This is a genomic window from Nitratireductor sp. J20-h4 (genome assembly GCF_056780505.1).
Genome location: NZ_CM165557.1, coordinates 1,121,864 through 2,018,529 on the forward strand (window position 1 = coordinate 1,121,864; position 896,666 = coordinate 2,018,529).

An 896,666-nucleotide genomic window follows, 5' to 3' on the forward strand; every position below is an offset into this window, starting at 1 on the left:
GTGCGTCTCGGCGGTTCGCTGCGGCCGGCCTCGGCGCCGGACATCCGCAACCTGGTGACCCGCCACCCGGTCGGCGTCTGCGCGGCGATCGTGCCGTGGAACTATCCGGTCGACCTTTATTGCTGGAAGGTGGGCCCGGCAATCGCGGCCGGCTGCCCGCTGGTGGTCAAAAGCCCGCACGAGACGCCATTCGCGATCGGCATGTTCGTCGACTGTCTCCACGAGGCGGGTCTGCCTGCCGGCGCGATCGCCGATCTGCCGGGGCTCGGCCCGGTCGCCGGCGCCGCCCTGTCGCGCCATCCCAAAATACGCATGATCTCGGCCACCGCCTCGATCGCGGCCGGCCAGGACATCATGCGCAACGCCGCCGGCAATCTGAAGAAGGTCAGCCTCGAACTCGGCGGCCATGCGCCCTTTATCGTTATGCCCGACGCCGACATCGAGGCGGCGGCCAAGGCCGCCCACCGGCGCGGATTCTCCAATATGGGCCAGATCTGCATCACGGTGAACCGCATCCTGGTCGCGCGCGAGGTGCATCGCGATTTCGCTGACTGCCTGGGCGCACTCGCCGAGGCGACCGAACTCGGCAACGGGCTGGAGGACGGCGTCTCTTACGGACCGGTGCTCAACCCGTCCGTCATCCGTCGTGTCGAGGCGCATAAGAAGGATGCGCTCGACAAGGGCGCGACCTTGCTCGCCGGCGGGTTCACGCCCAAGGACGGCGCCTTCAGCCACGGTCACTTCTATCGCCCGACCGTGATCGACAATGCACCGCTCGACAGCATGCCGATGAGCGAGGAAACCTACGGCCCGCTCGCCGCGATCGCGCCGTTCGATGGCGTCGAGGACATGTTGGCGATGGCCAACGGGCTCGAATACGGGCTTGCCGCCTATCTTTATGGCGGCGATATTGGTCGTCTGTGGGCGATCGCCGATAAGCTGGAATTCGGCGCGATCGGGGTCAACGTCAACGACACCAGCGAGTTGCAGGCGCCGTTCGGCGGCTGGAAGATGAGCGGCATGGGGCGTGAGCTCGGACCGGAAGGCCTCGACGCCTTCCTAGAGACCAAACACATGAAGATGCGGCTGCCCAACGCGTTCTGAGGTTTCTCCAACCTCGAAGCCTCTCCTGCAGACAAAGGCGCGGCCGGCTCCGGTCGCGCCTTCGTGCATCTGCGCGCGCTCGACACCGCCTCGTCGGCCTGATTATATGTAAATGCAGATAATTGGGCTCGACCGGCAGGAAAGCTCGGCCGGCGCATTCGAGGGAGGACCATCATGAGAAAGCTTATGGGTGTCTTGGCGGCGCTCGCGGTAGTCGGTGCGGGCGGCGCATTCGCGCAGTCGGACGGTTTGAACGATGCCGTCGAACGCTCCAAGACGATGGTGCCGAGCCCGCCCTGGGGCGAGGGCGATCAGGTCGGCATGGCCAATGCGCTGGGACAGGGGACGTGGCTGCGCTGCGCCGCGCACCTGGCTGCGCCAAACGCCAAGGCCTACGAACTGTCGCACGAACGCTCCAACACCATGCCGCTGTCGCCGTTCGGCGTGCCGCTGAAATATGTCTATCGTCCGACGGTCGGCATTCCCGGCACCGTGCACGCCTTCAACGGCGAGCAGGTCGAAAGCGGCGAGCCCGGTGCGCAGGGCACGCAACTGGACGCGCTCGGCCATTTCGCCATCCTGCCCGCGCCCTGGGACGGTCAGGGCGACTTCCCGGCCGGCACGGCGCAATATTATGGCGGCTACAGCCAGGACGAGGTCAAGCCGACGCCGGACTCGCCGCTGCTCAAGCTCGGTGTCGAGCATGTGCCGCCGATCGTCACCTCGGCCGTTCTGCTGGACGCCAAGGCTCATAATGGCGGTGAGGCGCTGGGTCCCGGCGACCGGGTGACGAGCGCCGATATCGAGGCGATGCTTGAAAGCCAGGGACTTGCCGAACGCGGCATCCTGCCCGGCGACGTGGTTTATATCCACACCGGCTGGAGTGGGAACTGGCAGGATCCGGCCGGCGATACGCCCTATTACGGGATGGGTCCGGGGCTGGCCTACGACGCCGCGCAATATCTGGCCGAAAAGCGCATCGTGCTGATCGCACTCGACAACCCCTTCACCGATCCGGTCAATGACGGCGCGCTGCAGGGCAAGGCGGGACCGCCGGAAGGCGTTCCGGACGGACAACCCTTCGCCATCCACAGCTATAATCTCGCCGAAGCCGGCATCCACCAGATCCAGAACGCGCGCCTCGGCGAACTGGCCGCCGATAAGGTATGGACATCGTGCACGATGATCCTGCCGCTGCGCTCGCGCGGCGGATCGGGCTCGCCGGTGCGGCCGGTCTCCATCGGAGTGCCCGGCGCGTGATCGTGAAAGGCAGATAGAAGATTCTGTCGAAAACGTCCGTCACAACAAGGCGATGGAAAGCAAAGATGATTCTTTGCATGACCATCGTCACCCAGGAAGCGACCCTTACGGCCGGCGCGGAACGATCCGTGCCGGCCGGCCTTGGGCTCCGTCCGTGACGACGTCGTAATTGTCGAGATTGCGGGTCATGCGGCGCACGGCCTTTTTCAGTTCCGCCTTCTCCCGGTCGGAAAACCCCATCACCACGCGCTCGGCATGGGCAAGGCTCATGGCGCGCACCTTCTCGTAGGTAAGGCGCCCGTGCTCCGTCATCGACACGGTGACGACGCGCCCGTCCGGGCCGCCGCGATCGCGCCGCACGAGTGCCTGTTCCTCCATGCGCATCACCAGCCGGCTCAGCGTCGACTGCTCGATCATCGCATAGTCGGCCAGGTCGTTGATGGTGACTGCGCGGGCCGAATCCAGCACCGCAAGAACGCGCCAGTCGGAGATGCCGAGTCCATAGGCGCGCAGGTCGCGGTTCAGCATCCGGCTCATGCGGAAACCGAGCCGGTTGACGAGATAGGGCAGGATGTTGTCCAGCAGCACGGTTCGCCGTCCGCTGTCCGGCTGCGCATCTGCCTGTTCCGGTTCTGGCCGCTCCCGCATTGCAAATCCTGACTGCACGTGACCCTGGGGGCTCCGACTAGTCGGCTTTGGCCCTCGCCGCAAGCGGATCGCCGGTTTCCGCGAAGGAGCGCACGGTCTTGATGGCGCCGTCGAGGGCGCTGCCGTCTTCGTCCTTGAGCGCGGCCTCGCGCAGGCGGCGCAGCCAGTCGCCGCCATCGTCGCGCGGCGCAAGCAGCGGCGCCGCCGACAGGACGCGGTCGAATTTCGACAGGCCGCGCTGATGCGTGTCGCTATAGCCCTTGATCAGGCGCCGGCAGGCGACGATCTCGACCGCCAGCGCATAGTTTTGCGGCGCGGTCTGCAGTGCCAGCGCCAGCCACCTCTCGATATGATCGGTTTCCCTTGCATGGCGCAGCAGCCACCGCCGCCAGCGGCGCAGTCCGGCGAGCGTAAACAAGACAGTGAACCAGATCAGGGAATCGGTGCGCACGCGCCGGCCGCGATTGACCATCCGGTCGAGCCCGGCAAGCAGGCGCGGCCGCGCCTCGACGAACCGGCCGAGCCCTGTCGGCAGCATCGAACAGACCTCTTCGCCGCGCGGATGCATGAACTCCGTCACCTGCACGAGCGCGTCTTCGGGCGCTTCGACCTCCCGCCTGATGCGCGTGAAGCGGTCGGCCCGGGTCTTGCGATCGGCGACACGGATGACGTCGTCATAGGCCATGGCGTTGGCGACATGCTTGGCCGCCGCGACCGACAGCGCCCATTCCCGGCCATCGGCTCCGGTAGCCTTGTCGACCGCCAGCACCGCGTCGAGCCGTTCGAGATACTCCGCGCCATAGGCGAGGTCCTGGAAATCGACCACCTTGGCCAGTCCGCGCGTGGCCATGTCGCGCATGGCATGCGGATAGGCGGCGATCCGCGCGCACAGCTCGCGCCAGCGTGCGAGCAGATGCGCCGGTCCCCTGGGCGCGGCCACTCCCGCCACCACCTGCGGCGCATCATCGGCCGCATCGGACGTTGCGTCCGCGTCGCGCGCCCGCTCGAAGGCCGTGCCGAAGGCGCGCAGGCTGGCCTCCACCCCGCGCCCGCCTTTGCGGATCGCGGCCTCGAATGCGGCCCGCTCGAAGGGCAGGGCGCCCGAACCGGCGAGCGCGCCGAACAGGCTGGCCGAAATCATCGTGCCTGACCCCGCGGCGATTTTTTCCATGTCGAAGCCGATAAACCGTTTGGCCGCGTCCTTGACTGTGGCGAGCACGGTCGCGCCGTCTGCGATGCCGTTGCCGGCAACGATCTTTTCGGAGACGGCCAGCATACGGTGCGTGGAGGCGATCAAGGTGGTCCGGTCGGGCGTGACCAGGCCGCGCATCACCGCGCGTCCGGCCTCCATCAGTTCGGCCGCGATCACGATGTCGACGTCGCCGGGCGAGGGCATCAGAGCCAACACCGGCATCCGGTCGGTACGCGGCGTCATTTCGATACTATAGATCGTGGCTCCGGTTCGCTGGGCAACGCCAGGCACCGATGTCGCCTGCACGGCGTAGCCGCTCGCCTCCGCGGCGTCCACGATCCAGTCCGACAAAACGCCGCCCCCCTGGCCGCCCACGGCCAGGATGGCGAGTTTGATGATGTGCTGGCCGGGATGCGGCGTCTGCGGTCTCGTCTGGCGTATATCGACGACGGTCATACGGCGACGTCTCCTGCGAAGTCGAGGCGCCGCTGCTGGCGCCAGCCCGCCAGAACGCGCGTCACGCGTTGGCGCAGGCGCGCCAGCGCGCGCTCGCTCCGCGTCGGGTTGCGGATCACGTCGGCCCGGTAAAAGGACGGGCACAGTACGGCCGCGTCGGCGACCTCGCCGCAATTGCCGCAGCCGACGCAGCTCTGGTCGATCGCTGCCACGGGATCGTCGCGCAGCGGGTCGTCGAGCGTCTTGACGCTGAGCGAGGGGCAGCCCGACAGCCGCATGCAGGCGTGATCGCCGGTGCACACGTCCTCGTCGACGCCGAAGCGCGGCTTGACCACCCGCCTGCCGTCCTTGACCGCTTTGGCCATGAGCGGCTTTTCGCGACGCTGGCGGTTGAGCATGCACTCCGATGACGCAACGATCACCTTCGGGCCTTTTTCTGGCGTGGTCAGCGCCTCCGCCAGCGTATCGCGCATCTTGGCGACATCGTAGGTGCGGTCGATCTGGCGCACCCATTTGACGCCGACGCCCTTCACCGCGTCGGCGATCGGATGATTGGTCGATTTGGAGCGGTTGTCGGCGCGCGAGGACAACACGTCCTGCCCGCCGGTGGCGGCCGAATAGTAGTTGTCGACTACCAGAATGACGCCGTCGGCCTCGTTGTAGACCGCGTTGCCGATGCTCGACGACAGGCCGTTGTGCCAGAAGCCGCCATCGCCGATGATCGAGATCGGCCGTTTGCCGCCGCCGCCGTGAAAGGCGGCGTTGGAGGCCGGACCCAGGCCGTAGCCCATCGTGGTGCCGCCGATCTCGAACGGCGGCAGGATCGAAAACAGGTGGCAGCCGATATCGGCTGCGATCTGGTGTTTGCCGTGCTCCTGTTCGACCAGCTTCATCGCCGCGAAGATCGGCCGCTCCGGACAGCCGGTGCAAAAGCCCGGCGGCCGCAGCGGCACGATCTGGGCGAGATCGGACGCGGATTGCGGCTCCCGCGGCCGGTTCGGCGCCCGGTGCTCGGCCGCAAGCATCTCCGGCCCGTACTCGCGCAGGAAGCGGCCGACGCCGTCGAGCATGACCTGGCCGGTATATTCGCCGGCCATCGGCAGTACTGTCTTGCCGACCACGCGGGTCGGCGCGCCGCTGGCATGCAGCATGGCGCCGATCGCCTGCTCGATATAGTTGGGCTGCCCCTCCTCGACGACCAGTACCGCGTCCTTGCCGGCGCAGAAGGCCGCGATCTCGTCGTCGATCAGCGGATAGGTGACGTTGAGCACGTAGAGCGGCACCTCGGTGTCGCCGTTTATGTCGGCCAGGCCCAGTCGCTGCAGCGCTCGCACGACGGAGTTGTACATCCCGCCCTGCAATATGATGCCGAGCTTGCCCGCCTGCGGCCCGAACAACTCGTTCAGGCCGCGCTCTTTTATGAACGCCTGCGCGGCCGGCCAGCGTGTGGCGATCTTTTCCTGCTCGTGGACGAAGGCGGCGGGGGGCAAAACGATGCGGTCGGTCTGGCGGCGCGGATTGTCGACGGCCTCGCGCACCGTCAGCGGCGGGCGGCGGTTGGCCTTGGTCTCGAACGCGCCGTAGAGATGGCAGGCGCGAATGCGTACCTCCAGCATCACCGGCGTGTTGGTCGCCTCGGAGAGCTCGAACCCGTCCTCGACCGCCTTGACGATCGACGGCAGGTTCGGGCGCGGGTCGAGCAACCAGATTTGCGATTTCATCGCAAAGGCATGGCTGCGTTCCTGCATGATCGAGGAGCCTTCGCCGTAATCCTCGCCGACGATGACCAGTGCGCCGCCGGTCACGCCGCCCGAGGCGAGGTTGGCGAGCGCGTCGGAGGCGACATTGGTGCCGACCGTCGATTTGAAGGCGACGGCGCCGCGGATGGGGTAATGCACGGATGCAGCCAGCATGGCCGCGGCCGCCGATTCCGAAGCGTTGGCCTCGTAGCGCACGCCGAGCTCGGCCAGGATGTCCTGCGCGTCGGCGAGCACGTCCATCAGGTGCGAGATCGGGGCGCCCTGATAGCCGCCGACATAACCCACACCGCATTGCAGCAGCGCCTTGGTGATGGCGAGGATGCCTTCGCCATGGAAGGTTTCGCCGTCGCCCAGACGCAGCTTCTCGACTTCCCTGGCGAAGGAGCGTTCAGCCATTGGTGCGACCTCCCTGTTCGCGTGGAATTCTAATTATATTCATTTGCATACATTTTTGCCTCTGCAAAGACCAGCGCGATCCGGAGGCCGGATTGTCTCCGCTCAGCGGCCAAGCTGGGCTGGCAGCCAGGTCCCGAGCGCCGGGAAGGCGAGTACCAGGATCAGCACGATCAGCTTGGTGATCACGAACGGCGTCACGGCCACATAGATGTGGCGCATCTTGATCCAACTCGGCGAAACGCCCTGCATGACGAACAACAACAGCCCGAACGGCGGCGTCAGAAGCGCGATCTCCATGGTCAGCAGGTACATCACCCCCAGGATCAGATCGTCGATGCCGACGGCCCGGGCCAGCGGCACGAAGACGGGGATTGTGACCATCAGCATGCTTACCTGGTCGACGAAACAGCCGAGAAAAAGCAGGATCAGGATCATGCCGACCAGGATCTGCAGCGACGACAGCTCCATCGTCTGGATGAGGTTGATCAGGCCGCTGGTCGCGCCGCTGAACGACAGGATCTGGCTAAAGGTCTGGCTGGCGGCGATGATGAACAGGATCATCACCGACAGTTTTACCGTTTCCATCACCGCGACCGACAGGTTCTTCAGGCTGAGCGATCGGTAACCGGCCCCGGCGACGACTGCAGCAATGCAACCGAGCGCGGCCGACTCTGTCGGCGTGGCGAGCCCGGCCAGCAGACTGCCGATGACGACGACGAAAATGCCCGACAGCGGCAGCACATGGGTGACGAACGGCTTCCAGCGCTCCCAGGCCGACATCGCCGGCAGTTCGTCCTGCGGCGCAAGCTCGGGCCGCAGCAGCGCCGACACCACGATGATGGCCACGAAGGCGAGCGACAGAATCAGCGCTGGCACGATACCGGCGACCAAAAGCCCGGCGATCGAGATGCCGGCGAGGCTGCCCACCAGCACGGCCAGCGCAGAGGGCGGGATCAGCATCGCGATCGCACCCGAGGCCATGATCGGCCCCATGGCGAGCGTGGGATGATAGCCACGCTTGAGCATGGACGGCAAAAGCGTCGAGCCGAGCATGGCGGTGTTGGCGATGGTCGAGCCGGACAGCGCGGCGAAGATCGTGCCGGCGAACACGGTCACGATCGACAGTCGTCCGGGGATGCGCGTGACGACGCGCTCGACCGCGTCGATGGCGCGGTGGGCAACCCGGGTCTGGAACAGGATCTCGCCCATCAGGATGAACAGCGGGATCGGTGTCAACTGAAAGCTGGTGATCGACTGGACGGAGTTGCGCGCCATCTGCACCAGGCCGATCTCGCCGCCGAGGATGGCAAACGCGCCGACGAGATTGACCGCGATGAAGGCGAAGGCGACCGGCAGGCCGGCCGCCAGAAGCGCGACCAGGCCGCCGAGCATCAAGACCAGGATGACGGGCCAGTCCATGCGCTAGCGCTCCTTGCGGTCGTCGCGCGACAATCGAGCCGCGAAATCGGTCTCGCCGGTTGTGCGGCACTGCCGGATTGCCGCGACCCGAACTTGAATCATTTTGTGCATGAAAGGCCCTAAAGTCCCGTCGCACCGCGTCTTTCGGGGATTGTGCCGATCCTGAGCCCAAAGCCGATCGCCAGCAGCAGCGTGGAGGCGGCAGGCGCGGCGAAGGTCATCCATTCCGGTACGACGATGATGCCGCGCACCATCGAGCCGCGTTGCATGGCGATTGTCAGGGCCTGCAGCAGGTACCAGGAAAACGTGGCCGAGACCGCAGCGCCGACGAGGTTCATGACGAGATCGAGGCGCAGGCGCGCCCGTGTCGGCAGCATCATCACCATCAGGTCGACCGCCACATGCGCGTTCTTCATCAACACCCACGGCGCCGCCAGAAACGTCGCCGCCGCGATGCCGTGCTCGGTCATGTCGGTCAGGCCGTGAATGGCGCTGGTGCAGCAGGACCGCAGCGCCACGTCGACCGCAATCGCAATCGCGATCGCGGCGATGATGACGCCCGCCGCGACGGCGGACGCCTGGATCACGATCCGGTAAAGCGAGGTCAGGGCCTGCATCGGCCGCTGTCCGCCAGCCAGACGCCGTCAGAAGCAGGCCTTGAGCTTGTCGGCCGCCTCGGCATTGATGGCGGCGATCGCTGCCCAGCCTTCGTCCTGCGCGGCCTTCAGCCACGCTTCGCGGTCGTCGCCGGAAAATTCGATCACTTCGATGCCGGCTTCCGCCTGCGCGGCGGCCTCCTTGGCGTTGATGTCGAGATTGTCGGCGTTCTTGGCCTCGATCCACTCGGCCGCCTTTTCCAAAAGCGCCTTCTGCTCGTCGCCGAGCCCGTTCCAGGTGTCGAGATTGACGATCACGTTGACGTCGACTTGATAGAAACCCGGATCGACCCGGTATTTCGTCTGCTCGTCCCAGCCGAGATCCAGTACGCCCTGGATCGGCCAGCCATACCCGTCGATCGCGCCGCGCTCGAGTGCGGTGTAAACCTCGCCGGGCGCGGTGCGCACCAGATTGGCGCCGAGCGCCTTGAACATCGCCTGATAGACCGGCGTGGTGCGGATGGTCAGGCCGTTGAGGTCCGGTTTTTCGATCGGCTTGGTCAGATAGAGGTGGAAATTGACGTTGTCGCCGGTACGCGCCAGATATTTCACGTTCATCTTCGACTGGTGCATCTCGTCGATAATGTCGTAGCAGCCGTTTTCCCGTTGTTCCTGGACCGTGTTGGTGGCGAGCTTCAACGCGTCACCCTCCGGCAGCAAGTTGGTGTAGAAGGCGGCGGTATTGTTGGCCAGATCGACAACGCCCGAGGACACCGCGTTGCCGAGTTCGAACGGCGGCACCGCTTCCGGCCCGCCGACCACGTTGATCTGCAGTACGCCCTTGCCGTTTTCATTGACCCAGTCGACGAAGGCCGCAAACGGCCGCGCGAACGTCGTTCCGCTCGCGAAGGCGCTCGCCGCCTTGAGCGTCACCTCCTCGGCTGTGGCCGAGCCGGCCAGCATCGCGAAGGCGGCGGTCAGTGCGAGTGTCTTTTTCATGTTTCCCTCCCAGCGGTCCGTTTTGGACCAAATTATATTCATTTACATATTTGTTAGTGAGGCGTCGGGCGCCCGTCAACCGCACGCGGCGTGTTCCCGGCGAAATTCGCACGGTGTGCGTGTCGCCTGGCGCCGGCGCGGTGCTCTCGACCGACGGCCTTGTCGGCGGCGTGGAGGCTGTCGGTAAGGGAGGAGGGCCCTGCCGCCCGCTGGCTCAGTCGCTGTCGGGCAAACGCTTGCGCAGGAGATAGGTGTCCATCACCCAACCCGCCTTGTCGCGGGCGGTCGCGCGGGCCTGCGAAATCGCATCGGCCTTTTCGCCAAGCGGTCCGGCGATTGCGCTTTCGCTGGCGGTGCCGAGATTGGCGCCCCAGTAGATGTCGACATTTTCCGGCGGCACGCCGCGGAAGGCCTGCACGCCGTCGAGCATGACCACGACGCTGTCGGCGTCGTCGGGAAATTTTTCCGACAGGCGTCGACCGGTGGTGATGTGGACCGGACCGCCGATCGTATTCAGCCGGATCCGGTGTTTCGCCGCCAGGGCCTGGATGCTGGTAATGCCGGGAAAGACCTCGTACTCGAAAGGAATACGGCCGCGCCGCACCAGATGCTCGACGATGCGCAGGGTCGAATCGTAGAGCGAAGGATCGCCCCACACCAGCAGCGCCGCGCAGCCGTTCTCGTCAAGCTCGTCTTCCAGCAGCTTTTCCCAGGTCGCCCCGATCGCCGCGTGCCAGTCGTCGACGCTCTGCCGGTAGGATGGATCGGGCTCGGCCCGTTTCGGTACCTCATAGCCGACCTCGCGCCAGCTCTCGCGGGTCATGAAACGCCGGCAGATCTCGCGGCGCAGCGCGGCGAGCTCGTCCTTGCCCTGTTTGGCGGGGATGAACACGACCTCGGCCCTGTTCAGCGCCTTGATCGCCTGGATGGTCATTTGGTCCGGATCGCCGGCGCCGATGCCGATGACAAGTAGGGTGCGCATGGTGTCGGGTTTCCTGTCTCAGCCGTCGGAGACGCCGGCCTCGGCGAATGTCGCCATGCCGCTATGGCAGGCGATCGCCGCGCGCAGGATAGCCAGCGCCACACAGGCGCCCGACGCCTCGCCAAGCCGCATGCCGAGATCGAGCAGCGGCGAAAGCCCGACCGCCTCGAGCAGCCGCCGGTGCCCGGCCTCGGCCGACATGTGGCCGGCGACGGCGTGATCGAGGCCGCGCGCATGCAATCTTCCAAGCGGCGCGGCGGCGGCGGTGCACACGAACCCGTCCAGCACGACCGGAATGCGGTGATGCCGGGCGGCAAGCGTGGCGCCGAAGATCGCCGCAAGTTCGCGGCCGCCGAGTGCGGCGAGCAGACCGAGCGGGTCGTCGCGGCGCTCGCCATGCCGTGCGAGCCCCGCGTCGATCACGGCCGCCTTGCGTTGCAACCCGGCGTCGTCGACGCCGGTGCCGCGTCCGGCCCAGTCGGCGCCCGTGCCGCCGAACAGCGCGGCGGCCAGCGCGGCGGCCGCGGTCGTGTTGCCGATCCCCATTTCGCCAAGCGCGATCAGGTCGGTGTCGGGCGACACCGCCACGTAACCGGTCGAGACCGCGTCCAGAAACGCGGCCTCGCTCATCGCCGGCGCCCGAGTGAAATCGGCCGTTGGTCTGTCGATCGAAAGCGGCACCACTGTCAGCCCCGCGCCGGCGGCTTCGGTGAGCTGGTTGATGGCCGCGCCGCCGGCGGAGAAATTCGCCACCATCTGTGCCGTCACCTCGGCCGGAAAGGCCGAGACGCCGCGCGCGGTGATGCCGTGCGAGCCGGCGAACACGATCACCTCGATCCTGTCGAGCCTGGGATTTTCGCGCCCCTGCCAGCCGGCGAGCCATACTGCGAGTTCCTCCAGGCGGCCGAGACTGCCGGGTGGTTTGGTCAGCTGGTTCTGGCGCGCCCGCGCGGCCTCGTCGGCACCGGGATCGGCCTTGGGCAGGTCGCGGCACGCGGCCTTGAGATGATCGAGCGTGGAAAAGCCGTTCATGAAAACTCCCGTGGGCCTCAGGCGAGCATGGCGCAGGCGGTCACCAGCACGATGATTTCGCCGCCCTGCTGCAATGCGCCCAGAACGTCGCCGGTGCGGCCGCCGATCTGGCGCATGGCGATCCGGCGCAGGGCGAAAAACCACAGCGTGAGCGCCAGGGCGGCCATGACCGCACCGGCAAGGCCCAGCAACAGCAGCGCCATCGCCCCGAAAAGGGCGGCAATCTGGACGGTGCGCATGTCGACCTCGCCGGCGCCGGCCGACAGTCCGTCGTGGCGCGCATTCGGCACCAGGCGCATGAAGGCCGGCAGCAGCGCGCGCGAGGCCATGTGCGCGGCGATCAGGCCGGCGAGTGCTTCGCCGGGCGTCACCAGCGCGGCGAGAGCAAGCCAGCGGGCGATCAGGCTGAGCGTGAGCGCGCATACGCCATAGGTGCCGATGCGGCTGTCGCGCATGATGGCGAGTTTCGCCTCGCGTTCCCGCCCGCCGCCGAAGCCGTCGGCGATGTCGGCGAGCCCGTCCTCGTGCAGCGCGCCGGTGACCACGAGCATCGCGCCCAGCGCCACGAGTGCTGCGATGTCGGTGAAGAGGCCGAGCCACAGCGCGACGATGAAGGCCAGCCAACCGGTCAGCGCGACCGCCAGCCCGGCCAGCGGTGCGGCCCACAGGCTTTGCGACAGCGAGCGCCCGGCATCGGCAGAAAACGGAACCGGCAAGCGTGTGAAAAAGCCGAGCGCGGTTGCCATATCGGCTAAAATCTCGTCCGAACGGGGAACTCCCGCCATTGTCAGGCCCTCGCGATCGCGTGGAAGAATGTGCCGGTCACGGTGCCCCGCCGCGCGCCCGATAGGCCGAGCGGATTGCCGGCGCCGTCGGCGATGTCGGCCAGCGCCTCGTCGTCGCCCGCCTGCGTGACGCGCGCATAGTGGAATTCATGGCCGCGCACCGTGTCGCCAGCCCTCCCGATGGCGCAGTCGCAAAGCAGCCGCGCCTGCCGGTAGCCGAGATTGATCTTGCGCTTGGCGAAGCTGGTCTCATGGCCGAGCAGGCCGAGCATGGCGTGGCCGACGCCGTCGGCATCCTCGATCGCCCGCCCGAGCACCATGAAGCCGCCGCACTCGCCATGGACGGGCCTGGTCGCGGCGAAGGCGTGCATGCCGTCCCTGAAACGGGTGGCCGCGCCAAGTTGGGCGGCGTGCAACTCCGGATAGCCCCCGGGCAGCCAGCACGCATCGGCGGTTTCGTCCGGTGCCTCGTCGGCGAGCGGCGAAAACGGCAGGATGTCGACACCGTCAGCGTGCCAAGCAGCCAGCACATGCGGGTAGACGAAAGAAAACGCCGCGTCGCGGGCAATCGCGACCCGCTGTCCGGGCGGCGGCAGGATCGCCGTGGCGTCGCCGGCGGAAGCGGGCGCGAGCGGGCCGGCGAGATCCATGACCCGGTCGAGATCGATCGATTTTTCCATCGTGTCGGCCAGCCGCTCGATGAAGGCGTCGATGGCCGCGTGCTCGCTTGCCTGCACCAGGCCGAGATGGCGTTCCGGCAACGCCATTTCGGGATTGCGGTAGATGACGCCGACCACCTCGATGCCGATATCCTCCAGCGCTTCGCGCACATAGGTTTCGTGCCGGGGACTGGCGACCTGGTTGAGGATCACGCCGGCGATCCGGACCTGCGGGTCGTGGCCGGCAAAGCCGCGCGCGATCGCGGCGGCGGTCTGCGACTGGCCAGACACGTCGAGAACCAGAAGCACCGGCACGCCGTAGCGCCGCGCCAGGTCCGACGCGGCGCCCGTGCGGCCGGGCTCGGCGCGGATGCCGTCGAAAAGCCCCATCGCGCTTTCCACGATCACCAGATCGCTGTCATGCGCCGCCGCTCCCGTCAGCGTGTCGAGCAGGGCGGGCGGCATCGCCCAACTGTCGAGATTGACGCCGGGTCGGCCGGTGGCGGCCGCGTGGAAGCCGGGATCGATATAGTCCGGTCCGGATTTGGCGCCTCTGACGGTGATGCCGCGCCGGCTGAGGGCGCGCAGCAGGCCGATGGTCACGCTGGTTTTGCCGGAGCCCGAGCGCGCGGCGCCGATCATCAAGGCGCGCGCGCTCATGCGCTTTTGACCAGTTTGACGACCTGGCCGAGTTCCGCGCGCATCGACACGATCTCGCCGACCACGATCAGCGCCGGCGAAGCGACGCCGGAAGCCGCCGCTTCGCGTGCGATATCCGCCAATGTCGACACCAGCACGGTTTCGCCCTCGGTCGTGGCGGCCGCGATCACCGCCGCCGGGGTCGCCGCCGCCAGGCCGCCCGCCATCAGGGCCGCGGCGATCGTCCCGAGCCGTCTCAGTCCCATATAGACCACGATCGGCTGGCCGGTGCGGGCGAGCGCCGCCCAGTCGATATCCTCCGGTTCGCCGGCGGCGTGGCCGGTCGCCAGGATGATCGCCTTGTTCAGGCCGCGCATGGTGGCGGGAATGCCGGCGCTCGCCAGCGCGCCGAAGGCGGAGGTGACACCGGGCAGGATGCGGAACGGGATTCCGGCCCGGGCAAGCGCCATTGCCTCCTCGCCGCCGCGCCCGAACACGTAGGGGTCGCCGCCCTTCAGCCGCAGGACGCGCTTGCCGCGACCGGCGAGCGCGATCAACAGCGCTGTGATGTCGTCTTGTGGGGTCGACGGTTTGCCGCCGCGCTTGCCGACGAAATGCAGATCGGCACCGTCGGCCGCCTTGAGGATCGAGGGATCGACGAGCGCGTCGTAGACGATCGCTTCGGCCTGGGCGAGCGCGGAGACCACGTCGAGGGTAAGCTGGCCGGCATTGCCCGGACCCGCCCCGGCAAGCCAGACCTGGCCGGCCTTGAACTCGACGATTTCGGGCGCCAGCCGGCCGATCGCGTTCTCGATGCTCATATCGCCTCCCGTCCCCTGAAACGGCGCTGATAGGCCGCGTCGTATAGCGCGCTCTCGCGGAAATCCTCGGCCGCCAGGCCGGGACCGACAAAGATGATCGCCGTGCGTTCGATCGGGTCGTAGGCGACCTGGCGTGCGATTGTAGCGAGCGTGCCGCGAACGATACGTTGTTGCGGCCAGCTCGCATGCGCCACAACGGCCACCGGACAGTCGGGCCCGTAGAGCGGGGTCAGTTCCGCCACCACCAGGTCCAGCGCATGGATGGCGAGATGGATGGCCAGCGTGGCGCCGCTCGCGCCGAAGACCTGCAAGCTTTCGCCCGGTGGCATCTTGGACGCGCGGCCCGAGACACGCGTCAGCACCAGGCTCTGCGCGACCTCGGGTATGGTCAGTTCGCGTCCGAGCGCCGCGGCGGCGGCCGAAAAAGCCGGCACGCCGGGCGTGAGCGTGTAGGCGATGCCCCTTTTGTCGAGCCGGCGCATCTGCTCGGCGATGGCGCTCCACACCGACAGATCGCCCGAATGCAGCCGCGCGACGTCCTGGCCCTTGGCGTGCGCGTCGACGAAGGCGGCCTCGATCTCGTCGAGCGACAAGGGTGCGGTGTCGCGCACCAGCGCGTTTGGCGGACAATGCTCCAGAAGGGCGGGCGGCACGATCGAGCCGGCGTAAAGACAGACCGGACAGCGCGCGATCAGGTCGCGGCCGCGCACCGTAATCAGGTCGGCCGCGCCGGGGCCGGCGCCGATGAAGTGGACCGTCATGGCTGGCCTCCTGCTTGCGCAACGGCGCAGGTCACCGCGCCGAAAATCGTGCGCGGCGCGAGCAGTTTCGCGCCGGGGCCCGCGGCCGCCAGCGCTGCCGCCTCGGCTAGCGAGGACGACCCGCTGGCTTTGCGCGAGGCGGCCGAGCGCGTCACCAGCGCCGGTTCGACGGCCGCGAGCGCCGGCCCGTCCACCAGAACCACCGTCCGTTCGATCCGCGCGCCGGCTTCGCCGATAGCGCGCTCGTCGCGCTTCATTGTCCCGGTCGCGAGCATGTCCGGAAGTTTGCCGGAAAGTCCGGCTTCCGCCATGCCGGCCGTGAGTCCGGCCAGAATGTCTTCGGCCGTCACACCGCGCCGGCAGCCCAGACCCGCCACGATCATGGCTTGCCCCATGTCCATTGCACGATCGGCATGGCCGGCCGCCAGGCCGTCATCGTGCCGACCGCTCCGGCGCGTTCCACCGATAGTCTGGTCAGGGTGCCGCCGTGGCTCGCACGCAAAGCCAAAAGTCGTGTTTCCATTTCCAGGGTCACCGCGTTTGCCACCAGGCGTCCGCCCGGTTTCAGCGCCTTCATCGTCGATTCCATCACGCCCGGCCGCGTGCCGCCGCCGCCGACGAAGATCGCATCGGGCGGTTCCAGGCCGGCAAGCGCGTCCGGTGCTGCGCCCTCCACCACCGCGAGCGCCGGCACACCGATGCCCCGCGCATTGTGGCGGATGGTTTCGGCGCGCGCGGGATCGGTTTCTATCGCGATCGCGCGCATGGCCGGATCGGCCAGCATCCATTCGATGGCCACCGAGCCGGACCCCGCGCCGACATCCCACAACAACTGCCCGCGCAGCGGAGCGAGCGCCGACAGGGTCAGCGCGCGGATCTCCCGTTTGGTGATCTGGCCGTCATGCACGAACAGCGTGTCGTCGAGGCCGGCGGCGCGCGGCAAAAGCCTGGCATTGGCGTCGGCCACGGGCTCGATTGCGACCAGGTTGAGCGGGTTGATCGTCTCCGGCAGGGCCGCGCCGGCGCTGAGTGTCGTGATCCGCTCCGCCGCTCCGCCGAGCGCTTCCAGCACGGTGATCCGCGACCCGCAGAACCCGTCGGCGCGCAGCAGCTCGGCGATCTCTTCGGGGCCGGTCTCGTCCGAGGTCAGTGCCAGGACGCGCCGGCCCGGCTGCAGCAGCGGGCGTAGATAGTCGACCGGACGGCCGTGCAGCGAGATCGTGTCGACGTCCTGGAGCGCCCAGCCCAGCCGCGCCGCCGCCAGGCTGAACGCCGAGGGCGCCGGCAGCACCGTCATCTCGCTGGCCGGAACATGGCGCGCCAGCGTTGCCCCGACGCCGTGGCAGAACGGATCGCCTGAAGCGAGCACGCAGACCTCTTGGCCGCGCAACGCGCAGACCGCCGTCATTGCCGCATCGAACGGCGACGGCCAGGGGTGGGCGACGCCGGTAATTCGGTCTGCGGCGAGCTTCAGGTGCCGCCGGCCGCCGAAGACATGTTCGGCCGTCTCGATCGCGCGCAGCGCCTGCGGCGCGAGCCCGTCGAGCCCGTCTTCGCCGATGCCGACGATCGTCAGCCAGTGTTTTTCGGTTGAGCTTGTCGGGCGCGGATCGCTAGATGGCATGATGCAACACCATATCCTGATCCTCGGCGGAACGGGCGAGGCCCGAAACCTGGCCGCGCGGCTCAAGGGCCAATGCCGGCTCACCCTGTCGCTCGCAGGCCGGACCAGGAACCCGGCTGAACAGCCCGTGCCGGTGCGGGTCGGCGGTTTCGGCGGCGCGGCCGGGCTTGAGGCGTGGCTGCGCCGCGAAGGCGTGACCGTGCTGGTCGACGCGACCCACCCCTTTGCCGCGCGCATCACCGCTAATGCCGCCGTGGCCGCGCGCGCCGCCGGTGTTCCCTTGATTGCGCTGCGCAGGCCGGCCTGGCAGCGGCAACAGGGCGATCGCTGGCACGAGGTCGGCACGGTCGCCGAGGCGGTTGCTGCGCTCGGCACCGCGCCGCGCCGCGTCTTCGTCGCGCTCGGACGCCAGGAACTGACACCGCTTCTGTCCGCGCCGCAGCATTTTTATCTCGTGCGCAGCGTCGACCCGGTCGAGCCGCCGCTGGCGCTGCCCTCGATCGCATATCTGCTCGCCCGTGGTCCGTTCGCCAAGGACGGGGAAGAAACGCTGTTCCGACGCTATGGCATCGACGCAGTGCTTGCCAAGAATAGCGGCGGTGACGCCACCTACGCCAAGCTTGCCGCCGCCCGCGCGCTCGGCATCGAGGTCGTGCTGGTGCGCCGGCCACCTTCTCCTGAAGGCGGCATCATCGTCGCGAGTGTGGACGAGGCGGTGCGGGCGCTCACTCATCTCGTGCCCGCCCTTTCCGCCAGTGCCCCGGCCGAGCGCGGTGCGTAGACCAGGGGCGGCCGGCCGGGCCGGTCGATCAGCCGCGTTTCGGCCGATCCGACGATCACGCAGGTCGCCATGTCGGCTTTGGCCGGGTCGGCCTCGCCGAGCGGCATCACGGTGATGTTTTCGTCGGCGCGTCCGGCTGCGCGTCCGAACACCACCGGCACCGTTCCCGGCAGATGTGTCCGCAAAAGCGCGAAGGCGCGGCCGAGCTGCCAGGGCCGGGCGCGGCTGATCGGGTTATAGAGCGCGATCACGAAGCCGGCGTCGGCAGCGGCCGCGAGCCGGCGTTCCACCAGCGTCCAGGGTTTCAAATTGTCTGATAGGGACATCGCGCAGAAATCGTGACCGAGCGGCGCGCCGGCCCGGGCCGCGACCGCCAGCATGGCGGTGACGCCGGGCACAATGGTGAGATCGATTGAGCGGTAGCGCGCCGGGCCGGCTTCGATCGCCTCGCAGACCGCCGCCGCCATGGCGAAGACGCCGGGATCGCCGCCCGAAACGACCGCGACCACGGCGCCGCCGGCCGCCATGTCGAGAGCCGCGCCCGCGCGCGCCAGTTCCTCGCGATTGTCGGAAGCGTGGCGTTGCTGGTCTTGCCGCAGCGACAGCCGGTCGAGATAGGGCCCGTAGCCGAAAAAATGCCCGGCCTCGGCGATCGCCGCGCTTGCTTCAGGCGTGGTTTGGGCCGGATTGCCGGGTCCGGTGCCGATCACGAACAGCTTGCCGGTCATGCGCGCCCCCGCCAGCCCGGTATCAGCACGATGGAAAAATACGGCGCCTGGTCGTCACCCTTGTCGGCAAGCCGTATGGCATGGCCGTTTTGCATCGTCGCGCGCTCGACGTAAAAGGCATCGCCGAGCCGGCCGGCATCTTCGAGTGCGCGGCGGATCTTGGGCAGATTGCGCCCGACTTTCATGATGACGGCGGCGTCGGTGTCTGAGAGCCGGCGTGCCAACTCGCTCTCGGCCATTGTGCCGGGCAGCACCGTCAGCACGTCGTCGCCCTGCGAGATCGGCAGAGCGGTCTGCGACCATGCGCCGGACATCGCGGTGACGCCGGGGATGATGTCGGCCCGGTAGCGTTCGGCCAGCCGCACATGCAGATGCATGTAGGAACCGTAAAAGAGGGGATCGCCCTCCGACAGCACGGCCACGGTCTGGCCGGCGTCGAGCCGTTCGGCGACGCTGGCGGCGGCCTGTTCGTAAAACCCGTCGATCGCGCGGCGATAGGCGGCCTCGGTCTTCTCGATCTCGGTCGTGACCGGATAAAGCAGCGCCAGTTCGGCGACATCCGGCGGCAGCAAATCGGCCACGATACGCCGCGCATTGGAATTGTTGCCGCGCTTGGCAAAATGCGCCACCACGTCGGCGTTTTCGAGCGCGCGCACGGCCTTGAGCGTCAACAATTCGGGATCGCCGGGGCCGGTGCCGACGCCGATCAGGCGGCCTGGGCGAGGAGAGGTCACAGGCCCGCCCTCGCAAGCGCGTTGACGCAGGCCGCCGTCATCGCGCTGCCGCCCAGACGGCCGCGCACGATCGCATAGGGAATGTCGAACGTGTTCGCCGCCAGCGCGTCCTTGGATTCGGCCGCCCCGACGAAGCCGACCGGCATGCCGATGATGGCGGCCGGTTTCGGCGCACCGCCCGCGATCATGTCGAGCAGGTAAAACAGCGCCGTCGGCGCATTGCCGATCGCCACCAGCGCGCCGTCGAGCCGGTCGCGCCACAGTTCCAGCGCAGCCGCCGAGCGCGTATTGCCGATCTGTCTTGCAAGGTCGGGGGTGCGTGCGTCGCGAAGCGTGCACATAACGGCATTGTCGGCCGGCAGCCGTGCCCGCGTCACCCCGTGCGCCACCATTTCCGCGTCGCACAGGACAGGCGCCCCGGCCACCAGCGCGGCCCGCGCGGCGTCGACAAAACCCGGCGCGAAGGCAAAATGCGTGGCCGCCTCGACCAGCCCGCAGGCGTGGATCATGCGCACCGCGACGTCGGCCTCGGCGTCGGAAAACCGGCTCAGGTCGGCTTCCTCGCGAATGATCGCGAAGGAGCGTTCGTAGATCGCGTTGCCATCGCGGATATAGTCGGTCGTTGTCATGTCGGGTCCCGGCGAAGCCAAGTGGTAAGCGTGGAAGCGTCCTGGCGGGCCAGGAAGGCGGCGGCTGTTTCGCCCGTCTTCCTGTGGCGCTTGAAGGCCGCCGTCAAGCGTGCGAATGCGCCGGCTTCTTCTCCTGTCGCGACCTCGCCGCGCATTTCGTATGTGTCGGCCGTGTCGGTGGTCAGCGTGCGGGCCGCGTCGCCGCCGAGCAGCGTCCAGCCGGGCCGCGCCGGCTGCGCGCAGCGCTTGGCGCAACCCGAAAGATGCAGCCGCAGCGAGCCGTCCAGCAGGCCGGCCGCCGCCTTGGTGATCGCGGCTGCGGTCTCGCGGGTCCGGTAACGGCCGGCGGCACAGGCCGGCCGGCCGGCACAGGCGACGACCGACAGGCGCGGGTCGCTGGGCTCGACAACGAAGCCGAGTTTTTCCGCAGCCTGCCGCACGGTCGAAATCTTGGCGTCGGCCGGCGCCGGCAACATCAGGCCGCGCCCCGGCGCGAAGCGGATTTCGGCAATGCCGGCGCGCCCGGCCGCGTCCGCGAGCCCGGCGAGAGCGCCCGCATGGACCTGGCCGAATGATAGTGCGATGCCGAGCGCTATGCGATCGCCTTTCAGCGCAAACCGGCCGACCGGCAGGGCAGGGGCGAGGGCATCTGTCTCGGCTGCTTTAGCGATGGCGAGGTCGCGCAGCGCGCCTGCCAGCTCGTCGGGCGCGAGATCGCGCCCGCGCGCAGCGCCTCCCTTGGCGGCGATCGTCTCAAGCAGCGTCACGATCGCGGCGTGGGCGGTCTCGCCGGTCACGACGCCGACCACCCGCGCGCGCGCCGCCGTGCCGCCGACCGCAAGCCGCCAGCAACCCGCACCCAGCGCCGTAAGGCGCAGATCGGCGATCAGGTCGCCGAGCGTCAGCGCCCCGCCGCCATCGACGATCACCGTAATCTTCGGTGCCAGTTTCGGCGCCAGGCCGGATGCGGCGATGCCGGCGCGGATCTTTTCTGCCAGCGGGCGCGGATCGGCGGCTTCGCTCGGGTCGAGGCCGGCGAGCGGTCCGGTTTCGACCGGCACGCCGCCTCGCACGGCGATGCCGAGCCGGTCGACGGCGGCGGCGAAATCGCCGGCTGAACTGCTGGTCAATCCTCGGATCTGCAGGCTGCCGCGCGCCGTGACCTCCATCATCCCATTGCCGAAGCGCGCCGCGGCCTCGGCGAGGCCGGCAAGCTGGGCCGGGCTCACCCCGCCCTGCAAGGGCTGCAGCCGGATAAGCAGCCCGTCGCCGGTTTCCATCGGCGCGCTCAGGGACGGGCAGGCGCCGCGCCGTTGGGAAGCGTTCATGCCGCCTGCTCCCCGGCGCGCGCTTCCGCGATCAGGGCGGCGAGGTCGTCGTCGATGGCGTTGCGGCGCGGATGCCACAGGCCGCGCCGGCGCGCATCGGCGAAGCGCTGGGCGATCGCGCGCGCGGCGGCCGGGTTTTCCCTGAGAAGAAAGGCGCGCACCTGCGCGTCGCCGAGATAGGCTTCGTGCACGGCCTCGATCAGGCTGCCCGGTATCGCCGCCGTGGTCTCGGCAAAACCGACCAGGCGATCGACCGTCTCGGCGAATTCGGCCGCCCCGCGCGGGCCGTGGCGCATCTGGCCGGCGATGAAGCGCGGATTGACCGCACGCGCCCGCACCACGCGCGTCACCGCTTCCGCCACCGACCGGGCGCGCGGCCTAGCCGGATCGGTCGTATCGAGCGCGATCAGATCGGCCTTGTTGCCGAGCGCGGCCGCGGCGGCGGCGAAACCGCCGATGAAGGCGACGTCGGCCGAGCCCTCGAGAATGTCGCGGCCCGGATCGTCGCCGGTATGGATCAGCAGCGCGGCGTCGGCCACGCGTTCGGCGAAGGCGCCGGGCGCCGCCATGGCCTCGCCCTCGGCGCCGCCGAACGCGTGCGAGGTCGCCTCCAGAAACGCCTTGCCGATCTCGGCACGCTCGGCCCATGCGCCGCCGGCAAGCAGGCCTTCGATGCCCGCGCCATAGGCGCCGGGCGAGGAGCCGAAAATCCGCTGCGGCCGTGCGCCGCCGCCGCGGCTTGCCTCGGCGAGCGGATTGTCGCCGGCCGCCTCCTCGCGCGCGGCCACCGCGGCGACGGCGGCGTCGAGCAGCGCGATCTGGGTCGCGAACATGTCGCGGAACAGGCCGGAAATACGGAAGGTGACGTCGACGCGCGGCCGACCCAGGCGCGCCGGCGGCAAGACCTCGATGCCGGTCACCCGGCCTGTGGCGGCGTCCCATTGCGGTCGGCAGCCCATCAGCGCCAGCCCTTGCGCGATTTCCTCGCCGCCGGTGCGCAGGCTGGCGCTGCCCCAAAGATCGATCACCAGCGAGCGCGGCCAGTCGCCGTGATCCTGCAAGTAGCGCCGCAGCACTTCCTCGCTGGCCAGCCGGCCGAGCTCGAAGGCGGTCGGCGTCGGCATGGTGCGCGGATCAGCGGTGTAGAGATTGCGGCCGGTCGGCAGCACGTCCGTGCGGCCCCGCGCCGGCGCGCCGGCAGGGCCGGCCGCGACATGGCGCCCGTCGAGGGCTGCGATCAGCGCGTCGCGTTCGGCGCCGGCGCTGGCATGGCGGATTGGTTCGTCGTCGATTGCGGCCGCGCGGCCATAGATGTGCAGACCGTCCTTGACGGCGAAATCCTTCAGGTCGCACAGCCAGGCGTCAATCTTCATCAGCGCGGCGTCGGGATCGTCGGCGTCTGCGACCCCGGCCTGCGGGGCAAGACCGTTTTGCGCCGCCTTCTCCACGATCAGCCCGGCCAGACGGTCGCGCCGGAGCCGGTCGAGCCCGTCGGCCTGGGCGTATTCGTCGACCAGACGCTCCAGTTCCTGCTGCTCGGGCGACAGGCCGGCACCGGTCAACGGCGGTGGCAGGTGACCGATGGTGACGGCCGCGATACGGCGCTTGGCCTGCGCGGCCTCGCCCGGATTGGAAACGATGAAGGGATAGATCACCGGCAGGCCGCCGGTGACGATCTCGGGAAAGCAGGCGTTTGACAGCGCCACGGTCTTGCCGGGCAGCCATTCGAGCGTGCCGTGCGCGCCGACATGGATAAGTGCATGGCACCCTTGCCGCTCCCGCAGCCACAACCCGAAGGCAAGCAAGTCGTGGCGCGGCGGCAGGGCCGGGTCGTGATAGTCGGCACGGCGGTCCTCGGCGCGTCCGCGATCGGGGGCGAGCGCCACCGTGACATTGCCGAACGTCGCGGCGCGAAAGCCGAAATCCTCCGATCCGTCGGCGGGCGAGGGGCCCCACGCCGCCTCCACGGCCACACGCGCGGCCTCGGGCAGCGTTTCGAAATGGCGCGCATAGGTTTCGGCCGACACAGCCTCTTCGCCGCGTTCGATCAGCCGCAGCAGATCGCGCGGCGTTTCCGGAATGTTTTTAACGTCATAGCCGGCAGCCTTAAGGTCGGCGAGCATGGTCAGGACGCTGCCCGGCACGTCGAGGCCGACGGCGTAGCCGGTGCGCCCGGCCGCGCCCGGATAATCGGGCATCAGAATGGCGATGCGGCGTTTTGCGCGCGGCGTCGCCTGGAGCCTCAGACAGGCCGCGATTCGGTCCGCGACACCCGCCACCCGGTCGGGCTCGGGCCTGTTGACCTGGCCGCGATAGGCGAGCGCATCCTCGCTTTCGACCGTGTCCTTGAAGGAGATCGCCCCGGCGAGGATGCGCCCGTCGAGTTCGGGCAGGACAACATGCATGGCAAGGTCGGCCGGAGCCAGGCCGCGCGCGCCGCTCTGCCAGGCCTCGCGCCGCGTCGTGGCGATCACCGCCTGGAAAACCGGCACGCCGAGCGTGTCGTACAGCGTTTCGGCATCGGGTTCCGCGCCGCTGGCAAAGGCGGTTGTGGTGACGATGGCGCGCGCTGCCTGCTTCCGTGTCGTATCGAAGACGAAGGCGCGGACCGCCGGATCCTTCAGACTCGACACGAACAGCGGCAGGGCAAACATCCCGCGCGCGGCCATCGCCTCGAAAAGCCGGTCGATCGGCGCGACATCCTCGGCAAGCAGCATCGAACGGTAAAACAGCAGCGGCACCGTCGCCGCGCCGTCCGGCCGCGCGGCCAACGCGGTCACGGCATCGACCGCGCCGAGGCCGGGAAGATAGAACCCGGCCTTGGGCAGCGGTGCCGCCGGGTCCGCCTCGATGTCGTGGCCTGCGTGCACGGCCATCCGGCGCAGCAGCGCGCGCATATTCGCCGTCCCGCCCTCGCGGAAATAGGCGAGCAGGCCGATCTGTTCCTCGGGAGCGATCGTCGACAGTGCGGCGAGACGCTCGTCGCTCTCGCGGCATTCGCCCGGCAGCAGCGCCAGCGCGATGCCCTTTTGACGCGCGATCTCTGCCAGCCGGTCGCAGCCGTAGCGCCACCAGTCATACCCGCCCAGAATCCGCACCAGGATCACCTTCGCCTGGGCGGCGACGCTGTCGAGCCACAGATCGACCGACATCGGGTGGCGCAGCTCGCGCAGGCTGGCGAGCCTCAGCGACGGCACCGCCTCGCCTTCGGCCCGCCAGGCGGAGGCCAGCGCCGAAAGATCGCTGTCGGTGAACGACAGCGCCACCATGTCGGCCGGCGCCTGGCGCAGGTCGACCGGCTCGATCAGATCGTCGAGCGTCGCGGAACTGGTGGCGAGGATGTGCATCGCGCTGCTGTTCGTCCTCCTATGCCGCCAGGGTCTTTTCGATCGCGTCGCGGTCCAGGCCTTTCAGCCCGATCACCACCAGGCGCGTGCCTTTGGCCTCGTCTGGTGCCCAGGCGCGATCGTAATAATGCGACACGCGCGGCCCCACCGCCTGAACGAGCAGGCGCATCGGCTTGCCTTCGACATGGGCAAAACCCTTGAGCCTCAGCACGCCGGTATTTTCCGCCGCCGCCGTGACCCGGCGCGCGAGCGCGTCGGGGTCGGAAATCGCGGGCAGCTCGATCACATGCGTGTCGAAATCGTCGTGCTCGTGGTCGAGCATGCCGTCGTGATGCGTGTGCCGGTTCTCGATATCGTCCTCGACGGCGAGCCCCAGCCCGAGCAGCACCGACGGATCGACCTTGCCGTTGGCCGCCGGCACGATCTTGACGGCGCGGGCAAGGTGGCGCTCCACCGCCGCGCGGGCACGGCCGGCCTGGGCTTCGTCAAGCAGGTCGCTCTTCGACAGGATGACGAGGTCGGCGCAGGCAACCTGATCCTCGAACACTTCCTCGACCGGATCGTCGTGGTCGAGTGTTTCGTCGGCCGCGCGCTGGGCGGCGAGTGCGTCCATGTCGGCGGCGACCCGGCCGTCGGCGAGCGCCGGCCCGTCAACCACCGCCACCACGCCGTCGACGGTCACCCGCCCCTTGATCGCCGGCCACTGGAACGCCTGCACCAGCGGCTTGGGCAGGGCCAGGCCGGAGGTCTCGATCAGGATATGGTCGACCTTCGGCTCGCGCGCCAGGATCTGGTCGAGCGCCGGCACGAAATCGTCGGCGACCGTGCAGCAGATGCAGCCATTGGCCAGTTCGAGTACGTTTTCTTCCGGGCAGTTCTCGATGCCGCAGCCTTTCAGGATTTCGCCATCGATGCCGACATCGCCGAACTCGTTGACGATGATGGCGATGCGCCGGCCGTTGGCGTTCTCGATCAGGTTGCGGATCAGCGTCGTCTTGCCCGCCCCGAGGAAACCGGTGACGACGGTGCAGGGGACGCGGTCGGCGGAAGCAGTCATGATGAAACCTTTTGGGTTGCGGCAGGGGCGATGGCGGTTGCGGGCGGCAATCTGGAAACCAGCCCGCGCTTGAGACATTCGGGCCGTCCGCGCCAGGGCATGAGGCCATTATCGGAGGTCTGGAAGAGCTTGGCTCCGGCCACCAGGTCGGCGCCGTTTTCGACCGCGAGGTCGCCGAACACGTAGCTCCAGGCGCCCTCGCACAACAGCGCCGCGCTCAGCCGGCGCTTGCAATTGCCCAGGCATTCGACCTCAGCGATCCGGATGTCGGCATCCTCGTTGGCCGCGCGTGCTGCCTCGGCGAGAAAATGTCCCGGACGCGGCCGGTCGTCGGCGCCGTCCGCGCCGCGGCACGAACTGCACACAAGGATCGTCGCTATGGCGGGCGTCGGCGCGTCTACCGTTGCGGCCGGGTCCGTCGCGGACGAATCAGTCCTGTCGTCGAAGGTCAATCATCGAACTCCTTGCCCGGGTCACCCGCCGGACGGTTAGGATTGCTGTTGCGACGGCAGGTCTCCTGGCTTGCGGGTCGCCGCACCGCGCCGCCTTCCCGGACAAATCCAGTGGCAATCGACGCGAAGCTCGCCGCTCACAGTTGCGGGGACAGCCGCGGAGTTGAAGCCGGTCGCTTCGCACCGCGTTCCCTCTTAGCCCTTCCGCGTGGAAGGGAACCGTCAGGCCGGCATTTAGGCCGTGAGCGACAGGGCTGTCAATGCAAGGCCTGCATGGCCGCTTGCCGGCACGGCGCGGCTGTAGGACCCTGCCGATCCCGCCTGGATCGCAACGGACGCACACTATGGAAGACTTGATCGGGTTTCTCGTCGCCGGCTTGGTGCTGACCGGCAGTCCGGGTCCCAATACGCTCAGCCTCGCGGCGGCGGGAGCGGCGTTCGGTGCCCGGCGCGGCCTCGGCTACATGACGGGCCTTCTCGTCGGCATGGTGCTTGTCATGGCGCTGACGGCGAGCGGCATGATCGCCATCGTCCTGGCCGTGCCCGCGCTCTCGCCCGTGGTGACGGCCGCCGCCGCTGCCTATTTCATCTATCTGGCCTGGCGCATCGCCACCGCCCCGCCGATGTCGAAGGCGCCGCAGACCGGGCGTGCGCCCTCGCTCGGCGACGGGATCGTGCTTTCGCTGCTCAACCCCAAGGCCTACGCCGCGATGGCGGCGATGTTTTCCGGCTTCGTTCTGTTTGGGGGCTCTTCCATCGTCGACGCGTTCATCAAGGCGGGACTGCTGCTCGTCATCCTTGCTCTGGTCAACACGGCATGGCTCGCCGGCGGCGCGTTGCTGACCCGGTTTCTGCGCCGGCCTAGGCTTAATCGCGTCATCAACATTGCTTTCGCCGCGATGCTGATCCTGTCGGTCGCGCTCGCGTTCCGCATGTGAACACCTGGCACGCCGACGCCGATTCCGGGCTGTCATGTCGGCATCGGGACAGCGAAGCGGGAGAATTGAGGTTTGCGCCCGTTTCGAATTGCGTTATGACTGCGGCTGTCGATGGTTCCCGAGAGAACAAGGGAATGCGGTGCGGGTCTCGTGCCCAAATCCGCGGCTGCCCCCGCAACTGTAGGCGGCAAGCTCCACCCCAAAGGCCACTGAAGCGCTGCTTCGGGAAGGCGGGCAGGGAGCGTCGAGCCGCAAGCCAGGAAACCTGCCGTCGTCGTGAACGCAATGCCAAGGCCCTCGGGTGGAGGGCGAAAGGACAGGACATGAATTCGAACACCACGACCTTGGGCGCTTCCGCCTCGACCCGATCCCGCGCCATGCCGTTGGCGATGGCCGCGTTGCTCGGACTTTTCGTTGTCGCGGTTTCGGGCTTCGCCCCGATGGAGGCGGTCCACAACGCCGCCCACGACTATCGTCACTCCATGGCTTTTCCCTGCCACTAACGGGTGATCCGACATGTCCGATCTTCGTAACGTCGTGTTCGTCGCGGCGCTCGCTGGGCTGTTGGCCGGGCTTGTGCTGACGGCCATGCAGGTCTACGCGACCGTGCCGCTGATTCTCCAGGCCGAGACTTTCGAGAGCGCCGGCGGCGGCCATCATGGCGACGCCGCCGCCTCCGAAGAGGCAGGCGCGGAAGCCTGGGCGCCGGCCGACGGGATGGAACGCAATCTTTACACCGCGCTTGCAGCAATCGTCACCGGCATCGGTTTCGGGCTTCTGCTGGTCGCGGCGTCTGAATTCGCCGGCGGCATTGCCGGCTGGCGTCAGGGGCTCGTCTGGGGTTTTGCCGGTTTCGCCGTGTTCACCCTGGCGCCTGGCCTCGGCCTGCCGCCCGAATTGCCGGCCATGCCGGCGGCCGACCTCGTGGCGCGGCAGGTCTGGTGGATCGCCACCATCGCCGCGACCGCGGCCGGCCTGGCGCTGATCGCGTTTCGCGCCTCGGCCTTGTGGGCGGTTGTCGGGGTGGCGCTGATCGTGGCGCCGCATCTGGTCGGCGCGCCGCAGCCGGTCAGTCACGAATCGCCGGTTCCGGCCGATCTGCATCATCGTTTCGTCGTTGTCGTCACCGTCACCAACCTCGTGTTCTGGCTGGTGCTGGGCGCGGCGGTCGGTGCCCTGCGGCCGCGCTTCTTCGGTCGCGCCGACAATGCGCGGACGCGCTTTGCCTGACAAAGGGCGGCTGATCCTGGTGCTTGGCGGTGCGCGTTCCGGCAAGAGCGCGCACGCGGAAAAACGCATCGAGGCGCAACCGCCGACCTGGACCTATCTGGCGACCGCGCAGGCTTTCGATGCCGAAATGAGCGAGCGCATCGCCATACACCGGGCCCGGCGCGACGGACGCTGGTCGACGCACGATGCGCCGCTCGATCTCGTCGGTGCGCTGGATACCCCGGAGGCCGACGGCCCGGTTCTGGTCGACTGCCTGACCTTGTGGTTGTCGAACCAGATGCTGGCCGGCCAGGACGTGGAAGCCGAGACCGCCCGTCTTGTCGCGGCCCTTGCCGCCCCGCGCGGGTTTTGGGTCGCCGTCGCCAACGAGGTCGGTCTCGGCATCGTGCCGGACAATGCGCTCGCCCGCCGTTTTCGCGACGCGGCCGGGCGCCTCAACCAGGCGGTCGCGGCCGTGGCCGACGAGGTCGTCTTCATGGTCGCCGGACTGCCGATGCGGGTGAAATAGATGAAACAAGTCAGCGAAACCGAGGCCGCGCGCCATCGCGCCAAGATGGAAAAGCGCAAGGCGGTCCAGGATGCCGAAGTGGCGTCGAAAAAGATCGAAAAGGGCCTGCTGATCGTCAACACCGGCCCGGGCAAGGGCAAGTCGACGGCGGCTTTCGGGCTGGCGCTGCGCATGCTCGGCCACGGCCGCAAGGTCGGCGTCGTCCAGTTCGTCAAGGGCGCCTGGCACACCGGTGAGAAGGACGCGCTTTTGACTTTCGGCGACAAGGTGGAATGGTATGCGATGGGCGAGGGGTTCACCTGGGAGACCCAGGACCTGAAGCGCGACGTGGCCGCCGCCGAGGCCGCCTGGGCCAAGGCCGAGGCATTGATGGCTGATCCCGAAATCGGCCTCGTCATTCTCGACGAGCTCAACATCGCCCTGCGCTACGACTATCTCGACCTTGAAAAGGTTGTGGAGACGCTGCAAGCCCGCCGCGACGATCTGCATGTCGTCGTCACCGGCCGCAACGCCAAGCCCGCTTTGACGCAGGCCGCCGACCTCGTCACCGAGATGGGCCAGGTCAAGCACCATTTCGCCGCCGGCGTGAAGGCGCAAAAGGGCATCGAGTTCTAGCAATGCCTGACCGTCCGGCCCGGACCACGCCATCATGACGGTACGTGCGCTGATGTTCCAGGGCACCGGCTCCGATGTCGGCAAGACGCTGGTCGTGGCCGGCCTGGCCCGCGCTCTGACCAGGCGCGGCCTGCGCGTGCGTCCGTTCAAGCCGCAGAATATGTCGAACAACGCCGCCGTCACCGCCGACGGCGGCGAGATCGGCCGCGCCCAGGCCTTGCAGGCGCGCGCTGCCGGCGTCACGCCCAGCGTGCACATGAACCCGGTTCTGTTGAAGCCGCAGGGCGAGACCGGCGCGCAGATCGTCGTCCAGGGCCGGGTCCGGGGCACCGCGCGCGCGGCCGACTATCAGGGCGTCAAGCAGAGCCTGCTGCCGGCCGTGCTCGACAGTTTCGCGCGTCTGAAGCAGGAGGCCGACATCGTCCTGGTCGAGGGCGCCGGCAGCGCCGCCGAAACCAATCTGCGTGCCAACGACATCGCCAATTTCGGCTTCGCGCGCGCCGCCGACGTGCCGGTGGTGGTGATCGGCGATATCGACCGGGGCGGTGTCATCGCCAGCCTGGTCGGCACCAAAGCGGTGATCGACCCGGCCGACGCCGCGCTGGTCGTCGGGTTTCTCGTCAACCGTTTTCGCGGCGATCCGGCCCTGTTCGTCGACGGCATGAACGAAATCGCCAGGCGCACAGGCTGGACCGCCTTCGGGCTCTTGCCGCATTTTGCCGATGCGAACCGCCTGCCGGCGGAGGACGCGCTGGCGCTGACCGGCAAGGACCGGCGCAGCCGCGCCGGGGGGCGGGTGAAGATCGCGGTACCTATTCTGCCGCATATTTCCAATTTCGACGATCTCGACCCGCTCGAGGCCGAACCCGACGTGGCGCTGACACGGTTGTGGCCGGGCACGCCGGTTCCCGGCGATACCGACCTCGTGCTGCTGGTCGGTTCCAAGGCCACGATCGCCGATCTGGCCGCCCTGCGCGCGGCCGGCTTCGATGTCGATATCGCCGCGCATCGTCGGCGCGGCGGTTTCGTGCTCGGCCTGTGCGGCGGCTACCAGATGCTCGGCCGCACCATCGACGATCCCGACGGCGTGGAAGGACCGGCCGGACGGGTCGAAGGCCTCGGCCTGCTTGACGTCGACACCCGCCTGACCGGCGAAAAATCTCTGGTCGAGGTGCGTGGCGACACCGCCGACGATGTCTCCTTTCACGGCTATGAAATGCATATCGGCGTCACCGCCGGTCCCGACGCCGCGCGGCCGTTCGCCACCATCGCCGGCCGGGCCGATGGTGCCACCGCGCCCGACGGCCGCGTTGCCGGCACCTATGTACACGGCCTGTTCGCCGACGATCGCCAGCGCGCCGCCTGGCTGGAGCGTCTTGGTGGCGCCGCCTCCGGGCTTGATTACGAGGGCGGCGTCGAGGCCGCGCTCGACGGACTGGCCGACCATATGGAGGCCCATCTCGACATTGACGGGCTGATCAAAAATGCGCGCTGACCAACACGGCGAGCGCGCCGGTCGACACAATCAACAGCGCATCCGCCCACCGGTAAAGGGTAAGCGCGCGGCGAATATCGCTCGCGTCGGCGCCCCGGCGGCCGCCTCGGCCCATCACCGCGTCGTCCACCACATGCCCGCCATAGGTGCGCGGCCCGGCGAGCGCCAGGCCGAGCGCGCCGGCCATCGCCGCCTCCGGCCATCCGGCATTGGGCGAGTGGTGGTTTTTCGCATCGCGCCGGACCGCCTTCAAGGCGTCGCGGCCGGACACCGAGGGAAGAAGCGCCGCGGCGGCTACGATGGCCAGCGCCGTCAGCCGCGAGGCCGGCAGGTTGATCAGATCGTCGAAGCGGGCGGCGGCGCGACCGAAGGCCTCGTGGCGTGGCGTGCGGTGACCGATCATCGAATCGGCCGTGTTGACCGCCTTGTAGATCGCGATCCCCGGCAGGCCGGCGAGCGCGAGCCAGACGAGCGGCGCGGCGACGCCGTCGGAAAAATTTTCCGCCAGACTTTCGATCGCCGCGCGGCTCACCCCGGCCTCGTCGAGCGTGTCGGGGTCGCGCCCGACGATCTGCGACACCGCCGCCCGTCCGGCGTCAAGCCCGCCGGTTTCCAGCGCGTCGGCGACGGCCGCGACATGATCGTCGAGGCTTTTTTGCGCGATCAGCGTTGCCGCCAGGCAGGCCGCGAGCGCGACGGCTATGGACGTGGGCAGGGTCATAAGCAGCGCCTGCAGGCCCAGCCCGGCGCCGCCGGCGAGCGTTGCAATCGTCACCAGCGCAGCCAAACCGGCTTGTCGACGACGCGCCGTGCTGTCCGTCTCCCGGTTCCAGCGCCGGTCGAGACGCTCGATCAGCGCGCCGATCCAGGTCACCGGATGACCGATCGCCGTAAACAGGCGGTCGGGATAGCCGGTGGCGCGCTCGACAAGCAGCGACAGAAAGGCGATGGACAAGAACATGGCGTTGCAACGGGCTGAAAAAACCGCGGTTTCCGATCATGGCGGCAGCCTCGACGCGGCAAGGGCGCTGTTTGCCGACGCGCCGCAGCCGTGGGTCGACCTGTCGACCGGCATCAACCCGCACGCCTATCCGCTTTTCGACCTGCCGGCCACCGCTTTTTCGCGCCTGCCCGAGCCGGGCCGGATCGCCGAACTGGCGGCGGTCGCCGCCGGCGCCTATCGCGCCGGGCCAGATGTCGCCGTCGTACCGGCGCCCGGAACCCAGGCCTTGCTGCCGCTGGTAATGCGGCAGGTCCCTCCCGGCCGCGCCCGGGTGCTCGGACCGACTTATGCCGAACATGCGCGTTGCGCGCGCCTTGCCGGCCACGCGGTCGAGGAGGTGTCGTCCGTCGGCGCGTTGTTTGACGCCGACCTCGCCGTCATCGTCAATCCGAACAATCCGGACGGCCGCTCTGTTGCGCGCGAAACCCTGCTCGCGCTTGCCGGCCATATGCGCGCCAAAGGCGGGTTGCTGGTCGTCGACGAGGCGTTCATGGATGTCGGGCCCGCCGAGCATAGTCTCGCCGGTGGCTGCGGGGCAGGCGGGGTCGTCGTCCTGCGCTCGTTCGGGAAATTCTTCGGCCTTGCCGGTATCAGGCTCGGCTTCGCGCTCGGCGCGCCGGACCTTGTGGCTGGATTGGCCGCTAGGCTTGGTCCGTGGGCGGTCTCCGGTCCGGCGCTCGAGATCGGCCTGCGGGCGCTGGAAGACCGGGCCTGGCAGACGCGGATGCGCGCCCGGTTGCGGGCCGAGCGCGCGCGTCTCGATGCATTGCTTGCCGCAGCCGGAATCGAGCCTAGCGGCGGAACACCGCTTTTTGCCTTCGTGCGCGATCCGGCCGCGCCGGACTTGTTTGCATGGCTGGGCGCTTCCGGCCTGTACATCCGTCGCTTCGCAGAGCGACCCGATTGCCTGCGGATCGGCCTGCCCGGCGACGACGCCTGGCCGAGGCTCGAGGCCGCGCTTGCAGCCTGGTCCGCGCGAAACCAGCCTGCCGATCCGGCCAAAGAGGCGGAGAAACGATGATCTGGGTCTGTCCACTCTCGCGGCTTGACGACACGATCAGCACGACCGGCGCGCGCCGGCTTTTGACGCTGCTCAAACACGGAACGCCGTTCGACCGGCCGGCGCCGATCGCCGCCGATCAGCACCTTTTGCTGTCGATGCACGACATTGTCGAGGAGGCGCCCGACATGGTGGCTCCAGCGCGCGCGCATGTCGAAAGCCTGATCGCATTCGGCAGGGGCTGGGATCGCGCCGCGCCTCTGGTGATCAACTGCTTCGCCGGCATTTCGCGCTCCACCGCCTCCGCCTACATCATCGCCGCCGCCCTGGCGCCGACGCGCGGCGAGGCCGAACTCGCCCGCACATTGCGCCGGCTTTCGCCCTCCGCGACCCCGAATATCCGGCTGGTCGCGCTGGCCGACGACCTTCTGGGGCGCGACGGGCGCATGGTCGAGGCGGTGCGCTCGATCGGTCGCGGCGCCGATGCCTTCGAGGGTGCACCCTTCGCGCTGTCGATCGACGCCTGACGATGTATCCGACGGCGATGGCGACGCAGTGGCACGCGCGACGGAGACGGATGCGTGCACGCCCCGCGGCCCCGCGGTTTGATGCTCCAACAATTGACTTTGCGGACATGGGGGGTACTAGCTCCGCGCACCGAAGCGTACGGGGAAAATGCCGCCTATGACCAATGTCGCTCTTACCGGTCTGGCCCGTGATCTGGCGCGGCGGGCGGATGAAGGCCGCCCCGTGCGTGTCGGGGTGATCGGCTCCGGCGAGATGGGCACCGACCTGGTGACCCAGGCCATGCTGATGCGTGGCATCGAGGTCTGCGCGATCTCGACACGCAGGCCGCATACTGCGCGCGCCGCGATCCGCATCGCCTATGGCGACGAGACGATGGCGCGCGAGGCCGACACGGCTTCGGCCGCCACGGCGGCAATTGAGGCCGGCAAGATCGCCATCATCTCAAACGAATTGCTCGTCACCAACCCGCTTCTCGACGTGGTCATCGACGCAACCGGCAAGCCCGGCGTTGCCGCGGATTTCGACCTGATGGCGATGGAGCACGGCAAGCATGTGGTGATGATGAATGTCGAGGCCGACGTCACCATCGGCTGCCTGCTCAAGCAGGAGGCCGACCGGCTGGGCGTCGTCTACACGGTCGGCGCGGGCGACGAGCCCTCATCGTGCATGGAACTGATCGAATTCGCGTCCGCTCTCGGCTATTCCATCGTCTCGGCCGGCAAGGGCAAGAACAATCCGCTCAACCATGACGCCGTGCCCGACGACTATGTCGAGGAGGCGACGCGGCGCAACATGAACCCGCGCATGCTGGTCGAGTTCGTCGACGGGTCCAAGACCATGGTCGAGATGGCCGCGATCGCCAACGCCACCGGGCTGGTGCCGGACGTCCCCGGCATGCACGGGCCGAACGCGGACCGCGACGAGATGGTCAAGGTGCTGATTCCCAGGCAAGACGGCGGCATCCTGACCCGCAAGGGCGTGGTCGACTACACGGTCGGCAAGGGCGTGGCGCCGGGGGTGTTCGTCATCGTCGAGGCGACCCATCCGCGCATCATCGAGCGCATGGACGACCTGCATATCGGCACCGGCCCCTATTACAGCTTCTTTCGACCCTACCATCTGACCTCGCTCGAGGTCCCGCTGACGGCCGCGCGCATCATGCTGACCGGCAAGCCCGACATGGTGCCGCTGCCGCGCCCCGTGGCCGAGGTCTGCGCGCTCGCCAAGCGCGATCTTGCCGCCGGCGAGGTTTTCGACGCCATTGGTGAGACCTGCTACCGCTCCTTCACCATGACGGTGACCGACGCGCGCGCCAAAAATGCCGTTCCCGTTGGCCTGCTTGAGGGCGGCAAGGTGCTGAAGCCGGTCAGGAAGGGCGAATTGCTGACCACCGACAACGCCGCGCCCGACCCGAATACGCGGCTTTTTGCGCTGCGCCGGCGTCAGGACCAGATGCTGTACCCATAGCAAGCGGCCGAAAACCGCGCCGCGGGCCCCGAGGGGCGCGGCCCGACTTCAAAAGCGAAGAGTCTCCACCGTTTTTGGCACGGGTCTTGCGACAGGCCTGTGTGTGGCGGCGCGCGACGGTGCTTGCGCGTCCAGACGAGGGAGCACGACGGCCGAATGAACCAGAATGACACGGTGGCCCGTATCAGGGCGGCACATCGCAGCGCGGCCAAAGCCAGAATCCGGCTCGAAACCCTCGATTCGTGGCGCGGCATCTGTGCGTTGCTCGTGGCGGTGATGCATTTTCCGGCCTCCGGTCCGCTCGCGGAAAGCCCGGTCGTGCGCAACGCCTATCTGTTCGTCGACTATTTTTTCGTCCTGTCTGGCTTCGTGATTGCCTATGGCTACGGTGCCAAGCTGGTCAACGGCGTCAATTATCTGCGCTTCGTCATTCTGCGGATCGGCAGGATCTACCCGCTCCACGTCGCCGTCCTGGCCCTGTTCGTCGCCTTCGAGGCGTTGCGCTGGGCCGTTCCGGCGCTGGCCGGAAACGGCGCGGCCCCGTTCACAGGAGGCAACAGCCCGTTCGAACTGTTGACGAGCCTTGCCCTTCTCAACGGCATGGGCGTCGACAGCCGGTTGACCTGGAACGGGCCGAGTTGGAGCATCTCGGCCGAGTTCTGGACCTATACCCTGTTCGGCGGGCTTGTGGTTCTGCTCGGGCGTCGCTCCTGGATCGCGCTGGTTGTTGCCGTCGTCACCGCCCCGGTGGTGCTCTACCTGTTTTCGCCCGACTACATGGACGCGACCTGGGATTTGGGTTTCGTGCGCTGTGTCTATGGTTTTTCGCTCGGCGCGCTGCTCTATTTCCTGGCCGGTGACAGACTGCTGTCGGCAAAGGCGCGCCAGGCGGCGGAGCCGACCGCGCGCGCGAGTGTGCTCGAATTCGCGGCCATCGTCCTCGTTGGCCTGTTCGTCGCCCTCGCCGGCGACAATGCGGCCAGCATCGCGGCGCCGTTTGTGTTTGCGCTGTCCTTGTACGTTTTCGTTCTGGAGGGCGGTGTATTCAGCCTTATGCTGAGGACGCGACTCTTCCAGTGGCTTGGGGCGCTCTCCTACGGCATCTACATGGTGCATATTTTCGTTCAGGCGCGGATGATCAACCTTGCCAGTGTGCTGGAGAAGATCGTCGGGGTCGAACTGATCGGCGCTTTCCAGATCAATGGACAGGACTTTTACGGATTTGGCCTCAACGGACCGGTTTTCGGTACGCTGATGGTGGCGGCGATGATCGTGGCGGTGGTGGCCGTGGCGCTGATCGCGCATCTGCTAATCGAAAAACCGTTCCAGCGGCTGTCGAGAAAATTCGCCGACATCTATGCCGGGCACATCATGGCCTTGCATCCGGGTGCAGGCGGTGTCGAGGCGCCTGCGCAACTGGACGGGCACGCGGCTTCAGCGCGCCCGTAAGGTTGTACCACTGCATGGAACGGCGGCCGAGGCCGCCGCACAGACTATTTGCCGAGCTCGATCGAGCGGTCGCGCGCCGCCTCGACGGCCTCGGCGACCAGGTTGCGAAGCCGATTCTGCTTCATCAGAACCTGCAGGGCGGCGGCGGTGGTGCCGTTGGGGCTCGTGACCTGTTCGCGCAGGACGCCGGGCGGGCTCTCGCTTTCGGCTGCCAGCGAAGCGGCGCCGAACACGGTCTGCATGGCCAGCAGTTTCGCTGCCTCGGCGGGCAGGCCGGCTTGCTCGCCGGCCGCGGTCAGACACTCGATGAAGTGAAAGACATAGGCGGGCCCCGAGCCGGAGACCGCGGTGACCGCGTCCATTAGGCTTTCGTCTTCGAGCTTGAGCACTTTGCCGCTGACCGAAAGCAGATCGGCCAGAAACGTCTCGGCGGCAGGTGTGACCTGGCTGTTGGAGACTGTCACCATCATGCCCTTGCCGATCGCGGCGGGCGTGTTTGGCATGCAGCGGACGATCGGTGTTTTTTCGCCCAGCAGCGTCTCGAACAGCGCGATATCGATGCCGGCGGCGATCGACACGAAGGTCGTGGCGCCGGTCGCGAATTCGCTATACTCGGCGACGACGCTGCGCATCACCTGCGGCTTGACGGCAAAGATGATCAGTATGGGGCGAACTCCGGCCTGCAACTGCGATACATGCCCGCTCACGCCCGCCCCGGTCTGCGACGCACGTTGGCGCAGAGCCTCGTTCGGTTCGACGACGGCGATCTCGCTTGCGGCAAGTTTGCCCGAGGCCAGCCAGCCCGTGAGCATGGCGTGTCCCATATTGCCGCAGCCGACCAACACCACTTTTACAGCCAATTTCAATCTCCTCCGGCAGACCCGCCGCCGTTCCGTCCAGCGCACGCCCGCAGCAATGCCGGAACCCGACGACGGGTGCAACCGGTAATCATTCTGCCTTCAGTCGGATGACACGGAGGGGATCCTGATACGCGCTGCCATGCGCAAGCCGAGGCAACCCATGAGGAAAAACAGCCACACTGGATCCACTCGTCGCAGGAAGAAGCTCTCCAGGAACGCGTTCAGCGAGGTGAACATCAGGATCATCATGAAAAAATCGGACAGGTAGATGTTTTCCTTCAGGCGCGGCGTGCGCATGTAGTCGCGCACCGGCACGATCCAGAATGCCACCAGGCACGCCGCCAGCGCCGGCAGGCCCATCAGAACGGCGATGTCGAGATAGCCGTTGTGACCGTGGACGGAGCCGCGAATGTCCCAGGCGCGGTCGAAAGGCTGTTCCATGAAATAGATGAAAGGCGTGCTCCAAAAACTCTCATAGCCGTAGCCGAACCAGGGCTTCTTGGCGATCATCTCGCCGAGAAAGTCCCACAAGGCCGTCCGTCCGGTATAGGTGAGGTCGGGCGCGACCTGCTGCGCCAGATCCTTGAGCGGCTCGACAAATACGATGCCCAGCGTCGCCAGCGTTGCCCCGATCATCATTGTCACAAAGATCAAAGGTGTCAGGAAACGCATCCCAAAAATGCCGGGCAGGGCCACCAGCCCGATCGACAGCGGCACCAGTCCCGCCGTCGTCTTCGAGCCGGTGTTGGCCATGAATATCATGGCAAGGACCAGCAGCGTGCCTCCCACCCAGCGCCGGCCGCGCCGGAAAGCGTAGAGCCCGGCAAAGCTGAGACAGGCCATGACCGGCCCGGCGACGTTTTTGTGTGAGAACGCGCCCCGCCACAGACCCGCGTGCTGCGGCTCGACGCCGGCTCCCGAGTGGACCGCCGTGGCTGGGAACAGTATCAGCCCCGCATAGCTGAGCAGGACCGCCGCCATGCCGGCGACGAGCAGCACGGTCGTGAAGGAATCGGCGTCGCGCGGCAGCACCAGGACGGTGACGATCGCCAGCACGCCGATCGCGGTGAACAGCGCCGCGCGCATCGCCGAGGGCGGGTCGATGGCATGCATCACCGAAAGCGCCAGAAATCCGAACACGATCAGCCACCACGGGCTGACCATCATTGCCACGACCCGGCGGTCGGCCAGCGTGAGCAGCGAAAATCCGGCCAGCAGCGCCAGCGAGCCAAAGCCGATCTGATTGACGATGTCGCCACCCTGGGCGGCGGCCGGCCCTTCGGGCTGGAATGGCCGGAACGAGATCAGCACGATCGCCAGTACCACGGTCGCAAGCACCGTGGAGATCTGGCGCAAGGTCGGGTTGCCGAGCGGCACGACCTCAGTTCTTCTCAGCCTGTCTGTATTGCTCATTGGCATAGCCGAATTCCGCAAGTACGCGCCCGAGCGCGACATAGACGGGGTATGCGCCGACGGTAAGCGAGCCGGTGCGGGCCAGGCTCAAGAGGCCGCGCAACGGTGCGGCGGCGAGCAGGGCGAGGCTCTTGGCTGCTACGCGCACGGCGCCGAGCGGTTCGCCCGTCCGCTTGCGCTTTTCGACCAGCGTCGAGATCACGCCGTTGCGCAGGGAACGCGCCCTGATCCAGTCGCTTTCCAGCCGCCGCGCTGGAATGGTCTCCATGACCGGTGCCTCCGCGCACCATGCGAGCCTGAACCCTTTGCGCACCGCCCGGCTCAGAAAATCCGAATCGCCGCCGCCCATGAAGTTGAACGCCGGCTCCAGGAACGGCCGCTCCATGGCGTCGAGCACGTGGCGCGAAACCAGCAGATTGCCGGACGAATAAAGCGCCTCCACAGGTCGCGTTTCGCGATAGGGCGGGGCGAACACCGGATGGTCTGCCCAATGATCGTTTCCCGGCTCCTCGAACACCGGCACCTGCGGGCCGCCCACGATGTCCACCCCCAGCCCGGCGGCGGTGGCGACCATGGTCTCGAGCCACTCCGGGCCGGCGAGTTCGTCGTCGTCGATCACCAGCACATGGCTCAGATTGGCAAACGCGGCCAGCGCGGTCGACCAGCCGGCATTGTAGGCGCTGCAATTGCCGCGTTCCTCCGCGACGATCACAAGACCGTTCACCGTGCCATTTTCGAACAGCGGCGCGGCCGCGTCCGCGCCGGCGTGCCGTTCTGCGTCATTTTCCATCACGATCAGCGCGTAGCACCGATCGGTATTCTGGGCGGCGACCGAGCGGATCGTCTCCAGCACCTGTTCTGGCCGGCGGAAGGTCGGCAGGGTAACGGCGATCCGTACCTCATCGGGCTCGAGGCCGGGCGATTGCGCGACGAGCCGGACGTTATCTACTGTGGCGAGCGCTTGCATGAGAGACCTTGGCCGTCCGTTTCGTTCATAAAGCGCGTTGCCTGTTAACGCGTGGTTAAGCACTGCGCTTGTTTTGCCCTGCCGCAACCGCCGTTTTGCCGCCACAAGGCACGTCCCTTGCCTGCTTAAGCAAGACTTCACCCGAGACTGCTAGGGTCACGTTCAGGTAAGCGACATGCATTTGGTTTTTGTTACATCCCTCGTCCCCGACGGCGCGCCGACGACCGGCTACGAGATCGCCAATGCCGCGATTATCGCTGCATTGCGCCGTTCCGGCGTCCGGGTCACGGTTCTCGGTTACACTTGGCCCGGCAAGGCTCCGTCGGATCCGCAAAACACCGTTGCGCTCGGATCGGTCGATGTGCGCACGCAGGGCGCACCGGCGATTCAGAAGATGAAGTGGCTGGCTGGCGCGATGACGTCGGGCCTGACTGTGTCGTCGGCCAAGATGCGCGCCGCATCCGAACAGGATCTGCGCGCGGCGCTGAAGCGGATCGGTCCCTTCGACGCCTATGTGCTCAACGCGGTCCAGCTTGCCGGCGCCTACGAGCATCTTTTCACCGACAAGCCGTCGATCTTCGTGGCCCACAATGTCGAGTTCCGCTCGGCGCTGGAAAACGCCGCCGCCGCGCGCGACCTGTTCCAGCGCGCGCTTTTCCGCCGCGAGGCGCGTCTCTTGCGCGCAATGGAGGAGCGGCTGTGCCGCCAGGCCCGCTTTGTCTTCACGCTCGCCGAGGAGGACCGCGACGCGCTCGGCGTGGCAGGGCCGCGCTCGGCGGCGTTGGCGCTGGTGACCCGCGACGAGCCGCCGCGCCCGCAATCGCGTAAAACCGCTTTCGAGGCCGGCATGATCGGCACCTGGAGCTGGGAGCCGAACCGTATCGGCCTTGACTGGTTTCTGCGCGAGGTGGCGCCTCGCCTGCCTGCCGATTTCCGTGTCCGTATTGCCGGGCACGTGCCGGCCGGGCTGGGACAGCTGCCCCCAGGAGTCGAATTTGTCGGCCGGGTTCCCGACGCCAGCGACTTCGTCCGTCAGGCCGCGGTGGTGCCGCTGATTGCGCAGGCCGGCACCGGCGTCCAGCTCAAGACCATCGAAACTTTCGAACTCGGCTTGCCCTCGGTGGCAACGTCCCGTTCGCTGCGCGGCGTCTCCTATCTGCCGTCCAATTGCACCGTCGCCGACGATCCGGCCGCCTTTGCCGGAGCGCTGGTTGAGCGCGCAGCCGGTCAAACGGAGGCAATCGACGGCTCGACCTTCCATGCCGGCCAGATACGCGCGCTCGACGCCGCGATCGCCAAGGGGCTGGAAGCCCTGGGCAGTGCCCGCAGCGAGGTGGCGGCATGAGTACGCACTCCCTCACCACGGCGGTCGCAGAGCCTTTGCTTCAGCGACAAAAGGACATTCTCGGTGTCAGTGTCGCGCCCTTCGATCAGGCCGAGGCGATCGCCTATCTGGCGCGTCGCATCCGGGAGCGGCGCTTCACCAAGGTCGGCTTCCTCAACGCGCATATCGCAAACATTGCCAGCTCCGATACCCGTTTCGCTGCGCTGTTGTCCGACTTCGTCGTCCTGGCCGACGGCGTGGGCGTCGATATGGCGGCGAAGATCCTTTACGGCGCGCCGTTTCCGGCCAATCTCAACGGCACCGATTTCATTCCCGCCCTCCTTAAATCCCTGCAGGAACCGCTGACGGTCGGGCTGCTTGGCGCCAGCAGGGACAATGTCGAACGGGCGGCGGCCCGTTTGCAGGAGATGGTGCCGCAGCATCGCGTCACCGTCGTTCACGACGGATTTTTCGACGCGGCGACCGAGGACGAGATATTGGCGCGCCTCGGCCGGTCGCATCCCGACGTCCTTCTGGTGGCAATGGGCGTGCCGCGCCAGGAATACTGGATCGACGGCCGGCTGAACGCGGACCATTGCACGGCGGCGTTCGCTGTCGGCGCGCTGTTCGATTTCCTCAGCGGCGCGATTCCGCGCGCGCCCTCATGGGTGCGCTGGCTGCGCCTGGAATGGCTGTTTCGGCTTGGCCTGGAGCCCGCGCGCCTGTGGCGTCGCTATATTGTCGGCAATCCGCTCTTCCTGTGCCGGGTCCTGTTGCAAAAACTGCGGCGGGCGGGACCCACGGCGTGAATGTGACCGTTCAAACCGGCAGCAATATGCCGGGCGAAGCGCAAACCGTGGGCACGACTGCGCTGGTGACGGCGAGTTACGCGCCGGATTTCGAACGCTGCCGGCTGTTATGCGAAACCATTGACCGGCACGTTACCGGTCATGGTCGGCACTATATCCTCGTCGCGCATGCCGACGTGCCGCTTTTTCGCGCGCTCGAAACCGCCAACCGGGTCGTGATCGACGAGCGCGACATCCTGCCCGCCTGGCTGCGGGTGGTGCCGGATCCCACCAGCCTGTTTCGGCGCAAGTTCTGGGTTTCGACACGCACCAAGCCACTGCGCGGCTGGCACGTGCAGCAATTGCGCCGCATCGCGATCGCCGCCCACGCGGACGAGGACGCGCTGGTCTATTGTGATTCCGATGTGGTGGTCTTGAAGGATTTCGACTGCGCTCGTTTCTGGAGGGACGGGCAGGTGCGCCTGTTCCGGCGCGACAACGCACTTCGGGGATCCGTGGACGGGGACCAGAAGATCTGGTCGCGAAATGCCGCAAAGGTGCTCGGCATCGCGTCCCCGGCGGTCGCGCCGCACGACTATATCGCAACCTTCATTGCCTGGCGGCGCGACGCGGTGGTGTCGATGTGCGAAAAGATCGAGCGCACCAGCGGACGCCATTGGGTCGCCGCGATCGGAGCGGATCGAAAATTCTCCGAATGCATGATCTACGGGCGTTATGTCGACGAGGTCCTGATGGGACGGGGCCATTTCCTGTCCGGCGAGGAATTGTGCCGGGTCTATTGGCGCGGCCCGCGCCTGACCTCGGCGACGGTGCGCTCGTTCGTGGAAGGGATGAACCCCGGCCAGGTTGCGATCGGCATGCAGTCCTTCATCGGCACCGACATGGACCTGATCCGCGATCTGGTGCGCGTTGCCGAACGCCGTTGAGCGCGTTCCTTTCCGACCGTTGCGGTTTTCGTGCCAGTCGCGTCAGGCGCGCTTGGCCGGTAGCCTGATCGCGCTGTAGGTCAGGAGCGTCGAGGCCAGGTAGAGCACCGCGAAGGCCGCGTTCAGCATCAGCACGAGCTGCTGGGCCTCTGGTCCGTCAAGCAGCAGATAGGTGAGCACGACGGCCTTTGCCCCGGCAAGAAGCGCCAGGTTGAGCGCGCGCACCAGCATCTGACCGCGCGCAAACAGCAATTCGGCCTGATATTCGATCAGGTTTCGCAGCCCCGGCACGGCAAGCGCGAAGATGACCAATGGCGCCGCCTGCGAGACATTGTTTCCCAGAATCGTCGGGTAGAAATGCAGAACCAGTGCCAGCGTCGCCAGGCCGAGCGTGGAAATGGCCAGGATACCGGCTTCGAAACCGACGCGCAGCCAGAGTTTCGACAACGTCTCGGGGGCGCGCATCAATCGTTGCACGAGCAGCATGGTAAAGGTGCGGATCGGGATCGCGGTCAGGTCGACAAGCCGCATGACGATCGCGTAGATGCCGGCCAGATGCGGCCCGCCCAGGGCCAGAACCAGCAGCTTGTCCAGTTCCATCTGCAGATAGAACAGAAGTTCCGCGCCCGCCACGTAGAGCGCGTCGGCGAGCCGTGACCAGTAGAGCGCCGGCCGCAGCCGCAGCCGCTGGCGCGGCCAGAAGAACACAAGCGCAAGCGCGAGACAGACCCCGTTCGCGGATAGATAGTAATAGACCCAGACGTCGAGCGCCGGGGCGGTAGAAAGTGCGAACAATCCGGCCGCTGCCGCGCGCAGGGCCGTTCCCGCGATCACCAGAACGGCGGCGGCCGCGAAACGGTTGAGCCCGTTATTGACGATGACGACCGTCTCGACCAGACGCCACAGCAGCGCCTCCGACACGATGACCAACGCAAAGGTTGCAAGCGGCAACTCGCCGGAAAAGAAGATCGCATGCGTGAGCCAGCTCGCGGCCGCCAGAACCGGAAGCGACAGCGCCGTCATCAACAGGAACCCGCCGGCGAAGGTACCCAGCAGGCGCGGTTTGACGGTCGCTATTCGATAGAGCGAGGATACGAAACCGAAACCGACGATGCGAGACAGCATCACGCCGGCGGCCGAGGCGGTGGCGAAAAGCCCGAACTCGGCGATCGACAGGGCGTTGGCCAGGACGACGAAATAAAGCAGCGAGAAGACAAGGCGTCCGAGCGAACCGCTCACCGCCGTCAGATAGTCGCGCAGCAATGCGGCCCGCGAGGCCAGAAAGTCGGAAATGCGGTCCATAGCACCGGCCCTGGCGGCGGTGGCGTCGATGCCGGATTGCGGTGCCATACGCGCTGATGTCCTGCGTTGTCGAAAATACCTTATCGGTCAAACATTAACGTGCGGTTTTGCGATCTTTTGCGCTGCCGCGAACGGGGGGTCGAAGGGGCGTGAAAAATTAAGGAAATTAACTTTTTGTTTCCCATGGCTGTTTAGCGTGCCTTAACGATTGGCGCCGGCCGGCGTTGCAACCTATCCGAGATGTGCGAACCGATGCCAGCTTTCGACACCCGCGACCGAATGAAGCGAAAAGGGTCCCTGCTGACCCTCGCCGATCCGCAGGCGGATCCATCGGGCGCCGAGCGCAAGGCCGCGGACCGCAGGCCTGCGCGCGCGGCGGGCGATACAGCGGTCTCGCCGGCGGCGCGGCACGAGCTTGCGCGCTCGCGCCGCGAGGCCGGACGCAGTCCTTTGATTCAGGCTTTGGCGACGTCGAGCGCATCCGTTGCGTCGGACGACGATACGGGTGTGCAGGCAGCGCCGCAGCCGGACCGTGGGCACGAAGCCACGCCTGAGTGGCCGGGGCTTCGGACTGCTCGCGCCGACGGACCTGCGGACGATACGCGCCGCGCCGGGCCGGACGACAATGCGTCGATGCCGGACGGGCCCGGTCGCGGGCATGGCCGGTCGATGGCGTCGGCCGAGGAGCGCGACGCGTACTGGCGGCCGCTGATCGATCCGATGGCCGTGATCGGCGGAGTCTTCAATTCAAAGGGCCTGATCGCCGCCACAACGCTCTGCGGCGCGCTGCTGGGTGTGTTCATCGCGCTGTCGACGCCGAAGGAATATCAGGCGATCGCCGAGATGCTTGTTGATCCGCGTGACATCAAGTTCGTCGATCGCGACCTGACATCCGGCGGGCTGCCATCCGATGCGACCCTGGCGCTGGTGGAAAACCAGGTGCGGGTCATCCTTTCGGGTACCGTGATGACCAAGACGGTTGCCAGGCTCAATCTGGAACAGGACCCGGAATTCAACGGCGAAGGCAGCAGCGGCGGCTTGGGAAGTTTGGTGTCCGGCTTCTTCTCCCTGTTCTCGTTGTCCGGTGGAGGGGAGGCGGACAATGCCAACCGTCGCGCGATAACGGTGGACAATCTTTACAGCGCCGTCGACGCCGAGCGGGGTGGCAAGACGTTTGTCATCTCGATCGCCGCCAAATCGCAAAGCCCGCAAAAGGCTGCGTTGATCGCCAACACCGTCACCGAGGTGTTCCTGGAAACCTACGGCGATTTGCAGTCCGGCACGGCCGGCAAGGCGTCGGACGAGCTGTCGTCGCGATTGGCCGAACTGCGCGACGGCGTTGAGGCGGCGGAACGGAAAATCGAAGCGTTCAAGGCCGAAAACGATATTGTCGACGCCCAGGGGCGCCTGATCAGCGATGACGAGATCATCAAGCTCAACGACCAGCTCACCACCGCGCGCGCCCGCACGCTTGAACTTAATGCGCGCGCGGAGTCGGCGCGCTCGATTTCCGTCGATACGATCCTGACGGGAAACCTGCCCGAACAGATCAATTCGCCGGTGCTCACCGAGATGCGCGCGCAATACTCGACGCTGCGCCAGGAGGCGGACCGCCTTGGAGCCAAATTGGGGCCCAGGCACCCCGAACGTGCTGCCGTTGAAGCGCAGCTTGCCAGTGCGCGCCAGCAGATTTCGCAGGAACTGCGTCTGGTTGCTCAATCGATCCAGGTCGATCTCAAGCGGGCCGTGCAGCTCGAGCAGGAACTGGCCGCCCGCCTGGCGCAGCTCAAGGCGCGCCAGGCCAATCTCAGCGAAGAACTGGTGACGGTGCGCGAACTCGAGCGCGAAGCCACCGCCAAGCGGGCCGTCTACGAATCGTTCTTGCTGCGCGCCCGCGAGACCGGGCAGCAAAAGGACATCAACGCCGTCAACATAAGCGTGATCTCCGAGGCCATGCCGCCGCTTGAACCGACCGGCATGTCGCGCAAGACGATCGCCGTGCTCGCCACCATGTTGGGGTTTGGCGCCGGTGTCGGACTGGGTGCGGCCCGCGGCGCCTATGACAGTTTTCGCGCCGGCGTCGGCCGCGCGTCCGCTGGCAACGAGCGTGCGCCTGCACCCGCGGCGCCGACGTCGCCGGCGGCCCGGGCGCCAGTTGAGCGCAGGCGCGAGGCGGATGAGCCGAACGACGAAGATGGCAGCCCCGCCGCAACACCACAATCGCCGCAGCCCGATGTTGTTGAGGCTTCCGGTTCCGAGTCCCGTCACCGCGAGTCCACTGCAACCGAATCCGTCGCTGCCGCGGCGGAGACCACCGAGGAGGCAGATAATATGCACCGCATGCCGGATTACGCCGCATGGCAGGCGCCACGTTCGCCCGAAACAGCCGACAATATTCCCGGCCCTCACGGCCCCTATTGGTACGATCCCGCCACGGGCGCTCATTATCCCGTTCCCGGCTCGGCCTATGGCTGGCATCCCGCTTTCACCGGCGAGCCCGGCTCCGCGTCCGCCGCGCCGGTCCATGGGGCCGCGCCGCAGCTCCATCATCCCTGGGCCCCGGCCGGGCCTGGCTATCCTCCCGCGCCGCCGGCCTATTGGCCCCAGCCGACGCCGCAGACGGCACCCTACTGGCCCGATCCGCGCCACCAAGCGCAGCCGTGGCCGCACCACGCGCCGCCGCAGACAGGCCCTGCCGGCAGTGGCCGCGCGCCCCATGCCGACGCGGTCGCTCGCCCGGCCATGGACACGCCCGCCGAGGCACACGAGCCCGATAGCGACAATGACGCCATCAACGAGATCCGCGAGAGCCTGCGCGAATTCCGCGAGGCTTTGCGCGAACTTAAGGAAAATCGCGGCCGCCGCCGCTTCATCTGACGGCTTTCGCGTTTACGGCACGCCGCGACGCAATGGCGGGTATCGTCTGTGTCGATTGTCGAATAAAGCTCCCGGATCGAGTGGATTCCGGGGGCGATGGATGGCCGAACTGATCGAGGGACGAAAGGTCGCCGACGAAGTCGTGACGACGGTCAAGCAAGGTGCCGGGGCGCTGCGGGCGCGGACGGGCGTCGTACCCGGCATCGCGGTGGTCATCGTCGGATCCGACCCCGCCAGCCAGGTCTATGTCGCGTCCAAGTCCCGCAAGGCCAAGGAATGCGGGTTTCATTCCCTGCAGCACGACCTGGCCGAAGACACGGATGAAGCGACGCTTCTTTCACTGATCGCCGATCTCAACGCCGATCCGGCCATTCACGGCATTCTGGTTCAGCTACCCTTGCCCGCTCATATTGATGCCGGCCGTGTCATTCAGTCGATCGACCCGGACAAGGATGTCGACGGCTTCCACTTCGTCAATGTCGGCAGGCTTTCCACCGGCGAGACCGGTACGGCCTTCGTGCCGTGTACCCCGGCGGGCTCGATGATCCTCATACAGCGTGCGCGCGGGTACGATTTGTCGGGCCTCAACGCCGTCGTCGTCGGCCGCTCGAACATAGTCGGCAAGCCGATGGCCAATCTGCTCTTGGCGGCCAATGCCACCGTCACCATTGCCCACAGCCGGACCCGCGACCTCGCCGCGCTGTGCCGCACGGCCGACATCCTCGTGGCTGCGGTGGGGCGGCCGCACATGGTCAAGGGTGACTGGATCAAGCCGGGCGCCACCGTGATCGACGTCGGCATCAACCGGATCCCGGCGCCCGAAAAGGGCGAAGGCAAGACGCGACTGGTCGGCGATGTCGACTTTGAGGCGGCTTGCGCGCATGCCGGAGCGATCACGCCGGTGCCGGGCGGCGTCGGGCCGATGACGATCGCCATGCTGATGGCCAACACGCTGGTCTCGGCCTGCCGGCGCGCGGGCGTTGCCGCACCCTCCTTCTAGCGGCCGCTTCACGGCAGCCGCCACCGCGTTGGGTTGGCGCTGGCGCCGGTCCGCGCCGCCGCTGCAATGCTTGTAATTCGGCCGCAATCGGAGTAAGGAGCCGATCAAATCCCGAACAATCGAAGCTGAAAGGGGCATTGATGGCCCGCGTCACCGTTGAAGACTGCATCGACAAGGTCGATAATCGTTTCGAGCTGGTTCTCCTTTCCGGTCACCGCGCTCGCCAGATCTCCCAGGGCGCGGCGATCACCGTCGATCGCGACAACGACAAGAACCCCGTCGTGGCGCTGCGCGAGATTGCCGAGGAGACGCTTTCGCCCGGCGACCTGAAGGAAGATCTGATCCATTCTCTGCAAAAGCACGTCGAGGTCGACGAGCCCGAGGCGGACGAGCCGCCGGTTATCGAGCAGGACGAGGCCGCGTCGCCGATCGCCGAGGCGGCGCCGAGTGAGGACGAGCCGGTATCCTTCGACCGGATGAGTGAGGAAGACCTTCTCGCCGGTATCGAGGGTCTGGTTCCGCCGGAGAAAAGTGACGATTTCTAACACACAAGCCTCTTGCCCCCTACCGGGGGCGGTCGCTCATGTATAATCATGACATGCGCCGTGTCGTCGCGGCGCATGTTTTGTTTGCGGAGCCGGCCCTACGATGATGCGCCAGTATGAGCTTGTCGAGCGTGTGCAGCGCTACAAGCCCGACGTCAACGAGGCGCTCCTGAACAAGGCTTATGTGTACGCCATGCAAAAGCATGGCCATCAAAAGCGCGCCTCAGGCGATCCGTATTTTTCCCACCCGCTCGAGGTCGCCGCGATTCTGGTCGACATGCATCTCGACGAATCGACGATCGCGGTCGCCCTGCTGCACGACACGATCGAAGACACCACCGCCACCCGCCAGGAAATCGACGAGCTGTTCGGCAAGGACATGGGCAAGCTGGTCGATGGGTTGACCAAGCTGAAAAAGCTGGATCTCGTCTCCAAGAAGGCGGAGCAGGCGGAAAATCTGCGCAAGCTGCTTCTGGCGATCTCCGAAGACGTGCGGGTACTGTTGGTCAAGCTGGCCGACCGGCTGCACAATATGCGCACGCTCGACCACGTGCCAGAGCACAAGCGCCTGCGCATCGCCGAGGAAACCATGGACATCTATGCCCCGCTCGCCGGGCGCATGGGCATGCAGGATATGCGCGAGGAGCTCGAGGAACTCGCCTTCAAGCATATCAATCCAGGCGGCTATCGGGCGGTGACCGAGCGCCTGACGGAGATCTTCGAGCGCAACCGCGACGTCATCGGCGAGATCGAGACCGCACTGTCGAGCCTGTTTGCCGAGTACGACATCAAGGCGGAAGTGAAGAGCCGCCAGAAAAAGCCCTGGTCGGTGTTTCGCAAGATGGAGACCAAGGCGCTTTCCTTCGAACAGCTTTCCGACATTTTCGGCTTTCGTGTCCTGGTCGACGGCATCGAGGATTGTTATCGGGCGCTGTGCGCCATCCACACCACCTGGTCGATGGTGCCCGGCCGCTTCAAGGATTACATCTCGACGCCGAAACAGAACGACTATCGCTCCATCCACACAACCATCGTCGGACCGTCGCGCCAGCGCGTCGAGCTGCAGATCCGCACCTACGCCATGGATAAGGTCGCCGAATACGGCGTCGCCGCCCATTCCATTTACAAGGATCTCGGCAGCAAGCCGAACGGCGCTGGCCATGCCATTTCCACCGAGACCAACGCCTATGCCTGGCTTCGCCGCACCATCGAGGCGTTGTCGGAAGGCGACAATCCCGAGGAGTTTCTGGAGAATACCCGTCTGGAGATGTTTCAGGACCAGGTGTTCTGTTTCACGCCGAAAGGCAAGCTGATCGCCCTGCCGCGCGGCGCCACCCCGATCGACTTCGCCTATGCCGTCCACACCGATGTCGGCGACACCTGCGTCGGCGCCAAGGTCAATGGCCGCATCATGCCGTTGATGACGGAACTCAAGAATGGCGATGAGGTCGACATCATCCGTTCCAAGGCGCAAGTGCCGCCCGCGGCCTGGGAACAGGTGGTCGTCACCGGCAAGGCGCGATCGGCGATCAGGCGGGCCACGCGCGCCGCGATCCGCAAGCAATATTCCGGTCTCGGCACCCGCATCCTCGAACGGGCCTTCGAGCGGGCCGGTCACAGCTATTCGCGCGATCAGTTGAAGCCGGTGCTGCATCGCCTGGCGCGCAAGGACATCGAAGACGTCGTTGCGGCTGTCGGACGCGGCGAATTGTCATCGCCCGACGTGCTGCGCGCCGTGTTTCCCGATTACAAGGACGAACGCGTGACCGCGGCGGCGCGCCCGCGCGAAGAGGGCTGGTTCAATCTGCGCAACGCCGCCGGCATGCTGTTCAAGATTCCGGGCCGGTCGGCCAAGAAGGACGGCGCGCAGAAGCGCAAGAAGAAGGTTTCCGAGGAAGGGGCCCTGCCGATTCGCGGCGTCGCCGGCGATCTTCCCGTGCGTTTCGCTCCCGAGGGCGCGGTTCCCGGCGACCGGATCGTCGGCATCATGCAGCCGGGGTCCGGCATCACCATCTACCCGATCCAGTCGCCGTCGCTGACCGCCTTCGACGATCAGCCGGAACGCTGGATCGACGTGCGCTGGGACATCGTCGAGGGCACCAATGAACGGTTTCCCGCGCGCATTTCCGTCACCGCGATCAACGAGCCGGGATCCCTGGCCGAGATCGCCCAGCTGATTGCTTCCAACGATGCCAACATCCACAAATTGTCGATGGTGCGCACCGCGCCCGATTTCACCGAGATGGTCTTCGACCTCGAGGTCTGGGACCTGAAACATCTCAACCGGCTGCTCGCACAGCTGCGCGACACGCCGTCCGTCAGCGAAGGCCATCGCGTCAATGGCTAGAGGGTGGTTCCCGCAATCGATGGACCGACCCGGGGCCGTGCGCCGGCACTGCGACGGATGTCCATGTTGGCGATGCCACATTGCGGGGCTATATCTTTGTTAAGCGGGCAATGGGATGGTTGCCGGGCCGGGGCTGGCCCGGCGGTGGCCGTCGACGATGGTTCAGATCCCGATTTACGCGAACGAGCCGGGGTGGTTTGATCGATGTTGTTTCGGCGTAGAAAGCCGGCAGACATGTGGGAGCGCACACGCACATTCGTGTGGCCGCGCCGCTCCTTCTGGCGCTCGGCCCAGTATTACGCCAAGCGCGTCCTGCGTCTCAACGCCACGCCGCATGCGATCGCGGCCGGTATTGCGTCCGGCGTGTTCGTCTCGTTCCTGCCCTTTCTTGGCTTTCATTTCGTTTTAGCCGCCGTGATTGCGTGGCTTCTCGCCGGAAATCTGCTCGCCTCGGCGATCGGCACCGCCATCGGCAATCCGATCACTTTTCCACTGATCTGGGCCTCCACTTACGAACTTGGCAGTTTCCTGCTCGGCAGCGGACAACCGGGAGCCTCGGCGACGATCCATTTCGGGCGCATGCTGCGCCATCTCGAGTTTTCCCAGCTCTGGGACCCGCTCTTGAAGCCGATGACGGCCGGCGGCATACCGCTCGGCATGGCCTTCGCGGTCGCGTTCTACATTCTCACGCGCTGGGGCGTGGCCGCATTCCGCCGTCAGCGCCAGCGCCGGCTCGCCGAACAGGCCATGCGTCGGGCGGTGCGCCCGGCCGGCGGGGCGGTCGCGCGCGGATGATTGTCGGTCTCGGGTCCGATCTGATCGACATCCGTCGCATCGAACGCTCGCTTGACCGGTACGGACGGCGTTTCACGCAGCGCATTTTCACCGAAACCGAACGGATCAAATCGGAAGGGCGCAAGCACCGCGCGGCTTCCTATGCCAAGCGCTTCGCGGCCAAGGAGGCGTGTGCCAAGGCGCTCGGCACGGGTATCGCCCAGGGCGTGTTCTGGAACGAGATGGGGGTGGTCAATCTCGACAGCGGCCGTCCGACCATGGAGCTCACCGGCGGGGCGGCCGCGCGGCTGCGCGCGATCCTGCCCCCGGGCCACGAGGCGTGCATCCATCTCACCATCACCGACGATCACCCGCTGGCCCAGGCTTTCGTGATCATCGAGGCGGTTCGTGCCGAATAAGCGCCACGATTGCGGTGTTTGCCCGGTGCGGCCGGGCAACGCCGTTGCTCCGCGCCGCGCAAGCCGATAAGACCTGTCGGCTGACTGATTTGAGGACGAAATGAGCGTGGCTGACAAATCACGGAAAAAATCTGGCGGGCTGGGCGAGACGGTCAATGTCATTGTCCAGGCGCTGCTGTTGGCCCTGATCATCAGGACATTTCTGTTTCAGCCGTTTTCGATTCCGTCCGGGTCGATGCGCCCGACGCTTCTGGAGGGCGATTATCTGTTCGTGACAAAATGGGCTTACGGCTATTCGAGGCACTCCCTGCCGTTTTCGCCCGACCTGTTTGAAGGCCGCATCTGGGATGCCGCCCCCGAGCGCGGCGACGTGGCGGTGTTCAAATATCCTCCCAATCCGGCGCTCGACTATATCAAGCGCGTCATAGGCCTGCCGGGCGACCGCATCCAGATGCGTGAGGGCCAGCTCTACATCAATGGCAAGCCTGTCGATCGCCAAAAGACAGGCCAGATCGACAATCCCGACATCACCGAGGTCAACCGTCCGGTTGACGTCTATCGCGAGACCCTGCCGAACGGCGTCTCCTACGACACGCTCGACGTGACGCCGAACGGCATCAGCGACGACACGCGCGAATTCGTCGTGCCGGCGGGACATTATTTCATGATGGGCGACAATCGCGACAATTCCGCCGACAGTCGGGTGTTCGGGTTCGTACCGGAAGAAAATCTCGTCGGTCGTGCCAACATCATCTTCTTTTCCATCTCCGGTGGCGCCAGCCCGCTCGAGATATGGAAATGGCCGAGCCAGATTCGCCCGATGCGGCTGTTCAACATGATCAGATGACGGCCAGGAAACGCTTTTCGGGCGCGGCGCTGGTGGAGGCGCTGCGTGAGCGCACCGGACACACTTTCAACGATCTCGAGCGGCTCGAACGCGCGCTGACCCATTCGAGCGCCCGGCGCCGGACCGGTTCGGACTACGAGCGTCTCGAGTTTCTCGGCGATCGCGTGCTCGGGCTGGTCGTGGCCGACCTGTTGTTTGACGCCTTCCCGGGCGCTCCCGAAGGCGAACTGGCGCTCCGGCTCAACGCGCTGGTCAGCGGTGAGGCCTGCGCCGAGGTCGCCGAAGAGATCGGCCTGGCCGATTTCATCCGCGCCGAATCGGGGCTCAGATCGGTGTCCGGACGCAAGGGCCGCGGCACGCGCGCCGACGTCATGGAAGCGCTGATCGCCGCGATCTATCTCGACGGTGGGCTCGATGCCGCGCGGTCCTTTATCCTGAGATATTGGGAACCGCGCAGTCGCAAGGCGCAGGGCGCTGCGCGCGACGCCAAGACCGCGCTGCAGGAATGGGCCCACCAGGTCGCCGGCGTCACGCCGGCCTATCAGTTGGAAGGTCGCGAGGGCCCTGATCACGAGCCGCTGTTCACCATCAGCGTCAGGGTCGGCGACCTTGCCCCGGCTAGCGGCAGCGGCCGCGCCAAGCGCGAGGCGGAGCAGGCCGCGGCGACGGCGATGCTGGAGCGCGAGGGCGTATGGGAAAAGACGGAAGCGGCACAGTGACCGAAGACACAGAGCGTAGCGAACACAACAGCGTATCGACGCATTCCGGCTTCGTGGCGCTGGTGGGCGCTCCGAATGCGGGCAAGTCGACCCTGATCAACCAGCTGGTCGGCACCAAGGTCTCGATCGTCACCCACAAGGTGCAGACGACGCGCGCCATCGTGCGCGGCATCGCCGTGCACCGCAACGCCCAGATCGTGTTTGTCGACACGCCGGGCATCTTCAAGCCGCGCCGCCGCCTCGACCGGGCGATGGTCAGCACCGCCTGGGGCGGGGCCAGGGACGCCGATATCGTTTTGGTGATGATCGACGCCGAGCGCGGGATCAGGGGCGACGCCGAGGCGCTGCTCGACCGGGTCGGCGAAATTTCCCAGCCGATGGTGCTGATTCTCAACAAGGTCGACCGGGTCAAGCGGGAAACCCTGCTGGCGCTCGCCGCGGCCGCGAACGAAAAGGCTGCCTTCTCGCGTACCTTCATGATCTCTGCGCTGACCGGCTCGGGCTGCGCCGATCTGCTCGACCATCTCGCCGAAAGCCTGCCGGAGGGGCCTTGGTACTATCCCGAGGATCAGGTTTCCGACCTGCCGATGCGCCAGCTCGCCGCAGAGATCACCCGCGAAAAGCTCTATCTGCGTCTGCATCAGGAACTGCCCTATTCCTCGCATGTCGAAACCGAGACATGGCAGGAAAAGCCGGACGGTTCGGTGCGTATCGAGCAGGTAATCTATGTCGAGCGCGACAGCCAGAAGAAGATCGTGCTCGGCCACAAGGGCGAGACGATCAAGGCGATCGGTAGTGCCGCGCGCAAGGAGATCGCCGAGGTGCTCGAGCAGAAAGTGCATCTGTTCCTGTTCGTCAAGGTGCGCGAGAACTGGGGCGACGATCCGGATCGCTACCGCGAGATGGGGCTCGATTATCCGGGCTGACACGCCGGCTTCTTTTAATTCACATCTATGTTAAATTGATCGTCGCTGCCTGACATGGGAGGAGCGATCGATGACGACCGAGCTGCTTTATCTGTTCCTGACCTCGGTGCTGCTCGCCGTGGCCTGGATTCCCTTCATCTATGGACAGGCGACGCATGTCGGCCCGTTGACGCCGAAGGAATATGTCGAGGGCCGCCACGCCGAAGTGCCGCACTGGATACGCCGCGCCGACCGCGCCCATCTCAATCTCGTGGAGCAATACGGCGCCTTCGCCGGGCTGGTCGTCGTCGCCCATCTTGCCGGCGTGTCCGACGCGGTCACGGTCTGGTGCGCGGCGATCTTCTTCTTCGCGCGCCTCGCCCACGCCGTGATCTATATCGCCGGGGTTTCCGTGCTGATGGCGCGCACCGTGGTCTTTCTTGTCGCCTTCCTGGCGCTGGTCGTCTACGCGATCGACATTCTTGTCAGCTTCGAATGGGCTGCCGTGTCCGCTGCTTGACCGGCCGGTCCTGGCTTGACACCACTGCGCGGGAAAGTGACGGGGCAGGGCGCGGGGCGGCACTATGATCGATGACGTGCTTGACGGTTACGCCGCGGTGTCGGACGCTTGGGTGGCGCGCTCGGAGGCGATTTCACCTGAGAGATTATACACGCCTGTCGCCGATCTCTTCCCGCGCCGGCCGCTGCGTGTCGCCGATATCGGCGCCGGGAGCGGCCGTGATGCCGCATGGCTTGCCGATCAGGGCCACCGCGTCGTCGCCGTTGAACCGGTGGCGCGGCTCAGATGCGCCGGCGCTGTGCTGCACGCGGATGCCGGTATCTCCTGGCTGGACGACCGCCTGCCGGAGCTTGGCCATCTTGCGGCGTTGGGCCCGTTCGACCTGATGCTGGTGGTCGGTGTCTGGCAGCATCTCGCCGACCGGCATCGCCCACTGGCGATGAGCCGTCTCGCTGAAGCGCTTGCGCCCGGCGGTCTGATGATCATGGCGCTGCGTCACGGGCCCGGCGCGCCGGGCCGTCCAGTCACGGCGATCCGCTCAAGCGATACGGTCGCCCTTGCCTCGGCGAACGGGCTCGGCCTCCTGCGCGAGACACAAACAGCGTCGATTCAGCCGCAAAACCGGGCGCTCGGCGTTCATTGGACGTGGCTTGCCATCACCCGGCCCGGCCGGTCTTGCCTTCCGGGCGAAATCGGTCCACGCATCAGCAATGGAATGGCGTGACGAGGGCATCATCATCGGTTCGCGCCGGCATGGCGAAACCAGCCTCATTCTGGAGGTGATGACGCGCGCCCACGGCCGGCATCTGGGTCTGGTGCGCGGCGGGCGCTCGCGCAAGCAGCAGCCGGTGCTGCAGGCGGGCAACCGGGTCGAACTGGCCTGGCGGGCGCGGCTCGACGAACATCTCGGCACCTATCAGGTCGAGGCGCTGGAACTCAACGCCGCCCGCCTCCTGTCGGGCGCCTGCGCCGTCTACGGCCTGCAGACCCTGTCCGCGCATCTGCGGCTTTTGCCCGAGCGCGATCCGCATCCGCGCCTTTTCGAGACCTTTGCGGTGATCCTGCAGCATCTCGACGACGAGACCCTGGCGGCCGAACTGATCGTGCGTTTCGAACTGCTGATCCTCGACGAACTCGGGTTCGGGCTCGACCTGTCGCGCTGCGCGGCCACCGGATCGGCCGAGGACCTCGTTTTCGTCTCGCCCAAATCCGGACGCGCAGTGTCGCGTCTGGCCGGCCAGCCCTACGCCGACCGGCTGTTGGCGCTGCCGGCATTCCTGCACGCGCGCGCCGGCCTGGGTGGCGATCTCGACGCGGTCGAGGCAGCGTTCCGGCTGACCGGTTATTTCTTCACCCGGCACGTCTACGAGCCGCGCGGCATCGCGCCGCCGCAAACCAGGGCCGGGTTCCTGGCAGCGCTCAGGCGAAGCCGCGCCGCCACCGATATCGCCGTAAAAGAGGAGACCTGAATGCGCGCGGTGGAACTTTATCCCGGTCACATCTCTCCGCTGGGCGTGGGCACAATCCCGCATGAGGACATCGAAAACCACACCGGGCTCGAACTCCTGCAGCGCATCGTCGACGGTGCCTATCCCGCGCCGCCGATCGGCGCCACCTTGAATTACGGTCTGGTCGAGGTTTCCGAGGGGCGCGCGGTGTTTCGCGGTGTCCCGAACGAGCGCCATTTGAACCCGCTTGGCGGCGTTCATGGCGGTTGGGCGGCGACGTTGCTCGATTCGGCGCTGGCCTGCGCGGTACAGACCCTTCTGGCCAAGGGCGAGGCCTATACCACGGCCGAGTTCAAGGTGAACCTGACCCGTCCGATCACGCCCGGGACTGGCGAGGTGGTCTGCGAGGGCGTCGTCGTGCACAAGGGCCGCACGCTGGCGGTCTCCGAAGCCAAGCTTCTTGACGCCAAGGGCAAGCTGCTCGCGTTCGGCACCGAGACCTGCGCGATCTTTCCGGCGGAGAAGCTGAGACCGCGCTGATCCCTATTCGGCCGCGGCGAGCGCCGGTCGATCGACCGCCTGCTCCCTGATCGGCCAGTGCACGATCGCCGCGAACAGGCCGAGCGCGACGCCCAGCCACCACACCGCATCGTAGGAGCCGTAGAGGTCGTAGAGATAGCCGCCAAGCCAAACGCCCAGGAACGAGCCGATCTGGTGCGACAGGAAGACGAACCCGCCCAGCATGCCGAGATGGCGGGTGCCGAACATGATGGCGACCAGCGCGTTGGTCGGCGGCACCGTCGACAGCCACAGCAGCCCCATGATGATGGCGAACACGACCACGCTGGCCGGCGTTTGCGGCAAGAGCAGGAACGCCGTCACCAGCACCGAGCGGCCGATATAGATCCAGGCCAGGAAGATCGGCTTGGAATAGCGTTGGCCGATGAAGCCGGAGGCGAGCGAGCCGATAATGTTGAAAAACCCGATCAGGGCGAGGGCAATCACAGCATAACGCGCCTCGATGCCGATATCCGAAACATAGGCGGGAAAATGCGCGGTGATGAAGGCGACCTGGAAACCGCAAACGAAAAAGCCGGACACCAGAAGCAGATAGCTGTGATGGCCAAAAGCCTCGCGCAGGGCCTGGCCGGCCGTCTGCTCGATCTCGCTCTGGCTGTTGCTGCCGCTCGACGAATTGCCGCGCAACGGAACGGCCAGCAGCGGGACGGCCAGCATCATCACACTCATGATGACCAGCGTGTCGTGCCAGCCATAGCTGTCGATCAGCCCCTGGCTCAGCGGGGCGAACAGGAACATGCCGGCCGACCCCGCGGCTGTGCCGATGCCGAAGGCGAGGCTGCGGCCCTCCGGCGGTACGTTGCGGGCAAAGGCTGCCAGCACGATGCCGAACGAGCCTGAGGCGACCCCGAGCCCGACGAGCAGGCCGCCGCCGATATGCAGCATGGTCGCGCTCTCGGCGCCCGCCATCAGATAGAGCCCCGACGCGTACATCGCCCCGGAAAGCGCCAGCACCCGCCAGGTTCCGAATTTGTCGGCAATTGCGCCGAACAGCGGCGTGCCCAGTCCCCAGGCCAGGTTCTGGATCGCCATCGCCAGCCCGAACGTCGTGCGATCCCAGCCTTTTTCGGCAAGCATGGGCAACTGGAAGAAGCCCATCGCCGAACGCGGACCGAAGGTCAACGCCGCGATCAGGCAGCCGCAGATGATGATGAGCCAGGGCAGGGTGGATCGGCTCTCGGCGGGACTGGACGGGACGGCCATGCGGGGGCGAACTCCTGTTCGCATGGATTTTAGCGATCGGTCGGCTTCATTCCAGCGAATAGAGCGCGTTGTGTGGATCAATTTTCTTGATGAAAGACACGGGCGGCCGGCGCCGCGCCCAGCGCGGCGCCGGCGTGGTTCAGTCCTTGTCCTGGCCGATCAGATGCACGTCGCGCTGCGGGAAGGGGATCGAGATGCCCTTGTCGTCAAAGGCGAGCTTGGCGGCCTTGGTGACGTCGAGCTTGGTCTGGAACCAGTCCGGCGTCCTGGTCCAGTAGCGCGCCGTCACCGCCACCGCGCTGTCGCCGAGTTCGCTGACGAAGGTGGTCGGCGCCGGTTCGGACAGCACCCGCTTGTCGCCGTCGATCAGCCCGGCCAGCGTCGTCTGGGCCAGGTCGATGTCGTCGCCATAGCCGATGCCGATTGTCACGTCCGCCCGGCGCAGCGCATTGCGCGTATAGTTGGTGACCGGCGAGTTCCACAATTCGCTGTTGGGGGCGAGCACGAACAGCCCGTCGACAGTTTTCAATTCGGTCGCAAACAGCCCGATCTCCACGATGGTGCCCGAAACGTTGCCCGCATCGATATATTCACCGACGCGGAACGGCCTGAGCACCAGCAGCATGATGCCGGCGGCGATGTTCTGCAACGTGCCCTGCAGGGCGAGCCCGATGGCCAGGCCGGCGGCGCCGAGCGCGGCCAGGATGCTGGCCGTCTGGACGCCGAATTGCGCCAGAACGGCGACGACGGTGATGATCAAAACGCCGTAACGCGCCGTCTTGGACAGAAACTTCTTCAGCGTTTCGTCGAAGCCGCGCACGCCGGAGAGCCCGCGATAGGCCGAGCGTTCGACCACCCCGGCGACGATGAAGCCGGCGATCAAGAGAATCACCGCGCCCAGGACCGAGAAGGAATACTCCACGGCGAGCGCGCCCGCCTGCTCCAATCCGGCGCTGAGCGCTGCCATCATACCGGTTGCGTTTTCTCCGATCTTGTCCATGGGGGTCCTTCGCGATTGTGTGATTTGACCGGCATTAGACCGGATCGCGCCCCGGCTTGAAAGGCCGCGCGCGGCAAAATCCGGAGGCCGCCGCCAGCCCGCGCGACAGTGGCGATCGTCGTTTGGAAAGAGCAATGTCTGTCCAAAGGTTTCGCCACACTTCCGTCGCAATTCAGGTGCGATGGCAATTCTCAGCCTGCGCCGCATGACGACCCGGTACAGGCGGCTCCGAGGGCGGAGCCACAGGGTCGCCCTTGGATCATGACGCAGCCATGTCTTCGCGCGTTCGCCCGGCCGGTATGGCCGATATCGATGCTCTGGTCGCCATCGAGCAAGCCGCTTTTGCGGGCGATCGGATATCGCGCCGCTCTTTTCGCCAGTTGATCGAGCGGGAGACCGCCGCCGCGCGCGTCGTTGAGGTGGACGGACACGTCGCCGGTTATGTCGTGGTGCTGTTTCGCAAGGGTAGCGGCGTGGCCAGGCTCTATTCGATCGCGCGCACCTGCGGTCTGGCCGGGCTTGGCCGGGCGCTGCTCCAGGCGGCCGAAAGCGCGGCGTTCGATCGCGAAAGGCTCTTGCTGCGGCTCGAAGTGCGCGAGGACAACCACCGGGCGATCGCACTTTACAAGCAGAACGGCTATCGCCGCATCGGCCGCGAGCCCGACTATTACCATGACGGTATGGCGGCGCTGCGGTTCGAAAAGACGCTGCGCGGCCAGCATCCGCCCGCGACCGGCGTTCCCTATTATCCGCAGAGCTGGGATTTCACCTGCGGCCCGTGCTGCCTGATGATGGCCGCCGGCCATTTCCTGCCCGGCTACGAAGCCGACCGGACCACCGAACTGCGCCTTTGGCGCCAGGCGACGACGGTGTTCATGATGTCGGGCGCCGGTGGCTGCGAACCGTTCGGACTGGCGGTGGCCGCGCACGATCTCGGCCTGTCGGCCGAAATCTTCGTGTCGGCCGTCGGTCCGCTTTTTCTGCAGTCAGTGCGCAGCCACGAAAAACGCTCGGTGATGGAAGTGGCCCAGGCCGATTTCCGTCGGCGCGCTGTCGAATACGACATCCCAACCCATACGCGCGCCTTTTCGCTGGATGATATCGGCGCCTGCCTGTCCGGTGGTGGGCTCGCGATGGTTTTGGTGAGCGGCTATCTGATGTTCGGCCAGAAGGTTCCGCACTGGGTGCTGGCCATCGCCGATGATGGCAAACATATTACCATCCATGATCCGTGGGTGGAGGACGAGCGCGGTGAAACCATGACGGATGCGGCCGGTATTCCCGTGCCTTATGCGATTTTCATGCGCATGGCGCAGTTCGGGCGCGACGGGTTGCGCGCCGCAGTGATGATCAAACGGCACGAGGAACGATGAGCTGGGTCATTCTCACGGGCAGGCGCAACGACCTCGGTCCGGCGGCCACGCCGCACAAGATCATCACCAATCGCGATTACCTCGCTCATCCGGCGCTGTTTCGCGGCCAGCGGCCGAAGGTTATCAACCTGTCGAACAGCTATGCCTATCAAAGCCGCGGTTATTACGCATCGCTGCTGGCGTCGTCGCGCGGCCATCGCGTCATCCCCTCGGTGGAGACGATCATCGATCTGTCAGAGCGCAAGCTGTACGAGAACGCGCTGCCGGAGCTGGAGCAGGCGTTGAACAGATGTCGCAAGGATCTGGGAGGCATCGTTCCGGCGCGACTGACGGTCTTCTTCGGCATTGCGTCAACCAAGGCGACCGACCGCTTCGCGCGTTTGCTGTTCGACTGGTTTCGCGCGCCCGCGCTTGAGGTGACGATCGAGGATCGCGCCGGCTGGGCGGCGATCCGCAAGATCGGCTTTCTGCCGCTGGCCCGGATGAAACCCGACGAACAGGCGCGCTTCGTCGACTGTCTGGCCACCTATACCGGCCGCGAGTGGCGCGAGACGAAATCGCGAACCACGGCGCGCTACGCCTTCGCCACGCTGATCGACCCGAACGAGGAACTGCCGCCCTCGCAGGTCTCGTCGCTGCGCCACTGGGCCAGGGTGGCCGCCAGGATGGGGGTCGAGGTCGAGCCGGTGACGAAGAAGGATCTGGCCCGGCTCGCCAATTACGACGCGCTGTTCATCCGCGAGACGACGGCGATCTCCAACCACACCTACCGCTTCGCCCGCCGCGCCCAGCAGGAGGGTATGCCGGTCATCGACGATCCGCTGTCGATGATCCGCTGCACCAACAAGGTCTATCTCAACGAATTGATGGAGTTAAACAAAGTACCTGTGCCGCCGACGGTGATGATCGCCGGCCCTGCCGATCTCGAGACGGCGGCAAGCCAGCTCGGCTTTCCGCTGGTGCTGAAAATCCCCGACAGCGCCTTTTCACGCGGGGTGAAAAAGGCGGCCGACGAGCGCGCGCTCAAGGAGCTTGCCGGCCATTGGTTGCGCGAATCCGATCTGCTGATCGCGCAGAAATTCCTGCCCACCGAATTCGACTGGCGCATCGGCGTGCTCGGCGGCGAGCCGCTGTTCGCCGTCCAGTATCTGATGGCGAAAAAGCACTGGCAGATCGTCAATCACGACCGAGGCGGCAAGCCCGTGCAGGGCGGCTTCAAGGCTTTCACCCTGCGCGATACGCCCGCCCACGTGGTCGACGTCGCGGTGCGCGCGGCGCGCTGCATTGGCGACGGGCTCTACGGTGTCGACCTCAAGGAAACGCCGGACGGCGTGTTCGTCATCGAGGTCAACGACAATCCCAATCTCGATCATGGGTGCGAGGACGCCGGCGAGAAGGACGCGGTCTGGACTCGTCTGACGCAATGGTTTCTCGACCGGCTGGAGCGATAGGCCGGCTCGCGTGCCAGCCTGCTTCCGCGTCAGCCGGCCTCGATCGCCTCGAAACGCGCCACGAAGGCGCGCTGCGCTTCGCTGGCCGGTTTCGGCTCAAGATCGAGCATGGCGGCGGTAAAGCCGCGCGGCCGGCCGAAAAACTTCGCCGCCTCGCTTTCGGAAAACCCGGCCAGTTCCGTTGCTTCGAAATAGGCGGCGATCTGGTCGGCGCGCTTGATGGCTTTTCTCAGCGTCTCGGGCAGTTTCGCCGGCAGGCCGTAACGCAGATGGATGGCCGCCTGGATGCGGTTTTCCACCTCCTTGTAGCCACCGCCTACGACGGCCTTGAACGGCGAGATCATGTCGCCGATCACATATTCGGCGCCGTCATGCAGCAGGGCTGCCAGGCGCGGGCGGCGATCCTGCCGGCCCGGGCTTTGGGCGAGGATCGCCTCGACCAGCAGCGAGTGCTGTGCGACCGAAAAAGCGTGGTCCCCGTGGGTCTGGCCGTTCCAGCGTGCCACGCGCGCCAGTCCGTGGGCGATGTCGACGATTTCGATGTCGAGCGGCGAGGGGTCGAGCAGGTCGAGCCGGCGGCCCGACAGCATACGTTGCCAGGCGCGACCCGGCGCGCTGGCGGTCACTGCGCGGCTCCGTCGGGCCTCGGTTCGGAAAAGGAAAAATCCATACCGGGCGGAATTTCCAGCGTCACCGCGACGTCGCCGGCGCTGATTGCCGTGCCGGCGTCGATCGCCTCTTTGGCCCGGTCGATGCGAACGATGGCCAGGCCGTTGCTGCCGGCCACCGAGCCGAGCGTGCCGATCGGACGTCCATCGACGGTCACTGGCGTGCCGGGGGCGGGCAGGGGTGAGGAAGCACGTACGATCAACAGGCGCCGCCGCGCGGTGCCGCGATGCTGCATGCGGCTGACCACTTCCTGGCCGACGAAACAGCCCTTGCGCAGACCGACGCCGCCATTTTGGTCGAATAGCACGTCGTGCGGAAAGGCGTCGCCGAGCGTGTAGTCGGCGCCGCTTTCGGCCACGCCATGCTCGATCCGCAGCCGCGTCCATGCGTCTTGCTCGGTGTCGGCCCGCTGGTCGGGTGCGGCGTGGTAATGGCGGCGCACCGCCAGGCGGTCGGGAAAGCGTGTATCGGCGAGCGCGCCTGAATCACTTTCTGAACCGGATGATTCAAGCTGTGAACCACCCGAATCATCTTGCCAGGAAACCAGAACAATTCCCTGTTCCTGCTTTGTTATTTCGACTTTGGCGCGCAGCTTGTAAAGCATCAGACGGCGCAGGAAATCGTCCGCAATGTCGGCGCGGCACTCCACAACGAAACCGGCTTCGCCATCGCGGGCGATCAGGAAATCGAACAGGATCTTGCCTTGCGGGGTCAACAGCGCGCCGGGTTTTGCGGCGTTCTTGCCAAGTGCCGCGAGGTCGGGCGTGACCACGTTCTGGAGCAGGCTTTCGGCGTCAGGGCCGCGCACCGATAGGAGGGCGCGGTTGTCGAGGCGAATGGTCGGCATGAACAAAATCGGCCTGTGATTGGACACTCCGCCTAGGTAGGCCGGGCCGGCCGGAGGGGCAAGGGGAGAGCAACGTTGCGGCCGGCACGCGGGCCGCGTAAGCGCGCTGCTAGCGGTCGATGCCCGCGTCGCCGCGTCTGCGCAATTGCGCGGCCAGTCTACGCAGCCGTTCCGCACCCTGGGCGCTGAGCCCGCCGGCGTCATAGTCGCGGCGTACGGCCTGTTCCAGATCGTCGGCGATGGTGTCGAGCGTCGTTGAGTCGCGCAAGGCCGGATCGTTCAATTCGAACAGATTGATCCACCGGTCGGTGTCGCGACCGAAATGCATCAGCCGATCGAAATAGATGTCCGGGTCACGCTTGGAAAAGGCGCCCATGATCGCGGCCAGGATCGAGAGCGGGCTCATCACCACGTCGCGCAGCCCGTCGGCGAACAGTTTTATCTGGAACATCGCGACGCGCCGGACGATCCCCGCGCGCGAGCGGACGCGGCGGCGTTGCAAAGCGTGTTCGAAAGGCGGGGCGAAATGGTCTCGCGCGCTCATGACGGCTCTCCCTCTCGCCTTTTCATATGGGCGCGCCGGTGCCGCGTGCAAGGCACGGAGGCTCAGTCGCCGGCGACAAAGAACACCCAGCGGCCCTCCGGGGTGATGCCGACGCGATAGAAATTGTAACCGCCGAAATTCTTCATGTCCTCGTAGTCGCCCGCGGTGACGATCTCGAACAATTCCACCCGCTGCGGCGGCGTCAGCGCGTCGAGCGGCATCGAGAAGAAATAGGGCCAGACATAGATCTCGTTCGGCGTGCCCGCGTCGAGGTGGACGTAGCCGGCATCCAGCACCTCGAGCAGAATGGCGAGGATTTCCTGCCCGTCGGCGTCGCCCGCCGCCTGGCGCAGGAACTCGATCGGATCGCCCTCGACGGTCCCGAAGGAAAGTTGGGTGCCGTTCGGGCCGGGGCCGATCAGCGGCCTGAGCGCCTCCAGTTCGCCGCTGCGGCAGGCCGACATGATCAGCCCGTGCATGCGCCGGACGGGTTCGGGCAGCCGGTCGAGATCGTAGATGACCTCCGGAAGTGTCTGGTCGTCCGAGGCTGCTTCGGTGCCGTCATCCTCGCTCGGGACGTCCGGTTGCGGTGTTTCCACCGTGCCGCCTGGCGTATCGGGCAACGGCAAGCGCTCGATCGGATCGGGCAAGGGGACCGTTTCGACCGGCTGGTCCGGCGGCGCGACCATATCGCCGGCATTGTCGAGCGGCGCGTCCGGCATTTCATTGCGCTTGAGCTCGCTGAGCGCAAGCTGTTCGCGGACCGTGATTGCCGTCGCGCCGGCTTCGGCGCTCGGCACCGCCAAGGCGAGGCCCGCAGCCGACAAAAACAGCAGCAGCGCCGATCGTCTTGTCGGTCCACTGCGTGATCGTGCTGTCGATGCGCTCAGCATGCGGTATGGATCGCCTGGCTTGGCCCCCGTGCTGGACGAGGCGTTAGTGGCAGGAGCGAGCGTGCTCGAATTCGCCGCTGACCACTTTTTCGCGGATTTTCTCGATCAGCCCGAGCGCGATGTCCTCGTTACAGGATCGCAGCAATTCCTCGAAAGCCGTGGTCAGCGCCGCCTCGGCGATGATCTCGGGTTCGATTCCGGCCGACAGGCCCTCCGCCCAGGCTTCCGTCTGACTCTCGATCGCGGTCAGGCGCTTTTCCTCGCGAATCAGCGCGTCAATTTCACCGCTGCCATGTTCCATGTAGCATTCCACCCTTTCAGCAGTGCGCCGAATCGGCACCGCCGGCCGTCGTCCCTTAATGTCCCGTTAATCTTTTAGCATATGCAAAACGGCTTGCACGCCGCGCCTGCGGAAAAAGTTAACGAAGCCCTAATTGCCGAACATCGCCGCGGTGTCGCGCGACAATAGCTCGCCCTCCTTCATATAGCGTTCGATCGCGGCCTTGGTCGATTCGGTGCAGTTCACATGCGTTTGCGCGAACGAGCGGTAGCCGCGGTTGAAACGGGCGATGTAGCGCGCCCGCTTGTCGGCGGGCGGATTTTCGCTGGCCAGCAGCGCCTCCATTTGCTCGCGCCACAGATTGCCCGTCTCTCCGCACAGATTGCGCAGATAATGCAGCGATCCCAGCACCTCGGCGAGCCGCAGCAGGCGCTCGTCGTACGGCGCGTCGACGGCGCGCGCCGGTGTGGCCGTCAGTGTCGAAAACGCCAGAACGGCGGATAGAAGGGCGGTTGTCGCGCGCATGGTCATCGATCCTGGTCGCTGATTTTGTCACCAGCAAGACCGGCCGACACGCCGGGTCCCGCCAGCATGGCGTCGACGGCGCTGCGCATTGACGGCGGCATGGCAAGCGCGCGCGCCTCGTAGAGCGAATACCAGCCGACCGCCTCGGCATCGTCGGCCGCGACCGCCTCGCCGCCGGCATAGTCGCCCGCAAACACCGTAAGCCGGTATGTCGATGGGTGGTCGTTGGCCGCCGGCAGGTCGACGACCTCGTGCACGACGAGCGCGCCCGCCGAAAGCCCGGTTTCCTCCCTCAGTTCGCGCCGCGCGGCTTCCTCGAGCGTCTCGCCGGCCTCGACCCGGCCGCCGGGGAAGGCATAGACGCCCTTCGACGGCGCACGCGCGCGCCGCACCAGCAACAGCCGGTCGCCGCGCCTGAGCGCGACCGACACGGCCAGTACGGGCATTTCATTCTGTCTCATGGCCGCAACAGGTAGCCGTCTGCGCGCCGTCGCGCAATCTGTGCCGGCGCCGGCTTGACGCGCGCACCGCCCGCGGCGACCTTGCCGCCATGTGTGGACGGTTTGCATTGACGGTGACGCTCGATGAGGTCGAGACGTTTTTAGGCGTAGCCGGCGGCGTGGATTTCCCGCCGCGCTACAACATCGCCCCGACCCAGCCGATCCTGGTCGCGCTCGCCGGCCCGCCGCGCCGGCCGGGCTCGAACCTGCCCGACAGGCAGGGGCTGCTGGTGCGCTGGGGGTTCATCCCGGCCTGGGCCAAGACCCCGGGGGACCTGCCGCTGCTCATCAATGCGCGCTCGGAGACCGCGGCGGAAAAAAACTCCTTTAAGGCCGCCATGCGCCATCGCCGGGCGTTGATCCCAGCCTCCGGCTTTTTCGAATGGAAGCGCCGGGACAACGCAAAGGCGCAGCCCTATTTCGTGCGCCCGCGAGACGGCGGTCTGATCGCTTTTGGCGGGCTGATGGAAACATTTCTGGATCCGGGCGGGGCGGAACTCGACACAGCGGCGGTCCTGACCACGGCCGCCAACGCCCAGATCGCCGACATCCACCACCGCATGCCGGTGGTTATCCGCCGCGCGGATTTCTCGCGCTGGCTCGACTGCCGCTCCTACCGTCCGGCCGATGTCGCCGACCTTCTGAGGCCGGTCGAGCCCGGTTTCTTCGAGGCGATCCCGATATCCGACAAGGTCAACAAGGTCGCCAATGCCGGACCGGATATTCTCGACCCGGTCGCGCTAGGCGCAGACACCGACGCCTACGAGGCGCCCGCTGCGCCCGGCCGGGCCGTCGGGGCCCAACTCGACCTGTTCTGACGGCGTCCGCGTCAGACGCCGTGGAACGGCTCTAAGCCGTCCGGCCTTGCGCCGCAACGCCGTCGTTTTCCTTCGCCTTCAGGCAGATCAGCGCTGCAAGCACCGCCGCCGGTCCGATGGCGCGGTACTTGTTGGTGAGGGCCTGATCTTCGGCGCGCTGGCGTTCGCGTTCGGCTTCGATCGTGGTGCGTGGCATGGCGTTTTTGAACCCGTCTCGTTCTCGTTCGCGGCAACCGCTGAACGGGCCGCCACTTGGGTCTCGATTGCGACCGAAACGTGGCAGTTGCCGTTCTGGTTCGCAGCGTGCGGTGATTCCGCTTAACGGAGGGTTTCTTCCGGGCCGGACTGTTGCGTTCCGACAACATGCCTGGTGCTCGCGGCACGCCAATTCGCCTTGACGCTCGGCGCTGCCGGGGCGATAAAGCCGGCCATGAAAACGCTTCGTGCCATTACCGGCATCTGCATTTGTGGCTAGCGCCCCGCTGGCCCGGTCGTTTTCGTTCCTCTTCACGGTTGAGAAAAACGCCCCGGCCAGTCGGCGGGCGACGGATTTCGGGTAGCGGCCGGCCGGTTCCGGCGGCCGGCGATGAAGGAAAAACGCATGTCTGAGGCCTTTCGCGGACTTCGCCTCTACAACACGCTGAGCCGAGAGAAGGAGGATTTCGTCCCCCTCGACCCGCACGATGTGCGCCTTTATGTCTGCGGGCCGACGGTCTACGATTTCGCCCATATCGGCAATGCCCGTCCCGTCATCGTCTTCGACGTATTGTACCGGCTGCTGCGCCATCTCTACGGCGCCGACCACGTCACCTATGTGCGCAACATCACCGACGTCGACGACAAGATCAATGCGCGCGCGTTGCGCGATTTCGGCGACGACATCCGCGCCGGCCGGCTGAGCCTCAACCAGGCGATCGGCAAGGTGACGCACAAGACGGCCGACCAGTTTCATGAGGACGTCAAGGCGCTCGGCTGCCTCGAGCCGAGTTTCGAGCCCCGCGCGACCGAATTCGTTCTGCCGCGCGACGACGGCAAGACCGACATGGTCGGCTTGATTCAATCTCTCATCGAACGCGGCCATGCCTATGCGGTGAAAGGCGAAATCCTGTTCGACACCGCTTCCATGCCCGATTATGGTCGCCTGTCGCGGCGCAGGCTGGAAGACCAGCAGGCCGGCGCGCGCGTGGCGGTCGAGGCGCACAAGAAGACCCCGGCCGATTTCGTGTTGTGGAAGCAGTCGTCCAGCGACGAGCCCGGCTGGGACGCCAGCTTCGTCATCGACGGCAAAAGCACGACCATTCGCGGCCGCCCCGGCTGGCACATCGAATGCTCGGCGATGTCTGCGGCCTATCTGGGCGAGGTCTTCGACATTCACGGCGGCGGGCTCGACCTGATCTTCCCGCATCACGAAAACGAGATCGCCCAGTCGCGCTGCGCCCACGGCACCCAGGCGATGGCGCGCTACTGGATGCATAACGGTTTTCTGCAGGTCGAGGGCCGCAAGATGTCGAAGTCGGAGGGCAATTTCGTCACCATCCACGATCTGCTGCACACCGATAAATTCGGCGGCCGCAAATGGCCGGGCGCGGTCTTGCGGCTCGCCATGCTGATGACCCATTACCGCGAGCCGATCGATTTTTCCGTGCGCAGGCTGGAGGAAGCGGAAAACCTGCTCGCCAAATGGCGTCGCCGGGTAACGGGCGCACACGGCGGCGAAGTCGAATTGCCGTTTGTCGAGGCGCTTTGTGACGATCTCGACCTGTCCGGCTATCTTAAGCTGATGAACGCTCCGGAGCTGTCCCCGGACACGCTTTTTGCGGCCGGCGCGCTGATCGGCATCGATCTATCGGCCCTTGAGGCGGATATCGACGTCGCTCAATTCGTCGAACGCCGCCTCGCCTTGATCCGCGACAAAAACTGGGCCGAGGCCGACCGCATCCGCGATGAACTGGCCGCTCAAGGCATTCAGTTGAAGGACGGCAAGGACCCCGGGACCGGCGAGCGCGTCACCACCTGGGAGGTGAAGCGGTGAGGGCGGCGACGATGTGGGGAGGAGGCGCGCGATGAGCCTCGACAACAAGCCGGTCTATGCCGGCGGCTGCCAGTGCGGCTCGGTGCGCTTTCGCGTCGAGGGCGCGCTCGGCGAGGCGTCGGTGTGCCATTGCCGCATGTGCCAGAAGGCGAGCGGCAATTTTTTCCTGCCGCTGGTGTCCGTGCGCGCCGCCCGGCTCGAGTGGACCCGTGCCGAACCGAGCCGGTTTCGTTCGTCCAATCACGTCCGGCGCGGCTTTTGCGAAAAATGCGGCACGCCGCTCACCTACGAGGCGCCGGACGGCGTGGCGCTCGCCATCGCCGCCTTCGACCAGCCCGAAGAGATCGCGCCCGTCGTGCAGTGGGGCGTGGAGGCCAGGCTGCCTTACGTGGACGCCCTGCGCGACCTGCCCGGCCGCACGACGCTGGAGGACGAAGCAGCCGGCACGTTCCTGCACGAAATCGACTCCTTCCAGCATCCCGACCGCGACACCGAAACCTGGCCGCCGGAAGGTTCGTCATGACCGCGTTGCGCATGCTTTATCCCGAGATCGAACCGTTCGAAACCGGACGGCTCGATGTCGGCGACGGCCATGTCATCTATTGGGAACGCGCCGGCACAAAGGGTGCCAAACCGGCCGTCTTCCTGCATGGGGGGCCGGGCGGCGGCATCGCGCCGGCGCATCGGCGCCTGTTCGATCCGGCCCGTTACGATGTGCTGTTGTTCGACCAGCGCGGCTGCGGCCGCTCGACCCCGCACGCTTCGCTCGAGGCCAACACCACCTGGCACCTGGTCGCCGACATCGAGCGGCTACGCGCGATGATGGGGGTCGAAAAATGGCAGGTCTTCGGCGGTTCCTGGGGCTCCACCCTGGCGCTCGCCTATGCCCAGGCCCACCCCGGGCGCGTATCGGAGCTGGTCCTGCGCGGCATCTACCTGCTCACCCAGGCCGAGCTTTCCTGGTATTATCAGTTCGGCGTCTCGGAGATGTTTCCCGACAAGTGGGAGCGGTTCGCCGCCCCGATCCCGCAGGCCGAGCGGGCCGACATGATGGGCGCCTATCGCAAGCGCCTGACCGGCGCCGACCGGGCCGCGCAGATCGAGGCGGCCAAGGCCTGGAGCCTGTGGGAAGGCGAGACGATCACGCTCCTGCCCGAACCCGCCACCAGCGGCAAGTTCGGCGAGGACGATTTTGCGCTCGCCTTCGCCCGTATCGAGAACCACTATTTCGTCCATGGCGGCTGGCTCGACGAGGCACAGTTGCTGCGTGACGCCGGCCGGCTCGCCGACGTTCCCGGCGTTATCGTCCACGGCCGTTACGACATGCCTTGTCCGGCCAAAAACGCCTGGGCCTTGCACAAGGCCTGGCCGCGGGCCGAATTCCATCTGGTGGAGGGCGCCGGCCACGCCTTTTCCGAACCCGGCATTCTCGACCGGCTGATCCGCGCCACCGACGCCTTTGCGGAAAAAACCTGACGCCGCGCCGCGCGGCCCTGTTTCGGACATCTGACATGACAAAACAGCGCATCTATCTCTTCGACACCACGCTGCGGGACGGCCAGCAGACGCCCGGCATCGACTTTTCCGTCGAAGACAAGATCGCCATCGCCGCGCTTCTGGACGATTTCGGCATCGACTATGTCGAGGGCGGCTATCCGGGCGCCAATCCGACCGATACGGCGTTTTTTGCCGAAAAGCGCACGACGCGTTCGGCCTTCGTCGCCTTCGGCATGACCAAGCGCGCCGGCGTTTCGGCCTCCAACGATCCGGGGCTGGCGGCGCTGATCGCCTCGGCCTCCGATGCGGTCTGTTTTGTCGCCAAGAGCTGGGACTATCACGTGCGCGTCGCGCTTGGCTGCACCAACGAGGAAAACCTCGACTCGATCCGCGCCTCGGTCGCCGCGGCGGTCGCAGCCGGCAAGCAGGCGATGCTTGATTGCGAGCATTTCTTCGACGGCTACAAGGCCAATCCCGACTACGCGCTCGCCTGCGCGCGCGCCGCCTACGAGGCCGGCGCGCGCTGGGTGGTGTTGTGCGACACCAATGGCGGCACTCAGCCGGCCGAAATCCGCGGGGTCGTCGAAAACGTGATCGCCGCCGGCATTCCCGGCGACCGGCTTGGCATCCACGCCCATGACGATACCGGCCAGGCGGTGGCCAATTCGCTGGCCGCGATCGAGGCCGGCGTGCGCCAGGTCCAGGGCACGCTGAACGGCATCGGCGAACGCTGTGGCAACGCCAATCTGGTCTCGCTGATCCCGACCCTGATGCTCAAGCCGCTTTACGCCGACCGCTTCGAGACCGGCCTGTCGGCGGAGGGGCTCGCGGGTATTTCGCGCCTCAGTCGCGCTTTCGACGAACTGCTCAACCGTGCGCCGGAGCCGCAGGCGCCCTATGTCGGCGCGTCGGCCTTTGCCACCAAGGCCGGCATCCATGCCTCGGCGCTGTTGAAGGAGCCTGAGACCTATGAGCACGTGCCGCCGGAGGCGGTCGGCAATGCACGGCGCGTCATGGTTTCGGACCAGGGCGGCAAGGCCAATTTCATCGCTGAGCTGAAGCGCCGCGGCATTACGGTCGCCAGGGACGATCCACGCCTCGACACGCTGATCGCGCTGGTCAAGGAACGCGAGGCATCGGGTTATGCCTATGAGGGCGCGGATGCCAGTTTCGAACTCCTGGCGCGGCGCACGCTCGGCCGGGTGCCGGATTTTTTCACGGTCGATTCCTTCCGCTGCATGGTCGAGCGTCGTTTCGATGCCAACGGCCAGTTGAAGACCGTGTCGGAGGCGATCGTACGCGTGACCGTCGACGGCGAAACCAAGCTCTCGGTCGCCGAGGGGCACGGGCCGGTCAATGCGCTCGACATCGCGTTGCGCAAGGATCTCGGCATTTTCCAGACCGAGATCGCCGACATGGAACTGGTCGACTACAAGGTGCGTATCCTCAATGGCGGCACGGAGGCGATTACCCGTGTGCTGATCGAATCGCATGACGGCGCCGGCGCGCGCTGGTGGACGGTGGGCGTGTCCGACAACATCATCGACGCCTCTTTCCAGGCGCTGATGGATTCGATCGTCTACAAGCTGATCAAGAACCGCGAAACGGCCGGGCTGGCGGCTGCGTAGTAGGCCAGAGCCGGGTTCACCACTGAGCCATGCGGTCACGCCGTTGACCGGATGCCGGGTCAGGGCGCATAGCACGGGTATGACAGTCGACACGGCTCCGGCCGAAAACGCCGCCGCGCGCGGCTTCGCCTTCGCCCTTGCAGCATATCTGTTGTGGGGGCTCCTGCCGCTCTACCTGAAGCTGGTGGGCCATGTTCCGGCCGTCGAGGTACTGGCCCATCGTATCGTCTGGTCGGTGCCGTTCGCCGGCGTGGTGCTGATCCTGCTCGGCCGTACCGGCGATGTGAAGGCCGCTCTGCGTTCGCCGCGCACGCTCGCCATGGCCGCGCTCACCGCGGCCCTGATCTCGGTCAACTGGGGTGTTTATGTCTGGGCGATCGCGGCCGAACGGACGGTCGAAGCCTCGCTCGGCTATTACATCAATCCGCTGGTCAGCGTGTTGATGGGAGCTGTCTTCCTCAAGGAGAGGCTGTCGCGCCTGCAGATGATCGCGATTGCGCTGGCCACGGCCGCCGTCGCGCTGCTGACGGTCAGGGCCGGCGGCCTGCCGTGGGTGTCGCTGGTGCTGGCCTTTTCCTTTGCCGTCTACGGCTTCTTCCGCAAGACGCTGCCGATCGGGCCGAGCCAGGGTTTTTTCCTTGAGGTGATGGTGCTGTGCGTGCCTGCGCTTGCCTATATCGCCTGGCTGGGCGTCGTCGGCGAGGGGCATTTCGTTTTGTCGGCGCCGACCGACATGGTGTTGCTCGTCGGGTGCGGGGTGGTCACGGCGGGGCCGCTGATGCTTTACGGGTTCGGCGCCAAGCTGCTGCGATTGTCGACCATCGGTATCATGCAATATATCGCCCCGAGCATGATTTTCCTGCTTGCGGTCTTCGTGTTCGGCGAGCCGTTCGGCGAAACCCGCTTGCTGGCCTTCGCCATGATCTGGATCGCGCTGGCACTCTACAGCTGGTCGATGTACCGCAATCGCGGCGCGCCGGCATAGGGGTCGCGCCCGGCTGCGGCCTGCTTTGGCCCCAGGCAGCCCCGCCCGACAGATACGCTAGAGCCGGTTGATAATCCGTCGGTCGCCGGCCGAGACCTGGTCCGCCGACGTTTCGGCGACCAGTGTCGGGACGATGTCGTCGACCCGGTCGATGACCAGCGGACGCACGCGGTCGCCGGTGTGGACGAAACCCTCGGCGCGCATATGGTCGAGCAGCGCCAGCATCGGATCCCAGAACCCGTCCAGATTGGCGAACACGATCGGCTTGGAATGGCGGCCGAGCTGGGCCCAGGTCATGATCTCGACGATTTCCTCCAGCGTGCCGATCCCGCCGGGCAGCGCCACGAAAGCGTCGGATTTTTCGAACATGATGTGCTTGCGCTGATGCATGTCCTCGGTGGTGACCAACTCGTCGAGCTGGGCCAGGGCGTTTTCGGTGGCTTCCTTGTTCATAAGGAAGCGCGGGATGATGCCGGTCACCTTGCCGCCGGCGCTCATCGCGCCCGACGCGACCGCGCCCATGACGCCCTTGGCGCCGCCGCCATAAACCAGGCGCAAATCGGCCCCGCCGATCGCCGCGCCGAGCGTCTTGCCGGCCTCGACATATCGGGCGGAGGTGCCCGGCGACGAGCCGCAATAGACACAGATCGAATGAATGCGTTCCATGGCGGTGATTGGTGATACCCGCGACTTCGCGGGTCAAGTGCTGCATGCCGTTTTTCTTGTCGCACCGCATAAAACAGGATAAATCGTCCCTAATCGGCAAAGGACCGCACTCGCAATGGTGATTTCGCCGCTCAAGGCGCTTCTGTTTCTGGCCGGTGGAACCGCCGCAGCCGTATCGACCGCTTATGTCGGCGGTGCATTCGACGGATTTCTGAAGGAGCCGCCGGCAATGGTTGCGGCCCTGCCGGATGATGGCGCTGCTGCCAAAGCCGGCCGCAACGCCGATCAGGCTGCGCCCGCCAGCGACGCGCCCTCTGCCGGCCCCGTCGTCGAGACGGAGGAGCAAGTCCCTGAAAACAAAGAAATCCTGCCGCCGAGTTTCGATCTGGTTCGTGTCGAGCCGGACGGTTCGGTTGTGTTTGCCGGCAAGGCCGCACCCAACGCGTCGGTTGAAATCATCATCGGAACGCGGGTGATCGCCAAGGCGGCCGCCAGTCCCGAAGGCGATTTCGTCGTTATCCTCGACGATCCGCTCGGGCCGGGCAATTACCAGATCGTGCTGCGCTCCACGACCCCCGACAATGTGGTCGCGACCTCCGTCGAAACCGCCGTCGTTGCGATTCCGGAGACCGAATCGGGCCAGGTTCTGGCGCTGGTCGAGGAACCGGGCAAGCCGAGCAAGCTGATCACCGTGCCCGCGCCCGAAAGCCCGGCATCCGGCGGCGGGACGGATGTGGCCGATGTCGCCGCGCCGGAGACGGTCGTCGAGGACCCCGACGAGACGGTCGAGGAAACCGCGCCCCGGAAGCCGGTATCGACAGCACAGGTCGACGCGCCCGCCGACACAACCGCCCGGGATGGCCCCGAAACGGTGGAGGCGGACACCGATCCGGCCGAAAGCGGCGCGCCCGAACCGGTCGACCAGGTCGCCAATACCGAGCAGCCTGACGCCGCGACGAAAGACGAGGACCCGGTCGCAGTCGCCGCCGCAGACCCCGGGCCCGATGCGACGCAGCACGCCGACGACACCGATTCCGTTGAGGCGGGTGCGCCGCCGTCGGCCGGCAACCTGTCGAAACCCGCCGACAAGGCCGCGCCGCGCGTGCGTGTCGAGGCCGTCGAGATCGAGGGTCGCCAGGTCTTCGTGGCCGGCACCGGCGCGCCCGGCATGACCGTCAGGGTCTATGCCAACGCGATCCTGCTCGGCGAGGCGCAGGTCAACGCCTCCGGCCGCTTCCTGATCGAGACCGAGCGCGATCTCCCGGTCGGCGACTATATTGTGCGCGCCGACCTCCTCGACAATGGCGGTCGCAAGGTCGTGGCCCGCGCCGCCGTGCCGTTCCAGCGCGAGCCGGGCGAGGCCGTGGCCGCCGTTGCGCCTTTGCCGACCGCGCCGGAGGGGCCGGAAGAGACGGTGCTTGCCGAGGAAGCGTCGGCATCCGTCGGGCCCGCCGAGACGCCTGTGAAGCGACCGCAGGCGAAGGTCGACACCGCGCTGCCGGCCGCCACCGGCGAAACCGCACCGGAACGGGACGTCGGTGCCGGCGAGGCTATCGCTACCGCGCGCGCAGAGCCGGCTGCACCCGCGGTCGAGGAGGTGCTGGCGCCGAAACTGCAATCGGTGCAGAGCGCGGTGATTATCCGCCGTGGCGATACGCTTTGGCGGATATCGCGGCGGGTCTACGGCCGCGGCGTGCGCTATTCCACGATCTATCTCGCCAACGAGGATCAGATCGAGGATCCCGATCGCATCTGGCCGGGGCAGGTATTCCGCGTTCCAGACACCTCGGATGATGGCGAAGAGGCCGACATGCAGGCGCTCGAGGACCAGATGACCACGATCGAGGCCGCTGGCGGGACAACGACCGCCGTCGAATAGGGCGCCATACGCAGGGCTTGCGCAGGGCATATTCATCGTTTATCGTCGATATACGATGAATATTGTCGAAACCACTGAACAAAACGTCCGCGCGACGACCGACCTGCCCGAACTCGCGGCCGGCTTCGCAGCGCTGGCGCACCCTGCGCGACTGCGTATTCTGTGCCATCTGGCCTGTCGGGACGCGTGCTGTTGCCGCGAGATCGTCGAGGCGTTCGACCTGGCGCAATCGACCGTGTCGCAGCATCTCAAAGTCCTGGTCGATGCCGGCCTGGTACGGTACGTCCCGGAAAACCGACGCTCGCGTTATATGGTCGACCGGGAGGCGCTGGCGCGTCTTCAGGACCGGGCCTCGACGTTCCTGTCCTCCTGCTGCGCCTGAAACCGGGCGCGATCGCAATTCCATCCGGGGAGCCTTGATTGGCCGACAAAACCGTTTCCGCCGACTCCGGCGCCACGCTGAAGACCCTGCGCAATCTGTGGCCCTATATGTGGCCGGCCGATCGCGCCGACCTGAAGATGCGCGTGGTGTGGGCGAGTTTCTTCCTCGTCGCGGCCAAGCTCGTGCTGCTGATGGTGCCGTTCTTTTTCAAATGGGCCACCGACGCGCTCGCCGGCGACGGCGCCGCGCAGCCTTATCTGCCGGCGTTTCTGCTCGCGCCGGTGATGCTGGTCGTTGCCTATAATGTCGTGCGGCTGGTGCAATGGGGCTTCAATCAGCTCCGCGATGCGCTGTTTGCCAGGGTCGGCCAGCATGCGGTGCGCCAGCTCGCCTACAAGACCTTCGTGCACCTGCACGCCTTGTCGCTGCGCTTTCATCTGGAGCGGCGCACCGGCGGCCTGTCGCGCGTCATCGAGCGCGGCGTCAAGGGCATCGAGACGATCGTGCGCTTCACCATCCTCAACACGGTGCCGACGATTCTCGAATTCGCCCTGGTGGCGGTGGTGTTCGCCGTCATTTACGGCCTTGCCTATGTCGCCGTCATCGCCGCGACCGTGTGGGCCTATACCTGGTTCACGGTGCGCGCCAGCGACTGGCGCATCGCCATCCGCAGGGAGATGAACGAGTCCGATACCGACGCCAACACCAAGGCGGTCGATTCGCTGCTGAACTTCGAGACGGTGAAATATTTCAACAACGAAGTCATGGAGGCGCAGCGTTTCGACCGGTCGATGGAGCGCTACGAAAGCGCGGCCACCAAGACCTGGACCTCGCTCGGCTGGCTGAATTTCGGCCAGGGCGCGATTTTCGGCGTCGGCATGACCGTCATCATGGTGATGTCGGCGCGTGAAGTGATCGCCGGCACGCACACGATCGGCGATTTCGTGTTCGTCAACGCCATGCTGATGCAGCTTTCCGTGCCGCTCAACTTCATTGGCTTCATCTATCGCGAGATCCGCCAGGGACTGACCGACATCGAGCAGATGTTCGAGTTGCTCGCCGTGCCGCAGGAGGTCCGTGACCGGCCCGGTGCGCCCGACCTCGTGCCAGGGCAGGGCGCGATCCGCTTCGAGGACGTGCGGTTTTCCTACGACGCCAGCCGGCCGATCCTCAAGGGCATCAGCTTCGAGGTGCCGCCGGGCAAGACGGTGGCGATCGTCGGCCCCTCGGGAGCGGGAAAATCCACCATTTCCCGGCTTCTGTTCCGTTTCTATGACATTCAGGAAGGCCGAATCACCATAGACGGCCAGGACGTGCGCGACGTCACCCAGAAAAGCCTCAGGGCGGCGATCGGCATGGTGCCGCAGGATACGGTGCTGTTCAACGACACCATCGCCTACAATGTCCGTTACGGCCGTATCGACGCCACCGACGAGGAGGTGCGCAAGGCTGCGGATCTGGCGCAGATTTCCGGTTTCATCGAGCAATTGCCTGGTGGTTACAAAGCCATGGTCGGCGAGCGTGGCCTGAAATTGTCCGGCGGTGAAAAACAGCGCGTCGCTATTGCCCGTACGATATTGAAGGCGCCGCCGATCCTGATCCTCGACGAGGCGACGTCGGCGCTCGATACCCAAACCGAGCAGGAAATCCAGGCGGCGCTCGATCTGGTCAGCCAGGGCCGTACCACGCTGGTGATCGCCCACCGCCTGTCGACGGTGATCGGCGCCGACGAGATCATCGTGCTCAAGGACGGTCTGATCGCCGAGCGCGGTACGCACCGCGCCCTTCTCGACGCGGGCGGGCTTTATGCGGCCATGTGGGACCGTCAGCGCGAGGCGACCGAGGCCGAGGAGCGTTTACGCCGCGCGCGCGAGACCGACGAACTGGGGGTCGTGGTGCGCCGGCGCACGCCGGAGGTCGATGCCGTCGGCGATTGAAGCGGCTCTCGCGCCGCGTTGCGGGCGGCGTGTGTTTCGGCTAAGCCTCCGGCTCTGACGAAACCGGAGCCAGTAGACGGCGATGAGCCTGCAGCAATCGATCCGCAACGCACTCGTGCCCGTGCACCGCGAGGGCTGGCCGTTCATCGGGGCATTCGCCGGCGCGGCGATCATCTTGGGCGTATTCTCGACCAGCCTGTTCTGGGTCGGCGCCATCCTGACGGCCTGGTGCGCCTATTTCTTCCGTGATCCGGAGCGGGTCACCCCGGTCGACGACCGTCTGGCCATCAGTCCGGCCGACGGTATCGTCTCGGCCGTCGGGCCGGCCGTGCCGCCGCGCGAGCTTGGCCTGGGCGCCGGTGAGATGCTGCGCATCTCCGTGTTCATGAACGTCTTTTCCTGCCATGTGAACCGCGCGCCGGTGCGCGGGCGGCTGTCGCGCATCGAGCACCGGGCCGGCAAGTTCCTGAATGCCGAGCTCGACAAGGCAAGCCAGGAGAACGAGCGCAACGGGCTCGTCATCGAAAGCCCGCACGGCAGCGTGGCCACGGTCCAGATCGCCGGTCTGGTCGCGCGCCGGATCGTCTGCTGGGCCGAGGAGGGCACCGACACCGCCGTTGGCGAACGTATCGGCCTGATCCGCTTCGGCTCCAGGGTCGACGTGTTCCTGCCGGAGGGCGCGGTGGCGCGCGTGGCGATCGGCCAGACGGCGATTGCCGGCGAAACCGTGATCGCAGAATTCGGCGCGCCGCGGGTCGCGCCGCTGGTCAGGGTCTCCTGACCGGTGCCGTTCGCCGGCAAATCGGACGACGGCAACGGGCAAAAGACGCCCGATCCGCGCGGGCCGGGCATTCGCGAGATCCCGCTGCGCATGGTGGTGCCCAATCTGGTGACCGTGCTGGCGATCTGCGCCGGTCTGACCGGAATCCGCCTCGCCTTCGAACAGCGCATCGAACTGGCCGTGGCGATGGTGCTTCTGGCCGCCTTCCTCGACGGCGTCGACGGCCGCGTGGCGCGCGCCCTCAAGGCGACCTCGAAATTCGGCGCGGAAATGGATTCGCTTGCCGACATCGTCAATTTCGGCGTCGCGCCGGCCCTCGTGCTGTACGCGTTCCTGCTGGACGGTGCCGGCGCACCGGGCTGGATCGCGGCGCTCCTGTTCGCGATCGCCTGCGGCCTCAGGCTGGCGCGTTTCAACGTCATGGATCACGATCCCAACCGCGCTTCGGGCTGGCGGGCCGGCTATTTCGTCGGCGTGCCCGCGCCGGCGGGCGCCATGCTTGTGCTTCTGCCGGCCTATCTCAGCTTTCTCGGTGTCGAGCACGGCGCGGTTTTTGCCGGAGTTTCCAGCGTCTTCACGCTGTTGGTCGCCTGTCTGCTGGTCAGCCGTGTGCCGGTGTGGTCGGGCAAGAATATCGGCCGCGTCCGCGGCGACGTGGTCATGCCGCTGATCCTGGCGATCGTGTCCTACGTGCTGCTGTTGATCAATTATCCCTGGCATACGATGAGCGTGACCGCCATCGCCTATCTCGCCTTCATCCCGCTGAGCTGGCACTTCTACCGGCGCCGCGAAGCGCGCGAGCGGGCCAGCGGAGCCGCTTGACACAGACGCATATTGCAGCGTCGCACCGTTTTCTTCCCGCAAACAACAAGGAGTTTTGCAATGTCCATTCGTCGTCTCGAGCCCGGCAAACGCATGAGCCAGGCCGTCATCCACGGCAACACCGTCTATTTGGCCGGCCAGGTCGGAACCCCGGGCAAGAGCGTCGCCGACCAGACCAGGGACGCGCTCGCCGCGGTCGATCGTCACCTGGCCGCCGCCGGTTCCGACAAGTCGAAAATCCTCCAGGCCACGATCTGGATGTCCGACATGCGCGATTTCGCCGCCATGAACGAGGTCTGGGACGCGTGGATCGATCCCCAGAACCCGCCCGCGCGCGCCACCGGCGAGGCACGGCTAGCGACCGCGCAGCACCTGGTCGAGGTGATTGTCATCGCCGCGCTCTGAACCGGACCATCGGTCTGGCGTTCAGCCAATGCCAGCAAGGGCGGCCCAGAGGCCGCCCTTCGACGTTTCAGGCCGCGCGATATTGCGGCGTCGAGGCCAGATAGCGCGCATAGGCGTCGGCGTTGGGCGGGGTGAGGTTTTCTGCCAGCGGATTGCGCTTTTTCTTGCGCGCGCCCATGTCCGCCAGCAATTCGTCGAAATGCTTGAAGTGGTAGGGCGCCACGCACAGTCCGCCATAGACCCCGGCCGCCGGCCGTTCCGTGCGCTTCCATTGAAGCATCATGTCGATATTGCGGTTCATCTCCTCCGCGCTCGGCTGATGGGCGAGCATGCCGTCGGCGTAGCGCACCAGCCAGTTGGCGGCGAGTTCGGCGCACAGCACGGTGCAGAAGGAGGAGTTGAAGCCAACGAACCCCATAGCCGGCAGCTCCGGATTGGCGATGATGCGATAGAGCCGGTACTGGCCGTCGGGCTCGACCAGCTTCTTGCGGTATTCCTCCGGCAGGAAAGGCACGCCGAGCTTCCAGCCGACAGCCAGGATCGCCGTGTCGGCGGCCACCCGCTCGCCCCCGGTCAGCACCACCGTGCCGGGCTCGTAGTGGTCGAACGTGCCCTGGACGGCTCGGATGCGGCCGTCGGCGACCATATTGAAAAAGCCGGGCGTGACGATCGGTACCGAGCAGTTGATACCGCGTTCGATCGGCTCCTTGGGCCTGAGCCCGGTTTTCTTGAGCTTGAGCTGGATCGACAACAGGCTTTCCAGTGCCCGCCAGTTCGCCCACACGAACGGCTTGGCGAGCGCGTGATTGAGCCTGGCCAGCGTCGACTGGCCCCAGCCGGGAAACATTTTTTCCTGCGCCCGGATGTAGAGAATGCGCTTGAAGTTGATCAGCCCGCCGATGAAATAGGGGATGCGCCAGACCGTTTCCAGATAGACGATGGTGACGGTGGCCGCGCCCGATTTGACCGCGTTGACGGCGATATCGGTGGCGGATTTCGAAAAGCCGAGCACCACCACCTTCTTGCCTTTCAGCGTCGCCGGATCGGTATAGTCCGACGAGTGCATCACCTGGCCGCCGGCTTGCTCGAACGTTTCCTGGCCGGGGTGGGTCAGAATGTTTTTTTCCGAAAACTGGCCCGTGCACACGGCGACGAAGTCGAAGTCCTCCTTCGCCGCTTTGCCGTCGCCGCCTTCGAGGTCGAGCGTCCAGCCCTTGCGGCCGTCGGCGCGCCGTTCCATGGCTGCAACACGCGTTTTGTAGCGGATCAGCGGCGTCAGGCCGTTCTCGTGTGCGTAGTCGGTCAGATAGGCATGGACCTGTGGCCCCTTCGGCCATTCCGGATAATGGTCCGGCATCGGCTTGCCCGTATAGCGGTAAAGATCCTTCGGGCTCTGTGTCTGGACGTCGGGATAGGAGCGGGACGGCTCCCACACCCCGCCCAACGCGTGGCTGCGCTCGATGACGGTGACCGTGTGCCCGCGCTCCTTGAAGGCCTTGGCTGCGGCCAGACCGCTGACGCCCGCGCCAATGACGGCGACGTTCTTCTTCTCGACCATGGTGGTTCCCCGTTTTTGGGCGGCCGTTTGCCCACAGCTCCGCCGGCGGCGCGCCATGCACGCCGCGGGCGGCCTTTTTGGGTGGCCGCCGCGCCTGTTCGCGCTAGAAACTCAGTCGTTGGCTTCGGGCGGCAGGAAGTCGACTGCGTGTTCGGCGGAGATCTTCACGACTTCGTCCGGGTCGCTCAAATCATGCAGCCGGTTGAACAGCGCTTCCAGCTCGCCGGCCGGCGAAACCCAGAACAGCGCCCGCGCCGGCTTGTCCGACTTGTTGAAATAGCCGTGCGGAATGCCGCGCGGCATGCGCACCAGATCGCCAGCCTTGGCCTTGGACCATTCGCCGTCGAGTTTCAGGTCGAGCTCGCCTTCCTGAACCAGAATGAACTCGTCCTGGGTCGGATGGATGTGGACCGGGACGAACTGCCCCGGATCGCTGTTGGTCTCGAAGGCGAATGTGGACGCGCATGACGCTTTCGGAAAATAGACCTGGCCGAGAATGTTCCAGGTCGTGCCGTTGAAGCCGGTTCCGTTGCGGGTAATGCCCTTGTCGAGCTCGTCAGCCATAGTGTTCTCCCATTGTGTTCGAGAAGGCGTCTTCACCCGGACGCCTGTGTTCTCGCGGCCAGACTAGCCGCGAACGGTGCGTAATTTCTGTCCGGATTGCGAGCCGACTATCCAGAAAACGAAAAAAACGCCCCGCTGCGGCCGAATGAAGCGACGGCAACTTGGATGGTGGCCCAACGATGCTACACTGCGCGAATGAGGGCTGAAGAAGGTTCCCGCCACGCGCCTCCTCTTTCCGGTCACGTCTTGTTCGAGACGGATGACCTGGATTGCGCGCGCGACCGGGTCGCGCGGATTTTCTGCAATCACCGCCTGGAGATCGTCGGCGGCGGAGCCGCCTTTCACGCCACTCAGCACCATGCGCCAGGCAGCATGATTTCGCTCAACTATATCAGCTACGGTGCCGACGTGATGATCGACCCCGGCGCACTCGACAGCTTTTACCTGATCCAGATGCCGATCGCCGGCGCGGCGACGATCTGCAACGGGCGCAAGGAATTCCTGACCGGGCTGGACACGGCCTCGGTGCTGAACGCCGATCTTGAAACGCGCATGCACTGGTGGCGCGGATGTCGGCAATTGCTTGTCCAGATCCCCAAGGCGCCGTTCATGGCCTTCGCAGAGCGACTGTTCGACCGTGCGCTGCCGGGGCCGGTCATATTCGATCCGCAGATCGACCTCTGCCGCCCCGAAATGCGTGAATGGCGGCGGCTTGCCGAGCTGCTTTTCCAGGCCGCCGAATGCGGCCCCGGCTGGTCGACCGGCCTTCAGGCCGCCTACAACGAACAGCGACTTCTGGAGGCGTTCCTGCGCGGCCAGCCGAGCAACATGTCGATTTTCCTCGAACGCGGACCGCAAGGCGCCACACCGCGCCATCTGCGCCGGGCCGAGGAATTCCTGCGCGCCAACTGCCATCGCCCCATCACCCTCCTCGACGTCGCCGCGGCGGCCGAGGTCTCGCCGCGCACGCTGCAACTCGCCTTCAAGGCGCGCCACGGCCTGTCGCCGATGCATGCCCTGCAACGCGAGCGCCTGCGGCGCGTGCGCTTCGATCTGCAGCAGGGCGACGATGGCGTATCGGTTACCGACATCGCGCTGAAATGGGGATTTTCCCATCTCGGCCGGTTTTCCGCCGCCTATCGCCGCGAATTCGGCGAATTACCGCGCGAAACCACGCGGCGGACTGCGGCTCTTTCATAAAAATAGATGGTTTTGGCTCGAAAATAGGTGTTTTTTGGCTCGGTCGCGGCCCGTATCTGTGACCGTCGGACGACACGGAAAAATATTCGCCGGGCGGTCTCGCCGACCCATTTGCGGTTTCGCGCCCGATCGTCTACCGGGCCTTTGGTGGTCGGCCGGACGAACCCGGCGTGGCGGCCACGCGTCGCCATCGTCTTTCTCAATCCTGTCAGTGCAGCATGAACAATCGTTACGCAAAGCTCGCATCCTGGGTCTACAATCTCGACAAGCCGGTCGGCCGTTCGTTCGGCGACGTGGAGTATTACCGGAAGCGCCTTGAGCCGTGCCGGGGACCCGTTCTCGAACCCGCGGTGGGGAACGGCCGCGTTTTCGTTCCGCTCCTGGAAGCCGGGTTTGCGATTGAGGGTTTCGATGCGTCGGAAGAGATGCTGGCCTATTGCCGGGAGGAATGCCGAAGGCGCAACCTGTCCGCCCGGCTGACCAGGCAGACTTTTGCGGATTTTCGTTACGAGAGCGCGTTTTCGGCGATCGTCGTTCCGGCGGGATCGTTTCAGCTGCTCGCGGACGCGGCGTCCGCGAAAACCGTGCTACGGCGGTTTTTCGACCATCTGGCTCCCGGCGGAAAATTGCTGCTGGATCTCGACCCGATCGGCGCTTTTCTGGAACCGGCCGGCCCGGTTAGAAGCTGGACGGCGCCGGACGGCGATCTGCTCACCCTCACCGAGCAACGTGTCGAAACCGACCATGTCGCCCAGACCACGCTGACCCATCTGCGTTACGACCATTGGCGCGACGGGCGCCTGCTGGAAAGCGAATTGGACCTGTTCAGGCTGCGGTGGTGGGGCGTCGAGGAGTTCTCCCTCGTCTTGCGCGATGCCGGCTTCACCGATGTGGTGGTGTCGGGCAATTACCAGCACGGACGACCTCCGCGCAACGGCGACGACAGCATCAGCTTCGAGGCTTACCGGCCCGCCTAGTCGCGCCGGGGCTTCGAAGCCGCTTCGGCCATCCGGATCGGCCAGACCGAACATTTTTTTGACGGCACCCGTGAACCTTTCTCCGCGTTGCGACGACCAATCGATATTGGCAACGCACAAAACGGAGGGACGACATGACTGCCAAACTCTTCAAACTGACCCATCTCTTGACGGCGACCGCGATCCTGGCCGGTTCTCTGGCTGCGACCGACATCGCGTCCGCCCGCGACGGCGGCGGCCCCGCTCGCAGCTATTCGGGCACGGTCGAGATCGGCGACCAACCCGCCGCCGCGCCGCGGAAGAAGGAAACAAAAAAGGCGTCGAAGCCGACGAAGAAACGTAACAATCTCGACGACACCGCCAAGATCATCCAGATGGGCGGCGCGCCGCGCCGGGTCGGGTTGAGCGTGATCGGCGGCTTGGTCGGCGATTTCTCCTGCACGGTCGTGTGGTGCATCTTCGACAAGGGGTTTGGCATGGATACGCGCTACACCCCTGGCGACGTGACGCGCCAGGTGCTCGGCGGCAAGCCGGCCAAGCGCGCCCGCCGGGTCAAGCAGAAGGTCGAGCACGACAAGGCGAACTGCCAACAATGCCAGCGCGAGGCCGAAGGCGAGCGCCGTCTGGCCGCGTGGCGGGCCGCGCAGAAGGCCAAGCGCGACGCGGCGATGAAATATTGGCGCGAAAAGGCGCAGAAGCGTGAGGAACTGCACCGTCGCCACGGCTCGAACGGCTACACGCGGTTCGGCGGGGATTACCAGATGCGGCTCGGCCGCTGATTTGAAGACATCGCCGCGAGGAGGCCCCGGATGGCGCATCCGGGGCCTTTTTTATGCCCTGCCATGTGCAAGGCCCGAAAACGGTCAGTCGGTCGCGAAGCAGTAGAACAGGCCGTCGCCGCCCGTACTCCGCAATGCCTCCTGGCTGCAGCCGCGCGAGGGGTGCGACGAATTCCACGATTTCGACGGCGCGTCGTCGCGCAGGCCCATGCGGTCGTGATGACCGACGATCGCCTGGCCGTCACCGCTGGCGGTCCAGTTTGCGCAAGTCGCGGCTGCCGCCGTACCGTCGGGGTTGGAGCCGGTCAGGATGTCGTGCCGGTTGGGCTGGTCGCCGCGGCCATTGACCATGGCGCCGCTTTCGTCGAGCCCGGTCTCCTTCGAGATCGCGTTGGCGTCGCTATGCAGCGCGGCGACGTCGTCGGCGATCTTGTCGCCCTTGGCGTTGTGCCAGGGGCCGGCGCCGATGCGATCGCGCGCGTTTTCGGTGTCGGTCGACAGATAGGCGCGCCAGGTCTTGCCGGTTGCGCCCGCAGCCTCGGCCAGGCTGGCGCAATGCGCGTCCGCGCCGGCGAGCCCGCCGAGATCCGCGCCGTTGCCGGGCCCGGCGCTGGTGATGAAGAAACTCATCGCGTTGTCCTGCGCCTGCGCGCTGGCCAGCGCGGCGAAGGTCGACAATACGACCGTCGTCAATAAGCGTTTCATGGCGTTTCTCCGCACACGGTGCTGCGCCCCCGGATCATAGTCCGGCGGCTTCCCGTGCAGCGCCAGTCACGTTCGCGTGTAGGAGAGCCGGCCTATTGCGGTTTTTGCCAGGCAGTGAAACGGCCGAGTTCGACATCCCAGATCTTGCCGGTCTCGGTGATGTCGGGGCCGGCCAGCGGCACGATTTGCGCAGCGACTTCGGCTGGATGCGGCAGGGTGTCGGGATCCTCGCCCGGCATTGCCTGTGCCCGCATGGCGGTGCGCGCCACACCCGGATTGACGATGTTGACCCTGAGCGGCGTGTTTTTGGTCTCGTCGGCCCAGGAGCGCGCCAGCGCCTCGACAGCGGCCTTCGAGGCCGCGTAGGGCGCCCAATAGGCGCGCGCCGAATGCGCGGCCCCCGACGACAGCACGATCGCCCGTCCGGCATCGGCGGCGCGCAGCAGCGGGTCGAGCGAGCGGATCAGCCGCCAGGTCGCCGTCACGTTGAGCGTCATCACCTTCTCGAACACCTTGGCCTCGACATGGCCGATCGGCGCGATCACCCCGAGCACGCCGGCATTGGCGACCAGAATGTCGAGCTTGCCCCAGCGTTCGTGGATTGCCCCGCCGAGCCGGTCGATGCCGGCCATGTCGGCCAGGTCGAGCGGCACCAGCGTTGCTTCGCCTTTGCCGGTGCGGGCGTGCTCGGCCTTGATCTCGTCGTCGAGTTCCTCGAGTCCGCCGACGGTGCGCGCGACCGCGATCACGTGCGCGCCGGCCGCCGCCATCTGCTTGGCTATATGATAGCCGATGCCGCGTGAGGCGCCGGTGACGAGCGCCACGCGCCCGGAAAGATCAAGAGAAGAGGTCACGTCGGGGCTGCTTCTTCTAGAATTGCGCGCGCGAGGCGAGGATGGAAAGCTGGCGCACATTGTCGGCGCCCTCGTGGTCGAGCAGCCGGGTTGGATAGTCGCGTGTGAAGCAGGCGTCGCAGAACTGCGGCGCTTCATTGTCGCGCACGGCCTCGCCGACCGCACGGTAGAGCCCGTCGATCGACAGGAAACCGAGCGAATCGACCCGGATGAAATCGCGCATCTCGTCGATTGTCATGCGCGAGGCGAGCAGCTTGGCTGTCTCCGGCGTGTCGACGCCGTAAAAACATGAGGCGCGCGTCGGCGGCGAAGCAATGCGCATATGCACTTCCCTGGCGCCGGCGTCGCGCACCATTTGCACGATCTTTTGCGAAGTGGTGCCGCGCACGATCGAATCGTCGACCAGCACCACGCGCTTGCCCTCGATCATTCGCCGGTTGGCGTTGTGTTTCAGCTTCACGCCCATATGGCGGATCGAATCGCCCGGCTGGATGAAGGTGCGCCCGACATAGTGGTTGCGGATGATGCCGAGCTCGAAGGGCAGGGCGGCCGCCTGGGCAAAGCCGATCGCCGCCGGCGTGCCCGAATCCGGCACCGGCACGACCAGGTCGGCCTCGACCGGGCATTCGCGCGCCAGTTCCATGCCGATCTTCTTGCGCACGTCGTAGACGTTGCGGCCCTCGACCGAGGAGTCCGGCCGCGCGAAATAGACATATTCGAAGATACAGAAGCGCGGCCGTACCTCGCCGAAGGGGAAGTGGCTCTCGACCCCCTTGCTGGTAATCACCACCATCTCGCCCGGCCTGACGTCGCGCACGAAGCGCGCGCCGATAATGTCGAGGGCGCAGGTCTCCGAAGCAAGAATCCAGGCCCCGTCGAGATCGCCCAGCACCAGCGGGCGGATGCCCAGAGGGTCGCGGCAGCCGATCATCTTCTTCGAAGACAGCGCCACCAGCGAGAACGCGCCCTCGAGCTGGCGCACGGCCTCGGTGAAACGGGCGTTGAAATCCTTCTCCTGGCTGGTCGCCACCAGATGGAGCAGGGTCTCGGTGTCCGAGGTCGACGAGAAGATCGCGCCCTGCTTCTGCAGATTGCGCTGCACGGTCATGGCGTTGGTGATGTTGCCGTTATGCGCGACGGCAAAGCCGCCATCGGCGAGTTCGGCAAACAGCGGCTGGATATTGCGGATGCCTGAACCGCCGGTGGTGGCGTAACGGGTATGGCCGATCGCGCGGTTGCCTTTCAGGCTGTCGATCACCGCCTGCTTGGTAAAGGTGTCGCCGATCAGTCCGACATGGCGCTCGACATGGAACTGGTTGCCGTCGAAGGAGACGATGCCGGCCGCTTCCTGGCCACGATGCTGGAGCGCGTGCAGACCGAGCGTGACGATCGCCGCCGCGTCCTGGCGGCCGAATATGCCGAACACGCCGCATTCGTCGTGGAAATGATCGTCCGCTTCCGCGGCCGCGCTCCGCTCGCGCTCATCCCCGCCAACGGGCCTCGCAAGCATGTCCGTCATGACAGCCGCCTTTCACTTGACCGATACGCGGTGCCGTCCGCGTTGCCGCCGGCTCGACTGTGGCCGGATGTTCAGCCGTCGTCACTGCTGGTGATCTTTTTCAGGATCGAGTCTTCCGGGTCGTCCGGAAGCAGCGCCTGCAGCCTTTCGCCGATCCCCTCAAGCAGCGGCAGCGACTTGGCCTGCGCCACCCAGGTCGGACGGTTTTCCCCGACCAGCCAGTTGAAGAACAACAGCGCCACCGCAATCACCAGAACGCCGCGCGCCGCGCCGTAGACGAAACCGAGCGTGCGGTCGAGCGCACCGACGCGGCTGTCGATGATGAAGTCGGCGACCTTCATCGTAATCACCGAGACGACGATCAGTGCGACGAAAAACACGATCGCCGCCGCCGCCGCCAGAGCGATCTGCGCGTTGTCGATATAGGGTGTGACGTAGGGCAGCACCAACGGATGGAAGAAATAGGCCGCCGCCGCCGCCGCCGCCCAGGACGCGATCGACAGAATTTCGCGTGAGAAGCCGCGCACCATGGCCAGCACGGCCGACACGAGGGTGAAACCGATTAGGATTCCGTCAAGCAGCGTGATCGGCATCAGAGTTCCACTCCCAGTGACCCGCGGGCATCCGTTTCAAGCAAGGTGTCAATCCTCGTCGCGTCCCCGTTTCGAGCCCGCGATCCGGGCCACCAGATCGGCAAGCGCGCCTGGCTGGAAGGATCGCGCCGCGATACCCCCGGCAATGTCTCCGCTGCCCGCGGGCATGACCGCCTGGGCAAAGCCGAGCTTCTCAGCCTCCTTCAGCCGTTGCTGTGCATGCGCGACAGGTCTGACGGCGCCCGAAAGGCTGATTTCGCCGAAATAGACACAATCCGCGGGAAGGGCAAGCCCGACCAGCGAGGAAACCAGCGCCGCGGCGACCGCAAGGTCGGCTGCCGGCTCGGAAATGCGATAGCCGCCGGCGACGTTGAGATAGACGTCATTGGTCGAAAACCGCACGCCGCAATGGGCTTCCAGCACGGCGAGCACCATGGAAAGCCGGGGGGAATCCCAGCCGACCACCGCCCGTCGCGGCGTGCCGAGCGGCGAGGGGGCCACCAGCGCCTGGATTTCCACAAGCACCGGCCGGGTGCCTTCCATGCCTGCAAACACCGCCGCGCCCGGCGCCTGCGCTGTGCGCTCGCCCAAAAAAAGCTCGGACGGGTTGGAGACTTCGTGCAGGCCCCGGTCCGACATTTCGAACACACCGATTTCGTCGGTCGGGCCGAAGCGGTTCTTGACCGTTCTGAGGATGCGATAATGATGCCCGCCTTCGCCTTCGAAATAGAGCACCCCGTCGACCATGTGCTCGACCACGCGCGGACCCGCGATCTGGCCGTCTTTGGTGACGTGGCCGACAAGCACGACGGCAGCGCCGGTCGATTTGGCGTAACGGATCAGCGCCTGGGCGGAGGCGCGCACCTGGGTGACGGTGCCCGGCGCGGAATCGGCCATGTCGGTCCACAGCGTCTGGATCGAATCGATGATCAGAAGGTCCGGTCGCCTGCCGTCTGCGATGGTGGCCAGAATGTCTTCGACATTCGTCTCCGCCGCCAGTTCGACCGGCGCATCGGCGGCCTGCAGGCGCTGGGCCCGCAGCCTGATCTGGGCCACGGCTTCCTCGCCTGACACGTAGACGACCCGGTGACCCTGGCGTGCCAGCGCGCCGGCGGCCTGGGTGAGCAGGGTCGATTTGCCGATCCCGGGATCGCCGCCGATCAGGAGCGCCGAGCCGCGCACGAAACCGCCGCCGGTGGCGCGGTCGAGTTCGTCGATACCCGAGGCGATGCGCGGCGCGTCCTCGATCTCGCCCGAAAGTGTCGTCAACGCGACCGCGCGACCGGGACGCGCCTTTCGCGTTGCCGCCGGCCCGGATCCGATGCCGCCCGCGGTGCCTTCCTCGACCAGCGTGTTCCATTCGCCGCAGGCGTCGCATTTGCCGGCCCAGCGCGAATGCACGCTGCCGCAATTCTGGCAGATGAACTGGATGCGCGCGCGCGCCATCAGTTGCCGTCTCCGTTTGCGCGGCTTTCCGCCGCCGGCCCGATATAGGTGCGATGGTGACGCCGGCCGAGCCCGGTCAACAACTCGTAGGAGATCGTGCCGGCCGCCGTGGCGGCTTCCTCGATAGGGAGGTTGGGTCCGAAGACCTCGATCCGGTCGCCGACCGTGAGCGCTCCGTCTTCCACGTCGGTGATGTCGAACATGGTCATGTCCATGGTCACGCGGCCGAGCACCGGCACGCGCAGCCCGCCCGCGAAACCGTGGCCGCCGCCGGTGACCGCGCGCAGCGGCACGCCCGCGCCCGACACGGCGCGCGGCAGTCCGTCAGCATAGCCAGCCGCGCAGATCGCCACGCGGCTGTCGCGCTGCACCACCGCCGCTGCGCCGTAGCTGACCGCCTCGCCGGCGCGCACGGTGCGGATTTGCACGATCCGGGCCTCCACGCACACGACCGGTTGAAGATCCGGTCCCGACAGCCCACCGTAAAGCGCGATGCCGGGTCTGACGAGGTCGAAATGGAAGTCGGCGCCGAGCGCGATCCCGGCCGAATTGGCAAGGCTCGCCTCGACGCCGCCAAAAAGCTGACGAGCCGCCGTGAACGTTTCGAGCTGGCGCTGGTTGAGCGGATAGTCGGGCTGGTCCGCGCCGGCGAGATGGCTCATCACCAAAACGGGATCAAGCGCGCCGGTCAGCGCATTTTCCTCTGCCAGCGTCCTGGCCTGCTCGAACGTGAGGCCGAGCCGGTTCATGCCGGTGTCGACATGGATCGCGCAGGCATGGGCAACGCCGTCGGTGCTGCAAAAACCTTCCCAGATCGCCATTTCGCGGCGCGAATTGAGCACCGGGATCAGGCTCGCTTCGGCATAGGCCTGGGCCGCCTCGCGGCCGAACAACCCGCCGAGCACGAATATCCGGGCGTGCGGGCTTACCTTGCGCACCGCGCGGCCTTCCTCCGGCCAAGCGACGAAAAACGTGTCGCAGCCCGCCGCGGCAAGCGCCGGCACCGCCTCGGCGATTCCCAGCCCGTAAGCGTCGGCCTTGACCACGCCAGCCGTACGCGCGGTTGGCGCCAGAGCCGCCAGCGTGCGGTAATTGTGCTGCAGCGCGCGCAGGTCGATCGTGGCGAACGCGCCGGCGAGCCGCGCCTCGACGCCGGTTTCGTGAATGCTGAGTGTGTCTGACACGGTGTGGCTCGAAACGGCGATTACTCGAAACGCTCGGGAAGATGATCTTCCTCGGCCAGGTCCGAGAAGCGGGTGAACTGGCCCTCGAAGGCGAGTTCCACGGTTCCGGTCGGACCGTGGCGCTGCTTGGCGACGATCAGTTCCGCCTTGCCCTTAACCCGTTCGAACTTCATCCGCCACTCCTCGTATTCGGGCGTGCCTTCCTCCGGTTCCTTGTTTTGCATGTAGTACTCGTCGCGATACACAAACAGCACCACGTCAGCATCCTGCTCGATCGAGCCCGATTCGCGCAGGTCGGCGAGCTGCGGGCGCTTGTCGTCGCGGTTTTCGACCTGGCGCGAGAGCTGCGACAGCGCGATGATCGGCACCTGCAGCTCCTTGGCAAGCGCCTTCAGCCCGGTGGTGATCTCGGTGATTTCCTGGACGCGGTTCTGCGCCGCGCGCGCGCTGGTGCCCTGCATGAGCTGCACATAGTCGATGACGATCACATCGAGGCCGCGCTGGCGTTTCAGGCGCCTGGCGCGCGCGGCGAGCTGGGCGATCGAGATGCCGCCGGTCTGGTCGATGTAAAGCGGCGTCTTTTCCATCATCTGCGAGCAGGCGACGAGCTTTTCGAACTCGGTCTCGGTGATCTCGCCGCGGCGGATTTTCGAGGACGAGATTTCCGTCTGCTCGGAAATGATGCGGGTGGCGAGCTGCTCGGACGACATTTCGAGCGAGAAGAAACCGACGACCCCGCCATTGGCGGCCTTGAACGAGCCGTCGGCCTGCTGCGCCGGCGTGTAGGCGGCGGCGACGTTGAAGGCGATGTTGGTCGCCAGCGACGTCTTGCCCATCGCCGGTCGCCCGGCCAGGATGATCAGGTCGGAGGGCTGCAGGCCGCCCAGGCGGCGGTCGATGTCGCGAAACCCGGTCGATATGCCCGAAAGATTGCCGTCGCGCATATAGGCGGCGTTGGCCATGTCGATCGCGGTCTTGACCGCGTCGGTGAAGGTTTCGAACCCGCCATCGTAGCGCCCGGTTTCGGCAAGCTCGAACAGGCGGCGCTCGGCGTCCTCGATCTGGTCGGAGGGCGACATGTCGACCGGGGCGTCGAAGGCGATGTTGACCATGTCCTCGCCGACCGTGATCAGCGCCCGGCGCGTGGCGAGATCGTAGATCGCGCGCCCGTAGTCGGAGGCGTTGATGACCGTGACCGCCTCCGCGGCGAGGCGCGCCAGATAATGCGCCACCGTCATGTCGCCGACTTTTTCCTCGGCCGGCAGGAAGGTTTTCATCGTCACCGGGTTGGCGGTCTTGCCCATCCGTATCAGCTCGCCGCCCACCTCGAAGATCTTGCGGTGCAAAGGCTCGAAGAAATGGCCCGGCTTCAGGAAATCCGAGACCCGGTAGAAGGCGTCGTTGTTGACCAGGATCGCGCCGAGCAGCGCCTGCTCGGCCTCGATATTGTGCGGCGGCTCGCGGTAGAGCGGCGTTTCCGGCGCGCCGAGCTTGCGGACTGCTTCTGCCATCGTGTCCCCGTCAAAATCCCTCGAGCCTCGCGTTAGCAGAAGGCAAGGGCGCCGGGGAAAGATTCATCTGTCGGGCACCGAGATTCATGTCTCGATACCCATCATCCACCCCGTCATCCACAGTCGTCCACAAACTTGCGTGTTCGGAGGCGACGAATCCAGTTGACGCGAATCACATTCTATCACCGCTGCAAGCTCAGGCTCTCCTCCCGGAAGCACCAGTTACGTCGTGGGCGGAGCCAATCCTATGACGTCGTGCGTTTGCGCATCGGCGTGGCGGGCGGCGAACGCGGTCTGCGCTCGTCGGCATCGGCCAGCCGGTCTTCGGCGACGCCGATATAGTCGCGGGTCACCGGCAGCGTGTCGTTGCGGCGCGCAAGCTGAATCTGGAACACCATCAGGTCCTGCCAGCGGAACGCGGCCTCCGAGCCGGCGAGGTAGAATTCCCACATCCGGCAGAACCGTTCGTCGTAGATCTCGCGGATGCGGTCGCGGTTGGCCAGGAAGCGCTGACGCCAGTGCATGAGCGTGTCGGCATAGTGAAGGCGCAGGATCTCGACGTCGGTCACTTCAAGGCCCGAGCGTTCGATCGCCGGCAGCACCTCCGAAAGCGCGGGAATGTAGCCGCCGGGAAAAATATGCTTGCGGATAAACGGGGTTGTTGCCGATGGCGGTCCCGAGCGGCCGATCGAGTGCAGCACCATCACGCCGTCGGGCTTCAGGATCGTTGCGCACTTGTCGAAGAAGGCGCGATAATGATTGACGCCGACATGCTCGAACATGCCGACTGAAACGATCCGGTCGAAGCGCTCGCCGAGCTTGCGGTAGTCCCTGAGCTCGAAATGGGCCCGGCCCTCCAGCCCCTCCTGCTGCGCCCGCTCGGTGGCGATCGCCAATTGTTCTTCCGACAGGGTGATGCCCAGAACGTCGACGTCGAGATTGCGGGCGAGATATAGGCCGAGCCCGCCGAAACCGCATCCGATGTCCAGCACGGTCTGGCCGGGCCTGAGCGCCAGCTTGGCGGCGAGGTGGCGTTTCTTGGCCTCCTGAGCCTCCTCGAGCGTCATGTCCGGCCGCGCGAAATAGGCGCAGGAATATTGCAGGTCGGTATCGAGAAAGAGCTGGTAGAGTTCGCGCGACAGGTCGTAGTGCCGGCGTACGTTGCGTCGCGCGCGCTCGGTCGTGTTGAACTGCTGCAGCCGCCTCAGCCCGTGCCTGAAACCGTCGGCCATCCGGGTCCAGAAGGCGCCGACATCGAGCGTGGGCGAGTTTTTGTAGATCACTTCCAGAAGGTCGAGCAGGTCGCCTTCCAGAAGGTCGATCTCGCCGTTCATGTAGCTCTCGGGCAGGGCCAGCACCGGGTCGAAGGTGATGGCGCGCTCGGCATGGGCGGAATGGATGGCGATCGTGACGCGGGTTCCGTTCTGGTCGCCGAACGAGGTCGAACGTCCCTTGTGGTCGACCACGGTCAGATTGCCCGTCCGGATCAGGCGTTCGATAAGGCTGCGCAACAACACGTTCATGGGAGCAAGGCCTCCCCAAAAATTCGCTTTTGGATCGCTTGCACCCAAGAATGCGGGAACAGCGGTCCTTCGATCAAGAAAAAAATGCCCGGAATTCGCATCCCGGGCATTGATCCTGAACGATTTTATTTCTGTATCAGGTCGTTTGATCGCCCTCGTCGAACTCTTCGCCGTCCTCGTTCGGGTCGAAGAAACTGTCCGGGCGGGCGTTTTCATTGATGTCGTCGCCGTAGATCGCCTCCGCCGAATCCAGCTTCTCGCCGGCCGCCTGGCGTTCGGCCTCGTCGGTGGAACGAGCGACGTTCATGGTGACGGTCACCTCGACCTCCGGGTGAAGTGCGATAATGACATTGGTCAACCCGATCGCCTTGATCGGCTGGTTGAGCTCGATCTGGTTGCGATTGACCGAAAAGCCTTCTTCGATCAGCAGGTCGGCAATGTCGCGCGGAGACACCGAACCGTAGAGCTGGCCGGTTTCGCCGGCCGCGCGCACGATGATGAACGACATGCCGTCGAGGCTCTGGGCGATCTTCTCGGCTTCGGACTTGCGCTCCAGATCGCGCGCCTCGAGCTGGACGCGCTGGCCTTCGAACTTCTTCTTATTGGCTTCGTTGGCGCGCAGCGCCTTGCCCTTGGGCAAGAGGAAGTTGCGGGCGTAGCCGTCGCGGACCTTGACCGTGTCGCCCATCTGGCCGAGCCGGGCGATGCGTTCGAGAAGAATGATTTCCATGAGAACAATCCTTGTTGCGGACGCCTTTGCGGCGCGGGCCGGATTGCGGAAAGCCGAATGGCGGCGCGATCGCCGTCCTGTCGCTGTCCTGCCGTCCGGCAGTTAGGGGCACAGGCCCCAGCCCGGGATTTTCGTTCGATCGGTCCTGACCGCGCCCGTCGCGGGGGACAGGCGCCGCCTGACGGCGGCGCCGGGGATCCTTAACGGACCACGTAGGGCAGAAGGCCGAGGAAACGCGCGCGCTTGATCGCCTTGGCGAGTTCGCGCTGCTTCTTCTGGCTGACGGCGGTGATGCGCGAGGGCACGATCTTGCCGCGTTCGGAGATGTAGCGCTGCAGGAGCTTCACGTCCTTATAGTCGATCTTCGGCGCGTTGGAGCCGGAGAACGGGCAGGTCTTGCGCCGGCGATGAAAGGGGCGCCGGGTCGGGATCTGGTTGATGTCGACCATTGTCGTGCTCCTTAGGACTGTTCGCGCGGCCGGCGCGGGCCGCGATCGCCACGATCACCGCGTCCGCCGAACCGGTCGCCGCGATCGTCGCGGTCGCGCTTCTGCATCATCGCCGAGGGACCTTCCTCGTGCGCATCGACACGAATGGTCATGAAGCGCAGCACGTCTTCCGACAGGCCCATCTGGCGCTCCATCTCGTTGACGGCGGCGGCCGGGGCGGTCAGGTCCATGAGCGTGAAATACGCCTTGCGGTTCTTCTTGATGCGGTAGGTCAGGGACTTCAGTCCCCAGTTCTCCACCCGGCCGATCGATCCGCCATTGGCTTCAACGACGCCCTTGTACTGTTCGACAAGCGCGTCGATCTGCTGTTGCGACAGATCCTGCCGGGCAAGGAACACATGTTCGTAAAGAGCCATTGTTTCTTTGCCTTTCTTCCGTTTCGCTCTCCCGGAAACCAGCGGCTAAGCCTCTGCGACTTGTCTTTGCCCGCTATGGCGGGAGAAGAAAGGCGCATGGTCGAGACGGTCGAGAGCGGAGACACGGGAGGCGGAAGGCTTCTTGCCTTCACACGCGAAGCGGATTTTCAAGGAAATACGCGCACGGCCCTCCGTTCAGCCCCCAACTGGACCGGCAGAGTGAGCGCGCTTATACAGGTTTTTGGCAATCTGGCAAGCACAGGCTGGCAAGCGCGGGCGTGTCTAACCGCCAACGGTATATAGGCCGATCGTATAGGCGGCGTAGGCTGCCAGCATGACCAGGCCGGTCGTACGGCCCAGCCGATCGCGCAGGACGAGCATCACCGCGAAGGCGAGGCTGATCGCCAGCACCAGCGGGACGTCGACCCGCCAGAACCGCTCGGCGATCGGCAGCGGTGCGACAGCCGCCGTTGCGCCCAGTATGCCCAGTATGTTGAAGATGTTCGATCCCACGATGTTGCCGATGGCCACGCCCGCCCTGCCGCGCCACGCGGCCACGACCGAGGTCGCGAGTTCGGGCAAGCTGGTGCCGATGGCGACGATCGACAAGCCGATCACAGCTTCCGAAACCCCGAGTGCAAGCGCGATGGCGCTGGCGCCTTCCACGAGAAGGTTGGCGCCCGCGAACAGCAGCGCCAGGCCGGCCGCGAGCAGCGCGGCGGCGAGCCAGGCCGGCTTTTTCGGCGTGACCACCACGTTGCCGCCATCGGATTCATCGCAGGTCCGGCTGGCGCGGTAATGGGCATAAAGATAGCTTCCCAGAAACAGCAACAACAGCAGGCCGGCCCAGGTGGGCAGCGCGCCATAGGCGGCAGCCAGCAACAGCAGCACCGTGGCGACAAGCATCAAAAGCACGTCGCGGCGTACATCCCCGCCCCATCCGCCGGACGGGGCGAGCACCGCCGTGACGCCGCCGATCAGAAGCAGGTTGGCCATGTTGGAGCCGACGACATTGCCGATCGCGATCTCCGGGCGGCCTTTCAGGGCGGCCTCGACGGACACCAGCAATTCCGGCATCGAGGTGCCGAATCCCACTACGGTAAGGCCGATCACCAGTTCCGTGACGCCGAACCTGCGGGCCGCCGAAACCGCGCCGCGCACGAGCAGTTCGCCACCGCCGAACAACAGAACAAAACCGACTATGACAAAGATGATATCGCGCACGGACGAGCGTTTTCCCTGGTTTCCGCCAAGCCCCCTTGCGCGGTCGGGCTAAGATGGGGAGGTCCCGCCGGCCATGCAAGTCCGCGCCGCGCGCGCCTGCCGCGGCTGCCGTGCTGGATCACCCGATTTCTTTTGGCGCGCCGCCGTAGATCGTGCAAAACGGCGGCACGGGAACACATAAACGAGCCGGAGGAGAAAAACGCATGCCGATCGTCAACCGGATTGCCGAGTTTCACCAGGATGTCACCGCGTGGCGCCGTGCTATCCACGCCCATCCCGAACTGCAGTTCGACGTCCATCGCACGGCGGCGCTGGTCGCCGACAAGCTCAGGGAATTCGGCGTCGACGAGGTCGTCACCGGGATCGGCCGCACGGGGGTGGTCGGCGTCATTCGCGGCCGCAAGACCAATTCCGGCAAGACGATCGGTCTGCGCGCCGACATGGATGCTCTGCCGATCCAGGAGGCGGTCGAACGGCCGCATAAATCCACGACGCCGGGTGTCATGCATGCCTGCGGCCATGACGGACACACCGCCATGCTCCTGGGTGCCGCGCGCTATCTCGCCGAAACGCGCAATTTCGACGGCACCGCGGTGCTTATCTTCCAGCCGGCCGAAGAGGGCGGCGGTGGCGGTCGCGTCATGGTCGAGGAGGGCATGATGGAGCGATTCTCGATCGACGAGGTCTACGGCATGCACAATGCGCCGGGGATTCCGTTCGGCCAGTTCGCGCTCAGGAGCGGCTCGATGATGGCCGCAGCCGACATGTTCGTGATCGACATCGAAGGCGTGGGCGGTCACGCCGCGCGTCCGCAGCGCTGCATCGACACCACGCTTGTCGGCGCGCATATCATGACAGCCTTGCAGTCGGTCGTTTCACGCAGCGTGGACCCGGTCGAGGCGGCGGTGATCTCGGTCACGACCTTCAAGGCGGGCGACGCCTTCAACGTCATCCCCCAGACCGCGCGGCTCACCGGGACGGCGCGCACGCTGTCGCCGCAAGTCCGCGACCTTCTGGAGGAGCGCATGGCGCAAGTGGTCGAAAACACCGCCGCCGCCTTCGGCGCCAAGGCAACGCTGGATTACCAGCGCCACTATCCGGTGCTGTCAAACCATGCGCGCGAAGCCGGCTTCGCTGCCGAGGTGGCGCGCCAGGTCGTGGGCGAGCGGGTCGACACCGAAACACCGCAGGTCATGGGCGGCGAGGACTTCGCCTTCATGTTGGAGGCGCGGCCCGGCGCCTTCATCTATCTCGGCCAGGGCGACACGCAATATCTCCATCATCCCGAGTATGATTTCGATGACGAGATCATTCCGATCGGCTGCTCCTACTGGGCGAGGCTGGTCGAAACCGCGCTGCCGGCCGGCTGAACAGGGACCGTTCCGGCTTATCCGGTCATCGTCGGCCCGGTCTTGACTTCGCGGCCCGTCCTGCCGCACAGGCAGCGCGAGACAATCGAAGGGGAGATACCGCCCGATGGCGATCGCATTCACCTTTCCCGGCCAGGGCAGCCAAACCGTTGGCATGGGCCGTGAACTGGCCGAGGCCTTCCCCGAGGCCCGCGCCGTCTTCGACGAGGTCGACGAAGCGCTGGGCGAAAACCTGTCGACGCTGATCTGGGAAGGGCCGGAGGAGACGCTGACGCTGACGGCGAATGCGCAGCCGGCGCTGATGGCGGTCTCCATGGCCGCCTTGCGCGCCATGCAGGCGCGCGGGCTGGTGCTGGAGGACAAGGTCGATTATCTCGCCGGCCATTCGCTGGGCGAATATTCGGCCCTGTGCGCGGCCGGCGTTTTTTCGCTCGCCGACACCGCGCGCCTGCTGCGTATCCGCGGCAACGCCATGCAGGCGGCCGTACCGCCGGGCGAAGGCGCCATGGCGGCGATCCTGGGCCTGGACGACGCCGAGGTCGAAGCCGCCTGCCAGGCGGCCGGCAACGGGGTTTGCCAGATCGCCAACGACAATGGCGGTGGCCAGATCGTCATCTCCGGCGCAAAGGCGGCTGTCGAAGCCGCGGCCGCATTGTGCACCGAAAAGGGCGCCAAGCGCGCCATCATGCTGCCGGTTTCCGCGCCGTTTCATTCCGCGCTGATGGCGCCTGCGGCCGAGGCCATGCGCACAGCCCTGGCCGATGTGGCGATGCAGGCGCCCGCCATCGCGGTGGTGGCCAACGTCACCGTGACCCCGCTTACCGACCCGGCCGAGATCGCCCGGCGTTTGGTCGAGCAGGTCACCGGCCGCGTGCGCTGGCGCGAGACCGTGGAGTTTTTCGCCGGCAACGGCGTGACCGGGCTATTCGAGATCGGTGCCGGCAAGGTGCTTTCGGGGCTTGCCCGCCGCATCGATCGCTCGCTCGCCACCACCAGCGTCGGCGGCCCGGCCGACATCGATGCGGCGCTCGCCGCCTTGTGACGCACCATCGCGGCCACGGCCTGCCGGCTGCGCGGGCCTGGCCAGACCAGGAGATGAACCATGCTTGACCTCACCGGCCGCAAGGCCCTCATAACCGGCGCATCCGGCGGCATCGGCGAGGCGGTCGCCCGCCTGCTACACGCCCAGGGCGCGCGCGTCGGCCTGCACGGAACCCGTGTCGAAAAGCTCGAGGCCCTTGCCGGCGAACTCGGCGAGCGGGTGGCGCTCTTCCCGGCCGATCTGTCCGACCGCGCCGCCGTCAAGGCGCTGGGCCAGAAGGCCGAGGCCGAACTCGACGGCGTCGACATTCTCGTCAACAATGCCGGCATCACCCGCGACGGCCTGTTCGTGCGCATGTCGGACGATGATTGGGACGCGGTTTTGGAGGTCAATCTGACCGCCGTCTTCCGGCTGACGCGCGAATTGACCCATCCCATGATGCGCCGCCGCTTCGGCCGCATCGTCAACATCACTTCCGTCGTCGGCGTCACCGGCAATCCCGGCCAGGCCAATTATTGCGCCTCCAAGGCCGGCATGATCGGATTCTCCAAATCGCTGGCGCAGGAAGTGGCGAGCCGCAACATTACCGTCAATTGCGTTGCGCCCGGTTTCATCGAATCGGCCATGACCGGCAAGCTCAACGACAAGCAGCGCGATGCGATCATGGGCGCGATCCCGATGAAACGCATGGGATCCGGCACCGAGGTGGCCGCCGCCGTTGCCTTCCTCGCCTCCACGGAGGCGGCCTATATGACGGGCCAGACCCTGCACGTGAACGGCGGCATGGCGATGATCTGAGGCGCGCGCCGCTGATTCGGCCGCCCCGCGCGCGGGGCGGCGAAATGGCGGGGATCGGCTCCGCAGCGGCGTGTTTTCGCCTTTGCCGACCTGGGTTTTCGTGGTATGCGGCCCGGCAAACCGGCGTTCCGGACAGTGTCCTTTGCGCTTCTTGCGCCGGATTTTCGTCCGCAGAAGCTTTGGCCGGCCATACTGGCGTGGCGCGATCTTTCAACTTGATTAGCGGGCATCCTGCCGCTAACGAAGACCAACTTGAACCGAAGTCGAGGGTTTCCAAATGAGCGACACCGCAGAGCGCGTCAAAAAAATCGTTGTAGAACATCTTGGCGTTGAAGCCGACAAGGTCACCGAAGGCGCAAGCTTTATCGACGACCTCGGCGCGGACAGCCTGGACACCGTCGAGTTGGTCATGGCCTTCGAGGAAGAGTTCGGCGTCGAGATTCCCGACGATGCGGCCGAGACGATCCTCACCGTTGGCGATGCGGTCAAGTACATCGACAAGGCGTCCGCCTGACACACAGCCTTCGGGCAATTCCGGCAAGACATCCTTGGTGGTTGAGCGATGAGACGTGTCGTCGTCACGGGAATGGGACTCGTTTCCCCTTTCGGGGTGGGCGTTGAGCATTCCTGGCGCCGTCTTCTATCGGGCGAAAGCGCAGCGCGGCGGGTCGAGCATTTCCAGACCGACGACCTGCCGTGCAAGATCGCCAATGTCGTCCCGCGCGGCGGCGGCGGCGATGGCACGTTCAATCCCGACCATGTGCTCGAACCCAAGGAACAGCGCAAGGTCGGCGATTTCATCCTCTATGGGATCGCCGCCGCCGACGAGGCGCTGAAGGATTCGGGCTGGACGCCGAAAACCCCGGACGACCAGAACGCCACCGGCGTGATGATCGGGTCCGGCATCGGCGGCGTCGAGGGTATCGCCGAGAACGCGCTTATCCTGCGCGACCGGGGCCCGCGCCGCATCAGCCCGTTCTTCATTCCCGGCAACATCATCAATCTGGTCTCCGGTCAGGTCTCGATACGGCACGGCCTGAAGGGGCCGAACCACGCTGTGGTCACGGCCTGTTCGACCGGCGCGCACGCAATCGGCGACGCGGCGCGGCTGATCGCCTTCGGCGACGCCGAGGTGATGCTGGCCGGCGGCGCGGAAGCGCCGATCAACCGCTTGTCGCTCGCCGGCTTCGCGGCCTGCCGGGCCTTGTCCACCGCCTACAACGACGCGCCGACAAAGGCGTCCAGGCCCTATGATCGCGACCGCGACGGTTTCGTGATGGGCGAAGGCGCCGGCGTGGTGGTGCTGGAGGAACTGGAGCACGCCAAGGCGCGCGGCGCGCGGATCTACGCCGAAGTGATCGGCTATGGGCTCAGCGGCGACGCCTTCCACATCACCGCCCCGTCGGAAGACGGCGACGGTGCCTATCGCTGCATGAGCGCGGCGCTCAAGCGCGCCGGCCTGACGCCCGGCGACGTCGACTATATCAATGCGCACGGCACCTCGACGATGGCCGACACGATCGAGTTGGGGGCTGTCGAGCGGCTGGTGGGCGAGGCCGCCTCGCGGATTTCCATGTCGTCGACCAAATCCTCGATCGGCCATCTTCTGGGCGCGGCCGGAGCCGCCGAGGCGATCTTTTCGATCCTGGCCATCCGCGACAACAAGGCGCCTGCGACCATCAATCTGGAAAACCCGTCCGTCGAGACGGCGCTCGACCTGGTGCCCAACCAGCCCAAGGACCGGACGATCGATGTGGCCTTGTCGAACTCATTCGGCTTCGGAGGCACCAATGCGTCGCTCGTTTTCCGTCGCCATGATGGCTGAACGGCCGGGCCGGCCGTCAATTTTGCCATATTCATCGCTAGTTCTTGCAACGTCCCGGCGGACGGTGACTGGCTTTGGCATAACGGAGAAGCGTGACGGCCGATGAGTACGGAACCGGCGAACGAAACCAACTTCGGCAACCGGGGCGAGGCGCCCAAGCCTATCGTCCCGAAATCCGCCAGCGAAGCGTTGCGCCCCGAGCAGGGCACGCCGCCGCCGCGTCGCTCGCAGGGGTCTCGCAACCAGTTCGTCGTGTTCATGAATTTCGTCATGTCGACGGTTATCTTCGTGGTCCTGGTCGCCGGCCTCGCCGTCTATCTCGGCAAGCGGGAATTCGGCAGTCCCGGTCCGGCGCAAAGCACCGAGATGGTGCTGGTCAAGCCGTCCACGAGCGTTTCCGAGATCGCCCTGATGCTGGAGCGCCGCAATCTCATCAGCGATCGCCATGTGTTCAGGCTGGGGGTACGGGCAGCCGGCGCCGACGATGACCTCAAGGCCGGCGAATACGAGATCAAGGCCGGCGCCTCGATGCGCGACATCATGGACCTGCTGGTCAGCGGGCGTTCGGTGCTCTATTCGCTGACCATCCCCGAGGGACTGACGGTCAGCCAGGCTTTCGACCGGATCGCCAAGCATGAGGCGCTGACCGGCGAGATGCCGGCCGAAATGCCGCCGGAAGGCGCGCTGGTTGCCGATACGCAGCGCTTTACCCGCGGAACCACGCGCGCCGAACTGATCGACAAGATGATCGCCGACCAGAAGAGCCTGGTCGAGGAGGTCTGGGAGCGGCGCGTCGAGGGGCTGCCGCTGAAGACGATCGACGAGTTCGTGACGCTCGCCTCGATCGTGGAGAAGGAGACCGGCCGCGCCGATGAAAGATCGCGTGTAGCGGCCGTGTTCATCAACCGGCTGAAACGTGGGATGCGGCTCCAGTCCGATCCGACGATCGTCTACGGATTGTTCGGTGGCGAGGGTAAGCCGTCGGACCGGCCGATCTACCGTTCCGACATTGACAAGCTGACGCCCTACAACACCTATCTGATCGACGGACTGCCGCCGACGCCGATCGCCACGCCCGGCCGAGCGGCGCTGGAGGCGGTCGCCAACCCCTCCAAGACCGACGAGTACTATTTCGTTGCCGACGGCACCGGAGGCCACGTGTTCGCCAAGACGCTGGACGAGCACAATGAAAACGTTGCGCGATGGCGCGCGATCGAGAAGAAGAAAAGGGCCGAAACGGAAGCAACCGGTCAGGACGACAACGGCTCGAACTGACCCGGGGGCGAGGGGGGATGATGGCGCTACAAAGCATGACGGGCTTTGCCCGCGCGGCGGCCGAACTGGACGGCGCCGCCATTTCCTGGGAAGCGCGCTCGGTCAACGGTCGTGGGCTTGACGTGCGCCTGCGGCTGCCGCCCGGCTTCGAACGGCTCGAACTGCCGGCCAAGCAGGCGGTGCAGCGCAGGTTTTCGCGCGGCAACGTCCAGGCCACGCTGGCGGTCGGCAGGCAGGCTGGACTGGCGCAACCGGTGGTCAACGAGGCCTTCCTGCGCGATGTCGCCGGCCTTGCCCGGCGTCTTGAAGAGCAGTTCGGCTGCTCGCCGGCTTCCGCCGACGGCCTGCTTTCGCTGCGCGGCGTGCTGGATATCCCCGATGCCGTCCAGGACGAAGAAGGGCGCGAGGCGCTGGATGCCGTCATCATGACCGCGTTCGATAGCGTGCTGAGCGATCTGGAGGCTGCGCGCCTGGCGGAAGGCGAGCAGCTTGCCGCCGTTCTGGAAGACCACGTGGCCACGATCGAAAAACACACCCGGGATGCCGAGGCCGACCCCTCGCGCGAGCCCGCGGCCATTCGTGAGCGCATCGCCATGCAGGTCGCTCTGTTGCTCGAAGGCGCCTCGGGCCTCGATGAACAGCGCCTTCACACCGAAGCCGCGCTGTTGGCCACTCGCGCCGATATCCGCGAGGAGATCGATCGTTTGAAGGCCCATGTCGCAACCGCGCGGCAATTGCTGAAAAAAGGCGGCGCTGTCGGGCGCAAGCTCGATTTTTTGGCGCAGGAGTTCAATCGGGAATCGAATACGCTGTGTTCGAAGTCCAATGCGACGTCGGTGACTGCGATCGGGCTCGAGTTGAAGTCCGTCGTCGATCAGTTCCGCGAACAGGTTCAGAATCTGGAGTAGTCCATGGGCCTCACGCCGCCCGCCTTGTCCATTCGCCGTCGCGGCCTGATGCTGGTCTTGTCGTCGCCATCCGGCGCCGGCAAGTCGACGATCGCGCGCAGCCTGCTCGAAAATGACGGCGGGCTCGAATTGTCGGTCAGCGTGACGACCCGTCCGCGGCGCGGCAGCGAGATCGACGGCGTGCATTATCATTTTCTATCGGCGCGGGATTTCGAGCGCATGCGCGACACGGATGCGCTGCTGGAATCGGCCGAGGTGCACGGCAATTTCTACGGCACGCCGCGCGAGCCGGTGGAGATCGCCATGGATGAAGGCCGCGACATGCTGTTCGACATCGACTGGCAGGGGGCCGAGCAGCTCAAGGCGACCATGCCGGCCGACATCGTGTCGATCTTCATCCTGCCGCCGTCGATGGCCGAGCTGAAATCGCGGCTGCGCCGGCGGGCGGAGGATTCCGATGCCACGATCCAGACCCGGCTGGAAAACGCCCGCTCCGAAATCGAACACTGGCGCGACTACGACTATGTCGTGGTCAATGACGATCTCGATCGCGCCTATGCCGCCGTGCGCGCGATCGTCATCGCCGAGCGTCTGAAACGCGATCGCCGGCCGGGCCTGTTCGATTTCGTCAGCGGGCTGCTGGACGAGCGGACCGAGTAGGTCCGCCTTAGCCCTCGAGCACGTCGGCCAATGCGACGAACTCCGCGATCGACAGGGTTTCGGCGCGCCGTGTCGGCTCGATACCGGTCTTGGCGAGCAGCGCTTCCCCGCCAAGCGCTTTCAGGCTCTGGCGCAGCATCTTGCGACGCTGGCCGAACGCGGCCTGCGTGACGCGCGCAAGCCGCGTCGCCGCGCACGCCAGCGGCGCGGGCCGCGGTGTCAGATGGACGACCGCCGAGGTGATTTTTGGCGGCGGGGTAAAGGCTTCGCGCGGCACGGTAAAGGCGATTCGGGCCGATGTACGCCAGCCGGCGAGCACGCCGAGCCGTCCGTAGGCGCTTTCGCCGGGCATCGCCACGATCCGCTCGGCGACCTCACGCTGGAACATCAGCGTCATCGAGGCGTAAAACGGCGGCCAGGGCTCGACGGTGAGCCAGCGTACCAACAGCTCCGTGCCGATATTGTAGGGTAGGTTGGAAACGATCCGCACCGGCCCGGTGTCTGCCGCGAGCGCGGCGAAATCGGTCTTGAGCGCGTCGCCGGCAACGATCTCGAGCCGACCGGGATAGCGTTGCCCAATCTCCTCAAGGGCGGCCAGACACCGTTCGTCGCGTTCGATGGCGACGACCCGCGCGGCCCCGTTCGCCAGCAGCGCGCGGGTCAGGCCGCCGGGGCCGGGGCCGACCTCGATCACCGTCGCGCCGGCAAGGTCGCCCGCCGTGCGTGCGATCTTGCCGGTCAGGTTGAGGTCGAGCAGAAAATTCTGGCCGAGCGACTTTTTCGCCGCGAGACCGTGCAGCCGGATGACCTCGCGCAGGGGAGGCAGGCCGTCGCCCGTCATGCGGTGTTGGGTCCTGCTTCGGCCTTGGCCAGTCGCGCCGCCAGCCGCAGCGCGGCGACCAGGCTGTCGGCGCGCGCCGCCCCCGTGCCGGCGATCGCGAAGGCGGAGCCGTGATCGGGCGAGGTGCGCACGAAGGGCAGGCCGAGCGTGACATTGACCGTGTCGTCGAAGGCAAGCGCCTTCGCCGGAATCAGGGCCTGGTCGTGATACATGCAAAGCGCGGCGTCGTAGCCCTGCCGTGCCCCGGCGTGAAACAGCGTGTCGGCCGGCAGCGGGCCGCGCGCGTCGATGCCCGCGGCGCGCAGCGCAAGGACGGCGGGGCGTACGACGTCGATATCCTCGCGGCCCATCGCCCCGTCCTCTCCCGCGTGCGGGTTGAGCCCGGCGACGGCGAGGCGCGGCCCGGCGATGGCGAACCGGCGCGTCAGGTCGCCGGCCGTGATCCGGCCTGTCTCCACGATCAGCTCCGTCGTCAGCGCGCTGGGCACGGCGGCGAGCGGAATATGGATCGTGACCGGCACGGCACGCAGGTCCGGCCCGGCCAGCATCATCACCGGTCTTGCCGGCTTTCCGGTGGCCTTGTGCGCCAGGTGGGCCAGGAACTCGGTATGACCGGGAAAGGCGAAACCGGCGTCGTAGAGCGGCTTCTTGGCGATCGGTCCGGTCACGATGGCGCCGGCCGCTCCCGAAAGCGTGTCGGCGACACCGCGTTCGATGGCCTCGATGATGCCGGCGGCGTTGCTCGAGGAGGGGGCGCCCGGACAGTCGGTCAGCCGGTTGTGTAGCGGCACGACCGGCAGCGCGGTTTCGAAATCGCCGGCGGCCGAGAGCGGGTCGGACGGCTTAAGGGGGATCGGCAGGCCGAGCGCGCTTGCCCGCGTTGCTAGCTGGTCGAGATCACCCAGCAGGTAGAAGGGCGGCAGCGCGTAATGCGCCCGCGAAGCCCAGGCCGAAAGCGCGACGTCGGGGCCGATACCGGAAGGATCGCCGCATGTCAGCGCCAGCGGACGCGGCGGTTCAGCGCTCAACGATGCGGGCTTTCTCGCGCAGTTCCTCAAGATATTTCTTGGAAAGCTCGGCTGCCTTCTTGTCGAGCTCGCCTTCGTTCTCGAACACCATCTGGGCGACGCGATCGTCCGAGATCTCGCGTGTGCTGCAAATGCCGATGAACTCCACCCCGCGTTCGGTTTCGCGGATCTTGGTCGCCTGGCCCGGTTTGGTGTCCAGGATCAGGCTCTTCCAGTCCGGCGGCAGTTCCGGCGCGATCACCCGGCCGAGATCGCGCACCGTAACGTCGATCAGCCCTTTGGCGAATTCACGCGTATTCTGGCAGCTGTTGAAGCGGCCGCGCATGGCGTTGGCTTCCTTCTTGCGTCGAGCCAGCAGCGATTTGCGCTCGCCTGAAGGGATGACGAAAATCACCTGCTGCAGCATGTATTCGGTGGCGGTCGGCTTGTTGCCGCCGTCCTGCAGCATACGGTGCGCCGCGTCTTGCTCGGTGAGCCGCTCCGTCGCGCGGAAACGGGCTCCCAGCACGCGGTTCCAGCCGATCTGGCTACGGATGAAATCCTTGAAATGGTCTTTCGTCACACCCGACTGCGCCATGATCTGGTCGAGTTGACTCTTGGAGAGCTTGTTGCCGGAGGCAAACCGCCCATAGGCCGCCTCGACATCGGCGTCGGGAACCCGGATGTTCAACCGTTTGATCTCGATATTCTTCAGCGTCTGCTCGATCATCTCTTCGGAGGCGCTGGCCGAGCGGCGTTGTAGCTTCAGAAATGCGTTGCGCCGGGCGATATCGTAGCTGGTGACGGGAACATTGTTGATGATGTAGCGGATCTCGCTTGCGTGCGCGGGTAAAGCCGCAACGCTCGCCAGACAGGTCATCAACCCGAAAAACAGGAAAAACCCGGTTCCGGCGATCCGGTTCAAAGCAGGTTGCATGGCTGAGCTCCGTGTCTCATCTTTTTTGCGCCCCTCTTTGGGGGCTTTGGTGTTCCATCCCGGAAATGTCGTGCTCGGCCTATACGGCGAAAGCATGACGCGTGTGCCCGCATCAATTCGTGCCGAACGCGTTCGTCGACGTGGAGGTTCCGAAATCGCCCAGCGTGCGGAACGAGATGTTGAAGCCGAACCCGTAGGACACGTCCCTGGAGATGGTGTTTTGCGTGCGTGAGAACGTCATGCCGTAGGTGAAGCACTCGTCGTCGTAGAGAAAGCCGAACGAGCTGTTGGCAAGCGTCGAGGACTCCAGGTCGTATGTGCCCGAGGCGTAGACGCTCCAGTAGTCGTGCAGCCGCGCCCGACCGCCGAGCGTTACCTCCCGGCGATCCTGGGAAAACCCGTAAAGCGGCTGCGCCTGGATGAAGGTGTAGCTTGCATTGATCCGGTGACGGTCGATCGGAACGGACACGCTCGCTTCGGCCCGGCGTACTTCCAGCGTCTGTTCGTCGAAGCGGCCGCCGGCGGTGAACGTCACGCCGCCCGGCGAGGCGAAGCCGGCCATGGCGACGACGTCGGATACATCCGTTTCGAGGCCCGAATAGGCGCCGACATTGACCAGCTCGGGAGCGGCGAAAGGATTGCGCCCGGCCAGGTGATAGGACTGGCCGACGATCGCGTTGGCCGTCCAGCCATTGGCGAAGCTGGCCGAATAGCGCAGGCCGAGATTGGCTCTTGTGCCGCTTTCGATCAGGTCGTAGCCGGAGAACTTGTCGCGCTCGAACAGGGTCGAAGCGTCGAAGACGAGGCTCTGCGCGTCCTCGTTGGGAATGCCGAGCGTGGAGCCGTAGGCGACATCCGGCCGGACGAAAAGCTGCGCCATCGGCTCCAGCACATGGGTGGCGCTCGAGGTCGAGAACAGGATCGGCCAGCGCGCTTCCAGGCCGGCCGTCGCCATCGCGCGGAAATAGGACGAGCGGATATCGGCCGCAACGGCGCCGTAGGCGGTTCCGTCATGCGTATAGGCCGCACCGGCCAGCCCGCCGGCCATGGCCGCGATCGCGGCGTTCGAACCAATGCCGGCGTCGACGCCGATCCCGTCGGCGCGCGCGTGCAGGAGTGGCGTCACCAAGAGGCCGCCCGACGTCACGATGGTTTTTTTCCATTCGGCCTCGGCCGTCACGCGGCCGGACCAGCCGCGCATGCCGGGCAGTGCCGGTCTGCCGGGTAGGAAATCCAGCCGTGTGCGACCTACGACCTGCGTGTTGACGTCGAAGCTCAATTCGCCGCCGGCCACCGGCTCGTCCACCGTATAGGCGTAGTCGAAGGACGGCAGCACCCACGGCTGGCGCGGATCCCGCGCAGACGGGTGCGATGCCGGGAGCGCTTCCTGAACCTGGAACTTGTAGAACCGGAGATCGAAATAATTCCGGTCGTTGAGGCCGGTCAGATAGACCTCGTTCCGGCGTATCGCCTCGGAGTAGCCGCTCAGCAGATAGGTGTTGGCGAAGTTCGGATCCGATTGCACCAAAACGTCCCAGCCGAACGTCCAGCGGGGATTGATGGTGAACTTTCCCTTAGACCCGGCCATGAGGCGGGTCTTGACCGTCCTGTCGACATAACCCGGCTTGAACGCCGTCGGCTGGTTCTGGCTGATTCCGGCGATTTTCAACGAATATTCGCCGGAGTTGAATTTCTGGCGCCAGTCGGCTTCGGCGAGAAAGCCCTGCCGCGAATAATACGTGCTTTTGACCGTCAGGTCGTAGGTCGGCGAGAACGCGAAGAAATAGGGCAGCGTGACGCTGGCGCCCAGTTCGCTCTTGAAGCCGATGCCGGGAAACAGGAAGCCGCTTTTGCGCTTCACGCTCGGATCGGCCATCTCGAAGGCCGGCAATTGCGCGATCGGCAGACCGAAGAATTCGAAACGCGGCCTTTGGAAGCGGATCGTCTTGGCGTCCTTGTTCCAGATGATCTTGCGCGACTTGATCCGCCAGATCGGCACCTTGTCCGGCTTGTCCTCGCACGGCTCGCAGGCCGTGTAGACGCCGTTGACGAAGGTGGTGACGGTACCGGCCTTGCGCTCGGCGCTTTCGGCCCCGAAATAGGTCTTTTCCGCCGTTTCCACGCTCAGTGCGTTGATGAACCCGTCGCGGAAATCGTCGGTGACGTCGATATGATCGGAAGAGATCCGGTTGCCGTCGCGGTCGACGATCTCCACGTCGCCGTCGGCCACCAGGCGACCAGTGGTCTGGTTATAGATCACGCGGCGGGCAACCATGCGGTTGCCGCCATAGTCGATCTGCACCGACCCTTCCGCTGTCACCGTCTGGTTGACATTGTCGTAGACGAGCGTGTCCGCCTCCAGCAGGAGCTGGTCGGCAGGACCGACGCTGACATTCAGGCCGTCGAGGGACTGCGCTTCGGCACGCGGAATGTCGACGATGCCGGCAAGACACAGCAGGGCGAGCGCCGTGGCGCTCTGGCCAAGGCGGATACGAGGGTACCAGTCACCGCTACCCCTCCTGAACCCCACTAACCGTCCTCCTTGTGCAGCAGGAACGTTACCCCGAACAATGCTGCGATCAATACTGGCAACCACGCCGCAACGATCGGCGGCACGATACCCGCGCTGCCGAACGCCTTGACCAAAGTCGAGACGACATAAAGCAGAAAGCCGGCGAGGATGCCACCCAGAATCAGGGTGCCGGATTGGCCGAGCCGGACAAATCGCATGGAAACCGTTGCCGCAATCAGCGTCATCGCGACCAGCAGTGGCGGAAGTGCCACAAGTGAATGATAATGCATCGAAAAAGCGTTAACGGAATAACCATACGCCTTGGCGGTTTCGATTTTCCTGCCGAGTTCGTAGAACGGTGTGGCTTCGGGCCGCGCCAGTCGCTGCTCGACGAATTCGGGCCGCAGATTGGTCGCCACCCGCGCGCTGTCGACGCTTTCGGGTTTGGCGCCGGATTCGAACCGGCGAACCTGTTCCAGCTCCCAGTAGCCGTCGCGCAGATAGGCCCGTGCGGCATCCTGCCGCTCGACAATGTTGCCGTCCTCGCCGATGCGGATGAACACCGCGTCGGATAGCGTGAGCCCGCTATTGAGCACCGCGCGGGCGCCGATGATGGTCTGCCCCTCCTCGGTGCGCTGGCGCAGCCAGGGGGCGGTGGCCGCCGACACGACATTCGATTCGCCCGAGCGCAGCGTCGTTTCGATCTCCTCGACCTTCTCCAGCCCGTTGGCGGCGATCGGATTGAGCGCGATGATCGCCGAAATGCCGAACAGGAACGCGCCGACGCAGATCGGAAACAGGAACTGCCAGGCCGAAACGCCGGCCGCGCGCGTGACGACCAGCTCGTATTTCCTGTTGAGGGAGATCAGCGTCGTCATTGCCGAAAACAGCGCCACGAAGGGTATCGTCTGCTGCAGCACCATCGGCACCCGCAGCGCGCTCATCGTCATGCCCAGCTGCAGGGAATAGCCCGGCAAGCCGCTGAACCGGCTTGATTGCTCGGTGAAGTCGATGATGAAGACCAAGGCAAAAATACCGGCCAGGAACCAGCCGGTAATGACGAGATAGCGTCGAAAAAAATATCGTCCCAGCGTCCAGCCGATCATCCGCTCCCCCTTTCCAGAGGGCGGCGGGCCCCGGACCAGCGCACCGCGCGTGCCCGCGTACGCACGGCCACGAAAAAGCGCGCCAGCCGATCCGACCACGACGCCGGCAATTCGAGGCTCTTGCCGGCAGCGATCAGGTAGCACGCAAAAGCGGCGTTGACGATCGGCACCGCGTAGACCAGCGGAACGAAGGCGGCGACGCTTTCGGCCTTGTTGGCGAAAAAATAGCCCTCCCAGCGCACCAGCAATGCCACCGAGATCGCGGTGACCATCGGGTGGACCCGCGCCTGGCGATGGGAGCGCGCGTCCCCGGCCGCCGCCAGCGCCAGCAGCGCGAACACCAGCGAATAGCTCCATTCCGAAAGACGGCGGTGAAGCTCGGCATAAAAGAACGGCGGGCTCCATTGCAGATAGGCGTCGTTCGGGTCCGGGTCGAACAGATAGGCGAGCGTACGGTCCTTGGGCCATATCTGGACCGTCTTGCCCTTCGGCACGAATTCGGAGAGATCGAAGGCATAAGAGGCGAAGCGGACCACCGAAACGTCGCCGCCGGGCGTCTTGCGGTGCACCTCGCCGTCGATCATGAACAGGAATTGCTGGTCGCCGCGTTGCTGAACCTCGCCGTGCTTGGCATAATAATAGAGATCGACGTCCTTCTTGCGTGAATCGGCGACGAATATTCCGCCCATCCGCCCATCCGGCAGGCGTTCCGCGATCTGGACGAAAAGTCCTTCCTGCACCTTGCGGAACGTGCCTTCCTGGATGACGGAGGACAGCAGGTCGGCATGAGCGGTCGCCACAAGGACGCGGGTGCGCTGCCTGGCCATTGGCTCGACCCAGTTGTCGACCGCGAACGAAAGCGCGCTCGCGAGCGCGGCCAGCAGCAGCATCGGCTTGAGAATCGTACCGCGCGAGCTGCCGGAAGCGGCGATCACGGCGAGCTCGGAATCCTGGTTCATCGCCGAAAGGGTCTGCGAGATCCCGATGATGATGGCGAACGGCATCACGACCGGAATCACGGTCGGCAGAAGCAGTGTGGCGAGTTCCAGAAACGTACCGGCCGTTTGGCCGCTATCGGTGACGATGTTGACCCTGGCGAGAATCTGCGTGGTCCACGCCATGGCAAGCGCGACCAGCAACGCCGCGCCCGAGATTTTCAGCGCGCGGTAGAAGATGTATCTCTCGACGAGTTTCATCGCGAAAGCGGTGCGTCCCTATGATTCGCGCGCGTCACGCCTCAACCCCGCCGGCCAAATTATGCGCCCGTCGGCCGTCACACAAGCGTCTGCTGCGGGCTGTTTGTCCCGGTCCCATACACAATGGTGCTCAATCAGGGCTAAAAAATAGCGAAGGAGCACGGTTAACGATCGGTAAAACGGCTAGTTTCCCGCGATGCGCTTGCCAGGCAAAGCCGGACTTTTTAGGGTCGGGCCGCTTTCACAGACGCGCGCGCCGCGCTCCTCCGGCCATTCGGGAACATCCATGCCTCACGCACCAAAAATCAGCTTTGCCAAGTTTTCCGCGCCCAAGAAGGGCGCCGTGGTGGTTTTCGCCGACGAAGACCTTGCCCTCGGCGACCAGGCCCGCGCTTTGGACGCGGCCGGCATCGTGCCGAAAGCCGCCAATATTGCCGAGTTCAAAGGCAAATTGGCCTCGGTCCTGGATGTGCTGGCACCTGAGGGCACACCGTTCGACCGGTTCGCCGTCGTCGGCGCGGGACCGGCCGACAAGCGCGACGAAAAGGCCTGGATGCGCATTGGCGGCGCCGCCTGGTCGCTGGTGAAGAAATCGGCCGATGCCGCCGTTATCTTCGACATGAAGGACGAGGAACCCGACACCGATGCGGCTGCGGCCTTCGCGCTGGGGCTAATGCTGCGCGCTTATGGGTTCGACAAATACAAGACCCGCAAGGACAAGGACAAGGACGAGGGGACCAAGGACAAGCCGGTGCGCGTGACGATCCAGTGCGCGAACCCGTCCAAGGCGCGCAAGGCGTTCGCCACGGTCGAGGCCGTCGCCGGCGGTGTCAACCTGGCGCGCGATCTGGTCAACGAACCCGCCAACGTGCTCGGGCCGGTCGAGTTCGCCGATCACGCCAAGGGCCTGGAGGTGCTTGGGGTCAAGGTCGAGATCCTGACCGAAAAGGAGTTGAAGAAACTCGGCATGGGTGCGCTTCTGGGCGTTTCCCAGGGCTCGGCCCGCCCGCCGCGTCTGGCCGTCATGCAGTGGAATGGCGGCAAGCCCAAGGACAAGCCGGTCGCCTTCGTCGGCAAGGGGGTGGTGTTCGATTCGGGCGGCATCTCGATCAAGCCGGCCGCGGGTATGGAGGACATGAAGGGCGACATGGGCGGCGCGGCCGCGGTTGCCGGCCTCATGCACACGCTGGCCGCCCGCAAGGCCAAGGCGAATGTCGTCGGCATAATCGGGCTGGTCGAAAATATGATCGACGGCAACGCCCAGCGCCCGGGCGACATCGTCACCTCGATGTCGGGGCAGACCATCGAGGTCCTCAATACCGACGCCGAGGGCCGTCTCGTGCTGGCCGATGCGCTATGGTACTGCAACGAGCGCTTTGCGCCGAAATTCATGGTCAATCTCGCCACGCTGACCGGCGCGATCATGATTGCGCTCGGCCAGGAGCACGCCGGCCTGTTTTCCAACGACGACGCGCTCGCCGACCATCTGGTCACGGCGGGCTCGGCGACCGGGGAAAAACTGTGGCGCATGCCGCTCGCGCCCGAATACGACAAGCTGATCGATTCCAAGAACGCCGACATGAAGAACATAGGCGGCCGATTCGGCGGCGCGATCACCGCCGCGCAGTTCCTGCAGCGTTTTGTCAAGGAAACGCCCTGGGCACATCTCGACATCGCCGGCACCGCCATGGGCTCGCCGTCGAACGACATCAATCAATCCTGGGGATCGGGCTTCGGCGTCCGGCTGCTCGACCGTCTGGTCAGGGACAATTACGAGGCGTGACGGAAGTTCTGTTCTACCACCTGACCGATTCGACCCTCGAGGATGCCTTGCCCGGCCTCGTCGAGCGGTCCCTGGCGCGCGGCTGGTCGGTGGTGGTCCAGACCGGAAGCGAGGAGCGCCGCGATGCGCTCGACCAGCATCTTTGGACGTGGCGTGACGATTCCTTCATTGGCCACGGCACCGATCGCGAGCCGAACGCGAGCGATCAGCCGGTGCTCCTGACCACCGGTTCCGACAACCCCAACGCCGCCGCGATCCGGTTTCTGGTCGACGGCGCCGAACCGCCGGCGCTCGACGGGTACGAGCGCGCCGTGATCATGTTCGACGGCCACGATCAGGCGCATGTCGAGGCCGCCCGGCGTCACTGGAAGACCGTCAAGGCGGCCGGTCACCAGGCCACCTACTGGCAGCAGACGCCGGAACGAGGCTGGGAGCGCAAGGCGTGACGGACGATTTCGAGCGCCGCCGCGAGGCGGCCAGGGCCAGGGTGAACCGCCTCGACGACGCCACGTCGGTGGCCAAGCCCGATCGGCAGGATTTTTTCGAAGCGGTCTATGACGAGGCGGGCGGCGATGCCGCCGGCGTTCCCTGGGCCGATCTGGCGCCCAAGCCCGAACTCGTCGGCTGGCTCGCCGACAATCCGGGCAACGGGCGCCGGGCGATCGATGTCGCCTGCGGGCTGGGCGACAATGCCGAGGCGATCGCGGCGGCCGGATACCGCACGGCCGCCTTCGACGCCTCCCGCACGGCGATCGAATGGGCTCAAAAACGCTTCCCCGCTTCGCCGGTCGCCTATCGCGTCGCCGATCTGCTCGATCCGCCGGGCGATTGGCTGGCCGGCTTCGACTTCGTGCATGAATGCTATACGGTCCAGTCCGTCCCGCCGGCGATGCAGCACGACGTCACCGAAGCGATCGCGGCCCTGGTCGCGCCGGGCGGCAGGCTTTTGGTCTATACGCGGCTGCGTCCTGACGACAGCGTGCCGGACGGACCGCCCTGGCCGCTGACGGCCGGCGAGGCCGGCCGGTTCGCCGAATTCGGCCTGGAACTCGAACACGAGAACCGTTTCGAGATCAGCCGGCCCGGCCGCACCATCCCGCATCTGTTCGCCACCTGGCGCAAATCCTGACATGCGGCCGGGACGGGATCGCGCCGGTGCCGTTGTGGACTTTGATTTTCCGGCGTGCCAAACGGCCGCCGGGCAGGGGATATTGCGATGCGGTTTTTCTTCCTGATCATTCTTGTGGCCGGCATCGCGCTCGGGATCGGCTATCCCTGGGCGGTGGACAACGTCTCCGGCTACGAGATCGGCCGTTACAAGGTTTATGATCGCGCGTCGGGCTTTGAGCCTGCCGAGGTCGCACTCGCGCCGTCTGAAGCCCCGGTTCGGGTCCTCGTCGACCTGACCGCCGCCGGCGAGTTCCGGCCGAGCGACAGGCTCGCCGTGCTCACCGTCACCGCGTCGACCGGCGGCGCGACCGTCTTCGCCGAGACCGTGACCTTCGTCGGCGTGCCGCCGCGGCCCGACAGTCCCCAGGTTACCGGCTATGTCTATCGCGACGAGGCTGGCGTCATCGATCCGGTGAGCGGCGATGCGCGTTATGTCTTCACGGTCGGGCCGGGCGACGCCGACGGCATCGTGATGGCGCGGGTCGATCTGGTCCTGCGCGCTGGCGCCTTCGATCTCGATCCGCGCGCCGTTCCTGCCGGCTACATCCTGATCGCCGTCGGCTTCGTCGGCCTCGTGGCGGCGTTTCGCCTGCGCGGCCGCAGGAAATCGTCCAGGGGTGAAAGCAAGACGCGCCGCTGGGGGCGGGGCAGGGATGACTGACCGCAACGTGGTGCGTTCGGCTCAGATCTCGCCGAAATCGCCCGAGCGGCCCTTGCCGGCGGAAAACCGCGCCGCGCCGTCTGCGCCTTCGGAACGGAAGGTGGCTGCGCTTTTCCATTCATTGGCAAGCGCCGGCGCCTGATCGAGCGACCATTGCTCGCGCGCGGATTTGCGGTCGGCGCGCATGCAGGCCTGCGGAAACCGCGCGATCTCGGCGGCCAGCTCGAGAGCGGTTGCAAGGGCGGTATCCTGCTTGCACAGCCGGTTGGCAAGGCCGATCGCCGCGCATTCGTCCGCATCCACCTTTCGGCCGGTCAGGATCAGGTCCATGGCCCGGCCATGGCCGACGATACGCGGCAGACGCACCGTGCCCCCGTCGATCAGGGGCACGCCCCAGCGCCGGCAATAGACCCCCATATAGGCGGTGTCCTCCATCACCCGCAGGTCGCACCACAGAGCGAGCTCCATGCCGCCGGCCACCGCCGGACCGGAAATCGCCGCGATCACCGGTTTCGACAGCGAAAGCCGGGTCGGCCCCATCGGCGCCTTGCGCGGCTGGTCGTCGCGCCCGTCGAAGGACGCATCGAGATCGTGAGTGGCAAACCATTCATCGTTCATGCCGCCGGCGGCATGTTTGAGGTCGAACCCCGCGCAGAAGCTGCCGCCCGCGCCGGTCAGCACGGCGACCTTCTGGCTGTCGTCGCGGTCGAAGGCGACGAAGGCGGAAAACAGCGCCTCGGCCATCGCCGGATTGACGGCGTTGCGCGCCTCGGCGCGGTCGATCGTGACCACCGTGATCGCGCCGTCGGTTTCGGTCTTGATGCTCATTGCGCCATGCCTTCCTCGTACTGTGCCGACAGCGTCAGCCACAGCTCCTCGTGGCGGGCGAGCTGGTCGGCGAGCTCCGAGCGCTCCTTGCCGAGTTTCGCCACCTTGGCCGAATCTCGCTCGTAAAGCGCGGGGTTGGCAAGCTCCTTCTCGATCGCCTCGATGCGGGTGCGCGTGCGGTCGATCAGCCCTTCCGTCGCCTTGATCTGCTTGACGACCGGTTCCAGCGCCCGCCGGCGGTCCGCCGCCTCGCGCCGCTTTTCCGCCTTGGAGGCCTTGTCGGCCTCGCGCTTTTCGCGCCGGTCGCTCGCCCCGCCGGTCACCAGGTTGCGATAGTCGCCGATGTCGCCCTCATAGGGCGCGACGGTGCCGTCATTGACAAGCCACAGCCTTTCGGCGGTCGCTTCGATCAGGTGGCGGTCATGCGAGATCAGGATCACCGCGCCTTCGAAATCGTTCAGCGCCTCGATCAGCGAATGGCGCGAATCGATGTCGAGATGGTTGGTCGGTTCGTCGAGAATGAACAGGTTCGGCCCCTCGATCGTGGCCAGCCCCATCAAGAGACGCGCCTTCTCGCCGCCGGACAGGTCCTTGGCCGGCGTGTTCATATTTTCCGTCGTCAGCCCCATCTGCGCCACCCTGGAGCGCACCTTGGCCTCGGGCAGGGCGGGCAGCAGCCGGCGCACATGCTCGATCGCGTTTTCGTCGGGGCGCAGATCGTCGAGTTGATGCTGGGCGAACATCGACACGTTGAGCTGTGGCGCGAGCGTGATCTTCCCGCCCTCCAGCGCAAGCCGGCCGGCGAGCAGCTTGGCGAAGGTCGACTTGCCGTTGCCATTGGCGCCCAGAAGCGCGATGCGGTCGTCCTCATCGATCCGCATCGTGAGGTTTTTCAGGATCGGCTTGCCCGGCTGGTAGCCGACCGAGCCGTTTTCGATTGCCACGATCGGCGAGGCGACCTTGCGCTCGGGCGCGGGAAAGGAGAACGGCCGCACGGTCTGGTTGACCACCGCCGCGATCGTGCCCATGCGCTCCAGCGCCTTGAGGCGCGACTGGGCCTGGCGCGCCTTGGAGGCCTTGTAGCGAAAGCGTTCGACAAAGGCCTCCATGTGCTTGCGCTGGGCGTCCTGCTTGGTGCGCGCCTTTTCCTGCAGCGCCTGCTTTTCGGCGAGCTGGCGTTCGAACTGGTCGTAACCGCCGCGCCAGAAGGTCAGTTTGTGCTGGTCGAGATGCACGATCGAACTCACCGCCCTGTTGAGCAGGTCGCGGTCATGGCTGATCAGCAGCACGGTGTGCGGGTAGCGGGTCAGATAGCTTTCCAGCCAAAGCGTGCCTTCCAGGTCGAGATAGTTGGTCGGCTCGTCGAGGAGCAAGAGGTCGGGCTCGGCAAACAGCACGGCGGCAAGCGCAACGCGCATGCGCCAGCCGCCGGAAAAGGACGATGCCGGCCTTTTCTGCGCCGCCTCGTCGAAGCCGAGACCGGCCAGAATGGTCGCTGCGCGCGCTTCGGCTGAATGGGCGTCGATATCGGCCAGCCGCATGTGGATCTCGCCGATCCGGTCCGGATCCGTCGTGGTACGCTCCTCCGCCAAGAGCGCGGCGCGTTCCTTGTCGGCTGCCAGAACGATGTCGATCAGCGGTTCTTCGGTTCCGGGCGCTTCCTGGGCCACCTGGCCGATGCGGGCGTTTTTCGGCAGCGAGATCGAACCGCTCTCGATCTGCGCCTCGCCGGTGATGGCGCGAAACAGGCTGGTCTTGCCGGTGCCGTTGCGGCCCACCAGGCCGGCCTTCGCCCCGCCCGGCAGCGAGAGCGAGGCGTGGTCGATGAGAAGGCGCCCGGCAATGCGCAGCGAAAGGTCGTTGATGGTAATCATGGCCGCGGGGTTGTGGCCGAGCGCGCGCCCGGATGCAAGGGGCACGACATCATCGCCGACGGCACAGCCATGCCGTCAGGCGAATTCCCGCCCGTCCTCGGTGCGCTGGAAATAGATCATGTCGAGCGAGGGCGGCGTTCTTCCCAGGAGCGACAGGATGGCGTGGGCATGGCCGCGATGATGGGTCTGGTGGTTGAAGAAATGCGCCATCGCCGGCGCCAGCCTCTGACTGACCGTTTTCATGTCGGTGACGGTGACATAGGTGAAGCGGCCGGCAAGCGCGGCGTCGGAGAGGCTTTCCACCCAGGCGCTGATGCGCCCGTCCTCGGCCTCGCGCGCCAGGCGCAGCGGTGTCAGGTTCGGATGGATGATGGCGTCGAGCGATTTCGGCGCCTCGCCCTGGGCGGTGAAACGCTTCATCCAGATGCGGTCGGCGACCAGGATGTGGTTGAGCGTGCCCAGCATCGATTTGAAGAACACGCCGGTGTCGTGGCTGAACTCGGCGTCGGTCAAATCGGCGGCTGCGGTGTAGAGCGTGGCGTTCGCCCAGCGATTATAGGCCGCCATCATGCGAAAATGCTGTTTCATCGGTTTCTTTCTGATGACGAATGATCGAAAATCCCTCCTAGCACCGGTCCGGAAAACGCTCCATGGCAATTCTGCTCTACGAACTCGTAGGCGCCGATCCCAAACGCCCCTTCAGCCCGCATTGCTGGAAGGCGGCGATGGCGCTTGCCCACAAGAACCTGCCGTTCAAAAGCGTTCCGACCCCGTTTACCGAGGTCGCCACGCTCGAAAACGGCTCCGGCCGGACGGTGCCGCTGATCCGCGACGGCGACAGGCTCGTCGGCGATTCCTTCGAGATCGCGCTTTATCTGGAAAAAGCCTATCCGGATCGCCCGACGCTGTTCGGCGGCGCAGGCGGTCAGGCGATGGCGCGGTTCGTCGAACGCTGGACCCAGACGGTCGTGCACGGCTTCATCGGCGGTGCGCTGCTTGCCGACATCAATGCCTGTCTGGCCGCGCCCGACCAGGCCTATTTCCGGCGCTCGCGCGAGGCCCGGTTCGGCAAGACGCTGGAAGAGGCCGGCGCCGACAGGCACGAAGGCCTGCAGGAATTTCGCAGGCAGTTGGAGCCCTTGCGCGCCACGCTCGCCGTCCAGCCTTTCCTGGGCGGGCAGGGACCGCTCTTTTGCGACTATATCGTCTTCGGCGCGTTCCAATGGGCGCGTGTCGTTTCGTCGTTCCAACTGCTTGATGCCGCGGACCCCGTTGCTGGGTGGCTCGAACGCTGCCTGGCGCTGCACGACGGCCTTGCCGGACGCGTGCCGGCGGCTGCTTGAACGGCTCTTGGCAAGGCGCGGGGCGGCTTGTATAGAGCCGCGACCTTTCCCGCATCTTTCAAAGGAATATTCGATGGCGATCGAACGCACTTTTTCCATGATCAAGCCCGACGCGACGCGTCGCAACCTGACCGGCGCCATCACCGCCATGCTCGAGGAAGCCGGCCTGCGCGTCGTCGCCTCTAAGCGCGTGTGGATGAGCCGTCGCGAAGCCGAGGGTTTCTACGCGGTGCACAAGGAGCGCCCGTTCTTCGACGAACTGTGCGAATTCATGTCCTCCGGCCCGACCGTCGTTCAGGTTCTGGAAGGCGAAAATGCGATCGCCAGGAACCGTGAAGTGATGGGCGCGACCAATCCCGCCGACGCCGCCGACGGCACAATCCGCAAGGTTCACGCCCGTTCGATCGGCGAGAATTCGGTGCACGGCTCGGACGCGCCGGAAACCGCCGCGCAGGAGATCAAATACTGGTTTTCCGACATCGAGGTCGTCGGCTGAGGCCGAGTGCCCGTCAGTCGGTAGACCGAAAAGACCGGCCGCGCGCCGGTCTTTTTATGTTCGCTCCGGCGTTCATCCGCCGATAGCGTCACGCCTGTGCCCGCAGCGCGTCGTCCACAGAGGCGGCGGTTTCGGGCGCGCGCGCGAATTCCAGAAAAGCCGTTTCGGGCATTGCGGCCGCGTAGAGATAACCCTGGAACAGCTCGCAGCCGAACGCGTATAAGAACGCCTCCTGGCTTCGGGTCTCGACATGTTCGGCCACCGCGTCCAGGCCGAGCGTGTTGGCCATCGCCAGGATCGTGCGCACCAGCGCCCGGTCGCCGTCGGAGCTTTCAATATCGCGCACGAAGCTGCCGTCGATCTTGACCTCGTCGAAGGGCAGTGATTTCAGCCGGGCCAGCGACGAATATCCGGTGCCGAAATCGTCGAGCGAAAAGCGCAGCCCGGTACGCTTCAGCGCCGTCATACGGCTGGCGAGGAGTGCCTGGTCGGTCGCCATCACATGTTCCGTGAATTCGATCGTCAGCCGCGAGGCGTCGATGGCATGGTCGGTGAGCAGGGTTTCGAGGAAGGGCATGAATTGCGGGCCGGCGAACGATTGCACGCTCACATTGAGCGACAATCCGAGATCGGCCGTTTCAGGGTGCCGCTGCCAGCCGGCGAGCGTTTTCACGCCGCTTGTCAACACGAAACGGCAAACCTGGTGCATCAGCCCGGCCTGTTCGGCCAGGGCGATGAAGCGGTCCGGCGGCACCATGCCGAGACGGGGATGGCGCCAGCGCAGCAATCCCTCGGCGCCGGCGACGCGACCCGCGCGATCGATCTGCGGCTGGAACTGTAGTTCCAGCGTCTCGTCCTCCAGGGCCCGGCGAAAATCCTCCAGAAGCGTGAAGCGCTCCTCCTCGCCGTCCATCCAGCTTTCGTCGAACAGGGCCAGGCCGTCCCGTCCGGCTCCCTTGGCCTGGTACATGGCGATATCCGCGCGCTTGAGCAGATCGTCGCCATCCCTCTCGTGTCCGCCAAACACGACCACGCCGATGCTCGCCGACGAACTGTGACGCAGTTCTCCGCGCTCGAACGGCCGTCTCAGCGCCGACAGCATCTTGTTGCCGGCCATGATCGCCTTTGATGCCGCCTCGGCCTCGCTGTCGCCCAGCCCGTCCAGTATGACGACGAACTCGTCGCCGCCCATGCGGGCCACGGTACCGGTCTCGCGCACGCACTGGCGCAGGCGGCTGGATATCTCGACGAGATATTCGTCGCCGATATCATGACCCTGGGTGTCGTTGAGAGATTTGAAATTGTCGAGATCGATGAAAAACAGCGCGCCCGGCCTGTGTGTGCGCCGGCAGCTCTTCGTCGAGCGCGCGATGCGTTCGGTGAGCAGACGCCTGTTCGGCAGCTTGGTCAGCGGGTCGTAGAAGGCGAGTTCCTCGATTTCGAGCGCCTGGCGCTTGCGCAGCGAAATGTCCGACACATAGCCGTGCCAACTCACCCGGCCGTCATTCAACCGCTCCGGCTTGGCATTGATGCGCAGCCATTTTTCTCTCCCGGTAGCCGTGGTGATGCGAAACTCGTGATCGAGCGGCTCCATCGTGTCGTAGGAGGCGCGGAAGGCGCTGAAATAGGCCTTTCGATCTTCCGGGTTCACGAAGCGGGAAAACAGTTCCCGTCCGGCAATATGTCTTTCGATCGGAATTTCGAGCAGGTTTTGAAAACCTTCGCTCAAATAATTGACCGCAATATCGAAACTGCGACCACGGACGATCTGGAATAATCCGCCCGGCAGGTTGCTGGTCAGTTTCTGGAACTGTTCCTCCAGCCGCAGCCGCGTGACCGTCTCGGTGATTTCGCGCACCGATCCCTCGTAATAGAGCGGCCTCCCGGTGCGCCGGTGATGGACGATCCGTGCCGATTCTGTGATCCAGATTCGTTCGCGTGTCTTGTGCCGGTAGATTTCCGACACAAAATCCTCGACGTAACCGTCGCGCTGCAGGATATCGCGGAACTCGTCGCGCCGTTTCGGGTCGACATACCACTCCACGGCGATGTCCTTGACGGAGGCCAGTAGTTCCGCCTCGGTCTCGTAGCCGTTGAGTTTGACGAGCGCCCGGTTTGCGCTCATTTGGCGCCCGTCGAGGCTGGACCGGTAAATGCCTTCGGATAGATTCTCAACGAGTTCCGAGAGGTTGCGATGCTCGTCGCGCCAGTGGCGGGATTGCCCGCGACCGTGAACAACAGCCGCGATCAGGCCGGCCAGGCAAGCGACTCCGAAAAGGATCGCGGCGGGAACCACGATGCTGTCTAGCGTGCTGAGATGTTCCAGCAAATCTGCAGATCTCCGTGCCGTGCGCGACATGATTGCTTGGCGTATCGTAGCAAGCGGGAGTTGCAGAAAATCTAATCGACAAGAAACTTCGCGCTTATGATTAAACTCCGCTTAGCGCCCGGGGGTGGGCTGACCTTGCCAGCGCCGCGTGGCCGCGTCGTCGATGTCGCGCGCCTCTACCCAGCCACCCTCGGAACCGTCGCTACGGTATTCCTTCTTCCAGAACGGAGCGCGTGTCTTCAGAAAGTCCATGATGAAGGCCGCCGCGTCGAAGGCGGCCTGGCGGTGCCGGGAGGCGGCAAGCACCAAGACGATGTTCTCGCCGGGGCGGATTTTTCCGTGACGGTGAATGACGGTGAGCGCGTTTAGCGGCCAGCGTTCGGTCGCCTGGCGGGCGATACGGCGGATTTCGGCTTCGGCCATGCCGGGATAATACTCCAGTTCGAGCGCGGCCAGCGTGCCCGCCTCGTCACGGCACAGGCCGCTAAAGGTGACCAGCGCGCCGATATCGCTGCGGCCCGCGGACAGCGCCGCACTCTCTTTTGCGAGGTCGAAATCCTCGCGCTGGATGCGCACGGCCGGGTCGATCGGGGCGCTCATCGCCTTACCCGCCCGTCATCGGCGGAAACAGCGCGATCTCGCGGGCACCCTCGATGGGCGCGTCGTGGGCGACATGTTCCTGATTGATGGCGACGCGGATCGCCGAGGCGTGTTTGAGGGCGGTTTCGTATCCCTCGCCGCGGCCGGCGAGCCAAGCGAGCAGATCGGCCACGGTGACGATTTCATCGGGCAGGTCGAGCTCTTCCTCGGCGTGTCCGATTCGCTCGCGCACCCAGGCGAAATAGACCAGTTTCATGGCGCGGGCCTCAATCGATGATGTGTTTCAAACCGGCGCGGAAATAATCATAGCCCGTATAAAGCGTCACCAGGGCCGAAATCCACAACAGCGTGATGCCGATCTCGACCGTATAGGGCAGCACTTTCGCCCCCGCCGGCCCGGCCAGCAGGAAGCCGATCGCGACCATCTGGATGGTGGTTTTCCATTTTGCCAGCCGTGTCACCGGCACGCTCACCTTCAGTTCGGCCAGATATTCGCGCAGACCCGAAACCAGAATTTCGCGACACAGGATGATGATCGCCGCCCATAGGGACCAGCCATGGATGGTGCGCGCGGGATCGGCGGCGAGCAGAAGCAGGCAGGTCGAGACCAGTAGCTTGTCGGCGATCGGGTCGAGCATCCTGCCGATATTGGAGGTCTGCTGCCAGATGCGCGCCAGGTAGCCGTCCAGATAGTCGGTCATGCTGGCGGCCATGAACAGGCCGAGCGCGCTCCAGCGGGCGAAGTCGCTGGAACGCAGGCGGCCCTCCAGGAAAAAGCACAGAACGATCAGCGGTACGGCGAGGATGCGTCCGTAGGTCAGGATGTTCGGCAGGTTGAAAGCGCGGTTGGACATGAAATGACAACACCGTTGAACCCGCCCACTCAAACCAGAAGCGGGCGCTCGCGGTCAACATCGCGGAAAGGAAGCGCATGCACAATGGGCCAAGGCGACGCGGGTCAACCCCTGTCGTGGAAGTGATCGTAAATTTGCCTCGCCATGGCCTCGGAAATGCCGTCCACCGTCAGCAGATCCTCAACGCCGGCGCGACTCACGGCCTTTGCGGTGCCGAAATGGTGCAGCAAGGCGCGTTTGCGGGCCGGTCCTATGCCGCCGATCTCGTCGAGCGGGTTCTTCACCATCTCCTTCTTGCGCCTCGCCCGGTGCGAGCCGATCGCGAAGCGGTGCGCCTCGTCGCGCAGCCGTTGGGTGAAATAGAGCACCGGATCGCGCGGCGGCAGCATGAAGGGCGGGCGCCCCTCGACGAAAAACCGCTCGCGCCCCGCCTCGCGGTCGAGCCCCTTGGCGACACCGATCGCGGTGACGCGCTCGGCAATGCCCAGTTCGGCGAAGACGGCGCGCACGGCATTCATCTGGCCCTGGCCGCCGTCGATCAGCACCAGGTCCGGCCAGGCCGGCAGACCGTCAGCCTGGTCCAGCGTTTCAGCATCGGCCTCGGCACCGTCCGGCTGTTCCTTCAAGAGTCGGGCGAAGCGCCGCTCGATCACCTCGCGCATCATGCCGAAATCGTCGCCTGGCGCGATGTCGGTCGAGCGGATGTTGAACTTGCGGTAGTGGGCCTTGGCAAAGCCCTCCGGTCCGGCGACGATCATCGCGCCGACGGCGTTTGTGCCCATGATATGGGAATTGTCGTAAACCTCGATGCGCCGGGGTGGGGTTTCGAGCCCGAAGGTCTCGGCCAGCCCCGCCAACAGGCGCGTCTGTGACGAAGTTTCGGCCAAACGGCGCCCGAGCGCCTCGCGCGCGTTTTGCAGCGCGTGATCGACCAGATCCTTCTTTTCGCCGCGGCGCGGAACGCCGATCGTGACCTTGCGGCCGGCCTTGGCGGACAAGGCCGCGGCCAGCAATTCCTGCTCTTCGACCGCGTGGGTGAGCAGGATCGCGCGCGGGCAGGGCTTGTCGTCGTAGAACTGCGTCAGAAAGGCGCCGAGCACCTCTTCCGGGCCGAGGCTGGGGTCGGCCTTGGGAAAATAGGCGCGGTTGCCCCAGTTCTGGCCGGTGCGGAAGAAAAACACCTCGATGCAGCTTTGCCCGCCTTCCTGGTGGATGGCGAACACATCGGCCTCCTCGACCGAGTGCGGATTGATGCCTTGATGGCTCTGGACATGGCTGAGCGCCGAGAGCCGGTCGCGCAGCACCGCCGCGCGCTCGAAATCGAGCTGTTCGGCGGCTTCCTGCATGGCCACCGAAATCTCGGCCTTCACCTTCTGGCTGCGTCCGGACAAAAAGGCCTTGGCCTCGTCCACCAGCGCGGCGTAACCCTCGTCGCTGATCTCGCCCGTACACGGCGCCGAGCAGCGTTTGATCTGGTGGAGCAGGCAGGGACGGGTGCGGCTTTCGAACACGGAATCGGTGCAGCTTCTCAGCAGGAAGGCCCGCTCCAGCGCGTTGATCGTGCGCCCGACCGCGCCCGCCGAGGCGAACGGGCCGAAATACGCGCCCTTGCGCGAGCGCGCGCCGCGATGCTTGAAGATGCCGGGCGCGCGATGGTCGCCGGTGATCAGGATGTAGGGGAAGGACTTGTCGTCGCGCAACAGCACGTTGAAGCGCGGTCGCAGACGCTTGATCAGATTGGCTTCCAGCAGCAGCGCCTCGATCTCGGTGCGCGTAACGACGAATTCCATCGCCGCGGTCTCGCGCGCCATGCGGGCGATGCGGTTGGTATGGCCGCGCCCCAGCGCGTAGCTGTTGACCCGCTTTTTCAGGTTGCGCGCCTTGCCGACGTAGAGCACGTCTCCGGCCGCGTTCATCATCCGGTAGACACCGGGCGCGTTGGGCAACCGCTTGACGAATTCGCCGATCAGTTCGAGGCCGCTCTTTCCGGCAGTGTCCTGCGCGCCGGAGGTCCAGTCGATCGGCCCGCCGGCAATCGTGCGCGGCACGGCGCTCGCCTCGTCGCCGCCTTCATTGGCCCGGTTGTTCGGGTCGGGATCGTGCTCGGATGTCATTCGCGCATGCCTGTCACGTCGGGTGTCTGCCAGGCAAGATGCTGGCCGCCGTCGAGCGCGATCATCTGGCCGGTGATCGACGGCGTTTGCCATAGATAGCGGATCGTGGCGCCGAATTCCGTCAGCAGAGGACCGTGTCCGAGCGGCAGGGCGTCGGTCTGGGCGCGAAAGTCGGAGACGGCCTGGCGCGCGTTCTTCAGTGTCGGGCCGGGGCCGATCGCATTGACCCTGACGCGCGGTGCCAGCCCCTGGGCCATGGTGCGGGTGGCCGTCCACAGGGCCGATTTCGACAGCGTGTAGGAGAAGAACTGTGGTGTCAGCTTCCAAACCCGCTGGTCGATGAGGTTGACGACGAGACCGTCGCTGTCGGCGGGCAATCTCCTTGCCATGGTCGAGGCCAGCGCCACCGGCGCCTTCAGGTGCAGGGCGAAGTGCCGGTCCCATCTTTCCCAGTCGGGATCGGCCGGACTGTCGTCATCGAAGGCCGAGGCGTTGTTGACCAGCAGGCGCACCGGCCCGAGCGCATCGGCGGCCGCGGCGATCAACCCGGCACCGGCCCCGGGGGCGCACAGTTCCGCCGGCAGCACGACCGCTTTTCCGCCTGCTCTTCCGATCTCGTCGGCGAGCCGGTCGGCATCCTCGCGGGAGCGGTTGCAGTGGATCGCCACGCCAAAGCCGTGGGCGGCGAGGTCCTGGATGATCGCCGCGCCGATACGTCTGGCGCCGCCGGTGACTAGGGCAACCGGCCCGTTTCTGGCCATGGGTGCGTTCACTCCCGTTAACACCGCCGAAATATATGCGGCAAAATTGCGATTGAAAGGCACTCTCTCGCCGCGGCCGCCTTCCGGCATATTGATCTACCAGGGCGATGCGGCAAGATTGCGCGAGAGGGTTATGTAATCATTTCAGCAGCATAAAGACCCGTTCTGAATCATTTTCTGTACCTTGCCGGCCGCCTGTTGCTGAAACGTCACGTCAAATTTCGGCCGCATAGCCGCCAGCCAATGACCAGATTTTCGGTGCCTTTCAGCCAGATTCAAACACGACATTCGCCGCAGCCGGACCCGCCCGTTCCTCCCACACGGTCCGGCGCGCGTTCATGCGGGGGAAGCGGTTCCGTTTTCCGCCGAGTGACCAAGGAGAGAATCTGATGCGTATCAATATCATCCACACCCGCTCGTTCGCCGCCGCGATTGGCGCCGTCGCCCTGTTGGGCGTTGCGTCGGCCCAGGCCGCCGATGTGATCGACCAGACGCCGGTAGCGCCGCTGCCGGTCGAAGAAGTGCCGGTTTACACCTGGTCCGGCGGTTATGTCGGTGCCTATGGCGGCTACGGCTTCAGCGGCCGGACCCGCGCTCCCGGCAATTCCATCAATACCGACGGTTTCCAGGGTGGCGCCTTCGGGGGCTAGAATGTTCAGGACGGCATGTTCGTTTACGGTGCGGAAGCCGATATCGGTTACAACGGCAACGAGGGTACCAATGCCGGCCTGACATCGCAGTCGGGCGTCGACGGCACGCTGCGCGCCCGCCTTGGCGTCGCGTTGAGCGACCGTGTGCTGGTTTACGGTACCGCCGGTGGTGCCGCGGGCAGGCTCGAAGTGTCCGATGCCACGACCTCCGACACCAACACCATGCTCGGTTGGACCGCCGGCGTCGGCACCGACATCAAGCTGACCGAGCAGATTTTCGCGCGCGGCGAATATCGGTATGTCGACTATGGCGACAAAAACTTTTCGCTTTCGGGTGGTCCGACCTCGATCGATGCCAGCGAAAACAAGGTTCTGTTCGGTCTCGGCATGAAGTTCTGAGCCGGACCGCAGCACGTAACCAAGAAAGACCGGCCGGGCGTTTCGCGCCCGGCCGTTTTTGCGCCGGGCCGGCATGGAGCCAACGGCATGTGTGGTTTCCGGGCGAGGGCGCCGGCAATGAGGGCGCGCGCCTATCCCGGCCGGCCTGGAGGGCATCCGCCCGCTGTCCCGACAGCGCTACGATGCGGCAGGCAGCAGCGTCACCAGGTCGGGATGTTTGGCGTCGAACCGTTTCATCCAGTTCTTCAGCCTGGTCCGCCCGCGCATCCAGTCGGTGCCGAAACGCAGTTCCAGATAGCCGAGCACCGCCCTGAGCGCGATATGGCCGCAATGGATGCGCCGTCCAAGCTTTGGCGGCTCGGCATTCAGCCGGTCGAGCGCCCGCTCCACCTTCGCCCATTGCCGATCGAGCCAGGGCTGGTGCACCTTGTCCGGCGGATGGAAGCGCCGCTCGTAGACATGGGCCAGCAGGCAGTCGGTGATGCCGTCGGCCAGCGCCTCCATGCATTCGGCCTCGGTTCGCTTGACCGCATTGCGCGGAAAGACCGCGTTTCGGGAGATCCGGTTGAGATATTGGGTGATCGCGCGGCTGTCGTAGAGCGCGAACCCGTCCTCGGTCAAAAGCACCGGGATCTTGCCCAGCGGATTGGCGTCGATCAGAAGCTCGGGTTCCGCGCCGGTGTCGACCGGTACCGCCTCGAACGGTACCTGCGCCAGCGTGGCGGCCATGCGAACCTTGGCCGAATAGGGCGAGGGTGGGGCGTAGAGAATGCGGATCATGATGAAGTGGCCTTGTGCAACATGTCCTCGAGACGACTTCTTGCGCGTACGGGCGCTCAGCGCACGACCCGGCAGCGCCCGTTATAGACCTTCCAGCGGTCAAAGCCCGAGACGCAGAACTCCACGCCGTCGCCGATGCCGGCAAATCCCATTCCGTCTTCGATCAGGTACCAGACGGTTCGCCGGCGCCCGTCGGACAGAACCGCCGTCGCCCCGCAATAGCGCCGCGCGATCGGCCGGTTCTCCCGCCAGGGCAGGTAACGCCGTTCGTGCACGCGCCGGAAGTCGACGATCTCGACATCGGGCAGATGCGGCACGTGACGGACCTGATGGCGGAATTTCGCGGTGATGCGCGACAGGACCGCGTCGTCGCGGCAGGCGCGCGGCGCGAGATCGTGCGCGCTGGCAGAAGCGGCCCAGAAAGACAATCCCGCAAGCAGCGACAGCGCGAAACCGAGGCGGACGGGACGGACCATGCTCGTTACTCCGAGTCGGGCGGGACGGGAGACGCACTGTGATGAATAGCCGTGGCCCGGTCAAGTTGCAGCGGCCCGTGTTGTCGCACTCGGCCGTTGTGATAGGCTCGCAACGGGTGGTTTTGCGCAGAAGGGCTGGGGGACGCGATGACGGAACCGGCATCGGCCGTGCTGGAGCGTCTGTTTCGGGCGCTCGAGGCCCGGGACAAGCAGGCGGCCTTGGCCTGTTTTACCGAGGACGCCCGGCTGTTCGATCCGCATTATCCCAGTCCACAGATGAATGGGCGCGCCGAAATCGAGGCCGGCCTCGACTGGGGATTGTCGGTCATGCAGCGGTTCGGCTTCACGACCATTCACCTGTTCGAGGGACGGGACGCGGTAAGCGGCGCGGTCGAAATCGACACAAATCATGTGCTGAAAAACGGCCAGGCGCTCAACTTTCCGCAGGTCTTCGTCTTCGAGACCCGCGATGGGCTGATCTCTCGCCTGCGCGCCTACGAGCCCTACGGGCCGAACGGTCTGGGCGGCCTCTTTCTCGGCTTCGCCCGGCTGCGGCGCAAGCTGTTCGGCTGACGACTCAGTCCGTTTGCGCCGCGTCCTCGCCAGCCAGATGCTCGATCCGCCACGACGCGGTGTCGTTCTCGGCGAGCAGTACCGCCAGCGTCGGCAGGATGGTCCGCAACTCCTCCTCCAGCAGAAAAGGCGGGTTGACGACGACGAGGCCGGACCCGTCGAGCCTCGGTTCGGGGGAGGGGCCGCGCACCGACAAGGAGACGTCGAGGATGCGCGCAATTCCGGCGTTGCGCAGGCGCTCGTGAAAGCGCGCCACCGCCGCGTGATCCTTGATCGGATACCACAGCGCATAGATGCCGCCCGGCCAGCGCCGATAGGCCTTGGCCAGGCCGTCGACGATGCGGTCAAATTCGCCCTCGCGCTCGAACGGCGGATCGACCAGAACCAGCCCGCGCTTTTCCTTCGGCGGCACATGCGCGCCGAGCGCCAGCCATCCATCGAGTTCGAGGACCCGCACCTGGTAGTCGCCGTCGAAGCGCGTTTTCAGCGCGAACGCCTCCTGCGGCTGCAGTTCGATCGCCGTCAGCCGGTCGCGGGCGCGCAGCAGGTGGCGGGTGATCTCCGGCGAACCCGGATAAAACCGCAGCGGCTCGGCCGGGTTGAGCGCCGCCACGGCCTCCAGATAGGGCGCAAGCAGGCTTTTCGCCGGCTCGGCGAGATCCGCCTCCAACACTTTGACGATGCCGGAGCGCCATTCACCGGTCTTCCGCGCCGCCTCGGAGGAAAGATCGTAGAGACCGGCGCCGGCATGGGTATCGATCACCCTGAACGGTTTGTCCTTGCGCTTGAGATAGACGAGGATGCGCGTCAGTACCGCGTGTTTGACCACGTCGGCGAAGTTTCCCGCGTGATAGCCGTGGCGATAGTTCATGTACTCAACCCGTATTCACGACGCACCGCCATCGGCATCGCCGATCGGGTGGATCAGTTCTTTTTCGCCGGGATGGCTGTCGCCCAACGTCCAAACCCTGTAGTTTTGCGGCATGAACCAGCACGCCAAGATAGCGATCGGCCACACGGCCTGCCCGCACGACTGCCCCTCGACCTGCGCGCTCGACGTCGAGCTTCTCGACAGCGGCCGCATCGGCCGCGTGCACGGCGCGCGCGACAACACCTACACTGCCGGCGTGATCTGCGCCAAGGTCGCGCGTTACGCCGAACGCGTCCACCATCCCGACCGGCTTTTGAAGCCGCTGGTGCGTGCCGGCGCCAGGGGCGAGGGCGCTTGGAAGGAGGCGAGTTGGGAGGCCGCGCTCGATCTGGTGGCGGAAAAGTTCCTCGCCGCCGAGGCGCGTTTCGGCAGCGAGACGGTCTGGCCCTATCAATATGCCGGCACGATGGGGCTGGTGCAGCGCGATTCTATCCATCGTCTGCGTCACGCCAAGAAATATTCCGGCTTTTTCGAATCGATCTGCACCAATCTCGCCTGGACTGGTTTCGTCATGGGCGCGGGCGCGCTGCGCGGCACCGATCCGCGCGAAATGGCGAAATCGGACTGCGTCGTCATCTGGGGCACCAACGCTGTCGCCACCCAGGTCAACGTCATGACCCACGCCGTTCGCGCCCGCAAGGAACGCGGCGCCAGGATCGTGGTGATCGACGTCTACGACAACGCCACCATGAAGCAGGCCGATCTCGGCCTCGTGCTCAGGCCGGGCACCGATGGCGCACTCGCCTGCGCGGTCATGCATGTCCTGTTCCGCGACGGTCATGCCGACCGGGCCTATCTGAAAAAATACACCGACGATCCGGCCGGGCTCGAGGCGCATCTGGCTTCGCGCACGCCGCAATGGGCTGCCGCGATTACCGGCCTCACGGTTGCCGAGATCGAGACCTTCGCCCGGCTGGTCGGCACCACCAAACGCAGCTTTTTCCGCCTCGGTTACGGTTTCGCGCGCCAGCGCAACGGCGCCGTCAACATGCATGCCGCCCTGTCGATCGCCGCCGTCACCGGCGCCTGGCAGTACGAGGGCGGCGGCGCCTTTCACTCCAATTCGGGCATTTTCAGGCTCGACAAGACATTGTTGGAGGGGGTGAAACTTGCCGATCCGCGCATCCGCATGCTCGACCAGTCGCAGATCGGGCGCATCCTGACCGGCGACGCCGAGGCGCTGCGCCACGGCCCGCCGGTCACCGCGATGCTGATCCAGAACACCAATCCGGCCAATGTCTGCCCCGAGCAGCGGCTGGTAAAACAGGGTTTCCTGCGCGAAGACCTGTTTACCTGCGTGCACGAGCAGTTCATGACCGAAACGGCAGCGCTTGCCGATGTCGTCCTGCCGGCGACGATGTTCCTTGAGCATGACGACATCTATCGCGGCGGCGGCCATCAACACATCATCCTCGGCCCGAAACTGATCGATCCGCCCGCCGGGGCGCGCCCCAACCTTTACGTTATCGAGGAGCTGGCCGAACGACTCGGTGTCGCCGACCGTCCGGGCTTCGGCATGAGTGCGCGCGCCCATATCGACGTCATGCTGGCCAAGCGCGGCCTGGGCGATTTCGACGCTCTCGCCGGCGAGCGCTGGGTGGACCTGCAGCCGGATTTCGATACAGCCCATTTCCTGAACGGGTTCGGACACCCGGACGGGAAATTCCGCTTCCGGCCCGACTGGACCGGCACGGCCGCGCCCGCCAAGCCGCCGAAAACGCTTGGCGCCTTCGGGCCGCATGAGCGGCTGCCGGATTTTCCCGACCATCTCGGCGTGATCGAGGAGGCGGACGCGGCGCATCCCTTCCGGCTGGCGACCTCGCCGGCGCGCTCGTTCCTGAATTCGAGTTTTTCCGAAACGCCGAGCGCGAAAAAGCGGGAGGGGCGGCCGGAAATCATGCTTCATCCAGACGACGCCGCCGAAATCGGCATAAAAGACGGCGAACGGGTCGAGATCGGCAATTTACGTGGCGAGATCGTGCTGCACGCCAGACTATTCGATGGCGTGAAGCGTGGCGTCGCTGTCGCGGAAGGGATTTGGCCCAACGCCGCGCATGAGCGCGGCGAGGGCATCAACGTCTTGACCGGCGCCGATGCGCCCGCGCCCTATGGCGGGGCGGCGTTCCACGACAATCGCGTGTGGATCCGGCCGGCCGGCTGAGCTTTACTTCGCCGTCAGTCGGCCGACGCCGCCCTTCGCCCGGAGCCGGCATTGCGCTTGCGCTGGTGATAGGTCAACGCCAGTTGCACGCAATGGCGCAGTTCCGCCTCCGGCGGCGCGTCGTCCATCCCGAAATGGAGGGCGCGGTTGTCGACGCAGCGCAGCGTCGACGGATAGAGCTCCGAAAAGCGTTCCACCAGGCCGGTATGGCAGATGAAGTAGAGCGCGTACCCGTCCTGGCCGCGCAGCGCCCCCAGACGAACCGTGCTGCCGCTGCCCGAGCGGCGGGTCAGATAGGCCGGCTGGCCCCATTTCAGCGTCTCCTCGAGCGCGCCGACGCCTTCGGTGGTCGCTGCGGTCTCCAGGATGAGGCGCCGGAGCGCCAGCAGCCGGCCTCGCAGGGCGGGCGGCCACGCCGCGAAGACCGCGCGCACGGCATCGTCGGCGATCGGCGGCGTTGTCGTCGTGTCGGCCATCGACCCTCGTTTCCGGCACCGCGCGATCGGGCGCGGCCCCTGCTGTTCCGCGGCCCTGCGCCTCAGGGCGTGAAGCGGGCCAAATGTTCCACATCGGCAATCGCGGCGGGAGCGGACTGCGGCGGCGCGGGCGAAAAAAGCCGTGCCTGCGGATCGCCGTCCTCGGTGCCGGAGAACACCGCCCTGCCGTCGCGCATCGACACCTGGCCGCGCGCGACCATCCCAAGGGCCATCGCATAGAGCTTGTGCTCGGCCAGAAGCACGCGCACGGCAAGCGACTCCTCGCTATCGCCCGACAGCACCGGCACCGCCGCCTGGGCGATGATCGGGCCGTCATCCATGGCCTCGGTGACGAAATGGACGGTGCAACCGTGGACGCGCACGCCTTGTAAGAGCGCCCGGCGATGTGTGTGGAGGCCCGGAAAGGCCGGCAGCAGGGACGGGTGGATATTGATCATCCGACCTTCCCATGTCGCCACGAAGCGGGGCGTCAAGAGCCGCATATAACCGGCCAGGCACACGATGTCGGGTTTGCATTCGGCCAGCGCGCGGCCGATCTCGGCCTCGTGCGCGGCCCGGTCGGCATGGTCGCGATGCGGGATCGCGACGGTTTCGATACCGTGTCCGCGCGCGATCTGAAGGCCGGCCGCGTCCGGCTCGTTGCTGATCACCGCGACGATCTCGGCCGGGAAGTCGGCATCCGCCGCCGCCGCGATCAGCGCTTCCATGTTGGAGCCGCGTCCGGAGATCAGGATGGCGACACGCCGGCGCGCCCTCATAACGCGATCGTCCCGCGATAGATCACGCCGCCGTCGCGCCGCGGCACGATGCGTCCGATCGAGGTCACGGTTTCGCCGGCCTGGTTGAGCACGGCGGCGACCTGAGCGGCCTGGCCGGCCGCCACCACGGCGATCATACCGATTCCGCAATTGAAGGTGCGCAGCATTTCTTCCTCGGCCACGCCGCCCTCGCGCTGCAGCCAGCCGAACACCGGCGGCGCGTCGATGGCTTCCAGGTCGATCTCGGCCGACCAGTCGTCGGTCAGCACACGCGGAATATTGTCGGGAAAGCCGCCGCCGGTAATGTGGGCGAGCGCCTTGATGCCGTGCGTGCCGCGCACCGCGTTCAGCAGCGGCTTGACGTAGATCCGGGTCGGTTCAAGCAGCGCCTCGGCCAGCGTCCGCTCGGTCGCGAACGGGGCCGGCGCGTCCCAGGCGAGGCCGGCCTTGTCGACGATCCGGCGCACCAGCGAAAAGCCGTTCGAATGCACGCCCGACGACGACAGGCCCAAAATCATGTCGCCCTCGGCGATGTCGTCGGTCGGCAGCAACTGGCCGCGTTCGGCCGCCCCCACCGCAAAGCCCGCCAGATCGTAGTCGCCGTCGCGGTAAAGGCCCGGCATCTCCGCGCTTTCTCCGCCGATCAGCGCGCAGCCGGCCTGGCGGCAGCCGGCCGCGATGCCCGCCACGATCGCTGCGCCCTGGTCCGGGTCGAGCCGGCCAGTGGCGAAGTAGTCGAGAAAAAACAGCGGTTCGGCGCCCTGCACAACCAGGTCGTTGACGCACATCGCCACCAGGTCGATGCCGACCGTGTCGTGGATTCCGGCCTCGATCGCCACTTTCAGCTTGGTGCCGACCCCGTCATTGGCCGCCACCAGCACCGGGTCGCTGAAACCGGCCGCCTTCAGGTCGAACAGGCCGCCGAAACCGCCGATCTCGCCGTCGGCGCCCGGCCGCCGGGTGGAGCGCACCAGCGGCTTGATCTTGTCGACCAGGGCGTTGCCGGCGTCGATGTCCACGCCCGCTTCGGCGTAGGTGAGACCGTTCTTGCCCTGGCTCATGGCGCTTCCCGTCGCTTCGGCCGCCGGCGCTGCCGCCGTCGGACCCAGTCAGCCGGCTCTTCGCATGAAGCCGCCCGGGCTGCAAGGCCGCACCGCCCATGCGCATGGGCGCTGTCAACGGTTTGTCCTTGGCAGAGCACCGTCCCGGCCGCCTTGCGTTGGCCCTGCCGGCTTGAAGGCCGGGGCGAAACCGTCCATCTATCCGCATGAGATATCGCGGCCGGGCCGGAGAGCCATCGTGACCATACCAAATGTGATCACCATCCTGCGCCTTTTTCTTGTGCCGGCCGTGGTGTTTGCGCTTTTGAGCGACAACATGGAGTGGGCGCTGGCCGGTTTCGTGATTGCCGGCGTGTCCGACGGGGTCGATGGCTTCATCGCCCGGCAGTTCGACCAGCGTTCCGAACTCGGCGCCTATCTCGACCCGATGGCCGACAAGCTGCTTTTGGTGTCGGTCTTTCTCGTGCTTGGCTATATGGGCGAGCTGCCCTTGTGGCTGGTGATCGCGGCCGTCTCGCGCGACGCGCTGATCGTCGCGGCTGTGCTGTTGTCCACGATCATGGCCAATCCCGTCGAGGTCAAACCGCTTTTCGTGTCCAAGGCCAATACCGCCGTTCAGATCGTGCTGGCGGCGCTGGTTCTGGCGGAACTGGCCTTCGACGATCATGCCGGCGCGCTGCGCGGCGCACTGGTGATTGTCTCGGGCCTCTTGACCCTGGCTTCCGCCGCGGCCTATCTCGTGGCTTGGCTGCGGCACATGAACGATTATGGCGAAAGCGCGAACCCAGGCGAGTGAGAACCACAACGAGGCGTACCGCATCGCGGCCGCGTCGCTGCGCCGTCAGGTACTGTTCTGGCTGATCGCGGCGGCGCTGCTGATCCTGTTCCTGCTCATTTTCAGCTCCATCCTGCTGCCCTTTGTGGCCGGCATGGTCTTGGCCTATTTTCTCGATCCCGTCGCCGACAAGCTGGAAAGCTACGGTCTGTCCAGGCTTGCCGCCACCATCGTCATCCTGATCGGGTTTCTGCTTGCCTTCGTGCTGGCGCTGATGGTGATCGTGCCCATTCTGGCGACTCAGCTCGCCGATTTCGGCGCCAAGCTGCCGGACTATTTTTCGCGTCTCCAGGCGCTGGTCATGAACATCGACCCGGCCTGGCTGGAACGCACGATCGGCGTCAATTCGCAAAGCCTGCGCGAGGCGCTGAGCTCGTTGATCAGCTCCGGCGCCGGCTTTTTGACCGGGCTGTTCCAGTCGCTGTGGTCGTCGGGCATGGCGATCATCAACATTGCCGGCCTTCTGGTCGTCACCCCGGTGGTCGCCTTCTACATGCTGCTCGACTGGGACCGGATGATCGAGACCGTCGACGGTTGGGTGCCGCGCGAGCATGTCGGCACGGTGCGCCAGCTCGCCACCGACATCAACACCGCCACCGCCGGCTTCCTGCGCGGGCAGGGCACCTTGTGCCTCATCCTCGGCGTCATGTACGCGGTCGGCCTGACGGTGGTCGGGCTCAATTTCGGGCTTCTGATCGGCCTGGTCGCCGGGTTGATCAGCTTCATTCCCTATATCGGCTCTCTGGTCGGTCTGACGCTGTCGGTCGGGGTCGCCTTCGTCCAGTTCTGGCCGGATTGGATGATGGTCGCCGCCGTCGCCGCGATATTCTTCGGCGGCCAGTTCATCGAGGGCAACATTTTGCAGCCCAAGCTGGTCGGCAAGAGCGTCGGCCTGCATCCGGTCTGGCTGATGTTCGCGCTGTTTGCCTTCGGCACGCTGTTCGGCTTCGTCGGCCTTTTGATCGCCGTTCCGGCCGCCGCCGCGGTGGCGGTGCTGGTTCGCTTCGCGCTCGCCCGCTACCTCGCCTCGCCGATGTATCGGGGCCATGGAACGCCCGGCGAGTGACCGGCCGGCTTTGACGATGTCCGCTACGCCTCCACCCCGGCAATTGCCGCTCGATCTCGGCCATCGGGCCGAATATTCGCGCGATCACCTGATCGTCTCGGCCGCCAACGAGGCCGCGGTCGCCATGATCGACCGCTGGCCGGACTGGCCCGCGCCGGTGGTCGTGCTGGCCGGGCCCACCGGGTCGGGAAAGACGCATCTGGCCAGGATCTGGATGGCGCGGGCGGCCGCTCTCGCGCCCGCCGTCGGCGACATCGCCGCGGTCGACCCGTCCCTGCTCGCCGAGCGCCCCATCCTGGTCGATGGCATCGCGCCCGGCGCCTTCGACGAGACGGCGCTGTTTCACCTGATCAACTCAGTGCGCGCGGCCGGGTCGAGCCTGTTGCTGACCTCGCGCCATTTCCCGGCCGCCTGGGGCATCGGGCTTGCCGATCTCAACTCCCGCCTGAAGGCGGCGACGCTGGTCGAGATCGGCGAACCGGACGATATCTTGCTTGCCGGGGTGATTACAAAACTGTTCGCCGACCGTCAGGTCGAGATCGAGCGCCATGTCGTGCACTATCTGATCGCCCGCATCGAGCGTTCGCTGTCGACGGCCAACCGGGTGGTCGAGCGGCTCGATCGCGCCGCGATGGAGCAGAAATGCCGGATTTCGCGGGCGCTGGCGGCCCAGGTGATCGGTGCCATGGACGCCGGGCAGGGCGGGCTCGACCTGTGAGCGCGGCAGGCCGCGGGCCGCGCCGCTGCAAAAGCGGTTGCGGTCGGCGCGCGACCTGTGTATCCCACGGCCTCCGTCGGGTCGCGGAGCGTAGCGCAGCCTGGTAGCGCATCTGGTTTGGGACCAGAGGGTCGCAGGTTCAAATCCTGCCGCTCCGACCATTTTTCACCGGTACGACCCGGGAGCCTGACCGCCGCTTATGCCGGGACCGGGACGTCGGTCGCGCCGCGCCCGGGCAATCGCGCGCCACACGGGCTTGGCAAACGGCCTGATTCTGGCTAGGGCAGTGCCGACAGTCGCACATACGTCAGAAAAAAGCAGGAAACACCGATGTCAGCCCGCATCTACAGCCCGGCCAAGACCGCCATGCAGTCCGGCAAGGCCAAGACCGGACGCTGGATTCTCGAATTCGAGCCCGAAAAGCCGCGCAAGATCGATCCGCTGATGGGCTATACCAGCTCGGCCGACATGAAAAGCCAGATCAAGCTCTCTTTCGAGACGCGCGAAGAGGCGATCGCCTATGCCAAGAAAGAGGGCGTGGCCTTCCGCGTCGAGGAGCCGAAGGAACTGCGCCGGCGCCAGATTTCCTATGCGGAAAATTTCCGCTATGACCGCAAGACGCCCTGGACGCATTGAGGCCTCCAGGCTGCGTGCGGTGCGGCCGTGCGCCGCGACGGTCCCGTAGCTCAGCTGGATAGAGCACCGGCCTTCTAAGCCGATGGTCGCAGGTTCGAGTCCTGCCGGGATCGCCAGTTATTTCATTGTCCGACCCGGAGACATGGGTAACAGTCTGTACCTAAGACATGGGTGACAACCTCGTGGCGAACGGGTTGCCGATTATCTGCAAACGCCCGCCGTTTCAGCCCTCAGCCCGATCCGGCCGCCGCCGCCAGCCCGCGTTCGAGGTCGGCCCTGATGTCGGCGACGTCCTCGAGCCCGATCTGCAGCCGGATCAGCGGGCCGCCATAATCTTTCTTCGCCACCGTGCGGTCGCCGAGCCAGACATGCACGGCGAGGCTTTCATACCCGCCCCAGGAATAGCCAAGCCCGAACAGGGTCAGCGCGTCGAGAAAGGCATGCGCCTTTTCCGTGCCGCCGCCATCGAGCACGATCGAGAAAATCCCGCTCGCACCGGAAAAGTCGCGTTTCCAGATCGCGTGGCCGGGATGGCTTTCAAGACCGGGATGCAGCACCTGGGCGACGCCGTCGCGGCCTTCCAGCCAGTGCGCCAGGTCAAGCGCGCTCTGCTGGTGGCGTTCGAGCCGCACGCCCATCGTGCGCAGGCCGCGCAGCACCTGGTAGACGTCGTCGGGGCCGGCGCAGGCGCCGAGTGTGTGGTGGGTCGCAAGCAGTCTGGGCCAGTGTTCCTCATTGGCCGACACGGTGCCAAGGAGCAGGTCGGAATGGCCGGCGGGATATTTGGTCGCGGCATGGATGGAGATGTCGACGCCGTGCTCGAGCGGGCGGAAATAAACCGGCGTCGCCCAGGTGTTGTCCATCATCACCACCGCGCCCCATTGCTTGGCCGCCTTGGCGATCGCGGGAATGTCCTGCATCTCGAACGTGTTGGATCCCGGCGCCTCGGTGAACACCACACGGGTGTTGGACTTCATCAGCGCGGCGATGCCCGCGCCGATCTCCGGTGCGTAATATTGCACCTCGACGCCGAGCCTGGTCAGCATCGTATCGGCGAAATTGCGGGTCGGATGGTAGACCGAATCAACGATCAGCACATGGTCGCCGGCCGACAGGAAGGCGAGCAGCGGCACCGTCACCGCCGCCAGGCCGGAGGGTACGACGATTGTGCCGGCCGAACCCTCGAGCGCGTCGACCGCCTCGGCCAGCGCGTCGCTGGTCGGCGTACCGCGGGTGGCATAGGTGTATTTCTGATTGCGCGAGGCCATCGTCGCCGCGTCGGGAAAAAGCACGGTCGAGGCGTGCACGACGGGCGGGTTGACGAAGCCGAAATAGTCGCGCGGATTGTACCCGCAACGGGTCAGCAGCGTGTTGATGCCCGGTGTCGGCGTCTTGGGTGTCGGCGTCTTGCTGCTCATCGGTCCTCGCATCGTTTGCGGCGGACAAAGCCATAATCGTGGCACCCGCGCGAGGCAATATCGCAGACCGGCTGGGCCAAGGATTGTTGCCGCCTGGCCGGCCCGAAACCGTCAAAGCTTGTCAGATCCGCGCCGATTGGTGCATTGCAGGCCGGGCGCGGGCGGCGACCGTCTGGCGCGCACTGGCAAAGCGGGAAAGTAAACGTATGGCACGAGGCGTTGGCGGCTATTGGGCCTATCTGCGCGAGGCGCATGACCGGTTCTGGGCGCCGCCGCTCAGGCAGGACGGCGCGTCGGCCTGGTCGAACCGCATGACGCTCGTCGCGCTCCTCGGTGTCTACGCGATCTTCCTGCTGCATTTCCAGGATTCCGCCCTGATCGGCTATGTGCGCAGCACCAGCCCGGCCTTCGTCGACCTCAGCACCAGGTTCACCGACGTCGCCAAGTCGACGGTCTATCTCGTCACCGCGCTGGCCGTGTTCCTGCTGGCCGGCGTGGTGGACTGGCGCCGGGCCGAGCGGAAATGGAAGCCGGTCTGGGCGAAGCTCTCGGGCCAGGCCGGTTTCGTGTTTCTCGCCATCGCGGTGTCCGGCCTGCTCACCAACCTGGTCAAGCTCATCGTCGGTCGCGCGAGGCCGAAATTCCTCGACACGCTCGGGCCGGCCTATTTCGATCCGTTTTCGCCCGGTTACGATTTCGCCTCCTTCCCGTCCGGCCACGCCCAGGTGGCCGGCGCGCTGACGATGGTCTTGCTCTTGTGGTTTCCGCGCGCCGCCGTCGCGGTCCTGCCACTCGGGGTCATCCTGGCCTCGATGCGCATCGGTGTGGCCGCCCATTACCCGACTGACGTCGTCGCCGGCTTCCTGGTGGGAACGCTCTACACGCTGTTTCTTGCGCGTTGGCTGGCGTTGCGCGGCATCGTCTTTCGCCTGTTGCCGGGGCGTTTTTGGCCCCGTCCGCGGTTCCGCAAAGCCTTCAGAGGCGTGTGGACGCGGCGGGAACGCGCCGGGGTGTCGTCTCGCGGATGAGTTGTAGGGGGCAAGTTGCGCCAAAAACCGCTTCGAAGCCCCTCCGGCGGGCCCTATTCCAGCCATTTACCCTTGACCAAATGGGTAGAATGGCCTTCGATGCGCCGGTGAGCGGGAGGCGCAGAACAATGCCCGGCAACGCGGCGTTGGCCCTGGTGGGTTCCGGGTGAACTGCTCAGCTTCCGAGAGGGAAAAGACAACGGGGAACGAGACCCCGGAGAAACAGAAAAGGGTTCCAATCATGACAGCCAAACTTCTGACCGGCGTATTTGGCGCGGCGGTTCTCGGGCTCGCCGCATCGGCTGCGTCCGCCGCGACGCTCGACGACGTAAAGTCCAAGGGCTTCGTTCAGTGCGGAGTGAACACCGGCCTTGCCGGTTTCGCCGCCCCCAACGACCAGGGCGAATGGTCGGGCTTCGACGTCGACATCTGCAGGGCCGTCGCCGCCGCCGTGTTCGGCGATGCGACCAAGGTGAAATACACGCCCACGACGGCGAAGGAACGCTTTACCGCGCTTCAGTCGGGCGAGATCGACGTTCTGTCGCGCAACACGACCTGGACGCTCAGCCGCGACACCTCGCTCGGCTTCAACTTTGCCGGCGTCAACTATTACGACGGCCAGGGTTTCATGATCAACGCCAAGAAGCTGCCCGGCGTCAATTCCGCGCTGCAGCTTTCCGGCGCCTCGGTCTGCGTACAGACCGGCACGACGACTGAGCTCAACCTCTCGGACTATTTCCGTGCCAACAAGATGGAATATAATCCGGTCGTGTTCGAGAAGCTCGAGGAGGTCAACGCCGCCTACGATTCGGGCCGTTGCGACGTCTACACCACCGACCAGTCGGGCCTGTATTCGATCCGGCTGACGCTTTCGGCCCCGGATGATCACGTCGTGCTTCCCGAGATCATCTCCAAGGAGCCGCTCGGCCCGGTCGTGCGCCAGGGCGACGATCAGTGGTTCGACATCGTCAAGTGGACGCTGAACGCGATGGTCATCGCCGAGGAACTCGGCATCACCCAGACCAATGTCGACGAGATGAAGGGATCCGACAATCCCGAGATCAAGCGCGTTCTGGGCATGGAGCCCGATTCCACGCTCGCGGCCGATCTCGGTCTCGACAAGGAATGGGTCGTCAACATCATCAAGGCGGTCGGCAATTACGGCGAGAGCTTCGAGCGCAATATCGGCCAGGACAGCCCGCTCAAGATCGCCCGTGGCCTGAACCAGCTCTGGACCAAGGGCGGCATCCTCTACGCGCCCCCGATCCGCTGACCTTCACCTGGACCACCGGGAGGCGCTAACCGGCGCCTCCCGGATAATCTGGGTCGGGGAGGGATCACATGGCCAGTCAGGACACCGTCCGCGACGACGGCGTAGCAAAGGCCTCGTTGCTTTATGATCCGAAGGTCCGCGGGATCGTCTTTCAGGTCCTCGTCTTCGTAGGGCTTTTCGCGTTCGTCTACTGGATCGTGGGCAACACGATCGAGAATCTCCAGCGCTCCAACATCTCCTCGGGCTTCGGTTTTCTGAGCGGACGCAGCGGCTTCGACGTCGCCACCAGCCTGGTCGCCTACGATTCGGATTCCACCTATGGCCGCGCGCTCGTCGTCGGCCTTTTGAACACCCTCATGGTCGCCGTTCTGGGCGTCTTCACCGCCTCGATCATCGGGTTTCTGATCGGTGTCGGACGGCTGTCGCGCAACTGGCTCGTGCGCAAGATCTGCACCGTCTATGTCGAGGTCTTCCGCAACATCCCGCCCTTGCTGGTGATCTTTTTCTGGTATTTCGGCGTGTTGTCGGTGCTGCCGCTGCCGCGCGATTCGATCGGATTGCCGTTCGGCTCCTACCTCAACAGCCGCGGCTTCTTCTTTCCCAGGCCGATCTGGGGTGAAGGGGCCTGGCTGATCGGTCTGGCGCTGCTTCTGGCGATCACGATGATCTTCTTCGTCAAGCGGCGCGCTGCCGCGCGCCAGATGGCGACAGGAGAGCAGTTTCCGGTTCTGTGGACCTCGCTCGGTCTGCTCGTCGGCCTGCCCCTGCTGGCATTCGCGCTGACCGGTTTTCCGCTCAGCTTCGAGTTTCCGCAATTGTCGACCTTCAACCTGGTCGGCGGCATTTCGGTAAAGCCCGAATTCCTGGCGCTCTACCTCGCGCTGTCCTTCTACACCGCCTCCTTCATCGCCGAGATCGTGCGCGCTGGCATACTCGGCATTAGCAAGGGCCAGACCGAGGCGTCCTATGCGCTCGGGCTGCGGTCGGGAACGACATTGCGGCTCGTCATCATCCCCCAGGCCTTGCGCATCATCATCCCGCCGCTGACCAGCCAGTATCTGAACCTGACCAAGAATTCGTCGCTGGCGATCGCGATCGGCTATCCCGATCTCGTTGCCATCGGCGGCACGATCCTCAACCAGACCGGCCAGGCGATCGAGGTCGTCGCGATCTGGATGGTCGTCTATCTCGGGCTCAGTCTTGCCACTTCGGTGTTCATGAACTGGTTTAACGCGCGTATGGCGCTGGTGGAGCGGTAACATGCAGGAACACGATCTTTCCTTCGTGCGCGCCGAACTGGTCGCCAACCAGCCGGCGCCGAGACGCGAAAAAGGGTTTGGCCACTGGCTGCGCAAAAACCTGTTCGCAACCCCGTTCGACAGCGTGCTCACGGTGTTGGCGCTGCTGTTCATCGCCTATTCCCTGCCGCCGCTGTTGACCTGGGCCTTCCTCGACGCCCAATGGACCGGCAGCGACCGGTCCTTCTGCGCCACGGTCGCACAGGGCGGCGTCCAGCCGGACGGCTGGTCCGGCGCCTGCTGGGCGTTTGTCGGCGCGAAGTTCCAGCAATTCCTCTACGGGCGCTATCCGCTCGACGAGCGCTGGCGGGTCGCGCTGACCGGGGTCTTGTTCGTGCTGTTGATCGTGCCGCTGCTGATCCCGCGCGTACCGCACAAGGCGCTGAACGCCATCCTGCTGTTCGTCATCTTTCCGGTCGTCGCCTTCTTTCTGCTGGTCGGCGGCTGGTTCGGCCTGGAATATGTCGAAACGCCGCTATGGGGCGGTCTGATGGTCACCCTGGTGCTGTCGTTCGTCGGCATTGCCGTCTCGCTGCCGCTCGGCATCGTGCTGGCGCTCGGGCGACGATCGCATATGCCCGTGGTCAAGATGATCTGCGTCATCTTCATCGAGACCGTGCGCGGCGTGCCGCTGGTCACGGTGCTTTTCATGGCCAGCGTCATGCTGCCGCTTTTCCTGCCGGCCGGCGTCACCTTCGACAAGTTCCTGCGCGCGCTGATCGGCGTGGCGCTGTTTGCGTCGGCCTATATGGCCGAGGTGGTGCGCGGTGGCCTGCAGGCGATCCCCAAGGGCCAGTACGAGGGGGCGGATTCGCTCGGCCTCGGCTATTGGCAGAAAATGGGCCTGATCGTGCTGCCGCAGGCGCTCAAACTGGTCATACCCGGCATCGTCAACACGTTTATCGGGCTCTTCAAGGATACCAGCCTGGTCTACATTATCGGCATGTTCGACCTGCTTGGCGCCGTGCGGCAGAATTTTTCCGACGCCACCTGGGCCTCGCCGCAAACGCCGATGACGGGGCTGGTTTTCGCAGGGTTCATCTTCTGGTGTTTCTGCTTCGGCATGTCGCGCTATTCGATCTTCATGGAGAGGCTTCTCGACACGGGGCACAAGCGATAGCCAAAATCCACGGCCACGAAGGACAAAAAGGGGAAACTCGATGGCTAGAGAAAACGCTGTGGGCGCCGAGGAAATCGCCGTCGACAAATCCAAGATGCAGATTTCGGACACCGACGTGGCGATCGAGATTGTCGGCATGCACAAATGGTACGGCGACTTTCATGTGCTTAAGGACATCAATCTCAAGGTCATGCGCGGCGAGCGCATCGTGGTCTGCGGCCCGTCCGGCTCGGGCAAGTCGACGATGATCCGCTGCATCAATCGTCTCGAGGAGCACCAGAAGGGCAAGATCGTCGTCGACGGCATCGAGCTTACCAACGACCTGAAAAAGATCGACGAGGTCCGCCGCGAGGTCGGCATGGTGTTTCAGCATTTCAACCTGTTCCCGCACCTCACCATCCTGGAGAATTGCACGCTGGCGCCGATCTGGGTGCGCAAGACCCCGAAAAAGGAGGCCGAGGCCACCGCCATGCATTTCCTGGAGCGGGTCAAGATCCCGGAGCAGGCCGACAAATATCCCGGCCAGCTTTCCGGCGGCCAGCAGCAGCGCGTGGCGATCGCGCGCTCTTTGTGCATGAACCCGCGCATCATGCTGTTCGACGAGCCGACTTCAGCGCTCGATCCGGAAATGATCAAGGAAGTGCTCGACACCATGGTCGGCCTCGCCGAGGAAGGCATGACCATGATCTGCGTCACCCACGAGATGGGGTTTGCGCGCGAGGTCGCCAATCGGGTCATCTTCATGGATCAGGGCCAGATCGTCGAGCAGAACACGCCCGACAAGTTCTTCGACAATCCGCAACACGAGCGCACGAAACTGTTCCTGAGCCAGATCCTGCATTAAGCCGCTGCGGCGCGGGCGAGCACGCCGCGACGACGCGGAACGCCATCCTGGCCATAAGCGTCCCCGCGGCGGCCGGCAGCGTGGGGGCTGTCAGCAGAGTTGCGCGTCGTCGTTGCCCGGATCGCGGTCCCGACATAGGTTGTTTAGCGTAAAAGTTAAACATGTGGGAACGTCATGCGATCGATCACCATCCGCTACCAATATTCCGGGCCGGAAGAAGAATGGCGCGGCGTCATCGACGCCTTTGTCGCCGCCATCGACGCCGACGAGGCGATCGCCGGCAGGTTCGCCTATCAGGTCGCGATCGCCGAGGATGGGCGCACGCGCATTCATTGGGGTCGCTGGGACAGCGCCGAAACGCTGAACACCATGCAGTCGCGCGACTATTTCAAGGTGTTTGCGGAGAGACTTCGCAAGCTGGCCGGCGGCCCGCCCGACGCCGTCGCCGCGGATGTGACGACCAAGACCGTCGGCTGGTAGCCGCATGCCGGTCGTTGCCGCAGGCGGTCGCGATCAGCCCGAAGACTGCGTGACGTCCTGGCCGTAGAGCCAGTCGAGATCGGCGGCCAGCCGGACGCCGGAGCGTCGTCTGAGCACGAAATTGCGTACCAGCGCCACCGGCCCGGACGCGTTCCAGGCAAACCGGTTCAACGCGCCGCGCTGTTCGACGCGCAGCACCCGCGGCCGGCGTTCGGTCTCGTAGATCTGCAGGGCCAGAGGGAGGTCGTCGTCGTGACGCGAGACGATGCCGGCCAGCACCTCGGCGTCTTCGATCGCCATCGCAGCGCCCTGTGCGGCAAACGGGGTCATGGCGTGCGCGGCATCGCCGATCAGCACGACGCCTTCCGGGCGGGTCCAGGGTCCTTTGGCGTCGACGACGTGCAGCGGCCAGCTTGTCCAGCGTCCGGCCTCCTTTACCAGATCGGCGAGCGGCTTCGCCGCGCCGCTCACGGCCGTTTTCAACACGGTGGCGTCCGTGCCGGCCGCCCAGCTCTGGCTTTGCGCGTCGCCCTTCGTCACCGCGACGAGATTGATCGCTGCTCCGGCGCGCACCGGGTAGGCGACAAGATGGAAATGTGGATGCAGGAACGCCGTCACCACATCCGCGCCGATCAGGCGCTCGGCAAAGCCCGGCGCCGCCCCGCGCCGCAGGGTCGTGCGCCATGCAACCAGCCCGGTGAAGGAATCGTCCATGCCGTCGACCGCGGTCCCGCGCAGTGTCGACCACACCCCGTCGCTCGCGATCAGCAACCCGCCGTTTGCTTCCTCGATGGCGCCGTTGCGGTCGATCGACAGCGTCACGCCGCGTGCATGGAAGGCGACATCGCGCACGGCCGCACCTTTCATGATGGCAATGTCGGGGTCCTGTTCGGCGCGTGCCAGGAGCGCGCTTTGCAGGTCGGCGCGATGGACGGTCAGATAGGGTGCTCCCCAGCGCCGCTCGGCGGCCTGCCCGAGCGGTACGCGGCCGAGTTCATTGAGGCCGCGCGCGTCGCGCAGCACGACCGCCTGCGGCCTGACGGCGGCCGGCAACAGCCGGTCGAGAACGCCGAGACGGCGCAGCAGCCGCGTCGCGTTGGGGGACAGCTGCAGTCCCGCGCCGATTTCGGCAAAACCCGGCGCCCGTTCGAACAGCCGTACCGAATAGCCGCGGCTGGCGAAGGCGACCGCGGCCGTCAAGCCGGCAATGCCGCCGCCGGCGATCAGCACCTGAAGCGATGGCGGGGAGGTCTTCACGGGGAAGACCGCCTCGTTCTCACGCCGCCTGCGGGCGGTAGAGACAGCCTTCGGGGCTGGTGTCTTCCACCTTCAGCGCGGCGTTGAAGCGATAGAGCGTCGAGCAATAGGGACAGACCAGTTCGTCCGCGTCGCCCATATCGAGAAAGACATGCGGATGATCGAACGGGTCCGAGGCGCCGACGCACATGAATTCCTTCACACCGATCTCGACCGCCGCGTGCCCGGCGTCGTTCTGGAAGTGCGGAATGGAATGGCCGGCCATCTGTCTGCTCCTCAAGGATCTTTCCGCCGCGCGTGACACGCGCCTCGCCTTTGTATCATATTCGGCGTATTTGCAAGGCTGGGCATGCGGCGCGCGCACGCTGACGGCGCGCCGGGAAACTGGCAATGAATCGCCGCCCGTGCAACATGAAATCGAACCGAGTGCGGTGATGAACGAACTAAAACCCGTCGCTAGCGAATTCCAACAGGATGTCTCGACCGTCGCCGAGTTGGGCGAGGGCACGCCGGAGCGGTTCGTCAACCGCGAGTTTTCCTGGTTGCAGTTCAACCGCCGGGTGCTCGACGAGGCCCAGAACCCGCGTCACGCGTTGCTCGAACGGGTGCGTTTCTTGTCGATCTCGGCCGCCAATCTCGACGAGTTCTTCATGGTGCGGGTCGCCGGGCTCGCCGGCCAGGTCCGCGAGGGCATCTCGTTGCGCAGTCCCGACGGACGCACGCCCGAACAGCAGCTCGAACAGGTGTTGCACGAGGTCGAACGCCTCCAGAACGATCAGCGCCAGTCGCTGGCCACGCTGATGCAGTTGCTGGAGGCCGAGAACATCGAGGTCGTGCGCGGTGCGGCGCTGTCGCCGGTGGAAAAGGCCAGGCTGGAGGAGCATTTCCTCGAATCGATCTTTCCGGTGCTCACCCCGTTGTCGATCGACCCGGCCCACCCGTTTCCGTTCATTCCCAATCTGGGCTTCTCGATCGCCTTGCATCTGGCCCGGCGCAAGGATGGCGCGGAGATGACGGCGTTGTTGCGCCTGCCAGTGGCGCTGAAGCGCTTCGTGCGCCTGCCGGCGGAGCGGCCGAACGTGCGTTTCATCACGCTTGAACAGGTCGTGGGCCTGTTCATCGACCGGCTGTTTCCGGGCTACACGGTCACCGGATCGGGCACGTTCCGCATTATCCGCGACAGCGATATCGAGGTCGAGGAGGAGGCAGAGGATCTTGTGCGGCTGTTTGAGACCGCGCTCAAGCGTCGGCGGCGCGGCTCGGTGATCCGTATCGAGTTCGAGCGTGAGATGCCGGCCGCGCTGCGCGATTTTGTCGCCGGCGAACTCGGCGTACTGCCAGGTCGCATCAGCGTTCTCGAGGGGCCGCTCGCGCTGAGCCAGATTTCGGAAATCGCCTCGGTGCCGCGCGACGACCTGAAATTTCCGCCCTATAATCCGCGCTTTCCCGAGCGCATCCGCGATCATGGCGGCGATTGTCTGGCCGCCATTCGCGAAAAGGACATCATCGTCCACCACCCCTACGAATCCTTCGACGTGGTCGTGCAGTTCCTGCGCCAGGCCGCGCAGGATCCCGAGGTCGTGGCCATCAAGCAGACGCTTTACCGCACCTCCAACGACAGTCCGATCGTGCGTGCACTGATCGATGCGGCGGAAGCCGGCAAGTCCGTCACCGCGCTGGTCGAGCTCAAGGCGCGCTTCGATGAGGAGGCCAATATCCGCTGGGCGCGCGATCTCGAACGCGCCGGCGTGCAGGTCGTTTTCGGCTTTCTGGAGTTGAAGACCCATGCCAAGATGTCGCTCGTCGTGCGGCGCGAGGACCAGAAGCTGCGCAATTACGTGCATCTGGGTACGGGCAATTATCACCCCATCACCGCGCGCATCTATACCGACCTGTCCTATTTTACCTGCGATCCGGAGATTGCGCGCGACGTGGCGCAGGTGTTCAATTTCATCACCGGCTATGCCGAGCCGGACCGCGAGATGCGGCTGGCGATCTCGCCCTTCACCCTGCGCGAGCGCATCCTGAGCCACATCGCCGACGAGGTCGCCCATGCGCGCGCCGGAAGGCCCGGCCAGATATGGATGAAGATGAACGCGCTGGTCGATCCCGCCATCATCGACGCGCTTTACGGCGCCAGCCGGGTCGGCGTCGAGATCGATCTGGTCATCCGCGGCATTTGCTGCCTGCGGCCGCAGGTTGCGGGCCTGTCGGACAATATCCGCGTCAAGTCGATCGTCGGTCGCTTTCTCGAGCACAGCCGCATCTTCTGCTTCGGCAATGGCCACGGCCTGCCGTCCGACGAGGCGGTGCTGTATTTCTCGTCCGCCGATCTGATGCCGCGCAATCTCGACCGGCGCGTCGAGGCGCTGGTGCCGATCACCAACCCAACTGTGCATGAACAGGTGCTCGACCAGATCATGCTGGGAAATATCATGGACAACCAGCAGAGTTTCGAAATATTGCCGGACGGCACGTCGCGCCGCATGTCACCGGAAGACGGGGAAGAGCCCTTCAATGCTCAGGAATATTTCATGACCAATCCAAGCCTGTCCGGGCGCGGAGACGCGTTGAAATCGAATGCCCCGAAGCGGATCGTCCAGCATGGCCGGCGCAAGAAGGCCAGGCAAGCCCCTTCCTGATGATCGCGACATCCCAGGGGCGGCTTCAGGACCGCCATCCGCTTTCGGTCATCGACATTGGCTCCAATTCGATCCGTCTTGTCGTCTATGAGGGCATCGCACGGGCGCCGACCGTTCTGTTCAACGAAAAGATGCTGGCCGGGCTCGGCAAGGCGATCGTGTCGACCGGGCGTCTCGACAGCGACGCGGTCCGGCGCGCGGTCGACGAACTGCGCCGTTTTCGCGCGCTGTCTGAGCAGGCCGGTGCGGAAGCGCTTCACGTCATCGCCACCGCGGCGGCGCGCGAGGCCGAAAACGGGACGGATTTCATCGAACGCGCCGAAGCCATTCTCGGTGTGCCAGTCCGCGTTCTGACCGGCCGCGAGGAAGCGCATTTTTCCGCACTCGGCATCATCTCCAGCTTCTTCCGGGCCGACGGCATCGTCGGCGATCTGGGTGGCGGCAGCCTGGAACTTGTCGACATCAGGCGCGAGACGATCGGCGACGGCATCACGCTGCCGCTCGGCGGGCTGCGCCTGCAGGACATGTCCAAGGGCTCCGTCCCCGCGGCCGCGCGCATCGCGCGGCGCGAGATCGCGCGGGCGACGTTGCTGAAGGGCGGGCAGGGCCGCAATTTCTATTGCGTCGGCGGCACATGGCGAAATCTCGCCCGGCTGCACATGCATGTGACGGACTATCCGCTGCACGTGATGCACAATTACGAGATGGATGTCGAAGGGTCCGCCGCCTTTCTCAAGCGCGTCGCGCGCGGTGAGATAGACAAGATGAAAGGCATTCAATACGTCTCGAAAAACCGCCGCGCGCTGTTGCCGTACGGCGCGACCGTGTTGCAGGAAATCATCCGGGTGATGAAACCCGGCAAGATCGTCATTTCCGGGCTCGGCGTGCGCGAAGGCTATCTTTTTTCGCTGCTCGGCGAAAACGAGCGCCGCTCCGATCCCCTTTTATCGGCGGCGGAAGAACTGGCCGTCCTGCGCGCCCGCTCCGTCACCCACGCCCGCGAACTCGCCGAGTGGACCGGCACGGCGTTTGCCGCTTTCGGGCTGGAGGAGACCGAGGAGGAGGCGCGCTACCGGCGCGCGGCATGCCTTCTCGCCGATATTGGCTGGCGCGCCCATCCCGATTATCGCGGCACGCAGTCGCTCAACATCATCGCCCACGGCTCCTTCATCGGGGTCAGCCATCCCGGCCGCGCCTATATCGCCCTGGCCAATCTCTACCGGCACGAAGGTCTGTTCAACGACGCCGCCGCGCCGGAAATCCGGGCGCTCGCCACGCCGCGCCTTCTGGAGCGCGCCCGCATGCTGGGTGGGCTCTTGCGTGTCGTCTATCTGTTCTCGGCTTCGATGCCGGGCATCATTCCCAGGCTGCGCTGGGTGGCCGACGGCAAGGACGGGCTCGCGCTCGAAATCCCCGGATCGCACGCCGCCTTGATGGGCGAACGGCCGGAGGGGCGGCTTCAGCAGCTCGCCAGGCTCAGCGGGCGTCCGCTGCGATTGCGGCTGGAGCGTAAGGATGGACCGCGCTAATTTGTTGTCTTAACGCGTTTCCGAACCGCGAACCGGCTTCCGCTTCGCCTGGAAACACCCCTAGGCGCCTCGCGCGAAAACGTCGGGCGGAAATACGGTTCGCCGGCGATCATGCGCACCCGGCCTGGGTCGCACGACACGAATGCCTCGTACTTGGTTCCGGCGCGACGGGCCGGCCGCGCGCGATGTCAGCCCGCCTCACGGCTCGAAGATGGCGACCTTCCTATCTTCGAAACGCAAGGCAAGTTCGCCGCGCACCAGCTTGAGCGCCGTGTCGCCGAACACCTCGCGTCGCCACCCGTGCAGCGCAGGCACGTCGGCCTCCGTGCCGTTGGCGGCGATACGCTCGATGTCGTCGCCCGAGGCGAGCATTTTGGCCGCCACGCCTTCTTTCTCGGCCACATGCTTCAACAGCACCTTCAGCAGTTCGACCGCGGCGGCCGTGCCCTCCGGCAGTTGCGGCTGCTTGGGCAGCCGCGGCATCTCCTCGCGCGGCAGCGCCAGGGCGGCGTTGACGGCTTCCAGCACGCCGGCCGCGGCGCCCGAGCGCTCCCACCCCTTCGGGATCGTGCGCAGCCGCGCCAGCGCGGTCTGGTCCTGCGGCTGCTGCACGGCGATTTCGCTGAGCGCGTCGTCCTTGAGCACGCGTCCCCGCGGCACGTTCTTTGCGCGTGCTTCCAGTTCGCGCCATGTTGCGACTGATTTCAGCACGGCCAGCTCGACCGGTTTGCGCAGACGCACGCGCAGGCGCTTCCAGGCATCCTCCGGGTCCGGCGCATAGGTTTCGCGGGTGGTCAGCACCTGCATTTCCTCGTTGAGCCAATGGGCACGGCCCTCGCGGTCGAGTTCGTCGCGCAGATGGCGATAGACGTCGATCAGATGGGTGACGTCGGCCAGCGCGTAGGCGAGCTGGCGCTCGGTCAGCGGGCGGCGGCGCCAGTCGGTGAAGCGCGACGACTTGTCGATGCGTTCGCCGGTGATCTTCTGGACAAGCTGCTCGTAAGACACGCTGTCGCCGAAGCCGCACACCATGGCCGCGACCTGGGTGTCGAACAGCGGGTGCGGCACGAGATCGCCGCGATGAACGACGATCTCGATGTCCTGGCGGGCGGCGTGGAACACCTTGGTGACGCGCTCATTGCCCATCAGCTCGAAGAAAGGTCCCAGATCGATACCGGGGGCGAGCGGGTCGACGAGCGCCGTCATGCCCGGCGCGGCCATCTGGATCAGGCACAGTTCCGGCCAGAAAGTGGTCTCGCGGATGAATTCGGTGTCGACGGTGACGAAGTCGGATTTCGAAAGGCTTGCAACGGTGTCGGCGAGCTCGGCGGTGGTCGTAATCACATGCATAATCGGTCTTTAGTGCCGTTTATCGTCAGATGGAAGCGGTTTGATGGAATGGTTTTTCCTTCCGGCAGGGAAAAAGCCGCGGCGCGAACGCAGTGCGGGGCAGGGCGTGCGACGATGCCGACTGCGTCTATCGGCCGTCGTCGCCGTGGCGCGTGTCGTCGCGGCGCCGGGCAAGCCGGGCGAACGCCGTCGAGGTTCGCAACAGCGCGGTGAAGCGCCCGCGCTGGTCGGCCGGAACGCTGCCGCGCGTGACCATGCGGTGCACGATGATGGCGATCAGCGCGGCATAGATGACGGCGGAAAACGCGAACAGATAGCGCGGGCCGAACCATTCCATCGCGGTCGAGGCGGCAAACGGGCCGCCGATCGCGCCGAAGGAATAAAACAGCATCAGCGCCGCGTTGACGAGCACGAACTCGTCTTTGCCGGCGCGGTCGTTTGCGTGCGCGGCCGACAGCGAAAACAGCGGCATGGCGAAGGCGCCGAAGATGAACACCAGCACGAAATTGGCGAGCGGGCCCGAACCGGCGAAAAACACCAGTGCCAGCGCGGCGCCCAGCGCGCCGGCCGTGGTCAGCAGCAGCACCGCGCGCCGTTCCCAGCGATCCGAAAGATAGCCGAGCGGATACTGGATCAGCGCGCCGCCGACGATGCCGGCGCTGACGAAGGTCACGACGTTGGTGACCGACATGCCGATCTGCTCGGCATAGACCGGGCTCAGGGTACGAAACGCACTGTTGGTGATGCCGACGGCGACGCAGCCGATCACGCCGACCGGCGATATGCGCCACACCCGGCCGAGATCGAGCCGCACATCGGCGGGCGGGACGGGGTTCGAGCGGTCGCCGAGCGAGACCGGCACCAGCGACAGCGTGATCATGATCGACATCACCGCGAACACCGAAAACCCGTCGGCGCCGAAGACGGGGATCAGGAACTGCGCGCCGGTAACGGCACCGATATCGATGATGCGGTAGAACGCCAGCACCCGTGCCCGGTCGCGATTGGCGACGCCGGAATTGAGCCAGCTCTCGATGACGGTAAACAGCCCGGCGAAACAGAACCCGCTGGCAAACCGGATCGCCGACCAGGTTGCCGGATCGATCATCAGCACCAAAAGCAGGGTTCCCGCCGACGCGATCGCGGCCAGCGCGGAAAAGGCGCGCACATGGCCGACGGCCTTCATGATGCGCGAGATCGCCAGGCAGCCGAGCAGGAAGCCGCCGAAATAGGCCGTGCCCATCAGCCCGATCGTCGATGGCGCGAAGCCTTCCTGGGCGCCGCGCAGCGCGATCAGCGTGCCTTGCAGCCCGTTGCCGCCGAGCAGGATGCCGGCGGCGATCAGCAAGGGGATGAGGGGACGGATCGAGGACATGGACCGCGTGTGCGGGAGGAATCGGACGCCGGTGATCATGCCGCGATTTCGCGCCGTGCGTTAGTGCCAATCGGACCTGTTCGGTTGCGAAAACGTCACGTCATGCGCTTTGGCCGGGCCGGGTGTCAGTCGGTGGCCTCGGCATCGGCCAGCATGCCGTCGACCAGGTGGATGCGCCGGTCCATGCGTCCGGCCATTTCCATGTCGTGCGTGACCACGAGCACGGTCTTGCCCTGTTCGCGCACCAGCGCCTGCAAGATCGAAAACACCTGCTCGGAGCTTTTCGAATCCAGGCTTCCGGTTGGTTCGTCGGCCAGCAGCAGCGCGGGATCGTTGGCGAGCGAGCGCGCCACCGCGACCCGCTGGCGCTGGCCGCCGGAAAGCTGGAACGGTTTCTTGTGCAGATGGTCTTCGAGCCCGAGCGAGGCGAGCAGGGCCTCGGCGCGGTCGTTTATCTCCCCCCGCGACAGCCGGCCGAGCTTGCGCATCGGGATCGCTATATTGTCGCGGGCGGAAAATTCCGGCAGCAGGAAATGGAACTGGAACACGAAACCCATCTTGTCGAGCCGCAGCCGCGCGCGGGCGGCCTCGTCCATGTCGCCGCAATCGCGGCCGTCGACGCTCAGCCGTCCGGATGTCGGCAGATCGAGCAGGCCGAGCAGGTAGAGCAGGGACGATTTGCCCGATCCGGACGGGCCGGTGATGGCGACGAACTCGCCCGGATCGATCGAAAGGCTGACATCCTTGACCAGCGTGACCGGCACGGTCTCGGGCAGGATGCGGGTCAGCCCGTCGGCCTCGATCAGCGCGCTCATGACGCCCCCCGGATGATGTCGACCGGATTGAGCCGCGCCGCGCGCCGGGCCGGCAGGTAGCCGGCGACCGCCGCCGAGCCGAGTGCGAAGACGCTGGCGATGGCGTAGTGCAGCGCGCTCCAGGCGATCGGCAGATTGGTGATTTCCTGGCCGCCGGCGTCGAGTTCGAAACGCACCGAGGCGAGCGCGGTGGTCAGCGCGAAGCCGAGCGCCCAGCCGAGCGCGGAGCCCGCTCCGCCGATCGCCAGGCCCTCGATGACGAACATGCGCTGCATGTCATTTTGCGAAAACCCCAGCGATTTCATGATGGCGATGTCGCGCGCCTTCTCGTGGGTGATGGTGGACACGATGTTGAAAATGCCGAAGCCGGCCACCAGCATGATCGCCGCAACGACCGTGTACATGATGACGTTGCGCACGACGAAGGCCTCCATGATGCCCTCGCTGGCCTCCTGCCAGGCTACCGCCTTGTAGCCCAGTTCGGCCTCGATGCGCCGGGCGATCGGCGGCGAGGAAAACGGGTCGTCGAGCTTGACGCGGATATCGTTGATGGCGTTGGCGCGCTCCGACAGGATCTGCGCGTTCTTCAAAAGAATATAGGCTTCGCCCTCGTCGCGCGCGGTCGTGCCGGTGTGGAACAGGCCGACGATCCTGAAGGCGCGCGACAGGCCGGTCGACGACACTGCCGAGACCGTGTCGCCGAGCCGGGCACCGAGCTTGTCGGCCATGCGGTCGCCCATGACGATATTGTTGCCGCCCGCGCCGAGCGCGGTGAAACTTCCGGCGACGAAATCCCCGACGATCGGCGAGACAGCCCGTTCGGTTTCCGGATCGACCCCGACGATCGAGGCGCCGGCCTCGCGTCCGACGTAGCGCACCACGCCCTGGGTTCTCAGGCTCGCCGAATAGCGCCCGGGAAGCCAGGCGTCGAGCCAGGCCGTGGCGGCGGTGGGATTGATGATGCCGCGCCGGTCGTCGGGTGGTCTCAGCCCGGATATCTGCGCGGCGGCGAAACGATCCTCGGCCGGCTGTCGTTTCGAGGTCCGGCGCTCGTCGGTGATCTGCACATGCGGCATGGTGTCGATCAGCTGCTCGACGAAATCGTCCTGACCGCCCTGCATCAGGGCGGCCATGGCGATGGAAAAGCCAACCCCGACGGCCACCCCGATCACGGCCACGAAGGTCTGGCGTCCGCGCCCGACAATATGCGTCAGCGCGATGTCGAGGATCAGGCGCATCAGCCGTCCGCGCCGGCGCGGACGCGCTGGCCGTCCTCGATCGCCTCCGGATAGGGCGAGATCACGCGCGCCTGCGCGTCGATCCCGCCGAGCACCTCGATATGGGTCGTGCCGCGAATGCCGGTTTCGATCACTTTCTGGCGCGCCGTGTCGCCCTCGACCGCGAAAGCCTTGCCGTCGGCGACGGCCAGCGTCGGCAATAGCAGGGCCTGGCGGGACACCCGCACCACGATGTTGACGTCGACCGACATGCCGATGCGCAGCGGCGTGACGGCGGGCAGGGCAAGGCGCACACGGTAGGTCTTGGTCACCGGGTCGCCCTTCGGCGTGATGCTGTCGACCGTGGCCTCGAGCGCGCGGCCGACAAAGGCGTCGGCGCGCAGCAGCGCCTGCTGGCCGGTTTCCACGCGCGGAATGTCTTCCTCGTTGACCTCAGCCACGATGATCAGCGGCGAGGGACGCCCGACCCAGAACAGCACCATGCCCGGCTCGCCGATTTCGCCGACTTCGGCGTCCTGGCGCAAAACCACGCCGTCGCTGGGCGCGGTCAGCACGTAGTTGGCGATCCGCGCCTCCTGGCCGGCGATCAGCGCTTCGAGCTGCGCGACCGCCGAATGCGCCCGGTCGAGTTCGGTCTGGTTGATGACGTTGCGTTCGACCAGCAGCGCGATCCGGTCGCGCTCTGCGGCGGCCAGGGCATGGCGTACCTTCAGTTCCGCGAGCACGGCGGCGGCCTCGGTGTCGTCGAGGCGCACCAGCTCGTCGCCCTCGGCGACGCGTTCCCCCTCGCAATTGCACACCCACACGATGCGTTCGCGCACCAGCGCCGTGACCTTGGCCCAGGTGCGGGGCTCCACGATGCCGGCGGCGTAGACGATCTCGGCGGCGTCGCCGCGCGTCGGTGAGACGGTTGTGACCGCAATCGGACGCGACCAGTACTGGTAGGCGCCGAACGCGATCGCGGCGGCAACCGCCAAAAGACCAAGGATACGGACGGCTCTCACGATGGCTTCTCCGGCACGCGATCCTTTTATTGATACGACAGGGTCTTGTATCACCCAATAGGCCAGGGCCTATCCCGGGGCACTCATCATGCGCATCCGGGCGGTGCATTGATCTGAGACAAGTGGGGAAACGCGCCGCCTCGCCGCCAACAGCGTCGGGCGGCCGCCGGACGGCCGCCGTCGCCTTGACAAAACGCCCCGCCCGTGCGCTTTTCGCGCCACTTTCCGGACCAGGCGGCGCAACGCCGGTCCCCCTTGAATCCACAGACCGGAATTTCCCTCATGCACCGCTATCGCAGCCACACCTGCGCCCAACTGAGAAAAGCCGATGTCGGCGCGACCGTTCGTCTTGCCGGATGGGTTCACCGCGTCCGCGACCATGGCGGCCTGCTGTTCATCGACCTGCGCGATCATTTTGGCCTGACCCAGATCGTTGCCGATCCCGATTCGCCCTCGTTCAAGACGGCCGAGACGGTACGCGGCGAATGGGTGATCCGTGTCGACGGCGAGGTCAAGGCGCGCACCGAAGACACCGTCAACCCGAACCTGCCGACCGGCGAGGTGGAGATTTTCGCGCGCGACATCGAGGTGCTGTCGCAGGCCAAGGAACTGCCGCTGCCGGTCTTCGGCGAGCCTGACTATCCCGAGGACATAAGGCTGAAATACCGCTTCCTCGACCTGCGCCGCGAGACCCTGCACAAGAACATCGTCGCGCGCACGAAAATCATCGCCGAGATGCGCCGTGCGATGGGCGAGGTTGGCTTTACCGAATATTCGACCCCGATCCTGACGGCGTCCTCGCCCGAGGGCGCGCGTGACTTCCTGGTTCCCTCGCGTCTGCACGAGGGCCAGTTCTACGCGCTGCCGCAGGCGCCGCAGATCTACAAGCAGCTGATCATGGTGTCGGGCTTCGACCGCTATTTCCAGATCGCGCCCTGCTTCCGCGACGAGGATCCGCGCGCCGACCGCCTGCCGGGCGAATTCTACCAGCTCGATCTCGAAATGAGCTTCGTCGAGCAGGAAGACGTGTTTTCGACCATGGAACCGGTCATGCGCGGCATTTTCGAGAAATTCGCCGACGGCAAGCCGGTGACGGACGTTTTTCCGCGCATTCCCTATGACGAGGCGATGCGCAAATACGGGTCCGACAAGCCGGACCTCAGAAACCCGATCGAGATGCAGGACGTGTCGGAGCATTTCCGCGGCTCCGGCTTCAAGGTCTTCGCCAACATCCTGGCCAATGACGACAAGGCCGAGGTCTGGGCGATTCCGGCCAGGACCGGCGGCAGCCGCGCCTTTTGCGACCGGATGAACTCCTGGGCGCAGGGCGAGGGGCAGCCGGGGCTCGGTTATATTTTCTGGCGTAAGGAAGGCGAGGGGCTGGAAGGCGCGGGACCGCTGGCCAAAAACATCGGGCCGGAGCGCACCGAGGCGATCCGCACCCAGCTCGGCCTCGAAGACGGCGACGCCTGCTTCTTCGTCGCCGGCAACCCGAAGAAATTCGCCGCCTTCGCGGGCAGCGCGCGCACCCGCGCCGGCGAGGAACTGAACCTGGTCGACCGCGACCGATTCGAACTCGCCTGGATCGTCGATTTCCCGTTCTACGAATGGAACGAGGAGGAAAAGAAGGTCGATTTCGGTCACAACCCCTTCACCATGCCGCAGGGCGGGCTGGAGGCGCTGGAAAGCGCGGAGCCGCTGTCGATCAAGGCCTACCAGTACGATCTCGTCTGCAACGGGTTCGAGATTGCATCGGGCGGCATTCGTAACCATCTTGTCGATGTGATGGTCAAGGCGTTCGAGATCGTCGGTTTCGACCGCGCCGCCGTCGAGGAGCGTTTCGGTGGTCTCTACCGGGCGTTCCAGTACGGCGCGCCGCCGCATGGCGGCATGGCGGCCGGCATCGATCGCATCATCATGCTCCTGGTCGGAGCGAAGAATCTGCGCGAGGTGACGATGTTCCCGATGAATCAGCAGGCCCAGGACCTGTTGATGGGTGCGCCGTCGCCCGCCATGCCGCAGCAATTGCGCGACCTCAACCTGCGGGTGGTCGCGCCGGCGAAGGAGTAGCGACCGCTTGGGCAAGGACTGGCGTATCGTCGCCGGGTTTCCCGAAACGCTTCGCGGCCAGGCCGCGGCGCTCTATTTCGAGGCCTTTTCCGGCAAGATCGGCGGCGTGCTCGGCCGCGACGGCCGCGGCGAGCGTTTCGTCGCCTCGGTGATTGACCCCGCCTTTGCCATTTCAGCGGTCAGCGGCGACGGCGCCACCTTGCTCGGCATCGCCGGTTTCAAGACAAAAGACGGCGCCATGGTCGGCGGCGGTCTTGCCGAGATGGCGGCCGTCTACGGCTGGGTCGGCGCGGTGTGGCGCGGGGCCTTGCTGTCGGCGCTGGAGCGCGACCTGGCCGATGGCCAATTGTTGATGGACGGCATCGCCGTTGCCCCGCAGGCGCGTGGCCTCGGCATCGGATCGGCGCTGCTCGACGCGGTCTGCCAGCACGCGCTGAAGTGCGGCGTTGCCGAACTGCGCCTCGACGTGATCGACACCAATCCGCGCGCCAGGGCGCTTTACGAGCGCAAGGGATTTACGGCCGGCGCCTCCAGCTCGACCGGCGTCCTGCGCCATGTTTTCGGGTTCTCGTCGGCCACCACCATGGTTCTGGCGGTGGCGTGATGGCCGCGGCCCGTGGCCACGGTCCCCGCGTTCTGCTGACCGGGTTCGGCCCTTTCCCGGGCGCGCCGGTCAACCCGACCGAAGCTTTGGTCGCAGACCTGGCCGACGCCCCGCCGCGCTTCGATGTTCCCTGCACGCTGCGCATGGCGGTGCTCGACGTCGACTATGCCACCATCGCCACCCAGCTCTCGGCCATCGGAAACGACTTTTCACCCGATATCGCCATTCATTTCGGGCTTGCCGCGGAGAGTCGCGGCTTTCGTCTCGAGCGCCGCGCGCGCAACAGCCATGCCGGCGCGCGTCCCGACCAGGCAGGCGGCCTGCCCGCGTCCGAGCGCATATGCGCCGGGCCGCCAACCCTGTCCTCCAGCCTGCCGCTCGACGCGATCGCCAAAGCGCTCGGCGAACACAACCTTCCGGTCGAATGGTCCGACGATGCCGGCGGCTATTTGTGCAACACGGTTTTTGTCCTGTCGCGCGCCGGAGCCTGCGATGGGCTCGATCCGGCGATGAGCGGTTTCGTCCACGTGCCGATGGCGGGCGAGGGGCCACAATTCCGCCTTGCGCCTGCCGCCTTGCGCCAGGGTGCGTGCGTGATCGTGCAAACCTGCCTGCGCCAATGGGCGTCGGGCCGAAATGCTTCCTAGAGATAGCCAATGGCGGGCGCGCGACGCGCGCGTGTCGGCAGCGAATGTCAGCATCGCTCTCCTCCCCACGTGCCGAGATCGCCTGCGTCTGCTATAGGCGTCTGCCCTTGATGCGGCCGTCCGTCCGGCCGTCTCGCCTCAGGAAACGGACCGGCCCCATGAACGACCTATCGACCGCAGGCAAACCGCTGATCGACAATGCCGCCGCGCAGCCGGCCATATCCGCGCGCGGCCTGGTCAAGCATTTCGGCGCGGTCCGGGCCGTCGACGGCATCGACCTCGACGTGCCGCGCGGCATGATCTTTGCCATTCTCGGCCCCAACGGCGCCGGCAAGACGACGCTGATGCGCATGCTCGCTACGCTTTCCAGGCCGGACGCCGGCACGGCGACCATTCTCGGCCGCGATCTGGTGAGCGAACCGGCCGAGGTGCGCGCCGTGATTGCCATGACCGGCCAGTTCGCCTCGCTCGACGAGGATCTGACCGGCCGCGAGAACCTGCTGATGCTGGCGCGGCTTTGGGGCTTTCGCGGCCGCGCCGCCAAGTCGCGCGCCGACGAGCTTCTGGCCGCATTCGACCTGGCCGATGCAGGCCACAAGCAGGTCAGGGACTATTCGGGTGGCATGCGCCGCCGGCTCGACATCGCCGCGTCGCTGGTGGTGACGCCGGGCGTGCTGTTTCTGGACGAGCCGACAACGGGCCTCGACCCCAAGGCGCGCAAGGCGGTCTGGCGCATGATCCGCGGCCTGGCGGATGCCGGCGTTACCATTCTGCTGACGACCCAGTATCTGGAGGAGGCCGATCAGCTCGCCGCCCGTATTGCCGTCATCGACCATGGCCGCAAGATCGCCGAGGGCACCAGCCGCGAACTGAAGGCGCAGACCGGCTCCGGGTTCTTGCATGTCGCGCTCTCCGACCGGGGACGGCTCGACGAGGCGGCGCGGTTGCTGGAGGTCCTCCTGGCCAGTCCGGTTCAGACCAGCGTCGAGGGCGCCCAATTGTCGGTGAAGGCCGGCAGCGCGCAGACGGCCAACGAGGCGATTGCCGCGCTGATTGAAGCGGGGATCGAGCCGTCAGACTTTTCCATGGGCCAGCCCAGTCTCGACGAAGTGTTTTTCGCGCTCACCGGTCAGGGGGTGGAGAGCGATATGATGGTGGAGGACAATCGATGAGCCGAACCCGTGCCCTGGAGGCCGCCTTGCATGGCGTGGAGCGTCCGCGTCGTCCCTCTGCCTTTTCCAACGCGCTGGTGTTTGCCTGGCGGGCGGTGTTGAAGTTCAAACACGTGCCCGAACAGCTTTTCGATCTGGTGATGACGCCGATCATGTTCACGCTGCTGTTCACCTTCGTGTTCGGCGGCGCGCTCGCCGGATCGACCAGCGATTACCTTCAATTCTTCCTGCCCGGCATCCTGGTGCAGACCGTGGTTTTCAACGCGGTTTATTCCGGCATGGGCCTGTCGACCGATCTGGGCAAGGGCCTGTTCGACCGCTTTCGTTCGTTGCCGGTCTGGCCGCTGGCGCCGTTTGCCGGATTGATGGTCGGCGACATGCTGCGCCACCTGATCGCCGCCGCGATCATCTTGACCATCGGACTGATCCTCGGCTACCGGCCCGAGGAAGGCTTGGTCGGCGTGATCGCCTCTTTCGCGCTACTGGTCGCGATCGGTTTCGGCACGGGCTGGATATTCCTCGTGCTCGGCCTGTTGATCCGCACGCCGACGACGGTGATGACCGTCGGCTTCACCTTCCTGTTCCCGGTCGTGTTCGCCTCCAACATCATGGTCGATCCCGCCACCATGCCCGGCTGGTTGCGCGCCTTCGTCGACATCAACCCGGTCTCGCTGATGACGACGGCTATGCGCGGTCTGATGAACGGCGGCGCGACTGTGCACGAGATCGGCTTGGCGCTGTTTGCGCCGGCGCTGCTCACCATCGTGCTCGCGCCGACCACCTTGTGGCTCTACATGCGCCGCTGAGTCAGGAACATGCAACGGCCCGGCGAATGCACCGGGCCGTCGCCGATTGCGTTTCGCGATCCGCGCCTATTCGTTGGCGGTGATCTTCATGCCAAGCTGCTGCGGCAGGGCCTGCGGCGCGGTCATCGCGCCGGCCGCGACCATGGCGAACGGCAGGGGGCTCTCCGGCGCCACGCGGATTTCAAGGCTCTGCGGGTTGTCGAGGAACTTGCCCACCGCCGCGCTGACCGCCGCCGTCAGTTCGGGATTGTTGAGCTGGGCCATGGCGAAGGGCAGGATCGCCTTGGCCTGGTTGACGATGGCGGCCGGCTTGGCGCCCTGCTGGGCGGCGACGAACTCCAGAGCCTTTTGGGTCAGCGTGTCGTCGTCGAAGCGCAAGGTGGCGCCGTTGAGCGTCAGTTGCTGCATCAGGCCCAGCATGGCCATGCCCTGGGCGGACTGGTCCTGGCCTTCGGTTTCTCCCATCTTGGCCTGGATGTCGCGCAGAGCCTGTATGAATTCCGTCGTGTAACCACCGATGTCGAAGGTCATCCCGATCGTGCCGGCCTGATCCACGGAAATATCGTACTGGTCGAGCACCATGCGCCCGTCGGTGGGCGACCACGAGCCGGACAGCTCCAGATAGCCGTTGATGGTCTCGTAGCCGAGCGCCTGGACGACCGCTTTGGTCTGCGCGTCTTCGATGGTGGTCAGGTCGGCGGTGAATTTTTCCGCGGCGCCGCTGAATTCCAGCGGCGCGTCGTCGCTCGGCGGCGACATCTCGACATGAAGCTGTTCGAGCATGAACAGCGACCGGCCCTCCCTGGTCACGCGCAGAAAGTCCATGTCGGCGCTTTCATAATAGCCGACCAACGCCGCGACGCTGTCGTCGCCGTCAGCCGCCAATTCGAGGCCGGTGACGCTGATGCCGTCGATCGCCACGTTCACGCCTTCGTTGGAGAAGGTGTAGGAAGGCATCGCCAATGTGCCGACGATGATCGTGTCGCCATCCTCGCGAATGTCGGAAAGCTCGATATCGCCGAGCGCAAAGGCTTCGTCTTCGCCGGCCGGCTTGACCGTGACACCTTCCATCGTCATCCGCGAGCCGTCGCCGGCAATGCCGGACCAGGACGCTTCCATGCCCTGTTTTTCCATCAGCGCCTTGAGGCGCGCCGCCACCTCGTCGGCATCGGCGGCCAGGGCTGCATGCGGCACGAAGGCGGCCATCAGTCCGGCACAGAGATAAGCGTGGGGGCGAAGGCGTGGGTAAGACATGGAGGTGTTCCCTGAATTGGCTCGAAGTCCCTTTGCCCAGTCTACGACGAACAAATGGACGGGATAATGTCGAAACGCGGAAAACGCCGCGATTTCAGTGAATTTGCCCACATTGGCGGATATTCTATGGCCCGGCCATAGGCCAGCGTGGAATTCGCATATGGTTCGGAAGGTGCTTATATACCGGGAAAGCTGGGGGCACAAAGCCGTTCTGGCGCGCGCCTACTTGCCCGGCGACACCTACTCCATTAACCGGAAAACATGGGAAAAAGCCTGATTCCGCCCGGTGGCGATGGCGGTGACGCGATCGAGCCCGTCGACCTCAAAAACGCGCTCGAGGAACGCTACCTCGCCTATGCGTTGTCCACCATCATGCATCGTGCGCTGCCGGATGTGCGCGACGGGCTGAAGCCTGTCCATCGCCGCATCATGCATACGATGCGCCTGCTGCGTCTCAACCCCGAGCAGGGGTTCGCCAAGTGCGCCCGCATCATCGGCGAGGTGATGGGCAAGTTCCACCCCCACAGCGACCAGGCGATCTACGACGCGCTGGTGCGTCTGGCCCAGCCCTTTTCCATGCGCTACCCGCTGGTCGACGGTCAGGGCAATTTCGGCAATATCGACGGCGATAGCGCCGCGGCCATGCGTTATACCGAGGCGCGCATGACGGCAGTGTCGCCGCTGATCCTGGAGGGCATCGCCGAGGACGCGGTCGACTTCCGGCCCACCTATAACGAGGAGGAGGAGGAGCCCGTCGTCTTGCCGGGGGCCTTCCCCAATCTGCTCGCAAACGGGTCCTCGGGCATTGCGGTGGGCATGGCCACGTCGATCCCTTCGCACAACGTGGCCGAGATCTGCGACGCCGCGCTGCATCTGATCGACAATCCCCAGGCGAGCGTCGCAGACCTGCTCAAATTCGTCGAGGGACCGGATTTCCCGACCGGCGGCATCATCGTCGACGACCGAGCGTCGATCCTCGATGCCTACGAGACCGGCCGCGGCGCGTTCCGCGTGCGTTCGCGCTGGCATCAGGAGGATCAGGGGCGTGGCACGTGGATCGCCGTGGTGACGGAAATCCCGTTCGGCGTGCAGAAATCGCGGCTGATCGAAAAAGCCGCCGAATTGCTGCTCGCCCGCAAGCTCCCCTTGCTTGAGGACATCCGTGACGAAAGCGCCGAGGACATCCGCGTCGTCCTGGTGCCCAAGAGCCGGGCGGTCGATCCTGCGCTGCTGATGGAATCGCTGTTCAAGCTGACCGATTTCGAAAGCCGCTTTTCGCTTAACATGAACGTGTTGACGCGCGGACGGGTGCCCAACGTCCTGTCGCTCGGCGGCGTGCTTCGCGAATGGCTGGACCACCGCAAGGAGGTCTTGGTCCGCCGCTCGCGCCACCGGCTCGGCGAAATCGAGCGGCGGCTTGAGATTCTGGCCGGCTATCTGATCGCCTATCTCAACATCGACGAGGTGATCCGCATCATCCGCGAGGAGGATGAGCCGAAAAAAATGATGATGGCGCGCTGGGAGCTTACCGACACCCAGGCCGAAGCGATCTTGAACATGCGCCTGCGCGCCCTGCGCAAGCTCGAGGAGTTCGAGATCCGCAAGGAATTCGACCAGCTCACAGACGAAAAGACGAAGATCGAGGCGCTGCTTGCCTCGGAGGCCAAGCAATGGCGCACGGTGGCCTGGGAAATCGGCGAGATCCGTGAAAAATTCGGACCGGAAAAGAACCCCGATCTCGGCAAGCGGCGCACCACCTTCTCCGAAGCTCCCGATCATGATCTCTCCGACATCCACCAGGCGATGATCGAAAAGGAACCGGTCACGGTCGTGGTGTCGGAAAAGGGCTGGCTTCGCGCGATGAAGGGCCACTTGTCCGACCTGTCGAGCCTGTCCTTCAAGGAGGGCGACAAGCTCAAGCTCGCCTTCCACGCCCAGACCACCGACAAGGTGCTGATCTTCACCACCGGCGGCAAGTTCTACACCATCGGCGCCGACCGGCTGCCGGGCGGGCGCGGCCATGGCGAACCGGTGCGCATCATCGTCGATATGGACAACGACCAGGCGATCGTGACCGCCTTTGCCCATGACCCAGCGCGCAAGCTGCTTCTGGCATCCTGGGCCGGCAACGGTTTCGTGGTGCCGGAGGCCGAAGTCGTGGCCAACACCCGCAAGGGCCGGCAGGTCATGAACGTCAAGGCGCCGGACGAGGCAAAGCTGTGCGTTCCCGTCGCCGGCGACCATGTCGCCATCGTCGGGGAAAATCGCAAGCTCCTGATCTTCGCGTTGGCGGACGTGCCCGAGCTCAGCCGTGGCAAGGGCGTGCGCCTGCAAAAATACAAGGATGGCGGCATCGGCGACATCAAGACCTTCGCCATCGAGGAAGGCCTGTCGTGGAAGGATTCGGCTGAGCGAACCTTCACCCGCACCCGCGCGGAACTGACCGAGTGGATGGGAGCGCGCGCCTCGGCCGGCCGCATGGCGCCAAAAGGCTTTCCGCGCACCGGCAGGTTCGGGTAACGGTCGCGCGCCGCCGCCAACGCGTTTCCCCTTTGGTGCCGAACTGCAAGATGATGCGGCAACCGTGCAGCAAAACGCCGCCCCGAGCGTGGCGGCTTTTTCGCCGCGGGGCGTTGCGGGCGATGGCCGGTCTCGGCTAGTAAGGCCGACAGGCTGAAGCTCCGGACGCGCGTTGCCGTCCGGCACGGCGCTAATTTCCGAATCTAGAGCGGGTAATCTTGCGAGGCGACCACCGGGGCCGATGATCCAGACGCCATATTATCTGATCGACAAGTCGAAGCTCCTTCGCAATCTGGAAAAGATCGCCCATGTGCGCGAGCGCTCGGGCGCGAAGGCGCTGCTGGCTCTGAAGTGCTTTGCCACCTGGTCGGTCTTCGACCTGATGCGCGACTACATGGATGGAACGACCTCGTCGTCGCTTTACGAAGTCGGGCTCGGTCGCGAGAAGTTCGGCGGCGAGACCCATGCCTATTCGGTCGCCTATGCCGATCACGAAATCGACGCCGTGGTCGGCTATGCCGACAAGATCATTTTCAATTCGATCGGCCAGCTCGACCGGTTCGAGGCCGCGGCCTCCGGCATCGTGCGCGGCCTGCGCCTCAATCCGGGTATCAGCAGTTCCGGTTTCGATCTTGCCGATCCGGCGCGGCCGTTCAGCCGGCTTGGCGAATGGGACACCGACCGCATCGCCTGCGTGCTCGATCGCATTTCCGGCTTCATGATCCACAACAATTGCGAAAATGCCGATTTCGCGCTGTTCAATCGCATGCTGGGCGAGATCGAAAGCCGTTTCGGCGACCTGCTCGGCCATGTCGACTGGGTCAGTCTCGGCGGCGGCATCCATTTCACCGGCGAGGACTATCCGCTCGGCGCCTTCTGTGACCGCCTGTCGGCGTTTGCCGACCGCTTCGGGGTCCAGGTCTATCTGGAGCCGGGCGAGGCTGCGGTGACGAACTCGACCACGCTCGAGGTTTCCGTGCTCGACACGCTGTTCAACGGCAAGCATCTGGCGATCGTGGATTCCTCGATCGAGGCACACATGCTCGACCTCTTGATCTACCGCGAGCGCGCCACGATCCGCCCCGATACCGGCCCACACAGCTACATGATCTGCGGAAAATCCTGCCTGGCCGGCGACATTTTCGGCGAATTCCGCTTCGAGAAGGAACTCTCCATCGGCGACCGGATTTCGATCCAGGACGCCGCAGGCTACACCATGGTCAAGAAGAACTGGTTCAATGGCGTAAACATGCCCGCCATCGCCGTGCGCCAGCTCGACGGCAGCGTCGATGTCATCAGGACGTTTTCGTTCGATGACTATGTGACGAGCCTGTCTTAACCGAAACGCCGGCGCTTCGGCGCCGGATCATCATTGTTTCCAACTATGGAGTTGAACGAGTCAGGATGAAAAACAATGTCTTGATCGTCGGCGCCGGCGGCGTCGCCCAGGTGGTGGCTCATAAATGTGCCCAAAACAACGACGTGCTTGGTGACATCCATATCGCCTCGCGCACGGTGGAAAAATGCCAGGCCATCGTCGACAGCGTGCGCGAAAAGGGCAGCCTCAAGCAGGACGGCGTGTTGGAGGCGCACGCGCTCGACGCGCTCGATGTCGCCGCCACCAGGGCGTTGATCGAGCGCACCGGCGCCCAAATCGTCATCAATGTCGGCTCCGCCTTCGTCAACATGTCGGTAATGTCGGCCTGTCTGGAGACCGGCGCGGCCTATCTCGACACCGCCATCCACGAGGATCCCGCCAAGGTCTGCGAGACGCCGCCCTGGTACGCCAATTACGAGTGGAAGCGGCGCAAGGAGTGCGAGGACAAGGGCGTGACCGCCATTCTCGGCGTCGGGTTCGACCCGGGCGTCGTCAACGCCTACGCAGCGCTGGCCAACAACGACTATTTCGACCGGGTCGATTCCATCGACATCATCGACGTCAATGCCGGCAGCCATAATCGCTGGTTCTCGACCAATTTCGATCCCGAGATCAATTTCCGCGAGTTCACCGGTCAGGTCTGGTCGTGGCAGGACAGCAAATGGACGTCCAACCAGATGTTCGAGGTCCGCAAGGTCTGGGACCTGCCGGTTGTCGGCGAAAGCCAGACCTTCATGACCGGCCATGACGAGATCCATTCCCTGTCGCAGAACCTTGGCGTGCCGGATGTCCGTTTCTGGATGGGGTTCGGCGAACGCTACATCACCGTCTTCACCGTGCTGAAGAATCTCGGCCTGTTGTCGGAACAGCCGGTGACGACCGCCGAGGGGCTCGAGGTGGTGCCGCTCAAGGTGGTCAAGGCGGTGCTGCCGGATCCGGCCTCGCTGGCGCCGTACTACACCGGCAACACCTGCATCGGCGATCTCGTCAAGGGCGAGAAAGACGGCAAGCCGCGCGAGGTCTTCATCTACAATATCTGCGACCACAAGGCCTGCTACGAGGAGGTCGGCAGTCAGGCGATCTCCTATACCGCCGGCGTCCCGCCGGTCGCCGCCGCCATGCTGATCGCCGACGGCACCTGGGACGTGCAGAAAATGGTCAATGTGGAGCAACTGCCGCCGCAACCTTTCCTCGGCCTGCTGAACCGCATCGGCCTGCCGACGCGGCTGCGCGAAGGCGACAAGGATATCGCCCTCGACTTCTAGCCGGCCGGCCCCGCTCGGATACGACGTCGGATCGCAGAAACGATTCGAAATCAGTCTGTTCGGACGCTGCGTTGATTCGGTTCTTGAACGCAGCAGGGTTCCACGCGAACCGCCGGCCATGGGCCGGCGGTTTTTTTCTGACGCCTCACGATGCCGTGGTGGTCGTTGCGCCGGACTGTTCGAGCAAGGTTCGCAGCGGTCCGGTCTCGCCGGCGCGCATCCGCCCGTCCGCGCGCACGAACACGGCGCGAAGCTCGAAACCCTCGACCACCAGCCGCTCACCGACCGTGCCGCGGTAACCGAGCCGCAGCGTCTTGCGGTTCCACGCCTCCACGGCAAGCGCCATCTCCAGCACGTCGCCCTCCGTTGCCGGCGAACGGAAACTGGCCCCCGAATCGACCAGTCCCACCCCGACGCTGCCCAGAGCCTCGCAAAGCCGGACATGGCTGCCGGCAGCGGCGCGGAACCAGGCGTGGCAGGTCGCGTCGAACCAGCGGTAGAAATTGGGGTAGAACACGATGCCGGCCGGATCGCAGTCGCCGAAGCTGATCTGGAAACGTGTGGTGAAGGCGGGCTTTGTCATGAATTGTCCGTGCGTTCAATTGCGTTGCGGTGTGTGGGAGGGGCGGCGACCTTGTGTATTAAGCGTGACGGCACGTCACTTTGATAGCCTGTCCTTGCCCGGCTGTCTCCAACGTGCCGAAGACAGGGCGACGGCCGGCTCTGGCGGGCGGCAGAGCCTGTCACGCGCTTGCAATAATTCCGTCATTGATGCGGGCTAGAGAGTTGCTGCACCGCGCGGGATCGCGGCCGGGCGGGGTCGTACGCAGGAAAGATGAGGGACATGATGCACAGCACCGATGGCGGCAAGGACTGGCTTGAGGCCGAGCTTGCCGACACGCTCGACGAGGATTACGAGCTCGAACTGTCGGAGCCGGCCCTGTCGATGGAAATCCGCAAGGTCTACAAGAAGGCCCACCCCGACACGATCGACCGGCAGACCTATTTCCGCGAACTGATCCGGCTCCAGTCGGAACTGATCAAGCTGCAGGACTGGGTCGCCCATTACAAAAAGAAGATCGTGGTGATTTTCGAGGGGCGCGACTCGGCCGGCAAGGGCGGCGTCATCAAGCGCATCACCCAGCGTCTCAACCCGCGCATTGCCAGGGTGGTCGCGCTGCCCGCGCCGTCCGAGCGCGAGACCTCGCAATGGTATTTCCAGCGTTATGTGCCGCATCTGCCGGCCGGAGGCGAGATCGTCCTGTTCGACCGCTCCTGGTACAACCGCGCCGGCGTCGAGCGGGTGATGGGGTTCGCCACGCCCGACCAGGTCGAGGAATTTTTCCGCGACGTGCCGGAATTCGAGCGCATGCTGGTGCGCTCGGGCATCCTGGTGGTCAAATACTGGTTCTCGATCACCGACGAGGAGCAGCAGATGCGCTTTTTGATGCGCATCCACGATCCGATGAAGCAGTGGAAGCTGTCGCCGATGGACCTGCAGAGCCGCGTGCGCTGGGAAGGGTACACCAAGGCCAAGGAGGAAATGTTCGCCCGTACCAACATTCCCGAGGCGCCCTGGTACATCGTCGAGGGCAACGACAAGAAGCGGGCGCGGCTGAATTGCATCGATCACCTGCTCAATCAGGTACCTTACGAGCCGGTGCCGCACGAGGATATCGCTCTGCCCGAACGGGTCTTCAATCCCAATTACGAGCGCAAGGTGTTGCCGCCCGAACTCTACGTGCCGCAGAAATACTGATCGCCGGCACGCCGCGTCGTTTCGTTCAGGCCGGGTGCCGCACCGCGAGCGCGGCGCGCCGCCGCCTGCCGTCGTGCAATTGCCACAGGGAATGCGCGATCAGCGTCACGATCAGGATCGCGCCGCCGGTCATCGAGGCCGCGGTCGGCACCTCGGCGAAGATCATCCACACCCAGACCGGCGCCAGAACCGTCTCCAGCAGATAGAACATCGCCACCTCGGGCCCGGAAATATATTTCGGACCGGTCGCCAGACAGAAGAACGAGATCGGCATGATGACGGCGCCGTTGAACAGGATCCATCCCGGCGCCTCGACCCGGTAGCCGGTCTTGGCGACCATGAACACGGAAATCAAGAAGGGCAGCGACACCGCCACCAGCGCGGTAAAGCCCATATCCTTGCCGGTCGCCCGTGAAATCGTGATCGCGGTGGCCAGCATGAAAGCGGAGACAAGGGCGAACAGGTCGCCGACCAGATTGCCGGTGCCGATGCCGTCATAGACGATGATCAGCATGCCGGTCAGCATCAGCGCCATGGCGATCATCGTCGCCGGGCGCGGGCGCTCCTTCAAGAACAGCCACGACAGCAGCGCGGCGAACATGGTGTTGAAGGCCAGCAGGAAGACCAGGTCGGCGGTTGTGGTGTTGTAGACGGCCATGATGAAGGTCACCGAGGAGGCCGCGTAGAGCGCGGCGACCATCAGGCCGGCCCGACCGGGAATCAGGGCCGGCGCGTTGCCGCGCACCAACCGCCAGATGAACCAGATGACGAGCGCGGCGGCGACCGTCGTGCCGGTGCGCAACATCAGGATCGACCATGGATCGCCGTCGGCGAGCCGAATCAGCGGGATGTCGCTGGTCAGCGTCATGCCGCCGATCGCCGTGATGACGAGGCCCTTGGTGTGGTGGCTGGGGGAAGCGGTCATGGCGGGTCAGGCGGGTCCGATTGAAAACAGCGTGATTTGCGGGGACCTTAGCCCGGTTTCGGCATCGCACTACCCGGCCGCGCGTGACAAGTGTTTCAGCGTTTTGCGTTCGACAATGCCTGCCCCGGTCGCGGCAGGCCGGGACCCTGGCGCGGCGGCCCTCGTGCCGTCAGGCCGCGCCGTCGTAGCGCTCCCACCCTTTGGGACCGAGATGTTCCTGCGGCTGGAAGCGTATCTTGTAGTCCATCTTGGGTGAGCCGTGGACCCAGTAGCCCAGATAGACATGCGGCAGTCCGGCTGAGCGTGCCCGTGCGATGTGATCGAGAATCATGAAGGTGCCGAGCGAGCGTTCTTCCTGCGCCGGATCGTAGAAGGAATAGACCATCGACAACCCGTCGGCCATCGTGTCCGACAGCGCCACCGCTATCAGCTCGCCCTGGCCGGTGCCGGTGATGAAACTCTCCGGGCCGCGGCGGCGATATTCGATGATCTTGGTGTCGACATGCGTGTCCTCGACCATCATGGCGTAGTCGAGCACGGTCATGTCCGACATGCCGCCCTTGCGGTGGCGTGCGTCGAGATAGGCGCGAAACAGCGAATATTGCTCCGTCGTCGGCTCCGCGTCGTGCACCGCCCCGATCAGGTCGGCGTTTTTGTGCGCGATCCGCTTCATGTTTTTCGACGGCCGGAAGTCCTCGGTCAGGATGCGTACCGAAACGCAGGCCCGACAGGTTTCGCAGGCAGGCCGGTAGGCGATGTTCTGCGAGCGACGAAACCCGCCCTGCGTGAGCAGGTCGTTGAGCTCGGGGGCTTTGTCGCCGACCAGATGCGTGAACACCTTCCGCTCGAACTGCCCGTCAATATAGGGGCAGGGCGAGGGGGCGGTCAGGAAAAACTGCGGCGACTGGGTCGTATGCTGCGTCATGGTTTCCGATATCTGCGGACAGGCCATAGCTTGGGCGGCGCACGCAAAACGTCAACCGTTTCTTGGGCTTTGCCAAGGCCAAGTGTGTTCAGAAATATTGAATGGAGCCTGAACGTGGCGCGGCCGGCAAGCCGCGCGTTACCGGTCGGCGCGCGTCACCACCGTGCCGAGCAGCAGATCGTGCAATGTGCGCTTGCGGTCGGCAAACAGCGAGACCAAGAGCACGAACGGCGTCAGGATCGCATTGCCGGCCCAAAAAAGCACGGTATGGACCACGGCCAGGAGACCGTCTACCGGGCGACCGTCGAGCCGGTCCAGGCGCAGGCTCATCAGCTGCATGCCGGGCGTGGCCTGCTTTGCACCGCCGAGCGTGCTCCAGATATAGATCAACGCCACGATCGGGCCGAGAACGCCGAACAGCGCCCAGCCTAGTCCGAGCGTCAGCACGCCGAGCAGGAACACCAGTACCGCGAACGGGATCACAAGCAGGCCGATGAACAGATAGTCGAGCAGGAAAGCGAAGACCCGGCGCGTGCGCACGCCCTCGTAGACGCGCCAGTCGTCGAGGCGCGTGGCCAGAACTTCACCGTCGAGAATATTGTCGCTCATCCTGTCCTTTCCGCAGTCGCGGACCCGTCCGCCTGCCCATTGCAGATGGGGATCGACCGGCCGAAATCAAGAATTGCGCACCCGGTGGTCGTCATCTCGTCCCGCGCGGCGTGGCGAGGGCCGAGCCCGCGACGCCAAGCCAGCCGAGGATCATCAGCGTGCCGCCGGCCGGCGCGGCCATTGCGAAAAGCCGGATGCCGGCATAGTGCCGCATCAGAAGGTCGCCGGAAAACAGCATCAGGCCGGCAAGAAGAGCAATCCCGGCCGCGTGCGACAGGCGCGCGTGCGACAAAAGCCCGAGCGCCAGCAGGGCAGGGGCATGGAACAGCAGGAATTGCGCGGCGGTCGCCACATTGCCGCCGCCGGCATGCGCAGCCGCCGCCGACAGCGCCACGCCCGCGGCGCCGGTCAGTCCTGCGGCCAGGACGAGCAGACGCGCCGGGTTCATCGGCTCGCGCCCTGTCGCGCTAGGCCGGGGCGCAAAATCCGTGTCGCGGCCATCAACTGTCTGCCAGCGCCCGCGCCACCTGCGGCGCGAAATAGGTCAGGATGCCGTCGCAGCCGGCGCGCTTGAGGCACAGCAGCGATTCCATCATCGCGCGGTCCTCGTCGATCCAGCCATTGGCGCCCGCCGCCTTGATCATCGCGTATTCGCCCGACACCTGGTAGGCAAATGTTGGCACGGCGAAGGCGTCCTTCAGCCGGTGGACGATGTCGAGATAGGGCAGGCCGGGCTTGACCATGATCATGTCGGCGCCCTCGGTGAGATCCTGCTCGGCCTCGCGCATCGCCTCGTCGGAATTGGCGTGGTCGATATAGTAGGTCTGCTTGTCGCCCTGAAGCAGGCCGGCCGTGCCGACCGCCTCGCGATAGGGGCCGTAGAAGGACGAGGCGAACTTGGTCGCGTAGGACATGATCGCCACGTCCTGGAAGCCGTTGGCGTCGAGCGCGTCGCGCACCGCGCCGATGCGCCCGTCCATCATGTCCGATGGCGCAATCACATCGGCGCCGCTCGCAGCCTGCAGCACCGCCGCCTCGGCGATCTGCGCCACCGATTCGTCGTTGACGATGACGCCCTCGCGCAGAATGCCGTCATGGCCGTGATCGGTAAACGGGTCCAGCGCGGCGTCGGTGATGATGCCGATCTCCGGCACCGCCTGCTTGATTGCCCGGCTCGCCTTGTTGAGAATGTTGTCGGCGTCGAGAATGTGCGAGCCGGTCTGGTCGCGCCGGCCGCGCTCGATATTGGGGAAGGTGGCGATCGCCGGGATGCCGAGTTTCGCGGCTTCCTCCACCTGCGCGACCGCCAGGTCGAGCGTCATGCGGTAGACGCCGGGCATGGCGGCGATTTCCTCGCGCCGGTTTTCGCCCTCGATGACGAAGATCGGCCAGATCAAATCGTCGACCGTCAACCGGTTCTCGCGCACCATGCGGCGCGACCAGTCGGCCTTGCGCAGGCGTCGCAGGCGCCGGCTTGCGGTGATCTCGTCGACGCTGCGCGCGCCGGTTTTGGTGTCGCGAAACATGCGGTTCATGGCGCACTCCATGGCGGGGGCGATTTCCGGGCGAGGGATAGCATGGGTGCGACAGCGCACAAAGCCCGGCTTGGGTGATCTGTTACGGCTTTGTCGCCGGCGAGATTGACGCCGGCGCGGTCGCCGCATAAGCCTCGGCATCGGGCGAGGCCGGCCGGATCATGCGGCGCGGCGACCTCGCGGCGCAGACGACGCGAAGGACGATCGGCATGGATTTCGGCGGCGGCGAGGACATACGCTTCGAAAGGCTTGGGGCCGCCGGGGTGGTGACGCTGACGCGCCCCAAGGCGCTGAACGCGGTCACCCACGCCATGGTGCTGGCGCTGACAAGGGCGCTCGCCGCCTGGGCCGACGACCCCGAGGTGGCGCTGGTCGTCATCAAGGCCGAGGGCAGGGCGTTTTCCGCCGGAGGCGATATCCTGCATATCTACGAGGCCGGACGCGCCGGCAAACCGCCGCTCGACTTCTTCGCCGACGAATATCGCCTCAACCTCGCCATCGCGCGTTATCCCAAACCCTATGTCGCCCTGGTCGACGGCATCGCCATGGGGGGCGGCGTCGGCGTATCGTTTCACGGCAGCCACCGCTTGATGAGCGAAAACGCCGTCTTCGCCATGCCGGAGGTCGGTATCGGCTTTTTCCCCGATGTCGGCGGCAGCTACATCCTGCCGCGCCTGAAGGATCGCTTCGGCCTCTATCTTGGTCTGACCGGCGCCCGCATCCGCCAGGGCGACGCGGTGTGGAGCGGGCTTGCAAGCCACGCCGTCCGACAGGCCGATCTCGAGGCGATCCTGGCCGCGCTCGCCGAAAGCGGCGATGCCGACGCGGTTGCCGCGCGCTACGCGCAGGTGGTGCCGTGCGAGACCGCGGCCGACACGCTGTCAGCCATCGCCCGCCATTTCGCGCCGGACGATTTCGATCAGATCCTGACGTCCCTGCGCCGCGGGGCCGAGGCCGGGGAGGAGTTCGCCGCCGCGACACTGGAAACATTTTCCAAGCGCTCCCCCACCAGCCTGCGCGTCGCCCACCGCCAGATCATCGAGGGCGCGGCAAGCGACATGGCCGCGTGCATGCGCATGGAGTACCGCATTGTCAGCCACATGCTGGCCGGCCACGATTTCTACGAGGGCATCCGCGCGGCCATCATCGACAAGGGCGATACACCGGTCTGGCGGCCGGCGACGCTCGACGCGGTGACGCCGGAGATCGTAGACGCCTATTTCGCGCCGCTCGACCGGGATCTGGACCTATGAGCGAGGACGGCGTCGACGCCGCGGCCTGGCGCCCGAGGCTGGTCGAGGCGGCGTTTCCCTGGTTCCTGCGCGTCGTTGCCGCCTACAGCCTGATGTTCGGGGTCGCTTACTGGGTCCGGTTGATCGGCTATTATGACGGGCCGCTCTGGCGTTTCGACACGATGCCGGTGGAGTGGCAGGTCGCGTCGGTGTCGCTGTCGGTGCTTTTTCCGTTCGCCGGCATCGGCCTGTGGATGACGGCCTCCTGGGGGCCGGTGATCTGGTTCATCTGCGCGGCGATGGAGACGACGATGTATTGGGGCTTTCCCGAGATGTTCGGCGCCCGTCCCCTGATCGCGCTGTCGCATCTGCTTGTGGCGCTGGTCTTCGTCGCGTTTCGCATCGTCATCGCGTTGCAGCGCCGCAAAGCTCGAATTGATTGAAAATTGCGCGATACGGATTGGGAAAAAATTAACGCATCTTTTGATCTCCGTTCCGTAATCGCTTGTTAAGGCTGAGGTTTAAGTCGAATTTTATTCGTCCGCGCTAGGGTCGGCGCCAAGGTGAAAACAAAAAACAATCACCGGGCGTCAAACAAGAGGCAAAGACGATGATCAAGTCACGACAGGCCCCGCAGGCCGTCCCGGCCGAAGGCGAGGGACACGAAGCCATCCGCTCTCTCTATCTGGAATCGCTGCAGCTGGTGGAGCGTCTTCATCGCCGCCTGCTCGACGTGATCAAGGACGAGTTCGAACGCAACGGCCGCTCCGACATCAACGCGATCCAGGCGCTGTTGCTGTTCAATATCGGCAATGCCGAGCTGACGGCGGGGGAACTGCGTTCGCGCGGTTACTATCTCGGCTCGAACGTATCCTACAATTTGAAGAAGCTTGTCGATCTGGGCTTCATCAACCATCAGCGCTCGCGGGTCGACCGCCGCTCGGTGCGGGTCAGCCTGACGCCGAAAGGCCAGGAGATCGCCGAGGTCGTCGGCAATCTCTACAATCGCCATATCGGCTCGATCGAGCAGGTGGGCGGCATCAATATCGAGGAGTTCCGCCAGATGAATCGCGCCCTGCAGCGGCTGGACCGGTTCTGGAACGACACCATCGCCTATCGGATGTAGTCGCTCTTCGCCTCGGTTTGGATATGTCGAACGGGTCGGCGCCGGGCGCCGGCCCGTCGTCTTTTCTGCCGCTCACGCACATGTGTCGGGGCGGGGCCTTCTTGCCGCCATATTCTCTCGTGTAGGAACATGCGGTTTCATGGGTCGTTCCGGCGCCCGCGTTTGACGGGTATGCGCTTTGTTAACCACGCGCTCTTACGGTCGACCCTCAATTGCTATGTCGCGCCCGGTGCGCGCACAACACGAATAATGAGGCTGACTGGCACGATGAAGACGGATCGCCGCACGTTCCTTGTTGGCGCGGGCCTGGCCGCCGCCTCCTTGTCCACCGCGCCCGCGCGCGCCCAGCAGGATGTCATCCGCGATTTGATCCTGTCGCCGAAGCGCGGCGCCTGGGACGACCAGTTCGACGCCCGTGCCAGCGATGGCGAGAAAGTGGCTTCGAACCTGCCGATTCTCAGCCCGCAGACCGTCGGGCATGTCGAACAGGCGATCGCGCAATATTCCGCTATCGTGTCTCGCGGCGGCTGGCCGATGGTGCCTGCCACCAAGAAACTGCGTCTTGGCGTAGTCGACCGCGACGTCGAGGCACTGCGCCGCCGCCTGATGATATCCGGGGACCTGGCCCAGAGCGCGGGCATGTCGTCGGCCTTCGACACCTATGTCGATACCGCCGTCAAGCGCTTCCAGTCGCGTCACGGCCTGCCCGCCGACGGCGTGCTCGGCCGCTACACCTTCGCCGCCATGAACGTGTCGGCGCCCGTGCGCCTCGGCCAGCTCGAAACCAATATTGTGCGGCTGCGCTCAATGTCGGGTTTTCTGGGCGACCGTTATGTGATGGTCAACATTCCCGCCGCCCAGATCGAGGCGGTCGAGAATTCGCGCGTCGTGCTGCGCCACACCGCCATTGTCGGCAAAATCGACCGCCAGACGCCGATCCTCAATTCCAAGATCAACGAGGTGATCGTCAATCCGTACTGGAACGCGCCGGTCTCCATCGTGCGCAGGGACATCATCCCGCTGGTGCGCAAGAACCCGAACTATCTTGCCGAAAACAGCATTCGCATTCTCGGGCCCGGCGGCACCGAAGTCGATCCGGCCACCATCGACTGGTCGACCGAGGAGGCGACCAAGCTGCGTTTCCGCCAGGATCCGGGCAAGATCAACGCCATGGCGTCGGTGAAGATCAATTTTCCCAACCCGCATGCCGTCTACATGCACGATACGCCGCAGCAGGGCCTGTTCAACAAGCTCATGCGGTTCGATTCGTCCGGCTGCGTGCGCGTGCAGAACGTGCGCGATCTCGTCACCTGGCTGCTGCGCGACACTGATGGCTGGAACCGCCAGCGTTTCGAGCAGACCATCAAGACCGGCGAAAGCACGCCCGTGGCGCTGGCGGCGCCGGTACCGGTCTACTTCACCTATATCTCGGCCTGGTCGACCGGCGATCAGGTGGTGCATTTCCGTGACGACATTTATGGCCGCGACGGCGTCGACGAGTTGATGATCTCGTCCGCCCTTTAAGGCGGCGCGACCGGGTCGCGGGCAGCAAACCAGAAGCCTCGCAGGGGAAACCGGCGAGGCTTTTTCGTTGGCGGCTCTGACAGCCGAACCGCGATTCGTTACCCTGTTTCAGGAAGCGCGCGGTCGCTTTTCCTGCGGCGCCGGCCGCGCCACCCCGGCCGCCTTGTCCTTGTGTAGCGCCGGCCCGTCGCCCTTCGCCATTGTCCTGGCCTTTGCGATGCCGTCGAGCAGATGTGCCTGATCGTCGGGATCGAGATAGTGCAACGTCGCCTGCAAGGTCTGGGGCGAGAAGTCCGGATCGATCTCGGCGATCCGTCCGGCATGGGCCGCGGCGGCCGTGTCGTCGCCGAGCCAGATATAGGCGGCGGCGGCGAAGGCGTGCTGGGCGGCGTCCATCACCGACAGATGCATGAAGGCCTCGATCGCCTCGGGATAGCGCCGGGCGTTGAAATACGCCTTGCCGAGATGGCTCCAGAAACGTTCCGGGTGATGGGGATTGAGACGCATCGCCTTGCCAATCCAGTCGATTCCTTCCTCTGGCCGGCCGAGCCATGTCAAAAGTTCGCCCTGTTGCACGACGACGAGATCGTAATTGGGATTGAGGGCGAGTGCGCGTTCCTGGTGGTAGCGCGCGCGGGTAAGGTCGTTTCGATTGACGTTGATGGCCGCAAGGATGCGGTGCACGTCGGCATCGTTGTCGTCGAGTGCGAGCGCTTTCTCCAACTCGCCGACCACTTCCTCGAATGTCGCGTCCTGGTCGTCGCACCAGCCGTGGACCCAGGCCTGGCCGAGTATGCAGCCGCGCCAGGCCCGTGCATGGGCATAATCCGGTTCCAGGTCCACCGCGCGACGGATCAGGGACTGTGCCTGCCGGTTGTCGTCGGGCGTACTCCTGTGATGCAGAACCTTGGCGGCGAGAACGCATTCATAGGCAACGAGGTTGGCCGGCGTCTTGCGCGCCAGCTGGTCGCGCTGTGCGGCTTCCAGCCGTCCCGGCAGCGTCGCCACGATCGCCGCCGTCACCTCGTCCTGGATGGCGAAGATGTCGTCCATCCTGCGATCGTAGCGCTCGGCCCAGATATGGGCGTCGTTGGCGGTGTCGATCAGCTGGACGGTAACCCGCAGATTGTCACCCGCCTTGCGCACGCTGCCCTCGACGATGTACTGGGCGCCGAGTTTGCGGGCCACGTCGCGCAGATTGGCCGACTGCCCCTTGTAGACGAAGGTCGAGTTGCGCGAGATCACGAACAGCTCGTGGCGACGCGACAATTCGGTGATGATGTCTTCGGTCAGCCCGTCGACGAAGAATTCCTGCTCCGCGTCGCCGCTCATATTGGCGAACGGCATCACCGCGATCACCGGCTTGGCGATGGCGCGTCCGCCAGATGACGCGCCGGAGCCGGCCTCGACCGCGCCGCGTTCGTCGAGGACGACCCGCCATACCGGCATTTGCCGCGATATGTTCTTGAACGATTTCAGCCCCAGGCTCTCGAAGCCGAAATCGACCTTGTCGTGCACCTGGTCGTAAACGGCCTGGCTCACGCAGATGCCACCCGCCTCGGCGAGTTGTTCCAGCCGTGCGGCCAGGTTTACCCCGTCGCCGTAGATGTCGCCCTCGTCGAAGATGATGTCGCCGAGATTGATGCCGACCCTGAAGCGTATGCGCCGATCCTCTGGCACGTCGGTGTTGCGCCGGCGCATTCTGTCCTGGATCTCGACCGCGCAGCGCGCCGCGTCGACCACGCTTTGGAACTCGACCAGCATGCCATCGCCGGTCGTCTTGATGATGCGCCCGTGATTCTTGGCTATGGCGGGATCGATCAACTCGATGCGGTGGGTGCGCAGGCGCTCGAGCGTGCCGCGCTCGTCCATTTCCATGAGCCGGGTATAGCCGACCATATCGGCCGCGAGCACGGCTGCAAGCCTGTGTTCCATAACCAACCCCTATGTGACATGGACTCTAGCACAGCTATGCGCGCAACAGAACGCATCCGTTTCAACCGGCCGCGACGCCTTGCGCGGTTCCGTCGCGACCGTATCGGTAAATTTCCCATCGGCCGCGTGGAAGCCCGCTGCGAAGTGTGTTAATGCGCCCGCTCATCCCGGACCATCTCGAAATGAGGACCGTTCATTATGGCTACCGCCACCGCCGTATCGCCCGCTGCCGACAGCTTCTTCAACAGCCCGCTTGCGGATGTTGATCCGGAAATCTTCGGCGCGATCGGTAAGGAACTCGGTCGCCAGCGCCACGAGATCGAGCTGATCGCCTCGGAAAACATCGTTTCCAGGGCGGTGCTCGAGGCGCAGGGCTCGGTCATGACCAACAAATATGCCGAGGGCTATCCGGGCAAGCGCTATTATGGCGGCTGTCAGTTCGTCGACATCGCCGAGGAACTGGCGATCGAGCGCGCCAAGCAGCTTTTCGGCTGTCAGTTCGCCAATGTGCAGCCCAATTCCGGGTCGCAGATGAACCAGGCCGTGTTTCTGGCCCTGCTGCAGCCCGGCGATACGTTTATGGGCCTCGACCTCAATTCCGGCGGGCACCTCACGCACGGTTCGCCGGTCAACATGTCGGGAAAGTGGTTCAACGTCGTCTCCTACGGCGTGCGCGAGGACGACCACCTGCTCGACATGGACGAGGTCGAGCGTCTGGCCCACGAGCACAAACCCAAGCTGATCCTGGCCGGCGGCACCGCCTATTCGCGCTTTTGGGACTGGCAGCGTTTCCGCGAGATCGCCGATGCGGTCGGCGCCTGGCTGATGGTCGACATGGCCCATATTGCCGGCCTCGTCGCCGGTGGCGTGCATCCCTCGCCGGTGCCCCACGCCCACGTGGTGACCACCACCACCCACAAATCGCTGCGTGGGCCGCGCGGCGGCATGATCCTGACCAATGACGAGGCGGTTGCGAAAAAGGTGAACTCCGCCGTGTTCCCGGGCCTGCAGGGCGGGCCGCTTATGCATGTCATCGCCGCCAAGGCGGTCGCCTTCCGCGAGGCGCTGCAGCCCGAGTTCAAGACCTACGCGCGCGAGGTCGCCGCCAACGCCAAGGCGCTTGCAGCCAGCCTCAAGGAAACCGGGCTCGACATCGTCTCGGGTGGCACCGACAACCATTTGATGCTGGTTGATCTCCGGCCCAAGAACGCCACCGGCAAGCGCGCCGAGGCGGCGCTCGGCCGCGCCAACATCACCTGCAACAAGAACGGCATTCCCTTCGACCCGGAAAAGCCGTTCGTCACCTCCGGCATCCGGCTGGGCACACCCGCCGGCACCACGCGCGGCTTCGGCCAGGCCGAGTTCCGCGAGATCGGCAGTCTGATCGCCGAGGTGCTGGACGGTCTCAAGACGTCGAATTCCGACGAGGGCAACGCGGCCGTGGAAGCCGCGGTCAAGGACAAGGTGATTGCGCTGACCAAAAGGTTCCCGCTCTATCCCTATATGGGCTGACGTCAGCCTGCTGCCAACGACCACGACGAGGGATCGCGATGCGTTGCCCCTATTGCCAGTCTGAAGACACGGCCGTGAAGGATTCCCGTCCGGCCGAAGACGGCGCGGTGATCCGGCGCCGCCGCGTCTGCCCCGATTGCGGCGGGCGCTTCACCACGTTCGAGCGGGTGCAGCTTCGCGATCTCGTCGTCGTCAAGAGGTCGGGCCGCAAGGTGCCGTTCGACCGCGACAAGCTGATCCGTTCCTTCGACATCGCGCTCAGGAAACGCAATGTCGAGCCGGAGCGGATCGAGCGCGCCGTTTCGGGCATCGTGCGCCAGCTCGAAAGCTCCGGCGAGACGGAGATCGCCTCCGACCAGATCGGCCGGCTGGTCATGGAGGCGCTGAAATCGCTCGACGATGTCGCTTATGTGCGCTTTGCCTCCGTCTATCGCAATTTCCGCGAGGCGAAGGATTTTCACGAATTGCTCGGCGAATTGGGCGGCGAGGAAGTCGCCCGCGAACCGTGACGATGTCGGGTTTGGCCAGCGAAGGCCAGGATGCGCGCGACCGGCGTTTCATGGCCGCCGCGATCCGGCTGTCGCGCCGCAATCTCGGCCTCACCGCCACCAATCCCTCGGTCGGAACCCTGATCGTCGCCGATCAGGGCGAGGTCCCGGTGATCGTCGGCCGCGGGGTGACCGCGCGCGGCGGTCGGCCCCATGCCGAGACCGAGGCGCTGGCCGAGGCCGGCGAGCGGGCCCGCGGGGCGAGCGCCTATGTCACGCTCGAACCCTGCGCCCATCATGGCCGCACGCCGCCCTGCGCCTCGGCTCTGATCGCGGCCGGGATCAGGCGCGTTGTCGGGGCTTCGAGCGATCCCGATCCGCGCGTTTCGGGCAAGGGCTACGCCATGCTGCGCGCCGCTGGCGTCGAGGTCGTGGAAGCCGTGCTGGCCGAGCGGGCGGGCGAGGTGATGGCCGGCTATCTCATGCGGTCGATGAAAAAACGTCCCGAAGTGATTCTGAAGTTGGCTGTTTCTTCCAACGGCATGATCGGCCGCGCCGGGCAGGGCCAGGTGCCGATCACCGGTCCGGTCGCGCGCGCTCAGGTCCATCTGATGCGCGCGGAGGCCGATGCCGTCCTGATCGGTATCGGTACGGCGATTGCCGACGATCCCGAATTGACCTGCCGTCTGCCCGGACTGGAGGACCGCTCGCCGGTTCGTATCGTGCTCGACAGCGGCGCGCGCCTGCCCGTAACCTCGAAGCTGGTCGCGCAGGCCGCCCGGGTCCCGCTGCTGGTCGCCGCCTGCGCCTCGGCGCCGGAGGCACGGCGCGAGGCGCTGGCGCGGGCCGGTGTGGGTCTGCTTGCCACTGAGGAATTCGACGGCGCGGTCGCGCTGCCGGAACTGCTGGAGGATCTGGCCGCCCAGGGCATGTCGAGCGTGTTGGTCGAGGGCGGCGCCAGCACCGCCAGGGGTTTTTTGGCCGAACGTTTGATCGACCGCATCGCCCTGTTCACCGGGCCGGAGCCGGTCGGTGCGGGCGGCATCGCCGCGCCGTTCGATCGCGACACGCTGCCCGAGGGATTTCGTATTCTGCGTCGCGCCCGTTTCGGCCCCGACGACTATGTTGAACTTGTAAGGACGGCGTGAATGTTTACCGGAATCGTCAGTGATATCGGCCGGGTCGTCGACATTCGCCCGCTGTCGCAGGGCCGGCGCATCCGCATCGAAACGGCTTATGATCCCGCCACGATCGACATCGGCGCCTCGATCGCCTGCGCGGGCGTCTGCCTGACGGTGGTGGCGCTGCCCGACGCCGGCTCGAACGCGCGCTGGTTCGAGGTCGAAGCCTGGGAAGAGGCGTTGCGGCTGACGACCGTGGCTGAATGGCGCAAGGACACCCGGCTCAATCTCGAACGCGCGCTGAAGGTCGGAGACGAGCTCGGCGGTCATATCGTGTCGGGCCATGTCGACGGCCTGGCCGGGATCGTGACCCGGAACGACGAGGGCGACGCTGTCCGCTTCACTCTCGAGGCCCCGTCGGCGCTGGCGCGGTTCATCGCGCCCAAGGGGTCGGTCGCCCTCGACGGCACGTCGCTGACGGTCAACCGCGTTGAGGGTGCGCGCTTCGACGTGCTGTTGATCCACCATTCGCTCGCCGTCACCACCTGGGGCGAGCGCCAGGTCGGCGAGCGCGTCAATCTGGAGATCGACACCATGGCGCGTTATGCCGCACGTCTGGCCGAGACTGCGCATCAGGACGTTTAGGGCCCGGTCCGCCGCCGGCCCGTTCGCGATAAACAAACTTGCGCCGCTGGCGCCGTTGCCGGCACTTTGTGTCCAATGATCGCCGGGGCCGGCTGGCCCGCAAACTCGCGCTTGCGTGCCAACGCGGTTCGGCCTAAGTGAGCCGCTCACGCGGAGAGACCCCATGAGCGCTGCCGGAAAAAAACATCTGCTGATCGTCGAAGCGCGCTTCTACGACCGGATTTCTGATGCGCTGCTCGATGGGGCCAAGGCCGCGTGCGAGGAGGCAGGCGCCAGCTATGACGTTGTCACCGTGCCGGGCGCGCTCGAAGTGCCCGCCGTGATCGCATTTGCACTCGATGCCGCCGAAGGCGACGGCGCCGATTATGACGGCTTCGTCGCGCTGGGCTGCGTCATCCGTGGCGAGACCTATCATTTCGAGATCGTGGCCAATGAATCCTCGCGCGCGCTGACGCGCCTTGCGGTTGAGGAATCGATCGCCATCGGCAACGGCATTCTCACCGTCGAAAACGAGGAACAGGCCTGGGCGCGCGCCAGGCGCACGGAAGGCGACAAGGGCGGTTTTGCCGCGCGCGCGGCGCTGACGATGATCGCCGTGCGCGAAAGGCTCGGAGCCTGATCGTGACCGCTCCCGCCGACAACGACAAACCGCTGACGCGTCCCGCCAACAAGCGCGGCGCGGCGCGGCTGGCCGCCGTCCAGGCGCTTTATCAGATGGACGTCGCCGGCAGCGGTCTTCTGGAGACGACGGCCGAGTACGAAGCCTTCCGTCTCGGCAAGGAACTCGACGGCGCGCATTACCGCGAGGCCGATCCGCAATGGTTCCGCGCCATTCTGGCCGGCGTCGTGGAAAACCAGAAAACGGTCGATCCGGTGATCCGCCAGGCCCTGACCGAGGACTGGCCGCTGTCGCGCCTGGATACGACCCTGCGCGCAATTTTGCGGGCGGCCGTTTTCGAGCTGATGAAACGCGCCGACGTGCCGGTCGCCGTCATCGTGTCGGAATATGTCGATATCGCCAAGGCCTTCTACGTCGAGGAGGAACCGAAGCTGGTCAACGCGGTGCTGGATCGCGTGTCGCGGCGCTTGCGCGGCGAGGGCCGGGGAAAGAACGCCTGATGACGGTCGCAGCGCAGGCCCGCGAAGCACGCCGCACGGCGCTCATCCTGGCCGCGTCCAATGCGATCGTTGGCGCTGCCGCACCGGTCTCGATTTCGATCGGCGGGCTCGCCGGTCACTATCTGCTCGGGGCCGACAAGTCGCTCGCCACCGCGCCCGTCACCGCCTATACGGTCGGCGTTGCACTCGGCGCCATGCCGCTTGCCTGGCTCGTGCGCCGTTTCGGTCAGCGCAACGGCTTTCTCTCCGGCACGCTGGCCACCGCCTTTGGCGGCGCGCTCGCCACCTTCGCCCTGTTCCGCGGCGATTTCTGGCTGTTCTCGCTCGGGCTGCTGATTATCGGTATCGGCGGGGCGGCGGTCCAGCAATACCGCTTCGCGGCTGCCGACAACGCGCCTGCACAGTTCAAGGCGCGCGCCATTTCCACCGTGCTCGCCGGCGGCGTGGTGATGGCGATCGTCGGGCCGCAGGTGGTCATCTTCACCCGCAGCCTGTTCGAACCGGTCATGTTTGCCGGCTCGTTCGCCGCGGTGATCGGCCTGGCCGCGCTCGGTGCGGTCATCCTGTCCTTCCTGCGCCTGCACGACCGTAAGGCAGCAGCATTGGCGCATGTGGACGCTCCCGTCCGTTCGCTTGCCGAAATCCTCGTGCAGCCGCGCTTCATGGTCGCTCTGGTGTGCGCGGTCGGCTCCTACGCGCTGATGAGCTTCGTCATGACCGGTGCGCCGCTGGCCATGGTCGGCTGCGGCTTTTCCCCCGACGAGGCCGCACTCGGCATATCCTGGCATGTCATGGCCATGTTCGCGCCGAGCTTCTTCACCGGACGGCTGATCGCCCGTTTCGGCAAGGAAACGATCGTGGCGACCGGTCTGATCCTGCTGGTCGGCTGCGCTGTCGTTGCGCTGTCGGGCATCGCGTTGTGGCAGTTCTGGAGCGCATTGATCCTGCTCGGCGTGGGCTGGAATTTCGGCTTTATCGGCGCCACGGCGATGGTTTCGGAAACCTATACCGACGCCGAGAAGGGCAAGGTCCAGGGCCTGCACGACTTCCTCTTGTTCGGATCGGTCGCCTTCGCATCGCTAATGTCGGGCCAAGTCTACAATGCCTGGGGATGGGACATGCTCAACTGGATCATTTTCCCGGTCGTCTTTGTGTGTCTCGCAGCGCTCGTGGTGCTTGGTCTGTCCTCGCGGCGCGAGGCGGCGAGCTGACCGGCGGAGCCCCGCTCGCCGCACAAACCTCTCCTGGAATGACAGCAGCCTGATAAGCAAGACCAATCCGGCTCCGGCTCCGCACAGGGTGCCAGCCGGTCTTGGGTGTAGACCGTTCGCTCTCCGGTCGGCCGGCGGTGGCTGGCTCGGCGGGCGGCAGCGACACGCTTCCCGCACGCCAGCGTATTGGTGGCGAAAACCGGGCAAAACTTTAACAAAACCTTGACGTTGCCCTGGCCGTTTCGCATAAGCCGCGGCGACTGGTCGGAATCCGCCATGTCTCGGCGGTGACCGATCTTCGTTCAACGGCCCAGGGAGGGGTTCTTCTGGGCCAAACTCGAGGAAATTGGCAATGACAATACTGTATGTCGTCATCGCCTGCGGCCTTCTCTCTGTCCTTTACGCCATCTGGGCGACGCAATCGGTCCTTGCGGCCGATCAGGGCAATGAGCGCATGCAGGAAATCGCCGGCGCTATTCGGGAGGGCGCGCAGGCTTATCTCAACAGGCAGTACACCACCATCGCGATCGTCGGTGTCGTGGTGTTCCTGCTGGCCTGGTGGCTGCTGTCGGGTGCGGCCGCGGTCGGCTTCCTGATCGGCGCGATCTTGTCGGGTGCCGCGGGCTATATCGGCATGCACGTGTCGGTCCGCGCCAATGTGCGCACCGCCCAGGCCGCCTCCAACAGCCTTGCCGCCGGTCTCGATATTGCGTTCAAATCCGGCGCCATCACCGGCATGCTGGTCGCCGGCCTCGCGCTGCTCGGCGTTTCCGTCTATTATTACGTGCTGATTGGCCCGATGGGCCACGCCCCGTCCGGCCGCGCCGTCATCGACGCCCTGGTCTCGCTTGGCTTCGGCGCCTCCTTGATCTCGATCTTTGCCCGGCTCGGCGGCGGCATCTTCACCAAGGGCGCGGATGTCGGCGGCGATCTCGTCGGCAAGGTCGAAGCGGGCATCCCCGAGGACGATCCCCGCAACCCGGCCACGATCGCCGACAATGTCGGCGACAATGTCGGCGACTGTGCCGGCATGGCCGCCGATCTGTTCGAAACCTATGCGGTCACGGTCGTCGCCACCATGGTTCTCGGCGCCATTTTCTTCGGCGGTACCGAGGTTCTGGGCAGCGTCATGCTTTATCCGCTGGCGATCTGCGGCGCGTGCATCATCACCTCGGTGGTCGGCACCTTCTTCGTCAAGCTTGGCGCCAACGGCTCGATCATGGGCGCGCTCTACAAGGGCCTGATCGTGACCGGTCTGCTGACCGTCATTGGCATCGGCGCGGCGACCTCGCTGACGATCGGCTGGAACGACATCACCCTCGCCGACGGCACGACCATCAACGGCACCAGCCTGTTCCTGTGCGGCATTGTCGGCCTCCTGGTGACCGGGCTGATCGTGGTGATCACCGAATATTACACCGGCACCAACAAGCGCCCGGTCAACTCCATCGCCCAGGCGTCGGTCACCGGCCACGGCACCAACGTCATCCAGGGCCTGGCCGTCTCGCTCGAGGCGACCGCTTTGCCGGCGATCGTCATCATCGCCGGCATCATCTCCACCTTCCAGCTCGCCGGTCTGTTCGGCACCGCGATCGCGGTCACCACCATGCTCGGTCTCGCCGGCATGATCGTCGCGCTCGACGCGTTCGGCCCGGTTACCGACAATGCCGGCGGCATCGCCGAAATGTCGGATCTGCCGGCGGAAGTGCGCCAGACCACCGATGCGCTCGACGCGGTCGGCAACACCACCAAGGCGGTCACCAAGGGTTACGCGATCGGCTCGGCCGGCCTCGGCGCCCTGGTGTTGTTTGCGGCCTATTCCTACGATCTGGAATATTTCGCCGCCAACAGCGCGACCTTCCCCTACTTCGCCGATATGGGAGACGTCTCGTTCTCGCTGTCCAACCCCTACGTGGTCGCCGGCCTGATCTTCGGCGGCCTGATCCCGTATTTGTTCGGCGGCATCGCCATGACGGCCGTCGGCCGCGCGGCGGGTTCGATCGTGGAGGAAGTGCGGCGGCAGTTCCGCGACGATCCGGGCATCATGAAAGGCACGTCCAAGCCGAACTATGCGCGTGCCGTCGATCTGCTCACCAAGGCGGCGATCAAGGAAATGATCATCCCGTCGCTGTTGCCGGTTCTGGCGCCGCTGGTGGTCTATTTCGGCGTCTACCTGATCTCGGGCTCCAAGGCGTCGGCCTTCGCCGCGCTCGGCGCTTCGCTGTTGGGCGTTATCGTCAACGGCCTGTTCGTTGCGGTGTCGATGACATCGGGCGGCGGCGCCTGGGACAACGCCAAGAAGAGCTTCGAGGACGGCTTCGTCGACAAGGACGGCGTCAAGCACGAAAAGGGCTCCGACGCGCACAAGGCCTCCGTCACGGGTGACACGGTGGGCGATCCCTACAAGGACACCGCCGGTCCGGCCGTCAATCCGGCCATCAAGATCACCAACATCGTCGCCCTGCTGCTGCTCGCCGTTCTGGCGCACTGACAGCACGCACGATGCCAAGCAAAAAACCCCGCGGGAGCGATCCCGCGGGGTTTTTCAGCTCCCGATAGCGTTCGGCTCGGTTTCGGCCGGTCCCGATCAGACCGGCGGGCCGCCGAACGGGCCGTTGGGCGGCGGCTTGCCGCTGCCGAGACCGGACAGGAGGCGGCCCACGAAAGTGTGGTCCTTGCCGCCGGTCGGCGTGGTCCTGGACACGAAGTCGAACACCTTGCCGTCCTGCAGCCCGTAATTGGACAGGCTCGATACCCGGCCGTCATCGCCGAAATAGACTGCAAGCACCCGCTGCTCGACCAGGCGCGGGCGCATGAAGGCGACCGGACGAATTCTTTTTTGCGAGATGTAATAAAACACCTCGTTGTCGAAGGTCGCGGTTGTGGACGGGGTGCCAAGCGCAAGCAGGACCTGCTCGCGGCTCGAGCCGGCCGGGACGAGTTCGATCGCTTCCTCGTCGACGACATAGCCCTGGGTGAGGGTTTCGCGCGGGTTCAGTGTCTGGGCGGTGTTGCAGCCGGCAAGCGGCAGCATCCCGGCAGCCAGGGCGGCGAGAAGATAGCGCCGGCGTTTGTCCCCATTGAAATTGACTGGCAGCAACGACATCTCCATGAAAGGCGCTTCGCGACTTGCACCGCGGCGCGAACTCGGTAAACCAGCTTACACGCCGATGCAACAGGCGCACCCTCGTGAGGCGGACCAGGGGAGTCACCCGGCATGCTCAAACACCTACTTGGCCTCGCCCCGAAACCGAACCAGGCCGTTGTCGAAAAGCTCTACCGGCAAATCGTGGCGGCGGCGCGGCAGCCGGTCGCCTATGACGCGTGGTCGGTGCCCGATACGCCGCTCGGCCGCTTCGAGATGCTGTCTTTGCACGTCTTTTTGCTGATGCACAGGGCGCGGCGCGAAGGCCCGCCATTGTCGGAACTGGTACAGGATCTGACGGACGAGTTCTTCCGCGACGTCGACCATTCGCTGCGCGAACTGGGTATCGGCGATCTCGGCATCGCCAAGCGGGTGAAAAAGCTGGCGCGCATGTTTTACGGCCGCGCCGGCGCCTATGGCGAGGCGATCGAGGCGGGCGACCGCGCCGCCCTCAGCGCCGCGCTGGCGCGCAATATCCGGCCCGACACAACCGATTGGCAGGGCGCTGCGCCGCTGGCCAATTATGTGATGGCCGCGCACGAGGCCTTGCAGCGCCGGGACAGCGAAAGCCTGCTGCGCGGCGAGATCGCCTTTCCGCCGGCCGAAGGCCGTCCCGCGGGAGCTTGAGACGATGGCTGATACTGTCGACAGCCCGATATCCTTCCGGGTCAATATCCGCACGCTGCCGCGCAAGGGCATGCCGGTTTCGCTGGTCGCGGATGAAGGCCAGAAGGCGGCCCTGGCCGCGATCCACGACCTGCAGGCGGTACGCGATTTCCGCGCGACGCTGACCGTGTCGGCCTGGCGCGCGGATGGCGTCAGGGTCGCCGGCTTGGTTTCGGCCGACATCGTTCAGACCTGCGTCGTTACCCTTAAGCCGCTCGATGCCCGCGTCGAGGAGCCCGTCGAGGCGCTGTTCGTTCCCGAAAACTCGCGGCTTTCCCGGCCTGATGTCTCGGCGGAGGGCGAAATCCTGCTCGACCCGGAGGGGCAGGACGCACCGGAGACGTTTTTGGGCGATACGATCGATGTCGGCGCGCTCGCCGAACAATATTTCGCGCTCGGCCTCGATCCTTACCCGCGCAGCGGGGATGCACCCGTTTCCCGCCTCGATGAAGGTTCGTCGGGTTCCCAAGAGGAGGAATCGCCCTTCGCGAAATTGCTTTCCTTGAAACGCAAAAGCTGACAACTGTGCGCTCTGATCCGGCGAATCCGGTTGTGCCGGCTTTCAAATACGCTATTTTCCCCGAGCTTTTGGAGGTTCGACAATCGTCAGATATGAGATGAGACAGGCGTGATCAGGATAGCCATTGACGCCATGGGCGGCGACCACGGACCGTCCGTCATCATTCCGGGCATCCACAAGGTGGTCGAGCGGCGCCCCGATGCGCGCTTCGTCCTGTTCGGACGCGAGGACGCCGTCGTTCCGATCCTGGAGAAATACCCGCGCGTGCGCGCCGTCTCGGACTTCGTGCACTGCGAGGTTGCCGTGCGCATGGATGACAAGCCGAGCCAGGCCTTGCGGCAGGGGCGGTGGAAATCCTCGATGTGGAAGGCGATCGAAGCCGTCAAGAAGGGTGAGGCCGACGTGTGCGTGTCGGCCGGCAATACTGGCGCGCTGATGGCGATGTCGAAATTCTGCCTGCGCACGATGGCCGATATCGAGCGCCCGGCGATCGCGGCCATCTGGCCGACCATTCGCGGCGAAAGCATCGTGCTCGATGTCGGCGCGACCATTGGCGCCGACGCCCACCAATTGATCGACTTTTCCATTCTGGGCGCGGCGATGGCGCGCGCCTTGTTCGATCTCGATCGGCCGACCATCGGCCTGCTCAATGTCGGCGTCGAGGAGATCAAGGGGCAGGAGGACGTGCGCGAAGCCGGCCGGCTGTTGCGCGAGGCCGACCTCAGGACGATGGATTATCACGGCTTCGTGGAAGGCGACGATATCGGCAAGGGCTCCGTCGACGTCGTCGTCACCGAAGGCTTTGCCGGCAACATCGCGCTGAAATCCGCCGAAGGCACGGCCAAGCAACTGGCCGAATACCTGCGCAGCGCCATGAGCCGCACGCTTTTTGCCAGGATCGGATACATCTTCGCGCGCTCTGCGTTTCAGCGCCTGCGGGAGAAAATGGACGTCCGCAAGATCAATGGCGGCGTGTTCCTGGGTCTCAACGGCATCGTGGTCAAAAGCCATGGCGGCACCGACGACGAGGGCTTCTCGGCCGCCATTGAACTCGGCTACGATATGGCGCGCAACGGCTTGATCGAGAAGATCAGGGCCGATCTCGACCTTTTCCACACCCAGCGGTCGGCCGGCGAGCGCGCGGGCAAGCAAACCGCCACGGGCGATATTTAGGAATACCAGGATGATACGATCAGTCGTGCGCGGTGTTGGAACCGCATTGCCTCGGCGTGTCATGCGCAACGCGGATTTCGAGGGTGTCGTCGAGACGTCGGACGAGTGGATCGTCCAGCGTACCGGCATTCGCCAGCGTCATATCGCCTCCGAGGACGAGACCACGGCCTCGCTCGGTGAGGCTGCCGCCCGCAACGCGCTCGCCGCCGCCGGCATGACGCCCGACGACATCGACCTGATCGTGTTGGCGACCTCGACGCCCAATAACACCTTTCCCGCCACCGCCGTCGAGATCCAGCAACGGCTGGGCATGCATCACGGCTTCGCCTTCGATCAGCAGGCCGTGTGCTCGGGCTTCGTCTATGCCATGACGACGGCCGATCTCTATATTTTCGGCGGACAGGCGAGGCGGGTTCTCGTCATCGGCGCGGAGACCTTTTCGCGGATTCTCGACTGGAGCGACCGCACCACCTGCGTTTTGTTCGGCGATGGCGCCGGCGCCGTGGTTCTTGAGGCGGCGGACGGGCAGGGCACGATGGCCGACCGCGGCATCCTGGCCGCAAGCCTCCGGTCCGACGGCGCGCACAAGGACAAGCTTTATGTCGATGGCGGGCCGTCCTCCACCGGTACGGTCGGCCATCTGCGCATGCAGGGCCGCGAGGTCTTCAAGCACGCCGTCGCCATGATCACCGATGTGGTCGAGGCGACCTTCGCCGCGGGCGGCGTGGGCGCCGACGATCTCGACTGGTTCGTTCCCCACCAGGCCAACAAGCGCATCATCGACGCTTCCGCCAGGAAGCTGGGGATCGCCGAGGACAAGGTCGTGACGACCGTTCATCTGCACGGCAACACCTCGGCCGCCTCCGTTCCGCTCGCCCTGGGGTGCGCGGTCGGCGACGGACGGATTCGCCAGGGCGACCTGGTTCTGCTCGAGGCGATGGGCGGCGGGTTCACCTGGGGCGCGGTCCTGTTGCGCTGGTAGCGGCCCCCATACGATAGCGGTTCTTGACCTGGGTGCGCTGATTCCCTAACGTCCCTTCGGTTTTGAATTATCTAGCAATTCTGTGCGAGACTGGACGACCGAATGGGGGGAAAGACCATTACGCGCGCCGATCTGGCTGAATCGGTCTACCGCAAGGTGGGGCTGTCACGGACCGAATCGGCACAGCTGGTCGAAATGGTGCTCGACGAAATCTGCGACGCGGTGGTGCGCGGCGAGACGGTGAAGCTGTCTTCCTTCGCTACGTTTCAGGTGCGCGAGAAGAACGAACGCATCGGCCGCAACCCCAAGACCGGCGAGGAAGTGCCGATCCTGCCGCGTAAGGTCATGACCTTCAAGGCCTCCAACGTGCTCAAGAGCCGCATTCTGCGCGCGCACAAGGCGCTCAAGGGCGGCAAATAATCCTCGTCGAAGCGGTCGGGGCCTCGCTCGGTTTGGGGTTTTCGGCACGGTTTGCGGCCGGCTGCGCCGACAGCCTTGCATGCCGGCTTGAATATTGCCGCGCAAACCGCTGAAATGGAGGCCGAATCGGAGGAACGTCCTTGCAGGAGCACGCCATGGACAAGAGCCCCGACGCGTTCAGAACCATCAGTGAAGTAGCCGAGGATCTCGACCTGCCGCAACATGTGCTGCGGTTCTGGGAAACCCGCTTCACCCAGATCAAGCCGATGAAGCGCGGCGGCGGTCGGCGCTATTACCGCCCGCAGGACGTCGACCTCATCAAGGGCATCAAGCGCATGCTTTATGATCAGGGATACACGATCAAGGGCGTTCAGAAATTGCTGCGCGAAAACGGTGTCCAATTCGTGGCCGCCATCGGCGCCGGCGATCTCGCCGCCGCCGAGGCGATCACCAAGCGCAAGCAGGCCGAAGCGCCGCCCCAGGCCGCGTCCAGACCTTCTGACGACGAAATGCTGGTCGGCGAGCCCAAGGCCAAGCCGAGCCGTCGGTTTTTCGGGCTGGGCAAGACTGACGAGGACAGTCCGGTCCAGGGCGAGGGCCGGCTGTCGCGCGACAACCGGGCGCTTCTGCAGGAGGCGCTGTTCGATCTTCTGGAGTGCAAACGCCTGCTCGATCAGGTGCGCTGAGGCGATTTTGCGCTCAGGCGGCGGCGCGGGTTCCGACGACGTGGTTTCACCAGCGAGAAAACATCGCGCGCGCTGACAGCTGGCATTGCGCGGTCCCGCTCGGGGCGTAAGGCATTGTCGGGGACGAGAGGCTCTGGCGCCCGGCCGTCCCTCGAGCGTTTCCAGGCGAAGTGGAAGCCGGTTCGCCGTTCGGAAACGCGTCAAAACAATAGATTAGAGCTGGTCTGCGATTCCGCGAAAAGCAGAGCGGCGCTAACCGTCATTGGCGGCGTTGAGCTCTTCCGGACGCAGCCCGTCATCGGCTTCAGTCGGGAATACCGCCCGGGAAATCGTCTGCCTGCGCGTCGCAACGAACGGTTCCATCGCTGTCAGCAGGCGTTTGACCGCAGGCGTGCGCCGATGCGTGGCGAATGCCGTGCGGTCGGCGTAGAGCGCGCTGACGATGAACCGGCGGGCAAGCGGCTGACCGTCGTCGTCGATCGGCCGCAGGACTTCGAACCGCAGGCAGCCCGGTTCGTCGTCGAGGGTGCGGCGGGCATGCTCGCACATCAGCGCGCAAAACCCGGCTTCGCCGCCTGTAACCGTTTCATATTCGACGATGATGCTGTAGGTGCCCACGCGTTACTCCCGGTCGATGCGGTCCGACCATAACGCGTGCGGCCGAAAAACCGCAACGCCTGTCCCGTGAGGCGAAAACGCCGCGGAGACAGTGTTGCCATGTCTCCGGTACAAACTGTTACCCATGTGTCCGGAATGGACCGTAAAAAAATGGTCGGAGCGGCGGGATTCGAACCCACGACCCCTTGACCCCCAGTCAAGTGCGCTACCGGGCTGCGCTACGCTCCGAACCGGGGCAAGCCTTAAAGGCTCGCCCATGCGCGTGCAAGCGAAAAACGGCCCGTCGCCGCGGACGCGCGCGGGGTTCTTTCAGCCGGTCCCGCTCTCCGGTGGCATCGGTTGTGTCAGCGGCAGGCCGATCGCGAACGCGCCGCCGCCCTGGGCCTTTTTACCGCTGTCGGCGTGTCGCCGAACGCGGTGATGATCTGGCGGCTGATGGCAAACCCGAGCCCCGCGCCGGCCTGGCCCGCCGCGCCGCCGCGGGCGGACTTTTCGAAGATCGTCTCGCGTATGGCCTTGGGCACGCCGGGCCCGTTGTCGCTGACGTTGGCGCTCGTAGCGCCCCTGCGCACGCGGAAAGCGATCGTGCCGGTCGGGCTGCGGGCAGTGTTAAGTTTGATCGCGTTGGAGACAAGGTTGATGAACACCTGGGCCAGGCGGTCGCGGTCGCCGGCGATCAGGGCGCGGCGTGCGGCCCGTGCGATCCCGGGCGCGCTGCGCCTTGTGCCCTCAGCGGAAGGGCGCGTGCGCCCGGCCGGTATAGGCAAGCCGGTATTCGAGCGCGATCGCGCCCCACACCAGGCCGAGCAGCAGGTAGAAATGCCGCCAGTGATCGGTGTCGATCACCGTGCCGAGCAGGATATGGCCGACCAGCACGACATAGGCGCACAGCAGATAGGGGTGCCAGGGGCGGTCGCGAAACAGGATGCGCAGACCGGCCGCCAGCGTCCACACGATCAGCATTGCATAGGCTGCAAAGCCGAGCCAGGAATAGGCCAGCAACGATTTGAGCCAGATATTGTGCGTATCCTCGCCGAACGTCTTGCCGAATTCGAGCGGCCCGATGCCGAGCGGGTTTTCCAGTGCGATCGAAAATCCGATCGCATGCCGCGCGAAGCGGCCGAGCCGCGCGCCGTCATAGTCCTGCACCAGCCGGGCGCGGTCGGCGAACAGGTCGGCGACCGCCGGGATCTGCAACGCGATCAGGATGCCGGCCACCAGCAGCGTAAGCGCAATCAGCGCCATGACGATGATCTTCATGCGAAACGCGCCGCTGCGGTGGCGCGCGAACACCGCCAGGGTGATCAGCACCGCCGAGATCGCAAACAGTCCCCACGCGCCGCGCGAGAAGGACAGGAAAAGACCGAAGGCGATCACCAGCAGCGGCAGCGCGTAGTAGGGAATGCGGGCCACCGGGCCGGTCAAAAGCCGGTACAGCAGATAGATGCCCGGCAGGGTGATGAAGGGGCCGAAGACGTTCGGGTCCTCGAAGACGCCGGCCGCGCGCTCGAACTTGGTGAACATCTCCGCGCCCGGGAAGGCGTGGAAATAGCCGAGTATGCCGAAAAACGCCGTCGACAGGGCGGCCGCGATCCAGGCGTAAAAGACCAGCCGATAGAGCTCGGGTCGCCGCTCCAGCACCGCGGCGAAGAACACCGAGGTCAGGGCCAGGAACAGCGACACCGCCAGATAGAGCGGCGCGTCGCCAAAGTCGTCCATCTGCAGCATGGAGACCACGCCGCCGAGGTTGAAGACGATCAGGAGCACGAGCAGCGGGGCCGTACCGCGCGACAGATGCAGGCCGAACAGCGCCCAGATCGGGATCAGGGCGGCCATGTAGAGCTCGTAGGGCGCGGGCTCGCGGATCACGAAACCCGACAGGAACACGCCCAGCGCGATGGCCGCGGAGGCCAGCACCGAGACGAGCTTGGCGTTGATCGCCTGGCGCGGCAGGGTTGACGCGATCGCCGTCAATAGGCGGACTCCGTCTTCAGGAGCCGGATCGGCGTCAGCAACAGGATCTTGAGATCGAACCACAGCGACCAGTTTTCGATGTAGTGCAGGTCGTATTCGGTGCGCATCTTGATTTTCTCGTCCGTATCCACCTCGCCGCGCCAGCCGTTGATCTGGGCCCAGCCGGTCACGCCTGGCTTGACGCGATGCCGGGCGAAATACCCGTCGACCACTTCGTTGTAGAGCAGATTGTGCGACTGCGCCGCCACCGCATGCGGACGCGGCCCGACCAGCGACAGGCTGCCGAACAGCGCGTTGAAGAACTGCGGCAACTCGTCGATCGAGGTCTTGCGGATGATGCGGCCGACGCGCGTCACGCGCGGATCGTCCCTGGTCACAGCCTGTTTCGCCGTCGGGTCGCATTGCTCGGAATACATCGAGCGGAATTTCAGCACCTCGATGACCTCGTTGTTGAAACCGTGGCGTTTTTGCCGGAACAGCACCGGTCCCTTGCTGTCCAGTTTGATCGCGATCGCGGTTGCGATCATTAGCGGAGCGAACAACACGATGCCGAGCACCGAAAAGACGATGTCGAAAATCCGCTTGGCGACCGAGTCCCAGTCGTTGATCGGCTTGTCGAAGATGTCGAGCAGCGGCACCGAGCCGATGAAGGAATAGGCCCGTGGACGGAACCGCAGCGCGCTCGAATGCGCCGACAGGCGGATGTCGACCGGCAGCACCCAAAGCCGCTTGAGCATCGACAGAACCCGTGCCTCGGCCGAGATCGGCAGCGACACGATCAGCATGTCGATCCTGGCGATGCGGGCGAATTCGAGCAGTTCCGACACCGTGCCGAGCTTGGGATAGCCGGCCACGATCGGCGGCGAGCGCTTGTCGTCGCGATCGTCGAAAATGCCGCAGATGCGGATATCGTTAGACGGCTGGCGTTCGAGCGAACGGATCAGGCTTTCGGCGGCGGCGCCGCCGCCGACGATGACGGCACGGCGCTCCATGGTGCCGTTGCGCGCCCAGCGGCGGATCAGCCGCGACACGACGAAGCGCAGGGTCAACACGCCAAGCAGGCCGCTGAGATACCAGCCGGCGAACCACAGGCGCGAGAATTCGGCGGAATTCTTCATGAAGAACCCGGCGAGCGCCATCAGCGCGAAGGTCCCCGACCAAACCAGGGCGATGCGTCCGGCAAATCGCCACGGCGCGCGCAGGGCGCCGATATGGTAGGCGTGCGCGAACTCCAAAAGCACGACGGCGCCCAGCGAGCCGGCCGGGATCGCGACGGCGTATTCCCAGTAAAGATGGGTCTGCGTCCCGACATAGTAGAAATACATCCACGCGCCGGCGAGCGCGAACACGGCGAACTCGGACAGTCTGAGCATGCCCATGACCATCACCGGCGACAATGTATCGCGCCGGTACTGGCCTGCGATATTTCGCGCCATCGGTCCGAGCGAACCGGCTTTCTGAGGGGCCGCGCCATCGTCCTCGAATTGCCGGACCGCCTCGAGCGTGTATCTCAGTTCTGGGTCGATCTTGTTCATCACAACGCCTTCCAAGCCTATCAGGGTCTAGCAGGAAGCTGCTAAGATTCCCTTGATGGGGCGGATGGCTTTGGCGTTATTCTTGGGTTAGCGGACCCGCGCGACCGTGTCCTGGTAGATTGTCCCGATGCGAGCGGACATGACGTCGGCGCTGAAGTTCTCGGTCAGAAAGGCGCGGTCGGGCATCGTCGCCGCGTAGGCGTCTTCGTCGGCAAGCGCCTCGGCCATCTTGGCCGCGATCGCGCCAGCCTCCGGCTCGACCAGCGCGTTCGGCGCGGTGGCGAAGATCTCGGGAATACCGCCGACCGCGCTGGCGATCATCGGCCGGCCGGCGCCGAGCGCCTCGATCACGATGTAAGGCATCGCCTCCGCGCGCGACGGCACCACCACGATGCGCGCCCGCGCAAAAGCCTGGCGCGCCGGCATCGGCATTTCGAAGCGGACCAGGTCGGCCAGGCCGAGCGCGCCGGCCTGCGCCAGGTAGCGTTCGCGGTCTTCGCCGTCGCCGACCATGACCGCGCGTACCGGACGCTCGGCCATGGTCTGCACACGCGCCAGCGCGTCGATGAAGATGTCCGGCCCCTTCAGGTCGCGCATCATGCCGATATAGAGAAAGTCGGCGGCCTTTTGATCGGCGGCCACCGGCTCGAATTCTTCGGCCCGGATACCGTTGTAAACGACGTGATAGGGTGAGATCGGTTCGCCGATCTTGCGCCGGAACATGGCGCGCTCCTGCTGCGACACGAACAAGAGGTGATCGGAAAACCGATCCATCAAGCGCTCCACGAGAAAGAAGAAGCGGCCCGTCAGGGCCGTTTCGTCATAGTGAAGACTGCCGCCATGCGGCGAATAGAGGCGGGCTACGCGAGACCCAGATACCCGCAACAATGAGCCGAACACGCGTGCGTAGACGCCACCCTTGGCGCCATGCCCGTGCAGGATGTCCGGCTGCAATTCCTTGATCAGTCCAAAAGTCCGAAACGCGGACACGATGTCGCCCGGCCCGATATGCCGCTGCATGGGGGTGCGCGCAACGCCCAGGGCGAGCTGCGGTTCGAGTTCGCCCAGCAGCCGGTTCTCGAAATCGCCGCCGGTCGAGGAATCGCACACCACCCCGACCTGATGTCCCGCTGCCGTCTGCGCGTGGCTCAGGTCACGCACGTGGCGGAAGATTCCGCCGACCGGGGAGCGGAAGCAATGAACGATGCGCAGGCTTTGTGTCACGGAACGAAGAGCCGTTGCGCGCTAGAACAGGCGTTCGCGGACATAGATCGTATCCCCCGGTAGCACCGGATCGGAGGTCAGAACGCGTCCGGTCATCACCTTGCCGTTGATGTCGCGGGTGATGTCGACGCCGCCCTGATTCGCCCTGGCGGTAAACCCGCCGGCCGCTGCGATCGCCTTTTGCGCGGTCATGCCCGGCACATAGGAATACTGTCCGGCCGCGCCGACCTCGCCCATCACGAAGATCGGGCGATAGCGGTCGATCTCGACCGACACGTCCGGGTCGCGCAGGTAGCCGTTTCGCAGCTTGCCGGCGATCTGTCTTTCGACCGCGCTCGCCGATTGGCCGCGCGCGGCGACCGCGCCGACGAGCGGGAAGGCGATATAACCGGCCTGGTCGACGCTGTAGACGTTGCTCAGGCTTTCCTGCTCGAACACCGTAATGCGCACGCGGTCGCCCGAATCCAGCACATAGGGTTTGGTCAGCGCGGCATGGAATGCAGGCGGGGCGGGGCGATAGCCGGAACACCCCGCCGCTGTCGCGAGCGCGAGAAGGGCAACCGAAATGACAAGCCGGCGTTTCATGATCCGCAACGCACCTTTGATTGACACAGGCGGCCGCCAGGGGAGGCCGAAATCCCGCTTGTTATCCTCCTGTTAGGGTTAATGCCCGGTAAAGGGGTCGGCGCAAAGCCGCAGAATACGCTTCTGTCGGCCTGCGCCCGTTTCTTAACCTGCCGGTTACCATAGGCGTTTACTTTTTGCTCTGAGACCGAACTTTGGAGCGCCGGTGGCTGGAGTTTTCCGGCTTTCTTCACGGTGACGGGCTGGCTTCGCCACCGGGATTTTGTAATGCGATCGGGACGTTGTATCCGATCGCCGAGTGAGGCCGAACCTCATTGTAGTATCTACGCCAATCCTCCAACTTTTCGCGGGCATCCGCAAGACTCAGGAACCAGTGTGCGTTCAAACACTCGGCCCGCAGCTTGCTGTTAAAGGCTTCGATGAAGCCGTTGTCCGTAGGCTTGCCCGGCCGTGAGAAGTCGAGGGTGACATCGTTCGCATAGGCCCACAGATCGAGGTCCCGGGAGATGAACTCGCTGCCATTATCGACCCTGATCGTCTTCGGATAGCCGATACGGCCACATACTCGCTCGAGCGTCTGGACGACATCCTCGCCGCGATAGGAGAAGCGCGGATCGACCGCTGGGCAATAGCGGGAATGAGTGTCGACAATGGTCAGGACACGGAGCTTCTTGCCGGTCGCGATCTGGTCATGGACAAAATCCATGGCCCACACATCGTTCGGTCCGATGGCCTCCTGGCGATCCTCCCTGAGCTTGGCCTTCACCCGTCGCTTGGGGTGCTTGTTCCTGAGCTGTAGTCCCAACTCATTGTAAATCCTACGGGTCTTCTTCATGTTGATCGTCCATCCCTCACGACGCAACAGCACGTGGACACGCCGGTAGCCGTAGCGAACCCGCGTCTCGCAAATTTCCTTGATCCTTCGTTCGAGCGCGGCCTGACCGGTGCGACGGGACTTGTAGTGGTAGGTGGAGGTCTCGAACTTCAGTGCCTTGCAGGCCCGTCTGATCGATATCCCCCAGTCCACCAGCATCCCGTCGACCAGCTTGCGCTTCCGGGCAGGCCTCAGAGCTTTCGGCGAATGACGTCCTGCAGCATCTCGCGATCAAGCGTCAGGTCAGCGACGATCTTCTTCAGCCGACCGTTCTCGTCCTCAAGGGCCTTCAGCCGGCGCATCTCATCTGGCAACAGTCCAGCATACTTCTTCTTCCAGTTGAAATAGGTCGCCTGGCTGATCCCGGCCTTGCGGCAGATCTCTGCCACGGGCACGCCGTCATCGCCCTGCTTCAGAATGAACGCCTTCTGCGCGTCCGAAAACTTCGATGCCTTCATCGCTCTCCGCTCCATTCCAGCCAGGGAAAACTAAGCGGAAAAATCTAACCAAAAGCGATCCAGTTTGTGGGGATCAGAGCATTTTGTCCGAGGAAAACCCGGAGTTTTGCCGATGGCCGGCGTGCGCAATCCCGACCAGGATCTAGACATAGACATTGCCGCTCTGTTTGCGGGACTTGGCCGCAACTGGGTGCGCATTCTTGCGGTCGCGCTTGGCGCGACGGCGGTCGCGTTCATGCTGGCATCAATGGCCACCCGCCACTACAAGGCCGAAACACGCATTCTCATCGAGACGCGTGAATCCGTATTCACGCGCCCCGAAACCCAGCGCGACGCGGACCCCATTCTCGACGAGCAGGGCGTGACCAGCCAGGTGGAGGTGATTTCCTCGACCGACATTCTCACCACGGTCGCCCGCCAGCTCGATCTGGCCGCTGTTGCCGAATTCGAGGCCGACGGACAGGTTTCGCTGGTCGACAGGCTGTTGATCCTGACCGGGCTGCGCAGCGATCCCGTCGCGCTGCCGCCCGAGGAACGCGTGCTCAAGGTGTTCCGAGAAAAGCTCAATATCTATCGCGTGGAGAGCTCGCGCGTCATTGTGGTCGAATTTTCCTCCGAAGACCGCGATCTCGCCGCAGCCGTGCCGAATGCGATCGCCGACGCCTATATTCAGTTGCAGCGCGAGGCCAAGCAGCAGTCCAACGCCGATGCGACTGAATGGCTCGAGCCTGAGATTGCCGATTTACGCGCCAAGGTGAAGGAAGCGGAAGGCAGGGTCGCCAATTTCCGCTCCCAGTCGGATCTGCTTATCGGCGGCAACAACTCCATGCTCGCCACCCAGCAGCTTTCCGAGCTCTCAAGCGAACTGTCCCGCGTGCGCGCCAACCGCGCCTCCACCGAGGCGACGGCGCGCTCCATGCGCGAGGCGCTCTCGCAGGGGGCTTCGATCGACGCGTTGCCCGACGTTTTGGCCTCGCCGCTGATTCAGCGCCTGCGCGAGAACCAGGTCCAGCTCAAGGCCGACATCGCCGACCTGTCGGCGAGTCTGCTCGACAACCACCCGCGTATTCGTGCGCTGCGCTCGCAATTGGCCGATCTCGACCGCCAGCTTCGCGCGGAGGCGCAAAAGATTCAGGCCAGTCTGGAGACCGAGGCCGAATCCGCGCGCCTGCGTGAGCGTGAACTGGTCGCCGAACTCAACAAGCTCAAGGCAGAATCCGCCCGTGTGGGCGAACAGGAGGTCGAACTGCGCGCTCTGGAGCGCGAGGCGGCAGCACAGCGCGATCTGCTCGAATCATACCTGGCGCGCTTTCGCGAGGCGATTTCGCGCAAGGACCGCAACTATCTGCCGGCCGACGCGCGCATCTTCTCGCGCGCGACCGTACCGGGCGAACCCTATTTTCCCAAAATTCTGCCGATCTCGGGCGCGACCTTTGCGGCCGCGCTCATCCTGATGGCCGTGGCGACGCTGCTTTCGGAGCTGTTCAGCGGTCGCGCGCTGCGTCCCGCGCAACGGTATGACGGCGTGCCGTCCAATGTCGTCATGCCGCGCGACCGGGCCGACGAAGCCGCGGCCGAAGCGAGCCGGCGGGAGGCCGCCCTTGAGGCGGAGGCGCTCGCGCGTGCCGATAAGGTCGATGCGGCCGAAGCCCCTGTCGAAGACGGGACCGGGGTCGACGAGACGGTCGACGCGCCGCTGGCGCCAGTCTTCACCCGCGGCCAGATCACGGTTGAGGCGGCGGCCGAAAAGTTGATTGCCAGTGGTGCGTCCCGCGCCCTGTTCATCTCGCCGGAAGGCGACGAGGGCGCGGCGTCGGCCGTGATGGTCGCGCGGGAGGTGGCCGACGCGGGACTGCGTGCCTTGCTGCTCGACCTGACCGAAACCGGCGCGGCGTCGTTTCCGATGCTGGAAAGCGCGCGCCTGCCGGGCATAACCGACCTGCTGTGCTCGAAGGCGCAGTTCACCGACGTCATTCACCCCGATCACTATTCCGAGTGCCATGTGATCCCGAGCGGCACGGCCGACCCCGCCCTGGCGATGCGCGCCGTGGACCGCCTGCCGATCATCATGGAATCGCTGACCACCGCCTACGACATCGTTGTCGTGGAATGCGGACCGGCGGACGCGGCCAGCATCGCCCGGCTGATGAACGAAGCAAGCGAAGTCTTTGTCAGCGTGATCGAGGAAGACGACGAGGCGATCTCCACCACCACCACCGACCTGCGCTCCAGCGGCTTTGCCGACGCCGTGCTGGTCACCCCGGTGGGTTACGTTCCGCCTTACGTGCCGGAGCCGGGCCGGCAGTCGGCGGCCTGATCCCACAGGCCGGAATCAGGTTTCGTCGCTGCCGCGCAGCGTGCGCCGGGCGCGCTTGACGGTTTCCCAAAGGCTGCGATTGGCCTTCACGCGCCGTTTCACCGCCGCGGCGGCGCGCCGCCTCAGGGCGCTTGCCCGGCCCGTGAGCGTCAGGGGAACGACGATGTCGAGATGGCGTGTCTCGATATCGCACCACAGCCGCTTATAGGCTTCGTCGCCGACGCTGAAATCGTAGAGCGCCAGGCCCTGGTCGCAGGCTTCTCGGATATTGTCGAAGAACAGGAATTCTCCCGGACTTGCGAAGGCCAGTTCGTCTCCGGCGATCGCCCCGAATTCGCAAATGATGCTGTCGGCGGTCATGCTCGATCCCGTCACCGCGCGCAGCTTGCCGCCGACTTCGAGCCCGTGCAGCAGAAAGGCTGGCGCGGCCTTGTCCGCCTCGCAGGCGAACAGTTCGCGAAAGAAATCCTGCACCGGCGCCCCGTCGAAGACGTTTTTGATGCCCATGGCGGCGAAGCGCTCGGCCTTCATGGCGAAAAACGCGTCGAGCAGGCGTTCGCTGTCGGCGCGGGTTTTTGCTTGCAGGCGGCGAAACCCGCCGGCCGCCTCGAATTTGCGGGTCTGCGAGCGATGTTTCTTGCGTTTGCGCCTGCCGCTGGCGCGCGCCAGCACCGCTTCGAACCCGCCGCTGAGATCGACGGCAAGCGCCGGGTTGGGGCTTTGCGCGCCGGCGAGACCGCAAAACGGGTTCGGGTTGCCGCGAAACCCGTCGACCAGGCGTTCGAGCGCGATCAGGTCGATATCCGGGCGCGCGGCGCGGATCGACCGGATCAGGCTTTTGATTTCGACCGCGCCGATGCCGGCGGCCGCGGCCGGAAGCACGGGTGAAAAATTGCCGTTGGCATGGGTGCCGCCGACCAGGCAGGCCAGTGTGACGGAGCCAAGTGCCACGACTTCCAGCGCCACAGCGAAGACGGGCCGATGTTGACGCGACAATGTGGCAACGATGATGTCGGCGTTGCAGTGCCGTTTCCAGCACTCGATCCAGTGCGGACTCTGGGCGGGCGCGAACACAGCCTCCCGGCACAACGCGGCATAGGCCGACAGCGCGACGTCGCCCTGCAGGCACGCCGCCTGCAGCGCCTGCCGGCCGGCCTCGACCGGGCGATCCGTGTATCCGGCATGCCGGTGCGCCGAACGTGCCGGTCGTGTCGTCACAGGGCTCCTCGCGTCAACCATACCTTTAACCTTCGGGTGTAGACCTCGATCGGTAACGGGGCCGATCGGGCCTTTCGGCCGATGCGCCGAACCTAACCGGCAATGGTGAAGGAATGATCGACAGGGGGGAATTGCTGCGCAAACTGGCCCTGAACGTGGCGCGGTTCAGCCTCCTGGGGCCAATTGCCGGCGGTTTTTATCGCGGTGTCGGTGCGATCTTGATGTTGCATCGGGTCACCGCGGCGCCGGGCGAGGCGATCGGCGCCAACCGCCATCTGACGGTCTCGCCGCAATTTCTCGACGCGCTTCTGGCCGAGGTGGGCCGGCTCGGCTACCGGTTCGTGACGATGGACGAGGCGGTCGACCGGCTGGCTTCCAGGCGCCGCGGCGACCCCTTCGTCACCATCACCGCCGACGACGCCTATCGCGACAATGTGCAGGAAGCGCTCCCGGTGCTGGAAAAGCACCAGGCGCCGATCACCATCTATGTCGCGCCGGCGCTGATCGAAGGCCGGTCTCTGCTGTGGTGGGACGTGCTGGAGCGGATCGTGTCGTGTCGCGACACTGTCTATCTGTCGACGGGCCACGGCAAGGTGGCGCTCGACTGTTCGACGCCGGCCGGCAAGATGACCGCCAACAACGCCATTCACGACTATCTGACACGCGACGTGCCCGAGGAAGACCAGCGCGCCGTCATCCGCGATCTGGCGCTCGCCGCCGGGGTCGATCCGGACGGGCCGAACCGCGAGACGCTGATGAACTGGGACGAGATCCGCGCCGCGGCCGCCCACCCGCTGGTCACGATCGGATCGCACACCGTCCACCACTATAATTTGCGGCGGCTTGCCGAAGACAAGGCCCGCCGCGAGATCGTCGATGCTGGCGGCATTCTGGAAATCGAGCTCGGAGCCCGACCGCGGCACATGGCCTATCCCTACGGCTACGCATCGGCGGTCGGCGGGCGCGAGGTCGCGCTGGCGCGCGAGGCCGGCTATCTTTCGGCCGTCACGACACGCCATGGCATGGTGCAGGCCGAGCACGCCCGTCACCTGCATTCGCTGCCGCGCATCTCCATCAACGGACGCTATCAGCGCGTGTCGCATGTGCGCACGATGCTGTCGGGCATCACCACGCCGCTCGCCAATCGCGGTCGCCGGGTCGTGACCCTGTGAGCCGTTCTAGGACCGCGATTTCGGCGGCCCGACCATCCATTTGATGATCGCCATCGCCGGCAGGATCCACAACAGGCCGGTGAACAGGAAATAGGCGAGATGCACCAGCGCGCCGGACTCCGCCAGCCTTGCGGTGGCGATCGCGGTGGCCAGAAGCGCGTAGATCACCACCAGTGCCACCAGCAGCACGGTGCCGATCAGTTTTTTTACTCGCACGGGCATAGGTCTTCCTTTTCTGGCGCGCTTATTGCGCCTTCCTGCCAACCTGCGCAATCCCGTCGGCGGGCGAAACGCCCGGCGCGACGGCTTGCCGCGTGGGCCAAGCTTGCCAGCGCCGGGCAATTGGTCCACCTGTTCGCGGTCTTCGACACAGCAGGGAGCCGGTGCCCATGACCGCCATTGCGCAGACGCCGCTTCACGGTGCGCTCGCCAAGCTCGACCGCGACTGGGCCCACGTGCGGGCCTGGCTCTATGTCGTGCTGGTGGTGCTGTTTGCCCTGGTTGTGGTCGGCGGCGCGACCCGGCTCACCGGTTCGGGCCTGTCGATCACCGAATGGAAGCCGATCCACGGTGTCATCCCGCCCCTCAACGCCGCCGAATGGCACGAAGAATTCGAAAAATACCGGCAGATCCCGCAATACGAACAGCTCAACAAGGGCATGAGCCTGGCCGAGTTCAAGGTGATCTTCTGGTGGGAATGGGCCCATAGACTGCTGGCCCGCGGCGTCGGTTTCGTCTTCGCCCTGCCTTTGCTCTATTTCTGGGCAAGCGGTCGCCTCGAGCGCCGCATCAAGCCGAAACTGCTCGGCATTCTCGCGCTCGGCGGGCTACAGGGCGCGATCGGCTGGTGGATGGTCGCCTCGGGCCTTGCCGAGCGCACCAGCGTCAGTCAGTACCGGCTGGCGACACACCTGACGCTGGCCTGTCTGATCTTCGCCGCCACCATGGTCGTGGCGCGCGGTCTGGCGCCGCATTCGCAGGAACCGTCCGCTCGCGCCACGCGGCGCTGGGCTGGCTGGCTGGTCGTTCTGGTCATGGTGCAGATCTATCTGGGCGGGCTCGTGGCCGGCCTCGACGCGGGGCTTGCCTACAATACCTGGCCGTTGATGGACGGCAGCCTCGTTCCCGGCGGCCTGTTCGTGCAATCGCCCGCGATCGCCAATTTTTTCGAAAACCCCAAGACAGTGCAGTTCGTGCACCGCCTGGGCGCCTACATGGTGCTCCTGGCCGCGCTCTGGCACATGATCGCCACGCTGCGGGCCGAAGCCGGCACGACCCATGCGCGCCGCGCCGTGCTGCTTTTTGTTCTGGTCCTGGCCCAGGCCGCGATCGGCATCATGACGCTCATCATGCAGGTGCCGATCGGCTGGGCCTTGTGGCACCAGGCCGCCGCTTTGGTCGTGCTCGGCTTCGCCGCCGCCCACTGGCGCGGCACCAGGGGCAGTTATCCGCGCGAGACGGAAGTCGAACTCAGAACTTGACGCGCACGGCCCGGATGACGGCCGACACGGCCAGTGCGCCGTCCTCGTCCTGCCGGTTGCCACCCTCGTGGTGCCAGGCCGCCGACAGGCAGCCATAGGCAATCGCGTGATCGAGGATCGTGCGCGAATCCCGCCCGAGCGCTTTGGAGAATGTCGCGGCCATTGCGGCGACACGTTCGGGGGCGAGGCGCAGATCGTCGCGATTAAGCGGGTTGTAGAACATGTTGGCGGCGTCAAAACAGGGGTCGCCGACCAGCCCTTTCGGGTCGATAGCCAACCAGCCGCGCGCGGAAAGAAGAATATTGCCGTGGTGCAGGTCGCCGTGCAGCGGGCGCGCGTCAATCCGGGTGTCGAGCAGACGCTCTGCAATGCGCGCCGCCTCGACATAAGGGCTGGCGTCTCCCGCCTTACGGTCGGCCGCGGCCTTGTTGAACAGGCTTTTGAAGCGCTCGCGCAGCGGTTGCAGTTCGGTCGGCGGCGTGAACGGGGAGGGCGCGTGCAGCCGCCTCATCACCGCCGCGGCGATGTCAGTGGCGTGCGTGTCGCCGGCGGTGTCGAGTTCGGCTGCGAGCAGTCGTTCCCCGGCATATTCGATCAGCATGCGACGGCCGTCGACGCCGTAAAGCTTCACCATGCCTTCGCCGCGCCGCCAGCGCAGCAAATGGCGCCCGCGCAGTTCGTCGGCAACGTCCTCGAACGGCTTCAGCGCCTTGACCACGCCGGGGCGGCCGTCCTCAAACGCGACTTTCCAGATGTGGCTGCTGAAGGTCTCGGCGATCAGGACTGGATTTGATACCCTCCAGCGGTCGGGGAAGGAAGGCGTCACCGGTGGAAGTCACGCCGCGCCGAGCATCAGCGCCATGTTCTGCACGGCAGCGCCCGAGGCGCCCTTGCCGAGATTATCGAGCACGGCGACCATGTTGGCCTGCCCTTTGCCTTCGGTGCCGAAGACGTAAAGCCGCATGGCGTCCGTACAGTTGAGCGCGGTCGGGTCGAGGCGCGTAAGCGCGGCGCTTTCGGCCAATGGCACCACCTCCACGACCGGCTGTCCGGCATAATGCGCCTCCAGCGCGGCATGGATGTCGCCAAGCCGCGGCGCACCGGAAAGATCGGCTAGATGCAGCGGCACCTGCACGATCATGCCCTGGGCGAAACGACCGACGCTGGGCGCGAACACCGGCGCGCGCGCAAGCAGGCCGTGCGCCTGCATTTCCGGCACGTGCTTGTGCGCCAGGGGCAGCCCGTAGAGAAAATGAGGTGCTGCGATGTGCTGGGGATGGGTCTCGTCCTCCATCTGCGCGATCATCTGCTTGCCGCCGCCCGAATAACCCGAAACCGCGTTGACCGTGACGGGATAGTCCGCCGGCAGGATGCCGATCTCGGCCAGGGGACGCAGCAATGAGATCGCGCCGGTCGGATAGCAGCCCGGATTGGCGACCAGCCGCGCCTTGGCGATCTTGTCGGCCTGGCCGGCGGTCATCTCGGCAAAACCGTAGGCCCAGTCGGGATGGGTGCGGTGCGCGGTCGAGGTGTCGATGATGCGGGTCGAGTTGACGCCCTCCAGCATGGCGACCGATTCGCGCGCGGCGTCGTCGGGCAGGCACAATATGGCGATGTCGGCGTCCCTCAGCATCGCCGCGCGCAGGTCGCGGTTGCGCCGCTCGGCCTCGGGAATCGAGAGCATGTCGAGGTCGGCGCGGCCGGACAGCCGGGTGCGGATCTGCAGGCCCGTGGTGCCGTGTTCGCCATCGATGAAGATTTTCGGTTTCATGGCCTTCTCTAGCTCAAAAAGGAATCTGCCATCAATGGCTTGCCGCGTTCGTTTGAATCAACGACCGAGGCGTTTGACTCAGCGCATCAACGCCCTTGCACGCCGGATCAGGGCCGGCGCGCTGCACCGGCTGCGCCTATGCTTGTTCCCGCGCCTTCCGTTCGGCCAAAAGCCCAAGATAATGCTGCGCCACCGTCGCGCCGGCGATCGCGGTGATGTCGGCATGGTCGTAGGGCGGCGAAACCTCCACGATGTCGGCGCCGACAATGTCGAGCTGGCCGAGCTGGCGCAGCACCGACAGCATCTTGGCCGAGGAGGGGCCGCCCGCAACCGGCGTGCCGGTGCCGGGCGCATAGGCGGGGTCCAGGCAGTCGATGTCGAAGGTGATGTAGACCTTGCGTCCCCCCGTGCGCTCGGCGATCTGGTAGGCGATCTCGTCGGCGCGCATCTCGTCGACCTCGTGCCCGTAAAGAATCCGGATGCCGCAATCCTGCGGCGCGTGGGTACGGATGCCGATCTGGATCGAGCGCTCGGGATCGATGACGCCGTCGCGCACCGCGCGGCCGACGAAGGAGCCGTGATCGATGCGCTTGCCATCGTCGAACCACGTGTCCTGGTGCGCGTCGAACTGCACCAGCGCGAGCGGCCCGTGTCGTGCGGCATGCGCCTTCAAGAGCGGCCAGGTGACGAAATGGTCGCCGCCCAGCGACAGCAGGAACGCACCGGACTTGAGCAGCTTTTTCGCTTCGCGTTCGATCGTGGCCGGGGTTTTTTGATGATTGCCGTTGTCGAGCAGGCAGTCGCCGTAATCGATCACCGCCAGGTCGGCGAACAGGTCGCGCGCGAACGGGTATTGCGGGTCGTTGTCGAAGATCGCCGCCGCGCGCCGGATCGCCTGCGGGCCGAACCGCGCGCCGGGCCGGTTGGTGACGGCGGCGTCGAAGGGAATGCCCCACACCACCGCGTCGGCGCCCTTGAGGTTTTTGGTGTAGCGGCGGCGCATGAATGACAGCGCACCGGCATAGGTCGGATCGCCGGCCGCGCCCAGATTGGAGCGGGCGGTGAAGGCATGGTCGATCGCGGATGCGGGCATGGCGGGCTCCTTGCTGGTGGTCGAAGCAAGCTATCGGGGCTCGGTGACGTGGACGCAACAAAAAAGCGGGCCCGAAGGCCCGCTTTTGAAAGCGATACCAGTTGCGAAGATCAACGCTTCGAGAACTGGAACGACCGGCGGGCCTTGCGCTTGCCGTACTTCTTGCGCTCGACCACGCGGCTGTCGCGGGTCAGGAAGCCGCCCTTCTTGAGCGTGCCGCGCAGCATCGGCTCATAATAGGTCAGCGCCTTGGAGATACCGTGGCGAACCGCACCGGCCTGGCCCGAAAGCCCGCCGCCCGTGACGGTGGCGACGATGTCGTACTGACCGTCGCGGTTGGTCGCAACGATCGGCTGGCGCAGGATCATCTGCAAAACCGGACGCGCGAAATATTTGTCGAAGTCCTTGTCGTTGACCGTGATCTTGCCGGAACCCGGCTTGACCCAGACGCGTGCGATCGCGTCCTTGCGCTTGCCGGTGGCATAGGCGCGGCCTTGGTCGTCGAGCTTCTGGACGTGAACCGGCGCTTGCGGCTCTTCCGTCGTGGCGACAGCGCCGGTCGCGGCGCCGAGTTCTTCGAGCGAGTTGAGCTCAGCCATATCAGGCCCTCTTGTTCTTGCGGTTGAGCGCGGCGACGTCGAGCGTCTCCGGCTGCTGGGCGACATGCGGATGGTCGGTGCCGGCATAGACACGCAGGTTCTTCATCTGGCGACGGCCGAGCGGGCCGCGCGGGATCATGCGTTCGACGGCCTTTTCGATGACGCGCTCGGGAAAGCGGCCCTCAAGCAGCTGACGCGCGGTGCGTTCCTTGATGCCGCCGGGATGGCCGGTGTGCCAGTAATAGGTCTTGTCGGTGTATTTCTTGCCGGTCAGCGCCACCTTGTCGGCATTGATGACGATGACGTTGTCGCCGTCGTCGACATGCGGGGTGAAGCTCGGCTTGTGCTTGCCGCGCAGGCGGTTGGCGACGATCGAGGCGAGGCGGCCGACGACGAGTCCTTCGGCGTCGATCAGCACCCACTTCTTGGTCACGTCCGCAGGCTTCTGCGAAAATGTTTTCATGGTTTCGGTTTCCATCATGACCTTCGCTGGCGAAGGCGTTTCTTGTTGCTTCGATTGCCGGTTGGGGCAGGGCCCGCCGGCAATACGGATCGCCCTCGGGATTTTCCGGTGCGCTCGCGCGTTCCCATAAACGCCGCAAACGACGTGGTCAAGAGCTAGTATTCGAGCCTAAGAAAATAAGATAAGCAAAATCAATTGGTTAAAAATACGGTATTAAAATACCACACATAAAGGACTATTTTCGCGACCCGGCACGGGGAGGGCTGGCGCCCGGATTTCCGGCTGGATGGGAGTTTTTCAGCCGTTCCGGTTCGGCGGGATCGAATAGGTCCCGGTGGCGTGCGCGACCGTCAGCCCGTCTGCCCCCGCCTTCATGTCGACCTCGAACACCATCAGGTTCCGGCCCAGCTTGATGATGCGGCAATGGCCGTCGATCGGACCGGCCGGCGCCTTGCGCACGAAATTAATGTTGAGATTGGTCGTCACCGACAGCGCGTCGGGGCCCGCATGCGAAAGCACGCACACATAACCGCCAATATCGGCGAGCGTGAACAGGGACGGGCCCGAAACCGTGTCGCCCGGTCGCAAATGGCGTTCGTTCGCGTTGAGCCTGACGGTGCAGCCGCCGGCGAAGACCTCGAGCGTGACATAATCGGAAAATTCGGCATTGAGTTGCGGATAGGCGCGCCGCAACAGCGCGTTGATCTGGTCGGCGTCGAGTTTCGGTTCGTGGATCGTCATTGGCCGCTCCTGGCTCTAGCGGGTGAAGCGCGCTTGTCCGCGGGTCGCGATGCCGCCTTGCAGCCCGGTATTCAGCGTGAGCCCGCAGGCTTCGACCATCCGTCGGGATGCCTTGTTGGCTGGTGAAACGAACTCGTAGACATGCGTGGCTCCCAGCCTTCTTATCGCGTCTCGAACCGATATCGCGTTGACCAGAGTCCCCAGGCCCCGGCGCCTGGCCGCCGCCGCCACGGCGATAAGCCCGCACCAGGCGTAGCGCGCATACCGGCTGAAGCGGTTGTGCGGGAGATACGCATGGCCGCAGGCGAGCAAGACGCCGGACGCGTCCTCCAGCCCGACCGTCACGGCATGTCCGAAATTTCCCCGCAGGAACGAGGCTGAGAACGGGGTTACACCATTCTCGTGCATCAGCCGTTGAAAGCGCGCTGCCTCCGCGTCGTCCGCATCTGCGTCAAGCCGCACGACCGTGACATCGCTGCCGCGCGCGCCGTCCAACACGGCCTCGCTCCCTTGAACGGCGGTGTGTGCGTCGGTGCTGAACATGTCCCAGTAAGCGACATGGTAGCCCAAGTGCGCCATCTGCAAACTCGTCTGTTCGGCCGTGCCGGGTGCGATCATGCGGAATCCGAACGCCCCGTCGCGTTCCAGCACCCTGACAATCTCGGCCGCGCCCAGCCGCTCGGGATCGTCGGTGCCGATCAACCGTCCCATATTGCATGCGCCCGGCGTGTTTATCGTCCAGTCGTAATCGAGTTCCGCGCGTTGCTGAAGGAGTCGCTGATTTTCGTCGCCGACATAACCGCTCATCGGACCGAGCCTCCTATTTTGGATTGATCGGCCGGTTCTCGGTCCAGTCGAATGTGCCGAGATCGCGTTCGCGCACCGCCTGTTTCCAGCCGGTCTCTTCGGCGCGGTGCTTGAAATTGAGTCCTTCCGGCGAATGGCGGGTGATGCCGTCGAACAGCGTGGCGAACATCTGCGTCTGCTTCAGCCCCATCGCCTCGATCGCCTGGTTTACCACCAGCTTCTGCATCATCAACTGGTTCACCGGCACGCTGGCCATGCGTTGGGCGAGCGCCTCGACCTCGTCGTCGAGCCGGTCGGCCGGCACCGCCTTGAGCACCAGGCCGAGCCGTTCGGCCTCGCTGCCGGTGATCCGGTCGCCGGTAAAAAGCATGCGCTTGGCGCGTTCCGGTCCCAGCCGGTAGACCCACATCGCCGTGGTCGGACAGCCCCAGACCCGCACCGGCATGTAGCCGATCTCCGCGTCCTCGGCCATCACGATCATGTCCGCGCACAGCGCGATGTCGGAGCCGCCGGCGACCGCGAAACCGTGCACCTTGCACAGCACCGGCCGGTGGCTGCGCCACAGCGACATGAACAGTTCCGTGTTGCGCATCATGAAGGCGTAATCCTTCATCGGATCCCACGGCATTTCCTGGGTCACCGCATTGCCGTCGCCGCCGGCGGCCTCGGCGTAGTAGGCGAGATCGTATCCGGCGCAGAAGGCGCGTCCGGCGCCGGCAAGCACGATGACGTGCACGCCCGGCTCGTCATTGGCGCGGGCAACGCATTCGGCCAGTTCGCGCGGCAAGTCGTCGTCGATGGCGTTCAGCACCTCCGGCCGGTTGAGCGTGATACGGGCGATCCGCCCGTCCGTTTCATACAAAACCTTGGCCACCCGCTCCTCCCGGCATCGCTTCCGTTTTCGTAAACGTCAATCACAATTGCCGTTTCCCGGCTGATCTTCAAGCCTTGGCATGGTAGGCATGGTCGACGAACTGCGACGATGTGGACCGAAAGGGAGGTGGCCGATGGCCGAGATCGTGAACCTCGCGAGCAGCGAAACGCCCGCCGGGCTGATCGACGTGGCGATCAGCGACGGCGTTCTGACACTGACGCTGGCCAATCCGCCCGCGCACGTCCTGTCGATGGAAATGATCGGCGCGCTGCGCGAGGCGCTGCTGGCGGCGCGCGAGGACCGGGCCGTGCGGGTCGTGGTGCTTGCCGCCACCGGCAAGATCTTTTGCGCCGGTCACGATCTCAAGGAGATGGCCGCGCGCCGGCGCGATCCCGACCGTGGCCGCGTCTTTCTGGAAGAACTGTTCCGGCGCTGTTCGGAGATGATGAAGACGGTGGTGCGCCTGCCCATGCCGGTGATCGCCAAGGTTGGTGGCGTGGCGACGGCCGCCGGCTGCCAGCTCGTCGCGAGTTGCGACCTGGCGATCGCCTCCGAAACGGCGCGTTTCTGCACGCCCGGCGTCAATCTGGGCGGTTTCTGCTCCACGCCGATGGTGGCGCTGTCGCGCAATCTGTCGCGCAAGCACGCCATGGAGATGCTCCTGACCGGCGAGATGATCGACGCGGCGACCGCGCGCGAGTTCGGCCTCGTCAACCGGGTCGTGCCGGAGGAATATCTCGACCAGGTGGTGGCGAAATACGCCGCCGCCATCGCCTCCAAATCGCCGGTGGCGATCGCCCGCGGCAAGCGTGCCTTCTACGAACAGGCCGACATGCGCCTGTCGGAAGCCTATGACTACGCCTCCGCCGTCATGGTCGACGGTTTCATGACCCGCGATTCCGAAGAAGGCCTCGACGCCTTTTTCGACAAGCGCGATCCGGAGTGGACGGGCAAGTAGCGATAGCGCGCCCGGGCTTGATCGATCTCACCGCTTCCGTCACAGGCATGGCATGAACCACGACGATTACGACAACGCCTATATCGCCGGCATTCTCAACGCCGTGAGATCGGTCGCCATCGTCGGCGCCTCCGCCAACGATGTCAGGCCGTCCTTTTTCGTGACCAAATATCTGATCGACAAGGGTTACACGGTCTTCCCGGTCAATCCGGGCAAGGCCGGCGGCGCGATTCTTGGCCGGCCGGTTTTCGCCCGGCTCGCCGACATTCCCGAACCGGTCGACATGGTCGACATCTTTCGCGCCACGGACGCCGTGCCCGGCATCGTCGAGGAGGCGCTGGCGCTCGACCCGCTGCCGAAAGTGATCTGGATGCAGCTTACCGTGCGTCACGACGAGGCCGCCGCGCGCGCCGAGGCGGCCGGCATCAAGGTGGTGATGGATCGCTGTCCGAAGATCGAATATGCGCGACTTTCCGGCGAAATCGGCTGGAACGGCGTCAACAGCCGGGTGATTTCGGCCAAAAAACCGCTGATGCGCGACGGCTATCAGAGTTTTGGCATCGTCAAGCGATAGCGCGCCAGCCTTGCGGCGCGGGGCGGCAGGGGCGTAGTTTCCGTCAATCCGCACCAAGGCTTACACGCATGGATCATGCCCGCCACGGCACGAAGCTTTTGGAGGCCGCACGGCGTCATGCGCGCCGCCCCGACGAAGCGGAGGACATTGTCCAGGAGGTGCTTCTCGCCGCCTTTGCGGCCGGTCGGATCGACATGTCGAAGCCGGAAAACCGGCGATGGATCGCCGGGGCGATCCGCAAGCGCGCCGCGTTTGACGCGCGCAGCGCCATGCGGCGAAAAATCCGCGAGGCGCAATGGCAGCAGCAAGCCGAGCCGGCGCCTGACGATGCCGGGACCGACACGCCGATTCCGTCCGCCCTGCCGAAATCGCTGCGCGTCGTCGCCGCGCTGGCGCTGTCGGGCCACACACGGCGCGAGATCGCCTACCTGCTCGGGCTTACCGACACTGCGGTGCGCCAGCGCGTCTCGGCGCTCAGGAAGGCGCTTGCACAAAGTGGCAGCCGGCTGCCGGACGGACTGCCCGGTCTCAGCCTCGATCTGCCGTACGGACGCATAAGGCAGGGATTACGGCCCTATCTGGCGCGTAACAACGGTGATTTCGCCAGCCATGATCCGGACGGGCACATTTTTTTGATACGCCGCTCACAAAAGTCGCGGGCGCGGCAACCATAGGCGTATCACGTCACCAACAAGGAACTCCCGAACATGCTGCCCAAACCGCATCGCGCTTCGATCGTCTTCTACGTCTCGGATATCGTCCGCACGGAGGCTTTCTACAACGACGTCCTCGGGCTGGGTCTGGTCCGCCAGGAGGGCGCCGAACCCTTCTGGCTGCAAGGCACGCTGGATAGCGGTCTCGACATGGTCTTCTTCGAGATGGAGGCCAGTCGCGGCAACACGCCGGCGCTGGTCTTCGACCTCGTGGATGGCGGCATCGACGACATCGTCGCGGCGCTCGCCGAACAGGGAGTGACTATCGTGACCCCGGTCGAAGAGGCGCCCGGAGGCTGGAGCGCCGATTTTCAGGACCCCGACGGCTTCGGTCTCGGCCTCTACCAGGCGGCCGAAAAGCCCCGTTCGCGAAAATAGTCAACCGAAAGGGCGGCTTGCGGCGACGGGTTTGATCCCGGATGCTCCCGCGTCACGCAAATTTCTGCTTTGCCAAGCCGCCCTCCCTTTGCGATGTATGGCGCGCACATCCATTCAGGGAGATAGTAAATGGTTCAGCGCACGCCCGGATTCGACACACTTGCCATCCATGCCGGCGCGCAGCCGGACCCGGCAACCGGCGCGCGCGCCACGCCGATCTACCAGACCACTTCCTTCGTCTTCGACGACGTCGACCACGCCGCCTCCTTGTTCGGGCTGAAGGCGTTCGGCAACATCTACACCCGCATCATGAACCCGACCCAGGCCGTGCTCGAGGAGCGCATTGCCGCGCTTGAAGGCGGCACCGCCGCGCTCGCCACCGCCTCCGGCCACGCCGCCCAGTTGCTGATCTTCCACACCCTGATGCGGCCTGGCGACAATTTCGTTTCCGCCAACAAGCTTTATGGCGGCTCCATCAACCAGTTTGGCCACGCCTTCAAGAATTTCGGCTGGGAGGTGCGCTGGGCCGATACCGACGAGCCGGAAAGCTTCGACGGCCTGATCGACGACAAGACGCGGGCGATCTTCGTCGAAAGCCTGGCCAATCCCGGCGGCAAGTTCGTCGATCTGGAAAAGATCGGCGACATTGCGCGCAAGCACGGCCTGCCGCTGATCGTCGACAACACCATGGCCTCGCCCTATTTGCTGCGGCCGATCGAGCACGGCGCCGATATCGTCGTGCATTCCCTGACCAAGTTCATGGGCGGCCACGGCAACTCCATGGGCGGGGCGATCGTCGACGGCGGCACGTTCAACTGGTCCAAATCCGGCAATTATCCGATGCTGTCGGAACCGCGGCCGGAATATGCCGGCATGGTGCTGCACGAGACCTTTGGCAATTTCGCTTTCGCGATCGCCTGCCGGGTGCTCGGCCTGCGCGATTTCGGGCCGTCGATCTCGCCCTTCAACGCCTTCTTGCTGCTGCAGGGTATCGAGACGCTGGCGTTGCGGATGCAGCGCCACTGCGACAACGCCCTGAAGGTCGCCGCATGGCTGGAAAAACACCAGCTGGTCGAGTGGGTGTCCTATCCGGGCCTGCCGTCCGACCCCAATCACGCGCTGATGAAGAAATATTCGCCCAAGGGCGCCGGCGCGGTGTTCACCTTCGGACTGAAAGGCGGTTTCGACGCCGGCGTGAAAGTGGTCGAGAATGTCGAGCTGTTCTCGCACCTCGCCAATATCGGCGACGTTCGCTCGCTGATCATCCATCCGGCTTCGACCACGCACAAGCAATTGTCGGACGAGCAGCAGACGGCCGCCGGCGCAGGCCCCGACGTGGTGCGGCTTTCGGTCGGCATCGAGGACGCTGACGACATCATCGCCGATCTCGAGCAGGCCTTCGCCAAGGCCGGCTGACCGTACCAAGAGAAAAGACCGGCGGCGTTCGTCGCCGGTCATGCAGGCTGACTGCGATGCCGTCGGCGCAAGATGTTGCCGGAAAGCCCGTTGATGGCCGGGAAGGTCGCGTGCAGGAGGACTGTCGCGCAAATTCTTGCAGGTTTTCCCCTTGATCCCCGTTTTCCACAGGTGGTCAAACCTTGCCGCTCCCGCGCGGCAGGCGTACCGTAAGGCCATCTCAGGTGCTTGGACGTCCCGCCCGGACCGCGGGAGAAAACCGAAAGGCGATCTGAGCCCGTGCTGGCCTGGATGAGACGGTGGGGAGACCCGCCAGACGATGCGGAGCCAGGGTCCCGCGGACCCGCTGAATGCGGTCTGGAACGCGGAAAGCGGAACCGATGCTGCCGTGAAGGCCGGTCAAGTCCTTCGATGGCGTGCTTGCAGGTCCTTGTAGGCTGCGGGCAGGTTTCGGGAAGGGAAAATCCTTCGGGAGATGCCGTTGCCGAAATCGTCCGGTTCAGCGGAGCCGCTTGACGGATGGTCTTCGGACCAGAGGCAAGAGGAACGCTGATCCGAACAGGGAGGCACTGGGAGCGATCCCAGTGCTTTCCTTGTTTTGGGCCGGGTTTGCCCGGTTTATGGACCGAGACCCCCCGTTTGTGGACCGAACTGTCGCGGGCTGCGGCGTGGGCATCGTGTGTCCGCGGCGCCTTGCCGTCGGGTCCGGCCTTGGGCCGTTGTCTGCGCCGCGCTCATCCTGTGGTGCGGCATGGTGCTGCCGTTGCGGCGGGTTCGGTGTGCCGGGGCGAAGTGCCGGCGGAACGTGAGCGCTTGGACAGCAGAAAAACCCCGACGCCGATCAGAAGGGCGGCCGGCACCAGGCCGTGCGGCACGCTCTCGCCCAGAACCAGGATAGCCACCGCCGCGCCGCTGATTGCGCCCACCGAGCCGATCTGGCTGAGATAGACCGGGCCGGCGAACTTCTGCAGCACGAAATAAAGCAGATACATCGCCGAAAACGTCGCGATCTGCGCGGCCAGCGCGCCGAGCACGGCCGGCGTTGCCGGAAGCGAAAGCGGCATCATGGCGGCCAGACTTGCAAGGCCAAGCAGCAAGGCCGCGCCCAACAACATGCCCGGCGCCAGGGACAGCGAACCCGCGCCCTGCGGCCAGCGCATGGTGCGGTAAATATTGCCGGCGGCGATGATGACCGGCGCAAGCAGCGTCGCCGCGATCCACACCGGCGCGCTGTCGCCGCTCATCGTCTTGGCGGCGGCGAGGATCACGACGCCGACCAGAGCCGCAAGGATGCCCGCGCCGCGCACCGCGCGGAACCGTTCCAGGCCGAACGCGATCGCCAGCGCATAGGTATAGAGCGGCGGAAACGCGAAGGAGATTGCGGCGAACCCGGCGCCGACATGCGGCACGGCCGAAAAGATCAAGAAATTCGGCAGCGCCAAGCTGAGCAGGCCCGACATGAAAAAATACTCGCCGGTGCGGCGGTTCGCGCGCGGCAACTGGCCGCCGAGCGCGGCGGCCGCGGCCAGTACGAGGCCCGCGCCGAGCGCCGACCAGAACAGCAAGGCGAAAGGCGACGCGCCGGCCGCGGTCGCGAACTTGACCAGATTGGCCGTCAGGCCGATGAACAGGCCGACGACGACCAGCAGGCCGAACGCGAGCAGCGGGCTTGAACGGGGTGTGGCGGGAGGGGTCATGGCGTGTGGTCCAGTTTGTCGGTATCGCTTGACATATATCTTGGCATCAAGATACTTTTCGTCAAGTCAAATAGGAGGGAAACTTGGATCGCGTCACTCTCGCCATCGCGCAATGGCAGCGCGAACGTCCCGATCTCGATACCCTGCCGATGGCTGTTCTCGCCCGCATCGCGGTCGCAGCCCGTGCCGTCGCGCGTGATCATCTCGACCCGGTTTTCGCCAGGTTCGGGCTCCAGGCGGGCGATTTCGACGTGCTCGCGACCCTGCGCCGCGCGGGTGCGCCCTATGCGCTGAGCCCGACCGAGCTCTATACCGCCACCATGGTCACCTCGGGCACCATGACCAGCCGGCTCGACCGGTTGGAAGGCATGGGTTTGATCGCCCGCGCGCCCGACCCGCGTGATCGCCGCGCGTTGCGGGCGGGCCTGACCGAAAAGGGCAGGGCGCTGATCGACGAGGCGGTGACCGCCCATGTCGAAAACGAGGCCCGGGTGACGTCGGCTCTCAGCCGCGCCGAGCAGCAGGAACTCGACGCCCTGCTTGCCAAGTTGCTGGCCGGTCTTCCCGAAAGATGAACGGCGCTAAAAGCGTACGTTCAGCCGTTCCAGCCCGTGAAAATGGTAGATGTCGCGGTAGCGCGGCCTGTCGGCAAGCTTGAGCCCGGGTAGCCGGTCGAACAGCACCTTGAGCCCGACCTGCAGTTCGAGCCGGGCGAGCGGCGCGCCGATGCAGAAATGAATGCCGGCCCCGAAGGTGACGTTCTTCTGGTCGGCGCGCGCCGGGTCGAAGCGGCGCGGCGCCGAAAAGGCGGCAGGGTCGCAATTGGCCGCCCCCAGCAGCAGGCCGATGCGCTCGCCCGGGATCACCATGATGCCGGGCTCGATTTCGACCGTCTCGTAGGCATAGCGGGTAAACATGTGCAGCGGCGCGTCGATCCGCAGGCATTCCTCGACCGTGGCCGCCGTTATTTCCGGCGTTTCGAAAAACCGGCGCGGATCGCCGCCCTCGGCCAGCAGCGCGCGCACCGCGTTGCCGGTCTGGTGCACGGTCGCCTCGTGACCGGCGTTCAACAACAGGATCACCGACGAAATCAACTCGTCCTCGTCGAGCTGCTCGCCGTCCGCGCTGGCCTCGATCAACAGGCTCAAGAGATCGTCGCCCGGCGCCTCGCGCCGCTCGCGGACATAGCCGCGCAGGAAGGCGGCGAAGTCGCGCGCCGCGCGATTGGCGTCGTGCTCGGTTTGACGGTCCTGGGTCAGCGTGTACATCGCCACCATCCGGTTCGACCACGCAACCAGCCGGTCGCCCATCTCGGTCGGCACGCCCAGCATCTCCGCGATCACCGTCACCGGAATCGGGGTGGCGAAGGCCGGCAGCAGGTCGGCTGCGCCGTCGGCCTCGAAACGGTCGATCAACGCGTGCGCGAGTTGCTCGACGCGCGGGCGCAGCCGCTCGACCTGGCGCGAGACGAAGGCGCGGTTGACCAGCTTGCGCAGCCTTGTGTGTGCCGGTGGCTCCAGCTCCAGCAGCGAACGCGCCTCCACCGCGTCGAAATCGGCGAGATGGGCGCGGTTGTCGCCGACGATCGCCGGCGGCCCCCAGCGGTTTTCGCGTCCGAAGCGCCGGTCGCGCAGCAGCCGGTTGACGGCGTCGAAGCCGACAAAGCACCAGAACCCGTAATCCTGCCAGTAAAAGGCCGGCATATGGGCGTGCAGCCAGCCATAGGCCCGGTAGGGATCCTGGACGAAGGCGGGGTCGCGTGGCGAAAGCGACAGCCGGCGCCGGGTCAGGTCGGCGCCGGCGACAAGGGCGGTCTCAAGGCTCATTCCCAACCCATAGCCCAGCCCCGCCATTCGGCGCCATGTTTGTGTTGTGGTCCAAGAGCAGGCTCGCGCCCGGCAATCGATCTCCGGCGGCCCGCCAAGAGCGTTTCCAGGCGAAGTGGAAGCCGGTTCGCCGTTCGCAAACGCGTCAAGAGAATAAGTTGGAGCCGGTCTGCGATTCCGCGAAAAGCAGACCGGCGCTACGGGGCGATCGTCGCGGCAAGCGAAGGCCATGCCTTCAAGAAGGCGTCGCGGGTCCGGATGCCGGGCGAGCCGGCCTGGCGTGTTTCGTCCTGGGCCAGACGGGCAAAGACCAGCCGACGCTCGCCGCGGACAGCCCAGCCGACGAACCAGCCAAAACCGCGTGCCCGGTCGAAACTGCCGTCCGCCTTACGCGGATAGGCGCCGCCGGTCTTGCCCGAAACGCGCCAGCCGCCGCCGGCTCGGGTCGTCGCAACGATCCGCATCGTCTTGTCCATCGCAGCCTGGCTGACGGGCAGGCGTCCGGTGACGAGCTTACGCAGGAACGCCACCTGCTCCAGCGGCGAAATTGCCAGCGACGAGCTGATCCAGGCCCGTTCGAGCCCGTTATTCTTGCCGGGATCGCCGGAAAAATCCGCGTTGCCGTAGCCGAAGGCGCGCGCATAACTAGTCAGGGCCTCCTGGCCGATGGCGTGGGCGATGCGTTGCGAATACCAGACGACGGAATATTTCAGCCAGCGCGTCGGTTCCGTCGGCCGCCGCCAGTTTTTGCCGCCCCAGTCGACCTCTCCCGCCCGGTAGGCGAGCACCGGCGCCTTTGTGTCGGTCAGGAAGCCGGCGTCGAACCCCATCACGGCGAGCGCGACCTTGAACGTGGAAGCCGGCGTCGCGCGCAGATCGCACGTGCCTTCCTCGAGCAGGATCGCACCCGTGTCGGCATCCGCGATCACCGTGCACAGCGTCTTGGCCGACGCCGTTGCAGGGATCAGGACCGCCAGCAGCGACAGGCAAATCAGGCATGAGCGGATCATTGAGGCCCTTTCGATTTGTGTTGGAAATATAGACCGGGCGCAGGTTAACGACAGCTGAAGCTGGCCGCCGCGGCTTTCGCGGGACCGCTTTTGCCGCTATCAGCGATCCTGATCGTGCTTGTCGGCGACCGGGCTGGCGGAGGCGCGGTCGGGGAGGCACGGATGCAGATCATCGTCGTCGGCGCCGGCATTGCCGGTCTGTGCACGGCCTGGGCGCTCGCCGCGCGCGGCCACGACATCACCGTGCTCGAACAGGGGCCGATTCCCAATCCGCTCGCCGCCTCCGGCGACCATCACCGTATCATCCGACGCGCCTATGGCTCGGCCAGCGGCTACGGCCACGCCATCACCGAGGCCTATGAGGCCTGGGACTCGCTGTGGTCCGATCTCGGCCGCAATCATCTCGATCCGCGCGGTTTTCTGTGCGTGTCGCGCGAGAGAGGCGACGAGGCGGAGGATTTTCTCGAAGGCCTGAAGGCCGGCGGCTACCCGTTCGAGCTCTTCCAGCCGGACGAGGCGGCCGCGCGTTGGCCGTTCCTCGACGCGGGCGAAATCCGTTACGCCTATGCCTCGCCCGAGGGCGGGGCGCTGCACTGCCGGCGCATCGCCGCCGACCTGCTGGGCTGGCTGCGCGACAAGGGCGTCGATGTGCGCGCGCACACCCATGTCGTCGCCCTCGACGAGGACAAGGGCCACGTGCACCTGGCCGACGGCGACACGCTCACCGCGCAGAACGTGGTCGTCTGCGCCGGCGCCTGGGTGACCAGGCTCTTTCCCGACCTCGCGGGCTCGCTGGCCGTCTACCGGACCGCTGTCGTCTATCTCGAGCCGCCCGCCGATCTGGCCGACGCCTGGGCGGCCGCGCCCGTCGTGCTGGATGTCGGCGGGGCGACCGACGGCTACATCATCCCGCCGTCGGGCGATGGCGGGCTGAAATTCGGCTCCGGCCTGCACCGTTTCGCCTCGCCCGACGCCGACGCGCGGCGGACGCCAGAGGTCGGCGAGGGCGAGGCGATCCGCGATCTGTTTGCGCCGCCGCTGGCACGCATCGCCGACTACCGTGTCTCGTCGGTCGTCACCTGCGCCTATACCTTTACCCGGGACCAGACCTTCTTTGCCGCTGAGCGCGGCCGTTGCCTGGTGGTGTCGGCCTGTTCCGGCCACGGCTACAAATTCGGCGCCTATGTCGGCCGGCGCGTGGCCGATCACGTCGAGCGGCCCGATTTTTGTCGCCTGCAGGCCGGGTTGCGGGCCGAGCTGGTATAAACCATTCCGGCCGTTTCCTTGGCCCGCGGCGCTCCCGGCCTTGCGAAAGCGGGACCACGCCCCTTATCTAGCGCAGATTGAGCGTCGCCGAATCAAGCCGCCGGCGCAAACCAGCTTCCGGAAGGGGATACCTGATGAAAGACCCAGTCGAGACCGCGATGAACCTCGTTCCGATGGTCGTGGAGCAGACCAATCGCGGCGAACGGGCCTATGACATTTTCTCGCGCCTTCTCAAGGAGCGCATCATCTTCATCACCGGCCCGATCGAGGACGGTATGGCCACGCTGGTATGCGCCCAGCTCCTGTTCCTGGAAGCGGAGAACCCCAAGAAGGAAATCTCGCTCTACATCAACTCGCCCGGTGGCGTTGTGACGAGCGGCATGGCCATCTACGACACGATGGAGTTCATCAAGCCGGCGGTCTCCACGCTGTGCATAGGCCAGGCCGCCTCGATGGGCTCGCTCCTGCTGTGCGCCGGCCACAAGGACATGCGCTTCGCCACGCCCAATGCGCGCATCATGGTGCATCAGCCTTCCGGCGGCTTCCAGGGCCAGGCCTCCGACATCGAGCGTCACGCCCAGGACATCATCAAGCTCAAGCGCCGTCTTAACGAGGTCTATGTCAAACATACCGGCAAGGACTACGAGACGATCGAAAAGACGCTCGACCGCGACCATTTCATGACCGCGGAGGAGGCGCTCGATTTCGGTCTGGTCGACAAGGTGATCGCAAGCCGCTCGGCGATCGAGACCGAAGCCAAGGACAAGCCGGAAAGCTGATGTGCAAAGGCGCGCGTCGAGGCGCGCGCTTGACGCAGAATTGAAACATCCTGCGGCAATTCTGTCACATTCGGGTGTTCCCTCCCATGGGGGGAAGCCCTACGTTAAGCGTATGTTGAGTTTCGGGGGGATACCCTCGGGCGGGGTTTGGCGAGTTGTTGCCGCTTCGCGCAAAGTATGTTTCGTAGTCGAGTGGGGCAACGGGTGGGGCCGACACGTCCTCCCGCTTTCCCAATGACGAATCCTCCTCGCCGGCGTTTGCCGGGAAGGACCGAAAAGGACTGAAGGCATGAGCAAGGTCAGCAGCAGCGGTGGCGGCGATTCCAAGAACACGCTCTATTGCTCGTTTTGCGGCAAAAGCCAGCATGAGGTTCGCAAGCTGATCGCCGGCCCGACCGTGTTCATCTGCGATGAATGCGTCGAGCTGTGCATGGACATCATCCGCGAGGAGAACAAGACCTCGATGGTGAAGTCGCGCGAGGGCGTGCCGACCCCGCAGGAAATCATCGAGGTTCTGGACGACTACGTCATCGGCCAATCCTACGCCAAGCGTGTGCTGTCGGTTGCCGTGCATAACCACTACAAGCGCCTGGCCCATGCCTCCAAGGGCAACGATGTCGAACTGTCCAAGTCGAACATCCTGCTGATCGGGCCGACGGGCTGCGGCAAGACGCTTCTGGCCCAGACCCTGGCGCGCATCATCGACGTGCCCTTCACCATGGCCGATGCCACCACGCTGACCGAGGCGGGCTATGTCGGCGAGGACGTCGAGAACATTATTCTGAAGCTCTTGCAGTCGGCCGACTACAATGTCGAGCGGGCCCAGCGCGGCATCGTCTATATCGACGAGATCGACAAGATCTCGCGCAAGTCCGACAATCCGTCCATCACCCGCGACGTCTCGGGGGAGGGCGTCCAGCAGGCGCTGTTGAAGATCATGGAAGGCACGGTCGCCGCCGTTCCGCCGCAGGGCGGCCGCAAGCACCCGCAGCAGGAATTCCTTCAGGTCGACACCGCCAACATCCTGTTCATCTGCGGCGGCGCCTTTGCCGGCCTCGACAAGATCATCTCCGATCGCGGCCGCAAGACCTCGATCGGCTTCGGCGCGGAAGTGGCCTCGCCGGAAGATCGCCGCTCTGGCGAACTGTTTCGAATGGTCGAGCCGGAGGATCTGCTGCGTTTCGGGCTTATTCCCGAATTCGTCGGCCGCCTTCCGGTCCTGGCAACGCTTGAGGATCTCGACGAGGAAGCGCTGGTCCAGATCCTCAGCGAGCCCAAGAATGCCTTGGTCAAGCAGTATCAGCGCCTGTTCGAGATGGAAAATGTCGAGCTGACCTTCCACGAATCGGCGCTGCTGGCGATCGCCCGCAAGGCGATCGAGCGCAAGACCGGCGCGCGCGGCCTGCGTTCGATCATGGAATCGATCCTGCTCGACACGATGTTCGAACTGCCGGCCCTGGAGGGTGTTCAGGAAGTCGTGATCTCGGAGGATGTGGTGATCGGCAAGGCCCGGCCGCTCTACATCTACGCCGAGCCGAAAAAGGAAAAGGCCAACGCCAGCGCCTGACCGGCGCCGGGCCGGTAGCCTGTAGCGCCGCCTCGGCCCGCGTGCCGGGGGCCGCGGCGTTGCGGGCGCGCAAAGGTGGCGTTGGGTCCTGGCGTGTTCCCGTACCGTTTGCGTTTGTCGTGGCGTCGGTCTGCCCTGCGGTGCGCCGCCCTTGATCTTTGCCCGCTGGGGCTCCAACTAAGGCTGAACGAGACGGCACCTTCTCCATCCGTGCTTGGGCCTCGCGTGGCGCGATGCGGAGATAGGCGGAACGGATCGGTGCCGTTACAATGGGATTCGCGGTTGGCTTTCGGGTGACCGCGGAATGAAAGGCAAGACTATGACCACAGCCCCAGCGTCCACCGGCTCTGCCCCCGGCGGTGTTTACGCCGTTCTGCCCCTGCGCGACATCGTGGTGTTTCCGCACATGATCGTGCCGCTTTTTGTCGGGCGCGAAAAATCCATCAAGGCGCTCGAAGACGTGATGGGTGCCGACAAGCAGATTTTGCTCGCCACCCAGATGAATGCCGCCGATGACGACCCCGCGCCCGACGCGATCTACGACGTCGGCACGCTCGCCAACGTTCTTCAGCTCCTGAAATTGCCCGACGGCACCGTAAAGGTGCTGGTCGAGGGTGTCTCACGCGCACGCATTACCGAATTCACCGATCGCGACGACTTCCACGAGGTTCGCGCCGATACGCTGGCCGAGCCCGAGGAGGAAGAAGTCGAGATCGAGGCGCTGGCGCGCTCGGTCGTCGCCGACTTCGAAAATTACGTCAAGCTGAACAAGAAGATCTCGCCCGAAGTGGTTGGCGCGGCCAGCCAGATCGAGGACTATTCCAAGCTGGCCGACACGATCGCCTCGCATCTGGCCATCAAAATCCCCGAAAAGCAGGAAATGCTGGCCACGCTTGCCGTGCGCGAGCGCCTGGAAAAGGCGATGGGCTTCATGGAGGCCGAGATTTCGGTACTCCAGGTCGAAAAGCGCATCCGCAGCCGCGTCAAGCGCCAGATGGAGAAGACGCAGCGCGAATATTACCTCAACGAGCAGATGAAGGCGATCCAGAAGGAGCTCGGCGAGGGCGAGGACGGCCGCGACGAGATGGCCGAGCTCGAGGAGCGCATCAAGAAGACCAAGCTGTCGAAGGAAGCGCGCGAGAAGGCGAGCGCGGAGCTCAAGAAGCTGCGCACCATGTCGCCGATGTCGGCCGAGGCCACCGTCGTGCGCAACTATCTCGATTGGCTGCTGTCGATCCCGTGGGGCAAGAACTCGCGCGTCAAGCAGGACCTGCATTTCGCCCAGGAGGTGCTCGACACCGATCATTACGGGCTCGAGAAGGTCAAGGAGCGCATTGTCGAATATCTGGCCGTTCAGAGCCGGCAGAAGAAGCTCAAGGGTCCGATCCTGTGCCTGGTCGGTCCGCCCGGCGTCGGCAAGACCTCGCTCGGCAAGTCGATCGCCAAGGCGACCGGTCGCGAATTCATCCGCATGGCGCTCGGCGGCGTGCGTGACGAGGCCGAGATCCGCGGCCATCGCCGCACCTATATCGGCTCGATGCCCGGCAAGGTCATCCAGTCGATGAAGAAGGCGAAGAAGTCCAATCCGCTCTTCCTGCTCGACGAGATCGACAAGATGGGCATGGATTTCCGCGGCGATCCGTCCTCGGCCTTGCTGGAGGTGCTGGATCCGGAACAGAACTCGACCTTCATGGATCACTATCTGGAGGTCGAATACGACCTGTCGAGCGTGATGTTCGTGACCACGGCCAACACGCTCAACATCCCGCCGGCCCTGATGGACCGCATGGAGATCATCCGCATCGCCGGGTACACCGAGGATGAAAAGGTCGAGATCGCCAAGCGCCATCTGTTGCCCAAGGCGGTCCGCGATCATGCGCTGCAGCCGAAGGAGTTTTCGGTCGACGACGAGGCGATCCGCCTGACGATCCGCACCTATACGCGGGAAGCCGGCGTGCGCAATCTCGAACGCGAACTGATGAAGCTCGCCCGCAAGGCGGTAACCGAGATCCTCAAGACCGACACCACGTCGGTCGAGGTGACGGCCGACAATCTGGCCGATTATCTGGGCGTACCGCGCTACCGGTTCGGCCAGGCCGAAGGCGAGGATCAGGTCGGTGTCGTCACCGGCCTGGCCTGGACCGAGGTCGGCGGCGAGCTTCTGACGATCGAAGGCGTGATGATGCCCGGCAAGGGCAAGATGACGGTGACCGGCAATCTGCGCGACGTCATGAAGGAATCGATTTCGGCCGCGGCGTCCTATGTGCGCTCGCGTGCGGTCGATTTCGGCGTCGAGCCGCCCGTTTTCGACAAGCGCGACATCCACGTCCACGTGCCGGAAGGCGCGACGCCCAAGGACGGTCCGTCGGCGGGGGTGGCCATGGTCACGGCGATCGTCTCGGTCCTGACCGGCATTCCGGTGCGCAAGGAAGTCGCCATGACCGGCGAGATCACCTTGCGCGGCCACGTGCTGCCGATCGGCGGGCTCAAGGAAAAGCTCCTGGCGGCGCTGCGCGGCGGCATCAAGAAGGTGCTGATCCCGGAAGAAAACGCCAAGGACCTGGCCGAGATCCCCGACAACGTCAAAAGCGGTCTGGAGATCATCCCGGTCGCCCGTGTCGGCGAGGTGCTCAAGCATGCGCTCATGAAAATGCCCGAGCCGATCGAATGGACCGAGCCGGCCGAGCCCGCGGAGGCGGCCAAGGCGAAGGCCGACGATACGGGCGCGCAGAATCTGGCGCATTAATCTTCGCCGTTCTGGCGATGGCACAACAGCAAAGCCGGGCCCTCGGGCCCGGCTTTTCGTTGGAAAACGACCGAAAAACCCCGCAAATGCGGTCTTTAGCCGATTTGCTGCTTGGTCAGGGCCCTACTTGTCACTAGAGTTCGGTCGCGGCGGGTTAAGTCGCCATAAATGCGGTTTTTGAACGAATGAGGATTTCATGAACAAGAACGAACTCGTATCGGCCGTGGCCGAGGCGGCGAACCTCTCCAAGGGAGACGCGCAGTCGGCCGTCGAAGCCGTGTTCTCGGTGATCACCGGCGAACTGAAAAAGGGCGGTGACGTCCGTCTCATCGGCTTCGGCAATTTCGAAGTGTCCCGGCGCGAGGCGTCCACCGGACGCAATCCGCAGACCGGTCAGCCGGTGCAGATTCCGGCGCGCAATGTCCCGAAATTCTCGGCCGGCAAAGGCCTCAAGGACGCCGTCAACAGCTAGGCTTTCGCGGCACGGCGTCCGTCGGAAAGCCCGCCGAGCAGCGGATGCCGGGAGCGGGGTGGAGCCTGGTTGCTTCTCGTCGGTTTTGTCGGGGGACGATCAATGAAGCCGGGCACCTCCCGGCTTCATTCATTCTGTGGCGCTGACGACAGAGCCCCGGCTTCGGCGGCGTGTGTCGAGCGCACGCCAGCCCCCGTCTTCCGCAGCCTCCAGCAGCGGCGTTTCAAACGCGCCGCGCACCCGTCGGCAAAGACCGGCCTGAAGCGTTTCAAGCCCCGTGCGCCAGCGGGTCGTCTGCAGCATCGCATAGGCGAGCACGACCGGCGCGATCTCCGCCTTGCCGAGCAGCCTGACCACGGCGGCCGTGGAACGACTGGTGGAGATTGCATCGTCGACGACCGCGACCCGCTTGCCGCGCAAGAGCGGCAGCAGGCGCGGATCGAGATAGAGATTTCGCGTGTGTCCGGGACTGGTAATGGAGGCGAGCGGTTCCGACAGCGCCTCGTCGTACCAGAATTTCCGCGAGGTTCCGAGCGCGACCATGCGGGTGTGGCCGAGGCCGCGCGCCACCGCGTGGGCGAGCGGCAGGCCGAGCGTCGGCACGCCGACGACGATTTCGGGCTCGAACGGGCGCACGGCGTCGATCATATGCCCGGCCAGCGCCTCCTCGACGACAAAACTCGCCTGATTGACGATCAGGGAAGCCACCGCGAACCGGCCGTCCCCGGGCAGGGCGCGGATCGGCAGTGCGATCTGGCGTCCGTCGGGCAGCACCGCGGGATAAAGCGCGCTGTGGCGCGTCTGCGCCTCGCAGGCAAAAAAGCCCGGCGGATAGAGCTCCTGCCAGAATTCATGCGGTTTCAGTGGCAATCGCGTACTTTCTGTTGCAAAAAGAGCCCTCGAAACAAGGCTTTGCGCGATGCGTCCGGGTCGGCTCACTATGGTTGGAGTGTAATGATGACGGTGGCAAAAAACCATGCCGGCGAAGATGAAGAAATCGCCTTTCTCACCCGCCTGAGGCGCGATCTCCACGCCCATCCCGAGCTCGGTTTCGAGGAACAGCGCACCAGCGCCCTCGTCCGCCGCGTTCTGGAAGAGGCCGGCCTTGCGGTTCACGACGGTTTGGGCAAGACCGGTGTCGTCGGCACGTTGTCGCGTGGTACGGGCGGGAGGCGCATCGCCTTGCGCGCCGACATGGACGCGCTCGCCATGAACGAGGCGGCCACGGCCGACGAGCGGCCGTACCGTTCGACTGTCGAAGGGCGGATGCATGCATGCGGCCATGACGGGCATACGGTCATGCTGCTGGGGGCGGCGCGTGCGTTGGCGGACAATCCCGATCTCGCCGGTACCGTGCATTTCGTCTTCCAGCCGGCCGAGGAGGGCCGGGGCGGCGCCAAGGCGATGATCGACGACGGTTTTTTCGACCGCTTTCCGGTCGACGCCGTCTACGGCCTGCACAATATGCCGGGACTTGCCACCGACCAGATCGCGGCGGTCGAAGGGCCGCAACTGGCCAGTTCCGACCGCTGGACACTGACCTTCCGGGGCAAGGGTACGCATGGCGCCAAACCGCATTTCGGCCGTGATGCCGTCACCGCCGCCGGCCATTTCCTGGCCGCAATCCAGTCGATCGTGGCGCGTCGGGTCGACCCGCTGCAACCGGCCGTTGTCAGCGCCTGCGCGCTTTCGGCCGGTGATTTCGACGCCCTCAACGTCATTCCAGACGTGGTGCGTATCGGTGGCACCACCCGAGCCTATACGCCTGAAACCCGCGATCTGCTCGAGGAGGAGATCGGCGTGTTCGCGCGCGGTGTCGCCGCCATCTTCGGTATCGAGATCGACTATCGTTACATAAGGCAGATACCGCCGGTGGTGAACGATCCCGAGGCGACGCGGCGCGCCCGGCTCGCGGCCGAACGGGCGCTGGGGACCGAACGGGTCGTCAGCGCCTTCGCCCCGTCGACGGCCGGCGACGATTTTGCGCATTTTTCCGCGGTGGTGCCGGGCGCCTATGTCTGGCTCGGCAACGGCCCGGCCGAAAACGATGCGCTGCATCACAACAGCCGCTACGATTTCAACGACGCCGCGATCGCCTCCGGCGTCGCCTTCTGGACCCGGCTGGTGGAAATGGAACTCGCGGCCGGCTGAGCCGGTCTCAGCCTTACCCGAGCATGTCGGCAAGGAGCGCGAGCGCCTTGTCGGCGTCGACGTCGAGCGCCACCGTTACGCTGAGCGCGTCCGCCTCGCCGGGCGTAAGCGCGCCGGCGTCGGGTCCCCCTCCGGTATCGACCGACAGGGTGAGGTCTTCGCAGTCGAACAGGTCGGGGCGCAGCGCAAACAGCATCACGCAGGGATCGTGCAGCGGCCGGCTGGCGCCGCCCGTCGTGGTGGTGAAATAGGCTTCGATCAGGTCTGCGGAGACGGTCGCCGCCGGGGTGCCGGCGGCGCGCAACGACGCCACATAGGCGCGCGAGGCGCGCACACGGCGCGTCACGTCGAGCGGGATCAGCGTCACCGGCAGCCCGCTGCCGAGCACGGCGGCTGCCGCCTCCGGATCGGCGGCCAGGTTGAATTCCGAGCGCGGCCCGATATTGCCGGGTTCGTCGATGGCCCCGCCCATCGCGACGATGCGACCGACGCGCCGTGCCGCTTCCGGCCGGTCTCGCAGCAAAAGCGCCAGATTGGTCAGCGGCCCGAGCGCCAGAATGTCGAATGTACCGGGCTGAGCCGCGTCCAGCGTGGCTGCGATCCAGCCGGCGGCGTCGGTGCCGGCTGGCGGCGCATGGGGTTCGGGAAACGGCACTCCGCCGAGCCCGTCGCGGCCGTGAATCTCGGCGGTATCAAAACCTTTGCGCGCCAGCGGCTCGACCGCCCCGGCGATCACCGGAATATCGCCACGCCTGGCCAGCGCCAGGATGCGACCGGCATTGCGTGTGGTGGTCTCGATGCCGATATTGCCGGCGACCGTGGTCACGCCGCGAATGTCGAAGGCTGGCATGGTGAGCGCGGCCAGGATGGCGATGGCGTCGTCGATGCCGGGATCGGTGTCGATGATCACCGGCCGGGGCGGATTGTCGCTCACGCTCTTTCCGTCTCCGCGGCGGCGAAGGCGGCGAGGATGCGCACCCAGGAGCGGATGCCCTTGTGATAGCTCGACAGGTCGTATTTCTCGTTCGGACTGTGGATACGGTTGTCGAACTTCGCAAAGCCGACCAGCAGTGAATCCATGCCGAGCCGGTCCTTGAAGACGGTCGCGATCGGGATCGAACCGCCGGTGCCGGCGACCGCCGCCTCGCAGTTCCATTCCTCGGACAACGCCCCGAGCGCCTTTTGCAGCAACGGGCTGTCGATCGGCATCACGGTGGCCGAACTGCCGCCATGGACCACGAAATCGACGCTGCAATCCTCCGGCACATGCGCGCGCACATGGGCGCGGAAGGCGGCGCGGATTTTTTCGGGGTCCTGGCCGGCAACCAGGCGAAACGAGATCTTGGCGTGTGCCTCGGCCGGGATGACGGTCTTGAAACCGTCGCCGGTATAGCCGCCCCACAGGCCGTTGATCTCGCAGGACGGTCGCGCCCAGACCTGTTCCAGGACCGAATAGCCAGTCTCGCCGGCCGGGATCGACAGGCCTATATCCTTCAAAAACCCTTCTTCATCGAAGGGAAGCCGTTTCCAGCGCTCAGCCACGTCGGCAGGCAGCGGTTTGACGCCATCGTAAAACCCGTCCAGCGTGACGCTGCCGTCCGGCGCCCGCAGCGTCGCGATCGCCTCCGACAGCACCTGCAGCGGGTTGCGCGCGGCGTTGCCAAACATGCCCGAATGCAGGTCGCGGCTGGCGCAGCGCACCGTTACTTCTTCCTGCACGATGCCGCGCAGCATGGTCGTGATCGCCGGGGTCTTGTCGTCCCACATGTCGGTGTCGCACACCAGCATGACATCGGCCTTCAGCTCCGCCCCGGTCTCGTCGAGGAACGGCCCGAGACTGGCGCTGCCGGATTCCTCCTCGCCTTCGAACAGCATCGACACCTGGACCGGCAAGGCGCCCGCCACCGCGTGCCAGGCACGGCAGGCTTCCACGAAGGTCAGCAACTGACCTTTGTCATCGGAGGCGCCGCGCGCCACGATATGGGTGTCGCCATTGTCCTGCGGCACCAGCGTCGGCTCGAACGGATCCGAATTCCAAAGCGGCAGCGGATCGACCGGCTGCACGTCGTAATGGCCGTAAAAAAGCACATGCGGCCCCGGCATCGCCGGCGCGTGGCCGACCACCATCGGATGGCCCCCGGTCGGCCGCGCCGATGCCTCAAAACCGATCTCGGCGAGCGTGCCGGCAAGCCAGTCGGCCGCGCGCCGGCAGTCGTCGGCATAGGCCGGGTCGGTCGAGACCGAGGGGATGCGGATCAACGCGAAAAGCCGCTCCAGGCTTTGTTCCAGATTGGCGTCGACATGCGCGAGCACGGCATCGAGTTGTTCGGTCGGGGCGGGCATTGTCGTCTCCTGTCGATTGCGGGGCGCCTTGGCGATCCATGCCGGAGCGGGCCGCTGAGGGCAATGCCTGCGCCCGGCCAGCGCGCCGGCTTGTCGTGGTCCAGCCTCAAACGGTGGCGTCGATCCGTGTCATTTCGGCCTTGAAGCGGGCGGCCACCTGCAGCGCGTCGCGTAGCACCTGCTTGCGTTCAAGCGTCAGCACCGTGCGGTCGCGCATCAGCCACGATCCGGCCACCATGACGTCGCGCACATCGTCCGGCATGGCCGAAAACACCAGGGTTGCATAGGGATCGTAGACCGGCTGCAGGCGCGGGGCCGTCATGTCGATGCGGATCAGGTCGGCCTGCTTGCCGGGCTCCAGCGTGCCGATCCGTTTGTCGAGCCCAAGCACGCGCGCACCCTCGACAGTGGCCATGCGGATCACCTCCACGCCCGGCATCGGCTTGCGGCTGTGGCCCAGAAGCTTCTGGAACATGGTAACCGGCGCGAATTGCGAGAACAGGTCGAGCGTATTGCCGCTCATCGGCCCGTCTGTGGCGATCCCGACCGGCAGGCCGGCGGCCCGCATCGCTTCCACCGGCGCGATGCCGCGGCCCGCCTTGGCGTTGGAGCGCGCATTGTGGGCAACGCGGACCTTGGCGCGCGCCATCTTTTCGATGTCGCTTTGCGACACGTGCAGGCAATGGGCGCAGATCAACCCCTTGCGCAGCAACCCCGCCTTCTCGACTACCTCGACCGGACGAAGCCCGTGATTCTTGGCGCACCAGGCCATTTCCGAATCCATCTCGGCCAGATGGATCTGCACCGGCACGCCGGGGTGGTCGTCGGCCCAGCGCGCGACCCGGTTCATGACCGCGATGTCGGTCGAATAGGGCGCGTGCGGCGCGATCGAGGCGATCACCCGCGCATGGCCTGCGAATTCGGCCACAAGCTCTTCGGTCAACGCGAAGCCGGCGTCGATGGTGGCGTGGTCCGGCGGGTCGAAATCGGCGATCGTCTGCCCGACCACGCCGCGCATGCCGGCCTCGTCGATCACACGGCCGACCTCGGTTTCGAAATAATACATGTCCGCCACCGTGGTGACGCCACCGGCGATCAGCTCCAGCGCGGCGAGCCTTGTGCCGGCCCGCACCATCTCCGGCGTGACGAATTTGCGTTCCAGCGGCAGCACGTAGCGATAGAGCCGGTCGTCGACATCTTCGCCGAGGCCGCGAAACAACGTCATCGCCATATGGCAATGCGGATTGACCATGCCCGGCATGACGATGTCGCCGGCAACGTCGATCGTTTCGGCGCCGTCGATGGCCGGGGCGGGACCGGCGCCCGTCGCGGTGATCGTCTCGCCCTCGATCTGCACGAAACCGTTCTCGATCACCGGCATGTCCGGCGTGCAGGGCAGCAGCGTGGCGTTGGTGATCAGCAGGGTCATGGGCGGTCCCGGTCGGGTTGGGGCGGTTTGCGCGCCGGTATTGCTGGGCCGTCGCCGGCCATCACTCCGCGTCGAGCACGCAGCACTGGTCGGGCACCGGCACCAGCCGCGCCGGACTGCCGGGCTCCAGCGGCGTCGACAGCGTGCCGTTGGCGATCAGATGGCCGGCTTCGGTTTCGCATTGATACTGGTAGGCGCGTCCGAGATAGGTGCGCAGCCCCAGCTTGGCGGGAATGCCCTGCGCGTTCGGGTCGGCGCTGACGGCCAGCCCGTCGGGCCGCGTCGCCAGCACGAACCGGTCGGGGATTGCGCCGAACCGCGCCTGGCTGAGCTCGAGCCGGGTGCCGCCGGCCGCCTCGGCCGTCACCTGGTCGCCGTCGCGCGCCACGACGCGCATCGCGACCAGGTTTTCGAAGCCGACGAAACGCGCGACGAAGGCGTTGGCCGGCCGCTGATAGAGATTTTCGGGCGTGTCGAACTGCATGATGCGCCCGGCATTCATGATCGCCACCCGGTCGGAGATCGAAAACGCCTCCTCCTGGTCGTGGGTGACATAGACCGATGTGGTGCCGTTGGCGCGCTGCAACTGGCGGATCTCCACGCGCATGTCGATCCTGAGCTTGGCGTCGAGATTGGATAGCGGCTCGTCGAACATCAACAGCGGCGGCTCGATGACGAGCGCGCGCGCCAGCGCCACACGTTGCTTCTGGCCGCCCGACAGCGCACCGGGCAGGCGGTCCGACAACCCCGACAGGCCGACGCGCTCGAGCATGGCCTGCGCCTTGCCGTTGCGCTCGCTCGAGCCGACGCCGCGCTGCTTGAGCCCGAAGGCGACATTGTCGAGCACGCTCAGATGCGGAAACAGGGCGTAGTTCTGGAACACCAGCCCGATGTCGCGCCGGTAGGCCGGCAGCCGGGTCAGGTCGCGGCCGCCGAGCGTGATCTGGCCGGAAGTCGGCTCCAGGAAACCGGCGATCAGGCGCAGCGTGGTCGTCTTGCCGCAGCCCGACGCGCCGAGCAGCGAAACCAGTTCGCCGGCTGCGACGGACAGCGACAGGTCCTCCAGCACCTTGGTGGTGCCGTAATGGGCGGTGACGTTTTCGACGGAAAGCGGCTGGGTCATCGTGTCTACTTTGTCAGGAAGGTCAGGCCGAGCGTGCGTTCCACGATCGCCATCACGGCGACGGTCAGCACCATCAGCAAAACGGATACGGAAGCGATCGTCGGGTCGAAGAACTGCTCGACATGGGCGAGAATCTGGATCGGCAGGGTGGAGATGCCTGGCCCGGTCAGAAACAGCGAGGTCGACACGTCGTTGATCGAGGTGATGAAGGCCAGGATGAAGGCGGCGATCACGCCCGAGCGCACATTGGGCAGCACGATGGTGAAGAAGGTCTTCGCCGGCCGGCTGCCGAGGCTGATCGCCGCTTCCTCGATCGAGAAGTCGAACGAGGACAGGCTGGCCGAGATCACCCGCACGCAATAAGGCAGCACGATCAGCGTGTGGCCGATCAGGAGCGACAAAAAGATCGGCAGCGAGGCACCGACGGCGACCGACTTCAACAAGGAGAAGCCGAGCACGATTTCCGGCACCAGGATCGGCAGCACGAACACCGTCGACAGCCATGACGGCAGCTGGATGCGGTGGCGGTTGAGCGCGTAGGCGGCCGGAATGCCGACCAGAAGCGCCAGGCCGGTGGCCAGGAAGGCAAGCTCCATGCTGGTCACGATGGTGCGGCGAAACGCGCTGATTTCAAAAATGTTCTCGAACCATCTGAACGTCAGGCCCTGCGGCGGGAAGGTCAGATAGGAGGTATCGCTGAGGGCTGCGCCGATCACGATGATCAGCGGCCCGACCAGGAAGATATAGACCACCGCCGCGAAGGCGACGAGAGAGCGGGGCATGGTTGTGTTCATCACGTCGTCATCGGGTTGAGGCGCTTGGCGATGCGGGTCATGGCCAGCACCACCGACACGGTGATGACGACCATGATCGTGGCGATGGTGGAGGCGCTGACCCAGTCGAAATTGACCATGGCGGCCTGGTACATCAGCGTGCCCATCATCATCTGCCGCTCGCCGCCGAGAAGCTGCGGCGTGGCGTAGGAGGTGAAGGACCCGGTGAAGACCAGCACCGCGCCGACGATCAGGCCGGGCACGGCGAGCGGGAAAATGATCTGCCGGAACGTGGCGGCCGGCGTGGCGCCCAGCGAGGCGGAGGCCTGGATGACGTCGTCGGGGATGTTCTCGAGCACCCCGACCAGGGTCAGGATCATCAGCGGCGTGAACAGATAGACCATCGCGACGATCACCGACCCTTCCGTATAGAGCATCGACAGCGGTTCGCCGATAACGCCGATCCAGGTGAGGAAATTGTTCAAAATGCCGTTCTTGCCCAGAATGATCAGCCAGGCGAAGGACCGCACCACCACGCCGGTCAGGAGCGGGAACACGGCGGCGATGATCAGGATGCTTTTCAGCCGGCCGGGCGCGCGCGACACCACATAGGCGGTCAGGAAACCCAGGACGAGCGAGATCGCCGTCGTCGCCAGCGAGACCTCGAGGGTGCGCCACAAGACCGTGCGGCGGAAGCCGCTGTTGAAGAAGTCGAGATAGGGCGCGATCGGACCCGACCCGTCGCCGAACGTGGTGGCGATCGTCAGCGTGACCGGAACCAGCAGGAACAGCGCCACCAGCATGGTCGCGGGAAAGGCGAGTATCCAGCCGGCGAAACGTTTGGGCATGGTCGGGATTTCCGCGTTCTAGTAGAGCCTTGACGGGCTGGGTGCGGACGCTGCCTGCTGCGGCACGCTGAGGTGGCGGAAGGGGAGGGGCTGACGCCAGGCCGTCCCCGTTCCGCTCACCACACCCGCGTCGCGTCTTGACGCAAGCAGCGAACGAATGTCGTCCTTACATGCCGAAGACTTCGTTCCAGCGGTCGATCCAACCCTTCTTGGCGGCGTTCATCTTGGCGTAGTCGACCCGTTTGAGATTGTCGATCATTGCCGCGCCATAGGTCCACTGCTTGGCCTGTTCCGGCGTCAGCTCGACCGATTTTACCACCGGCGCGTCGACGCCGTTGGCGGCGAGCGTCTTTTGCAGTTCGGGATCGAGGATGAAATTGATGAATTCATGCGCAAGTTCGGCGTTTTCGGCGCCCTTGGGGATGTTGACCGTGTTCAGCGTCGCCACCGCGCCATCTTCCAGATCGGCCCATACCACGGTTGGCACCGCCGCCTGCAACTGCGCCAGCGCGAAATCCTGGGCGAGCGACACCGTCACTTCGCCGGTCGAGAACAGATTGATCATCTCCGAACCGGTCTTGTAGTTTTTGACCACGTTCGGCTTCAGCGCCTCGATCTCGGCGAAGGCCGGGCCGTCGTCCTCGAAGGCGTCGGTGCCGGCCTTGTCGCCGGCCAGCATGACGACCATCGGGCCGGCCGTCGTGGTGATGCCGGGCAACGAGATCTGGCCTTTCAGGTCGTCGCGCCACAGATCGCTCCAGCGGGTGATCGCCGGCTCGACCTTGGCCGAATCGTAGACGATGCCCACGCGGCCGATCGAATAGGCCGGGCCGTATTCACCCTGCGGCGCCTGCGCCATCTCGTAAAGCCCGTCAATGTTGGGAATCTTCGAGCGGTCGATCGGCTGGAACAGGCCTTCCTCGATGCCGATCTGCGAATAGGAATCGGTGAAATAAGCGACGTCGACGCCGCCGCCGCTGCGGATCTTGATCTTGTTCAGCCGGTCGGCGTTGTTGCCGGTCTCGAAAACGAGTTCGCAGCCGCATTGTTTCTGGAACGGCTGGACGATGTACTCGTTCAGCTTGTCGCCGTTGAAGCCCCACCAGGAAATCGTCAGCGTCTTGGACTGCGCCGCTGCCGGGCCTGCTGCCAGCATGGCCGCCGCGCAGGCGGCGCCGGCGAGGATGCGCGAATAGGTGCCGATCATGTCTTGCCCTCTGTTATTGGTTTCGCCGCGGGAGGTCGGCGGCGGCAGAAGACTATTTTTGCCAGTCGCGCGCGGCAAGGCAAAACCACGCCGGGGCCGGGTTTTCCAATCGGAAAACCGCGTCGGCGCCTCAAAAATCGGGAAAACAATCGCCATGGTTGCTGCGGCTATCAGGCGCAATCGTTGGACCGTGCCGTTTCGCGCGCGTTATGGCGTTGCGCGGCGCGTGCTGATCACGCCGCACGCTCCTTGCCAGAACAGAAATCCCGGCGGTCAAACAGTTCCGGTTCAAGACCAAACCCGAGGCCGGCATTGTAGGCGCCGGCCCCGCTGCAGCGTCACGAACCGATGAAATTCGGTTTGCGCTTCTCCAGGAAGGCCTGCATGCCTTCCTGCTTGTCGCTGGTGGCAAACAGCAATTGCACCGCCTTGCGTTCCATCGCCAGCGCCGTCTGCAGCGGCGCGTCGGGCCCAAGCAGGATCAGTTCCTTGATCTGTGCAACCGCGATCGGCGGCAGTTTGGCGATCTGTCCGGCAAGTTCCGTGGCGCGCGTCATCACCTGGTCGTCGTCGACCACTTCGCTGACCAGGCCCATCGCATAGGCTTCCTCGGCATCGATCAGCTTGCCGGTAAGGCAAAGCAGCATGGCGCGGAACTTGCCGACCGCGCGGGTCAGGCGCTGCGTTCCGCCGGCGCCCGGCATGATCCCGACTTTGACCTCGGGCTGTCCGAGCCGGGCGCTGCGCCCCGCAACGATGATGTCGGCATGCATTGCAAGTTCCAGCCCGCCGCCCAGCGCAAAGCCGCTGACGGCGGCAATCACGGGAACCGGGCAGTCGCCGACCGCTTCCCAAAGCCGCTCGGTATGACGCTTGTACATGGTGACGGCGTCGATCTGCGACATGTCGAGTATGTCGGCGCCGGCGGCAAAGCTGTCCTGGTCGCCCGTCAGGATAACGCAACGCAAATCGGTGTCGTCGACGAAAGAGCGGAAAATTTCCGCCATGTCCTGGCGCACGGCGAGATTGAGCGCGTTGCGCACCTGGGGGCGATTGAGCCTGACGATTGCGATGGCCGGGCTCGGCCTTTCAAGCAGAACGATGTCGCTCATCCCACATGCTCCAGTGCCATGGCGATGCCCTGTCCGACGCCGATGCACATGGTGCACAGCGCCCGCTTGGCCTTGCGTTCCGTCAGCTCCTGGGTCGCGGTCAGCGCAAGGCGCGCGCCCGACATGCCGAGCGGGTGGCCGAGCGCGATCGCGCCGCCATTGGGATTGACGTGATCGGCGTCGTCGGGAAGGCCCAGTTGCCGCAGCACGGCAAGGGACTGCGCGGCGAAGGCCTCGTTGAGCTCGACGACATCCATGTCGGCGATGGTGAGGCCGAGGCGGTCGAGCAGTTTGCGGCTGGCCGGCTCCGGGCCGATTCCCATGATGCGCGGCGGCACGCCGGCGGCCGCGAGGCCGAGAATGCGGGCGACCGGGGTCAGGCCATGCTTCTTTGCGGCGGCTTCGGAGGCGATAATCAGTGCGGCCGCGCCGTCATTGACGCCTGACGCGTTGCCGGCCGTCACGCTGCCGCCGGCCCGGAACGGCGTCGACAGGCCGGCGAGTTTTTCCAGGCTGGTTTCGCGCGGATGCTCGTCGGCGGTCACGGTTATCGCCGGGCCCTTGCGCTGGGGAATGGAGACGGCAACGATCTCGCGGGCGAGGCGCCCGGAAGCCTGGGCCTTCAGCGCGCGTTGCTGGCTGCGAAGGGCAAACGCATCCTGATCGGCGCGCGAAACGGCGTAGTCCTCTGCGACGTTCTCGGCGGTCTCGGGCATGGAATCGATGCCGTATTGCTGCTTGAGCAGCGGATTGACGAAGCGCCAGCCAATGGTCGTGTCGAAGATTTCCGCCTTGCGCGAGAATGGCGTTTCCGCCTTGCCCATGACGAAGGGTGCGCGCGACATGGATTCCACGCCGCCGGCGATGACGAGATCGGCGTCGCCGGCACGGATCGCGCGCGCCGCAATGCCGACGGCATCGAGGCCGGAGCCGCACAGCCTGTTGACGGTGGTGCCGGGAATGCTTTGCGGCAGTCCCGCCAGCAATACCGCCATGCGCGCCACGTTGCGGTTGTCCTCGCCTGCCTGGTTGGCGCAGCCGAGGATGACGTCGTCGACCGCTTCCCAGTCGACGGAGGTGTGACGCTCCATCAGGGCGCGGAGCGGCACCGTCGCGAGATCGTCGGGACGCACGGCCGACAGCGCGCCGCCGTAGCGGCCGATCGGCGTGCGTATGCCGGCGCAGATAAAGGCTTCCTGCATGGGGGGCGTCACAGCGGGCATTTGGTGGTGAAGGTCGGCTTGCGCTTCTCGCGCAGCGAAGCGAGCCCTTCCTTGACGTCCGGTCCCTTGAAACCCATGAATTCGAGCGCCAGCGAGGTGTCGAAGGTGGGGCCGGCCATGCGAAGCCAGTTGTTGAGCGCATATTTGGTCCAGCGCATGGCGGTCGGGGACCCCGCGGCAAGCTTGCGCGCCACCTCCAGCGCCTTGTCGTGCAGGTCTTCCGGTTCCGTGCACAGCGAGACGAGGCCGATACGCTCGGCTTCCTCGCCGCTTACCGGCTCGCACAGCATCAGGTAGTATTTGGACTTGGCGAGACCGCACAGCAGCGGCCACACGATGGCCGCATGGTCGCCGGCGGCGACACCCAGGCGGGTATGGCCGTCGATGATGCGGGCAGAACGCGAGGCGATGGAGATGTCGGCCAGCAGGCCGGCGACGAGTCCCGCGCCGACAGCCGGGCCTTCCATGGCGGAGACAAGCGGCTTTGAGCAATTGACCAGATTGTAGACGAGGTCGCGGGCTTCCTTCCACACACGTGTCAGCGTGTCGAAATCCTCGGTCATCTCCTGCACGAGATCGAGATCGCCCCCGGCCGAAAACGCATTGCCCGCGCCACGGATGATCGCCGCGCTGACGTTGGGATCGCTGTCGATATCGCGCCACACCTCGACGAGTTCGCCATGCATGATCCGGTCGGCGGAGTTGAGCCGGCCGGGATTTTCCATGGTAACGCGCAGGATACGCTCTTCGGGCCAGTCGAATTTCAGGCGCTGGTACTTGGCGTAACGGTCGCTCATATTTTTTTCTCTCTGTCTTTCCAATAGGGCTCGCGCAGAATGTTCTTCTGGATCTTGCCGATCGGCGTCTTGGGGAAGGAATCGACCACCTTGACGATGTGAGGGCGCTTGAAGCGGGCCAGCCGCGCGGCGCAATGCTCGACCAGTTCGTCCTCGTCGAGCGTCGCGCCTGTTTTCAGCAACACATAGGCCGCCGGCACCTCGCCCCATTTATCGTCCGGTATGCCGAACACGGCGCATTCCGCGACCGCTTCGTGATCGTAGATCGCGTTCTCGATCTCCTTGGGATAGATGTTCTCGCCGCCGGAAATGATCATATCCTTGGAGCGGTCGACCAGCGTGATGAAGCCGTCGGCGTCGATGGTGCCGACATCGCCGGTATGCGCCCAGCCATGCTTCCAGAACCCCGCCGTCTGCTCCGGTTCGTTGTAGTATTCCAGCATGACGTTTTCGCCGCGCGAGACGATCTCGCCGATCTCGCCGGGCGCGACGGGGCGGCCTTCGCCGTCGATGACCGCAACGTCCACATTATAGGCCTGGCGGCCGATCGAGCCGAGCTTTTCGGGCAGGTACCAGTGGCGCAGCGAGGTGAGGACGCCCATTTCCGACTGGCCGTAGATCTGCGTCATTTTCACGTCGGGCAGCAGCTTCAGCATCTCCATCTGCACCCAGTCGGGCATCGGCGCGCCGGCGAATGAGAGCTTGCGCCAGGTGGCGAAGTTCGACGCGTCGAACTCGGCATCGGACACCACCATGGAAACCTGCGTCGGCACCATGAAGGCGGCCGTCATGCCGGTGCGTTTCGCCATGGCGGCGAAATCGGCGGGATGCCACTTGCTGAGAAGCGTTGTCGTCGCACCCGCAAGGATCGCCGGCTGGAACATGATGTTCAGCGCCGCCACGTGGAACAGCGGCGTGACGATGCCGACCACGTCGCGTTCGTCGATCGCCTCTTCCACCATCACCGTGTGCGCGGTGATCATGCGGTTGCGGTGGCTGCACAAAACGCCTTTCGGACGCCCGGTCGTGCCGCCCGTATAGGTCATGCAGAACGGATCGTCCTCGTTTATCTCGATGTCGGGCAGGCTTGCGGGCGCGTCGGCATAAAAACCGCGGAACGCGTCTTCGCCGTCGCCGCCGATGCGCACGGTCCGTTTCAGTTTCGGCAGTTTGGCGCGGACCGCTTCCACCTTGTCGGAAAACATGTCCTCGTAGAACAACAGTTCGATATCCGCCTTGGCGAGCACATAGGCCAGTTCTTCCGGCGCATAGAGCACTGAAACGTTGACGATCACGGCGCCGGAACGCGCGACACCGAAGAAGGCGATGCCGTATTCGGTGCGGTTGCGGCTGATGATGCCGACCTTGGCGCCCTTGGTAAGGCCCTTGGCGATCAGCGCGTTGGCCAGTTGGTTGGCCGCGCGGTCGAGTTCGCTGTAGCTCAGCGATTGATCGTCCCACAGGATCGCCGGCTTCTGCGGAAAGCGCTCAGCCGAACGGCGTAGCATGTCGCCCGTTAGCATGGCCGCATTCTCCTTGATTTGCTGTATCCGTCCATTGGCGAGTGTCGATGCGGACGGTTATCCCGAGGGTGATTATCCTGCGCCAATTGCGGGATGACATTCAGAAAAAAATCGGCATGCTGCAATCGGAATTTGCGGAACCCGTTTCCGCACTGCGGAAATTTCCGGGAGGGACAATGAGCGACAAGGACAGGCAGTTTGTCGAGGCGCTCGCACGCGGGTTGGCCGTCCTGGAGTCCTTGTCCAGGGCGCAGATGCCGTTGACCAATGGCGATCTCGCCAAGATGACGGGCCTGGCGCCGTCGACCGTCAGTCGGCTGACCCATACGCTGAGCGTGATGGGCTATGTACGCCTTAGCCGTCCCAACCGCGCTTACGAGTTGACGCCGAAAAACCTCACGCTCGGCTATCCGGTACTGGCCGGCATGCGGCTGCTTGAACAGGCGCGGCCCCACCTCCAGCAGCTCAGCCGCACGACGGGCGAGACGGCGGCGCTGGCCATCCGCGACAAGCTGCATATTACCTTCGTTGAGGTGTTCGAAGGGGCCAATCTGGTTGCCGTGCGCCTCGCCACGGGAGGCCGCCTCCGCATCCCCGTCTCGGCGGCCGGCATCGCATTGGTCGCGGCGCTTCCCGAGGCCGAACGGCGCATGCTCGCCGCGCGCGTGCGCGCCGAGATGACGCGAACCGGACAGGATCCTGAGAGCTTCAACCTGGCCTTGAACCAGTGCCTGCGCGACGGTGCCGCCATCGTGCGCAACCTGTGGAACCCAGGCATTGGCGGCGTATCCGTGCCGATCCACAGCCAGGGCGAATATGCCGCGCTCACCATTCCCGTGGCAACGGGCTCGATCTCGGAACACACCATGCGCACGACCCTGGCCGACGCCTTGAAGGAGGTCGCCAACATGCTCGGGCCGGCGCTGCTGGCCAACTGAACGAGGCTGGAGCCTATGCGTGTGCCGCCGGCAGGCCGAGGGCGGCGCGACGGCGCAGCCACTGGCTGGGCCGATAGCGGTCGTCGCCGGTAAGTGCCTGAGCCTGCGCCAGAATGCGGTAAACGACGTCGGGTCCGATTGCATCGGCGAGCTCCAGCGGACCTTTAGGGTAGTTGAGGCCGAGGCGCATGGCGAGGTCGATATCGGGAGGCGAGGCGAGGCCCGTCTGCGCCATCTCGCACCCGAGATTGGCGACCATGGCGGCGATGCGCTGACCGATGAAACCGGACGAATCGGCAATGGCCGTCACGGCGCGGCGCGTTGCAAGGAGCGATATGACCGATCCGCGCGCCGCCTCGTCGGCGCCGGGGGCGGTCATCACCGTCACGCGCTTGCTGGTGTCGGGGATCGTATCCACGCAGACCAGCCGGCGATGGTCGAGACCGTTTCGCGCCGCATAGGCCGTGGCGTCCTCGCCGACCGGGGCGGCCAGGATCGGGGCCTTGCCGTCATCGGCATCAAGAACGGTCGCGCCGCATTCGGCCGCGAGTTCGCCAAGCTCGGGCGCACCGCCATGTACGACAACGGCCCGCGCCGCCGGCGCGTCGGACTGCGCATCGGCGGAGGGAACCGTGTCGCCCTCGCCATAGGAAAAGAAGCCGCGCCCGCTCTTGCGGCCGAGTTGGCCCGTCTCCAGCATGTAGCGGTGCAGCGGCGTGGAACGCAGGCGCGGGTCGCCGAACGCGCTCTCGTGCACGAAGTGCGTCACCGGGAAGTTCACATCCATCCCGGTCAGATCCATCAGCTCGAACGGTCCCATACGGAAGCCGAAACCGTCGCGCATGACCGCGTCGATCTGCTCGGGGCGGGCGACGTTCTCGTGCAGGATGGCGAGCGCTTCGGTGGTGTAGGCCCGGCCGCCGAAATTCACCAGGAAACCGGGCGTGTCCTTCACCGCGACGGGGGTGCGGCCGAGTCTCTTGCCGAGCGCCAGCAGCGCGTCCATCACCGCGTCGGTGGTTTCCGGGGCGCGGATCAGTTCCACCAGTTTCATGACGGGAACCGGGTTGAAGAAGTGAAGCCCCGCGACGCGGTCGCGCCGGCCGAGTTTCGCCGCTATGGCGCCGATCGGCAGGGAGGAGGTGTTGGAGGCGAGGATGGCGTCATCGGCGACGATGGCTTCAAGCTCGGCAAACAGCGCCTGCTTGACCTCGAGGTTCTCGATGATCGCCTCGATGACCACGGCGCAATCGGCCATCTCCTGCAAGGCCGTGGCGGGCCGAAGGCGAGCGCTTGCCGCGTCGGCCTCGTCCTGCGGCATCTTTCCCTCGCTTGCCCGTTTTGCCAGCCGTTTGGCGACGCTGCCGCACGAAGCCGCCGCCGCGCCTTCGCGCGTGTCGAACAGGCGCACCGTGATGCCGCCTGTCGCGGCGACCTGGGCGATGCCGGTGCCCATGGCGCCGGCGCCAATCACGCCTATCGTCAAATCGGACGCGTTCATATCCCTCATGCGGGCAAACCTCTTTCGCTGTGTCGGTAAATCAGATCAGGGCGCGAACAAGGCCGCCGTCGACGGTTATGTTCTGTCCGGTGATGTAGCCGGCCAGCCGCGAGCACAGGAAACCGCAGACGGGACCGAAATCGTCGGCTTCGCCGAGGCGGCCCGCGGGTATGCTCTCGGCCATGCGCGCCTTGGCGGCCTGCGGCGTGATGTTCTCGCGCGTGGCCTGCGCGTCATAGACGCGCTTCAGCGCGCCGGTGTCCATCAGGCCGGGCAGCAGGTTGTTGACGGTGATGCCGTCGCGCGCCACCTCGCGGGCCAGGCTCGCCATGGCGCCGGTCAGGCCGGCGCGCACGCCGGTCGCCAGACCCATGTTCGGATAGGGCTCGCGCACCGTGAACGAGGTGACGTTGACGATGCGGCCGTAGCCGGCGGCGCGCATGTCGGGCAGCACCAGGCCGGCGAAATCGATGGCTGACAGCATGTTGCCCTCCAGCGCCTTTTGCCAGACCTCGTGGCTGTGGCCTTCCAGCGGGCCGGGCGGCGGGCCGCCGGCGTTGGTCACCAGGATGGAGAGCGGCCCGACGAGCCGGCGGGCTTCCTCGACGATGCGGCGGCGTTCGGCCGGCTCGCTGACGTCGCCGGCGACCGCGAAGGCTTCGCCGTCGATTTCGGCTGCCGCCCGTTTCGCCTTGTCGGCGTCGCGGCCGTTGATCACGACGCGCACGCCCGCTTGCGCAAGCGATTTCGCGCAGGACAGGCCGAGCCCCTGTGTGCTGCCGAGAAGGAGGGCGGTTAGGCCGGAAATACCAAGGTCCATGAGGTCTCGTCCTTTTAGAGGAAGGAGGGCAGGAAGAGAATGATGCCGGGAAACAGCGCCAGCAGGGCAATCACCACGATGAAGATACCGATGAACGGTATCACCGCGCGGAAGATGGCCTGCAGCGGCACGTCCCTGGTGACGCCATGCAGGGCAAAAAGCGTGTAACCGAAGGGTGGCGTGATGCCGCCGATCGACATGTTGATGAGGAAGATGGTCCAGAACCACACCGGGTCGAAGCCGAGCGCCTCTACGATCGGGCCGTAGAGCGGCACCAGCATGATCATCAGCGCGATCTGGTCGATGAACATGCACAAGACGAAGGGCAGGATCTGCAGCAGCACGAACATCACCGCCGGCGGCAGGTTGAGCTCGGTGACGGCGGCGACCAGCTTGAACGTCGCGCCGCTCATGTTGAGCACCTGGCTGAACGAGACCGACGAGACCATGATGATGGTGATGACGGTGGTGATGCTGGCCGTCGAACGCAGGCAGGCAATCAGCTTGCGGATATCGAGTTCGGCAAAGAAGGCGCAGATGACAATCGCCGTGATGCAACCGACGGCGGCCGACTCCGTCGGCGTGGCGATGCCGGCCAGGATGAAGCCCAGAATGGCGGCGATGATCAGCAGGAAGGGCAGGGCGCGCGCCACCAGCCCCGCGCGCTCGCGGCCGGGCAGGGCGGTGCGGTTGCTGATCGGCGCCAGCGCCGGGTTGATGCGTCCGCGAATGACCAGATAGACGAAAAAGGCGAGCGCCAGCAGCAGGCCGGGCAGGATGCCGGCAATCAGCAGCGCGGCGATGGAGACCTTCGAAAGGATGCCGAGCACCACCGCCATCACGCTTGGCGGGATGATCGGCGCCAGGCTTGAACCGGCAAGCAGCGCGCCGATTGACAGATCGCGATCATAGCCGCGCGCGCGCATCTCCGGGAGCAGCGACGATCCCATCATGGCGGCAACCGCCATGGCCGATCCCGACAAGGCGCCGAAGATGGTCGACAGCACGATCGCCACCGCATAGAGGCGGGCGCGGATATTGCCAATCAGCGCGTCGACGGCGTTAAACAGGATGTTGACCGCGCCGGAACGGAACAGGATTTCGCCCAGCAGGATGAACAGCGGAATGGCGGCCAGGGAGAAGCTGGTGCCGGTATCGAACATCGAGTTGATGATCAGGAGCACGCCGCCGAAGCTGCCCGTGAGCAGGAAAAGCGCCGCGAGATTGAGCAGCAGGAACGACAGGAAGATCGGCAGGCCCGTGGCGAACAGCACGAGCAGCATGACGAAGGAACCGGACAGGAACATCCACCAGGTCATCGTGACGCTCCGCTAGCTTTGCCGGTCCGGCGCGGCAAACGTCGCCGCCAGGTGCCGCAGGAAATAGGCCGCCATGCTGATCAGGCTGTAGGCGATGACGATGGTGACCACCCATTTGGGGATCGGCGTAACCGCGATCATCTTGACGCCGCGCGAGACCTGCCGTGCCGCCTCCAGCGTGCCGTACCAGGCGCAGATCAGGCACGTTGCCGCGGCGACCGCAAACACCACCCGGTTGGTCCACACACCCAGGCGCTGCGGCAGCTTGTCGATGAGGAAGCTCATGCGGGCATGGTCCACTTGGCGCGTCGCCATGGGCGCGGCAAGGAAGGTGATCATGGCAAAGGCGATGGAGGCGGTGTCAGGCGCCCAGTCGCTGGGCGCCTGCAGCGCATAGCGGCCGAACACTTCCCAGGCGGTGACGAGCGCCAGGTAGGCGACCGCGAAGGCCGCCCCCCAGAAGCTCACATCGGTCAGCGCATCGTGCGCCCGCAACAACCGCCGCATGGAAAGGACCGGGTTCACTCGGCAGTCAGCTGCTTTTCAAGCGCAAGGGCGTGGAAGGCTTTGCCGTCGTCTCCGGCCTTTTCCTCCACCTGTTTCCACACGCCCGCGGCAAAGATGGCGTCGATGCGTTCCGCGGTCTGCGGGCCGAACTCGGTTGGCGCGAGCCCCGCATCCTGCATCGCCTTGTCCTCCTTGGCCCACAGCGCCTCGAAATGGGTGCGGCCTTCGACCTCGAGTTCCTTGGCGATCTCCGTCACGAGCGTCTGCTGCTCGGGCGTAAGGCCGTTCCAGCTGTCGAGGTTCATGAACAGCGACAGGTTGGTGACGCCGAAGGTCGGACGCGTCATATAGTCGGCCACCTCGTACCACTTGTAGTCCATGGCGCCGAAGACCGGCCAGGCGGCACCGTCGACCACGCCGCGCTCCAGCGAGGAGTAGATCTCGCTTGCGGGCAGGGTAACCACCGAGCCGCCGAGCTCGTTGACCAGGTCGTGATAGGTGCCGGACGCGCGGATCTTGCGGCCTTCAAGCCCGCCGTCCTCGCCGATCGGCTGCTTGAGCAGGATGTGGTAGCCGGAAGCCGCCGAGAAGACGCCGATCAGCTTCAGGTTGCGCTTCTGGTAGTGCGCGTCGATCACGTCGTAGACGCCGCTTTCGCGCCGCGCGACCGGATCGTCCTCGACCGCATCCATGCCGAAGGCCATCGCTGTTTCGCCAAGATGGTAGGCGCCGTGCGTGAAAAGCATGTTGAACAGCCCGGCCGATACCGGCTGCAGCTGCTCGAACGGCGGGACCGTCTCGGGACCGCGCATCTCAACGGTGATCTCGCCGTTCGATTTTTCGGTGAGCCGCTTGGCGAACTCCTGCGCAAAGACCGGGACGGCGTTGTAGCTCTCGTCCCAGCTCGAAAGCATGGTCATCGTTTCCGCGCGCGCGGTCGACGCGGAGAGTGTCAAGGCCGCGGCGGCAACAGCCGCAGCAAGAGTAAGACGTTTCATTGGTCCGGACCTCCCATGTGGTGATTTGCTGATGGACGGTGCGGAGATGGCTCTCTGCTGGGTGTGCCGTCACCGTCTCAGCAAAGCAGCGCCGTGAAACGCAAGTCAAGACAACTTCCGGATTTTCTTTCCGCTGTGCGGAAATACGAGGTGCGATGCCTTTGCCTTGCAAAAGCCGAACGGACGCCACGCTGCGGACTCGAAACAAATGCAACTATAAGGGGTTTCCGGAGGCGGTATTTTGGAACGGGATTTCCTGATTTATTCCGCTGTGCGGAAGAAATCCCGTTGATTCTCATAATACGTTTGGCTTGCTCACGGGCACAAACTAAGTTCCCGGCGCAATGCGGAATACCGCTGGGAATCGGTGAGGAGAAAATGCAGAAACTTGCTCTACGTCTGGCCGCGGTCGCCGCGGCGTTCTTTACTTTCGTCGGATCGGCTGCCGCCGAGGATGCGGTTCGGATCGGCCTGATCACGACGCTTTCGGGCCCGCCCGGCTATCTCGGCGAGGACATGCGCGACGGCTTCAAGCTGGCGATCGATCAGCAGGACGGCACGCTGGGCGGCACGCCCATCGAGCTGCTTGTGGAAGATGACGGTCTGAACCCCGGCAACGCCAAGCAGATCGCAGAACGCATGGTGCGCCGGGATAATGCCGCCATCTTGACAGGCGTCATTTTCTCCAACGTCCAGCCGGTCGTCGCGCCCGTGGCCCTGAGCAACGGCCGGTTCTACGTTGCGTCCAATGCCGGGCCGTCGCCGATGGCCGGTGCCGGTTGCCACGAAAACTATTTCGTCTCGTCCTGGCAGAACGACGCCATGCATGAAACGGCGGGCATCGCGGCCAACAATGCCGGCCACAAGAGCGCGCTGATCATGGTGCCGAACTACCAGGCCGGCAAGGATGCCGTCGCCGGCTTCAAGCGCTATTTCAAGGGCGAGATCGTTGACGAGATCTACACCCAGCTCAACCAGACCGACTATGCCGCCGAGATCGCGCGAATCCGTTCCGACAAGCCGGACGTGGTGTTTTATTTCCTGCCCGGCGGGCTGAGCATCAATTTCCTCAAGCAGTATTCGCAGGCAGGCCTGATGGGCGAGGTGCCGATCATCGCGCCGATGGTCTCGATGGAATCGCGCATCCTGGCCGGTGTCGGTGAAGCGGCGCTGGGAATGCGGGCGACCGCGCACTGGAACGCCGATCTCGACAACGAAGCCAACAAGGCATTCGTGGCGGCCTTCCGCGAGACCTATGATCGTGAGCCGACCCCGTGGGCCGCGCAGGGTTATGACGCCGCCCAGCTGATCGCCAGCGCGCTGAAGGCCACCGGTAGAAAGGTGACGGAGGCCGCCGACGACTTCCGCGCCGCGCTGCGCAAGGCCGAATTCGACGCCGTGCGCGGCGACTTCAAGTTTGCCCCCAATCAGCATCCCAGGCAGAACTGGTATCTGCTGGAAGTGCAGAAGGACGATGCCGGCAAGTTGCACCTGGCGACCGTGGAAACGATCGTGTCGGATCACGGCGACCCCTATGGCGACGAGTGCAAACTCGACTAGCACCTGATCCTTCACGGGAGAGGCGGCGCGCCGTCTCTCCCTTTTTGCTGACCTACGATCCAACCCGACGGACTCCAACGGCATGCTCCTGTTTGTCGAACAGCTTTTGAACGGCCTGCAACTGGGCGTGTTCTTGTTCCTGGTCTCCGCCGGGCTGACGCTGATCTTCGGCATCATGGGGGTGATCAATCTCGCCCACGGTTCGCTCTACATGATCGGCGCCTATAGCTGTGCCGCCGTCACCATGGCGACGGGCTCCTACCTGTTGGGCTTCATCGCCGCCGCACTGTCTGCCGCACTGGCGGGCGCGGCGATGGAACTGCTCTTGATGCGCCGGCTCTACAAACGCGACCACCTCGACCAGGTGCTGGTTACGTTCGGCCTGATCCTGTTCGTCAACGAGGCGGTGACGATGATCTTCGGGCGCACGCCGCTTTTTATGGATCTGCCCGAGGCGCTGTCGGGTTCCGTCGAACTGCTGCCGGGCGCGCCCTATCCGGTCTATCGCCTGGCCGTCATTCTTGCCGGTCTCATCGGCGCGGTCGGGCTGTGGCTGCTCATCTCGCGCACCCGCATGGGCATGCTGATCCGCGCCGGCTCCACCAACCGCGAAATGGTCTCGGCGCTCGGCGTCAATATCTCGCTGCTCTATACGGTTTTGTTTGCCGCCGGCTCCGTGCTGGCCGGTCTCGCCGGCGCCTTCGCCGGGCCGCTCGTCTCGGTCCAGGTCGGCATGGGCGAATCGATCCTCATCCTCGCCTTCGTCGTCGTCGTTATCGGTGGCATCGGGTCGGTGCGCGGCGCTTTCGTCGGTGCCATCCTCGTCGGCCTGGTGGATACGCTCGGCCGCGTCTTCCTGCGCGACCTGCTCGGCCTGTTTCTGCCGCCCGCCGAGGCATCCGGCATGGGGGCGGCTCTGTCCTCGATGGGAATCTACGTATTGATGGCCCTTGTCCTCATTTTCAGGCCGAGGGGCCTGTTTCCCGTGGCGGCGCGCTGACCCATGATGCAGCATTTCCCCGCCCGCCTGTCGCTTGTCCTGATCGTGCTCGCCGCGGCCTTTCCGCCGCTGGCTGTCGCAACCGGCAACGACTATCTCGTGCCCAGCGTCAGCCGCATCCTCATCTACGCGCTTGCCGCGGTCAGCCTGAACCTGATGGTGGGCTATACGGGGCTGGTAAGCCTCGGCCACGCTGCCTATCTGGGCATCGGCGCCTATGTGGTCGGCATCCTGTCTTTCCACGCGGCCGAGGCCAGCACCATTTTCGGACTTCCCGGCACGGTGCAGGCGCTGATAAGCGTTCCACTCGCCATTCTGGTCGCCGGGCTTGCGGCCTTCGTGCTCGGCGCGCTTTGCCTGCGCACCAGCGGCATCTATTTCATCATGATCACGCTTGCCTTTGCGCAGATGATCTTCTTCATCACCGTGTCGCTGGAGCGTTACGGAGGCGATGACGGCCTGTTCATGTATGCCGGACCCAATCGGCTGGCCGGGCTGGATCTCGCCGACGAGCGGTTGTTCTTCTACGTCTGCCTGGCGATCCTTGCGGGTTTTGTCCTGTTCAGCCTGCGCCTGGTGCGCTCCCGATTTGGCCGCACGCTTGGCGCGATACGGCAGAACGAGGCGCGCATGATCACGCTCGGCTGCAACGTCTATCGCCACAAGCTGGCGGTCTTCGTCATCGCGGGCGCGGGCGCCGGGCTTGCCGGTGCGCTGCTAGCCAACCAGGCGAGCTATGTCAGTCCCGACCTGCTGCACTGGACGCGCTCGGGCGAGCTGTTGTTCATGGTGATCCTGGGCGGCAGCGGCTCGCTTCTGGGGCCGGTTCTCGGCGCGGTCGCCTTCCTGCTTCTGGAGGAATATCTGCCGGTTGTGTTCGACGCCGCCGGTCTCCATCTGCTGCAGGAACATTGGCGCATCGTCTTCGGGCCGCTGCTGATCGCCGTCATGCTGATCAACCGGCGCGGCATATACGGACTGCTGTTTCGGGAGAGGGTGCAATGAGTGTGCAGCCTCTCCTTGATGTGCGCGGCCTGAGCAAGAGTTTCGGGGCGCTGCGCGCGACCGACGGACTCGACCTTTGCGTCCAGCCCGGCGAACTGCACGCGCTGATCGGTCCGAACGGCGCCGGCAAGTCGACCTTGATGAAGCAGCTCTCGGGCGAGATGCAGCCCGATGCGGGCCATATCGTCTATCGCGGCGAAGACATCACCGAGGTGAGCGCTGCAAAGCGTGCCCGTCTCGGCATCGCGCGCTCCTATCAGATCACCTCGGTCTTCCCCGATTATACGGCGCTGGAAAACGTCGCGATGGCCGTGCAGACGCGGGCGACGCGCGGCCTGTCGTTCCTGCGCCGCGCTTCCGGCGACCCCGAGCTGGAAAAGCCGGCCGGCACTATTCTGGAACGGGTCGGCCTGAAGGATTTTCTGCATCGCCCCGCCGCCGAGCTCGCCCACGGCCAGCAGCGCCAGCTCGAGTTCGCCATGGCGCTGGCGCTTCAGCCGCAACTGCTTCTCCTCGACGAGCCGATGGCGGGCATGGGGCCGCAGGAAAGCAAGATACTCGTCGACCTGCTGGCGGAACTGCGCGGCACCGTCACCATCCTGCTGGTGGAGCACGATATGGACGCGGTCTTCGCATTGGCCGACCGCGTTACGGTTCTGGTCTATGGCCGCGCGATCGCCAGCGGCACAGCCGACGATATCCGCAACAATGCCGCCGTGCGCGAAGCCTATCTGGGCGAGGGTGACGATGCTGCTTGAGCTGTCCTCCATCGAGACCTTCTATGGCCGCAGCCAGGTGCTGTTCGGCGTGGATCTGAGCGTCGGCGAGGGAGAGGTGGTCACGCTCATGGGGCGCAACGGCATGGGCAAGACCACCACCGTGCGCTCCATCCTCGGGCTGACGCCGCCGGCGCGCGGGAGCGTTACCTTCGACGGCCGCAAGGTGAGCGGCATGGCGCCCTACCGCATCGCCCGTCTCGGCATCGGCCTGGCGCCGGAAGGGCGCGAGATCTTTCCCACGCTGACGGTGCGCGAAAATCTGGTGGCGACGGCCGCCAACCGCATCGGCCAGCCCGATCCGTGGACGCTGGAGCGGGTGTTCGCGCTGTTTCCGCGCCTGCATGAGCGCCAGCACCAGGCCAGCTTCTCGCTGTCGGGCGGTGAACAGCAGATGCTGACCATCGCGCGCGCGCTGATGACCAATCCGCGCCTGTTGATTCTCGACGAGGCGACCGAGGGGCTCGCGCCGCTGATCCGCGAGCAGATATGGCACGCCGTGGAGGAACTGAAGCAGGCCGGTCTGGCAATCCTGCTGATCGACAAGAACCTGTCGCGGCTGCTGCGCATCGCCGACCGGCACTACATTCTCGAAAAGGGGCAGGTGGCCTGGTCGGGGACCTCGCGGGAACTGGCTGCAGAGCCCGAGATCGCCGACCGCTACATCGGTGTGTGACGCCGCGCCCGTGGCACGGCGTGCGCAGACCGCGCCGACCGGCGCCGAGGAAAATGCCGGCTTTGCGCATTGAGCGCTGAGATATCTTTTGCTTTTCCGCGATCGTCCGCCGCCGCGTGGCCTTGGCCGGTAAGTGCGTACCCTGCTCAGCGCCCCTTGGCGACGGGGGAGGGCGTCGCACGCCGGACGCGGTGCCGCCATCGGCATGATCGTCGGCAAGACCGGCTTCGCACCGGCAGTCTGGCTCCCCGTCCACATTGTATGCGAGGTTAGCGTCCGCCGCTGCGTGTATGGCAAATGGCCGGGCGAACACACTGGTCGGGCCCGCCGCCATCGTCTCGGCCCTTTCGCTCGTTCGGCTCTTACTCTGCCGAAGGCGCCGGGAAATCTTAAAAAAGAAGTTGTTTCAAGAATTTGAATGGTGGGCGATGACAGGCTCGAACTGCCGACATCTTCGGTGTAAACGAAGCGCTCTACCAACTGAGCTAATCGCCCGCCTCGGCGCGGTTTAAGCGCTTCGCGGGCATTGTGCAAGCCTTCGCTGGTCATGCGCACGAGCCGGCGAGCGGGCCGCGCACCGTCCATTTTGTCGCAGGCGTGCGCTGCCGCCGGCCCGTCCGCCGCGCGACAAAAGACGCCCGCTTATACCATTCCAGCGCGCTTGCGCGCTCCGGCTCGACAGGGGCGTGCACAATCGCTCTCGGGGCGCTTGACAGGCATTCGCGAACCGCTTAATCCAGCCGCCACGACGACGGTGCCTACGGGCAACGCAAGTCGCAGCGCGGGTGTAGCTCAGTCGGTTAGAGTGCCGGCCTGTCACGCCGGAGGTCGCGGGTTCGAGCCCCGTCACTCGCGCCATTTCGCTTTCTCCAAAAGCGCATCGCCACGCCCCGTTTGGGCTGCGGCTCGTTGTCAGCTTGACCCATTTCGCCGTTTTTCCGAGAGTCCGCCCCGGCGCGGTTGCCGCCGCACGCGCTTGGGTGCGGTGTGTCGGTTCTTGTGCGACGGGAAGGAAGCGCGATGTCGGTTTCGGCCGAGACGGATGACGGTCCGGAGGCGAGCGCCGAACAGGACGCGGCCTCGACCGAAATCGAGCTCAAGCTTATCGTTCCGGCTTCACGCCTGGCCGAGATGGCGAGTATTCCCGCAATCGAGCATCACGCCCGCAATGAAGGCAGCGTGAACCGGCTGAACACGGTCTATTTCGACACGCCCGACCGGGCCCTGTGGGAGGCCGGCTTTACGCTGCGCGTGCGCAGCAAGGGCTCGGCCTTCACCATGACCGTCAAGTCGACGGCCCCCGCCAGGGGCGGCCTGCTCGGCCGCAACGAGTGGGAGGCGCCGGTGCCCGACATGCAGCCGCAAATTGACGCCCTGGCCTCAAAACTGCCGAAGGCGTTTTTCGCCGCCATCGGCGCGGCCCCGCTCGAACCGATGTTTTCGAGTGAGGTCAGGCGCCGCACCCGCAAGCTCGACCTGCCCGGTGCCGCGATAGAGTTGGCCGTTGATGAAGGCCGCATTGTCGCCGGTGAGGCGCGCGAGCCGATCTGCGAGATCGAATTGGAACTCGAGGCCGGCGCGGCTTCCGTGCTCTACGATCTGGCTCTCGAGCTCGTCGAGCATGGTCCGGCTGACCTCAGTGTCCGCAGCAAGGCGGCGCGTGGCTTCGACCTGGCGCTCGGCCGGCCGCCGGCCTTCGTGAAGGCGAAGAAAAGCACCATGCACGGCCGGATCGCTCTCGACGACGCCTTTGCGGCCATGCTGCTCGACGCCCTGCTGCATTTTGTGACCAACAAGCCGGCCGCCATCGACGGTCGCCAGCCTGAAGGCGTTCACCAGTTGCGTGTCGCGCTGCGGCGCATGCGCGCGATCCTGAAACTGCTCGGCAAGCTCACCGGCTCGCCGGAGGCCGGCGCGTTCGCCGACGAGGCGCGCTGGCTTGCCGGCGAGCACGGCGACGCCCGCGAGTGGGACGTCTTTCTTGCAGAGACCGTGCCGCCCGTGATGGCGGCCTGCCCGCAGGTGATCGGGTTCGCCGATCTGCAAAGCGCCGCCGAGCGCCTGCGCGCTGCGGGTCATGACAGGGCGCGGGCGGCTCTTGCCGAAAGACGCGCGCAGCGCTTCCAGCTCCGGCTCGCCCGTTGGATCGAATGCCGGGGCTGGCGCGCGGGGCTTTCCGGCAAGGCGGGCGCCATCCTTGCCGCGCCGGCCTCCAAACATGCCCTGACGGTACTGAGGCGACAGCACCGCAAAGTGCGCGAAAGGGGGCGGCATTTCGACAGCCTGGCGCCGGACGCGCGCCACGAACTGCGCCTGGCCGTCAAGAAGCTGCGTTACGTCAGCGATTTCCTGTTGCCCTTATGCGCCGGGGGCAAGCGGGCACGACGCTACGCCAAGGCGCTGTCGGCTCTTCAGGAAGGGCTTGGCCGCTACAACGACGTCGCCGTGACCGGCGTGCTGCTCGACCGGCTCGCGGTGCCCGAAACGCCGGCGGCGGGGCATGAGGCGTGCGGCGCGATCCGCGGCTGGCAGGCCCGCGACCTGGCCGACATGGAAGCCGGCCTGCGCACCTTATGGGGCGCATTTCGCGCCGCCGGCCGGCCCTGGTCCAAATAAGGTCCAGCGTTTCGGCTGATGCGGATCAGGCCCCGTGCTGGCCGCCGCGCCGATGGAGCCGACCGACATCGGCAAGCTGCCCACGGCGGCGCAGCGTTGTCGCGATCGCAACGAGCCGGCACCCGCCGCAAGGCGTTTTTCCACCTGTCTGCAACCCAGATTGTATAGAAAAGGCCTTCATAAGCAATGGATTGCATTTTATGGTTGCATTTTAAATAAAAATCCGGAACGATCAGTGCCACATTCATCATAAGCGTATAAGGGCAATGTAGATGTCCCTGAAATTTCGCGGTATCGGCTTTGCTTTTTGCGGAGCCGTCGCCGGAAGTGCAATTGCTGTGTCTTTATTCGGTTACTTTATGCCCGATTTTGTTGGGTTGAAGCGTGCGGAGGCGCAAGAGCGTTCCGACACGGCGGGCGAAGTCTTGCAGCAGAAATTCTCCGAATATGCCAACCAGTGTTTGATGGAGCTTTCTGGAAGCAACAAGATCGCTTTTCCAAAGCAGTTCCAGTGCGTTGACGGACCTATTCTGCCGATAAGCCAGAAAGGGGTACCGATCCCGGCCGACACGCCGGCGGATGCGAAATTCTTCACCGACCAGACGGCATGCGACAAGCCGCCCATTCTCGACATCTCACGCGGTGGCATCGGGCAGTGCGTGCCCAATTCACGCCTGCAGGTGCGCCAGGTCGAACAGGACAATGTCGATCAAAAGAACTGGCCCTATTATGCGCTTTTGTGCCGCAACTATAAATATCGCAGCCTCGCGGAAGAGAAGATCAAGCCGGAATATGACGACATCGCCATGATCGTCTACAGCCCGGTCAACAAGAAGACCTGCTTTTTCCAGCGGCTGTCCGATCCCAATCTGACCGCCTTTACTGTCTCCGACAGTGCCTTTGCGCCGCAGCAGGCGATACCGGGTACTGACATTCCCTCGCCGTTCGAAGTCGGCGCGGACGCGTTCTGGGACAAACCCTCGGTGGTCGAGCAGATCAACTGCGCCCAATGCCACGACGCCAACCCCTATGTGCGCACGCCCTATGCCTATCAGGTGACGATCAACAAGACCGACAGTCTGCCGCGACGCAGCTCTGGCGAGGCCTACGAAATCGTTGCGCTCGACCATTTCGGCGCGAGCTGGAAGCAGTATCACGGCTATTTCGACATTCAGCCGCGCAAATCCGGCGAGGAGGGGGCGTGCGTGGCCTGCCACAGCCTCGGGCTCGGCAATTCCAGCGGCTCCTTCACCGATTATTCGGCCGGCAAGCTGGCGCCGAACCAGCTCGATACCGGCGAGTTCGACGACACCCACTGGATGCCGCCGCGGGCCAAGCAGTCGAGCTGGAGCAAGAATTACGACAGTTCGGTGAAGAAGGTGCAGGCCTGCAACGTCACGCCGGACGCCAAGGGCTGCGACAAGAAGATGCTGCACTAGAGCGTTTCCAGGCGAAGTGGAAGCCGGTTCGCCGTTCGGAAACGCGTCAAAACAATTCGTTAGAGGCGGTCTGCGATTCCGCGAAAAGCAGAACTGTTCTAACGCTGCGAAACCGTCTCGCGAGGACGTGGCAACGACGGGCGGATGCCGGTTCTCGAAAACGGCGCGCGAACGACACGACAGTCCGTAAAGACCGGGTCCAGCCTTCACGGCCGAGCTCGGGACGGCGTTTGGTCGCGTGCGGCTGCCGGATGGCAAACAAGGCGACCGCCACCATGACCGCGCGGTCAAGCGCGGCGCTGAAAAAGGGGAGATGATGGGATGCCCGAAACCGAAAAAGAAGCCGGCAAGGTGGCCAAGGCCGATGCGTCGTCGCCGGCCGCGACCGCTAGGCAGGTCGAAAAGACCGCCAAGACAACGCCGCGACCCAATGGCCAGGCCCGCGTCAAGGCCGCGCCGCCGCCGGCGCAGGATTTTTCCGAGGCGATCTACAACGCCATCATCGCCAGTTTCGCCAACAAGAACCCGACCCAGATGTTTTGTCTGTGCTGGCCCGGCACCGTGCTCGATGCCGGACACCTCGGCTGGGAGGACAGTGAGGAGACCGCCGGCAACATGCCCGAGCGCGCGCTGATCCGCACCTCGCAGATCCTCGATCAATATGTGCCGCCCGCCCCGATCACCCAGCCCGACGGGACGCGGGTGTCGGATCGCTACAAGCAGGCCATTTCGCAGCTCGGTCCGATGCCGAGCGTCGACCTGATCCGCCTTCAGGAAATCATCCGCGAGCGCCTGCAGACCAAGGTGGAGGTGGTGATCGACGGCAAGGAGGTCAGCATCCGCCTGGTCGACTATTTCGATTATCTGTTCCAGCAATGGATCAGGGCGAAGCAGAACTGGGGCAAGCTGCAGGCCGAGATGCGGGCCAAATTCAAGGCCGACAATCCGCTCGATTCCACCCGCGCCTGGGACGAATACCTCGCCTGGTACGCCGTCAACGCGGACGGCCATATTCAGGAAATCAACGCCAAATACGACCAGCTTGTCGTCGAATTTCCGCTGACGGCCTGGCAGGACGCCATCACAGTGCTCGACACCAGCGACGACGGCGGATTGAACGAGGCCAAGCAGCTCGTGCGCAACGCCGTCATCCCGGTCCCCTATCAGGAAGGGATGAATTATTATCCGACGCGCGGCGTGCCCTATTCATGGCCGAAGGAAATCAAGCCTTCGACCAAGTTCATCGATCTTCTGGCCGATCCGGAAGCCCAGCAACAGGCGCTTGACGTCGCGCGCACCCAGCTTGAGCTCGAGATCCGCACCTGGATGGCGATCATCCCGCAGATCGACGATGCGACGGTCAAGGCCGACGCGGATGCCTTCCAAAAGGCGGGTCAGGCCTTCAGTGACGCCCAGTCGGCGCTGATCAAGACCTATACCGAAAACGCCGTCACCGCGGTCAAGATCTTCTGCGACGTGATGGAATCGCGCGGCAATCCGCTGGCCAACGTGACCGACAGCAACGAGCAAAAGGAACTGACCGACGAAATCAACGAACTGGGCACCAATCTGGGCAAGTCGGAACCGAGCAAGGGCGTGCCGAAGGCGATGGACTGGGCGATGATCAAGGACATCGCCGACCAGGTCGGCACCGGCCAGGGCAAGCTCGTCGACGCGCAGCAGACGCTGATCGACAGCGGTTGGGCGCTGGCGGGGGCGGCGACGAAATTTCTGCAGACCGACGCCAACCGCATCCAGTTCGAATGGCTCGACGCCTACGTCAAGCAGCTCGAGACCAAGCTGGCGGCGATCGAGCGGCTGGAACGGCAGATGGCGTCGGCCTCCAACGTCTATTACAACTATCTCTATTCGCCGGAAAACGAGAAGTTGAAGGAAGAAAACCCCAACACCGACTTGAACGACACCAACGCGTTCGGCACCAATTCCTTCCCCAACAAGCTCGACTTTCCGGCCAACAACCGCTGGACGCAGCTTACCGTCACCATCTCCAAGGATCAGTTGGCGACGTCGAAGACGATGAACACCTATTTCGACCGCATGCAGTGGGGCGTGAACCTTTTTCTGGGCAGCGGCGGCGGCACGACCGAGGTGAGCGGAACTGAATTCGCCGAACGTTTCATGCAGGCGTCCGACGAGATCCAGATCGGTTTTCTGTGCACCAAGGTGTTGATCGACCGGGCCTGGATGAAGCCGGAGATTTTCACCCACACCTCGGATTTCTTCCGCACGCTGCAAAAGCCGCTCGCACCCGACACCCAGCTCGAAAACTATCAATTCATGGGCGACAAGGGCGAGGAAAAGCTGCTCAACGTTCTCAAGAACTACTCCTTCCCCGCCTATCCGGTGGCTGTGCTGTTGGCCAAGGACGTGTCGATCAAGGTCAAGATCGACATGGCCGAATCCGAGGCGCTGCGCAGCACGTCGAAATCGGTCAAGAGCCAGGGCGGCGGGTTTCTGGTGTTTTCGATTTCGCGCTCCGAGTCGGCGAGCTCCGAGGAGGACAGCATGAACAGCTATGTCATGAACGGCCAGATGATCGCCCGGGCGCCCGCGCCACAGATCATCGGCTACTGGACGCAGTTTCTGCCGCCGGATCGTTCGACCTATATCGACGAGGCGACGGCGCGCGACATTGCCGAGGCGATCAGCTTCGTCGGCCGGCTGCAGGGCGCCCACGCGACCCCGGTCGAACGCAAGGGCGTTCCGCAAAGGGGCTGAACGCGGGCGACGCCGGCAGGGGTTGAACGGGGCGGCGCCGGGACGTCGGCACAGGAAACAGCGCGCGGGAGGCAGCCCGCGCGTCCTGGCTTGGCAGGACGCGGCCATGACATATGGCCGGGCCCGTGGTGGCGGACAGGTCGTTCTCCGTCAGGCAAGGCGGTTTTCCGTCGCCGCGTCGCGCGGCCTTCGGTCGGAGAGTACGATTGAACGCGGTCCGGCCTATCCAGCCAGCATCGTCTCCATCTCCGCCTTGACCTTCGCCGCCGCCTCCTCCTTGACCGGCCCGTAGCCGCGGATCTGCATTGGCAGGGCCATGGCGTCGGCCAGCCGGGCGTGCGTGTCGGGCGCGAGTTCGCCAAGCGCGCGGTCGATCTTGTGTTCGTACCAGCCAATCAGCCCGCGCTCCATGCGCCGCTCTGCCGTATGGCCGAACGGATCGATCGCCGTGCCGCGCAGGCTCTTCATGCGCGACAGCAGTTTGAACGGCAGGCGGATCCAGGGGCCGAAGGCGCGTTTCAGCGACCGGCCGCGCGCATCCTTGCCGCCGGGCAGGAACGGCGGCGCGAGATGGTGGACGATGCGGAATTCGCCGTCGAATTCGTCCTTCAGCCGCTCCGCGAACCCGGTTTGCGTATGCAACCGCGCCACCTCGTATTCGTCCTTGTAGGCCATCAATTTGAACAGCGCGCGCGCGACCGCCGCCGTCAGGCTTTCGCTGCCAAGTCCCGCCTCGGCGGCGCGCACCTTGTCGACGGTCATGCGGTAGCGGGTGGCGTAGAGCTCGTCCTGGTAGTCGGTCAAAAACGCCTCGCGGCGTGAAATCAGCGCATCGAGCGTTTCCGGGGCCGCCGGCTTTGGCGCGATCAGCGCGGCGAGGCGCTCCGGGTCGGCGTGGGCGATGCGGCCGAGCAGCAGGGCGCGGTGGTTTTGCTCCACGGCGACGCCGTTGAGCACGATCGCCTGGCGCAGCGCCTCCAGCGACACTGGCACCAGCCCTGCCTGCCAGGCAAAGCCCAGCATCATCACATTGGCAAACACCGTGTCGCCGAACAGTTTTTCCGCCGCCCGGTTGGCGTCGAGCGCGGCGATGTTTTCGGCGCCGGTGACGGCGGTGACGGCGGCCAGCCGCGCGTCGACCCTGAGGCTGGCGTCGCGCCAGCGCACGATGTCGCCGGTCGGCATCTCGGCCAGATTGACCGCCGCTTTCATGCCCGGCCGATAGGCGGCCGAGGCCTTGGGCGAGGACGACACGACGATGTCGCAGCCGATCAGCGCGTCGGCCGCGCCCTGGTCGATGCGCACCTGATGCAGCATCTGCGGCGTCGGCGCGATGCGGACATAAGACAGGACCGGCCCGAATTTCTGCGCGAAGCCGGTGAAGTCGAGCACCGACGCGCCGCGCGCTTCCAGATGCGCGGCCATGGTGACGAGTTGGCCGACCGTGATCACGCCGGTGCCGCCGACACCGGTGATCAGCAGATCGTAGGGCTGGTCGAGCGCCGGCAGCTCCGGCTCGGGCAGGGCGCCGGCAAGCCTCGTCAGGTCGACCTCCAGCCCGGTCTTCCTGCGCCGTGTCGCGCCCTCGACGGTCACGAAGGACGGGCAGAAGCCGTTTACGCAGGAAAAATCCTTGTTGCAGGAGGACTGGTTGATGCGCCGCTTGGGCCCGAACTCGGTCTCGACCGGTTCGACTGACAGGCAGTTCGATTCCACCGAACAGTCGCCGCAGCCCTCGCACACCAACTCGTTGATGACGGCGAATTTCTTTGGATCCTCCATCGTGCCGCGCTTGCGCCGCCGGCGCTTTTCCGTGGCGCAGGTCTGTTCGTAGATCAGCACTGTCACGCCGCCGATCTCGCGCAGCTCGCGCTGCAGGGCGTCCATCGCGCGCCGGTGATGGATGCTGGTGCCGGGGGGGAAGTCGCCGAGGCGGAACTTTTCCGGCTGATCGGAAACCAGCGCGATGCGCTCCACGCCTTCCGCGCGCACCTGGTGCGCGATCGCCTGCACGCTGACCGGCCCGTCGACCGGCTGGCCGCCGGTCATGGCGACGGCGTCATTGTAGAGGATCTTGTAGGTGATGTTGGCGCCGGCGGCGACGGCCTGGCGGATCGCCATCGAGCCGGAATGATACCAGGTGCCTTCGCCGAGATTCTGGAAGACATGGCCCTTGCCGGTAAAGCGCGAGGAAGCGGCCCAGTTGACGCCTTCTCCGCCCATCTGGATCAACGAGCTGGTCTCGCGGTCCATCCAGCTTGCCATGAAATGGCAGCCGATGCCGGCTAAGGCCTTGGAGCCCTCCGGCACCTTGGTCGAGGTGTTGTGCGGACAGCCGGAGCAGAAATAGGGCGTGCGCGCGGCCCCCTCGACGGCAAGCGCGATCGGTTCCGCGCGCGTGATTTCCGCCGCCCGCTCGGCGAAGCCGCGCCCGGGAAACAGCCCGTCGAGACGTCCGGCGACGATCGGCACCAGCGCGCGCGGCGACAATTCGCCTGTCCACGGCACCAGCCTTTCGCCGCGCTCGTCGCGCTTGCCGACCATCACTCGCGGCTTGTGGCCGGGCCAGTCGTAAAAATATTCCTTGAACTGGCTCTCAATGATGCCGCGTTTTTCCTCCACCACCAGCACTTCGTCCTTGCCGCGCACGAAGTCGAGCGCGTCGCGGCGCGCCAGCGGCCACACCATGCCAACCTTGTAGATATCGATGCCCAGGTCGCGGCATTCGGCCTCGCCGATGCCCAGCAGACGCAGCGCCTCCATCAGATCGCCATGGCCCTTGCCGGTGGTGACGATGCCGAAACGGGCCTTCTTGACGTCGTAGATGTGCCGGTCGATCGGATTGGCCTCGGCGAAGGCGAAAACGGCGTGTTTCTTCGCCTCCATGCGCTCCTCGATCTGCGGGCCGGGCAGGTCGGGCCAGCGATAATGTAGGCCGCCGGGCGGCGGGTCGAAATCGGGAGCGGCAAAAATCCGGTCGGGTCCGATCTCCACCGAAGCGGCAGACTCGACCGTTTCCGATACCGCCTTGAAGCCGACCCACATGCCCGAAAAACGCGACAGCGCGTAGCCATATTCGCCGAAGGCCAGATACTCGCCGACACTGGCCGGGTTCAGCATCGGCATGAACCAGGCCATGAAGGCGACGTCGGACTGGTGCGGCATCGAGGAGGAGACGCAGCCATGGTCGTCGCCCGCCACCACCAAGACCCCGCCATGCGGCGAGGAGCCGTAGGCGTTGCCGTGCTTGAGCGCGTCGCCGGCGCGGTCGACGCCGGGTCCCTTGCCGTACCACATCGAAAACACGCCCTGGACCTCGCGGTCGGGGCTGGTCTCGACCTGCTGGGCGCCGAGCACGGCGGTCGCGGCCAGATCCTCATTGACGGCGGGCAGGAACTCGATGCGGTTTTCGGCAATCAGCGCCTTGGCGCGCCACAGTTCCAGATCGACGCCGCCGAGCGGCGAGCCGCGATAGCCCGACACGAAACCGGCCGTGTCGAGGCCCGCCTGCCGGTCGCGCCGCGCCTGGTCGACGAGCACGCGCACCAGCGCCTGGGTGCCGGTCATGAAGACGCGGCCCGAGGTCGCAACATAGCGGTCGTCGAGCCGGTAGCGCTGATAGTCACGGACGGGGTCGTGCGCGGTCACGGGCTCCTCCCAGGAAATGGAGCCGGAAGTGTAGCCGATTTGCGCTGGAATTTTTGTTCAGATTGCCGTTATCTGCGACGCGGATTGAAAGCTTCGACCGAAAGACAATAGATTTTCGAGAAGGTCTTGCGGAAATGAGCCGGAATGCGATCAGGCTTGAAGATCAGGACCGAAGGCTGTTGCGGCTGTTGCAGCGCAATGGTCGCATCTCGAACCAGGAACTGGCGGAGAAGGCCGGCCTGTCGGCTTCGGCCTGCTGGCGCCGGGTGCGGGCGCTGGAGGAGGCCGGCATCATCCGCCGCTATGTCGCGCTGGTCGACGCCGCGCGCGCCGGCATGGCTTTTCATGCCATCGTCAACGTGTCCTTGACCCGTCACGATCAAGGCCACGTCGACACCTTCATCGCCGAGGTATCGCAACGTCCCGAAGTGCTCGACTGTTTCGCCACCACCGGCGAGGCGGACTACCATCTGCGCGTCGTATGCCGGGACCTTGCCGCCTATAACGACTTTCTGGAAGGCTTCCTGTTTCGTCTGCCGGGCATCGCCAATGTGCGCACCAATCTGGTGCTAAAGGATATCAAGCAGGAAACCGCCGTGGCGCTTTGACGGCGCCCCGGCGGCTGCTTACGTCCAGGACGGAGACGGGGCCGGTGCGACGGCCTCAGCTGCCGGAGATGGCGCTGGTGATGGTGGTCAGGTTGTGGCGCATCAGGTCGATATAGGTCGCTGCCGGGCCATCTTCGTCCGACAGCGCGTCCGAATAGAGCGAACCGCCCGGCTGGAGGCCCGTTTCGGCAGCGATCTGCTCGATCAGCCGCGGATTGGTGACGTTTTCGACAAAAATCGCCGCCGCGCGTTCTTCGCGCACCTGGCGGATCAGCGCCGCGATATTGGCGGCCGCGGCGTCGGCCTCCGTCGACAGACCCTTCGGCGCCAGGAAGTGCAGGCCGTATTCGTGTTCGAAATAGCCGAACGCGTCATGCGAGGTGATGATGGTGCGCCTGTCTTCCGGGATCGCGGCGATCGCGGTCTTGATCTCGGCGTCGAGCGTCTCGAGCCGCGCGATATAGGCGGCAGCGTTTTCCTGATAGATAGCGCAGCCGTCGCGATCGGTCAGGCAAAACACCTCGGCGATGTTTTTGACATAGCGCTCGGCGTTTTTCACGGCATGCCAGGCATGCGGATCATAGGCGCCATGATCGTGCCCGGCATGGTCCTCGTCGACATGGCCGTCCCTGTCGGCGGCCTCCTCGTGATGGTCGTCCGCCTCGCCGTCGGCGGGCAGGATGTGCGCGCCCTTCGACACCTCGACGACGCTGGCGGTGGTACCGCTGGCCTCGATCAGCCGGTCGAGAAATCCCTCGAATCGCAGACCGTTGACCAGAACGACGCGCGCCCGGGTCATGACGGCGGCATCGGCCGGGCGCGGTTCGTAGACATGGGCGTCACCGTTCGGCCCCACCAGCGTGGTCAGGCGGATGCGATCGCCGCCGACCTCGCGGGCGAAGTCGCCGATGATCGAAAAACTCGCCACCACCTCGAGCGGTTCCGCACCGGCCTGCGCAGTCGGCGCTACAATGGCAAGGGAAAATCCGGCAAGGACGGCCTGGGCCAGGGATCGCATCGTCAACTCCTTCTTCAAAACAGCTCCATCGCCGCCGGGGCCGGCGTCGAGGGCGCAAGGGGTATGTGATGTTATTACATTCGTCAAGATGGATTGTAATGTTATTACAGTCGATGGGCATTCTTTGCCTGGGGCGAGGGCGCGCGGATTCCTATCGGGGAACACCCGTGCCTGGCTTTACAAAGTGCTAATGCAATTCCAATATCGCCCCACGGCTACCGTGCATGTCCGGCGCGCGGAGCGTCTGGTCCGCCATGCGGACGCCAAGAGACGGACAAATAGGGAGATTTTTCATGAGCACCGTATTTCGTAGTGTGATGGCGGCGTCGGTCGCCGGCCTGGCGCTGGCCATGGCCGCGCCCGCCAGCGCCGAGGATGTCAAGATCGGCTTTCTGGGAGGCTTCACCGGGCCGATCGAAAGCCTGACCCCGCCGATCTTCAACGGCGTCAAGCTCGCCGTCGACCACGTCAATAGCCAGGGCGGCATTCTCGACGGCAAGATCAATCTCGTCCAGGGCGACTCGACCTGCGCCGACACCACGGCCGCGTCGGGCGCTGCCGACCGCATGGTCAACTCCGAGAACGTGACTGCGCTGGTCGGGCCGCTATGCTCGGGTGCCACCATCGCCGCCGCCAACACGGCCGCGATTCCGGGCGGTGTTCTGCTGATTTCGCCGGCCGCCACGTCGCCGGCCCTGACCGGGCTCGACGACAACGACCTCGTTTTCCGCACCGCGCCGTCGGACGCCTATCAGGGTCAGATGCTCGCCAAGACGCTGCGCGCCGACGGCGCCGACAATATCGCGATCACCTACGTCAACAACGACTACGGCAAGGGTTTTGCCGATGCGCTGGCGGCCGCGTTTGCCGAGCAGGGCGGAACGGTCGCCGCCAACGTGGCGCATGAGGACGGCAAGGCGGACTACCGCGCCGAGATCGGTCAGCTTTCGGGCTCCGGCGCCGACATGCTGGTCGTGCTTGCCTATGCCGACGGCTCCGGTCAGACCATCATCCGCCAGGCGATCGAAGGCGGCGACTTCGCCAAGTTCGCCGGCGGCGACGGCATGATCAGCGACACGCTGGTGCCCGCCGTCGGGGAGGCGCCGCTGCAGGGCATGGTCGCGACCCGCCCCGGCAGCAGCGAGACCGACGGCACGTCCGTCTTCAACAAGCTCGCCGAAGAGGCCGGCGTGCCGCCCACCGGCACCTTCGTGCCGCAGGGTTACGACGCCGCGTTCCTGATCGCGCTCGCCATCGAAAAGAACGGCAATGGCGGCCGTGAGGGGCTGAGCAAGGCGTTGCGCGAGGTTGCCAGCGCGCCGGGCGAGGTGATCCTGCCTGGCGAATGGGAAAAGGCCAAGAAGCTTCTCGCCGAGGGCGCCGACATCAATTACGAGGGCGCCTCCGGCAGCCACGAATTCGACGACAATGGCGACGTGCCGGGCGTGATCGTCAAGACGGTCGTCGACGGCGTGGTCTTCAAGGAAGTCGGCCAGGTCGACTAATTCGACCGATCATTTCCGTGCGAAAGGCCCGGGTTCGTCCCGGGCCTTTTTCATGGGCGGCTCACGCCGGCGCGCACGGAGGCGGGGCGGGCTGACGTCGTCGACAAAAGAGACGAGGCGGCGCAAGGGCGCCGCCGTCATTCATACTTGACCGGCCGCTCGGGGATCAGGCCGCGCGGGGCGAAGCGCAACACCAGCGTGATCGTCAGGCCGATGACGAAGACCCGCATCTGCAGGGCCCGCGTGGTCATGTCGGCCGGCGCCTGCCAGTCGAACAGCCTGTCGCCCCAATAGGCGATCTGGTCGAACAGGAACAGCGCCGCCGGCTCCGACATCGTCCAGATGACATAGACGAACAGCGCGCCGAAAATCGTGCCGAGATTGTTGCCGGCGCCGCCCAGGATGACCATCACCCAGATCAGGAATGTGTGGTTGAGCGGCAGGAAGCTCGAGGGATCGAAAATGCTGCTGAAGGTGATCAGCGCGCCGCCGCCAATGCCGATGATGACATTGCCGAGCACGAACATTTCCAGCCGGCGCCGGTTTATGTCCTTGCCCATCGCGGCCGCCGACAATTCGTTGTCGCGAATGGCGCGCATCATCCGGCCCCACGGCGCGGCCCAGGCCCGCTGCAGGAGCACGAAGATCACCACGATCATCACCGCCGTAACGCTCAGATAGGCCGCGCGCGACATCACGAAGCCGAGCTCGGCGGGCGTCGGCACCGGCCAGGGCAGCGGCGAGACGGTCAGCGTGCCGCGCGTCAGCCAGTCGGCGTTTTTGAGATAGGCCTTCACGATCTCCGCGATGCCGAGCGTGGCGATCGCCATATAGTCGGCGCGCAGGCCGAGCGTGATGCGGCCCATCACCCAGCCGAGCGCGCCGGCGACGATGCCGCCGCCGAGCCAGCCGATCCACACGGGCAGGCCGAAACCGCCGACGAAGCCGGCTTCGCCCTCGATATGGGCGGCGGCCTGGCCGAGCGCGCCGGAGACGGCGATATAGGTCGCGGCGCCGGCGATCAGGGCAAGCAGCGTGCGGATTTTCTTTGGTAGGCCGAGGCGGTGGGTCTGGCTCATCGCGTAGGTGAGGAGCACGCCGACGACCAGGTAAAGCGCGGTCTTGCCGAGAAGGGCGGGACCGTTCGACATCCAGAAGGCGCCGTTGACGGGAAACGAGACCAGCACCGTCGTATAGGCCGCGATCGCGATGAAGCCCATCGTGCCGACATTGAACAGCCCGGCATAACCCCATTGGATGGTCAGGCCGAGTGCCACGATCGCCAGGCAGCTTGCCTCGACCAGCATGCGCGTTCCGAAAGCCGCGCCCTGCGCGGCAAAGACCAGCGCGATCAGTACGGCAAGGCCGGCAAACAGCAGGGTATCGCGTCCGGCGCGGTTCGTCATTTGATCACGCTCCCGCGGAAGATCCCCGTCGGCCGCCAGATCAGCACCGCGATCAGGATGAAGAAGGGGATGACGATCTTGTATTCGGTCGGCACCAGCGCCAGCTGGGTGGGCAGTTCGACCCAGTCCGGCAGGAACGGCTTGAGCGGCCTGAGCAGGATCGCCCAGTTGAATACGGCCAGCGTTTCGGTGAAGCCGACCACCAGCCCGCCAGCCACCGCGCCATAGGGCTGGCCGATTCCGCCGACGATCGCCGCGGCGAAGATCGGCAACAAGATGTTGAAGCTCAGATCGGGTTTCAAGGTGACGTCGAGGGCAAGCAGCGTGCCGCCGGCCGCCGCCAGCGCACCGCCTATGATCCAGGTCGCGCGCACCACGTGCTCGGTGGGTATGCCCGACACCCGCGCCAGGTCGGCATTGTCGGACACAGCGCGCATTGCCTTGCCGAGCCGCGCGCGCGTGAGAAAGAAGTGGAGCGCGACGATGCACAGCGCCGTGAACGCGAACAACAGCAATTGCGGCTCGGTGACGACGATGAAACCGTCGCCGACCGGCACGCGATAGATGTCCTTGGCGCCGACATAAAGCGGCCGGGTTCCCGTGCCGAACACCAGCCGGATCAAACCCTGCATCATCAGCATGACGCCGACCGAGGCCATGACGATGGTGACGGGGCGCACATTGGCCTGCCGCAGCGGCCGGTAGAACCAGCGGTCGAGCACGATCGCCAGCAGCGCCGTCAGCGCCATGGCGATCGGCATCAGCACGAAAGCGGTCGGCAGCCCGACCAGCGCCCCGGCGCCGGGCAGGAGCGCGGTCAGCACCAGCGCGATGAAGGCGCCCGTGGTCATCATGTCGCCATGGGCGAGATGGGCAAACCGCAGAATGCCGAAGATCAGTGTCACCCCGACGGCGCCGAGCGCATAGATCGAGCCGATGATCAGCCCGGCAATGATGCCCTTGTTGATGAAGAACACGAACTCGCGTACCGGCAGCGCGGTCAGCAGATCGACCTCGGTCATGGCTGGTCCTCCCCGCCAAGAAAGCTTTTGGCCACGTCCGGATCGTCGAGCAATTCCTGCCCGGTGCCGGTGAAACGGTTCTGTCCGCCGGCGAGCACGAACCCTTTATGCGCGATCGCCAGCGCCTGGCGCGCATTCTGTTCCACCATCAGGATACCGGTGCCGGCGGCATTGATGGCGACGATGCGTTCGAAGATCTCGCTGGTAAACAGGGGCGACAGGCCGGCGGTCGGCTCGTCGAGCAGCAGAAGGCGCGGTTCCGTCATCAGCGCGCGCCCGATCGCCACCATCTGGCGCTGGCCGCCGGACAGTTCGCCCGCCGGCTGGCGGTGCTTATCCTTTAGCGGCGGGAAGAAGCCGTAGACCTGGTCGACGAGGTGGCGGAAATCGTCGCGCCTGACATAGGCCCCCATTTCCAGGTTTTCCTGCACGCTCATCGTGGGGAAGACGTTGTATTCCTGCGGCACGAAGGACAGGCCCTGCTTGACCAGGCTTTCCGGCGGCGTGTTGGTAATGTCGCTTCCCTCGAAGGCGATGTTGCCCTGGGAAACCGTAAGCAGGCCGAACAGTGCCTTCAGCGTCGTCGATTTGCCCGCGCCGTTGGGCCCGACGATCACGCCGATCTCCTCGGCCTCGATGGCGATGCTGACGCCGTTGAGGATGTTCGCCCCGCCATAGCCGGCATGGATGTCGCGAATGTCCAGCAGCGCCATCAGCGCCCTCCATCGGCGGGCGTGCCGCCGAAATACGCTTCGATGACCTCGGCGTTGTTGCGGATTTCAGACATCGGCCCTTCGACCATCACCGTTCCGGCTGCCATGACGATCACCGGATCGCACAGCCGCGCGATCAGATCCATGTCGTGCTCGATGACGAAGAAGGTAAGCCCGTCCTCGCGGTTGAGGCGCTGGACGACGGCCGCGAGGTCGTTGAGCAGCGTGCGGTTGACGCCGGCGGCGATCTCGTCGAGCAGCACCACCCGCGGCTCGGCCATCATCACGCGCCCGAGTTCGAGCAGCTTCTTTTGCCCGCCCGACAAATTGCCCGCCTTTTCGTTCTTGACGTGGGTGAGCTTGAGGATGCCGAGCACGTCTTCCGCCTTCTTGCGGGTCTGCGCTTCTTCGGCCAGCACCGCGCGGCGCCGGAAACAGGCATTGAAGAGGTTTTCGCCCGCCTGGCGCGCCGGCACCATCATCAGGTTTTCCAGCGCCGTCATGTGCGAGAATTCCTGCGCGATCTGGAAGGTGCGCAGCAATCCGCGCGAAAAAAGCGCGTGCGCCTCCATGCCCGTGACGTCCTCGCCATCGAACAGGATGCGCCCGGAGCTGGGCGCGAAGGCGCCGGCGACCATATTGAACAGCGTCGTCTTTCCCGCCCCGTTGGGGCCGATCAGGCCGGTGATCGTGCCTTGTTCGACCTGGAGCGAACACCGGTCGACCGCGAGCACGTTGCCGAAACGCTTCGTCACGTCCTGGACGTCAATGATCGTCGCCATGCGGCCTGCTTGTGATGCTGCCTGTTTCCCACTCGTCGATGCATGACGGCTTTTTCGGTGCCGTTTCTGTCTGCCTGCCCTCGACTCGCCCGCTCATATAAGGGGGGAGGGCGTTTGACAAGGCAAGGCCTGCTGACAAACTGTGTGCCCGTCCGCTTGTCCACCGGCTGGGTGGGGCGGGCAAGCTCGCGCTTTTATCATTGCGTCGCGGGTTGGGCCTTGTCAGCTGGGGCGAATGCGCGCCGTGCCGCCCTGCTTGAGGTTGAGCGTGTTGCCGGCAAGGATGAGCACGGCGCCGATGACGGTGTAGACATCGATCCCCTCCTGATAGACGAGCCAGGCCAGAAGCGCCGAAAGCGGCACGCGCAGGAAATCCATCGGCACCACCGTGGTCGCATCGGCATGTAGCATTGCGCGTGCCATGCAATAGTGGGAATACGCGCCGCAAAAGGCGATGACGACGATCCACGGCATCACCGCCGGCGACGGCCATTGCCACACCGCCAGCGCCGGCGCGACGCCGAGCACGGATTGCACCACCAGCATCCAGAAAATGATCGTGGGCACGCTGTCGTGGCGGGTGAGCGACTTCACCAGCGCCACCGAGATGCCGAAGCCGATCGCGGCGAACAGCGCAAAGAGCTGGCCGATGTCGAGCGTGTCGGCGCCCGGGCGCACGATGATGGCAACCCCGATCAGGCCGAGCACGATCGCGGCGATCTTCCAGCCGTTGATGCGCTCGCCCAGAAAGGCCGCCGCCAGGATCGCGGTCCAGATCGGCATGGTGAACTCGATCGAGACCAGTTGCGCGATGGGAATCATTGCCAGCGCGTAGAACCAGGCGAATTGCGCGCCGTAATGCACCACGTTGCGGCCGATATGGCGCGGCAGCATCGCGGTGCGCACCGAACGCAGGCCGCCGGCCATCCGGATCACCGGGTAAAGCAGCAGCATCCCGATGATGGAGCGCATCTCCATGATCTGGAACACGTCGAGCTCGCGCGTGGCTTCGCGGCCGGCGACCGTCATGGTCAGCATCAATGCCAGCCAGCCGGCCATCCACAGGGCCGCCTTGAGGTTCGAGGGTTCCGCGCTCATCGGGTGTGTTTGGCAAAGCCCGCCGGTCCCGGCAAGCGCATGCGCCTGCCGGCCGTTGGTCCAGCACTTGCCGTGTGGTTTGGCCCCTCAGGACGGCAGGACCGCCGTCACTTCGATCTCGACCTTGGCCCGGTCCTCGATCAGGTCGGCGACCTGGACCATGGTCATGGCCGGAAAATTGCGACCCATCACGTCGCGATAAGCCGCGCCGACGTCGGAAAGCCGATCGAGATATTCGCGCTTGTCGGTGATGTACCAGGTCATGCGGGTGGCGTGCTCCGGTCCGGCGCCTGCTTCGGCCAGCACGTCGACGATATTCTGCAGGGCCTGGCGGACCTGCCCGGCGAAGTCGTCCGTCTCGAATACCTGCTGGCCATTCCACCCGACCTGGCCGGCGACGAAGATCGTACGCCCTTCGGCCATGATGCCGTTGGCGTAGCCTTTGGCGGCTTTCCAGTGCGAGGGGTTCAAAAGTTCATGGGAAGACGCGTTCAAGGTTATGCCCTTTCTTGTCAGACGCCGAGATAACGGTTGCGGATGTCGTCGGAGAGCTCCGCCGGAAGCCCGCTCCATACCGTCATGCCCTTTTCGAGCACGACGCAGCGATCGGCGACGGGAAGCAGTTCCGACATGGTCTTGTCGACGACCAGGATCGCCTGGCCCTCTTGCTTGAGTTTGCGGATCGAGCTCCAGATATCCTGCCGGATGACCGGCGCGAGGCCTTCCGTCGCCTCGTCGAGGATCAGCAGCTTCGGGTTGGTCATCAGCGCGCGGCCGACGGCCAGCATCTGCTGTTCGCCGCCCGAGAGCGAAATGGCATATTGGCGCCGGCGCTCGGCAAGCCGGGGGAAAAGCGCTTCGATGCGGGCAAGCGTCCAGGGGCCCGGTCGCGCCGCCGCGGTCAGGTTCTCCTCGACGGTAAGATTGGGAAAACAGCGCCGCCCCTCCGGCACCAGCCCGATGCCAAGCCGGGCGACGCGGTGCGGGCGCAGGCCCTGAAGGCTTGACCCGGCGAAGCGCAGCGTGCCGGTCCGCGGCGGGTTCAGGCCGCAGATCGACCGGATCGTCGTGGTCTTGCCCATGCCGTTGCGCCCCATCAGGGCGACGACCTCGCCTTCGCCCACGGCCAGGTCGACGCCGAACAGGGCCTGGCTAGCGCCGTAGAAGGTCTGTAGTCCGGTGGCTTCGAGCAGCATCACCCTTCCTCCCCGAGATAGGCTTGCCGCACGTCGGGATTGTGCCGGATTTCGTCGACCGTGCCGGTGGCGATGATCCGACCGTAGACGAGCACGGAAATGCGGTCGGCGAGCGCGAACACGGCGTCCATGTCGTGCTCGACCAGCAGGATCGGCGCTTCGGCGCGCAGCCCGTCGAGAAACGTCGTCAACGCCTTGGAGCCTTCCGGCCCCATGCCGGCCATCGGCTCGTCGAGCAGAAAGGCCTTGGAGCCGAGTGCGAGCGCGATCGCGATCTCGAGCTGGCGCCGCTCGCCATGCGAGAGTTCGGCCGCCGATATATGCGCCCGATCGGCCAGTCCCACCCGTTCCAGCGCTTCCAGCGCCGGCTCGCGCAGCGAGCGGTCGCGCATCACCGGCTTGAAAAACCGGAAACTCGTGCCCTGACGCGCCTGCACGGCCAGCATGACGTTGCGCAGCGCCGAATAGTCGGGCGCCAGCGACGAGATCTGGAAGGTGCGGCCGAGGCCGAGCCGGGTGCGCTCGGGCACGCCCAGCGCGCCGATATCGCGGCCCAGAAACCGGATCGTGCCGCTGCCGGGCCGCAGCGATCCGGCGATCTGGTGGATCAGCGTCGATTTGCCGGCCCCGTTGGGCCCGATCAAGGCGTGGATTTCGCCGGGGCGCAGATCGAGGCTGACATTGTCTGTCGCCTTCAGGGCGCCGAAGCTCTTGTTGAGGTTGCGGATGTCGAGGATGGGCTCAGCCATGACGTGCCTTTCCCGCGATCAGGCCGACCACGCCGCCGCGCGCGAACAAGACCACGCCGAGCAGGATCAGCCCGAGGAAGAACTGCCAGCGCTCGGTGATGCCGCCGAGATAGAATTCGAACAGGACGTAGACCATCGCGCCGGCGACCGGCCCGAACAGCCGCCCGGTGCCGCCCAGGATGATCAGCACGATCAGTTCGCCCGACATGTGCCAGGACAGCATTGACGGGCTGACGAAGCGGTTGAGGTCAGCAAACAGCGCGCCGGCGAGGCCGGTGATCATGCCGGAGATGGCAAAGGCGACGAGCTTGATGCGAAACGGGGCGATGCCGACGGCGGCGAGCCGCTGCTGGTTTTGCCTTGAGGCTTCGAGCGCCGCGCCGAAGCGGGAATTGCGCAGCACCGAAAACACGGCCAGCGCGGCAAGCAGGAGGCCAAAGCACAGATAGAAGAAGTGCAGGCCGTTCAGCGTGTTGACGCCGGGAAACCCGTTGCGGACATAGATCGACAGCCCGTCCTCGCCGCCATAGGCCGGCCAGGAGATGGCGAAATAATAGATCATCTGCGCGAAGGCGAGCGTGATCATGATGAAATAGACCCCGCTGGTGCGCAGCGAGATGACGCCGATCGCGAGCGCGGCGAGCCCGCACAGGAGGATCGCGGCCAGCCAGATGACGATCATACGGTTGGTGCCGGGCAGGCCGAACAGCAGCGGTTCGGCGTTGAAGGCATGGGTGGCGGCGATGCCGGCGACATAACCGCCAATGCCGAAAAACGCGGCATGGCCGAACGAGACCAGTCCGCCCAGCCCGAGCAGGAAATTGAGCCCGACCGCGGCCAGCGCAAGGATCGCCATGCGGGTGGCGAGCGTGACGTAGAAGGGTTCGCCCATGCCGGTGGCGACCAGCGGGATCGCGGCCAGAAGCAGGACGAGCGCGAGGTTGAGGATGGTTTCGCGGGGATTGTCCATTCTCGTCAACCCTGCGCCGAAAACAGGCCCTGCGGCCGGATGGCCAGCACGAGCGCCATGAACACATAGATCAGCATGGAGGCAAGCGCGGCGCCGATCCCGGCGGCCGACGAGGCGTCCATGAACGTGGCGAACGCGACCGGCAGCAGGAACCGCCCGAGCGTGTCGATCACGCCGACGAGCACCGCGCCGACCAGCGCGCCCTTGATCGAGCCGATGCCGCCGATGACGATCACCACGAAGGCCAGGATCAGCACCGGTTCTCCCATGCCCACCTGGACCGATTGCAGTGCTCCGACCAGCGCGCCGGCCAGCCCGGCCAGCGCCGCCCCGAGTGCGAACACGACCGTATAGAGCGTGCGGATGTCGACGCCGAGCGCGGCGATCATCTCGCGGTCGGATTCGCCGGCGCGAATGCGCATGCCGAGCCGCGTGCGCGAAATCAGGAAATAAAGCCCGATCGCGACCGCGATGCCAACCCCGATGATCGCCAGTCGGTAGACCGGATAGGCCCCGCCGCCCGGCAGCGCCAGCGCGCCGCGCAGAAGCGGCGGGATGTCGAGATAGAGCGGAAACGAGCCGAACACCCAGCGCGTGCCCTCCGAAAAGATCAGGATCAGCGCAAAGGTCGCCAGCACCTGGTCGAGATGGTCGCGGTCGTAGAGCCGACGGATGACGGTGACTTCCACGAGTGCGCCGGCCGCCGCCGCCGCGGCCAGGCTCGCCACCAGCCCGAGCCAGAACGAGCCGGTCGCCGCGGCAACCGTCGCGCAGGCGAAGGCGCCGATCATGTAGAGCGAGCCGTGGGCGAGGTTGATCAGGCCCATGACGCCGAAGATCAGCGTCAGGCCGGCAGCCATCAAGAACAGCATGACGCCGAATTGAAGGCCGTTGAGGATCTGTTCGATGAGGAGCGCGGTTTGCACGATCGTCCTGAAAGTTGGAAGCGGGGAATTTCTCCCGCGTCACGCGGGAAGTGGCGGCCCGACGGGAGGCGGGTGAGGGGGCGAAGCGGCGGCCGGCACTTGACGACGGGTTCCGCCGCTTTTGGTGCGCCGTCCGGCATCCTCTCCCCGGGTGCGGGGAGAGGATGGTCGGTCCGTTACATCTTGCACTCGGCCGCGTAGGCGTCCTGATGATCTTCAAGCGCGACGCCGACGATCTTGTTGGTGAGCGTGTCGCCTTCCTTGATCACCTCGCGGACATAGATGTCCTGGATCGGGTGGTGATTGCTGGCGAAGGCGAAGTCGCCGCGCGTCGATTTGAAGTCGGCTTCCTTCAGTGCCGCGCGAAACGCGTCCTGGTCCTTCACGTCCGCCTTGGCCGCCGCCGACAGGATGAGATTGGCGGTATCGAAACCCTGGCTGGCGTAGAGCGAGGGCAGGCGGCCATATTCGGCCTGGAAGGTCTCGACGAACGCCTTGTTGGTGTCGTTGTCGATGTCCTTCGACCATTGCGAGGTGTTCTTGACGCCGATCGCGGCGTCGCCGACCGCGCCGAGAATGTCCTGGCTGAAGGAGAAGGCCGGGCCGACCAGCGGCAACTCGACGCCCGACTGGGCATATTGCTTCATGAAGGCGATGCCCATGCCCCCCGGCAGGAAGAAGAACACCGCGTCGGCGCCGGACGCGCGGATCTGGGCGATCTCGGCGGCGTAGTCGCTTTGTCCGAGCTTGGTGTAGACCTCGTTGGCGAGGTCGCCCTTGTAAAAGCGTTTGAACCCGGTCAGCGCGTCCGTGCCGGCCGGATAGTTCGGCGCCATGATGAAGACCTTCTTGTAACCGGCCTCGGTGGCATAGGCGCCCGCCGCCTCGTGCAGATTGTCGTTCTGCCAGGCGACATTGAAATAGTTCTTGTCGCAGTTGGCGCCGGCGAGCGCCGACGGGCCGGCATTGGGCGACAGGTAGAACGTGCCCTGATTGACGGCGTTGGGCACGACGGCCATCGCCAGGTTCGACCAGATGATGCCGGTCAGAATGTCGACCTTGTCGCTCTGGATCATCTTGTCGGCGATCTGCACGGCCAGCTCCGGCTTGCGGGCGTCGTCTTCCACGATCAGCTCGACCTCGGAATTGTTCGCCTGTTTGAGCGCCAGCATGAAGCCGTCGCGCACGTCGACGCCCAGCCCGGCGCCGCCGCCCGACAAGGTGGTGATCATGCCGATCTTGACTGGCTCGGCGAAGGCCGCGCCTGCGACGCCGGCGGAAAGGGCGATCACGCCCGCTGCGAGAAATTTCCTCATTGTCGTCTCCCTGTTTCGTTCCCTGCGGCACCTGATCATTGAACGATCCGCCCCGGTCTTCGGCCGGTTGGGTCCGTCCGGCGCTGCCGTGGTGCCTCGGCCCGCCGTCAAAGTTCCGTTCTGACTTTCCACAATTCCGGAAACAGTTCCACCTCCAACATTTTCCGCAGATAGCTGACGCCGGCCGTCCCGCCCGTGCCGCGCTTGAGCCCGATAATGCGTTCCACCGTGGTGACGTGGTTGAAGCGCCATCGCCGGAAATAATCCTCGAAGTCGACCAGTTTCTCCGCCAGCTCGTAGAGCTGCCAGTGGCGTTCGGGCTGCTGGTAGACCGATTTCCACGCCGCCAGCACCGTCGCACTCTCCTCGCGGGTCGAGCGCCAGTCGGACCGGTGGGCATCCGCGCCGATGTCGAGGCCCTGCCGGGCAAGCAGCAGCAGCGCCTCGTCATAGAGGCTCGGCCGCTCCAGGATCGCTTCCAGCCGCGCCGTCACCGCCTGATCGTGCGCGTGCGCCTTCAGCATCGCCGTGTTGCGGTTTCCGGCCAGAAACTCGATGGCGCGATATTGCCAGGACTGGAAGCCGGAAGACTGGCCGAGCGCGGCGCGAAAGCGCGTATATTCGCTCGGCGTCATCGTGCGCAGCACGTCCCAGGCGCTGTTCAGCTGCTCGAAGATGCGCGCAACCCGGGTCAGCATCTTGAAGGCCGGCTGCAGCGCGTCGTCACGCAGCGCGTCGAGCGCGGAACTGACTTCGTGCACGGCGAGCTTCATCCACAGCTCCGAGGTCTGGTGCTGGATGATGAACAGCATCTCGTCGGGCGAGTCCGACTTCGGCGCCTGGGCGTCGAGAATCTTGTCGAGATGCAGATAGTCGCCATATGACATTCTGCTGGCGAAATCCGTCACCGCGCCGTCGCTGGAGGGGTCGTAGGATGTGCTCATGTCACGGCTGCCCTCTTGTGGAACTCGGGACGGTCCCAAAGCCGCTCGCCCAGGATGCGTTCGAGCCGTTCGGCGCCGGCCACCACGTCATCCTCGCTGAGATAAAGCGGCGTAAAGCCGAACCGCATCGCGTTCGGCGCCCGGAAATCGCCGATCACGTCATGCGCGATCAGCGCCTGCATGATGGCATAGCCGTTGTCGTGCAGGAAGGAGACCTGACTGCCGCGTTGCTTCGGGTCGCGCGGCGAGCCGAGCGTCAAATCGGGGCAGCGCCGCTCGACCTCGGCGATGAAGCGCTCCGAAAGCCGGATCGAGGCGGCGCGCAGATCGGCCATGTCGACGCCTTCCCAGGCGTCGAGGGCGGCGTCGAGGGCGGCTAGCGCGAGCACCGGCGGCGTGCCGACCCGCATCCGGTCGATGCCCCGGCCGGCCCTGTAGTCGAGATCGAAGGCGAACGGCGCGTCGTGGCCGAGCCAGCCCGAAAGGGCGGGGCGGACCTGTTCGGCCAGCCGCGGCGCGACATAGATGAAAGCCGGCGCGCCGGGCCCGCCATTGAGATATTTATAGGTGCAGCCGACCGCGAAATCGGCGTCGGCGCCGGCGAGATCGACCGGCAGCGCGCCGGCCGAATGGGCGAGATCCCAGATCGCCAGCGCGCCGGCGGCGTGCGCCTTCTCGGTCAGGCGCTTCATGTCGTGCAGGCGCCCGGTACGGTAATCGACCTCCGTCAGCATCAGCGCCGCCACCGTGTCGTCGATCGCGTCCTCGACCTCTTCCGGCGCGACGATCTTCAGTTCGTGGCCCTTGTCGAGCGACTGGATCAGCCCGGACGCCATATAGAGGTCGGTCGGGAAATTGCCGTTGTCGGACAAGACCACCTTGCGCTGCGGCCGCAGTTCCAGCGCCGAGGCGAGTGCCTGATAAACCTTGATCGACAGCGTGTCGCCCAGCACAACCGTTCCCGCCGGCGCGCCGATCAGCCGCCCGACCCGATCGCCGATCTGTCGCGGCTGTGCCATCCAGCCGGCCGCGTTCCAGCCGCGGATCAGCATCTCGCCCCATTCCTCGCGCATTGTCGTCGTCGTCTTCTCGACCGCCTTTTTTGGCAGTGGGCCGAGCGAGTTGCCGTCGAGATAGATCAACCCGTCGGGCAGGTGGAACAGCGCGCGGGTTTTGGAAAAATAGGTCATGCCTGGGTGTCCCGGCGCAGCCTGAAACGTTGAATCTTGCCGGTCTGGGTCTTGGGAAGCGCCGCAATGTAGATCACCGAACGCGGGTATTTATACGGCGCGATCGTCGCCTTGACATGATCCTGCAGGCGCTTGGTCATCGCCTCGTCGCCGACGCGGCCTTCAACGAGCACCACGTGCGCCTGGACGATCTGGCCGCGCGCCTCGTCGGGCGCGCCGATGACGGCGCATTCGGCGACGTCGGCGTGGGCGAGCAGCGCGGCTTCGACCTCCGGCCCCGCGATGTTGTAACCGGCCGACACGATGATGTCGTCGGTGCGCGCGGCAAAGTGGAAGCGTCCGTCCTCGTCCTGGTAGAACGCGTCGCCGGTCAGGTTCCAGCCGTCCCGGACATAGTCGCGCTGGCGATCGTCGGCGAGGTAGCGGCAGCCGGTCGGGCCGCGCACGGCGAGCTTGCCGACCGTGCCGCGCGGCACCTCGTTCATGTCGGCGTCGACGATCCTGGCCTGGTAGCCGGTGACCGGCCGTCCGGTCGTGGCCGGGTGCATGTCGTCGAAGCGGTTGGAAATGAAGATGTGCAGCATCTCGGTTGCGCCGATGCCGTCGAGGATCGGCTTGCCGGTCTTTTGGGTCCAGGCCTCGAAGACCGGGGCCGGCAGCGTCTCGCCGGCCGATACCGCCACTCTGAGCGAAGACAGGTCGGCGCCGTCCTCCATCGCCGCCAGCATGGCGCGATAGGCCGTCGGCGCGGTGAAGGAGACTGTCGCCTTGTAGGTCTCGATGATCTCGATCATGTTGGGCGGCGTGGCGTTTTCCAAAAGCGTGGCGGCGGCGCCGAAACGCAGCGGAAAGATCGCCAGGCCGCCGAGGCCGAAGGTGAAGGCGAGCGGCGGCGAGCCGACGAACACGTCGTCCGGCGTGACCTGCAGCACTTCCCTGGCATAGCCGTCGGCGATAATCAGAAGGTCGCGGTGAAAATGCATCGTCGCCTTCGGCACGCCGGTCGTGCCCGAGGTGAAACCGAGCAGGGCGACGTCGTCGCGGCCGGTCTTGACCGCCTCGAAGATAACCGATTTGTCGAGCGCGACCCGGTCGAGCTCGGCGTCGTGATTGGCGGTGCCGTCGAAGCCGATCACCTGTTTCAGGAACTTGCTGTCCTTGGCGCAGGCGACCAGCTCGTCCTTGGCGCGGGTGTCGCACAGCGCCAGCGTGATCTCTGCCTTGTCGACGATCTTGGCGAGTTCCCCGGCGCGCAGCATCGGCATGGTGTTGACTACCACCGCGCCGGCCTTGGTCGCGGCCAGCCAGCAGGCGACCATCGCGGGATTGTTGGGCCCGCGGATCAGCACCCGGTTGCCCGGCTTGACGCCGTAATCCTCGACCAGCGCGTGAGCGAGGCGGTTGGTCCAGTCGGCGAGTTCCTTGTAGGTGCGCCGGCGCCCGTTGCCGATCAGCGCCGTGCGGTCGCCGAAACCCTGTTCGACCAGGCGGTCGGTCAGTTCCACGCCCACGTTGAGATAATCGGGGTAGTCGAAGCCGTCGAGCAGGAAACCCGGCCACGCGTCTACGGGCGGCAGGTTGTCGCGGGAAAATGTGTCCGTATGTCCCGTCGGTCCGAGCATTGTTTTTCCCCTGCTGGCTTAGGTCGCAATCTGCCTGGCGATGATGATTTTCTGTACGTCCGAGGCACCTTCATAGATCCTGAGCGCCCTGATCTCCCGATAGAGGCTCTCCACGATGTGGCCCCGGCGCACGCCGTCGCCGCCATGAAGCTGCACCGCCTTGTCGATCACCTCTTGCGCCCGGTCGGTGGCGTAGAGCTTGGCCATTGCCGCTTCGCGGGTGACGCGCGGCGCGCCGGAATCCTTGGTCCAGGCGGCGCGGTAGACGAGCAATGCGGCGGCGTCGACGTCGAGCGCCATGTCGGCCAGGTGACCCTGCACCATCTGCAGGTCGAACAGCGGCGCCCCGAACAGTTCCCGGCCGCCGGCCCGCGCCAGGCTTTCGTCGAGGGCGCGCCGGGCAAAGCCGAGCGCCGCGGCGCCGACGGTGGAGCGGAAGACGTCGAGCACCGACATGGCGATGCGGAACCCATCGCCGGGTTTGCCGACCATCGCGCTCGCCGGCACGCGCACGTCGTTGAAGGAAAGCCGCGCCAGCGGGTGCGGCGCGACCACCTCGATCCGCTCGGCGATTGCCAGGCCCGGCGTGTCGGCCGGCACCACAAAGCACGAAATCCCCTTGCCGCCCGGCGCTTCGCCGGTGCGGGCGAACACGGTGTAGACGTCGGCGATGCCGCCGTTGGAAATCCAGGTCTTTTCGCCCGAAAGCACGTAGTCGTCGCCGTCGCGCGTCGCGCTCATGTCCATGTTGGCGACATCGGAGCCCGAGCGTGGTTCCGACAGCGCGAAGGCCGAAATCGCCGCGCCGCGCCGGGTCTTTTCCAGCCATTCGCGTTGTTGCGGCGTGCCGAACAGGCTGATCGCGCCGGTGCCGAGCCCCTGCATGGCGAAGGCGAAATCGGCGAGCCCGTCATGGCGGGCCAGGGTCTCGCGGGTCAGACACAGCGTGCGCACGTCGAGCGGGCCGGGTGCGGCGGGGTCGATCGCCGTGGGCTGGAGCCAGCCATCGCGGCCGAGCGCCGCGACGATCTGCCGGCAGGCCTGATCAACGTCGTCATGAGCGACCGGCAGGTTTTGGGCGCACCAGGCCTCCAGCCGCTCGGCATGGTCGCGGTGGCGGTCCTCGAAAAACGGCCAGGACAGGAAGCTGCGGTCAGCCATCAATTTCCCTCGAATACGGGTTTTTGCTTGGCGACGAAGGCGTGATAGGCGCGCTCGAAATCCCGGGTCTGCATGCAGATCGCCTGCGCCTGCGCTTCGGCCTCGATCGCCTGGTCGAGACCCATCGACCATTCCTGGTTCAGCTGCGTCTTGGTGATTCCATGTGCGAAGGTCGGGCCGGAAGCGATTGATTTCGCAAGCTTCAACGCCTCCGCTTCAAGCGTCTCGGCCTCGACCAGCCGATTGTAGTAACCCCAGCGCTCGCCTTCCTCCGCGCTCATCGAGCGGCCCGAATAAAGCAGTTCGGCCGCGCGGCCCTGGCCGATGATCCTGGGCAGCATGGCGCACGCGCCCATGTCGCAGCCCGCCAGGCCCACCTTGGTGAACAGGAAGGCGGTCTTGGCCTGCGGCGTCGCCAGTCGGATATCGGAAGCCATGGTGATGATCGCGCCCGCACCCACCGCCACCCCGTCGACGGCGGCGATGATCGGCTTGGAGCAGTTCAGCATCGCCTTGACCAGATCGCCGGTCATGCGGGTGAAGGCCAGCAACTGCTTCATGTCCATCGCAACCAGCGGGCCGATAATGTCGTGCACGTCGCCGCCCGAGGAGAAATTGCCGCCATTGGGCAAGAACACCACCACGTCGATATCGTCGGCATAGGCGAGCTGGCGGAACGTGTCGCGCAACTCGGCATAGCTCTCGAAGGTCAGCGGGTTCTTGCGCTCGGGGCGGTTGAGCCGCACCCGCGCCACGCCGTTTTCGGCTTCCCAGAGGAAATGCCGCGGTTTCAGGCCTGCCATATCGGTCAAGTCTCGCCCTCCCAATTGCTGCGGAACGATTTAAGCATGGTCGAAAGCCGCTTGGCGTCGGCCTCGTCGACGTCGCCGAGCAGGTCGCCGATCCAGTCCTCGTGGACCCGCGCCATACGCTGGAATTCGTCGCGCCCCTGCTCGGTCAGGGTCACGATCGAGGTGCGGCGGTCGCCGTCGCGGCGCGCGCGGCTGACGAAGCCGTCCGACACCAGCCGGTCGACGATGCCGGTCACGTTGCCGTTCGACACCAGCAGAAAGCGCGACAGGTCGCTCATCAGCATGCCCTCGGGCGCGCGGAAGAGCGCCGCCATCACGTCGAAACGCGGCAGCGTCGAGTTGAAATCGCGCTTCAACCGTTCCCGCAGCTCGCTTTCGATCATGCGCGAGGCGCGCAGCAGCCGGATCCACAACAGCAGCCGCTCCTTGTTGCCCGACCGGTGATCGATGGTCGCGACCAGGCCGCTCACCATGTCTCGCCTCCCGACACGGAGATCGCCTGCCCGGTGATCGAGCGCGCGTCCTCGCCGGCAAGCCACAAAACGGTGGCGGCGACCTCGTCGGGTTCGATCAGCCGGCCTTGCGGATTGGTCGCGGCAAGCATGGCGCGCGCTTCCGACGCGCTGCGCCCGGTCTTTTCGACGATCCGGGCGATCGAGCCGTCCAGCATCTCGGTCTCGGTAAAACCCGGACACACCGCGTTCACGGTCACGCCCGACTTGGCGCTCTCGCACGCCAGAGCCCGCATCAGCCCGACAACGCCGTGTTTGGCCGCGACATAGGGCGCGACATAGGCGTAGCCTTTCAGCCCGGCGGTCGAGGCGACGAAGACGATGCGGCCGCGCTTGCGTTCCAGCATGCCGGCGAGCGCCGGCCGCACGGTCAGGAAGGCACCGGTCAGATTGACGTCGAGCGTGCGTTGCCAGTCGCCGAGCGTGGTCTTGTGGGCTGGGGCGCTGCCCGACATGCCGGCATTGGCGACCACGATGTCGAAGCTCCCGCGCGCGGCTTCCGCGGTTTCGTAGAGCGCCTTGACCGAGGCTTCGTCGGTCACGTCCGCACTGACGCCGTGAATGCGCGGGTTGGACTGCGCGACCGTGTCGAGGCTCTGCTGGCGCCGGCCGCAGATCGTTACCTCGATGCCGGCCTCGGCGAGCGCGAGCGCGATCGCCTTGCCCACCCCGGAACCGCCGCCGGTGACCAGCGCGTGGCGCGTGCCCATCGTCACACCTTGCCCGTCATCTGGTCCTGGCGTTCGGCCAGGCGGTAGAGCTGGTCGCGGCCGGGCAGATAGGGATCGGGCCACTTGACTTCGCGGTCGCCAAGCGCGGCGGCCTGGTGCAGCGTCCAGTAGGGATCGGCAAGATGCGGCCGGGCCAGGCACACGAGGTCGGCGCGGCCGGCCATCAGGATCGAGTTGGCGTGATCGGGTTCGTAGATATTGCCGACCGCCATCGTCGCCATGCCGGTCTCGTTGCGGATTCGGTCGGAAAACGGCGTCTGGAACATGCGGCCGTAAACCGGCTTGGCGCGGATCGAGGTCTGGCCGGCCGACACGTCGCAAATGTCGACGCCGGCCTCCCGCAGCAACCCGGCGATCTCGACCGCGTCCTGCGGGGTGATGCCGTCTTCGCCGACCCAGTCATTGGCCGAGATGCGCACCGAGATCGGCTTGTGGTCGGGCCAAGCGTCGCGCACCGCGCGATAGACTTCCAGCGGGTAGCGCATGCGGTTTTCCAGCGAGCCGCCATAATCGTCGTCGCGCGTATTGGTCAGCGGGGTGATGAAGGACGACAGCAGATATCCGTGCGCCATGTGCAGTTCGAGCATGTCGAAGCCGCAGCGCTCGGCCATTTCGGCGGCGGCAACGAACTGGTCGCGCACCATGTCCATGTCGGCGCGGTCCATCGCCTTCGGCCTGGCGTTTTGCGGCGACCAGGCGACCTCGGAGGCCGACAGTAGCGGCCAGTTGCCGGTTTCCAGCGGCGCGTCCATGTCCTGCCAACCGAGCTGGGTCGAGCCTTTGGCGCCCGAATGGCCGATCTGGGCGCAGATTTTGGCCTCGGTCTCGGCGTGGACGAAATCGACCAGCCGGGTCCATGCGGCCTCGTGCTCCGGGGCGTAGAAACCCGGACAACCCGGCGTGATCCGGCCCTCGGGGCTGACGCAGGTCATCTCGATATAGATCAGCCCGGCGCCGCCCTTGGCGCGTTCGGCATAGTGGGCGAAATGCCAGTCGGTCGGGCAGCCGTCGACGGCCTTGTACTGCGCCATCGGCGAGACCACGATGCGGTTCTTCAACGCCATGTCGCGCAGCTTGAAGGGCGCAAACATCGGCGCGCGCGCGATGTTGATGTCGTTACCGGCCTGGCCGTGGAACCAGCGCTCGGCGCCTTCCAGCCAGTCCTTGTCGCGCAGGCGCAGATTTTCGTGGCTGATGCGCTGCGAGCGCGTCAGCAGCGAATAGTTGAACTGGACCGGGTCGAGATCGAGATAGCGCTCGACCTCCTCGAACCATTCCAGCGAGTTCCTCGCCGCCGATTGCAGGCGCAGCACTTCCAGCCGGCGCGCGTCCTCGTATTTGCGAAAGGCGGACTCCAGATCGGGTTCGCTGGTGACGTAGTCGGCGAGTGCGATCGCGCTCTCCAGCGCCAGCTTGGTGCCCGAGCCGATCGAAAAATGCGCGCTTGCCGCCGCATCCCCCATCAGCGCCAGGTTCTTGTGCGACCAGCGCTCGCACAAAACCCGCGGGAAGTTGAGCCAGGCCGATCCGCGGATATGGTTGGCGTTGGAAATCAGCGCATGGCCGCCGAGATGGTCCTTGAAGATCGCCTCGCAGGTTGCGATCGACTCTTCCTTGGACATCTCGCCGAAGCCGAACCGCGCCCACGTCTCCTCCGAACACTCGACGATGAAGGTCGCCGTGTCGTCGTCGAACTGGTAGGCGTGCGCCCATACCCAGCCCTTGTCGGTCTCCTCGAAGATGAAGGTGAAGGCGTCGTTGAATTTCTGGTGCGTGCCGAGCCAGACGAATTTGCAGGCGCGCACGTCGATGTCGGGCTTAAAAATGTCGGCGAATACGGTGCGCGCCTTGGAGTTGAGCCCGTCCGAGGCGACCACGAGGTCGTAACGGTCCATGTAGTGCTGCGGCTCATCGGCCTCGGTCTCGAAGCGCAGGTCGACGCCGAGTTCGCGGGCGCGTTCCTGAAGCAGCAGCAAGAGCCGCATGCGTCCGATGCCGCAGAACCCATGGCCGGTCGAGACGGTCTGCGTACCGCGATAAAACACCGCGATGTCGTCCCAATAGGCGAAATGCTTGCGGATCTTTTCCGCGCTGGCGGCATCGTTGGCGGCGAGATTGTCGAGCGTCTCGTCCGACAGTACCACGCCCCAGCCGAACGTGTCGTCGGGGCGGTTGCGTTCGAAGACGGTGACCTCGTGGGCGGCGTCGCGAAGCTTCATGGAGATCGCGAAATAAAGGCCGGCGGGGCCGCCGCCGAGAATGGCGATTTTCATGTCGGGCGTTCCTCCCTGCGCGACGGTTGGATCATGCCAAAGGCCAGCCAATATTTCAAGCATGAAATTTCAAGGTTGAAATATTCCGTTCCCGGTCGCACTCTGGCGCCGGGCTCGACAAGGCCGCGAGAACTGGCGAGAAACGCGATGCGCCGGGATCGGTGCGCCAAACGAAGCCGGGCCGGGAGCGCCAGCCAGGGAGGAAAGCAGAGTGACCAATTATCGCCGTGTGGACGACTGGAACGACGCCTATGCCAACGGGCCCAACATTGCCGGCGGTGAGCGTTGGCCTGATGCCTGGGTGGAGCCGGCACAAGCCTTTCGCGATCGGCTGGCCGCCAAGGGCAGGGCGCATCTCGACCAGGCCTACGGCGAAGGCGCGCGCAACCGCTACGACCTGTTCATGCCCGAAGGCGAAGCCGCGGGGCTGGTCGTGTTCGTTCATGGCGGGTTCTGGCTGCGGCTCGACAAGAATTTCTGGTCGCACCTTGCCGCCGGCGCGGTCGAAAGCGGCTATGCGGTCGCCATGCCCTCCTACACGCTCTGTCCGCAAATCCGCATCGCCGGCATTGTCGAGGAGGTCGGCGTAGCGATCGCCCATGCGGCGGGGCGCATCCAGGGCCCCGTCATGCTTGCCGGCCACTCCGCCGGCGGCCATCTCGTCAGCCGCATGGTGTCGGCCACATCGCCGCTTGCGCCCACCCTGCGCGCCCGCCTCCGCAACGTGGTGTCGATTTCCGGTGTCCACGATCTGCGCCCGATCATGCGCACTGCCATGAACGCCGATTTGAAGATCGATGCCGAGGAGGCGCGCGCGCAAAGCCCGGCGCTGCTCGATCCGATGCCGGGGGCGCGCGTGTGCTGCTGGGTCGGCGGCAACGAACGCGCCGAGTTCCTGCGCCAGAACGCGCTTTTGGCCAATGCCTGGACCGGCTGCGGCGCCGAGACGGCCTGCGTGGTCGAGCCGGATCGCCATCATTTCAACGTCATCGACGGTCTGGCCGAGCCGGATCACGCCTTGACGCGAACCTTGTTGACAGGGTGAGGCCGGCGGCGGAAGGTCGCCCGGAATCAAGGGGGGCGTCACGCGCGCCCGGACAAGCGGACACGAAAAGGCAGGCTACCCGCGATGAGACCCGTTTTCGTACAAGTGCAGTGCTATCCAGGCAAAACCTACGAGGTTGCCGACGCGATCTTCGAGCGCGAGATCGTTTCCGAAATGTATTCCACCAGCGGCGATTATGATTTGTTGCTGAAAGTCTATGTCGAGGACGGTGTCGATATCGGCAAGTTCATTGACGAGAACGTCGCCAACGTGCCCGGCATTGTCCGCACGCTGACCACCTTGACCTTCAAGGCGTTCTGACGCCGCCACCCTGGATTGCAGGGGTTCGAGGGGCTCGGGCGACGCGCCCCGCTCAGGCTGGCACCGCGCCGCCCTTGCGCTTCGGGGTGCGCGTGCGCATCAGCAGGAACGCCATCACCGCGATGTTGAGCATGTTCCAGGCGATTCCGTTCAGGAAGGCGGCGCGGTAGGAGCCGGTCAGGTCGTAGATGAAGCCCGACAGCCAGCCGCCCAGCGCCATGCCGACGATCGTGGCCATGATGACGATGCCGATGCGCTCGCCGGCCTCGTGCGGCGGCAGATATTCGCGCACGATGATGGCGTAGCTCGGCACGATGCCGCCCTGCGACAGGCCGAAGATCAGCGACACGACATAGAGCGATGTGAGTCCGTCGAAGGGAATGTAGAACATCAGCGCGATCGCCTGCAGCACCGAGCCGAGCAGCAGCGTCTTCACCCCGCCGATCCGGTCGGCGATCAGTCCGGACGCGAGCCGGCTGACGATACCGGCGGCCAGCATCAACGACAGCATCTCCGCCCCGCGCGCCACCCCGAAGCCGAGATCGACACAATAGGCGACGATATGCACCTGCGGCATCGACATCGCCACGCAGCAGCCGAGCCCGGCGACGATCAGCAGGCCCTGCAGGGCGCGCGGCGACAGCCCGGCGGCCTGGCGTTGCGGCGGCGCGGAAAACGCGTATCCGGGCCGGAATTCCGGTGCCCGGCCGCGCAGCAGCACTGTCAGCGGCAGCATCGTGGCCAGGCAGAAAAGCCCGACCGCGCTGTAGGCGAAGCGCCAGCCGTCAAATTCCATGCCGGCATGCAAAAAAAACGGCCAGATCGCCCCCGCGATATAATTGCCGGAGGCGGCCGCCGCGACGGCGATGCCGCGCCGGCGCACGAACCAGCGCGAGATGTCGGCCATCATCGGCCCGAACGTGGCCGCAGCACCGAAGCCGGCCAGAACCTGGGCGGCGGCCAGAAGCCACACGGAGGGCGCCACCGCGCCGAGCAGGAAGCCGCTGCCAAGCATCACCACGGCTGTCGCGATCGGGATGGCGACGCCCATGCGGTCGACGAAGCGTCCGATGACGACATTGCCGATCGCGAACCCGACCATGGTCGCGGTATAGGGAATCGAGGCGTCGGCGCGGTTGACCCCGAACTCGATCTGGGCGGCGGGCAGCACGACCACGATCGCCCACATGCCGACGCTGCCGATCGTTCCCAGCACCATGCACAGCGCCAGCCGGTACCAGGAATGCCGGCTGTCAGGCAGAAGGGCGGTATCGCTGGTCGCCATGGCGGCGGGTTTCCTTTTCGGCACAACCATGCCGGCGCGGTCATGTATGCCGGCCGACGGGCCCGGACCATGCGTCCTGCTTCGACCCAGCCGCTAACGCCACGACCGGCCGTCTGCTGGGCCAGTTCGGCCGATTGGGGCCGTTCTGCTTTTCACCGAACCGCAGACCGGTTCCAATTTCTAATCCGAACGCGTTTCCTTACGGCGAACCGGCTTCCACTTCGCCTGGAAACGCTCAGCGTCCCGTGAAGCGGGGCGGGCGCCGTTCCAGAAACGCCGCGCGCCCTTCCGCGTAGTCGGCGCTGTCGAACGTGGCGTCGCCGAGCGCCACGGCGCGGGCAAGATCGTCTGCGCGCCCGCTCAGCGCGGCGCGGATCGACGCCTTGGAGGCTGCGACGGACAGTGGCGCATTGCCGGCAATGGCGCATGCGATCTCCGTGGTGCGGGCCTTGAGAGCCGCCTGGTCGGGCAAAAGCTCCAGCAGAAAGCCGGCTTCGTAGGCGGCCTCGGCCGGCAGGCGTGCGCCGGAAAAGCTGAGATAACGGGCCATTTGCGGCCCGCAGGCAGCCACGATGTCGGCCATCGCGTCGGCCGGATAGGCCAGGCCGAGCCGCGCCGCCGGCACGGAAAAGACGGCGCCCGTCGCGCCGAGGCGGATGTCGCAGGCCGCCGCCAGGCCGAACCCGCCGCCGAAACACACGCCTGCGATCGACGCGATCATCGGCACGCGGCAGCCGCGCAATGCCGCGAAAGCGGCCGAATTGGCGTCCTCATAAGCGCGTGCGGTGCCCGCGTCGCGGCGCACTTCGGCGAATTCGCCGATATCGGCGCCGGCGCAGAAATCCGTGCCGGCACCGCAAAGCACGATCACGCGCGCTGTTTTGTCTTTATTGAGAGCATCGACGGTCGCCGCGATCTGTCGCCACATGGCAAGCGTCACGGCGTTTTTCTTCGCCGGACGGTCGAGTGTCATTGTCACGACGCCATCGGCCGATCGCGCGATACCAAGACCTGGCGCCGAGTGGGCCGGTCGATCTTGAAAAACGCCCATTTCAATCCAATTGAACAAACGTTGACGAAATTGATGTTCTACGTCGGGGCGTTCTGACGTATGTTCTCAATCACCGCAAGCCGGTGGACCATATGGCTCAGGGAGCGAGATGATGACGGCACGCAACCCCGCCCGCGCAAGCGATATCCGCCCGGTGGACCCGATCTGGGAATCGGTGCGTCAGGAAGCGCTCGACGCGGTCGAGCACGATCGGCTGCTGGCGGCCTTCATGTATTCCACGGTGTTGAACCAGGATACCCTTGAGGATGCTGTCATCCATCGCGTTGCCGAACGGCTCGACCATGGCGATGTCGGCGCGACCCTGATCGGCCAGGCGTTTCGCGAAATGCGCAATGCCGATCCCGAATGGAGCGCGATCTTGCGCGTCGACATCCAAGCCTATTACGACCGCGATCCGGCCTGCCAGCGTTTTGTCGAGCCGGTTCTCTACTTCAAGGGATTTCACGCCCTGCAGACGCACCGGCTTGCCCACTGGCTGTTCAATCAGGGGCGGCGCGACTTCGCGCTTTATCTGCAAAGCCGTTCGTCCTCGGTGTTCCAGACCGACATCAATCCCGCCGCGCGTATCGGCAAGGGTATCTTCATCGACCACGCCACCGGCCTGGTGATCGGTGAGACCGCCGTGGTGGAGGACAATGTTTCGATCCTGCACGGCGTCACGCTCGGCGGCACCGGCAAGGCGGGCGGCGACCGCCACCCGAAAATCCGCCACGGCGTGCTGCTGGGCGCCGGCGCCAAGGTGCTCGGCAATATCGAGATCGGCCATTGCACGAAAGTGGCGTCGGGCTCGGTGGTGCTGGCCTCGGTGCCCAACAACAAGACGGTCGCCGGCGTGCCGGCGCGCATCGTCGGCGAGGCCGGCTGCGCCGAGCCGTCGCGCGCAATGGACCAGCTCCTGTCCGAAAAGGGTTGACGGCGCGCGGCCTTGGCCGCCGCGCCGGCGTGGGACGGACGACATTCAGGGTTTACAGGGCGACGACGCCCATGCCACATGCGGGCTTCATCAAGCCTTTTCAGACCTCGCCAATGCATCAGGAGACGCCGGTTGAAACCCGATGAGATCAGGAAGCTCGACGCCTATTTCAAGCGCACCTTCAGCAATCCCCAGCTTCAGGTGAAGGCACGGCCGCGCAAGGACGATTCGTGCGAACTCTATCTCGATGACGAGTTTCTGGGCATCATCTATCGCGACGAGGACGAGGGTGAATTGTCCTACAATTTCTCGATGGCGATCCTCGACATCGATCTGTAGCGGCTCGTTTCAGCCGGCGCGACCGAAGCGTTGCCGCGCCGCGTCCGCCTTGTCGGCGTCGCCCCTGACCACCGTGCCGGCATAACCGCGCACCGCCGCGTCGAGCCGCCGCCAATCCGCCAGCAACTCGGTTGGAAAGCGGTAGGTCAGGCTCAGTTCCTCGCCCACGAAAATGTCGCGCTCGCATTCGGCCAGCAGTTCGGATGCGACCGGACCCGACAGGCATCGCGCCACGAATGGCGCGCCGCCATCGCGCGGGCCGACCACAAGCATTTCATTCGCATAGCCTGATTTTTCGCTGAAGGCGTGAACGCGCAGGCCGCCTGGGCCGGGCCGGGCTTCGGTCTCGATCAGGGCGCTGTAGATCGGATCGTAGCGGCCGCTCATCTCGCGCGACATCATCCGCGGTTCGAACGACAGGAACAGGATGGAGCGGCGATCGCCGGCATGGTTGAAATCGGCGCGCGCCGCCGCCTGATAGCCGCTCATATCCGGCCAGCGCAGGTAGAGATGCAGGTTGGGCGCGATCCCGTCGCGACGCTCGCGCTCGAACCGGATCGCATTGGCCGGAACGACCAGCACATCGTTGCCGATGACGATTTCAAAGGGCGTCGTGTCCTCGGTATGACCGGCAAGCACGATCGAGCGGCCGAGCAGCTTGCCGCCAACGCTGATTCCGACCGCCGCGAGCGCCAGGAGCGCGAAACCGGCGAAGACACGCAGCATGAAGCGCTCGTCGATCGTTCCGCAGGATTGCGAATCGGCGGTATCGCTGCTGTGCACGTCAAACTCCCTTTTCCGGCCTGCTGTCCCCTGATGGCACGCCCGGCGCGGCATGGAACTTGCAAAGTCCCGAGAGACCTTGCGGTTTCATGGTAAAGGGACGGTAAACATGGCGCTGATTGCGACGATGGCGTTTGTGCTCGGCTGCGGCCTGACCCTTGCCGGGCTGTCCGGATCGCTGATGGAATTGTGGGCAGGACACCGCCTTGGCCTGCGCGAACCCTTTGTCTCGCCGCGCCATCTCGCACGATCGCTGCTTTTGACGATGCTCGCGGGGCCGTTCATGCTCGTCAACGAACTGTTTTTGGCCATCGGCGAGCGGCGTTGGCCGGTCGGCGCCGTCGTGCCCGGCACGATGCTCGCGGCGATCTGGCTCGCAGCCACCGGCACGATTGTCGCCGAGCTTGCATTCCGCGCCGCGGCGTTGTTTTCCTAACGGCGCGACAACGCGACAGGAGCAGTAATCGTGCCCATCTACGCTCTCGACGGCATCGAACCTGAGTTCGACGACCGCACGACCAACTGGATCGCGCCCGACGCGACCCTGATCGGCCGGGTGCGGCTCGGCGAAAGCGCCGGCATCTGGTTCGGCGCCGTTCTGCGCGGCGACAACGAGCCGATCGTGATCGGGGCCGGCTCCAACGTGCAGGAACACACTGTCATGCACACCGATATCGGCTTTCCGTTGACCGTCGGGCAGGGCTGCACGATCGGCCACCGCGCGATGCTGCACGGCTGCACCATCGGCGACAACAGCCTGATCGGCATGGGCGCGATCGTGCTCAACGGCGCCAGGATCGGCGCCAATTGCCTTGTTGGCGCCGGCGCGCTGGTGACGGAGGGCAAAACCTTTCCCGACAACAGCCTGATCGTCGGCTCGCCGGCCAAGGCCGTGCGCGAGCTGGACAACAAGGCGGTCGAACTGTTGAAGTGGTCGGCTGTCCATTATGTCGAAAACGGCCGTCGTTTCATGAAGGGGCTCGCGCCCGCCTGAGGCCGCGGCCTGCTCGAAACATCCGCATGCGCCTGCGCCCGCCCGGTCCGCAAAAAAGGCGGAGCCGGCCCGGGGACACGGGCCGGCTCCTTGGACCCGGTCGTTGGGGACGGGGAGGGTGGGGACTCGACCGGGTATCCCTTGATCTTGAAACGCGGCCTAGCGCACGCTGCCGACGGCGACGCTGCGGCCGTCCTCGATGCCCACCCAGGCACCGGCATTGCGCGTGGATTGTCGTTTCAAGTAGCGGTAATCGGTATCGGTCCAGGCCAGGACACGCGGCTGGAGATTGTCCAGAATGAAGTCGCCGTAGCTGGTATTGACAGTCAGGACCGCGTGGCCGTCGCCATTGGGCTGGCGCACCACCGTGATAAGCAGATTGCCCGACGGAACCCCTGCCTTCATCAGCAGCCTGCGCTTTTCGAGCACGTAATCCTCGCAGTCGCCGACACCTTGCGGGTAGGACCACACTTCCTCGCGGCCCCAGATCTCGTAGTCGGTCTTGGGCGCGACCGCCACGTTGACCGCGTGATTGATCTCGAGCATCGTCTTCCACAATGTCCGGGTGAGTTCGACTGGTTGCGAGGCGGCTTGGCCCGGATTGCACTCCGAGGGCATCCGCTTGCACAATTCGTAGTGTCCGACCGGCTGCGTTGTGCGGGCGCCCGTCAGCATGAACGGATTTGCCCCGTGCGCATGGCCGGCCGCCAGAACCATGGAGGCGACGCCCGCCGCCAGCAGAAAGGATCGTCCCTTGCAGATCATTGCCTTGTCTCCCCGTTTGACAAGACAATGGCACGCTCGAATTTATTTGACGCAAAAGAGCGAAGTGCAAATTAAGTAAAGCGTGAAAAGAATAAATATAAAAAACGAGATAAGCTCGAATAAATTCAAAGATGAACTTGAATCGAATTTGCGCGAAAATTGGCTAAAATTGATCGTGTTTGCCCTGGTGACGATGGCGATCCGATGGCCGGCGGCGCCGCGGCGCGATCGGAGCGGAGGCGGTTGCCGCGAACCGGGAGCAGGGGGCGTGCGGGCAGCCGGCGGGCCGGGCCTGCCTGAGGCGCGCCTGGCCCCGGAAGGCGTTCCGGGTTGCGTGTTGGAGCGCTGTGGGGATGGGGCATGGTCGCCCTGGCGCCCGCGGTGTCGAAGGCGCCGCCACGCGAGGTGCTTCAGCCGGTCGCGCAAAACCCGGCGTGCACCGCGTTTGCGTGGGAATGTCCTGGAAAACTATTCTTGGCGAGGCTGGCTGAACTCGGCCTGCAGCGATTCCTCGCGCTGCAGCACGGCGAATTCGATCGCAATGCCGTCTTCGAAGTGGCGCACCACGCGCCCGCGCATCGTGCCGAGCGTGACGGCCGTGCCAAGGGCGGGGCGCACGTCGATCTCGACGGCCGCGCCCGAAAGCGAAAGGTCGACGATCCGGCACTGATATTCGCGCCCGTCTCCGAGCCGCACGGTGCTGATCGGGTTGCGCGGCGTGATGCGCTCGTGCCGGCGGTCTTCCGGCAGGTCGAGTTCGTGCTTGTTGGCGAGCCAGGTGAGCTGCGCGGCAAGCTTGTCGCGCTTGCGCTCCGAGGCGATCAGCGTGATGGCGAAGCCGTCATTCTGCAGGCGCGTGATGACGCCTTCGATCCGGCCGATATGATCGAGATAGGCGATCACGCGTTCGCCGAGCGCGCCCACCCGCTCGCAACGCAAAAGCGCATTGCCCGGAGACATGTCGATGACCTGGCAGGGATGCTCTGTGCGATCCTCCAGCATATAGCGTCCGTAGACCTTGATGCGCACACGTTGAAAGTGGCGCCTCTCGGCCCGTGACGGCGCTGAATCGATCGCCAGTGACGTCATGTTATCCTCAGTCCGCGAATGGACATTACCTTCATAGGTTGTGAACGGTTAACAAGCGGTAAGCTGAGGCCTTTTCGCACACGGGATACGCGCGAGAACCGGGCGGCACGTTAAGCGCTAGGTGTCACGGCCACCCTCGATGACAACCAGATGCTTGAAACGGCGGCGTTTGGCGCCCTGGCCGCTCGACAGCGTCCCGGACGACGGTGCTAGCGACGGCACCGCGATCGCCGGCCGGTTTTTCAGGAACATCGGTTCGCGGTCGGGATCGACGACGCGCATCGAATCGATCCGGCTTTCCATGACCGGATCGTTGCCGAGCCAAAAGGGCTTTTCCACCGGGGCGAGGCTGCCAAGCGAACGCGGACTGTCGACGCCGCCTTCCAGCGGAAGCAGCAGCAACTCGAACATGCAACTGCGGCCCTGCTGCGTGATGCCCTCGAAACTGGTCACCGACACGGTTTTTTCGCGCAACGCGCCAGCCGCCAGCCGCGCGGCCAGGCTCTGGTCGCGCGCCGCCCACAGTGAGGAGAAGGCGAACCCCTTCAGTTCGCGGCCATAGGCTGCGCACAGACGGGTGCCGGCCAGCCGGAACACGGCCGCGCCGCGGCCGTCCTGTTCCAGAATGAAGGTGTCGGCCAGCATCGCTTTGATATCGGCCGGCTCGATCTCGGCGCGGCGCGGCGCGGGACGCCCGTTTCGGAGCCTGTCCCAATATTGGAAAAGTGCGATTGTCCCGTCGAGTTTCATGCATCCCCGTTTCGTTTTGCTCGTTGAGGTGTCTCATCACCGAACAACGGGAGCCTCCCGCTGCCGATACATGGAGGACGGAGCAGGATGCGTGCCAGCGCTAAGCCGGGTTGTTCACGGGGGCGTCGCGTTAAGGTTAACAAATGGTTTCGATTGCAGGCCGCGCGCCGGCATGTCATCAAGCGGGGACAGCACGAAGCGCTTGGCTTTATTGGCAAATTCTGCCAAGCGGCTCCGATCTCCAGGTTTTCGGGCAGGGGCTCGACCAGCCGTCCAGGGGCAACTCTGGGCGGCTTTTTTAACCATGACTTGCGTTGTCGCACCGAAGCGGGCGAAGTCGCCGCGAGGCGAATCAGCATGGTTGGAGCAAGGGTGACGGCACAATCCGATCCTGGCAACAGGCAGGCTTTGCCGCCCTCGCGCGGCGAGCCGGCCTTCAATATTCCAGGCGTCGTGCTGGCGTTCATCGCGCTGTGTGCGCTGCTTCATCTCGTGCGCAGCTACGCGATTTCGCCGGCCGAGGATATCGCGGTTCTCTTGCGCGCGGCCTTCATTCCGCTGCGCTATTCCGGCGCCTACGCGCTCGACCTTTATGCCTTTACCAGCCCGCTGACCTATTCGCTCCTGCATGGCGGAATGGCACACCTCGCCATCAACATGATCTGGCTGGCCGCCTTCGGATCGCCGCTTGCCAACCGGGTCGGCGCGCTGCGGTTCGTCCTGTTCTGGGCGGCGACAGCGCTGGCCGCGGCCGGCCTGCATTACCTGGTCTATCCCGAAAGCCCGGTGCCGCTGGTTGGCGCGTCCGGGGCGATTTCCGGCATGATGGGGGCGGCCGCCCGCTTCGGCTTCCAGATCGATCGTGGCGTACCGGGGCGGTCGCGCTTTGCCGGACCGGTCTTGCCTTTCCGCGCCGTTTTGCGCCGGCGTGCGGTCGTCACGTTCCTGGGCGTGTGGATGGCGATCAATCTGGCGACCGGCTTGTTGAGCGGCGCGCCCGGTTCGTCGGCCGTCATCGCCTGGGAAGCCCATATCGGTGGATTTTTGGTCGGCTTCTTCGCCATTCGGCTTTTCGACCGCCGCCGGGCACCGCGCCGATATTGAGCCGCCGACAGGCTTGCATTGGCTGAAAACCGGTAGCACCATGCATGGCCAAGGGCCGGTCGCCCTGCGGGGAGTTCCCGTTAATCAGCCCAGGAGGACGCCATGCTGGTCAGGACCATTCTCGCGGACAAGGGCGGCGATGTCGTCGTCATTTCGCCCGAAAGCACCGTCGACCAGGCGATCTCGCTGCTAGCGCAAAAGAAGATCGGCGCGGTCGTGGTCACGCGCGGCGACGGGCGGATCGCCGGCATCCTGTCGGAGCGTGACATCGTGCGCATGCTGGCCGCGGACGGCGTCGATGCACTGGGCAAGCCCGTGTCCAAGGCGATGACGGCCAAGGTGAAGGTCTGCCGGGAGGACAACAGCGTCAACGAGGTCATGGGCATCATGACCCAGGGGCGTTTCCGCCACCTGCCGGTCGAACGCGACGGCAAGCTCGCCGGCATCATTTCCATCGGCGATGTGGTCAAGCGCCGGATCGAGGAAATCGAGCACGAGGCCGAGGAGATCCGCAATTACATCGCCAGCGCCTGAACCCGCTCGGGGCGTGATCAGGCGGCTTCCGGGCCGCGGGGCATCACGCCTCTTCGGCGACGAAATCGAACAGTTCGCGGTTGCGGCAGTAAGACGGCGCGCGCGCGTGCGTGGCATCTGTCTCCAGCCACGTTCCGCATTCGGCGCCATGACGGCAGGACAGACAGCGCAGCGCGGCATTGCGCATCACCGACGCCTCGTCCGGCATGTCCAGAATGCCCTCGCGCACGCCGAGAGTGTCGATCATCTTCTCCATCAGATCGGCCCTCGCGGCGATCCTGTCGATGAAACCGAAAGCGCTCATGGTGCGACTCCTGTCCTCGTCCCTGTGCACGCACGATAGGATCGGCCGCATGGCCCCGCCTTGACTTCGATCAAACCGGCCCGAGGCCGCCAGCGGGGTTACCGGGGGCGGCGTAGAACCGGCCTTGCGGCTGGAGGGGCCGACAAAACCTTGCCTCGGTGGCGCCTTTGGTCTAGCGAACCTGCAATTCATCCAACGAGCAAGTCCGCATCATGACCATCATCGACACGCGCACGCCCGACCCCAAAAGGCTGATTGCAGGAGCCACCGGCGACTGGGAGGTCATCATCGGACTTGAGGTCCATGCACAGGTCACCTCGCGGGCAAAACTGTTTTCGGGCGCCTCGACGGAATTCGGCGCCGCGCCCAACGCCAATGTCAGCCTGGTCGACGCGGCCATGCCCGGCATGCTTCCCGTCATCAACGAGGAATGCGTGGCGCAGGCCGTACGCACCGGCCTTGGTTTGAAGGCGCAGATCAACAAGCGCTCGATCTTCGAACGCAAAAACTATTTTTTTCCTGACCTACCGCAGGGCTACCAGATCTCGCAGTACCAGCAGCCGATCGTCGGCGAGGGAATCGTCAAAGTGTCGGTCGGTCCCGACCGGCAAGGCAATTTCGAGGAGATCGAAGTCGGCATCGAGCGCCTGCACCTCGAGCAGGACGCCGGCAAGTCGATTCACGACCAGCACCCGACCATGTCTTATATCGATCTCAACCGCTCGGGCGTTGCGCTGATGGAGATCGTGTCGAAGCCCGATATCCGCTCGGCCGACGAGGCCAAGGCCTATGTGACAAAGCTCAGGACCATCCTGCGCTATCTCGGTACCTGCGACGGCAATATGGACGAAGGGTCCATGCGCGCCGACGTCAACGTCTCGGTGCGCCGGCCTGGCGGTGATTTCGGCACGCGCTGCGAAATCAAGAACGTGAACTCGATCCGCTTCGTTGGCCAGGCGATCGAAACGGAAGCCCGGCGCCAGATCGCCATACTGGAGGATGGCGGCACGATCGACCAGGAAACCCGGCTGTTCGATCCCGGCAAGGGCGAGACACGCTCCATGCGCTCCAAGGAAGACGCGCACGACTATCGCTATTTCCCCGATCCGGACCTGCTGCCGCTCGAATTCGACCAGGCCTATGTCGACGCGCTCGCCGCCGATCTGCCGGAACTTCCAGATGAAAAGAAGGAGCGTTTCGTGCGCGATCTCGGCCTGTCGGCCTATGACGCCTCGGTGCTGGTCGCCGAAAAGGCGGCGGCCGACTATTTCGAGAAGGTCGCGACCGGCCGCGACGGCAAGATGGCCGCGAACTGGGTCATCAACGATTTGATGGGAGCCTTGAACAAAGCCGGCCAGGATATTGAAGAGACTCCGGTTTCCCCGGGACAGCTCGGCGCCATCATCGACCTGATCAAGGAAGGCACGATCTCGGGCAAGATCGCCAAGGATCTGTTCGAGATCGTCTGGAGCGAGGGCGGCGACCCGCGTGACGTGGTGGAGGCGCGCGGCATGAAGCAGGTCACCGACACCGGCGCGATCGAAAAGGCGGTCGATGAGGTGATCGCTGCCAATCCCGACAAGGTCGAGCAGGCCAAGGCCAAGCCGACTTTGGCTGGCTGGTTCGTCGGTCAGGTCATGAAGGCGACCGGCGGTAAGGCCAATCCGCAGGCGGTCAACGCCCTGGTCAAGACCCGGCTCGGGCTCGACTGACCATGTTCGTGCGCACGGCAAGCGAGCGCGATCTTGTCGCCGTGCGCGCACTGCTGGTGGAGACCTGGCACGCCACCTACGACCCGATCTACGGCGTCGACCGCGTCGCCGAAATCACCGATGACTGGCATTCGCCGGCCGCTCTCAAGGGCAGGCTGACGCAGCCGCGGTCCGAATTCATCCTTGCCGATGACGGCCAATCGCTCGGCGGTGTGGCTTTCGCGAGCGCGGACGAGGACGGCCGGGCGGTGACGCTTCACCAGCTCTACGTCCTGCCGGCAATGCAGGGCAGGGGCATCGGCGGCATGCTTCTGGACGAAATCGTCGAAAGCTTTCCGCAAGCCCGGCGCCTCGTTTTGGAGGTCGAGGAGGCCAATGTGCCCGCGATCGCCTTTTACGAGGCGCACGGATTCTCGCTTGCGGGACGGACGCAGGATTGCGGCAAGAAGGGGTCCGGCATTCCGGCCCTGGTCTACGAGCGCGCGCTTGCCTGAGCGCGGCCGCGCGCCCGGGTTCTATCGCTCGCGCCGGAACGGCGTCTTCCAGCGGATGCGCCGGCCGAGCGCGGCCTCGCGGTAGAGCACGTAGAACCCGGCCGCCGCGATCAGCGCGATGCCGAGCCAGGCGACCGCGTCGGGCCAGTCGCCCCAGATCATGATGCTCCAGAAAATCGCCAGCGGCAGCGCGATATATTCGAACGGTGCGATCAGCCCGGCCTGCGACTGGCGATAGGCCTGGCTGACGAGATAACCGCCCGTCGAGGCGATCACGCCGATCGCCGCCAGGAGTGCAACGTCGCCGGCCGGCGGCCAGGTCCAGGCACGCAGCAGGAATTCCAGATTGGCGTTGCCGGTGCCGCTGTAGCGGCCGTCGCCGAAAACCAGCCCGACCATGCCGGAAAAGCCGATGAAGACGAGGTTGATGTAAAACGACATCGTCGAGGCCTTCGCCGCCAGGCCGAGCTTACGGGTGGTGATCTGGAACAGCGAATAGCCGAAGGCGGCGATCAGCGGCAGGAGGGCGGCGTACTGGAAGGCGCTGCCGCCGGGGCGGATGACGATCAGGACGCCGGCGAGCCCGACCAGAACCGCGAACCAGCGCCGCGGCCCGACCGTCTCGCCCAGCAGAACCACCGACAGGGCGGTGATGAACAAGGGGCCGACGAAATAGATCGCGGTCGCCTCTCCCAGAGGCAATGTCGCCAAGGCGGCGTAGAAGGTCATGTTGGCGCATACCACGATCATGCCGCGCATCAGGTGAAAGCCGAGGCGGTCGGTGCGCAGATCGCGATAGGAGCCGTCGAGCGGCACGAACACCGCCAGCGTGACGGTGATGCCGATCAGGCTGCGGATAAAGGTGATCTGGTGCAGCGGATAGTCGCCGGAGAGATATTTGATCGCCACGTCGTTGAGCGAAAAGGCTGTCGCCGCGCCCATCGCGCACAAAATGCCGACCAGGTTGGAGGCGACCGCCCCGCTGGCCGCCGGCACCGGCTGCGGGCCCGCCGTCATGAACGGCGGGCCGCTTCTGTCGGGCAAGGCGCTTTCATTCGACCGGCTGCTCCATGCCATCGGGGGTCCACAGCATCACCGGTGTGCACTCGATCAGCGCCTCGGCAAAGGCCGGGTCGCATTTCACTTTGGCGGCCTGGAGTGCGGCTTCCCGGCTTGCCCAGCCGCAGCTGTAGTCGTGCCAGTGCGGGCCCTCGCGGTGCTGCATGAACACGTCGACGCTCCAGCCCGCCGGATAGCACCAGGCGACCCGCAGGCAGTCGCCCGCCGCTGCCCCGCCCTCGGCGCATTTTTCCCGCGCGCAGGCGAATCCCTTGTCGGGATTGCCGGCTGCGCAGACGCCCGAGGATTGCTCCGGCGCCTGCACGAAGGCGATGCCGCCGGTGCCGGTGTCGGCGCGTACCGGACCGGCGACAAGAAGGCCGGCTAGGCAAGACGCGATCAGGAACGCGGTTGCTGACGTTGGCAATGCGGGCATGGCGCGATCCTTTCGGCAAGCGAGAGCCTGAAACGCCGGACAGGCGCCCCGTGCGAGCCTAGCGCGCCGTGCCGCCTGTTAGAAGTCTCAAATAAACCGGCCGGCGCGGCCTTGCCGCCCTGCGGCTGATTGCGGACAGGTCGACGCAAATCCTCGCGATGGCAACGCCCTGCGGCCTCTTGCTTTCCCGGGGCTGCGGCGGCATAAGGCGCACATGTGCGCGCGAGGCTGTCCATGAAGAATTTTCTGCTGCAGTTTTTCACCTGGTGGAGCGGACAAACGCTGGGCACGCGGTTTCACACCTGGCGCAAGGGCACCCTTGTCGGCGAGGACGAATTTGGCAACCGCTATTATCAGGGCGGTACGGATTCGGAGGGCCGCACCCGCCGCTGGGTGATCTATGACGGGCTTTCCGAAGCCTCGCGCATTCCGTCGGGCTGGCACGGCTGGATGCATCACCGCACCGACACGCCGCCTTCCAAAGAAGACTACAAGCCGCGCGACTGGCAAAAGCCGCACGTCCCCAACCTGACCGGAACCGCGCAAGCCTACCGCCCGCAGGGCTCGCTGCTGTCGCCCGGCAAGCGTCCGGCCGTCACCGGCGACTACGACGCCTGGACCCCGGGAAACTGAAGCGGGGCTTGGGCGGGCGCCTTGTCAATTTTGCCACAATGCCCCTTTAGCGGGTGAGGCAGGGGCGGTGAGGGTCGAGCTGGTCCGAACCGGCATATGCTCGTTGCGGGTAGGATTGGAAAAAATGCGCAAAGCTGCTCGTGTCTTGATGTCCCGGTGCCTGATTGTCGCAGCCGCCATCGGGCTGGCTGCGGGGGCCGCCTCGGCTGAACGAATCACCAACCCGGTCGCCGAATTTACCGGCATCGACAAGATCACTGGCCGCATCATCACCTTCGACGTCTATGTTGACGAAACGGTTCAGTTCGGCGCGCTGCAGGTGACGCCGCGCGTGTGTTATTCCAGCCCCGACACCGAAGAGGCGAAGACCGATTCCTTCGTCGAGGTCGACGAGATCACGCTCGACCGAAAGATCCGCCGCATCTTCACCGGCTGGATGTTCGCCGAAAGCCCGGGCCTCAACGCGGTCGAGCACGCCGTCTACGACGTGTGGCTGAAATCGTGCAAGCAGGACTCCAAGGTGCCTGCGCCCGAGGCGCGCGCCGACTGAGTTTTCGCGCGCAAGGGGTCTACGGATAAAACACCGCGTGACCGGTGGTGGCCTCGGCAAGCAGGCTCTCGTAGCGGCGCCGCGGCATGTCGACAGCGCCAAAGCGCTTGAGATGGGCCGTGGTGAATTGCGTGTCCAGGAGCACAAAGCCGCGTGCGCGCAGGCGTTCGACGAGATGGACCAGGCAAACCTTGGATGCGTCGCGCTCGCGCGAAAACATGCTTTCCCCGAAGAACGCGCGCCCGAGCGTGACCCCGTAAAGACCGCCGACCAGGCGCCCGTCCCGCCAGGCCTCCACGGTGTGGCAATGGCCGCGCGCGAAAAGTTCGCGATAGGCCGTGCGGATCGGCGCGTTGATCCAGGTGCTCATCCGACCTGAGCGGGCTTCCGCGCAGCCTGCCAAGACGGCCTCGAAATCGCGGTCGAAAAAAATCTCGAACGGCGCCTGGCGCAGCGTCTTGCGCAGACTCTTGGAAACATGAAGTCCGTCGAGCGGGATGATCCCGCGCGTCTCCGGGCGGACCCAGAACACGTCCGGGTCGTCGGCGCTCTCGCCCATGGGAAACACACCGTTGGCATAGGCCTTGAGCAACAAGTCCGGCGGTATGTGATCTCCTGGCGCGAACGGCCTCGTCATCTCAAGCGGTCAACTCAGTCCTTGGCTGCGAGATAGTTCTCCAGCCAGTGAATATCGTAGTCTCCGTTGGCGATGTCGATATTGCCGACGAGGTCGCGAAACAGCGGCAGCGTGGTGTTGATGCCGTCGACCACGAATTCGTCGAGCGCGCGCCGCAGGCGCATCATGCATTCGACCCGGTTGCGCCCGTGCACGATCAGCTTGCCGATCAGGCTGTCGTAATAGGGCGGAATCTTGTAGCCCGAATACACGCCCGAATCGACACGGATGCCCAGCCCGCCGGGCGTGTGGAAATGGGTGATCGTGCCCGGCGAGGGCACGAAGGTGCGCGGGTCCTCCGCGTTGATGCGGCATTCGATGGCATGGCCCTCGAAGCGGACCTCGTCCTGGGTCACCGAAAGGCCCGCTCCCGAAGCGACACGGATCTGTTCGTGCACCAGATCGATGCCGGTGATCGCCTCGGTGACGGGGTGCTCCACCTGGAGGCGGGTGTTCATCTCGATGAAGTAGAAATTGCCGTCCTCGTAGAGGAACTCGATCGTGCCGGCGCCCGAATAGCCGAGATCGGCCACCGCGCGGGCGCAAATCTCGCCGATGCGGGCGCGTTCCTCATCGTTGAGAGCGGGCGAATTGGCCTCTTCCCACACTTTTTGATGGCGTCGCTGCAGCGAGCAGTCGCGCTCGCCCAGATGCACGCTGCCGCCACGGCCGTCGCCCACGACCTGGATTTCGATATGGCGCGGCTTTTCGAGATATTTTTCGATATAGACCGCATCGTCGCCGAAGGCCGCGCCGGCTTCCGAGCGCGCCGTCGCCAGCGCGACACTGAGATCTTCTTCGTCGCGCGCGACCTTCATGCCGCGTCCGCCGCCGCCGGCTGACGCCTTGATGATGACCGGGTAGCCGATTTCGGCGGCGATGCGCTGGGCTGTGTCCTCGTCGGTGACCGCCCCCTCGGAGCCGGGCACCACCGGAATGCCGAGACGTTTGGCCGTGCGTTTGGCTTCGATCTTGTCGCCCATCACCCGGATATGGTCTCCGGACGGGCCGATGAAAGTGATGTTGTGGGCAGCCAGGATGTCGGCGAATTTGGCGTTTTCCGACAGGAAGCCATAGCCGGGATGGATCGCGTCCGCGCCGGTGATCTCGCAGGCCGCCACGATCTGGTGGATGTTGAGATAGCTGTCGCGCGACGGCGGCGGCCCCACGCACACGCTCTCGTCGGCGAGTTTGACATGCATGGCGTCGGCGTCGGCGGTCGAGTGGACCGCTACCGTCTTGATGCCGAGTTCCTTGGCCGCCCGCAGCACGCGCAGGGCGATTTCCCCGCGATTGGCAATGAGGATTTTATGAAACATCACCGCCTTACTCGACCACGACCAAAGGTTCGCCGAACTCGACCGGCTGCGAATCCTCGAACAGGATCGCCTTGACCGTGCCGGCGCGCGGCGAGGGGATCTGGTTCATCGTCTTCATCGCCTCGATGATCAAAAGCGTCTGGCCCTCGCTCACCTTCTGCCCGACCTCGATGAACGGCTTGGCGCCCGGTGCCGCCGCGGCGTAGGCCGTGCCGACCATCGGCGAGGTAACGGCGTTCTGTGTCGTGGCGATGGGCTCTGGGGCCGGGGAAGAGGTATGGGCCGGGGCCGGGGCAGCAGGGGCCGGCGCGGCCGGCATCGCCGCCGTCACCTGGGCCGGCGCGCTCTGGCGCGAAACGCGGACGCGCAGGTCGTCCTGCTCGACCTCGATCTCGGAAAGATTGGTATCGTTGAGAATCTCGGCCAGGTCTCGGATGAGCTGTTGATCCACAACGGGTTTCTTTGTCGACATTGGAACTGTTTTCCTCGTGGTGGCCATGCGGTCAAACGCGCTCGGCTAGCGCTTGCAGGGCGAGCGTATAGACAACGGGTCCGAAACCGCAAATGACGCCCGCCGCGACCGGCGAGACATAGGATGTGTGCCGGAAGCTTTCGCGGGCATGGATGTTGGACAGGTGAACTTCGGCGACCGGCAGGCCGGCTGCGCGGATCGCGTCGTGGATCGCGATCGAGGTGTGCGAGTAGGCGCCCGGATTGATGATGATCGCGTTCGCCTTGTTGCCCGCCTCCTGGATCCAGTCGACGAGCTCGCCTTCGTGGTTGGATTGGCGGAACTCGATCGTCAGGCCCAGTCTGGCGCCGGACTCCCGACAGTCCGCCTCGATGTCGGCCAGCGAGTGTCCCCCATAGATGGCGGGTTCGCGCTTGCCCAGCATATTCAGGTTCGGGCCGTTCAGGATATAGACGGTTCGCGACATTTCGACCTCATGGCGCGCAACGATCCTGCCCGCGCCGGACTTTGGAGCCTTTCACGGTTCGCTCCAACCATGCAAGGCTCTATAGTTGCCATAATCGCGAGAGGAAAGAGCGCAAGTGGGAACTTGCGCTGTCCACAATAGCCCATCGGGGGCGCCCGGTCGGAGCCGTCAGCAGCTCGCCGTCTCGCAGTTGCGCAGTGCCTCGACCTTTTCGGCCAGAACCTCACGACCCAAGGCGCCGAAAACCACCTCCTGGCCGACCACGTAGGACGGCGTGCCGGTGATCTGCAGCTTGTTGGCCAGATCGTAGGTGCGGGCGAAGGCCTCGACAATCGCCGGGTTTTCCATTTCCTCGCGCAGCTTCGCCTCGTCCGCGCCGAGTTCCAAGGCGATGCCGATGGCCCGCTCTTCCGTCGCGCGGGTCGCGGCACCAAGCAGTTTGGCGTGAAAATCGCCGTATTTTTCCGGCATCAACGCACGAAACGCCATGGAAACGACATGGGCGCGCTGCGAATCCGGACCCAGGATCGGGAATTCCTTCAAAACGAAACGGATCTCGGGATCTTCTGCGGTCAGTGCCTCCATGTCGGCCATCGCGCGTTTGCAGTATCCGCAATTATAGTCGAAAAACTCGACCAGCGTATATTTGCCGGCCGGATTGCCGTAGATGCCGTCATACGCCGAGTTGAAGAGTTCGTCCGACATGGACGCGATGATCTCGCCCTGGGCGACGCGTTGCTCTTCCTGCTGCTTGGTTTCCAGCGCCTGCTGGACCTCCAGCAGCAATTCGGGATTTTCAAGCAGGTAGCTGCGGATGATCTCCTCGACATCGGCCCGGTCGAGCGTGCCGGCGGCCTGCACCACCGCAGGCTCGTGCTGGCTTGCGGCCGCCGGCGTGACGGGGCGGCCCGACAGATAGCCGGCGACCAGCATCATCGCCGAAGCCGCGATGCCCACCATGCCGATTGCGAATATTTTCTTCATGTCCATTGGTCCCGATGACACGCGCCGGCTATTTTCGCCTGGGCGGCTTTGCGTTGATGATGTCCTGCGCCCGCACCCAGGCGGGGCTGCCACGCTTCAGTTTTTGCTGGGCGCGCGCCGCGAAGATTCGCGCCTGATCGTAAGAGCCTGAATAATAATGCATGTCGGCCGAAGCCAGTTCGGCTTCGCCGATATTGCCGAGCCGGCCGTGTGCCTGGCCGAGCAGCATGTAGCCATCCGGGTTTTCGCGATCGCGGTCGAGCGCCTGGCTGATCTGGCGAACCGCCTCGCGGGTCGATTTTTCGTCGCCGGCCGCAAGCAGCGCCTTGCCGTAGCTGATCTGGATGATCGACGATCTGGAGCCGTCAAGCTTCTGCGCCCGCGCATAGGCCTTGGCCGCCGGTCCGGGCTGGTTGGCGCGGATCAGCACGTCGCCGCGCAATTCGTGGAAATAGGCGTTGTTCGGCTGTTTGGCGATCAGCGCGTCGACCTTGGCGAGCGCGTCGCGCGGCCGTCCGCGCAGATGGGTGTTGATGGCGTCGCCGTAAAGCGCGCCCAGACTGCGCGGGTTGGCGCGAAACAGCCGTGCCGTGGCCGCCGCGCCGCTGGTATGGGCGGCGATCTTGGCGCGCATCAGATCGTGCCGCAATTGCAGCGTGGCCGGGTCCTGCTTGCCGAAATGCGGGCTTTTCTCGGCAAGCGTCTTCAAATTGGCGATCCGCTCGCGCGGCATTGGATGGCTGATCTGGTAGGGGTCGACGCGCGAGCCCGTCAGCGCCAGCGCGCTGGCGAAGCGCTCGAACGTCGTCAGCATGCCGCGGGCCGACTGGCCGGTGCGCTCCAGATAGGTGAGCGCCAGCCGATCGGCCGAGCTTTCCTCCGTGCGCTGGTAGCCGAGCAGGCCGCGGCGGGCGAGTTCCGCCCCGGCCAGCGCAATGCCGCCGCCCGAGCGTGCGAGCCCGCCATTGTCGGTGAGCGCGCCGCCGACCGAGGCGCCGATGCCGAGCAGCGTCGACACCACGGCCATGGTGCGTGCGCGCGCGATCTGGGCGCGCAGGCGTTCCTGGTGGCCGCCGGCCAGATGGCCGGCCTCGTGCGCCAGAACGCCGATGATCTCGTTCGGTGTCTCGGCCGTTAACAGCGCGCCGGTATTGATAAAGATGCGGCGGCCGGCGACAAAGGCATTGAAGCCGGGATCGTTGACCAGCACGATGTCGACGCCGGTCTTGCCGAGGCCTGCCGCGCGCAATACCGGCCGCGCGTAGTCGCTCACCAGCGCCTCGATCTCGGCATCGCGCACGATTGGCACGCGCTGCTGGGCGCTGGCGAAAGGAACGGCGACGTATTGCAGCACGAGCAGGCAGGCCGCGACGAAAAGCGCGGCGCGTGCGGGGCTGGTCATGCGCATCCTGATCTTGGACATTTCAAAAATCACAGGTAGACGACCCGAACTCTGATGGAAAGGCCAAGCGACGGCGTTCATGCATTCGTGATGCGACGCCATCCGGTGCCGGACGGGCCATCAAGCAGCAAAAGGCGAGGGTGAAGGCATGACAGTGGCGATATCAAGGCGCAGCGCCGTCGAACCGTTCCATGCCATGGATGTGCTGGCGGAAGCCAACCGTTTGAAACAAAACGGCTGTCCGATCATCTCCATGGCCGTCGGCCAGCCGTCGGACCCCGCGCCCGAAATCGTGCGCCAGGCCGCGGTTGAAGCCGCGCACGAGGGCCGCATCGGTTATACCGACGCGCTCGGCATGGCGGGACTGCGCGAGGCGATCGCCGCCCACTACCACGATCATTACGGCGTTGCAGTTGCGCCCGGCCGGGTGGTGGTCACCACCGGGTCGTCGGCCGCCTTCAACCTGTCCTTCCTGGCGATGTTCGACGCCGGCGAGCGGGTGGCGATCACCGCGCCCGGCTATCCCGCCTATCGCAACATCCTTGCCGCCCTGGGGATCGAGGTTGTGGAAATTCCCTTGCACGGCGACGGCTATCTGACGGGCGATTTGGTCGCCGAAACCCATGCCAGGACACCGTTCAAGGGCCTGCTTTTCGCCAGCCCCGCCAATCCGACCGGTTCGGTGATTCCGGCCGACGAGATCGCGCGCATCGCCGCTGTCGCACGCGATCGCGGCATCGCGCTGATTTCCGACGAGATCTACCATCGGCTCGCCTTCGGCGCGCCCGACACGACCGCGCTTTCAGTCGATCCCGATATCGTCGTCATCAACTCGTTCTCGAAATATTACTGCATGACCGGCTGGCGCATCGGCTGGATGGTGGTGCCGGACGCGCTGGTGCGGCCGATCGAGCGCATCCAGCAGAGCCTCTACATTTCCGCGCCGGATCTGTCGCAGCGCGCCGCGATTCGCGCTTTCGACGCGACCGAGGAGCTGGAACGGGTCAAGGCGCGTTACGCAGCCAGCCGGGCGATGCTGATGGAGCGGCTGCCTGCACTGGGTCTGCGCATCGCCGCGCCGATGGACGGGGCATTTTATGCCTACTGCGACGTCTCGGCTTGGACCAACGATTCGATGGCGTTTGCCCGCCGCATGATCGCCGAAGCGCATGTTGCGGCCACGCCCGGGCTCGATTTCGACACGGTCGAAGGCCACCGCACGATGCGGTTTTCCTATGCCGGCGAGACCGAGGCGATGGCCGAGGCGATGGACAGGATCGGCCGCTGGCTGGGCGTCTAGAACCGTTCCTCTTTAGCTGGAATTGTTTGACCGCCGGGACTTCGCGGTCTGGCCAGGAGCGCATGGCGATGCGGTGCAGGCACCGTGAGCCGGGCGCGACGCCGTCCAGGACGGGAAAGACCAAGGTCGGGCGATTGCGGTTTGACGGGCGATATCAACACTATGGACGCTTCCGGCTTGGACAGCTTTTCCGCCCCGGCCCGCGTCGAAGCCCTTGCCCGATAGAGATATCGCGCTGCGGGCTTCTCCTTGCCGGAGCGAAAAATCCATCCCATCAAACCGCTTCCAGTTAAGGAGGAGCGGCTCTAGGGCAGGGGGGACGAAATCCGTCTCACGCCTCGGTTGTCGGCATCTCGATGGCGAGCGTGGTCTTGAGATGCGTGCGGGTCGCCGCCTCGAACCGCGCCGGCCAGTCGATGCCGCGCGCTGTGGCCAGCTTGCGGGCGCGCGGCAGATAGGCGTCGGCATAGGCGAGGTTTGCGGCGATCGTGGACGCCTCGTCCGGCACCGCTGTCGGCAGGCCGGCCAGAAGCGCCTTCTGCTCGTCCGTGATCAGCCTGTTGAGATGAAGCGCCCCACCCCTGTGGGGGGCGCCGGTTTCCTCGATCAACAGGTCGATCAGCAGGTTGCGCAGATGGAACAGGCCCGTCACCGCGTTGAGATATTCCTTCCGACCGACCGCAAGCGGAAGCAGGCCCAGGATGCGAAGAAACTCCTCGAACTGCCAGAGCAGGCGCCGTGCGTCGGTGCGAGTGGTCGCGCCGCCCTCGGCCAGGGTCGCGGCGATACCGTCATCATCGAACAGCATCTTGAGCCCGTCCTTGGCGCGCCCGGCAATGCGCGCCGGGGCAAGGCCATGCACGTCGATCCGCAACCAGCTTTCGGTGATGGCGTTGATCAGCAGGCTTTCTTGGCCACGCAGCTCGCGCCACAGCACGATCTCGCCCGCCGGGCCCAGCGCAGTGCGCCAGGACTCCACGAAATCGCCCTGCAGACTGGCCGGCACGGCGGCGAGAAAGTCGATATCGCTGTAGGCGTCTTCGAGTCCCGCACCGTGGCTGCCGCTCAGAAAAAGGGCCCTGACACAAGGCTGGCCGCGCAGCGTTTGCGTCACGGTTTTGGCGAGCGTCTGCGCGTCCATGGCGTCGACCGGTCAAAAAAACCGGGGCCAGGGCCCCGGTTCGGTATTGAGATCAGAAAAACCCTTTGCGCTGCCACCATCCGGCCTTGCGCGGCTTGGTCTCGGCTTCCGGCTCTTCCGCGGCATCGGCAACCGAGGAGGTGACCACCGGCTCCGCCTTCTCCGCGCTTTCGGCGGCCGGCGCGCTCGCGGCCGGCTCCGGCGCGACAGGATCAGGCGCGACCGGCTCCGGCGCGGCGGTTTCGGCGACCTTCTTCCTGCGCCGCGGCGCTTTCTTGGCCGCCGGTTTGGGCGCGGTTTCTTCCGGTGCCGCTTCCGTATCCGCGACGGGCTCTGCGCTTGCGGTTTCAGCCGTCTCGGTTTCGGCTTTCACCTCAGTCTCGCTCGTCGCGGCACTGTCTGCCGTTTCGGCAACCGGATCGGCCGGCGGGGCGGTCTCGACGGCGACGGCTTCGCTGCGTTCTGCGGCCGCATCCTCGCCCTCAGCCTCATCGGCGGTAGCGCTCTCGCCGTCGCTCGTTGGCGTTTCCTCGTCGGCTGTCTGGTCGCGACGGTTCTTGCGCCCTCCGCGCTTGCCGCGCCGGCGCTTTTTGCGATCGCCGCCCGCGTCGTCCTCGTCGGAGGCCGCGGTCTCTTCAGCCTGGTCGTCGCCGTCCTGCACGGCTTCGGCGTCGCCGTTGTCGCCTTCTGCGGATTGCTCCCTGTCGCGGCCGCCGCGGCGCTTGCGCCGCCGACGCTTCTTGCGGCCGCGATTGTCGCCGTCCTCGCCTTCGCCCTCGTCCTGGTCGGTGCCGGGTTGCGTGTCGGTCTCTTCTGCCGCCTCGATGTCGTCGAGGTCGCTCGACACGCCGACCGGCACGAGCGCCTGGACGTCGACCGGGCTTTCGACCTGCGCGCCCTTGGTGATCAGGTAGTGCTGCATGCCGACGCTTTCATCGGCTTCGATCGTGATCGTCAGGCCGAAGCGCGCTTCCAGATCGGCGAGGTTGCCGCGCTTGTGATTGAGCACGTAGAGCGCGGTCGCAACCGGGGTGCGCACCGTGATATGGTTGCGCGCATCCTTGAGCAAAAATTCCTCGATCGCCCGCACGACGTGCAGCGCCACCGACGAATCGGAACGCACATGCCCCGTGCCGCCGCATTGCGGACAGGGTTTCGTGGTCGATTCCAGCACGCTGGCGCGGATGCGCTGGCGTGACATCTCCAACAGGCCGAAATGCGAGATACGGCCGACCTGGATGCGCGCGCGGTCGAGCTTGAGATGGTCCTTGACTCGTTTTTCGACCGCTCGGTTGTTGCGCTTCTCCTCCATGTCGATGAAGTCGATGACGATCAGGCCGGCCAGGTCGCGCAGCCGCAACTGGCGGGCGATCTCCTCGGCAGCCTCCAGATTCGTCTGCAGCGCGGTGTCCTCGATCGAGTGTTCCTTGGTCGAACGCCCCGAATTGACGTCGATCGACACCAGCGCCTCGGTCTGGTTGAGGATGATGTAGCCGCCCGATTTCAGTGTCACCTGCGGCTGCAGCATCTTGTCGAGCTGCGCCTCGACGCCGTGGCGCACGAAAAGCGGCACCACCTCGCGATAGGGCTGCACCGCTTTGGCATGGCTGGGCATCAGCATGCGCATGAAATCCTTGGCCTCGCGATAACCCTCCTCGCCGGAAACCAGGATTTCGTCGATCTCCTTGTTGTAGAGATCGCGCACCGAGCGTTTGATCAGGCTGCCTTCCTCGTAGACCAGGCTGGGGGCGGTCGAGGCAAGCGTCAGCGTGCGCACGTTCTCCCACATCCGCATCAGATATTCGTAGTCGCGCTTGATCTCGGCCTTGGTCCTGTTGGCGCCGGCCGTGCGCAGGATCACGCCCATGCCCTGCGGCACTTCGAGATTCTTGACCACGTCCTTCAGCCGCTTGCGATCGGGAGCGCTGGTGATCTTGCGCGAAATCCCGCCGCCGCGCGCCGTGTTGGGCATCAGCACCGAATAGCGACCCGCCAGTGACAGATAGGTGGTCAGCGCCGCGCCCTTGTTGCCGCGTTCTTCCTTGACGACCTGGACCAGAAGAATCTGGCGACGTTTGATGACTTCCTGGATTTTGTACTGCTTGCGTACCGCCCTGCGGCGGCTGGGCAGTTCTTCCAGCGCGTCCTCGGCGCCGACCGATTTAACTTCGCCGTCCGCCTCGTCCTGCGCGTCGGTCGTCTCCTCCGTGCCCTGTCGTGCCCGGCCTCTGCGGCGCGAACGGCCGCTGCGGGCGGCGGGGGCGTCAATCTGCCCGGCGTCCTGATCGGTGCCGTCGGCCTGTTCGTCGTCGGACGCGTCCTCGGTGAGATCGGAGGTGACGACATCGGCGTCGGTGCGCGCCGGGATCGCGGGGCCTTTCCTCTCGCCGTCCTCGCCCTGTTCATCGGCCTCGTCGTCGGCGGTTTCAAACGCCGGCATTTCCGAAGACTGGGCACCTTCGAGCGCGGGCGCCTCCTGGCCGTCCTCGTTCGAATTGCCATCCTCGTCCGAACCGTTGTCGGCGCTCGCCTCGCGATCGGCCGCGGAGCCACCGCGGGAACGTCCGCCGCGCTTGCGCCGCTTCGGGCGGCTGCGCTCGGCGCGCTCTTCGGCCTCGTCGTCGTCGTCCTCGGACACTGCCTCAGCTTCCGCTTCCAGCAGGGCCTGCCGGTCGGCGACCGGAATCTGGTAATAATCGGGATGGATTTCGCTGAAGGCGAGGAAGCCGTGACGGTTCCCGCCATATTCGACGAAAGCGGCCTGCAGGGAGGGTTCGACGCGGGTTACACGTGCGAGATAGATGTTTCCTTTGAGCTGCTTTTTGTCCTGCGATTCGAAATCAAATTCTTCAATCCGATTGCCGCGAACGACGACAACCCGTGTCTCCTCCGGGTGGGAGGCATCGATGAGCATTTTGTTGGGCATTATTGCTGTTCTCCCCGGCAGCGATCCGCACCGGTGGGCTCAGTCTGCTGAGCCGTCGATGACCGGGGCGGATAAGGCTGCCGGACCAAATTGTGTTCGCCGTCGAACGACGTGCCCCCGGCACAATTCGGCCCGCTGCCGTGGCGGCGCGGGAGGCTCCGAATTCGTTGCTCAGGGTACAGGCCATCAAGGGACCGTCGAACCGTTTCAATGGAGGCCCGGACAAGCCGGACCAGTTTTGTGCTCTTGTCGAGCCGGCGCGGAGTTGTCATGACCCGGCCGTTTTCCTGACGCAAAGGCTTTCTTTGTCATGAATGCCTTGACGAAATTCTGTTGGGTCACCGGCGCGCCGAAGCTCGAGCCGTCGCGCTACGTCGCTCTTTACCTTCGAAAACCTTCAAAGGAAGGACGGCAAGACACGTTTCGGGCATTGAAGTGACCCGCCGACGCTTTTATGATTTGGACGCGACAATAGCAACCCCGTTTGCGATGCCGGCAAAAGGCGATAGCGAGTGCCTCGAACCGGCAAGGCTCGGTCAAGCACGGTCGTTTATGAGCGTCGTAGACACCGGTTTCCGTCATAACTCGCCTGCGCCTAATTGGATGCTGGACAACGTGCCTTGCCGCCCCAACCTTTTCGAACGCGCCGCATCGTGGCGTCTGGTCGCCATGGTCATCGCCGCGATCCTGTCCGTGTTAATGCCGGTGGCGCTGCACGCCCAGGTCGCGAATGCGGACCGGGTGGCGGCCAGCGCCTACCGCATGGCCGGCGATGCCACGCGCATGCGCGTGGTGATCGAGTTCGACCGCGCGCCGCCGCTGAAATGGTTCTTGCTGCGCGCGCCGCATCGGTTGGTGATCGATCTGCCCGAAACCGCTTTCGGCTTCGATTCGAAGGCGCTCGATCCGCGCGGGCTGGTCAAGGAGGTTCGTTACGGCAATCTCGGCGACGGGCGTTCGCGCATCATCCTGGCCTCCGACGGACCGTTCGCGGTGGAAAAACTCGCCATACGGAAAAACGAGGATGGGGCCGGGCACCGCATGATGCTCGATCTGGTCGCCGCGTCGGAACGCGAGTTCGAGCAGGCTATGGCAGAACTCGCACAGGCCGCCGGCTCGACCATCGCCCAGGACAAGCGGGACCGGCTGATCAACGCCCAGCGCGACGCCGACCGCAAATTCACCATCGTGCTTGATCCCGGTCATGGCGGCATCGACGGCGGCGCCGAGGGCGTGCGCGGCACGGCCGAAAAGGACCTGACCTTGTCCTTTTGCAAGGAGTTGCACGCCGCGCTGGAAAAGACGGGGCGCTACCAGGTCTTCATGACCCGGACCGAGGATGTGTTCTTGCGCCTTGACGAGCGGGTGCGCATCGCGCGCCAGCACGAGGCCGATCTGTTCATTTCCGTGCATGCCGACTCGATTCGCTACCCCAATATTCGCGGCGCCACCGTCTACACGTTCTCCGAACAGGCCTCCGACGAGATCGCCCGTGCCGCCGTGATCCGCGAGAACCTGGCCGATTCGCTGGCCGGCATCGAAAGTCCGGAACAGAGCCAGCAGGTGACCGACATTCTCGTCGATCTCGTCCGGCGCGAGACGCTCGGCTTTTCCGTGAGTTTTGCCCGCGCCCTGGTCGACAGGCTCGACCAGACGATCGAGATGATCAAGAATCCGCACCGCTCCGGGGCCTATCGCGTGTTGCGGGCCCCCGACGTCCCGTCCGTCCTGGTCGAACTCGGCTATCTGTCGAATCCCAAGGACGAGGCCCAGCTTCTCGACGTCGACTGGCGCAAGAGGGCGGTCGGCAGCCTGATCGAGGCGATCGCCTCTTATGCGGCCATGGCCGGGGGGGCGAGGGGATGAGGCGCTGGTGTGGATGGAATGGCTGCATGCCTTGTCGTTGCCGCAATTTACCCACATCGCCCGGGCAGAAGAATTTCAAAGCGTTTTGTCGGGGTGACGATGCCGGCAAGTGCGCTATAGCGGTCCCGCATGGGGATTCTTGCGGACTGGAGTACGGATGATACGTCTTATCGGTTATTTCTTCGGCATCGGCATCATGCTGGCGCTCCTGGCCGCCGGCGGCATCGCGCTATATGTCGGTGACTTGACAAGCGATCTGCCGGACTACGAGGTCCTCGCCAAATACGAGCCGCCCGTGACCACGCGCGTGCACGCTGCCGACGGCTCGCTGATGGGCGAGTTCGCGCGCCAGCGCCGACTCTACCTGCCGATCCAGGCCGTTCCGGACCGTGTCAAGGCAGCGTTCCTGTCGGCAGAGGACAAGAATTTCTACCAGCATCCCGGCATCGACGTGATGGGCCTCACCCGCGCGGTGGTGACCAATCTGCGCAACATGGGCTCGGGGCGCCGGCCGGTGGGCGCGTCGACGATCACCCAGCAGGTCGCCAAGAATTTCCTTCTGACCTCCAAGCAGACCTATGAACGCAAGATCCGCGAGATGCTGCTCGCCTTCCGCATCGAGCAGGCCTATTCCAAGGATCGGATCTTTGAGCTCTATCTCAACGAGATCTTCTTCGGGCTCGGGTCCTACGGCATCGCCGGCGCGGCCCTGACCTATTTCGACAAATCCGTCAACGAACTGACCGTTGCCGACGCCGCCTATCTTGCCGCTCTGCCGAAGGGGCCGTCCAACTATCATCCCTTCCGCTACACCGAACGCGCGATCGAGCGGCGCAACTGGGTGATCGACCAGATGGTCGACAACGGTTATGTCGATCCGCGCGAAGGCGAGAAGGCCAAGGCGACCGGTCTGAACGTCAAGCCGCGCCGCGGTGGCACCTATCTGTTCGCCGGTGAGTATTTTACCGAGGAAGTCCGTCGAGAGCTCATTTCCCGCTATGGCGAGAACGCCCTGTACGAGGGCGGGCTGTCGGTGCGCACCACGCTCGATCCCCAACTTCAGGTGATAGCGCGCTCTGCGCTTCAAAACGGTCTGCAGCGCTATGACACGCTGCGCGGCTATCGCGGTCCGGTCACGACGATCGATATTTCCGGCGATTGGGGCGTGCCGCTGGCGGAGGTGGACGCGCTCAGCGACGTGCCGGAGTGGAAGGTCGCCGTGGTGCTGGCCTCCGACGCCGAGGGCCTCACCGTCGGGCTCCAGCCGGGGCGCAAGGTTTCCGGCGATATCGCCGAGGACCGCGAGACGGTGCCGGTGCCGCTCGCCAACATGAAATGGGCCATGCGCCATGTGGTCGACGGCAAGCGGCTCAAGGCGAAGTCGCCGGCCGACGTGCTGGCGCCGGGCGCCGTCGTCTATGTCGAGAAGGTCGAGGCCAGCGAAGGCGAGCCCGGCGGCTGGATGCTGCGCCAGGTGCCGCAGGTCAGCGGCGGCATGGTCGCCATGGATCCGCATACCGGGCGTGTGCTCGCCATGGTCGGCGGGTTTTCCTATTCCCAGTCGGAATTCAACCGCGCCACGCAGGCCTATCGCCAGCCCGGCTCGGCCTTCAAGCCGTTCGTCTATGCCGCCGCGCTCGACAATGGCTACACGCCGGCCTCCGTGGTGCTCGATGCGCCGATCACCATCCGCATCGGCAACGATGTCTGGCAGCCGAAGAATTACGGCGGCAAGTCCGCCGGCCCCTCTACGCTGCGCGCCGGCATCGAGCGCTCGCGAAACCTGATGACCGTGCGGCTCGCCAACGACATGGGCATGCCGCTGGTGGCCGAATATGCCGAGCGATTCGGGGTCTACGACAAGATGGCGCCGCATATCGCCAACTCGCTCGGTTCCGGCGAGACCACGGTCATGCGCATGGTTTCGGCCTATTCGGTGTTTGCCAATGGCGGGCGCCAGATCAAGCCGTCGCTGATCGACCGCATTCAGGACCGCTATGGCGAAACCGTCTACAAGCACGACGAGCGGCGCTGCGAGGGCTGCAATGCCGAAGCCTGGAACGGCCAGGCGGAGCCGGAGCTGATCGACGATGCCGAACAGGTGCTCGATCCGATGACGGCCTATCAGATCACCTCGATGATGCAGGGCGTCGTCCAGCGCGGCACCGCGGTGACGCTCTCCGAACTCGGCCGCCCGATCGCCGGCAAGACCGGCACCACCAATGACGAGAAGGACGCCTGGTTCGTCGGCTTCACCCCCGACATCGTCGTTGGTGTGTATATGGGCTACGACCAGCCCAGGCCGATGGGCAAGGGATCGACTGGCGGCGGGCTTGCCGCCCCGATCTTCAAGGAGTTCATGGCCGAGGCCCTGAAGGACATGCGTCCGGTCGATTTCCAGGTCCCCGAAGGCATGAAGCTGATCGCCATCAACCGCAAGACCGGCATGAACGCCAACCAGGGCGAGGGGGGCGTCATCATGGAAGCCTTCAAGCCGGGAACCGGACCCGCCGACACCTATTCCATCATTGGCGGCGATTTCGGCATCTCCGAACCGGCGGCGATCTCGCCCTCGGCGAGCCGCGCGATCTCGTCCGGCGGCGGTGGCCTCTACTGACCTTTTGACGCGCGGATTCAAGCGTCGTTCGCGCCTTTACAGGGTGGAGGCGGCTCAATATGGTCCGCCGCGAAATCTTAGGCTCAACACCAAAGAGCAGGTGAACTGCCATGCGCGCGGAAACCGAGACGCTTGTCGACGAAATCAAGCAGGCCATAAGCCTGCTGAGGAGGCATCTTTGACTGGGATCAGGCCCGCAAACGTCTCGACTATCTGAACTCGCGCGCCGAGGACGGCGATCTGTGGAACGATCCCCAGCAGGCCCAGGAGCTGATGCGCGAGCGTCAGGCGCTCGAGGATTCGATCGCCGCCATCACCCGCATGGACACCGCGCTTGACGACAATGTCGAGCTGATCGCGCTTGGCGAGGAGGAGGGCGACGACGCCGTCGTCGCCGAGGCCGAAGCCGCGATCAAGGCGCTGAAGACGGAACTGGCCGACCGGCAGATCGAGACGCTGCTGTCGGGCGAGGCCGATGCCAACGACGCCTATCTCGAGGTCCATGCCGGCGCCGGCGGAACCGAGAGCCAGGACTGGGCCAACATGCTGTTGCGCATGTATTCGCGCTGGGCCGAGCGGCGCGGCTTCAAGGTCGAGGCGCTCGAGGTCCATGACGGCGAGGAGGCCGGCATCAAGTCCGCCACCATCCTCGTCAAGGGCCACAATGCCTATGGCTGGCTGAAGACGGAATCGGGCGTGCACCGGCTGGTGCGGATTTCGCCCTATGACAGCAATGCCCGGCGCCACACCTCCTTTGCCAGCGTGTGGGTCTACCCGGTGATCGACGATTCGATCGACATCGAGGTCGCCGAGTCCGACGTCCGTGTCGACACCTATCGTGCCTCCGGCGCCGGCGGTCAGCACATCAACACCACCGATTCGGCGGTACGCATCACCCATGTGCCGACCGGCATCGTCGTCCAGTGTCAGGCCGAACGCTCGCAGCACAAGAACCGCGCCAAGGCCTGGGATATGCTGCGTGCACGCCTCTACGAGGAAGAGCTGAAAAAGCGCGAGGAGGCCGCCAGCGAGACGGAGGCCTCCAAGACCGATATCGGCTGGGGCCATCAGATCCGGTCCTACGTGCTTCAGCCCTACCAGCTCGTGAAGGATCTGCGCACCGGCACCGAGAGCACCAGTCCCCAGGACGTGCTGTCAGGCGATCTCGACGCCTTCATGAAGGCGTCCCTGTCGCAGCGCGTCCATGGCGGCGACGCCGCCGAAGTGGCCGATCTCGACTGACCGCGCACGGCGGCCGCGCCGCGCGGCCGTCCGCTCCCCGAAACGACTTATTCGGACGGAACCGATTTTTGTGCCTGCGCACGAAAGAAGGCCGGGGCGTTTCCGCTCCGGCCTTTCCGCCCTTTGCACGCAGATGCGCGCCGGGCGCGCCAGCCCCTATTCGGCGGCCGGCATCTCGCATTCACCGGCATAGCTGTCGCCATGTCCGCTCAGCACCTTGCTGTCCGTCTTCAGCGTCATCGTGCCGTCTTCGGTCTTGACCGCCTTCAGCGCGTACCAGTCCTGCACCGGGTGCTGGTTGGGGCCGAACTTGAAGGAGCCGCGCACCGAGGGAATGTCGGCGCCGAGCAGGGCGGAGCGGAACGCGGCCACGTCGTCGACGCCCGACGCGCTGCCTTCGAGCCCGGCTGCGATCAAAAGGGCCGCGTCATAGCCCTGGGCGGCGTAATAGGTCGCGGGCCGGTCGCCGTATTTTTCCCGCCAGGCGGCCATGAAGGCCTTGTTGACCGGATTGTCGAAATCGTCGTTCCAGTGGCTGGTCACCTGCAGGCCCTCGGCAGCCTCGCCGACGGCGCCGACGATGACGTGGTCGAGCGAAGCGGGATGGACGACCATCGGAATTTCCTTGAGCAGACCCGCCTGCTGGTATTGGCGCATGAAGGCGATGCCGAGCCCGCCGGGTTCGAATTCATAGACCACGTCCGGCTTGGCGGCCCGAATCTGCGCCATCTCGGCGGCGAAGTCGGTCTGGTCGAGCCCGGTATAGATCTCGCCGACGATCTCGCCCTTGTAGAACCGCTTGAAGGCGACCATGGTTTCCTTGCCGGCCTGGTAGTTCGGCGCGATCAGAAAGGCTTTCTCGTAGCCGAGTGACTGCGCCAGCGCGCCGGCGCTCTCGCCCTGACTGTCGTCCTGCCAGGAACTGACGAAATAATTGGGATGGCATTCCTTGCCGGCGAAGGTGGAGGAGGCCGTGTTCGGGCTGACGTAAACGGCGCCGTTGTCGAGAATCTCCGGAACCGCGGCGAAGGCCACGTTGGCGAACACGATGCCGGTGAACAGCTTGACGTCGTCACTCAGCAGTTTTTCGGTGATCTGGCGCGCATTGCCGGGTTTGAGCCCGTCATCTTCGACGATCAGTTCCACCGCCGTGCCGCCGAGCTTGCCGCCATTCGTCTCGATCGCCAGTTCGAAACCGTCGCGAATGTCCTGGCCCAGATAACCCGCCGGTCCGGACAAGGTGGTGATCATGCCGATCCGGATCGGATCGTCGGCCTGGGCGCCACTCAGCGTTGCCAGAGTAAATGCCGTCGCGACGGCAAGGGCTTTGAAAGTCATTGTTTGCTCCCCACGTGAACACAAGGTCCGCTGCCATGTCGGGCAGGGCCGCTCGGTGCGGCCACCCGGCGGCCACGTCTGGAAGGCTTGGCGCAAACGGGGTGGTGGTAAAGGGAATAATGCTCAGTTGGTTATGACTGATAGGAATAGCAAACCTATTCGGGTTGCCGATCCTTCAACCCGGGGTGTGATTCGGCATTCGTCAGCTCGGCGGCTACGAGGCGCAGCGTTTCGATCAGTTCCTTGGCGGCCGGCGACAGGCGCGCATTGGCCCTGGTGGTGATGCCGATCGAGCGCCTGGTGGCGCCGAGCGACACCGGCAATATACTCATGACGCCGAAGGCCGCTTCGCGCCGCGCGGCCTGGACGGGCAGGACACCCAGATAATCGGCGTTGACCAGCAACCCGCGATTGGTCAGCAACGATACAGATTCCACCGCGTGCGCCGGCGGTTCCAGTCCCTCCAGGCGAAAGGCGATGTCGATCTGGCGGCGCAGGCTGGTTTCCTGGGGCGGCATTATCCAGTCCCAGCCGATCAGGTCGGCAAGGACGACCTTTTCGCGCTCGGCCAGCGGATGGCCGCGGCGCGCGACCACGCAGGCCATGTCGTCCAACAGGGTTTCCTGGATCACGTCCTGGCGTTCGCGATGCTCCGACAACCGCCCGACGACCAGATCGAGCTCGCCGCTGCGCAGTGCCGGCACCAGAACGTCGCCGGTCCCTTCCACGATGCGGATCACGATACGGGGCCGCTCGCGGCGCAGCCGCGCGATGGCGGTCGGCAGCAATTCGGCCGAAGCCGACAACAGCGTGCCGATGGCGATGCGCCCGCCGGTGCCGTCGCGCAGGTCGGCCAGGTGCTCCTCGGCATGCGTGAGCTGGGTGATGATGAAGCGCGCGTGCTCGGCCAGGGTTTCGCCGAAGATCGTGGGCACGACGCCGCGATTGGTGCGGTCGAACAATTGCGATCCCGTCAGCGCTTCGATCTCCTGAAGCGCCTTGGTCACGGCCGACTGCGTCATGTTGAGCCGCTTGGCGGCGCCGACCAGATTGCCCTCGTCGACGATGGCCACGACCATGCGAAGATGGCGGATCTTGAGACGGCTGGCGAGGAGTTTCATGCTGCGGGGTTCTCTGTCGTCGGCAATCGGATATTCGCAAGTATCATATCAAATTCTCTACAATTCAATTGTGCGAATAGCGTCAAGCTGGAAACGTTCCCACCGAATGCAACAAACCAGGTGCCCGGCGCGGCCCTCGCGCTGCGCCGGCGCCGACACGCAGAATGGACGATCGACTATGGCCAAGGGCAACGACCGGCGCCGTCTGGCGGAAATCGCCGGCGCGGGAATTGGAGGGCTGACCGTTGCCGCCGCGCTTTCGGCGCGCGGATGGGAGGTGACGGTTCACGAACGGGCTCCCGACCTGCGCACCTTCGGGGCCGGTATCTACATCTGGAGCAATGGTCTCCGGGTACTCAAGGCGCTCGGCGCTTATGACGAGGCGACCGCCGACGCCCATGTCGGTCCGCTGTTCGAGACCCGCGATCACGACAACAAGGTCATGGAAGAGATCCCGATCAACCGCCCCGGCAATGCGCGGCTGATCACCATCCTGCGCGAAACCCTGACCCGCTCGCTGATCAATGTGTGCCACGCCGGCGGCGTCGAAATCCGCACCGCGTCGGAGGCGGTCGGGGCCACGCCGGACGGGACGCTGTTGCTGGCCGACGGCGCCCAGCGCCCGGCCGATCTCGTGGTCGGCGCCGACGGCATCAACTCGGCCGTGCGCGATTCGCTCGACCTGTTGATGTATCGCAAGCATCTCGGCTACGGGGCGATCCGCATGTTGATCCCGCGCGCCGACGGTGACGTGGCCGCGGCCGACCGCGACAAATATATCGAGCATTTCTCCGGCAGTCGCCGCATCCTCTACACCCCGGCAAGCGCCACCGAGCTCTATGTCGCGCTGTGTTGCGCCTCCGACGACGAGGCGGCGATGGCCGTGCCCGCCGACCGGGCTTTGTGGACGGAGTCCTTTCCGCATCTGGCGTCCCTCGTCGCCCGGTTCGACGATTCGGGACGCTGGGACGCCTTCGAGGTGGTGAAACTCAAGCGCTGGAGCAAGGGCCGCGCGGCCGTTCTGGGCGACGGCGCCCATGCCATGCCGCCTTATCTCGGCCAGGGCGGCGGCTGCGCGCTGATGAACGGCATCGGGCTTGCCGCCGCCGTCTCCGACGCGCCCGACATTGCCGCCGCGCTCGAGGCCTGGGAGGCGCGCGAACGCCCGCTGACCGAGCACACCCAGGAACAGTCCGAGCGCCAGGGCGACATGAATTACTGGCCCGACGCGCTGCGCTCGCAGGTGCTGACCATCACCGGTCGTTCGCATGAACTCGCCATGCAGCGCATGAAGACGGCCTTGCACGTGCCGACTGGCACGGCGGACGCGATCTGAACACGCCGCGCCGCGGGCGCGTCGTTGATTGCCACACTGGACCTGCCGGGGAAAATGATATGAAGACCATCGAAATTGGCGCCAATCCGTTCAGCTATGACGACACGGGCGAGGGCGAGGCGCTGCTGCTGCTATCGGGCTGGTGCCAGGACCACCGCCTGTTCAAGACACTTGCCCCGGAACTTGCCCGCACCTATCGCGTCATCCGCTTCGACTGGCGCGGCCATGGCGAGGACCGCACCTATGATGGCGACTTCACCATCGACGACCAGGCCGCCGACGTGGTCGCGTTCGCCGAAAAGCTCGGCCTGGAGCGGGTCGTGCCGATTTCGACCTCGCATGGCGGTTGGGCGAATATCGAGTTCTGCGACCGCATGGGCGCCGAGCGCGTGCCGCGCAGCGTGGTGATCGACTGGATCATGGTCAGCCCGGACGAGTCCTTCTTCACCAAGATCGACGACATCCAGGATCGGCAGAACTGGGAAAGCGGTCGCAAGGATTTCTTCAACCACTGGATCGGCGACACCGACAATCAGGACATTATCGACCACGTTAACGACGAGATGGCGGGGTTCGACTACGAGATGTGGGCGCGCTCGGGTCGCGAGATCGCCAAAGCCTATCGCAAATGGGGCAACCCGATGTCGCGGATGAAAGCGCTGGCGCAGACCCGTCCGATCACGCATATTTTCTCGCAGCCCTTCGAAGAGGACTATCTGCAGGCGCAGCGCGATTTCGCCGCCAACCACCCCTGGTTCGTGCCCAACAAGCTGGAGGGCAGGACCCACTTCCCGACGCTCGAGCAGCCGCGCGCCGTCGCGGACGCGGTCCGCGCCTTTCTCGCATGAACGGGCCGGCAGCCTCGCTGCTGGAGGCGCTGCGGGCCGAAGCCGGTTTGGCGCGCGCGCGCCTCGACGGCGATTACAATGCCCGCGCGAGCGTCTCGCCGGAACGCTTCGAGCGCGAAATGCAGCGCTATCGCGCTCTGTCGGAGCCCGCGCGCGCCATGCAAGGTACGGCGCTCGACCTGGTCTATGACGAAGAAAGCGGCCAAACGCTCGACATTTTCGGCGCGGCCGCGCCCGGCGAGCGCTTGCGGCCGGTCTTCCTGTTCATCCATGGCGGGTACTGGCGGGCCCTGTCCAAGGCGGATTCGGCCTTCATGGCGCCGATGCTCGGGCGCCACGGCATCGCCACCGCCGTTCTCGACTACCGGCTGGCGCCCGCGGCTTCGTTGGCCGAGATCGTGCGCGAGGTGCGCGCGGCGGTCGCCTTCCTGTGGCGGCGCGGCGCGAATTTCGGCGTCGACCCGCAACGGATTTATGTCGGCGGCAGTTCGGCCGGCGGACATCTGACCGGCGCCGTGCTTGCCGATGGCTGGCAGGAGGGCCTGGCCCTGCCGCCGCAGGTCGTCAAGGGCGCCTTGCCGATCAGCGGCCTGTTTCACCTGGCGCCGATCGCCCGGTCCTTCGTCCAGGAATGGATCCGGCTTTCGCCGCAAGACGTCGCCGCGCTCAGCCCGGCCGAGCATGTGCCGCGCGCTGGCTGCCCGATCGTCGTTGCGTTTGCCGCGGGCGAACCGGACGGTTTTGGCCGCCAGTCGCGCGCCTATCATACGCTGTGGCAGGCGTCGGGGTCCGTATCGAGCCTGGTGGAGGTGCCGGACCGCAATCATTTCGATGTCGTGCTCGATCTCGCCGACGACGACAGCGCCTTGTCGCATACCCTGCGAAGCCTGATCGCCGGCGGCTAGAACCTCTCAGTTCGTCTCGCGCGGCGTGAGTTTTTGTGCATAACGGCGCAGCACCGTGCTGAAGGCCGACACCGCCGGCGACACCGAGCGCCCGCTGGCATGGATCAGCACCACCTCGCGCGCAATGCCGGGCTCGACCAGAAGCTTGCCGGCGACCTTGTGGTGGCGGGCGGCCACCAGCGCGTAGGTCGGCAGCACCGAGATCCCGAGCCCGGCCTCCGCCAGCGCCAGCGCCGTCGTGATATGGGTCACCTCGTAGGCGGGTTTCATCGGCAGTTGCACGGTCTCGAAGCCGACCTCGACCAGCAGCCGGATGCCGCTGTCGCGGGTCAGCGTGATCAGCGGATGGCCGCCGAGTTCGCGCCAGCGCACGGTCGTGGCCGCGTAGAACGGGCTTTGATAGCCGCAAAACAGCATCAAATTGTCACGCATCAGCGTCACCCGCTCGATACCGTCCTCACCGGGCGGAAAGGTCCCCAGGCCGCAATCGGCGCGGCCCGACATCACCGCCTCGACGATCTGCTCGGTGCCGACATCGACCAGTTCGACGGTGACGCCGGGATGGCGCTCGCGGAAGGCGGCGATCGCATAGGGCAGGACCACGGCCGCCAGCAGCGGCGGCGCGGCGACCCGAATGCGCCCGCGTCGCCGTTCGGCCAGGTCGCGCGTGCGGCCGACGGCAAGCTGCAGGTCCTCCAGCGCCTTGCCGGCCGAACTCCAGAACTCCCGTCCGGCCTCCGTCAGTTCGACACGCCGCGTCGTGCGGTCGAAGAGCCTGACGCCGAGCTCGGCTTCGAGATCCTTGACCGCCTGCGACAGCGCCGGCTGCGCGATGCCGAGACGGCGCGAGGCGCGCGAGAAATTGCCGGCCTCGGCCACGCCCAGAAAACTCTCGATCTGCCTGATGGTCACCTTCATCGGGGTTATATATCGGAATTTCCGATTAATTCATACGATAAATCACGATTGTCATATAGGTTGGCGGCGTGTTTGCTGATCTCCAACGACCGTTCCGAAATGTCGGGGGAGAGACGAACTTGAATGCACGCGGCGATATCGGTCAGGCGCGACCGCGCTGGCTCGGGCGGAGCCTGCCCCGCGTCGAGGACCGTCGTCTCGTTACCGGCGCGGGGGCCTATGTCGACGATCACCTGCCCGACGGGTGCCTGCATCTGGAATTTGTCCGCAGCGCCTATCCGCATGGCCGGCTCGGCCCGCTTGAGTTGGAAGAGGCGCGCTCCGCCGAGGGCGTGGTCGCCGTGTTTTGCGCCGCCGATCTCGGCGAGCTTGGTCAAACCGCCGTCAACATCGTCCTCCCGGACATGACCGCGCGACCGCTTCGCCTGCTTGCCGGCGAGGCGGTCGAGGCCGCCGGCGAGGCCGTCGCCGCCGTGGTTGCCACCTCCCGGGCGGCGGCGCGCGACGCGGCCGCGCTGGTCGCTTTCGATGTCGAGCCGCTTGCGGTGACGCCGCCGCGCGACGGTGTCGAGCGGGTCGCCGCCGACCGCGTTCTGGGCGATATTGACGACGCGTTTTCGCGCGCGGCAGTGGTGGTCGAAGCGACCGTCGAGCACGCGCTCGTCGCGCCGACCGCGCTCGAACCGCGCGCCGCGCTGGCGGACTGGAACGACGGCGCGCTCACGGCCTGGCTTTCGACCCAGTCGCCCTATCGGGCGCGCGAGGATATGGCGCGCGTTCTCGGCCTGTCGATGGGGCAGGTGCGGGTCATCGCGCCGGATGTCGGTGGTGCCTTCGGCGGCAAATCCTCGATCTATCCCGAGGAGCTGATGGTCGCCTGGGCCGCGCGCAGACTTGCCCGCCCCGTCAAATGGTGTGCCACGCGCGGTGAGGACCTGATCGCGGCCACCCACGGCCGCGGCGCGCGCACCGAAGGTGCGCTGGCGCTTGACGCCGACGGCAGGCTGCTCGGCCTGAGGGCCAGGCTCGCCTTTCCGCTCGGCCACTGGATGCCCTACAGCGCGGCCATTCCGGTCCGCAACGCCGGCCGCATCCTGCCCGGACCCTACAAGGTCGACGCCGTTGCCGTCAGCCTGAGGGCCTCAGACGGCAATCATGCCGGGGTCGGCATCTATCGCGGCGCCGGGCGGCCGGAGGCGGCGATGCTGATGGAGCGGCTGATGGACGAGGCGGCGCGGCGCCTGTCGATCGACCCGGTCGAGATCCGCCGGCGCAATCTGGTCGGTCCGGCCGATTTTCCCTGGCCGATGCCGGATGGCGACGCGCTCGATTCGGGCGACTATCCAGCCTTGCTCGAGCGCATGACGCGCCTGTCAAATTATCAGGCGCTGCGCGCCGCGTGCGAAGAACGGCGCGCCACGGGTCAGGTCGTCGGCCTCGGCGTCGCACTTTACGTGGAGCCGTGCGGGCAGGGGTGGGAAAGCGCCAGCGTGTCGCTGCGCCGCGACGGCGCGATCCAGGTCGCCACCGGCGCCAGCGCCCAGGGGCAGGGGCGTCAGACCGCCTTTTCGCAGATCGTCGCCGACGCGCTCGACCTGGACCCGTCCCAGGTCTGCGTGGTCTACGGCGACACCGCCGACCTGCCGGGGGGCATCGGCGCGCTTGCCAGCCGCAGCACCGCCATCGGCGGCAGCGCCGCGCTGCGCGCCTGTGAGGGGTTGCGCGCGCAAATCGTCGAGGCGGGCGGGGAGCGGCTGAACTGCGCCGCCGCCGATGTCGCGCTCTCGCCCGAAGGTTTGTCGACCGCCGGATCCAAAACCGTTTCCTGGCCGGATTTTGCGCGCCATGTCGGTGGCGAAGCCGGCGATCCGGCCGAACCGGTGCTGACCAGCCAGGTGATCTATCACGCCGACAACGAGGCCTGGAGCAGCGGCTGCTGCCTGGCCATGGTCGCCATCGATCCCGACAGCGGCAGGCTCGAATTCGAAAAACTGGCCTGGGTCGATGATGCCGGCACCGTCGTCAATCCTTTGCTGGTGCGCGGCCAACTCGTCGGCGGCATGGCCCAGGGGGTCGGCGAAGCGCTGATGGAGCGCATCGTCTACGACGAGGACGGCCAGTTGGTCACCGGTTCGTTGATGGATTACGCCGTGCCGCGGGCCGCCGATGTGCCGCTTGTCGATATCGACAAGCTGGAGACGCCCTCGCCGGTCAACGCGCTCGGCGCCAAGGGCGTCGGGGAGGCCGGCTGTATCGGCATTCCCGCCGCGATCGCCAACGCGGTCGGCGACGCGCTCGCCGCGTGCGGCGCCACGCTGCCGCAAATGCCGTTCACCAGTGAAAAACTGTGGTGCGCCCTGCACGAGGCCGGGGTGCTCCGCAATCGATCGGGACAACCATGAAATATTCCAGAAAAGACGCCAAAGCCCACGCCAAGACGCATATGACCGGCATCTGGGCCGCCGCGCTGATGCCGTTCACGCCCTCGCTGGCCCTGGACGAGGACGGGTTTCGCGGCAATATCGATCACTGGATCGAGGATCTCGGCATTGACGGCTTTTTCATCGCCGGCAAGCAGGGCGAGTTCTTCTCCATGTCGCTCGACGAGCGCAAGCGCTGCTTTGACCTCGCGGTCGAGGCCTGCGCCGGCCGGGCCCAGACGATCATGTCGTGTTCGGACCAAAACATGGATGTCGTCATCGACCTCGCCCGCCACGCCCAGAAGTGCGGTGCGGACTATATCGTCGTCCATGCGCCGATCCTGCATTTCTTCAAGGAGCAGGACGAAACGCTGCTCAACTATTACAGCGCCATCGCCGAAAAGGTCGATATCGGCATCGCGCTGTGGAGCCATCCCGACAGCGGCTATCTGATGAGCCCGCAGCTTTGCAATCGGCTTGCCGATATCGAGACGGTGGTGGCGATCAAATATTCGGTGCCGCGGCCGATGTATGCCGAGCTGACGCGGCTCGCCGCCGACCGCATCCAGGTTTCCACCGCCTCCGAGGAGGAATGGCTGGACAACGTTCTGGAACTCGGCTGGCAGCTCTATCTGTGCTCCTCGCCGCCTTATCTGATCCAGACCAAGGCCGACCGGCGCATGCGCGACTATACCGATCTCGCCTTTGCCGGCGAGGCCGACAAGGCGCGTGCGCTGCGCGACAGTCTCGACCCGGTCCGCAAGGCGTTGCGCGAGACCCGGCCGGCCGAAAAGCCGCATGCCCATCAGAAATACTGGCAGGACCTGCTCGGTCAGGCCGGCGGCGCCGTGCGCCCGCCGCTGCTGGAACTGACGGAAGAGGAGAAGGCGGCCACGCGCGCGGCTTTCGCGGCGTGCGGACTAAAGCTCTAGCTCATTTCGACGGCCGGGCCTCGGGCATGGCCTGCGAATACGGATCCCGGGCGCTTCGGCGCAGAGACGGCGAATAGACGAACAGGTGAAGGAGGATGACATGACGGAGAGACGGCTTTCGGCGTTCAGCTTTTCCAAGTGGATCGATGAACACCAGCATCTGCTGAAACCGCCGGTCGGCAACCAGCAGATATGGGAAGACGCGGACATGATGGTGACGGTGGTTGGCGGCCCCAACAAGCGTACCGATTATCACGACGATCCGGTGGAGGAGTTTTTCTACCAGCTCAAGGGCGACATGGTCCTCAAACTGGTCGACAACGGCAATTTCTACGATGTGCCGATCCGGGAGGGCGACATCTTTCTCCTGCCGCCGCATGTGCGCCACTCGCCGCAGCGTCCGCAGGAAGGCTCGATCGGGCTCGTCGTCGAGCCGAAGCGCCAGCCCGACCAGCTCGACGCTTTCGAATGGTACTGTTTCGAGTGCCAGGCGCTGGTCAAGCGGGTCGAAGTCTCTCTGAAGAGCATCGTACGCGACCTGCCGCCGATCTATCAGGCCTTTTATGCCGACGAGAAGGCCCGCACCTGCCCGAATTGCGGCACCGTGCATCCCGGCAAAGTGCCGCCGGAGGGCTGGGTCACGCTCTGACCCAGGCGGCGCGTCTCGCCGCATAGTCAGCGGCACGACGCAGGAAAGTCTCCAGATTAATCCGTAATAACAAAGAGATAAATGGGAGAGTTGAGCATGAAAACGAAAACCGTGTTGCTTGCTGCGGCAACATCCGCGGCCATGGCCGTGACCGGCTGGGCGCAGGAGCCCGTCAAGATCGGCATGATCACGACGCTGTCGGGTCCGGCCGGATATCTCGGCCAGGACATTCGCGACGGCTTCCAGCTTGCCATCGACGCCGAAGGCGGCAAGCTCGGCGGCGCGCCGGTGACGCTGATGGTGGAAGATGACGGGCTGAAGCCCGGTAATGGCCGCCAGATCGCCGATCGCTTTCTCAACAATGAAGGCGTGAAACTGTTCACCGGCATTGTCTTTTCCAACGTCGCCGGCGCCACCGTGCCCGACATTCTCGATGGCGATGCGATTTATGTCAGCCCGAACGCCGCCCCGTCCAACATGGCCGGCAAGGGATGCCACGAGAACTATTTCGTCGTCTCCTGGCAAAATGACAGCCTGCACGAAAGCGCGGGCCAGAACGCCACCAATCTCGACTACAAGAGCGCCTTCGTGCTGGCACCCAATTACCAGGCCGGCAAGGACGCGATTTCGGGCTTCAAGCGCTTCTTCAAGGGCGAGATCGTCGGCGAGGTCTATACCCGCCTCGATCAGACCGACTTCGCCGCCGAGATGGCGCAGATCCGCGACGCCAAGCCGGAGGTCGTGTTCCAGTTCCATCCCGGCGGGCTGGGCATCACCTTCATGCGCCAGTACCAGCAGGCGGGCCTTCTCGATGCCGTGCCGATGGTGGTCGCCGAACCGTCGATGGATGGCGTCATCCTGAAAGCGGTCGGCGAGGCCGCGATCGGCGTCAACGTGTCGAGCCACTGGAACTCTGATTTCGACAATGAGGCCAACAAGGCTTTTGTCGCCGCCTGGCAAAAGGCTTATGACCGTCCGCTGACCTATTATGCCAGCCAGGGTTACGACGCCGCGCGCGCCATCGCCTCCGCGCTCAAGGCCACCGGTGGCGATATCGAGGATATCGGCGCGTTTCGCGACGCCCTGCGCAAGGCCGATTTCCAGTCGGTGCGCGGCAAGTTCGCCTTCGGTCCCAATCAGCATCCCGTGCAGGACTGGTACGCGCTCAAGGTGGTTGCCGGCGAGGACGGCAAGCCGGTCTTGAAGACCGGCGCGCGCATCCTGGAAGACCACAGCGACGCCTACGCAAGCGATTGCGCGCTGTGACGCGCCGCCGCCCCGCGCGCACGAAACGTCGCGCGGGGCCTCCTTTCCCCAATCCTTACGGGTTTCGGCAGCTACGATGACCTTGTTTCTCGAACAGATGCTCAACGGACTTCAGCTCGGCGTCATGCTCTTTCTGATGGCGGCGGGCCTGACCCTGATCTTCGGCATCATGGGCATCATCAATCTCGCCCACGGCTCGATCTACATGGTCGGCGCCTATGCCGGCACGCTCGTCATCGGCCAGACCGGCTCCTTCCTGCTCGGCATCGCCGGTGCCCTGGGTGCGGCCGCCGTCACCGGCGTTGTCATGGAGATGGTGGTCATCCGCCGGCTTTACCGACGCGACCATCTCGATCAGGTGCTGGCGACCTTCGCCATCATTCTGATCCTCAACCAGCTCGTCACCATCCTGTTCGGCCGCCAGCCCTTGTTCGTGCCGATGCCGCCGCTGCTTGCCGGCTCGGTCGAGCTTCTGCCGGGCCTGGTCTATCCCGTCTACCGGCTTTCCATCATCGTGGTCGGGCTGCTTGTCGCCGCCGGTCTTTATGTTCTGATCAACCGCACGCGCATCGGCATGCTGGTGCGCGCCGGCTCGACCAATCGCGACATGGTGCGCGCGCTCGGTGTCGACATCCGCATGCTCTACACCGTGGTGTTCGGGATTGGCGCGCTGCTGGCCGGACTTGCCGGGCTGATGGCCGGGCCGATTCTGGCGGTCCAGGTCGGCATGGGCGAGCAGATCTTGATTACCACCTTCGTCGTGGTCGTCATCGGCGGCGTCGGCTCGATCCGCGGCGCCTTTTTCGCCAGCCTGATCATCGGCGTGGTCGACACCATGCTGCGGGCCTATCTGCCGGGCCTGCTGCGCCAAATCATGGTCGGCTCCGAGGCCGATGCGCTCGGCGCCGGCATTTCCTCCATGGGGATCTATCTGTTGATGGCACTCGTTCTTCTTGTCAGGCCGAAAGGCCTGTTTGCGGCCGATTCGTGAGCATTCTCATGAACGGTTCATCCACTTTCAGGCTCGTGCTCTGTCTTTTCGTGCTGGTCGCGCTCGTCGCCCTGCCGGTGTTCGCCGACGCCACCGGCCAGCCGGCGCTGACCTCGCTGGCGACCCGCATCCTGATCTACGGTATCGCGGCGGCGAGCCTCAACCTGGTGCTCGGTTACGGCGGCATGGTGTCTTTCGGTCACGCCGCCTTTTTCGGGATCGGCGGCTACGTCGTCGGCATCCTCTACCAGCACTACGCCGCCGGCGAGCCGCTGTTCGGCTTCATTCCCGGCAGCAACCAGCTTCTGGTCACGCTGCCGGCCGCGATCTTGGTCAGCGGCGCGTTCGCCGCCCTGATCGGCGCGCTGTCGCTGCGCACCAGCGGCGTGCAGTTCATCATGATCACGCTCGCCTTCGCCCAGATGCTGTTTTTCTTGTTTGTCTCGCTGAAGGCCTATGGCGGCGACGACGGGCTGATCATCCGTCGTGCCAATGAAGTGCCCGGCCTCAACATGCGCGACAAGCAGACCATCTATTATGTCTGCCTGACGGCGGCCGTGGTCTTTTTCGTCCTGTTGTGGCGGGTGGTCAATTCGCGCTTCGGCAATGTGCTGGTCGGGCTGCGCCAGAGCGAGCGGCGCATGGCCGCGATCGGGCTGCCGGTCTATCGCTACCAGCTCGCCGCCTTCGTCATTTCCGGCATGGGAGCGGGGCTCGCTGGCGCGCTGATGGCCAATTTCATGCGCTTCGCCAGCCCCGACATGCTGCACTGGACCAAATCCGGCGAACTGATGGTCATGGTCATTCTCGGCGGTGTCGGCACCTTGTTCGGCCCGCTCGCGGGCGCCGCCGTCTTCATCATTCTGGAGACCGTCCTCGCCGCGTGGACCGAATATTGGCAGCTCGGCGTCGGCGCGGTCCTGCTGTTCGTCGTGCTTTACACGCATGGCGGGGTACAGGCCCTGGCGCTGCGCCTTGCCGGGAGGCGCGCATGACGGCCCCTATTCTGGCCGTTCGCGGCCTCGTCAAGCGTTTCGGAGGCTTGCTGGCCACCGACGCGGTCGACCTCGACGTGCGCGCCGGCGAAATCCACGCGCTCATCGGCCCCAACGGCGCCGGCAAGACGACGTTGATCTCGCAGCTCTTTGGCGAGTTGCGCCCCGATGGCGGCACGATCGAGCTCGACGGCAAGGGGATCGACGGGCTCGCAACCGCCGAGCGGGTTTCGCGCGGGCTTGCGCGTTCGTTCCAGATCACCTGCCTGCTGTCGGACTATTCCGTCCGCGACAATGTCGCGATCGCCGTCCAGGTGCGCCAGGGCCACAGTTTTCGCTTCCTGGCCAATGTGCGCGCCGACCGGCAGTTGCGCGCCGAAGCCGACGCGCTGCTGGCCGATGCCGGGCTTGCCGAGCGCGCCGACGAGGTCGTGGCCAACCTGTCGCATGGCGAGCGCAAGCAGTTGGAACTCGTCGTCGCACTCGCCGGTCGGCCGCGCCTGCTGCTGCTCGACGAGCCGATGGCCGGCCTTGGGCATGCCGAAAGCCAGCAGATGATCGCGATGCTGCGCGGCCTCAAGCAGACCGTCGCCATGCTTCTGGTTGAGCACGACATGGACGCCGTCTTCAAGCTGGCCGACCGTATCTCGGTGCTCGTCTACGGCCGGGTGATCGCCACGGGAAGCCCGGACGAGATCCGCGCGCACGCGGAAGTCCGCAAGGCCTATCTCGGCGAAGGAGACGAGGCATGCTGAAGGTCAGCGCCCTGCAGGCCGCTTATGGCGCCAGCCAGGTTCTGTTCGACGTCGCGTTCGAAATCGCCGAGGGCGAGGTGGTCACCCTGCTCGGGCGCAACGGCATGGGCAAGACTACCACTGTGCGCGCGATCATGGGGCTTTTGCCGCCCATGGCCGGTGAGGTGCAGATCGACGGCCGCTCCGTCTTCGGCGCTGCGCCGGAGGCCGTCGCCCGGCTCGGGGTCGGGCTGGTGCCTGAGGGCCGGCAGGTGTTTCCCACGCTCAGCGTGCGCGAAAACCTGGTCGCGACCGCGTCGAACCGGCTGCGGCGTGCCGAGCCCTGGACGCTGGAACGGGTCTATGCGCTGTTTCCGCGCCTGCGCGAGCGCGCCGGGCAATCCGCCGTCACCCTGTCAGGCGGCGAGCAGCAAATGTTGGTCATCGGTCGCGCGCTGATGACCAATCCGCGCCTTCTCATCCTCGACGAGGCGACCGAAGGGTTGGCGCCGGTGATTCGCGCCGAGATCTGGGCCTGTGTCGAGCGCCTCAAGGCCGAAGGTCAGTCGATCCTGTTGATCGACAAGAACATTCATGTCCTTAAACGCCTGGCCAACCGGCATTTCGTGCTTGAAAAGGGACGGACCGTGTGGTCGGGCGATGGCGTGGACCTTGAGCGCGACACTGAAAGGGTGCAGTCTTATGTCGGACTCTAGTCAAGTATCGCGGCGCAGACTGCGTGTCGCCATCGTCGGCTGGGGGGCGATCGCAAGACGCGTCGCCGCGCTGCTGGCCGAACGGGGCAGGGGCGAAATCGCCTTCGTCGCGGTCGCCGTCCGCGACACGGCCGCACCCAGGCCCGATCTGCCGGCCTCGGCCCGGTTGATTGCAGAGCCGGGCGAGTTGACCGGGCTGGATATCGATCTTGTCGTGGAAGCGGCCGGTCGGCCGAGCGTCGAACCCTGGGGCCAGGCAGCGCTTTCGGCCGGGCGCGATTTCGTCGTCTCCTCCACCTCCGCCTTCTGCGACGACGCGCTTCTGGCGCGCCTGGTCGCGAGCGCCGAACGCACCGGCGCGCAAATCCTCGTTCCGCCCGGTGCGATGGGAGGCATCGACGCGCTCGCCGCCGCGGCGACGCTTGATCTCGAAACGGTCGAGCACACCATCGTCAAGCCGCCCGCGGCCTGGCGGGGAACCGCGGCCGAAACGCTGACCGATCTCGACGACCTTGATGGCGCGACGATTTTCTTTTCCGGCACGGCGCGCGAGGCGGCTGACCGCTTTCCGCAAAACGCTAATGTCGCGGTGATTTCCGCGCTGGCCGGCATCGGTCTGGATCGCACACGCGTCGCCTTGTGCGCCGACCCGTCGGTTTCGCGCAACGGTCACCGGATCGCGGCGGAAGGGGCGTTCGGGCGCCTCGATGTGTCGATCGAGAACGAACCCCTCGCGACGAACCCGAAATCGTCCGAAATGACGGCGCTCAGCCTGGTGCGGCTTCTGGAGAACCGCGTTCGCGCGCTGGTGCGTTAGGCGCGATGGAGGTCGGGGGCCGCGTCGGAGCCAGAATGCGGCAGGTGACGCAACTTGACATTGGAGATGAGTTGATGCGGCTGGAAACGGAAATCAACGGCAAGCCGGTCGTGGCCGAGGTCGAGCCGCGCACGTTGCTGGTGGAGTTTCTGCGCGATCAATGCCGGCTGACCGGCACGCATGTCGGTTGTGATACCAGCCAATGCGGCGCCTGTGTCGTTCATCTCGACGGCGTTGCGGTCAAATCCTGCGCGCTGCTCGCGCTCCAGTGCCAGGGTCGCAAGGTCACCACGATCGAGGGCTTGGCCGAGGGCGGGACGCTGCATCCCATGCAGCAGGCCTTCCACGAACATCACGCGCTTCAATGCGGGTTCTGCACGCCCGGTATGATCATGTCGGCGCTCGACATGGTGGCGCGCCACGCCGGCGATCTCGACGAACACACAGTGCGCGAGGAGCTTGAGGGCAATATCTGCCGCTGCACCGGTTATGAAAACATCGTCAGGGCGATCCTGGATGCGGCGGAGACGATGCGGCCATGAACAAGTTCGACTATGCGTGCCCCACATCGCTGGCCGAGACGCTCGGCCTGCTGCGTGAGCGCGACGAGCCGATGCTGCTTGCCGGCGGGCAGACGCTGGTGCCGACCATGAAGCAGGGGCTGGCCGCGCCGGACCTGCTGATCGATCTCAATGGCGTATCGGAGCTGATGGAGCTGGCCGTGTCCGACGGCGGGGTGCGTGTCGGCGCGATGTGCCGGCATGCCGCCGTCGCCGCGTCGCCCGTCGTGCGCGACAATGTCCCGGGGCTCGCCGACCTCGCCGCCATGATCGGCGATGCCCAGGTGCGCAACCGGGGCACGATCGGCGGTTCCGTCGCCAACAATGATCCCGCCGCCGACTATCCGGCAGCTCTGCTCGCACTCGACGCGACGATCAGGACCGACCGCCGCGAGATCGGCGCGGACGCGTTTTTCGTCGACCTGTTCGAGACCGCGCTCGAGCCGGACGAGATGATCCGCGACGTGGTTTTCCCGTCATGCCGCAGCTGCGGCTACCTAAAATTCCGTCAGCCGGCGTCGCGTTTCGCCATCGTCGGCGTTTTCGTCGCGCGTCACCGGCACGGCGTGCGGGTCGCGGTCACCGGCGCGGGCACGGCCGGCGTGTTTCGCTGGACCGAGGCCGAGGCCGCTCTTGACGCGCGTTTCGCCGGCGACGCCGTCGCCGGACTGGAACTCGACCCGGAACAGATGCTGAGCGACATCCACGCAGGCGGCGCCTATCGGGCAAATCTCGTGCGGGTGCTGACCGGGCGCCTGGTCGAGACGCTCGGCGCGGATAGCCGCCACCCGCTGGCATAGGTGTGGCAAGGGGAGTGGTCTGATCGAAAACGCCGGCACCGCCACGATCCCGGCGCCGTATCATTTTGCATTACACGCTTTCGGCCGTCTTGACCGGGACGCCGCCGGGCTTCGCTTCGTTCCCCTGCCGGTGTCCTCGGCCCAGGCCTGATTGGTCTTTGTTCCCCCTGGCTCAAGACGCGTTGTGGACGGGCAGGGCTCACGCGCCAAGCGGATGCGGCATGTACCCGACGAAACCGGCGATTTTCCACACGCCGTCGACCTTGCGGCAGAAATACAGCGTCTGCCATTTGAGCCGCGTCGGCTCGCCGTCGGGGCGGGCGATTGCGCCGTTGAACTTCTTGTGCAGCACGGCGCGGTCGCCGTCGATGTCGATGTCGCGCATATTGGTGATGCGGAACATCGCCTCGCGCAGCGGCTCGCCGAAACGGCTCGCCGCCGATTCCTTCGCCTGGCGCAGCCATTCGTCGCGATAGACCTCCAGCCGCGGAAACTGCAGCCGCCAGGCATCCGCGTCGGCGAGGAAATGGGCGTGCATGCCGAAAAAACTCTCGGCGATGAAGTCGCGCTCGACCATCGACCAGTCCTGGGCGATGAAGGCGTCGATGTCGCGGCGCACCAGCATTTCCCAAAGATAGTGACGGTCGGCGTCGCCTTCCGGAAACGGGTTTTTGTCGAACTGCATGTTGGGCTCCGTAGTGGGTTTTGCCGACATTTTCGTCGTCCTAGGACACGCGGCCGCGCGCGGCGACCGGCACGCGGGCGATCACCTCTTGTCCGTCGATCAGGTGGACGGCGTCGAACAGATTGGACACCACGCACACATGGTTGGGAATGACGCGCACCTTGTCGCCGACCGCCGGCTTGGCCGCGCAGCCGGAAAGGTCGACCACCGCGTGTTCTTCGCTGAGAGCGGTCACCACCGCCTGCGGATAGTCCATGATATGGCCGTGGCCGGGCGCATCGCAGCGGTCGGCGGCCAGCGCCTTGGAGCCGGTATCGAGCACGGCGCGGTCCGGGGTCGGGCGGCTGACAACTGTTGCCAGCACGCTCAACGCGCAATCCTCGAGCGTTCCAAGCCCGAGCGAGACCTGCATGCGGTCGGAATAGATATAGGTTCCCGGCCGGTGTTCGTCGGCAGACGTCACCTCGGCGGCGGCATAAAGATCCGGTGACCCGCCGTTGGAAATGTGCGGCACCTCGAGCCCGGCGTCGGTGAGCATCTTTTTCGCCGACTTGAACCACGCATCCACCTTGGCGCCCGCGCCGCGCGGCGGATAGGTCATCAGCCCCTCGAAGCGCAACCCCGGCGCGGCGTCGATCAGCCTGGCGAGTTCCAGCGCCTCCTGCGGCGACTGCACGCCGCAGCGCCCGGCGCCGGTGTCGCATTCGATCAACACGGGCAGGGGGTGCGATGGATCGGTGAAGCGGCCCGCGTAACCCTCGACGGTCGGCCGGCTGTCGGCGCTCACCGAAAGGGTGAGGCGATGATGCAGGGCGTGCAGCCGGTCCAGCTTGTCGGCGCCGACAATGTTGTAGGGGATGAAGATGTCGGCGATGCCGGCGTCGGCCATCGCCTCGGCCTCGCCGAGTTTCTGGCAGGTGATGCCGACGGCCCCGAGCTCGATCTGGCGTTTGGCAAATAGCGGCAGCTTGTGGGTCTTGATATGCGGACGCAGCGTCAGCCCGTGCGCGTCGGCGTATTCCTGGGCGCGGCGCAGATTGGCGTCGGCGATCCGGCGGTCGATGATCACGGCCGGTGTGTCGAGGTCGAGAAATTTCATGAAAAGGGCTCCGCTGAATGATCGTGATCGCGGCTAGCCGGCGATCTGCTCGAGAAATGGCAGGTTGCTGGCGCTCACGCCCGCATCCACCCGCAATGTGGCACCGGTGATGCCGCTTGCCCAGGACGAGGCCAGAAAGACGATCGCGCGCGCCACTTCGCTCGGTTCCACCAGCCGCGCGAGCGGATAGAGCCGGGTGACGGCGGCCAGGATTTCCGGATTCTCCTCCAGCCGATGCGTCCAGGCGTCGGTCTTGATCGATCCGGGAATGACGGCGTTCGCGCGGATGCCGTTGCGGCCTTCCTCGGTGGCGATCGCCCGCATCCAGGCATGCAGGGCGGCCTTGGCCGCCGAATAGGCCGGATTGCCGTAATGGGCGAGCGCGTTGACCGAGGACACGAACACAAAGGCCGTACCCGAGGGCTGGTCGCGCATCGCCGGCACGAATGCGCGCGACAGCAGCGCCGCGCTGCGGAAATTCACGTTGAGTTCCGCGGCCAGGTTGTCAGGCGTGATGTCGGCGAGCGTTTCCGCGCGTGTCCAGCCGGCGTTCGAGATCACCGCGGCGGGCGCGCCCTTTGCGCAGATCGCCGTGCATGTGCGGTGAAGCGCGTCCTCGTCCAAAAGGTCGAAATGGTGGCTTTCGGCAATGCCGGGCGCTGTCAGATCCGCGCCCGGTCGGTCGCAGGCCACGATGCTTGCGTTGCAATCACGAAGCGTTGCCACCAGCGCGGTGCCCACACCGCCGCCCGCGCCGGTCACGACCACACGTGCGCCCGCGAAATCGATCATGTCTCCCCCCGTCGGTTTCTGCTGCTTGCGGCGCGCGCAACCGGCGTACTGGCGGCCGCGCCGCTTCCGCGGCAGACAGGATGCGAACATTCTTGTAATAAAGCAACACAAAACTATGAAAGATGTTGCTTTCCAACACGGCCTGTAACAGGATCGGATTATCGGTGGCGCAGCAACCTGTTCGTGCGACGCCGCAACGGCGGGGGAAATGCGCCGTGCCTCGCGCGCGGTACGCGGCCTGGCGCATCCGCATCGACGATAAAGTGCCGACTGGAGGTTTTTTGATGTCCAAGCAATGCTTCGGATCGTCCCACGTTCCGCTTTCGCCAGCCGTGCGCGCGGGCGATTTCGTTTATGTTTCCGGCCAGGTCCCGGTCAGCGACGGCAAGGTGGTGCAAGGTGGCATCGTCGAGCAGACCGAGCAGGTGTTGCTCAATGTCGGCGCGGCGCTCAAGCTTGCCGGCTGCACCATGGACGACGTGGTCAAGACGACGGTGTGGCTCGAGGACGCGCGCGATTTCGGCGCGTTCAACACCGTCTACGCTCGTCACTTCCCCACCAATCCGCCGGCACGGACCACGGTGGAGAGCCGGTTGATGATCGACATCAAGATCGAGGTCGAGGCGGTCGCCTACAAGCCCGTGTGAACGGGCGCGGCGAGAACGGAGAGGCTGCCATGGAAGCGCGAACGGGAGCGGTTGGCTGATGTCTTTTGACGTGCTTGTGCGGGGTGGTCGGCTGATCGATCCCAGCCGTGGCGTCGATGCCGTTGTGGATGTCGGCGTCGCTCAGGGGCGGGTGGCCGCGATCGGCGCAGGACTGCCCGTGGACGGCGCGGCCCGCGTCGTCGACGCGGGGGGATGCCTTGTCACCCCGGGGCTGATCGACCTGCACAGTCACGTCTATTGGGGCGGCACGTCCTTGGGCGTCAACGCCGACCGGCTGGCGGCCCCGAGCGGCACCACCACCTATGTCGATGCCGGCAGCGCCGGCGCCGGCAATTTTCTCGGTTTTCGCAGTCACGTGATGGACCGCGCCAAGGTGCGCATCGTGGCCTATCTCAACATTTCCTTCGCCGGCATTTTCGGGTTTTCCAACCGCCTGATGGTCGGCGAATGCGCCGACCTGCGCCTGTGCGACCCGCGCGAGGCGGTCGCCTGCGCGCGTGAGCACAACGACGTTATCGTCGGCATGAAGGTGCGCACCGGCCGTATTGCCGGCGGCACCAGCGGCATCGCGCCGTTGGAACTGGCGATGGAAACCGCCGACCGGGTCGGCCTGCCGGTGATGGCGCATATCGACGAACCGCCGCCCGGGCGCCTCGACGTGCTCGAGCGTCTGCGGCGCGGCGACGTGCTCACCCATTGCTTTCGCCCGTTCCCGAACGCGCCGGTCAACGGCGCCGGCGAGATCAAGGCCGATATGCGCCTGGCGCGCGAGCGCGGCGTCATCTTCGATATCGGCCACGGCATGGGCTCGTTCGATTTCGAGGTCGCGCGCACGATGCTTGCCGGAGGCATGCTGCCCGACGTGATCAGCAGCGATGTCCATCTCTTGTGCGTCGACGGGCCGGCTTTCGATCTTCTGGTGTGCATGTCGAAACTGATGGCGCTCGGCATGCCGCTGACCGAAATCATCCGCGCCACGACGCAGGCGCCCGCCGACGCGATCGGCCGCGAGGACCTCGGCCGGGTGGCCGTCGGCGGTCCGGCCGATCTCAGCGTGCTGGCGCTCGAGCCGGGCAACGTCAGCTTCACCGATTCTGTCGGCAATACGCTGACGGCCACCGAGCGGCTGGTGTCGCGCGGCATCGTTGCCGGCGGCGCCTGGCTGCCCAATGACGAAATCCGTTCCCCGGCCGAGCTGGCCGCGAGCGGGGCCAAAGCGCGTCACACCCATACCGACCTGGTGGTCGCGCATTTCGGCCGCCCCTATTGCCGGCATTGAGGGGCGGCGCGTCGTCCCGGCCGGAATCTATGCCGGGTCCCGGTAGACCGGCGTGTCGATGCCTTCCATCCGCGCCTTGATCTGCAGGGCGACGATCTTGGAATAAAACCGCGACAGCGCCAGATTGCCGCCATGGAACCACAGCGCCTCCTGCGCCGTCGGTTTCCACATATTGCGCAATTCGCCCTGCCACGGGCCGGGATCGTTTTTTACGCCCGATCCCAGGCCCCAGCACGGTCCGATGCTGTCGGCGACCTCGCGCGAGACGATCTGCGCCACGGTCTCGTGCATGGAGTGATAGCCGGTGCACAGGATGATCGCGTCGGCCGCCAGCTCTTCGCCGTCCTCGAACAGGATGCCGTTTTCGCTCAGTGCCTTGATCTGCTTGCCGCTGCGTATGCCGATTTCGCCGTCGATGATCAGGTCGCTCGCGCCGACATCGATGTAATAACCCGAACCGGTGCGATAGGCCTTCATCATCAGCCCGGTTTCGTCCTCGCCGAAATCGACCGCAAAGCCGGTCGCCGCCAGCTTGTCGTAAAACGCCGCGTCGCGTCGCCTGATCTCGTCCCACAGCGCCTTCTGGCTTTCCGGCAGCAGGGCAAAGGGCGTGGAGGCCACCAGCATGTCGGCCGCCTCCGTCGTCATGCCGCGATCGACTGCCTCCTCGGAATAGATGTCGAACGCCATCTCCATCATCGTGTCGGATTTGACCACGGTGGTCGGCGAGCGCTGGACCATGGTCACCTCGGCGCCGCTCTCCCAAAGGTCGACGCAGACGTCGTGACCGGAACTCGCCGCGCCGATCACCGCGCATTTGCGGCCTTTGAACGGCGTGCCGCCGGCATAGTCGCTGGAATGCAGGACCTGACCCTTGAAACGTTCGGCGCCGGCAAGCGCGATGCGGCGCGGCGGGCCGTAGGCGCCGGTGGCGAACACGAGTTGGCGCGGTTTGACGACGATCCGTTCGCCGGCGCGTTCGAGTTCGACCGTCCAGACCTTTTCGGTTTCGTCATAGGCCGCGCTGACACAGCTTGTGGAGTCCCAGTAATTGAGCTCCATCACCTTGGCATACATTTCCAGCCAGTCGCCCATCTTGTCCTTGGGCGTGAAGACGGGCCAGTGCGCGGGGAAGGGGATGTAGGGCAGGTGATCGTACCAGACCGGGTCGTGCAGCACGAGCGTCCGGTAGCGGTTGCGCCAAGAATCGCCGGCGCGCGCATTCTTCTCCACGATAATGGTTGGCACGCCGAGTTGCTTTAGCCGCGCGCCGAGCGCGATGCCGCCCTGTCCGCCGCCGATGATCAGGCAGTAGGGCTCTTCGGTGTGGCCGAGTGTCGCCTTTTCGCGCGCCCGTGCTTCGGACCAGGTCTCGCGGCTCGGATCGGCCTTGTGGCGCACACCGAGTTCGCGCGTGCGGCCCGCCTTTTCCTCGTGGCCTTTGAGGTCGGTCGTCATCGTGAACAGCGTGTGGCAGCGCCCGTCGCGCAGCCGCACGATGCCCTTGCCGTGGGCGACCTGGGTCTCGAAGGTGAAGTGGGCCTCCACCACGCCATCCGCGTTCGTTGCCTCTCCCTCCAGGCGCCATGTGCCCGGCTGCGTTTGCTTAAGCGTGGCGTCGAGCATCTCGCGCACGGCCGTGCGCCCTTCCATCGTCTTGATGTTCCAGGTGAAGCTCAAAAGATCGCGCCAGTAGCATTGCTCCAGGAACAAGGCGGCGGCCGTGTCAGGCTCGCCAGCGTCCAGGGCGACCGACAATGAACGCAGCCAGTTGGCCGCCTGCTGGGTTGGTGCGGCGTCGAGCATGATTCCTCCTCCTTGGATACACATGGCGCTTCGGGCTTTTGGGATAAGGGGGTGATGCGATCGGCGGTCGGTGGCGGGCAAGTGGGGCAGCGGCCCGCCGTTCTAGTCTCCCAGAGGTTCCATCACGTCCTTGCCCCCGCGATGGGTCAGGACGTTGTATTTGATCCGGCGCAGGTTTTCCTGGGCGCTCTCGCCGAGCTTGTAGCCGGCCGCGACCGCCATCAGGTCGACCGCCGCCAGAAAGGCGAAGCGCGAGGCTGTCGGCTTCAGCGTGTCGGGATATTCCGGCACGGCGACGGCGAGCGCGACGTCGCAGGCGCGCGCCAGCCCGCTGCCGGGCGCGGTGATGCACACGGTCCTGGCCCGGTAGTGCTTCGCCAGTTCTATCGCCTCGATCACCTCGCGCGTGCGACCCGTCGCCGAGATGGCGATCGCCAGATCGTCGGGTTTCAGCGTCGATGCCGTCATGCGCATCAGATAAGGGTCGCTGTGCGCGCTCACCGCCACGCCGTAGCGAAACAGCCGGTACTGGGTCTCCTGCGCGAGCGCCGACGAACTGCCGCCCAGGCCGAACACCGTCACCTGGCGCGCCTTGGCGATGAACTCGGCCGCCTGTTGAAGGCTCGCCGGATCGAGCTGCCGTTCGGCCTCCTGCAGGGCCTGTCTGGCCTGGCCGAACACGGCGCTCCAGAACGGCATGCCGTTGCCGGTCGAGCTTGCGGGCGGCTTCGACAGGTAAAGCGCGCCGACGACCAGGCTCTGGGCGAGCTTCAGCTTGAAGTCGCGCACGCCCTCGCAGCCGATCGCGCGGCAAAACCGCGTCACCGTCGGCTCGCTCACCTCCGCACGGCGCGCGAGATCGGCGTTGGAGGCGTCGACCGCGAATTTCACATCGTCCAGTACGACATCGGCCACGCGCCGTTCCGCCGGACGCAGGTCGCCGTAGGAATCCTTGATCTGCGAAATGATATCGGGAATCGGCTTGGCCTGGTGCCCGCCGTCGTCGGCCGGCGCCCCATCGGCGTCCCTCCAGGCCCCCCGCGCTGTCTCGACCATCAGCGTTAACCCTTCTGCCTGACGCCGGCGGACAATGAGCGGCCGGTCCCGGGGCAGGCTGCGTCCGCGGCGGGCGATCCCGTCGCGCTGTTTTCACCGGACCAAAGAGTGGCCGCGCCTGTTCCAGATGTTCTATTTTTGGCGTTCATGTAGGAAACTAACACACTTTCCGATTTCGAAAAACCCCTGAAAATATGGCGTTGCACGCGCTTGATCACCTCAATGCGCCAGTTGGCCCGACCAGTGCCTTGACAGAAAAGTAGGATAGTTACAGACTGAATTTAATGGATGAACGGTCGATCTCCGCGGTCGCCGAAAACAATCCGAGGGGCGAATGACGGCAGACGATTCTCAAACCCCGAAGCTTCGTATCGACGAGGCGTCGAAGGTCTATGCCACCGCGTCGGGCGACCTGCTTGCGCTCGACCGGTGCAGTCTGGACGTCCGTGCAAACGAGATCGTGTCCATCGTGGGTCCGTCCGGCTGCGGCAAAACCACCTTGTTGTGGTCGATGTCGGGCCTGCACAGCCTGTCTGGTGGTGAGATTCTGCTCGACGGCACACCGATCCGGGGCCCGCATCCCGATATCGGCCTCGTCTTTCAGGAAGCCAATCTTTTGCCGTGGCGCGACCTCGACGCCAATATCCGCTTTCCCTTCGAGATCAAGCGTATCAAGCCGGATCAGCCCTGGATCGACCATCTGCTCGAGCGTGTCGGCCTCGATGGTTTCGGGGGCAAGTTTCCGCGCGAATTGTCGGGCGGGATGCAGCAGCGCGCGGCGATGGTGCGCGCGCTGTCGCTGCGGCCGTCAGTGCTGTTGATGGACGAGCCTTTCGGCGCGCTCGACAGTTTCACCCGCGAGGAGATGAACCGGCTGGTCGAGGAGATCTGGCTCGAGACCCACACCACCATCGTCTTCATCACCCACAGCATCGAGGAAGCGATTTTCCTGTCGGACCGGGTGGTGGTGCTCAGCGGGCGCCCGGGCCGCGTCGCGCGCGAGTTCGAGGTGCCTTTCGAGCGTCCGCGCTCGATGGAGGTGATGGCGACGAAGGACGTCTTCGACCTGACCAACGCCATCAAGATGGAGATCGTCGGCGGTCGCAAGGGCGCCGCTTCGCCGGCGAAACCACAGCAGGAACACATCAGCTAAGGGGCGGTATCGGTGGATCGATCAGACGCAATACCCGAATTCCGCAAGGGCGCTTCCGGCGAGGGCGGTGATGTCAGCCTGACCAATCTGTCGGCCTTGTCCGGCGGCGTCGGCATCAAGTCGACAGCCGAAATCGTCGCCATCATCGCGGTCGCGGTGTTCGTCATCGGCGGGGTGGAACTGGCGCTGCGCGTCTTCAATGTACCGCCCTATATCATGCCCACGCCGAGCGCGATCGCGGTGGCGCTGGTCGGCGACTTTCCGCTGATTTTGCCGCATTTGCTGCACACCCTTGTCGAGCTTTTCGGCGGCTTCGCCATCGGCGCCGCCATTGGCCTCGTACTGGCGGCGGTGATCACGCAGTTCCCTTTCGCCGAAAAGATCGTGGCGCCCTACATCCTGCTTCTGGTCACGACTCCGATGCTGGCGCTGGTGCCGCTGCTCATCCTGCGATTCGGCTTCGGCTACGAGCCGCGCATTATCGCTGTCGCGCTCGCGTCCGGCCCGATGGTGATGATCAACGCCGCCACCGGCTTCCGCCGGGTCGACAACGCCAAGATCGCCCTGGCGCGCTCATACGGCGCCAGCACGCTGCAGATCTTCTGGAAGATCCGCGCGCCGATGGCGCTGCCGATGATTCTGGTCGGGCTGATGATCGGCGCCATCTTCGGCCTGCTGACGGCGGTCGGCGCGGAGATGGTCGGCGGCGGTTTCGGTCTGGGCAATCGCCTGACGACCTATTCCTCCATGATCCAGATGCCGCAGTTCTTCGCCGTGGTTCTCATCCTCTCGACGCTCGGCATCCTGATCTACGTGCTGTTTTTCCTGATCGGGAAAAAATGGGCGAGCTGGGAAACCTAGGAAGACGAACCAAGGCAGGACGGCTTCCGGAAGCCTGACGGGGGCCGATGACAGTCCAGACAGGCTGAACCGCAGAGGGAAGAGCGCAATGACTGGAAAAAGAACGTCGATCCTAAACATGCGGGCGCGCATGAGCCGCCGCCATTTTCTTCAGGTCACCGGTGGGGGCGTGGTTACGGCCACGGCTCTCGGCGCCGCCGGATATCTGACGCCGGCGCGTGCCGAGCCCTATGATACGTTTACCTGGATATCGCCGCGGGGCACGCTCGAAGTGCTCGACGACTATCCCTACTGGATCGCCAAGAAGATGGGCTATTTCGACGGTCTCGACACGGAGATGCAGCCCGGTCCTTCCGACGGCACCGCCACGGTGAAGTTCGTCGATGTCGGCCAGGCCGACATGGGCTTTCCGTCCCCGGGCGTGTTTTCCTTCGCGCTGCAGAACGGCATGAAGCTCAAATCGGTGTTCCACATGGGCGCGCGCGATACGTTCTCCATCGCGTTCCGCAAGGGCGAGGGCCTGTCCGACCTCAAGCAGCTCGAAGGCAAGACCATGCTGCTCGGCTCGGCCGCCTGGCAGGCGATCGTCGATCCGATGCTGGCTGCGCAGGGCGTCGACGTTTCCAAGGTCAAATATGTCGAGGCCGGCTGGCCCACCTGGGGCACCGCGCTCGCCGGCGGCCAGGGCGACGCCGCGCTTGCCTGGGAGGGCCTGCGCGCGGAATGGATCGCCACCGGCCTCGAATTCGACTACTGGCTTGGCGTCCAGAACTCCAACCTGCCGGCCAACACCTTCGTGGTGCGCAACGCCGATCTGGAGGATCCCGATCGCGTGGCCTTTCTGGAAAAATATCTGCGCGGTTGGGCGATGGGCCTCGAATTCGGCCACCAGAACCCGCGCGCGGCGGTCGAGGCCGTGTTCGAGCAGTTCCCGACTTTCGCCAAGAACACCGGGCCCGAGCTCGGCACCACCTCGATCCTGCAGCAGAGCAACGTCTTCCGCGGCGACATGGACAAGCGCGAGGGCTGGGGCTGGCACGACATGTCGAGCTGGCAGGCCTTCTTCGACCAGATCCACGATATCGGCCAGATTTCCGATCCGGTGAAGGCCGAGGACGTGTGCACCAATGAGCTGATCGGCCCGGCCAACGCGTTCGATCACGCCAAGGTCAAGGCCGACGCCGACGCCTATGAGTTGTCGGCGGACTTCGCCAAGCTCGATGTCGACAAGATCAGGGCGCACATGTTCGACGATGCGATCTAGGCTCGGCGACGGGTCTTGAAAACATGGCGGGCGGCCTTGAGGGACCGCCCGCCCCATCGGTCACGAAAAAACATCTAGGGAGGGCGCAGTGCCTGACAAACTGAAGGTCCTTGTGGTCGGCCTCGGCAATATGGGGGCGTCGCACGCCAGCGCCTATCATCGGCTGGATGGCTACGAGATCGTCGGCCTGATGAGCCGGTCGATCAAGGGCAAGACGATCCCGGACGAGCTTGCCGGCTATCCGCTGTTTGAGGATTTCGACGCAGCGCTCCGCGACACCAAGCCGGATGTCGTGTCCATCAATTCCTGGCCGAACACCCATGCCGAATACGCGCTCAAGGCGATGGATGCCGGCTGCCACCTTTTCATGGAAAAGCCGATCGCCACCAACATCGCCGACGCCGAAAAGGTCGTTGCCAAGGCGCGCGAAAAGAACCGCAAGCTGGTGCTCGGCTATATCCTGCGCGTGCACCCGTCCTGGATCACCTTCATCGAGAAGGGCCAGACCCTCGGCAAGCCGCTGGTCATGCGCCTCAATCTCAACCAGCAAAGCAGCGGCCCGGCCTGGTCCTGGCACAAGAATCTGATCGATTCCCTGATCCCGATCGTCGACTGCGGCGTGCACTATGTCGACGTGATGTGCCAGTTGACCGGCGCCAAGCCGGTGCGCGTCCACGGGATCGGCGCCAAATTGTGGGCCGACGCTGCCAAGCAGAATTACGGCCACCTCCACGTCACTTTCGACGACGGCTCTGTCGGCTGGTACGAGGCCGGATGGGGCCCGATGATGAGCGAGATCGCCTATTTCGTGAAGGACGTCGTCGGTCCCAGGGGCGCGGTCTCCATCGTTGCCGGCCAGGCTGAAAACGGCAAGGAAACGGACGAATTGTCGGATTCGGCCGATATCGACCAGCACACCAAGACCGATGCGATCAAGATCCATTACGCTGATGTCGATGGCGACAAGAATTTCGTCAAGAAGGACGAGATCCTCAGCATGGAGGACGAGCCCGGCCATCAGGAGCTTTGCGACCGCGAGCAGGCTTTCCTGCTGCGCGCGATCCGTGAGGATCTGGATCTGTCGGAATCCATGGACGCCGCTGTCAACTCCCTGCGCATCGTTCTCGCGGCCGAGCAGAGCATCGAGGAAGGCCGCGCCATCGAACTCGCCTGACATGGCCGCCGCCGGGCTTTGCGTCCCGGCGGCCGACCAGCTTCCGACCCAGGACCGTTGCGACCGCCCGCTTGAGCGATGCGGCAGCGATTACGCGCGCCCGGGCGTCACTTTCTTTCGACAGGAGGATACGACATGCCGACAGTCACCGAATCCCTGCTTGAGACCTACACCGAGTCCGACGCGCTCGGTCTGGCGGAGCTTGTGCACAAGAAGGAGGTGTCGCCGGCCGAACTGGTTGAGGCGGCGATCACCCAGATCGAGCGGCTCAATCCGCGCCTCAACGCGGTCGTCCACCGGCTCTACGATATGGGCCGCGCGCGCGCCGAGACCATCGACGCCGCCGCGCCCTTCGCCGGCGTGCCCTATCTGTTGAAGGAACTGGCCTCGTCCTGGGAGGGCGCGCCGATCACCAATTCCTCCGCCTATTTCAAGGATGTCGTCGCACCCGCCGATAGCGAGGTCGTCGGGCGGATCAAGCGCGCCGGCCTGGTGCTGGTCGGCAAGTCGAATGCGCCGGAAAACGGCTGGTCGATCGCCACCGAACCGAAGCTCTACGGCCCGACCCTCAATCCCTGGAACGAGGAGGTCACGCCCGGCGGCTCGAGCGGCGGAACCGCCGCGGCGGTCGCCTCGCGCATGGTGCCGATCGCCGAGGCGAGCGACGGCGCCGGCTCGATCCGCATTCCCGCCTCGTGCTGCGGCATTGTCGGGCTGAAGCCCTCGCGCGGCCGTGTGACGCTGGCCCCGCTCGGCGACTACTGGTACGGCGGCGCCTATTTCCTGTGCTGCACGCGTTCCGTGCGCGATACCGCCGCCTATCTCGATGCCGTCGCCGGCACCCTGCCGGGCGATCCCTATACGCCGCCGGTGCCGGCCGGGAGCTGGCTGGACCTGTCGCGCCGCGCGCCGAAAAAACTGCGGATTGCCTATTCGGTGACGCCACCCAACGGCACCGCCGTCGACCCGCAGGTCAGGGACGCCGTGCTGAGCACCGTTGCGACGCTGGAAGGGCTCGGCCATCAGGTCGAAGAATGCGATCTCGACCTCGACGGCGACGCGGCCTGGAAGACCTATACCGACATGACCTGCGTGCAGACCGCGGCCATGTTCGACTGGCTGGAGCCCGCGGTCGGCCGCCCAGTTACGCCGGCCGACGTCGAGCCGGTCACCTGGTCAATCATCGAGCGCGGCCGCGCCACCAGCGGCACCAAGCATATCACCGATGTCGAGGGTGTACGCCAGATCGGGCGCGCGGTCGTCGGCCAGTTGCAGCCGTTCGACCTGTTCGTCACGCCGACCCTGACGCAATTGCCGCGCCCGGTCGGCTATTACGACATGTCCGAACCCGACATCGACCGCTACAACGCCAAATGGGCCGATTCCGCCTTTGCCTTCCCCTTCAACATCTCCGGCCAGCCGGCGATCTCGCTGCCGTTGGCATGGTCGCGCAACAATATTCCGATCGGCGTCCAGCTTGTCGGCCGCTACGGCGACGAGGCCACCGTTCTGGCCGTCTCCGCACAGCTCGAGGAGGCCATGGCCTGGCGCGACCGGCGTCCGCCGCTCGGCGCCTGAGCGCCCCTGCCGCGTCTTCCATCAACCGCGGCAGAACCGTTTCTGCATGAACCGGGTTTGTCGGCCGGGGGCGGGTTACGTCCCCCGGTCGTCGATCAGCGCATTGGGTTTGGCCAGCGTGGTCAATCCGTCGAGGTCGTTCAGCCGCACGAGTGACCCGTCGACGTCGACACCGAAGGGCTTGAGCGTGTTGAAGGCGCGCGACAGATTTTCCGGCGTCATGCCGAGCAGCGATGCGATCGTGCGCTTGTCGTAGGGCAATTCGAGCGAACCGGTCGCCCCCTGTTCGCTGTGATAGCGCAGCAGCCGGTTGGCAAGCCGCTCGACGGCTGTGCGCAGCTTGAGGCTCTTGTGTTCCTTGACCACGCCGCGATAGCAGCTGGCCAGTTCTTGGACGATGGCGCGTGCAAAAGCCTCGTCGTGCTCGAAGGCGGCGCGGACGTTCTGGGAGGGAATAAGCAGGATGCGCGACTTTTGCACCGTGCGCGCCGACATCAGGTAGACCGCGTCCTTCAGCACGGCCGCCAGAATGAAGGTGCCGACCGGCCGCACCATCGCCATCGTGGTTTCGCGGCCGTTGGAACGCGCGTAGAGCTCCACGCATCCTTCCGTGACGATATAAAGAAAGTCGGCGGGATCGCCTTCGGTGATCAGATCGAGCTGGGCGGGAAAGGTCTGCAGATAGGCGGCCTTCATCAGCGTCTCGAAATTCGATTCGCTCATGCTTTCAAACAAGGGCAGGGATCGCATCTGGGGCAGGTCGTTTGTTCGCAAGAGTCCTGATCCTTGATAATTATCAAGCCCGTGATTGAACTAGTAGCAGCGGTAAATTTCCTGTTCAACCGCCCCGCTTGATGCGGAGGCGCGCTCTTCTTGTCATTTGCCAGCGTCCGCTTTGTTTCTGCCAAATCGAAGTTGCGGCTTGATCCGGATCAACTGCACCGGCCCTGAGCGCGCACAACTAAGCCCGTCATTTCGAAGTTGCGACATTTCTGCTCGCAGGAGAAGGGGACGGACTCATGCACTCGCTCTCAGGCGTATCGGCCGGACAACAGACCCGGATGCTCGGGATGAGCACGATCGCTTTCACCACGTGTTTTGCCGTCTGGACCATCTTTTCCATCATCGGCGTCAGGATCAAGCAGGAGCTTGGTCTCAGCGATACCGAGTTCGGCTTGCTTGTGGCGACACCGATCCTGACCGGCTCCCTCAGCCGCATCTTCCTGGGCATCTGGACGGATCAGTATGGCGGCAGGATCGTGTTCACGCTGGTCATGTTGTTGACCGCCGTCGCGACCTGGCTGCTGTCCACCGTTTCGACCTATGCGATGTTTCTCGTCGCAGCCCTCGGTGTCGGGCTTGCCGGCGGATCGTTCGCGGTCGGCATAGCCTATGTGTCGCGCTGGTTCCCCAAGCAGCGCCAGGGTACGGCGCTCGGCATATTCGGCGTCGGCAATGTCGGCGCCGCCATCACCAATTTCGGGGCGCCATTTCTTCTCGTCGCCATCGGCTGGCAGTCGACGGCAAAGGTCTATGCCGTAGCGCTGGCCATTATGGCGATCGTCTTCTTCCTGTTCACCAAGGAGGACCCCGCCACCGCCGCGCGCAAGGCGAGCGGCGAGAAGGCGCGGTCGACCCTGGTGGAGCTCGAACCCCTTCGCAGCCTCCAGGTCTGGCGTTTCGCGCTCTATTATTTCTTCGTCTTCGGCGCCTTTGTCGCGCTGGCGCTGTGGCTGCCGCGTTATCTGGTCGGTGTCTACGGCCTCGACATCAAGTCCGCCGGCATGATCGCCGCCGCCTATTCGGTGCCCGCGTCGATCTTCCGCGCCTATGGCGGTCACCTGTCCGACAAGCACGGCGCGCGCTCGGTGATGTACTGGACCTTCGGCGTCTCCGCGGTGCTGACCTTCATGCTGTCCTATCCCGATACCGACTACATCATCCACGGCACGCACGGACCGATCCAGTTTTCCACCAGCATGAGCCTGGCGCCCTTCGTCCTGGCGATCTTCGTGCTCGGCTTTTTCATGTCGCTCGGCAAGGCGGCGGTCTACAAGCACATTCCCGTCTACTATCCCGACCATGTCGGGGCGGTGGGCGGCCTGGTCGGCATGATCGGCGGCCTCGGCGGCTTCGTCCTGCCGATTACCTTCGGCGCCATGCTCGATCTGACGGGCGTGTGGACGACCTGCTTCATGCTTTTGTTCCTCATCGTGGCCGTGGCGATGGTGTGGATGCACTTCTCCATCCGCGCGATGGAGCAGCAGGCCCTTGCCGAAGGCCAGGTTGACCTTCCCCAGCTCCCCGAGATGCAGCCGATCCACGAAGGCGAAAAACACGCGGGTCTGGCCGGCGTTCTGGAGGACTGGCGGCCGGACGACGAGACCTTCTGGAACGAGCAGGGACGCCGGATCGCGCGCCGCAATCTGTGGATTTCCATTCCGGCGCTGCTCCTGGCCTTTTCGGTCTGGATGGTCTGGTCTGTCGTCGTCGCCAAGCTGCCGGGGATCGGGTTCGATTATACGACCGACCAGCTTTTCTGGCTCGCCGCCCTGCCTGGCCTGTCGGGTGCGACGCTGCGTATCTTCTACTCCTTCATGGTGCCGATCTTCGGCGGTCGCCTGTGGACGACGCTGTCGACGGCCTCGTTGCTGATCCCGGCCTTCGGTATCGGCTATGCGGTGCAGAACCCGGACACCCCGTACCTGATCTTCCTGGTTCTGGCTTTGCTGTGCGGTTTCGGCGGCGGCAATTTCGCCTCCTCGATGGCCAACATTTCCTATTTCTTCCCCAAGAAGGAAAAGGGCAACGCTCTGGCGCTCAATGCCGGCCTCGGCAATCTGGGCGTCAGCGTGATGCAGTTCCTGGTGCCGGTCGTCATCTCCACCGGCACATTCGTCTTCGCCTTTGGCGACGGGCAGACCGCCGCCGACGGCTCGATGATCTGGCTGCAGAATGCCGGCTTCGTCTGGGTCCCGTTCCTGATCGCAGCCACGGTTGCCGCCTGGTTCGGCATGAACGACATCGCAGCCGCGCGTGCCTCCTTCGCCGAACAGTCGATCATCTTCTCGCGCTTCCACAACTGGATCATGTGCATTCTCTACACCGGCACGTTCGGCTCCTTCATCGGCTATTCGGCGGGCTTCCCGCTTTTGATGAAAACGCAGTTCCCGGACGTGAATGCGCTGTCCTACGCCTTCCTCGGCCCGCTGGTCGGTGCGCTCAGCCGTGCCGGAACCGGCTGGATATCCGACAGGTTCGGGGGCGGTCGCGTGACTTTGTGGACCTTCGCCGGCATGATCGTGGCGGTCTGGGGCGTGCTGCAGTTCCTGCCCGAACAGGGCGTCGGCGGCAATTTCTGGGGGTTCTTCGCCTGCTTCATGGCGCTGTTCTTCCTGACCGGTGTCGGCAACGCCTCCACCTTCCAGATGATCCCTTCGATCATGCGCCTGGAAATCCCGCGCCTGATGCCGGAGCTGGACGAGGCCGCACGCCTCAAGCAGGCCGAGCGTGAATCGGCGGCGATCATCGCCTTCACCTCGGCCATCGCCGCCTACGGTGCCTTCTTCATTCCCAAGGCCTACGGCACGTCGATCACCATGACCGGCGGGCCCGAGATCGCCCTGTGGGGCTTCCTGGTCTTCTACGTGGTCTGCACCGTCCTGACCTTCATCTTCTACACGCGCCGCGGCGGCTTGTTGCACGCCGCGGAACGAACCCCGGCGACGCCGGCAACCCAAGCCACGCCGGCCGAGTAAGGAGCGCGAAAGCCATGTCACATCTTCTCGATCGCCTGAATTTCCTGGCGCGCAAGAACACCGGCACGTTCTCGCAAGGACACGGGGTAACCACCAGTGAGAACCGGGACTGGGAGGACGTCTACAGAAAGCGTTGGCAGCACGACAAGATCGTGCGCTCCACCCATGGCGTGAACTGTACCGGTTCCTGCTCGTGGAAGATCTACGTCAAGGGCGGCATCGTCACCTGGGAAACCCAGCAGACGGACTATCCGCGCACCCGGCCTGATTTGCCGAACCATGAGCCGCGCGGCTGTTCGCGCGGCGCCAGCTATTCCTGGTACATGTATTCGGCCAACCGGGTGAAATACCCGCTGATCCGGTCCCGGCTGCTGAAACTGTGGCGCCGGGAAAGGGCGCTCAAGACACCGGTCGGCGCCTGGACCGCGATCCAGGAGGATCCGGCCAAGCGCGCCGACTACATCAAGGTCCGCGGCCTCGGCGGTTTCGTGCGTGCCGACTGGGACGAGGTCAACGAGATCATCGCCGCCGCCAACGCCTATACGGCGAGAAAATGGGGTCCCGACCGGGTGATCGGGTTTTCGCCGATCCCGGCCATGTCGATGGTGTCCTACGCGGCCGGCTCGCGCTACCTGTCGCTTCTGGGCGGCGTGTGCATGTCCTTCTACGACTGGTATTGCGACCTGCCGCCGGCGTCGCCCATGACCTGGGGCGAACAGACCGACGTGCCGGAATCGGCCGATTGGTACAATGCCGGTTTTTTGATGCTGTGGGGCTCGAACGTGCCGCAGACGCGCACGCCCGACGCCCATTTCTATACCGAAGTCCGCTACAAGGGCACCAAATCGGTCGTCGTGTCGCCGGACTATTCGGAGGCCGCTAAATTCTCCGACCTGTGGCTGCATCCCAAGCAGGGCACCGACGCAGCACTCGCCATGGCGATGGGCCACGTCATTCTGCGCGAATTCCATCTCGACCGTCAGGCCGAGTATTTCGAGGATTATTGCCGCCGCTATACCGACCTGCCGATGCTCGTGCGCCTGGTCGAAAAGGATGGCCGCTACGTTCCCGACCGCCTGCTGCGCGCCGCCGATTTCAAGGGCGGCCTCGGCGAGAAGAACAATCCCGAATGGAAAACGGTCGCCATCGACGGCAAGACCAAGAAATGTGTCGCGCCGGCCGGCTCGGTCGGTTTTCGCTGGGGCGAGCAGGGCAAATGGAATCTCGAGGCTCGAGATGGCAAGGGCAAGGACGTCGATCTCGACATGAGCCTGATCATGGATGAGGACCACGACGAGATCGCGTCCGTGGCGTTTCCGTATTTCGGCAATCGCGAGCACGACCACTTCCAGGGTACCGATCACGACAGCGTGCTCGTCCGTGCGGTGCCGGCCAAGAAGATCAGGCTCGCCGAGGGCGACGCGCTGGTTGCGACCGTGTTTGATCTGTTCGTCGCCAATTACGGGCTCGATCGCGGGCTGAACGACGACAGCTGCGCCAGCTCCTACGACGAGGACCAGCCCTACACACCGGCATGGGCGGAAAAGATCACCGGCGTGCCGCGCGCGCAGATCATCGCGGTCGCGCGCGAGTTCGCCGCCAACGCTGAAAAGACCAATGGCCGCTCGATGGTCATTCTCGGCGCGGGTCTCAACCACTGGTATCACATGGACATGAACTACCGGGGGGTCATCAATCTCCTGGTGATGTGCGGCTGCGTGGGCCAGTCCGGTGGTGGCTGGAGCCACTATGTCGGCCAGGAGAAGCTGCGTCCTCAGACCGGCTGGCTGCCGCTCGCCTTCGGTCTCGACTGGGGCCGGCCGCCACGGCAGATGAACTCGACCTCGTTCTTCTACGCCCATACGGACCAGTGGCGTTACGAGACGCTGAAGATCGACGAAATCCTGTCGCCGACGGCGCCCGAAGGCCCGTGGGACGGCACGCTGATCGACTACAATATCCGTGCCGAACGCATGGGCTGGCTGCCCTCGGCGCCGCAGCTCAAGGCCAATCCGCTCGACATAGCCGCGGCCGCCGCCAAGGCGAAGAAGGAGCCGAAGGACTATGTCGCCGCCCAGCTCAAGGCCGGAAAACTGGAAATGGCCTGCGTGGACCCGGACGACGAGGCCAACTGGCCGCGCAACCTGTTCGTGTGGCGGTCCAACCTGCTCGGTTCGTCGGGCAAGGGACACGAATATTTTCTGAAACATCTGCTCGGCACGTCGCACGGCCTGCTTGGCAAGGACCTCGGCGAGGAGGGCCGCCAGCGGGGCACCGACGTCGTGTGGCGCGACGAGGCGCCGGAAGGAAAGCTCGACCTTTTGGTCACGCTCGATTTCCGCATGTCCACCACCTGCGTCTATTCCGACATCGTGCTTCCGACCGCCACCTGGTACGAGAAGAACGACTTGAACACCTCCGACATGCATCCCTTCATCCACCCGCTCACGAGTGCGGCGGACCCGGCCTGGGAAGCCCGCAGCGACTGGGACATTTTTAAGGGTATCGCCAAGTCGTTTTCCGAGGTCGCGCCCGAGGTGCTCGGCGTGGAGAAGGATGTCGTGTTGGTGCCGATCCTGCACGACACGCCGGGCGAGCTCGCCCAGCCGTTCGACGTCAAGGACTGGAAAAAGGGCGAGGTCGACCCCGTCCCCGGCAAGACCATGCCCGCGGTCGCTGTCGTGGAGCGCGATTATCCCAATCTCTACAAGCGCTTAACCGCGCTTGGGCCGCTGATGGATACGCTCGGAAACGGCGGCAAGGGCATCTCGTGGAACACGGAGCACGAGGTCGAACTGCTCGGCCGTCTCAACGGTGTCGTCACAGAGGAGGGTGCCACCAAGGGCCGGCCGCGCATCGACAGCGACATCGACGCCAGTGAGGTGATCCTGTCGCTGGCGCCCGAAACCAATGGCGAGGTGGCGGTCAAGGCCTGGGAGGCGCTGTCGAAGAATACCGGCCGCGACCACTCCCATCTGGCGGTGCCGAAGGAAGACGAGAAGATCCGCTTCCGCGACATCGTCGCCCAGCCGCGCAAGATCATCTCCTCGCCGACCTGGTCGGGGCTTGAATCGGAAAAGGTCTGCTACAATGCCGGCTACACCAATGTCCACGAGCTGATCCCGTGGCGCACGCTGTCCGGTCGCCAGCAGCTCTACCAGGATCATCTGTGGATGCGCGCGTTCGGCGAGGCGTTGTGCGTCTACCGGCCGCCCATCGACACCAAGACGATCAATCCGGTCATCGAGGCGAAGTCGAACGGCAAGCCGCAGGTGGTGCTTAATTTCATCACGCCGCACCAGAAATGGGGCATCCACTCCACCTATTCCGACAATCTGATGATGCTGACGCTGAACCGCGGCGGCCCGGTGGTGTGGATCTCGGAGGTGGACGCGGCCAAGGCCGGCCTTGTCGACAACGACTGGGTCGAGGTCTTCAACGCCAACGGCGCCATCGTCGCGCGCGTGGTCGTATCCCAGCGCATGAAGGAAGGCACGATCTTCATGTATCACGCCCAGGAAAAGATCGTGAACACGCCGGGGTCGCAGATCACCGGCCAGCGCGGCGGCATCCACAACTCGGTGACCCGCGCCATCGTCAAGCCCACCCATATGATCGGCGGCTACGCCCACCAGGCCTACGGCTTCAACTATTACGGCACGGTCGGTTCCAACCGCGACGAGTTCGTCGTCGTGCACAAGCTGGACAAGATCGACTGGCTCGAAGGCCCGTACGTTGAACCGGCTGCACACAAGGAGGCGGCAGAATGAAAGTTCGTGCGCAAATCGGCATGGTGCTCAATCTCGACAAATGCATCGGCTGTCACACCTGTTCGGTAACCTGCAAGAACGTGTGGACCAATCGCGAGGGCGTTGAATACGCCTGGTTCAACAATGTCGAGACCAAGCCGGGCATCGGTTATCCCAAGGAATGGGAAAACCAGAAGAAGTGGAACGGCGGCTGGACGCGCAAGGCGAACGGCAAGATAGAGCCGAAAATGGGCGCCAAGTGGCGTATCCTGGCGAAAATCTTCGCCAATCCGGACCTGCCGGAGATCGACGATTATTACGAGCCGTTCGACTTCGACTACGGCCACCTGCAAACGGCCGGCGAAAGCCGGGCCTCGCCGACCGCGCGTCCGCGTTCGCAGATCACCGGCGAGCGTATGGAAAAGATCGAATGGGGTCCCAACTGGGAGGAAATCCTCGGCGGCGAGTTTTCCAAGCGGTCTGTCGACACCAATTTCGAAGGCGTAGAGAAGGAGATCTACGGCGAGTTCGAAAACACCTTCATGATGTATCTGCCGAGGCTGTGCGAGCACTGCCTCAACCCCACCTGCGTGGCGGCCTGTCCCTCTGGCGCGATCTACAAGCGCGAGGATGACGGCATCGTCCTGATCGACCAGGAAAAATGCCGTGGCTGGCGCATGTGCGTCTCCGGCTGCCCCTACAAGAAAATCTATTACAACTGGTCGTCGGGCAAATCCGAGAAATGCGTGTTTTGCTATCCGCGCATTGAGGCCGGCCAGCCGACCGTGTGTTCGGAGACCTGCGTCGGGCGCATCCGCTATCTCGGCGTCGTGCTCTACGACGCCGACCGCATCGCCGAGGCCGCCTCGACGGCCGACGAGCGCGATCTTTACGAAGAACAGCTGAAAGTCTTTCTCGACCCCAACGATCCGGCCGTGATCGCCCAGGCGCGCGCGGACGGCGTTCCCGATGCGTGGCTGGAGGCCGCCAAGAAATCGCCGGTCTACAAGATGGCGATGGACTGGAAGGTCGCCTTTCCGCTGCACCCCGAATACCGGACCCTGCCGATGGTCTGGTACATCCCGCCGCTTTCTCCGCTTCAGTCGGCGGCGGAGGCCGGCAAGATCGGCCTCGACGGCGCCATGCCGGACGTCCGCTCGTTGCGCATTCCGGTTCGTTATCTTGCCAATTTGCTGACCGCGGGCAAGGAGGCGCCCGTCGTCTCGGCGCTGGAGCGCATGCTTGCCATGCGCGCCTATATGCGCGCCAAGACGGTCGACGGCGTCATCGACGAGGCGGTCGCCGACAGGGTCGGTCTGACGGGAGAGATGATCGAGGAGATGTACCACGTGATGGCGATCGCCAATTACGAGGACCGTTTCGTCATCCCGACCTCGCATCGCGAGATCTCCGAGGACGCCTATGACGTGCGCGGTTCCTGCGGCTTCTCCTTCGGCAATGGCTGTTCGGGCGGTTCGAGCGACACCGATCTGTTCGGCGCCAAGCGCACGCGCACCGTACAGACGCCGACGGATATTTTTAAGGAGCGCGTGTGATGAACAAGGCTCTCAAGATCGTCTCGCTGCTGCTGACCTATCCGAACGCCGAGCTGCATGCAGCTCTGCCGGACTTGAAGCTGGCGCTGGGCGAGGCCGGACTCGACGCCAGGCGCGCCCTGTTGCTCGAACGTCTCATCGACGACCTCGCCGCGTGCGACCTCTACGACGCCCAGGAACGTTACGTCTTCCTGTTCGACCGGACCCGCTCGCTGTCGCTTCATCTGTTCGAGCACGTGCACGGCGAAAGCCGCGACCGCGGTCAAGCCATGGTCGACCTGATGGCCATGTACGAGGCCGACGGTTTCGAGATCGATGCGAAGGAACTGCCCGACTACCTGCCTTTGTTCCTGGAATATCTGTCGGTGAAGCCGGCCGACGAGGCGGGGGAGCTGCTCGGCCAGACGGCGCATATCCTTGCCGTGCTGCGCGAGCGGCTGAAGAAGCGCAAATCGATCTACGCCAATGCTTTCGCCGTTCTGGAGGCGCTGACGCGGGCAAAGCCGGATGCCGGGCTCACCCGTGACCTTCTGGCGATGCCGGAGGACGACCCGGCCGATCTGGAGGCGCTCGACCGCGTCTGGGAGGAAGAGGCGGTCACCTTCGGCGGCAATGCCGGCGAGGGCGCCTGCGGTCCCGACCGGCTTCAGCGCCAGGTCCGGGCCGCGCGCCGCAACCCCGCTGGCGCGCCAGATTCGCCGAACGCTTGAGAGGAAACCGCCATGCCTGATTTCTTCAACACGCTGCTATTCGGGATCTATCCCTATATCGCGCTTGCGGTGCTGATCCTGGGCACCGTCGTGCGCTACGACCGCGAACCCTACACCTGGCGGTCCGGTTCTTCGCAATTGCTGCGCCGCAAGCAGCTAGTCTGGGGCTCGGTGCTGTTTCATGTCGGCGTTCTGGTGATCTTTTTCGGTCACCTGGTCGGGCTGTTGACTCCGATCGCCATCTTCGACGCGCTTGGCATCAGCCACGGCGCCAAGCAGCTGCTGGCTATCGTGGCCGGCGGCGTCGCCGGCATCATGGCCATCATCGGCGCGACGCTGCTCGTCCACCGCCGCCTGTTCGATGCGCGCGTGCGCGCCGCGTCGAGCCCGAGCGATACCATGATCATCGTGCTTTTGTGGATCCAGCTCGCGCTCGGCCTGCTGACGATCCCGATCTCGCTGCAGCATCTCGACGGCGAGGAGATGGTGAAGTTCATGAGCTGGGCGCAGGGCATATTCACCTTCAATGGCGCCGCGTCGGGCTACGTCGCCGATGCCTCCATCATCTTCAAGCTTCATCTGGTGCTCGGCCTGACCATCCTGCTCTTGTTCCCGTTCACGCGCCTCGTGCACATGCTGAGCGTCCCGCTGCGCTATCTGTGGCGGCCGGGCTACCAGGTCGTGCGCGAGCGCAACCATCGCGCGGCCCAGACGCGCCTGCCTGCGGAGTGAGCCATGACCACGCTTTATCGCAACCCATCGCTCAACAATCCGGACGCGGCCCGGGACGGCGGCTACACCACCTACCGCGAACCCGACACACGGGTTCCGCCCAAGGCGGCGCCGGTGATCGCTGAGATCGCCGTCAACGGCGTCGCGATCCCCGAAAACGATGTTTTGGCTGAGGCGCAGAACCATCCGGCCGAAAATCCGGGCGCGGCCCTGCGCGCCGCCGCCGAGGCGCTGGTGGTGCGCGAGCTGCTCTGGCAGGAGGCGCAGCGCCTCGGGCTGGACAGTGAGCCTCGGCGTGACGATGCCGGCCGCGCCGAGACGGCGCAGGACGCCGCCATCCGCGTCCTGATCGAGCGCGAGGTCCAGGCACCAAGGGCCTCGGACGACGAATGCCGGCGCTATTATCAGCGCCACCCGGAAAAGTTCGTCACGCAAACACTGCTGGAGGCCCGCCACATCCTTGTCGCCGCGCCGCCGGACGACGGCGAGGCCCGCGCTTCCGCGCGCCGGCAGGCCGAGGCGTTGTGTTCGACGCTGGCCGATGAGCCCGCACGGTTCGCGGCCCTGGCCGCCGGGCATTCCGATTGCCCGTCGCGCCAGCAAGGCGGCAATCTCGGCCAGCTGACGCGCGGCAGCACGGTTGCCGAGTTCGAAGAGGCCGCGGCGAGCATGCGCGAGGGAGAGATCTCGTCCACGCCGGTGGAAAGCCGTTTCGGCTTCCACGTCATCGCGCTCGACCGGCGCATCGAGGGCAGGGCGCTGCCCTACGAGGCGGTGGCCGAGCGCATCGCCGCCTGGCTCGAAGCCTCTTCCTGGTCGAAGGCGGTGTCGCACTATATCGCCGTGCTGGCCGGACAGGCCGATCTGCGCGGCATCGCCTTGAACGCGGCCGAGGGACCGTTGCTTCAATAGGGAGGACGCAATGGACAAGCACGACGAAGCGTTGCGGATGGCCTTGGAAACGCTGGCATCGCCGCCCCCGTCCGACCAGCTTGCCGTACCGCTCGACTATCTGTTTGCCGAGCATTTTCGCCAGCGCATCCTGTGTTGGATGGTCGACCGTGTTGCCGACGCGCCCGAAAGGGACGGTGTGTGCGCGTTCGCCATCCTGCGCTTCCTGCGCGAGGATTTCGGCATGCATGTCCGCGACGAGGAGGAGGATTTGTTTCCGCTGATCCGCCGCAGGGCCCAGCCGGAGGATCGCGTCGAGGATGTGCTGAACGAACTCAGCCAGGAACACGCCTCCGATCATCTCGACGCGACCGCCATCGTGGAGGGCCTGTCGGCGTCGCGCACCAGGCGCCTGGCGGCGGCGTTTCGCGGCCTGCTGCATCGCTTCGCGGCCAATGAGCGCCGGCATCTCATCGTGGAGAACGCCATTGTTCTGCCGCTCGCCCGCGCGCGGCTGACGCTCGACGATCTGGGCAATCTCGGCCGGCGCATGGCGGCGCGGCGCGGCCTCGCATATCCGGGAACCGCCAGTGCTGTCTGACCTGCTTGACCACAACGTCCGCTGGGCGACGGGCAAGGTCCGCGAGGACCCGGACTATTTCCGCCGCCTGTCGGCGCTGCAGCGGCCCGACTATCTGTGGATCGGCTGTTCCGACAGCCGTGTCCCGGCCAATGTCATCACCGGTCTGGAGCCCGGCGAGTTTTTGTGCACCGCAACGTCGCCAATCTCGTCCATCGCGGCGATCTCAACCTGCTGTCGGTGCTGGAATTCGCGGTCGAGACGCTGGAGGTGCGGCACATCATCGTGTGCGGCCACTATGGCTGCGGCGGGGTGCGCGCGGCCATGGACGGGCATCGCCACGGCATCATCGATCATTGGCTGCAGCCGATCCGAGACATTGCCGACGCGCACGAGGACGATCTGGCGTCGATCCTTGATGTCGATGCGCGTCTCAACCGGTTATGTGCGCTGTCGGTCGCGGCTCAGGTGGCGGGGCTGTCGCGCACGCCGATCATCCAGTCGGCATGGAAGCGTCGGCGTAAACTGGCCGTTCACGGCTGGATCTACGGGCTTGACGACGGTTTGATCCGCGATCTCGAATGCGGTTGCGCCGGCAGTATGGCAGGGGGATGACATGAACGTCGACAGCGCCATCGATCCCTCGTGCTGCGGCTGTGGTCACTCGCACCGGTCCCGGGACATGCTGAGCGTCGCGCAGGCGGCCGATCTGGCCCGCTCGCTTGTCGCGCCGGTTCTCGATACCGAGGCGGTTGCGATCGCAGACGCATGCGGGAGGGTCGCCGCGTATGATGTTCACGCGCCGCGCCCGATGCCGTTTTTCGATCAGTCGGCCATGGACGGCTTTTGCGTTCGCATCGCCGACCTGGCCGGGCAGGGACCCTGGCGTATGCCGGTTGCGGCGACGATCGCGGCCGGGGATCGTCCGTCGCGCGGCGACTGGCGCGCAGGCACGGCCACCAGGATATTCACCGGTGCGCCCGTTCCCGCCGGGGCCGACGCCGTCGTCATGAACGAGGATTGCGACGACGAGGGCGGCCATGTCTGCCTCCACCGCAATCCGCGACGCGGCGACAACATCCGCCGGCGCGGCGGCGACGTCGCGGATGGCGCCCTGCTTGTGGCGGCGGAGACGTGTATTGCGCCACGGCATGTCGGACTGCTCGCGGCGAACGGTCTCGTTGGACTTGACGTGCGCCGCCGCCCGCGCGTCGGCGTCTTTTCGACCGGTCGCGAACTGATCTCGGCCGCCGCCCCCGAAGACGGCCGCATCTTCGATGCCAATCGGCCGATGCTGCTTGGTCTGGTCCGCTCGGCCGGCGCCGACGCAATCGACCTCGGCGTCGTCGACGACGACCTGCCGGCCACGGTGCGCTTTTTTTCCGATCACGCCGGGGATTTCGACCTGCTTCTGTCGTCCGGAGCCGTGTCCGCTGGCGCGCGCGACTTCGTCCGCACGGCGCTCGTCGAGGCCGGCGGCAGGATCCACGCCTGGAAGGTCGCCGTGAAACCGGGCAAGCCGGCCCTTTTTGCCACGCTCGGCCGCACCGCCTGTGTCGGCCTGCCGGGCAATCCGCTGTCCGCCTTGGTCGGTTTCGAGCTCTTCGTACGCGCCCAGCTCCTGCGGCTCGGCGGCGCCAGCGGGACGACGCGCGAGGAAGTGTGCGCGGTCGCCGGCTACGCCGCGCGCCGGCGCACGGGACGAACCGAATATGTGCCGGCCCGCATCGTGTCGCGAACGCCGGCGGGGGCGCCGGTCCTGCGGCCGCTCGGCAACGGCAGTTCCGGCACGCTCCACGCGGCGTGTTGGAGCGACGGATTTGCGGTCATTCCCGCGCACCGGTCGGCGGTTGCCCCGGGCGACAGGCTCGGTTTTCTGCCTTTCTGCCCCCAGCGGATGCACGCACGCGACGGAGAGCTCACATGACCGATCAGCCCCTTGCCATCGCCGCGATCCGGTTCGGTGACGGCGACCGTATCGACGACCTGCTTGAGACCGTCGCCCGCACGCTCGGCGCGCGCGGCTGCCGGGTCGCGGGTTACCTGCAGCGCGAGACACCGGATGGACCGGGCTGCTGCGGGGTCATGTATCTGGAAGACATCGCCGGCGGCGCGCGCACGCGCATGTCCCAGGCGCTCGGCGCGGGCGCGCGTGGCTGCCGGCTCGATCCGCAGGCGCTGGCCGAGGCGGCCTGCCGGCTGCAGGCTTCGATCGGTCCGCAAACCGGCCTTGTCGTGCTCAACCGTTTCGGCAAGGGGGAATCCGACGGACACGGATTCCGCAGTGTGATCGCGCAGGCCTGCGAGCTCGGCGTTCCGGTGTTGACTGCCGTGCGCGAGACCTATCGGCCGTTCTGGGAGGAGTTTACGGGCGGCGTCGGCGCGTTGCTTCCGCCTGACGCCGAAGAGGCGACGCGCTGGGCCGTAAGCGCCGCCAGCGCCCGCCGGTCCCCGCGCGCCGCCTGAGCCCTTGCCGCCCGGCCGTCCCGACCCGCCCCCGGGCGCGATCCCGCCGCCGCGCTGGCGAACGCGGCATGCGGCTGCTATAGCGGTTGCGATCGCACGCAAGCCTGTTATCGACGGGACGAAACTTGGAAACATGCCAGCGACTGTGAAAGCTGCCGTGCAAAAACTCGCCGTCGCGCCTATGATGGATTGGACGGACCGCCATTGCCGCTATCTGCACCGGCAATTGACGCGCCGCGCGCTGCTCTACACCGAAATGGTGGTGGCCGATGCCATTTTGCACGGCGAGCGGACGCGGCTGCTCGGCTTTCATCCCGACGAGCACCCCGTGGCGTTGCAACTCGGCGGATCGGAGCCGGCAAAACTCGCCGAGGCCGCCGCGATCGCGGCCGGGTTCGGCTATGACGAGGTCAATCTCAATGTCGGCTGCCCGTCCGACCGCGTCCAGTCCGGCACGTTCGGCGCCTGCCTGATGAAGCAGCCGGCCCTGGTCGGCGCCTGCGTGGCGGCGATTAAGGCGGCCTGCATCGTGCCGGTGACGGTCAAGTGCCGGCTCGGCGTCGACGACCAGGACCCCGGGCCCGCGCTCGACGCGCTCGCGGACGCCGTCTTTGCCGCCGGCGCCGACGCGCTTTGGGTGCACGCCCGCAAGGCCTGGCTCCAGGGGCTGAGCCCGAAGGAAAACCGCGACGTGCCGCCGCTCGACTACGCCCGCGTCTACCGCCTCAAGCAGCGCCTGCCCGACCGTTTCATCGGCATCAATGGCGGCATTGCCACGCTGGACGAGGCGTCCACGCATCTTTCCCATGTCGACGGCGTCATGCTCGGCCGCGCCGCCTACCACCAGCCCGCCATGCTGGCCGGGGCTGATCGGCAGATCTTCGGCGAGGCGCGCGCGCCCGTCGCGCTTGGCGATGTCGTGGCGGCGATGGCCGACTACGCGGCCGCCCATATCGACGGCGGCGGCCGGCTTGCCCATGTCACCCGCCATATGGTCGGCCTGTGCCACGGCCTGCCGGGCGCGCGCCGTTTCAGGCAGATCCTGTCGAGCGAGGCCACCCGCCCGGGCGCCGGTCCCGAGGTGCTGTTGCGCGCCTTTGCCGCCGTCGACCAGGAGGCGGCCGACAAGGCCGCCTGAGCCGCGATCGTGACCCAAACGCTCTCGGGCGCCGCACGCGGCCGTGCGCGATCCGATCCCCGCAGGCCGGGACGCGGCCGGCTGCGACAACGCTGTTTTGGATCGCGGCCCTGCGAGGCTGGCCGATCGCACGGAGACTGCGCGTGAACGATGTGCCGATCGGCGATATTGTGGGCCTGGCCCTGGGGGCGGGCGCGGCCGGCGCCGCGTCGGGCCTGTTGGCCGGACTGTTCGGCATTGGCGGCGGCGCGGTCTTGGTGCCGATCTTCTACCAGGCGCTCGGCGCGCTCGGCGTCGACGAGGCCGTGCGCATGCATGTCGCCGTCGGCACCTCGCTCGCCATCATCGTGCCGACCTCGCTGCGCTCCTTCCAGGCCCATTTCGCGCGCGGGGCGGTCGATGTCGCGCTGTTGCGCAGTTTCGTCGTCGCCGTTCCGGCCGGCGTGGTGGTGGCGAGCCTCGTCGCCGCGTCGATCTCCAGCGCCGGCTTGCGCATCGTGTTTGCCGCCATCGCGCTCGCCGTCGGTCTCAGGCTGCTGTTCAACCGCCCCCACTGGCGCCTGGGCGACCGGGTTCCCGAAAACCCCTGGCGGGCGCTGATCGGTTTTCTGATCGGGCTCTCCTCGACACTGATGGGCATTGGCGGCGGTGTCATGAACAATACTTTCATGACGCTTTACGGCCGTCCGATCCATCAGGCCGTGGCCACGTCGGCCGGCGTCGGCGTTTTGATCGCCGTTCCCGGCTCGATCGGCTATGTCTGGGCCGGTTGGGGCAATCCGCTGCTGCCGGTCGGCTCGACCGGTTTCGTCAACTGGATCGCGCTGGCGCTGATCTTTCCGGTCACCATTCTTGCCGCGCCGCTCGGCGTCAGGCTGTCGCACGCGCTTGAGCGGCGCCATCTGGAAATCGGCTTCGGCCTGTTCATGCTGGTGGTGGCGGCGCGCTTTGCCTGGAGTCTGACGGGCTGACGCGTCAGTCGCGCAGGATCATCACGTCGCCGCGCACGTCGAACCCGGCCAGCGTTTCCAGAAAATTCATCCCGAGCAGGCTTTGCCCCAGCGCGCCGGGTGCTGCGACCAGCACGGCAAGCCCGTTGCGCTCGATCGGGCCGAGCGTGATCGTGTCGACCGAGGTCGCCGCCGCGCGCGCCATACCGTTGGCGGTCGAGACCGGGACGCGGAAGGAAAGCGCGGCGACATCGATGCCGGCCCGGCCGGCATCTTCGGCCGTCAGCACGATCGAACTGGCCCCGGTATCGACGACGAAATGCACCGTGGCGCCGTCGACTTGGGCGCGGGCGCCGAAATGGCCGTCGCCGCGCTTGTCGAGCCTGACCGCGCTGCCGCCCTCGATCGAGATCGGGCTGCCGGGCACGATCCCGGCGGTGATGCGGCTGGCGACATCCTGCAGCTCGTAGCGATATTGGTAGCCGGCCATCAGCACCAGGATGATGAGGAGCCACACCGCGACGTTGCGGGCGATGTCGCCGAGCTTCATCCGCGTGGCGAGGATGGAGGCGGCCAGCACGATGCCCCAGACGCCCAGATAGAGCGTGCGCGCGAAGGCGTCGTCGTCGAGGCCGAATACCGTGCCGCGGTCGCCGCTGGTCACCAGCAGGATGAGCCCGCCGCCGATAAGGGCGATGATGAGCCAGAACAATCGCGACATCGGTCAGCCCGCTGTGCCGCGCGCGCGCGCCAGGCGTGCGCGTTTGGTCTCGCGCCGCGGCTTGCGCTCGATCGTTTCCAGCCGCGCCGGCAGCTCGGCCATCACCTGGCTGCGCGTCTCGGCCGTCATCGCGATCCACTCAGCGATTTCGTCGCGCGTGCGCCCGCAGCCGAAGCAATAGCCGGTCTTGAAGTCGATCGAGCAGACCAGGATGCAGGGCGATTCGATCGCGGTCATCAAAACTCCTTTCCAGCCTCACCGCAGATGGGACAGTTTTGCGACACGCGCAAGGGCGTTTGCGTCGCGCCGGCGCTACCCGGGCGGTCCAGCGTGGTGCGGCGCTGGTGGCCATTGTCGCGCGCGCGGCGGGACGCTATGCCGGGCGATGTAGGATCACAGTTTCGGGTTTTTCATGACGACCGGCTTGCCTTTCGACGACTTCCGCAATCTGTTGCGCGGCCTGCCGCGCGCCGATGAGGCGCCGGCCGACGCCGCGCGCGCGCGGCTCGGTGAACTGGCGCCGGATGGCTCTCTCGGCGCGCTGGCCGGGATCGCGGTCTGGCTCGCACGCGCCAGCCAGCGCATGCCGCCGCTGGTCAGTCGCCCTCAGCTCGCGCTGTTTGCCGGCACGCACGGGCTTGTCGTCCACGGCGTGTCGGCGCGCGCCCCGTCCTGGACCGCGGCCATGGTCGAGCATTGCGCGGCCGGCGGTGCGGCGATCAACCAGGCCTGCCTGGCCGAAGACGTCGCGCTGAAGGTCTTCGATCTGGCGCTCGACCTGCCGACCGGCGACATCAGCCGCGACGTCGCCTTCGACGAGCGCGACTGCGCGGCGACCATGGCTTTCGGCATGGAGGCGGCGAGCGCGGACACCGGCCTGCTCGTGCTCGGCGATTTCAGCGTCGGCGGCGCGGTGGCGGCCTCGTGCGTGCTGGCCGCGCTGCATGGTGGGAGCGGGCGCGACTGGGGTAGCGCCGCGACGCGGGCCGGTGATGCGCCGGGCGATCAAGCCGAAACCGTGATCGATGCCGCGCTTGGTTGTCATCGCGGCCATTTGCGCGACCCGCTCGAAGTGCTGCGCCGTGTCGGCGGCCGCGAGATCGCCGCGATCGCCGGCGCGATCGTGTCCGCGCGTGTGCAAAACATTCCCGTCATCCTTGACGGGCTTGCTTCTCTTGCCGCCGCCGCCGTGCTGCATGCGCTCAACGCCGAGGCGGTGACGCATTGCCGCCTGGCCGCGTCGGCCTCCGACGGGCCTCCGGCGGACGTCAGCGAACGGATCGCGCTAAGGCCGGTGCTTGCCGCGCAAAATATTCCCGGCGGCGGGATCGCCGGTACGCTTGCCGTCGGCATGGTCAAGACGGCGGCGCTCTGCCTGTCGGGCATGCGCCCGATGCCCGCGCCGGCCTGAGTTCTCAGGCCGCGCTCGCCTTCCTGGTCCGTGCTGCAGGCGTCTCCAGCGGCGCCATGACGCGGGCGGCCGGGAAGATCGCGATCGCCTCGGTGCCGAGGCGCAGTTTGGAGCGCAGTTCGAACCGCCCGCCATGGATATCCAAAAGCCCCTGGACGATCGGTAGCCCGAGCCCGGTGCCCTGTTCGGCGCTCTTGATGGCGATCGAGCCCTGGCCGAAGGCCGACAGCACGACCGGGATTTCCTCGGCGGGGATGCCGGGGCCGTTGTCGCGCACCGAAACATATTGCCCGCCGCCGGTGGTCCATCCGGCGCGCACCCTGATTTCGCTGCCGGTCGGCGCGAATTTGATCGCGTTCGACAACAGGTTCAACGTGATCTGGCGCACCGCCCGTTCGTCGGCGTGCAGCCGCGGCAGATCGGGCTCGAACTCGCGCACGATGTGCAGATCCTTGTTGCGCGCCTTCAGCTCGATCATGTTGCAGCACTCATCCACCGCGTGCGCGAGGTCGATCGGTTCTTCCTTCAGCTTGTAGCGCCCGGCTTCGATGCGCGAAATGTCGAGGATCTCGTTGATCAGCGCCAGCAGATGATGACCGGAATCGTGAATGCTGCGTGCGTAGTCGCGATAGGTTTCGTTTTCGATCGGCCCGAGAACCTGCTCGGCCATCACTTCCGAAAACCCCAATATCGCATTGAGCGGCGTACGCAATTCATGACTCATGGAGGCCAGAAATCGCGACTTGGCCAGATTGGCTTCCTCGGCGCGCCGGCGCGCCTCGTCGGAGATCGACTTGGCCGTCTCCAGTTCCGCGATCAGCCCGTCCTTTTCCGTTCGAAACGACAGCAGCATCACCGCCGAACGATGCAGATGGCCTGCGATATAGGAAAAAAACGGCAGCGAGGCGGCCAGGAGCACGGCCATCGCCGCATCGACCGGGTTCCAGAGGTTCACCGCGAGCCAGACATAGGCGGCGACGGGGATCCCGAATGTGGCCAACAGCGCGCCGCGCAGCGCATAGGCCAGGATCGCCGTTGCAGCGATGGCAACCAGCAGCACCACGCCCTTGACGGTGGAAAGCTGGTCGATCTGACAGGTTTCGCAGCTCAACAGCGCGAACCAGGTCCAGCACAGTCCGGTCATGGCATGGACGGTCAGCAGCACAATACGCACCGACGGCACGTCGATATCGGCCGCGTCCTTCCTGACGATATGCGCCGAAAACAGGCCGAGCCCGGCATAGGCGGCCGCCGTCAGCGCCGCCCATATTGCCACCTGCGGACCCATGCCGGCGACAAGGCCGGCAGCGGCCACCGCGGCCGCCAGCACGGGCAGCACCGCGGCGCGGCCGGTCAGCGCACCGGCGTGCAGGCGCAGCATTTCTCGATCGAAGGCGGGGTTGCCGGGCTGCTGGGACAGCCGGTCGCGGGTTTCCCGCACCGTACGCGCAAGGTCGGCGTTGCGGTGGGCCTTGGTGCGGTCCACAATGTTTTTGTCCGCCATGGTGGAGCGTCTTGGCGCCATCGGAACCGGGTTTTCCAAAATTGGATCGACAGCAAAGAATTACTTCCGAATGGTTAAGAGTCCCTTCCGGTGACCAGATGGCGGCGGCGCGCGCGGGCGGCGAAATCACTCCGCGGCGGCTGGCCGCGGCCGTTGCGCCGGCTGTTCGACATCGCCCTGACAGTGGCGGTTTTCGCGCTCGTCGCCGTGCTTGTGGCCCGCCTTGAGGACAGCGCAACGGTCGAACGGCAGGGCCTTGCGTCGGTCGGCGACGGCGACAGCCTGACGCTTGCGGGCCGGCGTATCCGGCTTGTCGGCATCGATGCGCCCGAACTCCAGCAATCCTGCCGGCGCGATGGCGCAGACTATGCCTGCGGGCGCACCGCGCGCGAGACGTTGCGCGCACTGGTCGGCCAGCGCGCGGTCGTCTGCCGCGGCCACGAAGAAGACCGTTTCGGCCGTCTGTTGGCGGTCTGCCATGTCGGCGAAATCGAACTGAACCGCGCCATGGTGGAAAAGGGCTGGGCGGTCTCCTACGGGCGCTACGCGAAGATCGAACGCCAGGCGCGGGCCGAAGCGCGCGGCCTGTGGGCCGGCCAGTTCGAGCGTCCGCGCGCCTGGCGTGCCGTTCACGGCCGCGCGAGCGACATCGAAATCGGCCTCGCGGAGCGCCTGTGGGCTTGGGTCGCGGCGCTGTTTGGTGCAGGCTGACGGCATATGATCGCGCGCATGCCGTGCGCAATGGTTGTCGGGAGGCAGAGTGTGAAGCTTTATGATGGTGGACGCGCGCCCAATCCGCGGCGCGTCAGGGTGTTTTTGGCCGAAAAGGGCATCGAGGTCCCGCGCGTTGAGATCGATATGGGCGCGATGGGCCATCGCGGCGCCGAAGTCACCCGCCGCAACCCGCTGCAGCGCCTGCCGGTGCTGGAACTCGACGACGGCACCATTCTGACCGAGTCGATCGCGATCTGCCGCTATTTCGAGGAGCTTCATCCCGAGCCGGCCCTGTTCGGCCACGGCGCTCTCGGCAGGGCGCAGGTGGAGATGTGGCAGCGCCGCCTGGAACTGAATTTCCTCCTCACCGTCGGCCAGGCCTTTCGCCACATCCACCCGGCGATGAAGGAATGGGAGGTGCCGCAGATCGCCGAGTGGGGCGAAGTCAACAAGCCGCGCACCGTGCAATTTCTGGAAATCTTCGACCGCGAGCTTCAAGATCGCGAATTCGCCGCCGGCGACGCCTATTCGGTGGCCGACATCACCGGCATGATCGGTATCGATTTCATGAAACCGGCGCGCATCGACCTGCCCGAGGAGTTGCGCAACGTGCGGCGCTGGTACGAGACGGTCTCCGCCCGGCCGAGCGCGCGGGCGTGATGCCGGCCGATCCGATCACCGAGCTCGACCGGCTGGCGGGAGAAATCCGCGCCTGCCGGGTCTGCCGCGACCAGCCCCAGGGGCGGCCGCTGCCGCACGAGCCGCGCCCGGTCGTCGTCGCCTCGTCGACGGCGCCGGTGCTGATCGCCGGGCAGGCGCCGGGGCTGCGCGTGCACGAGACCGGCATTCCGTTCAACGACCGCTCCGGCGACCGGTTGCGCGACTGGCTCGGCGTCTCGCGCGAGGCGTTTTACGATCCCGGCCTGTTTGCGATCGCGCCGATGGGGTTTTGCTTTCCCGGCTACGACGCCAAGGGCAGCGACCTGCCGCCACGCCGGGAATGCGCGCCGGCCTGGTATGGGCGGCTGATGGAGTTGATGCCGCAGCTCGAACTGATCGTGGCGGTCGGCCAGCACGCGCAGCGCTGGCATCTGCGCGCTGCGCGCCGGACCACGCTGACCGAAACGGTTGCCGCCTGGGCGGAGATCTTTGCCCGGCCCGGGCGCCCAAAAGTCCTGCCGCTGCCGCATCCCTCCTGGCGCAACACCGGCTGGCTCAAGCGCAATCCCTGGTTCGAGAGCGAATTGCTGCCCGTGTTGCGGCGGGAAATCGCGAGCCGCATCGGGCCGATAAGATAGAACGCGCCGTGCCGATTTTCGTATGAGAAGAGAAAAAATTACTTGAACGGCGGCGCGATGGGCGTAAATTCGGAAAAAATTTCCGACAGGAGCCGTCATGGACCGTCTCGACAAGAAAATCCTGCGGCTGTTGCAGGAAGATTCCACGCTCGCCGTCGCCGACGTGGCCCGGAAGGTCGGCCTGTCGACCACGCCCTGCTGGCGCCGGATCCAGAAACTGGAGGAGGAGGGGGTCATCCGCCGCCGGGTGGCGATCCTCAATCCCGATAAGGTCAACACCCGGGTCAACGTCTTCATCTCCATCCGCACCAATTCGCACAGCATGGAATGGCTGCGGCGGTTTTCCGAGGTGATCCAGGAGTTTCCCGAAGTCGTCGAATTCTACCGCATGAGCGGCGACGTCGACTATCTGATCCGGGTGGTGGTCCCCGACATTGCCGCCTACGACGCCTTTTACAAGAAGCTGATCGCCAGGATCGAAATCCGCGACGTGTCGTCCGCCTTCGCCATGGAGCAGATCAAATACACCACCCAGTTGCCGCTCGACTACATGGTGCTGGACAAGGAGAGCGCCAGCGCCGCGTGAGGCGTTCTTCCACTATCGCGCCGGCGGCTGCGCCTTCTGGCGCAGCCGCTCCAGCGTCTTTGGCGCGCTGAGCTCGCGCAAGGCGTCCTTGCCGACCCAGCGCCTGGCCCGACTGTCCGCCTCGGCCAGACGCTGCGCCAGAGCCAGCGCCGGATCGTGCAGTCGAAGCGAGCGCTTGCCGGTCTGGCGCAGCGCCCAGCTCACCGCCTTTTTGACGAAATTGCGCTCGTCATGCGCCTGGCGTTCGATCAGCGCCAGCCAGGTAAGGAAGCGCGCGTCGGGTTCCTTTTTCAGGTGGACCGCCGCCCAGGCGATCATGGCGAAGCCGGCGCGGCGCACGAATTCGCGCCCGTCCCCGGCGAATTCGGGCACCAGTTCGCCGGCAAGCCCGGCCTCGACGAACAGGTCGGCTGCGTGGTCGACCACCTCCCAGGAAGCGAAATCCTGCGCCCAGTCGCGCGCCTGCGCGGCCGTGAACTCTTTCGGTTCGGCGGTGAAGCAGGCCACAAGCCGTGCCTCGCGCCAGCCGCTTTGCCACAGCGCCAGCGCGCGCGCCTGATCGCGCCCGATCGTGCGTGCGAGCGGCCGCAGCACCGCGTTCGGTATGCCGAAGGCGGTATCGGTGGCAATCCCGAACCGCGCCATGCCGGCGCGGTTGTCGGCCGAAGCGAGCGTTTCCAGATGTGCGACGACGGCCGCGGCGTCGGAAGCCGGCGAGGGCGTCGCCGCGGCCGGCACGGCTACCGCTCCAGCCGCGCCAGCAGCGACGAGGTATCCCAGCGCCGCCCGCCCATGTCCTGGACGTCCTTGTAGAACTGGTCGACCAGCGCCGTGACCGGCAGCTTGGCGCCGTTGCGCTCGGCTTCGGTGAGGCAGATGCCCAGATCCTTGCGCATCCAGTCGACCGCGAAGCCGAAATCGTAGCGGCCCTGGTTCATGGTCTTGTGGCGGTTTTCCATCTGCCACGAGCCGGCCGCGCCCTTGGAGATCACGTCGACGACCTTTTCCACGTCGAGCCCGGCCTTCTTGCCGAAATGAATGCCCTCGGCCAGTCCCTGTACTAGGCCCGCGATACAGATCTGGTTGATCATCTTGGTCAACTGCCCGGCGCCGGCCGGGCCCATCAGGCCGACCATTTTCGCATAGGCCTCGATCACCGGCCGCGCGGTCTCGAACACCGCCTGCTCGCCGCCGGCCATCACCGTCAGAACGCCGTTTTCGGCCCCGGCCTGTCCGCCCGACACCGGCGCGTCCAAAAAGCCGAAACCGGCCTTTTCGGCCGCCTCGGCCAGGTCGCGCGCCACTTCGGCCGAGGCCGTCGTGTTGTCGATGAACACCGCGCCGGCTTTCATCGCCGCAAAGGCGCCGTCCCAGCCGAGCGTGACGGCGCGCAGATCGTCATCATTGCCGACGCAGCAAAACACGAAATCCTTGTCCGCGGCCGCTTCGGCCGGCGTTGCGGCCGACGCGCCGCCATGCTCGCCGACCCATTTTTCCGCTTTCTCGGCCGTGCGGTTGTAGACGGTGACGTCGTGGCCGCCTTTGTTCTTCAAATGACCGGCCATGGGATATCCCATCACGCCGAGACCCAGAAATGCGACTTTGGCCATCTGGCCCCTCCATTATGCGTGGTTTCGAAAAATCGTGCGGAACTGGTCGGCTCAGCGCTGTAGATGACGAGTCAGCCTGGTCTCGACCACGCTCCATACATTGCGCAATGTCTCCACGATAACGAGATAGAAGATCGCCGCCCAGATATAGGTCTGGAAATCGTAGGTGCGCGAATAGGCCCGGCGGGTCTCGCCCATCAGGTCGTAGACGGTCGCAAGGGCAACGATCGCCGAGCCCTTGACCATCAGGATGATCTCGTTGCCGTAGGGCCTGAGCGCCACGATCAGCGCCTGCGGCAGGATGATCTTGTAAAGCGCCTGCACCCGGTTGAGGCCGAGCGCGGCCGCGCCTTCCCATTGCCCCCTCGGCACGCTCTCGACCGCGCCGCGCAAGATTTCGGCCTGATAGGCGGCCGTGTTCAGCGCAAACGAGAACACCGCGCAGTTCCAGGCCTCGCGGAAAAACCCCCACAGGCCGACCGCTTCCAGTTGCGGGCGAAACGAGCCGAGACCGTAATAGATCAAAAAAAGCTGCGCGATCAGCGGCGTGCCGCGAAACACGTACACATAGGCGAAGGCGATGCGGCTGATCAGCTTGTTCTTCGACATCCGCCCGATGGCGACGGGGATCGACAGCACAGCGCCGATGACCAGCGAAAGCCCGACCAGCGACAGCGTGGTCAGCAGGCCGGAAATATATTTGGGACCGTAGCGCGCGACTTTTTCCGGTGCCCAGGCTTCCACCAGATACCACACCATGAGGATGCCGGCGGCGAGCCAGAAGGCAAGCACCAGATTGCCCGCGATCCGCTCGCCGGTCCACACCCGGGGCAGGGCGGGCGGCCGCTCGGAGGCTTCCAGGCGCTCCTGCAGCGTCGTCATCGCGCCGTCTCGCCCCGTTTGCCGGCCGTCTCCACCCGGCCGATCACGACCGACGACAACAGCGCCAGCACCAGGTAGAGCAGCGCCGCCAGGCCGAAGAACAGGAAGGCTTCCTTGGTGTTGCGCGCCGCGATCCCGGTCTGGCGCAGAATGTCGGTCAATCCGATCGCCGAAACCAGCGCCGTGTCCTTGAGCAAAATCATCCACAGATTGGACAGGCCCGGCAGCGCGATGCGGATCAGTTGCGGCAGGATCACCAGCCGCATGACCTGGTTGCGATGCAGGCCGAGGGCGTAGCCGCCCTCGTACTGGCCGTGCGAGATCGCGCGGAAGGCCGACAGGAACACCTCGCTGGCATAGGCGGAAAACACGAAGGCCAGCGCGATCACGCCGGCCAGGAAGGCGTTGATCTCCACGCCGGCGTCCACGCCGAGCCCCCTGAACACTTGCTGGATGCCGATCTGCAGCCCGAAATAGACCAGAAACAGCGTCAGGAGTTCCGGCAGGCCGCGAAAAATAGTGGTGTAGATGTCGGCCGCGGTTCGAAAACTCCATTCGCGGCTCTGCTTGGCGAGCGCGATCAGAAAGCCGATCAACAGCCCGACCGGCAGGGTCGCGAGCGCGAGGCTTATCGTGGTGACGACGCCGATGGCGATTTCGTCGCCCCAGCCCTGGTCGCCGAAGCTCAGCAAGGTCAGGTAGTTGTCCATGTGCCCCGCCCGCCTGCCGCGGGTCCGGCGCATGCGCCGGCCATACGGAACCGGATCGCCGGGCGCCCATCTGGCCGCCCGGCATGGTGGTCGTTAGGCGGCATCAGTCGCCGTAAACGTCGACATCGAAATATTTGTCGTTGATTTCCTTGTACTTGCCGTTCGCGCGGATCGCCAGAATGGCGGCCGAGAACTTGTCGGCCAGGTCGCTCTCGCCCTTGCGCACGGCCACGCCGGCGCCCTGGCCGTTGATCACCGGGTCGGGCGTCAGCGTGTCGAGGATCTTGCAGCACGCGCCGTCGTCGCTCTTCAGCCATTCCGACAACACGATGACGTCGTCGATCACCGCGTCGATGCGGCCATTGGCGATGTCGAGCTTGTATTCGTCGGGCGTCGGATAGAGCTTCAGGTCGGCCGACGGCAGCTTTTCCTCGGCATAGTTGGAATGGGTGGTGGAGGATTGCGCGCCGAGCGCCTTGCCGGCCAGCGCCTCGTCGGTGGCCTCCGTCAGCGGGCTGTCCTTGGGCACGGCGATCGCCGGCGGGGTGTTGTAGTATTTGGCGCTGAAGTCGACCTTTTCCTTACGCTCGTCGGTAATCGACATCGAGGCGATGATGGCGTCGAACTTGCCGGCCTGCAGGGCGGGGATGATGCCGTCCCAGTCCTGGGTAACGAATTCGCAATCGGCCTTCATTTCCTCGCACAGCGCCTTGGCGATATCGATGTCGAAGCCGACCAGCGAGCCGTCGGACTCGAGATTGTTGAAGGGCGGATAGGCGCCCTCCGTGCCGATCTTGAGTTTCATCATCTCTTCGGCATGCGCGCCGGTGCCCAGGGAAAGCGCCAGCAGGGCGGCGGAGGCGGCGAGCGCCAGACGCTGTTGGATACGCATAATGTTCCTCTCCGTTTTTGTCGTTGCTTGCGGCTTGCGACCGCATTGTCGTTTCCTTGCGGATGCCGAAACATCCGCGAAAACCGGATACTCCCACTGTTTTTGTCGGAAATGCAACCGCAAAGCGTGGCGGGCCGGTCCGTGCCGGATCGCTCAGCCGTCGGTATCGCGCGCCGCCAGGCCGGTGGCCGTTTCGACGAAATCGGCGATCGCGGCGATGTCGTCGAGACGGAACACCGGCACGGTTTCTCCACAGACCGGATGATCGGCGGCAATGGCAACGATGTTGGGGCTCGAGGCGGTCAGCGGCGCCCGGTCGCGCGCCTCCAGGCGGCGGGTCTCGATCTTGGGGTGGGCGTCGTGCTTGTAACCTTCCACCAGCACGAGGTCGCAGGGCGCGAGCTTGGCGAGCACGTCGGCCAGCTCGGGCTCGCCCGCGTCGCGCAATTCGTGCATCAGCGCCCAGCGCCGGCCCGACACGATGGCCACCTCCATCGCGCCGGCCTCGCGGTGGCGGAAGGAATCGGTGCCCTGCCGGTCGATGTCGAAGGCGTGATGGGCGTGCTTGACGGTCGACACGACATGGCCGCGCCGGCCGAGTTCGCTGACCAGCGCCGCCGTCAGCGCGGTCTTGCCCGAATTCTTCCAGCCGGTGATACCGAAAACGCGCCGGGTCATTGCGCCTGCTCTGCAATCAGTCGCTCGGCGGCGGCCAGGTCGCCGGGCGTGTTGATGTTGAAAAACGGGTCGATCTCCGCGCCATCGCGCTTTTGTATGGCGAAATCGACGATATCGACCGCACGCGATCGGCAAAAGCCCGAAACGGAGGGATTTTCTGGTCCCTTGAGGAAGACTGCCAACTCGTCGGCCAGCGCCGTCGGCCACAGGCCGAACACCGGATGCGCGCGGCCTTGCGAGGCGGCGAGCGCGATCCGCTCCGGGTGGCCGCCCGCAGCCAGCCGGCCAACCAGGTCGCGCGGAAAGAAGGGCGTGTCGGTCGCTGTCGTAACGAGCCGGTCGAAACCGGCGCTGGCTGCCCAGACCAGGCCGGCATGAATGCCGGCGAGCGGTCCGCGCTGGCCGGTAAGACGATCGCCGATCACCGGGCGGCCGAAGGCGGAAAAACGCCGCGGCTCGGTATTGGCGCTGACCGCGATCGTCTCCACGGCCGGTGCGAGGCGCTCCAGCACATGCGCCACCAGCGGTTTGCCCGCGAGCGGCAGCAAGGCCTTGTCGGTGCCGGCCATGCGCGAGGAGCGGCCACCGGCGAGCACCAGCCCGGCGATGCTGCGCTCCATCGCTCAGGCGCCCCCGAGCGGCCCGGCGACGCGGTCGACCCACATGCCGTAAAGCGTGGCGCAGATCGCCGCGGCGGCCGACAGCGCCATCACCCACAACAGCGGCATGGCCCCGCTTTCGGGCGACAGCAGCGCGCCGGCGACCACGGCGAGCGCGGCGCCGCCGCCGATCTGCATGGAGCCGCCGAGGCCGGAGGCCGAGCCGGCCAGACGCGGGCGCACGCTGACGATGCCGGCATTGGCGCTGGGCAGGGTGATGCCGTTGCCAAGCCCCACCATGGCGGCCGGGCCGAACAGAGATAGCGGGTGGACGTAGCCGAGCCCGAACAACGCCAGTGACACGATCATGCCGAGGAACGTGACGATATTGCCGGCGAGCATCATCGGTGCGAGCCCGACGCGGGCGCCGTACCGGCCCGACAGGAAATTGCCGCTCATGTAGCCGATCGAGATCAGCATGAAATAGAACCCGTACTCCGACGGGCTGAGTTTCAGGATTTCCGTGGCGACATAGGGGCCGCCGCCGAGAAAGGCGAAAAACGAGCCCGTGGCGAAGGCGGCCGTCAGCGCATAGGCCCAGAAGCGCCGTGAGCGCAGCAATTCCGGATAGGCGCGAAACTGCGCCGAAAAGCTGGGCGAAAGCGCCTTGTTGGTCTCGTTGAGGTCGAAATAGACCACGCTGATCGACACCAGGCCGAACCCCAGGGTCAGCACGAAGGTGGATTGCCAGCCATACCATTCGTCGAGCAGGCCGCCGATCGCCGGAGCGATCATCGGCACCAGCGACATGCCCATGACGATATAGGCGATCTTGCTGACCGTTTCCTCCGTGCGCACGGTGTCGCGCACGATGGCGCGCGACAGCACCATGCCGGCCGCCGAAAAGGCCTGCAGCACGCGGCAGGCGAGCAGGATCTCGATGGTCGGCGCAAACAGCGCCGCGACGGTGCCGACCAGGAAGACCGAAAAACAGGTCAGCATCACCGGCCGGCGCCCGAACCGGTCCGAGGCCGGCCCGATGAAGAGCTGCAGCACGGCGGTTGCGCCGAGATAAAGCGACACCAGAAGCTGGACCAGCGCGTAGTCGGCCGAAAAATGCCGGGCAATGCCGGGCAGGGACGGCAGGAAAATGTTCATCGCCAGCGGCCCGGTCGCCGTCGCGATGACGAGGGTGAGGATGTGCGGCGAACGAATTCCCGTCAGTTGGCGTCGGTCGCTCATGCCGGCCTCCGCCTGGTCGCGGCCGGGGAGGGGACGCCTTTCTTGCGCATCGCCATGCTCAAAGACCGTCCGGGCTCATGGTCGGCCCCGTGCTTTCGGCGGCCGGCTTGCGCGGGCCGCGCACCTGCTCGCGATAGAGCGTGAACAGGCCCGAGCCCACGACGATCACCGCGCCGGCGATCATCGCCGCGTCGGGCACGTCGCCGAAGACCGCGTAGCCGAGCACCAGCGCCCATAACAGCCCGGTATAGCGATAGGGCGCCACGAACGAGATCTCGCCGGTGCGCATCGAGATGATGACGCACTGATAGCCGACCAGCACCATCACGGCCGCCACGGCGAGCGTGCCGAACTGGCCGCCGTCGAGCGGAGCCCAGCCGCCCAGCGGCGCGATCAGCAGCCCGCCGACGATCGTCACCCCGAGCGCGCTCAGCGTGGACACCAGCAGGGTCGGCACGGCGGCGTCAATGCGCCGCGTGGCGAGGTCGCGCACGGTGCAAAACAGCACCGCCAGAAGCGCAAGCAGCGAAAAGGCGCTGAACCCCTCGAAGCCGGGGCGGATAATGATCAGAACGCCGGCGAAACCGGCCAGGATGGCCGACCAGCGCCGCCAGCCGACCGGTTCGGCAAACACCAGTGCCGCGCCCATCGTCACTGCCAGCGGGAGCACCTGAAGCACCGCCGTCACATTGGCCAGCGGCAGGCGTTGAAGCGCCAGCAGGAAGGAGACCGTCGCGCCGATTTCGGCCGCAGCCCGCAGCAGCACCATCGGGTTCAGGACGCCCGACAGCCGGCGCGCCACGCCGGCGCGCCAGGCCAGCAGCGCGATCAGCGTCGTGGCCACAACGCCGCGCACCAGCATGATCTGGCCCATGTTGAGTTCGGTGCTGACCAGCTTCACCACGGCGTCGTTGACCGTGAAGGCGGCCATGGCGATCGCCATGGTGAGCGCGCCGCTCAGATTGGGGGAAAGATGCAAGGCCATGTCCGGAACAGTTCTTTACCGGATTACGCACACCCCTGCGCAAACGCAACCGCAAACCGCTGGTCCAGATGGTTGCAACGCTGCCCTCCGCGGACCGGCCTTGCGCCCCCCCCCTTGCCGGGCTTGCCCTTAAGGCCCGTTCAGGCTCTTGCCCATGGCCGCGATATGCGGCTCGTAGACCGGTTTGAGGGTGCGCGGAAATCTCAACAGCATGGCATGGATGATATTGTCGGCGCCGAACTCGAACCGGTCGTAGAAAATATCGTCTTCCACGTAACCCGACAGCACCACCCAATTGTCTTTCACGCGCCGGTAGGTCACTTCGAAGCCCTCGCGCCCGGCCGGCTCGCTCGCCTGGTCGGCAAAGGCCTCCGGCGAGGCCTCGAGCGCGTTGTTGAAGGCGTAGACGGCCAGGCTCGCCCCGTCCTCCGAAAGCCAGGTCATGCCGTCGCCGTTTTGCGGCGGTTCCATCGCCTGGCGAAAGATTTCTGCGGGAAAGGTGACCGAGGTGCCGTAGCGGGAATTTTTGTAGGTCAGCGTGTCGGCGAACGCGGGCAGGCTGAACAGGCCGGCGGCCAGGCACACAAGGACACGCATCGTCATGGCCGGACCTTTCCTGGAGCGCACGCTATCCTCCCGTCACGCTCATATGGCGCGAGACCGAGGGCCGGTTGGTGCGGCGGTCGATGACGAAATCGTGACCCTTGGGCTTGCGCCCGATGGCCGCGTCGATCGCGGCATGCAGGAGTTCGTTGCCTTCCGACGCGCGCAGCGGCTGGCGCAGGTCGGCGGCGTCCTCCTGGCCCAGGCACATATAGAGCGTGCCGGTGCAGGTCAGCCGCACCCGGTTGCAGCTTTCGCAGAAATTATGGGTCATCGGCGTGATGAAGCCGAGCCGTCCGCCGGTCTCTGCGATCTCGACATAGCGCGCCGGCCCGCCGGTCTTGAACGGGATGTCGGTCAGGGTGAATTCGTTCTCCAGCCTGGCGCGCAACAGCGACAGCGGCAGATATTGGTCGGTTCGGTCGGCGTCGATCTCGCCCATCGGCATGGTCTCGATCACCGTCATGTCCATGCCACGCCCATGCGCCCAGCGCAGCATGTCGGGGATCTCGCCGTCGTTGAAGCCTTTCAGCGCCACGGCGTTGATCTTGACCTTCAGCCCGGCCCGTTCGGCCGCCTCCAGCCCTTCCATCACCTTGCCGAAATGGCCCCAGCGGGTGATGGCGCGGAACTTGTCGGGATCGAGCGTGTCGAGCGACACGTTGAGGCGCCTGACCCCGCAATCGGCGAGCTCGTCGGCGAAACGGGCGAGCTGCGAGCCGTTGGTGGTCAGCGTCAGTTCCTCGAGCGCGCCGCTTTTTAAGTGGCGCGACAGCTCGCGCACCAGATGCATGATGTTCTTGCGCACCAGCGGTTCGCCGCCGGTCAGCCGGAGCTTGCGCACGCCCTTTTCGACAAACGCCGAACACAGCCGGTCGAGTTCCTCCAGCGTCAACAGGTCCTTCTTCGGCAGGAAGGTCATGTCCTCGGCCATGCAGTAGGTACAGCGGAAGTCGCAGCGGTCGGTGACCGAGACGCGCAGATAGTCGATCGTGCGTCCGAACGGGTCGATCATGGGGGCGGTGCTGGCGCTCATGCTGTCGGTCCTGCCTCGCGAATGGTCTCGGTCCCGCCGTGGCTGATGCGAGCCTGCGGCCTTGGTAACATTTTCGCTGTATCTGGCGCAATATATCGACTTGATGCCGCGCCGCAATGGTGGGATAGCGACATCGATGATCGCGGAATGGACAAACCGGCGGCAGCGGAGAATTGATCATGGCGGCCCCGAAAGAACTGCGCGTTTCCAGGGACCGGCGCGTCCTGACCGTGACCTTCGCCGACGAGAGCCACGTGCTCGGCGCGGAGATGCTCAGGGTGTTGTCGCCTTCGGCCGAGGTGCAGGGCCATTCGCCCGAGCAGCGCGTCACCGTGGGCGGCAAGAAGGACGTCGCCATCAGCCGGCTCGAGCCGGTCGGCAACTACGCCGTGCGCATCGTTTTCGACGACGGCCACGACACCGGCATCTTCACCTGGGCCTATCTCGACACGCTCGGCCGCGAGAAGGAGACCCGCTGGCAGGCCTATCTCGACGAGCTCCGGCAAAAGGGCCTGGCGCGCTGACCTGTTACGGGCAGTCGCTGGGGGCGAGATAACGCCGCTTGGCCCAGCCCGTCACGGTGCGGTCGCCGTCATAATGGGTGACGCGGCACCAGCGGCTCGGCAGCGGCCGGCTTGTCGGCGTGCACGCGCCTTCGCCGGCGATGATGCCGTGATTGCCGGGCCGCAGCATGTCCACGATCGCAGACTTGGCCGAGGCCCGGCTGCGCAGGTTGAGCACGTCCCAGCTCTCGACATTGACCACCTGGTAGCAACCCGGTCCCGAGGTGGCGAGCGCCCCGGGCGCGCCGGCCGCCAGGACGAAAAAACCGGCAAGTGCGATGGTCTGGCGCAGGGGTTTCATCGAACCGTGACCTCCGTGGTGGATTGCAGGCGCTGGCGCGATCTTAGCCACCGGCGGCGCGGTCCGCCAGCCTGAGCGGAACGCGCGGGCGGGCGGATGTGATCGCTCAGCCGCCGTCAAGCATGTCGAGCACCGGGCAGGCGACTGGGTCCTGCCGCGTACAACGTCCGACCGTTTCGGAGAGGATGTGTTCCAGCCGGGCCAGGTCGGCGAGCTTCGCGCGCACCGCGTCCAGATGCGCTTGCGCGATCCGCTCCACCTGCGCACAGCTTGACCCGACGGGCGAGGCCAAAGCCAGCAGGGCGCGGATGTCGGCAATGCCGAAGCCCAGTTCGCGGCCGCGACGGATGAAGGCGAGCGCGCGCCGGTGGCCGTTGTCGTAGGTCCGTCGTCCCGCAGCCGTCCTCGGCGGCGCGTCGAGAAGTCCGATGCGCTCGTAATAGCGGATTGTTTCGATGTTGACGCCGGTCAGGCGCGAGAGCTGGCCGATCGCCATGCCGCCGGCTCGCGAAACCGTGATCTTGCCCACGCCGGAAGTTCCTTGTTCCTGTAGTCGCTACAGCATTTAGCGTTACCACATGTCGAGCAAACAGGCACATCACGACATGGCGCAATTGGAGGCCACGGGCGCGCGGCCGGGATCGTTTTGGGCGGCCGTTGGCGCGCTGTCGGGCGCGACGGCGGCGACGGCGTGCTGCATCGTGCCGCTCGCGCTCTTCATGCTGGGCATCGGCGGGGCCTGGATCGGCAGGCTGACGGCGCTTGCGCCTTATCAGCCGCTTTTCCTCGGCGTCGCGGCGCTCTCGCTCGGCTACGGCTATTGGCGCATGCGGCGCGACCGGCGCTGTGGACTGGATGAGGCCTGCGCCCGTCCGGTTCCGCGAAAATTCCTGAATGCCGCGTTCGCAACCGCTCTGGCGCTGGTCGCGGCCGCGCTCGCCTTTGACGTCTTCGCGCCCGCCCTGCTCGGGCTTTGAACGGGAGATTTTCCATGGCGCTCCGGCACTTGCTCATTCCGGCCATGCTCGCACTGACGTTTCCGGCGCTGGCCGCCGAAAGGACCGTCGTGCTCGATATCGACAATATGTACTGCGCGACCTGCCCCTATATCGTGCGCCAGGCGCTGCTCGGGGTCGACGGCGTGACAAACGTCTCGGTCTCGCTCGATGACAGCACGGCCACGGTCGTTTTCGACGACGACACCACCGGCCCTGACCTGCTGACGGCGGCAACGACCGACGCCGGCTATCCGGCGCGGGCGAGGCCCTAGGGTGGCTACGCTCCTTTCCACGCTGACCTGTCCGTATTGCGGCGGTCGCCACACACATCGAATGCCGCTCGACGCTTGCGTGTTCTTCCACGAATGCGGCGGTTGCGGCCGGCTGTTGCGGCCGCTTGCCGGCGACTGCTGCGTTTTTTGTTCCTACGGCACGGTGCCGTGCCCGCCGATACAGGAGGCCGGGGCGGGTGGTTGCTGTGCGCCCGGGCCCGCCACCGGCCCTACCGGCGCTGTTTGAGATCGGGCAGGAAGATCGTCAACAGCCCGAGCAGCGGCAGGAACGAACACACCGTATAGACATAACCGATCCCCTTGGCGTCGGCGACGACGCCCAGCACCGCCGCGCCGAGCCCGCCGAGGCCGAAGGCGAAGCCGAAAAACAGCCCCGCGACCATGCCGACCCGGCCCGGCAGCAATTCCTGCGCGAACACCACGATCTGCGGGAAGGCCGACGACAGGATCAGGCCGATCAGGATGGTCAGCACCGGTGTCCAGGCGTAGCTGGCATAGGGCAAGGCGAGCGTGAAGGGCAGCACGCCCAGGATCGAGAACCAGATCACCGTCTTGGAGCCGAACCGGTCGCCGATCGGCCCGCCGAGGATGGTGCCGGCCGCCGCCGCGCCCAGGAAGATGAACAGCAGAACCTGCGAGTCCTGCACCGACACGCCGAAGCGCTCGATGACGAAGAACGTGTAATAGCTGCTGATCGAGGCGAGGTAGACATGTTTGGAAAACACCAGCACGATCAGCACCACCAGCGTCAGCATCACCCGCCGGCGCGACAGGTCGAGCATCGTCGGCGCGGCCGGTCGCGACGCGGCGCGCTTTTGATAGGCCGAATACCAGCCGCCGACGCGCCACAGGATCACCATGCCGATCATCGCGGCCACCGAGAACCAGGCGACCGAGCCCTGGCCGCGCGGCACCACGATGAAGGCGGCCAGAAGCGGGCCGATCGCGGTGCCGAAATTGCCGCCGACCTGAAACAGCGCCTGGGCGAGGCCATAACGCCCGCCCGAGGCAAGCCGCGCCACGCGCGAGGATTCGGGGTGAAAGATCGCCGATCCGAGCCCGACGAAGGCCGCGCCCAGCAAAAGCAGGCCATAGCTGCCGGCGGTCGCCAGAAGCAGCAGCCCGATCATCGTCGAGCCCATGCCGGCCGACAGCGAATACGGCATCGGCCGCCGGTCTGCGACGATGCCGACCAGCGGTTGCAGCAGCGAGGCCGTGACCTGGAAGGCGAGCGTCAGCAGGCCGATCTGCCAGAAATCGAGACCGTAATCGCCTTTCAGCATCGGATAGAGCGCAGCCAGCAGCGACTGCATCACATCGTTGAGCAGATGGCAGAAGCTGACGGCCAGAATCACCGCGTAGACGGTTCGCTCGGGCGCGAGCCGGGCGGGGGAGGCGATGGTGTCGGCCAAGACGAACTCCTTCTGGCCAGCGGCGCGGCATCGTGGCCGAATGGTTATAGAGCGGCTGGCCGTGACCTTCTTTGCTGGTTTGGTCTATTTGTTTTGCAAGTGGGCCAGCACTAGGCCGACGACGGGAAGGACGAACCATGCGCGACGGCGCGCCCTCTGCGACTTCTGGAGCGCATAGTCTGCAACGCTACGACGATGACCGGCGCGCCTTGATCGAACGCGCCGAGAGCGCGGTCGTGGCGCTGGCGAGCGCCTATCCGGACGGACACCGCGTGGCGGCGCATCGGCACGGCCGCTCGCAACTGCTTCACGTGCGCGCCGGCGTCGTGCTCGCCGTCACCGATGCCGGTCGCTGGATGGTGCCGGCCGGCCAGGCGCTGTGGATTCCCGCCGGCATTACCCATGCCGTTGATATGCTTGGCGGTGTGCGCATGCAGTCGGCCTATGTCCGGCCGGCCGCGATCGCCGGCCTGCCGGTGTCGCTGCGCGTCGTCGCCATGACCGGCCTGATGCGCAGCCTGATGGGCGAAGCCGTCGCGATTGGCGATATCCCTGGCGCGCGCGGCCGCGACGCGCTCTTGCTCGACCTGATCCTGCACGAGATTCCGCGGCTTGAGGAATTGCCGCTCGGTCTGCCGTTTCCCAGCGACCCGCGTCTTGCGGCGCTGTGCCGGCGCTATCTCGACGCGCCGACCCCGGCCGTGACCATCGACGACTGGGCGCGCGAGACCGGCATGAGCCGGCGCAGCTTCACCCGGCGCTTCCAGCGCGAGACCGGGCTCAGCCTGTCGGTGTGGCGCCAGCAGGCGAGCCTGTTCGCCGCCTTGCCGCGCCTGTCGGAAGGCGAGGCGGTGACCACCGTCGCGCTCGATCTGGGTTATGAGAGCGTGGCCGCCTTCACCACCATGTTCAAGCGCATGCTGGGCACCTCGCCGCGCGCCTATTTGTCGGCGAATGCGCCGGCGGTCTCGTGACGGCCGGCCTGCGGCCACGGGCACGCGGCGCGTGCCGCCTCACGTCTCGGCCAGCGTTTCCACGATGCGGCGCATCTGCTCGCCCATGGCGTCGCACTCGGCCGGCGAGGATTGCGCCATGACGGTGTCGATCAGCTCGGTATAGATCGCGAGCGCCTTTAAAAGCCGCTCTTCGCCGGCCCGCGTCAGATAAAGCCGCATGACGCGCTTGTCCGACGAATCGCTCTCGCGCCGTACCAGCCCCTGCGATTCGAGCTGCGGCAGCAACATGGTGATGTTGGAGCGTCCCACCAGCAGCCGCCGCGCCAGATCGTGCTGCGACTGGCCCGGATGGCGGTAGAGATTCATCAGCATGTCGAGCTGCGCGAGCTTCAGATCGAGCGGCGCCAGCGCCTTCGACAGGGCGCGCACCACCGCCTTTTCGGCGCGCACCACGGCGATCCAGTTGCGAAAGCGCGGGTTGTCCCACGGCAGGTCTTGTTTTTTGTTCATCGTTGAACTAATAATGTTCATGGCTGAACTAATTTCCGGTGGCCCACCATGGCATCATTTCCGTTGACTGTCATCCGTACCGCCTTCCGCATCGCCGACCATATCGCGCCCCGGCTCGCCGGCCGCGCCGCCTTCGCGCTTTTCTGCCGCACCCCGCATCCGAACCGGGTTTCGCCCGGGGAGCGGCGGGCGCTCGACCAGGCGGCGCCGTTCATGGCCGAGGCGCGCCTGCACCGGCTGACCACCCCGTCGGGCTGGGTCGTCGCGCATGATTTTCGCCCGCCGCCGGGCACCGGGCGCCGCCGCGCCGTGCTTGTTATCCATGGCTGGCGATCGCGCAGCGATCACATGGCGGCGATCGTCGACGCCCTGCGCCGCGACGGCGCACGGGTGATCGCCCTCGACCTGCCCGGCCACGGCAAGTCGAGCGGCCGCCGGCTCGACATGGCCAACGCCGTCGCCGCGGCGTCCCTCGCTGGCGCCTGGTTCGGTCCCTTCGACGCCGTCATCGGCCATTCCTTCGGCGGCGCCGTCGCCGTCCACGCCCTCGCCGGCGCGGTCCGTGGTGTCGAGAAGCTGGCGGCCGAGCGGCTGGTCTTGATCGCGGCGCCCAATTCCATGCCGTCCTTCTTCGCCGAGTTCGGCCGTATGCTGGATCTCGGCCCGCGCACCCAGACCGCGTTGTTCGCGCATGTGGAAAGGCTGACCGGCCGTCCGCTGGAAGACTATGTCGGCGCCGACCAACTCGCCCGCCATCCATGCCCGACCCTCGTCCTGCACGCGCCCTGCGACAAGGAGGTGCCGGCCGAAAACGCCAGGGCCTATGGCCGGGCGGGCAAGCATGTGCGCCTGGTCTGGGCGCCCGGCCTCGGCCACCGCCGCATCCTGGCCGGCCCCGGCGTGCTGGCCGAACTGACCGGCTTCGTCGCCGGCGCCCGCGAACCGGCGCTGGCAAACTGATATCGCGACCGGTTCGGACGCGTCAGCCCTTCGGCGTGCCGGGCTCGTGCGGCAGGCCGGCTTCCTTCCACGCGCTGAAACCGCCTTCGACATGGCTGACCCTGTCCAGCCCCATGTCCTGTGCGGTCTTGGCCGCAAGCGCCGAGCGCCAGCCGCCGGCGCAGAAAAACACGAAATGCTTGCCGGAGGAAAACAGCGCCTTGTGATACGGGCTTTCGGGGTCGATCCAGAATTCCAGCATGCCGCGCGGGCAGTGATGCGCGCCGGCAATGCGGCCCGCGCGTTCCAGTTCGCGCGGGTCGCGAATGTCGATGAAGGCGACGTCGTCGCGGGCCAGTAGCGGCGCCGCCTCGGCCGGCGCCAGCGCCTTCACCACCGCATTGGCCTCGTCCAGAAGCGCCTTGTAGCCCTTTTTCATCACTGCCTCCCGTAAACGGCGCTGCTCAGCGCACCACCACCACCTTGGTGCCGACCCCCACCTGCTCGTAGAGATGCTTGACGTCGTCATTGGCCATGCGGATGCAGCCCGACGACATCGCCTGGCCGACCGTCCACGGCTGGTTGGTGCCGTGGATGCGGTAGAGCGTCGAGCCGATATAGAGCGCGCGCGCGCCGAGCGGATTGTTGGGGCCGCCGGGCATGTGGGCCGGCAGCTTGCGGCCCTTGCGCGCCTCGCGCCGGATCATCTGCGGCGGCGGCGTCCAGCCCGGCCATTCGGCCTTGCGCGAAACCCGGTTGGTGCCCGCCCAGGTAAAACCCTGGCGGCCGACGCCGACGGCGTATTTCAGCGCCCTGCCATTGCCGAGCGTATAATAGAGCCGCCGCTCGGACGTATTGACGATGATCGTGCCTTTGCCGTGCGGCCCGTCATAGCGCACCGTCTCGCGCGGGATCGGCGATTTGTCGGAATTCCTGGTGCCGTGCTCGACACGCGGCTGGCCGCCGCGGATGATGCGCGCGAACAGGCTTTCCGCCGCCGCCGTGCCGACCAGCGGGGAACCCGGCGCCACCATCATGAAAGCCGCGGCCAGCGCCGCCTTGATCCCAAGCCCGATTTTACCCATGTCACCCATCCCAATGAAAGTCGGAACGCCGCGCGCCCTCGCTTCGCCCTTGTGCCGCATCATGCAATCGCGGCCCGAACGGTCAAGCGACGGCCGCAGCCCACGCCCCGCGCGCCCCGCCGCGACTATCGCCCAACCCCGGTAAGCAAATCGTTGCGATGCCGGCCTTCAGCCGAGATTGAGTTCCTTGAAAAAGTCGTTGCCTTTGTCGTCGATTACGATGAAGGCGGGGAAGTCCTCGACCTCGATGCGCCACACCGCCTCCATGCCGAGTTCGGGATATTCGAGCACCTCGACCTTTTTGATGCAGTCCTGGGCCAGTCGCGCCGCCGGCCCGCCGATCGAGCCGAGATAAAACCCGCCATGGGCCGCGCAGGCCTCGCGCACCTGGCGCGAGCGGTTGCCCTTGGCCAGCATCACCATCGACCCGCCAAAGGACTGGAACTGGTCGACGAAACTGTCCATGCGCCCGGCGGTCGTGGGCCCGAACGAGCCCGACGCGTAGCCCTTCGGCGTCTTGGCCGGGCCGGCATAATAGACCGGATGGTTTTTCAGATAGTCGGGCATCGGCTCGCCCTTTTCCAGCCGCTCGCGGATCTTGGCGTGGGCCAGGTCGCGGGCGACGATGATCGGTCCGCTGAGCGAAAGCCTTGTCTTGACAGGGTGTTGCGACAGGTCCTTCAGGATCTCGTCCATCGGCCGGTTGAGGTCGATCCTGACCATATGCGCCGTCAGCCTGTCCTCGTCGATATCGGGCATGTAGCGCGCCGGATTGGTTTCCAGCTCTTCCAGGAAAATGCCCTCGCGCGTCACCTTGCCCAGCGCCTGGCGATCGGCCGAGCACGACACGCCGAGCCCGATCGGCAGCGAGGCGCCGTGGCGCGGCAGGCGGATGACGCGCACGTCGTGGCAGAAATATTTCCCGCCGAACTGCGCGCCAACGCCCATCTGCTGGGTGAGCTTGTGGATTTCGGCCTCCATCTCCAGGTCGCGGAAGGCGTGCCCGGTCTCGCTGCCTGCCGTCGGCAGGCCGTCGAGATAGCGTGTGGAGGCGAGCTTCACGGTTTTCAGGTTCATCTCCGCCGACGTGCCGCCGATCACCACCGCCAGGTGATAGGGCGGGCAGGCGGCCGTGCCGAGGGTGAGAATCTTTTCCTTCAGAAAGTCGATCAGCCGGTCATGGGTGAGCAGCGACGGCGTGCCCTGGTAGAGAAACGTCTTGTTGGCCGAGCCGCCGCCCTTGGCCACGAACAGGAATTTGTAGGCGTCTTCGCCTTCCTGGTAGAGCTCGATCTGGGCCGGCAGGTTGTTTTTGGTGTTTTTTTCCTGAAACATCGACACCGGCGCGAGCTGCGAATAGCGCAGGTTCTTCTTCTCGTAGGCGTCGAGCACGCCGCGTCCCAGCGCCTCGGCGTCGCCGCCCTCCGTCCACACCCGGCGCCCCTTCTTGCCCATGATGATCGCGGTGCCGGTATCCTGGCACATCGGCAGGATGCCGCCGGCCGCGATATTGGCGTTCTTCAACAGATCGTAGGCAACGAAGCGGTCGTTGTCGGTCGCTTCGGGGTCGTCCAGGATCGCGGCGAGCTGTTTCAGGTGGCCGGGCCGCAACAGATGGTTGATATCGGCGAACGCGGCTTCCGACAAAAGCCGCAGCCCCTCCGTTTCGACGGTCAGGATCTCCTGGCCGCGAAACCTGTCGACGCCGACATGGTCGTCGCTCAGCTTGCGATAGGGCGTCTGGTCGGCGGACAGGGGGAAAAGATCGGCAAGCACCGGATCGCTCATGCGCATGTTCCTCGCTTCGGCTGACAGCGGATAGTCGCCGGTTTATTGTCGCTGCGGGAGAAAAAGTCCATGCGAAGCGTTCCCGCTGCGACAGGGCGTGGCCGTTGCGGGCGTCTGTGCGAAAAACATAACAGAAATTTTATCGCCGTCGGGCCAAGGCTCCGGCATTTGCTGTTGCCATAATGCGGCGCTACGGTTCGATTCTGCCGCCAAACGGTCGCATCCGGGACCGGACGCGTTGAAACGGACGGGCAACCAGGACACTAAACGGGACCAAGGGCAGGGTGATGTACACAAACCGCCGTCGATTGCTGGCCTATCCGGCTTCTTTTCTCGCCGCCGCCATGATGATGGCGCCGGTGCCGGCCGACGCGCAGAATTTCTTTGAGAGACTGTTCGGCGGCGGCATCAAGGAGCGGCGCGAGCGCGACGTGCGGCCCGAGCCGGCAAAACCGAAAAAGCGCGTCAAGCGGGTCAAGATTTCCGCGCCGTCCTATTACGCCTACCGCCCCGACAAGCTGGAGAAGGTGTCTTTTTCCGACCTGATCGAGGCGCCGCGACCGGCGAGCTTCGAACCCTCGCTGGACGGCGGGCTCTTCGACGAGGCGATCGGCGGTCTCGAGGATTTCGACCTGCGTGCCTATCAGGACGTGGCCGCCGCGCTGACGGCGCATTACGGCGACAAGCGGGCCTTCATCTGGGTCTCCGGCTTCAGCCCCAACGGGCGCGCGGCCGAGGCCGTGCGGGTTCTGGGCGCGGCCGCCGATTTCGGGCTCGAGCCGGCCGACTACGCGGTGACCATGCCGGCGCCGGGATTTTCGATGGACCAGATGGCCGCCCGCAACGCCGAGCTGATTCGTTTCGAGATGGCGCTGTCGGCAAAGGTGCTGCGTTACGTGCGCGACGCCTGGTCGGGCCGTGTCGACCCCAATCGACTGTCGGGCTACCACGATTTTCCCAAAAAGCCGCTCGACCTGAAAAAGGTGCTCGACCGCCTCGCTCATACCCGGGACGTCCGCGCCTATCTGGAATCGCGCCATCCCCAGAACGAACGCTTCGCGGCGCTGCGCGTCGAGCTGGAGGCGCTGCGCGCGAGCGCGGAAAACGACATTGTCGTCGACCCGAAGCTGCTGTTGCGGCCGGGCAAGTCGAGCCCCGAACTGCCAAAAATGCTCGCCCTGTTCGCGCGCGAGACCGACGAGGCGTTTCGCACCGAGCACGCAACTTTGCTGGAAAGTTCCAAGGACAGCGAGCTTTACGACGAGCAACTGGTGCCGCTGGTCAAGGCCGCGCAGGCGTTCAAGGGCTTGCGCGCCGACGGCATTATCGGCCCGCGCACGGTCGCCGCCTTTGCTGGCGAATCCAGGGCCGCCCGTATCGCCAAGGTCGAATACGCGCTTGAGCGGCTGCGCTGGCACCCGTCCGATCTCGGCAGTCCGCGTGTCTTCATCAACCAGCCCGCCTTCACCGCGACCTATGTCGAAGGCAATCGCGACACGCTTTCCATGCGGGTGGTCGTGGGCAAGAAATCCAATCAGACCAGCTTCTTTTACGACGAGATCGAGCAGATCGACTACAATCCCTATTGGGGCGTGCCGCAATCGATCATCGTCAACGAGATGCTGCCCAAGCTCTACCGCGACCCGGCCTATCTCGACCGGGCCGGTTACGAGGTCACCGATGCCCGTGGCCGGCGCATCTCTTCCTCCGCGATCAATTGGGGCCAGTATGGCGGCAAGGTGCCGTTCAACGTGCGCCAGCGTCCGGGCTCCAGCAACGCGCTCGGCGAACTGAAAATCCTGTTTCCCAACAAGCACGCCATCTACATGCACGACACGCCGTCCAAGAACCTGTTCGAGCGCGACACGCGCGCTTTCAGCCATGGCTGCGTGCGCCTTGCCGACCCGCGCGGCATGGCCGCCGCGGTGCTCGACAAGCCGGTCGACTACGTCGCGGCCAAGATCGGCGCCGGTCATTCTTCCGAAAAGATCACCCGCAAGATCCCGGTCTATGTCGCCTACTTCACCGCCTGGCCCGATCAGGACGGCAAGGTCGCCTATCATGCCGACGTCTATGACCGCGACAGCCGGGTGCAAAAGGCGCTGGACGCGATTGCGGCGGTGCGCCAGCCAGCCGGCTGACGTGCCTTGTGCCGTGCGGGAACGCGGCACGGCAAGACGGTCGCGGGATCGAAGCGCGGCGGGCGCGGGCGCCGCCGGAATCCGCCCTCAGTCGGTCTGCGCCGAGGCGACCAGCAGGCCGCCGCCCGCGCCGGGCTTGAGATGCACCACCTTGTAACCGCCGGCCTTGAGGTCGGCGAGCAGGCCCGGCAGCATCGCCGCCGTGCGCGGATGGATGTCGTGCATCAAAATGACGCCGGAACCGCGCTGGCGCAGCCGCGTCAGCGTGCGGGCGCGGATCGCCTGCGGCCCGCTCTTGAAATAGTCCTTGGAATCGATGCTGGCGTCGATCACCACCACGCCCTGGGCGGCAAGGCTTTTGCGCAGCGCGGCGGTGGAGGCGAGATAGGGAAAGCGGAAGAACGGCGCCGCGCGGTAGGGGCCGAGCGCGGCCGCCACGCTCTTGCGGCCGCGGTCGATCTGTGCCTGCGCGCTGGCATGGCTGAGGCTGGCGAGATTGGCATGGCCCTGCGTGTGCGTGCCGACCGTGTGGCCGCGCGCGGCCACCTTGCGCGCCGTGGCGGGGTAGGCGTTGGCCATCTGCCCGACCATCAAGAACGTCGCCTTGACCCCGAAACGGTCGAGTATGTCGAGCACTGTGTCGGTGCGGCCGGGGATCGGCCCGTCGTCGAAGGTCAGCACCACTTCGCCCGGCCGCAGGGCGATGTCGGCGACCCGCGCGACGCGGATCGTGCGCCCGGCCAGCCCGCCAAGCGCGCGCGGCAGCTGGTCGGGCCTCAGCATGGCGATCTGCGGGCTTTGCTCGGTGTCGGCCGGCGCGCGTTCCTCCGCGAAGGCCAGGCCGGGGCGCTCGCCGGCGGCGAGCTTTTTCGGCGCGTTGGCGCAGCCGGACAACAAAAGCGCGGCCACGACGCCGCCCACAACCGCCAAACCCGAACGCATGATACGCAACCCATACTATTGAACGCCGCCAAAAATGCACGCACAGGGTTAAGAGAACGCTAAAACAAGCGTCTGGTTAACCATGCGCAGTCGTGACCGTGGGTGCGCCGCGCCCCGGCACCGTTTGAAACGGCGCGCTAAGCGTGCCCGCCGGCGCGGGCAGGAATTTTGGCTGAATTCGTCCGAGGAAAAATGGTGGGCGCGACAGGGATTGAACCTGTGACCCTTCGCGTGTGAAGCGAATGCTCTCCCGCTGAGCTACGCGCCCGCAGGGGCCTGGGCCCCGCGACAGGCGGCGATATAGAGGCGGAGGCTTTGCAAAGTCAAGCGCAACAGGTGCCGGTATGTGCGGCCACAATCGTCATCGGCACCTGTTTCAGAAATCACCGCCATCCTTGCCGGATTATTTGAGGAAACCGGTGTTGCTGAAGCCGCTGCCACTTCGCCTCGCGGTGTAGCCACTGCCGTTCCATTCGAGCCTAAATTTCGCAGCTCCCCAGTTGAAGCGGACGGTTCCCTTGCTTGAACCGGAGTATCTTGTGGTGTGACATTGTCCTTGGAAGCAATAGGTCAGACGCTTTTCTCCAAGAAAATCAAGGGTTGAGCTCCATTGGGGATTGTTGTCCCAATATCCCTTGTAGGTCTTTGCCTGTGCCGCGGTTGTTCCTAAGCATAATGTCAGTACGAACGTCAGGAAGGCAGGAAGCATGTATTTCATCAAACTCCTCCCAAATTCTGAAAGTAGTACTCAAAGTGAACAATATCAGAAATTCATCCATATATAAAATGAAATTGGTCGATTATTCTTACCGTTCATGCCAGAAATGGTAACGTCACTCAGCCGTCGAGCGTGCCGTCGATCAGCCGCCGGGCGAGCGCCGGCGTCAGCTCGTCGAAATGCGAAATCACCCGCGACGGCTCCAGCGCGCGCACCGGAATGTCGGAATAACCGTGCTCGACGGCAACCACCGGAATGCCGGCCGCCTTGGCGGTGGCGACGTCGTTGCGCGAATCGCCGACCATCACGGCGTGTTGCGGGTCGGCGCCGGCGAGCGCGATGGTTTCGGTCAGGTGGCGCGGGTCCGGCTTGCGAAACGAAAACCGGTCGGCCCCGCACACGGCCGAGAAATGCCCGCCCAATGCCAGCGCCTCCAGCAGGCGCTCGGTCATCGCCTGCGGCTTGTTGGTGCACACCGCCAGTGAAAAGCCGGCCGCCGACAGCCGTTCCAGCGCAGGCATTGCGCCGTGATAGGGCAGGGAGGTGCCGGGGATCGTGTCGGCATAGTGGGCCAGAAACGTCGCGACCATCGACGCCGTGGTCTCCGGCTCGAGCCGCAGGCGGCGCTCGGCATGCACGCGCTCGATCATCGCCTTGCCGCCAAGGCCTGCGAAGGCGCGCATTGCGGCCGGATTGACCGGGGCGAGCCCGTGATCGGCGAGCGCGTGGTTGAGGCTGGCGATCAGGTCCGGCGCTGTGTCGACCAGCGTGCCGTCGAGATCGAACACGATGACGGGGGACGGGCGCTTCATGGGGGCGGGCTCCTCGCTGTCGGCCGGCGGGCGTGGCGAAACCCGGCGATAGCCCGTGCCGTCATTGCCGACAAGGCAATTCGTCGCGCTTGGCGTGCCGCCGCGCTCTTTGACCATCGGATCGGAAGTGCTAGATCAGCGCCACAACGGGCTGACAGGCTGGATTCATGGACGCACGATTGCTGAAGATCGAGGCGGCGCGCGCCGCGCTCGCCTATGTCGAAGACGGTGCGACCATCGGTATCGGCACCGGCTCGACGGCGGAGGAGTTCGTGCGCCTGCTTGCCGCGCGCGTCGCCGAGGGGTTCACTGTCGTCGGCGTTCCGACCTCCGAGCGCACGGCGCGTCTGTGCGGCGAGCTCGGCGTGCCGCTGACGACGCTGGATGCCGCCCCCCGCCTGTCGGTCACCGTCGACGGCGCCGACGAGATCGGCCCCGACCTTGCCCTGATCAAGGGCGGCGGCGGCGCGCTCCTGCGCGAAAAGATCGTCGCAGCTGCCTCCGATGCCATGGTGGTGATCGCCGATAGCGCCAAGCTGGTCGAGATGCTGGGCCGGTTCGCGCTGCCGATCGAGGTCAATGTTTTCGGCCTCGCCGCGACCCGCATCGCGATCGAGAACGCCGCGAGCCGTCTCGGCCTGTCCGGCCCGGTCGCGCTGCGCGGCGGCGGCGACGCGCCGTTCATGACCGATGGCGGCCATATGATCCTGGATGCATCTTTTGGCCGCATTCCCGATCCAAGAGCGCTTTCCAGTGCCCTTCACGCCATTCCCGGCGTGGTCGAACACGGATTGTTTCTCGATCTCGCAAGCGTTGCTATCATTGCCGGCGAAAACGGCGTGAGCACCATCAAAGCCACCCGATAGAAAGGGAGTTCTGTCAGTGATGACATCCATGATCCATGCCCGCCGCCTGGCCGTTGCCTTCGGGGCGACCCTGTTTCTGGCGGCGACACAGCCGGCCTTCTCGCAGGACGTGTCGGAAAGCCATCTCAAGGCGGCGCGCGCCGCCATCGATTCGCTCGGCGCGACGGAAGAGTTCGACTTCATCCTGCCGGGTGCGGCGCAGTCGCTGAAGGGCGAACTGATCCAGAAGGATCCCAATCTCCAGGACGTCATCGTTGAGACCGTCGACGCGGAGGCGCTCAAGCTCGCCCCGCGCCGCGGCGATCTCGAAAAGGAAGCCGCGCTCGCCTATGCGCGCAACTTCACCGAGGAAGAGCTCAACGCCATCGCCGCCTTCTACACCTCGCCGGGCGGCATCGCGTTCAAGACCAAATCGCCGCTGGTGACCCGCGACGTGCTTCAGGCCGCCGACATCTGGCAGAAGGGCCTGGCCCGCGATCTGGCCGTGGCGGTCAACGAGGCGCTGAACAAGAAGTCCGAGGCGGCCGAAAACGCCGCCCCCGCCGATCCGGCCGCGGCGTCCGACTGATTGTGTCCGCCGACCGTCGCGCGCCGCATCCGGCGCCCTTGCCTGACCCTGTCGTCGCGCGGGCGCCGGATTTTTCCGCCTTACCCGGTTTGGGGAGCATAGGCGGCGTTCCTGTCATGCGCCCGCCGGTGTAGGCGTTTTTCCAACCGATCTGTTTCGAGGCAGTTTTATGGCCAGCTATGACTACGATCTGTTCGTGATCGGCGGCGGTTCGGGCGGGGTGCGTGCCGGGCGCGTCGCGGCCTCGCTGGGCAAGAAGGTCGCGATCGCGGAGGAATACCGCTATGGCGGCACCTGCGTCATTCGCGGCTGCGTGCCCAAAAAGCTGTTCGTCTACGCCTCGCAGTTTCCCGAGCATTTCGAGGACGCGGCCGGCTATGGCTGGAGCGTGGGTGAGGCCAGTTTCGACTGGCCGACGCTTGTTGCCAACAAGGACAGGGAGATCGCACGGCTGGAAGGGCTCTACCGCACGGGGCTCGACAATGCCGGCGCGGAAATCTTCGACTGCCGGGCCGAACTGGTCGACCGCAACACCGTGCGCCTTGTCGGGCTCGACCGCACCGTCACCGCCGCCACCATCCTGATCGCCACCGGCGGCCAGCCCAACCCGCATGCCGCGCTGCCCGGCCACGAACTGTGTATCTCCTCCAACGAGGCCTTCCATCTCGACACCCTGCCGCGCTCGATCGCGATCGCCGGCGGCGGTTACATCGCGGTCGAGTTCGCCAATATTTTCCACGGGCTCGGCGTGGAGACCACGCTGGTCTATCGCGGCAAGGAGATTCTCGGCCGTTTCGACATGGATCTCAGGCGCATGCTGCACGAGACCATGGAGAAAAAGGGGATCCGCATCCTGTGCCATACGATCTTCGACCGGATCGAGTGGCGCCCCGACGGCCGGCTCGACGCCCATCTTCTCGATAACGGCCATCTGGTGGTCGACACCGTGATGCTGGCGCTCGGCCGCACGCCCAACACCGAGGGCCTGGGGCTCGAGGCGGCCGGCGTTGCCGTCGGGCCGCTCGGCGAGATTCCGGTCGACCAGTTCTCGCGCACCAATGTCGACAATATCTACGCCATCGGCGACGTCACCGACCGGGTGCAGCTCACCCCGGTGGCGATCCACGAGGCGATGTGTTTCGTGGAAACCGTCTTCAAGGACAATCCGACCCGTCCAGACCACGACGACGTCGCCACGGCGGTGTTTTCGCAACCAGAGATCGGCACGGTCGGGCTCGCCGAGGACGAGGCGGTCAAGCGCTTCCGCCATGTCGAGATCTACAAGGCGAGCTTCCGGCCGATGCGCCACACGCTGTCGGGCCGCGATGAAAAGATGATGATGAAGCTGGTCGTCGACGGCGACAGCCGCCGCGTCGTCGGCGCGCACGTTCTGGGGCCGGACGCCGGCGAATTGGCGCAGGTTCTGGGCATCGCCGTCAAGGCCAGGCTGACCAAGGAGGATTTCGACCGCACCATGGCCGTTCACCCCTCCGCCGCCGAGGAACTGGTGACCATGTACCAGCCGAGTTATCGCCTGCGTGACGGCGAGCGCGTCGACTAGAGATTTTCCAGCGAAGTGGAAGCCGGTCCGCCGTTCAATAGCGCTTCAGAACAGTAAGTTAGGGCCGGTCTGCGATACCGCGAAAAGCAGAACGGCTCTAGTCCACGATCTCGGCCTTCGAGGCCGCGTCGCGGGTCGGGACCAGATCCTCGGCCGCGATCACCTCGACGTCCTGGTTGCGGCCGGCCACCACCGTGAAGTCGCGCTGGTAGATGCGCTCGCGGTTCTTGGCGATGACGGTATAGTCGCCTTCGGCCAGCACCATCGAGGCGAAGGCGCCGACATTTTCGCGCACCGGATCGCCGGACCCCGTCAGCACCGACCACGACGTGTCGGCGATCGCCTCGCCGCCGGCGTCGCGCACCAGCTTCATCGTCAGCTGCGCCGCCCGGTGTTCGACGGTCGCCTCGGTCAGCTTGCCGGCCTCGACCCTTATGTCGGAGCGAATGACGGCGTTGACCGCGCCATAGGTCGACACGACGTGATAGGTGCCGGCATTGAGCCGCACCACCGTGTTGGGGCTGACATTGGGAATGATCAGCGCCCGGTCGCCGTCGGGGTCCTCGGCCGCCTCGTAGATCGAAAACCGCAGCTTCGCCGGCGGAATGCGCACGCCGCCCGAAAGGATCGCGTCGAGCTTCAGCCCGCCGGCATCCAAGACGAAGGTTTCGCGGCTGGGCGTGGCGCCGACTTTGATGCGCTTGGTCGCGCCGGCGCGCCCGAAGGCGGCATGCACGAGATAGCTGCCCGGCTCGAGCGAAAACGCGCTGGTGCCGCCCTGACCCTGTGCGACCAGCGGCAATTTGCCGTCGGCGGCCGGCTCCGGCTTGAACACCCGCCACACCAGGCCGCGCGACAGTTCCGGCGCATCCTCCGTCAGCTTGGCTTCCAGGGTCACTTCACCGCTTGCGGTTGCCGCCAGTGGCTGATCGCCCGATGTCGGGGCATAGCCGCTCAGCCCCGGCAGGGAGAGCTTCAGTTCGGGATCGGGCGCGTCCTGTGCGCCGGCCGGCGTGGCGGCAGCCGTCAGCGCGGCCAAAAGGCACAGACGGGTGAACAGTGCGGAAATCCCCTCGCTCATGGCTTGCCATCAAACCCAGGCGGATGGCAATTTCAAGGCCGGTTTTCCGCAGCCGGACGCGCGCGCCCGCAGCATCCGTTTTCAACAACAGGAACAAAGCCTTGGCATCATCGATCATCGACTTTCTTCTGACCCGCAAATCGCCGCCGATTGCCGAACTCGCCGAGCCCGGGCCGCGCGAATCGGAGATCGAGCAGATGATCCGCGCAGCCAGCCGCGTTCCCGACCATGGCCGGCTGGAGCCGTGGCGCTTCATTCTTTACCGCGGCGAGGCGCGTAAGCGGGTCGGCGAGGGGCTGGCCGCGCTCGCCGAGGAGCGCGAGGGGCCGCTGAGCGAGGCCCGCCGCGAGCAGGAAAGAACGCGGTTTTCACGCGCGCCGCTGGTCGTGGGTGTGGTGTCCGTGCCCAGGTCCAATCCGAAAATCCCGCAATGGGAGATGCTCGTGTCCGGCGGCATGGCGGCGATGAACCTGATCCATGCGGCCAGCGCGCTCGGTTACGGCGCCAATGTGATCACCAACTGGTATTCCGATACGCCGCGGGGGCGGGCGCTGCTCGGGCTCGCCCCCGACGAGCGGGTGGTCGGTTTCGTTCATATCGGCAGCCATCCCGGCGCCACCACCGACAGGCCGCGACCGGAGCCGTCGGCGATCATGTCCGACTATGCAGGCCCCTGGGAGAACGCATGATGTTTTACGAACCCGAAAACGGCCACGGCCTGCCGCACGACCCCTTCAAGGCGATCGTCGCGCCGCGCCCGATCGGCTGGATATCGAGCCTCGGCGCCGACGGCGCGCTCAACCTGGCGCCCTATTCCTTCTTCAATGCCTTGTCCTCCCATCCGCATCTGGTGTGGTTTTCCTCCGAAGGCCGTAAGGACAGCGCCACCTTCGCCGCCGAAACCGGCGAATTCGTCGCCAATCTCGTCACGCTGGACCTGGCCGAAAAGATGAACGCCAGCGCCGTCGACGCCCCGCGCGGCACCAGCGAGTTCGGTTATGCCGGGTTGACCGCGGCGCCTAGCCGGCTGATCGCGGTGCCGCGTGTCGCCGAGGCGCATGCCGCGCTCGAATGCAAGGTAACCGACATTCTCGAACCGAAAGGCCTGTCGGGCGAGCCGGCCGGCGTGCATGTGGTGGTCGGCGAGGTGGTCGGGATCCATATCGACGAGGCGTTCCTGACCGAGGGCCTGTTCGACGTCGCGCGCGCCAAAACCGTCTCCCGGCTGGGTTACATGGACTATGCCGCCGTCACCGAGACCTTCGCCATGCGCCGCCCGCGCTGGCGGCAGGATTGAGCGCCTCTAACCGGCCGCGGTTTTTTTCCTGCCGCCGGCCTTGGCCTTGGCGGTCCCGGTTCTGGCGCTTTTTTTCGCCGGCGCGCTTTGCTTTTTTGTTGCGCCGCCGGCCGTCGAGCGGACCCGGGCGGTCTTGGTCTTGCCGGCGCGGGCGGCCGGTTTTTTGGTCGCCGGCGCTTGTTGCGGACGCGGACGGTTATAGATCGCCTGCCGGCTGACGCCCACCCAGAACGCCTCGCGGTCGGCCGCCGCTTGCGGTGTGGTTGCGCCGAGTTTTTGCCCCAGATCCGGCAGGAAACAGTCGAAGGCGGCCTTGACCAGGCTGCCCCAGGCGACGCTGCGCTCGATCGCCAGTTCGTAGGCCAGCCACGCCGTCACGGTGGCCGCGATCGCGTAGAGGAGGAACCCGGCCTGCGATCCGGACAGCATAAACGCCAGGTCCGCGGCCATGAAGTCCGCCCACGGCATGCTGGCGACGTAACGCGCCAGGGCGAGCACGCCGAACATCGTTGCCAGCACGACGATGTTGAGCAGGCTGTTCACATGGGTGCGCGCATCGTTGACGTTTTCCAGGAAGTCCTTGGGAATGACGGTGGTCAGGTGGATCCACAGCGGAATGCTGTCGGCGCCGTAAAGCGCGCGCGAATAATCCTCGAAGGCGCGGATCGTATTGCCGAACCGTGTCGGCAGCACCAGATCGCGGTCGGACGGGTAATGCGCGACGAAATGCTGAAGGCTTTGGTCGTGCCGGTCCTGCAGCGCCTTCGGATAGGCGTTGCCGGCCTTCTTCCAGGCTGCGGCGAGCGTGTCGATTTCGTGTTTGGCCGCGTCGTGCCGCGCCAGGGCGCGCCGCTTGAGAAAGCCGAGCCAGGCGACCGGCGGCCGATACCCTTCCTCGACCTGGTAAAGCACGGTGTTGAGCAGCGACAGGACGATCGCGAACAGCCACACGCTGATCGCCGCCTTGGCCAGCACCTCCAGCCCGTCGGCTTCGCCGCCGAGCCCGAGCGGCTCCACGAGGCCCGGCCAGTCGGAAAACAGGCTGGCGAACGCTGCCAGAAAAAGCGCGGCCGGCACCAGATAGCCGATCAGAAAGGAGCGGTCGGCGAGCTTCGGCAGGCTTGAAAGCATCGATCGCTCCTTGACGCGCGGCGCCGGCTATTCCCCGCCGGGACCGCCCGAGCCCGTGCCCGGCCTGCCGGGCAGTCCGACCACGGCCAGAAGGTCGGATTCGCGCATGATCAGCAATTCCTCGCCGTCCAGCGTGACCTCGGTGCCCGACCATTTGCCGAACAACACCCGGTCGCCTGCCTGCACGTCGAGCGGCCGCACCGCGCCGCTTTCGCTCACGCTGCCGCTGCCGACCGCCACCACCTCGCCCTGCTGCGGTTTTTCCAAGGCCGTGTCGGGGATGATGACGCCGCCGGCGCTTTTGTCGTCGGCCTCGATGCGGCGGACGACGACGCGGTCGTGTAGCGGGCGGAACAAGGGTTTTTTCATCGAAATCCCCAAAATTGTTCGCCGCGATAATAACTGTTGAACAGGCAATGTAAATCGGCCCGGCAGGACAGTATTCGCTGCGCCTTCGGGTGATTTTAGACCACAGGCGGTCGATCTCGGGCTTGTGCGGTGCTTGCGCGCCGGGGCTTATCCGTCCGCGCGCCGGGCAGCGCGCGCGCGGGCAAGCAGCCTTTCGGCGCGGCGCAGATGCGGCCGGTCGAACATCTTGCCGTCGATGCCGACCACGCCGACATCGCCGGCTCCGGCGAAGGCGGCGACGATCGCCTCTGCTTCCGCGACCGCCTCGGCCGACGGGGTGAAGGCGGCGTTGATCACCGGCACCTGGGCCGGGTGGATCGCCAGCTTGCCGGTAAAACCGTCGCGTTCGGCTTCCACGCATTCGGCCTCGAGCGCGTCGAGGGCGCGAAAATCGACGAACACCGTGTCGATCGCCGGTGTCTCGGCGGCCGCCGCGGCAAGCAGGGTCATGGAGCGGGCGAGGCGGAACACGTCGGTGAAGCGGCCGTTTTCGTCGCGCGCGCTGTGCGCGCCGATATCGGCCGAAAGGTCCTCCGCGCCCCAGGTCAGGCCGGAAAGCCGCGGCAGGTCGGGTGTGTAGCTGCCGGCGGCGAGCAGCCCGGCGCCGGTCTCGGTGATCAGCGGCAGGATGCGGGTCGCGCCGTCTTGAAGCCCGGCCTCGGCCTCGTGCACGCGCAATTTGGTCGAAAGCCGCGCCACGTCGCCGCCGCCGGTCGATTTGGGCAGCATGATGCCGTCGGGCCGGCCGGCGATCACGGCGGCAAGATCGTCGTCGGTCAGGCCGGTCGAAAAGTCGTTGACGCGCACATAAATCAGCGGCGCGTCGCCCGCGCGCGCCTCGGCCAGGAATGCGGCCGCCGTCTCGCGCGCGGCCTTCTTGTTGGCCGGTGCCACCGAATCCTCCAGGTCCACGATCACCGCGTCGGCGCCCGAACCCAGGCCCTTTTGCAGTTTTTTGTCCGAATCTCCGGGAACGAAAAGCAGCGAGCGCATGTCAGGCCGCCTTCCTTTTCAGCATCATCGCCTGCCGCACGCAGCGCGCCACCAGCACGTCGTCCTGGTTGAAGGCACGGTGCTCGAATTCCACGATGCCGCGGTCCGGTTTCGATTTCGAGTCGCGCACCGAAAGAATTTCCGTTTCCACGCGCACCGTGTCGCCGTGAAACAGCGGGTGGGGAAAGCTGGTTTCGCTCATGCCCAGATTGCCGATCGTGGTGCCGAGCGTGGTGTCGTGCACCGAGATGCCGATCATCAGGCCGAGCGTGAACAGCGAGTTGACCAGCGGCTTGCCCCATTCGCTCCTGGCGGCGAAGTCGAAATCGATATGCAGCGGCTGCGGATTGAGCGTCATCACCGAAAACAGCATGTTGTCGCTTTCGGTGACGGTCTTGCGCAGCGTGTGTTTTATCACCGCGCCGACCTCGAATTCCTCCAGATGAAGACCCGCCATGTCGTTCCTCCCGCGTGCCGGTGGGCCGTTGATAGGGCGGTCGCGCGCCGCCTGCAAGCCGCCGGTTCCGGTTAACGAAGATGGTGAACCGTTCGTAAACCAATTCCCCCTACGGTCGGCGCAACGGTGGGGCCAGACGGACGACATGATTGTTCAGCATTTCTTGAAATGGATCGATACGGCGCGGGTGGCCGACCGGGCCGCCGCCGCCAACGCTTTGGCGCGCGCCTATATCGTGTCGGACCTCGATTTCGAGGACCGCTGCGCGGCCGAGGCTGCGCTCACCCTTTTGCTCGACGATCCGTCGCCGAAGGTGCGCATGGCCATGGCCGAGGCGCTCAAGCTCAGCCCGCGCGCGCCCCAGCAGATCGTCGCCGCGCTCGCCGCCGACCAGCCCGAGGTCGCCGCGCCCGTGCTGGCGCTTTCCCCCGTATTGGGCGACAATGATCTGATCGATCTGGTCGCGGCCTCCGGCGCGGCCGCGCAGGGTCTGATCTCCTCCCGCGCCCGCGTGTCCATGGCGCTGTCGGCGGCCATCGCCGAGGTCGGCGAGCCGGACGCCTGTGTGGCGCTGTTGCGCAATCCGGGCGCCGAAATCGCCTCGGTGAGTTTTCGCCGCATCGCCGAGCGTCTGGGCGGGCTGGCGCCGGTGCGCGAGGCGCTTGTCAACCATCCCGCGCTGCCGTCGGAGACCCGCCACGCGCTGGTGATCTCGCTCGGCGAGGTGTTGACCACATCGCCGCTGGTCACGGCCCTGATGGGCAAGGCGCGCGCCGAGCGGCTGATGCGCGAGGCCTGCACGCGCGCCTCCCTGACGCTGATCGACGGCACGCGCCCGGCCGAGTTCGCCGCGCTGGTGGAGCATCTGCGCATGCGCGGCGACCTGACGACCGGTTTTCTCGTCCGTGTGATCGCGCATGGCAAGATCGACTTTTTCGGCGCCGCGCTGGTGGCGCTGTCGGGCCAGCCCGAAAGCCGGGTGCGGGCGCTGTTGTCTGGCGGGCGCGATGCGGCCCTTGCGGCTTTGTTCCGCGCCGCCAGACTGCCGGCCGGTACCCATGCGGCCGTGCTTTGCGCGCTCGCCGTCTGGCGCGAGGTCGCCAGGGGCAAGCGCGTCGCCGGCGCGCAGGAAGTCTCTTACATGATGCTGCGCTGCCTGCAGGACGCGCGTGGCGAGGCGGTCGACCCGGTCGATTGCGGCGGGCTTGCCAATCTTATCAAATCGATTCACCTTGAGGCGCTGCGCGAAAACGCGCGCGGCCACGCTTTGGCCATCGCCGCGGCTTAGAGCTCGCCGCTACCGCCCGCCTGAAAACACCACGAACGGCGCCCACACCGCCGGATCGCTATGGTCGGGTCTCGCCGGGTCGTCGATCATCGCCAGCAGCGCGTGCTGCAGCGCCCGTGCCGGGCTGGCCTGGGGGTTTTGCCGCCGCCACTTGATCGCTTCGGCCGTGATCAGCGGCGCGGCGTCGTCGCGCACCGGCCAGTGCGAGACCAGGATGGCGCGGGCGCCGGCAAACAGAAACGCGCGCGCCAGGCCTGAATAACCTTGCGAGTCGGGATTGCCGTCGGACGCGGCCGTGTTGCAGGCCGATAACAGCAGCCAGTCGGCGTCGAGGGTCAGTGTTGCCGCCTCCGAGGCCGACAGAAACCCGTCGTCGCCGGCCGCGGTCGCCGCCGGTGCGGAAAACGCCAGGCCCGGCTCGCTGTCGCGGCCGAGTTCGCCGGCGACCAGCCCGTGCGTGGCGAAGGCGATCACCTGCTGGCCGGTCAGTCGGGCGTCTCGCACAGCCGTTTCGCTCGCCGCCCGGCCGAGATAGATCGCCCGTTCGGCGGGCTCGAAGATCGCGCCGATCGCCTCGACTTCGCGGCGCGTTCCGGGCAGCGGGGCAAGTTTCGACAACGTGCCGCTTGCGCTCCCGTCCGGCGAAAAGACCGGGTCGCCGAAACCGACGAAACCGGCCGCGCGGCGCTCGGTTTGCGCGAACGCGCGCAGCCGCAGCATGGCCAGCGAGGGCAGCACGGAGATCGCGTTGCGCCGGATCAGCCATGGCGTGCGGCCGTCTTCTTCCGGCGGCGCGGTCACCAGCACCGAAAGCGGCAGGGCCGCCAGCGGCCCGTTGACCACGACCAGCAATTCCTTGTCGGCAAGCACGGGTTCGAGGTCCGAAAACAGCGTCAGGTAGAGCGCGTGGGCGGCGGCCCGGTCGAACCCTGCCATGTCCGGGTTGAGCGTCAGCGGCTGCGCGCTTCTGGCCCCGCCTGTCGGGTCGAGCCCGGCGCGCAGCGCACGCACCTTTTTCGACAGCGCGGCAGCGCCGAGATCGACCCGCCGCCAGTGGAGCCGCTCCTTGTCGACGACGAAAATATCGGTGGTGTCCGCCGCGCTGTGGATCAGCACCGCCGCCTCGCGGGCCGACAGCAGGTCGCGCATGTCGTGCCAGCTCACCGGATCGGAGCGGTAGCGCGCCTTGAAATCGGGAAAATCGCGGCCGATTTGGGCATGCACGGCGTCGAGTTCGGCCAGATCGGCGTCTATGTCGCCGTCGCCGCCGCCTTTCAGCAGGCTGAGGCGGGCGCGCAGGATCCGCTCCGACAACAGGTCGCGCCGGCGCAGCAACGCGCCGAGCCGAGTGTCGCCGGCCGAAAGCCGCTGGGCGACCTGGTTGGCGGTCTTCTCGGCCGCGCCTTCCACCAGTTGCTGGGCGAATTCGAACGCGGTTGCCGCGCCCTGCATGGCAGCGGCCAGCGCGGCGGCGTCGGCGTCGCCCGGCACCAGGTCGCGCGCCTCGGCGCCGGCGGCGCGCGCGGCTTGCCACAGGCGGTCGCTCAGCGGGCCGTAGAGCCGGTCGCGCAACGGACCGTAGCGGAACAGGTCGCCGGACAGGGTCGGCAAGTGCTGCGAGGCCAGCAGCGTCGGAATGCGATAGGGCACGTTGTAGGGCAGGGCGAAGTTCAGCGCCATCTCGAACCGGCAGGCTTGCGTACCCCGCGCCAGCACGCAGGCGTCGAGATAGGCGCGCTGGGCGAAATATTCGAGGCCGGGCAGGGACGGCGGACCCACCTTCTGGGAGGCCTCCAGCAGGCGGGCGACGGTGGCCTTGTCCGAGCCTGCCGTGGCCGCCAGAAGGTCGCCAAGCGCCCGCAGCGAGGCCAGGACGCTTTCCGCGCGCGGCGTGCCGAGGGCGAGTTTTTGCGCGCCGGCGATCTCGGCCGCGTGTTTTTCGTAAAAGACCTCGAAGGCCTCGCGGATCGTTTTCGCCGCGTCGAGCCGGCCGGCGTCGATCAGCAGATAGATGCGCCGGAAATCGATCCGGGCGCGCAGGAACCAGTCGCGCGGCCGCTGCTCGCGCGCCAGTTCGGCGGCTGCGTCGAGGCGCGCCAGGCTGTTGTCGTCGCGCCCGGACAGGAAATCGTGCAGCGCCCAGGCGATCAGATGCTCGATCTGGTTGTCGAGATCGCGAAATCCGTTCCGGGCCGCCTCGCTGGCATAATAGGGCGCGGCGCGGCCGAGAAAGCCGAGCTGCGTGTTGGCGGCGGCGAGCCGGGCCCGGGCGATCGCCGTGTCGAGCGCATCCGAACCGGCCTCGGCGCCGTCGCGGGCGAAGTCGACCAGCCTGGCCTGTGCGATCACCGGTGCGCCGGCGGCGAGCGCCAGCCGCGCGAGCATGCTGTTGAGATAGCGCCCCTGGTCGGAGGCGACGGTGTCGGCGCAGTCTTCGACGAACAGCGGTCCCGCCAGCGCGTTCTCGGCCGCGTCGAATTCCGCCGCCGCGATCAGCAGGCCGGCCAGGTCGCGGCGCAAGAATTCTTCCTGCGCGCAGCTCAGCCCCACCGGCGTCGTGCCGGCCGCGATCGTCAGCTTTCGCTCGGTCAGCGCCTGCATCAACAGATGGTTGGCGATTTCGGTGAAGGCCAGCATGCCGTCGTAAAGCCCGAGGTGGCGATAGGCTCTCGCCAGCGCGATATTGGCCGAGAGTTCGCGCCGCTTGTCGATTTCCGGATTGTTTTGCAGCGACGCGGAAAGCCGCTGCAGGCCGGCGGCGATCCGCTCTTCCGAGCGCAGGGCGAGCGCCAGCAACAGCCGCGAAGAAGCCGCCTCGACGGCCGTGCCGGTGCGCGTGGTCCCGCTTTCTTCGCGAAGCACGAAGGCGCGTTCATATTGGGCGTCGGCCTCGTCCAGGCGCTCCAGCCGCACGAGGTCGGAGGCGCGCGCCTCGAGCGTGGCGGCATGGCGGTCGTCCTCGCCCGGCACCTGGCTGATGGCCTCGGCCGCGGTCGCAAACAGCTTCTGGGAGCGCTCGAAATTTTCTACCAGCCGCGCCACCGACGCGGCGGACGCCGCCAGTACATAGCGGTCGGCATGCGCGGACGGCGCAAGCGCGCCGAGCCCGTCCTCGAGCAATTTCAGCGCCGCTGCCAGGTTGGCCGCATCGCCCTTCATCAGCCGGCTCGCCGCCTCGACGGCCTTGGTGGTCGCCGGCGCCAGCGCCTGCGCTGCGGCCGGCAGGGCGCACAGGGCGGCGACAACGAGCAGTAGGGCTGAAATCAGGGATCGAATGCGCATCGCGGGCACTCTAGCAGCGAATTGTGGTTCTGAAAGCCTTGCCGAGCCGGCGCTATGGCGCGTTCCGCGCCTTCACGGCCGGCCCATCGGGTTTGTGAGCGGACAATGCGGCGCGCTAGGGGCGGGCGGGTTCAGCTCCTTACGCGCGCCAGAACGATCCCGCCGGCCAGGATCAGCGCCGCCCCGGCATAGGAGGCCGCGCCGGGCACCTCGCCGAAAAAGAGGAACCCCAAAATGCCGGCAAACACCAGCCAGCTATAGTCGACCGGCCCCAGCAACGCGACATCGGCCAGCCGGTAACCCCGTATGGTGCAGAACTGCGCCGTGATCGCGATCGGGCCGAGCATCAGGAACGGCCACAGCCCGCCAATGTCGAGCGGGCGCCAGCCAAGCCAGGCGGGACCGGCCAGGATCAGGACGCCGAACGCGTTGACGTATAAAAGCACGGTCAGGGCCGTCTCGCGCACGCTCAGCGTCTTGATCATGATCGCCTCGCCGGCCACCAGTACGGCCCCGGTGACCGCGATCGCGGCCGGCAGCATATAGGCGGGTTCGAGCGCCCGAAACGCACCCTTGGACACGACAATGGCCGCCGCCCCGGCGGTGCACAGCACGATGCCGGCCCACTGCCGGGACCCGATCCGCTCGCCCAGCAGCCACACGCCCAGCCCGATGGCGAAAACGACCTGCAGCAGGCCGATCGCCGTCGCGTCGACGATCGGCATGCCGGCCGCGGCCTGGATCGCCGCCATGCCGCCACTGGCGCCGAACAGCGCGCGCAGCAGATGCGATCGCGGCCGCCGGCTGACGAAACGCCGCGGCGGCTGCCGGGTGGCGGCGAGTACGGCGACAAGCGTCGTCAGCCCGCCGACATAACGCAACCACAGGATCTGCGGCGCGCTGGCGCTGTCGCCGGCAAACTTGCCCGACGCGAATACCAGCGTGAACAGGGCGGTGCCGGCCGTCGTCCACAGGACGGCCTCGAAATTCCTGGCGCGCAATCGGCTTCTCCGACCGGATGAGGATGCAGTTGCGCTATTTTCTCTCAGCCTTCATGCTTCGGATAAAACGAGAAGAATTTTTTCTGAATGAGTTTTCTTGATGCAGAATAATCCGAAGCTTTCCCTCAACGCGGTGCGCGTGTTCGAATGCGCCGCGCGTTTGGGCGGCATGCTGGCGGCGGCCGAGGAACTGGGCGTGACGCCCGGGGCCGTCAGCCACCAGATTCGCGCATTGGAGGAGCGGATCGGCGTAAACCTCTTCCGTCGGCGCAACAATTCGATCGCGCTCACCGATGCCGGCCGCCAGTTCCAGCGCGACGTGACGCCGGCGCTGGCGATGATCGAGCAGGCCGCCAACGCGCTCTACCGCGACCGTGACGCGGTCGTCGTCCGCGCTTCGGTGTCGCTTGCCGTGCGCTGGCTGATCCCCGCCCTCGAGCGTTTCAAGGCGGGCGCGGCCGAGGCGCGCATCCGGCTGGAGACGACCCACTACGCCCGGGTCGAACTCGGCGGCCGGGCGGATATCGCCATCAGCTATCTGCGCCGTGGCGAGGATGGTCCGGGCGCGCTTCTGTTCAAGGATGTCTGCCGGCCGATGCTGTCGCCCGCCCTGCTGGAGCGCAGCCGCTTCGCCCGGCGCGGCGATGTCGGCCGTGTGCCGGCTCTGTCGGCCACCACTGGCGACTGGGATTGGCGCTTATGGGCCGAAGAGGCCGGCATCGCCTTCGGCGCCCTGAATTTCGGCCACGGTTTCGACACCGACGATGCCGCCATCCACGCCGCCACCGCCGGTCTCGGCATGGTGCTGGCGGCGCCGTTCATGACGGTCAAGGAAACCGCGGCCGGCTCGCTCGTCCACCTGCCCGACGCGCCGGCGGTGGCGACCGGCGAATTGCGCCTTGTCAGCGCCGGGCGAGCGTCGCGGCTGGCGCGCCGGCTTGCCGACTGGCTGCGCGAGGAAGCGCGCCGCGCGGCGTGAGCAGCGCGTCGCTGCGTCGGCACGGCTTATGCGACGATGCGCGTTTCAACCATCAAAACAAGAAGATCGGGCACGACGCTGAATCGATATGGCAGCGCCGCGCAGGGTTTCGGCGATCGTGTCTTGACGTTGCCTGTCGTTAGATATCCAGGTCGCGCGCGAACTCGGCCCGGTCCTGGATGAAGCGGAAACGGCTTTCCGGCTTGGTGCCCATCAGCGCCGTCACCGCGTCGGAGGTCGTCGTGGCGTCGTCCGCCACCTCGACGCGCAACAGCGTGCGCTTGCCGGGCTGCATGGTGGTCTCCTTGAGCTGCGCGGCCATCATCTCGCCCAGGCCCTTGAAGCGGCTGATCTCCACCTTGCCCCGGCCGGTGAATTCTGCGGCCAGCAGCTCCTCCTTGTGCGCGTCGTTGCGCGCATAGGCGACCTTGCCGCCCTGGCTGATGCGGTAGAGCGGCGGCACCGCCAGAAAGAGATGGCCGCCGCGGATCAGCTCCGGCATTTCCTGGTAGAAGAAGGTGATCAAAAGCGAGGCGATATGCGCGCCGTCGACATCGGCGTCGGTCATGATGATGACCCGCTCGTAACGCAGGTCCTCTTCGCGATATTTCGAGCGCGTGCCGCAACCGAGCGCCTGGATCAGGTCGGAGATCAGCTGGTTGGCGGACAGTTTTTCATGACCGGCGCTGGCCACGTTGAGGATCTTGCCGCGCAGCGGCAGCACCGCCTGCAATTTGCGGTCGCGGGCCTGCTTGGCCGAGCCGCCGGCCGAATCGCCCTCCACGATGAATATCTCCGCGCCCGCCGCCGCGTTCTGGGTGCAGTCGGCAAGCTTGCCCGGCAGGCGCAGCTTGCGCACCGCCGACTTGCGGCTGACTTCCTTTTCCTGGCGCCGGCGCACGCGTTCGTCGGCGCGCGCGATCACCCAGTCGAGCAGTTTCGTGGCCTCCTGGGGATTGTCGGCCAGCCAATGGTCGAAGGCGTCGCGCACCGCCGCGTCGACGATCTTCTGCGCCTCGAGCGTCGCCAGCCGGTCCTTGGTCTGGCCGACGAATTCCGGCTCGCGGATGAAGACCGACAGCATGCCCGCCGCCGAAACCATCACGTCCTCGGCGGTAACGATCGAGGCGCGCTTGTTGCCCACCAGTTCGGCATGGGCGCGCAGGCCGCGCATCAGCGCGCCGCGGAAACCGGCCTCGTGCGTGCCGCCTTCGGCCGTGGGGATCGTATTGCAGTAGGAATTGACGAAACCGTCGCCGCCGTACCAGGTGACCGCCCATTCGACCGAGCCGTGGCCGCCCTGGCGCTCGCTCTTGCCGGCGAAGACTTCGCGCGTGACCTGGAATTCGTTGCCCAGCGAGGCGGTGAGGTAATCGCGCAGCCCGCCGGGAAAGTGGAACACCGCCTTTGCCGGCGTCTCGTCCTTGCCGGTGATCAGCTCGGGCGCGCAGGACCAGCGGATTTCCACGCCGCCGAACAGATAGGCCTTCGAGCGCGCCATCCGGCACAGCCGCGCCGGTTCGAACCGCAGCTCCTTGCCGAAAATCTGGGCGTCGGGATGGAAGCGCACGCGCGTGCCGCGCCGGTTGTGGACCTCGCCGAGCTTTTCCAGCGGCCCCAGCGCCAGCCCGCGCGAGAAGCGCTGCCGGTAGAGCTGGCGCCCGCGCGCCACCTCCACCTCGAGCGAATCCGACAGCGCGTTGACCACCGAGATGCCGACGCCGTGCAGGCCGCCGGAGGTTTCGTAGACCTTGGAATCGAATTTGCCGCCGGCATGCAGCGTCGTCATGATCACTTCCAACGCCGATTTCGACTTAAATTTCGGGTGCGGGTCGACGGGAATGCCGCGTCCGTTGTCGGTGATGGTCAAAAAACCGTCCGCGTCGAGCTCGACCTCGATGAAGGTCGCATGGCCGGCGACCGCCTCGTCCATGGAGTTGTCGATCACCTCGGCGAACAGGTGATGCAGCGCCTTTTCGTCGGTGCCGCCAATATACATGCCCGGCCGCCGGCGCACCGGCTCCAGCCCTTCCAGCACCTCGATGTCGGCGGCGCTGTAGGCTTCGCTGCCATCCTTGGCCGCGGGCGCCGGTTTGGCGGCGCGCGGCGGTGTGGACGGCGCGCGCTCGGCGGGTGGCGATGCGGGCGTGTCGAGCGCGGCGAAAAGGTCGTTGCTGTCGTCCATGGGCGATCTGGGTCCAGTCTGCGAATCACTGCCGAGTGTGCCACGGAACGCGGTCGCGAGGATAATGCCAGGCAGGGCGCGGTCCGCCGCATAACCGATCGTGATGCGAGGCTCAAGCGCATGCGGACCGAAACCGTTGCGCGCGCGGCGCGGCGATTTGAAGGCGGGGGCGGCAAAGCGCGCCGTTGCCGCCGGCCGGTCCCGCGCAACGGCGGCGCGGGACCGGTTTTTCTTGCCGGCAGGACCGGCTTAGCTTGCCAGCGCCTCGACGGGCGGGCAGGCGCAGACCAGGTTGCGGTCGCCGCCGACATTGTCGACCCGCGACACCGGCGACCAGTATTTCAGGCCGCCGTCGCGCTCGCCGGCCGGGAAGGCCGCCTCGCGCCGCGAATAGGGATGCGGCCAGTCGTCGCCCATCGCCTCGGCCGCTGTATGCGGGGCGTTGACCAGCGGATTGTCGTCCTTCGGCCATTGCCCCGTGGCGACCTTGTCCGCCTCCTGGGCAATGCCGATCATCGCCTCGCAGAAGCGCTCGATCTCCGACAACGGCTCGGATTCGGTCGGTTCCACCATCAGCGTGCCGGCCACCGGCCAGGACATTGTCGGCGCGTGGAAGCCGTAATCGATCAGCCGCTTGGCGACATCCTCGACCGTCACGCCGGCCGTGTCCTTGAGCACCCGCGTGTCGAGGATGCACTCATGCGCGACCCGTCCGTTGCGGCCGGCGTAAAGCACCGGATAATGGGCCTTCAGTCGTTCTGCGATGTAGTTGGCGGCCAGGATGGCGGCCTCGGTCGCGTGCCGGAGCCCCGGCGCGCCCATCATGCGGATATACATCCACGTGATCGGCAGGATCGAGGCGCTGCCCAGCGGCGCGGCGGCCACCGCGTGGTCGCTGCCGAGCGCGACATGGCCCGGCAGGAACGCCTTGAGATGCGCCTTGACGCCGATCGGCCCCACGCCCGGTCCGCCGCCGCCATGCGGAATGCAGAAGGTCTTGTGCAGGTTCATGTGGCACACGTCGCCGCCAATGTCGCCGAGCCGGGCGAGCCCGACCATGGCGTTGAGATTGGCGCCGTCGAGATAGACCTGGCCACCATGCGCGTGCACGGTCTCGCAGATGCCGCGAATGCCCTCCTCGAACACGCCGTGCGTGGAGGGATAGGTGATCATCACCGCTGCCAGCCGCTCGGCGTGCTGTTCGGCCTTGGCGGTCAGATCGTCGACGTCGACATCGCCGGCCTCGGTGCACTTGACCATCACCACCCGCATGCCCGCCATCACCGCGCTGGCCGGATTGGTGCCGTGCGCCGACGTCGGGATCAGGCACACGTCGCGCTGGTCGTCGCCGTTGTCCAGGTGGTAGCGGCGGATGGCCAGCAGTCCGGCATATTCGCCCTGGCTGCCGGCATTGGGCTGCAGCGACACCGCGTCGAAACCGGTGATCTCGGCCAGCCACGCCTCCAGGTCGTCGGCCATCGCCCGATAGCCGGCGGCGTGTTCTGCCGGCGCGAACGGGTGCAGTCCGCCGACGCTGGCCCAGCCCACCGGCGCCATCTCGGCCGCCGCGTTGAGCTTCATCGTGCACGAGCCGAGCGGGATCATCGCCCGGTCGAGCGCCAGGTCCTTGTCGGCGAGGCGGCGCAGAAAGCGCATCATCTCGGTTTCGGACCGGTTTTCATGAAACACCGGCTGGGTCAGGAACCCATCCCGTGGCCGTTGCTCGGGCAGGGCCGACGCGGCCTCGCGCGGCGCTTCGGCCCCGAACAGGGCGCAAAGCACGCCAAGGTCGTCTTCGCTCGTTGTCTCGTCGAAGGCGACGCCGATGCGATCGTCGTCGATCGCGCGCAGCAGCCGGCCGTCGGCCTGCGCGGCGGCGACGATCGACTGCGCCTTACCCGGCGCGCTGACCGTCACCGTATCGAAGAACATCGGCCCGGCGATCTCGTATCCGGCCTTTTCGACGCCGGCGGCAAACCGCGCGGCCAGCCCGTGCACCGTGCCGGCGATGGCGCGCAGGCCGTCCGGCCCGTGCCAGATCGCATAGGCCGCCGCCATATTGGCCAGCAGCGCCTGCGCGGTGCAGATATTGGAGGTCGCCTTGTCGCGGCGGATATGCTGCTCGCGCGTTTGCAGGGCGAGCCGGTAGCCCGGCCTGCCGTGACGGTCGTTCGACTGGCCCACCAGTCGGCCCGGCATCAGCCGCGTCAGCGCGTCGGAAACGGCGAGATAGGCCGCGTGCGGCCCGCCATAGCCCATCGGCACGCCGTAGCGCTGCATGGAGCCGGCGGCGATGTCGGCGCCCAGCTCCGCGGGCGCCTGGGTCAGCGCCAGCGCCAGCGGGTCGGCGACCACGATCACCAGCGCACCGGCCGCCTTCGCCGCGGCGATCGCCTCGCTGTGGTCGCGATAGACGCCGAACGTATCGGGCCACGGCACGATCAGCGCAGCGGTCTGGTCGTCGACCGCGCCATCGGCAATCTCGACGCCGAGCGGTGCCATGCGCGTTTCGAGCACGTCGCGCACCTGGGGATGCGGCGTGCCGGCCAGAGCCACGCGGTGGCGTTTGTCGCGATGATGCCTGAGAGCGATACCGGCCGCCTCGGCGACCGCGGTCGCCTCGTCGAGCAGCGAGGCCGAGGCCACCGGCAGCCCGGTCAGTTCCGTCACCAGGGTCTGGAAATGGAACAGCATTTCCAGCCGCCCCTGGCTGATCTCGGATTGGTAGGGCGTGTAGGCGGTGTACCAGGCCGGGTTCTCGAACAGGTTGCGCTGGATAACCGCCGGCACCACAGTGCCGTGATAACCTTGGCCGATGAACGACTTGGCGACGACGTTCATGTCCATCTTCGCCTTCAGCTCGGCCAGCGCGGCGGCTTCGTCGGCTGCCGGCGGCAGATCGAGTTCGCGCTCCAGACGGATCGATTTCGGGATCGCCTGGGCAATCAGCGTCTCGCGCGAGGTCAGCCCGAGCGTCTTCAGCATGGTGCGCTCGTCGGCCGCACCCAGGCCGATATGGCGCCGCGCGAAGGTGGCGGTTGTGGCGGTGGAAGGCATGGAGAATCCTTATCCGATCATCGCGTTATAGGCGGTTTCGTCCATCAGGCCGTCGAGTTGGCCGGCATCGGTGAGCTTCATCTTCCACAGCCAGCCGTCGCCGGTGGCGGCGGTGTTGATCAGGCCGGGTTCGGTCGACAGCGTGTCGTTGACGCCGGTCACCTCGCCGTCGGCCGGCGCGTAGACGTCCGATGCCGCCTTGACCGATTCGACCACCACGGCCGTGTCGCCCTTGGCCAGCGTCGCGCCGACTGCGGGCAGATCGACGAACACCAGGTCGCCCAGTTGCTCCTGGGCGTAGTCGGTAATGCCGACCGTGGCGATGTCGCCGTCGACCTGGATCCATTCGTGATCGTCGGTGAAATAGGTTTTGGTCATTTGATTATCCTTTGAGATAGCGATGGGGCGTAAACGGCAGGGCGTGCACGGCAACGGGTATGCGCGTGCCGCGCACTTCCACGGTGAGCTGGGTTCCGGCTTGCGCGAGGTCGGCCGTGACGTAGCCCATCGCGACGGGATGGCCGGCGGAGGGGCCGAACCCGCCCGAGGTGACGCGGCCGGCAACGTTGCCGTCTTCATCGAGCAGCGTCGCGCCGGCGCGCACCGGCTGGCGGCCTTCCGGCTTCAGCCCGACGCGCTTTTGCGTCGGCCCCGCCGCGATCGCCGCGCGCAGCGCCTCTGCTCCGACGAAATCGCCGGTCTCGCGCACCGGTTTGGGGATCGCCCACAACAGCGCCGCCTCGACCGGGGTCGTTTCGGCGGAGATGTCCTGGCCGTGCAGGCACAGCCCGGCCTCCAGCCGCAGGCTGTCGCGCGCGGCAAGCCCGATCCATTCCACGTCGTCGTCCGAAGTCAGCCGCGCGACCAGCGCGCGCGCGTCGGTTTCCGGCAGCGCGATCTCGAACCCGTCCTCGCCGGTATAACCCGAGCGCGACAGGAACCAGTCCGGCTTGGGCTCGCGCCCGTGCATGAAATAAAGCCCGTCCGTGGCCACGCCGGCGCGGTTGAGCGCGGCCTCGGCCTGCGGACCCTGCAGCGCCAGGAATATCTGCTCCAGAGGCTCAATCTCGGCATCGAAATCCGCCGCCAGCGCACGCAGATGCGCCTCGTCGGCGGCCGCGTTGCCGGCGTTCGCCACAATCATGAAGCGCGTGTCACCGAGCCGGGTGACGATCAGATCGTCGCGAATGCCGGCCTTGTCGTTCAGGAAGAAGCTCAGCCGTGCCTGGGAGAGCGCCAGCCCGTCCGGCTCGAACGGACAGGCGCGCGCGATCAGCTTGGCCGCCTGCGGTCCCGACACGACGAACAGCTTCATGTGCGAAATGTCGAACAACCCGGCCTTCTCGCGGACGTGAAGATGCTCCTTCATCACGCCGAGCGGATAGGTGATCGGCATCGACCAGCCGGCGAAGGGGCCGAACCGGGCGCCGGCCTGTTCATGGATATCGTGCAGGGGTAGTTTTTGTGCCGTTTCGGTCGTCGTCATTGCTTCTCCAAAGAAACGCGTTGCCGTCCGTCTTGTGACGGACGAATCGCGCCCCTCTGTCGGAAGCCTGAGAGACTCGCACTGCCGGAACTCTGTCGGCGGCGCTTACACCTTCGGCGCGGGGATCACCCCCCGACTTTCCAGAGCGTCTTGACCTGCTGCGGTTCTTTTGCCTGAGAGATTTCGGGCGATTTCCCCTTCGGCGGCCGTAAACGGCTCTCTCCCGCAAGCAGGCCGGGCTTTCGGCCCGAGACGAGGTGGACCATATCCTAGTGCCGCCGCCTTGTCACGCGGTGTACGCGGCTGAAACTGGGGATTGGCCGGGTTGGTAGGGAACCGGCGCCGTCGTTGCCCGGCTACGCCGCGGCGCGCCTAGACCGTCGCGATTGGAATGTCGGCTCTGCGGGCGACGGCCTCAGCGCTCGTCTTCGAGCCGGCCGAGTTCGCGCTGGATGCGCTCGATGATGCGGCCGGTATCCTCGTGCATGCGCTTGAGGCGCTCGAGCTGGGCGGTGATCGCGGCATAGGGGTCGGGGCCGATATCGTCCTCCGGCGCGTCGCCGACGCCGTGCAGCAGCCAGATCATGTTGACGTTCAGCACGCCGGCAAGCAGCGACAGCCGCTCCACGCCCGGTTCGGAGCGGTCGCTTTCCCATTGCTCGATCGTCTTTTGCTTGACGCCGACGCGGCGGGCGAGCTGGCCCGTGCTCAGGCCGAGCGAGTCGCGGGTGCGTGACAGCCGCCCGCCGAACGTGTCGGTGTCGGGCGCGCGGCTGTGTATCGATGTAACAACGGCCATGAAATCGTCTGCCTCCTGGGCTTCGGTTTCGGTTTTATCCTAGTTGCGCCGGCCGGGGGCGGGAAGCACGCCATGCGTCATTGCAGGTCGCGATTAACCCTGGGCAAGCCGCTGCGCGTGCCAGCGCAGGTGGTCCTCCATGAAGGTGGAGATGAAGAAATAGGAATGGTCGTAGCCTTCGCGCATGCGAAGCGCGAGCGAGATGCCGGCCTTTTTGCAGGCCTCTTCCAGCAGCCACGGTTTCAGCCCGTCCTCCAGAAAACCATCCGCGCCGCCCTGGTCGACCAGAATCTCGCCGAAGCGGTGGCCGTCCTCGATCAGCAGGCAGGCATCGTGGGCGCGCCAGGCCTCCTCATCCGCGCCGAGATAGCGCTCGAAGGCCTTTTTCGACCAGTCCGAGGTCGACGGGCTGACGATCGGCGCGAAGGCCGAGCAGCTCTTGAAGCGTTTCGGGTTTTTCAGCGCCACGGTCAGTGCGCCGTGCCCGCCCATGGAGTGGCCGAAAATTCCCTGGCGGGACATGTCGGCGGGAAAATTTTGTGCAATCAGCGCCGGCAATTCCTCGGTGACGTAGGAATACATGCGATAATTTACGTCGTAGGGTGCCTGCGTGGCATCGACGTAGAAGCCGGCGCCCGAGCCGAACTGCCAGTCCTGCGCGTCGTCGGGCACGGTTTCGCCGCGCGGGCTGGTGTCGGGACACACCACGATCAGCCCGAGCTCGGCCGCCAGACGGCGATATTCGCCCTTGTCCATCACGTTCTGGTGCGTGCAGGTCAGGCCCGACAGGTACCACACCACCGGGCAGGGCGCCGCAGCCGCCTGCGGCGGCACGAATACCGCGAATGTCATGTCGCAGGCGCAGCTTTCGGACGCGTGCGTGTAGACGCCCTGCACGCCGTCGTGGGATTTTGCCGTCGAGACTGTCTTCATGCTCATCATGTCTCTGCCGGCGCATGGGGCCGGTCGTCTGGTTTGAAAAAAGGGCGTGCTTCGCCGAGCGTGCGGCGGCGGGAAGGGCTTGGTCCTAACATGGCAAGGCGCGATTCCAAACCCCCGCCGGGTGCGCGGCCGCGCCGGCGCGGCTTTTCCGCCGCCGCGACCCGTTCTCGGCGCGTGCGTTGTCGCCTCAGGCCGGCGCGGTCGGGGAAGGGGGCGCCTGACGCGCGGCGTTGAGCGCCTGGCGCACGCTTCTGTCGAGCGCGCCCAGGAAGGCGGAGCGGTCGCGGGCCGAAAAACCGCGATTATACCCCTTGATCTCGCCGGTCTCGCGCAGATGCTGCTTCAGGTCGCGCATGGCGAGCGCCATGCCGATCGAGGCTTCGCTGAACGGTTTGCCGGTCGGGCCCAGAACGTGAACCCCCTTCGCCACCAGCCGGGCGGCGAGCGGAATGTCGGCGGTTACCGCGATGTCGTTTTTGGCCGCGTGGTCCACGATCCAGTCATCGGCCGCGTCCGCGCCCTTGGCCACCACCACGTGGCGCACCATCGGATCGCGCGACGGCCGCAAGCCGCCATTGGCCACGAAGGTGACGACCAGCCCGTGGCGCTCGGCCACCCGCATCACCTCCTCCTTCACCGGGCAGGCATCGGCGTCGACCAGGATCGCCGGGGTCGTGTTCGTGGGCACTGAATTTCCTATTGTTCGAGAAGAATGCTGTTTTCGTCCGGAAGCACCGCGCGCGACAGCAGGATTAGGTTTTCCAACTCGCTGTCACTTGGTGATTCCGCGCGGATGGCGGTTGCGAGCCGGTCGAGATTGTCCTCCGACGGCGTGTCGCGATAGGCAAGCATCGCTGCGAAGGTGCGACGGTGTTTGATCTGCGCGACGTCGGCGAACCGCTCAGCAATCGCCGCGGAGAATGGTTGGGCAGAGCTCATGAACTGCAGAGAAAGCAATAGGGAGTTTAATTCTTCCGTCTTGGCAAATCCCGCTTCGCCAGCTGCGCTGTATAGTGTTTCGACAACGGACTCCTTCTTGCCGCATTGGCCGCCAAGCCAGCTATAAAGGCTGACTGCCGCGTATTTCAGTTGGCGTTCGGGCTGGCCGACGCCGTCGGCCGCCATGGCATCGCGGAACATCCGGTGCACCGCGGATGTCGGCGCGGTCTTGATCGCGCAGAAATGGTCGTGAACCACCGACGCGCGTCGATAATTGCCGACGAAGGGCGAGCCGGAAAAGGACCACAATGACGGCGGGATCGAAGCGCCGTCGATCCGGGTTCCGGCCGGCACCTGCCAGACCCGGCCCGCCGGGTCCACGAAGCTGACATCGGACAAAAGCACCATTTCCCGATGGCGGTCGTCGGGTTCGCGTGTCCAGCGAAACGCGAACGAACCGTGGAACGCCGCCTCCGCCGCGATCGCCGTTCCCGAAAAAATCAGCACCGCCAGCATGACCGCGAAGCGCGCCGCCTTGCGCTTTCCTTTGCGTGCCGCGCGATGCTGCAAGCCTTCCTCCCCCGGCTCAGAACACGACGACGCTTCTGATGCTTTCGCCCTTGTGCATGAGATCGAAGCCTGTGTTGATCTCGTCGAGGGTGAGCGTGTGGGTGATCATCGGGTCGATCTGGATCTTGCCGTCCATGTACCAGTCGACGATCTTCGGCACGTCGGTGCGGCCCCTGGCGCCGCCGAAGGCGGTGCCTTTCCAGGTGCGGCCGGTGACGAGCTGGAACGGCCGGGTCGAAATCTCCTGGCCGGCGCCGGCGACCCCGATGACGATGCTCTCGCCCCAGCCGCGATGGGCGCTTTCCAGCGCCTGGCGCATCACCTTGACATTGCCGGTGCAGTCGAACGTGTAGTCGGCCCCGCCGATCTGGTCGGCGCCGCGCTTGGTCATGTTGACGATCTCGGCCACCACGTCGTCCACTTCCGTCGGGTTGACGAAATGCGTCATGCCGAATTTCTCGCCCCATGCCTTCTTGTCGTTGTTGAGGTCGACGCCGATGATCTGGTCGGCGCCGGCCAGCCGCAGGCCCTGGATGACGTTCAGCCCGATGCCGCCGAGCCCGAACACCGCCGCCGTGGCGCCGATCTCGACCTTTGCCGTGTTGAGGACGGCGCCGATGCCGGTGGTGACCCCGCAGCCGATATAGCAGATCTTGTCGAACGGGGCGTCGGGATGGACCTTGGCCAGCGCGATCTCGGGCAGCACGGTGAAGTTCGAAAAGGTCGAACAGCCCATATAATGGTGGATCTTGTCCTTGCCGATCGAGAACCGGCTGGTGCCGTCGGGCATCAGGCCCTGGCCCTGGGTGGCGCGGATGGCCGTGCACAGATTGGTCTTCTGCGACAGGCAGGACGGGCACTGGCGGCATTCGGGCGTATAAAGCGGGATGACGTGGTCGCCCTTTTTCAGGCTCTCCACGCCCGGCCCGACATCGACCACCACGCCGGCGCCCTCATGGCCGAGGATCGCCGGAAAGATCCCCTCCGGATCGGCGCCCGACAGCGTGAACTCGTCGGTGTGGCAGATGCCGGTCGCCTTGATCTCGACCAGAACCTCGCCGGCGCGCGGCCCCTCAAGATCGACCTCCATCACCTCAAGCGGCTTGCCCGCCCCAACCGCAACCGCCGCAAATGTCTTCATGGCCATGCTCCTTCGCATTCGCTCCGGGCAGGGTTTCAGGAAATCGCGCCGTCTTCAAGCCGTCCGCCGCCGGGCAGGACCGCGCCGGCGATCAGTCGACGGGCCTCACGCGTTTGCCGTTGCCGTCGAACAGGCACAGATAGGCCGGATCGAAGCGCATGGGGCAGGCCGCGCCGGCTTCCGGCACCTCGGCGATGCCCTCCTGGCGCACGGTGATCTGGGTGTCGTCGCCGAGCGCGACATGGACCAGCGTCTCCGCCCCGAGCGGCTCGACATAACGCATCGTGCCGCTCAGCATCGCCTCGTCCGCCGCGCACAGCACCATGTGTTCGGGCCGCAGCCCGACCAGCATATCCTTGCCGCCCGACCCGACCGCGCGCGCGAGCGCGGCGGGCAGGGCGGTGCCGCTGCCGGCAAAGACGCGCGGCGCGATGAAATTCATCGGCGGCGAGCCGATGAAGCCGCCGACGAATACCGTTTCAGGGTCCTGATAGACGTCGAGCGGCGCGCCGATCTGCTCGGCCACACCGGCATTCATCACGATCATCCGGTCGGCGAGCGTCATCGCCTCGACCTGGTCATGGGTGACATAGAGCGACGTCACGCCAAGGTCGCGCTGCAGGCCCTTGATTTCGAGGCGCATTTGCACGCGCAGCTTGGCATCGAGATTGGACAGCGGCTCATCGAACAAAAACGCCGCCGGCTTGCGCACGATCGCCCGGCCCATCGCCACGCGCTGGCGCTGGCCGCCCGACAATTCGCGCGGCCTGCGCTGCAGGAATTCTTCCAGCTGCAGCATCTGGGCGGCTTTCGCCACGCGCTCGGCGATCTCCGCCTTCGGCCTGCCGGCGATTTTCAGCCCGTAGGCCATGTTGTCGAACACGCTCATATGCGGGTAGAGCGCGTAGCTCTGGAACACCATGGCGATGTTGCGGTCCATCGGCTCGAGCTCGTTGACCCGCTTGCCGTCAATGGCGATCTCGCCGCTGGTGACGGTCTCCAGTCCGGCGACCATGCGCAAAAGCGTCGACTTCCCGCAGCCCGACGGGCCGACGATGACGATCAGTTCGCCATCGGCGATCTCGGCGTCGATACCGTGGATGACCTCGGTCTTGCCGTAGGATTTGCGGATCGATTTCAGGCTGATCGTCGACATGGGCGCCCTATTTCTCGGTCTCGACCAGACCCTTGATGAACAGGTTCTGCATGAAGATCACCACCGCCACCGGCGGGATCATCGCCAGGATCGCGGTCGCCATGATCACCGGCCAGTCGGCCCAGTCGTCGCCGGAGGGAAACATCTGCTTGATGCCCATGACGATGGTGTTCATCGACGGATCGGTGGTGACCAGAAGCGGCCACAAATACTGGTTCCAGCCATAGATGAACAGGATGACGAACAGCGCCGCGATATTGGTGCGCGACATCGGCAGCAGGATGTCGAAGAAGAAGCGCATCGGCTTGGCGCCGTCGACCCGCGCCGCCTCGGCCAGTTCGTCCGGCACCGTCATGAAGAACTGGCGGAACAGGAAGGTCGCCGTCGCCGAGGCGATCAAAGGCAGGATCAGCCCGGAATAGCTGTTCAACATGCCGAAATTCGCCGCCACCTCGTAGGTCGGCACGATGCGCACCTCGACCGGCAGCATCAGCGTCATGAAAATCAGCCAGAAAACCGTCTTGCGCAGCGGGAAGCGGAAATAGACGATGGCGAACGCCGACAGCAGCGAGATCACGATCTTGCCGATGGTTATGCCGAGCGCCATGACCGTGGAATTGACCAGCATGCGCCAGACCGGTGCATTGACCCCCGACAGGAGCGCCTTGGAGTAGTTCTCGACAAAATAGCCGCCGGGCACCAGTGGCATGGGCGGGCGCACGATTTCGTGGTTCTGCACCGTTGAGGCGACGAAGGCCAGGTAGATCGGAAAGCAGATGAAGGCGATTCCCGCAACGAGCCCCAGATGGGTCAGCCACAGGCCGCGCCCGGTCTTTTCCACCATGCCCGACATCAGTAGTGCACCCGTCGTTCGATATAGCGGAACTGGACGATGGTCAGCGCCCCGACCACCACCAGCAGGATCACCGACTGCGCGGCCGAGGAACCCAGATCCTGGCCGACGAACCCGTCTGCATAGACCTTGTAGACCAGGATCGTGGTGTCCTGGCGCGGGCCGCCGGCGGTGATCGTGTGGATGACGCCGAAGGTCTCGAAAAAGGCGTAGACCACGTTGACCACCAGCAGGAAGAAGGTGGTCGGCGACAAAAGCGGGAAGACGATGGTCCAGAACCGTTTCCAGAACCGCGCCCCGTCGATCGCGGCGGCCTCGATCACGCTTTTGGGGATCGCCTGCAGCCCGGCCAGGAAGAACAGGAAATTGTAGCTGATGCGCCCCCAGGCGGACGCCAGCACCACCAGCGTCATCGCTTCGTTGCCGTTGAGCACATGGTTCCAACGGTAGCCGAGGGCGGCGAGATACCAGCTCGCCAGCCCGACATTGGGACTGAACATGAACAGCCACAACACGCCGGCGACCGCCGGCGCGACGGCGTAGGGCCAGATCAAAAGGGTGCGATAGGCGCCGGACCCCTTGATGATGCGATCCGCCATCACCGCCAGCCACAGCGCGGTCGCCATCGAAACCACCGTCACCAGGATGGAAAACACCGCCGTCGTGCGGAACGAGGCCAGATAATAGGGGTCGGTGAGAAGGAAGATGAAATTGCCGAAACCGACGAATTGCGTGCGCAGGCCGAACGGGTCGGGAATGAAGGCCGACTGGTAGATCGCCTGGCCGGCCGGCCAGAAGAAGAACACCGCCGTCACCAGCACCTGCGGCAGCACCAGCAGCAGCGGCAGGGTCCATCCCTTGAAGGTGACGCGTTTTTCCATGATGCGATGCGGCCGCGGCGGGCGCGAGGGCGGCGTGTCGCCGTCCCCGCGCCGGGTCAGAAACTATCTCAACGGTTGGCCTGTTCGAAGCGGCGCAGAAGCTGGTTGCCGCGTTCCACCGCGTTGTCGAGCGCGTCCTGGGCCGACTTGTCGCCGGTCCACACCGCCTCCAGCTCCTCGTCGATAATGGTGCGGATCTGGTCGAAGCTGCCGAGCCTGAGGCCCTTCGAATTGCCGGTCGGCGCCTTGCCGGTCATCTGGATGATGGCGATGTCGGTGCCGGGATTGGCGTCGTAGAACCCGTCCGCCTTGGTCTTTTCATAGGCTGCGGTGGTGATCGGCAGATAGCCTGTGTCCTGATGCCATTTGGCCTGGATGTCGGCGCTCGACAAAAAGCTCAGCAACGCCGCCACGCCTTTGTACTCCTCCGCCTCGTGGCCGGACAGAACCCACAGCGACGAGCCGCCGATAATGGTGTTTTGCGGCGCGCCGTCGACGCCGGACCAGTAGGGCAGGGGACGGATCTCGAAATCGAACTCCGCCTCCGCCTTCACGCCCGCATAGCCGGCCGAGGATTCGGTGAACAGCGCGCATTCGCCGCCGCGGAAATTGGCGCCGCCCTCGTTGCGCCGCCCGGCATAGATGAACTTGCCGTCCTTGGCCCATTGCCCCATCGCGTCGATATGCTTGACCTGCACCGGCCCGTTGAAGGCCAGTTCGGTGTCGAGCCCGGTAAAGCCGTTTTCCTTCGTGGCGAACGGCACGTTGTGATAGGCGGACAGGTTTTCCAGGTGCACCCAGCTCTGCCAGGCCGTGGTCAGCGGGCAGCCATGGCCGGAGGCTTTGAGCGCATCCAGCGCCTCGCCGACCTTGTCCCAGGTCGACAGGTCCATGTCCGGATCGAGTCCCGCGCCCTCGAACGCGTCGCGATTGACATAGAGCACCGGTGTCGAGGAATTGTAGGGCAGCGAGAGCATCTGGCCGTCGGGCGTGGTGTAGTAGCCCTTGACCGCGCCCAGATAACCGTCGGCGTCGAACGGCGCGCCGCCTTCTGCCATCACCTCGTAAACCGGCTTGATCGCGCCTTCGGCCGCCATCATCGTGGCCGTTCCCACTTCGAACACCATCAGCACGTGCGGCTGCTCGCCGGCCCGGAAGGCGGCGATGCCGGCGTTCAGCGTCTCGGAATAATTGCCCTTGTGGGACGCAACCACGGTGTAGTCGGACTGGGAGGCGTTGAACTTCTCGACCTGCTCGGCCAGCAGGTCGCCGAGCCGGCCGGTAAACGCATGCCACCACTGAATTTCCGTCGCGGCCGATACCGCGCCGGGCAGCGCCACCGTTGCAAACGCGGCGCCGGCCAGTACGAGGGTCTTGAACGTCATGAGCTTTCCTCCCGCATTCTGTGCCTCGGTCGGATCGGTCAGTCATCCGCAACCGCGGCTTTTGGGCGGGTTTTCCCGCCGGAAGAGCGAAGGTTTCAACTTTCTCGGGTGCGAGTCAATTAAAGAACGCCGCCGCCGGGACCGGGCCGACGACACGTCCAGCGCTCCGAATGCTTCCGGCGACGTCCGGGACCCGGTATGGCCGGCGACCGGCTGTGCAAAGCCGCACGCGCGCAAAAATTGCGGCGTTGGTCCGCGGCTTGATCCGGTGCGACCTTTTTCGGGCGAATCGCGCTAGTTTGGCGCGATGTTCGTCAATCTCCTGCTCGGCACATTGGTCATTTCCGCGACCGTTGTCATCCACACGCTTGGCCTGATCGCACTTACCCACGCCACCGGACGCCTCACCGGTCTCGTGCGCATGGACGGGCGCCGCAGCCGTATCCTGGCCATGGTTTCGATCGTTCTCGGCCTCTTCGCCATCATGACGGTGGAAGTATGGCTGTGGGCCGTGTCCCACTACTGGCTGGGCGTGGTCGAAGGGTTCGAAACCGCGCTGTATTTTTCCGTCGTGTCGTTCTCCACGCTCGGCTACGGCGATGTCCTGCCCGCGCATCACTGGCGGCTGTTTGCCGGCCTGGAGGGTGTCAACGGCTTCCTGCTGATCGGCTGGTCGACCGCCTATCTGATCGCCGCCGGCATCAGGATCGGGCCTTTCCGTCAGGGCGTGCATTTTTAGCTGCCGCTTGATCGCGGCCGCGGCTTGAGGCCGGCCACGCAATTCCCTAAAAGAACACTCCGTCTGGAGGGGATGCCTGATTGATGTTCAAGAAGATTCTGATTGCCAATCGCGGCGAGATCGCCTGCCGCGTCATCAAGTCGGCGAAAAAGATGGGCATCGCCACAGTCGCCGTCTATTCGGACGCCGACCGTGACGCCGTTCACGTCGAGATGGCCGACGAGGCGGTGCATATCGGCCCGCCCGCCGCCGCCGAGAGCTATCTCGTCGCCGACAGGATCATCGCCGCCTGCAAGAAGACCGGCGCCGACGCCGTTCACCCCGGCTACGGGTTTTTGTCGGAGCGTGCATCGTTTTGCGAGGCGCTGGAGGCCGACGGCATTGTCTTCATCGGTCCCAAGCCGAAGGCGATCCGCGCCATGGGCGACAAGATTGAATCGAAAAAATTCGCCAACGACGCCAAGGTCAGCACCGTTCCCGGCTTTCTCGGCGAGATCGAGGACGCCGATCATGCCGAGCGCATCTCCGACGAGATCGGCTATCCGGTGATGATCAAGGCCTCGGCCGGCGGCGGCGGCAAGGGCATGCGCATCGCCTGGACCAGAAACGAGGTCCGCGACGGGTTCGACCGCGCCCGTTCGGAGGCGAGAAGCTCGTTCGGCGACGACCGCATCTTCATCGAGAAATTCATCGTCGAGCCGCGTCATATCGAGATCCAGGTCCTGGCCGACGCCCATGGCAACGCCATCCATCTCGGCGAACGCGAATGCTCCATCCAGCGCCGCAACCAGAAAGTGGTCGAGGAGGCGCCGTCGCCCTTTCTCGACGCCGAGACGCGCGCGGCGATGGGCGCGCAGGCCGTGGCGCTCGCCAGGGCCGTCGACTATCAGAGCGCCGGCACGGTCGAGTTCATCGTCGACAAGGACCGCAATTTCTTCTTCTTGGAGATGAACACCAGGCTTCAGGTCGAGCATCCGGTGACCGAGCTCGTGACCGGCATCGATCTGGTCGAACAGATGATCCGCGTCGCCGCCGGCGAAAAGCTCGCGCTTTCCCAGGACGACATCCGGTTGAACGGCTGGGCGGTCGAGAGCCGGCTCTACGCCGAGGATCCCTACCGCAACTTCCTGCCCTCGATCGGCCGCCTGACGCGCTATCGCCCGCCGTCCGAGGGGCGCCATGGCGATGTCGTCGTGCGCAACGACACCGGCGTCACCGAGGGCGCGGAAATCTCGATGTTCTACGACCCGATGATCGCCAAGCTGTGCACCTGGGCGCCAGACAGGGCGACCGCGATCGAGGCGATGTCGGACGCGCTCGACGAATTCGTCGTCGACGGCATCGAACACAACATACCTTTTTTGTCGGCGCTGATGCGCCATCCGCGCTGGCGCGAGGGGCGGCTGTCGACCGGATTCATCGCCGAGGAATATCCCGACGGCTTTGCCCCCGCAAAACCCAATGACGAGGAAAAGGCGATCCTGGCCGCGGTGTCGCTGTCGGTTGAATTGCTGCGCAAGGACCGCCTCGACAGGCTGTGCGGACGCCTGGCCCCGCATTCGGGCGCGACCAAGTCGGATTGGGTGGTCAGGCTCGACGACGACTATATTTCCCTTTCCATCGGCGAAGGCATGATCTCGCTGCCGCTGGAGATCGACATCCAGGTGGAGGGCGGTGAACCGGTCACGGTCGCCTCGTCCTGGCGGCCGGGCGACATCGTGTGGAAGGGCAAGGTCGGCGGGCGGGCGGTGATCGCTCAGTTGCGTCCGGTGCTGAACGGCATGCGCATCGCCTGGCAGGGCCTGTCGGTCAACGCCCGGGCTATGTTGCCGCGCACTGCCGAACTCGACCGGCTGATGCCGAAGAAGCTGCCGCCCGACACGTCCAACATGCTGTTGTGTCCGATGCCGGGCCTGGTCATGTCGATCGCGGTCACCGAGGGCCAGGAGGTCAAGGCCGGCGAGACCTTGGCCGTTGTCGAGGCGATGAAGATGGAAAACGTGCTGCGCGCCGAGCGCGACCTGACCGTGCGCAAGGTCAATGCGACCGCCGGCGAAAGCCTGTCCGTCGACGCCGTCATCATGGAATTCGAGTAGGGGCGGGCCGCCGCGCACCGCGAACGCAATGCCCTTTCCGATAGGCCGGCTGGGTCGGGAGCCGCGCGGCGGGCTCTCCCGAACCCGGTCCGGTCGTGACCGCCGCGCCCGTGTCGCGAAGCTTGGGACAAACCGCGTCCTGCCTCTCGACCGAAGCCGCGCGATCGGGAACAATCCGCCGCGAGGACCTGAGTCCGGCCACAGCGAACGAAAGACCCAGCGATGGCAGCCCCACGCCCCCCGCGCGATCCACTCTTGCGCGCCGCCATACAGGCCGCGGCCGCGCCGACGCCGGCCGCGCGGCCCTTCATCCATCTGCGTGTGCATTCGGCCTATTCGCTGCTGGAGGGCGCGCTGCCGCTCGGCAAGATCGTCGGCCACGCCGTCAAGGACTGCGCCCCGGCGATCGCGGTCGCCGACACCAACAATCTGTTCGGCGCGCTCGAATTCGCCCAGAAGGCGGTCAAGGACGGCGTCCAGCCGATCATGGCCTGTCAGCTCGACACGCTTTTCGAGGGCGAGGACACCTCCAATCAGCGCACCGCGCGCGACGCCCGTCCTGACATTGCCGGCCTGGTGCTGATCGCCGCCGACGCGGCCGGCTACGCCAATTTGGTGCGGCTGGTCAGCCGCGCCTATCTGGAAACGCCGCCCGGCGCGCCCGTCCACGTCACGACCGGCTGGCTGGCCGAGGCCGCGTCCGGGCTGATCTGCCTGACCGGCGGCGCCAACGGGCCGATCGGCCGCGCGCTTGTTGCCGACCACGCACCGCTGGCCGAACCCCGGCTCTTGCATCTGCGCGAGCTGTTCGGCGACCGGCTTTATGTCGAGCTGCAGCGCCACGAGGGCTACGACCGGGCCGTCGAGGCGGCCCAGATCGATCTCGCCTACCGCCACGATTTGCCGCTGGTGGCCACCAACGAGGCGTTTTTCCCCGCCCGCGAGGATTACGAGGCGCATGACGCGCTGATCGCCATCGCCGAGGGCACGGTGATCGCCGTCGACGAGCGCCGCAAGCTCACCCCCGACCACTATCTCAAGAGCCAGGCCGAGATGGCGGCGCTGTTTGCCGATCTGCCCGAAGCGATCGACAACACCGTCGAGATCGCGCTGCGCTGTTGCTATTATCCCGAAAACCGCGCCCCGATCCTGCCGCGCTTCACCACCGGCTCGACCGACGATCCCGGCGCGGCCGAAAAGGCGGAGGCCGACGAGCTCAGGCGCCAGGCGCATGAGGGGCTGGAGCGCCGGATCGCCGACCAGGGCCTGTCCGAGGGCTATACGCGCGAGGATTACGCCAAGCGCCTCGACTACGAGCTCGGCGTCATCGAGCGGATGAAGTTTCCCGGCTACTTCCTGATCGTCGCCGACTTCATCAAATGGGCCAAGGCGCACGACATTCCCGTCGGTCCCGGCCGCGGCTCGGGCGCGGGCTCGCTGGTCGCCTACGCGCTCACCATCACCGATGTCGATCCGCTGCGCTTTTCGCTGCTGTTTGAGCGCTTCCTCAATCCCGACCGCGTGTCGATGCCCGACTTCGACATCGATTTCTGCCAGGATCGGCGCGACGAGGTCATCCGCTACGTCCAGGAGAAATACGGCCGCGACCAGGTCGCCCAGATCATTACCTTCGGCACCCTGCAGGCGCGCGCGGTGCTGCGCGATGTCGGTCGCGTGCTGCAAATGCCCTACGGGCTGGTCGACCGGCTGACCAAGATGGTGCCGGCCAACCCGGCCAATCCGGTCAAGCTCGCCGACGCCATCGCCGCCGAGCCGCGATTCCAGGAGGAGCAGGAAAAGGAGCCGATCGTCGAGCAGCTCCTGGAGATGGCGCAGAAGCTGGAGGGGCTCTACCGCCACGCCTCCACCCATGCCGCCGGCATCGTGATCGGCGACCGGCCGCTGTCGGAACTGGTGCCGATGTATCGCGATCCGCGCTCCGACATGCCCGTCACCCAGTTCAACATGAAGAAGGTCGAGGATGCTGGCCTGGTCAAGTTCGACTTTCTCGGCCTGAAGACGCTGACCGTGCTGGAAACGGCGGTCAGGCTGATCCGCCGCAAGGGTGTCGAGATCGATCTGTCGAAAATCCCGCTCGACGACGCCGACACCTACGCCATGCTGGCGCGCGGCGAGACGGTCGGCATCTTCCAGGTGGAATCGGCCGGCATGCGCAAGGCGCTGATCGGCATGAAGCCGGACCGCATCGAGGACATCATCGCCCTGGTCGCGCTCTACCGACCCGGCCCGATGGAGAACATCCCCACCTACAACGCCCGCAAGCACGGCGAGGAGGAGATCGCCTCGATCCATCCCAAGATCGATCATCTGGTCAAGGAGACCCAGGGCGTCATCGTCTACCAGGAACAGGTGATGCAGATCGCCCAGGAACTGGCCGGCTATACGCTCGGACAGGCCGATCTCCTGCGCCGCGCCATGGGCAAGAAGATCCGCGCCGAGATGGAAAAACAGCGCGCCATCTTCGTCGACGGCGCCACCGAGCGCGGCGTTTCCAAGCAGCAGGCCGACTTCATCTTCGACCTTCTGGCCAAGTTCGCCGATTACGGCTTCAACAAGTCGCACGCCGCCGCCTATGCGATCGTGTCCTACCAGACCGCCTATTTGAAGGCGCATTATCCGGTCGAGTTCCTGGCCGCCTCGATGACGCTCGACATGGGCAACACCGACAAGCTGGCCGATTTCCGTCAGGACGCCATCCGCCTCGGCATCGAGGTCGTGCCGCCCTCGGTGCAGACCTCGCACCGCGATTTCGAGGTCGGCGACAACCGCATCTTCTATTCGCTGGCCGCCATCAAGGGCGTCGGCGACGCCGCCGTCGAGCACATCGTGGAGAAACGCCGCGAGAAACCGTTTTCAAGCCTGGAGGATTTTTGCGGCCGGGTCGATCCGCGCATCGTCGGCAAGCGCGTCTTCGAAAGCCTGGTCCAGGCCGGCGCGTTCGACTGTTTCGGCCGTGAGCGCGCAGCGCTGTTTGCCGGCGTGGAACTGATGATGGGGCTTGCCCAGCGCGCGGCCGAAAACGCGCTCTCGGGCCAGTCCGACATTTTCGGCGCCGCGCTCGCCGGCGAGCCGGAAAAGCTGCGCCTGCCCGACGCCGCGCCCTGGTTGCCGGCCGAAAGGCTGCATCGCGAGTTCCAGGTGGTCGGCTTTTATCTCTCCGCCCACCCGCTCGACGAATACAAGGACGCGCTCAGGAAGATGCGCGTCCAGAACTGGACGGAGTTTTCCGCCGCCGTCAAGCGCGGCGCGTCCGCCGGGCGGCTGGCCGGCACCGTCACCTCGAAACAGGAGCGCAAGACCCGCACCGGCAACAAGATGGGCGTGGTCAATTTCTCCGACGTCAGCGGCCAGTTCGAGGCGGTGCTGTTTTCCGAGACCCTGGCCCAGTTCCGCGACCTTTTGGAGGCCGGCCGCTCGGTGGTCATCACGGTGGCGGCCGAGGACCGGCCGGAGGGCGTCAATCTGCGCATCCAGACCGTGCAGTCCCTGGAAGACGAGGCGAGCCGGCTGCAGAAGGCGCTCAGGATTTTCCTGCGCGACGCCGGTCCGGCCGCCGCGCTTGCCGGCCATCTCGGCCAGCGCGGCGAGGGCGAGGTCTCGCTGGTGCTGATCAAGCAGGACGGCGCCGGCGAGGTCGAGATCGCGTTGCCCGACCGCTACCGCATCTCGCCGCAGATCGCCTCGGCGCTGCGCGCCGTGCCCGGCGTGGTCGAGGTGGAGCTGGTGTAGCGGCCGCCTGCCGCCACGCGGCCGTCCTTCTTTGCAAGGCGATCATCCGCGCCCTGTCTCCCCCTTCTTCGCGGGGGAGAACGCAGGATCGACGTCGTGGCAAAACCAGGCGTTTGTTTTCGCATGAAGGCGGAGCCGTTTTCGGGAAACCGCCGGCGCGGAAAGCCGGCCTCGCCGTGCCCGGCCCGTCAGGAGGCCGCCGGCTTCTTGCGCGGCGCGCGCTTGGCGCGCGTCGGCGCCGCCTTGACCTCGCTGGCCGTTTTTTCGGCCATCGCCAGGCGCATTTCGCGCAGCCGGGCTGTCTTCTTGTCGCGGGCCGACACTTCCTCCTGGATGATCGATTGCGCGACCGCCGTGGTCTGTTCGGCCTTGGTCGTGGCCGAGCGTGAACGGGGAGCGACGGTGAAATCGGAAATCGAGCGCATCGGTGGAACCCTTGATCTGGTTTTGTGTAATCGGCCGCGCCCAGCAAGAAGGGGCGCGAGCCTGTGTTCGTGTGGGCCTGTCGCAGCCGTCGCGGGCGCGGCGGTTATTTCTTCTTCGGGCGCGTGCCGGTCGCGTTGCCGTCCGTGGCCAGCCTGACCGCGGATCCGAACGGTGCGGGCGCCACCGGCGGTTTCTTGTCTTTTTTCGGTTTCCGGACTTCCCGGTTGCTGCGTTGCTGGCCCTTGGCCATCGCGGTCGCTCCTCATGGGCGGGGTGATGCTGGGGCGGATCGCAAGTCTCGCGTTTCGCGTCGCGCTTCAGCCTTTGATCGTGGGCATGTCTTGAACCCGGCGCCGACTGGCGCTGTCGCGGGACATGGTCCGGCCAACAAAAAAGCGGGGAATTACTCCCCGCTTCCTGGTGCCGGCGTGAGCCGGCGCGCGATCCGAAAGGGAGGCTGCCAGTACATCCGTGGTCAGCTCTCCCGTATCCGGTGCGTGTTTTATACGACCTTCAGGTTCGCCGCGGACTGGCGCCCCTTGCCGTCGTCCTCGAGGTCGAATTCGAGCTTCTGGCCTTCAACCAGACCGCCGAGGCCGGCACGGTCGAGCGCGCTGATATGGACGAACACGTCCTTTTCGCCATCTTCGCGGGTGATGAAGCCAAAACCCTTCTGGCCATTGTAGAATTTTACGGTACCGGTATGCATGGACTCATTCCTTGGAAACGATGCGCCGCGATCGTGCCGCGCCGCGCGAGAAAATATATCGATTTCTGGAATGAGATTGGCGGGTCGAAAGCCTCTGACGCCGCGAAAAGCCAAGCCTGGCCCAAATAACGATAATTGCTAGATAGACACTAATTGCGGCTTATTCAAGGGCGTGGCCGAAATCCGCTCTCACGCCGCCGCCCCGGCCGCGTCGCAAACCGGCTCCACGGCGCCTGGTCACGCCCGGGCTTCTCCTGAGAGCCGAGCGCGTTCCCCTTTTGCAAGGGGGGATTAAGCCGGCATCTACCCGGCCGCAAGTCTCCAACGCTGGCGATTGGCGCAAGCTCAGGCAGCGCCCCTGCCTCCCCCCTTGCCGGGGGGGGGGGGGGAGAACGTCTTTTCCTGCGCTTGCGCGGGCAAAGCCTGGCGAGGGCCTGGAAAAGACAGGAGGGGGATCGCGTGGCAGGATCGCTTTCGAAATACCGGCCGCGGCCGAAGGCCGGTGCCGCTAAAGCCGTGCCTCTCCAAATGGGAAGCGTTTGACCGGCGATATCAAACCCATAGCCGTTCCTCGGCTCGGACGGCTTTAGGCCGCGCGGCGCGCGGCGTAGGTGCCGTCGGGCAGCGCGGTGACGTGGCCATAGGCGGCCAGCGTGCGCAGATGCTGCTCGACCCGGCCCTCGATGCGCTTGCCGCCGCGCTTGAACTGGCGGGCGATCTCGGCTGCCGCCATCGGGCGGGCCTCGACGGCAAGAATGCGCTCCACCGCGAGCGGCTGCTCGTAGGCATCGGTGGGGAAGGAGGGCCTGTCCCGGTCGATGGCGACCACCGGCGCATCGAGCGCCAGCTCGCCGCTTTTTGCGGCGGCGCCCTTGGCGAAACGGGGGATCTGATACTCCGGCCGCAGCCAGCGCACATGGCCTGCCGCCTCCTCCTTCGCGCGCTCGGCATTGAGCGCGACCAGCCGTTCGAGGATGTCCTCGTCGGAGAGATCGTGCGGCCAGCCATAGGCCTCGGCGGTGAGCCGGTCGATGGTTTCGTGCAGCTCTTTCAGGATCAGCACGAGGCCGCGCGTCTTCACGTCCTCGTCCTTGTCCGAAAGCGCCTCGCCGGATTTGAGCTTTTCCAGCACGTTGTAAAGCCCAGTCATGGTGAGATCGGGATGCTCGGCCAGAACCTTTTTGCGCGTGGCATCGAGTTCTTCTCCGGCAGCGCGGAGCTTTTCGCGCAGGGCATCGGAGGGGTCGGGGAATGGGAAGGGATCGAAGCAGCGGGATTTTGAGTAACGCGGATCGTTGCCATAACCTAGCCAACCGCCAAGGATCGGTGCCCACGTCGTGTGAACTCGGCTCGAAAGCACAGCCAGATGATGAGCATCGTCGCTGGCGACCACCACGATCATGTTGTCCGCCAAGATCGAGGCATCGAGAAACTGGAAAACACGATGCTTCGTGGTTTCGACGGTTGCGATGTAGCGGGGAAGGTTTTCGAGTGCCGGGCGTAGTTCGCTGCGGGGCTTACCGAACACCCACCAGTTGCGCGCATAACTTATAGCGTCTTTTGTCGCTGACTTTTTCACCTGAGCTTCGCGAGCGGCCTTCACCGTTTCGATAAGTCTCTGATAAACCTCCGGATATCGCGAACGGACCTGCTCCTGGGTCAGGCCAAAGAGATCAATCACCATGACATCGCGGGATCGAGCGGTCAGATCGCGCCCGTTGCGGTAGTGTCGAATGTGGTTTTCCAGACCCGGGTGCATGCCCAAGCCGAGATGCTTTGCCTCCGACGGGGAGACGATGAAGCCTGCTCCCATGAGTTGCACACCGCGAGAGCTTAACCCCTTTCCAGCCATGAGGGGCGCAACCTTTGAGAAATCCACCCCCACACTCAAATCCGAATTGATCTTCCCCACCCGGTTTTCAAACACGATCCTCGGCTCGTCCGTGTCCAGCGCCGCCTCCCGCACCACGTCGCGCAGCAGGCCCTCATGGCTGCCGGCCGCGCCCACCGTCATGGCGATGCGCACCGCCGCGCTGTCGCGGGTGGCCTTGGTCCAGGGGTGGTCGGGCACGGCATAGATGAGGCTTATGGGTTTTTTGGCATTGAGGTGTCGCTCCATGACACGGCGCTGAAACACCTGGCTGATGGAATTGGTGGTGACGAAGCCGAAACGGCGCAGCGGGGTTTTCTTTCTCGTCAGAAGCTCGGCGGCGCGGTCCCACCAATACATGACGAAATCCGCGCTCTCATTCATGTGTTTGTGCGCGGCCCACAGCGCCTCGGCATAGGGTGACCCCATGCGCGAGCGGATATCCTTGCCGCCGACAAAGGGCGGATTGCCGACGATGAATTCCGCCGCCGGCCAGTCGGGCCGGCGGGGATTGGGGCAGATTTCCACGCGCTCGCCATTCTTTTCCATGATGGCAGGCACGGGATGGCCATCCCATGTCAAAACCGCGTCATAGCCCTCGCGCCGGCCAGAATTGATGTTTTTGAACGCCTTGAGGATCGGCTCGGCCGGGTGGCCGTCGCGGTTTTTATAGTGCTGTTGCAGATAGCCGATCCACACGACAAGCTCGGCGATGGCCGCGGCGCGCGGGTTGATCTCCAGCCCCAGAAACTGGTGCGGATCGACGGTTTCGCCCTCCAGCCCCAGCGCCTCTGTCTCGCCGAGGCGGGCCAGTGTTTCCAGCACCTCGCCTTCGAGCTTTTTCATCAGCTCCAGACTGACATAGAGGAAGTTGCCCGTGCCGCAGGCGGGGTCGAGCACGCGGGTTTCGCAAAGCTGGTGGTGGAATGCCTTGACCAGCTTGACGGCATCCTTTTCCTTGCCGCTCTCCTTGGCGGTTTCGGCGCGGGTGAGCACCTTGCGCCAGTCGTCGCGCAGGGGCTCCATGACGGTGACTTCCACCAGACGCTGCACATAGGTGCGCGGGGTGTAATGCGCGCCGAGCTTGCGCCGCTCGGTGGGCTCCAGCGCCTGTTCGAGCAGCGTGCCGAAAATGGCGGGGTCCACTTCCGTCCATTTTGCCTTTGCCGCCTGCCAGAGCTCGCCGATCTCCTCCCGGCCCAGCGGAAAGGCGTTGGCATTCTTGAACAGGTTGCCGTTGAAATGGCGCAGATGGGTGCGGAAGGCGGAGAAGAAGCGGTCGTCGCGCCTTGGCGCGTCCATCTTTTTCCAGAGCTCCTCCACCAGCGGGACGAAGGCATCGGGCGATTTGGTGCAGTCTTCCAGCAGGCCGGTGAAGGAGGCCTCCGGCAGGAGCGCCACATCCTCGGCGAACATGGTGAAGATGCAGCGCATGAGGAAATGCGCCACCTCTTCCGCCGGGTGCTTTTTCTCCAGCGCCTTGCTGACGGCGGCGAGCCTTTCGGCGATCTCGCGGGTGACGCGGGCGGATTCGCGCGTGGGGTCGAGCGCTTCGGGATCGGTCCAGATCTTGCGCAGGCGCTCGCGGATCGCCTCCTCGCGCAGGTCTTCCATATAGATGCGGAAGCCACGGCGATCCGGGAACTGGTCGTAGGCGCGGCCGGTGCCGGTGAAATCGGCGAAGATCTCGATGGCGTGGCCGACATCGCAGACGAGAATGAAGGGCGGCGCGGGATGGCTGGCATCGAGGCGGAAGACATAATCCTCCGCCTGGCGGCGCGCCTCCAGCATCATGCGGTCCCAGCCGCGGGCGACCGTGCGTTTGCCGCGCGGGGCGGGTTCTTCGGCAAACAGCGCGGGCTGCTCGCCGCCGCGCCCTTCCTTCATGCGCGACTGCTTGGCCTCCAGGATGAAGGCGCCCTTCTTGTAGAGGTCGATGCGCTTGGGAGCGGTGGTGCCTTCGCTCCTGCGCGGCTTGACGGCGCGTTCGAACACATAGTCGTTGAGCGCCGTTTCGGCCCCGGCGACATCGGGGTGGGGAAGGCCGAGCACATCGCACAACTCGGTGATGAACATGGCGTAATTGGCGCGTTCCGCCCCGCCCTCGCGCGCGGTCCAGCGCTGAATGAATTGTTCGACGTCCACCGCGGGCAGCCCTCCTTTTGCCAAACAACCAGAAACCGACGGGGCCGGCAACGGCCTCGTTGCGTGGTATAGCGGGTAAGCCCCGTGGCTCAATCAAATCCGCCCCGGCCGCGTCGCAAACCGGCTTCCATTCCCCGTTTTCGGGGAGGAAGCAGGATCGACGTCCCGGCAGCGCCGGGCGCCAAATTGTGCAGGAACAGCGATCGCCCCCTATCGGGGATCGTTGTGCAAGGACCGGCCGCGCCCGCGCTCAGCTCTCGCGCTGCGGGCGGCCGCGATTGCCCGTGCCGAACGTGTAGCCGGTCTCCACCGCCTTGTTGCCGAATTTGTCCCGCAGCGTATCGATCGCGCCCTCGGCGAGCGCGCGCTTGCGCGCGGCCGTGTCGACCAGGTCGGCCGGGTCGGCGCGGTCGTCGGACGCCAGATCGGCCACGCCGATGCCGATCAGCCGGTAGCGCGTGCCGTCGGTCTCCTTTTCCAGAAGCGCCAGGCCGGTCGAAAAGATCCGGTCGGCGAGCCGCGTCGGGTCGGACAGCCGGCGGTTGCGGGTGCGGATCTTGAAATCGTGCGTTTTCAGCTTCAGCGTCACCGTGTGGCCGGCAATGCCGGCCTTCTTCAGCCGCGCCGAAACCGTTTCCGACAGCGCCCGCAGCACCGGCACCAGCTCGCCGGGCGCGGCCAGGTCGGTGTCGAAGGTGGTTTCGGCCGACACGCTCTTGGCGTCGTGGTCGGCATGCACCGGGCGCGTGTCCTGGCCGCGCGCCAGAAAATAGAGCCGCTCGCCCATCGTGCCGTAGCGTTTCATCAGCGTGGCGCGCTCCATCACCTGCAATTGCGCGATCCGGGTGATGCCGTCGCGCGCCAGCGTGGCCGCGAACGCCTTGCCGACGCCCCAGATCAGCGTGACCGGCTGGGCGGCCAGAAAACTGAGCGCCTCGGCCTGGCCGATCACGGAAAACCCGCGCGGCTTGTTGAGGTCGGAGGCGATCTTGGCCAGGAACTTGCAATAGGACAGCCCGACCGAGACCGTGATGCCGATCTCGCGCTCGACCTGGCGCGCGAAGCGCGCCAGAACGACCGCCGGCGCCGTGCCGTGCAGCTTTTGCGTGCCGGTGAGATCCAGAAACGCCTCGTCGATCGACAGCGGCTCGACCAGCGGCGTCAGCGCCTGCATCATCGCCCGCACCTCGCGCCCGACCCGGACATATTTTTCCATGTCGGGTTTCAGCACCACCGCCTCCGGACAGGCTTCCAGCGCCTTGAACATCGGCATCGCCGAGCGCACGCCGTTGATGCGGGCAATGTAGCAGGCCGTCGACACCACGCCGCGCTTGCCCCCGCCGATGATCAGCGGCCGGTCGCGCAGTTCGGGCCGGTCGCGCTTTTCCACCGCGGCGTAGAACGCATCGCAGTCGACATGCGCGATCGACAGCCGGTGGAGCTCGTCGTGGCGCACGAGCCGCGGGCTGCCGCAGGCCGCGCAGCGCCGCGCCGTCTCGTCCGCCTGCGGGCTCAGGCAGTCGCGGCAAAAACCGGCTTCGGGATCGTTGACAGCGAGCGTCATGGCTGCGAACATAAACGGAACAAATCACATAGTAGTCGACGCGGGCCCGTGAAACAAGCGGCCTGGAAGGGGATCGCATGACCACACGGATCGAACCGCTGACTGCCGATCTGTGGCCGGCGCTGGAGGATCTGTTCGGCCGCCAGGGAGCCTGTTACGGCTGCTGGTGCACGCATTTTCGCCTGCCGCCGGCCACGCGGCGGCACAATAACCGCGAAAGCAACCGCGCGCATTTCAAGACCCGGGTCGAGACCGGGCCGCCGCCCGGCCTGATCGCGATCGAGGACGGCGTCGGCATGGGCTGGATGCAGATCGGCCCGCGCGCCGACGTGCCGGAATGGAACAATCAGGGCCGCGTCTCGGCGCCGCTGGCGCCCGACGAGCGCGCGGATGCCGGCGTATGGGCGGTGTCGTGTTTTTTCGTTCGCGGCAAGGCGCGCGGCCGGGGCCTGACCCATCGTCTGGTGGCCGCCGGCATCGCGCACGCACGGGCCGGCGGCGCGCGCATGATCGATGCCTGCCCGATAACCGAATCCAGAAGCACGCGCCCGGTCGGCCTGTTCGTGGGCTCCACCCGGGTGTTCGAAAAGGCCGGCTTCGAGCGTGTCGCCGAGCGCAAGGCCGGCCGGCCGTTGATGCGTCTGGTGTTGTAGCTCTGCCGCCGCGGGCAGGGCCGCCGCCCGACGGTCAAAGCCGCAGCGCGCTGGCGATTTTGGGTGTCGCGTCCGGCCAGTCCTCGACCACGGCGATGCCCTCGGCCGGCGGCGGCAGCAGCCGGCGCAGCGAATTGTCGGCCATCAGGTGGAACAGATGCGCGTCGGACACGCTGTCGCGCGCCGAGCTCAAATTGTGCGGCAGATCGTCGACAAAGGCGACCGGCCTCTTGCCGTCGCCCCTGAGCGCTGCGATCGCCGGGCCCTTGGCCATTTCCGTGGTCAGCAGCGGATAGGTCAGCCCCAGCGCCTCGAGATGGGCGCGCCGCACTGCGCGATGGCGGTGCGGCATGGCGGTCAACAGCACGATCTCGGCGCCGGCCGAAAGCGTTTCGAGCGCCTCGCTCGCGCCTTCTGCCATCGTCTGCCACTCGGCCTGGGCGGCGAAGAAGGCGCCGAGCAGGCCCGAAACGGTCTCCCGGTCGGCCACCGCGCCGGTGTCGATCTCGGTGACGTTGCCGTGCAGGCGGAACGTCTCCATCCCCAGCGCGTAGCCCTTTGCGGCGAGGAAGCGTGGAAACGGCCGGATGAACTCCAAAATCACGTCGTCGACGTCGAGCACCAGCAGCGGGCGGCTGTCGCGCGCCAGTTCGGCGATCTGGCGGGCGGTTTCGGGATCGTCGCTCATGTCGAGGCCGGAAAATCGTCGCCGCCGCCGGGCAGGGCGCGCTGCGCCTGGCCGACCGCGGCCGGATTGATGCCGTGCGCCTGGCAAAACGCCGTCAGCGTCGGTTCGTGCGCCAGCAGAAAGTTCAGCACCCCGGCCAGAAATCCGGGCTCGGCCGCCGCGCGTCTGATCTCGCTTGCCTCGATGCCGGTCAGCGCCAAAAAGCGCGGCAGCAGAACCGGATCGGCGGCAACGAAGCCGAGCGCCTGAATGGCGAGGGCTTCGGCGGTCTGGGAATCGGGGCTGGCGGGCATGGGCATGATCCGGGTCGCTGGGCGCGCTCAGACCTAGCCGCTTGACCGCCGGTCGGCAAGCCGCCCCGACGGGTTTGCCTTTCGTCAATCAAATCGCGCTAGGCTGTCTTTAGGGAAACGCGCGTTTATCCGGCTCGAACGCCGGCAACGCGGCCTGAAAAACCTGTCGTCAGGGTGGGGCGAGCATGTCGAAGACAGTGATGATCGTCGAGGATAACGAGCTCAACATGAAGCTCTTCCGCGACCTGATCGAGGCCAGCGGTTACGCCACGGTCCGCACGCGCAACGGGCTCGAGGCGCTCGATCTGGCGCGCCAGCACCGGCCGGACCTGATCTTGATGGACATCCAGCTGCCGGAAGTGTCGGGCCTGGAGGTGACGAAATGGCTGAAGGAGGATGACGACCTGCACGCCATTCCGGTGATTGCCGTGACCGCGTTCGCCATGAAGGGCGACGAGGAGCGTATCCGCCAGGGCGGCTGCGAAGCCTATATTTCCAAGCCGATCTCGGTGGGCAAGTTCATCGAAACGATCAGGTCCTATTTGGGCGACGCCTGACGGGCTGCTTTTCACGCCGAGCGAACGGAACCGGACCATGACCGCACGCATTCTTGTCGTCGACGACATTCCCGCCACCTTGAAACTGCTGGAGGCGCGGCTTTCGGCGGAGTATTTCGAGGTGCTGACGGCGACCTCCGGCCCCGAGGCGCTGGAAGTGTGCCAGGGCGGCAAGGTCGACGTCGTGCTGCTCGACATTCTGATGCCGGAAATGGACGGTTTCGAAGTCTGCCACCGGCTCAAGCAGGATCCGCTGACCGCGCATATTCCCGTCGTCATCGTCACGGCGCTCGACCAGGTCGCCGACCGCATTCGCGGTCTGGAGGCCGGCGCCGACGATTTTCTGACCAAGCCGGTCAACGACCTCCAGCTTCTGACCCGGGTCAAGAGCCTGGTGCGGCTCAAAATGCTGTCCGACGAACTGCGCCTGCGCGCGGCGACCACGCGCACGATCGGCATCGAGCCGCTGCTTGCCGATGTCGTGGCGGGCGACGAGGAGAGCCCGCGCGTGCTTCTGGTCGACGACGACGCCGGCGCGGCGGCAACCGTTGCCGGGCTGCTGTCTTCCTATGTGACCCCGATCGTCCAGCCCGACCCGCAGGCCGCCTGTTTCCAGGTCGCGGAGGGCAATTTCGATTGTGTCTTGGTGTCGACCGGCTTTGCCCGCTTCGACCCGCTGCGCTTGTGCTCGCAGCTGCGCTCGCTCGACCGTACCCGGTTCGTGCCCATCATCCTGATCGCCGGCGGCGACGAACAGCAGCGCGTCACCCGCGCCCTCGAACTCGGCGTCAACGACTATATCGTGCGGCCCCTCGACCGTCAGGAACTGATCGCGCGGCTGCGCACCCAGGTGCGGCGCAAGCGCTACAATGACCGCCTGCGCGCCAACGTCACCGAAACCATCGCCATGGCCGTCACCGACGGGCTGACCGGCCTGCACAACCGCCGCTACCTCGACAGCCATCTCGACACGCTGGTCGAGCGCGCCAAAGCGGGCGGGCGCCCCCTGTCGGTGATGATCACCGATCTCGACTGCTTCAAGACCGTCAACGACACCTACGGCCACGACGGTGGCGACGAGGTGCTGCGCGAATTCGCCGAAAGGCTGCGCCGAAACGTGCGCGGCATCGACCTTGCGTGTCGCTATGGCGGCGAGGAGTTCGTCGTCGTCATGCCCGACACCGACGCGCAGGCCGCGGCCAGGATCGGCGAGCGCGTGCGCGCCGAAATTGAGGCTGCTCCGTTCTCGGTCGGACCGGACCAGGTCGCCGTGCGCCTGACCGTCAGCGCGGGCATCGCCGCGCTCGAAAGTCCGGCCGACATGGCTGCCGGGCTGCTCAAGCGCGCCGATCTCGCCCTTTACGAGGCCAAGAACGGCGGACGCAACAAGGTCGTCTCGGCCGCCGCCTGAGGGCGGGCCGCCCGATCGGCGCGCAGGGACGGGGCCGGCTTGTTTACGTTAACGTAAGTTCGGCGCCGCATATCCTTAATAAACAGTTGATTTCTTCCTCGCATTGCGCGAGAAATCCTCGCAAGAGGAGTGTTCCGCAACAGGGTCTGTCGCGGGCCTCTCGAGATACCCCATGATGCTCAGGTCCGCCGCATCTCCTGGGTTCCGTGGGGTTGGCCGGCCGGCTCTGACGTTCAGTGGCCTCCTCGTACCGCTGTCAGATCGCCGGCCGGCCCTCTTTTTCCTCTCATGTCGACGAACCGGGCAGGGCGCTTGCGCCTGCCTTGCTGCGGCCTGCCAACCAGGCCGGCGCCCGCCGTCGTCCCGTCGGTCAAACCGGCTTGCGGAAAGCAGGGCGCCGCGCAACGAAAAACGCCGCCCTTGCGGGCGGCGTCGTGCAGGTGCCGGTTTTCGGCAGCCTATTTGATCTTCGTTTCCTTGAACTCGACATGCTTCTTGGCAATCGGGTCGTATTTGCGGAACGACATCTTTTCCGTCTTCGTCCGGCTGTTCTTGCTGGTGACGTAGAAAAAGCCGGTATCGGCGGTCGACAGGAGCTTGATCTTCAGGTTTGCGGCTTTGGCCATGACGTTCGTCCGTTGTTCTCGCGAAATTCAGCCGGCTTGGAACCCACCCTCGGGGACGCGACTTACGTCGACAGGCCGTGCAGAGTTGGCGGAGACATATACAAGGCTCCCCGAAAGTCAAGGCCGCCGTGCCCGGGCGGCTCCGGTGTCGCGCTTTTTTTGCCGCGCCGTCACGGAAACGACGGCAGCGCGGACGGTGTCGCGCCTGAAAACACGCGAAACTCGCGCACCAGGTGGGCCTGGTCGGCATACCCGCACTCGGCGGCGATCAGCGCCCAGTCGGCCGCCTCGGCGCGCCGGGCCAGCGCCAGGGCGCGGTTGAAACGCACCATGCGCGCCGTGGCTTTCGGTCCGATCCCGATATCCTCGCCGAACTGCTGGTTGAGATGTTTGCGCGAGCAGTCGAGCGATCGCGCCAGGGCGTCGATGCGCACGGTGCCCCGGCTGGCGAGGATGCGGTCGAAGGCCTGGGCGATCGCCTCGCGGCGGGGTGGCGCGCCGGCCAGCCGCCGCAGCAGCACTGTCTCCACAAGGCCGAAACGCCGCCGCCAGTCGCTTTCCGCGCCGAGACGCTCGCGCAGACGCGCGATGTCGGGGTCGCCGAGATCGTCGAGCCGCACCATGCGCTGCGCGATTTCGCGCATCGGAATGCCGAAAAACCGCCGGGCGCCGAGCGGCGTGAAGTCGACCTGGATACATTCCGCGCGGCCGGTCGAATTCATCAGCACGAAGCCAGGATAGAGCCCGGAGGTGAAGCTGTCGTAGCGGTCTTCGGCCGCGGGCGCGCGCCCGAGTGCGATCTGGAACGGCTCGCCGAAGCCGAGGATCAGCGGCACCGCCAGCGCCGCCATCTCGACGGCGTTGTCGAGCGCAGCGCCGTTTTCGCGATAGCCGACGATCCTGACCACGTCGCCGCAAAGATCGGCATGAACGGGATGGCGCACCATGAGCGGGGCGCCTTCGAGACACCCCGGAACGGTCGTGCCGGGCGGTGGATTTTGTGCCATGTCATGCATCGTCGCGGGCCATGCTAGGCCAAACCGTCGCGCCGGCCAAGCCGCCGGGACTAGCCCCAAAGCCAGACCCGCAGGGGATTGCCGTCATCGACGAGCAGGCGCAGGGCCAGAACGCTACAGGTCGTCACCAGCAGCGGCTTGATCAGCTTCGCGCCCGTCTTCATCGCCAGCGCCGCCCCCATCCTCGCGCCGGCGAACTGCGCCGCGCCCATCACCAGCCCCGCCTCCCATGACACCACGCCCACGGCCGAGAATACGGCGAAGGCGCCGAGATTGGACGCGAAGTTCAACAGTTTGGTGTGCGCGGTCGCCTTCAGCAGGCCGTGGCCGGCCAGCGACACGAAGGCGAGCATGAAGAAGGAACCGGTCCCGGGACCGAACAGCCCGTCGTAGAACCCGATCGCCGGCACCAGCGTCAGGCCGAACAGCAGCGGTGCGATCCGCTGGGCGCCGTCGACGTCTCCGATATTGGGCTTCAGGGCGAAATAGAGCGCGATCGCGACCAAAAGCACCGGCAGCACCGCCTCGAGCACCCCGTCGGGCACGACGGTCGCCAGCAACGCCCCGGCCGCGGCGCCGAGGGCGGACAGGACGGCGAACGGCGCCTGACGACGCAGGTCGACATGGCCCTTGGCGGCGTAGGACAGCGTTGCCGAACCCGAGCCGAACAGCGACTGCAGCTTGTTGGTGCCCAGGGCCTCTACCGGCGACAATCCGCTGAGCAACAGCGCCGGCACGGTGATCAGGCCGCCGCCGCCGGCGATCGAATCGACGAAGCCGGCCGCAAGCCCGACCAGGGCCAGCACGATCAGCGTCTCTGTGGCGAGTTCGAACATCATACCGGCGATGGCGGAAAAGCGATGGTGGACGTTCGCCTTCCACCACAGGCTTCGGGCTTGCACAAGGCGCAAACCGCAATAGTGTGCATTGGTCCCGGGGGGAGAATGGTCGATGGCCGAAGGGTTTCTAGCCAAGCTGCGTGTTCTTGTTGAGGGCGATCCCGCCGTGCGCCGCGTCGCCGACGATCCGGTGCTTTCGGCCGAGCTTTTGTTGCTGTTTCGCATGATCCTGGCCGATGGCGAGGTCGACGAGAAGGAACTGGAGACGTTCCGGCGCATCTGCCGCGAGGCGTTCGGCATCGGCGAGGACGGCCTGAAGAACGTGATACGCTACCTGCACGATTTCGGCTACGAGACCACGGGCTCGCAGGCGCTGGCCCTGTTTCGCACGCTCGAGCGTCCGCGCCGCGTGCAGCTCGCCCGCCACATGGCCGAGATCGCCAAATCCGATTCGGATTTGAGCGCGCACGAGGTCAGGCTCTTGCGGCGCACGCTCGACGTGCTCGACCTCGAGCCGTCCGACGTGGTCGGCAGCGGCGCTCACGGCGAGGGCGAGGCTGGCCCGGCTCCGGTCTGAAACCGGCCGGTCTTTCCCGCAAGCCGGATCATCCCTGTTCGGCCAGGCGCCGCCGGATGGCCCGTTTCAGGTCCGGCGCGGCGGCCACGAGCGCCTTGGCGGCATCCGAGCGCGGATCGTCGAGCACGGCGTCGGTCTTGCCTTCCTCCACGATCTTGCCGTCATGCATCACCATCACCTCGTCGGTGATCGCGCGCGCTACCGTCAGGTCGTGGGTGATGAACAGATAGGCGACGCCCAGGCGCTGGTTCAAGTCGGCGAACAGGTCGAGCACCTGGGCGCGGATCGACACGTCGAGCGCCGACACCGGCTCGTCGGCCACGATCAGCTTCGGCCGCGTGATCAGCGCGCGCGCGATCGAGATCCGTTGGCGCTGGCCGCCGGAAAACTCGTGCGGATATTTTTGCATGTCGTCCGGCCTGAGCCCGACCTCGTGCAGGGCGTCGGCCACCATCTCGCGGCGCGCGGCCGGCGCCGGCGCGGCGTCGAGCAGGTGCAGCGGCTCGGCGACCAGGCGTTCGACCTTGTGGCGCGGGTTGAACGAGCCGTACGGATCCTGAAACACGACCTGGATATTGCGCCGCGCCGGCTTCAGCGCCGCCTCGCTCTTGCCCGTCAGCGGCTCGCCGAGAAAGCGGATTTCGCCGGCGGTCGGCCGGTCGAGCGCCAGGATCATCCGGGCCAACGTCGATTTTCCACAGCCCGAGCGGCCCACCAGCGCCATCGACTGGCCGGGCTTGAGCGCGAACGAGACGCCGTCGACCGCGCGGAACGGATCAGGGCGCGAAAACAGCGACCGCCGCCGCCCGGCATAGTCGCGCACGACGCCGTCGACCTCGAGCAGGTTGGGACCGGAAGCATCCGCCGCGGTGCGGTGCGGCCGGGCCGGCACGTGCATCGACGCCTCGGCGAGCTGGCGCGTATAGGGGTGGACCTGGGCGGCAAGCGTCGGCGCGGTCTCGCCTTCCTCCATCACGTCGCCATGGCGCATGATGGTCACCCGGTCGGCCATGTCGGTGACGACGGCCAGGTCGTGGCTGATCAGAAGCAGCCCCATGCGGTGTTCGGCCACCAGGTCGCGCAACAGGTCCAGGATCTGCGCCTGCAGCACGACGTCGAGCGCGGTGGTGGGTTCGTCGGCGATCAAAAGCTTGGGCTTGAGCGCGCAGGCGATCGCGATCACCACGCGCTGGCGCTGGCCGCCGGAAAGCTGGTGCGGGTAGCGCGACAGCGGAAACTGCGCTTCCGGCAGGCCGACCCGGTCGAGGATCCGGCGCGCCGATGCCTCCGCGTCGGCCCGGTTGGCGCCGGTGTGCCAGCGAATGCCTTCGGCCACCTGTTCGCCGATCGTCTTGACCGGGTTCAGCGCCGTCATCGGCTCCTGGAACACCATGCCGATATCGTCGCCGCGCAGCCGGCACATCGCCGCTTCCGGCGCCGCCAGAATGTCGATGCCGTCGAAGGTGACGCGTCCGCTGGTTTCGGCGGCGTGCGGCAGGAGCCGCATGACGGTCAGCGCCGTCATCGACTTTCCCGATCCCGATTCGCCGACCAGGCCCATGGTTTCGCCGGCATCTATCGAAAGATCGATATCGTTCAGGATCGGCGTGTCGCCGATCTTCAGCGTCAGCTTTTCGATCTCCAGAAGGGCCATCAGCGCTGGCGCCTGAGTTTCGGATCGAGCACGTCGCGCAGCCCGTCGCCGAGAAGGTTGAGGCCAAGCACGGTGACGACGATCGCCAGGCCGGGAAACAGGGCCAGGTGAGGGGCCACGATCATGCGCGTCTGGGCGTCGAACAGCATGCGCCCCCAGGACGGCATCGGCGGCTGCGCGCCGAGCCCGACATAAGAAAGCCCCGCTTCGGCCAGGATGCCGAGCGCGAACTGGATCGTGCCCTGCACCAGAAGGATCGAGGCGATGTTGGGCAGGATGTGTTCGATGGTGATCAGCACCTTGTTCTTGCCGGACGCGCGCGCGGCCAGGATGAATTCGCGCGGCCACAGCGAGAGCGCGCCGGCGCGCGCCACACGCGCGAAGACGGGGATGTAGAAAATGCCGATCGCGATGATGGCGTTGATCGCGCCGGGCCCGAAAATCGCGGTGATCAGCACCGCCGACAGCAGCGCCGGAAAGGCGAAGACCAGATCGTTGAAGCGCATCAGCGCCTCGTCGACCAGCCCGCCGCGCGCCGCCGCCCAGCAGCCGAGCGGCACGCCGATGCCCATGCCCATGCACACCGCCACCACCGCGACCGCGATCGAGTTGCGCGAACCGACCATGATCATCGACAGGATGTCGCGGCCGAAATGGTCGGTGCCGAACGGATGCGTCCACGACAGGCCCTGCATGCGGTCGGCCGGCACCAGCCGCGTGACGTCGAACGGCGTCCAAACCAGCGACAGCGCGGCCATGGCGGCGATCAGGCCGGTGATCGCGAAGCCGGCGACGAAGGAGCGGTTGGAAAACGCCGCCGCCAGGAGCCCCTGTTCGGGTTGCGGCAGGTCGAGCGGTTCTGCGGCCATCAGCGCGTCCTCAGCCGCGGATCGACGAGCGCGTAGCAGATGTCGACCAGAATGTTGACCAGGACCACACTCGCCACCAGAAGCATCACCACGCCCTCGACGACGATCAGGTCGCGCTGGGTGATGGCCTGGAACACCAGGCGTCCCAGCCCCGGCAGGTAGAACACGTTCTCGATGATGATCGTGCCGGCAAGCAGGAAGGCGAATTGCAGGCCCAGAATGGTCAGCACCGGGATCATGGCGTTGCGCAGCGCGTGGCGCCACAACACCGCTTTGCGCGGCATGCCCTTGGCGCGGGCCGTGCGGATATAGTCCTCGCCCAGCACCTCCAGCAGCGCCGAGCGCGTCACCCTGGCCAGGATAGCCGCTTGCGGCAGGGCAAGCGCGATCGCCGGCAGGAGCAGCGCCCGCAGCCCGGAAAGCAGCCCGTTCTCCCAGCCCGCGAATCCGCCGGCCGGCACCAGCCGCAGCCAGACCGCGAACACGTAGATCAGGATCAGCGCGAACCAGAAATTCGGCACCGCGACACCGAACTGCGCCGCGCCCATGGCAAGCGTATCGGCCGGCTTGCCGCGTCTTGCGGCCGCGAACAGCCCGACGGGAATGGCGATCGCCGTCGATAGAATAAGCGCCATCAGCGCCAGCGGCAGCGACACGACGGCCCGCTCCGCGACGAGTTCGATCACCGGGCTGGAATAGGTAAACGAGCGCCCGAAATCGCCGACCAGCAGTCCGCCCACCCAGCCGAGATAGCGCGTCACCACCGGTTGGTTGAGGCCCATCTGCTCGCGCAGCGCGGCCAGCGCTTCGTCGGTGGCGTTCATGCCCAGCATGAGCTGCGCCGGATCGCCCGGCACGATCTCCAGCACGGCGAAAACCACCATCGAGGCCACGAGCAGCGTCGTGAGCCCGACGGCGAGGCGTTTGGCGAGAAATGCGATCATTGGGCCTTGCGTCTCCCTCCCCGCGAGGGGGAGGGAGAGACATCCGTTATTCGGCCCACTTCACGCCGGTCAGGTCGGTCGCCTGCACCGGCGAATTTTCCCACATGCCTTGGAGTTTGGCGTCCCACACCCCAATCTTGGGCAGCTGGAACAGGTAGCCGTTGACGGCGTCCTCGGCGATGATCGTCTGCGCCTTGGCGTAGAGTTCGTTGCGCTTGGCCTGGTCCGAGGTGACGTCCAGTTCGGCGATCACGGCGTCGAATTCGGGATTGTCGTACTGGAAATAATAGTCGTCGCGCGCATAGATGCCGATATCGTTCGGCTCGGTATGCGACACGATCGTCAGGTCGTAATCCTTGGCCTTGAACACCTGTTCGAGCCATTGCGCCCATTCCACCGGAATGATCTCGAGCTCGATGCCGACCTCGCGCAGTTGCGAGGCGACGATCTGGCCGCCGTCGCGCGCATAGGACGGCGGCGGCAGCTTCAGCGTCGCCGAAAAGCCGTCTTCGAAACCCGCCTCCTTCAACAGCGCCTTGGCCTTTTCGATGTCGTGCGGATAGGTGCCGGTCAGGTCGACATAGGCCTCGTTGCCTGGCGAGAAATGCGAACCGATCGGCGTGCCGAAGCCGGAGCCGTTGCCGGCGATGATCGCCTCGCGGTCGAGCGCGTGCGCGATCGCCTGGCGCACCTTGAGATTGTCGAACGGCGGCTTCTTGTTGTTGGTCGACAGGATCGTCTCGCCCTCGGTCGAGCCGACCACCACGACAAAGCGCGGGTCGGCCTCGATCTGGGGCAGGGCGTCGCCGGCCGGCATGTTGGGGAAGGCGTGCACGTCGCCGGTCAGAAGCGCCGGCACGGCGGCGGCCGCGTCGGGAATGATGCGGAACTCGACCGTGTCGAGCGCGACCGGCTCGCCCCAGTAGCCCTCGGCCTTCGACAGGGTGATCGAGGAGCCCTTGGCCCAGTTGTCGAACTTGAACGGCCCGGTGCCGACCGGGTTCTCCTTGTTGCCGTCGGCCGATTCGGAGGCCACGATCACCGCGTCGCCCCAGCCCAGATTGTACAAGAACGAGCCCTGCGGCTGTTTCAGCGTCACCTTGACCGTGGTCGGATCGACGATTTCGACCGTGTCGATGGCCGCGAACAGGCCCTTCTGGGCGTTGGTGGAGTCCTCCGCCATCGCGCGTTCGAGCGAGAACTTGACGTCCTCGGCGTCGAAAGCGCTGCCGTCGTGATAGGTCGCGCCGGCCCTGAGCTTGAACGTGTAGACCTTGCCGTCGTCGGAAATCTCCCAGCTTTCAGCCAGCGCCGGCGCAACCTCGCCGCCCCGGCCGATGCGCGTCAATCCCTCGAACACATTGGCGTAGACGATCTCGTCGATCGCCGCGGCGGCGCCCGCTGTCGGGTCGAGATGCGGCGGTTCGAGCACAACGCCGACCACCAGGTCGGTCTTCGCGGCGAGCACGGACGTGCTCGAGGCCAGCGCAAGGGCCGTCGCGGCCAGGACGGATTTCCACAATGTCATCGGTCTTGCTCCCATAGCGGTTCGGATTGGATCAAAGCGCGAAATTGCGCCCGAGTAAACGCGTTTGTCATGGCCGGGCAGCGCCCGTGCGCTCAGCGGCCGCCGACGACACGCACGCGCGTCGCGACGAGTGCCAGATAACATATGAAGAACAGCGCCAGCGACCAGGCGAAGCCGTGCGTGCCCAGAATATCCATGCCGGCGCCGATCACCTGCGGCCCGACCAGCATGCCGAGCCCGTAGCAGAACACGAAGGCGGCGTTGGCCGAGGCGAGGTCGCGCCCGGTCAGGCGGGCGCCGAGATGGGCGAGCCCCACCGTGTAGAGTCCGGCCACCACGCCGCCCCACACGAACAGCACGGCGGCCACCACATACCAGTCGAGCGACACCATCGGCAAAACGATCATGCCGGCGAGCCCGATCGCCGCGCACACGGCCAACAGCACGCGCCGGTCGGCCATGCGGTCGCTGATCATGCCGATCGGGATTTGCAGGAGCACGTTTCCCAGCCCGATCATGGTCAACAGCAGCGCGGCGTCGGCCTCCGAATAGCCGATCCGGTTGCCGTAAACGGGAAAGAGCGCGAAGCCGCCGGTTTCCACCGCGCCGAACACCAGCACCGCGGCGGTCGCGGTCGGAACCAGGAAGATGTAGCTCAGGAGCCCGCTGCGATGTGCCGCGCCGCTGATTGCCGGGCTTTCGCGCCAGGCCGCCATCACCGGAACGGCTGCCGCCAGCGTGATGGCGAAGCCGGCGACGAACGGCAGAACGCCGTCGCTGCCCAGCCGCGAGAACAGCCACGGTCCGAAGGCGAAGCCCAGCGACAGGACGGTGGCGTAAACGCCCAGCACCAGACCGCGCCTGTGCGGCGGGGCCGAGGCGCTGATCCAGAATTCCGACAGGATGAACAACACGGTGATCGCCGCGTGCAGCGTGATGCGCAGCGGAAACCACATCCAGAAATCCGAGGCGAAATAAAACCCGAGAAAGGAAAAGGCGCCGGTCACGATCGCCGCAAGCATCGTCGCTACGATGCCGAACCGCGCTGCGATCGGAATCGCCAGCGGCGCCATGGCGATCGAGGCGAGGCCGGCCACGCCGGTATTGATGCCGATCGCGGTGGCCGAAAAGCCGCGATTTTCGAGAATCACGCTGAGCAGCGGCATGCCCAGGCCGATCGCCATGCCCACCGCGCTGATCGAGGCGATGGCCGCGCCGAGCGCGAGCCAGCGCACCGTATCGACCTCCCGTTCCGACGCGGCGCCTCCACTCATTGTGATTTGATGTCCGTTCGTCAGACCAGGGCCCGCACGAAGCGATTGTTGCGCATGCGGTAAAACGGCACCTGACAGCCCGGTGCGAGCTCGGGATCGTTCTTCAGCCGGGCCTGCAATTCGTCGAGCACGGTGCGCGTGATGGCGGGAATGTCGGCCTCTCTGGCCTGCGCCAGCGGCAGCCAGACCAGTTCCTCGAGTTCGTTTGTCGGCCCGCCATCCTCGAGTTCACGGGCGACGTCGGAACGCCAGGCGGCCAGGAAGCGGGTGTCGAAGCGCCGCACCCGGCCGGGCGGGGTGATGGCGCGGGCGATGAAGCGCAGCCGGTCGAGCGCCGGGTATACGCCGTGCTCGGCAAAACCCTGCCAGCCGGAATGACGGGTCTCGAAGGGTTCGCGCCGCCCGATCAGCAGGCCGGCCTCCTCGTAGGCCTCGCGAATCGCCGACAGCGCGATGGCGCGGGCCCGGGCCGGCGTCGCGCGCGCGCCGGTGCCGGCGATGCGCTGTTCCTCGTCCGGATGCAGCGGCGCGGCGACCGCCACGCGGCTGTCGGTCGGGTCGGTGCGGCCGCCGGGAAAGACGAATTTGCCGGGCATGAAGGCATGCGCCCGGTGCCGCCGGCCGAGCAGGACGCGGGTTTCGCCGCCGTCGCGGTCGAGCAGGATCAGGGTCGCGGCGTCGCGCGGGCGCATCGGCTTGCCGCCAAGGGCGAAATCCTTCGCTTCGATCCGGTCCAGGTCGGCCCGGCTCACGCCTTCCTTCACGTTTCGGCCCTCCCGGTCGCGCCCGCTCATAGTTCGGGATGGGTCTCGAGCTCGTCCGCCGGTTCGCCGAAGCCGTGCATGCGCAACGCCCATTGCAGCCCCACGACGGCGCCCTTGGTCGGCTGCAGCAGCGCCAGGGCCGAGATGATGGTGATCGGCACCCAGATCGCCAGATGCTGCCAGGTCGACAGGGTCGAGGTCGCTTCCACGCCCATGAAGGCGCCGACGATCACGTGGCCGACGACGACCACCACCAGATAGGCCGGCAGGTCGTCGGCGCGGTGATGGTGGAATTCCTCGCCGCAGGCATCGCAGCGTTCGGCCGTACGCAGGAAACGGGCAAACATGCGGCCTTCGCCGCACTGGGGACAGCGCCCCAGAAAGCCGCGCTTCATCGCCTGCCACAGCGGCCTGTCGGATGGCTTGGTCGCGGCCGCGCCGCCGAATTTCCGTGCGTTCATCTAGTGTCTCCTGCTGCGGGCCGAGCTGGCGCGCCGCGATGTTCGTGTCTGTGCCCGGTTTTTCGCCTTGTGGAAGGAGCGTGTGGCCGGTGGCAGGGGACGCGGATCGCTGAGCATCTCGAATCGCAGCGCGCCGGCCAGCGGCGCCACCTCGACCAGTCTGACATCGACCCGGTCGCCCAGGCGGAAACCTTTCGAACTCCTGTCGCCGACGAGCGAATGCGCCGCTTCATCATATATATAGTAGTCGCCACCCAGCGACGACACCGGTATGAAGCCATCCGCGCCGTAGGACGGCAATTGGACAAATAGTCCCGCCTTGGTCACGCCCGACACGCGCGCCTGGAACGTGTCGCCGCGGCGGGTGGCCAGATGGCCGGCGATCAGCCGGTCGACCGTGTCGCGTTCGGCCGCCATGGCGCGGCGTTCGGCCGCCGAGATCAGGGCGGCGATGTCGTCCAGCCGCGCTTCCTCGCCGGACGTCAGCCCGTCCTTGCCCAGCCCCAGCGCGGCGATCAGCGCCCGGTGCACGATCAGGTCGGCATAGCGGCGGATCGGCGAGGTGAAATGGGCGTAGCGTTTCAGGTTGAGGCCGAAATGGCCGATATTGTCGGGCGCGTATTCGGCCTGGCTTTGCGAGCGCAGCACCACCTGGTTGACAAGCTGTTCGTGGTCCTCGCCGCGCACCCGTTCCAAAATGGTGTTGAACTGCGCCGGCCGCAGCTGCGCGCCGCGCGCCAGCGACAGGCCGAGCGTCTTCAGGAATTCGCGCAGCGATTCCTGCTTGGCCAGCGAGGGCGCGTCGTGGGTGCGGTAGACCAGCGCCTGCCGCTTGGCCTCCAGCGTCTCGGCGGCCGCCACATTGGCCTGGATCATGAACTCCTCGACCAGCCTGTGCGCCTCGAGCCGCTCCGGCACCACCACGCGATCGACCTTGCCCTCGTCGTCGAGCAGGATCTTGCGTTCCGGCAGGTCAAGTTCCAGCGGTTTTCGGGCCGTGCGCCCGCGTTTCAGCACCGCATAGGTGTCCCACAGCGGTTTCAGCACGGTGTCGAGTATCGGCGCCGTCTTGTCGTCGGGTGCGCCGTCGATGGCGGCCTGCGCCTGCGGATAGGCCAGCCTGGCCGCCGAGCGCATCATCACGCGGTGAAAGGAGTGCCCGAGCTTGCGCCCGTCGGCGGCAAACACCATGCGCACCGCCAGCGCCGGGCGGTCCTGGCCCTCGCGCAGCGAGCACAGATCGTTGGAGATGCGCTCGGGCAGCATCGGCACCACCCGGTCTGGAAAATAGACCGAGTTGCCGCGTTTCTGCGCCTCGCGATCGAGGGCCGAGCCGGTGCGCACATAGGCCGCGACATCGGCGATCGCCACCGTGGCGATCACGCCGCCCGGATTGGCCGGGTCGTCGTCGGCATGGCCGGATACGGCGTCGTCATGGTCTTTCGCGTCGGCGGGGTCGATGGTCACCAGCGCCGCGTCGCGCCAGTCCTCCCGGCCGGCCATGCCCGCCGGCTCCGCCGCGTCGGCCTCCGCCAGCACCTCGGCGGGGAAAATATAGGGGATGTCGTGCGCGTGCAGCGCGATCATCGACACCGCCTTTTCGCTGGTCAGCGATCCGATCACGGCCAGAACCTTGCCGCGCGCCGGGCCGTAGCGGGTCGGGCGGCGGGTCTCCAGCTCGACCAGGTCGCCGGTTTCGGCCCCGTGCAGGAATTCGGCGTCGATCTCGACTTCCGGCTGGCGCCGTTCGACCGGCTGGGCGACAAAGCCCCCGTCCTCGCGCTTGGCGATCACACCCAAAATGGCGTCGCGGCGCTTGTCGAACACTTTCATCACCCGCGCGGTGTAGGCGGGTCCGTCCGGCCGCTCGCGCTTGAAAAGACGCGCCAGCACGCGGTCGCCGACGCCTGCGGTGGTCGCCTTGCCGCCGCGCGCCTGACCGACCGAAATCACCACGGATTCCCCGTCTTCCTCGCGGCTTTCCGACGGGCGCGCCAGCAGGCCGCCATCGGCGTCCCGGCCGAAGATGTCGAGCACGGCCACCGGTGGCAGCGCCCCCGGCCGGCTCAGTGTTTTGCCCTGCTTGGCCAGCAGGCCCTCGGCCTCGAATTCGCGCAGCAGCTGCTTCAGCCAGATCCGGTCCTGGCCCTTGAGCTTGAAGGCTTTGGCGATGTCGCGCTTGGTCGCCCGTTCGGGATTGTCGGCGACAAAGCGCAGCACGTCCTCGCGCGCCGGGCGCGCGGCGTCCTTGCCGTCGCCTGGTTTGGACCCTTTCGCGCCGCGGCTCACGAAGCGTCCGACGGGCCGCCCGACTTGGCGGTTTTCTTGGTCTTGGCGCCGGTCTTGGCCGCCGCCGGCTTCTTGGCCTTGGTCGTTTTCTTCGCCCCGCCCGGTTTCGTCTTGCCGGCCTTTTCGGCGATCAGCGCGACCGCCTCCTCGAGCGTGACGCCGGCCGGATCCTTGTCCTTCGGCAGGGTGGCGTTGACCTTGCCGAAATTGGCGTAAGGGCCGTAACGCCCGTCGCGCACCGTCACCTTGCCGCCGCCGTCGGGATGCTCGCCGAGATCCTTCAAGACGGTGGCTGCGCCGCGCCGCGCGCCGCCCTTGGCCTGCTTTTCGGCCAGCACCGTCACGGCCCGGTTGATGCCGACCGCAAAGACGTCCTCGACCGAGTCCAGATTGGCGTAGGTGCCGTCATGCAGCAGGAACGGGCCGTAGCGGCCGATGCCGGCCGAGATCATCTTTTGCGTCTCGGGATGCTGGCCGACATCGCGCGGCAGCGACAGCAGCGCGAGCGCGCGCTCCAGATCGATCGTGTCCGGCGTCCAGCCCTTGGGCAGGCTGGACCGTTTCGCCTCCTTGCCCTCGCCGCGCTGGACATAGGGGCCGAACCGGCCTGATTTCAGCGCGATCGGCTCGTCCGTGTAGGGATCGACGCCCAGCGCCTTGTCGCCGTTGTCCCCGGTCGCGCCATTGCCGTCGGCGCCGTCGCCGAGCTGGCGCGTATAGCCGCATTCGGGATAGTTCGAGCAGCCGACAAAGGCGCCGTAGCGTCCGAGCTTCAGCGAAAGCTGGCCGTTGCCGCAGCGCGGACAGGCGCGCGGCTCGCCCCCGTCCTCACGCGCCGGAAACACCAGCGGCGCCAGTTCCTCGTTGAGCGCGTCGAGCACCTCGGTGACGCGCAGTTCCTTGATGTCGGCGACCGCGGTCGAAAAATCGCGCCAGAATTCGCGCAGCACGTCCTTCCAGGCCAGCTTGCCGTCGGAGATCTGGTCGAGCTTTTCCTCCAGCGCGGCGGTGAAGTCGTATTCGACGTAGCGCTCGAAAAAGCTCTCCAGAAAGGCGATGACCAGCCGGCCCTTGGCTTCCGGAACCAGCCGGCGCTTGTCGATCTCGACATAGCCGCGATCCTCCAGCGTCTTCAGCGTCGCGGCATAGGTCGACGGCCGGCCGATGCCGAGCTCTTCCATCTTCTTGATCAGCGAGGCTTCCGAATAGCGCGGCGGCGGCTCGGTCGTGTGCTTGGTCACGTCGATCTTGTCGCGGGCCACCGTCTCGCCGGCGATGATCTGCGGCAGCCGGCGATCTTCCTCGTCGTCGCTGTCCTCGTCGCGCCGGTCGGCATAGGCGGCCAGGAAGCCGTCGAACTTGACCACCGAGCCGACGGCGCGCAGGCCCGCCGTGCGGCTGCCCTCGCGCGCTTCGATCTCCACGGTCGTGCGTTCGATCTCGGCGGCGTTCATCTGGCTGGCGATGGCGCGTTTCCACACCAGTTCGTAAAGCCGCGCCTGATCGTGATCCAGGATCGCGCGCATCTGGTCGGGCGTGCGCGAAAAATCCGTCGGCCGGATCGCCTCGTGCGCTTCCTGGGCGTTCTTGGCCTTGGTGGAATAGACCCTGGGTTTGTCGGGCACGTAGGAGGCGCCGAACGTGTCGGCGATCGCGCCGCGGGCCGCGTCGATCGCCTCCGGGGCGATCTGGACGCCGTCGGTCCGCATATAGGTGATCAGGCCGGTCGTTTCGCCGTCGACTTCCAGACCCTCATAAAGCCGTTGCGCGACCTGCATGGTGCGCGAGGCCGAAAACCCCATGCGCGAGGAGGCGGCCTGCTGCAGGGTCGAGGTGGTGAACGGCGGCGGTGGATTGCGGCGGGTGGGCTTGGCTTCGACGTCGGCGACCGTGAACGAGGCTGCGTCCAGCATCGCCTTGATGGTGTCGGCCTGGTCCTGGCTGTCAATGTCGAGCTTTTGCAGTTTCTTGCCGTCGAACGCGGTCAGGCGGGCCTCGAAACCGTCCTGACGCGGCGTCGTCAGGCTGGCGGCGATCTGCCAATAGTCCTGCCGCACGAAGCGTTCGATTTCCGCTTCGCGATCGCATACCAGCCTTAGCGCCACGGACTGGACGCGCCCGGCCGAACGGGCGCCGGGCAGCTTGCGCCACAGCACCGGCGACAGCGTGAAGCCGACCAGATAGTCGAGCGCGCGCCGGGCGAGATAGGCGTCGACCAGCGGAACGTCGATATCGCGCGGATTGGCCATCGCGTCGAGCACGGCCTTTTTGGTGATCGCGTTGAACACCACGCGGCGTACCGGCTTGTCCTTCAGGGCGCGTTTCTGGCGCAGCACTTCCAGGACGTGCCAGGAAATCGCCTCGCCCTCGCGATCGGGGTCGGTGGCGAGCACCAGGCCGTCGGCCTCCTTGACCGCCTTGGCGATATCGCTCAGGCGCTTGGAGGAGGGGCCGTCGACCTGCCACGACATGGCGAAATCCTCGTCCGGCAGCACCGAGCCGTCCTTGGCCGGCAGGTCGCGCACATGGCCGAACGACGCCAGGACCTTGTAGCCCCCGCCGAGATATTTGTTGATTGTTTTCGCCTTGGCCGGCGATTCGACGATGACGACGTCCATGATTTACGCGATGTCCCTGTGGCGCCGCTGGCGCCGGAATATCTCCGTGCACGCCGTTCCTGGGCCAAATCTGTGCGTCACATGGCGGGGCTTTCGGGCGGGGTCAAGTCCCGGCGCCCAAATAGCACGATCGGCAACCTGTAGTTGATGATCGGTTGTGTTGCCAATCGTTTACAACCTACGGTGATGATGGTAAGTGTATCTGCAAAGGCGCGGGAACGGCGGCCAGCCGCTTCCGGGGGCAGCCGGCGCCAGCCGCGTCCCGACGCCGGGGCAAGCTGCGACGCACGGATCATCTTGTATCGAATAAGACAGATAAAGAGGTGCTGGCCTTTTCGCGATGACGCAGAACCGGACCCACCGCAGAGCCGAGACGCTGGACTTCATCCAGTCGATGCTGGCGCAGTTGCGGACCATGGCCGAGGCCGAGCGCTTCGAAATGCTGGCTTACCTGATCGAGATGGCCTATGTGGAAGCCGGTGATCTCCGTCGCGGTGATCGGCCCCGGCACAGCAATGGCGGCGGCGATCCCTATTCGAGCCCGCACCGGCAATAATCCACGATTGATGTCGCCTACGGCGCGCCGGCTGTGGCCGGTCTCATACGCCGTGAATGGCGTCTAATTCGGTCGGACGGTCAAAAAGATCGTCTTGGGGGCTTGATCCGGAATTCCCCACGCAGCATGTATGCGCCCGCAATAGGACCAGCAGAAAGATCAAAGGTTGGAATTGAAGAAGCAGGACAAGGATTTCGTCCAAAGACGCAACGACGCGATGGCCGCCAAGGCCGCGCTTCTGGAAAAGTTCAAAAACAGACCCAGCGAAGACGACCCGGCCGTGCAGGCTCGCATCGCCGAGCGCAAGGCGATTGCGGAGGCGCGTGAACAGCGCCGCAAGCAACGTGAAGCCGAGCGGCAGGCCAAGCGCGCCGAAGAGGCGCGCCTGAAGGCGGAGCGCGAGGCCGCGCTCGAGGCCGAGCGACTGGCGCGCGAGGAAGAGGAGCGTCGTCTGGAGCAGCAGCGCCGCGCCGAGGAATTGGCCAAGCGCGCCGAGAGCCTCGTCGACGACGCCGCCCTCAAGGCCAAGCGCGACGCGCGTTACGCCGCCCGCAAGGCGCGTGTGCGCAAGATCGGCTGAAGCGTTTCCAGGCGAAGCGGAAGCCGGTTCGCCGTTCGCAAACGCGTTGAGACGACAGGTTGGAGCCGATCTGCGCTTCGGTGAAGAGCAGGGCGGCTCCAGGGTCTGCCGCGGGCATCGGCCCGGCGTTCCGCGCGCCGTCGACTGGTCCGTCGTTCGACAGAAATCTATCAAGGCAGCGTGGCGACCAAGGTCGCCGCGCCTTTTTGCGTTCTGCAGCTCTTCCTGACCCGCTCTCAGCCTTTGCGCAGCGCCTCGGCAAGCGGCGCGGCCAGGTCGCCGGTTGCCAGCGTCTCGACCCGTTCCAGACCCAGCCAATGCGCCAGGCTGCGCAGTTCGCCGGCCAGCGCCTCGGCGGTATGGGCCGGCGCATGCGGCTCGGCGAATGCGGTGTTGACCCGCAGCGTCGCCGCCGCGCGGTCGGCCTTGATACAAAGGCGCGCCACAATCGCCTCGCCGAGCCGGAACGGCAGCACGTAATAGCCGTGCACCCGCTGGTCGGCGGGCGTGTAGATCTCGATGCGGTAGCGGAAGCCGAACAGTCTCTGCGTGCGGCTGCGTTCCCACACCAGCGGATCGAACGGCGCCAGCAGCGCCTGGCCGCCGACGCGGCGCGGCATGCGCGCGTCCTTGGTCAGAAAGGCTTTCTGCGACCAGCCTTCGACGCGCACCGGCAGCAGGTCGCCGGCCTCGACCAGTTCGGCTAGCCGTGGATCGGCGTCCTTCGGCGACAGGCGGAAATAATCGCGCAGGTCGGCGGCCGTGGCCACGCCCAGCCCGCGCGCCGACACGCGCAGAAGATGGCGGATCGCCTCTGCCGGCTCGGGCGTCGGCGCATCGTGGATCGCGGCGGGAATCACCCGTTGCGGAAGATCGTAGCAGCGCTCGAACCCGCGGCGCGTCGCGGTCGTGATCCGGCCGACCCAGAACAGCCACTCCAGCGCGTGCTTGACCTCGCTCCAGCCCCACCAGCCGCCGCTGCCCTTCTGGTCCTCGAAGTCGGATGCCGCGATCGGTCCGCGCGCGGCGACCTCCTGGTAGATGCGCTCGATATAGGCGCGGTTTTGCCGCGCGAATTCGGCCAGGCCCTTGTAGATGCCCTGAGAGCGGCGCGCCTTTTCCATCCGCCACTGCATATAGGGCCACATCTCGACCGGCAGCAGCGAGGCTTCGTGCGCCCAATATTCAAACAGACGGCGCGGGCGTTTCCACGCGGCCTGGTCGATCAGCGCCATCGGGTAGGGGCCGAGTCGCGAGAAGGCCGGCATATAGTGCGCCCGCACCACCGCGCTGACGGAATCGATCTGCAGCAGTCCAGTATGGCGCAGAACCCGCCTGACGGCGCGGAAATCGGCGACGCGCGGCGGTCGCGAATCGGCAAAGCCCTGCGCGGCGAGCGCGATGCGCCGTGCGGCGGCGAGCGACAGCGTGTCCTTCATTGGATATCGTTTGGTCCCGTTGACGGTCGAAGATCGTGCGACGAGACGACGCGTATCCCGCCCCGTCAACCCGGAACCGGCGCCGGCAGGCCTTGTTCCTGCCATGGCTGTCACCAGAAGCCGGACGTGGCGACGCCTGTCTCTGCATCCGGGGCGGTTAATGGTGGACCGTGCGGCTCTGCCGTGATTTTGCCAAGGTTTGACTTGCTTCGCTGTGACGGCTGCGCTAACCGTCGCCGCGTTGCAACATGAGCATGAAGTCCGTCGCGTCGCCCGACGATTTTCGGCGCCTTGAGCGCGCCGAAGGGCGGCAAAGGGCGCGGAAAGGCTCCGGAAGGCTGGGCAATGAACGAACTCCTCGTTTCATATCTCCCGATCGTGATTTTCATCGGCGTGGCGCTTGTCATCGGCGTTGCCCTGCTGGCGGCCCCCTTCATCGTCGCCTATCAGAACCCGGATCCCGAAAAACTCTCCGCTTATGAATGCGGCTTCAACGCCTTCGACGACGCGCGCATGAAGTTCGACGTCCGGTTCTACCTGGTGTCGATCCTGTTCATCATCTTCGACCTCGAGGTCGCCTTCCTGTTTCCCTGGGCGGTGTCGTTCGGCGAGATCGGCTGGCTCGGTTTCTGGTCGATGATGATCTTCCTTGCCGTCCTGACGATCGGCTTTATCTACGAATGGAAGAAGGGAGCTCTGGAATGGGATTGACCACCGGTTCAGACACCCTCGTCGCGCCGCGACCCAAGGGCATCATCGACCCCAACACGGGCAAGCCGATCGGCGCCGACGACGCGTTTTTCGGCGACATCAACAGCGAATTGGCCGACAAGGGCTTCCTCGTCACCTCTTCGGAATCGCTCGTCACCTGGGCGCGCACCGGCTCGCTGATGTGGATGACGTTCGGTCTGGCCTGCTGCGCGGTCGAGATGATGCATGTCTCCATGCCGCGCTATGACGCCGAACGCTTCGGCGTCGCGCCGCGCGCCAGCCCGCGCCAGTCCGACGTCATGATCGTGGCCGGCACGCTGACCAACAAGATGGCGCCGGCGCTGCGCAAGGTCTACGACCAGATGCCCGAGCCGCGTTACGTCATTTCTATGGGCTCGTGCGCCAATGGCGGTGGCTATTATCATTATTCCTATTCGGTGGTGCGTGGCTGCGACCGTGTGGTGCCGGTCGACATCTATGTGCCCGGATGCCCGCCCACCGCGGAGGCGCTGCTTTACGGCATCCTGCTTCTGCAGAAAAAGATCCGCCGCACCGGCACGATCGAGCGCTGAATACGGGATCGGCAAATGAGCGAAGCGCTGAAAGACCTGGCTGCCTACGTGTCCGAACGCCTCGACGGGCGCATCGAGGACGCCGTCGTGGCCTTCGGCGAACTCACGCTGACGGTGGCGGCGGGCGATGTGCTGGAAGTGCTCGCCTTCCTCAAGCGCGACGTCCAGTGCCAGTTCGTCAGCCTCATCGACATTTGCGGCGTCGACTACCCGTCGCGCGACAAGCGCTTCGACGTGGTCTATCATCTCATGTCGCCGCGCCAGAACATGCGCGTGCGCGTTCGCGTCCTGACCGACGAGGACACCCCCGTTCCCTCCGCCACGCCGGTCTATCGCGGCGCGGACTGGTTCGAACGCGAGGCCTATGACCTTTACGGCATTCTGTTTTCGGGCCATCCCGACCTGCGCCGCCTGCTGACCGATTACGGTTTCGAGGGCCACCCCCTGCGCAAGGATTTTCCGCTGACGGGCTTCGTCGAGGTGCGCTACGACGACGAGGCCAAGCGCGTCGTCTACGAGCCGGTCGAGCTGAAGCAGGAATTCCGCAACTTCGATTTCCTCTCGCCCTGGGAAGGCACCGACTACGTGCTGCCCGGCGACGAGAAGGCCAAATGATGGGGACGGACCGCCATGGCGCGCCTTGTCGTTCTCATCCTTCTCGCGGCGATCGTGGTCGGCGCGGTGTGGTATGTGTGGACGCGGATCGCGGGCCGTCCGTTCGTCAACGACACGGTCGGCAGGATTTTGGTGGCGTTGACCGTCGCCGGGCTGGCGCTGTGGCTGTTTGGCGGCGGCGCGCTGTTCGGGCAGGGGTGATCGACCGATGACGACGCTCAACGGACAATGTCTTTGCGGCGCGGTGCGCTTTACCGCGACCCCGGTCGGCGAGACCATGGGCGTGTGTCATTGCGGCATGTGCCGGCGCTGGACGGGCGGTACCTTCATGTCGACCGACTGCGGCACGAGTGTGCGTTTCGAGGCTGAGGACGCGCTCGGGCGCTATCGCGGCTCGGATTGGGGCGAGCGGCTTTTCTGCCGGTCCTGTGGCGCGACCCTTCTGTGGCAGACCCAGGACGGCGCCAATCAGCACGTGTCGATCCACGCGTTCGACGATGCCGGATCGTTCCGCTTCGACAGCCAGATCTTCATCGATCGCAAGCCTGCCAATTACAGTTTCGCCAACGAGACGCGCACCATGACCGAGGCCGAGGTTTTCGCGATGTTTGCGCCGAAATCCAGCGAGGGCGCGCAATGACCGAGCATTCCGTCCGCAATTTCAACATCAATTTCGGTCCGCAGCATCCCGCCGCGCACGGCGTGTTGCGCCTGGTGCTGGAGCTCGACGGCGAGGTGGTCGAGCGCGTCGATCCGCATATCGGCCTTCTGCATCGCGGCACCGAAAAGCTGATCGAGCACAAGACCTATCTGCAGGCCGTGCCTTATTTCGACCGGCTCGACTATGTCGCGCCGATGAATCAGGAACATGCCTTCGCGCTCGCCGTCGAGCGGCTGCTGGAGATCGAGGTGCCCAAGCGCGGGCAGCTGATCCGGGTGCTGTTTTCCGAGATCGGCCGCATCCTGTCGCATCTGTTGAACATCACCACCCAGGCGCTGGACGTCGGCGCGCTCACCCCGCCTTTGTGGGGCTTCGAGGAGCGCGAGAAGCTGATGGTGTTTTACGAGCGCGCCTGCGGGGCGCGCATGCATGCCGCCTATTTCCGCCCCGGCGGCGTGCATCAGGACATTCCCGACCAGCTCGTCGAGGACATCGGCAACTGGATCGACCCTTTCCTGGTCACGGTCAAGAATCTCGATGATCTGCTGACCGCCAACCGCATCTTCAAGCAGCGCAATGTCGACATCGGCGTGGTCAAGCTCGACGATGCCTGGGACTGGGGTTTTTCCGGCGTCATGGTGCGCGGTTCGGGCGCGCGCTGGGACCTGCGCAAGGCGCAGCCCTACGAATGTTATTCGGAGATGGAATTCTCGATCCCGATCGGCAAGAACGGCGACTGCTACGACCGCTATCTGATCCGCATGGAAGAGATGCGCCAGTCGGCGAAGATCATGCGCCAGTGCGTCGACCGCCTGCTCGGCGCGCAGAAGACCGGGCCGGTTTCCAACACCGACGGCAAGGTCGTGCCGCCCAAGCGCGCCGCCATGAAACGCTCGATGGAAGCCCTGATCCATCATTTCAAACTGTATACCGAGGGTTACCGGGTGCCCGAGGGCGAGGTCTATGCCGCCGTCGAGGCGCCGAAAGGCGAATTCGGCGTCTATCTCGTCTCCGACGGCTCCAACAAACCCTATCGCTGCAAGCTGCGCGCGCCGGGCTTTGCCCATCTGCAGGCGATGGATTTTCTGTGCCGCGGCCACATGCTGGCCGACGTCTCCGCCGTTCTCGGCTCCCTCGACATCGTTTTCGGAGAGGTCGACAGATAATGAGCGTCCGCCGTCTCGCAGAGCCAGCCGTTCAGCCAGCCGCCTTCGCCTTCAACCGGGCGAACGCGGCGGAGGCGAAGAAATGGGTCAAGAAATATCCCAAGGGGCGTGAGCAGTCCGCCGTCATCCCGCTTTTGATGATCGCCCAGGAGCAGGACGGCTGGGTCACCCGCGCCGCGATCGAGACGATCGCCGACATGCTCGATATGCCCTATATCCGCGCGCTCGAGGTCGCCACCTTCTACACCCAGTTCCAGTTGAAGCCGGTCGGCGCCCGAGCCCATGTCCAGGTCTGCGGCACGACGCCGTGCATGTTGCGCGGCGCCGAGGCGCTGATGCAGGTGTGTCGCGACAAGATCCACCCCGAGCCGTTCCACACCAATGCCGACGGCACCTTGTCGTGGGAAGAGGTCGAATGTCTCGGCGCCTGCGTGAACGCGCCGATGATCATGATCTTCAAGGACAGCTACGAGGACCTGACGCCCGAGCGTCTCGGCGAGATCATCGACGCCTTCGAGGCCGGCAACGGCAAGGACGTCAAGACCGGTCCGCAGACCGAGCGTTTCTTCTCCGCGCCTGAAACCGGCTTCACCAGCCTGACCGACGAGAAGGCGGTCTTGAAGGCGACGCGCGCCAGGCCGTCCGCGGCCGGCAAGGCCAGGCGCGATCCGGTGCCGCCGTCCAAGGCGGCCAAGCCGAAGACCGCCGCGGTCGAGACCAGCCCGGCGCTCAAGACCCCGTCCAGGGTCAAGGCGAGCGCCAATGGCGAGAAGGCGGCCGGCGTGTCGGCGCCGAAGGGTGATCGGCGCGCGGCCAACAAGGCCGAACCCGCCGACAAGCCGCGCAAGGCTAGCGCGGCGCCCGCCAAGTCGGCGAGCGCCAAGCCGCAAAAACCGTCTCTGCTCGACAAGGACCGTCCGATCGGCATGGAGCGCCCGGCCGCGCCCGACGATCTACGCCTGATTTCGGGCGTCGGACCGAAGATCGAAAAGACCCTGCACGAGCTCGGCATCTTCACCTATGCCCAGGTCGCGCGCTGGACCAAGGCCGAGCGCGCCTGGGTCGATGGTTTCTTGAAATTCCACGGCCGCATCGAGCGCGAGGACTGGATCAAGCAGGCCAAGGCGCTCGCCAAGGGCGGCGAAGCCGAATATGTCCGCGTCTTCGGCAAGAAGCCGAGGTGAGGAGACAGTCATGCTGCAAGACAAGGACCGCATCTTCACCAATATTTACGGCCGCTTCGACACCTCGTTGAAGGGCGCGATGGCGCGCGGCCACTGGGACGGCACCAAGGGCCTGATCGCCAAGGGCCGCGACTGGATCATCGACGAGATGAAGGCCTCCGGCCTGCGCGGCCGCGGCGGCGCCGGCTTCCCGACCGGGCTGAAATGGTCCTTCATGCCCAAGCAGTCGGACGGCCGGCCGCATTATCTGGTCGTCAATGCCGACGAGTCCGAGCCCGGCACCTGCAAGGACCGCGACATCATGCGCCACGACCCGCATACGCTGGTCGAGGGCTGCCTGATCGCCGGCTTCGCCATGGGCGCGCACGCCGCCTACATCTATGTGCGCGGCGAGTTCATCCGCGAGCGCGAGGCGCTGCAGCGCGCCATCGACGAGGCCTATGACGCCGGCCTGCTCGGCAAGAACAACAAGAACGGCTGGGATTTCGACGTTTTTGTCCATCACGGCGCCGGCGCCTATATTTGCGGCGAGGAAACGGCGCTGCTGGAAAGCCTCGAGGGCAAGAAGGGCCAGCCGCGGCTGAAGCCGCCATTCCCGGCCAATGTCGGCCTTTATGGCTGCCCGACGACCGTCAACAATGTCGAATCGATCGCGGTCGCGCCGACCATCCTGCGCCGCGGCGCGGCCTGGTTCTCCTCCTTCGGCCGCCAGAACAACGCCGGCACGAAGCTGTTTTGCGTGTCCGGCCACGTCAACGCGCCCTGCACGGTCGAGGAGGAGATGTCGATTTCCTTCCGCGAACTGATCGAGACCCATTGCGGCGGTATTCGCGGCGGCTGGGACAATCTGCTCGCCGTCATTCCCGGCGGCTCGTCGGTGCCGCTGGTGCCGGCGCATGAGATCGTCGACGCGCCAATGGATTTCGACGGTCTGCGCGACCTGAAATCCGGTCTCGGCACCGCCGCCGTCATCGTCATGGACAAGTCGACCGACATCGTGAAGGCGATCGCGCGGCTGTCTTACTTCTACAAGCACGAAAGCTGCGGCCAGTGCACGCCCTGCCGCGAGGGCACCGGCTGGATGTGGCGCGTGATGGAGCGGCTGGTGCGCGGCGAGGCGCAGAAGCGCGAGATCGACATGCTGCTCGACGTCACCAAGCAGGTCGAGGGCCACACGATCTGCGCGCTGGGCGACGCGGCGGCCTGGCCGATCCAGGGTCTGGTGCGCCATTTCCGTCCGGAAATCGAGCGCCGCATCGACGAGTTTTCACGCAATGCCGACAGCGCCCGCCCGGCGCTGGTGGCGGCCGAATGAAGGTCTGACAAGACGTCACGGACACGCACTGGAAAGGGACGGGTAACGACCGGGGCGGTGAAGCGAAAGGAGACAGGCCATGTCGTTCGATTTCAAGCCCCGCGCGGTGCGGCCTGATGTGATGGAAGTGGAAGCCGGATTGGAAAAGATGACGCAGGATTTTTCCGAGCTGATGCCGAAGGAGTTTCGCGGCGCCGTCAATCTGGCCGCCCATCCTTTGGCCGCCACGGCGGCGATGACGGCGATCGGCATCGGCGTTGCCGGCCACGCCTTCGGCCTGTGGATGGGAACCGTCGCGGGCTCCATGGAGGCGGCAAGGCGGCTGTCCGAACGCAGCCTGGCTGACAACGAGGCCGCCACCGCCGAACCGGCCTACAAGACGCCGGCCTCGCCGCGCGCGCGCATGCGCGCCGCCGTCGAGACGCTGGCCGCCGATGTCGAGCACGCGGCCCGCGACCTCGCCGAAACCAGCGGCAAGATGGCGCGCGCGGTCGCCGACGACGCGGCGCGGGTGACCGCCGCCGCCAAGGCGCGCTATGAGGACGCGGCGGCACCGGCGGCTGAGACCGCCGCCGACGATCTCAAGGCGATTTCGGGCGTCGGCCCGAAGCTCGAGCAGGTCTTGAACCGGCGCGGCATTCGCCGCTATGCCCAGATCGCCGCGCTCACCGACGAGGAGATCGCGCGTCTCGACGAGGAGTTCGGCTTCAGGGGCCGCATCGAGCGCGACGACTGGCGCGGCCAGGCAAAGAAACTGTCAGCCGGCAACGGCAACTAGGCGAAAGGCCGGGGGCTGCCTCGGCAATTGGATGACGAAACGGCGTTCGGCGCCGGGGGCACGAGATGACGAAACTCAAGGTCGACGGCAAGGAAATCGAGGTGCCCGATCACTACACGCTGCTTCAGGCGGCGGAGGACGCGGGCGCGGAAGTGCCGCGCTTCTGCTTCCACGAGCGGCTGTCGATCGCCGGCAATTGCCGCATGTGCCTGGTCGAGGTGAAGGGCGGGCCGCCCAAGCCGGCCGCCTCCTGCGCCATGGGCGTGCGCGACCTGCGCCCGGGCCCGAACGGCGAACTGCCGGAAGTGTTCACCAACACGCCGATGGTCAAGAAGGCGCGCGAGGGGGTGATGGAGTTCCTGCTCATCAACCACCCGCTCGACTGCCCGATCTGCGACCAGGGCGGCGAATGCGACCTGCAGGACCAGGCCATGGCCTTCGGCGTCGATTCCTCGCGCTACAAGGAAAACAAGCGCGCCGTTGAGGACAAATATATCGGCCCGCTGGTCAAGACGATCATGACGCGCTGCATCCACTGCACGCGTTGCGTCCGCTTCACCACCGAAGTTGCCGGCATTTCCGAACTCGGCCTGATCGGCCGCGGCGAGGACGCCGAGATCACGACCTATCTCGAACAGGCGATGACCTCCGAGCTCCAGGGCAATGTCATCGATTTGTGCCCGGTCGGCGCGCTGACCTCCAAGCCCTACGCGTTCCAGGCCCGGCCGTGGGAATTGTCCAAGACCGAATCGATCGACGTCATGGACGCGGTCGGCTCCGCGATCCGGGTCGACACGCGCGGCCGCGAGGTGATGCGCATTCTGCCGCGCGTCAACGAACAGGTGAACGAGGAGTGGATTTCCGATAAGACCCGCTTCGTGTGGGACGGTATCCGCACCCAGCGTCTTGACCGCCCCTATATCCGCCGCAACGGCCGGCTCGCGCCGGCGTCGTGGAGCGAGGCCTTTGCCGCGATCGCCGAAAAGGTCGCCGCCGCCCCGGCCGAGCGCATCGGCGCGATCGCCGGCGATCTGTCGACGGTCGAGGAGATGTTCGCGCTCAAGCAGCTGATGGCCGCGCTCGGTTCGGGCAATATTGACTGCCGCCAGGACGGCGCCGCGCTCGATCCGGAAAAGGGCCGCGCCGGCTATCTGTTCAACCCCACCATCGAGGGCATCGAACAGGCCGACGCGCTGTTGATCGTCGGCGCCAATCCGCGTTTCGAGGCCTCCGTGCTCAACGCCCGCATCCGCAAGCGCTGGCGCATGGGCGGTTTTCCGGTCGGCGTCGTCGGCGAGGTCGGCGATCTGCGCTACGACTACGAGGCGCTGGGTTCCGGCGGTGAGGCGCTCAAGGAGCTTGCCGGCGGCAAGGGCAAGTTCTTCCAGGTTTTGAAGAAGGCCAAGCGGCCGATGGTGATCGTGGGGCAGGGCGCGCTTTCCCGTTCCGACGGCGCGGCCCTGCTCGGGCTCGCCGCCAGGGTCGCCGACCAGTGCGGCGCGCTCGGCGCGGACTGGAACGGTTTTGGTGTGCTCCACACCGCCGCCGCGCGCGTCGGCGGGCTCGATCTCGGCTTCGTGCCGCAGGCCGGCGGCAAGAGCGCGGCCGAGATGATGGGCGCGCTCGACGTCCTGGTCCTGCTCGGCGCCGACGAGTTCGACATGAACCGGATCGGCGACGCCTTCACCGTCTATATAGGCAGCCACGGCGATGCCGGCGCGCATCGCGCCGACGTGATCCTGCCGGGCGCGACCTATGCCGAAAAGTCCGGCACCTATGTCAACACCGAGGGTCGGGTCCAGATGACCAATCGCGCCGGCTTCGCGCCGGGCGAGGCCAAGGAGGACTGGGCGATCCTGCGGGCGCTGTCCGACGTGCTCGGCAAGAAACTGCCGTTCGATTCGCTGCAGCAATTGCGCGCCGCGCTCTACCGGGACCATCCGCATTTCGCCGAGATCGACCGGATCGCGGCCGGCGACCCGGCCGATGTCGCCAGGCTGGCCTCCGCCGGCGGGCGCCTCAACAAGAGCGCGCTCACCTCGTCGGTGGCCGATTTTTATCTCACCAACCCGATCGCCCGCGCCTCTGCCGTGCTGGCGGAATGTTCCGCCATGGCCAGGGGCGGCTTCAGGCAGGCGGCTGAGTAAGGCATGACGATGGACCTCTTCTTCACCACCTACGTACTGCCGGGGCTGATCATCGTCGGCCAGTCCCTGCTGGTCATCGTCGCGCTTTTGGTCTTCATCGCGTTCATTCTCTACGCCGACCGCAAGATCTGGGCGGCGGTGATGCTGCGGCGCGGTCCCAACGTCGTCGGCCCCTGGGGGCTGCTGCAGTCCTTCGCCGATCTGCTGAAATTCGTCGTCAAGGAGCCGGTGATCCCGTCGGGCGCCAACAAGGGCGTGTTCCTGCTGGCGCCGCTCGTTACCACCGTGCTGGCGCTGGCCACCTTCGCGGTGGTGCCGTTCGACGAAAACTGGGTGATCGCCAACATCAATGTCGGCATTCTCTACATCTTCGCCATCTCCTCGCTCGAGGTCTATGGCGTGATCATGGCCGGCTGGGCCTCGAACTCCAAATATCCCTTCCTCGGCGCGCTGCGCTCGGCCGCGCAGATGGTGTCCTACGAGGTCTCGATCGGTTTCGTCATCGTCACCGTGCTTCTGGCCGTCGGCTCGCTCAACCTGACCGACATCGTCCTGTCGCAGCGCGACGGCCTGGGCACCATGGCCGGCCTGCCCAACAGTTTTCTGGACTGGCACTGGCTCGGCCTGTTCCCGATGTTCGTGATCTTCTTCATCTCCGCCCTGGCGGAGACCAACCGGCCGCCCTTCGACCTGGTCGAGGCCGAATCGGAGCTGGTCGCCGGCCACATGATCGAATATTCCTCGACGCCGTACCTGCTGTTCATGCTCAGCGAATACGTCGCCATCATGCTGATGTGCGCGCTGATGACGATCCTGTTCCTGGGCGGGTGGCTGCCGCCGTTCGATTTCGCGCCCTTCACCTGGGTGCCCGGCATCGTCTGGTTCATGCTCAAGATCTGCTTCGTCTTCTTCTTCTTCGCCATCGTGAAGACCATTGTGCCGCGCTATCGCTACGACCAGTTGATGCGCCTCGGCTGGAAGGTGTTTTTGCCGATCTCGCTGTTCATGGTCGTCGCCACCGCCGCCTTCCTGAAATTCACCGGACTGGTGGCATAGGATGGGCGCGGGCCTCATCGGCGCCCTTGTTGGGCTCGTGATCGCGGTAGCCGACCTCGCGCTGCTGAGGCTTTTGGCCGCGCGCGTCGATCTGCCGGAGACGAAGCGCGTCTTGAACGTCACCGGCCTGAGCCAGCTCGTGCTCTTGCCGATCGTGGGCTTTTTCATCGCCCCGTTGATTGCTGGAGAATAGTCATGTCAGCGCTCGCCCAAGCCGCAAAGTCGCTGCTTTTGAAGGAATTCGTCGGCGCGTTCTTCCTGGCCATGCGGCAGTTCTTCGCGCCCAAGCACACGCTCAACTATCCCTTCGAGAAGGGGCCGGTGTCGCCGCGCTTTCGCGGCGAGCATGCGCTGCGCCGCTATCCCAATGGGGAGGAGCGCTGTATCGCCTGCAAGCTGTGCGAGGCGATCTGCCCCGCCCAGGCGATCACCATCGAGGCGGGACCGCGGCGCAATGACGGCACCCGCCGCACGGTGCGCTACGACATCGACATGGTGAAGTGCATCTATTGCGGCTTCTGCCAGGAGGCCTGCCCGGTCGACGCGATCGTGGAGGGACCGAATTTCGAGTTCGCGACCGAGACGCGCGAGGAACTTTATTACGACAAGGACAAGCTGCTCGCCAACGGCGACCGCTGGGAACGCGAGATCGCGCGCAACATTGCGTTGGACTCGCCCTACAGATAGCCATTCGACATGGACGGGCGCGGACGGCTGGTCTAAGGACAACGCGGTTTTCGCCTGGGGCGAAAGGCCGGAATGATGCGGGACGTTTCCCGCGGCGGAGAATTGGGGGAACCCATGCTGACAGGACTTGAGGCGATCTTTTTCTATCTGTTCGCCTTCATCGCGGTGGCGGCGGCCTTCATGGTCATCGCCGCGCGCAATCCCGTGCATTCGGTGCTCTACCTGATCCTGACCTTCTTCAACGCCGCCGGGCTGTTCCTGCTCACCGGCGCCGAATTCCTCGCCATGATTCTCCTGGTGGTCTATGTCGGCGCGGTGGCGGTGCTGTTCCTGTTCGTCGTCATGATGCTCGACGTCGATTTTGCCGAGATGAAGCGCGGCGCGCTGCAATATGCGCCGATCGGGGCGCTGGTCGGACTGATTCTCGCCGCCGAGATCGTGGTGGTGGTCGGCGGCTACAGTTTCGCGCCCGAACTCGCCACCGCCGTGGCGCAGCCGACCCCGGCGCCGGACGTGCGTCACAACACGGCCGCGCTCGGCGACATTCTCTACACCGACTACATCTATTTCTTCCAGATCGCCGGCCTCGTGCTTTTGGTGGCGATGATCGGCGCGATCGTGCTGACGCTCCGCCACAAGGAGGGCGTCAAGCGCCAGTCGGTCCCGGTCCAGGTGGCGCGCACGCCCGAGACCGCGATCGAGGTCGTCGATGTGGAAACGGGCAAGGGCATCTGACGGGGACAATCATGACGATCGGTATCGCGCATTTCCTCACCGTCTCGGCCGTGCTGTTCACGCTCGGCGTGTTCGGCATCTTCCTCAACCGCAAGAACGTCATCATCATCTTGATGTCGGTCGAGCTGATCCTGTTGGCCGTCAACATCAACTTCGTCGCGTTCTCTGCCGTTCTCGGCGACCTCGTCGGCCAGGTCTTTGCCCTGTTCGTGCTGACGGTCGCTGCCGCCGAGGCGGCGATCGGGCTTGCCATCCTTGTCGTTTTCTTCCGCAACCGCGGCTCCATCGACGTCGAAGACGTCAACATGATGAAGGGCTGACATGTATCACGCCATCGTCTTTCTTCCGCTTTTCGGTTTCTTGATCGCGGGCCTGCTCGGCGCCTCGATCGGCGCCAAGGCGAGTGAGTACATCACCTCCGGCTTCCTGGTGATCGCGGCCGTCCTGTCGTGGGTGGCCTTCTTCACCGTCGGCTTCGGCGATGGCGAGGCGTTCACCGTGCCGGTCATGCGCTTCATCCAGTCCGGCACGCTCGACGTGGCCTGGTCGTTCCGCATCGACACGCTGACCGTGGTCATGCTGGTCGTCGTCAACACGGTCTCGGCGCTGGTCCACATCTACTCGATCGGCTACATGCACCACGACCCGCACCGGCCGCGCTTTTTCGCTTATCTGTCGCTGTTCACCTTCGCCATGCTGATGCTGGTGACGTCCGACAATCTGGTGCAGATGTTCTTCGGCTGGGAGGGCGTCGGTCTCGCCTCCTATCTGCTGATCGGCTTCTGGTACAAAAAGCCGACCGCCAACGCCGCCGCCATCAAGGCCTTCGTCGTCAACCGCGTCGGCGATTTCGGCTTCATCCTCGGCATATTCGGCGTGTTCGTGCTGTTCGGCTCGGTCAATCTCGGCACCATCTTCGCCAACACCCAGTCCTTCCTGCCGGCTGCCGAGGCGGCCGGAGAGGCGGGCACGCAGGCCGGCTCGGTGCTGAATTTCCTCGGTTACGAACTCGACCGGCATGCCGCGCTGACCGTGGTCTGCCTGCTTTTGTTCCTGGGCGCGATGGGCAAGTCGGCCCAGGTGCCGCTGCACACCTGGCTGCCGGACGCCATGGAAGGTCCCACGCCGGTTTCCGCGCTCATCCATGCCGCCACCATGGTCACGGCCGGCGTGTTCATGGTCGCGCGCCTGTCGCCGATCTTCGAACTGTCGCACACCGCGCTCCTGGTGGTCACTTTCGTCGGCGCCTTCACTGCCTTCTTCGCCGCCACCGTCGGCCTGGTGCAGAACGACATCAAGCGCGTGATCGCCTATTCGACCTGTTCGCAGCTCGGCTACATGTTCGTCGCGCTGGGGCTCGGCTTTTATTCCGCCGCGATCTTCCACCTGTTCACGCACGCCTTCTTCAAGGCGCTGCTGTTCCTCGGCTCCGGCTCGGTCATCCACGCCGTCTCCGACGAGCAGGACATGCGCAAGATGGGCGGGCTCAGGAAGCTGATCCCGACCACCTACTGGATGATGATCATCGGCACGCTGGCGCTGACCGGTGTCGGCATCCCCGCCACCATCATCGGCACGGCCGGCTTCTTCTCCAAGGACGCCATCATCGAGGGCGCCTTCGTCGGCCACAACGCCATGGCCACCTTCGCCTTCACCCTTCTGGTCGTGGCCGCGGTCTTCACCAGCTTCTATTCCTGGCGCCTGATCTTCATGACCTTCCACGGCAAGCCGCGCGCGTCTGCCGACGTCATGCACCATGTGCACGAATCGCCGCCGGTCATGCTCTTGCCGCTGTTCGTGCTGGCGGCCGGCGCGCTGTTTGCCGGCGTGGTCTTCCACGGGGCCTTCATCGGCGAGGGGTATGACGCGTTCTGGAAAGGCGCCCTGTTCACGCTGCCGGACAACCACATCCTGCACGATTTCCACGACGTGCCGCTGTGGGTGAAGCTGTCGCCGTTCGTGGCCATGCTTGTCGGATTGCTGGTCGCCTATCAATTCTACATCCGCTCGCCGGAGACGCCGAAACAGCTCGCCGCGCAGCACCGCGGTCTGCACGCCTTCCTGCTCAACAAATGGTATTTCGACGAACTCTACGATTTCCTGTTCGTCAGGCCGGCCATGTGGCTTGGCCGCTTCCTGTGGAAGACCGGCGACGGCAAGGTGATCGACGGGCTCGGCCCGGACGGGGTTTCAGCCCGCGTCATCGACGTCACCAACAAGGTCGTCAAGCTGCAGACCGGCTATCTCTACCATTACGCCTTCGCGATGCTGATCGGCGTCGCCGCCCTCGTCACCTGGATGATGCTCGGGAGCTCGTTCTAAATCATGACCGAATGGCCCATCCTCACCACGGTCACCTTCCTGCCGCTGGTCGGCGCCTTCCTCATCCTGATGATCCGGGACGAGGGGGCCTCCGCGCGCCGCAACATCCGCAATGTCGCCCTGTTCACGACCAGCTTCACCTTCCTGCTGTCGCTGTTCATCTGGGCCGGCTTCGACAACGCCAATCCCGGTTTCCAGATGGTCGAGAAGACCGAATGGCTGGGCGGCGGCATCGCCTATCACATGGGCGTCGACGGCATTTCGATGCTGTTCGTCATCCTCACCACCTTCTTGATGCCGCTGTGCATCCTGGCCTCGTGGCAATCGGTCGACAAGCGCGTGAAGGAGTACATGATCTCCTTCCTGATCCTGGAAACGCTGATGATCGGCGTGTTCTGCGCGCTCGACATCGTCTTGTTCTACGTCTTCTTCGAGGCGGGCCTGATCCCGATGTTCATCATCATCGGCGTGTGGGGCGGCAAGCGGCGCGTCTATGCCAGCTTCAAGTTCTTTCTCTACACGCTGCTCGGCTCGGTGCTGATGCTTCTGGCCATCATGGCGATGTACTGGCAGGCCGGCACGACCGACATCCCCACCCTGCTTGCGCATGATTTCCCGGCCGGCATGCAGACATGGCTGTGGCTCGCCTTCTTCGCCTCCTTCGCCGTCAAGATGCCGATGTGGCCGGTCCACACCTGGCTGCCCGACGCGCATGTCGAGGCGCCGACCGCCGGCTCCGTCATCCTGGCCGCCATCCTGTTGAAGATGGGCGGCTACGGCTTCCTGCGCTTTTCGCTGCCGATGTTCCCGCTCGCCTCGGCCGATTTCGCGCCCTTCGTGTTCACGCTTTCGGTGGTGGCCATCATCTACACCTCTTTGGTCGCGCTGATGCAGGAGGACATCAAGAAGCTGATCGCCTATTCCTCGGTCGCCCATATGGGCTACGTCACGATGGGCATCTTCGCCCTCAACCAGGAGGGCATCCAGGGCGGCATTTTTCAGATGCTGTCGCACGGCCTGGTCTCGGGCGCGCTGTTCCTGTGCGTCGGCGTCATCTACGACCGCATGCACACCCGCGAGATCGCGGCCTATGGCGGGCTGGTCAACAAGATGCCGAAATACGCGGTGGTGTTCTTGATCTTCACCATGGCCAATGTCGGCCTGCCGGGCACGTCCGGTTTCGTCGGCGAGTTCCTGACGCTGCTCGGCGTGTTCAAAGTCAATACCTGGGTGGCTTTTTTCGCCGCCACCGGCGTCATCCTGTCGGCTGCCTACGCGCTGTGGCTTTACCGCCGGGTGATCTTCGGCAAGCTGACCAAGGAAAGCCTGAAGGGCATGCTCGACCTGTCGATGCGCGAGAAGATGGTGATCTATCCGCTGGTGATCTTCGTCATCTTCTTCGGCGTCTATCCGGCGCCTGTCTTCGACGCCACCGCGGCCTCCGTCGAGGCCCTCGTCAACAACGTCGCCGCCTCGATCGAGGCGGGACAGTCCACCGCAGCGGCCGGGCTGGCGCAGTAGGGGTTTGCAAACACGATGTCGGCTGAACTTTCCCAAAGCCTGATCCTCGCGACGCCCGAACTGTTTCTGGCCGTGGCGGCGATGGCGCTGTTGATGATCGGCGTTTTCGCCGACGAGCGCTCCAACACGCTGGTCACCGGCCTGGCGGTGGCCGTGCTGGCCGCCGCGACGGCGTGGATGCTGTTTTTCGGCGGCGACGGCGAGGCCTTCAACGGCGCCTTCGTCAGCGATCCGTTCGCCCGCTTCATGAAGTTTCTCACCTTCGTGGGCGCCATCCTGACGCTGATCATGTCGGTCGGCTTCGCCAAGGCGGAAAAATTCGACAAGTTCGAATTCCCGGTCCTGATCCTGCTGGCAACGCTCGGCATGGCGCTGATGGTGTCGGCCAACGACATGATCGCGCTTTATCTCGGCCTCGAGCTGCAGTCGCTGGCGCTTTACGTGATCGCGGCGATCAACCGCGACAATGTCCGCTCCACCGAGGCCGGCCTGAAATATTTCGTCCTCGGCGCGCTGTCGTCCGGCATGCTGCTTTACGGCATGTCGCTGGTCTACGGGTATACCGGCCACACCGGTTTCGACGAGATCGCGGCCGTTCTGTCCGGCAGCGAGCGGCAGCTCGGGCTGGTTTTCGGCCTGGTCTTCGTGCTCGCCGGCCTGGCGTTCAAGATCTCCGCCGTGCCGTTCCACATGTGGACGCCCGACGTCTATGAAGGCGCGCCGACCCCGGTGACCGCGTTTTTCGCCGCCGCGCCCAAGATGGCGGCGATGGCGCTGATCGTGCGCGTCACCGTCGGCGCCTTCGAGCCGGTCGCACCCGACTGGCAGCAGATCATCGTGTTCGTGGCCATCGCCTCGATGCTGCTCGGCGCTTTCGCCGCCATCGGCCAGAGCAACATCAAGCGGCTGATGGCCTATTCCTCGATCGGCCATATGGGCTACGCCCTGGTCGGGCTTGCCGCCAACACCGAGGCCGGCGTGCGCGGCGTGGTCATCTATATGCTGATCTATCTGGTGATGACGCTCGGCACCTTCGCCTTCATCCTCGCCATGCGCCGCAAGGAAGGCAATGTCGAGCAGATCGACGAGCTCGGCGGCCTGGCCTCGACCAATCCGGTGATGGCCACCATCCTGACGATCCTGATGTTCTCGCTCGCCGGTATCCCGCCGCTCGCCGGGTTCTGGGGAAAATGGTACGTGTTCCTGGCCGCGATCGACGCCCAGCTTTACGCGCTCGCGGTGATCGGCGTGCTCGCCTCGGTGGTCGGCGCCTATTATTATCTGCGCATCATCAAGATCATGTGGTTCGACGAGCCGGTCGGCGCTTTCGTGCCGATGGCCGGCGAATTGCGGCTTGTTCTCGGGCTCTCCGGTGCTTTCGTCCTGTTTTACGTACTGATCGGCGGACCGGTCGGCACGATGGCCGAAGCGGCGGCGAAAACCTTCTTCTGACCGGATGGGTTTTGTTCTGGCTCCGCCGGCGTCGGCGGCGGGATTTCGCCTCGAAGCGTTCGACACGATCGGCTCGACCAATGCCACCGCGCTCGAGCGCGCGCGGGCCGGCGATCCCGGCCGGCTGTGGGTGGTGTCGTCGAAACAGGAGACCGGACGCGGCCGCCGCGGACGGGTCTGGGCGACGCCTGAGGGCAATCTCGCCGCGACCCTGCTTCTGGTTAATTGCTGCCCGATGCCGGTGGCCGCCACGCTCGGCTTCGTGGCCGGCCTGGCGCTCGGCGACGCGCTCGAGGCATGCGTGCCGGATGCCGGGCGGATCGCGATCGGGGCCGATGGCGGCGGCGATGCGCGCGCCAGGTCGCGTTTCGAGCTGAAATGGCCCAATGACGTGCTTGCCGGGGGCGCCAAGCTTGCCGGCATCCTGCTGGAATCGACCATGCTGGAGGGCGGTGGCTTCGCGGTGGCGATCGGCATCGGCGTCAATGTCGTTGCCCATCCCGCCGGGATGCCATACCCGGCAACCTCGCTATCGGCGCTGGGCGCGCGCGGTGACGCCCAGACCCTGTTTCTGGCGCTGTCGGATGCCTGGCTCGCGGCTGAACGGATATGGGACGGGGGCAGGGGGCTCGACGCCGTGCGCCGGACCTGGCTCAAGCGCGCCGCCGGGCTCGGCAGCGAGGTGGCGGTTCGCGTCGATGGCGAAATCGTGCGCGGCGTCTTTGAGACCATCGATGCCGAGTGCCGCTTTGTGGTGCGCGACCGGCACGGTAAACACTGGAAGATCGCGGCCGGCGACGTCCATTTTGGAGTGATCGCCTCGGCCGCTGCGGATTAAGCGGAAGGAAGACACGCATGGCGAAAAACGACAAGAACGAGCTCGTCTTCCTGCCTCTCGGCGGTGTTGGCGAGATCGGCATGAATTTCGGCCTCTACGGCTACGGGCCGCCGCATGCGCGCGAGTGGATCGTGGTCGATTGCGGCGTCACCTTTCCAGGCCCGGACCTTCCCGGCGCCGATCTGGTTCTGCCCGATATCGGCTTTCTGGAAGGCCAGAAGGACCGGCTGCGCGGCATCGTCATCACCCATGCGCACGAAGACCATTACGGCGCGCTGCTCGACCTGTGGCCGCGGCTCGGCGCCAAAGTGTGGATGACGCCGTTCGCCGCCGGCCTGCTGGAAGCCAAGCGCGACTACGAACAGGGCCGTCAGCCGAAAATCCCGATCGAGATCTACCGCGCCGGCGACAGGTTTTCGGTCGGTCCGTTCGACATCGAGGCGGTCAACGTCACCCATTCGATCCCCGAGCCGGTCTCCCTCGCCATCACCACGCCGCTCGGCACGGTGATCCACACCGGCGACTGGAAGATCGATCCCGCGCCGACCATCGGCGAAAAGACCGACGAGGCGCGTTTCAGGGCGCTCGGCGACGCCGGCGTGCTGGCGCTGGTCTGCGATTCGACCAATGCCATGCGCGAGGGCGACTCGCCGTCCGAGGAGGCCGTCGGCGACGGTCTGCGCGATCTGATCGTCAAGGCCGAGGGGCGCGTCGCCGTCACCAGCTTTTCCTCCAATGTCGGTCGCATTCGCTCGGTCGTCGAAGCCGCCACCGAGGCCGGCCGCCGCGTCATCGTCATGGGCTCCTCGATGAAGCGGGTGATCAACGTCGCCACGGAGCTCGGCTATCTCGACGGCCTGCCCGAGTTTGCCGACGAGGAGGAATACGGCCAGATCGCGCGCGACAAGCTGGTTATCCTGTGCACCGGCAGCCAGGGCGAGCCGCGCGCCGTTCTGGCCAAGCTCGCCCGCGAGGAGCTGCGCAACGTCACCTTGGCGCCGGGCGATACGGTGATCTATTCCTCGCGCACGATCCCCGGCAACGAAAAGGCCATCTTGGACATCAAGAACCGGCTGATCGACCAGGGCATCCGCATTATCGAGGACGACGACGCGCTCGTGCATGTGTCGGGCCATCCCCGGCGCAGCGAGCTCAAGCGCATGTACGAATGGGTCCGCCCGCAGAACCTGGTGCCCGTGCACGGCGAGGCCGCCCATCTGGTGGCGCAGGGCTCGCTGGCGGCGATGGCCGGCGTGCCCACCGTGTCGCAGATCCGCAATGGCGACATGCTGCGCCTGGCGCCCGGCGCGCCCGAGATCGTCGAAGAGGTCAAGGCCGGCCGCATCTACAAGGACGGCTATCTGCTGGGCAGCGAGGAGGCGGTCGGCATTCGCGCCCGGCGCAAGCTGTCCTTTGTCGGCCACGTCGCCATCAATGTCGTGCTCGACGAACGCTACGAGCTTGCCGGCGATCCCGACATCGTGTCCTACGGCGTGCCGGGGGAGGACCGCAACGGCGAGCTCCTCGAGGATGTGATGCTCGACGCGGCGATCGGCGCGGTGGAATCGATCCCGCGCGTGCGGCGCAAGAACCTCGATCAGCTCCAGGAATCGGTCCGCCGCGCGGTGCGCAACGCCGCCCGCGAGGGCTGGGGCAAAAAGCCCGTGGTGACGGTGTTCGTCACGCGCTAAAGCCTGTTGTGCGAAAACGGCGGTCGCCTGCGGGGCGGCCGGCCGGGGCGAAGGGACGAAGAGAATGCTTGGAAGACTCAACCACGTCGCCATCGCGGTTCCCGACCTTGCCGCCGCGAGCGCGGTCTATCGCGACACGCTCGGCGCGAAGCTGTCCGAGCCGCAGGCGCTGCCCGATCACGGCGTCACGGTTGTCTTCGTCGACCTCGGCAACACCAAGGTCGAGTTGCTGGAGCCGCTCGGCGACGCGTCGCCGATCGCCGCGTTTCTGGCCAGGAATCCCGCCGGCGGCATGCATCATCTGTGTTACGAGGTCGACGACATCGTAACCGCGCGCGACCGGCTGAAGGCCGAAGGCGCGCGCGTGCTGGGCGACGGCGAGCCGAAGACCGGCGCCCACGGCAAGCCGGTGCTGTTCCTGCATCCGAAGGATTTCGCCGGGACCCTGGTCGAGCTGGAACAGGCCTGAGCCGCCCGCCGCTGGAAAGGAATTTTGTCGATGAGCTGGGTTTCCGGATTCGCGGTCTATTTCATCATCTGGTGGGTGACGCTGTTCGTCGTCCTGCCCTTCGGCTTGAAGACCCAGGACGAGGACGGCGACGTCACGTTGGGCACCACCGCCAGCGCGCCCAAGGGCCCGCATATGCGCCGCGCCGCTTTCCGCGCCACGCTGATTTCCCTGCTCATCTTCGGGCTGCTTTATGTGCTCACCCGACAATTGGGTTTCACATTTGACGATATTCCGTCCGTCGTTCCCGACTTTCAGTAGATGAGTCTTCGCGCGCCGAAGAAACGTCGGCGGTCAAACGTTTGTTTTTCCAAAAAAAATGCAAGGCCGAAGCCTTGCAGTTTAATCACGCGTCCGATCTGTTTCCGGTGTCCGGCGGCTGCGGAAAATCGCGCCTAGATCGCATCCTCCCAAGACTTTGACCGCGTAGGAAAGCGGTTGAATTCCCGCTCCTCTTTATGCGGCCGCACACTAACCCAACGATGTTTGCCATGTCACGATTTTTTTTGCACTGAAACGATCAATCCTTTGCTGCATCGCACAATGGAAAGTGGCTTGGGAACGGCCGTTACATGCGGCGATCTTGCGCCGGTCGCGTCGGGTTCCCAACCCGCCTTGAAATGGCTATGAAGCGCGTGCAGACGAGCCAGCGTCGTGCGGCCGATTCCGGCGCCCGTGTCCATTCCATCCAGCGGAACATCTCATGCGACTGTCGCGCTTTTTCCTGCCCATCCTGAAAGAGAACCCGCGCGAGGCCGAGATCGTCTCGCATCGCCTGATGCTGCGTGCCGGCATGATCCGCCAGCAGGGCCAGGGCAGCTTTTCCTGGCTGCCGCTCGGCAAGCGCGTGCTCGACAAGGTCAACCGCATCATCCGCGAGGAGCAGGACCGCGCCGGCGCGCAGGAAATCCTGATGCCGACCATCCAGTCGGCCGATCTGTGGATCGAGAGCGGCCGTTACGAGGATTACGGCAAGGAGATGCTGCGCATCACCGACCGGCACGAGCGCAACATGCTGTACGGCCCGACCAACGAAGAGATGGTCACCGACATTTTCCGCTCCTATGTCAGGTCCTACAAGGACCTGCCGCTCAACCTCTACCATATCCAGTGGAAATATCGCGACGAGGTCCGCCCGCGCTTCGGCGTCATGCGCAGCAGGGAGTTCCTGATGAAGGACGCCTATTCCTTCGATCTCGATTTCGACGGCGCCAAGGCCGCCTATAACCGCATGTTCGTCGCCTATCTGCGCACCTTCGCGCGTATGGGGCTGCAGGCGATCCCGATGCGCGCCGACACCGGGCCGATCGGCGGCGATCTCAGCCACGAATTCATCATTCTGGCCTCGACCGGCGAGAGCGAGGTTTTTTGCCGCAAGGATTTTCTCGAGTTCGAGGTGCCGGACGCAAATGTCGATTTCGGCGATGACGCGCAGATCGCCGACATCGTCGCCGCCTGGACGACGCCCTATGCGGCCACCGACGAAATGCACGACGAGGCCGCCTGGGCGGCGATCGCCGAGGACGAGAAAGTGTCGGCGCGCGGCATCGAGGTCGGCCACATCTTCCATTTCGGCACCAAATATTCCGAGCCGATGAAGGCGAGCGTCACCGGCCCCGACGGTAAGGAGCATTTCGTCTCGATGGGCTCTTACGGCATCGGCCCGAGCCGGCTTCTGGCGGCGATCATCGAGGCGAGCCACGACGATAACGGCATCGTCTGGCCCGAAAGCGTGGCCCCGTTCGACATCGCGCTGATCAACATGAAGGCGGGTGACGCGGCCTGCGACCGGGTCTGCGAGGAACTCTACGAGAAGCTGCGGGCGGCGGGCCGGGACGTGCTTTACGACGACACCGACCAGCGCGCCGGCGGCAAGTTCGCCACCGCCGACCTGATCGGCCTGCCCTGGCAGGTGATCGTCGGCCCGCGCGGGGTCGCCGCCGGCGAGGTCGAGGTCAAGAACCGCAAGACCGGCGAGCGCCAGGCGCTTCCGGTCGCGGACGTGCCGGCACGGTTCGGTAGCGACCGATGAGCAGCGCCGCCGACATCAAGCCGGGCGCGGGGCCGTTCTCGCCCTTCGAGCGCATGGTGGCCTGGCGTTACCTGCGCTCGCGGCGCAAGGAGGCTTTCATTTCGGTGATCGCGTCCATCTCCTTCGTCGGCATCATGCTCGGCGTGGCCACGCTGATCATCGTCATGGCGGTGATGAACGGCTTCCGCGCCGAATTGCTGACCCGCATTCTGGGCGTCAACGGCCATGTCGTCGTCCAGCCGATCGACCGGCCGCTCGACGACTACGCCGAGGTTGCCGCGCGCATCAACGATGTCGACGGCGTGCGCTACGCCATCCCGATGGTCGAAGGCCAGGTTCTGGCCTCCGGCAATGTCGGGCGCGGCACCGGCGCGCTGGTGCGCGGCCTGCGCGCGCAGGACCTGGGAAAGATCGAGCTGGTGGCCGGCAATGTGCGCACCGGCACGCTCGACGGCTTCGACGCCGGCGAGGGGGTGGCGATCGGCGTGCGCATGGCCGAAACGCTGGGGCTGGTCGTCGGCGACGTGATCACGCTGACCTCGCCGGAGGGCGACGTCACCCCGTTCGGCACCGTCGCGCGCCAGAAGGCCTATCCCGTCACCGCGATCTTCCAGGTCGGCATGTCGGAATATGACGCCACCATCGTGTTCATGGCGCTGTCGGAGGCGCAGCTTTATTTCAACGCCGAGGGCCGCGCCCAGACCATCGAGGTGTTCGTCGACGACCCCGACGCGATCGACGCCCTCAAGCCGGCGATCGAGGCCGCCGCCCGGCGCCCGCTCTTCCTGATCGACTGGCGCCAGCGCAACGAGACCTTCTTTTCCGCGCTCGAGGTCGAGCGCAACGTCATGTTCATGATCCTGACGCTGATCGTGCTGGTCGCCGCGCTCAACATCATTTCCGGCCTGATCATGCTGGTGAAGGACAAGGGCCACGACATCGCCATCCTGCGCACCATGGGGGCGACGCGCAACGCCATCCTGCGCATCTTCGTCATGACCGGCGCGGCGATCGGCATCACCGGCACGCTCGCCGGTGTGGTGCTGGGTGTCGTCATCTGCCTCAATGTCGAATCGATCCGGCAGTTCTTTTCCTGGCTCTCGGGCACGACCCTTTTCAACCCCGAACTCTATTTCCTGAGCCAGCTCCCGGCCAAGATGGATGTCGGCGAAACCGTGTCGGTGGTCGTCATGGCGCTGGTGCTGTCGTTTTTCGCCACCCTGTTTCCGGCCTGGCGGGCGGCCCGGCTCGATCCCGTCGAAGCGTTGAGGTACGAATGATGGCGCAACCCGCCGTGCTTGTGCTGAAGGGCGTCGAACGGCGCTACCAGCAGGGATCGAAGACGCTCGTCATCCTCAACGGGGCCGAATTCGAGCTCAAGCGCGGCGAGACGGTGGCGCTGGTCGCGCCGTCTGGCGCCGGCAAGTCGACGCTCCTGCACACCGCCGGCCTGCTCGAGCGGCCCGACGCCGGCGAGGTTTTCTTGAACGGACGCGCCTGCGGGCGTCTCGGCGACGACGACCGTACCGCGATCCGGCGCAACGATGTCGGCTTCGTCTACCAGTTCCACCATCTGCTGCCGGAATTTTCCGCTTTGGAAAACGTCATGATGCCGCAGCTCGTGCACGGTCTTCTCCCCAAACAGGCCGAGGAGCGGGCGCTGCAGCTTCTCGACTATATGAAGATCGGCAAGCGCGCCCATCATCGTCCATCGGAGCTGTCCGGCGGCGAACAGCAGCGTGTGGCGATCGCGCGCGCGGTCGCCAACGCGCCGCTGCTCTTGCTCGCCGACGAGCCGACCGGCAATCTCGATCCGACCACGGCGTCTTATGTCTTCGACGCGCTCGAGGCGCTGGTGCGCCATTCCGGCCTGTCGGCGATGATCGCCACCCACAACCACGATCTGGCCGCGCGCATGGACCGTCGGGTCACCCTGGTCGACGGCAAGATCGCACCGCTGTGATCCGGCCCGCCGCGCGCGGCTGATCCGGGCCGTCCGCCTCCGCGCATGCCGCCGCCTCGGGCCTCGGCCACCTTGCGCGCATGGCCGCGACAGACTTCAGCAGCCGCGCTGCAATGGCAGTTGGGCCCGGCCGCGCCCCGTCGGCGGCGCGCCTGCCTTTCGTGATGCCGCAATCCGTTTACGGTTGATTCACCGAAACTGGCAGCAGAAGGCGGGAGCGGCGTTGGTGGGCTTGAAAACGGAACAAAAAAGGAACATAATACAAACATAAGCGGAATAGGAGAGATCGTGATGACCGATATGCTTCAGGATGTGGCCGCCCTGGTTTCCGTCAGCGTGTTTGTCGTGTCGCTGGCGATGTGGATCGGCGCCTATTGAGCAACCGGCATGGCGGCGCGTCCGCGCCGCCGTTAAAACTTTCTTCGACGGACACGGCCTAGTCTGCGCCACCAATGTGGAGCGTGCCGTTGTCCGCGATCGTCATTGCCGCTGTGATCGGTGTCAATCTTGTCCTGATCTTCCTTCTTCTGGCTGCACCGCTTGGCCGGCGCAGGCTTGTGGCGTCGGTGTCGATCGACGCCGGGATGGAGCGGGTCTGGAATGCCGTGTGGCCGTTGGGCCCGGACGCCGGCTGGTCGGGCGAGTTCGTCTCGACCGAACCGGTGGGCGAGAATCGCGCCCGTGTCCGGCTTTCCCATGAAGGTCGGGACGGCAGGCCGATCGAGCGCACGGTGCGGTTGGAAGCGGTCAGGCCGGGCGAGGGGTTTTGCCTGCGGGTCGAAAGCGACAGCGCGCTCGACGATGCTTTCTGGAGGAATTTTCGCGAACGGATCGAGCTGTCGGAGCGCGACGGCGTCACCCGGCTGTCGCTGACCCAGTCGGACCGCTATCGCGGGCTAGCCTTCCTCGCCTTTCGGTATTTTCGGCTGCGCCGGCATGCGCGCGGCCTGAAGCGCTGGGCCGAAACCGGCCGCAAGCCGGTTGGCGGACTATTCGAGCATCCTGTGACCCAGTTCGGCTTCGCGGTTCTGTCGACCTTTCTTCTGTGGCCGTTCTTCGGCCTGACCGTGCAGGGTTTCGTGCTGTCGAGCTGTCTGACGCTCACGGTCGCGCTGCACGAGCTTGGCCATCTTGCGGCGTTTCGGCTGATGGGCCACAAGAAGGTCAGGATGATCTTCGTGCCAATCCTCGGCGGCATCGCGATCGGCGGCAGGCCCTATGACAGCCGTTTCGAGGTCGCCTTCGTTGCCCTGATGGGCGCCGGTTTTTCCGCCTTCCTGGTCCCGGTCGCGGTACTGGCGAGCACCGTGGCGGGGGCGGCGGGATCCTACTACGCGGCCGCGCTGCTTGCCGTGCTCGCCGCCTTTATCGCCTTTTTCAACCTCGCCAATCTGATTCCAGTCTGGCGTTTCGACGGCGGACAGGTGTTGCGCCAGATCTGCGGCGGCAAATTTTCGCTGGCATTGGCGGCCTTCATGGTGCTCGGCGCGTTCCTGTGGCTCGGCCTCGTCGCTGGTTTCGACCCCGGCGTCATTCTGGTCGTCGGGGCGGTGTTTGCCGTTTTGAGCCTGTTGACGGCCGGCGGGGCAGTACGGCCCCGCCATGCCTTGAAGCCGGTCGGGCGTTTCGACGCCCTGGCGCTCGGCGCGGCGCTGGTGGCGACCTTCGTCATTCACGCATCGGCGCTGTTGTGGGCCTGGGACGAATATCGGCGCTACCGCAACGGCCGGGAGCCGGTGGTCGCGGTGATCTCAGTCGCCGACGGCGACGCCCTCGCGGCGCGGGTCGGCGCCGCCCACCAGCGTGCCGTCCTCGTTGAAGGCAATGCCGTGCAGACCTGAATTCAGCGCGCGGATTTCGACCGTGTAGCCGAGCGCCTCCAGCGGGCCGGCAAGCTCTTCGGCCGCCGTCCCGGCCTCGATATGGTAGGTGCCGAACCGGTTCGTCAGATGCGGCAGCGCCACGGCCTCCTGCATGTCCATCTCCCAGTCGATCAGCGCGACCAGCGTCTTGGCGACATAGGCGATGATGTTGCTGCCGCCGGGCGAGCCGAGCGCGTATAGCGGCCGGCCCTCGCGCAGCACGATCGTCGGCGACATCGACGAGCGCGGCCGCTTGCCGCCCTGTGGCCGGTTGGCCACCGCCGCGCCGTCGCGGCGGGGCGTGAAGGAAAAATCGGTAAGCTGGTTGTTGAGCAGAAACCCCTCGACCATCAGCCGCGCGCCGAAGGCGTTTTCGATCGAACTGGTCATCGAAGCGATATTGCCGTCGTCGTCGACGATGACGAAATGCGATGTCGAAGGCATTTCCGGCGTCACGCCGTCGAGGCGCAGCGCGGCTTTTTTCCACGGCGGCTCGCCGGGCGCGACATCGGAGGCGGGCAGGGCGGTCGGCCGCCGCAAAAGCGCCGCGCGCGCGGCCAGATAGGCCCGGTCGAGCAGGCCTTCGGGAATCCGCGTGAAGTCGCTGTCGGCGACATAGCGGCCGCGGTCGGCGAAGGCGAGCCGGGTGGCGTCGCCGATCAGGCGCCAGCTTTCGGGCGCCTCGGGCCCGAGCGCGGGCAGGTTGAACCCTTCAAGCAGGCCGAGAATCTGGCCGATGGCGAGCGCGCCCGAGGACGGCGGGCCCATGCCGCACACCTCGTGGCCGCGATAGGACACGCACACCGGCTCGCGCTCCTTGGCCCGGTAGGCCGCGAGGTCGGCGCGCGACAGCGCGCCCGGATTGTCGCCATGACCGGTTACCGCCGCCACGATCGCCTCGGCGATCGCGCCCTCGTAAAAGGCGTCCGCGCCCTGGCGCCCGATCTGGCGCAGCGTGCGCGCATAGGCCGGGTTGGCCAGCCTGTCGCCGGCCTTCAGCGGCGCGCCGTCTTCATGGAGGAAATAGGCCCGGGTGGACGCCTGTCCGGCAAGCCGGTCGGCGTCGTCGGCGATCAGCGCCTCCAGTCGCGGCGAGACGGCAAACCCCTGTTCGGCCAGGGTCCCGGCCGGTTCGAACAGGCCGGCCCAGTCCTTGCGCCCGTAGCGGCCGTGCACGGTCTCCATCAGCCGCACCACGCCGGGCACCCCGACCGAGCGGCCGCCGACGACGGCCTCGAAAAACCCCATCGGCGTGCCGTCCGGCGTCAGGAACAGCGTCTCGGTGGCCGCTTCGGGCGCCGTCTCGCGCCCGTCGAACGTCGTCACCGTGCCGCTTGCCGCGTCGTACCAGACCAGGAAGGCGCCGCCGCCGATGCCCGAGGATTGCGGCTCGACCAGGCCGAGCACGGTCTGCACCGCCACCAGCGCGTCGGCGGCCGTGCCGCCCGCGCGCAGCACCGCAAGCCCCGCTTCGGCGGCAAGCGGATTGGCCGCGGCCACCATGCGCCTGCTGGCCGCCACCGCTTCGCGCGCCTTGGTGCCGCTGGCGATTTCCGGGGCGACGGCGTCGGCCGCCTGCTGGGCGATGGCCGCGCCGGGCGCGGCTGCCATGGCCAGGGCGAGGACAAAGCCTGCAAGACGGGTTTTCATCTACGCGCTCCTGATCTCGGCGGCGGCCGCCGCCGTCTCCACCGGCCCGAAAATCTCGACAAAGGCCGCCTTCAGCGCCACGTCGAGATCGGCCATCGTCACCGGCAGGCCGAGATCGACCAGGCTGGTGACGCCGTGGCCGGTGATCCCGCATGGCACGATGCCGGAAAAATGCGACAGATCCGGCTCCACATTGATGGCGATGCCATGAAAGCTGACCCATTTGCGCAGCCGGATGCCGATCGCGGCGATCTTGTCCTCGGCCGGCGATCCGTCGGCGAGCGGCGGCCGGTCGGGGCGGGCCACCCACACCCCGACCCGGTCCTCGCGGCGTTCGCCGCGCACGTTGAAACGCATGAGCGTGCGGATGATCCACTCCTCCAGCGCGCCGACGAACACGCGCACGTCCGGCCGCCGCCGCTTCAGGTCGAGCATCACATAGGCGACCCGCTGGCCGGGACCGTGATAGGTGTATTCGCCGCCCCGGCCGGCGTCGAAAACCGGAAACCGCCCCGGTTCGAGCAGATCCTCGCGCTTGGCGCTGGTGCCGGCGGTATAAAGGGGGGCGTGTTCGACCAGCCACACCAGCTCGCTTTCGCGGCCGTCGCGAATCGCCGCCGCGCGGTCTTCCATGAAGGCGAGCGCGTCGGGATAGGAGACCGGGCCGGGCGCGATCTCCCAGGCGACCGGCCCCGCGCCGGGCAGGGCCAGAAAGGTGGTGTCGAGGCTTTGGCGTTCGGCCATGACGGGTTCCTTGCCGCGAAAAACCATGTCCGCCGGTTCGGTAAACCGGTTCTGGCGCACGGGCGTTGAAAAATGACTCTAAAGCGCGCGCGGCGAATCCGAAAGATCGCCGGTCGGTTTCCATGCCAGGCGCGCGCGCCGCACCCGTGGGCCGCCCTCGGATGTGGCGGCGAAGCCGGGCGCGGCCGAGCCGGCGCTCGGCTGCGCATGCGTCCGGCCGCCGAAGCGCGGAAATTGCCGCCTCACGGCACTTGTTTCCCGACAGGCGATTTGCTACACGCGCCGAGCCGGTCGAAACCGGCTTCTACCACGTGCGGTCGTGGCGGAATTGGTAGACGCGCAGCGTTGAGGTCGCTGTGGGGCAACCCGTGGAAGTTCGAGTCTTCTCGACCGCACCATCCGGATTTCGGCCCGGATTTCGGCATCGTCCCCAGCTTTCGTGCCCGCCGGCCCGCCGGCCCGCCGGCTTGGCAATTCGTCTTGCCCTTTGCCTGGCCGGTGGCTGAAATAGGCTGTCGTTCAGGTGCCAAACTGGGGAGGGGCGCATGCGGTTGGCATGGCGCGGGGGACTGCTTCACGCTGTTCTTGTTTTTGCGCTGGCGGGCTGCGCGAGCCTGCCGGACTTCGCCGACGACGACTACGTCAAGGTCGAATCGCTGTTCTATACGGTCGAGCAGGAACTCTGCGAGGCGCTGGTTCTGGTCAAGGCGGAACCCCGCCTGGCCGAACGGCTGCGCGAGGCCGGCATCACCGTCGGCCGGCAATACGCCAAGGCGACCGCCGGGCTGAAGCTGGTCAAGATCGTCGATGGCGGCGGCAACGCCAATTTCGTCATTCCGGTCACCAACGGCAGCGCCGCTCTCGGCCTCGGGGCGAGCCGGCGTCATGTCAACTCCGTCGACACGACCGTATCGGTCTATTACCCGTTCACCGAACTGGCCTGTTCGGGCGAGATCGCCAACCCGCCCGAGCGTATCGCCGGCGGGCTCGGCCTGAAGGAGTGGATCCTGCAGACAACGGTGGCGCTGATCAATGTGCGCGAGACCCCGGCCGCCTATTCCTACGATGTCGCCTTCCAGGTCACCCAGGACGGGCGCGCCCGGCCGAGCATTGCCGTCGCCACGCCGGGCCTGAGCCTGCTCGGCGCCGACATTTCCTTCGGGGCCGCCAGGCAGGTCACCCACACGCTCAGCGTCACCATCCGCGACGTCGCGCTCGACGCGGCGTCGGGCAAGGGCGGGGCCGGCGTGCCCGACGTGGTGCGTGACGCGCTCGACCGCGAGGAAAGCCTGACCATCCTGCGGCGCATCCGCGACTGACCGCGCGCCCGGGCGCGCCTGACGCCTGAGTAGACCCTTGCCTGCGCCGTCCTTCGCCCGTCCGGCCGACGCCATCGCGCGCCGATGTTTGCTTGCCGGCGACGAAAATCCGTACGGCCCCGCTTCCATTTGGCGTGCAACGGCACTAGGTCGGGGGAGGGAGTACGTCGTCCGCGCAGCCAGCACATGGCGCCTTGCGTCGCGACATCTGCATCCCCGTGCGAGATCCGGATAAGGCAGACATCACGAAACACGATTGCGGAGTTGGTCGGTGGTCGGTCCTCAAAACGAAAGCGTCGGCGAAACCCCGCGGGAACCGGTCGAGACCGGTCTCTACAGCGAAGACGGCTTCATCCGTCCGGCCTTCCTGACCCATATCGGCGCGGCGATCGCCGATCGCGATGTGCTGACGCTGAAACAGGATGTGGCGGGACTTCACCAGTCCGAACTCGGTGATCTGATCGAGGCGCTGCTGCCCGAACAGCGCCGCGCGCTGGTCGACCTGCTGGGCGACGATTTCGATTTCACCGCGCTGACGGAAGTCGACGACGCCATCCGCATGGAGATCGTCGACGATCTGCCGAACGAGCAGATCGCCCGGGCGATGCAGGAACTCGATTCGGACGATGCCGTCTACATTCTCGAGGATCTCGACACCCAGGACCAGGACGAGATCCTGGCCAAGCTGCCGTTTACCGAGCGCATCCGGTTGCGCCGTTCGCTCGACTATCCCGAAGAGACCGCCGGCCGGCGCATGCAGACGGAATTCGTCGCCGCGCCGCCGTTTTGGACTGTCGGCCAGACCATCGACTACATGCGCGACGATCAGAACCTGCCGGACGAGTTTTCGCAGATATTCGTCGTCGATCCGACCTTCAAACTGCTCGGCGCTGTCCATCTCGACCAGATCCTGCGCACCAAGCGCGCGGTCAAGATCGAGGACATCATGCACGAGACGCGCCACGCCATCCCGGCCACGATGGACCAGGAAGAGGCGGCGCGCGAATTCGAGCAATACGACCTTCTCTCCGCCGCCGTCGTCGACGAGAACGAGCGCCTCGTCGGCGTTCTGACCATCGACGATGTGGTCGACGTCATCCAGCAGGAGGCCCAGGAGGACCTTTTGAGGATGGGTGGCGTCGGTGACGAGGAACTCTCCGACACAGTTGGGGCGACGTCGCGGTCGCGTGCGCCCTGGCTGCTCGTCAACCTGGCCACCGCCATTCTGGCCTCGCTGGTGATCGGCCTGTTTGACGCCACGATCTCGGAAATGGTCGCGCTCGCCATCCTGATGCCGATCGTTGCGTCGATGGGCGGCAACGCGGCCACCCAGACGATGACGGTGACGGTGCGCGCGCTCGCCACCAAGGATCTCGATATCTACAACGCCGCGCGCATCGTCCGCCGCGAAACCCTGGTCGGCATCATCAACGGCGCGCTGTTTGCCGTGGTCATGGGCGTGGTCGCCGCCCTGTGGTTCGACAGCACCGGCCTCGGCGGCGTGATCGCCGTGGCGATGGTCGTCAACATGCTGGCCGCCGCCCTGGCCGGCATTTTGATTCCGCTCCTGCTCGACAAGCTCGGCGCCGACCCGGCGATCGCCTCGTCCGTCTTCGTCACCACCGTCACCGACGTTGTCGGCTTCTTCGCCTTTCTCGGCCTGGCGACGCTCTGGTTCGGCGTCGGCTAGGCCGCCGGCCGGCGCGGCCGCTCCTAGCGCGTGTCGGCCAGGCTGAGCTCGGCGAACTGTTCGGCGTTGGGGCAGAAGCCGCCGGCTTCGGCGCGCGCGGTGACGCGCTTGAGTGTGCTGGCGCAGCGCCGCTTGGCGCGGCAATGCGAACAGGCCAGTTCGATGTCGCGCATCAGCTCCGGACTGTCATGCGCCAGAAGCTCCGGGTCGAGCCCGTAGGCCGCCATCATGCGCTGCATCAGCGCATCGGAGCCCGTGCCCTTGGCCACCACCTGCTTGAGCTCCCGCGTCGACAGACCGCACTCGCCGGCCGCGCGCGCCAGCGCCTCGGGATGGCGCGCGGCGAGGTCGCGCAGCTCCGCCATCGCCAGCCGCCTTTGACGCCATCCGTTAAAGGCGGCCGAAAGAGTTTGAAATACCGCTTGCCTGGTCATCGCATCGTCCTCCATGGGCACATGCTAGCCTGCGCGGCGGCGACAACGTTGATGCAGGTCAAACAAAATCGCGGTCGCGGCGACGCCGCGATCGGCCCGCAAACGTGTCAGGCAAGCCGGCGCGCGGGCCGGGCAGGGCCAAATAATTGACTTTTACGTAAACGCCGTGTCACATCCTGATCCAAGGAATCGACGGCGGGACCACTGCATGCGCGACTACTACACGATCACGGAACTGACGCGTGAGTTCGGGATTTCGACGCGAACCTTGCGGTTTTACGAGGACGAAGGGCTGATTCACCCGCTGCGCCGCGGCCGCACCCGGCTGTTTCGCCCGTCCGACCGGGTACTGGTGCGCCAGATCATGCGCGGCAAGCGGCTCGGCTTTTCGATCAGCGAAATCCGCCAGATCATCCAGATGTACAAGGAGCCGCCGGGCGAGGTCGGCCAGTTGAAGATGATGCTGGCGCGGATCGAGGAAAAGCGCGGCGACCTGCGCCAGAAGCGCCGGGACCTGGAGGAAACGCTTGCCGAGCTCGATCATGCCGAGGAATCCTGCCTGGAACGGCTTGTCGAGCTCGGGGTGACGACCTGACGCCACGCTCGGCGCCCGCCGGTCAGATCCAGCGCCGGACTTTTTTGGCATAATCGCGATATTTCTTGCCGAAACGGGCGGTAAGGTGGCGTTCCTCGCGCTCGATCGCCAGTTTCTGCGTCGCGAAGGCGGCGACCACGGCCAGCACCAGGAACCACACGATCCCCGCCATCAGCCCGATGCCGATCATCAGCAGCGTGTTGGCGAGATAGATTGGGTTGCGCGTGAAGGCGAACGGTCCGCCGGTGACGAGATGGTCGCTGCCGCGATGCGGCATGATCGTCGTCTTGGCCCGCGCCAGCGTGCGCATCGCCGACACGTCGATCAGCACCACCCCGATCAGCGTGACCGCGCCGACGGCGAACAATATGTCGGACAGCGGCGGCCCGATCCACGGCAGCGGCACCAGCCAGGCCAGCACCAGGCTGGCGCCGATCGCCGCCAGATAAAGGACGGGCGGCCAGGGAAAGCGGTTCGGTCTCGTGTCCAGTTCGCTCATCTCATATCACTCCGCGCCTGAATTGGATTGCGTCTCGGCCGTACAGCTTTCCGCCATCGCCGCGACCGCCTGTTCCATGGCGGGGTCGGCCTGGCCGGCCATCAGCGGGTCGAGCAAGCCGTTTTTGTCGACCGCGTCCAGCATGCACAGGCAATAGGCCGTGCAAAACGCCGCGTCGCGCTCTTGCGCGCACCGGACCTCGCAGGCTTGTTGAAACCGCATCTCGGCGGTTTGTGTCGCAGCCGGGAAAGCCTGCGAAAACAGGAACACGCCGGCGATCAGCACCGGCTGGTGGAGCAGATAGACCGACAGGCTGTAGCGCCCGGCAAGCGAAAGCACGCCGCTCCAGCGCGGCATCGCGATGGCCGAAAGCCGCGCCAGCGCCCCGGTGTCAAGGCCGAGCTGGGCCAGCGCCATGCCGGCAAGCCCGGCGCCGAACCAGGGAAAGACCGGCACGTAGTCGTTGGAGCGCGGCAGGGTCGCCGACAGGCCGGTCCACCACCAGGCCGGATGATCGAGAAGCGGGGTCCTGAGCAGGCTTGGCGCGGCGATCACCAGCGCGGCCGCGATCGCGGTCACGAACCACGGCGCGCGCAGAAAGGCGAGGCCGAGCACGCTGGCGACGGCGATCTGATGCAGAATGCCGAAAAAGATGAAGCTCTCCGGCATGGCCAGATAGGTGGCGACGCTGATCGCGGCGGCGGCGGCGCCGACCTTGGCCAGCCGGCGCGCGAAGGACGGCCAGCGGATCGCGCGGCTGTGGGCCAGAACCAGGCTGAAGCCGGCCAGGGCCAGGAAGGACGAGGCGATCGACCGGGCAAAGAGCTTCCATCCGCCCACCGCCGTCAGGCCCGGCTCGGCATAACCGAAGAATTCCAGATCCCAGGCGAAATGATAGATCGCCATCGCCACCAGCGCCGCGCCGCGCAAAACGTCGATCAGGGCGATGCGGGCAATCGTCGGGGGCTGCGTCATCGAGCGTGCTGCCACGGACAAGCGGCGGCGGTCCCGGCAAAAACCGCATGGCGGTTTTTCGCCCGGCGCCGGCGGGCTGGATTGACATCAAACGGGCTGTGCTGGACTCTGTTGCGGTGTCGCGTCGGGCAAGGGGGGCAATCGTCATGCAAGCAGGCTCGCCGTCGAGCGGACGGATCGTCCGGCCGCCCTACGAACTCAACTGGCTCAACATCGTCAGCATCGGGGTCTTCCATCTCGTCGCCCTGCTCGCCTTCGTTCCCTATTTCTTCGACTGGCGCTCGGTCGTCGTGTGCATGGCGGGCACGGTCGTCTTCGGCACGCTCGGCATCCAACTCTTCTATCATCGCTGCCTGACTCACAAGGGTTTCCAGTGCCCGAAATGGCTGGAACGCTGTCTCGCCGTGCTGGCGGTGTGCTCGTTTCAGGACACGCCCGCCCACTGGGTCGCGGTGCACCGCAAGCATCACGAACACGCCGACGACGCGCCCGACCCGCATTCGCCGATCCGCAGCTTCCTGTGGGCCCATATCGGCTGGATGCTGGTCAAGGCGCCGGACATGTCGCGCTACGAGATCTATGCGCGCTACGCCAAGGACGTGCTGCGCGATCCGTTCCACCGCCGGCTGGAAAGCCAAAAATACTATCTCGGCATCATCGGCGCGCAGATGGTCGTGTTTCTGGCGGCGGGGTTTGCGATCGAGCTGCTCGCCGGCGGTACGGTTTCGCAGGCGCTTCGCTTCGCGCTCAGCCTGCTGGTGTGGGGCGTGTTCGTGCGCACGGTGCTTTACTGGCACAATTCCTGGGCGATCAATTCGATCACCCATCTGTGGGGCTACCGCAACTACGAGACCGGCGAGCACAGCCGCAACAATGTCGTGTTCGGCCTGATCGCGCTCGGCGAGGGCTGGCACAACAACCATCACGCCGATCCGCGCTCGGCCCGCCACGGCCATCGCTGGTGGGAGGTCGACGGCACCTATCTGATCATCCGCCTGCTCGGCGCGCTCGGCCTGGCCTGGCGCATCACCGAACCCAATATCAGTCCGAACCCGACCATGACGCCGCGCCCCGTGCGCGCGGCGCGCGAGGGCTGAACACCGACGCACGCGCGACCGGCCGGCGATGGTTAACGAGACGTTAACCGAATCGGGCCGATGATTTTTTGCGGGAGGAAACCTTGGAGAACCACGATGTTCTTTGCAGGAAAACCTCCCTTCATTGCCGGGTGGCTGTTTCTCGCCGGCGCCGTCTCCGCCTTGGCCCATGACGCGCTGCCGACGGCGGCCCAGCCTGAGGGCTGGAAATACCCCTTCGCCTGCTGTTCGGGTTTCGACTGCCGCATGGTGCCGACCAAGGCGGTCAGCGAGCGCCCGGACGGTTACGTGATCGCCACCACCGGCGAGGTGGTCGGTTATGCCGACACAAGGGTGCGCCATTCGCCCGACGGCGATTTCCACTGGTGTTCGGTCGCCGGCAAGAATGACGGCAAGACGATCTGCCTGTTCGTGCCGCCACGCGCGTTCTGAGCGACAGGACACGGACGGTAACCAGCTGTTGAAGGCATGTGTCCGGCCGCGGTGCCAGGCGCGCTTGAATGCCGTGACGGCGCATCCCATCTGATCGAGACCGGCTGCGGGAGGCGCGCGCCGGGCAGGCTGGCGGGCCGCGGGAGCGGCCCGGCGGGGGATGAGATCGGGACGGGTCGAACAGGGCTTGCGGGCCCCAGCCAGGAGTGCCTGTCGTGACCTATGCGCCAATGCCGTCCAAAGACGACCGCCGCGCCTATCGCAGGAGCCCGGCCCGGCCGGTGCGACCGGGCGAGGCCGTGCTCGGCGGCCTTCTGGCCCTGATCGCCCTGGTGCTGGTGCTGCTTTGACGGCCAGGACCGCCGGCCGGCCGCTGCGCCTCATTTCTGGCCGCCGACACGCGCCATCAGCGCTCCGGCACCGAACGGCGCCCGCAGCTTTCCCTCGGTGATGAAATAGACGAACACGTCGCGCGGTTTCTCCTCCGGCGTAAAGGCCGGGTCGGCGCGCGGCAAATCGTCGGGCACGCCGCCGGCGGCCCAGATCTTGGCGCGCGCGGCCCAGCCGTCGAGCGCGGTCTCGGGATAGCAGTGCGCATTGTCGTCGGCGCCGGTCTGCAGCCTGACATAGACGAAATCGCCGGTAACGTCGGCGATCGCCGGATATTTGGCGTGGTCGGCAAAAACGATCGTCACCTTGTGGCGGTGCGCCAGCGCGACCAGCTCCGGCACGGCAAAGCTCGGATGGCGCAGCTCGATCGCGTGGCGCAGCGCAACCCCGTCATGGGTTGCCGGCAGCAGGGCCAGAAACGCCGCGAAATCCTCCGGGTCGAATTTCTTGGTCGGCGCGAACTGCCACAAAAGCGGCCCGAGTTTTGGGCCGAGCGCGGCGACGCCGGAGCCCAGAAACCGCGCCAGCGACGCGCCCGCCTCGGCCAGCACCCGGCGATTGGTGATGAAGCGGTTGCCCTTCAGCGACAGGACGAAATCGTCGGGCGTCTCGGCCGCCCATTTCAAGAAGGTCGGCCCCTTGAAACTCGAATAATAGGTGCCGTTGACCTCGATCGTCGGCACCTGGCGTGCGGCATATTCGAGCTGGCGCTTCCTGGCGAGTTTTTCAGGATAAAACGTGCCCTCCCAGGGCGCGTAGGTCCAGCCGCCCATGCCGGCGCGGATTTTTCCCATGGCCGAGCTCATGGCGCGGGGCTCCGGTTTTCTTGTCCGGCCCCGCACGCCGGCTGCCGCATTCGCGCGCTTGGCTTTCCGCGCCAGGAGGCGCGACCTGGGTTGAAGCCCGGGACGGGCTGGCCGGCCGGGCTTGCGGTCGCCGCGCGACCGGAGCCAGAGAAAAGAAGGATCACCGCGTGCATTATTCCGTTCCTGAGATTTTTGCCCGGCGAAAATGCGGGCTTTGCCGGCGCCTGTCCATCCGAAAGCGGCAGTCTGCTGACAGGGGCAGGCGGGAATAGGGAATAGGGAATAGGGAATAGGGGTACCGGCTCCCGGCTGTGGTGGCGCCGCGGCGGCTGCCGCCGTCTTGCGGGGCGCACGGCCGGTCCTGCCGGCGCGAGGCGCGGCAAGGCGAAGGCGCGCGAAGGCGGGCGCGGCGAAGGGGTTTTCGCCGCGCGATGCGCTGCCGGGGGGCGGCGGGGGAGGCCGTTCACGACGTGTCGGGCGCCTCCAGCGCCCAGAAGGCGAGCCCGTGGACGTCGGTCAGGATCGTCTGGATTTCATGCGAGGGCCGGCGGCGCTCGGCCCGGCTCTGGCCGGGCGGACGCCCGGTGCGCAACGGCCAGACGCGGCGGTTGCGGTGTCGTGGGGCACGTTGAGGATCCCCAGCCCGGCGCTCCAGATTTCGCTCCGCGTCGGCGGCGCGCCGATCCTGCCCACGAGGGGAAGGGGCGGGGGCGGCCGGGCTTTCGCCGCGCGCGTCGCGGCCCGCGCGGGCCGCGCGCCAGCGGGCAAACCGCCGCGCCGCCGCCGGCAGATCGTCGAGCGTGGCGGCAAGCGCTTCCAGCCTGAGCGTCAGCCGGGTGGCGTCGAGCGGGTCGTGGCGCGACGGCGCGCGGCGTTCGGCGAGCGCAAACGGCGCCGCTTTGCCCGGCATCCAGATGCGCGGCACGATGCTTTGCGCCGGCCGCGCCGGGCGCGGCAGCCGGCGCGGCGGGTCGAAAAGCGGCAGGGCGAGGCGGCGCGGCGGCGGACGCAGAGCCGCGCAGGCCTTGCCCGGCGTCGTGTCCCGGCCGGCGGCGGGGGTTGCGCGGCCGCCTTCGGCGCCGGTGTGGACAGGAGGGTGGGGCGGCGGTGCCGCGAGGCGCGAGGGCTGGCGGCACCCGCGCCGTATCCACACCCCGGTGCCGCCGGGGCGGCGCAGGATGATTGGCGCCGGCTTCGGCCGGCGCGGGCGCGGCGTCGGCGGCGGCACGACCAGGCCGCGCGCGGCGACGATGACCAGCCGCCGCGCGGCCGTTTCGGCCGGGCGCAGCACGCGCAGCACGGCGCGGTGGCGATGGCGGGGCAGGGTGATGGCAGCCAAACTCCCCCCTTGTGGGGGAGATGGCCGGCAGGCCAGAGGAGGGACGCTATCCCCGAGCCCGGCCATCGCCACAAGTGCTGCCAGCACCCGCCGCAGCGCGTCGCGATGTTTGTCGATCGCAGCCTGCCAGTCCATCGCCGCCTCCTTGTCAGGGCGGCGGGAGTGTAGGCGGGGTTGGAAGGGGGGTGGATGAATTAAGGGCGGAGGACGCGGGCGACCGCCGCCTGATGCCCCGCCTTCCGGAGGCTTGTTGAACCTAGCTAGTTTTCTAGCTATATTCTGTCCATGGCGATCATCAACATGCACGATGCCAAGACGCGGCTTTCCGATCTGGTGGCGCGCGCCGAGGCGGGCGAGGTGATCGTGATCGCCCGCCGCAACAGGCCGGCGGTCAGGCTGGTGCCGGTCGATGCCGCAAGCGGCGCCGGCGGGGCGTTGCCACCCGGTTTCGGCGAGGGCGAACAGGCCGACTACGATGCCGGCGCGCTGGAGCAGGCGCTGGCAGCCGGCAGGGAGTTCACGATCATGCGCGACGGTAAGGCGGTGGCCAAGGTGGTGCCGATCGCGGAGACAAAGCAGCGCGTGCCCGGCCGCTTCGCGCATCTGCGCGGCAGCCTGCCGTCCGACCTGTTTGACCAGCCGCTGGGCGAGGACGAATTGGCGGCATGGGAAGGCCGGTATTCGGCCGACGGCAATGTTGGTGACGGTGGTCGGTGAGGCTGCTGCTCGATACCCACGCCCTGTTCTGGTGGCTGTATTTTCCCGAGCTGCTGCCGCCGAGAGTCCGGGAACTGCTGGGCGACCGGCAGGTGACCGTGTTCGCCAGCGCGGTGTCGGCCTACGAGATGTCCTACAAGCACCACCGCGGGCGCTGGCCGGAAATCGCGCCGCTGGTCGAGGCGTTCGAGGAGGTGGCCGCGGCCGAGGGCTTTGTCCTGCTGGCGCTGTCGGCGCGGCACGCGGTGCGGGCGGGCTCGTACGGGCCCGAGCACCGCGACCCGTTCGACCGCATGCTCGTCGCGCAAGCCGCGGTGGAAGGGCTGACGCTGGTGACGAAGGACGCGTGGCTTGGTGAACTGGGGGCGGAGGTGGTGTGGGGGTAGGGCGGCTGGTAAGCAGGGCGGCACTGATTGCTTGATTGCAGGCGCCTGAACCCGATCCCCCCTCTTGCAAAATCTGACACTTGGCTTCGCCAAGATATCGATTTTGCTTTCTCCCCCGCATGGGGGGAGATGAAGCCGGCGTCTTTGCTTGTTGCAAATCGCCGACGTTGAAGATTGCGTGCTGCGTCGCCGCTGCGCGCCCTATCTCCCCCCTTTGCGGGGGAGATGAAGCCGGTGTCCGCGCTTGTTGCAAATCGCCGGGTCGAAGACTGGGTGCTGCGTCGCCGCTGCGCGCCCTATCTCCCCCCGATGCGAGGGAGATAAAGCCGGCGTCCGCGCTTGTCGCAAATCGCCGAGGTCGAAGACTGCGTGCTGAATCGCCGCTGCGCGCCCTATCTCCCCCCTTTGCGGGGGAGAAAGCGCAGTCTTGGTCCCGGCGCAGCCAGGCCTTAGACTGCGCAAGAGGGGGGATCGATGCAGGGGAAGCCTGTGCGTTACCAACCGCCGGCAAGCCACCGCAGCCGCGCGCGGGAGATGCGCAAGGACGCCACCAAGGCGGAAAACCTGCTTTGGCAGGCGCTGCGCCGGGGCCAGCTCGAGGGGCTGAGCTTCCGCAGGCAATATCCGCTCGACGGTTATATTCTGGATTTTGTCTGTTTCCGGCCGAAGCTGATCGTCGAGGTCGATGGCGGCCAGCATGCGGGGTCGGCCTCGGATACAAGGCGCGACGCGCATTTTCGCCAAAACGGGTTCACGGTGCTGCGGTTCTGGAATGACGACGTGGTGCGAAACATCGATGGGGTGTGCGCGCAGATCCTGGCGGCGGCGGGCAAGCGGTGGTGATCGGCGGGAGCGGATCTTCCGATCCCCCCTCTTGCAAAACCTGACACTTGGCTTCGCCAAGACGTCGATTTTGCTTTCTCCCCCGCATGGGGGGAGATGAAGCCGGCGTCTTTGCTTGTTGCAAATCGCCGACGTTGAAGATTGCGTGCTGCGTCGCCGCTGCGCGCCCTATCTCCCCCCTTTGCGGGGGAGATAGCGCAGTCTTGGCCCTGGCGCAGCCAGGCCTTAGACTGCGCAAGAGGGGGGAACGGCGCGGTGTTCCATGATCACGCGAAGACCGGCGGCGCCTCCGTCCGATCCCCCCTCTTGCAAAATCTGACACTTGGCTGCGCCAAGACGTCGATTTTGCTTTCTCCCCCGCATGGGGGGAGATGAAGCCGGCGTCTTTGCTTGTTGCAAATCGCCGACGTTGAAGATTGCGTGCTGCGTCGCCGCTGCGCGCCCTATCTCCCCCCGATGCGGGGGAGAAAGCGCGGTCTTGGCCCTGGCGAAGCCAGGCCTTAGACTGCGCAAGAGGGGGGAACGGCGCGGTGTTGCAGGATCACGCGGCAGCCGGCCGCGCCCACTCACTCCGCAGCCACCCGCTTGCGTCCCCCTGGCCGGCGTTCCAGCAGTTCCTTCAAAAACTGGCCGGTATAGCTGCGCTCCTCGGCGATGATGTCGTCCGGCGTGCCCGAGGCGACCAGTTCGCCGCCGCCATCGCCGCCTTCCGGGCCGAGATCGAGGATCCAGTCGGCGGTTTTGATCACCTCCAGATTGTGCTCGATGACGACCACGGTGTTGCCCTGGTCGACCAGCTCGTGCAGCACGTCGAGCAGTTTGGCCACGTCGTGGAAATGCAGGCCGGTGGTCGGCTCGTCGAGAATGTAGAGCGTCTTGCCGGTCGCCTTGCGCGACAATTCCTTGGCGAGCTTGATGCGCTGCGCCTCGCCGCCCGACAAGGTGGTGGCCTGCTGGCCGATATGGACGTAGCCGAGCCCGACCTTGGCGAGTGTCTGCAGCTTGTCGCGCACCGCCGGCACGGCGGCGAAGAACTCCGCGCCTTCCTCGACCGTCATGTCGAGCACGTCGGCGATCGACTTTTCCTTGAACGTGACCTCGAGCGTCTCGCGATTGTAGCGCTTGCCGTGGCACACGTCGCAGGTGACGTAGACGTCGGGCAGAAAATGCATCTCGATCTTGATCACGCCGTCGCCCTGGCAGGCCTCGCAGCGCCCGCCCTTGACGTTGAAGGAGAAGCGGCCCGGCTGGTAACCGCGCGCCTTGGCCTCGGGCAGGCCGGCGAACCAGTCGCGGATCGGGGTGAAGGCGCCGGTATAGGTGGCCGGGTTGGAGCGCGGCGTGCGGCCGATCGGCGACTGGTCGATGTCGATCACCTTGTCGAGGAATTCCAGCCCCTCGATGCGCTCGTGCTCGGCCGGATGCTCGCGCGAGCCCATGATGCGGCGCGAGGCGGCCTTGTAGAGCGTCTCGATCAGAAAGGTCGACTTGCCGCCGCCCGACACGCCGGTGACGCAGGCAAAGGTGCCGAGCGGGATCTCGGCGGTGACGTCCTTCAAATTGTTGCCGCGCGCGCCGACGACCTTGATGCGGCGGCCCTTCCTCAGCGGCCGCGGCGCGTCGCGCGTCGGGATCGCGAGCGCGCCCGACAAATATTGCCCGGTCAGCGAGCCGGGGTCGGCCAGAATGTCGGCCGGCGTGCCCTTTGCGACGACGCGCCCGCCATGGATGCCGGCGGCCGGGCCGATATCGACCACGTAGTCGGCGGTCAGGATGGCGTCCTCGTCGTGCTCGACCACGATCACCGTGTTGTCGAGGTCGCGCAGATGCTTGAGCGTGTCGAGCAGGCGGGCATTGTCGCGCTGATGCAGCCCGATCGAGGGTTCGTCGAGCACGTAGAGCACGCCGGTCAGGCCGGAGCCGATCTGCGAGGCGAGCCGGATGCGCTGGCTCTCGCCGCCCGACAGCGTGCCGGAATTGCGCGACAGGCTGAGATAGTCGAGCCCGACATCGTTGAGGAAGGCGAGCCGCTCGCGGATCTCCTTCAGGATGCGCCCGGCGATCTCGTTCTGCTTGTCGGTGAGCCGGGCCGGCAGCGCCTCGAACCAGGCGCCGGCCTTGCGGATCGAAAGCTGGGTGACCGCGCCGATATGCTGCCCGTCGATCTTGACCGCCAGCGCCTCCGGTTTCAGCCGGTAGCCGGAACAGGCCGGGCAGGGGCTGGCGGCCATGTAACGCTCGATCTCCTCGCGGCTCCAGGCCGATTCGGTCTCCTTCCAGCGCCGTTCCAGATTGGGGATCACGCCCTCGAAGGTTTTTGTCGTCTGGTAGGAGCGCAGCCCGTCATCATAGGAAAAGACGATCTGGCGCTCGCCGGTGCCGTATAGGATCGCCTGGCGCGCCGGCTCGGGCAGGTCGCGCCAGCGCTGGCCGATCTTGAAATCATAGGCCTTGCCGAGCGCCTCCAGCGTCTGGGTGTAATAGGGCGAGGTCGAACGCGCCCAGGGCGCGACCGCGCCGTCGCGCAGGGAAAGCCCGTCATCGGGCACAATCAACTCGGGATCGATGGCGCGCTGGCTGCCGAGCCCGTCGCAGGACGGGCAGGCGCCGAACGGGTTGTTGAAGGAAAAAAGCCGCGGCTCGATCTCGGTGATGGTGAAGCCCGACACCGGACAGGCGAATTTTTCCGAAAACAACAGCCGCTCGTGGGTGTCGTTCTTCGACTTGTTGGCGGCTTCGCCCGACAGGGTTTCCGGCGGCAGCGGCCGGTCGGCGAATTCGGCCACGGCGAGCCCGTCGGCAAGCCGCAGGCAGGTCTCCAGACTGTCGGCCAGCCGCGCGGCCAAATCGTCGCGCACCACGACGCGGTCGACGACGATGTCGATATCGTGCTTGAACTTCTTGTCGAGCGCCGGCGCCTCGGCGATCTCGTGGAAGACGCCGTCGATCTTGACCCGCTGAAAGCCCTTCTTCTGCAGCTCGGCCAGTTCCTTGCGGTATTCGCCCTTGCGCCCGCGCACGATCGGCGCCAGGAGGTAAAGCCGCGTGCCTTCGGCCAGCGCCAGCACCCGGTCGACCATCTGCGACACGGTCTGGCTCTCGATCGGCAGGCCGGTGGCCGGTGAATAGGGCACGCCGACACGCGCGAACAACAGCCGCATATAGTCGTAGATCTCGGTCACCGTGCCGACCGTGGAGCGCGGGTTCTTCGAGGTCGTCTTCTGCTCGATCGAGATCGCCGGGCTCAATCCGTCGATCTGGTCGACATCCGGCTTCTGCATCATCTCCAGGAACTGGCGCGCATAGGCCGACAGGCTTTCCACGTAGCGGCGCTGGCCCTCGGCGTAGATCGTGTCGAAGGCGAGCGACGATTTGCCCGAGCCCGACAGGCCGGTCATCACGGTGAGGCTGTTGCGGGGAATGTCGAGGTCGACATTTTTGAGATTGTGCTCGCGCGCGCCGCGAATGGAGATGAATTTCTGATCGGCCATGCCGCAATGCCGTTCCGTGTTGCGATGGGAAGGCGCGGACAAGGTTCCGCGCCAGCCTCCTAGGTAGGTCGCCGCGCCGCCGCGTCGAGGGGGTTTTTCGCAAAAGCGAGTTAGACTCCTTTGCCGGGTGAGGGCAAGGGCAAAGAACAAAGGTCGAACGCACTCCTGACACGGTTTGCGTCCGGTGCCGCGGGCCTTGGCCGCCTCGATCACATTTTGCCTTCGCGCGCCGCACCGATATTGACAGCGGCGCCGGCCCGGGCGCAGAGTCAAAACCGTTCCGCACGGCCTCGACATCATCCGCAGGAGCGGGATTTTCGCGAGGCGCCGCGAAGGCGAGGCCGAAGACGGAACGGTGTCGGTGCAACCAGCAGAGGAGAGAGGCATGACCCCGCCGGACAGTCCCTGCCGGCTCCGCCTGCCCGGTGGAGCCGCGGTGAGCCCGATCGGACGCTGAGCGGCTGATCGCGCGCCCCGTCAAATCATCTTACATCGCTGACCAATGCAAAGGGTGCCATCCTTGAGTGGATGTCCCTTGACGATCACCTGATATCCTCGGAGATCGGGGAAACCCAAAGGCCTCGCGCGCTCGAAACGGTAGCGGCGAGGCCGTTCTCTTGCGGGCGTGGTGGCGGGCGAAGGCGTGCAGTTTGACGGGTCACGCGTCGAGCCGCGGCGTCGTGTCGGCTGGCGAGGCGAGGCCGGCCGCGGCCGGGTTTCCCGATTCTGGTGCTGCGGGCAGGATCAGGCGTTCTCCGGCCTAAATCCGGCCCAAACATGGTTCCGTCGTTGGCTGTCGGCCTCGATCGGAAAATTCTTGCAGGGTGCGGTTGGCGATGGCCGTGCGGCGGCGCACGCGAACCGCCGGGATTTGGTGGCTGACACGGCCAGGGCGCGACGAGGCCGGTGGTGTGGCGTGCGATCGGGACAAGCGCGCCATCGTCGAACCGTGCTGCCGAAAACCGTGCTGCCGAAAACCGTGCAGTCGAGCCGGGCGGCGTGCGCGCAGCAAGTCCGGGCGTGGCCGGCGCGCAAAAGCGCGTTGACATCGGGTCCGGCGTGAGCCGCTGTTGCGTGGTGTCGAGGGGGCGAAACGGAGGACGACAGGAACCGGGGCAAGCAAGAGGCCCGAACGACCGGCAGGGCGGCCGCCCGTTGCCGGTGCCTCAGCGGCCGTCGCGGTAGCCGCCGGTGCCGATCTCGTAGGAAATGCTGCCGGAAATGGTCACGTCCCAGTCGCCGACCTTGAACGAACCCGGCGTGGAGCCGACCGGCAGCGCCTCGTCCGGTTCGGGCAACGGCGCGTCGGTGGCGCCGGCGCCTTGCGGGCGCTCGACGCCGGGCAGGCCGTTATCGGCCGTGTCTGCGTCCGGTCCGGCCACGGCCGGCAGGCTCGCGGCGGCGGCAAAAGCCGCCAGAACGGCGATCATCAGGGGTCGCGACATGATTTCGGCTCCGCTCACGCTTTGCCTCGACATAAGCGCGCGCGCCGCCGCTGCCAAGAGCGCGCCGCTTCACATTTTGCGTCCCGTGCGGCGGGCGCCGGCGCATGGTTGAAACCGGGTCGGAAACGGTTTAGAACAAACAAGGAACGAAACCCTTGTGGACAGCGCAAGGAATCTGCCCCGCCGGGGCGCGTCGGCCGGGGCGATCGGATAGAATACGCGCCGATCAGAAATGTCCCGGGCGGACGAGCGTGGAGATAAAGTGATGGCGGGAAGCGTCAACAAGGTGATTTTGGTGGGCAATCTGGGCGCTGACCCGGAAATCCGCCGCCTGAATTCCGGCGATCCGGTCGTCAACATGCGCGTGGCGACCTCCGAAACCTGGCGCGACCGCCAGTCGGGCGAGCGCCGCGAGCGCACCGAATGGCACAATGTCGTGATCTTCAACGACAATCTGGCCAAGGTCGCCGAGCAATATTTGAAAAAGGGCATGAAGGTCTATCTGGAGGGCCAGCTCCAGACCCGCAAATGGCAGGACCAGACCGGCAACGACCGCTACACGACCGAGATCGTGCTGCAGAAATTCCGCGGCGAGCTGCAGATGCTGGATTCGCGCGGGCAGGGCGAGGGCGGCGGCCAGTATAACGCCCCGGCCGCGCGCGGCTCCGATTTCGGCGCATCCAGCCCGAACGAGGGCCAGGGCGGCGGCGGCGGCGGATTCTCGCGCGATCTCGACGACGAAATCCCGTTCTGATCGGCCGCCGATGCAGCGCATCGCGCATGTGATGATCGTGGTGCGCGACTATGACGAGGCCATCGCCTTTTATTGCGGCAAGCTCGGTTTCGACCTTGTCGAGGATACGCACCAGCCCGAACAGGACAAGCGCTGGGTGGTCGTCGCACCGCCCGGCGGCGGCACGTCGCTGGTGCTTGGTCGCGCGTCGGACGAGGCGCAGGCGGCGGCGATCGGCAACCAGACCGGCGGCCGCGTCTTCCTGTTCCTGCAGACCGACGATTTCGCGCGCGACCATCAGCGCTTTCTCGGCCAAGGGATCGATTTCGTGCGCGAGCCGAAGGTCGCGGAGTACGGCACCGTCGCCGTGTTCGCCGACCTCTACGGCAATCAGTGGGACCTGATCGAGTTCGCGCCCGGTCATCCTCTGGCCAGCGCGGCGACGTCCTGACGCGTTCGTGACTGGTACGTGAGCGCGCCCTGGCGCAAGAACGGCGCCATGCCGACGATCCGACATTTTTGTGCCGCGTGTTGCATGGCCCTGCTGGCGGCGGCCGGGTTCGCCCATGCCGGCGAGGCCGACGTGACGGCGGTCGACATCTCGCCGCGCGCCGACGGAACCTATCGCTTCGACGTCACCGTGCGCCATGCCGATACCGGCTGGGACCATTTTGCCGATCGCTGGGAGGTGGTCGGCGAGGACGGCGCGGTGCTGGCCACGCGCGTGCTGGCCCATCCCCATGTCGATGAACAGCCTTTCACCCGCAGCCGGGACGGGGTGGCGGTGCCGCCCGGGCTGCGCACGGTGACGGTGCGCGCGCATGACAGCGTGCACGGCTTTGGCGGACGTGCGATGACGGTGGTGCTGCCGGACCGGTGACCGGCGCGTCGTTGGACCGTTTGCGGTCGAACGGGCGCGGCCTGCTTTCACGCCGGGGCGATATCGCCTAGCATGCACCATGCTTCAGTTCGACGCGGCGACCACCCGACTTCTCGAGGATGCCTATCAGGGCTCGGATGTCGTCCGGCGGCGCCTGGCCAGCCTTGAGGCGCTGGCGCCGCGTCCGGGCGATACCGTGGTCGATATCGGCTCCGGACCCGGCCTGCTGACCCTGGAACTGGCGCGTGCGGTCGGCCCGCAGGGCAGGGCAATCGGGGTCGAGCCCAGCGCCGAGATGCGCGCGGCGTCGACCGGGCGCTGCGCCGAGCGCGACAATGTCGAGATCGTCGACGGGACGGCCGAGGCCCTGCCGCTCGCCGCGGGATCGGTCGACGGCGCGGTTTCGCTGCAGGTGTTCGAGTATCTGCCCGACATTGCGGCCGCGCTGCGCGAGATCGCACGTGTGCTGCGGCCCGGCGCGCGGCTGGTGGTGGGCGACACGCACTGGGACACGCTGGTGTGGTTCAGCGACGACAGGCAACGCATGTCGAAGATGATGACGGCATGGGACGGGCACCTGGTCGAAAAGCGCGTGCCGGAAATCCTGCCGGCGCTGTGCCGGGACGCCGGCTTCATTGTTGATGAGGTGCGGCCGCTGGTGTTTTCCGATACGGTGCTGAAACCGGACGGGCTGGCCGCGATGATGATGCATCTGATGCGCCGCTATGCCGTCGACAACGGCCAGCTGACGCAGGCGGCCGCCAATGCCTGGTTCGAGGAGCAACACGCCCTGTCGCGAGACGGCCGTTTCTTCTTCACTGTGGTTTACTTCGTCACGCTGGCCCGCAAGGTCTGACGTCCGGCGGGCGTCCGGCCCGGCGTCCGGTTGCCGGTCCGATTACGCCGCCATCAGCGCCTTGACCCCGTCGGCGACGAACTGGACGGCGAGGGCGGCCAGGATCACGCCCAAAAGCCGGGTCAGGATCGAGCGGCCGGTCTGGCCCAAAAACCCGTCGACGCGCTCGGCCAGCAGGAAGACGAGATAGGTCGCCACGATCGCCGCAAGGATGACGGCGACCAGCATCGCCTGGCCGACCGGGCCCGAAAACGACCCCGACAACAGCACCGTGGCCGAGATCGCGCCGGGCCCGGCGATCAGCGGGATGGCCAGCGGGAAGGCGGCGATGTTGTGGATCATGTCGCGGGTGATCGCCACGTCGGCGCTCTTTTCCTTGCGCTCCTGGCGGCGCTCGAACACCATTTCGAAGGCGATGAAGAACAGCAGCAGCCCGCCGGCGACCCGGAAGGCGGGCAGGGTGATGCCGAACACCGACAGGATCGCCGCGCCGGCGAGCGCGAACAGCGCCAGAAGCAGGAAGCCGATGATGGAGGCGCGCAGGCCGACCTGCTGGCGCTCCGAACGGTTCATGCCGCGCGTCAGCGCCAGAAACAGCGGCGCCAGGCCGGGCGGGTCGATGGTGACCAGAAGCGTCACGAAGGCGTTGAAGATCTGGTCCAGGCTCGGCATCGGGCGGCTCTCCGTCAGCCGGCAGCGTATCGTCAGTCACCGAGCAAGGCCAGCGGGCGGGACAAGGAAAGACGGGGTTAAGCGCCCCGGCGCGCGCAGGCCGGCCGGTCCGGTTGCGGCGGCGCTTGCCGCGCGGCAGAGAGCGCGATTCGCGCCGTTGCGGGCCGGCTGCCGGGCAACATTCGGCCGGGAAAATCGTTTCCCTGATAAGATATTGTTTCCGTTGCGGTATCGGGGGTCGAAAATCGACCGCCCGGTTTGGCGAATTGTGCCGGCATCCTATATAAGGAGCGACATGATTCCTCTATCGAACGTGATCCGTTTTGACTGACCAGACGACCCCGCGCGCGCCAGGCGATCCCCACGGTATCGAGCCGGTTTCCATTATCGAGGAAATGCAGCGCTCCTATCTCGACTACGCCATGAGCGTGATCGTGAGCCGCGCGCTGCCCGACGTGCGCGACGGGCTGAAACCGGTGCATCGGCGCATCCTCTACGCCTCGCATGAAAGCGGTTATCACTGGAACCGCAAATATGTGAAGTCGGCGCGGCCGGTCGCCGACGTGATGGGTAAATACCATCCCCACAGCGACGCCTCGATCTACGACGCCCTGGTGCGCATGGCCCAGGACTGGTCGATGCGCCTGCCGCTGATCGACGGCCAGGGCAACTTCGGCTCGATCGACGGCGATCCGCCGGCGGCGATGCGTTACACCGAGGCGCGGCTGACCAAGGCCGCGCACGAGATGCTGGAGGATATCGACAAGGAAACCGTCGATTTCCAGGACAATTACGACGGCTCGGCCAGCGAGCCGAAAGTGCTGCCGGCGCGGTTTCCCAACCTGTTGGTCAGCGGCTCGGGCGGCATCGCGGTCGGCATGGCGACCAACATCCCGCCGCACAATCTGGGCGAGGTCTGCGACGCCGCGATCGCCATGATCGACAATCCGGCCATCGAACTGCCGGCCTTGATGGAGATCGTGCCCGGCCCGGATTTCCCCACCGGCGGCCTGATCCTCGGGCGCGCCGGCATCTACAGCGCCTACGACACCGGCCGCGGCTCGATCCAGATGCGCGGCAAGGTGCATGTCGAGCCGGCCCGCAACGATCGCGAGGCGATCATCATCACCGAGGTGCCCTACCAGGTCAACAAGGCGACGATGATCGAGAAAATGGCCGAACTGGTGCGCGACAAGCGCATCGAGGGCATTTCCGACATTCGCGACGAAAGCGACCGCCAGGGCTACCGGGTGGTGATCGAGCTGAAGCGCGACACGGTCGCCGACGTGGTGTTGAACCAGCTCTACCGCTATACGCCGCTGCAGACCTCGTTCGGCGCCAACATCGTCGCGCTCAACGGCGGCAAGCCGGAACTGATGACCCTGCGCGACATCCTGCGCGCCTTCGTGTTCTTCCGCGAGCTGGTGGTCAGCCGGCGCACGAAATATCTTTTGAAGAAGGCGCGCGACCGCGCCCATGTGCTGGTCGGCCTGGCGATCGCGGTCGCCAATATCGACGAGGTCATCAAGCTGATCCGCACCGCGCCCGACCCGCAGACGGCGCGCCAGCAATTGATGGAGCGGCGCTGGCCGGCCGCCGACGTCGAGGCGCTGATCCGGCTGATCGACGACCCGCGCCACCGCATCAACGAGGACGGCACCTATAATCTGTCTGAGGAGCAATCGCGCGCCATTCTGGAGCTGCGCCTGCAGCGGCTGACGGCGCTCGGCCGCGACGAGATCGGCGACGAGCTCAACACGATCGGCGAGGAGATCAAGGACTATCTCGACATTTTGTCGTCGCGCCTGCGCATCCAGCAGATCGTCAAGGACGAGCTTGTGGCCGTGCGCGACGAGTTCGGCACGCCGCGGCGCACCCAGATCGTCGAGGGCGGCCCGGACATGGACGACGAGGACCTGATCCAGCGCGAGGACATGGTCGTCACCGTTACCCATGAGGGCTATCTCAAGCGGGTGCCGCTGTCGATCTACCGGGCCCAGGCGCGCGGCGGCAAGGGCCGCTCGGGCATGGCGACCAAGGACGACGATTTCGTCACCCGGCTGTTCGTGGCCTCCACCCACACGCCGATCCTGTTCTTTTCCTCGCGCGGCATCGTCTACAAGGAAAAGGTCTGGCGCCTGCCGATCGGCACGCCGCAATCGCGCGGCAAATTCCTGCGCAACATGCTGCCGCTGGAAGAGGGCGACCGTATCACCGCGATCATGCCGCTGCCCGAGGACGAGGAACGCTGGGGCGAACTCGACGTGATGTTCGCCACCACCCGCGGCACGGTCAGGCGCAACAAGCTGTCGGATTTCGTCCAGGTCAACCGCAACGGCAAGATCGCCATGAAGCTCGACGCCGAAGACGCGATCCTGAACGTGGCCACCTGTACCGAAAACGACGACGTGCTTTTGACCGCCGACAGCGGCCAGTGCATCCGCTTCCCGGTCACGGACGTACGGGTGTTTGCCGGGCGCAACTCGGTCGGCGTGCGCGGCATCGCCATGGGCGAGGATGACCGGGCGATCTCGATGACGATCCTGGAAAGCGTCGACGCCAGCGCCCCGCAACGGGCGGCCTATCTGCGCCGCGCCGCCGCCGAACGGCGGCTCGCCACCGGCGAGGACGAGGATATCGGCCTGACCAACGAGGAGGTCAGTGAGGTCGAGGAGCTCAACGACGAGTTCTACGAGTTCATGAAGCAGCACGAGCAATTCGTTCTGACCGTGACGGAATTCGGCTACGGCAAGCGCTCGTCGTCCTACGATTTCCGCGTCACCGGCCGCGGCGGCAAGGGCATCCGCGCCACCGACGTGTCCAAGGCCGAGGAGATCGGCCGGCTGGTGGCGACCTTCCCGGTCGCCGACGACGACCAGATCATGCTGGTCACCAATGGCGGCCAGGTGATCCGCGTGCCGGTCGGCGGCATCCGCATCGCCAGCCGCGCCACCAAGGGGGTGAAAGTGTTCAGCACCGCCGAGGGCGAGCGCGTGGTCTCGGTCGAGCGCATTTCGGAAGCCCAGGACGAGGCCGTGGACGCCATCGACGCGGAGGCCCCAGACGTCGAGGCGGCGGCGACGGACACGCCGGCCAGCGATGGCCCGGCCCCCGAGACACCCGACGGCGAGGCCTGAGGCGCTCAATCCGCGCGCCGGACAAGAACCTGTGTGCAAAAAGCGGAAAGCCGCCCCTGGGGCGGCTTTCGGCGTCATGGTATGGCAAACGGCGGCGTTTCGCCCGCCGCGAAGCCGGAGCCGGGCGCTCAGCGGCGCGAGAGCTGGAACGAGTTCTTTTCGGCGGCGCGCAGCTCGATCCGGGCCCGCTGGGCTTCCTCGTAGAATTTGAACGCGGTGGCGATCAGCATGGCAATGGTCATCGCTGCGGCAAGCAAGGTGATCAGCATGGTATCGTCTCCTTCGTTCCTAACAACGATTCAAAACCGGTTTGGTTTCATCCGTCTGTGCGTTGTCTTACACAGGTCCGCTTGAATGCCGGCTGATCGCGGCGTTCATATTCGGTTCATGTCGGCGCGCGGCGGCCTTGCCCCGCGCCATTGCAGCCGATTGCCTTTGCCAGCCAACGGACTTAAAAGCCTGCACCCATGACCCAACATGTCGCCATCTACGCCGGTTCCTTCGATCCCCTGACCAACGGGCATCTCGATGTGCTCAAGGGCGCCTTGTCGATCGTCGACCGCGTCATCGTCGCCATCGGCATCCAGCCGGGCAAAAAGCCGGTGTTTTCCTTCGACGAGCGCCTGGAACTGATCCACAAGGTCGCGGCCAGCGAATTCGATGGCCAGAGCGCGCAGATCGAGGTGGTGTCGTTCGACCGGCTGCTGGTCGACGCCGCGCGCCGCCACGGCGCCACGATCATGATCCGCGGCCTGCGCGACGGCACCGATCTCGATTATGAAATGCAGATGGCCGGCATGAACGAGACCATGGCGCCGGAACTGCAGACAGTGTTCATTCCCGCCAGCCCGTCGGTGCGCACCATTACCGCCACACTCGTGCGCCAGATTGCCTCCATGGGCGGCGACATCAGCGCGTTCGTGCCGGACGTGGTGAAGGCGGCCCTGGACGAAAAATTCCCCCGTTGAAGGAACATCTTATGCTGCGAACGATCTTTTCTCGCACGCTGGCCGCAGCCCTGCTGGCCGGCGGACTTGCCTCCGGCGCCATGGCGGCCGAGCCGGAAAACACCATGATCATCACGCTCAAGGACGGCGACGTCACCATCGCGCTCAAGCCCGAGATCGCGCCCAAGCACGTCGAGCAGATCAAGGCGCTGGTGCGCGAGGGCGCCTATGACAACGTCGCCTTCCACCGCGTCATCGACGGTTTCATGGCCCAGACCGGCGATGTCGAGTTCGGCGACATGAAGGACGGGTTCGACGCCGCCCGCGCCGGCACCGGCGGTTCGGCGCGCAGCGACCTGCCGGCCGAATTCTCCGACGCCAATTTCGTGCGCGGCACGGTCGGCATGGCGCGCGCCCGCGATCCGAACTCCGCCAATTCGCAGTTTTTCATCATGTTCGCGCCCGCCCCCAATCTCGACGGCGCCTATACGATCGTCGGCGAGGTCGAGGACGGCATGGACAAGGTCGACGCCATCAAGCGCGGCGACCCGGCGCAGAACGGCGTGGTGGCAGAGCCCGACCGGATGCTCAAGGTTCGCATAGCCGCCGACGGCGAGTGATCGCGGCGACAATAACCCAAGGAAAGGACGACTTATGGCCGAGATCAAGGATCCGGAAAACACCATCGTGATGGAGACCACGCAGGGACAGGTGGTGATCGAGCTTTTGCCCGACCTGGCGCCCGGCCATGTCGGCCGCATCAAGGAACTGACGCGCGAGGGCGCCTATGACGGCGTCGTCTTCCACCGCGTCATCGACGGTTTCATGGCCCAGACCGGCGACGTGCGCTACGGCAAGTCGGGCGGCGCGTCCTTCGACCCGTCGCGCGCCGGCATGGGCGGCTCCGACAAGCCGGACCTGAAGGCGGAGTTCTCCAACGCCAACCATGGCCGCGGCGCCTGTTCGATGGCCCGCTCGCAGAACCCGAATTCGGCCAATTCGCAGTTCTTCATCTGCTTCGGCGACGCCTCGTTCCTCAACCGCCAATATACGGTCTGGGGCCAGGTCATCGAGGGCATGGACAATGTCGACAAGATCAAGCGCGGCGAGCCGGTGCAGGATCCCGACAAGATCGTGTCGATGAAGGTCGCGGCCGACGCGTGATGAAAAACCGCGCCGCCGCCCTTGCGTTCTGTCTCGCCGCGACGGCCACGCCGGCGGTTGCCAGCGGCGGGATCGCGTGCACGGGCGACGGCGTTGCGGTCGATCTTTCGGTCGGCCGGCTCGCGGTGATCTCGGTGTTGCGCGCCACCGTCGAGATCGGCGGCAAGGTCTGGTCGACCGACCCCGAAATCGTGCCCGGCACGCCGATCGCCGTCGGCCAGGCGTTCGAGGACGAAAGCCGTCTGCTGGTCGATTTTACCGACGAGGCGGTCAACGCGATCGTTGGCCGGTTGCGTGTGTTTTTTCTGACGGAGGGCGACGGTTACGCCGCCGGAGGCGTGTTCTCGTTCAAGGACGAGGGCGTCTTCGTCGTCGACTGTTCCGAACGCGGATGAAGGTCGATCAGTTCGATTTCGCGCTGCCCGAAGAGCGCATCGCCTTGCGGCCGGCCGAGCCGCGCGACGCGGCCCGCATGCTGGTGGTGCGGCCGGGCGCCGGGCTCGACGACCGCGGCGTCGGCGACCTGCCGTCCTTCCTGAAGCCGGGCGACGTCGTCGTGTTCAACGACACCAAGGTGATCCCGGCCAGGCTCACCGGCATCCGTCGCCGCGGCGAGAACCAGGCGCATATCGAAGCGACGCTGCATAGGCGGGTCGGACCCGATCGCTGGAAGGCGTTCCTGAAGCCGGCCAAGCGCGTCGAGGCGGGCGAACGCATCCAGTTCGGCCATGACGGGGCGGTGTGCCTGACCGGCAGTCTCGACGCCACCGTCGCCGAAAAGGGGCAGGGCGGCGAGGTGCTTTTGGCCTTCGACCTGTCCGGACCGGTGCTCGACGAGGCCCTGGAGGCTGTCGGCCACATTCCGCTGCCGCCCTATATCGCCGCGCGGCGGCCCGACGACGACCGCGACCGGCGCGACTACCAGACGATTTTCGCGCGCGAGGAGGGGGCCGTTGCCGCCCCGACGGCGGGGCTGCATTTCACCCCGGCGCTCTTGTCGGCGCTCGACGCGGCCGGCGCGGAGCGGCACTGCGTGACGCTGCATGTCGGCGCGGGCACGTTCCTGCCGGTCAAGGCCGACGACACCGACGACCATGTGATGCACGAGGAGTGGGGCTCGATCTCCGCCCAGACGGCGGCGGCGCTCAACCAGGCGCGGGCGCGCGGCGGCCGGATCGTGGCGGTCGGCACCACCACGCTCAGGCTTCTGGAAAGCGCGGCCGGTCCCGACGGGCGTTTCGCCGAATGGGCGGGCACGACCGACATCTTCATCACCCCGGGTTACCGGTTCCGCGCCGTGGACGTGCTGATGACCAATTTCCACCTGCCGCGCTCGACGCTGGTCATGCTGGTCTCGGCCTTCGCGGGCGCGGAAACGATCCGCGACGCCTATCGCCACGCGATCGAGAGCGGCTATCGGTTTTATTCCTACGGCGATGCGTGCCTGCTGTTCCGGGCGCGCGCAGAATGATCCACTACTGCGGCGCATTCCAAGACGCCTGCCTTTCAGCCGGTTGAAAATCGCGATGACGCAAAGCTTTGAGTTTTTACTGCTGGCGACCGACGGCGCGGCGCGGCGTGGCGAAATTTCCACGCCGCGGGGCACGATCCGCACGCCCGCCTTCATGCCGGTCGGCACCGCCGGCACGGTCAAGGCGATGTATATGGACCAGGTGCGCGCGCTCGGCGCCGACATCATCCTGGGCAACACCTATCATCTGATGCTGCGCCCGGGCGCCGAGCGCGTCGCCAGGCTCGGCGGGCTGCACGCATTCGCCCGCTGGCCGCATCCGATCCTGACCGATTCGGGCGGCTTCCAGGTGATGTCGCTGGCGCAATTGCGCAAGCTTTCCGAAAAGGGCGTCACCTTCAAGTCGCATATTGACGGCGCGGTGCACGAGATGTCGCCGGAGCGCTCGATCGAGATCCAGGGCCTGCTCGGCTCCGACATCCAGATGCAGCTCGACGAATGCGTGGCGCTGCCGGCCGAGCGCGACGTGATCGAACGGTCGATGGAACTGTCGCTGCGCTGGGCGGAGCGCTGCAAGACGGCCTTCGGCGACCAGCCCGGCCGGGCGATGTTCGGCATCGTGCAGGGCGGCGACGACGAGGCGCTGCGCGTGCGCTCGGCCGAGGCGCTGACCGCGCTCGACCTGAAAGGCTATGCGGTCGGCGGGCTGGCGGTCGGCGAGCCGCAGCCGGTGATGCTGGCCATGCTCGACGCGGTGTGCCCGGCGCTGCCGCAGCACAAGCCGCGTTATCTGATGGGCGTCGGCACGCCCGACGACATCGTCAAGTCGGTGCAGCGCGGCATCGACATGTTCGACTGCGTCATGCCGACCCGCGCCGGCCGCCACGGGCTCGCCTATACCAGGCTCGGCAAGATCAATCTGCGCAATGCCCGCCATGCCGAGGATCCGCGCCCGCTCGACGCCGAAAGCGACTGCCCGGCCGCGCGCGACTATTCCCGCGCCTATCTGCACCATCTGGTCAAGGCGGGCGAGGCGCTGGGCGGCATGCTTTTGACCTGGAACAACCTGTCCTACTACCAGACGCTGATGCAGGGTCTGCGCGACGCGATTGCGGCCGGCCGGCTTGCCGACCACGCCGCCGGGTTGGCCGAAGGCTGGGCGCGGGGCGACGTGCCGCCGGTGTGAACCGCTCCCGGCAGGCCTGCGTAGGAAGAGGAGACGGCGCCGGCGCCGCCCGCCGGCGCGGAAACCCTTATCCTTCGAGGTTGTCTTGGCCGACTATCTTTCAGCCTATGGTGTCGCGCTCGTCCTGTTCCTGATCGCCGACGGGTTGTGGCTCGGCATCGCCGGCCCGCGCGTCTATCGCCCGCGCATCGGCGCGATCCTGCGCGACAGCCCGCTTGTGGCGCCGGCGGCGGTGTTTTACCTGCTCTACGTCGCCGGGCTGGTCTATTTCGCCGTTGCGGACAATCTCGCCGGCGGCACGGTCCTCGCCGGTGTCCGCGACGGGGCGCTGTTCGGATTCTTCTGCTATCTCACCTTCAACGCCACCAGCCTCTCCCTCATTCGCGGTTACGACCGGACGATCGCGGTGCTGGACACCGGCTGGGGCGCCGTCCTCGGCGGCCTGGTCGCCGGCGCGACGGTGGCGATCATGAACTGGGCAGCTTTCACGTGACCGGCTCCGTCGTCAGGTGCTGAGCGCGTTCGAGGCCCGCAGGCTGCAGCCGGAAATGCGAAAGACGCCGTCCGCCTGCAGTTCGAGCGTATAGACGGCGACATAGCTGCGCCCGTCGGGACCGACCACATGAACCTTTTGCAGGATCGTGGTCTGACTGAGTTCCTTCGCGGCGCCAAAGGCATAGCTCTGCGGCTGCCGCACGGGGGCGTAGCCGCGCTCGACCATGCTCATGAAGGCGCCGACCGTGGGGTAAAGCCTTTTGATGGTCGGGGCGGCGTGGCTGTAGGCGGCCGCGCCGTCATCCGCCTGGAATGCCTGCAACTGCTTGTCGATCGTCGACTGGGCGGCCTGAATTTCAGCCTCGCCGGCAAGGACGGGCGCGGCGCCCAGAAGGGCCAGGGTGAGGGCGATTGCGCGATAGTGGGCCATTGTTCCGCTCCGGGCTTGGGCCGTCCGGCGGCCTTGCCGGACCAAACGGCCTTCTTGGTCATCGAAAACGTATACGACAAAGAGAAGCTGCCGGTTTCATCCCGCCGGCGGCCAGGCCGCAGCCCGCGCGCCCCGGACACCTCGCGACCGGCGGCAAAGATCGGCGCCCGTCTGTGCCCGGCAGGGTCGATGGATCGATTTTTGGCGCCCTGCGCTTGATTTCGTCCGGCGAACCCTTTGTTATGCAAGTCACAGGGGAATTGTTGCGTGGTTGCATTCGATGAGATGCGGCCCGACGGCACCACGGTCCGCGGGCCTTACGCGAGCTACAATGACTGGCTGAAAGCGCAGGACGCGGCGCGTCTGGCGGAAAAGGCGAGCGACGCCGAACAGGTTTTCCGCAAAACCGGCATCACCTTCGCCGTCTACGGCGAGGCCGAGGCGGCCGAGCGGCTGATCCCGTTCGACATCGTCCCGCGCATCATTTCCGGCAGCGAATGGCGTCGCCTGACCCAGGGCATCGAGCAGCGCGTGATGGCGCTGAACGCGTTTCTCGACGACATCTACCACCGCCAGGAGATCCTGCGCGCCGGCCGGGTGCCGAAGGAGCTGATCGCCAACAACGAGGCGTTTCAGCCCGAAATGATCGGCGTGCGCCCGCCGGCCGGCGTCTACACCCACATTATCGGCGTCGACATCGTCAGGACGGGCGAGAACGAGTTCTTCGTGCTGGAGGACAATGCGCGCACCCCGTCGGGCGTGTCCTACATGCTGGAAAACCGCGAGACGATGATGCAGCTCTTTCCCGAGCTGTTCCAGTCGATCAGCGTGCGGCCGGTGGAGAACTATCCGCAATTGCTGCGCCAGTCGCTGTCGCGCGTCAGGCCGGACGGCTGCCGCAGCGAGACGCCGCGCGTGGCGGTGCTGACGCCCGGCATCTACAATTCGGCCTATTTCGAGCATGCCTTCCTGGCCGACCAGATGGGGGTCGAACTGGTCGAGGGCTCCGATCTGAGGGTCGTCGACGGCCGGGTCGCCATGCGCACGACCGAGGGCTACAAGGCGATCGACGTGCTTTACCGCCGTGTCGACGACGCCTTCCTCGACCCCTTGACCTTCAGGCCCGATTCCGCGCTCGGCGTGGCAGGCATCATGGACGTCTACCGCGCCGGCAACATCACCATCGCCAACGCACCTGGCACGGGGATCGCCGACGACAAGGCGATCTATTCCTACATGCCCGAGATCATCGAGTTCTACACCGGCCGCAAGCCGCTGCTGGGCAATATTCCGACCTGGCGCTGTGCGGACAAAGACAGCCTCGCCTATGTGCTGGAGCATCTCGGCGAACTGGTGGTCAAGGAGGTGCACGGCTCCGGAGGCTACGGCATGCTGGTCGGGCCGGCGGCTTCGAAAAAGGAGCGCGAGGCGTTCGCCGAAAAGCTCGCCGCCAGGCCGGGCAACTATATCGCCCAGCCGACCCTGTCGCTGTCGACCTGTCCGGTTCTGACCGGGGCCGGTCTGGCGCCGCGCCATGTCGATCTGCGCCCGTTCGTGCTGGTCTCCGACAAGGTCCAGATCGTGCCGGGAGGGCTGACGCGGGTGGCGCTGAAGGAGGGCTCGCTGGTCGTCAACTCCTCCCAGGGCGGCGGCACCAAAGACACCTGGGTGCTCGATGATTGAAGGGGGTGAGTAGGGAGTAGGGAGTAGGCTTGTGGGTCGGGAGGAGGAAACAAGATCATTAGGCAACATCAATTCCTACAGGGACCTCCTCATTTGGCAGGTGGCAATCGACATTGCGGTGGCATGTTACGAGGCGACGAAATCACTGCCGCCAAGCGAACTTTACGGCCTGACCAGCCAAATTCGTCGTGCGGCAACGTCGATCCCCGCCAACATTGCCGAGGGCTATGGCAGGGAGAGCCGCGCCGCGTTCATTCAGTTTCTGCGCATCGCCCAAGGATCGCTGAAGGAACTCGAAACGCATTTGTTTCTGGCGACCAAGCTGGACCTGCTTGTCGACGACGTCTCCGGCGCGATTCTTTACCGAACGGACGAATTGGGGCGCATGTTGCGCGGCATGATTCGCAGTCTTCAGCGAAAACGATGACACCGTTGCTTTCGATCTGGCCATGGCCGAGCAGGGCTCAGGGCTCCCCGAAGCCAGGAGGGGCGTTTCCGGGCTTGACCACCACTACCACCTATTTTCTACGCACTATTCACTGCCGTTACGGAGCGGGCTGCCATGCTGCTCGGTAGAACCGCCAACGGGCTCTACTGGATGAACCGCTATATCGAGCGGGCCGAGAACATGGCCCGGCTCGTCGATGCCGGCCTGCGCCTGTCGCTGACGCGCACGACCACGCCGGCCGAGGAATGGGCCTCGGTGATCGTCAGCGCCGGCCTGAAGGGGGAGTTTGAGGCCCGCCACGACGAAGCCACCGTGGAGACCGTGTCGGAATTCCTGCTGCGTGATCTGACCAACCCGTCGAGCGTGATGGGTTCGATCGAGACGGCGCGCAACAATGGCCGCATGGTGCGCACGGCGCTGACGCGCGAGACCTGGGAAAGCCTCAACGAGGCCTGGATGGCGATGAAACGCATGCTGGCCCGCCCGGTCGACGCGCGCGAGCTGCCCAAGGTGCTGGACGCCATCAAGCGCGAGACGGCGCTGATCCGCGGCGCGTTCTACGGCACCATGCTGCGCAACGAAATCTTCGACTTCGCCCATATCGGCACCTTCGTGGAGCGCGCCGACAACACCGCCCGCATCATCGACGTGAAATATTACGTGCTGTTGCCGTCGCTGTCCTGGGTCGGCTCGACGCTCGACAATTACCAGTGGGAATCGATCCTGCGCTCGGTCGCGGCCTATCGCTCCTACGGCTGGGTCTACGAGGGCGAATACAAGCCCGCCAACATCGCCGACTTCCTGATCCTCAACAACCGCATGCCGCGATCGCTGGCGTTCTGCTACCGCAACATTGCCGAGAGCCTCAATTTTCTGGCGGCTGAATACGGCCCGCGCCACAGCTGCCACGACATTGTCGAGACCACGCTCGGCAAGATCAAGGACAACTCGATCGAACATATCTTCGACATCGGTTTGCACGAGTTTCTGTCCGACTTCATCGTCGAGAACGACCGGCTGGGCAACGAGATCGCCCGCGACTACCGGTTCTACTGAACAGCGGGACTGGAAGAATGCGTCTCAAAATCAGCCACCACACCGAATACAGCTACGATGCGCCGGTAGGCTATGCGCTGCAGCGGCTGCGACTGATCCCCAAGCAGGATCCCGTTCAGACCGTGCACGGCTGGGAACTGTCGATCGAGGGCGCGCGCGAGGAGGTGCGCTTCCGCGACCAGTTCGCCAACGAAACCGTGCTGATCAGCGCCGAGGGCGGCCGGCACGCCATTACCGTGGAAGCGCACGGCGAGGTCGAGACCAGCGACACGGCCGGCGTGGTCGGCGAGCATCGCGGCTTCGCGCCGCTATGGCTGTTTCGGCGTGAAACGGCGCTGACGAAGGCCGGCCCCGGCGTGGCGCGCCTCGTCGAGGCGATGGGCGCGGCCTCCGACGTGGAGCGCCTGCACACGCTGATGGCCGCGATCGCCGACACCGTCGCCTACCAGACCGGGACCACCGACGCCGAAACGCCGGCCGAAGAGGCGATCAAGCGCGGCACCGGCGTGTGCCAGGACCACGCCCACATCTTCGTGTCGGCGGCGCGCCGCACCGGCCTTCCGGCCCGTTATGTCAGCGGCTATCTGCATATGGACGGCACCGACGAGCAGGCGGCGAGCCACGCCTGGGCCGAGGTCCATGTCGACAGCCTGGGCTGGGTGGGCTTCGATCCGGCAAACCGCGTCTCGCCCGACGCGCGTTACGTGCGCGTGGCGACCGGCCTCGACTATCGCGACGCCTGTCCGATTTCCGGCATCCGCCATGGCAGTGGCGAAGAACAGCTTGCGGTTCGCGTCACTGTCGAGCAGTAATCTACGCCAACCGAGTTTTCAGGCGGATTCTCCCGATGACCTATTGCGTCGCGCTCAACATGGATTGCGGGCTGGCCTTCATGTCCGACACCCGCACCAATGCCGGTGTCGACAGCATCTCCACCTTCAAAAAGATGTTTTCGTGGACGAAGCCGGGCGAGCGGGTGATCGTTCTGCTGGCGGCCGGCAATCTGGCGACCACCCAGTCCGTCGTCAGCCTGCTCGACGAACGCGCCAAGGCGCCGCACGAACGCTCGCCCTCGCTGTTGGAAACGCCGTCCATGTACCAGACCGCGCGGGTGGTCGGCGATCTGTTGAAGGAGGTCATTTCCGGCTCCGTACCGGCCGGCCAGAACCAGGACGCGTTCGGCGCCTCCTTCATCCTCGGCGGCCAGATCCGCGGCACCGACCCGCGGCTGTTCATGATCTATCCCGAGGGCAATTTCGTCGAGGCCGGCGCCGACACGCCGTTTTTCCAGATCGGCGAGATCAAATACGGCAAACCGATCCTGGTGCGCGCCTTCGATGCGGGCATGAGTTTCGCCGAGGCCGCCAAGCTGCTGCTGGTTTCGTTCGATTCCACGGTGAAATCCAACCTGTCGGTCGGATTGCCGCTCGACATGCAGTTTTACGAGCGCGACAGTTTCGCCCTCGGCAAGCAGATCCGCGTCACCGCCGACGATCCCTATTACCGTACGATTTCAGACGGCTGGTCGGACGCGCTGAAGACGGCCTTTCGCCAACTGCCCGATTTTCCGCTTTAATCCGGCGCGCCGGATCGACAGCGGTCAGAAAATCCTTGCAATCGGCCGCCTTTCGTTTTTTCTTTATTCGAAAGAAAAACGAAAGCGAGCTTACGCCGATGTATCTGACGCCGCGCCATACCGCCATCATCGACCGGGCCAAGCAGCACGGGCGGGTGACGGTCGAGGACCTGGCCGCCGCGTTCGGCGTCACGCCGCAGACGATCCGCAAGGATCTCAACGATCTGTGCGATCAGCGCCATCTCACCCGCATCCATGGCGGCGCGCTCTACCCGTCGGGCATCGAAAACATGCAATACGAGGCGCGGCGCAAGATCGCGGCCGACGAAAAGGCGGCGATCGGCCGCGCGGCCGCGCGCCTGATCCCCGACAGCGCCTCGCTGTTCATCAATATCGGCACCACGACGGAGGCGGTGTCGCGGGCGCTGCTCGATCACAACGGATTGATGGTGATTACCAATAATATCAACGTTGCCAACAGGATGCGGGTCTACCCGTCGATCGAGGTGGTGATTGCCGGCGGCGTGGTGCGCGGCGCCGACGGTGGCGTTGTCGGCGAGGCGGCGGTCGATTTCATCCGCCAGTTCAAGGTCGACTATGCCGTGATCGGCACGTCGGCGATCGACCAGGACGGCGCGCTGCTGGATTTCGATTTTCGCGAGGTCAAGGTCGCGCAGGCGATCATCGCCAATGCGCGCCACGTCATTCTGGTCGCCGATTCGACCAAGTTCGAACGCACCGCGCCGGTGCGCATCGGCCATCTGTCGCAGGTCGACACCTTCATCACCGATCAGTGCGGCTTCAAGGCGATCCGCGCCATCTGCGCCGAGGCCGACGTGCGGCTGATCGAGTCGGGCCAATAGCGGCACGCTAACGGAAACTTTCGTTTGACACGCGCTTTTATTTCGATTTAGTTCTTTTTAACGCTTTCGTTTCGCGTCTATGTTGCATTGCGAAAGCCGGGAGGAATTCTTGAGCAACGACCGGCTCTACGACATCGCCGTCATCGGCGGCGGCATCAATGGCTGCGGCATCGCCCGCGACGCGGCGGGGCGCGGCTATTCGGTGTTTCTGGCCGAGCAGAACGATCTCGCCAGCGGCACCTCGTCCTGGTCGACCAAGCTCATCCATGGCGGCCTGCGTTATCTGGAATTCTACGAATTCCGGCTGGTGCGCGAGGCGCTGATGGAGCGCGAGGTGTTGTGGCGCCTGGCGCCGCACATCATCTGGCCGATGCGGTTCGTGCTGCCGCATCACAAGGGCCTGCGGCCGGCCTGGCTGCTGCGGCTCGGCCTGTTTTTGTACGACCACATCGGCGGGCGTAAATTGCTGCCGGCCACCAAGACGCTCGACATGCGCCGCGACGCGGCCGGCAAGCCGCTGAAACCGCTGTTCGCGCGCGCCTTCGAATATTCCGACTGCTGGGTCAACGACGCCCGCTTCGTGGTGCTCAACGCCCGCGACGCCGCCGATCGCGGCGCCGAGATTCGCACCCGAACCAAGATCGTGCGCGCTGTCCGCGACGGCGACGTCTGGCGCATCGAAACCCAGGATCGCGACACCGGTTTCAAGCAGGCGCTGCGCGCGCGCATGCTGGTCAACGCGGCCGGTCCCTGGGTCGACGAGGTGCTGGCGGGCGCGCTCGGCAAGAACGGCGTCGCCAATGTGCGACTGGTCCAGGGCAGCCATATCGTCATCACGCGCAAATTCGACGATCCGCGCGCCTATTTCTTCCAGAACCGCGACGGCCGCATCATCTTCGCCATCCCCTACGAGGAGGATTTCACGCTGATCGGCACCACCGATCGCGATTATGACGGCGAACCCGGCAAGGCGGCGATCAGCGAGGAGGAAATCGACTATCTGTGCGCGGCGGCCAGCGAGTATTTCGCCGAGCCGGTTCGTCGCGCCGACATCGTGTGGACCTATTCGGGCGTGCGCCCGCTCTACGACGACGGCGCCTCCAAGGCGCAGGAAGCAACGCGCGACTACGTGCTGAAGGGCGAGGGCGGCGACGGCCAGGCGCCGCTGGTGAATATTTTCGGCGGCAAGATCACCACCTATCGGCGGCTGGCCGAGGCGGTGCTGGAGCGGATCGGCGCCGAGATCGGCAAGAAGGGCGCACCGTGGACGGGCGCAGAAAGCCTGCCCGGCGGGGATTTTCCGGTCACGGGATTTGCCGACGCGGTCGAAGGGCTGCGCGCGGATTACGCCTTTCTTGAACCCGCGCATGCCCGCCGGCTGGTGCGTCTTTACGGCACGCGCGCGCGCACCATACTCGGCGCCGCGCGCACGCAGGCCGATCTGGGCCGCTGTTTCGGGGCCGACCTTTACGAGTGCGAGGTGCGCTATTTGATGGAAAACGAATGGGCGGTCAGCGCCGAGGACGTGCTGTGGCGCCGGACCAAGCGCGGGCTGCGGCTGTCGGAAGAGGCGGCGGCGGGCCTGGAGGCGTTCATGCGCGAGACCGGCGCCCGGGCCGGCAACGCGGCCGCGGGCTAGGCTGGAGCGGGCGGATGCTTGAACTGAGGAACGTGTCCAAGATCGTCGGCGGCGACACGCATATTCGCGACGTGTCGCTGGCGATCGAGCGCGGCACGCTCAACGTGCTGCTCGGCCCCACGCTCGCCGGCAAGACGACGCTGATGCGGCTGATGGCCGGGCTCGACGTGCCCACCGCCGGCAGCGTTTGGTTCGACGGCGCCGACGTGACCGGGGTCGCGGTGCAAAAGCGCAACGTCGCCATGGTCTACCAGCAATTCATCAACTACCCGGCGATGACGGTCTACGAAAACATCGCCTCGCCGCTCAGGGTGGCCGGCACCGCCGCCGACCAGATCGACAAGGAGGTGCGCCGCGCCGCCGAATTGTTGCGGCTGACGCCCTATCTCGAGCGCACCCCGCTCAACCTGTCGGGCGGGCAGCAGCAGCGCACCGCGCTGGCGCGCGCGATGGTCAAGAATGCCGGCCTGGTGCTGCTCGACGAGCCGCTCGCCAATCTCGACTACAAGCTGCGCGAGGAACTGCGCGACGAACTGCCGAAGATTTTTGCCGAATCCGGCGCGATCTTCGTCTACGCCACCACCGAGCCGCACGAGGCGCTGCTTCTGGGCGGCAATACGGCCACGCTGTCGCAGGGCCGGGTGACGCAGTTCGGCTCCACGATCGACGTGTTCCGCAACCCGGTCGACCTCGTCACCGCCCAGACCTTTTCCGACCCGCCGCTGAACACGATCGACGTGGTCAAGACGGGCGCCGCCTTCGAACTGGGCAACGATGTGCGCCTGAATGTCGCCGACGGGTTTGCAGCACTCGCCGACGGCGCCTACCGCGCCGGTTTCCGCCCGCACCACCTGACGCTTGAAAGCCCGTCGCCGGACGCCGGCGAACTGACGGCGACGGTGACGGTGACCGAACTCACCGGCTCGGAAAGCTTCGTGCATCTGGATTTTGCCGGCCAGAGCTGGGTGATGCTGGCGCCGGGCATCCACGATTTCGAGGTCGGCAGCCAGATCAGGGCGTTCATCGACACGCGCCATGTGATGATCTTCGATGCGCAGGGACGCACGGTTGCCGGTGTCGACGCTCTGACGGGGCGGGGAGGACACGATGGCCAGGATTGAACTCGACCATATCCGCCACTCCTATCTCGCCCAGCCGGCGCGCGACGACGATTATGCGCTGAAGGAAGTGCACCACGTGTTCAAGGATGGCGGCGCCTATGCGCTGCTCGGCCCGTCGGGCTGCGGCAAGACCACCTTGCTCAACATCATCTCCGGGCTGCTGCACGCCTCCGAAGGCCGGCTTCTGTTCGACGGCGAGGACGTCTCGCACTACCCGACCGAAGCGCGCAACATCGCCCAGGTGTTCCAGTTCCCGGTCGTCTACGACACGATGACGGTCTACGACAATCTCGCCTTTCCGCTGCGCAATCGCGGCGTCGGCGAGGCCGAGGTCGCGCGCAAGGTGCGCGAGACGCTCGAGATGATCGACCTGAACGACTGGGCCGACCGCAAAGCCCAGGGCATGACCGCCGACCAGAAGCAGAAAATCTCGCTCGGCCGCGGCCTGGTGCGCTCCGACGTCAACGCCATCCTGTTCGACGAGCCGCTGACGGTGATCGACCCGCACATGAAATGGGTGCTGCGCTCGCAGCTCAAGCTGCTGCACAAGCGCTTCGGCCACACCATGGTCTATGTCACGCACGACCAGACCGAGGCGCTGACCTTCGCCGATTCCGTGGTGGTGATGTATGAGGGCGAGATCGTCCAGATCGGCACGCCGGCCGATCTGTTCAAACGGCCCAGGCACACTTTCGTGGGGTATTTCATCGGCTCGCCGGGCATGAACGTGCTGCCGGTCTCGGTCTCCGGACGCCAGGCGCGCTTCGGCGACGAAACCATCGAACTGCCCGGCGCGCCGAAAACGCCGATGGGCGGGGCGATCGAGCTCGGCGTACGTCCCGAATTCGTGCGCATCGGCCGCCAGGGCATGCCGGCGACGATCCACAAGGTCGAGGATATCGGCCGCCAGAAGATCGTGCGCGCCGTGGTGGACGGCCATGCGTTGGCGGCGGTTCTGCCGGAGGACGGCGAGATACCGGCCGAGCCGCGCATCAGCTTCGCGCCCGAGGGCATCAACATCTATGCCGGCTCCTGGCGCGTCGACTACGACAACGCGGCCGAGGGAGAAACGGCATGAACAAGCCCTGGAACAACAAGGCCTGGTTCCTGGTGCTGCCGGTGCTGGCGCTGGTGGCGTTTTCGGCCGTGATTCCGCTGATGACGGTGGTCAACTATTCGGTCCAGGACACGTTCGGCGGCAACCAGTTCTTCTGGGCCGGCACGGAATGGTTCGAGGAAATCCTGTCGTCCGACCGGTTCTGGGCCGCGATGGGCCGCAATCTGGTGTTTTCGGGGATCATTCTGGCCATCGAGGTGCCGCTCGGCATCCTGATCGCGCTCAACATGCCGCGCCGCGGCTGGGGCGTGTCGGTGTGCCTGGTGCTGATGGCCTTGCCGCTGCTCATTCCCTGGAACGTGGTCGGCACGATCTGGCAGGTTTTCGGCCGCATCGATATCGGCCTTCTCGGCCGGGCCACCTGGGCGCTGGGCATCGACTACAATTACGTCAACGACCCGTTCGACGCCTGGATCACGGTGATCGTGATGGATGTTTGGCACTGGACCAGCCTGGTGGTGCTGTTGTGTTATGCCGGGCTGGTCTCCATTCCCGACGCCTATTACCAGGCCGCGCGCATCGACGGGGCCTCGCGCTGGGCGGTGTTCCGCTACATCCAGCTGCCGAAGATGAAGCGGGTTTTGACCATCGCCATCCTGCTGCGCTTCATGGATTCCTTCATGATCTACACCGAGCCGTTCGTCGTCACCGGCGGCGGGCCGGGCAATTCGACGACGTTTTTGTCGATCGACCTGGTCAAGACGGCGATCGGCCAGTTCGACCTTGGCCCGGCGGCGGCGATGTCGCTGATCTACTTCCTAATCATCCTGCTGTTGTCGTGGGTGTTTTACACCGTCATGACCAATTACGACGCGGAGAAGTGAGATGGCCGCGACCGATAACGCCATGACCGCAACCCGCGCCCCGGCCGTGCGCATCCGCCGGCGCGGCGAGCGCGCGCGCTTCGCCTGGCTGGTGCCGACGCTCTATATCGTCTTTTTGATGCTGCCGATCTACTGGCTCGCCAATATGAGCTTCAAGACCAATCAGGAGATCCTCGGCGCGTTCTCGCTGTGGCCGCAGGAGCCGACGCTGCGCAACTACGCCGTCATCTTCACCGATCCATCCTGGTATTCGGGCTACATCAACTCGATCATCTACGTGGTCATGAACACGGTGATCTCGGTCACCGTGGCGCTGCCTGCGGCCTACGCGTTCTCGCGCTACCGCTTCCTCGGCGACAAGCACCTGTTCTTCTGGCTTCTGACCAACCGCATGGCGCCGCCGGCGGTGTTCGCGCTGCCGTTCTTCCAGCTCTATTCGGCCTTCGGCCTGATCGACACCCATATCGCGGTCGCCATCGCGCACTGCCTGTTCAACGTGCCGCTGGCGGTGTGGATCCTGGAAGGCTTCATGTCCGGCGTGCCCAAGGAGATCGACGAGACCGCCTATATTGACGGCTATTCGTTCCCACGCTTCTTCGTCAGGATCTTCATGCCGCTGATCGCCTCGGGCATCGGCGTGGCCGCCTTCTTCTGCTTCATGTTTTCCTGGGTCGAGCTGCTGATCGCGCGCACGCTGACGACCACCGACGCCAAGCCGATCGCCGCGACCATGACGCGCACCGTGTCGGCCTCCGGACTCGACTGGGGCGTGCTGGCCGCCGCCGGCGTGCTGACCATCATCCCGGGCGCGCTCGTGATCTGGTTCGTGCGCAACTATATCGCCAAGGGTTTCGCCCTGGGGAGGGTGTGATGGAGCGCACGCGCAACTGGAAACTGCCGCTGGCCGGCCTGCTCGCCGCCTATGGTCTCGCTGCCTGGCTGCTGGCCAACCGGCTGCCGGTCAAGGACGGGGCGATCGACTGGCAGGCCTCTTTGTTTCCGGGCTCGTGGATGGCGTGGTCGTTTCCGAGCGCGCTGTTTTTCCTGACCATTTTTCTGTTTCTGGCGCTGATGGCGATCTGGGAATATGCGCGCCCCGGCGGCCATCCGCGCGTCGGCATCCTGCGTTTCGAGACGACGCGCGGCGACAGGCTGTTCGTTTCGCTGCTCGGCAGCGCCTTCATCCATCTCGCTTGGCTGGGTCTTGTCGGACCCGGCCTGTGGTGGGCTCTCGCCCTGTCGGCGGTCTACGCGATCGGCGTATTCCGTTTCGTCTAGGGCGGGGAACTGACCGGCCGGGCGCAAGGCCCGCGTTCGGATTTCATCGGTAACCTTGGGAGGAATTGATGAGACGCCATTTAATGACATCGACCGCGGCGCTGGCGCTGCTTCTGACGGCGGGGCCGGCCTTCGCCGACATGGAGGCCGCCAAGGCCTTCCTCGACGCCGAGATCGGCGACATGTCGTCGCTCGACCGGGCCGCGCAGGAAGCCGAGATGCAGTGGTTCATCGACGCGGCCGAGCCGCTGGCCGGCATGGAGATCAAGGTGGTGTCGGAAACGATCACCACGCATGAATACGAATCCAAGGTGCTGGCGCCCGCCTTCACCGCCATCACCGGCATCAAGGTCACGCACGACCTGATCGGCGAGGGCGACGTGGTGGAGAAGCTGCAGACGCAGATGCAGTCGGGCGAGAACATCTATGACGGCTACATCAACGATTCCGACCTGATCGGCACCCATTGGCGCTACCAGCAGGCGCGCAATCTGAGCGACTGGATGGAAAACGAGGGCAAGGACGTCACCAATCCGAACCTCGACATCGACGACTTCATCGGCAAGTCGTTCACCACCGCGCCGGACGGCAAGCTGTACCAGCTTCCCGATCAGCAGTTCGCCAATCTGTACTGGTTCCGCTACGACTGGTTCAACGACGAGAAGAACCAGGCCGAGTTCAAGGAGAAATACGGCTACGATCTCGGCGTGCCGGTCAACTGGTCGGCCTATGAGGACATCGCCGAGTTCTTCACCGGCCGCGAGATCGACGGCAAGAAGGTCTACGGCCATATGGACTACGGCAAGAAGGATCCGTCGCTGGGCTGGCGGTTCACCGATGCGTGGCTGTCGATGGCCGGCAACGGCGACAAGGGCATCCCCAACGGGCTGCCGGTCGACGAATGGGGCATCAAGGTCGACGAGAATTCGCGTCCGGTCGGCTCGTGCGTGGCCCGCGGCGGCGACACCAACGGCCCGGCCGCCGTCTACGCCATCCAGAAATATCTCGACTGGATGAAGGCCTACGCCCCGGCCGCAGCGCAAGGCATGACCTTCTCGGAGTCCGGTCCCGTGCCGGCCCAGGGCGAGATCGCCCAGCAGATGTTCATGTACACCGCCTTCACCGCCGATATGGTCAAGGACGGGCTGCCGGTGGTCAACGAGGACGGCACGCCGAAATGGCGCTTCGCCCCGTCGCCGCACGGCGTCTACTGGAAGGACGGCATGAAGCTCGGCTATCAGGACGCCGGCTCCTGGACGCTGATGAAATCGACGCCCGACGACCGCGCCAAGGCGGCCTGGCTCTACGCCCAGTTCGTGACCTCGAAGACCGTCGACGTGAAGAAGAGCCATGTCGGCCTGACCTTCATCCGCCAGTCCACGCTCGATCATGAGAGCTTCACCGACCGCGCGCCCAAGCTCGGCGGCCTGATCGAGTTCTACCGCTCGCCGGCGCGGCTGCAATGGTCGCCGACCGGCACCAACGTGCCCGACTATCCCAAGCTGGCGCAGTTGTGGTGGCAGGCGATCGGCGATGCCTCGTCGGGCGCCAAATCGGCCCAGGAGGCGATGGATTCGCTGTGCGCGGAGCAGGAGCGGGTTCTGGAACGCCTGGAGCGGGCCGGCGTGCAGGGCGAGTTCGGCCCCAAGCTCGCCGAGGAGCACGATCTCGAGTACTGGAACAAGGACGCAGTCGAAAAGGGCAACCTGGCGCCGCAGCTCAAGGTCGAGAACGAGAAGGAACAGCCGCAGACCGTCAATTACGACGATCTGGTCAAGAGCTGGCAGTAAGTCCGGCCTGGCCGGCGGCGGGGGCGGCGTGGCCGCCCCCGTTCCTGTCCCGTGCCGGGCAGACCGGCAGGGGCTGCGTCCTTCAACCCGCATATGATACGACCGTCCCATGAGCAGACATATTCTCGCCATCGACCAGGGCACCACCTCCTCGCGCGCCATCGTGTTCGACGCCGACATGAAGATCGTCGCGATCGGCCAGGAGGAATTCGCACAGCATTATCCGGCCTCGGGCTGGGTCGAGCACGATCCCGAGGACATCTGGACGACCGTGGTGTCCACGGTGAAGACGGCGCTGGAAAAGGCCGGGCTTGCGGCCGGCGACATCGCCGCGATCGGCATCACCAACCAGCGCGAGACCGTGGTGGTGTGGGACAAGGCGACCGGGGAACCGATCCACAACGCGATCGTGTGGCAGGACCGGCGCACGGCGCCGCTATGCGCGCGGCTGAAGAAGAAGCGGCTGGAGCCGAAATTCACCAAAAAGACCGGCCTGCTGCTCGACCCCTATTTTTCCGGCACCAAGATCGCCTGGCTGCTCGACAAGGTGAAGGGCGCGCGCGCCCGCGCCGAGCGCGGCGAGCTTCTGGCCGGCACGATCGACAGTTTCCTGATCTGGCGGCTGACCGGCGGCGCCGTGCACGCCACCGACGCCACCAACGCCTCGCGCACGCTGGTCTACAACATCGCCGACAATCGCTGGGACGACGAGCTGCTCGAAATTCTGGGCATTCCCGCCGCCATGCTGCCGACCGTCAAAAACTGCGCCGACGATTTCGGCGCGACGCGCAAGGATTTGTTCGGCGCCGAAATCCCGATCCGCGGCGTGGCCGGCGATCAGCAGGCGGCGACGATCGGCCAGGCCTGTTTCGAGCCGGGCATGATGAAGTCGACCTACGGCACCGGCTGTTTCGCGCTGCTCAACACCGGCGCCGACATGGTGCGCTCGAAGAACCGGCTCCTGACCACCATCGCCTACCGCCTCGACGGCCGTACGACCTATGCGCTGGAGGGCTCGATCTTCATCGCCGGCGCGGCCGTGCAATGGCTGCGCGACGGGCTAAAAATCATCGAGAAGGCGGACGAGACCGGAAAACTCGCCGAGCGGGCCGACCCGACCCAGGACGTCTATGTGGTGCCCGCCTTTGTCGGGCTCGGCGCGCCGCATTGGGACGCCGACGCGCGCGGGGCGATCTTCGGCCTGACGCGCAATTCGGGACCGGCGGAACTGGCCCGCGCGGTGCTGGAATCGGTCGCCTACCAGACCCGCGATCTCTTGCAGGCGATGCGCAAGGACTGGAAGGCGGGCGCCTCGCAGACCGTGCTGCGCGTCGACGGCGGCATGGTCGCCTCCGACTGGACGATGCAGTGCCTTGCCGACATTCTCGACGCCGCCGTCGACCGGCCGCAGATCCTGGAAACCACGGCGCTCGGGGCGGCGTGGCTGGCCGGCTCGAAGGTCGGGCTGTGGCCGAACGCGCAGGCCTTCGCCGAAAGCTGGGCGCTCGATCGCCGGTTCGAGCCGCGCATGGAGGCGGCCGAACGCAAGCGCAAGATCCGCGGCTGGACGGACGCGGTCAATCGCACGCTGTCGCGCTGAGGCAGAGCGCGCGGGCACAGCGCCTGTCGCGGCCGCAAGATGGTGGCGTTCAAACCCCGGCGCAGGGACCCGGACGAGCGTTTCTTTGTGATCGGTTAGGGATAAGCACCATCGTCGCGCGCTCATCTTGACATGCGGCCCTCCAAAACTACCCTTGCGGCAGTGGAGGAGGAACAGATGCGGATTGGCATGTCGGCCGCGGCGCTTACGGCGCTGGCCTCGATCTTCGCGCTCGCCGGACCCGGCCTGGCGGCGGATCTGGTGATCGCCGAGCCCAACTGGCCGTCCGGGCGCGCCACCGCCCATATCGTGTCGGCAGCGATCGAGCGCGAATTCGGCCTCGACGTCGAGACCCGCGAACTCGGCACGCTGACGGCGTTTGCCGGGCTGGATTCGGGCGAGGTCGACATTCATCCGGAAGTCTGGCGCCCCAATCTGGACGATCTGATCAAGCGCTATGCCGCCGATCGCGGCAGTGTGACGGTAAGCCTGTTCGGCGTGCCGGCCTGGCAGGGCCTGTGCGCCACGCCCGACGCGGCGGCCGCCGGGCTGCGCGACGTCAAGGATTTGAGCGACCCCGAAAAGACCGCGATCCTCGATACCGACGGCGACGGGCAGGGCGAGATGTGGGTCGGCGCGGCGACCTGGTCGTCGACCGGCATCGAGAAGGTGCGCGCCAACAGCTACGGCTATGCCAAGAACCTGACGCTGGTCGAGGCCGAGGAGGATGTCGGCATGGCCGCCGTCGACGCCGCGGTCGCGACAGCACGGCCGATGGTGTTTGCCTGTTATGCGCCGCATCACGTTTTCAAGCTGCACGACATCGTGCGGCTGAGCGAGCCGGATTACGACCGGACGAAATGGAACATCGTCTCGCCGGCCGAGGACCCGCTGTGGATTTCCAGATCGAGCGCGCCGGTGGCCTGGAACATCGCCCATTTCCACATCGCCTACGCCACGGCGCTGGCGACAAAGCGGCCCGAGATCGCGGCGTTTTTGGAAAAGATCGATTTCACGCCGGCCGAGATCACGGCGATGACCTATGCGCTGCAGGTCGACCGCGTCGAACCTGAGGCGCTGGCCGCGCAATGGATCGGCGCGCATGAGCAGCGGGTGAAGGGATGGGCCAAACCATGATGACGAGCAAGACCTTCTCCCGTCGTTCCGCAGCGGTGGCGCTGCTGGCGACCGCGCTCGGGCTCGCCAGCGTGGCCGTGGTCGCCGCGCAGACCCAGATCTTCGATCCGATCACCCGCAAATGGATCGATTACGACCGCAAGAAGGCGCATAAATATTATGCCGCGCACAAGCAGGTGCCGGAGGCCTTCCGGCGCCAGGTGGTGAAGTTCCGCACCGCCGAAAAACCGGGCACGATCATCATCGACGGCAATCAGCATTTTCTCTATCTGGTCCAGCCCGGCCACCAGGCGATCCGCTACGGGATCGGCGTCGGCCGCGAGGGGTTCGGCTGGGCGGGCATCGTCAAGGTCGGGCGCACGGCGGAATGGCCGACCTGGACGCCGCCGGCCGAGATGGTGGCGCGCGACCCGAACGCGGCCAAATGGGCCGGCGGCATGCCGGGCGGACCGGACAACCCGCTCGGCGCGCGCGCGCTTTATCTCTACGAGGGCGGCCGCGACACGATCTACCGCATTCACGGCACGCCGGAACCGTGGACCATCGGCCTCGACGTGTCGTCGGGCTGCATCCGCATGAACAATGACGACATCGTGCATCTGCACGAACGGGTCCAGGTCGGCGCCAAGGTGATCGTGCTGATGCAGGGGGCCGCGCTCTACAAGGGCGTGTGAGGCCGGGTCCGCGAAAAGGACTTGCCGTCCCGACCCGACACGGCGGAGCGCCACCCAGAAGGCGGCCGCAAGGCAGACAGGAAAAAGGCCGCGAGAGGGGACCATGCAGCACAAAAAACCAAGACCGGGCCGGTCGGGATCGATATCGGCCGCGCTTGCGAGCGCCGCCCTGGCGGTTGCGCTGTCGGCATGCGCTACCAGCGATCCCGAACCCGACCAGCGCGCGCGCACCACGCTCAATACCGCACCGGCCGACCTGCAGTTGCTGTGCGCGGGCGCGGCCGCCGAGGCCACTGGCGCGCCGGGCGACAAGGTGCTGCCGGTTTCCTCGCGCCAGCTCAATTCGCAGAACTATCAGGTCGAGGTCGACGCCAACGGCCAGCGCACGAGCTGCATCGTCGACAGCGACGGCAACGTGAAATCCATCCAGCCGGTGTGATCGGCGCCTGCGACGGGACGCTCAGGCGATCGCGGCCCGCATCAGGACGCCCGGAAAGACAGTGCCGTCCGGCAACTCGACCGCCGACGGCTCGACGCGCTCGAAGCCGAGCCGGCGGTAAAACGCCGCGGCCGGCAGGCTCGACTGGCACTCCATGCAGGTAAAACCGCACGCGCTGGCCTCGTCGCGGCAGCGCCGGTAAAGCGCGCGCCCGATGCCACGGCGCATTGCCGCCGGGTCGACGGCGAAATGGCGCAGATTGGCCGTGCCGGCCCGTTCCCGGCCGTCGGGCGCGCAGGGCGACCAGCCGCCGCAGCCCGCCAGCCGCCCGTCCACAAAGGCGACATGGAAGGTGCCGGACGCGATCAGGCCCGGATTGGCGCGGATCATGAAGGGCAGGGCGCGGGCAAGCAGGTCCGCCTCGTACCAGCCGGCATAGGCGGCCGGGTAGGAGAGCGCCAGGAGAGCGGTGATGGCCGCGCTGTCGGCGGCTGTTGCCGGCCGCACCGTAACCGTGCCGCTTTCGTCGTCTCGCCGCGTCTCGCCCATCGTCCGTTTCCCGATCGCCGGCGCAATCCTAACGCGCCTTTGCCGCGCAGTCATGGCGCGCGATTGCAGCCGGCTGCGGGGGGCTGGGCGCGGCGGACCGGCAGCGCCGCGAGGGGGCAAATGGCGCTGCCGGCCGTTGCCTGGCCCGACAAAGCGAGAGCAGACAGATGACAACGCGCAAGCGGCGCGGAAGGTTCCCCGGCGCGCACTCGACCGGCCGGTTCGTTCGTGCCGGGATTTGCTGCTGTCGCGCGGGCTTCCTATCTTAAGGGATGTCGCACCGCCGCGAAGGAGCCCTCAATGTCCGGCAAGCCATCTGCCCCGAAACCAGACACGCCGCGCTCGTCGCCGGCCGCCGACGCCTTCCGCAAGGCGCGCGCGGCGGGCGGCAACGACCTTGCCGAGAACCTGGAGGAGGAACTGCAGGAAGGGCTGGAGGATACGTTTCCCGCCAGCGATCCGATTTCCGCGATTTCGTCGTCGGTCGCCGGCGGACGCCGCGGGCAATAGGTCCAGGGCGGCGATGCCAGCCATTCACAATTGCGCCGGACCGGGAACCGCGCGCCCGGTGCGCGCCGCCACGAGCCGGGTGCGGATGAAGGCGGCGAGGAAGGACGCCGTCATCAATAGCACGATCGTCGGGGCCGGCGCGCTGTCGAGGAAAAACGACAGATAGACGCCGAAAAAGCTCGAGCCGACCCCCACCAGCGCCGAGATCGCCATCATCGGGCCGAAACGGCGCGCCAGGAGGAAGGCGGTGGCGCCCGGCGTGATCAGCATGGCGATCGCCAAAATGATGCCGACGGCCTTGAGCGCGCCGACAATGGTCAGCGACAGCACCGCCAGAAGCCCGTAATGGAGCAGGCGCACCGGCAGGCCGATGGCGCGCGCGTGCTGTTCGTCGAAGGACAAAAGCAGCAGGTCGCGCCGGCGCAGCAAGAGCAGGCCGCACACCAGCGCGGCGATCACGGCGCTTTCGGCCACGTCGGCCCACACCACGCCCAGCATGTCGCCGAACAGGATATGGTCGAGATGCATGTCGGTCTCGATCGACAGATAAAGCACGATGCCGAGGCCGAACATGCCCGAAAACACCACGCCCATGACCGTGTCTTCCTTCACGCGGCTGTTTTCCTTCAAGAAACCGGTCGCGACGGCGCAAATCATGCCGGCGGCGAAGGCGCCGATGGCCAGCGAGATGCCGGCCATGTAGGCGAGCACGATGCCTGGCAGGACGGCGTGCGAGACCGCGTCGCCCATCAAGGACCAGCCCTTCAGCACCAGGAAGGTCGACAATAGCGCCATCGGCAGCGCCACCAGCACGGCGATGACAAAAGCCTGCTGCATGAAGGCAAAGGCGAATGGCAAAAGCAGCGTGTCGATCATGATGGCGTTGCCTCCAGGACGGCGCGCGCCTTGCGGCGGGCGGCCAGCATGCCGTGCTTGGGCGCGAAGACGAAGGCGGCGAGAAACACCAGCGTCTGCATGACGACGATGATGCCGCCGGTGGCGCCGTCGAGGAAATAGGACAGATAGGCGCCCGTCAGGCTGGTGAGCGCGCCGATGGCGACCGAGACCAGGATCAGGCGCGGAAAGCGGTCGCACAGCAGATAGGCGGTGGCGCCGGGCGTGACCACCATGGCGATCACCAAAAAGGCGCCGACGGTCTGCAGCGCGGCGACCGTGGACGCCGACAGCAGCGTAAAAAACACCGCCTTGAGCCAGAACGGGTTGAGGCCGATCGAGCGGGCGTGGTTTTCGTCGAAAAACACCACCATCAGATCCTTCCACTTGGCCAGCAACACGATCAGCGAGACGCCGGAGATGATGACGAGCTGCAGCGTGTCGCCCGGCGTGATCGCCAAGATATTGCCGAGCACGATGGTCTGGATGTTGACCGAGGCCGGCGACAGCGAGACCATGAACAGGCCGAGGCCGAAGAACGAGGTGAAGATCAGCCCGATGACGGCGTCCTCGCGCAATTTGGTGCGCTGGTTCAAGAACAGCATCGCACCGGCGGCGAGCCCGCCCGATAGGAACGCGCCGAGCGAAAACGGCAGGCCCAGCATATAGGCGCCGGCCACGCCGGGCACGATCGAATGGGACAGCGCGTCGCCGATCAGCGACCAGCCCTTGAGCATCAGATAGGCCGACAGGAAGGCGCATACACCGCCGACCAGCGCGCTGACCCAGATGGCGTTGATCATGTAGCCGTAGGAAAACGGCTCGAGCAGGGTCGCGATCATGATTTCGCCCGCCCGGCGGTGCCGTCGGTTTCGGTTTCGGCGTCGAGCGCCGTCGGCCGGCTTGGCGCGCCGTCCTCGCCCTTTTCGCCGTAAAGCACGAACGGGCGCTCGTCGTCGGTGATGACGGTGACCTGACGGGTGTCGGCGTCGTCGTGCAGGTCGGCGCCGCCGAGCACGAAATGGCGCAGCACGCCGCCGAAGGCGGCTTCCAGATTGGCCCTGGTGAAGACTTTTTCGGTTGGTCCGGCGGCCAGGACCGTGCGGTTGATCAGGATCGCGCGGTCGCAGAAGTCCGGCACGCTGCCCAGATTATGGGTCGATACCAGCATGACGCGGCCCTCGTCGCGCAGTTCCTTCAACAGCGTGACGATGGTGGCCTCGGTGGTGACGTCGACGCCGGTGAACGGCTCGTCGAGCAGGATGATTTCGCCCTCCTGGGCGAGCGCGCGCGCCAGGAAGACGCGCTTTTTCTGCCCGCCGGAGAGTTCACCGATCTGGCGCTGGCGAAAGGCGCTCATGCCGACGCGCTCGAGCGCGGCGTCGACCAGGCGGCGGTCCTGGCGCGAGGCAAGGCGCAGAAAATTCATGTGGCCGTAACGGCCCATCATGACCACGTCCTCGACCAGGACCGGAAAATTCCAGTCGACCTCCTCGGATTGCGGCACATAGGCGACCACGTTGCGCTTGAGCGCGCGGCCGGCCGGCTCGCCCAGGATGGAGACCGAGCCCCGGGCGAGCGGCACGAAACCCATGATCGCCTTGAACAGGGTCGACTTGCCGCTGCCGTTGACGCCGACCAGGGCGGTGATCGTGCCTTTCGGGATCGCGAAATCGACGTCGAACAGCGCGGTGTGGCCGTTGCGGTAGGTCACGGTGACCTTGTCGGCGACGAGGCCGTCCAGACCGGCGGACGATCTGGTTTTGGGACGTGTGGCGAGGTTCATTCCGAAAGCCCCTCGGCGATCGTCTCCGTCGTCACCCGCAACAGGTCGAGATAGGTCGGCACCGGGCCGTCGGGCTGGCTGAGCGAATCCACGTAAAGCACCCCGCCATAGGCCGCGCCGGTCTCGCGCGCCACCTGCCTGGCCGGTTTGTCCGACACGGTGTTTTCGGAAAAGATCGCGGGCACCTTCTGCTCGCGCATGATGTCGATCACCTTGCGGATCTGCTGCGGCGTGCCCTGGCTGTCGGCATTGATCGGCCACAGATAAAGCTCCTTGAGGTCGAAATCGCGCGCCAGATAGCTGAACGCGCCTTCACTGGTCGCCAGCCAGCGCCGTTCCTCCGGAATCCGCCGCAGTCGCTCGCGGATCGGCGTGATCGTCGCCATGATCTCGTCGGCATAGGCTTTTGCGTTGGCGTCGTAGGTTGCCGCGTTCCGCGGATCGCGCTCGACCAGCGCCTTGCGGATATTGTCGACATAGATCAGCGCGCTGGTCGGTGACATCCAGGCATGCGGGTTCGGCTTGCCGGTATAGGGCCCCTCGGCGATGCCCATCGGCTCAACGCCCTCCGACACCACGACGCTGGGCACGTCGCGCAGATTGCGGAAGAAGCGTTCGAACCACAATTCGAGATTGAGCCCGTTCCACAGGATGAGATCGGCGTCCTGCGCCTTGAGGATGTCGCCCGGCGTGGGCTGGTAATTGTGGATTTCGGCACCCGGCTTGGTGATCGACACCACGTCGGCGGCGTCGCCGGCGACGTTGCGGGCCATGTCGGCGATCACGGTGAAGGTGGTCACGACCTTCAGCCGTTCGGCAGCGGCCGCAGCGGACGAGGATGCCGCGAAGGCGAGGAGGGTGGCAAAGGCCAGGGTGGTCAGGCGCATATATGTCTCCGGTGCGGATCGGGAAGAATGAGGTCGATCATGACAATACCGCTTCGGCCTTGCTTGTCAATGCAAATGCAAATCGTTTGCAACAAAAAAAGCGTTGGAACGGACGACCGCGTCATTTGCAACTGATTGTCATCTGGACCATAGTCCGGCGATGACGGAACACACGACAGGACGGGTCGACCACGAGACGGAGCTGCGCAAGGCAGGCATTCGCATCACACGCCCGCGCCGCATCATTTTGCGCATCGTTTCGGAAACCGACGACCATCCCGACGCCTACGAGATTTTTCGCCGCGCGGTGAAGGAGGACAAGAACATCTCCCTGTCGACCGTCTACAGGACGATGAAGCTTCTGGAGGAGCACGGCACGATCCAGCGCCATGCCTTCGCAGGCGGACCGTCGCGGTTCGAGCATGCCGGCGAGGAGCACCACGACCATCTGATCGATGTGGAGACCGGCGACGTGATCGAGTTCCGCTCCGACAAGATCGAGAAACTGCAGGACGAGATCGCGCGCGAACTGGGCTACGACATCCTGCATCACAAACTGGAACTCTATGGCCGCAAAAGGCGCTCCGCATGAGTTTTTCGCCGCTGGCCCAATAGCCGTAAAACCAGCCGAGGCCGGGTTTTCGCCGCAATTTGGCGATACCGGCCACAATTGAAGGACCGTCCGTCAACGGCGGTCGACGAGGAGAGGGATTTTGATGATCAACAAGAAAATCGTGGCCGCCGCCTTTGTCGCGGCATTCGCGGCCAGCGCCTGCACGACCGACCCCTATACGGGCGAGCGCAAGGTTTCAAACACCGCCGGCGGCGCCGCGCTCGGCGCGCTGGCCGGCGCGGGCCTGGGAACCCTGGCCGGCGGCAACGACCGCCGCAACGCGCTGATCGGCGCGGGCATCGGCGCGCTCGCCGGCGCGGCCGTCGGCTCCTATATGGACCAGCAGGAAGCCCAGCTGCGCGCCGACCTGCGCGGCAGCGGCGTCGGCGTCACCCGCCAGGGCGACCTGATCGTGCTCAACATGCCCTCCAACATCACCTTCGACAGCGACCAGGATGCGGTCAAGCCGGGCTTTTACGGCACGCTCAATTCGGTGGCGCTGGTGCTGAAGAAGTACAACCGCACCATTGTCGACGTTTACGGCCACACCGATTCGACCGGCGACGACAATTACAATTTGAACCTGTCGCAGCGCCGCGCCTCGTCGGTGGCCGGCTATCTGAGCGGCCAGGGCGTCGATCCGCGCCGCTTCGCCATCGTCGGCCTCGGCGAGACCCAGCCGATCGCGTCGAACGCGACGGCGGCTGGCCGGGCGCAGAACCGGCGCGTGGAAATCCACCTGGCGCCGATCACCTGACGCCGCGCCGCACGGCGATTTTTCCGACAACAAAAGGGCCGCCCCGCGCGGCCCTTTTTCATGGCCGCCCGCGCCCGTGGCGGGGCGCAGAAACCTAGTCGTCGTAAAGCACCGAAACCCGGTTGCCGGGATGGCGTTCGATGCGGCAGGCGAGGTGAATGGATGGGAATGAAGCGCCCCGTGCATGAGCCTCGACACGCTCGCGTTGAATTACGAACAAGGACGCGAGATATGATGAAGAAGATCAATTAAGCTGGCCAAATTGCACCGTGTGAATTTGGCGTCGGGAGGGTCGCATCGGTTGTGTCTTGTGTTGATTGCAATCGGTGATATTATTTCGGAGTAATGATTCGATGAAGTCGATGTTTGTTCGGTCGTTGGCATATGTAGTTGATATTGCTCCTAAGGAGGTTGGGAATGGCGGTACGGCATACACCTACAGGAATCGTGCACAGTGGCTCAGCGGGCGGCACTACGGGTTGTGGATTTAATACAAGAGATAATCCTTCTCACTGGGTCAATACACATGAGCGTATTACGTGTGACAAAAATGGATGTAAGAATTAAAATTGAGTATATCTATTTGAGTTCTTAGCTTGTAATTTGGAAGTGGCACCGAGAATTCCTCGGGCGTGAATGCAGGAGTGCCCTCGGACACGGCGGACCAGAATTTGTGATGGTCTTGGTGGCGGCATTCCTCAGAAGTGCCTCGCGAGAGTGACAGGCTATTCAAGGCCCGGTTGTAGTTCGACGATTGAGGCGGCAGGAACAGGATCCGCCAGCCGAACCTTCTGACCATTGCCGACGGCGGCTGGCCGGGCGCAGAACCGGCGCGTGGAAATCCACCTGGCGCCGATCACCTGAAGCCGCGCCGCACGGCGATTTTTCCGACAATAAAAGGGCCGCCCCGCGCGGCCCTTTTTCATGGCCGCCCGCGCCCGTGGCGGGGCGCAGAAACCTAGAGCCGTTCTGCTTTTCACGGAATCGCAGACCGGCCCTAACTTATTGTTTTGACGCGTTTTTGAACGGCGAAGCGGCTTCCACCTCGCCTGGAAACCCTCTAGTCGTCGAAAAGCATCGAAACCCGGTTGCCGGGATGGCGTTCGATGCGGCCGGCGAGGTCGAGCTCCAGCAGGATCATGAACACCTGGGCGGCGTGCAGGCCGGTATGGCGGATGATGTCGTCGACGCCGGTCGGCGTCGGCCCGAGCGCCTCGATCACCCGGGCGCGGTCGGCGTCGCCGGGCGGCGGCGTGGCGGCGAAATCGGGCGGTTCGTCGAGCGTGTCGGCCGGCGGCACGGCGCGTCCGAGCAGCGGCGCGACCTGGGCCAGAATGTCGTCCACGTCGGTGACCAGCAGCGCACCGTCCTTCAAAAGCCCGTTGGTGCCGGCCGCGCGCGGATCGAGCGGCGAACCCGGCACGGCAAAGACCAGCCGGCCCATCTCGCCGGCGAGCCTGGCCGAGATCAGCGAGCCGGAACGCCGCGCCGCCTCGACCACCACCAGCCCGTGGGCGAGCCCGGCAATCAACCGGTTGCGGCGCGGAAAGTCGCGCGAGCGCGGCTCCCAGCCAAACGGCATTTCCGTCATGACCGCGCCGCCATGTCGGGGAATTTCTTCGTAGAGCCCGTGATTTTCGGGCGGGTAGGGCTTGTCGATGCCGCCGGCCAGGACCGCGATCGTGCCCGTCGACAGCGCGCCCTCGTGCGCGGCCGCGTCGATGCCGCGCGCCATGCCCGAGGCGACGGCGTAACCTTCGCGGCCGAGCGCGGCGGCAAACGCGCGGGCGAGCTTGATGCCGGCCAGCGAGGCGTTGCGGGCGCCGACGATGGCGAGCGTGGGCAGGGCGAACACGGCCGCAACGCCGATTACCGTGATCAGCGGCGCGGGATGCTCCATCACCCGCAGCAGCGGCGGATAGTCGGGCTCGCCGACGGCGATCATGCGCGCCCCGTGCGCGGCCGTCGCCTCCATCTCGGCCTCGGCCGCCTCGGCCGTGCACACCGCCACCCGGCGCGCGCCGCCGCTGCGCATCAGCTCCGGCAGCGCCTCGAGCGCGCGCTCGGCCGAGCCGAACCGGTTGATCAGGTCGCGGAAAGTGGCAGGTCCGACATTGTCGGTGCGGATCAGGCGCAGCCAGGCGAGGCGCTGACGGTCGCTGAGACGACCGGCACCGGCGCCCGCGGCCATTACCCCTTGGCCCCGATGCGCGTTTCGGTGCCCTTGAACAGGCGGGCAATGTTGGCGCGGTGCTTGAAAAACACGATCACGCTCATCAGCGTGAACAGTTCGGCCGCCTGGACATGGTTGAGGAGGTAAAGGGCGACCGGCACCACGACCGCCGCGACCAGCGCCGCCAGCGAGGAATAGCGGGTGAGAACAGCGACCGAAAGCCAGGCAAGCGCGAAGGCGAGCGCGCCCTGCCAGGCGAGCGCGACCAGCACGCCGAGATAGGTCGCGACACCCTTGCCGCCCTTAAAACCGAGCCAGACGGGAAACAAATGGCCCAGAAAGGCCCCGAGCCCGGCTGCGACCGCCTGGTCGGGCCCGTAGAGCCCGGCGACAAGCACGGCGACGACGCCTTTCAGCGCGTCGGCAAGCAGGGTGAGCGCCGCCAGCCCCTTGCGGCCGGTGCGCAGCACATTGGTGGCGCCGATATTGCCGGAGCCGATCTTGCGCACGTCGCCGAGGCCGGCCAGCCGGGTGATCACAAGGCCGAACGGGATCGAGCCGAGCAGATAGCCGAAGACGAGGGCGGCGATGAGGTAGGGAAGGGCCAATTGCCAGCTGATCGGATCGGGCATGACGGTTCCTGTGCGGGGCGGCGGCCGATGTCAGGTTGCAAACACTGTGCGGCCTGCCACCATGGTTTGCAAGACCCGGCCCTGCATGCGCGCGCCTTCGAAGGCGGTGTTCTTGGATTTCGAGCGAATGTCCGCTTCACGCACGATCCACGGCGCGTCGAGATCAACCACGATCAGGTCGGCCGGCGCGCCGGGCGCCAGCCGTCCGCCGGGCAGGCCGAAGCGCCGCGTCGGGGCGGCCGACAGAAGTTCGGCCAGGCGCAGGAGCGGCACCTCGCCATTGTGGTGAAGCCGCAGCGCAGCCGCCAGCAGCGTTTCCAGGCCGATGGCGCCGTCGGCCGCGTCGGCGAACGGCAGCCTTTTGGTGTCGACGTCCTGGGGATCGTGCGAGGACACGATCATGTCGATCGTGCCGTCGCGCACCGCCTCGACCATGGCCAGCCGGTCCTCCTCCGCGCGCAGCGGCGGCGACAGGCGGAAGAAGGTACGGTATTCGCCGATATCGAGCTCGTTGAGCGAAAGATGGTTGATGGTCACGGCCGCCGTCACGTCGGCACGGTCATTTTTGGCGCGGGCGACAGCGCTGGCCGACAAGGCGGTGGAGATCGAGGCGGCGTGATAGGCGCCGCCGGTCAGCCGCGCCAGATAAAGGTCGCGCTCGAGCGGGATCGCCTCGGCCTCGCGCGGGATGCCGGGCAGGCCGAGCCAGCTGGCGAACAGGCCCTCGTTCATCACTCCCGACGCGGCGAGGTCGCGATCCTGCGTGTGATGGGCCAGCACGATGCCGAAATCGCGCGCATAGGTGAGCGCGCGGCGCATCACCAGCGCGTTGGCGATCGTGCGGCGCCCGTCGCTGAGCGCAACCGCGCCGGCCTGGCGCAGCAGGCCGAACTCGGTGATTTCGCGCCCGTCGAGGCGCCGGGTGATCGCCGCGGCCGGCCACACATTGACCATCGCCGTGTCGCGCGCGGTGCGCAGGACGAACTCCACCAGCGACACGTCGTCGATCACCGGGTCGGTGTCGGGCATCATCACGATCGAGGTGACGCCGCCGGCCGCGGCCGCAGCGCTCGCCGAGGCGATGGTTTCGCGGTGTTCGGCGCCCGGCTCGGATACGAACACGCGGGCATCGACCAGACCCGGCATGACGACGCGGCCGCCGCAATCGACGGTGTTCGCCCCCTCGGGCAGACCCTGGTTGCGGGCCCCGGCGCCGGCGGCCGCGATGACGGCGCCGTCGACGATCACCGTGCCCGGCTCGTCGAGGCCGCGCGACGGATCGACGACCCGTGCATTTGTGAAGGCGGTGATCATGGCGCGTTGTCCCGGCTGCGGCGCGGGTCGAGCAGCGTCTCCATCACCGCCATGCGCACCGCCACCCCCATTTCCACCTGTTCCTCGATCACGCTTTGCGGCCCGTCGGCGATTTCGGAGGCGATCTCGACGCCGCGGTTCATCGGGCCGGGATGCATGACCAGCGCGTCCGCGGCGGCGCATGCCAGCTTTTCGGCGTCGAGGCCGAAATAGCGGAAATATTCGCGCACCGACGGCACCAGCGCCCCGGCCATGCGCTCGCGCTGCAGCCGCAGCATCATGACCACGTCGGCGCCGGCGAGGCCTTCCGCCATCGAGCGATGCACCTCAACGCCCATCTGCGCGATGCCGGCCGGCAACAATGTCGAGGGCGCAACCACGCGCACGCGCGCGCCGAGCGCGTTTAGAAGGATAATGTTGGAGCGGGCGACGCGCGAATGCAGGATGTCGCCGCAGATCGCCACCGTCAGCCGGGCGATGCGCCCCTTGGCGCGGCGGATGGTGAGCGCGTCGAGCAGCGCCTGGGTGGGATGTTCGTGCGCGCCGTCGCCGGCATTGACCACCGAGCAGCCGACCTTCTGCGCCAGAAGCGCGGCCGCGCCGGCCGCGCCGTGGCGGATGATCAGGATGTCGGGCCGCATGGCGTTGAGCGTCATCGCCGTGTCGATCAGCGTTTCGCCCTTTTTGACCGACGAGCTGGCCACTGCCATGTTCATGACATCGGCGCCGAGCCGCTTGCCGGCGAGCTCGAACGAGGACTGGGTGCGGGTCGAGGCCTCGAAGAACAGGTTGATCTGGGTGCGCCCGCGCAGGCTCGAGGTCTTTTTTTCCGGCTGGCGCGAAATCGCCACGGCGCGGTCGGCCCGGTCGAGCAGCAGCTCGATATCCTGCGGCGACAGCCCCTTGATGCCCAACAGATGGCGGTGCGGGTAGAGCGGAAGGGCCGGGTGCTGGGTCATCTCAAGGCGCTGCTATAGGGCCGGGCGCGGCCGGCCGCAAGCCGCCGCCGCCGCGCCGGCGGCTTCTCCCCAGGGAATCGACCCGCCGAAACGCCCGGGTGCTTGCGCCCGCGACGGAATAGTGTTCGCGTACAAGGCGATGCCTAGGCTATAACAGCCTGACCGGTGTCGCGAATCCGCAACGCGCCGCCCGATCCGGCGGTCGGCACGGATTAAGACATCGACCGGGCCAAGGGGCCGTGCAACCATCCGGGCGAGGGTTTCGCGGCCATGCATATCGATGCCTGGAACCCGGCAAGGCCGGGCGCCGGCCATACCGCGCCAGAGATTAAGGGGATTCGTCGTTGACGCATGAGGTGACCAACCAGCCTCCGCCTTTGTCGGGCGCCAATGCCTGGCGCGGCGACCCGCTGCTCGTCCAGCTATGCGAGGATTTCTCCGCCGAGGTCAGGAAGGATCTCGACGCCGTCGGCCGTTTCGCGATGTCGGCCGAGGCGCAGGACCTGGCGCGGCTGGCCAATTCGGAAGCGCCGCGGCTGCGCACCCACGACCGCTACGGCCACCGGCTCGACCAGGTCGAGTACCATCCCGCCTATCACGCGCTGATGCGCCGCTCGGTCGCCAACGGGCTGCATGCCTCGATCTGGGAGAACGGCCAGGCCGAGACCGGCCAGCGCCACCAGGTGCGCGGCGTGCGCTTTTTCATGACGGCGGGCCTGGAATGCGGCCATCTGTGCCCGATCACCATGACCAGCGCCTCGCTGGCCGCGCTGATGGCCTCGCCAAAACTGTTTCGCGAATGGGCGCCGCGCGTCACGACGCGCAAATACGACCAGTCGCAGCGTCCGCCGGTGGAAAAGGCCGGCCTGACGCTCGGCATGGGCATGACGGAAAAGCAGGGCGGCACCGACGTGCGCGCCAACACCACCCGGGCCGAACCGGTCGGCAAGGGGTTTTACCGCATCACCGGCCATAAATGGTTCATGTCGGCGCCGATGTGCGACGCGTTCCTGGTTCTGGCGCAGGCGCCGGAAGGCCTGTCCTGCTTCCTGGTGCCGCGGCTGCTCGGCGGCGGCGATAGCAACGGCTTCCGCCTCCAGCGCCTGAAGGACAAGCTCGGCAACCGCTCCAACGCGTCCTCCGAGGTCGAGTTCGTCAACGCGATCGGCGAACTGGTCGGCGAGCCCGGCGGCGGCGTGCGCACGATCATGGACATGGTCACCATGACCCGGCTCGACTGCGCCCTGGCGTCGGCCGGCATCATGCGCGCGGCGGTGAGCGAGGCCGTGCACCACACGCGCCACCGCGCCGTGTTCGGCGACAAGCTGGTCGACCAGCCGCTGATGATCCGCGTTTTGGCCGATCTCGCCCTCGACGTCGCCGCGGCCACGGCGCTGTCGTTGCGCCTGGCCCGCGCCTTCGACGAGGCGGCCGAGGATCGCGGCGCGGCCGCCTTTGCCCGCGCGATGACGCCGGTGGTCAAATACTGGGTGTGCAAGATCTGCCCGAGCGTCGTCTACGAGGCGATGGAGTGTCTCGGCGGCAACGGCTATGTCGAGGAGGCGCCGCTGGCGCGCCATTACCGCGAGGCGCCGCTCAACGCGATCTGGGAAGGATCGGGCAACGTGATGGCGCTCGATCTCTTGCGCGTCATCCAGCAGGCGCCGGCCCTTCTGGAAACGGTTCTGGACGGCATCGCCGCCGATCTCGGCGCGAGCGGACCGGGCACGACCGAGGTGCTGCGCGCGGCGATGGGCGTGGCGCGGTCCGACGAAGGGGCGGGCCGGATCCTGGCCGAGCAGCTCGCGCTTGCCGCCGCGGCCGCGGAACTGCGCCGGCTGGGCGCCGGCCACATCGCCGACGCCTTCGTGGAGACGCGGCTCGCCGGCCAGTGGCGCAGCACCTACGGCATGCTCGACGCCCGCCACGACGCGCGCATGATCGTCGACACGCTCTATCCCGAGCCGATATAGGCCACGAGCGTCAGCACGGCCGGGATCGACAGGAACGACACCGCCGTCTGCAGGGTGGTCACGGTGGCGTAGAGTTCGGCGTCGCCGCCGAGCTGGCGCGCCAGCAAAAACCCGTTCATCGCCGTCGGCACCGCCGCGCACAACGCCAGATAGCGCAGTTCGGGGCCGGTGACGCCGCACAGCATCGCCAGGCCGATCAGGAGCGCGGGATAGACGGCCAGTTTCAGCACCACCGGGATCCACACCGCCATGCGCGGGCGCAGCATCTCCGACGGGCGCAGGCCGGCGCCGATGGTCAACAGCCCCATGCCGAGCGCGGCGCGGCCGACCAGGTCGAAGGTCTGGTTGAGCGGGCCGTAGAGGTCAAACGGGGCGGCGCGCAGCACAAGCGCGGCCGTTGAGGCGAGAATCAGCGGGTTGCGCGCCACCGAGCGCACGACATAACCCCACGGCGCGCTCCGGTCGGCAAAACGCGTCACCACCGCGACCGACTGGACGTTGATGGGAATGATGATCGCCGCCATCACCAGCGCGACGACGGCAACGCCGGCGGCGGGAAAGATGCGCTCGGCGATCGCCAGCGCCATAAAGCCGTTCCAGCGCACCGAGGTCTGGAAGATGGAGGAAAATTCCGGCGCCGTCGCCAGCCCGCCGGCGCGCAGCACCGGCCACAGCGCCAGGGTGAGGGCGCCCATCGCCACGATCGACAGGACCAGCGCCAGGATCATGGCATCGAGCTGCAGGCCGGAAAAATCGGCGTTCAGGATCGTGACGAACAAAAGCGCGGGATAGAGGAACCAGAAGCCGAGCTTTTCCAGCCCCGGCCAGGCCGCGTCGTCGACCAGCGGCAGCCGGCGCAACAGATTGCCGGCGACCAGAAGCAGAAAGATCGGCAGGGTGCTTTCGAAGGTGGCGAGCATGCGGGCAGGGACTTTCCGGTGGATGTTGCCGGGTTTTAGTGCGGTTGACCGCGAAATGGAAACGCCCGTCGGCCCGATCCCGCCACCGGGCCCGCGCCGGGCCGACCCCGTTAACCTTAACAAATGGTTTGCATTGCGGCCGTGCGGCCGGCCCGGCACTGTGCGGCGGACAGATCGGATGACGATGAAGAAGATTCTTTCCCTATTTGTTCTGGCCTTCTGGTCGGCGTTTTTCGGCATGTTGGCCTTTATCGCGCTCACCGATGACGGCGGCGCGGCGGCGCTCGTTTACCGCGCGCTCGACCTCGGCCCGTGGACGGCGCGTCCGACGCCGATCGATTCACCGCTATACGCCAGCGCGCTCGCCTTCGGCACGATCCTGGCCGCCGTGCTTTTTGTCTGGACCCTGCTGTCGGCCCTGTTCGAAAAGGCCGATGCCAACAGCGATACCGACGACCTTGCGCGGCTGGCCTTCGGCGCGGGAACCGGCCTGATGACGGTGCTGATGGCGGCAGGTACGGCGATCGGCGGGCAGGGCGCGTTCGTTGCCGCCTCGATCCACGTCGTTGCGCTGCTGGTGTCCTTTCTGGCCATGCGGGCTGAAGCGCGCCACGCCGTCGCGGCCAGCCCGGCAAGGCCGCAGATCCACCCCGACGGCCTGTCGCAGCAGCCGGCCGTGCGCCTGATGGCGCTCGGGGCCGCGCATAATTCCATGCTTTCGAAACTCTCGGGCCGCCCCGGCGCGAGCGGAAAACGGCAGAGCTGATGCGTTACATTCTGGGTTTCTGGGCGGTGCCGATGGGCCTTTTCTGGTCCTGGTTCCTGCTTGCGTCGAACGACTGGAATTTCGGCATGCTGTTTTTCAGCCGCGTGCTTTTCGATCATGTCTTCGACGTCTACGGCCAGATCACCGGGATCGCGCCGGACCAGTTGCCGGCGCTGATCGCCCGCGCCTGCGTCGTCGACACGTTTTTGATCTTCGGCATCCTCGCCTTCCGCCGCAGAAAAAAGATCGCCGCCTGGATCGCGGCCCGGCGCGAGGCTCAGCCGCAGGAAGCGTCCGCGCCCAGGGCCTGAAGCCTGTCGAGCACGCCCTGCAGGATGAAGGCGGCCGCGGCCGAATCGATGCGCCCGCTGCGCTTCTTGCGCGACACGTCCATTTCGATCAGCGCCCGCTCGGCCGCCACCGTCGACAGTCTCTCGTCCCAGAAGGCGAACGGCAGCGCGCTTACCCGCTGCATGTTGCGCACAAAAGCCCGGCTTGCCTGCGCGCGCGGACCCTCGCTGCCGTCCATGTTGATCGGAAGCCCCATGATCACCGCGCCGACGTCGTCGGCGGCGAAGGCGCGCGCCAGCGCCTCGGCGTCGCGGCTGAACTTGCCCCGCGCCAGCACCTGACGCGGGTGGGCAAAGGACAGGCTCTTGTCGGACACGGCAAGCCCGACCGTCTTTTCGCCGAGATCGAGCGCGGCGAGCGTGCGCCCCGGCTCGAGGGCGGCGGGCAGGTCGTCGATCGAAATTATCGGCATCGGGCCAAGCATCCTTTTCTCCACGCGCCGTCATGGTCTAAACCCTACGTGGCGCGACAATCATAGTCATAGTGGAGAGGTTCGATGAAAATCACCTGGTACGGGCATTCGGCGTTTCGCGTCGAGGCGGGCGGGGCCACGATCCTGATCGACCCGTTCCTGACCGGCAACCCGTCCTGCACCGCAACCGTGAACGATGTCGCCGAAGGAGTCAGCCATGTGCTCTTGACCCACGGCCACAACGACCATGTCGGCGACGCGCTCGAAATCCTGGGAAAGACCGGCGCCATGCTGGTCGCGAATTTCGAGATATGTATGTATCTGGTCGGCCAGGGCGTGGACGACGGCAAGATCAACCCCGGCAATCATGGCGGTACGGTGGAGTGCGGCGGTTTCACCACCACCTTCGTCAACGCGCTGCATTCCTCGTCCTTCGGCGGCGAGGGCGGCGCCAACACCTATCTGGGCAATCCGGCCGGTCTGGTGCTGCATTTTCCAAACGACAAGACGCTCTACCACATGGGCGACACCGACATCTTTTCCGACATGGCGCTGATCAACGAATTGCACGCGCCGCAGATCGGCCTGGTGCCGATCGGCGACCGCTTCACCATGGGCGGGGCGGTGGCCGCGCTCGCCTGCCAGCGTTTCTTCAAGTTCGAGAGCGTGATTCCGTGCCATTACGGCTCCTTCCCGGTCATCGACCAGACGCCGGACAAGTTCGTCGCCGGCATGGACGGGTCCGGGGTCAAGGTCATCGTGCCGCAGAGCGGCGAAGCGGTGCAGCTTTAACGGCCGGCCCGGCGCCGGCGCACGCGGTTGCACCGGCCGGCGCCGACGGCTATAGCGCGGCTGGCGCCGCCCGCTGCAAGGCGGGCGGCTGAGGTCCGTTGAGGAGAAGTTCATGTCCGTCGATCCCGACACCGTCAAACGCGTGGCGCGTCTTGCCCGTATCGCCGTCACCGGCGAGGAGGCCGAACGCATGACCGGAGAACTCAACACGATCCTGGGTTTCGTCGAGCAGTTGAACGAGGTCGACGTGACCGGCGTCGAACCGATGACCTCGGTCATTCCGATGACGATGAAAAAGCGCCGCGACGTCGTCACCGACGGCGACCGCGCCGAGGATGTCGTCGCCAACGCGCCGGCCTCGGAAGAAAACTTCTTCCTGGTTCCCAAGGTCGTCGAGTAGCGCCGATGGAGGTGTCGATCGCCATCGAGACCCCGCTGCAGGACGATGTGCGCGCGCTGGTTGCCGACCTCAACGCCTATATGATTCCGCTGACGCCGCGCGAGTTCCAGTTCCAGCTCACCGTCGAGGAGATGGCGGCCCCCGACATCACGCTGTTCGTGGCCCGGGACGCCGAGGGCCGGGCGGTCGGCATGGGCGCGCTCAAGGATCACGGCCAGGGGCTGGGCGAGGTGAAGCGCATGTATACGCTGCCGAGCCTGCGCGGCCACCGGCTCGGATCCCGGTTGCTGGAGGCGATCGAGGCGCTGGCGCACAAAAAGCGGATCGGGCTTCTGGTTTTGGAGACCGGCGACGCGCCGGGCTTCGAGCCGGCCTGGCGGCTCTACGAGCGCGGCGGGTTCGCCGCCTGCGGCGCCGTGCTCGACTATCCCGATTCCGGCTACTCGAAATTCTATCAGAAAAGCATTGGCCAATGACCGTGAGCGAACTGACCCGACTGACCATTGCCGAGGCGCGCGCCAGGCTGCGCGGACGCGACGTCTCCGCCGCCGAGCTGACCGAGGCCTATCTTGAGGCGATCGAGGCCGCCAACCCGGCGCTCAACGCCTATGTGGTCATCACGCACGACAAGGCGCGCGCCATGGCGGCCGCCTCCGATGCGCGGCTGGCCGCCGGCGAGGGCGGCGCGCTGGAAGGAATCCCGCTCGGCATCAAGGACCTGTTCGCCACCGAGGGCGTGCACACCCAGGCCTGCAGCCATGTTCTCGATTCCTTCAAGCCGCGCTACGAATCCACCGTGACCGCCAATCTGTGGGCCGACGGCGCGGTCATGCTCGGCAAGCTCAACATGGACGAGTTCGCCATGGGCTCGTCGAACGAGACCTCCTATTACGGCCCGGTCAAGAACCCGTGGCGGGCCAAGGGCTCCAATCTCGACCTGGTGCCGGGCGGTTCGTCGGGCGGCTCGGCGTCGGCGGTGGCGGCATTCCTGTGCGCCGGCGCGACCGCGACCGACACCGGCGGCTCGATCCGCCAGCCGGCCGCCTTTACCGGCACGGTCGGCATCAAGCCGACCTATGGCCGCTGCTCGCGCTGGGGCACGGTCGCGTTCGCCTCCTCGCTCGACCAGGCCGGCCCGATCGCCCGCGACGTGCGCGACGCGGCGATCCTGCTCGGCTCGATGGCCTCCGTCGACGACAAGGACACGACCTCGGTCGACCGGCCGGTGCCCGACTACGAGGCCGCGATCGGCAAGTCGGTGAAGGGCATGCGGATCGGCGTGCCGAAGGAATACCGCCTCGACGGCATGCCCGAGGAGATCGAGGCCCTGTGGCAGAAGGGCATCGACTGGATGCGCGATGCCGGCGCCGAGATCGTCGACATCTCGCTGCCGCACACCAAATACGCGCTGCCGGCCTATTATATCGTCGCCCCGGCCGAGGCCTCGTCGAACCTGGCGCGCTATGACGGCGTGCGCTACGGGCTGCGCGAGGCCGGCGCCGACATTACCGACCTCTACGAAAAGACGCGCGCGGCCGGCTTCGGCCGCGAGGTCAAGCGGCGCGTGATGATCGGCACCTATGTGCTGTCGGCCGGTTATTACGACGCCTATTACGTGCGCGCGCAAAAGGTGCGCACGCTGATCAAGCGCGATTTCGAAACCGTGTTCGCCGACGGCGTCGACGCCATCCTGACGCCGGCGACGCCATCGGCCGCCTTCGGCATCGCCGACCAGGACATGGCCGCCGATCCGGTGAAAATGTACCTGAACGACATTTTCACGGTGACGGTCAACATGGCCGGCCTGCCGGGCATCGCCGTGCCCGCCGGTCTCGACGCAAACGGCCTGCCGCTCGGCCTGCAATTGATCGGGCGGCCGTTCGAAGAGGAAACGCTGTTCCAGGCCGGCCACGTCATCGAGCAGGCGGCGGGCCGGTTTTCGCCCGAGCGCTGGTGGTAGGGCCGGTCGGGCCGGCCTGAACCGGCCCGGTCGCCGCGATCGCGGCCTCTTCAATCCGGCACGGAAAGGTTTTAGCGTGCCGGCGAGGGAGGATCGCCGATGCCGAAAAACACCGCGCCGCAACCGGGCGAGGGGCGCTTTGCGCCCGTGGACGAGATCTGCCGGCTGGGCGTGGCCGATCTGGTCAAAAAAATCCGCGGGCGGTCCGTGTCGGTCGCCGAGGTCGCGGCCGCCTATCTCGACCGGATCGAGACCGTCAACGGCCACGTCAACGCGCTGGTCTCGCTGCGCCCGGCCGGCGACGTCCTGCGCGAGGCGGACCGCGCCGATGCGCGGCTGGCCGCCGGCGAGAGCGTCGGCGCCCTGTTCGGCGTGCCGCTCGCGGTCAAGGATCTCGCCCAGACCAAGGGGCTGCGCACCACCTTCGGCTCGCCGCTTTTTTCCGCCCACGTGCCGGATGTCGACGACTATTTCGTCGAGCGGCTGCGCGCGGCCGGCGCGATCCTGATCGGCAAGACCAACGTGCCGGAATTCGGTTTTGGCTCCAACACCTATAATCAAGTCTTCGGCGCGACGGCGAATGCCTACGATCCCGCGCTGACGGCCGGCGGGTCGAGCGGCGGCGCGGCGGTGGCGCTGGCGCTGCACATGCTGCCGGTCGCCGACGGCAGCGACATGGGCGGCTCGCTGCGCAACCCGGCCGCCTACAACAATGTCTACGGCTTTCGCCCCTCGCAGGGCCGGGTGCCCGGCGGCCCGGCGCCGGACGCGTTCGTGGCCCAGATGGGCGTCGACGGGCCGATGGGCCGCAGCGTGCGCGACATGGCGCTGCTGTTGTCGGTGCAGGCCGGCTACGACCCGCGCGCGCCGCTGTCGCTCGGCGGCGAAGGCGATTTCGCGGCCGGGCTCGCGCCGCGGGTCGAGGGCGCGCGGATCGCCTGGCTGGGCGATCTGGGCGGGCATCTGGCGCTCGAGCCCGGCATTGGCGAACTGTGCACCGCCGCGCTGCGGCTTTTGCAGAACGAAGGCGCGCAGGTCGATGATTTTACGCCGAAATTCGATTTCGAGGCACTGTGGCAGGCCTTCGTCACGCTGCGCCATTTCACCAGCGGCAGCGCGCTCAAGATCCACTATGACGACGCGCAAAAACGCGCCCTGATGAAGCCGGAGGCGATTTTCGAGGTCGAGGGCGGGCTCGACCTGCGCGCCGAGCGGATTTTTGCCGCCTCGCAGCGGCGCACGGAGTGGTACCGCCACGTGGTCGGCCTGTTCGAGCGCTTCGATTTTCTGGCCGCGCCGACGGCGCAGGTGTTTCCGTTTTCCCTCGAGCGCCACTGGCCCGACGCGATCGCCGGCCGGGCGATGGACAGCTATCATCGCTGGATGGAGGTCTGCGCGCTCGCCACCATGGCCGGCTGTCCGGCCGTCAACGTGCCGGTCGGCTTCGACGCGCGGGGACGGCCGATGGGCATGCAGCTGATCGGGCGCCCGCGCGGCGACCAGGCCGTGCTCGATCTTGCCGCCGGCTACGAGCGCCTCACGCCCTGGGGCGTGCGCTGAGGCGCTTCGACAAGGCGCGGCTCAGGCGCCGATCGGCACTTTCAGCTCCTGGCCGACGACGATCAGGTCCGGGTCGCTGATCAGCTGCGGATTGGCGCGGGCGATCCGTTGATAGAGGCCGGCGTCGCCATAAGCGTCGCGGGCGATCTTCGATAAGGTGTCGCCGGCTTCGACAACATGCAGCCGGTAGCCGACATAGTTGGCCACGATGCGCGGGCCGTAGATCACCGGCACGATCACCTTGTTGATCTCGGCGCCGTCGCGCGCGCTCGTCTCGAACAGTTCGACGAACAGCCGGTCGAGCTGGAAGGCGGCGTCGCCGATCGCGGCCGCGACCTGGAACTGGCCGTGTTCGCCGGTGCCGCCGCCGACGGTGACGAAACCCGTGCGTTCGTCGTGGCCGTCATGGACGCGCCAGTCGAGCGTCGCCTCGAAGCCGCTGCCCGCGCCGGCGATCAGCACCGGATCGCCGACGAGGTCGAAGGGCTGCGGCTGCTGGACGCGATTCTTCACGATCAGGGACATGGCGATACCTCCATGCCGCGATCCTAGAACTTCCCGCGCTGCCGTCTGCGACGAACTTCACGCATGGCGGCGGCGCAGACGCTCACAGCGGGATGTTGTCGTGTTTCTTCCAGGGATTTTCGAGGTCCTTGTTGCGCAGCATCCTAAGCGCGCGGGCGACGCGCTTGCGGGTCGAATGCGGCATGATCACCTCGTCGACATAACCGCGCTCGGCGGCCACGAAGGGCGACAGGAACCGGTCTTCGTACATTTTGGTGTGGGCGGCGATCTTGTCGGGGTCGCCGAGATCCTTGCGGAAAATGATCTCCACCGCGCCCTTGGCGCCCATCACCGCGATCTGCGCCGTCGGCCAGGCATAGTTGATGTCGCCGCGCAGATGCTTTGACGCCATCACGTCGTAGGCGCCGCCGAAGGCCTTGCGGGTGATGATGGTGATCTTGGGCACGGTCGCCTCGGCATAGGCAAACAGGAGCTTGGCGCCGTGCTTGATCAGCCCGCCATATTCCTGGCTGGTGCCGGGCAGGAAGCCGGGCACGTCGACGAAGGTGACGATCGGGATCGAGAAACAGTCGCAAAACCGCACGAAACGGGCCGCCTTGCGGCTGGCGTCGCTGTCGAGCACGCCGGCCAGCACCAGCGGCTGGTTGGCGACGAAGCCGACCGTGCGGCCCTCGACGCGGCCGAAGCCGGTGACGATGTTCTTGGCGAAGGCTTCCTGGATCTCGAAGAAATCGCCTTCGTCGCAGGTTTTCAGGATCAGTTCCTTGATGTCATAGGGCTTGTTGGCGTTGTCGGGCACCAGCCGGTCGAGCGACAGGTCCGGCTCGTCGATCGGCTGATGAACCTCGATCTCCGGCACGGGCGCGGTGTTGGAGGCCGGCAGAAGGTCGATCAGGCGGCGCATCTGCAACAGCGCCTCGACATCGTTATCGTAGGCGCCGTCGGCGATCGAGGACTTGACCGTGTGGATGGAGGCGCCGCCGAGTTCCTCGGCCGTCACCGTCTCGTTGGTGACGGTCTTGACCACGTCGGGACCGGTGACGAACATATAGGCGGTGTCGCGCACCATGAAGATGAAGTCGGTCATCGCCGGCGAATAGACGTCGCCGCCCGCGCACGGGCCCATGATCACCGAAATCTGCGGGATCACGCCGGAGGCGAGCACGTTGCGCTGAAAAATCTCGGCATAACCGCCGAGCGCGGCGACGCCCTCCTGGATGCGCGCGCCGCCGGCGTCGTAAATGCCGATGATCGGCGCCCGGTTGCGCAGCGCCATGTCCTGGACCTTCTGCACCTTTTCGGCATGCGCCTCCGACAGCGAGCCGCCGAACACGGTGAAATCCTTGGCGAAGATGAACACCGTGCGGCCGTTGACGGTGCCCCAGCCGGTGACCACGCCGTCACCGGCGATTTTGGTCTTGTCCATGCCGAAATCGGTCGAGCGGTGTTCGACGAACATGTCGAACTCCTCGAACGAGCCCTCGTCGAGGAAGATGTCGATGCGCTCGCGCGCCGTCAGCTTGCCGCGCTTGTGCTGGGCGTCGATGCGCTCCCGGCCGCCGCCCTGGCGGGCGATGCTGCGACGACGCTCGAGCTCTACCAGGACTTCCTTCACCGACGATCCTCCCCTGCGCGAATATTACGGGCTTTCGTCTAGCATGCGCGACGGCATTGGCAAGCCAGTAGGGTAATGTCGGCCGACGAAAAAGACCGGCCGCGCGGGCCGGGTCCCGGGCGCGGTGTCTGCCCTACCAGGTGCCGGTGTTGGGCATCGACGCCCACGGTTCCTTTGCGGGCAGGGGATCGCCCTCCTGCAACAATTCGATCGAAATTGCGTCGGGCGATTTGACGAACGCCATGTGGCCGTCGCGCGGCGGACGGTTGATCGTCACGCCCTTGTCCATCAAATGCTGGCAGGTCTGGTAGATATCGTCGACCCGGAAGGCGAGATGGCCGAAATTGCGCCCGCCCTGATAGGTCTCGGGATCCCAATTATAGGTCAGCTCCAGGAGCGGGGCGCTGGTTTCGGCCGCCTGCGCCTTGTCCTTCGGCGCGGCCAGAAAGATCAGGGTGAAGCGGCCCTTGTCGTTGTCGACGCGCCGCACTTCCTCGAGCCCGAGCGACCCGCAATAAAAAGCCAGCGATCGATCGATGTCGGAAATCCGGACCATCGTGTGCAGATAACGCATGTTTTGGTTCCCTGTGCGCGGTTGAAGGCGATGCCGCTGATATGGGCCGGGCCGGCCGGGTTGGCAACACGCGCGCGCGGCTCCCGGCGGGCTCTCCCCGATCCGGACTTTTGCCGCGCGGCGACCGCCGCGGCGATTTTCACCGTTCTGGCCGCAACCACGGCCAATTCAGGCATTCGGCGACAAATTCTTGGCGAAGCTTGCGCGGGGCTTGTATGAACTGGCGATAACTTCAAAAAAATGGTGGCAAGCTGCTGACAGCGGCCGGCAGGGTGTTATCCTTTCATCAAGAATCAGTCTGGTCCGTGATGGAAGGTGCGTTCGGATGGGGGACAAGTCCTCTTCTGGGGAGAGGGATGCGGTCAGGTCGGCGGCGCTGGGCGCAGCGGATAGCGGGCAGGCCACCGACCTTGTCGAGATTGCCGGATCGATCAAATGGTTCGATGTCGCCAAGGGCTATGGCTTCATCCTTCCCGACGAGGCCCATTACGGCGACGTCCTCATCCACGTGACATGCCTGCGCCGCGACGGCTTCGGCACCGCCATGGAGGGCGCGCGCGTGGCCTGCCTGATCAGGCGCGGCGAGCGTGGTTTCCAGTGCTTCAAGGTCCTGTCGATGGATTTGAGCACGGCCACGCACCCCCAGGACCAGGAGGCCGCGCGCACCCGCACCACGGTGACGCCGCAAAGCGGCATCGAACGCGCCATCGTCAAATGGTTTAACCGCACCAAGGGATTCGGCTTCCTGACCCGCGGCGAGGGAACCGAGGACATTTTTGTCCACATGGAGACGCTGCGCCAGTACGGCATTGCCGAATTGCGGCCGGGCCAGGTGGTGCTGGTGCGCTACGGACAATCCGACAAAGGCCTTATGGCTGCCGAAATCTACCCGGATGTTGGGACGCTTCCGCTCACCAACTGACCGGGTCCGAACCAAATGACATTGTTTTTCCGGCTGGCGCTCGCGGTGACGTTGCTTGCCCTATCGGCGCTGGCGGCGCCGATCCATCGCCCAGCCACGGCGCAGACCGGCGGCCGGGCCCAGCAGCTTGCCGTCCACCCGTCGGCGCTGGTCGTCGAGGCGGCCGGCGGCGAGCGGGCGTTTTCGGTCGAGATCGCGGCCCGTCCCGACGAGCGCAGCCGGGGGCTGATGTACCGCAAGACGATGCCGGCCGACCGGGGCATGCTGTTCGTGTTCGAAGAGACCCGCCCGGTCGGGTTCTGGATGCAAAACACCAGCCTGCCGCTCGATCTTGTGTTCATATCCGAGCGCGGCCGCATCCGGGCGATCCTGCCGGGCCGGCCGTTTTCCACCGATCTGATCTCGGCCGACGAGCCGGTCCGATTTGTGCTTGAACTCAATGCCGGCATTGCGCAAAAGACGGGGATCAAGGTCGGCGATCGCGTGCGCCATCCGATCATCGAGTCGGTTACGCGCGGGCGTTGACCGCACGCACGGAAGCCGGATCGCGCATGCAGCATTTTTCCCATGACGGTTTCGATCTGGCCTATCTGGACGAGGGCGCGGGCGACCCGGTGCTGCTCGTTCACGGTTTTGCCTCCAATATGCGCGTCAACTGGGTCGCGCCCGGCTGGGTCAAGACTCTGACGGAGGCCGGCTACCGGGCAATCGCGCTCGACAATCGCGGCCACGGCGCCTCGTCCAAGAGCCATCGTCCCGCCGATTACCATCCCGACAAGATGGCCGCGGACGCGGCTGCGCTGCTCGACCATCTCGGCCTCGAACGGGCGCATGTGATGGGCTATTCGATGGGCGCGCGGGTTGCCGCCTTCATGGCACTGGCCTTTCCCGAAAAAGTGGCCACGCTGGTGTTTGGCGGGCTGGGTAGCGGCATGGTGGAGGGCGTGGGCGCATGGGATACCATCGCCGACGCGCTGACCGCCGCCGATCCGGCGACGATCACCGATGCGCGCGCCAAAATGTTCCGCAGCTTCGCCGACCAGACCAAGAGCGACCGCCAGGCGCTGGCGGCCTGTATCGAGACGTCGCGCCAACTGCTTGCGCGCGAGGACGTGGCGCGCATCGCCCAGCCGACGCTGGTCGCGGTCGGCACCACCGACGACATTGCCGGCTCGCCCGAGGCGCTGGCCGCGCTGATGACCAACGCCAGCGCCTTTGCGATCGAGGGCCGCGATCACATGCTGTCCGTCGGCGACCGTACGTTCAAGAAACGGGCCCTGGCGTTTTTCCAGGAGAATCCGCTGTGAGCGAACCGCATCGTCTGGAATTCTCCGGCGTCGAGAACAACCGGCTTGTCGCCGATTTCTGGGACGGGCGCGGGCACCCGGTGCTGTTTTTCCACGGCGGCGGCCAGACCCGCCGCGCCTGGGACCTGACCGCGCGCCGCGTTGCCCAGGCAGGCATGCGCGCCATCACCGTCGACCTGCGCGGCCATGGCGAAAGCGCCTGGGTGGAGAGCGGCAGATACAGGTTTTCCGACTTCGCCGACGACGTCGCCGCCGTCATCCGCCAGACGGCCGAGCGTTTTCACGCCGCGCCCTCGGCCGTCGGCGCCTCGCTCGGCGGCCTGTCGGCGCTCGCCGCGGAGGTGGGCGGCGGGCCGCTGCTGGAGGCGCTGGTGCTGGTCGACATCACCCCGCGCATGGACCCCGACGGCGTCGCCAAGATCCAGGGCTTTATGGCCGAGCGCATGGACGAGGGCTTCGCCACGCTGGAGGACGCCGCCGACGCCATCGCCTCCTATCTGCCGCATCGCAAGCGGCCGCGCTCGCTCGAGGGGCTGCGCAAGAATCTGCGCCTGGGCGAGGACGGACGCTATCGCTGGCACTGGGACCCGGCCTTCATGCGCGGCGACAACACCATCAACGACAATGCGCGCGAATTCGCCGAAGGCCTGATCGGCGCGTTGCCGCAACTGCACCTGCCGGTGCTTCTGGTGCGCGGCATGAATTCGGAACTGGTGCAGGAGGATTTCGCCCGCGAATTCGTCGAGCAGGCGCCGAACGCGTCCTATGTCGACGTATCGGGAGCCGGCCACATGGTGGCGGGCGACAAGAACGATCTGTTCTGCAACGCGGTGCTGGAGTTCCTGACCGACCGCCAGGCGGCCTGAGGGTTTTCGTCAGCGCCGGTCTTCCAGCCTCTCTTTCAGGAATGCGAGATAGCGCCGGCGGCTGTCGGCGGCCGCCGCCGGATTGCCGCCGACAGTCTTCGCGCCGCCCACGCCGGGAACTTTTTGCCGCGGCAGGCCGGGCAGGTCGAAGGAATGGTGCGCGCCGCGATAGGCAACGATGCGTGCCGGACGGGAGCCCGAAACCGGGCGCAGGCGCGTGCAGCGATCGGCCGGCGTCCAGTCGTCGGCGAGGCCGGCCAGGATGAGCACCGGCGCGGCGAAACGGCTCCTGCCGTTCCCGCCATAACCCTCGGCGCACCAGGGATAATAGGCCACGATCGCCGCGAAGCGGCGGCCGGCGCCGGCCGCTATTTCGAGCGCGACCGAACCGCCAAAACTCTGGCCGAGAAAGGCCAGCCGCCGCGCATCGACGCGCCGAAGCCGTCCGAGCCGCGCCGCCGCGTCGGCGATGTCGGCTGGAACCGCTTGCGTCAACCGCGCCAGCAGGGCCGGGCGGGCGCAGATCGTGTCGAGCCCGCGCGGCGACAACACATCGACGATCGCCGCCGCGAAGCCGGCCGCATTGAGCGCGCGGGCATGGGCGCGCAGACCGCGCGCGACGGCCGGCGGGCGGTTGCCGCTGCAGCCCGGCATGACGATCACGGCCGGAACCGGGCCGTCGCCGGCCGGATAATGCACCGTCATCGCCCAGCCGTCGCCAGCGATCCGTTCCGACGCGGCCGCAGCCGGCGGTATTGCGGCGCCCAGCGCCAGAACAACGACCAGGATGAGAAACGATGTCAGGCGTTCGGGTCTGCTCATGCGGTTTTAAACCACGGTTTGCCTTCTGGCGCACGCGGTCCCTGGAGAGCCGGGTCGCGGACGCTTTTCGGCTTGGACCAAGACCCGATGCTTTCGCAAGGCCGGTCCGGGTTTTAAACTCAAGCGAACACTGGCAAGAAGGCGAACGCTCGCAAGAAGGATGACATGATGGCCGCTCCCGATTTTCCCGTCTTCGACCTGTCGCGGTTCGAAAACGCCGCGCCCGAGGAACGTCGGCGGCTCGGCGCCGAGGTCGACGCGATCTGCCGCAATACCGGCTTTCTGGCCGTCAGTGGCCACGGCGTTCCGCAGGCGACCATCGACAAGGCCTGGAACGCGGCCCGCGATTTCTTCGACCGCCCGGCCGAGGAGAAAAACGAGGCGCGCGCGCCTTATGCCGGTTATCCCTACGGCTATCTCGGGCCGCAATCCGAGGCGCTGGCCAAGTCGCGCAATGTCGACACGCCGCCCGACCTAAAGGAGAGTTTCAACGGCGGGCCGGCCGCCGTGCCCGGTGGACTGACCGACAAGGACGCGCTCGCCTTTTGCTATGCCGAGACGATCTGGCCGGTGGCGCCCGACGGGTTTCGCGAGGCCTGGCAGGCCTATTACGCGGCGATGGAGGATCTGGCCGCGCGCATCATGCGCGTCTTCGCCGTGGCGCTCGACCTGCCGGAAAGCTTTTTCGCCGCCGCGATCGACCGGCCGATCAGCGCCCTGCGCGCGCTCAACTATCCTGACCAGGAGACGCCGCCCGAGCCGGGACAATTGCGCGCCGGCGCCCACACCGATTACGGCAGCCTGACCATCCTGCTGCCGCAGGCCGGTTCGGGCGGGCTGGAGATTTTTACGCCGGAAGGCGAGTGGCGCGCCGTGCCGCCGGTGCCGGGCGCCTTCGTCATCAATATCGGCGACCTGATGGCGCTGTGGACCAACGACCGCTGGGTCTCGACGCTGCACCGGGTGGTCAACCCCGAGCCGGACGGATCGGGCTCGTCGCGCCGCCAGTCCTTCGCCTTTTTCCACCAGCCGAACTGGGACTACGAGATCGCCTGCATCCCGTCCTGCCTGGAGCCCGGCACGACGGCGAAATACGAGCCGGTTCTGTCGGGGCCCTATCTGATGGGCAAGTTCAAGTCGACGGTGAAGGCGGCCTGACAGGGGCTGCCCGGTGCCGGCCAGTCCCGTGGCCGCAGACGGGGCGCGTTCCGGCCCCCGCTGTGGCGCGCCGCGCATTGCCTTTTGACCGGCTTGCGTTAAGACAAGCGCGATTTTCCGCCGCAGCGAGGGATACCCGACCATGACCGCCATCATCGACATTATCGGCCGCGAAATTCTCGACAGCCGGGGCAACCCGACCGTTGAGGTCGACGTGGTGCTGGAGGACGGCTCGATGGGCCGCGCCGCCGTGCCCTCGGGCGCCTCGACCGGCGCGCACGAGGCGGTCGAGCTGCGCGACGGCGGCCAGCGTTATCTCGGCAAGGGCGTCGAGCGCGCCGTCGACGCGGTCAATGGCGAGATTTTCGACGCGCTGTCGGGCATGGAGGCCGAGCAGCAGCTTCATCTCGACCAGATCATGATCGAGCTCGACGGCACGCCCAACAAGAGCCGCCTGGGCGCCAATGCCATTCTGGGCGTGTCGCTGGCGCTGGCCAAGGCGGCGGCCGAGGCCTCCGGCCTGCCGCTCTACCGCTATGTCGGCGGCGCCGGCGCGCATGTTTTGCCCGTGCCGATGATGAACATCGTCAATGGCGGCGCGCATGCCGACAACCCGATCGATTTCCAGGAATTCATGATCATGCCGCTCGGCGCCGACAGTTTCCGCGAGGGGCTGCGCTGGGGCGCGGAGATCTTCCACACGCTGAAAAACGCCCTCAAGGACGCCGGCCACAACACCAATGTCGGCGACGAGGGCGGGTTTGCCCCCAACATCAAGAACGCCCAGGCCGCGCTCGACTTCGTCATGGCCTCGATCGAAAAGGCCGGTTACCGGCCCGGCGACGACGTGGCGATCGCGCTCGACTGCGCGGCGACCGAGTTCTTCAAGGACGGCGACTATGTCTATGCCGGCGAGAAGAAGACCCGCAACCCCAAGGCGCAGGCCAAATATCTGGCCAAGCTCGTGGCCGATTATCCGATCATCTCGATCGAGGACGGCATGGCCGAGGACGACTGGGAGGGCTGGAAGCAGCTGACCGATCTCGCCGGCAAGAATTGCCAGCTGGTCGGCGACGATCTGTTCGTTACCAATTCGGCGCGGCTGCGCGACGGCATCAAGATGGGGGTCGCCAACTCGATCCTGGTCAAGGTCAACCAGATCGGCACGCTGTCGGAAACGCTCGACGCGGTCGAGACCGCGCACAAGGCGCGCTACACGGCGGTGATGTCGCACCGCTCGGGCGAGACCGAGGATGCCACCATCGCCGACCTGGCCGTGGCGACCAATTGCGGGCAGATCAAGACCGGCTCGCTGGCCCGCTCCGACCGGCTTGCCAAATACAATCAGCTGCTGCGCATCGAGGAAGAGCTCGGCCGCCAGGCGCGCTACGCCGGCACGTCGATCCTGCGCGGCTGATTATGGTGTTTTGACGCGGCGCAGGGAGCGCCGCGTAACCGGGCGTTAAGCACGCCGCAGGCATGGTGGCGGGGAAAGGATTCCCCGCCCATGTGGACGCGTCAGCACAAGAAGCGCAACAGCGGCAAGTTGATCGTGCCGGCGCTGGCCGCACTGTTTTTGAGCTATTTCGGCTATCACGCCTTCAACGGCGAGTTCGGCATCTATGCCAAATACCGCCTGGAAGAGCGCACCCTCGAAATGCAAAAGACGCTCGCCGAAACCACCGCGCGCCGGCTGGCGCTGGAGGAGCGCGTGGCGCTGATGCGCGACGGCACGCTGGAGCGCGACATGCTCGACGAGCAGGCGCGGCGCGCGCTCAACATGTCGGCCGCCGACGAGATCACCATCATGCGGCCGTTCGAAAACCTCAATTAACTCAAACCGAGTTAATATTTGATAATTTCAAGGATTAGAACGGTTTAGCTGCATGTCAGCCATGCGCATTTTCGCATGGCCGTTTTCGATCGCCCATGCTAGCTTCCTAACAAGAATGTGGGAGGTAGGATCATGCCGCCTCCCGTGTGTCCGCCAAAGAGACGCCATCAGGGAGTGATGCATGACCGCAGCGCCGAAACGGACGAAGCGCAGCCCGTCGAAATCCAAATCCGAAAGCGGCCTGGCCCCGGCCATGAGCGCGCCCAAACCCGCCAGTTTCTCCAAGCAGGACGAGCTTGACGCCTATCGCGGCATGCTGTTGATCCGCCGCTTCGAGGAAAAGGCCGGCCAGCTCTACGGCATGGGCTTCATTGGCGGTTTCTGCCACCTGTATATCGGCCAGGAGGCGGTGGTCACCGGGCTGAAGATGGCGATGGAGGACGGCGATCAGATGATCACCGCCTATCGCGATCACGGTCACATGCTGGCCATGGACATGTCGCCGCGCGGGGTGATGGCCGAGCTGACAGGGCGCCGCGGAGGTTACTCCAAGGGCAAGGGCGGCTCGATGCACATGTTCTCCAAGGAAAAGAACTTCTACGGCGGGCACGGCATCGTCGGCGCGCAGGTCTCGCTCGGCACCGGGCTCGCCTTCGCCAACCGCTATCGCGACGTGAAGGCGGTGTCGCTGACCTTCTTCGGCGACGGCGCGGCCAATCAGGGCCAGGTCTATGAAAGCTTCAACATGGCCTCGCTGTGGAAGCTGCCGGTGATCTACGTCATCGAGAACAACCGCTACGCCATGGGCACCTCGGTGGCGCGCTCGTCGGCCGAAACCGATTTTTCCCATCGCGGCATTTCCTTCAAGATCCCCGGCATCCAGGTCGACGGCATGGACGTGCGCGCCGTCAGGTCGGCCGGCGAGATGGCGCTGGCGCATTGCCGCGACGGCAAGGGGCCGATCATCCTGGAGATGATGACCTATCGCTATCGCGGCCATTCCATGTCCGACCCGGCAAAATACCGCTCCAAGGACGAAGTGCAGAAAATGCGCTCCGAGCACGATCCGATCGAGCAGGTCAAGGCGCGTCTCGTCGACAAGAAGTGGGCCGACGAGGACGAGCTGAAGGCGATCGACAAGGAGGTGCGCGAGATCGTCGCCGACGCGGCCGAATTCGCCCAGACCGACCCGGAACCGGACGTGTCCGAGCTCTATACCGACATCGTGATCTGAGGGAGGGGCGCCATGCCGATCGAAATTCTCATGCCGGCCCTGTCTCCGACCATGGAAGAGGGCAACCTGGCCAAATGGCTGAAGAAGGAGGGCGACGCCGTCAGCGCCGGCGACGTGATCGCCGAGATCGAGACCGACAAGGCGACCATGGAGGTCGAGGCGGTCGACGAGGGCACGCTGGGCAAGATCCTGGTCGAAGAGGGCGCGGAGGGCGTCAAGGTCAACACGCCGATCGCCGTGCTGCTTGAAGAGGGCGAAAGCGCCGACGATATCGGCAAGGCGGGCGGCGCCAAGCCGGACGGCAAGGCCGATCAAGAGGCCTCCGAGCCGGCGGTCGCGGAAAAACCGGCCGCAACCGGCGATGACGCAGTCGCCGACATGGACGCGCGCCGCGTGCCCGGCGAAGGCAAGGTGCATCCCGAGCCGAAAAAGGTGGATGTGGCCTCCGATCCCGACATTCCAGACGGCACGGAGATGGTGCCGACCACCGTGCGCGAGGCCCTGCGCGACGCCATGGCCGAGGAGATGCGCCGCGACGAGGACGTCTTCGTCATGGGCGAGGAGGTCGCCGAGTACCAGGGCGCCTACAAGATCACGCAAGGGCTCTTGCAGGAATTCGGCGCCCGGCGCGTCGTCGACACCCCGATCACCGAACACGGCTTCGCCGGCGTCGGCGTCGGCGCGGCGATGGCCGGCCTGAAGCCGATCGTGGAATTCATGACCTTCAACTTCGCCATGCAGGCGATCGACCAGATCGTCAATTCCGCCGCCAAGACGCTTTACATGTCGGGCGGGCAGATGGGCGCGCCGATCGTGTTTCGCGGGCCGAACGGCGCGGCCGCGCGCGTCGCCGCCCAGCACTCGCAATGTTATGCCGCCTGGTACAGCCACATCCCCGGACTGAAGGTCGTGCAGCCTTATACGGCCGCCGACGCCAAGGGGTTGTTGAAGGCGGCGATCCGTGATCCGAACCCGGTGATCTTCCTGGAAAACGAGATCCTTTACGGCCAGACCTTCGACGTGCCCAAGCTCGACGATTTCGTGCTGCCGATCGGCAAGGCGCGGGTTCAAAAGCAGGGCACGGACGCCACCATCGTCTCGTTCGGCATCGGCATGACCTATGCGGTCAAGGCGGCCGAGGAGCTGGCGGGCGAGGGGATCGACGTCGAGGTGATCGATCTGCGGACCATCCGGCCGCTGGATCTCGATACGGTGATCGAATCGGTCAAGAAGACCAACCGCCTGGTGACGGTGGAGGAAGGTTTTCCGCAATCCTCGGTCGGCGACCACATTGCCAGCCAGGTCATGCAGCGCGCCTTCGACTGGCTCGACGCGCCGGTGGTGACGGTGTGCGGCAAGGACGTGCCGATGCCCTATGCCGCCAATCTGGAAAAACTGGCCCTGCCCAACGTGGCCGAGGTCGTCCAGGCGGTGAAAGCCGTCAGCTACAAGGCCTAGGGAGGGCGAGACGATGCCGATCAACATCACCATGCCGGCGCTTTCGCCCACCATGGAAGAGGGCAATCTCGCCAAATGGCTGGTCAAGGAGGGCGACCAGGTCGCGCCCGGCGACGTGATCGCCGAGATCGAGACCGACAAGGCGACGATGGAGGTCGAGGCGGTGGACGAAGGCACGGTGGCGAAAATCGTCGTGCCGGAAGGCACCGAGGGCGTGAAGGTCAACGCGCTGATCGCCGTGCTGGCCGGCGAGGGCGAAGACGCCGCCGACGCGGCCAAAGCCGCCGCGAGCGGCGGCAACGGCGGCGGCAAGACCGACACCAAGGCCGAGCCGAAATCGGACGCCAAAGCCGAAGCGAAGGCGGAAAGTTCCGACGCGGCGCTGGCCAAGCCGGCCGCAGGTTCTGGCGGCGCGGACAAGGAAGCAGCGGCCAAGGCCGCGATCCCCGACGACGTGAAGGCCGGCCCGGCGCCGCGCAAGGACGGCGAACGGATCTTCGCCTCGCCGCTCGCGCGCCGCATCGCCCAGAACGAGGGTGTCGACCTGGCCGCCATTGCCGGATCGGGGCCGCACGGGCGGATCGTCAAGGCGGACGTGGAAGCGGCCGCCGCCGACGGTGGCGCCAGGAAGCCGGCCGAGGCCAAGGCGGCGCCGGCCGCCGCTCCGGCGGCCAAGCCGATGTCGGACGACGCGGTGCTGAAACTGTTCGAGGACGGCTCCTACGAACTCGTCCCGCACGACAATATGCGCAAGACGATCGCGCGCCGGCTGGTCGAGGCGAAATCGACGATCCCGCATTTCTACCTGACGATCGACTGCGAGATCGACGCGTTGCTGGCGCTGCGCAAGCAGCTCAACGACGCCGCGCCCACGGTCAAGACCGACAAGGGCGAAGAACCCGCCTACAAGCTGTCGGTCAACGACATGGTCATCAAGGCGATGGCGCTGGCGCTGAAGGCGGTGCCGGAGGCGAACGTGTCGTGGACCGACGCCAATATGGTCAAGCACAGCCATGCCGATGTCGGCGTGGCGGTGTCGATCCCCGGCGGGCTGATCACGCCGATCGTGAAAAAGGCCGAGCAGAAGACGCTGTCGACCATTTCCAACGAGATGAAGGACCTGGCCGCGCGCGCCAGGACCCGCAAGCTCAAGCCCGAGGAATATCAGGGCGGCACGACGGCGGTGTCCAATCTGGGCATGTTCGGCATCAAGGATTTTTCCGCCGTCATCAATCCGCCGCACGCCACCATCCTGGCGGTCGGCGCCGGCGAACAGCGCGCGGTGGTCAAGGACGGCGCGCTGGCCGTGGCCACGATCATGTCGGCGACCTTGTCGACCGACCATCGCGCCGTCGACGGGGCGCTGGGCGCTGAACTACTCGCCGCCTTCAAGCGGTTCGTGGAACATCCGATGTCGATGCTGGTCTAGGGGTCAACTCCTCGGGCTTGCCGTCTTAATCATCCAGGGAGGCGACTATGAGCGAGACGAAAATACAGGGCGCCACCGCCGGCCGGTCGTGGGTTTGGATGGCGCTGTTTGCCGTCATCTCGCTGATCGGCGGCGTGATGGCGCTGCTCAACCCGTTCGCCGCGACGATGGCGGCGACGCTGCTCGCCGGCTGGACCTTCGCGCTGGTCGGCATCCTGCAGATCGTCCAGGCCTTCCAGGACAAGGGCTGGGGCGGCTTCGTATGGGCGCTGCTGTTCGGCATCCTGACGCTGGTCGTCGGCCTGTCTTTGATCTTCAACCCGCTCGCCGGCATGGTCTCGCTGACCCTGCTGGTCGCGGTGCTGTTTCTGATTATGGGTGCGATCAAGCTGATGTACGCGTTTTCGCTGCGGCCGCTCTCGGGCTGGGGCTGGGTGCTCGCCTCCGGCCTGCTGGCGGTTGCGCTCGGCATCATGATCCTGGCCGATTTCCCGGCCTCGGCCGCCTCGATCCTCGGCATCCTGCTCGGCGTCGAGCTGTTGTCGAACGGCGTCCTGTTCCTGTTCGTCGCGCTCGGCCTGCGCCGGCTGCGCCAGGCGACCTGAAGGACGGGGGCCGCGTAAGCGCGATGAAAACGATCCTGGCCTATGGCGATTCGCTGACCTGGGGTTATGACCCCGCCGGGCCGGGTCGTCATGCGCTCGAAAATCGCTGGCCGAGCGTGCTCCAGACCGCGCTCGGCAGCAAGGCGCAGGTGATCGCAGAGGGGCTGAACGGCCGCACGACGGCCTTCGACGACCATGTCGGGCCGGCCGACCGCAACGGCGCGCGGCTGCTGCCGAGCCTGCTGACGACGCATGCGCCGCTCGATCTCGTCATCATCATGCTCGGCACCAACGATATGAAGCCGTTTCTGGCCGGCGCGGCGGTTGCCGCCAAGCAGGGCATGGAGCGGCTGGTCGCGATCGTGCGCGGCCACGCCTGGCCGCTCGACCAGGGGACGCCCGAAATCCTGATCGTGGCGCCGCCGGCGATCCGCGAGACCGGCGATCCCGATTTCGCCGCGCTGTTCGCCGGCGCCATCCAGCAATCGCATATGCTGGGCAGCCTCTATTCCGACCTGGCCGACGTTGCCGGCTGCGGTTTTTTCGATGCCGGATCGGTGGCCGAAACCTCGCCGCTCGACGGCGTCCATCTCGACGCGACCAACACCCGCGCCGTCGGGCGCGGCGTCGAACCGCTGGTGCGCATGATGCTGGGGCTGTGAAACGCGTGAGACTTGTTCGAAATCAAGGAAAGAGGCAGCAGACGCGGTAGCGTGACGCCATTCCAACCAAGGAGAAACGGAATGTCGCACACGCCGCACGAATTGGCCGAGGAGTTTCCCGAGTTCGTCGCAGTCATCCGTCACCTGCGCGAAAAGGACGGACATTTTCACCGGCTGTCGGACGCGTATCACGACGTCAACAAGGTGATACACCGCGCCGAGACCAATATCGAGCCGCTCGACGATCTGCACGTCGCCGATCTGAGAAAGGAACGCATGCGGCTCAAGGACGAAATCTACGGGATGTTGGCCAGGCACGAGCCGGCGCCCGTGGCGGAGGAGTAGGGCCGGCGGGCTTGCGCTCCTTCGCCGCGTGACGGCAGGCCGGCCCCAAGGGCGGCCCGCCGGCACGGCAACGCCGCAAAGGAGTGGAAGCAGTAATGTCGGAAAGCTATGACGTCATCATCATCGGCGGCGGTCCGGGCGGCTACGTGACCGCCGTGCGCTCAGCGCAACTCGGTTTGAAGACCGCGATCGTGGAACGCGAGCATCTGGGCGGCATCTGTTCCAACTGGGGCTGCATTCCCACCAAGGCGCTGCTGCGCTCGGCCGAGGTGATGCATCTGGGCGAGAACGCCGCCGATTACGGGCTGAAGCTGGAAGGCAAGCTGACCGCCGACCTGAAGGCGGTGGTCGAGCGCGCGCGCGGCGTCGCCGGGCGGATGAACAACGGCGTCGGCTTCCTGATGAAGAAAAACAAGGTCGACGTCATCTGGGGCGAGGCCAGGCTGAAGGGGCGCGGCGAGATCGTCGTGTCGAAACCGACCAAAAAACCGATGCAGCCGCAGCATCCCGCGCCCAAGAACACCAAGGGAGAGGGCACCTACACCGCCAAGCACATCATCGTGGCGACCGGCGCGCGGCCGCGCGCGCTGCCGGGCATGGAACCGGACGGCGACCTGATCTGGACCTATTTCGAGGCGATGGTGCCGAAAACGATGCCGAAATCGCTGATCGTGGTCGGCTCCGGCGCGATCGGCATCGAGTTCGCCTCGTTCTACCGCACGCTCGGCGTCGAGGTGACGGTGGTCGAGCTGATGCCGACCATCCTGCCGGTGGAAGACGCCGAGATTTCGCAGCTGGCCAAGAAGCGTTTCGAAAAACAGGGCATGAAATTCCTGCTCGAGGCCAAGGTGGTCAAGGTCGACAAGGCCAAGGATGCCGTCACCGCCCATGTCGAGACCAAGGGCGGCAAGGTGGAAAAGATCACCGCCGAGCGCATGATCTCGGCCGTCGGCGTGACCGGCAATATCGAAAATCTCGGGCTGGAGGAGCTCGGCGTGAAGACCGAGCGCGGCTGCATCGTCATCGATGATTACGGCCGCACCAATGTCGAGGGCGTCTACGCGATCGGCGATGTCGCCGGCCCGCCGATGCTGGCCCACAAGGCCGAGCACGAGGGTGTGATCTGCGTGGAAAAGATCGCCGGCCAGAAGGGCGTCCATCCGCTCGACAAGAACCTGGTTCCCGGCTGCACCTATTGCCACCCGCAAATCGCCTCGGTCGGACTGACGGAGGCCAAGGCCAAGGAGGCCGGCCGCGACATCCGTGTCGGACGGTTTCCGTTCGTCGCCAACGGCAAGGCGGTCGCGCTCGGCGAGGACCAGGGGCTGGTCAAGACGATCTTCGACAAGAAGACCGGCGAACTGCTCGGCGCGCACATGATCGGCGCGGAAGTGACCGAACTCATCCAGGGTTTCGTGGTGGCGATGAACCTGGAGACCACCGAGGCCGAGCTGATGCACACCATCTTCCCGCATCCGACCCTGTCGGAAATGATGAAGGAAAGCGTGCTCGACGCCTACGGCAAGGCGCTGAATGCCTAGGACCGGCCGGTTCAATCGGCGCGCAAATGCCTTATATGCACGGTATGAAGCCAGGGCCCGGACGGGCGAAGGCCGACTGACGGGATGAAGAAATGCAGGAGATGCAAGGTTTGATGGGCATGCCAGGCGTCGGCTTCTTCGGCATGCTTCTGGTCGGGTTCCTCGCCGGCTACGTCGCCGAGCGGACGATGAACCGCGATCACGGCCTGTTCACCAACGTCTTGGTCGGGATCGCCGGCTCGTTCGTCGGCGGCACGCTGGCGGGCTTGCTCGGCATCCACTATCAGGGCTTTCTCGGCAGTCTGGTCGTCGCCATTGCCGGCGCGATCCTGATTCTGTGGATTTTCGGGCGCTCGCAAGTGCGCCCGCGTCGCTAATGCCCGGTAACGTCGCCCCATAAGTCGCAAGGACAAGCAATGGTCACCGTCATCGACACCCTCGCCAACCGGCCGCGCCCGCGCCATCCCGAAAAGGCGCACCGCCCGGACCAGGACGTGGCGCGCAAGCCGGACTGGATCCGGGTCAGGGCGCCGACCTCGCCAGGCTATCTGGAAACCCGCGACATCGTGCGCACCAACAAGCTGGTGACGGTGTGCGAGGAGGCCGGCTGCCCCAATATCGGCGAGTGCTGGGACAAGAAACACGCCTCGTTCCTGATCATGGGCGAGATCTGCACGCGCGCCTGCGCGTTTTGCAACGTCACCACCGGCCTGCCCAACGCGCTCGACGCCGACGAGCCGCAAAACGTCGCCTCCGCCGTGCGGCAGATGGGGCTCAACCATGTCGTCGTCACCTCGGTCGATCGCGACGACCTGGCCGATGGCGGCGCGCGCCATTTCGCCGAGGTGATCCGCGCGATCCGCGCCGAATCGCCAGAAACCACCATCGAGGTGCTGACGCCCGACTTCCTGCGCAAGGACGGCGCGCTGGAGATCGTGGTCGAGGCCAAGCCCGACGTCTTCAACCACAATCTGGAGACCGTGCCGTCGCATTATCTCACCGTCAGGCCCGGTGCGCGCTATTTCCACTCGATCCGGCTGTTGCAGCGCGTCAAGGAGCTCGACCCGACCATGTTCACCAAGTCGGGCATCATGGTCGGCCTCGGCGAGGAGCGCGCCGAGGTGCTGCAGCTGATGGACGATCTGCGCACCGCCGATGTCGACTTCTTGACCATCGGCCAGTATCTCCAGCCGACGCGCAAACACCATCCGGTCAAAAAATTCGTCACGCCGGAGGAGTTCAAATCCTACGAGACGGTCGCCTATACGAAAGGCTTCCTGCTCGTCTCGGCCAGCCCGCTGACGCGCTCCTCGCACCATGCGGGCGAGGATTTCGCCCGGCTGCAGGCGGCGCGCGCGGCGCAACTGGCGAAAACCGCCGGCCGGTAAGACGCCATGCCGAAATACGAAACCGTCCGCAACGTCGCCCACACCCCGCAGCAGATGTTTGCGCTGGTCGCTGATATCGAGCGCTATCCCGAGTTCCTGCCGATGTGCGAGGCGCTTTCGGTGCGTTCGCGCAAGCAGGCGCACGGCGTCGTGGTGTCGATCGCCGACATGACGGTGGGTTACAAGGCGATCCGCGAAACCTTCACCAGCCAGGTGATCGCCCGCGAGGCCGACAACGCCATCAACGTCAAATATCTCGACGGGCCGTTCCGCTTCCTCGACAATCGCTGGCGTTTCGAGCCGGACGGCGCGGGCGGCACGAACATTAATTTCTACATCAACTACGAGTTCAAGAGCCGGATTCTCGGTGCGATGATGGGGGCGATGTTCGACCGCGCCTTTCGCATGTTCGCCGGTGCCTTCGAACAGCGCGCCGACCAGATCTACGGCGCTCCGCTCAGCGCGTCAGCCTCGCAAGGATAAGCTCCAGCGCGGTCCCGACGGTATGCTGGCGCACCGCGTCGCGATCCTGGCCGGCGAAAATTTCACGGTGCGTTTCCGTTTCCCGGCCTTTTTCCGCGATCCCGAACCAGACCAGTCCGACCGGTTTTTCCGCCGAGCCGCCGCCGGGGCCGGCGACGCCGGTGACCGAAACGGCGAGATCGGCCCATGAGCGGGCGAGCGCGCCGGACGCCATTGCGCGCGCGGTTTCGGCCGAGACCGCGCCGTGGGCGGCGAGGGTCGCGCCGGTCACGCCGAGCATCTCCATCTTGGCCTCGTTGGAATAGGTGACGAAACCGCGATCGACCACCGCCGAGGAGCCGGCGATGTCGGTCAAGGCGGAAGCGATCATGCCGCCGGTGCAGGATTCGGCCGTGGCCAGCATCAGGCCCTGCCGCTTGCAGGCCGCCAGCACCGCCTCGGCCAGCGCGTTGTGCGGGCTCATGCCGGCACCGCGCCCGGATAGATCACGCTGGCCGTGGCGATGGCGGCGATGCCCTCGCGCCGGCCGACGAAACCGATCCGCTCATTGGTGGTCGCCTTGACCGACACCCGGCCGGCGTCGAGGCCGAGCATCGCCGCCATCGCCGCGACCATCGCCTGGCGATGCGGGCCGATTTTCGGTGCCTCGCAGATCAGTGTCACGTCGACATTGGCGATCCGCCCGCCCTTGTCGCGCACCAGCCGGGCGGCGTGTTCGAGGAAGATGTGCGAGGCAGCACCCTTCCACTGCATGTCGGAGGGCGGAAAATGCGTGCCGATATCGCCGGCCGAACAGGTGGCAAGCAAGGCGTCGGTCAGCGCGTGCAGGCCGACATCGGCGTCCGAATGTCCCGACAGCGCCCTGTCGTGCGGGATCGCCACGCCGCACAGCGTCACATGATCGCCCGGGCCGAAACTGTGCACGTCGTAGCCGTTGCCGGTCCTGACGTCGGGAAAGCCGGTTCGAGCCGTGCCGAGGCGTTCATCCGCCATCGCGATCTCCCGTGCGAAAGTGAGTTTGACGTTGTCGGGCGCGCCGGCCACGATCCGCACCGGGATCCCGGCCCATTCGGCGATCGCCGCGTCGTCGGTAAAATCTGCCAGGCCCGCCGCGTCGGCGCGCCGGTGGGCGGCCAGGATCGGCGCGAACGAAAAACCCTGCGGTGTCTGGGCCGCAAACAGGCCGTCGCGCGGCACGGTTGCCACCACACATCCGGCGCCGTCCGCCTTCTTCAACGTGTCGGCGACGGCGAGCGCCGGCAGAACCGCGGCGCACTCGGCCAAGCCGCCCACGACCCGGTCAATCAGGGCGGCATCGACGAACGGGCGCACGCCGTCATGGATCAGCACGTGGGCGGGCGCGGCATCGGCCAGGCTTTCCAGCGCCAGGCGCGTGGAGGCCTGCCGGCTGGCGCCGCCATGCACGAGCGAGACCTGGCGGCCGGGATCGGCGACGGCGTCGCGAAACAGCATCTGGTCGTCGGGGTGGATCGCCACCACGATGCGGCCGACCGCCGGATGGTCGCGAAAGGCGGCGATGGTGCGGTCCAGCACCGCGCGGCCGCCGATACGACGATATTGTTTCGGCCCCTCGGCCGATTGTCCGGCGCGCTCGCCGCGTCCGGCCGCCACGATCACGACGGCGACGCCATCGGTCTGCGGATCGAGCATGACCCTTATCCCTGTTCGTTCGCGCGAGGCGCAAAACCCGGCCTGTCGAAACCGGAAGCGCCAGACCTCCGGGCCGTCGCGGTCCCGACCGTCGCACTGCTACCATCCCGAGACGAACGGCTCTAGCGAGCGGGCCGGACAATGGCCAGCAATTTGTTCGGCCCGACGTCCGCCGCGCGCGTTTTGCATTGCAACATGGCGGGCGTTTGTCTAAAGAATATGCAGATTGATTGACTGCGTGGAAATTGTGCATGTCGAGTTTCGAGGCCCTGGCGCGTCCGCTGGCGATCGGTGCGGTGACAATCCGCAACCGGGTGTTCCTGGCGCCGCTGTCGGGCGTCAGCGACAGCGCCTTTCGCGCGCGGGCGGCCGCGCACGGCGCCGGGCTGGTGGTGTCGGAAATGATCGCCAGCGGCGAGCTGGCGCGCGGGCGGTCTGAATCGGCGCGTCGGCTCGCGCCGGCCGGCGACGGGCCGCATATGGTGCAACTGGCCGGCCGCGAGGCGCGCTGGATCGCCGAGGGCGCGCGCATCGCGGCCGGCGAGGGGGCCGAGATCGTCGATATCAATATGGGCTGCCCGGCCAAGAAGGTCACCGGCGGCTATTGCGGCTCGGCGCTGATGCGCGACCTCGACCATGCCCAAGCGCTGATCGCGGCTGCCGTCCACGCCGTTCCGGTACCTGTCACTGTCAAGATGCGGCTCGGCTGGGACGACACCGAGTTCGCCGCGCCCGAGCTGGCGCGCCGGGCCGAGGCCGTCGGCGCGCGCATGGTGACCGTGCACGGGCGCACCCGCTGCCAGTTCTACAAGGGCAAGGCCGACTGGCGCGCGATCGGTGAGGTCAAACAGGCGGTGACGATCCCGGTGGTGGCCAATGGCGACGTGGCGAGCGCCGCCGACGCAGCCGGCATCCTCGAACAATCGGGCGCCGACGCGATCATGATCGGCCGCGCCCATTACGGGGCGCCGTGGACGGCCGGCGCGATCGCGGCGGCGGCTGCGGGCGGCACCGCTCCAGCCATTCCGACGACGCCGGCCGCGTTCGCCGATTATGTCGGCGCGCATTACGAGGCGATGCTGTCGCTCTATGGCAGCGCACGGGGCGTGCGCCACGCCCGCAAACATCTCGGCTGGTATTTCGACAGGCACGCCCCGGCAGTGGCCGCCACCGACCGGCAGGCGATCATGACCGCCGACGATCCGGCCGCGGTGCTGGCACGGCTTGCCGACCTGTTTGAGGCCGGCGCCGATCATGGCGCGGGGATCGCGGCATGAGGCCGGTTTCGGCGGCGGCAACGCAGCTCGGTCTGGCCGAGATCGTGCTCAACACGATCCGCCATCCCGTCATCATGCTCGACGCCGACGGCCGCATTGCTTTCGCCAATGCCGACGCGGAAGTGTTTTTCCGCTCCAGCGCCGTCATCCTTTCGCGCAACAGGCTCGATCATTTCGTCCCGTTCGGCAGCCCGCTGCTGACCCTGATCGAGGAAGTGCGCGCGCGCCAGTCGCCGGTCAACGAATATCGCGTCGACATTTCCTCGCCGCGGCTCGGCGGCGACAGGCTTGTCGACATCCTGGTCGCGCCGGTGCCCGAAATGCCGGGCTCGGTCGTGGTGATGTTCCAGGAACGCTCGATGGCCGACAAGATCGACCGCCAGATGACCCATCGCGGCGCGGCGCGCTCGGTGACCGGGCTGGCGGCGATGCTGGCGCACGAGATCAAGAACCCGCTTTCGGGCATACGCGGCGCCGCGCAGCTTCTGGAGACCGCCGCGTCCGACGAGGACCGCGCGCTGACCCGGCTGATCACCGACGAGACCGACCGCATCGTCGCGCTGGTCGACCGCATGGAAGTGTTTTCCGACGAGCGGCCGATCGAACGCGGCCCGGTCAACATCCACGTCGTGCTCGACCACGTCAAGGCGATCGCCCGCAACGGCTTTGCCCGAAAAATCCGTGTCGTGGAGGATTACGATCCCTCGCTGCCGCCGGTGTTCGGCAATCGCGACCAGCTCGTCCAGGTGTTCCTGAACCTGGTCAAGAACGCCGCCGAGGCGATCGCGGCGCGCCCGGACGGCGAGATCACGCTGTCGACGGCGTTCCGGCCGGGCATCCGGATCGCCGTGCCCGGCACGCGCAACCGGGTGTCGCTGCCGCTCGAATTCTGCGTGCACGACAATGGCGGCGGCGTGCCCGACGATATTCTGCCGATCCTGTTCGACCCCTTCATCACCAGCAAGCCGAACGGGTCCGGCCTCGGGCTCGCCCTGGTCGCCAAGATCGTCGGCGAGCATGGCGGGGTGATCGAATGCGATTCCACGCCGCGCGGCACCACCTTCCGGGTGCTGATGCCGGCCTGGAAGGAGGAGGCCGGCCGGAACGGGGACGAAAAAAGCACCGGAGAGGCGCCATGACGCAAGGCAGCATTCTCGTCGCCGACGACGACGCGGCGATCCGCACCGTTCTCAGCCAGGCGCTGTCGCGGGTCGGCCACACCGTGCGCGTCACCTCGAACGCGGCCACGCTGTGGCGCTGGGTGTCGGCGGGCGAGGGCGATCTGGTGATCACCGACGTGGTGATGCCGGACGAAAACGCCTTCGACATGCTGCCGCGCATCAAGAAGGCGCGGCCGCAACTGCCCGTCATCGTCATGAGCGCGCAAAACACGTTCATGACCGCGATCCGGGCTTCGGAAAAGGGCGCTTACGAATATCTGCCGAAACCGTTTGACCTGACCGAGCTGCTGGCGATCGTCAACCGCGCCCTGGCGGAGCCAAAACAGCCGGCGGAAAAACCGCGCCCCGACGACCAGCCCGAGACGATGCCGCTCGTCGGCCGCTCGGCCGCCATGCAGGACATCTACCGCATGCTGGCGCGGATGATGCAGACCGATCTGACGGTGATGATCACCGGCGAATCGGGGACCGGCAAGGAGCTGGTGGCGCGCGCGTTGCACGAATACGGTCGCCGCCGCAACGGCCCGTTCGTGGCCATCAACATGGCCGCGATCCCGCGCGACCTGATCGAATCGGAGCTGTTCGGCCACGAAAAGGGCGCCTTCACCGGCGCCCAGCACCGCTCCACCGGCCGTTTCGAACAGGCCGAGGGCGGCACGCTGTTTCTCGACGAGATCGGCGACATGCCGATGGAGGCGCAGACCCGGCTGCTGCGGGTGCTGCAGCAGGGCGAATACACCACCGTCGGCGGGCGCACGCCGATCCGCACCGACGTGCGCATCGTGGCCGCGACCAACAAGGACCTGCGCACGCTGATCAATCAGGGCCTGTTTCGCGAGGATCTGTTTTACCGCCTCAACGTCGTGCCGCTGCGGCTGCCGGGCCTGCGCGAACGGGCCGAGGACGTTCCCGACCTCATCCGCCACTTCTTCGCCATCGCCGAACAGGAAGGCCTGCAGGCCAAGCGCATCCTGCCGGCCGGGATGGACCTGCTGAAGAATTATGCCTGGCCGGGCAATGTGCGCGAACTGGAAAATCTCGTGCGGCGGCTGGCCGCGCTCTATCCGCAGGAAGAAATCGGCGCCGAGATCATCGAGGCCGAGCTGAACGGCACGGGCAGCCCGCAAGACGATGCCGGCCCGCGTCCGGTCACCGAAACCGTCTCGATCGGCCAGGCCGTCGAGGACCATTTGCGGCGCTATTTTTCGTCCTTCGGCGAGGAGCTGCCGCCGGCCGGGCTCTACCAGCGCGTGCTCGCCGAGGTCGAGTACCCGCTGGTGCTGGCCGCCATGACCGCGACGCGCGGCAACCAGATCCGCGCCGCCGAACTGCTCGGCCTCAACCGCAACACGCTGCGCAAGAAGATCCGCGAACTCGGTATCAACGTCTATCGCACCACGCGCGGCGGCAGCGCCGCCTCCTGAGCGCGCCTTTGGTGGCGGGCCTGCGGCGCGCGGTGCAATAAATTACCCTGCGCCCCGATTTTGTTGCAGAATCGCCACAATGCGTTGCATCATTGCCACGCAACCGCGTGGCAGGCGAATGACGAACCAAACCGAAACCATGCCGGCCGGCACCATGCTGGAGCCGGCGGCGCCGGAAGGGCGCAGGCTGATGGCCTTGCCCGGCATCGTCGCCGTCGCGGCGGCGCTGATCTGCGCGGCCGTCTCCTTCATCATTCTCGTCGGGCTCGGGCCGATCGCGCCGTCCAAGCAGGTCACGCTGACGCTGATCGCCATCAACGTGCTGCTGATTCTGGCGCTGGTGCTGCTGATCGGCCGCGAAGTGCACCGCATCGTCGCGGCAAGGCGCCGCGGCAAGGCGGCCTCGCGGCTGCATGTACGCATCGTGGCGCTGTTTTCGCTGGTCGCGGCGGTGCCGGCGCTGGCCGTGGCGATCGTGGCCTCGATCACGCTCGATATCGGCCTCGACCGCTGGTTCGAGATCAAGACCAAGGCGATCGTCAATTCCTCGCTGTCGATCGCGGAGGCCTATGTCCAGGAAAACGCCCGCAATCTGCAGGGCACCGCCTTGTCGATGGCGATCACGCTCGACCAGAACCGCACGCTCTACGGCCTCGACCGCACCGGGTTCCTGCGGCTGATGACCCAGCAGGCGGTCGGGCGCGGACTGGCGCACGCCGCCCTGATCCGCGACGACGGCAGCGTCATCCTGCAGGCCGACACCCGCGCCGAGTTTCCCATGCCCGAGCCGCCGGCCGGCGCGGTGCGCGACGCCTCCGGCGGCGACCCGGTCTTGATCGAGCCGCGCACGCGCAACATCGTCGGCTCGATCATCAAGCTGCGCGACATCGAGGGCAGTTATCTCTACACGATCCGCCTGATCGATCCGCAGGTGATCCGCGCGCGCCAGATCGTGCGCGCCAATTCCAGCGACTATCGCGAACTGGAGGCGAGCCGCACCACCGTCCAGGTGGCGTTCGCGCTGGTCTATCTGGGGCTGACGCTGATCATCGTGCTGTCGGCGATCTGGACCGGCATCGCGGTCGCCGACCGGCTCGTGCGCCCGATCCGCCAGCTGATCGGCGCGGCCGACGAGGTGGCGACCGGCAATCTCGACGTGGCGGTGCCCGTGCGCGCCTCTGACGGCGACGTCGCCTCGCTCGGCGACACGTTCAACAAGATGCTGCAGCAGCTCAAATCGCAGCGCAACGAGCTGATCTCGGCCAAGGACCAGATCGACGAGCGGCGCCGCTTTTCCGAAGCGGTGCTGGCCAGCGTGACCGCCGGCGTGATCGGCGTCGACCCGGACGGCGTCATCACCATCGTCAACCGCTCTGCCGAGACCATGCTCGCGCTGAAGGCGCAAAAGGCGCTCGGCCAGACACTGTCGGCGGTGCTGCCGCATATCGGCCGCGTGTTCGAAATGGCGCGCAGCTCCGGCCGCACGGTCTATCACGAGCAGGTGACGTTTTTCCGCACCGGCGCCGAACGCACCTTCAACGTTCAGGTGACGATCGAGGAAGGCGACAAGAACTCGGACCTTCCCGCCTATGTCGTCACCATCGACGACATCACCGACCTGATGCAGGCGCAGCGCGCCTCCGCCTGGGCCGACGTCGCCCGGCGGATCGCGCACGAGATCAAGAACCCGCTGACGCCGATCCAGCTTTCGGCCGAGCGCATCCGCCGGCGCTACGGCAAGGTGATTACCGCCGACCGCGAGGTCTTCGACCAGTGCACCGACACGATCATCCGCCAGGTCGGCGACATCGGCCGCATGGTCGACGAGTTCTCCGCCTTTGCGCGCATGCCCAAGCCGCTGATGGAGGTCACCGACCTGCGCGAGGCGCTGCGCGAGGCGACGTTCCTGATCGAGGTCGGCCATTCCGAGATCAATTTCGAGCACGATTTCGGCAAGCAGGCCCTGACCGGACGTTTCGACACGCGCCTGATGAGCCAGGCCTTCGGCAATATCGTCAAGAACGCGGCCGAGGCGATCGAATCCGATACCGATGCAGGCGGCAGCCGCGGCAGCGGCGAAATTCGCGTTACGGCGCGCAAGGCCGACGAGTGGATCACCGTTGACGTGGTCGATAACGGCAAGGGTCTGCCGCGCGAAAACCGCCAGCGGCTGCTCGAGCCCTACATGACGACGCGCGCCAAGGGCACCGGCCTCGGCCTGGCGATCGTTCGCAAGATTGTCGAGGATCATGGCGGGCGGCTGGAACTGCACGACGCGCCGAAGGATTTTCACGACGGCAAGGGTGCGCTGGTGCGCATCGTCCTGCCCGCGCTGGGCGAAGGCGCCGCCAGGGGCGACGCCAACATGACGAAAAAGAAGGTCGACCATGACGTCTGATATTTTGGTCGTCGACGACGAAGAAGACATCCGCGAACTCGTCGCCGGCATTCTGGAAGATGAGGGCCACGACGCGCGCACCGCCCATGACAGCGACAGCGCGCTGGCCGCGATCGCCGAACGCGTGCCCTCGCTGATCTTTCTCGACATCTGGCTGCAGGGCTCGCGGCTCGACGGCCTGGCGCTGCTCGACGAGATCAAGACCATCCACCCGCACGTGCCGGTGGTGATGATTTCCGGCCATGGCACGATCGAAACCGCGGTTTCGGCGATCAAGCGCGGCGCCTACGATTTCATCGAAAAACCGTTCAAGGCGGACCGGCTGATCCTGATCTGCGAGCGGGCGCTGGAAACGCTGAAACTGAAGCGCGAGGTGAGCGAACTGAAAAAGCGCACCTCCGACACGTTCGACCTGATCGGCATGTCGGCGGCGATGAACCAGCTGCGCCACGCCATCGACCGGATCGCGCCCACCAACAGCCGCGTCATGGTGATCGGGCCGTCGGGCTCCGGCAAGGAAGCGGTGGCGCGCGCCATCCACGCGCTGTCGGCGCGCAAGGAGGGGCCGTTCATCTCGCTCAACGCCGCCACCATCACCCCCGAGCGCATGGAGATCGAACTGTTCGGCACCGAGCCCAACGGCGCCGAGCGCAAGATCGGCGCGCTCGAGGAGGCGCATCGCGGCACGCTTTATATCGACGAGATCGCCGACATGCCGCGCGAGACGCAAAACAAGATCCTGCGCGTGCTGGTGGAGCAGAAATTCGAGCGCGTCGGCGGCGCCAAGCGCGTCAAGGTCGACGTGCGCGTCATCTCCTCGACCGCGCAGAACCTGGAAGCCATGATCGCCGAGGGGCGGTTCCGCGAGGATCTCTACCACCGTCTCGCGGTGGTGCCGGTCATCGTGCCGGCGCTGTCGGAGCGGCGCGAGGACATTCCCTATCTGGTCGATCATTTCATGAAACAGATGGTGCGCCAGTCCGGCATCAAGCCGCGGCGGATCGCCGACGACGTGTTCGCCGTGCTGCAGGCGCACAACTGGCCCGGCAATGTCAGGCAGTTGCGCAACAATGTCGAGCGGCTGATGATCCTGGCGCGCGGCGACGACGCCGACACGCCGATCACCGCCGAGCTCCTGCCGGCCGAGATCGGGGACGTTATGCCACGGGCGCCAAATCAGTCCGACCAGCACATTCTGGCGCTGCCGCTGCGCGAGGCGCGCGAGCATTTCGAAAAGGAATATCTGATCGCCCAGATCAACCGATTTGGCGGCAACATCTCGCGTACGGCCGAGTTCATTGGTATGGAACGATCCGCACTGCACCGGAAGCTGAAATCGCTCGGCGTTTGAGGCCGGCTGGACGGGATAGACCATGCGCGTGATCATCTGCGGCGCCGGCCAGGTCGGCTACGGCATTGCCGAGCGGCTCGCCGCCGAGCAAAACGACGTCTCCGTCATCGACACCTCGCCCGAACTCGTGCGCACGATCCGCGACCAGCTCGACGTGCGCGGTTTCGTCGGTCACGGCGCCCATCCCGACGTGCTGGAGATGGCCGGCGCACAGCAGGCCGACATGCTGATCGCCGTCACGCTCTACGACGAGGTCAACATGACCGCCTGCCAGGTGGCGCATTCGATCTTCAACGTGCCGACCAAGATCGCGCGCATCCGCGCCCAGTCCTATCTGCTGCCGCATTACCAGAACCTGTTTTCGCGCGAGCATCTGCCGATCGACGTCATCATCTCGCCGGAGATCGAGGTCGGCGAGATGGTGCTGCGCCGCATCGCGCTGCCGGGGGCGAACGACGTGGTGCGCTTCGCCGACGGCAAGGTGGCGATGGTGGCGATCGAGTGTCTGGAAGAATGCCCGGTGATCGACACGCCGCTGTCGCAATTGACCGAGCTGTTTCCGGATCTGCCCTCGACCGTGGTCGGCGTGTCGCGCAACGGGCGCCTGTTCATTCCCCATTCGGCCGACCAGCTGGTGGCCGGCGACCTTGCCTATGTGGTCACGACCACCGACCAGGTGCGCCGCACGCTCGGCCTGTTCGGCCACGAAGAGGTCGAGGCGATGCGCATCGTGATCGCCGGCGGCGGCAATATCGGCCTTTACGTCGCCCAGGCGCTGGAGGCGCGCCAGTCGCGCACCAAGGTCAAGATCATCGAGGACACGCGCGAACGCGCGGTGGCGATCGCCGACAAGCTGCGCCGCACGATCGTTTTGAATGGCAGCGCGCTCGACCAGAAGGTGTTGTTGGAGGCCGACATCCAGGACGCGGACCTGATGGTCGCGCTGACCAACAACGATCAGGTCAACATCCTGTCGAGCGTGATGGCCAAGCGGCTGGGATGCAAGTCGAACCTGGCGCTGATCAACAATCCGACCTACCAGGATTTCACCCGCACGCTCGGCATCGACGCTCACGTCAACCCGCGTACGGTGACGATCTCGCGGATCCTGCAGCATGTGCGTCGCGGCCGGATCCGCGCCGTGCACAGCGTGCAGCGCGGTCTGGCGGAGATCATCGAGGCCGAGGCGCTCGACACCTCGCCGCTGGTCGGCTCGCCGCTGCGCGATCTGGAACTGCCCGACGGCATGCGGCTGGGCATCGTGTATCGCGACGGCCAGGCGATCAAGCCGAACGGCGCGTTCGTGGTCCGGCCCGGCGACCGGATCGTGATTTTTGCGCTCGCCTCGGCCGTACGCCAGGTCGAGCAGATGTTCCGGGTCAGTCTCGAATATTTCTGAACACGCGAAGGCCGGCCCGCGCCGGGACGAAACGAGGGGAACCATGCCGCGTATTTCCTATGTCAACGGGCGTTATCTGCCCCACGCCGACGCCAAGGTTCACATGGAGGACCGCGGCTATCAGTTCGCCGACGGCGTCTACGAGGTGTGCGAGGTGGCGCGCGGCCACATCATGGACATGAGCGGCCATCTCGATCGGCTCGACCGCTCGCTGGGCGAACTGGCGATTGCCTGGCCGCTCGAGCGCCGGGTGCTGCCGGCGATCATGCGCGAGGTGGTGACGCGCAACCGGGTGCGCGACGGGCTGGTCTATCTGCAGATCACGCGCGGCGTGGCCCCGCGCGACCATGCCTTTCCCGCGCCGAGCACGCGCCCCTCGCTGGTGGTGACCGCCAAGCGCTCCGACCCGCAGGCCGCGCGCCGGCGGGCCGAAACCGGCATCGCCGTGATCACCGTGCCGGAAAATCGCTGGGACCGCGTCGACATCAAGACCGTGGGGCTGTTGCCCAACGTGCTCGCGCGCCAGAAGGCCAAGGACGCCGGCGCCCAGGAAGCCTGGTTCGTCGACCCCGACGGCACGATCAAGGAGGGCGCCTCGACCAATGTGTGGATCGTCACCGGCGACGGTCGTTTGGTCACCCGCCCGGCCGATAGGGGCATCTTGCGCGGCATCACCCGCGCGACGGTGTTCCGGATCGCCGAACAACTCGGATATACGGTCGAGGAGCGCGCCTTTACCGTGGAAGAGGCCCAGCAGGCCCGCGAAGCCTTCGTCACGGCGGCCACGACGGTGGTCATGCCGGTGGTGCGGATCGACGACAAGCCGGTGGCCAACGGTCATCCCGGCACGGTCGCCCTTTCCCTGCGCGAGGCCTTTTTTGACGTTGCGGAAAAAACCCAAGCCTGATAACCGCTGGGGAACAGGCAATTCCATGCCTGAGGGACGGGTCAGTTCCGGCGCTTGGTTTGTGCGTGTTGCGAACGATAAGGTTCGTCCACGGCGCCACATTTGACCGAAGACAGGGCACGGCGGAAGAGAAGAACAATGGCGGAAAGATCGCAAAACCTTCAGGACCTCTTCCTGAATACGGTTCGCAAGAGCAAGAACCCTCTGACGATATTCCTGATCAATGGCGTGAAGCTCACCGGGGTGGTGACGTCGTTCGACAATTTCTGTGTGCTTCTGCGGCGCGACGGCCATTCGCAGCTCGTCTACAAGCACGCTATTTCCACCATCATGCCGAGCCAGCCGGTTCAGATGTTCGATGGTGAAGACAACGGCCGGGACGGTTGATTGGACATAGCGGGACCGGGCGGCGGCGGACCTAAGGCCGTACTGGCAACGGCGGAAGGCGGCGCATCGTCGACCATGACGCGCGCGGCCGTGATCGTTCCCGTCCTGTCGCGCCAGCAATCCGTTACGCCTGCCGATCCGGCGGGCCGGCCAAGGGCGCCGCGTGGCCCCGAGGCGCGCCTTGCCGAAGCGATCGGTCTGGCGCGCGCGATCGATCTCGATCCCTGCCATACCGAAATCGTCACCATTGCCGCCCCGCGTCCGGGCACCCTGCTGGGCAGCGGCAAGGTCGAGGAACTGGCCGAGCGGCTGCGCGACGGCGACATCACGCTGGTAATCGTCGACCATCCGCTGACGCCGGTGCAGCAGCGCAATCTCGAACGCGCGCTCAGCGCCAAGGTGCTCGATCGCACCGGGCTCATCCTGGAGATTTTCGGGCGCCGCGCCCGTACCAAGGAAGGCACGCTTCAGGTCGAACTGGCCCATCTGAACTACCAGCGCGGCCGCCTGGTGCGCAGCTGGACCCACCTGGAGCGGCAACGCGGCGGCGCCGGGTTTTTGGGCGGTCCGGGCGAGACCCAGATCGAGGCCGACCGCCGGCTCCTGCAGGACCGCATCACCCGCCTCAAGCGCGAACTGGAAACGGTGCGCCGCACCCGCGACCTGCACCGCGCCAAGCGCAAAAAGGTGCCGTTTCCCGTCGTCGCGATCGTCGGCTACACCAATGCCGGCAAATCGACCCTGTTCAACCGGCTGACCGGCGCCGGCGTGCTGGCCGAGGACATGCTGTTTGCCACGCTCGATCCGACCCTGCGGCGGGTGCGGCTGCCGCACGGCACGATCATGATCCTGTCGGACACGGTCGGTTTCATCTCGGACCTGCCGACCCATCTGGTGGCCGCCTTCCGCGCCACGCTGGAGGAGGTGGTGGAGGCCGATCTGATCCTCCATCTGCGCGACCTGTCCGATCCCGACGCCGCCGCCCAGGCCGAGGATGTCGAGACGATCCTGCGCGACCTTGGCATCGACGCCTCCGACGAGACCAGGGTTCTGGAGGTCTGGAACAAGGCCGACGCGGTCGAGACGCAATCCGGCGCCAACGGCAATGCCGTGGTGATCTCGGCCCTGACCGGGGCCGGTATCGAGACCCTGACGGCGGCCATCGAACAGCGCCTGTCGGGACATCTGCGCGAAACCACGATCGTGCTGCGGCCCACGGAGATGAGCCAGCTCGACTGGCTCTACCGCAATGGCGCGGTGCTGGCGCGCGAGGATCTCGACAATGGCGGCGCCAGGCTGAACGTGCGCCTGACGCAAGCCGCCGCCGAGGAACTGGCCCGCCGCCGCGAGGCCTGACACCGGACCCCGCGCCGGTCGCGGCCGCGCCCCTGCAGTATCCCCCAACCGTAAAAAAGACCGATTCTGGCTTTGCCCCGTTATTCACATGGGCCAGACAATGTCTTGTATTTGCAGCCTAAAACCGTCATTGCCCGATAGAACGGCCGTTCTGGCGCCCCTGACCGGGCAATCCCCGCCCGCAGGCGCTCCCTGCATCAAAACCGTAACGATCCGAAGGAGACATAATGTCCGAAGACAGCCTGCTCGACCACGCGCTGGTTCGCCTCGATCAGGCGGCATCCCATCTCAGCATTGATCCGGACGTGATCGAGAAACTGAAATATGCGCGGGAGACCACCAAGGTGCGCCTGATGATCCGTATGGACGACGGATCGCGCAAATCCTTTCTGGCCTGGCGCTGCCGTTATGACGACACGCGCGGCCCCACCAAGGGCGGCATCCGCTTCCATCCCGGCTCCACCGCCGACGAGGTCGAGACGCTGGCCTTCTGGATGACTTTCAAATGCGCTGTGATGAACCTGCCTTACGGCGGCGGCAAGGGCGCCGTCCAGGTCGATCCGCGCACCCTGTCGAAGGCCGAGCTGGAACGGCTGTCGCGCGCCTATATTCAGGCCTTTTCCCGCATTATCGGGCCCGACCGGGACATTCCCGCTCCCGACGTCTATACCAATTCCATGATCATGGGCTGGATGGCCGACGAATACGCCCAGATGGTCGGGCAGGCAGAGCCTGCGGTGATCACCGGCAAGCCGATCGCGCTCGGCGGATCGCTCGGGCGCGGCGACGCGACCGCGCGTGGCGGCTTTTATCTCGTGCGCCATCTGGCGGAGAATCTGGGGCTCGGACAGACCATGCGCGTCGCCATCCAGGGCTTCGGCAATGCCGGCCAGCACATTGCGCGCCTTTTAGCCGGCGACGGCCACAAGATCGTCGCGGTGTCGGATTCCGAAGGCGCGGTCTATTCGGAGGCCGGGCTGCATGTCGATATGCTGTTCGAGGCCAAGGCCAAGGGCCGCTCGGTCGCCAGCACCGCCGGGCAGGGCGGCCATGAAGGCATGTCGGCCGCCGACCTGGCCGGGGTCGACTGCGATCTCCTGGTTCCGGCCGCGCTGGAAAACATGATCCATGCCGGCAATGCGCCGTCGGTGAAGGCGACGCTGGTGCTGGAACTCGCCAACGGCCCGGTGACGCCGGAAGCCGACGCCATCCTGGCCCGAAACAATGTCATCGTGCTGCCGGATATTCTGGCCAATGCCGGCGGCGTTACCGTTTCCTATTTCGAGTGGGTGCAGAACCGCCAGGGCTATTACTGGACGGAGGAGGAAATCCACGACAAGCTGCGCGTCATCATGGAGCGCGAGGGGCGTGCCGTCTGGGACGTGTCGCGCGCCAAGGACGTGACGATGCGCACGGCGGCCTATGTCCACGCGCTCGGCCGGCTCGCCGAGGCGATCGAGGCGCACGGCACCCAAAACTTCTTCACCAGCTGAGCCGTTCGCAGATCGTTCCCGCGGCCGCGCCGTCGCGGGAGCGTTTTTCCGTGGCATAAAAGGCGGGGAGCCGTGGCGATCCCGTGATCGCGGGCCTATTCGGCGGCCTTCGCCTCCTGCCAAAATCCTTCCATTTCCTCCAGCGAGGCGGCGTCGAGAGACCGCCCCCGCTCGGCGAGCGCGCGTTCCACGTGGTGGAAACGCCGGCGAAACTTGTCGTTGGTGCCGCGCAGGGCGGATTCGGCGTCGGCGCCGACATGGCGGCCGAGATTGACCAGTGCGAACAACACGTCGCCGAACTCGTCCTTCACCTTTGCCTGATCGCCGCGCTCCATCGCCTCGCGCAATTCGCCGATTTCCTCGGCGATCTTGTCGAGCACCGGACCGGCCTCGGCCCAGTCGAAGCCGACAATGGCCGCCCGCTGCTGCAATTTCAGCGCGCGCGTCAAAGCCGGCAGGCCGAGCGGCACGTCGTCGAGATAGCCGCCGCCGGCTTCCGACGCCTCCAGGCCCCGGCCGTCGCGCCGGCGCTTGCGCTCGGCCTTTTCCTCGGCCTTGATCGCGTCCCACATGCCTTTGGCCGCGCCGGCCGCGCGCGCGTCGGCATCGCCGAACACGTGCGGATGGCGGCGGATCATCTTGGTGGTGATGGCCTCGACCACGTCGCCGAACGAAAACGCCTCTCGTTCCTCGGCCATACGGGCGTGGAACACGACCTGCAGGAGCAGGTCGCCCAGTTCCTCGCGCAGATCGTCGAGGTCGTCGCGCGCGATCGCGTCGGCAACCTCGTAGGCTTCCTCCAGCGTATAGGGCGCAATGGTGGAAAAATCCTGCTCGATATCCCACGGACACCCCGTATCCGGCGTCCGCAGCGCGGCCATGATTTCGATCAGGCGTGAAATGTCCTTGGAGGGTCGCATGGCCCAGACACTAAGCCGCCGGGCCCGAAACGCCATCAACATGGCGGTGCCGCGGCGCCTTATCCACAGACGCGGCTATCGATCGGTCAGTCCAAGGCGGACTTTTTCCAGCAAGCGGCGAAATTCCTGCTGTTCGGAGGCGCTGAGATTCGAGCCGATGGCGCGGTCGCCGTCCTGGACCGCCGGTATCGCGCCGGCAAGCACCTCGCGGCCGCGCTCGGTGATCCAGATCGTGCGGATGCGCCGGTCGGTCGCCAGCGGGCGCCGCTCCACCATGTTGTCGCGTTCGAGCCGGTCGATCATCGGCACCAGCGTCGATTTGTCGAGCCCGCGCGCCTTGGCGAGCAGGCTCTGGCGCGAACCGGGATTACGTTCGACGATGGTCAGCAGGGAAAATTGCTGCGGCGTGATGTTGAAGGCGGCGAGCCGCTCTTCCACCAGCCGGAACGCGGCGAGATAGGTGAGCCGGATCTGACGGCCAAGCAGACCAGGCAAAATGCCCTGATCCAGCTCTTCCATGGCGCTCGCAGGAGCGTCGGTGTCGTGTGGTGCGCTGAACATGATGCCTCAACCGTTGTCGCCCAGGGAATTGGATACCCACATTCCCGTTCAATGGCTATCGCTTATTTAGCAATCCCTTGCATTCATCCCCAGTCCGGATGCATGCCATGCGTTGCAGCGATCCTGGAACCGTGTCCGGATCGCAAAAACGCGAACGCGCCCGACCATTTCCGTCTAAGATAGGCATCTTCAGTGCAACCGACAAAACATGCCAATCAGCCACACCGACCGAGATGATCGGCCACGCGCCGAACCAGGACGCGACTTTCTAGGCGGTCCGGCGCGCTATGGCCGCCGCGCGTTGCCATTGGCCGTCGGCCTGCTGGCGGCGGGGGCGGCGCCGGCCTTTGCCCATGTCTCCGACCGCGCCTATGTGCTGCTCTTGCCGACCGGCTATTATCTGATCGGCGGCGGGCTGGCCGTGTGGCTGAGTTTCGCGGTGCTGGCGCTGGTGCCGCCGGCGTCGCTCGACCGGCTCGCGCGCTGGCGATCGGCCGGCCTTGCGATGCCTGTCGATCCGCGCGCGGTCACCAGCAGCGTCTCCTTCCTGGTTCTGCTTGCCTTGCTCGCCGCCGGGATTCTTGGCAGCCGCGACCCGCTTTCCAACCCGTTGCCGCTGGTGTTTTGGGTGTTCGTATGGATCGGCGTGGTGCTGGTTCAAGGATTGTTTGGCAATCTGTGGAGGTGGATCGAGCCCTGGTACGGGCCATGGCGCCTGGTCATGCGCCTGCTGGGGCGGCCAGACGGGCGTCCGTTTCTGCGCTATCCGGCGCGCGCGGCCAGCTGGCCGGCCTTTTTCGGCTTTGCGGCTTTCGTCTGGTTCGAACTGGTCTTCATCGCGCCGGCCGACCCGGAAAAGCTGGCGATCGCAATCGCAGTCTACTGGGCCGTCGCCTTTTGCGGCATGATCGTCTTCGGCCATCCAAGCTGGAGCCGGCGGGCGGAATTCCTGTCGCTCTTGATGACGATGGTCGCCCGCATGGCGTTTGTCGAGCGCCGCCGCGACAGGTCGGGCCGGACCGTGCTGCGGCTTTGTCTTCCCGGCGCGAGGCTGGCGAGCGCGCCGGCGCTGGCAACGAGCGCGGCCGCCTTCCTGCTTCTGACATTGAGCGCGATCTCCTTCGACGGGCTGATGCGGACGTTCTTCTGGCTCGGCCTATTCGGCGTCAATCCGCTGGAATTTCCGGGCCGGTCGGCGGTGGTGTGGTCAAACAGCATCGGCGCCGCCGGCGCGTTCGCGGCGCTGTGGGCGCTGTTTCACGGCGCGGTACGGCTCGGGTCGCGCATGGCCGGGCAGGGGCCGGACAACGCCGTTCTGGCCGGGCGCCTTGTCTGGTCCTTGATACCGATCGTGCTCGGCTATCATTATTCCCACCATTTGCCGGCGCTGCTCGTCGACGGACAATACGCGCTGGCGGCGATTTCCGATCCGTTCGCGGCGGGCTGGAACCTGTTCGGCACCGCCGGGCTGCACGTGGCGGCCGCGCTGACGGCCGGCGCCGACACGGCCTGGCTGATCTGGAATATTCAGTCGGCGGCGATCATCGGCGGACACCTGCTCGCCGTGGCCGCAAGCCATGTCATCGCCTGGCGCTGCTACGGTTCGGCCCGCCGCGCCGCGATCAGCCAGATACCGCTTGCCGGGCTGATGGTGGCCTACACGGTTTTCGGCCTGTGGCTTTTGTCGACGCCGACCGGATATTGACATGCGCGCCGACTCCTTCCCTACGCAGGGTGAGCGGCGGTTGCCATGCCCGGGGTTTGATGATTTGATTTCTACACAATCGATTTTCTTTCCGCGTCGCGGACCGGTTCCGGCACGCGCCGCGCTCGGTCGAAATCGGAAACCAAGAGGAAAACGGCATGAGTGAAAAACGTAGCAAAACCAGCCTTCTGACGGGCAGGCTCAGCCGTAGAACCGCCCTCAAGGGGCTCGGCGCATCGGCCGGCCTGACGCTGGCGCCGGGCTTCGTGCGTTATGCCCAGGCGCAGTCGTCCGAACCGATCCGCATCGGCTTCCAGGCCCACCGCACCGGTATCGGCGCCGCCTATGGCCGCTGGTACGAACGCACCACGATGGCGGCCGCCAAGGCGATCAACGCGGCCGGCGGCATCAATGGCCGCCCGCTGGAGATCGTGACCGAGGACGACGGCACCGATCCCAAGCGCGGCGCCGAGGTGGTGGAGAAATTCGCCAGCCAGCACAAGGTCGACGTCGTCTACGGCACCTTGTTCAGCCATGTCGTGGTCGGCTCGGCGCCGACGGCGGGCGAGCTGAAGATGCCCTATTACGTCGTCAGCGAGGGCTATCACGTCGCCTCCGGCAAGCTCAATCGCTACGTCTTCCAGCCCGGCATCACCGACGTCAAGGCGCAGGTCTCCTCGATGGCGCCATGGGTGACGTCGAATCTCGGCAAGAAGGTCACGATGATCTTTCCCGACTACGCTTTCGGCCACGACCACCGCGACTTCTTCACCGAAGCGGTCAAGGCGCAGGGCGGCGAGGTGATCAAGCACGTGCCGATTCCGCCGACCGAAAGCTCGTTCACCCGCTATTTTCCGCAGATCCCGTCAGACACCGAGGTGCTCTACCATGTCATGGTCGGACCGGCCGTTCTGACCTTCGTCAAGGAACTCGGCGAGTTTTACGGCGGCGGCGGCCCGAAACTGTTCGGCTTCATCGATTCGCTCGAGGCGGTCGACATGGCCAGCCCGGGTCTGGAATTCCTCGACGGCAGCCATTTCTGGGAAGGCATGCCGCGCTATCTGCAGGCCGATGCGCCCGACTACGTCAAAGCCTATCGCGACGCGGTCGGCATCGACCAGAACGGGGCGTCGGTCGACGATCCCAAGGACGTGTCGACGGCCGCCCACATGTTCGGCTGCTGGGAGACGCTTTACGTCATCAAGGCGGCGATGGAGGCGGCCGGCTACCAGGGTCCCGACGACCGCCAGAAACTGGTCGAGGCGACCGAGGCGATGACCGAGTTCGCGGCCGGGCCGGAGCACCCGCAGGGGGACAAGAAGTTCAACGGCAAGCTGCACCAGTGTTTCGGGCACCAGTACATCTCGCAGGTTTCCGGCGGCAAGCTGGAGGTCGTGCACCGCACCGAGATCGAAGACGGCATGTACGAGCCGGAAGGCGACTACACCAAACAGTCGCTTTGACGCGCCGCGCCCGTCGCCCCGCTCTTTCCAAGACGGGGCGACGGGATTTGCCGTAGCCCGGCCGCCGCCCCGAGGGGGAACGGCTCCAAAAATCCCCGTCCGCTTCCGCCACGCCCCGCCTCATCCCTGAAACGCGCCGCAACCGCGGCAGGTGCAGAGACCGCCTCGCAATGTCCTTTGGCCCGCATCTTCTTCTGGCCACGCTGGAAGGCCTGGTTACCGCCGCCGTGCTGGCGTTGACCGCGCTCGGCCTGTCGCTGGTGTTCGGCGTCATGCGCGTGGTCAACGTCGCCCATGGCGAGTTCTTCATGCTGGGCGCCGTGCTCGCCTGGTTCTTTTCCACCCTGGTGACCGGCAGTCCGGCGACGGGTTTCCTGCTGGCGCTGGTGCTGTCGCCGCTCGTCGTCGGGCTGGTCGCGCTGCTTTGCGAGCGCACGGTGCTGCGCCGGCTCAACTACGATCCCGAGGCCACGATCGTGGCCACGATCGGCATGCTCTACATCATCCAGCAACTGGCGCTAACCTTTTACGGGCCGGAGGCGCGGCCGGTGCAGGCGCCGTTCAGCCTGCGCATCGCGCTGCCCTGGTTCGGGTATTCCGGTTACAAGCTGGCGGTGATCGCCGCCTCGATCGGGCTGATCGTGGCCACCTGGCTGGTGCTGACGCGCACCCGCATCGGCCTGATCATGCGCGCGACTCAGTTCGATCGCGAGACGGCGCAGAATTTCGGCATTCCGGTCGACAAGGTCTATGCCGCCGTGTTCGCGCTCGGCGCCATGCTGGCGGCGGTCGCCGCGGTGCTGATCGTGCCGATCCAGCAGGCGCATTACCTGATGGGGCTCGACCCGCTGCTTCTGTCCTTCATCGTCGTCATCATCGGCGGGCTGGGCTCGCTGCGCGGCACGGTGGTGGCGGCGGTGCTGATCGGCCTGTCGGACGGCATCATCTCGGTGTTCTTTTCGCCGACGCTCGCCAAGATGATCGCCACGCTGCTCGTTGCCCTGGTGCTGGTCTTCCGCCCGCAGGGCCTGTTCGGCCAGGCGGCGCGCTGATGGCGGGCCGGGCGACGACACGCGCGCTGGTTTTGCACCTGGCGGTGCTGGCGGTCCTGGTGCTGCTTTACTGGATCCTGCCCGACTATCATCGCGGCGTTCTGGCCAGGGTGCTTGTGCTGGCGGTGTTCGCCGCCGGCTACAATATCGTGTTCGGTTACGCCGGCCTGCTCAGTCTCGGCCATGCGATGTTCTTCGCCGCCGGCATCTACGGCGCCGGATTGCCCGTCTACCATCTCGACTGGGGCGTCGGCGCGGCCTTCGCCGCCGGCGTCGGTTCCGGCGCGCTGCTGGCGCTGGTGGTCGGCATGCTGGCGCTGCGCACGACCGGCGTCGCCTTCATGATCGTGACGATGATGTTTTCGCAGGTGTTTTACCTGACCACGCTCTATTTCACCCAATGGACCCGCGGCGAGGAGGGGCTGGTGCTGCCGCAGGCGGCGCGCCGGATGGCGCTGCCGGGCCTGGAGATCGACCTGAGCGATCCCGCAAGCCGCTATTTCGTCGCCGTGGCGTTGTTTGCGGTCGTGCTGATGGCAAGCCTGGCGATCGTGCGCGCGCCGTTCGGACGCGTGCTGGTGGCGATCCGCGAAAACGAGGAGCGGGTGCGCATGCTGGGTTACGACGTGTTTTCCAACAAGCTCGCCGCCATGGTGATTTCAGGCGCGTTCTGCGCGGCGGCCGGCGCCGCTTACGCGGTGCTGTTCGGTTATGTCGGTTCCACCTTCGCCACGATCCAGTATTCGATCCTGCCGCTTTTATGGGTGTTGCTCGGCGGCGCCGGCACGGTGCTGGGGCCGCTTCTGGGCACCGTGTTCATGTTCTACGTGGTCGACATCACGTCGGGCTACACCTCCGCCTATCTGCTGATCGTCGGCGTCGCGCTGATCGTTCTGGTGCTGTTTTTCCCCAAAGGCGTGCTCGGCACGATCCGCGAAAGGTGGCTGAAATGGCTGCCGTGAGCCCGTTGCTGCAGACGCGCGGCCTGAGCCGGTCCTTCGGCGGTCTGCGCGCCGTCGACAGTGTCGATTTTTCGCTCAACGAGGGCGAAATCCGGGCGATTATCGGCCCGAACGGCGCCGGCAAGACGACATTCGTCAGCCTCGTGTGCGGCCGCATCGCACCGAGCGCGGGCACGATCCTGTTCGAGGGCGTCGACGTGACCCGGCTGCCTGCCCATCAAAGGGTCAAGCGCGGCATCGCCTACACGTTCCAGATCACCTCGATCTTCGCCAATCTGAGCGTGTTCGACAATGTGGCGCTTGCCGCCCAGCGCCGGCTGATCGACCATGCCGAGCGAGGCGGCAGCCGGTTTTCGGCGGCCGATCTGCGCCGGGGCGTCGCCAGCGCGCTGGAGCGCGTCGGGCTTGCCGACCGCGCCGAGCAGGCCGCCGGCAAGCTCGCCTACGGGCATCAACGCCTGCTCGAGGTCGCCATGGGTCTGGCGCTCGAACCGCGGCTGTTGATCCTCGACGAACCCACCCAGGGCCTGTCGGACGCCGAGATCGATGGCTTCATCGCGCTGGTGCGCGACATCGCCCGCTCGGCGACCGTGCTTCTGATCGAGCACAACATGCCGGTGGTGATGGCGCTCGCCGACCGGATCACGGTGATGAACAATGGCGCGGTGCTGGCCGAGGGCACGCCGGCCGAAATCCGCGCCGACAGCGCCGTCCAGCATGCCTATCTCGGGACGCCCGACGATGACTGACATCCTCACCATCAACAAGATCAATTGTTTCTACGGTGATGTTCATGTGCTGCGCGACTTTTCTCTGACCCTGCGGCAAGGCGAGGTTCTGTGCCTGCTCGGCCGCAACGGCGCCGGCAAGACCACCGCGCTAAAGGCGGTGATGGGGCTGGTGCCGGTGCGTTCGGGCGAGATCCTGCTAGGCGCGGACGATCTCGCGCGCCTGCCCGCGCACGAGGTGCCGCGCCGGGGCGTGGCCTATGTGCCGCAGGGAAGGCGGCTGTTTTCGGAACTGACGGTGGCCGAAAATCTCGAGATCGGCCTGATGACGCGCGGCCGCGGCGACGACACGCGCGAGGCGGTGCTGGCGCTGTTTCCGGTTTTGCGCGAGCGGCTGGCCCAGCGATCGGGCACGCTGTCGGGCGGCGAGCAGCAGATGCTGGCCATGGCGCGCGCGCTGTGCGTGGAACCGTCGGTGCTTTTGCTCGACGAGCCGACCGAGGGGCTGATGCCGTCGATGATCGCGCGCATCCGCGAAACGGTGACGCGGCTGCGCGAACAGGGCGTGTCGACGATCCTGGTCGAGCAGCGCGTCGACGCGGTGTTGCCGCTCGCCGACCGGGTCGCCTTCATCGAAAACGGCGTCAACCGCGACGTGGTCGACGTCGAACGCCTGCGCGCCGAGCCGGAACTGGTGCGCCATTATGTCGGTCTGGGATAGAGGGTTTTCCCGCGGCCGCCCGAACCGGCCCAAACCGGTTCAGACCAGGCGCACCCCGGCCTCCTTCATCATGCCGGTCATCGCCGCCAGCGAGCCGCCGAGGTCGATCGCCCGGCAGGCTTCCATCACGACTTTGACGGAAAACCCTTCCTGGACCGCGTCGAGGGCGGAATAGGCGACGCAGAAATCGGTCGCCAGCCCGACCATGGTCAGGTCGGCGATGTTGCGCTCGCGCAGATAGCCGGCAAGCCCGGTCGGCGTTTCGTGATCGTTTTCGAAAAACGCCGAATAGCTATCGATCTCGCGGCGAAACCCCTTGCGCACGACAAGTTCGGCCTTGGTCCAGTCGAGCCCGGCGTGAAACGCGGCGCCGTCGCTGCCCTGCAGGCAATGGTCCGGCCACAAGGTCTGCTCGCCATAGGGCATGTCCACCGTCTCGAACGGCGCCTTGCCGGCATGCTCGGAGGCGAAGCTGGAATGGCGCGGCGGATGCCAGTCCTGGGTCATGATGACGTGATCGAAGGTCTCGATCAGCCGGTTGACCACCGGCACGATCTCGTCGCCGCCGGTAACAGCCAGCGCGCCGCCGGGGCAAAAGTCGTTTTGCAGATCGATCACGAGCAGCGCTTTGTCGGCCATGTGCGTCCTCTTGCGGCTGGGCTGGAGCGGCGCGCAGAAGGCGCGACCGGCGCCATGGTGACCGCAGCGGTCGGCTTTGACAAGTCACGGCGGACTGATATCATTTGCATACGAATGAATTTGCCGCGTTGGAAACGCCGGTTCGCGACCGGCGGCGATGAGGGAAAACCCCGTTGGCAAACTACGCCCGACCGCAGACGCTGGAGGAGGCTCTCGATCTGCTCGCAAAGGGGCGGTGGCGGGTCCTGGCCGGCGGCACCGATTTCTATCCGGGGCAGGGCGCGCGCCCGATCCGCGAAAACATTCTCGACATCAACCGGCTCGACGAACTGCGCGGCATCGCCCGGACGGACGATGCCTATGTCGTGGGCGCCCGCACCACATGGTCCGAGCTGATCGCCCACGATCTGCCGCCGTCCTTCGACGCGCTGAAGGCGGCCGCGCGCGAGGTCGGCTCGGTCCAAATCCAGAACGCGGCCACGGTGGCCGGCAATCTGTGCAACGCCTCGCCGGCCGCCGACGGCGCGCCGCCGCTGCTGGTGCTCGACGCCAGTGTGGAAATCGCCGCCCGGGCCGGCCGCCGCCGGGTGCCGCTCGACGCCTTCGTGCGCGGCAATCGCGAGACCGCGCTGGCGCCGGACGAAATGGTGGTCGCCCTTGTCGTGCCCAGAACCGCGACGGCCGGAAGCAGCGGTTTCGTCAAGCTCGGGGCGCGGCGTTATCTGGTGATCTCGATCGCGATGGCGGCCGCGCGCGTCGCGTTGGCCGAAGACGGCACGATCGGCGAGATCGCGCTGGCGCTCGGCGCGTGCTCGCCCGTCGCCCGGCGCATGACGACGCTTGAAAAGGCGCTGCGCGGCCGCCGCCCGGACGCAGCGCTCCACTTCGGCCCCGACCAGCTTGTCGAATTGTCGCCGATCGACGACGTGCGCGCCAGCGCCGCCTATCGGCGCGAAGCGGCCGCCGAGATTTTGCGCCGTGCGATCCGGCAGGCCTGCGACGATGGCGCGGGCAAGGAGAAGGCAGCGTGAGCCCGGTGCGCGAAACGATCGGCTTTACCCTCAACGGCGCGCCGGTTTCAGCCGAAGTCTCGCCGGTGGCCAGGCTTTCCGCCGTGCTGCGCGACGAACTCGGCGCGACAGGCACCAAGCTCGGCTGCGACGCCGGCGATTGCGGCGCCTGCACGGTGCTTGTCGACGGCGCGGCGGTCTGCGCCTGCCTGATGCCGGCCGCGACCGCGGCGGGCCGGCGCATCACCACCGTGGAGGGGCTCGCCAACGGCCGGCTGTCGGCCTTGCAGGCTTCGTTCCTGCGCCACGGCGCGGCCCAGTGCGGCATCTGCACGCCGGGCTTTCTGGTCGCCGCGACCGCGCTCCTGGACCGCAATCCCGCCCCGAGCGAGGAAGAGGTGCGCGACGCGCTCGGCGGCGTGTTGTGCCGCTGCACCGGCTACCGCAAGATCATCGCCGCCGTGATCGACGCCGGTCTGCCCGAAACCGGCCGCGACAGCCCGCCGCCCGAAACCGGCCGAGCGGTCGGCGCGGCGGTCATGCGCCTCGACGGGGTGGCGAAAGTCACCGGCGCGGACAGGTTCGGTGCCGACGAACGCCCGACCGGCGCGCTTTCGGTGCTGGTGATCCGCTCGCCGCACTGGCATGCGCGTTTTTCCTTCGGCGACCTCGACGGTTTCGTGGCCGCGCGCCCGGGCCTCGCCGCCGTCTTCACCGCCGCCGACATTCCCGGTCGCAACCGCTTCGGCGTCATCGGCCCGTTTGCCGACCAGCCGGCGCTGGCCGAGGGCACCGCGCGGTTTCGCGGCGAGGCGGTGGCGCTGGTCGCCGGCGAGCCGGCGGCGATCGCGGCCCTCGATCCGACAGAATTTCCGGTCGACTGGCACGCATTGTCGCATGTGCTCGACCCGGCCGAAGCCGTCGCGGAAGGGGCCGGCCTCGTGCACGACGATCGTCCGGGCAATATCCTGACCCAGGGCCTGGTCGCGCGCGGCGATGCCGAGGCGGCGATCGCGGCCGCCGCGGTGTCGGTCTCGGGCACGATCGAGACCGCCTATGTCGAGCACGCCTATATCGAGCCGGAAGCGGGTTATGCGCTGGTTGACGGCGACACGCTGGTCGTCAGGGCGTGCACGCAGGCGCCCTATATGGACCGCGACGACACCGCCGCCGTGCTCGGCCTGCCGCCGGACAAGGTGCGTATCGTGCCGGCGGCGACCGGGGGCGGGTTCGGCTCCAAGCTCGACGTCTCGCTGCAGCCGCTGATCGGGCTGGTGGCGCTGAAGACCGGGCGGCCGGCGGTGCTTGCCTATACGCGCACCGACTCAATGGCCTCGACCACCAAGCGCCATCCGGCCTCAATGCGCGCCACGCTGGCCGCCAATGCCGACGGACGGATTGCCGGGCTGGCATTTGCCGGCGATTTCAACACCGGCGCCTATGCGAGCTGGGGGCCGACGGTCGCCAACCGCGTGCCGGTGCACGCCTGCGGGCCCTATCTGACGCCTAATTATCGCGCCTGCGCGCGGGCGATCCACACCAACGGCCCGGTCGCCGGCGCGTTTCGCGGTTTTGGCGTGCCGCAGGCGACCATCATGCTCGAAACGCTCTACGACGCGCTCGCCGCGAAGCTCGGCATCGACCGGCTGGAACTGCGGCGGCGCAACGCGCTTGCCGACGGCGACAGGACCGCGACCGGGCAGGTGCTGGCGTCCGGCGTCGGCATCCGCGCCTGCCTGGCCGCGCTCGAACCGCATTGGCGGCGCGCGCTGGCCGACGCCGAAACGGCCAACGCGGCGGCCGGCGACGGTCCGGTGCGGCGCGGCGTCGGCATCGCGTCGTGCTGGTATGGCTGCGGCAACACCTCGCTGCCAAACCCCTCCACGATCCGGGTCGGCATTTCGGCCGCCGGCCGGGTCGTGCTGCACCAGGGCGCGGTCGATATCGGCCAGGGCTCCAACACGGTGATCGCCCAGATCTGCGCCGACGCCGCCGGCCTGCCGCTGGCCGCCTTCAGCCTCGTCGACGGCGACACCGGGAAGACCCCCGACGCCGGCAAGACCTCGGCCTCGCGTCAGACCTATGTCAGCGGCAAGGCGGCGGAAAAGGCCGGCCGCGCCCTGCGCGAAAAAATCCTGCGTTATGCCAATGTCTCGCCGCAGGCCCGCATCGAGATCGAGCCCGGCCTGCTGGTCGTGCGCGAGGGCGAGGCGCGCCGGCAGATCGCGCTCGACACGCTGCCGCTCGATGCGCGCGGTTACGTGTTTTCGGCCGAGGAGAGCTACGACCCGCCGACGACGGCGCTCGACGAGAACGGGCAGGGCGTGCCCTATGCCGTTTACGGTTACGGCGCGCAGATCGTCGAACTTGCGGTCGACCGCAGCCTCGGCACGGTCGCGCTTTTGAAAATCACCGCCGCGCACGATGTCGGCCGCGCCATCAACCCGCAACTCGCCGAAGGCCAGATCGAGGGCGGCATCGCGCAGGGGATCGGCATGGCGCTGATGGAGGATTACGTGCCCGGCCGCACGGAAAACCTGCACGACTATCTGATCCCGACCATCGGCGACGTGCCGCGGATCGAGACCATTCTGGTCGAAATCGCCGACCCGGAAGGCCCGTTCGGCGCCAAGGGGCTGGGCGAGCACGTGCTGATCCCGACCGCGCCGGCGATCCTGAACGCCATTCGCGACGCTACCGGCGTTTTGGTCGACAGGCTGCCGGCGACGCCGAGCCGGGTTCTGGCCGCGATCCAGGCGGCGGAGGCGGGGCGATGAGCGAATTGTCGGAACGGTTCGAGCCGTCGCCGGAAAGGCCCGACCCCAGCGGCGAAAAGATCCGCTGCGATGCCTGTCCGGTGATGTGCTACATCGCCGACGGACGCACCGGCGCCTGCGACCGCTACGGCAATGTCGGCGGCAAGATCGTGCGCACCGATCCGCTGACCATCCTGCACCACGCCGCCGAGGAGGGCACGCCGCTGGTGCCGTTCCTCGACCCGGAGGAGCCCTGGGACGGCGAATTGGTCAACACCGGCCGCCGCTTCGTCTCCGCCATCGGGGCCGGCACCACCTATCCCGACTACAAACCCGCCCCCTTCATCGTCAGCCAGGAGGTCGAGGGCGTCGATCTGGTGACCGTGGTGACGGAGGGGATTTTTTCCTATTGCGGGGTCAAGGTGAAGATCGACACCGACCGCCATATCGGGCCCGAGACGGCGACGGTGCGGGCCAACGGCGAGCCGGTCGGCCACGTCACGACCGCCGAATACGGTTCGCAGATGCTCTCGCTCGGCGGGGTGCGCCACCTGACCGGCGGCTCCAAGGCCGAGGGACGGGTGACCTGCGACACGCTGCTGGCGCTGTGCAACCGCCAGCCGGTCGAGCTGACGGTCGACGACGGCGCGGCGCTGGTGGTGGAGGCCGGCAAGGCGCCGGTGATCGACGGCCGCCAGGAACAGCGCATGCGGGTCGGCTGCGGCTCGGCGACGATCGGCATGTTCGCCAGCCAGTGGCGCGACCTTGTCGACGAGGTGGTGGTGGTCGACGACCACATCACCGGCGTGGTGTCGGAACACCAGGCCGGCAAGGTGCTTGGCTGGCCCGACACCGGCATCAAGATCATCGGCCGGCGCTCCACGCCAGGCCGCTATTTCAAAGTCTCCGAACCCGGCCTCGGCTGGGGCGGCACCACCATCGCCGACCCGCTGGAGATTCTCGGCCCCTTCAACGCCAGGAAGGGCGCTAGGCCCGGCCTGTCGCTCTTGATGGTGTCGACCACCGGCGAGCAATTCGCCTATTACGAGCTCGACCAGGACTTAAAGCCGGTAACGAAGCCTTTTCCGGATCGCTTGAAGAAATCCGTCGATCTTATTGAAGATAATTGCGAACCGGCTTTATGTACGGTGCTTTTCATGGGCGGAGCCGGCGGGTCGCTCCGCGCCGGCGTGACAGAAAACCCGGTCAATCTTACCCGCTCGGTCCAGGGTCTGAACACCTATGTCACCTGCGGCGGCGCGCCGGTCTATGTCTGGCCGGGCGGCGGCATCACTATCATGGTCGACGTCACCCGCATGCCGCAAAACGCCTTCGGCTACGTGCCGACGCCGGCGCTGGTGGCGCCGGTCGAATTCACCCTGCGCCGCGACGACTATATCCGGCTCGGCGGTTACGCCGACGAGATCCGTTCGGTCGACGACATCGTGGCGCGCGGCGGGGCGTATCACAATCCGCGCCGGGATACGCCCGCGCCGGGCGGCAATCCCTGGCCGCCGCTCCGCCAGAGGCGGCGGGAACGGCCATGAGCGGGCCGTGGATCGCCTGGCTGCCGGACGGGCGGCGCCTGCACATGCAGCACGGTCCGATCGACCTGATCGTCGAGGCGTTCGGCGCGCCGGCCGAGCGCGCGGCCGGCTACCGGCAGGCGGCGGCCCGCTTTTCCACCGTGCTCGACGAGCTGGCCGGCGAGCTCGGCGCCCTGCGCGCGCCGTCGACAAACACCCCGCGCCATTTTGCCGGCGCCACCGCGCGCCGGATGGAGCAGGCGGCGTGCCCGCATGCCGGCCGTTTCGTCACCCCAATGGCCGCCGTCGCCGGCGCGGTCGCCGACGAGGTGCTGGCCGCGCTGGTGACCGGGCGCGAACTGGAGCGGGCCTATGTCAACAATGGCGGCGACAGCGCCGTCTTCCTCGCGCCCGGGCAAATGATCCGTCTTGCCGTCGCCGGCACGGGGCACGGTTTTTCCGACCGGGTGACGATCGATGCCGACGATCCGGTGCGCGGGATCGCGACCTCGGGCTGGCGCGGCCGCAGCCATTCGCTGGGCATCGCCGACGCCGTCACCGTTTTGGCCGCCAACGCGGCCGCGGCCGACGTCGCCGCGACCCTGATCGCCAACGCCGTCGACCTGCCGGGACATCCCGCGATCGCGCGCGCGCCGGCCAATACGCTGTCGCCCGACAGCGATCTCGGCGCGCGGCCGGTCACGACCGGGGTCGGCGCGCTCGATGCGGTGGAGATCGACACGGCGCTGGCGCGCGGTCTCGCCGCGGCCGAAACCTGCCGCGCGCGCGGCCTGGTCGTCGCGGCGGCGCTTTTTCTTCGCGGCGCCTGCCGCCTGTCCGGTTCCTTCGGCGCCATACCGGCCGGGACCTTTCAAGGAGATTTGCTCGATGCCTGACTTTCCGATCCGCAAGCTGGCGGTGTTTTTCGAGGAGATCGTCCACGACGGCGGCCCGGCGGCGGACCACCCGCGCCGGCGCGCGGCGGCGATGGCGCTGGTCAAGAACCCGTTCGCCGGCAAATATGCAGAAGACATCGAAGCAGCGATGGACGAGTTGAAACCGCTCGGGGCCGACCTGACGGAACGGCTGATCGCCGCGCTCGGCGGCGACGCGGAGAAGATCGACGGCTACGGCAAGGGCGCGATCGTCGGCACGCGGGGTGAGATCGAGCACGGCGCGCTGTGGCACGTGCCGGGCGGATACGCCATGCGCGAGCGATTGCCGAAATCAATGGCGATCGTACCCTCGGCGATGAAGGTGGCGGGATTCGGGGCCACGCTCGACATTCCGCTCGGCCACACCAACGCCGCCTATGTGCGCAGCCATTTCGACGCCATCACCGTCAGCGCGCCCGACGGGCCGCGCCCCGACGAAATCCTGTTCTGCCTGGCGATGAGCTGCGGCGGGCGCGTCCACGCCCGCATGGGCGGTCTGGCCGCCGGCGAGGTCAAGGGACTGGACGGGTTGCGATGAGCGAAGCGGCGAAGGCGGTCCGGCCGGAAAGGGCGGCGGCGGAACGACCCTACAGGCTCGAAGACCATATCGGCTTCGTGCTGCGCAAGGCCAACCAGCGCCATCTGGCGCTGTTTTCCGCCCGTATTTCCGACCTGACGCCGCCGCAATTCGCGACGCTGGCCAGGCTGGAGGAGGTCGGCGAGGCCTCGCAGAACCAGCTCGGCGCCCTGATCGCCATGGACGCGGCCACGATCAAGGGGGTCATCGACCGGCTGAAGGCGCGGGGTCTGGTCGAGCTCGACACGCACAAGGAGGACCGCCGCCGGCTGGTGGTGCGGCTGAGTGCCGAGGGGCGCGAGACGCTGGCGCGGCTGCGGCCGCTTGCCTTTGCCATCACCGAGGAGACGCTGGCGCCGCTGACCGGGCGCGAACGCACCAGCCTGATGCGGCTCCTGGCCAAGATCGGCTGAACGGGCGACGGCACGCCTGCGGCGCTTCAGGCCTCGTCGTCGGCGAGGTGTTGGGCCGTGACGCCGAATTTTTCCATTGCCTCGGCTTCGGTGTAATAACCGAGCGCGACGTCGCGGCGCACCAGGGCGGGATCGCGTTCGCGCGGGTTCCCGTAACCGCCGCCGCCCGGCGTGCCGACACTGACGCGGTCGCCGGGTTTGAGCGCGATGTCCTGTTCCTTCGACAGATGTTGCGGCACGTGGGCGATCCCGTCGCGCCACACGGTGACGGTGTTGACGCCGCCATCGGCGCCGCCGAGCACACCCTGCGGGCCGAACCGGCCATGGTCCATGACGAAGGAGGCGCGCGCCTCGCCGCGCAGGAGCTCGACCTCGTAGGCAAGCCCGAAGCCGCCGCGATGTCGGCCGGCGCCGCCGGATCCCTCGCGCAGCGCGTAGTGGCGGTAGAGGATCGGATAGGCCTGCTCCATCACCTCGATCGGCGGCGATTTGGAAATACCGATGGTCGAACAGCCATTGCTGAGCCCGTCATGGTCGCTGTTGCCGCCATAACCGCCGCCGGAAATCTGGTACATGACGTAATCGCGCCCGCGCGCCGGATCGTGGCCGCCGAGGGCGAAATTGCCGGACGAGCCGGCCGGTGCGGCCGTCACGTGCTCGGGCAGGGCCTGGACCAGGGCGGCGAACACCGCCTCGGCGATGCGCTGCGAGACCTCGGCCGCGCAGCCGGAGACCGGGCGCGGATAATGCGCGTCGAGAAACGTGCCTTCGGGGCGGCGGATCTCCAGCGGCTCGAACGCGCCGGCGCTGAGCGGCACGTCGGGAAAGATGTGGCGCATGGCGAGGTAGACCGACGACAGCGTGGTGGCGAGCACGCTGTTCATCGGCCCCGCGCAGGGCGGGCTCGAGCCGGCAAAGTCGAACACCAGCCGCTCGCCGGTCTTTTCGACCGCGAGCGCGATCGTCAGCGGCCGGTCGACGACCCCGTCGGAATCGACATGGGCCGTCGCGCGATAAACGCCGTCGGCGATGTCGGCGATACGCGCGCGCATCTGCTCGGCCGCGCGCCGGCGCAATTCGGCGATCGCGGCCAGAACGGTGTCGTCGCCGTAGCGGTCGAGCAGGGCGCACAGCCGCTCCTCGCCGACCATCAGCGCGGCGGCCTGGGCCTTGATGTCGCCGATGCGCTGGTCGGCGACGCGGATATTGGAGGCGATGATGGCGTGGATTTCGGGATCGAGTTCGCCGCGCTTGAAAAGCTTGACCGGCGGCAGCCGCAGCCCCTCCTGCTCGACGGCGGTGGCCGACGCCGAAAATCCGCCCGGAACCGAGCCGCCAATGTCGGGCCAGTGGCCGGTATTGGACAGCCAGCAGAAAATTTCGCCGTCGCGCCACACCGGCCGGGCAAAACGCACGTCCATCAAATGCGTGCCGCCGAGATAAGGGTCGTTGACGATATAGATGTCGCCCGGCTCGGGCGGCAGGCAGCGCCCGTCGGCGATCATCTCAATCAGCGTACGGGTGGAATATTCCATCACGCCGACAAATACCGGCAGGCCGCCGACGCCCTGGGCGATCAGCGCGCCGTCGGCGGCGGCATAGATGCCGTCGGAGCGATCATTGGCCTCTGCGATCACCGGCGAGAACGCCGCGCGCGAAAAGGCCAGATCCATCTCGTCGCAGACCTGCTGCAGCGCGGCCTGGATGACGGTCAGGGTGATCGGGTCGAGCTCGGCCATCGCTCACGCCTTTGCAACGGTGATGATCAAATTGCCGTCGCCGTCACTGATTGCCCGGTCGCCGGGTTCCAGCACGGTGGTGGCGTCCATCTGTTCCAGGATCGCCGGGCCGTCGATGCGGGCCGCAAGCGGCAGTTGTTCGCGGGCATAGACGGGCGTGTCCAGCCAGTCGCCGGCAAACCAGACCGGCCGCGTCTCGGTGCGCGCGGCGGCGAGCGTGTCGGCGCGTCCGGCCGGATCGATCAGCGTCGACAGGTCGAGTTCGGGGCGGATGCCGATCACCGAGGTGTTGAGATTGACCAGATTGGCGCGGATTTCCGGCAGTTTTACCTTGAAACGGGCGAAATAGGCCTTTTCGAACAAGGCCTGCAGCGTGGCGCGCTCTACGGCGGGGCCGGGCAGCGCGACATTGAGCAGATGGGTCTGGCCGACGAACTGCATGTCGGCGGAATGGGCGACCTCGACGCGTTCCGGCCGCACCGCCTCGCGCGCGATCAGGTCGCGGCCCTCGCCGGCCTGTTCGTTGAGGATCGCCTGCACCGCCGCCATGTCGAGATCGGCCAGCGGCCGGTTCAGCGTTCTGACGAAATCGTGCCTGAGATCGGCGACCACGCAGCCGAGCGCGTTGGTGATACCGGGCCGGGCCGGCACAATGACGCGCGGAATGCCCAGTTCGCGGGCGAGCGCGCAGGCATGCAGCGGGCCCGCGCCGCCGAAGGCGAACAGTGAGAAGTCGCGTGGGTCGTGCCCCTTGGCGATCGAGACCATGCGGATGGCGCCGGCCATCCTGAGATTGCCGATCCTGAGCACGGCACCGGCCGCCCCGGTCGCGTCGAGGCCGAGCGGCGCGCCGAGCGTGCGCGCAAACACGTCGCCGATCGCGTCGAGATCGGCCGCCCCGTCGACTGAAAGCAGCTTTTGCGCATTGAGCCGGCCGAGCAGCAGATTGGCGTCCGATACGGTCGGCCGGGTGCCGCCGCGGCCGTAGCAGATCGGCCCGGGCACCGCGCCGGCGCTCTCGGGGCCGACCTCCAGCAGACCGGCATCGTTGACGCGGGCGATCGAGCCACCGCCGGCGCCGACCGTGCGCACGTCCACCATCGGCACGTGGATCGGCATGGCGTATTCGATCTCGATCTCGTTGGAGACCGCCGGGCGGCTGGCGCGCACCATGGCGACGTCGGTCGAGGTGCCGCCCATGTCGTAGGTGACGACGTCGCCGAAACCGGCGCGCCGCGCGGTATAGGCGGCCGCCATCACGCCGGAGGCCGGGCCCGACATCACCGTCTTGGCGGCCTCGCGCGCCACCAGTCCGGCTGAAATCATGCCGCCATTGCCGTTCATGACCAAAAATTCGCGCTTGTAGCCCTGACCGCGCAGGTCGCCGCGCAGCCGCTCGACATAACGCTGCAGGATCGGCTGCACGGCGGCGTTGACGGCGGCGGTCACGCCGCGTTCGAACTCGCGCGCCTCCGACAGCAATGCGTGCGCCATGGTGATGTGGTCGTTGGGCCAGAGCTCGACCGCGATCTCGGCGGCGCGCAGCTCGTGGCGGGGATTGGCGTAGGCGTGCAGGAAATGAATGACGAGCGCTTCGCAGCCGCGGTCGCGCAGCCGGACGACGGCGGCGCGCAGTTCGTCCTCGTCGAGCGGCGTGTGCACGGTGCCGGCCGCCGTCATGCGCTCGCCGACTTCGAGCCGCAGGTCGCGCGCGATCACCGGCTCGAAGCGGCCGGTCATGCCGTAGGGCTGCGGTCGGGTGCGCCGGCCGAGCTCGATAATGTCGCGAAAGCCGCGCGTGGTGATCATGCCGGTGCGCGCCAGCCGGCGTTCCAAGACCGCGTTGGTGGTGGTGGTGGTGCCGTGCACGATCAGGTCGATCGCCTCGACGGCAAATCCGGTCTGGGCGAGCGCGTCGACCACGCCCTCGGCCTGGTTGGCGCCGGTGGTGGGGGTCTTGGCGAGCCGCACCCGGCCGCCCGATGCCGCGTCGATCAGGATCAGGTCGGTAAAGGTGCCGCCAACGTCGATGCCGGCCACGGTTGAGGCGGGGCCGGCGCGGTTTTTTTCGTCCATCTCGGTTTTCCCGAACGCGCGGCCTAACAATGGCCGGCAATTTGGAACAGCTCTCCCGGTCTCGATCTTGACCCGATATTCATTTGTATACTAATTAATTTCGCGAGCAAGACACAGGGTCGAACATCCCACGGACGGGCCCGGCACCGTCCGCCACAGCCGGCCGCCGACGCGGCCATTTCAACCGACGCTTGCCAGGAAGGTGCACCGGATGACAAATGTCGCCGCAAACAGCAACGAGATCGCCCGCAAGCCGGACTTTCCCATTCCCGCCGGCGTGCATGCCGAGACCGTGGTTTCGGTGAAACACTATACCGACCGGCTGTTTTCCTTTCGTATCACCCGCCCGCAGAGCTTCCGCTTCCGCTCCGGCGAATTCGTGATGATCGGCCTGCCCAACGCCGAAAAGCCGGTGTTCCGCGCCTATTCGATCGCCAGCCCGGCCTGGGACGAGGAACTGGAGTTTTATTCCATCAAGGTGCCGAACGGGCCGCTGACGTCGGAATTGCAGAAGATCGTGCCCGGCGACACCGTGCTGTTGCGCCAGAAATCGACCGGCACGCTGGTCAACGACGCGCTGAGCCCGGCCAAAAGGCTCTACATGATCGCCACCGGCACCGGCATCGCGCCCTTCGCCAGCCTGATCCGCGATCCCGACACATATGAAAAATTCGACGAGATCGTGCTGACCAATACCTGCCGCGACATTGCCGAGCTCGCTTATGGCGACGAGCTGATCGCCGCGTTGCGCGCCGATCCGCTGATCGGCGAGCTGGTCGCCGGGCGCGTGCGTTATTATCCGACCACCACGCGCGAGGACGGTGAGCGGACCGGCCGCATCACCACGCTGATCGAATCGGGCAAGCTGTTTTCCGATCTCGGCGTCGCGCCGTTCGACCCCGCCAGCGACCGGGTGATGATCTGCGGATCGCTCGACATGATCCGCGACGTCAAGGCGCTGGTCGAAAAATCCGGCCTGGTCGAGGGATCGAACGCCGCGCCGGCCGATTTCGTCGTCGAACGCGCCTTCGTTGGCTAGGTCGCCGAATCCCGGGCGACACGGAACGACATCGTAAAAAAACCGCCTGGCGTCGCCCGACGCTGGCGGTTTTTTGCGACAACCCCTGCCCATGCCTCGTCCACGGGCAGGGGAGCGGACCGCGCCTCCCGAATGTTGCCAGATCGCGTGGGAGATACGCTTTCGGGAATCACGGTCCGCTGCCGCAAGGCTCGCCCATCAAGCCCGCCGCGTGTATGGCGCGATCACGGACCCCGCCGTCACGGCGTGGCCGACCGGGTGCCGCGCGGCCCCGCGCTGAATCACCGATGCCGGCTTCTGGGCGATCCGGGCAGGACCGGGACACGGCGCCACGCCTGCGACAGCGGCGCAAGAGAACCGGGATACCTGGCCAAAGTCTTTGATTTTGAAGAAAATTCTGGCGAGCGCGCAGGGGCTCGAACCCTGGACCTACTGATTAAAAGTTATGGTCCGCTATCGTGCTAACACCCTGAAATGTTTTGATTTTCAATGCCTTCCAGTCGGCAATTGAGGCAACAACGGCAAGAAGGGATGTGTTCGGCAACACAATGTAGAACACACCCTTCCGAGACGAGGGCAAATGACAACACCACCTATGAGCGAGTTCCGCTCGAGCAAGAAATGGCCGGAAGGTGCGATCGAGGATTGGCAGCACGGCGCCAGCTACTCGTGGATCGAGGCCAAGTACGGACGATCGTATTCAACCGTCACGAAGATGATCAAACGGGCGAAGGAGCTCGGCTCCGAACGCCTGGTCGACCTCTCGAAGCGTAAGCGGAGGGGCGGGCGTCTACCGCTTGCGGATGAGAAGCCGATCAGCGCAAACCACCAGCACATCGGTCTCCGACTGAACCGCTTTCGGGAGATCGACAACATGTACAGCTATGAGGAGCTGGGCAAGCTCCTCAACGCGAACCGGCTGAAGGTGAGACGCATGGAGCTCGGCCTGCACGACTTCACTGTCGCCGAGATGCAGCGAATCGCCAAACTGATGCAGACCAATATCGAGGAGCTAATGAAACCCTTCGGATGAAAATCGACACACGCCTGAAGAGCCATTGGGGCGCCCTGCGAGGGCTTCGCGGGGCGCCCAGCCGATCTATCTGGGTGTGTACATGATCTCCGCCGCTTCGATCGCGATAGATAGCACAACGCCGGCCGGTGCGAGCTTGGCCCCGCACCGGGACGATCTCTTGCGACGCGGTGGAGATGCCAAAATCGCAAGGAAATTAGACGATCCGGTAATGGTACGTCATCAGGTCGGTATCATTTACAAACCACTAGATATAGTGGTGAGGCTCGGCAGGTTCTCATCAGCGCAGGACCGGAATACAAACGGTTGCGACGTGCCGTTTGTCTTTCCTTTAACACTACATTTAGTGTTTGCAGCTGCCGCACAAAAACTTTAATAAAATGTTGCTGGCGTAGCTTAACGGATAGAGCCTCCGCTTTCTACGATTCTCGGATGTCCAATCAGAGAATACGGGCGGAGTGATGCAGGTTCAAGTCCTGCCGCCAGTACCAATGTCGCTTTGCCTGATTGATATGGCTGCGCACGGTTGGAACTCGCGTCACAGATATTCAATGCTACGCCCAACTCGCGCCAGGGCAACGATCTGCTCTCTGAACTCAAGCGGGTATGGGTTCCTCGTTCTCAGAATGATGACACGCTCCTCTCACAACTCGGATTGTGTTCATCAAACCGGGGAAACTCCAGTGCAACACCTCACAAAAGGATCGCACTTCGCGTGGCGCTTTGGCGGCGACCTTGAATGTCGATCAGCTAGGACATTGAAACAGAATACTATGATTCTGTTTCAAATTCCCCTTAGCGTGGTGCATTACGCAAGCCGTGCCAAGATGCTACTGAGCTTTCAAACGCGTGGAAAAGGGCAGGTTGGTGAAAACTAGTGACGCGAGCAATCAACCGGACCTTATGAGATTGACGATGCCATGGGGTTTTCCCCCGTCGCAAGCCGAAGAGTTGGTCGCGACTCTCCGTGAGCACATTTTCGTAGGAGACGCCCGCTGGCGCGTACAGAAGTCAGCCGATCCTGGCCGCGAATTGCTCATTCAGCTAATCGGCAATTTGACGACATGGGTGCCGCTCTCGGCGGCAGCAACCGTTTTTCTCACTACCATCGCTAAGCGGGCAGGCGATGCGACTTGGGATGTGCTCGCAAAGGCCTTCAAAACCAAAGAGGCAAAGCCACTTGCCGACGTTGCCACAGCTCTCGGCAAGGCATTAGAAAAAGCTGGCCCGGGAACGGAGCTGATTGTCGGTCTCTCCATCCCGGAACCTAATTGGGGGACCGTGCTGATAATTTCGGAGACTGACCCGGTAGAGATAGCGGCGAAGCTGGCGAGATTCGTCTCGCTCGCCAAAAAGATTTCCACAACTATGGAGGCGGAAGTTGCTGCGGGACGCGCACCACTTGGACGTGCGCTAATCTCAATAGAAGAACATGGAGCGGTGATCCGCTGGATGAGTCAGGGAGATTTTGGGAATCATGAAAGGTTGATTTCCTGAAGCTTGAAACAGAATTCGCAATTCTGTTTCAGATCGCACCGGCAATTTTCCCCCGGTGAGTATGACAACCTTGCTCGACAGATGCGGGAAAAGGGAACGTCTGGTGTGTTTGACATCAGGGTTGCCGAATATGCGCCGATAGGGTGGCCACTCTAGAGAACTGATTTCCAATCAGCAGCTCTCCCGCGATGGGTGCGGTAGCTTCGTCCATTGCGCGTAATGATATATGTGTGTTCGAGAAGAGAGAAAGAAGAAATACATTGGGATTACGTATTTCCTCCTTTTTCTTGAAGTGAAACTGGATATAGGAAATTTATCCCAGCTCATATCGAGCACACTTTTGAACACAGTGCTTGATAACAAGCAAAAGTCATTTTTGAAATATTGTGAGAATTCAATAGGTTAATGGTGAGCGCGCAGGGGCTCGAACCCTGGACCTACTGATTAAAAGTCAGTTGCTCTACCAACTGAGCTACGCGCTCCCGCAGGGCCGTTGCCGCCCCGAAAGTGGGCGGAAAATAGGGAGGCGCCATGCTCCGGTCAACCGCAAAAGCGCGTCCGCGCCGATCTTGTTGGTGAAAGGCGGGACACGGTGCCTGGACCGGGACAATTCGCCCACGAAAGGGTGATTGGCAGGCCCCGTCCCGGGAGGCTATAGCCGGATCGCACGCCCTGGCCGGCACGGGCCGGGCGCGCGGGCACGAGGTGTAAGGGCCGTCATGGCGATCGATGTCGGATATGCGAGCGCGGTCGGGGCAGGGGCTTTGTCCTTCCTGTCACCGTGCGTGCTGCCGCTGGTGCCGCCTTATCTGTGTTACATGGCCGGCGTCTCGGTGGAGGATTTCCGCAACGGCAACGCGGCCACGCAGGTCACCGGCACCAAGCTCGCCCTGCTCGGCGCGGCCGCCGCCTTCGTGCTCGGCTTTTCCACCGTCTTCGTCGCGCTCGGCGCAGGCGCCTCGACCATAGGCGGCCTGTTGCGGGCCTGGCAGCAGGAACTGGCGATCGTCGCCGGCATCCTGATCATCCTGATGGGGCTGAATTTCCTCGGCCTGATCCGCATTCCCTTCCTGTCGCGCGAGGCCCGTTTCCAGGCCAGCGGCGCGCAGGCCGGGCCGGCGACGGCCTATCTGATGGGGCTGGCCTTCGCCTTTGGCTGGACGCCGTGCATCGGCCCCGTGCTCGGCCCGATCCTGACCCTGGCCGGCGGGCGCGGCACGGTCGGCGAGGGCGCGGCGCTTTTGTTTGCCTATTCGCTCGGCCTCGGCATTCCCTTCCTGCTGGCGGCGCTGTTTTCGGGCGCCTTCATGCGCTTCCTTAGTCGGTTCCGCCTGCATCTGGGACGGGTGGAAAAGGTGATGGGCGGGCTGCTGGTGATTGCCGGCGTGCTGTTTCTGACCGGCGGCATCCAGGCCGCCTCCTACTGGCTGCTGGAAACCTTTCCCGCGCTCGGCCAACTGGGATAGGCTCCCGCGCCCGCCGGGGCGATTGGATTGCCAGGCGCGCGATGATAAAGACGGCGCGAACCGACCCCAATCGCGATACGGAATTCCCCATGAGTGAACGCAGCTGCCTGTCGATCATCCTCGCCGCCGGCGAGGGCACGCGCATGAAAAGCGATCTGCCGAAAGTGCTGCACCCGGTCGCCGGCCTGCCGCTGGCCGCCCATGTACTCGGCGCGGCGCGCGCCGCCGGCAGCGGCGCGCTCGCCCTGGTGGTCGGCCATGGCGCCGAAACCGTCTCCGAAACGCTGAAGACCCACGCCGCCGGCTGCCGGACCTTCGTCCAGGCCGAACGGCTGGGCACGGCCCATGCCGTGCTCGCCGCCCGCGACGCGATCGCCGACGGATTCGACGATATTTTGGTGATGTTCGGCGACACGCCGCTGATCGAGGCCGAGGCGCTGGCCGAGGCGCGACAAGGCCTGGCCGACGGCGCCGCCGTGGTGGTGATGGGCTTTCGCACCGACAAGCCGGCCGGTTATGGCCGCCTGGTGGAAAAGGACGGCGAGCTGGTGGCGATTCGCGAGGACCGCGACTGCAGCGCGGCGGAACGGGCGATCACGTTTTGCAATGGCGGGCTGATGGCGATCGACGGCGCCCGGGCGCTCGGCCTGCTCGACGCGGTCGGCAACGACAACGCCAAGGGCGAATATTACCTGACCGACATCGTCGAGATCGCGCGGGCGCAGGGCTTGCGCGTGGTCGCGGCCGAAGTGGCGTTCGAAAACGTGCTCGGCATCAACAACCGCGCCGAATTGGCCGAGGCCGAGGCGATCTGGCAGACCCGCCGGCGCCGGCGCATGCTGCTCGACGGCGTGTCGATGACGGCGCCCGAAACGGTGTTTTTCGCCCACGACACGGTGATCGGCCGCGACACGGCGATCGAGCCGCATGTCGTGTTCGGCCCCGGCGTGCAGATCGGCGACCGGGTGCGCGTGCGCGGCTTTTCCCATATCGAGGGCGCCACGATCGCCGATGGTGCCGAAATCGGCCCGTTCGCGCGGCTGCGGCCGGGCGCGGATCTGGCCGAAGGCGCCAAGGTCGGCAATTTCTGCGAGGTCAAGGCCGCCGAGATCGGGCCGGGCGCCAAGGTCAATCATCTCACCTATATTGGCGACGCCACGATCGGCGCCAAAGCCAATATCGGCGCCGGCACGATTACCTGCAATTATAACGGCTTCACCAAGGACCGCACCGAAATTGGCGCGGGCGCCTTTATCGGCTCGAATTCCTCGCTGGTCGCGCCGGTTTCGATCGGCGCCGGCGCCTATGTCGCCTCCGGCAGCGTGATCGTGGCCGACGTGCCCGACGACGCGCTTGCCTTCGGCCGCGCCCCGCAGACCGTCAAGGAAGGCCGGGCGTCGAAGCTGAAGGCGCGTTACCAGGCCGAAAAAGACCGCCGCGCGGCCGAAAAGGCCGCCAGGAGCCAAGCCGCGACCGGGTAGGCACCCGCGCCGCCGCCGGCTCTACAGCCGCGACAGGAATTTCGCCAGCAGCAGCGAACCCTCGGGCCAGGGCCCGTATCCCGATTCGGCGTTGAGATGCCCGGCCTCGCCGGCATCGACGAACAGCGACCCCCAGGCGGCGGCGATATCCTCGGCGACGTCGAAGGCGCAGAACTCGTCGTTGCGGCTCGCCACCACCACCGAGGGAAACGGCAGCGGCTCGCGCGGATAGGGTCCGAAGGTCATCAGATGTTTCGGCCTGATCTTCGGGTTGGCCACGTCCGGCGGAGCGACGAAAAACGCGCCCGCGACCGGCTTTTCGATCGCCGGCAGAGCGTGGATGGCGGTCGGAATGCCGAGTGAATGCGCCACGAGCAGGATCGGCCGCTCGGCCCGGTTGGCCTCCTCGGCGACGCGGGCGATCCAGTCGTCGCGCACCGGCTTCGACCATTCGCGCTGCTCGACCCGGCGCGCCGTCGACAGTTTCGACTGCCAGCGGCTCTGCCAGTGGCCGGGGCCGGAATTGGTGTAGCCGGGGATGATCAGGATATCGGTGTCTTTGGCCTTCATGGCCGCCCATGTAGCGAGGCGATCCGCGCCGGGCAAGGCCACCCGGCTTCAGGCCGGCAAAGCAAGGCAGGCACCGGCACGCCGATCGTCTCAGTCGCGCCCGAACACACGGGTAAAAATCGTGTCGACATGCTTGGTGTGATAGCCGATGTCGAATTTCTCGCGGATATCGTCTTCCGAAAGCGCGGCGCGCACCTCGGCGTCGGCGAGCAATTCTTCAAGGAAATCCTTTCCTTGCTCCCAGACCTTCATGGCATTGCGCTGCACCAGCCGGTAGGCGTCCTCGCGCGACACCCCGGCCTGGGTCAGCGCCAGCAGCACGCGCTGCGAATGGACCAGCCCGCGGAACCGGTCGAGATTTTTCTGCATCGCCTCGGGATAGACCAGAAGCTTGTCGACGACCCCGGTCAGCCTGGCGAGCGCGAAATCGAGCGTGACGGTGGCGTCGGGCCCGATCATGCGCTCGACCGAGGAATGTGAGATGTCGCGCTCGTGCCACAAGGCGACGTTTTCCATCGCCGGCAGGGCGTAAGCGCGCACCATGCGGGCAAGCCCGGTGAGATTTTCCGTCAGCACCGGATTGCGCTTGTGCGGCATGGCCGACGAGCCCTTCTGGCCGGGCGCGAAATATTCCTCCGCCTCCAGCACCTCGGTGCGCTGCAAATGGCGTATCTCGACGGCGAGCCGCTCGACCGACGAGGCGATCACCCCGAGCACGGAAAAGAACATTGCGTGCCGGTCGCGCGGGATCACCTGGGTCGACACCGTCTCCGGCTCCAGCCCCATCTTGTCGGCGACATGCTCCTCCACGCGCGGGTCGATATTGGCGAACGTGCCGACGGCGCCCGAGATCGCGCAGGTCGCGACCTCCTTGCGGGCGAAGACCAGCCGCTCGCGGCAGCGCGAAAATTCCGCATAGGCCTGGGCGAGCTTGACGCCGAAAGTGGTCGGTTCGGCGTGAATGCCGTGCGAACGGCCGATGGTGATCGTGTCCTTGTGCTCGAAGGCGCGTTTTTTCAGCGCCGCGAGCAGGGCGTCGAGATCGGCCAGGAGCAGGTCGGCGGCGCGCACCAACTGCACGTTGAAACAGGTGTCGAGCACGTCGGACGAGGTCATGCCCTGGTGGACGAAACGCGCCTCCGGCCCGACGATCTCGGCCAGATGGGTCAAAAAGGCGATAACATCGTGTTTGGTCTCGGCCTCGATCTGGTCGATGCGTTCAATGTCGAACGTGGCCTTGCCGCCCTTGTCCCAGATGGTTCTGGCTGCCTCTTTCGGGATCACGCCGAGATCGGCGAGCGCGTCGCAGGCATGCGCCTCGATTTCGAACCAGATGCGGAACTTCGTCGCGGGCGACCAGATTGCGACCATATCGGGCCGCGAATAGCGCGGGATCATGCTTGTATCCTGTGAACGGAAAGAGTGGCTGCGTCGTAACAGAGCCGCCGGCCCGGCTCAACGCGCTTTCGCGGCATGCCACAGGGCAAACAGGCAAAGCGCCGGAATGCCGATCGGCAGGTAAAGCCGCATGCCGAACGCGGCGAACTGGTAAAACGCGCCCGCCACGGTGAAAAAATACTGGATCGACCAGGTGACGGTGAACGGCGTGGCGTGCCATTGCGAGAAATAGGCACGATGGTCGAGCCCGTAAAACGCCGCTGTCAGCCCGAGCGTGCCGGCGCCGATCAGGAAGAGATAGGCGGCAAGCCGCGTGTCGAATTTCTTGCCCCTGCTTATCCAGCCGGCCAGGATCACGGCAATGGGATAGGCAAGAAAGCCCGACAGGCCGAACAAGACCGCGACGGCGCGGATGTGGGCCGGTTCCTGCCAGCCGTCGCGGTAAAGCGTCAAAACGGCGCTGGCCGCCATCAGCAGCGACCAGGCGAGCGCGCCGGCCGCCAGGGTGGCGAGCGTCCGCCTGCCGGTGCTCTGGGCGCGGGACAACGGCGCGGCCGGCTGGTTTGTTCTTTCAGCGTTCACAGCCGGCCGGTCACGGCCAACCAGCGGATGTCGGGCCCTTCGAAGCCGAGGCCGCGCACCGCGATCATCACCGCGAAGGAGGGCGGCCCGCCCTGCGGATAGACCGTCTGCACCGCGCCGAGCCGGTATCCGAACGGGCAGCCGCGGCTTTGCGGGATCGTTTCGTCTTGATGCAGGCGCACGAACGCGCCGCCCGGTTCCAGATCGACGCGCGACAGGCGGTAACCGACGACGGGACCGAAGGCGGCGCATCGTTCCGGAGCGGCCAAGCCGATCTCCTCGAGATGGAAGGCGACCGCCGCGTCGATCGGCGGCAGAACCGGGCGCGGATTGACCACCATCCGGCCCGGGTCTCCCGACAATTCGGTGACCGGGCTGTAGGCGACGAGCCAGCCCTTGTTGCGTGCCAGCTCGGCATCGCCGACGATGGTTTCGGCGGCGGCCTTGACCTGGGCGCGTACGGTATCGAGGCTAACCGTTTCGTCCCTGACAAGCACGCGGAACGGCGAACCGGGCAAAAAACTGTCGTTCTCGACGTCGATGTAATAGCGGTTGGCATAGGGAAAACCCGAGCCGTCCTGGATACCGTATTCCTCGAAGGCGAAGATCGAAGCGTCATCCGAGAAGCCGAGAATCTCGAGCTCGGCCACATCGCCGGCCGAGGCCGCCGGCGCGCCCAGGAAAAAGGCGGCGGCACACAGCATCGCGGCGGCACGGTAGAACATGACGAAATCCTTGTTGCGGGCCGATCCTGGACCGATTCTAGAGCGAGTCTATCACGGGCAGCCGCCGGGCAGGAACGGTGCGGCCCGCCCCGTGCGCCGGCTTTTCGCAACCAGAGCCGTCCAGCCCCAGGCTATTGTTTTGACGCGTTTTTGGACGGCGAACCGGTTTCCATTTCGCCTGCCAACGCCTTAGCCCAGCGTCGCCCAGGCCGGCATCAGGTCGCGCGGACCGGGGCGCGCCGCATAGACGCCGCGCGCGATCGCGCGCGCCAGCGTGGCCGCGCCCGCGGCGTAAAGCTCCATCATCGCCACGCTGTCGGGCGCAGGCCGGGCGCCGGTCGAAAGCGCGAAGACGAGATCGCCGTCGGCCGGCGTGTGGGCGGGCCAGATCGCACGGGCGATTCCGTCATGGGCGGTGACGGCCAAGCGCTTAGCCTCGGCCTTGGTCAGGGCGGCGTCGGTGGCGACCACCGCGATGGTGGTGTTGGCGGCGAGCCCCGGATCGCGGAACTTCAGCCGCACCTCCCCGGCGTCGTCGGGCAGCGGATTGGGCAGGCCGAGGCCGCCGAACTCGGAGCCGGCCTCGAACGGGGCCGCCCAGAAATGGCGCGTACTGCCGACGGTCACCGAGCCGACCGCGTTGACCGCGACCAGGGCGGCGACCGTGGTACCGTCGGCAAGCCGCGTCGAGGCCGAGCCGAGGCCGCCCTTCAGCCCGGCCGTCAGCGCGCCGTAGCCGGCCCCGGCCGTGCCGAGTTCGAAGGCGGTGGCCGCGTTCTGCGCCGCCTGGTAGCCGAGCTCGCGATAGGGCGGGTAGCGCCCCCAGCCCTTGTCGCCGCCATTGACGAGGTCGAACAGGATCGCCGCCGGCACGATCGGTACGCGCTGGTCGTGCACTTGAAGCCCGATATCGTGCTCGCGCAGCCAGGCCTGGACGCCGGATGCCGCGTCGAGACCGAAGGCCGACCCGCCGGAAAGCACAAGGGCGTTGACGGTTTCGACGCTGTTGTGCGGTTCCAGAAGATCGGTCTCGCGGGTGCCGGGCGCGCCGCCCATCACCTGCACCGAGGCCACGGCCGGCGTGTCGCACAGAACCGCGGTGACGCCTGAATTGAGGGCCTCGTCGTGAGCCGCGCCGACACGCAGGCCGTCAATGTCGGTCAAGAGATTGCGTGGACCGGGGGTAAAACTCATTCCAGATCGACCTGTTCGAAATTTTGTCCGTCATAGCGAAACAGCCGGTAGCGCGTGCCGGCCCAGTCGCCGATATCGTTGAAGCGCACTGCGCCGAGCGCGGTCTCGAACCGCGTCGCGGCGAGCACGCCGGTGAGCGGCGCATCGGCGGCGGCGCGTTTTGCCGCCAGCGCGACCTCGACGGCGGCATAGGCCGGCAGGACGTAACCGTCGGGCTCGGTGCCGGCGCCGCGCAGGGCGGCGACGATTGCCGGGTCGGCGATGTCGGCCCAGTCGGGCGGCGCGATCATCAAGGTGCCGGCGACAAGATCGGCCTCGTCGCGCGCGGCGCGCAGGGCCTCGCCGCCGGCGATTTGCACGTCGTAACCGAGTTCGGCCGCCGCCTGGCCGAGAAGGGCGATGTCGGCGCGGTCGCCGCCGGCAAACACATGGGTCGCGCCCGCCTTGCGCAGCCGGCCGGCGAGCGCGATCTGGTTGGGCAGTTGCGGCCGGAACGTATCGATGAACACCGGCTCGAGCCCGGCCAGTTCGGCCGCCACGCGCAGGCTTTCGGCCAGTTCACGCCCGTAAATGGTGCCGTCGTCGATAATGGCGAACAATTCGCTTCGCCACGCCCGGGTCAGCATGCGGGCAACGGCCTGCGCCTCGGCGTCGGCGCGCGGGGCGAGGCGAAACACCGGCCAGCCGGTCTTGTCGCGCCGGTCGGTGAGCGCGTCGACGCGCACGCCGGTGACGATGACGGGAACGCCCGCGGCCGCAAGCGCCGGCATGGCGGCCTCGACCGCCGCGATGCACACAAAGCCGGTGACGATATCCACGCCCTCGGCGACCAAGGCGCGGGCGGCGTCCGCGCCGCCTTCGGCCGAACAGCCCGTGTCCTTGACCACCAGAGCGGCCTTGCCGTCGGACGCGACGGCGGCCGACGCGCCGGCCTCCATCTGCGCTCCGAGCAGGGCGCTTGCCCCCGACAATGGCGCGGCCAGGCCGATGCGCGGCTCGGCCGCGCGGGCCGGCAGCGCGCCCAACATGACGGCAAAGAGAATCGCCAATCGCTTCGTTATGCGCATCGCGTGATGGTTTCCGCTTGCGGGACCGCTCCCGGCGTTTCGTAAAGAAGCCGCTGGACCAGCGCAACTCGTCTTGCGCCCACCCGGCTTGTGGCTTAAGCGCGCGGGCCTATATTGCATGTCAGCAGGGCCAGCGCATCGCTGGCGGAAAGGCCGGGCGGCAGGTGTTGAAGAAAAGCGAAATCGAACCACGCCATTATCGCGACGCGATGGCGCAGTTTGCCGGCGCGGTGCATGTGGTCACCACCGACGGGCCGTTCGGCCGGCGCGGCGTGACGGCGATCGCCGCCTGCTCGGTGACCGACAATCCGCCGACGATCCTGGTCTGCCTCAACCGCGAAAACGAAAACAATGACTGTTTCCTGCGCAACGGCGTCTTCGCTCTCAACACGCTGGCGGCCTCGCACGAAGCCCTGTCGTCGGATTTTTCCGGCCTGACCGGCAAAAGCCAGGACGCGCGCTTCGCCGCAGCCGAGTGGGACCGCATTTCAACCGGCGCGCCGGTGCTGAAAGGCGCGCTGGCGGTGTTCGATTGCGAAATCGTCGATACCAAGGAACTGGGCACCCACCGGGTTTATTTCGGCAGGGTGACAGGCCTCGATATCGGCGATAGCCTTGAGCCGCTTGTTTATCACAACCGCACCTACCGCGTGCTCTGACGGTCGGGCGGCAAACCGCTTCCAGGGTCGATCCCTTATCCGGAGACGCAATGACGCGCCCGAAACCGCCCGCCCTTCCGCAATCGATCGATGAAACGCTCGCCCTTTTGCAAGGCGCCGACTACGTCGCCGACCGCGCGCTGGCGACCGTGCTCTTTCTTGCGCTACGCATGCAGCGGCCGCTGTTTCTGGAAGGCGAGGCCGGCGTCGGCAAGACCGAGATCGCCAAGGTTTTGGCGAGCGCGCTCGACCGACGGCTGATTCGCCTGCAATGCTACGAGGGCCTCGACGTCGCCTCGGCCGTCTACGAGTGGAACTACGCCGCCCAGATGATCGAGATCCGCATGGAGGAGGCCGCCGGCGCGGTCGACCGCGGCACGATGGAAAAGAACGTCTTTTCCGAAAAATACCTGATCCGCCGGCCGATCCTGGACGCGCTCTCCGGCACGGACGGCCGCGCGCCGGTGCTTTTGATCGACGAGCTCGACCGCACCGACGAGGCTTTTGAAGCGTTTTTGCTCGAAATCCTGTCCGATTTCCAGGTCACCGTGCCCGAGCTCGGCACGATCCGCGCCGCCGAACCGCCGATCGTGCTGATCACCACCAACCGCACCCGCGAGATCCACGACGCGCTCAAGCGCCGCTGCCTCTATCACTGGGTCGACTATCCCGACGCCCAGCGCGAGCTGGAGATCGTCCACCGCAAGGTGCCGCAGGCTAATCAGCGCCTGTCGCAGGAAGTGGTCGGCTTCATCCAGAGATTGCGCCAGATGGACCTGTTCAAGGCGCCGGGCGTGGCCGAGACGATCGACTGGGCGAGCGCGCTGACCGAACTCGACAAGGTCGCGCTCGATCCCGAGACCGTGTCGGACACGATCGGCGTGCTTTTGAAATACCAGGACGATATCGCCCGCATCGAGGAAGGCGAGGGGCGCAGGCTGCTCGACGAGGTGCGCAGCGAACTCGCGGCGAGCGATTAGGGCCGGCCGGGGCCATGGATCAGCAGGTTTCCGCTTCCCGCACGCCACCGCCGGACGGGCGCATCGCCGACAATATCGTCTATTTCGCCCGCGCGCTGCGCAAGGCCGGCATGCGCGTCGGCCCGGCCGCGGTCAAGGATGCGATCGAGGCCGTGCTGGCCGGCGGCATCGGCACCCGCGACGATTTCTACTGGACCCTGCATGCCGTGCTGGTGACGCGCCGCGAGGACCACGCGGTGTTCGACGAGGCGTTCCGGCTGTTTTGGAAATCGCGCGAGCTGGTGGAAAAGATGCTGGCGATGTTTTCGCCGCAGGCGGTCGACCAGCGCGAGAAGGAACGGCCGCGCGCGGCCGAATCGCGCGTCGCCGACGCCATGTTCGAGGGGCACGAGAAAAACCGGCCGCGCGAGGAGATCCCCGAGATCGAGGTCGACGCGCGGCTGACCACCTCGACCAGCGAGATCCTGCGCGCGAAGGATTTTTCCCAGATGACGGCGGCCGAACTGACCGAGGCGAAGCGGGCGATCGCGGCGTTGCGGCTGCCTTTCGACCAGGTGCGCACCCGCCGCTGGCGCCCGGACCCGCGCGGCGCGCGCACCGATCCGCGCGCCATGCTGCGGGCCGGCTTGCGCACCGGCGGCGAACTGATCCTGCCGAAATTCCGCTCTGTGCGCGAAGTCCATCCGCCGCTGGTGGCGATCGCCGATATTTCCGGCTCGATGAGCCAGTATACCCGCATCTTCCTGCATTTCCTGCATGCGCTGAGCGAGCAGCGCCAGCGCGTGCACTCCTTCGTGTTCGGCACCAGGCTGACAAATCTGACCCGGCAGATGCGCCATCGCGATCCCGACGCGGCGCTGGCCGACTGCGCAGCGGCGGTCAAGGACTGGTCGGGCGGCACGCGCATCGGCCATACGCTTTACGAGTTCAACCGGCTGTGGTCGCGCCGCGTGCTGGGTCAGGGCGCGATCGTGCTGTTGATCACCGACGGGCTCGAGCGCGACGACATCGACCTGCTCGGGCACGAGATGGAACGGCTGCACAAATCGTGCCGGCGGCTGATCTGGCTCAATCCTTTGTTGCGTTTCGACGGGTTCGAGGCGCGCGCCCGCGGCGTGCGCGCCATGCTGCCGCATGTCGACGAGTTCCGCGCCGTGCATACGCTGGAGGCGCTGGACGATCTGTGCGCGGCGTTGTCGACACGGCGCGGCGCGCGTGCGGCCAATCCGCGCCGTTTTCTGGACGCGGTTTCCCTTGGCAAGCGTGCGGCGTAAACCTAGTGTCGGGCAAAGGAGTGCAGTCATGGAGAACCTCTCGGCCCTCGACGACCGTCGCGATCCGCTGCTGATCGCCGAACGCTGGATAAAGGACGGGCGCGCGCTCGCGCTCGCGACCGTGGTGGAAACCTGGGGCTCGGCGCCGCGCCCGGTGGGCAGCCATCTGGTCATCGACACCGAGGGCAATTTCGAGGGCTCCGTCTCCGGCGGCTGCGTGGAAGGCGCGGTGGTGGCCGAGGCCGCCGACGTGATCGAGACCGGCGCGCCGCGCCTGCTCGAATTCGGCGTCGCCGACGAGACGGCCTGGGAGGTGGGACTGTCCTGCGGCGGGCGCATCAAAGTCTATGTCGAACCTCTCGGTTGAGCGGAGGACGCCATGCGTGCTGAAGCCCTGAGAGCGCTGAATGCCGAACGGCGCGCGCGCCGCGCGGCGATCCTCGTCACCGACCTTGCGCACGGACAGGACTGGCTGGTGCGCGAGGGCGATGTGCTGTCCGGACCACTCGGCGAGGCACTGCAGCGCGCGTTCCGCTCCGGCAAGTCCGGCACAGTCGAGACCGAGGGCGGGTCGTTCTTCCTCAACGTCCATCTGCCGCCGCCGCGCATCGTGGCGATCGGCGCGGTCCATATCAGCCAGGCGCTGGCGCCGATGGCCCGGATCGCCGGTTTCGACATCGAGATCATCGACCCGCGCACCGCCTTTGCCACGCCGGAACGCTTTCCCGAGACCCGGCTTGCAGCCGAATGGCCCGAGGACGTCTTCAAACGGCGGCCGCTCGATGCCTATACCGCGCTCGCCGCACTCACCCACGATCCCAAGATCGACGATTTTCCGCTCAGGGCGGCGCTGGAGACGGGCTGTTTTTATGTCGGCGCGCTCGGCAGCCGCAAGACCCACGCCAAGCGCCTGGCCCGGCTCGCCGAAGCCGGCGTGACGGATGAGGCGAGCGGACGCATCCAGGCGCCGATCGGCCTCGATATCGGCGCGGCAAGCCCGGCCGAGATCGCCGTGGCGGTCCTGGCCCAGATCGTCGCCGCGCTGCGTTCGCGCGGACTGGCGGCGGCCACCGAGAGCCGCGCGGCATGAAGTTCGGTCCCGTACCGGTTCGTGATGCGCTCGGCGCGATTCTCGCTCACGCCACCCAGGCCGGGACGCGCCGGATCAAGAAGGGCACCCGCCTTGGCGAAGTCGAGATCGCGGCCTTGCGGGAGGCCGGCATCGCGGAGGTCGCCGCGGCCGTGCTCGACCCCGGCGACATGGACGAAAACGAGGCCGCCCGCCGGATCGCCGCAGCGCTGAAAAGCCGCGCCGTCGAGATCCGCGACGCGGCGACCGGACGTGTCAATTTGCATGCCGGGCCGGCAGGCGTGTTTTGCGTCGACCGGGCGCTGGTCGACGCGATCAACGCCGTCGACCCTGCGATCACCATCGCGACGCTGAACGACCATGTGCGCGTCGAGCCGGGCCGGATGGTCGCCACGGTCAAGATCATACCCTTCGCGGTCGCCGGCCGGCTGGTCGACGCGGTCGAGGCGATCGCCGCCCGCGGCGAGATCTTTTGCGTGCATCCGTTCACCGCCCGACGCGTTGCTTTGATCCAGACCAGCCTGCCGGGCACCAAGCCGGGCGTGCTCGACAAGACGGTCAAGACGATGCGCGCCCGGCTGGAGCCCTCGGGCAGCGCGATCGCCTTCGAGCGCCGCACCCCGCACGACGCGGCGAGCCTGGCGCGAGCGCTGGCCGACGCCACCGCCGGCAGCGACATCGTGATCGCCTTCGGTGCGTCGGCCGTCAGCGACGGCGACGACGTGATTCCGGCCGCGATCCGCGCCGCCGGCGGCACGGTCGAGCGCTTCGGCATGCCGGTCGATCCCGGCAATCTGCTGGTCAAGGGGCGCATCGGCGCGGTGCCGGTGCTCGGCGCGCCGGGCTGCGCGCGCAGCCCGAAGGAAAACGGCTTCGACTGGGTGCTCGACCGCATGCTGGCCGGTCTGGACGTCGATGCCGGCACGATCGCCGGCATGGGAGTCGGCGGGCTGTTGATGGAGATCGCCACCCGGCCGCAGCCGCGCGAGGCGCGCGCGCCTGCCGACGCGCCGGCCGCGCCGCCGAACGTGCACGCCGTGCTGCTGGCGGCCGGACGCTCGAGCCGCATGGGCGGGCCCAACAAGCTTTTAGCCTCGTTCGACGACACACCGCTGGTGCGGCGCAGCGCCGAGCGCGCGCTGGCGAGTCGCGCGGACGGCCTGACCGTGATCCTCGGCCATCAGGCCGAGCGCGTGGCCGCGGCGCTCGCCGGGCTCGCCGTCGAGACGCGCCAGAACCCCGATTTCGCCCAGGGCCTGTCGACTTCGCTGAAGGCCGGCCTGCACGCCGTGCCGGAGACGGCCGACGGCGCGCTGGTGCTGCTTGCCGACATGCCCGCGATCGGCACGGCGGCGCTCGACGCGCTGATCGACGCCTTCGAGCGGTCCGGCGGGCGCGCCGTGGTGCGCGCCACCCATAACGGCAAGCGCGGCAACCCCGTCATCCTGCCGCGCGCGGTGTTTGTTGCCGTCGACGGACTTGCCGGCGACACCGGCGCCCGCCATCTGGTCGAAAGCGGGCTTGCCGAGGTGATCGACGTCGAAATCGGCGCGGCGGCGAGCATCGATGTCGACACGCAGGACGCGCTCGCCCGGGCCGGCGGCGTGCTCGAGGAATAGCAGCGCGGCAACGCCCCATGCCGGGCTTGCCAAGCCCGGCGGCGGACGGCACAGTCGCGGCGATGACCACGCCCCTTCGCCGTTTTCTGCTTGTCGCCGCCCTGTCGCTTGCCGCCGGCGGCGCCAACGCTTTCGAACTCGCCCCCCACAAGGACCGTCTGTTTGCCTATCCGGCAACGCTCGCCTCGGCCGACGGCGGTCGATACCGCGTCGTCGACTATCGCGAGATGCGCGACATCAACGGCCGCGACGCCGTGCCCGAACGGCGGGTACGCGACGACTACGTGTCGCTGCGCGTGCGGGCATCGCAGCAGCAATACGCGCTCGGCGATCTGCGCCACTACGCGGTCGGCCGGCGCGAGGGCGCCAAGATCATCACCATCTATCTGCACGGCCAGGGCGGCAGCCGCAGGCAGGGGGTCGACGACTTCACCTTCGGCGGCAATTTCAACCGCATCAAGAACCTGATGACGCGCAATGACGGGCTTTATCTGTCGCCCGACTTTCCCGATTTCGGCGCCGGCGGCCAAAACGCCATTGCCGCGCTGATCGCGCATTACGCCACGCGCTCGCCGGCCGCGCCGGTCTTCGTCGCCTGCGGCTCGATGGGCGGGGCGCTGTGTTACGCGCTGGCAGAGGACGCGCGTGTCGCGTCGCGGCTGGGCGGGCTGCTTCTGCTCGGTTCGCACTGGGATACGGGTTTCCTGAAAAGTCCCGCCTTCAAGCGAAAGGTTCCCGTCTTCATCGGCCAGGGCAGCCGCGACACGGTGTTTCCGGTGGAAAAGCAGGAGGCGTTTTTTCGCGCGATCCTGCAGGCCGCGCCGGACTATCCCGTCCGTTTCGTGCGTTTCGAGACCGGCACGCACGGAACGCCGATCCGCATGACCGACTGGCGCGAGACGCTCAACTGGATGCTGGCGCAGCGCTGACACGACCCGCTTGATTTTTTGGAGATCGCCCATGGCCGGCTTCGTCGATCCGACCCGCGAGACATTCGGCACTTTCCGGAAAATGGCGGAGGAGGGGCCCGTCCACATGCTCAATCTGGTGCGGCTGCGCGCGCAGGCGGCCTATCCGGACGGGCGCCAGGCGACCGGCGCGCAGGCCTATGCCGCCTATGGGCGCGAGAGCGGCCCGGTCCTGCGCCGGGTCGGCGGCAGGGTGGTGTGGGCCGGCGATTTCCGGCTGATGCTGATCGGCCCCGAAAACGAGCACTGGGACCGGTGCTTCATCGCCGAATATCCCTCCGCCGCCGCCTTCGTGGAGATGGTCAAGGATCCCGACTACCAGAAGGCGGTGGCGCATCGCCAGGCGGCGGTCGCCGATTCGCGCCTAATCCGCCTGGCGCCGAAAGCGACCGGCAGCGGCTTCGACGGCTGAATTTCTGGCCGGCTACGGCGCCGAATAATAGTCCAGAAGCAGTTCGGGATTGACCGCGCCGTCATAGGTCGCGTCGACCTCGTATTTGACCAGCGTGAACCGGCCCTGGCGGAACAGCCAGGTGCCGGACGCGGCGGCGTCGCCCACGCCGCGCCATTTGGCGTAGGCGGTGATGACGAAGTTTTCCGGGTCGTAATCCGAGTTCACGAGCTCGCTTTCGGCGGTGAAGCCGACGATGCGCATCGAATCGACCGGACCGTCGCTGTCGTCGTCCTGGTAGCGGATGTCGAGCTCGGGCTTGGAAAAATGCAGCGCGCGCACGCCGTCGATCTCGTCTTCGGTGAAATAGACATGCATCTGGTTATAGGCGCCGGCCCGGCAGTAGAACCGGAACAGCCGCACCTGGCGTTCCGGGGCATCGGCGTCGTCATAGCTGTAGCGGAAGCCGATCGTGTGGATGTCGGGCGCCTGCGGGCCGTCGCCGCCGGGCGGCGTCGCGTCGCAACTCTGCCCGTAGTTCGCCTGAAACAACGCCCTGGCGCGTTCGAGCCCGGCATCGCCGGTCGGCCCGGCCGGTGCATCGCCGCATTGCGCCGGCAGCGCATCCTCCAAGGGTTCGGAGGCGGGCTCAAGGCTGGCTGCGACGATGAACAGCGGGCGGAACGGCTCGTCCTGGATCTGCGGGTCGATCAGCCGTGCCGTGTAGCAGCCGGCAAAGAGTTTTTGGGCGCCGCCTGCCTCCGTCGCACGGATCGCGACCGGGACCTGGAAGAACACGCTGCCCGCCGCGCCGTCTTCGCCCGCCGCGCCGACGACGACGTCCACGCTTTCGGTCGCCGCGTAGCCGTCGGCGAACGCGTCGAGGTCGGCGGCCGGCTTGTCGTCGCCGAAATAGCTCCAGGCGCGGGCATATTCCCTGCGGTTGACGGCGTTGTAATAGGATGCGATCAGCCCCGCCGCATCGGAACGATCGTCCAGATAGGGCCGGTCCTGCGCGGCAGCCGGCGCGGCGGCCGCTAGCGCGGCGACAAGGCAAGATAGACTGGTGCGCATGCTGTTCCTCCTGCGATCACGGTGTTGCGCTCGCCGCCAAGCATAGGCGGCCATCGGGGCGGGGCTGTGAACAGTCTCACCCAGTGCGCGCGAGACGCAAGCCCTCCGCCGGGCGATGACTCAAATTGGCCCGGTTTTTCGGTCAGCTTGTTAATCCCTTGTGCCTATCGTGTTGGCGCGTTCGTGGCGCAACCCTTGGAGCAGGTGAATTGAACGGCTTCTCGACCAGCGAGTTTGCGACCCTTCTCGACGAGCTCATCGCGGCCAAGGCCGACGAGAGCGAGGCGGAGCCCGCCGGACCGTCGATGCCGTTCGGTTTCGTGCCCTCTTCCGAGGCCGTCGAGGAATTGTGGGCCAATGTCCCCGGCGAGGTGGTGGCGAGCCTTTACCGCCGCACCGGCCTGGAGAGCCTGGCCGAGAACGCGCCCGGCATCGAAACGCCCGATCCGCCGGAAGACCCGTTGCCGCCGGCCGATCCGGGCGCGATCGCGGCCGAACTCAAGATCGCCTATGCGCGCTGGCCGAAGGATTTCGACCGGATCCGGCGCGAATTCGCCCGCGACAACCACCCCGACACGGTGGCGCCGCATCGGCGCGAACGGGCGCTTGTGCGCATGCAGATCGCCAACATGCTGATCGACCGGGCCAAACGCAACGCGGCGGCCAAGCGCTGACCATCGCCGGTGCGCGCCGGCACGCGGGAAACCCGACAACGCATGCGCGCGGTGATCGCCAGCCATCCCGTCCGTTTCGCCGCCCGCGCGTCGCTGCGATCGGGCAGCGCTGACGCGGACACTTTTGCGCACGCCGATCGGCCGTTATAACTGCCTCTCCAAGATCCGCCCGGATCGACCAATCCCGGAGAGTCTTCATGCAAAAGCGCCGCATCGGCCGCACGGACCTGCACGTTTCGCAAATCTGCCTCGGCTCGATGACCTGGGGCGAGCAGAACACCGAGGCCGAGGGCCACGCGCAGATGGATCTGGCCTTCGCGCGCGGCGTGAATTTCATCGATACGGCCGAGCTCTATCCGATCCCGCCCAAGGCCGAGACCCAGGGCCGAACGGAAGCGATCATCGGCAGCTGGATGAAGGCGCGCGGCAATCGCGGTGATGTCGTGCTGGCCTCGAAAGTCGTCGGGCGCACGGCCAACGACTGGTTTCGCGGCGGCCGGCCGTCGAAACTCGTGCGTGCCGACATTTTTGACGCGATCGACAAGTCGCTCGCAAGACTCCAGACCGACTATCTCGACCTCTACCAGATCCACTGGCCGGAACGGCCGATCCCCTGGGGCTCCAATCCAACCCGCGTCGGCGCCGCGGACAAAGCCGACGGGCCGGCGGACGAGACCCCGATCGCGGAAACGCTGGCCGTGTTCGACGAATTGGTCAAGGCCGGCAAGATCCGCCATTTCGGCCTGTCGAACGAAAGCAGCTGGGGCCTTATGCGCTTCATCGCCGAAAGCGACCGGCAGGTCGGGCCGCGCGCGGCCTCGATCCAGAACGCCTACAATCTCGTCAACCGCACCTTCGAGGTGAATCTCGCCGAGGCCTGCCGCCGCGAGGACGTCGCGTTTTTGGCCTATTCACCGCTGGCGCAGGGATATCTGACCGGAAAATACCAGGACGGCGCCTTGCCCAAGGGCTCGCGCAAGCAGCTCTTCGACCGGCTGCAACGTTACGAGACCCCGAACGCGGCCGAGGCCTTTGGCGCCTATAACGCGCTCGCCCGGCAGTTCGGCATGGAACCGGCGCTATTTGCCAACGCGTTCGTCACCCACAGTCCCGTCGTGACGTCCAACATCATCGGCGCCACCTCGATCGCGCAGCTCGAGACGGCGCTGGCGTCGGCCGCCGTGGACTGGACCGAGGAGATGCAGGACGCCGTTGACGCCGTTCATCAGCGGGTCGGAAACCCCTGCCCGTGACGATGCTGCCCGTCCCGGCCGGCCGCAAGGCGCGGCGGTCGGGACGGGCGCTTTTCAGCGGTTGTCGAGCTGCGCGCGCACCAGGGCAAGCCCGCGCCGCGTGATGCGGTAGGGGCCGCCCTGGCTTGAGGCGATGGCGCGCTTGCGCCTCAGCTTACGGAACAGGAACTGGTCGAAATGCGTGAACATCCAGCCTTCGCGGCTGTAGCATTCGATCTGTCCGATCTTACCGTCTTCGTTGCGCGCCAGACGGATGAATCCGCCCTGCGCCAGCACGTGCAGCACGCGCTGTTCCTTGCGTGAAATATCCATTTGTCGGTGAAGTCCACGATGCGCGGCGCATATGCGCCGCGGCCACGACAAGCAGCGGCGTGCCACCGGGCGCGCCGTGCCGGCTCATGGTCGGGCCCGATCCGTCGCCGGATCGGGCTTTATCGGGATTCAGACAAGGTGGACATAAAAGCTCCGAATTGCCGGGACATAGACGAAAACGGCGTCGGGTCAATCCGCTACGACAGTTGCGAATTGTCGAAAGCCGCGCGCGTTGATAATTTGCAACAGGGGCATGGGTGGGAAGACGGACATATGAGTGATGTGAGGGATCGGGCCGACGGCATGCCGGCGCGCCGACAAGGGCGGATTGTCATCCGCGAAACCGAGGACGGCATCGGCGTCTACAACCCCGCCCGGCGCGAGCCGCTGGCTTTAGGGTTCCTGTTGTTCTGGCTGATCGGCTGGGGGGCAGGCGAGGTCTTCGTCGTGTGGCAAGTGCTGAGCGGCGGCCCGGCGGCGCTCGACCTCTTCTTGCTGTTTTGGCTCGCCGGCTGGACCGCCGGCGGTTTCATGATCGGCGGGGTGGTGCTCTGGCAATTGATCGGCGTCGAAAAACTGTTCCTGGTCAGTGCCGGCGCGATCGTCGTCGAACGCGGCTTCCGGCCTTTCGGCCGCAAAAAGGTCTACCCGGTCGAAAACGTGTCGTCCGTCGGGCTGATGCCCGACAAGCCGCCGGAAGTGCCGAGCATTTTTGCCCCGCGCCGGATCGGGTTCGTCGTCGACGGCAAGACGCAAAGCTTCGGCATCGGGCTCGACGACGCGGAAGCCGCCGCCGTGCTTTCCGAGTTGCGGCAGTTCGTCGACCGGTTCGCCCCGCCGGAACCGGATAGGACCGAACGGCCGAAAACGGACGAACGGGAAAGCCCGGCGCGGCCCTGAGCCGGTCGGGCCCCGATGCGCCAGGGGAGAAATCCAGCTTGTTCTACGTCGTATCGAAGGTCTTCTGGGCGCTGGCCAATCCGTTGAGCCTGGCGGTCCTGCTGCTGATAGCCGGGCTGATCGCCGCCTTGGCGGGCTGGCGGCGCAGCGCCGGAACCGCGACGGCCGCCGCGGCCGTCATTCTGCTTCTCGGTGGGTGGACGACCACGGGGGCACTTTTGCTGCAACCGCTCGAAGACCGGTTTCAACGCCCCGGCGCGCTGCCCGACACCGTCACCGGCATCGTGGTGCTCGGCGGCGGTTTCGAGGGCGGGGTCAACCGGGTGCGCGGCGGCTACGAACTCAATCGAGGTGGCGACCGTTTCGTGGAAACCGCGATCCTGGCCCGGCGTCTGCCCGACGCCAAAATCCTGATCTCGGGCGGCAGCGGCGCCTTGCGACTGAAAGGCGAAGGCGACGCCGACACCGCGCCGCGGCTCTTGCAGGCGCTCGGCGTCGACCCGCAGCGGCTGATCCTGGAGAACCAGTCGCGCAACACCTACGAAAACGCGCAGTTCTCGCAGCGCCTGGCCGATCCCCAGCCGGGCGAGCGCTGGCTGCTGGTGACCTCCGCTTTCCACATGCCGCGCGCCATGGGCCTGTTTCGCCGGGCCGGTTTTGCCGTCATCCCCTGGCCAACCGACTACCGCACGAGCGGTCAGGAAACGCCCGGCCTGGCGCAGGACAATCCGATCGATTCCCTGCACAATCTGGTGATTGCCGTTCGCGAATGGATCGGCCTTGCCGCCTACCGGCTGACCGGCCGGACCGACGTATTGCTGCCGGCGCCGCGCCGGGAGGAACCGGCCGGGCAAGGTTGAAAATGGGTACTGCGACCTAAGCCTGTGCCGCCAGGGCCTCGCGCGCCCTGGAAAAATACTGCCGCCGCACCAGCACGGTGAGAATGAACAGCGTTGTCGCCGCCAGCGCGATCGGTCCCAGAAACCAGCCCAGATAGCCGATCGAAAAGAACATCGCCCTGAGGCCGGCGTTGAAATGGCCGCCAGCCACGACATTCATGCCGATGGCGCGCGAAACGCTGCGTTCGAGTTCGTCCGGATCGACCGCATCGCCGGCCTGGGGCACGGCGCCGATCAGGATCGAGCAATAGTTGAACAGCCGGTAGGCCCAGCCGAACTTGAAGAAGGCATAGGCCAGGATGACCACCAGCCCCAGCACCTTGTCCTCGAACAGGGCCCGCGTCGGTTCGGGCGAATAGGGCACGTCGGCAAGCACGGCGAGCACCGCGTCGGAGGACTGCAGCAGCGCGAAGCAGCCACCGAGCGCGATCAGCGAACTGGAGGCGAAAAACGCCGTGCCCTGCTGCAGCCCGGTCATGATGCCGGTGTCGACCATGCGCATCTCGCGCGCGGCCATCGTGCGCAGCCAGGTCTCGCGCTGGGCGTTCATCAGCTGGCTGAGACAGGGGCGCGAAACGACGTGTCCGGCCGCCGTCAGAGCATGGCCGACCCAGGCGACGACAAAGAACGCGAACGCCGCCAGGTCGGGGGCGGAAAGGGAATCACCGATCATGGTGAGGAGCATAATCCGATCCGGCCGAAAATGCCGTCCTTCTCGCTGCCTTGATTTGGTCCAATCTGTTGCGGATTCCTTTCCGAGGATGGAAACTGCAATCCATTGACACGAAAGGGAATTTTCAATGGGAGCTCGGTGGTCGGCAGCACTTGGCCGCATTTGCGCCGCTTTTGGTGTTGCAGTGCGGCAGGCGAGGGGCTAAAGCACGGGCCTCGAAAGCGGCGCGTGCGGGACACGACGGTGGCGCGCCGGGGGCAAACACAACAATATGGATTATCATGGACGATAGCGTTCAAAAGTCGTGCTGGGGTGTGACTGCCAAGGCCATTGCCGGCTTTGCATTCGTCATACTCGTTGCGTGGCTGATCGGCGGCGCCGAAACGGCCGTGATCGCGACAGCGGGTTAAGCGCGAGCAAGATACAGAAATTGGTTCAGACCAGGGCGCGGCAGCCATGCCGCGCCCTTTTTGTTTGCGCGCGCCGGGTGTATGTCGCGCACGGACCAGGGGCCGTCGGGCTGCGTGAAGCGGGCGGCGCCGAAACGGCCGACAACGGCGCGTAGCACCGGGAATGCGAAAAATGTTCCTCTCCGTCTTCGATCTCTACAAGGTCGGCATAGGCCCATCGAGTTCGCACACGATGGGACCGATGAGCGCGGCCGGCCGGTTTCTCGACGAGATCGCCGGCGACGACTGGCCGCGCCCGAGCGGCGTGGCGGTGGCCAGGCTTTCGGCCAGCCTGCACGGTTCGCTCGCCTTCACCGGCGTCGGCCACGGAACCGACCGGGCGGTGATTCTGGGCCTCGCCGGCGAAAACCCGACCACGGTCGATCCGGACGGCATGGACGATATTCTTGCCGCCGTGCGTGCCGAAAAGACGGTCAGGCCGCCCGGGCATCCGGCCTACCGGTTCGATCCCGACGCCGACCTGGTGCTGGACAAGTCCACACCGTTGCCCGGCCATGCCAACGGCATGGCGTTTTGCGCGCATGACGGGGAAGGCCGCGTCCTGCTGCGACGGGTCTATTATTCGATCGGCGGCGGCTTCGTCGTGTCGGAGGAGGAATTGCAGCGGCTGCAGGCGCACGGCACGCCGCCGCCGGGTCCCGACGTGCCCTATCCGTTCCGCACGGCCCGGGAAATGCTCGAGATGGCCCGGACGAGCGGGCTGTCGATCGCCGAAATGAAGCGCGCCAACGAGCAGACCCGCCAGACCGGCGAGGCGCTCGACGCCGGCCTGGAGGGCGTGTGGGAGGCGATGGAGGCCTGTATCGACCGCGGCCTGTCGAAGGACGGCATCATGCCGGGCGGGCTGAAGGTGCGCCGGCGCGCCCGCGTATTGCACGACCGGCTCGAGCAGGACTGGCGCGAGAATCGTCCCAACCCGCTGCTTGCCAATGACTGGCTGGCGGTGTTCGCCATGGCCGTCAATGAGGAGAACGCCGCCGGCGGGCGCGTGGTGACGGCGCCGACCAACGGCGCGGCCGGCGTGGTGCCGGCGGTGCTGCGCTACTGGCTGAAATTCCACGTCGACGCCGACGCACGCGGCATCAAGGATTTTTTGCTCACCTCGGCCGCGATCGGCGGCATCATCAAGCACAACGCCTCGATTTCCGGCGCCGAGGTCGGCTGCCAGGGCGAGGTCGGATCGGCCTCGGCGATGGCCGCGGCCGGCCTGGCGGCGGTGATGGGCGGCACGCCCGAACAGGTGGAAAACGCCGCCGAGATCGCGCTCGAGCACCATCTGGGCATGACCTGCGATCCCGTTGGCGGCCTGGTCCAGGTGCCGTGCATCGAACGCAACGCGCTCGGCGCGGTCAAGGCGGTCACCGCCGCCTCGCTGGCGCTCAAGGGCGACGGCACGCATTTCGTGCCGCTCGACGCCGCGATCGAGACCATGCGCCAGACCGGCCTCGACATGAACGAGCGCTACAAGGAGACCAGCCAGGGCGGGCTCGCGGTCAACGTCGTGGAGTGTTGAGGCCGGGCAGGGGCTTTGTGGAGAACCGATGCTTTCGCTTGACCCGGACCGGATCGGCGCTACACCCTTTCGGGCATGGCTCTTCACTTGGTCAAACTGTGTGTCGGCGCCGACAGCGTCGAGGATCTTCAGGCCTGGATCGAAGCCCGGCTCGACGCCATGCGCGGCGCCGGCGAGACCCCGGAGCATTTCCACACCACCCGCATGATCCCCAAACGCCGCGACGAACTGCTCGACGGCGGCTCGCTCTATTGGGTGATCAAGGGCAATGTCCAGTGCCGGCAACGCCTGGCCGATATCAGGCCCTTCACCGACAAACAGGGCGTGTCGCGCTGCCGGCTGGTCTTCGATCCGCAGATCGTGCTGACCGAGTGGCAACCCCGGCGCGCCTTCCAGGGCTGGCGCTATCTGCAGCCCAAGGACGCGCCGCGCGATATCGACGACAGAAGCGGCGGCTGGCAGACCCTGCCGCCCGAATTGCGGCGCGAGCTCGCCGAACTCGGATTGCTTTAGGCTTCATTCACCACGCCGCAAGAACAGTCGCCCGTTTGGACGAAAGCAGCCGGGCGCTTTACCAAAAATCGCAGTTCTTGGCGTAGTGCAGCGGAAATGATTGATGCTGCGGACAAAAAGAGTCAGTCTCGCCGTTGGGTGGAGTGACAACGATGTTCTTGTCGGGGGTGAAGGGACATACTGGCGAGCGCCGTGACCGCGGCGCGCATGTCGTCGTTTGCGGCAACGAAAAAGGCGGCTCCGGCAAATCGACCACGGCGATCCATATCGCCATCGCACTGCTTAAATCCGGCTATTCGGTCGCTACCGTCGACCTCGACGGACGCCAGCTCTCACTGACGCGTTATGTGGAAAACCGGCGCCGCTGGGCACACAAGGCCCAGATCGCGCTGGATATCCCGCATCATTTCCACGTCCCGCCGGCCCGGCACGACACGATTTCCGACGCCGAGGGCGAGGAATTCCGCAAGCTCGCCGGCGGGCTGGCCGATATCGAGAACGCCTACGACTTCGTGATTATCGACACGCCCGGCTCCGATACGTTCTTAAACCGGCTGGCGCACCGCATCGCCGACACGCTGGTTACGCCGATGAACGATTCCTTCATCGATTTCGACGTGCTGGCGCGCATCGATCCGGTAAGCTACGACATTCTGGAGATTTCCCAATATTCGGCATCGGTGCGTGATGCGCGGCGCGAGCGCCGGCAGACCGACAATGCGATCCTCGACTGGGTCGTGATGCGCAACCGCATGTCCTCCTTCACCTCGCGCAACGAGCAGAAGGTCGACGGGTGCCTGAAAAACCTCGCCGCCCGGCTCGGTTTCCGGCTCGCCGACGGCATTTCCGAGCGCGTCATCTTCCGCGAGTTCTTCCCGATCGGGCTGACCGCGCTCGACGATTTCGAAGAACACGTTCTGGGCACCAAGCCGACCCTGTCGCACCTGGCCGCGCGCCAGGAAATCCGCCTGCTCCTGGCCGCGCTGCGGCTGCCGACCAGCGAGATGGGCCGCAAGCGCCTCGACATGCGCCGCAAGCTGGCCGATGCGTCGAGCCGGCCGCTCGAACTGCCCGATATTTTCGTGAACTGAGACGCCGGCGCGCCGAGAAGCCTCGCGATTGCCCACATCTTTGGCCGGTCGACGGGCTTGCAACTTCCCCCGCCACGCCACATTTTCCAAAGGTGATGAAAAAACACGACAAACCGCTCGCGCGCAGGCAGGCCGGACGGCCGGCCGAACCGCGTTCCGACGCCGGAGCAGTGGACGCCTTCCTGCGCCAGGCCAAGGCGTTGCGGACCGTGTCGGGACTGGCGGGCGGGCGGCTGGTGCTTGCCCTCGACGCCACGATGAGCCGCCAGCCGACCTGGGATCTGGCCTGCCGGCTGCAGGGCGAAATGTTCCAGGCGGCCGGAAAGTCCGGAAAATTGCGGGTCCAGCTGGTCTATTTCCGTGGGTTCGGCGAATGCCGTGCGTCGAAATTCGTGCTCGATACCGAGGAATTGACCCGGTTGATGACCGGGATCGATTGCCGCGGCGGGCGCACCCAGATCGGCAAGGTACTGTCGCACGCCCTCAAGGAGACCGAACGCGAGAAAATCGACGCGCTGGTCTTCATCGGCGACGCGATGGAGGAAAACGTCGACGAACTGGCCGATCAGGCCGGCCGGCTCGGCCTGCGCGGCGTGCCGGTGTTCGTCTTTCAGGAAGGCCACGACGGCGCGGCCGAGGTGGCGTTGAAGGAAATCGCGCGACTGTCGCGCGGCGCCTGGTTCCGCTTCGACCGCAACGCCGCCGGCCGTCTGGCCGAATTGCTGTCGTCGATCGCCGTTTATGCCACCGGCGGGTTCGCCGCCCTGGAGGCGCGCGACAGCGCCGGCGACCGCCTCCTGATCGAACATCTGGGCAAGAAACGGTAGCGGACGCGCGACATGACGGTGCTGTTTTACCTTGCGGCGATCCTGCTTGTCGCCGTTCTGGGCGCGCTGGCCTTCATGCGGGCCAGTCCCGCGCGGCTTGCCGCGGGGCTGACGATGGTCGGGCCCGCGCTTGTCGGGCTGGCCGGGCTCGGCCTGATGCTGGCCGGCCGCGTCGGCACTGCCGGGGTACTCATATCGATGGCGGCGGCCTGGTTTTTGTCAGCACGCCGGCGCCGGCAGGCGCGCCCGTCTCCGGGGCGCGTGTCGACCGTACGCACGGCGGCGCTGGAAATGGAGCTCGACCACGATTCCGGCGCCCTTGAGGGCGCCGTGCTGGCCGGCCGCTACGAGGGACGCGCGCTCGGCGGCATGGATCGCGGCGAGCTTCTGGAGCTTCGCGCCGCGCTGACCGCCGACGCGGAGAGCCTGCAGCTATTGGAAACCTATCTTGACGGCCGATTTGCCCATTGGCGTGAAGGCCTTGACGGTGACGCGGACGGGCGGGAGCGAGCCTCTCCAAGCACGGGCCCCATGACAAAGGAGGAGGCCTACGAGATCCTTGGTCTTGAAGCGGGGGCCGGAGCGGCGGACATCCGCGAGGCGCATCGCCGCCTGATGCAGCGTGTGCACCCCGACCTCGGCGGCTCGTCCTTCCTGGCCGCCCGCATCAACGAGGCCCGCGATGTCCTGCTGAATGGTCATGACTGAAATCTCCGTCGACTAGGAACTGCCCAGGAGAGGGGCGGTAGATTGGGGGAGGGGCGCGGCCTACTGCTGCGCGGCGTAACACTCGATTTTCTTGCGTTTGAGCGCCTTGCAGGCGTTCCACGCGGCCGTCTTGGTGGTGAAACCGCCGAAGCGGGCGCGGTGATAGACGGTTCCCTCATGTTCGAACGGAACCGTGAAGGGAGACGCCTCCGACAGGATGTTGCCGGCCGCGGCCCGTGTCTGCGACAGGGCGAGGAGGGCGTCCTTCTGGTTGGGCGAGGAGGCGACCTGGACCACCCATCCCGATACCGTTGTCGAGGCCGTCTTGACCGGATCCACCCGTGTCACGGAATTGCGGATCTCGGTCGCCGCGTCACCGTCGGCGCCGGGCAGCGGAGCCGCGGGCCTTGGCGCGGGTTCGGGCGCATAGGCGGCCACGACGACCTCCTGCGGGCGCGCCCGCGGCGTGGGAATGTCGGCCTTGGGCAAAGCGAGCATGCCGGCAACGGCGATCGAGCCGGGCTTGACCGTACGCTTGGCCACCAGCGGACCGCCGTCGCGCGTCGAAGCCCTGGGCAGATATTTGCCGATCAACTCGGCCATGTGAGCATCACGGGTGCGGCCGGTCCGGCCGCCCATGACCACGGCCACGATACTGCGCCCGCCGGTCTGGACCGAAGAAACAAGATTGAAGCCCGAAGCCCGCGTATAGCCGGTCTTGATGCCGTCGACGCCCTTGATGCGGCCGAGCAGCTTGTTGTGGTTGCGCATCCGGCGCTTGCCGAATTTGAACGAGCGGGTCGAGAAGTACCCATAATATTTCGGAAAATGCTCGCGCAGCGCGATGCCCAGAACAGCCATGTCGCGCGCGGTGGTTTTTTGGGCCGAATTCGGCAGGCCGGAGGCGTTGCGGAACGTGGTTTTCGTCATGCCGAGCTGGCGGGCCTTGGCCGTCATCTTGCGCGCGAAGCCGGATTCGGTGCCGCCGAAATATTCGGCCAGAGCCGCGGAGGCGTCATTGGCCGACTTGGTGACCAGCGCGTAGATCGCCGTCTCCAGCGAGATCGACCCGCCGGCGCGCACGCCGAGCTTGGTGGGCGGACGCGCGGCGGCATGCTTGGAAAACGGAATCCGCGTGTTCTTGTTGACCTTGCCGGCCTCCATCGCCTCGAAGACCATGTAGAGCGTCATCATCTTGGTGAGCGAGGCGGGATAGCGCGGCGCGTCGGCATTGGCGGCATGCAGCGTCTTGCCGGTATTGGCGTCGATAACGATCGCGGCGTATTTCGACGCATGGGCCGGCGCCAGGACGAACGCGGCCAACACGACCAATGTTGCTGAAATCGTCCGGATAACGGATCGGACACCCGATGAACCAAATACGCTCACGCTAGCCACCTTCAAAAACCTTCCGGTGTTTGTTTCGGGTCGCGCCCAGACCGCGACGCCATTTCCCGGACGCTAAAGGCGACGCCGTTACCATTCCGTTTATGGTAACCGAGTTCTTCACCATTTCCCGCGCATTCGCCGCGCATTTGAACGGACCGGCCGCCGGCGCGCCGGGCCTCGACGACACGCAGACAGCGGCCCGCGCCGAAAGGCCGCGTGCGGGATTTGCGATTTCCGCTTCCGCGACGCGCGCCTGCGCAATATTGACATTTGCTGCAGTGCAAACTAGATTGCTGCATCGCACATAGGTGCATGCAGCATCCTCCAACACGCCGGGAAAACACCATGATGCAGTCGTTCGAAGACACCAACAAGCTTGGCAAGGAATATATCGACAGCGGCCTGCAGAGCGCCGCGGCCCTGTCGAAGGGGTTTCAGGCCATTGCCGTGGAAACCACGGAATTCTCCAAAAAATCGTTCGAGACGGCGACCGCCGCGATCGAGAAGCTGGCCGCGGCCAAGTCGCTCGACACGGCGATCGAGGTCCAGAGCGACTACGCCAAGCAGGCTTATGAGACCTTTGTCGCCGAGGCCACCAAGCTCAGCGACCTTTATGCCGACCTGGCCAAGAACGCTTACAAGCCGTTCGAATCGGTCGTGTCCAAAACCGTCTGACGCGCACGGTCCTCGCGCCCGAAGAGAGATTGCCTGCTTTTCTTGCGGGCTCCGACGAAACCCGGTCGCAGATTGCGGCCGGGTTTTTCATTTCCGGGCCGTGACCGGTCAATCGTGACCGGAATTCGTCCCGCCAACGCCAACGCTCATATTGTCAGCGCCCGAGAAGGCCTTAAAATTGGCATAGGAGTGACTACATAGATCGTTCTGTCCCGCAATCGAGATAAGGGCTTCCAAGACTTGACGACAGGTAAGGCTGCCATGGGAGACCAGGCCGTAAGAATGCAGGGCGACGACGGCGATCGGGGCACCCCCGGGCGGGGGACCACGGTCATCACGCGCACCAAGCCCAAGACGAAGAAGCCGAGCCTTTACCGCGTGCTCATCCTCAACGATGACTACACGCCGATGGAGTTCGTCGTGCACGTGCTGGAACGGTTTTTCCAGAAGGATCGCGAAGCCGCCACACGCATCATGCTTCATGTTCACAATCACGGCGTGGGCGAATGTGGCATATTCACCTTCGAGGTGGCGGAAACGAAGGTATCACAGGTGATGGATTTTGCCCGCCAGCACCAGCATCCGCTACAATGCGTGATGGAAAAGAAGTGAGGTTCTAATGCCGGCTTTCTCGCAAGGCCTCGAACGGGCGCTGCACCAGGCGCTGACCTACGCCAACGAGCGGCATCACGAATATGCCACGCTCGAACATCTGCTGTTGTCCCTGATCGACGATCCGGACGCGGCCGCGGTGATGCGCGCCTGCAATGTCGACCTCGACGAGCTGAAGCAGACCGTGCTCGGTTATATCGACACCGAGCTCGACAATCTGGTGACCGGCTACGGCGAGGATTCCAAGCCGACCGCCGGTTTCCAGCGCGTCATCCAACGCGCCGTGATCCACGTCCAGTCTTCGGGCCGCGAGGAAGTGTCGGGCGCCAACGTTCTCGTGGCGATCTTCGCCGAGCGCGAGAGCCACGCCGCCTATTTCCTGCAGGAACAGCAGATGACGCGCTACGACGCCGTCAACTACATCTCGCACGGGATCGCCAAGCGCCCCGGCGCCACCGAGACGCGCGCACCGCGCGGCGCCGAGGAAGAGCAGGGCCATACCGGCGGCGAGGCCGAAGAGGGCGCCAAGAAGAAACAGCAGCAGCAGGACGCGCTGAGCGCCTATTGCGTCAATCTCAACGACAAGGCGAAGGCCGGCAAGATCGACCCGCTGATCGGCCGCGAAAGCGAGATCAACCGCACCATCCAGGTGCTGTGCCGCCGTTCCAAGAACAACCCGCTTTATGTCGGCGATCCGGGCGTCGGCAAGACCGCGATCGCCGAAGGCCTGGCCAAGCGCATCGTCGAGGGCGACGTGCCCAACGTGCTGGCCGAATCGACCATCTTCGCGCTCGACATGGGCACGCTGCTGGCCGGAACCCGTTATCGCGGCGATTTCGAGGAGCGGCTGAAGCAGGTCGTCAAGGAGCTGGAGGATTTTCCGGGCGCGATCCTGTTCATCGACGAGATCCACACCGTCATCGGCGCCGGCGCCACCTCCGGCGGGGCGATGGATGCGTCCAATCTTTTGAAGCCGGCGCTGTCGTCGGGCACGATCCGCTGCATCGGCTCGACCACCTACAAGGAGTTCCGCCAGTTCTTCGAGAAGGACCGCGCCCTGGTGCGCCGCTTCCAGAAGATCGACGTCAACGAACCCACCGTCGACGACGCGATCGAGATCATGAAGGGGCTGAAGCCCTATTTCGAGGAATTCCACAAGGTCAAATACACCAACGAGGCCATCAAGGCCGCGGTGGAACTGTCGGCGCGCTACATCAACGACCGCAAACTGCCCGACAAGGCGATCGACGTGGTTGACGAGACGGGCGCCTCGCAAATGCTTCTGCCGGAGACCAAGCGCAAGAAGACGATTTCGATCAAGGAGATCGAATCGACCATCGCCACCATGGCGCGCATCCCGCCCAAAACGGTGTCGGCCGACGACGAAAAGGTGCTGGCCGGTCTTGAGGCTGAGCTCAAGAGCGTCGTCTACGGCCAGGACCGCGCCATCGAGGCGCTGGCCTCGTCCATCAAGCTGGCGCGCGCCGGCCTGCGCGAGCCGGAAAAGCCGATCGGCGCCTATCTGTTCTCCGGCCCGACCGGCGTCGGCAAGACGGAAGTCGCCCGCCAGATCGCGTCCTCGCTGGGCGTTGAGCTGCTGCGCTTCGACATGTCGGAATATATGGAGCGCCACACGGTCTCGCGGCTGATCGGCGCGCCGCCCGGCTATGTCGGCTTCGACCAGGGCGGCTTGTTGACCGACGGCATCGACCAGCATCCGCATTGCGTGCTTTTGCTCGACGAGATCGAGAAGGCGCATCCCGACCTGTTCAACATCCTGCTGCAGGTGATGGATCACGGCAAACTGACCGACCACAACGGCAAGCAGATCGATTTCCGCAACGTGATCCTGATCATGACCACCAATGCGGGCGCGGCCGATCTGGCCAAGCCGGCGATCGGTTTCGGTTCGTCCAAACGCGACAGCGACGACATGGAGGCCATCAACCGCATGTTCACGCCGGAATTCCGCAACCGGCTCGACGCGGTGATCCCGTTCGGTTCGTTGCCGGTGCCGGTGATCCACAAGGTGGTGCAGAAATTCGTCATGCAGCTCGAGGCCCAGCTTTCCGAACGCGGCGTCACCTTCGACCTGTCGCAGGAGGCGGTCGCCTGGCTGGCCGACAAGGGCTATGACGAACGCATGGGCGCGCGCCCGCTCTCGCGCGTGATCCAGGAAAACATCAAGAAACCGCTCGCCGAGGAAGTCCTGTTCGGCAAGCTCAAGAAGGGCGGCACGGTCCGTGTCAGCGTGGAGACCAAGGAAGACGGCGAGACCGGCCTGAAGCTCGACGCGATCGCCGACACGGTGCCGGTCAAGCCGAAGAAGGAAGTGCCGGCCAAGCGCAAACCGGCCAAGAAGCCGCGCGCCAAGCCGGCGGCGAAAAAGGTCAAGCCGGCGCCGGCGCCGAAGGGTAAGGACAAGGAGCCGCCCAAGCGCAGCCTTGTGCCGCAAATGCCGCGCAAGAGCTGACCGGGCCGGCGGCGTAACGGCAATGAACGCGCTGCGCGACCGGCTGGCCGAGAACGCCCGGGGCGAAATCGGGCAGGCGAGCGCGGTCGCGCGGGAGCTTCTCGATTGCCCCGCGCGCCTCGACGAGCTGGTCGCGCTACTGGGCGACGAGGACGCGACCGTGGTCGCCCACGCCGCGCACGCCGCCATGCAGGTTGCACTCGACCGGCCCGACCTGTTCGAAGGACGGGCCGAGCGCCTGATGACCCTGCTGGCGCGGCCGGGCCCTTGGGAGCGCGGCGAACAAATCCCGAAAATCCTCGCCCGTCTCGATCTGGACGCCGGCCAGGCTGCACGGCTGGCGGAAATTCTCGCCGCCAAGCTGGACGAGCGCTCGACCATTGCCGCCGCCTCGGCCCTGTCGGCCCTGGTGGATCTGGCGCACGCCGACCGGATAGAGGCCGCCGTGGCGCGCCGCGCACACAGCCTTGCGCTGGCCTCGCCGCGCAAGGCGCTGGCGGCCCGGGCCCGCCGTCTCTCGCAACAGGTGCTGGACCTTGGCTGAGCGTCGCGGCGCGCGCTCCGCCCGCACCCGGCAGGCGCACCGGGGATGAACGGCGCCGATATCCCCGCGACCGAGGCCGACGGCGCCGGCCCGTGGCGCTGGTTCCTGCGCGGCGTCGCGGCGTCGTTTTCGATCCCGGGCCTGATCCTGGCCAGCGCCTTTGTCGGCTTTGCCGGCCTGGCGCGCGAGGCCGGGCTGACGATGGCCGAGACCGTGTTCATGGTCGGCATCGTGTGGGCGCTGCCGGCCAAGGTGGTTCTGGTCGGCGCGATCCTGTCCAACACCACGCTTCTCGCCGCCGCCTTCGCAGTCGCGCTCTCCTCGGTGCGGCTGATGCCGATGGTGGTCGCGATCGTGCCGGAAATGCGCGCGCCGACGACACGCAAATGGGTGCTCTACGCGCTGTCGCACTTCGTCGCCGTCACCTCCTGGGTGGTGGCGCTGGAACGTTTCCCGACCGTGCCCAGGCACCGGCGCACGGTTTTTTACGCCGGGCTGGGCGCGACGCTGGTGGTCGTCAACATGGTCGTGGTCGCGGTGGTGTTCAGCCTGGCGCAGAACCTGCCGCCGATCGTCGGCGCGGCGCTGTTTTTGTTGACGCCGATCTATTTTCTGACCTCGCTGTGGGGATCGGCGCGCGAGCGGGCCGGCCACCTCGCGATGATGTTCGGGCTTGCGCTGGGACCGGTCTTCCACCTTGTCGCGCCAGGCGTCGACCTGTTGGCGGCGGGCCTGCTCGGCGGCCTGATGGCCTATGGCTGGCACCGCTTCGCCCGCCGCCGAGCGCGCCAATGAGTTTCGCCGCGATCGACGCCTGGTGGTGGCCCTATCTGTTCATCCTGCTTGCCGGCTGGCTGGCGACGGATTGCTGGCGTTATCTCGGCGTCTATCTCGGCGACCGGCTGTCGGAGGACGCCGACATTCTGGTTCTCGTCCGGGCGGTGGCGACCGCGCTGGTGGCGGCCGTCATCGCCAATCTGATCATCTTTCCCGCCGGCGCGCTCGCCGCCACGCCGCTCGCCCTGCGCATCGCCGCCGCCATCGCCAGTTTCCTGGCCTATCTCGCCGCCGGCAAGCGCGTCTTCGTCGGCATCCTGGCCGGCGAGGCGGTGCTGCTGGGCGGGATTTTCCTGTTCGGCTGATTTTTTGCGCCAAGCCCGCTGCAAGACGCGGGTCGGCTTGTTCCGACCGCGGGCAGAGGCGAGTGTACAACATCGGCGCGAATCGGCGCACTGCAGGCCTTTTGGAAAAAACCGACCGCATGCGTGGACGCTTTTGCGCGGGGTCGGCAAGGAGAATGGTGGTGGTCAAACACTGGTCGCGGGTCGAATACCTGCACGAGACCGTATCCAATCCGAACATCCACATACGCGGGACGCACAGCTATTACAGCGATGCCTGGAGCGGCGGTTTCGAGGAAAGCGTCGTCCGCTATCTTTATGGGGACGAATACAGCCGCAACGCCTGGACTTCGCAATGGCCGGTCGATCAGCTTCATATCGGCGATTACGTGTGCATCGGCGCGGAAGCCGTCATCCTGATGGGAGGAAACCACACACACCGCATCGACTGGTTCAGCCTATATCCTTTTGCCGAAAACATCACGGACGCCTATATCGGCAAAGGCGACACCCATATCCACGATGGCGCCTGGATCGGAATGCGCGCCATGATCATGCCGGGTGTCGCGATCGGGGAGGGCGCCGTGATCGCTTCGGGAGCGATCGTCACCAAGGATGTCGCGCCCTATGCGGTGGTCGGCGGCAATCCGGCCGCCGAACTGCGCACACGCTTCGACGAAGAGACGACGCGACAACTGCTCGCCCTGGCAATCTACCGCTGGCCGGCGGAAAAATTCGCGGCCCTGCAAGCGCTGATCTGTTCCGGCGAAATCGATGCGCTCGTCGCCGCAAGTGCGTCCTGGGACGAACAACACGGCCGATGAGGATGCACTATCGGGCGATCAGGCGGGCGCGCGTGAAGATCACAGCGCGGCCAGGGCTGCCCTGATCTTTTCGGCCTGCTCGGCCAGGACAGCCTGATCGGCCATCTCGCCGGTATGGGGACGAAGCTTCACCCCCTCGAAACGCGGAATGACGTGCACGTGCAGATGGAACACGACCTGCCCGCCGGCCGGCTCGTTGAACTGCTGGATCGTCACCCCGTCGGCCGAAAACGCCCTGGTGACGGCCTTCGCCAGCGTCTGGGTCGTCGCCATCACCGCGGCCAGGTCGGTGGCCTCGACGTCGAAAATATTGCGCGAGGGCTTTTTCGGGATCACCAGGCAATGGCCGTCGCCGCGCGGCATGATGTCCATCAATGAAAGCGTGTGCTCGTCCTCGCAGAGCTTGTGCGCCGGCAATTCGCCGCGCAGGATCTTGGCAAACACGTTGTCGGCGTCGTAGGCGGGCTGGCTCATCTCATCCTCGTCGTGTGACCGCTATCGCGGCCATGTTTCGGCGCTAGTTTCACTGTCGTCAACCGGGCAGGGCCCGAATCCGCGGAGCCGTCGATGACCTATTTTTATCTCGCCGCCGCCATCATGTTCGAGGTCGTGGCAACCACCGCGCTCAAACAGACGGATGGTTTTACCAGATTGTGGCCGTCGCTGGTCACGGTCGGGGGCTACGCGCTCGCCTTCTATTTCCTGTCCTTGCCGCTGCGGGTGCTGCCGGTCGGCATCATCTACGCGCTCTGGTCCGGGGTGGGCATCGTGTTCATCACCGCGATCGGCTGGGTGTGGTTTCGCCAGACCCTCGACCTGGCCGCCATCATCGGCATCTTGCTGATCGTCGCCGGCGTGCTGGTGCTCAACCTGTTTTCCAAAACGCTCGCCCACTGAGCGGCCAGCGCGATCCCATTTTCGAGCGGCCGTCGCGATCACGGTTTTCTGAACGGGGCGTGGTCCTCGAAATAGGCCCCGACGCGGGCGACATCGGCGCGCTCGTGGTCGAGATAGTCGGCGACCGCGCGCCTGAGGCCCGGATGAGCGATGAAATGCGCGGAATGGGTGGTGACCGGCACGTAGCCGCGCGCCAGCTTGTGCGGCCCCTGCGCGCCGGCCTCCACCACTTTCAGCCCGCGTTCGATGGCAAACGCGATCGCCTGGTAATAACAGACCTCGAAATGCAGGAACGGGTGGTCCTCAACACAGCCCCAATGCCGGCCGAACAGCGTGTCGCCGCCGATGAAATTGATCGCGCCGGCGATATAGCGCCCGTCGCGCCGCGCCATGATCAGCAAAATGTCGTTGCCCATGCGCTCGCCGATCAGCGAAAAGAAGCGCCGGGTGAGATAGGGCCGACCCCATTTGCGCCCACCGGTGTCGATGTAGAAGCGATAAAAATCGTCCCAGACCGCTTCCGTCAGGTCGCGGCCGCTCAGCCACTTGATCGTGATTCCCTCCCCAAGCGCGTCGCGGCGTTCCTTGCGGATCGCTTTGCGCTTGCGCGAGGCGAGGGAGGCGAGGAAGGCGTCGAAGGACCCGTAATTCTCGTTGCGGAAATGAAACTGCTGGTCCGTGCGGCGCAGGAACCCGGCCTGTTCGAGCGCGTCGGCCTCGGCCTCCGGCGCGAAGGTGACATGGGCCGACGAGACGCCGAGCCGCTCCGTCAGCGTTTTCAGCCCGGTCGCGAGCGCGCCGCGCACCGGTCCCGGATCGCGGTCGCGAGCGACAAGCAGGCGCGGGCCGGTCGCCGGCGTGAACGGCACCGAGACCTGGAGTTTGGGATAATAGGCGCCGCCGGCGCGCTCGAACGCATCGGCCCAGCCGTGGTCGAAGACATATTCGCCCTGGCTGTGCGATTTCAAAAAACACGGAACGGCGCCGAGGAGGGCGCCGCCCGGCCCCTCCAGGCGCAGGTGCTGGGGCTGCCACCCGGTCTCGCGCACGGCGCAGCCCGCTTCCTCCAGGGAACTCAGAAAACCGTGCGAAACAAAAGGGTTGTAAGGCGTCTTGTCATCGTTGCGGCAGGTGCCGGCAAGCGCCTGCCATTCGCTCTCGCCGAACTGGCTGAACGAGGGCACGACGCGAATGACGAAGTCGTCCGCCTTGGGAGAGCCATTGCATGCGCTGCCTGTCGCCATCATGCCAAGATATGACGCCCGATCCGGCTTGCAAGGCAAAACCCGGCGTCTCTCCTCATCGGGTGGCGAGAGCGGGCTCGAAGCCCTCGAACGTCATCTGGTCGGCGAAGGCGAAGGTGCGGGCGATATCGTCCGGCGTGCGCACCGTCCAGGTGATGACCGGCATGGCGAGCCGTTCGCGGACGAAGGCGACGAACGGGTTCGGCAGATCGGCAACCCCGTAGGACACGAAAGCGATGTCGTGCGCCAGCATGGAAAAGTGCTTTTCCAGCTCCTCCGTCTGCGTCCCCATGGCCGTCAGCCCGACGGGAATGCCCGGCGCGTCGGCCGAAAAGCGCCGCACCAGCCAGGGGTCGAACGACATGATCGCCGCCCGGCCGGAATAGGCGGCAAGATCGCGGCCCACGGTGCGCACCAGCCCCGCATCGGCGCCCTCGGCCCCTTTCAGCTCGATGACAAGCGGCACCCGGCCGGCAACGCAGGCGAGCGCCTGGGAAAGCGAGGGCACGTGGGCGTCGGTTTGCCCGACGCGCATCGCGCCCAGTTTGGCGGCCGTATGGTCCTGCACGAGCCCCGGCCGGCCGGTGAGGCGGTCCAGTTCGGCGTCGTGAAAGACCATCGCCACCCCGTCGGCCGAAAGCCTGACGTCGCATTCGATCGCGTAGCCCTTGGCGCAGGCCGCCTCGAAGGCCGGCAGGGTGTTTTCCCAGCGCCGCCGGTTGAGGTCATGCAGGCCGCGATGCGCGATCGGTCGCGCGGTCAGCCACGACAGGTCGTGCGCGACACGCTCAGCCAAGTTCGAACATCGCCTCGATCTCGACCGGCGCGTTGAGCGGCAGGACGGCGGTGCCGACGGCGGCGCGCGCATGCCGGCCGCGCTCGCCCAGCACCTCGGCCAGCAGGTCGGAGGCGCCGTTGGCGACCAGATGCTGTTCGGTGAAATCCGGCGTCGAGGCGACGAATACGGTGATCTTCACCAGCCGGGCGATGTTTTCCAGATCGCCGGCGCCCGCCCTGGCCTGGGCGAGCAGGTTCAAGGCGCATTGGCGTGCCGCCTCCTGACCCTGAATTGTCGTCAAGTCGCGGCCGAGCAGCCCGGTGGCGATCAGGTTTCCGTCCCTGAGCGGCAATTGCCCGGAGATCATCAAGAGCGAGCCGGTGCGCACGAAGGGCAGATAGTTGCCGGCCGCGGACGCGGCAGGCGGCAGATCGTAGCCCAAATCGGCCAGGCGCTGTGCGGCTGTCATGATCGTGCGGCTCCCATCCATTGTGGCGCTTCGCGTTGTCGTCGGCATCGTACCGGTGCGCCAACAGTGTAATTTGCTCTGGCGTCCGCCAAGCCATATTTAATACTGTGCCCAGGAATCAGCCGAATGACGGCGCAAACGCCACCGACCGTCATGCAAGATCCGCCGCAGCGGATGTCAGGGAGACTATCATGCGCGTCATCCGCGCTATCGCCACCTGCGCCCTGTGCGGGCTCGCCGCGACGCCGGCCATGGCACAGCCGGGCCTGGTTCCGCACCGGGCCGTCTACGACATCGCGCTCGACGAGGCCTCCGACCGCTCCGGCATCACGGCGGCGCGCGGACGCATGGTCTACGAGTTCAACGGATCGGCCTGCGAGGGCTATACGGTCAATTTCCGCTTCGTCACCCAGATCGACACCGCCGACGTCTCGCGCATGACCGACCAGCAGACTTCGACCTATGAGGGACCGGGCGGCGACAGTTTCGACTTCGTCACCAAGGCCTATGTCGACCGGGCGCTCGACCGCGAGGTCAAAGGCCGTGCCCGGCTGAAGGACGGCGCCACCGTTGTGGAGATCGACAAACCCGTGCGCAGCACCGTGACGCTGGCGGTGACACAGTTTCCCACGCGGCACCTGGAAGAGCTGATCGCAAAGGCCGAACAGGGCGAAACCTTCTACGAAACCGATCTGTATGACGGGTCCGAGGACGCCGACAGGATCATGACCACCACGGTGATCATCGGCCAGCAGGACGTCACCGATCAACAGGACGGCGAATTCCCGGCGGCCGGCGCCATCGAGCCGGCGCGCTACTGGCCGGTGTCGATCGCCTATTTCGATCTGTCCAAGGGCGAGGAACTGCCCGATTACCGGATCGACTTCAAGCTGCATCCCAACGGCATCACCCGCGACCTCGTGATGGATTACGGTGATTTTTCCATGACCGGAACGCTGGTCGACCTGGCGCTGTTCGACCAGCCGGCCGGCTGCGAGAACTGAAGGCGGCGTTGTGGCCGTCTATGTCGATCGCCCGCTGTGGCGCTTCGCCGGCCGCAAATGGTGCCATTTGCTGGCCGACAGCCCCGAGGAGCTGCACGGCTTCGCCGCCAGGCTCGGCATAACCCGGCTCTCCTACCAGGGCCCGCCGAAGACGTCGGCGCCCCATTACGACATCACCGGGCTGGAGCGCAGCCGAGCGCTGGCGCTGGGCGCGGTCGCCTGCGGACGCGAGGAAATCGTCGCGGTGTTCCGCCGGGTCCGGGTCAAGAACGGCAAGCGGCGCGAACAGCCGGACGAACAGCGGCTGCCCGTAGCGCGGGCAGGGCGCAGAACCTCCAGCGGGCGGTAAAAGGCGGGCCGCGGCGGACCGGCACGACGGCAAATGGGCGTCGGGCTTGCAATAGCAGGCAAAATCGCCTATTTGCGCGCTCATTCCACACACGGGGATAGGTAACGAGCCGGGAGAAATCCGGTCGTCGCCGCCGGTGGCGCCATCGCAGACGCGGTGTCGTCGTTCACCCGTGGAGGCCAAACCGGAAAGGAAAATCCTATGGCACTGCCCGATTTCAGCATGCGCCAGCTTCTGGAAGCTGGTGTTCACTTCGGCCACCAGACCCACCGCTGGAACCCGAAGATGGCGTCCTACATCTTCGGCGCCCGCAACAATGTCCATGTCATCGACCTGTCGCAGACCGTCCCGCTGCTGCACCAGGCGCTCAAGGTCATCTCCGACACGGTGGCGGCCGGCGGCCGCGTGCTGATGGTCGGCACCAAGCGTCAGGCATCCGAGATCATCGCCGATTCGGCGCAGCGTTCGGCGCAGTATTTTGTCAATGCGCGCTGGCTGGGCGGCATGTTGACCAACTGGAAAACGATCTCCCATTCGATCCAGCGCCTGCGCAAGCTCGACGAATTGCTGGCCGGCGACGCCCAGGGCTTCACCAAGAAGGAGCGCCTCAACCTCGAGCGCGAGCGCGAGAAGCTCAACAAGGCCCTCGGCGGCATCCGCGACATGGGCTCGACGCCGGACCTGATGTTCGTGATCGACACCAACAAGGAAGCGATCGCCATCCAGGAAGCCAAGCGCCTGGGCATTCCGGTCGTGGCGATCGTCGATTCCAACTGCGATCCGGACATCGTCGATTACCCGATCCCGGGCAATGACGACGCCGCGCGCGCCATCTCGCTTTATTGCGACCTGGTCGCCAAGGCGGCGATCGACGGCATCGCACGCCAGCAGGGCGCGCTCGGCGTCGATGTCGGCGCGGCCGAGGAAGCACCGGTCGAGCCCGCGCTGGAACCCGAACCCGCGCCGGCCCCCGAAGCCGCGCCTGCGCCCGAAGCCGAAGCCGGCAAGAGCGCGTAAGAAATCCGTCGCAGTAATCTGCGAGGCGGACCGGCATGGTGCCAACCGTGCCGGCCGCGAACAAGGGCATTTCCCGGGCGTGCGCGACAGGTGCACAACAGCGCCTGACGGCGTCCGACCCGACTTGGTACGAGAGGTAGAGATGAGCATTTCGGCTGCACAGGTGAAAGAGCTCCGCGAGATGACCGGCGCGGGCATGATGGACTGCAAGAGCGCGCTGACGGAGACCGGCGGCGACATGGAGGCCGCGGTCGACTTCCTGCGCAAGAAGGGCGTCGCCAAGGCGGACAAGAAGGCCGGGCGCACCGCCGCCGAGGGCCTGATCGGCGTCGCCGCCGACGCCAGTGCCGGCATCGTCGTGGAAGTCAATTCCGAGACCGACTTCGTCGCCCGCAACGAGGCCTTCCAGGATCTGGTCCGCAACATCGCCACCGTCGCGCTGTCGACCGACGGATCGACCAACGCCGTCGCCCAGGTCGCCTATCCCGGCACCGGCAAGCCGGTGGTCGACCAGGTGCGCGACGCGATCGCGACCATCGGCGAGAACATGAGCCTGCGCCGCTCGGCCAAGCTGACCGTGGGGCAGGGCGTGGTGGCGACCTATGTCCACAACGCCGTCGGCGACAATCTCGGCAAGCTCGGAGTGCTCGTCGGCATCGAGACCGCCGGCGACGCCGAGGCCGCGCGCGGTTTCGCGCGCCAGGTCGCCATGCATGTCGCGGCGACCAACCCGATGGCGCTGACCACCGAAGAGCTCGATCCCGCCGCCGTGGCCAGGGAACGCGACATCTTCGCCGACCAGGCCCGCGCCTCCGGCAAGCCCGACAACATCATCGACAAGATGGTGGAAGGCCGGTTGCGCAAGTTCTACGAGGAAGTGGTGTTGCTGAAGCAGGCCTTCGTGATCAATCCCGACCTGACCGTGGAACAGGCGCTGAAGGAAGCCGAGGCAACGATCGGCGCGCCCGCCAAGCTGACCGGCTTCGTGCGTTTCGCGCTCGGCGAGGGCATCGAGCGCGAGGAAAGCGATTTTGCCGCCGAAGTTGCCGCAGCGGTCAAAAAATAACCCAATCTTAGCACCGCAAACACTATCAGGGCGTCGCGTGACAACGCGACGCCCTTCGTGTATCGCAAGCCGCGCAACGGTTTTCCGAACGATAAAGAGTGTGTGATGCCTGCCAAACCGCCCTATCGCCGTGTCCTGCTCAAAGCATCCGGCGAGGCGTTGATGGGCAAGCAGGGTTTTGGCATCGACGTCTCGGTCGCCGATCAGATCGCCGCCGACATCGCCGAGGCGCGAAAGCTCGGCGTCGAGGTCGGGCTGGTGATCGGCGGCGGTAATATTTTCCGCGGCGTGGCCGTGGCCTCGGCCGGCGGCGATCGGGTGACCGGCGACCATATGGGCATGCTGGCCACCGTCATCAATTCGCTGGCCATGCGCACCTCGCTGGTCAAGATCGGGGTCGACGCGGTGGTGCTGTCGGCGATCGCCATGCCCGAATTGTGCGAGAGCTTTTCCCAACGCAAGGCCACCGCCTACATGAACGCCGGCAAGGTGGTGATCTTCGCCGGCGGCACGGGCAATCCCTTCTTCACCACCGATTCGGCCGCCGCGCTGCGCGCCGCCGAAATCGGCGCCGATGCGCTGTTCAAGGGCACCCAGGTCGACGGCGTGTATTCGGCCGATCCGAAAAATCACCCCGATGCGCGCCGCTACGAGCACATCACCCATCGCGAAGTGTTGCAAAAAGGCCTGGCGGTGATGGATACCGCAGCGATTGCGCTTGCGCGCGAAAACAACATTCCGATAATCGTCTATTCGATACATGAAAAAGGCGGCTTCGCAGCGATTCTCAAGGGAGAAGGCCGCTGCACCGTTGTTTCCGACGAGTGAAACACGGTCCGCGAATGCCACCGGGAGACGGAGCCAGACAATGAGCAGCGGGTATGACTACAAGGATTTGCAACGGCGCATGGAGGGCGCGGTCAACGCCTTCAAGCACGATCTGGCCAGCCTGCGGACCGGACGCGCGTCGGCGAACCTGCTCGATCCGGTCATGGTGACGGCCTATGGCTCGCCGATGCCGGTCACGCAGGTCGGCACCGTGACCGTGCCCGAACCGCGCATGATCCAGATTTCCGTCTGGGACAAGACCCTGGTCGGCGCCGTCGACCGCGCGATCCGCGAATCCAATCTCGGCTTCAATCCGATCGTCGACGGCACGACGTTGCGCATCCCGCTCCCCGAACTCAACGAGGAGCGGCGCAAGGAACTGGTCAAGATCGCCCACCAATATGCCGAGAGCGCCCGCGTGGCCGCCCGTCACGTACGCCGCGACGGCATGGAAGGGCTCAAGAAGATGGAAAAGGACGGCGACCTCGGACAGGACGAGGTGCGTTCGCGCTCCGACCAGGTGCAAAAGCTGACCGACGACACCATCGCCACGATCGACAGCGTGCTCGCCGAGAAGGAAGCCGAGATCATGCATGTGTGATCGTGTGAACGGGGCTGTTTGCTGATCTGGAAGGCGACGATGACCAAACCGGCTCATATCGCGATCATCATGGACGGCAACGGCCGCTGGGCCAAGGCGCGCGGCATGCCGCGCACCGCCGGCCATCGCGCCGGCGTGGAGGTGCTGCGCAAGACCGTGCGCGCTGCCGGCGAGGCCGGGATCGACTGGCTGACGGTGTATGCGTTTTCGTCCGAGAACTGGTCGCGTCCCGCCTCGGAGGTCAACGATCTGATGGGGCTCTTGAAGCTCTTTATCCGGCGCGACCTGGCCGAACTGCATCAAAACGGCGTCAAGGTGCGCGTGATCGGCGACCGCAAGGGCCTCAAACCCGACATCAAGGCGCTGCTTGAGGAAGCCGAGGCGCTGACCCGGGACAATATCGCGATGAACCTGGTCATCGCCTTCAATTACGGCGCGCGCGACGAGATCGCCCGCGCCGCCGCCAAGATCGCGCGTATGGCGGCGCGCGGCGAGATCACGGCCGACCAGGTTACCGAAGACACGTTCGCCGCCTTTCTGGACACGGCCGGCATTCCCGATCCCGATCTGATCATCCGCACCGGCGGCGACCAGCGGCTGTCGAATTTCCTGCTCTGGCAGGCCGCCTACGCCGAATTCGTCTACCTGCCCGGGCATTGGCCCGACTTCACCCGCGACGACCTGCTTGCCGCCATCGAGATCTTCGCAAACCGGGACCGGCGCTTTGGCGGCGTTGCCGCCAGGGACGTGGCTTCGTGAGCGCCCGTCCGGGCCCGTTCCCGGCCGGACACCGGGTAGAGCGATGAGCAATTTTTACCTGCGGCTCGTTTCGGCCTTGGTCCTGGCCGGCGTCGCGCTCGGCCTGACCTATCTCGGCGGCGCGGCCTTTCGGGTGCTTGCCGTCGTCGTCGGCGCCGCGATTTTCTACGAATGGTGCCTGTTGAGCGACCAGCGCCGCCACATGGCGCATTTCGCGCTGATTTGCGGGGTGGCTTGCCTGCTGCTGGTCATGGTGCTTGCCGGCCTGCAGCCCGCGACGCTGCTGGTCGCGCTTGCCGCCGGCACCGGGTTGGCGCTGATCTCCGGCCTGGTTTCGGGGCAGGGCCTGTGGGGCGCCGGCGGCGTCGCCTACGCGCTTTTGCCGGTGATCGCCGCGACCGCCATTCGCGGCGACGGGCAGCCGGGGCTGGTCGCGGTGCTGTTTTTGTTTGCCGTCGTGTGGGCGACCGACATTTTTGCCTATTTCGTCGGCCGGCTGGCAGGCGGGCCGAAGCTGGCGCCGGCGATTTCGCCGGGCAAGACCTGGAGCGGCGCTTTCGGCGGCGTGCTGTTTGCCGTGATCGCCGGGCTCGGCGTGGCGACGGGGGCGGGCCTGCCCATCGGCTGGCTGGCGATCGCGGCGATCGTGCTGTTGAGCGCGGTCTCGCAAATCGGCGATCTGTTTGAATCCTGGCTCAAGCGCCATTTCGGCGCCAAGGACTCCTCCAGTCTCATTCCGGGCCATGGCGGCGTCATGGATCGCGTCGACGGTCTTGTCGCCGCCGTGATTGCCCTTTACCTGATCGGCGTGGCCGCATCGGGACCGAACGATCCCCTGGCCGCATTCGCGTCAGGCTGAACAGCGGCGTGACCTTGCCGAGACAGCGGACCGGCGCATGCAGGGGCAACAGTTAGATGGAAGTGGGCGGCATGCTGGATTCGATCATCGGCACGAACGGTCTTCTGATCGGGACGATCGTGCCGTTCCTGTTCGTGTTGACGGTCGTCGTCTTCGTGCACGAGATGGGGCACTACCTCATCGGCAGGCTGTGCGGCATCGGCGTCAACGCGTTTTCGATCGGCTTTGGTCCCGAACTGGTCGGCTTCACCGACAGGCACGGCACCCGCTGGAAGCTCTCGGCCGTACCGCTGGGCGGCTACGTCAAGTTCGTCGGCGACATGAACGCCACCAGCCAGCCTGGTTCAGAGGAAATGGAAGCGCTCAGCGAAAGCGATCGCGCGCGCGCCTTCCACCTGCAGCCGGTCTGGAAACGCGCGGCCACCGTGGTTGCCGGACCGCTGTTCAACTTCCTGCTGACGATCGCGGTGTTTGCGGTGATGTTTGCCGCTTATGGCCGCTTCGTCTCCGAACCGATCGTGTCGGAAGTCCGCGCCGACAGCCCGGCCGCCGCGGCCGGTTTCCTGCCCGGCGACCGTTTCGTTTCCGTCGACGGCAGCAAGGTCGAGACCTTCGCCGATGTGCAGCGGCTGGTCTCGGGCCGCGCCGGAGACGAGCTGACCTTTGTCATGCTGCGTCAGGGCGAGGAGGTCTTGCTGCGCGCGACGCCGGAGAGCACCGAACAGACCGACGCGCTCGGCAACACGATCAAAGTCGGTATCATCGGCGTCGTCAGCTCGCCGGAAGCCGGCCAGCCGCGCGCGGTCGAGTACGGTCCGCTGGAAGCCGTTGGCGAAGCCGTGACCGAAACCGGCTACATCATCGTGCGTACCGGTCAATTTTTGAAACGGTTTGTGGCAGGGCGTGAGGACCGCTGTCAGCTTGGCGGGCCTGTTCGGATCGCCGACATGGCCGGCAAGGCGGCAAGCAAGGGCTTCGAATGGTTGATACAACTCGTCGCGCTTCTGTCCGTGGGCATCGGTGTGCTAAACCTATTGCCGATCCCGCCGCTGGACGGGGGGCACCTGGTGTTTTATGCCGTTGAGGCGGCGACCGGCCGGCCGGTGTCCGAACGCGTGACGGAGGCGGTTTACCGGGCCGGGCTGCTGCTGGTACTGGTGTTTATGGGATTCGTGTTCTGGAACGACATATTCGGGTGCTGAGGTGCGAGAACGGCGGGCGACAGCGTATTGGATTGACTAGCCATTTACCATTTCCGGCAAATTGCGTGACGTGAAAGCCACGCAATGCGGATTAGTAAATGCAAATTAACCAGAAGCCTTGCGTGTATGGAATTTCCGGGTAATAGGGTATCAGGCACGATCAGATATCCGGTTTCTCGCCGTGGGGACTACGAGAACAAGGTAATTTAGCCCGATGAAGGCAACTAAGAAATTTTTGAGCGCCGCGTCGGCGGCCGCTCTTTCGGCCGGCATGATTGTGTCCGGCTCTTTGGCATTTCAGATGGCCAGCGTGGTGGTCGCCGAGGCGGCCGTGGTCCGTTCCGTCGATATCCGCGGCAACAGCCGCGTCGACAATGAAACCATTCGCAGCTACCTGAACATCCGCCAGGGGCAGAATTATTCCGGCGCCGACATTGACGAAGCCGTCAAGCGGCTGTTCGGCACCGGCCTGTTCGCCGACGTGCGGATCAATTTCCGCGGCTCGACGCTGGTGGTCGAAGTCGACGAATACGCCATCGTCAATCAGGTCATTTTCCAGGGCAATCGCAAGCTCAAGGACGCCGACCTCGCACGGGCCGTCCAGATGCGTGCCCGCGGGTCGTTCTCCAACGCGGCGATGGAAGCCGACGTCGAGACCATCCGCCAGGCCTACGCACAGATCGGCCGCGAGGACGCGATCGTCACCGCGCGCACGATCGATCTCGGCGAAAACCGCGTCAACGTTGTCTACGAGATCACCGAAGGCGGCCGTACCAAGATCGCGTCGGTGAGTTTCGTCGGCAACAACGCCTATAGCGACAGGCGGCTGCGCGACGTGATCTCGACCAAGAAGTCGAACCTGCTGTCCTTCCTGTTCCGCGACGACATTTACGACGAGAACCGGCTGCGGGCCGACGAGGAGGCGCTGCGCCGCTTCTACTACAATCGCGGCTACGCCGATTTCCGGGTGATATCCGCTTCGGCCGATCTCGACGAGACCACCAACGAGTACACCGTCAACATCACCATCGAGGAAGGCGACCGCTACACGTTCGGCGACGTCTCCATCGAGACCACGCTCGACGGCATCGACACCGGCGCGTTCGATTCGCTGCTGGAAACCCGTCGCGGCAATGTCTATTCCGCCAAGGACGTGGAAGACACGATCATCGCGCTGACCGAGCGCGCCGTGGGCATGGGCTACGCCTTCACCCAGGTCACGCCGCGCGGCAATCGCGATTTCGAAACCCGCACCATTTCGGTCGTCTATTCGATCGACCAGGGACCGCGCACCTATGTCGAGCGCATCGAGATCCGCGGCAATGACCGCACGCGCGACTATGTGATCCGCCGCGAGTTCGACATCAGCGAAGGCGACGCCTTCAACCAGGTCCTGGTGCAGCGCGCCAAGCGGCGCCTGGAGCGGCTCGACTATTTCACCGCGGTCAACATCTCCACCGTGCCCGGTTCGCAGCCGGACCAGGTCTATCTGGTCATCGACGTGGTCGAGAAGTCGACCGGCGAATTTTCCGTCGGCGCGGGTTATTCCACCGGCGATTCGGCCCGCGGACGCGAAGGCGTCAACATCGAGGGTTCGATCGCGGAGAAGAACTTCCTCGGCCGCGGCCAGTTCATCAAAGTGTCGGTCGGCGGCGGCAACGGTTCGCGCGATTACGGCCTGTCGTTCACCGAGCCCTATTTCCTGGGCCGGCGGATCTCGGCCGGCTTTGATATTTTCCGGCAGACGCGCTCCTTCGACAACTACACGTCCGAACTGACGGGAGCGACGGTGCGCTTCGGCCTGCCGATCACCGAGGCGCTCACCGGACAGGTTGCCTATTCCTATTCGGTCGAAGAATACGGCCTCACCGGCGCGTGCGACAGCATCACCAACGGAACCGGCGTCGCCCCGCCCGACGGCATTCCCGATCCGGGCTGCGTGATCTCGCCGGCGATCGTCACAGCGGTCGGGCAGAGCCCGTGGGTGAAATCGGCGGTCTCGGGCACGTTGCTCTACAACACGATCGACGACATGAAGAACCCGCGCGAAGGCATCTACTCGACCTTCTCGGTCGAGGTCGCAGGCCTTGGCGGCGATGCCCAATATGTCAAGCTGACCGGGCGCGGCACCTATTACCACACGCTGCTCGACGAGCAGGACGTGGTCGGCGTTCTGGTCGCCGGCGCCGGTCACATCATCCCCACCGGTCAGACCCTGCGCCTGTTCGATCACTTCCAGAATACGGACCGCATCATTCGCGGTTTCGAGGGAAGCGGTATCGGACCGGCCTCGTTGACCTCTCCGACCGACCATCTCGGCGGCACGACCTATTTCCATGCCTCGGCCGAGGCGCAGTTCCCGCTGCCGCTGGTGCCGTACGGCTTCGGTCTGAAGGGCGCGCTGTTCGTGGACGCTGCGACGCTTTACGGCAATACGCTGCTCGACGCCGATCCGTCGACGACGGGCATGAAATGGCGGGCCTCGGTCGGCGCCAGTATTCTGTGGTCGTCGCCGTTCGGTCCGATCCGCCTCGACTACGCGTTCCCGATCGTCAAGGAACCGACCGACGAGGTGCAGAATATCAACTTCGGCGTTTCCACCCGCTTCTAGGGTGGAAATCCGCGACCGCGAGCCCGGGACATCTGAGCCCGCGCGACCGAGGGTTCGGATCCAGTATGGCTGAGCCGCAGTTCTACGTGCCGTCGCGCCGCTATACGGCCGGCGAGATCGCCACGCTGGCCGGGGCGGAGATCGCCGATGAAACGCTTGCGGGCAACGAGATAAGCAGGCTGGTGGCCGCCGAGGAAGGCGGCCCCGGCACGCTTGTCTATGTCGAGAAGGGCCGCCACGCCAAGCTGCTGGACACACTGACGGCCGCTGCTGTGTTGTGCCCGGTCGAGCTGGCCGCAAGGGTGCCGGCCGGCATCGCCGCTCTGACGACGCCTTCGCCGGCGCTCGCCTTCGCCGAGGTGGCCGGCGTCGTGTGCCCGGCCGCCGCCTCGCCGCAGGCGGTGACCGGCGAGACCGGCCTGTCGCCGGCCGCCCACATCGCCGCCGACGCGCTTGTCGAACCCGGCGCCATCGTGGAGGCGGGTGCCGTGGTGGGGCCGGGCGCCGCGATCGGGCGCGGCACCGTGATCGCCCCCGGCGCGGTGATCGGACCGGGATGCCAGATCGGTCGCGACTGCTATGTCGGCGCGTCGGCAAGCATTGTCGCCAGCCTGATCGGCGACCGGGTCATCATCCATGCCGGCGCACGCATCGGCCAGGACGGATTTCGTTTCATGCCCTCGCCGGGCGGCCTGAAAAAGATGCCGCAGCTTGGCCGGGTGGTCATTCAAGATGACGTGGAGATCGGCGCCAACACCACGATCGACCGCGGCGCGCTGAGCGACACGCTGATCGGCGAAGGGACCAAGATCGACAATCTGGTTCAGCTTGGCCACAATGTCCGGATCGGCAGGCATTGCGCGATCGCCGCCCATGTCGGCATCTCCGGCTCGGTCGTGATCGGCGACTTCGTCATGCTGGGCGGCCTCGTCGGCATCGCCGATCACATCAAGATCGGAGACGGCGTGCATATTGCAGCGGCAAGCGGCGTGATGCATGACATTCCGGCCGGGCAGAAATGGGCGGGACTGCCGGCGCAACCGGCCAAGGAATGGTTTCGCGAGGTGAATATGATACGCAAACTGGCGGGCAACAAGGCGCGAAAGGGCAACCGGGATGTCTGAGCCGCAGGCCAATCCAGTTCTCGATACGCTCGACATCCAGGCACTGCTGCGCCACCTGCCGCACCGTTATCCTTTTTTGCTTGTCGACCGGATCGAGGAGGTCGACGGCGACAATTCCGCCGTCGGCATCAAGAACGTCACCATCAACGAGCCGCATTTCCAGGGTCATTTCCCCGAAATGCCGGTCATGCCGGGGGTCTTGATCGTTGAGGCGATGGCGCAGACGGCCGGCGCCATCTGCGTGCGCAATTCCGGCAAACACACGCCAAACCTCGTCTATTTCATGACCATCGATGGCGCGAAATTCCGCCGCCCCGTCGTCCCGGGCGATCAGTTGCGCATCGCAGTGCGCAAGCTCAAACAGCGCGGGGCGGTGTTCAAGTTCGCTTGCGTGGCGACCGTCGAGGGTACCAAGGTGGCCGAGGCGGAGATATCCGCCATGATGACGCCCAAACAGAACGGCTGAATACGCAGCCCCATGCAACAGCGGTCCGAAGATCTGATTCATCCAAGCGCGGTCATCGAGCCGGGCGCGCGCCTGGCGCCTGACGTGCGCATCGGTCCGTTCTGCCATGTCGGGGCCAACGTGGTGCTGGATGCGGGCGTCGAACTGCTCAGCCATATTTCGGTGACCGGCGCCACAACGATCGGCGCGGGCACGAAGATCTACCCACACGCGGCACTTGGCGGGCAGCCGCAGGACACCAAGCACAAGGGCGGTCACACAACCCTGACGATCGGGCGCAACTGCGTCATTCGAGAGGCCGTGACCATGCATGTGGGCACCGACGGCGGACGCAAGGCGACCGTGGTCGGCGACGACGGCTATTTCCTGTCCTATTCCCATGTCGCGCATGATTGCATCATCGGCAACAACGTCACCTTGACCCACGGCTCGACGCTGGGCGGGTTCTGCGAACTCGGCGACCACGTGATCGTCGGCGGACTGACGGCGGTCCACCAGCATGTCAGGATCGGCGCCCGCGCCTTCGCGGCCGGCTGCTCGGCGATTGTCGGCGACGTCATCCCCTACGGCATGGTGGCGGGCAACCGGGCCAAGCTCAGAGGCTTCAACATTGTCGGCATGCGCCGCTCCGGCATGCCGCGCGCCCAGATCCTGCGCATGCGTGAGGCCTATCGGCAGATTTTCGATCCGCAGCGCCCGCTGACGGAAAACCTCGACATCGTCAGAATCCGAGTTTTCCGACGTCGAGGCGGTGATGCAGATCGTCGCCTTCATGACCGATCGCGACAAACGCTATTTCTGCGTGCCACCGCGGGGGGAGAGCGATGCGGCCGCTGATGACGAGCACGCCTGAAGCCACCGGCGCCACCGAATTCACCCGGCGCGTCGCGATCGTCGCCGGCGGCGGCAGGCTACCGGCCGATCTCGCGCTCGGCCTGGCCGCGCGCGGACAGAACCCGTTCGTGGTCATTGTCGGCGGCGAGGTGAGGCCGGACTCGCCGCTCTGGCGGTTCGAACATGAAGTGATCGAACTGGAGGAGTTCGGCCGTCTTGTCGGGGTCCTGAAAACGGCGGGGGTGAGCCATGTCGTGCTTGCCGGCGCCATCGAGAGGCGGCCGGCCCTGTCGCGCCTGAAATGGACCGTCGACCTGATCGCGATGCTGCCGCGCGTTGTCGCCACGCTGGGGCGCGGCGACGACGGCATTTTGCGCGCCATCGTCGGTTTTCTGGAATCGCGCGGCTTCGCCGTGATGGGCGCGCACGAAATCCTGCCCGATCTGGTGGCGACGGCCGTCACGCTGACGCGTGCGCGGCCGACCGCCAAGGACCGCCGCGACATCAGCGCCGCACGGACCGCCGCACGGGCGATCGGCGCGCTCGATATCGGTCAGGCGGCGGTCGCCATTGGCGGGCGTGTGGTCGCGCTCGAAGGCATCGAGGGCACGGACGGGCTTTTGGCCCGGGTCGCCCACCTGCGTACGCATGGCCGCATCGCGGCGAGCAGCCGCGGCGTGCTGGTCAAATGCGCCAAGCCGGGCCAGGAATTGCGCGCCGACCTGCCCGCCATCGGTCCCAACAGCGTCGAAGGCGCCCATGCGGCCGGCCTGGTCGGGATCGCCGTCGAAGCCGGCCGCTCCATCATTCTCGATCAAGGCAAGGTGATCGAGACCGCGAACCGGCTCGGACTTTTCGTGACCGGGGTCGACGAGCGCGACCCATGAGCGCCGGCGCGCCATTGCGTGTCGCGGTGATCGCGGGCGAGGAATCCGGCGACCTTCTCGGCGCCGATCTTGTTCGCGCGCTGGCGATCAGCCTCGGGGAGGAACCGGAACTCTTCGGTGTCGGCGGACAGCATCTTGCCGGGCTTGGCCTGCGCACGCTGTTCGACCCGGAGGAAATCGCGCTGATGGGCTTTTCGGCCGTGGTCGCCAGGCTGCCGCAACTCGTCCGCCGCATCGCAACCACGGCACACGCGCTGGCCGACGCCAAGCCCGACGTGCTGATTACCATAGACAGCCCCGATTTCAGCCTGCGCGTGGCCAAGAAGGTGCGCGCGCTCGCGCCCGATATTCCCGTCGTTCACTATGTGTGCCCGAGCGTATGGGCATGGCGGCCGGGGCGGGCGGCGCACATGGCCGCCTTCGTCGACCATGTGCTGTGCGTGCTGCCGTTCGAGGTCGAGGTGCTGCGCCGCCTGGGCGGGCCGCCTGCGACCTATGTCGGCCATCGCCTGGTCCACGATCCCGCCGTCGTGACCGCAGCCGAGCGCCAGCGCGCAAAGGTTCCGCCCGCGGCGGGAGAAACGATCAGGCTGCTCGTTCTGCCCGGTTCGCGCCGCTCGGAGCTCAAGCGGCTGACGGAGCCGTTCGGCGAGACCGTCGCGATCATGCAGCAGCGCGGGCTGACGCTCGACCTGACCATACCGACATTGCCGCACCTGCAACAGACGCTTGCCGAGGCGACGCGCGACTGGGTGACGGCACCGACAATCGTCACCGGGGCGGCGCAAAAATACGCCGCCTTCGGCACGGCCGATGCCGCCCTTGCCGCCTCCGGCACCGTTTCGCTCGAACTCGCACTTGCCGGCGTGCCGCTGGTATCGTGCTACAAGGCCGACCCGCTGTTCAAATTCGCCTATTCGTTGCTGACGACATGGACCGGATCGCTGCCCAACCTGGTCGCCGACTACCCGGTCGTGCCGGAATATTACGATTCCTTCCTGAGCCCGGGTCTGGTCGCCAGGCAGCTCGAGCGCCTGGTCGCCGACACGCCCCAGCGCGCCGCCCAGCGCGCAGGCTTTGCCGATATCGCGCGCGCGATGGCGACCGAGCGGCCGGCTGGCGAAATCGCGGCCGAAGCGGTCGCGAGCCTGCTTGGCCAACGAAAAACGGCGCCCTGAGGCGCCGTTCGAATCACAAAAGCGTTGCCACAGGCTAGCGCTTGGCAATCGCCACGTAGTCGCGCGTCGTTTCCCCGGTATAGAGCTGACGCGGCCGGCCGATCTTCTGATGCGGGTCTTCGATCATTTCCTTCCACTGCGCGATCCAGCCGACGGTGCGCGCGAGCGCGAACAGCACGGTGAACATGGTGGTCGGGAAGCCCATCGCCTTCAGCGTGATGCCGGAATAAAAATCGATATTGGGATAAAGCTTCTTTTCGATGAAGTACTCGTCCGTCAGGGCGATTTTTTCCAGCTCCATGGCCACTTCCAGCAGCGGATCGTCCTTGATGCCGAGTTCGGCCAGCACCTCGTGCGTGGTCTTTTGCATGATCTTGGCGCGCGGATCGTAGTTCTTGTAGACGCGGTGGCCGAACCCCATCAGGCGGAACGGATCGTCCTTGTCCTTGGCGCGGTCGATGAATTCCGGAATCCGGTCCGGCGTGCCGATCTCGGCCAGCATGTTGAGCGCGGCCTCGTTGGCACCGCCATGGGCGGGACCCCACAGGCACGCGATGCCGGCGGCAATGCATGCGAACGGATTGGCGCCCGACGAACCGGCCAGGCGCACCGTCGACGTCGACGCGTTCTGCTCGTGGTCGGCGTGCAGGATGAAGATCCGGTCCATGGCGCGCGCCAATACGGGATTGATCTTGTAATCCTCGCAGGGCACCGAGAAGCACATATGCAGGAAGTTCGCCGAATAGCTCAGCTCGTTCTTGGGATACATGAAAGGCTGGCCGATATGGTATTTGTAGGCCATGGCCGCGATGGTGGGCATCTTGGCGATCATGCGCATCGAGGCGACCATGCGCTGATGCGGATCGGCGATATCGGTTAAATCGTGATAAAAGGCCGACAGCGCCCCGACCACGCCGCACATCACCGCCATCGGATGGGCGTCGCGGCGGAACCCGGTGAAGAAGCGCGACATCTGCTCGTGCAGCATGGTGTGACGCGTCACGCGATAGTCGAAATCCAGCTTCTGCGCCTTGGTCGGCAATTCACCGTAAAGCAGCAGGTAGCAAACCTCCAGAAAATCACCATGCTCGGCGAGTTGCTCGATCGGGTAGCCGCGATGCAAGAGCACGCCTTCGTCGCCGTCGATATAGGTAATCTTCGATTCGCAGCTGGCCGTGGAGGTGAAACCGGGGTCGTAGGTGAACATGCCGGAATCTTTGTAGAGGGACGCGATATCCACCACGCTCGGGCCGACGGATCCTGGCCTAACGTTCAAATCCAAACTTTTGCCGCCATATTCGAGCTTTGCGGTGGAATCTGTCATGGAGAACTCCTTCGTCTAAAATGGCTAGCCAAACGGGAAGCGCCGCGTGGGATTTCGCGGTGTCAAAAGTGCGCTTTAGCTATCCTATTTCCCGTTTCGTGCCAAGCTGGCCGAAACGGTAATGCTGCGGTGCAAAAGAGCCGGCCGGACCGGTTCTTTCACACCCATAATAGCGTTTCACGACACCGTCGCGCAAATCGCGATCAGCCAATGGCGTCGCCGATGCGGGCCAGACTTTCCTCGCGGCCCAGCACCGCCAGCACGTCGAACACGCCCGGCGAAACCGTGCGCCCGGTAAGCGCGGCGCGCAATGGCTGGGCGACCGCGCCCAGTTTCAGCCCGGCTTCGGCGGCGAAGTCGCGCACCGCCGCTTCCGCCGTCGCCGCGCTCCAGTCCTGACCGACGCCTTCCAGTGCGGTTCGGGCGCCGGCCAGCGTCCGGCGTGCGGGTGCGTCGAGCAGCGCGGCGGCCTTGTCGTCGAAGGATAGCGGGCGTTCGGCGAACAGATAGGCTGCGTTCTCAAGCAGCTCGACCAGGGTCTTGGCACGCTCCTTCAAGCCGGGCAGGGCGGCCAGCAGCATTGTTTTTTTCGCCGCGTCGAGCCGCTCGGCCACCGCCGGCCCGCCGTCCAGATAAGGCAGGGTGGCGATCAAAAGGTCGAGCAGCTCCGCGTCGGCCATCGACCGCAGATGATGGCCGTTCACCGCTTCCAGCTTCTTGAAATCGAACCGCGCCGCGCCCTTGTTGACGTCCTCGATCTCGAACCAGCCGATCATGTCCTCAGTCGACATGATCTCGTCGTCGCCATGGCTCCAGCCGAGCCGCGCCAGATAATTGCGCAGGCCCGCCGGCAGATAGCCCATGGCGCGATAGGCCTCTACGCCCAGAGCGCCGTGCCGCTTGGACAGTTTTGCCCCGTCCGGCCCGTGGATCAGCGGAATATGCGCCATTGTCGGCACCTCCCAGCCCATCGCCCGGTAGATGATGGTCTGGCGCGCCGCATTGGTGAGGTGGTCGTCGCCGCGAATGATGTGGGTCACCCCCATGTCGTGGTCGTCGACGACCACGGCCAGCATATAGGTCGGGCTCTTGTCAGAGCGCAGGATGACGAAATCGTCGAGATCCTTGTTCGGGAAACGGACCTCGCCCTGGACCCGGTCGGCGACCAGTGTCTCGCCGGTCCGCGGTGCCTTGATGCGCACCACCGGGTCGACGCCGGCGGGAGCCTCGGCCGGATCACGGTCGCGCCAGCGCCCGTCATAACGCGGCGGGCGGCCTTCGGCGCGGGCGCTTTCGCGCATGGCCTCCAGCTCGGCCTGGCTGGCGTAGCAATAATAGGCCTCGCCGCGCCGCACCAGTTCCTCGGCGATTTCTCGGTGTCGGTCGGCGCGCGCGGCCTGCGAGACGGGCTCGCCGTGCCAGTCGAGGCCAAGCCAGGAAAGCCCGTCGAGGATCGCGGCGGTGGCCGCCTCGGTCGAGCGTTCGCGGTCGGTGTCCTCGATGCGCAGCAGCATCTGGCCGCCCGTATGCCTGGCATAGAGCCAGTTGAACAGCGCAGTGCGTGCTCCGCCAATATGCAGATAGCCGGTGGGCGAGGGCGCGAAGCGCGTGACGACGGTCTTGGTCATGGCGATGTCCAGGAGGTTTGCGGGCCCGCCGCGCGATCGGCCGGCCTGCGGGTGATTTTGATCGGCGTTCATGTAGCATAGGTGACCGGCCGCGCAAGCGCCGGCCGCATCGTGAGGCGACGGCCCGATGAGCACGATGGAGACACAGCGCCTGGAAACGGCGACCGCGCCCGCGGCCGACGGCGCGCGTCTGCCGGCCGGTCGGCAGCCCGATCGCACCCGGCCGGCATCCATATCGGGCGCCCTGGCGTCCGTCGGCCGCGCCCTTGCCGCGGCATTGGCGCTGGAAGACGCGCGCGGCACGCCCTTTCTCCTGGTTCCGGTGCTGTTTTGCGCCGGCGCCGCCCTCTATTTCGCGCTGCCCTTCGAGCCGGGCTGGCCGTTGCTTGCGGCCGCGCTTGTCGGGCCGGTGGCGGGCTGGTTTCTTGTCGCCCGACACGGGGTCGCGGCACGGCTTTGCGCGGCGTTCGCGTTTGCAGCGGCCGGCGCAGTCGCCGGCAAGGTTGAAACCGTGCGCGCCGACACCGCCATGCTGGGCTCCGCCGTCTCGACCGTCCTGACCGGACGGGTGGTCAGGGTCGAGCACCAGGCGAGCGGACGCACCCGCTTCACGATCGATGTCGAGGCGACGCGCCGGCCGCTGCTGCGCTACGCGCCCGATCGTGTCCGCGTCACCGCGCGCGCCGATCCCGGCATCGCCGCCGGCGAGCGCATTCATGGCGTCGTGCGGCTTTTCCCGCCTTCCGGACCGGTCAGGCCCTACGGCTATGATTTCGCGTTCGAAAGCTACATGGCCGGCATCGGCGCGACCGGATTTTTCCTCGGCACGCCCGAAAAACGCCCGTCCGCCGGCACGGCCGGCGCGCCCGGGCGTCTCGCCGCCGGCTTGGCCAATATGCGCCAAGCAATCGCCGGCCGGATCCGGCGCCATATCGCGGGCGCGGAGGGCGAGATCGCCGCCGCGCTGATCGCCGGCACCCGCGCCGGCATTCCCGAGGAGGTCGAGGAGGCGCTGCGCCGGGCCGGACTGGCGCATATCCTGTCGATCTCCGGGCTGCACATGGCGCTGGTCGCCGGCACGGTGATGCTGGCGCTGCGGGCGCTGTTCGCGCTTGCGCCGGGCTTTGCCTCGCGCCATCCGGTCAAAAAATACGCCGCCGCGCTGGCGCTGGCGGCAGCCGCCTATTATCTGGCGATTTCCGGCGCGGCGGTTGCCGCCCAGCGTTCCTTCATCATGATCGCGGTGATGCTGATCGCGCTGTTGTTCGACCGCGCGGCGATCACCATGCGTAATCTGGCGATTGCCGCGCTGATCATCGCCGCGCTGGCGCCGCACGAAGTGGTCGGGCCGAGTTTTCAGATGTCGTTCGCCGCAACCGCGGCGCTGATTGCGGCCTATGCCGGCTGGACAACCCGGACCTCGGCCGGCCGGCGCGCCGGCCGCGCGCCACCGCAGGGCGCGCTGCGCAAGGCCGGCCGCGGCCTGACCTATTTTCTACTCGGCATCGCCGCCACGTCGCTGATCGCGGGCGGCGCGACCACGGTCTACGCGATCTGGCATTTCCACCGCATCGCCCCGCTGGGGCTGATCGCCAACCTCGCCGCCATGCCGGTCGTCTCGACGCTGATCATGCCGCCGGCCGTCGCCGCCGGCGTGCTGATGCCGGTCGGGCTGGAGGGACCGGCGCTGGCGGTGATGGGCCAGGGGATCGCCATCATGGTGGCGGTGGCGCGCCGGGTCTCCGAGCACAGCCCGATCGACGCCGTTGGCGCGATGCCGCCGCTGGCGCTGATCCTGTTCACCGGCGCGCTTCTGGCCGCCACCATCGCCACCACCGGCCTGCGCTGGCTGGCGCTGCCGCTCGCACTGGCCGGAATTGCGGCGTTCGCCGCGCGCACGCCGCCCGACCTGATGGTGTCGGAGGACGCGCGACTGGCCGCGATCATGCGCCATGACGGCCGGCTCGCCGTCAACCGCGCGCGGCCGAACGGTTTTACCATCGGCATCTGGCAAAAAGCGCGCGCGGCGACGGGCTTCGTCAAACCGCTCGAGCGCCCCGACCGGGCCGCGTCCGACGCAAAACCCGGCGGCAAGGCCGGCGCCGACCCGCGCTTTGTCTGCGACGCTGCGACCTGCGAGGCCGTCGATCCACGCGGCGCCATGGTGGTGCACGCCGAAACCCAGGCCGCGGCCGCGCCATATTGCGGCCGGGCGAGCGTGATCGTGATCGCCGACGCGACCGCCGCCAATCCGTGCCGGGCAAGAAACGTTCTTGTCGTGACGGCCCGCGATCTCGCCCGCCGCGGCAGTCTCGAGGTGCGTTTCAAGCAGGTTGGAACCGAGGGCGCCAGCGCGAGCGAAGAACCGCTGCGCGCCGAAGCGCGCTTCGCCCTGCCGCGGAACGAACGGCCATGGTTCGCGCACCGCAAATTCTCGCGCGAAGCGCGCGGGCTCGCGCCCTACAAACGCGGCAAGAAAGGCACGAAGGACAAAAAACGCAAAGGCGGGAAGGACGCCACGGGCGGCAAGACCTGAGCCGTCAGCCGTCGCAACGGGATGGCTGGCCCGGAACGCGGCCGCGGACCGGCCGGCTCCGGCCGAAACCCGCCCGGCGCGCCCGGCGCCGGGGAAAAATCAGTAGCGGCGGATTAGGCCGACCAGCCGTCCCTGCACCTTGACCTGATCGGGGCCGTAGATACGGGTCTCATAGGCCGGGTTGGCGGCCTCGAGCGCGATCGAGGCGCCCTTGCGCCGAAACCGTTTCAGGGTCGCCTCGGCGTCTTCCACCAGCGCCACCACGATGTCGCCGGGATTGGCGGTCGCCGCGCTGCGAATGATGACGGTGTCGCCGTCGAGAATGCCGGCGTCGATCATCGAATCGCCGCGCACCTCGAGCGCGTAATGGTCGCCGGCCGACAGCATGTCGGGCGGCACGGTGATCGCGTGCGTCTGGTGCTGGATGGCGTCGATCGGCACGCCGGCGGCGATCCGCCCCATGACCGGCACCGACACGCCGCCGGCATCGTCATTGTCCGACACGGGCGGGGCCGGTTTGGGTTTCGGTTTGCCGAGACTGCCCTCGATGACGCTCGGCGAAAAGCTGCGCGGTCGCCCGAGCCCCGGCGAGATCGATTCCGGCAGGCGCAGCACTTCCAGCGCGCGGGCGCGATTGGGCAGCCGGCGGATGAAGCCGCGCTCCTCCAGTGCGGTGATCAGCCGGTGGATACCAGATTTGGAGGCCAGATCGAGCGCTTCCTTCATCTCGTCGAAGGAGGGCGGGATGCCGGTCTCCTTCAGTCGTTGATGGATGAACAGCAGCAGTTCGTGTTGTTTTCGGGTTAGCATGGTCGCCCCCAGCGGAATCATCGACAAACAAAACCAGAACAAACTCTATCTGTTCTCACCTTGTTCCGCAAGTGTCCGACCGTTGAATGTCCGAGGCGGACGCCGGCAAGGGCTGCGGGCGGCCAGTTGCGCACGACCTGCCCGTCAGCGCGATGCCCGCGGGGCCGGGGGGCGTCCGGTGTCGGGGCGCTCGGCGGTGTACGACCCGGCGTTACGCCACTCGTCCGTTGAGATAGTCGTCCGTGACCTGGTTTTGCGGCCGTTCCGACAGATCGGCCATCGTGCCGTGCTCGAGCAGATAGCCGGTCCCGCACCGCGTCCAGAACAGCGCGCACCGGTCGGCAATCCGTCTTGCCTGCGACAGATTGTGCGTGACGATCACCAGCGTGACGCTGTCCTTGAGTTTCAGCAGCAGGCGCTCGATCGTCATCGTCGACATCGGGTCGAGCGCACTGCACGGTTCGTCCAGAAGCAGAATTTCCGGCCGCGTCGCCAGCGCCCTGGCAATGCACAGGCGCTGCTGCTGACCGCCGGACAGCGCGCAGGCCGACATGTCGAGCCGGTGACCGATCTCCGCCTGGAGGCCGACGGCGCGCAGGCACTCGTCGATGCGCGCCTCGCGGTCGGCTCGCCGACGCACGCCGAACTCGCTCAACACGATATCAAAATTGCGGCGGATCGAGAACGGAAACGGGTTCGGTTTCTGAAACACCATGCCGACGCGCTTGCGCAAGCGCAGCAGGTCGGCATCCCGCCCCAGCACGTCGGTGTCGCGCACAAGGATGCGGCCCGTCACCCTGGCGCCCGGGATCAGGTCGATCAAACGGTTGAGGCAGGTCAGCAGGCTGGTCTTGCCGCAGCCCGACGGGCCGATCAGCGCGGTGATGCGTCCAGGCGGGATCGACAAGGTGACGTCGGACAAGGCGGTGAGGGCGCCGTAGGCAATCGTGAGGTTTTCGACGCGAATATGGCTCGCTTCGACGCGGCCCGGCGACACATCGATCGTCCGGGGGCCTGTGGTTTGCACGTTCATACGAACTCCCTGCCTTGCTTGCCGTCCAAAGCCGTAAACAGAGCGACGACGGCGGCGACCGAGACCAAGAGCACCGTGGCGGTCGCGAACGCGTTGCCGTCGCCGCCGGGAACGTTCATCGCCAGATCGAGGATGTGGACCGCCATGGTCCGTCCGGAATCGAAAACCGAATCCGGCATGCGCACCACGTAGCCGCTGGTGAAGATCAGGGCGGCGCTCTCGGCGACCGCGCGTCCGAAGCCGAGCCCCAGCCCGGCGAAGATGCCCGGCGCGGCGGCCGGCAGCATGATCGACCAGACGATCCGCCGCTGCGGCAGGCCGAGCGCGTAGCCGGCCCTGCGGTCTTCGCCGTGCATGCGCAAGGTGGTTTCAGCCACGCAGGCCGCGATCGGCAGGATCATCAGCGCGAGCGTCAGCCCGCCGGCCAGGATGGAAAAACCGAAGCCGAGCCAGTCGCAAAAAATCATGTTGCCGGCCAGACCGAAGACGATCGAGGGAACGGCGGCGAGCACGCCCAGGCACCCCCGCGTCAGGCGCGCGGCCGTCGCCTCCGGGCGCACCGCCTCGACCAGGAACACGGCGGCTCCGACCGCCAGCGGCAAGGCGGCCGCCAGCGCCACCGCCGTCACCGCCGCCGTCGACACAAGCACCGGCGCGATGCCGCCGGCGCGCCCGGCCGCGCGCGGCGCGGTGGTGAGGAAGTCCCATGACACCAGCGCCGCGCCGCGCGTGACCACATGCACAACGATGGCGGCCAGAACGAACACCACCGCCGCCACCGCCGCCCGCACCACAAGGTCGTTGACGAAAGGCCTAAGACTGCGCCGCATCGGCCCCGCCCCAGTACCAGCGCATGACAAGCAGCAACCCGACCAGCGCCATCAGCACCAGGCCGGATACGAACAGGGCCGAACGATGCACGTCGATGGCGTAGGCCATTTCGAGCGCGATGTTGGCCGGCAGCGTGCGCACGGACGCAAACGGACTGTCTGGCATGGCGACCGCGTTTCCGACCACCATCAGCACGGCCATCGTTTCGCCGAGCGCGCGGGCGAGCCCGAGCATGCAGGCGGCCGCGACCGCCCCCTTTGCAGACGGCAGCACGATGCGCTTGATCGCCGCGTGGCGGGCGCATCCGAGCGCCAGGCTGCCCAGATAGAGCGAGGCCGGCAGTTGGCGCAGGCCCGCCTCGGCCAGAACGGCCACGGTCGGCAGCACCATGATCGACAAGACGATCACGCCGGCCAGGAGCGACGTGCCCGGCGGCTGCCATGCCGCGATATGCGGCACCAGCACCGTCATGCCCCACAGGCCGTAGACGACCGAGGGGATGGCCGCCAGGGTCATCAGCACCACGCGAAAGGCCGCGCCGGCGAGATCGCCGGCATAGTAGCGGATATACACCGCGCACAGGATTCCCAGCGGACCGGCGACGGCAAGCGCCCCGGCCGACACAGCGAGCGTGGCCGCGACCATCGCCACCAGCCCGAATTCGCCGGCGGTCGGATACCAGTCGCCATCGGCCATGAAGGCGGCCAGGCCCGCCTCGGTCAGCGCGGGCGCGGCGCCGATCGCCAGCACGATCAAGACGCCCGCCATCGCTCCGATCGCCAGAACGCCCGAAGCCCACAAGACGACGACGAAGACGAGGTCTTTCGGCGCGAGCGGGCCGCGAAACGGCCTAGTTCGATGCGGGCGAGAAATAATGGTCTGAAATAAGGTCATGCACCTGCTGTCCGGAGGCAAACCGCAAAAACGCTTCGACCGGCGCCGCCGGGTCGGGATAGGTGACCAGGTTCAGCTCTCGTCTGACCGGGTACGACCCGTTTGCGACATTGGCGGAGGTCGGGGCGACGGCACCGAGCGCGAGGGCGCGTATCGGGGTCATGGCGCTGGCGTGATATTCGGCCGCGCCGATCGAGATGTAGCCCACCGCCCTCGGGTTGCCGGCCACCACCTTCACCGCCTGCTCGTTGTCGCCGATAATGGTGTGGGCGCGGATATCGCGGATATCGAGGCCGAGATGGGCGAGGAATATCCCCAGCGTCGAGCGGCCTTCGGCCTTGCTGACGACGGTAATCGGCCCGTCCCAGGGGCCGAGCGCCTCCCAGCGCGTCACCTGGCCGGTGTAGATCGCCCGCACCTGGTCGTCGGACAAGCGCTCGAGCGGATTTTGCGCATGGACGATCAGCGCCACGCCGTCCCACGCGATCCGCGTCGCCGCGACGTCGTCTTCCTCCTCGCCGAGCGCCCGCGACACCATGCCGATATCGGCCAGTTTGCGCCGCACGTCCGACAGGCCCCTGGAAGAGCCGCCGGTCTGGACGTCGACCTGCACGCCCGGATGCGAGGCCTCGTAGCGCTGGGCGATATCCATCATCAACGGTGCGATCGTGCTCGAGCCGGTGACGACGATCCTCACCTCCTGCTGGGCATGCGACACGGCCTGACCGGCCAGCGCGAGCGCGGCGGACAAGACGGCGACAATGGATTTCGGGGCCGACATCATGCGCTCCTTGTTGCCAGGGTTGCCGTTTGCGCCGGGTGCCGGGTATCTGCGCCTGTCTGCATGGGCCGTGTCAGCACCGCGCTGCTGGCCGCCTCGGGCAGGCTGCCATCGGCCAGAAGCCAGCGCGGGCGGGCGAAATGGCTGATTGCCGGCAGACGGGCCTTCGCGGTTTCGAAAACCAGCCCGCGGCCATGCGAGAACGCGGCCCTGACCCCGCCCAACGGGTTCAAACCGGGCACCGGCCGCGCCAGCCCCGCTTTCAGGCAATGGGCGACATCCCAATCGCAACGGCGTCCCGCCGTCTCGGTGGCGATCCAGCAATGCATGCCGTCGGCGCGGCTGCCGGCGCGGTTCTGATCGAAATGAAACCCGGCGAAATAGGCCGCCCGGCGCCCGGCCGCCCGCAGGCAGGCAAGCAGGGCGGTGTTGATGTCGATGCAGTTGCCCGAACGCACGCCGCAAAACGTCGCCGGACGCGCCAGCTCGGGATTTGGCCCGCCATAGCTGAACCGGCGCGCCACCGCCGCGACAATGTCGTCGTCGCCATGGCCAGCCGCGCATGCGGGTCGCTCGAGGGCGAGAAATTCGGACAGATCGCCGGCTAGCCGCGTATAGGCATTGTCGAAATCGGCGAAATCGTCGGTTTTGCCCGACCCGGTCCCGGCGGCGAAATGGAAGGAGAATTCGAGGCTTGCGCAAAACGCGCCCTGGAAAAGATAGGCGCGCTGGCCGGCCTGCCGTTCGCGGACGATTTGGTAGGGCAAGCGGCAGGGGGCACAGAAGCCGACCAGGGTCTGGTGCGCCGTGTCGGGCGGCTCCGGCACCAGCAGGCCGATCGCGGAGGAGCGTTCGTGCGGGTCGATGCGCAGCGTAATGATCATGCCAGGCTCCGTTGTCGGCAAATCAGCGCCGGCGCGTCGCCAATCCCGGCCGGATCGACGCCCAAGAGCGCGGCCATCGTCGGTGCGACATTGTCGAGCCCGCCCGCGCCAAACGCCCAGTCGGCCCGCCCGCCGTCGGCCGCGACGATGGTAAAGGGGACCGGATTTGTGGTGTGAGATCCGAAGCCGCGGCCCTGATCGTCCAAAAGCCGTTCGGCGTTGCCGTGATCGGCGGTGACCGCCAGCGTCCAGCCGGTTTCGCGGGCCTGGGCGACGAGGGCGGCAAGAGCCCGGTCGACCGCCGCCGCCGCCTGCCGGCACAGGCCCACATCGCCGGAATGCCCGACCTGGTCGAGATTGGGGATGTTGACGACGAACCCGGTCTCGCGGTCGCTTGTCATTACCTGGCGACAGGCGTCCACCGTTTCGTCCGCCCGCATGAGCGGGTTTTGTTCGGGACCGCCCGGCGTATCGGGGATCGCCACCTGGCGTTCGCCCAGCGATTGCCGGAACCCGTTGAAGAAATAGGTGACATGCGGAAATTTGCAGTTTTCCGCGATCCGCGTCAGCGCGATGCCGCGCGCCCGCAGGGCCTGCGCCAGACCGCCCGAAAGGCTGCGGGTCGGAAAAAAGACGCGCGCGGCCGGCACCTGTGGTGAAATGCTGGTCAGCGTGGCCACACGGCAGCGCGCGGCAAGCGCCTCGACCGTCTGCTCGGCGCGATCGGCGCGATGGCTGGTGACCAGCATGGCCTCGCCGGGCGTCAGCCGGGTGTCGGCATCGACCCGGTGGGCGGGGAAATCGCGCTCGCCATTGTCCCGGCAAAAATCGTCGAGCAGCCGGCGATCGAAGCGCGGCAGCGCGTCGGCGTTCATAAGCGCATCGACCAGATGCCGCGCCAGGGCGCGGTTTCCGGACCGGTCGGCGAACCAGGCCCGTCCGATCACGACGCCGATCAGCGCTCCCGGAACCCGCTCCGCCAGCGCCTGGCGCAGCGTATCGAGCAATGCGGGCCCCGAGCCGCGCATCGCATCGACACCGTCGAGTACCGGGTGCACGACGGTGGAAAATCCGCTGCGCCCGGCCAGCTCCGCCGCCTGGACGATGGTGCGCCAATGGCCGTGCACGCCGGCGTCGGAGACGAGGCCGAGAATGTGGATCCGGCCATTTTGGGCCGTCTCGTCGCGCAGGCCCCGCCAGACGGGGCTTTTTTCCCACGCGCCCGAGCGGTAGGCGCGGTCGATCGCAACCAGCGAGGAGACCACGGTGCGGCCCATGCCGAGGGTGAGATGCCCGACCTCGGAATTGCCGGCCTGACCGTCGAACAGCCCGACGGCGTCGCCGCTGGCCCTGAGCGGAACCATGCCGCAGCGATCGAACAGGTCGAACAGGACCGGCATGCAGGCGCGGTCGACGACATTGCCGGGCGACGGCGCGGCGAGGCCGGCGCCGTCCAGGATAACCAGACCGGCTTTGGCACGAGCGTTCATCGCTTTGCCGCCGTGGCGACGTGGATGACGAATTCGGACCGGTCCGGATCGAAGCCGGTCCCGCGCGGACCATAAAGGACCGGCGCACCGAAGCCGCTCGCCCGGATTGCCGCGCCGACGTCGTCGGTCGCCCAGGCGCGCGTTCGAATGGTGGCCGGCGGATGGCCGGCGGTCTGGTAGGTGATGTCGACGACGTCGCGCTCGACCACGGAGAGATCGACAGAGGCTTTGAGACCGGTGCAGCAATAGGTGCGATCCTGCGCCGATATGCGACCGGCGCGCAGGGCGTCGTAGTTGCGATGGTCGAGCACCAGCGTGCCCCCGTCGCCGAGCAATCGCCGGAAATTGGAAAGCGCGCGCTCCAAATCGGCCGGCGAAAACAGATGCGCGATCGAATTGCCCATGCAAATCACCGCATCGAAGGGACCGGCGGGAAGACTGTCATGGTCGAGCCAGTCGCCGAGCGCGCAGGGCACGGCCCCTGCGGCCAAAGTGGCGACGTTGCGCCTGGCCTGCTCAACCATCTCCGCGGCGCCATCGATCGCGGTCACCGCAAACCCGGCCTGCGATAGCAGAACGGCGTGAAAACCGGTGCCCGTGGCCGCGTCGAGCACCGAGCGGACCCGCCTCGCGCTCATGACATCGATCAGAAAACTGCCTTCGGCGGCGCGCCGGTCGCTCCAGCCGAGCAGATCGTCCCATTGCGCCACCAGCGCCGTGTCATATTCGTCGCGGTAACGTGTGGATGAGGTTTGCATCGTTTCCTCCCGGGAAGACACACCAGCTAGCGACCGACACCGTAGGCTTCGGCCAGACGCGCATATTCGCGCCAATAGTCGGGAAAGGATTTTGCGACGCAGGCCGGGTCCTCGATCGTGATGCCGGGGCACACCAGCCCCCCCAGCGAGAACGCCATGGCGACGCGATGATCGTCATAGGTGCGCACCGAGGCCGGCCGCGGGCGGTTTCCGTCGGGAACAATCTCCAGCCAGTCGGGGCCTTCCTGCGCGTCAATGCCGATGCGGCGTAGCTCCAGCGCGGCCGCGTGCAGCCTGTCGCACTCCTTCAAACGCAGATTGGCGATGTTGACGATTTTCGTCCTGCCTTGCGCGAACGCGGCGACGACGGCGAGCGTCAGCACCATGTCGGGCATGGTCTCCAAATCGACCACGATGCCGCGCAGGGCGCCCTCGGGCCCGCGCAGCTCGATCTCGGTCGGCGTGGCCGACACGGCGCATCCCATCTCCTCCAGCACATGGATAAGACCGACATCGCCCTGGGCGGACGCCGTACCCAGGCCCGAAACCCGCGCCGTGCCGCCGAGAATGGCCGCCGCGCCGAAAAAATAGGACATCGCCGACGCGTCGGGCTCGACCGCGATCGTCGCCACACCCGGCTGTCCGGGCTGTACACGCCAGATCTGCGGCCCGGCCGGCTCGACCTCGATGCCGGCCGCGCGCATGGTCGCCACGGTCATGTCGACATAGGGACGGGAGACGAGGTTGCCGGTCGCCTCGACGTGGACGGGGCCGTTATCGGGATTCTGGCGCGCGGCCGAGAGCAGCATGGAGCTGGTGAACTGGGAGGAGACCGAGCCGTCGACCCGCCAATGGGTGCCGGTCGGCCGGCCGCCGACAATGCGCACGGGCAGGCAGCCCGCCTTGCCGGTCTCGACAACCTTGTGGCCGATCGCCCGCAATGCCTCGATACCGCTCGCCATAGGCCGTTCGCACAGCCGCGGCGTTCCGGTAATGGTCGTCTCGCCCTCGGCATCCGCCGCCATCGACAGCAGGAAGCGCGCCGGTGTCCCGGCCGCGCCGATATCGAGCCGGTCCCGCGGTGCGAGCGGTCGCTCGCCCGGGCACGAATTCTCCACACGGAAGGCGGCCCGGCCGGGGGCGGCCTCGACCGACAGACCGCCGAACCGGTCTATGCAGCCGGCAAAGCGCACCGTGTCATCGGCATGCAGCGCGCCGACGACCCGCGTCTTGCCCTTGCGTGCCGCCGCCAGCGCGAGGGCGCGATTGGTGAGGGATTTCGACCCCGGCAGAACGGGCTCGAAGATCGGCGATCGATCACGGGCGGAAGCGGCGGAGGACGCGATTGTCATCAAATTCACCAACCAAAACAGACGCAACATCGTCCGCCGGCATTGCGACGGAACACCAATGGCGACGGGAATCCCCGAAACGTGGCAGAAGGCTGAGAAACGCTGGCACCGACTGCCGGTCGATCGCCATAGAACTAATTTATTAGAGTTGGCATACAACCAAAAGTCAATGTGATTTATCTAATACAATTTATAAGAGTGAATCGGCAGCCGCCCGCTCGCTGTGTATTTGCGAAACAGGCTGCCGCAGCCCGTGCCGAAAACGCGGTCACCCCGCCGATAAGTTCCGGCCGCCTCGCGCCAGGCGATTGACAGATGGTAAATACAACTATAAAGTTAGTTTTGTAGTCAACAATCAAACCACGTTCATGCTCGACCGCGTCCGCGGCGTTGACCGGTGGCGTGCGTCAATTCGCCGGCCAGGCACGGCGTCGCAAAGGCGGTCGCCGAAGACCGCAACCCAGGGAGGACCAGGACATGACCGAGACGACTTCATCCACCCATAGCGATGCTCCGCCTGCCGGCGAGGTCGCCCGCGCCGTGCCGCCCGCCAAGTCGATCCCCTTCACCGAGGTTCCGCTTGTCGACTTCCAGGGATTCAGGAACGGCACGGATGCCGACAAGAAACGCGTCGCCGCCGAGATCGGCAAGGCACTCAACGATGTTGGCTTCTTCTACCTGATCAACCATGGCATCCCTGCCGGCGATGTGGCGGCCGTCTTCGACGCCGCGCGCGGTTTCTTCACCCAGCCCGGTGAACGCAAGACCGCGGTTTCCAGCGAAAAGACCAGCAACCATCGCGGCTATTTCCCGATGGGCGGCGAAAATGTCGATCCGCTTCACACCCGCGACCTGAAGGAGGGGTTCGACATCGGCTTCGAGGGCCCGCTCGCCCAGGAAGAGGCGGGCAAGCGCGGTTTGCGCGGCCTCAACCAGTGGCCCGACGACCCGCCCGGTTTCCGGCCCGCCCTGGAGCGCTACTACGAACACAGCGTCGCGCTCGGTCGCGATTTGTGCCGCGCCTTCGCGCTGGCGCTCGATCTGGAGGAAGACACGTTCGACCGCGAGATCGAGCACTCCGAATCGCGCATGCGCCTGTTGAGCTATCCGCCGCAGCCCGGCGGTCCCAAGGACAGTAGCGCCTTCGGCGCCGGCGCCCATACCGATTGCGGCTGCCTGACCATACTGGCCCAGGATGCGCTTGGCGGGCTGGCCGCGCGCAACAGCGCCGGGGACTGGATCGCCGTCGATCCGATCGAAAACGCGCTGGTCTGCAATGTCGGCGATATCATGGAGCAATGGTCGGGCGGACGCTTTGCCAGCACGGTCCACCGCGTCATCAACGATTCCGACCGGTATCGTTATTCTGTGGCGCTGTTCTTCAACCCGAACCTCGACGTGGTGGTCGACAGTTTCAAGAGCCTGACCGGAGCCAAGAGCGCCGGCGGCAAGTCGACCACCGAGGAATATCTGGGCTGCTGTTTCAGCGAAACCCGCTCGGCCTGCCAATTGCCCTGACCAGACCGGGTCGGCTGGAGGACGTGGCGCGCAGCCATGGCACCAATCATGGCGCGCGCTACGTTGCGATGGCGGAAAAAACGCTCGTGATGATCGTCGCCAGTCTCGCCGCCAGCGGCCCGCCCCGACCGGGCGCGGCGCTCAACACCAGGTGCGTCTCGCCCAGATGCGGCAGCACGTCGTCGGCAAGCATGCGCAAACCGGCCTGACCCGACAGCGTGCTGTGCGGCAGGACGCCGACGGCGATGCCGGCGGCGATCGCGGCGCGAACGCCCGACACGCTCTCGCTCGTCAGCACGATTTGATGCTCGAGCGCGGAATGGCGCAACAGATCGAGGCAGCGTTCGCGCCACCAGCAACTGCGGTCGAACAAGGCCACCGGCAGCGGGCGCCGGGTTTCGAGGTCCCGGAACCGGGATCCGGCCCACACCGCCCGCTCGGAATGAACCACCCGGTCGGTCGCAGAAACGGCCCGGGGCGAGTGCAGGGCGAGGTCGAGTTCGCCATGCGCGAGCGCGCGCGGAAAATCCATGCTCGACATGCAGCGCACGAACAGCCGCGCCGCCGGCTGGTCCTCGGCGAAGCCGGCCAGGACCGCCGGCAGGATCGTGTCGCTATATTCCTCCGGCACGCCGAGCCGGATTTCCTCGCCCACCGGTTCGCCGCGAAACCGGGTCGCGGCCCGCTCCAGCACGTCGACGACATGGCGGGCGACCGGCAGCAATTGCTCGCCGGCCGGCGTCAGCGTCACCCCGCGGCCATGTCTTTCGAACACGCGCTGCCCGAGCGCTCTTTCCAGCTTCTGAACCTGCAGGCTGACGGCCGATTGCGTGCGCAGAAGCTGCGCCGCGCCGGCGCTCAGGCTTCCCGCCCTGGCCACGGCCAGAAACACGCGCAGCAGCGTGCTGTCGAGCGGCTCGCTCATGCCATCGTTTTCAATCATGGCTGATATTTATCCTATTCGTTTTCGAAATAGAAGCTTTTGCCGTAAGGCTGGGGCTCCAGGAGAGACGCCTTGAACAGTGTCCTGTCGCATGCCGACCGTCGGTTCGTTCTCGCGCTTGTGGCCGTTGCCGCCGGCCTCGCCGCGACGGCGCTGTGGCCGCAAAAGGCGCAAGGCGCGGCGTTGTTTGCGCTCGTCAGCCTGGTCAAGGTCAGCCCGATGGTCGCGCTCGGCATCGTGCTGTCGGCCTGGGTGGCGGCCAGCGGCGCCGGTGCCGTGACGGCCAACCTGTTCAAGGGGCGTCCATCGAGCGTGATCGTCACCGCCGCCGCGATCGGCGCCGTCACCCCGGTCTGCGGGGTCACCGTGCTGCCCCTGATGACCGGGCTTTTGGTGTCGGGCGTGCCGCTGGCGCCGATCATGGCGTTCTGGCTGTCCTCGCCGGTGACCGATCCGTCGCTGTTCACCGCGACCTGGGCCGTGCTCGGCCCCGGCTTTGCCATCGGCAAGACGCTCGCCGCCTTCGCGATCGGAATTTTCGCCGGTCTGGCAACGGCGCTCTTGCACGGGACACGGATGGTACAGGCACCGCTGCGGGCGCATCGGCGCAGCGGACAAAAAACCGGCTGTGCGCCGGCCGCCGGCGGATTTGTTCCCGCGGTGTGGCGCGATCCGCTCCGCCTGCGGACCTTCGCCCGTGAGCTTGCATGGATGACAAAACTCGTGCTGCTTTGCCTGTCGCTTGCCTTCGTGGCCGAATTTCTGTTGCGCGACCTGGTGCCGCCCGAATTGTTGGGCGTCTACGCCGGCGCCGACGCGCCCTACGCCATTCCGCTCGCCGTAACGCTCGGCGCGCCGCTCTATCTCGACGGCTACGCCGCCCTGCCGCTGGTGCGCGGTCTGCTCGATCTCGGCATGTCGCCGGGCGCCGCGCTCGGTTTCCTGGTCGCCGGCAGTGCGGTCAGCATCTGGGGCGTGCTGGCGGTCGTGCCGGTGCTGCGCGCCTCCACACTGGTCCTGTTCGTGGCGCTGGCGGTGGCCGGATCGCTCGCCTCGGCCTACGCCTTCCAGGCGTGGTGGCAGGTCTAGGCTTGACCCCGGCAGGCGCCAGACTGTCCGCCGGGGCAGGGTGGGGGTCGGCTTGACACATATCCGCGCGACCAGTTTTATCGTGGCAAGTCAGGGAATTTTTTTGCCGAATGTTGACTGCACACGATGCCGCGAAGGGATTTGATGCCGTGGGAGCGCCCGCCCGCGTCGAAGTCCTGCTGACGCTGGTGCGGGCCGGACCGGACGGTCTGTTGATCGGAGAATTGCAACGGCGCCTCGAGATCCCGGCCTCGACCCTCGCGCATCACCTGCGGATTCTGCACAATGCCGGCCTGATCAGCCAGGAACGTCAGGGACGTACCACCACCTGCCGGCCAAACTTCGCCGCGATCGAGGACCTGGCCGCCTTCCTGATGAAGGAATGCTGCGTCGACCGCGCGCCCCAGCCCTCGTAGACAGTTTTTGCGCAGGACGCGGCGACGCGTGCCTGGGCGGGAGCGCCGCCGCGATTTTCGACGGTCGTGCGGTGCAAAGGCGACGCGATCACGCCGCGCGCGCGGCGATCTTGACCAGATTCTTGAGAAGCATGGCGCGCGTCAATGCGCCGACGGAGCCGTGGCGTGGTGTGACGAAGCCGGCGACATCGGCCACCGCGTCGTCGATGTCGGAGACCGTCTGGCCGTCCGCGTCGGCCGATATCCCCACGCCGATGACGGCCGCGCCCGGCTTGACCATGGTCTTATCCACCAGCCCGGCGACCCCGGCCGCCGAGACCACGATGTCGGCGCGGCGCAGCGTTTCGGCCAGGTCGGGCGAGCGTGTGTGCAGCAGGGTGACGGTGGCGTCTACGCCCTTCAGCGACAGCAGCATGGACAGCGGCCGGCCGACCAGCATGCCGCGGCCGATGATCGCCGCCGAGCGGCCGGCGGTCGCGATCTCGTAATGGAGAAGCAGCGCCAGCACGCCGGCAGGCGTGCACGGCACGATATCGGGCGTTGCGGCAAGCAGCCGGCCGAGATTGACCGGATGGCAGCCGTCGACATCCTTGGCCGGATCGATGGCGTCGAGAACCGCCGTCTCGTCGAGAGGGGCGGGCAGGGGAAGCTGCACCATGAAACCGTGCACGGTCCGGTCGCGGTTCAGATCCGCGACGACATCGAGCAGGCGCGCCTGCGTCGTCTCCGCCGGCAGGCGCATAATTTCGGCCTCGATGCCGGTTTCGGCACAGTCCGCGCTCTTGCGCGCGACATAGGCGGCGCTGTCGGCACGGTCGCCGACGATCACGATGACCAGCTTCGGCGTGATGCCGCGGACCCTGAGGTCCGCGGCGGTGGTTGCGATCTCGCGCCGGAGGCGGACGGCGAGCGCCTCTCCGTCCAGCAAACGGGCGCGAGGAGCCGACATCATTTCAGGCCGATCGCCGGATCGATGAAGCGGTTGGTGACAACGTCTTCCGGCTTGACGTCCGGGTCGGACCGTTCGTCGAGCCAGGGCTTTACGATGGCCTGCATCTCGGCGACGCGTTCCATGTCGAAATCGCCCAGCGTGTCGTTGACGCCGTTGCCGACAATGCCGCGTTCCTTGAGCGTCTTGGAGGCGTATTCCATCTTGCCCATCGGGGTTTTCCACCAGCTGGTGGCGTGGCCGGCCTCGTTGAAGTCCGAGATCAGCTTGTTCACCTCGTCGGGATTGTTGACGTAGTCGATCCAGGCCTGCTGCATGATCGGCACCACCTTCTCCAGGCACGGCGCGAGCTCGTCCAGGCGCGGCGTCGCCACCGACAGCATGCCGGTATAGTTGCGGTAGCCGAGTTCGCCCACCGTCACCGCGTCGATCGGCTTGCCCCAATTGTTGCCGGTCGAGAAGCTGTAGGGTTCGCTGGTGACAAACCCCTGGTTCAGCCAGGTGCCGTTATTGGTGACGAAGTTCTCGCCGTCACCGCGATAGCCTTCCACGAACACGTCGCGCGACACGCCCGACTGGAGGAGGTAGAGACCGAAAGTGCGCTGGATGGTCGAGACATAGATCATGCCCTTGCCCGAATCGGCGAATTCTTTCAGGTCGTCGAGCGAGTGGAAACCGTCCGGATAGGTGCCCTTGTCCCAGAACAGTCCCTGCGGGGCGTTGTCCAGCGGAGCGAACACGCCCACGGTGGGAAAGCGCTTGGAAAACAGGAAGGAATTGTCCAGTTCCTGGTAGCCCAGATGCGGCGTGACGCCGGCCCGCGAATTGCCCAGATGCAGGGCCGAATAGGCGGTTTCACCGTCGCCGAGGCCAATGCCGCCGCCGCCTTCGAGGATCATCAGATCGATGCCGGTCGAGCCGAGCGGGCCGACATATCTGCCCGCCGACATTTCGCCGCCGGCGCCGATCATCTGGTAGAAGCCGCCGTGCTCGGCCTGTGCCAGCCAGTCCTTCTGGATGATCAGCGGGTCGGGGCACACGTCGGCCAGCGGCGTGGTGTAGTTTTCCTTGGCGAAAGCGCCGGGCTCCTGGGCGCCTGCCGTGCCGATCGCGCCGGCGAGCAGGCCCGAGGCCAGGGCGGTTGCTAGTCTGTATTTCATCCGAGTTCTCCCATTTTCGGTTGCGAGGTGGTTCAAGGCTTGCGCCTTTTGGTGGTCAGGTCGGTGCGGCGCCGGATTCATGCCATTCCGAAAACAGCCTGTTTCCGAGCCAGGCAAAGAACAGATAGACGCTGATCGATAGCGCCGAAGAGGCGATCAGCGCGGCATACATCTGTTCGTACTTGAAATCGATCTTGGCGTTGATGAGCATCTGGCCGAGGCCGCCGCGGCCGGCCAGGAAGAAGATTTCCGACACGATCGCGCCGATGACGGCCAGCCCGGCCGAAATGCGCAGCCCGGCAAACAGCGACGGCGCGGCCGAAGGGAAACCCGCCTTGCGCAGGATCACCGGCCAGCCCGTGCCCTGCAGCTTGAACAGGTCGATGACGCCGCGATCGACGCTCTTGAGGCCGAGCAGCAGGGTCGTGGGGATGGCGAAGAAGGTAAACAGCGCCACGATCAGCACTTTCGGCATGAAGCCGAAACCGAGCGCGCTCTGGATCAGCGGAATGATGGCCAGGATCGGGATCGACTGCAGCGCCACCAGATAGGGAAAGAAGGCGCGCTCCATGACGTGAAAGCGGAACATGATAACGCCCAGCACCATGCCGATCGGAATCGAGATGCACATGCCGACGATGGCGATTGTGATGGTCACCAGCGCACGGTCGAGGAGCTCGGCGCGCACATCCGGCAGCGCAAAGGCGTTGGACCAGAGCGACCACGCGTCCGGCATCAGGAACTGCCGGTGCGGCTCAAGCTGCGCCCTGGTCCACCAGTAAAGCAGGATCAGCAGGAAGCCGAGAAGGATCGGCGGCATGATTGTGGTGAAAAAGCGCTGCAGCATGTTGGCCGGCGGCGGCAGCGGCACGGCGCGATAGGTCTGAGGCTTGGCTACGGGTGCTGTGGTCATGTCTGCCTCTCAATTCTCGATGGCCGCGCGCAGCGATACGGACAGGTCGCCGCACAGTTCGGAAAATTCCGGTGCGTAGCGCAGTTCCGGCGTGCGCGGATAGTCGAAGGGAACGTCGTACACTTTCAGGATCCGCCCGGGGCGGCGCGACATCACCACGACCCGGTTGGACAGATAAACGGCTTCGGGGATCGAATGGGTGATGAAGAGCCCGGTGAAGCCCTGGCGCATGAACAAGGCGATCAGCTCGTCGTTCAGGCGCTCGCGGGTGATCTCGTCGAGGGCGCCGAACGGCTCGTCGAACATGAACACGCTCGGATTGAGCGCCAGCGACCGGGCGAGCGAGGCGCGCATCTTCATGCCGCCGGAAAGCCGCTTGGGATAGTGGTTCTCGAATCCGGTCAGGCCGACCAGGTCGATCTGTTCCTTGGCGATGCGCCGCCGTTCGGCGGCCGGGAATCCGCGCAGCTCCATCAACAGTTCGACATTCGCCATCACCTTGCGCCACGGCAGCAGCGTCGCGTCCTGGAACGTATAGCCGAGATGATTGCGGTCGACGTCGACCGTTCCGGCGGTGTGGTTGACCAGGCCCGAGGCGATCTTGAGCAAGGTCGACTTGCCGCAGCCCGAAGGCCCGACGATCGACACGAACTCGCCCGGCTTGAGCGCCAGAGACACGTTGTCGAGCGCCTCGGTCCCGTCGGGAAACTGCATCGACACATGGTTGAAGGAAAGCGGCGCGCCGGCGGTCCCTTTGTCGGAACCGGCGGAAGACGTATCGGCAGGGTCGTTTTCGGGCGGCAGTTTCAAAGCTTGTGCCGTCATGGGTATTCCTCCCTGGAGTGTGTGGTCACGGACTGGTCATGCGGCCAGCCGCTTTGCGAAGCGTTGTACGGAAAAGGGCGAGCGATCGATCGAGGACGGGCGGCCGACCATCAGGTCCGCCACGAGCCGTCCCGTCGAGGCGCCCGAACACATGCCGACATGCTGATGCCCGAAGGCGAACACCACGCCGGGATAGCGCGGCGAACGGTCGATGACCGGCAGGCTGTCGGGCAGGCAGGGCCGGTGCCCCATCCAGCGCGACGGATTGCTGCGGTCGAGATCGGGAAAAAGCTCCCCGGCAATGTCAGCCAGCCGGTCGGCGCGGGCATAGTTCGGCTTCGCCTTCAGCCCGGCCAGCTCGACCGTGCCGGCGATCCTCAGCCCGGGCCGCATCGGATTGACGAACACGCTGCGCTTGTTCCACATCACGGTGCGGTTCACCTCGATGCCGGCCTGCGGAAAGGTGACATGATAGCCGCGCTGGGTCTCCAGCGGCACGACGGCGCCGAGCTTGCGCGCCAGGCCGGCAGACCATGCGCCGGCGGCCAGGACGAGCCGGTCGAGCGGCTTGCGCCCCTGGTCAGTGACGAGCGCGGTCGGGCCGTCCGGCCCCATCTCGATGTCCTTGACCTCGGCGCGCAGGAATTTGCCGCCATTGGCAAGCACCTGGGCCATCACCGCGTTGACCAGCAGGCTCGGATCGATGGTCGAGCCGTTATCGGGCGCGAAGATGCCGAGGCGGAAGCGCCGCGCCAGCGCCGGCTCGAGCTGGCGAATCTCGTCCTCGCCGATTTCGTCCATCGCCGCGCCCAGATTGCGCCGCAACTCCAGGGTCCACTTCGCCGCGTCCAGTTCGGCCTGGTTCTCATACACATAAAGGCAGCCATTGCGCCGGATCAGGGCGCGGAATTCGCCCGGCGGCAAAAGACGCTCATAATCCTCGAAGACCGGTTCCATCAAGGCGCGCATCGCGGTCGCCACCCGGGCCACTTCCTCGCGGCTGGCATGGCTCAAAAAGCGCATCAGCCACGGCGTGATCGACGGCAAATACGACCAGCGCACGGTCAGCGGCCCGAGCGGATCGATGAGCCAGCCGGGAATCTTGCGCAGCATGCCGGGCATTGCGACCGGCAACACGGCGCTGGGACTGATCGAGCCCGCATTGCCGAACGAGGTCGCCATGCCGGGATCGACACGGTCGACAACGGTGACGGCGTAACCCTCGCGCTGCAGGGAGGCCGCGCAGCATGCCCCGACGATGCCCGCCCCGACGACGGTGACGTGGCCCTGTCTCTCGGCGCTGGTGTCGGCTTGGTTGATCATTGTGGAAGCCGTCAATGTTTCAGCATTTCGAGCCGGACCTTTTCCACGAAGCCCGCGGCGCGTTCTGCCGAGATATTGTTGATGTCGTAAAGGGCGTGGTAGCGCACCTTCACGCGCGGATTGCAGATCACCCTGAGGAAACGGGTGGCGTTCTTGCGCGGCGGATCGCCAAGCACCGCGGCGCGCCAGCGTTTCGATCCGTAGGTCGTAACCGTGGTCAGCTTGCGTATATTGGTCAGGCCCGGTCCGATCTTGCCGTCCTTGAGCACGAACGAGACGTCGGGCAGGAAGACGCGGTCGAAATATCCTTTCAGGATCGCCGGCCAGCCGAAATTCCATACCGGATGGCACAGCACCAGCGAATCGGCGCGGCGCAGGCGCTCGACATAGGGATCGATGCGCTGCCGGTTGATCTCGACATCGTGATAGGTGCGCCGATCGTCGGCCGACAGCACCGGATCGAACCCCTCGCGGTAAAGGTCGAGGTCGTCGACCTGATGCCCGGCCTCCTTCAGGCTTTCAACCACGGTTTGGTGCAGCGTCGCCGACAGGCTGTCTTCGAGCGGGTGTGCGTAAACTACGTGTACGTTCATGGTCCTGGCTGCCGGTTCTACTTGGCGAAAAGGAAGGTCTTGCCCGCAACAGGCGTCCAGTCCGGTTCCGTCCAGGCGATCATTTTGCCGGGGTTCATCAGCCCCTTCGGGTCGGTCTGCTTCTTGAACTCGAGCTGACCGACATCGGTCCGTTTCATGCCGCCTTCCTCTAGCGTCACGCGATGCGGGTTGAAGACCGGCAGGCCGAGCTTGCCCTCGATCGTCATGATGATCTCTTCCAGCCGCTCCTCTGAGGTGAAGCGCACCAGCGGCAGGGCGACCGGCGTCACGACGCCGTCGAAACGGGTGAATTCGCAATGCATCATCAACTCGTCGCCGAACGTGTCGCGCACGGCGACGAAGCTCTCGTCGAGCCTGTCGCGCGGCAGCATCATCTGCAGATAGGTGATCGAGGGATCGATGCGCAGCGCACGCAGCGTGGTGTGGTTCCAGGCCAGCTCATAGACCGCCGGCAGCTTGCCCGTCGCTTCGGCCGTGTCGGCGCGGAAGCGCAGATGAGCGTGGTCGAGAGGCGACAGATGCGCCTCCAGCGCGGCCAGCGAGTCACGCGACACCATCATGGCGATCGCGGCCTCGCCGTCGACCAGGAACGGGCCGTGGCGGCGGAAATAAAGCTCGGGGATCGGCGCTTCGAACGTCGACAACATCCGCTTGGAAATCGCCTCGTCCTCGCCGAGCGCAATGGCGAGCGCCGTTGCCCTGTCGAAACCATCGACGCCGATCAGCACATCGACCCAGTCGGAGGCGGGGTCGATCGGGAGTTCCACCTCGGTGATGACGCCGTTGACGCCATAGGCATGGGCGGCCTTGGAAATATCCTCGCCGACCAGCTCGATGATGCGCGGCATCTCCTCCATCGTCACAAGGCGAAGCCGGCGCAGATTGGCCGGGTTACGCAAGCCGCCCCAGCGAATAGCGCCGACGCCGCTCGATCCGCCGGCGATGAAGCCGCCGATGGTGGCCGTGGCCGCAGTCGAGGGAAACAGGCGGATTTCCCTGCCGCTCTCGCGCGCGGTCTTTTCCAGATGCTCGATCACCACGCCCGGCTGGGCGATGATGTGGTCGGGGCCGACCTTGACGATGCGGTCGAGATGTTTGGTGTGCAGCACCGCGCCGCCGAACAGCGGCATTGCCTGGCCGTAATTGCCCGTGCCCGCGCCGCGCACGGTGACCGGCACGTCGTATTTCCAGCAGGTGGCGAGCACCCGCACGACCTCGTCCTCGTTACGCGGCGCGACGACGAAGTCGGCCGTGACGGCGCCGAGCTGGCGCTTCAGGATCGGGCTGTACCAATAAAGATCCCGGCTCTTCTGCTGGACGGTGGCCGGATTGACGTCGAGATCAAGTCCGGACAGCGCCTCGATGCAGGCCTTCAAATCCCCGCTCATACCTTCTCCTGTGCGGTCAATGGGTCTGGCCGTTGCAGGAACGTCCCGTCAACCGGCCTGCCGTGGCGCACGACGCAGCGCGCGATGCGCGAACGGCAAAAAAGATCGATCCAGTCCTTTGCCGCGAACTGGACGAAATCCGCCGGCTGGCCCGGCGCCAGCCGGCCATGCGAGGCCAATCCCAGCGTCTCGGCCGGACGCAGCGCGAAAGCGTCGGCCCAGGCGCCGATCTCGGCTTCCAGATGCGCCAGGCGCACGGTTTCACGCATGACCTCGAACATGTCGAAATCGCCGTACGGAAAGAACGGGTCGCAGACATTGTCGGACGCGAACGAGACCGGAATGCCGCGCGCGCGCATTTCCTTGACGAGCGTCAGGCCGCGCAGCCGCGGCGTGCGGCCGGCGCCGCGGTCCTGCAGGAACAGATTGGTGGCCGGCAGGGCGACGACATGCAGCCCGGCCCTGGCGACACGATCGAGAGTCGCGGCGGCGCTATCGTGCGGCTGCGTGGACAGGCTGCAGCAATGGCCGACGACCACGCGGCGCGAAAAGCCGGTGTCCAGCACCGCCCCGGCGATCATCGCCAGGCCTTCGGCGCGCATGTCGAGCGTTTCGTCGACATGGAAATCGACATCGAGATCGTGCTTGCCGGCCATTTCGAACAGCCGGCCGAGCCGTTCGGCGCTGGCCATGGCCGGCGGGACGAACATGCCAAGCACACCGCCAAGACGCGAAAGCTCGGCGCAGCGTTCGGAAAAGTCGGGCGCGTCGACCCGTTCAAGCGCCATCAGCGCCACCGCCTGGAGGGTAAGCCGGTCGCCGAACTCGTCGCGCAGGGCGGCGAAGACCCGCCAGGCCGGGCTTTCCTGCGGCATTTCGGGCGTATCGAGATGGGTGCGCAGGGCGACCGTGCCATTGGCGTAGGCGCGTTGCAGGGACCGGCGCATGCGCGCGCGCAGATCGTCTTCGGTGCGGTTCGGCGCGTCGGCGATCGACAGGCGCACGGCGTCGAGCAGCCCACCTTCGGGCAGGCCGGTGCGATGCACCGTATACGCCTTGTCGAGATGGACATGCATGTCGACGAAGCCCGGCAGCACCAGCGTGCCGGCCGCGTCGATCGATACGCCCTGTTGCGTGTCCGGCCGGGCGGCGAGCCTGCCGTCGCGAATGAACAGGTCGGCCGTGGCCAGACCCGACGCGGCGTCTGCGTCGCGCACGGCGATCCCGTCGCAGACGGCAAGCGGCACACGCGCGTTCAGAAGGGCGAAATCGCCGGTTTGAGGAACGGAGGTCACGTTCACGCCGGGCCTGTCGTGCGCGGCAGGTCGTGCCGGGCGACTTCCTCGATCAGACGCGCATAGCGTATGGCCGCGTGCTCGACGATGCGCGCGCCGATCTCGGGGGTCGCGGCGGAGGCGTCGCCGGCCGCCCCGTCAGCATGCAGATCCTCGATCGACCAGCCGGCCGAAACCGGCCCCATCAGCCGCAAGACTTCGTTGGAGCGCGCGACCTCGGCCGAGGCGGGTACGAAATGGCGCGCCTTGCTCATGTCGACGAGATCGGGTCGGAAATGAAGCATGGCCGCGGTTTCGACCAATCCGCCATGAATGCCTTCCTGCGCCTCGCGCGGCGAGACGACGCCTTCGGGAAAGCCCATGCTGACCCAGCCGGCCGCGACGCAGAACAGGCCGAGTTCGACGCGCAGGCGCCGGATGACGATCTGCAGGACTGGCACGTTGCCGCCATGGGCATTGAGAAACACGACGCGCCTGACGCCGGCGCGGGCAATGCTGCGTCCGATCTGGGTCAGGATGGCGATCAGCGTCTCGGCGTCGAGGCTGACCGTGCCTTGATAACCCAGATGTTCGTCCGACTTGCCGTAGGCGACCGCGGGCAGGACCAGGGCCTGCGCGTCGGCGACCCGCGACGCGGTCTCGCGCGCCATTTCCTCGGCCAGAACGGCATCGGTCGACAGCGGCAGGTGGGGCCCGTGCTGCTCGATTGCGCCAACCGGCACGATCGCCACGGCATCGGCCAAAGCCGAGTCGCGAAACGCCGTGTGGTTCAGGTCCGCCCAGAAGCTAAATGGCATCAAACTCTCGATTATCGAACTAATGTTCGCAAATAGTACAGAACGGGCAAATACCGTCAAGCCAAAAATGTCCGGACGGTGACGCCTTTCCCCATTCGCGCTAAGTGCCGACTGCGCGCGCAGCCCCTGGCTTGACATCAGGGGTCGGGTCGCGATTTATGATATTAGAACAAATGTTCTATTATCGACCAGACAGACCAGGAGCCCCGGCGTTGATCAAACCCGTCTTATTGACTCCCGAAACATTCGCCCCGTTTGGTCGGGTTCTGCGGCCGGGTCTGGGCGCCGTGAAGACGATTCGCGACGGCGCGGTGCGGCTGTCGCAGAATCCGGACTTTCTCGACCACGACGGCGACGCCGTCGATCTCGCGCTCGATTTTTACGACGTCGCCGCGCACGGCGCCCGGCTCGACGCGCTCCAGGCCGAGCGCCATCCGCATTCCGCCCAGCTTTTCGTGCCGCTCGTTGAGGCGCGCTACCTGGTGGTCGTGTGGCCGCAGCGGCCCGACGCCGCCGACGCGCTCGCCTTTATCGGTGGCCCAGGCCAGGCGGTGATCTACAAGCCCGGCATCTGGCATCACGGCATCGTCGCCCTCGAACGCCAGACATCGTTCGCCTCGCTGCTGTGGCGCACCAAAACCGGTGGCGACACGGAATTCTTCGCGCTGCCGTCGCCGGTCGGCATCGATCTCGAAGGACCGGCGTCATGAGCGTCATGACCGCCGACATCGGCGCGCGCTTCGTCGATATCGCATTGTCGGCCGACGGCTCCTTTCATGCCGCGAAATATCCGATCGGCACGCATGATCCCGCCGCCGCCCTGTTGCAGGCGATCGACGCGACCGTGGCGCAAAACGACATCGCGTTGTGCGATCTCGCGGAGCTGAGAATCGGATCGACGGGCGCGGTCAACGCGTTGATTGCGCGTACCGGTCCCCGGATCGGTCTGGTCGTCACCCGCGGTTTTGCCGACACTTTGGCGCTCGCGCGCCAGAACCGGATCGACCTCTACGATCCCGTCGCCCGCTCCGCCGGACCGACCTTTCTGGTGGCGCGCGACGACATCGTGGAGATCGGCGGGCGGATCGCGGCCGACGGCGGGGAGGTCGAGCCGCTCGATCGGGACGGCCTGACCCGGGCGGCCGATCATTTTGCACGGCACGGCATCACCAGCATCGCCGTCTGCCTGCTGTTTGCCCATGTCGCGCCCGCTCACGAACTGGAGTGCCGGGCCGCCCTGGCCGCCGCGCTACCGGCGGCCGACATCGTGCTCTCGCACGAGATCGACGCGCAGCCGCGCGAATATGAGCGCATGGTCTCGACATGTGTCGAGGCCTGGCTGCGGCCCGGCGAGACGGCGATGATCGACGCACTCGCCGACGGGCTTGAGACACGCGGATTTGCCGGCGCGATCCGCTTCGCCGATGCCGGCGGCGCGCTGCTTCAACAGAAGGATGCGCGCCGGCGGGTTTCCTCATTGCTCGGCAACGGCCCCGCCGCCGCCATCCGGCTTGCGGCCGCGATCGTCGGCCGTGAGGGCAAACATCCGGCGATCGCGCTCGATATCGGCTCCACCAGCACCGATTTCGCGCTGATCGGCGGCCAGGGTCCGAGCCTCGTCGCCGAGGCGCAGTTCTGCGGCGTGCCGCTGCGCCAACCGATGGTGGACATGGAAAGCATGAATATGGGCGGCGACAACCGCTTCGAGACCGGGCAGGGCGGCACGGCCGCGCTCAGCGACGCCGTTGCCGCGCGTTTCTTCACCGCGCGAACCGACGCGGCCGGTCTGTCGCAGGACGCCGCCCGGACCGTCATCGACCGGGCCGAAACCGAGATCGCGGCCGGCATCATCCGCCACAGCGTGCGCCGCAATGTCGACCCGGCCGGCGCCGCGCTGGTGGCCATGGGCGGGCTCGGCGGCGTGCTGGCCTGCGGCATTGCCGAAAAGCTGGGCATGGCGACGGTCATCGTACCGGCCGCCCCGGCCGCGGCGGGCGCGCTCGGTCTGCTGTTGAGCGCGCCGGTGCTGTCGGCCGAGAGCCGCATCGCCGCCACCGCGACGGACCTTACCGACACGGCCCTGGCCAAGGCGGCGGGCGCCCTGACCGACAGATTTGCCGCGCAGCACGGGGCGGCGCCAAAAAACGCCCCGGCCGCGATCTACGCGATCCGGGCCGCCGCCAACAGGCACATGCACGGCTTCACCCTCCGGCTCGGGGCTGAGCCGCCGACCGTCGCGAGGCTCCGCGCGGCAATAGACGCGCACTACCGCGAACGCTACGGCGTCGCCTGTCCCGGCGAGGGCTATGTGTTTTCCCTAAGCGCAAGGCTCGAACACGCCGCCTCGAGCGCGCTGCCGGCCCTGGGCGGCGACGCGCAGACCGAGCCGGCGCCGTCCGGCGCCGTAGCCACGCCCTGCGGAGACCTGGTGGTGGCAGACGGCTGGCGGCTCGCGCACGCGTACGAAACGCATTTTCTCCTGACACGGAGCCCGCATCATGGATGACTCCCGCCTGACGATCCTGCAGATGCGCCTGGACGGGATCGCCCAGGCCATGCAGGACACGCTGTTTCGCTGCGCGGTGTCGCCGGTGGTGCGCGAGGGCAACGATGCCGCCGCCGCGCTGATGGCCGCCGACGGTGAATTGCTGGCGCTGTCGGATGCGATACCGCTGCTGCTCGGCGCGTTGCAGGGCTCGGTCGAGGCGATCCTGTCGCACTATCCGGCCGACACAATGCGGTCGGGCGATCTTTATTTCATGAACGATCCCTATAGCGGCGGCACCCATTTGCCCGACATCACCGTGGTGATGCCGGTTTTCGCCGGCCCGTCGCTGATCGGTCTCGCCGCGACCATCCTGCACCATCAGGACGTGGGCGGCATCCGCGCCGGCTCGGTTCCGCCCGACGCGGTGGAAATCTTCCAGGAAGGCCTGCGCCTGCCGCCGATGCGGCTGGGGCAGGGCGGGGCCGTCGACCCGGCGATCAAGCGGCTGATCGAGGCCAATTCGCGCGCGCCGGCGACGGTGCTCGGCGATATCGGCGCGCAGATCGCGGCCGCCAATCGCGCCGCCGAGGCGCTGGGCACGTTGGCCACCGAACTGGGCACGGACGGTTTTCTCACCGCGGCGGCCGCCTGTCGCGACCGGGCCGAGGCACAAATCAGGGCGGTGATCGACGCCCTGCCGCCGGGGCCGTTTTTCGGCCTCGACGGTCTCGACCCGACGCCGGGCCTGCCCGACATCGACGTGCACGCCAGGCTGACATGCGCGGACGGGCATTTCGACGTCGACTTCACCGGCACGACGCCGCAGGTGGCCGCGCCGATCAATTGCGTGCGCTCCGGGCCGCTGGCGGCCGTCTTCTACGCGCTGCTCAGCCTCGCCGGCCCGGCGCTGTTGCGCAATGGCGGCGTGCTGCGCGCCATCCGCCTGACCCTGCCGGAGGCCTGCATCATCAACGCCCGCCCGCCCGCCGCCGTCAACGCGCGCATGGGCGTGGTGCGCGCCACGACGTCCGCGGTGCTGCAGGCCGTCGCCCAGGCTGCGCCCGACCAGATGCCGGCGGCGAATTCGGGCATGTCCTACGTGCTCGCCTTTTCCGGCCGCAACGACGACGGCGCGCCGTTCCTGGTCACCGAGATCATCGCCGGCGGAGCCGGCGGCGGACCGCGCAGCGACGGCGCGCCCGGCATTTCGACCGATGTCGGCAACGCCATGAACATGCCGGCCGAAGCGCTCGAAGGCATGATCCCGGTGCGGCTGGTCAGCGCGCAGATCCGACAGGGGTCGGGCGGGGCCGGCCGATATCGCGGCGGCGACGGCATTTGCCGCGTCTACGAGGCGCTGGCCGACGCGATCGCCGTATCGTTGCGAGGCGAGCGTTTCCACCGCGTGCCCGAGGGCCTGCGGAGCGGCAGCGCGCCTGCGCATTCGCAGGCAAAAATCCTGCGTACGAACGGAACCCAGGACGTGTTGTCGTCGCGTTCGGCGGTGACGCTCGACAAGGGCGACCGGCTGGTCGTAGAAAGCTGCGGCGGCGCCGGCTACGGCGCGCCAGGGATCGGCTGATGGCAAAGGGCGAGGCGACGCGGCTGCCGGCCCGGTTTGCCTTTGGGCAAAAAAAGCCGATAAGGCGACGACTGGGATTCGCAATTGCGCGCATTCGTTGCAAGACAGGTCGAGAGGCGCTCGGTGCTGAACGAGAACGACAAGGAAATATCGCTCACCTTCGCCAAGGGCCTGTCGGTCGTGCTGGCCTTCGAAGGCAAGGACCGGTCCTTGTCGATGACGGAGATCGCCAAGAAGGTGAATCTCAACCGGGCCGTGACCCGGCGGCTGGTGCGCACGCTCGAGCAGCTCGGCTACGTCTCCTACGATCGCGGGCGCTACGAGCTGACCCCGCGCATCCTGCGGCTTGCCCAGGGTTTCATCGAGGGGCGCGGCATCTCGCAGCTCATCCAGCCGATCCTCAGGCAGTCCTCGCACGATATCGGCGAATCGGTGTCTTTCGCCATGCTCGACGATCAGGACGCGGTCTACGTCGCGCATTCCTTCGTGCCGAGCAAATTCACCTTGAACATGGTGACGGTCGGCAGCCGCGCGCCGCTCCTGCCGACGGCGGTGGGTCGGGCGATCCTGGCCTTTCTGGACGACGCCAAGCGCGAGGAAATCATCTCCTCCGAGCAGTTCAAGGCCTACACGGAAAAGACCGAGACCAATCACGACCGCTTTCTCAACCTTCTGGCCGCGGTAAAGGAAAGACGGTTCTCGTTTGCCGAAAGCGAATATGTCGATGGCGTCAGCTCGCTGGCCGTGCCGGTCTTCGGCTCCAATTTCCGCGTTATCGGCGCGGTGTCGATCATCTTTCCCAGCGGCACCTATACCGAGGCCGAAATCGAGCCGGACCTGGTCAACAAGCTCAAGCGCTGCGCCGCCGATATCGGCGCCAATTTCTGAGCGCGACCGCCATGGCGAGCGGTTTTTCCGCGCGGGGCGCCTGACATGGGCGACCGCCGCACACGCCTCTTCAAGGGTCTCGACCTCGCCGCGCGCATGAATGCAGAAAGCCGGTCACTCGCCGCCGGGCTCGACACGCCACCCGTCTGCCTGGTGCTGGCCGACCGTAGCAATGCCGGCGCACGTGCCTATAGCGACCGGCAGGCGGCCACCGCCGCGCAGGCCGGCATCGACATGCGCATCGCCGACTATGCCGGCACGGTTGCCGAAATCAACGCCCAGTTCGACGCCATCGCCGCCGATGGCGACATCGACGCCGCGCTGATGCTCCTGCCGCTGCCGCATGGCTGCGACCCGGTCGAGGCCGCGCTGCGGCTGGGACCCGAAAAGGATGTCGACGGCCTGCATCCGCACAATAGCGGCCGGCTCGCCGCCGGCCTGCCGGCCCGGCCGCCGGCGACCGCGATGGCGTGCCTTTTGTGCGCGGAAGAGATTTTCGGCACGCTGCGCGGCCTCGACGTGACGATCGTCGGCGCCTCACGCATTGTCGGACGTCCGCTCGCCACCTTGCTGCTCGACGCGGAGGCGACCGTCACGCTGTGCCATGTCGCCACGCGCGATCTCGCCGCCCACACGCGCCAGGCCGATCTGGTGGTGAGCGCCGCCGGCGTGCCGGGGCTGATCGGCGCCGGCCACCTCAAACCGGGCGCGGCCGTTCTCGACGTCGCCGTCACCTCAACGCCACACGGCCTGTGCGGCGACGTCGATCCTGCCGCCGTGGACGGACACGCCGGCGTCGTCTCGCACGTGCCCGACGGGGTCGGCCCGGTCACCACCGCCTGCCTGTTCCGCAACGTGGTGGAGGCCGCGCGCGCACGGCGGCTGCCGCCCGCACAAGGCTCCAAAACGGCTCATCGACACATCGAAGGCTCGCCATGACGACAGACCAGAACGCCGACAGCGCTCTCAAAAACACGGTAAGGCAGGCAGCCCTTGCCCGCCGGGACGCGCTTGCGCCCGACTGGCGCGCCGACATCGCCGCCCGGCTGGGCGACGCCGACGGGCCGGCGATGCCGCTCGCCGCGGACACTGTCGTGGCCGGTTTTCACCCGATCCGCTCCGAGCTCGACATCCGCCCCCTGATGGCGCGACTGGCGGGGCAGGGCGCGCGGATATGCCTGCCGGCGATCGTCGACGCGCATACCATCCTGTTTCGGCGCTGGACGCCGGGCGCTCCGCTGGTCGAGATGGCGCTCGGCACCGTCGGACCCGGCGATGACGCCGAAGCGCTCGATCCCGAATTGATCCTGATGCCGCTGTCGGCCTTCGACCGGCATGGCGGCCGCATCGGCTATGGCGGCGGCTTTTACGACCGGGCGATCGCGGCCTTGCGGGCGCGCGGCCTGTCGCCGCGCCTGATCGGCGTCGCCTTCGACTGCCAGCAAGCCGAACGCGTGCCGACCGAGCCGCACGATGTCGCGCTCGACGAGATCCTGACCGAATCGGGCCTGCGCCGCCTGCCATATTGAGGACGGGCACGCGTGCCCGTCCCCCGAACAAGACGTCCGCGCCGGTTCCATTGCGGCCGGCACGGACGAACGGGCCCGCAGACTTGTGGTCGCGGCGTCTTCAGGATGGGCGGGCAGCCACCGCTTCGATCTCGACCGTGAATTCCTCGCGCGTGAAACCCGAGACGATCATCAGCGTCGAGGCCGGAGCCGGGTTGGAAAACAGCCGGTCGCGGACCGCCATATAGGGTTTCATGTGCTCCCGCCCGGTCACGTAGGCGTTGATGCGGATAACGTCGGAGAGCGCCATGCCGCCTTCGGCCAGGATCGCACTGATATTGGCAAAACACAGCTCGGCCTGCGCCTCCGTGTCGGCCGGCACCTGCCCGTCCGGGCCGATTCCCAGCTGCCCGGAGCAGAAGACCAGCCGGCTGCCCGCCGCCACCTCGACGCCATGGCTGTAGGCGGCAAACGGCGCGCTGATCGACTTAGGCAGGAGGAAGTTGAGCGAAGAGTTTGAATTCATTGGAAAATACCTTTCAGGTTGGAATTCCGCATCTTGGTGTCGCGCCATAGATCGCGAAAAACACCCCGTGAGGCGGCAGACATGGGCGATCAGCTTCCTTGACAGCCCAGTCCGATAATCCTACAAATACGTGGTCGATAAAAGACGAAATGTTCGTTAATCGAACTATCCACATCTTCCTCGCCTGATCCAACCGCCAATCGGCATGTTTGGATGGGGTACCGGGCACAAGCTGGACATTGGCGGCATGGACGAAAAGGTAAAGATCGTTTTTCAATCGGTCGACGGCGATCGCAGGATCGAGGTTGCGGCGCCGGCCGGGACCAGTGTCATGGAAGCGGCCATCATGAACAATGTCGGCGGCATCGAGGCCGAATGCGGCGGCGCGTGCGTGTGCGCGACCTGCCACGTCTATTGCGACCTGGTCGCGCCTGAGAGCCTGCCCGAACAACAGGTCGACGAGGACGACATGCTCGACATGGCGGCCGCCGAACGTCGTCCGACGAGCCGCCTGTCGTGCCAGATCAAGCTCAACCGCGACCTCGAAGGCGCCGTCTTCATCCTCCCGGAGGCGCAGGTTTGAGCAAAACAGCGATTATTGTCGGCGCCTCGCATGGCGGGGTGCAGGCGGCCGCGTCCCTGCGCCAGGGCGGCTGGGACGGCGCGATCCGGCTGTTTTCGGCTGAGGACGCGCTGCCCTATCACCGCCCGCCGCTGTCCAAGGCGTTTCTGGCCGGCGAAAAGACCGAAGATCAGATCCTGCTGCGCGGCGAAGCCTTCTACCGCGACTCCGACATCGATCTGCACCGCGGCGAGCCCGTGCTGGGTCTTGATGCGGCCAAACGCGAGATCGAGACGGCGAAGGGGCGTTACGGCTACGACACGCTGATCCTGGCGACCGGCTCGCGCGCGCGCCGGCTCCTCGTGGACGGGGCGGAGCTCGACGGCATCGTCACACTGCGCTCGCTCGAGGATGCGCGCCGCATCCGCCCCGCGCTCGAACAGGCCGGGTCGCTGGTGATCGTCGGCGGCGGCTTCATCGGTCTCGAAATCGCGTCCACGGCCGCCAAGGCCGGCAAGAAAACCACCGTTATCGAGGCGCAGGACCGGCTTCTGGCCCGCGCCCTGCCGCCCGTCATTTCGGACTTCCTGCGCGACTATCATCGCGACAAGGGCGTCGCCTTCCGCTTCGGCGCCTCGGTCGCCGCCTTCCAGGGCGCCCAGGGCAGGGCGCAGGCGGTCACGCTCGCCGACGGCGAGCGCATCGCCGCGGACCTGATCGTGGTCGGCGTCGGCGGCGAGGCGAATGTCGACCTGGCGCGCCAGGCCGGCCTCACGATCGACGCCGGCGGCCTGCATGTCGACGACAAGGGCCGCACCAGCGATCCCCATATCTACGCCATCGGCGACGTGGCGGCGGCGCACAATCCGCACGCCGGCGCGCGGCTGCGGCTCGAATCTCGTCCAAAACGCGGTCGATCAGGCCAGGCTGGTGGCGGCCGATATCTGCGGCGCGGCGACGCCGACGGCGCCCGTGCCCTGGTTCTGGACCGATCAGTACGACCTCAAGGTCCAGATGGCCGGCCTCAGCCGCGCCGGAACGACACGGCTGATGCGCGGCAATCCCGATGACGGTGCCTTCACGCTGCTGGAGCTCGACGGCGACAGGCTCATCGCCGCGCACTCCGTCAACCGGGCGGCCGACCATATGGCCGCACGCAAGCTGATCGCGGCGGCGACGCCGCTTGCCATCGACGAGGCGCGCGACACCACCATCGCCCTTGCCAAGGCGGTCGCACGCACCGACGCTTAATCGACCGAGACATTCCCAGGAGGAGACTGCGCCATGATGAGTCAGGAACAAAACGATCTCTTGACCCGGGTCGGACGAGGGACCGACGCGGGGGCGGTGCTGCGGCTTTACTGGCAGCCTGCGGCCCTCGCCGACGAGCTGATGACGGCGCGCCCGGTGGTGCCGGTGCGCCTGCTCGGCGAGGACCTCGTGCTGTTCCGCGACCTCGAGGGCAAGCTCGGCCTGATCGACCGCCACTGCCCGCACCGCGGCGCCGACATGCTTTACGGCCGGCTCGAGGATGGCGGCCTGCGCTGCGCCTTCCACGGCTGGAACTTCGACCGTTCGGGCCAGTGCATCGAACAGCCCGGCGAGCCCGAGGGCAGCCAGATGCACAAGAATATCCGCATCCGCTCCTACCCGGTGGTGGAAAAGAACGGCATCGTGTTCGCCTATATGGGTCCCGGCGACCCGCCGCCATTCCCGGCGCTGGACTGTTTCGCCGCGCCCGACACCCATGTCTTCGCCTTCAAGGGGCTTTGGGAGTGCAACTGGCTGCAGGCCATGGAAGTCGGCATCGATCCCGCCCACGCCTCCTTCCTGCACCGGTTCCTGCAGGACGAGGATCCGGCCGATTCCTACGGCAAGCAGTTCCGCGACAAGGCCGGCGAGACCGACATTCCCATGACCCGGCTGCTGCGCGAATATCCGCGCCCCGACATCAAGGTCGAGGAGACCGATTACGGCATGCGGCTGATCTCGCTGCGCCACATGGAGGACGGGCGCACCCATGTGCGGGTGACCAACCAGATCTTCCCCGAGGCGATCTGCATTCCCATGTCGAACGAGATGACGATTACCCAGTGGCACGTGCCGGTCGATGACGAGACCTGCTACTGGTATTCGATGTTCACCAGCTTCGGCCGTCCCGTCGACAAGACCCTGATGCGCGAACAGCGCCTCAAGGAACATCGTCTGCCCGACTATGCGCCGAAGAAGAACCGGGCCAACAATTACGGCTACAATCCCGACGAGCAGCGCGACGTGACCTATACGGGCATGGGGCTCGACATCAACGTGCACGACCAGTGGGCGGTGGAATCGATGGGGCGCATCCAGGACCGGACCGAGGAACATCTCGGCCGCACCGATGTCGGCATCATGAAATACCGGCGCATGCTGCGGGCCGCGATCGACAACGTCAAGAACGGCCAGATCGAGGCATTGCCGATGCGCGGCGACGCGGCAAGCACGCAAGCCATTCGCGGCCCGATCTCGATCGACGCGATCGCCCAGACCGAAGGCTGGGAGGAAAGCTGGATCCGCAGCGACGGCGCCCGGCGCGACGGCTGCTCCTGGAACGCGGCTCTGTGAGCCGATAGCGCTGACGCGGTCACGATCGTCCTGTCGAGGGGGAAACACATGTCGACATCTGATGCCGCCGGTCTGGGCGGCGGGTTCACCGGCCGGCATGGCCTCCTCGACGACGACGCGCTGCGTCGGGCGAACGAGATCCTCGGCGCGCTGGAGGCGCGCGGACTGGAAACCGTGCGCCTGGTCTTTGCCGACCAGCACGGCGTGCTGCGCGGCAAGACCGTGGTGGCCTCGGCGCTGAAATCGGCGTTCCGCGAAGGCATGGCGATCACCTCGACCCTGTTGCTCAAGGACACCTCCCACCGCACCGTGTTTTCGGTGTGGGAGGAAGAGGTCGGCCACGGCGTCGGCGCGCTGACGGGGGCGGGCGACGTGATGCTGGTTCCCGATCCGGCCACCTTCCGCGTCCTGCCCTGGTCGCCGCATTCGGGCTGGATCCTGTGCGACGTCTATTTCAAGGACGGCGCCGCCTTCCCGTTCGGCTCGCGCACCATCTTGCGCAACGCCGTCGACAGGCTCGCCAACGCCGGCATGGCGATGGTGTGCGGGCTGGAGGTCGAGTTCTACGTCTTCAAGATCGATCAGCCGCGGCTCAACCACGCCGACGGCGGCATGCCGGCGACGCCCCCCGAGACCAGCCTGCTCTCGCACGGCTACCAATATCTGACCGAGGCGCGCTACGACGCGCTCGAGACCGTGATGGACGATTTGCGCCGCGCCTGCGTGGCGCTTGGCCTGCCGGTGCGCTCGATGGAGGCCGAGTTCGGTCCCAGCCAGTGCGAATTCACCTTCGAACCCGCCGGTCCGATGGACCATGCCGACGCCATGATGCTGTTCCGTTCGACGGTCAAGCAGGTCTGCGCCCGCCAGGGGCTGCATGCTACCTTCATGTGCCGGCCAAAGGTCGACAATGGCATGGCCAGCGGCTGGCACCTGCACCAGTCCGTGCTCGACACCGGCTCGGGCGACAATCTGTTCATACCCAAGCCCGACGGCAGCCTGTCGCCGGCCGCCGACGGCTGGATCGCCGGCCTGCTCGACCATGCCGCCGAAAGCTGCCTTTTGACGACGCCGACCGTCAACGGTTACAAGCGCTACCAGGCCTATCAGCTCGCGCCGGACCGGATACAGTGGGGCCGCGACAACAAGGGCGCGATGATCCGCGCGCTGATGGCGCCGGGAGACCGGGCGAGCCGGGTGGAAAACCGCATCGCCGAGCCGGCCGCCAATCCCTATTTCTATTTCGCCTCGCAGATCCTCGGCGGGCTCGACGGCATCGAGCGCAAGCTCGTGGCGCCGCCGGCGGTCGAAAAACCCTACGACAACACCGCGACCGCGCTGCCCAAGAGCCTGATCGCCGCGATCGAGGCGTTCGAAAAGGGTAGTTTCTACCGCGATGCCATCGGCGCCGATTTCGTCGACTATCTCGCCCACATCAAGCGGGCCGAGTGGGACCGCTACCTGATGACCGTTTCGGAGTGGGAACAGCGCGAGTATTTTTCGCTGTTCTGACGTTCACTGCCGCAAAGGAACCGCCCGACCATGCCGCATTTCGTCCTCGAACATTCGGCCGACCTTGACCGCGACGATGCGATCGGGGACGCGATCGATCTATGCCACGAGGCCGGCGCGCAATCGGGCGTGATGAACCCGACCGACATCAAGGTCAGGGCGGCTTCCTGTCAGCGCTTCCGCTTCGCCGGCGGGATAAAAGGCTTCATCCATGTCACCGTATCGCTGCTGGAAGGGCGCACGGATGCGCAGAAGGAAGCGCTCGCGGTGCTGGTGCGCGACCGGCTGTCGGCGCGGTTTGGCGATGTCGACAGCATCAGCATCGACGTGCGCGACATGAATCCTGTCGCCTACAAGAAACACCTGCGCCAGCCCGGCTGAGCGGCGACGCCTCAGCGCAGCATCAACAGCCGGCACGGATCGCCGGCGGCGGCGGCCGGTGCGAACGGTTCGCGCACGATCAGCGCCCCGGCGGCGGCCAGCACCCTGAACATCGACGAATCCTGAACCGGGGCCGCGCTGGCTATCAGCCTGTCGCCGTCCTTGCGGATCTCGGCGCGCAAGAAATCCTGGCGAAGATCGTTTTTCGGCAGGGCTGAACCGAGCACGCCGTCGCGGTAGAGATTCTCGACCGTTCGACCGGCGAGGTTCGATATCAGCGGCACCAGGAAAACCAGCGAACAGATCAGGCTCGCCACCGGATTGCCCGGCAGGCCGAGCACGAGCCGGCCGGCGAGCTGGCCGGCCATCAGCGGCTTGCCGGGGCGCATGGCGATCTTCCAGAAATCGATGCTCGCTCCCTGCGCGAGTAGCGATTTCTGCACCAGGTCGTGATCGCCGACCGAAGCGCCGCCAATGGTGACGATGATGTCGGCGCCGGCCTGGAGCGCGCGCTCGAGCGCCCGGGCGATCGCCGTCTCGCGGTCCGGCGCGATACCCAGGTCGAGCACCTCGGCGCCGGCGGAGCGCGCCAGCGCGGCCACGCCATAGAGATTGGAGGCGATGATCTGGCCCGGCCCGACCGTGCTGCCGGGCGGCAGCAATTCGTCGCCGGTGGCCAGGATCGCCACCAGCGGCCGCTTGACCACGGCAAGCCTTGCATGGTTGGCCGACGCGGCCAGCGACAGGGCCGCCGCGTCGAGCACCCGTCCGTCGTCCAGCAAAGGCGCGCCGTCCTCGAAATCCAGCCCCTTGCGACGAATATTCTTGCCCGGCGCGACCGGCTCGAGCGCCTCCACCACGCCGTCGCCAACGGGGCGGGTGTTTTCCTGGATCAGCACGGTGTCGGCGCCCTCGGGCACCACGCCGCCGGTGAAGATGCGCACCGCCTCGCCGGGGCCGAGCACGCCCGCGAACGGTTCGCCGGCCGGCGCCTGGCCGATCACGCGCAGGCGCGCCGGCGGGCTCGCAACGTCGGCGGCGCGCACCGCGTAACCGTCCATGGCCGAGGCGTCGAAAGGCGGCTGGGTGCGCAGCGCGGCAAGCGGCGCGGCCAAGACACGGCCGGCGCAGTCGGCGATCGGCAGCGTCTCGGCCTCGACCCGTCCGGCCCCGGCAAGCAGCCGGGCCAGTGCCTCGTCGACCGGCATCAGGCCCATGGCGTCAGCCTTCGCCGCCGGCGCGCCAGGCACCGGACTTGCCACCGGTTTTTTCAAGCAGGCGAATGCCGGTGATGATCATGCCGCGGTCGATCGCCTTGGCCATGTCGTAGATCGTCAGGCAGGCGACCGACGCCGCCGTCAGCGCCTCCATTTCCACGCCGGTGCGACCGGTGAGTTTGGCCGTGGCACGCACCACAAGCCCGGGCAGCGCGTCGTCCGGTTCGATCTCGACCGTCACCTTGGACAACAGCAGCGCATGACAAAGCGGGATCAGTTCATGCGCGCGCTTGGCCGCCATGATCCCGGCGATCCGCGCCGTGCCGAGCACGTCGCCCTTCTTGGCGTCGCCGGCCCGGATGGTGGCGAGCGTCGCCGCCTGCATGACCACCCGGCCTTCGGCGACCGCCAGCCGCTCGGTCTCGGCCTTGTCGCCGACATCGACCATATGCGCCTCGCCCGAGGCGCCGATATGGGTGAGGGGACCGGACGCGCTCATAGCGCCGCGTCTCCCGTCGCCGGAGCAGGCCCTGCCTTCGGCGCGCCGGTCAACAGCGCCCGCGTCGCCGCCGCCACGTCGTCCTGGCGCATCAGGCTTTCCCCGACCAGGAAGGTGCGGACGCCGCAGGCGGCAAGGCGCACGCAATCGGCATGGGAAAATATGCCGCTCTCGCCGACGAGCACGCGGTCGTCCGGCACCAGTCCCGCCAGGCGCTCGGAGGTCTCGAGACTGACCGAAAAACTTCTCAGGTCGCGATTATTGACGCCGATCAGCGGCGAGGCGAGTTTCAGCGCCCGTTCCGTCTCCGCCTCGTCATGCACCTCAACCAGCACATCCATGCCGTAAGACAGGGCGGTGTCCTCCAGCGCGGCCGCTTCACCGTCGCTGACGCTCGCCATGATGATCAGGATCGCGTCGGCGCCCCAGGCGCGCGCCTCGTGCACCTGGTAGGGCTCGAACAGAAAATCCTTGCGCAGCACCGGCAGGCCGGTCGCCGCGCGCGCTTGCGTGAGAAAGGCCGGCGCGCCCTGGAAGGAGGGCGTGTCGGTCAGCACCGACAGGCAGGCCGCGCCGCCCTTCTCATAGGCGCGCGCCAGCGCCGGCGGGTCGAAATCCGGCCGGATCAGTCCGCGCGACGGGCTTGCCTTCTTGACCTCGGCGATCAGCGCATAATCGCCCTTTGCATGTTTTCGCCTGAGCGCGTCAACGAAGCCGCGCGGCGGTTCGCCGTCGCGGGCCCGTGCGGCGATTTCGGCCTGCGGCAACGCGGCCTTGGCGCGCGCGATTTCTTCGCGCTTATAGGCCTCGATCTTTTTGAGAATATCGACCATCGCCGTCAACCGGCCGTGCGGTTCGACACCGCCACCAGCCGCTCCAGGGTCTGTCGCGCCTTGCCGCTGTCGATCGCCTCGGCCGCGCGCGTCACGCCATCGCCCAGCGTCTCGGCGATACCGGCCACGACCAGCGCGGCGGCGGCGTTGAAAAGCACGATGTCGCGATAGGCGGTCTTTTCGCCGTCAAGCACCAGGCGCAGCGCCATGGCGTTGTGGCCGGCGTCGCCACCCTTTAGCTGCGTGAAATCGACCCGCGCCAGTCCGACGTCCTCGGGCGCGATGGTGAAGGTCGAGATCGCCCCGTCCTTGAGCGCGGCGACCCGGGTCTCGCCGGCCGTGGTGATTTCATCGAGACCGTCGCCATGCACCACCCAGGCAGCCTGCGAGCCGAGCGCCTTGAGCACCTCGGCCACCGGCTCGACCCATTGCGGCGAGAACACGCCGACCATCTGGCGCTTTACCCCGGCCGGGTTGGACAACGGACCCAGAAGATTGAAGATCGTGCGCGTGCCCAGTTCCACCCGCGCCGGGCCGACATGTTTCATGGCGGCATGGTGCTTGGGCGCGAACATGAAGCCGATGCCGGCCTCGCGGATGCAGGCGGCGATCTCCGCCGCCTCGATATCGATGTCGATGCCGAGCGCGGCCAGCGTGTCGGCCGCGCCCGAGCGCGACGACAGCGCACGATTGCCGTGCTTGGCGACCGGCACCCCGGCCGCCGCGACCACCAGTGCCGCACATGTGGAAATATTGTAGGAACCGGAGGCGTCGCCGCCGGTGCCGACAATGTCGATCGCATCGTCCGGCGCCGAAACCGGAAGCATTTTTGCGCGCATCGTGGCGACCGCGCCGGAGATTTCCGGCACGGTTTCCCCCCGCACCCTGATCGCCATCAGGAATCCGCCGATCTGGGCCGGCGTGGCGTCGCCCGACATGACGATCTCGAAAGCCGCGCGCGCCTCCTCGAAGGTCAGGGCCGCTCCGTCGGCGACCTTGGCGATATAGGTCTTGAAATCACTCATCGCCGGCGCTCAAAAACTCAGGGCCTGCTGGATCGCGGCCTGATTGACCGTCACCCCGTATTCGTCGCGCAGCCTGGTGACCAACTGGTCGAGCAGATCGTCGGCAAGCCCGGCGCGAAAATTCTCGCGGCTTTCGGGCGGCACCGATTCGGCGCTGGCGCCGGCCGGTTCGAAGGCTTCCACGACCTTGAAGAGGATTTGCGCATCGCCGGTCGGCGCGGCGACCGTGCCGACCCCGCCCGGCGCCACACCGTAGACGGCGGCAACGCCGGCAGCGCCGAAATCGGCGTCTTCGGCGCCACGGCGCAGCCCGCGCTTGGTCTGCTTTTCCAGCGCAAGCTCGCTGGCGATCTCGTCGAGCGCGGCGCCGTCCGCGACCCGTTTTTCAAGTTCCTTGGCCTTGCTGGAGAGCCGGTCGTCGCGTTCGGCCGCGCGCCAGTCGGCCACGACCTCGTCGCGCACCTCGTCCAGTGAACGCTCGCGGCGCGGGGTCACCGCGTCGACCTCGTAGAACACGAAACCGCTCGAACCGAGCGACAGCGGCGGGTTCTCGACGCCGGCCTCGGTCTCGAAAGCCTCGCGCAGCATGTCGCGCGATTGCGGCAGGTCGTTGATCACCGTTCCGTCCGGCGTCCGGCCCGTGCGGTCGATCGCCTCGACGGTCACCATTTTCAAGCCGGTCTTTTCGGCGGCTTCCGCCATCGTCGCTCCCGAAGCGCGGGCGTCCTCGTAACCGTCGTGAACGTCGAACAAGACGTCACCGGCCTCGGCCAGCGCCAGTTCCATGCGGATCTTGTCGGCGACCTCCTCGAAGGGCTGGACCTTTTCCTCCTCGATCTCGGTCACCCGCAGGATCACCGGGCCGAATGCGCCTTCCACGATGCCGCTGATTTCGTTTTCGGCAAGCCCGAACGCCGCCTCGGCGACCGCCGGATCGGCGACGCGCGATTTCTCCAGCGTCCCGAGCTGCACGTCGAGCATCGATTTGCCTTCCGCGGCCACGGTCTCCTCGAAGGTGGCGCCGCCACGCACACGGTCGAGCGCGATCTGCGCGGCCTCGGTGTTGGCAAACACCACCTGCTCGATGGTGCGTCGTTCCGGCGTGGTGTAGGAGGCGATATTGGTTTCATAGTCCTGGCGCACCTGATCGTCGGCGATCGCGCGCGGATCGGCGATGTCTTCCGGCTCCAGCTTCACATAGCTGAGCTTGCGGTATTCCGGCGCCTCGTAGCGGATCTTGTTGTCCTCGAACCAGGCCGCCAGCACGTCGTCGGCGGGCGCCTCGATCGGCTCGACCAGGGCAGGGGGCAGCACGATCATGTCGACGGTGCGATCCTCGCCCTGATAGAGCGCCACCGCCTTCAAGAACGTGTCGGGCACGCTCATGCCGTCGGAAACCGCCTCGACGATCTGCTGGCGGATGGCGACCTGCTCGCGATTGCGGATATAATCCTCCGGCCGCATGCCGATCTGCTGCAGCACGAATTCGAACTGACGTCTGTCGAACTTGCCGTCGGGACCGCGAAAGGCGGGATCCTCCGCCGTCAGCAGCGCCAGCCGGTCCTGGGAAAGACCGAGCCCCATTTCGCGCGCCTGTTCGTCGAGCACGGCCCCCGCCACGAGTTGGGCCAGCACCTGGGCGTCCACCCCGAGCGCGATTGCCTGCTCGCGCGTGATGCGTGTGCCGAAACGCTGCGACAGCACGGAAAGCTGGCGGTCATAGGCAAGCCGGTAGTCGAGCGCCGACACGGTGGTCTCGCCCGCGGTCACCACCGTCGTGGACGGCCCGCCACCGATCTGGCCGGAAATGCCCCAGACCGCGAAACTCAGAACGAGCAGCAGAAGCAGGAGCTTGGCAATCCAGGTGCCGGCGGCTTTTCGCAGAGAATCGAGCATGTTTTTTCCAGAATCCATCGCACCGCCGCAGCGGCGCCTTCCTGAGGCGAAGCAAATAACGCCCTTCGCCACCAGTGTCGATTGCTTTATGGCGGCAATTTGCTAGGGAAACCGCTCGTTTGGTGATGTCGGAAGGATCAGCGCCCATGACCGATGGTATCCGCCCGCTCGTGGCAGGCAATTGGAAGATGCACGGCACCAGCGCCGCGCTCGGCGAATTGCGGGCGATCGGCAACGGCTTCCTGCACGGGCTGGATGCCGATGTGGAGGCTTTGGTCTGCGTGCCGGCGACATTGCTGTCGCGCGCCCACGATGTCGTCTCGCGCACACCGGTCGCGCTCGGCGGCCAGGATTGCCACGCCAAGGCGAGCGGCGCGCATACCGGCGACATTGCCGCCGAAATGCTCAAGGACGCCGGCGCCTCGCATGTCATCGTCGGCCATTCCGAGCGCCGCACCGATCACGGCGAGACCGATTCGCAGGTGTGCGAAAAGGCCGAAGCCGCCTGGCTTGCCGGCCTGGTCGCGATCGTGTGCATCGGCGAGACCCGGGCCGAGCGCGAGGCCGGCCGGACCCTCGACATTCTGTCGCGGCAGATCGTCAATTCGGTGCCGGAGGGCGCCAAACCGTCGAATACGGTGGTGGCCTACGAGCCCGTGTGGGCAATCGGCACCGGGCTCACGCCGTCTGCCGGCGACGTCGCCGAGGCCCATGCCCATATTCGCCGCCAGCTTGCCGACCATATCGGCGCGGACGCCGCGCGCATGCGCCTTCTTTACGGCGGCTCGGTGAAGCCGGCCAACGCGGCCGAGTTGCTGTCGATCGACAATGTCGACGGCGCGCTGGTCGGCGGGGCGAGCCTCAAGGCCTCCGATTTCCTGGCGATCGCGGAAGCCTATCAGACATTTTGAGCGCCCGGCCGGCGTTCTGCGGGCCCGATCGTTGAACGCCGCGGCGCCAGGGTCCATATGGCTGACAGCGCCATTAGGCCCGAAAGGCTTGGAATGGCCGCAAAAGGCGTGTAAGGAGCCGCGTCTCCGGGGCGACCTGGCTCAAAACCTGCGGAACTGATTCATGGAAACCGTCCTCATCGTCATTCACCTGATGGTCGTGCTCGCACTGGTGGGGCTCGTGCTCATGCAGCGCTCGGAAGGCGGCGGTCTCGGGATCGGCGGCGGCTCCGGCTTCATGACCGCGCGCGGGGCTGCGAATGCGTTGACCAGGGCGACCGGCATCCTGGCGGCCGCCTTTTTCGCCACCTCGCTGACATTGACCGTTCTGGCCCGCTACACCGAACAGCCGATCGACATTCTCGACCGCCTGCCGCCGCAATCGGGCGAGCAGGATGGCGGCGGCGACGGAAGCGGCGGTGTCCTCGACCAGCTTGGCGGCAACGACGTGCCGGCACCGCCGGCCGATGCCGGCCCGGCCCAGCCCGCCGCACCGGCGGTCCCTGACGCCGAATAGGCCGCAAGCGCGCCCCCATCTCCGACATAAGCGAGAGGCGCTCGCCGATCGTGCATGGCGGTTGAAAACCATGTTCGGTGTCCGGCGGTTCGCGGCTTGAGCCCCGGCCTGCCTTGGCGTTATGATCGGCGGGACGGCCGGTTCGGCTTATACGGACCGTGCCTACCAACGCGGATGGCCAATACGGGGTCGAGACATGCTCGCGAAACGTTTTCTAGTGGCAGCGCTTGGCGCGATCCTCGGCTTTGCCGTTGTGAGCAGCGCCGGCGCCGAATCCAATTTCCGTCCGGAACAGTGGAAAAAGCTGGAAACGGCGACGCAACCGGCCAAGGCGCGCGAGCGCGCGTCGGCGGCCGGGCGAAAAAACCTCATCGCCAAGCAGCGCAAGGCCGACAAGGATAGCGCCCGGACGGCCTCGGTCTCGGAGGTGGTCAAGGCGGGCAACAACGGCGAATTGCGCAGTCACGGCAAGGGCAAGGGCAAGCTGTTCGGGTCGCTGTTCGGTGACGACAGCGGTCTGTTGCCGCAAACCCGGGCGCTGGATGCAGTACTGGAAAAGCAGCAGAACGGCCGCAAGTTCACGGTAAAATCGGATTTCGAGCCGCAGACCGTCTCCTATCCCGGCTACAAGCGCGGCACGATCGTGATCGATACGTCGAAACGCTATCTCTACCTGGTCGAATCCGGCAGCACCGCGCGCCGCTATGCGATAGCGGTCGGTCGCGAAGGGCTGGAATTCAAGGGCAAGGCCACCGTCGGCGACAAGCAGGAATGGCCACGGTGGATTCCCACCCAGGACATGCAGAAACGCGAACCCAAGAAATACGGCCAGTACAAGGACGGCATGCCCGGCGGTCCCAACAACCCGCTCGGCGCGCGCGCGATCTATCTCTACCAGGGCAAGAAGGACACGCATGTGCGCATCCACGGCACCAACCAGCCGCAGACGGTGGGCACCAATTCCTCCAATGGCTGTTTCCGCATGATCAACGACCATGTGATGGATCTCTATCGCCGCGTGGGCATCGGGGCGCCGGTCGTCGTTCTTTAAAATCAATGGCTTGATCGCATCCGATCGCAAGGGTCCGCCACGGTGGCCCTTTGCGGTGCCATCCGGCTGAGGAAAATCGGGGCAAGACGCTTTTTCCGCTGGCGGAATCGCAATCTGAACGTTAAGCCCTGAATCCCATGGCGCGATATGTATTCATCACTGGCGGCGTGGTTTCCTCCCTCGGAAAAGGCATCGCCGCGGCGGCTCTCGGAGCCCTTTTGCAGGCACGCGGATACCGCGTGCGCATCCGCAAGCTCGATCCCTATTTGAATGTCGATCCCGGCACGATGTCGCCTTACCAGCACGGCGAGGTGTTCGTGACCGATGACGGGGCGGAGACCGATCTCGATCTCGGCCACTACGAGCGTTTCACCGGACGCTCCGCCAACCAGCAGGACAACATCACCACCGGCCGCATCTACAAAAACATCATCGAGAAGGAGCGGCGCGGCGACTATCTCGGCGCCACCGTGCAGGTGATCCCGCATGTCACCGACGAGATCAAGAATTTCGTGCTGGAGGGCAATGACGACTACGACTTCGTCATCTGCGAGATCGGCGGCACGGTTGGCGACATCGAGGCGATGCCGTTCCTGGAGGCGATCCGCCAGCTCGGCAACGACCTGCCGCGCGGCGGCGCAATCTACATTCATCTGACGCTGATGCCGTGGATTCCGGCCGCCGGCGAACTGAAGACCAAACCGACCCAGCATTCGGTCAAGGAGTTGCGCTCGATCGGTATCGCGCCGGATATCCTGCTGGTACGCGCCGACCGCAAGATCCCGAAGGAAGAGCGCCGCAAGCTGTCGCTGTTTTGCAATGTGCGCGAGACCGCCGTCATCCAGGCGCTCGACGTCAAGCATATTTACGACGTGCCGATGGCCTACCATCAGGAGGGGCTCGACAGCGAGGTTCTGGCCGCGTTCGGCATCGACCCGGCGCCGAAGCCGCGCATGAAACCGTGGCAGGGCGTGTCCGACTTGATCCACAATCCCGAGGGCGAGGTCACGATCGCGATCGTCGGCAAATATACCGGCCTGAAAGATGCCTATAAGTCGCTGACCGAGGCCCTGTCGCATGGCGGCATGGCCAACAAGGTGCGCGTCAAGCTCGACTGGATCGAAAGCGAGGTCTTCGAACGCGAGGATCCCGCACCGTTCCTGGAAAAGGTGCACGGCATCCTGGTGCCCGGCGGCTTCGGCGAACGCGGCGCGGAAGGCAAGATCCTGGCGGCGAAATTCGCCCGCGAGCGCAAGGTGCCCTATTTCGGCATCTGTTTCGGCATGCAGATGGCCTGCATCGAGGCCGCGCGCTCGCTCGCCGGCATCGACGAGGCGTCATCGAGCGAATTCGGTCCGACCAGCGAACCGGTGGTCGGACTGATGACCGAATGGTTGAAGGGCAATTTGCTGGAAAAGCGCCAGTCGGCCGGCGATCTCGGCGGCACGATGCGGCTCGGCGCCTATAAGGCCACGCTTTCTGCCGGGACGCGGATCGCCGGGATCTACGGCGACACCGAGATTTCCGAGCGCCACCGCCATCGCTACGAGGTCAATATCGACTATCGCGAGCGGCTGGAGGCGTGCGGGCTGGTGTTTTCGGGCATGTCGCCGGACGGCGTCTTGCCGGAAACGGTCGAATATCCCGACCATCCCTGGTTCATCGGCGTGCAGTACCATCCCGAGCTCAAATCGCGTCCGCTGGACCCGCATCCGCTATTTGCCTCCTTCATCGGCGCCGCGGTGGAGCAGAGCCGGCTGGTGTAAAAGACCGGTCCAGATCCGGAGCCTTTCGACCTCGTCCGGTTTGCTCCGGTGCGGCATTCGCGGCACAATGCTGCGGGGTGGGAAAACCCGGCGCGGGGGAGCGAAGCGGTGAGCGACAGCTATCGGGAAGTGACACGGACCTCATGGTTCGGACGGATCGGCAACTCGATCGGCGGTATCTTCGTCGGCCTGCTTTTGATCCTCGCCATCATCGTCGGCCTGTTCTGGAACGAGGGCAGGGCGGTCCAGACCGCGCGCTCGCTGGCCGAGGGCGCCGGCATCGTGGTGTCGACCGACGCGACCGCGGTCTTGCCCGCCAATGAAGGCCGGCTGGTTCACGTTACCGGCCGCGTGACGACCGAGGAAGAACCGGCCGACCTCGCCTTCGGCATCAGCGGCACCGGCATCCGCCTCGAACGCAGCGTCGAGATGTATCAGTGGCGGCAAAAGGCCAGTTCGGAGACGAAAAAGAAACTCGGCGGCGGCGAGGAGACCGTCACCACCTACACGTACGAGCGCGGCTGGTCGGCGCAAGCCATCGAATCGGGCGGCTTCAAGAAGCCCGAGGGCCACCAGAACCCCGCAATGCGCTATCGCAGCGAGGATTTCCAGATTGCCGCCGCCAGGCTCGGCGCCTTCGATCTCGACGGGAAGGTGCTCGGCCGCATCGGCGGCGGCCAGGACGTGCCGATCACCCCGGGCCTGCTGCCCTCGATCACGCGCGCCTTCACCGGCAGCGAGCCGCTGTCGATCGCCGACGGCCGCATCTATCTGGGCAACGATCCCGCGGCGCCGCAGGTCGGCGATTACCGTATCGGCTACCGGCTGGTGCCGCTCGGCGCGGTCAGCCTGGTGGCGCGCCAGACCGGATCGGGCTTTGCGCCCTACCAGACCCAGGCCGGCGACCGGCTGTTGATGGTGGAAACCGGCACGGTGCCGGCCGAAAAAATGTTCGCCGACGCCGTCACCGGCAACACGGTCCTGACCTGGGCGCTGCGGATCGGCGGGCTGGTCCTGCTGATGGTCGGCTTCTCCCTGATCATGCGCCCGCTCGGAGTGATCGCGGACGTGATCCCCTTTGTCGGCAATCTGGTGCGCGTGGGCACCTCGGCGGTGGCGTTCGTGCTCGCAATCCTGGTCGGGTTCACGACGATCGCGATCGCCTGGTTCTGGTACCGGCCGTTGCTTTCGATTGGGTTGATCGTTGTCGCCCTGGCCGTTGCCTGGGCGATCGGGCGCATTGGCAAGAAAAAAGCCGCCGCCGAGCAGGCCCCGGCGTGACCTTTTTCGATCACGGGCGCGCGATGGCGATGCGGCCCTGGCCGCGCCGTGAGCGCGCTTTTGGCAGATAGGCCTCGATCAGCTCGGCCATGTGGGCGTTGCGCGCGCGCGCGGTCTTTTCGCCCATCACCACGGCGACGACGCGCCGGCCGTCGCGATTGACCGAAGTTGCCAGATTGAAGCCCGAGGCGCGCGTATAGCCGGTCTTGATGCCGTCGGCGCCGCGCACCGTCTCCAGAACCTTGTTGTGGCCGCGTATGGTCTTGCCGCGATAGGCGAAGCTGGTCAGTGAGAAATAGGGATAGTAGGTCGGGAACCGCCGCCTGAGCGCCATGCCGAGCTTGGCCATGTCGCGCGCGGTGCTGCGCTGGCGCGCATCCGGCAGTCCCGACGCGTTGCGAAAGACGGTCGAGCTCATGCCGAGCTGGCGTGCCTTGGCCGTCATCATCGCGGCGAAACGCTCCTCGGTTCCGCCCAGGAACTCCGCAACGGCGGTGGCAACGTCATTGGCCGACTTGGTCGCCAAGGCCCGTATCGCGGTGTCGACCGGCAGGGGCTGCCCGGCCTTGAGGCCGAGCTTGGAGGGGGGCCGGCTGGCGGCATAGGCCGAAACCGGGATCGACGTCTCGCGGCTGGCGCGGCCCTGTTCCATCGCCTCGAACAACATATAGAGCGTCATCATCTTGGTCAGCGAGGCTGGGTAGCGCGCGGAATCGGCGTTGCGCGCGAAAAGCACGCGCCCGTCATGGGCGTCGACCACGATCGCGGCATATTTCGGCGACGAGGATGAGGCCGAGGTCGGCACGGCCGAGCGCAGGGTTTCCGACGTCGAGCAAGCAGCCACCAGCAGCACGATACCCAGGCACAAAAACGCCCTTGCCGCGGAAGCGAACGCCGTCCCGGCACCTTGCTCGCGGCGCGGCGCCCCTTTCGTCAGCGCGCTGCGATACTCAGCCCACGAAAACTCCATGCCCGCGCCCGTTCCTGTTCCCGATCCCCGCGGACCATGCCACGCCTAGCTTTCCCAAGGCTATTCACATCAGATGCGATTGCAACCGCGACGCCGGAAAATCTGGCGCCCGACCATGCACGCACGGAACAAATGCATCCCCTGGCGGGGCGTCTTGCAAACAAGGCCGTCCGACGAGGCACAGGGCATCCGGCCCGGCTTGCGCCGCGCGCCCGGTTGGGGCAGATGGTCGCTATGGCCACTCGTTCCTATCCGCTCGCGCTCGATCACCTGGTTCTGCCGACCGCAGACCTGGCGAGCGCCAGCGCCCGCCTTTCCGCCCTGGGTTTCACCGTCGCGCCGCAAGGCAGCCATCCGTTCGGCACGGTCAACCGTTGCGTCTATTTCGCCGACGGCTGTTTTCTGGAACCGCTCGCCGTCGGCGATCAGGACCGGTGTGACGCTGCGATCGCCGAGGGCAATGTCTTCGTGGCCCGCGATAACGCGTTTCGGGGCCAACGTGGCCAGGAGGGCTTTTCCGCGATCGTGTTTGCCACGTCCGATGCCGAGGCCGACCACGCCCGTTACGTCTCCGGCGGCATGTCGCCGGGAAAACCGCTATCTTTCGCACGGCCTTTCGTCGATGCGAACGGTCGGACCGGAGAGGCGAGCTTCAAGCTCGCCTTTGCCACCGTCGCCGGCTTCGACGCACCGTTCTTCTTCGCCTGTCAGCGCATCGGCGTTCCGGCCGTCGACCGCGCCGCGCTGGAAGCCCACGAAAACGGCGCACGCCGCCTGGCTGGGGCGATCGTGATCGCCGAGGAGCCGGCCGCGACCCGCGACGCGATCGCCAGGATCGCCGGGGCAGATGACAAGACCGCGACGGCACGGGATGCCGAGTTGGCCATGCTTGCGCTGCCGAACGCCACAATCGAGGTGATGCGGCCGGACGCGTATCGCCATCGGTTCGGCACCAGTCCCGATTGCGGGCGCTCCGGTTTCGCGCTGATACGCGTCGAGGTTGACGATATCGACGTTGCCCGCGCGCTTCTGACAAGCCGCACCATCGTCAACCGCATTGTCGGCTCGGGTCTGTTCGTGCCGCGCACGGCCGGACAGGGCGCAGACATTCTTTTCGAAGCCGGGCCGCGCGAGACCGGCCCCACCCACGCCGGAGCAGCATCATGACGCCCAACTCACGCATCAGGCTCGAAAGCGGCGCCGTCTTCGCCAATGACGCCCCGCTGGCGCTGATCGCCGGTCCCTGTCAACTCGAAAGCCGCCAACACGCCTTCGACATGGCCGGCGCGCTCAAGGAACTGACAGCCGGCCTCGGCCTCGGCTTCGTCTACAAGACCAGCTTCGACAAGGCCAACCGCACCGCGCTCACCAGCACGCGCGGGGCCGGCCTCGACGCCGCCCTGCCGATCTTTGCCGACCTGCGCAAGGAACTCGGCATCGCACTGCTGACCGACGTCCACACCGCCGAGCAATGCGCCCCGGTCGCCGCGGTCGTCGACGTGCTGCAGATCCCGGCCTTCCTGTGCCGCCAGACCGACCTGCTGGTCGCGGCGGCGCAGACCGGCAAGATCGTCAACGTCAAGAAGGGCCAGTTTCTCGCCCCCTGGGACATGAAGAACGTCGTCTCCAAAATCACGGGCTCGGGCAATCCCAACGTGCTTTTGACCGAGCGCGGCGCGTCCTTCGGCTACAACACGCTGGTTTCCGACATGCGCGCCCTACCGATCATGGCCGAAACCGGCGCACCGGTGATTTTTGACGCCACCCATTCGGTCCAGCAACCGGGCGGGCAGGGCGCCACGTCCGGCGGCGAACGGCGCTTCGTGGCAACGCTGGCCCGCGCGGCCGTCGCGGTCGGTGTCGCCGGCGTCTTCATCGAGACGCATCAGGATCCCGACAACTCGACCTCGTCGGACGGGCCGAATATGGTGCCGCTGAAGGATATGCCGGCGCTGATCGAGCAGCTTATGGCCTTCGACCGTATCGCCAAGGGCTGAGCGTCCCGCGCGCCAGGCTTCGAAAACGCGGCCCCGCCGCAAAAGCTCTAAGTTTTTGTCCAAACACCGGATTTCGGCGAAACGCGGTTCCCTCCACCCGGTCCGATGCTCTAGGCTCGTTCCGGTTCATTCAAGGAGGCAATCATGTCAGTCGCTCGCGTCACCGAAATCACCGCATCGTCCGAAAAAAGCTTCGAAGACGCCGTCGAAAAGGGCATCGCGCGCGCGGTCAAGACGCTGAAACACGTTACCGGCGCCTGGATCCAGGAACAGAAGGTTACCGTCGAGGACGGCAAGATCGCCGCCTACCGGGTCAACATGAAGGTGACGTTCATCCTCAAGGACTGAGGCCCGGACGCGGCGCAGCGCGGGCGGACCGCCGGCAACACGCCCACGACCGAACACGGGGTAGGGCGCCGGCGCGCCCGACCGCCAGCAGGCTGGCGGCTCCGCGGCGCGAAAAATCAGTTCTGCAGCGCCTCGATCTGGCCCGCGAACCAGGCGACGTCGTTTTGCCACACCGACCAGTCGGGATGTTTTTTCACCAGTTCCGACATGATGCGGTGGCCCTCGCGCAGATGCTCGATCGCCTTGGACGGCTCGCTCTCGGCCCGGTAGATCAGCGAAAATTTCGCGTGGCTGACCGCCACGTCGCGCTGCCAGTCGGGATTGGCCGGGTCTGAACCGGCAAGGTCCTCGATGATTTCCGCCCGGGCCTGATATTCGGCCATGGCGTCGGCATATTTCTGCTGCTCGTAATAGACGTCGCCGATCTTCTCATGCGCGATCGCCACGTCGCGTTTCCAGGTCACGTTGAGCGGGTCGGAGGCGGCAAGTTGCTGCCGGATTTCCAGACTGTCGCGCTGATGGGCCAGAGCCTTGTCCATTTTCTTCTGCGCGATCAGCACCTTGCCGATCTTCTCGTGCGACAGGGACAGATCCCGCAACCAGGCCCGGTTCTGCTCGTCCATCGCCACCAGCCGCTCGGCGACGTCCATGCGCTTGCGGTAGCTTTCAAGCGACGCGTCGAGATCGCCGAGCGCAAACTGCGCATCGCCGATCTTTTCGTCGGCGATCGCCAGATCACGCAGCCAGATGGTGTTTTGCGGATCGGTCTCGATCAGCCCCACCGTCGTCTTGCGGCTGTCGTTCAGGGTCTCCAGCGCCTCGTCATATCTGCCCTGCTGCAGCATGATGTCGGCGAGGCGGCCGAGCGCCACGGTCACGTCGCGCTGCCAAATCGCGTTGCGGTCGTTGGACTCGGCCAGTTCCTTGATAATGGCGTGCGCGCGTTCGAGCTTTTCGCGGGCAGGGACGAGGCGCCCGAGATAGATCTCGGCGTCGGCGACATACCATAGCCCCGCATAGAGGTCGAAACGCCAGCCGGCATTCTGCGGGTCCTTCTTCACCAGTTCCTCGCGGATCACCAGGCTCGCCTTGTGCGCTTCAAGCGCGCCCTCGAGGTCGCCGGTGGCCGCGCGGATGCGGCCGATGCGCTCGTTTGCGGTTGACAGGTCCCGTTTCCAGGTGACGTTGAGCGGGTCCTTCTCGGCGAGTTCGCGCGCCATTTCCGCACGCTGGCTATAGGCGTTGAGCGCCCCGGCCAGATTGCCCTGGGCAACCAGCACGTCGCCGATCTTTTCGTGCGACAGCGACCAGTCGCGTTTCCACACCAGATTGTCCGGATAGGCGCGCGACAGCGATGAGATGATCTTTTCGGCAGTCGAAAACGCCCGCAGCGCCGCCGTCAGATTGCCCTGCGAGACGCGGATGTCGCCGATCCGGTTGAACACCACCGAATAGTCGCGCCGCCAGACCGCGTTGTCAGGATCGCTGGCGACCATCTCCAGCAGGATGTCGCGCGAGCGTTCCAGCTTTTCGATCGCGCTGGAAAGCCGGCCCATGCTCACCTCGACATCGGCGACGTTCCACAGCGAACCGTTGACGTCGAAGCGCCAGTTCATGTTGTTGGGGTCGCCGGCGGCCAGCTCCTCGCGGATCGACAGCGCCCGGCCGAACGCCTCAAGCGCTTCGACGGAATATCCCTGCGAAAACAGCACCGATCCGATCCGCGTTGCGGAATAGGCGAGGTCGCTCTGCCACTCGGTATTGTTGGCATTGCTTGCCGCCAGCCGATTGACCGGCTCGGCGCCGGCATTGTACGCGGCGAGCGCCCCCGCCAGGTTGCCCTGCTTTTTCAACACGTCGCCGACCTTGCCCCACGCCACGCCGAGATCGCGCTGGAACAGCGTGTTTCCGGGGTCCAGATCGGCGATCTGCACGGCAGCGTCGAGCCGCCGTTCGAACGCTTCAAGAGCCCCGGCGAGATCGCCCATGTTCAACAGCACATTGCCGATCCGCTCATAGGCGACCGAATGGTTGCGAATCGCGTGCGGGTCGTCCGGGTTCTTGTCGACATAGTCCTGCGAAACCGCCGCGGCCGCCTTATAAAAGTCGAGCGCCCGGTCGAGGCGTCCCTGCGCCTTGGTGATGTCGCCCTGGCCGAACGCCGCCCAGATCCGGTTGCTGATCTGGCCGTCGTCGCGGGCCCGCGTGCTGGCCTCCCGGAAAGCGCGCAAGGCCTGTGCCGTCGAGCCGGAGTCACGCGAGGTATAGGCGAAATTCATCCAGGTCTGGATGTCCTCGGGCTGGAGCTCGGCGGCTTGCCCGAAAAAACGCGCCGCCTTGCCGACATCCTTCGGCCAGGCCAGCGAGGCGATATGGCGCGCCGCCTCGGCGGCTTCCACCCGCTGCGCGGTTTCGATCTCGGCCGCCGCGCGGGCCTGGGTCGCCTTGGTTTCCAGGACCTCGGTGAACAACTCCTCCGCCGCCGTCTCGTTGCCCTCGCGCAACAAAGCGAGCGCGCGCTCGGCGCGGTTGTCGTTGCGCTTGATCAGCGCCTTGCCGGCCTTGGAGATACCGTCGAGGATACGCTGGCGTTCCTCCTGGGTAAGGTCCTGCTGGCCATCGAGGCCGGCGCTGCGCACATAGGCCGCGCCGATCTCGGCCAGTTCCTGGTTGCGGGCGTTTTCCTGGCGCAGTTTCTCGACCTCGACGCGCAGGGCCACGGCCTGGGGGTCGCTGCTGCACGCATCCCCCGCCAGACAGGCTTCCGGCGCCCCGCCGCGGATCAGAATCTCCGGGATCTGGGTGAAATTCGCCGCCGTGGTGCGTTCGATCACCCGCTTGGAGACACGATCGAGCATTTGGGCGAACGGCGCCGTGGGCTCGTTCTCCATCCAGTGGAACAGGGCTTCGGCGAACGGCGAATGCGCGCCGGGCACCCCGTCCTGTGCGAGCTGGCCGGCACGGGTCGAGGTGATCAGCAGGAAGCGCGAGGCGCTGTCGGGCACGGCGAAACTGTCGAAGGAGAGGGGACGCGCACCGCGATCGACACATTGCTGCGCCTTGAACGGGTCGTTGCGGCAGGCGTCGAGAATGACGATTTTCTGGTCCGCCCCCTCCATGGCTTCAAGCACGTCGTCCAGAAGCACTTCGCGCCGCGCCTTCCAGGTGCCGCAGGATAGTTCCATGTCGGTGGGCGCCAGCACGTTGCCCTCGGCCGTCTGCATGCCGTGGCCGGCATAAAACACCAGCGCGACGCTGGCGCCGTCGGCCATATATTCGAAATCCTCGAGCGCGTCCTGCAGCGCGCCGCGATCGAGATCGAAGCAGCCCGGCGTCGCACCGTCGCAACTCATCACCTCGAAACCGTTATTCGTCAGTGTCGTTGCCAGCCGCGTGGCGTCGCCCACTGGATTGTTGAGCGCCGCCATGTTCTCATAGGCGTTGTTGCCGATGATCAACGCGACCCGTTCCGCTGCGGTCGCCATCGCGACAGGCAGAAACATCGTTGCGGCCGCGATCATGCCGAGCGCCTTAACGCATCGTCGCATTGCCATTACCACCCATTAAACCCGGCACAGGCCACTATATCATATGGGCGACAAGAAGGCCAAAGCGGCAAAGTCCCGTCAGGCAAGGCGTGTGTGGTGCGTCTTGATCTATCGCAAGGTGAAACGGCGACGTTCCAGCAAGATGGGATACAACAGCACAAACGGAGACGATCCATGTATGACACGATCCTCGTTCCGGTCGACCTCGCCGACAGCGACAAGGCGCCGACCATGATCGCCGCTGCCAGGACGATGGCCAATGACGGCGCGCGCATCGTGCTGGTGAACATTGTCGAGGATATCCCCACTTTCGTCGCCGCCGAACTGCCCGGCGGCATTATGGAAAAGACGCGCGACGAGGCCCGCAAGACCCTTGAGGCGATGGCGGCCGAACAGGGCGAGGGGGTCGAGATCGATGTCAGGGTCGGCCAGGCGGCCTCCGGCATCCTGGCGGTGGCGAAGGAAAAACAGGCCGACGTGATCGTGATCGCCTCGCACAAGCCCGGCCTGCAGGACTATCTGATCGGCTCGACGGCCGCCCGGGTCGTGCGCCACGCGGCCTGTTCCGTGCACGTCATGCGCTGACGATATCCGCGAGAGCCGCGGTCGCCGCGCGGCTTGTCGGGCGAGCAGGTTTCACGCCATAATCGGCGCGATGGTCGAGCAAGGCACCGTTTTGGCCGCGCCGCGCGCCGGCGCTTGCCGGAGTAGAGCGGGGAGTGCGGGCGAAGCCGGCGCCTGTGAACGTACCGGCGCCGACAAGGATGCCGCGCTCAAGCCGAAACCCAGACGCAAGACGCAGCGCCCGCGGCTCTACAAGGTCATTCTCGTCAACGACGATTTCACGCCGCGCGACTTCGTCGTGGCGGTTTTGAAGGCGGTGTTCCGGGTTTCCGAGGACCAGGGCCGGCGCATCATGATGACAGCGCACAGGCGCGGCGTGTGCGTGGTTGCCGTCTACACCCGGGACGTGGCCGAAACCAAGGCGACAGAAGGCACCGAGGCGGGCAAGGCGGCCGGCTATCCGCTGATGTTCACCACCGAACCGGAGGAATGAGGCGGCAGAGCCGCGATGGAGCGGCGGTTGCGAACCCGGCCCGTTTCACAGGTGCCGCACTCTCGGCCCTTCGTAGCAACCCGGCGATTTCGTAACTTCGCCGCCAAGTAGCCGTTAGCCTTTGCGCCGGCAATGACCGCTTCCCGACAAGCGGGGGGGGGGCTGTATCAGACGGAGGCGATCTTTCGAGAGAGTGCCACCAGTCCCAGACCACCAACGAAAAAGGCTAGGATAAGCCCGGAGATGCTTACTGCCACCTGTCCAATTCCAAGGTTTGCTACATCAATAAACGGATAGGGGTAAAATCCGCTCACTGCTCCTCTTGCCAGTGCATACACGCAATAAAACGCGGGCCAGATCAACCAAAGGAAAGCATGGCGGTGCTGCAGTCCTGCTTTATTGTCAAGCGTCAGCCACCAGATCAGGACAAGTATGGGAACAGCGGTGTGCAGCCCTTGATCGGCCCACCAGGCTAGTCCTTCGGGTTTCCAGAGGGTCGCTAGGACAAGGTGATAGACCACTCCGACCGCACAAATCCAAAGTGTCAGACCAGCGCTCCATGCTGCTGCGATACGCCCTGGTGACAGAGCGGCCGCGACGAACGTCGCCGCGACGAGGATATTCGTCAGAACGGTGAAATATCCTGCCATCCGCCACAAGACCGTGTTCCATCCCGGCGACCCCATCAGAGTCTCAGAGACCAGGTACTGCGCCATAAGAGACGACAGCGCCGTGATGGCTATCAATGAGGCAAAGAGCGTTCGCATAGATGATGATGTCCTCAGGTGAAATCAGCCTTTCGACTCCGGCACCACTGAAGTCGAAATGGGGCGGGGTGTGTTACGCCCTCAAACAAAGTCGCATAAGATAGATTATGGAACTTTTGGAACAGGCCGAATCAGCCGGAACGCCCGGATACCGGCCTTTTCGCTGCCCGGCGGCAGGACCGCCCGCCTGGCGTCGGCCCAGGCCGCGCGCCGCCAATGCTGGAAGATCGGCATCCACAGCCATGACAGGCCGCGCAGGCCGGTGTGGAAAACAGCAAGCACGAAACGCCGCCATCCGGTCTGCTGGCGCCGGTGATCGTCGATATAATCGAGCCCCGCACACTGAAACGCGTATCCGGTTTGCCGGCCGACTATCGTTTCCCTGTAGCGCTCGATATCCGGCGCCCGGCCGTAGAGCCTTGCATAGTCGTGCGTGGCGCGCGCGATGGCGACGCCGAGATCGTAGCGCGTATGCGCGCGCACACCGCTTGAAACCAAAAGCAGATGGGCCGAAATCGGACCCGTCATCGTCAGCCGTCCAGCCAGGCCATGATAGCGCCGCCAGGGACCGGCCACCGGCTCTTGTGGCGGCGTGTGCATTGCGGCGCGATAAATCTCGTAGAAGCGAATGATCGTCAGATAGGCGAATTCGGGATCGCCGCGCGTCGCGAGAAAACCCATCCAGCGCTGCGTCGTGCGCAGATAGATCCCGGCAAACAAGGTGTGGACGCGCCGTGCCGGCAGATCGGACATTGCGGCGAAGCATTGCTTGTCGGCCTCGATGCGCCCGACGACCGCCAAAGCCTCGCCCCGCAACTGCTCGACAAGGCGCGTCTCAGCCTGCCTGTCGTGGCCATCGCTCGGCCGCGGCCGCGTTGCGTCCCCCCCTGACATGAAACGATGATAGCAAAACCGGTCGAGCCGGTCACCCGCTGTCATCAAACGGCAATGTCGCCGACCGTTGCCCCGGCCGCGGCCAGCAAGGCGCCGGGCGCGCAGGAAAACACCGCGTCGTGCGCGCCGGCCGCCGCCCAGACGATGTCGAAATCGCACAAATCACGGTCGGCGAAGGCCGCGACCGGCTCCAGATGGCCGAGCGGCGCCACGCCGCCAATGGCGAAGCCGGTGCGTTCGCGCACCAGCCGCGGATCGGCGCGCGCCAGCTCCTCGCCGGCCAGCGCGGCCGCCTTGGCCTGGTCGAGCCGGTTGACACCCGACACCAGGAACAAAAACAGCTTCTGGCTCCGCGCACCCTGGAAAATCAGCGATTTGACGATCTGCGCGACGCCGACGCCGCATTGCGCGGCCGCTTCCTCGGCGGTGCGGGTCGATTCGCCCATACGTCGCACCTCGATCGACAGGCCGGCCGACGCCGCTGCCGCGCGCACGCGCTCAATGCTCTTGCTCACCGATTTTTTCCTTGAAATTCAATGGTTTTAAATCGAAAATTCAAATACAAGCCCATCATGGCCCGGCACCACGTGATCCGGCGTTTCGCGCAGCACAGTCTCATAATCGAGTGGCACGTGCATATGGGTCAGCACCGCCTTTTTGGGGGCCAGACGCCCGATCCAGCCCAGCGCCTCCTCCAGCGACAGGTGCGAGGGATGCGGGCGATATTGCAGCGCGTCGATCACCAGCAGATCGAGGTCGAACAGCCGGTCGACCGTGTCGGGCGGAAAATCGCTCACGTCCGGGCAATAGGCGAGGTCGCCGACACGAAAGCCGAGCGAGACGATCTCGCCGTGGATCTGCGGCAGCGGCGTGAAGGTCAGCGCGCCGCCCTCTCCCGTGATCGTCACGGCGGCGTCATGGTCGATCTCGTGCGCGTTCAGGATCGGCGGATAGGAACTGCCGGCCGGTGTCTTGAAACAATATGCGAAGCCGGCGCGCAGCCGCTCCAGCGTCTGGCGGTCGGCATAAATATCCATCAGCCGGCGCTGTTTGAGCACGAAGCCGCGCAGATCGTCGACCCCGTGAATGTGGTCGGCATGCGCATGGGTATAAAGCACCGCGTCGAGACCGCGCACGCCGGCGCGCACCATCTGCTCGCGAAAATCCGGCCCCGTGTCGATGACCACGCGTGTGGCGGCGCCGTCGGGGCGGATGCGCTCGACCAGCGCGGCGGCGCGCAGACGCCGGTTGCGCGGATTTTGTGGATCGCAGCGTCCCCAGTCGCCTGTAATGCGCGGCGTGCCCGGCGAGGAACCGCAGCCGAGGATGGTCAGCCGCAGACGGTCTGGCGCCGCGCTCATGAACGCGCGCCGGCCGGGCGCGGCACCTTGGAAAACAGGCGCAAGAAATTCTCCGTCGTCCTGGCGGCGAGGTCGTCCGGCGTCAGGCCGAGCGTCTCGGCCAGGACGGCGGCCGTGTGGGCGACGAAGGCCGGCTCGTTGCGCTTGCCGCGATGTGGCGGCGGCGCCAGATAGGGCGCGTCGGTTTCCACCAAAATCCGGTCGTGCGGCAGGTCGGCGGCGATCGCGCGCAAGTCGTCGGACTTGCGAAACGCGACAATGCCGGAAAACGACACGTAGCCGCCGAGCCTGACTCCGGTCTCGGCAAGCTGCCTGCCGGAAGAAAAGCAGTGCAACACGAACGGGAATGCTCCCCTGCCCGTTTCCTCCTCCAGGATCGCGGCCATATCGGCATCGGCGTCGCGGGCGTGGATGACCAGCGGCAGGCCGGTCTGGCGGGCGGCGGCGATGTGCCGGCGCAGGCCGGTCGCCTGGGCCGTGCGCGGGGCCTTGTCGTAAAAATAATCGAGCCCCGCCTCGCCGATCGCCACCACCTTGGGATGGGCTGCGAGCTGCACGAGTTTTTCGGTGGTGACGTCCGTCTCCTCGCCGGCATTGTGCGGATGCGTGCCGACCGAGCAGTAGACGCCGTCATAGGTCTCGGCGATCGCCAGGATCTCGGCGAAACGCCGGACCCGCGTCGAGATCGTGACCATCAGGCCGATGCCGGCGGCATGCGCGCGCGCGACCACCTGGTCGCGCTCCGGCGCGAAATCGGGGAAATCGAGATGGCAGTGACTGTCGACCAGCATGATGTTTCCGTTGTCAGCCGGCCGCAGCGCGATCCTGTTCGACATAACGCGGGAAAACCGGCGCCGGCGGCGGCAGCGGATCGCCCGGCGCCAACTCCTGGCCGAGATCGGCGAACGTCCTGTGCCCGGGGTCGACCGCCAGAAGATCGAGCAGCTTACCCGCCGCATCCGGTACGAAGGGCTGGCACAGGATCGCCACCCGCCGCACCGTCTCGGCCGTCACGTAAAGTACGGTTTGCATGCGCTGCGGATCGGTCTTTTTCAGCGCCCAGGGCTCCTGCCCGGCGAAATAGCGATTGGCTTCGGACACCACGCCGAAAATCGCGGCGAGCGCTGTGTGGATCGCCTGGTCGGCAATCGCCTTGCGGGCGGCGTCGAGCGCGCCGTCGCACTGATCAAGGATCGCCCGATCCGCGTCCGTCAGCGCGCCCTTGTCGGGCACCCTGCCCGCGCAGTTCTTGGCGATCATCGACAGCGAGCGCTGCGCCAGATTGCCGAGATCGTTGGCCAGATCGGCATTCGAGCGATTGACGATCGCGTCGTGGCTGTAGCTGCCGTCCTGGCCGAACGGCACCTCGCGCAGGAAGAAATACCGCACCTGGTCGAGGCCGTAATGCTCGATAAGCGCGAACGGGTCGACGACATTGCCGACCGATTTCGACATTTTTTCGCCCTTGTTGAACAAGAACCCGTGCGCATAGACGCGCCTGGGCAGCTCGATGCCGGCCGACATCAGGAAGGCCGGCCAGTAGACGGCGTGAAAACGCACGATGTCCTTGCCGATGAGGTGGAGATCGGCCGGCCAGTAGCGCCATTTCGATGCGCTCTCGTCGGGAAAGCCGCAGGCGGTGATGTAATTGGTCAGCGCGTCGACCCACACATACATGACGTGTTTTTCGTCGCCCGGTACCGGCACCCCCCAGGAGAAGGTCGAGCGCGACACAGACAGGTCGCGCAGGCCCGACTTGACGAAGCTGATCACCTCGTTGCGGCGCTCGGCCGGACCGATGAAGTCGGGATTGGCCTCGTAATGGGCAAGCAGCCGCTCCTGATAGGCCGAAAGCCGGAAGAAATAGGTTTCCTCCTCGTTCCACTCGACCGGCGAGCCGAGCGGCTCGCGACGCACGCCGTCCTCGCCGACCGTCGTTTCGCTTTCGTCGAAATAGGCCTCCTGGCGCACCGAATACCAGCCGGTATAGCGGTCGAGATAAATGTCGCCATTGTCGGCCATGCGCTGCCAGATCGCCTGGCTGGCCCGTTTGTGGCGCGCCTCGGTGGTGCGGATGAAATCGTCGTTCGAGCCGCCGAGCGCCGCGATCATGGTGCGGAAGATATCGGAGTTGCGGTCGGCCAGCGCCTGCGCCGAAACGCCTTCCTTTTCGGCCGTCTGCTGCATCTTCAGCCCGTGCTCGTCGGTGCCGGTGAGGAAAAACACGTCCTTGCCGTCGAGCCGGTGGAAACGCGCCAGCGCGTCGGTGGCGATCACCGTGTAGGCATGGCCGATATGCGGCTTGCCGTTCGGGTAAAAGATCGGCGTTGTCAGGTAGAAATTGTCTTGGGCCATGGAAAGTTTCTGTCCGAACGATGTGACGGCGGTGGGATAGCGCATTGCGGCTGCCATGGCCATCCTGCAATCGGCCGCGCGACCGGGGTGGACGGATCAGCCGGCGAGCGCGGCGTGCATGGCCCGCATTAGCCCGGCGACGTGTTGGCGCTTGTCGAGATTGTAGGTCTCGGCCTCGACGATGGCGCGGTTGGCGTCCTGCCAGAATTGCGACAGCGCGTTCGCCCGCGCCAGGGCGCCGGAATGCGCGGCCTCGACCGCGAGCGCCGCGGCATGATCGAGAACGTGGCGGTTGAAGAGCGACAAGGCCATCGTCCGGTCCCGCGCGGCGGCCGCGTCGGCAAGCCGCCACGCCTTGGCGACGTCGAAACGCGCGCCGGTGGCGATCTCCTCGATCGCCGCGGCGATTTCCAGCCCGCCATACTGGGTCAACAGGATCGCCTCGCGCACGCTGCCGCCGGCGCGCGCCGTCAGCGCCTTCGCCGTATCCGTGTCTTGCGGCGCAATGCCCAGGTTGGCCAGAGCGCTGGCGAAGGCGGTCTCGTCGAGCGGCTGCAGCCGCACGATCTGGCACCGCGAGCGGATGGTCGGTAAAAGCCCGCCCGCCGCATGCGAGATCAAGATGAACTGGGTACGCGCCGGCGGCTCTTCCAGGCTCTTCAACAAGGCGTTGGCCGCGTTCTGGTTCATGTCGTCGGCCGGGTCGATGATCACCACCCGGTAGCCGCCGTCATGGGCGGTATAGGACAGGAAGCGCTGGACCTTGCGGATTTCCTCCACCGTGACGGCGGTGCGGAACGCCTTGGTGCGTTCGTTGAGGGGACGTGTCAGATGCAGGACCGAGGGATGCCCGCCATTGGCGATCAGCTTGAACGGCGTCGTTTCGGGATCAGGCGCGGCAAGGGTTTCGGGCGCGTCGGCAGCATCGGGATAGCGCAACAGATGATAGGCGAGATGAAACGCCAGCGTCGCCTTGCCGATGCCGCGCGGCCCGGCCAGCACCAGCGCATGGTGCAGCTTGCCGGCCCGATGCGCCCGGGCGAGCCGGGCGGCGACCTCTTCGTGGCCGAACAGAACCGGGTTTTCGGCCGGCTCGGGAATCTCGTCGAGCGTGTCGTGCTGCGGCGCTCCGCTGCGTTCGATACTCATTTTTCGGCTGCCACCATCTCGTGTCGTTCGAGCAGGTCGGCGACGTGACCGGCAATGGTCGCGGCGACCTCCTCCTCGCTTGCCGACGCGTCGATCACCTTGCAGCGCCCGGGATCGCTGCGGGCGATATCGCGGAAGGCATCGCGCCGCCGTTGGTGAATGTCCAGCGTTTCCTTCTCGTAACGATCGGCCTCCCCTTCCCCGCGACGCGCATTGGCCCGGTCGAGCCCCTCGACCGGATCGATGTCGAGGATCAGGGTCAGATCGGGAATCGTCTCGTTGACCGTGACCCGTTCCAGCGCGGCCATGAAACCGGGATCGAGCCCGCCGGTGACGCCTTGATAGACGCGCGAGGAATCCATGAACCGGTCGCACAACACGATCGTGCCGCGCTCGAGTGCGGGGCGAATCACCTGTTCGACATGATCGGAACGCGCGGCGGCGAACAGGATCGCCTCCATTGCCGGCCCGAACGGTTCCGCGCCTCCCGACAACAGCACGTGGCGGATCGCTTCGGCGCCCGGCGAACCGCCCGGCTCGCGCGTGACCAGCACCTGGCGCCCCTGCGCGCGCAGCGTATCGGCCAGAATGCGGATCTGGCTCGATTTTCCGGCGCCCTCGCCGCCCTCGAAGGTGATGAACAATCCACGCTGCACGGCCGATGCGCCCTTTCTCCGGCTGTCGGCCGCCTTCTTACTGCCGGGCGCCGGCAAAATCCATGCATGCCGCGCGCGGCGAGGACGGGCTGCGCCGAGGCGCGTCAGCGCAGCCAGCCGATCAGCAATTCCTCGATCGCATCGAGCGCGCGTCGGTGCAGCGGACCGACATCGACATCCTCGGCCGCAAACAGCGGGGTTTCCTGGCTGAGCGTATCGCCGACCCACACTTTCAGCGCGCCGACCGGCGTGCCGGCCGACACCGGCGCGGTGACTGGGCCCTCGTAGACGATGCGCGCGATCAGGCGGTCGCGATTGGTGATCGGGATGAAGATCGAGACCGGCCCGTCGGCCTTGAGCGCCACCCCGGTCTTGGCGCCGCCGAACAGCTTTGCCTCGCCGACCACCTCGCCGGCGCCGAAAATCTCGCGCTTTTCGAACGCCCGCATGCCCCAGTCCAGCACCTTGCGCGCCTCCTCGGCGCGCACGCTGGCGCTCGACATGCCGCTGAGCGCGACGAACAGGCGCCGATTGCCGCGCTTGGCAGAGCCGACGATGCCGTAGCCCGATTCCTCGGTGTAGCCGGTCTTCAGCCCGTCGGCGCCGATATCCATCTTCAACAGCGGATTGCGGTTCGACTGCTTGATGTTGTTCCAGGTGAAGTCGGGCTGCGCGTAATAGCGATAGAACTGCGGATATTCGCGCCAGATATGCAGCGCCAGCCGGGCCAGTTCGCGCACGGTGACCACCTGGCCGTCGGCCGGCAGGCCGGTCGCGTTCTTGAACACCGATTTTTCCAGCCCGATCGCGCGCGCCCGCTCGGTCATCAGCTGGGCGAAGTTCTCCTCGGAGCCGGCCATGCCCTCGGCAATGATGATGCAGCCATCATTGGCCGATTGCACGATGACGCCCTTAATCAAATCTTCCAGCCGGATCGAGGATTTGAGCTCGGCGAACATGGTCGAGGTGCCCGACGGCGCGCCGCCGGTCCGCCAGGCGTTTTCGGAGACCAGAAATTCGTCGTCGAGCGACAGCCGCCCCGATTTGACGGCGTTGAACACCACCTCCATGGTCATCAGCTTGGCGAGCGAGGCTGGCGGGATCAGGGCGTCGGGATCTTTCGACAACAACACCGTGCCGGTCTCGGCGTCGATCATGAAGGCGGATTGGGCGCGGGTTTCGAAAAGCTGCGCCCGGGCCGGCGGCGAATACGCCACAGCCACGGCGAAAACGCCGATCAAGGCGGTCACGACCGCCCGGTATTTCGCATATGTCACGCCAACACCCCGTGTCCTCGCGGCGCCGCGCCCCTTACCGCGTCAAGCGCGCGCGGGCACCGTCCGAAAGCCCCGGGCGAACCTAGAACCGTTCATCGCCAAATGGAAGCGGTCGGGTGGAATGGAGTTTTGGTTGGCGCCGGCAGGCGACCCGCGAGCACACGTCCCGCGCCCGGCCGGGCGCCGCCGGCCGCAACCGGCGATCGACAAACCGGCAAATGTCAGTCGCGCACCGTCAGCGCCTGCTCCGCGCCCGCGGCCCAGGCCAGGCGCAGCATGGCGTCGAGCCCGGCGCGGCCGTCCGGGCGCAGATTGACCGTGTACCAGGGCGCGCCCTGGCTGCGGTCCTCGATCAGTTCGGGACGTCCATGGGCGGCGAGCGCGGCGATCACGCCCTGCGCCTCCTCGCGGCTGGCAAACGTGCCGACCGCGATATAGGCGCCGGTCGCCCGCGGACCCTCCAGCCGGTCGGCTTTGCCCGTGCTGCCTGGGGTCGCACCCTGCGGCGCGCCCCGCCCCGAAAGCATCGCGTCGAACGCGCCGGCGGCACGCGCCACGCGCCGGTCGGCATAAGACAGAGCCGCGACCGCCACCGGGGCGGCGAGCCCGCCGGGCAAGGGGCGCTCCGGCACGGACGGGCCGAGCGCGGGCAGCAGCGGATCGCCGTCGACGACCGTGGCGCGGAACGGGCCGTCCTTGGCCGTCGCCGCCATCAGCGCGGACACCGGCGCCGACGGCGTCGGACCGTTCATGGCGATCATCACGCCTGGCGAGATTTCCTGCGGGCCGCCGTCCTGGTCGCCCGGGCGATAGGAGGCCATCAAATATTGATCGTCCTGGCCGTGCAGCGGCGCGCGCCCGACATATTCGACCTTCACCTTGGCCACGCCCGAATTTGTGTAGTCGAGCATCTCGGCCGCCCGTTTCGACAGATCGATGACCCGGCCGCGCGCGAACGGACCGCGATCGTTGACGCGCACGACGACGGAACTGCCGTTCTTCAAATTGGTGACGCGGGCATAGCTGGGCAGCGGCATGGTTGGGTGCGCGGCCGTGAGATGGGTCATGTCGTAGACTTCGCCATTGGCGGTGAGCCGGCCGTGGAAGGCCGAGCCGTACCAGGAGGCCGCGCCGACCTTGACGTAGTTGGGGTCTTCCTTGGGATAATACCACTTGCCCTTGACCTTGTAGGGCTTGCCGGTCTGGTCGCGGCCGCCGCCACGCCTGAGCCCCGAGCGCTTCATCGACACTTTCGGGCTGGCTTTTACGCCGTAGTCGGCTTCGGAAAAATATTCCTTCGACCCGGCGCTGGCGACCGAGGCCTTCGGCGTTGGATCGGCCGCGCAGGAGGCCACGAACGCGGCCGCACCGACCAGAGCAATGGACGCCGGCAGACGCCGGCGCAAGTGCAATGACATGGAAAAACCGTCCCCAGAAACCGTCATTCGAAACCGCGGCAACACCCTTGCGGTACGTGATCGACACCGATCGGACAACCCTCTCGCGACCGACAGCGCCACCAGTACCAAAAAACTGCTTAGCGTGCTGTTAATCCCTTGTGGCGAGAACGGGGCGATTTTGTGACCGCGCCGGCGCATTTTTCGACATAGAGGCGGGCGCATGTCCGCCGCGACCGGCCGCGCCAAGCGGTTCGGCGGCGCACCGCCCGTCCGCCCTGCCCGCGCGCCGCGGCCGCACGGACGGCGCCGAAACCGCCAATCTTGCAAAGCAAGGCGGCATCGCGCATTAACGGGCCGAGGCCGGAGGGATGGCCGAGCGGTTTAAGGCACCGGTCTTGAAAACCGGCGTGGCAGCGATGTCACCGTGGGTTCGAATCCCACTCCCTCCGCCACTATCGCCGCTCCCGGCAGTCTCGCTTTGCTCAACGCCTCCGCGGGGGCGGCCTGACCGGCCGGCGGGCAGTCGCCCGCTGGGCTCCGAGTTCGAAATGTCTCCCGAACGCTCCGCCATTTTTCCGTTCTGACTTCGGGCTTCGCTCCAGTCGGGGCCTCGCATAAGCTCGGACGGCCCCTGGCCTTGCGAACCCTGCGGGTTCGAAATGTCTCCGCTAATCTCCGCCAAACGCAGCCTGGTACAATCAGCAGACATGGGGAACCCCAGACCTTGAACGCGCGCGGCATTTCCATTAGTTAGTGAGCAGTCACTCATTACAGGCCCGACAATGGTCCGAAAGACTGCCGCCGCCCGCAAGGCCGAGATTATCGCCACCATGCTGCGCCTGGCCGACGAGCTGGGGCCCGACCGGTTGACGACGCAGGCCGTCGCCGATGCCGTCGGGCTGACGCAGCCCGGGGTGTTCCGGCATTTCGCCACCAAACAGGCATTGTGGCAGGCCGTCGCCGAAGCGATCGACGCGACGATGAGCCGGGCATGGCAGGCCGCGCTTGCCGAGAGCGCCGCGCCGCTGGACCGGCTTGTCCTGCTGGTGCGGACCCAATTGCGGCAGATCGAGAGCCATCCCGCGATCCCGGCCATTTTGCACTCGCGCGAGCTGCAGAGCGAAAACGCCGCGCTGCGCGACCGTTTCCGCTCATTGATGATGCGCTTTCAGGCCCTGCTTAGGGCCGAGCTGACAGCGGCGCGCGAGGCGGGCCTGATCCGCGGCGACGTGGACCCCAATGACGGCGCGGTTTTGCTGATCTCGCTGGTGCAGGGACTGGCGATCCGCTGGGCGCTCGGCAATCGCCTGTTCGCGCTGGAGGCCGAGGGGGCGCGGCTGCTCGATGCCCAGCTGACATTGTTTCGCCTCACGGCATCGCAGGAGCCCGCACCATGAAACGACGTGGATTTTTCTGGTTGCTGGCCCTGGCCGGGGCCGCAGCAATCGGTGCCGCCGGATATCTGTTTCTCACCGAACGTCCCCTCGCCGTTCCCGTCGCCGCAGTCGAGCGCGACGTGGCGGTGCGGGTCTATGGCCTCGGCTCGGTCGAGGCGCGCATCGTCTCGCGGATCGGGTTCGAGGTCGGCGCGGCCCTGACCGAGCTTGCCGTCGACAGCGGCGACGCGGTCGGCCGGGGACAGGTCCTGGCGCGGCTGCACACCGCCGAGCAGCAAGCGCGCGTCGTGCGCGCCGAGGCCGCGGTGGAGGCCGCCGGCGCCACATCGAGCAAGGCGGCGGCGAATGTGGTGCGGGCGCGGGCCGTGCTTGCCCAGCGCAGATCCACCAACGATCGCCGACAGGCGCTGGCCGAACGCAGCACGATCTCGGCGCAGTCCGCCGAAGAGGCACAGCGCGACGTCGATGTGGCCGCCGCCGATCTGGCCGTCGCCGAAAGCGAGGTAAAGGTCGCGCAGGCGCAGCGTGCCGACGCCGAGGCCGCGCTGCTTTATGAGCGGACGCTGCTTGATCATCACGTGCTGCGCGCGCCGTTCGATGCGGTCGTCGTCACGCGGCATGCCGAGGCGGGCACGGTGGTGCGCGCCGGCGAACCGATCTTCACGCTGATGGACCCGGGCACCGTCTGGACGCTGGCCTATATCGATGAGGCACGCGCCGGCTCGATCGCCGTGGGCCAGCCGGCGGAGGTGCGCTTGCGGTCGCTGCCGCACGAGGTCTTCGCCGGCACGGTCGCGCGCATCGGCATCGAAAGCGACCGCGTGAACGAGGAACGGCGTGTGTGGATCGCCTGCGGCCGCTGTCCGGCCGAAATCTTTCTGGGCGAGCAGGCCGAGGTCACGATCACCGTCGCCACCCTGCCCGAGGCCTTGCTGGTGCCCGAGGTCGCCATCAGCGGTTTCGACGGCCATCGAGGCCGCGTGTGGATCGTGCAGGACGGACGGCTGGCGGAAACCGAAATGATCTTCGGTCACCGGACCGAGAACGCAAAAGCTGAAATCGTCTCAGGCCTGCCGGAGGGCGCCAAGGTCGTCGCGGCTCCTCTTAAGGGTTTGTCGGAGGGGCGGATGGCCCGCGTCACGGGGGACGCGCCATGAACCTCGCCTACCGGGACGTGCGCCACAATCTGTTTCGTTTCATGCTGACCTGTCTCGGCCTCAGCCTGCTGATGGCGGTCGTGCTGGCGATGATCGGCATTTACAACGGGCTGGTGGCCGACGCGCTGAACATCGTCAAGGCGCCGCAGGCCGATCTGTGGGTCGTCGAAGCCGCAACACAGGGGCCGTTCGCGGAAGCCTCGAAAATCCCCGGCAGCACCCGCGACGCGGTCGCCCGCCTGCACGGCGTCACCGAGGCGGGCAGCATCACCTACCAGACGGTCGAGGCCAATCATGCCGGCGACACGCTGCGCCTCTACGTCATCGGCTTCGAGCCCGGCCGCCCCGGCGGGCCGCGGACGATCGCCCGCGGGCGCGGCATCACCCGGACCCATTTCGAACTGGTAGCCGACCGCAAGACCGGCCTTAGCGTCGGTGACCGGATCCGCCTCGGGCGGGACAGTTTTGCGGTGGTCGGCCTGGTCGAGGATGTCATGAACTCCGCCGGCGATCCGGCAGCCTTCATCACCCTGTCCGATGCACAGACTCTGCAGTCGCAACTGGCCCCACCGGCCCAGCGCGTTCAGACCGCGCGCGGCGCCGGGCTGCTGGAAAGCACCGATACCGTGGCGGCGGTGATCGCCCGGGTCGAGCCGACCGCCGATCCACGGGATGTGGCACAGGCGGTGCGACAATGGAAACATCTGGGCGCCCTGACGCAGGCACAACAGGAACAGATCCTGATCGGCTCGGTGGTGGATCGCGCCAAGCGGCAGATCGGCCTGTTCCTCGGCATCCTGCTGACGGTCTCGGCGGTGGTGATCGCCCTGATCATCTACACGATGACGATGGAAAAACTGAAGCAGATCGCCACGCTGAAGCTGATCGGCGCCCCGGATCGCACCATTATCGGCCTGATCGTACAGCAATCGCTGGCGCTCGGGATGGTCGGGTGGAGCTTCGGCCTGATCCTGATCCTGCTCATCAAGGACTATTTCCCCCGCCGCGTGGTGCTGGAGCCGGTGAATGCGGCAGCGCTGGCCGGCATCATCATCGTGGTCTGCATCGCGGCCAGCGGACTTGGCGTGCGGGCGGCGCTGAAGGTCGATCCCGCAACGGCGATCGGTGGCTGAGCCATGGCCCCGCTTCGCCAGCCCCTGGTCGAGATCGCCGGCGTCTCCAAACATTTCGGCGCGGGCGCGACGCGCGTCGATGCCCTGCGCAACATCGACCTGACCGTGCGTCAGGGCGAAGTGGTGGCGTTGCTCGGCCCATCGGGATCGGGCAAGACGACCTTGCTGAACGTTATCGGCTGCATCATCGCCCCCACCGAAGGCCGGGTGACGCTGGATGGCGAAGTGGTCTTCAACGACCACTGGCTGCGCGGCGACCTGCGCCGGCTGCGGCTCGACAAGATCGGCTTCATCTTCCAGTTCCACAATCTGCTGCCGTTCCTCAACGCCCGCGACAACGTCGCCCTGGTGCTGACACTCGCAGGAAAACCGGCGGCCGAAGCGCAGGCACGCGCCGCCGAACTGCTCGACTATCTGGAGGTCGGCCACCGCGCCGCGGCCATGCCGGCGCTTCTGTCGGGCGGCGAAGCGCAGCGCGTGGCCATTGCCCGCGCCCTCGCCAACAGGCCGCGCATCATCCTGGCGGACGAGCCGACCGCCGCGCTCGATAGCAAACGTGCGGGGATCGTGATGGACCTGTTGCGCAAGCTGGCCGCCGAACACGACGCCTGCATCGTCGCCGTCACCCACGACGAGAAAATCTATGACCGGTTCGACCGGCTGTTCCATCTGCGCGACGGGATTCTGGAAACCCAAAAGGAAAAAGAGACGTGAAGGCGCAGTCGTCGGGACAATGGCCGAGCAGGATCGCGGCGGGCGTTGCGGTGGCGTTCGGCGCGCTGACGATCGTTTCGGGCGGGAGGGTGCTGTTCGGCGGCACGGCCGCACAGGCGGCTGCGGGCAACGTGGTGCCGTTCGTGCTGTGGTTCAACTTCCTGTCGGGTTTCGCCTATGTCCTTGCCGGCATCGGCATCGCCTTGGGACGACGATGGGCGCCCCTGCTGGCCGTGGCCCTGGCGGCAGCTATCGGCACAGTGTTCGCGCTGTTTGGCCTGTATGTGCTTCAGGGCGGCGCGTTCGAAACGCGAACGATCGGCGCGATGAGCCTGCGTCTCGTCGTCTGGGTCCTGATCGCGGCCGTCGCGGCGCGGCATGCCCCCGCCAGGCACTCGGCTGCCGGCTGAGCGCAACACAGTCGCAACGCGCGCTCGCAAGGGAGCGGCTGCGCCCCTGCCTGGCTTCTTTCTCGCTGTGCCGAACCTGCAACCCCGGCCAAAGCTGCTATGAAGAGCGCTTGCTGATTCCCTGCGCCGAAGATCATGACCGCCGACGCCCTTGCCATTCTCAAATCCGTCTATGGGTACGACGCCTTCCGGGGATTGCAGGCGCGTATCATCGACCATGTCATCGCCGGCAAGAATGCCTTCGTGCTGATGCCCACGGGCGGCGGAAAATCGCTCTGCTACCAGATCCCGGCCATCGCACGGCCCGGCATGGGCCTTATCGTGTCGCCGCTGCTGGCGCTGATGGCCGACCAGGTCGCGGCACTGCGGCAGGCCGGCGTGCGGGCGGCCGCGCTCAATTCGGACCTGCCGGCCGAGGAGCGCAGCCGGCTGTGGCGCGCGATCGGCGACGGCGCCGTCGACCTGCTTTACGTCGCGCCCGAAACGCTGCTGCGGCCGGAAATCCTGCAGCGGCTCGAAGACACGCACCTGTCGCTGATCGCCATCGACGAGGCCCATTGCCTGTCGCAATGGGGCCACGACTTCCGCCCCGCCTACCGCCAGCTCGACGCGCTCGTGCGCCAGTTTCCCGGCACGCCGCGCATGGCGCTGACGGCAACCGCCGACGCGCCGACACGCACGGAAATCCTCGCCCACCTCGACATCGCCGAGACCGACGCGTTCGTGGCCGGCTTCGACCGGCCCAATATACGCTACGCCATCGAGGAAAAGGACAATCCGCGCGCCCAGCTGAAGGATTTCCTGAAGCGCCACGCGGGCGAGAGCGGCATCGTCTACTGCCTGTCGAAGCGCAAGACCGACGAGACCGCCGCCTGGCTGTGCGACCAGGGCCATGACGCGCTCGCCTATCACGCCGGCATGGACAAGGCGGCGCGCGAGGCCAACCAGGCGCGCTTTCAGCACGGCGAGGCGGTGATCATGGTCGCCACCATCGCCTTCGGCATGGGCATCGACAAGCCCGACGTGCGTTTCGTTGCCCATATCGACCTGCCTGGCAGTATCGAGGCCTATTATCAGGAGACCGGACGTGCCGGCCGCGACGGCCTGCCGGCCGAAGCGCTGATGCTTTACGGGTCCGACGACATCGCGCTGCGCAGCCGCTTCATCGAGGGCTCGGATGCGCCCGACCCGCGCAAGCGCATCGAGCGCCAGAAGCTGGATGCTCTTCTGGGTCTCGCGGAAACCGCCGGCTGCCGCCGGCAGGCGCTGCTCGCCTATTTCGGCGACACCAGCGCACCGTGCGGCAATTGCGACACCTGCGCCGAACCGCCAAAACTGTTCGACGGCACGATCGCCGCGCAGAAGGTCCTGTCGTGCATCTACCGCACCGGCGAACGTTTCGGCCAAGCCTATGTCGTCGACGTGCTGCTGGGGGCGGAGAGCGACCGCATCGCCCAGTTCGGCCACGACCGCATCTCCACCTTCGGCATTGGCACCGAGCACGACAACCGCACCTGGAGGGCGATCCTGCGCCAGCTGATCGCGCTGCGCTTGGTCGACGTCGACCTCGCCGGCCACGGCGGCCTGTCGATCGCCAGTGCCGGCCGCGATTTCTTGCGCGACAAGCCCACGCTGATGCTGCGCGTGCCCTCCCCGCCCCGCGCGCGCCGCCGCGGCGCGGTCAAGGGCGCGGCCCGGCCGGTCGTTTCCGAGGCCGACCAGGGACTGTTCGAGGCCCTGCGCAAGAAGCGCCTGGAAATCGCGCGCACGCAGAACGTGCCGCCCTATGTGATCTTCCACGACAAGACCTTGATCGAACTCGCCGCGGCAAGACCGTCGTCGCGCGCGGAAATGGCGGATGTGCCCGGCGTCGGCGAAGCCAAGCTCGACCGCTACGGCCCGGCTTTTTTGACGGTTATCGCGCAACACGCCTGACGACGGCTGCCCTTGCAAGGGGCCTCATGCGCGATGCGGAACGTTGCGCGCGCCATCAAGGCCCCGTGCCTGCGGGGCGCGCGCCCCGCCAGCCGCGCGAAGCGGGCGCGGGTCCCGCCGACTGTCGGCCGGACGGGTCGTTGTGCGGCAGGCGACGAAAAAGACGCCCTTCTCGTCCCGCCACCAAGAGACCCGGCCTCCGCCGCAGGAAAACTTAGCAATCTGACGAAGTTTTTCTTGCATGCCGGACTGCCCGATGATAGTTAGCATAATGGCTAAGCATCAACCGGAACTCTCGCTGCTCTTCCACGCGCTGAGCGACCCGACCAGGCGATCGATCCTGACCCGACTGGCCGAAGGGCCGGCGCGCGTCACGGATCTGTCCGAGCCCACCGGCCTGCGCCTGCCGACCGTGATGCGGCACATTTCGGTGCTCGAGGAGGCCGGACTGATCGCCAGTTCCAAGGACGGGCGGGTGCGCACCTGCGCCATCGTCCCGGAGGCGCTCGACCCGGTCCGCTCATGGCTCGACGAGCAGCGGGCCATATGGGACGCCCGGCTCGACCGGCTGGAGGCTTTTGCTATCAAAACAATGAAGGACCGAACAGAATGACATCGGAACCGGCCCCCCACGACATGACCCCGGCACGCGACGCCGTGCCGGAGCGCTTTGCAACACTCACCTTCGCGCGCGACGTTTCCGCGCCCTTGTCGGCGCTGTGGCAGGCGTGGACGGCCCCGGCCGCGCGGGCGGTCTGGGCCGCCCCCTCACCCGCCGTCAGCGTGGATTTCGTGGAGGCCGACACCAGGGTGGGCGGACGCGAAGTCTCGCTGTGCAGGGTCGAGGGCGAGCCCGACATGCGTTGCGAGATCGGCTGGCTGGACCTGGAGCCGGCGGTTCGAACCGTCAACTACGAGGTGATCTCGTCAAAAGGCGTGCCGCAATCGGCGGCGCTGGTAACGGCCCATTTCACCGGAACGGACGCACACAGCCGCGTGGTCGTCACCGTGCAGCTTTCCGCGCTGGCCAGGGACATGCAGGCCGGCTACCGCGAGGGCTTCGACGCAGGCCTGACCAATCTCGCCGACGTGGCGCGGCGCACCATGGTGCTGCAGCGCACGATCAAGGCGCCGCGAACCGTCGTCTGGAACAGCTGGATGAATCCAGAGGCGCTGCCGCAATGGTGGGGCCCGGACGGGTTTTCCTGCCGTACGCACAAAATCGACCTGCAAGCCGGCGGCGACTGGGTTTTCGACATGATCGCGCCGGACGGCACGGTCTTTCCCAATCATCATCGCTACATCGAGGTCCGCCCCGAAGAGCGGATCGGCTACACGCTGCTGTGGGGCGAGAACGGGCCGAAACACGCCGACGCCTGGGTCGCGTTCGAGGACCAGGACGGGGCGACGACGGTGACGCTCGGCATGGCCTTTTCCACCGAGGCGGAATTTCAGCAGGCGAAAGGCTTCGGCGCCGTCGAACTCGGCCAGCAGACGCTGGGCAAGCTGGAGCGTTTCATCGAATCCCGACCGGGTGCCGCAGCTTAGCATCCCTCGTCGACGCCCCCTCCACGGGGCCATGGCAAGACGTCGTGGTCCCGCCGTCCCGGCCGACCGGCCACGGCGCGCGTCGGCGCCGGGCCGGCAAAGCCCCGGCGCGCGGCCGCGGGCTCACAGCCCCTATCGAGCCCGCCGCCCTGGCGCGCCGGTGTTTCGCTAGGCTGCCCAGTGCGAGCAGCGGATGATCGAGCAGAAATTGTCGCGATGATAGTGGCGATCCTTGTCGGCCAGAACATCGGCCTTGACGTTGCCGAACGTCGTGTGCGGCTTGTGCTTGATCCCGTCGTAGAACGCCTGAATGATGTCTTCCTTGAAATTCGGGCTCCGGGGAAAGGCCGCGACCACAGCTTCGCGGATGTCCTGCGGATAGTGCGCATAGGTCAGGCCAAGCACGTCCATCTCCACGCCGGCCGTGGTCAGGGCGATCACGGGATGCATGAATTCCGGCACGCCTGGCGTGGTGTGCAGCGCGATTGCCGTCCAGACTTTCTCGATATCCGATGGATCCACGCCGTAGCTTTGCAGGAAGTCGCGGGCGGCGTTGGCGCCGTCGACCTCGAAACGAAGATCGTCGCTGGCATGCGAAGGCATGAGGCCGATATCGTGGAACATCGCGGCGGCATAAAGCAGTTCGGGGTTGAAGCCGAGGCCGCGCTCCCGCCCGGCCAATGCGCCGAAAAAGTAGACGCGGCTGGAATGGTTGAACAGCAACTCGCTCTGCGTATCGCGAACGAAGGCGGTGATTGCCCGGCCGAGGCGACTGTCGGGCACGGCAATTCCGTTGATCTCGGCAGAGGACGTCAAAAGGTCCGGCATCATCATTGCTCCTGTGCAGCAGGGAGGCGAAACGGCCCGCCTTGCGCGGGACGCCGCGTCCACGAACCAGGTTCGCCCTGGCCGCACCCGTCTTATCGGCACATGAATTGGCCGCAATCGACATGACCGTAGATTTCCTGCCAGTCAGGCCCTATATTCTGCCGCGCTAATGGTGCACGGCTTGGCAAGAGGGTGGTGCGATGGCGAAAAGGGATGTCGCACTGGTCATCCATGACGGGGTACAATCCCTCGACGTGGCCGGTCCGCTTGACGTGTTCACGGAGGCGAACGGGTTTCTGGACGCGGATGAGCGCTATCGCTGCCTGCTTGTGGCCGACACCACGGCCCTCATCCGGGCCTCCAACGGAACCCCGATGGCTGCGCATGAGAGCTTTTCGCACGCGGCCCGGGTCTTTCACACCGTGCTGGTGGCCGGGGGGCCGGCATTTCCCCGGCAAGGCGACGACGAAGCCATCTCGGCCTGGCTCCGGCAGTGGGGCACCCGGGCCGAGCGTTACGGATCGATTTGCACCGGCGCCTTCGCGCTCGGCCACGCCGGGCTGCTCGACGGGCGGCTTGTCACCACACATTGGCAAAATGCCGCGCGCCTCGCCGAAATGTTCCCCGCCGCGCGCGTCGAGCATGATCGGATTTTTGCCCGTGACGGCCGGTTGGTCACCTCGGCCGGTGTCACGGCCGGTATTGATCTTGCGCTGGCGCTTGTCGGCGAAGATCACGGCGAGCGTGTCGCGCTTGCCTGCGCCAAGCGCCTAGTGGTCGCCGCGCAGCGCCAGGGCGGGCAATCCCAGTTCAGCCCGTTCCTGCTGCCGCCGGGCGATCCGGCAACGCCGTTGGGCAAGGTCCGGGCCTATGTCGGAGACAATCTCTCCGAGCCGTTTCCGGTCCGCCGGCTCGCCGCGATCGCCGGCACGAGCACACGCAGCCTTGCGCGGCTGTTCGTAAACGAGCTCGGCGTGACCCCGCACGACTTCATCGAGAACATCCGCCTGGATCAGGCGCGCAATCTGCTTGAAGCGACCGACCTCGCCTTGAAGGCGATCGCGTTTGATTGCGGCTTCGGCAGTCCGGAACGCATGCGCAGCGTCTTCCAGCGCCGTCTCGGACTGAGCCCGCTGCGCTATCGCGAGAATTTTCAGGCGACGCGGCCTTTTTCGCGGTGAGGCGCGGCGTCGGATGCAGCCTGCCGGGGTCGTCAGGCGCGTGTCGCCGCAAAGGCCGTCCGATGAACGGCATGAAGGCGGCATCCCGGGCGCGGCTGTCCGTCAGGGAGCACGACCGGAAACGGTGGCGTGGAGACCTTTTTCCGATCGTCGTTCCCGGCCGGATTTTCATTGACGGCGTGTCCAGGCGAAGTTGAAGCCGGTTCGCCGTTTGCAAACGTGTGGACACAGCCGGTCTGCGGTTTCGTGACAGGCAGGACGGCCCTGGTTCCGTTCTGGACACATGAGCGGATCATCATGTCCAGGACGTCGGCGACGATCTCGCGCCCAACCTGCCTTGGCCAATACGGATACTCCGACCCTGCGCGGCGAGCCTGCCGTGGTCGATTTTCGTGTTTTCCGGCTTCTCCGGCGACACACCGTGCTGGGAACGGCTGGACGCATTTCTCGAATCGCGCCTCCAGCACCTGGAGCCGGTGCTGGCCGGTCGCGAATGGCTGGCCGGCGATTTTTCCGGCGCCGACATCGCCATCGCCGATGTGCTGCGGCTCGTCGACCGGTTCGATAGGCTGGAAAAACACCCGGCCTGCCGCGCCTATGTCGCGCGCCACGGCCCGCCCCGCCTTTGCCAAGGCGCACGCCGGCCAAATGGCGCATTTTGCCGCCGCGGACTGATTGCGGCAAAACCGGCGGCGGCCGGACACCCGGCCCCGCGCGCCGGCGCCCCGAGATCGGGCCGTCCGGCGCGGGGCCGCGCCCTACCGCACCACCACGCGCGCACCGACCGGCACGCGCTGGTAGAGGTCGATCACATGCGCGTTGATCATGCGGATACAGCCATTCGACACCGAGCGGCCGATCGTATCCGGCTGGTTGGTGCCGTGAATGCGATAAAGCGTGTCGCGCTTGCCGCGATAAAGATAAAGCGCCCGTGCGCCGAGCGGATTGCCGGGCCCGCCAGGCACGCCCCCGGCGAAACGCGCATATTTGCCCGGCTCGCGACGGATCATGTTCTTGGTCGGCGTCCAGCGCGGCCATTCGGCCTTGCGCCCGATGGTGGCTTCGCCGCGGAAGGCAAGTCCGGCCCGGCCGACGCCCACGCCATAACGGCGCGCCCGCCCGCCGGGCAGTTGCAGGTAGAGAAAATAGTTGCGCGGATCGACAACGATTGTGCCGGGCTCGTAGCCGGAAAAGGCGACGGTTTGCGGCGTGAACCGCGACTCCAGCGCGGGGTTTCGGGCCGTCGGATGGGCGGACGCCGCGACGGGAACGAACAGGCCGGCGCATGCGCCGAGCAGAAAACTGCGTCTTGAAAACATGGAAATTGACCTCGATCGATGATGAACCGGGCGCCGCTCGGACGCTGTTGCGGTTGGTTCAGATCGGAGGTCGGTCGCGCCGCCGCGCCAATTCGCGCGGCGTGTCCGCAGCGTCTGCCGGCAAAAGCCCGCCCGCCCGCACTGGCGCCACCGCGCGGGTGGGCTCGAACAGCCCCTTGCAGTCGAGCGCGCAGTGGCCGGCGGCATCGATCGTGCCGCCGTTTGCGGCGTCACAACAGTCCAGTTCGGCGGCCTGAGCCGCAAGCGGGACGCTGGCGTCGCCGGCGGCCGAAACCGCGCCATGCGGCGGCACGGTCGCCACCGCGAACATCAATGCCAGGATCCAGACCGCGACAAGTCTCATGCCAAAATTGGTACGTCAGCGCCGTCGACAAATCCAGCCCCGGCGCCGCACGCGGCAATGGATCCGGCGGACCGGGCCGGATGCAGTCCGGCCGCGGCGCGCACCCGGGGCGGCAGGACGAGGCTGCTATTGCCCGGCGGATTGTTTCTGGAAAAAGGGAAGCCGCATCGCCATTTCGCGGTCCTTTTCCGCCGCGGCCGCCGCCGCCGGACGCGTGCCAACCCGGTCGAGATAGGCGCGAAACGCCGGCCGTTCGGGAAGAACCTTCATCATGTCCATCGTATATCCGATGGCCGCGCCGAGCTGGATGTCGGCGGCGGTGAAATCGTCGCCGCAGACATAATCGTATTGCGACAGATGGCGGTCGACATGGTTGATCATGTCGTCGAACGTGCCGAAGGAATAGTCGTTGCTGCGATAAACAAGCCCGTGGACACGTGCGGCCACCGCCGGGTCGAACACCGAATCGGCATAGACCAGCCATTTCAGATAGGTCGCGCGGCGCGGATCGCCGATCGCCGGCGCCAGCCCCGCCTCGGCGAAGACGTCGCCGAGATAGATCGAGATCGCCGCGCGTTCGGTCACGATCGTCCCGTCATGGTCGATCGCCGGCACCTTCTTGTTGGGATGGATCGCGCGGTAGGATTCGGGCGCGCCATCCTCGCCGCGAACGTCGACGATCTCTATCCGGTAGTCGACGCCGAGTTCCTCCAGGAGCCAGAGAATGGAAGACGAGCGCGACCAGGGGGCGTGGTGGAAGGTGAGCATGGAGTTCGTCCTCGTGTTGAATGGGTCTCACCTAACAGACCGCTGCTGACATCGGACTGTCAGGAGCGGCTGCGGATCGACACGAAAAAGGGCGCCCGCGGCGGGCGCCCTTTCCCAACACGCCGGCAAGGCCGATCTTACTGCGGCAGCTTGTCGTCCACGCCCTTGACGTAGAAATTCATGCCCAGAAGCACGCCTTCCTCGGCCACTTCGCCCTCCTTCAGCCATTCGCTGCCGTCCTGCTTCATGATCGGCCCGGTGAACGGGTCGAACGCGCCGGACTTGATCTTGGCTTCGGTATCCTCGGCCGCCTTTTTCACCTCATCGGGCATGTTGGTGTAGGGGGCCATGACGACATGGCCCTCGGCCATGCCGTGCCAGACGTCGTGCTGCTCCCAGGTGCCGTCCATCACCGCCTTGACACGCTCGGTGTAATAGGGCGCCCAGTCGTCGATGATCGAGGTCAGCTGCGTCTCCGGGCCGAACTTGATCATGTCGGACGCCTGGCCGAAGGCCTTGATGCCGCGCTCGGCGGCGACCTGCATCGGCGCGGTGGAATCGGTGTGCTGGGTGATGATGTCGACACCCTGGTCGATCAGCACCTTGGCCGCGTCGGCCTCCTTGCCCGGATCGAACCAGGTATTGGCCCACACCACCTTGACCTTGAAGTCGGGATTGACCGACTGCGCGCCGAGCACGAAGGCGTTGATGCCCATCACCACCTCGGGGATCGGGAAGGAGGCGATGTAACCGGCCACGCCTTCCTTCGACAGGCTGGCGGCGATCACGCCCTGGACGTAGCGCCCCTCGTGGAACTTGGAATTGTAGGTCGCGACATTGGGATGCTCGCGCTTGAAGCCCGTGGCGTGCTCGAACTTCACGTCGGCAAACTTGCCCGCCACCTTGTTGGTGGCGTCCATGTAGCCGAACGAGGTGGTGAAGACGATGTCGCAGCCCGACCGCGCAAAACGCTCGATGGCGCGTTCGGCATCGGCGCCTTCCGGCACGCTTTCCAGATAGGCGATCTCGACCTTGTCCTCGCCGCCGAGATTCTCCTGCATCTCGAGCACGCCCTGATGGTGCTGATAAGACCAGCCGAAATCGCCGATCGGGCCGACATAGATGAAGCAGGCCTTGGTCTTTTCCTGGGCCATGGCGCCAGTGGCGACGAGCATCGCCGCCGAAGCCGTCAGTGCAAGCAGTACTTTTCTCATCACTGGATACCTCTCTGTTGGATCCTCTGGAGGACGTTTGCGTCTTGATGCCGTCTTTTTGGTGTCAGCGGTCCGGCACGAAGGGTCTACCCAGTGAAGCCGGTGTGTTCATCATCGTCAATCGCCTGTTGCGCGAGATTAGGACGAGCACGACCACCGTGGCCAGATAGGGCAGCGCGGAAAGAAACTGCGACGGGATCGATTTGACGAGCTCGGCCAGCCAGTAGAGCGGTGCCGGCCAGGTGGCCAGGTCGCTCAGATTGGTCGCCTGGATGTGCAGCTGGGCGATGGTGATCGCGCCGAACAGATAGGCGCCGGCAAGCACCCGCCATGGCCGCCAGGAAGCAAACACCACCAGCGCCAGGGCGATCCAGCCGCGGCCGGCCGTCATGTTTTCGATCCATTGCGTGGTATAGACCAGCGAGAGCTGCGCCCCGGCGAGCCCGGCGCAGGCGCCGCCGAACATCACCGCCAGATAGCGGATCGCCACCACCTTGATGCCGAGCGCGTGCGCGGAGGAATGGCTGTCGCCGACCGAACGCAGAGTCAGCCCGGCGCGGGTGCGGAACAAAAACCACATCACCCCGCCGGTCAGCAGCAGCGAGATGTAAAACATCGGATCCTGGCCGAACAGGAGCCGGCCGACCAGCGGCAGATCCGACAGGACCGGAATGTCGAGTGCGCCGAGCTTCACCCCCGGCTGGCCGACAAAGGCCTCGCCGATCATGCCCGACAGGCCGATGCCCAAAAGGGTCAGGGCCAGCCCGGTCGCCACCTGATTGGTGACCAGGGTGAGCGCCAGAAACCCGAACAGCAGCGAAAACAGCGTGCCGGCAACGGCCCCGGCCAGAATGCCGAGCCAGGGTTGGCCAGTGGTCAGCGCCATGCCGAAGCCGGCGACCGCCCCCATCAGCATCATGCCTTCCACGCCCAGATTGAGAACGCCGGAGCGCTCCACGACGAGTTCGCCGATCGCCGCCAGCAGCAGCGGCGTCGCCGCGGTGGCGATGGTCAGCAAAATGGCTTCAGCGATGCCCATGAGCGGCCTCCGTAGCGAGCGGTTTTGCGGCCGTCGTCGGCGCGGGTCGGACAAGGCGGACCCGATAGTGGATCAGCGTGTCGCAGGCGAGCACGAAGAACAACAGCATTCCCTGGAAGGCGCGCACCGTTTTGTCGGTCACGCCGATCTCGATCTGCGCCGCCTCGCCGCCGAGATAAGACAGCGCCAGCACGAAACCGGCGGCAATGATGCCGAGCGGGTTCAACCGCCCGAGAAAGGCGACAATGATCGCGGCAAAGCCATAGCCGGGCGATATTTGCGGCTGCAGCCGGCCGATCGCCCCGGAAACCTCGGTGATGCCGGCGAGACCGGCGAGCGCACCCGACACCAGAAACGCAAAGACGATGGTGCGGGCGGTCGAGAACCCGCCGAATGCCCCGGCACGCGGGCTCTGGCCGACCACCTTGACCTCGAACCCCTTCAGCGTGCGCGCCAGCATGAACCAGACCGCGAAGGCGGCAACGAGCGCGAACACGATCCCCCAATTGGCGCGGCCCGAGGCCGGCAGCAATTCGGGCAGGACGGCCCAGGAATGGAACGCCGGCGCCTGTGGAAAGCTCATCGCGGCCGGATCGCGCCATGGCCCCCTGACCAGCCAGTCAAGCACCAGCTGGGCGACATAGACCAGCATCAGCGAGGTCAGGATCTCGTTGGTGTTGAAACGCGCCTTCAACAAGGCCGGAATCGCGGCATAGAGCGCGCCGCCGGCCGCGCCGAACGCCAACATCAGCGGCAGCACCGCCACGTTGTGCATGTCGGGAAAATACAGCGGCAGCGCCGCGCCGGTGATCGCGCCGATGGTGAATTGGCCTTCCGCGCCGATGTTCCAGTTGTTGGACAAGAAGCACACGCACAGCCCGACCGCGATCAGGATCAGCGGCGCCGCCTTGATGGCCAGTTCATGCAGCGACCAGATCTCGGTGAGCGGCTGGACGAAATAGGCGTACAGACCAAGGACCGGGTTCTTGCCGAGCGCCAGGAAAATGATTGCGCCCGCGATCACCATCAAGGCAAAGGCGATGAACGGCGACAGTGCCGAAAACAGCACCGATTGCTGCGGTCGCCTGACCAGTTCGACCCGCATCACGCCACCTCCATCCGCTCGTCATGCGGCACGTGACCGGGTTCCGCCCCCCCCATCAACAGGCCGATCTTTTCGAACGTCGCCTCGGCAATCGGGATCGGACTGGACAATTCCCCGTTATGCATGACGGCGATCGCATCGGAGACCTCGAACAGCTCGTCGAGATCCTGGCTGATGACCAGCACCGCCGAGCCGGCCCGCGCCAGCTCGATCAAAGCCTGGCGGATATGCGCCGCCGCCCCCGCATCCACGCCCCAGGTCGGCTGGTTGACGATCATCACCACCGGTTTGCGGTCGAGTTCGCGGCCGATGATGAACTTTTGCAGATTGCCGCCAGACAGCGCCGAGGCGGCCGGATTCTCGGCGCTCTTGCGCACGTCCATCACCTCGTTGATACGCCGCGCCGCCGTCGCCAACGCGCCGGTCTGCACCGTTCCGAGGTTGCCCAGAAAGACCGTGCTGTCGGTGGCGTGACGCGACAGGAGCAGGTTTTCCGACAAGGTCATCTCCGGCGCCGCGCCATGGCCGAGCCGTTCTTCGGGCACGAAGGCGGCGCCCTTCTGCCGGCGCCCGGAAATATCCATCAGGCCGACGTCTTCGCCGCGGATGCGGATCGCGCCGGCGCGCGCCTGGGTCACCTCGCCCGAGATCGCCTCGAAGAATTCGCCCTGGCCGTTGCCGGCCACCCCGGCGATACCGATCACCTCGCCGGCCCGCACCGACAGCGAAACGTCGCGCAACGGAATCGAAAACGGCGTCGCCGGCGCTCTGTCGAGATGGTCGACCTCAAGCAACACGGCGGCCGTGTCTGCGCCTTTGGCCGGCTCGCGGACGATCTCTTGTACCTCCGAGCCCACCATCATGCGCGCCAGCGAGGCGGCCGTTTCCTGTTGCGGGTCGCAATGGCCGACGACCTTGCCGTGCCGCAGCACGGTGGCGCGGTCGCACATGCGTTTCACTTCCTCCAGGCGGTGGGAGATATAGAGGATCGACTTGCCCTCGCCGCGCAGCCGCTCCAGCGTCTCGAACAACCGGTCGGCCTCCTGCGGGGTCAGCACCGAGGTCGGCTCGTCGAGGATGATCAGGTCCGGCGTCTGCAACAGGCAGCGGATGATTTCGATGCGCTGGCGTTCGCCCACCGACAGATCGCCGACCAGCGCATAGGGATCGAGCGGCAGCCCATAGCTGTGCGACAAGGCCTGGGCCTTGGCCGCGATGGTGGAGATCGGCGTGTCGGAGGCCAGCGACAGGGCGATGTTTTCGGCCGCCGTTAACGCCTCGAACAGCGAAAAATGCTGGAACACCATGCCGATGCCAAGCTGGCGCGCGGCGTTTGGACTGGTTATGCGCACGGGCTTTCCCCGCCACAGGATTTCGCCCGCATTCGGCTCCAGAGAGCCGAACAGCATTTTCACCAGCGTCGACTTTCCGGCGCCGTTTTCGCCGAGAAGCGCGTGGATTTCACCTTTCGAGATCGTCAGGTCGACGCCGTCGCAAGCGCGCAGGGTCCCGAATATCTTGGTGAGACCGCGGACGTCGAGAAGGGCTTCGCCCAGCCGAGCGTGATCACCCGTCACAAGAATTCCCCTTATTTTGTTCTTTTGTTCCCGGCTTCGATCGTAGGCGCGCCTCTCGCCTCACGCAAAGTGTTTTGCGCCTTGAAAGTGCTTCAACAATTCAAGCACAATCCGAAATCACGGCAGTAGAATACTGGTGCCCGTCGTCTTCCGGCCTTCAAGGTCGGCATGCGCCCTGGGCGCGTCTTCCAGGGCATAGCGTTGATTGATCTCGATTTTTACCGCGCCGCCGGCCACGACCGAAAACAGGTTCGCCGCCGCCGATTCAAGGTTCTCGCGCTTGGCGACATAGGTGAACAAGGTCGGCCGGGTCGCAAACAGCGACCCCTTTTGTGAAAGTATCGCAAGGTTGAACGAGGGAATCGGCCCCGACGACTGGCCGAAGCTGACGAACATGCCCATTGGCCGCAGGCAATCGAGCGAGGCGGGAAACGTGTCCTTGCCGACCGAATCGTAGACCACGTCGCACATCCGCCCGCCGGTGATCTCCCGCACCCGCGCGACGAAATCCTCTTTCGAGTAATCGATGACGTGATCGTAGCCATGCGCCAACGCCAGTGCGATCTTTTCCGGCGTGCTCGCCGTGCCGATCACCGTCGCGCCCAGATGCTTGGCCCACTGCCCCACGATCAGGCCGACGCCGCCGGCCGCGGCATGATAGAGAATCGTGTCGCCCGGCTTCACCTTGAAGGTCCGGCACAGCAGATATTCCGCCGTCATGCCCTTCAGCATCATCGCAGCCGCCTGCGCGTCGGATATCGCCTCCGGCGTTCTGACCAGCCGGTCGGCCGCGATCAGTCGCTCCTCGGCATAGGCGCCCAGCGTGCCGGCATAGGCAACCCGGTCGCCCGGCCGCAGATCGTCCACACCCTCGCCGACGGCGATCACCTCGCCGGCGCCTTCGTTGCCCGGCGTGAACGGCAGGCCGTTGGGGGCTGGATAAAGCCCGGTGCGGAAATAGACGTCGATGAAATTCAGGCCGACGGCATGATTGCGCACCCGCACCTCGCCCCTGCCGGGCTCGGCCGCCGCAACTTCCTCATAGGACAGGACCTCGGGCCCGCCATGGGCGTAAACCACGATCGCTTTAGGCATTGCCTGTTTCCCTTGCGCCGAGTTTCGGAAAAAGCTGCATCACGCCGCCGACGAAGAACAGGTAGACGCCGGTGGCCGCGATGCCGACCTGGACCCAGAACTGGGCCTGCATGGCCTGCAGAAGCGCCACGACGCCGAAGAAGCACCAGGCCAAAAAGACAGGCAGGTTGATCTGGCGCAGCCGCTTCACCCGCACGGGGTGAAGGAAATTCATCGGCACGAAGGTCAGGACGCCGGACGCAACCACGACGGCGAAGGAAATCCATTCGCCGGGCTCGATCACGAACAAGGTGAACACGATCATGTTCCAGACCACGGGAAACCCCTTGAAGAAGTTCTCCTTGGTCTTGATGCCGGTGTCGGCGTAGTAGATCGCGCTCGAAACCACGATGATCGCCGCCGACAGGAAGGACAGGCCCTCGCCCATGAAACCGCGCTGATAGAGCGCGAAAGCCGGGATCAGCACGTAGGTGACATAGTCGATGATGTTGTCGAGCATGTCGCCGGACCAGGTCGGCAGGATCTCCTTGACCTGCAGCTTGCGGGCGATCGGCCCGTCAATGCCGTCGACCAGCAGCGCCAGGCCAAGCCACCAGAACATGGCCGTCCAGCGCTGCTCGCTGGCCGCCACCAGCGACAGGAAGGCCAGGAACGAGCCCGATGCCGTCAACAGATGGACCGAAAAGGCACGCGCCTGCGGCCAGGTGACCTTCTTTTTCTTCACGGGCCGCGCCAATCGAGCTTGCAGATCTCGGCCGAGCGGCCGGCGAAATTCCAGTTGCGGCCAAAGGCGCGCATGCGGCTCTTGTCGGAGCGGGCCACGGTGATCTCGGGCGCGATCCAGTATTCGGAGTTGGTGATGACGGTATCGGTTTCGCGATCCTTGCCGCGGATCGGCGTGACCGCCCCGTCGATAATGTCGGGGATCTGGAAGAGGCGCGTCTTGTCTTCGACGGCGTAGCTGATCGGCGCGCGTTCGATGCCGAGGAAATTGCCGACCAGGATCGACAGCAGTGCCGTCGTGCCGCCGGCCTTGCCGGAGAATATCTTGCCGAACGCCTTTTGCGCGTAGATCGAGGCGCGCTCGTCGACGAACAGCCCCGCCGTCCAGTTGCCGCGGCTCATATAGCCGGGAATCTCCATCACCAGGCCGAGATTGAGACCCGACAGGTCGACATCGCCGAAATGGCCGGCGTCGATTCGGAAACCGGCCCAGGTCTGGCAATAGCCTTCCGTCGGCGGATGATGCCCCAGCGACAAGACGCAGGGACAAAACACCGTGCAGTTGCACGACAGCACCAGTTCGCCCTTCAAGGTCCAGCTTCGATCCGCCATCGGCCTTGCCGTCATGCTCCGCTTTTCATCGACACTACAAGCAGGGCTCCCGCCCAGACAAGCAGTATCGCACCCGAAATACGTTGGAATTTCCGGCCCGTCGCCTGTTTTTCAACAAGCGCGAAAACCGCCAGCAACGCCATCCAGAACGGGTTCATGATGCCGACGGCAAACATCACCAGCATCAGCGCCCAGCAGCAGCCCAGGCACCACACGCCCTGGTCGAGCCCAAGGCGCAGGATTGCCGTGCCCCGGTCGCTCCAGCGCGCAAACAGCGTCGCGAACGGGTCGCGGCAGCGGGTGAGACAGGCGTCCTTGAGGCCGGAGAACTGATAAACCCCCGCGATCGCCAGCGCGGCGGCACCGGCGACGCCGCGCATTGGTGCAAGCCCGGCCTGCGGCGCGGAAAACGACACGATCACGGTCAGGCCCGCGAACCCCAGCGACGCGGCCAGCCACACGGCGAGATACCCGGCAAGCAGCACGATTGGATGGACCACCGGTTTCGCCGCCGCGCGCGCCGTGTCGGCGATCTCGCAATAGGTGCGCATCATCGGCGCCGCCGACGGCAGCATCATCGCCAGCGACATCAAGAACCACATCGCCGCCAGCGCGAAAAACCATCCCGCCCGCCCCGCGCCGGCATCCACGGGCCGGGCGCATAGCTGCACGAACCAGGCAAGGCCGGCCGACCAGTCGACGCGCGGCAGCCAGCCCAGCAAAGCCGCTCCCGGACCGGCCGCATCCGGCGTGGAGACCCGCGCCAGTTCGATCGCCATCACGCCGAGCACGCCCCATGAGGCGGCGATCAGCAGCACCAGCGCGGCATAGACGGCCATCCTCGGCCGGCCGGCCAGCGCCGCGACGGCCCGGCCCGTGCCGTCGAGGTGGGAGAAATCGTCGTTGCGGTCCATCTAAACAGCGCTCCCTGGGGCATTCGGTCCGATTGATCGCAGGCAGGACACTGCCATATAGAAGGGGTCGAGATCGCGCCAGAAGCATGCCGCCGCCATGACGGTCATGTGGGCGAAACCAGGGAGTCCGGGCCATGGACAGGCAAAGCTCGACACCGATCATCGTCGCCGGCACCGGGCCGGTCGGCCTGATTGCCGCGCTGGCGCTGGCGCAGACCGGCTTCGGCGTGCAACTCGTCGGGCCGCCGGCGCGCGAGGACGACCGGCGCACGACCGCGCTGATGGCGCCGTCGCTGGAATTTCTTGGCGGGCTGGGGGTCGGCGAGCGTCTGCGCGCCGACGCCGCGCCGCTGAAGACGATGCGCATCGTCGACGCGACCGGTCGCCTGGTGCGCGGCCGGCCCGTCACCTTCCGCGCCTCCGAGATCGGCGAGGACGCGTTCGGTTACAATATCCCGAACACGGTGCTCAACCGCGAACTGACGACCGCGGTCGCAGCCGAGGACGGCATTGATTGGATCGACGCGCTGGTCGAGACATGGCAGCCGGGCCCCGACACCATAGCCGCCCGGCTCGACAATGGCGCGAGCCTGGAAGCCAGGCTGGCCGTCGCCGCCGACGGCCGCAACTCCGCCGCGCGCGAGGCGGCCGGCATCCGCGCCCTGCGGCATCGCTATCAGCAGGCGGCGCTGGTGTTGAATTTTTCCCACAGCCGCGATCACGCATTCGCCTCGACCGAATTCCACACCGAAACCGGTCCGTTCACCCAGGTTCCCCTGCCCGGCCGTCGCTCGAGCCTGGTGTGGGTGGTGCGCCCGCAGGAGGCCGAACGGCTCTCGGCGCTGCCCGACGCCGAGATTGCCGCCCTGATCGAGGACAAGATGCAGTCGATGCTCGGCCGCGTCACCGTCGAGCCGGGTCGCCAGATCTATCCGCTGTCGGCCGCCCTGCCCGCGCGCTTCGCCGACAACCGCATCGCGCTGGTGGGCGAAGCCGCGCACGTGTTTCCGCCGATCGGCGCCCAGGGGCTCAATCTGGGCATTCGCGACGTGCGCGACCTGATCGCGGTGGCCGGCGCGTACGCCGGCGATCCGGGCTCGCGCCAGGCGCTGGCGCGCTATTCGGCACGGCGCCGGCCCGATATCGCCGCACGCACCGCCGCCGTCAACGCGCTCAACGCCTCGCTGCTGTCGGCGTTTCTGCCCGCCCAGATCGCACGCACGGCCGGGCTCGGCCTGTTGTCGGCGATCGGACCGCTGCGCGCCTTCTTCATGCGCGAGGGCATGGAACCGGGCAGCGGCTTTTCGCGGCTGTTTCAGCGGCCGGGAAACAGGTCCGGCGGTAACAGGCCGGATTTGACCAGATAAAGAAGCCCGGTCACCGTGGCGACCGACAGGATCGTGGTGATCAACACGCTGGCCGAGGCCCGCTCGACCCACACTCCGTATTGCTGGGCGATGACGAACACGTTGGTCGCCGTCGGCAGGCCGGCAAGCAGCACCGCCGTCCACACCCAGACCGGGTCGAAATCACCGACCGCGCTCAAGATCACATAGCACACCAGCGGGTGCAGGATGAGCTTCAGAACGGCGATCGGCGCGAGTTCGCGCGGCACCCGTTTCAGCGGCCGTAAGGCGAGCGAAACACCCATGGCAAACAGCGCACAAGGCGCGGCCGCGCGCGCCAGCATCTCCAGCAGGCGCGCCACCGGCGCCGGCGGCGCGAATGACAGCGCCGCCGCAGCCACCCCGATAGCCGTGGCGATGATGAAGGGATGCAGCGCGATCCGGCGCACGACATCGAGCGCCACCGCGCCGGGCCGGCGGCGATTGTCGCCGGCGAGCGCCATCATCATCGGCGTGATGGCGAAATGCATGATGTTTTCGAAACAGAAGATCAGCGCGACGGGAACCGCCGCCTGCTCGCCGAAGGCCAGCAGCGCGATGCCCGGTCCCATATAGCCGATATTGCCGTAGGCGGCGGCTAGGCCCTTGACCGTGCTTGCCGCGATCTCGCCGCGCGAGCCGATCACCGACGTCACGAACATCAGCGCGAACATGATGTAGGTGGAAAGCACCGCCGCGAAAATGAACCCCCATTCGGTGAGTTTTTCGATCGGGGTCCGGCTCAAAAGCTGGAAGAAAAGCGCCGGCAGCGCGACATAGATGATGAAGATGTTCATCCAGCCGAGCGCGTCGAGCGGCCGGCGAACCACACGCGCGACGAAATAGCCGAGGAAGATCAGGCCGAAGAAGGGAAGAACGAGGCCGAATATGTCTGCCATGCGCACGCGGTCCGGTCACAAGCCTTGGCGGCTAATGGGTCCTCGCGTCCCCGTCAAGCCGCGGCGCTATTGATCTGACGTCGCTGCCGCGCCAAATAGGACCGTGGGCGGTAGCTATTATGACTGACATGAAAAAAGCGAAATTTCAGATCGGCCAGGTGGTCAGCCACCGGATTTTTCCGTTCCGGGGCGTGATCTTCGACGTCGATCCCGAATTCGACAACACCGAGGAATGGTACCAGGCGATTCCGGAGGATATCCGGCCGCCCAAGGACCAGCCCTTCTATCATCTCCTCGCCGAAAACGAGGAGACGGAATATATTGCCTATGTGTCGGAACAGAACCTGGTTCCCGACACGTCCGGCGAACCGGTGCGTCATCCCCAGATCGGCGAGTTGTTCGACAAGACCCCGGACGGGCGCTACGAGCCCAAGGCCGCGGCGATGCACTGAACCGGCGACCGGCTTGTCAAAAAAACACGACAGGACATGAAAAAAGCGGGGCCGAGCCCCGCTTTTTCGTCATTGTCCGCGATCTCCGCGACCCGGTTTATTCGCTGGCCTTCGCCTTTTCCTGCTCTTCCTTGAGCTTCTTGGCGAAATCCTCGTTGTTCTTGGACACGAAATCCTGCAGCTTCTTCTGCCGCTCTTCGATATCGGACTGTTGCAGCGGCGGTCCGTCGAAAGCGTCGGTGAAGCCCTGCAGCGAAACCTTGATCGGGTTCGGCTTGTTCTGGAAATTCACCGAAGTCAGCGTGAGTTCGCCGCCTTTCTTGAAGGACGCGATGATCGAGTCGGTCAACGGCACCTCGGCCACGCAGCGATCCGGCAGGCAGACCGCGTAATTGACCTTCTGCGCCTTGCCGCCGTCGACCTGCAGGCCCACGCCCGGCGCCATCAGGCGACCGGTCGGCACCGTCACCTGGAACACTTTGCGGTTCACCTTGCCCTTGATCTCGATCAGGCTGACGCCGGTGATCAGCTGGCCGGAATCGGCCAGAACGATGTTCTGCACATTGCAGATATCGACGTCTTCCTGCTTCGAGCAGGCTTTGAACCAGCCGCGCGGAATTTGCGGCTGCTGCGCCTGCTGGGCGAAGGCCGGGATGGCGTTGGCAGCGAGGAAACCCGCCGCGGCGACCGCCAGCACTGCTGTGCGTTTCGCGCTGGTGCGGTTCATCTTCATTCTGTCGTGATCCTTTCGAGTGTTCCGGTTCCGGCTCGTCCTGCGCTACCTGTTCGCCAAATGCGGCGACAGGATGGCTTCCGCGTCCGGGCGACCATTGCGCGTTTCCGCGCCGTGTTACACCGCCGCCGTCGGCGAATCCAGTCATTCACACCCTTTTCGTGGTGATTTGCCGCGATACGGCCATGCAAGGCGAACATGCTAGGGTCGACGCGAATCGATCCCAAGTCACCACGCCGGAACGCCATGAAACGTCTTTTTTGCCTTTCGATCGGCCTCGCCGCCAGCTTCGCCGCCGCCGTTCTGCCCGCCACCGCCGAACCGCGCCACGCCATCGCCATGCATGGCGAGCCGGCCCTGCCGGCCGATTTCCAGCATTTTTCCTATGTCAATCCCGACGCGCCGAAGGGCGGCACGGTCGACTATGCGGTGCAGGGCTCGTTCGACAGCCTCAACCCGTTCATCATCCAGGGCTCGGCCGCGCGCGGCACGCTCGACCTGGAATTCGGCTACAACGTCTTCGAAAGCCTGATGCAGCGCTCCTACGACGAGCCGTTCACGCTTTACCCGCTGATCGCCGAATCGGTCGAGACCGACGCCGACCGCACGTTCGTGGAATTCCGTCTCGACGCGCGGGCGCGGTTTTCCGACGGCGAGCCGGTGACGGCCGACGATGTCATCTTCACCTTCAAGCTGCTGCGCGACAAGGGTTTTCCGCGCTATAAGCGCACCGTCGACAAGATCGCGACAATGGAAAGGCGCGACGAGCGCACGGTGCGTTTCGTCTTCGGCGAGGGCGACCGCGAACTGCCGCTGATCATCGGCCTGATGCCGGTGCTGCCCGAACATGCCACGGATGCCGAAAATTTCGACAAGTCGACCCTGAAGCCGATGATCGGCTCCGGCCCCTACACGATCGGAACGGTCAGGCCGGGCGAATTGCTGGTGCTCGACCGCAACCCCGACTACTGGGCCAGGAATATTCCCTCCAAGCGCGGCTTCGACAATTACGACCAGATCCGCGTCAACTATTTCCGCGACGACAACGCGCTGTTCGAGGCCTTCAAGAAGGGGCTGATCGACGTCCATGTCGAAAACAACTCCAACCGCTGGACCGGTGAATACGACTTCCCGGCAGTGACGCAGGGCGACATCGTCAAGGACAGTTTCGACAGCGGCCTGCCGTCGGGCATGTACGGGTTCGTCATGAACACGCGCCGCGCCGTCTTCGCAGATCCCAGGCTGAGGGCGGCGCTGGCAGGCCTGTTCGATTTCGAATGGGCCAACCGCACTCTGTTTTCCGGCGCCTACGAACGCACCAGAAGCTATTTCGACGGGTCCGAACTGTCGTCCAGCGGCACTCCGGCTACCGATGCCGAAAAGGCGCTGCTCGCCCCCTTCCCCGGCGCCGTTCGCCCCGAAATCATGGATGGCACCTGGGCGCCGCCGGTTTCGGACGGCAGCGGGCGCGACCGCGCCTTTCTGCGCCGCGGCTTCGACGCGCTCAAGGCCGCCGGCTACGAAATGCGCGGCGACGGCCTGGTCGGCCCCGACGGGGCGCCGCTTGCCTTCGAGATCATGCTCAAGGCCAAGGGCGGTCAGGAACTGGCGCTTGCCTGGCAGCGCACGCTCGCCCGGCTCGGCGTCAAGGCAAGCCTGCGCTCGGTCGACGCCGCGCAGTACCAGCAGCGGCTTCTGACCCACGACTACGACATGATCCTGCATCGCTACCCGTCCTCGCTGTCGCCCGGCGTCGAGCAGATCGGCCGCTGGGGCTCGGGTTCGCGCGACGCGCAGGGGTCGTGGAATTTCGCCGGTGCCGCCGATCCCGCCATCGACGCGATGATCGACGCGCTGCTCAACGCGCGTGAGCGCGACGCTTTCGTCGACGCCGTCCGCGCCTATGACCGGGTGCTACTGAGCGGGTCCTATGTCGTGCCGCTTTACCACCGGAACGACAAATGGGTGGCGCGCTGGAACCAGATCCGCCACCCCGACACCGCGCCGCTCTACGGCTACCAGTTGCAAAGCTGGTGGAGCGCCCCAAAATAGAGGCAAACAGGAGACCGGCATGAGCGATCCCCAAACGGTCCAGGTCGACGTCGTCTCCGACGTCGTGTGCCCCTGGTGCTATATCGGCAAGAAACGGCTCGAGCAGGCTCTGGATGCGGTCGACGACGTTAAGGTCGACCTGCGCTGGCGTCCCTACCAGCTCGACCCGACCATTCCCGCCGAAGGTCACGACCGCAAGGCCTATATGCTGTCCAAGTTCGGCAGCCGCGAAAAGTTGGCCGAGGCGCATGAGGCGGTCAAGGCCGCCGGTGCACGCGAAGGCATCGCCTTTGATCTCGGCGCGATCGCCGTCTCGCCCAACACGCTCGATGCGCACCGGCTGATCCGCTGGGCGCAGACGGTCGGCGCCGACGCCCAGACCCGGCTGGTCGGTCTGCTGTTCAAGGCCTATTTCGAGGACGGCAAGGATATCGGCGAACGCGCGGTGCTGATCGAGGCGGCGCGCGCGGCGGGTCTGGACGCCGCGCTCGCCGAAACCCTGCTTGCCACCGACGCCGACCGCGACGCGGTGCGCAGCGAAATCGAGACGGCCCAGAACATGGGCATTCGCGGCGTGCCCTGCTTCCTGATCGAGAACAAATACGCCGTCATGGGCGCCCAGGATCCGGACATGCTGGCCGACGCGATCCGCCAGGTGGCGGCGATGAAGGCGCGCGGCGAGCTGGAAGCCGCGTCATAAGGCACGCCGGCGACCGGTCCGCCCGTCAGGCAGCCGCCTTGTCGGCCAGCCGCGACAACTGCGTCATCACCACGGCCGCACCCGCCAGCCGCTTTTCGGCCGTCGGCCAGTCGCGCGACAAGACCACCGAGTGGTCGGAGCGGATTTTGGCCAGCGACCCCTGCTCGGCGATGAAGCGCACCAGCCCGGCCGGGTCGGCAAACACATTATCGCGGAACTGGACGACCACGCCTTTCGGCCCGGCATCGAGCTTGGCCACGTTGGCGCGCCGGCACAGCGCCTTGATGTAGACGATCTTCAACAGATGCTGCACCTCGACCGGCAGCGGCCCGAACCGGTCGATCAGCTCGGCCCCGAACGCGTCGATCTCCTCGGTCGTTTCCAGTTCGGCCAGCCGCCGGTAGAGCGCCAGGCGCAGCTGCAGGTCGGGCACGTAGTCTTCCGGGATCATCACCGCGGTACCGACCGTAATCTGCGGCGACCAGCCTGTGTCGACCGTCTCGCCAGCGCCGCGCAGTTCGGCCACCGCCTCCTCCAGCATCTGCTGATAGAGCTCGAAGCCGACTTCCTTGATGTGGCCCGACTGTTCCTCGCCCAGAAGATTGCCGGCGCCGCGAATGTCGAGATCGTGGCTGGCGAGCTGAAAGCCGGCGCCGAGCGTATCAAGCGATTGCAGCACCTTCAGCCGCCGGTCGGCATTGGCCGTCAGCGTACGGTTTGCCGGCAGGGTGAACAGCGCGTAGGCGCGCACCTTGGAACGGCCGACCCGGCCGCGCAGCTGGTAGAGCTGGGCGAGCCCGAACATATCCGCCCGGTGTACAATCAGCGTGTTGGCGGTCGGAATGTCGAGGCCCGATTCCACGATCGTGGTCGACAACAGCACGTCGTACTTGCCGTCGTAAAAGGCGTTCATGATGTCGTCGAGCTGGCCGGGCGGCAATTGCCCATGCGCGGTCGCGACCTTCAGTTCCGGCACGGATTCACGCAGGAATTCAGAGATTTCGGCAAGATCGCTGATCCGCGGCACGACATAGAAACTCTGCCCGCCGCGATAGCGCTCGCGCAGCAGCGTCTCGCGCACCACCAGGGGATCGAAGGGCGAGATGAAGGTGCGCACCGCCATCCGGTCGACCGGCGGCGTGGCGATCAGCGAGAGTTCGCGCACCCCCGTCAGCGCGAGCTGCAGCGTGCGCGGGATCGGGGTCGCCGACAGGGTCAACACATGCACGTCGGATTTGAGGTCCTTGAGCCGCTCCTTGTGCTTGACGCCGAAATGCTGCTCCTCGTCGATGATCAACAGGCCGAGATTTTTGAAATGTACCGAGGCCCCGAGCAGCGCATGGGTGCCGACGACGATGTCGACGGTACCGTCGGCCAGCCCCTTCTTGGTCTCGGCGAGGTCCTTGGCGCCGACCAGGCGCGAGGCCTGGCGCAACCGGATCGGAAGACCGCTGAAACGTTCCGAAAACGTCTTGAAATGCTGGCGCGCCAGAAGCGTGGTCGGCACCACCACGGCGACCTGGAACCCTTCCATGGCCGCCAGGAACGCGGCGCGCAGCGCGACCTCGGTCTTGCCGAAGCCGACATCGCCGCACACCAGCCGGTCCATCGGCCGCCCGGCGGCGAGATCGCCCATCACCGCGTCGATGGCGTTCTGCTGATCCTCGGTCTCCTCGTAGGGGAAGCGGGCGGCAAACTCGCCGTAGAGCCCGTCGGGCGGGCGGACCGCCGGCGCGCCGCGCATTTCGCGCTCGGCCGCGATCCGGATCAGTTGCCCGGCCATCTCCAAAAGCTTTTTCTTCAGCTTGGCCTTGCGCGCCTGCCAGTTGCCGCCGCCAAGCCGGTCGAGCGGCGTATCGGCCGCGTCCGAGCCGTAGCGCGACAGAAGGTCGATGTTTTCCACCGGCAGGAACAGCCGGCCGTCGCCCGCATAGTGGATTTCCAGACAGTCGTGCGGGGCGCCCGCCGCCTCGATCGTCTTCAGACCGATGAAACGGCCGATACCGTGATCGGCGTGCACGACAATATCACCCGACGAGATCGCCGACAATTCGGTGATGAAGTCGGCGTTGCGCTTGCGCTTCGAGCGGCGCACCAGCCGGTCGCCGAGAATGTCCTGTTCCGAAACCAGCGCGAAACCCTCGGCCTCGAACCCGGTCTCGATCGGCAGCACGGCCGCCCCCGCCTCGCCGCCAGACAGCTTTGCCGCCTCGGCAAGGTTTTGCACCCGGGTCAGGCCGCCGAGCCCGTGCTCGGCCAGGATCTGACCGAGCCGGTCGAGCGAGCCTTCCGTCCAGCCGGCGACCAGCACGCGCCGGCCGGCGCTCCTGAGACCGGCAATATGGCGAACCGCGTGATCGAACACATTGGCCGAGGGATCGGCGCGTTCGGCGGCAAAACTCCGCCCGGCCTTGGAATGGGCGTTGACGATCCGGCGGCCGGCCGTTTCGGGCGTGTCGAACGGGGTCAGGTCGCAGACCAGGCGTTCGGTCCCCGCCGCCGCAACCTCCTCTGCCGTCAGATAAAGCAAATCCGGCGGCGCGGGTTTGTAAGGGGTCGAATCGGCGAGCCCGCCGCCGGCGGACTGGCTGCGACGGGCCTCGTAGTGGTCGTCGATCACGCTGCGGCGCTCCGTCAGCGCGTCATGGGCGAGCGCGTCGAACACCACCGGTCCCGCGGGCAGATAGTCGAACACCGTTTCCAACCCGTCGTGGAAAAAGGCCAGCCAGTGCTCCATGCCGGCGAAACGCCGGCCTTCGCTGATCGCGGCGTAAAGCGCGTCGTCGCGCGAGGGCGCGCCGAAAGCCTCTATATAGGCGCGCCGGAAGCGGCTGATCGCCTCGGGCGTCAGCGTGACCTCGCTCGCCGGCTGCAGCACCATCTCGGCGCGCTGGCTGGTGGTGCGTTGCGTGGCCGGGTCGAAGGCGCGAATCGATTCCAGCGTGTCGCCGAAAAAATCGAGCCGAAGCGGTTCGGGCGCGCCCGGCGCGTAAAGATCGACGATGCCGCCGCGCACAGCGTATTCGGCCACGTCGCGCACCGTGCCGACGCGCTCGAAGCCGCTGGTCTGAAGCCGTTCGATCAGCGCCTGCATGTCGACCTGGTTGCCGGGCCTGGCCGCAAAAAGCCGCGCCTCCAGCGTTTCGGCCGGCGGGATGCGCTGCAAGACGGCATTGACGGTGGCCAGGATCACCGCCCGGTGCGGCGCCTTTTTCAGCGCGATCATCGCCGCCAGCGCGTCGAGACGGCGTGCGGCCGCATCCGCGCCCGGCGACACCCGGTCATAAGGCAGGCAGTCCCAGGCCGGCAGTTCCAGAACCGGCAGGTCGGGCGCGGCAAAGGCGAGCGCGTCGCGGATCGCGGGCAGCCGCTGGCCGTCGCGGGCGATGAACAACACCGGCCGGTCGGCCGCTGCTTCCGTGACGATGCGCGAAAGCACGAAAGCCTCGAAACCGTCGGCGACCCCGGCAACGGTCACCTTGCCGGCATGTCCCGGTTTCAATCCGAGAGTGGGAAGCAGCGTCATGGTGTCGTCTTACCCAAACGGCATGACCCGGCAAAACGCCTGGATCCTGCGAAACAAAGCGGTGTCGTGGGCTGCCGGGACCGGCACCTCGCCGGTGAACCATTTAAACAGCTCCGCGTCGGGCACCTCGAGCAGATCCTCGAACAGGTCGAGTTCGGCTGCCGGCAGCGCGTCCAGCCGCGCGTCGGCGAATGTCCCCAGCAAAAGGTCCATCTCGCGCATGCCGCGGTGCCAGGCACGAAAACGCGCCTTGCGCCGGCGAACGTGGAGGGTTCCGGTAGTTCTCTTCGATCCGCTCATCGGCTGCAAATTCCCTTCGCGGGCGCATATATCGTGGAACAATGCCGGTGTCAGCCTTGCGCGCGGCCCGCGCCCCCATATTGTTGCCGCATGCGACCGTCCCTGCTCGATCCCCTGTTTGCCTCCGCCACCACGCTCGACGGGGTCGGGGCCAAAATTGCCGGCCTTTTGGAAAAGATCGTGCCGGCCGACATCGCCGGGCGCGAGTTGCGGGTCGGCGACCTGATTTTCGTATTGCCGCACACGCTGATCGACCGCCGCAACCGGCCAGGCATCGCATCCGCGCCCGAGGGCGCGATCGTCACGCTCGACCTGCGCGTCGACCGCCACCAGCCCGCCCCGCGCGGCCGCAAAAACGTGCCCTACCGGGTGTTTGCGAGCGACGAGACCGGCGAGATCGCGCTGACCTTTTTCCATGCACGCCAGAGCTGGCTCGAACAGATGCTGCCGGTCGGCGAACAGGTCCTCGTCAGCGGCCGCATGGAATGGTTCAACGGCCGCCCGTCAATGGTCCATCCCGACCACATCGTGGCCGCCTCCGAGGCCGCCAGCCTGCCGCTGGTCGAGCCGGTCTATCCGCTGACAGCCGGCCTGTCGCCGCGCGTCCTGCGCCGCATCCTCGAGCAGGCGCTGGACAAATGCCCCGACCTGCCGGAGTGGCTCGACGCCGAGCTGATGCGCCGGCAGGGCTTTCCCGCCTTCGCCGCCGCGCTGAGACGGCTGCATCATCCCGGCGATCCGCTCGACGTGGCGCTCGACAATCCCTCCCGGCGGCGGCTGGCCTATGACGAATTTCTCGCCAACCAGCTTTCGCTGGCGCTGGTGCGGGCAAAAATCCGCCGCCTGTCCGGGCGCCCGCTCACCGGCGACGGCCGACTGGTCGCAGCCGTGCTGGCCGCCCTGCCCTATGCGCTGACCGGCTCGCAGGACGAGGCGTTCGCCGAGATCGCCGCCGACCTCGCCCGTCCCGAACGCATGCTCCGGCTGCTGCAGGGCGATGTCGGCGCCGGCAAGACGGTGGTGGCGCTGCTTGCCATGGCGCGCGCGGCCGAGACCGGCGGGCAGTCGGTACTGATGGCGCCGACCGAAATCCTGGCGCGCCAGCATTTTGCCACCATCGCCCCGATCGCCGAAAAGGCCGGCCTGCGCGCCGCTATCCTGACCGGACGCGACAAGGGCCGCGAACGCCAAAAACTGCTTGAGGCGATCGCCGAGGGCGCGGTCGATTTCGTGGTCGGCACCCACGCTCTGTTCCAGGAGGAGGTGGTTTACCGCGAGCTGGTGCTGGCGGTCATCGACGAGCAGCACCGCTTCGGCGTGCATCAGCGGCTGGCGCTGACCGCCAAGGGAGCGGCGCCCGACATGCTGGTGATGACGGCAACCCCGATCCCGCGCACGCTGGTGTTGACCGCCTTCGGCGACATGGACGTGTCGCGGCTGACCGAAAAGCCGGCCGGACGCCGGCCGATCGCCACCGTCACGCTACCGACGGAGCGCCTGCCGGACCTGCTTGGCCGGATCGAGAACGCGCTCGCCGAAGGCCAGAAGATCTACTGGATCTGCCCGCTGGTCGAGGAATCAGACGAAGTTGACCTGATGTCGGCGGAAGAGCGCTTCGCCGCCCTGCAGCCGCGCTTCGGCGCCGCACTCGGCCTGGTCCACGGCCGCATGAAGGGGGCCGAAAAGGACGAGGCGATGCGCGCCTTCAAGGCCGGCGAGACGCGCCTTCTGGTCGCCACCACCGTGATCGAGGTTGGCGTCGACGTGCCCGACGCCACTATCATGGTGATCGAGCATGCCGAGCGTTTCGGGCTTGCCCAGCTTCACCAGCTGCGCGGCCGGGTGGGACGCGGCGACAAACCGTCGACCTGCGTGCTGCTTTACAAGGGTCCGCTTGGCGAAACGGCCAGCCGGCGCCTGTCGGTGATGCGCGACAGCCAGGACGGTTTCCTGATCGCGGAAGAGGATTTGAAACTGCGCGGCGAAGGCGAGCTTCTGGGCACGCGCCAGTCCGGCACGCCGGGCTTTCAGGTGGCCCGCGTTGAGGCGCATGCCGACCTTCTGGAAACCGCGCGCAACGACGCGCGGCTGGTCCTGGAACGCGACCCGGAGCTGACATCGGCGCGCGGCGAGGCGCTCAGGCTGCTGCTTTATTTGTTCGGCCGCGACGACGCGATCCGGCTGTTGCGGGCCGGATAAAAGCCGCTATTCGGCGGCCGGGCGTTTCGGCTGCCTGACGAGCGCGTCTTCGGCGAGCTTCTGGGTCATCTTTTGGTACTCGGGCGTGACCAGCCCGGCCGAGATCACCAGCTTCGCCGCCTCCTCGACCGACATCGACAGCTCGATCAGTTCGGTCTTGGGCACGTACATCAAGAAGCCGGTCGTCGGATTGGGGGTCGAGGGCAGGAAGACGGCGATCGTGCGCCCGGCATGCGGCTCGAGCAGATGGTTGACCTCAAATTCGCGTTCGCTTGAAATGAAGACGATCGCCCAGGCGCCGCGGCGCGGATATTCGATCAGGCCGACTTTCTTGAACACGTCCGATTTGTGCGACAGTACCGTCTCGAAGATCTGTTTCAAGCCGCGATAGATCGAGCGGACGAGCGGCATGCGCCCGAGCAGGTATTCGCCGTAGGAAACGATGGTGCGGCCGATGAAATTGGCGGTCAGAAAGCCGATCAGCGTGATCAGGACCACCGCCACGATCAGCCCGAAGCCGGGCACGGCGAACGGCAGATAGCTGTCGGGATTGTAGCGCAGGGGAATATAGGGTTTGACCCAGGAATCCACCCAGCCGATCAGCGACCACGACAGATAGGCCGTGATCGCCAGCGGCGCGCACACGACGAGCCCGGTCAGGAAATAATTGCGCAGGCGGGTCATGCCGCGATGCTTGGCGGTGTCGGACATTGGCTCCAGGAACGCTCTTGGTCAAACGATGCACGATACATAGGGCAACACGACCAAATTATGAAATCGCGGCCGCGCGGCAGCGCGAACCGTCAGAGCGCAGCGGCTTTTGCCCGCACGCCGTCGGCGTAGATTATTCCACCGTCACCGATTTCGCCAGATTGCGCGGCTGATCGACATCCGTGCCCATGAACACGGCGGTGAAATAGGCCAGCATCTGGATTGGCAGCGCGTAGATGATCGGCGCGATCATTTCCGGCACGTCGGGCAGGACGATCGTTTCCAGCGTCTCGATGCCGGCCTTGTCCGCTCCCTTGGCGTCGGTGATCAAAATGATCTTGCCGCCGCGCGCGGCGACCTCCTGCATATTGGACACGGTCTTGTCGAAGATATGATCGTAAGGCGCGATCACGATCACCGGCATGTTCTCGTCGATCAGCGCGATCGGCCCGTGCTTCAACTCGCCCGCCGCATAGCCTTCGGCATGGATATAGGAGATTTCCTTGAGCTTGAGCGCGCCTTCCATGGCGAGCGGGTAGTTGGTGTCGCGGCCGAGATAAAGCGCGTGCTTGTAGTGGGACAGTTCGCGCGCCACCTTTTCAACCTGACGGTCGAGCTTCAGCACCTGGCTGGCGATCCGCGGCGTTTCCGAAAGCGCACGCACCAGGGCCTTTTCCTCTTCAGGCGAAACCGTGCCGCGCTCCTTGGCCGCGCGCAGCGCGAGCGAGGCCAGCACCGAAAGCTGACAGGTGAAGGCCTTGGTCGAGGCGACGCCGATTTCCGGCCCGGCGAGCGTGGGGAAGATACAGTCGGATTCGCGCGCGATGGTGGATTCGGCCACGTTGACGATCGCGCCGATCGGAATGCCTTCCTTGCGGCAGTAGCGCAGCGAGGCCAGCGTGTCGGCGGTCTCGCCCGATTGCGAGACGAAGAACGCCGCGCTGTTCTTGACCAGCGGCATTTCCCGGTAGCGGAACTCCGAGGCGATATCGATGTCGACCGGCAGGCGCGCCAGACGCTCGAACCAGTATTTGCCGATCAGCCCGGCCAGATAGGCCGTGCCGCACGCCGAGATCGCGATCCGGTCGAGGGTGGCGAAGTCGAACGGCAGCGGATCGGCGCGCGTCGTGCGTTCGGAAAAATCGATATAATGCGCCAGCGTGTGCGAGATCACCTCGGGCTGTTCATGGATTTCCTTTTCCATGAAATGGCGGTGATTGCCCTTGTCGACCAGAAAGCGCGTCCCGATCGATTGCTGTTGCGCCCGTTCGATACGCTGGCCGTTCATATCGTAAATTTCCATCCCGCCGCGGCGCAGCACGACCCAGTCGCCGTCTTCCAGGTAGGTCACGATATTGGTGAACGGCGCCAGCGCGATCGCGTCGGAGCCAAGATACATTTCGCCGTCGCCGTGGCCGATCGCCAGCGGCGGACCGCTGCGCGCGCCGACGATCAGGTCCTCGTCGCCGCGAAACAGGATGGCGAGCGCGAAAGCGCCCTCCAGGCGCTTCAGCGCGGCAAAGGCCGCGTCGACGGGCGCCGCCCCCCGATCGATCTCGCGCGAGATCAGATGCGCGACCACCTCGGTATCGGTCTGCGACGCGAACCTGTAGCCGTCGGCCTGCAATTCGGCGCGGATCTCGGCAAAGTTCTCGATAATGCCGTTGTGCACGATGGCGACATCGTTGGAAAAATGCGGATGGGCGTTGGTTTCGTTGGGAACGCCGTGCGTGGCCCAGCGCGTATGGCCGATGCCGATGGTGCCGTCGAGCGGACTTTCGGCGATGCGGCGCTCGAGATTGACCAGCTTGCCCTCGGCGCGGCGCCGGTCGAGGTGACCGTCCAGGATCGTGGCGACACCGGCCGAATCGTACCCGCGATACTCAAGCCGTTTGAGCGCATCCACGATAAGCGGCGCGACCGGCGTGCGGCCGACAATTCCAACGATTCCACACATCGATGATCAAGTCCCCACGTTTTTTCTCACCTTCGGTGAACGACGATTTAGGTGCTTGCAAGGCAAAGCGGAAGTAAAAAGACTTTTCACTCGATGACAGCCGTCGATGGAAAAGCGCGGCAGGCGCCCGTCAGCGCATCGACCGTCGGGCCGCGTCCAGCAGGCTTTCGATGCCCCGGGCCATATAGACATGTTCGCTGCCGAGCGCGAACAGTCCGTAGCCCATCGCCCTGTAGCGTCCGCACAGCGCCGGGTCGACCACGTAGATGCCGGCCAGCTTGCCGGCCCGCGCCGCGCGCGCGGCAATATCGGCGATCGCGTCCATCATATCGTCCAAGCCGGGATCGAAGCGCGCGCCCCCGCTCCAGGCGATGGAAAAGTCGGACGGGCCGACAAACACCCCGTCAATGCCCGGCACGGCGAGAATATCGTCAAGCGCGGCCAGCGCCTCGCGGGTCTCGATCATGGCGAAGGCGGTGGTGGCGCCGTTCTGCGACTGCAGCCATTCCTGTCCGTCCTGCGGTCCGCGGCGCGGCATCGCGAAGGTCGGCCCCCAGGAGCGCTGCCCCACGGGCGGATATTTCATCGCCGCGGCGAAGCGACGGGCGTCATCAAGCGAGTTGATCATCGGCGCGATCACGGCCTCCGCGCCGAGATCGAGCGCGCGGCTGGCCATGTCGAAGCGCCCCACCGGGATGCGTACGATCGCATGACGGTCGGCCGCCAGCACCGGCGCGAGCGAGCGCACCACGCTGTCCTCGTGATGGCCGCCATGCTGCATATCGAGCGTGACGGCGTCGAAACCCTGTCCGGCGACGATTTCAACGGTCAGGGCGTCGGGCACCGACGACCACGCCGTAAACAGCGTTTCGCCACCCGCGAGGCGTTCGGCAAGGGTCATCGACATGGTCTCCCCGGAATTCGGCGCGCACCGCCCTGGCCGCCTGCCAAGGACGGCCGACATTTTGGAGCGACAAAATCAGCTTTGCTTGATCTGCTCGACGGCGACGGCCAGCAATTCTTCCATCGTGCGGCGGATCTGATGGTCCGACTGATCGACGCCGGCTGCGTCGAAATCCTTGCGAACCTTGCGGAACACGTCCTCGTCGCCGGCCTCCTCGAAGTCGGCATTGACCACTTCCACGGCATAGGCGTCGGCGTCGGGCCCCGACTTGCCCAGCTTTTCGGCCGCCCACAGGCCCAGGAGCTTGTTGCGGCGCGCCATCGCCTTGAATTTCAGTTCCTCGTCATGAACGAACTTCTTTTCGAACGCGTCCTCGCGGTCTTTCATGCTGGCCATCAAAGGTCCTCCGGTCGGGGAATTGAATCTCGGTTCTCCATAGGGCGACTGGCCCGTGAAATCAAAGGCTTTTGCCCCGGTCAACAGCCGAGCCGCATCCCGCCGCATCGCGAAACCGGTTGATCCGCGCCATTTGCCGATTGAGTAGACGGTGCAGTTGCGCTAGAGCACGCGGACGATAAACCGACAAGGCGGCCGGTTGGCTGCGTCCCGACCGGTTCGCGCTTATCCATTCAAGGACCCGAGCCATTTCCATAAATCGTCGCCGCCGCATCTATGAAGGCAAGGCAAAGATCCTTTACGAGGGACCGGAGCCGGGCACGTTGGTCCAGTTTTTCAAGGACGACGCCACCGCCTTCAACAAGAAAAAGCATGACATTGTTGACGGCAAGGGCGTTCTCAACAATCGCATTTCCGAGCACATCTTCACGCATTTGAACCGGATCGGCATCCCGACTCATTTCATCCGGCGCCTCAACATGCGCGAGCAGTTGATCAAGGAAGTCGAGATCATCCCGCTCGAGATCGTGGTTCGCAACATCGCAGCAGGCTCGCTGGCCAAGCGTCTCGGCCTCGAGGAAGGCACGGTGCTGCCACGCTCGATCATCGAATTCTACTACAAGGCCGACGCACTCGACGACCCGATGGTCTCCGAAGAGCACATCACCGCGTTCGGGTGGGCCAGCCCGCAGGAAATCGACGACATCATGGCGCTGGCGATCCGCGTCAACGACTTCCTTTCGGGCCTGTTTCTGGGGGTCGGCATCCAGCTGGTCGATTTCAAGATCGAATGCGGCCGACTGTGGGAGGGCGACATGATGCGCGTCATCGTCGCCGACGAGATTTCACCCGATTCGTGCCGCCTGTGGGACATCGGCACCCAGGAGAAGCTCGACAAGGACCGGTTTCGCCGCGACATGGGCGGCCTGGTCGAGGCCTATCAGGAAGTCGCGCGCAGGCTCGGCATCATGAACGAGAACGAGACGGTGCGCCCGACCGGCCCCACTTTGGTCAAGCACTGACAGAGTTTTGCGCCGCCGTGGCCGGCTGACCGCGCGACGCACACCGGAGACAGATCGACGATGATAAAGGCCCGCATCACCGTAACGCTCAAGAACGGTGTGCTCGACCCGCAGGGCAAGGCGATCGAGGGCGCGCTCGGCACGCTCGGCTTTTCCGACGTCGGCCATGTGCGCCAGGGCAAGGTGTTCGATCTCGAGCTGAACAGCGCCGACAAGGCCAAAGCCGAGGCCGATCTCACGGCGATGTGCGAAAAACTGCTCGCCAATACGGTGATCGAGAACTACGCGGTGGAGATCGCGTGATGGGACGGGCGCTTCGGCTCGAAGGGGATTTGCGCCGGGCCGCTCCGTCCCCGGCGCCGCTGCCCGGCGCCGCGGAGAGACAACGATGAAATCCGCCGTCGTCCTGCTTCCCGGCCTCAACCGGGATCGCGACATGATCGCCGCCCTGACCAAGATCGGCGGCAAACCGCCGGCGACCGTGTGGCAGACCGACACCGATATTCCCGATGTCGACCTGATCGTCATTCCGGGCGGGTTTTCCTATGGCGACTATCTGCGCTGCGGCGCGATCGCCGCGCGCATGCCGGTCATGCGTGCGGTGGCCGAGAAGGCAAACAAGGGCGTGCGCGTCATCGGCGTGTGCAACGGGTTCCAGATCCTGCTCGAGGCCGGACTGCTTCCCGGCGCGCTGATGCGCAACGCCTCGCTGCGCTTCGTCTGCCGCCAGGTCATGCTCGAGGTCACGAACGCCGACACGGTTTTCACGCGCGGCTATCGCCCCGGCCAGATCATCCGCTGTCCCGTCGCCCATCATGACGGCAATTATTTCGCGAATGCCGAAACGCTGGCGCGCATCGAGGGCGAAGGCCGCGTTGCGTTCCGCTATGCCCAGGAAACCAATCCCAACGGCTCGCTCAACGACATCGCCGGCATCGTCAACCAGGCCGGCAACGTGCTCGGCCTGATGCCGCATCCCGAAAACCTGATCGAGGCGGCCCACGGCGGCACCGACGGCCGCGCCTTGTTCGAAAGTGCGCTTAACCGCGAGGCCGCCTGACGCCGGCGAACGGCAGCGCGCTCTGGAGACCGGACCAACGATCCCGACCATGACCTTGCAAGCCAGCCCGACGAACCGTCTTCCCGGCGTGATCCCCGGCAGCGGCGGCGTCATGGCGCGCCTTGCGGCGCTGGTCGCCGGCCTCGTCGTGATCGGCCTCGCCATGCTGGCCGGCATGCAGGGTGCCCGGGCACGCGATCACGACGCCACCCAGGTCTATCTCGTGCGTGGTTTCATGGGCGTCTTCTCGACCGGCCTCGACGATCTGGAAGCCAGCCTTGAGGCGCGCGGCGTCAAAGCCGAGACCTACGGCCATCTGAGCGGCCCGGCGATACGCGACGACATCGTGCGCGCTCGCAAGACGAGGCCCGGCCTGCCGGTCATCCTTGTCGGCCACTCCTTCGGCGGCAACGCCGTGCTCCAGATCGCCGCGCTGCTCGCGCAGGACGGCATCAGGGTCGCCCTCGTCATCACCGTCGATCCGACCCGCAACGGCCCGATCTCGTCCAATGTGGGGCGCTACATCAACTATTATCTGTCGGCCAACGCCATCGGCTCGGAACTCGACGCCGACGGCGCGGGGACGCGTGTGGTCAATATCGACATTCGCGACCGGGCCGACATTGCCGGCCTGGCAACCGGCCACTGGACGATGACGGTCAACGAGAAAATCAAGGCCGAGATCCTGCGCGCCGTCCTGAAGGTCGCGCAACGGCCCTCCGGCAAGACACGCCCGCAGCTCAGGACGCCGCCGCGCGGTGCCGGCCCGGGAAGCGTGGGCGCGCTCGGCCGATAGCCCGGCCGATCTCGCGCATATATTCGTGGAAATCGACCTCGATGGCGTGGCGGCGGCTGCGCACGAAACGCCGCCGGTCGCGGGCGATCTCGTCGCGAATGCATTTGCCGAGATCGGCCGGCGGGCTCCAGCGGCCGGCGATCTTCTCGGCGACCAGCTCGGCCTGCCGGTCGGCCAGCGCCCAGATGCAGCCGATCGGCTGGACGAGACCGACGAAATAGAGATCGTCGACGTCCCGCGGCAGGATCTTCAGATAAAGCGGCACCTCGAGCGCGTCCGCCCAATCGCAAAAGCCGTCCTCGAAGAAGGGAAATTCGATCCGGTAGCCGGTCGCGTGGATGATCGCGTCAAATCGCGCCGCGCCGCCATCGGCAAAGCGCACCGTGTCGCCCTCCACACCGGCCACGTCCGGGCGCGGCGTCACCCGGCCATGACGGAACTGCTCGAGAATGTCGCTGTTGAGCGTGGGATGCATGCCCATCGGCGAAGTCTTCGGTTCGGCCAGGCCGTATTTGCGGTATGGGCCGACGCTGAGCCGCAGGCCGAGCGAAACCAACAGCCGCCGCAGAAAAGCCGGCAAGCGCTGCAGCTTGGCGTATTGCGTGTCCACCGGCCGGCCGAACATCAGTTTGGGGATGATGTATTGCGGGCTGCGCATGCTCAAACTGACATGGTCGGCCACGCGCCCCAGCGCCGCGGCGATATCGCAGGCCGAATTCCCGCCTCCCATCACCAGCACCCGCTTGCCCGCATAGGCTTCCGTCGTCCGGAAAGCGGCCGAATGGAGGCGCTGGCCCGAAAACCCGGCCGTATTTTGCGGCAGCGCCGCCGCGCGGTGATGTCCGGAACACACGATCAGATGGTCTGCCGTGTCGCGGAACGGACCGGTCTCGTCTTCGCCTTCGATCACCCAGCCCCCCTCCGCGCCCCGCCGCGCCCGCGTCACGCGCGACCCGATATGAATGTGTTCGGCAAGGGCGAAACGCTCGGCATAGGCGCGCATATAGGCAAGCACCTGGCGGTGCGAGGGAAAATCCGGATAAGCCTCCGGCATCGGAAAATCGCGGAATTGCGACAGATGTTTGGACGAGATCGTATGCGCGGCGTCGTAGACGCTGGCGCGCGCGGGGTCGGGGCTATAGGCCCACAGACCGCCAAGTTCCCGCTGCGCTTCATGGCAAATTACGTCGGTGACTCCGGCTTGAACCAAGTTCTTGACCGTCGTCAGGCCGCACGGCCCAGCACCAATCACACAGACTTCGCTATGAGCCATCGCTCATAAAGCCCCCATTCAGCACAATGTCATAACCCGGCGAGGCGGGACGCTGTCAAGACAGGGATCGGCGCCCGCCCCGCGGCCGCTTTCGCAACGAACGGCTTTGGTGCATGGTCGCCGGATGCAGCAGCCGGATTCGGCCACGTCGCCAGACCGGTCCTCCGACAATTCGGGATTGAAGCACTATGAGGCACAACCGCTGGGATAAAGCAGGTCAGGTCATGGCGGCCGCGCTGCGCCTCGGCGCCCTCGGCCTGACCCTTGCCGCCGCCGCCTGCCAGGCGGGCCCAAGCGGTCCGGGCTCGCTGTCGGCGTCCGGCAAGTCGGCCGCCCTGAGAACTATGGAACATATCGCCGCGGCGGTGCAGACCTGCTGGTTCGCCAGCCGCGACCCGGCCTTCAAACCCTATCGCATGGCAGACGAGCTGAACTCGTTTTCGGGACGGCCGCGCATCCTGCTGGTACCGGCGCGCAACCCCGAGGCGCGTCCGCTGCTTGTCGTCCAGGCCGAAGGCGACCCGGCCAAGGTCGACGCTTTCGGGCCGCTGCTGGACGACAGGCTCGGCAACCGCGCCGCCGCCGATCTGCGGCGCTGGACGGCGGGCTCCAAGGCCTGCGCCTGACGCGCTCATCGGCCCGGAACGGCCGTTCGTCCTGGTGCGACGTGCTTCCGCACGCGCCGGATCGACAAAGATCAGTTCCAGAAATGGCGACCGGCTTCGCGCCGTGCGTCCTGCTCGCTGAGCCCGATATCGCGCAATTGCTCTGGGGTGAGCTCGCGTAGCGCGCGGCGGCTGCGCTGCCGCTCCGCCAGCCGATCGAGACGCAACCACATCGAGACAAGCCTGACAGTGATGCGCCGCACGTAATCGGCCCGGTAACGCCGGACCGCGCTGGTCCAATGCAGACTGTCGACCTTGATTGTATCAATTGCACCCTTCATTGGTGCCTCCTCAGGGTTTGCCGCAACAGCCTCCCGGGGCGCGTTTCTGAATTGACTCTCTACGGATGACAATACTAATATTGATACCATGACAAATTGGCTCCCCGCGCTCGATCACGGCGCCGCGCCGCTTTATGTGCGCCTCGCCGACCGGATCGAGAACGACATCGCCTCCGGCGCCCTGCCCGCCGGCGCCAAACTGCCGCCGCAACGCAATCTCGCCTTCGACATCGGCGTCACCGTCGGCACGGTCGGCCGGGCCTATGCGCTGGTGCGCGAACGCGGGCTGGTTTCCGGAGAGGTCGGCCGCGGCACGTTCGTGCTCGGCCAGTCCGCCGCCGGCACGCAAGCCCCGGCCGCAATCACCGAGTTTTTCGGCGGCACCCGCGCATCCCCCGCGCCAGGCATGACCCGCATGGATTCCACCGCCGCCCCCGATGTGGGCCAGGACCGCGCCATCGGCGAGTTGGTCGCGCGCCTGGGGCGGGAGCGCTTCGCGGAAAACCTCGATTACGTCCGTGTGCCCTGCCCCGCCTGGCTGGAGGCGGGCAGCCGCTGGCTCGCCCATGCCGGCTGGCGTCCGGCTGACGACACGATCGTGCCCGCGCTCGGCGGCCACGCCGCAATCCTGGCCGTGATCGCCTCGGTGACGGCGCCGGGCGACCGGATCGTCTTCGAGCACCTGACCTATTCCTCGGTCGCGCGCAGCGCCAACCTGATCGGCCGCCGCCCCGTGGCGATCCCCGCCGATGCCGACGGGCCGGTCCCGGAGGAGTTCGAGAGATTATGCGCCCAGCAGCATCCCAAGCTCGCCTTCCTGATGTCGGCGCTGCAGAACCCGACCCTGTCGACCTTGAGCGAGGCGCGCAAACGCGCCATCGTCGAGATTGCCCGCAAGCACAATGTCTGGCTGATCGAGGACGCGATCTACGGCGCGCTGCTGGATGATCCGCCGACCCCGCTGGTCGCGCTGGCGCCGGAGCGGACGTTTCACATCGGTTCGCTGTCGAAGACGGTCGCCGCCGGCATTCGCGGCGGCTGGGTCGCCTGCCCGCCGCATTTCGCCCCGCGCGTCCAGATGGCCTACAAGATGCTGACCGGCGGCAAGCCCTATCTGCTCGCCGAGCTCGCAGCGCAACTGGTATTGTCGGGCGAGGCCGACGCGATCCGCGCGCGCGTGCGCGCCGAAATCGAGGCCCGCGAAAAATTGGCCCGCTCGATCCTGTCGGGCTTCGACTTCATCTCCCATCCGCGCGCGCCGTTCTTGTGGCTGAAACTGCCCGAGCCGTGGCATTCGGGAACCTTCAAGAAGGCGGCCGCCAATGACGGCGTGCTGATCGACGACGAGGACGAATACAAGCCCGCCCGCACCGACACGGTTCATCACCGTGTCCGGGTCGGTTTTTCGGTTCCTCCCAGCCGTGAGGCGGTCGGAGCGGGCTTCCAGATCCTGCGCCAGCTCCTGGAAGGCGGTGTCGCCGGCTACGACAGTTTCGGCTGAACCGTGGAAGGCCGGGCCGCCGGGCGGATTTTTCGCTTTTTGCGGTGTCATGCCCGACGCGCTTGCGCTAAGGGAGCCTGACCAAACGGCTTTGCGAAACACGCGTCCATGACAATCCCCAACACCATCCCCATCACGCCCGAGCTCGTGGCCGCCCACGGTCTCAAGCCGGAGGAATATCAGCGCATCCTCGACCTGATCGGCCGCGAACCGAGCTTCACCGAGCTCGGCATCTTTTCGGCGATGTGGAACGAGCATTGCTCGTACAAATCCTCCAAGAAATGGCTGCGCACCCTGCCCACCGACGGACCGCGCGTCATCCAGGGCCCGGGCGAAAACGCCGGCGTGGTCGACATCGGTGACGGCGACTGCGTCGTCTTCAAGATGGAGAGCCACAACCACCCCTCCTATATCGAGCCCTATCAGGGCGCGGCGACCGGGGTCGGCGGCATTTTGCGCGACGTCTTCACCATGGGCGCGCGCCCGGTGGCGGCGATGAACGCGCTGCGCTTCGGCGCGCCGGACCACCCCAAGACGCGCCATCTGGTCGCCGGCGTGGTGGCCGGCGTCGGCGGTTACGGCAATTCCTTCGGCGTGCCCACGGTCGGCGGCGAGGTCGAGTTCGACGCCCGCTACAACGGCAATTGCCTGGTCAACGCCTTCGCCGCCGGCTTGGCCAAATCGGACGCCATCTTCTATTCCAAGGCCGAGGGCGTCGGCCTGCCGGTGGTCTATCTCGGCGCCAAGACCGGCCGCGACGGCGTCGGCGGCGCCACCATGGCCTCGGCCGAATTCGACGACGCGATCGAGGAAAAGCGCCCCACGGTCCAGGTCGGCGATCCGTTCACCGAAAAATGCCTGCTGGAAGCCTGTCTGGAGCTGATGGCCTCCGGCGCGGTGATCGCCATCCAGGACATGGGCGCCGCCGGCCTGACCTGCTCGGCCGTCGAGATGGGCGCCAAGGGCGATCTCGGCATCCGGCTCGATCTCGACCGCGTGCCGGTGCGCGAGGACGCCATGTCGGCCTACGAGATGATGCTGTCGGAAAGCCAGGAGCGCATGCTCATGGTGCTGAGGCCGGAAAAGGAACAAGAGGCCGAGGCGATCTTCCGAAAATGGGGGCTCGATTTCGCGATCGTCGGCACCACCACCGACGATTTGCGTTTCCGCGTCCTGCACCAGGGCGAGGAGGTCGCCGACCTGCCGATCAAGGAACTCGGCGACGAGGCGCCCGAATATGACCGGCCATGGACGGCGCCGGCCGCGCCGAAACCGCTACAGGCGGATGCGGTGCCAGACGTCGACGTCGCCGATGCGCTCTTGACGCTGCTGGCCTCGCCCGACCAGTCGAGCCGGCGCTGGGTGTGGGAGCAGTACGACACGCTGATCCAGGGCAATTCGCTGCAACTGCCGGGCGGCGACGCCGGCGTGGTGCGCGTCGAGGGCAGCGCGTATAAGGCGCTCGCCTTTTCCTGCGATGTCACGCCGCGCTATTGCGAGGCCGACCCGTTCGAGGGCGGCAAGCAGGCGGTGGCCGAATGCTGGCGCAACCTGACCGCCGTCGGCGCCGAGCCGCTGGCGGCGACCGACAATCTGAATTTCGGCAATCCCGAGCGCCCCGACATCATGGGGCAGTTCGTGCGCGCCGTTCAAGGCATCGGCGAGGCCTGCCGGGAACTCGCCTTCCCGATCGTGTCGGGCAATGTCTCGCTTTACAACGAGACCAACGGCCAGGCGATCCTGCCGACGCCGACGATCGGCGGCGTCGGCCTGATCCGCGACTGGCGGAAAATGGCCCGCATCGCCTTTGCCGGCGAAGGCGACACCATCGTGCTGGTCGGCGCGCCGGAGAACTGGGGTACGCATCTCGGCCAGTCGGTCTTCCTGCGCGACGTCTGTGGCCGCGTCGACGGTCCGCCGCCGCCGGTCGACCTTGCCCACGAAAAGCGGGCCGGCGCCTTTGTGCGCGGCCTGATCGCCGACGGGCTCGCCACGGCGGTGCACGATCTGTCCGACGGCGGCCTGGCGCTCGGATTGGCGGAAATGGCGATCGCGTCGGGCATCGGCGCGCGTATCGATCTTCCCGGCGGCATCGCCGCCCTGCCCGCCCTGTTCGGCGAGGACCAGGGCCGTTATCTGATGACGATACCGGTCGCCGAGACCGAGCGTTTCTTTGCCGAGCATGTCACCAAGGCGCAGGTTTCCGCGGTCGCCATCGGCCGGACCGGTGGTGACGAATTGAAACTGGGCGGCACGCGTGCCATATCCGTACAGCAATTGAAGACAGCCCACGAATCGTGGTTTCCACGTTTCATGAATGGTGCCGACTGAGGATCTTGCCATGGCCATGGATGCGAACGAAATCCGACGCATGATCCTGGAGGCGATCCCCGACGCCGAGGTGACGATCCGCGATCTGGCCGGCGACGGCGACCATTACGCGGCCGAAGTGGTGGCGGAGAGTTTCCGCGGCAGAAGCCGGGTTCAGCAGCACCAGATGGTTTACGAGGCGCTGAAAGGCAAGATGGGCGGGGTTCTGCACGCGCTCGCCCTGCAGACCAGCGCTCCGGACTGAGCACACCGGCGCATGGCCGCTCCTGACAGGCCGCGATTGCGAAGGACCGTTTTGTGCAATAGATAGGGCAAAGCACGTGATTTCGTCGGGCCTTGAACCCGGCCGAGAAAGGACAAGCAATGACCGCCATCAATGAATTCATCAGCAACGAAGTGAAGGCCAACGACGTCGTCGTGTTCATGAAGGGCACGCCGGGTTTTCCCCAGTGCGGCTTTTCCGGTCAGGTCGTGCAGATTCTCGACTATCTCGGTGTCGATTATAAGGGCGTCAACGTGCTGACCTCCGACGAACTGCGTCAGGGGATCAAGGAATTCTCCAACTGGCCGACGATTCCGCAGCTCTACGTCAAGGGCGAGTTCGTCGGCGGCTGCGACATCATCCGCGAAATGTTCCAGGCCGGCGAGCTTCAGTCCTTCTTCGGCGAAAAGGGCGTCGCGGTGAAAGGCGCCGCCTGACCCTCATCGTCCATGCGCGACCGTCCGGGCGTGCCGGACGGTCGCCCCAGCCTTGCTTCATGCGCCGGTTTTCCGGCGCATTTTCATTTCAGCCTCTCGACAGGACCAATGGTCATGGACCAGCAAACGAGCAAAGAGCCGACCTACGCGCTCGCCATCCCGCGCTGGGAGTTCATCGCCATGGCCGCCGCCCTGATGGCGATCAACGCGCTGGCCATCGACATCATGCTGCCGGGCCTGCAACAGATCGGCGCCAGTCTCGGCGTGGCCGACGAGAATGCGCGCCAATATATCATCACCGCCTACATTACCGGTTTCGGGCTCACGCAGCTGGTCTTCGGTCCGGTCTCGGACCGCTTCGGCCGCCGCATACCGCTGCTGGTCGGGCTGGCGATCTATGTCGCGGCGGGTTTTGCCTGCGCCTTCACGCCCAATTTTTCCGTGCTGCTGCTTTTGCGTTTCGTCCAGGGCCTGGGCGCGGCGGCCACGCGCGTGATTGCGGTCTCGATCGTACGCGACTCCTTTGGCGGGCGCGCGATGGCGGAGGTGATGTCGCTGGTCTTCATGGTCTTCATGATCGTGCCGGTTCTGGCGCCGGGCGCCGGCCAGCTGATCATGCTGTTTTCGGAATGGCGCGCGATCTTTTTGCTGATGGCGCTGATGGGGCTGATCATCACGGCATGGACATGGCTGCGCCTGCCCGAAACCCTCAAGCCGGAATATCGGCGCCCCTTTACCGCAAGATCGATCCTCGACGGTTTCCGCATCGTGGTGACCAACCGGCTTTCGGTCTGCTACTCGATCGCCGTCACCGGCATTCTGGGGGCGCTGTTCGGCTTCATCAATTCCGCCCAGCAGATCTATGTCGGCCTCTACGATGTCGGCGCGATGTTTCCGGTCTATTTCGCGGTCGTGGCCGGACTGATGGCGGTCTCGTCGTTCCTGAATTCACGCCTTGTCGGCCGGTTCGGCATGCGCCGCCTCGCCCATGGCGCGCTGCTGGGGTTCCTGGCCGCGACCGGCCTCGCCTTCGCGCTGTCGCTGATCGGCCCGCTGCCGTTCTGGCTGTTCCTGCTGCTGTTCGCCCTGGCCATGGTCCAGTTCTCCTGGATCATGTCGAATTTCAACGCGCTGGCGCTGGAAGAGCTCGGCCATGTCGCGGGAACAGCGTCCTCCACGCAAGGCTTCGTGCAGACGCTCGGCGGCGGTCTCGCCGGCGCGGCGATCGGCCAGGCCTTCGACGGCACGGTGACGCCGCTTTCAGGCGGTTATTTCTTCGCCGCCCTGTTGGCGCTGGTCATGGTGCTGATCGCCGAGCGCGGCCGGCTGTTCCGCACGCTCAACCCGCCTGTGTGAGCGCGAACTCGGTCTCGGTCTCGGCCCGCGGCTGAGCAATTTCCAGTCCGGCGAAGTCGAACAGGTTGCGGTCGAGAAGATGCGACGGGCGCACATGGGTAAGCGCGCGGATCATCGTATCCTTGCGTCCGGGCATGCGCCGTTCGATGTCGTCGAGCATGGTCTTCATCACGTTGCGCTGCAGCCCGTCCTGGCTGCCGCACAGATCGCAGGGGATGATCGGAAATGCCATCGCCTCGGCGAAGCGGGCGAGATCGGCCTCCGCGCAATAGCTGAGCGGCCGCAGCACGAACAGGTCGCCTTCGTCGTTGACGAGCTTGGGCGGCATCGCCGCCAGCCGGCCGCCATGGAAGAAGTTCATCAGGAACGTTTCCAAAATATCCTCGCGATGGTGCCCGAGCACCAGCGCCTGGCAGCCCTCCTCGCGCGCGATCCGATAAAGATGGCCGCGCCGCAGGCGCGAGCACAAGGAGCAGTAGGTGCTGTTTTCCCCGAGCTTGTCGGTGACGATGGAATAGGTGTCCTGATATTCGATGCGGTGGGCCACTCCGATCGAGGTCAGATAATCCGGCAGGACGTGTTTGGGAAAATTGGGCTGTCCCTGATCGAGATTGCAGACCAGGAGCTCGACCGGCAAAAGGCCCCGCCATTTCAGATCGAGCAGCAGCGCCAGAAGCCCGTAGGAATCCTTGCCGCCCGACACGGCGACCAGCCAGCGTTCGCCGGAACGCGCCATGGCGAAATCCTCGATCGCCTGGCGCATGTGCCGCAGGAGCCGCTTGCGCAGCTTGTTGAACTCGACCGAGGACGGCGCCTGGTGAAACAAGGGGTGACAGCCCTCGCCGCCGGCATCGGGCATGTGCGCGCTCACTGTCATCGGCCGCTCCGAACCCCTTTTCCGCTCGTCCGCATGGCGGCTTGACTATCCGACCTGTCGCCCAAAGAAAAGGCCGCCAGAGCGGCGGCCTTTCGCATGCGGGTCTGGCAGGACAATCAGCGCGAGTAGAACTCGACCACCAGGTTGGGTTCCATCTGCACCGCGTAGGGCACGTCGGCGAGCTGCGGAACGCGGGTGAAGGTCGCCTTCATCTTGGAGTGGTCGGCCTCCACATATTCCGGCACGTCGCGCTCGGCGAGCTGCACGGATTCCAGCACCATGACGAGCTCGCGCGACTTCTCGCGCACCTCGATCACGTCGCCGGGACGGCAGCGATAGGACGGGATGTTGACCCGTCGGCCGTTCACCTTGACATGGCCGTGATTGATGAACTGGCGCGAGGCGAAGATCGTCGGCACGAACTTGGCCCGGTAGACCACCGCGTCGAGCCGCGATTCCAAGAGGCCGATCAGATTTTCGGAGGTGTCGCCCTTGCGGCGGTTGGCCTCGTCATAGATGCGGCGGAACTGCTTTTCGGAGATGTCGCCGTAGTGGCCCTTGAGCTTCTGCTTGGCGCGCAACTGGATACCGAAATCCGACAATTTGCCCTTGCGGCGCTGGCCGTGCTGGCCGGGTCCGTATTCGCGGCGGTTGACCGGCGATTTCGGGCGGCCCCAGATATTTTCGCCGAGTCGGCGATCGAGCTTGTATTTGGACGATTCGCGTTTGCTCATCGCATTTCCTTTCACAAAGACATGCCCGGACACTGACGGACCGGGCAAAGGAAACGCGCCCTCCTCTGGCTCCCTTTTTCGGAGCCTGACAGGGGCCTTGCGCACGCTAGAGCCAAGACACCCACGGGACACGTCATTAAAACACCGGCTCTGACGACCCGGTGCTGCGGCTAGCTAGGCGATCGGCCGCAGAAAGTCAACGGCCACCGCGATGGATCGATTTGAGCGTGGCGATCTCGGACCTGGCCGTCGCCGCCGGCCCGGCGGCCGCGTCGTTCTTCTTTGCCGCCGCACTCGCCCCGGCCTGCTGGCGCACGAAGCGTTTGAACACATAACCCGTGCGCCCGTCATACACGACCTGGCACCAGGCCTTGCACGCGACGATGCCCACCGTGGCGCCTTTGGGGATCACCGAAATGATCCCGGCGCCATTCGCCGGGCCGCGGCGCATATTGACGGCGGTGATGATGCGGCCTGTGGCCTGCGCGGCCGGCGCAGCCGCTGGAGCGGTCACACGCGGTTCAGTCGGCTCGTCCGCCTCGGCCGGCTTTTCGGCCTGGATCTCGCCAGACGTCTCGGGCTCGCTCGTCAAAACGGGTTTGGCGGCGCTCGGCAGATAGGCGAGCGCGTCGGGCGCCGACACCTTGACCGCGCGCGCGTCGTCGCCGGCCAGCGCGGCGATCGCGGCCTTGGCGGCATTGCCCCCGGCCGTGGCGGCCCAACGCGGATCGTTCGTGGAAAGCGGTTCCTCGTCGGGCGCGGCCCGGACGCTGACGACGGGCTGTGCTTTTGCGTCGCCTTCGTCGGGCGCGATCGAGGCTTTCGTCCCGGCGTCCGCGTTATCGGCGGGCCTTTGGTCCGGTGCCGGTTCCACGGTCGCCAGCGCCAGCTTTCCGGGATAGGCGCCGGTTTCTGCCGATGTCGGCTCCCCAGACATGGCGATGATACCGATGGCAAGCCCCGCCCCAACCAGAACGGTTGCAAACAGCGCCGGCAGTGCAAGCCCATTTTGCCCGCCGCCAAGAGCAGGTTGTGACTGGAACACGGTAATCGGTTCGTCGAAGCGAGACGGCGTAATGCGCCCGCCCCTGTCGATGTCGTTCAAAGTGTAACGCTTCACTCTCCGGCCTCCACGCGAGATTACCACCGCTTGTGCGATGATCATCGTGCGCCCCCGCCAGTCTGGCATTTGCTCGCATCGGATTGCGAGACGGTCATGGTTTGAACCGCCAAGCAGTTCGAACCGTGACCACTATCGGCACAGAATGTGGCATTGATTTGATCATGCCGGATTCGGTCGGGCCGAGGGCGGGACGTTCAGTCGCTCTTCCTGTCCGGCAGGCCCTCGCGCGGGGTCGAGGCGAGATCCTCCAATTCGGATTCGCTCATTGTCTCGAACATCTCCTTCGACGCCCCGACCAGCTCGTCGGGCGCCATGTCGCCGCGTTTGGCGGCGAGTGCGGCGCCCGCCGCCTTCTGCTGCGCCTTTGAAGTTGCCGGCATGATCCGTCTCCTTGTGCTGGCTAGGACAAACGCACGCATCACCCAAGCGGTTCCCGCCAGGGCAGCCGGTCCGGGCCGGCCCGAGGACAGGCCGCGCCGAGACGCGTGGATTTCGGGCCAATCAGGCTAGATCAGAACCAGGCCAAAACCCTGGATCAGCCGCCGGATCGCCGGATCTGCCTTTTGGGTGGTGAAGACGGCCGGGTCGGGTCCGGAGGGTGCGGCGGCGCCCATATTCCGGCCCAGCAGCGAAAAGGCGCGTCGGGCGATCGCCTCGGCCGGGTCGATCCAGTCGACCGGCCACGGCGCGGTCTTGCGCATGCGGTTGGCCAGAAACGGATAATGCGTGCAGGCGAGCACGACGATGTCGGTGCGCCGCCCGTCCATGTCCACGAAACAGGGCGCGATTTCGGCCCGCACGGCCTCCTCGTCGACAAAACCCTGCCGCAGATAGGTTTCGGCCAGCGTGGCGAGCCCGACGCTGCCGACCAGCCGCACATGGCATTTCGAGGCCCACTGGGTGATCAGGTCGCGAGTGTACTGGCGCTTGACCGTGCCGGGCGTGGCCAGCACGGAGACCAGGCCCGAGCGCGTGCGCTCCGCCGCCGGCTTGATCGCCGGCACGGTGCCAACGAAGCGGCGCCCGGGATAGGCTTTGCGCAACGCATCGATCGCCAGGGTCGAGGCGGTATTGCAGGCAATAACCGAAATTTCGGGGTCGAATCTGGCCAAAAGTCGGCCGAATAACCCGATAATATGGGTTTTCAGCGCCCGTTCCTCCCAGTTTCCGTAGGGAAACGCCGCATCGTCGGCCACGTAGACGAAACGCCGGTCGGGCATCAGCACGCGCGCCTCGCGCAGCACCGTCAGCCCGCCAATGCCCGAATCGAACACCAGGACGGGCCTCTCAGCCATCGTCGTTCTCGCTCTTCGCCCCGCGCGTCCGCTGCGCCGGCGCGCCCGCGCCGCGCGGCTCGGTCGGCGAATATCTTTCAAGCGAGGAGATGACGCCGCGCAACAGCTTGATCTCGGCATCGGTGAAGGCGGGCCGGGTCAGGACGGAACGCAGGTTCGACACCATTTTGGGCCGCTTTTCCGCCGGCCGGAAATAGCCGCGCGCCGCCAGCGCCTCTTCCAGATGATCGAGGAAACTGTGCAGGGTCTGCTTTTGCGCCGGCTCCATCTGCGGGCCGGAAAACGCGGTCTGCGCCTCGCTGGCCAGACCCGACTTCATCCATTCATACGACATCAGCAGCACCGCCTGAGCGATGTTGAGCGACGAAAAGGCCGGGTTGACGGGAAAGGTGACGATCTCATCGGCCAGCGACACTTCCTCGTTCGACAGTCCGAATTTCTCGCGACCGAACAAGATGCCGGTCCGCTGGCCGGCGCGAAAACGCGTTCGCAGGACGCGCGCGGCCTCAACCGGCGCGCGCACCGGCTTGAAGCCGTCGCGTGCCCTGGCCGTGGTGGCGTAGACAAAGCCGAGATCGGCAATGGCGTCTTCGGTGGTGGCATGAACCGTGGTGCGCTCAATGACATGGTCGGCCCGGCTTGCCGCCGCCCGCGCCTTTTCGCTCGGCCATCCGTCGCGCGGGTTGACCAGGCGCAGCTCCGCCAGGCCGAAATTGGCCATCGCGCGGGCCACCATGCCGATATTTTCGCCAAGCTGCGGCTCGACCAGGATGACGGCCGGCCCCTCGGCGATCAGCGGCCTGTCGCGATTGTCGTCGGCCATCGTCCCGGGCCCCGTTTGTGGATCTGAAAAGGCGGTCAAATTGCGCGTGCGCAGCGTCCCTGCCATATTCGTCCGGCAAAGAGAAGCGTTTCGAGGAACTCCGCCATGACCACGGTCCTCGCCGAGCGGGTGCGCGCGCTGATCGCCGACGACCCCAATACCGGCGAAATCCGCATGTTCGGCGGCATCTGCTTTACCCTGAACGGCAACATGCTGTGCGGAACGATGAAGGGCGGCGACGCCATGTTCCGCGTCGGGCCCGAGCAGGAGGCAGACGCCCTGTCACGGCCCGGCGCCCGGCCGATGGATTTCACCGGCCGACCGATGAAGGGATTCGTGATCGTGTCGCAGACCGGCCTCGCCGACGACCGGACGATCAGCGAATGGATCGCGGTTGCAACGCGTTTTGTCGGCGCGCTGCCGCCCAAGGCGAAAAAATAGCCGTTTCCGACCGGGCCCGGCCTCAGGGCGCGCCTGCGGACAGAAACGCCATCATCGCGCCGGCCACCCAGTCCGGCCTCTCATGCAGGATCCAGTGGCCGCAATCGGCCGTGCGCTTCACGACAACCGCGTCGGCGTACCGCGCCAACCCGTCGAGGCAGGCCGGCCGCAGCGCCTCGTCCGCCTCGCCCCACAGCACCAGATGCGGCATGGCGACCCGCATCGCCTCGTCGGGCAGGGACAGGATCGGGCTGTCGGGCGCCGGCGCCCCCGGTTCCGGCACGATGATCGGCGAGGCGCGGTACCAGTTGAGCATCGCCGTCATCGCGCCCGGCTGCGACCAGGCGGTAACATAGGCGCGCTCCTCAGCCGGCGTCATCCAGCGCGTGGTGGAAAAGCCGGCGATCATCTTCAAGGTCCGGCGATAAGTGTCGGCCGCCATGCGCTCCTCCGCGCCGGGCGCGCGCAAGGTGTTGATATACTGGCTTGCCGCGCGCTGGCCGTCATCCTCGAAGATCGCGCGCTGGAACGCTGCGGGGTGAACGCCGTTGGCGATCACCAGATGGCTGAGCCGCTCGGGCCGCAAAAAGGCGTAGGCATAGGCGACCGACGCGCCCCAGTCGTGGCCGGCAAGCACGAATCGCCGCGTCGGCGACAGCGCCGCGGCCAGCCGGTCGAGATCGGCCACCATGTTGCGCACCCGGTAGGCCTCCACGCCGTCGGGCTTGGACGACAGGTTGAAACCGCGCTGGTCGGGGGCGACGACGTGATAACGCGCCGCCAGCTCGCCCATCACGCCACGCCAGGCAGCCCAATATTCAGGAAAGCCGTGCAGGCAAATGATCAGCGGCCGGCCGCGCTCGCCCATCTCGGCGCAATGAAGTCGCACATCGCCGGCGTCGAACTCGAAAAACCGTATCTGGCTCACCTTCACCTCCGCATGACGGACAGGCACAGCGTGGGCGCGCGTCCCGGCAATGGCAAGTTAGACTTTGGCGCGTTTGCGCGTGTGCGGGCGCTTTGATATAGGGGCCGCGACCCTTTTCCGACACAGGCGGCCAACCGGCCGCCAATCCCAGAAGACGAGGACTTTTTATGGCGAAGATCAAGGTGGACAACCCCGTCGTCGAACTCGACGGCGACGAGATGACCCGCATCATCTGGCAGTTCATCAAGGAAAAGCTGATCCACCCCTATCTCGACATCGATCTGAAATATTTCGATCTCGGGATCGAGCATCGCGACGCCACCGACGACCAGGTGACGGTCGACGCGGCCAACGCGATCAAGCAATACGGCGTCGGCGTGAAATGCGCCACGATCACGCCCGACGAGGCGCGCGTGGAGGAATTTGGCCTCAAGCGCATGTATCGCTCGCCCAACGGCACGATCCGCAACATTCTGGGCGGCGTCATCTTCCGCGAGCCGATCATCGCCAAGAACGTGCCGCGCCTGGTGCCGGGCTGGACCAAGCCGGTCATCGTCGGCCGTCACGCCTTCGGCGACCAGTACCGCGCGACCGACTTCAAGTTCCCCGGCAAGGGCAAGCTGACGATCAAGTTCGTCGGCGAGAACGGCGAGACCATCGAGCACGAGGTGTTCGACGCGCCCTCCTCCGGCGTCGCCATGGCGATGTACAATCTCGACGATTCGATCCGCGATTTCGCGCGCGCCTCGCTCAATTACGGCCTGCAGCGCGGCTACCCGGTCTATCTGTCGACCAAGAACACGATTTTGAAGGTCTATGACGGACGTTTCAAGGATCTGTTCCAGGAGGTCTACGAGGCCGAGTTCGAGCAGAAATTCAAGGACGCCAAGATCTGGTACGAGCACCGGCTGATCGACGACATGGTCGCCTCCAACCTGAAATGGTCGGGCGGTTATGTGTGGGCGTGCAAGAACTATGACGGCGACGTCCAGTCCGACACCGTGGCGCAGGGTTTTGGCTCGCTCGGCCTGATGACCTCGGTGCTGATGACGCCCGACGGCCAAACGGTCGAGGCCGAGGCCGCGCACGGCACGGTCACCCGCCACTATCGCCAGCATCAGAAGGGCGAGGAAACCTCGACCAATTCGATCGCCTCGATCTTTGCCTGGACGCGCGGGCTCGCCCACCGCGCCAAGCTCGACGACAACGCCAGGCTGGCCGATTTCGCCACGACGCTGGAAAAGGTCTGCGTGCAGACGGTCGAATCCGGCTTCATGACCAAGGACCTGGCGCTGCTGATCGGTCCCGACCAGCCCTGGCTGTCGACCACCGGCTTTCTCGACAAGATCGACGAGAACCTGCAAAAGGCGATGGCCTAGCCCTTGGCCGGCAAGCCGCGCCTGTTCGGCGCCGACTACAGCGTCTATGTGCGCATAGCGCGGCTTGCTCTTTTGGAAAAAGGCGTCGACCACGCGCTGGTGCCGGTCGACATTTTCGCCGGCGACGGCGTGGCCGACTGGTACCTGGCCCGCCACCCGTTCCGGCGCATTCCCGCCTTCGAGCATGGCGATTTCCACCTATTCGAGACCGGCGCGATCACCCGCTATGTCGACGAGGCGTTTGCCGGGCCGCCGCTCCAGCCGCAAGGGGCTGCCCGGCGGGCGGTGATGAACCAGATCGTCGGCCTGCTCGACGCCTATGCCTATCGCGCGCTGGTGTGGGGCGTTTACGTCGAGCGCGTTTCAAAACCCGAACAGGGCAAAACGCCCGACGAGGCGGTGATCGCAGCCGCGCTCGAAACGGCGCGCACCTGCCTGTCGACCCTGACCCGGCTCCAGGACGGCCGCGCCTTTCTTGCCGGCGACAGGCTGAGCCTGGCCGATCTGTACGCCGCGCCGATGCTGGCCTATTTCGTCCGGGCGCCGGAGGGCGCCGCGCTGCTGGCCGATTATCCCGCGCTGGGTCGCTGGTGGACACGCCTTGCCGCCAGGCCCGCCTTTCTGGCCAGCGAACCGACAGGCTGAGAATTGTTGATCGCCGGCAGCCTCCGGTCGAAAAAAGGCGCCGCCCCCTCGTAACGCCCGATCGCCTGCAGGATGCCCGCTTGGCCTGGATCAACCGGCCATCGCCGCCTTGACCGCGTCGATCGCCGCCTGCGCCTTCGCGCCGTCGGGCCCGCCGGCCTGGGCCATGTCCGGACGCCCGCCGCCGCCCTTGCCGCCGAGCGCGGACGAGGCGACGCGCACCAGATCGACGGCGCTGAAACGCGACGTCTGGTCCTCGGTGACGCCCACCACCACACTCGCCTTGCCGTCCTCGCCCGTGCCGACGAAAACCACCACGCCCGAGCCGAGCGCCGTCTTGCCCTCGTCGGCCAGCGGCTTGAGCTCCTTGGGCGCGACGCCTTCCACCACGCGGCCGAGGAACCCGGTGCCGGCAACGCTTTCGGTTTCGCTCTCGGCCTGGCCGCCACCGCCGAGCGCGAGCTTCTTGCGCGCCTCGGCCAGCTCGCGTTCGAGCCGGCGGCGCTCGTCGAGCAGGCTTTCGACGCGGGCCTCGACCTCGCCCGGCGCCACTTTCAGCGCCGCCGCCACCGCCTTCAGGCGGCGTTCCTGAAGGTCGAGATGATGCCTGGCCGCCGCGCCGGTCAGCGCCTCGATGCGGCGCACGCCGGACGCGACCGCGCCTTCCGACACGACGCGCACCAGCCCAATATCGCCGGTCGCCGCCACATGAGTGCCGCCGCACAGTTCAACCGAATAGGTTTTTCCCGCCTTGTCGCCTTGGAGCGCGGTGCCCATCGACACCACGCGGACCTCGTCGCCGTATTTTTCGCCGAACAGCGCCATCGCGCCCTCGGCGATCGCCTCGTCGACCGCCATCAGCCGCGTCGTCACCGGCGCGTTCTGCACGACGATTTCATTGGCCATACGCTCGACGCGCTCGATCTCGTCGGCCGAAATCGGCTTGGGGTGCGAAAAGTCGAACCGCAGCCGCTCCGGCGCCACCAGGGAGCCCTTTTGCGCCACATGCGTGCCCAGCACCTCGCGCAGCGCCTCGTGGATGAGGTGGGTGGCGGAATGATTGGCCCTGAGCTGAGCGCGGCGGGCGTGATCGACCTCCAGATGCACCACCGCGCCGGGCGCAACGGTGCCGCGAGCGACCCGGCCGACATGCACGATCAGCCCGTCGACCTTCTTTTGCGTGTCGGTAACCGCGATCTCGAACCCCTCGCCGGCAATCCGGCCGGTATCGCCGAGCTGGCCACCGGATTCGCCGTAAAACGGCGTCTGGTTGACGACCACGGCGATCTCGTCGCCGGCCACAGCCGCCTCGACCCGGGCGCCGTCGCGCACCAGCGCCTGGACCACGCCCTCGGCGCCCTCGCTGGCGTAGCCCAGAAACTCGCTCGCTCCCGCCTCCTCCTTGATCTGAAACCAGACCGTTTCCGTCGCCGCCTCGCCGGAGCCCGACCACGAGGCGCGCGCCTCCGCCTTCTGGCGCTGCATGGCGGCGCTGAACCCGTCGAGATCGACCGAAATGCCGCGCTGGCGCAACGCGTCCTGGGTCAGGTCGAGGGGAAACCCATAGGTGTCGTAGAGCTTGAACGCGGTTTCGCCGTCGAGCCGGTCGCCTTCGCCAAAACTGTCTGTTGCCTCCGACAGAAGCGTCAGGCCGCGCGCCAGCGTCTTGCGAAAACGGGTTTCCTCAAGCCTCAGCGTTTCGGTGATCAGCGCCTCGCCGCGCACCAATTCGGGATAGGCCTGGCCCATCTCGCGGGTGAGCGCCGGCACCAGCTTCCACATCAGCGGATCGGCGGCGCCCAAAAGCTGGGCATGGCGCATGGCGCGGCGCATGATGCGGCGCAACACGTAACCGCGGCCCTCGTTCGACGGCAGCACGCCGTCGGCGATCAGAAAACTCGATGCGCGCAGATGATCGGCGATCACGCGATGGCTGGCCCGCGCCTTGCCCTCGGCCGGCACACCGGTCGCCTCGACGGCGGCCGCAATCAGCGCCGTGAACAGGTCGATGTCGTAATTGTCGTGCTTGCCCTGCAGCACGGCGGCCACCCGCTCCAGCCCCATGCCGGTATCGATCGACGGACGCGGCAGGTCGACGCGCTCGTCCGCGGTCAACTGCTCGAACTGCATGAAGACCAGGTTCCAGATCTCGATGAAGCGGTCGCCGTCCTCGTCGGGGCTGCCGGGCGGGCCGCCCGGGATCGCCTCGCCATGGTCGAAAAAGATCTCCGAGCACGGGCCGCACGGCCCGGTATCGCCCATCGACCAGAAATTGTCATGGGTTGGAATGCGGATGATGCGCTCGTCGGGCAGGCCGGCGATCTTCTTCCACAGATCGAAGGCCTGGTCGTCGGTATGATAGACCGTGACCAGGAGCCGGTCCTTGTCGAGCCCGAATTCCTTGGTGATCAGCGTCCAGGCGAGCTCGATGGCGACGTCCTTGAAATAGTCGCCGAACGAGAAATTGCCGAGCATCTCGAAAAACGTGTGATGGCGCGCGGTATAACCGACATTGTCGAGATCGTTGTGCTTGCCGCCGGCGCGCACGCATTTCTGCGCCGTCACGGCGCGGCTGTAGGGTCGCGGTTCGACGCCGGTAAAGACGTTTTTGAACTGCACCATGCCGGCATTGGTGAACATCAGCGTCGGGTCGTTGCGCGGCACCAGCGGCCCGGACGCCACCACCTCGTGGCCGTTCTTTTTGAAAAAGTCGAGAAAAGCCGACCGTATCGCGTTGACGCCGCTCATGGATGTGCCTTCTTGAAAGCCGCCGGGAAAAACCCGGAAATTGCGAACCGGCTTCTTATCGCCCGCCCGGATGGCTGTCCAGAAACCGTTTCGCAGGCCGGCGCGCCCCCGGCGCCGGCGCCGGGCGGCGGACCCGGCCGCCCGGCCCCCAAAGACGCGCCAAACAAAAAGGCCGCGCCGGGATCGCCGGCAGCGGCCTTTTGATCGCCATGTCGCAAAAGCCTACATTTCCGCGACGTCGCCGTCATCATCCTCGGGACGGCCTTCGTCGAGAAATTTCTCCGCGATCAGGCCCGCATTCTGGCGCAGCGCCAGTTCGATCTCGCCGGCCATCTCCGGATTGTCGCGCAAAAACTGCTTGGCGTTTTCGCGCCCCTGGCCGAGCCGCTGCGAATTGTAGGAGAACCAGGCGCCGGACTTTTCCACGATGCCCGCCTTCACCCCGAGATCGACCAGCTCTCCGGTCTTCGACACGCCCTCGCCATACATGATGTCGAACTCGACCTGCTTGAAGGGCGGCGCGAGCTTGTTTTTCACCACCTTGACCCGGGTCTGGTTGCCGGTGACCTCGTCGCGATCCTTGACCGCGCCGATGCGGCGAATGTCGAGCCGGACCGAGGCGTAGAACTTCAGCGCATTGCCGCCGGTGGTGGTTTCGGGCGAGCCGAACATGACCCCGATCTTCATGCGGATCTGATTGATGAACACGACCATGGTGTTGGAGCGCGAGATCGAGGCGGTCAGCTTGCGCAGCGCCTGGCTCATCAGCCGCGCCTGCAGGCCCGGCAGCGAATCGCCCATCTCGCCCTCGATCTCCGCGCGCGGCGTCAGCGCGGCGACCGAATCGATCACCAGCACGTCGATCGCGCCCGAACGCACCAGCGTGTCGCAGATCTCCAGCGCCTGCTCGCCGGTGTCGGGCTGCGAGATCAAAAGATTTTCCAGGTCGACGCCCAGCTTGCGGGCATAGACCGGATCGAGCGCGTGCTCGGCGTCGACGAAGGCGCAGATGCCGCCCTTGCGCTGCGCCTCGGCCACGGTGTGCAGCGCCAGCGTCGTCTTGCCCGAGCTTTCCGGCCCGTAAATCTCGATGATGCGGCCCTTGGGCAGCCCGCCGACGCCGAGCGCGATATCGAGCCCGAGCGAACCGGTCGACACCGTCTCGATCTCGACCACCTGCTCGTTGCGGCCAAGCCGCATGATCGAGCCCTTGCCGAACGCACGCTCGATCTGCGAAAGCGCCGCATCCAGAGCCTTGGATTTATCCACCGAATTGTCCTCAACCAGCCGCAATGAGTTCTGAGCCATGATACATTACCCTTCAATCGTCAATGAAGCCCGGTCGCTTCTTATTCCTCGTTGATTTGTACCCGCTTTGTTCCGTTTATGCAAGTTTGCAAATTTGGTTTGAAATCAATATTTTGATGATAAAGTTCTTTTTTTGTTCGTATCCGAGCCCCTCCGGATATATCCCCTCTCCGGCCGCGTTCGGTCCCCGCCATGGGCGCGGCGCGGCCGATTCGGGCGGGCCCGTTGCCAGCGCAAAAGCCGGCCGGTAATGTCGCCGCGCCGGCCGCGCGCCGGCCCGTCTTTTCCTCGCAGTCCGGCGCCGCGATGTCTTCACCGTCCCGTACAGTTCTTGCCGTCGGCGGCGCCCATATCGACCGGCGCGGCAGGGTCGGCGGGCCGTTCGTGCCCGGCGCCTCCAACCCCGGCACGATGCGCGAGGAGGTCGGCGGCGGCGTTTTCAACGCCGCGCGCGTCATGGCCGGGCGCGGGGCCCGTGTCGCGCTGATGGCGGCGCGCGGCGGCGATGCGGCCGGCGAGGCGGTGGCGGCCGCGATCGCGCAGGCCGGCATTGAGGATCTGTCGGGCGTCTATCTCGACCGGACCACGGCAAGCTACACGGCGATTCTCGACGCCGACGGCGACGTGGTCGCCGCGCTCGCCGACATGGCGCTTTACGACGCCGCCTTCGACCGGCAGCTGCGCCGCGCAAGCGCGCGCGAGCGTGTCGCCGCCGCCGACGCGGTGTTGTGCGACGCCAATCTTTCCGCCGCCGCGCTCGACCGGCTGGCCGGCCTTGCCGCCGGCACCCCGCTTTACGCGATCGCGATCTCGCCGGCCAAGGTCGGGCGCCTGGCCCCGGTCGCCGACCGGCTGGCCTGTCTGTTCATGAACCGGCGCGAGGCGGCGGCGCTGACGGCCACCGCGGCGGACACGCCGCCCGAGGCGCTTGTGGCCGCCCTGCGCGCGACCGGCCTTGCACGCGCGGTGGTGACGGCCGGCGGCGACGAGCTCATCGCCTTCGACGACCGGGCGCTCTACCGCCTGACGCCGCCGCCGCCGCGCCGGATCGCCGACGTCACCGGCGCCGGCGACGCCCTCGCCGGCACCATGGTCGACAGCCTGACGGCAAAAATCCCTTTCGCCGAAGCGCTGCGCTGCGGCGTCGCCGCGGCCGTGCTGTGCCTGGAAAGCCGCGCAACGGTCGCCGATCACGACGCGCAGACCTTCGCACAGACGCTGGCGCGCGTGCCGCCGGCCGCATCCCTTCCCCTCCCGCAAGACAGAATGGTTTCCCATGATCCCGCCTAGCGCCCAGCCTCTCATCGACATCGCCCAACCGGTGGCGCGCGCGCTCGCCGACAACCAGCCGGTGGTCGCCCTCGAAAGCACCATCATCACCCACGGCATGCCCTATCCGCAGAATGCCGAGATGGCGGCCAATGTCGAAGCCATCATCGAAGCCGAGGGCGCCGTTCCGGCCACGATCGCCGTCATCGACGGACGGCTCAAGATCGGCCTCACGCCGCAGGAGCGCACCACGCTCGCCAAGACCGGCGACACGATGAAGCTGTCGCGCGCCGACCTTGCCTTTGCCGTCAGCCAGCGCCGGACAGGCGGCACCACGGTCGCCGCCACCATGATCGGCGCGGCACTCGCCGGCATCAAAGTGTTCGCCACTGGCGGCATCGGCGGCGTGCACAAGGGCGCGGAAACCAGTTTCGACATCTCCGCCGATCTCGACGAACTCGCCCGCACGCCGGTTATCGTGGTCTCGGCCGGCGCCAAGGCGATCCTCGACATCGACAAGACGCTGGAAGTGCTGGAAAGCCGCGGCGTGCCGGTGGTGACCTATGGCAGCGATACGGTGCCGGCCTTCTGGTCGCGCCGCTCGCCGCATCCCGCGCCGCTGCGGCTCGATACGCCGGAGGCGATCGCGAGGTTTTTCGAGACCCGCGGCGCGCTCGGCCTCGGCGGCGGCATGCTGGTCGCCAATCCGGTTCCGGCCGAAGACGAGATCCCGGCCGACGAGATGGCCGGTTTCATCGCCGCCGCGCAGGCGGACGCCGAAGCCGAGGCGGTGTCGGGCAAGGCCGTCACCCCGTTCCTGCTCGCCCGCATTCTGCAACTGACCGGCGGACGCAGCCTGGCCACCAATATCGCGCTGGTAGAAAACAATGCCCGGCTGGCCGCGCGTATCGCGGCCGCGCAAAGCGCCTGATCGCCGGCGCCGGCCTTACTCGCCGTTTTCCAGCATGTCCTTGACCACGGTCGCCAACTGCTTGAGCGAGAACGGTTTCGGCAAAAAGCCGAACTTGGCCTCCTCGGGCAGGTTTTTGGCGAATGCGTCCTCGGCATAACCCGAAACGAAGACGAAACGGATGTCGGGCTGGATTTTGAGCAACTCGCCCAAAAGCGTCGGTCCGTCCATTTCCGGCATCACCACGTCGGAGACCACGATGTCGATCTTGCCGTCGAGTTCCTTGAAGATCTCCAGCGCCTCGAGGCCCGACGTCGCTTCGTGCACGGTATAGCCGCGCGAGGTGAGCGCGCGCATTCCGCCCATGCGCACGGCGTCCTCGTCCTCGACCAGAAGCACCGTGGCCGACCCCGACAGGTCCTTTTGCTGGGCAGCGGCCGCCGCCGGCGGCGCGGCTGCCGCCTTGTCGGACGCGGCGACCTCCGCGGTCTCGTCCCGCTCGGCCTCGACATGGCGCGGCAAGAAGATGCGGAACGTCGTGCCGGCGCCTTCTCGCGAATCGCAGAAGATGAAACCGCCGGTCTGCTTGATGATGCCGTAGACCATCGACAGGCCGAGCCCGGTGCCCTTGCCGACCTCCTTGGTGGTGAAGAACGGCTCGAAAATCTTCTTCAAAACATCGGTGGGAATACCGGTGCCGGTATCCATGACCTCGACCAGCACGTAATCCGCCGGCACAAGCTCGCGATAGGGCAGCGCCGCACACTCGTCGGCCGCGCAGTTGCGGGTGCGCACCGTCAGTTCGCCGCCGTCGGGCATGGCGTCGCGGGCGTTGACGGTGAGGTTGACGATCACCTGCTCGAACTGGCCGAGATCGACGCGCACTGGCCACAGGTCGCGGCCATGCTCGATCCTGAGCTTGATCTCGTTGCCGATCAGCCGCGCCAGCAGCATGCGCAGATCGGCCAGCACGTCTGTCAGGTTCAGGACTTCCGGACGCAGCGTCTGGCGTCGGGAAAAGGCGAGCAGCTGCCTGACCAGCGAGGCGGCGCGGTTGGCGTTCTGCTTGATGTTCATGATGTCGGGAAAGGAGGGATCCGACGGGCGGTGATTGGTCAGCAACAGATCCGAGGCCATGATGATGGCCGTCAGCACATTGTTGAAATCATGCGCGATGCCGCCGGCGAGTTGGCCGACCGCTTGCATTTTCTGCCCCTGGGCCATCTGCGCCTCGAGCGCTTTCTGCTCGGTGGTTTCCACGGCATAGACGATCGCCGCCTCCTCCGCGTCCTCGCCCGCGTCGGCCACGGCATTGACGTAAAAGCGCATGTGGCGCTCGTCGTCGCCGGGAAGCACGGTATCGATCGGCGCGATATCGGCCTGGCGCAGCCTGGCCTTTTCCAGCGCGGCGGCGAAGGTCGCGCGATCGCGCTCGTGAATGACCGTTTCCAGGCGCAGCTTGCTTTCGACCGAGGCCCGGTCGACCACCGAGCCGAACAACGACAGGAAGGGGGCGTTGGTGCGCAGGATGCGCCCCTTGCCGTCGACGCCGGCGATCGCCATCGGCGTGGAGTTGAAGAACCGCGTAAAGCGCACCTCCGAGGCGCGCAGATCAGCGGTCGCGTCCTCGCCCTTGGCGCGATTGAGCACGATGGTGCGGCTCGCGCCGGGCACGCCGTCGCGGCTGGCCATGGTCTTGTGCATGAAGCGCACCGGCAGCGCCTCGCCGCCGCCCGTCAACAAATCAAGGTCGATGACGGCGTTGCGCACCGAACCGGGCTCCGCTTTCACCGAGCGGATCAGCGCCATGCCGTCGCCGGCGACGATCTCCGGCAGGGTGACGGAACCCGGCGAAAAACTGGCCAGGTCGATGCCCAGCCATTCGGCCAGCGTCGCGTTGACATAGGTCACACGATCGTCCGCATCGGTGGAGAAAAAACCAGCGGGGGCGTGATCGAGATGGTCGATCGCCTGCTGGAGATCGAGAAAGAATCGTTCCTGTTCGGCGCGCTCGGCGGAAATATCCTCGATCTGCCAGGACAATAACGGCTGGCGCTGCACCGGCGCGGCGAAGCTGCGTGCCCTGGCGCGATACCAGTGGGCGCCCGGCTCCGATCCCGGCCGTATCGACTGCGACATGCGAAATTCGCCCTCGCCGCTCTGGCCGTCGCGCAGGGCCGAGGCGATCCGTTCCACCACCGGCGCGGCGTCGGGATTATCGGACAGCAAGCCCTCCACCGAGCGCACGTCGGCGGCCGAACTGGCGCCGGTCAGATCGGCATAGGCACGGTTGGCGTAGCAGACCCGCCCCTTCAGATCGCTGACGATCAGCCCCTGCGGCATGGAATCGACATAGGCCTTGGCCAGTTCGTCGCCGCTGGAGCGCGGCGCGATCTGCACGAAGCCGATCGCGGTGGCGAACAGATAGCCGATGCCGATCATCGCCAGCACGCCGAGCATGCCGAGCAGAAACGGATCGCCGAAACGGTCGCGCATGATCACGAACAAAAAGGCGGCGCAAATCAGGACAGCGATGAAAACCACCAGACGGGCGATGGTGCCCGGGCGCGCATTCTGGTCGACGATCGGGTCGGGATAGCCCTTCCCCCGGCCTTCTCCTGCCATTGCCGCTCCGTCCTGCCCGATTCCTGTCGATTGAGCCCGACCGGTATGAATCACATTCTGGGCGCAGGCGAAAGCCCGTCTGCCCGCTTGCCGTCAGATTCCGTCACGCAACCCCAACCGGGCCCGGCCGGAATTCGGGCGCGGCGATACGCCGAGCACCCATATTCCGGCGCCGGCGCGCCGCCGCCCCGACCGGTTCAACCCGTCGGTCGATATCTGCGGCAAACACGGCGCGAAGCGTTTCCATTTGAACATGAAACGTTTTAGTGTTCGCTACCAGAACGCGGGGGGAAAGGAAGCGACAATGACAGCATGGCTGGACGGGATGATCGGACCTCAATACGCACCGCTGGTCGGCTGGGTCCTCCTGGCCCTGGTGATCATCGTCATCGTTCTGCTCGCCTTGCGCCTGCTGCGCGGCATTACGGCCGGGACCTTCATCGCCGGCGGACGCAACCGCAAGGCCAGGCTCGCCGTCATGGACGCCACCGCGATCGACACACGCCGCCGCCTGGTCCTGGTCAGGCGCGACGACGTGGAACATCTCATTTTGATCGGCGGCACGAGCGACATCGTCGTCGAACAGGACATTCGCATGATCCACAAGGCGTCGCGCTCGATCACCGACGAGGCCGAAGCGCCGGTGCGCCAGCCCCCGCCGCAGCCGGCGCCCGCACCGGAGAAGAAGGAACACACCGCGGCCAGGCCGTTTTCGGGCTTGCGTGGTCCTGAGCGTACGGCGCCTCCCGCGCGCCCCGCCGCGCCACCCGTGGCCCGGCCGCCGTCGCCGCAGCCTGCACCGCCGGCCGCCAAACAAGCCCCCGCCTGGCGCCAGGCGGAACCGGCACCCGCCCCCAGGCCTCAGCCGGCACCGGCACGACCTGCAGCACAGGCACCCGCGGCACCTGTTGCCGCGGCCGCGCCCAAACCGGCGCCGGCGCCCGCGCCCGCCACGCACGACGACAGCGACCTGGACGATGCGCTGCTGCGCGAGCTCAATCAGTCCTTGAGCGCGGAAGCCCCGAAGACCCGGGCCAAGGACGGCTCGCTCGACGACGAAATGACAAAACTGCTCGGCGAGCTGTCACGCGAGGGAAAGTAGTGTTCGGCGCGGTTTCGGACGTGTTTCGGGCTTCGGACGACGCGCGAATAACGAGCGCGTAGCAGGCCTGACGAAAATCGCCGCCCCGCCGATCAATAACGCATGAAAAAAGACGGCCTCGTCAGCCGCCTCGTTCCACCATGCCGCCTACTGGGCCTCTCAATCGTCGCGATAGACCTTTTCGCGCCGTTCGTGCCGCTCCTGCGCCTCGATCGACAAGGTCGCGATCGGCCGCGCGTCGAGGCGCTTGAGCGAGATCGGCTCGCCGGTTTCCTCGCAATAGCCATACGTGCCGTCATCAATGCGCTGCAAGGCGGCATCGATCTTGGAGATCAGCTTGCGCTGACGATCGCGGGCGCGCAATTCGATCGCCCGGTCGGTTTCCGACGACGCGCGGTCGGCGAGATCGGGATGATTGGCGTTTTCCTGCTGCAACGATTCCAGGGTTTCGCGTGCTTCCCGCAAAATATCGTTCTTCCACGAGATCAGCTTGGTCCTGAAATAGGTCTTCTGCCGTTCGTTCATGAACGGCTCGTCCTCGGACGGGACGTAGTTCTGTTCTTTGGTTCCACTCATTCGAGTCACCCCGCACAATGAACCGGCGCTTATATATTCGGGCGAATCTGACGGCACAAGCACAAAGGTCGGGGAAATCACGTCTTTGTCAGACGTGAGTCCCGCCCCCCGGCGCCGGCGCGACACAATGCCGGCGCCAGCGGCGATATTGCGCCGGCCATGGCGGATGCCTTAGGAACAGGATCGGACACGGTGCGTGTGGCGCCGGACGGGAGACCTGGATGAGCCGCCTCTTTCTGCTGCGCCACGCCAAGGCGGCCTGGGCCGAGCCGGGCGGGCGCGATTACGATCGCGCCCTGACCGAGGACGGCCGCCGCCAGGCCGCCGCGATCGGCGCGGCGATGCGCGCCGGCGGCCATGTGCCGAGCGCGGTCGTGTGCTCGCCGGCCCGCCGGGCGCTCGAGACCTGGCAGGGCGTGGCCGCCGTCCTCGGGCGCAAGCCCGGCGAGGCGCGGATGTCGGACACGCTCTATGGGTCGGATCCCGGCGCCTATCTGACCATCATGCGCAACAATGGCGACGCCGAAGCGCTGTTGATCGTCGGGCATAACCCGATGATCGAGGAACTGGCCCTGGCTTTCGCCCGGCACGGAAACGAGGAGGCCCGCCAGCGCCTGGCGCGCGGTTTCCCGACCGCCGGGCTGGCGGTGTTTTCCTTTGTAGGACCGCTTTTCGAGGCGTCGGCCGCCGATGCGCGCTTCGATGTTTTTCTGACGCCGGAGTCCGCATGAGCGCATGTGGAGCCGTGGCTCCATTCCAATTCGCGGACACGCTGCCTATATCGGTGAGGTTTGAGCGCAACCGCACGGAGGCGATTTGGCGTCCCTGACAACCTATGCCGACGAGGCGCTGATCGCGCTCGACACGCTCGCCAGCCGCGCCACCGGCATCGTCGCCCCGAATATCAGGCTCGGCGTGACCGGCCTGTCGCGGGCCGGCAAGACGGTTTTCATCTCTTCGCTGGTGCACAATCTGATCCATGGCGGGCGCCTGCCGTTGTTCGAGGCCCAGAAGACCGGCCGTATCGCGCGCGCCTTTCTTGAGGAACAGCCCGACGATGCCGTGCCGCGCTTCCAGTACGAGGACCATATCGACGCCCTGGTGAGGGAGCGCCGCTGGCCCGAATCGACCCGGGCGATATCCGAACTGCGCCTGACGATCGCCTACGAATCGGCCTCGGCCTGGGGACGCATGTTCTCGCGCGGCCAATTGTCGGTCGATATCGTCGACTATCCGGGCGAGTGGCTGCTCGACCTGCCGCTGCTCGGCAAGAGCTACGCCACCTTCTGCCGCGAATTGCGCGAACTGGCCGAACTGCCGGTACGCGCCGACCTCGCCGCCGACTGGCTGGCCGCGGCAAGCGCGGTCGATCCCGAAGCCGATGCCGACGAGATGACGGCAAAGGCGCTCGCCGACCGCTTCGCCGCCTATCTGAGAGCCTGCAAGGACGACAGCCGCGCGCTCTCCACCCTGCCGCCCGGCCGTCTGCTGATGCCCGGCGACCTCGATGGCTCGCCGGCGCTGACCTTCGCCCCGCTGCCGCAGAAAAAGACCGGCCGCACACGCCCCGGCTCGCTCTACGCGATGATGGAGCGCCGGTTCGAGGCCTATAAGACCCATGTCGTGAAGCCGTTCTTTCGCGAGCACATCACCCGGCTCGACCGGCAGATCGTGCTGGTCGACGCCCTGCAGGCGCTCAATGCCGGCCCGGCCGCGCTCGCCGACCTCGAGCGCGCACTGACCGATATTCTGTCCTGCTTCCGGCCCGGACGCGGCAACCTGGTCACCGACCTGGTGACACGCCGCATCGACCGCATCCTGGTCGCGGCGACCAAGGCGGACCATCTGCACCACGAAAACCACGACCGGCTACAGACCATCGTGCGCCGGCTCGCCGACCGCGCCGTGGCCCGGGCGCGGCTGACCGGCGCCGAGGTCGACGCCGTCGCATTGGCCGCATTGCGCGCCACCCGCGAGGGCACGGTCCGGCAGGGCGGCGAGGATCTGCCGGTGATCATCGGTACGCCGCTTGACGGCGAGACGATCGGCGACGAGACCTTCGACGGCGAGACCGAGACCGCGGTCTTTCCCGGCGACCTTCCGGACAATATCGGGCCGCTTTTCGACGCCGCCGCCAACACGACGCCCGTCGAGACGGTGCGTTTCGTGCGCTTCCGTCCGCCACGCCTGGAACGGTCCGCCGACGGCCTTTCGCTGGTCCTGCCGCATATCCGGCTCGACCGGGCGCTGCAATTCCTGCTCGGGGACCGGCTGGCATGAGCAACGACCGCAAGCCCGCCGCCTTCCGCCTGCCGGCGCACGAGGCTCCCTCCAAGCCGGCCACGGCGGGCAAGACGGCCGACGCGCCCGCAGATCGAAAACCACGCCGGCCGCGCGCCGTGCGCGGCGACGAGTTGGTCGCCGTCAAGAAGGACGAGGTCGACTATTTCGAAGACGGCGCCGACGCCGAACTGCGGCCGCTGCCGCCGGCGCCGCGCCGCTCGCGGCTTGCCTCGCTGTTTTTCGGCGCCACCGGCATCCTGATATCGCTTGCCGTCGGCCTGTGGATCGATCGCCTGGTGCGCGACCTGTTTGCCCGCGCCGACTGGCTCGGCTGGACCGCGATCGGCCTGACCGCGCTTGCCGGCGCGGCGCTGGCGGCAATCCTGCTGCGCGAAGTCCTGGCCTTGATGCGACTGGCCTCGGTCGAGCGCATGCGCCGCCGCGCCGACGATGTCGTGGCGCGCGCCGACCCAAAAGCGGCCCGCGAACTGACCGACGATCTATCCGGTTTTCTCGCCGCCAAGCCCGACACCGCAGCCGGTCGCGCCGCGCTGGACGCGTTGCGTGACGACGTCATCGACGCGCCCGACCTGATCGCCCTGGCCGAGACCGAATTGCTGGCACCGCTCGACAGGCGCGCGCGCCGGCTTGTGCTTGACGCGGGAAAGCGGGTGTCGCTGGTCACCGCCGTCAGCCCGCGGGCGCTGGTCGACCTTGTCTACGTGCTTTACGAAGCCGTTCGGCTCGTGCGCCGGATCGCCGATCTCTACGGCGGCCGTCCCGGCACGCTCGGCTTTTTCCGCCTGATGCGCTCGGTGCTCGCCCATCTCGCGGTCACCGGCTCGATCGCCGCCGGCGACAGTATCGTCCAGCAGATTCTCGGCCACGGCCTGGCCGCGCGCCTGTCGGCGAAGCTCGGCGAAGGCGTGGTCAACGGCATGATGACGGTTCGGATCGGCATCGCCGCGATGGAGGCCGCAAGGCCCCTGCCCTTCCGTGCGCAAAAACGACCCGGAATGGGCGATTTTCTTTCCGCGCTGACCCGGCTGGTCGGCGAAAAAGCGGAAAAGCAGCCTCCTTCCGCATGAAAAGCCGCGAAATCCGCGCTTGAAAGACGGCGCGGAGTTGCGCATTCTGCGACAAAGCCGCGCGGCCTAGACAAAGCATTAACCATTCTGGGTCAAGGATCGGCCGTCGCGTCCAGTATTTCGGTGACCGGGTAGCCAGATGAATCGTGTTCTTCGCACACTCTTGCCGTCGGCAGCCGCGGCATTGTTTTTCTCGCAGGCCACGGCGCTTGCCGCTGATCGCGACCACACTTTCTTCAAGTCGGTCCGCGGCGAATGGGTCGGCCCCGGCGAGATCGTCGCCGGCAAGTACAAAGGCACCAAATTCACCTGCACGCTCACCGGCGCCGCGCATTCCGACAAGGTTGGCATGACACTCGGCGGGAGCTGCCGCGTCGGCGTGTTTTCACAAAAAATGTCGGCCTCGATCGTGCGCCATGGCAAGGGCTATCGGGGCACGTTTCTCGACGGCGCCAGCGGCAAGGGGCTCGACATCGTCGGCGGCAACATCAATGGCTCGCGCGCCGTGATGTCGCTCAACCGCGACAAGCTCAACGGCGCCATGCTGGCCCGCATGAAGGGCGACGACGCCATGAACGTCACCGTCTCGGTACGCGTCGACAAGGAACTCGTGCCGGTCATCGGCATGAATTTGAAGCGGGTCGACGCCACCGCGGTCGGAGCCGTGTCGCGCAAATAGGGTTTTCGCGCCGCTTGGCGGACCGGCGCCGCCTCAGTCCACCCGATCGTTTCCAAAACGGGTCCTAGCCGCGCCACCAGTCATCGCCCGTTTCGACGACGCTGATGCCGCCCGCGTCGACCCTGTCGAGATAATGCTCGACGCCAAAACCGTCGAAGGTCAGGTCCGGCGCGATTTCCCGCAACGGTAGCAGCACGAAGGCGCGTTGCAGCATGCGCGGATGCGGGAGTTCGAGCCCGTCTTCGCAAAGCGTCGTGGCGCCATGGCACAGCACGTCGACATCGATCACCCGCGGACCGCCCGGTATGGTGCGCACGCGTTTCAATTCCCGCTCGGCCCCCAGACACAGTTCAAGCAGGGCGCGCGGGTAAAGCGTGGTGCGAAGCTCGGCCACGCAATTGAGAAAATCCGGTTGCGCCACCGCGCCCCAGGGCGGCGTGCGATAGACGGAGGAGACCGTCACCACCCGGGTCGAACCGTCGGCATCGATGAGACGCAGCGCCGCCGCCATCGCCGCCAGCGGGTCGCCGAGATTGCCGCCGAGCCCGAGAAAGGCGCGGACCTCATTGCGGCCAGACAAGCGTCACCTCCACATGGTCGAGCACGCCCGGCACCGGCGCGTTCGGCTTCCTGACGGTGATTTCCGCCTGCTTGATCTGCGGAAAGCGCTCGCACAGCTGCCTGGCGACATCGCGTGCCAGCGCCTCGATCAGGAACCGACGTTTTCCAGTCACGATCTCCTCGATTACCTGGAACGCCGCGCCATAGTCGACGGTGGCGCCGATGTCGTCCGCTTCGAGCGGCTTTTGCGGATCGACGGTCAGCGCGGCATCGACATAGAACCGCTGCCCCAGCGCCTCCTCGGCGTCGTACACGCCGTGACGTGCGAAAAAGGCGCAGTTTTTCAGCCGGATGACATACATGGCGGCGCTCTCAGCGTTGCGGACGGGCGGCCAGCATAGCATCCACCATCTTCAGCGCATCCACGTTGATTGCGACGTCGTGCACCCGAAAAACCGCCGCGCCTTTCATGCGCAGAAAGACGCTGGTCGCGGCCGTTCCCGCCCCCCGCGCGCCGGGCTCGCGACCGGTGACGTGGCCGATGAAACGCTTGCGCGACGTCCCGGCGAGCAAGGGCCGCCCGAGCGCGTGCAGTTCGCCGAAACGCGCGGCGAGTTCCAGATTGACCGCCGCCGTCTCCTTGCCGAATCCGAAGCCCGGGTCGAGCACGATGCGGTCTGTGCCGAGCCCGGCGCCGCGTGCGATGGCGAGCGAGCGCTGCAGGAAGACGCGTTGATCCTCGATGAGGTCGGCTTCGAGCGCGCGTGCGCGACTGTTGTGCATCAACACCGCGCCGGCGCCGCTCTCCACGATTGCGGCCGCCATTTCAGGATCGTGCTGCAAGGCCCAGATATCGTTGATGATATGGGCGCCGGCCGCGATCACCCTGCGCGCCGTTTCGGCGCGATAGGTATCGACGGAAATCAAAACGTCGGAGCGGCGCGCCAGCGCCGCGATCACCGGCAGCACCCGCGATTGCTCCGTTTCGGCATCGACCGCGCCGGCGCCCGGCCGGGTCGATTCGCCGCCAATATCGACGATCGCGGCGCCTTGCGCCTCCATCGCGAGGGCCGCCTCGACCGCCGCATCGCGGTTGGCGAACAGGCCGCCGTCGGAAAAACTGTCCGGCGTGACGTTGACAATGCCCATCACCACCGCCTTGGGGCCGAGGGTGAGGCTACGGCCGTGGGCGAGAGGCCAAATCGTCGGTTCCGTCGTGATCGCGTCCTCGCTCATCGTCGCTATGCTCCGGGTCCGGCGATGCCTGCAGCACACCGGCTTTCTGGTTGCGCCGCCTGCCGGTCTGGCGCATGGTCAATCCTTGGCCTTAACCGGGATCGGCCGCCATGAGAAGGTCAGTCTACGCCCTGACGATATTGCTTGCCGGCACGGCCGCCGTGGCGGCCCAGACCGTGTCGCGCAGCTACAGCTATTTTTCGATCGGCGGACGCACGCTGGAGGAGATCGACCGGGAGCTGTCCAAGCGCGGCCCCCAGGTGCAAAGCACCGGCCAACGCCACCCCGGCGCCACGCGGATGAAATTTTCGACCAAGCTGACCCATGCCAGCACCGATCGCTGGTGCGCGATCGACAAGGTCAGCGTCTCGGTCGCGGCCCGCATCATCCTGCCGCGCTGGGTCCAGCGGCGGCGCGCCGACGGCGACACGCGTTTGATCTGGGACACGCTGTCGGCCGATATCAAGCGGCACGAGGAATTCCACGTCCAGATCGCCAAAAGGCACGCGCGCGAGCTCGAACAGCGGCTTCGACGCATCGACCGGCGCCGCGATTGCGCGGCCCTGAAGGAAAAGGTCGACCGCGTCACCGCCTATGTCATGCAAAAGCACGACCAGGCCCAGGAACGGTTCGACCGCGTCGAAGGCAAGACCTTCGAGGACCGGATGATGCGGCTTTTGACCTACCGCCTGCAGCGGATGGAAAAGCGCCGGCAGTCGCAATAGACCGCCGGCCGCGACGCCGTCTTCAGCTCACGCCGAGCTTTTTCTGCAGGCTTGTCGACGATGTCGTGTACTGGAAGACCACGCGTTCGCCGGGGTTGCAGATGCGCTTGGCGGCCTGCGTCATCAGCGCCGCCTCGTGGAAACCCGACAGGATCAGCTTGAGCTTGCCCGGATACCAGTTGATGTCGCCGATGGCGAAAATGCCGGGCTCGGAGGTTTCGAACTTTTCCGTATCGACCGGGATCAGGTTCTCGTGCAGATTGAGCCCCCAATCCGCGATCGGCCCCAGTTTCATCGTCAAGCCGAAGAACGGCAGCATGCGCGTGCAGGCAATCTCGACATCGCCGTCCGGCCCCTTGATCACGGCCGCCTTCAACATGCCGTCCTCGCCGATCAGCTCCTTGACCTGGCCGACCTGAAAATCGAGCGCCTTCGTTTCCTGCAGCGCATACATCTTGTTGACGCTGTCGGGCGCAGCGCGGAATTCCGGACGGCGATGCACCAACGTCAGCGATCTGGCGACCGGCTGCAGGTTGAGCGTCCAGTCGAGCGCGGAATCGCCGCCGCCGACGATCAGCAGGTCGTGACCGCGAAATTCCTCCATCCGCCGCACGGAATAAAACACGCTCTTGCCCTCAAACGCCTCAATGCCGGGGATCGGCGGGCGCTTGGGCTGAAACGATCCGCCGCCGGCCGCGATGACCACGACCTTGGCCTCGAAAATCTCGTTTTCGTCGGTGGTGACGCGAAAACCGCCCTCGTCCAGCCGCTCCAGGCCGGTGACCATGCGGTTGAAGGTAAAGCCCGGCTTGAACGGCGCGATCTGCTCCATCAATTTGTCGACCAGTTCCTGGGCCGAAATGACCGGCCACGCCGGAATGTCGTAGATCGGTTTTTCGGGATAGAGCTCGGCGCACTGGCCGCCCGGACGGTCGAGAATGTCGATCAGATGGCATTTCATGTCGAGCAGACCCAGCTCGAACACGGCGAACAGGCCGACGGGCCCCGCACCGATGATGAGAACGTCGGTCTGTGTCGTCATGATTGGTCTCGCGCTCCGGCCGCTGCAGTCGATGGCACGCTAGAGTGCTTCCGGCTGCCGGCGCAAACGGATTTTCGCCGCACCCCGGCAACACGGCGCCCGCGTCGGCGGCGGCGATGCGAACGAAAGCGAATAAGGATAGGGCCCGTTCAGGCCTGACGCTCCGGCACGGTCACGACCAGCCCGTCGAGCTCGGAGCGCACCGTGATCTGGCACGACAGCCGTGAATTCGGGCGCACGTCGTAGGCGAAGTCGAGCATGTCTTCTTCCATCGCCTCGGGCTCGCCGACTTTTTCGGTCCAGGCCTCGTCGACATAGACGTGGCATGTGGCGCAGGCGCAGGCGCCCCCGCATTCGGCCTCGATGCCGGGAACCGCGTTCTTGATGGCGTTTTCCATCACGGTCGAGCCGTCCTCGGCGTCGACATCGAACTTGGTTCCGTCATGCGCGATATAGGTGATCTTGGTCATACAGGCGATCCCGACAGAAAGTGACCTGCCGACTTAACCGCTTCGCCACTTGTGTCAACCGCGCCGTCGTCGCACCGGCGGGATCGACGGGTGGCACATCCCGCCACACGGCCTCGCGCCCGCGGACGAAAACCAAACGGCCCGACCGAGTTTGCAGCGGTCTCGATTAACGGTTGATCGCCGCAACGAAATCGCGCACGTCCTCGATGGCTTTGGAAAGTCCGTCGACAGCCCGCTTGTCGTCCGGATCGGTCTCCAACGCGTCGGCCAGTTCGGCAACGATGAAGGCGCCGACGCCACGCGCGGAGCCTTTCAGGCCGTGGGCGAGAAACCGGCGCTGCGCCGCATCGGAGCGACCGATCTGGTCGCGCACGCTCTGGGCCTGCTGGACGAACATCGACAGGACTTCCTGTTCAAGCGCCCGGTCTCCCATAGTCTGCCTGGCCAGATGCACCAGATCGATCGGCCGGCGCCGCGAGGCAACGCATGTTTCGCCGCCCGGCATCGCAAACGGCACGACCTCTACGCTCGGATACGCCATACTCTTCACCCGTTCTGTCCCAACACTCCAAACCCTAATTCACGGGCGTGGATAACGGGTTAATCGAAACTGCCGCTTTGTGACCGATTTTGGACCAGAATCGTGAAAGCGCGTTAACCCTATGTTTAAACTTTTAGGCATGCGCACAAATGCGTGTTTTCTTTACCCCTGTGTGCCACTACGATACGTCCACCAAAATTGTGTGGCGTATACGGGGCGTAGCGTGCGGACGCGAGGCGGGTTTGCACGTGGAATAACAGGGTACCAGCGGCATGGCGCGTAAGACAACGACGACCAAGAAGCTTGAAAGCGATGTCGAGAGCGATCTCGCTGAATCGCTCGAATTCGATCTGAACGATCAGGAAATCGATCTTTCCGCTTCGATGGCCGAACTGGAGGCCCAGATATCGGCGGCCGCCGAGGAACTGGCGCGCGAAGGCCGTGGCGACGAGGAAGAGCCAAAGGCTGAAAGCCAGCCGAAAACGCGGGAAAAACAGACCCCCGCGGCGAAGGCCGACACGCCAGTTGCCAAGGACGCGTCGCGCGCCGACTTGCGTCCGGCCACGCCCGACGCCGCCGCAGGCGCGGCCCGCCCGTCCTTTGCGCCGGCCAATGACGACCGCCAGAAAAACTATACCAGCATGCTGGCGACCCTCAATCAGCGGCCGTCGGGGACCGTGTACTGGATCGCGGCGACACTGTCGGTGCTGTGGATCAGCGCAGGGCTGGCGCTCGGGCACTATCTGTTCGCGCCCGCGATCTGGCAGGTGCGCAGTTTCGACCAGTTGCTGGCCACGCCGGGGGCCATCGCGATCGCCGCTGGCGTTCTCGTTCCGGTGCTGCTGTTCTGGGCCTTCGCCGTGATGGTCCGCCGCGCCCAGGAAATGCGCCTGGCCGCCCAGTCGATGACCGAAGTCGCCTTCCGCCTGGTCGACCCCGAAGCCCTCTCCCAGGAACGCATCATGACGGTCAGCCAGGCCGTGCGACGCGAGGTCCAGGCGATGGGCGAAGGGATCGAACGCACCCTGGCGCGCGCGGTCGAACTCGAAACGCTGGTTCATACGGAAGTCAACGAACTCGAGAACGCCTATTCCGAAAACGAAAGGCGTATCAGGCTATTGGTCGACGGTCTTGGAACGGAACGCGAAGCTGTCATCAGCCATGCCGAGCGGGTACGGGCCTCGATCGCCGGCGCGCATGAGCTGATCCGCGACGAGCTCAACAGCGCCAGCGACCTGATCCAGGATACGGTTTCCAACGCCTCCGGCACGCTCAATTCCACCATCGCAACCGCGGGCGAGACGCTGCTTGCCCAGATTGGCGAACGCGGCGACACGCTGCAGGGCGCGATCGACGAGCGCGTCGAAACCATCGCCAGCCGCATTTCGGTGTCCGGCGAGGCGTTCGCGAGCCTGCTCGATGAGCGGATCGTGTCGCTGACCGAAAAGACGGAGACGGCGGCGCGTTCGCTGTCGGACCTGCTCGACGAGCGCACCAGCGGCATGGTTTCGCTGCTGGGTGCGTCCACCGAGACCCTGACACGCGAATTCGACGGCCGGCTGCAGGAGATCGAGCGCACGCTCGCCGAGCGCGGCCAGTCGCTGATCAGCGAATTCGAGACCAGGGCTCAGGCTGTCGACACCGGCGCCGAAAAGCTCAACGCCGCGCTCGAGGCGCGGGCGCGCCAGATCAACGAAACGCTGGCCGAACGCTCGCGCGAGCTCGCCGACGCCTTCCGCACCGGCCGCGATGAAATCTCGACCGCCGTCGACGAGGGCAAGGCGCGCATCGGCAGCGAGATGTCCGAGCTCGTCCAGTCCACCGCGACCATGCTCGACGACCGCGCCGCCGCCTTCGGCGAGAAGCTCGAGGCCGGCCGCAACCGCATGTCGGAACTGCTGGAGGCAGATCTTCAGCGCCTGCATGGCGAGCGCACGACCATCGACGACGTCGTATCCGGCTATGTCGACAAGCTCGCCGAAGGCCGGACGCAACTCACCGCCGCGCTCGATTCCGATCTGCAGCATCTCGCCGAGGCGCGCACGGAGATCGACGGCGTGGTTGCCGGCCATATCGGCAAGATCGCCGAAGGTCGCAAACTGTTCCGTCAGGCGCTCGACGACGACCTGTCCCACCTCACCCAGGCGCGCGCCGAGATCGACGGCGTGGTGTCCGGCCATCTGGAACAGATCCAGCAGGGCCGCGGCGAGATCACGCGCGCGCTCGACGAAGATATCGCCCGCGTCGAGCACACGGTCGCCACCCAGATCGACAAGCTGTCTGAAAACCGCAACCTGCTGACGGAGGCCTTCGACGGCGAAGCCGAAAAGCTGGGCGCTCTCGTTTCGGGACAGCTCGAGCGTCTGAACGACGGTCGCGAGCGGCTGAGCCAGGCCCTGGAAGCCGACCTGCTGCAGCTTTCCGAGGCCCGCTCCGAAATCGACGGCGTGGTCGTCGGCCATATCGGCAAGCTCGCCGAAGGCCGAAAACTTTTCCGCCAGGCGCTCGACGACGATCTTGGCCGGCTTGCCGACACGCGCGCCGAAATCGATTCGGTTGTGTCGCAACATGTCGACAGGCTGGTCGAGGGCCGCGGCGCCCTCACCCAGGCGCTGCAGGATGATCTGTCCGGCATCGAATCGGTGGTCCAGACCCAGATCGACAAGCTGGCCGAGCACCGCAACGCGATCACCGACACCGTCCAGCGCGACATCGCCCATGTCGAGCAGGCGGTCGCAGCCCATCTCGACAAGCTGGCCGAGGGGCGCAGCACGATTTCCGGCGCGCTCGACGAGGATCTGCAAAGGCTCTCCGAGACGCGGGCCGAAATCGACGGCGTGGTCATGAAACATCTCGGCACGCTGTCGGAACGTCGCAAGCTGTTCCGCCAGGCGCTCGACGAGGACCTTTCCCGCCTGACCGACGCCCGTTCCGAGATCGACGGCGTGGTTACCGCCCATGTCGGCAAGCTGGCCGAAGGCCGCAACATCCTGTCGCAGGCTCTCGACGCCGACATGCAGCAGATCGAATCGACGCGCTCGAACATCGAGGCGATGGTCAGCGAACAGCTGACCCGGCTGTCGGAGGGTCGCGACCAGGTGGCCGCCTCGATCGAGGCCGATCTGGTGCGGCTGTCGGAGACACGCGGCATGATCGACCAGGCGATCGCCGACCACGTCGCCCGTCTGGCCGATGGCCGCAACGTGCTGACCCAGGCGCTCGAGGACGACCTGTCAAAACTGTCCGACACGCGTGCCTTGATCGATTCGGTGGTCAACGAGCATCTCGAAAACCTCGCCGGCCGCCGCCACGAATTGTCGCGCGCGCTCGACGAGGACCTCAACAAGCTCGCCGAAGCCAATCGCAACATCGATTCCTCGGTGACCGCGCATGTCGGCAAGCTCGCCGAAGGCCGCAACATCATGGCGCGCGCGCTCGAGCAGGATCTGGAGAAGCTTTCCGAGACCCGTTCGATGGTCGACGCCGCGGTCCAGGCTCATATCGACCTCCTGTCGCGGAGCCGAGGCGACATCACCCAGGCGCTCGCCGGCGACGTCGAGAAGATCGAGGAGACCTTCCGCCGCCAGACCGGTGTGATCGAAGAGCGCACGAGCACCATGCAGCGCGCGCTCGACGTCGGTGTGGACAATGTCCGCGCGACGATCGAAAACACCGCCATGGTCGTGGCCGGATCCCTGCGCGACAAGGTTCTGGAAATCACCACCACGCTGTCGGACGACGCCGGCAAGGTGTTCGAGGACGCAGACGAGCGCATCGCCAAGCGGGTCGAACAGACCGCGACGACGCTTCTCGGCCGGGCCGACGACGTCACCCAGGCCTTCGACGAGGCCGGACGCACTCTCGACCAGCGCGTCGCCGCAACCGGCGAAAAGCTGTCGCAGCGCGCCGTCGCGCTGTCGAGCGCGTTCGACGCGGCCGACGAAAAGCTGGCCGCGCGCGCCGGCGAAACGTCCAGGACGCTCGGCGAACGCGCCGAGGCGATCTCGCGCGTGTTCGAGCAGGCCGACGAGAAGCTGGCCGCGCGCGCCGAAAGCTCGGCCAGGACGCTGCTCGAACGCTCCGGCGGCATCGTGCGTGCTTTCCAGGAGGCCGACGAGCGCATCGTCCAGCGCACCCAGGAAACCTCGAGCGAGCTGGCCAAGCGCGCCGAGCAGATCGCCGCGACGCTTTCCGATGTCGAAAAGCGGCTCGGAGACGGCGCCGAATCGATCGTCAACAAGGTTGGCGGCCAGATCCAGACCGCCGAGGAACGGCTTGCCGGCAGTGCCGAGCGGATCGGCGAAAAGCTGGTCGAGCAGGTGTCGAAGACCGAGACCCAACTGGTTTCGCGCGCCAACGTGATCGCCGAGACCTTCTCGGCGGTGAACCAGCATATCGGCCAGCGCACCGAGGAAGCCGCCAAGACGCTCGACGAGCGCACACGCGAGCTCAACGATCTGCTGGCGAGCCGCTCGGCCGACATTGCCCGCATCATCGACGAAAAGGCGCGTCCGCTGATCGAGAGCTTTGAAGAATCGGGCGGCGAACTGCAGAAGAGCCTCGAGACGGCCACCCAGAAGGCGACCGAGCGCCTGCGCAGCGAAAATACCGCGCTGGTCAACGCCATCGCCAGCCGCACCGCCGAATCGCTGTCGGCCATGGAAGGCGCGCGCGAGACTTTGGCCGGCAAGGTCAACGAACTGCTCGACCGCCTGGCGCACTCCAGCAGCCGTCTCGGCGAGTTGATCGAAGGCGCCACCGGCAATCTCGGCGCGGTCGACGAACGCCTGACCGGCGCGACGCAGAATTTTGCCGCGTCGACCGAAAAGGCCGCCCAGACCTTCGCCAGCTCGGCGCGCATGATCGACACCAATGTCGGCCGCCTGTCGGACCTGTCCTCGCAGACGCTCAACGAGATCGCCGGGATCGCCAGCCGCTTCGACGAGCACAGCAAGCTTCTGGCGCAGGCCCAGGACCTGATCGGCTCGGCCCAGTCCAACCTCACCTCCACGCTGGAGGACCGCCAGAAGGCGCTCGAGGAACTGGCCGTCGGCCTGGTCAAGAAATCCGAGGACATCGAGGGCCTGATGCGGTCGTTCGAGAACGTCGTCGGCGACGCCATCGAAAAGGCGGAGGGCCGTACGATTGCGACCACGGACCAGATTCGCAACGCGATCTCGGAAGTGATCGATGCGGCGACCGCGCGCTTTGCCGACGCCACCCAGGAAATCCGCGGCACCGCCGGCGCCATCCGCGCGGAGCTGGAGGAAACCCGCTCCGAACTGAAGCGCGGCGTGCTCGAGATGCCCGAAGAGGCGAAGGAATCAACCGGCGCGATCCGGCGCGCGGTGTCCGAACAGATCGCCGCGCTCAAGGAACTGGCTGACATCGTCGCCAAATCTGGCCGCATGTACGATGTCTCGGATCCCGCAGCGCAGCCCGACGCCACGCCGACGACACGCCCTGCCGAAACGGCCCGCCGCCCGGTCGAGGCCGCGCCGCAGCCCGTGCGTGGACCGCGGCCGGCTCCGGCTCCGGCCGCACAGTCGCGTGTGCGTGAGGCCGTCGACGAGCCGGCCCTGCGTGGCAGTATCGGCCCGTCCGAGGCCGAGACCGCCGGTCGCAACGACACCGAGCTCGCGCAGGAAGGCGGCTGGGTGAAGAATCTGCTGCGCCGCGCCTCACAGGAGGAGGAAGCGCCTGCGCCCGCCTCCCGCGCCGCCGCGCCGCGCTCGGCGCTGCATGTGGTGGAATCGCTCAACTCGCTGTCGGTCGATATCGCCCGCGCCATCGACCACGAAGCCTCGGTGGAACTGTGGCAGCGTTATCGGCGCGGCGAGCGCAACGTCTTCACGCGCCGGCTCTACACGCTGAAAGGCCAGCAGACCTTTGACGAGATCCGGCGCAAATATCAGGTCGACGGCGAATTCCGCGCCGCGGTCGACCGCTATTGCGAGGATTTCGAAAAGCTGCTGCAGGACGTTTCACGCAACGACCGCGACAACATGGTGTCGGAAACCTATCTCACCTCCGACACCGGCAAGGTCTACACCATGCTTGCCCATGCGAGCGGGCGGTTGCGGTAGGACCGCAAGCGGCCGGACGCGCGACAAGCGCCCGGCCGCGTTTTCTTTCTCGGCAATATATGTGCATACGATGCTCCACTATGCCGGCCCGGCGGCGGAGCCGGAGGCCATGCGCGCCTCGCCGCTTGCCGAAAACATCGCCAGCGGATTGGCTGGCGGCAACGAAGACGGCGCGCGACCCCGGCTGAAGCATGTCCGTCGAAGACCCCGCCATCGAAGCGCCAGATCTTCCTGGTTGCTCACGTGCTGAGGCAAAACCGCTTCGCACCTTGGCGCAAATGACGGGAGGGGCCGCACTCGTCGGCGGCACATGGGTCAGATCGAGGACACCGTCCAATCGACGATATCGGTGGCCACCCTGCCGAAAGCGGCGTCGAGCGCGGCCGCGAAGCCGTCATTGCCGCTGCCGGCGACCGGCACCTCGGCCGAAAAGCTGCGCGCCGCGCGCACCACGCCGTTGCGATCGTTCAAGATGCGCACGAACAGCTCCGCCCGCGCGCGCTGTCCCCCGCCGACCACGATGTCGAAGGCCCGGATTTCGACGATGACCTGATAGTCGATCGCCAGCCCCTCGCCCGGCTTGCCGACGCCGCCGAAACGCCCGGAACGCTGGAAGGTCTCGGCCAGCCGCGCCTGCACGACCTTGGGCAGGCGGTCGCTCCATTGCGCGCCCTTGAGGAATTCCACTGAACCGGGACCGGGCTTGACGACGATGTTTTCGCCGTCGAGCGGCTTCAGCGCCGATGGCTCGGCGACCAGGATCTGGGTGCGTGTCCGGCGCCGGCCGGCGGGATCGATCGCCGGCGCGCTCAATTCATAGGTATCAAGCGGCGCGGGCGATCCACCCGGCAGGGCTGCGCACCCGGTGAGAAACGCGGCGATCACCCATACGCCAATCGAACTGCGACCGCGCCTCAAACACTTGCTCCCGCCGGACATTGAACGGCAGGTCCCTGCTGCCTCGCCCTCTCGTCTCTGTTCTTGAGGCGGTGCGCGGCGGATGTCAACGGCGCACGCGCCCGTCATACTGGCGCACGCCGCCTTCCCCCCCGGTCAGAATGCGCTGCGGATTGCGTTCCAGCGCGGTGATCGCCTGCTCGATGCGGTTGATGGAGCGCCGGCTGTCGCGCACCAGCGCCTCGACGTCGCGCAGGCCCTGGCCGGAGAAGCGCGCCAGGCCGTCGGTGATCGTGCCGATACGCGCGTTCAGCGTCTCGGCGACCTTGCGGAATTCCTTCACCGTCTGGCCGGCTTCGGCGATCACGCCTTCGGTGTTTTCCGAACCGAGCAGCGAATCGACCTTGGCCAGCACGCCGTCGACGCGCGTGGAGGCCTGATTGAGCCGTTCGGAGATTTCGCGCGCATTGACGATGATCTGGTCGACGTCGTCGCCGCGCTGGCTGAAACGGTCGGCGAGCGCGGAAACGTCCGCGGCCGCCTTGCGCGCGTCAACGGTCGCGCCCTCGATATTGGCGAGCGCCGAGCGGACCTGTTCGGGATCGACGCCGTCGAGAACCTTGTCGACCCTGGCCAGCGTTTCGGACGCGCCGTCGCCGACCTTGCCGATCGAGGCGACCGCGCTGTCGATGCCAGTCGTGGCGCTGTTGGCGATCCGGTCGATCGAGGCCACGGCCGTGTCGACCCCGCCCTTCACGTCCTCCAGAATGCCGTCGACCCTGGCCAGCGACTTGCCGGCGTTTTCCGACAATTCGCGCACCGAGCGCGCGCTGGCATCAACGTTCTTCATGATGCCGTCGAGGTCGGCGCCCGCCGTTTCCAGCCGCTTGGTGAAGCTCTCGACATTGGCAACGATGGTTCCGACCTTGTCGCGGTCGACCGCGTCGAGCAATTCCTCGGCCGAGGCGAGCGTTGAATCCAACCGGCCGGACACCTTCTCGATCGTCTGCGACAGCTCCGACACGCTGGCCAGGAAGCCGTCGACGCCGTCCGCGTTGCGCGACAGGGCCTGCGAAAAGGTCTTGGCGTTGTCGATCGTTTCGGTCAGCGGCGCGCGCACATCCGTCACGAAGCCCTCGAGCGCGTCGAGCACGGAATTGGTTCGCGAGAAAATATCCTGCGCGGTCTGCAACAGATTGGTCACGGCCGATGGGTTGGCCGTCAGTTCGGCAATGCGGTCCTCCGCCTCGGCCTGCTCGAGCAGATTGGGTTCGGACAGATCGCCGCCCTTGAGCTCGATATTGGCCTGCCCGGTCAGACCCGCCAGCCCGATATCGGCGCGCGTGGAACGGGTGATCGGCGTCAGGCGGTCGATCTGGGTGTCGGCGACCACGACATCGGGGTTCTTCACGTCGATGAAAACCCGGCGCACGTCACCCACTTTCACGCCGTTGAACAGCACCGCGCTGCCACGGCCGAGCCCCGACGCAGAGCCGGGAATGCGGATGCGCAATTGCGCGGTCTCGCCGCCCTCGCCGAAGCCGGACTTCCAGTAGATCAGTCCGAATCCGGCCAGCACCAGCACCAGGGTGAAAATGCCGACGGCGACATAATTGGCTCTGGTTTCCATCAGCGCATCATTCCCGCGGCCTGGCCGCTTTGGTAGGTTGTCGGGTCGATCTGGCGGGCCCGCTTGCCGCGGAAATAGGACTTTACCCACGGATCCTCGACGGTCAGCATCTTGCTGATCGTGCCTTCCACAAGCACCTTGCGCTGGCCCAGCACCGCCACGCGGTCGCAAACCGAAAACAGGCTGTCAAGGTCGTGCGTGACCATATAGACGGTCAGGCCCATCGTGTCGCGCAGCTTGGCGACCAGTTCGTCGAACTCCGCCGCGCCGATAGGGTCGAGGCCGGAGGTCGGCTCGTCGAGAAACACGATGTCGGGGTCGAGCGCCAGCGCGCGCGCCAGCGCCGCACGCTTGATCATACCGCCCGACAATTGTGAGGGAAATTTGTTCGCCGCCGTCGCCGGCAGGCCGACGAGTTCGATCTTCAGGCGCGCGAGTTCGTTCATGAGCGGCGGGGGCAGATCGAGATATTCGCGCATCGGCACCTGGATGTTTTCCAGCACCGTCAGCGCCGAAAACAGCGCGCCGTGCTGGAACAGCATGCCAAGACGCATGTCGAGGCGCAGCCGCTCGGCTTCGCTCGCCCTGTCGAGATCGACGTCGAACAGGGTGATCGTGCCCGATTGTTTCCTGTTGAGCCCCAAAATGGTGCGCAACAGCACCGACTTGCCCGAACCGGACGCGCCGACGAAGCCGAGAATTTCGCCGCGATAGACATCGAGCGACAGGTCTTCCAGAACGACCTGCTCGCCGAAGGCGACGGTGATGCCGCGCGCCGACAGCACGATTTCGTGCTCTGCCGGGGCGCCGTCTGGCCCGTTGGCGTGCTCTTGCACCGCTTCTTCCATCTCCACTCCGCTCATGTCGTCAAAATCCGATCGCGGCGTAGAAGATGGCGAAAACGCCGTCGACGACGATCACGACGAAGATCGCCTTCACGACGGCGGCGGTGACGTGGGTGCCGAGCGATTCCGCGCTGCCGCCGACCTTGATGCCCTCCACCGAGGCGATCACCCCGATGATAAGCGCCATGAAAGGCGCTTTTATGAGGCCGGCGAAAATCGTCGTCAGGTCGATTGCGTCGCGCATGCGATCGATGAACGCGCTCGGCGCAATACCCGAATAATAAAAGCTCACCGCCATAGCGCCGCCGACTGCGGCGAAATCGGAGGCGATCGTCAGGCACGGGACGGCGATCAGCAGCGCGACAAGGCGCGGAAAGACCAGCACGCCGACGGGATTGAGCCCGATGACGGTGAGCGCGTCGATTTCCTCGCGCATTTTCATCGAGCCGATTTCAGCCGTGATCGCGCTGCCGGAGCGTCCGGCGATCATGATCGCCGTCAAAAGCACGCCCAGTTCGCGCAGAACCAGGATGCCGACCAGGTCGACGACGAAAATCTCGGCGCCGAAATAGCGCAGCTGGAACGCGCCCTGCTGGGCGACGATGGCGCCCACGATCGCCGACATCAGCAAAATGACAGGAATCGCGCCGACCCCCATCCTGTCGATCTGGTGCACGATCGCGGCCGGATTGACCCCGTGGCCGCGGCCCCGCTTCATCTGCGCGCCCGAGATCGTGGCGCCGAGAATGTGCATGCCGAGCAGGAACTCGTCGCGAAACGCATAGACCAGGCGCCCGATTCCCTCCAGCATCGCCAGAACGCCCCAGCGACCGCCGGGCGCCTCGGGCGGCAGCTGCTGGCGAATCGCATCGTCGACGGCGGCCAGGAGCACGGTATCGGTCTCGCCCTCTCCGGCGATGTCGACCCGTGCGCCGGCCTGTTCCTGCGTGGCGGCGAGCCGCTTGATCACCCAGGCCCCCGCGGTATCGAGCCGCGTGACGTCCTTGAGGTCGATATGCAGATCGGCCACGCCCTCGCGCGCCGCCAGGCGGCGCATCTCGGCATCGACAAGCCCGACCGTGTGCGTGGTCCACGGTCCGGCCAGCGCGACGTTCAGAACGCCCTGGCGCGCCTCAGTGTCGATAAGCGGGATCGCACCGGTGTCCACGGGATCGGCCGCACTTGCATCGTTGCGCTCTTTGGTCAACATGACCGCGATTCTTAGACCATGGCCTCGATCGAGGCTATGCCGATTTGCCAACTAGTTCGGCCCGTCGAAACAGGAGCATCGCTGCCATGGCCCGTTCATTTCGCGTCGACGTGGAACGGTTCCCGATCGCCGGCAGCTTCACCATCTCGCGCGGCACCAAGACCGAGGCCGAGGTGATCACCTGTTCGATCGGCGAAGCCGGCTATGTCGGCCGCGGCGAGTGCGTGCCCTATCCGCGCTATGACGAAAGCGCGCAGACCGTGCAGGCAGCGCTCGAGAGCATCGCCGGCGACATCCAGAACGGGCTGAGCCGCAAGGACCTGCAAGCGGCGCTTCCGGCCGGGGCGGCCCGCAACGCGGTCGACTGCGCCCTGTGGGATCTGGAGGCCAAAATGGCCAGCCAGCGCGCGCACCACGCCGTGTGCCGCATCCTGCCCAGACCGGTGGTCACCGCCTACACGATCTCGCTCGGCTCGCCGGAAGACATGGCCGCCCAGGCGCGCCAGGCCTCCCACCGGCCGCTTTTGAAGGTCAAGGTCGGCACCAGCGACGACTATGCCCGCATCCATGCCGTCGCCAGCGTCGCGCCCAACAGCCGCATCATACTCGACGCCAACGAAGGCTGGACGAGCGACACTATCCGCGACCACCTGCTCGCCGCCGCGCAGTTCCATGTCGCGCTGGTGGAGCAGCCGCTGCCGGCCGGCCAGGACGAGATCCTGCGCGACATTCCCCATCCGGTGCCGATCTGCGCCGACGAAAGCGTCCACACCGCCGACAGCCTGGACGCGCTTTGCGGCCTTTACGACGCCGTCAATATCAAGCTCGACAAGACCGGCGGCCTGACCGCCGCGCTCGACCTGCGCGACCAGGCGCGCAAGCGCGGCTTCGGCGTCATGGTGGGCTGCATGGTGGGAAGTTCGCTGGCGATGGCGCCGGCGGTGCTGCTGGCCCAGGACGCCGACTATGTCGATCTCGACGGTCCGCTGCTCCTGGCCCGCGACCGGTCGCCCGGCCTGCGCTATTCCGGCTCGCTGGTGTCGCCGCCCGAACCCGCCTTGTGGGGGTAAGCCTCCGGCCGGCCGAGACGACCGCGCCCGTCGCTCTTGCCGGCAACAGGGTTGTCGATTGATCGGCGTCAGGCGGCTTCGGCGGTCTTCTTACCCTTGAACGGCACGATCGTGTCGGGCCTGTCGCGTTCGGCGCCGCGCGCCTGCGTCCAGGTGATGATCTCGAACGAGCCGTCCTCGTTCTCGCCCACCGCCGTGCAGCTTTCGACCCAGTCGCCGGTGTTGATGTAGTCGATGTCGCCCATCCTTGCGATGGTCGCGTGGTGGATGTGCCCGCACACCACGCCCTCCACGCCGGAGCGACGGGCTTCCTGCGTGACCACCTCCTGGAAGGCGCCGATGAAGTTCACCGCCTGCTTCACGCGCACCTTGGCCCAGGACGAAAACGACCAGTAAGGCATGCCGAACAGCCGCCGGAAGACGCCGACGGCGCGGTTGACGAGGATGGCGACATCGTAGGCCTTGTCGCCCAGATAGGCGAGCCAGCGCGCGTTGTGGACGATCGTATCGAACTGGTCGCCATGGATGACGAGGAACCGTCGCCCGTCGGCCGCTTCGTGGATCGCACGGTCTGCGACCACGATGCCGCCGAAATGCACGCCTTGAAAGGCGCGCAGGAACTCGTCGTGATTGCCGGCGATATAGACGATCGTCGTGCCCTTGCGCGCCTTGCGCAACAGCTTCTGCACCACGTCGTTATGGGCCTGGGGCCAATGCCAAGAGCGCCGCAGGCGCCAGCCGTCGACGATGTCGCCGACGAGATAGATCGTTGCGGCATCGTGATGGCGCAGAAAGTCGATCAGCAGCTCGGCCTTGGCCGGTTTCGAGCCCAGATGGATGTCCGAGACGAAAAGCGTCCGGAAGGTGCGGATCTGTTCCCCGGCCATGAAGCGCCACCTCTATTTGCCGGCCTCCCAAGACACGATTCATGTCACAAACATATGACGCCGCCCGCATGGGCGCCGCGGCGTTTGGGGAGTTTTCTCAAAACCGTTCAGACACTACTGTGCGACCGGCAAGCGAGAGGAATCGAAGATGGATCTGGGAATTCGAGGCAGGTCGGCGATCGTGTGCGCGTCGAGCCGTGGCCTCGGCCTTGGCTGCGCAAGCGCTCTGGCCGAAGCCGGCTGCGCGCTGGTGATCAACGGCCGCAACGCCGACACGCTCGCCGCGACCGCCGCCGCGCTGCGCGAACGCTACAAAGTTACGGTGACCGAAATCGCCGGCGACGTGTCGAGGCCGGAGATCCAGGAAGCCCTGCTGGCCGCATGTCCGGCCCCGGACATTCTGGTCAACAACAATGGCGGGCCACCCCTGCGCGATTTCCGCCAGCTCGACCGCGAGGCGCTGCTTGACGGCGTGACGCAGAACATGGTGACACCGATCGAACTGATCCGCTCCGTCATCGACGGCATGGCCGATCGCGGTTTCGGACGCATCGTCAACATCACCTCGCTCTCGGTCTATCAGCCGATCCCCGGGCTCGACCTGTCGTCGGGCGCACGCGCCGGACTGACCGCCTTTCTCGCCGGCATCGCCCGCACGGTCGCCGGCAGCAACGTCACCATCAACAATATTCTGCCCGGCAAGTTCGACACCGACCGTATCCGCAGCACGCTGGCATTCGCGGCCGACAAGGCCGGGGTCAGCGTCGAGAAGCAGGCAAAAAAGGTCGCCGCCGACATTCCCGCGGGCCGCCTCGGCACGGCGGAGGAATTCGGCAAGGCGTGCGCGTTTTTGTGTTCGGCGCATGCCGGCTATATCACTGGTCAGAACCTGATCCTCGACGGCGGGCTTTATCCGAGCGCCTTTTGAACGCCGTTGAATCCACTCTCAAAGAACGAGGAACAAGCCATTGAAACTGGTACGCTTTGGCGAAAAGGGGAACGAACGGCCGGGCCTGGTCGACGCCGACGGTACGATCCGGGACATGTCCGGCATCGTGCCCGATTACGGACCCGACTCGGTCTCTCCTGCACTTTACGAGAAACTCGCCGGCGCCGACCTGTCCGCGCGCCCGGCCGCACCGGCAGGCAGCCGCATCGGCGCACCATTGTGCCGTATCGGCCATTTCATCGCGATCGGCCTCAACTATGCCGATCATGCCGCGGAGACCGGCGCCCCGATCCCCAAGGAGCCGATCGTGTTTTCCAAGGCGCCGAATTCCCTATCGGGGCCCAATGACGACGTACTGATCCCGCGCGGGGCGCAAAAACTCGATTGGGAGGTCGAGCTTGCGGTGGTGATCGGCAAGCGCTGCGACTATGTCGACAAGAACGACGCCCTGTCGCATGTTTTCGGCTACGCCGTGTGCAACGACGTGTCGGAACGCGCCTATCAGGCCGAGCGCGGCGGGCAGTGGATCAAGGGCAAGAGCGCGCCGACCTTCGGACCACTCGGCCCGTTTCTGGTGACGGCCGACGAGATCGCCGATCCGCAGGCTCTCGACATGTTTCTCGACGTCAATGGCGAGCGGCGCCAGACCGGCAACACGGCGACGATGATCTTCTCGGTGGCCGAAATCATTTCATACCTGTCGGAATTCATGGTGCTGGAACCGGGAGACGTCATCACCACCGGCACGCCGCCGGGCGTCGGCCTCGGCTTCAAGCCGCCGGTATTCCTCCGCGACGGCGACACCATGCACCTGGGTATTGCCGGCCTCGGCGAACAGCGCCAGACGGTCGTGGCACGCTGACCTGAGGCCTGCCCCACGACCCGCGCGCGCTAAGGCGCCAAGCGCGAATCGAACGGACGGGCCCGACATCGAAATCGCATCCGGCCGCTAGCGCCGCGGAGTGCGAAACAGCTTCAAGCCGACCGCTCCCCATGATGGGATGCGGCGTGCTAATTTGGCCGTTCAGGCATTGGACATCGTGACATGACGAAGAAGCAGGACAAGACCGAGCGCAGCGAGTTCGACGAGGCGGCGCTGTTCTTCCACCGTTACCCCTCGCCCGGAAAACTCGAGATCCAGGCGACCAAGCCGCTCGGCAACCAGCGCGACCTGGCGCTGGCCTATTCGCCGGGCGTGGCGGTGCCCTGCCTGGCGATCCACGACGATCCTGCCAGCGCCGCCGACTACACCGCCCGCGCCAATCTGGTCGGCGTCGTCTCAAACGGCACGGCCGTTCTCGGCCTCGGCAATATCGGCCCGCTCGCGTCCAAGCCGGTGATGGAAGGCAAGGCGGTGCTGTTCAAGAAATTCGCCGGCATCGATGTGTTCGACATCGAGATCGACGCGCCCGATATCGAACGCATGGTCGAGACCATCGCCGCGCTCGAACCCACCTTCGGCGGCATCAATCTCGAAGACATCAAGGCGCCGGAGTGTTTCGAGGTCGAGGAACGGCTGAAGCAGCGCATGGCAATCCCCGTCTTCCACGACGACCAGCACGGAACGGCGATCATCGTCGCCGCCGCGGTGTTGAACGCGCTCGAACTGGCCGAAAAGAACATCGCCACGGTCAAGATCGTGACCTCGGGCGCAGGCGCGGCCGCGATCGCCTGCCTCAACCTGCTGGTCTCGCTTGGCGCCAGGCCCGAAAACATCTGGATCACCGACCGCCACGGCGTCGCCTACAAGGGCCGCACCGAGGAAATGGACCGGTGGAAGGAGCCGTATCTCAAGCAGACCGACGCGCGCGCGCTCGCCGACGTTATCGGCGGCGCCGACGTCTTTCTGGGCCTGTCGGCGGCCGGCGTGCTGAAGCCGGAGCTTTTGGCGGAAATGGCCGAGCGCCCGCTGATCCTGGCGCTTGCCAATCCGGTGCCGGAGATCATGCCGGAGGTGGCGCGCACGGCGCGGCCCGACGCCATGATCTGCACGGGGCGTTCGGATTTTCCCAACCAGGTCAACAACGTGCTGTGTTTTCCTTACATCTTCCGCGGCGCGCTCGATGTCGGCGCCACCGCCATCAACGAGGACATGAAAATGGCCGCGGTCCGGGCGATCGCAGCCCTGGCCCGCGAGGAACCGTCAGACGTCGCCGCGCGCGCCTATTCCGGCGAAACGCCGACCTTCGGCCCCGAATTCCTGATCCCGTCGCCGTTCGACCCGCGCCTGATCCTCAGGATCGCGCCCGCCGTCGCCAGGGCGGCCTGCGAGAGCGGTGTCGCCGCGCGGCCGATCACCGATCTCGACGCCTATATCGACCGGCTGAACCGGTTCGTGTTCCGCTCCGGCCTGGTCATGAAGCCGGTCTTTTCGGCCGCGCGCCGGGCCACGGCCAAACGCGTCATCTATGCCGACGGCGAGGACGAACGCGTGTTGCGCGCCGCCCAGGTGGTGGTGGAGGAAGGCATCGCCCAGCCGATCCTGATCGGGCGCCCGCACGTGATCGAGGTGCGTCTGCAACGCCACGGGCTCAGAATCCGGCCGGGCGCCGATTTCGGCCTGGTCAATCCCGAGGACGATCCGCGCTACCGCGACTATGTCGATCTCTTGATCCGCGTCGCCGGCCGGCGCGGCGTCACCCAGGAGGCGGCGCGCACCATGGTGCGCACAAACAACACGGTCATTGCGGCGCTGGCGCTGATCCGCGGCGAGGCCGATGCGATGATCTGCGGCCTGGAAGGCCGGTTCGAACGCCATCTGCGCAATGTCGACCTGATCGTCGGCCACAGGCCGGGCGTGCGCGACCTGTCGGCCCTGTCGATGCTGATCATGCAGCGCGGCGTGACCTTCTTCACCGACACCTATGTCAGCGTCGAGCCGAGCGCGGAGGAAATCGCCGAGATGACCGTGCTGGCGGCGGCCGAAATCCGCCGCTTCGGCATCGAGCCCAAGGCGGCCCTGCTGTCCCTGTCGAATTTCGGCTCGCGCGATACCCCGAGCACGTTGAAGATGCGCAAGGCGGCGAGCCTGATCGCGGAACTGGCGCCGGAACTGGAAGCCGATGGCGAGATGCACGGCGATTCGGCGCTTTCGGAAATGCTGCGCCAGCGCGTCTATCCGCATTCCAGGCTGAAGGGCGAGGCCAATCTGCTGGTTTTTCCCGATCTCGATGCCGCCAATATCGCGCTGACCACGATCAAGCAGTTGACCGACGCGCTGCATGTCGGCCCGATCCTGCTCGGCGCGGCGCGCCCGGCACATATACTGACGCCCTCGGTCACCTCGCGCGGCGTGGTCAACATGACAGCCCTTTCGGTGGTCGAGGCCTCGCAGACCGCCGAGGCCTGAAGCCGGCGGCCACGCCTATGCTAAAGATCGGGTTAACCCGCATCGGCTAGGTTGGGCCGGTCCGCGACTGCGAGGCCGATATGGGATTGACGCAACCACCAATAGCGGGAAGCAGGATCGGCCTGGCGCGTTGCGCCGCGCTGCTCGTTGCGATCGCGGTCGTCCTTTTGTCGCCCGGGCCGGCTGAGGCCGCCGCGCGTGTTTGCCGCGATCTCGAGGCGCGCCTGGCCGCGCTCGGCCAGACGCGCAGCGCCCCCTCGCCGGCGGCACGGCGTTACGAAAAGGCGATCCTTGACCAAAAGGGCCAGATCGCCAAGGCCGAGCGCCAGCAGCGCCGTGCAGGCTGCTCGGGCGGCTTTTTCCGCCGCGACGCCGGCAATGTCTGCCAGTCGCTCGACAACACGTTGAAGCGCATGCACGACAACCTGGCAACGCTGGAGCGCAAACATGCAGGCCTGTCTCGCGGCGGCGACACGAGGCGCGAACGGCGGCGGCTGATGGCCTCGCTCGAGGCCAATGACTGCCGCGACCCGGCCGTGGCGACACGCGACGCACGCCAGGACCAGCGCCGCCGGCCGCTGTTTGAAGAGCTTCTCAACCGGTCAGCCGACGCCGAAAGGCAAGAACCACGCCGGCGCCTTCCCCTCGACGACGACCGGCGGGTGCGCGCCGTCATCGGCCGCAACGGCCCGATCGAGATCGCGCCGGGCGTTGACGGCCGGTTTCGCACGGTGTGCGTGCGCACATGCGACGGCTATTATTTTCCGGTGTCGTTCTCGACCCCGGCAAGCGCGCTCGGCCGCGACGAGGCGGCCTGCAAGGCGATGTGCCCGGGGACGGAGGTCGCGCTTTACATGCATCGCGTCCCCGACGAGGAAACCGACCAGATGGTCTCGATGGCCGGCACGCCCTATAGCGAACTTCCCGCCGCGTTCTTGTACCGGCGTCCCGATTACCAGCGGCCGGCAAGCTGCGGCTGCAACCCGGCGCGCGGGTTCTCCGTCATCGCCGGCGAGACCGAAACCGCTGGCGAGGACGTCCCGGCCGCCGAACCGGTGCTGCCGGTGCCGCTGCCGCGGCCCGATCCGGCCGCCGATCCCGAAACGCTGGCCAATCAGGCCGGCGGCCTCGATGAGGCCATGATCAGGACCGTATTGAAGCCGGCCGAACCGGCACCACAGCCGCTTTCCGAGGACACCGGCGAAGATGGCGAGCGCAAGGTCAGGGTCGTCGGGCCAGCGTTTCTTCCCGACCCAGAAGCGGCAATAGATCTGACAGCTCCGGCCCGGACTCAAGCCCGGTAAGGGCAAGCCGCAGCGGCCGGAACAGGGCCTTGCCCTTGCGTCCGGTCTTGTCCTTGACCGCGCTCGTCCAGGCCTTCCAGGTCGCGCCGTTCCACGGCTCGCCGGGCAGGAGTGCGAACGCTTCGGCAAGAAAGGCCGCGTCGGCTTCGGCAAACGGCACATCGCACCGATAGCCCTTCGACACCACTTTCCACCAGCGCGCGGCGTCGGTGAGGCGGTCCAGATTGCCGCGCACCGCCAGCCAGAACGCCTCGGCCTGCTCGCCGCCGACGCCGAAGGCGACCAGCCGGTCGCGCACGGCGGCAAACGGCATCGTCTGAAGCAGCGCCCGATTGAGATGGACGAGATCGGCGGGATCGAACTTGGCCGCCGAGCGCGAAGCGGCGGCGGGGTCGAACTTTTCCGCCAGGTCGCCCATCGACGGCACCGGCTCGATGTTTTCCGACGTGCCGGTCAAAACCGCCAGCGAAGCGATCGCCATCGGCTCGATGCCGTCCTCACGCAGGCTGGCGATCGACAGCGCGCCGCTGCGCTTGGAAAGCCCCTCGCCGCTTGCCGCCGTCAGCAGATTGTGGTGGCCGAAGGCGGGCACGTCCGCGCCCAGCGCCTTGAACAGCGCGATCTGCACGCCGGTATTGGTGAGGTGATCGTCGCCGCGGATGACATGGGTGATCCCCATCTCGATATCGTCGACCACCGACGGCAGCGTGTAGAGATAGGTGCCGTCGGCCCGTATCAGCACCGGATCGGACAGCGAGGCCAGATCGACCGTTTCCTCGCCGCGCACGATATCGGTCCACGAGATGTCGGTGCGCTGCGTTTCGGAGGGGTCGCGCGCGTAATTGGGCAGCAGGAAGCGCCAATGCGGCGCGCGGCCTTCCGCCTCGAGCGCGGCGCGCTCCTCCGCGTCCAGCGCCAGCGCCTCGCGGCCATAGATCGGCGGCAACTTGCGCGACAGACGAATCTTGCGCTTGAGTTCTAGCTCGTCCGGGGTTTCGTAGCATGGGTAAAGCAGCCCCGCGGCCTTCAGTCTCTCGACAGCGGCCTGATAGCGCTCGAAGCGCCTGGACTGGTAATCGACCTTGTCGGGAAAGATGCCGAGCCAGTGCAGATCGTAGAGGATCTGGTCGGCGAACTCCTGTTTCGAGCGCGCCTGGTCGGTATCGTCGAAGCGTTGCACGAACCGGCCGCCGTTCTTGCGCGCGAACAACCAGTTGAACAGCGCCGTGCGCGCATTGCCGATATGGATATTGCCGGTGGGCGACGGTGCGAAACGGACTGTGACTGTCATGCGCGCGGCGTAGCCGAAAGGTCCGCCGCTTTCAAGGCGCGCACCCGCACCCTGGCTGCCACATAGGCCATCAAAAATGATGTCACCAGGCAATAGAGTCCCATCGTCACGATCTGCGCAGGATAGGAAACGCCCCGATCGATCAGGAATCCGGTCAGGCCCGGTCCCATCGCGGTCGCAAACACCATGATGGCGACGGTCAGCGCGCGGATCGAGCCGAGATGTTTGAGCCCGTAGACCTCCGGCCACAAGGCGCCGAACAGCGTGGAGGAAAAGCCGTAGGAGATGCCGAGCAGGCCCATGAAGGCGAACGCGCTCCACTGGCCCTCGAACGAACCCAGCACCAGGCAGGCGGCCCCCAGCGGTAATAGAAACCCCGGCAGGATGGCGACGGCGGAAAACCGGTCGATCAACTGCCCCGACACCAGTGCGAAGGTGACCGTCATCGAGGCCATGAAGATGAAGGAGGTCGCGAAGGCTTCCAGAGACCAGCCGCGCAACTCGACCAGATAGACCTGGTGGAAAAAGATGGTCGTACCGATGAACCCGGGCGCCATCACGCCCATCAACAGCAGGTAGAATATCGGGTCGCGCACGACCTCGCCACGCGTCCAGTCGGGTGCATCGACCTTTCTGGCGACCGGATCGCTGGCGCGCGGCGCGCGCTCGACCGCAATCAGCGCACCGACCGCCGGCAGCGCAACCAGCGCCAGCGCCAGCGCCGCCACGACCCACGAGCCGCGCCAGCCCACCAGGCCGGCGACCAGCACGAACAGCAGCGGAAACACCGCCTCGCCGACATTGTGGCCGAGGGTGACGACCGAGACCGCGCGGCCGCGCTGGGCCGAAAACCAGCGCGCCATGGCGGTAAAGGCGTTGTGGGTCATCATGCCCTGGCCAAACAGGCGCAGCATGTAGATCGAAACGGCAAGCACGGCGATGTGGCTCGACACCGCCATCAGCAGCGCCGCGGCGGCAAGCAGGGGCATGATGATCAGCGCCACCTTCTGCGCCGAGCAACGGTCGACGATCTGGCCGAATTTGGGCAGCGTCAGCGCGCTGGCGAGCGTTGCGCCCATGTAGAGCGTGCCGAAGCCGCCATGGCTGAGCTCGTATTCGGCGCGGATCTGGCCCGCCGACAGCGAGATGAAGAAGGTCTGGCCGAAGGAGGAGAAAAAGGTCAGCAGAAATCCGCCGGCAAGCCAGCGGGCATTGTCGCGCAGGAAGGTGAAAAACATCATGGGCGCCAGTGACGAAATGGGGGCGGCACGATCGCGTGCCGATCCGCTGGTGCTCGACCGATCACGATCGCAGCAAGTCTATAGGATCGGTACTGGCGAATTGATAGGCCGAACCGGGGTTTGGTCCAATGCAAATCCGGATCGCGGTTTCCATGTCGGCCAGCGCGACCGCCGCTTTCCGTATCGCAGGCAGGGCATGTCGGCATCGGGCGAGCGTCGCCTTGCAATGCCCGGCATCATGCCCGACACTGTAGCGCACCGGTCAAGCTGGAGCGAGACCATGCCATATGTCGAGGCGAACGGGGCAAGACTGCATTATCTGGACGAGGGGTCGGGTCCGCACACCGTCGTTTTTTCGCACGGGCTCCTGTTTCGCGGCGAAATGTTTCGCGCCCAGATCGACCGCCTGAAACCGCATTACCGCTGCATCGCCTACGATCATCGCGGCCAAGGCGACAGCGCGATCGCACCCGACGGCTACGACATGGATACGCTGGCGGAGGACGCCGCCGCCCTGATTGTGGCGCTCGACGCCGGCCCGTGCCATTTTGTCGGGCTGTCCATGGGCGGGTTCGTGGGCATGCGGCTTGCCCTGCGCCGGCCCGAACTGCTGCGCTCGCTCTCGCTTTTCGACACCGCCGCGGATGGGGAGCCGGCAGGCAACATACCGCGTTACCGGACCCTCAATCTTATCGCGCGCTGGTTCGGACTGAACATCGTTTCGGGCCGCATCATGCCGATCATGTTCGGCAAGACCTATCTCGACAACCCGGCCCGCGCGGCCGAGCGCGAGATGTGGCGCAAACGCATCGTTTCGGCGGACCGAACCGGCATCACCCGTGCCGTCGCCGGCGTGATCGACCGCCAGGGCCTCGGCGAGACGATCGCGGCCATCAAGACGCCGACCCTGATCCTGGTCGGCGAGGAGGATGTCGCAACCCCGCCGGAAAGATCGGAGATCATGCACCGCCTGATCCCCGGATCAAAACTCGTCCGCATCCCGAACGCCGGCCATTCCTCCACCATCGAGGCGCCGGAGGCGGTCAATGCCGCGCTTGAGGCTTTTCTGGCCGCACACGATGCCTGAACGTGCGGGAGGCGCCGATGGAACGGCATAGTTACGAACGGTTCTATCTGGAAAAGATCGCGCTCGGGGAAGGTTGCGGCTGTGCCGAGCATGTCACCCGGATCCGCGACCTCGACGCGCTCGGCGAGCGCGTCCGCAACGCGCGCAGTGGTCGCAGCCCGCAAGCCTCCCGGCCTCTGGCCGGCATGCGCCGGCTGTGGACGGCTTTCGCCCGGCATATGCCCTTTGTCGCGCGCGGTCCCTGAATCGGTTGGTGATCGGATTACACTGCCGCCATCGACTTCTTGCGGCCAATCCGGCACCAGCTGCGGCCCGGCAACATCTATACGCGGCGACATAAACCAGACGCCGGCTCTGTGGCCGCCACCTCCCGGAAACGAGCCGTTTCCAGCAACCGGTGGCCTTTGGGGAAAATGGCTCCGCTCTTGAGAATCAAATAAGTGTATGCTTATCTGTTGGCATGAATGAAACGGAAATTTTCAAGGCGCTGGCAGATCCGACACGCCGAGCCGTGTTCGAGCGGCTCGTCGAGGGCGAGAAAAACGCCACACAGGTCAGAGAGGGGCTCGACGTGTCGCAGCCTGCCATCTCGCAACACCTCACGGTCCTGCGCAAGGCCGGACTCGTGCGAGAGCGGCGCGTCGGTCGCCACGTCAACTACGTCGTCGATCCAAACGGTCTTACCCCTTTGCTGGACTGGTTCGACCGCTATCGCGTTTATTGGCCGGCACGGATCGAGCGGCTGAAAACACTTTTGAAGGAGCTCGACCAATGATGCCCGGCAAGACCCGCATCCCTGACATCGCTGTGGAAACGTTGATCCAGGCGCCGCTTGATACCGTCTGGCGCGCTCTGACGAACAGCATTCTCGCTGCCGAGTGGCTTGGCGCACGGCCCGAACAAGCCGATACGAACGGCGCATCCAGGCCCGAAAACAGCTTCCAGATCATCGATGTCGTGCCGAAAACGCGCGTCGTATACCGCTGGCGCGAGGCAGACGACGACAACATCTCCTCCCGCGTCACGGTAGACATCGCGTCGGAAGGGCCAGTCGCAACCCGGCTGCGGCTTGTCCACCAGCCACCGATGCGCTTGGTGCCGCGCGCTGCCAACCAGAACGCCGGCACGCGCGCGCGCGCCGCCTGACGCCAACTCAAATCGACCTCGACAACAAAGGAGATCGCGCATGCGCGACACGATGGCGCTCGTCCCCATGGTCGTGGAGCAATCGCCCAAAGGCGAACGCTCCTTCGATATCTTTTCTAGGCTGCTTCGCGAGCGGATCATTTTCCTCAACGGCGAAGTGAACGACGATTCGGCGGCGCTCATCTGCGCACAACTTCTGTTTCTGGAATCGGAAAATCCCGAACGCGAGATTTCCTTCTATATCAACTCGCCGGGCGGCGTGGTGTCCAGCGGCTTTGCGATCTATGACACGATGCGCTTCATCAACAGCCCGGTCGCCACGGTGTGCATGGGAACGGCCGGCTCGATGGGATCGTTTCTGTTGATGGCTGGCGAGCCCGGCCGACGCGCCGCCCTCGCGAATGCGAGCATCGTGCTGCACCAACCCTCAGGTGGCTTTCGCGGTCAGGCATCCGACGTGCAACGCCATGCGGAAGACATATTGAAGCTGAAACGGCGCATGATCCGGCTCTATTCTCAACATTGCGGGCGCACGCAAGAAGAGGTCGAGCGCACGCTCGACCGCGACTTCTTCATGACTGCACAGGAAGCCCGCGACTGGGGGATAGTCGACCGGGTCTATTCAACGCGAAAGGATCTGGAAAAGCCGAAAGCGCCATAGTCGCCAACGCGCCGACAAACCACGGACAACGCGGCTAAATGGAATCCTACGACCGATCCCGAAACCGGTTGGTGATCGGATAGCGCCGGTCGCGGCCAAAGTTCTTGCGGGTGATCTTGACGCCCGGCGCCGCCTGGCGGCGCTTGTACTCGGCGATATAGAGCAGATGTTCGATCCGGTGCACCGTCTCGCGGTCGTGGCCGCGCGCGACGATGGCGTCGACGCCCATCTCGTTTTCCACCAGACATTCCAGGATATCGTCAAGTACCGGATAGGGCGGCAGCGAATCCTGGTCGGTCTGGTCGGGCTTCAATTCGGCCGACGGCGCCTTGTCGATGATGTTTTTCGGAATGACCTCGCCGGTGGGCCCAAGCGCGCCCGGCGGGGTATGGGCGTTACGCCAGCGCGACAGGGCGTAGACCTGCATCTTGTAAAGATCCTTGATCGGATTGAAGCCACCATTCATGTCGCCGTAAAGTGTCGCGTAGCCTACCGACATTTCCGACTTGTTGCCGGTGGTGATTACCATCGAGCCGAACTTGTTGGAGATCGCCATCAGAATGGTGCCGCGCGTCCGGCTCTGCAGGTTTTCCTCGGTGATGCCGTCCTCGGTGCCCTCGAAAAGCTGCGTCAGGGCATGCGAAAAGCCCTGGACGGGCTCGAAGATCGGCACGGTGTCGTAGCGGCAGCCGAGCGCGCGGGCGCAATCCTCGGCGTCCTTGAGCGAATCCTTGGAGGTATAGGTGTAGGGCATCATCACCGCCCTTACCCGGTCCTCGCCGAGCGCGTCGACGGCGAGCGCGGCGCAGATCGCCGAATCGATGCCGCCCGACAGTCCCAGGACGACGTTTTTGAACCCGTTCTTGTTGACGTAGTCGCGCAGGCCCAGCATGCAGGCGCGGTAATCGGCCTCCTCCGCGTCGGGGATCTGCGACACCGGCCCGCCGTCGCAGACCCAGCCGTCCGGCCCGCGTTTCCAGGTCGAGACCGAGACCGCCTCCTCGAACTGGCTCATCTGGAAAGCGAGCGACTTGTCGGCGCCGATGGCGAAGGACGCGCCATCGAAGACCAGCTCGTCCTGGCCGCCGAGCTGGTTGGCGTACAAGATCGGCAGGCCGCTCTCGATCACCTGCCGGATCACCACCTGCTGGCGCACGTCGACCTTGCCGCGATAGTAGGGCGAGCCGTTGGGCACCAGCAGGAGTTCGGCCCCGCTTTCGGCGAGTGTCTCGCACACGCCGAGATCGCCCCAGATATCCTCGCAGACCGGTATGCCGATGCGTATGCCGCGAAAATCGACCGGACCGGGCATCGACGGACCCGGCTGGAAAACCCGTTTTTCGTCGAACTCGCCGTAATTGGGCAGGTCGAGCTTGTAGCGCTCGCCGAGCACCTTGCCGCCGTCGGCGACGATGACGGCGTTGTGCAGGCCCGACGAACGCGCGAGCGGCGTGCCGATCACCACGCCCGGCCCGCCATCGGCCGTCTCGGCGACAAGGTCGAGCGCGGCACGCTCGCAGGCCGCCACGAAGGCCGGCTTCAACACCAGATCTTCGGGCGGGTAGCCGGCGATGAACAATTCGGTAAACAGCACCAGTTCCGCGCCGTGGCGCGCCGCGTCGGCGCGGGCCGCCCGCGCCTTGTCGAGATTGCCGGCGATGTCGCCGACGATCGGGTTGAGTTGCGCGGTGGCGATACGAAGGGTCGAAGGCATGCTCATGCCACTGCCTGTAGCGCGACCGCGCCGACGCGGCAATGGCCGCGCTGCAGGCCTATTCGCCCATATACTCGCGCAGCGCCTCGGCCGAATGGTTCTCGCCGATCGACATGGCCAGGATGCGCGACAGATGGACGTAAGCCAGGCCGGTTTCGGTGCGCCAGGCATTGAGCTGCGCCTGGATGGCGTGAAGGTCCTTCTTCGAACTCGGGCTTTCCGCGATATCGAGCCCGGCATCGCGCAAGGCGGCCGCCATGTCGCGTGAAACGATAAAGCAGTCCCAGCCCAGCCAGCGCAGCAGATATTGTCCGGTATTGCCGCCGAGCCGGCTGCCGTTTTTGGCCAGGAAAGCCATCAACCCGACCTGGTCGTCGGCCGGCCAGTCGGCGAGAAACCGGCCGAATCCGCCATGTTCTCGCGAAACCCTGTCGACAAAGGCGGCGTTGTCGCGCACCGATTTGATCTTTTGCGGGTTGCGCACGATGCGCGCGTCACCGGCCAAATCGTGCCAGAACTCGTCCGGCTGGAACAGCAGCTGTTTGGGATTGAAACCCAGAAACGCTTCTTCGAAACCGGGCCATTTCTGCTCGATCACGCGCCACACGAAGCCGGCGCAAAACACCCTGTTGGCCATGGTCGAAAGCACGCGGTCGTCGGGGATAGCCGCCACGGCGGCATTCTCGGGCACCGGCGGCAAAAGCGTGGCGAAAACGGCCTCGCCGCCCTTGCGCTCGGCGGCGCGTTCGCGGATTTGGGCGATGGTCTTCATACGGTCCTCCCGCGCGTCGCGGCCGCATCAGGCCCGACACGGCGTGCAACACGAGCAGAAAATGCGGCACCTGGTCGTGACGCGCAAGCGCTCTCCAGGCCTCAGCCTCGCCGATGCTGACAGGCTCAGGCCACGCCGAGCCCCACCTCGCCGCGATCGAGGATCAACGGAATGATCAAATCCTCCTCGTCGTCGAGATGCCGCGTCAGCATGGCGACGAGGCGCTGATTGGCGTCGGCATAGGCGTCGGCGGCAAAACGTCTCGCGTCCTCGTCGGCATTGAGGGCGCGCAGAAAGTCGTTCGCCGTCGCCGCGTTACGCTCCAGGGCGTCGTGGATGGCGTGGTGGTCGCGGTCGAGGATCTCGAAGCCGCGCGCCAGCCGCCTTTCCGCCCGCGCGAAGACCGGAAAATAATGCTGGTCCTCGATGTTGTGGTGACCGTCGAGATGGCCGAGAAAATAGTTGAGTCGCGGCGCAAACCATTGCGCGAAATCAGCAGCCGAGCGTCCGCCCTCACGATAGTCGGCAATGCCCGTCGTCAACAGGCAGCCAAGTTCGCGGAACATCGCGTGACGCTGCAGCCAGAATTGCGCCATGCCGCCAATATTGCGGTGCGCGGCCCAGTCGGAACGCGGATATTTTTCGACCAGAAAGCGCAGATCGTCGGGCAGTCCGGACCGCTCCAGAAGATCGGATGGCGGGCGTTGATTCATCGCTGTGTTCCGTCGGCAGTCTTTTTTCACACGTCATGACCACCTTTTTGAGGTCGTCCTACAGGGCCACGGAGGCTGGCGGCCCGAAAAGATAGGCGTCGAAGGCGAAAAACCCGAACTGCCGCGAGGCGTGAACGCGCTTACCCTTCGCCCCCGGTCCACCGGCGCCGAGCGCAAAAAACAGCGGCATCAAATGCTCGTCGCTGGGATGGTTTTCGGCCGGATAGGGGGCCAGGGTCTTCCAGTCGAGCACGGCGTCGATATCGCCGGCGCCGAGTTTTTCGGCAAACCAGCCGGTAAACGCCTCGACCTTATCGACCATCGCCCGGTCGACCGGCGCACCGCCGCGCATGACGGGAAAGATGGCGCGTAGATTGTGGGTGATGTGGCCAGAACCGACCAAAAGCACGCCTTCCCCGGCCAGCGGCGCCAGCGCCTGCCCGACCGCGAAATGCCAACGCGCGTCACGGTCGGGATCGACCGAAACCTGGACGACGGGAATGTCGGCCTGCGGATAGGCCAGCAAAAGCGGCGTCCAGGTCCCGTGATCGTAGCCGCGCCGGGCCGTGCGGGTGGGCGCCAGGCCGGCATCGGTCAAAAGCGCGACCACGCGTCCGGCAAGCTCCGGACTGCCCGGCGCCGGATAGACCATTTTGTAGAGTTCCGGCGCGAAGCCGCCGAAATCGTAAATCATGCCCGGCGTCGGATCGGTCACAACCGAAACGCCGCCGGTCTCGAAATGGGCCGACACCATCACGATCGCTTTCGGGCGTTCCAGAAGGCCGGACAGGCCCTCGAGGAAGTCGCGCGCCGGCGTGTCGTCGGTCACGATATTGGGGCCGCCATGCGAGATGAAAAGGCTGGGATTGGTGCTCATGCGACCGATATAGAGACGAAGACCCCGCCGGCGCAATCCGCCGGCGGGCGACTAAGCGTTCACTATGACGAAACGGCCAATGGAAAACCGTTCATCGCCTTTCCCGATTTCGGTGCCGGCAGCACCTCTCACGCGCCGCCGCGGCGGCCGCAGGCGTCCGTCTTGAAACGCCCGGCCGCCCGTCTCAGGACGGACGCCGCCATAACGCCGGTCCCGGGCGCGCCACAACGCTAAAGGTTGACCACCTGACGTTCGGACACGCCGCCGCGACCCTTTTTCAAGAGCTCGGAGACCAGGAAAGCGAGTTCGATCGCCTGATCGGCGTTGAGCCGCGGGTCGCAATGGGTGTGGTAGCGGTCGTGCAGGTCCTCCGCCGAGATCGCCCGCGCGCCGCCGGTGCATTCGGTGACGTTCTTGCCGGTCATCTCGACATGGATGCCGCCTGGATGGGTGCCCTCGGCGCGGTGAACCTCGAAAAAAGTCTCCACTTCCTTCAGCACACGGTCGAACGGCCGGGTCTTGTAGCTGTTCAGCGTGATCGTGTTGCCGTGCATAGGATCGCACGACCACACCACCTTGCGGCCTTCCTTCTCCACCGCGCGAACCAGCTTGGGCAGATAGTCGCCCACCTTCTCCGCGCCGAAGCGCGAAATCAGCGTCAGCCGGCCGGGTTCGTTGTTGGGACTGAGCAGGTCGATCAGTTCGATCAGCCCGTCCGGCGTCATCGACGGACCGCATTTCAGACCGAGCGGATTCTTGATGCCGCGGCAATATTCGACATGGGCGTGATCCGGCTGGCGCGTCCGGTCGCCGATCCAGATCATGTGGCCAGAAGTCGCATACCAGTCGCCCGATGTGGAATCGACGCGCGTCAGCGCCTCCTCGTAGCCCAGAAGCAGGGCCTCGTGGCTGGTATAGAAATCCGTCTCGCGCAGCGCGTGGTTGGTTTCCGACGTGATACCGACGGCGCGCATGAAGTCGACCGTCTCGGTGATCCGGTCGGCCAGCGCCTGGTAGCGTTCCCCCTGCGGGCTGTCGGACACGAAGCCGAGCATCCATTTGTGGGTATTTTCCAGGCTGGCGAACCCGCCCTGAGCGAAGGCGCGCAGCAGGTTGAGCGTCGCGGCCGACTGGCGGTAGGCCATTTTCTGGCGCGCCGGATCGGGCACGCGCGACTTCTCGTCGAACTCGATGCCGTTGATGATGTCGCCGCGATAGCTCGGCAGTGTCACGTCGCCCTTGGTCTCGTTGTCGGACGAGCGCGGCTTGGCGAACTGGCCGGCAATGCGCCCGACCTTGACCACCGGTTGCGAGCCGGCAAAGGTCAGCACCACCGCCATCTGCAGGAAAACGCGGAAAAAATCACGGATATTGTCAGCGCCGTGCTCGGCGAAACTCTCCGCGCAATCCCCGCCCTGAAGCAGAAAGGCCTGGCCGTCCGCCACCGCGGCGAGCTGTTTTTTCAGCTTGCGCGCCTCGCCGGCAAAAACCAGCGGCGGATAGGTCGACAATTGCTGCTCGGTTTCGACCAGACTGGCGGCGTCCGGATAGGACGGAACCTGGCTGATCGGTTTTTCGCGCCAGGAATTCGGCGACCATTTGTTCGTCATTGCAGCACCCACTCGTCACGGCGGACCGGCGGTCCGTAGGCTCCATTCTAGGAGATGCAGCCCTATACAGGAAGGTTTCGGCCTCTTCCACCCCATCCGGCCCGGTTTGCGGTCCGCCCCGGGCCGCCAGCGCGTGTTAGCGCCGGGCCAGGATGCGGTCGAACAGCCCCCGTTCGATCGCGCTCAGGGTTACGGCGCGCGGATAGACCGGCGCATGGCGGTCGTCGTGGATCGGCGTGTCGAACCCGTCCGTTTCGGCAACCAGACGCTGCAGTCCGTCCTCGCCATGCTCGATCAAAAACCCCTGCATGACGGCGTCGAGATAGGAGCGCAGGATTTTCGGCGGATCGGGATGAAGCGGCAGGTCGGCCACGGCCTCGTAAACATAGACCGGGCAGTCGCGCGGCAGGACGCCCCCCAGGTCGAGCGCCTCGGACGAAAGCCGGACCCGGCGATAGCGCGCCTCGCGCGCGTCGACGGCGGCGAGGTTCTCGGCCCTGTCGACGACAAGCAGCCCGTCGCAGGCCGCGTCCGCCTGAGGCCTCACCGTCAACAGCGCGGCGGGAAAGCCCGGCATGTCCGGCCGTGCGCGCCAGAACCGGCGCCATCCCGCAAGCCGCGCCGGCATCGCCTCGACGATCGCGGTCCGGTGGGTGGCGCGGTTGACCAGCGAGCCATAGCCGAAATAGGCGACCAGCGCGCCGTCGCGTTCCCCAAGGCCATCGGTCGGCGAAATTTCCCGCGTCATGGTCTTCGGGATAGGCGCTGTCCACAGACGCCGCAAGCCCGGGCCAAAAGCAAGCCGCGCGACCGGCGTGCGCGGCCCTTGTGTGAAATAGCCTACCGACAGGCCGCCCGGCGCCGTTTACCGGAGGGCATGATGACGGCATCTTCCAAGGCGTCCCCGAGCGACACCATACCTCCGCCCCCGCCTCGTCCCGCCACGGACGCGACGGCGGATATTGCCACGGTGCTCTTCCAGGCCGAGGACGGTTTTCCCCTGCGCGGCACGCTTTACTCAAACAGCGCCAACGCCGGCCCAGCGGTGCTTTTGTCGAGCGCGGCCGCGGTTCGGCGCGAGCATTACGGCCATTTCGCAAAAGCCGCCGTAGCGGCCGGGGCGGCTGCGGTGCTGATCTATGACTATCGCGGCGTCGGCGGCTCGGCCGTACCGGCCGACTGGAGCGGCAGCGTCGCAATGGCCGACTGGGGCGTCAACGACATGGCCGGCGCCGTCCTCCTCCTCAGGCGCCTTTTCCCCGGCCGACCGCTGGTCGGCATCGGCCAGTCGATCGGCGGCACGATGCTGGGCCTGTGCCGGCATCGCACCGCGTTTACCCGTTACGCCATGATCGGCTCTGCGAACGGCTATCTCGGCTTCACCGACGAGCGGCTGCGGCTTTACCTGGCGATGAACCTGATCGGGGTGCCGGCAAGCCGGCTGCTCGGCGTCGCGCCGGCCTGGCTGGGGATCGGCGAGACGCTGCCGGGCACGATCTTCCGCGACTGGGCGCGCTGGTGCCGACGGCCCGGTTTCCTGTTCGACGATCCCCGATTGGCCGACCATGCCGGGTTCGGATCGGTCGACAGTCCGCTTCTGTCGGTGCGCGCCAGCGACGACCGCTGGTCGACCGAACGCGCCACGGCCGCTTTGATAGAACAATACTCCGCGGCCCGCTGGACGACGTTCGAGCTCGGCCCTGCCGATGCGGGTACGGCCCGGCTCGGCCATCTCGGCTTTTTCCGCCAGAAAAACGCCGCCCTGTGGCCGCAGGTGATCGCATGGCTGCTGGCGGAGGCCGACAAAAAACGGCCGCGGCACGCCGGACCCCAAGTGGACAGTCGCAAGACGCCTGCCTCGGCCTGAGCGCGCGGCGCCACCGCCGCGCGCCTCCGCCGAATTGAGCTGGTCGGTCAGCCCGCCTTGGCGCGCCGCCGGCGCAGGTCGGGCGGCGTCGCCTCCTCGACGAGCATGGCGAGCGCGTCGGCAAGCGCCAGCGACTGCTGGTCGCGCAAACCGAGCCGGCGCACATTGACCGTGCCCTCCTCTGCCTCGCGCCGGCCGCAGACCAGAAGCACCGGCACCTTGGTCAGCGAATGTTCGCGCACCTTGTAGTTGATCTTTTCGTTGCGCAGATCGGTTTCCACGATCAGCCCGCGATCCTTCAGCGTGCGCGCCACGTCTTGCGCGTAGTCGTCGGCATCCGAGGTGATGGTGGCGACCACGACCTGCAGCGGCGCGAACCAGAGCGGGAAATGACCGGCATAATTCTCGATCAGAATGCCCAAAAACCGTTCCATCGAGCCGCAGATGGCGCGGTGGATCATCACCGGCTGCTTCTTTTCCGAATCCGCGCCGATATAGAAGGCGCCGAACCGTTCCGGCAGGTTGAAATCGACCTGGGTGGTACCGCATTGCCACTCGCGGCCGATCGCGTCCTTCAGCACATAATCGAATTTCGGGCCATAGAACGCGCCGTCGCCGGGATTGATCGCGGTCTTGATGCGGCTGTCGGATTGCTGGATCTGGGTTAGCACACGGCCCATGATCTCCTCGGCATGGTCCCACAGCGCATCGGAACCGACGCGCTTTTCCGGCCGGGTGGAGAAAAACACCGTGATCTCCTCGAAGCCGAAATCGGCATAGGTCGACAGGATCAGGTCGTTGATCTTCAGACATTCAGCCGCGAGCTGGTCCTCGGTGCAGAAGATGTGCGCGTCGTCCTGGGTAAAGCCGCGCACGCGCATCAGTCCGTGCAGGGCGCCGGAGGGCTCGTAGCGGTGGACATTGCCGAATTCGGCCAGCCGGATCGGCAGGTCGCGATAGGATTTCAGGCCGTGTTTGAAGATCTGCACGTGGCCGGGGCAGTTCATCGGTTTGAGCGCGAAGACGCGGTCGTCCTCCGCGTCGTCTCCGGCGACCTGCACCTTGAACATGTTTTCGCGATACCAGCCCCAGTGGCCGGACGTCTCCCACAGGCCCTTGTCGAGCACCTGCGGGGCGTTGACCTCCTCGTAGGCTTCCTGGTCGAGGCGCCGGCGCATATAGGCGACAAGGTTCTGGAACATCCTCCAGCCCTTGGAATGCCAGAAGACGACGCCCGGCCCCTCCTCCTGGAAATGAAACAAATCCATCTCGCGGCCGAGCCGGCGGTGATCGCGCTTCTCGGCTTCGGCGAGCATGTGCAGATAGGCATCGAGCTGCTTCTGGTCGGCCCAGGCCGTGCCGTAGATACGCGTCAGCATGGGATTGTTGGCATCGCCGCGCCAATAGGCGCCCGCCACCTTCATCAGCTTGAAGGCGTTGCCGATCTGCCCGGTCGAGGCCATGTGCGGGCCGCGGCACAGGTCGAACCAGTCGCCCTGGGAATAGATTTTCAGTTCCTGGTCTTCCGGAATCGCGTCGATCAGCTCGACCTTGTAGGCCTCGCCCTTGTCGCGAAACACCTGCCTGGCCTTGTCGCGGTCCCAGACCTGCTTGGTGAACGGCATGTTGCGGCCGATGATCTCGCGCATCTTTTTCTCGATGGCGGGAAAATCCTCCGGCGTGAACGGCTCGTTGCGCGCGAAATCGTAATAAAACCCGTTTTCGATCACCGGTCCGATGGTAACCTGGGTGCCGGGCCACAATTCCTGCACTGCCTCGGCCAGCACATGGGCGGTGTCGTGGCGGATCAGTTCCAGCGCGCGCGGATCGTCGCGGGTGATGATCTCGACCGCGCCGGAGGTGCCGATCGGATCGGCCAGGTCGCGCACCGTGCCGTCGAGCGCATAGGCGACCGCCTTCTTGGCCAGCGATTTCGAAATCAATTCGGCAAGCTGCGCGCCGGTCGTCGTCGCGTCATGCTCGCGCACGGATCCATCGGGAAATTTTAGGGAAATCTGCGACATCGTCGTCTCCTATCCAGTCCCGCACACGAACGCGGGTGGTGTCGTATTTGATCAACCGGCGCACACGCCAAGGCAAAGCGCACCGGACGGCACGCTACATAGGCACCGTTCCGACGCGCGTAAAGCCCGCGCGGGCGGCAATACCGGGCGCGGACTGCGATGGCGAGGCTAAGGCAGGGCCGGACGACCCCGCCCTAGCGTCAGCTGTTGTCTTCGACCGGAGCGCCCGGTCCGTTCTTCTTGATGGAAGCGATCGCGTTCTCGGCGCTCGACTTCGAGCTATAGCCCTCGGTCGAAAACATGATCTCGCTGTTGTATTTGAAACGGACGCGGAACTCGCCCTTCTTGTCCTTGTAGATCTCGAACTTGTGAGCCATCTGCGGTTTTCCTCTCCGATTCTGGAAACGATGCGATTCGCAAATTGCCAGCGCCCGCCCCCGGGAACAAGCGCTGGTTGTCGTCGCCAGCGCGGTTATGCCCCGATCTGTCGCCGAACGGGACCCCGGCCGGCAGCACCACACCGGGTCCCGACAGCTGCCCGGATCGCCCTTACCCGGCGCGCGAACGCCGCCCGACGCTCCAGTAGCGCCATGGCAGATACCAGCGCAGCCGCCTGTCGAGCGTATCGGGCACGTTGTCGATGCCGTGCGTGCCGCCAGGGCCGCAGCGCGCGACCCGAAACAGAGCCAGCCAGCCTCCCGACCACAGCCCGTGGCGGGCGATCGCTTCATAGGCATATTCCGAACAGGTCGGAAAATGCCGGCACGAATTGCCGATGAAGCCCGACAGGGTGAGCTGGTAGAGCCGCACGAAACCGGTGCCGAAAAGCCTGCCAGGCGTTTTCGGCCAAACTCCTGAAAAATTGCGCGAGCGAGCGGTCATGTCCGGTTCATTGAACTAGCGCAGCAATGCCGGCCGCGGATGCGGCGTTGCCAAGGGCCGGTCGGATCCACGCCGGTCAGGCCGCCTGCCCGGCCTGCTTTTTCTCGATCTGGCCGATCGCGTCGACGACCGCGTCGAAGGTCAGGAGCGTGGAGGCGTGGCGGGCCTTATAGTCGCGCACCGGCTCCAGATATTTCAGGTCCTCGAACCGGCCCTGCGGCGGCGCGCCGTTTTCCTTCAGCATTTTGCGCATCGTCTCGCGCACAGTCCGCAATTCCTCCGCCGAGGCGCCGACGACATGGCTGGCCATGATCGACGACGACGCCTGGCCGAGCGCGCACGCTTTGACCTCGTGGGCGAAGTCGGTGACGACGCCGTCCTTCATCTTCAGGTCGACGACAACGGTGGACCCGCATAGCTTGGAATGCGCCTTGGCGCTGGCGTCGGCGTCGGCGAGCCGTCCGATGCGCGCAATATTGCCGGCGAACCCGAGAATTTTCGCGTTGTAGACGTCGTTGATCATGTTTTTCGCACGTCCGTCGAAATTGCGACAATCCGTTTCCGTCTGCCGCCTTTCAATTGTTGTATCCACTCATATATAATGCCTGGGTTGCCGTTGCAGCAAGACGGACGGTCTTGGCGCACCGGAAAACACGACGCCATTTTCGGGCAGTTTCGGAATTTCGTTCCCGCAATCCCTGAAAAGGCCGTGGTCCGTTCAACTCGTTCCTCCGTAGAGGGGAACTACGGGAGACGCTTTTCATGGACGCAATCGTGAAGCCATTCGCCACATCCACCGCCACCGCCGCGCCAGCCGACAAGCCCAGCCAGGCCGAGGCCGAAGACGCCGTGCGCACGCTGTTGCGCTGGATCGGCGAAGATCCGGGCCGCGAGGGCCTGCTCGACACGCCCCAGCGCGTCGCAAAAGCCTATCGGGAGATGTTTTCCGGCTACGAGCGCGATCCGGCCGAAGAACTCGGCCGCACCTTCGAGGAAGTCGCCGGCTTCGACGACATGGTCATCGAGCGCGACATCTATTTCCATTCCCATTGCGAGCACCACATGGTGCCGATCATCGGCAAGGCGCATATCGGCTATCTGCCGGACGGCCGGGTCGTCGGCCTGTCCAAGCTCGCCCGCGTGGTCGACATCTTCGCCCAGCGCCTGCAGACGCAGGAGGCGATGACGGCGCAGATCGCCGGCGCCATCCAGGACGCGCTCAATCCGCGCGGCGTTGCCATCATCGTGGAGGCCGAGCACATGTGCATGGCCATGCGCGGCATCCGCAAGCAGGGCGCGACCACGCTGACCTCCACCTTCACCGGTGTTTTCAAGGACAGTGCCGAAGAGCAGGCACGCTTCTTCACGCTGTTGCGGGCGGGCGCGAGAGCCTGACCTTGCGCCGGCTGACGGCGGTCCGCAGTCCTTCGTCGCAAGACGGGCCCGGCCGCCCGCCAGCATCGCACGGCGCGGGCGGCTTTATGTCAAAGACGCATGGCTCAACACAGGACCCGGCATGACTCGATCCGATTTTCCCGCCCCGCCGACTTCCAAGAGCGAACTGGAGGAAGGCGCAGCCTTCACCCCGCGTTTCGACGCCAGCGGGCTGGTGACGGCCGTGGTCACCGACGCCCAGGACGGCACGGTGCTGATGCTGGCGCACATGAACGCCGAAGCGCTTGCGCTGACGCTGGAAACCGGCATTGCGCATTATTGGTCGCGCTCGCGCGGCAGGCTTTGGAAAAAGGGGGAAACTTCCGGCAATCTCCAGCACGTCGTCGAAATGCGAACCGATTGCGACCAGGACGCGGTCTGGCTGCGCGTCCGCGTGGCCGGCCACGATGCGACCTGTCACACCGGCCGGCGTTCCTGCTTTTACCGCACGGTCTCCGCGGCCGACGGCGGTGCCCGGCTCATCACCGACGGGACGGCGCCGAAATTCGATGCCGCTTCGGTCTACGGAAACGATAACCGTTCATGAACGGGAACTGAACGCCGGGTTCACTATTTTGATACCCATTGCGGGTAAGGTGGCGCCTGGGACGCAAGGGAGATGATGATGCTCGAATGGGCATCCCTTCGCACGAGACATGAAGCTGGGGACGACCGCGAGGCGCCTCCGAGCCTCGACGCGCCCGAACCGCAGCCTCGACCCAAGACTGGTATCGCTCTGGCGCTCGGCGGCGGCGCAGCCCGCGGCTGGGCCCATATCGGCGTCCTGCGCGCGCTCGACGAAGCCGGCATCAAGATCAACATGATCGCCGGCACCTCGATCGGCGCCCTGGTCGGCGGCTGCTATCTGGCCGGCAAGCTGGACGAATTGGAAGAATTCGCCCGCAGCCTCACCAAGCGCCGTATTTTCGGACTGCTCGACCTGCATCTGGGCGGCAGCGGCCTGTTCGGCGGCATGCGGCTGACGGCGCGCATGCAGCAGCATATGCGCGGGGTCACGTTCGAGGACCTGGAAAAGCCCTTTGTCTGCGTCGCGGCCGAAATCCGCACCGGCCACGAAATCTGGCTGTCGAGCGGCAATTTGATCACCGCCATGCGCGCCTCCTACGCGCTGCCGGGCGTGTTCGAGCCCGTCAGCGCCAACAATCGCATTCTGGTCGATGGCGCGCTGGTCAATCCGGTTCCGGTTTCGGTGTGCCGCGCTTATGAGCAGCCGCTGGTGGTGGCGGTCAATCTGCACTACGACCTGTTCGGCCGCGCCGCCGTCATCAAGCACAGCGCCGGCGAACTGGTGGTCGAAAAGCCGAAACGCGCTGCCAACGTCACCGGCCACAATCCCCGCGACGCGGAGGCCCGTCTCGGCATCACCGGCGTGATGGTCGAAGCCTTCAACATCATCCAGGACCGGATTTCGCGGGCACGGCTGGCCGGCGATCCGCCCGACCTTTCGTTGCAGCCCAAGCTCGGCCAGATCGGGCTGACCGAGTTCCACCGCGCCGACGAGGCGATCCGCCTCGGCTACGACGCCACGCTTGCCAATATCAACGAACTCAAGCGCCTGCAGACCGTGCTGGCCTGACCGGCAGTTTTTTTCCAACGACGATCAGTCGGCGGCCGCGGCGTCGCTCAGCCGGAACTGCGCCGATTTGGCGCCGTTCCAGTAATTGGCCGACAGCGAACCCGCCGCGTGGATCAGCCGGCCGCGGCTGGCCAGAAGAAAGCGGCCTAGATCGGTGTCGGCGCTGCGAAAGGCCATTGCCTGCAGGCGCCCGCCGGAACCCGAGCGCAGCGCGATCCGCAAATGGCCCTGCCCGACCGGGCGCACCTCCGTCACCTGGTGGCGCGGCAGGACGAAAACCGGCTGCGGGTGTCCTGTGCCATAGGGGCCCGCACGTTCGAGAACGTCGAGAAGCTCGAGCGTGGCGCCGTCGGCGGCAAGCGCGGCGTCGATCTTGAGCGCCTGCTCCTCGCGCAGGCGAAATACCGCCTCGGCCGCCTGTTCCTCGAAAAATGTCCGCAACGCGCCCAGCTTGGCGCGTTTCACCGTGATTCCGGCCGCCATGGCGTGTCCACCGCCCTTGACGATCAAACCCCGGTCCGCGGCATCGCGCACCAGCCGGCCGATATCGAACCCGGCGATCGAGCGGCCCGAGCCGGTGCCCTCGCCATTGACGTTGAAGGCGATCGCGAAGACCGGCCGGCGCAATTGCTCCTTCAGCCGCGACGCGATCAGCCCGACGATCCCCGGGTGCCAGCTCGCGCTCTCGGTCAAAAACACCGCCGGACCTCGCCCATGCGCGAGTTCGGCCTCGGCCTCCGCGCGCGCCTCCTCCAGCATTGAGCGCTCCATCGCCTGGCGCTCCTGGTTGAGCCGGTCGAGCTGTTCGGCGATCTCGCGCGCAACGACCGGATCGGTCTCGGCCAAGAGCCGCGCGCCCAGCGCCGCATCGCCGATGCGCCCGCCGGCATTGATGCGCGGACCGATCAGAAAGCCGAGATGAAACGTATTGGTCGGCTCGCCGATACGCGCCACGCGCTGCAGCGCCGCCAGGCCGGGATTGTTCTGATGGCGGGCCGCGACCAGCCCCTTGACGACGAAGGCGCGGTTGACGCCGACGAGCGGCACGACATCGCACACGGTCGCAAGCGCGACCAGATCGAGCAGTTCCAACAGGTCCGGCAGCGGGCCGGATCTGCCGCTGGCGCGCAGATGCTTGACGGTTTGTACCAAGGTCAGGAATGTGACCCCGGCAGCGCACAAATGCCCCTGCCCCGACAGATCGTCCTCGCGATTGGGATTGACGACGGCGAGCGCATCGGGAAGCGCGCCGCCGACCTGGTGATGGTCGAGCACGACCACGTCGGCACCGGCCTCGTTGGCCGCCGCGACCGAGGGCGCGCTGTTGGTACCGCAATCTACGGTGACGATCAGCGTGGCGCCGCGCGCGACGAGGTCGCGCATGGCGTCGGGATTGGGCCCGTACCCTTCGAAGATCCGGTCGGGAATATAGATCTCCGCCTCGATGCCGAAATGGCGCAGGAAGCGCTTCATCAGCGCCGAGGAAGCGGCGCCGTCGACGTCGTAGTCGCCGAAGATCGCCACACGTTCGCGCTTCAGCGCGGCGGTTGCCAGCCGCGCGGCGGCCTTGTCCATGTCGGTCAGCGAGGCCGGATCGGGCAACAAATCGCGGATCGTCGGGTCGAGAAACCGTTCCGTCGCAGCGGCATCGATGCCGCGTCCGGCCAGGACGCGGGCGATAATATCGGGCAGGCCGTGGGTCTGGGCGATCTGGAGCGCGTCGTTCTCGCCACGCGCCGACAGGCGATGGACCCACATCTGCCCGCTCGCCGACCTCCTGACGTCGAGGAAGAGGCGCGCCTCACTCATGCCGTCATCCCGCTCCCGGGCCGGAACCGGCGGGTCGTGCGGCCGCGAGCGCCCTCAAAACTTGTCCAGATCCTGGTGCTTGGCCTTGATCTCGCGCACCGTGCGCGAGGATGAGCGCATCACGATCGTGTGGGTCTGGACGAAATCGCGGGCGAACTTGACCCCGGCCAAGAGATTGCCGTCGGTAACGCCGGTGGCCGCGAACAGGACATCGCCGCGCGCCATTTCGTCCATCTGGTAGATCTTGTCGGGATCGTCGATACCCATTTTCCTGGCCCGCGCGATCTTGTCGTCGGTGTTGAGCTGCAGGCGCCCCTGCATCTGGCCGCCGATGCAGCGCAGCGCCGCCGCCGCCAGCACGCCCTCCGGCGCCCCGCCGATACCGATATAGATGTCGATGCCGGTTTCGTCGGGATCGGTGGTGTGAATGACGCCGGCCACGTCCCCGTCGCCGATCAGGCGGATTGCGGCGCCGGTGGCGCGCACTTCCTCGATCAGCCGGGCATGGCGCGGGCGGTCGAGGATGCAGGCGGTAATCTCGCCGACCGGCACGCCCTTGGCCTTGGCGAGTTTCTCGAGATTGTCGGCCGCGGGCGCGTCGATATCGATGATGCCGGTCGGATAGCCGGGTCCGATCGCGATCTTGTCCATATAAACGTCCGGCGCGTAGAGCAGGCTGCCCTTTTCGGCGATCGCAATAACGGCGAGCGAGTTGGGCAGGTTCTTGGCGCAGATCGTCGTGCCTTCGAGCGGGTCGAGCGCGATGTCGACTTCCGGCCCGTCCTTGGTTCCCACTTCCTCGCCGATATAAAGCATCGGTGCCTCGTCGCGTTCGCCCTCGCCGATCACCACGGTACCGGTAATCGGCAGGCGGTTGAGCTCCGAACGCATCGCGTCCACCGCCACCTGGTCGGCAGCCTTTTCGTCGCCGCGCCCGCGCAGCCTGGCCGCTGCCACCGCGGCGCGCTCGGTCACGCGGACCAACTCAAGGGTAAGAATGCGATCGAGACCGTCGGAAGCGAGTTTGGCCATTTTTGTATCCTGAGAAAGGGCTCCGGCAAGCCGGGGCGGATAGTCGGTCGCCCCTTTTGTCAAACGGGCCCGGCAACGGCAAGGGACAGCGGTGGCGTTTCCCTAATCGCCAATCGTAACAATCGATTAAAAAAGACCGGATGGCCTATTCGGCACGCTCTATGCGGATCACCTGCGGCGTGTCGACGACATGGCCGTCCCTGGTGATGCCGTCGACGGCCTTGCGCACAGCGGCCTCGGTGGTCTCGTGCGTAACCAGGATGACGGTCTTGCGATCGGCCCCGTTTTCGCCGTTGGCGTGCTGGACAATCGATTCCAGCGAAATATCGTTTGCGGCCATGCGCTTGGCGATCGCGGCGAAGGCGCCGGCGCGGTCGATGACCGTCAGCCGGATGAAATAGCCGCCCGCATGGGCGCGCATGCGGGCGCGCTTATAGGGCCTAAGTTCGCGCGCCGGCCGGCCGAACACCGGCCCATGCTGGAAGCCGGGGCTTGCCTTGGCGATATCGGCAATGTCGCCGACCACGGCCGACGCCGTCGCGTTGCCGCCGGCGCCCGGGCCCGACAGCAGCAATTCGCCCAGAATGTCGGTTTCGATCGCCACCGCGTTGGTGACGCCGTCGACCTGGGCGATCACCGAGGCCGTCGGCACCATGGTCGGGTGCACGCGCTGCTCGATGCCGCTTTCGGTGCGCTGGGCGACACCCAGCAGCTTGATCCGGTACCCCAGTTCGCCGGCCGCGCGGATATCGGCCTGGGTGATGTTGGAAATGCCTTCCATGTAGATGTCGCCGGCCGAAATGCGCGTGCCGAAGGCAAGGCTGGTCAGGAGCGACAGCTTGTGAGCGGTGTCGTGGCCCTCGATGTCGAAAGTCGGGTCGGCTTCCGCGTAACCGAGGCGCTGGGCGTCGGCCAGGCAATCGGCGAACGACAGCCCCTCCTCTTCCATGCGGGTGAGAATGTAGTTGCAGGTGCCGTTCAAAATGCCGAAGACGCGGCTGATCGTGTTGCCGGCCATCGCCTCGCGCATGGTCTTGATGACCGGGATGCCGCCGGCCACCGCCGCCTCGTAATTGAGAAGCACGCCGCGTTTTTCGGCTTTTTCGGCCAGCGCGACGCCATGAGCCGCCAAAAGCGCCTTGTTGGCGGTCACAACGTGACGGCCGGCCGCAAGCGCGGCCTCGACGCAATCCTTGGCGATCCCCGTCTCGCCGCCGATCAGTTCGACGAACACGTCGATCTCGGCCTTTTTGGCGAGCGCGACCGGGTCGTCGAACCATGTCGCCTCGCCAAGCGTCAAGCCGCGATCCTTGTGGCGATCGCGCGCCGATACCGCGACCACGATGACCTCGCGCCCGCATTGGCGCGTCAGTTCCCCGGCCTTGTCGGTCAGCACGCGCACGACGGAGGCGCCGACCGTGCCCAGACCGGCAATTCCGACACGCAATGCTTCGCCCATGGCCGACCGCCCCTTTCGTTCGAGATTCTTGTGCTTGTTCAGCGGCGCGCGCCGAGCGCGACCACATTCGTCTCGCCATCCGGCCGGGCGCTGGCGGCGAGAAAGCGCTTGATGGAACGGGCAGCCTGACGGATGCGATGTTCGTTCTCGACCAGCGCGATGCGTACGAAATCGTCGCCATGCTCGCCGAAACCGATGCCCGGCGCCACCGCCACATGGGCTTTTTCCACCAGCAGTTTGGAAAATTCCAGTGAGCCGGCCTCGCGGAACGGTTCGGGGATCGGCGCCCAGGCAAACATCGTCGCCGCCGGCGCCGGTACGCTCCAGCCCGCACGGCCGAAAGCCTCAACCAGCACGTCGCGGCGGCGGCGATAGGTCTCGCGCACTTCTTCGATATCCGAGCCGTCGCTGTTGAGCGCCGCGGCGGCCGCCACCTGGATCGGCGTGAACGCACCGTAGTCGAGATAGGATTTCACCCGCGACAGCGCGGCGATCAGCCTGTCATTGCCGACGGCGAACCCCATGCGCCAGCCGGGCATGGAGAAGGTCTTCGACATCGAGGTGAACTCGACCGTGACGTCGATGGCGCCGGGCACCTGCAACACCGACGGCGGCGGGTTGTCGTCGAAATAGATCTCGGCATAGGCGAGATCGGACAGGATGATGAGGTCGTGCCGTTTGGCAAACGCGACGACGTCCTTGTAGAAATCGAGCGTGGCGACATAGGCCGTCGGATTGGACGGATAGTTGAGAATCAGCGCCAGCGGCCGCGGTATCGAATGCTTGACGGCGCGTTCCAGCGCCGGAATGAAACCTGAATCCGGCTCGGCGGGAATAGAGCGGATGACACCGCCCGACATGATGAAGCCGAAGGCGTGGATCGGATAGGTCGGATTGGGGCACAACACCACGTCGCCCGGCGCGGTGATCGCCTGGGCCATGTTGGCAAACCCTTCCTTGGAGCCGAGCGTGGCAACGACCTGGCTTTCGGGATCGAGCTTGACGCCGAAACGGCGCGCATAATAGGCGGCCTGCGCGCGCCGCAATCCGGGAATGCCGCGCGAGGCGGAGTAGCGGTGGGTGCGCGGATCGCGCACCACGTCGCATAATTTGTCGACGATCGACTTGGGTGTCGGCAGGTCGGGATTGCCCATGCCGAGATCCACGATATCGGCGCCCCTGGACCGCGCGCTCGCCTTCAGGCGATTGACCTGTTCGAACACGTAAGGCGGCAGCCGGCGGGTCTTGTGAAACTCTTCCATGGCGATCTCGGCGAGAGTGGAGCAATCTGGGCGCGCCTATACACCCAATCCGGCAGCCGGTCGATAGCGTCACTCGCCCTCGATCTTCTTGAGCGTGTCCTCGCCGTGCGTCTCGCCGAGCTTGCGCAGCCTTTCCAGTTCGGACGGCGCGATCCCCGGCTCGTTGGCGATCTCGGCCTGGCCGCTGGCCGAGCGACGCAATTCGCCCTTCTTGGCGCTGGCCTCGCCGGCGCTGAGCTGGTTGGCCGCGCCCTGGCGCGGCACGTTCAGGTTCGGATAGCGCCCGGTATTGCGCAACACCGGCGGCGAGACCCCGTCGATGGGCGCGGTCGGGCCGCCGTCGAGCGCGCCGGCCGGAACCGCCTCCTCGATCGGCACGCCCGCGCACGCGCCCGCCGCGGCAGACACTGCGACGATGAGTCCGCGCAAGACGGCGCGACAAAAGACCGGTCGAGACGTTTTCGACATATTGCGTTCCCGAACGTCGGCTAGGCAAATCCAGGCCGCCGGTTCAATGGACCGCTATGGCCGTCACATGATATTGTGTCAACAAAAGGCCCGGGAGGACCACAGCCGCAATGGCCAGGCAGGACGACAAGACGAATACGGACGCCAGCGCCTCGTCGGTCGAGCAGTATATCGTCAAAGACCCTGAGCAGTTTGCCCGCAACCTTGCCCATATGATCGAGCAGGCCGGCAAGGCGGCTTCGGCCTGGGTCACGCCGCGCGAACGCGGCGAGATACGCGACAGCGTGGCCGAGCCGATGGCCGACATGGTCAAGACCTTTTCCAAGCTGTCCGAATACTGGCTCTCCGACCCCGCGCGCGCGCTCGAGGCCCAGACCAAGCTGTTCGCCGGCTATATGAACGTGTGGTCGAACGCCGTCGGCAAGATGTCGGGCGAACAGCGCGACGAGGGCGACATCGAGCCCGAGCGCGGCGACAAGCGTTTCCAGGATCCCGAATGGGCCCGCAACGCGTTTTTCGATTTCCTCAAGCAGGCCTATCTGGTCACCTCGCGCTGGGCGGGCGAGCTGGTCGAACATGCCGATGGCCTCGACGAACATACCCGCCACAAGGCCAATTTCTACGTCCGCCAGATCACCCAGGCGATTTCGCCGTCGAACTTCATCCTCACCAATCCCGAGCTGTTTCGCGAGACTGTGTCGACCAACGGCGAAAACCTGGTGCGCGGCATGAAGATGCTCGCCGAGGACATCACCGCCGGCAAGGGCGAGTTGAAGCTGAGACAGGCCGACTATTCCAAATTCGCGGTCGGCAAGAACATTGCCACCACGCCGGGCAAGGTCGTGGCGCGCAGCGAACTGGCCGAGATCATCCAGTACGAGCCGACGACGCCCAAGGCGCTGAAACGGCCGCTGATGATCTGCCCGCCCTGGATCAACAAATTCTACATTCTCGACCTGAATCCGGAAAAATCCTTCATCCGCTGGGCCGTCGAGCAGGGCCACACCGTGTTCGTGATCTCCTGGGTCAATCCCGACGAGCGCCACGGCCGGATGGGCTGGGACGCCTATATCGACCAAGGCATTAGCTTTTGCCTCGACACGATCGAAAAAGCCACCGGCGAGCGCACGGTCAACGCGATCGGCTATTGCGTCGGCGGCACGCTGCTGGCGGCCGCCCTCGCCCTGATGGCCAAACGGGGCGACGACCGGATCGGGTCCGTCACCTTCTTCACCACCCAGGTCGACTTCACCCATGCCGGCGACCTGAAAGTGTTCGTCGACGAGGACCAGGTCGCCGCGATCGAGCGGACGATGAACGAAAAGGGCTATCTCGACGGCACCAAGATGGCCACTGCCTTCAACATGTTGCGCGCCGGCGACCTGATCTGGCCCTATGTCGTCAACAATTACATGCGCGGCAAGGAGCCGATGCCGTTCGATCTGTTGTACTGGAACTCCGATTCCACGCGCATGGCGGCCGCCAACCACTCCTTCTATCTGCGCAATTGCTATATGGAAAACAGCCTGTCGCGCGGGCGCATGGTGCTGGGCGGCGAAACGCTGTCGCTGAACGACGTCACCATTCCCGTTTACAATCTGGCTGCGCGCGAGGATCATATCGCACCGGCCCGCTCGGTTTTTCTCGGCTGCCAGTTCTTCGGCGGCGAGGTGGAGTTCGTGATGGCGGGTTCGGGACATATCGCCGGCGTCGTCAATCCGCCGCAGTCGAAAAAATACCAGCACTGGACCGGCGGGCCACCGCTGGGCGCGTTCGACGACTGGGTCAAGTCGGCCAAGGAAAATCCCGGCTCCTGGTGGCCGCACTGGCAAAAATGGATCGAAAAACAGGATCGCAAGCGCGTTGCCGCCCGGCGTCCGGAAGACGAAAAAATTCCAATTCTGGGCGACGCGCCCGGCGACTACGTCACCGTCAGGGTATAGCCGGCAAAGGCGCGCCACACGCAGCGAGCGAACAAGTCGGGTTGCCGACTGAAACGGTCTGTGATGACGCGCGGCCGCGCCAGCGCCGGGGGACCGTCCGCTCAACACGGTGCTGCCGCATTTCGCCCCTAGAGCCGTTCTGCTTTTCGCGGAATCGCAGACCGGCTCTAACTTGTTGTTTTGACGCGTTTCCGAACAGCGAACCGGCTTCCACTTCGCCTAGAAACGCTCCAGCGCGGGAGGGTGGCCGGGATTGCACTTTGACCGTGACTTCGTTAGGGCTCGAATGATCGATTCCGCGATTGTCCGGCTCCGATGGGCATGGGGTTGGAAGGGCTGCGTTCCAAGTGTGGAACGGTAAGAGGGGAATCCGTTGAAAACAGCGCAAGCGCCCGTTGGCAGCAGAAACCGCCGCGTACTCGTGACAGCGATGTTGTCTGTGCTGCTTGGAGCCTGCACGACCGGTGGATCGATGTTCGACGTCGCGTCCCCCTCCTTTAACGGCACCAGCGGCGCCACGACCGGCCCGGTCGTTCTGGACACGATCGAGGAAAGCGACCTCGCCGCCATCGACGAGGCGCCGCCGCCTTCCGTTATCGAGGAGGGCGACACGGTCCTTCCCACACAAGTCGCCTATCTGCCTGCCGACAAGCCCGGCACCGGTGCGCCGATGCCTGGCGAGAAGAGCGGCGACGGCCCATCCGCCGTGCGGGACGGACAGGCCCCGGCGGTCGCGACAGCCGACGACGTCGACGCTCAAACCGCCACGGCCGAGTTGCAACCCGCCCCGGACGTCCCCGCCGAACCGCCCAAGAAAGGCGGCTTCTTCGCCAGCCTGTTCAACAATCCCGCACCACGATCCGCCGGTGCCGGGCGCGAGGGGGCACCGCGTCAAGGCCGCCCCGCAACAGCGCCTCACGCGACCGTCGCCGCCATACCGGCCGACAAGCCGGACACCGGAACGCCGCCGCTGCCTGGACCGGCCAATGCGAGCGAAGAGGTGGCGGCCTCGACCGGCGACGCCACACAGCCCCGGCAGCCTCAACCGACCGCCTTCATCGAGAGCGGCCCCGGGCCGGCGCCCGCGCCGGTGCAAAAGCGCGGCTTTCTGGCGAGCCTGTTTTCCAACGACGCACGATCGGCCGGCACCGCGGAGCGGGAGGACGCCAGACCCAGGTCGCGGCGCGAGCCGGTGGTGGCGCTCGCCTCGACCGGACCGGCCAAGCCAATCATCGATCCGGTCTCCCCGACCGGCGCTGCAGACGCCCTGCCCGGCGTACGCCAGTCGGCCCTGTTTGAGATCAACCGCAAGTCGGGCCTCGACGAGGACGACGACATCGACGTCCACGAGGCGGGCGAGCCGGTGCGTGTGGCCTCGGCAGCCGGACTGGCCCGCCTGGCGCCCAACGGGCTCATCAAACAGACCGACCGCGTCGATGTCGGCTGCCTGAAACCGTCGCTCGTGCGCGTGCTGCGCCGCGTCGAGCAGCATTTTGGCAAGAAGCTGATCGTCACCTCCGGCTATCGCAGCCCGGCGCGTAACCGCCGCGCCCGCGGCGCGCGCAACTCGCTGCACATGTATTGCGCGGCAGCTGACGTCCAGGTGCCCGGTGTGTCCAAGGCACAATTGGCGAGGTTTGTACGCGCCATGCCCGGCCGCGGCGGCGTCGGCACCTATTGCCACACCAAATCCGTGCATATCGATGTCGGTCCCGAGCGCGACTGGAACTGGCGCTGCCGCCGCCGGCGCTGATCCCTCGCCAGCGGTTCCTCCCGGCTCCCGGTTTTTTGGCGACCACCCGGCCGCGGCGAAAGGCATACGCCTGCAATGCGCGCGGCCAAAAAAATCTTATGCGCGATCTGTTTTGCGGGTTGTCGCTCACAAGGAAGCTGACTATAAGGCCGCACGTTCCCCGCGCGCCCATCGTCTAGCGGTCTAGGACGCCGCCCTTTCACGGCGGAAACACGGGTTCGAGTCCCGTTGGGCGTGCCAGTTCTCCCGACAATTTCATCGCATACCGCACAGTCCGCCTGCAAAGGCGAGACGTCTGCGCCATGCCGATCGCGCCTGAAAAGCACCCATTTGCGAGCGCTTTCGCCGCAATGAACGCGCTCTGGGCTTGATGCCGGCGCGCTTCGATGCCAAATCTGCGCCTGAGGATGTCGCCGCACGGCAACATCCGCTCCCGTTGCCAACGCACGCCCGAAAGACGAACCCATGGTCACCTATCAGGACGCGGCGACCGCGCCTCTCAAGAACACAGGACAGATTCGGCTCTACGACGAGGCCGGCTTCGAGGGCATGCGCCGCGCCTGCCAGCTGACGGCCCGCTGCCTCGACGCACTGGTCCCGATGATCGAGCCTGGCGTGACCACCGAAGCACTCGATCGCTTCATCTTCGAATTCGGCATGGATCACGACGCGATCCCCGCCACGCTCAACTATCGCGGCTACACCAAATCGTCCTGCACCTCGATCAACCACGTGGTCTGTCACGGTATTCCCGACCGCAAGCCGCTGCGCGAGGGCGACATCGTCAACATCGACGTCACTTACATCCTCGACGGCTGGCACGGCGATTCCTCGCGCATGTACCCGGTCGGGCAAATCAAACGCGCAGCCGAAAGACTGCTGGAAGTGACCCACGAAAGTCTGATGCGTGGCATCGCGGCGATCCGTCCGGGCGCGCGCACCGGCGCGATTGGCGCTGCGATCCAAACCTATGCCGAAGCCGAGCGCTGTTCGGTGGTGCGCGATTTCTGCGGCCACGGCGTCGGGCTTCTGTTTCACGATGCGCCCAACATCCTGCACTATGGCAACCCCAATGAAGGGGTGGAACTGAAACCCGGCATGATCTTTACCGTCGAGCCGATGATCAATCTCGGGCGGCCGCATGTCAAAGTGCTGTCGGACGGCTGGACGGCCGTCACGCGCGACCGTTCGCTCTCGGCCCAGTACGAGCACAGCATCGGCGTCACCGAAACGGGCTGCGAAATCTTCACCCTGTCGCCGGCCGGACTCGACCGGCCCGGCCTGCGCGACTGAGAAAGCGGCGCGGCGCCCTGCCTCGCCCGTCCCATGACGATTCCCTCCGACCAAGAAACGGTCTAGGCTTGCTGCCGGACCGGTGGTGAAGTGAGCGTCCTGCAAGCGGGAGAGTGAATGGCGCCGGAGGATGACGACGAACGCGGCTTCTTTGCCGAAACACCCGTGGCCCGCGCCGGCAGGCCGCATTACTCGGGTCATCGCGAACGGCTGCGCGAGCGGCTGCGCGACGGGGGGCAGGCCGCGCTCGCCGAATACGAACTGCTGGAGCTGCTGCTGTTTCGCTCGATCCCGCGCGCCGACACCAAGCCGGTCGCCAAGGCCCTGATCGCCCGTTTCGGATCGTTCGCCGAAGTGCTGGGGGCGCCCGAACATCTGCTGCGCGAGGTCAAGGGTGTCGGCCCGGCAGTCGCCTTCGACCTGAAACTGGCCGCGGCCGCGGCCGAACGCATGCTCAAGGGCCGGATTCGCGGACGCCAGGTCCTGACCTCGTGGAGCGACGTCATCGACTATTGCCGCGCCGCCATGGCGTTCGAACCGCGCGAGCAGTTCCGCATCCTGTTCCTCGACAAGAAAAACGCGCTGATCGCCGACGAGGTCCAGCAGCAGGGAACGATCGATCACACGCCGGTCTATCCGCGCGAGGTCGTCAAGCGAGCGCTCGAATTGTCGGCGACCGCGCTGATCCTGGTCCACAACCACCCCTCGGGCGATCCGACACCGTCGCGCGCCGACATCGAGATGACGCGGCTGGTCGTCGATTCCGCCAAACCGCTCGGCATCGCCGTGCATGACCACATCATCATCGGAAAGAACGGTCACGCCAGTCTAAAGGGCCTGCAACTTATTTAAAATTCTAATCGAACTCGATCTATATTTTCCTAAAATCTGCAAAAGACTGAAAAACGATAGAGTTGTACAACAGAGCCCGATTAACCATGCCAACGGTTTGTTAAGCAAACCGATTAACGATTGTTTAACACTCTCATTGGGTGACCGTGGGAGTCTATGATGCTTATTCGCCAAACCGCCGACAACGGCGGCCTCGACATGCTCGGCGCGCGCCGGGCCGACCCATACGAAAATTCAGACAGTCTGGAATTCGGCTTCCGGGCCCGCCGTTTCGTCCATATCCGCCGCCTGATCGAGACGATCATCGCCGAACGCGGCCACGCCGAAATCCTCGATCTGGGCGGGACCGAGACCTATTGGAAGATCGGCGCAGATTTCATCCGCGAAAATCGCGGCCGGCTCTCCTTCACGATGGTCAACACCGAAGAGCAGCAGGTCGAGGACCCGGCCCTGTTCAGCTTCGTCGCCGAAAGCGCTTCGGATCCGGCGTTGTTTGCCGGGCGGCAGTTCGACCTGGTTCATTCCAATTCCGTGATCGAACATGTCGGCGACTGGTCGAACATGGAGGCGTTCGCCGTCAATGCGCGTCGTCTGGCGCCGCGCTATTACATCCAGACGCCGAACTACTGGTTCGCCTACGAGCCGCATTTCCGTTTTCCGGGCTTCCAGTACCTGCCCAAGCGCGTGCGCGCCGCGCTTTTGATGCGCTTCGCGCTCGGCTTTTTTCAGCGCGTCGGCTCGCTGGAAGAGGCGCGCGACATCATCCACCATCACCGTCTCTTGTCGACTCGCGAAATGACGGCACTATTTCCGGACGCCGCGATCGTGCACGAGAAGGTGTTCGGCCTGAACAAATCGGTGATTGCGATCCGCGACGGCGCCTGACCACCGCCGGCTTGATCGAAAACGCAAAACGGCCGCCCAACTCGGGCGGCCGTTTTGCATTTATGGGTTGCTTGAGGGAAAAGACGCCCGTTATTCGGCGCCCTCCTCCTTGTCCTTGGCCGCGGCCTTCTTCTTCGGCGCGGCCTTTTTCTTCGCCGGCGCCTTCTTGGCCGGCTTTTCGGCCGCCTCGTCCTCGTCGTCGGCCAGCAGCTCTTCCTTGGAGACCTTCTTGTCGGTCACATCGACCTGGCCGAGCAGATGGTCGACGACCTTCTCTTCGAACAGCGGCGCGCGCAATGTGGCGAGCGCCTGCGGATTGCTGCGGTAATATTCGTAGATTTCCTTTTCCTGGCCGGGGTAATGCCGCACGGTCTCGATCAGCGCGCGCTGCATTTCCTCTTCCGTGATCTGGACGCCGGCCTGCTCGCCGATCTCGGCCAGCACCAGACCGAGGCGGACGCGGCGCTCGGCGAGACGCTGATACTCGGCGCGCGCCTCGTCTTCGGTCGTGTCCTCGTCCTCGAAGCTGCGGCCGGCCTTTTCCAGATCGTTCGTCACCTGGTTCCAGATATTCTGGAATTCCGCCTCGACCAGCTTGGACGGCGCCTCGAAGGAATAGGCGCCGTCGAGCGCGTCGAGAAGCTGGCGCTTGACCTTCTGGCGCGTCAGCGCGCCGTACTGGTTCTCGATCTGACCCTTGACGATCTCGCGCAGCTTGTCGATCGACTCAAGCCCGAGATTTTTGGCCATCTCGTCGTTGAGTTCCAGCGCCTCCGGCTTGGAGACCTCCGAAACCTTGACGTCGAAGGTCGCTTCCTTGCCGGCCAGATGGGCGGCCTGGTACTCGGCCGGAAACGTCACCGTGATGGTCTTTTCGTCGCCCGCCTTGGTTCCGACGAGCTGCTCCTCGAAGCCGGGAATGAACTGCTTGGAGCCGATCACCAGATTGGCGCCCTGGTCGGCGCCACCCTCGAATGGTTCGCCGTCGATCTTGCCGACATAGTCGAGCGTGACCCGGTCACCGTCCTCGGCCTTGCCCTTCTTCGGCGTGAAGCTGCGGGCCGATTCGGCGATCCGCAACATCTGCTCCTCGAGCTCTGCGTCCTCGACGTCGTAGACCTCGCGCGTCACCTTGATGCCGTCGACGGCCTGGATCTCGATCGGCGGAATCACCTCGTAGGCGATCTGGAAGCTGAAATCGGCCTTGCCGGCCAACACTTTCTCGGCTTCCTTCTCGTCCTCGGTCATCGTGATCTCGGGCTGCATGGCGGCCTTTTCGCCACGCTCGGAAATGATCGAGCCGGTGGAGTTCGACAGAATGTCGTTGACCACCTCCGCCATCACCGCCTTGCCGTACATCTTGCGCATGTGCTGCATCGGCACCTTGCCCGGCCGGAAGCCGTTGATGCGCACCTTGCCCTTGGCGTCTTCGAGCCGCTCCATCAGCCGGGCTTCCAGGTCCTTGGCGGGAACCACCACCTGGATTTCCCGCTTCAGCCCTTCATTCAGCGTTTCGGTTACCTGCATCATAAAACCTTTGTCTTCGCGAATGCCGGCGATCCGGCGCCTGCCGTTTCGTGAACCGGATTCTCTTGCCGGGAGTGGCTTTGTGGTGCGGGTGGAGGGACTTGAACCCCCACGGCTTGCGCCACAGGAACCTAAATCCTGCGTGTCTACCAGTTCCACCACACCCGCTCCGGAGACGTTTTGGCCCCCGAAAGCGCGGCGTTCTATATCATCAGCCTTTGTGGCTTCAAAGGAAAAAGGCCGCAAAAATGCGGCTTTTTTTCCGCCGTGCCGGGTTTTTCCGACCGGGCGGCTTGCGGGCGCCGATCCGAATGGCTGCGCGGCTAATAAAGCGGCTCTTGATAGAGCGTCGCAACGCCGTCGACAAACGCCTTGATCTGCGCCTGCCCGGCGGCGCTAACGGCGGCGATCACATAAAAGCTGCGCGTGCGCATATCGGCCTCGATGGCCATGCCTTCGCCTTCCGGCAGGTAGAACCGCTCGATGCCGTAACGCAGCCGCAGCATGTCGGACGACAACGGCGAGGAGGACGCAAGCGTGCCGCGCACACGCACGACAGTCGCGTCCGGCGGCGGCGCATTGTCCGACAAATGCACGGCCACCGGCTGAAAAAGCCCCTCGTCATCCGCCTTTAAGTCGACCAGAAGCGGCGCACCCTCGGCGAGCGCACGCTCCGGCCGTGTCGAAAACAGCGTTTTGGGCAGGACCGAGATGGCATAACCCAGCCGCACGTAGTCGCCGCGCAGCAGATCGCGCGGATCGACCGGTTCGACCTTGAGCCGAATCTCCCGACCGTTGCGTAGAATGTCGGCGCGGGCCTGGATCATCCAGGCCAAAAAGCCGATCTGCAGCAGCGCCACGGCAAGAGCCGCAGCGAAAAGTCCGGTCCCGCGCTTCATGACGGCGCTCCCCGACCGCTCGCCGATGCAAGCAGTCTTTTTTCGAGGCGCATGATGACGGCGGCCATCGCCGCCAGGATCAGCCCGGCCGCGAGCAGGAAACCGGCCGTGCCAAGCATGGTGCCGACAGTGGCGATATAGACCACGCCCAGTTCGAGCGTGAACAGCGCATAGGCGCACCAGCGCAGGGCGCGGCTGTCGCGACCGGCCAGCATCAAGGCGCCAACGCAGCCGCCAAAGGTCACCAGCGCCGCCAGCATGAAGACCGGTTCCTCGTAGATTTCCACCTGAATCAGCATCATTGCGCTCGCAAAGCCGATCAACCCGTGCACCGGCGCCCCGCCGCCCAGGCGCAGGATCCGTTCGCCGGCTTGGTCGAACACGGCGGTCAGAGCCAGGAAGAGGGCCGAGCCAACGGCAAGCGCGACCGCAACGGCCAGATGTTCGCCCTGCAGGTAGATCAGGCAGACATACCCGACAAAGGCCAGCAGCAGTAGATGTCTGGCCGGGCGGCTGGCCGTCCACAACGACACCGCCCACAGGACGACCGCCAGCACCGGCCATTGCCACGACACGGGACGATCGCGCCAGAAATCCCAGCCATCCGTCCACAGCCAGGCGACGGACAAGGCGACCGCCACCGCCGTCAGGGCGGGCGAGCGCAGCAGGATCGCGGCCAGGCCCACGCCCAGACACCAGGTCAACAGCGCCGCCGCCTCGTCGCCCGACAGATGGTACATCTGTCCGATCAGCGCGATCGATGCGCCGAACGCCGCCGCGGCCACCATATAGGCCGCCTCCCCGGCCCCGTTCTGGCGGCGCGCGTGCAGCCAGGCGCCGCCGAGATAACCGGCGAGGATCAGCGCAAACAGCATGACGACCCGGGCAAGCCGCGGCAGTGCCTCCCAGTTCGCCGCCACGAAGATCAGGATCGCCGCGCCGAGCAGCAGCGCGGCCAGCATCGCCACGATGGCGCCGAAGGAAATACCGCCGCGGCTTGTCTGCTCGACATCGTCGAGCAGCCGGCGCGCCGTCGCCGCGTCGACCAGCCCCGCAGCCCGCCAGCGCTCGATATCGGTTTTCAATCGTGTCGCGTAGGAAGCCATGGTCGCTCGCTGTGTACCGGCCGGAATCGCTCTATCCTAGCGGTTTTGGCAAGCGCGGATAGAAGCCGGTCTTACCGGTATTGCCGCGCGGCACCATACGGCCGCGCCCGCGCCTCGACACGAGGCAGAGCGGAGTGCGGCCTTTATGTGACGATACGCTGATGTTGCGCTGCACAAAACGCATTGCTGCTATGCAATATATGCGCTTCAAATCGGCCCCGAACGCCCCTATCTTCCAATTGTCAACGAGAACAGCCGAAACGAAGATTTACGAAAGAGAACGACCATGAACCTGATCCGCAATTATCGCAACTGGCGCCGCTACCGGGAAACCGTGAATGAGCTGAGCCGCCTTTCGAACCGCGAACTCAACGATCTGGGCATCAGCCGCGGCGACATTCCCTTCGTCGCCCGCCGCTCGATCTAACAGCGAACACGAATTTCGCCAGGACCATCCTCCTCCCAGGTCCTGACGGATAAGGCCGGCATTCACCTCCTCCCGGATGCCGGCCGCCAAAACGACACCCGCCGGACCTCCTCCCCCGGCGGGTGTTGTTTTTTGTTCGGGCAGCGCAAGCCGCGCCCCATTTTTCCAAAATCATCCGGATCCGATTTCGGCGCGGCTTCAGGCGCGAACCCGCGCTCAGCGCGCGCCCATCACCCCGCGCGAGCGCCATTCGCTGTAAAGCATGATGTCGGGCGCGCCGCCCATCGGCTCGTACCAGCTATCGACCGCCCACAGCGTGCCGCCGCGCTCGCGGATCATCGCCGTGGAATGCGGATAGCGGCCGTCGACGAACAGCCCGCGCGAGCGATTCCACTCCACCGTATGGTGCTTCAGGAGACCGCGCTCCTGCAGATAGAGCAGCAGCGAGCGGGTATTGGTCGATTCGTCGATGCAATCCATCTGGCCCTTGACCCGGGACCCGGCGAGATCGGATTTGGCGGCGTCGCGCACGCCGATCACGCCGCCTGCGCGATCCTCGAAATACTGCACCGCCTTGGAGATCGCGCCGCGTTCGTCCGCCGCCGTTGCGGCATAGGCGAACATCTCGCCAAAAATCTCGCCATCGCGTTCGGTCAGGGTCAACCTGGTCTTGTAGGAACAATTATAGCCGTGGCAGACATAGACCCGCTTCGTCGTGGTCTTGGTGATCTCGCCGGTATAGTTGCTCGACACGGACGTGCAGCCGGCAGCGGCGACCAGCCCGAGACCCGCGAGAATTCGCCCGAATGACCCGTACCCCATCATCGTGCGAGCATAGAAAACGCGGCGCGGTCCGGCAAACCGAAATTGCCGGTTGTCCGCGACCGTCCACCGGCCGATTGCATTCGGCCCGCGCCGGGACTATTTCGAGCCCATGAACACAAAATCAATTCACGTCATCGGCGGCGGCCTTGCCGGCTGCGAGGCCGCCTGGCAGGCCGCGGAGGCCGGCATCCCCGTGATCCTGCACGAGATGCGCGGCGTGCGCGGGACCGACGCCCACAAGACCGACGGTCTCGCCGAACTGGTCTGCTCCAATTCCTTCCGCTCCGACGACGCCGAGACCAACGCGGTCGGCCTGCTGCATGCCGAAATGCGGCTTGCCGGCTCGCTGATCATGGCCTGCGGCGACGCCCACCAGGTTCCGGCCGGCGGCGCGCTGGCCGTCGACCGCGACGGCTTTTCGGCCGCCGTAACGGAAAGGATAGAGGCGCACGACTTGATCACGGTGGTGCGCGAAGAAGTGTGCGGCCTGCCGCCGGCGGACTGGGACCAGGCGATCATTGCCACCGGCCCGCTGACCGCGCCGTCGCTGGCCGACGCGATCCGCGCCGAAACCGGCGCCGACGCGCTGGCCTTTTTCGACGCGATCGCCCCGATCGTGCATTTCGACACGATCGACATGGATATTTGCTGGTTCCAGTCGCGCTACGACAAGGTCGGCCCGGGCGGCACCGGCAAGGACTATATCAACTGCCCGATGGACAAGGCCCAGTACGACGCCTTCATCCAGGCGCTTATCGACGGCGACAAGACCGAGTTCAAGCAGTGGGAAGGCACGCCCTATTTCGACGGCTGCCTGCCGATCGAGGTGATGGCCGAGCGCGGACCGGAGACGCTGCGCCACGGACCGATGAAACCGATGGGCCTGACCAACGCCCACGCCCCCGAGATCAAGCCCTACGCCGTCGTGCAGCTGCGCCAGGACAACGCGCTCGGCACGCTCTACAATATGGTCGGTTTCCAGACCAAGCTGAAATACGGCGAGCAGGCACGCGTGCTGCGCATGATTCCCGGCCTGCAGCAGGCCGAATTCGCCCGCCTCGGCGGCCTGCACCGCAACACCTATATCAACTCGCCCGTGCTGCTCGACGGCGCGCTGCAACTCAAGTCGCGGCCCGGCCTGCGCTTTGCCGGCCAGATCACCGGCTGCGAAGGGTATGTCGAAAGCGCCGCCATGGGCCTGCTTGCCGGACGTTTCGCCGCTGCCGAGCGGCTCGGCCGCGTCGCGGCGCCGCCGCCGGCCACCACCGCCTTCGGCGCCCTGCTTGCCCACATCACCGGCGGCCACATCGTCTCCGACGACGAGCCGGGCAAGCGCTCCTTCCAGCCGATGAACGTCAATTTCGGCCTGTTCCCGCCACTCGCGCCGGGTGCGATCGAGAAGCCGGAAGGCCGGCGCTTTCGCGGCAAGGAAAAGACGATCGCCCGCAAGAAGGCGCTGACCGGCCGCGCGCTTGCCGACTGCCGGTCCTGGCTGGGGCTTGCGCCGCGCGCCGAAGCCGCGGAATAGTCAAGCACCAGTCGGCCGCCGTGCCCGACGCAAACGGGAGACACGCCGCCATGACCGCGCTCGAAAGCACCTTCTTCCATGTCGAGCGCCATGGCGCCGTGGTTCATCTGGTGATGAACCGGCCCGACCGGGCCAATGCCATGAGCTCCGATTTCTGGACAGATCTGCCGCGCCTGATCACCGCCCTTGGGCACGACGAGGCGGTGCGCTGCGCGGTGATCTCGGGCGCGGGCAAGAATTTCACCGGCGGCATGGACCTTGCCGCCTTCGCCGACATCGCAAAACTGTTTCAGGCCGAACCGGGACGGGCGGCGCTGGCCATGCGCGACCTGATCCTGACGCTGCAGGACGCCTTCACCGCGCTGGAACGGGCGCGGTTTCCGGTGATCGCGGCCGCGCACGGCGCCTGCGTGGGCGCCGGCGTCGACCTGATCACCGCCTGCGACATGCGGCTCGCCGCCGCCGATGCCGCCTTCGCCGTCGAGGAAATCCATATCGGCATGGCCGCCGATGTCGGCACGCTGCAGAGACTGCCCAAGCTGATCGCGCCGTCCGTGGCGGCCGAACTCGCCTATACCGGACGCCGGTTCTCGGCCGAGGAGGCGAAAGGGTTCGGCCTGGTCTCGACGATCTACGACGACCGCGAGGCGCTGCTTGCGGGCGCGCTCGACCTGGCGCACGCCATTGCCCGCAAATCGCCGCTGGCGATCGCCGGCATCAAGCGCAACCTCGCCTATGCGCGCGACCATTCGGTCGCCGACGGGCTCGACTATATCGCGACCTGGAACGGCGGCATGCTGCGGCCGCAGGACCTGATGGCCGCGGTGCAGGCGAAGATGGCCAAGCGCGAAGCCCAGTTTACCGATCTGTTGAGCGAAGCGGCCTCCGGCGGCGCTCACTCGGCCGGCTGAACGGCACCGTCGCCGCCGCCCGCGACAGCCGGCAGGCCCGGCTTGCCCGCCTCGGCCGGATTGCGACGCACGAAATCGGCTTTCAGGCTTTCCGATGTCTCGCGCGAGCCGTCATGGCTCCAGCCCGGCGGCATGAACAGGTAGCCAAGGCGCTGGCGCACCGTCAGGCCGGGCGCGGCGGCGTCCTTGAACATGCCGATCCATTCGTGGAAGGCGACCTTGAACGGGTTGAAGGTGCCCAGGTTCTTCACGATGCCGTAGCGCGGCCGCTCCTCCTCCAGCTCCTCCACGAAGGTCCCGAACATGCGGTCCCATATGATCAGCGTGCCGGCATAATTGGCGTCGAGATAGCGCGGATTGGTGGCGTGGTGGACACGATGATGCGATGGGGTGTTGAAGACCGCCTCGAACCAGCCCCACATCTTGCCGATCGTCTCGGTATGGATCCAGAACTGCCAGACCAGATTGAACCCGAACACGAAGGCGATCACCGCCGGATGGACGCCCAGCAGCACGATAGGCGCCTGCAGCACGAACATGCCGGTAAACGTGCCCGTCCACGACTGCCTGAGCGCGGTCGACAAATTGTAGTGCTGACTGGAATGGTGATTGACGTGCTCGGCCCATACCCAGCGGCAGCGATGGGCGATGCGGTGATACCAGTAGTAGCGCAGATCATCGAGCAGGAAGGCGACGACGAACACCCACCAGTGCAGCCCGAGATCGAAGACGCGGAACCGCCACACCCAAGACAGCGCCCAACAGGCGACGAAACCGAGCAGGATGCCGGCCACCACATTGCCCGTGCCCATCATCAGGCTGGTAAAGGTGTCGCGGGTCTCGAACGCGCCCCTGGCGCGGCCCGAGCGCACCAGCCACAGCTCGAGCAGGATCGCGGCGACGAAAAACGGGATCGCCAGTTCCGTGACTTTCGGAAAATCGTAGCCGTCCATCAGGCGCTCTTTCGTTGTTCGTTGCGGTTTGCCGGCGAGAGCCGCTGCGCAATGCGGTGAGCCTCCGGCGCGCCGGCGAACCGGAAGCGCCCGCCCGACCAGGTGAAATCCCTGGATTTCAGACCAAGCGTGGCGCCGTCGGCGTCGACCGCAGCCAGATCGGCCGGCCGCACGACGCGGGTCAGAAAATGCATGCCCACCGCCTGGACGATGCCCGTACCGGTGCCGTCGAGCAACAGGAACGCCGCCGTCGGCGGCGTCGTCATGACCACTTCGGCAACCGTCTCGTTGGGAAAATCCGCGGCAAAACGCCGGCGCGCCTCGGCCTCGCTCGCCAGTTCGGCCTCCCGCGATCCGCCGGTCGCATGCACCGCCACGACGACGGCCGCGATACCGATCACGACAATGGCGACCAGGACCGGCAGGCTCATGGCGGCTCTCTCCCAAAGGCGTCACTTGCGCCCGGCACGATGTAGCATTTTTGACGTAAACGTAAAAGGGAGATGTCACCAGCCGCCGGTGGCGCGGCGCAAGATCAGCCAATGCCGGCGCAGCGCTGAGGGCGCCGGCGCGTCGACGCCTTTGCTCTCTATCCGGTCGAGGCTTGCCCCGGTTACGGCCAGTGGCAGGAAAGCCGGACGCAAGCTGGCCGGCAAACCAGGCGCGCCGCGCAAAAAGGCGCCAAGATGGTCGCGGGCGAGCGACGCCATCGCCGCGACCGCCCGCTCCGTTGCTTCGCCGTCGGCGGCGAGAAAACCGTCGCGATCCGTACCCACGGCGGTCAGCAGATCGGCTGGCACGTAGCATTGGCCGCGCGCGCGGTGCCGCGACAGGTCCTGCAACAGGCCGGTTAGGGTTTGCGCGCACCCCGCATGGCCTGCCAGATCGGCCTGCCCGGCGGCCGCCTCCGCGTCGAGCACCAGCGCGGCGAGTTGGATCAACGCTGCACCGGTTTCCCCGCAATAGCCTTCCAACGTCGTCCTGTCGGGCATCGGGTCGTCGTAGAGGTCGAAGACACGCGCCTCCAGCATGGCCTCGAACGCGGCAACCGGCAGGCGATAGGCGCCGATCGCGAAAATCAGCGCGTCGGCGACGGGACTGCCGGTCGGCTGTCCGGCAGCGATCGCATCGCGCCACCATTGCAGACGGATTTCGCCCGGCAACGGCTCGCGGACCAGATCACGCACCCTGGCCGTCTCGACATTGAAGGCATAAAGCGCAAACAGCGCCGGCCGCTTGTCTTCGGGCGCGTAGAGCGTCGCCAGGTAGCGATCGGGATCGCCGGCGCGCACGATCTCGCGCACATGCGTGTCGGCTGTCATCTCAAACCGCGACCAGGGCCGCCGCTACCGCCCGATCCTCGGCCAGAAGCACGTTATAGGTGCGCACCGCCGCCCCCGTCGACATCGCTTCCACCGTCAGCCCGGCAGCACGCAGCGCCTCGCGCGCCGCCTTGGGCAGCGGTTTCAGCTCCACGCCGGTGCCGACCAGCAACAGCTCGATGTCCTGGGCCTCGGCAAGGATACGGTCGAAATCGGCCTCGGCCAACGCGGCCGGGTCGGCCGGCTCCCAGCCGTGAATGCCCGACGGCACGCACAGGATCGAACCGCGATGCGACATCTCGGCAAACCGGAACCCGCCATTGCCGTAGGCGTCGATCGGCGCCCGGCCCGGAAAGTAGGCCTCGCGCATGATGATGCCGCCGGCCATGGCCGCCTCAGGCTTTCGACGTCTCGACCGGCGTATCCGGCCCGTCCGCCTGCGCCTCGTCCTTGCCGGGCGACAGCGCGCCCGGCCGCAGCTTGAACAGGATCAGGATCGGCGCGGCGATGAAGATCGACGAATAGGTGCCGAACACCACGCCGAACAGCATCGCCGCCGTGAACGAGCGGATCACCTCGCCGCCGAACACGAACAGCGCCCCCAGGGCGAGCAATGTGGTAAGCGAGGTCATCAAGGTGCGCGACAAGGTCAGGTTGATGGCGTTGTTGAGCAATTGCGGCAATGGCATCTTCTTGTAGCGCCGCAACTCCTCGCGCACCCGGTCGTAGACCACAACGGTGTCGTTGAGCGAATAGCCGACAATGGTCAAAATCGCCGCGATCGACGATTGGTTGAACTCGATGCCCGAAATCACGAAGAACCCGACCGTGATGACGATATCGTGCACGGTGGCGATGATCGCCCCGACCGCGAACTGCCATTCGAAGCGCAGCCAGATATAGACCATGATCAGCGCGAAGGCGACCAGCACGCCGATCGTGCCCTGTGTCGCAAGTTCGGAGGAAACCGTCGGCCCCACCGTTTCCACACGGCGGATATCGTAGTCCTGCTCGAGTTCGCCGCGCACCTTGACCACGACGCTCTGTTCGGCGTTGTCGCCGGCCTCCTGCGAGGCGACGCGGATCAGCACATCGCTTTCGGTGCCGAACTGCTGAACCTGGATGTCGCCGATATTGAGGTCGGAAAGACGGCCGCGAATCTCGCCGATATCGGCGGCCTGGCCGTCGCGCGTCTGTACCTCGATCAGCGATCCGCCCTTGAAGTCGATGCCGTAATTCATGCCGACGCCGATAAACAGCACGACGGAGGCTACCGACAGAAAGGCCGAGAAACCGAACGTGATGCGCCGGAAGCCCATGAACGCGATTTTCGTGCCCGGCCGGATCAGCGACACGAACGAGCGCGGCAGTTCCTTCGGCCGGCGGCGGCGGACCCATTCGGCCAGCATCCAGCGGGTGAAGGTGAAGGCGGTGAAGACCGTCGTCACGATGCCGATCGCCAGGGTGACGGCAAAACCGCGCACCGGACCGCTGCCCAGATAAAACAGCACAACGGCCGCGATCAGCGTTGTGACGTTGGCGTCGACGATGGTGGCGAAGGCGCGCGAGAAGCCGGCGTCGATCGCCTGGATCAGCGAGCGTCCATTGCGCCGTTCCTCGCGGATGCGTTCATAGATCAGCACGTTGGAATCGACCGCCATGCCCATGGTCAGCACGATGCCGGCAATGCCCGGCAAGGTCAGCGTCGCCCCAAGCACAGACAGGATCGCCACGATCATGGCGATGTTGGCAAGCAGCGCCAGATTGGCGAGCGCGCCGAGCGTGCCGTAGGCGGCGATCATGAACACCACCACCAGCACGGCGCCGATCACGCCGGCAAGCTTGCCCGCGTCGATGGAATCCTGGCCGAGTCCCGGTCCGACCGTGCGCTCCTCGATGATGGTCAAGGTCGCCGGCAGGGCGCCGGCGCGCAAGAGCACCGCCAGATCGTTGGCGCTCTGGACGTCGAAATTGCCCGAGATCTGTCCCGTGCCGCCGAGAATCGGTTCGCGGATCTGCGGCGCCGAGATCACCTGTTCGTCAAGAACGATGGCAAACAGCCGGCCGACATTTTCCTGGGTCGCCTGCCCGAACCGGGTCGCGCCCTTGGTGTCGAAGCGGAACGACACGACCGGCTCGTTGGTGCGCTGGTCGAATGTCGCCTGCGCGTCGACCAGGTTTTCGCCCGACACGATGACGCGGTTTTCGATCAGATAAGGCACCGGCGGATCGTCGGTGGAAAACATCACCGTCGTGCCCGGCGGCGGACGGCTCTCGATCGCTTCCTGCACCGGTACCGAGGTATCGACCATCTGGAAGGTCAGCTTGGCGGTCTGGCCCAGAATGTCCTTCAGGCGCTGCGGGTCCTGCAGACCCGGCACCTGAACCAGGATCCGGTCGTCGCCCTGCCTTTGAATGACCGGCTCGGTAGTGCCCAGTTCGTTGACACGCCGGCCGACGACCTCGATCGACTGCGACAGCGCCGAGGCGAGCCGGTAGGTGATGCCCTCATCGGTCAGCGTGAAGCGCAGCAGGCCGGCCTCCGGCTCCTCGAGCGCGAGTTCGGTGACCGTGCCGCCGGCAAACAGGCCGGCCGAAACCGGCTCGGTCAGCTGCGCCAGCGCCTCCTTGGCGCGTTCGACATCGCCGACGTCGCGAATACGGACCTGGACGGTGCGGCTCGAACCGGACAGCCCGGTATAGCCGATGCGCGCGTCGCGCAGCAGGCGACGCACGTCGTCGCGGGTCGATTCGAGGCGTTCCTCGATCAGGTCCCGCCGTTCGATCTGCAACAGGATATGCGAGCCGCCCTGCAGGTCGAGGCCGAGCGTCATCTGGCGCTTCGGCAACCAGTCCGGCAGGCTGGCAACGGTTGCCTGGGGCAGAAGATTGGGCGCGGCAAACACGATCCCGGCCAGAACGGCCAGCCAGATCAGTGTCGTCTTCCAGCGGGTGAAATACAGCATCAGCCTGTCCGTCGGGGCGAAAACGAGATCATTTCACCCGGTTCTGGGTTATTTTTTGGCGTTCTGGTTGGCGACCGGCTCGCCCTTGACCCGTACTTCGGCGATGGTCGCGCGCATCGCCGTCACCTTCATGCCGCCGCCGAGATCGATTTCCAGCTCGTGATCGTTGATGACCTTGGTGACCTTGCCGACCAGACCGCCGCCGGTGACGACCGAATCGCCCCTGCGGATCGCCGCCAGCATTTCCTGGCGTTTTTTCATCGTCTGGCGCTGCGGCCGGATGATGAGAAAATACATGATCACGAAGATGAGCACGAAAGGCAGAATGCTGATCAGCATGTCGGAGCCGCCAGCAGCCCCTGTTTGCGCATATGCCGGTGTTACGAACATCGAATTCTCCTGAGAACGCCGCCGTGCGCAAAAGGCCCCGGCCGAAGGTGGGCGGAATATAGTCTCTCGCGTCTCCATTGCAACCGGATCGGCCGGGTTTCGGCCCGCTTTTGCCGGCGGCACGCGCGTGGTAGAGCGCGCAGACATAGTTCAGGACGGATGGAAATGACAGAAGCCCGCAGCGAAACCCTTGGTGAAAAACTCGACCGGCTGATCGCGGCGGTGTCGCGGCTGGCGCCGCCGCCGGCGCCCAAGCCCGATTTCGGCGCTGCGGACTGCTTCGTGTGGGAAGCCGAAACCGGCGTGCTGGCGCCCGTCGAGCGGGTCAACCGGGTCGGGATCGATCTGATCAAGGGCGTCGATCGTGTGCGCGACATCCTGGTCGACAACACGCAGCGTTTCGCCGACGGCTATCCGGCCAACAACGTGCTTCTGTGGGGCGCGCGCGGCATGGGCAAGTCGTCGCTGGTCAAGGCCGCGCACGCCGCCGTCAACGCGACCCACGCGGCCCGGCTGCGCCTGATCGAAATCCACCGCGAGGATATCGACACGCTGCCCGCCCTGCTCACCTTGCTCAAGGGCGCCGCGCATCGCTTCATCCTGTTTTGCGACGATCTGTCCTTCGACCACGACGACACCTCCTACAAATCCCTGAAGGCCGCGCTCGAGGGCGGCGTGGAGGGTCGGCCCGAAAACGTCATCTTCTACGCCACCTCGAACCGCCGTCATCTCCTGCCGCGCGACATGATCGAAAACGAGCGTTCCACCGCCATCAACCCGTCGGAAGCGGTTGAGGAAAAAGTCTCCCTGTCGGACCGTTTCGGCCTTTGGCTCGGCTTCCACAAATGCTCCCAGGACGACTATCTCGCCATGGTAGACGGTTATGTCTCCCATTATCGCCTGGCGATCGACGCCGAGAGCCTGCGGGCGCAGGCGCTGGAATGGGCGACGACACGCGGTTCGCGCTCGGGCCGGGTCGCCTGGCAGTTCGTGCAGGATCTGGCCGGACGGCTCGGCCACAGGCTGGACTGATCGCCCGGGCGCAACGAAATCGCCCGCCCCTTGCGGGACGGGCGAAGCTGGCGGGCCCGACTGGAGGCGAGGACCCGCTGCCTACTCTTATGTGCGATCTATTCGAGATAGCCGGTCGGATTGACCGGCACGGAATCCTTGCGCACCTCGAAATGGAGTTTCGGCAGGTCGGCCGAGCCGCTCATGCCGGAGCGCGCGATCTCCTGGCCGCGCCGCACCTTGTCGCCGCGCGCCACCTTCAGCTCGCTGGCATGGCCGTAGACGGTGACCAGGCCGTCCTCGTGACGCACCAGGACCGTGTTGCCGAACTCCTTCAGCCCGTCGCCGGCATAGATCACGACGCCGTTTTCGGCTGCCTTGACCGGCGTCCCTTCCGGCACGGCGATGTCGATACCATCATTCGGCTTCGAGCCGGCCTTGCGGCCGTAGCCAGCGATGACCCGGCCGCGCACCGGCCAGCGCATGCGCTCCACGCCGGTCGCCTCGGGCGCGATGGCCGCGCTCTTGGTGACGGTTTCGGTGATCGCCTTGTCGGAGGAGCTGCGCGCGGCCTTGTCCGTTTCGGGCGGCGTATAGGCCGTCACCGGGCTTTTCGTTGCGTCGGATGCGCGTTTTGCGCCCGTGCTGGCGGTCTTGACCGTGTCGATGGGTTCGTCCGCCCGGACGACCGTTTGGCCGGCAGCGGGAATGCGCAATTTCTGTCCGATGCGCAAATAGCCGTCGCTCAGGCCGTTGGCCTGCTTGAGCGCAGCGGCGGTGGTGCCGCGCTGACGCGCGATACCGAAGAGCGTATCGCCGGCCACGACCGTGTAGAGCCCGTCCTTGGCCGGGGAAGGCGCGGCGGCGTCGCTGGTCTCGGCGGCTGCGACGCGCTGTTTCGGCTTCGGCGTCTCCGGCAGGATCGCCACGTCGCGGTCCGGCGAGCGGCTCGGCAACGGCACCTGGTCGGCCGGCACGTCGAAGCGCGAGCCGCGCGAGGACTTCGCCTCCATCACGTTGGGATTGGCGTCGGGGGCTGAAATCGGCGCCTTGCGCGAATAGACATAGGTCGGGATCACGACTTTCTGCCCCGCGGACAGTTCGCCGGCCGATCCCATGTCGTTGACCTTCATGATCGCCTTGACCGGCACGCCGAAACGACGCGAGAGATTGTAGAGCGTTTCGCCTTCGCGGACCGTCACCTGGGTGCCGCCGGCCCGCGTCCAGCCCTCGGCGTCCGCCTCCACGCCGACCGGCGCCGGGGTGGCCGTGGCGGCCTGACGCGGCGCGGCCGGCGCCGCCACCGGTTTTGCTGCGACCGGCGCCGCCTCAACCGGCCGCGCCGGCATGGGCTGACGGACGGGCGCCGGCAGCGTCTGGCGCTGGACGCTGCCAGTCCGGAGTTCGGCGCTTTCGACGGCGCGGCGATTGACCGAGGCGGTATAGGTCTGGTCGACCCGGGCCGGCCGGGGGCCTACGTCGCCGGGAAAGGGCTGATCGATCGCATCGCCGAGAATGGCGCGCTGATTGGCCGTGGAGGCGGTGAATATCTCTTCATCGAAGCGCATCGCCCCGGAGCTGCAGCCGGCCAGAAAACTGCCGGCGGCCAGAATGGCCGTCATGCGGGCGAAATCGCGCCCGGCTATGCCCAAGACTTTGATACGCATCGCAATACTCGCGAACACCGGTTACGGAACGTCACTCACCCAAAATTAAAGCGCGTTAATCTTACTGCCGCGTTAAGATGGCGCGGCCGGCGTCGTGTTTTCGCGAAATCGATGTGCGGACGGCGTCAAAGCGCCGCGGCAACGCCTTCCAGAAGGGGCTGGAAGCGCACGACGCCGATATCGGTCCGGTCGAAACGGCTTCCCACCTTCTGCAGATGCACCAACGCCTGTTCGCCCTCGCCCGGCCCGATCGGCGCAATCATCAACCCGTTGGTGGACAACTGATCAACGAAATTGCGCGGCAGGGCCGAAAACGCGGCCCAGCACACGACACGGTCGAACGCACCTTCGCCGGCGAGCCCGTTGGCGGCGTCGGCCTGGCGAACGACCACATTGCCGATGCCGAGCGCGTCGAGGCGATGGCGGGCCTGGTCAACCAGCGTCTTGTAACAATCCACGGTGACGACGCGGCCGGCGAGCTGCGCCATCAGGGCCGCCGTGTAGCCCGACCCGGTGCCGATCTCCAGAACGCGGTGCTGCGCCTCGAGGCCGAGCGCGTGCACGATCTGCGCCTGCAGGTCGATGCCTTCCAGCGTTTCCCCGCATTCGATCGGGATCATCCGGTCGCACCACACCACCGATTGCCACTGGCCGGACACGAACCCGCGCCGCGGCACCGCTTCGATAGCGGCAATCAGCCGTTTGTCGGCGACGCCCTTGGCACGGGCGCGCAACAAGAAGGCGGCGAAACCCTCGCGATCGTCGCCGGCACGGGTCATACGAGTCCCTTCGCCACCCTGTCTTTCAGTTCGTGCGCGGTCAGGTCGAGCTGCAGCGGCGTCACGGAGACGAAATTGTCGCGCATGGCGGCAAGATCGGTGCCCTCGCGCACTTCCGAGGGCTGGCGGCCGAAACGCAGCCAGTAATAGGGGAAATTGCGCCCGTCGCGGCGCTCGTCGATCCACAGCCCGTGCAGAAGCTTGCCCTGCGCGGTCACTTTCGTGCCCCGCACCTGCTCGGGCTCGCAATTGGGAAAATTCACGTTGAGGAACGCGCCCGCCGGCAGGTCCATCGCCACCAGCTTCTTCAACAGCGCCGGCGCCAGCGTCTCGGCGACGTGCCACGGCACGAAACGATCCTCGTCGCGGAAACCGTAGGCCTGCGACAGCGCGATCGAGCGTATGCCGACCAGCGTGCCTTCCATGGCCCCGGCCACCGTGCCCGAATAGGTGACGTCGTCGGCGACGTTGCCGCCCGAATTCACGCCCGAAAGCACCAGGTCCGGCGGTTCCGGCATGACCTTGCGCACACCCATGATGACGCAGTCCGTCGGCGTGCCGCGCAGGGCGAAATGGCGGTCGTCAAGCTTGCGCATCCTCAGCGGCTCGGACAAAGACAGCGAATGGGCAAAACCCGACTGGTCGGTTTCCGGCGCCACCACCCACACATCGTCGGACAGCGTGCGCGCGATCCGCTCCAGCACCTGCAGCCCCTCGGCGTGGATGCCGTCATCGTTGGTCAGAAGAATGCGCATGCTCAGCCGATCCTTTCCAGACCGCCCATATAGGGGCGCAAAACTTCAGGAATGGTGACCGAGCCGTCGGCGTTCTGGTAGTTTTCCATCACCGCGATCAGCGCGCGACCGACCGCCGTGCCCGAACCGTTGAGCGTGTGCACGAAGCGGGTCTGCTTCTCGCCTTCCGGCCGGTAGCGGGCCTCCATGCGCCGGGCCTGGAAGTCGCCGCACACCGAACAGGACGAAATCTCGCGATAGGCATTCTGGCCCGGCAGCCAGACCTCGATATCGTAGGTCTTTCTGGCCCCGAACCCCATGTCGCCCGAACACAGCACCACGGTACGGTATGGCAGGTCGAGGCGTTTGAGCACCTCTTCCGCGCAGCCCGTCATGCGCTCGTGTTCATCGAGCGAGGACGTGTCGTCGGTGATGGAGACCAGCTCGACCTTGTAGAACTGGTGCTGGCGCAGCATGCCGCGCGTGTCCTTGCCGGCCGAGCCGGCCTCGGAGCGGAAGCAGGGCGTCAGCGCGGTGAAGCGCAACGGCAGCGATTTGGCGTCGAGGATTTCCTCGCGCACCAGATTGGTGAGCGATACTTCAGCCGTCGGGATCAACCACAGACGCGTCGGGGCCTGGCGCGACCGGCGCAGCCGCTCCATCTCGCGATAAAGCTCGATTTGGGGGAAATCGTCGGGCGCCCACGCCTCCACAAGGTTAGCCACCGCCTCGCCGTAAAGCGCGCTTTCGTCGAAAGCGTCTTCGCCCGCCCGCGAGGTCTGGAAAAGATCGTCGGTGAATTTCGGCAATTGCCCGGTGCCGAACATCGGGCCATCGCGCACCAGAAGCGGCGGCTGGACTTCCAGATAGCCGTGCTCGGTGGTGTGCAGGTCGAGCATGAACTGGCCAAGCGCGCGCTCGAGCCGGGCAAGCTGGCCCTTGAGCACGGTGAAACGCGCGCCCGACAGCTTCGCCGCCGTCTCGAAATCCATCAGGCCGAGCGCCTCGCCGATCTCGAAATGCTCCTTCGCCGCATTGGCGCGTTTCGGCTCGCCGACGCGCCGGATCTCGACATTGTCGGCCTCGTCGGCGCCGACGGGCACGTCGTCGTGCGGCAGGTTGGGCAGCGCGGCCAGCCGGTCGAACAGCGCCTTGTCGAGCCTGCGCTCCTCTGCCTCGCCGTCCTGAACGAAACGCTTGATATCGGCGACCTCGGCCTTGAGTTTTTCGGCCAGCGCCAGGTCCTTTTGCGCCATCGCCTTGCCGATCTCCCTGGAGGCGGCGTTGCGGCGCTCCTGCTTGGCTTGCAATTCGGTCAGATGGGTACGCCGCGCCTCGTCCGCGGCCACCACGGCGTCGACCTCGGCGCGCGAATCCGCCGACGACCAGCCGCGCTTTTCAAGCGCTGCGGCCAAAACGTCGGGGTTGTCGCGAATCCATCTGATGTCGAGCATGGCGAAAATCGGTTCCCATAGGGTTGAGTTTGCCGAAACGGCACTGGGCTGCCTGCCTCGCGCACGCGAAGCGCGCGAGGGAACGCCGAACGGCCTAAACCGCAAATCGGCAAGGCGCAAGGCCGCGCCGCGTCGCGACCGCCTTACGAGGGGCGCGTCGCGTCCTCGTCGCCGGCTTCGGACGCCGCGGTCTCTGCCTGGGCTGGATCGGGTTCGTCGCCGTCCGTTTCCGCCTCCTCCCGGGCTGCGCGCTCTTCCGCGCGCTTCTTCTCGACCATCCGCGCGAGCCAGATCGAGACCTCGTAGAGAAGGATGGTCGGCAAGGCGAGGCCGAGCTGGCTGACGGGGTCGGGCGGCGTCAAAACCGCGGCGACGATGAAGGCGATGACGATCGCGTATTTGCGCTTGTCGGCCAGCCCCGCCGAGGTCAAAAGCTCCACCCGCGCCATCAAGGTGGTGACGACGGGCAACTGGAAGACCAGGCCGAAGGAAAAGATCAGCGTCATGATCAGGCTGAGATATTCCGAGACCTTCGGCAACAGCGAGATCTGGATTTCCTGGTCGGGATCCACCTGCTGCATCGACAGGAAGAACCACATCACCATCGGCGTGAAGAAGAAATAGACCAGCGCGCCGCCGATCAGAAACAGGATCGGCGAGGCGATCAGAAACGGCAGGAAGGCGCGGCGCTCGTTGCGATAAAGGCCGGGCGCGACGAATTTGTAGATCTGCGCGGCGATCACCGGAAAGGCGATCACCAGCCCGCCGAACATGGCGAGCTTGATCTGGGTGAAGAAGAACTCCTGCGGCGCGGTGTAGATCAGGTCGACCTTGTCGGCGTCGAGGCCGGCCCAGGCGGTTGCCCACTGAAACGGGATCACCAGCAGGTTGAAAATGTCCTTGGCGAAAAAGAAGCAGGCCAGGAAGGCGACGAAGAAACCGCCGATCGACCACATCAGCCGCGTGCGCAGCTCGATCAGATGATCCATCAGCGGAGCCGACGATTTGTCGATGTCGTCGTCGTGGACGGTCAAGAGGATGCCCCGGTCTTCTTCTTGGCCGGCGCCTTGCGCGTTGCCGGTTTGGGTTTGGAGGCCGCGGCGGCGGGTTTGGCGCGCCCGGCCGTGGAAACCTTCTTCGCCGGTGCGGCGGCGGCCTTGCGGGCCGGTTTGGCCTTGGCCGCGGTACCGGTTGCGGCCGCGGATTTTGCCGCTGTCTTGTTCTTGCCCGGCGCGGCCGTCGCCGGCGTCGCCATGGCCGCCTCCGGCATCGCGGTCGGCCCGGCCTTTGCCGGCTCGGCCGGCACGGCACCGGCGTCGGGCGCCGCCGGCTTGGCCGGTTTCGGCTTCATCAAATCGTCAAGGCCGGCGCGCACGTCCGCGGCCGCCTTTTCCATCGGATTGAGCGCTTTCTTGATCTCCGAAGCCGGGTTGAGCTTGCGCGCGCTGTCGAAGGTCGACTTGACGCCGTCAAGCTCGGCCTCCTTCAGCGCCTCGTCGAACTGTTTTCGGAAATCGCCCGCCATCGAGCGCATCTTGGACGTCGTCCGCCCGAATGCGCGCAGCATTCGCGGCAGGTCCTTCGGTCCCACGACCACGATCAACACGACCGCGACCACGAGCATTTCCGGCCAACCAATGTCGAACATGGCTTAGATTCCGGCAGCCTGCGACAGGAGCTTGTGCCCCGTCAGGACTTCGTTGCCTTTTCCTTGGTCGAGGAAGGCGTCGCGCTCTCGTCGTCGCGATGCTCGACAGTCTTGGCGTTGGCCGCCTCGTCCTCGTCCGACATGCCTTTCTTGAAGCTTTTGATTCCCTTGGCCATGTCGCCCATCAACTCGGGAATCTTGCCGCGCCCGAACAGCAGCAGCACGACCACGAGCACGATAAGCCAGTGCCAGATGGAGAAGGTTCCCATTACAAACCCTTTTATGAACGCGTTTCGTTCCCAGATTTAGGCGTTTTCGGCCCGGCTTTCAAACACAAGCACATCAGACTCTCGCACCGTAAGCCAGATATCGCGTGCGCCCGAAGGCAAAACGCCGCATCGAATGCGTGCCCGGACCGGGGTTTCGGCACCCGCAACCGCAAGTTCCAGCGCCTCCGCCTCGCCCAGGAAGCGCCGGGATATCACTCTTGCCGCCGTCCCGCCATCCTTTTCGCACAGCTCGATGCCGGCGAGCCGCACAGCGACGGTGACGGGGACGCCGTCGCCGATGCCGGGTGCCCCGAATTGGCCGAGCGGCGTCTCGACCCGGCCCGCCCGTGCCCTGGCCTCGAACAGGTTGAGCTCGGAAAAAAACCCGGCCACGAACAGGTCGGCCGGTTTCTGGAACAGGGATTGCGCAGGGCCCATCTGCACCAGCCGCCCGCGTTTCAGCAGCGCGATCCGGTCACTCATGCGCATCGCCTCCTCCGCGTCATGAGTCACCACGATCGCCGTTGACCTGCTCTCGCGCAGGATCGCCAGCGTCTCGGCGCGCACGGCGTCCTTGAGGCGCGAATCGAGTCCGGAAAACGGCTCATCCAGCAACAGCACCGCCGGGCGTGGCGCGAGCGCCCTCGCCAGCGCCACGCGCTGCTGCTCGCCGCCGGACAGGATGTGCGGAAAGGAATGGGCATGATGTTCCAGCCCGACACGCACCAGCGCGGCCATCGCCTCGCGCTTGGCCTCTCCCGACGACAGCGCGGTCAGACCGAAGCGCACATTGTCGAGTATCGACAGATGCGGAAACAGGGCGAAATCCTGAAACACCAGGCCGATGGAACGCCGTTCCGGCGGCACGAACACCGACGGCCCGGAAATCTCGCGATCGTTGAGCAGCACACGCCCGCGCGTCTGCGTCTCGATACCGGCGGCGATCCTCAGCAGCGTCGTCTTGCCCGATCCCGACGGGCCGAGCAGGCACAGCACCTCGCCCGGCTCGGCGCTCAGCGAGACGCCGCGCAGCGTTTCGGTCTTGTCGTCGAAGGAATGCCACACATTGTCGAAGGACAGGCGCGCGGCAAAGGACACGCCGGCGGGAAGGCGCCCTGCCCGTTCACCCGGCTCCCGCCTTGTCTTTTCAGCCTGCACCATCTCGCCTGTCACGGATCCGCGCCGCGACGACACGCGGCGCTCCCGTCAATCATCCCCGCCGCGGGGTGTCAACAGGCCGAGCTCTTCCAGGTCGATGTCGGTCAGCGGCTCTTCGTCCTCGGTAAGGTCGTCGGGATCGGACGGCGGCAGCGGCACGGAGAAATTGGCCGGCATGCGCGCCGACAACAGGCCCGCCCCCTTCAATTCGTCCATCCCCGGCAGGTCGCGCAGTTCGCCGAGCCCGAAATGGTCGAGAAAGGTCAGCGTCGTGCCGTAGGTGACCGGACGGCCGGGCGTGCGCCGCCGGCCGCGCATCTTCACCCAACCGGTCTCCATCAGCGTGTCGAGCGTGCCCTTGGAGGTTTCCACGCCGCGCACTTCCTCGATCTCGGCGCGGGTCACCGGCTGGTGATAGGCGATGATGGCCAGAACCTCGAGCGCGGCGCGCGACAATTTCTTCTGCTGCACCGCGTCGCGGCTCATCAGGAAGGACAGATCGCCGGCGGTGCGAAACGCCCAGGCATCCTCGATCTTGACCAGATTGACGCCGCGCTTTTCGTAGAACTCCTGCAGCGACAGCATGATCGCGGGAATGTCGACGCCTTCGGGCATGCGCATGGCAAGCGCCTTTTCGCTGACCGGCTCGGCGGACGCGAACACGATCGCCTCGGCCATGCGCATGGCTTCCACCACATGCAGCCGTTCGGCCGGGTTGTCGTTCAGCGGATCGACCCCGAGGGCGCCCTCGCCGTCGGGCATGGACAGCGCGTTCGCCCGGCTGCTTTCAGACATGGCTCACCTCGTTGGGCGCTTGTTCCGTCGGCCGCGCGCGCAGGAAAAGCGGCGCGAACGGCTCGGTCTGGCGTATTTCGATCGCGCCTTCGCGCACCATTTCGAGCGAGGCGGCGAACGAGCTGGCGAGCGCGGTGGCGCGCTCTTCCGGCATGGTCAGATAATCGATCAGAAACCGGTCGAGCGCGGTCCAGTCCTTGATCTTGCCGACCAGGCGCGACAGCACCGCGCGTGCGTCCTGAAGCGACCACACCGTGCGTTTGGCGATCCGCACATTGGTCACCGCCTGGCGCTGGCGCTGGCCGGCATAGGCGGTCAGCAGATCGTAGAGCGAGGCGCTATATTCGGTCCGGCGCTCCAGGATCACCGCTTCGGGCATGCCGCGGGCCATCACGTCGCGCCCGAGCCGATTGCGGTTGACCAGGCGCGCGGCGGCATCGCGCATTGCCTCCAGGCGTTTCAGCCGGAACTGCAGGATCGCGGCCAGTTCCTCGCCGCTTTCGCCCTCGTCGCTGTCCTGCTTGGGAATCAGCAGTTTCGACTTCAAGAAGGCAAGCCAGGCCGCCATCACCAGATAATCGGCGGCGATCTCGAGGCGCAGCTTGCGGGCCTCGTCGACGAAAACCAGATATTGCTCGGCAAGCGCCAGGATCGAGATACGGGCGAGATCGACCTTTTGGGTGCGGGCCAGATGCAGGAGCAGGTCGAGCGGTCCCTCGAAACCGGCCACGTCGACGACAAGCGCCGGCGCGGCCGGATCGTGGGTTTCCTCGTTCTCGGTCCACAGGCGCTCCATCGGCGCCTTGTCCTGGCCTGAACTCTTCTGGATCGCTCCCAAATCCGTTTCCTATCCAGCGTCGGGGCTCATGCCGCCGACCGGGCCAACGCGTCGAACTCCGCCCTGACCCGCTTTTCGTCCTCGGCCGCCGCATGCGCCCGCAGATCGAGCGCCCGCCGTGCCCGCTCAAGCGCCCTGCCGGCGAGCGCCGGGGTCGCAGACGCCACCGCCGTCATCTCGTCCATGACGCCGTTGCAGTGAAGAACCACATCGCAGCCGGCCGCAAGAATCGCCCGCGCTTTTTGCGAGAAATCCCCAGAAAGCGCCTTCATGGAGACGTCGTCGCTCATCAACAATCCGTCGAAACCGATCTCGCCGCGGATAATATCGCCGATCATGCGCGGCGACGTCGTGGCAGGATTGTCGGGATCGATCTGCTGGTAGACGATATGCGCGGTCATCGCCATCGGCATATCTGCGAGCGCGGCAAACGGCGCGAAATCGACCGCGCGCAGGACGTCCAGCGAGGCCTCGACCACCGGCAGCGCCTTGTGGCTGTCGCAACGCGCCCGCCCGTGACCGGGCATGTGTTTCATGACCGGCAGCACGCCGCCGGCCAGAAGCCCGTCGGCCGCAGCGCGCCCCATCGCCGCCACCACCGCGGGGTCGCTGGCATAAGCACGCTTGCCGATGACCTCGTCGGCGCCGTCGACCGGCACATCGAGCACCGGCAGGCAGTCGGCATCGATGCCGTGGCGGGCAAGGTCGAAGGCGTGCAGGCGCGACATCAGCCAGGCCGCGCGCAGCCCGGCCGCACGGTCGGCGGCATAAATCGCGCCGAGCGCACCGGCCGCCGGATAGTCCGGCGCCAGCGGCGGGCGCAGCCGCTGCACCCGGCCGCCCTCCTGGTCGACGAAGACCGGCGCATCCGGCCGGCCGACGCTCTCGCGCAGGTCGGAAACCAGGCGCAGCACCTGCGGCGTGTCGGCGACGTTGCGGGCGAACAGGATAAAACCCCAGGGTTTCTCCCGGCGAAAAAACCTCTCTTCCTCAGTGGTGAGTTCGCTCCCGGCACAGCCGAGGATCATTGCTTTTGATTCGCTCATCGCAGCAGACTAGCCCGTCCTGGCTTGCCGCGCACTGACCACAGCCGAGTTCCATCCCGAAACGGTTCGGGCCGCTTCGCAGCGGCCCGACGATTCGATGCAGAGTGGTCTTCGGCCGGTGGCCGCCGTCATTTGGCGACGAAACAGCTCCCGCCGGCGGCCTTGTACTGCTCGCACAGCCTGGTCGCCTCGGCCCGGCTTCCCGCCGGGATCCGCACCCGCCAGAACGTGCCCTTGCCGGCGATGTCGGCCTTGACGATGTTGACGCCGCGCCCGTTCAGGATCGAGCCGTAGCGCGCCGACAGGTTGGCATAGCTTTTCTGCGCGCCCTCGGGCGAGGGCTGCGAGGCGATCTGCATCGACCATTCGCCCGGCTTCGGCGCACGTGTGTCAAGGGCCGCGACCTCGGTCTGGCGGTTGGGCTGCGCGGTGTTGCCGACGATCTCGACCGGCTGGTCGGACGGGCGGGTCGGAGCGACCGGCCCGCGATCGGGAACCTTCTGGGTGCCGGATTGCCGGATCGTGGTGGTTTCGACCACGCGCACCGGCGCGCTGTCGGCTTCGGCCTGCGCCGGCGCGGCAGGCTCTTCGGCAGTGCCGGCGCTTGCGGCATCCCCATCGCGGTTCTGCACGACCGGCGCCGCGGGTGCGGCGGCGACCGGTTCGGGCGCGGGCGCGGCGGCGACCGGTTCGGGCGCGGGCGCGGCGGCAGCCGGTACGGGCGCGGGCGCCGGCTCGACCTCGGCCGCCTTCGCGACCTCGACCGGCTCTTCGCGCGGCACCAGCGTGCCGTCCGGCCTGACGATCATGGTGCGCACCCTGCGCGGCGCGACCAGCGCCGGCTCATCGCCGGCAACGCCCGGCAGGTCCGACGTCTCGGGCGCGACCCTGTCTTCGGACTTGCCCGCTGCCGCATCCGCCGCGTCGGGCGCGCCCGGGGTGACATCGCGCACGGCGAGATCGACCGGCTCTTCCGCAGCCGACAGCAGTTTTTCCTGTGTCGGCGTACCCGGTTCGTCGCCGCCGGCGACGCGCTCGTAGACGATCTTGTCCTCGTTCGGAACAGTCACGCCGCCGGGCGTTTCCGGCCGCACCTTGACCGGAGACGGATCGGCCTTGACCATGGCCGGCGCGGCTTCCGGATCGCCGGATCCGAACGACAGCGCGAAGGCGGAAATACCGCCGATGACGGCAACGCCAGCGACCAGAGCCGCGATCACAAGGCCACGACGGCTGGAAGGCGGCGCCTCCGCGGCGCTCTCCGCATGCGGTGCCTCGCCGTAAAAGGCGGAGGCAAGCTCGCCATCGTCGGAGGCGTTTACCTGATAGGCCTCGTCGGGCCACTCGGCCGCCCTATCGTCCTGGCCGGCTGCGTCGTCGAAACCGTCCGGCCGCCATGCCGTGCCGTCATCGCCCTGCTCGGGGGCGCCGAAATCGAACGTCTCGTCGAGGGCGAGGTCTGCCTCGTCGAGCCCGAGCGCAAAATCCTCCGGCGCGGCCTCCTCCGAAAACCGCCGCTCGGCGGCAAGCGCTGCCGCGTCGGTGGCGCGCGACCAGCTCTGCGGCTCGGAGGCCACTGGCCTGTCGCGATTCAGCTCGTCGAAAGCCGACGCGAATTCCATGTCGAGTTCGTCGGCCAGGTCGAGCCGGGGTTCGTCCTCCTGGACGAATTCGGGGATACCGGCATCGTCGGCGATCTCCACAGCGGATTCCGGCACGTCGACCGTCTCGATCGCCGGCGCCTCCGTGGACCGGGCAAATCCGGCGCGCGCACCGGTCAAGGCAGAGGCCGCCGCGCCGGCACCAGCCGCAACACCCGCCGCAGCCACGGGCTCGGCGCGCGGCGTCTCGGGTTGCGGTGCCGGACGCTCGTCATAGGCGACCGGCGTCGCCGCCTGGTCGGGCTCCCGATCGCTCCAGCCGGCCGCGTCGGGTTCGGTCCGCTCGACCTGCGCCTGCGTCCACCCGGCATCGTCGGCAGCGTTCATATCGTCGTCCGGCTGGGCGACAGCGTGCGGCGCAATCCAGGTCTCGTCACTTGGCGCAACCCAGTCGTCATCCTGCCATACAGGCTGCGTCGGCTCCGGTTGCGCCGGCGGCGCGACCGGCGTCGTGCGCGCGAAGGCAAACGGCTGCTCGGGCTCGCCGGTGCGCGGCGCGGCCGGGTTCGAGCCCAGATCCATATGCGCCAGAACATCGTCCTGGAGATCGTCGGAAACAAAACCGTCGGAACGATCGTCAGCCCGATGTGGCTGCGTGTCGGTTTCGGCCCGGTCGCCGCCAAAATCGACCGGTCCGACCGGATCGGGCGCTGCCGGCGGCGGCGACGCCATCGCAGCCAGTTCCGCGAAGGGGTCGAATACCGGTTCGGCGGCGGCGGCAGGCGCGGTCTCCCGGGCCCCTGCGGCCACCGGCCTGTCGGCCCCGTTGTCCTGGTGCACGGGTTCACCGTCGCTCAACGGTGCCGTCACACCGGCATCGAGGCGACGTTCGGAAACGGGTTCAGCCTGCCGGAGCGGCGGCTCAGCCGCGCCAAAATCCATATCGACGAACGCAGCCTCGTCGAGATCGGCCGCAGACGGCGCAACCGCGGCAGGCGCGTCGTCGGGATCGTCAACATCGGGCGCCCTCGCCCCGACGACGTCGAAGGCGGGCGGCGCGGCGGCCTGACCGGCATCGTCGTGCCCGTCCATGACTTCTCCGGCCTCCAGCGAGGCTGAAAACTCAGCCGTCAGCTCGTCCTCGAAGGACGGGCCGAGATCCGTCAGGGGTTGTTCGTGGGACACCGGCTCTTCCGCCTGCGGCGAATGCCGCGCCTGCGGATCGAGGTCCTGTTCCAGCTCCCCCATCAGTTCGCGCTCGAGATCGATGCCGAAATCGTCGTCGACCTCGCCCGCGCCGGTTGCTTGCGGCATACCGCCCATGATCCGGGTCAGTTCCGCCAGGGGATCGTTTTCGGCGAAGTCATCGTCGTGCTTCACCTTCAACTGCTTGAGGTCTGCCATACCCATTTCCGCACTCACACTCGCCCGGGCGCTGAAAACGCCGCGAGTTTCTGGCCGTTACCAGCCCATTGTGGGCAAAAGGTGACAGATAGTACCGGGTCGCCTAGCGCATTTCTTCCGGCGCCTCGGCTCCCAATAGGCCCAGCCCCGACGTCAAGACATCAGAGACCACCTGCACCAATCCCAGTCTAGCCTGGGTCAAGACTGGGTCATTAACCTTAATAAACCGTAAGTCATCGTTATCGGTGCCGCGGTTCCACAAGGCATGAAACTGGCTGGCGAGGTCGTAAAGGTAAAATGCGATGCGGTGCGGCTCGTGGGCAAGCGCGGCCCCTTCGATCATACGCGGATATTCGGCCACCTTTCTGACCAGCGCGATCTCGGCGTCGTCGGTCAGCCGCTCCGAGGCCCGCGACAGGGCCTGGCGGTCGAGCCCGTCAGCGCCGATCTGCTCGGCCGCCTGGCGGAACACCGAATGCGAACGCGCCGAGGCGTACTGGACGTAGAAGACGGGATTGTCCTTGGTCTGCTCGGTCACCTTGGCGAAGTCGAAATCGAGCGGCGCGTCGCTCTTGCGGTAAAGCATCATGAAACGGATCGCGTCGCGGCCGACCTCGTCGACCACCTCGCGCAGCGTGACGAACTCGCCCGAGCGCTTGGACATGCGCACCGGTACTCCGCCGCGATAGAGCTTGACGAGTTGGCACAGCAGCACCGTCAGCTTGATGTCGCCGCCGGAAATCGCGCGCGCCAGCGCCTCCAGGCGCTTGACGTAGCCACCATGGTCGGCGCCGAGCACGAAGATCAGTTCCTCGAATCCGCGCGCGTATTTGTCTTTCATATAGGCCACGTCGGCGGCGAAATAGGTGAACGCTCCGTCCGACTTGACCAGCGGGCGGTCGATGTCGTCGCCGACGTCGGTCGAGCGGAACAGCGTCTGCTCGCGATCTTCCCAATCCTGAGGCTTCTGCCCCTTCGGCGGCGGCAGCTTGCCCTTGTAGACGTGGCCTTTCATCGTCAGGTCGGCGATCGCGGTGCGAATGGCGCGCGCACCGTCGGCATGCAGGCTGCGTTCGGAAAAGAACACGTCATGGCGGACGTTGAGCGCGGCGAGATCGTCGCGGATCATCGCCATCATCGCATCGATGGTGTGCTGCTTGACCAGGCCGAGCGCCTTGTCGTCGGCCATGCCGAGCAGGGATTGGCCGTATTCGTCGGCCAGCGCCTTGCCGACCGGCCTGAGATAGTCGCCGGGGTAGAGACCGGCGGGAATCTCGCCGATCTTTTCGCCGAGCGCCTCGCGGTAACGCAACAGCACCGAACGGGCGAGCACGTCGATCTGGGCGCCGGCGTCGTTGATGTAATATTCCTTGGTCACCTCGAAGCCGGCAAAACCCATCAAATTGGCCAGCGTGTCGCCGACCACGGCGCCGCGGCAATGGCCGACATGCATGGGCCCGGTCGGGTTGGCCGAGACATATTCGACATTGACCTTGCGTCCCGTACCGATCGTCGAGCGGCCATAGTCGGGGCCGGCGGCCAGCATTTCGCGCAGCCGCGCCTGCCAGAACCCGTGGCCGAGCGTCAGATTGATGAATCCGGGTCCCGCCACGTCGACGGCGGCGACCTCGGGATCGGCGGCGAGCCGTTCGGCGATGCGCCCGGCGAGCGCGCGCGGATTTTCGCCGACCGCCTTCGACAGCACCATGGCCGCGTTGGTGGCGATATCCCCATGAGCGGCGTCACGCGGCGGCTCGACTGTCAGGCGCGAATAGTCGAGCGGACCGCCCGCAACGGGCACAAGATCGAGCACATCGATCGCCTTCGTGATCCGATCGCGGAAATCGGCAAAAATGTTCATGGGTCAACGTCCGGGTGAAAACGAAAGCCAGCTTGGGCTGGGCGAGGCCCTATCCGATCTCAGGCGTGTGGTCAAACAGACGCCGATGCTCCTTGATCGCATAGGTATCGGTCATGCCGGCCAGGAAATCCGCGACATGACGGGCTTTGACCACGTCGTCGGCGCGCTCGAGAATATCGCGCCAACCCTCCGGCATCGCCGCCGGGTCGGCGAAATAGACGCCGAACAGGTCGCGCACGATGCGCTCGGCATCGGCGCGCACGGCCATCACGTCGGGGTGGCGATAAAGATTGGCGTATAAGAACGCCTTGAGCTCTTTCTCGGCCGCGCGCATGGTCGCCGAAAAGCGGATGATCGTCTCGCCCGCCGCACGCACCGCGCCGCTGCTTGCCGGCTTCAGCGCCGTGAGCCGGTCGCGGGCCGTCACGATCACATCCTCGACCATGCGCGTGATCTGGCGGCGCATCAGCTCGTGGCCGATGCGCACCGGATCGAGGCCGGGATAGAGCGCCCGTACCTCCGCCAGAATGGCGGCGGTGAAAGGCACCTCCTCCAGCATGTCGAGCGTCAGCAGCCCCGAGCGCAGGCCGTCGTCGATGTCGTGCGCGTCATAGGCGATGTCGTCGGCGATCGCGGCAGCCTGGGCCTCGAGCGAGGCATGGGAGGCGAGATCGAGCGGAAACAGCACGTCGAAATCCGCAATCGTGCGCGGCAGCGGGCCGTCGAGCCCCTCGCCGCTGGCGTCGGTCAGCGGACCGTTGTGCTTGACCAGCCCTTCCAGCGTTTCCCAGCTCAGGTTGAGGCCGTCGAACTCCGCGTAGCGGCTTTCCAGCCTGGTGACGACGCGCAACGACTGGGCGTTGTGATCGAACCCGCCGGCGAACCCCATCAGGTCGTTGAGCGCGTCCTCGCCGGTATGGCCGAACGGGGTGTGGCCGAAATCGTGCACCAGCGCGACGGCTTCGGCGAGGTCCTCGTCGAGCAACAAGGCCCGCGCCAGGCCGCGCGCGATCTGGGCGACCTCGATCGAATGGGTCAGCCGCGTGCGATAGTGATCGGCCTCGTGGGCGATGAAGACCTGGGTCTTGTGTTTCAGCCGGCGAAAGGCGGTCGAATGGATGATGCGGTCGCGGTCGCGCTGGAACGGCGTGCGCGTGCGGCTTTCCTGCTCGCGATAAAACCGGCCGCGCGTCGCGGCGGGATCGCAGGCATAGGACGCGCGCGGCCTGTAGCCGAAGCCGATATGGGAAAATTGCGAAACTGGATCGGACATGTTGCGCCGGTTGACTTGCGGTATGACGCTTCATACCTATGGTGCGAGTGCGAACACAAGGTGACGCCATGGGCGCGGACGCATTGGCAGGCAAAAAGGGCGTCGAGCTGACCGACGCGGCGGCGAAGCGGATCGCCAGGATCATGGCCGCCGAACCCGGCAAGACGGCCCTGCGGGTCGCGGTCGAAGGTGGCGGCTGCTCGGGTTTTTCCTACATGTTCGACCTGGTCGAAGCGCGCAACGACGACGACGTGGCCATCGAGAAGGATGGCGCGACCGTTTTGATCGACGAGATTTCGCTCGTCTATCTCGGCGGTTCGGTGATCGACTTCGTCGACGACCTGATGGGCCAGTCCTTCCAGATCAAAAACCCCAATGCCGTCGCCTCCTGCGGCTGCGGAACCAGTTTCTCGATCTGAGCCCACCCCGCGACCGGCAATCGACATGACGGCTCCGCTTGCGCGGCGCGCCGACGGTCCTGTCTGTGTCGCCGGCAACAGGGTTTTGAGCCGGAAGCCGGCCGCGCGGGTCCACGCGGCCGGCCTTGTGTCTCCTTTTCGTCAGTCCAGCTCTTCCGGCAACACGAGGTTGAGGACCACCGCCAAAAACGCCGACGGCAGCAGCCCGGAGGTGAGCAGGATCTGCGCGGTCTTGGGCAGATGCTGCAGCGCTCCCGGCTCGAGTTGCAGCCCGAGCCCGACCGACAGCGACACGGCGAAGATCACCATATTGCGCCGGTTCCAGTTGACGTCGGACAGCATGTTGATGCCGGCGGCCGCCACCATGCCGAACATAACGATCACGCCGCCGCCGAGCACGGTGATCGGGATCGTGGAGATGATCGCGCCGACCTTGGGGATCAGCCCGCACAGGATCAGGAAGATCGCGCCATAGGTGACGACGTGACGGCTCATAACGCCGGTCATCGAGATCAGCCCGACATTCTGGCTGAAGGAGGTGTTGGGCAAGCCGCCGAAAATGCCCGCGATCGCCGTTCCGAGCCCGTCGGCATAGGTGGCGCCGGAAATTTCGCGGTCGGTCGCCTCGCGGCCGGCACCGCCCTTGGTGATGCCAGACACGTCGCCCACCGTCTCGATGGCCGAGATTACCGCCATGAAGCACATGCCGATGATGGCCGCGGCCGACAGTTCGAAGCCCCATTTGAACGGAACCGGCACGGCGACCCAGCCGGCATTGCCGACATTGCCGAAATTCACCATGCCCATCATCAGCGCCACGACATAACCGGCGATCAGGCCGAGCAGCACCGCCGCGATCGACCACATGCCCTTGGCGAAGAATTTCAAGAGCAGCGTCACCACGATCACCACCAGCGCGACGCTCCAATTGGCCAGGCTGCCATATTCGGGTTTGCCGATCAGCGGCACGCCGCCGGCCGCGTACTGGATGCCGACCTTGATCAGGGCAAGCCCGATCATCAGTACGATCAGCCCGGTGACCAGCGGCGGCAGCGCGAAACGCAACCGGCCGATGAAGGTGCCGAGAAAGAAGTGGAAAATGCCGCCGATCAGGACGCCGCCCATCAGCGCGCCCATCGCCGCGACGCCGCCGCCGGCCACGATCGGGATCATCACCGGCAGGAAGGCGAAGCTCGTGCCCTGCACGATCGGCAGGCGCCCGCCGACCGGACCCATGCCGATGGTCTGGAACAAGGTGGCGATGCCGGCAAACAGCATCGACATCTGGATCATGTAGATCAGGTTGGGAAAGTCGGGCGAATTGGAGCCGAAACCGAAGCCCGCCGCCCCGGCCACGATGATCGCCGGCGTCACGTTCGAAACGAACATCGCCAGCACGTGCTGGATGCCGAGCGGCACGGCCTGCGCGATCGGCGGCGTGTAATCGGGATCGCGGAGCCGCTGCCTGAGCCCTGCGGTACTTGCCGCATCGGTGTTGGTTGTGTCAGTCATGGTTGCTGTCCCCTCTTCTCAACGCCCATTTGTTTTGAGATTGTTTTTCGGGCAATGGACGACCATTCCCGACTTCGGCGGCGCTGACCATCAAGTAAAATTTGAAAGATCGGCATTTTATCCATGAAAATCGCGACCTGGAACATCAACGGCGTCAAGGCGCGCATCGACAATCTGCTCGACTGGCTCAAGGACAGCCAGCCCGATATCGCCTGTCTCCAGGAGATCAAATCGGTCGACGAGCTTTTTCCGCGCGCCGATATCGAAGCGCTCGGCTACCATGTCGAAACCCATGGCCAGAAAGGCTTCAACGGCGTGGCGATCCTGTCCAAGCTGCGTTTCGACGAGGTCAATCGCGGCCTGCCCGGCGACGATGACGATCAGCAGGCCCGGTTCATCGAAGGGGTGTTTTCGACCGATACGGGCGTGGTGCGTGTGGTGTCGCTTTATCTGCCGAACGGCAATCCGCTCGGTTCGGAAAAGTTTCCCTACAAGCTCGGCTGGATGGAGCGGCTGGAAAACTGGGCCCGCGAGCGGCTGGAGCTGGAGGAGCCGCTGGTGCTGGCCGGCGACTACAACGTCATCCCGCAGCCCGAAGACGCCAAGAACCCGGACGCCTGGGTCGACGACGCGCTGTTCCAGCCCGAAAGCCGCGGCGCCTTCCGCCGCCTGTGCCATCTCGGCTACACCGACGCGGTCCGCGCCGTCAGCGACGACGTGCTCTACACGTTCTGGGATTATCAGGCCGGCGCCTGGCAGAAGAACAACGGCATCCGCATCGATCATGTGATGCTGTCGCCGGAGGCCGCCGACCGGCTGGCCGGCGCCTCGGTGGAAAAACATCTCCGCGCCTGGGAAAAACCCTCCGATCACGTGCCGGTGGTTATCGAACTCGCCTGAGGGGAGAGACCGGCGTGACAGGCCGGCCCCCTCGCGTGGCCCACGCGACACGCCGCCAAGGCGTTCGTGGAACCGTTGCCTGGCGGACAGAACCGACATAGGACCGTAGGCATATTCGACCTGCTGGGATCGTCTTCCGGGCGCCCCTAATTCATCCTCGAAAGAAAAATCCGCAGACCAGCGGCTCCAAAGGTCAATGCGAACAGCCCTTCGAACCACTTCCTTGCTCTGACATATGTTTTCATCACCTTCGGCATGGAAAGCAAAAGCGCGTAAGCGTGGAGAATGAGCATGGTCTGCAGGCTCACCGCAACGACCACGACAGCCAACCCCGGTGCAGTGACATCTGCCGGAACTCCTATCGCGTAAAGCGCACCGAAGAACAGAATGGCCTTCGGATTCGTGAGGTGGATCGCCAAACCGGTGAGATATGCGGAGCGCAAGGAGGTCGATGTTCTGCCTCGATATTCGCTTGGCCCCGTGGAAAGGAACGCCCTGAGGGACCGATACGCCAGATAGAGCAGATAGCCCGAACCAACGTATCGGAATATCTCAAAAAACACCTGATTGGCCGCCAACAGGGTCCCCAGTCCGAGGGCAGCTGAAGTTCCCAGGACGAACGAGCCCGTTGTCATGCCCGACGCAAGCGCCAGACCGCTCCGCCGCCCCGCACGCATCGACGCACCGGCAATCGCCAGGGTGCCTGGACCAGGACTGGCGACGGCGATGAACGCAGCCCCCAAGATCAACCAGAGATTCAGACTGTCCGCCATGTGGTGTTGCCATTCCGATGGTATTCGCCGCCAATGGAAAGCGAATGCCATTGAATAAAGCAAGCGTGATCCGCCACCTATTGCACGGAGACTGTCCCTCCGGACGCCTGCAATCTCTTTGAAAAGTCTCTTTGACGCCGGGAAAACGCCCTCGGGCCGTATGGTGCGGACGGCGGGACTCGAACCCGCATGGCCGAAGCCGAGGGATTTTCTTACCAGCTACGGCTTTCGCCGCCGCCCCGCCGGGGCGTTTGTGGTCTGGACTATACCTTCACCCTAGCATCCGCCTTAGGTGCTGCCCGTCTAGTCTCTACACCTTCCCGAATCGTCTGATCTTCGGGCTTGGCTCGGGATCGCCATCTGACAGGGTTCCCCGAATTTGAGCAGTTCTACAGCCGGCGTTTCCCCCGGTGCACTCAGATTGCGTTCAAGTCCCTTGTGTCTACCGATTCCACCACGTCCGCGTGGCCATCCCTGCTAGCAGAACCGGTCACCGGGCTCAATTCTTGACTTCCTTACTGCGCTGGCTTCGGCGCATCGTCCGCAGGGGGCTGAACGTCGACAGCGGGCACCTCGATCGTGACCTTGTCGGGCACGTCGATACTGGCGGTCGTCGATCCCTCGAAAAACCCGCCGGCAAACAGAATTGCAGCGATGACCAGCGCCACCACCACGCCGCCGACGATGAACCAGCCCGCCCCGCCGCTGCCTGTGGTGACGATGGTCGTACGCTCACGAGGTTCCTGTTCCATGACGGCATCTCTCCTTTCAATGTGACCTGTGCTGAAGGGGCTCAACCGGCGGCCATGCCGATGACGGCGACAAATCCGGCCAGGCCGAAAACCGGGCCGATCAGCCACCGCGCTTCCCAGACGCTGTTGTGCATTATCCTGTTCCCCGTATCCGCTTGAACTGCCTGTGAGGGAAACTCGCGATCGCGAAAACAGTTCCCTGTCTGCCCGAAAGCGCGAAACGCGGCATCGAAAACGCGTGTGCCGGAGCGCGGAATGAATGCCGCGCGACCGGGGGAGAGCCCACAGGCTTGTGAGCGTGGGTGATCGACATGACGCGCGCTTTCTGCTTCCATCGCATAGCCAATGGAGGGAACTGAACATGGGCATTGAGAGTCTCATCGTCTTCATCATCATCGGCGCCATCGCCGGCTGGCTTGCCGGACTGATCGTCAAAGGCTTCGGCTTCGGCCTGCTTGGTAATATCGTCGTGGGCATCGTCGGCGCCTTCATCGCCGGGTTTTTGTTTCCCGCGATCGGCATCTCGCTGGGCGGCGGCATCCTCGCCGCCATCATCCACGCCACGATCGGCGCGGTCATACTCCTGGTGATCATCAAGCTCGTGAAATCCGGCTGACATCGCGCAGCCGACCACGAAAGAACGGCCGGTCCCGCCAGGACCGGCCGTTCTTTCGTCGAAGCTGACGAAAAATACGGCGTCAGCGCGTCTCGGGCGCGTCTTTGGCCCGGCTCCCGCGCCGTGCGCGCAACAGCGGTGCCATCCGCCAGGCGATGAAGGGCGTCACCGCGAGACTAACGACCACCACCGCCGGGATCAGATAAGGCGCCCAGGCGCGCAAGGCCGGCACCGACAGCACCGTGACGGCGCCAACCCCGAACAGCACCGCATTGATCATCAGGCCGATCATGCCCGCCATGTAGGTCCGCGTGCGCATCGAAACATCCTTTCCTTTGACGGAAGAACGCGACCGACCAGGCGTCGGTTCCGCGCCACAGCGGACAGACCGCGCGCTGAACGCGGCGGCGGCTGGAGTCCGGGCGACTTTTCGTGGTTTTGCGCGCTTGCGACTGGCGCTTGCGCCCCGCTCTTGGCACAGTGGACCGACAAGGAGACCCGATCATGGCCGCACCGACCCCGCCCCGAAACCGCAAGCCGCAGCCCTGGACCGAGGTCGCGCCGCTGCTGGTCGACGTTGCCATGGGCCGGCGCGCTGCCGACCTGGTGATCCGCAACGGGCGCTGGGTCAACGTGCATTCCGGCGAGGTAATTCCGGCCACCGACCTGGCGATCGTGGCCGGCCGCTTCGCTTATTGCGGCCCCGACGCCAGCCACGCCATCGGCGAAGGCACCAAGGTCGTCGACGCGGCCGGACGCTATCTGGTACCGGGCCTGTGCGACGCGCATATGCATGTCGAAAGCGGCATGGTGACGGTGACCGAATTCTGCCGCGCCGTCATTCCGCACGGCACCACATCGATGTTCGTCGACCCGCACGAGATCGCCAACGTGCTGGGGCTCGACGGGGTCAGGCTGATGCACGACGAGGCGGCCGCCCAGGCGATCAACGTCTTTGTGCAGATGCCCTCCTGCGTGCCCTCGGCGCCGGGCCTGGAAAACGCCGGCGCGCAACTCGGTCCCACCGACATCGCCGAGGCGATGGGCTGGGAAAACATCATCGGGCTCGGCGAGGTGATGAATTTCCCCGGCGTGGCCGCCAACGACGCCACCATGACCGGCGAGATTGCCGCGACCGTGGCCGCCGGGCGCACCGTCGGCGGCCATTACGCCTCGCCCGATCTCGGCCGGGCCTTTCACGCCTATGTCGCCGGCGGGCCCGAGGACGATCACGAAGGCACACGCGCCGAGGACGCCATCGCCCGTGTGCGCCAGGGCATGAAGGCGATGCTGAGACTGGGTTCGGCCTGGTACGACGTCGCCGAGCAGATCAAGGCGGTGACGGAAAAGGGCCTCGACCCGCGCAATTTCATCCTGTGCACCGACGACAGCCATTC

863 protein-coding genes, 12 tRNA genes, 6 pseudogenes and 3 riboswitches (2 of these 884 running past the window's edge) are annotated in these 896,666 nt (G+C 65.9%); of the genes and pseudogenes, 462 read left to right on the top strand and 419 right to left on the bottom strand.

Annotated features, from left to right (window positions below):
- Together ACT2B0_RS05450 and ACT2B0_RS05455 are read left to right on the top strand one after the other, a co-directional pair.
- On the top strand, positions 1–1,104 hold the 3' portion of the coding sequence (locus tag ACT2B0_RS05450; protein ID WP_473462237.1) for an aldehyde dehydrogenase family protein. Its footprint begins 345 nt before the window's first position; 1,104 of the gene's 1,449 nt are visible here — the last part of the coding sequence; its start codon lies off the left edge, out of view; its stop codon occupies positions 1,102–1,104.
- A 174-nt stretch (positions 1,105–1,278) separates the two neighbouring features.
- Positions 1,279–2,364 (top strand): cyclase family protein, encoded by a 1,086-nt coding sequence (locus tag ACT2B0_RS05455; protein ID WP_473462240.1) that lies wholly within the window; start codon positions 1,279–1,281, stop codon positions 2,362–2,364.
- Between the two features lie 105 nt (positions 2,365–2,469).
- On the opposite strand, the gene ACT2B0_RS05460 is transcribed toward ACT2B0_RS05455, so the two are convergent.
- From ACT2B0_RS05460 to cbiE, 14 genes are all read right to left on the bottom strand, one after another.
- Positions 2,470–3,012 (bottom strand): MarR family winged helix-turn-helix transcriptional regulator, encoded by a 543-nt coding sequence (locus ACT2B0_RS05460; protein WP_481658458.1) that lies wholly within the window; start codon positions 3,010–3,012, stop codon positions 2,470–2,472.
- A gap of 37 nt (positions 3,013–3,049) precedes the next feature.
- Positions 3,050–4,660, bottom strand: a complete 1,611-nt coding sequence (locus ACT2B0_RS05465) for an indolepyruvate oxidoreductase subunit beta family protein (protein ID WP_473462245.1) — start codon at positions 4,658–4,660, stop codon at positions 3,050–3,052.
- On the bottom strand, positions 4,657–6,816 hold the full coding sequence (locus tag ACT2B0_RS05470; protein ID WP_473462248.1) for a thiamine pyrophosphate-dependent enzyme: 2,160 nt from the start codon (positions 6,814–6,816) through the stop codon (positions 4,657–4,659). The genes ACT2B0_RS05465 and ACT2B0_RS05470 overlap by 4 nt, the downstream gene beginning before the upstream one ends.
- A 102-nt stretch (positions 6,817–6,918) precedes the next feature.
- A complete protein-coding gene (locus tag ACT2B0_RS05475; RefSeq protein ID WP_473462250.1) occupies positions 6,919–8,235 on the bottom strand; it encodes a TRAP transporter large permease in 1,317 nt (438 codons plus the stop codon).
- Between the two features lie 119 nt (positions 8,236–8,354).
- Positions 8,355–8,852 carry a TRAP transporter small permease gene (locus ACT2B0_RS05480; protein ID WP_473462253.1) on the bottom strand — a complete coding sequence of 166 codons (498 nt, stop codon included), beginning with the start codon at positions 8,850–8,852 and terminating at the stop codon, positions 8,355–8,357.
- Between the two features lie 27 nt (positions 8,853–8,879).
- Complete coding sequence (dctP, locus tag ACT2B0_RS05485; RefSeq protein ID WP_473462256.1) at positions 8,880–9,830, bottom strand: TRAP transporter substrate-binding protein DctP; 951 nt, start codon at positions 9,828–9,830, stop codon at positions 8,880–8,882.
- 214 nt (positions 9,831–10,044) lie between these two features.
- On the bottom strand, positions 10,045–10,812 hold the full coding sequence (cobF, locus tag ACT2B0_RS05490) for a precorrin-6A synthase (deacetylating) (protein WP_473462258.1): 768 nt from the start codon (positions 10,810–10,812) through the stop codon (positions 10,045–10,047).
- An 18-nt stretch (positions 10,813–10,830) separates the two neighbouring features.
- Entirely contained in the window at positions 10,831–11,844 is a 1,014-nt protein-coding gene (gene cobT / locus ACT2B0_RS05495; RefSeq protein ID WP_473462262.1) for a nicotinate-nucleotide--dimethylbenzimidazole phosphoribosyltransferase, read from the bottom strand.
- A gap of 17 nt (positions 11,845–11,861) precedes the next feature.
- Positions 11,862–12,629: an adenosylcobinamide-GDP ribazoletransferase gene (gene cobS / locus ACT2B0_RS05500; protein ID WP_473462264.1), complete on the bottom strand. Its 768-nt coding sequence runs from the start codon at positions 12,627–12,629 to the stop codon at positions 11,862–11,864.
- 2 nt (positions 12,630–12,631) lie between these two features.
- A complete protein-coding gene (locus ACT2B0_RS05505) occupies positions 12,632–13,948 on the bottom strand; it encodes a cobyrinic acid a,c-diamide synthase CobB (RefSeq protein ID WP_473462266.1) in 1,317 nt (438 codons plus the stop codon).
- Positions 13,945–14,748 carry a uroporphyrinogen-III C-methyltransferase gene (gene cobA, locus ACT2B0_RS05510; protein ID WP_473462269.1) on the bottom strand — a complete coding sequence of 268 codons (804 nt, stop codon included), beginning with the start codon at positions 14,746–14,748 and terminating at the stop codon, positions 13,945–13,947. Before cobA ends, ACT2B0_RS05505 begins: the two co-directional genes overlap by 4 nt.
- Positions 14,745–15,509, bottom strand: a complete 765-nt coding sequence (cobM, locus tag ACT2B0_RS05515; protein WP_473462271.1) for a precorrin-4 C(11)-methyltransferase — start codon at positions 15,507–15,509, stop codon at positions 14,745–14,747. The genes cobA and cobM overlap by 4 nt, the downstream gene beginning before the upstream one ends.
- Positions 15,506–15,892, bottom strand: coding sequence for a cobalamin biosynthesis protein (locus ACT2B0_RS05520; RefSeq protein ID WP_473462274.1), 387 nt, complete (start codon positions 15,890–15,892; stop codon positions 15,506–15,508). The genes cobM and ACT2B0_RS05520 overlap by 4 nt, the downstream gene beginning before the upstream one ends.
- Entirely contained in the window at positions 15,889–17,133 is a 1,245-nt protein-coding gene (cbiE, locus tag ACT2B0_RS05525) for a precorrin-6y C5,15-methyltransferase (decarboxylating) subunit CbiE (RefSeq protein ID WP_473462276.1), read from the bottom strand. The genes ACT2B0_RS05520 and cbiE overlap by 4 nt, the downstream gene beginning before the upstream one ends.
- A 1-nt stretch (position 17,134) precedes the next feature.
- Here cbiE and ACT2B0_RS05530 point away from each other — a divergent pair, with 1 nt between their 5' ends.
- Entirely contained in the window at positions 17,135–17,914 is a 780-nt protein-coding gene (locus tag ACT2B0_RS05530; RefSeq protein ID WP_473465798.1) for a cobalt-precorrin-6A reductase, read from the top strand.
- Here ACT2B0_RS05530 and ACT2B0_RS05535 read toward each other — a convergent pair.
- The 7 genes from ACT2B0_RS05535 to ACT2B0_RS05565 are packed head-to-tail and all read right to left on the bottom strand — an operon-like array spanning position 17,863 to position 26,189.
- Complete coding sequence (locus ACT2B0_RS05535) at positions 17,863–18,642, bottom strand: precorrin-3B C(17)-methyltransferase (RefSeq protein ID WP_473462279.1); 780 nt, start codon at positions 18,640–18,642, stop codon at positions 17,863–17,865. The genes ACT2B0_RS05530 and ACT2B0_RS05535 overlap by 52 nt on opposite strands.
- Complete coding sequence (locus ACT2B0_RS05540; protein WP_473462282.1) at positions 18,639–19,376, bottom strand: precorrin-2 C(20)-methyltransferase; 738 nt, start codon at positions 19,374–19,376, stop codon at positions 18,639–18,641. Before ACT2B0_RS05540 ends, ACT2B0_RS05535 begins: the two co-directional genes overlap by 4 nt.
- Positions 19,373–20,005 (bottom strand): precorrin-8X methylmutase, encoded by a 633-nt coding sequence (locus tag ACT2B0_RS05545; protein ID WP_473462284.1) that lies wholly within the window; start codon positions 20,003–20,005, stop codon positions 19,373–19,375. The genes ACT2B0_RS05540 and ACT2B0_RS05545 overlap by 4 nt, the downstream gene beginning before the upstream one ends.
- Positions 20,002–21,333 carry a precorrin-3B synthase gene (gene cobG / locus ACT2B0_RS05550; protein ID WP_473462286.1) on the bottom strand — a complete coding sequence of 444 codons (1,332 nt, stop codon included), beginning with the start codon at positions 21,331–21,333 and terminating at the stop codon, positions 20,002–20,004. Before cobG ends, ACT2B0_RS05545 begins: the two co-directional genes overlap by 4 nt.
- Entirely contained in the window at positions 21,330–24,680 is a 3,351-nt protein-coding gene (gene cobN / locus ACT2B0_RS05555; RefSeq protein ID WP_473462288.1) for a cobaltochelatase subunit CobN, read from the bottom strand. Before cobN ends, cobG begins: the two co-directional genes overlap by 4 nt.
- 19 nt (positions 24,681–24,699) lie before the next feature.
- Positions 24,700–25,737 (bottom strand): cobalamin biosynthesis protein CobW, encoded by a 1,038-nt coding sequence (gene cobW, locus ACT2B0_RS05560; RefSeq protein WP_473462291.1) that lies wholly within the window; start codon positions 25,735–25,737, stop codon positions 24,700–24,702.
- Positions 25,734–26,189: a DUF1636 family protein gene (locus ACT2B0_RS05565; protein ID WP_481658459.1), complete on the bottom strand. Its 456-nt coding sequence runs from the start codon at positions 26,187–26,189 to the stop codon at positions 25,734–25,736. Before ACT2B0_RS05565 ends, cobW begins: the two co-directional genes overlap by 4 nt.
- A gap of 38 nt (positions 26,190–26,227) precedes the next feature.
- Positions 26,228–26,428, bottom strand: a riboswitch (cobalamin riboswitch).
- Positions 26,429–26,533: 105 nt separating this feature from the next.
- On the opposite strand from ACT2B0_RS05565, the gene ACT2B0_RS05570 reads away from it, so the two are divergent.
- The 6 genes from ACT2B0_RS05570 (at position 26,534) to ACT2B0_RS05595 (ending at position 30,975) form a co-directional block, all read left to right on the top strand.
- On the top strand, positions 26,534–27,127 hold the full coding sequence (locus ACT2B0_RS05570) for a LysE family translocator (RefSeq protein WP_473462296.1): 594 nt from the start codon (positions 26,534–26,536) through the stop codon (positions 27,125–27,127).
- An 85-nt stretch (positions 27,128–27,212) separates the two neighbouring features.
- A riboswitch (cobalamin riboswitch) is annotated at positions 27,213–27,414 on the top strand.
- 36 nt (positions 27,415–27,450) lie between these two features.
- Complete coding sequence (locus tag ACT2B0_RS05575; RefSeq protein ID WP_473462299.1) at positions 27,451–27,630, top strand: CbtB domain-containing protein; 180 nt, start codon at positions 27,451–27,453, stop codon at positions 27,628–27,630.
- A 13-nt stretch (positions 27,631–27,643) separates the two neighbouring features.
- Complete coding sequence (locus ACT2B0_RS05580) at positions 27,644–28,357, top strand: CbtA family protein (RefSeq protein WP_473462302.1); 714 nt, start codon at positions 27,644–27,646, stop codon at positions 28,355–28,357.
- Positions 28,350–28,865 (top strand): bifunctional adenosylcobinamide kinase/adenosylcobinamide-phosphate guanylyltransferase, encoded by a 516-nt coding sequence (gene cobU / locus ACT2B0_RS05585; RefSeq protein ID WP_473462305.1) that lies wholly within the window; start codon positions 28,350–28,352, stop codon positions 28,863–28,865. Before ACT2B0_RS05580 ends, cobU begins: the two co-directional genes overlap by 8 nt.
- Positions 28,866–29,480 (top strand): cob(I)yrinic acid a,c-diamide adenosyltransferase, encoded by a 615-nt coding sequence (gene cobO, locus ACT2B0_RS05590; protein WP_473462308.1) that lies wholly within the window; start codon positions 28,866–28,868, stop codon positions 29,478–29,480.
- A gap of 34 nt (positions 29,481–29,514) precedes the next feature.
- The gene (locus ACT2B0_RS05595) at positions 29,515–30,975 is read left to right on the top strand and encodes a cobyric acid synthase (protein ID WP_473462310.1); all 1,461 of its coding nucleotides are present in this window, start codon (positions 29,515–29,517) and stop codon (positions 30,973–30,975) included.
- On the opposite strand, the gene cbiB is transcribed toward ACT2B0_RS05595, so the two are convergent.
- The gene (gene cbiB, locus ACT2B0_RS05600) at positions 30,959–31,936 is read right to left on the bottom strand and encodes an adenosylcobinamide-phosphate synthase CbiB (RefSeq protein WP_473462313.1); all 978 of its coding nucleotides are present in this window, start codon (positions 31,934–31,936) and stop codon (positions 30,959–30,961) included. The two genes, ACT2B0_RS05595 and cbiB, sit on opposite strands and share 17 nt — an antisense overlap.
- Here cbiB and cobD point away from each other — a divergent pair.
- From cobD to ACT2B0_RS05620, 4 genes are all read left to right on the top strand, one after another.
- Positions 31,935–32,999 (top strand): threonine-phosphate decarboxylase CobD, encoded by a 1,065-nt coding sequence (gene cobD / locus ACT2B0_RS05605; protein ID WP_473462315.1) that lies wholly within the window; start codon positions 31,935–31,937, stop codon positions 32,997–32,999. The genes cbiB and cobD overlap by 2 nt on opposite strands.
- On the top strand, positions 32,996–33,505 hold the full coding sequence (locus tag ACT2B0_RS05610; RefSeq protein WP_473462317.1) for a tyrosine phosphatase family protein: 510 nt from the start codon (positions 32,996–32,998) through the stop codon (positions 33,503–33,505). The genes cobD and ACT2B0_RS05610 overlap by 4 nt, the downstream gene beginning before the upstream one ends.
- Before the next feature lie 157 nt (positions 33,506–33,662).
- Positions 33,663–34,973: an NAD(P)H-dependent oxidoreductase gene (locus ACT2B0_RS05615; protein ID WP_473462320.1), complete on the top strand. Its 1,311-nt coding sequence runs from the start codon at positions 33,663–33,665 to the stop codon at positions 34,971–34,973.
- 156 nt (positions 34,974–35,129) lie between these two features.
- Positions 35,130–36,422 (top strand): acyltransferase family protein, encoded by a 1,293-nt coding sequence (locus ACT2B0_RS05620; protein WP_473462322.1) that lies wholly within the window; start codon positions 35,130–35,132, stop codon positions 36,420–36,422.
- A gap of 44 nt (positions 36,423–36,466) precedes the next feature.
- Here the strand turns inward: ACT2B0_RS05620 and proC are convergent, their stop codons facing one another.
- From proC to ACT2B0_RS05635, 3 genes are all read right to left on the bottom strand, one after another.
- Entirely contained in the window at positions 36,467–37,282 is an 816-nt protein-coding gene (proC, locus tag ACT2B0_RS05625; RefSeq protein WP_473465801.1) for a pyrroline-5-carboxylate reductase, read from the bottom strand.
- A 99-nt stretch (positions 37,283–37,381) separates the two neighbouring features.
- A complete protein-coding gene (locus tag ACT2B0_RS05630; RefSeq protein ID WP_473462325.1) occupies positions 37,382–38,695 on the bottom strand; it encodes an O-antigen ligase family protein in 1,314 nt (437 codons plus the stop codon).
- Positions 38,664–39,662 (bottom strand): glycosyltransferase family 2 protein, encoded by a 999-nt coding sequence (locus ACT2B0_RS05635; protein WP_473465804.1) that lies wholly within the window; start codon positions 39,660–39,662, stop codon positions 38,664–38,666. Before ACT2B0_RS05635 ends, ACT2B0_RS05630 begins: the two co-directional genes overlap by 32 nt.
- A 175-nt stretch (positions 39,663–39,837) precedes the next feature.
- Between ACT2B0_RS05635 and ACT2B0_RS05640 the strand changes: the two genes are divergently transcribed.
- From ACT2B0_RS05640 to ACT2B0_RS05650, 3 genes are read left to right on the top strand one after another with little or no spacing between them, the layout of a single operon-like run.
- The gene (locus tag ACT2B0_RS05640; protein WP_473462327.1) at positions 39,838–41,007 is read left to right on the top strand and encodes a glycosyltransferase; all 1,170 of its coding nucleotides are present in this window, start codon (positions 39,838–39,840) and stop codon (positions 41,005–41,007) included.
- The gene (locus ACT2B0_RS05645; RefSeq protein ID WP_473462330.1) at positions 41,004–41,795 is read left to right on the top strand and encodes a WecB/TagA/CpsF family glycosyltransferase; all 792 of its coding nucleotides are present in this window, start codon (positions 41,004–41,006) and stop codon (positions 41,793–41,795) included. Before ACT2B0_RS05640 ends, ACT2B0_RS05645 begins: the two co-directional genes overlap by 4 nt.
- Positions 41,796–41,821: 26 nt before the next feature.
- The gene (locus tag ACT2B0_RS05650) at positions 41,822–42,721 is read left to right on the top strand and encodes a DUF6492 family protein (protein WP_473465806.1); all 900 of its coding nucleotides are present in this window, start codon (positions 41,822–41,824) and stop codon (positions 42,719–42,721) included.
- 42 nt (positions 42,722–42,763) lie between these two features.
- Here the strand turns inward: ACT2B0_RS05650 and ACT2B0_RS05655 are convergent, their stop codons facing one another.
- Complete coding sequence (locus ACT2B0_RS05655; RefSeq protein ID WP_473462331.1) at positions 42,764–44,071, bottom strand: lipopolysaccharide biosynthesis protein; 1,308 nt, start codon at positions 44,069–44,071, stop codon at positions 42,764–42,766.
- 204 nt (positions 44,072–44,275) lie between these two features.
- Between ACT2B0_RS05655 and ACT2B0_RS05660 the strand changes: the two genes are divergently transcribed.
- From ACT2B0_RS05660 to ACT2B0_RS05720, 13 genes are all read left to right on the top strand, one after another.
- Entirely contained in the window at positions 44,276–46,900 is a 2,625-nt protein-coding gene (locus ACT2B0_RS05660; RefSeq protein WP_473462333.1) for a GumC family protein, read from the top strand.
- A 100-nt stretch (positions 46,901–47,000) separates the two neighbouring features.
- Entirely contained in the window at positions 47,001–47,900 is a 900-nt protein-coding gene (folD, locus tag ACT2B0_RS05665; RefSeq protein ID WP_473462335.1) for a bifunctional methylenetetrahydrofolate dehydrogenase/methenyltetrahydrofolate cyclohydrolase FolD, read from the top strand.
- A 140-nt stretch (positions 47,901–48,040) separates the two neighbouring features.
- Complete coding sequence (rpoZ, locus tag ACT2B0_RS05670) at positions 48,041–48,445, top strand: DNA-directed RNA polymerase subunit omega (protein WP_473462338.1); 405 nt, start codon at positions 48,041–48,043, stop codon at positions 48,443–48,445.
- A 103-nt stretch (positions 48,446–48,548) separates the two neighbouring features.
- Positions 48,549–50,792: a RelA/SpoT family protein gene (locus ACT2B0_RS05675; RefSeq protein ID WP_473462341.1), complete on the top strand. Its 2,244-nt coding sequence runs from the start codon at positions 48,549–48,551 to the stop codon at positions 50,790–50,792.
- A gap of 204 nt (positions 50,793–50,996) precedes the next feature.
- On the top strand, positions 50,997–51,587 hold the full coding sequence (locus ACT2B0_RS05680; protein WP_473462344.1) for a DUF2062 domain-containing protein: 591 nt from the start codon (positions 50,997–50,999) through the stop codon (positions 51,585–51,587).
- Positions 51,584–51,985: a holo-ACP synthase gene (acpS, locus tag ACT2B0_RS05685; protein ID WP_473462346.1), complete on the top strand. Its 402-nt coding sequence runs from the start codon at positions 51,584–51,586 to the stop codon at positions 51,983–51,985. Before ACT2B0_RS05680 ends, acpS begins: the two co-directional genes overlap by 4 nt.
- Positions 51,986–52,085: 100 nt before the next feature.
- Entirely contained in the window at positions 52,086–52,832 is a 747-nt protein-coding gene (gene lepB / locus ACT2B0_RS05690; protein WP_473462349.1) for a signal peptidase I, read from the top strand.
- Positions 52,829–53,551: a ribonuclease III gene (gene rnc / locus ACT2B0_RS05695; RefSeq protein WP_473462351.1), complete on the top strand. Its 723-nt coding sequence runs from the start codon at positions 52,829–52,831 to the stop codon at positions 53,549–53,551. The genes lepB and rnc overlap by 4 nt, the downstream gene beginning before the upstream one ends.
- Positions 53,524–54,477 (top strand): GTPase Era, encoded by a 954-nt coding sequence (gene era, locus ACT2B0_RS05700; RefSeq protein WP_473462353.1) that lies wholly within the window; start codon positions 53,524–53,526, stop codon positions 54,475–54,477. The genes rnc and era overlap by 28 nt, the downstream gene beginning before the upstream one ends.
- A gap of 70 nt (positions 54,478–54,547) precedes the next feature.
- A complete protein-coding gene (locus tag ACT2B0_RS05705) occupies positions 54,548–54,976 on the top strand; it encodes an MAPEG family protein (RefSeq protein ID WP_473462355.1) in 429 nt (142 codons plus the stop codon).
- A gap of 112 nt (positions 54,977–55,088) precedes the next feature.
- Positions 55,089–55,700: a class I SAM-dependent methyltransferase gene (locus tag ACT2B0_RS05710; RefSeq protein WP_481658460.1), complete on the top strand. Its 612-nt coding sequence runs from the start codon at positions 55,089–55,091 to the stop codon at positions 55,698–55,700.
- The gene (recO, locus tag ACT2B0_RS05715; RefSeq protein ID WP_473462361.1) at positions 55,687–56,445 is read left to right on the top strand and encodes a DNA repair protein RecO; all 759 of its coding nucleotides are present in this window, start codon (positions 55,687–55,689) and stop codon (positions 56,443–56,445) included. Before ACT2B0_RS05710 ends, recO begins: the two co-directional genes overlap by 14 nt.
- On the top strand, positions 56,446–56,964 hold the full coding sequence (locus ACT2B0_RS05720) for a PaaI family thioesterase (RefSeq protein ID WP_473462363.1): 519 nt from the start codon (positions 56,446–56,448) through the stop codon (positions 56,962–56,964).
- A gap of 3 nt (positions 56,965–56,967) precedes the next feature.
- On the opposite strand, the gene ACT2B0_RS05725 is transcribed toward ACT2B0_RS05720, so the two are convergent.
- Together ACT2B0_RS05725 and ACT2B0_RS05730 are read right to left on the bottom strand one after the other, a co-directional pair.
- Positions 56,968–58,206: an MFS transporter gene (locus tag ACT2B0_RS05725; RefSeq protein WP_473462365.1), complete on the bottom strand. Its 1,239-nt coding sequence runs from the start codon at positions 58,204–58,206 to the stop codon at positions 56,968–56,970.
- Positions 58,207–58,345: 139 nt separating this feature from the next.
- Positions 58,346–59,206 (bottom strand): mechanosensitive ion channel family protein, encoded by an 861-nt coding sequence (locus ACT2B0_RS05730; RefSeq protein WP_473462368.1) that lies wholly within the window; start codon positions 59,204–59,206, stop codon positions 58,346–58,348.
- Between the two features lie 272 nt (positions 59,207–59,478).
- Between ACT2B0_RS05730 and ACT2B0_RS05735 the strand changes: the two genes are divergently transcribed.
- Positions 59,479–60,579, top strand: coding sequence for a peptidase C39 family protein (locus tag ACT2B0_RS05735; RefSeq protein ID WP_473462370.1), 1,101 nt, complete (start codon positions 59,479–59,481; stop codon positions 60,577–60,579).
- Positions 60,576–62,030: a RimK family protein gene (locus ACT2B0_RS05740; protein ID WP_473462373.1), complete on the top strand. Its 1,455-nt coding sequence runs from the start codon at positions 60,576–60,578 to the stop codon at positions 62,028–62,030. Before ACT2B0_RS05735 ends, ACT2B0_RS05740 begins: the two co-directional genes overlap by 4 nt.
- Before the next feature lie 29 nt (positions 62,031–62,059).
- Here the strand turns inward: ACT2B0_RS05740 and ACT2B0_RS05745 are convergent, their stop codons facing one another.
- From ACT2B0_RS05745 to ACT2B0_RS05775, 7 genes are all read right to left on the bottom strand, one after another.
- Positions 62,060–62,620 (bottom strand): YfbR-like 5'-deoxynucleotidase, encoded by a 561-nt coding sequence (locus ACT2B0_RS05745; RefSeq protein WP_473465809.1) that lies wholly within the window; start codon positions 62,618–62,620, stop codon positions 62,060–62,062.
- Positions 62,621–62,652: 32 nt separating this feature from the next.
- Positions 62,653–63,546 (bottom strand): CAF17-like 4Fe-4S cluster assembly/insertion protein YgfZ, encoded by an 894-nt coding sequence (gene ygfZ / locus ACT2B0_RS05750; RefSeq protein WP_473465812.1) that lies wholly within the window; start codon positions 63,544–63,546, stop codon positions 62,653–62,655.
- A 109-nt stretch (positions 63,547–63,655) separates the two neighbouring features.
- Complete coding sequence (locus ACT2B0_RS05755) at positions 63,656–64,090, bottom strand: hypothetical protein (RefSeq protein WP_473462376.1); 435 nt, start codon at positions 64,088–64,090, stop codon at positions 63,656–63,658.
- A gap of 62 nt (positions 64,091–64,152) precedes the next feature.
- Complete coding sequence (locus ACT2B0_RS05760; RefSeq protein ID WP_473462379.1) at positions 64,153–64,983, bottom strand: hypothetical protein; 831 nt, start codon at positions 64,981–64,983, stop codon at positions 64,153–64,155.
- A gap of 43 nt (positions 64,984–65,026) precedes the next feature.
- Positions 65,027–65,284, bottom strand: coding sequence for a hypothetical protein (locus ACT2B0_RS05765; protein WP_473462382.1), 258 nt, complete (start codon positions 65,282–65,284; stop codon positions 65,027–65,029).
- A 129-nt stretch (positions 65,285–65,413) separates the two neighbouring features.
- Positions 65,414–65,788 carry a TIGR02301 family protein gene (locus tag ACT2B0_RS05770; protein WP_473462385.1) on the bottom strand — a complete coding sequence of 125 codons (375 nt, stop codon included), beginning with the start codon at positions 65,786–65,788 and terminating at the stop codon, positions 65,414–65,416.
- A gap of 2 nt (positions 65,789–65,790) precedes the next feature.
- The gene (locus tag ACT2B0_RS05775) at positions 65,791–66,234 is read right to left on the bottom strand and encodes an NUDIX hydrolase (RefSeq protein WP_473462388.1); all 444 of its coding nucleotides are present in this window, start codon (positions 66,232–66,234) and stop codon (positions 65,791–65,793) included.
- Positions 66,235–66,338: 104 nt separating this feature from the next.
- Here ACT2B0_RS05775 and ACT2B0_RS05780 point away from each other — a divergent pair, with 104 nt between their 5' ends.
- Positions 66,339–67,106, top strand: a complete 768-nt coding sequence (locus ACT2B0_RS05780) for an SOS response-associated peptidase (protein ID WP_473462390.1) — start codon at positions 66,339–66,341, stop codon at positions 67,104–67,106.
- A gap of 31 nt (positions 67,107–67,137) precedes the next feature.
- Here the strand turns inward: ACT2B0_RS05780 and ACT2B0_RS05785 are convergent, their stop codons facing one another.
- Positions 67,138–67,302, bottom strand: coding sequence for a transcriptional regulator (locus tag ACT2B0_RS05785; protein ID WP_473462393.1), 165 nt, complete (start codon positions 67,300–67,302; stop codon positions 67,138–67,140).
- 405 nt (positions 67,303–67,707) lie between these two features.
- On the opposite strand from ACT2B0_RS05785, the gene cysS reads away from it, so the two are divergent.
- The 5 genes from cysS (at position 67,708) to rarD (ending at position 73,248) form a co-directional block, all read left to right on the top strand.
- Positions 67,708–69,138, top strand: a complete 1,431-nt coding sequence (gene cysS, locus ACT2B0_RS05790) for a cysteine--tRNA ligase (RefSeq protein WP_473462396.1) — start codon at positions 67,708–67,710, stop codon at positions 69,136–69,138.
- 31 nt (positions 69,139–69,169) lie between these two features.
- On the top strand, positions 69,170–69,661 hold the full coding sequence (locus ACT2B0_RS05795; RefSeq protein ID WP_473462399.1) for a GFA family protein: 492 nt from the start codon (positions 69,170–69,172) through the stop codon (positions 69,659–69,661).
- Positions 69,658–70,614, top strand: coding sequence for a prolyl aminopeptidase (pip, locus tag ACT2B0_RS05800; protein WP_473462402.1), 957 nt, complete (start codon positions 69,658–69,660; stop codon positions 70,612–70,614). The genes ACT2B0_RS05795 and pip overlap by 4 nt, the downstream gene beginning before the upstream one ends.
- A 35-nt stretch (positions 70,615–70,649) precedes the next feature.
- Positions 70,650–72,263, top strand: a complete 1,614-nt coding sequence (gene cimA, locus ACT2B0_RS05805; protein WP_473462405.1) for a citramalate synthase — start codon at positions 70,650–70,652, stop codon at positions 72,261–72,263.
- 79 nt (positions 72,264–72,342) lie between these two features.
- Positions 72,343–73,248, top strand: coding sequence for an EamA family transporter RarD (gene rarD / locus ACT2B0_RS05810; protein ID WP_473462407.1), 906 nt, complete (start codon positions 72,343–72,345; stop codon positions 73,246–73,248).
- Positions 73,249–73,305: 57 nt separating this feature from the next.
- Here the strand turns inward: rarD and ACT2B0_RS05815 are convergent, their stop codons facing one another.
- Positions 73,306–73,914, bottom strand: coding sequence for an LOG family protein (locus ACT2B0_RS05815; protein ID WP_473462410.1), 609 nt, complete (start codon positions 73,912–73,914; stop codon positions 73,306–73,308).
- A gap of 115 nt (positions 73,915–74,029) precedes the next feature.
- Between ACT2B0_RS05815 and ACT2B0_RS05820 the strand changes: the two genes are divergently transcribed.
- From ACT2B0_RS05820 to ACT2B0_RS05845, 6 genes are all read left to right on the top strand, one after another.
- On the top strand, positions 74,030–75,793 hold the full coding sequence (locus ACT2B0_RS05820; RefSeq protein ID WP_473462413.1) for a LysM peptidoglycan-binding domain-containing protein: 1,764 nt from the start codon (positions 74,030–74,032) through the stop codon (positions 75,791–75,793).
- A gap of 55 nt (positions 75,794–75,848) precedes the next feature.
- A complete protein-coding gene (locus tag ACT2B0_RS05825; protein ID WP_473462416.1) occupies positions 75,849–76,175 on the top strand; it encodes an ArsR/SmtB family transcription factor in 327 nt (108 codons plus the stop codon).
- Positions 76,176–76,213: 38 nt separating this feature from the next.
- Positions 76,214–78,112 (top strand): ABCB family ABC transporter ATP-binding protein/permease, encoded by a 1,899-nt coding sequence (locus ACT2B0_RS05830; RefSeq protein ID WP_473462418.1) that lies wholly within the window; start codon positions 76,214–76,216, stop codon positions 78,110–78,112.
- Between the two features lie 82 nt (positions 78,113–78,194).
- Positions 78,195–78,893: a phosphatidylserine decarboxylase gene (locus ACT2B0_RS05835; RefSeq protein WP_473462421.1), complete on the top strand. Its 699-nt coding sequence runs from the start codon at positions 78,195–78,197 to the stop codon at positions 78,891–78,893.
- A gap of 3 nt (positions 78,894–78,896) precedes the next feature.
- Positions 78,897–79,715, top strand: coding sequence for a CDP-diacylglycerol--serine O-phosphatidyltransferase (gene pssA, locus ACT2B0_RS05840; protein WP_473462424.1), 819 nt, complete (start codon positions 78,897–78,899; stop codon positions 79,713–79,715).
- A 60-nt stretch (positions 79,716–79,775) separates the two neighbouring features.
- Complete coding sequence (locus ACT2B0_RS05845) at positions 79,776–80,120, top strand: RidA family protein (protein ID WP_473462426.1); 345 nt, start codon at positions 79,776–79,778, stop codon at positions 80,118–80,120.
- Positions 80,121–80,187: 67 nt separating this feature from the next.
- On the opposite strand, the gene ACT2B0_RS05850 is transcribed toward ACT2B0_RS05845, so the two are convergent.
- Positions 80,188–81,678, bottom strand: coding sequence for a flavin-containing monooxygenase (locus ACT2B0_RS05850; RefSeq protein WP_473462429.1), 1,491 nt, complete (start codon positions 81,676–81,678; stop codon positions 80,188–80,190).
- Positions 81,679–81,789: 111 nt separating this feature from the next.
- Entirely contained in the window at positions 81,790–82,242 is a 453-nt protein-coding gene (locus ACT2B0_RS05855) for a cupin domain-containing protein (protein ID WP_473462432.1), read from the bottom strand.
- A gap of 246 nt (positions 82,243–82,488) precedes the next feature.
- Here ACT2B0_RS05855 and ACT2B0_RS05860 point away from each other — a divergent pair, with 246 nt between their 5' ends.
- From ACT2B0_RS05860 to ACT2B0_RS05870, 3 genes are all read left to right on the top strand, one after another.
- The gene (locus ACT2B0_RS05860) at positions 82,489–83,442 is read left to right on the top strand and encodes an AraC family transcriptional regulator (RefSeq protein WP_473462435.1); all 954 of its coding nucleotides are present in this window, start codon (positions 82,489–82,491) and stop codon (positions 83,440–83,442) included.
- 218 nt (positions 83,443–83,660) lie between these two features.
- Entirely contained in the window at positions 83,661–84,419 is a 759-nt protein-coding gene (locus ACT2B0_RS05865; RefSeq protein WP_473462438.1) for a class I SAM-dependent methyltransferase, read from the top strand.
- Positions 84,420–84,553: 134 nt separating this feature from the next.
- Complete coding sequence (locus ACT2B0_RS05870; protein ID WP_473462441.1) at positions 84,554–85,198, top strand: hypothetical protein; 645 nt, start codon at positions 84,554–84,556, stop codon at positions 85,196–85,198.
- 84 nt (positions 85,199–85,282) lie between these two features.
- Here ACT2B0_RS05870 and ACT2B0_RS05875 read toward each other — a convergent pair whose 3' ends face one another.
- From ACT2B0_RS05875 to ACT2B0_RS05930, 12 genes are all read right to left on the bottom strand, one after another.
- Positions 85,283–85,903, bottom strand: a complete 621-nt coding sequence (locus tag ACT2B0_RS05875; protein WP_473462443.1) for a hypothetical protein — start codon at positions 85,901–85,903, stop codon at positions 85,283–85,285.
- 92 nt (positions 85,904–85,995) lie between these two features.
- Positions 85,996–86,757, bottom strand: a complete 762-nt coding sequence (locus ACT2B0_RS05880; protein WP_473462446.1) for an SDR family NAD(P)-dependent oxidoreductase — start codon at positions 86,755–86,757, stop codon at positions 85,996–85,998.
- Between the two features lie 16 nt (positions 86,758–86,773).
- Positions 86,774–88,276: an amidophosphoribosyltransferase gene (gene purF, locus ACT2B0_RS05885; protein WP_473462449.1), complete on the bottom strand. Its 1,503-nt coding sequence runs from the start codon at positions 88,274–88,276 to the stop codon at positions 86,774–86,776.
- A gap of 71 nt (positions 88,277–88,347) precedes the next feature.
- Complete coding sequence (locus ACT2B0_RS05890; protein WP_473462452.1) at positions 88,348–88,869, bottom strand: CvpA family protein; 522 nt, start codon at positions 88,867–88,869, stop codon at positions 88,348–88,350.
- Positions 88,870–88,917: 48 nt separating this feature from the next.
- Positions 88,918–90,315 (bottom strand): DNA repair protein RadA, encoded by a 1,398-nt coding sequence (gene radA / locus ACT2B0_RS05895; RefSeq protein WP_473462455.1) that lies wholly within the window; start codon positions 90,313–90,315, stop codon positions 88,918–88,920.
- Entirely contained in the window at positions 90,315–91,499 is a 1,185-nt protein-coding gene (gene alr, locus ACT2B0_RS05900) for an alanine racemase (protein WP_473462458.1), read from the bottom strand. The genes radA and alr overlap by 1 nt, the downstream gene beginning before the upstream one ends.
- Positions 91,500–91,519: 20 nt before the next feature.
- The gene (locus tag ACT2B0_RS05905; protein WP_473462460.1) at positions 91,520–93,010 is read right to left on the bottom strand and encodes a replicative DNA helicase; all 1,491 of its coding nucleotides are present in this window, start codon (positions 93,008–93,010) and stop codon (positions 91,520–91,522) included.
- A gap of 245 nt (positions 93,011–93,255) precedes the next feature.
- Positions 93,256–94,533 (bottom strand): class I SAM-dependent methyltransferase, encoded by a 1,278-nt coding sequence (locus ACT2B0_RS05910; RefSeq protein ID WP_473462463.1) that lies wholly within the window; start codon positions 94,531–94,533, stop codon positions 93,256–93,258.
- A gap of 136 nt (positions 94,534–94,669) precedes the next feature.
- A complete protein-coding gene (gene rplI, locus ACT2B0_RS05915) occupies positions 94,670–95,263 on the bottom strand; it encodes a 50S ribosomal protein L9 (protein ID WP_473462465.1) in 594 nt (197 codons plus the stop codon).
- A gap of 200 nt (positions 95,264–95,463) precedes the next feature.
- A complete protein-coding gene (rpsR, locus tag ACT2B0_RS05920) occupies positions 95,464–95,712 on the bottom strand; it encodes a 30S ribosomal protein S18 (RefSeq protein ID WP_106572379.1) in 249 nt (82 codons plus the stop codon).
- 11 nt (positions 95,713–95,723) lie between these two features.
- Positions 95,724–96,128 (bottom strand): 30S ribosomal protein S6, encoded by a 405-nt coding sequence (gene rpsF, locus ACT2B0_RS05925; RefSeq protein WP_473462468.1) that lies wholly within the window; start codon positions 96,126–96,128, stop codon positions 95,724–95,726.
- Between the two features lie 282 nt (positions 96,129–96,410).
- Positions 96,411–97,352 (bottom strand): calcium/sodium antiporter, encoded by a 942-nt coding sequence (locus ACT2B0_RS05930; protein WP_473462470.1) that lies wholly within the window; start codon positions 97,350–97,352, stop codon positions 96,411–96,413.
- Positions 97,353–97,555: 203 nt separating this feature from the next.
- On the opposite strand from ACT2B0_RS05930, the gene ACT2B0_RS05935 reads away from it, so the two are divergent.
- The 8 genes from ACT2B0_RS05935 to gmk all read left to right on the top strand — a co-directional run bounded on the left by ACT2B0_RS05935 (position 97,556) and on the right by gmk (position 105,230).
- Positions 97,556–98,722 (top strand): M20 aminoacylase family protein, encoded by a 1,167-nt coding sequence (locus ACT2B0_RS05935; RefSeq protein WP_473462474.1) that lies wholly within the window; start codon positions 97,556–97,558, stop codon positions 98,720–98,722.
- Positions 98,723–98,828: 106 nt separating this feature from the next.
- Positions 98,829–99,764, top strand: a complete 936-nt coding sequence (gene fabD / locus ACT2B0_RS05940; RefSeq protein ID WP_473462477.1) for an ACP S-malonyltransferase — start codon at positions 98,829–98,831, stop codon at positions 99,762–99,764.
- Between the two features lie 60 nt (positions 99,765–99,824).
- A complete protein-coding gene (gene fabG / locus ACT2B0_RS05945; RefSeq protein ID WP_473462479.1) occupies positions 99,825–100,562 on the top strand; it encodes a 3-oxoacyl-[acyl-carrier-protein] reductase in 738 nt (245 codons plus the stop codon).
- Positions 100,563–100,839: 277 nt separating this feature from the next.
- A complete protein-coding gene (locus tag ACT2B0_RS05950) occupies positions 100,840–101,076 on the top strand; it encodes an acyl carrier protein (RefSeq protein ID WP_106572369.1) in 237 nt (78 codons plus the stop codon).
- 48 nt (positions 101,077–101,124) lie between these two features.
- The gene (gene fabF, locus ACT2B0_RS05955) at positions 101,125–102,387 is read left to right on the top strand and encodes a beta-ketoacyl-ACP synthase II (RefSeq protein ID WP_473462482.1); all 1,263 of its coding nucleotides are present in this window, start codon (positions 101,125–101,127) and stop codon (positions 102,385–102,387) included.
- Between the two features lie 102 nt (positions 102,388–102,489).
- Positions 102,490–103,662, top strand: a complete 1,173-nt coding sequence (mltG, locus tag ACT2B0_RS05960) for an endolytic transglycosylase MltG (protein WP_473462484.1) — start codon at positions 102,490–102,492, stop codon at positions 103,660–103,662.
- Between the two features lie 20 nt (positions 103,663–103,682).
- Positions 103,683–104,570: a YicC/YloC family endoribonuclease gene (locus ACT2B0_RS05965; RefSeq protein ID WP_473465815.1), complete on the top strand. Its 888-nt coding sequence runs from the start codon at positions 103,683–103,685 to the stop codon at positions 104,568–104,570.
- Between the two features lie 3 nt (positions 104,571–104,573).
- A complete protein-coding gene (gene gmk / locus ACT2B0_RS05970; protein WP_473462487.1) occupies positions 104,574–105,230 on the top strand; it encodes a guanylate kinase in 657 nt (218 codons plus the stop codon).
- A 7-nt stretch (positions 105,231–105,237) separates the two neighbouring features.
- On the opposite strand, the gene rsmA is transcribed toward gmk, so the two are convergent.
- The 6 genes from rsmA to lptF all read right to left on the bottom strand — a co-directional run bounded on the left by rsmA (position 105,238) and on the right by lptF (position 112,829).
- A complete protein-coding gene (gene rsmA, locus ACT2B0_RS05975) occupies positions 105,238–106,071 on the bottom strand; it encodes a 16S rRNA (adenine(1518)-N(6)/adenine(1519)-N(6))-dimethyltransferase RsmA (protein WP_473462490.1) in 834 nt (277 codons plus the stop codon).
- A complete protein-coding gene (gene pdxA / locus ACT2B0_RS05980) occupies positions 106,068–107,099 on the bottom strand; it encodes a 4-hydroxythreonine-4-phosphate dehydrogenase PdxA (protein WP_473462492.1) in 1,032 nt (343 codons plus the stop codon). The genes rsmA and pdxA overlap by 4 nt, the downstream gene beginning before the upstream one ends.
- Positions 107,089–108,015, bottom strand: coding sequence for a peptidylprolyl isomerase (locus ACT2B0_RS05985; protein WP_473462495.1), 927 nt, complete (start codon positions 108,013–108,015; stop codon positions 107,089–107,091). The genes pdxA and ACT2B0_RS05985 overlap by 11 nt, the downstream gene beginning before the upstream one ends.
- A gap of 112 nt (positions 108,016–108,127) precedes the next feature.
- A complete protein-coding gene (locus ACT2B0_RS05990; RefSeq protein ID WP_473462497.1) occupies positions 108,128–110,545 on the bottom strand; it encodes an LPS-assembly protein LptD in 2,418 nt (805 codons plus the stop codon).
- Positions 110,545–111,633, bottom strand: a complete 1,089-nt coding sequence (gene lptG / locus ACT2B0_RS05995) for an LPS export ABC transporter permease LptG (protein WP_473462500.1) — start codon at positions 111,631–111,633, stop codon at positions 110,545–110,547. Before lptG ends, ACT2B0_RS05990 begins: the two co-directional genes overlap by 1 nt.
- On the bottom strand, positions 111,630–112,829 hold the full coding sequence (gene lptF / locus ACT2B0_RS06000) for an LPS export ABC transporter permease LptF (protein WP_473462503.1): 1,200 nt from the start codon (positions 112,827–112,829) through the stop codon (positions 111,630–111,632). Before lptF ends, lptG begins: the two co-directional genes overlap by 4 nt.
- A gap of 286 nt (positions 112,830–113,115) precedes the next feature.
- On the opposite strand from lptF, the gene ACT2B0_RS06005 reads away from it, so the two are divergent.
- The 4 genes from ACT2B0_RS06005 (at position 113,116) to ACT2B0_RS06020 (ending at position 116,443) form a co-directional block, all read left to right on the top strand.
- Positions 113,116–114,612 carry a leucyl aminopeptidase gene (locus tag ACT2B0_RS06005; RefSeq protein ID WP_473462505.1) on the top strand — a complete coding sequence of 499 codons (1,497 nt, stop codon included), beginning with the start codon at positions 113,116–113,118 and terminating at the stop codon, positions 114,610–114,612.
- Complete coding sequence (locus ACT2B0_RS06010; protein WP_473462508.1) at positions 114,609–115,058, top strand: DNA polymerase III subunit chi; 450 nt, start codon at positions 114,609–114,611, stop codon at positions 115,056–115,058. Before ACT2B0_RS06005 ends, ACT2B0_RS06010 begins: the two co-directional genes overlap by 4 nt.
- On the top strand, positions 115,055–115,741 hold the full coding sequence (locus ACT2B0_RS06015; protein WP_473462510.1) for a class I SAM-dependent methyltransferase: 687 nt from the start codon (positions 115,055–115,057) through the stop codon (positions 115,739–115,741). The genes ACT2B0_RS06010 and ACT2B0_RS06015 overlap by 4 nt, the downstream gene beginning before the upstream one ends.
- An 87-nt stretch (positions 115,742–115,828) precedes the next feature.
- Entirely contained in the window at positions 115,829–116,443 is a 615-nt protein-coding gene (locus ACT2B0_RS06020; RefSeq protein WP_473462512.1) for a hypothetical protein, read from the top strand.
- A gap of 21 nt (positions 116,444–116,464) precedes the next feature.
- Here the strand turns inward: ACT2B0_RS06020 and ACT2B0_RS06025 are convergent, their stop codons facing one another.
- The 3 genes from ACT2B0_RS06025 to ACT2B0_RS06035 all read right to left on the bottom strand — a co-directional run bounded on the left by ACT2B0_RS06025 (position 116,465) and on the right by ACT2B0_RS06035 (position 119,733).
- Positions 116,465–117,271, bottom strand: a complete 807-nt coding sequence (locus ACT2B0_RS06025) for a crotonase/enoyl-CoA hydratase family protein (RefSeq protein ID WP_473462514.1) — start codon at positions 117,269–117,271, stop codon at positions 116,465–116,467.
- Positions 117,268–119,145: an ABC-F family ATP-binding cassette domain-containing protein gene (locus tag ACT2B0_RS06030; RefSeq protein ID WP_473465818.1), complete on the bottom strand. Its 1,878-nt coding sequence runs from the start codon at positions 119,143–119,145 to the stop codon at positions 117,268–117,270. Before ACT2B0_RS06030 ends, ACT2B0_RS06025 begins: the two co-directional genes overlap by 4 nt.
- Positions 119,146–119,220: 75 nt before the next feature.
- Complete coding sequence (locus ACT2B0_RS06035; protein ID WP_473462516.1) at positions 119,221–119,733, bottom strand: DinB family protein; 513 nt, start codon at positions 119,731–119,733, stop codon at positions 119,221–119,223.
- Between the two features lie 62 nt (positions 119,734–119,795).
- Between ACT2B0_RS06035 and ACT2B0_RS06040 the strand changes: the two genes are divergently transcribed.
- Together ACT2B0_RS06040 and ndk are read left to right on the top strand one after the other, a co-directional pair.
- Entirely contained in the window at positions 119,796–120,488 is a 693-nt protein-coding gene (locus tag ACT2B0_RS06040) for a glutathione S-transferase family protein (RefSeq protein ID WP_473462519.1), read from the top strand.
- A 73-nt stretch (positions 120,489–120,561) separates the two neighbouring features.
- Positions 120,562–120,984, top strand: a complete 423-nt coding sequence (gene ndk, locus ACT2B0_RS06045; RefSeq protein ID WP_473462522.1) for a nucleoside-diphosphate kinase — start codon at positions 120,562–120,564, stop codon at positions 120,982–120,984.
- A gap of 88 nt (positions 120,985–121,072) precedes the next feature.
- Here ndk and ACT2B0_RS06050 read toward each other — a convergent pair whose 3' ends face one another.
- The 6 genes from ACT2B0_RS06050 to ACT2B0_RS06075 all read right to left on the bottom strand — a co-directional run bounded on the left by ACT2B0_RS06050 (position 121,073) and on the right by ACT2B0_RS06075 (position 127,642).
- Positions 121,073–123,313: a putative bifunctional diguanylate cyclase/phosphodiesterase gene (locus ACT2B0_RS06050; RefSeq protein WP_473462524.1), complete on the bottom strand. Its 2,241-nt coding sequence runs from the start codon at positions 123,311–123,313 to the stop codon at positions 121,073–121,075.
- A 111-nt stretch (positions 123,314–123,424) separates the two neighbouring features.
- Complete coding sequence (locus ACT2B0_RS06055; protein ID WP_473462527.1) at positions 123,425–123,913, bottom strand: molybdenum cofactor biosynthesis protein MoaE; 489 nt, start codon at positions 123,911–123,913, stop codon at positions 123,425–123,427.
- A 4-nt stretch (positions 123,914–123,917) separates the two neighbouring features.
- Positions 123,918–124,169: a molybdopterin converting factor subunit 1 gene (gene moaD / locus ACT2B0_RS06060; protein ID WP_473462529.1), complete on the bottom strand. Its 252-nt coding sequence runs from the start codon at positions 124,167–124,169 to the stop codon at positions 123,918–123,920.
- 10 nt (positions 124,170–124,179) lie between these two features.
- A complete protein-coding gene (gene pgsA / locus ACT2B0_RS06065) occupies positions 124,180–124,767 on the bottom strand; it encodes a CDP-diacylglycerol--glycerol-3-phosphate 3-phosphatidyltransferase (protein WP_473462531.1) in 588 nt (195 codons plus the stop codon).
- Between the two features lie 104 nt (positions 124,768–124,871).
- Entirely contained in the window at positions 124,872–126,881 is a 2,010-nt protein-coding gene (uvrC, locus tag ACT2B0_RS06070) for an excinuclease ABC subunit UvrC (RefSeq protein ID WP_473462534.1), read from the bottom strand.
- On the bottom strand, positions 126,878–127,642 hold the full coding sequence (locus ACT2B0_RS06075) for an SDR family oxidoreductase (RefSeq protein WP_473462536.1): 765 nt from the start codon (positions 127,640–127,642) through the stop codon (positions 126,878–126,880). The genes uvrC and ACT2B0_RS06075 overlap by 4 nt, the downstream gene beginning before the upstream one ends.
- A 389-nt stretch (positions 127,643–128,031) precedes the next feature.
- Here ACT2B0_RS06075 and ACT2B0_RS06080 point away from each other — a divergent pair, with 389 nt between their 5' ends.
- Both ACT2B0_RS06080 and ACT2B0_RS06085 read left to right on the top strand, forming a co-directional pair.
- Positions 128,032–128,292, top strand: coding sequence for a hypothetical protein (locus ACT2B0_RS06080; protein ID WP_473462537.1), 261 nt, complete (start codon positions 128,032–128,034; stop codon positions 128,290–128,292).
- 15 nt (positions 128,293–128,307) lie between these two features.
- A complete protein-coding gene (locus tag ACT2B0_RS06085; RefSeq protein ID WP_473462539.1) occupies positions 128,308–128,691 on the top strand; it encodes an outer membrane protein in 384 nt (127 codons plus the stop codon).
- A gap of 177 nt (positions 128,692–128,868) precedes the next feature.
- On the opposite strand, the gene ACT2B0_RS06090 is transcribed toward ACT2B0_RS06085, so the two are convergent.
- Both ACT2B0_RS06090 and ACT2B0_RS06095 read right to left on the bottom strand, forming a co-directional pair.
- A complete protein-coding gene (locus ACT2B0_RS06090; protein ID WP_473462542.1) occupies positions 128,869–129,471 on the bottom strand; it encodes a glutathione S-transferase family protein in 603 nt (200 codons plus the stop codon).
- A 56-nt stretch (positions 129,472–129,527) separates the two neighbouring features.
- A complete protein-coding gene (locus ACT2B0_RS06095) occupies positions 129,528–129,947 on the bottom strand; it encodes a hypothetical protein (RefSeq protein WP_473462544.1) in 420 nt (139 codons plus the stop codon).
- 147 nt (positions 129,948–130,094) lie between these two features.
- On the opposite strand from ACT2B0_RS06095, the gene ACT2B0_RS06100 reads away from it, so the two are divergent.
- On the top strand, positions 130,095–130,520 hold the full coding sequence (locus tag ACT2B0_RS06100; protein ID WP_473462546.1) for a nuclear transport factor 2 family protein: 426 nt from the start codon (positions 130,095–130,097) through the stop codon (positions 130,518–130,520).
- Between the two features lie 4 nt (positions 130,521–130,524).
- Here the strand turns inward: ACT2B0_RS06100 and ACT2B0_RS06105 are convergent, their stop codons facing one another.
- Entirely contained in the window at positions 130,525–131,391 is an 867-nt protein-coding gene (locus ACT2B0_RS06105; protein WP_473462549.1) for a 23S rRNA (adenine(2030)-N(6))-methyltransferase RlmJ, read from the bottom strand.
- A gap of 112 nt (positions 131,392–131,503) precedes the next feature.
- On the opposite strand from ACT2B0_RS06105, the gene ACT2B0_RS06110 reads away from it, so the two are divergent.
- Positions 131,504–133,612, top strand: a complete 2,109-nt coding sequence (locus ACT2B0_RS06110) for a molybdopterin oxidoreductase family protein (protein WP_473462551.1) — start codon at positions 131,504–131,506, stop codon at positions 133,610–133,612.
- 14 nt (positions 133,613–133,626) lie between these two features.
- On the opposite strand, the gene ACT2B0_RS06115 is transcribed toward ACT2B0_RS06110, so the two are convergent.
- The 3 genes from ACT2B0_RS06115 to purM form a co-directional block, all read right to left on the bottom strand.
- Positions 133,627–134,088, bottom strand: coding sequence for a DUF1801 domain-containing protein (locus ACT2B0_RS06115; protein WP_473462554.1), 462 nt, complete (start codon positions 134,086–134,088; stop codon positions 133,627–133,629).
- A gap of 62 nt (positions 134,089–134,150) precedes the next feature.
- Positions 134,151–134,867 carry a phosphoribosylglycinamide formyltransferase gene (purN, locus tag ACT2B0_RS06120; RefSeq protein ID WP_473462557.1) on the bottom strand — a complete coding sequence of 239 codons (717 nt, stop codon included), beginning with the start codon at positions 134,865–134,867 and terminating at the stop codon, positions 134,151–134,153.
- Entirely contained in the window at positions 134,864–135,928 is a 1,065-nt protein-coding gene (purM, locus tag ACT2B0_RS06125; protein WP_473462559.1) for a phosphoribosylformylglycinamidine cyclo-ligase, read from the bottom strand. Before purM ends, purN begins: the two co-directional genes overlap by 4 nt.
- Positions 135,929–136,166: 238 nt before the next feature.
- Between purM and ACT2B0_RS06130 the strand changes: the two genes are divergently transcribed.
- The 6 genes from ACT2B0_RS06130 to ACT2B0_RS06155 all read left to right on the top strand — a co-directional run bounded on the left by ACT2B0_RS06130 (position 136,167) and on the right by ACT2B0_RS06155 (position 139,299).
- Positions 136,167–136,724 carry a CDP-alcohol phosphatidyltransferase family protein gene (locus ACT2B0_RS06130; RefSeq protein ID WP_473462561.1) on the top strand — a complete coding sequence of 186 codons (558 nt, stop codon included), beginning with the start codon at positions 136,167–136,169 and terminating at the stop codon, positions 136,722–136,724.
- Positions 136,696–137,829 carry an AI-2E family transporter gene (locus ACT2B0_RS06135; RefSeq protein ID WP_473462564.1) on the top strand — a complete coding sequence of 378 codons (1,134 nt, stop codon included), beginning with the start codon at positions 136,696–136,698 and terminating at the stop codon, positions 137,827–137,829. The genes ACT2B0_RS06130 and ACT2B0_RS06135 overlap by 29 nt, the downstream gene beginning before the upstream one ends.
- A gap of 10 nt (positions 137,830–137,839) precedes the next feature.
- On the top strand, positions 137,840–138,547 hold the full coding sequence (gene hdaA / locus ACT2B0_RS06140; protein ID WP_473462566.1) for a DnaA regulatory inactivator HdaA: 708 nt from the start codon (positions 137,840–137,842) through the stop codon (positions 138,545–138,547).
- An 84-nt stretch (positions 138,548–138,631) separates the two neighbouring features.
- Positions 138,632–138,708 (top strand) — tRNA-Pro (locus ACT2B0_RS06145).
- 169 nt (positions 138,709–138,877) lie between these two features.
- Entirely contained in the window at positions 138,878–139,183 is a 306-nt protein-coding gene (locus ACT2B0_RS06150) for an ETC complex I subunit (protein WP_473462567.1), read from the top strand.
- A gap of 39 nt (positions 139,184–139,222) precedes the next feature.
- Positions 139,223–139,299, top strand: a tRNA-Arg gene (locus ACT2B0_RS06155).
- Positions 139,300–139,413: 114 nt separating this feature from the next.
- On the opposite strand, the gene ACT2B0_RS06160 is transcribed toward ACT2B0_RS06155, so the two are convergent.
- Positions 139,414–140,601 (bottom strand): cystathionine beta-lyase, encoded by a 1,188-nt coding sequence (locus ACT2B0_RS06160; RefSeq protein ID WP_473462570.1) that lies wholly within the window; start codon positions 140,599–140,601, stop codon positions 139,414–139,416.
- Between the two features lie 206 nt (positions 140,602–140,807).
- Between ACT2B0_RS06160 and ACT2B0_RS06165 the strand changes: the two genes are divergently transcribed.
- From ACT2B0_RS06165 to ACT2B0_RS06190, 6 genes are all read left to right on the top strand, one after another.
- Entirely contained in the window at positions 140,808–141,629 is an 822-nt protein-coding gene (locus tag ACT2B0_RS06165; protein ID WP_473462572.1) for a phosphatase PAP2 family protein, read from the top strand.
- A 241-nt stretch (positions 141,630–141,870) separates the two neighbouring features.
- Positions 141,871–142,902, top strand: a complete 1,032-nt coding sequence (locus ACT2B0_RS06170; protein ID WP_473462574.1) for an amino acid ABC transporter substrate-binding protein — start codon at positions 141,871–141,873, stop codon at positions 142,900–142,902.
- Between the two features lie 68 nt (positions 142,903–142,970).
- Positions 142,971–144,161 carry an amino acid ABC transporter permease gene (locus ACT2B0_RS06175; protein ID WP_473462576.1) on the top strand — a complete coding sequence of 397 codons (1,191 nt, stop codon included), beginning with the start codon at positions 142,971–142,973 and terminating at the stop codon, positions 144,159–144,161.
- Position 144,162: 1 nt separating this feature from the next.
- Entirely contained in the window at positions 144,163–145,320 is a 1,158-nt protein-coding gene (locus ACT2B0_RS06180; RefSeq protein WP_473462579.1) for an amino acid ABC transporter permease, read from the top strand.
- A gap of 40 nt (positions 145,321–145,360) precedes the next feature.
- Positions 145,361–146,164: an amino acid ABC transporter ATP-binding protein gene (locus tag ACT2B0_RS06185; protein WP_481658461.1), complete on the top strand. Its 804-nt coding sequence runs from the start codon at positions 145,361–145,363 to the stop codon at positions 146,162–146,164.
- Between the two features lie 174 nt (positions 146,165–146,338).
- Positions 146,339–146,644: a hypothetical protein gene (locus ACT2B0_RS06190; RefSeq protein ID WP_473462583.1), complete on the top strand. Its 306-nt coding sequence runs from the start codon at positions 146,339–146,341 to the stop codon at positions 146,642–146,644.
- Between the two features lie 33 nt (positions 146,645–146,677).
- Here ACT2B0_RS06190 and ACT2B0_RS06195 read toward each other — a convergent pair whose 3' ends face one another.
- Positions 146,678–147,901, bottom strand: coding sequence for an FAD-dependent monooxygenase (locus ACT2B0_RS06195; protein WP_473462586.1), 1,224 nt, complete (start codon positions 147,899–147,901; stop codon positions 146,678–146,680).
- A gap of 19 nt (positions 147,902–147,920) precedes the next feature.
- Positions 147,921–148,166 (bottom strand): zinc-finger domain-containing protein, encoded by a 246-nt coding sequence (locus ACT2B0_RS06200; protein ID WP_473462588.1) that lies wholly within the window; start codon positions 148,164–148,166, stop codon positions 147,921–147,923.
- 169 nt (positions 148,167–148,335) lie between these two features.
- Between ACT2B0_RS06200 and ACT2B0_RS06205 the strand changes: the two genes are divergently transcribed.
- Both ACT2B0_RS06205 and ppx read left to right on the top strand, forming a co-directional pair.
- Positions 148,336–150,543, top strand: a complete 2,208-nt coding sequence (locus ACT2B0_RS06205; protein WP_473462591.1) for an RNA degradosome polyphosphate kinase — start codon at positions 148,336–148,338, stop codon at positions 150,541–150,543.
- The gene (gene ppx / locus ACT2B0_RS06210; protein WP_473462593.1) at positions 150,543–152,072 is read left to right on the top strand and encodes an exopolyphosphatase; all 1,530 of its coding nucleotides are present in this window, start codon (positions 150,543–150,545) and stop codon (positions 152,070–152,072) included. Before ACT2B0_RS06205 ends, ppx begins: the two co-directional genes overlap by 1 nt.
- 198 nt (positions 152,073–152,270) lie before the next feature.
- On the opposite strand, the gene rnd is transcribed toward ppx, so the two are convergent.
- The 5 genes from rnd to ACT2B0_RS06235 form a co-directional block, all read right to left on the bottom strand.
- Entirely contained in the window at positions 152,271–153,422 is a 1,152-nt protein-coding gene (gene rnd, locus ACT2B0_RS06215; protein WP_473462596.1) for a ribonuclease D, read from the bottom strand.
- 127 nt (positions 153,423–153,549) lie between these two features.
- On the bottom strand, positions 153,550–154,797 hold the full coding sequence (locus tag ACT2B0_RS06220; protein ID WP_473462598.1) for an MFS transporter: 1,248 nt from the start codon (positions 154,795–154,797) through the stop codon (positions 153,550–153,552).
- Positions 154,798–154,922: 125 nt separating this feature from the next.
- Positions 154,923–155,612 carry an ABC transporter ATP-binding protein gene (locus tag ACT2B0_RS06225; protein ID WP_473462600.1) on the bottom strand — a complete coding sequence of 230 codons (690 nt, stop codon included), beginning with the start codon at positions 155,610–155,612 and terminating at the stop codon, positions 154,923–154,925.
- Complete coding sequence (locus ACT2B0_RS06230; RefSeq protein ID WP_473462602.1) at positions 155,609–156,850, bottom strand: ABC transporter permease; 1,242 nt, start codon at positions 156,848–156,850, stop codon at positions 155,609–155,611. The genes ACT2B0_RS06225 and ACT2B0_RS06230 overlap by 4 nt, the downstream gene beginning before the upstream one ends.
- Positions 156,850–157,854 (bottom strand): efflux RND transporter periplasmic adaptor subunit, encoded by a 1,005-nt coding sequence (locus tag ACT2B0_RS06235; RefSeq protein ID WP_473462604.1) that lies wholly within the window; start codon positions 157,852–157,854, stop codon positions 156,850–156,852. The genes ACT2B0_RS06230 and ACT2B0_RS06235 overlap by 1 nt, the downstream gene beginning before the upstream one ends.
- Positions 157,855–158,136: 282 nt before the next feature.
- Here ACT2B0_RS06235 and aspS point away from each other — a divergent pair, with 282 nt between their 5' ends.
- From aspS to ACT2B0_RS06260, 5 genes are all read left to right on the top strand, one after another.
- Positions 158,137–159,924: an aspartate--tRNA ligase gene (gene aspS, locus ACT2B0_RS06240; RefSeq protein WP_473462607.1), complete on the top strand. Its 1,788-nt coding sequence runs from the start codon at positions 158,137–158,139 to the stop codon at positions 159,922–159,924.
- A gap of 7 nt (positions 159,925–159,931) precedes the next feature.
- Positions 159,932–160,528 (top strand): GNAT family N-acetyltransferase, encoded by a 597-nt coding sequence (locus ACT2B0_RS06245; RefSeq protein ID WP_473462609.1) that lies wholly within the window; start codon positions 159,932–159,934, stop codon positions 160,526–160,528.
- Positions 160,528–161,175, top strand: coding sequence for a pyroglutamyl-peptidase I (locus tag ACT2B0_RS06250; RefSeq protein ID WP_473462611.1), 648 nt, complete (start codon positions 160,528–160,530; stop codon positions 161,173–161,175). The genes ACT2B0_RS06245 and ACT2B0_RS06250 overlap by 1 nt, the downstream gene beginning before the upstream one ends.
- A gap of 158 nt (positions 161,176–161,333) precedes the next feature.
- Complete coding sequence (locus tag ACT2B0_RS06255; RefSeq protein ID WP_473462613.1) at positions 161,334–162,347, top strand: ATP-binding cassette domain-containing protein; 1,014 nt, start codon at positions 161,334–161,336, stop codon at positions 162,345–162,347.
- Positions 162,344–163,153, top strand: coding sequence for an ABC transporter permease (locus ACT2B0_RS06260; protein WP_473462616.1), 810 nt, complete (start codon positions 162,344–162,346; stop codon positions 163,151–163,153). The genes ACT2B0_RS06255 and ACT2B0_RS06260 overlap by 4 nt, the downstream gene beginning before the upstream one ends.
- A gap of 66 nt (positions 163,154–163,219) precedes the next feature.
- Here ACT2B0_RS06260 and ACT2B0_RS06265 read toward each other — a convergent pair whose 3' ends face one another.
- Complete coding sequence (locus ACT2B0_RS06265) at positions 163,220–164,407, bottom strand: hypothetical protein (protein WP_473462618.1); 1,188 nt, start codon at positions 164,405–164,407, stop codon at positions 163,220–163,222.
- Between the two features lie 261 nt (positions 164,408–164,668).
- Between ACT2B0_RS06265 and parC the strand changes: the two genes are divergently transcribed.
- From parC to ACT2B0_RS06280, 3 genes are all read left to right on the top strand, one after another.
- Positions 164,669–166,927, top strand: a complete 2,259-nt coding sequence (gene parC, locus ACT2B0_RS06270) for a DNA topoisomerase IV subunit A (protein ID WP_473462621.1) — start codon at positions 164,669–164,671, stop codon at positions 166,925–166,927.
- Positions 166,928–167,168: 241 nt separating this feature from the next.
- Positions 167,169–168,266, top strand: a complete 1,098-nt coding sequence (locus ACT2B0_RS06275; protein WP_473462623.1) for a carboxynorspermidine decarboxylase — start codon at positions 167,169–167,171, stop codon at positions 168,264–168,266.
- 65 nt (positions 168,267–168,331) lie between these two features.
- Positions 168,332–169,570 (top strand): saccharopine dehydrogenase family protein, encoded by a 1,239-nt coding sequence (locus ACT2B0_RS06280; RefSeq protein WP_473462626.1) that lies wholly within the window; start codon positions 168,332–168,334, stop codon positions 169,568–169,570.
- Positions 169,571–169,715: 145 nt separating this feature from the next.
- Here the strand turns inward: ACT2B0_RS06280 and ACT2B0_RS06285 are convergent, their stop codons facing one another.
- A complete protein-coding gene (locus ACT2B0_RS06285; RefSeq protein WP_473462628.1) occupies positions 169,716–170,153 on the bottom strand; it encodes an acyl-CoA thioesterase in 438 nt (145 codons plus the stop codon).
- 261 nt (positions 170,154–170,414) lie between these two features.
- Between ACT2B0_RS06285 and ppk2 the strand changes: the two genes are divergently transcribed.
- Positions 170,415–171,329: a polyphosphate kinase 2 gene (gene ppk2, locus ACT2B0_RS06290; protein WP_473462631.1), complete on the top strand. Its 915-nt coding sequence runs from the start codon at positions 170,415–170,417 to the stop codon at positions 171,327–171,329.
- Between the two features lie 25 nt (positions 171,330–171,354).
- Here ppk2 and ACT2B0_RS06295 read toward each other — a convergent pair whose 3' ends face one another.
- The 5 genes from ACT2B0_RS06295 to hemB form a co-directional block, all read right to left on the bottom strand.
- The gene (locus ACT2B0_RS06295) at positions 171,355–172,254 is read right to left on the bottom strand and encodes a DMT family transporter (RefSeq protein WP_473462634.1); all 900 of its coding nucleotides are present in this window, start codon (positions 172,252–172,254) and stop codon (positions 171,355–171,357) included.
- 169 nt (positions 172,255–172,423) lie between these two features.
- Complete coding sequence (locus ACT2B0_RS06300) at positions 172,424–173,179, bottom strand: arginyltransferase (RefSeq protein ID WP_473462637.1); 756 nt, start codon at positions 173,177–173,179, stop codon at positions 172,424–172,426.
- Between the two features lie 138 nt (positions 173,180–173,317).
- Positions 173,318–173,788: an RDD family protein gene (locus tag ACT2B0_RS06305; protein ID WP_473462639.1), complete on the bottom strand. Its 471-nt coding sequence runs from the start codon at positions 173,786–173,788 to the stop codon at positions 173,318–173,320.
- A gap of 91 nt (positions 173,789–173,879) precedes the next feature.
- Positions 173,880–174,236: a DUF423 domain-containing protein gene (locus tag ACT2B0_RS06310; protein WP_473462641.1), complete on the bottom strand. Its 357-nt coding sequence runs from the start codon at positions 174,234–174,236 to the stop codon at positions 173,880–173,882.
- A gap of 52 nt (positions 174,237–174,288) precedes the next feature.
- Positions 174,289–175,323, bottom strand: a complete 1,035-nt coding sequence (gene hemB / locus ACT2B0_RS06315) for a porphobilinogen synthase (RefSeq protein ID WP_473462644.1) — start codon at positions 175,321–175,323, stop codon at positions 174,289–174,291.
- A gap of 209 nt (positions 175,324–175,532) precedes the next feature.
- Here hemB and ACT2B0_RS06320 point away from each other — a divergent pair, with 209 nt between their 5' ends.
- From ACT2B0_RS06320 to ACT2B0_RS06335, 4 genes are all read left to right on the top strand, one after another.
- The gene (locus ACT2B0_RS06320) at positions 175,533–176,576 is read left to right on the top strand and encodes an enoyl-CoA hydratase/isomerase family protein (protein WP_473465821.1); all 1,044 of its coding nucleotides are present in this window, start codon (positions 175,533–175,535) and stop codon (positions 176,574–176,576) included.
- Positions 176,573–176,998 (top strand): DUF6163 family protein, encoded by a 426-nt coding sequence (locus ACT2B0_RS06325; RefSeq protein WP_473462647.1) that lies wholly within the window; start codon positions 176,573–176,575, stop codon positions 176,996–176,998. Before ACT2B0_RS06320 ends, ACT2B0_RS06325 begins: the two co-directional genes overlap by 4 nt.
- 167 nt (positions 176,999–177,165) lie before the next feature.
- Entirely contained in the window at positions 177,166–177,681 is a 516-nt protein-coding gene (gene ldtR / locus ACT2B0_RS06330; RefSeq protein ID WP_473462648.1) for a transcriptional regulator LdtR, read from the top strand.
- A gap of 267 nt (positions 177,682–177,948) precedes the next feature.
- Positions 177,949–179,205, top strand: coding sequence for a L,D-transpeptidase family protein (locus tag ACT2B0_RS06335; RefSeq protein WP_473462651.1), 1,257 nt, complete (start codon positions 177,949–177,951; stop codon positions 179,203–179,205).
- A 108-nt stretch (positions 179,206–179,313) separates the two neighbouring features.
- On the opposite strand, the gene ACT2B0_RS06340 is transcribed toward ACT2B0_RS06335, so the two are convergent.
- Positions 179,314–181,140 (bottom strand): adenylate/guanylate cyclase domain-containing protein, encoded by a 1,827-nt coding sequence (locus ACT2B0_RS06340; RefSeq protein WP_473462653.1) that lies wholly within the window; start codon positions 181,138–181,140, stop codon positions 179,314–179,316.
- Between the two features lie 198 nt (positions 181,141–181,338).
- On the opposite strand from ACT2B0_RS06340, the gene glyA reads away from it, so the two are divergent.
- From glyA to ACT2B0_RS06380, 8 genes are all read left to right on the top strand, one after another.
- On the top strand, positions 181,339–182,652 hold the full coding sequence (gene glyA, locus ACT2B0_RS06345; RefSeq protein WP_473462656.1) for a serine hydroxymethyltransferase: 1,314 nt from the start codon (positions 181,339–181,341) through the stop codon (positions 182,650–182,652).
- 38 nt (positions 182,653–182,690) lie between these two features.
- Complete coding sequence (gene nrdR / locus ACT2B0_RS06350; protein WP_106572301.1) at positions 182,691–183,161, top strand: transcriptional regulator NrdR; 471 nt, start codon at positions 182,691–182,693, stop codon at positions 183,159–183,161.
- Between the two features lie 2 nt (positions 183,162–183,163).
- A complete protein-coding gene (ribD, locus tag ACT2B0_RS06355) occupies positions 183,164–184,288 on the top strand; it encodes a bifunctional diaminohydroxyphosphoribosylaminopyrimidine deaminase/5-amino-6-(5-phosphoribosylamino)uracil reductase RibD (protein WP_473462659.1) in 1,125 nt (374 codons plus the stop codon).
- The gene (locus tag ACT2B0_RS06360; protein WP_473462661.1) at positions 184,289–184,906 is read left to right on the top strand and encodes a riboflavin synthase; all 618 of its coding nucleotides are present in this window, start codon (positions 184,289–184,291) and stop codon (positions 184,904–184,906) included.
- Positions 184,907–185,069: 163 nt separating this feature from the next.
- Positions 185,070–185,525 (top strand): 6,7-dimethyl-8-ribityllumazine synthase, encoded by a 456-nt coding sequence (gene ribH / locus ACT2B0_RS06365; RefSeq protein ID WP_473462664.1) that lies wholly within the window; start codon positions 185,070–185,072, stop codon positions 185,523–185,525.
- 2 nt (positions 185,526–185,527) lie between these two features.
- Positions 185,528–186,025, top strand: coding sequence for a transcription antitermination factor NusB (nusB, locus tag ACT2B0_RS06370; protein ID WP_473462666.1), 498 nt, complete (start codon positions 185,528–185,530; stop codon positions 186,023–186,025).
- Positions 186,025–187,236 (top strand): MFS transporter, encoded by a 1,212-nt coding sequence (locus tag ACT2B0_RS06375; RefSeq protein ID WP_473462669.1) that lies wholly within the window; start codon positions 186,025–186,027, stop codon positions 187,234–187,236. Before nusB ends, ACT2B0_RS06375 begins: the two co-directional genes overlap by 1 nt.
- 352 nt (positions 187,237–187,588) lie before the next feature.
- On the top strand, positions 187,589–189,727 hold the full coding sequence (locus ACT2B0_RS06380) for a sodium-translocating pyrophosphatase (protein ID WP_473462671.1): 2,139 nt from the start codon (positions 187,589–187,591) through the stop codon (positions 189,725–189,727).
- A gap of 96 nt (positions 189,728–189,823) precedes the next feature.
- Here the strand turns inward: ACT2B0_RS06380 and ACT2B0_RS06385 are convergent, their stop codons facing one another.
- Positions 189,824–190,348 carry an outer membrane protein assembly factor BamE gene (locus ACT2B0_RS06385; protein ID WP_473462673.1) on the bottom strand — a complete coding sequence of 175 codons (525 nt, stop codon included), beginning with the start codon at positions 190,346–190,348 and terminating at the stop codon, positions 189,824–189,826.
- A 105-nt stretch (positions 190,349–190,453) separates the two neighbouring features.
- Here ACT2B0_RS06385 and ACT2B0_RS06390 point away from each other — a divergent pair, with 105 nt between their 5' ends.
- The 6 genes from ACT2B0_RS06390 to ACT2B0_RS06415 all read left to right on the top strand — a co-directional run bounded on the left by ACT2B0_RS06390 (position 190,454) and on the right by ACT2B0_RS06415 (position 194,828).
- On the top strand, positions 190,454–191,008 hold the full coding sequence (locus tag ACT2B0_RS06390) for a ubiquinol-cytochrome C chaperone family protein (RefSeq protein WP_473462676.1): 555 nt from the start codon (positions 190,454–190,456) through the stop codon (positions 191,006–191,008).
- 4 nt (positions 191,009–191,012) lie between these two features.
- Positions 191,013–191,567 (top strand): YceD family protein, encoded by a 555-nt coding sequence (locus tag ACT2B0_RS06395; RefSeq protein ID WP_473462678.1) that lies wholly within the window; start codon positions 191,013–191,015, stop codon positions 191,565–191,567.
- Positions 191,568–191,675: 108 nt separating this feature from the next.
- Positions 191,676–192,740 carry a phosphate acyltransferase PlsX gene (plsX, locus tag ACT2B0_RS06400; RefSeq protein WP_473462681.1) on the top strand — a complete coding sequence of 355 codons (1,065 nt, stop codon included), beginning with the start codon at positions 191,676–191,678 and terminating at the stop codon, positions 192,738–192,740.
- Between the two features lie 10 nt (positions 192,741–192,750).
- On the top strand, positions 192,751–193,722 hold the full coding sequence (locus ACT2B0_RS06405; protein ID WP_473462683.1) for a beta-ketoacyl-ACP synthase III: 972 nt from the start codon (positions 192,751–192,753) through the stop codon (positions 193,720–193,722).
- Between the two features lie 102 nt (positions 193,723–193,824).
- On the top strand, positions 193,825–194,142 hold the full coding sequence (locus ACT2B0_RS06410; RefSeq protein WP_473462686.1) for an integration host factor subunit alpha: 318 nt from the start codon (positions 193,825–193,827) through the stop codon (positions 194,140–194,142).
- 155 nt (positions 194,143–194,297) lie between these two features.
- The gene (locus ACT2B0_RS06415) at positions 194,298–194,828 is read left to right on the top strand and encodes a MerR family transcriptional regulator (RefSeq protein WP_473462688.1); all 531 of its coding nucleotides are present in this window, start codon (positions 194,298–194,300) and stop codon (positions 194,826–194,828) included.
- A 252-nt stretch (positions 194,829–195,080) separates the two neighbouring features.
- Here ACT2B0_RS06415 and ACT2B0_RS06420 read toward each other — a convergent pair whose 3' ends face one another.
- From ACT2B0_RS06420 to ACT2B0_RS06455, 8 genes are all read right to left on the bottom strand, one after another.
- On the bottom strand, positions 195,081–195,446 hold the full coding sequence (locus ACT2B0_RS06420) for a putative quinol monooxygenase (protein ID WP_473462690.1): 366 nt from the start codon (positions 195,444–195,446) through the stop codon (positions 195,081–195,083).
- 151 nt (positions 195,447–195,597) lie between these two features.
- Positions 195,598–195,674, bottom strand: a tRNA-Pro gene (locus ACT2B0_RS06425).
- A 116-nt stretch (positions 195,675–195,790) separates the two neighbouring features.
- Positions 195,791–196,213: an ATP-binding protein gene (locus ACT2B0_RS06430; RefSeq protein WP_473462693.1), complete on the bottom strand. Its 423-nt coding sequence runs from the start codon at positions 196,211–196,213 to the stop codon at positions 195,791–195,793.
- A complete protein-coding gene (locus ACT2B0_RS06435) occupies positions 196,176–197,420 on the bottom strand; it encodes an O-antigen ligase family protein (protein WP_473462696.1) in 1,245 nt (414 codons plus the stop codon). The genes ACT2B0_RS06430 and ACT2B0_RS06435 overlap by 38 nt, the downstream gene beginning before the upstream one ends.
- Positions 197,417–198,955, bottom strand: a complete 1,539-nt coding sequence (locus ACT2B0_RS06440) for an undecaprenyl-phosphate glucose phosphotransferase (protein WP_473462699.1) — start codon at positions 198,953–198,955, stop codon at positions 197,417–197,419. The genes ACT2B0_RS06435 and ACT2B0_RS06440 overlap by 4 nt, the downstream gene beginning before the upstream one ends.
- Positions 198,956–199,042: 87 nt before the next feature.
- Entirely contained in the window at positions 199,043–200,179 is a 1,137-nt protein-coding gene (locus tag ACT2B0_RS06445; RefSeq protein ID WP_473462701.1) for a glycosyltransferase, read from the bottom strand.
- A gap of 21 nt (positions 200,180–200,200) precedes the next feature.
- Positions 200,201–200,764 carry a polysaccharide biosynthesis/export family protein gene (locus ACT2B0_RS06450; RefSeq protein ID WP_473462703.1) on the bottom strand — a complete coding sequence of 188 codons (564 nt, stop codon included), beginning with the start codon at positions 200,762–200,764 and terminating at the stop codon, positions 200,201–200,203.
- 229 nt (positions 200,765–200,993) lie between these two features.
- Positions 200,994–202,096 (bottom strand): IS3 family transposase gene (locus tag ACT2B0_RS06455; RefSeq protein WP_473458804.1). Its coding sequence is split into 2 segments (ribosomal slippage): positions 200,994–201,835 and positions 201,835–202,096, totalling 1,104 coding nucleotides; the frame shifts between segments, so codons are not numbered across the junction.
- A 112-nt stretch (positions 202,097–202,208) separates the two neighbouring features.
- Here ACT2B0_RS06455 and ACT2B0_RS06460 point away from each other — a divergent pair.
- Positions 202,209–204,413: a GumC family protein gene (locus ACT2B0_RS06460; RefSeq protein ID WP_473462704.1), complete on the top strand. Its 2,205-nt coding sequence runs from the start codon at positions 202,209–202,211 to the stop codon at positions 204,411–204,413.
- Positions 204,414–204,428: 15 nt separating this feature from the next.
- On the opposite strand, the gene ACT2B0_RS06465 is transcribed toward ACT2B0_RS06460, so the two are convergent.
- Positions 204,429–205,631, bottom strand: coding sequence for a GNAT family N-acetyltransferase (locus tag ACT2B0_RS06465; protein WP_473462707.1), 1,203 nt, complete (start codon positions 205,629–205,631; stop codon positions 204,429–204,431).
- A gap of 113 nt (positions 205,632–205,744) precedes the next feature.
- Here ACT2B0_RS06465 and ACT2B0_RS06470 point away from each other — a divergent pair, with 113 nt between their 5' ends.
- A complete protein-coding gene (locus ACT2B0_RS06470) occupies positions 205,745–206,803 on the top strand; it encodes a polysaccharide deacetylase family protein (protein ID WP_473462709.1) in 1,059 nt (352 codons plus the stop codon).
- A 6-nt stretch (positions 206,804–206,809) separates the two neighbouring features.
- Here the strand turns inward: ACT2B0_RS06470 and ACT2B0_RS06475 are convergent, their stop codons facing one another.
- On the bottom strand, positions 206,810–207,025 hold the full coding sequence (locus ACT2B0_RS06475) for a DUF2842 domain-containing protein (protein ID WP_473462711.1): 216 nt from the start codon (positions 207,023–207,025) through the stop codon (positions 206,810–206,812).
- Positions 207,026–207,192: 167 nt separating this feature from the next.
- Between ACT2B0_RS06475 and ACT2B0_RS06480 the strand changes: the two genes are divergently transcribed.
- On the top strand, positions 207,193–208,284 hold the full coding sequence (locus tag ACT2B0_RS06480; protein WP_473462714.1) for a COX15/CtaA family protein: 1,092 nt from the start codon (positions 207,193–207,195) through the stop codon (positions 208,282–208,284).
- Here the strand turns inward: ACT2B0_RS06480 and ACT2B0_RS06485 are convergent.
- The 8 genes and pseudogenes from ACT2B0_RS06485 to ACT2B0_RS06520 form a co-directional block, all read right to left on the bottom strand.
- Complete coding sequence (locus ACT2B0_RS06485) at positions 208,274–209,110, bottom strand: aminoglycoside phosphotransferase family protein (RefSeq protein ID WP_473462716.1); 837 nt, start codon at positions 209,108–209,110, stop codon at positions 208,274–208,276. The genes ACT2B0_RS06480 and ACT2B0_RS06485 overlap by 11 nt on opposite strands.
- A gap of 9 nt (positions 209,111–209,119) precedes the next feature.
- Entirely contained in the window at positions 209,120–210,055 is a 936-nt protein-coding gene (gene argC / locus ACT2B0_RS06490; RefSeq protein WP_473462719.1) for an N-acetyl-gamma-glutamyl-phosphate reductase, read from the bottom strand.
- A 136-nt stretch (positions 210,056–210,191) separates the two neighbouring features.
- Positions 210,192–211,148, bottom strand: a complete 957-nt coding sequence (speB, locus tag ACT2B0_RS06495; RefSeq protein WP_473462721.1) for an agmatinase — start codon at positions 211,146–211,148, stop codon at positions 210,192–210,194.
- 110 nt (positions 211,149–211,258) lie between these two features.
- The gene (gene rpsI / locus ACT2B0_RS06500; RefSeq protein ID WP_473462723.1) at positions 211,259–211,747 is read right to left on the bottom strand and encodes a 30S ribosomal protein S9; all 489 of its coding nucleotides are present in this window, start codon (positions 211,745–211,747) and stop codon (positions 211,259–211,261) included.
- Position 211,748: 1 nt separating this feature from the next.
- On the bottom strand, positions 211,749–212,210 hold the full coding sequence (gene rplM, locus ACT2B0_RS06505; protein WP_473462726.1) for a 50S ribosomal protein L13: 462 nt from the start codon (positions 212,208–212,210) through the stop codon (positions 211,749–211,751).
- A gap of 297 nt (positions 212,211–212,507) precedes the next feature.
- Positions 212,508–212,951, bottom strand: coding sequence for a PaaI family thioesterase (locus tag ACT2B0_RS06510; protein ID WP_473462728.1), 444 nt, complete (start codon positions 212,949–212,951; stop codon positions 212,508–212,510).
- Positions 212,952–212,966: 15 nt separating this feature from the next.
- Positions 212,967–213,758, bottom strand: a complete 792-nt coding sequence (locus ACT2B0_RS06515; RefSeq protein WP_473462731.1) for a GNAT family N-acetyltransferase — start codon at positions 213,756–213,758, stop codon at positions 212,967–212,969.
- A gap of 13 nt (positions 213,759–213,771) precedes the next feature.
- A pseudogene (locus ACT2B0_RS06520) lies at positions 213,772–214,635 on the bottom strand (crotonase/enoyl-CoA hydratase family protein); the annotation flags it as partial.
- 130 nt (positions 214,636–214,765) lie between these two features.
- Here ACT2B0_RS06520 and ACT2B0_RS06525 point away from each other — a divergent pair.
- From ACT2B0_RS06525 to ACT2B0_RS06545, 5 genes are all read left to right on the top strand, one after another.
- Positions 214,766–215,590: an enoyl-CoA hydratase gene (locus tag ACT2B0_RS06525; RefSeq protein WP_473462732.1), complete on the top strand. Its 825-nt coding sequence runs from the start codon at positions 214,766–214,768 to the stop codon at positions 215,588–215,590.
- A gap of 52 nt (positions 215,591–215,642) precedes the next feature.
- Positions 215,643–216,164 carry a CoA-binding protein gene (locus tag ACT2B0_RS06530; RefSeq protein WP_473462735.1) on the top strand — a complete coding sequence of 174 codons (522 nt, stop codon included), beginning with the start codon at positions 215,643–215,645 and terminating at the stop codon, positions 216,162–216,164.
- 68 nt (positions 216,165–216,232) lie between these two features.
- A complete protein-coding gene (locus ACT2B0_RS06535; protein ID WP_473462737.1) occupies positions 216,233–216,838 on the top strand; it encodes an RNA polymerase sigma factor in 606 nt (201 codons plus the stop codon).
- Between the two features lie 33 nt (positions 216,839–216,871).
- Positions 216,872–217,255, top strand: a complete 384-nt coding sequence (locus ACT2B0_RS06540; RefSeq protein WP_473462739.1) for a VOC family protein — start codon at positions 216,872–216,874, stop codon at positions 217,253–217,255.
- Positions 217,256–217,384: 129 nt separating this feature from the next.
- Positions 217,385–218,671, top strand: coding sequence for an O-acetylhomoserine aminocarboxypropyltransferase (locus ACT2B0_RS06545; RefSeq protein ID WP_473462741.1), 1,287 nt, complete (start codon positions 217,385–217,387; stop codon positions 218,669–218,671).
- Positions 218,672–219,405: 734 nt separating this feature from the next.
- Here ACT2B0_RS06545 and ACT2B0_RS06550 read toward each other — a convergent pair.
- Complete coding sequence (locus ACT2B0_RS06550; RefSeq protein ID WP_473462743.1) at positions 219,406–220,368, bottom strand: DMT family transporter; 963 nt, start codon at positions 220,366–220,368, stop codon at positions 219,406–219,408.
- 83 nt (positions 220,369–220,451) lie between these two features.
- On the opposite strand from ACT2B0_RS06550, the gene ACT2B0_RS06555 reads away from it, so the two are divergent.
- Positions 220,452–220,943: a MarR family transcriptional regulator gene (locus ACT2B0_RS06555; protein ID WP_473462745.1), complete on the top strand. Its 492-nt coding sequence runs from the start codon at positions 220,452–220,454 to the stop codon at positions 220,941–220,943.
- Between the two features lie 6 nt (positions 220,944–220,949).
- Here the strand turns inward: ACT2B0_RS06555 and ACT2B0_RS06560 are convergent, their stop codons facing one another.
- Both ACT2B0_RS06560 and blaOXA read right to left on the bottom strand, forming a co-directional pair.
- Complete coding sequence (locus tag ACT2B0_RS06560) at positions 220,950–222,194, bottom strand: cytochrome P450 (protein ID WP_473462748.1); 1,245 nt, start codon at positions 222,192–222,194, stop codon at positions 220,950–220,952.
- A gap of 197 nt (positions 222,195–222,391) precedes the next feature.
- Entirely contained in the window at positions 222,392–223,204 is an 813-nt protein-coding gene (gene blaOXA / locus ACT2B0_RS06565; RefSeq protein ID WP_473462750.1) for a class D beta-lactamase, read from the bottom strand.
- Between the two features lie 162 nt (positions 223,205–223,366).
- Between blaOXA and ACT2B0_RS06570 the strand changes: the two genes are divergently transcribed.
- The 5 genes from ACT2B0_RS06570 to ACT2B0_RS06590 all read left to right on the top strand — a co-directional run bounded on the left by ACT2B0_RS06570 (position 223,367) and on the right by ACT2B0_RS06590 (position 230,034).
- Entirely contained in the window at positions 223,367–224,470 is a 1,104-nt protein-coding gene (locus ACT2B0_RS06570; protein ID WP_473462752.1) for an NAD(P)/FAD-dependent oxidoreductase, read from the top strand.
- A gap of 134 nt (positions 224,471–224,604) precedes the next feature.
- Positions 224,605–225,249, top strand: coding sequence for an ATP-dependent Clp protease proteolytic subunit (locus ACT2B0_RS06575; protein ID WP_473462755.1), 645 nt, complete (start codon positions 224,605–224,607; stop codon positions 225,247–225,249).
- 289 nt (positions 225,250–225,538) lie between these two features.
- Positions 225,539–226,816, top strand: a complete 1,278-nt coding sequence (clpX, locus tag ACT2B0_RS06580; protein WP_473462758.1) for an ATP-dependent Clp protease ATP-binding subunit ClpX — start codon at positions 225,539–225,541, stop codon at positions 226,814–226,816.
- Positions 226,817–227,120: 304 nt separating this feature from the next.
- Positions 227,121–229,562, top strand: a complete 2,442-nt coding sequence (gene lon / locus ACT2B0_RS06585; RefSeq protein ID WP_473462761.1) for an endopeptidase La — start codon at positions 227,121–227,123, stop codon at positions 229,560–229,562.
- A gap of 196 nt (positions 229,563–229,758) precedes the next feature.
- Positions 229,759–230,034 carry an HU family DNA-binding protein gene (locus tag ACT2B0_RS06590; protein WP_473462763.1) on the top strand — a complete coding sequence of 92 codons (276 nt, stop codon included), beginning with the start codon at positions 229,759–229,761 and terminating at the stop codon, positions 230,032–230,034.
- A 129-nt stretch (positions 230,035–230,163) separates the two neighbouring features.
- On the opposite strand, the gene ACT2B0_RS06595 is transcribed toward ACT2B0_RS06590, so the two are convergent.
- Complete coding sequence (locus tag ACT2B0_RS06595) at positions 230,164–230,898, bottom strand: phosphoribosyltransferase (protein ID WP_473465824.1); 735 nt, start codon at positions 230,896–230,898, stop codon at positions 230,164–230,166.
- Positions 230,899–230,991: 93 nt separating this feature from the next.
- On the opposite strand from ACT2B0_RS06595, the gene ACT2B0_RS06600 reads away from it, so the two are divergent.
- A complete protein-coding gene (locus ACT2B0_RS06600) occupies positions 230,992–232,185 on the top strand; it encodes a M20 aminoacylase family protein (RefSeq protein ID WP_473462765.1) in 1,194 nt (397 codons plus the stop codon).
- A gap of 13 nt (positions 232,186–232,198) precedes the next feature.
- Here the strand turns inward: ACT2B0_RS06600 and ACT2B0_RS06605 are convergent, their stop codons facing one another.
- The 11 genes from ACT2B0_RS06605 to ACT2B0_RS06655 all read right to left on the bottom strand — a co-directional run bounded on the left by ACT2B0_RS06605 (position 232,199) and on the right by ACT2B0_RS06655 (position 244,563).
- On the bottom strand, positions 232,199–233,119 hold the full coding sequence (locus tag ACT2B0_RS06605; RefSeq protein WP_473462767.1) for a nucleoside hydrolase: 921 nt from the start codon (positions 233,117–233,119) through the stop codon (positions 232,199–232,201).
- Complete coding sequence (locus ACT2B0_RS06610) at positions 233,116–234,528, bottom strand: dipeptidase (protein WP_473462771.1); 1,413 nt, start codon at positions 234,526–234,528, stop codon at positions 233,116–233,118. The genes ACT2B0_RS06605 and ACT2B0_RS06610 overlap by 4 nt, the downstream gene beginning before the upstream one ends.
- A gap of 106 nt (positions 234,529–234,634) precedes the next feature.
- Positions 234,635–235,957 (bottom strand): amidohydrolase family protein, encoded by a 1,323-nt coding sequence (locus tag ACT2B0_RS06615; RefSeq protein WP_473462774.1) that lies wholly within the window; start codon positions 235,955–235,957, stop codon positions 234,635–234,637.
- Positions 235,958–236,018: 61 nt separating this feature from the next.
- Positions 236,019–237,080 (bottom strand): ABC transporter ATP-binding protein, encoded by a 1,062-nt coding sequence (locus tag ACT2B0_RS06620; protein WP_473462776.1) that lies wholly within the window; start codon positions 237,078–237,080, stop codon positions 236,019–236,021.
- A gap of 5 nt (positions 237,081–237,085) precedes the next feature.
- Positions 237,086–237,862: an ABC transporter permease gene (locus ACT2B0_RS06625; protein ID WP_473462779.1), complete on the bottom strand. Its 777-nt coding sequence runs from the start codon at positions 237,860–237,862 to the stop codon at positions 237,086–237,088.
- 11 nt (positions 237,863–237,873) lie between these two features.
- Positions 237,874–238,701 carry an ABC transporter permease gene (locus ACT2B0_RS06630; RefSeq protein WP_473462781.1) on the bottom strand — a complete coding sequence of 276 codons (828 nt, stop codon included), beginning with the start codon at positions 238,699–238,701 and terminating at the stop codon, positions 237,874–237,876.
- A gap of 166 nt (positions 238,702–238,867) precedes the next feature.
- On the bottom strand, positions 238,868–239,908 hold the full coding sequence (locus ACT2B0_RS06635) for an ABC transporter substrate-binding protein (protein WP_473462784.1): 1,041 nt from the start codon (positions 239,906–239,908) through the stop codon (positions 238,868–238,870).
- A 338-nt stretch (positions 239,909–240,246) separates the two neighbouring features.
- Positions 240,247–241,020 (bottom strand): enoyl-CoA hydratase-related protein, encoded by a 774-nt coding sequence (locus ACT2B0_RS06640; RefSeq protein WP_473462786.1) that lies wholly within the window; start codon positions 241,018–241,020, stop codon positions 240,247–240,249.
- Positions 241,017–242,222: a 3-oxoadipyl-CoA thiolase gene (gene pcaF / locus ACT2B0_RS06645; RefSeq protein ID WP_473462789.1), complete on the bottom strand. Its 1,206-nt coding sequence runs from the start codon at positions 242,220–242,222 to the stop codon at positions 241,017–241,019. The genes ACT2B0_RS06640 and pcaF overlap by 4 nt, the downstream gene beginning before the upstream one ends.
- A gap of 8 nt (positions 242,223–242,230) precedes the next feature.
- Positions 242,231–243,040: an enoyl-CoA hydratase/isomerase family protein gene (locus ACT2B0_RS06650; protein WP_473462791.1), complete on the bottom strand. Its 810-nt coding sequence runs from the start codon at positions 243,038–243,040 to the stop codon at positions 242,231–242,233.
- A complete protein-coding gene (locus tag ACT2B0_RS06655) occupies positions 243,037–244,563 on the bottom strand; it encodes a class I adenylate-forming enzyme family protein (RefSeq protein ID WP_473462793.1) in 1,527 nt (508 codons plus the stop codon). Before ACT2B0_RS06655 ends, ACT2B0_RS06650 begins: the two co-directional genes overlap by 4 nt.
- A 176-nt stretch (positions 244,564–244,739) precedes the next feature.
- On the opposite strand from ACT2B0_RS06655, the gene ACT2B0_RS06660 reads away from it, so the two are divergent.
- Entirely contained in the window at positions 244,740–245,501 is a 762-nt protein-coding gene (locus ACT2B0_RS06660; protein ID WP_473462796.1) for an IclR family transcriptional regulator, read from the top strand.
- Positions 245,502–245,514: 13 nt separating this feature from the next.
- Here ACT2B0_RS06660 and ACT2B0_RS06665 read toward each other — a convergent pair whose 3' ends face one another.
- From ACT2B0_RS06665 to dctP (ACT2B0_RS06685), 5 genes are read right to left on the bottom strand one after another with little or no spacing between them, the layout of a single operon-like run.
- Positions 245,515–247,011, bottom strand: a complete 1,497-nt coding sequence (locus ACT2B0_RS06665; RefSeq protein ID WP_473462798.1) for a 3-hydroxyacyl-CoA dehydrogenase — start codon at positions 247,009–247,011, stop codon at positions 245,515–245,517.
- A gap of 31 nt (positions 247,012–247,042) precedes the next feature.
- Positions 247,043–247,822 (bottom strand): SDR family oxidoreductase, encoded by a 780-nt coding sequence (locus ACT2B0_RS06670; RefSeq protein ID WP_473462800.1) that lies wholly within the window; start codon positions 247,820–247,822, stop codon positions 247,043–247,045.
- Positions 247,823–247,836: 14 nt separating this feature from the next.
- Positions 247,837–249,141 carry a TRAP transporter large permease gene (locus tag ACT2B0_RS06675; protein WP_473462803.1) on the bottom strand — a complete coding sequence of 435 codons (1,305 nt, stop codon included), beginning with the start codon at positions 249,139–249,141 and terminating at the stop codon, positions 247,837–247,839.
- Positions 249,142–249,153: 12 nt separating this feature from the next.
- Positions 249,154–249,648 carry a TRAP transporter small permease gene (locus ACT2B0_RS06680; protein WP_473462806.1) on the bottom strand — a complete coding sequence of 165 codons (495 nt, stop codon included), beginning with the start codon at positions 249,646–249,648 and terminating at the stop codon, positions 249,154–249,156.
- A 14-nt stretch (positions 249,649–249,662) separates the two neighbouring features.
- Positions 249,663–250,568 (bottom strand): TRAP transporter substrate-binding protein DctP, encoded by a 906-nt coding sequence (gene dctP / locus ACT2B0_RS06685; protein ID WP_473462808.1) that lies wholly within the window; start codon positions 250,566–250,568, stop codon positions 249,663–249,665.
- Between the two features lie 366 nt (positions 250,569–250,934).
- On the opposite strand from dctP (ACT2B0_RS06685), the gene ACT2B0_RS06690 reads away from it, so the two are divergent.
- From ACT2B0_RS06690 to ACT2B0_RS06710, 5 genes are all read left to right on the top strand, one after another.
- Positions 250,935–252,206 carry an ABC transporter substrate-binding protein gene (locus ACT2B0_RS06690; RefSeq protein ID WP_473462811.1) on the top strand — a complete coding sequence of 424 codons (1,272 nt, stop codon included), beginning with the start codon at positions 250,935–250,937 and terminating at the stop codon, positions 252,204–252,206.
- An 82-nt stretch (positions 252,207–252,288) separates the two neighbouring features.
- A complete protein-coding gene (locus ACT2B0_RS06695; RefSeq protein WP_473462814.1) occupies positions 252,289–253,206 on the top strand; it encodes a branched-chain amino acid ABC transporter permease in 918 nt (305 codons plus the stop codon).
- A gap of 3 nt (positions 253,207–253,209) precedes the next feature.
- Positions 253,210–254,211 carry a branched-chain amino acid ABC transporter permease gene (locus ACT2B0_RS06700; protein ID WP_473462817.1) on the top strand — a complete coding sequence of 334 codons (1,002 nt, stop codon included), beginning with the start codon at positions 253,210–253,212 and terminating at the stop codon, positions 254,209–254,211.
- Positions 254,208–254,969, top strand: coding sequence for an ABC transporter ATP-binding protein (locus ACT2B0_RS06705; RefSeq protein WP_473462820.1), 762 nt, complete (start codon positions 254,208–254,210; stop codon positions 254,967–254,969). The genes ACT2B0_RS06700 and ACT2B0_RS06705 overlap by 4 nt, the downstream gene beginning before the upstream one ends.
- On the top strand, positions 254,959–255,663 hold the full coding sequence (locus ACT2B0_RS06710) for an ABC transporter ATP-binding protein (RefSeq protein ID WP_473462822.1): 705 nt from the start codon (positions 254,959–254,961) through the stop codon (positions 255,661–255,663). Before ACT2B0_RS06705 ends, ACT2B0_RS06710 begins: the two co-directional genes overlap by 11 nt.
- A gap of 419 nt (positions 255,664–256,082) precedes the next feature.
- On the opposite strand, the gene ACT2B0_RS06715 is transcribed toward ACT2B0_RS06710, so the two are convergent.
- A tRNA-Val gene (locus ACT2B0_RS06715) sits at positions 256,083–256,158 on the bottom strand.
- A 286-nt stretch (positions 256,159–256,444) separates the two neighbouring features.
- Between ACT2B0_RS06715 and ACT2B0_RS06720 the strand changes: the two genes are divergently transcribed.
- From ACT2B0_RS06720 to ACT2B0_RS06735, 4 genes are all read left to right on the top strand, one after another.
- Positions 256,445–256,521 (top strand) — tRNA-Asp (locus ACT2B0_RS06720).
- Between the two features lie 162 nt (positions 256,522–256,683).
- Positions 256,684–258,279: a CYTH and CHAD domain-containing protein gene (locus ACT2B0_RS06725; RefSeq protein ID WP_473462824.1), complete on the top strand. Its 1,596-nt coding sequence runs from the start codon at positions 256,684–256,686 to the stop codon at positions 258,277–258,279.
- Positions 258,280–258,638: 359 nt separating this feature from the next.
- A complete protein-coding gene (locus tag ACT2B0_RS06730) occupies positions 258,639–259,718 on the top strand; it encodes a hypothetical protein (RefSeq protein WP_473462825.1) in 1,080 nt (359 codons plus the stop codon).
- A 321-nt stretch (positions 259,719–260,039) separates the two neighbouring features.
- Positions 260,040–262,457 (top strand): hypothetical protein, encoded by a 2,418-nt coding sequence (locus ACT2B0_RS06735; protein WP_473462826.1) that lies wholly within the window; start codon positions 260,040–260,042, stop codon positions 262,455–262,457.
- Between the two features lie 222 nt (positions 262,458–262,679).
- On the opposite strand, the gene ACT2B0_RS06740 is transcribed toward ACT2B0_RS06735, so the two are convergent.
- The gene (locus ACT2B0_RS06740) at positions 262,680–266,105 is read right to left on the bottom strand and encodes an indolepyruvate ferredoxin oxidoreductase family protein (protein ID WP_473462829.1); all 3,426 of its coding nucleotides are present in this window, start codon (positions 266,103–266,105) and stop codon (positions 262,680–262,682) included.
- A gap of 134 nt (positions 266,106–266,239) precedes the next feature.
- Between ACT2B0_RS06740 and ACT2B0_RS06745 the strand changes: the two genes are divergently transcribed.
- On the top strand, positions 266,240–266,713 hold the full coding sequence (locus ACT2B0_RS06745; RefSeq protein ID WP_473462831.1) for an Lrp/AsnC family transcriptional regulator: 474 nt from the start codon (positions 266,240–266,242) through the stop codon (positions 266,711–266,713).
- A gap of 55 nt (positions 266,714–266,768) precedes the next feature.
- On the opposite strand, the gene aztC is transcribed toward ACT2B0_RS06745, so the two are convergent.
- Positions 266,769–267,731 carry a zinc ABC transporter substrate-binding protein AztC gene (aztC, locus tag ACT2B0_RS06750; protein WP_473462833.1) on the bottom strand — a complete coding sequence of 321 codons (963 nt, stop codon included), beginning with the start codon at positions 267,729–267,731 and terminating at the stop codon, positions 266,769–266,771.
- 293 nt (positions 267,732–268,024) lie between these two features.
- Here aztC and ACT2B0_RS06755 point away from each other — a divergent pair, with 293 nt between their 5' ends.
- Positions 268,025–269,236 (top strand): ABC transporter substrate-binding protein, encoded by a 1,212-nt coding sequence (locus ACT2B0_RS06755; protein WP_473462835.1) that lies wholly within the window; start codon positions 268,025–268,027, stop codon positions 269,234–269,236.
- A 137-nt stretch (positions 269,237–269,373) separates the two neighbouring features.
- On the opposite strand, the gene ACT2B0_RS06760 is transcribed toward ACT2B0_RS06755, so the two are convergent.
- From ACT2B0_RS06760 to ACT2B0_RS06850, 19 genes are all read right to left on the bottom strand, one after another.
- Positions 269,374–270,642: a branched-chain amino acid ABC transporter permease gene (locus ACT2B0_RS06760; protein ID WP_473462837.1), complete on the bottom strand. Its 1,269-nt coding sequence runs from the start codon at positions 270,640–270,642 to the stop codon at positions 269,374–269,376.
- On the bottom strand, positions 270,639–271,664 hold the full coding sequence (locus ACT2B0_RS06765; RefSeq protein ID WP_473462840.1) for a branched-chain amino acid ABC transporter permease: 1,026 nt from the start codon (positions 271,662–271,664) through the stop codon (positions 270,639–270,641). The genes ACT2B0_RS06760 and ACT2B0_RS06765 overlap by 4 nt, the downstream gene beginning before the upstream one ends.
- Positions 271,661–272,377: an ABC transporter ATP-binding protein gene (locus tag ACT2B0_RS06770; RefSeq protein WP_473462843.1), complete on the bottom strand. Its 717-nt coding sequence runs from the start codon at positions 272,375–272,377 to the stop codon at positions 271,661–271,663. Before ACT2B0_RS06770 ends, ACT2B0_RS06765 begins: the two co-directional genes overlap by 4 nt.
- Positions 272,377–273,159, bottom strand: a complete 783-nt coding sequence (locus ACT2B0_RS06775; protein ID WP_473462845.1) for an ABC transporter ATP-binding protein — start codon at positions 273,157–273,159, stop codon at positions 272,377–272,379. Before ACT2B0_RS06775 ends, ACT2B0_RS06770 begins: the two co-directional genes overlap by 1 nt.
- 222 nt (positions 273,160–273,381) lie before the next feature.
- Positions 273,382–274,257: a DMT family transporter gene (locus tag ACT2B0_RS06780; RefSeq protein ID WP_473462847.1), complete on the bottom strand. Its 876-nt coding sequence runs from the start codon at positions 274,255–274,257 to the stop codon at positions 273,382–273,384.
- Between the two features lie 87 nt (positions 274,258–274,344).
- Positions 274,345–274,752, bottom strand: coding sequence for a RidA family protein (locus ACT2B0_RS06785; RefSeq protein WP_473462850.1), 408 nt, complete (start codon positions 274,750–274,752; stop codon positions 274,345–274,347).
- 17 nt (positions 274,753–274,769) lie between these two features.
- Complete coding sequence (locus ACT2B0_RS06790) at positions 274,770–275,456, bottom strand: ABC transporter ATP-binding protein (protein ID WP_473462852.1); 687 nt, start codon at positions 275,454–275,456, stop codon at positions 274,770–274,772.
- Positions 275,453–276,202, bottom strand: coding sequence for an ABC transporter ATP-binding protein (locus ACT2B0_RS06795; RefSeq protein WP_473462855.1), 750 nt, complete (start codon positions 276,200–276,202; stop codon positions 275,453–275,455). Before ACT2B0_RS06795 ends, ACT2B0_RS06790 begins: the two co-directional genes overlap by 4 nt.
- Positions 276,195–277,172 carry a branched-chain amino acid ABC transporter permease gene (locus ACT2B0_RS06800; RefSeq protein WP_473462857.1) on the bottom strand — a complete coding sequence of 326 codons (978 nt, stop codon included), beginning with the start codon at positions 277,170–277,172 and terminating at the stop codon, positions 276,195–276,197. The genes ACT2B0_RS06795 and ACT2B0_RS06800 overlap by 8 nt, the downstream gene beginning before the upstream one ends.
- Before the next feature lie 5 nt (positions 277,173–277,177).
- A complete protein-coding gene (locus ACT2B0_RS06805) occupies positions 277,178–278,098 on the bottom strand; it encodes a branched-chain amino acid ABC transporter permease (RefSeq protein ID WP_473462859.1) in 921 nt (306 codons plus the stop codon).
- Positions 278,099–278,274: 176 nt separating this feature from the next.
- The gene (locus tag ACT2B0_RS06810; RefSeq protein WP_473462860.1) at positions 278,275–279,414 is read right to left on the bottom strand and encodes an ABC transporter substrate-binding protein; all 1,140 of its coding nucleotides are present in this window, start codon (positions 279,412–279,414) and stop codon (positions 278,275–278,277) included.
- A gap of 107 nt (positions 279,415–279,521) precedes the next feature.
- Positions 279,522–280,358: a tryptophan 2,3-dioxygenase gene (kynA, locus tag ACT2B0_RS06815; RefSeq protein ID WP_473462863.1), complete on the bottom strand. Its 837-nt coding sequence runs from the start codon at positions 280,356–280,358 to the stop codon at positions 279,522–279,524.
- Positions 280,355–281,548, bottom strand: a complete 1,194-nt coding sequence (gene kynU, locus ACT2B0_RS06820) for a kynureninase (protein WP_473462866.1) — start codon at positions 281,546–281,548, stop codon at positions 280,355–280,357. Before kynU ends, kynA begins: the two co-directional genes overlap by 4 nt.
- The gene (locus ACT2B0_RS06825; protein ID WP_473462869.1) at positions 281,545–283,170 is read right to left on the bottom strand and encodes an AMP-binding protein; all 1,626 of its coding nucleotides are present in this window, start codon (positions 283,168–283,170) and stop codon (positions 281,545–281,547) included. The genes kynU and ACT2B0_RS06825 overlap by 4 nt, the downstream gene beginning before the upstream one ends.
- 18 nt (positions 283,171–283,188) lie before the next feature.
- On the bottom strand, positions 283,189–284,331 hold the full coding sequence (locus ACT2B0_RS06830; protein ID WP_473462871.1) for an acyl-CoA dehydrogenase family protein: 1,143 nt from the start codon (positions 284,329–284,331) through the stop codon (positions 283,189–283,191).
- The gene (locus ACT2B0_RS06835; RefSeq protein ID WP_473462874.1) at positions 284,331–285,143 is read right to left on the bottom strand and encodes an enoyl-CoA hydratase family protein; all 813 of its coding nucleotides are present in this window, start codon (positions 285,141–285,143) and stop codon (positions 284,331–284,333) included. The genes ACT2B0_RS06830 and ACT2B0_RS06835 overlap by 1 nt, the downstream gene beginning before the upstream one ends.
- Complete coding sequence (locus tag ACT2B0_RS06840) at positions 285,140–285,616, bottom strand: MarR family winged helix-turn-helix transcriptional regulator (protein ID WP_473462877.1); 477 nt, start codon at positions 285,614–285,616, stop codon at positions 285,140–285,142. Before ACT2B0_RS06840 ends, ACT2B0_RS06835 begins: the two co-directional genes overlap by 4 nt.
- The gene (locus tag ACT2B0_RS06845) at positions 285,610–286,365 is read right to left on the bottom strand and encodes an SDR family NAD(P)-dependent oxidoreductase (protein ID WP_473462878.1); all 756 of its coding nucleotides are present in this window, start codon (positions 286,363–286,365) and stop codon (positions 285,610–285,612) included. Before ACT2B0_RS06845 ends, ACT2B0_RS06840 begins: the two co-directional genes overlap by 7 nt.
- 2 nt (positions 286,366–286,367) lie before the next feature.
- Positions 286,368–288,659 (bottom strand): bifunctional salicylyl-CoA 5-hydroxylase/oxidoreductase, encoded by a 2,292-nt coding sequence (locus ACT2B0_RS06850; RefSeq protein WP_473462881.1) that lies wholly within the window; start codon positions 288,657–288,659, stop codon positions 286,368–286,370.
- Between the two features lie 211 nt (positions 288,660–288,870).
- On the opposite strand from ACT2B0_RS06850, the gene ACT2B0_RS06855 reads away from it, so the two are divergent.
- Both ACT2B0_RS06855 and ACT2B0_RS06860 read left to right on the top strand, forming a co-directional pair.
- Positions 288,871–289,704: an alpha/beta hydrolase gene (locus ACT2B0_RS06855; RefSeq protein ID WP_473462882.1), complete on the top strand. Its 834-nt coding sequence runs from the start codon at positions 288,871–288,873 to the stop codon at positions 289,702–289,704.
- Between the two features lie 84 nt (positions 289,705–289,788).
- The gene (locus ACT2B0_RS06860; protein WP_473462885.1) at positions 289,789–290,025 is read left to right on the top strand and encodes an Lrp/AsnC ligand binding domain-containing protein; all 237 of its coding nucleotides are present in this window, start codon (positions 289,789–289,791) and stop codon (positions 290,023–290,025) included.
- 52 nt (positions 290,026–290,077) lie between these two features.
- On the opposite strand, the gene ACT2B0_RS06865 is transcribed toward ACT2B0_RS06860, so the two are convergent.
- Both ACT2B0_RS06865 and ACT2B0_RS06870 read right to left on the bottom strand, forming a co-directional pair.
- A complete protein-coding gene (locus ACT2B0_RS06865) occupies positions 290,078–291,310 on the bottom strand; it encodes an MFS transporter (RefSeq protein ID WP_473462887.1) in 1,233 nt (410 codons plus the stop codon).
- A gap of 235 nt (positions 291,311–291,545) precedes the next feature.
- Positions 291,546–292,361, bottom strand: a complete 816-nt coding sequence (locus tag ACT2B0_RS06870; protein WP_473462889.1) for an enoyl-CoA hydratase-related protein — start codon at positions 292,359–292,361, stop codon at positions 291,546–291,548.
- Positions 292,362–292,473: 112 nt separating this feature from the next.
- Here ACT2B0_RS06870 and cysE point away from each other — a divergent pair, with 112 nt between their 5' ends.
- Positions 292,474–293,295, top strand: coding sequence for a serine O-acetyltransferase (gene cysE / locus ACT2B0_RS06875; protein WP_473462892.1), 822 nt, complete (start codon positions 292,474–292,476; stop codon positions 293,293–293,295).
- 132 nt (positions 293,296–293,427) lie between these two features.
- Entirely contained in the window at positions 293,428–293,634 is a 207-nt protein-coding gene (locus tag ACT2B0_RS06880) for a DUF3126 family protein (RefSeq protein WP_156714033.1), read from the top strand.
- Between the two features lie 9 nt (positions 293,635–293,643).
- On the opposite strand, the gene ACT2B0_RS06885 is transcribed toward ACT2B0_RS06880, so the two are convergent.
- Positions 293,644–294,417, bottom strand: coding sequence for a hypothetical protein (locus ACT2B0_RS06885; RefSeq protein WP_473462894.1), 774 nt, complete (start codon positions 294,415–294,417; stop codon positions 293,644–293,646).
- Between the two features lie 109 nt (positions 294,418–294,526).
- Here ACT2B0_RS06885 and ACT2B0_RS06890 point away from each other — a divergent pair, with 109 nt between their 5' ends.
- Both ACT2B0_RS06890 and ACT2B0_RS06895 read left to right on the top strand, forming a co-directional pair.
- On the top strand, positions 294,527–294,853 hold the full coding sequence (locus tag ACT2B0_RS06890) for a DUF6949 family protein (protein ID WP_473462896.1): 327 nt from the start codon (positions 294,527–294,529) through the stop codon (positions 294,851–294,853).
- Positions 294,854–294,883: 30 nt separating this feature from the next.
- Positions 294,884–295,411 (top strand): gamma carbonic anhydrase family protein, encoded by a 528-nt coding sequence (locus ACT2B0_RS06895; RefSeq protein ID WP_473462898.1) that lies wholly within the window; start codon positions 294,884–294,886, stop codon positions 295,409–295,411.
- A 159-nt stretch (positions 295,412–295,570) separates the two neighbouring features.
- Here ACT2B0_RS06895 and ACT2B0_RS06900 read toward each other — a convergent pair whose 3' ends face one another.
- The 3 genes from ACT2B0_RS06900 to ACT2B0_RS06910 all read right to left on the bottom strand — a co-directional run bounded on the left by ACT2B0_RS06900 (position 295,571) and on the right by ACT2B0_RS06910 (position 298,015).
- Positions 295,571–296,173, bottom strand: a complete 603-nt coding sequence (locus ACT2B0_RS06900) for a transglutaminase-like cysteine peptidase (RefSeq protein WP_473465827.1) — start codon at positions 296,171–296,173, stop codon at positions 295,571–295,573.
- A gap of 471 nt (positions 296,174–296,644) precedes the next feature.
- Positions 296,645–297,265, bottom strand: a complete 621-nt coding sequence (locus ACT2B0_RS06905) for a PilZ domain-containing protein (protein ID WP_473462901.1) — start codon at positions 297,263–297,265, stop codon at positions 296,645–296,647.
- 117 nt (positions 297,266–297,382) lie between these two features.
- Positions 297,383–298,015 (bottom strand): PAS domain-containing protein, encoded by a 633-nt coding sequence (locus ACT2B0_RS06910; RefSeq protein WP_473462903.1) that lies wholly within the window; start codon positions 298,013–298,015, stop codon positions 297,383–297,385.
- Positions 298,016–298,387: 372 nt separating this feature from the next.
- Here ACT2B0_RS06910 and ACT2B0_RS06915 point away from each other — a divergent pair, with 372 nt between their 5' ends.
- Together ACT2B0_RS06915 and ACT2B0_RS06920 are read left to right on the top strand one after the other, a co-directional pair.
- Positions 298,388–299,119 (top strand): rhomboid family intramembrane serine protease, encoded by a 732-nt coding sequence (locus ACT2B0_RS06915; protein ID WP_473462905.1) that lies wholly within the window; start codon positions 298,388–298,390, stop codon positions 299,117–299,119.
- 102 nt (positions 299,120–299,221) lie between these two features.
- Positions 299,222–299,653 (top strand): CBS domain-containing protein, encoded by a 432-nt coding sequence (locus ACT2B0_RS06920; protein ID WP_473462907.1) that lies wholly within the window; start codon positions 299,222–299,224, stop codon positions 299,651–299,653.
- Between the two features lie 43 nt (positions 299,654–299,696).
- On the opposite strand, the gene ACT2B0_RS06925 is transcribed toward ACT2B0_RS06920, so the two are convergent.
- Positions 299,697–299,957, bottom strand: coding sequence for a DUF6455 family protein (locus tag ACT2B0_RS06925; protein WP_473462909.1), 261 nt, complete (start codon positions 299,955–299,957; stop codon positions 299,697–299,699).
- Positions 299,958–300,169: 212 nt separating this feature from the next.
- Here ACT2B0_RS06925 and gatB point away from each other — a divergent pair, with 212 nt between their 5' ends.
- Positions 300,170–301,669: an Asp-tRNA(Asn)/Glu-tRNA(Gln) amidotransferase subunit GatB gene (gatB, locus tag ACT2B0_RS06930; RefSeq protein WP_481658462.1), complete on the top strand. Its 1,500-nt coding sequence runs from the start codon at positions 300,170–300,172 to the stop codon at positions 301,667–301,669.
- Positions 301,670–301,671: 2 nt separating this feature from the next.
- Entirely contained in the window at positions 301,672–302,163 is a 492-nt protein-coding gene (locus ACT2B0_RS06935) for a GNAT family N-acetyltransferase (protein ID WP_473462912.1), read from the top strand.
- Between the two features lie 21 nt (positions 302,164–302,184).
- On the opposite strand, the gene ACT2B0_RS06940 is transcribed toward ACT2B0_RS06935, so the two are convergent.
- Both ACT2B0_RS06940 and ACT2B0_RS06945 read right to left on the bottom strand, forming a co-directional pair.
- A complete protein-coding gene (locus tag ACT2B0_RS06940; protein ID WP_473462914.1) occupies positions 302,185–303,207 on the bottom strand; it encodes a DMT family transporter in 1,023 nt (340 codons plus the stop codon).
- Positions 303,208–303,214: 7 nt separating this feature from the next.
- Positions 303,215–303,658, bottom strand: a complete 444-nt coding sequence (locus ACT2B0_RS06945) for a hypothetical protein (protein WP_473462916.1) — start codon at positions 303,656–303,658, stop codon at positions 303,215–303,217.
- Between the two features lie 234 nt (positions 303,659–303,892).
- On the opposite strand from ACT2B0_RS06945, the gene ACT2B0_RS06950 reads away from it, so the two are divergent.
- Together ACT2B0_RS06950 and ACT2B0_RS06955 are read left to right on the top strand one after the other, a co-directional pair.
- Positions 303,893–304,291, top strand: a complete 399-nt coding sequence (locus ACT2B0_RS06950) for an NADH:ubiquinone oxidoreductase subunit NDUFA12 (RefSeq protein ID WP_333666624.1) — start codon at positions 303,893–303,895, stop codon at positions 304,289–304,291.
- Between the two features lie 148 nt (positions 304,292–304,439).
- Entirely contained in the window at positions 304,440–304,841 is a 402-nt protein-coding gene (locus tag ACT2B0_RS06955) for a DUF2155 domain-containing protein (RefSeq protein WP_473465829.1), read from the top strand.
- A 19-nt stretch (positions 304,842–304,860) separates the two neighbouring features.
- Here ACT2B0_RS06955 and aat read toward each other — a convergent pair whose 3' ends face one another.
- The 6 genes from aat to ACT2B0_RS06985 all read right to left on the bottom strand — a co-directional run bounded on the left by aat (position 304,861) and on the right by ACT2B0_RS06985 (position 310,160).
- On the bottom strand, positions 304,861–305,478 hold the full coding sequence (aat, locus tag ACT2B0_RS06960; protein ID WP_473462918.1) for a leucyl/phenylalanyl-tRNA--protein transferase: 618 nt from the start codon (positions 305,476–305,478) through the stop codon (positions 304,861–304,863).
- A 14-nt stretch (positions 305,479–305,492) separates the two neighbouring features.
- Complete coding sequence (accC, locus tag ACT2B0_RS06965) at positions 305,493–306,836, bottom strand: acetyl-CoA carboxylase biotin carboxylase subunit (protein WP_473465832.1); 1,344 nt, start codon at positions 306,834–306,836, stop codon at positions 305,493–305,495.
- Positions 306,837–306,843: 7 nt separating this feature from the next.
- A complete protein-coding gene (accB, locus tag ACT2B0_RS06970) occupies positions 306,844–307,308 on the bottom strand; it encodes an acetyl-CoA carboxylase biotin carboxyl carrier protein (protein WP_473462921.1) in 465 nt (154 codons plus the stop codon).
- A gap of 31 nt (positions 307,309–307,339) precedes the next feature.
- Positions 307,340–307,774 carry a type II 3-dehydroquinate dehydratase gene (aroQ, locus tag ACT2B0_RS06975; protein WP_473462923.1) on the bottom strand — a complete coding sequence of 145 codons (435 nt, stop codon included), beginning with the start codon at positions 307,772–307,774 and terminating at the stop codon, positions 307,340–307,342.
- A gap of 168 nt (positions 307,775–307,942) precedes the next feature.
- Complete coding sequence (locus tag ACT2B0_RS06980) at positions 307,943–308,758, bottom strand: DsbA family protein (protein ID WP_473462925.1); 816 nt, start codon at positions 308,756–308,758, stop codon at positions 307,943–307,945.
- A 28-nt stretch (positions 308,759–308,786) separates the two neighbouring features.
- Positions 308,787–310,160 carry a M48 family metalloprotease gene (locus ACT2B0_RS06985; protein ID WP_473462926.1) on the bottom strand — a complete coding sequence of 458 codons (1,374 nt, stop codon included), beginning with the start codon at positions 310,158–310,160 and terminating at the stop codon, positions 308,787–308,789.
- A gap of 148 nt (positions 310,161–310,308) precedes the next feature.
- Here ACT2B0_RS06985 and ACT2B0_RS06990 point away from each other — a divergent pair, with 148 nt between their 5' ends.
- Complete coding sequence (locus tag ACT2B0_RS06990) at positions 310,309–311,460, top strand: pyridoxal phosphate-dependent aminotransferase (protein WP_473462928.1); 1,152 nt, start codon at positions 310,309–310,311, stop codon at positions 311,458–311,460.
- Between the two features lie 331 nt (positions 311,461–311,791).
- Here ACT2B0_RS06990 and ACT2B0_RS06995 read toward each other — a convergent pair whose 3' ends face one another.
- The gene (locus tag ACT2B0_RS06995) at positions 311,792–312,601 is read right to left on the bottom strand and encodes a hypothetical protein (RefSeq protein ID WP_473462931.1); all 810 of its coding nucleotides are present in this window, start codon (positions 312,599–312,601) and stop codon (positions 311,792–311,794) included.
- Between the two features lie 52 nt (positions 312,602–312,653).
- Positions 312,654–315,527: an Rne/Rng family ribonuclease gene (locus ACT2B0_RS07000; RefSeq protein ID WP_481658463.1), complete on the bottom strand. Its 2,874-nt coding sequence runs from the start codon at positions 315,525–315,527 to the stop codon at positions 312,654–312,656.
- Positions 315,528–316,130: 603 nt separating this feature from the next.
- Between ACT2B0_RS07000 and ACT2B0_RS07005 the strand changes: the two genes are divergently transcribed.
- The 3 genes from ACT2B0_RS07005 to prfB all read left to right on the top strand — a co-directional run bounded on the left by ACT2B0_RS07005 (position 316,131) and on the right by prfB (position 321,252).
- Positions 316,131–317,393, top strand: coding sequence for an N-acetylmuramoyl-L-alanine amidase (locus ACT2B0_RS07005; RefSeq protein ID WP_473462935.1), 1,263 nt, complete (start codon positions 316,131–316,133; stop codon positions 317,391–317,393).
- A 157-nt stretch (positions 317,394–317,550) separates the two neighbouring features.
- Complete coding sequence (locus ACT2B0_RS07010; protein ID WP_473462938.1) at positions 317,551–320,010, top strand: penicillin-binding protein 1A; 2,460 nt, start codon at positions 317,551–317,553, stop codon at positions 320,008–320,010.
- Between the two features lie 110 nt (positions 320,011–320,120).
- Positions 320,121–321,252 (top strand): peptide chain release factor 2 gene (prfB, locus tag ACT2B0_RS07015; protein WP_473462939.1). Its coding sequence is split into 2 segments (ribosomal slippage): positions 320,121–320,186 and positions 320,188–321,252, totalling 1,131 coding nucleotides; the frame shifts between segments, so codons are not numbered across the junction.
- Between the two features lie 156 nt (positions 321,253–321,408).
- Here prfB and ACT2B0_RS07020 read toward each other — a convergent pair.
- On the bottom strand, positions 321,409–322,590 hold the full coding sequence (locus tag ACT2B0_RS07020; RefSeq protein WP_473462942.1) for an ABC transporter substrate-binding protein: 1,182 nt from the start codon (positions 322,588–322,590) through the stop codon (positions 321,409–321,411).
- Between the two features lie 155 nt (positions 322,591–322,745).
- On the bottom strand, positions 322,746–323,711 hold the full coding sequence (locus tag ACT2B0_RS07025; RefSeq protein ID WP_473462944.1) for a LysR family transcriptional regulator: 966 nt from the start codon (positions 323,709–323,711) through the stop codon (positions 322,746–322,748).
- 178 nt (positions 323,712–323,889) lie between these two features.
- On the opposite strand from ACT2B0_RS07025, the gene ACT2B0_RS07030 reads away from it, so the two are divergent.
- From ACT2B0_RS07030 to ACT2B0_RS07040, 3 genes are read left to right on the top strand one after another with little or no spacing between them, the layout of a single operon-like run.
- Positions 323,890–325,047, top strand: a complete 1,158-nt coding sequence (locus ACT2B0_RS07030; RefSeq protein WP_473462946.1) for an FAD-dependent oxidoreductase — start codon at positions 323,890–323,892, stop codon at positions 325,045–325,047.
- 59 nt (positions 325,048–325,106) lie between these two features.
- Positions 325,107–325,895: an alpha/beta fold hydrolase gene (locus tag ACT2B0_RS07035; protein WP_473462949.1), complete on the top strand. Its 789-nt coding sequence runs from the start codon at positions 325,107–325,109 to the stop codon at positions 325,893–325,895.
- Positions 325,892–326,800, top strand: coding sequence for an alpha/beta hydrolase (locus ACT2B0_RS07040; RefSeq protein ID WP_473462950.1), 909 nt, complete (start codon positions 325,892–325,894; stop codon positions 326,798–326,800). The genes ACT2B0_RS07035 and ACT2B0_RS07040 overlap by 4 nt, the downstream gene beginning before the upstream one ends.
- Positions 326,801–326,806: 6 nt before the next feature.
- Here the strand turns inward: ACT2B0_RS07040 and ACT2B0_RS07045 are convergent, their stop codons facing one another.
- Entirely contained in the window at positions 326,807–327,718 is a 912-nt protein-coding gene (locus tag ACT2B0_RS07045; protein ID WP_473462952.1) for a LysR family transcriptional regulator, read from the bottom strand.
- A gap of 119 nt (positions 327,719–327,837) precedes the next feature.
- Between ACT2B0_RS07045 and ACT2B0_RS07050 the strand changes: the two genes are divergently transcribed.
- The 11 genes from ACT2B0_RS07050 to ACT2B0_RS07100 all read left to right on the top strand — a co-directional run bounded on the left by ACT2B0_RS07050 (position 327,838) and on the right by ACT2B0_RS07100 (position 338,598).
- Positions 327,838–330,120 carry a xanthine dehydrogenase family protein molybdopterin-binding subunit gene (locus tag ACT2B0_RS07050; protein WP_473462955.1) on the top strand — a complete coding sequence of 761 codons (2,283 nt, stop codon included), beginning with the start codon at positions 327,838–327,840 and terminating at the stop codon, positions 330,118–330,120.
- The gene (locus ACT2B0_RS07055) at positions 330,117–331,070 is read left to right on the top strand and encodes a dihydrodipicolinate synthase family protein (RefSeq protein ID WP_473462957.1); all 954 of its coding nucleotides are present in this window, start codon (positions 330,117–330,119) and stop codon (positions 331,068–331,070) included. The genes ACT2B0_RS07050 and ACT2B0_RS07055 overlap by 4 nt, the downstream gene beginning before the upstream one ends.
- A gap of 100 nt (positions 331,071–331,170) precedes the next feature.
- Entirely contained in the window at positions 331,171–331,719 is a 549-nt protein-coding gene (locus ACT2B0_RS07060) for a 3-hydroxyanthranilate 3,4-dioxygenase (protein ID WP_473462959.1), read from the top strand.
- 96 nt (positions 331,720–331,815) lie between these two features.
- Positions 331,816–332,985 carry an ABC transporter substrate-binding protein gene (locus ACT2B0_RS07065; RefSeq protein ID WP_473462962.1) on the top strand — a complete coding sequence of 390 codons (1,170 nt, stop codon included), beginning with the start codon at positions 331,816–331,818 and terminating at the stop codon, positions 332,983–332,985.
- Between the two features lie 76 nt (positions 332,986–333,061).
- The gene (locus ACT2B0_RS07070; protein WP_473462965.1) at positions 333,062–333,976 is read left to right on the top strand and encodes a branched-chain amino acid ABC transporter permease; all 915 of its coding nucleotides are present in this window, start codon (positions 333,062–333,064) and stop codon (positions 333,974–333,976) included.
- 8 nt (positions 333,977–333,984) lie between these two features.
- A complete protein-coding gene (locus tag ACT2B0_RS07075) occupies positions 333,985–334,971 on the top strand; it encodes a branched-chain amino acid ABC transporter permease (RefSeq protein ID WP_473462966.1) in 987 nt (328 codons plus the stop codon).
- Positions 334,968–335,726 carry an ABC transporter ATP-binding protein gene (locus ACT2B0_RS07080; RefSeq protein WP_473462968.1) on the top strand — a complete coding sequence of 253 codons (759 nt, stop codon included), beginning with the start codon at positions 334,968–334,970 and terminating at the stop codon, positions 335,724–335,726. The genes ACT2B0_RS07075 and ACT2B0_RS07080 overlap by 4 nt, the downstream gene beginning before the upstream one ends.
- Positions 335,720–336,421 carry an ABC transporter ATP-binding protein gene (locus tag ACT2B0_RS07085; RefSeq protein ID WP_473462970.1) on the top strand — a complete coding sequence of 234 codons (702 nt, stop codon included), beginning with the start codon at positions 335,720–335,722 and terminating at the stop codon, positions 336,419–336,421. Before ACT2B0_RS07080 ends, ACT2B0_RS07085 begins: the two co-directional genes overlap by 7 nt.
- Positions 336,378–337,238: an aspartate dehydrogenase gene (locus ACT2B0_RS07090; protein WP_473462973.1), complete on the top strand. Its 861-nt coding sequence runs from the start codon at positions 336,378–336,380 to the stop codon at positions 337,236–337,238. The genes ACT2B0_RS07085 and ACT2B0_RS07090 overlap by 44 nt, the downstream gene beginning before the upstream one ends.
- 71 nt (positions 337,239–337,309) lie before the next feature.
- Positions 337,310–337,780 (top strand): (2Fe-2S)-binding protein, encoded by a 471-nt coding sequence (locus tag ACT2B0_RS07095; RefSeq protein ID WP_473465836.1) that lies wholly within the window; start codon positions 337,310–337,312, stop codon positions 337,778–337,780.
- Positions 337,777–338,598 (top strand): FAD binding domain-containing protein, encoded by an 822-nt coding sequence (locus tag ACT2B0_RS07100; RefSeq protein WP_473462975.1) that lies wholly within the window; start codon positions 337,777–337,779, stop codon positions 338,596–338,598. The genes ACT2B0_RS07095 and ACT2B0_RS07100 overlap by 4 nt, the downstream gene beginning before the upstream one ends.
- Positions 338,599–338,797: 199 nt before the next feature.
- Here the strand turns inward: ACT2B0_RS07100 and ACT2B0_RS07105 are convergent, their stop codons facing one another.
- From ACT2B0_RS07105 to ACT2B0_RS07115, 3 genes are read right to left on the bottom strand one after another with little or no spacing between them, the layout of a single operon-like run.
- Positions 338,798–339,283 carry a hypothetical protein gene (locus tag ACT2B0_RS07105; RefSeq protein WP_473462977.1) on the bottom strand — a complete coding sequence of 162 codons (486 nt, stop codon included), beginning with the start codon at positions 339,281–339,283 and terminating at the stop codon, positions 338,798–338,800.
- 40 nt (positions 339,284–339,323) lie between these two features.
- Positions 339,324–340,382: a D-TA family PLP-dependent enzyme gene (locus tag ACT2B0_RS07110; RefSeq protein WP_473462979.1), complete on the bottom strand. Its 1,059-nt coding sequence runs from the start codon at positions 340,380–340,382 to the stop codon at positions 339,324–339,326.
- Between the two features lie 33 nt (positions 340,383–340,415).
- Complete coding sequence (locus ACT2B0_RS07115) at positions 340,416–341,174, bottom strand: SDR family NAD(P)-dependent oxidoreductase (protein ID WP_473462981.1); 759 nt, start codon at positions 341,172–341,174, stop codon at positions 340,416–340,418.
- Positions 341,175–341,455: 281 nt separating this feature from the next.
- Between ACT2B0_RS07115 and ACT2B0_RS07120 the strand changes: the two genes are divergently transcribed.
- A complete protein-coding gene (locus ACT2B0_RS07120; RefSeq protein ID WP_473465838.1) occupies positions 341,456–341,821 on the top strand; it encodes a RidA family protein in 366 nt (121 codons plus the stop codon).
- 58 nt (positions 341,822–341,879) lie between these two features.
- A complete protein-coding gene (locus ACT2B0_RS07125; protein ID WP_473462984.1) occupies positions 341,880–343,121 on the top strand; it encodes an amidohydrolase/deacetylase family metallohydrolase in 1,242 nt (413 codons plus the stop codon).
- Between the two features lie 27 nt (positions 343,122–343,148).
- Here ACT2B0_RS07125 and ACT2B0_RS07130 read toward each other — a convergent pair whose 3' ends face one another.
- Both ACT2B0_RS07130 and ACT2B0_RS07135 read right to left on the bottom strand, forming a co-directional pair.
- Positions 343,149–344,927, bottom strand: coding sequence for an NAD(P)-binding domain-containing protein (locus tag ACT2B0_RS07130; protein ID WP_473462986.1), 1,779 nt, complete (start codon positions 344,925–344,927; stop codon positions 343,149–343,151).
- A gap of 102 nt (positions 344,928–345,029) precedes the next feature.
- Positions 345,030–345,983, bottom strand: a complete 954-nt coding sequence (locus ACT2B0_RS07135; protein WP_473462989.1) for a MurR/RpiR family transcriptional regulator — start codon at positions 345,981–345,983, stop codon at positions 345,030–345,032.
- Positions 345,984–346,317: 334 nt separating this feature from the next.
- Between ACT2B0_RS07135 and ACT2B0_RS07140 the strand changes: the two genes are divergently transcribed.
- The 5 genes from ACT2B0_RS07140 (at position 346,318) to ACT2B0_RS07160 (ending at position 352,013) form a co-directional block, all read left to right on the top strand.
- Positions 346,318–347,136: an ABC transporter ATP-binding protein gene (locus tag ACT2B0_RS07140; RefSeq protein ID WP_473462991.1), complete on the top strand. Its 819-nt coding sequence runs from the start codon at positions 346,318–346,320 to the stop codon at positions 347,134–347,136.
- Between the two features lie 12 nt (positions 347,137–347,148).
- Positions 347,149–347,997: an ABC transporter permease gene (locus ACT2B0_RS07145; RefSeq protein WP_473462993.1), complete on the top strand. Its 849-nt coding sequence runs from the start codon at positions 347,149–347,151 to the stop codon at positions 347,995–347,997.
- Positions 347,998–348,085: 88 nt separating this feature from the next.
- Positions 348,086–349,261, top strand: coding sequence for an ABC transporter substrate-binding protein (locus tag ACT2B0_RS07150; protein ID WP_473462996.1), 1,176 nt, complete (start codon positions 348,086–348,088; stop codon positions 349,259–349,261).
- Positions 349,262–349,349: 88 nt separating this feature from the next.
- The gene (locus ACT2B0_RS07155) at positions 349,350–350,435 is read left to right on the top strand and encodes a Gfo/Idh/MocA family protein (RefSeq protein ID WP_473462998.1); all 1,086 of its coding nucleotides are present in this window, start codon (positions 349,350–349,352) and stop codon (positions 350,433–350,435) included.
- Between the two features lie 135 nt (positions 350,436–350,570).
- On the top strand, positions 350,571–352,013 hold the full coding sequence (locus tag ACT2B0_RS07160; RefSeq protein WP_473463001.1) for an amidase: 1,443 nt from the start codon (positions 350,571–350,573) through the stop codon (positions 352,011–352,013).
- A gap of 75 nt (positions 352,014–352,088) precedes the next feature.
- On the opposite strand, the gene ACT2B0_RS07165 is transcribed toward ACT2B0_RS07160, so the two are convergent.
- Positions 352,089–352,787 carry a cyclic nucleotide-binding domain-containing protein gene (locus tag ACT2B0_RS07165; protein WP_473463003.1) on the bottom strand — a complete coding sequence of 233 codons (699 nt, stop codon included), beginning with the start codon at positions 352,785–352,787 and terminating at the stop codon, positions 352,089–352,091.
- A 245-nt stretch (positions 352,788–353,032) separates the two neighbouring features.
- Between ACT2B0_RS07165 and ACT2B0_RS07170 the strand changes: the two genes are divergently transcribed.
- The 12 genes and pseudogenes from ACT2B0_RS07170 to ACT2B0_RS07225 all read left to right on the top strand — a co-directional run bounded on the left by ACT2B0_RS07170 (position 353,033) and on the right by ACT2B0_RS07225 (position 368,564).
- A complete protein-coding gene (locus ACT2B0_RS07170) occupies positions 353,033–355,771 on the top strand; it encodes a nitrate/nitrite transporter (RefSeq protein ID WP_473463006.1) in 2,739 nt (912 codons plus the stop codon).
- A gap of 14 nt (positions 355,772–355,785) precedes the next feature.
- Positions 355,786–359,541, top strand: coding sequence for a nitrate reductase subunit alpha (locus ACT2B0_RS07175; RefSeq protein ID WP_473463007.1), 3,756 nt, complete (start codon positions 355,786–355,788; stop codon positions 359,539–359,541).
- Positions 359,538–361,076 (top strand): nitrate reductase subunit beta, encoded by a 1,539-nt coding sequence (narH, locus tag ACT2B0_RS07180; protein WP_473463010.1) that lies wholly within the window; start codon positions 359,538–359,540, stop codon positions 361,074–361,076. Before ACT2B0_RS07175 ends, narH begins: the two co-directional genes overlap by 4 nt.
- The gene (gene narJ / locus ACT2B0_RS07185) at positions 361,076–361,786 is read left to right on the top strand and encodes a nitrate reductase molybdenum cofactor assembly chaperone (RefSeq protein ID WP_473463012.1); all 711 of its coding nucleotides are present in this window, start codon (positions 361,076–361,078) and stop codon (positions 361,784–361,786) included. Before narH ends, narJ begins: the two co-directional genes overlap by 1 nt.
- Before the next feature lie 12 nt (positions 361,787–361,798).
- Positions 361,799–362,518, top strand: a complete 720-nt coding sequence (gene narI / locus ACT2B0_RS07190; RefSeq protein WP_473463015.1) for a respiratory nitrate reductase subunit gamma — start codon at positions 361,799–361,801, stop codon at positions 362,516–362,518.
- A gap of 3 nt (positions 362,519–362,521) precedes the next feature.
- Complete coding sequence (locus ACT2B0_RS07195) at positions 362,522–363,430, top strand: peptidylprolyl isomerase (protein WP_473463016.1); 909 nt, start codon at positions 362,522–362,524, stop codon at positions 363,428–363,430.
- A gap of 10 nt (positions 363,431–363,440) precedes the next feature.
- On the top strand, positions 363,441–364,010 hold the full coding sequence (locus ACT2B0_RS07200; RefSeq protein WP_473463019.1) for a hemerythrin domain-containing protein: 570 nt from the start codon (positions 363,441–363,443) through the stop codon (positions 364,008–364,010).
- A pseudogene (locus ACT2B0_RS07205) lies at positions 364,000–364,604 on the top strand (carbonic anhydrase). Before ACT2B0_RS07200 ends, ACT2B0_RS07205 begins: the two are co-directional and overlap by 11 nt.
- A 1-nt stretch (position 364,605) precedes the next feature.
- Positions 364,606–365,916, top strand: coding sequence for a molybdopterin molybdotransferase MoeA (locus tag ACT2B0_RS07210; RefSeq protein ID WP_473463021.1), 1,311 nt, complete (start codon positions 364,606–364,608; stop codon positions 365,914–365,916).
- Positions 365,913–366,455 carry a DUF2478 domain-containing protein gene (locus tag ACT2B0_RS07215; protein WP_473463024.1) on the top strand — a complete coding sequence of 181 codons (543 nt, stop codon included), beginning with the start codon at positions 365,913–365,915 and terminating at the stop codon, positions 366,453–366,455. The genes ACT2B0_RS07210 and ACT2B0_RS07215 overlap by 4 nt, the downstream gene beginning before the upstream one ends.
- 133 nt (positions 366,456–366,588) lie before the next feature.
- Positions 366,589–367,593 (top strand): tRNA dihydrouridine(20/20a) synthase DusA, encoded by a 1,005-nt coding sequence (gene dusA, locus ACT2B0_RS07220; RefSeq protein WP_473463026.1) that lies wholly within the window; start codon positions 366,589–366,591, stop codon positions 367,591–367,593.
- 143 nt (positions 367,594–367,736) lie between these two features.
- The gene (locus ACT2B0_RS07225; RefSeq protein WP_473463029.1) at positions 367,737–368,564 is read left to right on the top strand and encodes a sulfite exporter TauE/SafE family protein; all 828 of its coding nucleotides are present in this window, start codon (positions 367,737–367,739) and stop codon (positions 368,562–368,564) included.
- Between the two features lie 4 nt (positions 368,565–368,568).
- Here the strand turns inward: ACT2B0_RS07225 and ACT2B0_RS07230 are convergent, their stop codons facing one another.
- Both ACT2B0_RS07230 and ACT2B0_RS07235 read right to left on the bottom strand, forming a co-directional pair.
- Positions 368,569–369,264 carry a TIGR02281 family clan AA aspartic protease gene (locus tag ACT2B0_RS07230; RefSeq protein WP_473463031.1) on the bottom strand — a complete coding sequence of 232 codons (696 nt, stop codon included), beginning with the start codon at positions 369,262–369,264 and terminating at the stop codon, positions 368,569–368,571.
- A 3-nt stretch (positions 369,265–369,267) separates the two neighbouring features.
- Entirely contained in the window at positions 369,268–369,501 is a 234-nt protein-coding gene (locus ACT2B0_RS07235; RefSeq protein ID WP_473463034.1) for a DUF1289 domain-containing protein, read from the bottom strand.
- A 175-nt stretch (positions 369,502–369,676) separates the two neighbouring features.
- Between ACT2B0_RS07235 and ACT2B0_RS07240 the strand changes: the two genes are divergently transcribed.
- Complete coding sequence (locus ACT2B0_RS07240) at positions 369,677–370,675, top strand: nicotinate-nucleotide--dimethylbenzimidazole phosphoribosyltransferase (protein ID WP_473463036.1); 999 nt, start codon at positions 369,677–369,679, stop codon at positions 370,673–370,675.
- A 4-nt stretch (positions 370,676–370,679) separates the two neighbouring features.
- On the opposite strand, the gene ACT2B0_RS07245 is transcribed toward ACT2B0_RS07240, so the two are convergent.
- On the bottom strand, positions 370,680–372,200 hold the full coding sequence (locus ACT2B0_RS07245) for a sensor histidine kinase (protein WP_473463039.1): 1,521 nt from the start codon (positions 372,198–372,200) through the stop codon (positions 370,680–370,682).
- Positions 372,201–372,269: 69 nt separating this feature from the next.
- Here ACT2B0_RS07245 and ACT2B0_RS07250 point away from each other — a divergent pair, with 69 nt between their 5' ends.
- The 4 genes from ACT2B0_RS07250 to ACT2B0_RS07265 all read left to right on the top strand — a co-directional run bounded on the left by ACT2B0_RS07250 (position 372,270) and on the right by ACT2B0_RS07265 (position 374,777).
- Positions 372,270–372,890, top strand: coding sequence for a thermonuclease family protein (locus tag ACT2B0_RS07250; RefSeq protein ID WP_481658464.1), 621 nt, complete (start codon positions 372,270–372,272; stop codon positions 372,888–372,890).
- A 51-nt stretch (positions 372,891–372,941) separates the two neighbouring features.
- Positions 372,942–373,553 (top strand): glutathione S-transferase, encoded by a 612-nt coding sequence (locus ACT2B0_RS07255; RefSeq protein WP_473463044.1) that lies wholly within the window; start codon positions 372,942–372,944, stop codon positions 373,551–373,553.
- Positions 373,553–374,191 carry a uracil-DNA glycosylase family protein gene (locus tag ACT2B0_RS07260; RefSeq protein WP_473463046.1) on the top strand — a complete coding sequence of 213 codons (639 nt, stop codon included), beginning with the start codon at positions 373,553–373,555 and terminating at the stop codon, positions 374,189–374,191. Before ACT2B0_RS07255 ends, ACT2B0_RS07260 begins: the two co-directional genes overlap by 1 nt.
- A gap of 97 nt (positions 374,192–374,288) precedes the next feature.
- A complete protein-coding gene (locus ACT2B0_RS07265) occupies positions 374,289–374,777 on the top strand; it encodes an Lrp/AsnC family transcriptional regulator (protein ID WP_473463049.1) in 489 nt (162 codons plus the stop codon).
- A 12-nt stretch (positions 374,778–374,789) separates the two neighbouring features.
- On the opposite strand, the gene ACT2B0_RS07270 is transcribed toward ACT2B0_RS07265, so the two are convergent.
- The 11 genes from ACT2B0_RS07270 to moaA all read right to left on the bottom strand — a co-directional run bounded on the left by ACT2B0_RS07270 (position 374,790) and on the right by moaA (position 384,014).
- Positions 374,790–375,515 carry a DNA alkylation repair protein gene (locus ACT2B0_RS07270; protein ID WP_473463052.1) on the bottom strand — a complete coding sequence of 242 codons (726 nt, stop codon included), beginning with the start codon at positions 375,513–375,515 and terminating at the stop codon, positions 374,790–374,792.
- A gap of 2 nt (positions 375,516–375,517) precedes the next feature.
- The gene (locus tag ACT2B0_RS07275; RefSeq protein ID WP_473463054.1) at positions 375,518–376,387 is read right to left on the bottom strand and encodes an NAD(P)-dependent oxidoreductase; all 870 of its coding nucleotides are present in this window, start codon (positions 376,385–376,387) and stop codon (positions 375,518–375,520) included.
- 51 nt (positions 376,388–376,438) lie between these two features.
- Positions 376,439–377,269, bottom strand: a complete 831-nt coding sequence (locus tag ACT2B0_RS07280) for an ABC transporter permease (RefSeq protein ID WP_473463057.1) — start codon at positions 377,267–377,269, stop codon at positions 376,439–376,441.
- Complete coding sequence (locus tag ACT2B0_RS07285) at positions 377,266–377,979, bottom strand: ABC transporter permease (protein WP_473463060.1); 714 nt, start codon at positions 377,977–377,979, stop codon at positions 377,266–377,268. The genes ACT2B0_RS07280 and ACT2B0_RS07285 overlap by 4 nt, the downstream gene beginning before the upstream one ends.
- A gap of 103 nt (positions 377,980–378,082) precedes the next feature.
- Positions 378,083–378,871 carry an ABC transporter substrate-binding protein gene (locus ACT2B0_RS07290; RefSeq protein WP_473463062.1) on the bottom strand — a complete coding sequence of 263 codons (789 nt, stop codon included), beginning with the start codon at positions 378,869–378,871 and terminating at the stop codon, positions 378,083–378,085.
- 153 nt (positions 378,872–379,024) lie between these two features.
- On the bottom strand, positions 379,025–379,549 hold the full coding sequence (gene mobB / locus ACT2B0_RS07295) for a molybdopterin-guanine dinucleotide biosynthesis protein B (RefSeq protein WP_473463065.1): 525 nt from the start codon (positions 379,547–379,549) through the stop codon (positions 379,025–379,027).
- Positions 379,546–380,169 carry a molybdenum cofactor guanylyltransferase MobA gene (gene mobA, locus ACT2B0_RS07300; RefSeq protein WP_473463067.1) on the bottom strand — a complete coding sequence of 208 codons (624 nt, stop codon included), beginning with the start codon at positions 380,167–380,169 and terminating at the stop codon, positions 379,546–379,548. Before mobA ends, mobB begins: the two co-directional genes overlap by 4 nt.
- Positions 380,170–380,172: 3 nt before the next feature.
- Positions 380,173–381,390, bottom strand: a complete 1,218-nt coding sequence (locus tag ACT2B0_RS07305) for a multidrug effflux MFS transporter (RefSeq protein ID WP_473463070.1) — start codon at positions 381,388–381,390, stop codon at positions 380,173–380,175.
- Positions 381,391–381,448: 58 nt separating this feature from the next.
- Complete coding sequence (locus ACT2B0_RS07310; RefSeq protein ID WP_473465840.1) at positions 381,449–382,369, bottom strand: DMT family transporter; 921 nt, start codon at positions 382,367–382,369, stop codon at positions 381,449–381,451.
- 135 nt (positions 382,370–382,504) lie between these two features.
- The gene (locus tag ACT2B0_RS07315; RefSeq protein ID WP_473463072.1) at positions 382,505–382,978 is read right to left on the bottom strand and encodes a hypothetical protein; all 474 of its coding nucleotides are present in this window, start codon (positions 382,976–382,978) and stop codon (positions 382,505–382,507) included.
- Between the two features lie 25 nt (positions 382,979–383,003).
- The gene (gene moaA / locus ACT2B0_RS07320) at positions 383,004–384,014 is read right to left on the bottom strand and encodes a GTP 3',8-cyclase MoaA (protein ID WP_473463075.1); all 1,011 of its coding nucleotides are present in this window, start codon (positions 384,012–384,014) and stop codon (positions 383,004–383,006) included.
- 179 nt (positions 384,015–384,193) lie between these two features.
- Here moaA and ACT2B0_RS07325 point away from each other — a divergent pair, with 179 nt between their 5' ends.
- Positions 384,194–384,538 (top strand): gamma-butyrobetaine hydroxylase family protein, encoded by a 345-nt coding sequence (locus tag ACT2B0_RS07325; RefSeq protein WP_473463077.1) that lies wholly within the window; start codon positions 384,194–384,196, stop codon positions 384,536–384,538.
- A gap of 4 nt (positions 384,539–384,542) precedes the next feature.
- Here the strand turns inward: ACT2B0_RS07325 and ACT2B0_RS07330 are convergent, their stop codons facing one another.
- Both ACT2B0_RS07330 and ACT2B0_RS07335 read right to left on the bottom strand, forming a co-directional pair.
- Positions 384,543–384,878 (bottom strand): SH3 domain-containing protein, encoded by a 336-nt coding sequence (locus ACT2B0_RS07330; RefSeq protein WP_473463079.1) that lies wholly within the window; start codon positions 384,876–384,878, stop codon positions 384,543–384,545.
- 106 nt (positions 384,879–384,984) lie between these two features.
- The gene (locus ACT2B0_RS07335) at positions 384,985–385,374 is read right to left on the bottom strand and encodes a MerR family transcriptional regulator (protein ID WP_481658465.1); all 390 of its coding nucleotides are present in this window, start codon (positions 385,372–385,374) and stop codon (positions 384,985–384,987) included.
- 109 nt (positions 385,375–385,483) lie between these two features.
- On the opposite strand from ACT2B0_RS07335, the gene ACT2B0_RS07340 reads away from it, so the two are divergent.
- The 3 genes from ACT2B0_RS07340 to ACT2B0_RS07350 are packed head-to-tail and all read left to right on the top strand — an operon-like array spanning position 385,484 to position 386,395.
- Entirely contained in the window at positions 385,484–385,855 is a 372-nt protein-coding gene (locus ACT2B0_RS07340) for a mercuric transporter MerT family protein (RefSeq protein WP_481658466.1), read from the top strand.
- Positions 385,856–385,869: 14 nt separating this feature from the next.
- Positions 385,870–386,148, top strand: coding sequence for a heavy-metal-associated domain-containing protein (locus tag ACT2B0_RS07345; RefSeq protein WP_473463087.1), 279 nt, complete (start codon positions 385,870–385,872; stop codon positions 386,146–386,148).
- A gap of 1 nt (position 386,149) precedes the next feature.
- Entirely contained in the window at positions 386,150–386,395 is a 246-nt protein-coding gene (locus tag ACT2B0_RS07350; RefSeq protein ID WP_473463089.1) for a GDCCVxC domain-containing (seleno)protein, read from the top strand.
- On the opposite strand, the gene ACT2B0_RS07355 is transcribed toward ACT2B0_RS07350, so the two are convergent.
- On the bottom strand, positions 386,379–387,581 hold the full coding sequence (locus ACT2B0_RS07355; RefSeq protein WP_473463092.1) for an MFS transporter: 1,203 nt from the start codon (positions 387,579–387,581) through the stop codon (positions 386,379–386,381). The two genes, ACT2B0_RS07350 and ACT2B0_RS07355, sit on opposite strands and share 17 nt — an antisense overlap.
- A 137-nt stretch (positions 387,582–387,718) precedes the next feature.
- Here ACT2B0_RS07355 and ACT2B0_RS07360 point away from each other — a divergent pair, with 137 nt between their 5' ends.
- Positions 387,719–388,555: an AraC family transcriptional regulator gene (locus tag ACT2B0_RS07360; RefSeq protein WP_473463093.1), complete on the top strand. Its 837-nt coding sequence runs from the start codon at positions 387,719–387,721 to the stop codon at positions 388,553–388,555.
- A gap of 39 nt (positions 388,556–388,594) precedes the next feature.
- Here ACT2B0_RS07360 and ACT2B0_RS07365 read toward each other — a convergent pair whose 3' ends face one another.
- Positions 388,595–389,047, bottom strand: coding sequence for a MarR family winged helix-turn-helix transcriptional regulator (locus ACT2B0_RS07365; protein WP_473463095.1), 453 nt, complete (start codon positions 389,045–389,047; stop codon positions 388,595–388,597).
- Positions 389,048–389,095: 48 nt separating this feature from the next.
- Here ACT2B0_RS07365 and ACT2B0_RS07370 point away from each other — a divergent pair, with 48 nt between their 5' ends.
- The gene (locus ACT2B0_RS07370; protein WP_473463097.1) at positions 389,096–390,007 is read left to right on the top strand and encodes an alpha/beta hydrolase; all 912 of its coding nucleotides are present in this window, start codon (positions 389,096–389,098) and stop codon (positions 390,005–390,007) included.
- A gap of 22 nt (positions 390,008–390,029) precedes the next feature.
- Here the strand turns inward: ACT2B0_RS07370 and ACT2B0_RS07375 are convergent, their stop codons facing one another.
- From ACT2B0_RS07375 to ACT2B0_RS07385, 3 genes are all read right to left on the bottom strand, one after another.
- Entirely contained in the window at positions 390,030–390,425 is a 396-nt protein-coding gene (locus ACT2B0_RS07375; protein WP_473463100.1) for a rhodanese-like domain-containing protein, read from the bottom strand.
- A gap of 25 nt (positions 390,426–390,450) precedes the next feature.
- Positions 390,451–391,071, bottom strand: a complete 621-nt coding sequence (locus ACT2B0_RS07380) for a L,D-transpeptidase (RefSeq protein ID WP_473463102.1) — start codon at positions 391,069–391,071, stop codon at positions 390,451–390,453.
- A 168-nt stretch (positions 391,072–391,239) separates the two neighbouring features.
- Positions 391,240–392,859: a fumarate hydratase gene (locus ACT2B0_RS07385; protein ID WP_473463105.1), complete on the bottom strand. Its 1,620-nt coding sequence runs from the start codon at positions 392,857–392,859 to the stop codon at positions 391,240–391,242.
- Positions 392,860–393,146: 287 nt separating this feature from the next.
- Here ACT2B0_RS07385 and ACT2B0_RS07390 point away from each other — a divergent pair, with 287 nt between their 5' ends.
- Positions 393,147–395,000 carry a L,D-transpeptidase family protein gene (locus ACT2B0_RS07390; RefSeq protein WP_473463107.1) on the top strand — a complete coding sequence of 618 codons (1,854 nt, stop codon included), beginning with the start codon at positions 393,147–393,149 and terminating at the stop codon, positions 394,998–395,000.
- A gap of 87 nt (positions 395,001–395,087) precedes the next feature.
- Here the strand turns inward: ACT2B0_RS07390 and ACT2B0_RS07395 are convergent, their stop codons facing one another.
- The 4 genes from ACT2B0_RS07395 to gph form a co-directional block, all read right to left on the bottom strand.
- The gene (locus ACT2B0_RS07395) at positions 395,088–395,942 is read right to left on the bottom strand and encodes a polysaccharide deacetylase family protein (RefSeq protein WP_473463110.1); all 855 of its coding nucleotides are present in this window, start codon (positions 395,940–395,942) and stop codon (positions 395,088–395,090) included.
- Between the two features lie 193 nt (positions 395,943–396,135).
- Positions 396,136–396,210, bottom strand: a tRNA-Val gene (locus ACT2B0_RS07400).
- A gap of 135 nt (positions 396,211–396,345) precedes the next feature.
- Positions 396,346–396,660, bottom strand: coding sequence for a hypothetical protein (locus ACT2B0_RS07405; RefSeq protein WP_473463112.1), 315 nt, complete (start codon positions 396,658–396,660; stop codon positions 396,346–396,348).
- A 119-nt stretch (positions 396,661–396,779) separates the two neighbouring features.
- Positions 396,780–397,472, bottom strand: coding sequence for a phosphoglycolate phosphatase (gene gph, locus ACT2B0_RS07410; protein ID WP_473463115.1), 693 nt, complete (start codon positions 397,470–397,472; stop codon positions 396,780–396,782).
- A 167-nt stretch (positions 397,473–397,639) separates the two neighbouring features.
- Between gph and rpiA the strand changes: the two genes are divergently transcribed.
- The 3 genes from rpiA to gor all read left to right on the top strand — a co-directional run bounded on the left by rpiA (position 397,640) and on the right by gor (position 400,467).
- A complete protein-coding gene (gene rpiA / locus ACT2B0_RS07415) occupies positions 397,640–398,338 on the top strand; it encodes a ribose-5-phosphate isomerase RpiA (RefSeq protein WP_473463118.1) in 699 nt (232 codons plus the stop codon).
- 19 nt (positions 398,339–398,357) lie between these two features.
- On the top strand, positions 398,358–398,906 hold the full coding sequence (locus tag ACT2B0_RS07420) for a DUF2059 domain-containing protein (protein ID WP_473463126.1): 549 nt from the start codon (positions 398,358–398,360) through the stop codon (positions 398,904–398,906).
- Between the two features lie 169 nt (positions 398,907–399,075).
- A complete protein-coding gene (gor, locus tag ACT2B0_RS07425) occupies positions 399,076–400,467 on the top strand; it encodes a glutathione-disulfide reductase (RefSeq protein WP_473463128.1) in 1,392 nt (463 codons plus the stop codon).
- A gap of 97 nt (positions 400,468–400,564) precedes the next feature.
- On the opposite strand, the gene ACT2B0_RS07430 is transcribed toward gor, so the two are convergent.
- Positions 400,565–401,548 carry a hypothetical protein gene (locus ACT2B0_RS07430; RefSeq protein WP_473463131.1) on the bottom strand — a complete coding sequence of 328 codons (984 nt, stop codon included), beginning with the start codon at positions 401,546–401,548 and terminating at the stop codon, positions 400,565–400,567.
- A 101-nt stretch (positions 401,549–401,649) separates the two neighbouring features.
- On the opposite strand from ACT2B0_RS07430, the gene ACT2B0_RS07435 reads away from it, so the two are divergent.
- Together ACT2B0_RS07435 and ACT2B0_RS07440 are read left to right on the top strand one after the other, a co-directional pair.
- Positions 401,650–402,237 carry a nitroreductase family protein gene (locus ACT2B0_RS07435; protein ID WP_473463133.1) on the top strand — a complete coding sequence of 196 codons (588 nt, stop codon included), beginning with the start codon at positions 401,650–401,652 and terminating at the stop codon, positions 402,235–402,237.
- Positions 402,237–402,845 carry a flavin reductase family protein gene (locus ACT2B0_RS07440; protein WP_473465843.1) on the top strand — a complete coding sequence of 203 codons (609 nt, stop codon included), beginning with the start codon at positions 402,237–402,239 and terminating at the stop codon, positions 402,843–402,845. Before ACT2B0_RS07435 ends, ACT2B0_RS07440 begins: the two co-directional genes overlap by 1 nt.
- Positions 402,846–402,851: 6 nt before the next feature.
- Here the strand turns inward: ACT2B0_RS07440 and ACT2B0_RS07445 are convergent, their stop codons facing one another.
- From ACT2B0_RS07445 to ACT2B0_RS07460, 4 genes are all read right to left on the bottom strand, one after another.
- Entirely contained in the window at positions 402,852–403,976 is a 1,125-nt protein-coding gene (locus ACT2B0_RS07445) for a hypothetical protein (protein ID WP_473463135.1), read from the bottom strand.
- A 27-nt stretch (positions 403,977–404,003) separates the two neighbouring features.
- Positions 404,004–404,345, bottom strand: coding sequence for a co-chaperone GroES (locus ACT2B0_RS07450; RefSeq protein WP_473463138.1), 342 nt, complete (start codon positions 404,343–404,345; stop codon positions 404,004–404,006).
- Positions 404,346–404,492: 147 nt separating this feature from the next.
- Positions 404,493–405,377 (bottom strand): HpcH/HpaI aldolase/citrate lyase family protein, encoded by an 885-nt coding sequence (locus tag ACT2B0_RS07455; protein ID WP_473463140.1) that lies wholly within the window; start codon positions 405,375–405,377, stop codon positions 404,493–404,495.
- Position 405,378: 1 nt separating this feature from the next.
- Positions 405,379–405,834 (bottom strand): MaoC family dehydratase, encoded by a 456-nt coding sequence (locus ACT2B0_RS07460; protein WP_473463142.1) that lies wholly within the window; start codon positions 405,832–405,834, stop codon positions 405,379–405,381.
- A 145-nt stretch (positions 405,835–405,979) separates the two neighbouring features.
- Between ACT2B0_RS07460 and ACT2B0_RS07465 the strand changes: the two genes are divergently transcribed.
- Complete coding sequence (locus ACT2B0_RS07465; protein ID WP_473463145.1) at positions 405,980–407,122, top strand: DUF2336 domain-containing protein; 1,143 nt, start codon at positions 405,980–405,982, stop codon at positions 407,120–407,122.
- A 9-nt stretch (positions 407,123–407,131) separates the two neighbouring features.
- Here ACT2B0_RS07465 and ACT2B0_RS07470 read toward each other — a convergent pair whose 3' ends face one another.
- On the bottom strand, positions 407,132–410,404 hold the full coding sequence (locus tag ACT2B0_RS07470) for a CHAT domain-containing protein (protein WP_473463146.1): 3,273 nt from the start codon (positions 410,402–410,404) through the stop codon (positions 407,132–407,134).
- A 131-nt stretch (positions 410,405–410,535) separates the two neighbouring features.
- On the bottom strand, positions 410,536–411,405 hold the full coding sequence (locus ACT2B0_RS07475; RefSeq protein ID WP_473463149.1) for a DMT family transporter: 870 nt from the start codon (positions 411,403–411,405) through the stop codon (positions 410,536–410,538).
- Between the two features lie 100 nt (positions 411,406–411,505).
- Here ACT2B0_RS07475 and ACT2B0_RS07480 point away from each other — a divergent pair, with 100 nt between their 5' ends.
- Complete coding sequence (locus ACT2B0_RS07480; protein ID WP_473463151.1) at positions 411,506–412,384, top strand: LysR family transcriptional regulator; 879 nt, start codon at positions 411,506–411,508, stop codon at positions 412,382–412,384.
- A 139-nt stretch (positions 412,385–412,523) separates the two neighbouring features.
- Here the strand turns inward: ACT2B0_RS07480 and parE are convergent, their stop codons facing one another.
- The 13 genes from parE to ugpB form a co-directional block, all read right to left on the bottom strand.
- Positions 412,524–414,569 (bottom strand): DNA topoisomerase IV subunit B, encoded by a 2,046-nt coding sequence (gene parE / locus ACT2B0_RS07485; RefSeq protein WP_473463153.1) that lies wholly within the window; start codon positions 414,567–414,569, stop codon positions 412,524–412,526.
- A gap of 249 nt (positions 414,570–414,818) precedes the next feature.
- Positions 414,819–417,626 carry an aminomethyl-transferring glycine dehydrogenase gene (gcvP, locus tag ACT2B0_RS07490; RefSeq protein ID WP_473463156.1) on the bottom strand — a complete coding sequence of 936 codons (2,808 nt, stop codon included), beginning with the start codon at positions 417,624–417,626 and terminating at the stop codon, positions 414,819–414,821.
- Positions 417,627–417,635: 9 nt separating this feature from the next.
- The gene (gene gcvH / locus ACT2B0_RS07495) at positions 417,636–418,004 is read right to left on the bottom strand and encodes a glycine cleavage system protein GcvH (protein ID WP_473463158.1); all 369 of its coding nucleotides are present in this window, start codon (positions 418,002–418,004) and stop codon (positions 417,636–417,638) included.
- A gap of 4 nt (positions 418,005–418,008) precedes the next feature.
- Entirely contained in the window at positions 418,009–419,112 is a 1,104-nt protein-coding gene (gene gcvT / locus ACT2B0_RS07500) for a glycine cleavage system aminomethyltransferase GcvT (protein ID WP_473463161.1), read from the bottom strand.
- Between the two features lie 151 nt (positions 419,113–419,263).
- Positions 419,264–419,349: riboswitch (glycine riboswitch) on the bottom strand.
- 178 nt (positions 419,350–419,527) lie between these two features.
- Complete coding sequence (locus ACT2B0_RS07505) at positions 419,528–419,911, bottom strand: helix-turn-helix domain-containing protein (protein ID WP_473463163.1); 384 nt, start codon at positions 419,909–419,911, stop codon at positions 419,528–419,530.
- Positions 419,912–420,004: 93 nt separating this feature from the next.
- Positions 420,005–420,844, bottom strand: coding sequence for an S-formylglutathione hydrolase (fghA, locus tag ACT2B0_RS07510; protein WP_473465846.1), 840 nt, complete (start codon positions 420,842–420,844; stop codon positions 420,005–420,007).
- Positions 420,845–421,040: 196 nt separating this feature from the next.
- Positions 421,041–421,541 (bottom strand): YaiI/YqxD family protein, encoded by a 501-nt coding sequence (locus tag ACT2B0_RS07515; protein ID WP_473463167.1) that lies wholly within the window; start codon positions 421,539–421,541, stop codon positions 421,041–421,043.
- An 8-nt stretch (positions 421,542–421,549) separates the two neighbouring features.
- A complete protein-coding gene (locus ACT2B0_RS07520; RefSeq protein WP_481658467.1) occupies positions 421,550–422,191 on the bottom strand; it encodes a DUF1353 domain-containing protein in 642 nt (213 codons plus the stop codon).
- 187 nt (positions 422,192–422,378) lie between these two features.
- Positions 422,379–423,503, bottom strand: a complete 1,125-nt coding sequence (locus tag ACT2B0_RS07525; RefSeq protein ID WP_473463172.1) for an S-(hydroxymethyl)glutathione dehydrogenase/class III alcohol dehydrogenase — start codon at positions 423,501–423,503, stop codon at positions 422,379–422,381.
- 91 nt (positions 423,504–423,594) lie between these two features.
- Positions 423,595–424,659: a sn-glycerol-3-phosphate ABC transporter ATP-binding protein UgpC gene (gene ugpC / locus ACT2B0_RS07530; protein WP_473463175.1), complete on the bottom strand. Its 1,065-nt coding sequence runs from the start codon at positions 424,657–424,659 to the stop codon at positions 423,595–423,597.
- A 7-nt stretch (positions 424,660–424,666) separates the two neighbouring features.
- Positions 424,667–425,503 carry a sn-glycerol-3-phosphate ABC transporter permease UgpE gene (ugpE, locus tag ACT2B0_RS07535; RefSeq protein WP_350149022.1) on the bottom strand — a complete coding sequence of 279 codons (837 nt, stop codon included), beginning with the start codon at positions 425,501–425,503 and terminating at the stop codon, positions 424,667–424,669.
- 8 nt (positions 425,504–425,511) lie between these two features.
- On the bottom strand, positions 425,512–426,393 hold the full coding sequence (gene ugpA / locus ACT2B0_RS07540) for a sn-glycerol-3-phosphate ABC transporter permease UgpA (protein ID WP_350149020.1): 882 nt from the start codon (positions 426,391–426,393) through the stop codon (positions 425,512–425,514).
- Positions 426,394–426,461: 68 nt separating this feature from the next.
- Positions 426,462–427,778 (bottom strand): sn-glycerol-3-phosphate ABC transporter substrate-binding protein UgpB, encoded by a 1,317-nt coding sequence (ugpB, locus tag ACT2B0_RS07545; RefSeq protein WP_473463178.1) that lies wholly within the window; start codon positions 427,776–427,778, stop codon positions 426,462–426,464.
- A 307-nt stretch (positions 427,779–428,085) separates the two neighbouring features.
- On the opposite strand from ugpB, the gene ACT2B0_RS07550 reads away from it, so the two are divergent.
- From ACT2B0_RS07550 to dnaE, 3 genes are all read left to right on the top strand, one after another.
- The gene (locus tag ACT2B0_RS07550) at positions 428,086–428,517 is read left to right on the top strand and encodes a potassium channel family protein (RefSeq protein ID WP_350149016.1); all 432 of its coding nucleotides are present in this window, start codon (positions 428,086–428,088) and stop codon (positions 428,515–428,517) included.
- An 83-nt stretch (positions 428,518–428,600) separates the two neighbouring features.
- Positions 428,601–430,613, top strand: a complete 2,013-nt coding sequence (locus ACT2B0_RS07555; RefSeq protein ID WP_473463180.1) for an acetyl-CoA carboxylase biotin carboxylase subunit — start codon at positions 428,601–428,603, stop codon at positions 430,611–430,613.
- 222 nt (positions 430,614–430,835) lie between these two features.
- Positions 430,836–434,363, top strand: coding sequence for a DNA polymerase III subunit alpha (dnaE, locus tag ACT2B0_RS07560; RefSeq protein ID WP_473463183.1), 3,528 nt, complete (start codon positions 430,836–430,838; stop codon positions 434,361–434,363).
- Between the two features lie 188 nt (positions 434,364–434,551).
- On the opposite strand, the gene ACT2B0_RS07565 is transcribed toward dnaE, so the two are convergent.
- The 5 genes from ACT2B0_RS07565 to ACT2B0_RS07585 all read right to left on the bottom strand — a co-directional run bounded on the left by ACT2B0_RS07565 (position 434,552) and on the right by ACT2B0_RS07585 (position 441,089).
- Positions 434,552–434,788 carry a hypothetical protein gene (locus ACT2B0_RS07565; protein WP_473463186.1) on the bottom strand — a complete coding sequence of 79 codons (237 nt, stop codon included), beginning with the start codon at positions 434,786–434,788 and terminating at the stop codon, positions 434,552–434,554.
- A 104-nt stretch (positions 434,789–434,892) separates the two neighbouring features.
- On the bottom strand, positions 434,893–435,039 hold the full coding sequence (locus ACT2B0_RS07570) for a hypothetical protein (RefSeq protein WP_199190394.1): 147 nt from the start codon (positions 435,037–435,039) through the stop codon (positions 434,893–434,895).
- Positions 435,040–435,291: 252 nt separating this feature from the next.
- The gene (locus ACT2B0_RS07575; RefSeq protein ID WP_106569643.1) at positions 435,292–435,498 is read right to left on the bottom strand and encodes a cold-shock protein; all 207 of its coding nucleotides are present in this window, start codon (positions 435,496–435,498) and stop codon (positions 435,292–435,294) included.
- Between the two features lie 586 nt (positions 435,499–436,084).
- Complete coding sequence (locus tag ACT2B0_RS07580; protein WP_481658468.1) at positions 436,085–439,513, bottom strand: class I SAM-dependent DNA methyltransferase; 3,429 nt, start codon at positions 439,511–439,513, stop codon at positions 436,085–436,087.
- A gap of 250 nt (positions 439,514–439,763) precedes the next feature.
- The gene (locus ACT2B0_RS07585; protein WP_473463193.1) at positions 439,764–441,089 is read right to left on the bottom strand and encodes a DNA polymerase IV; all 1,326 of its coding nucleotides are present in this window, start codon (positions 441,087–441,089) and stop codon (positions 439,764–439,766) included.
- Between the two features lie 65 nt (positions 441,090–441,154).
- Between ACT2B0_RS07585 and ACT2B0_RS07590 the strand changes: the two genes are divergently transcribed.
- On the top strand, positions 441,155–441,730 hold the full coding sequence (locus ACT2B0_RS07590; RefSeq protein WP_473463196.1) for a GNAT family N-acetyltransferase: 576 nt from the start codon (positions 441,155–441,157) through the stop codon (positions 441,728–441,730).
- A 34-nt stretch (positions 441,731–441,764) separates the two neighbouring features.
- On the opposite strand, the gene ACT2B0_RS07595 is transcribed toward ACT2B0_RS07590, so the two are convergent.
- Together ACT2B0_RS07595 and ACT2B0_RS07600 are read right to left on the bottom strand one after the other, a co-directional pair.
- On the bottom strand, positions 441,765–442,418 hold the full coding sequence (locus tag ACT2B0_RS07595) for a hypothetical protein (protein ID WP_473463199.1): 654 nt from the start codon (positions 442,416–442,418) through the stop codon (positions 441,765–441,767).
- Positions 442,415–442,711 carry a DUF3572 domain-containing protein gene (locus ACT2B0_RS07600; protein WP_473463201.1) on the bottom strand — a complete coding sequence of 99 codons (297 nt, stop codon included), beginning with the start codon at positions 442,709–442,711 and terminating at the stop codon, positions 442,415–442,417. Before ACT2B0_RS07600 ends, ACT2B0_RS07595 begins: the two co-directional genes overlap by 4 nt.
- A 185-nt stretch (positions 442,712–442,896) precedes the next feature.
- Between ACT2B0_RS07600 and ACT2B0_RS07605 the strand changes: the two genes are divergently transcribed.
- Both ACT2B0_RS07605 and ACT2B0_RS07610 read left to right on the top strand, forming a co-directional pair.
- Entirely contained in the window at positions 442,897–443,268 is a 372-nt protein-coding gene (locus ACT2B0_RS07605; protein ID WP_473463204.1) for a response regulator, read from the top strand.
- A 37-nt stretch (positions 443,269–443,305) separates the two neighbouring features.
- On the top strand, positions 443,306–444,679 hold the full coding sequence (locus ACT2B0_RS07610; RefSeq protein ID WP_473463206.1) for a PleD family two-component system response regulator: 1,374 nt from the start codon (positions 443,306–443,308) through the stop codon (positions 444,677–444,679).
- Positions 444,680–445,137: 458 nt separating this feature from the next.
- Here the strand turns inward: ACT2B0_RS07610 and rpmG are convergent, their stop codons facing one another.
- From rpmG to ACT2B0_RS07625, 3 genes are all read right to left on the bottom strand, one after another.
- Positions 445,138–445,305, bottom strand: a complete 168-nt coding sequence (rpmG, locus tag ACT2B0_RS07615; protein ID WP_106569635.1) for a 50S ribosomal protein L33 — start codon at positions 445,303–445,305, stop codon at positions 445,138–445,140.
- Between the two features lie 170 nt (positions 445,306–445,475).
- Positions 445,476–446,312, bottom strand: coding sequence for a helix-turn-helix domain-containing protein (locus ACT2B0_RS07620; RefSeq protein ID WP_473463208.1), 837 nt, complete (start codon positions 446,310–446,312; stop codon positions 445,476–445,478).
- Between the two features lie 59 nt (positions 446,313–446,371).
- On the bottom strand, positions 446,372–447,157 hold the full coding sequence (locus ACT2B0_RS07625; protein ID WP_473465848.1) for a TSUP family transporter: 786 nt from the start codon (positions 447,155–447,157) through the stop codon (positions 446,372–446,374).
- A gap of 115 nt (positions 447,158–447,272) precedes the next feature.
- Between ACT2B0_RS07625 and ACT2B0_RS07630 the strand changes: the two genes are divergently transcribed.
- A complete protein-coding gene (locus ACT2B0_RS07630; protein WP_473463210.1) occupies positions 447,273–447,737 on the top strand; it encodes a tellurite resistance TerB family protein in 465 nt (154 codons plus the stop codon).
- Positions 447,738–447,765: 28 nt separating this feature from the next.
- Here the strand turns inward: ACT2B0_RS07630 and ACT2B0_RS07635 are convergent, their stop codons facing one another.
- The 9 genes from ACT2B0_RS07635 to topA all read right to left on the bottom strand — a co-directional run bounded on the left by ACT2B0_RS07635 (position 447,766) and on the right by topA (position 460,138).
- The gene (locus ACT2B0_RS07635; RefSeq protein ID WP_473463212.1) at positions 447,766–449,391 is read right to left on the bottom strand and encodes an ABC transporter ATP-binding protein; all 1,626 of its coding nucleotides are present in this window, start codon (positions 449,389–449,391) and stop codon (positions 447,766–447,768) included.
- Complete coding sequence (locus ACT2B0_RS07640; protein ID WP_473463214.1) at positions 449,391–450,260, bottom strand: ABC transporter permease; 870 nt, start codon at positions 450,258–450,260, stop codon at positions 449,391–449,393. The genes ACT2B0_RS07635 and ACT2B0_RS07640 overlap by 1 nt, the downstream gene beginning before the upstream one ends.
- Positions 450,260–451,204: an ABC transporter permease gene (locus ACT2B0_RS07645; protein WP_473463217.1), complete on the bottom strand. Its 945-nt coding sequence runs from the start codon at positions 451,202–451,204 to the stop codon at positions 450,260–450,262. Before ACT2B0_RS07645 ends, ACT2B0_RS07640 begins: the two co-directional genes overlap by 1 nt.
- Positions 451,205–451,250: 46 nt before the next feature.
- The gene (locus ACT2B0_RS07650; RefSeq protein WP_473463219.1) at positions 451,251–452,732 is read right to left on the bottom strand and encodes an ABC transporter substrate-binding protein; all 1,482 of its coding nucleotides are present in this window, start codon (positions 452,730–452,732) and stop codon (positions 451,251–451,253) included.
- A 92-nt stretch (positions 452,733–452,824) separates the two neighbouring features.
- Entirely contained in the window at positions 452,825–453,967 is a 1,143-nt protein-coding gene (locus ACT2B0_RS07655) for an MFS transporter (protein WP_473465851.1), read from the bottom strand.
- Between the two features lie 59 nt (positions 453,968–454,026).
- Positions 454,027–454,800, bottom strand: coding sequence for an NUDIX hydrolase (locus tag ACT2B0_RS07660; protein WP_473463222.1), 774 nt, complete (start codon positions 454,798–454,800; stop codon positions 454,027–454,029).
- Entirely contained in the window at positions 454,797–455,231 is a 435-nt protein-coding gene (locus tag ACT2B0_RS07665) for a DUF983 domain-containing protein (protein WP_473463225.1), read from the bottom strand. The genes ACT2B0_RS07660 and ACT2B0_RS07665 overlap by 4 nt, the downstream gene beginning before the upstream one ends.
- On the bottom strand, positions 455,232–457,520 hold the full coding sequence (rnr, locus tag ACT2B0_RS07670; RefSeq protein WP_473463227.1) for a ribonuclease R: 2,289 nt from the start codon (positions 457,518–457,520) through the stop codon (positions 455,232–455,234).
- Complete coding sequence (gene topA, locus ACT2B0_RS07675; RefSeq protein WP_473463230.1) at positions 457,517–460,138, bottom strand: type I DNA topoisomerase; 2,622 nt, start codon at positions 460,136–460,138, stop codon at positions 457,517–457,519. The genes rnr and topA overlap by 4 nt, the downstream gene beginning before the upstream one ends.
- A 340-nt stretch (positions 460,139–460,478) precedes the next feature.
- Here topA and ACT2B0_RS07680 point away from each other — a divergent pair, with 340 nt between their 5' ends.
- Together ACT2B0_RS07680 and ACT2B0_RS07685 are read left to right on the top strand one after the other, a co-directional pair.
- Positions 460,479–460,694: a hypothetical protein gene (locus ACT2B0_RS07680; protein WP_473463232.1), complete on the top strand. Its 216-nt coding sequence runs from the start codon at positions 460,479–460,481 to the stop codon at positions 460,692–460,694.
- Positions 460,695–460,866: 172 nt separating this feature from the next.
- A complete protein-coding gene (locus tag ACT2B0_RS07685; protein ID WP_106569976.1) occupies positions 460,867–461,274 on the top strand; it encodes a DUF6481 family protein in 408 nt (135 codons plus the stop codon).
- Between the two features lie 236 nt (positions 461,275–461,510).
- On the opposite strand, the gene ACT2B0_RS07690 is transcribed toward ACT2B0_RS07685, so the two are convergent.
- Entirely contained in the window at positions 461,511–462,713 is a 1,203-nt protein-coding gene (locus ACT2B0_RS07690; protein ID WP_473463235.1) for a winged helix-turn-helix domain-containing protein, read from the bottom strand.
- A 345-nt stretch (positions 462,714–463,058) separates the two neighbouring features.
- On the opposite strand from ACT2B0_RS07690, the gene ACT2B0_RS07695 reads away from it, so the two are divergent.
- The 26 genes from ACT2B0_RS07695 to ACT2B0_RS07820 all read left to right on the top strand — a co-directional run bounded on the left by ACT2B0_RS07695 (position 463,059) and on the right by ACT2B0_RS07820 (position 488,508).
- A complete protein-coding gene (locus tag ACT2B0_RS07695) occupies positions 463,059–463,424 on the top strand; it encodes an NADH-quinone oxidoreductase subunit A (protein ID WP_350048019.1) in 366 nt (121 codons plus the stop codon).
- The gene (locus tag ACT2B0_RS07700) at positions 463,415–463,996 is read left to right on the top strand and encodes a NuoB/complex I 20 kDa subunit family protein (RefSeq protein WP_156713887.1); all 582 of its coding nucleotides are present in this window, start codon (positions 463,415–463,417) and stop codon (positions 463,994–463,996) included. The genes ACT2B0_RS07695 and ACT2B0_RS07700 overlap by 10 nt, the downstream gene beginning before the upstream one ends.
- 15 nt (positions 463,997–464,011) lie before the next feature.
- On the top strand, positions 464,012–464,611 hold the full coding sequence (locus tag ACT2B0_RS07705) for an NADH-quinone oxidoreductase subunit C (protein WP_350048007.1): 600 nt from the start codon (positions 464,012–464,014) through the stop codon (positions 464,609–464,611).
- Positions 464,612–464,626: 15 nt separating this feature from the next.
- Positions 464,627–464,812 carry a hypothetical protein gene (locus ACT2B0_RS07710; RefSeq protein ID WP_350048005.1) on the top strand — a complete coding sequence of 62 codons (186 nt, stop codon included), beginning with the start codon at positions 464,627–464,629 and terminating at the stop codon, positions 464,810–464,812.
- A 7-nt stretch (positions 464,813–464,819) separates the two neighbouring features.
- Positions 464,820–465,251, top strand: a complete 432-nt coding sequence (locus ACT2B0_RS07715; RefSeq protein WP_473463238.1) for a GFA family protein — start codon at positions 464,820–464,822, stop codon at positions 465,249–465,251.
- Entirely contained in the window at positions 465,248–466,438 is a 1,191-nt protein-coding gene (locus ACT2B0_RS07720) for an NADH-quinone oxidoreductase subunit D (protein WP_473463240.1), read from the top strand. Before ACT2B0_RS07715 ends, ACT2B0_RS07720 begins: the two co-directional genes overlap by 4 nt.
- The gene (locus ACT2B0_RS07725; RefSeq protein ID WP_473463243.1) at positions 466,438–467,622 is read left to right on the top strand and encodes an NADH-quinone oxidoreductase subunit E; all 1,185 of its coding nucleotides are present in this window, start codon (positions 466,438–466,440) and stop codon (positions 467,620–467,622) included. The genes ACT2B0_RS07720 and ACT2B0_RS07725 overlap by 1 nt, the downstream gene beginning before the upstream one ends.
- Before the next feature lie 10 nt (positions 467,623–467,632).
- Positions 467,633–468,937 carry an NADH-quinone oxidoreductase subunit NuoF gene (nuoF, locus tag ACT2B0_RS07730; protein WP_350047997.1) on the top strand — a complete coding sequence of 435 codons (1,305 nt, stop codon included), beginning with the start codon at positions 467,633–467,635 and terminating at the stop codon, positions 468,935–468,937.
- Positions 468,938–469,016: 79 nt separating this feature from the next.
- Positions 469,017–469,715 (top strand): NADH-ubiquinone dehydrogenase, encoded by a 699-nt coding sequence (locus tag ACT2B0_RS07735; RefSeq protein ID WP_473463246.1) that lies wholly within the window; start codon positions 469,017–469,019, stop codon positions 469,713–469,715.
- Positions 469,716–469,780: 65 nt separating this feature from the next.
- Entirely contained in the window at positions 469,781–471,862 is a 2,082-nt protein-coding gene (gene nuoG, locus ACT2B0_RS07740; RefSeq protein WP_473463248.1) for an NADH-quinone oxidoreductase subunit NuoG, read from the top strand.
- Positions 471,863–471,871: 9 nt separating this feature from the next.
- Positions 471,872–472,918, top strand: coding sequence for an NADH-quinone oxidoreductase subunit NuoH (gene nuoH / locus ACT2B0_RS07745; protein ID WP_106569974.1), 1,047 nt, complete (start codon positions 471,872–471,874; stop codon positions 472,916–472,918).
- Position 472,919: 1 nt separating this feature from the next.
- The gene (locus tag ACT2B0_RS07750) at positions 472,920–473,111 is read left to right on the top strand and encodes a hypothetical protein (RefSeq protein WP_127598293.1); all 192 of its coding nucleotides are present in this window, start codon (positions 472,920–472,922) and stop codon (positions 473,109–473,111) included.
- Positions 473,112–473,113: 2 nt separating this feature from the next.
- Positions 473,114–473,605 (top strand): NADH-quinone oxidoreductase subunit NuoI, encoded by a 492-nt coding sequence (nuoI, locus tag ACT2B0_RS07755; protein ID WP_473463250.1) that lies wholly within the window; start codon positions 473,114–473,116, stop codon positions 473,603–473,605.
- Positions 473,606–473,719: 114 nt separating this feature from the next.
- Positions 473,720–474,340 (top strand): NADH-quinone oxidoreductase subunit J, encoded by a 621-nt coding sequence (locus tag ACT2B0_RS07760; protein ID WP_473463252.1) that lies wholly within the window; start codon positions 473,720–473,722, stop codon positions 474,338–474,340.
- Positions 474,341–474,351: 11 nt separating this feature from the next.
- Positions 474,352–474,660, top strand: a complete 309-nt coding sequence (gene nuoK, locus ACT2B0_RS07765) for an NADH-quinone oxidoreductase subunit NuoK (RefSeq protein WP_106569609.1) — start codon at positions 474,352–474,354, stop codon at positions 474,658–474,660.
- 1 nt (position 474,661) lies between these two features.
- A complete protein-coding gene (nuoL, locus tag ACT2B0_RS07770; protein ID WP_473463254.1) occupies positions 474,662–476,662 on the top strand; it encodes an NADH-quinone oxidoreductase subunit L in 2,001 nt (666 codons plus the stop codon).
- A 3-nt stretch (positions 476,663–476,665) separates the two neighbouring features.
- On the top strand, positions 476,666–478,183 hold the full coding sequence (locus tag ACT2B0_RS07775) for an NADH-quinone oxidoreductase subunit M (RefSeq protein WP_473463256.1): 1,518 nt from the start codon (positions 476,666–476,668) through the stop codon (positions 478,181–478,183).
- Positions 478,184–478,198: 15 nt separating this feature from the next.
- The gene (gene nuoN / locus ACT2B0_RS07780) at positions 478,199–479,635 is read left to right on the top strand and encodes an NADH-quinone oxidoreductase subunit NuoN (protein WP_473463259.1); all 1,437 of its coding nucleotides are present in this window, start codon (positions 478,199–478,201) and stop codon (positions 479,633–479,635) included.
- 4 nt (positions 479,636–479,639) lie between these two features.
- Positions 479,640–480,473, top strand: coding sequence for a biotin--[acetyl-CoA-carboxylase] ligase (locus tag ACT2B0_RS07785; RefSeq protein ID WP_473463261.1), 834 nt, complete (start codon positions 479,640–479,642; stop codon positions 480,471–480,473).
- A gap of 17 nt (positions 480,474–480,490) precedes the next feature.
- Positions 480,491–482,164: a ribonuclease J gene (locus ACT2B0_RS07790; protein WP_473463263.1), complete on the top strand. Its 1,674-nt coding sequence runs from the start codon at positions 480,491–480,493 to the stop codon at positions 482,162–482,164.
- A gap of 64 nt (positions 482,165–482,228) precedes the next feature.
- On the top strand, positions 482,229–482,633 hold the full coding sequence (gene mce / locus ACT2B0_RS07795; RefSeq protein ID WP_473463265.1) for a methylmalonyl-CoA epimerase: 405 nt from the start codon (positions 482,229–482,231) through the stop codon (positions 482,631–482,633).
- Positions 482,634–482,663: 30 nt separating this feature from the next.
- On the top strand, positions 482,664–482,933 hold the full coding sequence (locus tag ACT2B0_RS07800; RefSeq protein ID WP_473463267.1) for a DUF1467 family protein: 270 nt from the start codon (positions 482,664–482,666) through the stop codon (positions 482,931–482,933).
- A gap of 442 nt (positions 482,934–483,375) precedes the next feature.
- Entirely contained in the window at positions 483,376–484,704 is a 1,329-nt protein-coding gene (proS, locus tag ACT2B0_RS07805; RefSeq protein WP_473463269.1) for a proline--tRNA ligase, read from the top strand.
- Positions 484,701–485,984 (top strand): lipoprotein-releasing ABC transporter permease subunit, encoded by a 1,284-nt coding sequence (locus tag ACT2B0_RS07810; RefSeq protein ID WP_473463271.1) that lies wholly within the window; start codon positions 484,701–484,703, stop codon positions 485,982–485,984. The genes proS and ACT2B0_RS07810 overlap by 4 nt, the downstream gene beginning before the upstream one ends.
- Positions 485,981–486,667, top strand: a complete 687-nt coding sequence (locus ACT2B0_RS07815) for an ABC transporter ATP-binding protein (protein WP_473463275.1) — start codon at positions 485,981–485,983, stop codon at positions 486,665–486,667. The genes ACT2B0_RS07810 and ACT2B0_RS07815 overlap by 4 nt, the downstream gene beginning before the upstream one ends.
- A gap of 467 nt (positions 486,668–487,134) precedes the next feature.
- Positions 487,135–488,508: a site-2 protease family protein gene (locus ACT2B0_RS07820; protein WP_473463277.1), complete on the top strand. Its 1,374-nt coding sequence runs from the start codon at positions 487,135–487,137 to the stop codon at positions 488,506–488,508.
- Here the strand turns inward: ACT2B0_RS07820 and ggt are convergent.
- Together ggt and lipB are read right to left on the bottom strand one after the other, a co-directional pair.
- Positions 488,419–490,179, bottom strand: coding sequence for a gamma-glutamyltransferase (gene ggt / locus ACT2B0_RS07825; protein ID WP_473463280.1), 1,761 nt, complete (start codon positions 490,177–490,179; stop codon positions 488,419–488,421). The genes ACT2B0_RS07820 and ggt overlap by 90 nt on opposite strands.
- The gene (lipB, locus tag ACT2B0_RS07830) at positions 490,180–490,923 is read right to left on the bottom strand and encodes a lipoyl(octanoyl) transferase LipB (RefSeq protein ID WP_473463284.1); all 744 of its coding nucleotides are present in this window, start codon (positions 490,921–490,923) and stop codon (positions 490,180–490,182) included. It abuts the gene before it with no gap.
- Positions 490,924–491,236: 313 nt separating this feature from the next.
- Between lipB and ACT2B0_RS07835 the strand changes: the two genes are divergently transcribed.
- From ACT2B0_RS07835 to mgtE, 3 genes are all read left to right on the top strand, one after another.
- Positions 491,237–491,321: transfer RNA gene (locus ACT2B0_RS07835), tRNA-Leu, on the top strand.
- A gap of 147 nt (positions 491,322–491,468) precedes the next feature.
- Complete coding sequence (locus tag ACT2B0_RS07840; RefSeq protein ID WP_473463287.1) at positions 491,469–492,242, top strand: hypothetical protein; 774 nt, start codon at positions 491,469–491,471, stop codon at positions 492,240–492,242.
- A 271-nt stretch (positions 492,243–492,513) separates the two neighbouring features.
- Positions 492,514–493,932, top strand: coding sequence for a magnesium transporter (gene mgtE / locus ACT2B0_RS07845; protein WP_473463289.1), 1,419 nt, complete (start codon positions 492,514–492,516; stop codon positions 493,930–493,932).
- Between the two features lie 23 nt (positions 493,933–493,955).
- On the opposite strand, the gene ACT2B0_RS07850 is transcribed toward mgtE, so the two are convergent.
- Complete coding sequence (locus ACT2B0_RS07850; protein WP_473463292.1) at positions 493,956–494,297, bottom strand: DUF6455 family protein; 342 nt, start codon at positions 494,295–494,297, stop codon at positions 493,956–493,958.
- 277 nt (positions 494,298–494,574) lie between these two features.
- Between ACT2B0_RS07850 and ACT2B0_RS07855 the strand changes: the two genes are divergently transcribed.
- Positions 494,575–494,961: a MerR family transcriptional regulator gene (locus tag ACT2B0_RS07855; RefSeq protein WP_473463294.1), complete on the top strand. Its 387-nt coding sequence runs from the start codon at positions 494,575–494,577 to the stop codon at positions 494,959–494,961.
- A gap of 22 nt (positions 494,962–494,983) precedes the next feature.
- Here the strand turns inward: ACT2B0_RS07855 and ACT2B0_RS07860 are convergent, their stop codons facing one another.
- Complete coding sequence (locus ACT2B0_RS07860) at positions 494,984–495,460, bottom strand: methyltransferase family protein (protein ID WP_473463296.1); 477 nt, start codon at positions 495,458–495,460, stop codon at positions 494,984–494,986.
- A 6-nt stretch (positions 495,461–495,466) separates the two neighbouring features.
- Positions 495,467–496,435 carry a heparan-alpha-glucosaminide N-acetyltransferase gene (locus ACT2B0_RS07865; RefSeq protein ID WP_473463298.1) on the bottom strand — a complete coding sequence of 323 codons (969 nt, stop codon included), beginning with the start codon at positions 496,433–496,435 and terminating at the stop codon, positions 495,467–495,469.
- Positions 496,436–496,581: 146 nt separating this feature from the next.
- Between ACT2B0_RS07865 and ACT2B0_RS07870 the strand changes: the two genes are divergently transcribed.
- The 3 genes from ACT2B0_RS07870 (at position 496,582) to ACT2B0_RS07880 (ending at position 498,314) form a co-directional block, all read left to right on the top strand.
- Complete coding sequence (locus ACT2B0_RS07870; RefSeq protein WP_473463301.1) at positions 496,582–497,532, top strand: acyl-CoA desaturase; 951 nt, start codon at positions 496,582–496,584, stop codon at positions 497,530–497,532.
- A 123-nt stretch (positions 497,533–497,655) separates the two neighbouring features.
- Positions 497,656–497,964: a hypothetical protein gene (locus ACT2B0_RS07875; RefSeq protein ID WP_473465854.1), complete on the top strand. Its 309-nt coding sequence runs from the start codon at positions 497,656–497,658 to the stop codon at positions 497,962–497,964.
- Positions 497,965–498,179: 215 nt separating this feature from the next.
- The gene (locus ACT2B0_RS07880; protein ID WP_281349396.1) at positions 498,180–498,314 is read left to right on the top strand and encodes a hypothetical protein; all 135 of its coding nucleotides are present in this window, start codon (positions 498,180–498,182) and stop codon (positions 498,312–498,314) included.
- A 30-nt stretch (positions 498,315–498,344) separates the two neighbouring features.
- On the opposite strand, the gene ACT2B0_RS07885 is transcribed toward ACT2B0_RS07880, so the two are convergent.
- Positions 498,345–499,160 carry a DUF72 domain-containing protein gene (locus ACT2B0_RS07885; RefSeq protein WP_473463303.1) on the bottom strand — a complete coding sequence of 272 codons (816 nt, stop codon included), beginning with the start codon at positions 499,158–499,160 and terminating at the stop codon, positions 498,345–498,347.
- A 463-nt stretch (positions 499,161–499,623) separates the two neighbouring features.
- Positions 499,624–500,634 (bottom strand): hypothetical protein, encoded by a 1,011-nt coding sequence (locus tag ACT2B0_RS07890; RefSeq protein ID WP_473463306.1) that lies wholly within the window; start codon positions 500,632–500,634, stop codon positions 499,624–499,626.
- 150 nt (positions 500,635–500,784) lie between these two features.
- On the opposite strand from ACT2B0_RS07890, the gene ACT2B0_RS07895 reads away from it, so the two are divergent.
- From ACT2B0_RS07895 to ACT2B0_RS07905, 3 genes are all read left to right on the top strand, one after another.
- Complete coding sequence (locus tag ACT2B0_RS07895) at positions 500,785–501,216, top strand: type II toxin-antitoxin system Phd/YefM family antitoxin (RefSeq protein ID WP_473463308.1); 432 nt, start codon at positions 500,785–500,787, stop codon at positions 501,214–501,216.
- A complete protein-coding gene (locus ACT2B0_RS07900; protein ID WP_473463311.1) occupies positions 501,213–501,602 on the top strand; it encodes a type II toxin-antitoxin system VapC family toxin in 390 nt (129 codons plus the stop codon). The genes ACT2B0_RS07895 and ACT2B0_RS07900 overlap by 4 nt, the downstream gene beginning before the upstream one ends.
- Positions 501,603–502,076: 474 nt before the next feature.
- Positions 502,077–502,445 carry an endonuclease domain-containing protein gene (locus ACT2B0_RS07905; protein WP_156712843.1) on the top strand — a complete coding sequence of 123 codons (369 nt, stop codon included), beginning with the start codon at positions 502,077–502,079 and terminating at the stop codon, positions 502,443–502,445.
- A gap of 566 nt (positions 502,446–503,011) precedes the next feature.
- Here ACT2B0_RS07905 and uvrA read toward each other — a convergent pair.
- Together uvrA and ACT2B0_RS07915 are read right to left on the bottom strand one after the other, a co-directional pair.
- The gene (uvrA, locus tag ACT2B0_RS07910) at positions 503,012–505,936 is read right to left on the bottom strand and encodes an excinuclease ABC subunit UvrA (protein ID WP_473463313.1); all 2,925 of its coding nucleotides are present in this window, start codon (positions 505,934–505,936) and stop codon (positions 503,012–503,014) included.
- Positions 505,937–507,102: 1,166 nt separating this feature from the next.
- Entirely contained in the window at positions 507,103–507,381 is a 279-nt protein-coding gene (locus ACT2B0_RS07915; protein ID WP_473463316.1) for a hypothetical protein, read from the bottom strand.
- A 265-nt stretch (positions 507,382–507,646) separates the two neighbouring features.
- Between ACT2B0_RS07915 and ACT2B0_RS07920 the strand changes: the two genes are divergently transcribed.
- The 4 genes from ACT2B0_RS07920 to ACT2B0_RS07935 all read left to right on the top strand — a co-directional run bounded on the left by ACT2B0_RS07920 (position 507,647) and on the right by ACT2B0_RS07935 (position 509,850).
- Positions 507,647–508,135 (top strand): single-stranded DNA-binding protein, encoded by a 489-nt coding sequence (locus ACT2B0_RS07920; protein ID WP_473463318.1) that lies wholly within the window; start codon positions 507,647–507,649, stop codon positions 508,133–508,135.
- Positions 508,136–508,145: 10 nt separating this feature from the next.
- Complete coding sequence (locus tag ACT2B0_RS07925; RefSeq protein WP_473463321.1) at positions 508,146–508,565, top strand: VOC family protein; 420 nt, start codon at positions 508,146–508,148, stop codon at positions 508,563–508,565.
- A gap of 84 nt (positions 508,566–508,649) precedes the next feature.
- Positions 508,650–508,994 carry a hypothetical protein gene (locus tag ACT2B0_RS07930; RefSeq protein ID WP_473463323.1) on the top strand — a complete coding sequence of 115 codons (345 nt, stop codon included), beginning with the start codon at positions 508,650–508,652 and terminating at the stop codon, positions 508,992–508,994.
- Positions 508,995–509,073: 79 nt separating this feature from the next.
- The gene (locus ACT2B0_RS07935; protein ID WP_473463325.1) at positions 509,074–509,850 is read left to right on the top strand and encodes a methyltransferase domain-containing protein; all 777 of its coding nucleotides are present in this window, start codon (positions 509,074–509,076) and stop codon (positions 509,848–509,850) included.
- 42 nt (positions 509,851–509,892) lie between these two features.
- Here the strand turns inward: ACT2B0_RS07935 and ACT2B0_RS07940 are convergent, their stop codons facing one another.
- Positions 509,893–510,522, bottom strand: coding sequence for a MarC family protein (locus tag ACT2B0_RS07940; RefSeq protein WP_156712836.1), 630 nt, complete (start codon positions 510,520–510,522; stop codon positions 509,893–509,895).
- Between the two features lie 323 nt (positions 510,523–510,845).
- Here ACT2B0_RS07940 and gyrA point away from each other — a divergent pair, with 323 nt between their 5' ends.
- Positions 510,846–513,659: a DNA gyrase subunit A gene (gene gyrA, locus ACT2B0_RS07945; RefSeq protein ID WP_473463328.1), complete on the top strand. Its 2,814-nt coding sequence runs from the start codon at positions 510,846–510,848 to the stop codon at positions 513,657–513,659.
- Between the two features lie 128 nt (positions 513,660–513,787).
- Here gyrA and ACT2B0_RS07950 read toward each other — a convergent pair whose 3' ends face one another.
- Positions 513,788–513,928 (bottom strand): hypothetical protein, encoded by a 141-nt coding sequence (locus ACT2B0_RS07950; RefSeq protein ID WP_473463331.1) that lies wholly within the window; start codon positions 513,926–513,928, stop codon positions 513,788–513,790.
- Positions 513,929–514,126: 198 nt separating this feature from the next.
- Between ACT2B0_RS07950 and coaD the strand changes: the two genes are divergently transcribed.
- From coaD to ACT2B0_RS07985, 7 genes are all read left to right on the top strand, one after another.
- Positions 514,127–514,627, top strand: a complete 501-nt coding sequence (gene coaD / locus ACT2B0_RS07955; protein ID WP_473463333.1) for a pantetheine-phosphate adenylyltransferase — start codon at positions 514,127–514,129, stop codon at positions 514,625–514,627.
- Between the two features lie 11 nt (positions 514,628–514,638).
- Positions 514,639–515,226, top strand: a complete 588-nt coding sequence (locus ACT2B0_RS07960) for a peptidylprolyl isomerase (RefSeq protein ID WP_433963182.1) — start codon at positions 514,639–514,641, stop codon at positions 515,224–515,226.
- A 34-nt stretch (positions 515,227–515,260) separates the two neighbouring features.
- A complete protein-coding gene (locus ACT2B0_RS07965; protein WP_106569575.1) occupies positions 515,261–515,770 on the top strand; it encodes a peptidylprolyl isomerase in 510 nt (169 codons plus the stop codon).
- Entirely contained in the window at positions 515,770–516,165 is a 396-nt protein-coding gene (locus ACT2B0_RS07970; protein ID WP_473463336.1) for a hypothetical protein, read from the top strand. The genes ACT2B0_RS07965 and ACT2B0_RS07970 overlap by 1 nt, the downstream gene beginning before the upstream one ends.
- Entirely contained in the window at positions 516,162–517,241 is a 1,080-nt protein-coding gene (queA, locus tag ACT2B0_RS07975; protein WP_473463338.1) for a tRNA preQ1(34) S-adenosylmethionine ribosyltransferase-isomerase QueA, read from the top strand. Before ACT2B0_RS07970 ends, queA begins: the two co-directional genes overlap by 4 nt.
- Positions 517,242–517,296: 55 nt before the next feature.
- Positions 517,297–518,427: a tRNA guanosine(34) transglycosylase Tgt gene (gene tgt, locus ACT2B0_RS07980; RefSeq protein WP_473463340.1), complete on the top strand. Its 1,131-nt coding sequence runs from the start codon at positions 517,297–517,299 to the stop codon at positions 518,425–518,427.
- Between the two features lie 85 nt (positions 518,428–518,512).
- Positions 518,513–518,920 (top strand): DUF2177 family protein, encoded by a 408-nt coding sequence (locus tag ACT2B0_RS07985; protein ID WP_473463343.1) that lies wholly within the window; start codon positions 518,513–518,515, stop codon positions 518,918–518,920.
- A 12-nt stretch (positions 518,921–518,932) separates the two neighbouring features.
- Here the strand turns inward: ACT2B0_RS07985 and ACT2B0_RS07990 are convergent, their stop codons facing one another.
- Positions 518,933–519,352 (bottom strand): DUF4864 domain-containing protein, encoded by a 420-nt coding sequence (locus ACT2B0_RS07990; RefSeq protein WP_473463345.1) that lies wholly within the window; start codon positions 519,350–519,352, stop codon positions 518,933–518,935.
- 267 nt (positions 519,353–519,619) lie between these two features.
- Between ACT2B0_RS07990 and ACT2B0_RS07995 the strand changes: the two genes are divergently transcribed.
- From ACT2B0_RS07995 to ACT2B0_RS08075, 17 genes are all read left to right on the top strand, one after another.
- A complete protein-coding gene (locus ACT2B0_RS07995; protein WP_473463348.1) occupies positions 519,620–521,035 on the top strand; it encodes a circularly permuted type 2 ATP-grasp protein in 1,416 nt (471 codons plus the stop codon).
- A 31-nt stretch (positions 521,036–521,066) separates the two neighbouring features.
- Positions 521,067–521,462, top strand: a complete 396-nt coding sequence (locus ACT2B0_RS08000; RefSeq protein ID WP_473463350.1) for a four helix bundle protein — start codon at positions 521,067–521,069, stop codon at positions 521,460–521,462.
- A gap of 135 nt (positions 521,463–521,597) precedes the next feature.
- Positions 521,598–522,539 (top strand): alpha-E domain-containing protein, encoded by a 942-nt coding sequence (locus tag ACT2B0_RS08005; protein WP_473463353.1) that lies wholly within the window; start codon positions 521,598–521,600, stop codon positions 522,537–522,539.
- Positions 522,540–522,556: 17 nt separating this feature from the next.
- Positions 522,557–523,351 (top strand): transglutaminase family protein, encoded by a 795-nt coding sequence (locus ACT2B0_RS08010; protein WP_473463355.1) that lies wholly within the window; start codon positions 522,557–522,559, stop codon positions 523,349–523,351.
- 35 nt (positions 523,352–523,386) lie between these two features.
- A complete protein-coding gene (locus tag ACT2B0_RS08015) occupies positions 523,387–524,115 on the top strand; it encodes a proteasome-type protease (protein WP_473463358.1) in 729 nt (242 codons plus the stop codon).
- Positions 524,116–524,213: 98 nt separating this feature from the next.
- The gene (locus tag ACT2B0_RS08020; RefSeq protein ID WP_473463360.1) at positions 524,214–524,978 is read left to right on the top strand and encodes a DeoR/GlpR family DNA-binding transcription regulator; all 765 of its coding nucleotides are present in this window, start codon (positions 524,214–524,216) and stop codon (positions 524,976–524,978) included.
- Between the two features lie 109 nt (positions 524,979–525,087).
- Positions 525,088–526,617, top strand: coding sequence for a glycerol-3-phosphate dehydrogenase (gene glpD / locus ACT2B0_RS08025; RefSeq protein ID WP_473463363.1), 1,530 nt, complete (start codon positions 525,088–525,090; stop codon positions 526,615–526,617).
- Positions 526,618–526,631: 14 nt separating this feature from the next.
- On the top strand, positions 526,632–527,738 hold the full coding sequence (locus ACT2B0_RS08030) for an ABC transporter ATP-binding protein (protein WP_473463365.1): 1,107 nt from the start codon (positions 526,632–526,634) through the stop codon (positions 527,736–527,738).
- Positions 527,725–528,816, top strand: coding sequence for an ABC transporter ATP-binding protein (locus tag ACT2B0_RS08035; RefSeq protein WP_473463368.1), 1,092 nt, complete (start codon positions 527,725–527,727; stop codon positions 528,814–528,816). Before ACT2B0_RS08030 ends, ACT2B0_RS08035 begins: the two co-directional genes overlap by 14 nt.
- Positions 528,813–529,679, top strand: a complete 867-nt coding sequence (locus ACT2B0_RS08040; protein WP_348054280.1) for a carbohydrate ABC transporter permease — start codon at positions 528,813–528,815, stop codon at positions 529,677–529,679. Before ACT2B0_RS08035 ends, ACT2B0_RS08040 begins: the two co-directional genes overlap by 4 nt.
- A gap of 22 nt (positions 529,680–529,701) precedes the next feature.
- On the top strand, positions 529,702–530,550 hold the full coding sequence (locus ACT2B0_RS08045) for a carbohydrate ABC transporter permease (protein ID WP_156712915.1): 849 nt from the start codon (positions 529,702–529,704) through the stop codon (positions 530,548–530,550).
- A gap of 140 nt (positions 530,551–530,690) precedes the next feature.
- Positions 530,691–530,957, top strand: coding sequence for a DUF2160 family membrane protein (locus tag ACT2B0_RS08050; RefSeq protein WP_156712916.1), 267 nt, complete (start codon positions 530,691–530,693; stop codon positions 530,955–530,957).
- 68 nt (positions 530,958–531,025) lie between these two features.
- Positions 531,026–532,747: an ABC transporter substrate-binding protein gene (locus ACT2B0_RS08055; RefSeq protein ID WP_348054276.1), complete on the top strand. Its 1,722-nt coding sequence runs from the start codon at positions 531,026–531,028 to the stop codon at positions 532,745–532,747.
- A gap of 109 nt (positions 532,748–532,856) precedes the next feature.
- Complete coding sequence (gene glpK / locus ACT2B0_RS08060; protein ID WP_473463371.1) at positions 532,857–534,347, top strand: glycerol kinase GlpK; 1,491 nt, start codon at positions 532,857–532,859, stop codon at positions 534,345–534,347.
- A 183-nt stretch (positions 534,348–534,530) separates the two neighbouring features.
- Positions 534,531–535,484 (top strand): ABC transporter substrate-binding protein, encoded by a 954-nt coding sequence (locus ACT2B0_RS08065; RefSeq protein WP_473465858.1) that lies wholly within the window; start codon positions 534,531–534,533, stop codon positions 535,482–535,484.
- Entirely contained in the window at positions 535,481–536,158 is a 678-nt protein-coding gene (locus ACT2B0_RS08070) for a L,D-transpeptidase (RefSeq protein ID WP_473463374.1), read from the top strand. Before ACT2B0_RS08065 ends, ACT2B0_RS08070 begins: the two co-directional genes overlap by 4 nt.
- Before the next feature lie 103 nt (positions 536,159–536,261).
- Complete coding sequence (locus tag ACT2B0_RS08075; RefSeq protein WP_481658469.1) at positions 536,262–536,597, top strand: hypothetical protein; 336 nt, start codon at positions 536,262–536,264, stop codon at positions 536,595–536,597.
- 21 nt (positions 536,598–536,618) lie between these two features.
- Here the strand turns inward: ACT2B0_RS08075 and ACT2B0_RS08080 are convergent, their stop codons facing one another.
- A complete protein-coding gene (locus tag ACT2B0_RS08080; protein ID WP_473463377.1) occupies positions 536,619–537,146 on the bottom strand; it encodes a GNAT family N-acetyltransferase in 528 nt (175 codons plus the stop codon).
- Between the two features lie 300 nt (positions 537,147–537,446).
- On the opposite strand from ACT2B0_RS08080, the gene ACT2B0_RS08085 reads away from it, so the two are divergent.
- On the top strand, positions 537,447–537,656 hold the full coding sequence (locus ACT2B0_RS08085) for a hypothetical protein (protein WP_473463379.1): 210 nt from the start codon (positions 537,447–537,449) through the stop codon (positions 537,654–537,656).
- A 24-nt stretch (positions 537,657–537,680) separates the two neighbouring features.
- Here the strand turns inward: ACT2B0_RS08085 and ACT2B0_RS08090 are convergent, their stop codons facing one another.
- The 4 genes from ACT2B0_RS08090 to ACT2B0_RS08105 are packed head-to-tail and all read right to left on the bottom strand — an operon-like array spanning position 537,681 to position 541,223.
- Positions 537,681–538,532, bottom strand: a complete 852-nt coding sequence (locus ACT2B0_RS08090; protein ID WP_473463382.1) for a metal ABC transporter permease — start codon at positions 538,530–538,532, stop codon at positions 537,681–537,683.
- A complete protein-coding gene (locus tag ACT2B0_RS08095; protein ID WP_473463385.1) occupies positions 538,529–539,392 on the bottom strand; it encodes a metal ABC transporter permease in 864 nt (287 codons plus the stop codon). The genes ACT2B0_RS08090 and ACT2B0_RS08095 overlap by 4 nt, the downstream gene beginning before the upstream one ends.
- Complete coding sequence (locus ACT2B0_RS08100) at positions 539,389–540,336, bottom strand: manganese/iron ABC transporter ATP-binding protein (protein WP_473463387.1); 948 nt, start codon at positions 540,334–540,336, stop codon at positions 539,389–539,391. The genes ACT2B0_RS08095 and ACT2B0_RS08100 overlap by 4 nt, the downstream gene beginning before the upstream one ends.
- The gene (locus ACT2B0_RS08105) at positions 540,333–541,223 is read right to left on the bottom strand and encodes a metal ABC transporter substrate-binding protein (protein WP_473463390.1); all 891 of its coding nucleotides are present in this window, start codon (positions 541,221–541,223) and stop codon (positions 540,333–540,335) included. Before ACT2B0_RS08105 ends, ACT2B0_RS08100 begins: the two co-directional genes overlap by 4 nt.
- 160 nt (positions 541,224–541,383) lie before the next feature.
- Here ACT2B0_RS08105 and ACT2B0_RS08110 point away from each other — a divergent pair, with 160 nt between their 5' ends.
- A complete protein-coding gene (locus tag ACT2B0_RS08110; protein ID WP_350065193.1) occupies positions 541,384–541,815 on the top strand; it encodes a Fur family transcriptional regulator in 432 nt (143 codons plus the stop codon).
- 127 nt (positions 541,816–541,942) lie between these two features.
- The gene (locus ACT2B0_RS08115) at positions 541,943–542,593 is read left to right on the top strand and encodes a YiaD family glycine zipper/OmpA-like lipoprotein (protein ID WP_473465860.1); all 651 of its coding nucleotides are present in this window, start codon (positions 541,943–541,945) and stop codon (positions 542,591–542,593) included.
- A 1,060-nt stretch (positions 542,594–543,653) separates the two neighbouring features.
- Here ACT2B0_RS08115 and dprA read toward each other — a convergent pair.
- The 4 genes from dprA to ACT2B0_RS08135 are packed head-to-tail and all read right to left on the bottom strand — an operon-like array spanning position 543,654 to position 547,671.
- Positions 543,654–544,784, bottom strand: coding sequence for a DNA-processing protein DprA (gene dprA / locus ACT2B0_RS08120; RefSeq protein ID WP_473463392.1), 1,131 nt, complete (start codon positions 544,782–544,784; stop codon positions 543,654–543,656).
- Positions 544,784–545,398, bottom strand: a complete 615-nt coding sequence (plsY, locus tag ACT2B0_RS08125; RefSeq protein ID WP_473463395.1) for a glycerol-3-phosphate 1-O-acyltransferase PlsY — start codon at positions 545,396–545,398, stop codon at positions 544,784–544,786. Before plsY ends, dprA begins: the two co-directional genes overlap by 1 nt.
- A 30-nt stretch (positions 545,399–545,428) precedes the next feature.
- The gene (locus tag ACT2B0_RS08130; RefSeq protein WP_473463397.1) at positions 545,429–546,712 is read right to left on the bottom strand and encodes a dihydroorotase; all 1,284 of its coding nucleotides are present in this window, start codon (positions 546,710–546,712) and stop codon (positions 545,429–545,431) included.
- Positions 546,709–547,671, bottom strand: coding sequence for an aspartate carbamoyltransferase catalytic subunit (locus tag ACT2B0_RS08135; protein WP_473463400.1), 963 nt, complete (start codon positions 547,669–547,671; stop codon positions 546,709–546,711). Before ACT2B0_RS08135 ends, ACT2B0_RS08130 begins: the two co-directional genes overlap by 4 nt.
- 344 nt (positions 547,672–548,015) lie before the next feature.
- On the opposite strand from ACT2B0_RS08135, the gene ACT2B0_RS08140 reads away from it, so the two are divergent.
- Positions 548,016–549,644, top strand: coding sequence for an acyl-CoA dehydrogenase family protein (locus ACT2B0_RS08140; RefSeq protein WP_473463402.1), 1,629 nt, complete (start codon positions 548,016–548,018; stop codon positions 549,642–549,644).
- On the opposite strand, the gene ACT2B0_RS08145 is transcribed toward ACT2B0_RS08140, so the two are convergent.
- Positions 549,626–550,564, bottom strand: a complete 939-nt coding sequence (locus ACT2B0_RS08145) for an AEC family transporter (RefSeq protein ID WP_348054242.1) — start codon at positions 550,562–550,564, stop codon at positions 549,626–549,628. The genes ACT2B0_RS08140 and ACT2B0_RS08145 overlap by 19 nt on opposite strands.
- Here ACT2B0_RS08145 and ACT2B0_RS08150 point away from each other — a divergent pair.
- Both ACT2B0_RS08150 and ACT2B0_RS08155 read left to right on the top strand, forming a co-directional pair.
- On the top strand, positions 550,563–551,330 hold the full coding sequence (locus ACT2B0_RS08150; RefSeq protein WP_473463405.1) for a hypothetical protein: 768 nt from the start codon (positions 550,563–550,565) through the stop codon (positions 551,328–551,330). The genes ACT2B0_RS08145 and ACT2B0_RS08150 overlap by 2 nt on opposite strands.
- The gene (locus tag ACT2B0_RS08155) at positions 551,330–551,641 is read left to right on the top strand and encodes a DUF6105 family protein (protein ID WP_473463407.1); all 312 of its coding nucleotides are present in this window, start codon (positions 551,330–551,332) and stop codon (positions 551,639–551,641) included. The genes ACT2B0_RS08150 and ACT2B0_RS08155 overlap by 1 nt, the downstream gene beginning before the upstream one ends.
- Here ACT2B0_RS08155 and ruvX read toward each other — a convergent pair.
- Positions 551,608–552,093, bottom strand: coding sequence for a Holliday junction resolvase RuvX (ruvX, locus tag ACT2B0_RS08160; RefSeq protein WP_473463410.1), 486 nt, complete (start codon positions 552,091–552,093; stop codon positions 551,608–551,610). The two genes, ACT2B0_RS08155 and ruvX, sit on opposite strands and share 34 nt — an antisense overlap.
- Before the next feature lie 84 nt (positions 552,094–552,177).
- Here ruvX and ACT2B0_RS08165 point away from each other — a divergent pair, with 84 nt between their 5' ends.
- The 5 genes from ACT2B0_RS08165 to ACT2B0_RS08185 all read left to right on the top strand — a co-directional run bounded on the left by ACT2B0_RS08165 (position 552,178) and on the right by ACT2B0_RS08185 (position 556,805).
- Positions 552,178–552,885 carry a metal-dependent hydrolase gene (locus ACT2B0_RS08165; RefSeq protein ID WP_473463412.1) on the top strand — a complete coding sequence of 236 codons (708 nt, stop codon included), beginning with the start codon at positions 552,178–552,180 and terminating at the stop codon, positions 552,883–552,885.
- Between the two features lie 112 nt (positions 552,886–552,997).
- On the top strand, positions 552,998–553,285 hold the full coding sequence (gene gatC, locus ACT2B0_RS08170) for an Asp-tRNA(Asn)/Glu-tRNA(Gln) amidotransferase subunit GatC (RefSeq protein ID WP_348054236.1): 288 nt from the start codon (positions 552,998–553,000) through the stop codon (positions 553,283–553,285).
- A gap of 5 nt (positions 553,286–553,290) precedes the next feature.
- Positions 553,291–553,761, top strand: a complete 471-nt coding sequence (locus ACT2B0_RS08175) for a GNAT family N-acetyltransferase (protein ID WP_473463415.1) — start codon at positions 553,291–553,293, stop codon at positions 553,759–553,761.
- Positions 553,758–555,245: an Asp-tRNA(Asn)/Glu-tRNA(Gln) amidotransferase subunit GatA gene (gatA, locus tag ACT2B0_RS08180; protein ID WP_473463417.1), complete on the top strand. Its 1,488-nt coding sequence runs from the start codon at positions 553,758–553,760 to the stop codon at positions 555,243–555,245. The genes ACT2B0_RS08175 and gatA overlap by 4 nt, the downstream gene beginning before the upstream one ends.
- A 99-nt stretch (positions 555,246–555,344) precedes the next feature.
- Positions 555,345–556,805 (top strand): amidase, encoded by a 1,461-nt coding sequence (locus ACT2B0_RS08185; RefSeq protein ID WP_473463420.1) that lies wholly within the window; start codon positions 555,345–555,347, stop codon positions 556,803–556,805.
- Positions 556,806–556,826: 21 nt separating this feature from the next.
- Here ACT2B0_RS08185 and ACT2B0_RS08190 read toward each other — a convergent pair whose 3' ends face one another.
- The 3 genes from ACT2B0_RS08190 to ACT2B0_RS08200 all read right to left on the bottom strand — a co-directional run bounded on the left by ACT2B0_RS08190 (position 556,827) and on the right by ACT2B0_RS08200 (position 559,519).
- Positions 556,827–557,330: a LysM peptidoglycan-binding domain-containing protein gene (locus ACT2B0_RS08190; protein ID WP_473463423.1), complete on the bottom strand. Its 504-nt coding sequence runs from the start codon at positions 557,328–557,330 to the stop codon at positions 556,827–556,829.
- Positions 557,331–557,412: 82 nt separating this feature from the next.
- Entirely contained in the window at positions 557,413–558,945 is a 1,533-nt protein-coding gene (locus ACT2B0_RS08195; protein WP_348054227.1) for an acyl-CoA carboxylase subunit beta, read from the bottom strand.
- A gap of 133 nt (positions 558,946–559,078) precedes the next feature.
- Positions 559,079–559,519, bottom strand: a complete 441-nt coding sequence (locus ACT2B0_RS08200) for a VOC family protein (protein WP_473463425.1) — start codon at positions 559,517–559,519, stop codon at positions 559,079–559,081.
- Positions 559,520–559,844: 325 nt separating this feature from the next.
- Between ACT2B0_RS08200 and ACT2B0_RS08205 the strand changes: the two genes are divergently transcribed.
- From ACT2B0_RS08205 to ACT2B0_RS08220, 4 genes are read left to right on the top strand one after another with little or no spacing between them, the layout of a single operon-like run.
- The gene (locus tag ACT2B0_RS08205) at positions 559,845–560,441 is read left to right on the top strand and encodes a cold-shock protein (protein ID WP_473465864.1); all 597 of its coding nucleotides are present in this window, start codon (positions 559,845–559,847) and stop codon (positions 560,439–560,441) included.
- A gap of 15 nt (positions 560,442–560,456) precedes the next feature.
- Positions 560,457–560,966, top strand: a complete 510-nt coding sequence (locus tag ACT2B0_RS08210; protein ID WP_473463427.1) for a DUF192 domain-containing protein — start codon at positions 560,457–560,459, stop codon at positions 560,964–560,966.
- Positions 560,967–560,992: 26 nt separating this feature from the next.
- A complete protein-coding gene (locus ACT2B0_RS08215; protein ID WP_473463430.1) occupies positions 560,993–561,748 on the top strand; it encodes an alpha/beta fold hydrolase in 756 nt (251 codons plus the stop codon).
- A complete protein-coding gene (locus tag ACT2B0_RS08220; RefSeq protein WP_473463432.1) occupies positions 561,745–562,614 on the top strand; it encodes an alpha/beta fold hydrolase in 870 nt (289 codons plus the stop codon). The genes ACT2B0_RS08215 and ACT2B0_RS08220 overlap by 4 nt, the downstream gene beginning before the upstream one ends.
- 9 nt (positions 562,615–562,623) lie before the next feature.
- On the opposite strand, the gene ACT2B0_RS08225 is transcribed toward ACT2B0_RS08220, so the two are convergent.
- Positions 562,624–563,436, bottom strand: a complete 813-nt coding sequence (locus ACT2B0_RS08225) for a dienelactone hydrolase family protein (protein WP_348054216.1) — start codon at positions 563,434–563,436, stop codon at positions 562,624–562,626.
- Between the two features lie 165 nt (positions 563,437–563,601).
- Between ACT2B0_RS08225 and ACT2B0_RS08230 the strand changes: the two genes are divergently transcribed.
- The 13 genes from ACT2B0_RS08230 (at position 563,602) to ACT2B0_RS08290 (ending at position 575,573) form a co-directional block, all read left to right on the top strand.
- Positions 563,602–564,594, top strand: a complete 993-nt coding sequence (locus ACT2B0_RS08230; RefSeq protein WP_473463435.1) for an isopenicillin N synthase family dioxygenase — start codon at positions 563,602–563,604, stop codon at positions 564,592–564,594.
- 142 nt (positions 564,595–564,736) lie between these two features.
- Positions 564,737–566,011: a phosphopyruvate hydratase gene (gene eno, locus ACT2B0_RS08235; RefSeq protein ID WP_348054213.1), complete on the top strand. Its 1,275-nt coding sequence runs from the start codon at positions 564,737–564,739 to the stop codon at positions 566,009–566,011.
- Between the two features lie 90 nt (positions 566,012–566,101).
- Positions 566,102–566,428, top strand: coding sequence for an FtsB family cell division protein (locus tag ACT2B0_RS08240; protein ID WP_348054212.1), 327 nt, complete (start codon positions 566,102–566,104; stop codon positions 566,426–566,428).
- 181 nt (positions 566,429–566,609) lie between these two features.
- A complete protein-coding gene (pdhA, locus tag ACT2B0_RS08245) occupies positions 566,610–567,662 on the top strand; it encodes a pyruvate dehydrogenase (acetyl-transferring) E1 component subunit alpha (RefSeq protein WP_431192141.1) in 1,053 nt (350 codons plus the stop codon).
- Between the two features lie 12 nt (positions 567,663–567,674).
- Positions 567,675–569,120, top strand: a complete 1,446-nt coding sequence (locus tag ACT2B0_RS08250) for a pyruvate dehydrogenase complex E1 component subunit beta (RefSeq protein WP_473463439.1) — start codon at positions 567,675–567,677, stop codon at positions 569,118–569,120.
- 13 nt (positions 569,121–569,133) lie between these two features.
- A complete protein-coding gene (locus tag ACT2B0_RS08255) occupies positions 569,134–570,549 on the top strand; it encodes a pyruvate dehydrogenase complex dihydrolipoamide acetyltransferase (protein WP_473463442.1) in 1,416 nt (471 codons plus the stop codon).
- A gap of 47 nt (positions 570,550–570,596) precedes the next feature.
- Positions 570,597–571,154, top strand: a complete 558-nt coding sequence (locus ACT2B0_RS08260) for an HdeD family acid-resistance protein (RefSeq protein WP_348054207.1) — start codon at positions 570,597–570,599, stop codon at positions 571,152–571,154.
- A 23-nt stretch (positions 571,155–571,177) separates the two neighbouring features.
- Positions 571,178–571,816, top strand: coding sequence for an SGNH/GDSL hydrolase family protein (locus tag ACT2B0_RS08265; protein WP_473463445.1), 639 nt, complete (start codon positions 571,178–571,180; stop codon positions 571,814–571,816).
- Between the two features lie 81 nt (positions 571,817–571,897).
- The gene (locus tag ACT2B0_RS08270) at positions 571,898–572,161 is read left to right on the top strand and encodes an HP1242/YdcH family protein (RefSeq protein WP_473463448.1); all 264 of its coding nucleotides are present in this window, start codon (positions 571,898–571,900) and stop codon (positions 572,159–572,161) included.
- A gap of 95 nt (positions 572,162–572,256) precedes the next feature.
- On the top strand, positions 572,257–573,702 hold the full coding sequence (lpdA, locus tag ACT2B0_RS08275) for a dihydrolipoyl dehydrogenase (RefSeq protein ID WP_473463450.1): 1,446 nt from the start codon (positions 572,257–572,259) through the stop codon (positions 573,700–573,702).
- A gap of 92 nt (positions 573,703–573,794) precedes the next feature.
- Positions 573,795–574,079, top strand: a complete 285-nt coding sequence (locus ACT2B0_RS08280) for a GlsB/YeaQ/YmgE family stress response membrane protein (protein ID WP_473463452.1) — start codon at positions 573,795–573,797, stop codon at positions 574,077–574,079.
- Between the two features lie 39 nt (positions 574,080–574,118).
- Positions 574,119–575,090 carry a lipoyl synthase gene (gene lipA, locus ACT2B0_RS08285; protein WP_348054197.1) on the top strand — a complete coding sequence of 324 codons (972 nt, stop codon included), beginning with the start codon at positions 574,119–574,121 and terminating at the stop codon, positions 575,088–575,090.
- Positions 575,091–575,096: 6 nt separating this feature from the next.
- Positions 575,097–575,573 carry a type II toxin-antitoxin system RatA family toxin gene (locus tag ACT2B0_RS08290; protein ID WP_348054195.1) on the top strand — a complete coding sequence of 159 codons (477 nt, stop codon included), beginning with the start codon at positions 575,097–575,099 and terminating at the stop codon, positions 575,571–575,573.
- Here the strand turns inward: ACT2B0_RS08290 and ACT2B0_RS08295 are convergent.
- Entirely contained in the window at positions 575,548–576,036 is a 489-nt protein-coding gene (locus ACT2B0_RS08295; RefSeq protein WP_473463455.1) for a CinA family protein, read from the bottom strand. The genes ACT2B0_RS08290 and ACT2B0_RS08295 overlap by 26 nt on opposite strands.
- Entirely contained in the window at positions 576,033–577,244 is a 1,212-nt protein-coding gene (locus tag ACT2B0_RS08300; protein WP_473463458.1) for a bifunctional 2-C-methyl-D-erythritol 4-phosphate cytidylyltransferase/2-C-methyl-D-erythritol 2,4-cyclodiphosphate synthase, read from the bottom strand. The genes ACT2B0_RS08295 and ACT2B0_RS08300 overlap by 4 nt, the downstream gene beginning before the upstream one ends.
- A gap of 251 nt (positions 577,245–577,495) precedes the next feature.
- On the opposite strand from ACT2B0_RS08300, the gene dusB reads away from it, so the two are divergent.
- The 10 genes from dusB (at position 577,496) to ACT2B0_RS08350 (ending at position 590,417) form a co-directional block, all read left to right on the top strand.
- The gene (gene dusB / locus ACT2B0_RS08305) at positions 577,496–578,521 is read left to right on the top strand and encodes a tRNA dihydrouridine synthase DusB (RefSeq protein WP_473463460.1); all 1,026 of its coding nucleotides are present in this window, start codon (positions 577,496–577,498) and stop codon (positions 578,519–578,521) included.
- Positions 578,518–579,660 (top strand): two-component system sensor histidine kinase NtrB, encoded by a 1,143-nt coding sequence (locus ACT2B0_RS08310; protein ID WP_348054187.1) that lies wholly within the window; start codon positions 578,518–578,520, stop codon positions 579,658–579,660. Before dusB ends, ACT2B0_RS08310 begins: the two co-directional genes overlap by 4 nt.
- Positions 579,657–581,126 (top strand): nitrogen regulation protein NR(I), encoded by a 1,470-nt coding sequence (gene ntrC, locus ACT2B0_RS08315; RefSeq protein WP_473463463.1) that lies wholly within the window; start codon positions 579,657–579,659, stop codon positions 581,124–581,126. Before ACT2B0_RS08310 ends, ntrC begins: the two co-directional genes overlap by 4 nt.
- A 118-nt stretch (positions 581,127–581,244) precedes the next feature.
- Entirely contained in the window at positions 581,245–583,524 is a 2,280-nt protein-coding gene (locus ACT2B0_RS08320; RefSeq protein ID WP_473463465.1) for a sensor histidine kinase NtrY-like, read from the top strand.
- Positions 583,514–584,875: a nitrogen assimilation response regulator NtrX gene (gene ntrX, locus ACT2B0_RS08325; RefSeq protein WP_348054181.1), complete on the top strand. Its 1,362-nt coding sequence runs from the start codon at positions 583,514–583,516 to the stop codon at positions 584,873–584,875. Before ACT2B0_RS08320 ends, ntrX begins: the two co-directional genes overlap by 11 nt.
- 22 nt (positions 584,876–584,897) lie before the next feature.
- Positions 584,898–586,274 (top strand): Trk system potassium transporter TrkA, encoded by a 1,377-nt coding sequence (trkA, locus tag ACT2B0_RS08330; RefSeq protein ID WP_348054179.1) that lies wholly within the window; start codon positions 584,898–584,900, stop codon positions 586,272–586,274.
- Positions 586,275–586,317: 43 nt separating this feature from the next.
- Positions 586,318–587,181 carry a D-amino-acid transaminase gene (locus ACT2B0_RS08335; protein ID WP_473463468.1) on the top strand — a complete coding sequence of 288 codons (864 nt, stop codon included), beginning with the start codon at positions 586,318–586,320 and terminating at the stop codon, positions 587,179–587,181.
- A gap of 138 nt (positions 587,182–587,319) precedes the next feature.
- The gene (gene hfq / locus ACT2B0_RS08340) at positions 587,320–587,568 is read left to right on the top strand and encodes an RNA chaperone Hfq (RefSeq protein WP_106569504.1); all 249 of its coding nucleotides are present in this window, start codon (positions 587,320–587,322) and stop codon (positions 587,566–587,568) included.
- A 75-nt stretch (positions 587,569–587,643) separates the two neighbouring features.
- Positions 587,644–588,924 carry a GTPase HflX gene (gene hflX / locus ACT2B0_RS08345; protein WP_473463470.1) on the top strand — a complete coding sequence of 427 codons (1,281 nt, stop codon included), beginning with the start codon at positions 587,644–587,646 and terminating at the stop codon, positions 588,922–588,924.
- A 227-nt stretch (positions 588,925–589,151) separates the two neighbouring features.
- A complete protein-coding gene (locus ACT2B0_RS08350) occupies positions 589,152–590,417 on the top strand; it encodes a Glu/Leu/Phe/Val family dehydrogenase (RefSeq protein WP_473463472.1) in 1,266 nt (421 codons plus the stop codon).
- Positions 590,418–590,512: 95 nt separating this feature from the next.
- Here ACT2B0_RS08350 and mazG read toward each other — a convergent pair whose 3' ends face one another.
- Both mazG and ACT2B0_RS08360 read right to left on the bottom strand, forming a co-directional pair.
- On the bottom strand, positions 590,513–591,337 hold the full coding sequence (mazG, locus tag ACT2B0_RS08355) for a nucleoside triphosphate pyrophosphohydrolase (RefSeq protein WP_473463475.1): 825 nt from the start codon (positions 591,335–591,337) through the stop codon (positions 590,513–590,515).
- A gap of 75 nt (positions 591,338–591,412) precedes the next feature.
- Complete coding sequence (locus ACT2B0_RS08360; RefSeq protein WP_473463478.1) at positions 591,413–591,898, bottom strand: MarR family winged helix-turn-helix transcriptional regulator; 486 nt, start codon at positions 591,896–591,898, stop codon at positions 591,413–591,415.
- Between the two features lie 301 nt (positions 591,899–592,199).
- Between ACT2B0_RS08360 and ACT2B0_RS08365 the strand changes: the two genes are divergently transcribed.
- The 6 genes from ACT2B0_RS08365 to ACT2B0_RS08390 all read left to right on the top strand — a co-directional run bounded on the left by ACT2B0_RS08365 (position 592,200) and on the right by ACT2B0_RS08390 (position 598,529).
- The gene (locus tag ACT2B0_RS08365) at positions 592,200–593,603 is read left to right on the top strand and encodes a hypothetical protein (RefSeq protein WP_473463480.1); all 1,404 of its coding nucleotides are present in this window, start codon (positions 592,200–592,202) and stop codon (positions 593,601–593,603) included.
- Between the two features lie 158 nt (positions 593,604–593,761).
- The gene (locus tag ACT2B0_RS08370) at positions 593,762–595,066 is read left to right on the top strand and encodes an ABC transporter substrate-binding protein (RefSeq protein ID WP_348054164.1); all 1,305 of its coding nucleotides are present in this window, start codon (positions 593,762–593,764) and stop codon (positions 595,064–595,066) included.
- Positions 595,067–595,236: 170 nt separating this feature from the next.
- Positions 595,237–596,118 (top strand): branched-chain amino acid ABC transporter permease, encoded by an 882-nt coding sequence (locus ACT2B0_RS08375; RefSeq protein WP_473463483.1) that lies wholly within the window; start codon positions 595,237–595,239, stop codon positions 596,116–596,118.
- Entirely contained in the window at positions 596,118–597,080 is a 963-nt protein-coding gene (locus ACT2B0_RS08380; protein WP_473463484.1) for a branched-chain amino acid ABC transporter permease, read from the top strand. The genes ACT2B0_RS08375 and ACT2B0_RS08380 overlap by 1 nt, the downstream gene beginning before the upstream one ends.
- Positions 597,077–597,829 (top strand): ABC transporter ATP-binding protein, encoded by a 753-nt coding sequence (locus ACT2B0_RS08385; protein ID WP_473465866.1) that lies wholly within the window; start codon positions 597,077–597,079, stop codon positions 597,827–597,829. The genes ACT2B0_RS08380 and ACT2B0_RS08385 overlap by 4 nt, the downstream gene beginning before the upstream one ends.
- The gene (locus ACT2B0_RS08390; RefSeq protein WP_473463487.1) at positions 597,822–598,529 is read left to right on the top strand and encodes an ABC transporter ATP-binding protein; all 708 of its coding nucleotides are present in this window, start codon (positions 597,822–597,824) and stop codon (positions 598,527–598,529) included. Before ACT2B0_RS08385 ends, ACT2B0_RS08390 begins: the two co-directional genes overlap by 8 nt.
- A 39-nt stretch (positions 598,530–598,568) precedes the next feature.
- Here the strand turns inward: ACT2B0_RS08390 and pncA are convergent, their stop codons facing one another.
- Positions 598,569–599,168, bottom strand: coding sequence for a bifunctional nicotinamidase/pyrazinamidase (pncA, locus tag ACT2B0_RS08395; RefSeq protein ID WP_473463489.1), 600 nt, complete (start codon positions 599,166–599,168; stop codon positions 598,569–598,571).
- Between the two features lie 173 nt (positions 599,169–599,341).
- On the opposite strand from pncA, the gene ACT2B0_RS08400 reads away from it, so the two are divergent.
- From ACT2B0_RS08400 to ACT2B0_RS08425, 6 genes are read left to right on the top strand one after another with little or no spacing between them, the layout of a single operon-like run.
- Positions 599,342–600,199, top strand: a complete 858-nt coding sequence (locus ACT2B0_RS08400; RefSeq protein WP_473463492.1) for an FAD binding domain-containing protein — start codon at positions 599,342–599,344, stop codon at positions 600,197–600,199.
- Complete coding sequence (locus tag ACT2B0_RS08405) at positions 600,196–602,955, top strand: molybdopterin-dependent oxidoreductase (protein ID WP_473463494.1); 2,760 nt, start codon at positions 600,196–600,198, stop codon at positions 602,953–602,955. Before ACT2B0_RS08400 ends, ACT2B0_RS08405 begins: the two co-directional genes overlap by 4 nt.
- Positions 602,952–604,481 (top strand): 6-hydroxynicotinate reductase, encoded by a 1,530-nt coding sequence (locus tag ACT2B0_RS08410; RefSeq protein ID WP_473463496.1) that lies wholly within the window; start codon positions 602,952–602,954, stop codon positions 604,479–604,481. Before ACT2B0_RS08405 ends, ACT2B0_RS08410 begins: the two co-directional genes overlap by 4 nt.
- Positions 604,478–605,356 carry a UPF0280 family protein gene (locus tag ACT2B0_RS08415; protein ID WP_473463498.1) on the top strand — a complete coding sequence of 293 codons (879 nt, stop codon included), beginning with the start codon at positions 604,478–604,480 and terminating at the stop codon, positions 605,354–605,356. Before ACT2B0_RS08410 ends, ACT2B0_RS08415 begins: the two co-directional genes overlap by 4 nt.
- Positions 605,349–605,933: an amino acid synthesis family protein gene (locus tag ACT2B0_RS08420; RefSeq protein WP_473463501.1), complete on the top strand. Its 585-nt coding sequence runs from the start codon at positions 605,349–605,351 to the stop codon at positions 605,931–605,933. Before ACT2B0_RS08415 ends, ACT2B0_RS08420 begins: the two co-directional genes overlap by 8 nt.
- Positions 605,930–606,385 (top strand): MarR family winged helix-turn-helix transcriptional regulator, encoded by a 456-nt coding sequence (locus ACT2B0_RS08425; protein WP_473463504.1) that lies wholly within the window; start codon positions 605,930–605,932, stop codon positions 606,383–606,385. Before ACT2B0_RS08420 ends, ACT2B0_RS08425 begins: the two co-directional genes overlap by 4 nt.
- Positions 606,386–606,411: 26 nt before the next feature.
- Here ACT2B0_RS08425 and ACT2B0_RS08430 read toward each other — a convergent pair whose 3' ends face one another.
- Entirely contained in the window at positions 606,412–608,124 is a 1,713-nt protein-coding gene (locus ACT2B0_RS08430) for a hydantoinase B/oxoprolinase family protein (RefSeq protein ID WP_473463506.1), read from the bottom strand.
- A gap of 3 nt (positions 608,125–608,127) precedes the next feature.
- Positions 608,128–610,200 carry a hydantoinase/oxoprolinase family protein gene (locus ACT2B0_RS08435; RefSeq protein WP_473463509.1) on the bottom strand — a complete coding sequence of 691 codons (2,073 nt, stop codon included), beginning with the start codon at positions 610,198–610,200 and terminating at the stop codon, positions 608,128–608,130.
- Positions 610,201–610,411: 211 nt separating this feature from the next.
- Between ACT2B0_RS08435 and ACT2B0_RS08440 the strand changes: the two genes are divergently transcribed.
- The 4 genes from ACT2B0_RS08440 (at position 610,412) to ACT2B0_RS08455 (ending at position 613,769) form a co-directional block, all read left to right on the top strand.
- Positions 610,412–611,239, top strand: a complete 828-nt coding sequence (locus tag ACT2B0_RS08440; RefSeq protein ID WP_473463511.1) for a ferredoxin--NADP reductase — start codon at positions 610,412–610,414, stop codon at positions 611,237–611,239.
- Between the two features lie 595 nt (positions 611,240–611,834).
- Complete coding sequence (locus tag ACT2B0_RS08445; protein WP_473463513.1) at positions 611,835–612,272, top strand: helix-turn-helix domain-containing protein; 438 nt, start codon at positions 611,835–611,837, stop codon at positions 612,270–612,272.
- Positions 612,273–612,657: 385 nt separating this feature from the next.
- Positions 612,658–612,763 (top strand) — tRNA-Arg (locus ACT2B0_RS08450).
- 412 nt (positions 612,764–613,175) lie between these two features.
- The gene (locus ACT2B0_RS08455) at positions 613,176–613,769 is read left to right on the top strand and encodes a hypothetical protein (RefSeq protein ID WP_473463517.1); all 594 of its coding nucleotides are present in this window, start codon (positions 613,176–613,178) and stop codon (positions 613,767–613,769) included.
- Between the two features lie 406 nt (positions 613,770–614,175).
- On the opposite strand, the gene ACT2B0_RS08460 is transcribed toward ACT2B0_RS08455, so the two are convergent.
- A tRNA-Lys gene (locus ACT2B0_RS08460) sits at positions 614,176–614,251 on the bottom strand.
- A gap of 237 nt (positions 614,252–614,488) precedes the next feature.
- Between ACT2B0_RS08460 and ACT2B0_RS08465 the strand changes: the two genes are divergently transcribed.
- Both ACT2B0_RS08465 and glmU read left to right on the top strand, forming a co-directional pair.
- Positions 614,489–615,235: a cytochrome c biogenesis CcdA family protein gene (locus ACT2B0_RS08465; RefSeq protein WP_473463519.1), complete on the top strand. Its 747-nt coding sequence runs from the start codon at positions 614,489–614,491 to the stop codon at positions 615,233–615,235.
- Between the two features lie 89 nt (positions 615,236–615,324).
- Positions 615,325–616,716: a bifunctional UDP-N-acetylglucosamine diphosphorylase/glucosamine-1-phosphate N-acetyltransferase GlmU gene (gene glmU, locus ACT2B0_RS08470; protein ID WP_473463521.1), complete on the top strand. Its 1,392-nt coding sequence runs from the start codon at positions 615,325–615,327 to the stop codon at positions 616,714–616,716.
- Positions 616,717–616,737: 21 nt separating this feature from the next.
- Here glmU and ACT2B0_RS08475 read toward each other — a convergent pair whose 3' ends face one another.
- From ACT2B0_RS08475 to ACT2B0_RS08500, 6 genes are all read right to left on the bottom strand, one after another.
- Positions 616,738–617,286, bottom strand: coding sequence for an RBBP9/YdeN family alpha/beta hydrolase (locus ACT2B0_RS08475; protein ID WP_473463523.1), 549 nt, complete (start codon positions 617,284–617,286; stop codon positions 616,738–616,740).
- A gap of 90 nt (positions 617,287–617,376) precedes the next feature.
- A complete protein-coding gene (purB, locus tag ACT2B0_RS08480; protein ID WP_473463525.1) occupies positions 617,377–618,684 on the bottom strand; it encodes an adenylosuccinate lyase in 1,308 nt (435 codons plus the stop codon).
- 57 nt (positions 618,685–618,741) lie between these two features.
- A complete protein-coding gene (locus ACT2B0_RS08485) occupies positions 618,742–619,230 on the bottom strand; it encodes a hypothetical protein (protein ID WP_473463528.1) in 489 nt (162 codons plus the stop codon).
- A 32-nt stretch (positions 619,231–619,262) separates the two neighbouring features.
- Entirely contained in the window at positions 619,263–619,991 is a 729-nt protein-coding gene (locus tag ACT2B0_RS08490) for a DUF2259 domain-containing protein (protein ID WP_473463531.1), read from the bottom strand.
- A gap of 189 nt (positions 619,992–620,180) precedes the next feature.
- A complete protein-coding gene (locus tag ACT2B0_RS08495; RefSeq protein ID WP_473463533.1) occupies positions 620,181–621,185 on the bottom strand; it encodes a P1 family peptidase in 1,005 nt (334 codons plus the stop codon).
- Positions 621,182–622,252: a branched-chain amino acid ABC transporter substrate-binding protein gene (locus ACT2B0_RS08500; protein WP_473463535.1), complete on the bottom strand. Its 1,071-nt coding sequence runs from the start codon at positions 622,250–622,252 to the stop codon at positions 621,182–621,184. Before ACT2B0_RS08500 ends, ACT2B0_RS08495 begins: the two co-directional genes overlap by 4 nt.
- Positions 622,253–622,416: 164 nt before the next feature.
- Here ACT2B0_RS08500 and ACT2B0_RS08505 point away from each other — a divergent pair, with 164 nt between their 5' ends.
- The 8 genes from ACT2B0_RS08505 to ACT2B0_RS08540 all read left to right on the top strand — a co-directional run bounded on the left by ACT2B0_RS08505 (position 622,417) and on the right by ACT2B0_RS08540 (position 629,254).
- Positions 622,417–622,911, top strand: a complete 495-nt coding sequence (locus ACT2B0_RS08505) for a flavin reductase (protein WP_473463537.1) — start codon at positions 622,417–622,419, stop codon at positions 622,909–622,911.
- Positions 622,912–622,961: 50 nt separating this feature from the next.
- Positions 622,962–623,891: an AAA family ATPase gene (locus ACT2B0_RS08510; RefSeq protein ID WP_473463540.1), complete on the top strand. Its 930-nt coding sequence runs from the start codon at positions 622,962–622,964 to the stop codon at positions 623,889–623,891.
- A gap of 14 nt (positions 623,892–623,905) precedes the next feature.
- Positions 623,906–625,165, top strand: coding sequence for a vWA domain-containing protein (locus ACT2B0_RS08515; RefSeq protein ID WP_473463543.1), 1,260 nt, complete (start codon positions 623,906–623,908; stop codon positions 625,163–625,165).
- A 28-nt stretch (positions 625,166–625,193) separates the two neighbouring features.
- A complete protein-coding gene (locus ACT2B0_RS08520; protein ID WP_106569434.1) occupies positions 625,194–625,532 on the top strand; it encodes an XdhC family protein in 339 nt (112 codons plus the stop codon).
- Positions 625,533–625,544: 12 nt separating this feature from the next.
- Complete coding sequence (locus ACT2B0_RS08525) at positions 625,545–626,255, top strand: XdhC family protein (RefSeq protein ID WP_473463545.1); 711 nt, start codon at positions 625,545–625,547, stop codon at positions 626,253–626,255.
- A complete protein-coding gene (locus ACT2B0_RS08530) occupies positions 626,252–627,874 on the top strand; it encodes an NTP transferase domain-containing protein (protein ID WP_473463548.1) in 1,623 nt (540 codons plus the stop codon). The genes ACT2B0_RS08525 and ACT2B0_RS08530 overlap by 4 nt, the downstream gene beginning before the upstream one ends.
- A 62-nt stretch (positions 627,875–627,936) precedes the next feature.
- Entirely contained in the window at positions 627,937–628,803 is an 867-nt protein-coding gene (locus tag ACT2B0_RS08535; RefSeq protein ID WP_473463550.1) for an alpha/beta fold hydrolase, read from the top strand.
- 31 nt (positions 628,804–628,834) lie between these two features.
- The gene (locus ACT2B0_RS08540) at positions 628,835–629,254 is read left to right on the top strand and encodes a DUF1330 domain-containing protein (RefSeq protein WP_473463553.1); all 420 of its coding nucleotides are present in this window, start codon (positions 628,835–628,837) and stop codon (positions 629,252–629,254) included.
- Positions 629,255–629,266: 12 nt separating this feature from the next.
- Here the strand turns inward: ACT2B0_RS08540 and ACT2B0_RS08545 are convergent, their stop codons facing one another.
- On the bottom strand, positions 629,267–630,307 hold the full coding sequence (locus ACT2B0_RS08545; RefSeq protein ID WP_473463555.1) for a DUF1176 domain-containing protein: 1,041 nt from the start codon (positions 630,305–630,307) through the stop codon (positions 629,267–629,269).
- Between the two features lie 209 nt (positions 630,308–630,516).
- Between ACT2B0_RS08545 and ACT2B0_RS08550 the strand changes: the two genes are divergently transcribed.
- Both ACT2B0_RS08550 and ACT2B0_RS08555 read left to right on the top strand, forming a co-directional pair.
- Positions 630,517–630,981 (top strand): hypothetical protein, encoded by a 465-nt coding sequence (locus tag ACT2B0_RS08550; protein ID WP_473463558.1) that lies wholly within the window; start codon positions 630,517–630,519, stop codon positions 630,979–630,981.
- Positions 630,982–631,178: 197 nt separating this feature from the next.
- A complete protein-coding gene (locus tag ACT2B0_RS08555; protein WP_473463561.1) occupies positions 631,179–632,234 on the top strand; it encodes an aldo/keto reductase in 1,056 nt (351 codons plus the stop codon).
- A 54-nt stretch (positions 632,235–632,288) separates the two neighbouring features.
- On the opposite strand, the gene ACT2B0_RS08560 is transcribed toward ACT2B0_RS08555, so the two are convergent.
- Positions 632,289–632,546 carry a YjhX family toxin gene (locus tag ACT2B0_RS08560; protein ID WP_156712335.1) on the bottom strand — a complete coding sequence of 86 codons (258 nt, stop codon included), beginning with the start codon at positions 632,544–632,546 and terminating at the stop codon, positions 632,289–632,291.
- A 273-nt stretch (positions 632,547–632,819) separates the two neighbouring features.
- Between ACT2B0_RS08560 and ACT2B0_RS08565 the strand changes: the two genes are divergently transcribed.
- Together ACT2B0_RS08565 and ACT2B0_RS08570 are read left to right on the top strand one after the other, a co-directional pair.
- Positions 632,820–633,446: a hypothetical protein gene (locus tag ACT2B0_RS08565; RefSeq protein WP_473463563.1), complete on the top strand. Its 627-nt coding sequence runs from the start codon at positions 632,820–632,822 to the stop codon at positions 633,444–633,446.
- A 38-nt stretch (positions 633,447–633,484) separates the two neighbouring features.
- Positions 633,485–634,306 (top strand): YdcF family protein, encoded by an 822-nt coding sequence (locus tag ACT2B0_RS08570; RefSeq protein WP_473463566.1) that lies wholly within the window; start codon positions 633,485–633,487, stop codon positions 634,304–634,306.
- 16 nt (positions 634,307–634,322) lie between these two features.
- On the opposite strand, the gene ACT2B0_RS08575 is transcribed toward ACT2B0_RS08570, so the two are convergent.
- The gene (locus ACT2B0_RS08575) at positions 634,323–635,015 is read right to left on the bottom strand and encodes a DUF599 domain-containing protein (RefSeq protein ID WP_473465869.1); all 693 of its coding nucleotides are present in this window, start codon (positions 635,013–635,015) and stop codon (positions 634,323–634,325) included.
- Between the two features lie 585 nt (positions 635,016–635,600).
- Between ACT2B0_RS08575 and ACT2B0_RS08580 the strand changes: the two genes are divergently transcribed.
- From ACT2B0_RS08580 to ACT2B0_RS08600, 5 genes are all read left to right on the top strand, one after another.
- The gene (locus ACT2B0_RS08580; protein ID WP_473463568.1) at positions 635,601–637,001 is read left to right on the top strand and encodes an L-serine ammonia-lyase; all 1,401 of its coding nucleotides are present in this window, start codon (positions 635,601–635,603) and stop codon (positions 636,999–637,001) included.
- A gap of 75 nt (positions 637,002–637,076) precedes the next feature.
- Positions 637,077–637,514 carry a DUF1489 family protein gene (locus ACT2B0_RS08585; RefSeq protein WP_473463570.1) on the top strand — a complete coding sequence of 146 codons (438 nt, stop codon included), beginning with the start codon at positions 637,077–637,079 and terminating at the stop codon, positions 637,512–637,514.
- A 152-nt stretch (positions 637,515–637,666) separates the two neighbouring features.
- Positions 637,667–638,605, top strand: coding sequence for a division plane positioning ATPase MipZ (locus tag ACT2B0_RS08590; protein WP_473463573.1), 939 nt, complete (start codon positions 637,667–637,669; stop codon positions 638,603–638,605).
- A 95-nt stretch (positions 638,606–638,700) separates the two neighbouring features.
- Entirely contained in the window at positions 638,701–639,432 is a 732-nt protein-coding gene (locus tag ACT2B0_RS08595) for a vWA domain-containing protein (RefSeq protein ID WP_473463575.1), read from the top strand.
- A gap of 12 nt (positions 639,433–639,444) precedes the next feature.
- Entirely contained in the window at positions 639,445–640,140 is a 696-nt protein-coding gene (locus tag ACT2B0_RS08600; RefSeq protein WP_473463578.1) for a DnaJ domain-containing protein, read from the top strand.
- A 60-nt stretch (positions 640,141–640,200) separates the two neighbouring features.
- Here ACT2B0_RS08600 and ACT2B0_RS08605 read toward each other — a convergent pair whose 3' ends face one another.
- On the bottom strand, positions 640,201–641,472 hold the full coding sequence (locus ACT2B0_RS08605; RefSeq protein WP_473463581.1) for a D-alanyl-D-alanine carboxypeptidase: 1,272 nt from the start codon (positions 641,470–641,472) through the stop codon (positions 640,201–640,203).
- Between the two features lie 402 nt (positions 641,473–641,874).
- On the opposite strand from ACT2B0_RS08605, the gene ACT2B0_RS08610 reads away from it, so the two are divergent.
- The 7 genes from ACT2B0_RS08610 to ACT2B0_RS08640 all read left to right on the top strand — a co-directional run bounded on the left by ACT2B0_RS08610 (position 641,875) and on the right by ACT2B0_RS08640 (position 647,778).
- A complete protein-coding gene (locus ACT2B0_RS08610; protein WP_473463583.1) occupies positions 641,875–642,204 on the top strand; it encodes a phasin family protein in 330 nt (109 codons plus the stop codon).
- A 261-nt stretch (positions 642,205–642,465) separates the two neighbouring features.
- Complete coding sequence (gene clpS / locus ACT2B0_RS08615; protein ID WP_106569419.1) at positions 642,466–642,816, top strand: ATP-dependent Clp protease adapter ClpS; 351 nt, start codon at positions 642,466–642,468, stop codon at positions 642,814–642,816.
- A gap of 7 nt (positions 642,817–642,823) precedes the next feature.
- Positions 642,824–645,289: an ATP-dependent Clp protease ATP-binding subunit ClpA gene (clpA, locus tag ACT2B0_RS08620; RefSeq protein ID WP_473463585.1), complete on the top strand. Its 2,466-nt coding sequence runs from the start codon at positions 642,824–642,826 to the stop codon at positions 645,287–645,289.
- Positions 645,290–645,311: 22 nt separating this feature from the next.
- Positions 645,312–645,833, top strand: coding sequence for a hypothetical protein (locus ACT2B0_RS08625; RefSeq protein ID WP_473463587.1), 522 nt, complete (start codon positions 645,312–645,314; stop codon positions 645,831–645,833).
- 45 nt (positions 645,834–645,878) lie between these two features.
- A complete protein-coding gene (locus ACT2B0_RS08630; RefSeq protein ID WP_473463589.1) occupies positions 645,879–646,628 on the top strand; it encodes an AzlC family ABC transporter permease in 750 nt (249 codons plus the stop codon).
- A complete protein-coding gene (locus tag ACT2B0_RS08635; protein ID WP_473463592.1) occupies positions 646,625–646,975 on the top strand; it encodes an AzlD domain-containing protein in 351 nt (116 codons plus the stop codon). The genes ACT2B0_RS08630 and ACT2B0_RS08635 overlap by 4 nt, the downstream gene beginning before the upstream one ends.
- A gap of 161 nt (positions 646,976–647,136) precedes the next feature.
- Entirely contained in the window at positions 647,137–647,778 is a 642-nt protein-coding gene (locus ACT2B0_RS08640; protein ID WP_473463594.1) for a CatB-related O-acetyltransferase, read from the top strand.
- Between the two features lie 39 nt (positions 647,779–647,817).
- On the opposite strand, the gene ACT2B0_RS08645 is transcribed toward ACT2B0_RS08640, so the two are convergent.
- Positions 647,818–648,252: an HIT family protein gene (locus ACT2B0_RS08645; protein ID WP_473463597.1), complete on the bottom strand. Its 435-nt coding sequence runs from the start codon at positions 648,250–648,252 to the stop codon at positions 647,818–647,820.
- 93 nt (positions 648,253–648,345) lie between these two features.
- Here ACT2B0_RS08645 and ACT2B0_RS08650 point away from each other — a divergent pair, with 93 nt between their 5' ends.
- A complete protein-coding gene (locus ACT2B0_RS08650; RefSeq protein ID WP_473463600.1) occupies positions 648,346–648,675 on the top strand; it encodes a DMT family transporter in 330 nt (109 codons plus the stop codon).
- A 38-nt stretch (positions 648,676–648,713) separates the two neighbouring features.
- Here the strand turns inward: ACT2B0_RS08650 and ACT2B0_RS08655 are convergent, their stop codons facing one another.
- The 3 genes from ACT2B0_RS08655 to ACT2B0_RS08665 are packed head-to-tail and all read right to left on the bottom strand — an operon-like array spanning position 648,714 to position 651,166.
- On the bottom strand, positions 648,714–649,919 hold the full coding sequence (locus ACT2B0_RS08655; RefSeq protein ID WP_473465872.1) for a GNAT family N-acetyltransferase: 1,206 nt from the start codon (positions 649,917–649,919) through the stop codon (positions 648,714–648,716).
- A 55-nt stretch (positions 649,920–649,974) separates the two neighbouring features.
- Complete coding sequence (locus tag ACT2B0_RS08660; RefSeq protein ID WP_473463602.1) at positions 649,975–650,715, bottom strand: glycerophosphodiester phosphodiesterase; 741 nt, start codon at positions 650,713–650,715, stop codon at positions 649,975–649,977.
- A complete protein-coding gene (locus ACT2B0_RS08665) occupies positions 650,708–651,166 on the bottom strand; it encodes a RidA family protein (RefSeq protein WP_473463605.1) in 459 nt (152 codons plus the stop codon). Before ACT2B0_RS08665 ends, ACT2B0_RS08660 begins: the two co-directional genes overlap by 8 nt.
- Before the next feature lie 191 nt (positions 651,167–651,357).
- Here ACT2B0_RS08665 and ACT2B0_RS08670 point away from each other — a divergent pair, with 191 nt between their 5' ends.
- The 15 genes and pseudogenes from ACT2B0_RS08670 to lpxB all read left to right on the top strand — a co-directional run bounded on the left by ACT2B0_RS08670 (position 651,358) and on the right by lpxB (position 665,951).
- Positions 651,358–652,170: a cell envelope integrity EipB family protein gene (locus ACT2B0_RS08670; RefSeq protein WP_473463607.1), complete on the top strand. Its 813-nt coding sequence runs from the start codon at positions 651,358–651,360 to the stop codon at positions 652,168–652,170.
- Positions 652,171–652,180: 10 nt separating this feature from the next.
- Positions 652,181–652,519 (top strand): DUF4031 domain-containing protein, encoded by a 339-nt coding sequence (locus ACT2B0_RS08675; RefSeq protein ID WP_473463610.1) that lies wholly within the window; start codon positions 652,181–652,183, stop codon positions 652,517–652,519.
- A 201-nt stretch (positions 652,520–652,720) separates the two neighbouring features.
- Positions 652,721–653,536, top strand: a complete 816-nt coding sequence (gene rpsB / locus ACT2B0_RS08680) for a 30S ribosomal protein S2 (protein ID WP_473463612.1) — start codon at positions 652,721–652,723, stop codon at positions 653,534–653,536.
- A gap of 142 nt (positions 653,537–653,678) precedes the next feature.
- Positions 653,679–654,602: a translation elongation factor Ts gene (gene tsf, locus ACT2B0_RS08685; protein ID WP_473463614.1), complete on the top strand. Its 924-nt coding sequence runs from the start codon at positions 653,679–653,681 to the stop codon at positions 654,600–654,602.
- 105 nt (positions 654,603–654,707) lie between these two features.
- A complete protein-coding gene (pyrH, locus tag ACT2B0_RS08690; RefSeq protein WP_473463616.1) occupies positions 654,708–655,430 on the top strand; it encodes a UMP kinase in 723 nt (240 codons plus the stop codon).
- Between the two features lie 40 nt (positions 655,431–655,470).
- Positions 655,471–656,031: a ribosome recycling factor gene (frr, locus tag ACT2B0_RS08695; protein WP_473463619.1), complete on the top strand. Its 561-nt coding sequence runs from the start codon at positions 655,471–655,473 to the stop codon at positions 656,029–656,031.
- A gap of 39 nt (positions 656,032–656,070) precedes the next feature.
- Complete coding sequence (locus ACT2B0_RS08700) at positions 656,071–656,790, top strand: isoprenyl transferase (RefSeq protein ID WP_473463621.1); 720 nt, start codon at positions 656,071–656,073, stop codon at positions 656,788–656,790.
- Positions 656,791–656,833: 43 nt separating this feature from the next.
- Positions 656,834–657,649, top strand: a complete 816-nt coding sequence (locus ACT2B0_RS08705; protein ID WP_473463624.1) for a phosphatidate cytidylyltransferase — start codon at positions 656,834–656,836, stop codon at positions 657,647–657,649.
- 71 nt (positions 657,650–657,720) lie between these two features.
- Positions 657,721–658,851 carry an RIP metalloprotease RseP gene (rseP, locus tag ACT2B0_RS08710; protein ID WP_473463627.1) on the top strand — a complete coding sequence of 377 codons (1,131 nt, stop codon included), beginning with the start codon at positions 657,721–657,723 and terminating at the stop codon, positions 658,849–658,851.
- Positions 658,852–659,065: 214 nt separating this feature from the next.
- Positions 659,066–661,462, top strand: coding sequence for an outer membrane protein assembly factor BamA (gene bamA, locus ACT2B0_RS08715; RefSeq protein WP_473463629.1), 2,397 nt, complete (start codon positions 659,066–659,068; stop codon positions 661,460–661,462).
- Positions 661,463–661,527: 65 nt separating this feature from the next.
- Positions 661,528–662,586 carry a UDP-3-O-(3-hydroxymyristoyl)glucosamine N-acyltransferase gene (lpxD, locus tag ACT2B0_RS08720; RefSeq protein ID WP_473463632.1) on the top strand — a complete coding sequence of 353 codons (1,059 nt, stop codon included), beginning with the start codon at positions 661,528–661,530 and terminating at the stop codon, positions 662,584–662,586.
- Positions 662,579–663,052 carry a 3-hydroxyacyl-ACP dehydratase FabZ gene (gene fabZ / locus ACT2B0_RS08725; RefSeq protein WP_473463635.1) on the top strand — a complete coding sequence of 158 codons (474 nt, stop codon included), beginning with the start codon at positions 662,579–662,581 and terminating at the stop codon, positions 663,050–663,052. Before lpxD ends, fabZ begins: the two co-directional genes overlap by 8 nt.
- 12 nt (positions 663,053–663,064) lie before the next feature.
- Positions 663,065–663,905: pseudogene (lpxA, locus tag ACT2B0_RS08730) on the top strand (acyl-ACP--UDP-N-acetylglucosamine O-acyltransferase).
- Positions 663,889–664,773: an LpxI family protein gene (locus tag ACT2B0_RS08735; RefSeq protein WP_473463640.1), complete on the top strand. Its 885-nt coding sequence runs from the start codon at positions 663,889–663,891 to the stop codon at positions 664,771–664,773. Before lpxA ends, ACT2B0_RS08735 begins: the two are co-directional and overlap by 17 nt.
- Positions 664,770–665,951, top strand: coding sequence for a lipid-A-disaccharide synthase (lpxB, locus tag ACT2B0_RS08740; RefSeq protein WP_473463643.1), 1,182 nt, complete (start codon positions 664,770–664,772; stop codon positions 665,949–665,951). Before ACT2B0_RS08735 ends, lpxB begins: the two co-directional genes overlap by 4 nt.
- A gap of 34 nt (positions 665,952–665,985) precedes the next feature.
- Here lpxB and gltA read toward each other — a convergent pair whose 3' ends face one another.
- Both gltA and gltX (ACT2B0_RS08750) read right to left on the bottom strand, forming a co-directional pair.
- Positions 665,986–667,275: a citrate synthase gene (gene gltA, locus ACT2B0_RS08745; RefSeq protein ID WP_481658470.1), complete on the bottom strand. Its 1,290-nt coding sequence runs from the start codon at positions 667,273–667,275 to the stop codon at positions 665,986–665,988.
- Positions 667,276–667,478: 203 nt separating this feature from the next.
- Positions 667,479–668,903, bottom strand: coding sequence for a glutamate--tRNA ligase (gltX, locus tag ACT2B0_RS08750; RefSeq protein ID WP_473463647.1), 1,425 nt, complete (start codon positions 668,901–668,903; stop codon positions 667,479–667,481).
- A 127-nt stretch (positions 668,904–669,030) separates the two neighbouring features.
- Between gltX (ACT2B0_RS08750) and ACT2B0_RS08755 the strand changes: the two genes are divergently transcribed.
- Positions 669,031–671,439: a ComEC/Rec2 family competence protein gene (locus ACT2B0_RS08755; protein WP_473463649.1), complete on the top strand. Its 2,409-nt coding sequence runs from the start codon at positions 669,031–669,033 to the stop codon at positions 671,437–671,439.
- A 99-nt stretch (positions 671,440–671,538) separates the two neighbouring features.
- Here the strand turns inward: ACT2B0_RS08755 and lexA are convergent, their stop codons facing one another.
- The 9 genes from lexA to aroA all read right to left on the bottom strand — a co-directional run bounded on the left by lexA (position 671,539) and on the right by aroA (position 680,272).
- Positions 671,539–672,249, bottom strand: a complete 711-nt coding sequence (lexA, locus tag ACT2B0_RS08760) for a transcriptional repressor LexA (RefSeq protein WP_473463651.1) — start codon at positions 672,247–672,249, stop codon at positions 671,539–671,541.
- A gap of 211 nt (positions 672,250–672,460) precedes the next feature.
- Positions 672,461–673,282, bottom strand: coding sequence for a phosphate ABC transporter ATP-binding protein (locus tag ACT2B0_RS08765; protein ID WP_473463655.1), 822 nt, complete (start codon positions 673,280–673,282; stop codon positions 672,461–672,463).
- Entirely contained in the window at positions 673,279–674,112 is an 834-nt protein-coding gene (locus ACT2B0_RS08770) for a PstA family ABC transporter permease (protein ID WP_473463658.1), read from the bottom strand. The genes ACT2B0_RS08765 and ACT2B0_RS08770 overlap by 4 nt, the downstream gene beginning before the upstream one ends.
- Positions 674,096–675,007: a phosphate ABC transporter permease subunit PstC gene (gene pstC / locus ACT2B0_RS08775; RefSeq protein ID WP_473463661.1), complete on the bottom strand. Its 912-nt coding sequence runs from the start codon at positions 675,005–675,007 to the stop codon at positions 674,096–674,098. Before pstC ends, ACT2B0_RS08770 begins: the two co-directional genes overlap by 17 nt.
- Positions 674,964–675,788, bottom strand: coding sequence for a phosphate ABC transporter substrate-binding protein (locus ACT2B0_RS08780; protein WP_473463664.1), 825 nt, complete (start codon positions 675,786–675,788; stop codon positions 674,964–674,966). Before ACT2B0_RS08780 ends, pstC begins: the two co-directional genes overlap by 44 nt.
- Complete coding sequence (locus ACT2B0_RS08785) at positions 675,788–676,672, bottom strand: transglutaminase-like domain-containing protein (RefSeq protein WP_473463666.1); 885 nt, start codon at positions 676,670–676,672, stop codon at positions 675,788–675,790. The genes ACT2B0_RS08780 and ACT2B0_RS08785 overlap by 1 nt, the downstream gene beginning before the upstream one ends.
- Positions 676,669–678,162, bottom strand: a complete 1,494-nt coding sequence (locus ACT2B0_RS08790; RefSeq protein WP_473463669.1) for an alkaline phosphatase family protein — start codon at positions 678,160–678,162, stop codon at positions 676,669–676,671. Before ACT2B0_RS08790 ends, ACT2B0_RS08785 begins: the two co-directional genes overlap by 4 nt.
- Positions 678,159–678,920: a class I SAM-dependent methyltransferase gene (locus ACT2B0_RS08795; protein WP_473463671.1), complete on the bottom strand. Its 762-nt coding sequence runs from the start codon at positions 678,918–678,920 to the stop codon at positions 678,159–678,161. Before ACT2B0_RS08795 ends, ACT2B0_RS08790 begins: the two co-directional genes overlap by 4 nt.
- Positions 678,921–678,946: 26 nt before the next feature.
- Positions 678,947–680,272, bottom strand: a complete 1,326-nt coding sequence (gene aroA / locus ACT2B0_RS08800) for a 3-phosphoshikimate 1-carboxyvinyltransferase (RefSeq protein WP_473463673.1) — start codon at positions 680,270–680,272, stop codon at positions 678,947–678,949.
- Between the two features lie 477 nt (positions 680,273–680,749).
- Between aroA and ACT2B0_RS08805 the strand changes: the two genes are divergently transcribed.
- Positions 680,750–681,790 (top strand): isopenicillin N synthase family dioxygenase, encoded by a 1,041-nt coding sequence (locus ACT2B0_RS08805; RefSeq protein ID WP_473463675.1) that lies wholly within the window; start codon positions 680,750–680,752, stop codon positions 681,788–681,790.
- 58 nt (positions 681,791–681,848) lie between these two features.
- On the opposite strand, the gene ACT2B0_RS08810 is transcribed toward ACT2B0_RS08805, so the two are convergent.
- Entirely contained in the window at positions 681,849–682,733 is an 885-nt protein-coding gene (locus ACT2B0_RS08810; RefSeq protein WP_473463678.1) for a LysR family transcriptional regulator, read from the bottom strand.
- 72 nt (positions 682,734–682,805) lie between these two features.
- On the opposite strand from ACT2B0_RS08810, the gene ACT2B0_RS08815 reads away from it, so the two are divergent.
- Positions 682,806–683,822, top strand: a complete 1,017-nt coding sequence (locus ACT2B0_RS08815) for a permease (RefSeq protein ID WP_473463681.1) — start codon at positions 682,806–682,808, stop codon at positions 683,820–683,822.
- A 149-nt stretch (positions 683,823–683,971) separates the two neighbouring features.
- The gene (locus tag ACT2B0_RS08820) at positions 683,972–684,238 is read left to right on the top strand and encodes an ArsR/SmtB family transcription factor (protein WP_473463683.1); all 267 of its coding nucleotides are present in this window, start codon (positions 683,972–683,974) and stop codon (positions 684,236–684,238) included.
- An 88-nt stretch (positions 684,239–684,326) separates the two neighbouring features.
- Here ACT2B0_RS08820 and ACT2B0_RS08825 read toward each other — a convergent pair whose 3' ends face one another.
- Genes ACT2B0_RS08825 through ACT2B0_RS08865 form a run of 9 tightly spaced genes read right to left on the bottom strand, consistent with a single transcriptional unit; the run spans position 684,327 to position 693,502 of the window.
- The gene (locus ACT2B0_RS08825) at positions 684,327–685,190 is read right to left on the bottom strand and encodes a bifunctional 5,10-methylenetetrahydrofolate dehydrogenase/5,10-methenyltetrahydrofolate cyclohydrolase (RefSeq protein WP_473463686.1); all 864 of its coding nucleotides are present in this window, start codon (positions 685,188–685,190) and stop codon (positions 684,327–684,329) included.
- Positions 685,187–686,347 carry a hypothetical protein gene (locus ACT2B0_RS08830; protein WP_473463688.1) on the bottom strand — a complete coding sequence of 387 codons (1,161 nt, stop codon included), beginning with the start codon at positions 686,345–686,347 and terminating at the stop codon, positions 685,187–685,189. The genes ACT2B0_RS08825 and ACT2B0_RS08830 overlap by 4 nt, the downstream gene beginning before the upstream one ends.
- A gap of 55 nt (positions 686,348–686,402) precedes the next feature.
- Entirely contained in the window at positions 686,403–687,260 is an 858-nt protein-coding gene (locus ACT2B0_RS08835) for an ABC transporter permease (protein WP_473463691.1), read from the bottom strand.
- Positions 687,261–687,269: 9 nt separating this feature from the next.
- On the bottom strand, positions 687,270–688,085 hold the full coding sequence (locus ACT2B0_RS08840) for an ABC transporter ATP-binding protein (protein ID WP_473463694.1): 816 nt from the start codon (positions 688,083–688,085) through the stop codon (positions 687,270–687,272).
- Positions 688,086–688,121: 36 nt separating this feature from the next.
- Complete coding sequence (locus ACT2B0_RS08845) at positions 688,122–689,408, bottom strand: NAD(P)/FAD-dependent oxidoreductase (protein WP_473463696.1); 1,287 nt, start codon at positions 689,406–689,408, stop codon at positions 688,122–688,124.
- A gap of 11 nt (positions 689,409–689,419) precedes the next feature.
- Positions 689,420–690,001 (bottom strand): NAD(P)H-dependent oxidoreductase, encoded by a 582-nt coding sequence (locus tag ACT2B0_RS08850; RefSeq protein WP_473463699.1) that lies wholly within the window; start codon positions 689,999–690,001, stop codon positions 689,420–689,422.
- 17 nt (positions 690,002–690,018) lie between these two features.
- Complete coding sequence (locus ACT2B0_RS08855) at positions 690,019–691,410, bottom strand: FAD-binding oxidoreductase (RefSeq protein ID WP_473463702.1); 1,392 nt, start codon at positions 691,408–691,410, stop codon at positions 690,019–690,021.
- Positions 691,407–692,711 carry a cytosine deaminase gene (locus tag ACT2B0_RS08860; RefSeq protein WP_473463704.1) on the bottom strand — a complete coding sequence of 435 codons (1,305 nt, stop codon included), beginning with the start codon at positions 692,709–692,711 and terminating at the stop codon, positions 691,407–691,409. The genes ACT2B0_RS08855 and ACT2B0_RS08860 overlap by 4 nt, the downstream gene beginning before the upstream one ends.
- A complete protein-coding gene (locus ACT2B0_RS08865) occupies positions 692,708–693,502 on the bottom strand; it encodes a creatininase family protein (protein ID WP_473463707.1) in 795 nt (264 codons plus the stop codon). Before ACT2B0_RS08865 ends, ACT2B0_RS08860 begins: the two co-directional genes overlap by 4 nt.
- A gap of 173 nt (positions 693,503–693,675) precedes the next feature.
- Between ACT2B0_RS08865 and ACT2B0_RS08870 the strand changes: the two genes are divergently transcribed.
- The 6 genes from ACT2B0_RS08870 (at position 693,676) to ACT2B0_RS08895 (ending at position 699,989) form a co-directional block, all read left to right on the top strand.
- Positions 693,676–694,212 carry an ureidoglycolate lyase gene (locus tag ACT2B0_RS08870; RefSeq protein ID WP_473465875.1) on the top strand — a complete coding sequence of 179 codons (537 nt, stop codon included), beginning with the start codon at positions 693,676–693,678 and terminating at the stop codon, positions 694,210–694,212.
- Positions 694,209–696,008, top strand: coding sequence for a hydantoinase/oxoprolinase N-terminal domain-containing protein (locus ACT2B0_RS08875; RefSeq protein ID WP_473463710.1), 1,800 nt, complete (start codon positions 694,209–694,211; stop codon positions 696,006–696,008). The genes ACT2B0_RS08870 and ACT2B0_RS08875 overlap by 4 nt, the downstream gene beginning before the upstream one ends.
- Complete coding sequence (locus ACT2B0_RS08880; RefSeq protein ID WP_473463713.1) at positions 696,001–697,572, top strand: hydantoinase B/oxoprolinase family protein; 1,572 nt, start codon at positions 696,001–696,003, stop codon at positions 697,570–697,572. Before ACT2B0_RS08875 ends, ACT2B0_RS08880 begins: the two co-directional genes overlap by 8 nt.
- An 84-nt stretch (positions 697,573–697,656) precedes the next feature.
- Positions 697,657–698,460 carry an IclR family transcriptional regulator gene (locus ACT2B0_RS08885; protein ID WP_473463715.1) on the top strand — a complete coding sequence of 268 codons (804 nt, stop codon included), beginning with the start codon at positions 697,657–697,659 and terminating at the stop codon, positions 698,458–698,460.
- 45 nt (positions 698,461–698,505) lie between these two features.
- Entirely contained in the window at positions 698,506–699,399 is an 894-nt protein-coding gene (locus ACT2B0_RS08890; RefSeq protein ID WP_473463718.1) for a bifunctional 5,10-methylenetetrahydrofolate dehydrogenase/5,10-methenyltetrahydrofolate cyclohydrolase, read from the top strand.
- The gene (locus ACT2B0_RS08895; RefSeq protein ID WP_473463721.1) at positions 699,396–699,989 is read left to right on the top strand and encodes a 5-formyltetrahydrofolate cyclo-ligase; all 594 of its coding nucleotides are present in this window, start codon (positions 699,396–699,398) and stop codon (positions 699,987–699,989) included. The genes ACT2B0_RS08890 and ACT2B0_RS08895 overlap by 4 nt, the downstream gene beginning before the upstream one ends.
- A gap of 100 nt (positions 699,990–700,089) precedes the next feature.
- On the opposite strand, the gene ACT2B0_RS08900 is transcribed toward ACT2B0_RS08895, so the two are convergent.
- Entirely contained in the window at positions 700,090–700,494 is a 405-nt protein-coding gene (locus tag ACT2B0_RS08900) for a RidA family protein (protein ID WP_473463723.1), read from the bottom strand.
- A gap of 247 nt (positions 700,495–700,741) precedes the next feature.
- Between ACT2B0_RS08900 and ACT2B0_RS08905 the strand changes: the two genes are divergently transcribed.
- From ACT2B0_RS08905 to ACT2B0_RS08930, 6 genes are read left to right on the top strand one after another with little or no spacing between them, the layout of a single operon-like run.
- Positions 700,742–701,077, top strand: a complete 336-nt coding sequence (locus ACT2B0_RS08905) for a 2Fe-2S iron-sulfur cluster-binding protein (RefSeq protein WP_473463726.1) — start codon at positions 700,742–700,744, stop codon at positions 701,075–701,077.
- Positions 701,074–702,126, top strand: a complete 1,053-nt coding sequence (locus ACT2B0_RS08910; protein WP_481658471.1) for an NAD(P)/FAD-dependent oxidoreductase — start codon at positions 701,074–701,076, stop codon at positions 702,124–702,126. Before ACT2B0_RS08905 ends, ACT2B0_RS08910 begins: the two co-directional genes overlap by 4 nt.
- On the top strand, positions 702,071–702,307 hold the full coding sequence (locus ACT2B0_RS08915; protein ID WP_481658472.1) for an oxidoreductase C-terminal domain-containing protein: 237 nt from the start codon (positions 702,071–702,073) through the stop codon (positions 702,305–702,307). The genes ACT2B0_RS08910 and ACT2B0_RS08915 overlap by 56 nt, the downstream gene beginning before the upstream one ends.
- Positions 702,308–702,340: 33 nt before the next feature.
- Complete coding sequence (locus ACT2B0_RS08920) at positions 702,341–703,660, top strand: Rieske 2Fe-2S domain-containing protein (RefSeq protein WP_473463733.1); 1,320 nt, start codon at positions 702,341–702,343, stop codon at positions 703,658–703,660.
- 48 nt (positions 703,661–703,708) lie between these two features.
- Complete coding sequence (locus ACT2B0_RS08925) at positions 703,709–705,172, top strand: glutamine synthetase family protein (protein ID WP_473463735.1); 1,464 nt, start codon at positions 703,709–703,711, stop codon at positions 705,170–705,172.
- A gap of 30 nt (positions 705,173–705,202) precedes the next feature.
- A complete protein-coding gene (locus ACT2B0_RS08930) occupies positions 705,203–705,553 on the top strand; it encodes a 5-carboxymethyl-2-hydroxymuconate Delta-isomerase (RefSeq protein ID WP_473463738.1) in 351 nt (116 codons plus the stop codon).
- An 11-nt stretch (positions 705,554–705,564) separates the two neighbouring features.
- Here ACT2B0_RS08930 and ACT2B0_RS08935 read toward each other — a convergent pair whose 3' ends face one another.
- From ACT2B0_RS08935 to ACT2B0_RS08955, 5 genes are read right to left on the bottom strand one after another with little or no spacing between them, the layout of a single operon-like run.
- On the bottom strand, positions 705,565–706,770 hold the full coding sequence (locus ACT2B0_RS08935; protein ID WP_473463740.1) for a molybdopterin molybdotransferase MoeA: 1,206 nt from the start codon (positions 706,768–706,770) through the stop codon (positions 705,565–705,567).
- Between the two features lie 4 nt (positions 706,771–706,774).
- Positions 706,775–707,269 (bottom strand): cyclic pyranopterin monophosphate synthase MoaC, encoded by a 495-nt coding sequence (moaC, locus tag ACT2B0_RS08940; RefSeq protein ID WP_473463743.1) that lies wholly within the window; start codon positions 707,267–707,269, stop codon positions 706,775–706,777.
- Positions 707,266–708,102 (bottom strand): indole-3-glycerol phosphate synthase TrpC, encoded by an 837-nt coding sequence (gene trpC, locus ACT2B0_RS08945; RefSeq protein ID WP_473463745.1) that lies wholly within the window; start codon positions 708,100–708,102, stop codon positions 707,266–707,268. Before trpC ends, moaC begins: the two co-directional genes overlap by 4 nt.
- Before the next feature lie 5 nt (positions 708,103–708,107).
- Positions 708,108–709,127: an anthranilate phosphoribosyltransferase gene (gene trpD / locus ACT2B0_RS08950; protein ID WP_473463748.1), complete on the bottom strand. Its 1,020-nt coding sequence runs from the start codon at positions 709,125–709,127 to the stop codon at positions 708,108–708,110.
- Between the two features lie 9 nt (positions 709,128–709,136).
- Positions 709,137–711,023, bottom strand: coding sequence for a SurA N-terminal domain-containing protein (locus ACT2B0_RS08955; protein WP_473463750.1), 1,887 nt, complete (start codon positions 711,021–711,023; stop codon positions 709,137–709,139).
- Between the two features lie 146 nt (positions 711,024–711,169).
- On the opposite strand from ACT2B0_RS08955, the gene tpiA reads away from it, so the two are divergent.
- The 5 genes from tpiA (at position 711,170) to ACT2B0_RS08980 (ending at position 716,588) form a co-directional block, all read left to right on the top strand.
- Positions 711,170–711,934 (top strand): triose-phosphate isomerase, encoded by a 765-nt coding sequence (gene tpiA / locus ACT2B0_RS08960; RefSeq protein WP_473463753.1) that lies wholly within the window; start codon positions 711,170–711,172, stop codon positions 711,932–711,934.
- 163 nt (positions 711,935–712,097) lie between these two features.
- A complete protein-coding gene (gene secG / locus ACT2B0_RS08965) occupies positions 712,098–712,490 on the top strand; it encodes a preprotein translocase subunit SecG (RefSeq protein WP_473463755.1) in 393 nt (130 codons plus the stop codon).
- A 196-nt stretch (positions 712,491–712,686) separates the two neighbouring features.
- Complete coding sequence (locus tag ACT2B0_RS08970) at positions 712,687–713,541, top strand: L,D-transpeptidase (protein WP_473463759.1); 855 nt, start codon at positions 712,687–712,689, stop codon at positions 713,539–713,541.
- Between the two features lie 137 nt (positions 713,542–713,678).
- Positions 713,679–715,307, top strand: a complete 1,629-nt coding sequence (locus tag ACT2B0_RS08975) for a CTP synthase (RefSeq protein ID WP_473463761.1) — start codon at positions 713,679–713,681, stop codon at positions 715,305–715,307.
- Between the two features lie 108 nt (positions 715,308–715,415).
- Complete coding sequence (locus ACT2B0_RS08980; RefSeq protein WP_473463764.1) at positions 715,416–716,588, top strand: TMEM43 family protein; 1,173 nt, start codon at positions 715,416–715,418, stop codon at positions 716,586–716,588.
- A 10-nt stretch (positions 716,589–716,598) separates the two neighbouring features.
- Here the strand turns inward: ACT2B0_RS08980 and ACT2B0_RS08985 are convergent, their stop codons facing one another.
- A complete protein-coding gene (locus ACT2B0_RS08985; RefSeq protein ID WP_473463766.1) occupies positions 716,599–717,558 on the bottom strand; it encodes a D-alanyl-D-alanine carboxypeptidase family protein in 960 nt (319 codons plus the stop codon).
- A 234-nt stretch (positions 717,559–717,792) separates the two neighbouring features.
- Here ACT2B0_RS08985 and ACT2B0_RS08990 point away from each other — a divergent pair, with 234 nt between their 5' ends.
- The 3 genes from ACT2B0_RS08990 (at position 717,793) to ACT2B0_RS09000 (ending at position 719,903) form a co-directional block, all read left to right on the top strand.
- Positions 717,793–718,725, top strand: a complete 933-nt coding sequence (locus ACT2B0_RS08990; protein WP_473463768.1) for a VOC family protein — start codon at positions 717,793–717,795, stop codon at positions 718,723–718,725.
- Positions 718,722–719,555, top strand: coding sequence for a 3-deoxy-8-phosphooctulonate synthase (gene kdsA / locus ACT2B0_RS08995; RefSeq protein WP_473463770.1), 834 nt, complete (start codon positions 718,722–718,724; stop codon positions 719,553–719,555). The genes ACT2B0_RS08990 and kdsA overlap by 4 nt, the downstream gene beginning before the upstream one ends.
- Before the next feature lie 144 nt (positions 719,556–719,699).
- Positions 719,700–719,903 carry a dodecin family protein gene (locus ACT2B0_RS09000; RefSeq protein ID WP_473463773.1) on the top strand — a complete coding sequence of 68 codons (204 nt, stop codon included), beginning with the start codon at positions 719,700–719,702 and terminating at the stop codon, positions 719,901–719,903.
- Positions 719,904–720,019: 116 nt separating this feature from the next.
- On the opposite strand, the gene ACT2B0_RS09005 is transcribed toward ACT2B0_RS09000, so the two are convergent.
- On the bottom strand, positions 720,020–723,451 hold the full coding sequence (locus ACT2B0_RS09005; RefSeq protein ID WP_473463775.1) for a caspase family protein: 3,432 nt from the start codon (positions 723,449–723,451) through the stop codon (positions 720,020–720,022).
- 174 nt (positions 723,452–723,625) lie between these two features.
- On the opposite strand from ACT2B0_RS09005, the gene ACT2B0_RS09010 reads away from it, so the two are divergent.
- Both ACT2B0_RS09010 and clpS (ACT2B0_RS09015) read left to right on the top strand, forming a co-directional pair.
- Positions 723,626–724,036 (top strand): universal stress protein, encoded by a 411-nt coding sequence (locus ACT2B0_RS09010; protein WP_473463777.1) that lies wholly within the window; start codon positions 723,626–723,628, stop codon positions 724,034–724,036.
- A 70-nt stretch (positions 724,037–724,106) separates the two neighbouring features.
- Positions 724,107–724,508, top strand: coding sequence for an ATP-dependent Clp protease adapter ClpS (gene clpS / locus ACT2B0_RS09015; protein ID WP_473463779.1), 402 nt, complete (start codon positions 724,107–724,109; stop codon positions 724,506–724,508).
- 167 nt (positions 724,509–724,675) lie between these two features.
- On the opposite strand, the gene ACT2B0_RS09020 is transcribed toward clpS (ACT2B0_RS09015), so the two are convergent.
- The 10 genes from ACT2B0_RS09020 to ACT2B0_RS09065 form a co-directional block, all read right to left on the bottom strand.
- Entirely contained in the window at positions 724,676–725,275 is a 600-nt protein-coding gene (locus ACT2B0_RS09020; protein ID WP_473463781.1) for a Pr6Pr family membrane protein, read from the bottom strand.
- 105 nt (positions 725,276–725,380) lie between these two features.
- Positions 725,381–726,214 (bottom strand): DUF5995 family protein, encoded by an 834-nt coding sequence (locus ACT2B0_RS09025; RefSeq protein WP_473463784.1) that lies wholly within the window; start codon positions 726,212–726,214, stop codon positions 725,381–725,383.
- Positions 726,214–726,684, bottom strand: coding sequence for a YbaK/EbsC family protein (locus ACT2B0_RS09030; protein WP_473463786.1), 471 nt, complete (start codon positions 726,682–726,684; stop codon positions 726,214–726,216). Before ACT2B0_RS09030 ends, ACT2B0_RS09025 begins: the two co-directional genes overlap by 1 nt.
- A 27-nt stretch (positions 726,685–726,711) precedes the next feature.
- Complete coding sequence (locus tag ACT2B0_RS09035) at positions 726,712–727,530, bottom strand: MBL fold metallo-hydrolase (RefSeq protein WP_473463789.1); 819 nt, start codon at positions 727,528–727,530, stop codon at positions 726,712–726,714.
- Positions 727,527–728,321 (bottom strand): TatD family hydrolase, encoded by a 795-nt coding sequence (locus ACT2B0_RS09040; RefSeq protein ID WP_473463791.1) that lies wholly within the window; start codon positions 728,319–728,321, stop codon positions 727,527–727,529. Before ACT2B0_RS09040 ends, ACT2B0_RS09035 begins: the two co-directional genes overlap by 4 nt.
- Positions 728,322–728,334: 13 nt before the next feature.
- Positions 728,335–729,885 (bottom strand): methionine--tRNA ligase, encoded by a 1,551-nt coding sequence (gene metG, locus ACT2B0_RS09045; protein WP_473463794.1) that lies wholly within the window; start codon positions 729,883–729,885, stop codon positions 728,335–728,337.
- 96 nt (positions 729,886–729,981) lie between these two features.
- Entirely contained in the window at positions 729,982–731,034 is a 1,053-nt protein-coding gene (locus ACT2B0_RS09050; RefSeq protein ID WP_348488552.1) for a DNA polymerase III subunit delta', read from the bottom strand.
- Entirely contained in the window at positions 731,031–731,690 is a 660-nt protein-coding gene (gene tmk / locus ACT2B0_RS09055; RefSeq protein ID WP_348488560.1) for a dTMP kinase, read from the bottom strand. The genes ACT2B0_RS09050 and tmk overlap by 4 nt, the downstream gene beginning before the upstream one ends.
- Positions 731,691–731,794: 104 nt before the next feature.
- Positions 731,795–732,931 carry a D-alanyl-D-alanine carboxypeptidase family protein gene (locus ACT2B0_RS09060; protein ID WP_473465878.1) on the bottom strand — a complete coding sequence of 379 codons (1,137 nt, stop codon included), beginning with the start codon at positions 732,929–732,931 and terminating at the stop codon, positions 731,795–731,797.
- Between the two features lie 257 nt (positions 732,932–733,188).
- Positions 733,189–734,385, bottom strand: coding sequence for a septal ring lytic transglycosylase RlpA family protein (locus ACT2B0_RS09065; protein ID WP_473463797.1), 1,197 nt, complete (start codon positions 734,383–734,385; stop codon positions 733,189–733,191).
- Between the two features lie 344 nt (positions 734,386–734,729).
- Between ACT2B0_RS09065 and ACT2B0_RS09070 the strand changes: the two genes are divergently transcribed.
- The 9 genes from ACT2B0_RS09070 (at position 734,730) to ACT2B0_RS09110 (ending at position 742,661) form a co-directional block, all read left to right on the top strand.
- A tRNA-Ser gene (locus ACT2B0_RS09070) sits at positions 734,730–734,819 on the top strand.
- Positions 734,820–735,197: 378 nt separating this feature from the next.
- On the top strand, positions 735,198–735,764 hold the full coding sequence (locus ACT2B0_RS09075) for a TetR/AcrR family transcriptional regulator (RefSeq protein WP_473463799.1): 567 nt from the start codon (positions 735,198–735,200) through the stop codon (positions 735,762–735,764).
- Positions 735,765–735,784: 20 nt separating this feature from the next.
- Positions 735,785–736,921: an efflux RND transporter periplasmic adaptor subunit gene (locus ACT2B0_RS09080; protein ID WP_473463801.1), complete on the top strand. Its 1,137-nt coding sequence runs from the start codon at positions 735,785–735,787 to the stop codon at positions 736,919–736,921.
- Complete coding sequence (locus ACT2B0_RS09085; RefSeq protein WP_473463804.1) at positions 736,918–738,054, top strand: ABC transporter permease; 1,137 nt, start codon at positions 736,918–736,920, stop codon at positions 738,052–738,054. The genes ACT2B0_RS09080 and ACT2B0_RS09085 overlap by 4 nt, the downstream gene beginning before the upstream one ends.
- Positions 738,055–738,057: 3 nt before the next feature.
- Entirely contained in the window at positions 738,058–738,768 is a 711-nt protein-coding gene (locus tag ACT2B0_RS09090) for an ABC transporter ATP-binding protein (RefSeq protein ID WP_473463806.1), read from the top strand.
- On the top strand, positions 738,765–739,178 hold the full coding sequence (locus ACT2B0_RS09095; RefSeq protein WP_473463809.1) for a hypothetical protein: 414 nt from the start codon (positions 738,765–738,767) through the stop codon (positions 739,176–739,178). The genes ACT2B0_RS09090 and ACT2B0_RS09095 overlap by 4 nt, the downstream gene beginning before the upstream one ends.
- Before the next feature lie 135 nt (positions 739,179–739,313).
- The gene (gene recQ, locus ACT2B0_RS09100; RefSeq protein WP_473463811.1) at positions 739,314–741,113 is read left to right on the top strand and encodes a DNA helicase RecQ; all 1,800 of its coding nucleotides are present in this window, start codon (positions 739,314–739,316) and stop codon (positions 741,111–741,113) included.
- 271 nt (positions 741,114–741,384) lie between these two features.
- Complete coding sequence (locus ACT2B0_RS09105) at positions 741,385–741,726, top strand: ArsR/SmtB family transcription factor (protein ID WP_473463813.1); 342 nt, start codon at positions 741,385–741,387, stop codon at positions 741,724–741,726.
- Positions 741,723–742,661 carry an SRPBCC family protein gene (locus tag ACT2B0_RS09110; RefSeq protein ID WP_473463815.1) on the top strand — a complete coding sequence of 313 codons (939 nt, stop codon included), beginning with the start codon at positions 741,723–741,725 and terminating at the stop codon, positions 742,659–742,661. Before ACT2B0_RS09105 ends, ACT2B0_RS09110 begins: the two co-directional genes overlap by 4 nt.
- 168 nt (positions 742,662–742,829) lie before the next feature.
- On the opposite strand, the gene ACT2B0_RS09115 is transcribed toward ACT2B0_RS09110, so the two are convergent.
- The gene (locus ACT2B0_RS09115) at positions 742,830–743,489 is read right to left on the bottom strand and encodes an HD domain-containing protein (protein ID WP_473463818.1); all 660 of its coding nucleotides are present in this window, start codon (positions 743,487–743,489) and stop codon (positions 742,830–742,832) included.
- A 200-nt stretch (positions 743,490–743,689) separates the two neighbouring features.
- Here ACT2B0_RS09115 and ACT2B0_RS09120 point away from each other — a divergent pair, with 200 nt between their 5' ends.
- Complete coding sequence (locus tag ACT2B0_RS09120; protein ID WP_473463821.1) at positions 743,690–744,670, top strand: GlxA family transcriptional regulator; 981 nt, start codon at positions 743,690–743,692, stop codon at positions 744,668–744,670.
- Positions 744,671–745,038: 368 nt separating this feature from the next.
- Positions 745,039–745,345, top strand: a pseudogene (locus ACT2B0_RS09125) (glutathione binding-like protein); the annotation flags it as partial.
- Between the two features lie 83 nt (positions 745,346–745,428).
- Here ACT2B0_RS09125 and ACT2B0_RS09130 read toward each other — a convergent pair.
- From ACT2B0_RS09130 to ACT2B0_RS09180, 11 genes are all read right to left on the bottom strand, one after another.
- Positions 745,429–745,989 (bottom strand): L,D-transpeptidase, encoded by a 561-nt coding sequence (locus ACT2B0_RS09130; RefSeq protein WP_473463823.1) that lies wholly within the window; start codon positions 745,987–745,989, stop codon positions 745,429–745,431.
- Between the two features lie 58 nt (positions 745,990–746,047).
- Positions 746,048–746,353, bottom strand: a complete 306-nt coding sequence (locus tag ACT2B0_RS09135) for a hypothetical protein (RefSeq protein WP_473463826.1) — start codon at positions 746,351–746,353, stop codon at positions 746,048–746,050.
- Positions 746,354–746,479: 126 nt separating this feature from the next.
- Complete coding sequence (locus ACT2B0_RS09140; RefSeq protein ID WP_473463829.1) at positions 746,480–747,121, bottom strand: glutathione S-transferase family protein; 642 nt, start codon at positions 747,119–747,121, stop codon at positions 746,480–746,482.
- 137 nt (positions 747,122–747,258) lie between these two features.
- Positions 747,259–748,335, bottom strand: a complete 1,077-nt coding sequence (locus tag ACT2B0_RS09145) for a BMP family ABC transporter substrate-binding protein (protein ID WP_473463831.1) — start codon at positions 748,333–748,335, stop codon at positions 747,259–747,261.
- A 64-nt stretch (positions 748,336–748,399) separates the two neighbouring features.
- Positions 748,400–749,374: an ABC transporter permease gene (locus ACT2B0_RS09150; protein WP_481658473.1), complete on the bottom strand. Its 975-nt coding sequence runs from the start codon at positions 749,372–749,374 to the stop codon at positions 748,400–748,402.
- Positions 749,361–750,479, bottom strand: coding sequence for an ABC transporter permease (locus tag ACT2B0_RS09155; RefSeq protein ID WP_473463834.1), 1,119 nt, complete (start codon positions 750,477–750,479; stop codon positions 749,361–749,363). Before ACT2B0_RS09155 ends, ACT2B0_RS09150 begins: the two co-directional genes overlap by 14 nt.
- Entirely contained in the window at positions 750,479–752,056 is a 1,578-nt protein-coding gene (locus ACT2B0_RS09160) for an ABC transporter ATP-binding protein (protein ID WP_473463838.1), read from the bottom strand. Before ACT2B0_RS09160 ends, ACT2B0_RS09155 begins: the two co-directional genes overlap by 1 nt.
- A 117-nt stretch (positions 752,057–752,173) precedes the next feature.
- Positions 752,174–753,151, bottom strand: coding sequence for a quinone oxidoreductase family protein (locus tag ACT2B0_RS09165; RefSeq protein WP_473463841.1), 978 nt, complete (start codon positions 753,149–753,151; stop codon positions 752,174–752,176).
- A complete protein-coding gene (gene pcsA, locus ACT2B0_RS09170) occupies positions 753,144–753,875 on the bottom strand; it encodes a phosphatidylcholine synthase (RefSeq protein ID WP_473463843.1) in 732 nt (243 codons plus the stop codon). Before pcsA ends, ACT2B0_RS09165 begins: the two co-directional genes overlap by 8 nt.
- Positions 753,872–754,486, bottom strand: coding sequence for a DUF1326 domain-containing protein (locus ACT2B0_RS09175; protein WP_473463846.1), 615 nt, complete (start codon positions 754,484–754,486; stop codon positions 753,872–753,874). The genes pcsA and ACT2B0_RS09175 overlap by 4 nt, the downstream gene beginning before the upstream one ends.
- Before the next feature lie 11 nt (positions 754,487–754,497).
- Positions 754,498–755,400 carry a DUF2182 domain-containing protein gene (locus ACT2B0_RS09180; protein ID WP_473463849.1) on the bottom strand — a complete coding sequence of 301 codons (903 nt, stop codon included), beginning with the start codon at positions 755,398–755,400 and terminating at the stop codon, positions 754,498–754,500.
- A gap of 134 nt (positions 755,401–755,534) precedes the next feature.
- Here ACT2B0_RS09180 and ACT2B0_RS09185 point away from each other — a divergent pair, with 134 nt between their 5' ends.
- Entirely contained in the window at positions 755,535–756,767 is a 1,233-nt protein-coding gene (locus ACT2B0_RS09185; protein WP_473463852.1) for a UbiH/UbiF family hydroxylase, read from the top strand.
- Here ACT2B0_RS09185 and ACT2B0_RS09190 read toward each other — a convergent pair.
- Positions 756,716–757,684 (bottom strand): AEC family transporter, encoded by a 969-nt coding sequence (locus ACT2B0_RS09190; protein WP_473463854.1) that lies wholly within the window; start codon positions 757,682–757,684, stop codon positions 756,716–756,718. The genes ACT2B0_RS09185 and ACT2B0_RS09190 overlap by 52 nt on opposite strands.
- Positions 757,685–757,812: 128 nt before the next feature.
- Here ACT2B0_RS09190 and hspQ point away from each other — a divergent pair, with 128 nt between their 5' ends.
- Positions 757,813–758,136: a heat shock protein HspQ gene (hspQ, locus tag ACT2B0_RS09195; protein ID WP_473465880.1), complete on the top strand. Its 324-nt coding sequence runs from the start codon at positions 757,813–757,815 to the stop codon at positions 758,134–758,136.
- 97 nt (positions 758,137–758,233) lie between these two features.
- Here hspQ and ACT2B0_RS09200 read toward each other — a convergent pair whose 3' ends face one another.
- On the bottom strand, positions 758,234–758,869 hold the full coding sequence (locus tag ACT2B0_RS09200; protein ID WP_473463857.1) for an invasion associated locus B family protein: 636 nt from the start codon (positions 758,867–758,869) through the stop codon (positions 758,234–758,236).
- Between the two features lie 246 nt (positions 758,870–759,115).
- Between ACT2B0_RS09200 and ACT2B0_RS09205 the strand changes: the two genes are divergently transcribed.
- Both ACT2B0_RS09205 and ACT2B0_RS09210 read left to right on the top strand, forming a co-directional pair.
- Positions 759,116–760,921 (top strand): extracellular solute-binding protein, encoded by a 1,806-nt coding sequence (locus ACT2B0_RS09205; protein WP_473463859.1) that lies wholly within the window; start codon positions 759,116–759,118, stop codon positions 760,919–760,921.
- A gap of 19 nt (positions 760,922–760,940) precedes the next feature.
- Positions 760,941–761,621 carry a DsbA family oxidoreductase gene (locus ACT2B0_RS09210; protein WP_473463861.1) on the top strand — a complete coding sequence of 227 codons (681 nt, stop codon included), beginning with the start codon at positions 760,941–760,943 and terminating at the stop codon, positions 761,619–761,621.
- A 25-nt stretch (positions 761,622–761,646) separates the two neighbouring features.
- Here the strand turns inward: ACT2B0_RS09210 and mfd are convergent, their stop codons facing one another.
- Both mfd and ACT2B0_RS09220 read right to left on the bottom strand, forming a co-directional pair.
- Entirely contained in the window at positions 761,647–765,147 is a 3,501-nt protein-coding gene (gene mfd / locus ACT2B0_RS09215) for a transcription-repair coupling factor (RefSeq protein ID WP_473463863.1), read from the bottom strand.
- Between the two features lie 9 nt (positions 765,148–765,156).
- A complete protein-coding gene (locus ACT2B0_RS09220; protein WP_473463866.1) occupies positions 765,157–765,447 on the bottom strand; it encodes an FAD assembly factor SdhE in 291 nt (96 codons plus the stop codon).
- 90 nt (positions 765,448–765,537) lie between these two features.
- Between ACT2B0_RS09220 and recG the strand changes: the two genes are divergently transcribed.
- A complete protein-coding gene (recG, locus tag ACT2B0_RS09225; protein ID WP_473463869.1) occupies positions 765,538–767,646 on the top strand; it encodes an ATP-dependent DNA helicase RecG in 2,109 nt (702 codons plus the stop codon).
- Positions 767,647–767,652: 6 nt separating this feature from the next.
- Here recG and ACT2B0_RS09230 read toward each other — a convergent pair whose 3' ends face one another.
- The 4 genes from ACT2B0_RS09230 to ACT2B0_RS09245 form a co-directional block, all read right to left on the bottom strand.
- Complete coding sequence (locus ACT2B0_RS09230) at positions 767,653–768,357, bottom strand: DUF502 domain-containing protein (RefSeq protein WP_481658474.1); 705 nt, start codon at positions 768,355–768,357, stop codon at positions 767,653–767,655.
- A 133-nt stretch (positions 768,358–768,490) separates the two neighbouring features.
- Entirely contained in the window at positions 768,491–770,314 is a 1,824-nt protein-coding gene (gene glmS / locus ACT2B0_RS09235) for a glutamine--fructose-6-phosphate transaminase (isomerizing) (protein ID WP_473463874.1), read from the bottom strand.
- Between the two features lie 130 nt (positions 770,315–770,444).
- Positions 770,445–771,215, bottom strand: coding sequence for an HpcH/HpaI aldolase family protein (locus ACT2B0_RS09240; protein WP_473463877.1), 771 nt, complete (start codon positions 771,213–771,215; stop codon positions 770,445–770,447).
- Positions 771,216–771,293: 78 nt separating this feature from the next.
- The gene (locus tag ACT2B0_RS09245; RefSeq protein WP_473463880.1) at positions 771,294–771,614 is read right to left on the bottom strand and encodes a DUF1476 domain-containing protein; all 321 of its coding nucleotides are present in this window, start codon (positions 771,612–771,614) and stop codon (positions 771,294–771,296) included.
- Positions 771,615–771,868: 254 nt separating this feature from the next.
- On the opposite strand from ACT2B0_RS09245, the gene purC reads away from it, so the two are divergent.
- From purC to ACT2B0_RS09265, 4 genes are all read left to right on the top strand, one after another.
- Positions 771,869–772,636 (top strand): phosphoribosylaminoimidazolesuccinocarboxamide synthase, encoded by a 768-nt coding sequence (gene purC, locus ACT2B0_RS09250; RefSeq protein WP_473463882.1) that lies wholly within the window; start codon positions 771,869–771,871, stop codon positions 772,634–772,636.
- Positions 772,637–772,696: 60 nt separating this feature from the next.
- The gene (gene purS, locus ACT2B0_RS09255; protein ID WP_473463885.1) at positions 772,697–772,939 is read left to right on the top strand and encodes a phosphoribosylformylglycinamidine synthase subunit PurS; all 243 of its coding nucleotides are present in this window, start codon (positions 772,697–772,699) and stop codon (positions 772,937–772,939) included.
- An 85-nt stretch (positions 772,940–773,024) separates the two neighbouring features.
- Positions 773,025–773,696, top strand: a complete 672-nt coding sequence (gene purQ / locus ACT2B0_RS09260; RefSeq protein ID WP_473463887.1) for a phosphoribosylformylglycinamidine synthase subunit PurQ — start codon at positions 773,025–773,027, stop codon at positions 773,694–773,696.
- A 49-nt stretch (positions 773,697–773,745) separates the two neighbouring features.
- The gene (locus ACT2B0_RS09265) at positions 773,746–774,492 is read left to right on the top strand and encodes an alpha/beta hydrolase family protein (protein ID WP_473463890.1); all 747 of its coding nucleotides are present in this window, start codon (positions 773,746–773,748) and stop codon (positions 774,490–774,492) included.
- Here ACT2B0_RS09265 and ACT2B0_RS09270 read toward each other — a convergent pair.
- A complete protein-coding gene (locus ACT2B0_RS09270; RefSeq protein WP_473463893.1) occupies positions 774,437–775,765 on the bottom strand; it encodes a flavin-containing monooxygenase in 1,329 nt (442 codons plus the stop codon). The two genes, ACT2B0_RS09265 and ACT2B0_RS09270, sit on opposite strands and share 56 nt — an antisense overlap.
- 224 nt (positions 775,766–775,989) lie before the next feature.
- On the opposite strand from ACT2B0_RS09270, the gene ACT2B0_RS09275 reads away from it, so the two are divergent.
- Complete coding sequence (locus ACT2B0_RS09275; RefSeq protein WP_473463895.1) at positions 775,990–776,391, top strand: hypothetical protein; 402 nt, start codon at positions 775,990–775,992, stop codon at positions 776,389–776,391.
- A 71-nt stretch (positions 776,392–776,462) separates the two neighbouring features.
- On the opposite strand, the gene ACT2B0_RS09280 is transcribed toward ACT2B0_RS09275, so the two are convergent.
- A complete protein-coding gene (locus tag ACT2B0_RS09280) occupies positions 776,463–776,711 on the bottom strand; it encodes a DUF1127 domain-containing protein (protein WP_473463898.1) in 249 nt (82 codons plus the stop codon).
- Between the two features lie 88 nt (positions 776,712–776,799).
- Here ACT2B0_RS09280 and ACT2B0_RS09285 point away from each other — a divergent pair, with 88 nt between their 5' ends.
- The 5 genes from ACT2B0_RS09285 (at position 776,800) to ACT2B0_RS09305 (ending at position 782,598) form a co-directional block, all read left to right on the top strand.
- On the top strand, positions 776,800–778,212 hold the full coding sequence (locus ACT2B0_RS09285; RefSeq protein WP_473463900.1) for an aminotransferase-like domain-containing protein: 1,413 nt from the start codon (positions 776,800–776,802) through the stop codon (positions 778,210–778,212).
- 108 nt (positions 778,213–778,320) lie between these two features.
- Positions 778,321–780,543, top strand: a complete 2,223-nt coding sequence (purL, locus tag ACT2B0_RS09290; RefSeq protein WP_473463903.1) for a phosphoribosylformylglycinamidine synthase subunit PurL — start codon at positions 778,321–778,323, stop codon at positions 780,541–780,543.
- Between the two features lie 10 nt (positions 780,544–780,553).
- Positions 780,554–780,787, top strand: a complete 234-nt coding sequence (locus tag ACT2B0_RS09295; RefSeq protein ID WP_106569290.1) for a BolA/IbaG family iron-sulfur metabolism protein — start codon at positions 780,554–780,556, stop codon at positions 780,785–780,787.
- A 119-nt stretch (positions 780,788–780,906) separates the two neighbouring features.
- The gene (gene grxD, locus ACT2B0_RS09300) at positions 780,907–781,242 is read left to right on the top strand and encodes a Grx4 family monothiol glutaredoxin (protein WP_106569289.1); all 336 of its coding nucleotides are present in this window, start codon (positions 780,907–780,909) and stop codon (positions 781,240–781,242) included.
- Positions 781,243–781,356: 114 nt separating this feature from the next.
- Positions 781,357–782,598: a multidrug effflux MFS transporter gene (locus ACT2B0_RS09305; RefSeq protein ID WP_473463907.1), complete on the top strand. Its 1,242-nt coding sequence runs from the start codon at positions 781,357–781,359 to the stop codon at positions 782,596–782,598.
- Here the strand turns inward: ACT2B0_RS09305 and ttcA are convergent.
- From ttcA to ACT2B0_RS09335, 6 genes are all read right to left on the bottom strand, one after another.
- Positions 782,582–783,475 carry a tRNA 2-thiocytidine(32) synthetase TtcA gene (gene ttcA / locus ACT2B0_RS09310; protein WP_473463910.1) on the bottom strand — a complete coding sequence of 298 codons (894 nt, stop codon included), beginning with the start codon at positions 783,473–783,475 and terminating at the stop codon, positions 782,582–782,584. The genes ACT2B0_RS09305 and ttcA overlap by 17 nt on opposite strands.
- A 116-nt stretch (positions 783,476–783,591) precedes the next feature.
- Positions 783,592–784,209 carry a 30S ribosomal protein S4 gene (gene rpsD, locus ACT2B0_RS09315; RefSeq protein ID WP_473463912.1) on the bottom strand — a complete coding sequence of 206 codons (618 nt, stop codon included), beginning with the start codon at positions 784,207–784,209 and terminating at the stop codon, positions 783,592–783,594.
- Between the two features lie 196 nt (positions 784,210–784,405).
- Positions 784,406–785,329, bottom strand: coding sequence for an SH3 domain-containing protein (locus ACT2B0_RS09320; RefSeq protein WP_473463915.1), 924 nt, complete (start codon positions 785,327–785,329; stop codon positions 784,406–784,408).
- A gap of 197 nt (positions 785,330–785,526) precedes the next feature.
- The gene (locus ACT2B0_RS09325) at positions 785,527–785,712 is read right to left on the bottom strand and encodes a DUF3008 family protein (RefSeq protein WP_473463917.1); all 186 of its coding nucleotides are present in this window, start codon (positions 785,710–785,712) and stop codon (positions 785,527–785,529) included.
- Positions 785,713–785,838: 126 nt separating this feature from the next.
- Complete coding sequence (gene murI / locus ACT2B0_RS09330) at positions 785,839–786,627, bottom strand: glutamate racemase (protein WP_473463920.1); 789 nt, start codon at positions 786,625–786,627, stop codon at positions 785,839–785,841.
- Positions 786,620–787,450, bottom strand: a complete 831-nt coding sequence (locus ACT2B0_RS09335) for an RNA methyltransferase (protein ID WP_473463922.1) — start codon at positions 787,448–787,450, stop codon at positions 786,620–786,622. Before ACT2B0_RS09335 ends, murI begins: the two co-directional genes overlap by 8 nt.
- A 105-nt stretch (positions 787,451–787,555) precedes the next feature.
- Here ACT2B0_RS09335 and ACT2B0_RS09340 point away from each other — a divergent pair, with 105 nt between their 5' ends.
- Positions 787,556–787,891, top strand: coding sequence for a TfoX/Sxy family protein (locus ACT2B0_RS09340; protein ID WP_473463924.1), 336 nt, complete (start codon positions 787,556–787,558; stop codon positions 787,889–787,891).
- Positions 787,892–787,913: 22 nt separating this feature from the next.
- On the opposite strand, the gene ACT2B0_RS09345 is transcribed toward ACT2B0_RS09340, so the two are convergent.
- On the bottom strand, positions 787,914–788,819 hold the full coding sequence (locus ACT2B0_RS09345; protein WP_473463926.1) for an alpha/beta fold hydrolase: 906 nt from the start codon (positions 788,817–788,819) through the stop codon (positions 787,914–787,916).
- Positions 788,820–788,986: 167 nt separating this feature from the next.
- Between ACT2B0_RS09345 and ACT2B0_RS09350 the strand changes: the two genes are divergently transcribed.
- Together ACT2B0_RS09350 and ACT2B0_RS09355 are read left to right on the top strand one after the other, a co-directional pair.
- A complete protein-coding gene (locus ACT2B0_RS09350; protein WP_473463929.1) occupies positions 788,987–790,198 on the top strand; it encodes an NADP-dependent isocitrate dehydrogenase in 1,212 nt (403 codons plus the stop codon).
- A gap of 3 nt (positions 790,199–790,201) precedes the next feature.
- Positions 790,202–790,843: a glutathione S-transferase family protein gene (locus ACT2B0_RS09355; RefSeq protein ID WP_473463931.1), complete on the top strand. Its 642-nt coding sequence runs from the start codon at positions 790,202–790,204 to the stop codon at positions 790,841–790,843.
- 90 nt (positions 790,844–790,933) lie between these two features.
- Here ACT2B0_RS09355 and alaS read toward each other — a convergent pair whose 3' ends face one another.
- The gene (alaS, locus tag ACT2B0_RS09360) at positions 790,934–793,591 is read right to left on the bottom strand and encodes an alanine--tRNA ligase (protein ID WP_473463933.1); all 2,658 of its coding nucleotides are present in this window, start codon (positions 793,589–793,591) and stop codon (positions 790,934–790,936) included.
- 222 nt (positions 793,592–793,813) lie between these two features.
- Positions 793,814–794,899: a recombinase RecA gene (recA, locus tag ACT2B0_RS09365; protein WP_473463935.1), complete on the bottom strand. Its 1,086-nt coding sequence runs from the start codon at positions 794,897–794,899 to the stop codon at positions 793,814–793,816.
- 306 nt (positions 794,900–795,205) lie between these two features.
- On the opposite strand from recA, the gene ACT2B0_RS09370 reads away from it, so the two are divergent.
- Together ACT2B0_RS09370 and ACT2B0_RS09375 are read left to right on the top strand one after the other, a co-directional pair.
- A complete protein-coding gene (locus ACT2B0_RS09370) occupies positions 795,206–796,189 on the top strand; it encodes a carbohydrate kinase family protein (RefSeq protein WP_473463938.1) in 984 nt (327 codons plus the stop codon).
- Positions 796,176–797,099 (top strand): pseudouridine-5'-phosphate glycosidase, encoded by a 924-nt coding sequence (locus ACT2B0_RS09375; RefSeq protein WP_473463941.1) that lies wholly within the window; start codon positions 796,176–796,178, stop codon positions 797,097–797,099. Before ACT2B0_RS09370 ends, ACT2B0_RS09375 begins: the two co-directional genes overlap by 14 nt.
- 15 nt (positions 797,100–797,114) lie before the next feature.
- On the opposite strand, the gene cckA is transcribed toward ACT2B0_RS09375, so the two are convergent.
- Entirely contained in the window at positions 797,115–799,703 is a 2,589-nt protein-coding gene (cckA, locus tag ACT2B0_RS09380) for a cell cycle histidine kinase CckA (protein WP_473463943.1), read from the bottom strand.
- Positions 799,704–800,007: 304 nt separating this feature from the next.
- Here cckA and ACT2B0_RS09385 point away from each other — a divergent pair, with 304 nt between their 5' ends.
- A complete protein-coding gene (locus ACT2B0_RS09385) occupies positions 800,008–800,805 on the top strand; it encodes a flagellar biosynthetic protein FliO (protein ID WP_473463945.1) in 798 nt (265 codons plus the stop codon).
- A gap of 159 nt (positions 800,806–800,964) precedes the next feature.
- Here ACT2B0_RS09385 and dksA read toward each other — a convergent pair whose 3' ends face one another.
- On the bottom strand, positions 800,965–801,381 hold the full coding sequence (gene dksA, locus ACT2B0_RS09390) for an RNA polymerase-binding protein DksA (protein WP_106569272.1): 417 nt from the start codon (positions 801,379–801,381) through the stop codon (positions 800,965–800,967).
- Between the two features lie 221 nt (positions 801,382–801,602).
- Between dksA and ACT2B0_RS09395 the strand changes: the two genes are divergently transcribed.
- From ACT2B0_RS09395 to ACT2B0_RS09410, 4 genes are all read left to right on the top strand, one after another.
- Positions 801,603–802,112: a SixA phosphatase family protein gene (locus ACT2B0_RS09395; RefSeq protein WP_473463949.1), complete on the top strand. Its 510-nt coding sequence runs from the start codon at positions 801,603–801,605 to the stop codon at positions 802,110–802,112.
- A gap of 85 nt (positions 802,113–802,197) precedes the next feature.
- Positions 802,198–803,661 (top strand): YcjX family GTP-binding protein, encoded by a 1,464-nt coding sequence (locus ACT2B0_RS09400; protein ID WP_481658475.1) that lies wholly within the window; start codon positions 802,198–802,200, stop codon positions 803,659–803,661.
- Positions 803,658–804,752, top strand: a complete 1,095-nt coding sequence (locus tag ACT2B0_RS09405; RefSeq protein WP_473463956.1) for a YcjF family protein — start codon at positions 803,658–803,660, stop codon at positions 804,750–804,752. The genes ACT2B0_RS09400 and ACT2B0_RS09405 overlap by 4 nt, the downstream gene beginning before the upstream one ends.
- A 139-nt stretch (positions 804,753–804,891) precedes the next feature.
- The gene (locus ACT2B0_RS09410; RefSeq protein WP_473463958.1) at positions 804,892–805,431 is read left to right on the top strand and encodes a hypothetical protein; all 540 of its coding nucleotides are present in this window, start codon (positions 804,892–804,894) and stop codon (positions 805,429–805,431) included.
- Positions 805,432–805,495: 64 nt separating this feature from the next.
- Here the strand turns inward: ACT2B0_RS09410 and folK are convergent, their stop codons facing one another.
- From folK to folP, 3 genes are read right to left on the bottom strand one after another with little or no spacing between them, the layout of a single operon-like run.
- Complete coding sequence (gene folK / locus ACT2B0_RS09415; protein ID WP_473463960.1) at positions 805,496–806,011, bottom strand: 2-amino-4-hydroxy-6-hydroxymethyldihydropteridine diphosphokinase; 516 nt, start codon at positions 806,009–806,011, stop codon at positions 805,496–805,498.
- Positions 805,995–806,354 (bottom strand): dihydroneopterin aldolase, encoded by a 360-nt coding sequence (gene folB, locus ACT2B0_RS09420; RefSeq protein WP_473463962.1) that lies wholly within the window; start codon positions 806,352–806,354, stop codon positions 805,995–805,997. Before folB ends, folK begins: the two co-directional genes overlap by 17 nt.
- A gap of 10 nt (positions 806,355–806,364) precedes the next feature.
- Positions 806,365–807,228, bottom strand: a complete 864-nt coding sequence (gene folP / locus ACT2B0_RS09425) for a dihydropteroate synthase (protein ID WP_473463965.1) — start codon at positions 807,226–807,228, stop codon at positions 806,365–806,367.
- A 110-nt stretch (positions 807,229–807,338) separates the two neighbouring features.
- Between folP and ACT2B0_RS09430 the strand changes: the two genes are divergently transcribed.
- Entirely contained in the window at positions 807,339–807,953 is a 615-nt protein-coding gene (locus ACT2B0_RS09430; protein ID WP_473463968.1) for a DUF922 domain-containing Zn-dependent protease, read from the top strand.
- 22 nt (positions 807,954–807,975) lie between these two features.
- On the opposite strand, the gene ACT2B0_RS09435 is transcribed toward ACT2B0_RS09430, so the two are convergent.
- The 3 genes from ACT2B0_RS09435 to ACT2B0_RS09445 form a co-directional block, all read right to left on the bottom strand.
- On the bottom strand, positions 807,976–808,995 hold the full coding sequence (locus ACT2B0_RS09435; RefSeq protein WP_473463971.1) for an NAD(P)/FAD-dependent oxidoreductase: 1,020 nt from the start codon (positions 808,993–808,995) through the stop codon (positions 807,976–807,978).
- 149 nt (positions 808,996–809,144) lie between these two features.
- Positions 809,145–809,465, bottom strand: coding sequence for a 2Fe-2S iron-sulfur cluster-binding protein (locus tag ACT2B0_RS09440; RefSeq protein WP_473463974.1), 321 nt, complete (start codon positions 809,463–809,465; stop codon positions 809,145–809,147).
- Positions 809,466–809,631: 166 nt separating this feature from the next.
- Positions 809,632–810,006, bottom strand: coding sequence for an Hpt domain-containing protein (locus tag ACT2B0_RS09445; protein WP_473463976.1), 375 nt, complete (start codon positions 810,004–810,006; stop codon positions 809,632–809,634).
- Positions 810,007–810,278: 272 nt separating this feature from the next.
- On the opposite strand from ACT2B0_RS09445, the gene ACT2B0_RS09450 reads away from it, so the two are divergent.
- Entirely contained in the window at positions 810,279–816,092 is a 5,814-nt protein-coding gene (locus ACT2B0_RS09450) for an apolipoprotein A-IV repeat region-like domain-containing protein (RefSeq protein WP_473463979.1), read from the top strand.
- A gap of 315 nt (positions 816,093–816,407) precedes the next feature.
- Here ACT2B0_RS09450 and ACT2B0_RS09455 read toward each other — a convergent pair whose 3' ends face one another.
- From ACT2B0_RS09455 to ACT2B0_RS09470, 4 genes are all read right to left on the bottom strand, one after another.
- Positions 816,408–817,031 carry an ABC-type transport auxiliary lipoprotein family protein gene (locus ACT2B0_RS09455; protein ID WP_473463981.1) on the bottom strand — a complete coding sequence of 208 codons (624 nt, stop codon included), beginning with the start codon at positions 817,029–817,031 and terminating at the stop codon, positions 816,408–816,410.
- A gap of 64 nt (positions 817,032–817,095) precedes the next feature.
- On the bottom strand, positions 817,096–818,619 hold the full coding sequence (locus ACT2B0_RS09460) for an MlaD family protein (RefSeq protein WP_473463984.1): 1,524 nt from the start codon (positions 818,617–818,619) through the stop codon (positions 817,096–817,098).
- Complete coding sequence (locus ACT2B0_RS09465; RefSeq protein WP_473465883.1) at positions 818,619–819,467, bottom strand: ABC transporter ATP-binding protein; 849 nt, start codon at positions 819,465–819,467, stop codon at positions 818,619–818,621. The genes ACT2B0_RS09460 and ACT2B0_RS09465 overlap by 1 nt, the downstream gene beginning before the upstream one ends.
- A gap of 19 nt (positions 819,468–819,486) precedes the next feature.
- Positions 819,487–820,674, bottom strand: coding sequence for an ABC transporter permease (locus tag ACT2B0_RS09470; RefSeq protein WP_473463986.1), 1,188 nt, complete (start codon positions 820,672–820,674; stop codon positions 819,487–819,489).
- An 86-nt stretch (positions 820,675–820,760) separates the two neighbouring features.
- Here ACT2B0_RS09470 and dgcA point away from each other — a divergent pair, with 86 nt between their 5' ends.
- Positions 820,761–821,744 carry an N-acetyl-D-Glu racemase DgcA gene (dgcA, locus tag ACT2B0_RS09475; RefSeq protein ID WP_473463989.1) on the top strand — a complete coding sequence of 328 codons (984 nt, stop codon included), beginning with the start codon at positions 820,761–820,763 and terminating at the stop codon, positions 821,742–821,744.
- A gap of 68 nt (positions 821,745–821,812) precedes the next feature.
- On the opposite strand, the gene ACT2B0_RS09480 is transcribed toward dgcA, so the two are convergent.
- Entirely contained in the window at positions 821,813–822,631 is an 819-nt protein-coding gene (locus ACT2B0_RS09480) for a UDP-2,3-diacylglucosamine diphosphatase (protein WP_473463991.1), read from the bottom strand.
- Positions 822,632–822,779: 148 nt separating this feature from the next.
- On the opposite strand from ACT2B0_RS09480, the gene ACT2B0_RS09485 reads away from it, so the two are divergent.
- The 4 genes from ACT2B0_RS09485 to ACT2B0_RS09500 all read left to right on the top strand — a co-directional run bounded on the left by ACT2B0_RS09485 (position 822,780) and on the right by ACT2B0_RS09500 (position 828,233).
- On the top strand, positions 822,780–823,559 hold the full coding sequence (locus tag ACT2B0_RS09485) for an SDR family oxidoreductase (protein ID WP_473463994.1): 780 nt from the start codon (positions 822,780–822,782) through the stop codon (positions 823,557–823,559).
- Between the two features lie 40 nt (positions 823,560–823,599).
- Positions 823,600–824,442: a fumarylacetoacetate hydrolase family protein gene (locus tag ACT2B0_RS09490; RefSeq protein ID WP_473463997.1), complete on the top strand. Its 843-nt coding sequence runs from the start codon at positions 823,600–823,602 to the stop codon at positions 824,440–824,442.
- Between the two features lie 183 nt (positions 824,443–824,625).
- The gene (locus ACT2B0_RS09495) at positions 824,626–826,929 is read left to right on the top strand and encodes an NADP-dependent malic enzyme (protein ID WP_473463999.1); all 2,304 of its coding nucleotides are present in this window, start codon (positions 824,626–824,628) and stop codon (positions 826,927–826,929) included.
- An 86-nt stretch (positions 826,930–827,015) separates the two neighbouring features.
- Positions 827,016–828,233 (top strand): DUF2865 domain-containing protein, encoded by a 1,218-nt coding sequence (locus ACT2B0_RS09500; RefSeq protein WP_473464001.1) that lies wholly within the window; start codon positions 827,016–827,018, stop codon positions 828,231–828,233.
- Here the strand turns inward: ACT2B0_RS09500 and gltX (ACT2B0_RS09505) are convergent.
- Positions 828,151–829,524 carry a glutamate--tRNA ligase gene (gene gltX / locus ACT2B0_RS09505; RefSeq protein WP_473464004.1) on the bottom strand — a complete coding sequence of 458 codons (1,374 nt, stop codon included), beginning with the start codon at positions 829,522–829,524 and terminating at the stop codon, positions 828,151–828,153. The genes ACT2B0_RS09500 and gltX (ACT2B0_RS09505) overlap by 83 nt on opposite strands.
- On the bottom strand, positions 829,521–830,765 hold the full coding sequence (locus ACT2B0_RS09510; protein ID WP_473464006.1) for an MFS transporter: 1,245 nt from the start codon (positions 830,763–830,765) through the stop codon (positions 829,521–829,523). Before ACT2B0_RS09510 ends, gltX (ACT2B0_RS09505) begins: the two co-directional genes overlap by 4 nt.
- A 196-nt stretch (positions 830,766–830,961) precedes the next feature.
- Between ACT2B0_RS09510 and ACT2B0_RS09515 the strand changes: the two genes are divergently transcribed.
- From ACT2B0_RS09515 to ACT2B0_RS09535, 5 genes are all read left to right on the top strand, one after another.
- Positions 830,962–831,852 (top strand): alpha/beta fold hydrolase, encoded by an 891-nt coding sequence (locus ACT2B0_RS09515; protein ID WP_473464009.1) that lies wholly within the window; start codon positions 830,962–830,964, stop codon positions 831,850–831,852.
- A gap of 17 nt (positions 831,853–831,869) precedes the next feature.
- Positions 831,870–832,097, top strand: a complete 228-nt coding sequence (locus tag ACT2B0_RS09520) for a hypothetical protein (protein WP_473464011.1) — start codon at positions 831,870–831,872, stop codon at positions 832,095–832,097.
- 215 nt (positions 832,098–832,312) lie between these two features.
- A complete protein-coding gene (locus ACT2B0_RS09525) occupies positions 832,313–832,627 on the top strand; it encodes an ArsR/SmtB family transcription factor (RefSeq protein ID WP_473464014.1) in 315 nt (104 codons plus the stop codon).
- Complete coding sequence (locus tag ACT2B0_RS09530) at positions 832,624–832,998, top strand: SRPBCC family protein (RefSeq protein ID WP_473464016.1); 375 nt, start codon at positions 832,624–832,626, stop codon at positions 832,996–832,998. The genes ACT2B0_RS09525 and ACT2B0_RS09530 overlap by 4 nt, the downstream gene beginning before the upstream one ends.
- 40 nt (positions 832,999–833,038) lie before the next feature.
- A complete protein-coding gene (locus ACT2B0_RS09535) occupies positions 833,039–833,659 on the top strand; it encodes an ATP-dependent Clp protease proteolytic subunit (RefSeq protein WP_473464019.1) in 621 nt (206 codons plus the stop codon).
- Between the two features lie 46 nt (positions 833,660–833,705).
- Here ACT2B0_RS09535 and ACT2B0_RS09540 read toward each other — a convergent pair whose 3' ends face one another.
- The 6 genes from ACT2B0_RS09540 to ACT2B0_RS09565 all read right to left on the bottom strand — a co-directional run bounded on the left by ACT2B0_RS09540 (position 833,706) and on the right by ACT2B0_RS09565 (position 840,093).
- A complete protein-coding gene (locus ACT2B0_RS09540) occupies positions 833,706–835,379 on the bottom strand; it encodes an NAD+ synthase (RefSeq protein ID WP_473464022.1) in 1,674 nt (557 codons plus the stop codon).
- A 52-nt stretch (positions 835,380–835,431) separates the two neighbouring features.
- A complete protein-coding gene (locus ACT2B0_RS09545) occupies positions 835,432–836,145 on the bottom strand; it encodes a DNA-3-methyladenine glycosylase I (RefSeq protein ID WP_473464024.1) in 714 nt (237 codons plus the stop codon).
- Positions 836,146–836,270: 125 nt separating this feature from the next.
- The gene (locus ACT2B0_RS09550; RefSeq protein WP_473464027.1) at positions 836,271–836,858 is read right to left on the bottom strand and encodes a hemerythrin domain-containing protein; all 588 of its coding nucleotides are present in this window, start codon (positions 836,856–836,858) and stop codon (positions 836,271–836,273) included.
- Between the two features lie 58 nt (positions 836,859–836,916).
- Positions 836,917–837,735, bottom strand: coding sequence for a DODA-type extradiol aromatic ring-opening family dioxygenase (locus ACT2B0_RS09555; protein ID WP_473464029.1), 819 nt, complete (start codon positions 837,733–837,735; stop codon positions 836,917–836,919).
- A 230-nt stretch (positions 837,736–837,965) separates the two neighbouring features.
- Positions 837,966–839,345: a class II 3-deoxy-7-phosphoheptulonate synthase gene (locus ACT2B0_RS09560; RefSeq protein WP_473464031.1), complete on the bottom strand. Its 1,380-nt coding sequence runs from the start codon at positions 839,343–839,345 to the stop codon at positions 837,966–837,968.
- A 136-nt stretch (positions 839,346–839,481) separates the two neighbouring features.
- Positions 839,482–840,093, bottom strand: coding sequence for a gamma-glutamylcyclotransferase family protein (locus ACT2B0_RS09565; RefSeq protein WP_473464033.1), 612 nt, complete (start codon positions 840,091–840,093; stop codon positions 839,482–839,484).
- A 222-nt stretch (positions 840,094–840,315) separates the two neighbouring features.
- Here ACT2B0_RS09565 and ACT2B0_RS09570 point away from each other — a divergent pair, with 222 nt between their 5' ends.
- Positions 840,316–841,212, top strand: coding sequence for an alpha/beta hydrolase family protein (locus ACT2B0_RS09570; protein ID WP_473464036.1), 897 nt, complete (start codon positions 840,316–840,318; stop codon positions 841,210–841,212).
- Between the two features lie 47 nt (positions 841,213–841,259).
- On the opposite strand, the gene thrS is transcribed toward ACT2B0_RS09570, so the two are convergent.
- The 4 genes from thrS to ACT2B0_RS09590 form a co-directional block, all read right to left on the bottom strand.
- Complete coding sequence (gene thrS, locus ACT2B0_RS09575; protein ID WP_481658476.1) at positions 841,260–843,236, bottom strand: threonine--tRNA ligase; 1,977 nt, start codon at positions 843,234–843,236, stop codon at positions 841,260–841,262.
- 200 nt (positions 843,237–843,436) lie between these two features.
- Positions 843,437–843,613 carry a YegP family protein gene (locus tag ACT2B0_RS09580; RefSeq protein ID WP_473464042.1) on the bottom strand — a complete coding sequence of 59 codons (177 nt, stop codon included), beginning with the start codon at positions 843,611–843,613 and terminating at the stop codon, positions 843,437–843,439.
- Positions 843,614–843,785: 172 nt separating this feature from the next.
- Positions 843,786–844,118 carry a membrane protein insertion efficiency factor YidD gene (yidD, locus tag ACT2B0_RS09585; RefSeq protein WP_473464045.1) on the bottom strand — a complete coding sequence of 111 codons (333 nt, stop codon included), beginning with the start codon at positions 844,116–844,118 and terminating at the stop codon, positions 843,786–843,788.
- A 76-nt stretch (positions 844,119–844,194) separates the two neighbouring features.
- Entirely contained in the window at positions 844,195–844,641 is a 447-nt protein-coding gene (locus tag ACT2B0_RS09590; protein ID WP_473464047.1) for an iron-sulfur cluster assembly scaffold protein, read from the bottom strand.
- A gap of 239 nt (positions 844,642–844,880) precedes the next feature.
- Between ACT2B0_RS09590 and folE the strand changes: the two genes are divergently transcribed.
- From folE to ACT2B0_RS09605, 3 genes are all read left to right on the top strand, one after another.
- On the top strand, positions 844,881–845,513 hold the full coding sequence (gene folE / locus ACT2B0_RS09595; protein WP_473464050.1) for a GTP cyclohydrolase I FolE: 633 nt from the start codon (positions 844,881–844,883) through the stop codon (positions 845,511–845,513).
- Between the two features lie 121 nt (positions 845,514–845,634).
- Positions 845,635–846,099: a phosphoribosyl-AMP cyclohydrolase gene (gene hisI, locus ACT2B0_RS09600; RefSeq protein WP_473464052.1), complete on the top strand. Its 465-nt coding sequence runs from the start codon at positions 845,635–845,637 to the stop codon at positions 846,097–846,099.
- 78 nt (positions 846,100–846,177) lie between these two features.
- A complete protein-coding gene (locus ACT2B0_RS09605; protein ID WP_473465887.1) occupies positions 846,178–847,149 on the top strand; it encodes a patatin family protein in 972 nt (323 codons plus the stop codon).
- 24 nt (positions 847,150–847,173) lie between these two features.
- Here ACT2B0_RS09605 and recJ read toward each other — a convergent pair whose 3' ends face one another.
- The 5 genes from recJ to ACT2B0_RS09630 all read right to left on the bottom strand — a co-directional run bounded on the left by recJ (position 847,174) and on the right by ACT2B0_RS09630 (position 853,119).
- On the bottom strand, positions 847,174–848,958 hold the full coding sequence (gene recJ / locus ACT2B0_RS09610; protein WP_473464055.1) for a single-stranded-DNA-specific exonuclease RecJ: 1,785 nt from the start codon (positions 848,956–848,958) through the stop codon (positions 847,174–847,176).
- Between the two features lie 54 nt (positions 848,959–849,012).
- A complete protein-coding gene (gene glpX, locus ACT2B0_RS09615; RefSeq protein ID WP_473464057.1) occupies positions 849,013–849,990 on the bottom strand; it encodes a class II fructose-bisphosphatase in 978 nt (325 codons plus the stop codon).
- Between the two features lie 145 nt (positions 849,991–850,135).
- Positions 850,136–851,449, bottom strand: coding sequence for a homoserine dehydrogenase (locus tag ACT2B0_RS09620; RefSeq protein ID WP_473464059.1), 1,314 nt, complete (start codon positions 851,447–851,449; stop codon positions 850,136–850,138).
- A gap of 38 nt (positions 851,450–851,487) precedes the next feature.
- On the bottom strand, positions 851,488–852,711 hold the full coding sequence (locus tag ACT2B0_RS09625) for an LL-diaminopimelate aminotransferase (RefSeq protein WP_473464061.1): 1,224 nt from the start codon (positions 852,709–852,711) through the stop codon (positions 851,488–851,490).
- Between the two features lie 69 nt (positions 852,712–852,780).
- A complete protein-coding gene (locus ACT2B0_RS09630; protein WP_473464064.1) occupies positions 852,781–853,119 on the bottom strand; it encodes a hypothetical protein in 339 nt (112 codons plus the stop codon).
- Positions 853,120–853,289: 170 nt separating this feature from the next.
- Between ACT2B0_RS09630 and ACT2B0_RS09635 the strand changes: the two genes are divergently transcribed.
- The 6 genes from ACT2B0_RS09635 to ACT2B0_RS09660 all read left to right on the top strand — a co-directional run bounded on the left by ACT2B0_RS09635 (position 853,290) and on the right by ACT2B0_RS09660 (position 859,905).
- Positions 853,290–855,122, top strand: a complete 1,833-nt coding sequence (locus ACT2B0_RS09635; protein WP_473464067.1) for a PHA/PHB synthase family protein — start codon at positions 853,290–853,292, stop codon at positions 855,120–855,122.
- Positions 855,123–855,594: 472 nt separating this feature from the next.
- Positions 855,595–856,875: a YcbK family protein gene (locus ACT2B0_RS09640; protein WP_473464070.1), complete on the top strand. Its 1,281-nt coding sequence runs from the start codon at positions 855,595–855,597 to the stop codon at positions 856,873–856,875.
- 164 nt (positions 856,876–857,039) lie between these two features.
- Positions 857,040–857,115 (top strand) — tRNA-Glu (locus tag ACT2B0_RS09645).
- Positions 857,116–857,340: 225 nt separating this feature from the next.
- Positions 857,341–858,168 (top strand): type I methionyl aminopeptidase, encoded by an 828-nt coding sequence (map, locus tag ACT2B0_RS09650; RefSeq protein ID WP_473464072.1) that lies wholly within the window; start codon positions 857,341–857,343, stop codon positions 858,166–858,168.
- Positions 858,169–858,285: 117 nt separating this feature from the next.
- Complete coding sequence (gene radC, locus ACT2B0_RS09655; protein WP_473464074.1) at positions 858,286–859,020, top strand: RadC family protein; 735 nt, start codon at positions 858,286–858,288, stop codon at positions 859,018–859,020.
- A gap of 159 nt (positions 859,021–859,179) precedes the next feature.
- Entirely contained in the window at positions 859,180–859,905 is a 726-nt protein-coding gene (locus ACT2B0_RS09660) for a class I SAM-dependent methyltransferase (protein WP_473464077.1), read from the top strand.
- Between the two features lie 90 nt (positions 859,906–859,995).
- Here ACT2B0_RS09660 and tig read toward each other — a convergent pair whose 3' ends face one another.
- From tig to ACT2B0_RS09680, 4 genes are all read right to left on the bottom strand, one after another.
- Positions 859,996–861,432, bottom strand: coding sequence for a trigger factor (gene tig, locus ACT2B0_RS09665; RefSeq protein ID WP_473465890.1), 1,437 nt, complete (start codon positions 861,430–861,432; stop codon positions 859,996–859,998).
- An 83-nt stretch (positions 861,433–861,515) separates the two neighbouring features.
- Positions 861,516–861,600 (bottom strand) — tRNA-Leu (locus tag ACT2B0_RS09670).
- A 155-nt stretch (positions 861,601–861,755) separates the two neighbouring features.
- A complete protein-coding gene (locus tag ACT2B0_RS09675) occupies positions 861,756–862,331 on the bottom strand; it encodes a GDYXXLXY domain-containing protein (protein ID WP_473464079.1) in 576 nt (191 codons plus the stop codon).
- The gene (locus ACT2B0_RS09680) at positions 862,328–863,437 is read right to left on the bottom strand and encodes a DUF2157 domain-containing protein (protein WP_473464082.1); all 1,110 of its coding nucleotides are present in this window, start codon (positions 863,435–863,437) and stop codon (positions 862,328–862,330) included. The genes ACT2B0_RS09675 and ACT2B0_RS09680 overlap by 4 nt, the downstream gene beginning before the upstream one ends.
- A gap of 286 nt (positions 863,438–863,723) precedes the next feature.
- Between ACT2B0_RS09680 and ACT2B0_RS09685 the strand changes: the two genes are divergently transcribed.
- Positions 863,724–863,864, top strand: a complete 141-nt coding sequence (locus tag ACT2B0_RS09685; protein ID WP_106569223.1) for a DUF1127 domain-containing protein — start codon at positions 863,724–863,726, stop codon at positions 863,862–863,864.
- Positions 863,865–864,080: 216 nt separating this feature from the next.
- Here ACT2B0_RS09685 and ACT2B0_RS09690 read toward each other — a convergent pair whose 3' ends face one another.
- A complete protein-coding gene (locus tag ACT2B0_RS09690; RefSeq protein ID WP_473464084.1) occupies positions 864,081–864,617 on the bottom strand; it encodes a hypothetical protein in 537 nt (178 codons plus the stop codon).
- Positions 864,618–864,798: 181 nt separating this feature from the next.
- Here ACT2B0_RS09690 and trmFO point away from each other — a divergent pair, with 181 nt between their 5' ends.
- Together trmFO and ACT2B0_RS09700 are read left to right on the top strand one after the other, a co-directional pair.
- The gene (trmFO, locus tag ACT2B0_RS09695) at positions 864,799–866,217 is read left to right on the top strand and encodes a methylenetetrahydrofolate--tRNA-(uracil(54)-C(5))-methyltransferase (FADH(2)-oxidizing) TrmFO (protein WP_473464086.1); all 1,419 of its coding nucleotides are present in this window, start codon (positions 864,799–864,801) and stop codon (positions 866,215–866,217) included.
- 50 nt (positions 866,218–866,267) lie between these two features.
- Complete coding sequence (locus ACT2B0_RS09700) at positions 866,268–867,128, top strand: crotonase/enoyl-CoA hydratase family protein (protein ID WP_473464088.1); 861 nt, start codon at positions 866,268–866,270, stop codon at positions 867,126–867,128.
- Here the strand turns inward: ACT2B0_RS09700 and ACT2B0_RS09705 are convergent.
- From ACT2B0_RS09705 to yajC, 6 genes are all read right to left on the bottom strand, one after another.
- Positions 867,113–868,081 (bottom strand): sterol desaturase family protein, encoded by a 969-nt coding sequence (locus tag ACT2B0_RS09705; RefSeq protein WP_473464091.1) that lies wholly within the window; start codon positions 868,079–868,081, stop codon positions 867,113–867,115. The genes ACT2B0_RS09700 and ACT2B0_RS09705 overlap by 16 nt on opposite strands.
- On the bottom strand, positions 868,081–868,512 hold the full coding sequence (locus tag ACT2B0_RS09710; RefSeq protein ID WP_473464093.1) for a hypothetical protein: 432 nt from the start codon (positions 868,510–868,512) through the stop codon (positions 868,081–868,083). The genes ACT2B0_RS09705 and ACT2B0_RS09710 overlap by 1 nt, the downstream gene beginning before the upstream one ends.
- Before the next feature lie 75 nt (positions 868,513–868,587).
- Complete coding sequence (locus tag ACT2B0_RS09715; protein WP_473464096.1) at positions 868,588–869,403, bottom strand: phytoene/squalene synthase family protein; 816 nt, start codon at positions 869,401–869,403, stop codon at positions 868,588–868,590.
- A 1-nt stretch (position 869,404) separates the two neighbouring features.
- Positions 869,405–869,791 (bottom strand): Mth938-like domain-containing protein, encoded by a 387-nt coding sequence (locus tag ACT2B0_RS09720; protein WP_473464099.1) that lies wholly within the window; start codon positions 869,789–869,791, stop codon positions 869,405–869,407.
- Between the two features lie 7 nt (positions 869,792–869,798).
- On the bottom strand, positions 869,799–872,369 hold the full coding sequence (gene secDF / locus ACT2B0_RS09725) for a protein translocase subunit SecDF (RefSeq protein WP_473464102.1): 2,571 nt from the start codon (positions 872,367–872,369) through the stop codon (positions 869,799–869,801).
- Positions 872,370–872,417: 48 nt separating this feature from the next.
- Positions 872,418–872,759, bottom strand: coding sequence for a preprotein translocase subunit YajC (gene yajC, locus ACT2B0_RS09730; RefSeq protein WP_481658477.1), 342 nt, complete (start codon positions 872,757–872,759; stop codon positions 872,418–872,420).
- A gap of 165 nt (positions 872,760–872,924) precedes the next feature.
- On the opposite strand from yajC, the gene ACT2B0_RS09735 reads away from it, so the two are divergent.
- Positions 872,925–873,791 carry an ATP-binding protein gene (locus tag ACT2B0_RS09735; protein ID WP_473464107.1) on the top strand — a complete coding sequence of 289 codons (867 nt, stop codon included), beginning with the start codon at positions 872,925–872,927 and terminating at the stop codon, positions 873,789–873,791.
- 98 nt (positions 873,792–873,889) lie between these two features.
- Here the strand turns inward: ACT2B0_RS09735 and ACT2B0_RS09740 are convergent, their stop codons facing one another.
- The 15 genes and pseudogenes from ACT2B0_RS09740 to ACT2B0_RS09810 form a co-directional block, all read right to left on the bottom strand.
- Positions 873,890–875,437, bottom strand: coding sequence for a peptidoglycan DD-metalloendopeptidase family protein (locus ACT2B0_RS09740; protein WP_473464109.1), 1,548 nt, complete (start codon positions 875,435–875,437; stop codon positions 873,890–873,892).
- Between the two features lie 125 nt (positions 875,438–875,562).
- Positions 875,563–876,216, bottom strand: coding sequence for a protein-L-isoaspartate(D-aspartate) O-methyltransferase (locus ACT2B0_RS09745; RefSeq protein WP_473464112.1), 654 nt, complete (start codon positions 876,214–876,216; stop codon positions 875,563–875,565).
- Complete coding sequence (surE, locus tag ACT2B0_RS09750; RefSeq protein ID WP_473464115.1) at positions 876,213–876,971, bottom strand: 5'/3'-nucleotidase SurE; 759 nt, start codon at positions 876,969–876,971, stop codon at positions 876,213–876,215. Before surE ends, ACT2B0_RS09745 begins: the two co-directional genes overlap by 4 nt.
- A gap of 2 nt (positions 876,972–876,973) precedes the next feature.
- Positions 876,974–877,570: pseudogene (gene serS, locus ACT2B0_RS09755) on the bottom strand (serine--tRNA ligase); the annotation flags it as partial.
- Positions 877,571–877,717: 147 nt separating this feature from the next.
- Positions 877,718–878,404 (bottom strand): annotated as a pseudogene (locus ACT2B0_RS09760) (serine--tRNA ligase); the annotation flags it as partial.
- Positions 878,405–878,547: 143 nt separating this feature from the next.
- Positions 878,548–879,393 carry a twin-arginine translocase subunit TatC gene (tatC, locus tag ACT2B0_RS09765; RefSeq protein WP_473465893.1) on the bottom strand — a complete coding sequence of 282 codons (846 nt, stop codon included), beginning with the start codon at positions 879,391–879,393 and terminating at the stop codon, positions 878,548–878,550.
- A gap of 41 nt (positions 879,394–879,434) precedes the next feature.
- Entirely contained in the window at positions 879,435–880,052 is a 618-nt protein-coding gene (gene tatB, locus ACT2B0_RS09770; protein WP_473464117.1) for a Sec-independent protein translocase protein TatB, read from the bottom strand.
- 41 nt (positions 880,053–880,093) lie between these two features.
- On the bottom strand, positions 880,094–880,321 hold the full coding sequence (locus tag ACT2B0_RS09775) for a twin-arginine translocase TatA/TatE family subunit (protein WP_473464120.1): 228 nt from the start codon (positions 880,319–880,321) through the stop codon (positions 880,094–880,096).
- Positions 880,322–880,357: 36 nt separating this feature from the next.
- Complete coding sequence (locus ACT2B0_RS09780) at positions 880,358–881,482, bottom strand: ABC transporter ATP-binding protein (RefSeq protein WP_473464123.1); 1,125 nt, start codon at positions 881,480–881,482, stop codon at positions 880,358–880,360.
- Between the two features lie 45 nt (positions 881,483–881,527).
- Positions 881,528–882,241: an SMC-Scp complex subunit ScpB gene (gene scpB, locus ACT2B0_RS09785; protein ID WP_473465896.1), complete on the bottom strand. Its 714-nt coding sequence runs from the start codon at positions 882,239–882,241 to the stop codon at positions 881,528–881,530.
- Between the two features lie 25 nt (positions 882,242–882,266).
- The gene (locus tag ACT2B0_RS09790; protein ID WP_473465899.1) at positions 882,267–883,070 is read right to left on the bottom strand and encodes a segregation and condensation protein A; all 804 of its coding nucleotides are present in this window, start codon (positions 883,068–883,070) and stop codon (positions 882,267–882,269) included.
- Between the two features lie 68 nt (positions 883,071–883,138).
- The gene (gene nagZ / locus ACT2B0_RS09795) at positions 883,139–884,158 is read right to left on the bottom strand and encodes a beta-N-acetylhexosaminidase (protein ID WP_473464125.1); all 1,020 of its coding nucleotides are present in this window, start codon (positions 884,156–884,158) and stop codon (positions 883,139–883,141) included.
- Positions 884,159–884,286: 128 nt separating this feature from the next.
- Positions 884,287–887,163 carry an SPOR domain-containing protein gene (locus tag ACT2B0_RS09800; RefSeq protein ID WP_473464128.1) on the bottom strand — a complete coding sequence of 959 codons (2,877 nt, stop codon included), beginning with the start codon at positions 887,161–887,163 and terminating at the stop codon, positions 884,287–884,289.
- A 103-nt stretch (positions 887,164–887,266) separates the two neighbouring features.
- A complete protein-coding gene (argS, locus tag ACT2B0_RS09805; RefSeq protein WP_473464131.1) occupies positions 887,267–889,024 on the bottom strand; it encodes an arginine--tRNA ligase in 1,758 nt (585 codons plus the stop codon).
- A gap of 49 nt (positions 889,025–889,073) precedes the next feature.
- A complete protein-coding gene (locus ACT2B0_RS09810) occupies positions 889,074–890,297 on the bottom strand; it encodes a deoxyguanosinetriphosphate triphosphohydrolase (RefSeq protein WP_473464134.1) in 1,224 nt (407 codons plus the stop codon).
- 68 nt (positions 890,298–890,365) lie between these two features.
- On the opposite strand from ACT2B0_RS09810, the gene erpA reads away from it, so the two are divergent.
- Positions 890,366–890,716 carry an iron-sulfur cluster insertion protein ErpA gene (erpA, locus tag ACT2B0_RS09815; RefSeq protein WP_473464137.1) on the top strand — a complete coding sequence of 117 codons (351 nt, stop codon included), beginning with the start codon at positions 890,366–890,368 and terminating at the stop codon, positions 890,714–890,716.
- 141 nt (positions 890,717–890,857) lie between these two features.
- Here erpA and ACT2B0_RS09820 read toward each other — a convergent pair whose 3' ends face one another.
- The gene (locus ACT2B0_RS09820) at positions 890,858–892,228 is read right to left on the bottom strand and encodes a uracil-xanthine permease family protein (RefSeq protein ID WP_473464139.1); all 1,371 of its coding nucleotides are present in this window, start codon (positions 892,226–892,228) and stop codon (positions 890,858–890,860) included.
- A gap of 123 nt (positions 892,229–892,351) precedes the next feature.
- Between ACT2B0_RS09820 and xth the strand changes: the two genes are divergently transcribed.
- A complete protein-coding gene (xth, locus tag ACT2B0_RS09825) occupies positions 892,352–893,128 on the top strand; it encodes an exodeoxyribonuclease III (protein WP_473464141.1) in 777 nt (258 codons plus the stop codon).
- A 146-nt stretch (positions 893,129–893,274) separates the two neighbouring features.
- Here the strand turns inward: xth and ACT2B0_RS09830 are convergent, their stop codons facing one another.
- Together ACT2B0_RS09830 and ACT2B0_RS09835 are read right to left on the bottom strand one after the other, a co-directional pair.
- Entirely contained in the window at positions 893,275–893,901 is a 627-nt protein-coding gene (locus ACT2B0_RS09830; protein ID WP_473464144.1) for a LysE family translocator, read from the bottom strand.
- Between the two features lie 515 nt (positions 893,902–894,416).
- Entirely contained in the window at positions 894,417–894,653 is a 237-nt protein-coding gene (locus ACT2B0_RS09835) for a hypothetical protein (RefSeq protein ID WP_473464146.1), read from the bottom strand.
- 361 nt (positions 894,654–895,014) lie between these two features.
- Here ACT2B0_RS09835 and ACT2B0_RS09840 point away from each other — a divergent pair, with 361 nt between their 5' ends.
- A complete protein-coding gene (locus ACT2B0_RS09840) occupies positions 895,015–895,269 on the top strand; it encodes a GlsB/YeaQ/YmgE family stress response membrane protein (protein WP_106569196.1) in 255 nt (84 codons plus the stop codon).
- A gap of 82 nt (positions 895,270–895,351) precedes the next feature.
- On the opposite strand, the gene ACT2B0_RS09845 is transcribed toward ACT2B0_RS09840, so the two are convergent.
- Positions 895,352–895,588 (bottom strand): hypothetical protein, encoded by a 237-nt coding sequence (locus ACT2B0_RS09845; protein WP_473464149.1) that lies wholly within the window; start codon positions 895,586–895,588, stop codon positions 895,352–895,354.
- A gap of 185 nt (positions 895,589–895,773) precedes the next feature.
- On the opposite strand from ACT2B0_RS09845, the gene ade reads away from it, so the two are divergent.
- Positions 895,774–896,666, top strand: partial view of an adenine deaminase gene (ade, locus tag ACT2B0_RS09850; protein ID WP_473464152.1) — the 5' portion only. It continues 925 nt past the right edge of the window; the window shows 893 of its 1,818 coding nt (coding positions 1–893); its start codon is at positions 895,774–895,776; the stop codon falls past the right edge of the window.

Excerpts from the sequence above, each read along its gene's own strand:
- ACT2B0_RS05455 (WP_473462240.1), top strand. The coding sequence starts at position 1,279 with ATGAGAAAGCTTATGGGTGTCTTGGCGGCGCTCGCGGTAGTCGGTGCG.
- ACT2B0_RS05460 (WP_481658458.1), bottom strand. The coding sequence starts at position 3,012 with ATGCGGGAGCGGCCAGAACCGGAACAGGCAGATGCGCAGCCGGACAGC.
- ACT2B0_RS05465 (WP_473462245.1), bottom strand. The coding sequence starts at position 4,660 with ATGACCGTCGTCGATATACGCCAGACGAGACCGCAGACGCCGCATCCC.
- ACT2B0_RS05470 (WP_473462248.1), bottom strand. The coding sequence starts at position 6,816 with ATGGCTGAACGCTCCTTCGCCAGGGAAGTCGAGAAGCTGCGTCTGGGC.
- ACT2B0_RS05475 (WP_473462250.1), bottom strand. The coding sequence starts at position 8,235 with ATGGACTGGCCCGTCATCCTGGTCTTGATGCTCGGCGGCCTGGTCGCG.
- ACT2B0_RS05480 (WP_473462253.1), bottom strand. The coding sequence starts at position 8,852 with ATGCAGGCCCTGACCTCGCTTTACCGGATCGTGATCCAGGCGTCCGCC.
- dctP (WP_473462256.1), bottom strand. The coding sequence starts at position 9,830 with ATGAAAAAGACACTCGCACTGACCGCCGCCTTCGCGATGCTGGCCGGC.
- cobF (WP_473462258.1), bottom strand. The coding sequence starts at position 10,812 with ATGCGCACCCTACTTGTCATCGGCATCGGCGCCGGCGATCCGGACCAA.
- cobT (WP_473462262.1), bottom strand. The coding sequence starts at position 11,844 with ATGAACGGCTTTTCCACGCTCGATCATCTCAAGGCCGCGTGCCGCGAC.
- cobS (WP_473462264.1), bottom strand. The coding sequence starts at position 12,629 with ATGGCGGGAGTTCCCCGTTCGGACGAGATTTTAGCCGATATGGCAACC.
- ACT2B0_RS05505 (WP_473462266.1), bottom strand. The coding sequence starts at position 13,948 with ATGAGCGCGCGCGCCTTGATGATCGGCGCCGCGCGCTCGGGCTCCGGC.
- cobA (WP_473462269.1), bottom strand. The coding sequence starts at position 14,748 with ATGAGCATCGAGAACGCGATCGGCCGGCTGGCGCCCGAAATCGTCGAG.
- cobM (WP_473462271.1), bottom strand. The coding sequence starts at position 15,509 with ATGACGGTCCACTTCATCGGCGCCGGCCCCGGCGCGGCCGACCTGATT.
- ACT2B0_RS05520 (WP_473462274.1), bottom strand. The coding sequence starts at position 15,892 with ATGATCGTGGCGGGTCTGGGCTGCCGGCGCGGTGTGACGGCCGAAGAC.
- cbiE (WP_473462276.1), bottom strand. The coding sequence starts at position 17,133 with ATGCCATCTAGCGATCCGCGCCCGACAAGCTCAACCGAAAAACACTGG.
- ACT2B0_RS05530 (WP_473465798.1), top strand. The coding sequence starts at position 17,135 with ATGCAACACCATATCCTGATCCTCGGCGGAACGGGCGAGGCCCGAAAC.
- ACT2B0_RS05535 (WP_473462279.1), bottom strand. The coding sequence starts at position 18,642 with ATGACCGGCAAGCTGTTCGTGATCGGCACCGGACCCGGCAATCCGGCC.
- ACT2B0_RS05545 (WP_473462284.1), bottom strand. The coding sequence starts at position 20,005 with ATGACAACGACCGACTATATCCGCGATGGCAACGCGATCTACGAACGC.
- cobG (WP_473462286.1), bottom strand. The coding sequence starts at position 21,333 with ATGAACGCTTCCCAACGGCGCGGCGCCTGCCCGTCCCTGAGCGCGCCG.
- cobN (WP_473462288.1), bottom strand. The coding sequence starts at position 24,680 with ATGCACATCCTCGCCACCAGTTCCGCGACGCTCGACGATCTGATCGAG.
- cobW (WP_473462291.1), bottom strand. The coding sequence starts at position 25,737 with ATGACTGCTTCCGCCGACCGCGTCCCCTGCACCGTCGTCACCGGTTTC.
- ACT2B0_RS05570 (WP_473462296.1), top strand. The coding sequence starts at position 26,534 with ATGGAAGACTTGATCGGGTTTCTCGTCGCCGGCTTGGTGCTGACCGGC.
- ACT2B0_RS05575 (WP_473462299.1), top strand. The coding sequence starts at position 27,451 with ATGAATTCGAACACCACGACCTTGGGCGCTTCCGCCTCGACCCGATCC.
- ACT2B0_RS05580 (WP_473462302.1), top strand. The coding sequence starts at position 27,644 with ATGTCCGATCTTCGTAACGTCGTGTTCGTCGCGGCGCTCGCTGGGCTG.
- cobO (WP_473462308.1), top strand. The coding sequence starts at position 28,866 with ATGAAACAAGTCAGCGAAACCGAGGCCGCGCGCCATCGCGCCAAGATG.
- ACT2B0_RS05595 (WP_473462310.1), top strand. The coding sequence starts at position 29,515 with ATGACGGTACGTGCGCTGATGTTCCAGGGCACCGGCTCCGATGTCGGC.
- cobD (WP_473462315.1), top strand. The coding sequence starts at position 31,935 with ATGGCGTTGCAACGGGCTGAAAAAACCGCGGTTTCCGATCATGGCGGC.
- cbiB (WP_473462313.1), bottom strand. The coding sequence starts at position 31,936 with ATGTTCTTGTCCATCGCCTTTCTGTCGCTGCTTGTCGAGCGCGCCACC.
- ACT2B0_RS05610 (WP_473462317.1), top strand. The coding sequence starts at position 32,996 with ATGATCTGGGTCTGTCCACTCTCGCGGCTTGACGACACGATCAGCACG.
- ACT2B0_RS05615 (WP_473462320.1), top strand. The coding sequence starts at position 33,663 with ATGACCAATGTCGCTCTTACCGGTCTGGCCCGTGATCTGGCGCGGCGG.
- ACT2B0_RS05620 (WP_473462322.1), top strand. The coding sequence starts at position 35,130 with ATGAACCAGAATGACACGGTGGCCCGTATCAGGGCGGCACATCGCAGC.
- ACT2B0_RS05630 (WP_473462325.1), bottom strand. The coding sequence starts at position 38,695 with ATGAGCAATACAGACAGGCTGAGAAGAACTGAGGTCGTGCCGCTCGGC.
- ACT2B0_RS05635 (WP_473465804.1), bottom strand. The coding sequence starts at position 39,662 with ATGCAAGCGCTCGCCACAGTAGATAACGTCCGGCTCGTCGCGCAATCG.
- ACT2B0_RS05640 (WP_473462327.1), top strand. The coding sequence starts at position 39,838 with ATGCATTTGGTTTTTGTTACATCCCTCGTCCCCGACGGCGCGCCGACG.
- ACT2B0_RS05645 (WP_473462330.1), top strand. The coding sequence starts at position 41,004 with ATGAGTACGCACTCCCTCACCACGGCGGTCGCAGAGCCTTTGCTTCAG.
- ACT2B0_RS05650 (WP_473465806.1), top strand. The coding sequence starts at position 41,822 with ATGCCGGGCGAAGCGCAAACCGTGGGCACGACTGCGCTGGTGACGGCG.
- ACT2B0_RS05655 (WP_473462331.1), bottom strand. The coding sequence starts at position 44,071 with ATGGCACCGCAATCCGGCATCGACGCCACCGCCGCCAGGGCCGGTGCT.
- ACT2B0_RS05660 (WP_473462333.1), top strand. The coding sequence starts at position 44,276 with ATGCCAGCTTTCGACACCCGCGACCGAATGAAGCGAAAAGGGTCCCTG.
- folD (WP_473462335.1), top strand. The coding sequence starts at position 47,001 with ATGGCCGAACTGATCGAGGGACGAAAGGTCGCCGACGAAGTCGTGACG.
- rpoZ (WP_473462338.1), top strand. The coding sequence starts at position 48,041 with ATGGCCCGCGTCACCGTTGAAGACTGCATCGACAAGGTCGATAATCGT.
- ACT2B0_RS05675 (WP_473462341.1), top strand. The coding sequence starts at position 48,549 with ATGATGCGCCAGTATGAGCTTGTCGAGCGTGTGCAGCGCTACAAGCCC.
- ACT2B0_RS05680 (WP_473462344.1), top strand. The coding sequence starts at position 50,997 with ATGTTGTTTCGGCGTAGAAAGCCGGCAGACATGTGGGAGCGCACACGC.
- acpS (WP_473462346.1), top strand. The coding sequence starts at position 51,584 with ATGATTGTCGGTCTCGGGTCCGATCTGATCGACATCCGTCGCATCGAA.
- lepB (WP_473462349.1), top strand. The coding sequence starts at position 52,086 with ATGAGCGTGGCTGACAAATCACGGAAAAAATCTGGCGGGCTGGGCGAG.
- rnc (WP_473462351.1), top strand. The coding sequence starts at position 52,829 with ATGACGGCCAGGAAACGCTTTTCGGGCGCGGCGCTGGTGGAGGCGCTG.
- era (WP_473462353.1), top strand. The coding sequence starts at position 53,524 with ATGGGAAAAGACGGAAGCGGCACAGTGACCGAAGACACAGAGCGTAGC.
- ACT2B0_RS05705 (WP_473462355.1), top strand. The coding sequence starts at position 54,548 with ATGACGACCGAGCTGCTTTATCTGTTCCTGACCTCGGTGCTGCTCGCC.
- recO (WP_473462361.1), top strand. The coding sequence starts at position 55,687 with ATGGAATGGCGTGACGAGGGCATCATCATCGGTTCGCGCCGGCATGGC.
- ACT2B0_RS05720 (WP_473462363.1), top strand. The coding sequence starts at position 56,446 with ATGCGCGCGGTGGAACTTTATCCCGGTCACATCTCTCCGCTGGGCGTG.
- ACT2B0_RS05725 (WP_473462365.1), bottom strand. The coding sequence starts at position 58,206 with ATGGCCGTCCCGTCCAGTCCCGCCGAGAGCCGATCCACCCTGCCCTGG.
- ACT2B0_RS05730 (WP_473462368.1), bottom strand. The coding sequence starts at position 59,206 with ATGGACAAGATCGGAGAAAACGCAACCGGTATGATGGCAGCGCTCAGC.
- ACT2B0_RS05735 (WP_473462370.1), top strand. The coding sequence starts at position 59,479 with ATGTCTTCGCGCGTTCGCCCGGCCGGTATGGCCGATATCGATGCTCTG.
- ACT2B0_RS05740 (WP_473462373.1), top strand. The coding sequence starts at position 60,576 with ATGAGCTGGGTCATTCTCACGGGCAGGCGCAACGACCTCGGTCCGGCG.
- ACT2B0_RS05745 (WP_473465809.1), bottom strand. The coding sequence starts at position 62,620 with ATGCTGTCGGGCCGCCGGCTCGACCTGCTCGACCCCTCGCCGCTCGAC.
- ygfZ (WP_473465812.1), bottom strand. The coding sequence starts at position 63,546 with ATGCCGACCATTCGCCTCGACAACCGCGCCCTCCTATCGGTGCGCGGC.
- ACT2B0_RS05755 (WP_473462376.1), bottom strand. The coding sequence starts at position 64,090 with ATGAGCGCGCGAGACCATTTCGCCCCGCCTTTCGAACACGCTTTGCAA.
- ACT2B0_RS05760 (WP_473462379.1), bottom strand. The coding sequence starts at position 64,983 with ATGCTGAGCGCATCGACAGCACGATCACGCAGTGGACCGACAAGACGA.
- ACT2B0_RS05765 (WP_473462382.1), bottom strand. The coding sequence starts at position 65,284 with ATGGAACATGGCAGCGGTGAAATTGACGCGCTGATTCGCGAGGAAAAG.
- ACT2B0_RS05770 (WP_473462385.1), bottom strand. The coding sequence starts at position 65,788 with ATGCGCGCGACAACCGCCCTTCTATCCGCCGTTCTGGCGTTTTCGACA.
- ACT2B0_RS05775 (WP_473462388.1), bottom strand. The coding sequence starts at position 66,234 with ATGCCCGTACTGGCCGTGTCGGTCGCGCTCAGGCGCGGCGACCGGCTG.
- ACT2B0_RS05780 (WP_473462390.1), top strand. The coding sequence starts at position 66,339 with ATGTGTGGACGGTTTGCATTGACGGTGACGCTCGATGAGGTCGAGACG.
- ACT2B0_RS05785 (WP_473462393.1), bottom strand. The coding sequence starts at position 67,302 with ATGCCACGCACCACGATCGAAGCCGAACGCGAACGCCAGCGCGCCGAA.
- cysS (WP_473462396.1), top strand. The coding sequence starts at position 67,708 with ATGTCTGAGGCCTTTCGCGGACTTCGCCTCTACAACACGCTGAGCCGA.
- ACT2B0_RS05795 (WP_473462399.1), top strand. The coding sequence starts at position 69,170 with ATGAGCCTCGACAACAAGCCGGTCTATGCCGGCGGCTGCCAGTGCGGC.
- pip (WP_473462402.1), top strand. The coding sequence starts at position 69,658 with ATGACCGCGTTGCGCATGCTTTATCCCGAGATCGAACCGTTCGAAACC.
- cimA (WP_473462405.1), top strand. The coding sequence starts at position 70,650 with ATGACAAAACAGCGCATCTATCTCTTCGACACCACGCTGCGGGACGGC.
- rarD (WP_473462407.1), top strand. The coding sequence starts at position 72,343 with ATGACAGTCGACACGGCTCCGGCCGAAAACGCCGCCGCGCGCGGCTTC.
- ACT2B0_RS05815 (WP_473462410.1), bottom strand. The coding sequence starts at position 73,914 with ATGGAACGCATTCATTCGATCTGTGTCTATTGCGGCTCGTCGCCGGGC.
- ACT2B0_RS05820 (WP_473462413.1), top strand. The coding sequence starts at position 74,030 with ATGGTGATTTCGCCGCTCAAGGCGCTTCTGTTTCTGGCCGGTGGAACC.
- ACT2B0_RS05825 (WP_473462416.1), top strand. The coding sequence starts at position 75,849 with ATGAATATTGTCGAAACCACTGAACAAAACGTCCGCGCGACGACCGAC.
- ACT2B0_RS05835 (WP_473462421.1), top strand. The coding sequence starts at position 78,195 with ATGAGCCTGCAGCAATCGATCCGCAACGCACTCGTGCCCGTGCACCGC.
- ACT2B0_RS05845 (WP_473462426.1), top strand. The coding sequence starts at position 79,776 with ATGTCCATTCGTCGTCTCGAGCCCGGCAAACGCATGAGCCAGGCCGTC.
- ACT2B0_RS05850 (WP_473462429.1), bottom strand. The coding sequence starts at position 81,678 with ATGGTCGAGAAGAAGAACGTCGCCGTCATTGGCGCGGGCGTCAGCGGT.
- ACT2B0_RS05855 (WP_473462432.1), bottom strand. The coding sequence starts at position 82,242 with ATGGCTGACGAGCTCGACAAGGGCATTACCCGCAACGGAACCGGCTTC.
- ACT2B0_RS05865 (WP_473462438.1), top strand. The coding sequence starts at position 83,661 with ATGAACAATCGTTACGCAAAGCTCGCATCCTGGGTCTACAATCTCGAC.
- ACT2B0_RS05870 (WP_473462441.1), top strand. The coding sequence starts at position 84,554 with ATGACTGCCAAACTCTTCAAACTGACCCATCTCTTGACGGCGACCGCG.
- ACT2B0_RS05875 (WP_473462443.1), bottom strand. The coding sequence starts at position 85,903 with ATGAAACGCTTATTGACGACGGTCGTATTGTCGACCTTCGCCGCGCTG.
- purF (WP_473462449.1), bottom strand. The coding sequence starts at position 88,276 with ATGACGGACATGCTTGCGAGGCCCGTTGGCGGGGATGAGCGCGAGCGG.
- ACT2B0_RS05890 (WP_473462452.1), bottom strand. The coding sequence starts at position 88,869 with ATGCCGATCACGCTGCTTGACGGAATCCTAATCGGTTTCACCCTCGTG.
- radA (WP_473462455.1), bottom strand. The coding sequence starts at position 90,315 with ATGGCGCGCGCGCGCATCCAGTTCATCTGCCAGAATTGCGGCAGCGTG.
- ACT2B0_RS05905 (WP_473462460.1), bottom strand. The coding sequence starts at position 93,010 with ATGGCAGAAGCAGTCCGCAAGCTCGGCGCGCCGGAAACGCCGCTCTAC.
- ACT2B0_RS05910 (WP_473462463.1), bottom strand. The coding sequence starts at position 94,533 with ATGAACGTGTTGTTGCGCAGCCTTATCGAACGCCTGATCCGGACGGGC.
- rplI (WP_473462465.1), bottom strand. The coding sequence starts at position 95,263 with ATGGAAATCATTCTTCTCGAACGCATCGCCCGGCTCGGCCAGATGGGC.
- rpsR (WP_106572379.1), bottom strand. The coding sequence starts at position 95,712 with ATGGTCGACATCAACCAGATCCCGACCCGGCGCCCCTTTCATCGCCGG.
- rpsF (WP_473462468.1), bottom strand. The coding sequence starts at position 96,128 with ATGGCTCTTTACGAACATGTGTTCCTTGCCCGGCAGGATCTGTCGCAA.
- ACT2B0_RS05935 (WP_473462474.1), top strand. The coding sequence starts at position 97,556 with ATGCCGATCGTCAACCGGATTGCCGAGTTTCACCAGGATGTCACCGCG.
- fabD (WP_473462477.1), top strand. The coding sequence starts at position 98,829 with ATGGCGATCGCATTCACCTTTCCCGGCCAGGGCAGCCAAACCGTTGGC.
- fabG (WP_473462479.1), top strand. The coding sequence starts at position 99,825 with ATGCTTGACCTCACCGGCCGCAAGGCCCTCATAACCGGCGCATCCGGC.
- ACT2B0_RS05950 (WP_106572369.1), top strand. The coding sequence starts at position 100,840 with ATGAGCGACACCGCAGAGCGCGTCAAAAAAATCGTTGTAGAACATCTT.
- fabF (WP_473462482.1), top strand. The coding sequence starts at position 101,125 with ATGAGACGTGTCGTCGTCACGGGAATGGGACTCGTTTCCCCTTTCGGG.
- mltG (WP_473462484.1), top strand. The coding sequence starts at position 102,490 with ATGAGTACGGAACCGGCGAACGAAACCAACTTCGGCAACCGGGGCGAG.
- ACT2B0_RS05965 (WP_473465815.1), top strand. The coding sequence starts at position 103,683 with ATGGCGCTACAAAGCATGACGGGCTTTGCCCGCGCGGCGGCCGAACTG.
- gmk (WP_473462487.1), top strand. The coding sequence starts at position 104,574 with ATGGGCCTCACGCCGCCCGCCTTGTCCATTCGCCGTCGCGGCCTGATG.
- rsmA (WP_473462490.1), bottom strand. The coding sequence starts at position 106,071 with ATGACGGGCGACGGCCTGCCTCCCCTGCGCGAGGTCATCCGGCTGCAC.
- ACT2B0_RS05985 (WP_473462495.1), bottom strand. The coding sequence starts at position 108,015 with ATGCAACCTGCTTTGAACCGGATCGCCGGAACCGGGTTTTTCCTGTTT.
- lptG (WP_473462500.1), bottom strand. The coding sequence starts at position 111,633 with ATGATCGGCTGGACGCTGGGACGATATTTTTTTCGACGCTATCTCGTC.
- lptF (WP_473462503.1), bottom strand. The coding sequence starts at position 112,829 with ATGAAACTCGTCGAGAGATACATCTTCTACCGCGCGCTGAAAATCTCG.
- ACT2B0_RS06005 (WP_473462505.1), top strand. The coding sequence starts at position 113,116 with ATGCCTCACGCACCAAAAATCAGCTTTGCCAAGTTTTCCGCGCCCAAG.
- ACT2B0_RS06020 (WP_473462512.1), top strand. The coding sequence starts at position 115,829 with ATGCGGTTTTTCTTCCTGATCATTCTTGTGGCCGGCATCGCGCTCGGG.
- ACT2B0_RS06025 (WP_473462514.1), bottom strand. The coding sequence starts at position 117,271 with ATGAGCATCAAGACCGAAACCGACGGCGCGATCACGGTGGTCACGATC.
- ACT2B0_RS06030 (WP_473465818.1), bottom strand. The coding sequence starts at position 119,145 with ATGATTACCATCAACGACCTTTCGCTGCGCATTGCCGGGCGCCTTCTC.
- ACT2B0_RS06035 (WP_473462516.1), bottom strand. The coding sequence starts at position 119,733 with ATGAAACAGCATTTTCGCATGATGGCGGCCTATAATCGCTGGGCGAAC.
- ACT2B0_RS06040 (WP_473462519.1), top strand. The coding sequence starts at position 119,796 with ATGGCAATTCTGCTCTACGAACTCGTAGGCGCCGATCCCAAACGCCCC.
- ndk (WP_473462522.1), top strand. The coding sequence starts at position 120,562 with ATGGCGATCGAACGCACTTTTTCCATGATCAAGCCCGACGCGACGCGT.
- ACT2B0_RS06055 (WP_473462527.1), bottom strand. The coding sequence starts at position 123,913 with ATGAGCGCCCCGATCGACCCGGCCGTGCGCATCCAGCGCGAGGATTTC.
- moaD (WP_473462529.1), bottom strand. The coding sequence starts at position 124,169 with ATGAAACTGGTCTATTTCGCCTGGGTGCGCGAGCGAATCGGACACGCC.
- pgsA (WP_473462531.1), bottom strand. The coding sequence starts at position 124,767 with ATGTCCAACCGCGCTTTCAACCTGCCGAACATCCTGACCTACGGACGC.
- uvrC (WP_473462534.1), bottom strand. The coding sequence starts at position 126,881 with ATGACATCCGAGCACGATCCCGACCCGAACAACCGGGCCAATGAAGGC.
- ACT2B0_RS06075 (WP_473462536.1), bottom strand. The coding sequence starts at position 127,642 with ATGGCCAGAAACGGGCCGGTTGCCCTAGTCACCGGCGGCGCCAGACGT.
- ACT2B0_RS06080 (WP_473462537.1), top strand. The coding sequence starts at position 128,032 with ATGCGTATCAATATCATCCACACCCGCTCGTTCGCCGCCGCGATTGGC.
- ACT2B0_RS06085 (WP_473462539.1), top strand. The coding sequence starts at position 128,308 with ATGTTCGTTTACGGTGCGGAAGCCGATATCGGTTACAACGGCAACGAG.
- ACT2B0_RS06090 (WP_473462542.1), bottom strand. The coding sequence starts at position 129,471 with ATGATCCGCATTCTCTACGCCCCACCCTCGCCCTATTCGGCCAAGGTT.
- ACT2B0_RS06095 (WP_473462544.1), bottom strand. The coding sequence starts at position 129,947 with ATGGTCCGTCCCGTCCGCCTCGGTTTCGCGCTGTCGCTGCTTGCGGGA.
- ACT2B0_RS06100 (WP_473462546.1), top strand. The coding sequence starts at position 130,095 with ATGACGGAACCGGCATCGGCCGTGCTGGAGCGTCTGTTTCGGGCGCTC.
- ACT2B0_RS06105 (WP_473462549.1), bottom strand. The coding sequence starts at position 131,391 with ATGAACTATCGCCACGGCTATCACGCGGGAAACTTCGCCGACGTGGTC.
- ACT2B0_RS06110 (WP_473462551.1), top strand. The coding sequence starts at position 131,504 with ATGAACCAGCACGCCAAGATAGCGATCGGCCACACGGCCTGCCCGCAC.
- ACT2B0_RS06115 (WP_473462554.1), bottom strand. The coding sequence starts at position 134,088 with ATGGCCGACACGACGACAACGCCGCCGATCGCCGACGATGCCGTGCGC.
- purN (WP_473462557.1), bottom strand. The coding sequence starts at position 134,867 with ATGAGGGCGCGCCGGCGTGTCGCCATCCTGATCTCCGGACGCGGCTCC.
- purM (WP_473462559.1), bottom strand. The coding sequence starts at position 135,928 with ATGAGCCAGGGCAAGAACGGTCTCACCTACGCCGAAGCGGGCGTGGAC.
- ACT2B0_RS06135 (WP_473462564.1), top strand. The coding sequence starts at position 136,696 with ATGGCGAAAGCGCGAACCCAGGCGAGTGAGAACCACAACGAGGCGTAC.
- ACT2B0_RS06150 (WP_473462567.1), top strand. The coding sequence starts at position 138,878 with ATGTCAGCCCGCATCTACAGCCCGGCCAAGACCGCCATGCAGTCCGGC.
- ACT2B0_RS06160 (WP_473462570.1), bottom strand. The coding sequence starts at position 140,601 with ATGAGCAGCAAGACGCCGACACCCAAGACGCCGACACCGGGCATCAAC.
- ACT2B0_RS06165 (WP_473462572.1), top strand. The coding sequence starts at position 140,808 with ATGGCACGAGGCGTTGGCGGCTATTGGGCCTATCTGCGCGAGGCGCAT.
- ACT2B0_RS06170 (WP_473462574.1), top strand. The coding sequence starts at position 141,871 with ATGACAGCCAAACTTCTGACCGGCGTATTTGGCGCGGCGGTTCTCGGG.
- ACT2B0_RS06175 (WP_473462576.1), top strand. The coding sequence starts at position 142,971 with ATGGCCAGTCAGGACACCGTCCGCGACGACGGCGTAGCAAAGGCCTCG.
- ACT2B0_RS06180 (WP_473462579.1), top strand. The coding sequence starts at position 144,163 with ATGCAGGAACACGATCTTTCCTTCGTGCGCGCCGAACTGGTCGCCAAC.
- ACT2B0_RS06185 (WP_481658461.1), top strand. The coding sequence starts at position 145,361 with ATGGCTAGAGAAAACGCTGTGGGCGCCGAGGAAATCGCCGTCGACAAA.
- ACT2B0_RS06190 (WP_473462583.1), top strand. The coding sequence starts at position 146,339 with ATGCGATCGATCACCATCCGCTACCAATATTCCGGGCCGGAAGAAGAA.
- ACT2B0_RS06200 (WP_473462588.1), bottom strand. The coding sequence starts at position 148,166 with ATGGCCGGCCATTCCATTCCGCACTTCCAGAACGACGCCGGGCACGCG.
- ACT2B0_RS06205 (WP_473462591.1), top strand. The coding sequence starts at position 148,336 with ATGAACGAACTAAAACCCGTCGCTAGCGAATTCCAACAGGATGTCTCG.
- ppx (WP_473462593.1), top strand. The coding sequence starts at position 150,543 with ATGATCGCGACATCCCAGGGGCGGCTTCAGGACCGCCATCCGCTTTCG.
- rnd (WP_473462596.1), bottom strand. The coding sequence starts at position 153,422 with ATGCATGTGATTACGACCACCGCCGAGCTCGCCGACACCGTTGCAAGC.
- ACT2B0_RS06220 (WP_473462598.1), bottom strand. The coding sequence starts at position 154,797 with ATGTCCTCGATCCGTCCCCTCATCCCCTTGCTGATCGCCGCCGGCATC.
- ACT2B0_RS06225 (WP_473462600.1), bottom strand. The coding sequence starts at position 155,612 with ATGAGCGCGCTGATCGAGGCCGACGGGCTGACCCGCATCCTGCCCGAG.
- ACT2B0_RS06230 (WP_473462602.1), bottom strand. The coding sequence starts at position 156,850 with ATGCGCCTGATCCTCGACATCGCGCTGACGCATATTGTCGGGCGCGGA.
- aspS (WP_473462607.1), top strand. The coding sequence starts at position 158,137 with ATGCACCGCTATCGCAGCCACACCTGCGCCCAACTGAGAAAAGCCGAT.
- ACT2B0_RS06250 (WP_473462611.1), top strand. The coding sequence starts at position 160,528 with ATGGCCGCGGCCCGTGGCCACGGTCCCCGCGTTCTGCTGACCGGGTTC.
- ACT2B0_RS06255 (WP_473462613.1), top strand. The coding sequence starts at position 161,334 with ATGAACGACCTATCGACCGCAGGCAAACCGCTGATCGACAATGCCGCC.
- ACT2B0_RS06260 (WP_473462616.1), top strand. The coding sequence starts at position 162,344 with ATGAGCCGAACCCGTGCCCTGGAGGCCGCCTTGCATGGCGTGGAGCGT.
- ACT2B0_RS06265 (WP_473462618.1), bottom strand. The coding sequence starts at position 164,407 with ATGTCTTACCCACGCCTTCGCCCCCACGCTTATCTCTGTGCCGGACTG.
- parC (WP_473462621.1), top strand. The coding sequence starts at position 164,669 with ATGGGAAAAAGCCTGATTCCGCCCGGTGGCGATGGCGGTGACGCGATC.
- ACT2B0_RS06275 (WP_473462623.1), top strand. The coding sequence starts at position 167,169 with ATGATCCAGACGCCATATTATCTGATCGACAAGTCGAAGCTCCTTCGC.
- ACT2B0_RS06280 (WP_473462626.1), top strand. The coding sequence starts at position 168,332 with ATGAAAAACAATGTCTTGATCGTCGGCGCCGGCGGCGTCGCCCAGGTG.
- ACT2B0_RS06285 (WP_473462628.1), bottom strand. The coding sequence starts at position 170,153 with ATGACAAAGCCCGCCTTCACCACACGTTTCCAGATCAGCTTCGGCGAC.
- ppk2 (WP_473462631.1), top strand. The coding sequence starts at position 170,415 with ATGATGCACAGCACCGATGGCGGCAAGGACTGGCTTGAGGCCGAGCTT.
- ACT2B0_RS06295 (WP_473462634.1), bottom strand. The coding sequence starts at position 172,254 with ATGACCGCTTCCCCCAGCCACCACACCAAGGGCCTCGTCATCACGGCG.
- ACT2B0_RS06300 (WP_473462637.1), bottom strand. The coding sequence starts at position 173,179 with ATGACGCAGCATACGACCCAGTCGCCGCAGTTTTTCCTGACCGCCCCC.
- ACT2B0_RS06305 (WP_473462639.1), bottom strand. The coding sequence starts at position 173,788 with ATGAGCGACAATATTCTCGACGGTGAAGTTCTGGCCACGCGCCTCGAC.
- ACT2B0_RS06310 (WP_473462641.1), bottom strand. The coding sequence starts at position 174,236 with ATGAACCCGGCGCGTCTGCTCGTCCTGGCCGCAGGACTGACCGGCGCC.
- hemB (WP_473462644.1), bottom strand. The coding sequence starts at position 175,323 with ATGAACCGCATGTTTCGCGACACCAAAACCGGCGCGCGCAGCGTCGAC.
- ACT2B0_RS06320 (WP_473465821.1), top strand. The coding sequence starts at position 175,533 with ATGGATTTCGGCGGCGGCGAGGACATACGCTTCGAAAGGCTTGGGGCC.
- ACT2B0_RS06325 (WP_473462647.1), top strand. The coding sequence starts at position 176,573 with ATGAGCGAGGACGGCGTCGACGCCGCGGCCTGGCGCCCGAGGCTGGTC.
- ldtR (WP_473462648.1), top strand. The coding sequence starts at position 177,166 with ATGATCAAGTCACGACAGGCCCCGCAGGCCGTCCCGGCCGAAGGCGAG.
- ACT2B0_RS06335 (WP_473462651.1), top strand. The coding sequence starts at position 177,949 with ATGAAGACGGATCGCCGCACGTTCCTTGTTGGCGCGGGCCTGGCCGCC.
- ACT2B0_RS06340 (WP_473462653.1), bottom strand. The coding sequence starts at position 181,140 with ATGGAACACAGGCTTGCAGCCGTGCTCGCGGCCGATATGGTCGGCTAT.
- glyA (WP_473462656.1), top strand. The coding sequence starts at position 181,339 with ATGGCTACCGCCACCGCCGTATCGCCCGCTGCCGACAGCTTCTTCAAC.
- nrdR (WP_106572301.1), top strand. The coding sequence starts at position 182,691 with ATGCGTTGCCCCTATTGCCAGTCTGAAGACACGGCCGTGAAGGATTCC.
- ribD (WP_473462659.1), top strand. The coding sequence starts at position 183,164 with ATGTCGGGTTTGGCCAGCGAAGGCCAGGATGCGCGCGACCGGCGTTTC.
- ACT2B0_RS06360 (WP_473462661.1), top strand. The coding sequence starts at position 184,289 with ATGTTTACCGGAATCGTCAGTGATATCGGCCGGGTCGTCGACATTCGC.
- ribH (WP_473462664.1), top strand. The coding sequence starts at position 185,070 with ATGAGCGCTGCCGGAAAAAAACATCTGCTGATCGTCGAAGCGCGCTTC.
- ACT2B0_RS06375 (WP_473462669.1), top strand. The coding sequence starts at position 186,025 with ATGACGGTCGCAGCGCAGGCCCGCGAAGCACGCCGCACGGCGCTCATC.
- ACT2B0_RS06380 (WP_473462671.1), top strand. The coding sequence starts at position 187,589 with ATGACAATACTGTATGTCGTCATCGCCTGCGGCCTTCTCTCTGTCCTT.
- ACT2B0_RS06385 (WP_473462673.1), bottom strand. The coding sequence starts at position 190,348 with ATGGAGATGTCGTTGCTGCCAGTCAATTTCAATGGGGACAAACGCCGG.
- ACT2B0_RS06390 (WP_473462676.1), top strand. The coding sequence starts at position 190,454 with ATGCTCAAACACCTACTTGGCCTCGCCCCGAAACCGAACCAGGCCGTT.
- ACT2B0_RS06395 (WP_473462678.1), top strand. The coding sequence starts at position 191,013 with ATGGCTGATACTGTCGACAGCCCGATATCCTTCCGGGTCAATATCCGC.
- ACT2B0_RS06405 (WP_473462683.1), top strand. The coding sequence starts at position 192,751 with ATGATACGATCAGTCGTGCGCGGTGTTGGAACCGCATTGCCTCGGCGT.
- ACT2B0_RS06410 (WP_473462686.1), top strand. The coding sequence starts at position 193,825 with ATGGGGGGAAAGACCATTACGCGCGCCGATCTGGCTGAATCGGTCTAC.
- ACT2B0_RS06415 (WP_473462688.1), top strand. The coding sequence starts at position 194,298 with ATGGACAAGAGCCCCGACGCGTTCAGAACCATCAGTGAAGTAGCCGAG.
- ACT2B0_RS06440 (WP_473462699.1), bottom strand. The coding sequence starts at position 198,955 with ATGAACAAGATCGACCCAGAACTGAGATACACGCTCGAGGCGGTCCGG.
- ACT2B0_RS06450 (WP_473462703.1), bottom strand. The coding sequence starts at position 200,764 with ATGAAACGCCGGCTTGTCATTTCGGTTGCCCTTCTCGCGCTCGCGACA.
- ACT2B0_RS06460 (WP_473462704.1), top strand. The coding sequence starts at position 202,209 with ATGGCCGGCGTGCGCAATCCCGACCAGGATCTAGACATAGACATTGCC.
- ACT2B0_RS06470 (WP_473462709.1), top strand. The coding sequence starts at position 205,745 with ATGATCGACAGGGGGGAATTGCTGCGCAAACTGGCCCTGAACGTGGCG.
- ACT2B0_RS06475 (WP_473462711.1), bottom strand. The coding sequence starts at position 207,025 with ATGCCCGTGCGAGTAAAAAAACTGATCGGCACCGTGCTGCTGGTGGCA.
- ACT2B0_RS06480 (WP_473462714.1), top strand. The coding sequence starts at position 207,193 with ATGACCGCCATTGCGCAGACGCCGCTTCACGGTGCGCTCGCCAAGCTC.
- argC (WP_473462719.1), bottom strand. The coding sequence starts at position 210,055 with ATGAAACCGAAAATCTTCATCGATGGCGAACACGGCACCACGGGCCTG.
- speB (WP_473462721.1), bottom strand. The coding sequence starts at position 211,148 with ATGCCCGCATCCGCGATCGACCATGCCTTCACCGCCCGCTCCAATCTG.
- rpsI (WP_473462723.1), bottom strand. The coding sequence starts at position 211,747 with ATGGCTGAGCTCAACTCGCTCGAAGAACTCGGCGCCGCGACCGGCGCT.
- rplM (WP_473462726.1), bottom strand. The coding sequence starts at position 212,210 with ATGAAAACATTTTCGCAGAAGCCTGCGGACGTGACCAAGAAGTGGGTG.
- ACT2B0_RS06510 (WP_473462728.1), bottom strand. The coding sequence starts at position 212,951 with ATGACGATCCACGAACCGAAACTCGACGCCGACCAGATCAACGCGCTG.
- ACT2B0_RS06515 (WP_473462731.1), bottom strand. The coding sequence starts at position 213,758 with ATGAGCGGTTATGTCGGCGACGAAAATCAGCGACTCCTTCAGCAACGC.
- ACT2B0_RS06525 (WP_473462732.1), top strand. The coding sequence starts at position 214,766 with ATGGCCGAGATCGTGAACCTCGCGAGCAGCGAAACGCCCGCCGGGCTG.
- ACT2B0_RS06530 (WP_473462735.1), top strand. The coding sequence starts at position 215,643 with ATGAACCACGACGATTACGACAACGCCTATATCGCCGGCATTCTCAAC.
- ACT2B0_RS06535 (WP_473462737.1), top strand. The coding sequence starts at position 216,233 with ATGGATCATGCCCGCCACGGCACGAAGCTTTTGGAGGCCGCACGGCGT.
- ACT2B0_RS06540 (WP_473462739.1), top strand. The coding sequence starts at position 216,872 with ATGCTGCCCAAACCGCATCGCGCTTCGATCGTCTTCTACGTCTCGGAT.
- ACT2B0_RS06545 (WP_473462741.1), top strand. The coding sequence starts at position 217,385 with ATGGTTCAGCGCACGCCCGGATTCGACACACTTGCCATCCATGCCGGC.
- ACT2B0_RS06550 (WP_473462743.1), bottom strand. The coding sequence starts at position 220,368 with ATGACCCCTCCCGCCACACCCCGTTCAAGCCCGCTGCTCGCGTTCGGC.
- ACT2B0_RS06560 (WP_473462748.1), bottom strand. The coding sequence starts at position 222,194 with ATGAGCCTTGAGACCGCCCTTGTCGCCGGCGCCGACCTGACCCGGCGC.
- blaOXA (WP_473462750.1), bottom strand. The coding sequence starts at position 223,204 with ATGATCCGCTCATGCCTGATTTGCCTGTCGCTGCTGGCGGTCCTGATC.
- ACT2B0_RS06570 (WP_473462752.1), top strand. The coding sequence starts at position 223,367 with ATGCAGATCATCGTCGTCGGCGCCGGCATTGCCGGTCTGTGCACGGCC.
- ACT2B0_RS06575 (WP_473462755.1), top strand. The coding sequence starts at position 224,605 with ATGAAAGACCCAGTCGAGACCGCGATGAACCTCGTTCCGATGGTCGTG.
- clpX (WP_473462758.1), top strand. The coding sequence starts at position 225,539 with ATGAGCAAGGTCAGCAGCAGCGGTGGCGGCGATTCCAAGAACACGCTC.
- lon (WP_473462761.1), top strand. The coding sequence starts at position 227,121 with ATGAAAGGCAAGACTATGACCACAGCCCCAGCGTCCACCGGCTCTGCC.
- ACT2B0_RS06590 (WP_473462763.1), top strand. The coding sequence starts at position 229,759 with ATGAACAAGAACGAACTCGTATCGGCCGTGGCCGAGGCGGCGAACCTC.
- ACT2B0_RS06600 (WP_473462765.1), top strand. The coding sequence starts at position 230,992 with ATGACGGTGGCAAAAAACCATGCCGGCGAAGATGAAGAAATCGCCTTT.
- ACT2B0_RS06610 (WP_473462771.1), bottom strand. The coding sequence starts at position 234,528 with ATGCCCGCCCCGACCGAACAACTCGATGCCGTGCTCGCGCATGTCGAC.
- ACT2B0_RS06615 (WP_473462774.1), bottom strand. The coding sequence starts at position 235,957 with ATGACCCTGCTGATCACCAACGCCACGCTGCTGCCCTGCACGCCGGAC.
- ACT2B0_RS06620 (WP_473462776.1), bottom strand. The coding sequence starts at position 237,080 with ATGACCCAGCCGCTTTCCGTCGAAAACGTCACCGCCCATTACGGCACC.
- ACT2B0_RS06625 (WP_473462779.1), bottom strand. The coding sequence starts at position 237,862 with ATGCCCCGCTCTCTCGTCGCCTTCGCGGCGGTGGTCTATATCTTCCTG.
- ACT2B0_RS06630 (WP_473462781.1), bottom strand. The coding sequence starts at position 238,701 with ATGCCCAAACGTTTCGCCGGCTGGATACTCGCCTTTCCCGCGACCATG.
- ACT2B0_RS06635 (WP_473462784.1), bottom strand. The coding sequence starts at position 239,908 with ATGATCGGCACCTATTCGCGCATCCTCGCCGGCGCCGCCTGCGCGGCG.
- ACT2B0_RS06640 (WP_473462786.1), bottom strand. The coding sequence starts at position 241,020 with ATGAGCGACATCGTTCTGCTTGAAAGGCCGAGCCCGGCCATCGCAATC.
- pcaF (WP_473462789.1), bottom strand. The coding sequence starts at position 242,222 with ATGCAGGAAGCCTTTATCTGCGCCGGCATACGCACGCCGATCGGCCGC.
- ACT2B0_RS06650 (WP_473462791.1), bottom strand. The coding sequence starts at position 243,040 with ATGAGCGACCGTTACGCCAAGTACCAGCGCCTGAAATTCGACTGGCCC.
- ACT2B0_RS06655 (WP_473462793.1), bottom strand. The coding sequence starts at position 244,563 with ATGCTAACGGGCGACATGCTACGCCGTTCGGCTGAGCGCTTTCCGCAG.
- ACT2B0_RS06660 (WP_473462796.1), top strand. The coding sequence starts at position 244,740 with ATGAGCGACAAGGACAGGCAGTTTGTCGAGGCGCTCGCACGCGGGTTG.
- ACT2B0_RS06665 (WP_473462798.1), bottom strand. The coding sequence starts at position 247,011 with ATGAGGGATATGAACGCGTCCGATTTGACGATAGGCGTGATTGGCGCC.
- ACT2B0_RS06670 (WP_473462800.1), bottom strand. The coding sequence starts at position 247,822 with ATGGACCTTGGTATTTCCGGCCTAACCGCCCTCCTTCTCGGCAGCACA.
- ACT2B0_RS06675 (WP_473462803.1), bottom strand. The coding sequence starts at position 249,141 with ATGACCTGGTGGATGTTCCTGTCCGGTTCCTTCGTCATGCTGCTCGTG.
- ACT2B0_RS06680 (WP_473462806.1), bottom strand. The coding sequence starts at position 249,648 with ATGCGGCGGTTGTTGCGGGCGCACGATGCGCTGACCGATGTGAGCTTC.
- dctP (WP_473462808.1), bottom strand. The coding sequence starts at position 250,568 with ATGACCATGCTTTCGAGCTGGGACGAGAGCTACAACGCCGTCCCGGTC.
- ACT2B0_RS06695 (WP_473462814.1), top strand. The coding sequence starts at position 252,289 with ATGCTCCTGTTTGTCGAACAGCTTTTGAACGGCCTGCAACTGGGCGTG.
- ACT2B0_RS06700 (WP_473462817.1), top strand. The coding sequence starts at position 253,210 with ATGATGCAGCATTTCCCCGCCCGCCTGTCGCTTGTCCTGATCGTGCTC.
- ACT2B0_RS06705 (WP_473462820.1), top strand. The coding sequence starts at position 254,208 with ATGAGTGTGCAGCCTCTCCTTGATGTGCGCGGCCTGAGCAAGAGTTTC.
- ACT2B0_RS06710 (WP_473462822.1), top strand. The coding sequence starts at position 254,959 with ATGCTGCTTGAGCTGTCCTCCATCGAGACCTTCTATGGCCGCAGCCAG.
- ACT2B0_RS06725 (WP_473462824.1), top strand. The coding sequence starts at position 256,684 with ATGTCGGTTTCGGCCGAGACGGATGACGGTCCGGAGGCGAGCGCCGAA.
- ACT2B0_RS06730 (WP_473462825.1), top strand. The coding sequence starts at position 258,639 with ATGCCCGATTTTGTTGGGTTGAAGCGTGCGGAGGCGCAAGAGCGTTCC.
- ACT2B0_RS06735 (WP_473462826.1), top strand. The coding sequence starts at position 260,040 with ATGCCCGAAACCGAAAAAGAAGCCGGCAAGGTGGCCAAGGCCGATGCG.
- ACT2B0_RS06745 (WP_473462831.1), top strand. The coding sequence starts at position 266,240 with ATGAGCCGGAATGCGATCAGGCTTGAAGATCAGGACCGAAGGCTGTTG.
- aztC (WP_473462833.1), bottom strand. The coding sequence starts at position 267,731 with ATGCGATCCCTGGCCCAGGCCGTCCTTGCCGGATTTTCCCTTGCCATT.
- ACT2B0_RS06755 (WP_473462835.1), top strand. The coding sequence starts at position 268,025 with ATGAGCACCGTATTTCGTAGTGTGATGGCGGCGTCGGTCGCCGGCCTG.
- ACT2B0_RS06760 (WP_473462837.1), bottom strand. The coding sequence starts at position 270,642 with ATGACGAACCGCGCCGGACGCGATACCCTGCTGTTTGCCGGCCTTGCC.
- ACT2B0_RS06765 (WP_473462840.1), bottom strand. The coding sequence starts at position 271,664 with ATGACCGAGGTCGATCTGCTGACCGCGCTGCCGGTACGCGAGTTCGTG.
- ACT2B0_RS06770 (WP_473462843.1), bottom strand. The coding sequence starts at position 272,377 with ATGGCGCTGCTGGACATTCGCGACATCCATGCCGGCTATGGCGGGGCG.
- ACT2B0_RS06775 (WP_473462845.1), bottom strand. The coding sequence starts at position 273,159 with ATGGCGACGATCATTGACGTCCAGGACGTGACGAAGCGTTTCGGCAAC.
- ACT2B0_RS06780 (WP_473462847.1), bottom strand. The coding sequence starts at position 274,257 with ATGAGCGCGGAACCCTCGAACCTCAAGGCGGCCCTGTGGATGGCCGGC.
- ACT2B0_RS06795 (WP_473462855.1), bottom strand. The coding sequence starts at position 276,202 with ATGGCTGAGCCCATCCTCGACATCCGCAACCTCAACAAGAGCTTCGGC.
- ACT2B0_RS06800 (WP_473462857.1), bottom strand. The coding sequence starts at position 277,172 with ATGGACAATCCCCGCGAAACCATCCTCAACCTCGCGCTCGTCCTGCTT.
- ACT2B0_RS06810 (WP_473462860.1), bottom strand. The coding sequence starts at position 279,414 with ATGAGGAAATTTCTCGCAGCGGGCGTGATCGCCCTTTCCGCCGGCGTC.
- kynA (WP_473462863.1), bottom strand. The coding sequence starts at position 280,358 with ATGAGCACATCCTACGACCCCTCCAGCGACGGCGCGGTGACGGATTTC.
- kynU (WP_473462866.1), bottom strand. The coding sequence starts at position 281,548 with ATGACCTATTTTTCCAAAACCCGCGCGCTGTTCCACCTGCCCGACGGG.
- ACT2B0_RS06825 (WP_473462869.1), bottom strand. The coding sequence starts at position 283,170 with ATGCTCGGACCGACGGGACATACGGACACATTTTCCCGCGACAACCTG.
- ACT2B0_RS06830 (WP_473462871.1), bottom strand. The coding sequence starts at position 284,331 with ATGGCTGACCGCAGCTTCCTGTCCTGGCCGTTTTTCGAGGACCGCCAC.
- ACT2B0_RS06840 (WP_473462877.1), bottom strand. The coding sequence starts at position 285,616 with ATGGTGAGCGGCCTGGTCGCGACCATCGATCACCGGTCGGGCAACAAG.
- ACT2B0_RS06845 (WP_473462878.1), bottom strand. The coding sequence starts at position 286,365 with ATGGGCACGCGCCACGCGCTGGTCACCGGCGGCGGTTCCGGGGTGGGC.
- ACT2B0_RS06850 (WP_473462881.1), bottom strand. The coding sequence starts at position 288,659 with ATGAAAATCGCCATTCTCGGCGGCGGCCCCGCCGGCCTTTATTTCGCG.
- ACT2B0_RS06860 (WP_473462885.1), top strand. The coding sequence starts at position 289,789 with ATGAGACCCGTTTTCGTACAAGTGCAGTGCTATCCAGGCAAAACCTAC.
- ACT2B0_RS06865 (WP_473462887.1), bottom strand. The coding sequence starts at position 291,310 with ATGGCGACCAGCGATACCGCCCTTCTGCCTGACAGCCGGCATTCCTGG.
- ACT2B0_RS06870 (WP_473462889.1), bottom strand. The coding sequence starts at position 292,361 with ATGGGCGTTTTTCAAGATCGACCGGCCCACTCGGCGCCAGGTCTTGGT.
- cysE (WP_473462892.1), top strand. The coding sequence starts at position 292,474 with ATGACGGCACGCAACCCCGCCCGCGCAAGCGATATCCGCCCGGTGGAC.
- ACT2B0_RS06890 (WP_473462896.1), top strand. The coding sequence starts at position 294,527 with ATGGCGCTGATTGCGACGATGGCGTTTGTGCTCGGCTGCGGCCTGACC.
- ACT2B0_RS06905 (WP_473462901.1), bottom strand. The coding sequence starts at position 297,265 with ATGACGTCACTGGCGATCGATTCAGCGCCGTCACGGGCCGAGAGGCGC.
- ACT2B0_RS06910 (WP_473462903.1), bottom strand. The coding sequence starts at position 298,015 with ATGAAACTCGACGGGACAATCGCACTTTTCCAATATTGGGACAGGCTC.
- ACT2B0_RS06920 (WP_473462907.1), top strand. The coding sequence starts at position 299,222 with ATGCTGGTCAGGACCATTCTCGCGGACAAGGGCGGCGATGTCGTCGTC.
- ACT2B0_RS06925 (WP_473462909.1), bottom strand. The coding sequence starts at position 299,957 with ATGAGCGCTTTCGGTTTCATCGACAGGATCGCCGCGAGGGCCGATCTG.
- gatB (WP_481658462.1), top strand. The coding sequence starts at position 300,170 with ATGACCATCATCGACACGCGCACGCCCGACCCCAAAAGGCTGATTGCA.
- ACT2B0_RS06935 (WP_473462912.1), top strand. The coding sequence starts at position 301,672 with ATGTTCGTGCGCACGGCAAGCGAGCGCGATCTTGTCGCCGTGCGCGCA.
- ACT2B0_RS06945 (WP_473462916.1), bottom strand. The coding sequence starts at position 303,658 with ATGCCCGCATTGCCAACGTCAGCAACCGCGTTCCTGATCGCGTCTTGC.
- ACT2B0_RS06950 (WP_333666624.1), top strand. The coding sequence starts at position 303,893 with ATGAAGAATTTTCTGCTGCAGTTTTTCACCTGGTGGAGCGGACAAACG.
- ACT2B0_RS06955 (WP_473465829.1), top strand. The coding sequence starts at position 304,440 with ATGTCCCGGTGCCTGATTGTCGCAGCCGCCATCGGGCTGGCTGCGGGG.
- aat (WP_473462918.1), bottom strand. The coding sequence starts at position 305,478 with ATGACGAGGCCGTTCGCGCCAGGAGATCACATACCGCCGGACTTGTTG.
- accC (WP_473465832.1), bottom strand. The coding sequence starts at position 306,836 with ATGTTTCATAAAATCCTCATTGCCAATCGCGGGGAAATCGCCCTGCGC.
- accB (WP_473462921.1), bottom strand. The coding sequence starts at position 307,308 with ATGTCGACAAAGAAACCCGTTGTGGATCAACAGCTCATCCGAGACCTG.
- aroQ (WP_473462923.1), bottom strand. The coding sequence starts at position 307,774 with ATGTCGCGAACCGTCTATATCCTGAACGGCCCGAACCTGAATATGCTG.
- ACT2B0_RS06980 (WP_473462925.1), bottom strand. The coding sequence starts at position 308,758 with ATGAAGAAAATATTCGCAATCGGCATGGTGGGCATCGCGGCTTCGGCG.
- ACT2B0_RS06985 (WP_473462926.1), bottom strand. The coding sequence starts at position 310,160 with ATGACCAGCCCCGCACGCGCCGCGCTTTTCGTCGCGGCCTGCCTGCTC.
- ACT2B0_RS06990 (WP_473462928.1), top strand. The coding sequence starts at position 310,309 with ATGACAGTGGCGATATCAAGGCGCAGCGCCGTCGAACCGTTCCATGCC.
- ACT2B0_RS06995 (WP_473462931.1), bottom strand. The coding sequence starts at position 312,601 with ATGGACGCGCAGACGCTCGCCAAAACCGTGACGCAAACGCTGCGCGGC.
- ACT2B0_RS07000 (WP_481658463.1), bottom strand. The coding sequence starts at position 315,527 with ATGCCCAACAAAATGCTCATCGATGCCTCCCACCCGGAGGAGACACGG.
- ACT2B0_RS07005 (WP_473462935.1), top strand. The coding sequence starts at position 316,131 with ATGCTGGACAACGTGCCTTGCCGCCCCAACCTTTTCGAACGCGCCGCA.
- ACT2B0_RS07010 (WP_473462938.1), top strand. The coding sequence starts at position 317,551 with ATGATACGTCTTATCGGTTATTTCTTCGGCATCGGCATCATGCTGGCG.
- ACT2B0_RS07020 (WP_473462942.1), bottom strand. The coding sequence starts at position 322,590 with ATGACTTTCAAAGCCCTTGCCGTCGCGACGGCATTTACTCTGGCAACG.
- ACT2B0_RS07025 (WP_473462944.1), bottom strand. The coding sequence starts at position 323,711 with ATGAAACTCCTCGCCAGCCGTCTCAAGATCCGCCATCTTCGCATGGTC.
- ACT2B0_RS07030 (WP_473462946.1), top strand. The coding sequence starts at position 323,890 with ATGGCCAAGGGCAACGACCGGCGCCGTCTGGCGGAAATCGCCGGCGCG.
- ACT2B0_RS07035 (WP_473462949.1), top strand. The coding sequence starts at position 325,107 with ATGAAGACCATCGAAATTGGCGCCAATCCGTTCAGCTATGACGACACG.
- ACT2B0_RS07040 (WP_473462950.1), top strand. The coding sequence starts at position 325,892 with ATGAACGGGCCGGCAGCCTCGCTGCTGGAGGCGCTGCGGGCCGAAGCC.
- ACT2B0_RS07045 (WP_473462952.1), bottom strand. The coding sequence starts at position 327,718 with ATGAAGGTGACCATCAGGCAGATCGAGAGTTTTCTGGGCGTGGCCGAG.
- ACT2B0_RS07055 (WP_473462957.1), top strand. The coding sequence starts at position 330,117 with ATGAAATATTCCAGAAAAGACGCCAAAGCCCACGCCAAGACGCATATG.
- ACT2B0_RS07060 (WP_473462959.1), top strand. The coding sequence starts at position 331,171 with ATGACGGAGAGACGGCTTTCGGCGTTCAGCTTTTCCAAGTGGATCGAT.
- ACT2B0_RS07065 (WP_473462962.1), top strand. The coding sequence starts at position 331,816 with ATGAAAACGAAAACCGTGTTGCTTGCTGCGGCAACATCCGCGGCCATG.
- ACT2B0_RS07070 (WP_473462965.1), top strand. The coding sequence starts at position 333,062 with ATGACCTTGTTTCTCGAACAGATGCTCAACGGACTTCAGCTCGGCGTC.
- ACT2B0_RS07075 (WP_473462966.1), top strand. The coding sequence starts at position 333,985 with ATGAACGGTTCATCCACTTTCAGGCTCGTGCTCTGTCTTTTCGTGCTG.
- ACT2B0_RS07080 (WP_473462968.1), top strand. The coding sequence starts at position 334,968 with ATGACGGCCCCTATTCTGGCCGTTCGCGGCCTCGTCAAGCGTTTCGGA.
- ACT2B0_RS07085 (WP_473462970.1), top strand. The coding sequence starts at position 335,720 with ATGCTGAAGGTCAGCGCCCTGCAGGCCGCTTATGGCGCCAGCCAGGTT.
- ACT2B0_RS07100 (WP_473462975.1), top strand. The coding sequence starts at position 337,777 with ATGAACAAGTTCGACTATGCGTGCCCCACATCGCTGGCCGAGACGCTC.
- ACT2B0_RS07105 (WP_473462977.1), bottom strand. The coding sequence starts at position 339,283 with ATGCAGTTCGACAAAAACCCGTTTCCGGAAGGCGACGCCGACCGTCAC.
- ACT2B0_RS07110 (WP_473462979.1), bottom strand. The coding sequence starts at position 340,382 with ATGAAATTTCTCGACCTCGACACACCGGCCGTGATCATCGACCGCCGG.
- ACT2B0_RS07115 (WP_473462981.1), bottom strand. The coding sequence starts at position 341,174 with ATGATCGATTTCGCGGGCGCACGTGTGGTCGTGACCGGCGCGGGCGGC.
- ACT2B0_RS07125 (WP_473462984.1), top strand. The coding sequence starts at position 341,880 with ATGTCTTTTGACGTGCTTGTGCGGGGTGGTCGGCTGATCGATCCCAGC.
- ACT2B0_RS07130 (WP_473462986.1), bottom strand. The coding sequence starts at position 344,927 with ATGCTCGACGCCGCACCAACCCAGCAGGCGGCCAACTGGCTGCGTTCA.
- ACT2B0_RS07135 (WP_473462989.1), bottom strand. The coding sequence starts at position 345,983 with ATGGTCGAGACAGCGCGGGGGGCCTGGAGGGACGCCGATGGGGCGCCG.
- ACT2B0_RS07140 (WP_473462991.1), top strand. The coding sequence starts at position 346,318 with ATGACGGCAGACGATTCTCAAACCCCGAAGCTTCGTATCGACGAGGCG.
- ACT2B0_RS07150 (WP_473462996.1), top strand. The coding sequence starts at position 348,086 with ATGACTGGAAAAAGAACGTCGATCCTAAACATGCGGGCGCGCATGAGC.
- ACT2B0_RS07160 (WP_473463001.1), top strand. The coding sequence starts at position 350,571 with ATGCCGACAGTCACCGAATCCCTGCTTGAGACCTACACCGAGTCCGAC.
- ACT2B0_RS07170 (WP_473463006.1), top strand. The coding sequence starts at position 353,033 with ATGCACTCGCTCTCAGGCGTATCGGCCGGACAACAGACCCGGATGCTC.
- ACT2B0_RS07175 (WP_473463007.1), top strand. The coding sequence starts at position 355,786 with ATGTCACATCTTCTCGATCGCCTGAATTTCCTGGCGCGCAAGAACACC.
- narH (WP_473463010.1), top strand. The coding sequence starts at position 359,538 with ATGAAAGTTCGTGCGCAAATCGGCATGGTGCTCAATCTCGACAAATGC.
- narJ (WP_473463012.1), top strand. The coding sequence starts at position 361,076 with ATGAACAAGGCTCTCAAGATCGTCTCGCTGCTGCTGACCTATCCGAAC.
- narI (WP_473463015.1), top strand. The coding sequence starts at position 361,799 with ATGCCTGATTTCTTCAACACGCTGCTATTCGGGATCTATCCCTATATC.
- ACT2B0_RS07195 (WP_473463016.1), top strand. The coding sequence starts at position 362,522 with ATGACCACGCTTTATCGCAACCCATCGCTCAACAATCCGGACGCGGCC.
- ACT2B0_RS07200 (WP_473463019.1), top strand. The coding sequence starts at position 363,441 with ATGGACAAGCACGACGAAGCGTTGCGGATGGCCTTGGAAACGCTGGCA.
- ACT2B0_RS07210 (WP_473463021.1), top strand. The coding sequence starts at position 364,606 with ATGAACGTCGACAGCGCCATCGATCCCTCGTGCTGCGGCTGTGGTCAC.
- ACT2B0_RS07215 (WP_473463024.1), top strand. The coding sequence starts at position 365,913 with ATGACCGATCAGCCCCTTGCCATCGCCGCGATCCGGTTCGGTGACGGC.
- dusA (WP_473463026.1), top strand. The coding sequence starts at position 366,589 with ATGCCAGCGACTGTGAAAGCTGCCGTGCAAAAACTCGCCGTCGCGCCT.
- ACT2B0_RS07230 (WP_473463031.1), bottom strand. The coding sequence starts at position 369,264 with ATGTCGCGATTGTTCTGGCTCATCATCGCCCTTATCGGCGGCGGGCTC.
- ACT2B0_RS07235 (WP_473463034.1), bottom strand. The coding sequence starts at position 369,501 with ATGACCGCGATCGAATCGCCCTGCATCCTGGTCTGCTCGATCGACTTC.
- ACT2B0_RS07240 (WP_473463036.1), top strand. The coding sequence starts at position 369,677 with ATGACGACCGGCTTGCCTTTCGACGACTTCCGCAATCTGTTGCGCGGC.
- ACT2B0_RS07245 (WP_473463039.1), bottom strand. The coding sequence starts at position 372,200 with ATGGCGCCAAGACGCTCCACCATGGCGGACAAAAACATTGTGGACCGC.
- ACT2B0_RS07260 (WP_473463046.1), top strand. The coding sequence starts at position 373,553 with ATGCCGGCCGATCCGATCACCGAGCTCGACCGGCTGGCGGGAGAAATC.
- ACT2B0_RS07265 (WP_473463049.1), top strand. The coding sequence starts at position 374,289 with ATGGACCGTCTCGACAAGAAAATCCTGCGGCTGTTGCAGGAAGATTCC.
- ACT2B0_RS07275 (WP_473463054.1), bottom strand. The coding sequence starts at position 376,387 with ATGGCCAAAGTCGCATTTCTGGGTCTCGGCGTGATGGGATATCCCATG.
- ACT2B0_RS07280 (WP_473463057.1), bottom strand. The coding sequence starts at position 377,269 with ATGACGACGCTGCAGGAGCGCCTGGAAGCCTCCGAGCGGCCGCCCGCC.
- ACT2B0_RS07285 (WP_473463060.1), bottom strand. The coding sequence starts at position 377,979 with ATGGACAACTACCTGACCTTGCTGAGCTTCGGCGACCAGGGCTGGGGC.
- ACT2B0_RS07290 (WP_473463062.1), bottom strand. The coding sequence starts at position 378,871 with ATGCGTATCCAACAGCGTCTGGCGCTCGCCGCCTCCGCCGCCCTGCTG.
- mobB (WP_473463065.1), bottom strand. The coding sequence starts at position 379,549 with ATGACCCGGCGCGTTTTCGGTATCACCGGCTGGAAGAATTCGGGCAAG.
- mobA (WP_473463067.1), bottom strand. The coding sequence starts at position 380,169 with ATGGAGCGCAGCATCGCCGGGCTGGTGCTCGCCGGTGGCCGCTCCTCG.
- ACT2B0_RS07305 (WP_473463070.1), bottom strand. The coding sequence starts at position 381,390 with ATGAGCGACCGACGCCAACTGACGGGAATTCGTTCGCCGCACATCCTC.
- ACT2B0_RS07315 (WP_473463072.1), bottom strand. The coding sequence starts at position 382,978 with ATGACGATGCGTGTCCTTGTGTGCCTGGCCGCCGGCCTGTTCAGCCTG.
- moaA (WP_473463075.1), bottom strand. The coding sequence starts at position 384,014 with ATGAGCGCCAGCACCGCCCCCATGATCGACCCGTTCGGACGCACGATC.
- ACT2B0_RS07325 (WP_473463077.1), top strand. The coding sequence starts at position 384,194 with ATGGCGGCCCCGAAAGAACTGCGCGTTTCCAGGGACCGGCGCGTCCTG.
- ACT2B0_RS07330 (WP_473463079.1), bottom strand. The coding sequence starts at position 384,878 with ATGAAACCCCTGCGCCAGACCATCGCACTTGCCGGTTTTTTCGTCCTG.
- ACT2B0_RS07335 (WP_481658465.1), bottom strand. The coding sequence starts at position 385,374 with ATGGCGATCGGCCAGCTCTCGCGCCTGACCGGCGTCAACATCGAAACA.
- ACT2B0_RS07340 (WP_481658466.1), top strand. The coding sequence starts at position 385,484 with ATGGCGCAATTGGAGGCCACGGGCGCGCGGCCGGGATCGTTTTGGGCG.
- ACT2B0_RS07345 (WP_473463087.1), top strand. The coding sequence starts at position 385,870 with ATGGCGCTCCGGCACTTGCTCATTCCGGCCATGCTCGCACTGACGTTT.
- ACT2B0_RS07360 (WP_473463093.1), top strand. The coding sequence starts at position 387,719 with ATGCGCGACGGCGCGCCCTCTGCGACTTCTGGAGCGCATAGTCTGCAA.
- ACT2B0_RS07365 (WP_473463095.1), bottom strand. The coding sequence starts at position 389,047 with ATGAACAAAAAACAAGACCTGCCGTGGGACAACCCGCGCTTTCGCAAC.
- ACT2B0_RS07370 (WP_473463097.1), top strand. The coding sequence starts at position 389,096 with ATGGCATCATTTCCGTTGACTGTCATCCGTACCGCCTTCCGCATCGCC.
- ACT2B0_RS07375 (WP_473463100.1), bottom strand. The coding sequence starts at position 390,425 with ATGAAAAAGGGCTACAAGGCGCTTCTGGACGAGGCCAATGCGGTGGTG.
- ACT2B0_RS07380 (WP_473463102.1), bottom strand. The coding sequence starts at position 391,071 with ATGGGTAAAATCGGGCTTGGGATCAAGGCGGCGCTGGCCGCGGCTTTC.
- ACT2B0_RS07385 (WP_473463105.1), bottom strand. The coding sequence starts at position 392,859 with ATGAGCGATCCGGTGCTTGCCGATCTTTTCCCCCTGTCCGCCGACCAG.
- ACT2B0_RS07390 (WP_473463107.1), top strand. The coding sequence starts at position 393,147 with ATGTACACAAACCGCCGTCGATTGCTGGCCTATCCGGCTTCTTTTCTC.
- ACT2B0_RS07395 (WP_473463110.1), bottom strand. The coding sequence starts at position 395,942 with ATGCGTTCGGGTTTGGCGGTTGTGGGCGGCGTCGTGGCCGCGCTTTTG.
- ACT2B0_RS07405 (WP_473463112.1), bottom strand. The coding sequence starts at position 396,660 with ATGAAATACATGCTTCCTGCCTTCCTGACGTTCGTACTGACATTATGC.
- gph (WP_473463115.1), bottom strand. The coding sequence starts at position 397,472 with ATGAAGCGCCCGTCCCCCGTCATCGTGTTCGATCTCGACGGCACGCTG.
- rpiA (WP_473463118.1), top strand. The coding sequence starts at position 397,640 with ATGGACGCACGATTGCTGAAGATCGAGGCGGCGCGCGCCGCGCTCGCC.
- ACT2B0_RS07420 (WP_473463126.1), top strand. The coding sequence starts at position 398,358 with ATGACATCCATGATCCATGCCCGCCGCCTGGCCGTTGCCTTCGGGGCG.
- gor (WP_473463128.1), top strand. The coding sequence starts at position 399,076 with ATGGCCAGCTATGACTACGATCTGTTCGTGATCGGCGGCGGTTCGGGC.
- ACT2B0_RS07430 (WP_473463131.1), bottom strand. The coding sequence starts at position 401,548 with ATGAGCGAGGGGATTTCCGCACTGTTCACCCGTCTGTGCCTTTTGGCC.
- ACT2B0_RS07440 (WP_473465843.1), top strand. The coding sequence starts at position 402,237 with ATGTTTTACGAACCCGAAAACGGCCACGGCCTGCCGCACGACCCCTTC.
- ACT2B0_RS07445 (WP_473463135.1), bottom strand. The coding sequence starts at position 403,976 with ATGCTTTCAAGCCTGCCGAAGCTCGCCGACCGCTCCTTTCTGATCGGC.
- ACT2B0_RS07450 (WP_473463138.1), bottom strand. The coding sequence starts at position 404,345 with ATGAAAAAACCCTTGTTCCGCCCGCTACACGACCGCGTCGTCGTCCGC.
- ACT2B0_RS07455 (WP_473463140.1), bottom strand. The coding sequence starts at position 405,377 with ATGCGCTCGCTGCTTTTCGTTCCCGGAGATTCGGACAAAAAACTGCAA.
- ACT2B0_RS07460 (WP_473463142.1), bottom strand. The coding sequence starts at position 405,834 with ATGGCGGGTCTTCATCTGGAGGAATTCGAGGTCGGCGCGGTGATAAAA.
- ACT2B0_RS07465 (WP_473463145.1), top strand. The coding sequence starts at position 405,980 with ATGATTGTTCAGCATTTCTTGAAATGGATCGATACGGCGCGGGTGGCC.
- ACT2B0_RS07470 (WP_473463146.1), bottom strand. The coding sequence starts at position 410,404 with ATGCGCATTCGATCCCTGATTTCAGCCCTACTGCTCGTTGTCGCCGCC.
- ACT2B0_RS07480 (WP_473463151.1), top strand. The coding sequence starts at position 411,506 with ATGCAGAATAATCCGAAGCTTTCCCTCAACGCGGTGCGCGTGTTCGAA.
- parE (WP_473463153.1), bottom strand. The coding sequence starts at position 414,569 with ATGGACGACAGCAACGACCTTTTCGCCGCGCTCGACACGCCCGCATCG.
- gcvP (WP_473463156.1), bottom strand. The coding sequence starts at position 417,626 with ATGCCTTCCACCGCCACAACCGCCACCTTCGCGCGGCGCCATATCGGC.
- gcvH (WP_473463158.1), bottom strand. The coding sequence starts at position 418,004 with ATGACCAAAACCTATTTCACCGACGATCACGAATGGATCCAGGTCGAC.
- gcvT (WP_473463161.1), bottom strand. The coding sequence starts at position 419,112 with ATGACGACGACCGAAACGGCACAAAAACTACCCCTGCACGATATCCAT.
- ACT2B0_RS07505 (WP_473463163.1), bottom strand. The coding sequence starts at position 419,911 with ATGGCCGTTGTTACATCGATACACAGCCGCGCGCCCGACACCGACACG.
- fghA (WP_473465846.1), bottom strand. The coding sequence starts at position 420,844 with ATGAAGACAGTCTCGACGGCAAAATCCCACGACGGCGTGCAGGGCGTC.
- ACT2B0_RS07525 (WP_473463172.1), bottom strand. The coding sequence starts at position 423,503 with ATGAAGACATTTGCGGCGGTTGCGGTTGGGGCGGGCAAGCCGCTTGAG.
- ugpC (WP_473463175.1), bottom strand. The coding sequence starts at position 424,659 with ATGTCGACGATCAGCCTGAAATCGATCCGCAAATCCTACGGCAAGACC.
- ugpE (WP_350149022.1), bottom strand. The coding sequence starts at position 425,503 with ATGGTGGAAAAGACCGGGCGCGGCCTGTGGCTGACCCATCTGGGGCTC.
- ugpA (WP_350149020.1), bottom strand. The coding sequence starts at position 426,393 with ATGGAAAAACGCGTCACCTTCAAGGGATGGACCCTGCCGCTGCTGCTG.
- ugpB (WP_473463178.1), bottom strand. The coding sequence starts at position 427,778 with ATGACGTTCAAGACCCTCGTACTGGCCGGCGCCGCGTTTGCAACGGTG.
- ACT2B0_RS07550 (WP_350149016.1), top strand. The coding sequence starts at position 428,086 with ATGTTCGTCAATCTCCTGCTCGGCACATTGGTCATTTCCGCGACCGTT.
- ACT2B0_RS07555 (WP_473463180.1), top strand. The coding sequence starts at position 428,601 with ATGTTCAAGAAGATTCTGATTGCCAATCGCGGCGAGATCGCCTGCCGC.
- dnaE (WP_473463183.1), top strand. The coding sequence starts at position 430,836 with ATGGCAGCCCCACGCCCCCCGCGCGATCCACTCTTGCGCGCCGCCATA.
- ACT2B0_RS07565 (WP_473463186.1), bottom strand. The coding sequence starts at position 434,788 with ATGCGCTCGATTTCCGATTTCACCGTCGCTCCCCGTTCACGCTCGGCC.
- ACT2B0_RS07570 (WP_199190394.1), bottom strand. The coding sequence starts at position 435,039 with ATGGCCAAGGGCCAGCAACGCAGCAACCGGGAAGTCCGGAAACCGAAA.
- ACT2B0_RS07575 (WP_106569643.1), bottom strand. The coding sequence starts at position 435,498 with ATGCATACCGGTACCGTAAAATTCTACAATGGCCAGAAGGGTTTTGGC.
- ACT2B0_RS07585 (WP_473463193.1), bottom strand. The coding sequence starts at position 441,089 with ATGTTCGCAGCCATGACGCTCGCTGTCAACGATCCCGAAGCCGGTTTT.
- ACT2B0_RS07590 (WP_473463196.1), top strand. The coding sequence starts at position 441,155 with ATGACCACACGGATCGAACCGCTGACTGCCGATCTGTGGCCGGCGCTG.
- ACT2B0_RS07595 (WP_473463199.1), bottom strand. The coding sequence starts at position 442,418 with ATGAGCGACGATCCCGAAACCGCCCGCCAGATCGCCGAACTGGCGCGC.
- ACT2B0_RS07600 (WP_473463201.1), bottom strand. The coding sequence starts at position 442,711 with ATGCCCGCCAGCCCCGATTCCCAGACCGCCGAAGCCCTCGCCATTCAG.
- ACT2B0_RS07605 (WP_473463204.1), top strand. The coding sequence starts at position 442,897 with ATGTCGAAGACAGTGATGATCGTCGAGGATAACGAGCTCAACATGAAG.
- ACT2B0_RS07610 (WP_473463206.1), top strand. The coding sequence starts at position 443,306 with ATGACCGCACGCATTCTTGTCGTCGACGACATTCCCGCCACCTTGAAA.
- rpmG (WP_106569635.1), bottom strand. The coding sequence starts at position 445,305 with ATGGCCAAAGCCGCAAACCTGAAGATCAAGCTCCTGTCGACCGCCGAT.
- ACT2B0_RS07620 (WP_473463208.1), bottom strand. The coding sequence starts at position 446,312 with ATGGCACAAAATCCACCGCCCGGCACGACCGTTCCGGGGTGTCTCGAA.
- ACT2B0_RS07625 (WP_473465848.1), bottom strand. The coding sequence starts at position 447,157 with ATGTTCGAACTCGCCACAGAGACGCTGATCGTGCTGGCCCTGGTCGGG.
- ACT2B0_RS07630 (WP_473463210.1), top strand. The coding sequence starts at position 447,273 with ATGGCCGAAGGGTTTCTAGCCAAGCTGCGTGTTCTTGTTGAGGGCGAT.
- ACT2B0_RS07635 (WP_473463212.1), bottom strand. The coding sequence starts at position 449,391 with ATGGCCCTTCTGGAGATCGAAAAGCTGACGCTGAAGATCGGCGACACG.
- ACT2B0_RS07640 (WP_473463214.1), bottom strand. The coding sequence starts at position 450,260 with ATGGCCGCAGAACCGCTCGACCTGCCGCAACCCGAACAGGGGCTCCTG.
- ACT2B0_RS07645 (WP_473463217.1), bottom strand. The coding sequence starts at position 451,204 with ATGATCGCATTTCTCGCCAAACGCCTCGCCGTCGGGCTCACGACGCTG.
- ACT2B0_RS07650 (WP_473463219.1), bottom strand. The coding sequence starts at position 452,732 with ATGACATTGTGGAAATCCGTCCTGGCCGCGACGGCCCTTGCGCTGGCC.
- ACT2B0_RS07660 (WP_473463222.1), bottom strand. The coding sequence starts at position 454,800 with ATGAGCGGGCGCGACCGGGAGGGCCGAAACGTGAAGGAAGGCGTGAGC.
- ACT2B0_RS07665 (WP_473463225.1), bottom strand. The coding sequence starts at position 455,231 with ATGAACGCACGGAAATTCGGCGGCGCGGCCGCGACCAAGCCATCCGAC.
- topA (WP_473463230.1), bottom strand. The coding sequence starts at position 460,138 with ATGGACGTCGTCATCGTCGAATCGCCGGCCAAGGCGAAAACAATCAAC.
- ACT2B0_RS07680 (WP_473463232.1), top strand. The coding sequence starts at position 460,479 with ATGACGCAGAACCGGACCCACCGCAGAGCCGAGACGCTGGACTTCATC.
- ACT2B0_RS07690 (WP_473463235.1), bottom strand. The coding sequence starts at position 462,713 with ATGAAGGACACGCTGTCGCTCGCCGCCGCACGGCGCATCGCGCTCGCC.
- ACT2B0_RS07695 (WP_350048019.1), top strand. The coding sequence starts at position 463,059 with ATGAACGAACTCCTCGTTTCATATCTCCCGATCGTGATTTTCATCGGC.
- ACT2B0_RS07700 (WP_156713887.1), top strand. The coding sequence starts at position 463,415 with ATGGGATTGACCACCGGTTCAGACACCCTCGTCGCGCCGCGACCCAAG.
- ACT2B0_RS07705 (WP_350048007.1), top strand. The coding sequence starts at position 464,012 with ATGAGCGAAGCGCTGAAAGACCTGGCTGCCTACGTGTCCGAACGCCTC.
- ACT2B0_RS07710 (WP_350048005.1), top strand. The coding sequence starts at position 464,627 with ATGGCGCGCCTTGTCGTTCTCATCCTTCTCGCGGCGATCGTGGTCGGC.
- ACT2B0_RS07715 (WP_473463238.1), top strand. The coding sequence starts at position 464,820 with ATGACGACGCTCAACGGACAATGTCTTTGCGGCGCGGTGCGCTTTACC.
- ACT2B0_RS07720 (WP_473463240.1), top strand. The coding sequence starts at position 465,248 with ATGACCGAGCATTCCGTCCGCAATTTCAACATCAATTTCGGTCCGCAG.
- ACT2B0_RS07725 (WP_473463243.1), top strand. The coding sequence starts at position 466,438 with ATGAGCGTCCGCCGTCTCGCAGAGCCAGCCGTTCAGCCAGCCGCCTTC.
- nuoF (WP_350047997.1), top strand. The coding sequence starts at position 467,633 with ATGCTGCAAGACAAGGACCGCATCTTCACCAATATTTACGGCCGCTTC.
- ACT2B0_RS07735 (WP_473463246.1), top strand. The coding sequence starts at position 469,017 with ATGTCGTTCGATTTCAAGCCCCGCGCGGTGCGGCCTGATGTGATGGAA.
- nuoG (WP_473463248.1), top strand. The coding sequence starts at position 469,781 with ATGACGAAACTCAAGGTCGACGGCAAGGAAATCGAGGTGCCCGATCAC.
- nuoH (WP_106569974.1), top strand. The coding sequence starts at position 471,872 with ATGGACCTCTTCTTCACCACCTACGTACTGCCGGGGCTGATCATCGTC.
- ACT2B0_RS07750 (WP_127598293.1), top strand. The coding sequence starts at position 472,920 with ATGGGCGCGGGCCTCATCGGCGCCCTTGTTGGGCTCGTGATCGCGGTA.
- nuoI (WP_473463250.1), top strand. The coding sequence starts at position 473,114 with ATGTCAGCGCTCGCCCAAGCCGCAAAGTCGCTGCTTTTGAAGGAATTC.
- ACT2B0_RS07760 (WP_473463252.1), top strand. The coding sequence starts at position 473,720 with ATGCTGACAGGACTTGAGGCGATCTTTTTCTATCTGTTCGCCTTCATC.
- nuoK (WP_106569609.1), top strand. The coding sequence starts at position 474,352 with ATGACGATCGGTATCGCGCATTTCCTCACCGTCTCGGCCGTGCTGTTC.
- nuoL (WP_473463254.1), top strand. The coding sequence starts at position 474,662 with ATGTATCACGCCATCGTCTTTCTTCCGCTTTTCGGTTTCTTGATCGCG.
- ACT2B0_RS07775 (WP_473463256.1), top strand. The coding sequence starts at position 476,666 with ATGACCGAATGGCCCATCCTCACCACGGTCACCTTCCTGCCGCTGGTC.
- nuoN (WP_473463259.1), top strand. The coding sequence starts at position 478,199 with ATGTCGGCTGAACTTTCCCAAAGCCTGATCCTCGCGACGCCCGAACTG.
- ACT2B0_RS07785 (WP_473463261.1), top strand. The coding sequence starts at position 479,640 with ATGGGTTTTGTTCTGGCTCCGCCGGCGTCGGCGGCGGGATTTCGCCTC.
- ACT2B0_RS07790 (WP_473463263.1), top strand. The coding sequence starts at position 480,491 with ATGGCGAAAAACGACAAGAACGAGCTCGTCTTCCTGCCTCTCGGCGGT.
- mce (WP_473463265.1), top strand. The coding sequence starts at position 482,229 with ATGCTTGGAAGACTCAACCACGTCGCCATCGCGGTTCCCGACCTTGCC.
- ACT2B0_RS07800 (WP_473463267.1), top strand. The coding sequence starts at position 482,664 with ATGAGCTGGGTTTCCGGATTCGCGGTCTATTTCATCATCTGGTGGGTG.
- proS (WP_473463269.1), top strand. The coding sequence starts at position 483,376 with ATGCGACTGTCGCGCTTTTTCCTGCCCATCCTGAAAGAGAACCCGCGC.
- ACT2B0_RS07810 (WP_473463271.1), top strand. The coding sequence starts at position 484,701 with ATGAGCAGCGCCGCCGACATCAAGCCGGGCGCGGGGCCGTTCTCGCCC.
- ACT2B0_RS07815 (WP_473463275.1), top strand. The coding sequence starts at position 485,981 with ATGATGGCGCAACCCGCCGTGCTTGTGCTGAAGGGCGTCGAACGGCGC.
- ggt (WP_473463280.1), bottom strand. The coding sequence starts at position 490,179 with ATGAAAACCCGTCTTGCAGGCTTTGTCCTCGCCCTGGCCATGGCAGCC.
- lipB (WP_473463284.1), bottom strand. The coding sequence starts at position 490,923 with ATGGCCGAACGCCAAAGCCTCGACACCACCTTTCTGGCCCTGCCCGGC.
- ACT2B0_RS07840 (WP_473463287.1), top strand. The coding sequence starts at position 491,469 with ATGCGGTTGGCATGGCGCGGGGGACTGCTTCACGCTGTTCTTGTTTTT.
- ACT2B0_RS07850 (WP_473463292.1), bottom strand. The coding sequence starts at position 494,297 with ATGGCGGAGCTGCGCGACCTCGCCGCGCGCCATCCCGAGGCGCTGGCG.
- ACT2B0_RS07855 (WP_473463294.1), top strand. The coding sequence starts at position 494,575 with ATGCGCGACTACTACACGATCACGGAACTGACGCGTGAGTTCGGGATT.
- ACT2B0_RS07860 (WP_473463296.1), bottom strand. The coding sequence starts at position 495,460 with ATGAGCGAACTGGACACGAGACCGAACCGCTTTCCCTGGCCGCCCGTC.
- ACT2B0_RS07865 (WP_473463298.1), bottom strand. The coding sequence starts at position 496,435 with ATGACGCAGCCCCCGACGATTGCCCGCATCGCCCTGATCGACGTTTTG.
- ACT2B0_RS07870 (WP_473463301.1), top strand. The coding sequence starts at position 496,582 with ATGCAAGCAGGCTCGCCGTCGAGCGGACGGATCGTCCGGCCGCCCTAC.
- ACT2B0_RS07885 (WP_473463303.1), bottom strand. The coding sequence starts at position 499,160 with ATGAGCTCGGCCATGGGAAAAATCCGCGCCGGCATGGGCGGCTGGACC.
- ACT2B0_RS07890 (WP_473463306.1), bottom strand. The coding sequence starts at position 500,634 with ATGGACTGGCAGGCTGCGATCGACAAACATCGCGACGCGCTGCGGCGG.
- ACT2B0_RS07895 (WP_473463308.1), top strand. The coding sequence starts at position 500,785 with ATGGCGATCATCAACATGCACGATGCCAAGACGCGGCTTTCCGATCTG.
- ACT2B0_RS07905 (WP_156712843.1), top strand. The coding sequence starts at position 502,077 with ATGCAGGGGAAGCCTGTGCGTTACCAACCGCCGGCAAGCCACCGCAGC.
- uvrA (WP_473463313.1), bottom strand. The coding sequence starts at position 505,936 with ATGGCCGATCAGAAATTCATCTCCATTCGCGGCGCGCGCGAGCACAAT.
- ACT2B0_RS07915 (WP_473463316.1), bottom strand. The coding sequence starts at position 507,381 with ATGTCGCGACCCCTGATGATCGCCGTTCTGGCGGCTTTTGCCGCCGCC.
- ACT2B0_RS07920 (WP_473463318.1), top strand. The coding sequence starts at position 507,647 with ATGGCGGGAAGCGTCAACAAGGTGATTTTGGTGGGCAATCTGGGCGCT.
- ACT2B0_RS07925 (WP_473463321.1), top strand. The coding sequence starts at position 508,146 with ATGCAGCGCATCGCGCATGTGATGATCGTGGTGCGCGACTATGACGAG.
- ACT2B0_RS07930 (WP_473463323.1), top strand. The coding sequence starts at position 508,650 with ATGGCCCTGCTGGCGGCGGCCGGGTTCGCCCATGCCGGCGAGGCCGAC.
- ACT2B0_RS07935 (WP_473463325.1), top strand. The coding sequence starts at position 509,074 with ATGCTTCAGTTCGACGCGGCGACCACCCGACTTCTCGAGGATGCCTAT.
- ACT2B0_RS07940 (WP_156712836.1), bottom strand. The coding sequence starts at position 510,522 with ATGCCGAGCCTGGACCAGATCTTCAACGCCTTCGTGACGCTTCTGGTC.
- ACT2B0_RS07950 (WP_473463331.1), bottom strand. The coding sequence starts at position 513,928 with ATGCTGATCACCTTGCTTGCCGCAGCGATGACCATTGCCATGCTGATC.
- coaD (WP_473463333.1), top strand. The coding sequence starts at position 514,127 with ATGACCCAACATGTCGCCATCTACGCCGGTTCCTTCGATCCCCTGACC.
- ACT2B0_RS07960 (WP_433963182.1), top strand. The coding sequence starts at position 514,639 with ATGCTGCGAACGATCTTTTCTCGCACGCTGGCCGCAGCCCTGCTGGCC.
- ACT2B0_RS07965 (WP_106569575.1), top strand. The coding sequence starts at position 515,261 with ATGGCCGAGATCAAGGATCCGGAAAACACCATCGTGATGGAGACCACG.
- ACT2B0_RS07970 (WP_473463336.1), top strand. The coding sequence starts at position 515,770 with ATGAAAAACCGCGCCGCCGCCCTTGCGTTCTGTCTCGCCGCGACGGCC.
- queA (WP_473463338.1), top strand. The coding sequence starts at position 516,162 with ATGAAGGTCGATCAGTTCGATTTCGCGCTGCCCGAAGAGCGCATCGCC.
- tgt (WP_473463340.1), top strand. The coding sequence starts at position 517,297 with ATGACGCAAAGCTTTGAGTTTTTACTGCTGGCGACCGACGGCGCGGCG.
- ACT2B0_RS07990 (WP_473463345.1), bottom strand. The coding sequence starts at position 519,352 with ATGGCCCACTATCGCGCAATCGCCCTCACCCTGGCCCTTCTGGGCGCC.
- ACT2B0_RS08005 (WP_473463353.1), top strand. The coding sequence starts at position 521,598 with ATGCTGCTCGGTAGAACCGCCAACGGGCTCTACTGGATGAACCGCTAT.
- ACT2B0_RS08010 (WP_473463355.1), top strand. The coding sequence starts at position 522,557 with ATGCGTCTCAAAATCAGCCACCACACCGAATACAGCTACGATGCGCCG.
- ACT2B0_RS08015 (WP_473463358.1), top strand. The coding sequence starts at position 523,387 with ATGACCTATTGCGTCGCGCTCAACATGGATTGCGGGCTGGCCTTCATG.
- ACT2B0_RS08020 (WP_473463360.1), top strand. The coding sequence starts at position 524,214 with ATGTATCTGACGCCGCGCCATACCGCCATCATCGACCGGGCCAAGCAG.
- ACT2B0_RS08030 (WP_473463365.1), top strand. The coding sequence starts at position 526,632 with ATGCTTGAACTGAGGAACGTGTCCAAGATCGTCGGCGGCGACACGCAT.
- ACT2B0_RS08035 (WP_473463368.1), top strand. The coding sequence starts at position 527,725 with ATGGCCAGGATTGAACTCGACCATATCCGCCACTCCTATCTCGCCCAG.
- ACT2B0_RS08040 (WP_348054280.1), top strand. The coding sequence starts at position 528,813 with ATGAACAAGCCCTGGAACAACAAGGCCTGGTTCCTGGTGCTGCCGGTG.
- ACT2B0_RS08045 (WP_156712915.1), top strand. The coding sequence starts at position 529,702 with ATGACCGCAACCCGCGCCCCGGCCGTGCGCATCCGCCGGCGCGGCGAG.
- ACT2B0_RS08050 (WP_156712916.1), top strand. The coding sequence starts at position 530,691 with ATGGCGTGGTCGTTTCCGAGCGCGCTGTTTTTCCTGACCATTTTTCTG.
- ACT2B0_RS08055 (WP_348054276.1), top strand. The coding sequence starts at position 531,026 with ATGAGACGCCATTTAATGACATCGACCGCGGCGCTGGCGCTGCTTCTG.
- glpK (WP_473463371.1), top strand. The coding sequence starts at position 532,857 with ATGAGCAGACATATTCTCGCCATCGACCAGGGCACCACCTCCTCGCGC.
- ACT2B0_RS08070 (WP_473463374.1), top strand. The coding sequence starts at position 535,481 with ATGATGACGAGCAAGACCTTCTCCCGTCGTTCCGCAGCGGTGGCGCTG.
- ACT2B0_RS08075 (WP_481658469.1), top strand. The coding sequence starts at position 536,262 with ATGCAGCACAAAAAACCAAGACCGGGCCGGTCGGGATCGATATCGGCC.
- ACT2B0_RS08080 (WP_473463377.1), bottom strand. The coding sequence starts at position 537,146 with ATGGGCGAGACGCGGCGAGACGACGAAAGCGGCACGGTTACGGTGCGG.
- ACT2B0_RS08085 (WP_473463379.1), top strand. The coding sequence starts at position 537,447 with ATGTCCGGCAAGCCATCTGCCCCGAAACCAGACACGCCGCGCTCGTCG.
- ACT2B0_RS08090 (WP_473463382.1), bottom strand. The coding sequence starts at position 538,532 with ATGATCGACACGCTGCTTTTGCCATTCGCCTTTGCCTTCATGCAGCAG.
- ACT2B0_RS08095 (WP_473463385.1), bottom strand. The coding sequence starts at position 539,392 with ATGATCGCGACCCTGCTCGAGCCGTTTTCCTACGGCTACATGATCAAC.
- ACT2B0_RS08100 (WP_473463387.1), bottom strand. The coding sequence starts at position 540,336 with ATGAACCTCGCCACACGTCCCAAAACCAGATCGTCCGCCGGTCTGGAC.
- ACT2B0_RS08105 (WP_473463390.1), bottom strand. The coding sequence starts at position 541,223 with ATGCGCCTGACCACCCTGGCCTTTGCCACCCTCCTCGCCTTCGCGGCA.
- ACT2B0_RS08110 (WP_350065193.1), top strand. The coding sequence starts at position 541,384 with ATGACGGAACACACGACAGGACGGGTCGACCACGAGACGGAGCTGCGC.
- dprA (WP_473463392.1), bottom strand. The coding sequence starts at position 544,784 with ATGGCCGCGGGCGCCGGTGCCGGTCGTCTCAGCGACCGTCAGCGCCTC.
- plsY (WP_473463395.1), bottom strand. The coding sequence starts at position 545,398 with ATGCCCGATCCGATCAGCTGGCAATTGGCCCTTCCCTACCTCATCGCC.
- ACT2B0_RS08130 (WP_473463397.1), bottom strand. The coding sequence starts at position 546,712 with ATGATCACCGCCTTCACAAATGCACGGGTCGTCGATCCGTCGCGCGGC.
- ACT2B0_RS08135 (WP_473463400.1), bottom strand. The coding sequence starts at position 547,671 with ATGACCCAGCACCCGGCCCTTCCGCTCTACCCGCACCGCCATCTGTTG.
- ACT2B0_RS08150 (WP_473463405.1), top strand. The coding sequence starts at position 550,563 with ATGCGGGCAGGGACTTTCCGGTGGATGTTGCCGGGTTTTAGTGCGGTT.
- ACT2B0_RS08145 (WP_348054242.1), bottom strand. The coding sequence starts at position 550,564 with ATGCTCGCCACCTTCGAAAGCACCCTGCCGATCTTTCTGCTTCTGGTC.
- ACT2B0_RS08155 (WP_473463407.1), top strand. The coding sequence starts at position 551,330 with ATGCGTTACATTCTGGGTTTCTGGGCGGTGCCGATGGGCCTTTTCTGG.
- ruvX (WP_473463410.1), bottom strand. The coding sequence starts at position 552,093 with ATGCCGATAATTTCGATCGACGACCTGCCCGCCGCCCTCGAGCCGGGG.
- ACT2B0_RS08165 (WP_473463412.1), top strand. The coding sequence starts at position 552,178 with ATGAAAATCACCTGGTACGGGCATTCGGCGTTTCGCGTCGAGGCGGGC.
- gatC (WP_348054236.1), top strand. The coding sequence starts at position 552,998 with ATGTCCGTCGATCCCGACACCGTCAAACGCGTGGCGCGTCTTGCCCGT.
- ACT2B0_RS08175 (WP_473463415.1), top strand. The coding sequence starts at position 553,291 with ATGGAGGTGTCGATCGCCATCGAGACCCCGCTGCAGGACGATGTGCGC.
- gatA (WP_473463417.1), top strand. The coding sequence starts at position 553,758 with ATGACCGTGAGCGAACTGACCCGACTGACCATTGCCGAGGCGCGCGCC.
- ACT2B0_RS08185 (WP_473463420.1), top strand. The coding sequence starts at position 555,345 with ATGCCGAAAAACACCGCGCCGCAACCGGGCGAGGGGCGCTTTGCGCCC.
- ACT2B0_RS08190 (WP_473463423.1), bottom strand. The coding sequence starts at position 557,330 with ATGTCCCTGATCGTGAAGAATCGCGTCCAGCAGCCGCAGCCCTTCGAC.
- ACT2B0_RS08200 (WP_473463425.1), bottom strand. The coding sequence starts at position 559,519 with ATGCGTTATCTGCACACGATGGTCCGGATTTCCGACATCGATCGATCG.
- ACT2B0_RS08205 (WP_473465864.1), top strand. The coding sequence starts at position 559,845 with ATGGGGGACAAGTCCTCTTCTGGGGAGAGGGATGCGGTCAGGTCGGCG.
- ACT2B0_RS08210 (WP_473463427.1), top strand. The coding sequence starts at position 560,457 with ATGACATTGTTTTTCCGGCTGGCGCTCGCGGTGACGTTGCTTGCCCTA.
- ACT2B0_RS08215 (WP_473463430.1), top strand. The coding sequence starts at position 560,993 with ATGCAGCATTTTTCCCATGACGGTTTCGATCTGGCCTATCTGGACGAG.
- ACT2B0_RS08225 (WP_348054216.1), bottom strand. The coding sequence starts at position 563,436 with ATGAGCAGACCCGAACGCCTGACATCGTTTCTCATCCTGGTCGTTGTT.
- ACT2B0_RS08230 (WP_473463435.1), top strand. The coding sequence starts at position 563,602 with ATGATGGCCGCTCCCGATTTTCCCGTCTTCGACCTGTCGCGGTTCGAA.
- eno (WP_348054213.1), top strand. The coding sequence starts at position 564,737 with ATGACCGCCATCATCGACATTATCGGCCGCGAAATTCTCGACAGCCGG.
- ACT2B0_RS08240 (WP_348054212.1), top strand. The coding sequence starts at position 566,102 with ATGTGGACGCGTCAGCACAAGAAGCGCAACAGCGGCAAGTTGATCGTG.
- pdhA (WP_431192141.1), top strand. The coding sequence starts at position 566,610 with ATGACCGCAGCGCCGAAACGGACGAAGCGCAGCCCGTCGAAATCCAAA.
- ACT2B0_RS08250 (WP_473463439.1), top strand. The coding sequence starts at position 567,675 with ATGCCGATCGAAATTCTCATGCCGGCCCTGTCTCCGACCATGGAAGAG.
- ACT2B0_RS08255 (WP_473463442.1), top strand. The coding sequence starts at position 569,134 with ATGCCGATCAACATCACCATGCCGGCGCTTTCGCCCACCATGGAAGAG.
- ACT2B0_RS08260 (WP_348054207.1), top strand. The coding sequence starts at position 570,597 with ATGAGCGAGACGAAAATACAGGGCGCCACCGCCGGCCGGTCGTGGGTT.
- ACT2B0_RS08265 (WP_473463445.1), top strand. The coding sequence starts at position 571,178 with ATGAAAACGATCCTGGCCTATGGCGATTCGCTGACCTGGGGTTATGAC.
- ACT2B0_RS08270 (WP_473463448.1), top strand. The coding sequence starts at position 571,898 with ATGTCGCACACGCCGCACGAATTGGCCGAGGAGTTTCCCGAGTTCGTC.
- lpdA (WP_473463450.1), top strand. The coding sequence starts at position 572,257 with ATGTCGGAAAGCTATGACGTCATCATCATCGGCGGCGGTCCGGGCGGC.
- ACT2B0_RS08280 (WP_473463452.1), top strand. The coding sequence starts at position 573,795 with ATGCAGGAGATGCAAGGTTTGATGGGCATGCCAGGCGTCGGCTTCTTC.
- lipA (WP_348054197.1), top strand. The coding sequence starts at position 574,119 with ATGGTCACCGTCATCGACACCCTCGCCAACCGGCCGCGCCCGCGCCAT.
- ACT2B0_RS08290 (WP_348054195.1), top strand. The coding sequence starts at position 575,097 with ATGCCGAAATACGAAACCGTCCGCAACGTCGCCCACACCCCGCAGCAG.
- ACT2B0_RS08295 (WP_473463455.1), bottom strand. The coding sequence starts at position 576,036 with ATGAGCCCGCACAACGCGCTGGCCGAGGCGGTGCTGGCGGCCTGCAAG.
- ACT2B0_RS08300 (WP_473463458.1), bottom strand. The coding sequence starts at position 577,244 with ATGCTCGATCCGCAGACCGATGGCGTCGCCGTCGTGATCGTGGCGGCC.
- dusB (WP_473463460.1), top strand. The coding sequence starts at position 577,496 with ATGTCGAGTTTCGAGGCCCTGGCGCGTCCGCTGGCGATCGGTGCGGTG.
- ACT2B0_RS08310 (WP_348054187.1), top strand. The coding sequence starts at position 578,518 with ATGAGGCCGGTTTCGGCGGCGGCAACGCAGCTCGGTCTGGCCGAGATC.
- ntrC (WP_473463463.1), top strand. The coding sequence starts at position 579,657 with ATGACGCAAGGCAGCATTCTCGTCGCCGACGACGACGCGGCGATCCGC.
- ACT2B0_RS08320 (WP_473463465.1), top strand. The coding sequence starts at position 581,245 with ATGACGAACCAAACCGAAACCATGCCGGCCGGCACCATGCTGGAGCCG.
- ntrX (WP_348054181.1), top strand. The coding sequence starts at position 583,514 with ATGACGTCTGATATTTTGGTCGTCGACGACGAAGAAGACATCCGCGAA.
- trkA (WP_348054179.1), top strand. The coding sequence starts at position 584,898 with ATGCGCGTGATCATCTGCGGCGCCGGCCAGGTCGGCTACGGCATTGCC.
- ACT2B0_RS08335 (WP_473463468.1), top strand. The coding sequence starts at position 586,318 with ATGCCGCGTATTTCCTATGTCAACGGGCGTTATCTGCCCCACGCCGAC.
- hfq (WP_106569504.1), top strand. The coding sequence starts at position 587,320 with ATGGCGGAAAGATCGCAAAACCTTCAGGACCTCTTCCTGAATACGGTT.
- hflX (WP_473463470.1), top strand. The coding sequence starts at position 587,644 with ATGACGCGCGCGGCCGTGATCGTTCCCGTCCTGTCGCGCCAGCAATCC.
- ACT2B0_RS08350 (WP_473463472.1), top strand. The coding sequence starts at position 589,152 with ATGTCCGAAGACAGCCTGCTCGACCACGCGCTGGTTCGCCTCGATCAG.
- mazG (WP_473463475.1), bottom strand. The coding sequence starts at position 591,337 with ATGCGACCCTCCAAGGACATTTCACGCCTGATCGAAATCATGGCCGCG.
- ACT2B0_RS08360 (WP_473463478.1), bottom strand. The coding sequence starts at position 591,898 with ATGTTCAGCGCACCACACGACACCGACGCTCCTGCGAGCGCCATGGAA.
- ACT2B0_RS08370 (WP_348054164.1), top strand. The coding sequence starts at position 593,762 with ATGAGTGAAAAACGTAGCAAAACCAGCCTTCTGACGGGCAGGCTCAGC.
- ACT2B0_RS08375 (WP_473463483.1), top strand. The coding sequence starts at position 595,237 with ATGTCCTTTGGCCCGCATCTTCTTCTGGCCACGCTGGAAGGCCTGGTT.
- ACT2B0_RS08380 (WP_473463484.1), top strand. The coding sequence starts at position 596,118 with ATGGCGGGCCGGGCGACGACACGCGCGCTGGTTTTGCACCTGGCGGTG.
- ACT2B0_RS08390 (WP_473463487.1), top strand. The coding sequence starts at position 597,822 with ATGACTGACATCCTCACCATCAACAAGATCAATTGTTTCTACGGTGAT.
- pncA (WP_473463489.1), bottom strand. The coding sequence starts at position 599,168 with ATGGCCGACAAAGCGCTGCTCGTGATCGATCTGCAAAACGACTTTTGC.
- ACT2B0_RS08410 (WP_473463496.1), top strand. The coding sequence starts at position 602,952 with ATGAGCGAATTGTCGGAACGGTTCGAGCCGTCGCCGGAAAGGCCCGAC.
- ACT2B0_RS08415 (WP_473463498.1), top strand. The coding sequence starts at position 604,478 with ATGAGCGGGCCGTGGATCGCCTGGCTGCCGGACGGGCGGCGCCTGCAC.
- ACT2B0_RS08420 (WP_473463501.1), top strand. The coding sequence starts at position 605,349 with ATGCCTGACTTTCCGATCCGCAAGCTGGCGGTGTTTTTCGAGGAGATC.
- ACT2B0_RS08425 (WP_473463504.1), top strand. The coding sequence starts at position 605,930 with ATGAGCGAAGCGGCGAAGGCGGTCCGGCCGGAAAGGGCGGCGGCGGAA.
- ACT2B0_RS08430 (WP_473463506.1), bottom strand. The coding sequence starts at position 608,124 with ATGGCCGAGCTCGACCCGATCACCCTGACCGTCATCCAGGCCGCGCTG.
- ACT2B0_RS08435 (WP_473463509.1), bottom strand. The coding sequence starts at position 610,200 with ATGGACGAAAAAAACCGCGCCGGCCCCGCCTCAACCGTGGCCGGCATC.
- ACT2B0_RS08440 (WP_473463511.1), top strand. The coding sequence starts at position 610,412 with ATGACAAATGTCGCCGCAAACAGCAACGAGATCGCCCGCAAGCCGGAC.
- ACT2B0_RS08445 (WP_473463513.1), top strand. The coding sequence starts at position 611,835 with ATGAGCGAGTTCCGCTCGAGCAAGAAATGGCCGGAAGGTGCGATCGAG.
- ACT2B0_RS08455 (WP_473463517.1), top strand. The coding sequence starts at position 613,176 with ATGAGATTGACGATGCCATGGGGTTTTCCCCCGTCGCAAGCCGAAGAG.
- ACT2B0_RS08465 (WP_473463519.1), top strand. The coding sequence starts at position 614,489 with ATGGCGATCGATGTCGGATATGCGAGCGCGGTCGGGGCAGGGGCTTTG.
- glmU (WP_473463521.1), top strand. The coding sequence starts at position 615,325 with ATGAGTGAACGCAGCTGCCTGTCGATCATCCTCGCCGCCGGCGAGGGC.
- ACT2B0_RS08475 (WP_473463523.1), bottom strand. The coding sequence starts at position 617,286 with ATGAAGGCCAAAGACACCGATATCCTGATCATCCCCGGCTACACCAAT.
- purB (WP_473463525.1), bottom strand. The coding sequence starts at position 618,684 with ATGATCCCGCGCTATTCGCGGCCCGATATGGTCGCAATCTGGTCGCCC.
- ACT2B0_RS08490 (WP_473463531.1), bottom strand. The coding sequence starts at position 619,991 with ATGTTCTACCGTGCCGCCGCGATGCTGTGTGCCGCCGCCTTTTTCCTG.
- ACT2B0_RS08495 (WP_473463533.1), bottom strand. The coding sequence starts at position 621,185 with ATGAGTTTTACCCCCGGTCCACGCAATCTCTTGACCGACATTGACGGC.
- ACT2B0_RS08500 (WP_473463535.1), bottom strand. The coding sequence starts at position 622,252 with ATGCGCATAACGAAGCGATTGGCGATTCTCTTTGCCGTCATGTTGGGC.
- ACT2B0_RS08510 (WP_473463540.1), top strand. The coding sequence starts at position 622,962 with ATGACGCGCCCGAAACCGCCCGCCCTTCCGCAATCGATCGATGAAACG.
- ACT2B0_RS08515 (WP_473463543.1), top strand. The coding sequence starts at position 623,906 with ATGGATCAGCAGGTTTCCGCTTCCCGCACGCCACCGCCGGACGGGCGC.
- ACT2B0_RS08520 (WP_106569434.1), top strand. The coding sequence starts at position 625,194 with ATGGAGAACCTCTCGGCCCTCGACGACCGTCGCGATCCGCTGCTGATC.
- ACT2B0_RS08525 (WP_473463545.1), top strand. The coding sequence starts at position 625,545 with ATGCGTGCTGAAGCCCTGAGAGCGCTGAATGCCGAACGGCGCGCGCGC.
- ACT2B0_RS08530 (WP_473463548.1), top strand. The coding sequence starts at position 626,252 with ATGAAGTTCGGTCCCGTACCGGTTCGTGATGCGCTCGGCGCGATTCTC.
- ACT2B0_RS08535 (WP_473463550.1), top strand. The coding sequence starts at position 627,937 with ATGACCACGCCCCTTCGCCGTTTTCTGCTTGTCGCCGCCCTGTCGCTT.
- ACT2B0_RS08540 (WP_473463553.1), top strand. The coding sequence starts at position 628,835 with ATGGCCGGCTTCGTCGATCCGACCCGCGAGACATTCGGCACTTTCCGG.
- ACT2B0_RS08545 (WP_473463555.1), bottom strand. The coding sequence starts at position 630,307 with ATGCGCACCAGTCTATCTTGCCTTGTCGCCGCGCTAGCGGCCGCCGCG.
- ACT2B0_RS08555 (WP_473463561.1), top strand. The coding sequence starts at position 631,179 with ATGCAAAAGCGCCGCATCGGCCGCACGGACCTGCACGTTTCGCAAATC.
- ACT2B0_RS08560 (WP_156712335.1), bottom strand. The coding sequence starts at position 632,546 with ATGGATATTTCACGCAAGGAACAGCGCGTGCTGCACGTGCTGGCGCAG.
- ACT2B0_RS08565 (WP_473463563.1), top strand. The coding sequence starts at position 632,820 with ATGAGTGATGTGAGGGATCGGGCCGACGGCATGCCGGCGCGCCGACAA.
- ACT2B0_RS08580 (WP_473463568.1), top strand. The coding sequence starts at position 635,601 with ATGTTCCTCTCCGTCTTCGATCTCTACAAGGTCGGCATAGGCCCATCG.
- ACT2B0_RS08585 (WP_473463570.1), top strand. The coding sequence starts at position 637,077 with ATGGCTCTTCACTTGGTCAAACTGTGTGTCGGCGCCGACAGCGTCGAG.
- ACT2B0_RS08590 (WP_473463573.1), top strand. The coding sequence starts at position 637,667 with ATGTTCTTGTCGGGGGTGAAGGGACATACTGGCGAGCGCCGTGACCGC.
- ACT2B0_RS08595 (WP_473463575.1), top strand. The coding sequence starts at position 638,701 with ATGAAAAAACACGACAAACCGCTCGCGCGCAGGCAGGCCGGACGGCCG.
- ACT2B0_RS08600 (WP_473463578.1), top strand. The coding sequence starts at position 639,445 with ATGACGGTGCTGTTTTACCTTGCGGCGATCCTGCTTGTCGCCGTTCTG.
- ACT2B0_RS08610 (WP_473463583.1), top strand. The coding sequence starts at position 641,875 with ATGATGCAGTCGTTCGAAGACACCAACAAGCTTGGCAAGGAATATATC.
- clpS (WP_106569419.1), top strand. The coding sequence starts at position 642,466 with ATGGGAGACCAGGCCGTAAGAATGCAGGGCGACGACGGCGATCGGGGC.
- clpA (WP_473463585.1), top strand. The coding sequence starts at position 642,824 with ATGCCGGCTTTCTCGCAAGGCCTCGAACGGGCGCTGCACCAGGCGCTG.
- ACT2B0_RS08625 (WP_473463587.1), top strand. The coding sequence starts at position 645,312 with ATGAACGCGCTGCGCGACCGGCTGGCCGAGAACGCCCGGGGCGAAATC.
- ACT2B0_RS08630 (WP_473463589.1), top strand. The coding sequence starts at position 645,879 with ATGAACGGCGCCGATATCCCCGCGACCGAGGCCGACGGCGCCGGCCCG.
- ACT2B0_RS08635 (WP_473463592.1), top strand. The coding sequence starts at position 646,625 with ATGAGTTTCGCCGCGATCGACGCCTGGTGGTGGCCCTATCTGTTCATC.
- ACT2B0_RS08645 (WP_473463597.1), bottom strand. The coding sequence starts at position 648,252 with ATGAGCCAGCCCGCCTACGACGCCGACAACGTGTTTGCCAAGATCCTG.
- ACT2B0_RS08650 (WP_473463600.1), top strand. The coding sequence starts at position 648,346 with ATGACCTATTTTTATCTCGCCGCCGCCATCATGTTCGAGGTCGTGGCA.
- ACT2B0_RS08655 (WP_473465872.1), bottom strand. The coding sequence starts at position 649,919 with ATGGCGACAGGCAGCGCATGCAATGGCTCTCCCAAGGCGGACGACTTC.
- ACT2B0_RS08665 (WP_473463605.1), bottom strand. The coding sequence starts at position 651,166 with ATGACAGCCGCACAGCGCCTGGCCGATTTGGGCTACGATCTGCCGCCT.
- ACT2B0_RS08670 (WP_473463607.1), top strand. The coding sequence starts at position 651,358 with ATGCGCGTCATCCGCGCTATCGCCACCTGCGCCCTGTGCGGGCTCGCC.
- rpsB (WP_473463612.1), top strand. The coding sequence starts at position 652,721 with ATGGCACTGCCCGATTTCAGCATGCGCCAGCTTCTGGAAGCTGGTGTT.
- tsf (WP_473463614.1), top strand. The coding sequence starts at position 653,679 with ATGAGCATTTCGGCTGCACAGGTGAAAGAGCTCCGCGAGATGACCGGC.
- pyrH (WP_473463616.1), top strand. The coding sequence starts at position 654,708 with ATGCCTGCCAAACCGCCCTATCGCCGTGTCCTGCTCAAAGCATCCGGC.
- frr (WP_473463619.1), top strand. The coding sequence starts at position 655,471 with ATGAGCAGCGGGTATGACTACAAGGATTTGCAACGGCGCATGGAGGGC.
- ACT2B0_RS08700 (WP_473463621.1), top strand. The coding sequence starts at position 656,071 with ATGACCAAACCGGCTCATATCGCGATCATCATGGACGGCAACGGCCGC.
- ACT2B0_RS08705 (WP_473463624.1), top strand. The coding sequence starts at position 656,834 with ATGAGCAATTTTTACCTGCGGCTCGTTTCGGCCTTGGTCCTGGCCGGC.
- rseP (WP_473463627.1), top strand. The coding sequence starts at position 657,721 with ATGCTGGATTCGATCATCGGCACGAACGGTCTTCTGATCGGGACGATC.
- bamA (WP_473463629.1), top strand. The coding sequence starts at position 659,066 with ATGAAGGCAACTAAGAAATTTTTGAGCGCCGCGTCGGCGGCCGCTCTT.
- lpxD (WP_473463632.1), top strand. The coding sequence starts at position 661,528 with ATGGCTGAGCCGCAGTTCTACGTGCCGTCGCGCCGCTATACGGCCGGC.
- fabZ (WP_473463635.1), top strand. The coding sequence starts at position 662,579 with ATGTCTGAGCCGCAGGCCAATCCAGTTCTCGATACGCTCGACATCCAG.
- ACT2B0_RS08735 (WP_473463640.1), top strand. The coding sequence starts at position 663,889 with ATGACGAGCACGCCTGAAGCCACCGGCGCCACCGAATTCACCCGGCGC.
- lpxB (WP_473463643.1), top strand. The coding sequence starts at position 664,770 with ATGAGCGCCGGCGCGCCATTGCGTGTCGCGGTGATCGCGGGCGAGGAA.
- gltA (WP_481658470.1), bottom strand. The coding sequence starts at position 667,275 with ATGACAGATTCCACCGCAAAGCTCGAATATGGCGGCAAAAGTTTGGAT.
- gltX (WP_473463647.1), bottom strand. The coding sequence starts at position 668,903 with ATGACCAAGACCGTCGTCACGCGCTTCGCGCCCTCGCCCACCGGCTAT.
- ACT2B0_RS08755 (WP_473463649.1), top strand. The coding sequence starts at position 669,031 with ATGAGCACGATGGAGACACAGCGCCTGGAAACGGCGACCGCGCCCGCG.
- lexA (WP_473463651.1), bottom strand. The coding sequence starts at position 672,249 with ATGCTAACCCGAAAACAACACGAACTGCTGCTGTTCATCCATCAACGA.
- ACT2B0_RS08765 (WP_473463655.1), bottom strand. The coding sequence starts at position 673,282 with ATGAACGTGCAAACCACAGGCCCCCGGACGATCGATGTGTCGCCGGGC.
- ACT2B0_RS08770 (WP_473463658.1), bottom strand. The coding sequence starts at position 674,112 with ATGCGGCGCAGTCTTAGGCCTTTCGTCAACGACCTTGTGGTGCGGGCG.
- pstC (WP_473463661.1), bottom strand. The coding sequence starts at position 675,007 with ATGACCTTATTTCAGACCATTATTTCTCGCCCGCATCGAACTAGGCCG.
- ACT2B0_RS08780 (WP_473463664.1), bottom strand. The coding sequence starts at position 675,788 with ATGTCGGCCCCGAAATCCATTGTCGCCGTCTTGTCCGCCGCGCTCGCG.
- ACT2B0_RS08785 (WP_473463666.1), bottom strand. The coding sequence starts at position 676,672 with ATGATCATTACGCTGCGCATCGACCCGCACGAACGCTCCTCCGCGATC.
- ACT2B0_RS08790 (WP_473463669.1), bottom strand. The coding sequence starts at position 678,162 with ATGAACGCTCGTGCCAAAGCCGGTCTGGTTATCCTGGACGGCGCCGGC.
- ACT2B0_RS08795 (WP_473463671.1), bottom strand. The coding sequence starts at position 678,920 with ATGCAAACCTCATCCACACGTTACCGCGACGAATATGACACGGCGCTG.
- aroA (WP_473463673.1), bottom strand. The coding sequence starts at position 680,272 with ATGACAATCGCGTCCTCCGCCGCTTCCGCCCGTGATCGATCGCCGATC.
- ACT2B0_RS08805 (WP_473463675.1), top strand. The coding sequence starts at position 680,750 with ATGACCGAGACGACTTCATCCACCCATAGCGATGCTCCGCCTGCCGGC.
- ACT2B0_RS08810 (WP_473463678.1), bottom strand. The coding sequence starts at position 682,733 with ATGATTGAAAACGATGGCATGAGCGAGCCGCTCGACAGCACGCTGCTG.
- ACT2B0_RS08825 (WP_473463686.1), bottom strand. The coding sequence starts at position 685,190 with ATGATGTCGGCTCCTCGCGCCCGTTTGCTGGACGGAGAGGCGCTCGCC.
- ACT2B0_RS08830 (WP_473463688.1), bottom strand. The coding sequence starts at position 686,347 with ATGAAATACAGACTAGCAACCGCCCTGGCCTCGGGCCTGCTCGCCGGC.
- ACT2B0_RS08835 (WP_473463691.1), bottom strand. The coding sequence starts at position 687,260 with ATGACCACAGCACCCGTAGCCAAGCCTCAGACCTATCGCGCCGTGCCG.
- ACT2B0_RS08840 (WP_473463694.1), bottom strand. The coding sequence starts at position 688,085 with ATGACGGCACAAGCTTTGAAACTGCCGCCCGAAAACGACCCTGCCGAT.
- ACT2B0_RS08845 (WP_473463696.1), bottom strand. The coding sequence starts at position 689,408 with ATGATCAACCAAGCCGACACCAGCGCCGAGAGACAGGGCCACGTCACC.
- ACT2B0_RS08850 (WP_473463699.1), bottom strand. The coding sequence starts at position 690,001 with ATGAACGTACACGTAGTTTACGCACACCCGCTCGAAGACAGCCTGTCG.
- ACT2B0_RS08855 (WP_473463702.1), bottom strand. The coding sequence starts at position 691,410 with ATGAGCGGGGATTTGAAGGCCTGCATCGAGGCGCTGTCCGGACTTGAT.
- ACT2B0_RS08865 (WP_473463707.1), bottom strand. The coding sequence starts at position 693,502 with ATGCCATTTAGCTTCTGGGCGGACCTGAACCACACGGCGTTTCGCGAC.
- ACT2B0_RS08870 (WP_473465875.1), top strand. The coding sequence starts at position 693,676 with ATGTTCTATTATCGACCAGACAGACCAGGAGCCCCGGCGTTGATCAAA.
- ACT2B0_RS08875 (WP_473463710.1), top strand. The coding sequence starts at position 694,209 with ATGAGCGTCATGACCGCCGACATCGGCGCGCGCTTCGTCGATATCGCA.
- ACT2B0_RS08880 (WP_473463713.1), top strand. The coding sequence starts at position 696,001 with ATGGATGACTCCCGCCTGACGATCCTGCAGATGCGCCTGGACGGGATC.
- ACT2B0_RS08890 (WP_473463718.1), top strand. The coding sequence starts at position 698,506 with ATGGGCGACCGCCGCACACGCCTCTTCAAGGGTCTCGACCTCGCCGCG.
- ACT2B0_RS08895 (WP_473463721.1), top strand. The coding sequence starts at position 699,396 with ATGACGACAGACCAGAACGCCGACAGCGCTCTCAAAAACACGGTAAGG.
- ACT2B0_RS08900 (WP_473463723.1), bottom strand. The coding sequence starts at position 700,494 with ATGAATTCAAACTCTTCGCTCAACTTCCTCCTGCCTAAGTCGATCAGC.
- ACT2B0_RS08905 (WP_473463726.1), top strand. The coding sequence starts at position 700,742 with ATGGACGAAAAGGTAAAGATCGTTTTTCAATCGGTCGACGGCGATCGC.
- ACT2B0_RS08915 (WP_481658472.1), top strand. The coding sequence starts at position 702,071 with ATGGCCGGCCTCAGCCGCGCCGGAACGACACGGCTGATGCGCGGCAAT.
- ACT2B0_RS08920 (WP_473463733.1), top strand. The coding sequence starts at position 702,341 with ATGATGAGTCAGGAACAAAACGATCTCTTGACCCGGGTCGGACGAGGG.
- ACT2B0_RS08925 (WP_473463735.1), top strand. The coding sequence starts at position 703,709 with ATGTCGACATCTGATGCCGCCGGTCTGGGCGGCGGGTTCACCGGCCGG.
- ACT2B0_RS08930 (WP_473463738.1), top strand. The coding sequence starts at position 705,203 with ATGCCGCATTTCGTCCTCGAACATTCGGCCGACCTTGACCGCGACGAT.
- ACT2B0_RS08935 (WP_473463740.1), bottom strand. The coding sequence starts at position 706,770 with ATGGGCCTGATGCCGGTCGACGAGGCACTGGCCCGGCTGCTTGCCGGG.
- moaC (WP_473463743.1), bottom strand. The coding sequence starts at position 707,269 with ATGAGCGCGTCCGGTCCCCTCACCCATATCGGCGCCTCGGGCGAGGCG.
- trpC (WP_473463745.1), bottom strand. The coding sequence starts at position 708,102 with ATGGTCGATATTCTCAAAAAGATCGAGGCCTATAAGCGCGAAGAAATC.
- trpD (WP_473463748.1), bottom strand. The coding sequence starts at position 709,127 with ATGAGTGATTTCAAGACCTATATCGCCAAGGTCGCCGACGGAGCGGCC.
- ACT2B0_RS08955 (WP_473463750.1), bottom strand. The coding sequence starts at position 711,023 with ATGCTCGATTCTCTGCGAAAAGCCGCCGGCACCTGGATTGCCAAGCTC.
- tpiA (WP_473463753.1), top strand. The coding sequence starts at position 711,170 with ATGACCGATGGTATCCGCCCGCTCGTGGCAGGCAATTGGAAGATGCAC.
- secG (WP_473463755.1), top strand. The coding sequence starts at position 712,098 with ATGGAAACCGTCCTCATCGTCATTCACCTGATGGTCGTGCTCGCACTG.
- ACT2B0_RS08970 (WP_473463759.1), top strand. The coding sequence starts at position 712,687 with ATGCTCGCGAAACGTTTTCTAGTGGCAGCGCTTGGCGCGATCCTCGGC.
- ACT2B0_RS08975 (WP_473463761.1), top strand. The coding sequence starts at position 713,679 with ATGGCGCGATATGTATTCATCACTGGCGGCGTGGTTTCCTCCCTCGGA.
- ACT2B0_RS08985 (WP_473463766.1), bottom strand. The coding sequence starts at position 717,558 with ATGGAGTTTTCGTGGGCTGAGTATCGCAGCGCGCTGACGAAAGGGGCG.
- ACT2B0_RS08990 (WP_473463768.1), top strand. The coding sequence starts at position 717,793 with ATGGCCACTCGTTCCTATCCGCTCGCGCTCGATCACCTGGTTCTGCCG.
- kdsA (WP_473463770.1), top strand. The coding sequence starts at position 718,722 with ATGACGCCCAACTCACGCATCAGGCTCGAAAGCGGCGCCGTCTTCGCC.
- ACT2B0_RS09000 (WP_473463773.1), top strand. The coding sequence starts at position 719,700 with ATGTCAGTCGCTCGCGTCACCGAAATCACCGCATCGTCCGAAAAAAGC.
- ACT2B0_RS09005 (WP_473463775.1), bottom strand. The coding sequence starts at position 723,451 with ATGCGACGATGCGTTAAGGCGCTCGGCATGATCGCGGCCGCAACGATG.
- ACT2B0_RS09010 (WP_473463777.1), top strand. The coding sequence starts at position 723,626 with ATGTATGACACGATCCTCGTTCCGGTCGACCTCGCCGACAGCGACAAG.
- clpS (WP_473463779.1), top strand. The coding sequence starts at position 724,107 with ATGGTCGAGCAAGGCACCGTTTTGGCCGCGCCGCGCGCCGGCGCTTGC.
- ACT2B0_RS09020 (WP_473463781.1), bottom strand. The coding sequence starts at position 725,275 with ATGCGAACGCTCTTTGCCTCATTGATAGCCATCACGGCGCTGTCGTCT.
- ACT2B0_RS09025 (WP_473463784.1), bottom strand. The coding sequence starts at position 726,214 with ATGACAGCGGGTGACCGGCTCGACCGGTTTTGCTATCATCGTTTCATG.
- ACT2B0_RS09035 (WP_473463789.1), bottom strand. The coding sequence starts at position 727,530 with ATGAGCGCGGCGCCAGACCGTCTGCGGCTGACCATCCTCGGCTGCGGT.
- ACT2B0_RS09040 (WP_473463791.1), bottom strand. The coding sequence starts at position 728,321 with ATGCTGGTCGACAGTCACTGCCATCTCGATTTCCCCGATTTCGCGCCG.
- metG (WP_473463794.1), bottom strand. The coding sequence starts at position 729,885 with ATGGCCCAAGACAATTTCTACCTGACAACGCCGATCTTTTACCCGAAC.
- ACT2B0_RS09050 (WP_348488552.1), bottom strand. The coding sequence starts at position 731,034 with ATGAGTATCGAACGCAGCGGAGCGCCGCAGCACGACACGCTCGACGAG.
- ACT2B0_RS09065 (WP_473463797.1), bottom strand. The coding sequence starts at position 734,385 with ATGTCATTGCACTTGCGCCGGCGTCTGCCGGCGTCCATTGCTCTGGTC.
- ACT2B0_RS09075 (WP_473463799.1), top strand. The coding sequence starts at position 735,198 with ATGCTGCGCCTGGCCGACGAGCTGGGGCCCGACCGGTTGACGACGCAG.
- ACT2B0_RS09085 (WP_473463804.1), top strand. The coding sequence starts at position 736,918 with ATGAACCTCGCCTACCGGGACGTGCGCCACAATCTGTTTCGTTTCATG.
- ACT2B0_RS09090 (WP_473463806.1), top strand. The coding sequence starts at position 738,058 with ATGGCCCCGCTTCGCCAGCCCCTGGTCGAGATCGCCGGCGTCTCCAAA.
- recQ (WP_473463811.1), top strand. The coding sequence starts at position 739,314 with ATGACCGCCGACGCCCTTGCCATTCTCAAATCCGTCTATGGGTACGAC.
- ACT2B0_RS09105 (WP_473463813.1), top strand. The coding sequence starts at position 741,385 with ATGGCTAAGCATCAACCGGAACTCTCGCTGCTCTTCCACGCGCTGAGC.
- ACT2B0_RS09110 (WP_473463815.1), top strand. The coding sequence starts at position 741,723 with ATGACATCGGAACCGGCCCCCCACGACATGACCCCGGCACGCGACGCC.
- ACT2B0_RS09115 (WP_473463818.1), bottom strand. The coding sequence starts at position 743,489 with ATGCCGGACCTTTTGACGTCCTCTGCCGAGATCAACGGAATTGCCGTG.
- ACT2B0_RS09120 (WP_473463821.1), top strand. The coding sequence starts at position 743,690 with ATGGCGAAAAGGGATGTCGCACTGGTCATCCATGACGGGGTACAATCC.
- ACT2B0_RS09130 (WP_473463823.1), bottom strand. The coding sequence starts at position 745,989 with ATGTTTTCAAGACGCAGTTTTCTGCTCGGCGCATGCGCCGGCCTGTTC.
- ACT2B0_RS09135 (WP_473463826.1), bottom strand. The coding sequence starts at position 746,353 with ATGAGACTTGTCGCGGTCTGGATCCTGGCATTGATGTTCGCGGTGGCG.
- ACT2B0_RS09140 (WP_473463829.1), bottom strand. The coding sequence starts at position 747,121 with ATGCTCACCTTCCACCACGCCCCCTGGTCGCGCTCGTCTTCCATTCTC.
- ACT2B0_RS09145 (WP_473463831.1), bottom strand. The coding sequence starts at position 748,335 with ATGAGAAAAGTACTGCTTGCACTGACGGCTTCGGCGGCGATGCTCGTC.
- ACT2B0_RS09150 (WP_481658473.1), bottom strand. The coding sequence starts at position 749,374 with ATGGGCATCGCTGAAGCCATTTTGCTGACCATCGCCACCGCGGCGACG.
- ACT2B0_RS09155 (WP_473463834.1), bottom strand. The coding sequence starts at position 750,479 with ATGCGGGTCGAACTGGTCAGGCGACCGCAGCAATCGGTGCTGTTTTCG.
- ACT2B0_RS09165 (WP_473463841.1), bottom strand. The coding sequence starts at position 753,151 with ATGCCTAAAGCGATCGTGGTTTACGCCCATGGCGGGCCCGAGGTCCTG.
- ACT2B0_RS09175 (WP_473463846.1), bottom strand. The coding sequence starts at position 754,486 with ATGGCGGATCGAAGCTGGACCTTGAAGGGCGAACTGGTGCTGTCGTGC.
- ACT2B0_RS09180 (WP_473463849.1), bottom strand. The coding sequence starts at position 755,400 with ATGGACCGCAACGACGATTTCTCCCACCTCGACGGCACGGGCCGGGCC.
- ACT2B0_RS09185 (WP_473463852.1), top strand. The coding sequence starts at position 755,535 with ATGGACAGGCAAAGCTCGACACCGATCATCGTCGCCGGCACCGGGCCG.
- ACT2B0_RS09190 (WP_473463854.1), bottom strand. The coding sequence starts at position 757,684 with ATGGCAGACATATTCGGCCTCGTTCTTCCCTTCTTCGGCCTGATCTTC.
- hspQ (WP_473465880.1), top strand. The coding sequence starts at position 757,813 with ATGAAAAAAGCGAAATTTCAGATCGGCCAGGTGGTCAGCCACCGGATT.
- ACT2B0_RS09200 (WP_473463857.1), bottom strand. The coding sequence starts at position 758,869 with ATGAAGATGAACCGCACCAGCGCGAAACGCACAGCAGTGCTGGCGGTC.
- ACT2B0_RS09205 (WP_473463859.1), top strand. The coding sequence starts at position 759,116 with ATGAAACGTCTTTTTTGCCTTTCGATCGGCCTCGCCGCCAGCTTCGCC.
- ACT2B0_RS09210 (WP_473463861.1), top strand. The coding sequence starts at position 760,941 with ATGAGCGATCCCCAAACGGTCCAGGTCGACGTCGTCTCCGACGTCGTG.
- mfd (WP_473463863.1), bottom strand. The coding sequence starts at position 765,147 with ATGACGCTGCTTCCCACTCTCGGATTGAAACCGGGACATGCCGGCAAG.
- ACT2B0_RS09220 (WP_473463866.1), bottom strand. The coding sequence starts at position 765,447 with ATGAGCGGATCGAAGAGAACTACCGGAACCCTCCACGTTCGCCGGCGC.
- recG (WP_473463869.1), top strand. The coding sequence starts at position 765,538 with ATGCGACCGTCCCTGCTCGATCCCCTGTTTGCCTCCGCCACCACGCTC.
- ACT2B0_RS09230 (WP_481658474.1), bottom strand. The coding sequence starts at position 768,357 with ATGTCCGACACCGCCAAGCATCGCGGCATGACCCGCCTGCGCAATTAT.
- glmS (WP_473463874.1), bottom strand. The coding sequence starts at position 770,314 with ATGTGTGGAATCGTTGGAATTGTCGGCCGCACGCCGGTCGCGCCGCTT.
- ACT2B0_RS09240 (WP_473463877.1), bottom strand. The coding sequence starts at position 771,215 with ATGACCCTTGCCGAACGCCTCGCGGGTGGCGAAACGCTGTTTACGGCG.
- ACT2B0_RS09245 (WP_473463880.1), bottom strand. The coding sequence starts at position 771,614 with ATGGCCAGCATGAAAGACCGCGAGGACGCGTTCGAAAAGAAGTTCGTT.
- purS (WP_473463885.1), top strand. The coding sequence starts at position 772,697 with ATGATAAAGGCCCGCATCACCGTAACGCTCAAGAACGGTGTGCTCGAC.
- purQ (WP_473463887.1), top strand. The coding sequence starts at position 773,025 with ATGAAATCCGCCGTCGTCCTGCTTCCCGGCCTCAACCGGGATCGCGAC.
- ACT2B0_RS09265 (WP_473463890.1), top strand. The coding sequence starts at position 773,746 with ATGACCTTGCAAGCCAGCCCGACGAACCGTCTTCCCGGCGTGATCCCC.
- ACT2B0_RS09270 (WP_473463893.1), bottom strand. The coding sequence starts at position 775,765 with ATGGCTCATAGCGAAGTCTGTGTGATTGGTGCTGGGCCGTGCGGCCTG.
- ACT2B0_RS09275 (WP_473463895.1), top strand. The coding sequence starts at position 775,990 with ATGGCGGCCGCGCTGCGCCTCGGCGCCCTCGGCCTGACCCTTGCCGCC.
- ACT2B0_RS09280 (WP_473463898.1), bottom strand. The coding sequence starts at position 776,711 with ATGAAGGGTGCAATTGATACAATCAAGGTCGACAGTCTGCATTGGACC.
- ACT2B0_RS09285 (WP_473463900.1), top strand. The coding sequence starts at position 776,800 with ATGACAAATTGGCTCCCCGCGCTCGATCACGGCGCCGCGCCGCTTTAT.
- purL (WP_473463903.1), top strand. The coding sequence starts at position 778,321 with ATGACAATCCCCAACACCATCCCCATCACGCCCGAGCTCGTGGCCGCC.
- ACT2B0_RS09295 (WP_106569290.1), top strand. The coding sequence starts at position 780,554 with ATGGCCATGGATGCGAACGAAATCCGACGCATGATCCTGGAGGCGATC.
- grxD (WP_106569289.1), top strand. The coding sequence starts at position 780,907 with ATGACCGCCATCAATGAATTCATCAGCAACGAAGTGAAGGCCAACGAC.
- ACT2B0_RS09305 (WP_473463907.1), top strand. The coding sequence starts at position 781,357 with ATGGACCAGCAAACGAGCAAAGAGCCGACCTACGCGCTCGCCATCCCG.
- ttcA (WP_473463910.1), bottom strand. The coding sequence starts at position 783,475 with ATGACAGTGAGCGCGCACATGCCCGATGCCGGCGGCGAGGGCTGTCAC.
- rpsD (WP_473463912.1), bottom strand. The coding sequence starts at position 784,209 with ATGAGCAAACGCGAATCGTCCAAATACAAGCTCGATCGCCGACTCGGC.
- ACT2B0_RS09325 (WP_473463917.1), bottom strand. The coding sequence starts at position 785,712 with ATGCCGGCAACTTCAAAGGCGCAGCAGAAGGCGGCGGGCGCCGCACTC.
- murI (WP_473463920.1), bottom strand. The coding sequence starts at position 786,627 with ATGGCTGAGAGGCCCGTCCTGGTGTTCGATTCGGGCATTGGCGGGCTG.
- ACT2B0_RS09335 (WP_473463922.1), bottom strand. The coding sequence starts at position 787,450 with ATGGCCGACGACAATCGCGACAGGCCGCTGATCGCCGAGGGGCCGGCC.
- ACT2B0_RS09340 (WP_473463924.1), top strand. The coding sequence starts at position 787,556 with ATGACCACGGTCCTCGCCGAGCGGGTGCGCGCGCTGATCGCCGACGAC.
- ACT2B0_RS09350 (WP_473463929.1), top strand. The coding sequence starts at position 788,987 with ATGGCGAAGATCAAGGTGGACAACCCCGTCGTCGAACTCGACGGCGAC.
- alaS (WP_473463933.1), bottom strand. The coding sequence starts at position 793,591 with ATGAGCGGCGTCAACGCGATACGGTCGGCTTTTCTCGACTTTTTCAAA.
- recA (WP_473463935.1), bottom strand. The coding sequence starts at position 794,899 with ATGGCTCAGAACTCATTGCGGCTGGTTGAGGACAATTCGGTGGATAAA.
- ACT2B0_RS09370 (WP_473463938.1), top strand. The coding sequence starts at position 795,206 with ATGTCTTCACCGTCCCGTACAGTTCTTGCCGTCGGCGGCGCCCATATC.
- ACT2B0_RS09375 (WP_473463941.1), top strand. The coding sequence starts at position 796,176 with ATGATCCCGCCTAGCGCCCAGCCTCTCATCGACATCGCCCAACCGGTG.
- cckA (WP_473463943.1), bottom strand. The coding sequence starts at position 799,703 with ATGGCAGGAGAAGGCCGGGGGAAGGGCTATCCCGACCCGATCGTCGAC.
- ACT2B0_RS09385 (WP_473463945.1), top strand. The coding sequence starts at position 800,008 with ATGACAGCATGGCTGGACGGGATGATCGGACCTCAATACGCACCGCTG.
- dksA (WP_106569272.1), bottom strand. The coding sequence starts at position 801,381 with ATGAGTGGAACCAAAGAACAGAACTACGTCCCGTCCGAGGACGAGCCG.
- ACT2B0_RS09395 (WP_473463949.1), top strand. The coding sequence starts at position 801,603 with ATGAGCCGCCTCTTTCTGCTGCGCCACGCCAAGGCGGCCTGGGCCGAG.
- ACT2B0_RS09405 (WP_473463956.1), top strand. The coding sequence starts at position 803,658 with ATGAGCAACGACCGCAAGCCCGCCGCCTTCCGCCTGCCGGCGCACGAG.
- ACT2B0_RS09410 (WP_473463958.1), top strand. The coding sequence starts at position 804,892 with ATGAATCGTGTTCTTCGCACACTCTTGCCGTCGGCAGCCGCGGCATTG.
- folB (WP_473463962.1), bottom strand. The coding sequence starts at position 806,354 with ATGTATGTCATCCGGCTGAAAAACTGCGCCTTTTTCGCACGTCACGGC.
- folP (WP_473463965.1), bottom strand. The coding sequence starts at position 807,228 with ATGAGCGAGGACGCGATCACGACGGAACCGACGATTTGGCCTCTCGCC.
- ACT2B0_RS09430 (WP_473463968.1), top strand. The coding sequence starts at position 807,339 with ATGAGAAGGTCAGTCTACGCCCTGACGATATTGCTTGCCGGCACGGCC.
- ACT2B0_RS09435 (WP_473463971.1), bottom strand. The coding sequence starts at position 808,995 with ATGACGACACAGACCGACGTTCTCATCATCGGTGCGGGGCCCGTCGGC.
- ACT2B0_RS09440 (WP_473463974.1), bottom strand. The coding sequence starts at position 809,465 with ATGACCAAGATCACCTATATCGCGCATGACGGAACCAAGTTCGATGTC.
- ACT2B0_RS09445 (WP_473463976.1), bottom strand. The coding sequence starts at position 810,006 with ATGGCGTATCCGAGCGTAGAGGTCGTGCCGTTTGCGATGCCGGGCGGC.
- ACT2B0_RS09450 (WP_473463979.1), top strand. The coding sequence starts at position 810,279 with ATGGCGCGTAAGACAACGACGACCAAGAAGCTTGAAAGCGATGTCGAG.
- ACT2B0_RS09455 (WP_473463981.1), bottom strand. The coding sequence starts at position 817,031 with ATGTCCGGCGGGAGCAAGTGTTTGAGGCGCGGTCGCAGTTCGATTGGC.
- ACT2B0_RS09460 (WP_473463984.1), bottom strand. The coding sequence starts at position 818,619 with ATGGAAACCAGAGCCAATTATGTCGCCGTCGGCATTTTCACCCTGGTG.
- ACT2B0_RS09465 (WP_473465883.1), bottom strand. The coding sequence starts at position 819,467 with ATGGAAGAAGCGGTGCAAGAGCACGCCAACGGGCCAGACGGCGCCCCG.
- ACT2B0_RS09470 (WP_473463986.1), bottom strand. The coding sequence starts at position 820,674 with ATGTTGACCAAAGAGCGCAACGATGCAAGTGCGGCCGATCCCGTGGAC.
- dgcA (WP_473463989.1), top strand. The coding sequence starts at position 820,761 with ATGGCCCGTTCATTTCGCGTCGACGTGGAACGGTTCCCGATCGCCGGC.
- ACT2B0_RS09480 (WP_473463991.1), bottom strand. The coding sequence starts at position 822,631 with ATGGCCGGGGAACAGATCCGCACCTTCCGGACGCTTTTCGTCTCGGAC.
- ACT2B0_RS09485 (WP_473463994.1), top strand. The coding sequence starts at position 822,780 with ATGGATCTGGGAATTCGAGGCAGGTCGGCGATCGTGTGCGCGTCGAGC.
- ACT2B0_RS09495 (WP_473463999.1), top strand. The coding sequence starts at position 824,626 with ATGACGAAGAAGCAGGACAAGACCGAGCGCAGCGAGTTCGACGAGGCG.
- gltX (WP_473464004.1), bottom strand. The coding sequence starts at position 829,524 with ATGACAGTCACAGTCCGTTTCGCACCGTCGCCCACCGGCAATATCCAT.
- ACT2B0_RS09510 (WP_473464006.1), bottom strand. The coding sequence starts at position 830,765 with ATGATGTTTTTCACCTTCCTGCGCGACAATGCCCGCTGGCTTGCCGGC.
- ACT2B0_RS09515 (WP_473464009.1), top strand. The coding sequence starts at position 830,962 with ATGTCGGCATCGGGCGAGCGTCGCCTTGCAATGCCCGGCATCATGCCC.
- ACT2B0_RS09520 (WP_473464011.1), top strand. The coding sequence starts at position 831,870 with ATGGAACGGCATAGTTACGAACGGTTCTATCTGGAAAAGATCGCGCTC.
- ACT2B0_RS09525 (WP_473464014.1), top strand. The coding sequence starts at position 832,313 with ATGAATGAAACGGAAATTTTCAAGGCGCTGGCAGATCCGACACGCCGA.
- ACT2B0_RS09530 (WP_473464016.1), top strand. The coding sequence starts at position 832,624 with ATGATGCCCGGCAAGACCCGCATCCCTGACATCGCTGTGGAAACGTTG.
- ACT2B0_RS09535 (WP_473464019.1), top strand. The coding sequence starts at position 833,039 with ATGCGCGACACGATGGCGCTCGTCCCCATGGTCGTGGAGCAATCGCCC.
- ACT2B0_RS09540 (WP_473464022.1), bottom strand. The coding sequence starts at position 835,379 with ATGAGCATGCCTTCGACCCTTCGTATCGCCACCGCGCAACTCAACCCG.
- ACT2B0_RS09545 (WP_473464024.1), bottom strand. The coding sequence starts at position 836,145 with ATGAAGACCATCGCCCAAATCCGCGAACGCGCCGCCGAGCGCAAGGGC.
- ACT2B0_RS09550 (WP_473464027.1), bottom strand. The coding sequence starts at position 836,858 with ATGAATCAACGCCCGCCATCCGATCTTCTGGAGCGGTCCGGACTGCCC.
- ACT2B0_RS09555 (WP_473464029.1), bottom strand. The coding sequence starts at position 837,735 with ATGAGCACCAATCCCAGCCTTTTCATCTCGCATGGCGGCCCCAATATC.
- ACT2B0_RS09560 (WP_473464031.1), bottom strand. The coding sequence starts at position 839,345 with ATGACGAACAAATGGTCGCCGAATTCCTGGCGCGAAAAACCGATCAGC.
- ACT2B0_RS09565 (WP_473464033.1), bottom strand. The coding sequence starts at position 840,093 with ATGACGCGGGAAATTTCGCCGACCGATGGCCTTGGGGAACGCGACGGC.
- thrS (WP_481658476.1), bottom strand. The coding sequence starts at position 843,236 with ATGTCGCAGATTTCCCTAAAATTTCCCGATGGATCCGTGCGCGAGCAT.
- ACT2B0_RS09580 (WP_473464042.1), bottom strand. The coding sequence starts at position 843,613 with ATGGCTCACAAGTTCGAGATCTACAAGGACAAGAAGGGCGAGTTCCGC.
- yidD (WP_473464045.1), bottom strand. The coding sequence starts at position 844,118 with ATGACCGCTCGCTCGCGCAATTTTTCAGGAGTTTGGCCGAAAACGCCT.
- ACT2B0_RS09590 (WP_473464047.1), bottom strand. The coding sequence starts at position 844,641 with ATGATCAACGACGTCTACAACGCGAAAATTCTCGGGTTCGCCGGCAAT.
- folE (WP_473464050.1), top strand. The coding sequence starts at position 844,881 with ATGGACGCAATCGTGAAGCCATTCGCCACATCCACCGCCACCGCCGCG.
- hisI (WP_473464052.1), top strand. The coding sequence starts at position 845,635 with ATGACTCGATCCGATTTTCCCGCCCCGCCGACTTCCAAGAGCGAACTG.
- ACT2B0_RS09605 (WP_473465887.1), top strand. The coding sequence starts at position 846,178 with ATGCTCGAATGGGCATCCCTTCGCACGAGACATGAAGCTGGGGACGAC.
- recJ (WP_473464055.1), bottom strand. The coding sequence starts at position 848,958 with ATGAGTGAGGCGCGCCTCTTCCTCGACGTCAGGAGGTCGGCGAGCGGG.
- glpX (WP_473464057.1), bottom strand. The coding sequence starts at position 849,990 with ATGGCCAAACTCGCTTCCGACGGTCTCGATCGCATTCTTACCCTTGAG.
- ACT2B0_RS09620 (WP_473464059.1), bottom strand. The coding sequence starts at position 851,449 with ATGGGCGAAGCATTGCGTGTCGGAATTGCCGGTCTGGGCACGGTCGGC.
- ACT2B0_RS09625 (WP_473464061.1), bottom strand. The coding sequence starts at position 852,711 with ATGGAAGAGTTTCACAAGACCCGCCGGCTGCCGCCTTACGTGTTCGAA.
- ACT2B0_RS09635 (WP_473464067.1), top strand. The coding sequence starts at position 853,290 with ATGGCCAGGCAGGACGACAAGACGAATACGGACGCCAGCGCCTCGTCG.
- ACT2B0_RS09640 (WP_473464070.1), top strand. The coding sequence starts at position 855,595 with ATGTTCGACGTCGCGTCCCCCTCCTTTAACGGCACCAGCGGCGCCACG.
- map (WP_473464072.1), top strand. The coding sequence starts at position 857,341 with ATGGTCACCTATCAGGACGCGGCGACCGCGCCTCTCAAGAACACAGGA.
- radC (WP_473464074.1), top strand. The coding sequence starts at position 858,286 with ATGGCGCCGGAGGATGACGACGAACGCGGCTTCTTTGCCGAAACACCC.
- ACT2B0_RS09660 (WP_473464077.1), top strand. The coding sequence starts at position 859,180 with ATGCTTATTCGCCAAACCGCCGACAACGGCGGCCTCGACATGCTCGGC.
- tig (WP_473465890.1), bottom strand. The coding sequence starts at position 861,432 with ATGCAGGTAACCGAAACGCTGAATGAAGGGCTGAAGCGGGAAATCCAG.
- ACT2B0_RS09675 (WP_473464079.1), bottom strand. The coding sequence starts at position 862,331 with ATGAAGCGCGGGACCGGACTTTTCGCTGCGGCTCTTGCCGTGGCGCTG.
- ACT2B0_RS09680 (WP_473464082.1), bottom strand. The coding sequence starts at position 863,437 with ATGGCTTCCTACGCGACACGATTGAAAACCGATATCGAGCGCTGGCGG.
- ACT2B0_RS09685 (WP_106569223.1), top strand. The coding sequence starts at position 863,724 with ATGAACCTGATCCGCAATTATCGCAACTGGCGCCGCTACCGGGAAACC.
- trmFO (WP_473464086.1), top strand. The coding sequence starts at position 864,799 with ATGAACACAAAATCAATTCACGTCATCGGCGGCGGCCTTGCCGGCTGC.
- ACT2B0_RS09700 (WP_473464088.1), top strand. The coding sequence starts at position 866,268 with ATGACCGCGCTCGAAAGCACCTTCTTCCATGTCGAGCGCCATGGCGCC.
- ACT2B0_RS09705 (WP_473464091.1), bottom strand. The coding sequence starts at position 868,081 with ATGGACGGCTACGATTTTCCGAAAGTCACGGAACTGGCGATCCCGTTT.
- ACT2B0_RS09710 (WP_473464093.1), bottom strand. The coding sequence starts at position 868,512 with ATGAGCCTGCCGGTCCTGGTCGCCATTGTCGTGATCGGTATCGCGGCC.
- ACT2B0_RS09715 (WP_473464096.1), bottom strand. The coding sequence starts at position 869,403 with ATGACAGCCGACACGCATGTGCGCGAGATCGTGCGCGCCGGCGATCCC.
- ACT2B0_RS09720 (WP_473464099.1), bottom strand. The coding sequence starts at position 869,791 with ATGGCCGGCGGCATCATCATGCGCGAGGCCTACTTTCCGGGCCGGGCG.
- secDF (WP_473464102.1), bottom strand. The coding sequence starts at position 872,369 with ATGCTGTATTTCACCCGCTGGAAGACGACACTGATCTGGCTGGCCGTT.
- yajC (WP_481658477.1), bottom strand. The coding sequence starts at position 872,759 with ATGTTCGTAACACCGGCATATGCGCAAACAGGGGCTGCTGGCGGCTCC.
- ACT2B0_RS09735 (WP_473464107.1), top strand. The coding sequence starts at position 872,925 with ATGACAGAAGCCCGCAGCGAAACCCTTGGTGAAAAACTCGACCGGCTG.
- ACT2B0_RS09740 (WP_473464109.1), bottom strand. The coding sequence starts at position 875,437 with ATGCGTATCAAAGTCTTGGGCATAGCCGGGCGCGATTTCGCCCGCATG.
- ACT2B0_RS09745 (WP_473464112.1), bottom strand. The coding sequence starts at position 876,216 with ATGACCCGTGCCGGCGACGATCGCGAGGGTTTCGCCGCCTTCTTGTTG.
- surE (WP_473464115.1), bottom strand. The coding sequence starts at position 876,971 with ATGCGCATTCTTCTGACCAACGATGACGGCATCCACGCCGAGGGGCTG.
- tatC (WP_473465893.1), bottom strand. The coding sequence starts at position 879,393 with ATGGATCATCTGATCGAGCTGCGCACGCGGCTGATGTGGTCGATCGGC.
- tatB (WP_473464117.1), bottom strand. The coding sequence starts at position 880,052 with ATGTTCGACATTGGTTGGCCGGAAATGCTCGTGGTCGCGGTCGTGTTG.
- ACT2B0_RS09775 (WP_473464120.1), bottom strand. The coding sequence starts at position 880,321 with ATGGGAACCTTCTCCATCTGGCACTGGCTTATCGTGCTCGTGGTCGTG.
- ACT2B0_RS09780 (WP_473464123.1), bottom strand. The coding sequence starts at position 881,482 with ATGGTGCAGGCTGAAAAGACAAGGCGGGAGCCGGGTGAACGGGCAGGG.
- scpB (WP_473465896.1), bottom strand. The coding sequence starts at position 882,241 with ATGCCCGACGGCGAGGGCGCCCTCGGGGTCGATCCGCTGAACGACAAC.
- ACT2B0_RS09790 (WP_473465899.1), bottom strand. The coding sequence starts at position 883,070 with ATGGAGCGCCTGTGGACCGAGAACGAGGAAACCCACGATCCGGCCGCG.
- nagZ (WP_473464125.1), bottom strand. The coding sequence starts at position 884,158 with ATGAGCGAATCAAAAGCAATGATCCTCGGCTGTGCCGGGAGCGAACTC.
- ACT2B0_RS09800 (WP_473464128.1), bottom strand. The coding sequence starts at position 887,163 with ATGGCAGACCTCAAGCAGTTGAAGGTGAAGCACGACGATGACTTCGCC.
- argS (WP_473464131.1), bottom strand. The coding sequence starts at position 889,024 with ATGAACATTTTTGCCGATTTCCGCGATCGGATCACGAAGGCGATCGAT.
- ACT2B0_RS09810 (WP_473464134.1), bottom strand. The coding sequence starts at position 890,297 with ATGTCCGATCCAGTTTCGCAATTTTCCCATATCGGCTTCGGCTACAGG.
- erpA (WP_473464137.1), top strand. The coding sequence starts at position 890,366 with ATGGGCGCGGACGCATTGGCAGGCAAAAAGGGCGTCGAGCTGACCGAC.
- ACT2B0_RS09820 (WP_473464139.1), bottom strand. The coding sequence starts at position 892,228 with ATGACTGACACAACCAACACCGATGCGGCAAGTACCGCAGGGCTCAGG.
- xth (WP_473464141.1), top strand. The coding sequence starts at position 892,352 with ATGAAAATCGCGACCTGGAACATCAACGGCGTCAAGGCGCGCATCGAC.
- ACT2B0_RS09830 (WP_473464144.1), bottom strand. The coding sequence starts at position 893,901 with ATGGCGGACAGTCTGAATCTCTGGTTGATCTTGGGGGCTGCGTTCATC.
- ACT2B0_RS09835 (WP_473464146.1), bottom strand. The coding sequence starts at position 894,653 with ATGGAACAGGAACCTCGTGAGCGTACGACCATCGTCACCACAGGCAGC.
- ACT2B0_RS09840 (WP_106569196.1), top strand. The coding sequence starts at position 895,015 with ATGGGCATTGAGAGTCTCATCGTCTTCATCATCATCGGCGCCATCGCC.
- ACT2B0_RS09845 (WP_473464149.1), bottom strand. The coding sequence starts at position 895,588 with ATGCGCACGCGGACCTACATGGCGGGCATGATCGGCCTGATGATCAAT.